Raw genomic sequence first — 920,113 nt, 5'->3', positions numbered from 1 at the left:
CAGGAGGGGGGCGGACCGCGATTCGTCGATCTCGACCGTGCGCTCCACCGTCACCAGCTGCGAGGCGCAGACCAGGTAGACCCGCACGGCGACGCTCTCCGGCAGCGGCGGCGTGGTCGCCTCCGCCGACGCCGTCCGGCACGGCATCCGGGAGGGCGCCGCCCCGGCGTCCACCGGGACCGAGGTGCTGCGGATGCCGCAGCCCGTGGCCAGCGCCGCACCCGCCACCACGGCGGCCAGCGCGGCGAGGGCCCTGCGAGGCCCCCGGCTCCGGCGCGGGGCGCCGTACGCCCGCTCGCTGCGCGTCACTGCGAACCGTCCTTCTCGTCGCGGTCCGGGTCGTCCGACCCGGGGGCACCGGTCAGCCCCTCCGCGTCCCGGGGGAGCCGCAGCACGAACACCGCGCCCTCACCGTCCGGCAGATTCGAGGCCGTGATGTCACCACCGTGGATGTGGGCGTTCTCGACCGCGATGGACAGCCCGAGTCCACTGCCGTCCGAGCGCGGGCGTGAGGCACTCGCCTTGTAGAAACGGTCGAACACGTGGGGCAGGACCTCTTCGGGGATACCCGGGCCGTGGTCGCGCACCTCGATGACCAGGTCGTCCTCGTCGGTCCGTACGGACACCCGGACCGGCGACCCGCCGTGCTTGAGCGCGTTCCCGATCAGGTTCGCCAGGATCACGTCGAGCCGGCGCGGGTCGAGCCGCACCATGATGCCGCGCTCCGCGTCCAGGTCGACCGCGTCCAGCCAGGCACGGGCGTCGATGCAGGCCGTCACCTGGTCGGCGACATCCACCGTGTCCAGGACGAGGCGGGCCGTGCCGGCGTCGAAGCGGGTGACCTCCATGAGGTTCTCCACCAGGTCGTTCAGCCGGCGGGTCTCGCTCACCACCAGGTGGACGGCCGGGGCGATCATCGGGTCCAGGCTGTCCGCCTCGTCCTCCAGCACCTCCGCGACCGCGGTGATCGCGGTCAGCGGGGTGCGCAGCTCGTGGGACATGTCGGCCACGAAGCGGCGGCTCGACTCCTCCCGCGCGCTCATGTCCGCGACCTTCTTCTCCAAGGAGCTCGCGGCCTTGTTGAACGTGTGCGAGAGATCGGCGAGTTCATCGGTGCCGGAGACCACGAGACGGGTGTCGAGCTTGCCCTCGCCGAGCTTGCGCGCCGCGTCGCCGAGCCGCTGCACCGGCCGCAGCACGGTCGTCGCCGCGGCCTGGGCCAGGAGCGCCGAACCCACCAGGGCCAGCGCCGTCGCAATCCCCAGGGACCACGCCAGTGAACTGAGGTCCTCGCGCTCCTGGTCGAGCGACTTCAGCATGTACCCGGCGGGACCACCGCCGATGATCTTCGTGCCCGCCACCAGATAAGGCGTGTTGCCCAGCGTCGTACGCTGCCAGAACAGGTGGTACTCAAAGGTGTTGGCCGACGTCAGCGGCTGCTTCTTGTTCACCTGCTTCTGCAGCGAGGCGGGCACGTCGGCCTTGGTGAACGAGTCCAGGTCGGACGAACCGGTGACGGGCTTGCCGTCGTGGCTGCCGATCAGCAGCACGTGGTAGCCGGGACCGCTGTGCGCCATCTGCTCGGCCGCGTCCCGCAGATCGTCGGCGGTGGGCTCCAGCGGCAGCGAGGCCGCCCGGTTCTGCATCTGACGGCGGAAGTCGCCGAGCGCCGTGTCCTGCGTACGCGTCAGGACCGCCTCGCGGTTGAGCCAGTACGCGATGCCCGACGCGGACACCGCCGCCGTCAGGGCCACCAGCGCGAACACGATCAGCAGCCGCAGCCGCAGGCTGGTCCAGCGAAGACCCGCGAGTATGGAGCGCTTCGCGGTATCACTCACTGAGGCGAGTCCAGCCGGTAGCCGACACCGCGCACGGTACGGATCAGGGTCGGCGACGACGGCACGTCCTCCACCTTCGCCCGCAGCCGCTGCACGCAGGCGTCCACCAGCCGGGAGTCACCGAGATAGTCGTGCTCCCACACGAGACGCAGCAACTGCTGCCGGGACAGGGCCTGTCCGGGACGGCGGCTCAGTTCGAGCAGGAGCCGCAGCTCGGTCGGCGTGAGCTGCAGGTCCTCCCCGTTCTTCGTGACGGTCATCGCCGAGCGGTCGATGACGACACTTCCGAACGTCGCCGAGTCCGTGGACTCCCTCTCCCCGCGGCGCAGGACCGCGCGGATACGGGCGTCGAGCACCCGGCCCTGCACGGGTTTCACGACATAGTCGTCCGCGCCGGACTCCAGTCCCACCACGACGTCGATGTCGTCGCTGCGCGCGGTCAGCAGAATGATCGGCAGTTGGTCGGTGCGCCGGATCCGCCGGCAGACCTCGAAACCGTCGATCCCGGGCAGCATCACATCCAGCACGACCAGGTCCGGCCGCTGCTCCCGGAGCAGCTCCAGGCCGTCCTCTCCCGTCGCCGCGGTGGCCACACGGTGGCCCTGGCGTGACAGTGAGAGTTCGAGGGCCGTGCGGATGGCGTCGTCGTCCTCGATCAGCAACAGGAAAGGCACGTGGGCCATTCTGGCCCATGGTGGTGCCACGTTTCGACAATCCCCCCGACTTGATCGGCCGACATGCCCTGTGACAGCTCTGTGACAGTCGGGGGACAGCGCCATGAAATCGCCCCGGCAAGCTCAATGGCACACGGAACGAACGGACTCCACCGATGGGGGGCGCCAGATGATGAACGCACTGCACAGCAGCACCTCAAGCGCAGTTGTCACACGCCTTCACGACGTCGGGAGGAGCCCGGAGAAGTCCGGTGCCGCAGGGCGGGGGCGTGTGCGTGGCGCCGGGCGTCAGCACTCGTCGTACCTGACGATGGTTGACGCGCCCACGGGGGAAATCGGGGGAAGCGCGTACGGGGAGGGCTCGGGGGACCGGTCGCTCCAGGACCGGGCACAGGACGCGGAAGCCGCGTTCACCGCCTACGTCCAGGAGCGCCGTGCCTCCCTGTACGCAACCGCCTACCACCTGACCGGCGACCGGTACGAGGCCGAGGACCTGCTGCAGAGCGCCCTCTTCTCGACGTACCGGGCCTGGGACAGGATCAGTGACAAGGCGGCGGTCGGCGGATACCTCCGCCGCACCATGACCAACCTGCACATCAGCGCGTGGCGCAGGCGCAAGCTCAACGAATACCCGACCGAGGAGCTGCCGGAGACGGTCGGCGACACGGACGCGATGCGGCGCACGGAACTGCGGGCGGTGCTCTGGCAGGCGCTCGCGCGGCTGCCTGAACTCCAGCGCACCATGCTGGTCCTTCGCTACTACGAGGGCCGCACGGACCCGGAGATCGCGTCCATCCTCGACATCAGTGTCGGCACGGTGAAGTCGAGCATCTGGCGGTCGCTCCGCCGGCTGCGCGAGGACGAGGTCCTCAGCTTCGGCCGTGACGAGGAGGAGTCCTTCGGCGAGCTGGTGGCCTGAGGTCTACGGGGGAAACGGGGCACGGGGGAACGGGGTACGGGGGACACGGGGGAAAGGCCGCAGCCTCGGGGGAGGCTGCGGTACGGGGGCAGCACGCAGCGGGGGCGGACAGGCCGGGGGGTCTTGTCCGCCCCCGTCGCGCGTGCCCGGGGCCGCGTGACGGGGGCGGTCCCTCAGTTCGGCACCCGGCTCCGCGGGGTCCGGCAGCGCCCGGCGGCCGCCGACGCGAGCCGTCCCAGCGCCTCGTCCCTGCCGCACGGGTAGGCGCCCAGAGCCGCCTGCCGGGCCACGATGCCCCGCTCGGCCCGCATCAGCCGCCATCCGCGGCGCAGCAGGAACGGCACCGACTTCCGGCCTTCGCGCAGATCCCGCAACAGCCGTCGGCGGAACGTCGTCACCGGCCGGCCGCGCAGGCACAGCGCGTCGGCGAGCAGACCCAGCTCCTGGCAGCGCTCCACGATGTCCGCCGCGAATATGCCCTCGGCGACGAACAGCGGCGTGCGCTCGATGTCGAGCGTCTCCTGGCCTGTCCGCGAACTCGTCGCGATGTCGTACAGCGGGACGGACGTGCGCCCGGCGGCGCACAGTTCCGCAACGGCCGCGACGGCGGCGTCCGCGTCCCAGGACAGGGGCGAGTCCCAGTCGATGTCCGCGCTGCCGGTGACCCGCGGCAGTGTCGGATCGTTTCCCTCTTTGTAGAAGTCGTCCAGACGGAGCATCGGGAGGCCGCTGCGGGCCGCGAGGGACGACTTGCCGGAGCCGGACGGACCGGCGAGCAGCACGACGCGCGTGGGGATCGGTTGGGAACTCACAGAACAGAAGTGTGAGGCATTGACCCGCGTAGGGGATCCCCGGGAGGTCCTGTTGGTATGCAGCATCACACCTCAACTACTCTGCGCGCACGGATGATTACCCGACACGTCCCGATCAGGTGGGAAAACATGGCACGTCATGCACTGTCCAAGCCCCGGCACCGCACCCTGCTGCGCGCCGGTCTGACCCTCACCGCGCTGGGCGCGGCACTCGGCGCGGGCGGGGCGGCGGCGCAGGCCGCGCCGCTGCCCGCCCCGCCCGCGACCGGTTCGGACACCGCGGACAGCACGCTCGGGGCGGTCAAGGAAGCGGCGGCGCCCGCGCTGACCAGCGCGCTCGGATACGGGCTCGTGGGGGCCGTGAAGCCCGTGACCGACCTGCAGCTGGACCCGCTGGCCGGGACGGGCGTGGACCCCCTGGACAACGCGGTGGGCACCCAGGTGGCCGACTTCAAGCCCGTGACCACCGCGCTGGTCACCGACCCGCTGACCAGCGGTGCCGCGCTCGGCGACCTGCCCGTGGTCGGAGAGGTGACCGGTCTGGTCACCGGCTGACCGTCGTACGCACATGTGTGTGGGGCCGCCCGGAGCGGGCGGCCCCACACACATGCCCGGGATCAGTACGAGGAGCCGGAGGCTCCCAGTGCGCCCGTCGGGTGCCAGACCGTCTTCGTCTCCAGGAAGGCCGTCAGACGGCGCGTCCCGGGATCGGCCGACCAGTCCACAGCCTGTGGACGAAGAGTGCGCTTCAGATTGTCCGCCGCCGCGATCTCCAGCTCCTTCGCGAGACCGGCGTCGGCTCCCGTGAGGTCGATGGCGTTGACGTCCTGGTGGGAGGCCAGGGGAGCCGCGAGCTCCGCCGTGCTCCCCGACAGGATGTTCACCACGCCGCCCGGCAGGTCCGAGGTCGCCAGGACCTCGCCCAGCGAGAGCGCGGGCAGCGGAGCGTCCGCCGACGCGACGACGACCGCGGTGTTCCCCGTGGCGATCACCGGGGCGATCACCGAGACGAGGCCCAGGAACGACGACTCCTGCGGGGCGAGGACCGCGACCACGCCCGTCGGCTCCGGGGTGGACAGGTTGAGGAACGGGCCCGCGACCGGGTTGGCCCCGCCCACGATCTGGCCGATCTTGTCCGTCCAGCCCGCGTACCAGACCCAGCGGTCGACCGCCGCGTCGACGACCGCCGCCGCCTTGGACTTCGACAGCCCTTCGGCGTCCGCGACCTCGCGGACGAACTGCTCCCGGCGGCCCTCCAGCATCTCGGCGACGCGGTAGAGGATCTGCCCGCGGTTGTACGCGGTCGCGCCCGACCAGCCGCCGAACGCCTTGCGTGCGGCCACGACCGCGTCACGCGCGTCCTTGCGGGACGACTGCGGGGCGTTCGCCAGCCACTTTCCCTTCGAGTCGTTCACCTCGTACACCCGGCCGCTCTCGGAGCGGGGGAACTTGCCCCCGACGTACAGCTTGTAGGTCTTGAAGACGCTCAGTCGCCCGTCAGACATCGAGGTAGGCCTCCAGACCGTGACGGCCGCCCTCGCGGCCGAAGCCCGACTCCTTGTATCCGCCGAACGGCGAGGTCGGGTCGAACTTGTTGAACGTGTTGGCCCACACGACACCGGCGCGGAGCTTGTTCGCCACCGCGAGGATGCGGGAGCCCTTCTCCGTCCAGATGCCCGCGGAGAGGCCGTACTGGGTGTTGTTGGCCTTGGCGACGGCCTCGTCCGGCGTGCGGAACGTCAGGACCGACAGCACCGGGCCGAAGATCTCGTCGCGGGCGACGGTGTGCGCCTGGCTGACCCCGGTGAACAGGGTCGGCGGGAACCAGTAACCGGCGGACGGCAGTTCGCACGGAGCGGACCACCGCTCGGCGCCCTCGGCCTCGCCCGTCTCGACGAGTGCGGTGATCCGGGAGAGTTGTTCCGCGGAGTTGATCGCGCCGATGTCGGTGTTCTTGTCCAGCGGGTCGCCGAGCCGGAGCGTGGACAGCCTGCGCTTGAGGGCGTGCAGCACCTCGTCGTGCACGGACTCCTGCACGAGGAGCCGCGAACCCGCGCAGCAGACCTGGCCCTGGTTGAAGAAGATGCCGGTGACGATGCCCTCGACGGCCTGGTCGACCGGCGCGTCGTCGAAGACGATGTTCGCGCCCTTGCCGCCCAGTTCGAGAGTGGCCTTCTTGTCCGTGCCGGCGATCTGCCGGGCGATGGCCTTGCCCACGGCGGTCGAGCCGGTGAAGGCGACCTTGTTCACGTCGGGGTGCGAGACGAGCGCCTCGCCCGCGTCGCCGTACCCCGTGAGGATGTTGACGACGCCCTTGGGCAGGCCCGCCTGCCGGCAGATGTCGGCGAAGAACAGGGCGGACAGCGGTGTCGTCTCCGCGGGCTTCAGCACCACGGTGTTGCCGGTGGCGAGCGCCGGGGCGATCTTCCAGGCGAGCATCAGCAGCGGGAAGTTCCACGGGATGATCTGGCCGGCCACCCCGAGCGGGCGGGGGTTCGCGCCGGCGATTCCCTCTGCCGTCCTCCGGCCGAACCCCGCGTGGTCGAGCTTGTCGGCCCAGCCGGCGTAGTAGAAGAAGTGCGCGGCGACCAGCGGGAGGTCCGCGTCGCGGGTCTCCCTGATCGGCTTGCCGTTGTCCAGGGTCTCCAGGACGGCCAGCTCGCGCGAGCGCTCCTGGATGATCCGGGCGATCCGGAAGAGGTACTTGGCGCGCTCGGAGCCGGGCAGCGCCGACCACTTCTCGAACGCCCTGCGGGCCGCCTTCACCGCGCGGTCCACGTCCTCGGCGCCGGCCTGCGCGACCTCGGAGAGCACCTCCTCGGTGGACGGGCTGACGGTCTTGAAGACCTTGCCGTCGGCGGCCTCGGTGAACTCGCCGTCGATGAACAGGCCGTACGAGGGGGCGATGTCGACGACGGAGCGGGACTCCGGAGCCGGTGCGTAATCGAATGCGGATGCCATGGAAATCAGTCCACCGTCACGTAATCGGGGCCGGAGTAACGGCCGGTGCTGAGCTTCTGGCGCTGCATCAGCAGGTCGTTCAGCAGGCTGGAGGCGCCGAAGCGGAACCAGTGGTTGTCCAGCCAGTCCTCGCCGGCGGTCTCGTTGACCAGGACGAGGAACTTGACCGCGTCCTTGGTCGTGCGGATGCCGCCCGCGGGCTTCACGCCGATCTGCACGCCCGTCTGCTCCCGGAAGTCGCGCACGGCCTCCAGCATCAGCAGGGTGTTCGCCGGGGTGGCGTTGGTGGCGACCTTGCCGGTCGACGTCTTGATGAAGTCGGCCCCCGCCAGCATCCCGAGCCAGGAGGCCCGCCGGATGTTGTCGTACGTGGAGAGCTCGCCGGTCTCGAAGATCACCTTCAGCCGTGCGGATCCGCACTCGGCCTTCACGGCGACGATCTCCTCGTAGACCTTGAGGTAACGGCCGGAGAGGAAGGCGCCGCGGTCGATCACCATGTCGATCTCGTCGGCCCCGGCCGCCACCGCGTCGCGGACGTCCGCGAGCTTGACGTCCAGAGCGGCGCGTCCCGCGGGGAAGGCCGTCGCCACGGACGCGACCTTCACCCCGGAGCCGGCCAGCGCGGCCACGGCGGTCGCCGCCATGTCGGGGTAGACGCAGACGGCCGCGGTGCGCGGGGTCGTGCGGTCGGTGGGGTCGGGATTGACCGCCTTGGCGGCCAGGGCCCGGACCTTGCCGGGCGTGTCCGCGCCTTCCAGCGTCGTCAGGTCGATCATCGAGATGGCGAGATCGATGGCGTACGCCTTGGCGGTCGTCTTGATCGAACGGGTACCGAGGGAGGCGGCGCGCGCTTCGAGGCCGACGGTGTCTACGCCGGGCAGCCCGTGCAGGAAGCGGCGCAGCGCACTGTCGGACGCCGTCGCGTCGGCGAACAGGGGTCCCCCCTGCTCGGGCGGAGCTGAGCGCTTGGGGGAGGGAGCAGTGGTGGGCATGGTCACCACATGAGCATATCTACGCGCGTAGCGACCTGTACAGGGCCCCACCCGTTTCGGGTCTTCCCCGAGCGGGGCACGGCCCCTCCGCGTCCCCGGCGCCGCTTCAGGCAGAATCGGGACCATGACGAGCCCCACACCCCCCGCCGAGCCCTCCTACGCCGACCGGACCTTCCGGTCGGGCGCCGGGCTGGTCAGCGGCGCACTGCTGATCCTGCTGGTCGGCTGGATCGGCGGCGACGCGGTGGTCCAGGGCAAGGGATGGGTGCCGTGGCTGGCGCTGGCCGCGCTGCTGACGGTGATCCCGCTGATCGTGGCGTTCACCCTGCGGCCCGCGGTCTTCGCCGACGCGGAGCGGATCCGGATCCGGAACCCGTTCCGCACGATCGTGCTGCCCTGGTCGGACGTCTCCACCGTGCGCGCCACCTACTCCAGCGAGATCTTCACGCACGACGGCGCCAAGTACCAGCTTTGGGCGGTCCCCGTCTCGCTGCGTGAGCGCAAGAGGGCGGCCAGGAAGGCCACCCAGCAGGCGCACGACGACCCGTACGGCCGGACCTCCGTGCACGCCGACGTCCGGGACTCCCACGCCCGCGCGGCCGCCGCGGACCAGACGGTGGGCGACCTGAGGGAACTCGCCGAGCGCGCCGGCCGCCGCGAGGAGCAGGCCACGACCACCGCGTCGGTGCGCTGGGCCTACGAGGTGATCGCCCCGGCCGTCGTCGGTCTGGTGCTGCTCGTGGTCCTGCTCGCGATCGGCTGACGCTCAGACGCCGATGCGGCCGGCCCCCCCCGAGGGGAACCGGCCGCGTCGATCAGTCGCGCGTGCCGACGGCTCAGCTGTCGTTGGTGATCCAGGTGCTCGTCTGGCACTCGTCGTCACCGATGCTGGCGACGCAGGCCGAGACCTGGATGCGACTGCCCTTGCCCCCGTAGGCGTTCGTGCTGGTGGCTTCGTAGAAGTCCTTGTTGCACGAGGCGTAGTCGCCGTTGCTGCCCGGGTTCGAACACTTGCCGGTGCGGTACGTCTTCCACGTGCCGCTGGGCTGCTTCAGCTGGTTGGTCCAGTTCGTGTAGACGCTGTAACCGTCGCCGGAGGTGTCCTTGGTCCAGATGACATCGCCGTACCGCTGGAAGCAGGCCTTCGCCCCCTTGATGGTGGAGATGCAGGTGGCGGTACTCCCCGGTGAGCCACCGACGACGCCGGTGTTGTTCTCGGCGGCAGCCGCAGGATTGCTCATCGTGAAGAAGAGCGCTCCCCCGGCCATGAGCGTCACAGCAGTCGATCGCAGAACAGTGCGCATGGTTGTTCCTCCCCGTTGGTCCGTGGTCATGCCGATCCTCCAAGTCCGCACCCAGGGTGAGGACTTGGTGAATTCCGCCGTTAACTTATGTGACGTGGGAGCAACGGACAAGGTCTTTACGATCCGGGCGGCGTGAGTCCGTCACGCCTCCCGGGCGCCGGCCGCCCACGCCCCTGACGAGGTCGGCGTGTTCCGCCGGGCGCGGTCGGAGCCGTACGCGCCACCGCGCGGAGGGCTCGGCGCCGAGGGCATCGGCGGGTGTCGCGGGGTTCACATGCAAATTGCCCGCAGGGGCGACCGCGCGCGAGAAGCCCGGACCGCACGGCACCCGCCCCGGCACGGCTGACGGCCGGACCGGATCGCCGGATCCGCGCGTCGCGGCCTGCCGAGCCGGCCCGGGGCGGTGCCGCGTCCGGCGTCGTGCCGGACGGTCGGGGACGTCAGATGCCCGCAGCCGCCGACAGGTCCCGCTTGACGGCCGCCAGCAGTTCCGCGGCCTTCGCGCGGGCCTCGGGGAGCCCGTCCCTGCCGGGGACCGGGACCACGACCTCCAGGTAGCACTTGAGCTTCGGCTCGGTGCCGCTCGGGCGGACGATGACCCTCGCGCCCGTCAGGTGGTAGCGCAGCCCGTCGGTGGGCGGCAGGGCGTCCGTGCCCAGGGAGAGGTCCTCGGCCGAGGTGACGGGGAGGCCCGCCAGGGCGGTCGGGGGGGTCCCGCGCAGACGCCGCATGGCGTCCGCGATGACCGTCAGGTCCTCGACCCGGACCGACAGCTGGTCCGTGGCGTGCAGGCCGTGTGCGAGCGCGAGGTCGTCGAGCAGGTCGAGGAGCGTGCGGCCCTGCTCCTTGAGCACGGAGGCGAGCTCGGCGACCAGCAGCGCGGCCGTGATGCCGTCCTTGTCGCGTACGCCCTCCGGGTCGACGCAGTAGCCCAGCGCCTCCTCGTAGCCGTAGCGCAGGCCCTCCACGCGGGCGATCCACTTGAAGCCCGTCAGCGTCTCCTCGTAGCCGAGGCCCGCCTTCTCCGCGATCCGGCCCAGCAGGGAGGACGAGACGATCGACTCGGCCAGCACCCCGGTCACACCCCGGTCCACCAGGTGGGCGGCGAGCAGTGCGCCGACCTCGTCGCCGCGCAGCATCCGCCAGCCGCCCTCGGCCGACGGGTCCGGCACGGCGACGGCGCAACGGTCGGCGTCCGGGTCGTTGGCGATGACGAGGTCCGGCCCGGCCCGGCGCGCGGTCGCGAACGCGAGATCCATCGCGCCGGGCTCCTCCGGGTTGGGGAAGGCGACGGTGGGGAACGCCGGGTCGGGTTCCGCCTGCTCGGCCACCAGCACCGGCTCGGGGAAACCGGCCCGCGCGAAGGCGGCCGTCAGGACGGACGTGCCGACGCCGTGCATCGCGGTGTACACGGTGCGCGCGGACCGCGGGGAGCCGGGGCTCAGGACGGCGTCCGTACGCGCCAGATAGGCGGCCAGGACGTCCTCGCCGAGGATCTCCCAGCCCGACTCCGGGCGCGGTACGCCGCCCAGCGGGCCCACCGCCGCGATCGCGGCGGCGATCTCCGCGTCGGCCGGGGGCACGATCTGCGAGCCGTCGCCGAGGTAGACCTTGTAGCCGTTGTCGCGCGGCGGATTGTGGCTGGCCGTGACCTCCACACCGGCGACTGCTCCCAGATGCCGTATGGCGAACGCCAGCACGGGGGTGGGCAGCGGACGCGGGAGCACGGCCGCGCGCAGGCCCGCGCCGGTCATCACCGCCGCGGTGTCACGGGCGAAGTCGGCGGACTTGTAGCGGGCGTCGTAACCGATGACGACGAGCCCGCCGGACTGCCCCTGCGCCTTCAGATACGCGGCCAGGCCGGCCGCCGCGCGGATGACGACGGAGCGGTTCATCCGCATCGGCCCGGCGCCGATCTCGCCCCGCAGGCCGGCCGTGCCGAACTGGAGCGTGCCGGCGAAGCGGTCCTCCAGTGCGGCGAGGTCACCGGCCTCGATGAGTCCGGCGAGCTCCGCGCGGGTGTCCGGGTCCGGGTCCTCGGCGAGCCAGGTCCTGGCCTGCGTGATGAGGTCCTGCTGCACGGTGGCCGCCTTTCTGCGGGTGGGGGTGCGGGGGTGTGGCCGTGGCGTGGGCTCTGCCCGGGCCGGGGTATGAGGGGCGGAGCCCCCGCTAGATCCGGTCCAGCACCCGTGCCAGCAGCGCGCCCATCTGCGTCGCCGAGTCACGGCCTGCCTGGAGGACCTCCTCGTGGTTGAGGGGTTCGCCGCTCAGGCCCGCCGCGAGGTTCGTGACCAGGGAGATGCCCAGCACCTCGGCGCCCGCCTCACGGGCCGCGATGGCCTCCAGCACGGTGGACATGCCGACCAGGTCGCCGCCCATGACGCGGACCATGTTGATCTCGGCCGGGGTCTCGTAGTGCGGGCCGGGGAACTGCACGTACACGCCCTCTTCGAGCGTGGGGTCGATCTCCTTGCAGAGCGCGCGCAGACGCGGCGAGTACAGGTCGGTCAGATCGACGAAGTTCGCGCCCACGATCGGCGACGCGGCCGTCAGGTTGAGGTGGTCGCTGATGAGGACCGGCTGGCCGGGGCGCATGCCCTCGCGCAGCCCGCCGCAGCCGTTCGTCAGGATGACGGTCCCGCAGCCCGCGGAGACGGCCGTACGGACGCCGTGCGCGACCGCGGCGACACCGCGGCCCTCGTAGTAGTGCGTGCGGCCCAGGAAGACCAGGGCGCGCTTCTCGCCGATCCGGTACGAGCGGATCGTGCCGCCGTGGCCCTCGACCGCCGGGGCCGGGAAGCCGGGCAGTGCCGTGACCGGGAACTCGGCCTCCGGGACGCCGAGCGCATCGCCGGCGGGGGCCCAGCCGGAGCCCATCACGAGAGCGACGTCGTGGGTGTCGGCGCCGGTCAGCTCGCGCAGGCGGGCGGCGGCGTCCGCGGCGGCGGCGTGCGGGTCGCCCTGGATGTGGTCCGGAATAACAGATGCGTTCACGCGGACGAGGGTAACCGGTGATTCCCTACGCGCGTAGATGTGGCCGTGCAGAGTCTGGCCGGTCCTCTTCGTACGTTCGTACAGAAGCGGCTCGGGGCGGGGTTCAGCAGGGGCGCTTGCGGAGGTTCATCACGTAGTCGTGCGGTGCGCCGGCCGACTCGGCGGCGTCGGCCACCTCGCCCAGGTAGCGGGCCGAGGGCAGCCCGCCCTCGTAACCGTTCAGGACGTACATCCAGGCCGGCTCCTCGCCGTCCAGGGTGTGCACGCGGACCCGCATGCGCCGGTAGATGTCGAGGCCGACACCCTCCCAGCGGTCCATGGAGTCCTCGTCCATCGGGGCCAGGTCGTACAGCGCGACGAACACCTGGGAACGGGGTGCCTCCACCACCGTGGCCAGTGCGCCCTCCCAGCCCATCTGCTCGCCGCCGAACGTCAGCCGCCAACCGTTGAGCCAGCCCGTGCTGCGCAGCGGGGAGTGCGGTGCGCGGCGCGTCATCAGCCTCGCGTCGAGGTTGCCGGCGTAGGCGGCGTAGAGCGACATGGGGTCGAGGGTACGGGAGGTGCCGAGGAGCGTGCCGGTTCCGGAGTGGAAGACGCCCGGTCGGGGGCGGTGCGCCGCGCGCCGGAGGCCGTGGCCCGGCCAGGCCCGTTCCCGTATGGAGGGCCCCGGGGCGAAGCAGCTTGGCGCGTGCGGGACAATGAACTACGTACTGCATACGCCGGGGCGATCCCCCGGACCCCCGGCCGGGGCGGCAGACGGCCGTGGGATGACACCACGCGAGGCGGACTTTTCGTGACCCGGATCGTGATCATCGGCGGCGGCCCCGGCGGCTACGAGGCGGCACTGGTCGGCGCCCAGCTCGGCGCGGAGGTGACCGTCGTCGACTGCGACGGCCTCGGCGGCGCGTCGGTGCTCACCGACTGCGTGCCCTCCAAGACCCTGATCGCGACGGCCGAGGTGATGACCACCTTCGACTCCTCCTACGAGGAACTCGGCATCATCGTCGCCGACGACACGCCGCACATGGAGCAGGCCGCCCGGGTCGTCGGTGTCGACCTCGGCAAGGTCAACCGGCGGGTCAAGCGCCTCGCCCTCGCGCAGTCGCACGACATCACCGCCTCCGTCACCCGCGCGGGTGCCCGCGTCATGCGCGGCCGCGGCAGGCTGGACGGCCTCCAGGCCGCCGACGGCTCCCGCCAGGTCGTGGTGACGGCCGCGGACGGCACCGAGGAGCGGCTCACCGCCGACGCGGTGCTGATCGCGACCGGCGGCCACCCCCGTGAGATCCCGGACGCCCTGCCCGACGGCGAGCGCATCCTGAACTGGACCCAGGTCTACGACCTGGACGAGCTCCCCGAGGAGCTCATCGTGGTCGGTTCCGGTGTCACCGGCGCCGAGTTCGCCGGCGCCTACCAGGCTCTCGGTTCGCGCGTGACCCTGGTCTCCTCCCGCGACCGCGTGCTCCCGGGCGAGGACCCGGACGCCGCCGCCGTCCTGGAGGACGTCTTCCGCCGTCGCGGCATGAACGTCATGGCCCGCTCCCGCGCCCAGTCGGCCAAGCGCGTCGGTGACCGTGTCGAGGTCACGCTGGCCGACGGCCGGGTCATCTCCGGCACGCACTGCCTGATGGCGGTCGGCGCGATCCCCAACACCGCGGGCATGGGCCTGGAGGAGTCCGGGGTGCAGCTCAAGGACTCCGGGCACATCCGGACCGACCGGGTCTCGCGCACCAGCGCCCCCGGCGTGTACGCGGCCGGTGACGTCACCGGCGTGTTCGCCCTGGCCTCGGTCGCCGCGATGCAGGGCCGTATCGCGATGTACCACTTCCTCGGCGACGCGGTGGCACCGCTGAACCTGAAGACGGTCTCCGCGAACGTCTTCACCGACCCCGAGATCGCCACGGTCGGGTACAGCCAGGCGGACGTCGACTCCGGCAGGATCGACGCCCGTGTCGTGAAGCTGCCGCTGCTGCGCAACCCGCGCGCCAAGATGCAGGGCATCAGGGACGGCTTCGTCAAGATCTTCTGCCGCCCGGGCACCGGCATCGTGGTCGGCGGCTGTGTCGTCGCACCGAGGGCCAGTGAGCTGATCCACCCGATCTCGCTCGCGGTCGACAACAACCTGACGGTGGAGCAGATCGCCAACGCCTTCACGGTGTACCCGTCCCTGTCCGGCTCGATCGCCGAGGTGGCCCGGCAACTGCACACCCGCAAGAGCGCGGGCGAGGCGTAGCACCGGCCGCTCGCGGTCCTTCCGCCACCGGGGGCGCCGTCGGCACGTCGTCCGCGGTGATCCAGGGGTAGCGTCCTGGGCATGGACCTTCGTACCACCGTTGAGCGCGCTCAACGACTCAAGCAACTGCACGCCGAGTACAAGCCGCTCGTGCTTCCGACCGTATGGGACGTCTGGTCCGCACGGACGGCGGCCGACGCCGGGTTCCCGGCACTGACGGTCGGCAGCCATCCGCTCGCCGACTCCCGGGGGGCCGGCGACCACGAGGGGCAGACCTTCGAGGAGGTGCTCGCCGCCGTCAGGCCGATCATCGCGGCGGTCGGCGTCCCCGTGTCCGTGGACCTGGAGGCCGGGTACGGTCAGCAGCCCGCGGACCTCGTCGCCGGACTCGTCGAGGCCGGCGGCGTCGGCCTCAACATCGAGGACACCGTCCACTCGGAGGGCGGACGCGTGCGCAGCACGCAGGAGCACGCGAGCTACGTCGCCGGCCTGCGCGCGGCGGCCGACGACGCGGGGGTCCCGGTCTGGATCAACGGGCGCACCGACCTCTTCCTGCACGCGGAGGACGCCTCCGGCGTCCTGGACGAGGCGATCGAGCGGCTGCGGGCCCTGGAGCAGGCCGGCGCCGACAGCGTCTACCCGGTGACCATCCAGGACGACGACGACCTGCTCACCGCGGTGACCGGCGCCGTGGGCGTCCCCGTGAACTCCACGGCCCACCCCGTCAAGCACGATCTCGAGCGTTTCCGCCGCCTCGGCGTCGGCCGGATCACCTACGGCCCGCTGCTGCAGTTCGCGATGACGGACGCGATGAAGGACATGCTCCGCCCCTGGGCGCCCTGACAGCCGCGTCCGGATCGTCGGGAGGACCGGAGGATCCGGGCGGGAGACCTTGGGCAGGGGCCCCTATACCACCGGGGGTCCCTGCCTATGCACAACTTCTGTTATTCGGCGCAAACTGCTGAAAAGCAACCCACGGCCAGGTTACTGTCAGTTTCGTGTTCGCTGCAGAACGTCGTCAATTGATCCTCGAAATGGTGCGTGCCAACGGAGCGGTATCGCTCCGTGAGCTCGCCCGCGTCGTCCAGACCTCCGAAGTGACCGTACGGCGAGACGTGCGTGCGCTGGAGGCAGAAGGACTCCTCGACCGCCGGCACGGCGGTGCGGTCTTGCCGGGCGGTTTCACGCGGGAGTCCGGCTTTCCGCAGAAATCCCATCTCTCCACCGCGGAGAAGACGGCCATCGCCGACATGGCCGCCGGTCTGGTCGGTGAGGGCGAGGCCATCGTGGTCGGCGCCGGGACGACCACGCAGGAGCTGGCGCGCCGGCTCGCGCGGGTGCCCGGTCTCACCGTGGTCACCAACTCGCTGCTGGTCGCCCAGGCGTTGGCCCATGCCAACCGGGTGGAGGTGGTGATGACGGGCGGCACCCTGCGCGGGAGCAACTACGCGCTCGTCGGCAGCGGTGCCGAGCAGTCCCTCCAGGGACTGCGGGTGAGCCGGGCCTTCCTCTCCGGGAGCGGGCTGACCGCGGAGCGCGGACTGTCCACGTCCAACATGCTCTCGGCGAGCGTGGACCGGGCACTCGTGCAGGCGGCGGCCGAAGTGGTGGTCCTGGCGGACCACACGAAGCTCGGCTCCGACACCATGTTCCAGACGGTGCCAACGGAGCTGATCACCCGTCTGGTGACGGACGAGCCACAGGCCCACGACGAGCGTGCGGCCACGGAGCTGCAGGCCCTGGCCGACCAGGGCGTGGAGATCACGGTGGCGGGGCCCGGTGCCCGGTCCACGGCCGGTGAGGCCCTGCCGCCGGGACGGCAGCAGGCGCGGCAGGACATGCCGCTGCCGGGCCAGAGACGCACCCAGGGCGGCCACGGAGGGGCGGGAGGCATCGGTCCGCAGTTGCGGAGCGCGGCCGTGATGTCGGAGGGGCCGGTGGGCCGGGTCGCGGACATGCGGCGCCGGTAGCCGCGGAGGCGGGGCACCACAAGGTGCCCTCGCTCAGCCGCCCGGGGGAGGGTCGGCCGGGTCCGCCTTCAGGCCGCGCAGCGTCAGCCGCAGCAGGCGGTCAGCCAGGGCGGGATCGGCGGGGGACTGCTCCGCGGCCAGCGCGATCGCGTTGGTCAGCTGCAGGAGGTCGTCGATCGACACGTCCGCACGCACCGAGCCACTCGTCTGCGCTCGCGTCAACAACTGCGCCCCCGCCCGGCGCAGCGACATGTGGCATGCGGTCAGTTCCGAGGTCTCGTCCCCCGAGGCCGACATGAGCCCATGGGCCAGGCCGCGGTACTCACCCGCATGAGTGACGACCGCACCCAGCCATTCCACCAGCGCGGTACAGGGCTCGTTCGCCCGCGCCAGTTCGCGGGAGCGGTCCAGCAGCGCGCTCAGGGCCTCCTGGAACACCGCGTTCATCAGGGCTTGGCGGTTCGGGAAGTGCCGGTAGAGCGTGCCGATGCCGACGCCCGCCCGCCGCGCGATGTCCTCCAGCGAGGCATCGGTTCCCTGGGCGGCGAAGGACGTGCGTGCCTCGCTCAGCAGCCGGTCGTGGTTGCGGCGCGCGTCGGCGCGCATCGGCCGTGCCGGTGTCGGTGCCGTGCTCATCGCCTGTCCTCCTGGTGTCCGCGCCGCGTCCCAAGGATGCCACTGGGGGCCCGGCGGTCGCCGGGCCCCCAGTCGCAGAGAACGAGAACTCAGTCCTTGATCTCGCAGATCGCGGCGCCGGACGAGATCGACGTGCCGACCTCCGCCGACAGACCCTTCACCGTGCCCGAACGGTGGGCGTTGAGGGGCTGTTCCATCTTCATGGCCTCGAGGACGACGACGAGGTCGCCCTCCTTGACCTCCTGCCCCTCCTCGACGGCGATCTTGACGATCGTGCCCTGCATCGGGGAGGCGAGGGTGTCGCCGGTCGCGGCGGAGCCGGACTTCTTGGCCGCGCGGCGCTTGGGCTTCGCGCCCGCCGCGAGACCGGTACGGGCCAGGCTCATGCCGAGCGAGGACGGCAGCGACACCTCCAGGCGCTTCCCGCCGACCTCGACGACGACGGTCTCGCGGCCGGTCTCCTCGTCGGTGTCCTGGTCCGCGGGGACCGTGAAGGGCTTGATCTCGTTGACGAACTCCGTCTCGATCCACCGGGTGTGGACCCGGAACGGGTCGGCGGTGAACGCCGGGTCGGCCACGACCGCGCGGTGGAAGGGGATCGCGGTGGCCATGCCCTCGACGGTGAACTCGCCCAGCGCACGCGCCGCGCGCTGCAGCGCCTGCTCACGCGTCGCGCCGGTCACCACGAGCTTGGCGAGCAGCGAGTCCCAGGCGGGGCCGATGACGCTGCCGGTCTCGACGCCGGCGTCGAGGCGGACGCCGGGGCCGGTGGGCGGGGCGAACAGGGTGACGGTGCCGGGGGCGGGCAGGAAGCCGCGGCCCGGGTCCTCGCCGTTGATGCGGAACTCGAAGGAGTGCCCGCGCACCGCGGGGTCGCCGTAGCCGAGCTCCTCGCCGTCGGCGATGCGGAACATCTCGCGGACGAGGTCGAGGCCGGTGACCTCCTCGGTGACCGGGTGCTCGACCTGGAGGCGGGTGTTGACCTCGAGGAAGGAGATCGTGCCGTCCACACCGACGAGGAACTCGACGGTGCCGGCGCCGACGTAGCCGGCCTCCTTCAGGATCGCCTTGGAAGCCGCGTACAGCTGCGCGTTCTGCTCCTTGGACAGGAACGGCGCGGGGGCTTCCTCGACGAGCTTCTGGTGGCGGCGCTGGAGCGAGCAGTCACGGGTGGAGACGACGACGACGTTGCCGTGCGTGTCGGCCAGGCACTGGGTCTCCACGTGCCGCGGCTTGTCGAGGTAGCGCTCCACGAAGCACTCGCCCCGGCCGAACGCCGCGACGGCCTCACGGACCGCGGAGTCGTACAGCTCCGGGATCTCCTCCAGCGTGCGGGCGACCTTCAGACCGCGCCCGCCACCACCGAAGGCCGCCTTGATCGCGATCGGCAGACCGTTCTTCTGCGCGAACTCCACGACCTCCGCCGAACCCGACACCGGATCCGGTGTGCCGGCCACCAGCGGCGCACCCGCACGCTGGGCGATGTGACGCGCGGCGACCTTGTCACCCAGATCCCGGATCGCCTGCGGCGGCGGGCCGATCCACGTCAGACCCGCGTCCAGCACGGCCTGCGCGAACTCCGCGTTCTCCGAGAGGAAGCCGTAGCCCGGGTGGACCGCGTCCGCCCCGGAGTCCTTGGCGGCCTGGAGCACCTTGGCCATGTCCAGATAACTGGCGGCCGGGGTGTCACCGCCCAGAGCGAACGCCTCGTCGGCCGCGCGCACATGCAGAGCATCCCGGTCCGGATCGGCGTAGACGGCCACGCTCGCGATTCCGGCATCCCGGCAAGCCCGAGCAACACGGACAGCGATTTCGCCACGGTTGGCGATGAGCACCTTGCGCACGATGACTCCCTCCTTGAGAACAAGCTGAGTTTAGGGACTACCGACACGGCCGTACGACCCGTCCCCAATAGTGAACTTGCCCACACGGAGTGTGATCCGAGGCTTGCTCGAGTCGCGAAATCCCTTGTCGCACCACGGTACGCCGGGATCCTCAACGGCACAGTAGCCACGAAGTGTGGCCCAAGTCTCTGTCCGGACGGTCAACGGCGCGCGGCGTTTCTTTGTGGACTCCCTACGAACGGCCGATGGAATCTTTGCTTCGGGCGCGGCGGTGGCGCGGGGCGGGAGTGCTGCGTGCGTGACCCCTTGTCCGATGCATTACCGGTTAGTAGGGTCCGCGCTGTACCGGACGTACTACAGGTAACAAGGGGTGGGTGCCGTGGTGCGCAGACCAGTGGCCTTCGTGACCGCGATCGTTCTGTTCGTGGAAGCCGTGGGCATCGTGATCGTCAACGGCATCATGGCGACGGTCGCGGACAACCAGAGCATGTCCCTGGCGGGGATGGACCCGGACGCGATGGTCACCGGCACCTGGGTGATGGGGGGCGTCTCGGGCGTCCTGCTCGTGCTGTGCGGGCTGATACCGCTGCTGGCCGGGATACGCGACCGGGCCCCGGGCCGCTTCGGCCGGATCGCCCTCATCGCGTGCGCGGTCGTCCACGGGGTGCTGGGAGCGCTGGCGGTGGGGCTGATCGGCTGGGCCGCCTTCGCGTTCCTGATGGTCGTCCTGGCGCTGATCGTGCTGACCCTGGTCACGTTCGACCGGCGCGGGCCGGAAGCCGGGAAGGTCGGCGCCCCCAACGCTCCGGCGCCGGTGTGAGCCAGCGGCTCACACCCACAAGTCGGTGACGGAGAAACCGAGTTCGCCGAGCAGCCGGCGCAGCAGCGGCAGCGAGAGGCCGATGACGTTGCCGTGGCTGCCCTCGATCGCCTCGACGAACGGTGCCGAGCGGCCGTCCAGGGTGAAGGCGCCGGCGACGTGGAGCGGTTCACCCGAGGCGACGTAGGCCGCCACCTCGGCGTCCGTCGGCTCGCCGAACCTGACGACCGTGGACGCGGTCTCGGACGCCGTACGGCCGGTGGCCGTGTCGATGACGCTGTGCCCCGTCCGGAGGATGCCCGACCGGCCGCGCATGGACTTCCAGCGGGCGGTGGCCTCCTCGCTGTCGGCGGGCTTGCCGAGCGCCTCGCCGTCCAGCTCCAGCACCGAGTCGCAGCCGATGACCAGTGCGTCCGCGGCCTCGGGACGGGCCGCCACCGCGGCGGCCTTCGCCTCGGCCAGGACGAGTGCCAGCTCACCCGGGGTCGGGGCTTCGATCGCGTCCTCGTCCACACCGCTGACGATCACCTCGGGGGCGAAGCCCGCCTGACGCAGGAGACCGAGACGGGCGGGGGAGGCGGAGGCGAGCACGAGGCGGCGCTGATCAGTCATACCCGCCATCGTAGGCGCGCCCGGGAGCCTCAGCGGATGCCGAGGACGAACATCGCCACGACCATGGCCAGCGCCAGCAGCAGCCCCGCGCGACGCATCATGTCCTGGGCGTCGCGCAGTTCCTTCGGCGGCTTGTTCTCGGGGTCGGACCACAGCATGGTTTTGATGGTGCTCCCGGACACGGCTGCGGCGCCTGAGTACGCGTACTCAAGCGCCGCTCACCGGCCCCGGGTCAGGAGGGCCAGTAGGTCCGTGCCCACGACCGGGGCCCCGGCCGGAACGCGCCCCTGCGGGCGATCCGTCCCGGGTCCGACCACTGCTCGGGCGGCAGCGGGGCCCCGGACGGCACCGCGGCGACCGCCGCCGCACGTGCCTGGACCACGGCGAGGGCCGCGGCGAGCTCCTCCGGGGTCGGATTGCCCCGTACGACCTTGATCATGGTGGCTCCCGTGGTTAGAGGGGGATGTTGCCGTGCTTCTTCGGCGGCAGCGACTCACGCTTCGTACGGAGCTGGCGCAGGCCCTTCACCAGGTGCGCCCGGGTGTCGGACGGCATGATCACCGCGTCGACGTAGCCACGTTCGGCCGCGACGTAAGGGTTGAGCAGGGCGTCCTCGTAGCCGGTCATCAGCTTGGCGCGGGTGGCGTCGGGGTCCTCGGCCGCGGCGATGGTGCGGCGGTGCAGGATGTTCACCGCGCCCTGCGCGCCCATCACCGCGATCTGCGCGGTCGGCCAGGCCAGGTTCAGGTCCGCGCCCAGGTGCTTGGACCCCATGACGTCGTAGGCGCCGCCGAACGCCTTGCGGGTGATCACCGTGATCAGCGGGACGGTGGCCTCGGCGTACGCGTAGATGAGCTTGGCCCCGCGGCGGATGATTCCGCCGTACTCCTGGTCGACACCCGGCAGGAAGCCGGGCACGTCGACGAAGGTGAGGACCGGCACGTTGAACGCGTCGCAGGTACGGACGAAGCGCGCGGCCTTCTCGCTCGCGTCGATGTCCAGACAGCCGGCGAACTGCATCGGCTGGTTGGCGACGATGCCGACCGGATAGCCCTCGACGCGTCCGAAGCCGGTGATGATGTTCGGGGCGAACAGGGCCTGGGTCTCCAGGAACTCACCGTCGTCCAGCACGTGCTCGATGGCGGTGTGCATGTCGTACGGCTGGTTCGCCGAGTCCGGGATGAGGGTGTCGAGCTCGCGGTCCTCGTCGGTGGTCCCCAGGTCCGCCTCCTCCGGGAAGGCCGGCGCCTCGGAGAGGTTGTTCGACGGGAGGTAGGACAGCAGCGACTTGACGTACTCGATGGCGTCCTTCTCGTCACCCGCCATGTGGTGCGCCACACCTGACGTGGTGTTGTGCGTGCGGGCGCCGCCCAGCTCCTCGAAGCCGACGTCCTCGCCGGTGACCGTCTTGATGACGTCCGGGCCGGTGATGAACATGTGCGAGGTCTGGTCGACCATGACCGTGAAGTCGGTGATCGCGGGCGAGTAGACCGCGCCGCCCGCGCACGGCCCGACGATCAGGGAGATCTGCGGGACGACACCCGAGGCGTGGACGTTGCGGCGGAAGATCTCGGCGAACAGGCCGAGGGCGACCACACCCTCCTGGATGCGCGCGCCACCGCCGTCGTTGATGCCGATCACCGGGCAGCCGGTCTTCATCGCGAAGTCCATGACCTTGACGATCTTCTCGCCGTAGACCTCGCCGAGCGAGCCCCCGAAGATCGTGAAGTCCTGGGAGTACACGCAGACGGGACGGCCGTCGACCGTGCCGTAGCCGGTGACGACCCCGTCCCCGTAAGGGCGGTTCTTCTCGATGCCGAAATTGGTGGACCGGTGCCGTGCGAACTCGTCGAGCTCGACGAAGGAACCTTCGTCGAGCAGGAGCTCGACCCGCTCACGGGCGGTCAGCTTGCCCTTCGCGTGCTGCTTTTCGACGGCACGGGCGGAACCTGCGTGTGTGGCCTCTTCGATACGGCGCTGCAGGTCCGCGATCTTGCCCGCGGTGGTGTGGATGTCGCTCTGCGGCTCGGACATCGGGTGGCGGCTCCCTGCCTGGTCACGGGGACGGCTGGTACATCTGGTGCATCCGGTACGGGTGCTGGACCGATAGGTGCTCGACGGCTACCTGCTCGTCGGCGGGTGTTTGCTACTGACCCGTAGCGTATCGGCGGGGATACGGTTCGGCAGTGCGTCGTTGGCCACACCTAATGTGGGTTGCATGACACCTCCCGATGCGCCGCACAACCGCTGGTCGGACCTCGACAGGCCGCCCCTGAACGTCGCTGCGCTGCGCCGCGGACTGCTGAGGCCCGACGGACTGTGGACCTCGCTGGACGTCGTCGACGCGACCGGCTCCACCAACTCCGACCTCGCGGCACGGGCCACCGGGGGCGGGCTGGCCGAAGGCACGGTCCTCGTCGCCGAGGAGCAGACCGCGGGCCGGGGGCGGCTCGACCGGAGCTGGACGGCGCCGCCGCGTTCGGGCCTGTTCCTCTCCGTCTACCTGACCCCCGGGGGCGTGCCCGCCGAGCGGTGGGGGTGGCTGCCGCTGCTCGCCGGTGTCGCCGCCGCCACGGGCCTCGCGCAGTCGGCGGGCGTCGACATGGCGCTCAAATGGCCCAACGACCTGCTGGTGACGATCGGAGGCGCGGAACGCAAGACCGGCGGCATCCTCGCCGAGCGTGCCGGGGAGGGCGTCGTCATCGGCATAGGCCTCAACGTGTCGCTGCGCGCGGCCGAGCTCCCCGCCCCCCACGCGGGGTCCCTGGCGCTCGCCGGGGCCGTCTCCACCGACCGCGAGACCCTGCTCCGGGCCGTCCTGCGGTCACTCGAACAGTGGTACGGACAGTGGCGTGGGGCGAACGGGGACGCGGCGGAGAGCGGGCTCCAGGCGGCCTACGCGGCGGGCTGCGCCACCCTCGACCGGACGGTGCGGGCCGAACTGCCCGGCGACCGGTCCGTCGTCGGTGAGGCCGTCGCGATCGACGGCGACGGGCGGCTCGTGCTGGCCACGGGCGACGGGATCCAGGAGCCAGTGTCGGCCGGCGACATCGTCCACCTGCGCGGGGAGCAGGGAGGACTCACCTGACCCGCGTCCCGCACATACGGGTGATGTCATGCACGACGTATCCGGATCCGTGCCACCGTGGACGTGAGCCACGGCACACCTGCCGTATCGTTGAGGCGATCCAGCGACAGATCGGCAGGGCAGTGCGCAGGGAACGGGCAGGAGGCGGCCGGTGACCGTCGACGACACGAACTCCGACGACGGCGCGGAGCCCTCGTCGGGACCGTCCGTCCACTCGACACCGCATCACGAGGTCGACCACACGGCCGAGCCGACCGACGACCCGCTCGCCATCCGGCTGGAGTCCCTGATCCTGGGGGCCGACCGCCGCTACACGCCGTTCCAGGCCGCCAGGACCGCCGGGGTCTCCATGGACCTGGCGTCCCGGTTCTGGCGGGCCATGGGCTTCGCGGACATCGGGCAGGCCAAGGCGCTCACCGAGGCCGACGTCCTGGCGCTGCGCCGGCTGGCCGGTCTCGTGGAGGCGGGGCTGCTCAGCGAGCCGATGGCGATCCAGGTCGCCCGGTCGACCGGGCAGACGACCGCCCGGCTCGCCGAGTGGCAGATCGACTCCTTCCTGGAGGGCCTGACCGAGCCCCCCGAGCCCGGCATGACCCGGACCGAGGTCACCTATCCGCTGATCGAACTGCTCCTGCCCGAGCTTCAGGAGTTCCTGGTCTACGTGTGGCGACGCCAGCTCGCCGCCGCCACGGGCCGGGTCGTGCAGGCGGCGGACGACGAGGAGATGGTCGACCGCCGGCTCGCCGTGGGCTTCGCCGACCTGGTCGGCTTCACCCGGCTGACCAGACGTCTGGAGGAGGAGGAGCTCGGCGAACTGGTCGAGGCCTTCGAGACCACCTCGGCGGACCTTGTCGCCGCGCACGGCGGACGGCTCATCAAGACCCTGGGTGACGAGGTCCTCTTCGCCGCGGACGACGCGGGCACGGCCGGCGAGATAGCGCTCCGGCTGGTCGAGGCCATGTCCCAGGACACGACGATGCCCGCGCTGCGGGTCGGCATCGCGTTCGGCACGGTCACGACACGCATGGGCGACGTGTTCGGCACGACGGTGAACCTGGCCAGCCGGCTCACGTCGATAGCGCCGAAGGACGCCGTGCTGGTCGACGGAGCCTTCGCCGCGGAGCTGATCAGGCACGGAGACGCCCCCGCCTCCGAGGCGGAGGAGACCGCGGCGGCCGCCGAGCGGGCCAGACTCGCGGAGAAGGAGGGCCGCCGCCCGGACGAGGAGCCACCGCTGCCCGCGTACCGCTTCGGGCTGCAGCCGATGTGGCAGCGGCCGGTGCGGGGGCTGGGCGTGGTCGAGCCGTGGCTGCTGGCCAGGCGGGGCAAGCCGTCGTCCTGACCCGTGCGGGCGCGGGTGGAGTGCGCCCGCGGCGGACCGGCCCGCCGTGCCCCCGCCTAGGATCCCGGTAACGCTCGTCAACCGGAGGGGTGCAGTCATGGGTGTCACGTCCGAGCAGAGGTTCGGGGAGTTCGTCGTCGTGCGCCGTCACGAGGGCCAGGAGCACGTGGCCGAGCTCGTGCTCGACCGCCCGAAGGCGATGAACGCCGTGAGCACCGCGATGGCGGTCTCCGTCGCCGAGGCATGCGCCGCACTCGGGGCCGATCAGGGGGTGCGGGCGACCGTCCTCACCTCCAGCCACGAGCGGGCCTTCTGCGTGGGCGCGGACCTCAAGGAGCGGAACTCCTTCACCGACGCCGAGCTCGTGCGGCAGCGGCCCACGGCGAGGGCGGCGTACACCGGTGTCCTGGAGCTGCCCATGCCGGTCGTCGCCGCCGTGCACGGCTACGCCCTCGGCGGCGGCTTCGAGCTCGCGCTGGCCTGCGACGTGATCGTGGCCGACCGTACGGCCGTGGTCGGCCTGCCCGAGGTGTCCGTCGGCGTCGTCCCCGGCGGCGGAGGTACGCAGCTGCTGCCCCGCCGGGTCGGCGCGGCGCGCGCCGCCGAGCTGGTCTTCAGCGCACGCCGGGTGGAGGCGGCCGAGGCGCGGGACCTGGGACTGGTCGACGAGCTGGTCGAAGCGGGCCGGGACCGCGAGGAGGCGCTGGCACTCGGCGCCCGTATCGCGGCGAACTCGCCGGTGGGGCTCCGGGCCGCCAAGCGGGCGCTGCGCCTGGGGCAGGGGCTGGACCTGCGGGCCGGTCTCGAGGTGGAGGACGCCGCCTGGCGGTCCGTGGCCTTCTCCGGCGACCGGGCCGAGGGTGTCGCCGCGTTCAACGAGAAGCGGAAGCCCAACTGGCCCGGCGAGTGAGCCGGGGAAGCTTCTGAAGATCATCAGCGCTGCCAACTGATCAAATCATCACGAACCTACCTAAGCTGGTGCGATGGGTGGTGATGATGCGCGGCTGCGCGCCGTGGTTGCGCTGGCACAGACGATGGCGGCGGCCTACACCCCGCGTGAGTCCTGGCACGCCGCGGCGGTGGGGGCGTGCGAGGCGCTCGGAGGCAGCTTCGCCGCCCTCTCCGTGTGGGAGCGGGACCGGGGCCGGCTGCGCGTGCTGGTCAACGCGGGGGAGCGGGCCGAGGGGGAGGACGAGTTCCCCGAGTGCGAGGCCTACCCGGTGCACCAGTTCCCGGAGATCACCGAGTTCCTGCACGAGCGGTGGGCGGGTGGCGGTGAGCCCGACGCCTGGGTGGAGACCGCGGACGGCGCTCCGGCCGCCGGTGCGCCGGCCCGGGGCGCCCGTCCCTACTGCCACCAGCGCGTCGCCGCGCTGCGCCGGCGTGGCCGGGGCTGCTGCGTGGTGGCGCCGATCGTGCTGCACGGCCGCGCCTGGGGAGAGCTGTACGTCGCCCGGCCGGCCGGGGCTCCGGTGTTCGACCGCGACGACGCGGACTTCGCGACCGTCCTGGCCGCCGTCGTCGCGGCCGGCATCGCGCAGACCGAGCGGCTGGAGGAGGTCCGCAAGCTTGCCTTCACGGACCCGCTGACCGGCCTCGCGAACCGCAGGGCCGTCGATCTCCGGCTCGACGAGGCGGTGGACCTGCACCGCACCGAGGGTGCCGTGGTCAGCCTGGTCGTGTGCGATCTGAACGGCCTCAAGGCGGTCAACGACACGCACGGCCACGCGGTCGGCGACCGGCTGCTGGAACGTTTCGGCTCGGTGCTCTCCCTCTGCGGCGCGATGCTCCCCGGCGCCCTGTCCGCACGCCTGGGCGGCGACGAGTTCTGCCTGCTGACCCTGGGGCCCCCGGCGGACGAAGTGGTCCGGGTGTCCGAGGAGCTCTGCGCGCGCGCCGTCTCCCTGGAGCTCGGTGACGGGGTCGCCTGCGGGGTGGCCTCCACGGGCGACGACATCGGCCCGGTCCGGTCGTCGCGCAGGCTCTTCCGGCTGGCGGACGCCGCGCAGTACCAGGCGAAGGCCGCGCACTCCAGGAGGCCCGTGGTCGCGGGGCGCGACGGTGACGTGATCCGGCTCGCCGACTCCCCGCCCCGATCCCCCCACGACCGCCGCAGGCTGCGGGGCAATCCGCCCGGCGGCGACCGGTAAGGGGTCAACCACGTGACCACTGGTGACATGTTGGGTTTCAGTCCGTAGGGTTCTGAATATGGATATGCAAACAGTCGTGGTGGGGACGTCCGGTACCACCGCCGAGGACGTCATCGCCGTGGCCCGCCAGGGCGCCCGGGTCGAGCTCTCCGCAGCCGCCGTGGAGGCCCTCGCCGCCGCACGGGAGATCGTCGACGCCCTCGCCGCGAAGCCCGAGCCGGTCTACGGCGTCTCCACCGGCTTCGGCGCACTCGCCGCCCGGCACATCAGCCCCGGTCTCCGGGCGCAGCTGCAGCGCAACATCGTCCGCTCGCACGCGGCGGGCATGGGCCCCCACGTCGAGCGCGAGGTCGTCCGCGCGCTGATGTTCCTGCGGCTGAAGACGCTCGCCTCCGGCCACACCGGCGTACGCCCCGAGGTCGCGCAGACCATGGCCGACGTGCTCAACGCGGGCATCACCCCCGTCGTCCACGAATACGGATCGCTCGGCTGTTCCGGCGACCTCGCCCCGCTCTCGCACTGCGCCCTGACGCTGATGGGCGAGGGGGAGGCCGAGGGCCCCGACGGCACCGTGCGGCCGGCCGGAGAGCTCCTCGCCGAGCACGGCATCACGCCCGTCGAACTGCGCGAGAAGGAGGGCCTCGCCCTCCTCAACGGCACCGACGGCATGCTGGGCATGCTCGTGATGGCACTCGCGGACCTGAAGAACCTCTACACCGGCGCGGACATCACCGCCGCGCTCTCCCTGGAGGCACTCCTCGGCACGGACCGGGTCCTCGCCCCGGAACTGCACGCCATCCGCCCGCACCCCGGCCAGGGCGTCTCCGCAGGCAACATGCTGCGGGTGCTCGACGGGTCCGGCCTCACCGGCCACCACCAGGACGTCGCCCCCCGCGTCCAGGACGCCTACTCCGTGCGCTGCGCACCCCAGGTCAACGGCGCCGGGCGCGACACCCTCGCCCACGGGCGGCTCGTCGCGGACCGCGAGCTGGCCTCCGCGGTCGACAACCCCGTCGTCCTGCCCGGGGAGGGGCGGGTGGAGTCCAACGGCAACTTCCACGGCGCCCCCGTCGCGTACGTCCTCGACTTCCTGGCGATCGTCGCCGCCGACCTCGGGTCCATCACCGAGCGCCGTACGGACCGCCTGCTGGACAAGAACCGCTCGCACGGGCTGCCGCCGTTCCTCGCCGACGACGCCGGCGTCGACTCGGGGCTGATGATCGCCCAGTACACGCAGGCCGCCCTGGTCAGCGAGCTGAAGCGGCTCGCGGTCCCGGCCTCCGTCGACTCGATCCCGTCCTCCGCGATGCAGGAGGACCACGTCTCCATGGGCTGGTCGGCCGCGCGCAAGCTCCGTACCGCCGTCACCGGCCTGGCGCGGATCGTGGCCGTCGAGCTGTACGCCGCCACGCGCGCCGTGGAGCTGCGCGTCGCCGAGGGTCTGACCCCCGCGCCCGCCACGCTGGCAGTCGTCGAGGCGCTGCGGGCCGCCGGTGTCCAGGGGCCCGGGCCCGACCGTTTCCTCGCGCCGGACCTGGCCGCGGCCGAGGCGTTCGTACGCGAGGGGAAGCTCGTCGATGCCGCGGAAGCGGTGACCGGCCCGCTGGCCTGACCCGTACGCACGAGGGCTGCCGCACCCCGTGGGATGCGGCAGCCCTCGCGTACCTCAGAAGCCGGTGCCCTGTGTGCCGCCCCGGCGCACCGAGTACGCGACGAACCCCGCGCCGACGCACAGGGAGAGCGTGCCGCCGATCAGGTAGGGAGTCGTGTCGACGCCCGCCCCTGTGTCGGCCAGCCTGTCACCGGCGGTGAACTCCCCGGTGACGGACGCCTGTCGGACCTCGGTGGGGGGAACGGCGGACGAGCCGGTGGAACCGCTCCGCGTCTCTGCTCCGCCGGTCGCGTTGGCGGAGGGTACGAACCAGAGAGCACAGAGCAGGGTGCCTGCCGCCGTGGTGGTCAGCAGCGTGCGACGAGCCATGGACACAGAATCGATCCCCTTGCGACAACCATCAGTTAGCCCTGCGGGCCGATGCTAAGCAAAGCAGCGGGTCGGTGGAAAGCCACAGGTCCGGGGAGCCTTACGCTCCGGCGTATGAGCACTTCGGAGACACCCTCATTTGTTCGGCTTCGCGTGGAGATGGTGCTGGAGATCAGCGACGCGGACGCCCTGACCGGCACGGCACTGGAGAGCATCGCCGCCGATTTCACCGCCCCCGGCGCATCCGCCGACGAGTCCCCCGAGGAACGCACGCATGCCGAGGAGACCGTCAGGGAAGACGCAGCGGAGGCCCTCGCCTCGCTGATCGACCCGTTCGACCTGGTCAGCCAGGTGCCCGGTGTCGAGCTCGCACAGGCCTCCTGGAGCAGCGAGACGATCGACTACGACCCCGACGCCGAGGACTGGGCCGCCGGAGACGACGGGGACCAGGAGTACTACGGGATCGAGGACAATGAGACCGACGACGAAGAAGGCGGCGGGCACACGGAACGCTGACGCCCGGAAGGCACTCCTCAGTGGTGGCGGGAACCGCCGCGGCCCCGGGCGCGTCGATGAGTGGTGTTCCCCACATCCTCGGCGGATGTGGAACGGAAGACCCGGTCGCGGTGTTCTTGGAACATTGACGGGGAATCGCCGTCGGGCGACCCTGTCCGGGGATCTTGGGGAATCGGCAACGATGGAGAAGCGTGTGATGACGGACAGCAATCGGCGCAGGGGCCTCATGGCCGCGTCCGCACTGCTCGGCGGCGTGCTGGTGCTTTCTGCCTGCAGCGACGACGGCGGTACGAACACGGGCTCGAGCGCCGACAGCTCGAAGACGTCACAGTCGCAGGTGGACGAGGCGGCCGCCAAGGACGCCTCCGAGGCGCAGATAACGATCGCGCCGAAGAACGGCGCGACCAACGCGAGCATCAACAACGCCGCGATCGTCACCGTCGCCAAGGGCAAGCTGACCGAGGTCACCATGACCACGGCCGAGGGCGACGCGGTCGAGGGCACCCTCGCGTCGGACGGCTCCAGCTGGAAGCCCAGCGGCCAGCTCGAACGCTCGACCACGTACAAGATCAGCGCCACGGCGGCCGACTCCAAGGACCGTCAGGCGCACGCCAACAGCTCCTTCACCACGGTCTCGCCCGAGAACAGCTTCATCGGGAACTTCACCCCCGAGGACGGCTCCACCGTCGGCGTCGGCATGCCGGTCTCGATCAACTTCAACAAGGCGATCACCAACCGGAAGGCCGTCCAGGACGGCATCAAGGTGACGTCCAGCAGCGGCCAGGAGGTCGTCGGGCACTGGTTCAACAACCAGCGTCTGGACCTGCGCCCCGAGGACTACTGGCAGGGCGGCTCCACCGTCACCCTGAAGCTGTCCCTGGACGGCGTCGAGGGCGCCGACGGCGTCGTCGGTGTCCAGCAGAAGACGGTGACCTTCAAGGTCGGCCGCAACCAGGTCTCCACCGTGGACGCCAAGGCGCACACGATGACGATCACCCGGGACGGCAAGACGGTCAAGACCATCCCGATCTCCGCCGGATCCTCCGACAACCCGACGTACAACGGCCAGATGGTGATCTCCGAGAAGTTCAAGGAGACCCGCATGGACGGTTCGACCGTCGGCTTCACCGACGACGACGGCAAGGGTGAGTACGACATCAAGGACGTGCCGCACGCCATGCGGCTGTCCACGTCGGGCACCTTCATCCACGGCAACTACTGGGGCGCGAAGTCGATCTTCGGCAGCGCGAACACCAGTCACGGCTGTGTCGGCCTGTCCGACACGAAGGGCGCCGGCGACGCCAACACACCGGCCGCCTGGCTGTACGACAACTCCCTGATCGGCGACCTGGTCATCGTCAAGAACAGCCCTGACAAGACCATCGCCCCCGACAACGGTCTCAACGGCTGGAACATGAGCTGGTCGGAGTGGACGGCGGGCTCCGCCGCCTGATCCCGAGGCCCCTTTTCCCCGCACGAAGGCGGCGGTATCCGGACGATCCGGGTGCCGCCGTCTTCGGCGTATGCGGGCCGCAGGTGTTCTCATCCAGCTCTCATCGGAGACTTAACTCCTCATCACGCCCGCTCCATATCTTCGCGCCATGTTCTTCACCTACCTCCGGCGCGAGCTGCGCCGCCGCAGAAAGGCGGCGCTCGTCGTCGCCTCGGGGCTCGCCCTCGGCATTGCGCTGGTCATCATCGTCAGCTCGGTCTCCGCCGGCATGAGCAAGGCCCAGGACAAGGTCCTGGAATCGCTGTACGGCCTGGGCACGGACATGACGGTGACCAAGGCCGCGGCCGCCCAGGGCTCCGGAGGCACCGAGCGTCCCCGGTTCGAGTTCGACGCCAAGGACGACGACGACGCGACCCAGAGCACGGACCGGGTCATGGTCCAGGGCTTCCAGACACTGGCGGCCAGCACCGTCGACAAGGTGGGCAAGCAGGACGGCGTCGCGGACGCCGTCGGCGGGCTGAGCCTGACGGTCATGAAGGTCGACGGCCAGTTCAAGCGCGGCGAGTTCAAGCAGGACGAGAGCTCGGGGCAGAGCCAGGGCGGCCCCGGCGGCGGCCAGGGCGGCGGCCAGCCGCAGGGCGAGGTCCAGGGCGGCGGCGCCTCCTTCGACGTCAACTCCTTCACCGTGTACGGCACCGACGTCACCCAGCAGGACCTCGGCCCGCTGACCTCCTCCAAGATCACCAAGGGGCGTACGTTCAAGGCGTCCGAGACCGACGCCGAGGTCGCGGTCGTCGACTCCGCCTACGCCAAGGAGAAGGAGCTCGCGGTCGACAAGACCGTCACCATCTCCGGCACCGCCTACAAGATCGTGGGCGTCTCCACGGCGGACAGCGGTGACGCGGCCGCAAACGTCTACATCCCGCTCAAGCAGGCACAGACCGTCGCCGACTCCAAGGACAAGGTCACCACGGTCTACGTCCAGGCCGCCGACTCCCAGCAGATCGACACCGTCAAGGCCGCCATCCAGAAGAACGTCTCCGGTACGACGGTCACCACCTCCGCCGACCTCGCCGACACGGTGTCCGGTTCCCTCTCCACCGCCTCCGACCTGGCCTCCAGCGTCGGCAAGTGGCTCTCGATCGCGGTCCTCGTCGCCGCGTTCCTCGTCGCGGGCCTGCTGACCTCCTCCGCGGTCAGCCGCCGCGTGCGCGAGTTCGGCACCCTCAAGGCCCTCGGCTGGAAGAGCGGCCGCGTCACCCGCCAGGTGATCGGCGAAGCCCTGGTCAACGGCCTGATGGGCGGTGTCCTCGGTATCGCCGTAGGCCTCGCCGGCGCCTACGTGGTGACCGCCATCAGCCCCACCCTCACCGCCCAGCTCGGCTCCTCGGGCGGCGGCGGAGGCGGCGGCATGGGCGGCGGCGGCCCCATGGGCGGCGGCGGTCCCGGCCGTCAGACCGCGTCCAAGACCCTCGACATCGCGCTGACCGCACCGGTCTCCCTCACCACGATCCTCGTCGCCGTCGCACTCGCTGTGGCCGGCGGACTCATCGCGGGAGCCTTCGGCGGCTGGCGGGCCTCCCGGCTGCGGCCGGCCGACGCCCTGCGCCGCGTCGCGTGACACCGCCCCGCCCCACCCCTTCCCGTACGTAGCAGCAGGAGTCCACACGTGTACCAGCTCAAGGGCGTCACCAAGCGCTACATGCGCGGCAAGAATCCCGTCGACGCGCTCGCCGGTGTCGATCTGACCATCGAGGACGGTGGCAGGCTCGTCATCCAGGGCCCGACCGGCGGAGGCAAGTCCACCCTCCTGCAGATGCTGGGAGGGCTGGACCGGCCCACCTCCGGCACCATCGAGCTCGACGGCGTCGACCTGGCCGAACTGCCCGAGTCCCGGCTCACCAAGGTCCGGGCCGAGTCCATCGGATTCGTCTTCCAGAGCTTCAACCTGATCCCGACGCTCACCGCCCAGGAGAACGTCGAGACCGCCCTCGTCCCCCTCGGCCTCGGTGCGAGGACCCGCCGCGAACGCGCCGCGGAGGCGCTGGAGTCGGTGGGCCTCGGCGACCGCCCCACCCACCTGCCGAGCGAGATGTCCGGCGGCCAGCAGCAGCGTGTCGCCATCGCCAGGGCTCTGGTCAAGCGGCCGAAGGTGCTGCTCGCCGACGAACCGACCGGCAACCTCGACGAGTCCATGCGCGACGAGATCATGGACCTGCTCGACGGACTGTGGAAGGAGCACGGGCTGACCTTCGTGATGGTCACGCACGACAGCTCCCTGGCCCGCAAGGCTCCCCGGGTGGCGACCATCCGCAAGGGAAAGGTGACGGTGACGGAGAACGCGGCGGCCTGATCCGCAACCCCGCGGATCTCACAGCCGACCTCCTCCGGCTGTGAGATCCGCCACCCGCACGGCCCCGCGGAGCGGGCGCCGTGCGGCCCCCCAGCCCCGGCGGCGGAGGGCTGCGGGAGGGCAGAAGCGTGCGTACCGGGACGAACGGTGGTGGCCACTATGTGGATGTCGCCCTGGCAAGGCCGGTCCGCACTGCGAGACTTGCCGGGTGCAACGGCCCCCACGGGCCGGGGGCGCCTCCGGGGACAGGGAGCGCCGACGCGCATGAGCCCACCCATGGAAGGTTGATCAGATGCCGGCCAGTTCCGACTCCCTCACCCCGCGCAGCGCCGGGGACCGTGTCATCGAGCCGCTCTACGCGGAGATCCTGCGGCGCAACCAGGGCGAGGGCGAGTTCCACCAGGCGGTGCGCGAGGTCCTGGAAACCCTGGGCCCCGTGCTGGCGCAGCGACCGGAGTTCGTCGACGCCCGCATCATCGAGCGGGTCTGCGAGCCCGAGCGTCAGCTGATCTTCCGGGTGCCGTGGTCGGACGACTCCGGCGACATCCACGTCAACCGCGGTTTCCGCGTCGAGTTCTCCAGCTCGCTCGGTCCCTACAAGGGCGGGCTGCGCTTCCACCCCTCCGTCAACCTCGGCATCGTGAAGTTCCTCGGCTTCGAGCAGATCTTCAAGAACGCCCTCACCGGCATGCCGATCGGCGGAGGCAAGGGCGGCGCGGACTTCGACCCGAAGGGCCGGTCCGACGCCGAGGTCATGCGGTTCTGTCAGTCGTTCATGACGGAACTCCACCGCCACCTGGGCGAGTACACCGACGTCCCCGCCGGTGACATCGGCGTCGGCGGCCGCGAGATCGGCTACCTCTTCGGCCAGTACAAGCGGATCACCAACCGCTACGAGTCCGGGGTGCTCACCGGGAAGGGCCTCGGCTGGGGCGGCGCACAGGCCCGCACCGAGGCGACCGGCTACGGCTGCGTCCTCTTCACCGCCGAGATGCTGCGCGTCCGCGGGGAGTCCCTGGACGGCCAGCGCATCGCGGTGTCCGGCTCCGGCAACGTGGCCATCTACGCCATCGAGAAGGCGCAGCAGCTCGGCGCGACCGTGGTGACCTGCTCCGACTCGGGCGGCTACGTCGTCGACGAGAAGGGCATCGACCTCGATCTGCTCAAGGAGATCAAGGAGACGGGCCGGGGCCGGATCTCCGAGTACGCCGAGCGGCGCGGCGAGCACGTGCGTTACGTCGAGGGCACCGGCGTCTGGAGCGTCCCCGTGGACGTCGCCCTGCCCTGCGCCACCCAGAACGAACTCCACGAGGCCGACGCCCTCGCCCTCGTACGCAACGGGGTGAAGGCGGTCGCCGAGGGCGCCAACATGCCGACCACGCCGGAGGCCGTCCACGTCTTCCAGGAGGCGGGCGTCGCCTTCGCGCCCGGCAAGGCGGCCAACGCGGGCGGCGTGGCCACCAGCGCCCTGGAGATGCAGCAGAACGCCTCCCGTGACTCGTGGACCTTCGCCCACACGGAGGAGCGGCTCGCGCAGATCATGCGCCACATCCACGACTCCTGCCACACGACCGCCGAGAAGTACGGCAGCCCGGGCAACTACGTGGTCGGCGCGAACATCGCCGGCTTCGAGATCGTCGCCGAGGCCATGCTGGCGCAGGGCCTGATCTGACGGGGCGGCGTCGCGGGGTCCGGGGGGACGACCCCCCGGACCGCGCGGCGACGCTCCCCGCGCTTTGCTCGCCGGTGTGTCGGGTTGGGCGGACTCCTTGTGGTCCGGATGTCACCGGGTGCGGCTACTGCTCGGCACGGCGCCTGAAGTACTCCGCGCAGCCCGTGTTCACGGCCGTGACCGCGGCCAGGACCCACGCCGCCACGGGGTGCCCCGTCCCGTACACCGCCGCCGCGCCGCCGCCGAGGACCAGGGCCTTCACGGCCAGCACCCCCGGGAGCGGCAGGGAGAAGCGGGCGCGGGGCGCGGCGAACAGGCCCCACAGCGCCACGGCCGCCGCCGGTGTCCCGATCCCCAGAGCCGCCGATGCCGCCGCGCCCTCCTGCGCGGTGAAGCCCCACCAGGCCAGAGCGCCGATCGCGACCAGCTCCAGGACGAACGCGAGCACCTCGTTCGCCGCGAACCAGGGGCGGTCCCACGGGAGGGCGCGGTGGCCGTCGTCGGCCGTCATACGGAGTCCTCTCGTACGGGGTCCCTCATTGTGCGTCCCCCCGGGGTGTCATACGGGCGCCCGGCGCGGTGCCGGACGAGGTCAGGAAGGCGGTCCGGGGCAGGGTGGCGTCGGCCGCGCGGGCAGCCTCGGCGGTGGACGGGTCGGTAGTGGTGAACACCGGCGCGGCGCCGCCGTCCCAGGTGTTGCCCTCGGACCTGGCGGAATCCGCGAGCACCGCGTCCCGCCCCTCGCCGCTGTCCGCCGCCGCGTTGGCGTTCAGCACGGCGGCGGCGGTGACCAGGTGGAAGCCCGTGCCGTTGCGGAAGGCCGTGTTGCGGGTGAGACGGATCGCACCGGGGTTGCCCTCGTCGTTGAAACCGAGCCCGACGTTGTCCCAGGCCATGTCGTCGGTCAGCACATGGGCGACGGAGGCCGAAGTGTGGCCGCCGCCGAGGGTGAAGCCGTTGCCGTTGCGGTAGGACCAACTGCCGCGCACCGTCACCGGGCTGGTGAAACCGCCGAGGTCGATCCCGTCGGCCCCGTTGCCGAACGCACGGCAGCCGCTCACCGTGTTCCCGCTGCCCGAACCGAATTTGACCCCCAGGCCGACACCACCCGCCTCGCCGGGCCCGTTCGCGTAGAAGTCGCTGTCCAGCACGGTGTTGTTCTCGGTGCCCGCGTCGCGCAGGGTCAGCCCGGACTCCGCGTTGTCGTGCAGGGACAGGCCGCGGAAGACCGTGTTCCGGCAGCTCCGGCAGACGTACGCGTGACTCGCCGAACCCCGGATCTCCAGGCCCTGCACGGTCCAGTGGTCCGCTTCCTGGGTGACCGCCCAGGAGGCGGCGGGCACCCCCGAGGCGTCGATGACGGGCCGCTCGCCCCGGTAGTTGCTGAGCGTGATGCGCCGGTCCGCCGTGCCGTCCGTGGTCAGGGACGTCTCCTCGGTGGGGCGGTAGGTGCCCCCGCGCAGGGCGATCGTCTGGCCCGGGCGGACCACGGACGCCGCCTTGCCGAGCGTGGCGTAGGGCCGGGCACGGCTGCCGTCCCCGTCGTCCGAACCGTCGGGCGCGAGATAGATGTCGGCGCCGGTCACACCGATCGCGGTGTCCGCCCGGAGCTCGGCGCGCGCCGTCGGGGAGGCGGACGCCGCTGCCGGCTCGGCAGCCGTCCGGGAGGGCCGGGCGGGGGACGGCGCCGGCGGCTGCGCGGGACGGCTCACGGCGGGCGGCGCCGCCCGGGGGCCGGGCGCGGGGGAGTGCCACACCGGATAGGTCAGCGCCCCCACGGCCACGGCCAGGGCGGCGGCCGACGCGACGACCGTCTTGGCCGTGAAGTGGTGCAGCAGGTCCTGGACGCGGCCGGTGGCCGCCTGCCCGACCAGGGAGGCGGCCTCGGCGGCCTGGCGCACGCCTTCCGCCAGACCGCCGGGCACCGGCAGCAGCCCGAGCCCCGGCAGCAGCTTCTCCGGGGCGACCAGGCCGGTTCCCTGCGCCCCGCACTGTGCGCAGCCGCGCACATGCCGGGTCAGCCGCTTGCGCCAGAGTGCCCCCGTGCCGCCGTCCCAGCCCTGCACGGCATCGGCCAGCCCGGGGCAGCGGGGCGCGACGGCCAGGGCGCGGACCACCGTACGGGCCTCCTCCAGCCGGACCTTCATGCGGCGGACCCGGACCGCGGTGTGCCGGGCGTCCAGACCGATGGCGCGGGCGACGTCGGCCCGGCCGATGCGGCCCGCCTCCTCCTCCCACCACAGGGCGAGCAGCCGGCGGTCGTCCTCGTCCAGCCAGCGTGCCGCGCGTGCCAGATCGCGGCGCTGGCCGGTGAGTTCGAGCTCGGCGACGGTCCGTTCGGCGAAGTCGGTGAGCGGGTCGGCGACGCACTCCACGTCATGGCCCTGGAAGCGGTCGCGGGCCGTACGCCGCTGGTGCTGCTGTATCTCCCGGTAGGCGATGGCCACCGCCCAGGAGCGGAACCGCTCGGGCTCGCGCAGTGACGGCAGCGCGCGGACGATCCGCAGCATCACCTCCTGCACGAGGTCGTCGACGTCCGTGTGGCCGTTGAGGGCCCGGCCGACGATTCCGTATACCAGCGGCAGGTGCGCGGCGAGCAGTTCCTCCAGGGCCCCGCTGTCACCGCCCCGGGCGGCCTCGACGAGCGCCGAGGTGTCGCGTACCGCCCGGCCGGTCCCGCTGTCCGTCATCCCGCCACGGCTCCTCACTCGCTTCGCGGCCGGTCACCGGCGCCGCCGCGGAAGCGCCCGTACCCGGCCCGGGGCCCAGAGGCAGGCATCGTGGCACAACGGCGGTGACCAGTAAAGAAGTTACCGCCGCGGACACTCATGCCCCAGGTGCCGCACCCGCCCCCTCGGACCCGGTCCGATGTCCCGGAAAAGTTTCTTCCGGATTTCTGTCATCCGCAGCCGCCCCACGCATCTACCTGGGCACTGCGGCTCACAGCACCGCACCTGACGACCTATCCGAAGGAGCGAACGATGACCGAGAGACCGAACAGGAAGCGGCGCGCCCTGGCCGTCGCGACCGTGCTGGGAGGTGTCCTGGCCGGTGGTCTGGTGTCTCCCGCGGGGGCGGTGGCGCTGCCGTCGGTGGGGGGTGTGTATCAGCTGGCGGTGAAGAAGAGCGGTAAGTGCGTCGATGTGCCGGGGGCTTCGGCGGCGAACGGTGCGTTGTTGCAGCAGTGGGGGTGTACGGAGGGTGCGGCGTGGCAGCAGTTCACGCTGGCGGCCGACGGGTCGGGGAAGTACCGGCTGGTGAACAGGTCGAGTGGTAAGTGCGTGGATGTGCCGGACTACTCGAAGGTGAGTGGGGTGCAGCTCCAGCAGTGGGGGTGTGCCGGTCAGACGAACCAGCAGTGGACGCTGGCGGCGAGTGGTACGGACACGTTCCAGGTCGTCAATGTGAACAGCGGTCTGTGCATGAGCCTGAAGGACGCCTCCACGGCCAGTGGCGCGGCGGTCATCCAGGAGACCTGCACCGCCAACAGCAACAAGCAGTGGGCCTTCAAGCCGGTCGGCACCACTGGGCCGGCCACCGTCGCCGCCGACGGCACCGGCACCTACCGGACCGTGCAGGCAGCGGTGAACGCCGTCGGCAGCGGGAACGCGAGCCGCGTCACCATCACCGTCAAGCCCGGCACCTACCGCGAGCAGGTCACCGTCCCCGCCGACAAGCCCTTCATCACCCTGAAGGGCCTCGGTGACTCGCCGGACGACGTCGTCATCGTCAACAACCGTAACGCGGGCGACTACGGCACCGCGGGCTCCGCCACCGTCGTCGCCCTCGGCCACGACTTCGACGCCACCAACCTCACCCTGTCCAACGACTTCGACGAGAACACCTCCGACACCGGCGACCAGGCCCTCGCGCTCTACCTGGACGCGGACAAGGCCGTCCTCGACGACGTACGGCTCCTCGGCGACCAGGACACCTTCCTGGTCAACAACAAGGCGCGCGCCTACATCGTGGACTCGTACATCGAAGGCACCGTGGACTTCGTCTACGGCGGCGGGACCGCCGTCTTCCACGGCTGCACGATCCACGAGAAGCGCAGCACCGGCGGCCCGATCACGGCGGCCAGCACCCCCGCCGACAAGACGTACGGCTTCCTCTTCTACCGGTCCACCGTGACGGGCGCGGTGTCGAACACCACCCAGCTCGGACGCCCGTGGCGCGCGGACGCCCAGGTGCTCTACCGGGAGTCCTCGCTCTCCTCGGCCCTGGCCACCGCCCAGCCGTGGACGGACATGTCGACCAACTCCTGGAAGAACGCCCGGTTCTCCGAATACCGCAACACCGGCGCCGGAGCCACCGTCAACGGCAACCGTCCGCAGCTGACGGACGCGCAGGCCGCGAACTACACCCCGCAGAAGTACCTGGCCGGAACGGACGGCTGGAACCCGGTGCGCTGACCCGGCGCACACGACCCGCACACGTACGAGAGAGGAACGAGCACACATGCGCGAACACAGGAACAGGCGGAAATTCCGGCTCGGAGCCATGCTGACGGCACTGCTCCTGGCCGTCGGCGGAGTCCTGGCCGGTGGTCTGGTGTCTTCCGCGGGGGCGGTGGCGCTGCCGTCGGTGGGGGGTGTGTATCAGCTGGCGGTGAAGAAGAGCGGTAAGTGCGTCGATGTGCCGGGGGCTTCGGCGGCGAACGGTGCGTTGTTGCAGCAGTGGGGGTGTACGGAGGGTGCGGCGTGGCAGCAGTTCACGCTGGCGGCCGACGGGTCGGGGAAGTACCGGCTGGTGAACAGGTCGAGTGGTAAGTGCGTGGATGTGCCGGACTACTCGAAGGTGAGTGGGGTGCAGCTCCAGCAGTGGGGGTGTGCCGGTCAGACGAACCAGCAGTGGACGCTGGCGGCGAGTGGTACGGACACGTTCCAGGTCGTCAATGTGAACAGCGGTCTGTGCATGAGCCTGAAGGACGCCTCCACGGCCAGTGGCGCGGCGGTCATCCAGGAGACCTGCACCGCCAACAGCAACAAGCAGTGGGCCTTCAGGTCCGTGTCCGGGCGTACCTGGTCCGACAAGGCCGACGGCTTCGCCTCCACCGGAGGCGGCACCACGGGCGGCGCGGCGGGCTCGACCGTCACCGTCACGAACTACGCGGACCTGGTGAAGTACGCCACCGCCACCGAGCCCTACGTGATCAAGGTGGCCGCCGCGGTCACGGTCACCCCGTACGGCCATGAGATACCGGTCAAGTCGAACAAGACGATCATCGGCGTCGGCACCTCGGGCCAGATCGTCGGCGGCGGGTTCTTCCTCGGCACCGGCGTCCACAACGTCATCATCCGCAACCTCACCATCCGCGACACCCGGATGACCGAGGACGACCCGGACGACAAGGACTACGACTACGACGGCATCCAGATGGACACCGCCGACCACATCTGGATCGACCACAACCGCATCGAGCGGATGAACGACGGGCTCATCGACAGCCGCAAGGACACCAGCTACCTCACCGTCTCCTGGAACGTCCTCGGTGAGCAGAACAAGGCCTTCGGCATCGGCTGGACGGACAACGTCACCGCGCGGATGACGATCCACCACAACTGGATCCACGACACCAACCAGCGCAACCCCAGCATCGACAACGTCGCCTTCGCGCACCTCTACAACAACTACATGCAGAACGTGACCTCGTACGGGAACCTGTCACGCGGCGCCTCGAAGACCGTCATCGAGAACAGCTACTACCAGAGCGTCGCCAACCCCTACTACGTCGACACCACCGCCGCGTCCCTCACCCAGACCGGCAGCATCTGCGTCTCCTGCACCGGCAAGCAGCAGACCAACGGGACGACGTTCAAGCCGGGCGACCACTACAGCTACACCCTGGACCCGGCAGCGGACGTCCCCGCCCTGCTCAAGCAGTACGCCGGCCCGCAGGGCAACATCGGGAGCTGACCCACAGCGGCAGGTGTCCGGCCGCCGCCGGGAAGGCCCGGTACGGGACAGACCGTGTCCCGTACCGGGCCCATGGCTTGTCGGTGAGGCCTCCGGCGTGCCCGGGGGACTCGTGGCCGACGGGCTCAGACGTGTGAGGCCCCGGCCGCATCGACCGCTTCGAGCTGTTCGCGCCGCGTCCGCTCGCTCCCCCACACCCCGAGCGGCTGGAGGGCCTGGTTGAGCGTGCGGCCGTGTTCGGTGAGCGTGTACTCCACGCGCGGCGGCACCTCGGCGTACACCTCCCGGTGCACGAGGCCGTCCTCCTCCATCTCGCGCAGGTGCTGCGTCAGCATCTTCTCGCTCACTCCCACGAGACCGCGGCGCAGCTCACTGAAGCGGCGCACCCCATGTGCGTCGAGTTCCCAGAGGATCAGCCCCTTCCACTTGCCGCTCACCACGTCGAGCGCGGCGTCGATGCCACAGATGTAGGGCCCGTTCCTCGGAGCCTTGGCCATGCGTCGTCCCCTTACTCAGAGGTAAGTACCGCAGTAATTAGTGGGTACTTCCGAGAGTAGTGACGCGCGCCGAGCATGGAGGGGTGAACGGACAACAGAACCCCACCACCAGCCGGAACAGCGGCGTCACCGTCATCGGACTCGGCCCGATGGGCCGGGCGATGACCCGCACACTCCTCACCGCAGGACACCCGGTCACCGTATGGAACCGCACCGCCGGCCGGGCCGAAGGCGTCGTCGAGGACGGGGCGACGCTCGCGGCGACACCCCGCGACGCGATCGAGGCGAGCGGCCTCGTGCTCCTCAGCCTCACCGACTACCAGGCCATGTACGACGTCCTCGACGGCGCCACCGCGTCGCTCGCCGGGCGGACCCTGGTCAACCTGAGCTCCGACACCCCCGAGCGCACACGCGAGGCGGCGGCCTGGGCGGCGGGCCACGGCGCCGCCTTCCTCACCGGAGGCGTCATGGTCCCCGCACCGATGGTCGGCACCGAGGCCGCCCACGTCTACTACAGCGGCCCCGAAGAGGTCATGCGGGCCCGCAGGGACACCCTCGCGCTGCTCGGCACACCCAGATACCTGGGCGAGGACCTGGGCCTCGCCCAGCTGATGTACCAGGCCCAACTCACGGTGTTCCTCACCACCTTGTCCGGCCTGATGCACGCCACCGCGATGCTGGGCACCGCCGGGATGAAGGCCGAGGAAGCGCTCCCCGAGCTGCTCTCCTCCGCCGACTCGACCGGCGACATCCTGCGGGCGGGCGAGGAGAGGCCCGGCGCCGCGCTGGACGCCGGAGAACATCCCGGCGAACTCAGCACGGTCACCATGATGGGGGCGACGTCCGACCACATCGTCGAGGCCAGCACCTCGCTCGGGCTGGACCTCGCGCTCCCACGGGCGGTGCAGGCGCACTACCGGCGCGCGATCGAGGACGGGCACGGCGGCGACAACTGGACGCGGATCATCGACGGCATCCGGTCACCGCGCTGACGCGACGCGGGTACGGCACCGCGCCCGCGGGTCCTGCGGGGAGGTTCCGTTCTGCCGACAGCAGATACGCCCGGCGCGGAGGGCGAAACCCTCCCGCGCCGGGCGCACCGCTCCTAGGCTCGGACGATGAGCAGCCACACACCGGACCGTGCCCGCGTCATCCCCCTGCGCCCCGTCCCCGCGGCGCCGGAGCGGGAGCCCCTCTGGAGGGACGTCGTGGGTGACGTGCTGCGCCGCGAGCGCACCGGCCAGCAGCGGACGCTCAAGGACGTGGCCGAGGCCGCGCGGATCTCCGTCCCGTACCTCTCCGAGATCGAACGCGGGCGCAAGGAGGCCTCGTCCGAGGTGCTGGCCGCGGCCGCCCGTTCGCTCGGGCTGGGACTGGCCGACGTGCTCTCCCTGGCACAGGGCGAACTCACCCGCAGGAGCGCCCCCTCCCGTACGTCCACGACCCGGATGCCGAGGGGAGCGGTCCGGCTGGCCGCCTGACCGGCCCGCTGTCCCCGGCCCGCCCGTCCCCGGGGACGTGAGCCGTCAGGCGCTCATGTCCATGACGACACGGCCCTCGATCCGCCCGGCGGCCATCTCGTCGAACACCGCGTTGACGTCCGTCAGCGGCCGGAGTGTGTACGTCGGCTCGATCAGGCCCCGGGCGAAGAAGTCGACGGCCTCCGCCAGATCGGCCCGGGTGCCCACGATGGAACCCCGCACCGTCAGGCCGAGGAGCACCGTGGAGAAGATGTCCAGGGGGAACTGCTCGGGCGGCAGGCCCACCAGCGACAGCGTCCCGCCGCGCCTCAGCGACCCCACCGCCTGGGAGAAGGCCTTGCCGTTCACAGCGGTGACCAGACCTCCGTGCACCCCGCCGCCCGTGAACTCCTTGACCGTGCCCTCCGGGTCCGGGTCGGTGAGGGCGTTGACCGCCAGCTCGGCGCCGTGGCGGCGGGCCAGCGCGCACTTGTCGTCCGAGACGTCGACGGCGACCACGCGCATCCCCATGGCGCGCGCGTACTGGACGGCGATGTGGCCCAGCCCGCCGACGCCGGAGACGAGTACCCACTGCCCCGGCGCGACCTCCGACTCCTTGAGGCCCTTGTAGACGGTGACCCCGGCACAGAGGATCGGGGCCGCGGCGCGTAGGTCCACACCTGCCGGGAGGACCGGGGCGTAGGCCGCGTCGACCAGCATGTACTGCCCGAACGAGCCGTCGACCGAGTAGCCGCCGTTCCGCTGGTCCGGACAGAGCGTCTCGCGACCGGTGACGCAGAACTCGCACGCGCCGCAGGCCGACCAGAACCACGCGTTGCCCACCGTGTCACCCACCCCGAGGCGCTTCACCCCGTCGCCGACCGCCACGACCTCGCCCACGCCCTCGTGCCCCGGGATGAAGGGGACGACCGGTTTCACCGGCCAGTCACCGTGCGCCGCGTGCAGGTCCGTGTGGCAGACGCCCGAGTAGAGCACCTTCACCAGGGCCTGACCGGGGCCCGGAGCCGGCAGTTCCACCTCCTCGACGACGAGGGGAGAGGTGAAGTCCTTGACCACTGCTGCCTTCATGACCGGCATGGCGAGCCTCCGAGAGCACGGTGAGGGGGATGCCCGGTTCCTCACCAGCAGTCTGCGGTCACGTCCGCCCGGTCGCGACCCGTGGGCCGGAGCCCGGCCCGTCGCCGACGCCGGTGAATTCGCCGATGGCGCCAGGGCCCCGCGGCCCGAACCTTGTCGGGTCAGGCACCCGCACCCCGCACCCCCGTCAGGAGCGCTCCATGCGTCGTCGTTCTCCCCGCCGGCTTCTCGGCGTCCTCGCGGCAGTCACCGTCGCGTTCTCCCTGTTCTCCTCGGCGTCGACGGCGGGCGCGGCCCCGGCTGCGACGACCGCCGCCACGTCGACGGCACAGGCCGGCACCGCCGTGCAGCCGCTGTCGACGAGCACACCGGTCGTCTTCGTCCACGGCTACACCGGCAACGCCTCGAACTGGGTCACCGCCATGAGCGTCTTCCAGCTCAACGGCTGGTCCAGCTCCAAGCTCTTCGCGTACGAGTACAACTCCTACGGCAACAACATCACCAACGCGCAGGGCCTGGCGTCCTTCGTCGACAACGTCAAGTCCCGGACCGGGGCGAGCAAGGTCGCGATCGTCAACCACTCGATGGGCGGCCTCGTCAGCCAGTACTACCTGAAGGTGCTGGGCGGGAACACCAGCGTCAGCCACCTCGCCTCGATCGCGGGCGCGAACCACGGGACGACGTTCGCCTCCGCCTGTCTGATCTACACGACCTGCCAGCAGATGTACCCGGGCTCCTCGTTCATCTCGCAGATCACCTCGGGCGACGAGACCCCCGGTGACACGAAGTACGCCACCTGGTACTCGGCGTGCGACGGCGTCATCCTCCCGTACACCAGCACCAGGCTGACCGGCGCGACGAACAACCTGGTGGCCTGCCAGACCCACATCGGGTTCCTGGCGGACACGATCGTGCTGGGCCAGATCGCGCGCTTCGCCGCCTCCTGACCCGGACGTGCCCGTCCCCGGCACCCTGTGGGGTGCCGGGGACGGGGCGTGCCGTGCGGCCTGGCCCGGGAAGCCTCAGGCCCCCGGCGCCGGGGCGATGCCCGTCGGGCAGGCCCGGCCCCAGTTGGTCTCGGAGGGGGACTCCAGCGTGGCGCCCGTGCCGCCGATGCCGCAGTAGCCGTCGGGGTTCTTGTCCAGGTACTGCTGGTGGTAGGCCTCGGCGGGCCAGAAGGTGCGGCCCTCCGCCGGCAGGATCTCCGTGCTGATCTCCTTGAAGCCCGCGCCCGTCAGCACCTGCTGGTACGCCTCACGGGACGCCTGGGCGGCCTCCGCCTGCTCGGGGGAGTGGGTGTAGAGCGCCGAGCGGTACTGCGTACCGACGTCGTTGCCCTGGCGGAAGCCCTGGGTCGGGTTGTGGGACTCCCAGAAGAGCTTCAGGAGCTCCGCGTAGCTCACGACCTGCGGGTCGAAGACGACCCGGACCGCCTCCGTGTGACCGGTCAGGCCGGAGCAGGTCTCCTCGTACGACGGGTTCTCGGTGTAACCGCCCTGGTAGCCGACGAGCGTCGTCCAGACGCCCTCCGTCTGCCAGAACTTGCGCTCGGCGCCCCAGAAACAGCCCAGCGCGAAGTCGGCGACCTCCAGGCCCTGCGGGTACGGGCCCGTGAGCGGGTTGCCGAGGACCGTGTGGCGGGACGGCACCGAGAATTCGGGGGTGGAGCGGCCTCGCAGGGCCTCCTCCGGGGTGGGGAGCTGCGGGGTGCGGTGGGTCAGGAACATGCGGGGGCTCCTCCGGGGTCGGGGTTCGCTCGGTACAACGCCGTGAGGGCGCCGCGGATTCCGCTGGCTCAGGCCGCGGGGGCCGGAGGATCGCGACGTTCGTCACCCTCGCGGTTCGCACCGGCCGGGTACTCGTAGGAGGCCATGTACGCGGCCGTCTTCCTGCGCGCGCGCAGCCAGAAGAAGACGGCGAGGCCTATCAGGATCAGCGGGATCAGTCGTGCCATGGGTGCCGGTCCAATCCTTCGGTCGGGCGTGCCGGGTCAGTGGAGCAGGGTCGCGGGGCTGCCGCCGTTCGCCTCGTACCCGGCGACGGCCAGCGCCCGGTACACCGTGTACTCGGCGGCCGGGTCGGGGTTCTGGGTCCAGGGCAGCGCACCGACGTGGCCGTCGACGTGGACGAACTGGTGCATCGCCTCCGACCAGCGCTCCATGCGGACCAGGAAGAGGACCAGCAGGTGCCGCACGTGCGCGAGCACCGGGTCGTCGGCCCGCGCCGCGTGCACGGCGAACATCGCGCCCTCCACCGCCCTCGTCACGACGACACCCCGGTAGAAGCCCTGCACCAGATTGACCTCGGGCAGGTGCTCGTACACCGCGAACAACGGCAGCGCGGCGAGCAACGAGCCCTGCGGGGCGCGGGCGGCGGCCGTCGTCGCGAAGCGCTCGGCCTCCTCGCGGGAGCCGTGCCACTTCTCGCACCAGAAGTGCAGGGCCGCGATGTGCGCGCCCATGTGCCCGGGAGCACGGTCGATGATCTTCGCCCAGACCTGGTCGAACTGCTCGTGGGAGTAACCCAGACCGCGGGCGACGGCCAACTCCACGATGTAGGGGACGGGGTCACCGGGGGCCAGCAGAGCGGCCTCGCCGCAGACGGTCCGGGCCTCCTCCAGGATGATCCGGAAGTCGTCGGTCCCCACCGTGCCGGTGCGCCACGCCTGCTGCACCAGGAACTCCGCGTGCACCGCCGCGGCGCCCGCGTCCTTCGGGGCCTCGGCCCGCCAGGCCCTCAGCCACGCGCCTCCGGCACCGGGCCGCTGCGCCAGCTCCAGGGAGGCCGCACCGGCGAACGCCTGCACCCGCTGCCAGCGGACCTCGCTCTCCTTGGGCGTACCCGCGAGCAGCTGGGAGGCGGCCTTCCAGCTCTGGGTGGCCTGGACGACGTCGAGGACGTCGAGCAGGTCCTGGTCGGGACCCGGCATCCGGACGTCCAGCTCCTCCTGCCGCGCGAAGCCGTAGGTGTCCGGGTCGGCGGCGTCGGGCGAACCGGGCGCCACCTGGCGGATACCGCCACGGCGCCGCAGCATGATCGGGCCGACCACGGCGGCCAGCATGCACAGGGCGAGCAGGAACCACAGAATCTCCATGCGGTCCATTGTCCCCGGACGGGTAACCGGGCGGCGAGTGGCCTGTAACTCCCCTTCCGAGGAACTACGCTCGGGCCCCATGAGCGACCAGCACAGCTTCGAGACCCTTGCGATCCATGCCGGCAACACGGCGGATCCCCTCACCGGCGCAGTGGTCCCGCCGATCTACCAGGTGTCCACGTACAAGCAGGACGGCGTCGGCGGACTGCGCGGCGGCTACGAGTACAGCCGCAGCGCCAACCCCACCCGCACGGCGCTGGAGGAGAACCTCGCGGCGCTGGAGGGCGGCCGGCGCGGACTCGCCTTCGCGTCGGGCCTCGCGGCGGAGGACTGCCTCCTGCGTACGCTGCTGACCCCCGGCGACCACGTGGTCATCCCGAACGACGCCTACGGCGGCACGTTCCGGCTGTTCGCGAAGGTCGCCTCGCGCTGGGGCGTGGAGTTCTCGGTCGCCGACACCTCCGACGTGAGCGCGGTCCGGGCCGCGCTCACCCCGCGCACCAAGGCGATCTGGGTGGAGACGCCGTCGAACCCGCTGCTCGGCATCACCGACATCGCCGCCGTCGCGGGCGTGGCCCGGCAGGCGGGCGCGCGCCTCGTGGTCGACAACACCTTCGCCAGCCCCTACCTGCAGCAGCCGCTCTCGCTCGGTGCCGACGTCGTGGTGCACTCCACCACGAAGTACATGGGCGGGCACTCGGACGTCGTCGGCGGCGCGCTCGTCGTCAGCGACCCCGAGCTGGCCGAGGAACTGGCGTACCACCAGAACGCCATGGGCGCGGTGGCCGGGCCGTTCGACGCCTGGCTGGTGCTGCGCGGCATCAAGACCCTCGCGGTCCGCATGGACCGTCACGACGAGAACGCGACCAAGGTCGCCGACCTGCTGACCCGTCACCCCAAGGTGACGCAGGTCCTCTACCCGGGGCTGCCGGAGCACCCGGGTCACGAGATCGCCGCCAAGCAGATGAAGGCGTTCGGCGGGATGGTGTCGTTCCGGGTCTCGGGTGGCGAGGAAGCGGCCGTCGAGGTCTGCAACCGCGCGAAGCTCTTCACCCTCGGGGAGTCGCTCGGCGGCGTCGAGTCGCTCCTGGAGCACCCGGGCCGCATGACGCACGCGTCCGCGGCGGGCTCTCCGCTGGAGGTGCCGGCCGACCTGGTCCGGCTGTCCGTCGGCATCGAGAACGCCGACGACCTGCTGGCCGACCTGACGCAGGCGCTCGGCTGACGGGCTGCCGCACGGGGCGCGCGCCGTCAGGCCCGCGCCCCACGTCCCTCAGCAGACCCGGTCGAGGAACAGGGCGGCGGCGAACAGCGGTTCGCTGCCGCCGGCCCGCAGCTCGCGGGCGCGGAGGTCCTCAGCCATGGTGCGGAGGGCCTCGCGCCCTCCGGCGGTTCCCACGCCTCCCGCCTCCAGGACCGCACGCGCCCCGCCCTGGACCAGACGGAGCCCGTGCGGGCCCGCGACGTGCAGGAGCCCGGTGTCCTGGAGCGTGCTCGTGACGCCGAGCAGGGCGTTCAGCCTGGCGCCCTCCTCACCGACCCCCTGACCCCGCGTGCCGCGCAAGGTCTCCAGAGCCCGCCGGGCGTGCGGGAATCCCGCCCTGGCCTCGCCCTTCGCTCCGGCGGCGCCGTAGCGAGCGGCCACCGAGGAGCCCGCCGACGGGGTGCGGGGGGCCTTGCGGTCGCGGAGCACGGCCAGGGATCTGGCCGTCGCCGTCACCTCTGCGGCCTTCGCGCCCGGTTCCAGGGACGCAGCCGAGACCAGAAGCCCCAGGGCCCAGATCGCGCCCCGGTGCTGCCCCGCACCGCAGGCGGCTCGCCGTGCCGTCCGCTCGGTGGCGCGGCCGATCGCCCCCAGCTCCTCCCGGAGCTGACCCGTGGCGGAGCCGGTGCGTCCGGCCGCCGCGGCCATCGCGGCGAGGCCCGGGGCGAGTGCCTTGGCCGCCCAGCGGGCCGTGGCGGCGTCGGGTCCGGGGCCGCGGCCGTCCGCCGGCCCCGGGGTGCGGGTGAGGACGACGGCCTCGACCAGGGCGCTCACGGCAGCTTCCGCGAGCGCGTTACGGCGCATCGCCGGGGGCCCCGCTCGGGGGTGTGCCGCCGGGGCCGCCGCTCGGAGGGGTGCCGCCGCCGCCTCCGCCCCCGCCGTCGCCCGCGCCGGTGTTCTCGGTGGCCGGGTCGATCCCGAGGGTCAGGGTGGCGACGTACCCCGTGTCCGCGTCTCCGGTGACGGTCGTCAGCCCGTCCTTGGCACCGCCTCCGGCGTACACCATGTCGTCGTCGAGCGCGGTGGGTGTACCGACGTGCCGGGAGTACGGAGACACTTTGTAGACGGCCTCGCCGTACGAGTCCTCGAAGAACAGCTGGCCGGTGTAATTGACCTTGCCCCCCTCGTAGGTCCCGTCGTCCCGCTTGCCGCCGGTGTGCACCTTGACGTGGATGTGGGTGACGCGCGGGGTGTACCAGCCGGGGTAGATCGTCGTGAACTCCACGACTCCGTCGTCCCCCGCGATCTGGTAGCCGCGCAGATACGTCTTGTCGTCCGCGCCGCTCGTGTCCTCGCTCTCCGCCGGGGCCTGACCGCCCGGGCTGGCGGTCGTGTAGCCGGAGTAGTAGCCCCACGCGTCGCAGTGCCAGATCTCCACCGCGGCTCCGGCGACGGGGCCGCACGACTCGGTCGTGTCCTGGACCGTCAGGCGCACGGTGAGCGGAACGCCCTGCTTCCCTTCGGTGATGTCCTTACGCACCAGGGCGTCGTCGAGGTAGTAGGGGCCCTCCGTGACGCTGGACATGAGGACACACTGCCCGGACCCCGAGGAGGACGCCGTCGCCGAAGCGCCGGCGGACGACGCGCCCGTGGTTCCCTCGGCGCCGCACCCGGCCAACGCCAGCCCGGCCACCCCGGCCGCCGCGCCACCCGCCGCCAGGACCTTCCGCCTGCTCACACCGTTCTCGTACATGCTCCGGACGATAGGGCGGCCACCTGGGCACAGTCCGTGTCACGGCTGTGTGGCGGCTGTGCGTGTCGCGGCCCCGGTGCACGAGCCGATGTCCGGCGGCCGGGACCCGGTCCCGTCCGCCGGACGACGACGCGTACCGCGGTCAGACTGCGACCCTCTCGTCCTCCAGCGAGCCCCGGATCTGCTCACGCAGTTCCGGACTGTCGGTGTGCTCGTGGACCGATACCGCGTGCTCGGCGGCGGCGCGGACGACTTCGTCCTCCTCACCGGAAATGGTGAGTGCGCAGTTCGAGACGCTCGGATACTTGCGGCAGTCGGCGATCTTCCGTGTCATGGCGGCCTCCTCGACTCGCGAGTGCGGCACTTCCAGGGTAGATCCGTCCGGCCCGGCGGACAGCCGGGCACACCGCGCGGGACCGCGGGTGCCGAGGGTCAGCTGTCCTGAGCCGGCTGGCTCGCCGCCTGGCGGGCCGCCAGGGAGGAGTTGAACCGGGTCAGCAGGGCGCAGAAGGTGTCGCGCTCCTCCTCGGTCCACTCGTCGGTCACCTGCGACATCAGCTCACGCCGCGAGGCGCGGACCTCCTCCAGACGGGACTGGCCGCGCGGCGACAGCTGCAGCACGACAGCGCGCCCGTCCTCCGGATGGGAGGTGCGCTTGACCAGACCGGTGTCGACGAGCGGCGCGACCTGACGGGTCACCGTCGAGGAGTCGATCCCCATGCCCGCCGCCAGGGCCTTGACGCCCATGGGCCCTTCGGCGTCGAGCCGGTTGAGCAGCAGATAGGCAGCCCGGTCCATCGAGTTGCGGACCTGCCCGACACCGCCGAGGCGGGTCTGTTCGGCACGGCGGGCGAAGACGGCCACCTGGTGCTGGAGTGCGTCGAGCAGGTGGTCCGTTCCCGGGTGTCCGGGGGTCGCGCCCCCGGAAGGAGACGCAGCAGTCGTCATGTCCTGAGGGGGCATGGCCGGGGGCTCTCTTCGTGCGGTGTCGGATAGGTGGGGGACAGAGTACGCGGCCACGGGGCAACGTGTACCAGCGCTGCACAAACCTGTGGACACCACCGCAGGCCGCCATGAGATGCGACGGCTCCCGGGGCTCCGAGCTGCAAGACTTGCTGTCATGACCTTCCGTACGTCAGGCCCCTTTCCTCCGCTGATCCTCGACGACATCCGAGGGGCGCAGAAGATGCTGTCCGGGGTGGCCAGAACGACCGGGATGGAAGGCAGCCGCTACCTCAGCTCCCTCGTCGGTGCCCCTGTCCACCTCAAGTGCGAGAACCTCCAGCGCACCGGCTCGTTCAAACTCCGGGGCGCGTACGTGCGGATCGCCGGACTCAGCCCCGTCGAACGGGCGGCCGGGGTGGTGGCCGCGAGTGCCGGAAACCATGCGCAGGGTGTCGCACTCGCGTCTTCGCTTCTAGGCGTACGCTCCACGGTCTTCATGCCGGTCGGCGCACCCCTGCCGAAGGTGGCGGCGACCCGGGACTACGGCGCGGAGGTCAGGCTCCACGGCCACGTCGTCGACGAGACGCTCGCCGCCGCCCAGGAGTACGCCGAGGAGACCGGAGCGGTCTTCATCCACCCCTTCGACCACCCGGACGTCATCGCGGGACAGGGCACCGTCGGCCTGGAGATCCTCGAACAGTGCCCGGAGGTCCGCACCGTCGTCGTCGGCATCGGCGGGGGCGGTCTCGCGGCGGGGATCGCGGTCGCGGTGAAGGCGCTGCGCCCCGACGTCAGGATCGTCGGTGTCCAGGCCGCCGGCGCGGCGGCCTTCCCGCCCTCGCTGTCCGCCGGGCATCCGGTGGCGCTCGGCTCGGTGCAGACCATGGCCGACGGGATCAAGGTGGGGCGGCCCGGCGACCTGACGTTCCCGCTGGTCCAGGAGCTGGTGGACGAGGTCCGTACGGTCTCCGAGGACGAGCTGTCCAGCGCGCTGCTGCTGTGCCTGGAGCGGGCGAAGATGGTCGTCGAGCCGGCCGGGGCGATCCCGGTCGCGGCGCTGCTGAGCGATCCGGACGCCTTCCGCGGTCCCGTCGTCGCCGTGCTGTCGGGCGGCAACGTCGACCCCCTGCTGATACAGCGCATCCTGACGCACGGCATGGTCGCGGCGGGCCGTTACCTGAGCCTGCGGCTCCGGCTCACCGACCGGCCGGGGGCGCTGGCCGCGATGCTCACCACCCTGTCCGTCGCCGACGCCAACGTCCTCGACATCCAGCACGTACGGACCGACCCGCGGCTCGGGCTCACCGAGGCGGAGGTGGAACTCCACCTGGAGACGAAGGGGCCGGAGCACTGCGAGGAGGTCGCCGCCGCGCTGCGCGCCGCCGGCTACCTGGTGCGCTCCTGAAGGACCGGTTCCCTCGTGGAAAACCTGTTGTGTGTCGCGATGTATCGCGTTACGGTGCATCGCCGAACACTCGGTGTTCCCCGCCTGCGAAGGCCGGGAACTCTACGATCCGCTCAGGAATTCACGCGAAGCAACTGGGGGAACACGTATGCCAGGCGCCATCTACGCCGAAGGCCTGGTGAAGACCTTCGGCGATGTACGAGCACTGGGCGGCGTCGATCTCGACGTGCCCGAAGGCACCGTCCTGGGCCTGCTGGGGCCCAACGGCGCCGGTAAGACGACAGCCGTACGTGTCCTGACCACCCTGCTCCGGCCGGACAGCGGCCGGGCCGTCGTGGCGGGCATCGACGTCCTGAAGAACCCCGACGAGGTGCGGCGCTCGATCGGCCTGTCCGGCCAGTTCGCGGCCGTCGACGAATACCTCACGGGCCGCGAGAACCTCCAGATGGTCGGGCAGCTCTACCAGATGAGCTCGCGCGACGCGAAGAAGCGGGCCGGGCAGCTCCTGGAGAAGTTCAACCTCGCCGACGCCGCCGACCGCACCGCGAAGACGTACTCCGGGGGCATGCGCCGCCGCCTCGACCTGGCGGCTGCGCTCGTCGTCTCCCCGCCGGTGATGTTCATGGACGAGCCCACCACCGGGCTCGACCCCCGCAACCGGCAGCAGCTGTGGGAGGTCATCGAGGAGCTCGTCGCGGGCGGTACGACGCTGCTGCTGACCACGCAGTACCTGGAGGAGGCCGACCACCTCGCCCACGACATCTGCGTCATCGACCACGGCAAGGTCATCGCACGCGGCACGTCCGACCAGCTCAAGGCCCGCACCGGCGGCGAGCGGGTCGAGGTGGTCGTGCACCAGCCGGACCAGATCGAGCCGGCCCGCTCGGTCCTCGCCTCGTACGGCAAGGGGGAGATCGCCGTCGCCGAGCACACCCGCAAGCTGACCGTCCCGGTCACCGGCGGGGCCAAACTGCTGGCCGAGGTCATCCGCGACCTCGACACCCGGGGTGTGGAGATCGACGACATCGGCCTGCGCCGCCCCACCCTCGACGACGTCTTCATCTCGCTCACCGGCCACGCGGCCGAGCTGGAGAAGAACAGCGGCAACGTATCCACCGAGGCCGCACAGGGCCGGAAGGAGGGCGTGCAGTGAGCGCCGTCACGGACACACCGGACCTCGCACCGCTCAAGTCCCGCGGGGCGATCGGCCGGTCGGTGGCCGACTCCCTGGTCGTCGCGCGGCGCAACCTGATCCGCATGGCCAGGATTCCCGAGATGGTGATCTTCGGCCTGGTCCAGCCCATCATGTTCGTGGTCCTGTTCACCTATGTGTTCGGCGGCTCCATCAAGGTGGGCAGCTCCCTGTCGTCCACGGCCTACAAGGAATTCCTGATGGCCGGGATCTTCGCCCAGACCGTCACCTTCGCCACCGCGGGCGCCGGAGCGGGTATCGCGGACGACATGCACAAGGGACTGATCGACCGCTTCCGGTCCCTGCCCATGGCCCGCGGCGCCGTCCTCACCGGACGTACGCTCGCCGACCTCGTGCAGACCGCCCTCACCCTCGTCGTCCTCGCCGGTGTCGCACTGATCATCGGCTGGCGGACCCACGAGAACATCGGCAAGGTGCTCCTCGGCTTCCTGCTGCTGCTCCTGCTCGGCTACGCGTTCTCCTGGATCGGCGCACTGATCGGCCTCGTCGTGCGCACACCGGAGGCGGCCACCTCGGGCGGACTGATCTGGCTCTTCCCGCTGACGTTCATCTCGAACGCCTTCGTGGACGCCAACCAGATGCCGACCGTCCTGCGCCACATCGCGGAGTGGAACCCGTTCAGCGCCACCGTGGCTGCCTGCCGCGAACTCTTCGGCAACGTCCCGCCGGGCTTCGTGACCTCGGACGCCTGGCCCATGCAGCACCCGATCCTCGCCTCGGTGATCTGGTCGGTCCTGATCGTCGTGGTCTTCCGCACCCTGGCGGTCCGCAAGTACCGCTCGGCCACCGCCTGACCCCGGGCACGACGGAGCCCCGGCCGCAGCTGCGGCCGGGGCTCCGTACGTCGCGTCCTGTGCGGGTCAGCCCTGGTACGGCTTCGCCGAGACGATCTTCACCGTGGCCTTCTTGCCGTTCGGCAGCTCGTACTCCGCGTCGTCGCCCACCCGCTTGCCGTTCACGCCGGTGCCGAGCGGGGACTGGGGGGAGTAGGTCTCGATGTCCGTGCTCGCGTACTCGCGGGAGGCGAGCAGGAAGGTGACCGTGTCGTCCGGGTCGCCGTCGAATGCGATCGTCACGACCATGCCGGGCTCGACCACGCCGTCGTCGGCCGGGGCCTCGCCGACCTTCGCGTGCTCCAGGAGCTGGGTCAGCTGACGGACCCGGAGCTCCATCTTGCCCTGCTCCTCCTTGGCGGCGTGGTACCCGCCGTTCTCGCGGAGGTCACCCTCCTCACGGGCCGCCGCGATCTTGACGGAGATCTCCGTGCGCGCGGGACCAGACAGGTACTCCAGCTCCGCCTTCAGCTGGTTGTACGCCTCCGGCGTGAGCCAGGTGACGTTATCGCTGGTCTGGGTCACAGGGTGCTCCTCGTCGGTGCTGGGAATACAAAGCAACGCCCTACCCCAAGCATGCGCTGCCACGGGTGGGCGAAACCACGAGCCTAACAATTCCGTGCGAAAAGGGGGAGAAGGTAAATCGTCACACGCGCGTCCGCGCAGGTGGGCGCGGGAGCGCGGGCATCCTGGGCGGCGCGCGCCCTCGGGCGCGGTCAGCCGCCGGCGGTACAGCCCTTCAGCTCCACCGCGGTCGCCCTGGAGGTGGTGCGCAGCGAGACGACCTCGTCGATCCGCTCGGAGCGCTCGTCGAACCGGAAGCCCGCCCGCCCGACCTCCGCCCCGTCCTCGCTCAGGGCGCGGAGCGTGCACTGCCCCGTGGCGTCCCGGTCCTTGCGGACCTCCAGGTGCGCCTCGGCGCGGCCGTCCGACACGATCCTCGACTTGATGAGCTCGGCGCTGACGTCCTGACCGGCCACGTAGTCGTAGCCGAACCAGCCGATCATGGCGAGGAACGCCACACCCAGCACAGAGCCGGTGATCTTGAGCTTGCGGTCCGCGCGCTCGTCCTGCGACCGGCCGTAACGCCCCTCGGGCAAGGCCTCGCGTACCGCTGCCATGATCGTTCCTCCCGTGCCGGGGATCGAGGAATTTTCCACCCCCCGGTTCAGTCACTATAGAAGCCGACCACTGCGACGAATCACTGAGGACCGAGTCTTGACCGAGCAGCTGAGACTGATGGCCGTGCACGCCCACCCCGACGACGAGTCGAGCAAGGGCGCGGCCACCATGGCCAAGTACGTGTCCGAGGGGGTGGACGTCCTGGTCGTCACCTGCACAGGGGGCGAACGGGGATCCATCCTCAACCCGAAGCTCCAGGGGGACGCCTACATCGAGGCGAACATCCACGAGGTGCGCAAGAAGGAGATGGACGAGGCCCGGGAGATCCTGGGCGTCGCGCAGGAGTGGCTCGGCTTCGTCGACTCGGGTCTCCCCGAGGGCGACCCGCTGCCCCCGCTGCCCGAGGGCTGCTTCGCCCTGGAGGACGACGAGACGGCGGCGGGGCGTCTCGTCGCGAAGATCCGTGCGTTCCGGCCGCAGGTGATCACCACCTACGACGAGAACGGCGGGTACCCGCACCCCGACCACATCAAGACCCACACCATCTCGATGATCGCGTTCGAGGGGGCCGCGGACACCGAGCGGTTCCCCGAGGCGGAGTTCGGCCCGGCCTTCCAGCCGCAGAAGCTCTACTACAACCAGGGCTTCAACAAGCCGCGCACGGTCGCCCTGCACGAGGCGCTCCTGGCCCGCGGGCTGGAGTCCCCGTACGGCGACTGGCTGGAGCGCTGGAAGGAGTTCGAGCGCGCCGAACGCACGCTGACCACGCACATCCCGTGCGACGACTTCTTCGAGATCCGCGACAAGGCGCTGATCGCGCACGCGACGCAGATCGACCCGGACGGCGGCTGGTTCCGGGTGCCGATGGACATCCAGCGGGAGGTCTGGCCCACCGAGGAGTACGAGCTCGCCAAGTCCCTGGTCGATACCTCCCTCCCCGAGAGCGACCTCTTCGCGGGCATCCGCGACAATGCCTGATATGTACGCGACCCAGGCACTGACGCAGCTCGTTCCGCTCGCCGCCGACGAGCTCGACAAGAACAAGGTGACGCCCGGCGTTCTCGGCTTCCTCGTCTTCGCGGCGCTCGCCGTGGGGGTGTGGTTCCTGATGAAGTCGATGAACCGCCACATGGGCAAGGTCGACTTCGAGGAGGCCCCCGACCCGGCGGCCGGGCCGGAGTCCGCCGACGCCACGAAGCGGAGCACGGCGGCCAAGGGCTGACCGGGCGGGGCGCACCCGCCCCGCCCCCACGACGACGGCTCAGGGCCGCACGCCCACCGGCACTCCCATGACCTCGCGGGCGTGCCGGGACGGCGTCAGGCCGAGGCGCCAGGCCTGCCAGCCGTCGTCCAGGTCCACACCGCGGTTGAGGACCACCCGGAAGGCCTCCGCACAGTCCTCCAGCTTGGCGTCCCGCAGCGGGTGGGCGGCCTCCAGCAGGTCGGCCAGCTCCTGCTGCGCCACCGCCGTGCCCACCTCGCTGCCGCCCGGCGAGGCGTACGGCAGCAGCGTGCACCGCAGGAACGCCGCCCAGTCGCCGCCCCGGACGTCGCCGTACGAGGCGAACAGGGTGATCGCCTCGCCGCAGAGCTCCAGGGCCTGCGCGGCGCGGTTGTTGCCGCCGTCGATCAGGGCCAGCTCCAGGCAGGTCCAGGCCTCGCCGTGCGCCACCCCGATCCGGCGGAAGTCCGCCCGGGCGTCCACCAGGAGCTGCCGTGCGAAACCGGAGTTGCGCAGGTTGCCGGTCTGCTCCGCCCGCTGGTCGCGGGTGACGCGCCCCGAGTGGTGGCGGGCGCAGGCCAGCCCGTAGACGTCGCGCATCCGGGAGAACATCGTGCGGGCCCGCTCCAGCTCGCGTACCGCCTGAACGGTGTCGCCGTCCTCCTCCAGGGCCTGACCCAGGTAGTAACGCGTCCACGCCTCGCCCCGCGCGTCCTCGTTGCCCCGGTGCCGGTCGAGGGCCCCACGCAACTGCTCCACCGCCGCAGCCGCGCTGCTGCCGTCCTCGTCCATCAGCCGGGCACGGGCCAGCTGGGTCAGGGCCCACGCCTCCCCGCGCTCGTCCCGGGTGCGGCCGTACAGCTCCAGGGCGGTGGACAGCTCCTCCTCCGCCCGGGCGACCTCGCCCATCCGCAGGCAGACCTGGCCGAGCTGGAAGTGCGACCAGGCCTCGCCGTGCAGCGACTCGCCCTCGCGGTGCAGGGTCAGCGCGGTGTCCAGCAGGGTCAGGGCCTCGGCCAGATTGGCCCGGTCGCGTTCCACCGCGGCCAGGGCGTGCAGGGACCAGGCCCGGTCCTCGGCCTGTTCCGGGGACTCCTGGAGGGCGAGCGCCTCCCGCAGCCGCGCCGAGGCCTCCGTGAGATTGCCCTGGTGGTGCAGGGTGATCCCGAGCGAGCAGAGCGCGAGCGCGGCGCCCGCGTCGTTCTGCGCCTCGCGGTAGAGGCCGACGACGGAGGACAGGGTGGTACGCGCCTTGTCGAGCTCCCCGAGCTGCCTGGCCGCGATGCCCGTACGCCACTGGACCGACCGCTCCAGGAGGCCCTGGTCGACGGCGCGCGTCAGCTCGCTGATCTCTCCGAGGCGGTAGAGGTCGCCGCGCAGCAGGCAGTAGTCGCACAGGGCGCCCAGCAGGTGGAGCACCGAGCGCTGGTCGACGCCCTCCGTGTGCCGCAGCGCCGAGGTGATGAAGCTGGACTCGTCGTCCAGCCAGCGCAGGGCGGCGTCGAGCGAGCTGAAGCCGTGCGAGCCGAACTGACCGGCGCGGGTCGACATCTTGCCGTCGACCATGCGGATCACGGCGTCGGCGAGCTCCGCGTAGTTCTGGATGAGGCGTTCCTGCGCGGCCGTACGGTCGGCGGCCGGTTCCTCGTCGAGCAGCCGGGCCAGGGCGAAGTCGCGTACGAGGTCGTGGAGCCGGTAGCGCGCGCCCCGCACATGGACCAGGAGACCGGCCCGGGCCAGCGACTCCAGCAGACGGCTCGCCTCCTGCTCGTCGGAGGACAGCAGCGACGCCGCCGCGGCGGCCCCGAGGCTGGCGCGTCCGGCCAGGGCGAGCCGCCGCAGCAGCCGGCGGGCAGGCTCGGACTGGTCGGTGTAGCGCAGCCACAGGGCACGCTCCACGGGCGCCACCGGACCGTACGCCCCGAGGGCGGTGGCGAGCTCGGCACGGTTGCGCGCGCCGAGCGACGAGCCCGCCACACGCAGGGCCAGCGGCAGGGCGCCGCACAGCTCCACGACCGTGTCGGTCGAGGGGAAGTCGTACGGACCGCCCTCTTCGTCCTCCGCCGACTCGCGCAGCACTTCCTCGGCGCCCGCCGCGTCCAGCCCGCCGACGGGCAGGTGGTATACCCGCGCGGGGATGTCGTCGGGCAGTTCGAGGGGCTCGCGGGCGGTGACGAGGACCAGGCTGTCGGAGCGCTCGGGCACCAGCGTGCGGACCTGCGCGGCGTCGGTGGCGTCGTCCAGGACGACCGTGACGGGCGTGCCCGTCAGATGCTGGTGGTAGAGCTCGCCCAGGCGCCGTACGTGCTGCTCGGCGGAGGACCTCTCCCGGAAGAGCAACTGCTCGCGTGGAGCCCCCAGCCGGTTCAGCAGATGCAGCAGCGCGTCCCGGGTCGGCAGCGGGGTCTCGCCGGCGACATCGCCCCGCAGGTCGACCACGCACGCCCCGCGGAACTGGTCCTTGAGCTCGTGCGCCGCCCGCACGGCGAGCGTGGTGCGCCCGGAGCCCGGGGCGCCGTGCAGGACGACCACGGTCGGCCGGGTCTCGGTCGCCGCACGGGCCGCGTGCACCCACTGGGCGATCTGCGCCAGTTCGCTCCGGCGGCCCGCGAACGGACCGTCCGCGGAGGGCAGATGGCCGAAGGACTGTTCGAGGAGTGACCGGGTCCGTGCGGCTGCGCTGCGGTCACCGCCGCGCAGCTGCGCCACCACGGACGCGCTCGACTTCTTCGGCGGACGGGTGGACGCGGTCAGCATGCGCTGCTGGTCGAGGAACGGGCGGATGCCCCGTACCTCCAGCGCCGTCAGCCACTCCAGCCGCAGCTGCTCGGGGCCGCCGGGCTGGTTCCGTTCGCCCGCCCTGCGGTGCGCGGCGGGCCAGTGCGACGCGGTCACCCTGGCCATGGTCGCGGTCGTCCCCGCCACCGCGACGACCGCGCCCGCCCCCAGCGCGAGACCGGTCGCCGTGCCGAGCGCCACGTCCGCACCGAACGCCGCCGCTGCGGCAACACCCGTCACCAGCAGTGGTGTTCCGAGCGTCGCCTTGCTGAATCGAGCGGACAGCGGCTGCTGTCCGGCCCCCGCGGCGTCCAGCGCCCGGGTGTAGGCGGCGTACTCGTCGGCGGCTCCCGCCGCCATGCTGTCGAGCGCGCCCCGCCCTCGCGACAGCAGCACACCGGAGTCCGTCCGGCCTCCCGTCCGCCGCGCCTCTTCCTCCACTGCGCGTACCAACAGCCTTTCGGCTTCCGCCCGATGGCTGTCCCGCATGCGGCCCCCCTAGGTTCCGGCGACTTCGATCCGTCCGGCTGTCACGAGCCTCCAGTGTCCTGCGTACGGCGCGTCAGCGCGAGAGAGCGAGGTGATCGCCTCGCGCGCGGGCCCGACCGCTCACACGCGGGTGCTGTACCGGTCCAGGAGGGCCCGCAGCCGGTCCACGTCCCCGGCCCCGTCCGCGCCCCGCTTGGGGAGCACGTCGAGAACCATGATGTTGGGGTCCCGGCTGAGCAGTACGAAGTGGCCCGGAGTCTCCCGGTAGCCCCGGAAGACGGACCACTTCTGGATCAGGGTGCTGTGGTCGTTGGCGCAGCTGATACCGGACGCGGAGACGGTGACGCGGTACTCGCCCTGCCAGCCCACCAGCCGCTGCACCCCGGAGGCCTGCAGCCGCGGGTACCCCCACAGCACCACGACGACGAACAGGAAGAGCACGGACGAGACGACCTCGACGCTGCCGTTCCGCACGGCGGCGAGCAGCCACTGGCCCACCCACAGCACGAGGAACGCGCTGCGCAGGACCAGCCAGGTCCTCTTGATCCGGTCGCGAACCCGCAGGCCGGTCAACGTGTCCGAGGGCTGGGGCCGGTACGTCAGCCGGACTGCCTCCAGCTCCCCGGCACCGGCCGGGGCTCCGCCCTCGCCGATGCCGGTGACCTTCGTGCCCTCGGTGGTGCCGTCCCCGGCCATGGCCCCTCCCCGGTGTCAAGATCCGCAGGATGGTACCGAACGCCGGTGCGGCCCGGGGCGACGCAGGAGGGGCGAACCCGCCCGCCCCGGTGAGCCCGTCCCCCCGCCGCCATGCCCCGGCCAGAGTGCAGGACAAGCCTTATTACACCGCGAGGACAGTTTCGAGGAGCTACCCAGGGCTGAGTCCGGCCGAGTACCTCAGGTCGCGGAACGATGCCGATCGACGTGGTGGCCGTGTACTCGTTGCGGACAGCGTCGCGTCCGACGATCTCGTAGCCGCCTTCGTCCAGGACCGCACGGAGGCGAACCAGACGTTGGAAGCGGAGAGGCTTCTTACATGACCCCAAGATCGACCGTGACGGAGAAGGGCGCGGTGGCCTTCACCGTTCCGGTGAACGTCTCGCCGTCCCTGTAAGACTTGGTGGCGGGGTCGAGGACGTAGGTGTAGATGATGGGGACACCGGTGGCGGCCTGTTCGACGCGCCAGTAGAAGGCGATGCCCGCCTTGGCGTACTGGTCCACCTTCACGATCCGGTCGGTGGTCTCCGAGCCGGGCGACACGACCTCGACGGCCAGGAGTACGTGTTCGGGGCGGGTGGGTGTGAGGTCGATGGTCTCCGCCCGGTAGACGGTGACGTCCGGACGCCGGTTGGTGAGGGGAACGTCCTGCAGACGGACATCGAAGTCCGTGTCCGCGTTCCAGTCGGGGCCTGCGGCTGCGTCCAGGGCGTTGGCCAGGATCCGGGCCAGGCGGTTGTGCCGCTTGGAGGCGCTCGGGCTCACGACGACCATCCCGTCCACGATCTCGATGCCGGCGCACTGCTCCTCGGACCAGGAGTCGTACTGCTCCGCGCTGATCTGCGTGTGCATCCACGCGGGCGCCACCATCTCGGCGGTCATGGTGTGCCTCCTTCGAGGAGATTCCGCAGTTCCGGCGTAGCTGGGGTCAGCCTACTGTCCTGCGGTCCTGAGGCGTCCGCCTCCAGGAGGGGCGGCCTCCGGCCCGGCCCGGGTCGGCCCGGTTCGGCCGAGTGAGGGGGAGTCCGGGCGGTCTCCACGGTGAGGAGAAGCGCTGTGAGAGGCTGGCCCGCATGAACCGGCTGGCTGGCGTGACCTCGCCCTATCTGCTTCAGCACGCTGACAACCCCGTCGACTGGTGGCCGTGGTCGCCGGAGGCGTTCGAGGAGGCCCGCCGACGCGGCGTCCCCGTGCTGCTCAGCGTCGGCTACGCCTCGTGCCACTGGTGCCACGTGATGGCCCACGAGTCCTTCGAGGACCCGTCCGTCGCCGACTACCTCAACGCGCACTTCGTCCCGGTGAAGGTCGACCGTGAGGAGCGGCCCGACGTCGACGCCGTGTACATGGAGGCCGTGCAGGCCGCGACTGGCCAGGGTGGCTGGCCGATGACCGTCTTCCTGACGGCCGAGGCCGAACCCTTCTACTTCGGCACGTACTTCCCGCCCGAGCCCCGCCACGGCATGCCCTCCTTCCAGCAGGTGCTCGAAGGGGTCGCGGCAGCCTGGACAGACCGTCGCGAGGAGGTCGCCGAGGTGGCCGGGCGCATCGTGCGCGATCTCGCGAGCCGGTCCCTGGCGGCCGCCGAGGGCGGCCTGCCGGGCGAACCCGAGCTGGCCCAGGCCCTGCTGAGGCTGACCCGCGACTACGACGAGAAGCACGGCGGCTTCGGCGGCGCGCCCAAGTTCCCGCCGTCCATGGTCATCGAGTTCCTGTTGCGCCACCACGCGCGTACGGGCGCCGAGGGCGCCCTGCAGATGGCCGCCGACAGCTGCGCGGCCATGGCACGCGGCGGGATCTACGACCAGCTCGGCGGCGGCTTCGCCCGCTACTCCGTGGACCGCGAGTGGGTCGTCCCGCACTTCGAGAAGATGCTCTACGACAACGCCCTGCTGTGCCGCGTCTACGCGCATCTGTGGCGCGCCACCGGCTCGGACCTGGCCCGCCGGGTGGCCCTTGAGACGGCCGACTTCATGGTGCGTGAGCTGCGGACCGCCGAGGGCGGGTTCGCCTCCGCGCTGGACGCCGACAGCGAGGACGCGCAGGGGCGTCACGTCGAGGGCGCCTTCTACGTCTGGACGCCCGCGCAGCTGCGCGAGGTGCTGGGCGAGGAGGACGCGGCGTACGCCGCCGAGTACTTCGGTGTGACCGAGGAGGGCACCTTCGAGGAGGGCTCGTCCGTCCTGCGTCTCGTGCTGCCGGGGGAGGCGGAGCATGCCGACGACGAGCGGATCGCCGGTGTACGGGCCCGGCTGCTCGCGGCCCGTGAGCTGCGGTCGCGTCCCGAGCGCGACGACAAGATCGTCGCCGCCTGGAACGGGCTGGCGATCGCCGCGCTCGCCGAGACCGGGGCGTACTTCGACCGCCCGGATCTGGTCGAGCGCGCCACCGAGGCCGCCGACCTGCTGGTACGGGTCCACATGGGTGACGTCGCCCGGCTCTGCCGCACCTCGAAGGACGGGCGCGCCGGGGACAACTCCGGGGTCCTGGAGGACTACGGCGACGTCGCCGAGGGCTTCCTCGCGCTGGCCTCCGTCACCGGGGAGGGCGCCTGGCTGGAATTCGCGGGCTTCCTGCTGGACATCGTGCTCCAGCACTTCACCGGGGAGGACGGGCAGCTGTTCGACACCGCGGACGACGCGGAGCAGCTGATCCGGCGCCCCCAGGACCCCACCGACAACGCCACCCCGGCCGGCTGGACCGCCGCGGCGGGAGCCCTGCTCTCCTACGCGGCGCACACCGGCTCCGAGGCACACCGCACGGCGGCCGAGGGGGCCCTCGGGGTGGTCGGGGCGCTCGGCCCGAAGGCGCCCCGGTTCATCGGCTGGGGGCTGGCGGTCGCCGAAGCCCTGCTGGACGGTCCGCGCGAGGTCGCCGTGGCCGGGCCGGTCGCCGGGGAACTGCACCGGACGGCGCTGCTGGGGCGGGCTCCCGGCGCGGTCGTCGCCGCCGGTGAGGGGCCGGACGCGGGCAGCGAGTTCCCGTTGCTGGTGGACCGGCCGCAGGCCGGAGGCGCACCGACCGCCTACGTCTGCCGGCACTTCGTTTGCGAGGCGCCGACCACGGACACGGAGGAGCTGGCCGCGAAGCTGGGCGGCTGAGCGGGGCCGCCCCGGCGGTACGACGAAGGGCCCGGCCGTCACGGCCGGGCCCTTCGTCGTAGGGAGCGGAGGTCACTGCTGGTAGGCGACCAGCGAGATCCCGACGTAGTGGGCGACGAACGCGGCCAGCGTCAGCGAGTGGAACACCTCGTGGAAGCCGAACCAGCGCGGGGACGGGTTCGGGCGCTTGAGGCCGTAGATGACGCCGCCCGCGCTGTAGAGCAGCCCGCCGACGACGACGAGGACCAGCACCGCGATGCCCCCGGCGCGCATGAAGTCCGGCAGGAAGAACACCGCGGCCCAGCCCATGGCGATGTAGCACGGGGTGTAGAGCCAGCGCGGGGCGCCGACCCAGAACACACGGAAGGCGATGCCGGCCGCCGCGGCCCCCCAGATCCCCCACAGGAGCGGGCGGCTGGTGGACTCGGGCAGCAGCAGGAGGGTCAGCGGCGTGTAGGTGCCCGCGATGATCAGGAAGATGTTGGCGTGGTCGAGCCTGCGCAGCACCGCCTCGCCGCGCGGACCCCAGGTGCCCCGGTGGTAGACCCCGCTCACACCGAACAGCATGCAGGCGCTGAGTACGTAGACGGCGCAGGCGACCCGCGCGCGCGTGCTGTCGGCCAGGGAGATCAGGACGATCCCGGCTATGACCACCGCGGGGAACATCCCCGCGTGCAGCCAGCCACGCATCCGTGGTTTGACCGGGACGGGGTCCGTGAGCTCGACGGGTCCGGACGCGGGGGCGGCAGAAGTCATGTCCGCATGCTACCTACGCTTCCGTAGGTAACAGATCCGAGTGGTGATGCTCACGTGTGCGGCCCTCTGGACATATGGGCGGCTTAGTCGGATGATCAAATGAGTGCGGTCGGCACCGGATGAGCGCCAGGGGAATTCGAAGGGGTCAGCATCCGGGTCGCAGCCCCCACGGGGCCGGACAACACACCCTCTCTACAAGGAGCGATCGTGGCGCGAGACATCGCGGCTCCCTTCACTGTTCCCACTCGGCACCAGGAGCTCGTCTCCTGGGTGGACGAGATCGCCGCCCTCACCCAGCCGGACCGCGTGGTCTGGTGCGACGGCTCCGAGGCCGAGTACGAGCGCCTGTGCGGGGAGCTCGTCGACAAGGGCACCTTCACGAAGCTCGACCCGGTCAAGCGCCCCAACTCGTACTACGCCGCTTCCGACCCGAGCGATGTCGCCCGTGTCGAGGACCGCACCTACATCTGCTCCGAGAAGGAGGAGGACGCGGGCCCGACCAACCACTGGAAGGCACCCGCCGAGATGCGGGAGATCTTCGCGGGGGAGAACGGTGTCTTCCGCGGCTCCATGCGCGGCCGCACCATGTACGTCGTCCCGTTCTGCATGGGCCCCGTCGGCTCGCCGCTCTCCGCGATCGGCGTCGAGATCACCGACTCCGCCTACGTCGCCGTCTCCATGCGCACCATGACGCGCATGGGCCGGGAGGTCCTGGACGAGCTCGGCACGGACGGCTTCTTCGTGAAGGCCGTCCACACCCTCGGCGCCCCCCTGGAGGAGGGCCAGGAGGACGTGCCGTGGCCCTGCAACTCGACCAAGTACATCTCGCACTTCCCCGAGGACCGTGAGATCTGGTCCTTCGGCTCCGGCTACGGCGGCAACGCCCTGCTGGGCAAGAAGTGCTACGCCCTGCGCATCGCCTCCGTCATGGCGCGGGACGAGGGCTGGCTCGCCGAGCACATGCTGATCCTCAAGCTCACGCCCCCGCGCGGCGGGTCGAAGTACGTCGCCGCCGCCTTCCCGAGCGCCTGCGGCAAGACCAACCTCGCCATGCTGGAGCCGACCATCCCCGGCTGGACCGTCGAGACCATCGGTGACGACATCGCCTGGATGCGGTTCGGCGAGGACGGCCAGCTGTACGCCATCAACCCCGAGGCAGGCTTCTTCGGTGTCGCGCCCGGCACCGGCGAGCACACCAACGCCAACGCCATGAAGACCATGTGGGGCAACTCGGTCTTCACCAACGTCGCACTCACCGACGACGGCGACGTGTGGTGGGAGGGCATGACCGAGGAGCCGCCCGCGCACCTCACGGACTGGAAGGGCAACGACTGGACCCCCGAGTCCGGCACGCCCGCCGCCCACCCCAACGCCCGCTTCACCGTTCCCGCCGGGCAGTGCCCGATCATCGCGCCCGAGTGGGAGGACCCGAAGGGTGTGCCGATCTCGGCGATCCTCTTCGGCGGCCGCCGCGCGTCCGCGGTCCCGCTGGTCACCGAGTCCTTCACCTGGCAGCACGGTGTCTTCCTCGGCGCCAACGTGGCCTCCGAGAAGACCGCCGCAGCCGAGGGCAAGGTCGGCGAGCTGCGTCGTGACCCGTTCGCCATGCTGCCGTTCTGCGGCTACAACATGGGCGACTACATGAAGCACTGGGTCCAGGTCGGCAACGACAAGGCGGACCGGTCGAAGCTGCCGAAGATCTACTACGTGAACTGGTTCCGCAAGAACGACGCGGGCAAGTTCGTCTGGCCCGGGTTCGGCGAGAACAGCCGTGTCCTCAAGTGGATCGTCGAGCGGCTGGAGGGCAGGGCCGAGGGCGTCGAGACCCCGATCGGCATCCTGCCGGCCAAGGGCTCCCTGGACACCGAGGGGCTGGAACTCTCCGAGTCGGAGCTCGACTTCCTGCTGTCCGTCGACAAGGAGGTCTGGCGCGAGGAGGCGGCGCTGATCCCTGAGCACCTCAACACCTTCGGCGACCACACGCCGGACGAACTGTGGGACGAGTACCGCGCGCTGGTGCGGCGCCTGGGCTGACCCGCCGGGTGTGTGGCGCCCGGTCCACGCGTCTTCGCGACCCGTGGACCGGGGCCGTCAGGGGGCGCCGACCAGGGCGGTCGGCGCGGACAGGGCCGCGGCGTGGGTGTCCATGGCCTCGGCCGCGAGGATCGCGACGGCGGTGTCGGCGCGGGACGCCGCCACCACGAGGGCCCGGCCGGCGAGGGCGTGTGCCCGGCGGTGCAGCGCGGCCGGGGACGCCTCACTCCGTCCGGCGTGCCGGGCGGGCGGCGCGGACCGGAGCCTGGCCACCTGCTGGGCGATGCGTTCGCCCAGGGCGGTGAGACCCAGCTCGTCGGTGACGGCGAGCAGGGCCGCCAGGTGCCCGGCGAGCTGGATGTCCAGCTCGTCCTCGCGGCTGCGGTGAGGGAAATCGGCGTTGTCGGCCGATGTGTGGACCGACTTGCTGCGGATCGGCTCGTACATGGGTGGCCTCCTGGCGTTGCAGTAAGGCCATCCTATCTTGGATTCAGTCTAAGGTTGTGCCGGATCCGGAAGAATCTCGGGTGCGAGGCCCCGCAGGCCGCTCAGGGCTGGCTGTAGCCGTCCAGGAAGTTCCCGATGCGTGTCACCGCGTCGGTCAGGTCCTTCGTCGGCGGCAGCGTGACCACCCGGAAGTGATCGGGCTCGGGCCAGTTGAAGCCGGTGCCCTGCACCACCATGATCTTCTCGGCCCGCAGCAGGTCGAGAACCATCTGCCGGTCGTCCTTGATCTTGAACACCTTGGGGTCGAGCCGCGGGAAGAGGTACAGCGCGCCCTTCGGCTTCACACAGGTCACCCCGGGGATCTGCGTCAGCAGGTCGTACGCCACGTCCCGCTGTTCCAGGATCCGGCCGCCCGGCAGCACCAGTTCGTCGATCGACTGCCGTCCGCCGAGCGCGGTGGCCACCGCGTGCTGCGCGGGCATGTTGGCGCACAGCCGCATGTTGGCCAGGATCGTCAGGCCCTCGATGTACGAGGAGGCGTGTGCCTTCGGGCCGCAGACCGCCATCCAGCCGGAGCGGTACCCCGCGATCCGGTAGTTCTTGGACAGGCCGTTGAAGGTGAGCACCATCAGATCCGGGGCGATCGCGGCGGTCGGGGTGTGTGTCGCGCCGTCGTAGAGGATCCGGTCGTAGATCTCGTCGGAGCAGACGACCAGGTTGTGCCGCCGGGCGATCTCCGTCAGCCCGCGCAGCATCTCGTCGTCGTACACCGCGCCGGTCGGATTGTTCGGGTTGATGATCACGAGCGCCTTGGTGCGATCGGTGATCTTCCGCTCGATGTCCGCGAGGTCGGGCATCCAGTCGGCCTGCTCGTCGCACCGGTAGTGCACCGCCGTGCCGCCGGCCAGCGAGACCGAGGCCGTCCACAGGGGGTAGTCCGGTGCGGGGACGAGCACCTCGTCGCCGTCGTCGAGCAGCGCCTGCATCGACATCTGGATCAGCTCGGAGACGCCGTTGCCCAGGTAGATGTCCTCGACGTCGAGGTCGATCCCCTTGGTCTGGTAGTGCTGCATCACCGCGCGGCGCGCGGACAGCAGGCCCTTCGCGTCGCCGTAGCCGTGCGCGCCGGACAGATTGCGCAGGATGTCCTCGAGGATCTCCGGCGGGCACTCGAATCCGAACGCGGCCGGGTTGCCCGTGTTCAGCTTGAGGATGCGATGACCTGCGGCTTCGAGCCGCATCGCTTCCTCGAGGACGGGGCCGCGGATTTCGTAACAGACGCCGGAGAGCTTCGTTGACTGGATGACCTGCATGTCCGCGAGCTTACGACCGTGTTTCGCGCGCTGCTCCCGGTTCACGCACCGGTTGCTCCCCACGGGGGCGCGCGTCGGCGCGCGGGGTCTTCCATCGGCATGCCGCCCCGGCCGCGGACCGTGGGAACGGCCGGTCGGGGCGGCGCCGCGGCTTGGAAAGCGGGCATCGGGCACGTACCGGGTGAGATGCGCCACGCGGGGGCGCACGCACGACCCGGCACGCCCCTCGGGAACCCGTCCCGCGCCCGTGCGCGCCCCGGTCAGCCGGGCAGGACGGTTCCCTCGGGAAGGTGTACGTCGAAGTCCTCGGCCAGCACCCGCAGCACCTCGGCGGAGCCGGACAGCTCCCGCTCCGCGACCGTGCCGTCGTCGGCGGTCTCCACCAGCGTCCGTCCGGACAGGGCCCGGTGCAGTCCCGGCAGGGTGCGCTGGGCGTACAGCGCCTGCCGGAACGGCGAGCGCGGGTTCGTCGCGATGTGCCAGTTGATGACCTCGTAGTCCGGGGCCTCGAAGGGCTCCAGGGTGAATTCGTACTGCGGCTCCCAGTAGCCGCCCTTGTCCGCCTGGAGCTCCCACATCTCCAGCGGCCCGTCGTGCGGGGCGTGCACGAGCCGGTGGTGCCTCGGGGTGTCGAGCAGTTCGGCGTCCACCACCAGCGGGATCGGCTCCAGCAGGGCGCCGTGCGAGCCGAAGCCGACATCGGCCAGGTAGGGGGCGGGCTCACCCTCCACGTCCACCTGCATCAGCATGTGCGTACGGGGCCTGATGTCACCGGGCGCGGCGCCCACCACCACCCGCGCGGTCAGCAGCGTCACCCGGAATCCGAGCTGGGTCAGGACGGCGGCGAGGAGGGTGTTGTGCTCGTAGCAGTACCCGCCGCGGTCACCGCGGACGAGCTTCTCCTCCAGGTCCGGGAGCGCGAGGGAGGGGGCACTGCCGAGAAGGGGTTCCAGATTCTCGAACGGGATGCCCAGCATGTGGGCGCGGTGCACGGACCGCAGCACCTCCACGGTGGGGCGGCGCTCCCCGGACCAGCCGATGCGGGCGAAGTAGGCGTCGAGGTCGAGTGTCATACCCCGACAGTACGCAGAGGACTCAGGGGTTTTCACGTGTCCTGGGCGCACAGGAGACAAGGGGAATCCGCCCCCCTTGTGTCCTGCGGCGAGCGGGGCCCCGCGGATGCGGAACTCCTCGTTCGGGTGGCGGCGCGATCCGCCGACCGGAGATCAGGCCTCCGGCCGTGGCGGTTCGATCCGGGCCGGCCAGGCGGTCGGCAAGGTCTCCAACTGCGCGGCCTCCTCGGGGCAGAGGGCGTCCAGCAGTCGGCGTTCATTGTGCGTGTGGGCGCCGAACGCCTGGTCGATCAGGTCCCGTCCCGCCGGGGTGAGCGCCACGACCCGGCCCCGGCCGTCGACCGTCGAGCGGCGGCGCGTGACGAGGCCGTCGCGTTCGAGGCGGGTCGATCCGCTTCGTCATGGCGCCCGTCGTGACCATCGTGTGGGCCGCCGGCTCACCGGGGCCGCGGCGGCTTGAATTCGCCCCTTGTCGGCCCTCCCGCCCGTACGCAAGCATGCGCATGTCAAACCGGAAGAACTCCGGTCACTGGCGCATCTGGAGGGGACCCTCACATGAACAAGCCTCTCGTCGGCGCACTTCTTTCCGTCCTGCTCCTCGGGGCGGGCGTCGCACCCGCGGCAGCGTCCACGGCCACGAGTCCGGACGAGGCCCAGGTCCGCGCGAAGGCGGTCACCTTCGCCGGCACGGTCGCGCTCAGCAACTGCTCCGGCTCGGTCGTCCGGGCGCCCTCGTCGCAGTCGAGCGACCCCGCCCTCGTCCTGTCCAACGGCCACTGTCTGGAGAGCGGCTTCCCGGGCCCGGGCGAGGTCGTGCTCAACAAGACGTCGACCCGCAGCTTCACCCTGCTGAACGCGGCCGGCAGCGGGGTCGGCACCCTGAGGGCGTCCAAGATCGCGTACGGGACGATGACGGACACCGACGTCTCGCTCTACCAGCTGACCAGGACCTACGCCCAGATCGAGAGCTCCTACGGCATCAAGGCACTGGAACTCGACGCGGCCCACCCGGTGAAGGGCACCGCGATCACGGTCGCGTCCGGCTACTGGAAGCGCACCTACAGCTGCGCCGTCGACGGGTTCGCCTACCGCCTCAAGGAGGGTGCCTGGACCTGGAAGGACTCGGTCCGCTACACCTCCGCCTGCCAGACCATCGGAGGCACGTCCGGGTCCCCGGTGATCGACAACGCGACCGGAAAGGTGGTCGCCGTCAACAACACGGGCAACGAGGACGGTCAGCAGTGCACCGACAACAACCCGTGCGAGGTCGACGAGAGCGGCACGGTGACCGTGCGGAAGGGCATCAACTACGCACAGCAGACGTACGGCATCGTGCCGTGCATCGGCACCGGTAACCAGATCGACCTGAACCGCTCCGGCTGCGCGCTGCCCAAGCCGTAACCCCGGCGGCCGTCGGGCCGGGGCGGGTTTCCTCCGGCTCGACGGCTCCGGCGATCGCGGGCTCACCCGGCACGACGTGCCCCCGTGGCTGCAGGATGCTGCCCGGCGGTTGGCAGGAGGCTGCCTCGCGCGGCGGTCCTGCGCGATTCCTCCGGCTGCCAGACTGGCGGCAGTTCACCCGCGACGCCCCAGCTGGACGGGGACTGGGGTGCCGGGCGGGATGGGGGAGACATGATGCGTGCAATCTTCGGCAGTACGGGTGCGACCCTTGCGGGAGCGGCTCTCGTGGTTCTCACACTGGCGGGAGCATCCTGGTCCACGACCGGATCCGGCGGCCCGGCGGGTGTCCCGGAGGGGGAGATCCGGCCCCTGGCCGGCGCCGTCGAATACCCGCCGAAGGACCCGTGCCGTGACCCGATCAACGGATGGCAGGGGAAGCCGCCCGTCAGCTGCTCCGGCAGCTGACGGGCCGGCACGGCCGGGCTCGAAGCCCCCGGGTGCCCCGGTGCGTAACGGGGCACCCGAGGGCTGCTCAGACCCAGTCGCGTTCGCGGGCGAGCAGCGCCGCGTGGGCCCGGTTCTCCGCACCGAGCAGTTGCATCAGGTCGGAGATGTGCCGGCGGTAGGTGCGCAGGGCGATGCCCGCCTCGCGTGCGCCGATCTCGTCCTTGCCGACCGTGCACATCAGACGCAGCACCTTCCCCTGGATCTCGGTGAGTCCCGAGCCGGGAATGCTCCCGGAGTGTCGCCCGAGCAGGGCCGTGAGGTCGTCCGCCCCTGCCCAGAGCCGCTCGAAGTTGTTCGCCACCGTGGTCACGATGCCCTCCTCCGTGGAACACAGAGCCCCCTTGGACGTGTTGCCGGGGTCGAGCGGCACCAGGGCGGTGCGGCGGTCGTAGACGAGCATGAGTTCGTCCAGGGTCTCCAGGACCCTGATCTGCGCTCCCGCGGCGGTGAGTTCCATGAGGTAGGAGCGGGTGGGGCCGTCCTCCAGGGCGGTGCGGCGGATCAGGCTGCGACAGCTGACCCCGCGACGCAGACAACGCAGGTCCAGGGGGCGCGAGTTCTCGATGTTCTCGGGCGTGAGCGCGTCGTAGGGCTCGGCGGCGAGCACCTCGTCCCGGGCGAAGAACGCCAACTCGTCCAGGCGTGTGCGGATCGCGTCCAGGCCGGTGATGCGCTCGACGGGTCTGTGGTCCGCACTCGGCTCCGGGTCGGGAACCTCCCGTCCCAACGAGTCCATGAGCGGGCGCAGATGGGTCAGCGAGCGTATGTCGTCGTAGAGCTTTTCGAGCCGTTGCTCGGCGAGGCGCGCCACCACCAGTTCGGGCTCACAGGCCCTGACCGTGCCGTCGATCTCCTGGATGATCTTCAGTTCCCGCAGCCTCTGTACGGACCGGCCGGTCGGGCCGGCCTCGTGGCGGAGCAGGACGTGGATGTCCTCCACCTCGATGCCCGGATTGCGGAGCAGGTGCCGGTAGACGTCTTCCTCGATGTGTGACAACCCGAGTACGAGCATTTCGTGCTCAGCCAATGGGAACACTCCGTGGGGACCGGTCGGCTCGGCGGGACCGAGTGACCTCCGGGTTTTCGACGGAGTGTAGAAGTGTGGCAACGGTTGGGCAAAGCTTTCCCCGGCAACGGCGAGGCGGCGGGCATCGGTGACGAGATGTGCCCCCTCGGCGCCACCGCACCGGGCGGCCGTCCCAGGGACGTCTCGGCCCGCCGGGGACGGACCGGCGGGCCGAGTTGCCTCAGGTGCGGGCGGACAGTGGTGAGTTGCCGCGCGCGGGAACGGTCAGACCGCCCACCTGCTGCAGTTGGAGGCGCTGGACCACGCGTGGCCGCTGATGCTGTTGTTCGCCGAGGCGCCGTTGGTGAAGTCGTCGTCGGAGAGGTTGGAGGCCCAGCCCTCGGACCGGCTGAGGCAGATGTGCCCACCCGTGCCGCCGGTGCCGCTGTAGAACTTGACCTCGTAGCTGTTGCCGTTGTTCAGGATCGACGACGCCTTGTTGTTGTCCCCTCCCTGGAAGCTCAGCGCGGAGTCTCCCCAGTTCAAGTCGTCGCCGGACGCGTGGCCGAGGTGGCCGTTGCAGTTGGCGCTGTCGTACGCGTACATGTAGCCGGAGAGCGCGCCCGCCATGGCGTCGCGGCAGTCCGCCGCCTGGGCGGAGGTGGCGGGGACGAGGGCGCCGAGTGACGCCACGGCGACGGTCGTGAGGACGGCGAAAGCCTTGCGCATGAGATGGTGCTCCTTCATGTGTCGATTTCCGAAATAAATCCGCGACTGCTGTGCCACGGAAATCCGATGTGTGCTGCGGTTCGCGGGGCCCGGACTCACCGGTTACGGAGGTCCCGGGCATGGGAGAGCGCGATGAGCCGCATACGCTGGTAGGCGGTGTTCTCCTTGCGGAATTTCTTCAGCAGGACGGACAGGTGCTCACGTTCCAGGGAACGCGCTGTCCTTCCGAGAGACGACTTCACGGCACATTCGGCCTCGGCCACCGCCAACTCGACCTCATATGCACGCGCCTCTCCGGAAGTCATTTTCCCGGTGCGCGCGATCCGCTTCTCGCGGAGATCGTCCGGGGAGGAGAAAGGGAAACCGGCATCCTTCATGCAGGCCGACCAGGCGGTGAGGCCTTTCTTCAGCCTCTCGTCCGCGAGGATGTCGGGTACATAGAGCGGTGAAAGCCCCGTGACGGTCTTCTTCGCCTCGAACCAGGACTCGAGATTTCCGTAGAGCCGGTTCCGGGCCTCGGCCCAGCAGCCCTCCCGCGGGGTCTCGATCGTGCCGCCGACCGGCAGGTCCACGCGCAGCACGTCGTCGTAGTCCCCGTTGAGGGCCGTGTTGTAGCGGATGCGGTCCTTCCGCGGGAGGGCGTTGGGGTACCGGACGTTGGGGTGCTCCCGCCGGTCCTTCTCAGCGGCTTCGTCGAAGGGGCGGCCGTAGCCGTACTTCTTCGCCCACGCGACGTCGTCGTTCACGTACCGGCCGGCCCTGCGGGCGTCCGCGCTCGCCACCGGCCCCACCCAGTACGAGAATCCTTTGTTCTCCATGCACTTCTTGACAAGTGCGTGCTCCGCGTACTCGATCTCCATCTCTTCGGCGACCGTCAGGTCCCGGAGATCGCTGTCCGAAATTTCGGCCACGCGACTCTTCGGTCGCTTGTCCGCCTCTGCCGCTCCGTTTCCATCGGTGCCGCAGCCCGCCACGGTGCAGGCGAATGCCGCTGCGGCAACGGCGATGCAGAAATTCCGCCTCATGTGAGCGCGCCCCCTATGAACGGTGCGGCATCCGGGCCGCGTTCAATTGCCCTCGAAGTATCTCGGCCGCGAGTATGCGGGCACAGAGTTTTCGGCTCTGCTTGAAAAGCGCAGGGGAAACGGGGGGACACGAATGCTTCGCATACATTTCACCGCCGCGGATCTGACCAGGGTCCGGGTGGCGGCATCACCCGACCCGCTGTGGGAGGTCTGTATGAGCCTCCACCGCCTGCGTACCCGTCAGGGCCGCAGACCCCACGCGTCCTGGTGCCGCGCCGCCCGGGCCCGGCTGGACGAGGCCGGTCTGGTGGGCCCGGTGCGGAGTCTGCTGTTGCCGCTGGTCCCGCGGACCGGCTACTTCCCCGACTTCCTCACTCCCGCCGAGTCGGCCGAGGGCATCGACGCCGGGCTGAAGGGGATCCTGGCGACCTCGCCGGATCGGGTGCTGGGCGAGATGGAACGGCTGTTCCGTGCCGGCGGCGGCCCCTCATGGGGTGCCCGCCTCGCCGAGGAGGATCTCCGGAGCGGTCTGACGCGGACCATCCGCGCCTACCACGACGCGGTTCTCGCCCCGTACGGCGACGATATGCAGGCCCGGTTCGATGCCGAACGGGCAGTCAGCGCAAGGACGTTGCTCGACGGTGGGCTCGACGGACTGCTGCGAAGCCCGGGCAGCGGAGCGGAATGGAAGCCGCCCGTGCTGACCGTCGGCTACCCGGTGGACCGTGATCTCCGTCTGGAGGGCCGGGGGCTGCGGCTGATTCCGTCGTACTTCTGCAGGGGGAATCCGGTGGCCCTGGCCGACCCGGGACTGGAGCCGGTCCTGGTGTATCCGCTGAGGCACGAACCGCCCCGCCGGCCGTCTCCCGGGGACCACGGTCAGGGCGGGCCGCTCGCGGCTCTCATCGGGCGCACACGCGCCGCAGTCCTGTCCGCCACCGCCTCCGGGACGGGGGCCACGACAGGTGAGATCGCCTTGGCCGCCGGGGTTTCCGCGTCCTCCGCCAGTCAGCACGCGACCGCTCTGCGCAACGCGGGACTGCTGGTCAGCCGCCGCCATGCCATGTCGGTCCTGCACACGCCGACACCGTTGGGTTCCACCATGCTGGCCGCCGGTGGGCCCACGGGCAGGCTCCGGACGTCGGCGGGGGGACGCACCCCGCCCCTACCGGGGCCCGGTCAGACCGTGGTGTCGGCGTCCGGCGCGACGTAACTCCCGAATCGTGCCCACCCCTGCGCACATGCCTCCGCGACCAGGTGCAGCGACTCCCGGGAATGCCCCGCAGTCGCCCCGGCGATCGTCTCGGCCTGCTCGGTGAACGCCAGCGTCGCGGAGGCGAGTCTGAGCAGCGCACGGCCCTGGCTGCTGTACCTCAGGGACGGGTCCCTCACCAGGCGGTCCAGCTGCTCCTTGATCAGTGCGGGACGGATCGCAGGCGCCTCGGCGGCAGGTGCGGGGCCAGTCCCCCGGGCCGGCCCGGGGGACGCCGTACCGTCCTCGTCGGCCAGCCGTCTTCGCACGTCCAGTGCCGTCCCCACGGAGATGCCGGCCTGCCGTGCGACCGTGCGCAGACTCGCCTCCGGCTGCTGCCGCATGATCGCCGTCGCGATCCGCCGCCCTGCCTCCGCCGAGAGGGGGCGGCACCTGCCGTCACGGCCGGTCCTCATGTCCAACTGCTGCTCGTCACCGGTTGGACGCCGGCGCAGAGCCGCGACCGTGCGGGGCGCCACCCCGCACACCGAGGCTATCCACCGGTCCGACCGGTGGGCGTGTGAGATCAGGATGCGGGCGGCGGCCGCCGAGCGCTCGACTCCGGCGAGGGGCAGCCCCCGGCCGGAGTTGAGGCGGACGGCGGCCACGAAGGCTTCCGTGTCGGACCCGTCGAACCAGCGCACCGGGAGCTGCCGCGTGCCGTTCAGCCGGGCGGCCGCGAGACGGTGTCTCCCGTCAACGACGCGCATGGTCGACCGTTGGACCAGCAGGGGCGGCAGGCCGTCGGTGTTCTCGGCGAGCAGCTGGACGTGTGCGAGGTCCAACCCCCGCAGCCGTGGCGAGTCGCCCACGCCGAGGGCCGTCACCGGAACCATGTCGGCTCCGTCGGTCCGTGCCATCGAGGTCACCTCCGAACCGTGCGGTACCGAGTCCGAAGGCCCAACGATTCCACCTCGCACGGCCCGCGGGCCGCTGCCGTACCGGCATCTTCCGGTGCGGCCCTGGCAGGATCCTGCCTCAGCCCCGCGCGCGGCCCGTGCCCCGCACCGCCCGGCCCGCGAGGGTGGGGGTGCGCTTTCCGTCCTCGACGACGAAGCGGCCGTCGATCAGGACGTGCGGGATCCCGACCGGGAGGACGCGCGGCTCCTCGAAGGTCGATCCGGCCGCCACGGTGGCCGGATCGAACAGGACGAGGTCCGCGCGGTAGCCCTCGCGGACGAGGCCGCGGTCCGGCAGGCGCAGACGGGCGGCCGGCCTGGAGGTGAGGTGGGCGACGCACTCCTCCAGGGAGAGGATGCCCAGCTCCCTCACGTAGCGGCCGAGGTACTGGGGGAACGTGCCGTAGGCACGGGGGTGCGGCTTGTCGCCCTGGAGGATGCCGTCGCTGCCGCCGGTGTGGACCCGGTGGCCCATGATCTGCCGGACGTTCTCCTCGTGGCCGACGTGCTGGAGGATCGTCGTGCCGAGCTCGTCCTCGATCAGCACCCTGCGGGCCGTCACCCAGGGCTCCTCGCCGCGCAGCCGCGCCGACTCGGCGACCGTACGGCCGACGTACCCGGACAGGGCCGGGTTGCCGACGCCGGAGATCTCTATCGCGTCCCACTCGATGGGGACACCGTGGCAGCCGTCGGAGCCCAGTACCTCCACGTGGTGGCGGATCCGCTGCGCCGTCCCCTCGTCCGCGAGCCGGGTCAGGATCGACCCGGGACCGCCCTCGCTCGACCAGCTCGGCAGCATCGCCACGAGGGTCGTGCAGCCGGGTGTGTACGGGTAGGTGTCCAGGGAGATGTCCGCGCCCGCCGCGAGGGCGTCGTCCAGGAGGGCCAGGAGCTCGGGCGCCCTGCCCTTGTTCACGCCGAAGTTCATGGTGGCGTGGGCGAGATGGAGGGCGCATCCGGCGTCTCGGGTGAGCTGAACCATCTCCTCGTACGCCTGGAGGGCCCCGGCGCCGTACGAGCGGTGATGGGGGCAGTAGTAACCGTCGTGCGCCGCCACCACCCGGCACAGCTCGGTGAGTTCGGCGTCCTTCGCGTACATCCCCGGCGTGTAGGTCAGGCCCGAGGACATGCCGACCGCGCCCTCGGCCATGCCCTGGGCGACGAGCTCCCTCATGCGGTCCAGCTCGGCGTCGGTGGCGGGGCGGTCGTCCCAGCCGACGGCCAGCATCCGGACCGTCCCCTGCGGGATCAGGTAGGCGGCGTTGACGGCGATGCCCTGGCCGCCGAAGTTGCGGTCGAGGCGGTCCAGATAACCGCCGACGGTGCGCCAGTCGAAGTCGATGTCGCTGCCGTCGCCGTTCCAGCCGGCGATGGAGCGGCGGACCTCGGCGAGGGTGCGGTCGTCTGCGGGGGCGTACGACAGGCCGTCCTGGCCGAGGACCTCCAGGGTGACGCCCTGGGCGGCCTTCGCGCTGTGGTCGGGGTCGCGCAGCAGGGCGAGGTCGCTGTGCGCGTGCATGTCGATGAAGCCCGGCGACAGTGCGAGGCCGTCGGCGTCCAGGGTGCGGGCGGCGGTGAGGCGCGGGCCGTCGCCCTCCCGGCGGATCTCGGTGATCCGGCCGTCCGTGATGCCCACGTCGGCGCGGTAGGAGGGGGTACCGGTGCCGTCGACGACTCGGGCGTCGCGGATGACCAGGTCCATGGGAGGTCGCCTTTCGGGTGGGGGAGAGGTCCCGCCGGGATCAGAAGAAGGTGCGGATGTAGTCGGTGACGGTGCCGTCCGCCTCCACCAGCGGGATCAGCTGCCATTTGTCGAACGAGGTGCAGGGGTGGGAGAGGCCCATGCCGATCCAGTCGCCTACCTCCAGCTCGGCGCCCGCCTCCGTGCGGACCCAGCCGTGCTGGTCGGACAGCCCGCTGACGGTGATCCCGGTGGCCTGCCGCACCGAGCCGTCACGGGCCGAGCGGACCACCTGCGCCTCGGGGAGGTCCAGGTCGTAGGCGGCGTCCCGCTTCCCGGCGTTGACGAACGCCTGCTCGGGGGTGGGGCGGGAGACGACCTGCGCCCAGAGCCGGAAGGCGGGCTGCAGCGTGCCCTCCTCGGGGACCCGGTTGAAGGGGGTGAGGTGGCGGTAGTGCCCGTCGTCGTGGCTGACGTACGCGCCGGAGCGCAGCAGCTTGAGGGCGGGCCGGCTCAGTGAGGGGATCTCGGCGAAGACATCGGCGACCGCGTCGAACCACGCGCTGCCGCCCGCGCTGACCAGGATCTCCTCGCCGTCGGACAGCGCGGTGAAGCGGCCGGCGGCGTCGAAGTCCGCGGCCAGCGCGACGAGCCGGCGCAGCCAGTCCCGCACCCGCTCGGGGGAGGCGTCCGGCACCTCGCCCTCGTAACCGGCGACGCCCACCAGGCGCAGGGTGGAGGTGGCGGCCACCGCGTCGGCGACCGCCGCGCAGTCGGCCTCCGTGCGGGCGCCGGTCCGGGCACCCTGGCCGGCGCCCAGCTCCACCACCACGTCGACGGGGCGCACGGCGCCGGCCGCGCGCAGGGCCTCATCCATCAGCTCGACGCCACGCACGGAGTCCACGTAGCAGGCGAAGACGAAGTCCGGGTCGCCGTTCAGCTCGGCGGCCAGCCAGCGCAGCGCGACCGCGTCGACGAGCTCGTTGGCGAGGAAGATCCGCCGGATGCCGTGGGCGCGGTACACCCGGGCCTGGTGGGGGACGGCGGCGGTGATGCCCCAGGCGCCGTACTCCAGCTGGCGGGCGAACAGCTGCGGCGACATCGAGGTCTTGCCGTGCGGTGCGAACGCCAGGCCGTGCCGCTCCGCGTACGTCTCCAGCAGGGCGAGGTTGGCCTCGACCGACTCGGCGGACAGAGCCAGTACCGGGGTGGTGAAACCGCCCGTGAAGAGATTGCGGCGCTCGGCCGCCAGGGCCCCGACGGTCAGCCCCTCCGCGTCGGGCGGCAGCGCCTTGAAGCGGTGGTCGACCACTTCACCCGCGAGGGCCGTCACGGACTGTTCGGCGGACTGCTGGGCGGCCAAGGGATCCTCCTCGGGAACTCGATCGTTGCATTGTCTGCAACGGTCATTGCGCATATCGCTTAACGCTGTCTAACATCCGAGCCGATGCCGGGTCAATGGTGAGCACCGGCGCCCACGGCCGACCAGAGGAGCCCAGAGTGTCCGGATCCGCAGCCAGGACAGCCACCGCGGACGTCGTCTGCCTCGGCGAGTCCATGGTGACGTTCCTGCCCTCGCAGCCCGGGCGCCTCGCCGACGTCCCCTCCTTCGGCCGGGGCATCGGCGGCGCGGAGTCCAACGTCGCCTGCGCGCTCGCCGCCGCGGGCCACCGGGCGAAGTGGGTCGGCAGGGTCGGCGCCGACGGCTTCGGCGACCACCTCGTCGACGCGATCGCCGGATACGGGGTCGACACCTCCGCCGTGCGCCGCGACCCGGACCGCCCCACCGGCATCTACTTCCGCACGGCCACGGACCGGGCCACCGACGCGCACGAGGTCGCGTACTACCGCGCCGGCTCCGCGGCCTCCGCGATGTCCCCGCACAACGTCCCGTACGACGACCTCCTCGCCACCCGCGTCCTGCACCTGTCCGGCATCACCGCCGCGCTCTCCGCCGACTGCCTGGCCCTCCTCCACGACCTCACCGCCGCCCGCGACGGCCGCCCCCTCGTCTCCTTCGACGTCAACCACCGCCCCGGCCTGTGGCGCGAGGGAGGGACCGGCCCGGAGGTGCTGCTCGACCTCGCCCGCCGCAGCGACCTCGTCTTCGTCGGGGAGGACGAGGCGGAGGAGGCCTGGGGCGTCCACAGCACCGAGGCGATCCGCGCGGCCCTGCCCGAGCCGGACGTGCTTGTCGTGAAGCGGGGATCCGACGGCGTCACCGTCTTCTCCCGCACCGCCGCCGGCCCGGTGCCGGCCCGGCACAGGACACCGTCACCACCGTCCCCTCCCTGCGCGTCGACGTCGTCGCCGCCGTCGGCGCGGGTGACGCCTTCGCTGCCGGGTTCCTCTCCGCCACCCTGCGCGACCTGCCCGTACGCGACCGGGCCCGGCACGGCCACCTCATGGCCGCAGCCGTCCTCACCGTCCCCGGCGACCTCACAGGCCCCCCGCCCCGCGCGTACGCCGACCGGCTCGCCGCCCTGGACGACGAGGCCTGGGGCACACTTCGTCTCGGCCCCGGATGGACCGTCGCCGACGGGGCGAACGAGGAGGTACGAGTCACATGAGCCAGACCGTCGACCGCGCGCTGAGCATCCTGCCGCTGCTCGCCCAGGGCCCCGCCGACCTCGGCCAGGTCGCCGAGCGGCTCGGCGTCCACAAGTCCACGGCGCTGCGCCTGCTCCGTACGCTCCACGAACACGGCCTGGTCTACCGCCAGGAGGACCAGCGCTACCGCCTCGGCGCGCGCCTCTTCGCGCTCGCGCAGGAAGCCGTCGAGAACCTCGACGTACGCGAGATCGCCCACAGCCACCTCGTCGCGCTCAACGAACAGTGCGGCCACACCGTCCACCTCGCGGTGTACGAGGAGAACGAGGTCCTCTACATCGACAAGGTCGAGAGCCGCTACCCCGTGCGGATGTACTCACGGATCGGCAAACCCGTTGCGATCACCGTCGCCGCGGTCGCCAAGCTGCTCCTCGCCGACCTCACCGAGCCCGAACGGCGCGCGATCGCCGAACGGCTCGACTACCCCATGTACACGTCCCGTTCGCTACCGAACGCCGGCGCCTTCCTGAAGGAACTCGCCGTCGTGCGCGAACAGGGCTGGGCCACCGACCTCGGTGGCCACGAGGAGTCCATCAACTGCATCGGCGCCCCCATCCGGGGCGCGGACGGGCGGGTCGTCGCCGCCATGTCGGTGTCCGCACCGAACGTGGTCGTCACGGCCGAGGAACTCCTCACCCTGCTCCCCCTGGTGCGACGCACCGCGGACACCATCAGCCGGGAGTACTCCGGCACCACCCCCACCAAGAAAGCCTGAACCGTCATGACCGAGAAGACCGCCCTCACCCCCAGCACCCACACCACCCCGCCGGCGAAGTTCTCGCACGGCGTGAAGAAGGGGAACATCCTCCAGGTCGCCGGTCAGGTCGGCTTCCTGCCCGCCGTGGAGGGCCAGGCCCCGACCCCGGCCGGTCCCACCCTGCGCGAGCAGACCCTCCAGACCTTCGCCAACGTCAAGGCGATCCTGGAGGAGGGCGGCGCGAGCTGGGACGACGTCATGATGACGCGCGTCTACCTGACGGACGTCGACCACTTCGCCGAGATGAACGCGATCTACAACGAGTACTTCGAGGAGCAGGGCCTCACGGCCCCGGCGTCCGCACGTACGACGGTGTACGTCGGCCTCCCCAAGGGACTGCTCATCGAGATCGACGCGCTCGCGGTCCTCGGCTGACCGTCCGATCCGCCGGCCGGTGGTCCGCCCCCGGACAGCCGGCCCCCCAACCGCTCCGCCACACGGCACGGCACCCCTCCCCCTTCCGTACGGGGTGCCGTGCCGCGCTCCTCCCTGCCCCGAAGGACCCCCTGTCACCACCGGAGTTGACCGCTCATGCTGCTCGCCGCCGCCCCCGCTCCCGAGGTCCCACCACACACCGGTGGACTGCTCCTCCTGATCGGCGGGACCCCCGGTCTGCTGACCGTCGCCGCGCTCGGGATCGCACTCCTGCTCTTCCTGATCATCAAGGTCAGGCTGCAGCCGTTCGTCGCCCTGCTCGCCGTGTCCATAGCCGTCGGCCTGGGTGCCGGTCTCTCCGTCACCGAACTCTTCGGCACGGTCCAGAAGTCCGCCGCCGTCTCGGTCATCGAGTCCGGCATGGGCGGCATCCTCGGACACGTCGCGATCATCATCGGCCTCGGCACGATGCTCGGCGCGATCCTGGAGGTGTCCGGCGGCGCGGAGGTACTGAGCACCCGCCTGCTGAACCTCTTCGGTGAGAAGCGCGCCCCGCTCGCCATGGGGCTCACCGGCCTCATCTTCGGTATCCCGGTCTTCTTCGACGTCGGCATCTTCGTCCTCGCGCCGATCGTGTACGCCGCCGCCAAGCGCTCCGGCAAGTCCGTCGTCCTGTACGCGATGCCACTGCTGGCCGGCCTTTCCATGACCCACGCGTTCCTGCCCCCGCACCCCGGACCGGTCGCCGCCGCGGGCCTCTTCAACGTCTCCCTCGGCTGGGTCATCCTGATGGGCGCCCTCGTCGGCATCCCGTCCGTCCTCGCCGCCTGGGGCTACGCCGCCTGGATCGGCAAGCGCATCTTCGTCGAGGTGCCGCAGGACATGGTCGAGGCCGCGGAGGAGTCGAAGGCCGCGGTCGTCGCCGAACAGCGCGCCGCCGGAGTCACCCCGCACGAGAAGCCCGTCCCGCTGGGCACCGTGCTGGCGATCATCGGCACCCCGCTGATCCTCATCCTCGCCGCGACGTTCTCCTCCATCGCGCTGGACCCCTCCACCCCGCGCTCCGTCATCGAGTTCTTCGGCAACCCCTTCGTCGCCCTGACGATCGCCCTGTTCCTCGCCTACTACCTGCTGGGCATCCGGCGCGGCTGGTCCCGCAAGTCCCTCGAATCGGTCTCCACCGCCTCGTTGAAGCCCGTCGGCAACATCCTGCTGGTCGTCGGCGCGGGCGGGATCTTCGGGGCGGTGCTCAAGGGCAGCGGCATCGCCGACGCGCTCGCCGACACCTTCAACGACGTCGGCCTGCCGGTCATCCTGCTCGCCTGGCTGATCTCCGTCGTCCTGCGGGTCGCCCAGGGCTCGGCCACGGTCGCCATCGTCACCACCGCCGGCATCGTCGTCCCGCTCGTCGAGGGCCAGGACATGTCGCAGGCGCACCTCGCGCTGATCATCATGGCGATCTCGGCGGGTTCCATCTTCGCCTCGCACGTCAACGACGGCGGGTTCTGGATGGTCTCGAAGTACTTCGGCATCTCCGAGCGCGACACCCTCAAGACCTGGACGGTCCTGGAGACGGTGCTCTCGGTCGCCGGCTTCGTCGTCGCCGCGGCGCTCAGCCTGGTGATCTAGGGGGCTTCCCCGGGCCGGTCCGGCCCGGTCTGAAGCGTCGGGTCCGAGGCGTACGGGAGCACGTACGCCTCAGACCCACCCGACGCGGAGCACCGTCCTGTCCGGACCGGGTGTCCCCTCGCCGCCGCTGTCCCCGCCGGGACCGCTGTCGCCGACGGCGGTGGCACCCGTGCTCGTGCCCACGCCGCCCGAGTGCGTGCCGCTCCCGCCGTCCGGCCTGTTGGCCAGCCAGAGGACCAGGAGGGCGACGGCGGCGAGCACCACCAGCCAGACCACGGCTGACGACGACCTCCCGGACGGAGCGGGTGCGGGCGGTGGCGTCCGGGGCGGTTCCGGGCGGGACGCCGGCTTCGACGTCCCGGACGCGGATCGCGCCGAGGCGGACGACGGGCCCGAGGCCTGCTGACGGGCCCTGGCCCTGGCGGCCCTCTCCCGGGCGTTCTTCTCGGCCTTCCTCCGCTCCTCCTCGGCCTTTCTCCGCTCCAGTTCCTGCTGCCACTCCTGCTCGCGCAGCCGTTCCTGGGCGAGGAGGGCCCGCTCGCGTTCCACCCGTTCCTTCTCGGCCCGTGCCTCCTCGGCCTTTCTCCGCTCCAGTTCCTGCTGCCACTCCTGCTCGCGCAGCCGTTCCTGGGCGTGCAGGGCCCGCTCGCGTTCCACCCGCTCCTTCTCGGCCCGTGCCTCCTCGGCCCGCTCCCTCTCGGCGCGCTCACGTTCGGCCCGTTCACGCTCCTGCGTGTACACACGGGTCGGGTCCGGAGGCGGGACGACATCCGTGCGCAGGCCGGCCCTGATCCCCCCGGGGCCCGGAGTGTCCGCGCCGATGCCGGCTCCACGCGCCAGGTCCCGCCCATGACGTTCGTACGAGCTGATCAGGTCCGTCCAGCGCTGCGGCAGCCAGCGGCGACCGCCCTGCGACACCGGAAGCCCGGCCAAGGACTGCCGGAAGCGGGCCAGCATCTCCGCGGGGACGGGCCGCTGCGCGGGATCGGCCGCCAGGCAGGGGCGGATCAACGCCGTCAGTTCCTTGGGCAGACCGTCGAGGTCGAGCTGGCCCCGCTGCACCTGGGCCAGCAGCGCCAGCGTGTCACTGCCGTCGCGGTAGGGGGGCCTGCCCAGCGCCAGGTGGAACAGGGTCGCCCCGAGCGAGTACACGTCCGACGCCTCGGTCGACGGCTCGCCCCGGGCCTGCTCCGGCGAGGTGAAGGCGATCGTGCCCAGGGTGAGGCTCGTGCGGGTGAGGTCGTTCGCGTGCGAGATGCCGAAGTCGATCACCCGCGGGCCGGGGAGCGGCAGCAGGATGTTCTGCGGCTTGAGGTCCCGGTGGATGATGCCCTCGCCGTGCAGCGTGACCAGCGCCTCCGCGGTGCCCGCCGCCAGCCACTGGACCGCCGAGGCCGGCAGCACCCCGGCGGTGCTCACCAGTACGGAGAGCGGTGGCGCTGCGATGTAGTCGATCGCCATCCACGGCAGATCCGCCCCCGGATCGGCGTCCCGCACGCGCGCCGTGAACGCGCTGTCGATGCGTTGGGCCAGGCCCACCTCGCGGGTGAACCGCCGCCGGTCGACATCACTGACGACGCCGTCGGAGAGCAGCGTCTTCACCGCCACCAGCTGCCCCTCGGCGTTCCGGGCGAGGTAGATGCGCCCCATGCCGCCGGAAGCCAGCCTCCCGATCAGTTCGTACCTGCCGAGCGTCGCCGGATCTCCACTTCCCAGCGGATCAACTCGCGCGCCTGCCATGTCACTTCCCCCGTCCAGCGCCTTACGGTCCAGCGCGACAAGCGTCCCACGGGGAAGGGGGGAGTGCACGGTCATCTCCTGTCACGGAACGTCCACAGCTGTCCTGGTGAGGAGAGGGCCTGGCGGGGGTGTCACACGCCCCCTTGTGCGAACCGGGACTTTGCGCTTCGTTGATCGACATGGCCGAGACGAGTGACACCACAGAGACCGGGGAGCTGGACTCCCGTCCACGTAGATCCAGTTGGAAGTACATCGGGCCCGGCATCGTCGTGGCGGCGACGGGTGTCGGAGCCGGCGACCTGGTCGCGACCCTCATCGCCGGCAGCAAATTCGGCTACACCCTCATGTGGGCGGCGGTGATCGGCTGCCTCGTCAAGATCTCCCTCGCGGAGGCGGTGGGCCGCTGGCACCTCGCGACCGGCCGCACACTCTTCGACGGCTGGCGCACCCTCGGCGGCTGGACCACCGGCTACTTCGCCGTGTACGTCGTCGTCTGGGGCTTCGTCTACGGCGCGACGGCCATGTCCTCCAGCGCCCTGCCCATCGTGGCGCTCTTCCCCGACGGGCCGGGCCTCAAGACGTGGGCGATCGTCACCGGACTGGTCGGCCTGGTCTTCGTCTGGTTCAACCAGTACGCCGTCTTCGAGAAGGTCATGACGGTCCTCATCGGCGTCATGTTCGTCGTAGTGGTCTATGTCGCGATCCGGGTGGTGCCGGACATCGGCGCCTCCTTCGCGGGGCTGCTCCCCGTACTCCCGGACGGCTCGCTGATCTACACGCTCGGTCTGATCGGCGGGGTCGGCGGCACGATCACCATGGCGGCGTACGGGTACTGGGTGAACGCCAAGGGCTGGTCCAACACCTCCTGGATGAAGGTGATGCGGATGGACAACCGGGTCGCCTACATCACGACGGGCATCTTCGTCGTCGCGATGCTCATCGTCGGCGCCGAGCTGCTGCACTCCTCGCAGATCGCCCTGACGAAGGGCGACCGGGGGCTGATCGACCTCGGCCAGGTCCTGGAGGACCGCTTCGGCGCGGCCACCGCGAAGCTCTTCCTGGTCGGCTTCTTCGCGACGTCGTTCTCGTCGCTCATCGGTGTCTGGCACGGCGTGAGCCTGATGTTCGCCGACTTCGTCGAGCGGATCCAGGCCGCCGGCCGTGGTGACCGGGGCGTGGAGAGGGCGGGCAGCGACACCGTGGGCCGGCAGGAGCGGTCGGTGCCCTTCCGCGCGTACCTGCTCTGGCTGACGTTCCCGCCGATGACGCTGCTGTGGCTGGACGAGCCGTTCGGGCTGGTCATCGGCTACGGGGTGCTGGGGGCGTTCTTCATGCCGTTCCTGGCCCTGACCCTGCTGTGGCTGCTGAACACCTCCCGCACACCGAGGGAGTGGCGCAACGGCTGGCTCAGCAACGGGATGCTGGGCGCGGCGGGGCTCCTCTTCGTCGTGCTGTGCGTCCAGCAGGTGCGCGAACTGCCCTGGTGACATCCGCGTGCGGATCCGCACGCAGCAGCGCCGCCGGGGGAGCGGCGGCGCTGCTGGACCGACGGTCCGGTGGAGCTACGGCAGCCTCGGCTACGGCAGCCCGTGGACGTGCGGGCCGACCGCGTTGGACCAGGCGTTGCCCGCGGTGGCGTCCCAGTTGGTGGACCAGGTCATCGCGCCGCGCAGGTCCGGGTAGGTCCTGGACGGCTTGAAGGAACCACAGCTCGTGCCCTTGGCCAGGCAGTCCAGGGCCGCGTTCACGACGGACGGGGCGACGTAGCCGCTGCCCGCGCCGCGGGTGGAGGCGGGGACGCCGAGGCCGACCTGGGACGGGGCGAGGCCGCCCTCCAGCTGGATGCAGGCGAGCGCGGTGAGGAAGTCCACCGAACCCTGGGAGTAGACCTTGCCGTCGCAGCCCAGCATGGAACCGCTGTTGTAGTACTGCATGTTGACGACGGTCAGGATGTCCTTGATGTTGAGCGCCGTCCTGAAGTACTCACCGGAGGTCGACTGCATGTCGATCGTCTGCGGCGCCATGGTGATGACGAGGCCGGAGCCCGCCTTCGACGACAGCGAGCGCAGGGCCTTCGTCATGTAGGTGGAGTTGAGGCCGTTCTCCAGGTCGATGTCGACGCCGTTGAAGCCGTACTCCTGGATGAGCGCGTACACCGAGTCGGCGAACGCGGTCGCGGAGGCGTCGCTGTTGACCGCGACGGAGCCCTTCTCGCCGCCCACGGAGATGATGACGTTCTTGCCGGCGGCCTGCTTGGCCTTGATGTCGGCCTTGAACTGGGCGACGGTGTAGCCGTTCAGCCCCGCCGAGTCCAGGTTGAAGGTGACCGCGCCGGGCGTGGTGGTGGCGTCCGCGAAGGACACGGCGATGATGTCGTAGTTCGCGGGGACGTCGCTGAGCTTCTGAACCGCGGCGCCGTTGTCGAAGTTCTGCCAGTAGCCGGTCACCGCGTGCTTGGGCACCGAGGTGGTGGGTCCGCCCGGGTCGGTAGCCTTCGCCGTACGGCCGCTGACGGTCGCGGACTTCACGGACTCACCGGCGGCGTTGGTGGCGCTGACGGCGAACTGGTACGCGGTGTCGGCCGCCAGCCCCGTCACCGTCGCGGAGGTGCCGGTGGACGTGGTCGCCTTCGTGCCGTTGCGGTAGACGGTGTACCCGGTCGCGCCGGACACGGAGCTCCAGCTCAGGGCGACCGAGGACGTGGTCGTCGCTCCCACGGTCAGCCCGGCGGGGGTCCCGGGGATCGCGGGCTCCGGGTCGGTGCCACCGCCCCCGTCCGGGCCGGTCACCTGGACGTCGTCCGCGAAGTACGCGGCCTGGCCGTACCAGCCGTGGGTGTAGACGGTCACGGAGGTGGTCGAGGGGCCTGTGGTGAAGCCGGTCTTCAGCTGGGTCCAGCTGCTCGATCCGGGTGTCCAGGTGGAGACGTCCGTGGTCCCGGTGCCGCTCGCGCCGAGGTAGGCGTAACCGCCCTGCACCCAGGAGCTCAGTGAGTAGGTCGAGTTGGGCTTCACGGCCACGGTCTGCGTGCACTTGGCGTTGTCCTGCCCGGCCGGGGTGGCCTTGAGCGCGGAGGTGCCGCTGTGCACGGGGGAGGAGACGGTGGTGCCGCTGCCGCCGGAACAGGTCCAGTTGGCGAGCCCGGACTCGAATCCGGCGTTCTTGGCCACGTTGACCTCGGCGGCCTGCGCACCGGTCGCGAGACCGGTGACGGCCAGCGCCCCCGCCGCGACGACGGCGACCGCCCCGCCGAGGAGGGGCCGGACCCGGCTCCTTCTGTGTCTGCTGCTGCCTGCGGAGCGTTCCACTTGCTGCCTCCGGTGGGGGAGTTGGGGGTGCTGGCGGAAACGGTGGCCACCGTTGGCCGATAAACTGGTCCAGACCAATCGAGTTGTCAAGACCTCTGGCGGCACGGATACGTGCGACGGTGCCGGGTGCGGGGGTGGGCGGCGCCCACGCACACCTTCGGGTGACCGCTCGTGGAACGTCGGGAGTGCACTCGCGCGGGTGACTCGGCAGGGGTGTCCGGAACGTGACGGGCGCGATATCGCGGAAGGCCGTGGAAAGCGGCCGCAATCCGCTCTGACGTGGGCGGATCAATTCCCCGGGATTTCAAACCGGTTCGGCCGGGGTAACTCTATGCAGTGGTGCAGGAGTTAACCACTCTGCTTTTCGTCCGATTTCGTACGGAGGCGTAGCGAACGCCTGTGCCGCACGACTTCGTACTGGGTTCCGATATCTGTTCTCTGCCCGGTCTGACGTGGTTAAAGTGCTGGGGAAAGAAGCACGGAGCAGGAGCGATTGCGGCCGAAGTCGTCACCGACGACGGCCGGAGCCGAACGGGGAAGAGCGTGCCGACCGCAATAGCAGTGACCAGTGCCGATCTGGTGCTCCCGCCGACCGATCAGCAGACACCCACGGCGGCCCTGCTGCAGGCACCCGAGGCCCAGCCCCTCGATCTCGCGATCGGTGACATGAACCTGCTCCTGGAAAAGCACGGCTACGTCGTCGCGGTCTACCCCACGGGCATCGGCGCCGCCCACGAACGCAGACTGCACGCCATCCGCTCGGTCCTGGAGAGCGACCGCATCGCCCTGCTCAGGACTGACCTGCCGCCCCTGGGCGTCGCCGTACTCGTACGCCAGCTGCGCCAGCTCTCCGTCTGCGACTTCAGCCCGGGAGTGGTGGCCTCGGCGGCCCGCCTACTCGCCCACTACATCCACGCCGGAGCCCTGCTGAACTCCGTGGCCAGGCTCGACCGGGTCCCCGTCAGCCTCAAGACCCACGCCAAGTCCTGGGTCCCCGGATCGCAGTTCGCCGTGCTGGCCGGCCCCAGCCCGCAGCTCGTCAGGATCGGCCCTTCGGCCGAACCGCCCACCGGGCCGCCGTTCGCCACACAGCTGATGGTCGCCAAGGGCCAGCTGGCCTCCGAATGGGTCCAGCAGACCCTCGCCCCCGCATGGGGCGTACAGGCCGTCCAGGAGTGCGCCCTGCCTTCCGGTTCACCACGCTGGTGGGGAACGGGGAAGCTGGTGGAATTCGCTTCCTTCCTCCCGGACATCTCCGTGATCTACCAGCTCGTTTCCTCCGTACGCCGGGAGAACTGCCACTGGTGCGGAATGGAGCTCATCGGTGACCGCTGCGCGTTCTGTTCCTCCCCGCTCGCCCCGCCGGAGAACCGAATGCACTCCCCGGGTGTCCTGAGCCACGGAGCGCCCGCACCGCCCGCCACCTAGTGCGCCAAGGGCTCTCCGCAGACACCGCGCATCCCTCTCTGTCCGCTGCTCCCCGCATCCGATTCGAACGAGGTTGTCCGGCTCATGAACTCCCGCCAGCGCCGCGGCGTGATACTCCTGCTCCTGTCGGTCCTGTGCGCCTTCGGAGCCTTCGCCGGGGTCCTCTCGGTGATCAGCGACGTCAACTCGAAGGTCGGCCCCGAGGTCGACGCCTACCGGCTCAAGGACAACGTGGCCCCGTACACGCCCCTGTCCGCGAAGCAGTTCGAGAAGGTCTCCATGCCGAAACGCTGGCTGTCGGAGAACGCCGTCACGGAGATCGACGAGGTCGACGGCAAGATCGCCGTCACCGAACTCCGGGCGGGCTCCCTGATGCAGTCCGACATGATGGTCCGGAGCCCTGAACTGCGCCCGGGCGAGCAGGAGATCGCCATCATGATCGACGCGGCCACCGGTGTGGCGGGCAAGATCCGGCCCAACGACAAGGTCAACATCTACGCCACCTTCGCGGGCGAACGGGACGGTGAGGTGGCCCAGTCCAAGGTCATCGTCTCCAACGCGAAAGTCCTCGACGTCGGTCAGCTGACCGCCCTGGAACCGAGGAAGGACGACAGGAACCAGGCGACCGAGGCCGTACCGATCACCTTCGCGCTCGACACCCTCGACACCCAGCGCGTGGCCTACGCCGAGTCCTTCGCCCAGCACGTGCGTCTCGCACTGATCGCCCCGGGCAGCGACGGCGTCATCCGTCCGGGCGACCGGACCTACACGCTCGACAAGGACAAGTGAGGATGGGATGACCACCAGAATCCTCCCGGCGGTCGGTGACACCGACGCGGCCAGGTCCGTGACCACCCTGCTCAGCCAGCTCCCCGACGCGGAGCCGGCCGCTCCGGTCGGCGACTCGACGCAGCTCATCGACACCCTCGCCCGCCTCGCCGGCGAGTCCATCGAGGAACTGCCCGAGGTCGTGCTGGTCCACGAGCGGATCGGCCCGGTGCCCGCACTGGAGCTGATCCGCGAGGTCTCCCTGCGCTTCCCCGCCGTGGGGGTCGTGCTGATCACCGCCGACGCGAGCCCCGGGCTCTTCGCCGCGTCCATGGACGCGGGGGCCCGAGGTCTCGCCACCCTCCCCCTGAGCTACGAGGAGCTCGCCAACCGCGTCCAGGCCGCCGCGCAGTGGTCCACGGGCGTCCGACGCCACCTCGGGCCGGGAGGCGACGTGTTCACCGGCCCCGAGGGAACGGTCGTCACGGTCACCGGGGCCAAGGGCGGAGTCGGCGCGACCCTCACAGCCGTACAACTGGCCCTGGCCGCACAGGCCTCCGGGCACACCGCCGCACTCGTCGACCTGGACCTCCAGACCGGCGACATCGCCGCGTACCTCGACGTGCAGTTCCGGCGTTCCGTCGTCGACCTGGCCGCCATCACCGACATATCCCCGCGCGTCCTCTCCGACGCCGTGTTCTCCCACGACACCGGCCTGGCGCTCCTGCTGGCCCCCGGTGAGGGCGAACGCGGCGAGGAGGTCAGCGACCGCGCGGCCCGCCAGATCGTCAGCGCCCTGCGCTCACGCTACGAGGTCGTCGTCATCGACTGCGGAAGCCAGATGAACGGGGCCAACGCCGCGGCCATCGAGATGGCCGACACCGCCGTGCTGGTGACGACACCCGACGTCGTCGCCGTGCGGGGCGCCAAGCGCATCGTGCGGATGTGGGACCGCCTCCAGATCCGCAAGGCGGAGGAGACGGTCACCCTCGTCAACCGCTTCAACCGCAACACCGAGATCCAGCCGCCGCTCATCCAGCGGATCACCGGAACCCGGATGTCGGGCACGGCGGTACCGGCGAACTTCAAGGAACTCCAGGGCGCGGTGGACTCGGGCCGGATGCACGAGCTGGACCCACGCTCCACCGTGAAACAGGCCCTCTGGGCCCTGGCGGGAGAGCTCGGACTCGTGAAGCCTTCGCAGGGAGCCGAGCCCCGCGGCGGCATGCTGCGCGGCGACAGGGGCTCGATCGGGGGCCGCAAGCGCAAGGGCGGCACGACCAGCGGGGGAGGCCGGAAGTGACGCAGAGCAGGGGAGAACCCGACCGGATACGGCCACGGCCCGGACGCGACACCGGGCAGCTGAGCATCGAGTTCACCGGGATGGTGCCGATCATCCTGGTGACGCTGGTGCTGCTCTGGCAGGCCGTCCTGGTGGGTTACACCTTCACCCTGGCGAGCGGCGCCGCCGACGAAGGCGTGCGCAAGGCCGTCGCCGCGGGCGCCTGGGACCGTCAGAGCAGGTGCAGGGACGCCGTGTACCAAAGGCTCCCGAGCGCCTGGGAGGGACCCGCGGAGATCCGCGCCTGCGGGACCGAGGGCGACGACCTGGTCACGGCCACCGTCGTCCTCAAGGCCCCCGTCCTGTTCCCGGGCTTCGCCAGCCTCCCCATTCCCGTCGAGGCGACGGCCGGCGCGGCCGCGGAAGGGAAGTGACGCGTCATGGCACCGCAACGGACCTCACGCGCGGCCGGGCAGCGGCTGCGCGGAGCCGGGGACCGCGGCTCGACCGCCCTCGAATACCTGGGCTTCCTCCCCGTCCTCATCCTCATCGGCCTCGCCGGGATCCAGCTCGGCCTGATCGCCTACACCGCGCAGCAGGCCGGCACCGGAGCCAGGGCCGCCGCCCGCACCGCCGCGCAGGAGGACGTGTCCGGGTCCTACGCGCGGGTCGGGAGGGCGTCCATGACCAGCTGGGTCGCCGAGCGGTCCCGGATCACCCCGCCGTCAGGAGGCGACTCCGTCACGGTGACGGTCACGGTCTCCGTCCCGGACGTCCTCCTCGGCCTGCTCGGGGACCGGACCGTCGAGAAGTCCGCCACCATGCCCCGCGACGACTGAGCGCACCCACCCCACCCGAGGAGTACCACCCATGAGCCTGCGGGCACGCATCACCGCCCCCGAGGAGCGCGGAGGGGGACGGGAGGACGGCCACCTGGTCGCCACGTACCGCGCGAAGCTCCTCGAGGAGATCGACCTCGCGGAGATGTCCTCGCTGGCCGCCGCCGACCGCAGGGCCCGGCTGGAACGCGTACTGGGCCACATCATCAGCCGCGAGGGACCCGTCCTCTCGACCGTCGAACGCTCCCAGCTGATCCGCCGGGTCGTCGACGAGGCCCTCGGACTCGGCGTCCTCGAACCCCTCCTGGAGGACGCCTCCATCACGGAGATCATGGTCAACGGACCCGACCAGATCTTCGTCGAACGGGCCGGCCGGGTCGAGCAGCTCCCGATGCGCTTCGCCAGCCACGAGCAGCTCATGCAGACGATCGAACGCATCGTCTCCACCGTCAACCGGCGGGTGGACGAGGCCAACCCGATGGTCGACGCCCGACTGCCCAGCGGCGAGCGCGTCAACGTCATCATCCCGCCCCTCGCCCTGACCGGCGCGACGCTCACCATCCGGCGCTTCCCCCGGTCCTTCTCGCTCCAGGAGATGATCGCCTTCGGCTCGCTGGACCAGCAGATGCTGCTCCTGCTCGCCGGGCTCGTCCAGGCGAAGTTCAACGTGATCGTCTCCGGGGCCACCGGCACGGGGAAGACCACCCTCCTCAACGCGCTCTCCGGACTCATCCCCGAGGGCGAACGCATCGTCACCATCGAGGACTCCGCCGAACTCCAGCTCCAGCAGAACCACGTGATCCGGCTGGAGTCGCGCCCCGCGAACGTGGAGGGCAAGGGCCAGATCACCATCCGCGACCTGGTCCGCAACTCCCTGCGCATGCGCCCCGACCGCATCGTCGTGGGTGAGGTCCGAGGCGGCGAGTCGCTCGACATGCTCCAGGCGATGTCGACCGGCCACGACGGTTCGCTGGCCACCGTCCACGCCAACAGCGCGGAGGACGCGCTCATGCGCCTCCAGACCCTGGCGTCGATGTCCGAGATCAAGATCCCCTTCGAGGCCCTGCACGACCAGATCAACAGCGCCGTGGACGTCATCGTCCAGCTCACCCGGCACGCCGACGGCACCAGGCGCGTCACCGAGATCGCCGTACTCGACTCGCACGGGCGTGACCCGTACAGGATCGTCACCGTCGCCCGGTTCGACGCCCGCCCCATGGACACCGACGGTGTGATCCACGGCGAGTTCCAGGCCCTCCCGCTCCCACGTCGCATCGCCGACCGGCTCCACATGGCCGGGCAGCCGATCCCCCAGGCCTTCGGGGTCGCCCCGTCAGAGGAATACCTCGCCACCCGAGAAGCCAGATAGGTACCCCGACATGGACAACCTCGCACCGCTCACCATCGGCGTCACGCTGCTGTGCTGCGTACTCGGCGTCCTGGGCCTGCACGCCTACACCTCGGGCAAGGCCCAGCGCGAAGCCCTCGTCGACCGGCTCTCCTCGACCGGCCAGATCGACATGGGCCCGCAGCGCCGCTTCCGGGGCCTCGACCGCCGGCTGCGCCGTACGGAACTCGGCAAGAGGATCGAGCTGAAGCTCGCGGCCACCGGCCTCGACATCACACCGGGCGAGTACTTCCTCTACGTCGTGGGCTCCGTGGCGGCGCTCTGGCTCATCGCGGCCTCCCTCCTGGCCTCGTTCTTCGGCCCGCTCGCCGGAATCGCCGCGATCTGGGGCGCCAACACCTTCCTGAACTGGCACCGCACCAAGCGCACCGAGGCCTTCATCAGCCAGCTGCCCGAGATCTCACGGGTACTCGCCAACGCCACCCAGGCCGGGCTCTCCCTGCGCACCTCCATCGCCATGGCCGCCGACGAACTCGAATCGCCCGCGGGGGACGAACTCCGCGTCGTCGCCGACCAGCTTGGAGTCGGCCGGACCCTCGACGACGCCCTCGGCGAACTCGCCGAACGCCTGCCCTCCCGCGAACTCGTCGTCCTGGTCTCCACCCTGATCCTGTCCAACCGCGCCGGCGGCCAGGTCGTGTCCTCGCTGCGCAACCTCACCGTCACCCTGGAGGAGCGCAAGGAGACCCGGCGCGAGGTCCGCACCCAGCTCTCCCAGATCAACGCCACCGCCTACGCCGTCCCGGCCATCGGCGTCGGCGCGATGCTCCTGGTGAACTCGATCCTCCCCGGCGCGCTCGACCGGATGACGGGATCGGTCATCGGGCAGATCGCCGTCATCGTCTCGCTCGGCCTCTACGCCCTCGGCTTCGTCGCCATCCGCCGCGTTTCCAAGATCGATATCTGAGGAGGGGGCCGGAATGGAACTGCTGCTCGCTCTCGTCGTCGGCGTCAGCGTCTTCGGCGTCTTCAAGGGCATCCGGATGTACCGCGCCGAGGCCACCCTCCCCGGCGACCTCGCGCTCGCGCTCGAAGTCGGCTCGACCCGCACCACCGCCGTCGGCTCCGGCATCGACCGCCTCGGCATGCGCTGGGCGCCCCTGGTCCTCCGCCTCATGGGGCCGAAGAAGGTCAACGAGAAGCGCCGCAGGATCGACATGGCGGGCAACCCCGGCGGCCTCACCATCGACCGCTACGCGGCCCGGCGCGCCGTCTACAGCGCCCTCGGCGGATTCGCAGCCTTCGCGATGCTCAGCAGCGGCAAGTTCTTCATGGCCCTGTTCATGATCGCCTTCGGTCTGTTCTGGGGCGAGGTCGGCATCTGGGCCGCCGTCCGCAAACGCAGGGACGACATCGACCGCACCCTCCCCGACTTCCTCGACGTCCTCGCCGTCGTCGTCTCCGCGGGACTCGGATTCCGGCAGGCCCTCGACAGGGTCGCCGAGAAGTACCAGGGCCCCTGGTCCGACGAACTGCGCATCACCCTGCGGCAGATGGACATGGGCATCAGCCGCAGGCAGGCCTTCGACGAACTCCGCAGGCGCAACGACTCCGAACAGGTCGCCATGTTCGTCACCGCACTCCAGCAGGGCGAGGAACTCGGCGCACCGATCGTCGACACACTCATCGCCATCGCCAACGACATGCGCCGCACCGACGCGCAGAACGCCCGGCGCAAGGCCGCCAAGGCCGTCCCCAAGGCCACCCTGATGGTCACCACCTTCATGATCCCCGCCACCATGATCCTCATGGGCGCAGCCATGCTGCTCGGATCCGACACCGACCTCGGGTCCTTCACAGGGGAGTGAGCGGCCGCCCATGACGATCTCCCTGCACCCGGGTGCCGAGGACACGCGGCACGCCGCCCTGTCCACGCCCGCCGGCCCGGCACCCACCGTGTCCATCCAGGTCAACGCCCTCTCGGCGCTGGCCCGCCAGGTGTTCCTCTTCCGCCTGGCCATGATCGCCATCGGCACCCCGCAGGCCCTCGACAACACCGCCCCCGGCCTCGCGAGCTGGCTCGTCGCCTCCGCCGTCCTCGTCACCTTCGTCGGCTCGTACGCCCTCTACCGCGACTGGGAACGCTTCGGACCACTCCTCGTACGCTCCCCGCTCCTGCTGGGAGCCGACACCGTCTTCGGCGCCCTGCTCCTGTTCACCGCCACACCGGACTCGACCCTCGGCTACGCGGTCGTCTGCACCCCGCTGCTCGCAGGACTGCTCTACGGCTGGCGGGCGGCCGGCGTCTTCGCCGTGGTCGAGATCCTGATCCTGGCCGCCGCCTACGGCGCCGACCAGGAGTTCCGTGGAGGCCTGACCAGCGCCCTGCTGCTCCCGGGCTTCTGCGTCCTCGCCGGTGCGGTCGGTGTCACGCTGCGCAACCTGATGCTCCGCGTCGGCGCGGCCAGCCAGGCGCTGACCGAGACCCGGGCCCGCCTCGCCGTCAGCGTCGCCGTCGAGGACGAACGCGCACGACTGGCCCGCGAGATGCACGACTCCGTCGCCAAGACCCTGCACGGTCTGGCCCTCGCCGCCGACGGGCTGGCCCACTCCTGCGGCCGGACGGACCCGCTCACCGTCCGGCACCAGGCGGAACTGGTCGCCAGGTCCGCCCGACGGGCCGCCGCCGAATCACGGGAACTCCTCTCCGACCTGCGGCGCGAGTCCGGCCTCGACGGCGGGGTGGACATCATCGCCGAACTCCGTTCCAGGACAGCGGACTTCACCCGGAGGCGCGGACTGAACACCGTGTTCCGCACCCTCGGCGACGCACCCGTACCCCCGGTCCCCCAGGTCGTCGCCCGGCAACTGCTCACCGTCGCCTCCGAGGCGATGGAGAACGCCGACCGGCACGCCCACCCCACCTACCTCGTCGTCCTCGCGGGCATCAAGGGCGACGTCCTGCGCGTCAGCGTGTACGACGACGGGCAGGGCCTGCCCGCGGGCACCACCCTCGACGACCTCAGGCGGGCCGGCCACTTCGGACTCGTCGGGATGGTCGAACGCGCGGCCTCCATCGGCGCCCGCATCCGGATCGGCAAGGGCAAGGCGGCCAAGGGCACCGAGGTCCGCGTCGAACTCCCGACGGCCGCCCTGACGCCGGCCCGGACCACGGCCGCCGGATCGGCGACCGCGGGATCGGCGACCGCGGGTGCAGCTGCGGCGGACCCGGCTTCGAGCCCCTAGCCGCTCCCGTACGACACCCTCCGCGCCACCGCCATCGCACCCTCGTCCCCATGACACCTGAGAGGAGGTCGCAGAATGCCGGACGACGTCTCGCGCACACCGGGCCAGGACCGGGCGGACCGGAACCACGTCTCCCAGCACACGTCCTCGCACGGCTCCCCACTCAGCAGCGAACTCAGCACCCCCGCATTCCCGGCCACCGCGCCATCGCCCACGGCGCCCCCCGGATCCGCGGCGCTTGTCGGGCCCGCCGGGTCCGCGGCGCCCACCGGGTCTGCCGGGTCCCAGCCGATGCCCGCGTTCCCCGAGGCCCCCGACCGTCCGGCGCCCGGGCCCCTGCGCGTCGTCGTCGCGGACGACAACCCCGTGGTACGGGCGGGACTCGGGGTCCTGCTCAGCGGCCGCGCCGACATCGAGGTCGTGGCGGAGGCGGCGGACGGGCGCGAGGCCTACGAAGCCGCCGTACGCCACCGGCCTGACGTCATCCTGCTCGACGTGCGCATGCCCGGGGTGGACGGCATCTCCGCCCTGCCGCACCTGGTGCAGGTTGCACCCGTGATGATGCTGACGTACAGCCGTGAGAGCGACATCGTGCACGAGGCGCTGCGCCTGGGCGCGGGAGGCTACCTGGTCCACGGCGAGTTCACGGCCGACGAACTCGTACAGTCCGTACGCGACACGAAGAGCGGCCGCGCCCCCTTCACCGCCACGGCGGCGAGCGCGCTGCTCGCCCATATGCGGCAAGGGTCCAACCAGCAGCCGAGGCCACTCCCGGACGGGCTGGGGTCAGCCCTGAAGGCCGGCGCCGCATCCGGCGGGCCCGGCGCGCACGCCCAGTCCCCGGGGGGCGGGGCCCACGAAGTGCGGGCGCCCGTGCCGCATCCCGCGCATCCTCCGCATCCGGCCGAAAATCCACAAAACCTTTCGCAACTGCAACCTGTTGTGGGACAGTCTTCGTCCGGTACGGAAATCAACGGGCCTCAGAAGCCCAACAGGCGGCAGTACGACCTGAGTTCGAGGGAGGCGGAGGTCATGGAGCTCATCTCCTCGGGCATGAGCAACCAGCAGATCGCCGCCACCTGCTTCATCAGCGAAAAGACCGTCAAGAACCACATCAACAGGATCTTCACCAAGCTGCACAGCACCAGCCGCAGCGAGGCGATCGCCCGCTGGCTCGGCACGGCGCCGGGCTCGGGACCTGGAGCGAGGGGGACAGGCAGCCATGGCTGACGGGAGAAGCCCAGGCGCGGCCACGCACACGGGGCGACGGGCCCAACGTCCGCTTTGGGCCCGGTTTTGGGCCCTGGGACCCTGCGCCGACGGGAGTGTCCAGCCGTACGTTTCTCATGTCGCCAGCGGCACCGGCCAGGAGGAAGCCGGTAACGCAGGCGGTATCGCGAAGACTCACGCGTCGGCCGGCATCCGGTCGGCCGAACTCGGAGGGGAACACCATGAGCAAGCTGATGCTGAAGGCTTCCGTCAACGCCAAGGTCTGGGCGAACACATCCGTCGAGCGCATGAAGGCCCGGGCAGACCGGGGACAGGGCGCGGTGGAGTACCTGGGCATCATCGTGGTGGTCGTGGCGATCATCGGGGTGCTCATGACGACGAACTTCGGCGACAAGATTGCCGGCGCGATCACCACGCAGATCGGAAAGATCACGGGCGGCTGAAAGCCGGGCAGACGCACGAGGCAGGGCAGGCTTTCCCCATCTACATCATGGTGGTGGCGGGCCTGCTCTTTCTTGCGTTCGCGTACTTCGCTGTCGGGCAGGCCTCGATGAAGAAGAACGAGGCGCAGACGGCCGCCGATGCTGCCGCTCTGGCAGCAGCGCAGGACGCGCGAGACAGCTGGAGCTGGCCAGGCGTCTTCGACCTGGAGCAGTGGGACGACCTGTTGAACGGGCGTGCAGCGGTCTCGGGGTCCTGTGATGCTGCCGACTGGCTGGCTGCCGAGAACGATGCTCACGTAGTCGCCCCCGGGTGCCACGCGGATGGCGGCAAAGAGGTCTCGTACACCGTCACGGTCGAGACGAACAAGTCCGTCGGCGACTCGGTGATCGCCAGTACGACGACGAGGAAGGCCACGGCAACTGCACGAGCGGTGATCGAGCCGCGCTGTCGTATCGAAGAGGACACACGTCCCACGCCGAGCCAGCCGGCGGATGACGATGACGGCGACACGGATGAGTCCGAGGAGCAGAAGGCGTACAAAGCTGTCTGCGATGACGAAGACTTGGACTTCGACATAGATCCGAAGAACCTCAAGCTTCTGCCGGATCTGGCAGACCTTTTCTCCGTCCACCTGGCCGACAAGTAAGTGAACGTCACCGAGAGGAACACGCCGATGCGTGCAGCCATGACCCGGATTCGCTTCAAGGGGGCCGCCGTCGCTGCCGCCGCCGTAGCCATGGCTGTCGTGCTGACGGCCTGTGGCGGCGATGACGGTGCGGACGAGCCTGAGAGTAAGCCGCAGGGCTCTTCGTCATCTTCATCCGAGCAGGAGAGCGAAAAGCCTGCCCCTGACGAGGTGGATGAAAGTCAGATTCTCGCCACTGTCAAGGGCTCTAACGGAGTCGAAGTAGTGGTTAACTCGGCTGCCCGTGAATCGGGTGGCTTCGTCACCGTCAAGGGCACAGTGACGAATGGTTCCGAGCAGTCCTTCAGTGCTGATGGGTGGCAGGGGGGCGAGCAGGAACTCGTCAACAACCACGCATCAGTGGCGGGTGCTTCGCTGGTGGATCAGCAAGGGAAGAAGCGATACCTCATTCTCAGGGACACTGACGGAAAGTGCCTGTGCACCCGATTCGTCGGGGGCATCGCGGCCGGCGCGGAGGCGCCGTTCTTCGCCCAGTTCCCCGCTCCGCCGCAGAGCACCACCGAGGTCGACTTCCAGATCCCCACCATGCCCACCGCGACGATCAAGATCTCGGGGTGACGACCGCTATGCAGCCACCCACCCCCACAAAGGTCACCCCGCGGGGCGTACTCCGATGCCGTATCGGCCTCTGCGCCGCCGCTGCTGTCGTACTCGGCACCTCGACCCTGTGGGGTGCCACCACGGCCTCGGCGGACGACAACCCCACCACCGTCCCGAGCGCCTCGCCCCCGGTCGAGGTCGACGCGAACTCGCCGGGTCTCATGCTCGGTGACGGCGCGACCCTCGGAGACGTCCGCGTCCTCGACATCAAGTCCATCGTCGAGGACATGGGCGGCGAGGAGCGTCGCGAGGACACCAACGCCGACATCACCTTCGCCCTCCAGGCCGAAGTCCTCTTCGGCAAGGACAGCGCCAAGCTCAGCGGCGAGGCCACGGCCCGCATCAACGCGATCGCCACGGAGATCCAGACGCAGAACGCTCCGAAGGTGCGTGTCTTCGGCTTCACGGACAACCTCGGGTCCTCCGCCCACGGTGACGTCCTTTCCAAGCAGCGTGCCAACGCTGTGCAGGGCATCCTCGCCACCAAGCTCCCGAGCGTCACCTTCGAGATCCGCGGCTACGGGGAGCAGTACCCGATCGCCAGCAACGACAACGAAGAGGGCCGTAAGAAGAACCGTCGCGTGGAAGTTTCCTTCCCGCGCACCAACGGCTCGTAGAGTCAGCACGTAGTCCTGGGGGGTTCGGCGCCCTGGCCGTCGGCCGGGTGCCGGGCCCTCCACGAACGGTTTCCCGTTGTCGGAGGGTAGGAGCGAATGGTGTCGAGGCCCCGAGGCGGTGCTGCCGCCGGGGTGGCGGCAGCGCTTTGCGTACTGCTGCTGCCGACAGCCGCGGCAGCGCACCCGCGCTCGGACGACGCCCCAGGAGGTGCCGTTCCCTCGTACCGGCTCGCCGACGGAGCGGTACCTGTCACCGGCACCGCGTCGAGCGCCGACGGCCCCCAGCTGGAGCGCGGGAAGATCTACTCGGACACCATCTCCCCGGGCCAGAAGAAGTACTACCGGGTGCGGCTCGACGACACGTCCAGCGCCTTCGTCTCCACGGTCCTCGCCCCGCCCCCCGGCAGCGAGAGCGCCATCCTCGACGGCATCCAGGTCTCCCTGGTCTCGACCGACGGCAGGTCGTGCGGTTCCAGCCCGGCCGTCTACTTCGGGGGCGAAACCGCCCGGCCGGTCGCGGCGTACGCGTCGCGCCGTATCGGCGACAGCAGCGTTCCCTGCCAGGAGGCCGGGGACTACTTCTACACCGTGGCCTGGGCGGGGTCGAAGACCGGCGGGACGGCCAAGTGGCCGATCGAGCTGAGGTACATGTCGGAACCCGGCCTCAAGCCCGGTGCCGCCGAGCCCGAGGCGCCGACCGGCTGGAGCTCGAAGGCTCCGTCACCCGGAGAGGGCGGAACCCCGCAGAAGGTGAGCGGCGGCACGGGCTTCAACGACGCGGCAGCCGTGGACGACGGCGCCTGGAGGGACGACATCCGGCCGGGCGAGAGCCGCTTCTACAGGGTGCCGGTCGCCTGGGGCCAGCAGCTCTTCCTCCGCGCCCAGCTGGCCAACACCACCTCCGACGGATCGTCCTTCACAGCCAACGGGCTGCGCCTCGCCCTGTACAACACGGCCCGTGGCCGCGTCGCCGACAAGAGCACGGGCTATACCGGTGCCCCCACCGGGGTCGATCTCGGCACGGCCCCGGCCGCCTACGCGAACCGGTTCGAGGGTGACACCGACGCGGAATCGGCGATGCGGTTCCAGGGCTGGTACTACGTCCAGGTGAGCCTCGACCCCAAGGTGTCCGGCAGCGTCCCCCTGACACTGAACGTCGGCATCGAGGGAGCGGCACAGCAGGGGCCGGCGTACGACGGCGACGCGGCAGCGGCAGGCTTCGGCCTGGGAGACGCGGACGGCTCGACCAGCGGTACGTCCTTCCCCATGCGGGCGCTCGGATTCACCGGAATCGGCGTCGGAACCGTACTGGTCCTGGGCCTGGGCACCTGGCACCTCCTGAGCCGTCGCAGGCACCCGGCCGAGAGCCGTACGGACACGGGGCCCGCCTACAGCAGGTGATCGGCCTTGCCGGCCTTGATGTCCCTGATCATCTGCTGGAGGGCTTCGCGGCTGTCGGTGAGGTAACGATCCTCCGCCCCGACGAGGGCGACGTAGCCGTTTCCGCTTGCGTCCGTTCCTATCCGGAAGCAGGAGTTTCCTTCGCCGCAGAACGGCTCTTCCCACTGGACGTCTGGCATCTGTCTTCTCCTCAGATTTGATGTGCGATCGCGTGGATGAATTCCCTTGATTCGCAGGTTGACAGAGCGATCCGTTCCATCCAGTCCAGGTGAGCCCGGTACTTCGCCAACTGGGCCTCCGAATGGGCGAAGACCGGACCGTGCGAGTTGTCGATCTGTACGGTGTCCAGCTGAGTCGCCGGACCTTCCGCGTACAGCACCGTTTGCCCGGCACCGGGAAATGCTCCTGCGGCGAAAGGAATGACGAGCAGCCTGACGTGGGGTAGCTCGGACTTCTCCAGCAGGTTCTCCAGCTGAGCTCGCGCCACGGAGCGCCCGCCGAACTGCATCCGCAGGGCCGCCTCATGGACGATGGCGGTGTAGGGGGTCGGTACATCGCCGTCGAGCACGGCTTGACGCTCTACCCGGTGGGCCAGTCGCAGAGCGATTTCCTGCTCGGACAGCTGCGGGATGACAACTCGGAACAGGGCCAGTGCGTGTTCGGTCGTCTGGAGCAGGCCCGGCATGTGCATCGCGTAAGCAGCCCGCATGCGTAGAGCGTGAACCTCCAACTCCGCGATGTCGAGGAACCCTTCGGGAAGGGCACCCCGATACTTCTCCCACCAGCCCCGGCTGCGGGGCTGAGCCATTTCGGCGAGCGCGTCAACGTATGTGGCTTCGGTACAGCCACAGCTGTCGGCCAAGGTGCGCAAGCGCTCTGCGCTGATGGGCCGCGCACCCGACTCGATGTTCGAGATCTTGCCCCGATCGACGCCCAGGAGCCCGGCCGCAAACTCGGCCGAGACGCCGGCTGACGTGCGCATTCTCCGCAGCTCTGCCCCAAGTCGCCTCTGGCGTTCGGTAGGGGAAGTCCTCGCTGCCATGCCGTTCTCCTCCGCGTGCGGTCACCGGCAGTCTGCCGTCTGTGCGTGTGACGCATCCACGAAAGGGTTCACTTTCTTCCATGTCGGGGCAATTTTGCCCCCTAGGTGGATACGTTGAGTTCCGCACCGCACACGCTGCGCTCCGGCCGAAGTGCATCGCGCGGACCTGCCCGCACCCTCCTGCCCTGGGAGAGGCGGGTCCGCGTCAGGGAGACAGGCCACAGCTCGACCGCAGCGGCGGTGACCGCAACCAGGAACCTGCACAAGGGAGTCAGTCATGCACCCGTACGCACCTCCACCCCGACACACCGCCCTGTGCCCCGCGAGGTCGAAGCCTCCCGCGCTCGGCCCGGCCCAGCACCGGCGGGCGCACCTCCAACCCCACCGGGGGCTCGTCCTCAGTCTCACGCTGCCCGGTGACCCGCGCAGCGCCTCGGTCGGCCGGCACGCGGTCACCGCCGCCCTGCCCACGTACGGGTTCCGCTCCCATGCCTGGCCGGTCACCCACGCAGTCACCGAACTGATCACCGTCAACGCCGCGCTCACCCCCGGCCGGGACCTCTACCTCTCTCTACGTCAACGTGACGGCACCCTCCGCCTGGTCCTCTGGGACAAGCACCCCCGCCACGCCGACCCGGACACCCTCGCCCTCTGCGAGCTTCGCCGCCGCCGGGCGCTCTGGCTGCTGGCGGCCGTCGTCGACGACTGGGGCGGCGAGTGGGGGCTCGCCGGTGCCCAGCCACCGCACACGGGGGTCAGATCCTGGGTCGTGCTGCCGCAGTAGGTGGAAAGAGAGCTGGTTCGGACGAAACGCCACAGGCGGCTGAAGAAGAAGTGCCGGATTCCCTGGGGAGGTCGCTCTCCAGCCCGGCCAAGGCGGCGCGGACCTCGGCGACGAAGCGGTCCGGGTGGCGGAAGACCTCGGTGGCGGTGAAGCGCAGGATGCGGCGGACCTCCGGGCAGCTCTGCAGTTCGTTGAAGCGGTGGAGGTCCAAGGCATGCGCCTCGCGGGTCCAGTGGAAGGCATACCCCTCCACCTCGACCGCCAGGCCCTGGGCGCGGAAGAGGAAGTCGGGGCGGAGCGTGCGTCCCGACGTGGTGCGCAGGGCTGCCTGAGCGACAGGGTGCAGGCCCGCGTCGTGCAGGCGGAGGCGCGCGATGGTTTCGGCGGGCGAGCCGGAACGGGGGTCGAGGAGGGGCAGCCAGGCACGGGCACGGGTGGAGCCCGCACGGCGGGCGGTCAGCTCCGTCCGCAGGGTGGCCGTGTCGAGCAGCGCGGGCCGGCGAACTCCTCGGACCGTACGGGGGCTGAGCGCGGAGTCCGCGGCTGTGACTGCCTCGTCGCGCGGGAGGCACCGTATGAGGTCCCCGACCGTGCGCGCCGGAGCGGTCGTGCACAGGCCGCGGCGCACCGTCCGGTCGGCTGGGCCGAGGGTCATCTGGTGCACGCGGACGCCGGGGCGCTGGTACACGCCGGGGCGGGGGTCGGTGAACTCCGCCTCCGGGTGCGGGCGGCCCAGCAGCTCCACCAGGTGGAGCGCACCGGCCGTCCGGTGGCTGCAGACCAGGTGCGGCTGCAGCTTCTGCGCGACCCAGGCGTGGGTCAGCCAGTCCACCAGTCGGCCCGGGGCCGCCCAGGCGCCCTGGTGTACCCGCTGCCAGCCGCCCTTGTGCAGGCGTCTGTTCAGCAGCCGCGGCGGCCAGCCGGCCGCCAAGGCCGTCGAGATGAGGAGAATGCCGCCGACCGCCAGAGCGGCCAGCTCCCGCAGCTCACGGTCACGGCGGCAGGGGCGGGTCTCCCGGGCATCAGGCGGGTTCCATGCGTTGATCCAGCTCATGCGCCAACGATCCACGATCGGGGCGGGGGCTGCACAAGCCTGTGGATAACCTGCGTTTTTGGGCCCTGGGGCCCATGTCTACCGCCCACCCGTTGTGGTCCGATGGCTCGGGGCGGGGTGAAGTGCCGTCTCACAGCGTCTGGTTGGGGGCCGGAATGTCTGGTGCAGGGGGATTCGCGGGCGCGGGCGGCTTCGGCGGGGTGACGGCCCCGACGGGCAGGGCCCCGCTGCCACGGCCGTTGCAGGCTGTGCTGCTCCTCGTCCGGACGCTCTTCGTCTTCACGGTCGTCGGAGGCATCGGCGTACTCCTCCAGGCGTCGTCGCTCGACGTCATCGACGGGGAACTGCTCGGGCTGCTGCTCTACGCGGCGCTGCCGGGCGCGGCCGGGTTCGCGCTGTCGCTGTACGTACGCTCCGGGGACATCTGGATCTGGCGTGGCCTCGTCGCAGTGGACGTATGGTTCCTGCTCGGTGCGTCGGCGACGCTGAGCGGGGGCGACGGCGCGCGGGGCGTACCGCAGCTGGTGATCCCCGTGGCGACCCTGATCCTGTTGCTGCGGCGCAGTTCGCGTGACTGGTTCGACCTGCCGGTCGGGCAGCGCGTGGAGCATCGGCCCTTCAGCGTCGCCCGGTTGATCAGATGGCGCCGGGACGGTGGCCAGACCGCGGTGGAGTACCTGGGGCTCGTCCTGATCGTCGGTGCTCTCGTCGGTGCGCTCCTGATGACCGGTATCGGCGGTCGGATCAGTGGAGGGCTGCGCAGCGCCATCTGCGAAGTCACCGGAAGCGCGTGCCCGGCACCCGGGGGCGAAGAGGTGGTCGCGGGCGACGGGCCCGAATCCGGCGAGGAACCCGCCCCGGGGACCGGGGATTCCGGCACCACGGGGACAGGCAGCACGGAAGGAGCCACCGGGGGAGCCGCCGGAGGAGCCGCTTCAGGCGGTACGGAAGGCGGTACGGAGGGCGGCACCGAGGGCGGCAGCGAGGGCGGCACCGAGGGCGGTGCCGAGGGCGCCAAGGAAGGCGGCACCGAAGGCGGTGCGTCCGGCCGGTCGAGCGGCGGTGCGTCCGGCGGGTCGAACGGCGGTGCGTCCGGCGAGTCGAACGGTGGCGCGCCCGGAGGGGCAAACGAAGGGGCAAACGGCGGGGCAACCGGCGGTGCGAACAGCGGCGCGAACAGTGGCGCAAGCAGCGGTGCGACCGGTGGCTCCGTCGGCGGGTCCGATGCCGCTGTGCAGGTGGGTGACGGCGAGGACGACGTGGACGCCTCGGAAGGGGCGGAAGGCGACGGACCGGGGGACGGCGTCGCGGGCGGCGGTGAGGAGAGCGGCGAGAGCTGCACCTCGGGGGTGGGCGCGTTCTTCTCCTGCGCCGCGCATCAGACCGGTGGGTTCTTCACCGGCGTGTTCGCCAACGGCCTGTGGGGCGACGTCACCGGCACGTTCGACACCGTCATCCACCCCGTCAAGGCGTGGAACGGCCTGATGGACTACGGCAAGAGCCTCGGCGACAAGTGGTCCCAGGACTCGAAGGGCGCCGGTGACAAGTGGTCCGACGGGGACTACCTCGGAGCCGTCTGGGACTGGACCAAGGCCAGTGGCGGCACCGGGCTGAAGGTGCTCGACGACGTCTTCGTCGGTGACGAGGTCCGGGACCTCTGGAAGGACGGGAACGAGGGCCAGGCGATCGGCACCGGCCTCTGGAACATCGGCTCCCTCTTCATCCCCGGCTACGGCGAGGCCAAGCTCGTCGGCAAGCTGGGGAAGCTCGGCAAACTGGGAAAGCTGGGCAAGCTCGGCGAGGTCGCCCAGAAGGCGTCGGAGGCCGCAGCCAAGGCCAGGAAGGCCGCAAAGGCCGGCGATGTCGAAGGCGCCGAGAAGGCGGCCGCCGACGCGCAGAAGCACGCGGACGACGCGGCGGACGAAGCGGGCCTGACCGGCTGCACCATCGGCCTGGGCGGTCTTCCCCGGGTTCCGTACGCCACGGGAGGCGGCGGAGGCACAGGCACCGTGGCCGCGGTGCGGGCCTCGGTGCCCGTCGCGTTCCTGACCCAGCAGTGCGACGAGGTGGACCCCGAGAAGAAGGAAGCCGCCGAAGAGGCGCAGCGGCAGGCCGACGAGGCCAGGAAGGCAGCCGCCGAGGCCAAGCGGAAGAAGGAGCTGGAGCGGGCCAGGAACCAGCCGAAGCCGGCTTGGTACAAGGACCTCAGGAACCCGCGGGCGGGCTCGAAGGACGGCGGCACCGGCGCCTGGACGAAGATCAGGCCCGGAGTCTGGAACTACCCGACCGAGATGGGTGCCCGCTACCAGGAGCAGATCTCCAAGGTGGCCCGCGGAAAGGAGTACCAGGTCCCGCTCGACAAGCTCACCGGCAAGCCCGTCGACTTCGACGGCTGGGACGCCGCGCGGGGCACCTACCTGGAGGCGAAGTACGGCTACCGGGGCAAGGACTTCTACGACGCCGAGACCGGGGAGCTCACCCCCAAGCTCCAGCAGAGGTGGGCGGACCAGGCCACCCGGCAGGTGGACGCGGCGCGTGGAAAACCGGTCGAGTGGCACCTGTCCGATCCGGACGTCGCCGAGGCCGCGCGGGAAATGTTCGAGGACCGGGGCATCGACGTTAAGGTGATCAACACTCCTGACGACGTGACGGGGTGAAGGGCCGGCGGGAATGCGCGCCGGCGCTGTCGAGAAGGCCGAGGAGAGCATCGTGCTGAACGTCGTCGTCAACGGATTCTGGGGTGCCAGGGAAGAGGACCCGCAGGCCATCGCCGAGCGCTGGTGTGCCACCCTGACGCGGCTCGGGGACATCGACCACGGGACGTTCCACGGATGGCACGAGGCGGGGGACGGCGTCCCGGCCGACCCTCTGCTGATGCCCTCCGTCGCCGCCCTCGCCGACTACATCGTCCGCGAGAACACCGGCCCCGATCTCGACGTCGTGGGCTACGGGGCGTCCCTGTGGGCGCACAACGCGGAGGCGGCGAAGGTGACGTCGGCCGTCCGGGCGGGCGGCTCGTCGCCGCACGTCACCCGCTCCGTCTCGGTCTCCTTCCGCTCGCGCACGGTGGACGAGGACGCGGACGTCATCCGCCGCACACCGGAGATCCTGGCGGTCATCGGCGAGGTGTGGGAGATCGACGCGGGGCAGGTGTACGACAGACCGCTGTACAGAGCCGTGGCCGACCACTTCGGCCTGGGGAACTCCGACCCCCGCTGCGGCCGAGCGGTCTTCCTCTCCGAGCGGCGGGCGGCCCTCGCCCCCGAAGGGCTGCCAGGCACGTACACGCAGGTTGCGAACGGCGGGCTGATCATCGACCTGACCCGGGGCGGTACGCGGACACCGTCCGCGGAGACCGTCATCGGCGTCAACACGGAGCTCCGGGCGGCGGGCGCGCTGGAGCCGCTCATCGCGCCCTCCGGCCGCGCCGAGCTCTGACGGGGCCGCAGAGCCACCGGCCGGCACAGCCACCGACCTCCCTCGGCCACCGACCTCCCTCAGCCACCGGGCCCGCCCACCTGCCCGGCCCGCCCACCTGCCCTGCCCGCCCCCATTCCTGCCGCCCCGTCAGCCCACCGTCAGCGCGAACGCGGTCAGCAGTCCCAGCGCGAACAGCCCCAGCACCGTGGCGAACACGGCGGGCATCAGCAGCGGCCCCCACGCGCCCGGCCCCGCGACCGTGGCCAGGCGGTCAGGGGCGGCCGGGTCGTAGGAGACGCGTACGGGAGCCCCGACCTCGAAGCCGAACGGGCCCGGGGCGTGGTCGGTGAACTCCACCTCCCGGCCGTCCGGGGTGCGGAAGGCGAAGACGTACTCGGTGCGGTAGCGGTTCTCCGTCCCCGTCCCGCAGTCCTCCACGCGCCGTGCCGAGCACCTGCCCTCGGCGCGCTCGCCGTTCCGGACCAGCCGCAGCACGCGGAACAGACGTAGGCCGGAGCGGACCGCGAACGCGCCGAGGAACAGGCCGAACAGCAGCAGGAAGGTGGCCGTGCCACCGGGCAGTATGTCCATGAACAGGGCTCCGCTACGGGTTACTTGACGGTGATCGACGCGACGAACGAGTCGAGGTCCGCAGCGCTCAGCGCATCCTTCACCGCGTTGATCCGGATGGCGAACGGTACGTCCTGCGAGTCGACACCGGCCACCACGACGCCCGTCATCCGCGTCCCCTTCACCGGGGTCGACCCCTCGCCGGTGGAGGTGAACTCGTAGTCGATCCTGCGCGCCTCACGGGCGCTCTCCTCGCCGGCGAGGCGCACGTCCCGGGTGTCCTTGCGGGTGGCTCCGAGCCCGATCCCGGCGCCCGCGGCGGCAGCGGCCTCACCCGCGTCGCCGACGCCCGTGGCGAAGTCCAGCTGGACCGACACCATGCCGGTGCGCACCCCCTTCTCCTCCTTGAGCGCGACGGCCGCGTTGGCCTCGCTGCGCTCGGCGGCGGGCTGCGGGGCGTACCCCTGGCCCTCGGGGTAGCCGACGGACACGCTCTTCGTGTCGAGCGTGCCCCAGCCGTCCGGGACCGCGGCGGTGTCCGTGCCGCCGCAGCCGGCGAGCAGTGTCAGACCGAGGGCGGCGGTGACGACCGTGCCGGGCGTCCTGGACTTCGTCAACGTCATCGCCTCTTCGTGTGGGGTGGTCACTGCGCGCAGTAGCTGTACGGGAGGTAGGCGCGCCTGTCGCCCTGCGGGGCTCCGAGGAACTGCGCGTCCGTCAGTGTCTCCTGCTTGTGCTCGTCGGACACCGAGAATCCGAGGCTCATGCCCAGCGAGACCTCGAAGCCGAACTCCTGGGCGTCCGTCTCGCCGTGGTAGCGCATCGTGCTGGACAGGCCGTCCTGGAACATCAGCTGCTCGAAGGGGTCGCTTCCCGCGGGCTTCTCCTGGAGGGACCGGTCGCCGAACATGTACTCGAACGGGGCGGTGTTGTCGCCGGAGCCGTCGAGCCACTGCTCGGCGAGGGCGCGCTTGTCCTCCGTGGCCCGGTCGGTCTCCTTGCCGAAGACGACCGAGTTCGTCCGGACCTCGATGCCCGTGTCCCCGGAGGAGTCCGTCACGCTGCCCTTGCCGCCCCGCTTGTCCTTGTCCTTCTTGCCGTTGTCCCCGCCGGCCTCGCCCTTGTCGGACGTCGAGGTCTTCTCCACCGTGTTCGTCATGTCGATCCGGACGATCTTCCCGGTCTTCTGGTCCCGGGTGACGGTGAGGGCCCCGGTGCGGGTGTCCTTCGCGCCTGCGGTGCCGCCCAGCGGGCCGGCGTTGCCGCCCACCTTGCCCTCGATCTCCAGCTTGGCGGTGTAGGTGTACGACTCGTTGCCGTTGACGTCGTCCTTGGTGACCGTGACGTCCGGCGAGAACTTGGCCTTGCCGCCGAGCTTGGCGCTGAGCTTGTTCTCGTCACCCGGCTTGAGGGAGAGGCCCCCGTCCGCGTAGACGTTCAGCCCGACGGTCGAGTAGGAGATCTTCTTCTCGCCGATCTTCTTCTCGATGTCCTCCTTCTTGTCCGCCCACTTCATGCCGGAGTACCAGCCGCCCCCGTAGCCGCCGCTGTGCTTCATCGAGGTCTCCCACATCTTCATCTCCTCGATGTCGTCCCTCATCTTCTGGGCGTCCGCCTCGCTCCTGAACACCCAGGTGTCACCGTTGGTGATCTTGATGCCACCGCCGATGTCGACGTCCGCCTTGCCGAGGCTGCCGAGTTTCACGCCGGGCGTGCTGGCGTTGACGCCCGCGGAGGCGGCGTCGGTGAAGGTCATGTAGACGAGCTTGTCGTTCTCGTCGACCTTCCCGTCCTCGTTCACATCGGTGTTGGCCTGGGCGACCTTCTGCTGGAAGCCGTACTCCTCGCCCCATTCGAACCAGCCGATCTTGACCTTGCCGCCCGCCGTGTCCGAGACGTTCGATATCTGGCAGAGCTTGGGTTCGTAGTCGGCGTCGGTCCTCGGCCCGGCGGTGCCGTCACCACCCGTCGCGCAGCCCCCGCCGCCTCCGGTCAGCGAGGTGATGGCGCAGCGGATGCCTTCCCCGATCCGGCCCCCGATCCCGGCCAGGGCGAGCGCGCCGATCAGCGCGACGACCAGGACGATGACACCGAGGTACTCGGTCGCCGTGGCACCGCGGTCGCGCCAGTCGTACGAGCGTGTGTACGCCGACGAGGGCGCGTCCCGGTCATCGAGGAGCCGGTCCAGGGCCAGCCCCACGGCGGCGCCGGTGACCATGGCGACCACCGGCATCAGCAGGCCCTCGGTCCCCACGACGTGCCGGCTCACGGCATAGCCGTACGCGAGCCCGGCGACGGGTACGGCGAGCGTGCCCAGGAAGTACAGGGCCCGGGAGTCCCGCCGGTCGGCGGGTAGCGCGCGGGCGGCCGCCAGGACCGTCAGGACGGTCACGAGGACGCCGGGGAGGTGCAGCAACGCCATCCGCCAGCCGAACAGTTCGAGCCGCTCGTCTGTGGCGAGGGTCTCCACGAGCGCACGCGTCATCAGGAACCCGGCGACGACGTAGACGAGGGCGCCGGCCGCCCAGCTGCGGCACAGGGGGAGGAACCAGCCGTCCCCGCCTTCGTGGCCGCCGGGCGGTACCGGGCCCGGGACCCTGCTTCCCCAGTCGTTGCCACCGCTCACGGTCCACCCTCTCCCCGACACCCGGCCTGTTGTCCCTCGGGGCGAATGTATGACCGGGAACCCCTGCCTGACCTGGGCCCCAGGCCCCAAATGCGGGCCCAACCGCGTTCACTCGCACTCCGGACGGCGGACGGCCTCCCCAGGCCCGGGGGCGGCGCCGGCGCGGTGGCCGGCCCTCCTCCACGGCGAATCCGTCGGGCCGCCCCAGCCGGCGAGGACCATGCGCAGTTGGGTCCGTGGGCCCAAGACGCCCGCGCGGCACGGTCGTTAGCTTCGATGGCATGTCTCGTCCGGGGGTTGTGCGTCGTCGGTCACGTCGTCGGTCGCGGAAGAAGGTGCCGCGGACCGCGGTGCGTCTCCTCGGGCTGCGCGGGGGCCAGCGCGGTCAGGGTGCGATCGAGTACGTCGGCCTGGTCGTGGTCGTCGCGGCGATCGTCGGCGCGCTGGTGGCCACCGGGATCGGTGCGGAGCTGTCGGAGAAGATCGGCGCGCAGGTGTGCCGGGTCACCGGTGGCGGTGACTGCGGTGGCGGCGGGGACCCCGGGACGGGGGGTTCCCCGGGGGACGGCGAGCCGGCGTCGGACGACGGCACGCCGAAGTCTCAGTCTCAGATCGACTACGACGCCGCGCTGAAGGAGCTCCAGGACGCGCAGAGCGCGGAGAGGACCAGCTCGGACAAGGCGTTGGAGGCGGCGAAGGAGCTCGCCAGGATCCTCGCCGAGGAACTGGGCATCACCGACGCGCTGGACTGCATCACCAAGGGCGACATGGGCGCCTGCACGGAGACGTTGATCAACGTGCTGCTGAGCCTGATCGGGGGCGCGGTCGGGAAGCTCGCGGCGAAGTACGGCGCGCCGTGGAAGTGGAAGAAGGCCGCGAAGCTCATCAAGGCGCTGAAGAAGCACGGCGGGGATCTGTACGACGGGCTGAAGGGCCTGGTCAAGAACCGCAAGAAGGTCAAGGACGCGGAGAAGAAGCTCGCGGACGCGAAGAGGAAGCTCGACGCCGGGAAGAAGGACCCGCCCGGGAAGAACGAGAAGCCGGACGACAAGCCGGCCACGTGCCGGACCGCCCACAGCTTCCCGCCCGGCACCCCGGTGCTGGTCGCCGACGGCGGGCGCGTCCCTATCGAGTCCCTTCGGGCGGGGGACGAGGTGCTCGCGACCGACCCGGTGCGCGGGGTCACCGAGGCGCGGCGTGTGACGGAGACGTTCACGACGTACGACGACAAGCACTTCACGCAGCTGGTCACCGCGGCCGGCCGGGTCACCGCCACCGACACCCACCCCTTCTGGCTCGACGGGCGGCGGCGCTGGGTGGACGCCGGCGACATCGTGGCCGGTGAGCGCCTGAGGCTGCCCGACGGCACCTCGCTCCCGGTGACCGGGGTGACCCGCTTCGCACAGCGGCAGGTCACCCACGACCTGACGGTCGACGGCATCCACGCGTACTACGTGGGTGTCGGCACCGCCGGCGCGCTGGTCCACAACAACGACTGCGAGTTCGAGACCGATCCGGGCGTCAAGGGTCCGGCGGCCGGAAAGAAGCTCAAGCCCCCGCACCCGCGGCACACCGTCGCCGGTGCGAGGAACGGGATGGTGAAGGCCAGGAACACCATCATCCTCAAGGGCCGCGAGGCGGATGTGCAGAACGACATCAAGGCGATCGCGGAAGGCAAGGCGAAACTCGTGGACAACGGCAGTGCCTACGAGATCAACGGGCGCAAATACGGTGTGGAAGGCAATGGCCGGACCTTCCCGATCTCCGGAAAGGGCCTCGTGGAGCTCGACCGGAACGAGTACGCGGCGCTCAAGGAAATCGCCAGGGCCGGCGGGCGGACCGATTCACCGGCTTTGACAAGGGACCCCCGGTTTGCCCAGCATCCTGAGGTGATCGAGAAGGCCAAGAAGGTCTACGACGGGACGTATTCGTGATCGCCCTCTACAACTTCCTGACGGTGCACCGGCCCGAACCGCACACCATGGCGTCCGCCCTGGCCGGAGCGCTGGGCGCGGAGCCCCGGGACGTGGACGTCGCCGACGACGACGCGGGAGGGGCGGACGAGCGGAACTGGGACGCCCCCGTGCTCTGCACCTACCGCTCCGCGGCCGGAGACCTGGCCCTCTCCTGGGACGTCTCGGTGTCGGACGTGATGAGGACGCCGCCCACCGAGGCCGAGGCGGCCCTGCGGCTCGCCGCCAGGCTCGGTACGACGGTCCTGTACCCGGCACAGGAGCGGCCTCCCTCCGCCTACTGGGCGGCGGGCCCGGACGGGACGGTCGCACGGGCGCGTCTCCTGGAGGCGGACGACGAGACGGACGGCGGGGCCCCGTGGCTCGTGGTGGACGCGGTCGAGGAGACCATGGCGCAGCTCCCGGGGGCGCGGGTCGAGACCCTCGCGGAGATCCTGCACGAGGAGAGGGTGGAGACTCCGGTCACCGACGCCTTCGCGGCGGCGACGGACCCCCACGGTGACGCTCCGGCCACGGGCCCGGTGAACCGTTCCCGTGAGGCGCTGCTGCTCTGGGAACGTCTGGTGCGCCGGATCGAAACCGGGTGGGCGCCGGGCGGACGCTATCCCTTCGACCAGTACGCCGAGGACCTGCGCACCCGCGACCGCCTCGGGGAGCTGGCCCGGGCTCAGGGGCCGCAACACCTGCCGCTCGGCCGGGCACTGGAGGAGCTCGACGAGGTGTTCCGGCGTGGCACCGACGACGACGCGGGTGTGCTGCTCGGGCGCCTCACCGGGTCCGGTACGGCTGTCGCCGACCGTGGCTGGTGGTGGCACAGGCGCCCGGCCAAGCCGCCCTGGGACAGCTGAGACGCGAGATCACCCGGGCCGCGCGGGATCCGTGCCGTCCGCCGGCGGGGAACCGGCCGCGCGGCGGAACCGGCCGTTCAGCACGAGATGGGCCGCGACCCCGAACACCAGCCCCCAGAACGCCGAGCCGATGCCGAACAGGGTGACGCCCGAGGCCGTGGTCAGGAAGGTGATGACCGCGGCCTCCCGGTCCTTCCCCTCCCGCACCGCACCGGTCAGCCCGCCGGACAGGGCGCCGAAGAGGGCGACGCCGGCGATGGCCGCGACCAGTTCCTTCGGCAGACCCCCGAAGAACGCCACGAGCGTCGAGCCGAACGCACCGACCACCAGGTAGACGAGGCCGCAGGCCACTCCCGCGACGTAGCGCCGACGCGGATCACGGTGCGCCTCGGGCCCCGTGCAGATCGCGGCGGTGATGGCCGCGAGGTTCACCGCGTGGGAGCCGAACGGGGCGAGCACCGCCGAGACCAGGCCTGTGGAGCCGACCAGGAGGCGGTCGTCGGGCCGGTAGCCGGAGGCGGAGAGCACGCCGACGCCGGGGGCGTTCTGGGAGGCCAGTGTCGCCAGGGTCAGCGGGACCGCGATGCCGATCAGCGAGGCCACGGAGAAGGAGGGTGCAGTGAAGACCGGCTGCACCAGACCGACATGGTCCAGCCTGATGTGCAGCTTCGAACTCGCGGCACTGCACAGCACCCCCGCGGCCAGTGCCAGGAGGACCGCGTACCGGGGGAGCCACCGCTTGCCCAGCAGGTAGGCCAGGAGCACGGACCCGGCGATGACGGGTGTGTGCTCCAGAGAGGTGAACACGTCGGCGCCGAACGAGAACAGGATGCCCGCGAGCATGGCGGACACCACCGCGCCGGGCACCAGGCGCATCAGCCGCCCGAAGACCCCGGTCACCCCGATCAGGGCGATCACCACACCGGACACCACGAAGGCGCCGATCACCTCGCCGTACGCGTACGAACCGATGCTGGTGACCAGGAGCGCGGCGCCCGGGGTGGACCACGCGGTGATGACCGGCATGCGTGTGAGAAGGCTGAGGCCGATGCAGGTGAGGCCGCTGCCGATCGAGATCGCCCAGATCCAGGAACCGGTCTGTGCGGCGTCGAGGTGCCCGGCGCGGGCCGCGGAGAGCACGATGACCAGCGGCCCCGAGTAGGAGACGACGACCGCGACGACGCCTGCGAGCACGGCCGACAGCGAGAGGTCGCGGACCAGCCGCGGCCGGGGCCCGCCGGACGCAGGAGGCTCCGAGTGTTCCTCCGCCGTCGGTACCGATGAACCGGCCGTCATCCGCTGTCGCCCTCTTCCGCGCTCTCCACGTCCGGCGTACGGGTCGCACGCCGCCCGAAACCCTCGCACGACGTGCCGCGCCCGCTCCGCCGGGTCCGGCACACGAGACGGGGAGGGCCGTGGGGTCTCCGGGCGCGGGTCCGGAGCGCGTCCCGGGAGCCGGCGGGGGCGGCTGAGCCCCGTCTTGGGCCCCTGGGCCCATGACGGGTGGCCGCCGGGACATTAGCGTCTGCGCCGCAGGTGATCGACGCCCGTCCCGGCGCACCCCCACGGCGCCGGGCCGGGCCGCAACCGGAAGGCCCGCCGCCGGGGCCGGTTCGGTGAGCCGGAGGATGAACCCCGCCAGGGCCGGTTCGGTGAGCCGGGCCGCAGCGGGACCATAATCACCCGTATGCCCGATCAGCTCACGCGCCTCCGACCGGTGGCGCCCGGAACCGGCGGCACCCGCCACCGCGCCATGGCCCTGCTCACCGCCGCCGCCCCCGCCCTGGGGGCCTACGCGGCGGTCAGGGCTCTCGGGCTTCTGCTCCTGTGGCTGTCGGCGTCGGCAGCCGGGAAGGACGCCCTGCATCTGCTGGGCGGGCGGTGGGACTCCGTCTGGTACCAGCGGATCGCCGAGCACGGCTACGGCCACACCGTCACCCTCCCCGACGGCGGCGCCCACCCCGACCTGGCCTTCTTTCCGCTGCTGCCGGCCCTGGAGCGTGGCCTCGCCACGGTCACCCCCTTCACCGTCCAGGGCGCCGGAATCGCCGTCGCCTGGACGGCGGGGCTCCTCGCGGCCTGGGGGATCTTCGCCGTGGGGGCACGCCTGCACGGGCCGCGGACCGGGATCGTGCTGGCCGCGCTGTGGGGCGCGTACCCGACGGCGTTCGTCCAGTCGATGGCGTACACCGAGACCCTGTTCACCGCGCTCGCCGCCTGGTCGCTGTACGCGGTGCTCCGGGACCGCTGGACCGCCGCCGGCGCGCTGTGCGTGCTCGCCGGGCTGACCCGGCCCTCGGCGGCCGCACTCATCGCGGCGCTCGCCCTCACCGCCGCCGCCGTCCTCGTGCGGGAGTGGCGGGCGGGCGGCCGGCGGGTCTGCTCCGCCGGAACGCCCGAATGCTGCTGGGGGTGTGCCTGGCGCCGCTGGGATGGCTGGCCTACGTGGTGTTCGTCGCCCTGCGCGAGGGCGGCCCGTTCGCCTACTTCGACGTCCAGGCGCAGTGGGGCAACAGCATCGACGGGGGCCGGGCGCTCGCCGTTTTCATCGCCGGGCTGCCGCTCCCCGCCGCACTCGGGCTCTGCGCCGCACTGGGACTGCTGGGGTGGCTGGTGTACCTGTGCGTACGTCAGCGGCAGCCGCTCCCCGTGCTCGTCTACGGCATCGCGGTCGTCGTCGTCTCGCTCATCGGCTCCGGCTACTTCGGTTCCCGGCCGCGCCTGATGATGCCCGCGTTTCCCCTGCTCCTGCCCCCGGCCGTCGCTCTGGCAGGGCTGCGTACGACGGTCCGTACCGGCGCCGTCGTCGGGGCGCTGGCCCTCGGCTCCGCCGCGTACGGGGCGTGGACGCTGCTGGGGCCGGGGCCGCCGTGAGTTGGGCCCACGGGCCCACGCGCCGGAGCCGCGCCGGTTGTTAGCGTGCTGATCCGGTGCACGGCGGGCGGGGAGCGGTGAGCGATGAAGGTACCTACGACCGTCGTGGCGGCGGGCACGCTCCTCCTCTGCCTGGCGGCGGCCGGCTGCGGGCCCGACGGGGCCGAGGGCCAGGGGGCGGGCGGGGAAGCGACCGGCGCCGCACCGCGGACCCCCGGGACCGCCTCCGCCACCACACCCGTGGCGGCGGCGTCGCCCACGCCCACCGGCGACGGCAGGACCCTCACCGAGGCCGAGCTGACGAAGGTGGCCCTCACCACAGGCGAGGCGCCGGGCTACGCGCTCGCACCCCTGGAAGGCACCGACGAGCGCGGCACCGAGGAGTCAGAGGACGAGGCATGCCGGCCGATCACCGCGATCATCAACGGCTCACCCGAACCCGCCCCCGCCGCCACCGTCTTCCGTACGGTGACGGACACGAGGGAACAGGGCGAGGACGACCGGACCGTCGTCACCGAGATCCTCACCTCGCACCCGAAGGGCGAAGCCGAGGAACTGCTGCGCTCGGTCCGCGACGCCGTACGGGCCTGCGCCGACGGGTTCCGTACGACGAGCGAGGACGGGCCGTCCACCTACACCGGCGTCAAGGCGCTGCCCGCGGCCGAGGCCGGCCAGGAGTCGTTCGCCTACCAGGTGACTGGCAGCCTGGAAGGGGCCGGGGTCCCGCTCGTCTTCCACCTCGTACGGACCGGATCGACGGTCGTCACCTTCTACGCGGCCGACTTCCTGACGTCCACGACACCCGAGGTCCCGGCCGCGCTCGTCACCGCACAGGCGGCGAAACTTCCGTGACGGGCACCGAGACCCGCACCCGCGTCCCCGGCCGCAGGCCCCAGCCGTCCATCGCCCCGGCCTCCGACTCGACCACATGACGGGCGCGTAGCCGGGGCCGGCCGAGCCGGCCGGGCTTCATCGTGCGGACCGCCAGGACGTTGAACCTGCGGTCCAGGTACGCCACATCGATGGTGAACCGCATCCGGAAGGTGTGCACGCTCCCGCACGGGGTGATCAGCAGGGCGCCGTCGACGCCGTCCGCACCGAGCAGCCCCCGCGCCCGTGCACGGTAGGAGGCGGCTATGCGCAGGGGCACCTCCCGCACCTCGGAGTCCGACCCGACCGTCAGTGTCCCGCTGCCGTTACGCCATTTCCCCATGGGAGCCGACCGTAGCCCTCCCCGCCCGCCCGTGGGTCCGGAACGGCCGGCAGTGGGCCCCAGGGCCCAAGACCCCGCCGTGCGGACCGGATTAGGGTCGCATCCGTGGACGCCACACTGATTGCGGTCGCCGCGCTCTGGGGCGCCGCCGCGGGCCTGCTGGTCCCGCGCGCCGCGTACCGCTTCTCCGTCGAACCCGAGGAGCCCTGGCGGGACGCGTGCCCGGCCGGGCACGCGCTCACGGGGCCCGCCCGTGGCTGGCTCGGACCGGCCAGATGCGCGTCGTGCGCCGTGACCGTCTCCTCGCTCCGGGGCGCCGCCGCCCCGCACGCCCCGGCGCCCGCCGGTCAGGGCCGTTACGCTCCCTCCGCCGTCGCCCCGGTGGTCACCCTGTTCGTCTGCGCCGCCCTCGCGGGCGCGGCCGGGGCCCGTCCCGAGGCCGTCGTCTGGGTGCTCCTGGCCCCCGTCGCCGTGCTCCTCGCCGTCATCGACCGCCGCGTCCACCGGCTGCCCGACGTGCTCACGCTGCCCCTCGCCGGTGTGGCCGCGGTCCTTCTGGGCGCCGCCGCCCTGCTGCCCGGACACCGCGGCTCCTGGACCTCCGCCCTCCTCGGCGGGGCGGTCCTCGGAGGCTTCTACCTCCTCCTGTACCGGATCAACCCGAACGGCATGGGCTTCGGCGACGTGAAGCTCGCCCTCGCGCTGGGCGTCGCGCTCGGCTGGTACGGCTGGGCGGTGCTCTTCCTGGGGGGCTTCGCCGGGTTCCTGTTCGGCGCGCTGTACGGGGCTGGGCTGATGCTGGCCCGGCGCGCCGGGCGCAAGACAGGCATCCCGTTCGGCCCGTTCATGCTCGCCGGAGCGCTGTTCGGCCTGTTGTCCGGGGGCCTCGGTGCCTGAGCTTCACCTGGCGTACGGACATACGGAATATGTGGTCGCGCCGGGCGGTGGCGGACTGACACCCTGCCCGTATGACCGGATCATCCACGCCCCTCGACCCCTCGGCCTCCGACGCGCGCTTCGACGCCCTCGTCGCCGAGGCGGACGCCGTGTCCGTCGAGGGCTGGGACTTCTCCTGGCTCGACGGACGTGCCACCGAGCAGAGGCCCTCGTGGGGCTACGCGCGCGCCATGGCGGGCCGGATGGCGCGGGCCGAGGCCGCGCTGGACATCCAGACTGGAGGAGGGGAGGTGCTCGCCTCCGCTCCCGCGCTGCCGCCGCTGACCGTGGCCACCGAGTCCTGGCCGCCGAACCTCGCCCGCGCCACCGCCCTGCTCCGCCCGCGTGGTGCCGTCGTCGTCGCGGACTCCGACGAGCCGCCGCTGCCCTTCGCCGACGACACCTTCGACCTGGTCGTCAGCCGGCATCCGGTGACGGCCTGGTGGGACGAGATCGCCCGGGTGCTCGCCCCCGGAGGCACGTACTTCTCCCAGCAGGTCGGCCCGGAGAGCGTGTTCGAACTCGTCGAGTACTTCCTCGGCCCGCGCTCCGCCGAGGAGTGCGGCGCCCGCGATCCGCAGCGCGCACGGGAGGACGCGGAGGCCGCCGGGCTGGAGGTGACGGACCTGCGTGCCGAGCGCCTGCGCGTCGAGTTCCTCGACATCGGATCCGTCGTCTACTTCCTGCGCAAGGTCATCTGGATGGTGCCGGGTTTCACCGTCGGCGACCACCTGCCCCAACTGCGTTCCCTGCACCGGCAGATCGAGGAGGAAGGGCCGTTCGTCGCGCACAGCGCCCGCTTCCTGATCGAGGCGCGGAAACCACGGAGGGCCTCAACGGCCCTACGCTGAGAACGCCTTCACAGGCCCCGGACGCAACGCCATCCCCTGCTCCTCCGTCCTACCCATGAGTAGTGCGATTCTGGTGGTTGAGCGCACAACGAAGGAGCGGGTCATGTCGGTGGGAAGGGAAATGCCGGGCGGAGAGATCAGCCCGCCGGCCGGCCGGCTGCGCCACGGGAAGGCCGACTGGCTCACGGGCGCGCGGATCACCGCCGTCCTCGGCCTGTTCTACCGGCCCGAAGGGCGCGCCGGAGAGCCGGAAGCCGTCGAATTCGTACTGGAGCAGGGACAGTCGGTCCTGCTGACCTGCGCCTCCGATCACACGCTGAGCATCACGTCAGGAGCCTGGCCCGGCCTGCCGGACTGGTGTGTGCCCGCGGGCCAGTGGCAGTTCGAGCAGCTGAGCCGGCTGCCACCTCCTCCGTACGGCGGGGCCTGGACGGTCACCGGCACGCAGGAGCGGCGCGACGAGCACGGCGAGGTGCGCGAGGCGGTGATCCGCTGCGAGAACGGCGACTTCGCGGTCCTTGGAGGCGACACCGTGTCGATCCGCTTCCTGCCCCGCTGAACCCGCCGACCGGTGGGACCCGCCGACCGGCGGGACCCACGGGCTGTTCTGCCCCGGGCTATGCGTGGCCGCCCACGGTCACCTTCCCCACCGTCAGCTCCGGGGTCCCCTCCATCACCTCGCCCAGCCTCTCCACCTGTTCCTCCAGTGCCCGCCCGCGCGCGGCGTCCAGCGGGCCCAGCGGTTCCACGGTCACCGCGATCCGCCTGCCCGAGCGCCGCTGGTGCCACACCCCGGCGACCTCGCCGTCCACCAGCAGCACCGGGAAGTTGCCCGCCTGGCCGCCGGCCGTCGCGCGTGCGTACGCCGCGCCGGGGAAGAGGCGCTCACGCGGCTGGGAGGCGATGCCGAAGGCGTCGAAGTAGGGGAGCAGCCGCACCCCGCGCGGCGCCGCCGACGGGAACCGGGTGTCGCCCGCGACCACCCACGCCTGCCCGCACTCCTCGAAGGCCACCTCCTCGATCGCGCCGGCCCCGGCCAGCTCCTCGAAGAGCCGGCCCAGCCCCGCGGCGCCGCGAGCCACCGCGCGAAGTGGGCCGGGGTGGCCGGACCGTAGGCCAGCAGGTAGCGGCGCACGAGCGCGGCCGTCGCCTCCCGCGCGGGCATCGGGACGGTCGCGGGATTCGTGTACGTGGCCTTCCGGCCCCGGTTCGGTGCGTAGCAGAGGGCGCCCCGGTGCCCCGCCAGGTGCAGCACCTGGCGCCAGCGGGGCCACATTCCCCGGAACGCGGGCATGACCGGGTCGCCCGCCCAGGGACCCGTACGCCTGATCACCTCGTCGGAGAGCTCGTCGGCGGTGAGCTCGGCGCCCTTCAGGGCGTCGGCGACGGCGGCCACGACCGCCTCGACCTGGTCCGGCGTCATCCGGGCGTCCTTGGGGAAGGGGCTGCCGCCCGCCGGTACGGCCGACAGGGCCCCGGTCCACATCGGAAGCTCCTCGGCGGGCAGCAGGTGCACGGTGCCGCGCGGGCCGAACGTCTTGACCAGGCTCCGGTCGGTCCACACAGCCGTCCGCACATCCGTGCGTGTCGTCCCCGGGGCGCGGAGCCCGATCGAGAGTTCGGCGGCGGACAGAACCTGCGCGTGTGCCCCGAGCATCGCGGCGACGGCCCCCGTCACGCCGTGGGCGGTGTCATCGGCTGAAGGGGTGCTTCCGGAGAGGAACTGCCTGTCCAGGCGCCTGGCGTCTGCCCGGGACCAGCTCACGGCCGTGATGCGGGTGCGTGTCGTCATGGGCCGAATGTAGGACGCCGATAGGACGGAATCCGTCCTCGATGACCCCGGTCCGGCGCGTTCCGCAGGCAGTTGGAATGTGCCCGTAGCGCATTCCGATGAATTCGGAGAGTAATTATTCTGTGGCGTGGCACGCAGCAGCACTTACGAAGGGTTATGGTGGAAACCCCCCCTCGGGCCGGTCCGTATCCCCCCCCCACGGACCGGCCCGTTTTTTTGTGCCCGGATGCATTCCGGATGTGCGGCCCTTGTGCAGAACCGGTGGCGGCCTCGTGTGCAGCCCCGGACAACCGGGGAATTCGACGCCTGAGAGGCCGTGGGTCAGCCGCGCCGGGCCCAGATATTGGTGCTCGCGGTGTCCACGGCGAAGGCGTCGATCTCCTTCAGCTCGGCGGCGGTCAGCGCGGGCGCGGAGAGTGCGGCCACGTTCTCCTCCAGCTGCTTCACGCTCGAAGCGCCGATGAGGGCGGAGGTCATGCGGCTGTCCCGCAGGACCCAGTTGAGGGCCAGCTGCGCGAGGGACTGCCCGCGCTTCTGCGCGATGTCGTTCAGCCCGCGCAGCCGGCGCACCATCTCGTCGGACAGCAGATCCGGGTCCAGGGACTTGCCCTGGCTGGCGCGCGACCCCTCGGGGATGCCTGTCAGGTACTTGCCGGTGAGCAGCCCCTGGGCGAGCGGTGCGAAGGAGATGCAGCCCATGCCCTCCCTCTCCAGGGTGTCGAGCAGTCCGTCGGACTCCACCCAGCGGTTCACCATCGAGTAGGAGGGCTGGTGGATCAGGGCGGGCACCCCCATCTCCTTGAGGATCCGTGCCGCCTCGGCGGTCTGCCCGGCGTTGTAGGAGGACACGCCCGCGTACAGCGCCTTCCCGCGGTTCACCGCGGAGGCGAGGGCGCCCATCGTCTCCTCGAGCGGGGTGGCGGGGTCGAAGCGGTGGGAGTAGAAGATGTCGACGTGGTCGAGGCCCGTCCGCCGCAGCGAGGCGTCGAGCGAGGACAGCAGGTACTTGCGGGATCCCCACTCGCCGTACGGGCCGGGGTGCATCCGGTAGCCGGCCTTGGTGGAGACGATGATCTCGTCCCGGTACGGGGCGAAGTCCTGGTGGAAGATCTTGCCGAAGTTCAGCTCGGCGGAGCCGGGCGGCGGGCCGTAGTTGTTGGCCAGGTCGAAGTGGGTCACACCGAGGTCGAAGGCACGGCGCAGGATCGCCCGCTGGGAGCCCAGGGCTCGGTCGTCGCCGAAGTTGTGCCACAGGCCGAGCGAGATCGCGGGCAGCTTGAGACCGCTGCGGCCGGTACGGCGGTACTCCATGGAGTCGTAGCGAGACGTGTCGGGGAGGTAGGAGAGGGAATCAGTCACGTTTCACTCCTTATCACGGACTTGTGACAGACCGGGTTGGGCCCCCGTGACCCGTCCGCAGTAATGTGGCGGCTTCGGGACATGCCGGTCCGCGGCGCGGGAGCGCGGTGCGCGGACCGCACGGTGATCCCCCGGGGGGCGGCCCCGGACCCCCGTCGAGGGGGAGGGCGGGCCCAGGGCCCGTACGGAACCGAGAGGGTGAACTCAGTGAACTTGCGCGACCTGGTGTACGGGCTCTACGCACGCCGGGTGGGAGGCCGCCTGGATCACGACCAGGTGCCCAAGCACATCGGAGTCATCCTCGACGGAAACCGGCGGTGGGCGAAGGCATCCGGCGGCTCGGCCGTGCAAGGCCACCAGGCCGGGGCGGACAAGATCTCGGAGCTGCTCGGATGGTGCAGCGAGACCGATGTCGAGGTCGTCACCCTCTGGCTGCTCTCCACCGACAATTTCGACCGGCCCGAGGCGGAGCTCATCCCGCTGCTCGGGATCATCGAGAACACGGTCCGCCAGCTGGCGTCCGACGGGCGGTGGCGGGTCCACCACGTCGGCACGCTGGACCTCCTGCCGGCCAGGACCCAGACCGTCCTCAAGGAGGCGGAGGAGGCCACTGCGGGCGTCGACGGGATAATCGTCAACGTCGCCGTCGGCTACGGCGGACGTCAGGAGATCGCGGACGCGGTCCGCTCCCTGCTCCTGGACCACTCCTCCCGCGGCACCACCTTCGAGGAGCTCGCCGAGGTGGTCTCCACGGACCTGATCTCCGAGCACCTCTACACCCGCGGACAGCCCGACCCGGACCTCGTGATCCGTACGAGCGGGGAACAGCGGCTGTCGGGCTTCATGCTCTGGCAGAGCGCCCATTCGGAGTACTACTTCTGCGAGGTCTTCTGGCCGGCCTTCCGCAAGGTCGACTTCCTGCGCGCCCTGCGTGACTACGCGGCGCGCCACCGGCGTTACGGGGCCTGAGAGCCACGACGTACCGGCCGCGCGGCCGGAGGAGAGTAGCAGCGCGGGGGCGCACCTTGTCGCAGGCCGGGGCATGGCTTCGCGTGTTGGAGGGAATACAGCTCTCAGGTCGACGTCCGGTCAGTAACCGGGCGGACGTCGCAACCAAGTGAGCGGCACCCAGCCCGCTCGCCCGGGAGGCCCTTTGCACACGAAGGACCGCACACCGTGCGGCCGACGCGGAGGGCCGGTGTTCGGCCCGCGCACGGGGCCCGAACCCGGTCCGTCCTCTCCCTTCGGGGAGTTCCGCGACCTCCGTCGCACTCCCCGACCTCGTCCGAGGGGGTACGTCCTTCCGTGGTGACCAGCAACAAGCGCCGCATGCCCGACAGGCGCACCTACGTTCTCGACACCAGCGTCCTGCTGGCCGACCCCAAAGCCATGACCCGGTTCGACGAGCACGAAGTCGTGCTGCCGATCGTCGTGGTCACGGAGCTGGAGGCCAAAAGGCACCACCCCGAGCTCGGATACTTCGCCCGGCAGGCCCTGCGTCTGCTGGACGACTTCCGGATCCGGTACGGCCGGCTGGACGCCCCGATCCCGCTCGGGGACCTGGGCGGGTCGCTCCGTGTCGAACTCAACCATTCCGACCCCGGCGTCCTGCCCGCCGGCTACCGGTTGGGGGACAACGACTCACGGATCCTCGCGGTCGCACGCAACCTGCAGGCGGAGGGGTTCGACGTCACGGTCGTCTCCAAGGACCTGCCGCTGCGGATCAAGGCGTCCTCGGTCGGTCTCCTCGCGGAGGAGTACCGCGCCGAGCTCGCCGTCACCGACTCCGGCTGGACGGGGATGGCCGAACTGACCCTCGCCGGGGACCAGGTCGACCTGCTGTTCGGGGAGGAGAGCCTCTACGTCCCCGAGGCATCCGAGTACCCCGTGCACACCGGGCTGGTCCTCCAGTCCGAGCGCGGCAAGGCGCTCGGCAGGGTCACGGCCGAGGGCAACGTACGCCTCGTACGCGGCGACCGGGAGGCCTTCGGGATCCACGGCCGCAGCGCCGAGCAGCGCATCGCGCTCGACCTGCTTCTCGACCCGGACATCGGCATCGTGTCGATGGGCGGCCGGGCGGGCACCGGTAAGTCGGCCCTGGCACTCTGCGCGGGGCTGGAGGCCGTGCTGGAGCGCCGGCAGCACAAGAAGGTGATGGTCTTCCGGCCGCTGTACGCGGTCGGCGGGCAGGAGCTCGGCTATCTCCCCGGCAGCGAGGCCGAGAAGATGAGCCCCTGGGCGCAGGCCGTCTTCGACACGCTGTCGGCGGTCGCGGGGCGCGAGGTCATCGAAGAGGTGCTGGGGCGCGGGATGCTGGAGGTCCTGCCGCTCACCCACATCCGGGGCCGGTCGCTCCACGACGCGTTCGTGATCGTGGACGAGGCGCAGTCCCTGGAACGGAACGTCCTGCTGACCGTGCTGTCCCGTATCGGGGCGAATTCACGGGTGGTGCTCACCCACGACGTGGCGCAGCGGGACAACCTCAGGGTCGGCCGGTACGACGGAGTCGTCGCCGTGGTCGAGAAGCTGAAAGGGCATCCGCTCTTCGCGCACGTCACGCTCACCCGGTCCGAGCGCTCGCAGATCGCCGCGCTGGTGACCGAAATGCTGGAGGACGGTCACATCTGACCCTGAACGTCCTATAGATGCCGCCCGGCGAGCCAAGGAGCTTAGCCGGGCGGCATCGTGCTGTGCCGTCATTTCCGAAAAAGTTGTGCGCCAAACGAGGTGTGAGCTTTCACACGCAACACAGAATTGCAACGCGCCGTGTCCTTCCGGCAGAGTCTTGCTTCCGTCAGGCCCCGCATACGGCACTTGGGCACCTCCAGAGGCGCCACGCACCACACAACTCAACAATCGCCGTCCGTATGCCGCCCGCGAGTACCACGTGGCGCTCCCGCGAGGGAGTGCCCACCGGGCCCGTGCCTCCCGTGACCCAAGCAGTAGGGAGGCCAGTGTCAGGGGGCACGATTGCGCCCGCGAGGTCACCTAAGCGGGCGATGCTGGAAGGACACCATGTGAGCCGGATCTCGGTCCGGGGGTTCGCCGTGGCATCTGCCACCGCGGTCACCACCGTAGGCGCCGTCGTCGGCGTTGCGTCGGGCAGCACTCCCGCTGTCGACGACAACAACTTCGAGGCGGCCGCAGCCGACACCACGCTGCTCGCAGACATCCCCGCGGGCCAGCAGGCCCAGGTCCAGACCGCTTCGCTGACGCAGCAGGCCGACGCCCAGGCGTCCGCGGCCGACGCGGCCGCGAAGAAGTCTGCCGAGGAGACGGCCCGCATCCAGGCCGCCAAGGACGCCAAGTCGAAGAAGCAGGCGGCCGAGGACAAGCTGGAGGCGGAGCGCGAGGCCAAGGAGAAGAAGAAGGAAGAGGCCGAGCGCGCGAGCCGGTCCTCCGTCCGCGACGCCACCTCCTTCTCGGCACAGGGCTCCTACACGGTGGCCGAAGTCCAGGCGATGGCACGGCAGATGATTCCTGCCGACCAGTTCCAGTGCTTCAGCAACATCGTGAACCACGAGTCGACGTGGAACTACCGGGCGAGCAACCCGTCGTCCGGGGCCTACGGTCTCGTGCAGGCGCTGCCCGGCTCCAAGATGTCGTCCGCCGGCGCCGACTGGCAGACCAACCCGGCCACCCAGATCAAGTGGGGCCTCAGCTACATGGACGGCCGGTACGGCAGCCCGTGCGGAGCCTGGTCCTTCTGGCAGGCCAACCACTGGTACTAGAACCCCACGAGGTTCAGCGACCGACCTCGAGATGCCCCGCACCGATCACGGTGCGGGGCATCTCGCGTGTACGGTCGATCCGGACATCTCCGGGGGCGTGCGGGGAGCGAACGGGGGAAGGGAAAGATCCATGTCAAAACTTCCGGGGTGGCTCGGTCGGCTGGGCGCCGAACTCACCGAGATCGGGGCGCGACTGGAAGAACGCCGCGCCGAGGACGAACGCCGAGCCGACGAGAACGCCGTGAGCGTCTCGTCGTCGACGCTGTCCACGGTGGCCGCCGAACAGGTGCCGCGCCCGCCCGCGTACGCCCCCTCCGTGGCGGCGCGGCCCGACCCGGTGTCCGCGATTCCCTGGGGGATGCGCGTCGCGGCCGAGGCGGGCTGGCGGCTGCTGGTCCTGGCGGGCACGCTCTGGATCCTGATGCGCGTCATCAGCGCCATCCAGCTGGTCGTCCTGGCCTTCGTCGCCGCCCTGCTGGTCACCGCGCTGCTCCAGCCGACCGTCGTACGCCTGAGGCGGCTCGGGCTGCCGCGCGGGCTGGCCACCGCGGTGACCGCCGTGCTCGGCTTCGTCATCATGGGCCTGGTCGGCTGGTTCGTCGTGTGGCAGGTGATGGACAACCTGGACACGCTGTCGGACCGGGTCCGTGACGGCATCGACGAGCTGAAGCGCTGGCTCCTGGACAGCCCGTTCCATGTCACCGAGTCGCAGATCAACGACATCGCGAAGAACCTCAGCGACACCATCGGCACCAACACCGAGGAGATCACCTCCGCCGGGCTCCAGGGCGTGACCGTGATGGTCGAGGTCCTCACCGGCCTGCTGCTGGCGATGTTCTCGACGCTCTTCCTGCTGTACGACGGCAAGCGGATCTGGCAGTGGGTGCTCAAGCTGGTGCCCTCGCAGGCCCGGCCGGGTGTCGCCGGCGCCGGGCCGCGCGCCTGGCGGACGCTGACCGCCTATGTGCGGGGCACAGTGATCGTCGCCCTGATCGACGCGATCTTCATCGGGCTCGGGATCTACTTCCTCGACGTGCCGATGGCGGTCCCGCTCGCCGTCTTCATCTTCCTCTTCGCCTTCATCCCGCTGGTCGGCGCCGTGGTGTCCGGCGCCCTCGCCGTGGTCGTCGCACTCGTCACCCAGGGCGTGTTCACCGCCCTGATGGTGCTGATCGTCGTCCTCGCCGTGCAGCAGATCGAGGGCCACATCCTGCAGCCGTTCATCCTGGGCCGTGCCGTCCGCGTCCATCCGCTGGCCGTGGTGCTGTCGGTCGCGGCGGGCGGCATGATCGCGGGCATCGGCGGTGCGGTCGTCGCCGTGCCCCTGGTCGCGGTGACCAACACAGTGGTCGGCTACCTGCGTTCGTACGGGCAGGACCCGGTCGCGCTCCAGGGGCCGGGGCCGCACGGCGCGACCGCTCTCTCGGCCCTGCCGCCGAAGGAGCCGCCCGTCCCCGCGGACGCGCCCGTGGCAGGGGACGCGGCCGATCGTGGCGGCGAGCGCGCGGACCGGTCGCCGGACGGCCCGAAGCAGTAGGACGTGGCGGTCCGGGCGCCGGGGAGGCGGCCGGACCGGGCCCGCGCCGGACGCGGACATGAAGAAGGGCCCCGTCGACGGTCGGTCGTCGACGGGGCCCTTCCCGTACAAATGTACTGCGGGTCACTGCCCGGCGAGTACGGCCTCGGAGTCGAGGGTCACGCCGACCGCCTGGATCACCGAAGCGATCTTGACGGCTTCCTGGATGGTCTCACGGTCGACGCCGGCCTTGCGCAGCACCTGCTCGTGCGAGTCCAGGCACTGGCCGCAGCCGTTGATCGCGGAGACGGCGAGCGACCACAGCTCGAAGTCGACCTTCTCCACGCCCGGCTTGCCGATGACGTTCATCCGCAGACCGGCACGGAGGTTCCCGTACTCGGGGTCCGACAGCAGGTGCCGGGTGCGGTAGAAGACGTTGTTCATCGCCATGATCGCCGCTGCCGACTTCGCAGCCGTGTACGCCTCGGCGGAGAGGTTGGCCTTGGCCTCCGGCTCCAGCTCGCGCAGCACCCTCGGCGAACGCGAGGCGATCGCGCAGGCCAGGACGGTGCCCCACAGCTGCTGCTGGGGGAGCTCGCTGTTGCCGATGACCGAGCCGAGGTTCAGCTTCAGATCCTTGGCGAAGTCCGGTATGGCGGACTTCAGTTCGTCGAGTGCCATGTGGGTATCAGCTCACTCGCCGGAGAGGAGGGCGACCGGGTCGAGGGTGTTCTCGCCCTTGGTCCAGTTGCAGGGGCAGAGCTCGTCGGTCTGCAGGGCGTCGAGGACCCGCAGGACCTCCTTGGGGTTACGGCCCACGGAACCGGCGGTCACCATCGTGAACTGGATCTCGTTGTTCTGGTCGACGATGAAGACGGCGCGCTGGGCGAAGCCGTCCTCGCCCTCGATGCCGAGGTCACGCATGAGCTCGTGCTTCGAGTCGGCCAGCATCGGGAAGGGCAGGTCGGTCAGGTCCGGGTGGTCCTTGCGCCAGGCGTGGTGCACGAACTCGGAGTCGCCGGAGAAGCCCAGGACCTGCGCGTCACGGTCGGCGAACTCGTCGTTCAGCTTGCCGAAGGCGGCGATCTCGGTGGGGCACACGAAGGTGAAGTCCTTCGGCCACGCGAAGACGATCTTCCACTGACCCTCGTAGGTCTTGTGGTTGATCTGCTCGAACTCCTTGCCGCTCTCCAGCGACACGCAAGCGGTCAGGTCGAACTCGGGGAACTTGTCACCGACAGTGAGCACGCGCACTCCTTGCTGCGTAGGAAATCCCTTTTTGGGGGCGTTCCTGGGGGTTGGACAGCCCTTACCTTGGCACACAGTGCATTGATCACGGAAATAGCTACACTCGGTCGGGATGATCGGAGGTGCCTATCAGTGGCGTATGTAAATCAGGCTATTAGGGTCAAGCAGCCCAGCCTCTCGCAGCTGCGGGCCTTCGCGGCCGTGGCGGAACATCTGCACTTCCGGGATGCGGCGGCAGCAATCGGGATGAGTCAGCCCGCGCTCTCCGGAGCCGTGTCCGCGCTGGAGGTGGCACTGGGTGTCCAGCTGATCGAGCGTACGACGCGCAAGGTGCTGCTCTCGCCGGCGGGGGAGCGCCTCGCGGTGCGGAGCCGGGCGGTGCTGGAGGCGCTGGGCGAACTGATGGAGGAGGCGGAGGCGGTCCGCGCGCCGTTCACCGGCGTGCTCCGGCTCGGCGTCATCCCGACGGTGGCTCCCTATCTGCTGCCGGCCGTACTGCGGCTGGTCCACGAGCGCTACCCGGACCTCGACCTCCAGGTCCACGAGGAGCAGACCTCCTCGCTGCTGGAGGGGCTCGCGGCCGGCCTGCTGGACCTGCTGCTGCTCGCCGTGCCGCTCGGGGTGCCCGGAGTCACCGAGATGCCGCTGTTCGACGAGGACTTCGTGCTCGTCATGGAGAAGGAACACTCTCTCGCCGGGCGCACGGGTCTGCCGCGCGAGACGCTCCGGGACCTGCCGCTGCTGCTGCTCGACGAGGGACACTGCCTGCGCGACCAGGCGCTGGACATCTGCCGGGAGGCCGGGCGCACACAGGGGGCGCCGGTGACGACGACCGCGGCCGGGCTCTCCACACTGGTGCAGCTCGTCGCCGGCGGGCTGGGGGTGACACTGCTGCCGCGCACGGCCGTGACGGTCGAGACCGGGCGCAACGAGGCGCTGTCCACCGGGTACTTCACGGACCCCGCCCCCTCTCGGCGGGTGGCGCTGGCCGTGCGGTCCGGCTCGGCGAGGCACGAGGAGTTCGAGGAGCTCGCGGCCGCACTGCGCGGTGCGATGGGGACACTGCCGGTACGGATGACCGGCGAGGGGTGAATGCGCCCCCCGGCGCACTCACCCCTCGGGTCTCATCCGGAGCCTTCGGGTGTCACCCGGGCCCTTCGGGTGTCACTCCGTACGCAGACCGTCCGGGCACATCAGGCGCCACAGCAGGGGCAGCGAGAGCAGGGTCACGATCACGATCAGTGCCCCGCCCGCACCCGCCATCGGCAGGAACAGCCACCACTGGGTCACCGTCTTGTCCAGCATCCAGGTCATGACGGCGCCGAGTCCGAGACCGCCCGCGATCGCGACCAGGAGGCCGGCGGTCACCGGCAGGGCGGTCTGCCAGAGCACCGACCAGCCGAGGGTGACGCGCCTGGTGCCGAAGGCGACCAGGACGGACAGCAGACGCTTGCGCTCCCGGAGCTGCTCCAGCTGGGAGATCAGCATCGAGGCGGCGATGAGCAGCAGCGTCGCCACCGCGCCGAGCCGCAGACCCGTCTGCACGCTGGCGTACTGGCGGTCGCGTTCCGTCGAGGCCAGGGTGGCGACGCGCATGCCGGGGTCGATCCCGGCCGCCGTGTTCCGTACGTACTCCGAGACGTCCTCCACGCCCTCGTCGACCTTGATCTGCGCGATCGTCTGGGCACTCGGCAGGGTGCGGGGGTCGATGGCACCGACCGTCGCCATGATGCCCGAGTGCTCCTGACCGATCGGGTCGCGGCTCGTCGTGACCGTGGCCGCGTCCGCCGGCAGGGTCCACCGCACGGACTTCGCCTTCGGGTTCCAGCCGAATTCGGGGTTGAGTTCGACCTCCTCGCCCTTGCGCGCGGTCTCGTCGACCCAGTCGCTCATCTCCTTGTCGCCGCGGGGGTGGACGACGAAGGTGTTGCCCTCCTCGCAGGAGCTGATCTCGGCGAGCTCCTTCAGGGTGGCGCAGTCGCCGACGGTCAGGGAGGTGGTGGGCGTGACCTCGTCCTCCCCGAACGTCCCCGGCTTGATCACGTAGGTCTCGACCGTGCCGATGACGCGTTCCACCCCCTCGGTGGCCCGGAACTTCTCGATGGTCCGGGCGGCGGCGTCCCCGGTGACCTGCTCCGAGAAGGTGTGGAACTGGGCGCGCGAGGGGTCCTGGCCCGTCATCGACTCGAACTCGTCGCCGACCGCCGCGAACAGCATCTGGAGGGCCACCGCGCCGGCGACGGCGACGGTGATCCCGCTGACGGCCCGGGACGCCGCTCCACTGTTCAGCTGGAGCCGGCGCACCGCCAGCTGCCAGGCCGGTGCACCACCGCGCAGTCGGCTCACACCGGCCTCGATCAGCCAGGGCAGCAGCAGCGCGAGCCCGAACAGGACGAGTACGGCGCCTGCCGCGATCGGGTACGGATCGACGGCCTGGTCCTCCTCGACCTTGCCCGTCAGCCCCAGGACGGCCAGGCCCACGGCCGGTACCAGCAGGCGCCACCAGAGGCGGCGCCTGCGGCTGCCCGTGTTGCGCATGACACCCAGCGGCTCGACGGCCACTGCCCGCATGGCGATCAGTGTGACCAGCACGGCGGACAGCGGTACCGCCACGGCGATGAGCGCGGCCTGCCAGGGGGCGGGGGTCAGGTCGGACGGGAACGCGCTGTGGCTCCAGAGCTCGACATGGCCGACGAATCCGCGGCCCACCAGGAAGAACGCCAGCCCGGCCAGCAGACCGAGCAGCGAGCCGAACAGTGCCTCGCCCGCCGCGATCCGACGGGTCGTCCGGATGTCGGTACCGACCAGCCGGAGCGCGGCGAGCCTGCGGTCGCGGCGGTCGCCGCCGAACCGCACGGCGGTGGCGATGAAGATCGCGACCGGCGACAGCAGCACGACGCAGATCAGGATGACGAGGACGACCAGGACGGGGGTGAGCGGATCGGCAGAGGTGTCGTCGCCGTAACCGGCCAGCCGGTGCCCGCCGGTGGCGGTCGTCAGCGAGTCGTTGCCCGCGTAGTAGTACAGCTCCTTGGGGGAGCGCAGACCGGTGTCGGCGATCGTCGAGGTGATCCGGTACGGCAACCGCTCCTTGAGGAGGGCGCCCTCGGGCGAGGCCAGCAGCTCGCGCAGGGCTGGGGAGGCCGCCATCTCACCGGCCCCCGGGAAGGCGTCGACCCCGGGCGGGACCACCGGGTGCGCCCCCTCCGCGCGCATCAGGTAGCCCCCGACGGGGAGGCCGCGGTACTCCGTCGCCGCGTTGATCCGCAGGACGGTGCTGTCCGACTTCGCGACGACGGCGTTGCGTGACGCCGAGACCTCGTCACGAGCCCGGTCACGAGAGGCGCGCTCGTCGAGCAGATGCGGTACGGACGCCGCGGCCAGCAGCAGAGCCACCCCCAGCCCCACCCCGACGGCGGTGAGCACGGTCCGCGCCCAGCCCTCCCGCCCGCCCGCGGCGGCGAAGCGTACCCCGAGGCCGAGATCACGCAGCCAGGTCATCCGACGTACTCCAGATCACGGCAGCGGCCGTCGCGCACGACGACGTCGCGGTCCGAGTACGCGGCGACGCGCGCCTCGTGGGTCACGAGCACGACGGCGGTGCCGGCGGTGCGGGCGGACTCGGTGAGCAGTTCCATGACCCGCTCGCCGTTGAGGGAGTCCAGCGCCCCCGTCGGCTCGTCGGCGAAGACGACCTTGGGAGTGGCGACCAGGGCCCGTGCCACGGCCACGCGCTGACCCTGGCCGCCTGACACCTCGCCGGGGCGCTGGGCGGCGACGTTGTCGACCTCCAGGCGCTCCATCCACTCCAGGGCGGTGCGTTCTGCCTCCTTCCGCTTGACACCGTTGAGGCGGAGCGGCAGGGCGACGTTCTCGACACAGGTCAGCTCGGGGACGAGCTGGCCGAACTGGAAGACGAAGCCGAAGTCGGTGCGCCGCAGGGCGCTGCGCCCGGCGTCGGACATCGCGGACAGCTCGCGGCCGCCGTAGGTCACGGTGCCCGAGTCGGGGGTGACGATCCCGGCCAGGCAGTGCAGCAGGGTCGACTTGCCGGAGCCGGACGGGCCCATGACGGCGACGACCTCGCCGGGGTGGACGGAGAACGAGGCTCCGTCGAGCGCGGGGGTCGAGCCGTAGGTCTTGTGGACGTCGTGGGCGGCGAGCAGGGAACCGGCGGGAGTCACGGGAGGACCACCTCGGCGAGCCGGCCGAGACGCGCGGCGGTCAGTTCGAGCCACCGCAGATCGGCTTCGAGATGGAAGAGCGCGTGGTCGCAGATCAGCTGGTCGGCGAGATCGCCCTGGCGCTTGCGGTCGGTGAGGATGCGCATCAGGCGCAGGTGCTCGGAGCGCTGGGCGTCCAGGAGGTCGGCGGCGTCGCGGCCGGTGAGCAGGGCCAGGACGACCTTGGTGTACAGGGTCGACTGGAGGTAGGGCTCCGGCTTCTCGGGCTGCGCGAGCCAGGTGGCGACATCGGTGATACCGGCGTCGGTGATGGCGTACCGCTTGCGTTCGGGGCCGCCGTCCGACTCGACGCCGTCGACCTCGACGAGTCCGTTCTTCAGCAGCCGGGACATGGTCGCGTAGACCTGCCCGTAGTGCAGGGGGCGGTCGTGGCCGAACTTCTCGTCGAAGGTGCGCTTCAGGTCGTAACCGTGGCGGGGGCCGGACTCCAGGAGTCCGAGGAGGGTGTGTCCGATTGACATGCGCCGCACTGTACACGGTGTGTATACCTCGCATGCATAGAGGGTTCGGGCGCGGGAACGTCGGTGGGGGGCGGGCCGCCGTGGCCCGCCCCCCACCCACACTCACTCCGCGGAATCGGTCGGTTCCGGCGGCCCCGGCGGTTTCGGCGGGGCCTTCGGTGGCCGGCCCCTGCGGGCGATCGGCGCCGCCCCTCCCGGGAGCCGGCCCGCCTCCGCGAGGGCCCGCCGCAGCAGGAACTCGATCTGCGCGTTCGCGCTGCGCAGCTCGTCCGAGGCCCACCGGGCCAGCGCGTCGTGCACCGCGGGATCCAGCCGCAGCAGCATCTGCTTGCGGGAGGGGCCGCGCCGGGGTGTCCGGCCGGGGGGAGGGGCCGCGTCGTCGGTCACTGGTAGAGCGTGCCCGTGTTCAGGACCGGCTGCGCCGCACGGTCACCGCACAGGACCACCATCAGGTTGCTCACCATGGCGGCCTTGCGCTCGGAGTCGAGCTCGACGATGTCCTGCTCCGCGATCCGGGTCAGCGCCATCTCGACCATGCCCACGGCGCCCTCGACGATCTGCTGGCGGGCGGCGACGACCGCGCCCGCCTGCTGCCGCTGGAGCATCGCGGAGGCGATCTCGGGGGCGTACGCGAGGTGGCTGAAGCGGGACTCGATGATCCGCACGCCCGCTGCCTGCACCCGTGCGGTGAGCTCGACCGCGAGCTTCTCGGTGATCTCCTCGGCGTTGCCGCGCAGGGAGAGCCCGCCCTCCTCGTGGGCGTCGTACGGGTACTCGATGGCGATGTGGCGGACGGCCGCCTCGGTCTGCGTGGCGACGAACTCCAGGAAGTCGTCGACCTCGAAGAGCGCCTGCGCGGTGTCGTCGACCTTCCAGACGACGATCGCGGCCAGCTCGATCGGGTTGCCGTAGGCGTCGTTGACCTTCAGGACGGCCGTCTCGTGGTTGCGGACCCGGGTGGAGATCTTGCGGCTGGACGTCAGCGGGTTGATCCAGCGCAGGCCGTCCGCCCGGATCGTGCCGACGTAGCGGCCGAAGAGCTGGATGACCCGCGCCTCGCCCGGAGCGACCATCTTCACACCGCTCATGCAGAAGAACGAGGCGATGGCCAGCAGCAGTCCGAGGATGAAGAGCGGGACGCCGGTGGCGTTGTGGCCGTCGGAGCCGAGGACGCCTCCGACGATGCACAGGGCCACGCCGAGGAAGACCCCGAGGACGGTGAGCAGGAGCCCCAGGCCGCCGGGGATGGAGTGGGCGACCGTCTCCCTGACCTGCGGTGCGGGCATCTCGGGAGCGTCCGGCGTCAGGTCGGCGCCGGGGCCGTTCGTGCCGGGAAGGTCGTGCGGTGCGGACATGGATCCCCCGTTTCGGGCGGCATAGCGCCGCGCTAGCAATGTGATTACACATTATCGCGTCTCGCAACCTTGCGCACCCCTCGCGAGTCGGTTCCTTCAGGACCGGGTGCTGATTCTCACGTCCGGAAAAGACCGGATCGCTTGCCATTTGTCCGGGCTCCCGGTGTTAGCTGGCAGGTCTGACCGGAGCGGTACGAGCAGAAGAACAGGAGCACCACAGCGATGGGTCGAGCGGATGCGCGGCGAGCCCAGGGGCGCGAAGCCCGCCGGGCCAAGGGCGGCGGCATACGCCGGCTCTTCACCTGGCGGAAGATCCTGGGCACGTTCTTCGGTCTCTGCCTGCTCGGCATGGGGGCCCTCGCGGCGCTCTACATGTACGTCGACGTGCCGGAGGCCAACGCCCAGGCAGAGAAGCAGAGCAACGTCTACAAGTACAGCGACGGCACACTCCTGGCCCGGAGCAACTCCGAGGTCAACCGGGAGATAGTCGACCTCGGCGTCGTGCCCAAAAGCGTCCAGCACGCCTTCGTCGCCGCCGAGAACAAGTCCTTCTACCGCGACCAGGGCATCGACCTGAAGGGCACCGCGCGCGGCCTGTTCAACACGCTCTCAGGCAAGGGCAAGCAGGGCGGATCCACGATCACCCAGCAGTACGTGAAGAACTACTACCTCACGCAGGACCAGACGGTCACCCGCAAGCTCAAGGAGCTGGTGATCTCCCTCAAGGTCGACCAGCGCACGGAGAAGGACGACATCCTCGCCGGTTACCTCAACACCGTCTACTACGGACGCGGTGCGAGCGGCATCCAGGCGGCGGCACAGGCCTACTACGGTGTCGACGCCAAGGATCTCGACACCTCCCAGGGCGCCTACCTCGCCGCCCTGCTCCAGGCCCCCAGCCAGTACGACTGGGCGAACGCGACACCCACCGGCAAGAAGCTCGTCAAGGCGCGCTGGGCCTACACGCTGGACAACATGGTCGACGAGGGCTGGCTCGACAAGGCCGAGCGGGACGGGATGACGTTCCCCGTGCCCAAGTCGCCCAAGGCCGCCCCCGGCATGGAGGGACAGACCGGCTACCTTGTCGAGGCCGCGAACGACGAGATGAAGCAGCAGGGCGTCACCGAGGAGATGCTGGACGCCGGCGGCTGGACCATCACCCTCAACATCGACAAGAAGCGGCAGAAGCAGCTCGAGAAGTCGGTCGACCGGCAACTGGAGAGCCACCTCGACCGCAAGGGCAACAAGGTCGACGCGACCGTCCAGGCCGGCGCCACGTCCGTGGACCCGAAGACCGGCAAGGTCGTCGCGCTGTACGGCGGTGTCGGAGCCACCGAGCACTGGTACAACAACGCCACCCGGCAGGACTACCAGCCCGCCTCCACCTTCAAGCCGCTGGTGCTCGCCTCCGCCCTGGAGAACGAGTCGACCACCCAGAACGGCGACCTGATCGGCCTGAACACGGTCTACGACGGCACCAGCAAGCGCCCGGTCGTCGGCAGCGACACCCCGTTCGCCCCGCAGAACGAGGACGACGTCAGCTACGACAGCCCGACCGTCCAGAGGGCGATGGACAAGTCGATCAACTCCGTCTTCGCACAGATGGTCGTCGACGTCACCCCGAGTGCCGTGAAGAGGACCGCGCTCGGCATGGGCGTGCCGGACAAGAACTTTCCCGAGCGCCCCGCGATCACGCTCGGCACCATGAACGCCTCCACGTGGGACATGGCCGGGGTGTACGCCACCCTCGACAACCACGGCAAGAAGGTCACCCCGACCATCGTGAAGTCCGCCGAGCACCGCGACCACACCATGGAGCCCGTCGACGGTGTGGGCGGCCAGGCGATCAGCCGGGCGTCCGCCGACACCGTGACGAAGGCGCTGACCGAGGTCGTCGACCTCGGCTCCGGACACGAGGCGAACACCTCCGCCTACGACGCCGCGGGCAAGACCGGTACCTCCGAGAACAACAAGGCGGCCTGGTTCGCGGCCTACACCCCGGAGCTCACGACGGTGGTCGCCCTCTACGGCGAGTCGCCCAAGGAGGGCGGCGGACAGGTCAGCCTCACTGGCACGGCCAACTCCGGCCGGGCCAACGGCGGTGGATTCCCCGCGAAGATATGGGCCGACTACACCCTGGGCGCGCTCGGGGGAGGGTCGGACGCGACCTTCGACCTGCGGGGAGTCGAACGCGGTGAGACGGCCGTGACCGAGACGCCGAGCGAGGAGCCGACGCCCTCCGAGACGCCGAGCGAGACGCCCAGCGAGGAGCCGACACCGTCCGAGACGCCGAGCGAGACGCCCAGCGAGACGGCGCCGACGCCCTCCGACACCCCCAGCGAGACGCCCACCTGGACGCCGAGCGGGACGCCCAGCACCACGAAGGACCCCGAGGACGGCGGAGCCCAGCCGCCGGGTGAACGACCGGGCGCCGACACCCTGCCGGGGCAGTAGCGGCACCGGCGGGAGCGACACACGAGGGGCGGGTGCCGGCCGGCACCCGCCCCTCACGCATGACCCGTTCCCCTCAGGGGGTGGCCATCTCGAACCAGACCACCTTGCCCGTCGACAGCCGGGTCGCCCCCCACCGCCGGGCGAGCCGGTTGACCAGGAACAGCCCGCGTCCGCCCTCGTCCGTCTCCCGGGCCCGCCTTTGACGGGGCAGCTGCGGGGCGTCGTCGCCGACCTCGCAGCGCAGGATGTCCGTACGCAGCAAGCGCAGCGTCACCGGACGCTCCGCGTACCGCACGGCGTTGGTCACCACCTCGCTGACCAGCAACTCCACCTCGTCCGAGAGATCGTCCAGACCCCACCGGCTCAGCGCCCTGCGGGCCAGCCTGCGCGCCCGGCCGGGTGCCGCGTCCTCCGGCTCCAGGAACCAGTACGCGACATCGCTCGGCGCGATCCCGTCGAACCGGGCGGCCAGCAGCGCGATGTCGTCGTCCCGGTCGCCCGGGCCGAGCATGTCCAGCACGTCGTCGCAGAGCGCCTCCAGCGGCGGCGAATGGTCAGGACCGGTCAGCTGCGCGGTGGTGGCGAGCCGCTCCCGCAGGATCTCGATACCCGTCCAGACGTCCCGCAGCCGCGACTCCACCAGACCGTCCGTGTACAGCAGCAGCGTGGCCCCGGCCGGCGCGTCCAGTTCGACGGCCTCGAAGTCGACCCCGCCGACACCGATCGGCGCACCCGGCGGCACCCGCAGGACCTCCGCCCGGCCGCCCAGGTGGAGCAGCACGGGCGGCGGGTGCCCCGCGTTGGCGATGGTGATGCGGTGCGCGACCGGGTCGTACACCGCGTACAGGCAGGTCGCCATGCGGTCGCTGCCGAGCCGCTGCGCCTGCTCGTCCAGGTGGTGCAGGACCTCCTGCGGAGGCAGGTCGAGGCCGGCCAGGGTCTGCGCGGTGGTGCGCAGCTGGCCCATGATCGCCGCGGACGTCATGGAGTGCCCCATCACGTCACCGACGACCAGCGCGACCCTGCTGCCGGGCAGCGGGATCGCGTCGTACCAGTCCCCGCCCACCCGGGCCGTCTCGGCGGCCGGGAGGTAGCGCGAGGCCAGCCGCACGCCCGTCGGCTGGGGAAGCGAGTCGGGCAGCATCGTGCGCTGCAGCTCGTCCGCGATGTACGCCTCGCGTCCGTACAGCACCGCCTTGTCGATGCCGAGCGCGGTGTGCGTGGCCAGCTGGGCCGCGACCAGGAGATCGTTGGCCTCGAAGGGCGGACGGTCCGTGCCGCGCAGGAAGACGGCGGCGCCGATCACCCGGCGGCGGCCTCGCAGCGGAGCCAGGATCGCGCGGTGCCCGGTCGGCACGGTCCGGCCGGCCCCCAGCAGTTCCGGCAGGGCGACGCGGGCCGCGGCGGAGTCCCCGAAGACGGGCCGTACACCGCGCAGCACCTCGTCGAGGGCGCCGCCCGTCCGGATCTCGCACAGGTCGGCGGCGGGCAGCAGCCCCGCCTGCGAGCCGGTGACGGGCAGCCGCAGCCGCTCGCCCTCAGGCCCGCCGTCGCCCTCCTCGTCGGTCAGTCGGAGCCTGTCGGTACGCCGCAGCCGCAGCACGAACGGGGTGGCCGGCCGTTCGTCGCCTACGGGGAGCGGGTCGCGGAGGTAGACGAGTATGGCGTCGGAGAACGTGGGTACGCTCGCCCGGCAGAGGCCCAGCACGATCTCGTCCAGGTCGATGCCGCGTGCGATCCGGCGGGTCGCCGCACCGACGAAACGCAGCCGGTCGCCCTCGCGACGGGACAGCGTCTGGGGGTCGGCGGTGGGTCCTGCCGCGTCCGCCGCGCCGGGCACCGGACTCGGCACCGCGTTCGGTACCGGGCCCTTCGCCGTGTTCGGCGCGGGAGAGGGACCGGGGATCGCGGCGGTGGCAGCGGCGCCCGGTGGGGCCTCCTGCTGCCGGGGCCGCGCGCGTTCCTGCGGCCGGGCGGCGAGAGGCTGCCGGCCTTCGTGGGAGGTGGGGTGCTCCGTCACGCGTGGGATTCCGTCCGTCCGGGCCGGTTGTATGAGGCAATCACCTCGGGGGGCTGCGCCACTGTGCCCCGGCAAGAGCGGTGAGAACAACGGCTGTCACCGGATGCCCTCGGAAAAGGGGCCGAAACCGGGTGCCCGGCAGGGTGGCCGGTACGAGGTCCCACGATGGCCGGGCAGCGGACAGCGTGCATGTCTCAACCCCCTCGCAGTGGTTCGTGCGCCGTGCGGCCCGACGGCTTCGTGGACCGTGTGACTCGTACGACGCGTTCGGTGACTGGTGGTCAGGCCCCGGGCCGGTCACGCCGGTTGTGGCCTGTCGTTCCGGCGGAGCGGTTCATGGAAGGCGATCCTACGTTTGCCCCCCTGGGGTGCATCAAGGGTCTCACGACGGGGTGGCGGCGGGGGTGCGGTCCCAGTCATCGGGCAGCGGGGGGACCTGCCACCGGGGGTCCGGCCGCCAGTGCTCCCAGCCGTCGCTGAACGGCGCGTCCCACCGCCGGATCACCTCGACGGCCGCCAGCCCCGCCTCGCGCACCCGCCGGGCGGTGGCCCCGTCCATCAGCCCGACCCGCTGCGCCTGCGCGAACTCGTCCTCGTCGAGCCACTCCCAGCTGTGGTCGGGACGCACGGAGATGTCGAGGAAATGGTCCTGCGAATCGACCCCGCCCGCCCAGCGTGAGCGGGGCTCCTCGAGGTTGACGTACCAGTTGCGGAAGAGCCAGCCGCGGTCCCAGAACAGCCATACCGACCAGGGGTCACCCGGCCGTGCCAGCTTCAGCACACCCGAGCCGAACCAGCGGGAGCGGACCGTCGTGCGCGGGCGGGTGTACCGGGTGGCGAGCGGCTCCGCGTGCACCTGGGTCCCGTCGGCGAGGACCGGCCTCACACACTCGGTGCCGGACGCCATCCACACCGCCAGGAGGTCGTCGGTGTCCTGCACGACGGTGACCGGCCGGCAGATGTGGACCGCGCTGCCGCCACCGTCGCCGGGCTCCCCGTTGGCCCGGTAACGCCAGAGGATCCGGTCCCCCGGCGCCCAGCGCACGCCGTCTCCCGCACCCGCCCCGGAGCCTGCTCCCGTACCCGCTTCCGTCGCTGTCATGAAGAGATCTTAGTGACGCGCCCGCCGGCGCGGTGCGTTACGCGTCAAGGCCTGGTCATACGCAGCACGTCCAGGGCCTCGTCCAGCTGTTCCCGCGTCAGGTCGCCGCGCTCGACGTAGCCTCCGGCCAGTACGGTCTCGCGGATCGTCGTGCCCTCGGCCAGGGACTTCTTGGCGACCTTCGCCGCCTCCTCGTAGCCGATGTACTTGTTCAGCGGGGTGACGACCGACGGCGAGGACTCCGCGTAGCGCCGTGCCCGTTCCACGTCGGCCGTGATGCCGTCGACCGTGCGGTCGGCGAGCAGGCGGGAGGCGTTGGCGAGCAGCCGCACCGACTCCAGCAGGTTCTTCGCGATCACCGGGAGCATCACGTTGAGCTCGAAGTTGCCGGCGGCGCCGGCGGCGGCGACCGTGGCGTCGTTCCCCGTCACCTGGGCCGCCACCATCAGCACGGCCTCGGGGATGACGGGATTGACCTTGCCCGGCATGATCGACGACCCCGGCTGCAGGTCGGGGAGGGTGATCTCGGCGAGCCCGGTGCGGGGCCCGGAGGCCATCCAGCGCAGGTCGTTGGAGATCTTGGTGAGCGAGACGGCGACGGTGCGGAGCTGGCCCGACGCCTCGACCAGTCCGTCCCGGGCGCCCTGCGCCTCGAAGTGGTTCCGGGCCTCGGTGAGCGGCAGGCCGGTCGTGCGGGCGACCTCCGCGATGACCGCGGCGGAGAAGCCGGGGGTGTGTTGATCCCGGTACCCACCGCCGTTCCGCCGAGGGGGAGTTCGGCGAGCCGGGGCAGGGAGGCGTGCAGCCGCTCGACGCCGTGGCGGATCTGCGCCGCGTAGCCGCCGAACTCCTGGCCCAGGGTGACGGGGGTGGCGTCCATCAGATGCGTACGGCCCGACTTCACGACCTCCGCGAATTCGGCCGATTTCCGCTCCAGGGACGCGGTCAGGTGTTCGAGCGCCGGAATCAGGTCGGCGGTGACGGCGGCGGTCGCGGCGATGTGGATGGACGACGGGAACACGTCGTTCGACGACTGGGAGGCGTTGACGTGGTCGTTGGGGTGGACGTCCCGCCCGAGGCGCTCGGTGGCGAGCGTGGCCACGACCTCGTTGGTGTTCATGTTGGAGGACGTGCCCGAACCGGTCTGGAACACGTCGACGGGGAAGTGCTCGTCCCAGCGTCCCGCCACCACCTCGGCGGCCGCCTCCTGGATCGCCTCCGCGATGTCCGGATCCAGCACCTCCAGTTCGGCGTTGACCTTGGCCGCCGCGGCCTTGATCCGGGCCAGCGCCTCGATGTGGGCCCGCTCCAGGCGCTGTCCGGAGATGGGGAAGTTCTCCACCGCACGCTGCGTCTGGGCACGCCACTTGGCGTGCGCGGGGACCCTCACCTCGCCCATCGAGTCGTGCTCGACGCGGTACGTCGTTTCCTCTGCCGATTCGTCCATGGTGTTCCGACCTCCTGATGCGGATGAGCGCACGGCGCGCTCCGCGTATTCCCCGGGACGCCGTCCGCCAGAAGGTATCCGGAGCCGGCCCGCCGACCCGGCCGGACACGGCGGAGGGGCGCCCGGCCGGTGGCCGGACACCCCTCGAGTCCTGCCGGCCGGATCAGCCGAGGCCGGGACCGCGGACCGGGATGCTGGTGAAGGTCGGCGCCGGGGCGGGCTCCGTGAAGAAGTCGTTGCCCTTGTCGTCGACCACGACGAACGCGGGGAAGTCCTCGACCTCGATCCGCCAGACCGCCTCCATGCCGAGCTCCTCGTATTCGACGACCTCGACCTTCTTGATGCAGTCCTGGGCGAGACGGGCGGCGGGGCCGCCGATCGAGCCGAGGTAGAACCCGCCGTGCGCGTCGCAGGCGTCCGTGACCTGCCGGGACCGGTTGCCCTTCGCGAGCATCACCTTGGAGCCGCCGGCCGCCTGGAACTGCGCGACGTAACTGTCCATGCGGCCTGCCGTCGTCGGGCCGAAGGAACCGGAGGCGTAACCCTCGGGGGTCTTCGCCGGGCCCGCGTAGTACACCGGGTGGTCCTTGAGGTACTGCGGCATCTCCTCGCCCGCGTCGAGCCGCTCCTTGATCTTGGCGTGCGCGATGTCGCGCGCCACGACCAGCGGGCCGGTCAGCGAGAGCCGGGTCTTGACGGGGTACTTGGTCAGCTCGGCGAGGATCTCGTCCATGGGACGGTTCAGGTCGATCCGCACGACGTCACCGGACTCGTCCAGGTGCTCGTCCGTGGTGTCCGGCAGGAAACGCGCCGGGTCCTTCTCCAACTGCTCCAGGAACACGCCCTCGGCGGTGATCTTCGCGGTCGCCTGGCGGTCGGCCGAGCAGGACACGGCGATCGCCACGGGGAGCGAGGCGCCGTGCCGGGGGAGCCGGACGACCCGGACGTCGTGACAGAAGTACTTGCCGCCGAACTGGGCGCCGATGCCGATTTTCTGGGTCAGCTCGAAGACCTTCTGCTCCAGCTCCTCGTCCCGGAAGCCGTGACCGGTCGGGGAACCCTCGGAGGGCAGCTCGTCGAGGTAGTGCGCGGAGGCGTACTTCGCGGTCTTCAGCGCGAACTCGGCCGACGTACCGCCCACGACGATCGCCAGGTGGTAGGGCGGGCAGGCCGCCGTGCCCAGCGAACGGATCTTCTCCTCGAGGAACTTCATCATGGAGGCCTCGTTGAGGACCGCCTTCGTCTCCTGGTAGAGGAAGGACTTGTTGGCCGAGCCGCCGCCCTTCGCCATGAAGAGGAACTTGTAGGCGCCGCCGTCCGTCGCGTACAGCTCGATCTGGGCCGGGAGGTTGGAGCCGGTGTTCTTCTCGTCCCACATGGTCAGCGGGGCCATCTGCGAGTAGCGCAGATTGAGCTTCGTGTACGCGTCGAAGATGCCGTGCGACAGCGCCTCCTCGTCCCCGCCCTGGGTGAGCACGTTCTGTCCGCGCTTGCCCATGACGATGGCCGTACCGGTGTCCTGGCACATCGGCAGGACACCCGCGGCGGCGATGTTCGCGTTCTTCAGGAGGTCCAGCGCGACGAACTTGTCGTTCGACGAGGCCTCGGGGTCGTCCACGATGCGGCGCAGCTGCGCCAGGTGGGCGGGCCGCAGGTAGTGGGAGATGTCGTGCATGGCCTCGGCGGCGAGGGTGCGCAGGGCCTCCGGAGCCACCTTGAGGAACGTACGGCCGTCGGCCTCGAAGGTCGAGACGCCCTCGGCGGTCACCAGCCGGTACGGCGTGGTGTCCTCTCCCAGGGGAAGCAGATCGGAGTACGCAAACTCTGGCATTACGGCCATTCCTCACTCGGTGACAGCGGCTGACCTCCCTTGGGCAGCGCATCCCCCAGGGTAGGACCCCCGGGGCCCGCCGGGCCTGTGAGGTAAGGCTCACCCGGGCCGCCCGGCCGCCGTCCGAACCGCTGCCCGGCCGCCGTCCGAAGCGTCGGCCGGAATCCAGGGAAGGCCGGTGAGGCACTGGTCGCGATCTATCGCGTTTCGGTAGGCTGGTTCGGTGGACCTCGAGAAGCAGCCTCAGCAGCCCGTCGCACCGGCAGCTCCCGCGCCTGCCGGAATTCGCGCTTCCGACGCGGACCGCGACCGGATCGCGGACATCCTGCGGGAGGCGATGGCGGAGGGCCGGCTGACCGCCGAGGAGCACGCCGAGCGGGTCGACCTGGTCTACCGGGCCAAGACCGTCGGTGAACTGGAACCGCTGGTCCAGGACCTGCCCACACCGGGCGGCACCGCCCGGCAGGCTTCCCCGTCCTACGGATACGGCCCCGAGGGCGCGGGCGGGCCCGCCGAGAACCTGGTGGCGGTCTTCAGCAGCTCCACCCGCAGGGGCCGTTGGCGCGTCGGCGGCCGCACGAACGCCTTCTCGCTCTTCGGCAGCGTCGAGATCGACCTGACCGAGGCGCTGTTCGGTCAGCGTCTGACGGTCATCAACGCGACGTCCATCTGTGGCAGCGTCGAGATCAAGGTGCCCGAGAACATCTCGCTGCGAGGCAGCGGTACAGGCATTTTCGGCAATTTCGAGGTCGACACACTGGAATCCGCCGACCCGGAGGCACCGGTCGTCGTGGTCAACGGTTACTCGGTGTTCGGGAACGTCGAGGCAAAGCCCAAGCGCGGCAAGCTCATCGCCAACCTCCACAGGCAGTTGCGGAAGCATCTCGGCCACTGAGGCCGGGCGGCGGGCAGCGACTGTTTCAGGCCAGTCGGTGATGTGAGGCCGCCGACGCGGCCCCGGGGCGGCGCCACTCAGTGCTTAGGCGTGCGTACAGCGGGTAGGGAGTGCTGCATCGCCTCTCGCTCACGAAGCCCCAAGCCGTCGTCAGGAGTGGACCGTGCTGCACATGCCACATCAGCCCCTGCAGGTCGCCGCCGTGCCGCCCCAGCGCACACCCGCGCGGGAGGACCAGGCGGGGCCCTGGCACTCGGAGGCGGTGTGCCGCCGGGACGAAGCCGGGCTGTTCTTCGCCCCGTCGAAGGAGCCGACCGCTGCCCGGCTGGCCCGGGAAGAGGCCGCGAAACAGGTCTGCGCGAGATGTCCGGTGATGGTGGAGTGCCGGGAGCACGCGCTCGACCAGCCCGAGCCCTACGGGGTGTGGGGCGGTCTCACCGCCGCCGAACGCCGGGTGGTGCTCGCACGGCGCCGCAGGCGTGACATCGAGCTCAAGGCCGCGTCCCAGGCGGGGCGCATAGCCGCGGCGGGCTGAGCCCGCGTGATCACGGATGTGGGGCCGCCCGGCCGGGCGGCCCCACATCCGTGCGTACGGGGCTACTTGGCGCGGTCGAAGTCGATCGCGCTGTAGGCGCGGAGCTTCGAGAGCCGGTGTGTCGAGTCGATCCTGCGGATCGTGCCCGACTTGGACCGCATCACCAGGGACTCCGTGGTGGCCGTCTCCGCGCGGTACCGCACACCGCGCAGCAGTTCACCGTCGGTGATCCCGGTTGCGACGAAGAACACGTTGTCCCCGCTGACGAGGTCGTCCGTCGACAGGACCCGGTCCAGGTCGTGGCCGGCGTCCAGCGCGCGCTGCCGCTCGGCCTCGTCCTTCGGCCAGAGCTTTCCCTGGATGACACCGCCGAGGCACTTTATGGCGCAGGCCGAGATGATGCCCTCGGGTGTGCCGCCGATGCCCATGAGCAGGTCGACGCCGGTCCCCTCGCGGGCAGCCATGATCGATCCGGCGACGTCGCCGTCGGAGATGAACTTGATCCTTGCGCCGGTCTCCCGGATCTCCTTGACGACGCCCTCGTGCCGGGGGCGGTCCAGGATGACGACGGTGACGTCCTCGGGGGCCGAGTTCTTGGCCCGGGCGACGCGCCGGATGTTCACGGACACCGGCGCGTTGATGTCGACGAAGTCGGCGGCCTCGGGGCCGGTGACCAGCTTGTCCATGTAGAAGACCGCGGAGGGGTCGAACATCGAGCCGCGGTCCGCGGCCGCGAGTACGGCGATCGCGTTGGGCATGCCCTTGGCGTTGAGCGTGGTGCCGTCGATCGGGTCGACGGCGATGTCGACCTCGGCTCCGGTGCCGTCGCCGACGCGCTCGCCGTTGAACAGCATGGGGGCTTCGTCCTTCTCGCCCTCACCGATGACGACGATGCCGTTCATCGACACGGTGGAGACGAGCGTACGCATGGCCTTCACGGCGGCACCGTCGGCGCCGATCTTGTCGCCGCGGCCGACCCAGCGCCCGGCGGCCATGGCGGCGGCCTCGGTGACCCGCACCAGCTCCAGGGCCAGGTTGCGGTCGGGGGCCTCCGGGGAGACCTCGAGCTGGGACGGCAGATGATGCTCGGACATCGGAGCGCACCTTTCTGTACGACGACGACCGGAAAAGAGGGTGGTGTGACTCTATCGGTAGGTCGATAAAATGAGCAGGGCGGGTCACTTATGAGCGGACTCCCGATGGCGGAGCGCCCGGAGGCCCATGCCACCATTGAGTCCGTGGCAAGCAAGCGAGGCAAGCAGACCGTCCGGGACATGATCCTGTCGATGCTCGTGATCACCGCAGTGGCGGGCGTCGTCTACATCTTCATTCCGCACGACGACAAGGCCGACCCGATCAAGGCGGTCGACTACCGGGTCGAGCTCGCGACGGCCCGCCGTGCCGCGCCGTATCCGGTGGCGGCCCCGGACGGCCTGGCGAAGGGCTGGAAGCCCACCTCCGTCTCGTACGAGGGCCGCAACGGCGCCGGCTGGCACCTGGGCTTCCTCGACCCGGACGACAGGTACGTCGCCGTGGAGCAGTCGACGACCCCGGCGAGGAAGTACGTGCCCCAGGTCAGCCGTGACGCCGAGGACACCGGGCGCACGCGCGAGGTCTCGGGCCGGGCCTGGGAGGTCTGGGAAGGGCCGAAGTACGACGCCCTCGTGCTGCACGCCGAGGGCGTGACGACGGTCGTCACCGGCTCGGCACCGTCGGACCGGCTGGCCGAGATGGCCGCCGCGCTGAAGACGGACCCGGCGGCCACCGCCTCCGAGGAGCCCGCCGCCTCCTGACGGCCTGCCGGTGCCGCCGTGCCCCAGTGTCGCCGTGTTCCGTGCCGACGTACGGCTTGTGCGGCCCCGATCGGCTCCGATCGGCTCCGAGAACCGGGAGAGCCCCGCGACGCCGAGCGTCGCGGGGCTCTCGTCTTCCGGGAGGGGATCGGGTCCGCCGTCCCGGAAGGGGGATCAGACGGTGGTGACGACCTCGTCGTAGGACAGGCGCGGCAGGCGCGGGAACCAGGCGTCCTCGCCCGGCTTGCCGATGTTGACGGCCATGAGCAGCTTGTGGTCGCCGTCCAGGAACTCCTTCTCGATGCCCGCGGCGTCGAAGCCGGTCATCGGGCCGGCGGCCAGACCGGCGGCGCGGACGCCGATGATGAAGTAGGCGGCCTGCAGTGCGGCGTTCAGTGCGGCGGACTGCTCGCGGACCGGGCGCTCGGAGAAGAACGCGTCCTTGGCCTGCGGGAAGTGCGGCAGGAGGGCCGGGAGTTCCTCGTGGAACTCGTGGTCCGCGACGAGGAGCGCGACCAGCGGGGCGGTGGAGGTCTTCGGACGGTTGCCCTCGGCCATGTGCTTGACCAGGCGCTCGCGGCCTTCGGCCGAGCGGACGAGCACGACGCGCAGCGGCGACTGGTTGAAGGCGGTGGGGCCGTACTTGACCAGGTCGTAGATCGCCTGGACCTGCTCGTCGGTCACCGGCTCGTCGGTGAACGTGTTGGCAGTGCGTGCCTCACGGAAGAGGAGGTCCTGGGCGGCGGGGTCAAGAACGAGGGACATCTGGGGGGTTACCTTCCGAACGGATGCGTCGAGCGATGCGATCACCGTAACCGAAGAATAGATTAAAGTTCAACTAAATCGGTCCGGGGGTGATCCACTGCACACCACCCGGGGATGCCTCGCCCGTCCGGCGCCGACGGTCCCGGCGGACCGCTCAGTCCGTGCCGCCGTCGCCCTCCGAGGGCTCCCGGGGACCCGCCAGGGCCGCGTCCAGGCGGGCCCGCGCGCCCTCCAGCCAGTGCCGGCACACCTTGGCCAGCTCCTCGCCGCGCTCCCACAGGGCCAGCGACTCCTCCAGCGTCGTCCCGCCCGCCTCCAGGCGGCGTACGACCTCGATCAGCTCGTCCCGCGCCTGTTCGTACCCGAGAGTGCCCGCCGTGGCAGCCGTCGTCGTCCCGTCGTCCGTCATGCCGACCACCCTATGTGCGGGCTCCGACAACGCCGGCCCCTCACTCCGCGACCCGTACGGTGAACTCGCCCTCGGAGACCCGCGCCCGCAGCTCCCCGCCCGGCGCCCCGGCATCCGCGGGGGAGCGGACCACATGGCCGTCCGGCCGCTGCAGGACGGCGTAACCCCGCTCCAGCGTCGCCGCCGGTGACAGCGCCACGACCCGGGCCCGGGTGTGCGCGAGCTCCGAGTCGGCGCGGTCCAGCAGGTGCCCGAGCACCCTGCGGCTCCGCCCGACCAGCGCGTCGACCTCGGCCTCCCGCTCGTCCACCATCCGCTGCGGACGCTCCATCGAGGACCTGCCCAGCGCGTGCGCGAGCCCCCGCTCCTCCCGGTCGATCAGCCCGCGCACGGTCCGCAGCGCCCGGTCCCGGAGCTGCTGGACGCGGTCGAGCTCCTCGCCCACGTCCGGCACGACCTTCTTCGCCGCGTCCGTCGGCGTCGAGGCCCGCACATCCGCCACCAGGTCGAGGAGCGGCGAGTCCGGCTCGTGCCCGATGGCGGAGACCACCGGCGTCCGGCACGCGGCCACCGCCCGGATCAGCGCCTCGTCCGAGAAGGGCAGCAGGTCCTCGACGCTGCCGCCGCCGCGGGCGACGACGATCACGTCGACCTCCGGCAGCCCGTCCAGCTCCTGCACCGCCTGGACCACCTGGTTCACGGCGTGCACGCCCTGCACCGCGGTGTTGCGCACCTCGAAGCGCACCGCGGGCCAGCGCCGCCTGGCGTTCTCCAGCACATCGCGCTCCGCCGCGGAGGCCCGCCCGGAGACCAGGCCGATCAGCTGCGGGAGGAACGGCAGAGGCTTCTTCCGGTCCAGGGCGAAGAGCCCCTCGGCCGCCAGCGACTTCTTCAGCTGCTCCAGCCGCACCAGCAGCTCGCCGATGCCCACCGGCCGTATCTCCGTGGCACGCAGGGACAACTGCCCGCGAGGGGCGTACCACTCGGGCTTGGCGAGGACGACCACCCGAGCGCCCTCCGTCACGACGTCGGCGATCCGGTCGAAGACCTGCCGGAAGCAGGTCACGCTGACCGAGATGTCATGGGACGGGTCACGCAGCGTCAGGAACACCACCCCGGCACCCGGCCGGCGTGACAGCTGGGTGATCTGCCCCTCCACCCAGACGGCGCCGAGCCGGTCGATCCACCCGCCGATCAGCCGTGACACGTCGCCGACGGGCAGCGGGGCTTCCGGGGACGTAGTGAGAGCCATACGGGCGAGCGTATCGGCCGGCGCCGACAATCAGGCGGCCCGCCGCCCCCACTGCACCGCGAGCACCACGAGCCCGATCCCCAGCCAGCACAGCCCCACCAGCTGGGCGCTCGTCGTCGCCTCGAGGATCACCGCGACCAGGACGGCCGCGCCCACCACCGGCATCAGCACATGGCGCCACCAGCTGGGCGGGCCCTCCATCCGGCGCACGGCGAACCAGCCCACCACCGACGCGTGCAGCAGCACGAACGCCGTGAGCGCGCCGACGTCCACCACCGAGACCAGATGGTCGAGCCCGTCGTCGCGCCGGGCCGCCCACACCGCCGCGACCAGCGTCACCACCGCGGCGCACACGATCGCCACACGCGGCACCCCGGACCTGGTGTCGATCCGGGACAGGAAGGAGGGGAGCCGCCGCTCCCGGGCCATCGCGAACACCAGGCGTCCGGCAGCCGCCTGCCCGGCCAGGGCCGCGAAGGCCGCGCCGATCGCCTTGCTGACGGCCACCAGGTCGTGCAGCCACGTCCCGACCGAGGCGTCGACGGCGTCGTAGAACGCCGACCCCTGCTTCACCGGGTCCGCCGCGAGCTCCGCCGAGCTCATCGGCTCCAGCAGCGCCGCCAGGTACGACTGGACGATGAACAGCGCCCCGGCGAGCACCAGGCAGAACAGCACCGCCCGCGCCACCTTCGCCGAACCGCCCGTCACCTCCTCCGCGAACGAGGCGATCGCGTCGAAGCCCAGATAGGACAGCACGGCGACGGACACCGCACCCAGCACCGCCGTCGTCGAGAACCCGGTGTCACCGGTGAGCGGAGTCAGCCAGCCGCGCTCCGCCCCGTCCCTGGCCAGCACCACCACGGCCGAGACCACGAACACCAGCAGCACCACGATCTCCATGGCGAGCACCGCGAAGCCCACCCGGGCCGCCGCCCGTACACCCCACAGGTTGAGCGCGGTCGTCACGACGACCGCGACGGCCGTCCACACCCAGCGGGACACCTCGGGGACCAGCGCGTTCATCGCGATCCCCGAGAACAGGTAGGCGACCGCCGGGATGAGCAGGTAGTCGAGCATCGCCATCCAGCCCGCGATGAACCCGGGCCCCTCCCCGAGACCCTTGCGGGCGTACGCGAAGACCGACCCGGCGAGCGGGGCGACGTGGACCATCTGGGCGTAGCTGAAAGCGGTGAAGGCCATCACCACGGTCGCCACGAGGTACACCAGCGCCACGGCCCCGTCGGACTTGGCGTCCAGCGTGCCGAACACGCCGACCGGAGCCATGGGGGCGATGAACAGCAGCCCGTAGACCACGAGGTCCCGGAACCCGAGTGTGCGCCGAAGCTTTCCCTCGGCCGTGCTGCCGCCGCTGACCGCCATGGAGCCTCCGTCGCTGGATTGCGTACGCCTCAGTCTCCCGACCCCGCCGATCCGGCGCCTGTTCGGTACGGCCTTACGATGGGACGCATGACTGCAACGCCCAGCCCGTCACCCGCCACCGCCGCGAGCGGAGACGCTTCGCGCAGCAGTGGCGAACGCCGTGTCCTGCTCGCCGCACCCCGCGGCTACTGCGCGGGCGTGGACCGCGCCGTGATCGCCGTCGAGAAGGCCCTGGAGCAGTACGGTGCCCCGGTCTACGTCCGCCACGAGATCGTGCACAACAAGTACGTCGTGCAGACGCTCGAGAAGAAGGGCGCGATCTTCGTCGACGTGACCGCGGAGGTGCCCGAGGGCTCCATCGTGATGTTCTCCGCGCACGGGGTCGCCCCGACGGTCCACGCGGAGGCGGCCGAGCGCAAGCTCGCCACGATCGACGCGACCTGCCCGCTGGTCACCAAGGTCCACAAGGAAGCCGTCCGGTACGCCAAGGAGGACTACGACATCCTCCTGATCGGCCACGAGGGCCACGAGGAAGTCATCGGCACGAGCGGCGAGGCCCCCGACCACATCACGCTGGTCGACGGCCCCGACGACGTCAGACACGTCGAGGTCCGCGACGAGTCGAAGGTCGTCTGGCTCTCCCAGACCACGCTCTCCGTCGACGAGACGATGGAGACCGTAGGGGCGCTCAAGAACAAGTTCCCGAACCTCCTCTCCCCGCCGAGCGACGACATCTGCTACGCCACGCAGAACCGTCAGGTGGCGGTGAAGAAGCTGGCCGAGGACGCCGAGCTGGTCATCGTCGTCGGCTCGAAGAACTCCTCCAACTCGATCCGCATGGTCGAGGTCGCCCTGGACGCCGGCGCACCGGCCGCCCACCTGGTGGACTTCGCCTCCGAGATCGACGAGGCCTGGCTGGAGGGCGTCACCACGGTCGGCCTCACCTCGGGGGCCTCGGTGCCCGACGTACTGGTCGACGGCGTGCTGGAGTGGCTGGGCGAGCGCGGTTACGCGGACGTCGAGACGGTGAAGACCGCGGACGAGTCGATCACCTTCTCGCTGCCCAAGGAGCTCCGGCGCGACCTCCGCGCCGAGGCGGCCGCGCTCTCCGCCGAGTGACCCCGGACGGACCCCGGGCGCGCCCGCTTCCGTGAGGTGGCCGGGGCGCGCCCGCTTCCCCGTGAGGTGGCCCCTGCGCGCGGGGGCCGTCCGGGCGGGTGGGCGGTCCCGGGGGAACCCACCGGATCGCCCCTCCGGGGGAGTGATCCGCGCCACCTGCACGTACCGTGGCTCACATGGAGATCTTCGGTGTGGACATCGGCGGTTCAGGAATCAAGGGCGCGCCCGTGGACCTGGACCGCGGAGAGCTGGCGCAGGAGCGCCACAAGGTACTGACACCCCACCCGGCCACGCCCGCGAGCGTGGCCGACGGTGTGGCCGAGGTCGTCGGCCATTTCGACTGGAAGGGCCCGGTCGGCATCACGTTCCCCGGAGTCGTCACCGGTGGCATCACCCGGACCGCGGCCAACGTGGACAAGGGCTGGATCGACACGGACGCCCGGAAGCTGCTCAGCGAGCGCATCGGGCAGCCGGTCACGATCCTCAACGACGCCGACGCCGCCGGTGTCGCCGAGATGACCTTCGGCGCGGGCCGTGACCGCAAGGGCACCGTGATCATGCTGACCCTCGGAACGGGCATCGGCAGCGCGGTCTTCACCGACGGGCAGCTGGTCCCCAACACGGAGCTCGGTCACCTGGAGCTGCACGGCCACGACGCGGAGAAGCGCGCCTCCACGAAGGCCAAGGAGGACGAGGACCTCAGCTGGCACCACTGGGCGCACCGCGTGCAGAAGTACCTGGTCCACGTGGAGATGCTGTTCTCGCCCGAGCTGTTCATCATCGGCGGCGGGGTCAGCCGCAAGGCGGAGAAGTTCCTGCCGCTCATCGAGAACGTACGTGCCGAGATCGTCCCGGCCCAGTTGCAGAACAACGCGGGCATCGTCGGGGCGGCCATGGCTGCCGCCGGCAAGTAGGTCTCCGAGACCCCTAAGCGCGGGGGCGGCGGGCGGCCGCCCGGTCGGCCCTGAGCAGGTGGCGCTGCCGCTCCCGCATCTGCCGGATCTTGCGTACCGAGGCGATGAGACCGGCGACGAGCGTGCCCCCGTAGAGCCAGCCGGCGTGGACGGCGAGCGCGGTCACGACGGCCATCGCCTGCCCGCCGAAGCCTCCGGTGCCCCCGGCCACGGGGATCACACCGACCGCGAAGGCGATGGGCACGATGATCGGGGCGGTCACCAGGTCGGCGGGGCGCACCCAGAGCGCGGTCAGGGCGCTGACGGGAAGGAACAGCACCCCGTACACGATCTCCGAACCGCCGAGAAGCAGTTGGTCGGCACAGGCCAGCAGGAACATGGCCAAGGCCGCGAAGAGCCCGGCGCCGATACCCGTCAGCCGGGGGTTGGGGAATCTCCGCAGCGCCAGGACCACGGGCGCCACGCCGCCCGGCCGGGAACCCCGCCCCGGGGCCGTAGCCGGGGCCGGGGCGACCGCCACCGACACCGGACCGCCGGCCGGGACCTCGCCGAGACCGCCGGACGGTACGGGCTGAGCCTGCGCGGGCTGCCTGCGCTGCGGGGTACGTGTCCTGTGCTGCTCCACCCCGACAACCTAGGTCGCCGGGTGCGTTCTTTCGGGCGTTGGACACGCGCTTTGGCCTACCTTGGCGTTGCGTTCGATCCCACACGGCCGAAACAGCACCGTTCGGCCCCTGACCGGACTCCGTCCCCGCACCCGTGACGGGCCGCCCGGCCCCGCCCGTAAACTGGAGAATCGGCCCACCCACGGGCCCGCCCGCGCAGCCCCTCTCCTCACTTCAGGAAGTCGCCAAAGTGTCGCTCACGATCGGAATCGTCGGTCTGCCGAATGTCGGCAAGTCGACCCTGTTCAACGCCCTGACCAAGAACGACGTGCTGGCGGCCAACTACCCGTTCGCCACCATCGAGCCGAACGTCGGCGTCGTGGGCGTCCCCGACCCCCGCCTGGACAAGCTCGCCGAGATCTTCAGCTCGCAGAAGCTGCTCCCCGCCACCGTCGACTTCGTCGACATCGCGGGCATCGTGCGCGGCGCGAGCGAGGGCGAGGGCCTGGGCAACAAGTTCCTCGCGAACATCCGCGAGTCCGACGCGATCTGCCAGGTCATCCGCGCCTTCAAGGACGAGAACGTCGTCCACGTCGACGGCAAGGTCTCGCCCAAGGACGACATCGAGACCATCAACACCGAGCTGATCCTGGCCGACCTCCAGTCCGTCGAGAAGGCCGTCCCGCGTCTCACGAAGGAGTCGCGCCTCCAGAAGGAGAAGGTCGCGGTCCTCGCCGCCGTCGAGGAGGCCCAGAAGATCCTCGAGGCGGGCGACACCCTCTTCTCGCAGGGCATCACGGCCGGCACCGAGAAGGGACGTCTCCTCCACGAGCTGCACCTGCTCACGACGAAGCCCTTCCTGTACGTCTTCAACGTCGACGAGGACGAGCTGGTCGACGAGGACTTCAAGAACGAGCAGCGCGCCCTGGTCGCCCCGGCCGAGGCCATCTTCCTGAACGCCAAGATCGAGTCCGAGCTGATCGAGCTCGACGACGACGAGGCCCTGGAGCTCCTCCAGTCCATGGGCCAGGAGGAGCCCGGCCTGGCCACCCTCGGCCGCGTCGGCTTCGACACCCTAGGCCTCCAGACCTACCTCACGGCAGGTCCGAAGGAAGCCCGCGCCTGGACGATCAAGAAGGGCGCCACGGCCCCCGAGGCGGCCGGTGTGATCCACACCGACTTCCAGAAGGGCTTCATCAAGGCGGAGATCGTCTCCTTCGACGACCTCGTCGAGACGGGCTCCGTCGCCGAGGCCCGCGCCAAGGGCAAGGCGCGCATGGAGGGCAAGGACTACGTGATGCAGGACGGCGACGTGGTGGAGTTCCGCTTCAACGTCTGACGAGTCGCCGAGAAACGTGCCCGGCCCGTCTGCCGACGGGCCGGGCGGCACAGAGTTGAAGTGAGTTCGGCTCATCGGTGCGGCGGCCCGTGCCCTTCGAAGTGCCGAACTCCCTGGCGACCCACCGCGACCCACCGCGACCGAGGGGCACGTGGCGCTGCGCGAGGGGGTTCAGGGCCCGCCCACCGCCAGGTCCGAGCCCGTGAGCCGCACCCTGATGCCGTCCTCGGCGACGCGGACGTCCCGCAGCCTCACTTCCCCGTGCTCGGGCTCCGGGAGCTCGAAGGCGAGGGACAGCCTGTCGGCCAGGACCGGGCGGGTGAGGCGGGACAGGGTGTCGAGGAGGTCCGGGTCCAGGCCCAGGGCGCCCAGCACCTCGGGGTTGTCCTTCGCCAGGTCGATGAGGTCGAGGCTCCGGGCCTGGCGGGCGAAGTGCGGGGAACCGGTCAGTTCCGTGAGCTTGCCGTCGTCGCTCAGGCTCTCGCGCACGGTCGCCTTCGGTACCCCCAGTCGTTGCGCGACCGCCGGGACCGACAGCAGCGCCTTCGCCTTGCGGGTCTCCCGGGCGAGGTCCGCCGATGCCTTCCGCGTCAGGTGCAGGCCTTCCGACGCGCGGGCGCCGGGGCGGTAGGTGGCCAGGTCGCCGATGTCCAGGCGCATGCCGCCGATCTCCGTGGCGATGCCCCGCTCCGCCTGACGCCGGATGGTGGCCTCGGCGTGCAGCCGCAGGTCGTGCCCGGCGACCGGCAGGGTTCCCCGGGCCTTGACGCGGTTCCTGCCGTCGTCGCTGAACGTCACCTGGGAGGCGCCGAGTTCGCGGTTGAGGTCGGCGAAGGACAGCAGGACGTCGCCGTCGAGCCGGGGGATGTCGGCGCCGCGTATCGACGTCAGGCCGTCGGCGTCCAGCCGGATGTCGTGCGCCGTGGCCGACACCTTCGCCAGCGACACCCGGTCCGCCGCCACGTCGGGCACGGTCACCCGCACAGAGTCCAGCTTCTTGTCGGCGAGCTGGGTGAGGAAGGGGAAGCCGCCGATCTCCACCTCGGGGGCCGCGGTCAGGTCCAGTTGGCTCTTGAGGGTGTCGGCCGCCTTCCCCTCGGCGTACAGCACCGCCCAGCGGTCGGCCAGGGTGACAAAAGCGGTGAGGACGACCAGGCCCACCACCGCCTTCGCGGCGAGCGGGAGCCCGGCGAGACGCCGGCGGCGGCGCCGGGTGCCGCGGTGATCGGCACGTGGGGCCCGCTCCGGCTCCCGCCGCGCGCTCCACCGGGCCTGGTCCTCGCCGCGGAAGCCACCGGGTGACTCCCCGGGGAACTCTCCGGGAGGCACGTCGGCGAGGGCTCCGAGCTCCTCGTAGGGGTCGCGGGGTGCTGCGGGCCGGTCGTGGGGGTGAGGACGCGGATCCATGCGGTGAGGGGTGTGCATCAGCTCATCCGAACATGAGGACCAGCCCCGCTCGCAACTCGGACCCGTGGTGAGCGACCTGACTCACGGTCGGTCCTCAGCGCGCCTCCGCTCCGTGCGGACCGTCAGTTCGCTCACGCCCGCCGGCTTCTCCGCGTCCGCGGAGCGGACCGTCAGCCGGACCTGGCGGGCCGTGTCGCCCGGCCGGTACGGACGCCACGCGCGGCCGTCCAGAGAGGTCTCCAGGGTGTGCGAGGCCGGGGCGGTGTCCGTCCAGCGAGGCGTGAGCGAGACGATCCGCGTCACCTTGCGCAGGGCCACCGTCAGCGCGCCGGTCGCGCCGTCCGGCGACCAGGAGGTCGCCGGGCTGCCGTCCACGGCCGCCTCGGCGTACAGGCCCGGGGACTCGGAGGTGGCGGTCGCCGGGCGGCATCGGGCCGCGTCGGTCGTCGGGGTGAGGTCGGGGCGGCGGGTGGGGAGCGTGAGCGTGCCGGACAGACGGCGCGGGCCCGCCGGGGTGTGGACGGTGAAGGGGGCGCCGTCCGTCAGCCGGACCGTGGTGGTCCGGGGGCCGATGGCCACGTCGTACGTACGGCCCCGGTAGCGCAGCCCGGTCAGTTCCACGCCTTCGCGGAGCTGCGGGGGCAGGAGCGGGTCGAGGCGTACGCCGTCCTCGCGCAGCCGGAGGCCGGTCAGACCGTGCGTGAAGACCTGGAGGAAGCCGCCCTTCCCGGTCAGGAAGTCCTCGGCGGGGAAGCCCGAGAGCGGGTCCTCGGCCCCGGACTTCTCGCCCCGGGCCTCGGAGAACAGGTGGTACGGGCCACGGACGAACGGACGCACGGCGCGCCGGAGATACGTGTACGTCGCACAGCCCGGCTCCCCGATCGCGGCGGCGTCGACCGCGTGCACCGAGTCCGTCATCGCGGGGCCGTCCGGGTCGGTGCGTGCGGCGTAGTGGTCGAGCGTCGCGGCGGCGGCGCCCTCCTCCATCGGCCACTCCAGCGGGTGGATCAGCAGCACCGTGTCGGCCTGCTTGATCGTCGAGCCGTTGTACCCGGCGTACTGGAGGTAGATCTTCCGCTCGGCGTCGTACGGGATGCGCAGCCCGTCGGCGACGCGGGTCCAGCCGGCGGGTGCCGGGTGCCCGAGGAGTCCGGCGGCGCGGGTGGCGTTGCGCAGGGCCGTGGCGGCCACGGCGTTGGTGAAGACGCCGTCCGTGACGCCGTTGCTGTACTCGTCGGGGCCCGCGACGTTCTCCACCGACCAGCTGCCGTCGGCGTTCGCCGTGGCGCGTGACTGCCAGAAGTCCGCGATGCCCTTCAGCAGGGGCCAGCCCCGGCCGGCCAGCCAGGCGCGGTCACCGGTGGCCAGGTAGTACTGCCAGACGGCAAGCGCGATGTCGCCCTGGAGGTGGTTCTGGGTGAGGCAGTGCGGCGGTTCCCAGCTCTGGCACTCGGAGTCCAGACGGCCCCGGCTCGCGCTGGTCCAGGGGTAGAAGAGCCCGTCGTGGCCCAGCTTCCGGGCGTTCGCGCGGGCGGCGTCCCGGGTGCGGTAGCGGTACTCGACGACGGAGCGGGCCAGTTCGGGCCGGGTGGCGAGCAGGCCCGGATACATCCAGGTCTCGGCGTCCCAGAACACCATGCCCGCGTAGTTGTCGCTGGTCAGCCCGGCAGGGGCGATGCTGTCCGAGGAACCGGGCCGGGTGTTGGCGAGCAGCCCGTACTGGGCGGCTCGCAGCCAGGCCTGGAGGTCCGGGCTGCCCGATACCCTGACGTCGGACGCCCAGGCCCGGCGCCAGGCGGCGGCGTTGGAGGCGAGGACCCCGTTCCAGCCGCGCCGTGCGGCGCGCTCGGCCGCCCCGGTGGCGGAGGCGCGCGGATCGCGGGAGGTCAGAGAGGTGTCGACGCCCACGTACTTCTCGAAGGTGTACGAGCGGCCGGACCTGACCCGGGTGGTGCGGGCGCCGTCGGTGCCCCGCTGCACGATCGCGCCCCGGATGCCCGTGCCGAGAGTGCGGAACGTGCCGTCGGCGGCGGCCGTGACCCGGCGCGCCCCGCGCCCGTCCAGCCGGCCCGTCACCGTCGCGGTGCCGGTCCAGTGCGGGGTCATCCGCAGGCGTACGGCGCCCGTGTGCACGTCGGAGCGGTCGGCCAGCACCTCGTAGGTCAGATCGGTCGCGCGGCCGTCGGCCGTGGTCCACCTCAGGGACGTGACCACGGTGCCGCAGCGCAGGTGCAGGGTCTGGCGGTAGCGGGAGACACGGCCGGCGGGGGTGGCGGAGCCGTACGTCTCGGAGCCGACCCTTACGTCGAGCGTGGTCCACGACGGCAGGGCGGCGATCACCTCGCGGCCCTCGGCGAGGCCCTCCTCGCGGGCGTACAGCCCGGAGACGAAGGCTCCGTCGTACCGTGGTGTGTAGAGGGGCCAGCCCGTCTTCCCGCCCGTGGCGGCGTACCCGGCGCCGGTGGCGGGCACGCGGTGGCCCAGGTAGCCGTTGCCGACATAGGGGTCGTATCCCAGGGCCTCGCCGAAGGTGGTGGACGTGGGTGCCCACGAGGCGTCCGAGGGCGGTCCGGTGCTGCCGCACACGGGGTCCGGGACGGCCTGTCCGGCGGCGTGGGAGAGCGGCGGCAGGGGGGCGATCAACGCGCCCGCGACCAGGGGCACGAGAACGGACATGCGCGTGATTCTCACCGCACGAAGGTAGGCAGGGCGACGCCCCCGGTGCGGTAACGGCGCGCGGAACGAGCGGACCGGTCCACGACCGGAGGCAGGGAGAGCGGCATGTCGTATCCGGAGCCCGTCTACACCGGCGGCGAGGGCGAGATCAATGCGGAGTACCGTCCGGCCGGAACCACCCCGAACCTGCTGACGCGCAGCGGCGGCAGCACCCACTACCTGGCCACCGCGGAGTCGACGCACGGTGAGTTCGGGCTGTACCGGATCAACATGGGCCCACGGGCCGGCGGCCCGGCCGAGCACTTCCACCGGTCGATCTCGGAGTCGTTCTTCATCCTCGACGGGACGGTGCGGATCTACGACGGCGAGCGGTGGACCGACGCCACGGCGGGCGACTTCCTCCACGTCCCCCAGGGCGGTCTGCACGCCTTCCGCAACGACTCCGACGAACCCGCCTCCATGCTGCTGCTCTTCACCCCGGGCGCGCCCCGCGAGGAGTACTTCGAGAAGGTGGGGCAGGTCTCCGACTGGCCCGAGAAGGAACGGGCGGAGTTCTTCATCAAGCACGACACGTACTGGACGGACTGACGGCGCTCACGTCACCGGGAGCCGACGGAACGGAGCCTGGCCGGGCCTCAGGGTGCGAGGCCCGTCTTGAGGCCGGCCCCGCAGAGCGGGACCACCACGCTCCGGTCCGTCTCACCGCCCACGGCGGCCCAGCAGGCGACCCCGGTCGTCTCGACGAAGAAGCCCCGGGCGGCCAGATCCCGCTGTGCCGCACGGATCTGGTCCTCCGTCACCGTCAGGAAGGTGCCGCCCGACTCACGGACCGCGGAGAGGATCTGCCGGGCGCGCGGCGGCCGGGGGATGGCGATCCCCTCGGCGAGCGTGGGCCGGGTCCGCTCCGGAGGGCCGGACAGCCCGTCGTCACCCGCCCGGAACGCGGCGGCCAGCGGCGAGGCGGCCTCCGCCTGGACGGCGATCAGGGCGGGGCGCCGGTCGATCAGGCCGTGGGAGAGGAGCTCCGCGGTGGCGAGGGCCGCGCCCAGGAGCAGCGTGCCGTTGCCGACCGGTACGGCGATGGCCTCGGGCAGCGTGCCGCCCAGGTCCTCCCAGATCTCGTAGACGTACGTCTTCGTGCCGTGCAGGAAGAACGGGTTGAAGACGTGCGAGGCGTAGAAGGTGCCGGGTGCGTCCGCCGCCGCCCGGGCGGCCGACGCGGTGGCCTCGCGGCCGCCGGGCACCGTCACCAGCCGGGCGACGTGGGCCCGGATCTGCTCGGTCTTCTTGGGGGAGGTCCCCTCGGGGACGTAGACCGTGCACGGCAGCCCGGCCCGGGCGCAGTACGCGGCGACGGCTGTCCCCGCGTTGCCGCTGCTGTCCGCGACGACCCGCTCCGGGGAGAGCCTGCGGGCCAGTTCGGCCAGCATCACCGCCCCCCGGTCCTTGAAGGAGAGGGTGGGCATCAGGAAGTCGAGCTTGGCCGACACCCGTTCGGTGAGGGGGACGAGCGGGGTACGGCCCTCGCCGAGGGAGACGGCCGGGCCGGAGAGCGGGAGGGCCTCCTCGTAGCGCCACAGCGAGTTGACCCGACCGCTCAGGGAGCCGAGGCCGACCGGTCGCGCGGCACCGGTGTCGAGGTCCCAGGGGCCTGCGCAGACCGGGCAGCACCAGCCCGGGGCGGTGACGTCGGCCCGCGATCCGTCCAGCGGGCAGAAGTAGGTCGCCGAGGGCAGTGGGGAGTCGCTCATACGGCGAATGTACGGCCCCGCGACGTCGGTGATCCAGCCCCGGCGGCGGCCGTGCGGGGCGTGGTCGCCGCCCCGCACGGCCGCAGGAGGTCTAGCGCCTCCCCAGCCCCCGGGCGACCTCGGCCATCAGCTCGCCGTCGTCCGTGTCGCCGTCCAGCGACCAGAACATAGCCCCGCCGAGACCCCGTTCGCGGATGTACGAGGTCTTGGCGCGCAGCACCTGCGGGTCGTCGTACGTCCACAGGGTCGTGCCGTCGAACAGCCAGGCGTGGCCGTTTTTGACGTCCCGGTGCACCGTGTACTTCCCGGACGCGGCCAGCTTCTTGAGGGCCTTGTAGTCCTCGTAGCCGGCGGCCCAGGTGGCGGGCGCGGGTGCTGTCGCCGGCTGCCCGAGACCGTCGCCGCCCCCGGTGACGCCGGTCCAGCCCTGACCGTAGAACGGCATGCCCATCACCAGCTTGCGGGCCGGGGCGCCCCGCCTGATCCAGTCGCGGACCGTCCGGTCGACGCTGAAGTCACCCTTGGCGTACAGGGCGGACTGCTGGGCGGTCGTCGTCTCGCCGGAGACGTGGAAGTCGTACCCCTGGAGGTTGACGAAGTCGAAGTCCCGCATGATGCGCGGTACGTCGAACCCCGCGTCGATCTTCGCGGGCGCGGTGGGGACGAAGGCGGACAGCTCGTAGTGCTTCGGCTTCCCCTTCCTGGCGCTTTTCGCGTGGGCGTCGAGCTGGGTGCGGAACTCGTGCACCAGGGCGGTGAAGTTCCGCTTGTCCTCGGGGCGGTACACCGTGTCCGTGTCGCCCGCCGAGCCGGGCCACTCCCAGTCGAGGTCGATACCGTCGAACAGGCCGGCCGCCGCTCCCTCGCCGCCGCGGGCGCCGTCCACCGGCAGGTCGCCCTTGATGTACAGGTCGATGCAGGACGAGACGAGAGCCTTGCGGGAGGCGGCGGTGCGCGCCGCGTCCGAGAAGTGGGTGGACCAGCTCCAGCCGCCCAGGGAGATCATCACCTTGAGGCCGGGGTGCGCGGCCTTGAGTTCGCGCAACTGGTTGAAGTTGCCCGCGAGGGGCTGCGTGTCGGTGTCGGCGACGCCGTCGACCGAACCGGCGGCGTCCAGCGGACGGGCGTAGTCCGCCCAGGCGTCGGCCTCGCCGGGCACGTTGCCGGTGAAGCACCGGCCTTCGGCGCTGACGTTGCCGAAGGCGTAGTTGATGTGGGTGAGCCTGGCCGCCGCACCGCTGGTGTCCAGGTCCTTGACCTGGAAGTCGCGTCCGTAGACGCCCCATTGGGTGAAGTAGCCGACGCTCCGGTAGGCGCGCCCGTGCCGGTCCGGGCCGCGGTCGTGGGCGGGCGGGCCGGCCGTGGCGGCGGGGGCGAGGCCGGCCAGCAGGGCCAGGGCGCAGGCGGCGGTGGTCAGTCCGGTCAGGGTTCTTCGGCGCATGGGGCTCGTTCCTGTGCGTGGTCCGGGATGGATTCCGGACGCGGGTCCGGGCGGTGTTCCGGGTGCTGGAAGGGCGGTTGGAGCCGTGCTGTGCACAGGAAGGTATTGGTCTGGACCAAAAAGGGTCAAGAGTCGGGTGCATGACTGGCGCGTACCTGGGCCAGGTATGCCCTGGTGGGCAGGGAATCATCACTTCGAGTGAAACTCTGGCCTGTGCTTGCGGTTCTCAACCCACGGTTGCGACGCTGTTGCTGTCTGTCAACCTGTTGGGAGTGGCCCGTGCCTTTCGGTGAGCAGCCCGCCTATCTGCGCGTGGCGAGCGATCTCAGGGAGAAGATCGTCAACGGCGCGCTGCCGCCCCATACCCGCCTGCCGTCGCAGGCCCGTATCCGCGAGGAGTACGGGGTCTCGGACACCGTGGCGCTGGAGGCGCGCAAGGTGCTGATGGCCGAAGGGCTCGTCGAGGGGCGGTCGGGCTCGGGCACCTATGTGCGTGCGCGCCCGGTCCCGCGCCGGATCGCCCGCTCCGGCTACCGGCCGGGCTCCGGTGCCAGCCCGTTCCGTCAGGAGCAGACGGAGGAGGGGGTGCGGGGGACCTGGGAGTCCCGCAGTGAGCAGGAGGGGGCGAGTGCCGAGGTCGCCGAGCGGCTCGGGATCGAGCCCGGTGACCGGGTGATGCGCACCAGGTACGTCTTCCGGGAGGCGGGTGAGCCGATCATGCTCTCCACGTCCTGGGAGCCCCTGGCCGTCACGGGGCGCACCCCGGTCATGCTGCCGGAGGAGGGTCCGCTGGGAGGCTGCGGTGTCGTCGACCGCATGGCGGCGATCGACGTCGTCGTGGACAACGTGGCGGAGGAGGTCGGTGCGCGGCCGGGGCTGGCGGAGGAACTCCTGGCGCTCGGCGGCGTACCGGGGCATGTGGTGATGGTGATCGGGCGGACGTACTACGCGTCGGGGCTGGCGGTGGAGACGGCCGATGTCGTCGTCCCGGCCGACCGTTACCGGATTGCCTACCATCTGCCGGTCAAGTGAGGGCCGCAGCGGCCGTGGTGACAGGTGGGGCAGCCGAGGTGACCGCTGGGAGCGACAGCGTGTCCGCCTCCTGTGATGCGGAGTTAACCGTCGCGCTCCGCGCGTAACCGGCGGGCAACCGCCGACCGCCCAAGCTTGTCATGTCCAAGTCTTAGCTTCCCGTTCGTCACCGCACACCGGACCGACGAACGGGAAGTCACCGATGACGGACATCGCCACACCCGCGACGGGCGAAGCGCCGCAACAGGAGCCGCAGGAAGGCCCCGGGGCACCCCGGCGCAGCTATGCCAGGCTCGCGGCCGACGAGAGCCGCGAGGACTACTCCCTCCGCTACGCGCCGCACTCCTTCCGGCGCTGGTCGCCCTCCACGGTCGCGGGGACGGCGCTCGGAGGCATCGCGTACCTGGCCGACTTCGCGATCGGCGCGTCGATCGTCTTCACCTACGGATTCACCAGCGGGCTCGCCTCGATCCTGGCCGCCGCGACGATCATCTTCCTCACCGGCATCCCGATCGCCCGCGCGTGCGCGAAGTACGGCCTGGACATGGACCTGGTCACCCGGGGAGCGGGTTTCGGGTACTTCGGGTCGACGCTGACCTCGCTGATCTACGCGTCCTTCACCTTCATCTTCTTCGCGCTCGAAGGCTCGATCATGGCGCAGGCCATGCACCAGGCCGTCGGGCTCCCCGTCGAGGCCGGCTATCTGGTCACCACGCTGATCGTCATCCCGATCGTGTTCCGGGGCATGGGCGCGCTGGCCAAGGTGCAGGCCTGGACCCAGCCGGTCTGGATCATCGGCATGGTGCTCCCCTTCGTCGTGCTCGCCGTCGAATCCCCCGGGTCCTGGGGCGCGTTCGGCTCCTTCACCGGCACGGAGGGGGCCGCGCCGGGCTTCTCCTGGATCGCCTTCGGTCTGGGGACGGGCGTCGCGCTCTCGCTCATCGCCCAGATCGGTGAGCAGGCCGACTACCTGCGATTCATGCCGGCCAGGACCGAGGCCAACAAGCGGCGGTGGAATCTCGCCGTTCTCGCGGCGGGGCCGGGCTGGGTCGTCATCGGGGCCGCGAAGCAGATAGGGGGCGCGTTCCTGGCCTTCGTCGCGCTGGAGGCGGTCGGCAGGACGCACGCGCTGGAGCCGATCGCGCCCCAGATCGAGGCGCTGAAGCCCTGGCTGGGGACCTTCGCGCTCCCGGCCGCGGCGCTCTTCGTCATCGTCTCCCAGGTCAAGATCAACGTGACCAACGCCTACAGCGGCTCGCTGTCCTGGTCGAACTTCTTCTCCCGGATCACCCACAAGCACCCTGGCCGGGTCTGGTACATCTTCCTCAACCTCGCCATCGCGCTGACGCTGATGGAGATGAACATGTTCGCGGCCCTGAACAAGCTGCTGGGCTTCTACTCCAACGTGGGCATCGCCTGGATCGCGGCCGTCGCCGCCGATCTGGTCATCAACAAGCGGATCGGGCTGAGCCCCCGTTACATCGAGTTCAAGCGCGCCTATCTGCACGCCGTCAACCCGGCGGGCTTCGGGGCCATGGTGATCGCGTCGACCGTCTCGATCCTCGCCTTCTTCGGGCTCTTCGGCAGGTACGCCGAGGCCTTCTCCACCTTCATCGCGGCCGGACTCTCGCTGGTCCTCTGTCCGTTGATCGCCTGGCTGACCAAGGGGAAGTACTACCTGGCGCGACCGAACCCGGTGAACGGCCCGGGCGTCGAGATCGCCGACATCACCGCCACGCACACCTGCTCGGTGTGCGAGACCTCCTACGAGCTGCCGGACATCGCGGACTGCCCGGTCCAGGCGGGGCCGATCTGCTCCCTGTGCTGCTCGCTGGACGCGGAGTGCGGAGACGTCTGCCGCAAGGAACCCGCCGCAGGGCCCGTGCCGTTGCCGATGCCCGTCGTGAGGGCGCCGGCCGGCTGACCGCACCGGACCACCGAGGGGGCGCATTCGGGAGAGTGCGCCCCCTTTGGTTTGGCCGGATGCGTGTCTCTTTGTGTAAACACGCATCCGCTGAGTGAAGGTCAGGCGTACGCTCGGGCATATGCGTACTGCGGTTTCCTGGGGATCCTTAGAAGCGTGCACACCACGGGGGAGAGGGGCGGGATGCTGGGGAGGGACGCCATGACGGACAGCGGTGCGGTTCTCCCCTGGCTGGTGATCAGGCAGGACGACAACGGCAACAGGTATCGCGTCGGGCGCTACGCGACGCAGGACGAGGCGCAGAAGATCGCGGACGGCCTGGACCGCAATGGACACAAGCAGCTCTACTGGGTGGAGCGGACGAGTCAGGGCGCGCGCCCCTAGGGGCCCGGAGGGGCGAGGGGCACCGGCTACGCTCCGGCCCATGAGTGATTCCGTGGTGGTGGCCGGGGCCGTCTGCGACGGCGGACGGCTCCTGGCCGCCCGCCGCAGTGCCCCGCCGGAGCTGGCCGGACGCTGGGAGCTGCCCGGCGGCAAGCAGGAGCCCGGGGAGAGCGGCGAGCAGGCGCTCGTACGCGAGCTGCGGGAGGAACTGGGCGTGGAGGCGGAGCCCCAGGAGCGCATCCCGGGGGAGTGGCCCCTGAAGCCCGGCCTCGTGCTGCGGGTGTGGACGGTCCGGCTGCTGGCCGGTGTGCCCAGCCCGCTGGAGGACCACGACGAACTGCGCTGGCTCACCCCCGACGAGACGGACACCGTCGACTGGCTGGACCAGGACCGTCCCGCCGTGGCCGAAGCCGTACGCCGCCTGCGGGAAGCCTCGCCGGCCTGAGTGCGACGGCACCCGGGCGGGATCCGTGCGCGTGCCACGGGTCGGGGGTCCACGAGCGGCAAGGGCCGCGGGCCGCCGCGGCGGCGGTGCGGGGCGCTGTTCTCCATGTACGGGTACGGAAGAACGGTGTGCACTCGTACGCCCCATAGCTTCACGCATGCGATAAGTTGCGACCTATATCGGGTATGTGCCGATTAGGCCCTCTGAACAGGGTGCGCCCCCGCTGTCGGCCCTGGGAAGTGATCGGCGTGACCGATACCGAAGGCGACTGCGCCGAGTGGAGCTTTCCGGCGGTGCCGGGCTCCGTGCGCAGCGCCAGGCACGCGGTCCGCGACGCACTGCACCTCTGGGGCTACGACGCGGCGGTGGGGGACGTGGCCGTACTGCTCGTCAGCGAGCTGGTGACCAATTCCCTGCGGTACGCCTCCGGCCCCATCGGTGTCCGGATCGTGCGGCCGCATCCCGACGGCGGCGGGCCCGGGAGCGGCGCCGACGACCATGGGCTGCTGATTGAAGTCTCCGATCCGGTTCCGGATCCGCCCACCGAACGTACTGCCGGGCCCGAGGACGAGGGCGGCCGTGGGATGCAGCTCGTGGCCTGTTCCGCGCGCCGCTGGGGTACCCGGCGCGGAAATGGTGGCAAGACCGTGTGGTTCGAGCTCGCTCTGCCTGGTTAGGAGTGGGGAGGGACGCACAGCGATCACCGGAGGTCGGGCAGAACCTGGCTGAAAGGGACTGAGACCGTGCTGTGATCGTGAACGCCGTGCCGGTGAGGCCCGTAGTGCTGAATACTGCGGGCAGGACCGGTCCGGTGTGTGAGCTGGAGGGGACGGTCGCGTGAGCGAGATACCTGGGACGGCGGGCGACGTCATGTGGCAGAGCAGCCCGCCCGGCTCGATCTATGACTACATCAGGGTCGCGTCGTTCTCGATCGGGCCCGACGGCCTGATCGAGCAGTGGAGCCGACGGGCCGCGGGTCTGTTCGGCATGTCCGTCGACGAGGTGGTGGGCAAGGACCCGGTCGAGGCCTTCATGCCCGCCGAGCTGCGCCCGGACGCCCACAGGCGCGTGGGCGAGATCCTGGACGGCAAGGAGTGGACGGGACTCGTCCCGTTCCGGATCCCCGGCGAGAACTCCGTCCGCGGGCTCGCCGAGATCTACGTCATGCCGAGCGAGACGGAGGCGGGTGAGCGCGCGGCGCTCTGCATCGTCGTCGACGTCAGAGCGCTACGGCGCATCGAGACGGACCTCGCCGCCTCGCAGGCGATTTTCGGTCAATCTCCGTTCGGTTTCGTCCTTTTCGGTACCGACTTCACCGTCGTGCGCGCCAACAAGCGGTTCGCCACCGTCTTCGGGGGAGAGGCCGACGACCACCGGGGCCGCACGGTGGAGGACTACCTGACCCGCCCGGAGGCCGAGCGGCTCGCCGGCACGCTCAGGCGCGTCCTGGAGACCGGCGACTCCGTCACCGACCTCCAGCTCGTCGGCACCCCGCCCGGCTCCATGGGCAGGCGCCACTGGTCCATGAACCTCTACCGGGTGCACAGCGGTTCCGGCCGCCCGGTCGGCATCGCCGGACTGGCCACCGACGTCACGCAACGGCACATCGCGGCCCGCGAGGCCGCCAGCGCCCGCCGCAACCTGGCCCTGCTCAACGAGGCCAGCGCGCGCATCGGCAACAGCCTCGACCTGGAGACCACCGCCCGGGAACTGCTCGACGTCGCCGTGCCCGGCTTCTGCGACCTCGCCTCGGTCGACCTGTACCAGGGACTGCTCACCGGCGAGGAGGCCTCGCCCGGCAGCTGGGGCAGGCGGCACCAGGAGTCCGGCACCGGATCGGCGGAACTGCGGCGGGTGGCCCACGCCAGCGCCGTGTCCGACGCGCTCCCGGGAGTCCTCCCCGGCGCCCGGACGGGCGGTGGCGTGGAGGCGGACGGGGGCACGGGGCCGCCCGAGCTGGGCTCGGTCCACCGTTACCCCTTCCACTCGCCCTGTGCCGTCGCCCTGCGCACCGGCCGCGTCGAGGACGTGCCCGCTGACGGACGCGGTTTCGTCCACTCCACCCTCGCCGTGCCGATGGTCGCGCACGACGTCGTCGTCGGCCTCGTGCAGTTCTCCCGTACCAAGGGCAGCGAGCCCTTCGGCGAGCGGGACCGGGCGCTGGCGACGGAGCTCGCGGCCCGCGCCGCCGTCTGTATCGACAACGCCCGCCTCTACCGCCGGGAGCACGAGCGCGCGCTGATACTCCAGCGCAGCCTGCTCCCGCCCGGCGACCCCGAGGCGGCGGGCCTGGACATCGCCTGCCGCTACCTTCCGGGTAACACGGCCACCGAGGTCGGCGGCGACTGGTTCGACGTCATCGAACTCCCCGGCCACCGCACGGCCCTCGTCGTCGGTGACGTGATGGGCCGCGGACTGCGCGCCGCCGTCGCCATGGGGGAACTGCGCACCGCCGTACGGACACTGGCCCTGCTGGACCTCGAGCCGGCCGAGGTGCTCTCCGCGCTGGACGAGGTCGCCCGCGGCCTCGGCACTCCCGGCGGCGGCGAGCGGAGCGACGGCTTCGGCGCGGGCGGCGGCGCCCAGTGGCCCTCGCGGGCCGCCCACAAGTCACGCGAGGCCGACCTCTCCGAGGTGTACCTGGCGACCTGTGTGTACGCGGTGTACGACCCGGTCACCCGCCGGTGCACCTTCGCCAACGCGGGTCATCTGCCCCCGGTGGTGGCCGAGCCGGGCGAGCCCGCGATGCTGCTCGACGTACCACCGGGCATGCCGCTCGGCGTCGGCGGCGAGCCCTTCGAGGAGGTCGAGGTGGAGCTCAAGGAGGGTTCGCTCCTCGCCCTCTACACGGACGGGCTCGTCGAGTCCCGGGACCATCCGCTCGACGAGGGCCTCGACGCCTTCCGGCAGGCCCTCGCCGAACCGTCGCAGCCGCTCGAGGACGTCTGCGACCACGTGCTGAGGACCCTCGACACCCGGCACGGCGAGGACGACATCGCCCTCCTGATGGCCCGCATCCAGGGGCTCGCCCCGAACGCGGTGGGCGACTGGCACCTCCCGCGTGAGCTCCGCTCCGTCTCCCGCGCCCGTGAACTGGCCCGCGTCCAGCTCACCGCCTGGGGCCTGGACGAGCTGGTGGACACCACCGAGCTGCTGGTCAGCGAACTCGTCACCAACGCCCTGCGCTACGGCGAGGGAGAGATCAGGCTCAGGCTGCTCCGCGACCGCACGCTGGTCTGCGAGGTGTGGGACGCGGGGCTCGTCCAGCCGAGGCGCAGGCGCGCGCGCGACACCGACGAGGGCGGGCGCGGGCTGCAACTGGTCGGGCTGCTCAGCGCGGCCTGGGGCTCGCGGCGCACCCCGCGCGGCAAGACCGTCTGGTTCGAGCTGGCGCTGCCCGACGGACAGCCCGCCGCGGAACTCTCCGTGGAGCAGCTGCTGAGCATGTACTGACGTCTCACGGAAGGGCACGGCCCGCCCACCGGTCACGAGGCGGACTTCAGGGCGGCGAGCCGGGCCTCGATCTCCGCACTGTCCCCGAGGCTGTCCAGCTGTTCGAACTGGGCGTCCAGGGACGACGCGGCGAGTTCCTGTGCCCCCACCGCCCTCGCCTCCTCGCGCCGCACCTTGTCCTCGAAGCGGCCGAGTTCGCTCGTCGGGTCCATGACGTCGATGCTCCTGACGGCGTCCGTCATGCGGTTCTGCGCCCGGGCGGAGGCGGCGCGCGCGACCAGTTCGTCGCGCTTGGACTTCAGCTGCGTCAGCTTGTTCCTCATCTGGTCGAGGCCGGACTTCAGCTTGTCCACCACCACCGTCTGCGAGGCGATCGTCGGCTCGGCGGTCTTCGCCTCCTGCTCTGACCGGAGCTGCCGTCCCAGCGCGACCTTGGCGAGGTTGTCGAACGTGTCGGCGTCCGCGCCCGACCCCGCGGCCCGCAGCTCGTCGGCCTTCCGGCTGGCGGCGAGTGCCTTCCGGCCCCATTCCCTGGCCGCGTCGACGTCCTCCCGGTGGTCCTCCTCCAGCAGCCGGAGGTTGCCGATGGTGGCGGCCACCGCCTGCTCGGCCTCCGCGATGTTGTTCGTGTAGTCGCGGATCAGCTGGTCCAGCATCTTCTGCGGGTCCTCCGCCTGGTCGATCAGGGCGTTGATGTTGGCCCGTGCCAGCTGGGTGACGCGGCCGAGAACGGTCTGCTTGGTCATGGCACCTCTCCTTGTACGAGATCTCGTCGTGGGAAAGCCCGTGTCGCCGAGCCCGGGTCGCTGTCAGAAGCGGCCGCCCCCACCGCGCCGACCGCGGGTCCCCCCGCCGCCGAAGCTGCCCGGACCGCCGCCGGAACCACCGAATCCGCCGCCGAAACCGCCTCCCCGTCCGCCGCCGAGCAGCCCGCCGAGGAGGATGCCGCCCAGCACGGCGCCGCCCGCCCCGCCCCCTCCGCGCGGACCGCCGAAGCCGTCCCGGTCGTGGTAGCCGCGTACGTCCTGCTCGGCCAGGCTCCGTGCCTGCGCGGCCAGCGTGTCCGCCTGCCGCGCCTCGGCCAGGGCGCCCCGCGGGTCGTCCGCCGCCGACAGCTCACCGGCCCGCTCCCACCTGCGCTGTGCCTCGGCGAGGCGGGTCCGCGCCTGGCTGCCGACCGCACCCCGGTGGGTGGTGACGTAGTCGGCCGCGGCGCCGATCGACGACCGGGCGGTGAGCATCGCCTGGTCCAGCAGCGAACGCGCCCGCAGGCCGCCCCGCTCCTGCTCGCGGGCTCCGGCCAGCGCCTCGTCCAGCGCCGCGTCGGCCTCCTCGACCCTGCGCAGCGCGTCGACGGGGTCGTACGGTCCGGCGCCGAGCTCGCCCCGCACCTCGCGGACCACCGCCTCGGCGCGGGCGACCCGGCCTCGCAGTTCCGCGGTCGGCACCCCCTCCGGGGTGCCGTCGAGCAGCCCTCCGGCGTCGGCCAGATCCGTCTCGGCCGCGGTGAGCGCGCCCGGCAGCCTCTCCGCGGCCTCGGCCAGCTCCCCGGCACGCCGGTCGACGCCGTCCACGAGGGTGGACACCTGCTTGATCGCTCCTTCGGCGGCACGGACGTACACCGCGGCCCGGGCGTCGTCCCCGCCGTCCACGGCCCCACGCGCCTCGCCGAGGGTGGTGGTGGCGAAGGCGAGGCGGTCCTTCGCCTGCTCGATGTCGTCGGCCGCCGGGGCCGCCGCCGACTCGGCGTACCTCTCCCGCATCGCACCGAGGGCCGTCTCCGAGGCGGAGACGCGTGCGGCCAGATCGCGGAACGCGGTCTCGGCCCCGGCCACGGCCTGCGGGGCGTTCTGTTCGAGGGCGCGCAGCCGGTCGAAGTCCTCGGACACGGCGTCCAGCCGCCCGTTGGCGGCGGCGCAGCGGCTGATGATCTCGTCGAGCATGCGGCGGCGCGTCGCGTCGTCCTCGGGGAAGGCGTCGTCCAGCTGCTGCCTCAGCCGGAAGGCCGCGGTCAGCTCCGACCTGGCGTGCCGGACGGCCTCGGCGAAGGGGGCGGCGGCCTCCTCACCGAACTGGGCCGTGGCGAAGCCGAGCTCCTCGTCGCTGGTGCGCACGGCGTCGTCCGTGTCGACCAGGTCCTCCTTCGCCCGCGCGTCGAGCTCCGGCAGCGGGACCTGCGGCGCGCCCGCCGTCCCGGCCCCGCCCCAGCCGCCGGCCGCGGGCGTCGTCCGGGTGCTCGTACGCCGTCTGCGCCGGCTGAAGGCGAAGGCGGCGACGGCCAGCGCGACGACGAGGACGGCCAGGGGCACGATCAGGTTCGCCGAGGCTCCGGAGCCGGAGGAGCCGCCCCCGGGATCCGCGGCGCCCGGGGTGATGGCGGGGGCTGTGACGGGGTCGCCGGCGAGCACCGCGGCGTACCCGTCGGCGGCGCCGATCGCGGCCCCCGCCCAGTCGTTCTGCCGGAGGGCCGGCTCGACCGCCGTGTTCGCCACGTCCCGGAGCTCGGCGTCGGTGAGACGCGACCCCTGGTCGGCGGAGTACGCGTACTGCCGGTCGTGGGTGGCCACGGCCAGCAGCACGTCGTCCTGGCCGAGGCCGTTGCGGTCCGCGGTCTCGTCGGCCCAGGACCGGGCGTCACGGCCGGAGAAGTCACGGACGTACGCCACGAACAGCTGCACCCGCTGGGTTTCGAACAAACGGTCGAGAGTGGCCTCGACCTGTGGTTCCCGGTCGCCGAGCGCTCCCACCTTGTCGGTGATCTGACCCTCGCGGGAGAGGAGGACGGGATCCGTGGCGCGTGCGTCCGGGGCGCCCGGCAGGACCGTCCAGAGCGTCGCCGTCAGGACGGCGACGAGGATCCTGCCGGCTATCGGAAGCCGGGACGTCCCGGGGCTGCTCGCAGGCGGCGTCACATCTGGGAGGCTATGTCCGCCCCCGGGCCCCCGCGACCCGGCGGGGGCCGCCCCGGCAGGCGGGGCCGCCCGGGTCCCCGGCCCGGGGGCGGCCCCGGGTGGCTCAGATGCTGAAGCGTTCCGCGGCGAGCAGCGGGCGCACCCGCGAACGGAATCCATCCGTCCGGAACGGTCGCTGCAGCAGACCGGGCCGCAGGGCCTGGGCCAGCGCCGCGGTGATCATGCCCTGGTCGAGCGCCAGCATGAAGTCGCTGACGCGCCCGGTGCCGACGTCGACGGAGTCCCGGAAGCCGAGGCCCTCGTGGTAGGCACCGAAGTCACGGTCCAGGGCGCGGAGGTTGGCCAGCGCCTCCGTGCGTGCGTAGGGCAGCGCGAGGAACGAGGCGTGCGGGGTGACCACCCCGTGGGTGAAGGCCGAGGGGTCCGGCAGCGGGGCGCCGTCCGTGGTGTAGGTGCGGTCGGTGTTGGACGCGTAGCCGTCGACCTGCATGCCCAGGGCGTCGACGCCGTACTCCTGGTAGCCCCCGTCGGGGATGTTCGCGGGGGAGAAGCCCCAGTAGCCGTACTCCGCCTCCCGCAGCCCGTGCTCGATCTGGCTGCGGACGTAGCGTTGGTGGTTGAGGCCCCAGGACCGCGGTGACCACTCCTGCTCGGGGACGAACAGCGGCACCATCAGCGCCTCGAACATCGAGCCGCCCCAGGTGGGGACGATCTTCCGCCCGCCATGGGTGTAGTGCCCCTGCCAGACCCGTACGCCGTCCGACACCGCGTACGCGCCCTGCGGGCGCTGCTCCTGCTCATGCTCGGGAAGCATCGTGCGCAGCAGGTGCCAGTAGTGCTCCGACGGCAGCGAACCGTCCGCGATGCCGAGGTAACTGGCCATGCGGGGCTCGGTGTTGAGTGCGCCGTAGTGATGGGCTGTGGGCTCCCCGGTGTCGGTCCAGAAACCGCCGCGCAGCTGTCCGGGGCCGGACACGGGGTCGGACGGGTCGTACGGCGTGTAGTAGTACGACCAGTCGGCGGTGGAGAGGATCCGCCCGATGCGTGGGCGGAGCGACGGCGCCGCGTCGGCCGCGATCCGCAGTCCGGTGACCAGCCAGGCGTTGTCCACCGAGGAGAGGAACGGGCGCACGGGATCCCCGGTGCCGGGCCACTCGCTCAGCACGGACCCGTCGTGCGCGTCGTACCAGTTGAGCCAGAAGCCGTGGTGGCGCTCCAGCTTCTCCACGGCGGAGACGGTCCGCTCCAGCGTGCGGAGCATCGTGGCCCCGCTCGTCACGCCGAGCCCCGCCGCGGCCACCGCGGACCAGAGGCCGCAGCCGATGTTGGTGGGCGAGGTCTGACGGGAGACGACGGGCGAGGAGCCGCTGACGTCGATCTTGTCGGCGGTGAGACCGAAGCCGGTCGTCATCGCCTCGATCGAGCGGTAGGTGTCACGGAACCAGGCCAGGAGCTGTGCCGCGTCGGCGGGGCCCGCGGGCGCCGCGACGGTCTGCGGAGCGGTGAGGGCGCCGAGGGACAGGGCGGCGGCCCCGGTCCCGGCAGCGGTGAGAAACGTGCGACGGTCCATCGGATACCTCTCGGGGAAGAGTCATCGACTGCCATGGCGAACGGGGCCCGGACGTGTCCGGGCGGGAGGGTGCGGGAGCCGTCGCCCGTCAGGTGGCGACGGCTCCCGCACCGGAGGGACCCGTCAGGTGGGTCCCGGTCCTGGGGCCGGACTCAGCCGGCGGTGCGGGGCAGCTCCTGGGAGCGGCCGAGGGAGCCCAGCCACTTCGCCGAGGGACGCGCGGTCCGCTCGAACGTCTCCCAGTTCACGCCGATCAGACCGAAGGTCGGGGCGAACGAGCCCCACTCGTAGTTGTCCAGGGCGCTCCACGCCAGGTAGCCCTGGACGTTCAGCCCGTCCTCGATCGCCGAGGCCACCTCGTTCAGCGCGCCCGCGTAGTAGTCGGCGCGGCGGGAGTCGTCGGAGGTGGCGATGCCGTTCTCCGTGACGATCAGCGGCATGTCGGCGCCGATGACCTCGGCGGTGTGGCGCAGGGCGTGCCCGACGGCCGCCGGGTAGTACTCCCACTGCGTCAGCGTGCGCTCGACGTCACCGGACGCGGGCACCGGGCCGTCGGGGCCGATCTCCGTACGGGTGTAGGACTGGACGCCGATCCAGTCGTCGCCGCGCGCGGCCTCGATGAAGACGTCCTCGCGCGGGTGGCGGTAGGCGGCGGTGACGTCCTCGGCGCCCGGACGCGCCTGGTAGACCTGGTTGGCGATCGTCCAGCCGACCTGGATCCCCGCGTCGAGCGCCCTGACCGCCGTCACCGCCGCGTGGTGCGCGGCGATGACGGCCTCGGTGGTCTCGTCGTCCGGGGTGGGCAGCCCGGCGGGCGGGAAGCCGATGTCACCGCGCTTCGCCTGGCCGGCCATCACGGCGATCATGTTCGGCTCGTTGATGGTGCAGACGTGGCCGACACCCTCGGAGATCACCGGGGCGCAGGCGGCGACGTACCGGGCGAACAGCTCGACGGCGCCGTCGGCCGTCCAGCCGCCGCGCGCCTCGAACCACTGCGGCACCGTGAAGTGGTGGAGGGTCACCATCGGGCGCAGGCCGCGGGCGATCGCGCCCTCGACCATGCGGCGGTAGTGGGCGAGCTCCGCACGGGAGAACTGTCCCTCGGCGGGCTCGATCCGCGCCCACTCGACCGAGAAGCGGTAGTCGGTGAAGCCGAGGGACGCCAGCAGGTCCATGTCCTCGGGCCAGCGGTGGTAGCTGTCGCAGGCGTCCAGGCTGGGCTCCTGGATGTGGGTGCCGGTGGAGTGCTCCTTGACCCACCAGTCGCTGTTGGTGTTGTTGCCCTCGATCTGGTGGGCGGCCGTGGAGGCCCCCCACAGGAAGCCTTCGGGGAACGGGACGGGGGCGTGCGTCATCGCGGAGTGTCTTTCTGTGCGTGAAGGGGCGCGGCCGCGAGGTGGGGTGCGGCCTCGTGTGCGTACGTGCGGCGGGCTACTTCATGCCCGCCGTGGCGATGCCCTGGGTGAAGTGCCGCTGCAGGGCGATGAAGAGGATCAGCACCGGGAGCACGACCAGGAACGCCCCGGCCATCAGCATGCCGTTGGAGCCGCCGGCCTTGTTGGGGTCGGTGGCGAACGTGGCCAGGGCGACCGGCAGCGTGTACTTGTCCGGATCGTTGGTCGCGATCAGCGGCCAGACGAAGTTGTTCCAGGAACCGAGGAACGTGAAGATCGAGAGCGTCGCGAGAGCGGGCTTGACCAGCGGCATGACGATCCGCCAGAAGATGTACCACTCACCGGCGCCGTCCATCCGGGCGGCCTCCAGCAGCTCGTCCGGGATCGACTGCATGAACTGCCGCATCAGGAACACGCCGAACGCCCCGGCCGCGAAGGGCAGCACCAGACCGGCGTACGAGTCGATCAGCTTCAGCTTGCTCATCAGCACGAACAGCGGCAGCAGCATCAGGTTCCCGGGCACCATCAGGGCACCGAGGACCACACCGAAGATCTTGTCGCGGCCTGTGAACCTCAGCTTGGCCAGGGCGTAGCCGAGCATCGAGCAGAACACCAGGTTCGAGACGGTGACCAGCACCGCCACGATCACGGAGTTCATGAAGTAGAGCGGCAGGTCCAGCTTGTCCAGCAGCTCCCGGAAGTTCGCCAGGGTCCACTCGGTGGGGATCCACACCGGGGGACTGGCCGAGAGCTCACTCGTCGTCTTGAACGACGAGAGCGCCATCCAGAGGAAGGGCGCCGACATGATCAGCAGGCCCAGGGAGAGCAGGACGTGGACCAGAGGACGCCTCAGGTTCCGGGGCGCGCCCGTGGGCGCCGTACGCGCGGGTGCTCGGCCGACGGTCATTTGGTGTTGTCCTTCAGCAGTCGGAGCTGCAGCACCGTGATGCCCATGATCACCACGAACAGGACGTACGCCATGGCGCTCGCGTAGCCCATGTGGAAGAAGTTGAAGCCCTCGCGGTACATGTTCAGCGACACGGTGAGCGTGGAGTCGGAGGGGCCGCCCTGCGTCATCACGAACGGTTCCTCGAAGACGTTGAGGTAGCCGATGGTCGTGATCACGGTGGCGTAGAGCAGCGTGGGCCGGAGCAGCGGCACCGTGATCCCCCGGAACTCCTGCCAGACGCCGGCCCCGTCGAGCCGTGCGGCCTCCCGGACCTCGGCCGGGATGGCCTGGAGACCCGCGATGAAGAGCACCATGACCGTGCCCACGTTGCGCCAGACCGCCATCGCGATCATCGACGGCATGGCCAGGGTCCCGGAGCCGAGGAAGTCCGGCGCGGTGAGGCCCACCTCGGAGAAGAGCCCCGCCACGAGTCCGTCACTCGGGTCCAGGACGAACCGCCACACCACGGCGACCGCCACGATCGTGGTGACCACCGGGGCGTAGAAGCCGACCCGGAAGAAGGTCCGCGCCCGGTCGATGCCGTTGTTCAGCAGCACGGCGACGACCAGGCCCAGGGCGATCGTCAGGGGGACGCCCACCACGACGAAGTACGCCGTGTTGAAGAGCGACTTGAGGAACTTCTCGTCGCCGAACAGCTCGGTGTAGTTCTCGAAGCCGATGAAGTTCGCTTCCCATGGCCGTGTGACGTTGCGCAGCCCGAAGTCCGTGAAGCTCATCAGCAGCGTGGCGAGGATGGGGAACGCCATGAAGACGGTGAACAGGACGAGGAAGGGGGTGGAGAACAGCCAGCCCGCCGCGTTCTGCACACCCATCGAGCGCTTTCCGCGCGGGCGTCCCTGCCGCCCGGCCCCGGGCGCGGGTGCCCCGGGGCCGTCCTTCACCTTGGCCGGCTCCGCGGCCGCTGAGGTCGTGGTGCCCATGACTACTGCTTCACGATGCCTTCGATCTCGGACTGCGCGGTCTTCAGCGCGTCCTCGGCGGAAGCCTTGCCCTGCGTCACCTTCGCGATGGCCTGGTCGACCTTGTCGGTGATCTCCGTCAGCTGTGCAGTGGAGGGCGAGGACTTGGCGGTGTCCATCTGCTTCCTGAAGACCTGGAGGTTCGCGTCGTCGGCGAGCTTGCCGGAGTCCCACGCCGCGGTGTTCGCGGGGAGGTCCTTGGTGCGCTCGTACCAGTCGGCCTGGCCCTCGGTGTCCGTGAGGTACTTGATGAACGCGGTCGCCGCCGCCTTGTGCTCGCTGTCCTTGGAGACGACCAGGGAGGAGCCGCCCGCCATCGAGACCGAGGACGTGCCGGCCGGGACGGGGGCCACGGCCCACTTGCCCTTGATCTGCGGCTGGCCCTCGTTCAGCAGGGTCACGTGCCACGGGCCGCCGAAGAACATGGGGACCCGGCCGTTGCCGAAGTCCTTCACGACGTCGTAGCCGGGCTGCACCGACTTGTTGGAGAGGCCCTTGTCGAAGTAGGCGCCGTACTCCTTGAGCGCGGTGACGGCCTCGGGGCTGTCGATGACCGCCTCGCCCTTGTCGTCGAGGATCGCGCCGCCGGCGGAGTAGAGGAAGGGGTAGAAGTTCTGCACCGTGTCCAGACCGCTGGGCTGGATGGACAGGCCCCACTTGGTGCCGGCCTTCTCCTGGTACGCGGCCGCGAGGGACCGCATCTCCTGCCAGTCGGCGGGCGCCTTGTCGACGCCTGCCTTCTTCGCGAGGTCGGTGCGGTAGTAGAGGACCCGGGTGTCGACGTACCACGGGACGCCGTACGCGGTGCCGTCCACCTCGCCCTGGCTCCAGCCCGCGGGGAAGAAGTCGCCCTTGTCGAACGTCTTCGTGTCGACCGGCTCCAGGACACCGAGCTCGGCGAACTCGCCCATGTAACTGCCGCCCATCTGGGCCACGTCCGGCATGGTGCCGGCCGCGGCGGCGGAGACGAGCTTCTGGTGGGCGACGTCCCAGCCGACCGGGGTGACCTTGACGGTGACGTTGGGGTTGGCCTTCTCGTACACCTCGGCCACCTCCGCGAGCTTCTCGCCCTCGGCGCCCATGGCCCAGACGGTCAGCGTCTGCTTCGCATCCGCGGCGACGTCGTCACCGCCCGAGCCTCCGCAGGCGGAGACGCCGAGGGCGAGTGCCACGGTGAGGGCGGCGGAGGCGGTTCTGGCGGTGCGGGACATGGAGGGCTCCTCCTCGAGCAATCCGAATGTATGCGCTGCCTGTAAGCGCATACATCACTCTGCGGCAGTCGTTCGGGAATCCGCAAGAGGGTGCTGGGTCACACTCGTGCAACGTGCTCGACACCTGGAGGTCCGACGGTGGCACCGTAAGCACACTGTTTGCGCATTTGAAGTGGATGTGACCGATTCCGCTTTGTTCGACGGAACGCTCGGCGTGCGGGCGCTGCCGACCCGGCGTGAGTCGGGCGCGACGGGAGACCTGCCGTCCTGCTGATGGCCCCGTTCCCGCGCGGCTTTCCCTTCACCCCGGGCCACGGCCTGACCCTCGACTGCCTGCTGCGCGTGCCGGCGCCCGACGCGCCCGCGGACTTCGAGGCGTGCCGGAAGGAGCGCCACGGCGAGGCCCGGGCGGTCGTCACCGCTCCCGTGGCCGGGCCGGTCGGGGAGGAGCGTGACGGGGTCCGGCTGCGGGGCCCCACCTTCACCTCCGTCGGAGGCGTACGCCTCCGACGGCTGGCTCGCCCTGCCCGTCGACGACCCGGCGGAGCGCGGCTTCGTCGTCGGGCACGGGTACGGCGGCCGCCAGGAGGCCGGGCCCGACGTCCGCTCGCTCCGTGCCCGGTCGGGACCGCTCGCTCCGTGCCCGGTCCCTACCGCCCGGTCAGCCGCAGCCGCAGCTCGCCCGGCGGGCCAGGGAGACGGGCAGCTCCAGGGACACCGGCTCCCGGCTCGGGTCCGCCAGGCGTTGCACCAGCAACTCCACCGCCTGCTCGCCCAGATGCCTGATCGGCTGCCGCACGGTCGTCAGCGACGGGCGCACGATCCGGCTCAGCGGGATCCCGTCGAAGCCGGTCACGGCGATGTCCTCCGGTACCCGCACCTCGCGCCGCTCCAGCGCGCGCAGCGCTCCCACCGCCATCTGGTCGTTGGCGAAGACCATCGCGTCCGGGCGCTCCCCGCCCCGGTCGAGCAGGGTCTCGGCGGCCCGCGCTCCCTCGGCCCGCGTCATCATCCCGGTCCGCAGGTCCGGTGCGTCCGGTACCGGGAGCCCGGCGTCGCCGCACGCCTCCCGGAAGCCGCGGAACCGCGCCTCGGCGTCGGGGGAGTCCGGGTCGCCCCCGACGAAGGCGAGCCGGCGGAGCCCGTGGTCCTCGATCAGATGCCGGGTCAGCTCGCGTTCCCCGGCGGCGTTCGCGACGACGAGGTGGTCGAGGTGGTCGATCTCGCGCGGCCCGGCGAGCATCACGACCGGCAGCCGGCGGGAGATCACCTCGAGATCCTCGGTCGGCACGGTCTGCGCCAGCACGGCGAATCCGTCCACCCGCCCCGCGACCTTCGCCACGAGGCTCTCCGGCCCGCCCTGCAACGAGGCGGCGATCAGCAGGGCGTAGCCGTGGCGGCGGGCCGCCCGCTCCATGCCGCGGATGATCTGGTCGGAGTACAGCATCGCGGCGTCGTCGGCCCCGCTGTCGGTCTCCGCGTCGGCCTCGGCGTCCGGGTCGGCGTAGTCGGGGAAGCAGAGACCCAGTACCCCGGTGGTGCGGCTGGCCAGCCCCCGGGCGTTGCCGCTCGGCACGTAGCCGAGCTCACGGGCCGCCTCCAGCACCCGCTCGCGGGTCCGGTCGCGCACCGAGTCCGGGTTGCGGTAGACCCGGGAGACCGTGGCGATCGAGACGCCCGACCGCTCGGCGACGTCGTACACCGTGGGGGCGCTCACTCGACCGACCGTCCGCTTCTTCTTCGTACGAGGCGCCCGCTGCCACGGGTGCCCGGCCCTCTTCTGAAAGCGCATTCACCCTAGATCGCGTGCCCGGTGGCGGGCAACAGCGGCCCCGGTCCGCGCGCCGCCCGGGCGGTTCCGTCCCGGCTCAGCCGCTCTTTGCCGAACAATAGACAGGTTGCCTTGCAAGATGCCCTGTCCATCTTTAGCGTGGGAAGCATGCCCGACACCGCAGAGAATCCCGGGAACGCCCCGTCACAGGGCCCTGCCGATCCGACCGCCGAGCACGTGGCGACGGACCTCTCGGCCGTGGTCGGCCGGCTGCTCAGGCGCCTCCGGAGCTCTTCGGCGGACAGTCTGCTGACCCCTTCCCAGCGCTCCGTGCTCGCCAGGCTGGAGGACGGCGGTCCGGCCACCACGGCCGCGCTGGCCCGGGCCGAACTCGTCCGGCCCCAGTCGATGCGGCTGACGCTCGGGGCGCTGGAGGGACACGGATTCGTCACCCGCGCCCCCGATCCGGCGGACGGCCGCAAGTCGGTCGTGTCGGTCACCGAGCAGGGGAGCACCGTCCTCGCCGGGGTGCGGGCCGCCAAGCGGAGCTGGCTGGCCGACGCGATCACCGCCGAACTGGACGGCGCCGAGCGCCGCACGCTCGCCGAGGCCGTCGAGCTCATCGGCCGGCTGGTCGACAAGTGATCCGTCACGGGGCGGACCCGACGTCCGGGGCGACGGAGGCCCAATCGCCGCCCGTCACGGCCGGGGACCCCGCCCCGGCCGCCGGATTCGGCGCGCGGCTCACCGCACCGCTCCTGATGGGATCCCTGCTCAACCCGCTCAACACCACGATGATCTCCACCGCCCTGGTGGCCATCGGGCACTCCTTCGGCATCGGGGCGGCCGACACCGCCTGGCTGATCTCGGTCCTCTACCTGGCCAGCGCCGTGGCCCAGCCCGTCCTCGGCAAGCTCGCCGACACCCTCGGCCCGCGCCGCGTCTTCCTGGCCGGCCTCGTCGTCGTCATCGCGTCCGGGCTGGTCGGAGCACTCGCTCCCGGCTTCGGCACGCTGATCGTCTCCCGGCTGCTGCTCGGCATCGGTACGTCGGCGGCCTATCCGGCGGCCATGGCCGTCCTGCGCGACGAGTCGCGGCGCCTCGGCCGTCCCACCCCGCGCCCCGTGCTGGCCAGGCTCAGCTTTGCCGCGCTGGGCAGCGCCGCCGTCGGCCCCGCGCTCGGAGGGCTCCTCGTGTCGGTCGTCGGCTGGCGTGGCATCTTCGCCGTCAACGTGCCCATCGCGCTGCTCGCCCTCGGCGCCGCGCTGCTCTGGGTCCCGGCCGACCCGCCGCGCGGGGCCGCGGCCGGCGGGAACGTGCCGAAGCTCTCCCTGGACCCGCTGGGCACAGGCCTGTTCACCGCCGCGCTGACGGTGCTGGTCTTCTTCCTGCTCGACCTCGCGGACCCGCGCTGGTGGCTGCTCGCCCCCTTCGGCGTGCTGACGGCAGCCCTGGTCCGGTGGCAGCTGCGCACCCCGCAGCCGTTCATCGACATCCGGATGCTCGCGAATAACGGCCCCCTGCTGCGCACCTACGCACGCCACGGGCTCGGCTACCTGCTCATCTACTGCGTGATGTACGGCTTCACGCAGTGGCTGGAGGAGGCACGGGGCTTCTCCCCGGGGCACACGGGGCTGCTGATGCTGCCGATGTCCGTCACCGCGCTCGTCTGCTCGCTGCTCGGGGCCCGGACGAAGGGCCTGCGCGGCCCGCTCACCCTGGCCGCCCTCCTGCTCACCGTTGGCGCGGGAATCCTGGCCTTCCTCTCCGGCGACACCCCGCTCGCCGTGCTGCTCCTCGCCGGAGCGTGCTTCGGCGCCCCCCAGGGGCTGATCGGCACGAGCAACCAGGCCGCGGTCCAGGCCCACGCACCGCCCGAGAGCATCGGCGCCGCCGCGGGGCTCCAGCGGACCGCCCAGTACATCGGGGCCATCACCGCGTCCAGCCTGATCGCTCTCGCCTACGCCGACGGGACGAGCGACGCGGGGCTGCACCTCATGGCGGCGGTCTCCGTCGTCCTGGCGGTCCTGCTCACCGTCCTGACCCTCACCGACCGGGCACTGCGCGCCCGCACCTGACCCCCGGAGGCGTGCGCGCACGCCCCCGGATCACCCCCACCTCAGCACAACCAGGAGTACGCACATGACCGCCACCGTCCTTGACCCCCGCACCGCACTCGTCGTCGTCGACCTGCAGAAGGGCATCGTTGCCCTCCCGACGGCCCACCCGGCCGAGGACGTCGTCGCGAACTCGGCGGCCCTGGCCGACGCCTTCCGCGCCAAGGGCCTCCCGGTCCTCCTGGTTCGCGTGACGGGCGGCGCACCCGGCCGTACCGAGGGCGCCGCCCGGTCCGGCGAGCCCGCCGCGGACTGGGCGGAGATCGTGCCCGAGCTCGGCCCGCGCGACGGCGACGTCGTCGTCACCAAGCAGCAGTGGGGCGCCTTCCACGGCACGGCGCTCGACCTCGAACTGCGCCGCCGCGGCATCACCCAGGTCGTGCTCACCGGCATCGCCACCAGCATCGGCGTCGAGTCCACCGCCCGTGCCGCCCACGAGCACGGCTACCACGTCACCATCGCCACCGACGCGGTCACCGACATGGACGCCGGAGCCCACCGCAACAGCCTGGAGAAGATCTTCCCGAGGCTCGCCGAGACCGACACCTCCGCGGCGATCGCCGCGCTCCTCGGCTGACCGCCGCCGGGCCGGTACCGGGGCCGCTCGGGTGACGTCCGCGGCCCCACCGGCCGCGTCTGCCTCCCCTCGCGCGTACACGTGCGTTCAGTGGATCAGCGAATCAGTCTGATCAACTGCAAATGCCACCAGTACGCATCATCCGGTCCATTCCGGTACGGGGTGGGCCGGGCCGGCCCCGGAGGTATCAGCCATGTCCCACGTCGGCGTCCCACGCGCGGCGGCCCGAAAGCGCCGCTCGGTCGCGCTCCTGGCGACAGGCGTGCTCACGATCCCGGTGCTGGCGGGCTGCACCTCGGACAGCGAGGGCCCCACCTCGGTGGCCGCCCCCCAGGACATCGCCCCGGCCTCCCGGGACCGGGTGACCGACGGATCGACCCTGAACTGGGCGATCGACTCGGTCCCCGCCACCCTCAACGCCTTCCAGGCCGACGCCGACAGCGCGACCACGCGGATCACCGGCGCCCTGCTGCCCTCGCTGTTCCCCATGGACGCCAAGGGCGAGCCCCGGCTCAACCCCGACTACCTGGAGTCGGCGAAGGTCATCGAGCAGGAACCCAAGCAGGTCGTCCTCTACAAGCTCAACCAGCAGGCGGTGTGGAGCGACGGCCGGGAGATCGGCGCCCCCGACTTCGTCGCCCAGTGGCGCGCGCTGAGCGGCAAGGACTCCGCCTTCTGGACGGCCCGCAACGCCGGTTACGAGCGGATCGAGAAGATCGAACGCGGCAAGGACGACCTCCAGGTCCGGGTCACCTTCTCGAAGCCGTACGCCGACTGGCGCTCGCTGTTCTCGCCGCTGTACCCGAAGGAGGTGACCGGGTCCCCCGGCACCTTCAACGACGGCGCCCGGACGACCCTGAAGAACACCGCGGGGCCGTTCCGCCTCCGCAGTGTGAACAAGCCCGAGGGGACGGTGGTACTCGACCGGAACCCGCGCTGGTGGGGCGACGAGGCCAAGCTCGAGTCCCTGGTCTTCCGCGCCGTCGAACCCGGCAAGCGCACCGAAGCGCTGACCGAGGGCACGGTGGACGTCGCCGACATCGACACGGCGACCGCGAACAGCATCGCCATGGCGGCCCGCTACCGGGGCGGGAACGGTCAGCCGCCCGCCCACGGCCCGGGAGCCGGCATCACCCCGGCCGCGGCCCTGCGCTCCTGGGCGCTGGCCCACGGCTCGGACGAGGACGCCGCCGAGACGGCGCAGGCCGCCCGCGAGGAGACCCGGGAGGCCGTCGAGGTGTACGCCGCCGAGCAGAAGTCGCTGCGCGGTTTCGCCGTACGCAAGTCGCTGGAGCCCTCCTACACGCAGCTCGCCCTGAACGGCGAGTCCGGCCCCCTCTCCGACGACCGGGTCCGCCGCGCCATCGCCCGGACCCTGGACCGGCAGGAGCTCGCCGACGCGGTCCTGAAACCGCTCGGCCTGCCCGCGAAGCCCCCCGGCAGCCACCTGGCCCTCGCCGGGCAGCCCGGGTACAAGGACGGCAGCGGCGCCCTCGGCGAGCGGGACACCAAGGAGGCGCAGGCCCTGCTGGCCGACGCGGGATGGACCCCGGGCGGAGCTGTGCGCAGCACCGAGGACACCAAGGCGGGCAGCGAGGCCGAGAAGAAGGACGAGGAGAAGAAGGACGAGGAGAAGAAGGACGAGGAGAAGAAGCCGGCCGGGGAGAAGAGCGAGAAGGCGGCGGACGAGAAGGCCGAGGACGCGGAGAAGGACGACAAGGCCTCGCGCGAGGAGGGGGCGTACACCGTCGGCGACGACAAGCCGGGCAGCCGTTCCTCCGGCGGCTCCGAGGTCACCGCCCAGGACAAGCAGCCCGGCGGCGCCGCGGGCGCCTACGCCCCCGCGGGAACCGCGGCACCGGCCCCCGCCGCGGTCAAGGACCGCCTCGGCAAGGGCGGCAAGCCGCTGAGCCTCCGCTTCGTCCTGCCCTCGGGTCCGGGGTCGCAGTCGCTGCGTACCGTCGGGGAGAGGATCGTCGCGATGCTGGACTCGATCGGCATCAGCACGCAGGTCACCAAGGTCGCCGACGACAGCTACTTCAAGGACCACATCGCCTCCGGCGACTACGACCTGGCGCTGTACTCCTGGCCCGCCACCGCCTACCCGGCGACCGACGGGCGGCCGATCTTCGCCAAGCCGGAGCCCGCCACCGACGGCTCGCTGCTCGTCGCGCAGAACTACACGCGGGTCGGCTCGGACCACATCGACCAGCTCTTCGACCGGGCGGTCGCCGAACTCGACGCCAACGCGTCCAGGGACCTGCTGAAGCAGGCGGACGCACGGATCTGGGCCGCCGCGGGATCGATTCCGCTGTATCAGAGGCCACAGCTGGTCGCCGTCGACAAGAAGCTGGCGAACATCGGTGCCTTCGGCTTCGCGGCACCCCGCTACGAGGACATCGGATTCACCGGCCGCCAAGCGGCAGGTTCCCCCGCGAACGGTAAGAAGTAGCAGGTCAAAGCCACATTCCAAGCTCAGAAGCAGCTCAATTCCCTTGCCCGCCGGAGCCCCCGGCGGGCAAGGTGGTGTCCGCCCCGACCCGGGCTGCTCGTCTCCTCGCACCCCTTGCCGTCCGGCCGCCCACCGCCTGGACGATGGCGTAATACCAGCTGAATATCGGCTGAATTGTGGCTGTGGTCCCGCCCCGGGGATCGGCCCGGGAAGCCCCGGACCCGTCGGGCCCGTACCATTGGACTAGCCGTGGCGTGCCGCCCGGCGGGCGTACGAGGACTCGAGACCGACTGAGACGCCTGATCCCACGATCCGAGAGAAGCGCAAGCCACCCATGCCCACGCGCCACGACATCCGTAACGTAGCCATCGTCGCCCACGTCGACCACGGCAAGACCACGCTGGTCGACGCCATGCTCAAGCAGGCCGGCGCCTTCGCCGCGCACGCCGCCGAGAACCTCGACGAACGCATGATGGACTCGAACGACCTGGAGCGTGAGAAGGGCATCACGATCCTCGCCAAGAACACGGCGGTGAAGTATCACCCCAAGGACGGCGGGGACCCGATCACGATCAACATCATCGACACCCCCGGCCACGCCGACTTCGGCGGCGAGGTCGAGCGCGGTCTGTCGATGGTGGACGCGGTCGTCCTGCTCGTCGACGCCTCCGAGGGGCCGCTGCCCCAGACCCGCTTCGTCCTGCGCAAGGCTCTGACGGCCAAGCTGCCGGTCATCCTCTGCATCAACAAGACGGACCGTCCGGACTCTCGTATCGCCGAGGTCATCGACGAGACGTACGACCTCTTCCTGGACCTGGACGCCGACGAGGACCAGATCGAGTTCCCGATCGTCTACGCCTGCGCCCGTGACGGCGTCGCGTCGCTGACCAAGCCCGAGGACGGCACCGTCCCGCCGGACAGCGACAGCCTGGAGCCGTTCTTCTCCACCATCCTCTCCACGGTCCCGGCCCCGGAGTACGACGAGGCCGCCCCGCTGCAGGCCCACGTCACCAACCTGGACGCGGACAACTTCCTCGGCCGTATCGCGCTGTGCCGTGTCGAGCAGGGCGAGCTGCGCAAGGGCCAGACGGTCGCGTGGATCAAGCGCGACGGCACGATCGCCAACGTGCGCATCACCGAGCTCCTGATGACCGAGGCGCTCACCCGCAAGCCGGCCGAGAAGGCGGGCCCGGGTGACATCTGCGCGATCGCCGGTATCCCGGACATCATGATCGGCGAGACGCTGGCCGACCCCGAGAACCCGATCGCGCTGCCGCTGATCACGGTCGACGAGCCGGCCATCTCGATGACCATCGGTGCGAACACCTCGCCGCTCGTCGGCAAGGGCGGCAAGGGCCACAAGGTCACGGCGCGCCAGATCAAGGACCGCCTCGACCGCGAGCTCATCGGTAACGTCTCGCTCCGCGTCCTGGACACCGAGCGTCCGGACGCCTGGGAGGTCCAGGGCCGTGGTGAGCTCGCGCTGGCCATTCTGGTCGAGCAGATGCGCCGTGAGGGCTTCGAGCTGACCGTCGGCAAGCCCGAGGTCGTCACCAAGCAGGTCGACGGCAAGACGCACGAGCCGATCGAGCGCATGACGATCGACTCGCCGGAGGAGCACCTCGGCGCCATCACGCAGCTGATGGCGACCCGCAAGGGCCGCATGGAGACCATGACGAACCACGGTTCGGGCTGGGTCCGCATGGAGTGGATCGTCCCGTCCCGCGGCCTCATCGGCTTCCGTACGGAGTTCCTGACGCAGACCCGCGGCACGGGCATCGCACACTCGCTCTTCGAGGGCCACGAGCCGTGGTTCGGCGACCTGCGCACCCGTCACAACGGTTCCCTGGTCGCGGACCGCGCGGGCACGGTGACGCCGTTCGCGATGGTCAACCTCCAGGAGCGCGGTGTCATCTTCACCGAGGCCGGCACCGAGGTCTACGAGGGCATGATCATCGGCGAGAACTCCCGCGCCGACGACATGGACGTGAACATCACCAAGGAGAAGAAGCTCACCAACATGCGTGCGGCGTCCGCGGACACCACGGAGAACGTGGTTCCCGCCCGCAAGCTGTCGCTGGAGCAGTCCCTGGAGTTCTGCCGCGACGACGAGTGCATCGAGGTGACCCCGGAGACCGTGCGCATCCGCAAGGTCGTCCTGGACCAGAAGCAGCGCGGCCGCACGGCCTCGCGTGCGAAGAACGGCTGACCCGACCGGGACCGGCGGCCGAGGCCGCCGAACCGTCGGTACGAGCCATTGACGTGAGGCCTGGGCCCCCGCAGACACTGTGGGGGCCCAGGCCTTTCGTCAACCGATTTTCCTGACCGACGTGTCCGTATATCGTGCGTCGCTCTCCGGAACATGTGTTAACGGTCCGTTTCGGGGGTGTCTGTCTGGGATCACTTTGTCCGGATTTCGGGCAACCATGGCTTCTCGATGTTGTCAAACCGAGACCCTTTAAGTGTGGTTTACAGCCCGTCATTCCTTAATAGTTGGCTCCATTGAGCTCGGGTCAATGGGTCGGCGCACTGTGGGGAGTGCGGACTCACGAGCACACTCGGGGCACTGCAAACGATCGCCGTCAGGGGTGTCGGTGGATCTCTCCAGTGCCCCTCTTGTAGTCAAAAGTGGACTCATGAGGAGGAAACCCATGCGCGGTGCCAAGAGCGCCAAGTGGGTCGCGGGAGCGGCAATCATCGCCCTGGCCGCGACTGCCTGTGGCGGGGGCGACAGCGACGACACCAGCAACGCGTCGAAGGAGAAGGGCAAGCCCGCGGGCTACGTCTCCATCGACGTCGGCGAGCCGCAGAAGCCGCTGATCCCGGCCGACACCAACGAGTCGCTCGGCAGCTACGTCATCCAGTCGATCTTCACCCAGCTGCTCGACTTCGATGCGGACGGCAACATCGTCTACACGAACGCCGAGTCCGTGAAGTCGACGGACAACAAGACGTGGACCGTCAAGCTCAAGGCCGGCTGGAAGTTCCACGACGGCACCCCGGTCACGTCCGAGTCCTACATCAAGGCGTGGAACTGGTACGCGAACGTCAAGAACGCCCAGCAGAACGCGTTCTGGTTCGAGGACATCAAGGGCTACGCGGACGTCCACCCCGAGAAGGGTGACCCGAAGGCCACGGAGATGTCCGGTCTGAAGGCGGTCGACGACACCACCTTCACGATCGAGCTCAACAAGCCCGTGCCGTACTACGAGTACAAGCTCGGCTACACCACCTTCGCCCCGCTGCCGGAGGTGTTCTACAAGGACACCAAGGCGTTCGGCCAGGCGCCGGTCGGCAACGGTCCCTACGTCTTCGAGAAGTGGGACCACAAGAAGCTCATCCAGGTCAAGGCCAACCCGGACTACCAGGGTCCGAACAAGGCCAAGAACAAGGGTGTCCTCTTCAAGAACTACGCGACCGTCGAGGCCGCGTACCAGGACCTCCTCTCCGGCAACCTGGACATGATCCGCCAGGTCGGTCCGAAGGACCTGCCGAAGTACAAGGCCGACCTCGGTGACCGCGCGATCGACGAGCCGTACGCGGCCATCCAGTCGCTCGTCCCGACCTTCTACTCGAAGACCTTCAAGGACATCGACCCGAAGGTCCTCCAGGGTCTGTCGATGGCGATCGACCGTGACACGATCACCAAGACCGTGCTCAACGGCACCCGCAAGCCCGCCACCAGCTTCACGCCTCCGGGCGTCGCCGGTAACCAGGACCTGGGCACCGACGTGTTCAAGTTCGACCCGGCGAAGGCGAAGCAGCTCGTCACCGAGGGCGGCGGCGTTCCGGAGAACAAGATCTGGATCCAGTACAACGCCGACGGCGGCCACAAGGAGTGGGTGACCGCGGTCTGCGAGTCCATCCGCAACTCGACCGGGGTCGACTGCGTGCCGGACGCCAAGCCGGACTTCCAGACCGACCTGGAGGCGCGTGACAACGACCAGGTCAAGTCGATGTACCGCGGTGGCTGGGTCGCCGACTACCCGCTGAACGTCAACTTCATGCGGGAGCTGTACGGCACGACCGCCGAGGCCAACAACGGCCGGTTCTCCGACAAGGAGGTCGACGCGGCCTTCAAGAAGGGTGACAACGCGGCGACGCTGGACGACTCCATCAAGGCGTACCAGGACGCCGAGAAGCTCGTCCTCGAGAAGATGCCGGCGATCCCGCTCTGGGAGTACAAGACCAACGGTGGTTACTCCAAGGCTGTCGACAACGTGACCGTCGACTTCCACGGTGACTACAACATCACCGAAGTCACGGTCGCCAAGTAACACACGCCTGAGGGCCCCCACTCGGCCATCAGCCGCCCACACCAGGCAGTAGGTCCCGGGGGGCCGCTCTCCACATCCGGAGGGCGGCCCCTGGGCTGCTTTATCCCTATCGGAGGCAAACATGGGGCGTTACGTCGCGCGGCGACTGCTCCAGATGATCCCGGTCTTCCTCGGATCAACCTTGCTGGTCTTCGCCATGATGTACGCGCTGCCCGGCGATCCCGTGCGCGCACTCGCCGGTGAACAGGCAGTCGACCCGACGCAGATCGCGGAAATGAAGAAGGAGCTCGGGCTCGACCTGCCGCTCTGGCACCAGTACTGGAACTACCTCGTGAACCTGTTCCAGGGTGACTTCGGCACGCAGATCGCCAGCGGGCGACCGGTCGCCGACATCATCTCGGAAGCGTTCCCGATCACGGTCAGACTGGCTCTGTTTGCCTTCATCTTCACCGTCGTCGTCGGTATCTCCATGGGCGTCTTCGCCGGCCTCAAGGCCGACACCCTCCGCGACCGCGGACTGCTCGTACTGACGCTCCTGCTGATCTCGGTCCCTTCGTTCGTACTCGGCTTCCTCGGCCAGTACTTCTTCGCCTTCCAGCTCGGCTGGGTCGACCCCAACGTGAGCATGGAGGCGAACGCGGACGAGCTGATCCTGCCGGCTGTCGTGCTCGGGTCCCTGTCGCTCGCGTACGTCGCCCGACTGACCCGTACCTCGGTCGCCGAGAACCTGCGCTCCGACTACATGCGCACCGCGGTGGCCAAGGGCCTGCCCCGGCGCCGCATCATCGGTGTCCACCTGATGCGCAACTCGATGATCCCCGTGGTCACCTTCCTCGGCACCGACCTCGGCGCCCTGCTCGGCGGCGCGGTCGTGACCGAGGGCATCTTCAACGTCAAGGGTGTCGGCTCCGCCGTCTTCGACGCGCTCAGGCACCGAGAGGGCGCCACGGTCGTCGGCATCGTGACGCTGATCGTCATCGTCTATCTCGTCGCCAGCCTGGTCGTCGACCTGCTTTACGCGGTCCTGGACCCGAGGATCCGTTATGCCTGAGACGCTCAAGGAAAACACCGAGGAGACGGCCGTCGCCGCTCCCGCGCCCGCTGCCGCCGCACCGGTCGGCAAGCCCCGCAGCCTGTGGTCGGACGCCTGGCACGACCTGCGGCGCAGCCCGCTGTTCGTCGTCTCGGCGATCCTGATCCTCTTCCTGCTGGTCATGGCGGTCTTCCCCGGCCTGTTCACCGGCGCGGACCCGCGCTACGCGGACCTGGCCCACCACTACCTGCAGAAGCCCAAGTGGGGGAACTTCTTCCAGGAGGACTGGTTCGGGTACGACATCCAGGGGCGCTCGATCTACGCGCGTGTCGTCTACGGCGCCCGCGCCTCGATCACCGTCGCCGTCGTCGTGACCGTCCTCGTCACGATCCTGGGCACCGTGGTCGGCATGCTCGCCGGTTACTTCGGCGGCTGGATCGACACGATCCTGTCCCGGGTCACCGACATCTTCTTCGGCGTCCCGTTCATCCTCGGTGCGATGGTCGTCCTGACCTCGTTCGAGGAGCGCAAGATCTGGGTCGTCATCCTGGCTCTGGCCTTCCTCGGCTGGACCTCGATCGCCCGAGTCGCACGCGGCTCCGTCCTGACGATCAAGCAGGCCGACTACGTGATGGCGGCCAAGGCGCTCGGCGCCTCGACCAGCCGCATCCTGCTCCGGCACATCCTGCCCAACGCGATCGCCCCGGTGATCGTCGTCGCGACCATCGCGCTCGGCGGCTACATCTCGGCCGAGGCCACCCTGTCCTTCCTGGGCATCGGCCTCGCCGAACCGACCGTGTCGTGGGGTGTCGACATCTCCTCCGGCCAGGAGCAGCTGCGTAACGCCGCGTTCGTGCTGATCATCCCGTCGGTCATGGTGTCGATCACCGTCCTGGCGTTCATCATGCTCGGCGATGCGGTGCGCAACGCCCTCGACCCCAAGCTGCGCTGAGGGAGGCGTACATGACCATCATCGACAAGACGGCGGATGTTCCTGCTCCGCGTGGTTCGAACGACGAGAGCGGCCCGCTGCTCGAAGTCCGCGATCTGCACGTGGAGTTCCACACCCGCGACGGCGTCGCAAAGGCCGTCAACGGAGTCAACTACAGCGTCAGCGCCGGCGAGACACTCGCCGTGCTCGGCGAGTCCGGCTCCGGCAAGTCCGTGACCGCCCAGGCGATCATGGGCATCCTGGACATGCCCCCCGGCCGCATCCCCAAGGGGGAGATCTTCTTCCGCGGCCAGGACATGCTCAAGATGTCCAACGAGGAGCGGCGGAAGATCCGCGGCCAGAAGATCGCGATGATCTTCCAGGACGCGCTCTCCTCGCTGAACCCGGTGCTCTCCGTGGGCTACCAGCTCGGCGAGATGTTCCGCGTGCACCAGGGCCTCTCCAAGAAGGAGGCCAAGGCCAAGGCCATCGCGCTGATGGACCGCGTGCGCATCCCGGCGGCCAAGGAGCGGGTCAACGACTACCCGCACCAGTTCTCCGGCGGTATGCGCCAGCGCATCATGATCGCGATGGCGCTCGCCCTGGAGCCCGACCTGATCATCGCGGACGAGCCCACCACGGCGCTCGACGTGACCGTCCAGGCCCAGGTCATGGACCTGCTCGCGGAGCTCCAGCGCGACTTCAACATGGGCCTGATCCTGATCACCCACGACCTCGGCGTGGTCGCCGACGTCGCGGACAAGATCGCCGTGATGTACGCGGGCCGGATCGTCGAGACCGCCCCGGTCCACGAGATCTACAAGCGCCCGGCGCACCCGTACACCAAGGGCCTGCTGGAGTCGATCCCGCGCCTGGACCAGAAGGGCCAGGAGCTCTACGCGATCAAGGGCCTGCCGCCCAACCTGCTGCACGTGCCGTCCGGCTGCGCCTTCAACCCGCGCTGCACGATGGCGCAGGACATCTGCCGTACGGACATCCCGGCGCTCCGCCCGGTGACCGAGCAGGACGGCACCGAGCTGGTCGGCCGCGGCAGCGCCTGCCACTTCTGGAAGGAGACGATCCATGGCTGAGCTCGACAAGAAGTCCGTGGACGCCACCCCGAACGTCACCGAAGTGGCGACGGTCAACGCGGTCACCGAGACGGAGGCGGTGGCAGCCCTCGACGCCCCGGTGTCGCAGGGTGAGCCGATCCTCCAGGTGCGCAACCTGGTCAAGCACTTCCCGCTGACCCAGGGCATCCTGTTCAAGAAGCAGGTCGGCGCGGTCAAGGCCGTGGACGGCATCTCGTTCGACCTCTACCAGGGCGAGACGCTCGGCATCGTGGGCGAGTCCGGCTGTGGCAAGTCCACGGTCGCCAAGCTCCTGATGACGCTGGAGCGGGCCACCGCCGGCGAGGTCTTCTACAAGGGCCAGGACATCACCAAGCTGTCCGGCCGCGCGCTGAAGGCCGTGCGCCGCAACATCCAGATGGTGTTCCAGGACCCGTACACCTCGCTGAACCCGCGCATGACGGTCGGCGACATCATCGGGGAGACCTTCGAGATCCACCCCGAGGTGGCCCCGAAGGGCGACCGGCGCCGCAAGGTGCAGGACCTCCTGGACGTCGTCGGTCTGAACCCGGAGTACATCAACCGGTACCCGCACCAGTTCTCCGGCGGTCAGCGCCAGCGCATCGGGATCGCCCGTGGGCTCGCGCTCAACCCGGAGATCATCATCTGCGACGAGCCGGTCTCCGCGCTCGACGTGTCGGTGCAGGCGCAGGTCATCAACCTGATGGAGAAGCTCCAGGACGAGTTCAACCTCTCCTACCTCTTCATCGCGCACGACCTGTCGATCGTCCGGCACATCTCGGACCGGGTCGGCGTCATGTACCTCGGCAAGATGGCCGAGATCGGTACGGACACGCAGATCTACGACCACCCGACGCACCCCTACACCCAGGCGCTGCTGTCGGCGGTCCCCGTCCCGGACCCGGACGCCCGCGAGGGCCGCGAGCGGATCATCCTCGCCGGCGACGTCCCGTCGCCGGCGAACCCGCCGTCGGGCTGCCGCTTCCGCACGCGGTGCTGGAAGGCCCAGGACAAGTGCGCCACCGAGGTGCCGCTGCTGGCGATCCCCGAGCGCTTCAAGGCCTCGGACACGCCCGCCGCGCACGAGTCGGCGTGCCACTTCGCCGAGGACAAGGACGTCGTCCACGCGGCGTAGCACCTGATCCGACCGACGAGGACGCCCGGCCCCCCAGGGGCCGGGCGTCCTCGCGTTCCGGCAGCCACGTACGGCGTGCGGCGTAAGCCGACATGCGACGAAGTGTCATATGGGGTGATATGAGGCATTGAGCCACTCAAGGGAACCCTAGGAGGCACTCCATGCGCGGAGCCACACAGGCCAGGTGGGCCGCATGTGCCGTCGCCGTCGCCCTGACGGCCACGGCCTGCGGCGGGGGGGACAGCGGCGGTGGCGGTGGCGCCGACGGGATCGTGAGCTCATCCTGGGGCGACCCGCAGAACCCGCTGGAGCCGGCGAACACCAACGAGGTGCAGGGCGGCAAGGTCCTCGACATGGTCTTCCGGGGGCTCGTGCGCTACGACCCCAAGACGGGCGAGGCGAAGAACGAGATCGCCGAGAAGATCGACTCGAAGGACTCCCAGAACTTCACGGTCACGATCAAGGACAACTGGACCTTCAGCAACGGTGAGAAGATCACCGCGAAGTCCTTCGTGGACGCCTGGAACTACGGCGCGGTCCTGAAGAACAACCAGAAGAACGCCTACTTCTTCCAGTACATCGACGGTTACGACAAGGTCCACCCGGAGTCCGGCTCGGCTACCGCCGACACCCTCTCCGGTCTGAAGGTGGTGAACGACACCACCTTCACGGTCAAGCTGTCGCAGAAGTTCTCGCTCTGGCCCGACACCCTCGGCTACGCGGCCTTCGTGCCGCTGCCCGAGGTCTTCTACACGGACCACGACGCCTGGCTCTCCAAGCCGGTCGGCAACGGCCCGTACACCATCGACCAGTACGCCAAGGGCTCGTCGATGAACCTGCGCAAGTGGGACGACTACCCCGGCGCGGACAAGGCGCAGAACGGCGGCATCGACCTCAAGGTCTACACCGACAACAACACCGCCTACACCGACCTGACCGCCGGCAACCTCGACCTGGTCGACGACGTGCCGGCCTCGCAGCTGAAGAACGTCAAGGCGGACCTGGGCGACCGCTACATCAACACGCCCGCGGGCATCATCCAGACGCTCGCCTTCCCGTTCTACGAGAAGGCCTGGGACACCCCCGGCGCGGTCAAGGTCCGCCAGGGCCTGTCGATGGCGATCAACCGCGACCAGATCACCGACCAGATCTTCCAGAAGACCCGCACCCCTGCCTCCGACTGGACCTCTCCGGTCCTCGGTGAGGAGGGCGGCTTCAAGAAGGGCCTGTGCGGCTCCCCGTGCGAGTACGACAAGGCACAGGCCAAGAAGCTGATCGAGGAGGGCGGCGGCATCCCCGGCGGCCAGCTCAAGATCTCGTACAACGCCGACACCGGCTCCCACAAGGAGTGGGTCGACGCGGTCTGCAACAGCATCAACAACGTCATGGGGAACAACAAGGCGTGCGTCGGCGGGCCCGTCGGCACCTTCGCCGACTTCCGCAGCCAGGTCTCCACCCAGAAGCTGACCGGCGCCTGGCGGGCAGGCTGGCAGATGGACTACCCGCTGATCCAGAACTTCCTCCAGCCGCTCTACTACACCAACGCCCCGTCCAACGACGGCAAGTGGAGCGACACGAAGTTCGACGACCTGGTCGACAAGGCCAACGCGGAGAGCGACAAGGCCACGGCGGTCAGCACCTTCCAGGACGCCGAGAAGGTCCTCGTCGAGCAGATGCCGGTCATCCCGCTCTGGTACCAGAACGGCAGCGCCGGCTATTCGGACAGGGTCGAGAACGTCTCGCTGAACCCCTTCAGCGTCCCGGTGTACGACCAGATCAAGGTCAAGTGACCCCCTGAAGCCGGGGGCCGGTGCGGAACACCGCACCGGCCCCCCGGCTTTCCGGCCCTTCCGCCCGCTCACCCAGGGGTGTCCCGCCGGTCATGCCGGCGTCCGGCCCGGCCGGCAGGACACCTCCAACCCCCGGAGCCCCTCATGGGACGTTATGTGATCCGGCGGCTGCTGCAGATGATCCCCGTCTTCTTCGGCACCACGCTGCTGATCTTCCTCATGGTGAACGTGATGGGCGACCCCATCGCGGGCCTCTGCGGCGACCGCCAGTGCGACCCCGCGACCGCCGCCCAGCTGCGCACCGAGTTCGGCCTCGACAAGCCCGTCTGGCAGCAGTACCTGACCTACATGGGCAACATCTTCACCGGTGACTTCGGTACCGCGTTCAACGGGCAGAAGGTCACGGAGCTGATGGCCACGGCCTTCCCCATCACCATCCGGCTGACCATCGTCGCGATCGTCTTCGAGATCGTCATCGGGATCAGCCTCGGCGTCGTCACCGGACTGCGCCGCGGACGGCCCGTCGACACCGTGGTGCTCATCCTGACCCTGGTCGTCATCGCCGTCCCCACGTTCGTCACCGGCCTCCTGCTCCAGCTCCTCCTGGGGGTGGAGTGGGGCATCATCAAGCCGTCCGTCTCCTCGGAGGCGCCGGTCGACGAGCTCATCGTCCCCGGACTCGTGCTGGCCTCCGTGTCCCTGGCCTACGTCACCCGGCTCACCCGGACCTCGATCGCCGAGAACGCCCGCGCCGACTACGTCCGTACCGCCGTCGCCAAGGGCCTCCCCAGACGCAGGGTGGTCGTGCGGCACCTGCTGCGCAACTCCCTGATCCCCGTCGTCACCTTCATCGGCACGGACGTGGGAGCCCTGATGGGAGGGGCGATCGTCACCGAGCGCATCTTCAACATCCACGGAGTCGGCTACCAGCTCTACCAGGGCATCCTCCGCCAGAACTCCCAGACCGTCGTCGGGTTCGTCACCGTCCTGGTCCTCGTCTTCCTTGCGGCGAACCTGATCGTCGACCTCCTGTACGCCGTACTCGACCCGAGGATCCGCTATGCCTGAGCAGAAGCCGTGGGACGAGACGACGGGCAGCGGGGCGATCTCGGGGGCGGGCGCGGGCGGAGGCATGGACCTCGCGATGGACGAGGGCGCCACGCTGGAGAAGACGCCCGGCGGTCCCGAGGGCACCGGACCCGCGGGCAAGCCGCGCAGCCTCTGGTCCGACGCCTGGCGGGACCTGCGCCGCAATCCGGTCTTCATCATCTCCGCCCTGGTCATCCTGTTCCTGGTGATCATCTCGATCTGGCCGTCGCTGATCGCCGACCAGGACCCGCTCGACTGCGACCTGTCCAAGGCCCAGGAGGGCTCCCAGCCCGGCCACCCCTTCGGCTTCGACGGCCAGGGCTGCGACGTCTACACCCGCACTGTCTACGGCGCCCGGACCTCGGTGACCGTCGGTGTCCTCTCGACCCTCGGGGTCTCCCTGCTGGGCGGCGTGCTGGGCGGTCTCGCGGGCTTCTTCGGCAGGGGATGGGACGCCGTGCTCTCCCGCATCACGGACGTCTTCTTCGGCATCCCGGTGGTCCTCGGCGGACTGGTCTTCCTGTCCGTCGTCACCAGTTCCACCGTGTGGCCCGTGATCGGCTTCATCGTGCTGCTGGGCTGGCCCCAGATCGCACGTATCGCACGAGGCTCCGTCATCACCGCCAAGCAGAACGACTACGTCCAGGCGGCGAGGGCGCTGGGCGCCTCCAACTCGCGGATGATGCTGCGCCACATCATGCCCAACGCCGTCGCGCCCGTCATCGTCGTCGCGACCATCGCCCTGGGCACGTACATCTCGCTGGAGGCGACCCTCTCGTACCTCGGCGTCGGCCTGAAACCGCCGGCCGTCTCCTGGGGCATCGACATCTCCGCCGCCTCCCAGTACGTCCGCAACGCGCCGCACATGCTGCTCTGGCCCGCCGGGGCGCTGGCCGTCACCGTGCTCGCCTTCATCATGCTCGGCGACGCGGTGCGCGACGCCCTCGACCCCAAGCTGCGCTGAGGAGTCCGCTGCCATGTTGCTCGAAGTGCGCGATCTGCACGTGGAGTTCCACACCCGGGACGGTGTGGCCAAGGCCGTCAACGGGGTCAACTACTCGGTTGCCGAGGGCGAGACCCTCGCCGTCCTCGGAGAGTCCGGCTCGGGCAAGTCCGTCACCGCCCAGGCGGTCATGGGCATCCTCGACATGCCGCCCGGGAGGATCAGCGGGGGCGAGATCCTCTTCAAGGACCACGACCTCCTGAAACTCAAGGCCGAGGAGCGCCGCCGGATCCGCGGCCAGGAGATGGCCATGATCTTCCAGGACGCGCTGTCCTCCCTGAACCCGGTGCTCAGCGTCGGGCAGCAGCTCGGCGAGATGTTCGTCGTGCACCGCGGGATGTCCCGCGGGGACGCCAAGGCGAAGGCCATCGAACTCATGGACCGGGTCCGCATCCCGGCCGCCCGGGAACGCGTCGGGGACTTCCCGCACCAGTTCTCCGGCGGCATGCGCCAGCGCATCATGATCGCCATGGCGATGGCGCTCGAACCCTCGCTGATCATCGCCGACGAGCCCACCACCGCGCTCGACGTGACCGTCCAGGCCCAGGTGATGGACCTGCTCGCGGAGCTCCAGCGCGAGCTCAACATGGGGCTCATCCTGATCACGCACGACCTCGGTGTCGTCGCCGACGTCGCCGACAAGATCGCGGTCATGTACGCCGGCCGGATCGTCGAGACCTCGCCCGTCCACGAGATCTACCAGGCTCCCGCCCACCCGTACACCAAGGGCCTGCTGAGATCGATCCCGCGCCTGGACCAGAAGGGCCAGGAGCTCTACGCGATCAAGGGCCTGCCGCCCAACCTGCTGCACATCCCGCCCGGCTGCGCCTTCCATCCGCGCTGCCCCATGGCCCAGGCCGTGTGCCGTACGGACGTGCCGCCGCTCTACACCGTGGACGAGGAACGCCGGAGCGCCTGCCACTTCTGGAAGGAGACTCTCGATGCACGCTGACGACGCGGGACGCGAGGGGCTCCCGGGCGGCTCCACACTGCTCTCCGAGGCGCGGGAGGCGGACCGCACGCGGCCGTACGCCGAGGGGGATCCGATCCTGGAGGTGCGGGGCCTGGTCAAGCACTATCCGCTTACCCGGGGCATCCTCTTCAAGAAGCAGATCGGCGCGGTCAGGGCCGTCGACGGTGTGGACTTCGACCTGGCGGCGGGCGAGACGCTCGGCATCGTGGGGGAGTCCGGCTGCGGGAAGTCGACCGTGGCGAAGATGCTGGTGCACCTGGAGCCGCCGACCGGGGGAGTGATCCGGTACAAGGGCGAGGACGTCACCAAGCTCTCCGGGCGAGCCCTGAAGGCCGTGCGCCGCAACATCCAGATGGTGTTCCAGGACCCGTACACCTCGCTGAACCCGCGCATGACGGTCGGCGACATCATCGGGGAGCCCTACGAGATCCACCCCGAGGTGGCGCCCAAGGGGAGCCGCCGGCAGAAGGTGCAGGACCTGCTCGACGTCGTGGGTCTGAACCCCGAGTACATCAACCGCTATCCGCACCAGTTCTCCGGCGGTCAGCGCCAGCGCATCGGGATCGCCCGTGGGCTCGCGCTCAACCCCGAGATCATCGTCGCCGACGAGCCGGTCTCCGCGCTCGACGTGTCGGTGCAGGCGCAGGTCGTCAACCTGCTGGACCGGCTGCAGGCCGAATTCAGCCTGAGCTTCGTGTTCATCGCGCACGACCTGTCGATCGTCCGGCACATCTCGGACCGGGTCGGCGTCATGTACCTGGGCCGCATCGTCGAGGTCGGCACGGACGAGGAGATCTACGACCACCCGACGCACCCCTACACCCAGGCACTGCTGTCGGCCGTCCCGGTGCCGGATCCGACGGCCCGTGAGCACCGCGAACGGATCATCCTGCACGGTGACGTGCCCTCCCCCGCGAACATCCCGTCCGGATGCCGCTTCCGCACCCGCTGCTGGAAGGCGCAGGAGCGGTGCGAGCTGGAGGTGCCCCTGCTGGCGGTCCCCGCGGTCTTCCGGGACACGGCGACGCCGGCCCGGCACGACTCGGCGTGCCACTTCGCCGAGGAGAAGCAGGTGGTGCCGCCCGAGGTGCAGAGGGAGGCGCCCGGGACAGCCGGGGACGCGGTGCCGCCGCCCCCGGACAAGGACGACCCGGCCCCCGGAGGTCCTGACCGCGGGTGACGACGAGTGGTGAACGGGCCTCAGTTTCGTTAACACGGGGGCAACTCGACCGTCGTCGCACCGATATACGAACGCCCCACCATGGAGAACGTACGGCCGTGCGGGTGCCGTGAACCGGCCGGGGCGTCCATCACGTCGCCCCGGCCGGTTACCCGTCCCCCGTGCGTCGCCGGAGGTCCCCTTGTCCGTCGGCGGACCGCGGTGGAGTATCACTGAGGTGATACTCACACGGGGAGCCAGAATCACCGGAGCGGTGCTGTGCGCCGTGCTCGCGGCCCTTGTCGCCGCCTGGATCGTGCGGGACCTCCGGGCCGTCGGAGATCCGTCCGCCCTGCTGCGCTACTGGGCGGGCTACACCGACGGGTGGCCGAAGAAACTGCCCGCCACCCTGCAGGCCGACCCGGTGCTGCTCGTCGTGCACGTCCTCGCCCTCATAGCCTCGCTGCGCTCCTCGGTGGCGGCGTCCACGCTGGTCGTCACCGGACTCGTCACGCTCGTCCTGCGGCTGCCGGGCCTCTGGATCATCGGTACGTCCTGGACGGGCGACCGGTTCGGCGACGAACTGCGGACGCGCGCGCTGATCGGCACCTTCGTCACCCTTGCCGCCGGCCTGGCACTCGTCGTCACCGGGGCGGCCGGCCGGCGGCGGCCCGAGGACGCGTACGAGCGACTGCCCACCCGGCCCGGGCGGGGAGCGGGCGTCACGGCGTTCCTGGTGCTCGGGGCGTCGGGGGCGGTGCTGATCGCCTGGGAGGTCCGCCAGCTCTTCACGTTGCCCGACGAGGTATATCCCGCCTGGTACATCGGCGGAGAGGTCCTGACGCTCGGGCTGACCGCCGCCCCGCCGGGCTGGAGCAGCGTGGCGCTCGGGCTGATCAGCCTGGTGGTGGCGTGGACCGCGCTCTTCCGCGCCGTGCACTCCCGCCCGCTCGGCATGACCGTGGCCGGATTCCTGCTGGTCTCCGGGGCCTGCGGGATCGCCCGGGCCGTCCACAACGAGTGGCTGCAGCACTTCGGTGAGTTGGAGACCGAGCAGCGGCTCGGCGTGCTCACCTCGTTCCTCCTCGCCTTCGCGGGGGCGACGGCGCTGCTGGTGCTGGCGCGCCGGGGGTTCGAGAGCGCGGACGAACCGGACCACCAGGGGTACGGCGGCTACGGCTACCCGCAGGGCGCGACCCCGGGGTACGGCTACCCGCAGAGCGGCGCCCCCGGTTACGACCACCCGCGGGGTGGCAGCCCCGGGTACGGCTACCCGGGGGGCGGCGGAGCCGGGTCCCCGCCGCCCCCCGCTTCCCCGCCGCCCGGCTGGTGAGACCACGGCGAGATCCGAACGGGAGGAGCTACGGCCGGGACAGCCCCAGGGACCGGCGGAGGAAGTCCACCTGGAGCAGCAGCAGATTCTCGGCGACCTGCTCCTGCGGGGTCATGTGCGTGACCCCGCTCAGCGGCAGCACCTCGTGCGGGCGCCCGGCGGACAGCAGCGCGGAGGAGAGCCGCAGCGCGTGGGCGACCACCACGTTGTCGTCGGCCATGCCGTGGACGATCATCATCGGCCGCACCGCTCCGGCCGGCGCGGAGAGCCCCTCGTCGGTGACCAGGGAGTTGCGGGCGTACACCTCGGGCTGTCCGGCGGGGTCCCCGAGGTAGCGCTCGGTGTAGTGGGTGTCGTACAGCCGCCAGTCCGCCACCGGGGCGCCTACGACGGCCGCGTGGAAGACGTCGGGGCGCCGCAGCACCGCGAGCGCCGAGAGGTAGCCGCCGTACGACCAGCCGCGCATCGCCACCTTCGACAGGTCCAGCGGGAACCGTCCGGCCAGGGCGTGCAGGGCCTCGACCTGGTCGTCGAGGGTGAGGGTGAGGTCGTCCCGTACCGCCTTCTCCCAGCCGGGCGAACGGCCCGGCGCCCCCCGGCCGTCGGCGACGATCACGGCGAAACCGTGGTCCGCGAACCACTGGGACGTGAGGTGCGGATTGTGGGCGGCCACCACCCTGCGGCCGTGCGGGCCGCCGTAGGGATCCATCAGCACCGGAAGCGGACCGTCTGATTCCTGGTACCCGGTGGGAAGCAGCACGGCGCACGGGATCCGCCGTGCGCCCCCCTCCGTCAGACGGACCTTCGCGGACAGGACCGGCTCCTGGGCGAGATTCGCGACGGAGGCGATCCGCTTGCCGTCCCGCAGCACCCCGACAGCTGTCCCCGGGTGTTCGAGGGACGCCGACACCAGGACCGTCACACCCCCCGCGCGCACCGCGGAGTGCACTCCGACGCCCTCGCTGACGCGCTCCACGCCCAGCTCGTTGACCCGGTAGACATGGCTCTGCCCCGTCTCCGGGTCCGCCGCGCCCTCGCCGGCGGTCGCCTGCACCAGGATGTCCGACTCCCCGATGTCCAGCACCGCCTGGATGTGCAGCTGGCCTCCGGTCAGCGGGCGGTCGCCGACCGAGAGCACCCGCGCGCCCCCCTCGTCGGCGATGCGCACGAGCCGCCCGTCGGGTGCCCAGGCGGGAACCCCGGCGAAAAGATCAAGCCAGATCTCGTCCTCGTCGACATGCACCGTGCGGGTCGCCCCGCTCTCCGTGTCGACGGCCAGATACAGCTGGCTTCGCTGGTCCCGGGCCTGTACCAGGAGCAGCGGGGCGCCGTTCGAGGACCAGTGGACCCGCGCCAGGTAGGGGAAGCGGGACCGGTCCCAGGCCACCTCGGTGCGGGCCCCCTCCAGGTCCGTCACGAAGAGCCGCACCTCGGCGTTGGCCGTTCCCGCCGCCGGGTAGCCCACCTCGGCGGGCCGGCTCCCGGGATGCGCGGGATCGGCGATCCACCACCGCTGTACGGCGCTGTCGTCGACGCGGGCGACCAGCAGGCGGTCCGAGTCCGGCGACCACCAGAAACCGCGGTAGCGGCTCATCTCCTCCGCCGCGACGAACTCCGCGACGCCGTAGGACACGTGGGCGTCCTCCGGCTCCGCGACCGGGCGGTCCCCGTCGCCCTCCGCCCCCACGACCCGCAACGCTCCCCGCGAGACGTAGGCGACGTACCGCCCGTCGGGCGAGGGGCGCGGGTCGATCACCGGACCGGGCACCGGCAGGGCGCGTGCCGTGCCGGCCCTCAACTCGGCGACGTACGCCCTGCCGGAGAGCGCGAAGGCCGCCAGTTCCACGGCGTCGTCCACCGCGTAGCCCACGATGCCCGCCGAACCCTCCCTGACGCGCTCCCGCCGCGCCTTCTCCTGCGGTGACAGCGCCTCCGCCGAACCGCCCAGCAGGGCGTCCGGGTCGGCGGCCACGCGCTCCTCACCCGTCCCGGTGTCCAGCACCAGGAGGCGGTTCGTCCGGTCGGAGCCCGAGGCCGACCTGAGGAAGATCACCCGCGTCCCATCCGGTGAGACGGTGAAGGCCCGGGGTGCGCCGAGAGTGAACCTCTGGGTCCGGGCGTGCTGGAGGGGAAACGACAGCTTCTGCGAGGTCATGGCTCCGAACCTAGTCCGCCCCGGGCCGTCCGTGCGCCCCTCGTGCTGCTGTGCCCCGATCAATGCGTCGGCACGGATAGTTATGATCCGTAGCGCTCGGTGGGTATGAACCTGCTGGCTCCATGTGTGCTGCCCGTCCCGACCGTACTGATGGAGGTGAACCGCCGTGGCACTCTCGATTTCGGCGGTGGTGCTGCTGGCGATCGTCGTCTTCCTGCTGATCCGGAAATCCGGACTCAAGGGCGGACACGCGGTGGTCTGCATGTTGCTCGGCTTCTACATGGCGAGCTCGTCGATCGCCCCGACCATCTCGGAGGTGACGTCGAACGTGGCAGGCATGATCGGGGGAATCAAGTTCTGACGGGTGCGCGCCGGGCGCCCCGGCACCGCGGGGCGTTCGGCCGGTGGTGCGGCCTGCTCGTAGGGTGGTCCCATGAAGGACCTTCCCGCCCGCCGTCTGCTCCTGGTGCACGCGCACCCCGACGACGAGTCGATCAACAACGGCGCCACCATGGCCAGGTACGCGGCCGAGGGGGCACACGTCGCCCTGGTGACGTGCACCCTCGGCGAGGAGGGCGAGGTCATCCCGCCGGACCTCGCGCATCTCGCCGCGGACCGTGAGGGCGGCCTCGGCGACCACCGCGTCGGCGAACTCGCCGCCGCGATGCGGGAGCTCGGGGTCACCGACCACCGGTTCCTGGGCGGCCCCGGCCGCTTCCGCGACTCCGGGATGACGGGCACCGAGCAGAACCACCGGCCCGGTGCCTTCTGGGCCGCCGACGTCGACGACGCCGCCGGGCACCTCGTCGGAGTGATCCGCTCACTGCGCCCCCAGGTGCTCGTCACGTACGACCCCGACGGCGGCTACGGCCACCCCGACCACATCCAGGCGCACCGCGTCGCGATGCGCGCGGCCGACCTGGCAGCCGACCCCGCGTACGACGCCGGCGCCGGCGCCCCGCACACCGTCGCCAAGATCTACTGGAACCGGGTGCCCCGCTCGGTGGCGGAGGAGGGCTTCGCGCGGCTGCGGGACACCGCCCCCGACGCGTTCCCCGGCATCGCCCCGGTCGACGACGTACCCGGAGTCGTCGACGACGCCGTGATCACCACGGAGATCGACGGCTCGGCGTACGCCTCGGCGAAGACCGCCGCCATGCGCGCGCACACCACGCAGATCGCGGTCGACGGACCGTTCTTCGCTCTTTCGAACGACCTGGGCCAGCCCGTGTTCACCACGGAGTACTACGAGTTGGTGCGAGGCGCTCCGGGCGGCGACGAGGGTGCCAGGGAGCACGACCTCTTCGCGGGCGTGCCGGACGCGGGCCTCGCGCCGGGAGCACGGACATGAGTAACAGGCAGAGGCAGCGCGCCTCGTCGCGGTCACCGCGCACCAACGCGCCGCCCAGGGTTCCCGAGCCGTCCGGCCTCGCGGCACCCCCGAACCCCCGGCGGATCCCCCTCTACGCGGGTCTCGCGGTGCTCGGCGCGGCCGTCGGGCTCGCCGGCACCCTCGTCCAGGCGGCCCTGTTCCCGGGCGGGTTGCTGCTCGCGCTCGCAGCGTCGGCGGGACTGTTCCACGGCGGCCGGGTGCTGACCCGGACACAGCTCGGCGCGCTGGTGCCGGCGGTGGGGTGGTTCATCGCCGTCATCGTCCTGCTCGGCGGGCGCCCCGAGGGTGACTACGTCTTCGGGGAGGAGATCGGCCTGGCCCTCTTCATGCTCGGAGGGATGGCCGTGGCTGTGATCTGTGCCACGATGTCGCGGCTGCCGTATTCGGCCAACGACACCGGCCGATCAGGCTCGTGATGTGGTATGTCCGCCCCCGGATTGCCCCTCCGCGCGGTGCCGGGTGCATCCTTGTTCTCCCCGTGCGCGGAGAGTCTTACGGCGGCGGCCAGTATGGTGGTGCGCGCGCCGAGCCGTCCCCTGGCCTGCGGCATGGGGGAAGTACGGGCGGCGGAGCCAATCGGGAGAACCTGCTTTGAGTCGTGAAACTGACAGTTCGTCCTCCGGGCCCCAGGGGCGCGGAGGAGCCGCGTACCCGTCGGGTACGCCGCCGTACGGATCACGCCAGTATCCGTCGCTGCACCCGTCTCAGGACGGCCCGGAGGAGACTCCGGAGCCTGCGGACCCGCCTCAGCCCGAGGAGCCCAGAACAGAGACGACGCTGACGACGCGTATCCGGATCAACATCCCGGGCTCGCGTCCGATCCCGCCTGTCGTCATGCGTACGCCGATGAGCGAGACGGACGCGTCGGGCGGGCGGCCCGCCTCCGAGCGGACCGGCAGCACCCCGAGGCCCGGGGCACCCGCGCCGTCGTCCGGCGGGGCCCCCGAGCCCGGCCCGGACGCGCGGTCCGGCGGCCCGGCGGCGGAGGTCCCGGACGGGAAGCCCGCCAAGGAGAAGAGCGGCAGCGACTGGTTCGCCCCGCGCAAGGCGCCTGCCCCGGCTCCCGGTGCGGGCGCGGCTCCCGCGGCCTCGGCCCCGGGAGGGCCCGGCCCCGGTCAGGGCCCCGGCCCCGGTGGGCCCTTCGCCGGCGGTCCTTCCGGTCCTGGCGGAGACTCCGGCCGCCCGACGCCGCCGCGTGTGGACCCGCCGTACTTCTCGGACGGTCCGCAGCAGCCCGGCGACCGGGACGGTGCACCCCGTCCGGGGCGCAGCGCCCTCGACGACCTCGACGGCGGCCCGCGTCCCGCGCCGAACCCCGGTGTACGGCCGCAGGACGGCCCCGGCCCCTCCGGACCCACCACGGGTCCGGTCACCGGGAGTTCGTCCCTCACGCCGGACCTCGACCGCCTTCCCGGCGCGCCTGGTGGGCCCGGCCGGACGGCTCCCGGGGGCCGCCGGCCCCGGCGGCGTACCTCCGCGGATGTCGGACGACACCGCGATCCTGACGCCGCAGTCACCCGCGCCGGGCCCCGGCTCCGGTGGCCATGTCTCCGGTGACACGCTGACCAGCGGTATCCCGGTCATCCCGGCGGAGCCCCGCTCGGCGTTCCCGGGCGGCCCCGGAGGCATCCGGCCGCCCGAGGGCCCCATGGGCGGACGGCCCGGGGACGCGGGTGCCCCGGTGCCCGCTCCCGCCCCCCGGCCCGCCCCCAAGGCGGCGCCGCCCGCCAGGAGGGGCCGCTCCAAGCTGGTCCTGCTGGGCGTGGGGGTCTTCGTGCTGTTCGGCGTGGCCTACGGCGCCGGCCTGCTGATGAACCACTCCGAGGTCCCCAAGGGCACCACCGTGCTCGGCGTCGACATCGGCGGCGGCACGAAGGAGGAGGCGGTGACCAAGCTCGACGCCGCCCTCGGCAAGCGGGCCCAGACCCCTCTGCGGCTGTCCGTGGACGGCAAGGAGCAGAAGCTCGACCCCGACAAGGCCGGACTCACCCTGGACAGCCAGGAGACGGTCCGCGGCGCCGCGGGCAGTGACTACAACCCGGTCTCGGTGATCGGCTCCCTGTTCGGCGGGGCACGCTCCGCCGACCCGGTGATCCCGGTCGACGAGGAGAAGCTCGGCCTCGCGCTCACCGATCTGGCGGGTGTCGCGGGTTCGTCCAACGACGGCACGATCAAGTTCGAGCCGAACAAGGCCGTGGCGGTCCCCGGCAAGTCGGGCAAGTCGCTGGACGTCAACCGTTCGATGATCTCCGTGCGCGATGCCTATCGCGCGCAGGTCCAGACCGGGGATCCGGCCCTCGTCGAACTGCCCGTCGCGGCCACCGAGCCGACCGTCACCGAGGCCGAACTGGACCGGGCGATGAAGGAGTTCGCCGAGCCCGCGATGTCCGGACTGATCACGGTCAAGGCCGGGTCCAAGGCGATCGACTTCGGTCCCGCTAGGTCCCTGCCGCAGATCCTGTCCATGAAGCCGGTCGACGGCAAGCTGGTCCCGGTCTACGACAGGAAGGCGATCGACACCCTGCTCGACGGCGTCTTCGACGGCGTCATGATCACCAAGGGTGACGGATCGAAGCACCAGGTCAGCTCGACCGACGTGGCCCAGGCCATGCAGGGCGCCCTGCTGGGCACGACGCCCGCCGAGCGCACCGTCGCCATCGACCTGAGCGGCGAGGGCTGACCGGCCCGGCGACCTCGCGTACGACCGCCCCCGTCCGGAGTCCGGACGGGGGCGGCGTGGTGTCGGCGGCCGGACACGTGGCGAGGGGCCCGGCGTGGGTACGGCCGGGCCCCTCGCTCTCCCCCCGTTCCCTACGGGAAGGACACCACCTGGGAAGGCACGGTGGTGTCACCCGATGTGGGTGATCCGGTGTCGTTGATGACGTGGTCGTACTGCCCCTTGCCGCCGAGCGAGACCACGAGCAGGTCGTGGAACTTCACTCCGGGCTTCACCGGGGCCTGGAAGCCGTGCTGCTGGCGGATGGTCGGGTCGACGTTGAAGAAGCAGTAGCTGCCCATGCCCCAGCCCTCGTGGGTGGTCACGGAGTCGTCGACCTTGTAGGCGGCGTAGCCCTTGATGTCGCCGTTCTGGATGGCGGCCTGGTTGGGGGCGTCGTAGGCCTTCTCGTTCTGGAAGAAGATTGTCTTCCCGTTCTCGCCGTACCACTGGACGTCGTACTTGTTGAAGTGCTCGACGAACAGCCCGGTGGCCAGCACGTCGTCACCGTTCACCCGGAGCCCGTAGTCGGACCGGTTGGTCTCCCAGCCGACCCCGTCCCCGTGGTCGGCGCGCCAGAGCCATGTGTGGTCGATGATCGTGTCGTCGCTGTTGACGACCATGCCGGTGGTCGCCTTGCCGGCTCCCGCGCCACCGACCCGGACGAACACGTCCTGGAGACTGGTGGGGTTGGCCGAGTGGTCGCCCGAGGAGCCGTCCGGGCCCACCTCGACGAGGACCGAGGAGTTGACCGGGCCCGCGTCCACGAGGAGTCCGGCGAGCTTGACGCCGTCGACATCGCCGACCTTGATCGCGGTCACCCCGTTGTCCGGGATGATCGTGGCGAGGCCGAGACCGAGCGCGACGGTGTTCGCGCGGTCGATCTCGATGGGCTCGTCGACGTGGTAGATGCCCGGGGTGAACAGCAGGTGCAGGCCTTGGTCGACGGCCGCGTTGATGGTCTGCGCGGTGGCGCCGGGCTTCACGACGTAGAACTGGTCGAGGGGGATCGACTCGCCCTCAGGGGTGCCGTCGGCCCAGCTCGTGCCCCGCGCGTCGGTGCGCTTGGCGGGGACGAACACCTTGTAGTCGTCACCGTCGAGGTGGAGGAAGGGCTTCTCGCGGGAGACCGGGGTGGTGTCCAGGGTGGTGTAGGGCGGTTCGGGGAAGCTCTGGGCGGGGGCGCCCTCGACGCCGGAGAAGGTCATGTTCCAGACGCCGTTGCCCCAGCTGCCGACGGAGCTGTCGCGGGTGTACCACTGCTGCTGGGAGTAGGGGCCGACCTGGCCGTCGATCTTGCTGTCGGCGATGTAGCCGCCGCTGGCCCATCCGTAGCCGTTCGGCGCGAGGTTGAGTCCGCCCTTGACGTGCATACGGCGGAACGGGGCGGCCTGGGAGACGGCCCAGCGGTTGGTGCCGTTGACGGGGTTGAGGGCGAGGTTCTCGGCCGAACGCCAGAAGTTCTGGGTGGCGTTGCCGTCGAACCAGCCGGCGTCGACGGTGACGTCACCGTTGAACGTCGTGTCGTCGGGGTTCAGGCCGAGACCCGCGATCGAGGTGTAGAAGCCGATCTGAGCGTTGATGTCGTCGTAGGTGCCCGGCTTGAACATCAGGGCGTAGCGGTCGCTGCCGAACTGCGCGGACTCCTGCTTCTTGAAGATCTCGTCGACCTTGCCCTGGATGTCCGGAGTCGAGGGGTCGAAGACCAGCACGTTGGGGCCGAGGTCGCCCCCGCCGGGCAAGTCCTCGGCCTCGTCACCGAACGCCGACTGTGCTGTGGGGAAGGCCATGAGCAGCGATACGGCGAGTGCGGCGAGGCCGAGCGCCTTGGAGCGCCGGTGCCGACGAGACGCGGTGGGGGCCGCTGGATTCGTGGGGGGAACTTGCATGGATGACGTCTCCTGGGTCGTGGTGTGGGGGCACGACGGAACCTCGAGAGTGCGAGAGAGCGCTCTCTCCTGTCGCCGATGTAACCGCTGTCGCCCTGGACACGTCAAGAGGTGTGCATCAGGAGGCTCCGGTGGTCGCCATGACGCACAACAAATGGCATCGAACGTGAGTGCAATGGGTTGATCTGCGAGCAGATCACACTCCCTGTGAGTTCACGGAGTGGCTGAGTGGCCGCCGATTTCCGGAAGGGCGGGCAGGTCTCCTCGCGACGGGTCAGTTCAGCAGAGCCCTGGCCGCCCGGGCGCGGTGGCGGATCGCCTCGGCGGCCGTCGGCTCGATGCCGTCGACGATCTCGGCGTACTCGTCCATCTCCGCGGCCCCCCGCAGGAACTCACCGCGCTGCACGAGGAGCTGGGCCCGCTCGTAGCGGAGTCTGGCCGGGTGAGAGGGCAGCAGCAGGGAGAGTTCGAGCGCCCACAGCGCCACGTCCGTACGCTCCGGACGGGCCGTCGCCCAGGCCCGGATGTTGTTCAGGATCCGCAGCACCGTCTCCAACGGCCGGGCGGGCACCAGCATCGACTGCTCCAGCGGCGCCCCGGTCGCCCCCGTCACCATCAGCTCCGCGTCCTCACCGCTCAGCGGGGCGCCGCCGGCGAACGGGTCTGCCAGCACCCGCTCGGCCGGGTCGCCGAAACCGACCACGAAATGACCGGGGAGCGCCACTCCGTAGACGGGTGCCCCGGCCCTCCGCGCCACCTCGATCCAGACCACGGACAGCAGGATCGGCAGCCCCCTGCGACGCCGCAGCACCTGCTGGAGGACCGACGACTCAAGCCGCTGGTAGTCCGGCGACGAACCCGCGAAGCCACAGCGCTCGCCCAGCAGTTCGGCGAGCGCGGACGCCCACGCGCGGGCGCCGCGGGCTCCGTACGGCAGGAGGCCGGCCAGCCGGTCCAGCTCGATCTGCGCCGCGTCGACACCGTACGGATCGCCGTCCCCGGGCGACGGCGGTGAGGCCTCCGCGCCCAGCAGCAGGCAGAGCAGTGCGAGGTCCGGCCGTTCGGCGCGCGCCTCCTCGGCGAACCGCTGCCGTCGTCCGGCCCTGCCGGGGTCCTCGGAGCTCATGTCTGACACGTGTCCCTGCTGCTGTCTCCGCTACGCGGACCGGAAGTGGTGGTAGCGGTGATGGGTGGCGAAGCCCATGCGGTCGTACAGCGCACGGGCACCTTCATTGTCCGACTCCACCTGGAGCCATGCGGCCGAGGCGCCCTCGTCCAGCGCCGTGCGGGCCAGCGCGGTCATGACGGCGGTGGCGAGCCCCCGGCGCCGGTGCTCCGGGCCCACCTCGACGGCCATGAACCCCGCCCAGCGGCCGTCCACCACGCAGCGTCCGATCGCCGCCGGCACCCCCGCGGGTCCGTCGCCCGGTACGGAGGCGAACCACACCGAGGGGCCGCTGCCCAGCACCTTCAGCACATGGGGACCGGGGGTCTCGAAGCGCTGGTACCGGGACAGCCACGCCCCGTCCGGCTGTCGGGACGTCCGTACCGCGGAGACGTCCGTGTCCAGGTCGCCGACCGGGGCCAGCGCCGCGATCCGCACCTCGGCCGAGACCTCGCGCCGCCACCCGTGCTCCTCCAGGTCCGCACAGAGCCGCTCCTGCGTGCCCTCGGCGCCCGTCGCGGTCTGGACGTAGGCGGGGAGACCCCGTTCGCCGTACCAGCGGCGGACGGTGCCGAGCGCCTCACCCAGCGGAAGGCCCGGATCACCGAGCGGCAGCACGGAGTTGGCGCGCCGGGTGAATCCGCCCGCGGCGCGCAGCCGCCAGTCGCCCAGGAGTTCGCTCTCCACGGGCTGCCAGGCACGCGCGGTGACCAGGGCGAGTTCGCCGAAGGAGGCGGCGGGGCCGCGGCGGCGTGCCGGGGCGGGAGGCACCACTTTGCCCGCCACCAGCGAGGATTCCGCGATCCGGACGCTCTCGCCGCTCCTCGTCGTGACCGAGAGCACACCGTTGTCCCACGATGTGAGAACCCCGACCGTGTCGGTGAACTTCGCGCCCTCGCCCGGGGCGTCGACGACGCGCCGTACGGACACCCGTTTTCCCACGTCAGCAGGGGTTGTGCGAACCTCGAGCCGTCCGCCCATGGTGAATTCCACAGCTCTGTCTGCCCCTCCTGTTCGGATCGTGCCCCGGAACGGAGATACTAGGGGCGGGCATCGACGACGCCGCGCTCCCGCGCGAGAGCCAACGCCCTACCGAGGAGGAACGACAGCGTGACCTACGTCATCGCGCAGCCTTGTGTCGACGTGAAGGACAAGGCCTGCATCGAAGAGTGCCCCGTCGACTGCATCTACGAGGGCTCCCGGTCCTTGTACATCCATCCGGACGAGTGCGTCGACTGCGGAGCCTGTGAGCCGGTCTGCCCGGTCGAGGCCATCTTCTACGAGGACGACACCCCGGAGGAGTGGAAGGACTACTACAAGGCGAACGTCGAGTTCTTCGACGACCTCGGCTCGCCGGGTGGCGCGTCCAAGCTGGGTCTCATCGAGCGCGACCACGCGTTCATCGCCGCGCTGCCGCCGCAGAACCAGTAACCGGCACAGCGAGCGCCGCCCGGTCCCGTACGGCTCGTCACCGTGCGGGACCGAGGTGTTTCCCGGCCGCCACGCCCCCGTACGAGAAAGCAGAGTTCCGTGTCCGAAGCAGCCCCCGTCTCCTCCCGTCTCCCGGTGTTCCCCTGGGACAAGCTCGCGCCCTACAAGGCGACGGCCGTGGCCCATCCGGACGGCATCGTGGACCTTTCGGTCGGCACGCCCGTCGACCCGGTGCCCGAGCTGATCCAGCAGGCGCTGATCGCCGCGTCGGACAGCCCCGGCTATCCGACGGTGTGGGGGACCGAGGCGCTGCGTGACGCGCTGACCGGCTGGGTGGAGCGCAGGCTCGGCGCGGTCGGCGTGGCCCACGAGAACGTGCTGCCGGTCGTCGGTTCGAAGGAGCTCGTCGCCTGGCTGCCCACGCAGCTCGGTCTCGGCGCCGGTGACAAGGTCGCCCACCCGCGGCTCGCCTACCCGACCTACGAGGTCGGGGCGCGGCTCTGCGGTGCCGAGCCCGTCGTCTACGACGACCCGACGGAGCTGGACCCCGAGGGCCTGAAGCTGCTCTGGCTCAACTCCCCTTCCAACCCGACGGGCCGTGTCCTGCCGAAGGACGAGCTGACCCGGATCGTGGCCTGGGCGCGCGAGCACGGGGTGCTGGTCTTCAGCGACGAGTGCTACCTGGAGCTGGGCTGGGAGGCCGAGCCGGTCTCCGTGCTCCACGCGGACGTCTGCGGCGGCACGTACGACGGAATCGTCGCCGTCCACTCGCTCTCCAAGCGCTCCAACCTCGCCGGTTACCGCGCGGCCTTCGTCGCGGGCGACGCGGCCGTCCTGGGCGAGCTGCTCCAGATCCGCAAGCACGGCGGGATGATGACGCCGGCCCCGGTCCAGGCGGCGACGGTCGCGGCGCTGGGCGACGACGAGCACGTCGCGGAGCAGCGTGCTCGCTACGCGCGGCGGCGTACGGTCCTGCGGGCGGCACTGGAGGCCCACGGCTTCCGGATCGAGCACAGCGAGGCGAGCCTCTACCTCTGGGCAACCCGCGACGAGCCGTGCTGGGAGACCGTGGCGCACCTGGCGGAGCTCGGCGTGCTCGTGGCACCGGGCGACTTCTACGGGCCGGCCGGGGACCGCTTCGTACGGGTGGCGCTGACGGCCACGGACGAGCGCGTGGACGCGGCGGTCGCGCGGCTGTCCTGAGGCCGGCGGGCCCGCGGATGTGCCGAGGGGCCTCGGGAGTGCGCACTCCCGAGGCCCCTTCGCGCGTTCGTTCCGCGCACGGTCCGGTGGATCAGCCGATCGGCAGGCCCTTCGTGGGCAGCCCCTTGGTCGGGAGGCTCTTGGTCGGGAGGGTGTCCTCCGTCAGCTCGCCGTCCGCCACGGTGCCGGCCTTCTCCAGGGTCTTGCCGGCGGCGGGAAGGGTCGTGCCGACCACCTTGCCGCCGGTCTCGTTCGCCACCTGGGAGCCCTGCTTGGAGGTGGAGTCCAGGGTGCTGCTCAGGCCCGCGCCGTCGAGCGAGGTCAGGCCGCCGAGCGCGGGGGTCTGCGGGAGCCCCGCGGCGCCTGCTGCACCGGCCGCGCCGACCACGGGTGCCGCACCTGCGGCGATCAGCAGCGCGGCACGGGCGATCCGACGGGTCAGGGGGAGGGACATGATGCTCCTTCGACGGGACGTCAACGGGTTCTCGGCGGATGTGGAATCCGCCTGTCCGGTGATCGGACGCACTGAACAACCGGTCCAGGGGCGGGGAAGGTTGCGGGGCACCCGGGCAAAGACTGGGTAATGCGTCCGATAATCCGCAATGCGGCGACCCGGGCGGAGGGGGCGTTCCGTAGCTGCCTGATGCGCCGTCACTTCCCTTTGCCGACAAGGAAACAGGGCCGAACGGCGGGTGCGTGCAAGCGGCGGGTGGAGGCATGGTTCCACCTGGTGCCGTACGGCCCGTACGGATGACGGGCCGTACTACTGAGCGAGCCGCATCCGGACGCTGTTGGTGTTCGTTTCCTCACGTTCCGTCCGCCACCCGGTGTCGGCGGTCCACACCCGGCCCCCGTAGGAGACCTCGTCGATCCGCAGGGTCCCGGCCCGCGCGACCGCCCAGTGGGCGAGCTCCCAGCCCCGGCCGGCGGCGCGGTCGTCCCCGGCGGGTACCGGAACCGACACCGTGCCCGCCGCGGCGGCGCCGGCCGACCCGGTGGACGGCAGGACGTCCTTCCCGAACGCGCGCACCAGGTCGGACCGCACCTCGGCCGCGTCACCGGGGCCCGTAGCGGTCGCCGATGCCTGCGAGCAGGTCAGCGAGGCGGGGGAGCGGCCGGTGAGCGCGGCGGCGAGCAGCGCCGAATCCGGCTCGTGCTTGGCGTACGCCTGCGGGAACCCGCTCTTCTGCACCTTCTGGGCCGCGACGGTCAGCGGCAGCCTCGAATAGCCGGGGACCTCGACGAGATGCTCGTAGAACTTCCCCGCCGAGTAGACCGGGTCCATGATCTGCGCGGGCGTCCCCCACCCCTGCGAGGGGCGCTGCTGGAAGAGACCGAGCGAGTCCCGGTCGCCGTGGTCGATGTTGCGCAGGGAGGACTCCTGCATCGCGGTCGCCAGCGCGATGGTCACCGCGCGTTCCGGCAGCCCGCGGGTGGTGCCGACGGCTGAGACGGTCGCGGCGTTGGCCGCCTGCTCGGGGCTCAGCTCGTACGTCCGTCCCTCACCCCCGCCGACGGGGCCCACGGTGCACCGGGGCGCCCCCTTGTGGCCGGAGAGGTACTGCATGGCCAGATAGCCCGCCAGTGCCACGAGCACGGCGAAGGAGGCCGCGACACGGAACAGGCGGCTGCGGCGGGGAGAAGAACTCGTCCGGGGCACGGGGCCAACCGTACTGGAGAGTACGAGCGGGCCGGTCCCCGAAGTCCCTTAGGGTCGTGGCCATGGATGGACACACGCTTGACCTCTCCCTGGACGGTCCTGAGCTCACCGCCCGGCTGGTCGACTTCCCGTCGGTCAGCGGGCAGGAGAAGGACCTCGCCGACGCCGTCGAGGCGGCCCTGCGCCCGCTGCCGCACCTGACGGTCGACCGCCACGGCAACAACGTCGTGGCGAGGACCCGGCTGGGCCGGGCCGAGCGTGTCGTCCTGGCCGGCCACATCGACACGGTGCCGATCGCGGACAACGTGCCGTCCAGGCTCGACGACGACGGCGTGCTGTGGGGGTGCGGTACCTCCGACATGAAGTCGGGCGTGGCCGTCCAGCTCCGGATCGCGGCGACCGTGCCGGAGCCCAACCGCGACCTGACCTTCGTCTTCTACGACAACGAGGAGGTCGCCGCCCAGCACAACGGCCTCGGACACGTGGCCGAAGCGCATCCCGACTGGCTCGAAGCGGACTTCGCCGTCCTCCTGGAGCCCTCCGACGCGCAGGTCGAGGGCGGCTGCCAGGGCACCATCCGGGTGCACCTGCGGCTGGAGGGGGAGCGGGCCCACTCCGCGCGCAGCTGGATGGGTTCCAACGCGATCCACGCCGCGGCCCCCGTGCTGGCCAGGCTCGCCGCGTACGAGCCGCGCCGCCCCGTGATCGACGGTCTGGAGTACCGCGAGGGGCTCAACGCAGTCGGTATCGAGGGAGGCGTCGCCACGAACGTCATCCCGGACTCCTGCACCGTGGTCGTCAACTACCGGTACGCCCCCGACCTGGGGCCCGACGAGGCCGAGGCCCACGTCCGTGAGGTCTTCGCGGACTGCGGCGTCGTCGAGTTCACCGTCGACGACCACTCCGGCGCCGCGATGCCCGGGCTCTCGCACCCCGCCGCCAAGGCGTTCATGGAGGCGGTCGGCGGCACGGCCCAGCCCAAGTTCGGCTGGACCGACGTCTCCCGGTTCGGCGCTCTCGGCGTTCCCGCGGTGAACTACGGCCCCGGGGACGCGCTGTTCGCGCACAAGCGGGACGAGCACGTGGCGGTCGACCGGATCACGCACTGCGAGGAGCGCCTGCGCTCCTGGCTCACCAGCTGACTCACGGCATTCCCCCGCCCGTAACCTCCGCCGATCTAGGCTGAAGCGACACACGCACATCGCAGGTCGGCGGAGGGAGCAGGTCATGGGCAACCCGGAGGACGCACGGATCCCCGAGGGCGCGCAGATTCCCGAGGGCGCGGTGAAGCCCGAGGAACAGCGACTGGGTCCGGTACTGCGGCGCAGGGACCAGGTCCAGCCGGGCACGACCGATCAGCGGCTGCTGGACTCCGAGGGCGACTCGGAGTGGGTCCACACCGACCCCTGGCGGGTCATGAGGATCCAGTCGGAGTTCGTGGAGGGATTCGGCGCGCTGGCGGAACTGCCCAGCGCGATCAGCGTCTTCGGCTCGGCCCGCACGCCGGCGGGCGGACCGGACTACGAGGCGGGCGTCCGGATCGGCAAGGCCCTGGTCGAGGCCGGGTTCGCCGTCATCACGGGCGGCGGCCCCGGAGCCATGGAGGCGGCGAACAAGGGGGCCCGGGAGGCCAAGGGCGTCTCCGTCGGGCTCGGCATCGAGCTCCCCTTCGAGTCCGGGCTGAATCCACATGTCGACATCGGCGTCAACTTCCGCTACTTCTTCGTCCGCAAGACGATGTTCGTGAAGTACGCCCAGGGGTTCGTCGTCCTGCCCGGCGGTCTGGGCACCCTGGACGAGCTCTTCGAGGCGCTCACCCTGGTCCAGACGGGCAAGGTGACGCGCTTCCCGATCGTCCTCTTCGGTACGGCGTACTGGGGCGGCCTGGTCGACTGGCTGCGGGACACGGTGGTGGCGGGGGGCAAGGCGTCCGAGCGTGACCTGATGCTGTTCCACGTCACGGACGACGTGGACGAGGCGGTCCGGCTGGTGACGAAGGAGGTCGGCCGCTAGCCGTGCCGACCCGCGGTGGGGCCGGAGCAGGGTCGCTCCCTACGCCAGGCCCCGCCGCGCGACGGCCGGTGGCCGGTGGCCCGCGATGGACGCGACCATGTCCAGGACCTGACGGGTCTCGGCCACCTCGTGCACCCGGTAGACCTGTGCTCCCAGCCATGCGGAGACGGCCGTGGTGGCCAGCGTGCCGATCACCCGTTCCTTGACCGGCCTGTCGAGCGTCTCCCCGACGAAGTCCTTGTTGGAGAGGGAGACCAGCACCGGCCAGCCCGTGGCCGTCATCTCGTCCAGCCGGCGTGTCGCCTCCAGCGAGTGGCGGGTGTTCTTCCCGAAGTCGTGCCCCGGATCGATCATGATCCCGTCCGGCCTCACCCCGAGCTCCACGGCCCGCTCGGCGAGCCCCAGGGTCACCCGCAGGATGTCGGACACCACGTCGTCGTACTCGATCCGGTGCGGGCGGGTGCGGGGCTCCGCGCCGCCCGCGTGCGTGCACACGAGCCCGGCGCCGTACCGTGCGGCCACCTCCGCCAGCTTCGGGTCGACCCCGCCCCACGCGTCGTTCAGCAGGTCGGCACCGGCCTCGCAGACGGCCTCACCGACGTCGTGCCGCCAGGTGTCCACGCTGATCACGACGTCAGGGTGGCGGCGTCGCACCTCGGCGACGAAGCCCACCGTGCGACGGGCCTCCTCCCGCGCCGTCACCTCCTCGCCCGGACCGGCCTTGACCCCGCCGATGTCGATGATCGCGGCGCCTTCCGCGACGGCCTGCTCGACCCTGGAGAGCGCGGGTTCGTCGCGGAACGTCGCCCCCTGGTCGTAGAAGGAATCGGGAGTCCGGTTCACGATCGCCATGATCACCGGCTCGTGCGGCCCGAACTCCCGCCGCCCCAGCCTGAGCGCCCCGCTTCGCATTCCTGGTTCCTCCCTGTAGCTCGCCTGCGACCCTAACTGTCGGTGGCGCATGGCACGATCTGACCTGGACAGGTATTCCGCTTCCGGGGAGATGCACGTGTTCTGGTTCTTGCTGCTCACGATGGCCGTGGTCGTGGCCGCGGTCACCCTGGCGGTGGTCGGCGGAGGCGGAAGCCCGGTGCTGCAGGACGTCGAGCCCGATCGGCTCACCGACCCGCTGCCCGCGAACCGCCCCGTCGGCCGCGCCGACGTCGAGGCGATGCGGCTGCCCATGGCCGTGCGCGGCTACCGCATGGCGGACGTGGACGAGGCCCTCGGCCGGCTCGGTGCCGAGCTCGCCGAGCGGGACGCCCACATCGCCGAGCTGGAGTCGGCGCTCGCCGGGGCCCAGGCGACCGCGGTGAACGGCGGCCCCGACCTGTTCAAGCGGCCGGACGAGCAGCGCCCGGGCGAGGACGGCAGGCCGGGCGAGGAGGGCGAGCGGTGAGCGGTGCCGAACCGGCCGCCGACGGCCGCCCACGCTGCCCGTGGGGCCTGTCCACGGAGGACTACCTCGTCTATCACGACACCGAGTGGGGACGACCGGTCCACGGCGACGACGCCCTCTTCGAGCGGCTCTGCCTGGAGGCCTTCCAGTCGGGGCTGTCGTGGCTGACGATCCTGCGCCGCCGCGAAGGGTTCCGCAGCGCCTTCGCCGGGTTCAGGATCCCCGCCGTGGCGGAGTTCACCGACGTCGACAAGGAGCGGCTCCTCGCCGACGCCGGGATCATCCGCAACCGCGCGAAGATCGACGCCACGCTCGCCAACGCCAAGGTGCTGGCCGGCTGGGACGAGGGCGAGCTGGACGCACTGATCTGGTCCCACGCCCCCGACCCGGCGACCCGGCCGGCCCCGCGCACCCTGGGTGACGTCCCGGCGGTCACCCCGGAGTCCACGGCGCTGGCCAAGGACCTCAAGAAGCGGTCCATCCGCTTCGTCGGCCCCACGACCGCCTACGCCCTGATGCAGGCCTGCGGGCTGGTCGACGACCACCTGGCCGACTGCGTCGCCCGGGGCGGCGGCCGGTAGTCCTGGTCGGACGCCGGGATACCTGGCCCGGGCGGTGGCCCGGTCAGGCGCCGAGATACCTCGGCGGCCGCTTGGCGAGGAACGCCTCGACCGCGATCGTGTGGTCCCGGGACGCGCCCGCCCTCGTCTGGAGCTCGTCCTCCTTCTCCAGCGTCTCGGCGAGCGTGTGGCCGGCGCCGTACGCCATGGACGCCTTCAGGGCCGCGTATGCCACGGTCGGCCCCTCCGCCAGGGCCCGGGCCACGGCCTGGGCCTCCTTCGCCAGGTCGGCGGAGGGCACCACCTTGTTCGCGATGCCCAGCTCGTGTGCCTCCTGGGCGGTGATCGAGCGCGGGAAGAACAGCAGGTCGGCGGCGCGGCTCGCACCGATGAGCCGCGGCAGGGTCCAGGAGACGCCCGAGTCGGCCGTCAGCGCCACACCCGCGAAGGACGTGTTGAAGGCGGCGGAGTCGGCGACCACGCGGTAGTCGGCCGCGAGCGCGAAGCCGAAGCCCGCCCCCGCGGCGACACCGTTGACCCCCGCGACGACGGGCTTCTCCATCTCGGTGATGGCGCGGACGATCGGGTTGTAGTGCTCCCGCACCGTGCTCAGCGCGTTCCCGCCGTCCGCCTCACGGGCCTCGGAGAGCTTGGCGACGTGCTCCTTGAGGTCCTGGCCGACGCAGAAGGCGCGCCCGGTGGCCGTGAGCAGAACCGCCCGTACGGCGGGATCGTCGGCGACGGCCCGCAGGGCGTCGCGCAGCGCGACCTTCGCGGCGGTGTTCATGGCGTTCATCGCGCCGGGGCGATTGATCGTGATCGTCGCGAGCCCGTCGCTCACGTCCGTGAGCACCGGGTCAGCCGTGGTGTCGGCCAGGTCGGCCATTGCGGGATCTCCTTACGGGGCCGGCGTCGTTGCCTGTCCAGGCAAGCATGGCGGACTTCGGGCGGGCCGGACATGTGACCTGCGTCTAACGATTGGACCTCGGCTGAGGGGCGAAGGTGGCGCAGTATCGCAGCCGGATCGCCGAATTGGGTGGTTTTGGGAAAGCGAGTTGCGTAAGCGATGCCGACCGATGTTGGTCATCGGGGTCTCCGATGCGGGATAATGCGGAGGAAGCATTGTGTTCGACGCCGGTGAGGCAGCGCCTGTCATGGAGCCGCCGGTTGCGATGAGCTGGTTTCAGGAAGGGGAACGAGCATGGCGGCCATGAAGCCGCGGACGGGCGACGGCCCGCTCGAGGTGACAAAGGAGGGGCGGGGCATCGTCATGCGCGTTCCGCTCGAAGGCGGCGGTCGGCTTGTCGTCGAGCTGACTCCGGACGAGGCAGACGCACTCGGTGACGCGCTGAAGAAGGTCGTCGGCTGAGGCCGTAGCGCCCACACTTCACTGCTGCCCCGGCACGGATTCCGTGCCGGGGCAGCAGTGCGTCCGGGCCGGATTCCGGCGGACGGGACGGACCGGGTGCCGGTGGGCGGGCCCGGCGGCTCAGCCCCGTCGCACCGCGCACAGGAGGCCGTCGCCCACCGGCAGGAGTGTCGCCATGAGTTCCTGGCTCTCGCGCACGGCCCGCAGCAGTTCGCGCAGGCGCAGCACCTCGGCCGGCTGCGCGGCGGAGTCGATCGTGCGGCCGTCCGCGAAGACGCCCTCGAAGCAGACGAGGCCTCCCGGCCTGAGCAGACGCAACGATTCAGCGAGGTAGTCCAGGCTCTCCAGCCGGTCACCGTCGCAGAAGACGAGGTCGTACCCGCCGTCCGCGAGGCGCGGCAGCACGTCGAGGGCGCGCCCGGGGATGAAGCGGGCCCGATTCGTGGCGAAGCCGGCGGCACGGAAGGCCTCCCGGGCGAACTGCTGGCGCTCGGGTTCCGGGTCGACGGTGGTCAGTACGCCGTCCGGCCGCATGCCCTGGAGCAGATAGATGCCGGACACGCCGGTACCTGTGCCGATCTCGGCCACCGCTTTGGCGTCCGCGGTGGCAGCGAGCAGGCGCAGAGCCGCACCGGTGCCTGACGACACCGGGCGGAGCCCCGTCTCGTGGGCCCGGTCCCGGGCCCAGAGCAGAGCTTCTTCCTCGGCGACAAAGGCGTCGGCGAATGCCCAGCTCGTCTGCCGGTTGGCGGTAATGACCCTCTCCTGACCCCGTAGTTGGCGCAACGGTGACTGTATCCGCTGCACCCGGGAACCCGCAGATGGGACCGGGCGTTATGAAGGGGCGAGGGAGAACACGCGGACCGGGCCCTGCGGCCGGGTCCGGAATGTTCCTCTTGCTCCCGGGGACACCGGGGCACCAGCAGGTAAAAAGGCTTATCCGGAGCTAACGGGCGAGGTGGCTATGGTAGGGGCTCCACTGGACACCACCAGAGCCGATAGGGGAGGTGCGGCTGCGCCTGTGGATCGGAGAGGTGCGCTGCGGCGTCTTCTCAGGTCGGCTGGTGAGCCGAAATCCGTGACCGACATTGCTGACCGTTCTTCCAACGCTTCCGCACCGACCGCGACCTTCGCCTCAGATGCGGATTCCCAGGCGTGGACCCCGCCCTCATGGGAAGAGATCGTCAGCACGCACAGCGCCCGCGTGTACCGCCTCGCCTACCGGCTGACGGGCAACCAGCACGACGCCGAGGACCTCACCCAGGAGGTCTTCGTCCGCGTCTTCCGGTCGCTGTCGACCTACACCCCCGGCACCTTCGAGGGCTGGCTGCACAGGATCACGACGAATCTCTTCCTGGACATGGTCCGCCGCAAGCAGCGGATCCGTTTCGACTCCCTCGGTGACGACGCGGCCGAGCGGCTGCCGAGCCGTGAGCCCTCCCCGCAGCAGGTCTTCAACGACACGCACTTCGACGCGGACGTGCAGCAGGCGCTGGACACCCTCGCGCCCGAGTTCCGTGCCGCGGTCGTGCTCTGCGACATCGAGGGTCTCTCGTACGAGGAGATCGCCGCCACACTCGGCGTCAAGCTCGGGACGGTGCGCAGCCGCATCCACCGCGGCCGCTCGCACCTGCGCAAGGCGCTCAAGCACCGTTCGCCCGAGGCCCGTGCCGAGCAGCGTTCCCTTGCGGACGCGGTCCTCGCGGGGGAGGGCGGAGCGGCGTGAGTGGCGCAGGTGCGACCCCCGCCGAACAGCATCTGGGGGACCGGCTCGCCGCGCTCGTCGACGGCGAGCTCAAACACGACGCCCGGGAGCGGGTCCTGGCCCATCTGGCGACCTGCGCCCGGTGCAAGGCCGAGGCCGACTCCCAGCGGCGGCTGAAGAGCGCCTTCGCGACCTCCGCGGCCCCCTCGCCCTCGGAGGGGTTCCTCGCCCGCCTGCAGGGCCTTCCCGGCGGTGGCGACGACGGCCCCCCGGACGCCGGACGGCGCTTCGGCGACGGGGGCTTCCCCGTACTGCAACCCGGCGTGCCGACCGACCGGGCTCGTTCGCCGCTGGACGGCTTCGGATACCTCCCCACCGCCCACGGCTCGACCGCAGTGCTCCCCGGCGACGCGTCCGGGTCCGGCTTCCGCATCCATGACGTGGCGCGGGACGCCGACCGTTCGCCCTGGCGCGCGAGGCGCTTCGCCTTCGTCGCGGCCAGCGCCGTCTCGCTCGCGGCCATCGCCCTGGGAGGCTCGCTCCCGCTCGACTACGGACCCGAGCCGCCGCTCAGTGCCGAGGGCGCGGGCAGCAACGCCACCCCGCTCGCAGCCGACGAACGGACGGGCGGTTCCACCGCCGCGGCCAGCCGCAGTGGTGGCGGCGCCCTCGCGTTCGGAGAGAACCGGGATGCCCGGCCGACGGCCGCGCCGTCCTCGTCCGTCCGGTCCGTGTCCGCCTCCGCGCCCACGCTGCTGAACACCACGGTGCTCACCGGGGGCACGTTCGCCTTCCCCGTGCTCAACGTGGCCGTGCCGCCGCTGATACGCCCGACGGACGCCGGCCCGCTGTACTCGGCGGCGGTCGGCGGGGGCGCGGACCCTAAGCCGTCCGCGACGGCCTCCGCCCCGCCGCTCCACGACCGCGCGACGCCCCTCACCCCGCTGCGCTGACCGGGACCCTGCACGCCGATTCGCAAACCTGGTTGAATTCCGGGAGGGACGCCTCTGTGGGGCGTCCATGGGCCAGTTGCGGGGAGAGCATGGACGACGGGAAGCCCAGCGGGCCGAAGACGAAGTGGTGGAGCCGTCCCTCCACGGACCGGAACCGTCAGGCCGGGCCGGAGGACGGGGCGGCCGCCACCGCCGACGTCGCGGACGCTCCGGGGACGGCGCCGGCCGTTCCCGGCGGGTCCACCGCGTCCCGGTCCGGGGAGCGGCCCCCGCGGACGACACCGGACGGCGACTACACGCCCGCGCCGCCCGCCGCCCCCGTGCCGCCCGTCGCCGAACGGGGCACGCACGCGCCGGCGGCCCCCGAGGTGGCCTCCGCGCCGCCCGTCGCCGAGCCGCACACCCACCGCGCGCAGCCGCTGCACGCGCCCGACGAGTACAGCACCCCGCCCTACGGCGGTCCGGGGCCGTGGGCGCCCGCGCCGCCTGTGCAGCGCCCGGTGGCGACCCCCGCCCACGGGACGCCCGTACCGCCGCCGTACGCCGGTACGGACGGCCACGGCACGGCCGCTCCGCTCGCCGCGACCGGCCCCGCGCCCGCCGGGATCGGCGGGGAACAGCGTGGCGAGGCCTGGGCTTCGCCGCCCCCGCCGCACACCGTGCCGCAGCAGCACCCGGCTCCCCAGCCCCCCGGGCAGACCCCGCAGCAGACCTCCCAGTGGCTGCGTTACGACCCGTGGGGCGCGCCGGGGCAGCCGTTGAGCCACCCCGGCCCCGGCCAGGGCGCGGACGACATCCGGCCGCGCAAGGCCCGTCGGGGGACCGTCCTCGTCGGCGCGGCGCTGCTCGCCCTTCTCGCCGGGGGGATAGGCGGCGGAGTCGGTGCCTATGTCGAGCGCAACGGCGGCCTGACCACGCTCGAACTGCCGCAGTCCGGCCGGGACGCCGGCGGGCGGGCACCCGACAGCGTCGCCGGTATCGCCGCCAGCGCACTGCCCAGCGTGGTCACCCTGCACGTGAACGGCTCCGCCGAATCCGGCACGGGCACCGGTTTCGTCCTCGACGACAAGGGCCACATCCTCACCAACAACCACGTGGTCGCCCCCGCGGGCTCGAACGGCGACATCACCGTCACCTTCAGCGGCGGGGAGAGCGCGGCGGCCGAGATCGTCGGCAAGGACAGCGGCTACGACCTGGCCGTCGTCAAGGTGACGGGCGTCTCCGGTCTCACACCACTTCCCCTCGGCAACTCCGACAACGTGCAGGTGGGCGACCCGGTGGTGGCGATCGGCGCGCCCTTCGACCTGTCCAACACGGTCACCTCCGGCATCATCAGCGCCAAGCAGCGCCCCATCACCGCGGGCGGCGAGAAGGGTGACGGCACCGACGTCAGTTACGTCGACGCCCTGCAGACCGACGCCCCGATCAACCCGGGCAACTCCGGCGGCCCCCTGGTCGACGCCGAGGCCCGCGTCATCGGCATCAACAGCGCGATCCGCGCCGCCGACAGCGGATCAGGCCTCGACGGCGGCCAGTCCGGTTCCATCGGCCTGGGCTTCGCGATACCGATCAACCAGGGCAAGCGGGTCGCCGAGGAACTGATCAGCACCGGCAAGGCCACCCACCCCGTGATCGGCGTCACGCTCGACATGGAGTTCACCGGCGACGGGGCGAAGGTCGGCGGCAAGGCGGCCGACGGCGCGGCCGCGGTGACCGAGGGGGGCCCGGCCGACAAGGCGGGCATCAGGTCCGGCGACATCATCACCGAGGTGGAGGGCCGGCGCGTGCACAGCGGTGAGGAACTGATCGTCAAGATCCGCGCCCACCGGCCCGGTGACCGGCTGGATCTCGTCCTGACCCGCGGTGGCAAGGACCTGTCCATGACGTTGACCCTGGGTTCGGCCAGTGGCACCTGACGGCCACCGGCAGGTACCGCACGGACAGCTTCGCCGGGTACCGTGGAGCGGTCCGGGCCCCTGACCTGGCGGCGGAGACCACGCGGAGTAGACGCAGAGAACACGAGGAGCAGCAAGGTGTTCAATGACATAGGCGCACTCGAGCTGCTGACGCTCGTGGTTCTCGCCGTGCTCGTATTCGGCCCGGAGAAGCTCCCGAAGGTCATCCAGGACGTCACGCGCACCATCCGCAAGATCCGTGAGTTCTCCGACAGCGCCAAGGAGGACATCCGCTCGGAGCTCGGACCGCAGTTCAAGGACTTCGAGTTCGAGGACCTCAACCCCAAGACGTTCGTCCGCAAGCAGCTCATGGACGGCAACGACGACCTGGGGCTCAAGGAGATCCGCGAGAGCTTCGACCTGCGCAAGGAGATGGCCGAGGTCACCGACGCGGTGAACGGCCGCGAGAGCGCCCCCGCCGCCGCTGCGGCCGGTGCCGCCGCCACGCCCGACCTTCTGAAGAAGTCGACGCCCGACCTCCTCGAGAAGTCCACGCCCGATCTCCTGAAGAAGCCCGCGCAGCCGGTCAGGGACGATCGCCCGCCCTTCGACGCAGACGCCACCTGAGACCCGTCAATCCCGACTCGTCCGGACGGTATGGCTATTCTCCATCTGTCCGGTTGCGAGGTTGCCCATGCCCACGGGGGGAGGGCCGCTCCGGATCAGTGAAAGATCGAGGAGGCGGCCGGGCAGATGGAGACGACGAGTCGGGTAGGGGCGGACGGTGCGCCCAGCGCGGACACCGCAGAGGGGGTGCCGGCGACCCGGCGTACTGTCGACGGCTATCTCAAGGCGCCGTTCCCCTGGTACGGGCTGGACGAGGCCTTCACGGGCCGGCGCTGGCTGATGCACGTCACCGCCGCGGCGGACGACACGGTGCAGCACGGTTCCACCGGGCACGGCGAGGAGCCCGTCGTACGGGCCGACGCCGGGGCGGAGAAGGCGCGCTTCGCGGTGGTCGTGACCGTGGGCAGCAGTCCGGTGCGGGACAGCGACGACGGTACGGGGGTGCTGGACGCCACCACGGTGTCGTCGGCGGCCTGGCTGGCGGGCTCGGGCCTGCTGGACTGCACGTGGCCCCCGCAGATGGACCACACGCTGCGTGGCGAATGGCTGAACCAGCAGACGGAAACCGCGTTCGAACTCGCGGACGACCTGGGCCGGGCGCCCTGGTCGACGCTGTCCCTCCCGGTGGACGGCGTCCCGGTGGACTTCCACTACAGGGAGTCCGAGTTCGGCTGGGTCCTCGCGGGCTCGGCGCCCGACGGGGTACACATCGGCGCGTACGGGCGCGGAATGAGCGCCTACGGTCTGGGCTTCGCGGTGATCGGCGACATCGCGTCGTACGACGAGAGCTGAGCGGCACGCGTACGGGCGGTGGGCGGCTCTCCGAGGAGGCCGCCCACCGCCCGTCGCACGCTCAGAACTTGTTGCGCGGGGTGAGACCCAGCGACATGCCGGACAGACCGCGCTGACGGCCGCTCAGCTTCTCCGCGATGGAGCGCAGCGCGGAGCCCGCGGGGGAGTCCGGGTCGGACAGGACGACGGGCTTGCCCTCGTCGCCGCCCTCGCGCAGGCGTACGTCGATCGGGATGGACCCCAGCACCGGGACCTCGGCGCCGACCGTCTTCGTCAGCCCGTCGGCGACCCGCTGCCCACCGCCCGAACCGAAGACGTCGACCATCTCGTCGCAGTGCGGGCACGGCATGCCCGACATGTTCTCGACGACACCGACGATCTTCTGGTGGGTCTGCACGGCGATCGAGCCGGCCCGCTCCGCCACCTCGGCGGCGGCCTGCTGCGGGGTGGTGACGACCAGGATCTCGGCGTTCGGGACGAGCTGCGCCACGGAGATCGCGATGTCCCCGGTGCCCGGCGGCAGGTCGAGGAGCAGGACGTCCAGGTCGCCCCAGTACACGTCGGCGAGGAACTGCTGCAGCGCGCGGTGGAGCATGGGACCGCGCCACACCACCGGGGCGTTGCCCGGGGTGAACATGCCGATGGAGATCACCTTCACGCCGTGCGCCGACGGCGGCATGATCATGTTCTCGACCTGGGTCGGCTTGCCGTCGGCGCCGAGCATCCGGGGCACGCTGTGCCCGTAGATGTCCGCGTCGACCACACCGACCTTCAGCCCGTCGGCGGCCATCGCCGCCGCGAGGTTGACCGTCACCGAGGACTTGCCGACGCCGCCCTTGCCGGACGCCACCGCGTAGACCCGGGTCAGCGAGCCGGGCTTGGCGAACGGCACCTCGCGCTCCGCGGTGCCGCCGCGCAGCGACGCGGCGAGCTCCTTGCGCTGCTCGTCGCTCATCACGTCGAGCGTGACCTCGACCCGCGACACGCCCTCGACACGGGCCACCGCGTCGGTCACGTTCTTGGTGATCGTCTCGCGCATCGGGCAGCCGGAGACCGTGAGATACACGGTGACAGCGACCACACCGTCAGGGTCGATCTCGACCGACTTCACCATGCCGAGCTCGGTGATCGGCCGGTGGATCTCCGGGTCGTTCACTGTCGCCAGCGCTTCGCGCACCGCGTCTTCCGTAGCCATACCGACGATGGTACGGCGCGGGTGCCTACGGGCGGGTAGCCCCTCCCCGGTCGCCTTCGTCACTCTCGGCCTGGGAGAAGAGCCGGCGCTCCTCCAGATCCTTCACCATGGCCTCCAGCTCCGAGCGGATCCAGTCCCGGGTGGCGACCTCACCGAGGCCCATCCGCAGCGCGGCGATCTCCCGGCTGAGGAACTCGGTGTCCGCGATCGAGCGCTCGTTCTGCTTGCGGTCCTGCTCGTGGGTCACCCGGTCGCGGTCGTCCTGCCTGTTCTGCGCGAGGAGGATCAGCGGGGCGGCGTAGGAGGCCTGGAGGGAGAGCATCAGGGTCAGGAAGATGAAGGGGTACTCGTCGAACCGCAGCTGCTCCGGTGCGAAGATGTTCCACACCACCCAGACGATGATGATCAGCGTCATCCAGACGATGAACCGTCCGGTGCCCAGGAACCGGGCGATACGTTCGGAGAAGCGGCCGAACGCCTCGGGGTCGTACTCGGGCAGCAGCCGTCGCCTCGGCGCCTTGGGCAGGTCGAGCCGGGGCCGCGGCGGGCGCACGATGCCCGACGCACCCGTCGCCACGGCCCTCGAACGGTCCTCAGCGGCCACCGGCGATCCCCTCCTCGCCCTGGAAGTCCGTCTCGCGCCAGTCCTCGGGCAGCAGGTGGTCGAGCACGTCGTCGACGGTCACAGCGCCCAGCAGCGACCCGCTCTCGTCCACCACGGGCACCGAGACCAGGTTGTACGCGGCCAGATAGCTGGTCACGGCCGGCAGGGGGGTCTCCGGAGTCAGCGGCACGAGATCGCTGTCGACGATCGAGCTGACCAGGGTGAACGGCGGATCCCGCAGCAGCCGCTGGAAGTGCACGGTACCCAGGTACTTGCCGGTCGGCGTCTCGTCCGGCGACCGGCACACGTACACCTGCGCGGCCAGCGCGGGCGAGAGGTCCTGCTGACGGACCCTGGCCAGCGCGTCGGCGACGGTGGCGTCGGGCCGCAGGATGATCGGCTCGGTCGTCATCAGCCCGCCCGCGGTCCGCTCCTCGTACGACAGCAGGCGCCGTACGTCGGCGGCGTCGTCCGGCCGCATCAGGGCCAGCAGCCGCTCCTTGTCGGCCTCGGGCAGCTCCGAGAGCAGGTCGGCCGCGTCGTCCGGGTCCATCGCCTCCAGGACGTCCGCGGCGCGGTCCTCCGCCAGCTTGCCGAGGATCTCCACCTGGTCGTCACCCGGGAGCTCCTCCAGGACGTCCGCGAGACGGTCGTCGTCGAGGGCCGCGGCGACCTCGGCCCGGCGTTTGGGCGTCAGGTGGTGCAGAGCGTTGGCGACATCGGTGGGGCGCAGCCGTTCGAAGGTCGCCACCAGGTTCTCGGCGCCCTGACCGTGCTCCTCCAGCGAGAAGCCGCTGATCGCCGACCATTCCACGGTCAGCGTCTCGCCCTTGCGGCGAAGGGCTCCGCCTCGGCCCTTGCGCACGAAGAACTTGTCGATCTCCCAGTCGCGGCGGGCCGGGAGCTGCTGGATGGCGACGTCGAGGACGGTCACCTCCTCGTCCGTCTCCACGAGACGCACCCGCCGGTCGAGGAACTCGCCGAGGACGAGTCGCTCGGTCGGGCGCTGCTCGAAGCGCCGCATGTTGACCACACCGGTGGTGATGACCTGCCCCGACTCGACCCCCGTCACCCGGGTCATCGGCACGAAGATGCGCCGCCTGCTGACGACCTCGACGACCATGCCGAGCAGCCGTGGCGGCTTGCCGCCGACCCTGAGCATCGCCACCAGGTCACGGACCCGGCCCACCTGGTCGCCGTTGGGGTCGAACACCGGTACGCCGGCGAGGTGCGAGACGAAAACCCTGGGAGTGCCTGCAGCCATCCTGTGCGCCTCCCTCCGTCCCTCACGTGCTCCTTCGCAGTGATCAGGCTAGCCCGTACCGGTCCGTGCCGCCCTGGCGGACCGTCCGTACGGAGCTCTGCCGAACGGCGTACGCGGCACGGGTACGCTGCGGTCTGCCAACCCCGACACACAGATGAGAGGCAGTGCGCCCGTGACCTCATCCGCCCCGGCCGTCCGGGCCCGTCGCCGGACCGCTTTCGCCGTGGTGCTCTGCGCGGGGCTGACCGTCGCGCTCACGGCCTGCGCCGGAGAGGACCCGGACAAGGGGACCAACGGCGTCGGCAAGCTGACGGCAGAACAGATCGACAAGAAGGCGCGGGCCGCCGCCGATGCCGCGGAAGCCGTGCGGCTGACGGGCAAACTGGTCAGCAAGGGCGGGACGTACACCCTGAACATGCAGCTCAGCGGCAAGGGCGGCACGGGGTCTGTCACCTCGAAGCAGAACACCTTCGAGCTGCTGCGCATCGGCGACGAACTCTTCCTCAAGGCCGACGCGGGCTTCTGGAAGAACGAGCAGGGCGACGACGGGAGCGAGCAGGCCGCCGACAAGCTCGAAGGCAAGTACGTCAAGGTTCCCGAGGACGACCCGACCTATCAGCAGCTGCGCGGCTTCACGGAGAAGGACACGCTCCTCGACGGGATGCTCACGCTGCACGGAAAGGTCAACAAGGGCGACCGGGGCACGGTCGGCGGAGTCCGTACCGTGCAGATCATGGGCGGAAAGGGTGAGGGCGGAGCCCTGGACATCTCCCTGAAGGGCACCCCGTATCCACTGCGTGTCGCCCGTGGCGGGGGAGGCGGGACGGTCTCCCTCGCCGACTGGGGCCATGCCTTCGAGCTGGAGGCGCCGACCGAGGACGACACGGTCGACTACGGCGGCGAGCTGCCCAAGTCCTCCGGCTGACGGCCGGCCGGCTCCTCACGCCGTCCGGCGGGACGGCGTCAGCGCCTTCCGCGGCGCTTCAGCAGCAGCCGGGGGAGCGCGGCGGGGGCCGTCCGCCGTGTGGTCGCCCCGGTGGGCAGGGGTGCGACCGCCAGTGAGCCGTCGGGAAGGTCGGTGCTCGACGCGCCGGGCGTCAGCCGTACGACCCGGCACTCACGGGCCCAGCGCTCCGTCAGCTGCTCCGCGTCCGGGGCGTTCAGCCGCTTGCCCTTGAGCTCGGCGACCGCCGCCTCCCACTCCTCGGAACGCGGCTCCAGCACGGTGACGGCGGCCGTCCAGGCCACGAGCCTGCCGCCCTTGTCCTTGCTGCGCACGGTCACCTCGGCGGCGGCGCCCTCGTCCAGCCCGGCGGGGAGCGGCTGCTCGCCGGGGCCGTCCCCCACGAGCAGGGCCGCACCCTCGTGCCACACGTGCCACAGCGCACGGGAGGGGCCGCTGCCTCGCACCCAGATCAGGCCGGACTTCTTGGTGGCCTCCTCGACGAGAGCCCGGGCAAGCAACACGTCAGCAGCAGTCATGCCCGAACTCTATTAGAGCCAGCCGTTGCGCTTGAGGGTGCGGTGGATGGAGAAGCAGACGACGCCGATGAGGGCCAGCACCATCGGATAGCCGTACGTCCACCGAAGTTCGGGCATGTGCTTGAAGTTCATGCCGTAGACCCCGCAGATCATCGTCGGCACGGCGATGATCGCCGCCCAGGAGGTGATCTTGCGCATGTCCTCGTTCTGCGTGACGGTGGCCTGCGCCAGGTTGGCCTGGAGGATCGAGTTGAGCAGCTCGTCGAAACCGATGACCTCCTCGTGCACCCGGGCGAGGTGGTCGGCCACGTCGCGGAAGTACTTCTGGATGTCGGGGTCGATCAGCCGCATGGGGCGCTCGCTCAGCAGCTGCATCGGCCGCAGCAGCGGCGACACGGCGCGCTTGAACTCCAGCACCTCGCGCTTCAGCTGGTAGATGCGGCCCGCGTCCGAACCGCGCGTACCACCCTTCGCCGGGGTGGAGAACACGTCGATCTCGACCTCGTCGATGTCGTCCTGGACCGAGGCCGCCACCGCGATGTAGCCGTCGACCACGTGGTCCGCGATGGAGTGCAGCACCGCGGACGGCCCCTTGGCGAGCAGCTCCGGGTCCTCCTGGAGACGGTGGCGCAGGGCGCGCAGTGAGCCCTGCCCGCCGTGCCGGACGGTGATCACGAAGTCCCGGCCGGTGAAGCACATCACCTCACCGGTCTCGACGACCTCGCTGGTCGCGGTCAGTTCGGCGTGCTCCACGTAGTGGATCGTCTTGAAGACGGTGAACAGCGTGTCGTCGTACCGCTCCAGCTTCGGCCGCTGGTGGGCGTGGACCGCGTCCTCCACCGCGAGCGGGTGGAGGCCGAACTCCCGGGCGATACCGGCGAACTCCTCCTCGGTCGGCTCGTGCAGACCGATCCAGGCGAAGCCGCCCTCCTCCCGTACGCGCAGCATCGCCTCGCGCGGCGTCAGGCAGGAGACCTCGGTGACGCGGCGTCCGTCCCGGTAGACGGCGCAGTCGACGACGGCGCTGGAGGCGGAGGGGTCACGGGTCGCGTCGTAGCTGTTGTACGGGGTGTTGCTCTTGCGCAGGGACGGGCGCACGGCGGCGCGCAGGTCACGGATCATCGACATGGCTGGCTCCTCTTCACGGAGGGCCGTCGGCGGGCACGTGGAACAGCCCGGAATGGGGACGTGCGCTCACGTCCGCAAAGCGGGCGGCACCGCGGGAGCACGATGACGGCGTTCGCTACAGACAGGCAAAAACGAGGGGCTCTTCCGCTGCGCGAACTGCCGTGCTGACGTCCGGGAAGGGTGTCAGATCACAGAAGGAAGGCGTCGCGCGGAAGGGCGGTTGGTACTGCGCGGTCGACTCGGATCCACCGCAGCCCCACCTCCTCCGGCCGGTCCCCCGTGGGGGATCACGTGGTGTCAGGACTGAGAGCGACGCTTCTGCGTGCTGTCCCGACCGACGCCTCAGGCTATCAGCCACGTGAGGAGTCAATCCCTTCCTTTGCCCGTTCCGGACGCGTTCTATGCTCGCTGCATGGGAGAAATTCTTGATCTGGTCGAAACCCGGCTCCGCACGGCTCTGGGGGAGCCGGACGCCCGCGCGGATGTGACCTTCCTCGGCACGGACCGCATCGAGGTGCTCCGCTTCATCGACGGCGACGTCGTGCGCTACGCGACGCTCGGCATGTCCGCCCAGCCGATGGCCGACCCGACCTCGCCCCTCGCCGACCCCGTCAAGGGCCCGCGCGCCGAACTGGTCCTGTCCGTGAGGCTGGGGCTCGCCGACACAGACCAGGTGCTGCGGCCCCTCGCGGTGCTGGCGGCCTCCCCGCAGGTCGAGGGCCTGATCGTGGCCCCCGGGGCGTCGCTGGACCTGGGGCAGCCGCTGTGGACGGGGGCCCCCTTCAGCTCCGTCCTGGTCGCCGAGCCGGGCGGGCTCGTCGAGGACCTGGAACTGGACGCCCCCATGGACCCGGTGTGCTTCCTCCCCCTGCTTCCCATGACGCACAACGAGGCCGCCTGGAAGCGGGTCAGGGGTGCGCAGGAGCTCCAGGAGCGCTGGCTCGCGCAGGGCACGGACCTGCGCGACCCGCTGCGCGCGTCCGTGCCGCTGGACTGACGCACCGGATACGGCAGGCCCCGCCGCGCGGTGAGGGGAGAGCCGCGGGCGAGGTCCGGGACGGCCGGGTCGGCCGACGAGGACGGTGACGCCGTCCTCCGTGGCGTGGCGCGGCTCCAGCTCCTCCGCTCCTCACAGAATGAGTTGGACGCCCTGATGAGTGTGAGATGCATTTACTTGTCGGGGCCGACACCGGACTGTGGGCGGGTGATCGTCCTTGACGAGGCGACGACCGAAGAGGACCGTTAAGCGTTATGAGGGGCGAACCCAGTTGCCCGAAGTGCGGTGGCCGGGTCAGGGCGCCCGGCCTCTTCGCCGATGCCTGGCAGTGCTCCACGCACGGTCAGGTGCACCCGATGCAGCCGGTGGTCCCACCCAGCGTCGAGGCGCTGGGTGTGGTGGTGCACCGGGCCCGGGTGCCGGTGTGGATGCCCTGGCCGCTCCCGGTGGGCTGGCTCTTCACGGGCGCGGCGTACGCGGGTGACGACCGCAGCGGCGGCCGGGCCACCGTCGTCGCCTGCTCAGGCCCGGGGCCGCTCGGGGGGATGGCCGAACTGCTGCTCGTCGCCGAGGAACTGGGGGTCGGTCTCGGCGCGCGGTACGCCGGCATCGACGGTCCCGATCCCGGCTCCGGCCTGCGTGTCGACGCGGCACCGGACGCCAAGGTCCTCGCGGCGGGACGTCCCACCGCGCTCTGGCACGTCAAGGACGCGCCCGCGGACCGGGCCGTCTTCGCGGGCGAGGCGCGTGGGCTGTGGCTCTGGGCGATCGTCTGGCCCGAGCAGTCCGGTCTCCTGATGTACGACGAGCTGGTGCTGACCGATCTGCGCGACGCCGGCGGCGAGGTGGACCTCCTGCCGTGCGGAGCGCTCACCCCCCGCCTGATCACACCGCCCTGACCTGGCCTGCGCCGCGGGGACGGAGGGCCGGAAGGGTGGCGCCCGGCGGTTATCCTTGAGCGTCCCCTGTCCGTCCGCCAGCACTGGAGTACGCGTCGTGCGCATCGATCTGCACACCCACTCCACCGCTTCCGACGGCACGGACACCCCCGCCGAGCTGGTGGCCAACGCCGCCGCGGCGGGCCTGGACGTCGTCGCCCTGACCGATCACGACACGGTCGGCGGTCACGCGGAAGCCGCTGCCGCCCTGCCCGAAGGCCTCACCCTCGTCACGGGCGCCGAGCTCTCCTGCCAGGTCGACGGTGTCAGCCTGCACATGCTGGCCTACCTCTTCGACCCGGCCGAGCCCGAACTGGCCCGGGAGCGCGAGCTCGTGCGGGACGACCGGGTTCCCCGGGCGCAGGCCATGGTGCTCAGGCTCCAGGAGCTGGGCGTCCCGATCACCTGGGAGCAGGTCGCCCGGATCGCCGGGAACGGGTCCGTCGGCCGCCCGCACGTCGCGACCGCGCTCGTGGAGCTGGGGGTCGTCGACTCGGTCTCCGACGCATTCACCTCGGCCTGGCTCGGCAACGGCGGGCGCGCGTACGCCGGCAAGCACGAACTCGACCCCTTCGACGCGGTCCGGCTGGTCAAGGCCGCGGGCGGCGTCACCGTCTTCGCCCACCCGCTCGCCGTCAAGCGAGGGGCAGTGGTCCCCGAAGCCGTGATCGCCCGACTCGCCGAGGCGGGCCTGGACGGCATCGAGGTCGACCACATGGACCACGACGAGTCCACGAGGGCCCGGCTGCGTGGGCTCGCCGCCGATCTGGGGCTGCTGACCACCGGGTCCAGCGACTACCACGGCAGCCGCAAGACCGTCCGCCTCGGGGAGTACACCACCGACCCCGAGATCTACGGCGAGATCACCCGGCGCGCCACGGGGGCGTTCCCCGTGCCGGGCGCCGGCGGACCGCTCCCCGCGTAACGGGGCCCGCCCCTCCTTTTTCCTGTCGCGTCACCGTGTGCCCGGGTGTCCCCGTGGTGTGCCGGCACACGCATCCTCCTGTTCGGCCCCTCTCCTCTCGCAAGGCTCACCGTGTTCGACATCGCTGTCTTCGGATCCCTTTTTCTCACCCTTTTTGTGATTATGGATCCGCCCGGAATCACCCCGATCTTCCTGGCCCTCACCGCGGGCCGCCCCGCCAAGGTGCAGCGCAGGATGGCCCTGCAGGCCGTGGCGGTCGCCTTCGGCGTGATCGCCGTCTTCGGTCTGCTCGGCCAGCAGATCCTGGACTACCTGCACGTCTCCGTACCCGCGCTGATGATCGCGGGAGGTCTCCTCCTGCTGCTCATCGCGCTGGATCTGCTGACCGGCAAGACGGACGAGCCGACGCAGACCAAGGACGTCAACGTGGCGCTCGTGCCGCTCGGCATGCCGCTGCTCGCCGGCCCCGGCGCGATCGTCTCGGTGATCCTCGCGGTGCAGAACGCCGACGGCACCTCCGGCCAGATCTCGGTCTGGTCGGCGATCGTCGCCATGCACCTCGTGCTCTGGGTGACCATGAGGTACTCGCTGCTGATCATCCGCGTGATCAAGGACGGCGGCGTGGTCCTGGTGACCCGGCTCGCCGGGATGATGCTCTCGGCCATCGCGGTGCAGCAGATCATCAACGGCGTCACCCAGGTCATCCAGAACTCCTGAGACCCGGGGGTCCGGACACCACAGCGCCCCCGCACGGGTCTTCCGTGCGGGGGCGCCTCGTCTTCAGCTCGTCATCCGCTCGAAATCAGCGACACGAAGCGATGCAAGGTGTTACGAAGCCGACGTGTCGGCCGGCCGGATGTAGATGCGCTGGCCCATTGCCGCGGCCTGCTGCACGATCCGGTTGACGGAGGCGGCGTCCACGACGGTGCTGTCCACGGCGGTACCGTCGACGTCGTCGAGTCGCATGATCTCGAAGCGCATATGGCTTCCCTTCGTCTGATCCTCCTGCTGGAGAACTACTGGGAGGACGGTCTGGCCGTCCGCAAGGATGGGAGCGCAAGACGCCTGCGCCTCGCGCTCCACAAGGGGTACAACGGCTTGCCCAGCGCAAACATTCCCTACGCTAAGGAAATTTTTTGGATGTCTAAGTACCCGTCGGTAATCAGCCATGCGCGGACAATGAGGTCCGCATGAGTCACGCGGACGCGGGGCCGGACGAAGGATCCGGGATCCGTGAGCAGCTGGACCGCACCAACGAGCTGCTCCTGCGGGTGCTCGCCGAGGTGTCGAAGACCCCCTCCACCCACGCGATCTTCGTGGACGCGGGCTACGTCTACGCGGCGGCCGGGCTGCTCGTGACCGGCACGGAGGACCGCCGGTCCTTCGACCTGGACGCCGAAGGGCTGATCGAGGCCTTCATCGACAAGGCCCGCACGATCTTCGCCGACAGCCGGCTGCTGCGCGTGTACTGGTACGACGGGGCCAGACGCCGGATCCACACCGTCGAGCAGCAGTCCATCGCCGAACTCCCCGACGTCAAGGTCAGGCTCGGCAACCTCAACGCCAACAACCAGCAGAAGGGCGTCGACTCACTCATCCGCACCGACCTCGAATCGCTCGCCCGGCACCGCGCCATCAGCGACGCCGCGCTCGTCGGCGGTGACGAGGACCTGGTCTCCGCCGTCGAAGCGGCCCAGGGCTACGGCGCCCGTGTGCACCTCTGGGGCATCGAGGCGGGAGAGGGCCGCAACCAGGCCGAGCCGCTGCTGTGGGAGGTCGACAGCCAGCGCACCTTCGACCTCGACTTCTGCCGTCCGTACGTGACCAGGCGCTCCGTCACCATGTACGAGGACGACAGCCCCGCCCCCGCACGCGAGGACGTCCGCTTCGTCGGTGCGCAGATCGCAGCCGGCTGGCTCTCCTCACGCGGCAGGGAGGCCCTCGCCGACCTGCTGCCCGGGCACCCGTACCTCCCCGGCTCCGTCGACCAGGACCTGCTCGTCGAGGCCGAACGCCTCCTCCAGCACTCGCTGCGCGGCCACGCCCATCTGCGCCGGGCGCTGCGCGACGGGTTCTGGCAGCACCTGCAGGCGCAGTACTGACGACGAGGCCCCAGGGCCTGCCAGGGGGAACGCCGGACGCCGTTCCGGCGGCCCGTGCCGGGGGGAACGTCAGACGCCGTTCCAGAACGAGACCAGGGCTGCCGCGGTCTCCACCGGCCGGGCCGTGTTGGGGGAGTGCTCGGCGCCCTCGATCACGGTGCGCCGGGCGCCCAGCCGCTCCGCCATGCCGTCCAGCAGGGGCACCGGCCAGACGTCGTCCCGCTCGCCCGAGACCACGTGCACGGGAAGGGCCAGCGCGGCGAGCTCGGCCACCCGGTCCGGCTCGGACGACAACTGCGCACCGGTGGCGATGAGCTGGGCCGGGTCGTGGCGCATCCAGCGGCGGCGCAGGTCCTCGCCGTCCCCCGTGTCCGCGTCCTCGGGCGGGTCCATCGCGCGCATCATCCGCCACACCTCGGCCATGGTCCAGCGGCCGAGCGCGTCGCTGAGCAGGCGTGCCTTCTTCTGCTGGGCGGGGTCGATCTCGGCGGGACCGGACGACATCAGGGTCAGCGAGCGGAAGGGCGCGGCGTCCCGCAGCACCGCCGCGCGGGCGATCTGCCCGCCCAGGGAATGCCCCAGCAGATGGATTCCGCCGGGCGCCGCGTCACCGTCGACCGCCGCGGCCTGCGCCAGCACGTCACGGGCCAACTCCTCCTGCGCGTAGCTCTCCTGGCGGCCCGCCCCGTCGGTCTCGTACTGCCCGCGGCCGTCGACGGACAGCACGCGGAACCCGGCCTCGGCGAGGGGTTCGAGCATCGCGACGAAGTCCTCCTTGCTGCCGGTGTACCCGGGCAGCAGAAGGGCGGTGGAGTGCGCGCCGTCAGCCGGCGCGGCGTCCAGCACGGCGAAGTCCCCGCGCTCGGTACGCAGTACGCGGGCACGGGCGCAGGGGGGCGGGGTGAAAGTGGGCGGCCGGCTCATGGGGCCGAGCGTATCCCCGGGGGGCCGGACGTGCCCGGGCAGACGTACGGCCCCGGCCCCCGCAGTGCGGGAACCGGGGCCGTACGAGGTGACTGCGGCCCGAGGATCAGCCTTCGGCCGTCTCGGCGGCGGCCGCCGCGCGGGAACGGCGACGGCGCGGCTTCGCGGGAGCCGCCTCGCCGTCCGCCGTCACGGTCACCACGGCGGTCTCCGCCTTCTCCGCGGCGGCACGCGGCCGGCGACGGCGCGGCTTGGTCTCCGCCGCGTCCTCGACGGTGGTTGTGGCGGCGACCGCCTCGGCCTTCGGCTTCGCCGCGGACCGGGTGCTGCGGCGCGCCCTGGTCTGCGGCGCGGGCTCGGAGACCGGGGCGATCTGGAAGTCGACCTCGTCGGCCGGCTTCACCACACGGGTCCGGCGGCGCGGCTTGGTGGCCACGGGCTCCGCGGTCTGCGCGGCGACGGCCACGGTCTGGAAGTCGACCACGGGCTCGGCTGCCGGGGCCTGCGCGACGGCCGGCTTCGCGGCAGCGGTACGCGTACGGCGACGGCGCGGCTTCGCCTCCGCGGCGGACTCCGCCGCGGGCGCGGGCGCGGGCTCGGCCTCGGCGGCCGGGGTCTCCACCACGGTCACCGCGGCCTCCGCCACGGCTTCGGGTGCGGCGGCGCGGGTGCGGCGACGGCGGCGCGGGGTGCGCGCCTCCGGCGTGTCCTCATCGGTCGGTCCTTCGGCGGGCGCGGGCACGGTGACCGCGCTCTCGTCGAGGGTGCTGCCGCCGCGGGTGCGACGCCGCTGGCGGGGCGTGCGCGGCGCGCGCTCCTCGCGGGGGGCCGGGGCGGCGGGGGCGGACTTGCGGCCGCGGCCGCCGGTCTCGCCGAGGTCCTCGATCTCCTCCGCACGCAGACCCGCGCGGGTCCGCTCCGCACGCGGCAGCACACCCTTGGTGCCCGCCGGAATGCCGAGCTCCTCGTACAGGTGCGGGGATGTGGAGTACGTCTCGGGCGGGTCCGGGAACTTCAGGTCCAGGGCCTTGTTGATCAGCTGCCAGCGCGGGATGTCGTCCCAGTCGACCAGCGTGATCGCGGTGCCCTTGGCGCCCGCGCGGCCGGTGCGGCCGATGCGGTGGAGGTAGGTCTTCTCGTCCTCCGGCGACTGGTAGTTGATGACATGGGTCACACCCTCGACATCGATGCCGCGCGCGGCGACGTCGGTGCAGACGAGGACGTCGACCTTGCCGTTGCGGAAGGCGCGCAGCGCCTGCTCACGGGCGCCCTGGCCGAGGTCGCCGTGGACCGCGCCGGACGCGAAGCCGCGCTTCTCCAGCTGCTCCGCGATGTCGGCGGCCGTCCGCTTCGTGCGGCAGAAGATCATCGCGAGCCCGCGGCCCTCCGCCTGGAGGATGCGGGAGACCATCTCCGGCTTGTCCATGTTGTGGGCGCGGTAGACGTACTGCGCCGTGTTCTTGACGGTCGTGCCCTCGTCGTCGGGCGAGGTGGCGTTGATGTGCGTCGGCTGCGACATGTACCGGCGCGCCAGGCTGATGACCGCGCCGGGCATGGTGGCCGAGAACAGCATGGTCTGGCGCTTCGGCGGCAGCATGGTGATGATGCGCTCGACATCGGGCAGGAAGCCCAGGTCGAGCATCTCGTCGGCCTCGTCCAGGACGAGGACGCGGATGTGCGAGAGGTCGAGCTTGCGCTGGCCCGCCAGGTCGAGCAGTCGGCCCGGGGTGCCGACGACCACGTCGACGCCCTTCTTGAGGGCCTCGACCTGGGGCTCGTACGCCCGGCCGCCGTAGATCGCGAGGACGCGGACGTTACGGGCCTTGCCGGCGGTCAGCAGGTCGTTGGTGACCTGCTGGCACAGCTCGCGGGTGGGGACGACGATGAGCGCCTGCGGCGCGTCGGTCAGCTTCTCGGGCGCGGCCCGGCCCGCCTCGACGTCGGCGGGGACGGTCACGCGCTCGAGGATCGGCAGGCCGAAGCCGAGCGTCTTTCCGGTGCCGGTCTTGGCCTGGCCGATGACGTCGGAGCCGGAGAGCGCGACGGGGAGCGTCATCTCCTGGATGGGGAAGGGGGACGTGATGCCGACCGCCTCGAGGGCTTCGGCCGTCTCGGTGAGGATTCCGAGGTCGCGGAACGTAGTCAGGGTGCTGCCTCTTCTGTGAGACGCGGCCCGAAGGCGAACGCTGGGGGTCGTACCGTGCCGGGGTTGGTCATCCGGCCGTGGATGGGCCGGGTGGCGCGGGACCACTGCCGTCGCTCGAGCGTTCGTGCCGCTGAGGGGGCCCCTCATCTGCGGTCGTACGTGGTGTACGCCCCGCGTGGAGGGCTGTCGGGTCGGAGCCGATCGGGCCACCGACCGGGCATCCTCATTCAAGGTCGCGCTCATGGCACAAGAAATGCTCAGCAAGCGCAATACCACTGTACCCCGGATCGGCGCATACGTGTTGGGCGAATTCATCGGAACGGTGTGATGTGTCCCGCTGGGCAGGCCCTTACGCCATCGGCGGCTCGGGCTATTCTGCGCTTCATGGAGACGTCTGACAACGCCACTGAAGCCCCGGACGAAGCACCCGTACCGACCGGAATCGCCGCCCAGGACTGGGCCACCGCGTCCGCCGACCCGCAGTACCGCGCCGCGGTCGTGGATCTGCTCGGCGCGCTCGCCTACGGGGAACTCGCGGCCTTCGAGCGGCTCGCGGAGGACGCCAAACTCGCGCCGACACTCGGCGACAAGGCGGCACTGGCGAGGATGGCGTCCGCCGAATTCCACCATTTCGAGCAGATCACCGACCGGCTCACAGCCATCGAGGAAGCTCCGACGGCGGCCATGGAGCCGTTCGCCAAGGCGCTGGACGACTTCCACCGCCAGACGGCCCCCTCGGACTGGCTGGAGGGCCTGGTCAAGGCGTACGTCGGCGACTCGATCGCCAGCGACTTCTACCGGGAGATCGCCGCGCGCCTCGACTCCGACACCCGCTCCCTCGTCATCTCCGTGCTCGACGACACGGGTCACGGCAACTTCGCCGTGGAGAAGGTACGGGCGGCCATCGAGGCCGATCCCAGAGTCGGTGGCAGGCTCGCCCTGTGGGCGCGCAGGCTGATGGGCGAGGCGCTCTCGCAGGCCCAGCGCGTGGTGGCGGACCGCGACGCCCTCTCCACGATGCTCGTGGGCGGCGTGGCGGACGGGTTCGACCTGGCCGAGGTCGGCAGGATGTTCTCCCGGATCACCGAGGCCCACACCAAGCGGATGGCCGCCCTCGGACTCGCGGCCTGACAGTCCCGCCGGGCGCCGGCCGATCGGCGCCTCCCGGCGGCGCGCCTACTGTGCCGCCGCTGATCGCACCGGTCGGCTGCCGCGCGGGCGGATCAGCAGGGACAGGGTCACCGCTCCGACCAGCACGGCACCCGTGGGCGTCGCCAGTACATGTCCGGAGCCGAGCGTCGAGTGGGTCAGATAGGCGCCGAACAGGGCTCCCAGGGCACCCGTGACGAAGACGACGCGGGAGGACGGGAGACGGCCGGGCAGGTAGTGGAGCGCGGCCCAGGACAGGGCGAGCCCGAGCACGACGGAGCTGACGGATTCCCAGAGCACAGAGGGGTCACCTCGCTTTGATGGCGTGGCGGTCGGTCGGTCCTAGGCCGTCCTACCCGTGCCCCGCGGAATACAACCCTCCTCCGCTCCCGTGAACCCCACGGTGGGGAGAGCGGGAACGGATCCGGAGGAGAAGAGGTGGAGGCCCGGCGGACGATTCCGCCGGGCCTCCACCTCGTTCTGCCGCGTCGCGCGGGTTACAGCGCGCCGAATCCGACCCGCCGGGTGCTGGGCTCGCCGATCTCCACGTAGGCGATCCGGTCGGCCGGCACCAGGACCTTGCGGCCCTTGTCGTCCGTGAGGCTGAGCAGCTGCGCCTTGCCGTTGAGCGCCTCGCTGACGGCGCTCTCGACCTCTTCGGCGGAAAGTCCGCTCTCCAGAACGATCTCGCGGGGCGTGTGCTGCACCCCGATCTTGACCTCCACGGCTATGTCCCTCCGACGGTCCGTCTCTGCGCGGTGAGCCGCGCCGTACGCAGCACACATTAGCCCGGTGAAGGGACGGACCACGGGTCGACCGGCAACGCCCGCAGCGAACACCTGCCGCGGTTCACGCGCGGATCAGTGCTGATCGGTGCCGTGCAGCGGGAACCCGGCGATGCCGCGCCAGGCGAGCGACGTCAGCAGCTGCACGGCCGAGTCGCGCGGGATGCCGGACGGGCTGGACAGCCAGTAGCGGGCCACGACCTGGGAGACACCGCCGAGACCGACCGCGAGCAGCATCGATTCGTCCTTGGACAGACCCGTGTCACCGGCGATGACGTCGGAGATGGCCTCCGCGCACTGCAGCGAGACCCGGTCGACCCTCTCGCGGACCGCCGGCTCGTTGGTCAGGTCCGACTCGAAGACCAGACGGAAGGCGCCGCCCTCGTCCTCCACGTAGGCGAAGTAGGCGTCCATGGTCGCCTCGACGCGCAGCTTGTTGTCCGTGGTCGAGGCGAGCGCCGTGCGGACGGCCTGGAGCAGCGACTCGCAGTGCTGGTCGAGCAGGGCGAGGTAGAGCTCCAGCTTGCCGGGGAAGTGCTGGTAGAGCACGGGCTTGCTGACGCCCGCGCGCTCCGCGATGTCGTCCATCGCCGCGGCGTGGTAGCCCTGGGCGACGAAGACCTCCTGCGCGGCGCCCAGCAGCTGATTGCGTCGGGCACGGCGGGGCAGCCGGGTGCCCCGCGGGCGCGCCGCCTCTGTCTGCTCGATGGCTGTCACGCCGCCTCCCAAAATCGTGTTCGAACACAGTCGCACCGTGCACGCTGTGCCGTCGGGCCATCGTACTTTTGAGTAACCCGGGTGCGCGCGGCGCGGACGCAGAATTTCACGGACCGGACGGCTGCGGAAGCCGCAGATACCTCGGCCCATGCCGCAAAGCGGTCTGTTCTACCGGTAATCGTCCTCATCCTGTGCGACGACACGTGCCTGCTCCGCCGCGTCGGCCTCGTTCGCGGTGCCGCGGTCGATGCCGGTGAGCGGTTCGTCCCGCTCCGGCCGGACCGCGGCCTGCTGCTCGGCGCTGTCGGCTTCCGGAGCCTCGGGGTCCGGCGCGTCCGGCTGTGGATCCTCGAAGGTCTCCGGGTCGCTCGGGTCGACCGTCATGATGGCTCCCTTCCCTTCTCTTGCAGCCTAGGAGCAACCGTCCGGGGGCGCTATGCGGCCTGTGACCGCGAACACACGAACCACCGCGTGATCATCTCGTAACATTGCCGCATGTCTTCGACCGAGCTGCCCGGAATCCAGGCCGCCGCTGCCGCGGTGGCACCCACGGTCAGTGCCGTCCGGGTCGCGGAGGGGGAGGGGCTGCGCTCCGTCGCACTGCCGGGTCTCACCCTGACCGTCCGTTCCCGCCCGGCGGAGACCGCTTCGCCGGCTCGCGCTCTCTTCGTGCACGGGCTGGGCGGCTCCTCCCAGAACTGGTCGGCGCTGATGCCGCTGCTGGCGGACACGCTCGACAGCGAGGCGGTCGATCTGCCCGGCTTCGGGGACTCCCCGCCGCCGGACGACGGCAACTACTCGGTCACCGGACACGCCCGGGCGGTGATCCGGCTGCTGGACGCGGGCGGGCGTGGGCCCGTCCACCTCTTCGGCAACTCCCTGGGCGGCGCCGTCGCCACCCGGGTCGCGGCCGGACGGCCCGATCTGGTCCGCACGCTGACGCTGATCTCCCCGGCCCTGCCCGAGATCCGGGTCCAGCGGCCCGCGGTGCCGACGGCCCTGCTCGCACTCCCGGGCGTCGCTTCCCTGTTCGTCCGGCTCACACGGGAGTGGACCGCGGAGCAGCGCACCCGTGGCGCCATGGCACTCTGTTACGGCGATCCGGCACGAATCTCCGACGAAGCCTTCCGCCACGCGGTGGCCGAGATGGAGCGCCGACTGGAACTGCCGTACTTCTGGGACGCCATGACGCGCTCGGCACGGGGCATCGTGGATGCCTACACGCTGGGGGGACAGCACGGGCTGTGGCGCCAGGCCGAGCGGGTGCTCGCACCGACGCTGCTCGTGTACGGCGGAAAGGACCAGCTCGTCTCGTACCGGATGGCACGCAGGGCGTCCGCGGCCTTCCGCGACTCGCGCCTGCTGACACTGCCCGACGCAGGGCACGTGGCGATGATGGAGTACCCGGAGGCGGTCGCCCAGGCGTTCCGGGAACTGCTCGACGAACGCGGCGGGAGCTGATCCGGGGCGTGGGACGACACAGCCGAAAGGGCCCTGAGGCCACCCGGCACGACAGCGGGATCCCTGACGGCGCAGCCGTGGAGCGCGGCACGGGCCGACGCGGACGGGGGCGCGACGCGGCCACGCCGCCTCCGCGGGACGGCCGTGATCCGTCCGGCGACGCCCCGCACGTGCGCGGCGGGCACCCCGAGCAGCGCGAGCCGGGCGGTGGCTGGGGAACCGGCCCGCAGCCGCGGTCCGACAGCGGGCGGGAGCCGACGGGACCCGCCCGGCAGGAAGTCTTCCGGGCCGGGCAGGCAGCCCTGGCGCGACAGCAGGCGGCGCAGCGGGCCGAGGCCGGCGCACTGCCGGGCCGGAGACCGGTGCGCTGATACCGGGACCGCGCAGGGAGTTCCTGGAGGCGTTCGACACCACGCCTTCACGCCCTGCGGCGCCGGTTGTCCGCGAGGAGCCGACCCGGGTCCCCGAGGGGCCCGACGAGCCGGTCGGCGGCGCCGCCCCGACGGCGAAGGGCGGTAAGGGCCGTACGTTCACGGGGATCGCGGCCGCCGCCGTGACGACGGTGCTCGCGGTCGTGGTGGCCGGGCAGGTGGCACAGGATCCGGGCGGCGCGACGGACGGCCGGGAGTCCGCGGGCGTCGACCGGCAGGACTCCGACGACGCCTCACGGTCGGTGGACCGGACGGCTCCCCAGGTGCGGAAGCAGGAGGTCAAGCCCCTGTCGTACGCGCAGAAGATGGCCACCGCCTTTCCTCTGGCGGCGGATCTGAAGGCGTCCGGGAAGTTCGACGCGGTGCCGGGGCTGGCGAAGGCACCCGGCAAGGGCCAGAAGTACCGCTACCGGATCGACGTCGAACAGGGGCTCGGGCTCGATTCCGGGCTGTTCGCCGAGGCCGTGCAGAAGACGCTCAACGACGACCGCAGTTGGGCGCACAACGGCGCCATGACCTTCGAGCGGATCTCCTCGGGCGATCCCGACTTCGTGATCACCCTCGCGAGTCCGGGTACGACGGCGGACTGGTGCGAGAAGTCGGGACTGGACACGACGGAGGACAACGTCTCCTGCGACTCGGCCGCGACGGACCGCGTGATGATCAACGCCTACCGCTGGGCGCAGGGCGCCTCGACCTTCGGGCCGGACAAGCTGCTGTCCTACCGTCAGATGCTCATCAACCACGAGGTCGGCCACCGGCTGGGGCACAACCATGTGAGCTGTCGCACGCCCGGCGCCCTGGCGCCCGTGATGCAGCAGCAGACCAAGACCCTGGACCTGGACGGCATCAAGTGCCGTCCCAACCCCTGGGTCCACCCGGGAAGTTGAGGGGGAAGGAGACCGGGCCGTCCGTATCGTGGGACGGTCGTCTCATCGTGCGTTGACATCGGGGGAGGGCGTCCTCCATATTTCTCCGCATGTCACGCAGCCCCGATCCCTCCGAGAGCGCCGCCCTTGAGCTGGCGCTCCTCGGCGTGGCCGGGCACTGCGTAGCCGACATTCTCTGTCGCTGACGCCTGCTCGAGCGCGCGTCGGCCACCCCCTGAGGAGCCCTTCTCCGGCACCTCGGCCCTTCTTCTGCCGCGCCCGGGCGTACTCCGTCCGCAGGCGCGGCAGTTCGAATTCTCCGGTTCCTTCCCTCCCCACCGGGCAGGACCTGCTGCGCCCGTGCGGACCTGTCTCCTCACCCTGCCGCAGTACACCGAGAGGTCATCTTCCGATGAGTCAGCCGTCCGTCATATCGCGCCGTGTGGCAACCGCCGCCGCTGTCAGTCTCGCCCTGGTCGCCGGCCTCGCGGCCTGCGCAGGCCCTCAGAGCAACGACGACGGGAGCGACGGAGCCGGCTCCGGAGCCTCGGGCAAGCCGCAGAAGGGCGGCACGCTCACGGTCCTCAACAGCAACCCGCAGGAGGACTTCGACCCGGCGCGCCTCTACACCTCCGGCGGCGGCAACGTCCCCTCACTGGTCTTCCGCACGCTCACCACGCGCAACCGCGAGAACGGCGAGGCGGGCGCCCAGGTCGTCCCCGATCTGGCCACCGACCTGGGAACGCCCAGCAAGAACGCCACCGTCTGGACGTACACCCTCAAGGACGGGCTGAAGTACGAGGACGGCACGGCCATCACCAGTGCCGACATCAAGTACGGCATCGAGCGGTCGTTCGCCGCCGAACTCTCCGGCGGGGCGCCCTACCTGCGTGACTGGCTGATCGGCGGCGCCGACTACCAGGGCCCGTACAAGGACAAGAAGGGCCTCGACTCCATCGAGGTCCCGGACGACAGGACCATCGTCTTCCACCTGAACAAGCCCGAGGGCGAGTTCCCGTACCTCGCCACCCAGACCCAGACGACCCCGGTGCCCAAGGCCAAGGACACCGGTACCAAGTACGAGGAGCACCCGGTCTCCTCCGGACCGTACAAGGTCGTCCTGAACGAGAACGACGGCGAGCGGCTCGTCCTGGAGCGCAACCCGCACTGGTCGGCCGCCACCGACGAGGAGCGCAAGGCCTACCCGGACAAGATCGACGTACGCTCCGGTCTCGACTCCGCCGTCATCAACCAGCGGCTCTCCGCCTCGCAGGGCGTCGACGCCGCCGCCGTCACCACCGACACCAACCTCGGCCCGGCCGAGCTCGCCAAGGTATCCGGCGACAAGAAGCTCGCCGCCCGCGTCGGCACCGGCCACTTCGGCTACACGAACTACATCGCCTTCAACCCCAAGGTGAAGCCCTTCGACGACCCGAAGGTGCGCCAGGCGATCTCCTACGCCGTCGACCGCTCCTCCGTGATCAACGCCGCGGGCGGCTCCTCGCTCGCCGAGCCCGCCACCACCTACCTGCCGAACCAGAAGTCCTTCGGCCACACGCCCTACGACCACTTCCCGGCGGGCGAGACGGGCAACGCCGCGAAGGCCAAGGAGCTGTTGAAGGAGGCTGGTCACCCCGACGGCCTGAAGATCACCCTCACGCACTCCAACGACAAGGACTTCGAGACCAGCCCGGAGATCGCCACGGCGCTCCAGGCCGCCCTCAAGAAGGCCGGCATCACCGTCGAGCTCAAGGGCCTGGAGAGCAACGACTACTCCGACACCGTCCACAGCGCGTCCAAGGAGCCGGGCTTCTTCCTCGCGCACTGGGGTGCCGACTGGCCCTCCGGCGGCCCGTTCCTCGCGCCGATCTTCGACGGCCGCCAGATCGTGAAGGACGGAGCCAACTTCAACACGGCCTTCCTGAACGACGCCGCGGTCAACAAGGAGATCGACGAGATCAACAAGCTCACCGACCTGAAGGCCGCCGCCGCACGCTGGGGTGCGCTCGACAAGAAGATCGGAGAGCAGGCGCTGACGGTGCCGCTCTTCCACCCGGTCTACAAGCGGCTCTTCGGCCAGGACGTGAAGAACGTGGTCATCAGCGACTGGACCGGCGTTCTCGACATCTCCCAGGCCGCGGTCAAGTAACCATGTCCGAAGCACTTCTGGTCCAGGAGGCGGGAGCGGCACCACTGGCCGCGCCCGCCTCGGGGGCCCGGCAGTTCTGGCGGAGGCTGCGCGCACAGCGCGCGGCCACCGCCGCGGCGGCCGTGGTCCTCCTGCTCTTCCTGGCCGCGCTCGCCGCGCCCCTGCTCACCGCACTGGCCGGCCAGGACCCCGACACCTTCCACCCCGAGCTCGTCGACTCGGCCGCCGGCGGGGTCCCCATCGGCTCCTTCGGCGGCATCGGCGCCGACCACTGGCTCGGCGTCGAACCGCAGACCGGCCGGGACCTCTTCGCCCGCGTCGTCCACGGTGCCAGGGTCTCGCTGGGCGTGGCCGTCGCCGCGACCGTCCTCCAGGTCACCATCGGCGTGGTGGTCGGACTCGCCGCGGCCCTCGGCAACCGCCGGCTCGACCAGGTCCTCAGCCGCATCACCGACATCAACGTCGCCCTGCCGCTCATGGTCATCGCCCTGGGCCTGCTCGCCGTCGTACCACCCTCCTTCCCCAGGCCCGTCCTGATCGCACTGGTCATCGGGGGTATCAACTGGGCGGGAACGTCGAAGATCGTGCGCGCCCAGGCGCTCGCGCTGAAGACCCTCGACTTCGTCTCGGCGGCCCGGCTCAGCGGACGCGGACGGTGGAGCATCGCCCGGCGCGAACTGCTGCCCTCGCTCGCCGCGCCCGTCATCACCTACGCCGCGCTGCTCTTCCCCGTCAACATCACCGTCGAGGCGGCGCTGTCCTTCCTCGGCGTCGGCATCAAACCGCCCACACCGTCCTGGGGACAGATGCTCACCGAGGCCGACACCTGGTACCAGTCGGCCCCCACCTATCTCCTGCTGCCGGCCGGACTGCTCTTCGTCACCGTGCTCTCCCTGACCGTCCTCGGCGAGGGCGTCCGCACGGCGCTCGACCCCAGGGCCGCGTCCCGGCTGAGCGTCGGCACGGGCCGCGAGGAGCGTACGAAGGAGCAGGCGTCGTGACCGGTTTCCTGCTGCGACGGCTCGGCGGAGCCGTCTTCGTGCTGCTCTCCCTGACCGTCATCCTGTACGCGGTCTTCTACGTGGCCCCCGGCGACGTCGCCCAGATCGCGTGCGGTCCGCGCTGCTCGCCCGCCCAGGTCGCCCAGGTGACCGAACAGCTCCGGCTCGACGACCCCGTGTACACGCAGTACTGGCACTTCCTCCAGGGCATCGTCGCGGGGCGGGACTTCTCCACCGGCACGGGGGTGGACCACTGCTCCGCGCCCTGCCTCGGGGTCTCGTACCAGAGCGACCAGCAGGTCACGCAGCTGATCCTCACCAAGCTGCCGGTGACCGGCTCGCTCGTCGTCGGGGCGTTCGTCTGCTGGATCCTGCTGGGCGTCGGCACCGGTGTGCTGTCCGTGTGGCGGCGCGGACGGATCACCGAGCGGCTCCTGACCTGGCTGACCCTGGCCGGCACGGCGACCCCCGTGTTCGTCATCGGCCTGCTCCTCATCATCATCTTCTGCTCCACGCTGCAGTGGCTGCCGTCGCCCACCTACGTGCCCTTCACCGAGGACCCGGAGCAGTGGGCCTGGGGACTGCTGCTGCCCTGGGTGTCCCTGGCCCTCATCGAGTCCGCCAAGTACGCCCGTCTGACCAGGAGCTCCATGCTGGAGACGCTCGCCGAGGACCACGTACGCACCTTCCGCGCGTACGGCGTCGGCGAGCGGGCCGTCATCGGGCGCCACGCGCTGCGCGGCGCGGTCGCGCCCGTGATCGCGCTCAGCGCCCTCGACTTCGGCAGCATGTTCGGCGGTGCGGTCCTGACCGAGTCCCTCTTCGGGATCCCGGGGCTCGGACGCGAACTCGTCCACGCCGTCAAGGTCGTCGACCTGCCCGTGGTCGTCGGCATGGTGCTGGTGACCGGCTTCTTCGTGGTGCTCGCCAATGCCGTCGCGGACATGCTGTACGCGCTGGCCGACCGACGGGTGGCCCTGTCATGACAACACCACTGGTCCAGGTCGAGGACCTCACCATCGACTTCGGTGCCGTCCGCGCCGTCGACGGGCTCTCCTTCACCCTGGAGGCCGGCGCCGCCCTCGGTGTCGTCGGGGAGTCCGGCTCGGGCAAGAGCGCCTCGGCCTCCGCGCTGCTCGGGCTGCACCGGGGCACGGGCGCCCGGGTCACCGGGACCGTCCGCGTCGCCGGTACGGACGTGGGCGCCGCGGACGAGGCGGAGCTGCGCGCCCTGCGCGGTGCGAAGGCGGCGATGGTCTTCCAGGACCCGCTCTCCTCGCTCGACCCCTACTACACGGTCGGCGACCAGATCGCCGAGGTCTACCGGGTGCACAACAGCGTCTCCCGGCGGGCGGCCCGCGCCCGGGCCGTGGAGGTCCTGGACCGGGTCGGCATCCCGGACGCGGCCCGCCGCGCCCGGTCCCGGCCCCACGAGTTCTCCGGCGGGATGCGCCAGCGCGCGCTCATCGCGATGGCCCTGGCCTGCGAACCACGGCTGATCGTGGCCGACGAGCCGACCACCGCCCTCGACGTCACCGTGCAGGCGCAGATCCTGGACCTGCTGCACGACCTGCGCCGCGAGACCGGAACGGCGCTGCTGCTGGTCACCCACGACGTGGGTGTCGCCGCGGAGAGCGTGGACGACGTCCTGGTCATGCAGCACGGCCGGGCGGTGGAGCGGGGGCCGGTCGCCGAGGTGCTGGGCGCTCCCCGGCAGCCGTACACCCGCGAGCTCCTGGCCTCCGTGCCGCGGGTCGACTCGGGGCGGTCCTCGGGCTCCGTCCCCGGCCCGAGGACCGCGCCCCCGGGCGCCGGACCGCTCCTCGAAGCCGTCGGCCTGCGGCGTGAGTTCGGCCGGGGTTCCTCCCGCGTCACCGCCGTGGACGACGTCTCGCTCACCGTCCACGCGGGCGAGACGCTCGGCATCGTGGGGGAGAGCGGCAGCGGCAAGACGACGCTCGGCCGCATGCTCGTGCGGCTGGACGACCCGACGGCCAGGCTCCGGTACGGCGGCAGGGAGATCGGCTCGCTGCCGGAGAAGGCCCTGCGCCCGTTCCGCCGCGAGCTCCAGATGGTCTTCCAGGACCCCGTCGCCTCACTCAATCCGCGGCGCTCCGTCGGCGAGTCCGTGGCCGACCCGCTCCGCGCCGCCGGCGAGACCGACGAGACCCGGATCCGGGACCGCGTGAGCGGGCTGCTGGAGCGGGTCGGTCTCGACGCCGGCCGTTACGAGCGCTATCCGCACGAGTTCAGCGGCGGGCAGCGTCAGCGGATCGGCATCGCACGTGTGCTCGCCGCCGAGCCGAAGCTGATCGTGTGCGACGAGCCGGTCTCCGCGCTCGACGTCACGACCCAGGCCCAGGTGATCGCGCTCCTCGCCGAGCTCCAGCGCGAGCTCGGCATCGGACTGGTCTTCATCGCCCACGACCTGGCCGTGGTGCGGCAGGTCAGCGACCGCGTGGCGGTCATGCGACAGGGCCGGATCGTCGAACAGGGCGCGGTCGACGAGGTCTACGGATCGCCGCAGGACGCGTACACGAAACAGCTGCTGGCAGCGGTGCCCACGCTCGACCCCGCGCACGCTGCCGCGCGCCGTGCGGCGCGTTCGGAGCTGGCCCTAGCCTGACTCAGCGTGACCGAACGCCCCATTGTCGCAACAGAACGCGACTTGCGCGGGAAAGTTACGCCGGTTCACCCCTTTCGGTGGTGCGACGGACAACCGTCCGTCGCACCACCTGTCTGTCCGCATACGGTCGTCCCGCTGTGAGCCGCCGATCAACGGCGGCCACCCACAAGGGAGATCGGGGGTGTGCTCGTGCGGATCGGACTCCTCACGGACGGTGGTTACCCGTATGCGACCGGTGAGTCCAGACTCTGGTGCGACCGTCTGGTGCGCGGTCTGCCCCAGCACGAGTTCGACCTCTTCGCCCTCAGCCGCTCCGCCGACCAGGAACGACAGGGCTGGGTCAGACTGCCCGACCGGGTCGGACGGGTGCGGACGGCGCCGATGTGGACGCACGAGGAAAACACCCGGCTCCCCCGCCGCACCGAAGGGCTGACGGGCAGACTCGCCACCGGCCTGGGGCGCTCGTACGGACGACGGGACCGACGGCGCTTCACGGCGCACGTGACGGCGCTCGTCGGTGCGGTCTGCGCCGGCGCGGAGACGGAGCCGCAGTCCGGAGGTGCGGACGCCGTCCCGGCGTCCGGCCGCTTCACCGACGGCCTCTACGGTCTCGCCGAACTGGCCCGGGACAGCGGCGGACTGCACGACGCCCTGCGCTCCGAGGCGAGCGTACGCATCGTGCAGTCGGCCTGCCGGGCCCCGGGCACCGGGCGGACCGTCCACAGCGCGACCGTCCCCGACTACCTCGCCTTCGTCGCCGGACTCGAGCGCGCCCTGCGCCCCCTCTCCCTCGACTGGTACGAGGAGGACAGCCTCGGCGCGGTGGACCTCTGTCATGCCGCGTCCGGCGGCACGGCGGCCCTCCCGGGGCTGCTGGCCAAACGCTTCTTCGGTGTGCCGCTGCTGGTCACGGAACACGGAGTGCCGCTGCGGGCCCACTACCTCGCGGCGCCCGAGGCCCCCCTCGGTGCGCCCGTGCGCGCCATGCTGGCCAACTTCCACGGGCTCCTCGCCGCCGAGGTCTACCGGCAGGCAGCGATCATCACACCCGGCAACACCCATGTCCGGCGCTGGCAGGAGCGGTTCGGCGCCGACCGGAACAAGCTGCGCACGGTGTACCCGGGCATGGAGGCCGAGCGGTTCGGGGACGTGGGGGAGGGTGACGACGCGGGCGGTCCCGGAACACTGGTGTGGATCGGCCGCATCGAACCCGCCAAGGACCTGATCGCCCTGCTCCACGCCTTCGCCGAGGTGCGCAGGGCCGAGCCCGACGCCCGGCTGCGGATCTTCGGAGCCCCGGTCCCGGGGACCGAAGGGGAGACCTACCTCACCCACTGCAGGGCGCTCGCCGTCCAGCTCTTCCCCGACGAGGCCACGGACGCGCACACCGTCGGCGACAACCCGGTCACCTTCGAGGAGATCGGCGGACCCGAGGTGCCCGACCTCGCGGAGGCCTACGCCGCGGGCGGTGTCGTCGTCCTGTCCAGTGTCGTCGAAGGCTTTCCCATCAGCCTGGTCGAAGCGATGTTCTGCGGCCGGGCCACCGTTTCGACGGATGTGGGCGCCGTCGTCGAAGTCGTCGGCGGTACGGGGCTGGTGGTGCCCCCGCGCAATCCGCGGGCGCTCGCCGACGCCTGTGTCGCGTTGCTGCGCGACCCGGAGCGCCGTGCGCGCCTGGGCGCGGCGGCGCGCGCCAGGGCGCTCGAACTCTTCACCGTCGAACAGAACCTCGCGGCATTCCGTGGCATCTACCTGGACCTGGCCGGGCACGCCCCGGCCCGGTGGGCGACGCCGGTGGACCCCCGGGACCCGGCCGGGCCGCCGCGCCCCTTCGCCACGCCCCCGGAGGCCCACGTACTGGGCGCCCTGCCCCCCGGGCCGGACGCCGTGACTGCCCCGGCCGGTGCCACCCGGGTGCCGAGCTGGGCCATCGGCGCGGAGGGCGTGTGCGCGGGCGCACGCGGAGCGGGAGGCGGCGATGCGTGACGCCACGAACGGCCACGACCACGGAGGAGTCCCGATGGGCGGACCGGCCGAAGCCCCGGCCGAGGGCAGCGGAAGCGGGCCCGTGGACGAGGGTCCGTGGGCTGTCCGCTCCGCGGTCAGGGCACCCGAGATCGCGTACCGCCCGGCGCGCAGAGCCGCGGTCCGCCGCGGTCCCGCGGACCCCGTGAAGGTGCTCATGCACCGGCACCGGGACCTCTGCGAGCGTGCCGTCGACCCCCTGGAGATCGCGGCCGGTCTGGAGGCCCACGGACTGACCGACCGGACCGCCGCACGCTACCGGCACCGCGACGTCTTCTCGCTCGCGGAGGAGCTCTACGCCCGCGTTCCCGCCGCCGGCAGGTCCGCCCGCGCCCACGACCCGCGGCCCCGCCGGGACAAGGAGGCGCGGGCCGGCTGGACGCTCACCGCCCTGCTGCCCGGTGCCGCCTGCCTCGCGACGGCCGGAGCGCTCAGGGCCACCGAGGGGGTGCTCGGCGGCGGAGCCAGGTTCGCGGTGACCGCCGCCGGAGCGCTGCTCGTCCTCGCCGGGCTCCGGCTCTGTCTGCGCGCCGGCCCGCTGCGCGCCCCGGCCGGTGCCGGGGGCGTCTCCCTGTACGTCTGCTGGCTGCTCGGCTACGCCGTGTACGGCGACAACCTGATCGACCAGGTCATCAGCGGCGGCCCCGACGGGCACTGGACCGCGGCGCCCGCCCCCCTGCTCGGACTCTCGCTGGCCCTCGCCCCCGCGGCCTGGTGCGCCCACCTGTTCGCCGCACACGCCCGCCACCGGCTCGCCGGCTCCCACGGCCTGTCGGAGTTCGGTGCGGGGGTGCGCCCCGTGCTCTTCGGCGTCCTCGCGCTCTTCCTGTGCGCGACGACCGCGCTGCTGTACCTCGCCGGCCTCGGCCACCCCGGCCCCGGCACGGGCCTCACCGGCCCGGCCGCCCTCGGCGCCCTGCTCCTGCTGGCCCGGCTGCTGACCGTCCACGGCTTCCCGGAGCCCGCCGCCACCGGACTCGCCGCAGCCTGCGCCGTCGAGGTGGCGGCCCCCTTCCTGGTCCTCGCCGGACGGCTGCCCGGCCTCGGCCTCCTGTCCCGCCCGGTCGACGCCGTCGTCGCGGCGGCAGGCCCCGGCGGTGTAGCCGTCCTCGCCTGCGGGATCGCCGCGTCGGGACTGCTGGTCCACGCATCGGTCACCCTCACCCGGGCGTCCGCCCACGCCTCGGCGTAGCCGCCGTCCGTCCCGCCCCGCGGAGCCGACGCCGCGGGTTTCCCGTACCGCACACACCTTCCTCAAGGAGACACCGGACATGACCCCCCAATCCCTCTCACCGGCAGTGAGCCGTCGGCACCGAGGGGGCGCGCGATGAGGGTTCTGCTGCTCGGAGCGAACGGATTCCTCGGACGCTTCGTCGCCGACCGTCTGCTCGCCGATCCCGCCGTGCACCTCACGGCACTCGGCCGCGGCGACGACGCCGACGTGCGCTTCGACCTCGCGGGCGGCAGCCCCGGAGCGCTCACCCGCTTCCTGGACGCCGTCCACCCCGGGGTCGTCGTCAACTGCGCGGGCGCCACCCGCGGCGGTGCCCGCGACCTCACCCGTCACAACACCGTCGCCGTGGCCACCGTCTGCGAGGCGATGCGCCGCAGCGGTTGCAGCGCGCGGCTCGTCCAGGTCGGCTGCGCCTCCGAGTACGGCCCCTCGCAGCCCGGTTCGTCCACCGCCGAGGACGCGGTGCCCCGCCCGGGAGGCCCGTACGGCGTCAGCAAGCTCGCCGCCACCGAGCTGGTCCTCGGCTCCGGTCTGGACGCGGTCGTGCTGCGGGTCTTCTCGCCGGTGGGCCCCGGGACCCCGGCCGGCTCCCCGCTCGGCCGGCTCGCCGAGACCATGCGCCGCGCCATGCAGACCGGCGACCCCGAGCTCAAGCTCAGCGGTCTCGGGGTGCAGCGCGACTTCGTGGACGTACGCGACGTGGCGCGCGCCGTGCACGCCGCCTCGCTCTCCGCCGCCCAGGGCGTCGTCAACATCGGCACCGGCAGGGCCGTGCGACTGCGCGATGCCGCGGCCGTCCTCGCCAGGGTTGCCGGCTACGCGGGCGCGCTCCACGAGCTCGACACACCTCCCGGCCGGCTTCCCATCGGTGCCCAGCGCACCTCCGCCGAGTCGGTCGTGGAGCACCTCGCGGCCACCCCGTCCCCCTACCCGGACGGCTGCGGTGCCTGGCAACAGGCCGATGTACGCACCGCCCGGGACCGGCTGGGCTGGCGCCCCCGGATCAATCTGGAGGAGTCCCTCGCGGACATCTGGATGGAGGCGGCGTGCCGTATCTGACGAGCACCGGTTCCACCCTGCGGACCGGCGGGGCCGAACGGCTCGGCGTCGGGGTGCCCGGATACGCCCACCCGCTGCTGGCGCCCGCCGAATGGGCCGGGCTCAGCCGGCCGGGTACACCGCTGCACTGGGCCGTCCTCAACATCGACGACGGGCCGGGCGCACGGCCCGACCCGCACTGCCTGGAGGCCGCGGGCCGGCTGCGCAACGCCCGCGAACGGGCCCTGCGCGGGGAGGCGCCCCAGGACATGGTCCGGGCCTCGGGCGGCAGGCTGCTGGGCCTCATCGACCTGGCCTTCGGCGGCCGCCCCTTCGGTGAGCTGATCGCCGACGCCCGGTCCTACCTCGGCTGGTATCGCGTCGGCGGCTTCTACCTCGACCGCTGCCCGGCCGGACGCGACGGACTCCCGGCGGTCCGCCGGCTGACCAGCACGCTCGGCGCGCTCCTGGCGGACAGCGACAGCGCGGACGAGGAGGGCGGACGGCTCGTCCTCGGGCACGACACCCACCCGTATCCGGGCTACGCCGAGGCCGCCGACCAGCTGGTCACCTTCCGGGGCCCCTGGACCGACTACCGCTGGTCGCAGGTGGCCGAGTGGACCGCTTCGTACGAATCGGGCCGCTTCGCCCACTTCGTCCACGGGGTCCCGCGCACACACCTGGAGGAGGCCATGCGCATCGCCCGCTGGCAGGGCGCGGGCACGATCTTCTTCACGGACCGGGACGGCGCGAAGGGGCAAACCGACCCATTCGCGGCACTGCCCAGCTACTGGGACGAATTCGTCTCGCGGATCGGACCCGGTATCTCGGAATGAGGAGGGGCGTGGCAGTGTTACGGGAGAACAACCGTACGTAGATGAAGTACGTAGAAACCGACCACCTGCATTGTTGAGGTTCCTGTGTCGCTGCCACCCCTGGTCGAGCCAGCTGCTGAGCTCACCGTCGACGAGGTCCGCAGGTACTCCCGCCACCTGATCATCCCGGATGTCGGGATGGACGGACAGAAGCGGCTGAAGAACGCGAAGGTGCTCTGTGTCGGCGCCGGCGGCCTCGGCTCGCCGGCTCTGATGTACATGGCCGCGGCCGGCGTCGGCACGCTCGGCATCGTCGAGTTCGACGAGGTCGACGAGTCGAACCTGCAGCGCCAGGTCATCCACAGCCAGGCCGACATCGGCAAGTCCAAGGCCCAGTCGGCCAAGGAGACCGTGCAGGGGATCAACCCCCTGGTGAACGTGGTCCTTCACGAGGAGCGGCTCGAGGCCGACAACGTGATGGACATCTTCGCGCAGTACGACCTGATCGTGGACGGCACGGACAACTTCGCCACCCGCTATCTCGTCAACGACGCCGCGGTCCTGCTGAACAAGCCGTACGTCTGGGGCTCGATCTACCGCTTCGACGGTCAGGCGTCCGTCTTCTGGTCCGAGCACGGTCCCTGCTACCGCTGCCTCTACCCGGAGCCGCCCCCGCCCGGCATGGTTCCCTCCTGCGCCGAGGGCGGTGTCCTGGGCGTGCTCTGCGCGTCCATCGGCTCCATCCAGGTCAACGAGGCCATCAAGCTGCTCGCCGGCATCGGCGACCCGCTGGTCGGCCGTCTGATGATCTACGACGCGCTGGAGATGCAGTACCGCCAGGTCAAGGTCCGCAAGGACCCCGACTGCGCGGTGTGCGGCGAGAACCCGACCGTCACCGAGCTCATCGACTACGAGGCCTTCTGCGGCGTCGTGTCCGAGGAGGCCCAGGAGGCGGCGGCCGGTTCCACGATCACTCCGAAGCAGCTCAAGGAGTGGATCGACGGCGACGAGAAGATCGAGATCATCGACGTCCGTGAGCCGAACGAGTACGAGATCGTGGCGATCCCGGGCTCCCGGCTGGTCCCGAAGAACGAGTTCCTGATGGGCAACGCCCTCCAGGACCTTCCGCAGGACAGGCGCATCGTCCTGAACTGCAAGACCGGTGTCCGCAGCGCCGAGGTCCTCGCGGTCCTCAAGTCGGCGGGCTTCGCCGACGCGGTGCACGTCGGTGGCGGTGTCATCGGCTGGGTCCACCAGATCGAGCCCGAGAAGCCGGTCTACTAGACCGGAGCAGGACGTACGAGGACGAAGGGGCCGGCGAGTCAGCCGGCCCCTTCGTCCTGTCCGGCCTCAGGAGCAGACGCGTCCGTCCGTCGGCACCTTCCCGTCCAGGAAGTAGGCGTCGACCAGCGAGGTCACACAGGCGCTCTCGCCGTAGGAGCCGTGCCCCTCGCCCTTGTTGGTCAGCATCACACCGACCCCCTCGCCGAGTTCGTCCGCCATCCGCTGCGCGCCTTCGTAGGGGGTCGCCGGGTCTCCGGTCGTGCCGATGACGAGGACCGGGGCGGCGCCGGGTGCGCTCGCCTCCGGGGTGTCGTGCTCCCCCTCGACCGGCCACCGGGCGCACCAGCCGGCCGTGTCCCAGGCCAGGAACGGGCCGAAGACCGGGGACAGCTCCCGGAATTCGGGGAGCAGCGCACGGGCCTCGGCCGCCGTCGGCCGAGCCTTCGCGTCGGCGCAGGAGATCGCCCGCTGGGAATGGCTCCGGGTGCTGTAGTGCCCGTCCTCGTCACGGCCGTTGTAGGAGTCGGCCAGCGCGAGCAGGCGGTCGCCCCTGCCGCTGTTCTCCGCCTCGTCGAGCGCGGCCGTCAGGGTGGGCCAGCCGCTCCTGGAGTAGAGGGGTGTCACGATGCCGATGACGGCGAGGGACTCGTTCAGCTCGCGTCCGGAGGCCGTCGGCAGCGGGTCCTCGTCGAGGCGCTCCAGCAGCGCGGCTATCCTCCGGGTGCCTGCCGCCGGGTCCTGGCCGCTGTCCTTCAGGTAGTTCTCCAGGGCCCGTTGGAAGCCCCTCGCCTGGTTACGCGCGTGACCGGGCGAGTCCGCGGTGGGGTCGACGACGGCGTCCAGTACGACCCGGCCCACCTTCTCCGGGAAGAGGTGCGCGTAGGTCCCGCCGAGCTCGGTGCCGTAGGAGATGCCGAAGTACGACAGGGTGTCGTCGCCGAGCGCACGGCGGATCGCGTCCATGTCCCGGGCGGCGTTCGACGTGCCGACGTGGGGGAGCACCGCGCCGGACATGCGCTCGCAGCCGGCGCCGAAGTCCGTGCCGTCGGCGATGAACGCGGCCTCCTCCGCCGCGGTGTCCGGGGTCATGTCGACCTCGCGGTAGGCCGTCTCCTGGCCGGCGTCGTCGCGGCAGCGGACGCCCGCACTGGCCGCGACGCCGCGCGGGTCGAAGCCCACCAGGTCGTAACGCGTGTTGAGCTCCCGGTACGCGGAGGCGGCGCGAGGCAGGGTGCCGACTCCCGAGCCGCCGGGGCCGCCGAAGTTGAAGAGCATCGAACCGATCCGCTCGCTCTTCCTCGTGGCCGCCTTGCGGATCAGCGCGATGCCGATGGTTTTCCCGTCCGGCCGCGCATGGTCCAGCGGCACGTCCAGGGTTGCGCACCGCCAGGCGGGGCCGGGCGCGGTGCCGTCCTCCGGCGCCTCGCAGCGCTTCCAGTTCAGCGGCCCGGAGGCGTCCGAGGGCTGCTCCGGCGCCTGCGACGAGCCCTTCGACGACCGGGGCGACGCCGGGCCGCCGTCGCATCCCGCGAGGACCGCGGTCACCAGCAGCGCCGCCAGGGCCGGCGCCGCGCCCCGGCGGACCCGTCCGCGTACACCCATGGTGCTTCCTCCCCCGTGTTCCGGGGCCGTCGCCCGGAGAGGTCCGGGCGGCACGACTGCCCGGCCGTCCAACGAGCGGTCACTCGCAGACCGTTCCCGACTTCGGGACCTTCCCCTCCAGCAGATAGGCGTCGACGGTCCGCTGCACGCAGGTGCTGCCGCCGTTGTACGCCCCGTGGCCCTCGCCCTTGTACGTGAGCTCGATCCCGACCCCCTTGCCGAGCGAGGCGGCCATCGCCTTCGCGCCGGCGTACGGAGTGGCCGGGTCCCCGGTGTTGCCGATGACCAGGATCGGGGCCGAACCGGGCGCGCTGACGTCGGGGGTGTCCCAGGCGCCCGCCACCGGCCAGCCCGTGCAGGCCATCAGACCCCAGCCGAGGTAGTCGCCGAACACGGGGGAGGCCTTGCGGAATTCGGGGAGCGCCTTCCTTGTCTGCTCCAGGGTGAACCGCTGCTTGGAGTCGGCGCAGTTGACGGCCGCGTTGGCGGCGTTGGAATTGTCGTAGTGCCCGTCCTCGGAGCGGCCGTTCAGCGAGTCGGCGAGCGCGAGCAGCAGTCCGCCGTTGCCGCCGTCCGCCTCGTCGATGCCCTGTTCGAGCAGCGGCCAGGTCTCCTTGGAGTAGAGGGCCGACGCGATGCCGGTGGTGGCCTGGGTCTCGGTCAGTTCCCTTTCACCGAGACCCGGGACGGGCTTCTTCTCCAGCTTCGCGAGGAGGGCGGTGATCCCGTCCTGGACCTCCTTCGCGGTGGCGCCGGGGAGTTTGCAGTCGTCGCGCTCGGCGCAGTCGGCGGTGAAGTTGTCCAGGGCGAGCTGGAAGCCCTCGGCCTGGCCCAGCGAGGACTTCAGGGAGTCCTCCGTCGGGTCGACGACCGCGTCCAGGACGGCCCGGCCGACCGTCCTGGGGTAGAGGTGGGCGTAGACACCGCCCAGCTCGGTGCCGTACGAGATCCCGAAGTAGTACAGCTTGTCGTCGCCGAGCACCTGACGCAGCAGGTCCATGTCCCGGGCCGCGTTCGTGGTGCCGACGTAGGGGAGCTCGTCCCCGGAGTTCTCCTCGCAGTCGGCGATGTACGACTTCTGGTCCTCGACGAACGCCTTCTCCTCCTCGGCGTCGTCCGGGGTGCCGTCCTGCTCGTAGCGCGCGTCGAGGGTTGCGTCGTCCGAGCACTCGACCCCTTCGCTGCGGCCGACCCCTCGCGGGTCGAAGCTGACCAGGTCGTAGCGGGCGCGGAGGGAGTCGTAGGCGGTGCCGAACGACGGCAGCGTGGCGACGCCCGAGGCACCCGGTCCGCCGAAGTTGAAGATCAGCGAGCCGATGCGCTTGTCCTTGTCCCTGGCGGCGGCGCGGACGAGTGCGAGCTCGATGGTCCGGCCCCCGGGGTCCGCGTAGTCGAGGGGCACGTCCATGAAGGAGCACTGCCAGGTCGTTCCGCCCGGGAGAGGGGAGGGGGACGCGCCGCTGCCCTGGGCCTCGTTGGGGGCCGGGCAGGGCTTCCAGTCGAGCTTCTGGGAGGACAGGTTCCCCGGCGTCGCGGTGGGGGCCGCAGTCGAGGCGGACGAGGGCGTCGAACTCCCCGTACCTCCGTCACCGTCGTCCGAACAGGCGGCCAGTGGCAGCAGCACCGTGGCGGTTGCGGCGAGGGCAGCGGCACGCAGAGCGGGGGAGGTCCTCATGGACCCATCGTGCGGCGGGGCCCGAGGGAACGCGCGGGGCGCGGGCCATGCGAGTGGCGCGCCCCGCGCAGGTGTTCTAGAGCTCGCCCTTCCGGGTGAGCTGGTTGAAGCAGATCCAGCCGGGGAGCACCGGCAGCCACAGCGTCATCACGCGGTACAGGAGCACGGCCGGGGCCGCGACCTCCTTCGGCAGTCCCACAGCGATCAGACCCAGCGTCAGAGCGCCCTCGACCGCGCCCATGCCGCCCGGGGTGGGCGCCGCCGACCCGAGGGCGTTGCCCGCGAGGAAGACCACGGCGATGCTCGCGTAGCTGAGCTGCGGGACGTCGGGACCGCTGAAGGCGCGGATCGACGCGTCGAGGCACAGCACGAACAGCCCGGTCAGCAGCAGCATCCCGCCGATGCCGGTGATCAGCTTCTGAGGACGCTGCACCACGTCGAGCATGCGGGGCACGACGCCGGCGAACAGCGACCGGACCCGGGTCACCACGAACTTCCGCAGGAACGGGATCGCGGTCACCACCAGCACGAGCACGGCGACCGTGAGCAGGCCCGCGATGACCGTCCTCGACGGGGTGAGCGAGTCCGGGGTCTTCTCCGTGCCTGTCAGATACCCGAAGAGGGCGAGCAGCAGGATGTGGGCGCCCAGACCGAACAGCTGGGACGCGCCCACGCTCGCGACGGCGAGCCCCGGACGCACCCCGGCGCGCTGCAGGAAGCGGGTGTTCAGCGCCACACCGCCGACCGCCGCCGGGGCCACGATCTTCACGAACGACCCGGCCACCTGCGCCAGCACGGTCTTCCCGAACGGCACACGCTCGGGCACGAAGCCGAGGAGGCTCATGGCGGCGGCGACGTAGCTCAGGGCCGAGAAGCCGAGGGCGGCCGCCACCCAGCCCCACTCCGCCTGCTCCACGACCGTGCCGAAGTCGGCCTCGGTGACCTGTGAGATCAGGAAGTAGGCGGCGATCGAACCCGCGATGAAGCTGAAGAGGGTGCGCGGCTTGATGCGTTCCAGACGGACCGGTTCGACCGGCGCCTGCGGCCTGATCAGCAGCACCTGGCGGCGGATCTGGGCCAGCATGTCCTCCTCGCGGGCCTCTTCCAGAGCATCGTCCATCGCCCGCTTCTCGGCCTGCTTCTCCGTGCGCTGCGACTTCCGGACGGCCTTGCGGTCGTTCGCCGCCGAGACGTCGTGCTCCTCCGCCTTGGCCTGCTTGGCCGCCTGCGAGGCCTCCAGCACCGCCTCACGCTCACGCTGCGAGCGCTCCCGCGCCAGCCTGCGCAGCGTCGCCCGGGTGGAACGGCTCAACGCGATCGGCTGGAGCAGCGGCAGACAGTCGGCCACCGCGTCGGGGCCGAGCACGGCGAGCGCCCCGGCCACGGCCCGTTCGGCACCCACCCTCAGACCGGTGGTGGTGAGCAGCTGGGCGACGTCCATGCGGAGGATCAGGTCACCCGCCGCGATCTCGCCACCCCGCAGGTCCGTGACGAACACCGTGCCGGAACGATCCACCAGGATGGCGTCCCCGGTGAGCCGGCGGTGCGCGATCCGCCGCGACTGGAGCGCCCGCACCTGCCGCCAGGCGCCCCGCACCAGCTCGTCGGTGATCTCCTCGTCCTCCAGGGCGTCCAGCGATCGTCCCCCGATGTGCTCGTACACGAGCATCACGGCGTCGGGCCCGAGCTCGGAGGTGGCGATCAGCTTGGGCGCGTTGGCCCCGGCCGCGATCGCCGCGTACGCGAGGAGCGCCTCCTGCTCCAGGGCCTGGCGCAGGGACTGGATGGAGCGGCGCTGGGTGATGCTGCGCAGGGTGAGCCTGCGCCACACCCGGTAGAAGAAGCCCTGGGCCTGCTGTTCCCGGTCGACGACCGTGACGTCCAGCGGGGGGCCGTCCTCCAGGGTCACCAGATAGCGGCGGCCGCGGTCGATCTGGTCGATGTTGTCGGGAGTCTCCTCCGCGCGCATCGCGGCGACCGGGCGGAAACCGACGTGCCGCAGACCGGCCATCAGGTGCTGGCCGGTGGGACGGACGTTCGGCGAGCCGACGGCGTACAGGGTGCCGTACGCCACGGTCCAGCCGATCAGCACGGTGAGGACGATCGAGAACGGGGTGGTGTAGCCCCCGACCAGCATCGCGAAGGCGTCGAGGAGCAGCACCACCCAGAGCACGACCCGCCACCGGGGTCTGCGGGCCATGCCCACCGCCGTCATGTAGGCGATGACCGGCGCGAGATATCCGTGCACGGGGTCGGTGAGCGCGTCCCCCGGCTGGGGCTGGGTCAGCGCGTCCCGGATCGTTCCGGAGGCCGACCTCGCGACCCAGAGGTCGGTGGCCAGGGTCACCCCGTGGGCCAGCACGGCGGCCAGCACCCCGTCCGCGATCCGGAGCCCGTCGCGTTTCACCAGGCGCTCGATCGCGAAGGCGACCGGCACGAGGAGGACGGCGATGCTGGAAACCAGGCCGGCCAGCTTGATCAGCAGGTCGGGCGCCTGGTCGGTGCCCTTGGAGATGTCGTCCTCGAGGCCCGTGGTGGTCCCCTGGGCGAAGGCGGCGATGGAGAACAGCAGAGCGATCGCGAGCACCCCGACGAGGAGCCTCAGCAGATCGGACGGGCGGTGGACCCGCGCGGGCAGCAGCGGCTCGTCGCCCGAGACACGGTCGGTCAGGCCGTCGGCCGGTGCCAGGGTCGAACCCGAGAGGTGCTTCCCGGACGGCCCGGACGTCTCCCCGTCGCCGGGGGCATCGGGGGCGTCCGGACGCGGCTCGGCGTCGGAGGCGTCGGCCGCCTTCGGTGGCTGCACGCCCTGCTCCTTAGCCTCTGAAGAATCTTCGTGGTCTCGTATCACCGGTCACCGCCCGCATGATGGTGGCACGGCCTGCAGACAGAGGGGGGCATCAGGGTGCATTGCGCGGGCGCGATGCGCAACATACGCTGCTTCGCCCCCGTGTGCACGGTGTGTGACCAGGACTACACCGGACAGGGCACGTTGTCGGTGGCGTACGGCAGGATGGGACGGATGAGCGAAGACCGGACGAGCGGCAGCCGGACCGGGGCCGGGCCGGCCGACCCCGTGATCGCCGAGCTGCCCGTCCACGCCGAGCGTGTCCTGGACGTGGCGGACCTGATCCCGCCCGGCAGAGTCATGACGTACGGCGACGTCGCGGAGTGGCTCGGCGACGGCGGACCGAGACAGGTCGGCCGGGTGATGGCCCTGTACGGCTCCGCGGCACCCTGGTGGCGTGTGGTGCGCGCCGACGGGACGCTGCTGCCCGGCCATGAACTGCGGGCGCTCGGCCACTACCGCGAGGAGGGCACTCCGCTGCGCCCGGCCCCGCGCGACGCGGACGGGCACGTTCCGCGTCTGGACATGAAGCGGGCCAGATGGGACGGCGTGACCGGTGGTCCGGGCGACGAAGCTCACACCTGACAGCTTCCGCCATCGAGTCCCGCCGGGACAGGCGCCGGGCCGGTGAGCAGGACACACCGGCGAACCGGAACCCGGATGTGACGCGGGACGCGGCCCACCGCCCGATGTCCGCCCCGCCGACGGCGTAGCGTCGTCCACACGCGGCACGCTCCGCTCCCTCATCCGTATGCGTCACGGCCGGGCCCTCCCGGACCCGGCACCCTTCTTCACCAGCAGACTCCACACCGGGCCGCCTCCCCACGGCCGGCCACCGCGCAGACCCGAGAAGACCCTTCAGGACCGGCGATCCACGTGAGTTCCTCCTTCACCACCCGGAACAGCCCGCACCGTCAGGCACGGCGGCGGGCCCCGGGCGCGTACCGGCTGGTGCGCACGCCGCCGGGTTCCGTGGACCCCCCTCTCCTGGACGCACCGCAGCGCGCCGTGGTTGACCACCGGGACGGACCGCTCCTGGTCCTCGCCGGACCGGGCACCGGCAAGACCACGACGCTGGTGGAGGCGGTCGCGCGGCGCGTGGCCCGGGGGGCCGATCCCGCCCGCATCCTCGTCCTCACCTTCAGCCGCAAGGCGGCCGTCGAACTCCGCGACAGGATGGCGGCCCGGCTCGGCGGCACCAGGGGCCCGCAGGCCACCACCTTCCACTCCTACTGCTACGCCCTGGTCCGCGCCCACCAGGACGCCGACCTCTTCGCCGATCCGCTGCGCCTGCTCTCCGGACCCGAGCAGGACGTCACCGTGCGTGAGCTTCTGGCAGGCCAGCTCGGCCTGGAGCGGACCGGGTCGGCCCATGTCCGCTGGCCCGACGAGCTGCGGGCCTGTCTGACGACCCGTGGCTTCGCCGACGAGGTGCGCGCGGTGCTGGCCCGCAGCCGTGAGCTGGGCCTCGGCCCCGACGCGCTGGCCGCCTTCGCCCGCCGTACGGGCCGCCCGGACTGGAGCGCCGCGGCCCAGTTCCTCGCCGAGTACCTCGACGTGCTCGACGCCCAGGGCGTCCTCGACTACGCGGAACTGGTCCACCGGGCGGTCCTGCTCGCCGAGCGCCCCGAGGTGGCGGCGCAGCTGGCCGGGAGCTACGACGCCGTGTTCGTCGACGAGTACCAGGACACCGACCCCGCACAGGTACGCCTGCTGCACGCGCTGGCCGGGAACCGGGGGAACGCCGCTCCGGGGACCGGCGGCGGCCGTACGCTGATCGCCTTCGGCGACCCCGACCAGTCGATCTACGCCTTCCGGGGCGCCGATGTGAACGGCATCCTCGACTTCCCCGACACCTTTCGCCGGGCCGACGGCGCGCCCGCCCCCGTCGGGGTCCTCACCACCTCGCGCCGTTCCGGAGCACACCTCCTGGCGGCCACCCGGCTGCTCACCCGCCGGATGCCCCTCACCCGCCTGCCCTCGGACAAGGTCCGTGCCCACCGTGAGCTGTCCGCCGTGCGGGAAGGGGGGCGCGTGGAGGCGTACACCTATCCGACACCCTCCACCGAGCTGGAGAACATCGCCGATCTGCTCCGGCGCGCGCACCTGGAGGAGGGCGTGCCCTGGAGGGACATGGCGGTACTCGTACGCGCCGGCGGCCGTTCGATCCCCGCCGTGCGCCGAGCGCTCACCTCCGCCGGAGTCCCTCTGGAGATCGACGGCGACGACCTGCCCCTGCGCCACGAGCCGGCCGTCGCCCCGCTCCTGACCGCCCTGCGCACCGTCGCCACGGCGGCGCTCCACCCCGGTGCACCGGAGGACCCGGAAGCCCCGGAGAACCCGGAGAACTCGGAGGACCCGGAGAACCCGGAGGACCCGGAGGACCCGGAGGACGGGGACGGCGGCGGGAGCGACGGCGCCGCACCGAGCGGCCTCGGCACGGGGACGTCCGGGAGCGAGTACGAGGCACCCGGCGGGCTCGACACCGAGACCGCCCTCACCCTGCTGGCCTCGCCCCTCGGCTCGATGGACGCCGCCGACCTGCGCCGGCTGGGACGGGCCCTGCGCGACGAGGAGCGGGCCGCCGGGAACCGCGTACCACCGCCGTCCGGACACCTGCTGGCACGGGCGCTCGCCGAGCCCGAACGCCTGGTCACCCACGACCCGGCGTACGCCCGCGGAGCCCAGCGGCTCGGGGCGCTCTTGCGCAAGGCCCGTGAACTCCTCGAAGGAGGCGGTACCGCGGAAGAGGCCCTGTGGACCCTCTGGAACGGCACGCCCTGGCCCGGCCGGCTGGAGCGGGCCGCGCTGCGCGGCGGCGCGGGCGGCCGGAACGCCGACCGGGACCTCGACGCCGTGTGCGCCCTCTTCGACACCGCTGCCCGGGCCGAGGAACGCACCGGGGGGCGGGGCGCGCTCAACTTCCTGGAAGAGGTCGACGCCCAGGACATCGCCGCCGACACCCTCTCCCGGCGCGCCGTACGCCCCGACGCCGTGCGCCTCATGACCGCGCACCGCTCCAAGGGCCTCGAATGGCACCTGGTGGTCGTCGCCGGCGTGCAGGAGGGTCTCTGGCCCGACCTGCGCCGCCGAGGTTCCCTCCTGGAGGCGGACCGTATCGGACGTGACGGCCTGGCCGAACCGCTCACCCCGGGGGCGCTCCTGGCCGAGGAGCGCCGTCTGTTCTACGTGGCCGCCACCCGTGCCCGCGAACGCCTGGTCGTCACCGCGGTCAAGGCGCCCGCCGACGACGGCGACCAGCCGTCCCGCTTCCTCGGTGAGCTCGGGACCGAGCCCCGGGACGTCACAGGACGGCCCCGCCGCCCCCTGGCGGTGGCCTCGCTCGTCGCCGAGCTCCGGGCGACGACCGTCGACCCCACCGCCTCCGAGGCCCTGCGCGGCGCGGCCGCCCTCCGGCTCGCCCGGCTCGCGGCGCTCGCCGACGACGAGGGCCAGCCGCTCGTGCCGGCGGCCCACCCGCACCGCTGGTGGGGGCTCGACGAACCGACCCGCTCCGAGATCCCGCTGCGCGACAGGGACCACCCCGTAGCCCTCTCGGGGAGCGCGCTCGACCAGCTCGCCAACACCTGCGCCCTGCAGTGGTTCCTGGGCCGTGAGGTCAAGGCGGACGCCCCGGCGACGGCCGCCCAGGGCTTCGGCAACGTGGTCCACGTGCTCGCCGACGAGGTGGCCTCCGGCCGCACCGCCGCCGACCTCGACGTCCTGATGGAACGCCTGGACTCCGTGTGGGACGGCCTCGTCTTCGACGCCCCCTGGAAGTCGCAGCAGGAGAAGGACCACGCACGCGACGCCCTGGAACGCTTCCTGCGCTGGCACGTCATGGACCGCGCGGGGCGCACCCCGACGGCCAGCGAGCACGACTTCGACGTCACCCTCGAAGCGGGCGAGTACGCCGTACGCATCCGTGGCTCCATGGACCGGGTCGAACAGGACGTCGAGGGGCGGGCGTACGTCGTCGACTTCAAGACCGGCAAGGGCGCGCCGACCAAGGACGAGGTGGCCGCACACCCCCAGCTCGCCGTGTACCAGCTCGCCGTCAGGGAAGGGGCCGTCGACGAGGTCTTCGACGGCCGCCGCCCGGACACCGGGGGCGCCGAACTCGTCCAGCTGCGGCAGCCCGCCCCGAAGAAGGAGGGCGGCGACGCCCTTCCCAAGGTGCAGGCCCAGGAGCCCCTCTCGGGCGCATGGGTCTCCGACCTGCTGGCCACGGCGGCGGGACGGGTCCTGGACGAACGGTTCACTCCGACGACCGGCCAGCACTGCACCCACTGCGCCTTCAAGGCGTCGTGCAGCGCACAGCCCGAAGGCCGTCAGATCATCGAATGATCTTTCCGGCGGAATCGGTGCGGGACGGTGTTGTCGGTGCGTCCGGTTAGCCTCTCTGGAGTGTCCTCCCGAATCACCGATCCCGAGCAGCTCAAGGAGCTCCTCGGGATCCCCTTCACCCCGGAGCAGACGGCCTGCATCACCGCGCCGCCCGCCCCGCAGGTGATCGTGGCCGGAGCGGGTTCCGGGAAGACCACGGTGATGGCGGCCCGGGTGGTGTGGCTGGTCGGCACCGGACAGGTCGCCCCCGAGCAGGTGCTCGGTCTGACCTTCACGAACAAGGCCGCCGGTGAGCTCGCCGAGCGCGTCCGCAAGGCCCTCGTCGCCGCCGGAGTCACCGACCCCGACGTCATCGACCCCGACGACCCGCCGGGCGAGCCCAGCATCTCCACCTACCACGCCTTCGCCGGCCGGCTCCTCACCGACCACGGCCTGCGGATCGGCCTCGAACCCACCACCCGTCTCCTGGCGGACGCCACCCGCTACCAGCTCGCGGCCCGGGTGCTGCGCGAGGCGCCGGGCCCCTACCCGGCACTGACCCGCTCCTTCCCCACCCTCGTCAGCGACCTGCTCGCCCTGGACGCCGAGCTCGCCGAGCACCTCGTACGCCCCGAGGAGCTCCTGGAGTACGACACGCAGCTCCTGCGGGACCTGGAGACGGCCAGGCTCACCAACGCCGAGCTGCGCAGGATCCCCGAGACGGCCGAGGCCCGCCGCGAGCTCCTCGGGCTGACCCGGCGCTACCGGACCGCCAAGCGCAGCCGGGACCTCCTCGACTTCGGCGACCAGATCGCCCTCTCCGCCGAGCTCGCCCTCACCCGGCCCGAGGTCGGCGCCGTCCTGCGCGACGAATTCCGGGTCGTCCTGCTCGACGAGTACCAGGACACCTCCGTGGCGCAGCGGCTCCTGCTGGCCGCGCTCTTCGGCGGCGGAGGCGGCGAGGGCACGGCAGGACACGCCGTCACAGCCGTCGGGGATCCCTGCCAGGCGATCTACGGATGGCGCGGCGCCTCCGTGGCCAACCTCGACGACTTCCCGCACCACTTCCCGCACGCCGACGGCACCCCGGCCACCCGCTACTCCCTCAGCGAGAACCGCCGCAGCGGAGGCCGCCTCCTGCACCTCGCGAACGGCCTCGCCGAGCCCCTGCGCGCCATGCACGAGGGAGTCGAGGCACTGCGCCCCGCGCCCGGGGCCGAGAGGGACGGCACGGTCCGGTGCGCCCTGCTGGCCACCCACGCCGAGGAGATCGACTGGCTCGGCGACTCGCTCGCCCACCTCGTACGGACCGGGACGGCACCCGGGGAGATCGCCGTCCTGTGCCGGACCGCCGGAGACTTCCCCCGCATCCAGGCCGCCCTGGTCGCCCGCGACATCCCGGTCGAGGTCGTCGGACTCTCCGGACTCCTGCACCTCCCCGAGGTCGCCGACCTCGTCGCCGTCTGCGAGGTGCTTCAGGACCCCGGGGCCAACGCCTCCCTGGTCCGGCTGCTGACCGGACCCCGCTGGCGCATCGGACCACGCGACCTCGCCCTGCTGGGGCGCCGCGCCCGTGTCCTCGTCCACCGCTCCGACCCGGGGGGCGACGACGATCCGGACCGGCGTCTGGCCGATGCCGTCGAGGGAACCGACCCGGCCGAGGTGATCTCACTCGCCGACGCCCTCGACACCTTCCTGGAGTCCGGTGGCTCGGAGGACGACCGGCTGCCGTTCTCCGCGGAGGCCCGCGTCCGCTTCGCCCGTCTGGCCACCGAACTCCGCGACCTGCGCCGTTCGCTGGCGGACCCCCTCATGGACGTACTGCACCGCGTCCTCGCGACCACCGGCCTGGAGGTGGAGCTCTCGGCGTCGCCGCACGCCCTGGCCGCGCGTCGCCGGGAGACCCTCGCCAACTTTTTGGACGTCGCGGCCGGCTTCGCGGCGGTGGACGGGGAGGCGACCCTGCTCGCCTTCCTCGGCTTCCTCCGCACCGCCGCCCAGTACGAGAAGGGCCTCGACAACGCCCTGCCCGGCGGCGAGAACACCGTGAAGGTCCTCACCGCGCACAAGTCCAAGGGCCTGGAGTGGGACGTCGTCGCCGTCCCCGGCCTCGTCGGCGGCCAGTTCCCCAGCACGCAGTCCCGGGACGCGTGGACCTCGCAGTCCCAGGTCCTCCCGCACGCCCTGCGCGGCGACGCGCCCACGCTGCCGTCCCTCGACGCCTTCGACACCAAGGGGCTCAAGGCGTTCAAGGAGGAGATGAAGGGGCATCAGCACACCGAGGAGCTCCGCCTCGGCTACGTCACCTTCACCCGCCCCCGCAGCCTGCTGCTCGGCTCGGGCCACTGGTGGGGCCCGTCCCAGAAGAAGCCCCGCGGCCCGTCGGCCTTCCTCGACGCGCTGTACGAGCACTGCGCGGCCGGACACGGCGAGATCGAGGTGTGGGCGGACGAACCCGGCGAGGACGAGGAGAACCCGGCGCTGCGGGACGAGGACACCGACCAGCCCTGGCCGCTCCCGCTCGACGACACCGCCATGGCCCGCCGCAGGGCCGCCAGGGACACGGTGCTGGCACACCTGGAGGCACTGTCGGCCGCACCCGTGCCGGACGCGTACGGGCTGACCACCCCCGGCGGAGGCCCCCGCCCCGCACAGGATCCGCTGTACGACGAAGAGCCGCCCTACGAGGACGGCGAGCCCCCCTACGAGGACGACGAACCGCCGTACGAGGACGTGGAACCGGGGTACGACGGCGCGCAGGCCCCGTACGACGACCCGTTCCCGGACGGTGAGGAGGACCTGGGCCGTGCAGGGCCGCCCGCTCCCCGGGATGCCCCCGCGCCGCACGTCCCGGCCGCCCGCACCCCGGCCGACGCGGGCCTCACCCCCGAGGAGTCGCGCACCCTCGCCTCCTGGGACCGCGACCTCGACGCCCTCGCCGGTGAGCTGCGCCGTGCCCGCGCCGCCGTGCGCGACGTCGTCGTGCCCGCCACACTCTCCGCCACCCAACTCCTGCACCTCGCCGACGATCCCGAGGGCTTCGCGCGGGAGCTCGCCCGCCCCATGCCGCGCCCCCCGCAGCCCGCCGCGCGCCGTGGCACCCGATTCCACGCCTGGGTCGAGTCCCGGTTCGAGGAACTGCCGCTGCCCATGCTGGGACCGGACGAACTCCCCGGCGGCGACGAGAACGACGCGGAGATCGCCGACGAACGGGACCTCGCCGACCTCAAGGAGGCCTTCGAGCGCACCGCGTACGCCCGGCGCACCCCCTACCGCGTCGAGACACCGTTCCAGATCACGCTCGGCGGCAGGGTGATCCGCGGCCGGATCGACGCCGTGTACCGCACGGGTGACACGTACGAGATCGTCGACTGGAAGACCTCCCGGCACCGCACGGCCGACCCCCTCCAGCTCGCCGTCTACCGGCTGGCCTGGGCGGAACTGCACGGGCTGCCGCTGGAGGCGGTCACCGCGACCTTCCTCTACGTGCGCACCGGGGAGACGTCCCGCCCCACCGGGCTGCCGGGCCGGGAGGAGCTCGAGAAGCTCCTGCTGGACGAGCCACCTCCGCAGGGCCGATAGGCTCATGAGCATGAGCGACACCCCGGACAGCGCCGTCCGTACGTACACCGAGCAGCACCGCGCGGCCTTTCTCGACGACCTCGCCGAGTGGCTGCGCATCCCGTCCGTGTCCGCTCAGCCGGAACACGACGGGGACGTACGGCGCAGCGCCCGGTGGCTGTCCGGCAAGCTCGCGGAGACCGGCTTCCCGGTCACCGAGATCTGGGAGACGCCCGGCGCCCCCGCGGTCTTCGCCGAGTGGCCGTCCCAGGACCCGGACGCACCCGTCGTCCTCGTCTACGGCCACCACGACGTGCAGCCCGCGGCCCGTGAGGACGGCTGGAGCACCGACCCGTTCGACCCGGTGATCCGCGACGGCAGGATGTACGGACGCGGCGCCGCCGACGACAAGGGCCAGGTGTTCTTCCACACACTCGGCGTCCGCGCCCACCTCGCCGCGACCGGCCGCACGACCCCCGCCGTCCACCTCAAGCTCCTCGTCGAGGGCGAGGAGGAGTCCGGATCGCCGCATTTCCGCGCGCTGGCCGAGGAGCGTGCCGGCCGCCTCGCCGCCGACGTCGTGATCGTCTCCGACACCGGCATGTGGGACGAGAACACCCCCACCGTCTGCACCGGCATGCGGGGCCTCGCGGAATGCGAGATCGAGCTGTCCGGTCCCGGCCAGGACATCCACTCCGGGTCCTTCGGCGGCGCCGTCCCCAACCCCGCGACCGAGCTGGCCCGCCTGGTCGCGGCTCTCCACGACACGGAGGGCAGGGTCGCGGTCCCCGGCTTCTACGACGGGGTCGCCGAACTCACCGGGACCGAGCGCGCACTCTTCGCCGAACTGCCCTTCGACGAGGAGACCTGGCTGCGCACGGCCGCCTCGCGGGCCACAGCGGGCGAGGCGGGGTACTCCACCCTCGAACGCGTCTGGGCCCGCCCCACCGCCGAGGTCAACGGCATCGGCGGCGGCTACCAGGGGGCCGGCAGCAAGACCGTCATCCCCTCGTCGGCCCTCGTGAAGCTGAGCTTCCGGCTGGTCGCCGGCCAGGACCCGGACCGGATCCAGGAAGCGGTCCGCGCCTGGGCGGAGGACCGCATACCGGCCGGAATCCGCCACCGGATCACCTTCGCCCCCGCCACACGCCCCTGTCTGACGCCCCTGGACCACCCCGCCCTCCAGGCGGTGGCCCGTGCCATGGGCCGGGCCTTCGGCACGAAGATCCTCTTCACCCGCGAGGGAGGCTCGGGCCCCGCCGCCGACCTCCAGGACGTGCTCGGCGCACCCGTCCTCTTCCTCGGTATCTCCGTACCGTCCGACGGCTGGCACGGCCCCGACGAGAAGGTCGAACTCGACCTCCTCCTCAAGGGCGTGGAGACCGCCGCCCATCTGTGGAGCGAACTGGCCGACGCACTCCGCTGAATCTCTGAACGCCCGATCCACCCCCGGGGGAGTAGGAAGCACCTGTGAGCACCTTCGACAACGCCAGCCCAGACCGCCCGATCGGTCTCACCGCGCCGAGCGGCATCGACCGCGCGGCGCACCACCGGCTCGACGAGGCCTGGCTCGCCGCGGCCTGGAGCCACCCGACGACCAGAGTCTTCGTCGTCTCCGGGGGACAGGCGCTCATCGACGACACCCCCGAAGGCGGCACCGAGCTCGTCATGACCCCGGCCTTCGAGGCACCGGTCACCGAGACCCACCGCTACTTCCTCGGCACCGACGAGGACGGCGTACGCTACTTCGCGCTCCAGAAGGACTCCCTCCCGGGCCGCATGGACCAGTCCGCCCGGCCGGCCGGGCTGCGCGAGGCCGGGATGCTCCTCGGCCCGCGCGACGCCGGCCTGATGGTGCACGCGGTGGCCCTCGAGAACTGGCAGCGGCTGCACCGCTTCTGCTCACGCTGCGGCGAGCGCACCGTGATCGCGGCCGCCGGGCACATCCGCCGCTGCCAGGCGTGCGGTGCGGAGCACTACCCGCGCACCGACCCCGCCGTGATCATGCTGGTCACGGACGACCAGGACCGTGCCCTGCTGGGACGCCAGGTGCACTGGCCCGAGGGCCGGTTCTCGACCCTCGCCGGTTTCGTGGAGCCGGGGGAGTCGATCGAGCAGTCCGTCGCCCGCGAGGTGTTCGAGGAGGCGGGGGTCACCATCGGCGAGGTCGAGTACATCGCCAGCCAGCCCTGGCCGTTCCCCTCCAGCCTGATGCTCGGCTTCATGGCCCGCGCCGTGACCTCGGAGATCACCGTGGACGGCGAGGAGATCGAGGAGGCCCGCTGGTTCTCCCGCGAGGACCTGACCGCGGCCTTCGACTCCGGCGAGGTGCTGCCGCCCTTCGGCGTCTCGATCGCGGCCCGCCTGATCGAGCTCTGGTACGGCAAGCCGCTCCCGAGGCCGGGCGGAGCGGGCTGACGGCGCGGGCTGACGGCGAGGGCAGCACCTTCCCTCCGTCCTGGTCACACAGGCATGGGGCCCTCTCGGCGGGGTCCGCGGTCGTGCCCCGGACTCGTCCAGGCCGGTGAGAGGCGGGCGCGTCAGTCCGACAGGGCGTCCGCGAACATCCCGCGGTGCGCTGCCAGCCAGGCCTGCACACGGTCCCAGCGCCGCCATCCGCCACGGTCGGCCAGCGCCTCGCGGTAGACGGGATCGCCGTCGGCCACGCGTCGGGCGACGAAGGCACGGCAGATCTCCGTGGCCTGTTCGATCACGCCGGGCAGTTCGGCCCGCTCGGCAGGCGCCAGGCCGTAGCCGTCGGCCAGGACCCGCAGCCGCGCGGGCACGTCCGGTGCGTCCGGGTACAGCGCCGCCGCAGACAGGGTATCGAGCATGGGCACCCAGTAGCGGGCGGCCATGGCGACGTCACAGAGGGGCCGGCCGGGTGCCGCCAGGTCGAAGTCGATCAGGGCGGCGGCGCGGCCGTCGCGGAAGACGACGTTCTCCGGGCACACGTCGTTGTGGCACACCACCGGTCCCCCTTCCGGATCGGCGAGGTCCCGGGGCCACTCGACGTCCGGTGCGGCAGCGACGGACGCACCGGCCTCGTGCAGGCGTCGCAGCAGGGCCCCCACCGATTCGAGGGCGGCCGTCGTCATCACCCACGGCGGGAACGGCGGCAGGGCCACGTCACCGGGGACGAAGGTCAGCTGCTCCCGGCCGTCGGCGGTCGGTCCCACGGGGATCGGAGCGGCGTCGAAGCCGTGCTCCCTCAGCGCGAGGAGGTGGGCATGGAGAGCGGGTGCGTGGCGCGGTGCCGGGCGATCCACCAGGGCGCCCCGGCGGAAGACGTCCCCCGCGTTCGCCATGCCTCCCGCCAGCGCCTCGCCGTCCGCCCCGTCCCCGGTCGTCATGCCGGTCACGCTACCGCCGGGGCGCTGTCGTACGGGCATGTCATGAGAAGACCCCCGGACCGGCGCCGGGCCGGTCGGGGGTCGTGCGCCTCGTGCGGGTCAGGCGCCGATCTTCTGCTTGACCTGGGCCAGCGAGGGGTTCGTCAGCGTCGAACCGTCGGGGAAGAGCACGGTCGGTACCGTCTGGTTCCCGCCATTCGCCTTCTCCACGAAAGCCGCCGAATCCGGGTCGTGCTCGATGTTGACCTCGGTGTACGCGATGCCCTCGCGATCCATCTGCCCCTTGAGCCGGCGGCAGTAGCCGCACCACGTGGTGCTGTACATCGTCACAGTGCCCGGCATGTCGTCGGTGCTCCCTTGTCTCGTGTGTCCCGCTGGGAAGGTCCCGTTGAAAGCGCGTGACAGGCGCGCCCGCGCCCGTCCCGCATGAAGGGAACGTCCGGGACCCGAACGCCATTCCCGGCCCCGGACCGAGGTCCGTTCCCGGACCCTTCCTGTATCCGCACGGCACCCACGCAGCCGGTACGACAATCGACGCCCCCTGTGGACAACCGCCGCGGCCGTCCCTTGCGACCTGGCAGCATGGCAGGGTGACAGCAGCAACGCATTCCACCCTCTTCCCACAGGTCCCCGACTCCGCGGACGCCGTGCTGGACGGGCTCGACCCGGAGCAGCGCGAGGTCGCGCTGGCCCTCGGAGGACCCGTGTGCGTGCTGGCCGGAGCAGGTACGGGCAAGACGCGGGCGATCACGCACCGCATCGCCTACGGGGTGCGTGCCGGGATCCTCCAGCCGACCACCGTGCTCGCCGTCACCTTCACCAACCGGGCGGCGGGCGAGATGCGGGGCCGGCTTCGCCAGCTCGGCGCGACGGGTGTGCAGGCCCGGACCTTCCACTCCGCGGCCCTGCGCCAGCTGCAGTACTTCTGGCCGAAAGCAGTCGGTGGTGAGCTTCCGCGTCTCGTGGAGCGCAAGGTGCAGCTGGTCGCCGAGGCCGCCGCACGCTGCGGGATCCGGCTCGACCGCAACGAGCTGCGGGACGCCACCAGCGAGATCGAGTGGGCCAAGGTCACCCAGACGGTGCCCGCGGACTACCCGGCAGCGGTCGCGAAGACCCAGCGGGACGCGCCGCGCGACCCGGCCGAGCTCTCGCAGATCTACGCGATGTACGAGCAGCTGAAGCGCGACCGCTCGGTGATCGACTTCGAGGACGTGCTGCTGCTCACGGTCGGCATCCTCCAGGACCGGCACGACATCGCCGATCATGTGCGCCGGCAGTACCAGCACTTCGTCGTCGACGAGTACCAGGACGTCAGTCCCCTCCAGCAGCGGCTCCTGGACCTCTGGCTCGGTGACCGGGACGACCTCTGCGTCGTCGGCGACGCGGGCCAGACGATCTACTCCTTCACCGGTGCCACCCCCGACCACCTGCTGAACTTCCGCACCCGTCATCCGGACGCCACGGTGGTCAAGCTGGTGCGGGACTACCGCTCCACCCCTCAGGTCGTCCACCTGGCCAACGGTCTGCTGAGCCAGGCCCGGGGCAAGGCGGCCGAACACCGGCTGGAGCTGGTCTCGCAGCGTGACAAGGGCCCCGAACCCGTCTACGCGGAGTACACGGACGAGCCCGCTGAGGCCGAGGGCACCGCACGACGGATCCGTGACCTGATCGCCGCCGGGGTGCCGGCGGGGGAGATCGCCGTGCTGTACAGGGTCAACTCCCAGTCCGAGGTCTACGAGCAGGCCCTCGCGGACGCGGGTGTGCCCTACCAGCTGCGCGGTGCCGAGCGCTTCTTCGACCGTCCCGAGGTGCGGGAGGCGGGTGTCGCCCTGCGCGGCGCAGCGCGCGCGGGAGGCAACGACTCGCTGCTCGACGGGGCGGACGACCTGCCGTCCGAGGTGCGGGCGGTGCTCTCCACCAAGGGCTGGACCTCCAAGCCGCCCACCGGCTCCGGGGCGGTGCGTGACCGCTGGGAGTCCCTCGCCGCGCTGGTGCGGCTGGCGGAGGACTTCGAACAGGCCAGGCCGGGCGCGACGCTCTCGGATCTCGTGGCCGAGCTCGACGAGCGGGCCGCCGCCCAGCACGCCCCCACGGTGCAGGGCGTCACGCTGGCTTCGCTGCACTCCGCAAAGGGCCTGGAGTGGGACGCCGCGTTCGTCGTCGGGCTCACCGAGGGCATGATGCCGATCGCCTACGCCAAAACGGACGAACAGGTCGAGGAGGAACGCCGGCTGCTGTACGTCGGCGTCACCCGGGCCCGCTTCCACCTGTCGCTGTCCTGGGCCCTGTCCCGTTCGCCGGGCGGCCGCGGGAACCGCAGGGCTACCCGCTTCCTCAACGGGCTGCGGCCCGGCTCGGCCGCGGTCGGCGCCCGGGGCGGAGCCGGAGGGAGCGGTGGCATCGACCGCGGCTCACGTACGGGTACGGCAGGTGCCGGTGCCGAGACGCCCGCCCGGCCCGCCAGGAGGGGCCCGGTGCGATGCAGGGTGTGCGGCAGGACGCTCACCGAAGCCGGTGAGATGAAACTGATGCGCTGCGAGGACTGTCCCTCGGACATGGACGAGGGGCTCTACGAGCGGCTGCGTGAGTGGCGCGCGGACCGGGCGAAGGAGATCAGTCAGCCCGCCTACTGCGTCTTCACCGACAAGACGCTGATGGCCATCGCGGAGGCGGCACCGGACAGCGAGCGTGAGCTCGTCGTCATCGCCGGTGTCGGGAACCGGAAGCTGACCAGGTTCGGGGCCGATGTCCTCGCCATCTGCGCAGGTCGGACAGCGCGGCATGAGCAGGCGGAGGGCGACGGCGAGGTGTGAGAAAAACTCGTCGAAAAAATAGTTTGCGCCCGCAGCAGCAAGCACCATAGGTTCTTAACCACGGGAACAGCGACTTCTCTGAAGCCCTGACTCCGTGCTGTACTTATCCGAATACCGCAGGACCGGTCCCGGCCGGTCCCTTGAGACGCCGAGAGGAGGCGATTGTCGTGATCAGCATCATCAACACCATCAAAATGACCGATCCGTCGGTCGTCTCCACCTGCTCGCTCGGCCTCACCCGCTCTTCAGAGCTCTCCCTCGGTGGCACCCGTGTGTCCGGCGTTCCCGCCGTCCGCCAGCTGCCCCTGGCGAGCCTGCCCGTGCGGGAGCGCAATGAGCGACCGACCGAGGCACTGGAAGCAGCAGTAGCGAAGGGACAGGCCTCGGCCTATGCCTTTGCGGCAGCCGCAGCCGGTGCCGGAGCCAAGAAGCAGACGACGCAGCACCACACGATGTGGGCCTTCCGTGGGCCTGAACCCTGGAGTGATCCAGCCTGATTGAGAATCAGGCCGGCGCCTTCAGGGCCGCGGAACCCCACTCGGGATCCGCGGCCCTTTTGTTTTGTCCGAACGGATGAGACGAGACGAAGGAGCCTCGGGACAGCAGGACCTGGTACCAGCCGCCAACCGGCCAACAGGCCGGCACGACCAGACGAGGACAACGCCACCGTGCAACTCGAGACGCACGCCCCGTCCGTACCGCCTTCCGACACGATCTCCCCGCCCGGCCTCACGGAGGACTCCACCTTGATCCCCCTCACCGCGCTCACCGCGCTCGACGACGCCATCGAGAACCTCGGCGTACCCGTTCCCTGTCGTTCCTACGACCCGGAGGTGTTCTTCGCCGAGTCCCCCGCGGACGTCGAGTACGCGAAGTCCCTCTGCCGGACCTGCCCTCTGGTCGAGGCCTGCCTCGCGGGGGCCAAGGAGCGGCGCGAGCCGTGGGGCGTCTGGGGTGGCGAGCTCTTCGTGCAGGGCGTCGTCGTCGCCCGGAAGCGTCCGCGTGGCCGTCCCCGCAAGAACCCGGTCGCGGCGTGACCCCCGGCCTGGGGGTCATGTCCCCCACACGAACGAAGCGCATCGGAACCATCGACCGTCCCCAGACCCATGACCCCCGGAATCAGGCACCAATGACCACCACCACGCGGGAGCCCGTCGGCTCCGCGACCCCGGACGTCACCATCATCGGCGCGAACGACTCGCGTCAGAACAGGACCCGCGAAATGCAACTCATCCCAGAAGCCCTGGCCCGTGCGCATATGCACGACCGCCTGAGGGAGGCCGAGGAGGGACGCCAGGCAACGCGCCTGGTAGCCGCCCGGCGGATGCAGCGCCGAGCTGAGCGCGCCTCGATGCGCGCCCGCCGCGCGCTCGCCATGGCCGTCATGCACTGACGGCTCCAGCAGTACGGCTGCCGGGCCACCGCTCGGCCCTTCAGGCAGCCACCCTCCCCAACCGCGGGGCCGGCCCGAACAGGCCGGCCCCGCAGTGCGTTGCGGCGCGCGCGACCCGGCCCGCGGCGTTATCGTCGCGAGGTGGACGAGGAGACTCATCACCCCGAGGAGCCGGTGGGCGGCCACGTGGCGTGTGCTCGTTGCGGCACCACCGCGGCGTCGGGCGCCCCGCCGGCGACCTGGCTCTGCTCCGTGGAGAACGGCGGGCACCGGTACCTCTGTGAGGACTGCGCCCGTAGGCACATCAGGGCGATCGAGAGTCGGCTCGACTCCGCCTGGTGGTGACCCCGGGCGAGGAGGCGAGACCTCCTACACCTCTACCGGCGTATCGTCCTGGGCGCTGTACCCCTCCGCCGTACGCTCCTCGGCGCCGGCCTCGTCCGGTTCGCGCTCCGGGAGGAACCCCGGCAGCCAGGACTCCAGTTCGTCCCGCAGCCGGACGGTCGCACCCAGCTGGCACAGCACCCCGATCGTGCTCAAGGTCACGCGGTGTATCAGCAGGTACGAGGGGGGCAGGTTCAGCTGCTTGCCCAACTGGTGTGCGGGGGAGCGCGGGTCGGCGATCCGGGCGGCCTGGCTGCGCAGCCAGGATCGGGTGAAGGTGAACTCGTCCGCCTGGGCCGGCTCGATGATGGGGAGCAGATAGGCGAGTACGGCGTCCGGTTCGAGCTCGATCGACTCCTTGACGAACCCCGCCTCGCGAAGCATCGCGTAGACGGCGTCGGCGTCCCCGTCCAGCGTCATCCGCAGGGCGTCGCCGATGGTCCCCGGCAAACCGCCCGGCAGCCGGTCCACCGTGCCGAAGTCCAGCACTCCCAGGCGCCACATGCCGTCGCCTCCGGCCTGCTCCTCCGTCCCGTCGGCCGGCAGCTCCGCAGGGGGCAGCAGCCGGAAATTGCCGGGGTGGGGGTCCGCGTGGAGCAGACCCGTGCGCGCCGGCCCGGAGAAGAGGAACCGCGCCAGCAACTGCCCCGCGCGGTCCCGCTGCTGCGCAGTGCCGTCGGCGATCACCTCCGACAGGGGGATCCCCTCGATCCACTCCGTGACCAGCACCTGATCCGACTGATGCACCACTCCCGGGATCACCACATCCGGATCGTCCTCGAACTCGGCCGCGTGCTCACGCTGGGCCATGGCCTCGAGCTCGTAGTCCAGTTCCTCGGAGACCCGGTCGCGGAGCTCCGTGATGAGCGGTTTGATGTCCATGCCGGGCACCAAGGGGCCGAGAAGCCGTGCGAAGCGGCTGAGCTGGGTGAGATCCGACAGCAACGCCTCGCCCGCGCCCGGGTACTGGACCTTCACGGCGACATCGCGTCCGTCGTGCCAGACGGCACGGTGGACCTGTCCGATCGAGGCCGCGGCGGAGGGCTGGTCCTCGAATTCGGTGAACAGCTCCCGCCAGTCCTCGCCGAACCGCTCCGCCAGTACCCCGTGAACGGTGCGGGTCGGCATGGGCGGTGCGGCCTCCTGCAGTTTCGTCAGCGCCGCACGGTAGGGGCCCGCGACATCTTCGGGCAACGCGGATTCGAAGACGGACAGCGCCTGCCCGAGCTTCATCGCACCGCCCTTCAACTCCCCGAGCACCTTGAAGAGCTGATCCGCCGTGCGCTGCTGGACCTCGCGGGCGACGATCTCGGCGGACTTGCCGCCGATCCGCTTGCCCAGGCCCCAGGTGGCACGCCCGGCGAAGCCGAGCGGCAGAGCTGCCAGCTTCGCGGTACGGGTGACCGCCTTCCGGGGAAGATCAGACATGTGCCCCTCCAGTTCCCAGATCGCCCTGCCACGTGACGTCCGGCCCCGCTCCGTCGGCGGCGGTCACCCGGCCATTGTGTCCTGCGTGGCGGCGGCCGCGGAGGTGAGCTCCACCTCAGTGTGCCCGGCGGCGCCGCAGGGGCAGTCGGGGTGCGGCGCCAGCCGCTCCGACCGCCAGTCCAGCAGAGGCATGGCGGCCTCCCAGCGTGTCCCCGTGCCGGCGGGGAGTTCTCCGTCGAGGAAGGACAGCGCGTGGGCTGCGGCGAGACCGGCCACCGCTGTGGCCAGCCCCAGGTCACAGGCCTGCACGCAGGTGCGCCGCCCGGACTTCCACTGGGCGAGCATCCGCGGCCACTGCGGGTCGGCCTCCGCACGGTTCAGGGCCAGGCAGCCCGCACAGCCGGTGCCTCCGGGCAGCACCAGCGGACCGACCACTCCCGTGGCCTCGATGACACCGGCGTAGAGATGCGGCGTCCCCGAAGCGATCCACGGTGCGGCGACCTCCGGATCTGGGGCGTAGACGGAGAGGCCGTCCCTGGGCGCCACCACGATCAGGGACAGGGCAGGCTCACCGCATGCCGGAGCCGTGCTCGCCCCGCCCGGACGCGGGGGCGGCCCGCCGACCGCCGATCTGCGCACCAGCTGCCGGGCCGCGGTGTCCCGGCGTTCCCCGACCGACGACGCGGGGAGTCCGCCCGGCGCCACGTCCCAGGGTTCCGTGCGGCCCCCGTCGAGGACCTCCACATGGCCCACGCCCGACCCGGACAGCACCGCGGCGATGGCCGCGCCCACCCTGCCCGCACCGCGCACCTGGACCCGCATCGCGCGCCGGGCCGCGAGTCTGCGCAGCCCGCTGCCGGGCGCCGGATGGATGACGGAGAGGGCCGCCGCGTCGGGACGCTGCCGCTCGACGGCCTCGGCGCGAAGCCGTAAGGCGTCGGCCTCCGGGCCGCCGGCGTCCGGATCGTCCAGCAGGCCGGCTTCCGTGAGGCGTGACACCAGAATGTCCACGTGTCGGTCCGACAGGTCCAGGGCCCTGGCCTCCTCGCGCAGCAGAGGAAGTCCGCGTGTTCCGTCGAGCAGTTCCAGAAAGCTGCCGGTGGCGATATCCATCGGCCCCAGCGTTACCGCGTGCGCAGGCGTCACGCCGAATTGCACGGTGCTCCGTCCACGCCAGGCCCGGCGGAGTGCGGGCTTCAGCATGAGATGCATGACTTCTCCCAGGTCGGTGTCGGGATCTGTTGCCAGAATGCAACGTGACGGCGAAACGGGCCCAAAGTTATCCACAGGTTGCGGTATTAGTCGTTCAAATGGCGCGAGCAGAGAAGTGGATCAAGGTTGAACCGTCGAGGGGCGGTACTTCCCCCGCCGCCGGCGGGTAACGTCGTGCCGTGCCCGCCGACTCCCCTCCCGGCCTCGCCGGGGAGACCCCCGAGCGCGGCGCCGGACGCCAGCAGCGCCGCGCCGCAGCCACCCAGCCGCCCCGTGCGGCGGTGACGAGTGCGGTCGAGGTCCGCAGGAGCGCGCGACGCAGCAGAACGGTCTCCGCGTACCGCGAGGGCGATCGCACCATCGTGCTCATCCCGGCCCGGATGTCGGAGGCCGAGGAGCAGCGCTGGGTGGGCGTGATGCTCGACAAGCTCGCGGCGCAGGAGAGCAAGCGGGTCATCGGCGACAGCGATCTGTCCGACCGCGCCGAGCGGCTCTCCGGTCAGTACCTCGACGGCCGTGCGCGGCCCGCCTCCGTGCGCTGGGTGACCAACCAGAACACCCGCTGGGGCTCGTGCACCCCGGCGGAGGGCAGCATCCGGCTCTCGCACCGCCTGCAGGGCATGCCGGAGTACGTCGTCGACTACGTCCTCCTCCACGAGCTGGCCCACCTGCTGGTTCCGGGGCACGGACCGCGATTCTGGCGGCTCCTGGAGGCGTACCCCCGGACCGAGCGCGCGCGTGGGTATCTCGAAGGAGTCGTGGCGGCCGACCGGCTGCCCCGTCTGCCCGCCGCTCGCGAGGAGTGACCTCGCCGGTTGTGTACCGGGTCTGTACCGGCTTGGCCCGTTGTCGTGGTTTGCGGTTAGCCTGACGCGACGCATTCACCTTCGGGATGGGGGACGGTCGTTACGCATGGCCAGGGAATTCCAACGCGGCCACAAGGCCAAGGTCAGTGATCTCACGTCAGGGACGGATCTGTACGTAGGTGTGCAGATCGCAGGCCCCGGCCTGACGTTCGACATCAGCTGTTTCGGTCTCGACGCCGACGAGCAGCTCTCCGACGACCGGTATTTCATCTTCTTCAACCAGCCGAAATCGCCGGAGGAGTCCATTCAGCTCCTCGGCGCCCAGGCCGGTGACACCGAATCGTTCCGCGTCACCCTCGACCGCATTCCGGCGAACATCCACAAGCTGTCCTTCACCGCGACTCTCGACGGTGCCGGGCAGATGTCGCAGGCGGGCCCCGGATACATCCGGATCGTCGCGGGCGGCGAGGAAGTGGTGAAGTACGCCTTCACCGGTTCGGAGTTCACCACCGAGCGCGCGGTCATGCTCGGTGACTTCTATCTGAAGGACGTCTGGCGCTTCGCCGCGGTCGGTCAGGGTTTCGACGGCGGCCTCGACGCCCTGCTCAAGAACTTCGGCGGCGAGGTCGCAGAGGAAGCTCCGGCCGCACCGTCCCAGGACGCCCCTCCCGCCTTCGCGCCGCCTTCCCAGGCCTCCGCCCCTCCTGCCTTCGGTGCTCCGGCGGCGCCCCAGGCGCCCCAGCCCGCACCCGCCTTCGGCGCCCCCGCAACGCCCACTCCCGCACCGCAGCAGCAGCCGATGCACGCCGCGCCCACGATCGCGGCACCGATGGCGCCGGCACCTCAGGCGCCCGCTCCGTACGGGCAGCCGCCCCAGCAGCCGCAGTTCGGGCAAATCCCGGGCCAGGGCGCTCCCCCCGCAGCCCCGCCGTACGGCCAGCAGCCTCCGGCGCCGTTCGGCCAGCAGCCTCCGGGCGCCCCGCCCTTCGGGCAGCAGCCCCCGGTTCCCTTCGGGCAGCAGCCCCCGGGCATGCCGCACGGCGTCCCCCAGGGTGTTCCCGCCGCCGGTGCGGGTCTGCAGGCCGCCCTGCAGCCCTACAAGGAGGCCGCCACCGGGCAGCGCTGGACCTCGCAGAACCAGCAGCTCATCCGCGTCGACCTCACGATGGGTGGCATGCCGGTGCTGGCCCGTCAGGGCAGCATGGTGATGTACCAGGGCAAGGTCGACTTCGGTTACAAGGGTGCCGGTTTCGCCGGCCGCATGGTCGGCAACGCGACCGGCCAGGAGATGCAGCTGATGCGCTGCACCGGCCGGGGCCAGGTCTTCCTCGCGGAGGAAGGCGCGCACCTGCACCCCATCGAACTGCAGGGTGACGGCATCTGCGTCTCCGCGGAGAACGTCCTCGCCTTCGACGAGTCCCTGCAGTACGAGGTCCGCAGGATCGAAGGGCACGGCATCCCCGGCGGCGCGCTGTTCACCATGCAGTTCCAGGGCACCGGCACCGTCGTCGTCAAGACCCACGGTGTGCCGGTGGTCCTGCCCGTCACGCCGACCACCTTCGCCGACTGCAACGCCGTGGTGGCGTGGTCGTCCGCCTCCCAGGTCATCATCTCCAGCCAGGTCCGGCTGCGCCGCAACGCGTACCCGGGACACAGCGGGGAGACCGTGAACCTCCAGTTCCGGGGAGCCCCCGGGAACTTCATCGTCGTCCAGCCCTACGAGGTCTGAGGGAGCCCGTCATGAACCAGCAACTCGCGGGCTTCGCCCCGACCCCCGTCACGGCCCGCATGGAGAACCACGGCCGCACGATGCTCAAGGTCGCCATGGCCGGCGGTCAGGACCTCTACGCGCGCACCGGCTCGATGGTGGCCTACGAGGGCTTCATCCAGTACGAACCCAACCCGCCGGCCGTCCGCCAGATCGCCTCCCAGTGGATCACCGGCGAGGGCACACCGCTGATGAAGTGCGCCGGCGACGGGCTGCTCTACCTCGCCGACTACGGCGCCGACGTGGTCGTCATCAACCTGGACAACGACTCCCTGTCCGTCAACGGCACCAATCTGCTCGCCTTCGACAGTCACCTCACCTGGGGTGTCGAACGGGTCAAGGGGCTGGCCAAGTTCGCCGGCCAGGGCCTGTGGAACGTCTGCGTCCAGGGCACGGGGTGGGTCGCCATCACCTCGCGCGGCACGCCCATCGTCGTCGACTGCGGCCGGGGCGAGGACGAGACGTACGTCGACCCCGACGCGCTCGTCGCCTGGTCCCCGAACCTCAAGGTGAAGGGCAAGCGGAGTTTCAAGGCGGGCTCGCTCATCGGGCGGGGCAGTGGAGAGGCGTACCAGATGGCCTTCTCGGGACAGGGCATCGTCGTCGTCCAGCCGAGCGAGGACAGTACGGACCGCCTGCGGGTCCGGAACTGAGCGGGGGAGGAACACATCATGCAGAGTCCGCTTTTCAGTCACACCGAACAGCAGTCGCAGGACCGCTACACCGTGCAGAACCCGCAGCTCCTGCGCGTCGCGCTGACCGGTCATGACGACGTCCTCGCGCGCAAGGGCGCCATGGTCGCCTACCAGGGGCTCATGGAGTTCGACGGGGAGTACCAGTCCCAGAGCCAGGCGCGCGCCCGCAGGACCACGGGCGAAGGCCTGGACCTCATGCGCTGCTCGGGCCAGGGCACGGTCTATCTGGCCAACCTCGCCCAGTACATCCACGTGGTCGACGTCGACCACGAGGGAATGACGGTCGACAGCGCGTACGTCCTCGCGCTGGACTCCTCGTTGCACACCGAGGTCATTGCAATGGACAGCCAGTACGGGATCTCCGGCACCGGCAAGTACCAGCTGAACATCTCGGGCAACGGCAAGGTCGCGCTGATGACCTCCGGCCAGCCCCTGATGATGCAGGTGACGCCCGACAAGTACGTCAACGCGGACGCCGACGCCATCGTCGCCTGGTCGAGCGGGCTGCGGGTGCAGATGCAGGCCCAGACCCACTCGTCGGGAGTCATGCGGCGCCGCGGCAACACGGGGGAGGGCTGGGAGCTGAGCTTCCTGGGCCAGGGCTTCGCCCTCGTCCAGCCCAGCGAGGTGCTGCCCCCGCAGAACGCCCAGATCGGCCAGGGCGCCGCGGCCCAGTTCGGTGTGGGCCAGCACGGCGCGCACGGCCAGAACCAGAACAACGCCTGGAACTGAGCCCGGTCGCCACCGCGGGCGTATGGGGCGGTCTCCGTGCTGGAGACCGCCCCGTCCGTGTCTAGAGGCTGTGCGCCAGCCGTGCCCGGGTGCTCTCCAGCAGCCGCACGACCGAGGCGTCCGCCACTCCCGCCACCTCGTCGTAGGGGAACCAGCGCAGATCGAGGGACTCGTCGCTGATCTGTTCCACGGCCCCGGCCGTGGCCGTGGCCGCGTACTGCACGTCGAGGTGCCAGTGACAGGGCGCCGGGATGGGATGCCGGTCCAGCCGCACCGGCCCGCCGGGCAGCAGGGAAAGCCCGGCGATCCCCGACTCCTCCGTTGCCTCGCGCAGAGCCGCAGCCGCCAGCGTGGTGTCCTGGGGCTCGCAGTGCCCGCCCATCTGCAGCCACATCCGCAGCTTCCTGTGCAGGGTGAGCAGCACCCTTCCGCGCTCCGGGTCGACCACCAGCGCGCTGGCCGTGAGGTGCCCGGCTCCGCACGCCTTCCACATGCCGTCGGGATGCCCGGCCAGATGGTCCAGATAGGCCAGGCGCAGCCCGGCCTGCTGCGCGTCGCCCCCGTCGTGGCCCTCCAGGACCGAAACCGCGTCGTCGTACAGGCTCACCGGCCGTCGTCGTCCTTGCCGTCGTTCTTCGGCTTGTCGTTCCCGGACTCGGGCCCGTTCCCGGACTCGGGCCCGTTCCCGGACTCGGGCCCGTCCCCGGATCCCTCCTCGTCCCGATCCTCGGCCGCGGGCTTCCGGGTGCCACTCCTGGCAGCCTCGCCGAGCATCTTGTCCAGCTCGGAGAAGTCCAGCTGCTCGTGGTGGACGAAGCCGTCCGGGTCGTCCAGGTCCTGGGCGGTCGGCAGCATGTCCGGGTGCTCCCACAGGCCGTCGCGGCCGTCGACGCCCCGGGCGTCCGTGAGCGAGGCCCACAGCCGCGAGGCGTCCCGCAGTCGGCGCGGCCGCAGCTGGAGGCCGATGAGCGTGGCGAAGGTCTGCTCCGCGGGACCGCCGGACGCCCGACGCCTGCGCATCGTCTCGCGCAGCGCGTCCGCCGAGGTCAGACGGGACTTCGCGGCCTCGTGCACCACCGCGTCGACCCACCCCTCGACGAGGGCAAGGGCGGTCTCCAGGCGGGCCAGCGAAGCCTTCTGCTCCGGGGTGTCCTCGGGCTGGAACATGCCCTGCTGAAGCGCGTCCTGCAGCTGCTCGGGCTGCGACGGGTCGAACTGGCCTACGACGTCCTCGAGCTTGCTGGTGTCGACCTTGATGCCGCGCGCATAGGCCTCCACCGCGCCGAAGAGATGCGAACGCAGCCACGGAACGTGTGCGAAGAGCCGCTGGTGGGCCGCCTCGCGCAGCGCCAGATACAGCCGCACCTCGTCCTGCGGCACGCTCAGGTCCTTGCCGAACCGCTCGACGTTCAGCGGGAGCAGCGCGGCCTTGCCGGCCGGCGCCAGGGGGAGGCCGATGTCGGTCGAACCCACGACCTCGCCGGCGAGCACGCCCACGGCCTGCCCGATCTGCTGGCCGAACATGGCGCCGCCCATGGACCGCATCATGCCGATCAGCGGGCCCGCCATGGCCTGCATCTCCTCCGGCAGGACATCGCCCATGGCCAGGCCGACACGCTCGGCGACCGGGTCCACCAGCTGCTGCCAGGCGGGCAGCGACGCCTCGACCCACTCGGCACGGCTCCACGCCACCGTCGTGACGGAGCCCGAGGGCATCGACGTCACGCCGTCCAGCCAGAGGTCGGCGAGACGCAGCGCCTCGTCGACGGAGGACCGCTCGGCGGGGCCGACACTCGCGTCCTTGCTGCCGTCCGTGGTGCCCTGCGACACCGTCTGGCGTGCGATCTGCTTGGCCATGTCCCAGTTCACCGGGCCGCCCTCGTAGCTCAGCATCTGGCCGAGCTGCTGGAAGGCCGCACCCAGGTCGTTCGGGTTCATCGAGCCGAACATCGCGGCGAACGGGTTGTCCCCGCCCGCGCCGGGCCCGAAGCCGAACGGGTTCGCCGGCCCGCCCGGGCCCTGCCCACCACCGGTGGGGTCCTTCTTCTTGCCCTCGTCGCCGTCTTCCGGCTCCTCCGGCGGAAGGCCGAATCCGAATGGGGTGTCACTCACGGGTTTCCTCGGCTCGTAGGGCCGCCGGCTCGAACCGACGGCGACTGCCCGACATCACCATCCAGCGTAGACACCAAAGCCCGCTCGGGGCCTCAGTGCTCCGCCGGCTCCCGGCCTGCGGCAGGATGGACGCCACCTGGTACGCACGCGTCATTCGGGTACGTACTGAAGACAACCGCTGGAGACGCCCGGTGAGTTCCCCAGATCCGCAGGTTCGCGCAGCGCGAAACCTGGCCGACCCCTCGCCCGAAAGCAAGCCCACGAAAAATTCTTCCCGAAGCCGCGGCCCCGTCGTCGCGGTCACCGGTGCCGCGACCGGCGTCGGTGAGCTGCTCACCGCCCACCTCGCCGCATCCGACGAGATCAAGCAGGTCATCGCCATAGACGAGCGCAGGGGCGACGTCTCCGAGGCGACGTGGCACATCCTGGACGTCCGGGACCCCGCCATCGCCGAGAAGCTGCGCGGCGCGGACGTCGTCGTGCACATGGCTCTCGACCTCGACCTGGAGACCGACCCCGCCGCCCGTACCGCGTACAACGTGCGCGGTACCCAGACCGTGCTGACGGCAGCGGCTGCCGTCGGGGTCCACCGGGTCGTGCTGTGCACCTCGGCGATGGTCTACGGCGCCCTGGCCGACAACGACATCCCGCTCGCCGAGGACGCGGAACTGCGGGCCACGGCCGAGGCCACCGGTGTCGGCGACCTGCTGGAGATCGAGCGGCTCGGACGCCGCGCGCCCCGCGCCCACCCCGGCCTCAACGTCACGGTCGTGCGTCCCACGGTCCTGGTCGGTGGCACGGACACGGCGCTCACCCGGTACTTCGAGTCGCCCAGGCTCCTCGTCGTCGCCGGCTCGCGTCCGGCCTGGCAGTTCTGCCACGTCGACGACCTGGTGAGCGCCCTGGAGTACGCGGCTCTCGAGAAGATCGAGGGAGAGTTCGCGGTCGGATGCGACGGCTGGCTCGAGCAGGAGGAGGTGGAGGAACTGTCCGGTGTACGCCGGATGGAACTGCCCTCCGCCGTCGCCCTCGGCGCCGCGGCCCGGCTGCACCGGATCGGTCTCACGCCGTCACCGGCGGGCGATCTCGCCTACACGATGCACCCCTGGGTGGTCAGCGTCAGCAGGCTCCACGACGCGGGATGGCGTCCCCGGTGGACCAACGAGGAGGTCCTGGCGGCCCTCCTGGAGGAGGTGGAGGGGCGCCACACGGTCGCCGGCCGGCGGCTCGGCCGGAAGGACGCCACCGCCGCGGGCGCCGCGGGGGCCACCGTCGCGCTGCTCGGGACGGCCGCGCTGGTCCGGCGCGCCCGCAAGGCGCGCCGTCGTTTCTAGGCCGAGGCCCGCCCGGCCCCCCTCCTGGTAGGAGGCTCCAAGAGGGCGGGTGCGGTGCCGGTCGAAAACGCTATTCCGGGATGTCGGTGCCGTGCGGCACCATGGCCCCATGGCACGCACCCACGACCACCCCGGCGAGCAGGCGGCCCAGGACCCCATCCGGCTCCTGGACATCCGTGACACACCGCTCTCCGTCGACGAGATCTTCCGCGCGGTCGGGGACGACGCCGCGGGAGGCATGGCGCTCTTCGTCGGCACCGTGCGCAATCACGACGACGGTCAGGACGTCGGGTCCCTCGGCTATTCGTGCCATCCTTCGGCCGCCGACGAGCTCCGCCGGGTGGCCGAAAAGGTGGTGGCCGAGTTCCCGGTGCGGGCGCTGGCCGCCGTCCACCGGGTGGGTGAACTGGGTGTCGGCGATCTGGCGGTGGTCGTCGCCGTTTCCTGCGCCCATCGGGGTGAGGCCTTCGATGCATGCCGCAAGCTCATCGACGACCTCAAGCACGAGGTCCCGATCTGGAAGCACCAGCGTTTCTCCGACGGTACGGAGGAGTGGGTCGGCGCCTGCTGAGCGCAAACCGTCCCGGGGCGCATCAGCCCCGATTTGCGTAACCGCACCCCTGCCGTGAGCGTTGGTGCTGCAGCTGGTTAATCTTCTGATCGTCAGTTGCGGTCGCTCATGGGGTAGGGAGGTCGTGATGGCAGCACTCGCTTGGCTGTTGATTCCGCTCATAGCCGCTCTCGGCGCGGCGATATGGGGAGGGTGGGCAGCCCGTAATCGAACGACCGGCGATGTCACCGAACTCGCCGGGTACGCCAGGTTCCGTGAAGCGATGGAGAAATCGCATTCCGGTTCCGAGGCGGTCTGAGACTCCGCGACCGTACGCAGTCGCCAATTCCGCACCGCACCCGCTTCCCGCCGCGCAGCCGGCGCCGCGAGCGAATCCCCGGTGCCCCCGGCCTCGCCCGGACCTCCTTCGGCCGTCCGCCTCGTACGGACCGGCCCCGACGGTGCACTGACAGGCCGTTCCCGTACTGTCGTTCCATGCCACGCCGCACCGCGACGATGCTCGCCTCCACGCTCATCCTGATCGCGCTGCTCTGCGCAGGCGTGCTGATCCGCGTGCCGTACTCGGAGATGTCCCCCGGCCCGACCGTGAACACGCTCGGCGACGCACGCGGTGAGCCGGTGCTGCACATCAGCGGGCACAAGACCTACCCGACGTCCGGGAACCTCAACATGACGACAGTCCGTGTCACCGGCGCGGACTACGACATGAACATCGTCGAGGCCGTCTACGGCTGGCTGGCCCACGACAGCGTCGTCGTGCCCCACGACACCCTCTATCCGGACGGCAAGACGGAGGAGGAGTCGACACAGGAGAACGCCGAGGAGTTCAGCCAGTCCCAGGAGAGCGCCAAGGTCGCCGCCCTGGAGGAGCTGAAGATCCCCGTCACCTCCCGTGTCGTGGTCTCCACGGTCGTCAAGGACAGCGCCGCCGAGGGCGTGCTGCACGCCGGCGACGTGATCAAGGCCGTCGACGGCACGGCGGTCGAGCAGCCGGAGGACGTCGCGAAGCTCGTCACGAAGCACGAGCCCGGCGAGGACGTCGTGTTCACGGTCATCCCCGCCAAGGCGGCGGCCGCCGCCGAGAAGGCGGGCAAGGAGCCCAAGGGCTCCCACGACGTCACCCTCACCACGCGCAAGGCGCCGAAGGACCCCGCGAACCCCTCGGCGGAGGACCGGGCGATCGTGGGGATCCAGGCGGGGACGGACCACACGTTCCCGTTCGAGATCGACATCAAGCTCGCCGACGTCGGCGGACCGAGCGCCGGGCTGATGTTCTCGCTGGGCATCATCGACAAGCTGACGCCCGGAAAGCTGACGGGCGGCAAGTTCATCGCGGGCACCGGCACCATCGACGACGACGGCAAGGTCGGCCCCATCGGCGGGATCAACATGAAGCTGGTCGGCGCGCGGGAAGCGGGCGCCCGGTACTTCCTGACCCCGGACGACAACTGCTCCGCCGCCGCGTCCGACACCCCGAACGGCCTCACCCTGGTGCGGGTGAAGACCCTCGACGACGCCACGAAGTCACTGGAGAAGATCCGCGCGGGGGACACGGCCGGCCTGCCGAGCTGCTCGACGGACTGAGGCGCCGGCCCCGCCCCGAGGGGGCAGGGCCCGGCCCGGGCTCAGGACTCGAAGGTCGCCGCGAGTGCCTCGGCCAGCCCCGGGACCAGTCCCGCACCGGTCAGGACCTCGGTGGGGGAGTCCTTCTCGCGCAGTCGCACGGCGGAGTCCCGTGCGCCGTCCCGCAGCACCGCCACGGTCATCCGCACCTCCTGGCGGTCGGGGTGCTCGCCGACCCACTTGGTCAGCTGGGCGTCGGTCAGACCGTCCGGCACGGACGCCTCCGCGGAGGGCGGCAGCATCATCCGTTCCACGGTCATGGCACAGCCGACCACGGCGTCGGGCCAGGCGATCGTGGCGAGGAACTCGTCCAGCGCGGTGCCGGCGGGGAGCTCCTCCTGCTCCACGGGGGTCAGGGCGGCGGTCGGGGAAGCGGCGTCGTCGAGGCCGAGCTGGGCGGCGAGGCCCGGCTCGTGGGCCCGCAGCCGGGCGGTGTCGACCAGGGCGAACAGCCTGGCCGGCTGGTCCCAGCCGAGACCTGCGGCATAGGCGTCGATTTCGAGGACGGCGACGGTCAGTGGGCTCGCGGCCATCGGGGGGCCTGAGGGGGAAACGTTGGGCATGCCCAACATCCTGCCTCCTTCTGCCCCGGGAACGGGAACTAGGTAAAGCCTCAGTAAGTTGCATAGGTGGGCTCTACGATCGCGGGGCCTGCTCCAAACGACCGGAACTTCGAGGTGCGCACGTTGGCTTTCCAGATGCCGGACCGCGGCGGAGGCCCGACCGGGCCACGGATCAGAGTCGGCCGCCCGTCCCGGCGCGTCCGTACCCTGCTCATGACATTGGGAGTCCTGGCGGTCCTCGCCATGGCCTTCGTCATGTTCGCCGGGTTCTGGACGGACTGGCTCTGGTACAGGTCGGTAGCGTTTTCGTCCGTCTTCACCACCACCCTGTGGACCAAGATCGGGCTGTTCCTCGTCTTCGGACTGCTGATGGCCGTGGCCGTCGGCGTGAACATCTGGCTCGCGCACCGGCTCCGGCCGCCGCTGAGCGCGATGTCGCTGGAACAGCAGAGCCTGGACCGCTACCGGATGAGCGTCGCCCCGTACAAGAAGTGGGTGCTGCTCGCGGTCACCGCGCTCGTCGGGCTGATCGCCGGCGCCTCCGCGTCGGGCCAGTGGCGTACGTGGCTGATGTATGTCAACGGCGTGCCGTTCGGGCAGAAGGACCCCCAGTTCAAGCTGGACGTCTCCTTCTACGCCTTCGACCTGCCGTGGTACCGCTTCATGCTCGGGTTCGGCTTCGCCGCCGTGGTGCTGTCGCTGATCGCGGCGGCGCTGACCCACTACCTCTACGGCGGGCTGCGGATCACGAGCCCCGGTGCGCGCGCCACGGGCGCGGCCACCGGTCACCTCTCCGTGCTGCTCGGCATCTTCGTCTCGCTGAAGGCCGTGGCCTACTGGCTCGACCGATACGGCCTGGCCGTGAAGTCCAGTGACTTCAAGGCCACGGACAACTGGACGGGCCTGCGGTACGTCGACGCCAACGCCTATCTCCCGGCGAAGACCATCCTGTTCTGCATCGCCGTGATCTGCGCGGTGCTGTTCTTCGCGACCCTCTGGCGGCGCACCTGGCAGCTGCCGGTCATCGGCTTCGGCCTGATGGTCCTGTCGGCGATCCTGATCGGCGGCCTCTACCCGGCGATCGTCCAGAAGTTCCAGGTCCAGCCGAACGAGCAGGCCAAGGAAGCCGCGTTCATCCAGAAGAACATCGACGCGACACGGGACGCCTACGACATCGACGACGCCGAGGTCGACGACTACGAGGGCACCAGCACGACGGACGACGGCACGAAGCTGAGGGCGAACGCGGACGCCGCCGCCAGCTACCGCGTGATGGACCCGAACGTCGTCTCGCCGGCGTTCCAGCAGATCCAGCAGAAGAGGAACTACTACCAGTTCCCCAAGACCCTGGACGTCGACCGCTACAAGGGTGAGGACGGCAAGGAGCAGGACACCGTCATCGGCCTGCGCGAGCTGAACCTCCAGGGGCTTCCCAAGCGGAACTGGATCAACGACCACTTCACGTACACCCACGGCTACGGCGCGATCGCGGCCCGGGGCACCACGACGGGCACCAACCCGGCGGGCTCCCCGGACTTCACCGAGTCGGGCCTGCCCACCACCGGTGACCTGGGCAAGTACGAGCAGCGGATCTACTACGGCGAGAAGACCGAGCAGTACTCCATCGTCGGCGGGCCCCAGAAGGAGCTCGACTACGAGGAGGACGGCGAGAAGACCACCAGCTACAAGGGCGACAGCGGCGTCAGCCTCTCCAACGCCTTCAACAGGGCCGCCTACGCCGTGTCCTTCAGCGAGCCGCAGATCCTGTACTCCGGAGCCATCGGCGACGGTTCGCGGATCCTCTACAACCGCACGCCCAAGGAGCGGGTCGAGGCGGTCGCGCCCTGGCTGACCATCGACGGTGACGCCTATCCGGCGGTCGTCGACGGCCGGATCCAGTGGATCGTCGACGCGTACACCACGACCAACGGCTACCCGTACGCCTCGCGGACGACGCTCGGTGACACCACTGCCGACTCGCTGACCACCAACCAGCGTGCGGTCGTGGCCCAGCAGAACCAGGTCAACTACATCCGCAACTCGGTGAAGGCCACCGTCGACGCCTACGACGGCAAGGTCAAGCTCTACGAGTGGGACACCAAGGACCCGGTGCTCAAGACCTGGCGCAAGGCGTTCCCCGGCACGGTGGAGCCCCGGGCGGACATCCCGCAGGAGCTCATGGACCACCTGCGGTACCCGCAGGACCTGTTCAAGGTCCAGCGGGAGCTGCTGACGCGGTACCACGTCCAGAACCCGGCGCAGTTCTACAGCGGCAGTGACGCCTGGCAGGTGCCGGACGACCCGACGAACAAGGAACCCGGGTCCGTCCCGCCGTACTACCTGAGCATGAAGATGCCGGGCCAGGACAGCCAGAAGTTCTCGCTGACCACGACCTTCACACCGAAGGGACGTCCCAACCTCGGGGCGTTCATGGCGGTGGACGCGGACGCGGCCAGCAAGGACTACGGCACGATCAGACTGCTGAGAGTCACCAGTACGGTCAAGGGACCGGGCCAGGTGCAGAGTGAGCTCAACGGCAACGACGACGTCGCCGAGTTCGTGAGAAACCTCAAGGGCACGGACTCGGACATCGAGTACGGCAACCTGCTGACCGTGCCGCTCGACGGGGGCTTCCTCTACATCGAGCCGGTCTACACGCGCGGTGGCACGCAGAACTATCCGCTGCTGCGCAAGGTGGCCGCCTCGTACGGGTCGAAGATCGTCTTCGAGAACAGTCTCGGGGAGGCGCTCAACGCCGTCTTCGGGGTCGACGGCTCCGACACGACGACGCCGCCGACGGAGCCGGACGAGCCACCGGGTGACACCACGGAGCCGCCGGCCACCGGGGACGCCGCTCTGAAGAAGGCGATCGCGGACGCCCAGAAGGCGTACACGGCAGGCGAGGCGGCCCTCAAGGAGCAGGACTGGGAGGCCTACGGCAAGGCCCAGGCCGACCTGCAGAAGGCACTGGAGCGGGCCGCTGCGGCTCAGCCGAAGTCGGGCGGCACCTCGGGCGCCGAAGACACCGAGAAGCCGGCAGGCGACGACCAGGGCAGCTGAGAAAGGTCCACCCCGCGTCGTGGTACGGTTTGAACACAACGGCGCGGGGTGGAGCAGCTCGGTAGCTCGCTGGGCTCATAACCCAGAGGTCGCAGGTTCAAATCCTGTCCCCGCTACTGAAAGGTGAAGGCCCGGATCCTATGGGATCCGGGCCTTTGTCATGTCGCGAGACATATTTCAAGTTGTCGGAGTGAAGTGCGGTTCGCGGGGCACGAGTTGGTGCCAACCGTGTTTCACTTGTCTCTCTGTGGGCATGTCGACAAAACGCTGAAGTGACCTTACTGGCCGCGGTATTCCAGGTGTACGCGGGTTGCGGGTGGTGCGACGATGGTATTTATGGGGGACAGGGCAACTCTGTTGGAGACAGGGCGGTTTGTGCAGCGAAGCGGCCGGATGGCGGAAAACGTGGCGGATGCGGCATTTGTCGCCGCCCTGGCCGGGACCGCTGACATCACCGACGGCGCCCATGAGGCCGCCGTCCTCGCCGTGCGGACCGCTGACACGACCGGTGCCGTCGTCGTCGCCGACAGGACGCGCACCGAGGGCGCCGGGCGAGCCGGGAGCGGCGCCGCCGACGGCACGGACACCACCGACACCGCGGACCACGCCGACGAGACCGAGGCGCGGCACCGGCGGGCCGCCGAGGCCGGTGACACGGCCTCGATGAGCGTGCTGGGTGCTCTCCTGCTGCGCCGCGGAGACCTGGACGGTGCGGAGACCTACCTGCGTGCGGCCACCGCCGAGGGTGACCGGGCCGCGGCCAACAACCTCGGAGTGCTCCTCCACCAGAGGGGCTACGCGGACGAGGCGGCAGGCTGGTGGCGTATCGCGGCCGTCGCCGGCTCCGCCGCGGCCGCTCATGCCCTCGGGCGCCACTTCCGGGAGCGCGGCGACGAGCCCGGTGCCGAGTACTGGCTGCGCCAGTCCGCCGAGCAGGGCCACGCGCTGGGCGCGTACGCGCTGGCCGATCTGCTGGAGCACCGTGGTGACGCCGGTGCCGAGCGCTGGCTGCGCGCCGCCGCCGAACAGGGGCACCGGGAAGCCGCGTACCGCCTGGCGCGGACGATCGAGCGCAACGCGGTCGGCGACGCGCACGACGCCTTCGGCCTGGGCCGCGTCGTGGTCGAGGGCCGCCGGGTGCTGGACGCGGGTGCCCCGGTGAAGCGGGACAGCCCGGTCGCCGGCCCCGAGGCGGGCCGGGTCGGCGAGGCCGAGCAGTGGTACCGCCAGTCCGCCGCGCGAGGTCACCGTCGTGCGGCCCTGCACCTCGGCGCCATTCTGGAACAGCGCGGCGAGCTGAAGGAGGCCGGCCGCTGGTACCTCACCGCCGCCAAGGACGGTGAGCCCCGGGCGGCCTGTGCCCTCGGGTTTCTGCTGCGCGACGCGGGCGACGAGGAGAGCGCCGCCGTGTGGTGGCTGCGCGCGGCCCAGGACGGCGACGGCAACGCCGCCAACGCCCTGGGCGCACTGCACGCGGCCAGGGGTGAGCAGCAGACCGCCGAGCGCTGGTACCGCGCCGCGATGGATGCCGGTGACGTCAACGGCGCGTACAACCTCGGCCTGCTGTGCGCCGCCCAGGACCGGATCCCGCAGGCCGAGCAGTGGTACCGCCGGGCGGCCTACGCCGGACACCGTGAGGCGGCGAACGCGCTGGCCGTGCTGCTTCTCCAGGCCGGTGACGCGACCGGGGCCGAGCCTTGGTTCTCCAAGGCGGCGGAGGCGGGCAGTGTGGACGCGGCCTTCAATCTCGGCATCCTGCACGCCGGACGGGACGAGGACCGCGCGGCGCTCGGCTGGTACCAGCGGGCCGCGGCGGCCGGGCACACCGATGCCGCGCTCCAGGTCGGCATGGCCCTGCTGCGGGACGGCGACGAGCGCGAGGCCGAGCGTCATCTGCGCTGCGCCGCCGGCGGAGGCAGCGCCGAGGCGGCCTTCCGGCTGGCAGGCGTCCTGGATCTCCGGCAGCCGGCACCCGGCCCTCCCGCGCTGGGTGAGGCGATGCCGGAGAAGACCGAGTGCGAGGAGTGGTACGAGAGGGCGGCGGAACAGGGGCACCGCCGGGCCCAGGTCAGGGCCGGGATGCTCGCGGCGGCACGCGGGGACATGGTGAGCGCCGCGCGCTGGTACCGCGAGGCCGCCGAGTCCGGCAGCCGCAACGGGGCCTTCAACCTCGGTCTGCTGCTGGCACGTGAGGGCAGTGAGCGCGAGGCGGCCCTGTGGTGGAGCCGCGCCGCCAACGACGGCCACGGCCGGGCGGCCCTGCGGCTCGCGCTGCTCGCCGCCCGACGGGGTGAGCTCACCGAGGGGCAGCGCTGGTGCGCCCGGGCGGTCGAGCTTGGCCCTGCCGAGGTGAGCGAGCGCGCCGCGCGGCTGCTGGAGGCACTGCACCAGGAACTCACCGCATGACGGTGGACCTCCGGTTGCCGACGCGACGGCGAACCGGAGGTTTCCCGGCGCCCTGCGGCTGTCCGGGCAATGAATTTGCTCCTGCCGGTGAAGGTGCCGTACTGTTGCACTCACAACGACGCGGGGTGGAGCAGCTCGGTAGCTCGCTGGGCTCATAACCCAGAGGTCGCAGGTTCAAATCCTGTCCCCGCTACTGAAGACAGAGGCCCGGATCCTTTCGAGGATCCGGGCCTCTGTCGTATGCCCGCGCAAAGAACGGCCGGAGCCCACGCGCGCGGCGCGGGCCCTCTCAGGCCGTGGCGGCACAGTTGGGGCAGATCCCGCGATAGGTCACCTCGACGTCCGAGACGGTGAAGCCGAAGCGCTCGTCGTCCGGCAGGTCGGCCATCGGGTTGCCCGCCGGGTGCACGTCCCGGATCGCCCCGCAGCGCCCGCACACCAGGTGGTGATGCGGGCGGTGGGCGTTCGGGTCGTACCGCTTCGCCCGGCGGTCCGTGGAGACCTCGATGACCTCCCCGAGGGACACCATCTCGCCCAGCGTGTTGTACACGGTGGCGCGGGAGATCTCGGGGAGCCGTTCGACGGCCCGCGCGTGGACCTCGTCCGCCGTCAGGTGCACATGGTCCCCCTCGAGAACCTCGGCCACCACGCGCCGCTGTGCCGTCATGCGCCAGCCGCGTCCACGAAGTCGTTCCAGGAGGTCGCTCATGGGGCCCAGCCTAACAGTGGGAAGGCCGAGTCCCGAGTAGGTGTGACTTTAGATGTCTGATTGACTTGGACTTAGTCCATTGTAGGATCGACAATGAACTGGCCAAGGACAGGCTGCGGCCGAGAACAGACCGCGCGCGGAAAGACGCTGCGCGAGCATGACGCAGGAGGCGCGCGTGACTCAGGGACCGCTCACCACGGAGGCCGGCGCTCCGGTCGCCGACAACCAGAACAGCGAGACCGCCGGCCCCGGTGGGCCGGTTCTCGTCCAGGACCAGGCGCTTCTCGAGAAGCTCGCCCACTTCAACCGCGAGCGCATCCCGGAGCGTGTCGTCCACGCCCGTGGTGCCGGCGCCTACGGCACCTTCACGCTGACCCGGGACGTGTCGCGGTGGACGCGGGCGAAGTTCCTCTCGGAGGTCGGCAAGGAGACCGAGACCTTCCTGCGCTTCTCCACCGTCGCGGGCAACCTCGGCTCCGCCGACGCGGCCAGGGACCCCCGTGGCTGGGCGCTGAAGTTCTACACCGAAGAGGGCAACTACGACCTCGTCGGCAACAACACCCCGGTGTTCTTCATCAGGGACGCCATCAAGTTCCCCGACTTCATCCACACCCAGAAGCGCGACCCGTACACCGGCTCGCAGGAGGCGGACAACGTCTGGGACTTCTGGGGACTCTCCCCCGAGTCCACGCACCAGGTGACCTGGCTCTTCGGTGACCGCGGAATCCCGGCGTCCTACCGCCACATGAACGGGTACGGCTCGCACACCTTCCAGTGGAACAACGAGGCCGGCGAGGTCTTCTGGGTCAAGTACCACTTCAAGACCGACCAGGGCATCAAGAACCTCACCACCGAGGAGGCCGTCCGCCTCTCGGGTGTCGACCCCGACAGCCACCAGCGCGACCTGCGCGAGTCCATCGAGCGGGGCGAGTTCCCCAGCTGGACCGTGCAGGTGCAGATCATGCCGGCGGCCGAGGCCGCGGAGTACCGCTTCAACCCGTTCGACCTCACGAAGGTGTGGCCGCACGAGGACTACCCGCCGGTCGAGATCGGCAGGCTGGAGCTCAACCGCAACCCGGAGAACGTCTTCGCGGAGGTCGAGCAGTCGATCTTCAGCCCGGCGCACTTCGTCCCCGGTGTCGGCCCGTCCCCGGACAAGATGCTCCAGGGCCGCCTCTTCGCGTACGGCGACGCCCACCGCTACCGCGTCGGCATCAATGCCGACCACCTGCCGGTGAACCGTCCGCACGCCACCGAGGCGCGTACCAACAGCCGTGACGGCCATCTGTACGACGGCCGTCACAAGGGTGCCAAGAACTACGAGCCGAACAGCTTCGGTGGCCCGGTCCAGACGGACCGGCCGCTCTGGGAGCCCCTCCCCGTCACCGGCGGCACGGGCAACCACGAGGCGCCGCTGCACGCCGAGGACGACGACTTCGTGCAGGCCGGCAATCTCTACCGGCTGCTGTCCGAGGACGAGAAGGCCAGGCTGATCGACAACCTCGCCGGGTTCATCTCCAAGGTCTCGCGCGACGACATCGCCGAGCGTGCGGTCGGCAACTTCCGTCAGGCCGACGGAGACTTCGGCAAGCGGCTGGAGGCCGCGGTCCAGGCCCTTCGCGGCCGGTAGCCCTTGCCGTCGGCGGTGGGCCGGACTCCCCGGGTCGTCCGGGGGTCCGGCCCGCTGCCGTATGCGGGAACCGAAGGCGTCCCGGCGCGGACGTCACAGGGCCATGCCCGCCGCCTGCCTCCTGGCCGGTGCCCAGCACCTGATGATGTCGCGCACGGACACGACGCCGACCGGGCCGTCGCCGTCCAGCACGATCAGATGACGGAAACCGCCGTGCGTCATGGCTGCCGCCGCTTCCTCCAGGGTCCAGTCCGGAGAGGCGAAGACCACGTCCGTGGTGGTGTGGGTGGACGCGGTCTCGGCATCGGGATCAAGCCCCGCCCCCACCGCGTCGAGGATGTCGCGCTCGGTGAGGATGCCGAGGCCGCAGGTGTCCGGGTCGTGGACGACGGCCGCTCCGATGCGCCGGGCCGACATCAGCCGGGCCGCCTGGCGGAGCGTGTGGGCCGGGCCGATGGTGAGGACCAGGGTGCTCATGGCGTCGCGGACGAGCATGTCGGGAGCCACCTCCTTGAGGGAGTGACCTGTGAAGCGGCCTTCGTGAGGCAATTCACAAGTTCACAAGTGGGGGGACTCCCAGAGTCGCACCACCGATGGGGCCCGACAAGGGGCGTACGCCTACCTAGTAGCGCTGGTTGAGATAGCCCAGCAGTTCGTCGTGCAGCAGTCCGTTGGACGCCGCCGCGTTGCCGCCGCCCGGGCCGGACACCCCGTCCAGGCTGGTGAACCGCCCGCCGGCCTCCTGGACGACGATCGCGGTCGCCGCCATGTCCCACAGGGAGAGCTCCGGCTCCGCGCAGATGTCCACCGAGCCCTCGGCGACCATCATGTACGGCCAGAAGTCGCCGTATCCGCGGGTGCGCCAGCAGGCCCGAGTCAGATCCATGAAGCCGTCGAGCCGGCCCTGCTCCTCCCAGCCGGTCATCGAGGCGTAGGCGAACGAGGAGTCCGCGATCCGCTCGACCTTCGACACCTGCAGACGCGTCGCGGACGTCAGACTGCGGCCGGAGAACGCGCCGGCACCCTTGGCCGCCCACCAGCGACGGTTCAGCGCGGGGGCGGACACCACACCGACCACCGGCTGGAAGCCGTCCTCGCCCGCCTCCATCAGCGAGATCAGCGTCGCCCAGACGGGGACACCGCGTACGTAGTTCTTGGTTCCGTCGATCGGGTCGACGACCCAGCGCCGCGGGCCGGTGCCCTCGATGCCGTACTCCTCGCCCAGGATCGCGTCGCGCGGGCGCGCCCGGTGCAGGTGACCACGGATCAGCTCCTCCGCGTGTTTGTCGGCCTCGCTCACCGGGGTCATGTCCGGCTTGGTCTCGACCTTGAGGTCCAGAGCCTTGAACCGGTCCATCGTCGCCGCGTCGGCGGCGTCCGCCAGTACGTGGGCCAGGCGCAGATCATCGTGGTAGTCGGGCATGCCGTCACAGTATCCACAGCCACCCGGCCGGGCTACACGGGCCCGCGCGGCGCGGCCCTCCGCACGCGCCCACCCGCGGTCCCTGCGCGGACCCTTGACAGGGTCCCCGGGCGCCCCAACTCTGATGCGCAGGTCCCCGGCGTGGGAGGCGACGATGCCATCGGCGCGAGAAGCACTGCTGGACTCCGCGTACTCGGCGCTCTCCACGCTGCCTTGGACGGCCGTACGCATGGTCGACGTGGCGGCCGGTGCCGGGGTCTCCAGGCAGACCCTCTACAACGAGTTCGGCAGCAAGGGCGGACTGGCACACGCACTGGTCCGGCGTGCCGCCGGCCGGTATCTCGCCGGGGTCGAACGGACGCTCGGCGCCCACCGGGCCGAGGGCGGAGGCCCGGCGGAGCTCGCCCGCTGGACGGTCCGGGCGGCCCACGGAGACGTCCTGGTCAAGGCGCTGCTCACCGGCGTCTGGGGGGACCACCTGCCCGGGCCGGGCACTCCTGCCGTCGGGCGGCACGGCGAACCCGCACCGCCGACGCCCAACGAGATGCTCACCCTCGTCCGGGACCGGGCCGTGGCCGTCCTGGGGACAGGGCCTCCGCCGGGCGACTCCGCGCGGCTGGAGCTGATCTGCGAGATCGCGCTCAGGCTCGCCCTCTCCTACACGCTGGTGCCGGCGGACTCCGGGCCGGCGCCGGGGTTCACTGCGCCGAACCGGACAGCTGCAGACCGATCACACCGACGATCACCAGCGAGATCGACACCAGCTTGAGCGTGGAGACCACGTCGTCGAGGAAGACCATGCCGTAGATCGCCGTGCCCGCCGCCCCGATGCCCGTCCACACCGCGTAGGCCGGGCCGACGTCGAGCTTCTTGAGTGCGAGCGTGAGCAGACCGAAGCTGCCCAGGGCGAACGCGCAGAACGCGACCGTCGGCCAGAGGCGGGTGAAACCGTGCGAGAGCTTCAGACACACGGCGAAGCCGGTCTCGAGCAGTCCGGCGACCACGACCAGCAACCACGCCATCGTCAGGTGCCTCCCACGTAGGTGACGTTCGTCCCGCTTGCCCGATTATGCCCTTACCGGTCGTGGGAGCCCGCAAACGTGCGCGGGGCGGCCCGGCCTGCCGCCGCCGGGCCGTGTCTCAGTCGCCCTCGCGCCGCTCCCGCGTCGCCAGCAGCCGCCTCAGCGAGTCGAGGCGTGCCGGATCCGCGTGGCCCTCGGCGACCCACGCGTCCAGCGCGCACTCCGGCTCCTGGCCGTCGTGGGTGCAGCCGCGCGGACAGTCCTCCGTGCCCGGCTGGAGATCGGGGAAGGCGTTGATGACCCGTGAGGGGTCGACGTGGTGCAGCCCGAACGACCGTACGCCCGGGGTGTCGACGACCCAGCCGCGGCCGTCCGGCAGCGGCAGGGCGAGCGCCGACGTCGTGGTGTGCCGGCCGCGCCCCGTGACGGCGTTGACCACCCCGGTCGTCCGCCGCCGGTCCTTCGGCACCAGTGCGTTGACCAGCGTCGTCTTGCCGACCCCGGAGTGTCCGACGAAGGCGGTGACCCGGTCGTTCAGCAACTCGCGCACACGGTCGGCGGCGTCCCCGTTCTCCAGCTCCTCGCGGCTGGTCACGACGTAGGGGACGCCGAGCGGGGTGTAGGCCTCCAGGAGCTTGTCCGCCGAGGCCAGATCCGACTTGGTCAGCACCAGGAGCGGGCTGAGCCCGCCGTCGTACGCCGCCACCAGGCAGCGGTCGATCATGCGCGGGCGGGGCTCGGGATCGGCGAGCGCGGTGACGATGGCCAGCTGGTCGGCGTTGGCGACGACCACCCGCTCGAAGGGGTCGTCGTCGTCCGCCGTGCGGCGGAGCACCGATGTGCGCGTACCGATCCGCACGATGCGGGCCAGGGTGTCCTTGTCGCCGGAGAGATCACCGACCAGGGATACCCGGTCTCCCACCACGGCGGCCTTGCGGCCGAGCTCGCGGGCCTTCATCGCCGTCACCGTGCGGTCCTCGACGAGGCAGGTCAGCCTGCCCCGGTCGACGGTGAGGACCATGCCGTCCTGGGCGTCCTCGTGCTTGGGACGGGTGTGGGTGCGGGGCCGGTTGCCCTTGGGGTTGGGGCGGACGCGGATGTCGTCCTCGTCGGGGTTCTTCCCGTAGCGGCGCATGCCCTCAGACCCCGCGGCTTCCCGCGGAGGCGCCGAGCGCCCCGGGCGAGACGCCGACGGCGCCCGACGGTTCCCCGAGCATGCCGGTCCACATGTCCGGGAAGTCCGGCAGGGTCTTGGCGGTCGTGCCGACGTTCTCGATCTCGACCCCGGCGACCGCGAGGCCGATGATCGCGCCCGCGGTGGCCATCCGGTGGTCGTCGTAGGTGTGGAAGGTGCCGCCGTGCAGCGGGCCGGGCATGATCCGCAGGCCGTCGGCGGTCTCCGTGACGTCGCCGCCGAGTCCGTTGATCTCCTTGGTGAGCGCAGCGAGCCGGTCCGTCTCGTGCAGCCTGAGGTGGGCGACGCCGCGCAGGGTGGACGGGGAGTCCGCGAGGGCGGCGAGTGCGGCGATGCCCGGTGTCAGCTCACCGACCTCGCTCAGGTCGACGTCGATGCCGTGGACCGAGCCCGTGCCCGTGAAGGTGAGACCGCGTTCCGTCAGCTCGCACGCGCCACCCATTGCGGTGAAGATCTCGCGCAGCGCGTCACCCGGCTGGGTGGTCCGCAGCGGCCAGTCGGGGACCGTGACCCGGCCGCCCGTCACCAGCGCGGCGGCCAGGAACGGCTGGGCGTTGGAGAGGTCGGGCTCGACGGTCAGGTCGCGGCCCAGCAGGGCGGACGGGGAGACCCGCCAGACGTTCGGCTCGCCGCCCGTCTCCGGCTCGTCGACCTGGGCGCCGACCGAGCGCAGCATGTCGACCGTCATCCGGATGTGCGGCATGGAGGGCAGGGTCGAGCCGGTGTGCCGCACCTCCAGGCCCTGGTTGAAGCGGGGCGCCGAGAGGAGCAGGGCGGAGACGAACTGGGAGGACGAGGACGCGTCGACGGACACCGGGCCGCCGTCCAGCGCGCCCGCTCCGTGCACGGTCAGCGGAAGGGTCCCGCGGCCGTCGTCGTCGATCCGGGCGCCCAGGGACTTCAGCGCGTCGATCACGCCGTGCAGGGGCCGCTCGTAGGACCGGGGGTCGCCGTCGAAGTGGACGGGGCCGTCCGCGAGGCAGGCCACGGGCGGCAGGAAGCGCATGACCGTCCCGGCGTTGCCGACGTCCACCCGGGCCGGGCCGTGCAGACCCGCGGGGATGACCCGCCAGGCCTCGCCCGAGCCGTCGGGGCCCACGCCCTCCTCGATGCCGACCCCCAGGGCGCGGAGCGCCTGGGCCATCAGGAGGGTGTCGCGCGAGCGCAGCGGACGGCGCAGCCAGCCCGGCTCCGAGGACAGCGAGGCGAGGACGAGCGCGCGATTGGTGACCGACTTCGATCCGGGCACGGTGACGGTCGCGTCGACCGCCCCGGTCGCTCGGGGGGCGGGCCAGAGGGCGGGGTGCACGGAACTTTCGGTCATGCCCCTCACTTTAGTGGCTCTCCGCAAACCCAGATCCTCAACAAAAGGGCTGAAACCGGGGCGTAATACAAGGGTGGTACGGGCGGCCCGCCGAACCTGCCCGGGCTCCGGCCCCTTCGGCCCTCACAGCCCGAGGAGCCAGCGTCCGCCGCCGATCAGCGAGCTGAGCGACACCGCGTGGAAGAGGAAGAGCCACAGGGCGGCCGGGGCGTGGGTCAGCCGGGCGAGCTGGTCGGCGTCGGAGTCGGGGGCACCGCCGTACCGGCGCTTGAACTGGAGCTCGAACGCCGGCCGCACGCCCCCGAGCAGCAGGAACCAGACCACCGTGTACGCGAACGCGGACTGGACGTCGGCCGAGGTCAGCCACGACACCAGCAGGAACGTCGTCCCCGTGAGGATGACGGTGAGGGCCCCGTAGAGGTTGCGGATCATCACCAGCATCACCGCCAGCAGGGCGGTCGCCAGCCAGAGGAGCAGCGTGATCCTGCCGTTGGTCAGCAGCCAGGCGCCGCCCAGTCCGAGCAGCGGGGGCGCCGTGTAGCCGGCTGCCGCGGTGAGGATCATGCCGATGCCGGTCGGCTTCCCGCGGCTCACGGTGAGGCCACTGGTGTCCGAGTGCAGCCGGATTCCGGACAGCTGCCGCCCGGTGAGCAGGGCGATCAGACCGTGCCCTCCCTCGTGGGCGATGGTGATCGCGTTGCGCGAGAGCCGCCATACGAGGTTCGGCACCACGGCGACGAGGGCCGCCGTCGCCGTGACGACCACAAGCCACTGCTCGGGGGCGGACTGGGTTCCGAAGACGCGATCCCACAGATCGCCCAGGTCGGTGCTGTCCATGGTGCGGGAGGCTCCTTCAGGTGATCGAGGGACCGGCGTCCACTCGACTGGCGGTCGTGGCAGTCTGGCACTTATGTGCGGACGGTATGCAGCGAGTCGGCGGCCCGAGGACCTGACCGGACTCTTCGGCGTGGAGAAGTGGGAACCCGCGGAGACCCTGGAGCCGGACTGGAACGTCGCGCCGACCAAGGAGGTCTACGCGGTGCTGGACCGTCCTGTGAAGGACGCGGACGACCGGCGGCCGGTTCGCCAGCTCCGCACCCTGAAATGGGGACTCGTACCGTCCTGGTCGAAGTCGCCCGAGGGCGGCGCCCGGATGATCAACGCCCGGGCGGAGGCCGTCCACGAGAAGCCGTCCTTCCGCCGGCCCTTCGTGTCGCGGCGCTGCATCCTGCCCGCCGACGGCTACTACGAGTGGGTCACCGGGGCCGACGAGCGGCAGCTGGAGGAGAAGGGACGGAAGAAGCGGCCCCGCAAGCAGCCGTACTTCGTCACACCGGCGGACGGCTCGGTCTTCGCCATGGCCGGCCTGTACGAGTTCTGGCGCGACCGCACGCTGCCCGACGACCATCCGCAGGCCTGGTGGGTGACCTGCTCGGTGATCACCACCGAGGCGGAGACCGCCCCGCTCGCCGTGGCCCCCGCAGAAGGGCCCGCCTCCCTCTCCGACATCCACCCCCGGATGCCGCTGATGCTGACCCCGGACCGCTGGGACGCCTGGCTCGACCCCTCGCGCACCGACGTCGACGAGCTGAAGGCGCTCCTGGAGCCGCCGCCCGGCGGGCTGATGCGGGCCTACCCGGTGGCCACCGCCGTCAGCAACGTCCGTAACAACGGCCCGGAACTCCTGGAGGAACTGGCCGCGCCCGAGGTGGGCACGCTCTTCTGACTTGGCAGGATGGGCACCGTGAGCCGTGATCCAGGGACAGCGAAGAAGACCGAGGACGTCGCCACGGACGCAGGGGAGGCCAGGATCACCTGGATCCCCGCGAAGGACGCGCGGCTGGTGCTCGCCGTCGGCCACGGTGCCGGCGGCGGCATCGAGGCGCGCGACCTGCAGGCCCTTGCCGCCGTGCTTCCGGGCCGCCGGGTGACCGTGGCCCTGGTGGAACAGCCCTGGCGGGTGGCCGGGAGAAAGCTGGCGCCGGCGCCCAGGGCCCTGGACACCGGCTGGCGGGGACTGTGGCCGGCGCTTGCCGCCCCCGGGCTCCCCGTCGTCGCCGGGGGCCGCAGCGCGGGGGCCAGGGTGGCCTGCCGCACGGCGGCGGAGCTCGGTGCCCGGGCGGTGCTCGCCCTGAGCTTCCCCCTGCACCCTCCGGGCAAGCCGGAGAAGTCCCGCGCGGACGAGCTGCTCGGCGCGGGCGTGCCCACCCTCGTGGTGCAGGGCGGCCGCGACCCGTTCGGGCGGCCGGACGAGTTCCCTCGCGGCGGGCACGGACTCGTCGAGGTGCCGCACGCCGATCATGGCTTCGCCGTACCGAAGAAGGCGCCGCTGACCCAGGATCAGGCGATGGACCTGCTCACGGGGGCGGTCGCCGGTTGGCTGGACGGACTCTCCTGACGACGTAGTCCCGCTCACACTCCCCGGGCCCGCGCGGGGACCGGGAATGCGCCGTGCGGGGCGGCTGTTGTGGCTGGTGTCGGCACACAGCCGGTGTCGGTACAACGCCGTCGTACGTGGAGAGGGAGTCCGTCGCATGGGTTCGACCATCTGCCCGAGCCGCTCGAACACCGCAGATCTGGAGTGGACGGTGCTTCACGCGGCGAAGAGCACTCCGGCGCGCGCCCCGGGCGGAGCCGATCGACAGCCCGCGCGGAAGCAAGGTCGACTATTCTCCGATGCGAGCGGGTCCGGTTTCGGCTCCGCGACATCGTTGGAGGAGGTGGGTCCGGTCACTGGGACCGACACAGGGACCGACGACGGCCGTGCGCAGGAGACGACCGCCGAGCGCAACGCGCGCTTCGAGCGGGACGCCCTTGGATATCTGGACCAGATGTACTCGGCCGCGCTGCGCATGACGCGCAATCCCGCGGATGCCGAGGACCTGGTCCAGGAGACGTACGCCAAGGCGTACGGGTCCTTCCACCAGTTCCGTGAGGGCACGAACCTCAAGGCGTGGATGTACCGCATTCTCACGAACACCTTCATCAACTCGTACCGCAAGAAGCAGCGTGAACCCCAGCGGAGCGCCGCCGAGGAGATCGAGGACTGGCAGCTGGCACGTGCGGAGTCGCACATGTCGACCGGTCTGCGCTCGGCGGAGTCCCAGGCGCTCGATCACCTGCCGGACTCCGACGTGAAGTCCGCGCTGCAGTCGATCCCCGAGGAATTCCGCATCGCCGTGTATCTCGCCGATGTGGAGGGCTTTGCCTACAAGGAGATCGCGGACATCATGGGGACACCCATCGGTACGGTGATGTCCCGGCTGCACCGGGGACGCCGCCAGCTGCGCGGCATGCTGGAGGACTACGCGCGTGAGCGCGGGCTCGTCCCGGCCGGAGCCGGTGAGTCGGACGAAACGAAAGGCTCGGCCTCATGAGCTGCGGAGAGCCGCACGAGACGGATTGCTCAGAGGTTCTCGATCATCTCTACGAGTTTCTCGACCATGAGATGCCCGAGGGCGACTGCACCAAGTTCGAGGTGCATTTCGAGGAGTGCTCCCCGTGCCTGGAGAAGTACGGCCTCGAACAGGCCGTGAAGAAGCTGGTCAAGCGCTGCTGCGGACAGGATGACGTCCCGGCCGACCTGCGCTCCAAGGTGATGGGCCGGATCGACCTGATCCGGTCGGGGCAGGCGGTGCCCGAGCAGGACGTCGCCATGGGCGGCGCCGACCGTCCGGCCGCCGCCGCCGAGTGACCGTGCTTCACCGCCTGGGCTGAGCGCCCACCCCCGTCCCTTCACCCGAACGTGCTAATCCGGCGCGTTCGGGCCCTGGCTGATGCCCAACTCGCTAGCCTGGCGCCTCCATTGACCAGGCGGGGGGCGGGCGGTACAGGTGAGGGGCATATCGGGGGCGGCGCGCGCCCTCATCCTGTGCGCGGTCCTCTGCGCCGTCGGCTGCGCCCTGCCCGCGCTGTCCCCCGGGGCACACACCCCCTGGGGCACGCTCGGCCTGCTGGCGGCGCTCCATCTGGTGTGTGAACTTCCCGGCCGCTGCCGCCTCCTCGGCGGCCCGGAGCCGGCCGGCTCCGGATCCTTCTTCCCCCTGCTGCTCGCCGCCGCGTTCCTGCTGCCGCCGTCCGCGGCCGTCCTCGTCGCGGTGCCCGGAGCGCTGGTGGGCCGCGTGGAGCGCCGGCCCGCCGCCGCCCGCAGGATCTGGCGGGCGGCGCAGCTCGCCCTGACCGCGGGCGCCGCCTCCTGGACCCACGGGTTCCTGGGCGGCCCGGTCACGCTCGGCGGTGTCGCGGGGGACACCCTGCCGGACTTCCCGTACGCCCTCGTCCCGGCCTGCGCCACGGCCCTCGTGTTCAGCCTCGTGCTGGCCGCGCTCGACGGCGCGATCCTCGTCACGGCCGAGCGCGTGGCCCTCGGGCACGCCTGGCGCGGGCTGCCGGCCCGCTCCGTCGGACCGCACCTGGTGCACGCGCTCGCCGGGCTGATGATGGCCGTCCTGTGGCGCAGTTCCTACGGGCCGCTGTCCGCGCTGGTCGTCCTGCTGCCGATGTACATCTCCTGCTGGGTCTTCGCGCAGTACCACCGCCGGCACGCCGCCCACCGCAACACCATCAGGGCCCTGGTCCAGGCGGTCGACATCAAGGACGGGTACACCCGCGGACACAGCGAGCGGGTGGGCCGCGCCTCCGAGCTCATCGCCCGTGAACTCGGCATGGAGGAGAGCCGGATGGAGGCCCTCCGCTTCGCCGGCATCCTGCACGACGTCGGCAAACTGGGCGTCCCGACGCGGGTCCTGCGCAAGGACGGGCCGCTCACCCCGGAGGAGCGCCGCGTCATCGAACTGCATCCGGAGTACGGCCACGAGATCGTCCGGGGGATCGGCTTCCTGGACGAGGCGCGCGCCGCGATCCTGCACCACCACGAGCGCCTCGACGGCAGCGGTTACCCCTACGGTCTCGCCGGTGACCGCATTCCCGAGTTCGCCCGGGTCGTCGCCGTCGCGGACGCCTTCGACGCGATGACCTCGACGCGTTCCTACCGGCCCGGCAGGCCCGTCCCGGCGGCCGTCGAGGAATTGCGCCGCTGCGCCGGAAGCCAGTTCGACCCGCGCATGGTGGGGGCCCTGGCGTGCGCCCTGGACCGCCACGGCTGGTCCGCCGCGGCCAACACCGTCACCTCGGACGAGGGGCGGACAGGACTGCCGCGACAGCGGGCGGACGTCCGGCCGCCCGCCACCGGGCCCGCGGACCGGCCGGGACGACCGAGGTGACCCGCCCGGTCCACCCGCCGCCGGCCGTCCTCGCGATCCGCGGCGCAGCACTGGTCGTCGCGGTCGTCGCGCTCGCGCACACCCTGTGGAACGGCGTCGTGGAGCCCGGCCATGCCCTCGCCTTCGGGATCCTGGTCGCCGTCGGAGAGCTGGCCCGCTGGGGCGCCCTGCCAGGGGAGCGCGAGCCCGCACCGCTGGGGGCTGCCGGGGCGCTCGCGTACGCCCTGCTGGGGCGCAGCGGCGGACAGGACACGGCGCACGGGGTCCTCCAGGTCGTCACCGTCGTCGTCGCGGCGCAGCTGCTCGCCTCCGTGCCCCATGTCGCGCGTGGCAGCGGCCCCGGACCCGACCAGGCGGCCCGCCGTGTGCTGGCCGTGGCCTTCGCCGCACTGTGCTTCCAGCCGCTGCACCATTCGGGCCGGTCGGAGCGCTGGTTCGGGGAGGGGCCCCACTTCGCTCTCTTCCTGTTCCTGCTGCTGGTTCTCACCGCCCTGTGCGACGCCGTCCTCGCGGCCGCGACCGCGGGGACGGCCCGTCCGTTCGGGCCGCGGCTGCGTGACGAGCTCCGGGCACTCAGCGGCATCGGCCCGGCGGTCGGCGCGACCGGTGCCGTGATGGCGCTCGGGGTGGCGGTCGTGGGGCTGTGGGCGCTGCCGGTCCTGTGCGTGCCCCTGCTGCTCACCCAGGTGTCGTTCCGCCGGTACGCCGCCGTCCGCACGACGTACCGGCAGACCATCGCCTCGCTGGCCAGGTCCACGGAGATCGCGGGATACACCCCGCACGGGCATGCCCGCAGGGTGGCCGATCTGGCGACCGCCGTCGGGCGCGAGCTGGGGCTTCCCGGCCCCGAGCTGACCGTGCTCGAGTACGCGGCGCTGATGCACGACATCGGCCAGCTCTCCCTGGTCGACCCGGTGGCGGACGGGGCGACCACGGCCCTGGCCGCCGCCGAGCAGCGCAGGATCGCCCTGCTCGGCGGGGCCGTGGTCCGCCTGACCGGTGTGGATCCGGCGGTCGCCGTGGTGGTGGAGCAGCAGGCCGATCCGTACCGGGACCAGCAGACCTCCGCCCGGATCGTCCGCGCGGTCAACGCGTACGACGACCTGTGCGGGGAAGGCGTCAAGGGGTCCCTGAGGGCTCTGGAGCAGCTCAGGCTCGGCACCGGCCACGACTACCAGCCGCAGGTGGTGGAGGCGCTGGCCAGAGTCCTGGCGCGGGGCGGTCTCACCCGGGCCGGGGCGGGGTAACCCATGGGTAATGAGCGAGCGTCCGGCCGGGCATGGTTGGATGCGAAGAAGAGCGGAAAACGAGGGTGTCCAGTCGGGACAGGCGGGAATCGTGAGGATCTTCGGGAAGGTACGGCATCGGCCGTCCGCCTCTTGGCGGCAGGCCACGGACCGCGCGTTCACGCTGATCGGCGACGGCCGGTACGAGGACGCGGGGGCGCTGCTGACGCGCGCGGCGGATCTGGAGCCCTGGCTCTCGGAGTCCTGGTTCAATCTCGCGCTGCTGCACAAGTTCCGGCACGACTGGGAACAGGCGAGGGCCGCGGGCCTGCGCGCCGTCGCCCTGCTCGACCGGGAGTCCGGGGCTCCGGACTGGTGGAACGTGGGGATCGCCGCCACCGCGCTGCAGGACTGGCCGCTGGCGCGCCGGGCCTGGCAGGCCTACGGGCTGAAGGTGCCGGGCAGCGGGCAGCACAACGCGGCGGCCAACAGCGAGCCCACGGGCATGGAGCTGGGCAGCGCGGCCGTGCGGCTCTCGCCGGAGGGTGAGGCCGAGGTCGTCTGGGGGCGCAGGCTCGATCCGGCGCGCCTGGAGGTGCTGTCGATCCCGCTGCCGTCCTCGGGCCGGCGCTGGGGCGAGGTCGTCCTGCACGACGGCGTGCCGAACGGTGAGCGGGTCACCGCGGCCGGGCCGTCCTACCCGGTCTTCGACGAGATCGAGCTGTGGGCGCCTTCTCCGGTCCCCACCTGGGTGGTGCTCCTGGAGGCGGCCACCGAGGCCGACCGGGACGCGCTGGAGCAGCTCGCCTCGGACGCGGGATTCGCCGCCGAGGACTGGTCGTCCTCCGTACGGCTGCTCTGCCGTGCCTGTTCGGAGAGCAGGATGGAGAGCGACGAGGGTGATGGCCAGCACCTGGACCCGCACGACCACAGCGAGCCGGGACACCCCGGGCCGCTGGGCCACCGCACCGCCGGTGACCTGTGGGTGCCGGAGCGTGAGTGCGGGATAGCGGCCCCTGCCGGGCTGGTGCGCGGTCTGCTGGACGGCTGGGTGGCCGACAGCCCGGACAGCCGCGAGTGGCGGGATCTGGAAGAAGTCTGCTGAGCGGTGCCCGTAGGCTGTACGGGCACCGATTCCGGTGCGGGTACTCACGGGCTCAGGGTTGCAGGAAGGCGAACGGCGGACATGTCGCAGCAGGAGACGGACGAGCGGACCGGTGTCGACGACGAGGGATTCCTCGTGGACACCGAGGACTGCGAGGCGCGCGAGGCGGCGCACCGGGAGCGCGGCACCTCCCGCCCGATCACGGTGGTCGGTAATCCGGTCCTGCACAAGGAGTGCAGTGACGTCACGGAGTTCGGCGACGAGCTCGCGCAGCTGATCGACGACATGTTCGCCAGCCAGCGGACGGCGGAGGGCGTGGGTCTGGCCGCCAACCAGATCGGCGTGGACCGCAAGGTCTTCGTCTACGACTGCCCGGACGACGACGGGGTGCGGCACGTCGGCGCGATCTGCAACCCGGTGCTGGAGGACCTCGCCCCGGAGCAGCGCAACCTCGACGACTCCAACGAGGGCTGCCTCTCCGTGCCGACGGCCTACGCCTCGCTGGCGCGTCCCGACTACGCGGTCGTGCGCGGCCAGGACGCCCAGGGCAACCCGGTCAAGGTCCGGGGCAGCGGCTACTTCGCGCGCTGCCTCCAGCACGAGACGGACCACCTGTACGGCTACCTGTACATCGACCGGCTCTCCAAGCGTGACCGCAAGGACGCGCTGAAGCAGATGGCCGAGGGCACCCCGCGCTACGAGGTCGTCCCGAACGCCTGATCTCCGTACAGGTAGGGGCCCCGCCGACGGCGGGGCCCCTACCCGTCTGCGCCGGAGCTGCGGGCGAGCGGTGGGCTGGTGGTCAACAGGCGTTTCCCTGGGCGCAGTTGACGCGCGTCGACTCCTGGGACAGGCTCACCCCTACGCCCACCTGTCCACCTCATCGCGCAGGGAGAACCCCATGCTCAGACGTACCGCACATCTGCTGCTCGGCCTTGTCATGACCATGGCTTTCGCGATCGGCGGGGCCGTCGTCACCGCGGGCACCGCACAGGCCGACGGCTGCTACACGTGGAGCCGCACCCTGTCCTCGGGTGCCACGGGCGCCGATGTCACCCAGCTCCAGATCCGGGTGTCCGGCTATCCCGGATACAACTCCGTCCTGGCCGTCGACGGTTCGTACGGCCCGGCCACCACGGCCGCGGTCAAGCGCTTCCAGGCCGCCTACGGCCTCGCCGCGGACGGGGTCGCCGGCCCCGCCACGTTCACCAAGCTCTACGCGCTCCAGGACGACGACTGCACCCCGGTCCACTTCACCTATCCCGAACTCAACAAGTGCAACAGCACCTGGGCGGGCGGAGCGGTCGCCGCGGGGACGGCCAAGGCCAACGCCTTGAGCAGCATGTGGAAGATGGAGGCGCTGCGCCACGCACTCGGTGACCAGTCGATCCGGGTCACCAGCGGCTTCCGGTCCACCTCCTGCAACTCGGCGGTCGGCGGAGCGACGAACAGCCGCCACCTGTACGGCGACGCCGTCGACCTCGGCGCGGGACCCCACTCGCTGTGCACCATCGCCAAGCAGGCCCGCAACCACGGCTTCAACGGGATCCTCGGCCCGGGCTACGCCGGCCACAGCGACCACATCCACGTGAACCAGGGGCCGAACCACTTCTGGTCCGCCTCCGGCTGCGGCATCTGACGGCGCTCCGGGGGCCGTCGGGTCAGGCCGCCTCGGTCAGGGCGGACGGCCCCCGGAAGGTGCGGCGGTACGCGTTCGGAGTCGTCCCGAGCGAACGCACGAACTGATGACGCAGCGCCGCCGCGTTCCCGAAGCCGGTCCGTCCGGCGATCGTGTCCATCGTCTCGTCCGAGGTCTCCAGCAGGTGCTGCGCCAGCAGTACCCGCTGCTGGAGCAGCCAGCGGTACGGGGTGGTGCCGGTCTCCTGCTGGAATCGTCGGGCGAAGGTCCTGGGCGACATGTGGGTCTGGGCGGCCAGCTGCTCGACGGTCATCTCCTCGTCGAGGTTGCGCTCCATCCAGGCGAGCGTCTCACCGACCGTGTCGCACCGGGTGCGGGGCAGCGGCCGCTTGATGTACTGCGCCTGCCCGCCGTCCCGGTGCGGGGGGACCACCATGCGGCGTGCGAGGGCGTTGGCCACGGCGGGGCCGTGCGCCTGACGGACCAGGTGCAGGGCCGCGTCGATGCCGGCGGCCGTACCCGCCGACGTGATGATCGAGCCCTCGTCCACGTAGAGCACGTCCGGTTCGACCCGGGCCTGAGGGAAACGGCGGGCCAGCTCGTCGGAGTGCCGCCAGTGAGTGGTGCAGCGGCGGCCGTCCAGCAGTCCGGCGGCACCCAGGACGAAGGCGCCGGAGCAGACGCTCAGCACCCGGGCGCCGCGCTCCACGGCCCGGCGCAGGGCGTCGAGGACCTCCTCGGGGTACTCCCGGTCGATGAAGTGACTCCCCGCGGGTACGGCGATGAGGTCGGCCTCCTCCAGCCGCTCCAGTCCGTGGGGGGTGGTGATGGTGAAGCCGGCGTGGGTCCGCAGGACCGGCCCCTCGGCGGACACGACCGCGAAGTCGTACACCGGCAGCCCGTCCTCGGACCGGTCGAGGCCGAACACCTCGCACACGACGCCGAGTTCGAAGGGATGTATCTCGTCGAGAAGCAGGACGGCCACATTCTTCAGCATGACGCCAGTGTGGCAGCAATTCGATGGTGAGTGGCAGTCCTGCCACTGATGAAATCCCGGCGCGCGGACGACAGTAGAGCCATGAACACATTCCTGAGCTACCTGGCCATAGCCGCACTTTTCGCCCTCGTCCTGCTGCCTGCGCTCGCCGGCCTCGCACGGGAACGCAGGATCGACCGCGAACTGCGGGACGCGCAACGGCGCAGAGGGGAGACACCCTCCGGAACGGCGGGCGCCGCACAGCCGGTCACGGCCGCACGGCGCCCGTACGTCGGGTCCTGGGCCAGGACCTAGAAGTCGTCGTCGAAGCCGACGGACCCCTCCACGGCCACCTGGTAGGCGGAGGGGCGGCGCTCGAAGAAGTTCGTCAGCTCCTGCACCCCCTGGAGCTCCATGAACGAGAACGGGTTCTCGGAACCGTAGAGCGCGGGGAAGCCGAGCCGGGTCAGCCGCTGGTCGGCCACACACTCCAGGTACTGGCGCATCGACTCGGTGTTCATGCCGGGCAGACCGTCGCCGCACAGATCACGGCCGAACTGCAGCTCCGCCTCGACCGCTTCCTTCAGCATGTCGGTGACCTGCTGCTGGAGCTCGTCGTCGAAGAGGTCCGGCTCCTCCTTGCGGACGGTGTCCACGACCTCGAAGGCGAAGTTCATGTGCATCGTCTCGTCACGGAACACCCAGTTGGTGCCCGTGGCGAGACCGTGCAGCAGCCCGCGCGAGCGGAACCAGTAGACGTACGCGAACGCGCCGTAGAAGAACAGCCCCTCGATGCAGGCGGCGAAGCAGATCAGGTTCAGCAGGAAGCGCCGGCGGTCGGCCTTCGTCTCCAGCCGCTCGATCTTCTCGACCGAGTCCATCCACCGGAAGCAGAACTGCGCCTTCTCACGGATCGAGGGGATCTCCTCGACCGCGTCGAAGGCCGCCGCACGGTCCTCCGGGTCGGGCAGGTAGGTGTCGAGCAGCGTCAGATAGAACTGGACGTGCACGGCCTCCTCGAAGAGCTGGCGCGACAGGTACAGCCGCGCCTCGGGGGAGTTGATGTGCTTGTACAGCGTCAGCACGAGGTTGTTCGAGACGATCGAGTCGCCCGTCGCGAAGAACGCGACCAGCCGGCCGATCATGTGCTGTTCGCCGGGGGAGAGCTTCGCGAGGTCGGCGACGTCCGAGTGGAGGTCGACCTCCTCGACGGTCCACGTGTTCTTGATCGCGTCCCGGTAGCGCTCGTAGAAGTCCGGGTAGCGCATGGGACGCAGGGTCAGTTCGAAGCCCGGGTCGAGCAGGTTCTTGTTCTCGGATGTGCTCATTACTGGCAGGCCTCGCAGGACTCGGGGTTTTCGAGGGAGCAGGCGATCGCGTCCGCGTCGGGCGACGACGCCTGCTGTACGGGAACGGGGGCGGCGGCGGCAGCCGTCCCGGACGCGGCGCGGGCGATCCGGGTCGCCGGGCGCGAGCGCAGGTAGTACGTCGTCTTCAGCCCCTGCTTCCAGGCGTACGCGTACATCGAGGAGAGCTTGCCGATCGTCGGCGTCTCCAGGAACAGGTTCAGCGACTGGCTCTGGTCGAGGAACGGCGTACGGGCCGCCGCCATGTCGATCAGGCCGCGCTGCGGGATCTCCCACGCCGTGCGGTACAGCGCCCGCACGTCCTCGGGGATCCAGGCGAAGCCCTGCACGGAGCCGCTCGCCTCGCGCAACGCCTCGCGGGTCCGGGCGTCCCAGACGCCGAGCTTCTTGAGCTCGTCCACCAGATAGGCGTTGACCTGGAGGAACTCACCGCTGAGCGTCTCGCGCTTGAACAGGTTGGAGACCTGCGGCTCGATGCACTCGTACACCCCGGCGATGGAGGCGATCGTCGCGGTCGGCGCGATGGCGAGCAGCAGCGAGTTGCGCATCCCGGTCCTCGCGACCCTGGCGCGCAGCGCGTCCCAGCGCTCCGGCCAGTTCAGCTCGGTGTCGTAGTGGTCGGGGTGCAGCACACCGCGCGCGGCGCGGGTCTCGGACCACGCCGGCAGCGGGCCGGACCTCTCCGCGAGGTCGCAGGAGGCCTCGTAGGCGGCGAGCATGATCCGCTCGGAGATCCTCGTGGACAGCGCGCGGGCCTCGGGGGAGTCGAAGGGCAGCCGCAGCTGGAAGAAGACGTCCTGGAGGCCCATCGCGCCCAGGCCCACCGGACGCCAGCGGGCGTTGGACCGGCCGGCCTGCTCGGTCGGGTAGAAGTTGATGTCCACGACACGGTCGAGGAAGGTCACCGCGGTGCGGACGGTGGCGTCCAGCCGCTCCCAGTCGATGGTGCCGTCCGCGACGAACGCGCCGAGGTTGACCGACCCGAGGTTGCAGACGGCCGTCTCGCCGTCGTCCGTGACCTCGAGGATCTCGGTGCAGAGGTTCGAGGAGTGGACGACCCGGCCCGGCTCGGCGGTCTGGTTCGCCGTCCGGTTGGAGGCGTCCTTGAACGTCATCCAGCCCTGGCCGGTCTGCGCGAGCGTGCGCATCATGCGCCCGTACAGCTCACGGGCCGGCATCGTCTTGCGGGCCAGCCCCTTCGCCTCGGCCGCGCGGTAGGCCGTGTCGAACTCGTCGCCCCACAGGTCCACCAGCCCGGGTACGTCGGCCGGGGAGAACAGGGACCACTCCGTGTCCGCGTCGACGCGGCGCATGAACTCGTCCGGGATCCAGTGCGCCAGGTTGAGGTTGTGCGTACGCCGCTGGTCCTCGCCGGTGTTGTCGCGCAGCTCCAGGAACTCCTCGATGTCCGCGTGCCAGGTCTCCAGGTAGACGGCGGCGGCACCCTTGCGCCGGCCTCCCTGGTTGACCGCCGCGACCGAGGCGTCGAGCGTCTTCAGGAACGGCACGATGCCGTTGGAGTGCCCGTTGGTCCCCCGGATGAGTGAACCCCGGGCGCGGACGCGGGAGTAGGAGAGCCCGATGCCGCCGGCGTGCTTGGAGAGCCTCGCCACCTGGTGGTAGCGGTCGTAGATCGAGTCGAGCTCGTCCAGCGGCGAGTCCAGCAGGTAGCAGGACGACATCTGCGGGTGGCGGGTGCCGGAGTTGAACAGGGTGGGGGAGGAGGGCAGGTAGTCGAGCCGGTTCATCAGGCCGTACAGGGCGGCCACTTCCTCCAGTGCCCGCTCGGAGGTGTCCTCCGCGAGCCCGGCGGCGACGCGCAGCATGAAGTGCTGCGGGGTCTCGATGACCTGGCGGGTGAGCGGGTGCCGCAGCAGGTACCGGCTGTGCAGTGTCCGCAGCCCGAAGTAGCCGAAGCGGTCGTCGGCGCCGTCGGCGAGCGCCCGGTCGACCAGGGCGTCGAGAGCGGCGGCGTGCAGCGTGACGAACTCGGCCGTACGGTCCGCGATCAGCCCCTCGCGATGCCCGACGGCGACCGAGGCCGAGAAGGAGACAGCACCCTGGCCGGCGGCCTCGTCCGCCACGGCCCGGGTGAGGAGCCGGGCGGCGAGCCGCGAGTAGGCCGGGTCCTCCGAGATCAGGCCGGCGGAGGCCTCGACGGCCAGCGAGCGCAGCTCCGCCTCGTCCGACCGGGCGCTGCGGCCGCGCAGCGCGGCGGCGGCGACCCGTCCGGGGTCGGTGTCGGGGAGATCGGCGGTGAGGCCGGTCAGGGTCCGCAGCAGGGCGGTCCCGGGCGCGTCGGTCGTACGGCCTTCGGATTCCGCGGCTGAAACCGGGTCGGCTGGCGCGATGGTCACTGGGGCTATCCCTCGCTCGGCTCAGGCCTGCGGGAGCGGGGCAGCCGGAACACAGGGAACCCGGGGGAGGGCAGCACGGTGCGCGCGGCGTCCACCGGCCCTCCGCGGGGCCCGGACGTCTCTGCGTCCGGTTCGGTCGAGCCGGACGCACTGTCGACAGGTCTTCGGACTCCGCGGTGCGCGAATGCACACCGATCACACCGTTGCGGGACAGTTCCGGATTCGCACCGGATTCCCCTGCGGCGACAGCGAGGTCGAGCATACATGTGGGGGCCGCCGATTGCGGCGGCCCCCACATGTAGTGTCGCGGAGAGTCAGAAGGCCAAGCGGAACGTCAGGAGGGTGAAGCCCGGGAGAGGGCTCCAGTCGCGCTCCGGGGTCCGTACGAAGCCGAGGCGGCGGTAGATCCGGTGCGCGGCCTCCATGGACGACTGGGTCGACAGGACGATCCCGGAGAGCCCCGCGGTGGCACGGGCCCGGTCGACGCAGGCCCGTACGAGCGCCTCGCCCGCACCGCGCCCGCGCGCCCGGGCGGAGACCGCCAGCATCCGGAACTCGGCTTCGTCCCGGCCGGCTATGTCGGCCCACGGGCTGCCGGGCGGGACGTAGGTGACACCGCCCAGCAGCTCGCCGTCGGCGTCCACCGCGGCCAGCACCAGGGCCTCGGCGGCGCGTCGCCCGACGGCGCGAAGCTGTTCCAGATAGGGGTCGTCGGCGCCGAAGTCCAGCAGCCCGTCGCCGAGATACGCCTGGGCGGTCATCTCGCCCAGGGCCTCGTGCTCCTCGGCGCGTACAGGTCTGATCGAGACATCCATGGGTGCCAGTCTCCCCCGGGCGGCAGGCCCGGCGCACACCCTTTCGGGGGCGGGCACGCGGCGCGTACGGGGCGGCCCGGCAGCCGTCGCCGAGCACCCCGCCCCGTACGCGTCCGTCCCGGCAGGGGGCGAACCCTGCCGGGACGGACGTCACGTCCTACACCCGTTCCAGCGGTTCGTCGTCGCCCGGCGCGCCCACCGTGGCCGGCGGGAGCTCGGCCTTGACGCCGGGGTCGCCGACGTCCGCCGTGTAGTCGGACGGCGAGGTCTCGTCCACGCCGGCCGGTGCCTTCACGGCGTTGAGGACGAAGGTCAGCACGACCACCACGATGATGTTCAGCACGATCGCGGTGAGGCCGATGTAGCCGATCTCGCCGATGCCCGGGATCTCCTTCGAGGACCCGCCGAAGTGCTTCTGGGTCGGGCTGGCGACGCCGTAGGCGGCCACCGTGCCGTAGATCATGCCGACCGCCCAGCCCGCGATCAGGGCCCAGCGGTGGAACCAGCGGGTGAACAGGCCGCCCACCAGGGCCGGCATCGTCTGGAGGATCCAGATGCCGCCCAGCAGCTGGAAGTTGATCGCGACCGTCTTGTCCATGGTGAGGACGAAGGCGAGCGCGCCGACCTTGACCAGCAGCGAGACCAGCTTGGAGACCTTGGTCTCCTGGGCCGGGGTCGCGTCGGGCTTGATGAAGTCCTTGTAGATGTTGCGGGTGAAGAGGTTCGCCGCGGCGATCGACATGATCGCGGCCGGCACCAGGGCGCCGATCCCGATCGCGGCGAAGGCCACACCCGCGAACCAGTCGGGGAACATGTTCTCGAACAGCTGGGGGATCGCGAGCTGCCCGTTGTCGACCTTGATCCCGGCGGCGATCGCCATGAACCCGAGGAGGGCCAGCAGGCCCAGCATCAGCGAGTACAGCGGCAGGATCGTGGTGTTGCGGCGGATCACCTCACGGCTGCGGCTGGAGAGCGTCGCCGTGATCGAGTGGGGATACATGAAGAGCGCGAGCGCCGAACCCAGTGCCAGGGTGGCGTAGCCCCACTGGCCCATGTCGCCCGGGACGAGGCCCGCCACGGGCTTGCCCGCGGCCTCGTTCTTCGCCGAGAACGCCTCGTTCGCCCTGGAGAAGATCTCGTCGAACCCGCCGAGCTTGATCGGGATGTAGATGATCGCCACGGCGATGACCAGGTAGATCAGCCCGTCCTTGACGAACGCGATGAGTGCGGGGGCGCGCAGTCCCGAGGAGTAGGTGTACGCGGCGAGTACGGCGAACGCGATCAGCAGCGGCAGGTCCTTGATGAACCAGTGCGTGTTCTCGCCGCCTCCGACGCCCATGACGTCCAGCACGGCCTGGATGCCGACCAGCTGGAGCGCGATGTACGGCATCGTGGCGAGGATGCCGGTGAGGGCGACCGCCAGCGAGAGCCCCTTGGAGCCGAAGCGGCCGCGGACGAAGTCCGAGGTGGTGACGTAGCCGTGCTTGTGCGAGACCGACCACAGGCGCGGCAGGAAGGTGAAGATCAGCGGGTACACGAGGATCGTGTACGGCACGGCGAAGAAGCCGGCCGCGCCCGCCGCGTAGATCGCCGCGGGTACCGCGACGAAGGTGTACGCCGTGTAGAGGTCGCCGCCCAGCAGGAACCAGGTGACCCAGGTGCCGAACGACCGTCCGCCCAGCCCCCATTCGTCGAGGCTGGCCTCGTTCTCGGCCTTGCGCCAGCGCGCGGCCATGAATCCGATGACCGTCACGGCCAGGAAGAAGAAGATGAACACGGCGAGCGCCACGCCGTTCACGCCGTCCTTCATGCGGAAGCACCCCCCTTGCGGGCGCGCTGGTCACGCTGCCACAGCTTGTAGGCGATCATGGTGAGGGAGGTCGAGAGGAGCACCCACAGCATCTGGTACCAGTAGAAGAACGGGATGCCGATGAAGGTCGGTTCGACCTTCGCGTACGAATCGACCCAGAGCATCGCCACGAACGGGGCGATCAGACAGAGCGCGATCACCACCCTCGTGGGTGTCACTGTCGGTGCTGTCGGTGGGTTCGCACCGGTTTCTTCTGACATGCGGCGACTCCGTCCCCTCGCTGATCACCTGTGTAATGCGCAGGAAATCTAGGCGAGAGGTCCGGCCACCGTCACCCCCCGTCCGCATTGCGGTCCTGCAACGGTCCGGTGTCGCCCGGAATGAGTGAATCCCCCCGCGCGTGCGGGGGGATCGACCGTCAGCGGGGAACGGGGCCGTATCAGTCCGTGGGACGCTTCAGGCGGGCCACGAACTTGTACCTGTCGCCCCGGTACACCGAGCGCACCCACTCCACCGGTTCGCCGTCGCCGTCGATCGAGTGACGCGACAGCATGAGCATCGGCAGGCCGACGTCCGTGCCGAGCAGCCCGGCCTCGCGCGGGGTGGCGAGGGAGGTCTCGATGGTCTCCTCGGCCTCGGCGAGCCGGACGTCGTACACCTCTGCCAGCGCGGTGTAGAGCGAGGTGTACTTCACCAGTGAACGGCGCAGCGCGGGGAAGCGCTTGGCCGAGAGGTGCGTGGTCTCGATGGCCATCGGTTCACCGCTGGCGAGCCTGAGCCGCTCGATCCGCAGCACCCGTCCGCCCGCTGTGATGTCCAGCAGTCCGGCGAGCGTGTCGTCCGCGGTGACGTAGCCGATGTCCAGCAGTTGGGACGTCGGTTCCAGGCCCTGGGCGCGCATGTCCTCGGTGTACGAGGTGAGTTGCAGTGCCTGGGAGACCTTCGGCTTGGCGACGAAGGTGCCCTTGCCCTGGATGCGTTCCAGTCGGCCCTCGACCACCAGCTCCTGGAGTGCCTGACGCACCGTGGTGCGCGAGGTGTCGAACTCCGCGGCCAGGGTCCGCTCGGGGGGTACCGGGGTGCCGGGCGGCATGGTGTCCGTCATTTCGAGGAGATGGCGCTTGAGCCGGTAGTACTTCGGGACGCGCGCCGTACGCGCACCCGCGCCGGTCTCGCTCGTACTGCTGCCCCCGTCGGCACCCATGGCCCGCCTTCCCGACTGCTGCGTTGCTGCCGTCACCGGCTCCTCCGTCTGTCGCGGCTCACATGGTGGCACGGCCTCGTCACGGGTCGTCGCCCTCCCTCAGGTGTCGGTCCGATAACGGACGCGAGTGCACTTCTTATACACCCTTGACACCCCTAAAGGTCTAGGCCAAGCTCCCGGTACTGGTCTAAACCATTAAAGACCAGGTCCCAGCCCCACAGGTAGCGCCAGGCGTACGTCTTCGCGGTGGGCGGGGGGTTGCTGGTATCCCTGAGGAGGGTGTGGCATGAAGCGCAAGCTCATTGCGGCAGTAGGCGTCGCAGCGATGATGACCGGAATCGCGGCGTGTGGTGGGGACAGTAATGACAACGCCTCGAAGGACCCGAAGGACCGTACCGAGAGCCTGACGGTCTGGCTGATGGTCGACGCGCAGAGCACCTGGCCGGAACTGGTCAAGGACGTCAACGCGCAGTTCAACAAGAAGTACCCGAAGGTCAAGGTCAACGTCCAGTACCAGCAGTGGGCGGACAAGGCCAAGAAGCTCGACACGTCCCTCGGCGGCGACAAGTTCCCGGACGTCGTCGAGCTCGGCAACACCGAGACCATGCAGTACATCCTCAACGGCGCGCTGGCCGAGATCGACCCCAAGAAGTACGACAACTCGGACACCTGGATCAAGGGTCTGAAGGACACCTGCACCTTCGAGGGCAAGCAGTTCTGCGTGCCCTACTACGCGGGCGCCCGTGTCGCGGTCTACAACAAGGACATGCTCAAGAAGGGCACCGGCAGCGACGCCCTCCCGCAGACCGAGGACGAGATGCTCGCCGCACTCGACAAGGTCTCGGCCGAGTACACCAAGAAGGACAAGCGCTTCTCGTCCCTCTACCTGCCGGGCCGTTACTGGTACGCGGCCATGTCCTACGTCGCGGGCTACGGCGGCTCCATCGCCGAGTACGACGAGGGCGCGAAGGAGTGGAAGGGCAACCTCTCCTCCCCCGAGTCCCAGAAGGGCATCGAGCACTTCGTCAACCTGGTCAAGAAGTACAACAAGGCCGACCAGACGAAGGACGAGCAGGACCACGCCAACGTCATGGCCAACGAGAAGGCGGCCCTGATCTACGGCAACGGCTGGGAGGCCGGCTTCGTCGTCGACGGCGCCAACAACGGCAACCCGAAGCTCGAGGGCAAGATCGGCACGGCCGGCATGCCCGGCCCGAACGGCAAGGCCCTCCCGTCCTTCATCGGTGGTTCCGACCTCGCGGTGACCGCCAAGTCCAAGGTCACCGACCTGGGTGAGGAGTGGGTCTCCCTCTTCACCAGCGAGAAGTCGCAGGAGGTGCTCACCTCCAAGAACATCCTCCCGAACAACGAGAAGCAGCTCGAGCCGCTGAAGTCCAAGCCGGAGACGGCCGCCGTCGCCAACGCGGTGCCGGACGCCTGGTTCACGCCGATCGCGCCGGGCTGGACCTCCATCGAGAAGGAGGAGGTCCTGGAGAACATGCTCCTGGAGATCCTCAAGGGCACCTCGGTGGCCGATGCCGCCAAGAAGGCCGACGACAAGGTCAACGAGCTCATCAACAAGTAGTCCCCGGGCCTTCGGCTCTCCAGGCGGGGGTCCGGCGAACACCGGGCCCCCGCCCTCCTTTTCTCAGGTAGAAACGCCGTGATTCCCGGGTGCAGATCCCCGGAATCCCGATGGAAGGTCAGTCACGTGACTGCTGCCGACACCAAGGCCGCCGGTCCACCGGTACCCGTACCGCGTGTCCCGGAGAAGACCGGGATCTCACCCTCCGGACAGGAAGCTGACGGGCCCCGCCCGAAGAAGCGGCGGAAGAAGGGGGAGCTCCTCCCCTATTTCCTGATCCTGCCGGCGATCCTGGCGATCGCCGCCGTCTATGTCTACCCGCTGATCAAGACCGTGATCATGTCCTTCCAGGACCTGGGGCGGGCGGCCCTCTGGGGCAACGGCGAGACCCCGTGGGTCGGCTTCGAGCAGTTCACCAACATCCTCGGTGACCCGGAGTTCTGGGCGGTAGTCGGCAGAACCGTCGTCTTCATGACCATCTGTGTCGTGCTGACCATGGGCATCGGCCTGCTGATCGCCCTGATGATGCTGAAGGTCTCCACCTGGGTGCGGCTCGTCCTCACGGTGGCACTGATCGCAGCCTGGTCCATGCCGCTCATGGTCGCCGCCTCGGTCTTCCGCTGGCTCTCGGACTCCGACTACGGCCTGATCAACACCCTGCTCGCCGACATCACCGGCGACGAGGACCGGTGGCTCGGCCACAACTGGTTCCTCGACCCCTGGCAGGGCTTCGGCATCATCACGCTCCTGGTCGTCTGGGGCGCCATCCCGTTCGTCGTGATCACGATGTACGCGGCCCTCACCCAGGTCCCCAAGGAGCTGGAGGAGGCGGCCTCCCTCGACGGAGCCACCGCGTTCGGCGTCTACCGCTTCGTCACCTGGCCCGTCATCAAGCCGGTCTTCACGATGGTCGCCACCCTCTCGGTCATCTGGGACTTCAACGTGTTCGGCCAGATCTGGCTGCTGCGCGGCAACAAGCCCGAACCCGAGTACGAGACCCTCGGCCTCTACTCCTTCTCCAAGGCGTTCGAGTCCACCTCCTTCAGCCAGGGCAGCGCGATCGCACTGATCACCGTCCTGATGCTCTCCGGCGTCGCCGTGTACTACCTGCGCCAGCTGATCAAGACGGGAGAGGTCGAATGAGCGCCTCCACGCCCACGAACGCGCCGGCCCAGGTCCTGCGGCCCGACCGCAGGAGGAACCGCCTCGGCTACAACATCCTGGCGCTGGTCACGGCCGCGCTGATGGCCTTCCCGGTCTACTGGCTGATCGTCAGTTCGCTGCGCCCCAACCACGAGATCCGGTCCTACGACCAGACGCTGTGGCCGTCCTCCCTCACCTTCGACAACTTCGCGCGCGCGGTGAAGCAGGACAACTTCGCCACCGCGATCCAGTCGAGCCTCATCGTCTCGGTGACCGCCGTCGTCGGCGGGATGATCATCGCGACGCTCGCGGCACTCGCCATCGGACGCTTCCGCTTCTTCGGGCGGAAGGCGCTGATGATGATCATGATCCTGGTCCAGATGCTGCCGCCGACCGCGATGCTGATCCCGATCTACCTCCAGCTCAACGCGCTGGGAGGCATCGACGAGTACTGGGGACTCATCGTCGTCTACCTGGTCTCGACGCTGCCCTTCGCGACCATCATGATCCGCGGATTCGTGATCAACATCCCCGTGGAGCTCGAGGAGTCCGCGATGGTGGACGGCTGCACCCGCATGGGGGCCTTCCGCCGGGTCATCTTCCCGCTGCTGGCGCCGGGGCTCGCCGCCGCGTCCATCTTCGCGCTGGTCAACGCCTGGAACGAGTACCTCTTCGCCTACATCCTGATCAACGACAACTCCAAGTACACGCTCAACGTGTGGCTGATGACGTTCACGACGGAACGCGGTACGGACTACGGCGCACTGATGGCGGCCTCCACGCTCATCTCCATCCCGGTCGTCATCTTCTTCATGATCATTCAGGGGAAGATGGCTACGGGGCTCACCTCCGGCGCCGTGAAGGGATAAGCCCCATGACCACCCTCGTATCCACCACGGACACCGTCACCCGCGACGCGCTCGCCGTCCTCCAGCCGGGCTTCACCGGCACGACCGCCCCGGACTGGCTCCTGCGCAGGGTCGGCGAAGGCCTGGCCTCCGTCGGGCTGTTCGGGCGGAACATCCACTCGCCCGAGCAACTCGCCGCGCTCACGGCCCGGCTGCGGGCCGAGCGGGACGACGTGCTCGTCGCGATCGACGAGGAGGGCGGCGACGTCACCCGGCTGGAGGTCCGCAACGGCTCCTCCTTCCCCGGCAACCTCGCCCTCGGCGCCGTGGACGACGTGGACCTCACCCGGGCCGTCGCCCGCGAACTCGGCCGCCGGCTCGCCGAGTGCGGGGTCAACCTCAACTGGGCGCCGTCCGCCGACGTCAACTCCAACCCGGGGAACCCGGTCATCGGCGTACGCTCCTTCGGCGCCGGCACCGGGCTCGTCGCACGGCACACCGCCGCCTACGTCGAGGGTCTCCAGGCCGCCGGTGTCGCCGCGTGCACCAAGCACTTCCCGGGGCACGGCGACACGGCGGTCGACTCGCACCACGCGCTGCCGCGCATCGACGTGGACCTGGACACGTTGCACGCCCGTGAGCTGGTGCCCTTCCGGGCCGCCGTCGCAGCGGGTTCCAAAGCGGTGATGAGCGCCCATATCCTGCTTCCCGCACTGGACCCGACCCGGCCGGCGACCCTGAGCCCGCAGATCCTCACCGGTCTGCTCCGCCAGGAACTGGGCTACGAGGGGCTGATCGTCACCGACGGCATGGAGATGGACGCCATCGCCGGCACCTACGGCATCGAGCGCGGATCCGTCCTCGCCATCGCCGCGGGCGCCGACGCCATCTGTGTCGGCGGCGGGCTGGCCGACGAGGACACGGTGCTGCGGCTGCGCGACGCCCTGGTGGCAGCGGTGCGCAGCGGCCAACTGCCCGAGGAGCGGCTCGCCGACGCGGCCGCACGTGTACGGGCCCTCGCGTCCTGGACGCAGGGGGTCAGGGGGGCTGCCCCGGAGCCGGGCGCGGAGGAGCAGGAGGGGACCGCGCCCGGCGCCGGAGCCGGCATCGGACTGGTCGCCGCCCGCCGGGCCGTGACGGTCACGGGCACCGCCGAGCCGCTGGACGAACCGGCGTACGTCGCGGCCTTCACCCCGGTCGCCAACATCGCCGTCGGCGACGAGACCCCGTGGGGTGTCGCGGCCGAGCTGTCCCGGATCCTGCCCGGCACGGAGACGGGGACCTACGGCAGCGGGAGTGTGTCGCCTGCCGCCGAGGTGCTGGGTGCGGCGGGGGAGCGGCGCATCGTCGCCGTGGTCCGTGACGTCCACCGTCACGGGTGGATGAGCGAGGCGCTGGACGAGTTGCTCCAGGCGCGCCCCGACACCGTCGTGGTCGAGATGGGCCTGCCCGTGGCGCCGCCCCGGGGCGCGCTGCACGTCGCCACGCACGGCGCCGCACGGGTCTGCGGGATCGCGGCCGCGGAGGCGATCACCGGCACGGGTGCCTGAGCCCGGGAGGGCCGACACGTGAGGGCCGGGTCACCGTCAGGGGTGACCCGGCCCTCACACATGTACGGGATCTACAGGCCCTGCCACCGCGGCTTCGCCGCGAAGGTCGCGCGGAAGTAGTCCGCGAGCTTCAGCTTCGACGCCGCCGCCTCGTCCACGACGACCGTGGCGTGCGGGTGCAGCTGCAGCGCGGAGGCCGGTACGACCGAGGCGACCGGGCCCTCGACCGTCCGGGCCACCGCGTCGGCCTTGCCCTCGCCGGTGGCGAGCAGGATCGGGTGGCGTGCCTCCAGGATCGTGCCGATGCCCTGGGTGATGACGTGGCGGGGCACCTGCTCGATGTCGTCGTCGAAGAAGCGGGCGTTGTCGATCCGCGTCTGCTCGGTCAGCGTCTTGATGCGGGTGCGCGAGGCGAGCGAGGAGCAGGGCTCGTTGAAGCCGATGTGCCCGTCGGTGCCGATGCCGAGCAGCTGGAGGTCCACGCCCCCCGCCTCGGCGAGTGCCTTGTCGTAGGCGTCGCACGCGGCCTGGACGTCCTCGGCCGCGCCGTCCGGTCCCATGAAGGACTTCTCGGACAGACCGAGCGGCTCGATGACCTCGCGCAGCACGACCGAGCGGTACGACTCGGGGTGGCCCGGGGGCAGCCCGACGTACTCGTCGAGCTGGCAGATCCGGGCGCGTGAGGCGTCCACGGCGCCGGAGCGGACCTTCGCGGTCAGGGCCTGGTAGATGGGCAGCGGGGTCGAGCCGGTGGCAACGCCGAGCAGGGCGTCGGGCTTGCGGCCGAGCAGCGCCGCGATGGCCTCCGCGATGAGCTCGCCGCCTGCCGTGGCGTCCGGGACGATGACAACTTCCACGCTGTGCCTGCCGATCTGGAGAGTGGCGTCATGTGGTATAGACCAATTGTGGGCCCCAATCTAGCAGAACGGAGCGGCCCGGAGGTGAACCGTCCATGTCTGCGTCACCAGTTGTCGCCCTGTCGGCGGCGGCCCCGCCGGTGAGGGGGGACGGCCCTGTTCGTGAGGGGGTGCGGCCCCGTCCGAGAGGGGGGAACGGGCCCGGAAACACCCGCGGGCCGCGGCGCCGGGACGGGACCCTCGGCCCGTCCGGCACCGCAGCCCGGAGCTTCCTGGCCGGCGGTGTGCGGTGCCCCCGGCCACTTGAGGCACCGGCGCAGTCAGGGCAGAGAGCGCCGGGTGCCTCGGTCCGCTCTCCTGTGCGGGGAGAGCGGAGGTCTGTCGCGCAGGGGCGCTTCCTGGGTGTCGTACCCCTACGTGGTGCATTGTGGACTAGACCATTAGGCCGTGTCCATCCGTCGTGGCGGAGTTTCTCGCGACCGCGTCCGCCCTCCACCAGTGTCACGCATCCGCCGCCCGATCGGTTCGGAACCTCTTCGATTCCACGGGTACGCTCGCACATGTGCCCTCCATGAACGACCTCGTCCGCCAGCACACCGCTCTGAGTGACACCGACCTCGAGTGGCTCCATCTGCTGGTCTCGGAGTGGCAGCTGCTCTCCGACCTGTCCTTCGCCGACCTCGTCCTGTGGGTGCCCACCCGCGACGGGACCCGCTATGTGTCCGTGGCGCAGATGCGGCCGAACACCGGCCCCACCTCCTACCAGGACGACATGGTCGGCCACCTCGTGCCGCGCGGCCGCCGGCCGCTGCTGGACGCCGCCCTGGACGAGGGGCGCATCGTGCGTGAGGGGGACCCGGAGTGGCGGGAGGAGGTGCCCGTCCGGGTCGAGTCGATCCCTGTGCGGAGGGAGGGCCGGATCCTCGGCGTCATCGCCCGCAACACCAACCTCCTCACCGTCCGCACCCCGTCGAGGCTGGAGCTCACCTATCTCCAGTCCGCCTCCGACCTGGCCCAGATGATCGCCGCGGGCACCTTCCCGTTCCCCGGTCAGCAGGTCGACATGGACGCCTCGCCGCGCGTCGGGGACGGGCTGATCAGGCTCGACGCCGACGGAGTCGTGCAGTACGCCAGCCCCAACGGCCTCTCCGCCTACCACCGGCTCGGTCTGGCCTCGGACCTCGTCGGGCACAACCTCGGCGCGACCACCGCCGAACTCGCGCCGTCACGCGGCCCGGTGGACGAGGCCCTGGTCAAGGTGGCAAGCGGCTACGCGCCGCGGGAGTTCGAGGTCGAGGGCGCCGGCGGGGTCATCCAGCTGCGTGCGATCCCGCTCAAGCCCAAGGGGGTGCGCATCGGTTCGCTGGTACTGCTCCGGGACGTCACGGAACTGCGGCGCCGTGAGCGGGAACTGATCACGAAGGACGCCACCATCCGGGAGATCCACCACCGGGTGAAGAACAACCTCCAGACAGTGGCTGCCCTGTTGCGGCTCCAGGCGCGCCGGATGGACTCGGAGCGCGGCCGTGAGGCGCTCAACGAGGCCGTGCGGCGCGTCGGTTCGATCGCCATCGTCCATGAGACGCTGTCCCAGAATCTGGACGAGCGCGTCGAGTTCGACGAGATCGCCGACCGGGTGATCGCGATGGTCGCCGAGATCTCACCCGGAAAGGTCACCTGCCGCCGGACGGGACGCTTCGGGGTCCTTGACGCGGAAGTGGCCACTCCGCTCTCGATGGTGCTCACCGAGGTGCTGCAGAACGCGCTGGAGCACGCGTTCTCCGTGGCCGAGCAGGGCGCCGTGGAGGTGGCCGCGGTACGCGGCGGTTCCTCGGCCGAGGGCCGGCTGCTGATCACGGTGACGGACGACGGGCGCGGGTTGCCCGAGGGGTTCGACCCCCAGAAGGCCGGCAACCTGGGCCTGCAGATCGTGCGGACCCTGGTCGAGGGTGAGCTGGGCGGCACGTTCGGTATGGTCCCCGCCCCGGTGCGCGGTACCCAGGTGGTGCTGGACATCCCCGTGCAGAACGACAAGTAGCGGGAGGCCGGTCGTTTCCCGGCGCACAGCAGTGGGCCCGGACCGTGGTGACGGTCCGGGCCCACTACGTGGTGCTCACGGTGCGATGCGCTTCGGGGGTACTGCGCGCTGCGACTCGAAGGCGGGGCTGTGCGTACGCTCTGTACGCGCCGCCGGGCTGAGGCTCGTGTGCGGGGGGCGTCGGTCAGGCGCTGGCGTTACGCGCCCGGTTGCGAGCGGCGCGGCGCTTCATTGCGCGGCGCTCGTCCTCGCTGAGGCCACCCCAGACGCCGGAGTCCTGGCCGGACTCGAGCGCCCACTGCAGGCACTGCTCCATGACGGGGCAGCGACGGCAGACGGCCTTGGCTTCCTCGATCTGCAGCAGCGCAGGACCGGTGTTGCCGATGGGGAAGAACAGCTCGGGGTCTTCCTCACGACAAACGGCGTTGTGACGCCAGTCCATGGCTGCTACCTCTCCTTGGTATTACATGCTGGTGCTTGTGAATGTGAACGCTTTCACGAATCCCCCCGCAGACGAAGGTCCGACGCCCAGATGAGCTGGATGTGGTCCTGTTGTGGTGAGGAGGGGTTCTGGCTCTCAGTGGAGGCCGATGTTGCGGGCCGTCCCGATCGCCATGTAGAGATTCGCAAACCTCGGCGGCGGATACAACCCCTTCTGGAAAGTTTTTTTTGATTCCTCGGTGTCGACTAGGTCACAGCCGTACTTCTAAGGGGTGGGGGCCAGCCCAAACGTTCGAGTTAAAGGACTTTGGCCCCTTCCACTCACACAATCACACGCAGTGCACGGCGTACGCCTGTGAACGTCACGCTCGTACGCAGTCCCAGGTGGTCACCGTCCATCTGGAAGGGCAGTGGCGCCTTTGAATGCAAGGTGAAGTCCGTGAGGTCGTGGAGTGACACGGCGTGCTTGCCGTGCGGCCCCTTCTCGGGGCTCGAAGTGAGCAGCTGGGTGGCGTACCGGGTCACGGCGGGGGTGGAGAGGCGCTTGAGGCCGAGGACGTCCAGGGCGGTGTCGAAGGAGGCCTTCGGGGAGGCGTATATCGGGCGGTTCCCCAGGTAGGTCCAGGGTGCGGTGTTGCAGATTATCGACAGCGCGAGGTCGGTGACCGGGTCCTGGCCGGGGACGTCGAGGGTGATCATCCCGTTGCGCCGGTGCGGGTCGTCCATGAACTGCCGGAGCACCTGGCGCACGTACAGCGCATGGGTCGACCGCTTGCCCCGCTCACGCTTCTGTTCGACCCGACCGATGACCCCGGCATCGAATCCGAGCCCCGCGCAGAAGGTGAACCACCGTCCGGGCACCGCTTCGTCCGCCGTGCCCGGGGTGCCGGCCGCGAGGCCCAGGCCCACCGTGCGCTCGCTGCGGTCGGCGAGGGCGTCCAGGATGGCGCCCGTCGCCTCGACCGCGTCGTTGGGGATGCCCAGGGCCCGCGCGAAGACGTTCGTGGAACCGCCGGGGACGACTGCCAGGCTGGGCAGGCCCTCGGGGTCCGGGCCCTTGTGCAGCAGGCCGTTGACCACCTCGTTCACCGTGCCGTCGCCCCCGAGGGCGACCACCAGGTCGATGTCGTCGGAGTCGGCGGCCCGGCGCCCGAGGTCCCGGGCGTGCCCCCGGTACTCCGTTGTCACGGCCTCGATCTTCATCTCGCTCGCGAGGGCGTGGATCAGTACGTCGCGGGTGCGCGCACTGGTAGTGGTGGCAGCTGGATTGACCACGAGAAGTGCGCGCATGCACGCCAGGGTACCTACCGCGCGGTACCGCCCCGAAGTCCCGATCCACCGGGTCCACGGGTGGTCACGCAGGGTGACCGCCCGTCCTGTCGTGCGGCCCCGGCTTCTCTTCCGACGGTCCGGGGTGCGAATCTGAGAGACGTGAGCACTCAGCAGAACACGCCCGCCCCCTCGCCCTCGGCCGGGCCGGAGAAGCCGGGCCGGATCGCCGCCCTGGCCGCACTCAACGCGCTCGAGGGAGCGGCGCTCGCCATCGGCGGCGTCTACATGCTGGCCGTGGGGCTCTTCGGCCGGCCCGACAGCATGCAGCAGGCCGAGATGGGCGGGCTCACGCTGGTGGCGCTCGGCCTGATCCCGCTCCTCGCCGCCCGTGGGCTGCTGCTGCGGAAGAGCTGGAGCCGCGGCCCCGCGCTCATCACCCAGCTCATGGCGCTGCCGGTGGCCTGGACGCTGCTGCGGGCCCAGGGCGCGCTCATCCCCCTGGGCACCGTCCTCGCGGCGGTCGCCGTGACGGGCCTCGTGCTGGTGCTCGACCCGGCGACCACGAAGGCGCTGGGCATCCGGGGGCCGCGGACGACCCCCGACGCCTGATCCCGCACGGCCCCCGCGTCCTGCCCGCTACTCCTCGACGAGCAGCCGCTCGCGCAGCTGCGCGAGCGTGCGGGCCAGCAGGCGGGAGACGTGCATCTGGGAGATGCCGACCTCCTGCGCGATCTGCGACTGGGTCATGTTGCCGAAGAAGCGCAGCAGCAGGATCCGTTTCTCGCGCGGCGGGAGGTCCTCGAGCAGCGGCTTGAGCGACTCGCGGTACTCGACGCCCTCCAGCGCCTCGTCCTCGGAGCCGAGGGTGTCCGCGACCGCCGGCGACTCGTCGTCCGTGTCCGGGACGTCGAGCGAGAGCGTGCTGTAGGCATTGGCCGATTCCAGCCCCTCCAGGACCTCCTCCTCGGAGATGCCCAGGCGCTCCGCCAGTTCGTGCACGGTGGGCGAACGGCCGTGCTGCTGGGAGAGCTCCGCGGTGGCCGTCGTCAGCGACAGCCGAAGCTCCTGGAGGCGCCGCGGGACGCGCACCGCCCAGCCCTTGTCCCGGAAGTGCCGCTTGATCTCGCCGACGACCGTGGGGGTCGCGTACGTCGAGAACTCGACGCCGCGGTCCGGGTCGAACCGGTCCACCGACTTGATCAGACCGATCGTGGCGACCTGTGTCAGGTCGTCCAGCGGCTCGCCGCGGTTGCGGAACCTGCGGGCCAGGTGCTCCACCAGCGGCAGGTGCATCCGCACCAGCCGGTTGCGGAGCTCGGCCTTCTCCACCGAACCCTCGGGCAGCGCGCGGAGCTCGACGAAGAGTGCCCGCGCGCCACTGCGGTCGTGTGGATCGTGGTGCCCGTGCTCGCTCATCCGGCCCGCCCGCTCCGCCTGTGGCTGCTCAGGCGGGGCCGGACGGCCCTGCGCCTCGTCCGCGCCGACCGCCCCGCCCTCCGGGTGCGGCCTGGCCTGCTGCTCCGGCAGGGCCGCCGGGCGCACCGCCCCCGACCGGATCGTCTCGTCACGCACAGGACCGTCCCCGTTCCCGTCGCTCACGCCGGCCCGGGTCCCGCGCCGCGCTGTTTGTAGAGGCTGATGCTGACCGTACGGTCGTCGGCGACCGTGGAGTCGACCTTGCCGGCCAGCGCGGAGAGCACCGTCCAGGCGAAGGTGTCGCGCTCGGGGGCGCGGCCGTCCGTCGTGGGGGCCGAGACGGTCACCTCGAGGGAATCGCCGACGAGTCGGAACACGCAGCTGAGGACGGAGCCCGGCACGGCCTGCTGAAGCAGGATCGCGCAGGCCTCGTCGACCGCGATGCGAAGATCCTCGATCTCGTCGAGAGTGAAGTCCAAGCGCGCTGCGAGACCGGCCGTGGCCGTACGCAACACCGACAGGTAGGCACCCGCAGCGGGCAGCCGGACCTCTACGAAGTCCTGGTTCCCGGGCTCGCCTGCGATCTGGGACACCCTCACCTCCAAGGTGGCACAAACTCGTTCGAGGCTCCGGGACGGGTGCCCGGGGCCGTGCGGTCCGTCGTCGGTCCTAGGGTTCGGCGACGATGTCGCGACCCATGATGCCGTGTCGCCGAGACCGTAACCTCATGATTACTCATGGTAGGCATATGAGTACACACAGTGGCTAGAGGTCTGCGGCGGTCAATTGCGAAGAACCGGCGCCGGTTTGACGTACCCAGACGTCAGACGATCGAACCGTCCACGAAGCACCAGCGCCAGCTCTCGGCGCATTCGAAGCTGCGCATCACCGGATGTCCGGTGGCCTCGAAGTGGGCCGTGGCGTGCTTCAGGGGCGAGGAATCGCAGCACCCGACGTGCCCGCAGACCAGACAGAGCCGCAGTTGCACGGGATGGGTGCCGGCCACCACGCACTCCGGGCAGGTGTCGTCGAGCGCGACGGGCTCGGGGCGCGGCAGTTCGGATACATGCAGGCACTCACTCATGATGGCCACGTTACGTCGGATGTGAGGACTGTGAGATGGACGCATTGCCGCTGGTGGCGCTCGTCGCGGCAAGCGCGGCGGTCGCGGGGGCAGCCCGCCGGACACCGGTGCCCGCCCCGCTGCTGCTGGTCGCCGCGGGGCTGCTGGCCTCGTACCTGCCGGGAGTGCCGGACTACACGCTTGACGCGCACATCGTGCTGCCCCTGCTGTTGCCGCCGCTGCTGTACACGGCGGCGGTCGACAGCTCGTACCTGGACCTGCGGGCCAACCTGCGTCCCGTCGCCCTGCTCTCCGTGGGGTACGTGCTCTTCGCGACGTTCGCGGTGGGGTGGCTGGCCTATCTCCTCGTGCCGGGCCTGCCGCTCACCGCGGCGCTGGTGCTCGGCGCCGTGATCGCCCCGCCGGACGCCGTCACCGCCGCCGCGATCGCCCGGCGGGTGGGCCTGCCCGCCCGGGTCACCACGATCCTGCAGGGCGAGTCCCTGGTGAACGACGCCACCGCGATCACCGCCTTCAAGGTGGTCCTTGCCGCGGCGGTCGGCGAGGGCATGAGCTGGAGCGAGGGGATCGGGGAGTTCCTGCTGGCCGCCGTCGGGGGTGTCGGCGTCGGCCTGCTGCTGATGGTGCCGTTGCACTGGCTGCGCACCCACCTCAAGGAGGCGCTGCTCCAGAACACCCTGTCGCTGCTGATCCCGTTCGTCGCGTACGCGGCCGCCGAGCGGGTGCACGCCTCCGGTGTGCTCGCCGTGGTCGTCGTCGCGCTCTACCTGGGGCACCGCTCCTGGCAGGTCGACTTCGCGACCCGGCTCCAGGAGGCGGCGGTCTGGAAGATGGTCGCGTTCGTCCTGGAATCCGCGGTCTTCGCGCTGATCGGGCTGCAGCTGCCCTTCGTGCTGAGGGAGCTGGGTGCCTACAGCGTGCTGGACGCCTTCCGGTACGCGGTCCTCGTGTTCGTCGCCGTGGTCGTGGTGCGCTTCGTCTGGGTGTACCCCGCGAGCTACCTGCCGCAGCGGTTCTCCGCCCGCGTCCGGGAGCGGGAGGGGCCGATGCCCTGGACATCCCCCCTGATCGTCGGCTGGGCCGGGATGCGGGGGGTCGTCTCGCTCGCCATCGCCTTCTCCATCCCCGCCGTCACGCACGACGGGGAGGACTTCCCCGCACGCAACCTGGTGCTCTTCCTGACCTTCACGACCGTCATCGGGACCCTGGTCGTCCAGGGGCTGAGCCTGCCGCTGCTGGTGCGTGTGCTGAAGCTCCCTGGGCGCGACGTGCGGGCCGAGACGCTGGCCGAGGCGCAGGCGCAGAGCGAGGCGTCCACGGTCGCCGACGAGCGGCTGGACGCCCTGCTCGCCGACCCCCGCAACGCCTTGCCCGACCCCCTCACCCAGCGGCTGCGCACCGTCATGGAACGCCGCCGCAACGCCGTGTGGGAGAGGCTCGGCCGGCCGAATCCGGTCACCGGGGAGTCGGCGGACGACACCTACCGCCGACTGGCGAGGGAGATGATCGCCGCCGAGCGCGAGGTGTTCGTGCGCCTGCGGGACGAGCGGCGGATCGACGACGAGATGCTGCGCGCCCTGCTGCGCCGGCTGGATCTGGAGGAGGCCGCCGCCTACCGGGAGTCGGACGGCGACACGTCGTGACCCCGGGGCTCAGGGCCGTCCGGTCACGACCGCGGTGACCGTGGATCCCGGGGCGAAGGCGCCCTCCCCGGCCAGCACGGTCAGCCCGTACAGGAGTTTGGCCACATAGAGCCGCTCCACGGGCAGGCCGTGCCGGTCCTCGAAGTCGTCGGCGAACGCGTGCAGCTCCGGTGTCGTGCGGGCGTACCCGCCGAAGTGGAAGCGTTCGTCCAGCGACCACCGCCCGGCCGGGCCGCCGAACGCCTCCAGCTGGAGGTCGCGCACCGCGGCTCCCAGGAATCCGCCCCGCAGGACCGGGACGCCCAGGGCCCGCTGGTGGTCACCGAGGCCCGCGGCCAGCCCGGCGAGGGTGCCGCCGGTGCCGCAGGCCACCGCCACCGTGCCGGTCCGGCCGCGCAGTTCACGGCCGAGCTCCGTGCAGCCCTGTGCGGCCGGTGCGTTGCTGCCGCCCTCCGGGACGACCGCACAGTCCCCGAAGAGGCTCAGCAGCCCCTCCAGGACCTCGGGGGAGGTCTTCGCGCGGTAGGTCGTGCGGTCCACGAAGTGCAGACGCATGCCGTCGGCGGCGCACTGTGCGAGCGACGGGTTCAGCGGACGGTGGGCCAGCTCGTCGCCCCGGACGACGCCGATGGTCGGGAAGCCCAGGAGGCGCCCGGCGGCGGCCGTGGCACGGAGGTGGTTCGACCACGCGCCGCCGAAGGTCAGTACGGTGCGGCCGGCGGCGGCCCGGAGGTTGGGGACGAGCTTGCGCCACTTGTTGCCCGGCAGGTCGGGGTGGATCAGGTCGTCGCGCTTGAGCAGCAGGGTCACGCCGTGACGTGCGAAACGCTCGTCCTCGGCCGGCTGCAGGGGTGAGGGAAGCACCGGCTGCAGCCGGGAGAGGTCGAGCGCTCCGTGGTCCATGCCTCCATTGTGTGCCGCCCCGCGAGGCACTACTTCAGGCGGTCGTGGATCCGGTTGCGCATGCCCGTCAGGGAGAAGCCGCGCGGATCGACCTTGCCCGGCTGCCACTCCCGGTGCCCGATGACCGAGGGGGCGCCCCAGCCGTGGAAGCGGCAGACCGCCGCGGCGGCCTTCTCGATCGCCTCCAGCTGGACGGCGGGCCAGGGGTCCTTCCCGTCGCCGAGGTTCTCGCACTCGAAGCCGTAGAAGTGCCGGTTGCCGTCGGTGTTGGACTCGTTGTCCGCCGGCAGCCGCTTCTCGGCGATGACGGCGCGCAGGACGTCGTCGTCCCCCAGACCGGCGTGGTTGGCGCGGCCGTAGCCGACCAGGTGGACCCGTCCGTCCTTGGCGATCACACCGTGGCAGAGCGGGCCCGGCAGCCCCGAGTAGCCGTCGCGGCAGATCTCGACGGTGCGGGCCGTGCCCTTCGTGACGGTGTGGTGCAGCATCACACCGTGGACCGGCCCCCAGGGGCCCTTGTGGTTGCGGTTGTGCGTACGCCATTCGCCCACCTGGACGACGGTGAGTCCCTCGGCCTTCAGTGCCTTGAGGAAGTTGCTCGCGGACATGGGTGAGGACATGGCCGACTCCTTGTCTTCGCAGGGGAGTGTGTCCGTACAGCGCTTTTACCGGAACTTGAGGCTCCGGCAAACCTGTCCGGGCACTGTCCGCATCGTGTGCGATTCGATCCGGACAGTCCGCGAGTGCCCCGGGTGGCCGTGCTTCAGTCCTGGGCGAGCCACAGATCGGGACCGAACACCTCGTAGTGGATGTCGGCCGGAGCCACGCCCTTGCCGAGGAGCTGCGAGCGGACGGCGCGCATGAAGGGGAGCGGGCCGCAGAGGTAGGCGTGGGTCCCCGGGGCGACGGCCACACCGCTCAGGTCGACCAGGCCGGTGCGGTCCGGGCTCCGGCCGGGCTCCGGGGTCTCGTACCAGAAGTGGGAGACGCCACCGGGGAGCCTGCCGGTGAGCTCCTCGTGGTCCCGGCGCAGCGCGTGGTCGGCGGGCGACCGGTCGCCGTGCACCACCGTGACCGGCGAACCGTGTCCCTCCTCCACCAGGTGCTCCAGCATCGACAGGACCGGGGTGCAGCCGATACCGGCCGAGGCGAGGAGCAGCGGGGCGTCGGACCCGTCGAGCACCAGGTCGCCGTACGGCGCCGAGACGCGCAGCCGGTCCCCGGCGTGCAGCCGTTCGTGCAGGTGCGCGGAGACCTCGCCCTCCGGGCCGTCCTCGCCCCGCACCCGCTTGACCGAGAAGGAGCGCGTCGCGGAGCGCGGGGCGCCGGTGAGGCTGTACTGGCGTATCTGGCGGGCACCGTCCGGCAGTTCCACCTGGACGGAGACGTACTGGCCCGGCCGGAAGGCGGGTGCCGGCGCGCCGTCGGCGGGTGCGACGCGGAAGGTCGCCACGTCCTCGGTGTCCTCGACGCGGGACGTCACCGTCCACTCGCGCCACACGTCGCCCGCTGTCACGTCCTGCTGCGCGTAGAGCCGTTCCTCGATCGCGATCAGCGCGTTGGCCATCAGCCAGTAGACCTCGTCCCAGGCCGCGGCCACCTCGGGGGTGACGGCGTCGCCGAGCACCTCGGCGATCGCGGCGAGGAGGTGGGTGTGGACGATCCCGTACTGCGGGGCGGTGATGCCCAGGGAGGCGTGCTTGTTGGCGATGCGGCCCAGCATCACGTCGGGCCGGGTCCCCGGGTTCTCGACGAGCTGGGCGGCGAAGGCGGCGATGGATCCGGCGAGTGCCCGGCGCTGCGTGCCGGAGGCCTGGTTGCCCCGGTTGAACAGGTCCCTGAGCAGCTCCGGGTGGGCCTCGAACAGCTTCCGGTAGAAGAGGTCCGCGATGTCCCCGACGGCCGCCCCCACAGCGGGGAGGGTGGCTCGGACGGTTGCGGTCGACGTCTCGGAGAGCATCGGTTGACTCCTCGGGTGTGAAGGCGGGCCGCGCACGGAGACCCGTTTAATTGGCATGTGAAATGCATATTTTTGAACAGCGTGATCCGATCGCCGTGCGCCGTGGGGTGCGGTCGGCGGGGCCCGGCGGATCAGCCGGGCGCCGGGCGGCCGCGGCTGATCCCGAGCAGCAGCGGGCCGGTGGGGGAGGCGGCGAGATCGCTGACCGTGAGCGGGTCGAGCGAGGCGTAGAAGGCCTCTTCGGCCCGTCGCAGTGCCGAGCGGAGCCGGCAGGCGGAACGCAGCGGGCAGGGGGTGTCGCCCTCGCAGTCGACGACCTCACCCGGCCCTTCCAGCTCCCTCACCAGGGTGCCTACCGAGGCGGAACGCCCCGCGGTGGTGAGGGAGAGTCCTCCGCCGCGGCCTCGCCTCGCGTCGACGAGGCCGAGGTGCTGGAGGCGGGCCACGACCTTGGCCGCGTGGGTGTAGGGCACCTGCATGGTGGCCGCCACCTCGCGGGTGGTCGGCGGGTCCTCGCCGTCCGTCGTGACGGCCAGGCGCATGAGCACCCGCAGCGCCACATCGGTGAATCGCGTCAGCCGCATGGTGGCAGCGTAGATAAGTTGCATTGTGGATGCAAGTTAGGGTGCCCGGTTCCTGCGGGATGGGACGCGGCATCATGGGAGGGGTGCGGCCCCGTGACGGATGCGGGGCGCGCGTGGGCGAGAGAGGTGGTCAGCGGCCGTGCAGAAGCCGAACGCAGCCGACGGGATCCCGGCGGGCAAGGTCATCACCGACCCGGACAGCCTGGGCCGGTACGCGCACGACGAGGCGGAGTGGGCCCCGGCGGGGCTGCCGCTCGCCGTCGTACGGCCGCAGGACACCGAAGAGGTCCGGGCCGTCGTCGCGTACTGCGTCGAGCACCGGATCCCGGTGGTCCCGCGCGGCGCGGGTACGGGCCTGTCGGGCGGGGCGAACGCGGTGGACGGGGCCGTCGTCCTCTCCTTCGAGGACATGAACCGGATCCTGCGCATCGACCCCGTGGAACGCCTCGCCGTCGTCCAGCCGGGCGTCGTCAACGACGACCTGCGCGCGGCGTGCGCCGAGCAGGGTCTCTGGTACCCGCCGGACCCGGCGAGCTCGCCCTGGTCCACCATCGGCGGCAACACGGCCACCAACGCCGGGGGCATGTGCTGCGTCAAGTACGGCGTGACACGCGACTACGTGCTCGGGCTGGAGGCCGTCAACGGCCTCGGCGAGATCGTGCGGATGGGCCGGCAGACCGCGAAGGGGGTCGCCGGGTACGACCTGTGCGGTCTGTTCGTCGGCTCCGAGGGCACTCTCGGCGTGATCACCGAGATCACCGTGAAGCTGCGCGGCGCGCGCCCGGCGGAGCGCACGGTGGCGGGCTTCTTCGACTCGGTCGTCGCGGCAGGCGACGCGGTGAGCCGGGTGACGGCGGCCGGCGTCGTGCCCTCGGCGCTCGAACTCCTCGACCGGCACTGCCTGAAGGCCGTCGACGAGTGGAAGAACATGGGCCTCTCGGCGGACGCGAACGCGATCCTGCTCGGCCGCGTGGACACCCCCGGAGCCGCCGGCGACGCCGAGGCCGAGACCGTCCGGGCCTGTTTCGCCGAGGCCGGCGCGGCCTGGGCCGAGGTCTCCACCGACCAGGCGGAGGCGGACGCCCTGTTCCAGGCCAGGCGCCTCGCCTACCCCGCGCTCGAGCGGCTGGGGCCGGTGCTCACCGAGGACGTGGTCGTGCCGCGTTCCCGGGTGCCGCAGATGCTGGCGCGCATCGAGGAGATCGCCGGTGAGCACGAGGTGCTCATCGCCAACATCGCCCACGCCGGTGACGGCAACCTGCACCCGCTGATCATCACCGAACCCGGCGACGACGCGGCCAGGGCGCGCGCCCAGCTCGCCTTCGAGGACATCCTCGACGCCGCGATCTCCTTCGGTGGCACCGTCACCGGAGAGCACGGTGTGGGGCTGCTGAAGATGGGCGGCATGGACCGCGAGGTGGGCCCCGTCAACCTCGCCATGCAGCGGGCGGTCAAGGCGGCCCTGGACCCGCACGGCATCCTCAACCCGGGCAAGGTCGTCGTGTCGGGAGCGCCGCTCCCGCGCTGAACGGCCCTACCGCAGCGGTTCGCTGAGCCCGACGGCACGCAGGGCCGCGGCGAACGCCCGCTCGTCGCCGACGTCGAGGGCCGTGTCGGTCAGCTTGACGACGTGTTCGTCGCCGTGCGCCAGGGCCCGCTCGAAGACCTCCTCGGGCGTGACGTCACCGGGCGGGACGTAAGGCGCCGGGGCGTCCGGCGCGTACATGGCGGTCACCGCCGCGGAGGCCGTCCAGGCCGCCCGGAGACTCGGGACCCACAGGGCCCGGGGGAGGGCCGGCAGGGTGCGCAGCACGGCGTTGGGAGCCGTGGCCGCGTGCACCAGCATCGTCGGGTCGCCGTGGCCGTGGGTGGCGTACCTGTGGGTGGCGGCCCGGACCAGTTCGGTCAGCCGGCGGTGCGCCTCGGCCGGGTCCGTGACGGCCGCCGCCCACACCGGCAGGCTTCCGACGCGGCCGAGCCGGGCCGGGAAACCGCCCTCCCGCCGGTCGAGGGGCGTCACCGCGTCGAGGGCCGCCGCGGCGCTGCGGGCGCCGGGCACGGGGACCGGATCGGTGACGGGACGGTGGCGGGCCGCCCAGTACCCGAGGCCGTGGGCGAGTTCGGTCAGACGCGGTCCGGTGCTGTCGTCCGCCAGGAGCGTGCGCACGGCATGGCCCACGCGGATCACCGGGTGCGTCGATCCTCCGTACATGCCGGGCAGGAGGCGGGGCCACCACAGGGCGAGCACGTCGCGCCAGGGCCGTTCGTCGAGTTCCCGGCCGAACCGGGCGATCCAGTCGGCGGCGCGGCGCGGGTCGCCCAGTGCGGAACGCCAGCCGGCGTCCGTGATCCGCTCGACGGCGGTGGGGAACTCCTCGAGCCGGGACGCGTACAGGTCGAGCCAGCGGTGCACGGCGGCCCCCCGACCGCGGGCGGCGAGGGCCTCGACGGCCATCGGCGCGTGGTTGGTCAGCCGTCCCAGCCGCTCGGGGCCCGAGGCGTGCAGCCGTTGCAGTGCCTCGTCGAGGGTGCCCGTCGTATCCATGGCGAGAACGCTAGGAGGGCTTCCGCGGCCGCGTAACGGGCGCAGGTCGCAGCAGGGTCCCGTCGAAGTCGCAGGCGTCGCACCGACCGAAGTCCTAGGCCCGGCCCCGTTCGACCACATGTCCGACGTGACGCTCCGAGGGCCCCGCCGGGGCGCCGGGTGCGGGCAACGTGCCCCACCTCGGGGCCGATTAGTCACACTCTTTTGTGTAATAGCGCGCGGTGTCCTCCGGCTGCAAGTCTTCTTCACGCAGGTCAGACCATGATCGAGAGGATGTCGGATGTCCGTTGGTGAAGAGGTTCGCGACACGCAGCCGCCGCAGCAGAGTCTCGGCACAGCGGCTGCGCGGAACCTCGCGACGACGACCAAGTCCGCCCCGCAGATGCAGGAGATCTCCTCGCGGTGGCTGCTGCGCATGCTCCCCTGGGTGCAGGTGCAGGGCGGCACGTACCGGGTGAACCGCCGGCTGAGCCATTCGGTCGGGGACGGCAGGGTGACATTCGTCCAGACCGGAGACCGGGTCGCGGTCATCCCCGCCGAGCTCGGAGAGCTCCCCGCCCTGCGCGACTTCGCCGACGAGGACGTGCTGGGCGAGCTGGCGCGCAGGTGCGAGCAGCGCGACGTCGCGGCCGGCGAGGTACTCGCCGCGGCCGGCGACTCGGCGGACCGTGTCCACCTGCTGGCCCACGGCAAGGTCGAGAAGATCGGGACCGGACCGTACGGCGACGAGACGGTACTCGGAGTCCTCGCCGACGGCGCCTACTTCGGCGACCACGTCCTGGTCGACGGCGACGCGACCTGGGAGTACACGGCCCGCGCGGTCACCGCCTGCACCCTGCTCACCCTGCGCCGGTCGGACGTGCTCAATCTCGCGGCCCGGGCGGACTCGCTCCGCGACCACCTCGCCGGGCTGCTCGCGATCCCGCACCAGCGGACCAACCCCTACGGCGAGGCGGAGATCGACCTCTCGGCGGGGCACGTGGGGGAGAGCATCGTCCCGCACACCTTCGTCGACTACGAGTCGTCGCCCCGTGAGTACGAACTGAGCGTCGCCCAGACCGTGCTGAAGGTCCACAGCAGGGTGGCCGACCTCTACAACCAGCCGATGAACCAGACCGAGCAGCAGTTGAGGCTCACGGTCGAGGCGCTGCGTGAGCGCCAGGAGCACGAGCTCGTCAACAACCGGGAGTTCGGCCTGCTCAACAACTGCGACTACGGGCAGCGGATCCAGCCCCACGACGGGGCGCCCGGTCCCGACGACATGGACGAACTCCTTTCGCGGCGACGCGGATCGAACCTCTTCCTCGCGCACCCCCGGGCCATCGCGGCCTTCGGCCGTGAGTGCAACAAGCGCGGCCTGGTCCCGGAGAGCGTCGAGGTCGGCGGGCACCACGTGCCCGCCTGGCGCGGAGTGCCGATCTTCCCCTGCAACAAGATCCCGGTCACCGACGCCCGCACCACGTCGATCATCTGCATGCGGACCGGTGAGTCCGACCAGGGAGTCGTCGGACTCCAGCAGAGCGGAATCCCGGACGAGATCGAGCCGAGCCTCTCGGTGCGCTTCATGGGAATCGACGAGCAGGCGATCATCTCGTACCTCGTGACGGCGTACTACTCCGCCGCCGTCCTCGTGCCCGACGCCCTCGGGGTCCTGGAGAACGTGGAGGTCAGCCGCTGGCGGTGACGCTCCGCGAAGGCCCGGGCGCCCGGCGCCCGGGCCCCCGGCATGCCGAGGCCGCGACCACTGGTGCCCCGTGGCACCCGGAAGGAGTGACCGTGACCATGACCAGTACGGATGCCGCGATGGAGGAGGACAAGGCCGTCGCGCTCCTGGAGCGCACCCGTGACGCCGTCGACCCGCATCTCCGCGCAGCCGTCGAGACGCTGCCCGGGGCGATCCGCCGGGTCGCCATGTACCACTTCGGCTGGCAGGACGCCGACGGGACGCCTGCGTCGGGCCAGGCCGGAAAGGCCATCCGGCCCGCGCTCGTCCTGGCCGCCGCACGTGCGCTGGGAGGGGATCCGGAGGCCGCGATGAGGGCGGCCGTCGCCGTGGAACTCGCCCACAACTTCACCCTGCTCCACGACGACGTCATCGACGAGGACACCACGCGCCGGCACCGCCCGACGGCCTGGGCGGTGTTCGGTGTGCCGGACGCCGTCATCACGGGTGACGCGATGTTCTCGCTCGCACTCCGCCTCCTGACGGACGATCCGCACCCGGCGTCCCCGCCCGCGGCGGTACGGCTCTCCACCTGCGTCATCGAGCTCTGCGCGGGACAGCAGGCCGACTGCGGCCTGGAGGACCGAGGCCCCGACGACGTCACCCTGGACGAGTGCCTCGCCATGGCCATGGCCAAGACCGGCGCCCTGCTCGGCTGTGCCTGCGCCCTGGGCGCGCTCTACGCCGGAGCGGACGAGAGAGCCGTGCGCGCCATGGACGGCTTCGGCAGGGAGGCCGGCCTCGCCTTCCAGCTCATCGACGACCTGATCGGTATCTGGGGGGACACGGCGCGCACGGGCAAACCGGTCGGGGCGGACCTGACCGCCCATAAAAAGTCCCTGCCGGTGGTCGCCGCGCTCACCTCGGACACCCCGGCGGCCGGTGAGCTCGCCGCGCTCTACCGGGGCGCCATGAACACGCCGGGGGAGGTGAGGAGCGCCGCCGACGCGGTCGAGCGGGCGGGCGGGCGTGACTGGGCCCAGACGGCGGCCGCGGACCGGATGGCGCGTGCCGTCCACCATCTGTCCCGCGCCGTTCCCGACCCGGCGGGCGCCGGAGACCTGCTGGCCCTGGCCGAGTTCGTCACCCGCAGAACCCACTGAACGGGACCGCCCACGACCGGCACGGCGGCCAACTCTAGTATTCCGTGCGGCGGTTGGGACGAGCCGCCACGGGACGAAGGGGTGGGTCCGGTCATGGGCGTACGCGTACGGCAGGCGGAGCAGCGGGACAGGGACCAGGTCGTACGGATCCTGGCGGAGGCGTTCCACCACGATCCGGTGAGCTGTTGGGTCTTTCCGGACGAGGAGCACCGGCACGCGGTGCACGGGAAGTTCCTCGGCGTCTTCGCGGACGTCGCGCTGGAGGAGGGCCGTGTCGACCTGCTGGAGGACGGTACGGCGACGGCCCTCTGGCTCGATGTGCCCGCGGGTGCTCCGGAGGAGGAGGACGACACCCCCGCGCTCATGAGGGAGACCGCGGACCCCGACAACGAGCGGGCCGAACTGGTGGGGAGACTGACGGGCGCGGTCCATCCCCACGTCCGGGCGCACGCCTACCTGTTGATGATCGGCGTCTCGCCGGAGCGCCAGGGGGAGGGGATCGGAGAGGCGTTGATGAGGGGGGTCCTGGAGCGATGCGACCGGGAGGGGACCCCCGCCTATCTGGAGGCGAGCAGCGCGCGCAGCCGCGGTCTCTACGAGCGGCTCGGCTTCACCTTCACAGGACGGGCCGTCGACCTTCCCGAGGGTCCGCCGATGTGGCCCATGTGGCGTGAGCCGCAGGCCGGATGAGCGGCCCCCTGCCAGCCGGGCCACGGAAGGGGAGGGTGCCGCCGGGCGGGTCCCGGGTCCGGGCTACAGTCCCTGCTCATGACAGATGAGTCGTGGGCAGGCTGGTACCGGGACCGTCATGGTTCCGAGGCCGTCATTCTCACCACGGACGGACAGCTGCTCCGTATCCGGGTCAGGGGCACGGACTTCGAGGGCGAGAGCTTCGACGGTCTGAGCCCCGTGGCGGGCGCGCCGGCCCCGGAGGGGTTGTTCGACCTGGTGGACGGCGCGCTCGACGACTGCGTCCTGGAGTGGGACCTCCCGCTGCCGGTCCTCGCGGCCGGCACGGTCCGCCAGGCCACGCTCCGCTGTCTGCTGTCCCTGCGAAGGGCGGACCCGGACCTGTGCCTGGCCCTCCATCTGGACGGCGCGGTGTACGAGTCGAACCGCGCCGAGGGCGACTTCGCCGCCGCCCTGGCCACGGTGCAGCGGGTCCTGCCGCCGGACATACATCTGCAGACGTGCATAGCCTGCGCCTTCTCCGACTACTTCCCGGCCCCGGTCCGGGGTCTGTCCGGCGGGCTCGCCTGCTTCCGCGGGGCGAAGGACGCCTACCGCGACGTGGCGGGCGGGGACGACGTCGCGGACCTCTGGGACCGGCGGACCGGATTCGTCCAGGAGATATGGAGCTGCCGGGAGTTCGAACCACGCCCGGCGCACGGCGCCGGCACGGGGCACCGGGGAGCCTTCCCCCTCGAACTGGCCTGAGCCCGGCCCCGCCTTTCCGGCAACGCCGTGGGGCCGTTCCGCCTGGGCGGAACGGCCCCTGTGCCGGGTGGTGCGGGTCGCGCCGGGAGTCGCGTCAGGAGGTGGCGCGGGCGAGCGCGGCCGCGAAGCCGTTCTGCCAGAGGCTGTTCACCCGCGAGCGCTCGGTCGCGTTCGGATAGGCGTTCGTGCAGGACGTTCCGGGGCCGCCGCCGGACATGAGCTCGCTGCACGGACCGGTGTAGTGGTCGGGCAACCCCAGCACGTGCCCGGTCTCATGAGCGGTGACCCGGGTGGAGTTGTACTGCTGGTTCTGGGCGTAGTCCAGGAAGATGTAGCCGCTGCCGTGACCGTTCGTACTCGCGTACGAGCCCCGGGAGTCGTTGCCCTCGCGGTAGGTGAAGTCGGGGTTCGACCCCTCCTGCAGCTTGACGTTGCTGACCGAGCTGTTCCAGATGCTGGTGCTGCTCGCTATCTGGCTGCGGAAACTGGGGGCGTTGGTGGTGCTGTAGACGACGGTGACCGCCGCGGCGCCCGGGTTCGCGGCCCGCTTCTCGGCGACCGACTTCATGACGGCGTTGAAGAAGGCCTTGTTCGCCTTGGCGTTCTCGCTCGAACCGGCGTACGCGGCGTAGCCGGCCTGGGCCGTGCTCGCTGTGGACGCGGGGGACGGGGCTGCGGCGACCGCGGGGGTGGTGCCCAGCGCGGCGGCGAGTCCGAGTCCGAGACCGGCCACGGCCGACATGACGGCTGTCCTGGGGTGTCTCATGGGGGGTGTCTCCTGCCTGTCCGACGAACCCCGTCCGGGGAGCCGGACGGGGAACGGGTGGGGAACGGGTGGGGGGTACGGAGAGAGTGTCGGGGCAGCCGGGCCCGCGGCGGATGATGTCAACCGGCGATAGCACCGCCCTATCGCCCGGTCCGCGAGCGCGGACGGACGTGCGGTAAGCGCACAGAACCATCACAGTGCCGGACGCCCCGACAACCCTGAAACGGCCCGGTTGGTGGGGGTTGGGGCATCTGGTGCTCGACGTCCGAACAGCCATACCCTCGCCGTCATGGAGCTCGAGGTGAGGCACCTCAGGGCGCTCTGCGCCATCGCCGACACGGGCAGCCTGCACCAGGCGGCACGGAGGCTCGGCGTCAGCCAGCCCTCCTTGACCACCCAGCTCCAGCGGATCGAGAAGAGCATGGGGGCGGAACTGTTCCGCCGCGGGAGGACCGGCTGCCTGCCGACCCTCCTGGGGCGTGCCGTCCTCAGCCGCGCCCGTCCCCTGGTGGACGGCATGACGGCCCTGGTCGGCGCCGCGATGGCCGAGGCCGAGGCAGCCCGGGAAGGTGGCCCGCGCCTGCGCATCGGGTCCACCGCGAGCCGGGTCATCGGCGGCTGGCTGCGCGGACTGCGCGTGAGGCTGCCCGGCACGGACATCTCGCTCCGGGTGGACGTCTCCGCCCGTGCCCTGCTCGGGGAGGTCGCGGCCGGCCGGCTCGACGTCGCCTTCGTGCACGAGGTCGAGGGCTGCCCGCTCGTGGTTCCGGACGGGCTCGTCCAGCGCGTACTCCTGGAGCGGGAACCGCAGTTCATCTCCCTGTCCCGGGACCACCCCGCTGCCGGGCGGCCGGTGGTGGACCTCGACGACCTGGCGGGCGACCGGTGGATGGTCGACCCCTCGGTGGACGGGGAGTGGGACGGCGTCCGGAGGGTCCTGGGTGCCGCGGGCCTCGATCCGCCCGTCCTGCACGGCGACTACCTCACGGCGGCCTCCCTCGTCGTACTCGGCGAGGCGGTCGCCCCCTGCCAGCCGACCTCGGGCCCGCGCGACGACATGGCCATCCGCCCTCTGCGCGGCGACCCCCTGGCGGTCAGGCTGCTGCTGGTCTCACGGCAGGGCGCGGACACGGACGCGGTCTACGGGGAACTGGAATCGGCCTACCGCGACGCGGCACGACGGGCCGAGGACTACCACCGGTGGCTGCTGCGGCACCGCAGCCCCCTCGCGCACACGTCCTGAGCCGGATGGTTCCCCGTTCTGCCGAGAGCGACGTTCCGTTGTCCCCGCAGGCCCCGGCGGGCACGATCACCGCATGAGGCTCCTGATGCTGGGCGGTACGGAATTCGTCGGACGCGCCGTCACCGACGCGGCGCTCGGCCGCGGATGGGAGGTCACGGTCTTCCACCGCGGCCACCACCCGGCACCGGCCGGCGTGCGGACGCTGACCGGCGACCGCACGACGGGCGGGGCCGGCCTGCGGGCACTGGCCGACGGCACCTGGGACCTGGTCGTCGACACCTGGAGCGGCGCGCCCTCCGCGGTGCGGGACGCGGCCCGGCTGCTGTCGGGCAGAGCCGGGCACTTCAGCTACGTCTCCAGCAGATCCGTGTACGAATTCCCCGCCCCGGCCGGGCTGGCGGAGGACGGCCCGCCGGTGGCCGGCGCCTCTCCCGACGCCGGCCCCGACGTCTCCTACGCCCTGGCCAAACGCGGCGGGGAACTCGCAGCGCTCGAAACCTTCGGCGACCGGGCTCTGCTGGCCAGGGCCGGGCTGATCCTCGGACCGGGGGAGAACATCGGCCGGCTGCCGTGGTGGCTGGGCCGGACAGCCCGGGGCGGGCCCGTCGTCGCGCCGGGCCCACCGGACGCCGGCATCCAGTACATCGACGTCCGTGACCTGGCGGACTGGCTGCTGGACGCCGCGGCCGGCGGCCTGTCCGGGCCGCACAACACAGTCAGCCGCCCCGGACACGCGACCATGGGCGAGCTCCTGGACGCCTGCGTGCAGGTCACCGGATCCCGCGCCCGACTGCGCTGGACCGACCCGGAGGTGCTCCTCGCCGCAGGCGTCGAGCCATGGACGGACCTGCCGGTCTGGCTGCCCGCCGGCGAGCTGTACGACGCCCTGCACATGGGTGACGTCTCCAAGGCGCACGCCGCCGGGCTGCGGTGCAGACCGGCCGGTGAGACGGTCGCCGACACCTGGGCCTGGATGCGGGATCTCGGCGGCACGGTCCCGCAGCGTCCCGACCGGCCGCCCGTCGGTCTCGACGCGCAGACGGAGGCGAAGCTCCTCGGGACGCCCGGAACCCCTTAACGTGGCCCGATGACCGAACAGTTGCTGCACCTCACCGAAGAGGCCCTGTGGGAGGCCGCCCGCACGGCGGGGACGTACGAGATGTCCACCAGGGGTCGCACCCTGCGGGAGGAGGGGTTCATCCACTGCTCGCTGCCCCACCAGCTGCCGGCCGTGGCACGGGCGTTGTACGGGGCCGACACCGGGAACCTGGTGGTCCTGGTCATCGACACCGGCCGGGTCCAGGCACCCGTCCGGTACGAGGCCATGGAGCCCGGCGGCGAGGAGTTCCCGCACGTCTACGGACCGCTGCCGGTGAGCGCGGTCGTGGAGGTGCGCCCCTGGGCGCAGCAGGCCGCACGCGCCGCGGACGGGAAGGGCGGGGCCCGGTGATCAGCGACCTCATCGCGGTGACCGGCGCGAGCGGCGCCGTCGGCGGCCGGGTGGCCGCGAGGCTGGCCCGGACCGGAGTCCCCGTGCGCCTCCTCGGCCGGGCCCCCGGCCGCCTGCCCCGCCTGCCCGGCACGGCCGCCGCGCCCCCGGCGGCGTACGGCGACGGCGAGGCCATGCGCCGCGCGCTCGACGGCGCGCACACCCTGTTCCTCGTCTCGGCGCACGAGAGCCCCGACCGGGTGACGGAGCACACCACGGCGGTGGACGCGGCCCTCGCGGCGGGTGTCGAGCGCATCGTGTACGTGTCGTTCCTCGGTGCGGCACCGGACGCGACGTTCACGTTCGCCCGCGACCACTGGCACACCGAGGCGCACGTCCGCATGACCGGCGTACGCCACACCTTCCTGAGGGACGGCTGGTACCTCGCCGGGATCCCCGCGATGACGGGGTCCGACGGCGTCCTGCGCGGCCCGGGCGGAGAGGGGCGGGTCTCGGCCGTCTCCCACGAGGACATCGCGGACTCGGCGTCGGCCGTCCTGCTGGACGAGGGCACGGACCACGACGGCGCGACGTACGACCTCACGGGCCCCGAGGCGTTCACCCTGGCGGAGGCGGCCGAGGAGCTGAGCCGGCACACCGGCCGCACGGTCCGGTACGTCGCCGAGACCGAGGAGGAGGCCTACGCCTCCCGCGCCCACTACGGCGCCGAGGACTGGGAGGTGGCCGGCTGGGTCACCTCGTACGAGGCGATCGCCTCCGGCGAACTGGAGACGGTCTCGGACGCCGTCCCCACCCTCACGGGCCGGCCGGCCACGAGCCTGTCCACCTACCTGAGGGACAACCCGGACAGCTACCGCCACCTCCTGCCGGGGTCCTGACGGGCCGGCCCGGACCCGCCCCGGCGTCACGGCAGGGCGGCCGGGAAAAAGAAGACCGCACCCGGTCCGTGAGGGGCGCCGTGGACGGCGTCCGGCGGACCGGGTGCGGACGGATGGGCGACGTGACCGGCGGGGACCGCCGGCCGGTCGGCCGGGCCCGGGGTCAGGCCTTCTTGGTCTCCTAGTAACGGGCCGGGTCGGTGACCTGCGGGGATCTTCCCTGTGGGGCGCTGACCTGGCCTTTTGGTGATGGCTGGCGTTGGGGCGCGACGGTCCTGATCGGGTGCCCTGCGGACTGTGTGCGGACTGGGGACCTTGAACTGCTGCCGCAAATACGGCTACTCGAGTGTCTCCGCACAGCGGGCTGATGTGCCTGCCGCGCCTGGCAATCCGCACTGGTACCCCCAGCGGATTGCTCTGCGTAGCTATGCTGGCCAGGGCTTGGCTGGCGGGGTCGGGTTGGCCGCCAGCCCGATGCGGGACGAGGGGAGCCCCATGCAGCAGTTGTACGTCGTTGGCCTTGAGGTGACGCTCGCGGATGGCTGCAGTGCGCCGTCGGCTTTCGAGCGGCTTATGGCGCATATGGAACAGCATGTCTCACCAGTCGCGAGTGGTGTGTCCACTGCGGAGCTCATGTCTGGCAAAGGGGAGGTCGTTATCCCCGGCTACGGGCAAGGGCGGCCTGACCAACATGTAAGTTGGCTCCCCGTCACTGTTGCCGATGGGGTTCGCGCGCTTCGAATGGATATAGGGCAGGATCTTCCTAAAGGTGGGAGATTCCTGTGCCAGTTGACGGCCTCCGAGTACGGTGGAACGACTGGTTTCCGAGTCGTCATGGGGCGCGAGAGTGGCGGCCTACTTGCCCCTGCGACGGTGGAAGAACTTCGGCCACCCCGATCGCTCAATTCGGTCATGCAGGATTCTGGCCTTAGGTGTGCTGACGGATTAGACGTCATCACAGCCAGGGAGAATTCAACGCTGACGTCCCAGCTTCCATCTGTCCGCGATCACCTCTTTTCGCCCGGGCGGCGCCTACCCGTCCTTCTTATTTCCTCGATTCGTACAGTGGGGCCGCCGGCAGTGTTTGCGCGCAAGGCCGCGCGGCGTCTGGCTGGCCTTGCTCATGTCGTGGTCGTCTCTGGCTGGCTAGCGTTTGACTCATTCAATGCTGGTCTTGAGCGAAACCTGCTGCCTCGTGACGGCGCACGGCTGTACTGGCCTACTGTCGAAGCGAGAGCTCCCTGGTGGGGGTCGGCGGATCTCTACGGCGATCACGATGCCCTCTTGGGTAAGCTCACTCGGCTTCTTGCCCCTCTTAGCGTCGTTGCTCGCGGTCGAGACCGCTTGTGGGAAGCGGTTCGCTCGGCCGAGACCGATGCCCTCCTGGATGACCTTGCTGGCACCGAGAGTGAACAGATCGACCTGCTGAAAGATAAGCTGGAGGAAGAAAGAGGGCATCTGGTTCAGCTTCTTGAACAAAACGAGTTGCTGGAAAATCAGGTCGCCCGCCTGGAGATTGAGTCGGCCAACCTCACCGCTCAGCTTGAGATGGCGACGTTGCCGACCGTTACGGAGCCTACAGATGTGCGGCGGCAGCCCATCGCAAATCCGGATGATTTCTCCGCAGATTGGGATCGTTGGACGGAGGAGTCTGAAGGGGCGCTCGTATTTACACCCCACGCGAAGGATCAATGGGGTAAGTGTGAATATCCCTATCCTGAGCGAATGAGGGAGGCGCTGGATACGCTATCTGATCTCGCTCGAGAATGGAGAAAGCAGCGAGGTAAGCTGGGGACCTCGCTTGTATCCTGGATCGGTGACAGGACTCCATTGGTGTATGCGCCACAGGATGAGGCGCTATACAGAAAGAAGTTGCACGAATTTAAGTTCGAGCGAACGAAGTCATGGGATCGGCAGCCCCACATCAAGCTCGATGATTACACAACCCCTGATCGGGTTGGGAGAATCTACTTTGCCATTGACGGTGACAAATACCGATGGATTGTCGACCATGTTGGGCTGAAGCTCTACGGTCTCTAAGCTTGACGTTTATGCAGCTCTGCTGCCTGCGGTGGCTTCCGCGAAGTTTGGTTTGTCCTGTTTCCCGACGGGGTGCTCGCGTGCGCGGCGCTTGTTCTGCGTCCCGATTGGCTGGCCGGGGCCCGCGACGCTGGATTTCGGTGCGCTGACCGGCTGAGGTTTTTCCCGTGGAGGCGGCGAAATCCTCGACGGACGCGCGCGGGTGTGAGGCGCGCCCCTGACGGGCGGGCCGTTCCCAGGGATTGCGGAGGTCTTCTGCGAGGGGCCGGGCAAGGCGGAGTTGAGTGTGGGCTGCGATGACGAGCCAGGTCCAGGGGTCGGCGGCGGCCGGCTCGCGGAGTTTGGGAGCGGTCCACCCCAACGTCTGCTTGAGCATTCTGAAGGTGTGTTCAAGGTCGAATCTGCGCAGGAATGCCCGCCAGAGCCGGTCCACGTCGTCTGCCGTTGCGGCGGTGCCCGACCACCACAGCCAGACCGGCCTGGGGTCGTGGAGACCGCGACCCCAGACCGGCCTGGGGTCGCGGTCTCCACGGAGATGGTCGACCTGAAGACGGACGACGGTGCCTTCGATGACCGGCAGCTCTCCTTCGGGGTGGCCGACCCAGGCCGAGCGCCGAACCAGTAGCGGGTGCAGGCGATCCCAGGCACTGGCGAGGGCCTTCCCGTAGTGGGTGGTGTCGGACACCGTGGTGACCGACGGGACAGGCTGAGTGGCCGCGGCCTCGAACGCAAACTCAGCCCCGCGCTTGGGCTTGCGCCCGCGATTGGCCGGTGGCTGCGGCGGAGGCGGGAAGTACAGGACGCGGTCCGAACGCATCCCGCCCAGCAGCTCCACAGGCAGGTCCGCAAGCAGGAAAGCCAGACGGGTCACGTCATAGCCGGCATCAAGGACGACCAGGACAGGCGGGTCACCGACCTGCCACTGGCCTGTCACATACAGCCGCTGCAACACGTCCCGGACCTGGGCGGCGGTGACGGCGATCGCGTCGTCCCAGGGACACAGCCGGACCACGTCCAGCAGGGCAGTCCACGACGTCCGCCCCTGCTCCAGAGCGGCAACGAAGGAGTAGGGCCACCCGGGGATCATCTGGGCCGAGCCCCTGCCACGACCGTACGTGTGGCAGAACATCCGGTCCGGGCTGGTATTCGCATCAGGCCGCGACCAGGTGCTCACGTCGACCGCCAGGACCAACCGCCCCTCCGATGTGCGGGGAAGCGGCAGCCCTGCCAGCGTTCTGCGCAGCCGTGCCATATCTAGATCTCCGTGGTTCAGGCCGCCGTACAAGGCGCCATGCCCGCGCCGGTGCTCGGGCTCCAACGACAGCTCGACCAACGTCCTCACCGGACCATCCGCGCACAGCAGGGCATCACTCAGCTCGAACAGCGCATCGCGCCGCCCGGTCAGACAGGCATAGAGCCCCATCCGGAAGCCCGACAGTTCGGCAAACGCATCCCGCGGGGCGCCGTGGTGCAGCAGACTCATAGCGACGGCCTTCGTGTTGATCCCCTGCCTCTGTGACGGAGCACAGGATCAAGCGAAGGCCGCTCTTACGTCCGGAACTTAGGCAAAATCATCAGCAAGTTCGAGACCGGTGTTCGACGGCAGACCATAAACGTCAAGCCTAGAGGAACAGAGCATTGAGGGATCACCGGTCACACGGACGTGCAGTCGGATAGCCTCAGTAGCCCTACCGCTGGGGGAAGGGGGGCGGAAGAGCCCAGTCGAGATGTGACCGCCCAAGATGATATCGAACGCTTGAACGATATTCCTGGCGGCGGACTTCGCCCGAACTTATCGACGCACGCAGCAGTGAGCAACTAGACAACTGATCAACCTGCTAGAAGTTAATTCAGAGGGACGGACGCCGGGGGTTCGGATGCATATTAAATCCTTTCGAGTTGAGAATTTCCGCCGGTTAAAGAATGTCCGAGTGGACCTCGATAAAAAACGACAATCTTCGTTGGCGCAAACAATAGCGGCAAAACCTCCGCGACTCACGTATTTCAACGATTCCTAGACCCCAAGGTTCGCTTCCAGATTTACGACTTCACAGCTGACTGCTGGGATGTATTTAATAGCTTCGACCCCGCCGAGGGTAACGCAGAGACGGATCTTCCCAAGATCTACTTTGATCTTTGGTTCGAGGTCGACGACGAAAATATGCATCGCGTGGTCGATCTATTGCCAGGTCTCGACTGGAACGGGGAACCCGTGGGCCTGCGTATGGTCTATGCACCGAGAGACCCCTCCACCTTGATGGCGAACTACTTGAAGTCAAGGAATGACAGAAGGTTGCCCGCCACGATCCCTGCCGGTGCCTATCAACCATGGCCTTTGAACCTCACCGACTACCTCACCAAGCGACTGACGAATGAGTACGAGATTAAGTATTTTGTACTTGACGCACGGAAGTGCGATACCCAACTTATGCCTGAAGTAGGGTATGACCCCTTCTACCTTGGGACGAATGCCTCTGGGGCCGGCGCCCTGGTTAGCGCGCTCCTCAAAGTCGACTTCCTAAACGCTCAGCGGCATCTGACGGATGCGGAATCGCACGGTCGAGCGGAAGACCTATCTCGACGTCTTAGTAGGTACTATCAACGCAATCTGCAGAAATTTGAAACTGACCTCGATGCACTTAGCGCTATCGCTAACTCAGAGTCAGCTCTCAACGAACATTTTGCCCAAGCCTTTGATTCAATCCTAAAGAGCATTGAACATCTCGGGTACCCCGGGGCTAACAACGCAGGCCTCGTAGTCAAAGCCTCTTTCAATGTGCAAAACATGCTCAGCACAAGTGCACGCGTTCACTACATGCTCCCTACCGCGAATGGGACTACACCTTCTGATGCATCGCAGGTCCTGCCGGATCAGTACAACGGCCTGGGATTTAAGAACCTAATCTACATGGCTGTTGAGATCCTAGATTTCCACCACGCCTGGGAAGAGACAGAGGGGCAGCGTCCACCCGTACATCTCATTATGATCGAGGAACCGGAAGCCCACCTTCACGCTCAGCTCCAACAGGTATTTATTCGGAGAGTGTTCGAACTCCTACCTGAACCCAAACCAGGGTTCCATACCCAAATGGTTGTCACTACTCACTCGTCACATATCTTGTACGAGAGCAGCTTTCAGCCGATTCGCTATTTCTGCCGGGATAGGAGTGGACAGGCAGTACATCGCAGCGAGGTCAAGAACCTTTCAATCTTCTATAACGGCGAACAAAAGGCGACTCGCGATTTCCTGCAGCAATATTTGAAGCTCACTCATTGTGACCTGTTCTTCGCCGATGCAGCCGTTTTGGTCGAAGGGAACGTTGAGCGACTATTGTTGCCCCTGATCATTGAGCGCAAATTCCCCGCATTGAAGGCATGCCATCTCACTATCCTGGAAGTCGGTGGGGCATTTGCGCACAAGTTTCAGGAGCTGCTGGAATTTCTAGACATTACAACTCTGGCTATCACCGATCTCGATAGCAGTGAGCCAAAGGAACAGCAAGGATCCGAGAAGAACGACTCCAATGGAGGACATGCGTGTAGGACTACTGTGCCTCGTGCCGTCACATCAAACGAGACCCTCGCGCACTGGTTTCCAAAGCTGACCACGATTGAGGAATTGCTAGACCTGCCGGACAGCGAGAAAGTTGTGCAATGCGATGGAGGGGGCAGCGGCAACATTCGCGTCACCTACCAGACTCGTCGGCTTGCCGCTTGGGGGGCCGACGCGATTGAGTTGGCCGGACGGACTCTCGAAGAGGCTTTTGCCTTAGAAAATTTGGCTTGGACGCAGGATCCGTCAAAAAAATCAATCGGCCTGTCCATCCCGAAATCAAGTCAGATGACTCTTGACGAACTACATGACGCGCTCTTCAAACGGGTTCGGAATCTCGATAAAACAAGGTTTGCCCTTGGCCTAATCGCGGAGCAAGACACTGCGTGGAGGCCGCCGCAGTACATCATGGACGGGTTGGAATGGCTTCGCGAGCATCTGCTCCCTCAGTCTCTGCAAGCCTCAACTGAGGGTAAGGACAAAGAATGAGATCGAGAATTTCGGCGCCTGATACGCCTGCAGACATCACGTTGCGTCGCCTCCTGGACGGAGACCAACTTCAGTCCTTCGTCGTGGTTGCCGGCGCCGGTTCGGGTAAAACAACCTCCCTGGTGAAGGCGCTCGATCATGCAGCGACACGCCACGGCCCTCGTCTACGAGCACGAACCCAACAGGTCGCCTGCATTACCTATACCGAAGTGGCGGCTAAGGAAATCCATGCAGATGTGGGCAACAGCCCTCTGGTCTCCGTATCCACCATTCACAGTTACCTATGGACCCTCGTCAGGCCGTTCCAAAAGGATATAGGTCTATGGGTCGGCCGTCACATTGAGGACGCGATGGGAGAGATCAAGGAGAAGCAGCAAAAATACACTTCGCGCACCCGTCCAACGACCATCGCGAAGGATTCCTCTGACCTAAACAAGCTCGGCATCCAGCTTCAAATGACCCAAGAGGTTGCACGGTACTCCTATGGCATTGGGAGCGACTACGCAAAGGGAATCCTTGGGCACGAGGATATTGTCACGATGGTTCCCGATCTAATTCTTGACAACGCTCTCCTCCGGCGAATCATTGCCAGCAAGTACCCTTTTATTTTTGTCGACGAAAGCCAGGATACCTTTCACAAGGTCGTCGAGGCGCTCAAAGCTGTCGATGCCCAGGCCCAAGGAGCCATCTGCCTCGGTTTCTTTGGGGACCCCATGCAAAACATTTTTCAGCGCGGAGTAGGGGTGATTTCTCAAGAGGCCGGGTGGGAACGCGTTGAGAAACCGGAAAACTTCCGTAGTTCGAAAAAGGTTCTGAGCGTTATCAATCAAGTGCGCTCCGAGGCTGACGGCATTGTTCAGGTGACCGGACGCTCTCCCGAAGATGGAAAGAACGGAGAGTTCTTTTTCTTCGTGCTTCCTGCGGATGATCGACGGAGCGAACAACTGGACGACGTGCGCACCTGGCTAGGGCAGCACAGTGATGCTGGCAGCTGGGCCGCGAACTCGGCTGAAGATGGCTCGGGCGCGAAGATACTCATGATCGTTCACCGCATGGTGGCAAACCGTATGGGTTTCGCACATCTTTACGCTGCTTTCCACGACAGTGGCTCAAGTAGCTTGAAGCAGACTTTCGACGAGGGAAGCGCCTGGCCACTTCGACCGTTCGAGGAAGTGATTCTTCCGATTTGTGAGGCTGGCAGCGTTGACTCTCCAGCAGTAATTGCCGCCCTCCGTAAACACGGGGGTGTTTTCAATGCGGACACACCAGAGCAGGATGTTAAGAAAAAGCTAGCTCTTGCGCGTGACGCGGTATCAGACCTTCGCAAGGTTGTTTCGGAGGGCGGTTCAAGCTCTACCGGAAAGGCGCTGACGCTAGCTGTAACCGCCGGGCTAGTTGCACCTGACCCGCGGCTCTCCTTCTACCTAGAGCCCGAGGGGCCGCACCGCGATATTGTGCTGACATCGGAAACAAGAGAGGCTTTGGGCGCTTTCACGAGATGTGACGTAGATGAGATCGCGGCTTACTTCAAATATATTCGACAAGAATCGCCCTACTCCACGCAACATGGAACCAAGGGAGCGGAATTTTCCAAGGTCATAGTTGTGCTGGATGACGAAGAGGGTAAATATCAACTTTACTCGTATGAGAAGCTTTTTGGGATCAAGGAACTATCGGAGACCGATAAGCGAAACATTGCCGCGGGTAAGGAATCAGTTCTGGAACGGACTAGGCGACTTCTCTATGTTTGCGTATCGCGTGCAATCGACTCACTCGCTGTTGTCGTATTTGCGAAGAACACGACCGAAGCCAAGTTGGCCATTGAAAAATCCAACATTACAGCTGGCGGAAGAGTCCTGACCGAGGCAGACCTTGCACACCTGTAGCTACCTGCTTAATTAGACAGAAATCTTTCCTACTCTAGAGTCCTCTCGATTTTCTATCTTGGCACGGCTCTCAAGGAAGTCCCGCATCCGAAAGATGACGTCGCACTGTGCTCGCCTGACCTGGACGTACGGCGCATAACCATGAGGGGGGGGCCAGCAAGCGGCCGCTGAAGCGGCGCTTGCGGTCACCCCGGCAACGTCGCCTGGTGGCCGCCGTCCGCCATCACCGCGGACGCCAGCTTGAGTCCTTGGTGGCTGACGTAGCCTCAGGCCATTGGCGTCGCGCGGGGGCGCCGGGACGGTGAGTTGGCCTCGGGATGGTCATCAGCGGCCCCCACCTTGGTTTCTCGGCACGAGTGATAAGCGGGTCCGCTCTGGGCGGGTCACAGTTGGCCTCTACTGCCAGCCATCGAGGGAGACCTCCGGGCCTCCCGCGAGGTACTGATGGAGGGCGCTTGAGGTGGTGTCCACGAAGTTGTCGGGGATTTTGTCGACGTCGACCCAGCCGACCTGAGCGTGCTTGCGGGGTTCGCGGTTTTCGGGTTCGCCGGTCCATTCGTGGGTGGCGAAGACGACCGTGAGGAAGCCATTGGGGGACTCGACGCCCCAGGCTCCGTGGATGATGTGGGCGACCTGGAGAGCCTCCGGCTTCACCGTGAGTCCTGCCTCCTCGTACAGCTCGCGGACCGCCGTCTCAGTGATGGGCTCGCCCGGCTCACTCTTGCCGACCGGCAAGTCCCACAGGCCCTGGGCGAACTTGGCGTTCTCGCTGCGCTGGAGGAGCACGACGCGGTTGGTGGCCTTGTCGTGGACGATGACGGCCGCGACCAGCAGGGTCATCGAGTCGAGTGCCGGCTTGAGGGCCGGGGGGCGGTTGTCGGTCTGCTGGGCCACGGGGTTCCCTTCGTCGGGGCGGTTGTTGGGCATGTTAGGCGAGGGCCTCGCGGGCGCGGCGGGCGAGATCGGCGGCGCCGGGTACGCGGCGGCGCTGGTATACCGCCAGGGTGGAGCGGATTGAGGTGATGGCCTTGCGCGTGCGGTCTGAGGTCATGCCTTCCATGAGGGCCAGGGCCTGTGTCCAGGCTGCGACTGCTTCGTCGGCTCGGGCCTGGGCGGCAAGGCTGTCGCCGAGGTCGGCGTGGGTGAGGGCGTGGACGCGCTTGTACTTCTCCGGGTCCCAGCGGGTTAGCGCGTCGCGGTGCTGCTGTTCCGTGCCGATGTGGTCGGCGAGGTCGGTCAGGGTGCGGGCGGTGTGGCTGGCCACGGTGCCGGCGGCGGGGCCGCTGACGCGGGAGAAGCTGGGCTGGGGCCCGTCTTCGCGCAGGAGTGCGTCTTCGGCTCGGAGGAGGGCGCGGGCGGCCAATGGGTTCTCGCCGACCGCTGCGTAGGCGCGGGCGTGCGTGATGTGGAGGAGCGCTTCCGTCTGGCCGTCTACGTGGCCGAGGCCCCGGGTGAGGGCTCCCCTAACGAGGTCTACGCAGTGGTGGGGTTGCTTGAGGCTGAGGGACTGGTGGGCGAGGGCGCGCATCATCCAGGCGGCGTGGCCGTGGGGGTCGGCTTCGCAGGCGAGTTGGTAGCCGACCTGGTAGTAGCGCTGGGCGGCGCCTTCGTGGCCGAGGTCGTGGTGCTTCCACCCTGCGAGGTAGGCGAGTTCGGCGACGGCGCCGAAGGCTGCTTGGCGTAAGGCTTCTGTGGGGAAGCGGCCGCGCAGCATGGGGGCTGCCGTGTCGGCGAGGTATGCGGTGACTGTGGTCAGGCCGTGCCCGCCGCCGAGCCGTTCGTCGGCGGCGCTGAAGGCTGACGTGATCTGCCGTACGACGTCGATGTCGTCGCTGCCGACCAGGGAGCGGGCAGTGCGGGCACGGAGCATCCGCGAGGTGGCTTCGTGGTCGTGCAGAAGCGGCATGGCCACGCCGGCCGTGGTGAACGCGGCGATGGCGAGGAAGCGGCGACGCTCGACGTCCGCGCGACCGAGGTCGGTGACCGCGGTGACGGGGTCGGTGTCCGGTGGCGACTCCGTGTCGGGTGAGTGGAGGCCGAGCTCGGTTCGGGTGACGACGCGTCCCAGCCGCCGGGAGAGGGCTTCGGCGAGGTACTGGCCTGCCTGGCCGGTCGGTGTGCGGGCACCGACCACCCAGTGGGAGATGGCTGACTTGTTCGTCTGGAGCAGTTCGCCGTTCTCGGCGGCGATGCGGCGTACGTCCTTGGCGAGCGCGTCATACGTGCACCCGGCGGCGTTGATCGTGTCGCGCAGGCGGGAGTTGGCGCTGGTCGGTGCCGGCACGATCGCCTCCGCTCCGGATCCGTAAACCGTGTATACCGCTTGACCTCGGTCACACCGTACCCACTCTGCGTAGCGGACGGTTCACTTATCGATAGCCGCCCCACTCACGGCATCGCGGGCCGGGCGGCTCCCAAGTTCCGTACGCCCCAACGGGCTCGGGCATTCCCATGCCCCGGCCCGGACGATCAGAGACGGAGACACGGTGACCACCATCGACACCGCGACCATCACGGTCGAGCTGCCCGACCCCTTCGACCCGCGCTGGAACCGCCTGCCCGGCATCCACGTGGGCGGCCGGCGCATCACCATCGATCCGGCCGAGTACTTCTTCCGCTTCGAGTCCAGCACCTGGCTCGTCGCCGACTGGGAGTTGGTGAAGGCCCAGCTCCTCGACGTGGATGAGACGACCGAGAGCACGGTCGAGCAGCTCGCGCTCGACTTCATCAAGAACCACGGCGAGTCCACCTCCGACGCCGCCCGCGTGTTGACGGCGGCGTACGGGGTGTACACGTACCTCTTCCGCGAGGAACACCTGGCCGGCCTCGGCCTCCCGCAGATCACCGCCGACCACCTGCGCATGCTGCGCGAGGCAGCGACGTTGATGGCGCTCAACAAGGCCGAGCTGGACGGGCACATCTCCAACGTCGGCCCGTGCTGGTTCTTCCCCGCCGCCACGTCCGTCGTCTTCGACCTGGACGACGCGACGGGCGGAATGCTGGACGAGGTCTACCACGGCGGCTGGTTCAACGAGCACCGCCGGATCGAGTCCATCAAAGCCCACGCCGCGCTCGGCGGCCGACTCGTGCATGGCTGCCAGTCCGTGCCGGACCAGTCCGGCGGCGTCGTCGCACCCTACGGTGCCTCGATGGCCAACTTCCGTGACGACCTGGCCGAGTTCAAGGCGGGCTGGATCGAGCAGGTCTACGCCCGCCGCGTGACCGCAGCCGAGTAACCCTGCCCCCAGTACGGCTCCGGGGCGGGCCAGCTCGCGCGCGCCCGCCCCGGAGCCCGCCATCCCCCTGGAGACCCCCATGGACCAGAGCCTGTCCGCCACCCTGCTGGACGACCTGTGCACCCTCGTCGGCAAGCCCCTCCCCGACCGTGCCGAGATTCGTGTCTGGGGGATGTCCGGCGTCGAACGCGTCACCTTCCCCGACGGCACCACAGCCGTTTTCAAGTATGCCAAGAAGCCCTTCGACTGCGAGGCGCAGGCCCTTCGGGCGGCATACCAGCGCGGGCTCCCGGTCCCCGCGCTCCACGCCACCGCCATGCAGGACAAGTGGCTCGGAATGCTCATGGACGACCTCGGCACCCCCGTACGGGACGCCGACGACGTCGACGGTGTCGCCGCCGCCGTCATGCTCCACTCCGCCCGCCCAGGGGGCGGTCTGCCCCTCCTCGATGGGGCGGGCCTCGCTGCCCTGCCCGGCCGAGCCCTCGGCCACCTCCAGCGGCTGCGGAAGACCGACCGATGGACGGACTGCGACGACATCGAGATCGCCCTGGGGAAGATCTCCGCCGCGGCAGAGGCCCGTGTCCAGGGGGCGACGCTCGACCCGTTCGGCTGGGTCCACTCCGAGTTCCACCCCACGAGCGTCCACATCGGGGAGAACGGCTGGCACCTCCTCGACTTCGCCCGCGCCTTCACCGGACCCGGCCTGATCGACCTCGCCTCGTACCACGGCACCACCGACGTGCCGAGCCCCTTCCGCATGCGGGTGTTCCTGGAGCAGTACGTCACCGCAGGCGGTCATGAGGACGCCCTCGCCGTCCGGGGCGGCCTGGCCGCCGAGGCATGGGCCCTGGGCTGGCACCGCATGTGGGCCGTGGAGTGGTTCATGGAGCAGGCCATCCGCTGGATCAACGACCCGGCCAAGGACCCCGCGTACATCCCCGTCGTCCGCCGCCACCTGAACGACGTGGTCCAACTCCTGGAGGTCTAGGTGCTCGCCCAGATCTCCCCCTGGTACGCCCATGCCGCCCAGCGCACAGCCGCTGCCCCCGCGCACGCCCTCGCCGCACCGGCCCGTATGGAATGGAGCACCCACGCGGGCATCGGTCCCGGCGCCGAGATCCTGGGCCGGGACCTGTGCGGCAAACGCGTCCTGGAGCTGGGCTGTGGCCCCGGCCACAACGTGGCCCACATCGCGAAGCATCACCAGGCCCGCGTCACCGGCGTAGACCTGGTCGGCCTCCAGGTACGCCGGGCCCGCTCCCACTACGGCCACATCGACGGCGCCACGTTCGCCGCCGGCCACGCACTGCACCACCTTCAGGCCACCGGCCAGACCTTCGACACGATCTACTCCGTCTTCGGTGCCGTCGGCCTCGTCGCCCCCGAGCTCCTCCTCGCCGCCATTTCCCGGCGCCTGGAACCGGGCGGTGTCCTGGCCTTCTCCGTTCCTCACCCGGCACGGGCCGGAAGACATCCATCCACGGACGACCGTCCGCGCGAGGACTACGTCACCATGCCCGACCGCACCCGACTGCCCCTCGCTCGATGGGAGTTCGACGCCTGCCGTTGGGGCGCTCATCTCTCCCGGACCGGCCTGCGCGTCACCTCGGCGGTGGAGCTGCGGCACCCGCGCCGCGACCCGTGGCCCACCACCCTCCTGATCACCGCCCGCAAACGCTGACCGCCGGAGGCACCGATGACCCTGCCCTACCTGCTCCTGGACATCGACGGCGTCCTCATCCCCTTCCCGGCCGCCGACGGCAGCACCCCGCCCACCCACGTCCGCCACACCGTCCTGCCCACCGGCCGGCACCCCGACGACCCCGTCCCCATCTGGCTCGACCCCAGCCAGGGCTGCCTTCTCACCGACCTCGTGACCAGCGGACTCGTCACCCCCGTGTGGTGCACGAGCTGGCGCAAGGACGCCACCACGATCATCGGCCCTCTCCTGGGGCTGCCCGACTTCCCTTACCTCGACCTGCCTCGCCCCCAGATCACCACCAGCCACCCCGACGGCTACCTCTGGAAACGTGACCACGTCAACGACTGGCTGGCAAACGCCCCCGCCGTCTGGATCGACGACGACTTCACCAGCCTCGACCATGAATGGGCAGCAGAGCGCACCGCCAAGGGGACGCCGACCCTCCTCGTTCAGCCAGACCCCTACCTGGGGCTGCAACCTGAGCACCTGACCAAGCTGACGACATGGGTCTCGCAGCTACCCGTAGTCCGCGCCGTCTGACGACCGATGCCCTCGTTGTGGTAATCAGCGAGGGCATCGGCGCCTTACGTGACCGTGAGCCGTCTGCTGTCTGTGGCAGGGATCGGCACCCCTGATGTCGGAGTCGGCTGGAACACTGCGGCCGTGATCAACGAAACAGCCCCGGGCCTTCCTGATGATCCCGCCGACTCCCTGCCCCCCGCAGCACAGGTTGAACTCGCGGGCACCGCCTGGGAGGAGTTGCCGCACTTCTGTACAGGTCGGCACGGCGTGCCCGACACACCGGACATCCTCGGCGCGGTGCTCGCCAAAGCCCCGGCCCGCCGGGTGCGGGCGGTCGGGGATCTGTACCGGCTGCTCCTCAATCAGGCGCGGGTCTTTCCGGCAACCGCTCCGGCGGCCTTGGTCGTCGCTCGTCTGGTCGACGATCCGCGCACCCTCGCCGAAGACCGGTGGGAGCGCAGGGCCGGCCGCCGACCGCTCCGCGCCGAACTGCTGAACTGGCTGGCTTCGTTCGCCGACATCGCCCGCCTGGACGTCGAGGACGGTGTCGGGGCGGCGCAGGATCTGGCCGCTGCCCGTGAGGCACGGCCGGTGCTCCACAACCGCATCGCGGATTTCTGCGAGGACGATGATCGACTGGTGAAGGAGGCCGCGCTCGCGGCCACCGCCCTGCTCCTGGCCGACCCCGCCCTCACCTCGTCCGTCCCCCGGTACGCACCCGCCGTCCGTACGATCCTCGCCGTGAGCGCAGACTCGTACTACCGGTGGATCGCCCGGGAACGCCTCGTGGCCTGGGGAGAAGACGTCACCGGTCTCCTCGCCGCGGAGAGGGAACACCGCGCGGCCCTGGACCGGGCGCACGCTCTGGCGGACGACCCGTTCGGGGAGGGCCAGGAGCAGGCGATCCGCTGGCTGGAGGAGCAACCCGAGGACACCGCGGCTCCGGAACGACTCGGCCGCCGGTGTGAGGACCGGACCGCACGTGCACAAGCCGCCCCGCACGAGCCGGCACCCGAGCCACCCGTGGCTGATCCGGGGAGCGAGCCCGGGTACCTCGGCCCGTGGCGGATAGCCAGGGAAGAGGAGCGCGCCGAGTGGGCGTTCACGCCGTACGTAGGAGTCGGTCCCTTGCGTTTCGGGATGACCTTGCGGGAGATCACCGGTGCGCTCGGCGAAGAACCGGCCGTCTTGACCCACTCCCGTCACGGCGAAGACCAACAGCTCAACTGCGCTGACTTCGCCAGGAGTGGGATCCGGGCCCTCTTCGAGGAAGACTGCCTCGGGTGTGTTGCCGTGGACGCCCTTGCCGGCCCCCAGGTGAGACTGGACGGAGCCCCTCTGACCGGCTGCCTGCCTTCCCACGTGGAGGACTGGCTCGTCCGCCGCACGACGATGCCGCCCGGGAGCCTGACCTACAGCCCCGCCGCCGATCCGGTCCTCGCCGACCTCGGCCTGGCGATCCGGTCCCAGCGGGCCGGCGACGTCGTCCTGAGCCGACCGCTCTTCCTGCTCCACAGCTGGCTCGACCTGTGGCACTCGCTGCCCAGCGAAGAGTGGAACTACTCCTAGAAGACGTTGCGAGAGCATCTGACCACGCCTTCAGCGGTGCCGACTGCCCTCTTCGGACCTCACGACCACTGGCGTGGCCGGAAGGCGTGGCGCGGTGGAGATGGCCGCGCACCCCCCACGCCGCCGCGCTCGTCGCAGGAGGGGCGGGCGTCAAGCAGGTCCAGATGGTCGTCGGCCACGCTTCCGCCGTCATCAGCCTGCGTATCTGCGCCGCATCTGCAGGCGGGAAAAGAAGACCGCACCCGGTCCGTGAGGGGCGCCGTGGACGGCGTCCGGCGGACCGGGTGCGGACAGATGGGCGACGTGACCGGCGGGGACCGCCGGCGGTCGGCCGGGCCCGGGGTCAGGCCTTCTTGGTCTCCCAGAAGATCGTGTCGATCTGGGCGATCAGGTCCAGAGCCTTCTGGCCCGTGGCCGGGTCGTTCGAGCCCTTGGCCGCGGAGAGCGCCTTCAGGGTGTCGTTGACCAGCTGGTGCAGCTCCGGGTACTTCTCGAAGTGCGGGGGCTTGAAGTAGTCGCTCCAGAGCACCGAGACGTGGTGCTTCGCGAGCTCGGCACGCTGTTCCTTGATCAGAACGGCGCGCGTGCGGAAGTCCGCGTCCTCATTGGCCTGGTACTTCTCCTGGACGGCCTTGACGGACTCCGCCTCGATGCGGGCCTGGGCCGGGTCGTACACACCGCAGGGCAGGTCGCAGTGGGCGCTGACCTTCACCTTGGGGGCAAACAGGCGGGAAAGCATGGAGCTGTCCTTCCTCGTGATCGTCTTCTCAGGTGGGACATTACTCCGTGGGAGGCCCCTTTCAGCGGCTGCCCCCTGGGGCTTAGGCCAAAAGTCCGGGGTGAGGATGGGACCGTCGGCCGAAAATACGCAGTGGTGCGCGCAGCCGTGTACCGGAGGATGGACGGGGAGGTGCCACAGATGCCGGAACCGGCGGAGGAGCCGTGGAGCGGGCGGGCGGCGCGCAGGCCGTTCCAGGTGGTGGAGGTGACGGGGCCGTCGATGGTGCCCACGCTCTACCACGGGGACCTGCTGCTCGTGCAGCGCGGGGCGCCGGTGCGCCCGGGGGACGTGGTGATCCTGCGTCATCCGCTCCAGCAGGACCTGCTGGTCGTGAAGCGGGCATCCGAGCGACGCGGCGGCGGCTGGTGGGTGCTCGGGGACAACTCGTTCGCGGGCGGGGACAGCACGGACTACGGGACGGTGCCCGAAGAGCTCGTGCTGGCCCGGGTGCGGGCCCGCTACCGGCCGCTGAGGAAGGATCAGCGGTCGGTGTCCGGGCTGCTGGGCTGGGCGGTGTCGGCGGTGCGCCGGGTCTCGTCGGAGCGCTCGGACTCCAGGCGCTTGCGGGCCCGGTAGGCGGCCACGTTGGCCCGGGTCGCGCAGCGGTCCGAGCAGTAGCGCCGGGAGCGGTTCGTCGAGGTGTCGAGATAGGCGTTGCGGCACGGTGCGGCCTCGCACAGGCCGAGCCGGTCCACGCCGTGCGAGGTGAGGTGGAAGGCGAGGCCCATCGCCGCGATCGCGGCGTAGCCCGCCGTCGCGTTCGACGGGTGGTCGGCGAGGTGCATGTGCCAGTCCGGCGTGCCGTCCTCGGCCCGGGTGTCGTGGCCCGAGATCTGCGGACTCACCGGGAACTCCAGCAGCAGGGAGTTGAGCAGATCGACCGCGAGGGTCTCGTCGCCGCCGTCCGCCGCCTCGAAGACCGCGCGCAGCCGGGCCCGCACGGACCGGAAGCGGGTCACGTCCCCGTCGGCCGCACGGCGGGCCGCCTGCGCGTTGGCGCCGAACAGGTCGCGGACGGACTCGACCGTGGTGAGGGAGTCCGTGCCCCGGGCCGGCTCCTCGGTGTTGACCAGACGCACGGCGTAATCCGAGTAATAGGCCAATTCCACTTGTAGTCCTTACGGCGTGGGTCTATGGTCGATGTGTCGACCAGTGTAATGATTGATTGCCACTAATGGGTATTACGAGCGTGCGTGACGAGGTGGAGGTCCGGTGACGGCGACAGGCACCGACTGGCAGTCCTGGCAGGAGAGCTGGGACCGGCAGCAGGAGTGGTACATGCCGGACCGCGAGGAGCGGTTCCGGGTGATGCTGGACATGGTCGAGGCCGTGGTGGGGCCCGAACCGAGAGTGCTCGACCTGGCGTGCGGTACGGGCAGTATTACGGACCGGCTCCTCAGGAGGTTCCCCAGAGCCACCAGCACGGGCGTCGATCTCGACCCCGCGCTGCTCGCCATCGCGCGTGGCACCTTCGAGGGGGACGACCGGGTCACCTTCGTCACCGCCGACCTGAAGGACGCCGCCTGGACCGAACGGCTTCCGCACCCCGCGTACGACGCCGTCCTCACCGCCACCGCACTGCACTGGCTGCACAGCGAGCCGCTCGCCACCCTCTACGGGCAGATCGGCGGACTGGTCAGGGACGGCGGGGTCTTCATGAACGCGGACCACATGATCGACACCGACACCCCCCGCATCAACGCCGCCGAACGTGCCCAGCGGCACGCTGCCATGGACCGGGCCAGGGACCGGGGGGCCGTGGACTGGGCGGACTGGTGGGCCCTGGCGGCGAAGGACCCGGTCCTCGCGGAGCCCACGGCCGAGCGGTTCGCGATCTACGGCGAGCACGCGGACGGTGACATGCCGTCCGTCCACTGGCACGCCCGCACGCTGCGCGAGGCCGGCTTCGCGGAGGCGCGGGCGGTCTGGGCCTCGCCGTCGGACAGCCTGGTCCTCGCCGTGAAGTAGGGCGGCGGTACGAAGAGCGAGGGGCGGCTGCGGCCGCCCCTCGATGCGTTCCGGCCCCCGCTGCAACCTGCCGCCCCCGCCGGCGCACTGGAAGGGTGAGAAGGTCCGCACCCGCGGGCCCGGAGAGGGGCGCCGATGACGCGGAGCGACGACGACGCCGCACTGCACGCGTTCGTGGAGAGCAGACGCACCGCGCTGTTCCGCAGCGCCTACCTGCTGTGCGGCGACCGGCACGAGGCGGAGGACCTGGTCCAGACGACCCTGGTCAAGGTCGTACTCGGAGGGAAGCGCCACGGGCGGCTCGACAACATCGAGGCGTACGCACGCAAGACCCTGGTCAACACCCACATCGCCGCCCGCCGCCGGTTCTGGCGGCGTGAGCGGCCGTACGGCGAACTGCCCGACAACGCGGGCGAACAGGCCGACTCGGACACCGGTCTGCTGGTCCGGGCGGCGCTCGCCCGGCTCACGGCCAGGCAGCGGGCGGTGCTGGTGCTGCGCTACTGGGAGGACCTGAGCGTGGAGGCCACGGCCGAAGCGCTCGGGATGCGGGAGAACACGGTCAAGAGCCACACGGCTCGGGGCCTGGCGGCGCTGCGCGCCGACATGACGGCGGACCTGGCGGAGGAACTCGTATGAACACCGTGCACCAACTGCTGGAGCGGGCCGTCGAGTCCGCAGGGAGCCCCGCGGTCTCGACGGAGGCGGTCCACGCCCGGGCGGCCAGGATCCGGTTCAGGCGCCGGGCCGCGGTGTCCGCCGCCGCGCTCGCGGTGGTCGCCACCGGGGCCGTCACCCTGCCAGGCGTCGTCGGCGGCGAGCAGCATGAGCAGGCCTCGGTGGCCGCGTCACCGGTGGCCCGGGCCGACGGGGGCGGGAAGGCGGACCGCCTCGCCGCGCTGCTGCCGCCGGACGTGGGCAGCGTCGAACGGGTCTCGCTGGCCGTCCTGATCAAGGGTGCGACGCCTGAGCAGGCGCGGACGGCCTACACCGGGCCGCTGGACGGGGAGTACATGGTCCGCAAGGACGGCGGTACCGGCTACCTCGTCCTGTCCTTCATGGACCACACCGCGGTGAGCAAGAAGTTCGGTGCCGGGGCCGGGCCGGACAATCTCTGCGAGACCCGGGGCAACGAGCCGCCCGTCACCGACTGCGTCCGTGAGGAGCAGCCGGACGGCAGCGTCCTGACGACATGGAGCGACTCGATGGACCACGGCTACGGCGGCACACCCGAGTGGGGCCGTGAGGTCGTCGGCAGGCTGGTGCTCAAGGACGGTTCGATGCTGGCCGCGCGCTCCAGCACGGGCTACCTCGGCGAACGGTCCCAGGGCCCGCTGCTCAAGACCCCGCCGGTCGGCCAGGAGGAACTGGGCACCCTGCTCACGCGTCCCGGGCTGCTGCCCCGGAAGTAGCGGGGAACGGCGAGGAGGGCGGTACGGACCGGGTCCGTACCGCCCTCCTCGTGCTGCCGGCAGCGGTGTTACAGCACCTTCGACAGGAAGGACTTCGTCCGGTCGTGCTGAGGGTTCGTCAGGACGTCACGCGGGTGGCCGGACTCGACCACGACACCGTCGTCCATGAAGACCAGCGCGTCACCGACCTCACGGGCGAAGCCCATCTCGTGGGTGACGACGATCATCGTCATGCCCTCCTCCGCGAGGCCGCGCATGACGTCCAGGACGTCGCCGACCAGCTCCGGGTCGAGGGCCGACGTCGGCTCGTCGAAGAGCATCAGCTTCGGCTCCATGGCCAGGGCGCGGGCGATGGCCACCCGCTGCTGCTGTCCGCCGGAGAGCTGGGAGGGGTAGTTCTTCGCCTTGTCGGACAGGCCGACCCGGTCCAGCAGACGCTCCGCGCGGGCCCGGGCGACAGCCCTGGCTTCGCGCTTGACCTGGATCGGCGCCTCCATGACGTTCTCCAGGGCCGTCATGTGCGGGAACAGGTTGAAGCGCTGGAAGACCATGCCGATGTCACGGCGCTGGAGAGCGACCTCGCTGTCCCTGAGCTCGTAGAGCTTGTCGCCCTTCTGCCGGTAGCCGACCAGATCGCCGTCGACGTACAGCCGTCCGGCGTTGATCTGCTCCAGGTGGTTGATGCACCTGAGGAACGTCGACTTGCCGGAACCGGACGGGCCGATCAGGCAGAACACCTCACGCGGGGCGACCTCCAGGTCGATGCCCTTGAGGATGTGCGCGGGGCCGAAGGACTTGTGGACGCCCTCGGCCTTCACCATGGCGGTCATGCGGAGACACCCCCCGAAGGACGGTTGCTGAAGGAGGCGAGGTTGACCTTGACCCGCTGCCACGGGGTCAGCGGCAGGCTGCGCAGGGTGCCCCGGGCGTACCGGCGCTCCAGGTAGTACTGGCCGACGCTGAACACGCTGGTCATCACGATGTACCAGATGGAGGCGACGAAGAGCATCTCCATCACCGCGTACGACGTCGAGCCGATCTGCGACGTGGAACGCAGCAGCTCGTTGTAGGTCACCGCGTAGACCAGGGACGAGGTCTTCAGCATGTTGATGAACTCGTTGCCGGTCGGCGGGATGATCACCCGCAGGGCCTGCGGGAGCACCACGCGGCGCATCGTCTTCGCCTGGGTCATGCCGAGCGCGTGCGAGGCCTCGGTCTGGCCCTCGTCCACCGACTGGATGCCCGCCCTGACGATCTCCGCCATGTACGCGGCCTCGTTGAGGGCCAGCCCCAGCAGGGCGCACATGAACGGCGTCATCACGTCGGTCATCTCGTCCTTGTAGATGAACGGGATGTTGAGGACCGGGAAGATCAGCGCCAGGTTGAACCAGAGCAGCAACTGCACGTAGACCGGAGTGCCGCGGAAGAACCAGATGTACAGCCACGCCACCCAGCTGGTCACGGGGTTCCTGGAGAGCCGCATGACGGCGAGGACCACACCAAGGACCACACCGAGGGCCATGGCGAGCACACTGATCATCAGGGTGCGGCCGGCTCCCGCGAGGACGGTGTCGTCGAACAGCTTGTCCTGGACGGCCTGCCACTGGATGTTGCCCTGCGAGAAGGCGTAGACCAGAGCCGCCAGCAGTGCGAGCACGACCACGCCGCTGATCCAGCGGCCGACGTGCCGTACGGGGATGGCCTTGATGGTCTCCGGTGCGACGGTGGTGGCCTTGGAGACGGGTGCGTCGGCGACCGATGGGCCGCCGGGCACCTTGTCGAACTTGTCAGTCACGGTGACTGCCCTTCGGTGGTGCGCCGGTCACTTGCCGCCGTTGACGGCGGCCTTGTCGATCGCGCCGGTGCCGGCACCCCACTTGTCGAGGACCTTCTGGTAGGAACCGTCGGCGATGATCGCGTCGACGGCCTCCTTCAGGGCGTCACGCAGCTCGGTGTTGTCCTTGTTCACGGCGATGCCGAAGGGGCCGGCGTCGACCTGCTCGCCGACGACCTCGAAGTCCTTGCCGCCGTTGGCCTTGCGGGCCAGGTCGAGGGCGACCGGGTAGTCGTTGACACCGGCGACGGCGCCGCCCGACTTCACACGGGTCTGGGCCTCGGTGTCGTTCTCGAAGGACTGGATGTCGACGGCCTTCTTGCCGCCGTCCGTGCAGGCCTTCGACTGCTTCTGCAGGGCCTTCTCGTACGTGGTGCCGCGCTGGACCGCCGCGCCCTTGCCGCACAGGTCCTCGATGGACTTGATGCCCTCGGGGTTGCCCTTCTTGGTGTAGACGGCGGTGCCGGCCAGGAAGTAGTCGACGAAGTCGACGCCCTTGCCGAGCTTCTTGCCGCTGTCGTCCAGGCCCTCCTGGCGCTGCTTGTTGTCCGTGATGGACGACATGGCGATGTCGTGGCGGCCGGTGTTGAGGGCGGTGATCAGGCCGTCGAAGGAGCCGGAGGTGAACTCGAACTTCACGCCGAGCTGCTTGCCGAGGGCCTCGGCGAGGTCGGGGTCGACACCGACGATCTTGCCGTTCTCGACGGACTCCATCGGCGCGTACTCGGCATTCGTGCCGACCTTGATGACGCCGGACTTCTGGTACTTCTCCGGGAGCTTGTCGAAGAGCGGGGCACTGTTTCCGGACGTGCTGTCCGCGGCCTTCTTCGAACCGCTGTCGGTCTGGTCGCCACAGGCGGTCAGCAGCAGGGTGCCGGCGACCGCGACTGCGCAGACCGCGGCAATCCGGGACTTCGCGGTCGTACGACAGAGGGTGCTTGCGGTCATGATCGGAATCCTCCGGCGGTGAGGGAATGCTGCCTTTTCAGGTGGGTACGCACGCACCTTCGAGTGACGCCACCTTGTGTGATTAGGGCATCTTGCCATTCGGACTCACCCGATCAGGGGTCCAGGCATGTCAAAATCGGGTAACGGGCGACCCCCGAACCTCAACGGGCCGGTATGGCAAGGCCGGACCATCTGCTGGAAAGTGCGCACCCTTCCGGAGAATCTCCGGTGCGTCTCGACCTACGGACTGCCTTTGTAGCCCTTAGTGGACTTGTCCAGATATTCGGCTATGAGTCATCTCACCGAGTCGATACCGACTCGTAAGAGGCCCGGTCCGTCCGGTAAGAAAGACCTTTACACCCCTCATCCGGGGCTCAGGGCGCGTGTGCGGCGCGCCCGCGCGTATGTGTCTCCCCTGCCGGAGCGGTCCAACCGCTCAGCGCCGGGAACGTACGCGGTGCCCGCCCACCCCTCCTCAACCAGGAGTGGCCACCCTCAAATGATGAAGACTTAAGGGGTCAACACAATGGCAGCGGAGATCGTCAATCCTCGCAGCGACAGCACGACGCACGGCCCGGCCGGTGCGGCAGGACCCAGCGGTGCGGACGAGCCCTTCGATCCGGCCTTCGCCCTCCACCGTGGCGGGAAGATGGCCGTGCAGGCCACCGTTCCGATCCGCGACAAGGACGACCTGTCCCTCGCGTACACGCCCGGCGTGGCCAAGGTGTGCAGCGCCATCGCCGAGCAGCCCGAACTCGTCCACGACTACACCTGGAAGTCGCAGGTCGTGGCCGTCGTCACGGACGGCACCGCAGTCCTCGGCCTCGGGGACATCGGTCCTGAGGCATCCCTCCCCGTGATGGAGGGCAAGGCGATCCTGTTCAAGCAGTTCGGCGGGGTCGACGCGGTGCCGATCGCGCTCGCCACCACCGACGCGGACGAGATCGTCGAGACCGTCGTCCGCCTCGCGCCCTCCTTCGGCGGTGTGAACCTGGAGGACATCTCGGCGCCCCGGTGCTTCGAGATCGAGCGCAAGCTCCAGGAGCGTCTCGACATCCCGGTCTTCCACGACGACCAGCACGGCACGGCGGTGGTCACCCTCGCGGCCCTGCGCAACGCCGCGAAGCTGTCCGGCCGTACGCTCGGTGACCTGCGCGCCGTCATCTCCGGTGCGGGCGCGGCGGGTGTGGCCATCGCGAAGTTCCTCCTGGAGGCCGGCATCGGTGACGTCGCCGTCGCCGACCGCAAGGGCGTCGTCAGCGGTGACCGTGACGACCTCACGGACGTCAAGCGCGAACTGGCGGAGATCACCAACCGGGCGGGCATCACCGGCTCCCTGGAGACCGCCCTGGCCGGCGCCGACGTCTTCATCGGCGTCTCCGGCGGTACGGTCCCCGAGCCGGCCGTGGCCTCGATGGCGCCCGGCGCGTTCGTGTTCGCCATGGCCAACCCGAACCCCGAGGTCCATCCCGACATCGCGCACAAGTACGCGGCCGTGGTGGCGACCGGACGGTCGGACTACCCGAACCAGATCAACAACGTGCTGGCGTTCCCCGGCATCTTCGCGGGAGCGCTGCAGGTGCGGGCCTCCCGGATCACCGAGGGCATGAAGATCGCGGCGGCGAACGCGCTCGCGGACGTCGTCGGCGACGAGCTGGCGGCCGAGTACGTGATCCCGTCGCCGTTCGACGAGCGGGTCGCACCCGCCGTCACCGCCGCGGTGGCCGCGGCCGCGCGTGCCGAGGGTGTCGCGCGGCGCTGACGCAGGACGGGGCGGGGTGCGGTCGCGTGCCGAGTGAGGCGCACCCCGCCCCGCCCCACTTCCGCGCACGGGAGCTCCGCGAGCTGGGGCGTGTGTCACACCTTCGAACGGTTACGTCACGGCGCGTCACGGCCTATCGTCGTGGCCATGTTCGCCGCCTACGCAGCCCGCATCGACCGTGACCGCCCCCTCGACGGACTGGAGCTGGGTGAACGCCCCGCCCCGGAGGCGCGGTCCGGGTGGACCACGGTCCGGGTCAAGGCCGCGTCGCTCAACCATCACGACCTCTGGTCCCTGCGGGGTGTGGGCCTCGCCGAGGGCAAGCTGCCCATGATCCTCGGCTGCGACGCCGCCGGTATCGACCAGGACGGCAACGAGGTGGTCCTGCACTCCGTCATCGGGCAGACAGGGCACGGCGTCGGCCCGGACGAGCCGCGCTCGATCCTCACCGAGCGCTACCAGGGCACGTTCGCCGAGCAGGTCACCGTCCCCAGCTGGAACGTGCTGCCGAAGCCGAAGGAACTCACCTTCGAGCAGGCCGCCTGCCTGCCGACCGCCTGGCTGACGGCGTACCGGATGCTGTTCACGAACGCCGGTGTGCGACCCGGGGACTCCGTCCTCGTCCAGGGCGCGGGCGGCGGTGTGGCCACCGCCGCGATCGTGCTCGGCAAGGCCGCAGGGCTCCGGATGTTCGCCACCAGCCGTGACGCGGCCAAGCGCGAGCGGGCCGTCGAGCTGGGGGCCGTCGAGGCCTACGAGCCCGGTGCCCGGCTGCCGAAGCGTGTCGACGCCGTCATCGAGACCGTCGGAGCGGCGACCTGGTCCCACTCGGTCAAGTCGCTGCGGTCGGGTGGCACTCTGGTCATCTCGGGCGCCACCAGCGGAGACCGGCCCTCCCACGCCGAGCTGACCCGGATCTTCTTCCTGGAGCTGAAGATCGTCGGCTCCACCATGGGCTCCAAGGACGAGCTGGAGGACCTGCTGTCGTTCTGCGCGGCCACCGGTGTGCGGCCGGTCATCGACGGGATGCTGCCGCTGGACCGGGCCCGTGAGGGCTTCGAGCGGCTGGCCGCCGGTGACCTCTTCGGGAAGATCGTTCTCACCACCGCGTGAGCGACACGGCGGAACTGCTGACCGGCCAGGGGCTCCTGCTCCGTCCCTGGCGGCCGGACGACGCTCCGGCGGTGCTCCGCGCCTTCGCGCCCGCGGAGATGGCCCGGCAGGCCGCCCGGCCTGTCACGACCACGGCCGAGGCCTCGGAGTGGATCGCAGACCGGGATGACGAGCGGGCGGCCGGCAGTGGATACAGCTGGGCGGTCGTCCGCGAGGGAGTCGCACTCGGATCCGTCGCCGTGACCTCGGTGAACCACGTCCATGACACGGGCTGGGTCTCGTACTGGACCACGGAGGCGGCCCGGGGGACCGGTGTCGCCTCCTCGGGGCTGCGGGCCCTGGCCGGCTGGGCCTTCGGCGATCTCGGGCTCCACCGGCTGGAGCTCGGACACAGGACGAACAACCCTGCCTCCTGCGCCGTCGCCCTGCGGGCCGGCTTCGCCGCGGAGGGAATCGAGCGGAACAAGCTCCGCTACGGGGATGTCCGCTACGACGTGGAGCGCCACGCACTCCTCGCCACCGATGATGTCAACTTTGATTGACATGGAGTGAATGTCAACGTAGGTTGACATTATGACCGAAGCAACGGATCTCGCCGCACGTGCCGGTGACCGCGACCCGCGCGTCGGGCTGCGGGCCGTCGCCGCGCTGCGGAGGCTGCTAGAACAACTCGAAGCCGTCCAGGTGAGAAGTGCCCGCGTCCAGGGATGGTCGTGGCAGGAGATCGCTGCCGAGCTGGGTGTCAGCAGGCAGGCCGTGCACAAGAAGTACGGGAGGCATTGATGTTCGAGCGATTCACCAAGGGGGCGCGGGCCACCGTGACCGGCGCCGTGACTCATGCCGAGCAGGCCCAGGCGGACTCCGTCACCGAGGAGCACCTGCTTCTCTCCCTCCTGGATCGGAGGGGCAGCCGCGCCTCCTTCGCCGTCGCCGCCCTCGGGCTCGTCGACCGGCGTGCCTCCATGGAGGCGGCGCTCGCGGAGGCCCGCCGCCGGGGCGGGCTCACCAAGGCGGACACCGAGGCACTCGCCGGTATCGGCATCGACATCACCGAGATCCTGGCCCGCGTCGAGGGCGTCCACGGTGAGGGAGTCCTGGCGGGCGCGCGCGGCAACAGACGCCGGTGGTCCGGACGGCGCCCCTTCACCGGCGGCGCCAAGGGCATCCTGGAGAAGTCCCTTCGCATCGCCCTCGGCCGGCGTGACCGCTTCATCGGCGAGGAGCACCTGCTGCTGGCCCTGACCGCCTGTCCCGGCCCCGTCGCCGATGTGCTCGCCGAGAACGGGGCGACCTACGCGACGGTGGAGCGGGCGCTGTACGGAGAGGGCGGGGAGAGCCGCCGGGCGAGCTGACCGGCCGTCCGCCGCACCGCGCCGTGGGCCGACGGCGCAGTGCGGCGGACGGAGATCAGGACGCGCCCTCGGGGTCCTTCGTCTCGTCGGCCGTTCCCCGCAGCAGCGAGTCGATGTGCGTCGCGGCGGTGGCCAGATGGCCGCGTGCCTCGGAGAGTTGGGTCCCGGTGACGCCTCGGTCCCGGGCCGCGTCACGGATGTCGTCACGGAAGCGGTCCAGCAGGCGGTCCAGGTCACGTGCCGGGTCCCCGGTGGTCGTGGTGTCGGCTGCCCACTCGATGTCCGGCTCTTCCGGTGCGGGGCGGCTGTACGACGGCCAGGTGCCCGTCCTGGCGAAGCCGCCGAGCTGGCCGGTGATCTCGGCCAGGCCGTCCCGCACGCCTGCCGGCCAGTCGCCCCGAGCGAAGTGCTCCTGGACCTGGCGCGCGGCGTTCTGTACCTGCTCCCGCGCCTTCTCGTGCGCCTCCTGGGCCTGACGGCGTGCCTGCTCGGCGTCCTCACGGGCCTTGCGGGACTCGTCCTTCGCCCTTCGGGCCTGTTCCTTCCACTCCTGCTTCGCCTTGCGCAGCTCCTCCTTCGCCAGGCGCCATGCCTCCTTCTCCCCGAAGCCGGGGTCCCAGCCGCTCCGGCCCCCGCCGGAGGTCTGCCGTGACTCGGAGGCCGCCGCGCGCATCTCGCTGCGCAGCTGGCCGACCGCGCCCCGCACGTCGTCGCGGATCTCTGCCGCAAGCTCGGAGACGGAGTCGCGGATCTCCAGCTCCAGATCCGCCAGTTCGCCGCCCCGGCCCGCCAGCTCGGCCCGTCCGGCGTCGGTGATGGAGTAGACCTTGCGGCCGCCCTCGGTGGCGTGGGTCACCAGGCCCTCGGCCTCCAGCTTGGCCAGGCGCGGATACACGGTGCCCGCCGACGGGGCGTACAGCCCCTGGAAGCGCTCCTCCAGGAGGCGGATCACCTCGTAGCCGTGGCGGGGAGCCTCGTCCAGAAGCTTGAGGAGATACAGGCGCAAGCGGCCGTGGGCGAATACGGGGGCCATGTCAGAGCACCTTTCCGGTCGGCTCGGCATCATGCGCGTGGTCCTGGGCGGCCTGCCGGCGCAACAGGGCGATCGAACCCGAGACGGTGGTCGCCTTCAGCTTCCCCGTGCCCGCGCCGAGGGTGCCGGTGATCTTCTTCGCGCCCCACTGGCCGCCCACCCGCAGGTCCTCGAAGGCGTTGGAGACGGTCCCGCTCGCGGTGTTCGCCTCCACCTTCGCGTCGGCGGGGTGCGGCAGGCGGATGGCGATCTCACCGGACACCGAGGTCAGTCTGATGTCGGTCGGTTTCGGCGAGGTGTCGAGGTCGAGCACCATGTGCCCGGTCACCGACTCCGCCCGGACCGAGGTGCCCGCGCCCTCGACGACCGTGAGATCACCCGACACGGACTGGAACCGAAGGTCGCCGGTGACGGCCTGGGCCTCCAGGCCGCCGGACACCGTCTCGGCCCGCACGACGCCGGAGAGACCCACCAGGGTGCTGTCCCCGGAGATGCCGCGCAGCTCGGTGCGTCCCCGGATCCCCGACACGACCGCCTCGGCGCCGATCACGCCGACCTCCACCGCCGCCCCGGCCGGTACGGCCAGCGAGACCGCGGCCCTGCGGCGCGGAGTCCTGCGGTCCAGCCAGGTCAGAAGGCCCTGCCACGGAAGGTCCTCGTAGGCGACGGAGAGCGTGCCGTCCACCAGGGTCACGATCAGCGGTGGCCCGTCGATCGCGGAGACCTCCAGCCGTGCGGCCGGTTCGTCCGTGCCGACGACGTTGATCGCTCCGTCGACGATGCGCACGTTGAGCGCTGTCACGGGTTCGTCGAACGCGAGCTTCCGGGGCTCGGCGACGGTCCACGTCGACTCGGGCATGGATCTGACCTCCCGCTGAATGGCACGACGCAACATATCGCGTCTCTTTCCAACACGATATATCGCGGATGAGGGAAGTCAAGGGGGAATCGAATGGATGCTCGCGGAAGGGGGGTCTCGGTGGTGCGAATGATCCGCTGATGGGGGAATTGCCCTAGCGTGTGAGGCATGACCGCGACATCCGTGGGTGCCCTGCTGCTGTGCCGGGCCGACCCCGAGACCGTACGGCCCGTGGCCCATCTCCTTCAGGAGGGCATGACGCTCGTCCCGGCCGGGGACGGCTGGAGCGTGCTCGTCCCCGAGGGAAAGCCCTGGCGCACGCACGGCCCTTCGGCCGCCGGCGCCCCGGCGGAGGGAGGTGCGGAGCCGGTCGACCGGGTCGTCGGCGGCTGGGCCACCGCACTCGCGGTGGGTTCCACCTGGCCGGTGATCGCCCTGTGGTGGGACGACGACCGCTCGGGCTTCACCCTGGCCGCCGGGTTCCGGCGCCCCGTCGGATACGTCTGGCTGGCCGACGGCACCCCGGTGGGCGAGGACGAGGCCATGCGGACCTTCGCCGCCCGTCTGGGTCTCGACCCGGTCCTCGACGTCCAGGTGCTGGAAGGGCTCACACGCGGGGACGCCGAGGCCGACGCCGGCACACGGCTGCGCGGCCTGCTGGCTGTGCTCGGCCGTACCGGGGTGGACCTGCCGCCCGGACTCACGCCCGGCGAACCGGCCGACCGGCTCCGCTCGGTGGCCGGCGTCCTCCCGCACGCCGAAACCGTCGAACGGGGCGGCTGGCGGGACGCCGTGCGCGTGGAGCTCGACGCCGTGGAGAGCGGCAGCCTCGGCCCCTGGATGCTCGGACCGAAGGCCCGCGCGGTGGCAGGCGCGCAGATCGCCGCGGGACTGCCGCTGACCCTGTGGGGTGCCCGGCGGCGCAGCGGCGGCTGGATCACCGCGGGCCTGGTCCTCCTCGCGCAGGGCCTGCTGGGACTCGCGTACGACCGCTTCAGAGGTGCGGACGCGGACAGTCCCGGGCGGTGAACGCCGCGGCCAGGGGTGGTGCCCCGCAACGGCCCGGGGCGTTGACCCGCCGGACGGCTACTCGTCCTCGTCGTCGTCCAGGCGGGCCAGCCACGTCGCGAGCCGCTCGACGGGAACCTCGAAGTCGGGGTTGAGGTCGACGAACGTACGGAGCTGCTCGGCGAGCCACTCGAAGGTGACCTCCTCCTCGCCGCGCCGCTTCTCCAGTTCCTCGATGCCACGGTCCGTGAAGTACATGGGACCAGAATAACGAGCCCCGGAAACCGGAGGGCCCGGCCCCGCGAAGATCTCGCGGAGCCGGGCCATCGGTGTCGTACAGCGGCTGATCAGGCCTCGAAGACCTCGGCGACCAGCTGGGTCTGCTCCGCCTGGTGGCGCTTGGCCGAGCCGACCGCCGGGGACGAGCCGTGCGGACGCGAGATGCGGCGCAGGCGCTCACCGTGCGGCACATCGGCGCCGACGGCCAGGTCCAGGTGGTCGATCAGGTTGAGCGCGATGAACGGCCACGCACCCTGGTTCGCCGGCTCCTCCTGCGCCCAGAGGTACTTCTCGGCGTTCGGGTACTTGGCGATCTCGGCCTGGATCTCCGCACCCGGCAGCGGGTACAGGCGCTCCAGCCGGATGATCGCCGTCTCGGTGTCGCCGCGCTTCTCGCGCTCGGCGTCCAGGTCGTAGTAGAGCTTCCCGGACACGAAGACGACCTTGCGGACCGCCTCGGCGCTGACCGTCTCGTCGCCGATCACCGGACGGAAGCCGCCGGTGGTGAACTCCTCGGCCTTCGACGCCGCTGCCTTGAGACGCAGCATCGACTTCGGGGTGAAGACGATCAGCGGCTTGTGGTGCGGGTTGTGCACCTGCCAGCGCAGAAGGTGGAAGTAGTTCGACGGGAGGGTCGGCATCGCGACCGTCATGTTGTCCTGCGCGCACATCTGCAGGAAACGCTCCGGGCGGGCGGACGAGTGGTCCGGGCCCTGGCCCTCGTAGCCGTGCGGGAGCAGCAGGGTGACGCCGGACGTCTGGCCCCACTTCTGCTCGGCCGAGGAGATGAATTCGTCCACGACGGTCTGGGCGCCGTTGACGAAGTCACCGAACTGGGCCTCCCAGATCACCAGGGACTCCGGGCGGGCCAGCGAGTAGCCGTACTCGAAGCCCATCGCCGCGTACTCGCTGAGCAGCGAGTCGTAGACGTTGTAACGGGCCTGGTCGTCGGAGAGGTAGAGCAGCGGGGTGTAGTCCTCGCCGGTCTTCTGGTCGACGAGGACGGCGTGGCGCTGACCGAACGTGCCGCGGCGGGTGTCCTGGCCGGCGAGCCGGACCGGGGTGCCCTCCATCAGCAGCGAACCGATGGCCAGGGTCTCGCCCATGCCCCAGTCGATCGTGCCGTTCTCCACCGAGGCCGCGCGCCGCTGCATCTGCGGGAGCAGACGCGGGTGCACCGTGATGCCGTCGGGGATGTTGACCTGCGACTCGGCGATCAGCTTCACGACCTCCGAGGACACCGCGGTACCGACCGAGACCGGGAACTCCGCCTGGACGTCCGGGACATGCGGCTGGGACGGCGCCGAGGTGGCCTCGCGGACCTCCGCGAAGACCTTCTCCAGCTGGCCCTGGAAGTCCTGGAGCGCCTGCTCGGCCTCTTCCAGGGTGATGTCGCCACGACCGATGAGGGACTCGGTGTAGAGCTTGCGCACCGAGCGCTTCTTGTCGATCAGGGTGTACATCTGCGGGTTGGTGAACTCCGGGTTGTCGCCCTCGTTGTGACCGCGGCGGCGGTAGCAGATGAGGTCGATGACGACGTCCTTGTTGAACGTCTGCCGGTACTCGAAGGCGAGCCGCGCGACGCGGACCACGGCCTCCGGGTCGTCACCGTTGACGTGGATGATCGGCGCCTCGATCATGCGCGCCACGTCCGTGGCGTACATCGAGGAGCGCGAGGACTCCGGGGCGGCGGTGAAGCCGACCTGGTTGTTGATCACCACGTGCACCGTGCCGCCGGTGCGGTAGCCGCGCAGCTGCGACATGTTGAGCGTCTCGGCGACGACGCCCTGGCCCGCGAAGGCCGCGTCGCCGTGGAGCGCGACGGGCAGGACCGTGAAGTCCGTGCCGCCCTTGTTGATGATGTCCTGCTTGGCGCGCGCGATGCCCTCGAGGACCGGGTCGACGGCCTCCAGGTGCGAGGGGTTGGCGGCCAGCGAGACCTTGATCTGCTCGCCGTCCAGACCGGTGAAGGTGCCCTCGGCGCCCAGGTGGTACTTGACGTCGCCGGAACCGTGCATCGACCGCGGGTCGAGGTTGCCCTCGAACTCCCGGAAGATCTGCGCGTACGACTTGCCCACGATGTTGGCCAGGACGTTCAGCCGGCCGCGGTGGGCCATGCCGATGACGACCTCGTCGAGGCGGGCCTCGGCGGCGGAGTCGATGACCGCGTCGAGCAGCGGGATGACGGACTCGCCGCCCTCCAGCGAGAAGCGCTTCTGGCCGACGTACTTGGTCTGGAGGAACGTCTCGAACGCCTCGGCGGCGTTGAGGCGGCGCAGGATCCGCAGCTGCTCCTCGCGCTCCGGGGCCGGGCGCGGACGCTCCACCCGGTCCTGGAGCCACTTGCGCTCCTTCGGCTCCTGGATGTGCATGAACTCGATGCCGGTGGTGCGGCAGTAAGACTCACGCAGGACGCCGAGGATGTCGCGGAGCTTCATCATCGTCTTGCCGGCGAAACCGCCGACCGCGAAGTCGCGCTCCAGGTCCCACAGGGTGAGGCCGTGCTCGGTGATGTCCAGGTCGGGGTGCTTGCGCTGGCGGTACTCCAGCGGGTCGGTGTCGGCCATCACGTGACCGCGGACCCGGTAGGAGTGGATCAGCTCGAAGACGCGCGCGGCCTTGGTGACGTCGTCGTCGTGCGAGGCGTCGATGTCCTTGAGCCAGCGGACCGGCTCGTAGGGGATGCGCAGCGCCTTGAAGATCTCGTCGTAGAAGTCGTTCTCGCCGAGCAGCAGCTGGGCCAGGACGCGGAGGAACTCGCCGGACGCGGCACCCTGGATGACGCGGTGGTCGTACGTCGAGGTCAGGGTCATGACCTTCGAGATGCCCAGCTTGTTCAGGGTGTCCTGCGAGGTGCCCTGGAACTCCGCCGGGTAGTCCATCGCGCCGACGCCCATGATGAGGCCCTGTCCGGGCATCAGGCGGGGCACCGAGTGCACGGTGCCGATGCCGCCGGGGTTCGTCAGCGAGGCGGTGACCCCGGAGAAGTCGTCCATGCCGAGCTTGCCGACGCGCGCACGGCGGACGATGTCCTCGTAGGCCTGCCAGAACTCGAAGAAGTTGAGCGTCTCGGCCTTCTTGATGGCCGCCACGACGAGCTGACGGTCGCCGTTCGGCTTGACCAGGTCGATGGCGAGGCCGAGGTTGACGTGCTCCGGCTTGACCAGGGTCGGCTTGCCGTCCTTCACCGCGAAGGAGTAGTTCATCGACGGCATGGCCTTGAGGGCCTGCACCATCGCGTACCCGATGAGGTGCGTGAAGGAGATCTTCCCGCCGCGGGCCCGCTTCAGGTGGTTGTTGATGACGATGCGGTTGTCGAAGAGCAGCTTCACCGGCACGGCGCGGACCGACGTGGCCGTCGGCAGCTCCAGGGAGGCGTTCATGTTCTTCGCGACGGCGGCCGACGGGCCGCGCAGCGTCACGAACTCCGGGCCCCCGGGGGCCTCGGCCGGGGCCTCCGCCTTCGCGGGTGCCGGGGCGGCCTTGGCCGGCGCGGCCTTCGCGGGGGCGGCGGGAGCCTTCGCCGGAGCGGCGGCCGCGGGCTTGGCCGGGGCCGCGGGGGGCGCGGCCGGAGCCTGTGCCGTCGCGCCGTTGTTCACGGTGGCGGCGGCCGGGGCCGGGGTCACCGCTCCCGCGGGGGCGGTGACGGGCTTGTCCGCCGTGCCGGACGTACCCGGCTTGTAGTCGGCGAAGAAGTCCCACCAGGCGCGGTCGACCGAACTGGGGTCCTGGAGGTACTGCTGGTAGATCTCGTCGACGAGCCACTCATTGGGGCCGAAAGCGGCGGCCGGGTTGGACCCGGAGCCCGCTTCTTGATCGGTCGAGATGCTCGAGTTACTGGGGGACTGAGACGACACGGCGGCAACCGCCCTCTTCCGCTTCACAAGGTGATGGACAGCGGAAATCAAGGCTACGCCTCCCGAGCCGTAACGTGCAGGCCGGGCCGGTCTTCGTCGTGCACATCACATCCGAAGCCGGGTTTCGGCGCATGAAATGGCGGGAAACAAGCAGGGTTCCACTGCCCTTCGGGTACGCGGGGCCGGTGCTGCGGCCCCCTGGACCGTATCTCTTCCCGGACGGGAAGCAGAAACGGGTCCCTCCGCTTCGAACGCAGAGTCAACCCTGGGTTCGTACTTCCCCTGGAAGGGTGACCTGGATACGGCATCCACGGGTCGATTCGGCCACGCCGATGCGGCCGCCGTGCAGATCCACCGCCCAACGGGCGATCGCGAGGCCGAGCCCCGTGCCGCCGTCGCTGCCCGGGCCGTGCGGGGAGGGCGCCTGGCCGCGGTTGAAGCGCTCGAAGACCCGGTGGCGCTCCGCCTCGGGGATGCCGGGGCCCTCGTCGACGATCTCCAGCTCCAGCGACTCGGGATACTCCCCGCGCCGCGCCAGCACCGTGACCCGGCCGTGCGGCGGGCTGTGTTTCACGGCGTTGTCGATCAGATTGGCGACCACCTGGTGGAGGCGTTCCGCGTCCGCGTAGGCCGTCAGCTCGGGCGGTGACACGTCGAGGTGCAGATGGACGTCGGTGCGCGAGTGATTGCCCGAACCTGAGGAGAGCCGGCGCTGGGAGGCGGCGAGATTCGCCTCCTTCAGCACACCCGACAGGTACGGCCAGACCTCGAAGCGGCGCGCCTTGATCGCCAGCACGCCGTTGTCCAGGCGGGAGAGATCCAGCAGGGTCTCCACCAGTCTGCCCAGGCGTTCGGTCTGTTTCAGCGCGGTGCGCATCGTCTCCGGATCCGCGGCGGACACCCCGTCCACCACGTTCTCCAGGACGGCTCTGAGCGCCGCGATCGGTGTGCGCAGCTCGTGGGAGACGTTGGCCACCAGCTCCTTGCGGTGCCGGTCCTCCGCCTCCAGATCGTCCGTCATCCGGTTGATCGTCTGCGCCAGGTCGCCGAGCTCGTCACGTCGCCCGGCGCCGCTCACCCGTCTCGTGTAGTCGCCGTGCGAGATCGACCGCGCGACGGCACGCATCTCGTCCAGCGGCGCGGTCAGCCCGTGTGCCACGAACTGGGTGATCAGCAGGGTGGCGATCACCGAGAAGACCGTGATGAACCGGAACTCGGTCCTGGTCCGCAGGGCGACGATGAGGAGCCCGGTCGTGATGAACACGGAGACCACCACGAGCGTGCCCAGCTTGGCCTTGATCGAGAAGGGCCGCAGTCCGGAGCCGGGCCGCGTCATGGCGCGGGGGTCTCCAGGGCGTAGCCGACGCCGTGCACGGTACGGATCCGCTCGGCGCCGATCTTCCGGCGCAGAGCCTTGATGTGGCTGTCGACCGTGCGGGTCCCGGAGGCGTCCGCCCAGTCCCAGACCTCGGCCAGCAGCTGTTCCCGGGACAGCACCGCACGCGGGGTGTTGGCCAGGCAGACCAGCAGGTCGAACTCCGTCGGGGTGAGGTGGACGTCGTCGGCGCGCACCCTGACACGGCGCTGCGCGTGGTCGATCTCCAGCTCGCCGAGGCGCAGGATGCCGCTGCGCGGAGTCACCGCGGCCAGTGCGGCCCTCTCGACCCGGCGCAGCAGGACGTGGACCCGCGCCGCCAGTTCCCGCATGGAGAACGGCTTGGTCATGTAGTCGTCGGCGCCGACGCCGAGCCCGACCAGCATGTCGGTCTCGTCGTCGCGTGCCGTGAGCATCAGTACCGGCACCGGACGCTGGGCCTGCACGCGACGGCAGACCTCCAGGCCGTCGAAGCCGGGAAGCATGATGTCGAGCACCATCAGGTCGGGCTGCCATGCCTCTGCGGCGTCCACGGCCGCCGGGCCGTCGAGCGCCGTCTGCACCAGGAAGCCCTCGGCCCGCAACCGGGCGGAGATGGCGTCGACGATCGTCGCGTCGTCCTCTACCACCAGCACCCGGCGCTGAGCTCCCGGGGTGGCCGCGACGCCGTTGTGGGTGGTGTGTGTCTGTTCCATCGCCCCGCCCCTGCCCGTTCTCGCGGAGGCCATTCCTCCGGAGGCACGGTTATCGCTTGTGGATGTCGTCGGTGATCCCTTGTGACGGTCAGCAGCGTAAAGGCACAGGAGGCCTCCCGGCTACGCAGGGTGTTGTCCGTCGTGAAGGTGTTACCCACGGAAAGGAGACGGATCGGCGGTCTTGTGGGGTCCGGTCCATGGGGCGACCGGGGTGTGCATACCGGGTGGGGGGTTCACTCTCCCCGGAGTGCGAGATGGACCACGTCCGGCACACCTCGGGCAACGGCTACTTCTTCGGTCGTTACTGCGTGGAATCCGGCATTCCGCAAAGCTGACTCGAAGTCGGCGGACGGCTGCGCGGACCATACGGCGAGCACTCCACCGGGCGTCAGGCGCGTCCGGCAGGCTTCCAGACCGGCCGCCGAGTAGAGGCTTCCGTTGTCCTGCGTGACGGTCCAGTCGGGGCCGTTGTCGATGTCCAGGCACAGAGCGTCGTAACGCTCCGTGGTCGTGTGGAGGTGGGCGACGAGGTCCGTGCGCAGCACCTCGGTCCGGGGGTCGGCGAGCGCCGCACCGGAGATCTGTTCGAGCGGCCCGTCGAGGTGCCAGTCCACGATGGCCTCCTCGCGCTCGACGACCGCGATCCGGCCCCATCGCGGTTCCTCGGCGGCCCGGACCAGCGAGAACCCGACGCCGAGCCCGCCGATCAGTACCGACGGGTCCGGCCGGCCGGCGGGCAGGGCCGCGAGCGCCGCGTCGATCAGCAGCCTCTCGGACCGCCCGTCGGAGGTGTCCATCAGGAAGCAGCCGTTGGCGATGATCTCGAAGTCACGGCCCCGCTCACGCAGGACGACTTCGCCGAACGGCCCCTCGCGCCGGTCGAGGACGACGGGGCGGTGGGCGTCAGTGGTGGACGGCATGGGCACGGTCTCCGGTTTCCGGCAGGCGGCGTTGGCTCCCGGGCTCCCCTCGGGCGGTCCCATGTTTCCCTGCCGTGGCCTCTCGGGCCAGCGGTTTTGCCAGGTGCCACCCCTCGGGGGCTCCGGCGGAGCCCGCGTGCCCCCCACGCGGCGGGGGCCGGACCGTCCGGGAATGGCCGCGGCCCTCGGGGTGCTGCTGTGGAGGCGGGTGCGGAGCCTGGTGGGCGGACGGCCGCCACTGCGGGGAGTTCCGCAGGTGGGGCCCGGCCCGGGGGTCGGCCGGGGTGCTGATCGCTGAGAGCGAACGCAAGTCGGGGAACATTGACGGGCTCACAAGCATTGAGTCCACATAGCTCAACTTGCCTGCTTAAGGGGAGATCATGACTGAAGGATCCAACGCCTCCAGGGCGTCCACGCCGATCGACCTGCCCGTGCTGCCGCTGGACGACGAGGTCGTACTGCCCGGAATGGTGGTGCCGCTCGACCTGTCGGACGCGGAGGTACGCGCCGCCGTGGAGGCCGCCCAGGCCGTCGCGCGGCCCGGGGGCGGCAAGCCCGAGGTTCTGCTCGTGCCGCGCATCGACGGGAACTACACCGGGACCGGTGTCCTGGGCACCGTGGAACAGGTCGGCCGGCTGTCCGACGGGGACCCGGGCGCACTCATCCGCGCCCGTGACCGGGTGCGCATCGGTGCGGGGACCAGTGGTCCCGGCAACGCCCTGTGGGTGGAGGGCACCCGGATCGAGGTGGCGTTGCCCGATCCCCTGCCCGGCTCCGCCGCCGAGCTGGCCAAGGAGTACAAGGCCCTCGCGACCAGCTGGCTGAAGAAGCGCGGTGCCTGGCAGGTCGTGGACCGGGTCCAGCAGATCGACGACATCTCCGCCCTCGCCGACAACTCCGGGTACTCGCCCTTCCTCACCACCGCGCAGAAGGTCCAGCTGCTGGAGACCGCCGACGCGGTCACCCGTCTGAAGCTGGCCATCCAGTGGCTCGGCGAGCACCTCGCCGAGCAGGACGTGGCCGAGTCCATCGCCAAGGACGTCCAGGAGGGCGTCGACAAGCAGCAGCGCGAATTCCTGCTGAGGCGACAGCTCGACGCCGTGCGCAAGGAGCTCTCCGAGCTCAACGGCGAATCCGGTTCCGGCGACGAGTCCGACGACTACCGGGCACGCGTCGAGGCCGCCGACCTCCCCGGACACGTCCGCGAGGCCGCCCTCAAGGAGGTCGAGAAGCTGGAGCGCGCCTCCGACCAGAGCCCCGAGGGGTCCTGGATCCGGACCTGGCTGGACACGGTCCTGGAGCTCCCCTGGAACGAGCGGACCGAGGACGCCTACGACATCCGCGGCGCGCGGGAGATCCTCGACGCCGAGCACGCGGGCCTGGGCGACGTGAAGGAGCGCATCACCGAATACCTCGCGGTGCGCAAGCGGCGTGCCGACCGCGGGCTCGGTGTGGTCGGCGGCCGGCGCGGCGGTGCCGTGCTGGCCCTGGTCGGCCCGCCCGGCGTGGGCAAGACCTCCCTCGGCGAGTCCGTCGCGCACGCCATGGGACGCAAGTTCGTCCGGGTCGCGCTCGGCGGGGTGCGGGACGAGGCCGAGATCAGGGGCCACCGGCGCACGTACGTCGGCGCGCTTCCCGGCCGCATCGTCCGGGCCGTCAAGGAGGCCGGATCGATGAACCCGGTCGTCCTGCTCGACGAGATCGACAAGGTCGGATCCGACTTCCGGGGCGACCCGGCGGCCGCCCTGCTCGAAGTGCTCGACCCGGCGCAGAACCACACCTTCCGCGACCACTACCTGGAGGTCGAACTCGACCTCAGCGACGTCGTGTTCCTGGCCACCGCCAACGTTCTCGACGCCATTCCGGAAGCCCTGCTCGACCGCATGGAGCTGGTCACGCTGGACGGCTACACCGAGGACGAGAAGGTCGTCATCGCGCGTGACCACCTGCTCCCGCGCCAGCTGGAGCGTGCCGGTCTGGAGAAGGACGAGGTCGGTCTCGACGAGTCCGCACTGCGCAAGCTGGCGGGCGAGTACACCCGGGAGGCCGGGGTGCGGAACCTGGAGCGGTCCGTCGCCCGGCTGCTGCGAAAGGTCGCGGCCCAGCACGAACTGGGCGAGCGGGAGCTCCCGTTCACCGTGTCCGCGCAGGATCTGCGGGGACTGATCGGACGGCCGCACCACGTTCCCGAGTCCGCCCAGGACCCGGCCGGGCGCCGCACCGCGGTGCCGGGCGTGGCCACCGGGCTGGCTGTGACCGGAGCGGGCGGTGACGTGCTGTTCGTCGAGGCGTCGCTCGCAGATCCGGAGACCGGGGCGTCGGGGCTGACCCTGACCGGCCAGCTCGGCGACGTCATGAAGGAGTCCGCGCAGATCGCCCTGAGCTTCCTGCGCTCGCACGGGGCGGAGCTGGAGCTTCCGGTCGCGGACCTGAAGGACCGGGGTGTGCACATCCACTTCCCGGCGGGCGCGGTCCCGAAGGACGGCCCGAGCGCCGGCATCACCCTGACGACCGCGCTGGCCTCGCTGCTCTCCGGGCGGCTGGTCCGCACGGACGTGGCGATGACCGGTGAGGTGTCGCTGACCGGACGGGTGCTGCCGATCGGCGGTCTGAAGCAGAAGCTGCTGGCCGCCCACCGCGCGGGCATCACCACCGTGGTGATCCCCCAGCGCAACGAGGCCGACCTGGACGACGTCCCGGCGGAGGTCCTCGACACCCTGGACGTCCACCCGGTGACCGACGTCCGCCAGGTGCTCGAGATCGCGCTCGCCCCGGCCTCGGCCAGGGCGCAGGACAGGCTCCCGGCCGCCGCGTAGGCGCCATGCTGTGACGGGCGTGGCATCACGCCGACGGCCGGGTACGGACGGCCCGTCCTCCTCCGGGAGGGCGGGCCGTTGCGCGTGCGGGCCGGGTCAGGGGCGGTACACCGTGCCTGGCTCCGGCTCCGCCGGGGCCATCAGCTGAGGGACGGTCACGAAGGTGTAGCCCCGTTCCTTCAGCGTGTCGATGATCCCTGGCACCGCGGGGACCGTGCCCTCGTAGATGTCGTGCAGCAGGATGATCCCGTCCTTGCCGGCCTGGTCGAGTATCCGCTTCCTGATCAGCGCGGAGTCGTTCGTGGAGTAGTCCTTGGCGGTCGCGCTCCACAGGACCTGCGAGAGCCCGAGCTCCTCGCAGACCTCGGAGACGGTGTCGTCCGTGCGGCCCTGCGGGGGACGCATCAGCCTGGGCCTCTTCCCGGTGATGTCCTCGATCGCGAGCTGGGTCCTCTCCAGCTCGGCCCGTATCTCCTCGGGCTCCTTGTCCGTCAGGATCTCGTGGGACCAGGTGTGGTTGGCGACCTCGTGGCCCTCGGCCTCGATGCGCCGCACGGTCTCCGGGTGCTTCAGCACGTGGTCCCTGCCCAGCAGGAAGAACGTGGCGGGCACCTTCTTCTCCTTGAGCACGTCCAGGAGACGCGGGGTGTCCTTCGCCGGACCCGCGTCGAACGTCAGCGCGATGCACTTGGCCTTCCGGCAGTCCGCCTGCCCGTACGACCCCTTGGCGTCGGAGGCGGCGTCGGCGCGGGCGGACCCGGGAGCCGTGGTCTGCATCGCGCATCCGCCGAGCGTCAGTGTGAGCACCGTCACCAGAGCGGCGGCCAACCCTGTACGGAACGGCGTCGTCTTTCCGGGCACAACAGGCACAGCACGTCACTTCCCCTGGCTCGGCCACACGCCGGCGGTGCGGCACGGCGTGACTATACATAGCGTGTATACGCGAAGTGCATAGTGGGGTGTGACGCAACACCGGACCCCGGTGACCTGGGGCTGGTCACCGGGGCCCGATGTCGCGTCGTGCGGGGATCAGCCGTTCGCGAGCGCCACCACGCGGTCGAGGGCGCCGTTGAAGTGGTTGTGGTCGCCGACGGTCGGGCCGGACGAGGTGTACTGCCAGATCGTGTAGTAGCCCCAGCCGGCCGGGAGTTCCCCGACGGTGGTGTTGTACCGCGCCACCCAGAGCGGGTTGGTGGCGCCGAAGCCCGCGTTGTTGCCCGTGCAGTCCTTCCACCAGCTGGTCGCGGTGTAGATCACGGCGTCACGGCCGGTGCGCGCCTTGTAGGTGTTCACGAAGTCGCGGATCCAGGCGACCATCCCGGCCTGGGTCTTGCCGTAGCACTGCGCGCCGTACGGATTCCACTCGATGTCCAGCACGCCGGGCAGTGTCCGGCCGTCCTTGGACCAGCCGCCGCCGTTGTCCACGAAGTAGTTCGCCTGGGCGGCGCCGCTCGTCGTGTCCGGGGTGGCGAAGTGGTAAGTGCCCCGGATCATGCCTGCGTTGTAGGAACCGTTGTACTGCTGCGTGAAGTACGTGTTCTTGTAGTACGTCCCCTCGGTGGCCTTGACGTAGGCCCACTTCACACCGCTGTTCCAGAGAGTCGGCCAGGCGACGTCGCCCTGGTGGCTGCTGACGTCCACGCCTTCGGTCTGGACCGCCCTCGTGCCGGCCGGCGCGCCGCCCTGGCCGTCGTGGGCGATGACCCCCTGGCCCATCCTCGCCGTACCCCGTTCGGGGACGTCGGCCGCGGAGGCCGGTGCGGGCAGGGTGAGCAGAAGGGTGAGCGCGGCGAGGAGGGTGCCTGCCGCGAAGAGGCGGGGTCGGCGGCGGGGGGCTGTGGTTCCGGATCTGTGCACGGGCATTGCGTGCCTCCGAGGGCTCGGTGGGGGAGCTCATGGCCCAGGAGCGGGTGCGGGACACTCCTGCGGTACGTGCGCCGTGGTGTGGACATGCCACCCATGGCACTCATGAAGCTACGCACGTAGACCCGTGCTCCGGAAGGGGGTCCGGCCACTGCCGGAGGTCTACGCCTGCGAAATACTGGCCCAACTGCGGCGATGGCCCCAGTTGAAAGAAAGTTTCATCGGCGGGAAAGCGTATGAGGGGTGCTGACGTGCACGGGAGCGGAAGCGGCGGTGGACCCGGCGCGACGGCCGGAAATGGTGTGGACCATGAGTTCCTCGCCCTGGAACGCGAGTTGGCGGTCTTCCTGCGCCGGGCGCGGGCCAACTCGGGGGAGATGGCCCGCGAGGTCCACCCGGACCTGGAAGCCGCGGCCTACGGGCTCCTCGTGCGGCTGGAGTCCGCGGGACGGCAGCGCGCCACGGATCTCGCCGCCTACTTCGGCGTGGGGAAGGCGACCATGAGCCGCCAGTTGCGGGCCCTGGAGGGTCTCGGACTGGTGGCGCGGGAGACCGACCCGGCGGACGGCCGGGCGTCGCTCGTCCACCTCACGGACGACGGTCTCGCGCGCTTCCGCAGTGTCCGTGACGCCCGTCGTGGCCGGTACGCCCGCAAGCTCGCGGGCTGGGACCGGGCCGAGGTCGCGGAACTGGCCCGTCTCCTGCACCACTTCAACGAGCGCGCGGAGGACTGATTCAAGGAGCGCGCGGAGGACTGATTCAGCGAGCGCGCGGAGGGCTGACGCGTGCGCGACGAGCTGTCCCCGTCGGCGCTCACAGCTCCACGAGGAGCGCCGTCGCGTCGTCGTGCCGCTTGCCGCGACGCAGGTGCACGCGGTCGGTGTCGGCCCGCTCCAGGTCCCTGACGCGGTCGATCAGCCCCTGCGGCCCCTCCTGGCGCAGCACCTTCAGGGTCGCCGTCCAGTCGCCCTCCCGGAACTTCTCCGTCCAGCGGCTCGCCCCGTCGGTCAGCGCCGCGAGGGCCCGGACCTCCGACCGCGGGGTCTCGCCGGTCACCGCACGTGACGACACCAGGGGGTCGGCGGCTGCCGTGAAGAAGCCGCCCTCCTTGTTCCGCGCCCGTGCGTCCGCGATCTCCTCCGAGGCGAGCGAGCCCGGGGGCAGCCGGTCGAGACGGTCGTCGAGCAGTGGCCGGACCGTGCCGTCGGGCGCCTCGACGAGCAGGACGGAATCGGAGAGCACCAGGTGCTCGACCCGCTCGTGGTCCCAACGCGCCAGGACCACCGTCGCCTGAGGCGTGCGCGGGTGAGAAAGGTCACACAGGGGCCGGTGGGCGTCGGCGGTACGCCGGACGGACTCGGAGAGGATCTCGGACAGTGTCAGATCCCGTCGCGAAGCGGACAGTTCGGCCAGTGCCCCGCCGAGCCTTGCGGTGAACCACGGAACCGAGTGCACGCAGCCGTCGTCGCCCTGTGGTGGCGTGACACCGTCCAGCAGGACGAGCGCGCCACCCCTCCCTGCTGCGGGGACGGCGGTCGACGCCCAGTCCTCGTTGGGGCGCTCGGAGCTGCCCGGCTCGGTGGCGAGTTCGATACGCATCCGGCCAGTCTGCACGATGTCTTCACGGTGCCTGCACGATGCCCGGTCGGACCGTACCAGCAGGTCAGGCGGCTCTCGATGGCGGAATCCAATGCTGCGCGCATATGCGGGCGGGCATACTGCCAAAGCCTGGCCCGAACTTCCACCCGGCGGTCCGTGCATGCCGTGCGGCGCCCGTGGGGAGACTTGTTCGCCAACTCCGGATTGGGGTTCACTCGTTCGAGTGGCGGAGCGGTTGATGCACGGCCCCCTCTCAAAAGCGCTGGAATGGTCGGAAGCCGTACGGTGCACATCAGGGCGGGGCGCCCATTTCACGTGACCGTGCGTCACCTCTGCTTCAAGGGCGGACGAGTCAAGATTGCGAGCACCGGTGCAGAAGAAGCGGCCTCGGAGCAAGGACAGCACGCGCGAGGAGTCCGGGGCGACGCCTCCGGCAGCGGGTGCCTCCAAGCGGACCGTACGGGTACGCAGCCGGCTCGTCGCCGGCGTTGCCGTCGTAGGGATCACCGTCATCGCCGCGGGGGCCCCGGCGGCCCTGTCGGCGTCCTCGGACCTCAACGAGTCCCAGCGTCTGGTGACGCTCGCCGAGCTGAACCAGCAGGCGATCACCCTCGCGCACTCCCTCGCGGACGAGCGCGACGAGGTGACCACCCACATCGCGGGCGGCCGTGAGGAGGAGGACGGCAAGGACAGCACCACGAGTCCGGCGGCCCGCGTCGACCAGCAGGTGGACGAGATCCTGGAGGCCGCCCCAGCGGCGCTGCGCAGGGACCTCTCCGCCATCCCCTCCCTCCGCAGGACCGCCCTCACCGGCAAGGGCTCCGCGATGGAGGCCTACCAGGCGTACTCCGAGGTCATCGCCAAGCTCCACGACCTCGCCGACGAGCTCGCGGAGAAGACCCCGCCGCGCGCCGCCGACGCCACCCGCGCCCCGCTCGCGCTCGGCAGCGCCGTCGAACAGGCCTCCGCCACACGGGGTCTGTTGCTGGCCGCGCTCGCCGTGCCCGGCACGGAGCCGCAGCAGCAGATCGACCCGTTCACCGGTCTGCCCGTCCAGGGCCAGGACACGGGCGACAGCGACGACGACCGCATCCGTGACGAGCTGAGCGCCGCGGCCCAGCAGGCCCGGGTGCGCGAGCTCGCCTCCCTCGCCGAGTTCGACCAGGCCGCCGGTTCCTCCGCACGGGACAGCCTCGCCTCCACGGTCACCGGCCCCGAGGTCGCCGGAGCGGAGAAGTATCTCACCCGGCTCACCGACCGCCCCGAACTGTCCGACACCGACCGGGAGGCCGACCCCGAGAAGGTCGAGGCGGCGCTGTCCGCCCGCCTCGACCGCATGCGCGGGGTCGAGTCCGCGCTGGGCACCGCGCAGGTCAAGCGGCTCGAAGCACTGCGCGACGACGACGTCACCGCGCTGGAGCTCCGCCTCGCCCTGCTAGGCGGCTGCCTGCTGGTCGCCGTCGGCGTCTCCACCGCGGTCGCCCGCACCCTCACCCAGCCCCTCGCGGTCCTGCGCATCGGGGCCGGCCGCATCGCCGCCGAGCCCGAGACCGCCGAGCCGGTCCGCTACACCGGGCGCAACGACGAGTTCGCCCAGGTCGTACGGTCCATCAACGCCCTCCACGGCAAGCTGCACGGACTGCAGCACGACGTCACCGGCCGGCTCGAGGGCATGCAGAGCGAGCACGGTGAACTGGCCGCCGGACATGAGGCCCTCACGCTCCAGCGGGCCGAACTCCAGGCCCGGGTGACGGAACTCACCGGGCAGCTCGAGCGGCTCCGGAACACGGTGCACCACACCTTCGTGAACCTGTCCCTGCGCGCCCTCGGCCTCGTCGAACGCCAGCTCGGTGTCATCGAGGGCATGGAGGAGCGCGAGCAGGACCCCGAGCGCCTCGCGACCCTCTTCAAGCTGGACCACATGGCCACCGTCATGCGGCGCCACAGCGAGAACATGCTGGTCCTCGCGGGGACCGACCACAACCAGGGGCACGTCGGCCCGATCCCCCTCGTCGACGTACTGCGCGCCGCGGTCAGCGAGATCGAGCGGTACGAGCGGGTCACCATCCAGTCCCTGCCGCCGCACGCCCAGATCGCGGGCTTCGCCGCCGACGACGTGAGCCACCTGGTCGCCGAACTCCTGGAGAACGCGACCTCCTTCTCCCCGCCCGACTCCCATGTCGAGCTCTCCGGCTGGCTGCTGGAGACCGGGGAGGTGATGCTCTCCGTGCAGGACGAGGGCATCGGCATGTCGGCGGTCCGGATGGGCGAACTCAATGCCAGGCTGGCCGACCCCACATCCTTCGAGGCCGGCGAACAGGCCGCGGACGGCGCGGGACTGGGTCTCCAGGTGACCTCGCTGCTGGCGGCCCGCCACGGCGTGCAGGTGCAGCTGCGCGAGCAGAAGGGGAGCGGGGTGACCGCGGTCGTCGTCCTTCCGCAGGCGCTCCTGCCCAAGGCGCCGCCCGCCGCCTCCCCGCCGCCCGTGGCGCTGCCCGGGGACGCGCCCACGCTGAATCTCCCGGGTTCCGTCGCCGAGGCGAACTCCAACGCGCTGCCGTCGCGTTCGGCCCTTCCCGGCGAGGACCCGCTGATCGAGGCGGCCGAACGCACCCTGCGGCAGGCGGGCCCCCAGCCCGCGCCCGCGCAGCCCGAGGCACCGGAACCGGCAGCACCCGCGCCCGAGCCCGTGGGACCGCGATCCGCGACGCCGGAACACCCCGCACCCACCGCGCCGGAGACCGGCCCGGCCGGTGAGCCCGCGATCCGCGAGGAGTCCGAGGCCGAGACCACGATGCAGGTCCGGTTGCCCGTGCAGCCGGACGCACCGAGCCCGTACGCCATCGGCCCCGACCGGCACGAGCGTTCCGCCGACACCAGCCCCACGACGGACCCCGCACAGGCACCGGTACCCGCACCCGCACCGGCCGCGGACGCCCTTCCGGGCCCCCGGCAGCCGCTGACCGGCCTCGGCGAGGAGGTGCCCGACCCGGCACCCGTGCCCGAGCGCCTCACCGACAAGGGACTGCCCAAGCGCACCCCCAACATCACCGCGCCGCCTGCCGCCGCGCCCACCGAGCGCAAGGGCAGCCTGGACAAGGACGCCCTGCGCCGTCGGCTCGGCGGCTTCCACCAGGGCGCGAAGGACGGCCGGCGCGATGTCGAGACGGAGATCGCCGAGAGCGGCCCACAGACCGACCACGACCGTACCGACGGTCGCATCGATGAGACGGGGGACACAGTCGAGGAGGCACGCAGTTGACTGCGCCCAGCGCGTTCGGGCTGAGCACCGAGGCCCGGAACCTTCACTGGTTGCTGAGCAATCTGGTGGAGGAGGTGCCCGGGGTCCACTCGGTCACCGTCGTCTCGTCCGACGGGCTCATGCTCCTCTCCTCGGATCCCGGTCTCGCGACCGCGAAGGCGGAAGGACGGCAGACGGGGCCCAGGGGCTCCAGCGCCGACCTGGCCACCATCGTCTCCGGTATCGGGTCCCTCACCATCGGCGCCGCCAAGCTGATGGACGGCGGTGGCGTCAAGCAGACCATGGTCGCGATGGACGAGGGCAGTGTCTTCGTCATGTCGATCAGCGACGGTTCGCTGCTCGGTGTGCACGCCACCCCCGACTGCGACATGAGCGTCATCGCGTACCACATGGCGCTCTTCGTCGGTCGTGCCGGACACGTACTCACCCCCGAACTCCGCAGTGAGCTGCGCAAATCGATGGAGAGCACCCAGTGACGTCAGCTGCTGAACCCGTACGAAAACTCCCCGTCAGGGGCGCCGACCGCAAGGCCGCGCGGGTCCGCCCGTACTCCCTGACCGGCGGCCGCACCCGCTTCGGCCACGTCCTGCTCGTCGAGACCTTCGTGGCCGCGCTGGACGCACCCGAGGAGCGCCGCGAGCTCACCAACGGCAATCTCGCCTCGCGTGTCATGCCGGAGCTCCACGCCATCGTCGAACTCTGCCGCCGTATGCGTACGGTCGCGGAGATCTCCGCCCTGTTGAAGATGCCGCTCGGAGTCGTCCGGGTACTGCTCAGCGACTTGGCCGACCAGGGAAAGATCCGCGTCTACGGAACCGGTCACGGCACCGGCCAGCCCGACCGCGCGCTGCTCGAAAGGGTGCTCAATGGACTCCGCCGTCTCTGAGGCGCCGCTCTTCACTCCGCGTCAGCGGGGTCCGCAGGACAAGCCCGACGAGTCGGTGCAGGCCTGGCAGCTCGACCACACGCGCGCGCCGATCGCCACCAAGATCGTGGTGGCGGGCGGGTTCGGCGTGGGCAAGACGACTTTCGTCAGCTCGGTCTCCGAGATAGACCCGTTGCAGACCGAAGCGATGATGACGCAGGCCAGCGAGGAGATCGACGATCTCACGGCCACACCCGACAAGGTCACCACGACCGTCGCGATGGACTTCGGCCGTCTCACGCTGGACGACGACCTCGTCCTCTACGTGTTCGGGACGCCCGGGCAGCAGCGCTTCTGGTTCATGTGGGACGACCTGGTGCGCGGTGCGATCGGCGCGGTCGTCCTGGCCGACACACGGCGCCTCGCCGACTGCTTCGCCGCGCTCGACTACTTCGAGAGCTGCGGCCTGCCCTACATCGTCGCCGTCAACCACTTCGAGGGAACGCCCGGTTTCGACGAGGACGACGTCAGGGACGCCCTGTCCGTATCTCCGCACGTACCTGTTGTGATCATGGATGCGCGTAAGAGGATCACCGTCGTCGAGTCGTTGCTCGCCCTGGTGGGCCACGCACTCGCCGTCTCTCCCGAGTAACGACAGACGCACTTCCAGAACACGTAACGGAGAACCGCGATGCGGAAGATACTCATAGTCGGAGCCGGCCAGTCCGGTCTCCAGCTGGCCCTCGGGCTGCAGTCCAACGGGTACGAAGTCACCCTGATGTCCAACCGCACCGCGGACGAGATCCGGACCGGCCGGGTCATGTCGACGCAGTGCATGTTCCACACGGCTCTCCAGCACGAGCGTGACCTCCAGCTCAACTTCTGGGAGTCCCAGGCCCCGCGGACCGAGGGTGTCGGCGTCTCCGTCGCGGGCCCGGACTCCTCGCGTGTCATCGACTGGGTGGGCAAGCTGGACGGTTACGCCCAGTCCGTCGACCAGCGCGTGAAGATGGCCGGCTGGATGGAGACCTTCGCCCAGCGCGGCGGTCAGCTCGTCATCCACGGCGCGGCGGTCTCCGACCTGGACTACTTCTCCCGCACGTACGACCTGGTGATGGTCTCGGCCGGCAAGGGCGAGCTCGTCTCCATGTTCGGCCGGGACGCCTCCCGTTCGCCGTTCGACACCCCGCAGCGCGCTCTCGCCGTCGCCTACGTCCACGGTCTGGGCCCGCGCCCGGAGCACCCGGAGTTCGACGCGGTGCGCTGCAACCTGGTCCCGGGCGTCGGCGAGCTCTTCGTCATGCCGACCCTGACGACGTCGGGCCGCGCCGACATCCTGTTCTGGGAGGGCGTCCCCGGCGGCCCCCTCGACGCCTTCCAGGGCGTCAAGGACCCCTCGGAGCACCTGGCCAAGACGCTGGAACTCATGGAGAAGTTCACCCCGTGGGAGTACGCGCGCGCCACCAAGGTCGAGCTGACCGACGCCAACGCCACGCTGGCGGGCCGTTACGCCCCGACCGTGCGCAAGCCCGTCGGCCGGCTGCCCGGCGGCGGACTGGTCCTCGGTGTCGGCGACGTGGTCGTGGCCAACGACCCGATCACCGGGCAGGGCTCCAACACCGCGTCCAAGTGTGCGCACTCCTACCTGCACTCGATCCTCGAACACGGCGACCGCCCGTTCGACGAGGAGTGGATGGAGGCGACGTTCGAGCGGCACTGGGAGAAGACCCAGCACGTCGTGAAGTGGACGAACGCGATGCTCGGCCCGCCGCCGGAGCACGTCCTGAACCTGATCGGCGCGTCCGGCCAGCTCCAGCCGGCCGCCGACCGGTTCGCCAACGGGTTCAACGACCCGGCGGACTTCGACAACTTCTTCTTCGAGCCGGAGAGGACGAACGCCTACCTGGCCTCGCTCACCGGCGCCCAGGGCTGACAGCCGGCGAGGAAGCCGGGCCGCCACCATCCGTCACGCACGACGCGACGGACGGGCGGCCCGGCTTTCACGCGTGCGGGGCGTCGTATCCGGTGTCCGGCCCCGAGGTGGCGTCCTCGGGCAGTTCCGGCAGGGTGTACGCGCTCAGAGGCTCGCTGTCCGGGTCGGGGCGTACGGCCCCCAGCAGCGGGTTCGAGGCCAGCGGCGAGACCTTCACCGTGGTTCCGGGCCTGGGCGCCTGGATCACCAGGCCGTCGCCGATGTACAGCGCGACGTGGGTGGCCTTCGGGAAGTAGACCACCAGGTCGCCGGGGCGCAGCGAGCCCAACGGCACCTTCGGCAGCCGGCGCCACTGCTCCTGCGAGGTGCGCGGGATGTCCCGGCCCGCGGCCGACCAGGCCTGTGACGTGAGTCCGGAGCAGTCGTACGTCTCCGGCCCCTCCGCACCCCACACGTAGGGCTTGCCGATCTGCTCGACGGCGTAGCGGACGGCCTTCCCGCCTTCCCCGGACGGCGTGCGGACCGAGCTGAGCGCCCCCGAGGCGGTGAGGGCGTCCTGCGCCTCGCCGATGTTCTTCTCCTCCAGCGCCGACAGCGCTTCGAGCTGCCCGGTGGACAGGGAGGCCAGCATCGCCTCGATGGCCTTCAGCCGGGACCGCACGGTGTCGTGCTGCTCCTTCCGCTGTGCGGTGAGCTCCCGCTGCCGGTCCTGCGCCGCCCGGGACTTGGCGGCCAGCACCTCGGCGTGCCTCTCCGCCCCCGTCAGCCGCTCGACCACGGCGGACCGGCCGGCCTGGGCGCGTTCGATGACATGGCTCTGTTCCAGGGCCCGGGCCGGGTCGTCGGCCAGGAGCAGCCGCAGGTACATGGAGAAGTCGGTGCGCCCCTGGTACTGGTCACGTGCCAGCCGTCCGGCGTCCCGGCGGCCGGAGTCCAGGGCTGCCCGTGCCTCGGCCAGCTCGCCGCGCAGCTTTCCTGCCTCGGCCGCCCGCTTCTTCAGTTCCTCCTCGGTGCCGTTGTGGAGCTCGCCCGCCTCCTCGGCCTTCCGGTAGAGCGTCTGCAGCTGCTTCAGCAGTCCCGCCACGCTCTGCGGAGCGGGGCCGGCCGCGGGTGCGGGTGCCGGTTCCGGTCCGGACGGTTCGGCGACCGCGGGGGAGGCGGCGACGGCCGCGGCCAGTACCGCCGTGCAGAGGGAGCGTGCGACTCTGCCCGACACGAGATCACCTCCGGTGTCAGGGGTGATGCCGATTAATCGGACTACCCCACAAGTGCTCGGATTTCGTCCATCCGGTCACTCGGGCCCGGGTGATGCAAGGACCGTCCGGTGTGCCGCTCCGGGGCGTGCCCCGAACGGCGGACGCCGGGGCGGTCATTCGACGGGGAACGCGTAAAATGCCCGTTCACGCTGGACGACGACGGAGGTCTTCCCGGCGGCCAGCACCCGGTAGGGGGCGCTGACCGTGGCCCCGTCCGGGCCCGGGGCGCCGATGTCCTGGAACTTCCACAGCCGGCGCCCGTCCGCCGCGGCGAACGCGGTCACCTGCGAGGTGTCCGCGGCGAGCAGTGTCCTGCCGCTGCCGCTCAGCGTGAGCGCGGGGGATCCGCCGCCGATCGGAACCTCGGTGGACCGTCGCCAGACCACCTTTCCGGTGGCCCGCTCGACCGCCCCGACCTCCTGGTTGCGGTTCGTCGTGTGGAGCAGCGCCCCGGCGGCGACGGGCGTGCCGAAGACGGAGGAAGCGGTTCCGTTCAGCGTCCAGACCGGCTTTCCGCTCCCTGTCTCGAAGGCCCCCAGATCGTCGCCCACCGCGCCGAAGAGCCGCCCCTCCTGGTCACCTGCCGCCGCGCCGCCGGGCGCGACCGTGCCGAACTGCCGGTTCCACAGCTGCTTCCCCGTGGTGCGGTCGAAGCAGCGGAAGACCGCCTTGCCCTTGCCCGCCTCGACGTCGGCCGGGGTGAGCGTGCCCGCGTCCTGACGCACGACGAGATCGGCGTCCCTGACGGCGATCAGCCGGTAGGCCGGGGTTCCGGGTGCCCGGCCCGCGGGGACGGCGACGCGCCAGACCTCCTCGCGCCGGACGACGTCGTAGGCGAAGAAGTAGGCCTTGACGGCCTGGGTGTCCTTGCCGCGCTTCCTGCCCTTCTTCGGCTTCGGCGCCTTCACGGTGACGGTGTGGGAACCGGTGAACCAGAGCACGGGCCCCGACTGGCCGGTGACCGGAGCCACCTTCATGTCCGGTACGCCGTCGAACTGGTCCACGAAGCGCACCCGGTGCTCGATCCGCCCGTCCTTCGGCGACAGCCAGAGGAATTCGGCCGGGGCCGCCAGGAAGCAGAGGCCGTCCCCGGCCGTCAGCACGCTCCGGGCCCCGGCGGCCTCGGCGCGCTCCCAGGCCTTCCGGCCGGTCCGGAGGTCGACGGCGGTCGCCCCGGCCGTGTCCGTGAGCACCAGCAGCCTGTCCTGCCAGACGCCCGCCGTGAGCGGGGCCGGTGCCGTCGCCGGCCTGGCGTACATCCACCGGGGCTCGGGCGCCCGCCCCGGAAGGGTGGGCCGGGGCTCGGCGGCCGGCTTCTCGTCCGTGGTGGCGGAGGCGGACTCGTCCGAACCGAGGACGGCCACGGCGGTGGCGCCCAGGACGAGCCCGGCCGCACCGGCGGCGGCGGTGGTCAGCAGCGCCCGCCGGCCGGTGACCGGCCCCGTGCGCGGCTCCGGCACGGGCGGCGCGGCGGCCGGCAGGGCCGGAGGGAGGGGCGCGGGTGCGCCCGGCGCGGGGGCGGAGGCCGGGTAGGCGTACGGCTGTACTGGTGCGGGTGGTGGGACTGCCGCGGGGAGGTGCGGGGGTGCGGCACCCGTCACCTCCCTGGGGAGGGCGAGCTGGGCCGTCGCTAGGTCGGACCGAGGGGCGCGCGCACCCAGGAATCGCGTGGTCCGGCTGTCCTCGCCGATGTCCCCGCCGGCTTCCGCACCGCCGGGAGGGCCGCCCTCGCCGGGAACGCCACCGTCCGGGGGCGCCACGTCCGGTGGCACCGAGTCCGCAGGCTCCGATGGCATTGAGTCCGTGGGCTCCGGGGGCACCGCGTCCGTGGACACCGAGCCCGGGGGCACTCTGTCCTCCACAGGACGCACCGGCGCCTCGTCCACCACCGGTTCGGCAGGTGGCTCCAGGGCACGCGCCCGCGCGGCCTGGTCCGCCACGGCGGCCGTCAGCGGCGCGGGCAGCCAGCCGTCCTGGGCGAGGCCCGCCGCGCCCTGCGGAGCGAGTTGTGCGGCGACGGACTCCGCCGTGGGCCGGCCGGCCGGGTCCTTCGCCAGGCAGCTCGCGATCAGTGCACGCAACTCGGCCGGTACGGCGCCGAGTTCGGCGGAGCCGTGGGCGATCCGCTCGGCCGCCTCCTCCGCGGGCCCGTCGGCGAGCGGGGTCGTTCCCGTCGCCGCGTAGGCCAGCAGCAGACCGAGGACGAACAGGTCCGACGCCGGTCCCGCTTCCTCGCCCCCGACCTGTTCCGGGGTGAGATAGCCCAGCCGCACGGACAACTGTCCGCCCTTGCGGGCCTCGGCGTGGGCCGCGGCACCCAGGGGCCCGAAGGCCGTCAGCCGTGGGCCGTCCTCCGCCAGCAGTACCGTCCCCGGAGCCAGCCCCTGGAGCACGGCCCCGGACACGTGCACCCGGGAGAGCGTCTCGGCCAGACCCGCACCCAGCACCCGCACCGCACGCTCGGGCAGCGGACCCGCGAGAGCGATCGCTTCGGAGAGCGTCACCGCGGGCACGTACGCCGTGGCCGTCCACGGACCGTCGTCCTCGGGGGAGACCACCGGCGGCAGCACCCAGCCGCCGGCCAGGCGTCCGGCGGTGAGCGCCTCGGACCGGAAGCGCCGCCGGAAGGCGGGCACGGAGGCGAGGGCGGGCCGGGCGGCCGTCACCACGGCGAGGTCGTCAGGGCCCGCACCCCGGGCGATGAAGTGCACGGCGCCCGCGCTCCCGCGCAAGCGCGCCAGTGCGGTGTACGGGCCGAAGCGGCGTGGATCGTCCTGACGCAGCGCCTCCATGGCGCACCCCCCTCGTGACCGTGCCCACGGCACCGGACCGCCGATCCTACGGGCGCGGGTGCGGATGGGGCTCAGGACCCGCTGCGGGGCTTCTTCCAGGGCCACTTGGGGGTGAAGCGCTCCCGTCCCCCGGGGGCGTACTCGTAGACCCAGCCGCGCTGCAGCCCCAGCCGCTTCGAATAGCCGGCGGGAGCACGCCGGTAGGCGTGGACGGTGGCGGGGCCTCCGTCGGCGTCCGGCACCGGGACCTCGTACCACTTGGGCGGATGACCGGTCGGACCGAGCAGGATCGGCAGCACCCGGCCGTCCAGGGGGCCGCCGCGGAAGGGCGTGTTCTCGCTTTTCACCGGGCCAGTGTCACTCAGGCGGCAGCAGGTGCGCCGCGTGCCCCGCCACGGGGACGATCAGCGCCGCGAGCCGGCCGGCGGGGCCGTCGGCGGTCTCCTGGGCCAGCAGTTCCGCCACCACGGCTTCCGTCTCCTCGTCCGAGGCCGCGGTGACCGCGAGCAGGGCCATCAGGTGATCGACCAGCCAGCCCCGCAGATCGGCGGCCGGCGGCTGCTTGTCCTCGTCCAGCCAGATCAGGGACGCCGCCTCCACCGCGGCTATCCAGGTGCGAACCATCATCCGCAGGCGAGGCCCGGCGGGTTCCTGGCCAGGCCCGCCGCCCCGGCCCAGGTGGAGCAGGATCTGCTCCGCCGCCGACCGGCGGACACCGTCCACGATCGTCGACGTGCGCGAGGTCTCGGCCACGCTGCCGCCGCGCAGCAACGCGCTGAAGCCCGCGTCGTGCTCGTCGACGAACCCGAGGTAGCGGTCCAGGACCCGGCTGACCCGTTCGGTGGGCGGGCCGACGGCGGGCTCCGAGAAGCAGAGCGTCAGCTGCTCGGCGGCGGAACCGAGGGCCGCCTCGTACAACTGCTGCCTGCCGCCCGGGAAGTAGCGGTAGACCAGCGGACGGGAGACCCCGGCGGCGGCAGCCACCTCGTCGATCGACACGTCGTCCGGCGCCCGGTGGGCGAAGAGGGTGAGGGCCGCGCCCAGCAGCTGGGCGCGGCGTTCCTCGACACCCAGGCGTCGGTACGCGCGGGCCGGCGGTGCTGCGGGTGCGGAGGTCATACTCCGAAGCCTAAGCGGTCCCCCGGGAAGGGGGAGCGGCCTCAGGCCAGCAGGCCCGAACTCTTCCACAGCCTGCGGCCCACCCCGTTGAGCACACCGATGTCGTCGAAGAAGTCGGTGAGGCGCTTGGCTCCCGTCTGCATGACCTCCGCCCGGTGACCGCTGGCCCTCACCTGGGCGACGGCCTCGTGGCGGTCCAGGCCGACGTTCTCGTAGACCTGCGGGTTGACGAAGCAGACGGAGAAGACACGTGCCGCCTCACCGCAGTTGAGCCGGGTCAGCCGGCGCTCCCACGGGGGCGCGGTCACCATCTGGCGGCGCAGCTCCTCGCGGGCGTAGCGCACGTGCCGGGCCTCCTCGACGACATGGATGCGGGTCACGCCGCGCACGAGCGACTGGACGCGCTCGTCGGGAAAGGTGAGCCGCTGCATCCAGTCCAGGATCTCCTCGCCGAGCAGGGTCGCGGCGAACGATCCGGGTGTGGTGGAGATGGTCTTCAGCACCCGCGCCAGGTTGTGGTAGCGCCGGGGGACCGGGTAGGCGGGTGCCCCGCCCCACTCGATCATGCGGGCGAACATCATGGAGTGCCGGCACTCGTCGGCTATCTCGGTGAGGGCGTAGCGGACGTGCTTGCTGGTCACGGACTTGTCGTAGATGTGCCGGACGAGCAGTTGCATCAGGATGATCTCGAACCAGATGCCGAGCGAGGCCAGCGACGCCGCTTCGTGGCGCGCCAGGTCCATCCGCTGCTCCTCGGACATCTTCCGCCACAGCGGGGTGTCGTAGAGCGAGACCAGCTCGGGCGGCCAGAACCACTTGCCGTCCTCGGCGCCCGAGTCCCAGTCCAGCTCGGTGTCCGGATCGAAGGAGTGCTTGGCCGAGGCCTCGAGCAGGCGGGCCGCGACCTGCTCGCGGTCCTTGAGCGGGCCGAGCGCATCGCGCAGCGCCCGGATGTCCTCGTCGGTCACGGTCGTCATGGCTGAAGGCACCTCGCACAGGGGTTACCGGCGGTCAGGTTTCCGGTCATGGATTATGAGACTGCCTGTCAGCAAGGCAGTCAATCCCCTGTGCGCGACTTGTTGACCGCGCGTCTACCAACGTGTGAACCTGCCAACTGACGTCAGCACCACGGAATGCACGATCCTCGCCAGGCGAAGGAGCTGCCCGTGTCGACACACGACCTCTACACCACCGCGCCACCGGACCCGACGTGGCAGGTACCCGCCACGGGGGCGGCCCGGTTCAGCTGGGACTACGACGACGGCCGCGAGCGTCTCCTCGCCCTCTACCAGAAGGGCAAGGACAAGCAGTGGGACGGCAACAAGCGCATCGACTGGAGCCTGGAGGTCGACCCCGCCGACCCCCTGGGCACCCCGGACGAGGCCCTCACGCTCCACGGCACCCCGCACTGGGCCAAGATGACCGAGCGGGACCGCGGCGAACTGCGCAAGCACTACACCTCCTGGCAGTTCAGCCAGTTCCTGCACGGTGAGCAGGGCGCCATGGTCTGCGCCGCCCGGATCGTGGAGTCCGTCCCCGACCTGGACGCGAAGTTCTACTCCGCGACCCAGACGATGGACGAGGCGCGGCACGCGGAGATCTACGCCCGCTTCCTGCACGAGAAGGTCGGGATGCTCTACCCGATCAACGACAACCTCCAGGGGCTGCTCGGCGACACCCTGCGCGACTCCCGCTGGGACATGCCCTACCTCGGCATGCAGGTCCTCATCGAAGGGCTGGCACTCGCCGCGTTCGGCATGATCCGCGACACCACGACCAAGCCGCTGCCCAAGCAGATCCTCGCCTACGTCATGCAGGACGAGGCGCGGCACGTGGCCTTCGGACGGATGGCGCTGCGCGACTACTACAAGCAGCTGAGCGACGCCGAACGCCGGGAGCGCGAGGAGTTCGTCATCGAGGGCTGCTACCTGATGCGCGACCGTCTGAGCGGCGTGGAGGTGCTGGAGAACTTCGGCATCGGCAAACAGGAGGCCAAGGAGCTCTCCGAGCACTCGGAGTACCTCCAGCTCTTCCGCAAACTGCTGTTCAGCCGCATAGTCCCCTGCGTCAAGGACATCGGCCTCTGGGGCGAACGGCTCCAGAAGGCCTACGTCGACATGGGCGTGTTCGAGATGGGCGACTCGAACCTGGACCTGCTGATGGCCCAGGACGAGGAGATCGCCGAGCAGTTGGACCGGGACCGCTTCGCCGCCGAGGAACAGGCGCGGGTCGAGGAGGTCGCGGAGGCGATAGCGGAGGGCCGCGCGGGCGACTGAGCCAGGACCGAAACCGATGTACGCCGCATGGCCCCGGGGGGAGGATGGGAACCATGAACTCGACCTCCGTACAAGGGGACACGGCCGCCGCGCGGCGCAGCCTCGAAGCCCTGGCGCTCGGCGACGCCTTCGGGGAGCGGTGGTTCCCCCTCTTCCGGCCGCCCCGGCAGGCGTACGCCGAGGTCAGGGCGCGCAGGACCCCGCACGAGCCGGTCTGGCACTGGACCGACGACACCGCGTTGGCCCTGGCCCTCCAGCGGCTCCTGGACGAGTACGGACAGGTGGAACAGGACCGGCTGGCCCTGTACTACGCCCTGGCCTTCGACGCGGACCAGGCCCGTGGGTACGGGCACGGGATGCACATGCTCCTCCCGCAGCTCCTGACCGCTCCGGGTGACTGGCGCACCCTGGCGCCCGGACTCTTCGAGGGCGGCAGCCTCGGCAACGGGGCGGCGATGCGGGTCGCGCCGCTCGGGGCCCGCTTCCACGCGGACCTCGGCCAGGTCGCCGAACAGGCCGTGCTCTCGGCGGTCGTCACCCACGCCCATCCGCAGGGCGTCGCCGGCGCGGTGGCGGTCGCCGTCGCCGCGGCGCTCTCGGCGCGCGGCGAGCTCGCCCTGGAGGCGGTCGCCGCGCGCACCCCCGAGGGGCCGGTGCGGGAGGGCGTACTCCGTGCCCTGGAGGTGCCCTTCGCCACGGAGCCGTGGAAGGCAGCCGACCTGCTGGGCAACGGGAGCCGCATCAGGGCGGACGACACGGTGCCGTTCGCCCTGTGGACCGCTGCCCGGCACCAGGACGACCTGGAGGGGGCCCTCTGGGCGACGGCGGAGGGCTTCGGGGACGTGGACACGACCTGCGCCATCACCGGGGGAGTCGTCGGCGCGGCCACGGGGATCGACGCCGCTCCCGCCGAATGGCTGGCACGGCGGGAACCGCTGGGCTGACGGCGCCGGCCGGTCAGCCGTCCGACCGGACGGGCGCGGGGCCGAGGACGCGCTCCAGCGCGCGGGCGTAACCGAGCAGTTCCGCGTCCGTCCCCCGGTCGGTGACCAGCTGGAGTCCGGCCGGACAGCCGTCCGGGGTGAAACCGGCGGGCAGGCTCGCCGCCGGATGGCCGCTGAGGTTGAACGCCCAGGTGAGCGCGGTGGAGTAGACGTCTCCTGGGCCCTCATGGCCGTGCGGCGGGGTGGGCGCGACCGGGGTGAGCAGCAGGGGCGCACGGGAGAAGAGGGCGTCGAGCGTCCGGTCGTTGGCGGCGCGCAGCCGCTCCGCCGGGGGCCCCGGCAGACCCGCGCGCACGGCGGTCCACGCCTCGGCCGGGTCGAGCAGTTCGCAGGGGCCCGCCACGAGCCGCACCGCCCCGGCGGCCACGAGACGGCCCACCGCCCGCCGGGTCACGTCCGCGACCTCCGGGGTGACCTCGGCGAACCCCAGGTCGGGGCTGTACACGGCCGGAACGGGCAGCCTCGCCGGCCGCGGGGCGTACCCGTCGGTCACCTGGCGCAGGAAGACCTCGGCCAGGTCCACCGAGCGGGCGAGGACGCCGGGGGACGCCAGGCCCGTACGGTCGGGGGAGGGGAGCAGGCCCGCGGTCGTCCTCAGGCCGAACACCCCGCACCAGGCCGCCGGGATCCGCACCGACCCCGCCCCGTCGCTGCCGGTCGCCAGGTCCACCATGCCCGCGGCCACGGCCGCCGCGGCCCCCGCCGACGACCCGCCCGGAGTGCGGTCCCGGCGCCAGGGGTTGACCGTACGGCCGTGCGCCCCCTGCCCCCAGGTCCGCCAGGGCGTGCCGGGGCCGGGGACGGAGGTCGAACCGACCGGGACCCCGCCCGCGGCGGCCAGCCGGCGGGCCGCGAAGGAACGGATCCCCGCACGGCCCTTCACGGCGAACGGCAGCCCGGCGAGCGGAAGACGGGAAGCGGCCTCCGCGCGGGCCCGCGCCTCCTCGTGCCACACGTCGGTGAACGCGCACAGCTCCGGGTCGAGCCGGACGATCCGGGCGAGGGACGCTTCGAGTGCCGCTGTCATGGCAGTCAGTCTCGGCCCTCGTGCGCGGCCGCGACAGGCCGGGTCTCAGCGGTCGAGCGCCGCCTCCATCACCGCACGGGCGATCGGGGCCGCGTTGCCGCCCCCGCTGACGTCGGCCCGGTCCGCGGCGGCGTCCTCCACGACCACCGCGACGGCGACGGCGGGACGGCCGGAGTCCGGCGCCTGCGCCCATGCGATGAACCAGGCGTACGGCGTACCGGAGTTGTCGACCCCGTGCTGGGCGGTGCCCGTCTTCCCGCCGACCGTCACCCCGTCGATCGCCGCGTTCGTGCCGGTGCCGTCCTCCACCACGTCGACCATCATCCGCCGGAGCTGCTGGGCCGTCGTCGGGTTCATGGCCTGGTGGTACGAGTCCGAGCCCTGCTGCCGGACCGTGTCGCCGTCGTCGGTGGTCACCCGGTCCACCAGGTGCGGGCGCCGGAGATCGCCGTCGTTCGCGACCGCCGAGGCCACCATCGCCATCTGGAGAGGGGTGGCGGCCGTGTCGAACTGGCCGATCGAGGACTGGGCCAGCTGGTCGTCACTCATGTCCGAGTCGAAATTGCTGCGGGCCACCCGGGAGGGGATCTTCAGGTCGTTGTCGTTGAAGCCGAACCTGCCCACCGCCTCCAGCATCCCGTCCAGTCCCACCTCGACCCCGAGGTGGGCCATCACCGTGTTGCAGGAGACCCGGATCGCCTCCGCCAGGGACGCCTCCTCGCAGCCCCGCGCCTCGTCGGGCAGCACGGTCGAGGTACCCGGGAGGACGTACGGGGACGGGGTGTCGGTCGCCGCGTCCGGATCGGTGACCACCTGGGCGTCCAGCGCCGCCGCGGCCGTCACGATCTTGAACGCCGAACCGGGCGGGTAGGTCTGCCGGATGGCCCGGTTGAGCATCGGCCGGCTCTGCGCACGGTTCAGCCGCGTCCACGCGTCGGTGACGGCGGTGCCGGTGCCGGAGATCACCTCGGGGTCGTAGGAAGGGGTGGAGACCAGCGCCAGGATCCGGCCGGTCGCCGGATCGAGGGCGGCGACCGCGCCACGCCGGCCGTCCAGGCCCTCGTACGCCGCGCGTTGCACCGGGCCCTCGATGGTGGTGACGACATTCCCGCCCGGCTGTCGGCTGCGCGTGACGTCCCCCCACAGCGGGAGCGGGGCCAGGAGCGGGTCGGTGCCGGACAGGACGCGGTCCTCGGCGTTCTCCAGCAGCGAGGTGCCGTACGTCTGCGAGGCGTAGCCCGTCACCGGCGCGTACAGCGGGCCGTGGCGGTAGGTGCGTTCGTACGCGAGCTGCTGGCCGGTGTCCTTCGACCCGGTGACGGGTTCGTCCCCGACCAGGATGTTGCCGCGCGGCTGGTCGTAACGGTCGATGGTGGTGCGGCGGTTGGCGGAGTTGCTGTCGAGCTCGTCGGCCTCGAAGACCTGGACGCGGGCCGCGTTGGCCAGCAGGGCCAGGAGCAGGAGCAGACAGAAACCGGCGGCGTGCCGGATGTACGGGATCACTCGGCCTCCCCGGCCGGTCCGTCCCCGGCGGCGGCGGCGGTGGCGGGGTCGGGGTCGGGGCCGGGGTCGGGCGTGCGGGACACGTCGCTGACCCGGATGAGCAGCGCCACGATGATCCAGTTGGTGACCACGGACGAACCGCCCTGGGCCAGGAACGGCATCGCCATGCCGGTCAGCGGGATCAGCCCCATCACTCCGCCCGCGATCACGAAGACCTGGAGCGCCAGGATCGAGGCGAGGCCGATCGACAGCAGCCGTCCGAAGGGGTCCCGCAGGGCCAGGCCCGCCCGGAAGCCGCGTGCCACCAGCAGGGCGTACAGCAGGAAGATCGCGGTGAGCCCGGCCAGCCCCAGCTCCTCGCCCGCGGTGGCCAGGATGAAGTCGGACTTCGCGGCGAAGCCGATGAGGATGGAGTGGCCGAGCCCGAGGCCGGTGCCGAACATCCCGCCCGCGGCGAACGCGAAGAGGGACTGGGCGAGCTGGCTCGGTCCCTGGCCGGCGTCGATCGTGGCATACGGGTCCAGCCAGTCCTCGACCCTGCTGTGCACATGGGGTTCGAACGAGCCGACGACGAAGGCGCCCGCGGCGGCCAGGAGCAGTCCGACGGCGATCCACCCGATCCTGCCGGTGGCCACGTAGAGCAGGATCACGAAGAGGCCGAAGAAGAGCAGCGAGGTCCCCAGGTCCCGTTCGAGCACGAGGACGCCGACGCTGAGCAGCCAGATCGCGACGATGGGGCCGAGGACCCGCCCGGTGGGGAACTGGAGCTTCCAGACCCTGCGGCCGGTGTACGCGAGCGCGTTGCGGTTCGCGGCCAGGTACGCGGCGAAGAAGACCGCCAGCAGGATCTTGGCGAACTCGCCCGGCTGGAAGGAGAGTCCGCCGATCCGGATCCAGATCTTGGCCCCGTTCACGGCGGGGAAGAAGATCGGCACGATCAGCAGCACCAGCGCCGTGGCGACCGAGAGGTACGCGTAGCGCTGGAGCACCCGGTGGTCGCGCAGCAGCACGACGACGGCGATGAAGAAGGCGACCCCGAGCGTCGACCAGATCAGCTGTGTCGTCGCCGCCCGGTCGCTCGGGGTCTCCAGGTCGAGGCGGTAGATCAGCACCAGGCCCAGTCCGTTGAGCAGGACTGCGATGGGCAGCAGCAGCGGATCGGCGAACGGGGCGCGGAAGCGGACCGCGAGGTGCGCGAGCAGGGCGAGGAGACCGAGACCGGCGCCGTACCCGGCGACATCGGGCGGTACGGCGTCGTTCCGGGCGAGGCCGACGGCGGCGTAGCCGTAGACGGAGATGAGCACGGCCCCGATCAGGAGCGAGAGCTCGACCCCGCGCCGCTTCGGCAGGCGTAGCTCGGGCGGGCGTGCGTCCGCCGTCGTTGCGGTCATGCCACGCAACGTAGCAAGAGGAGGGTCTTATTTCCCTTATGTCAGCTTCGTGGCACTTCTCCGCAGGTGCTCCCGGTACGGCTCAGCTCTGGTACGGGTTCTGGCCGCCGGGAGGCGCGTAGCCGGGCTGCTGCTGCGGTGCCGCGCCGTACGGATTGCCGTCCTGACCGCCCTGGGCCTGCGCCAGCAGCCCGTCGGCCTGCTCCTTCGGTATCTGCCGCTCCCCGCCGCAGAAGGTGCACTGCGTCGCGTACTTCGTGGAGAACGGGAACAGCGGCACGAAGAACAGCGTGAACTTGGTGACCCGCTTGCGCAGGGTGTGCGCCGCCGGATTGCCGCACCAGCCGCACACCATCGTCAGGACCGCCAACTGGTACAGATAGCCTCGCGTGCCGAAAATGATCATGATGTGGTTCCTCTCCCCGTGTGTCCTGTGAGCGCTCGCCGGCAGAGCGCCAGCAGCTTCTCGTCCTCATGGGTGTCATGACTGCCGTACCCGCCGTCCATCGCCTTGTGCCGGCGGACGGACAGGAGCTCGGCGCGCAGCACCCGTGTCGCGTCCGAGCCTGCACCGCCGGGGCCCATCCGCGCCAGACATTCCGCCACCCGGACCCTGACATGGCAGTTCTTCTCCCAGGCGGACAGGAGCACGGGCACCACCTCGGCGGCCCGTCCCGATATCTCCCACAGGGCGATCGCCGCCTCGACCCGGAGCCACAGCTCCTCGTGGGCCAGCAGCGCCCGCAGCCGCGGCGCGACCGCCCCGGCGCGCGGCCCCAGCGCGCCCAGCGCGCCCACGGCCGCCCGGCAGTCACGCGCCTGTCCGGTACCCAGCCCCTCGGCGAGCACGGGCAACACCGTTTCGGCGTCCCCGGTGACCGCCCAGAGGGCCTCCGCCGCCTCGGTCGCCCCTGTCCCCGTCCCGCGGACCAGCCGCCGGAGCTCCGGAACCGCGCAGTGGGCGGCCGGCCCGAACGAGCCCAGTGCCCGGAGCGCCGCCGTGCGCAGCCACTCGCCCCGGTACTCGGGTGCCCCCCGCAGCACCCGTAGCACCTCGGGGGCGGCCTCGCCCGCGCGCAGCGCCGTCAGCCCGGCGAGCAGCGGGCTCGCCCGGTCGTACGCGCCCTCGTCCAGGCCGACCTCGCCCAGCCTGCGCCGCAGCGCCCCGGCCAGTGGGGCGGCCGTCCCGCCCAGACAGCTGATCGCGAAGCCCACGTCGTGCGGCACCTCCGGCCGCTCCAGCGCCGCCGCGAGTGCGGGCAGCACCCGCGCGTCCCCCAGCCCGGCCAGCGCCTTCACCGACGAGCCGAGTCCCGGAGGGCCGCTCGGCCACTCCTTGACCCAGGCCCCCGGATCCGCCGCCACCCGCGCGGCAAGCGCGTCGCCGGCCGGCGCGGCCAGGCCGAACAGGTCCTCCAGCGCGTACGAGGCGGCCTCGGCCAGCCGCGGCTCCGGATCCGCGAGCTGCACGCCGATCAGACGCACCAGGTCCTCGTACGACCCGCGCCAGGCCCGCATCAGCCCGCTGCTCATCCGTACGGCGTCCACGCGCTGCCAGGGATCGGGGCTGCGCAACTGGTCCGACAGCAGCGCCGTGCGGTCGGCCACGCGGTCGTCCAGGCCCACGTGCAGGGTGCGCAGCAGATCGGTGGCCCACGGCGTGCCGCGCGCCGCGGACTCCTCGGCGGACAGCTCGCGCAGCTGCCCCACCAGCGTCGGAGCCGTGGCCCGGTCCGTCGTCGCCTCGTCCCCGCAGGGAGGGTCCCCGGCGGGCTCGGGACGGGCGGTCCCCGCGCGCAGCTCCCGCAGCAGACCGGACACCACCCGCACGACATCGCCGGGCAGGGCCTCGGGGGTGCTCCTGGCGAGCTGCGCGAGGGCGGCGAGGCGCAGCCCGGGCGGATACGCCTCCGCCGCGAGCCGGCTCAGCCAGTCGGCCGCCCGTTGCGCCAGCTGCCGATGGCGCAGGGCTATCCGGCCGGCGGCCTCGACGAGCGCCAGCTGCACCTCGTCGTCCGCCTCCAGGGGCAGCCGCTCCCGCAGCAGTGTGAGGACCGCCGCCGGCCGGGCGTGCAGTGTGGCCAGCGCCAGCGGGGCGGCGAGCCGCACCCCGGGATCCTCGTCGGCCACGAGCTCGAAGAAGACCGGAGAGCCCGCGGACACGGCGGCGGACGCCATCGCGTAGTTCGCCACGCCCTCGATCTCGTCCTCGTCCAGCTCGTCGACCTCCTCGTCCTCGTCCAGGTCGATGCCGCCGATGCTGGTGAGCAGCTCCACGATGCTGCCCCGGTCCCGTACGCCCGGGTCGGCGGCCAGCTCGAAGAGGAACGGTATGCAGGCGAGCGTGCACGCGTACACGTTGCCCTGGTGGTGGACGGCGCCGTACATGCCGTCGAGCGCGCTCTCCCGCTCCGCCGGATCGGGGGACGCGAGTCCGTACAGGAGCCCGGGCACGTCGTCGGCCGGGCCGTAGGCATGCTTCATCGAGGCCCAGTCGACCTCTTCGATCCCCGTGAACACGCCAGACCCTCCCCGTCACTTCCCTGCCCGTGCCCTCTTGCCGCGTGCCCGGTACGGCGGATGCCCGCGACGCAGTGTCTGCGCAGAGTGTGCACCACGGCCGGGACGTTCCACCCTCCTTGTCGTCTCTTCCGCGACGTTGCATGTGTGTGCGCACGTCGGCCGGGCGATGAAGGAGCGGTGCGGTCCGCGCGGCCCTCGACCGCTCAGTTCGATCCTGCATGTCGCACCAGCGCCACCATCAGGGCGGACCGTGGGCGTTGGCCGGAATCGCCTCTCATACCGACGCCTGACCAACTGCTCGTCGAAGCGGCTGCCTCGGTGGAGCGGCGCGCCGACGGAGCGCGGCAACGCGGTGAGGGTCCGACCGGCACATGCCGGTCGGACCCTCACTGTTGTTCCGGTGGCGGCTCGCGCCCGCTCGCCGGTCAGACGGCGTCAGGGGCGCCGAGCATCTCGGAAGCCTGCTGGAACGGGGTGGAGGCACGCTCGGGCGCGGCGGTCCGGGACGGATCGGTGCAGCTGAACCCGAGTTGAGTCATGGCCCGGACGACTTCACCGGTGCTGAAGTCACGGCGGTCCTGGCGCGTCACGACCTGCCCGACCTGCTTGACCGGGTAGGTGCGGCGGCCGATGATCACGGATTCACCGACGGCCGGTTCGGGCTTGACGCCCTTCATGGATTCCAGAACGCCGTTCCTGGTCAGGTCGAAGGGGAAGCGAGCGATGACACAGCGCATGATGCCTCACAGGGAGAAGAGGAAGAGGGGGACAGTTCCACCGCGGTGAGGCGGTTCAGCGGGTCAGGGCGAGGACGCCCGGAGCGCCGGCCCGGTCTCCGACGGCCGGCAGTGCGGCGAGTCGGCGGCCCGGACTTGCGTCCTCGGCTTCGGCGGTCGTGGTCACGGGTGCGGTGAACGGCCCACCCCCGCCGAGGACGTCGCGCAGTTGGAGCCGGTCGGTGTAGGCGGGACTGTCGCGGACCGCGGTGAGCTGCAACTGGGTGACCAGGTGGGTGCACAGACCGTCGTTGTCGCAGACGGCCAGACGCCCGGTGCGGGCGCCGGCCATGAGGGACAGGGCGACTTCGATGGTCATGTCGTCGCAGACTTGCAGCATGTCCGCGTCCGTGTCCGTGGCGTGTGCCGCGGTGCTGTGCGCGGGGATGACGCCCGTCGAGCGGGGATACATCTGAACCAGGGTCAAAAGGTGCCTCCGGCAGTGATGGGTGAGTTTCCTGAGCATGAGGCCCTTCAGGCCGCCGCCGCGTCGATGAAGGTCTGCCGCGCTGTCCTGCGCCGGGCGGCTGGCGCAGGACCGCGACGGCCGCGTGAGGAGGTGCCGCGCTCGGGATGTTCCGCCACCGGCGCGGTGATCGTGACGGGGATGCCGGAGGCGTCGATGAGGTCCTTGGGCCGGCCCGGTGCGGCCACGTCGACTTCGGCGCCGCTCCACCGAGCGGGCGTAGTGGGTGAGCGCGTCGGTCGTGTCAAGGAACTCCCAGGGCGGAAAGGCGGTGCGGGGGAATCGCAAGAACGGACAAGAACGGACCGAAATGGAATGCGAAATGGAAGCAGCTGCGCAATGAATCCGGTGTGGCGCAGGCGACGAAATGAGTGGCGTCATATCGGCGTGAGATCCCGGCGTCGAAGGGAGCTGTCCGGAAAAGCGTGCCTCCTGGTGAGAGGCCGGGGGTCGTTCTGTCCCACAGGTGGCGTCACCGAGGGAAAAGCCCGCAGCTGGGGCCCGCACCCCGAGGGATGCGGGCCCCAGCTGCGAAGTGCGTGTCAGCGTCAGGCGGGAACGATGTTCTCGGCCGTCGGGCCCTTCTGGCTCGGCGCGATGTCAAAGGTGACCCTTTGGCCTTCGATCAGCTCACGGAAGCCCTCCGCGGCGATGTTCGAGAAGTGTGCGAACACGTCCGCACCGCCACCGTCCTGCTCGATGAAGCCGAAACCCTTGGCCGCGTTGAACCACTTCACAGTGCCGGACGCCATGTCATGTCTCCTTGTGGGGCAGTGCGCCGGAGCCCGCAATCCACGGACACCGGGTCGCCGCGATGATGCCCCGCCCGGAGAATAACCGGAAATATAAAACGCTCCCGCAGCGGAACGCCGGCGCGAGCGTTGAAGTTTTTGGGAACCACAACTGCAACTGGGATCGACAGTAGCATGCCGTAGTGACCCGCGTGTGGTCGATAGTACAAATTCGACGCCGCGATAAAAACGCTGTCCGCGCGACAAAATCAACCCTGGTTCCGCGGGAATAGATATTGACCCACGTGCGACGCAGTGTTCCAGCAGGGGTCGTTGTCACGTACGGCTTCGCGGCGCGACTGTCGCGCCGGCATCCTTCCTCGTCCCGCGGTGGCCCATGAGCGCGTCCTGACGCGTTCATGGCCGCTCGCGCGTGCCCTGGATCGTGCCACCGGCGGGCCTGAGGCCGGCGGTCATGGTCCGGGGCAAGCGGTCGGGAGGGCGGCCCGCCCGGAGCCCGGCCCGCGATGCGCGTCGAGGGCGGGCGGGGCGGGGCCGCCTCAGCCCGCGGTCGTGGGCTTATCCGAGGCGGCGGCGCGGTATTCGGCGTTGATGCGCTGGGCTTCCTCGAGCTGGTCCTCGAGGATGACGATGCGGCAGGCGGCCTCGATGGGCGTGCCCTGGTCGACGAGTTCGCGGGCGCGGGCGGCGATGCGCAACTGGTAGCGGGAGTAGCGCCGGTGGCCACCCTCGGAACGCAGCGGGGTGATGAGGCGGGCTTCGCCGACGGCGCGGAGAAATCCCTGCGTGGTACCGAGCATCTCGGCGGCCCGCCCCATGGTGTAGGCGGGATAGTCGTCGTCGTCGAGACGGCCGAAGGAGTCGCCTGCTGTCATTTGCACCTCTCTGTGGAACGCGTGGAGGGGCCCGGGTGCCGTACGGCACCCGGGCCCCGAAGGAACTGCTACACCATCTGCCGGCTGGTACTACGCCGGCCCTCTGCGTCCGCCGGCCCGACCTGGAAGGTATCGGGCTGCGGGGATCGCGGTTGCTTGACCGGAGACCACCTCACTGTCGATGTCCTGCGGTACCCGGGCTCAACGCTCCGCCCGGGCGATCCTGATGGCGCCTGGCTCCTCCGTTCTTCCCTCTGGGATCACTTGCCTACTGCTGTCCTGCGCATTGCTCGGTGGCCCGTCACGGCGCCACTCCTCGGCAGCCGGCCCCGTTGCCCGTACTGCGTGTGCTCCGGCTCGGAAGCCCACTGCCGAACCTACCGGTGCGCGCGTCCGCAGCCGACGCCTTCACCGAGGTGCTGCTCACCCGACTTCGCTGCCGAGTGCTGCGGTACTTCTCGTGGCGGCCCCTGACTACTGCGGGCCACCCGGTCCGGTTGTCAGTCCCGTCGCCGTCCTGCGACAACCCTGGCTTCGAAACTCCACCACCGCACCGTCCTGCGAACTGCGACCACTGATACCGCTGCCCGGCAGTTCGTCTCTGCCGGGCCCTGCTGTCTCTCTGGCTACGAGAGAAACCATAGCTATGCCACCATCCAATGTCTACTGCCGCCGACATAGATTTTCGTGGACCGGGTGGAGAGATAGTCGGTGCAGCTCATGGCAGGGGCGCCCGTCGGTCCCGCTGCGTCCAGGCTTCCCCGCTCCGACCGGGCGTTGCGTCGGCACTGTCGCCGCGAATGCCGCGACCGCTCCGTCCGGTCCGGCCCTGAGGGTGACCGCTCGGGACGGGCGCTCCAGCTGTGCGCACCCCGTTCGCGTCGCCCCGGTTCAGCCCGCGGGGAGGGCCCCTGCCTGCCCGGGGTCGTTCAGCGGAGCGAGGAGATCCCCGTACCGCTCCAGGCGGGCGGCCATGTCACCGGCGAGGAGGACGAGATCGTCCGGAGCCCCGCACCCCTCGATCTCCTCCCAGGTGACGGGCGCGGAGACCGTCGGACTGCCCTTCGCCCGCAGGGTGTACGGCGCGGCGGTGGTCTTGGCCGCGGCGTTCTGGCTGAAATCCACGAACACCTTCCCCGGGCGCAGCGCGCGCGTCATCCGGTGCACGGCCAGCTCGGGCAGTGCGCCCTGTGCCTCGACCGCGAGCTTCCTCGCGTACGCGGTCACCTCCTCGGAGGGGGTGGGCTCCAGGGGGACGAGCAGATGGAGCCCCTTGGAGCCGGACGTCTTCCCGTACGAGGGCAGCCCGTCCCGCGCCAGCCTCTCCCGCAGCCAGAGGGCGACCGTGCAGCACTCCACGACGCCCGCTGGCGGGCCGGGGTCCAGGTCGAACACCATCCGGTCGGCCACGGCGGGGGAGTCCTGCCGCCACTGGTGGGTGTGGAACTCCACCACCAGGTTCGCCGCCCACATCAGCGACGGCAGGTCCTGGGCGAGGACCTGCCGTGCGCCGGGGTCGTCGCTGCGGGGGACCGGAGCGGTGCGCACCCAGTCGGGTGTACCGGGCGGGGGGTTCTTGGTGAAGAAGCGCAGCCCCTCCGGGCCGTCCGGATACCGCAGGAACGACAGGGGGCGGTCCCGCAGGTGCGGCAGCATGACCTCGGCGGCCGTGGCCGCGTAGTAGTGCAGCACCTCACCCTTGGTCGTGCCGGTGGCCGGATACAGCACCTTGTCGAGATTGCTGAGCGCCAGGCGCCGCCCCTCCACCTCCGTGATCGGCGTCATACGATAAGAATCACATGAAATCGCATGGATGCGGTCATGACGGTCATGGCGGTCGTAAGGGGTGAACGGTGAGGTCCATCTGGAACGGCTCCATCTCGTTCGGTCTGGTCAGCATCCCGGTCAAGCTCATGAACGCCACCGAGAACCACTCGATCTCCTTCCGGCAGATCCACCTCTCCGACGGCGGCCGGATCCGCTACCGCAAGGTCTGCGAACTGGACGAGGAGGAGGTGCCGGCCTCCGAGACCGTCAAGGCGTACGAGGACGCCGACGGCACGGTGATCCCCGTGACCGACGAGGACCTCGCCTCGCTCCCGCTCCCCACCGCCAGGACGATCGAGATCGAGGGATTCGTGCCGGCCTCGGCCGTCGACCCCCTCCAGCTGGATTCGGCGTACTACCTCTCGGCCAACGGTGTCCCGGCCGCCAAGCCGTACGCCCTGCTGCGCGAGGCCCTCAGGCGCAGCGGCAAGGTCGCCGTCGCGAAGTACGCGCTGCGCGGGCGGGAACGGCTCGGCATGCTGCGGGTGGTCGACGACGTGATCGCGATGCACGGGCTGCTGTGGCCGGACGAGATCCGCACCCCCGAGGGCGTCGCCCCCGACTCGGACGTCAGGGTCCGCGACGCGGAACTGGACCTGGCGGACGCACTGATGAACACCCTCGGCGACGCCGATCTGGAGACGCTCCACGACGACTACCGCGAGGCGGTCGAGGAGCTCGTCGCGGCGAAGGCGGCCGGCGAACCCGTCACCGAGGAAGCGGCCGAGGAGCCCGAGGGCAAGGTGCTCGACCTGATGGCGGCGCTGGAGAGCAGCGTCCGGGCGGCGAAGGAGTCCCAGGGGGAGGACGGCGAGGTCGCGGACGTCCACCACATCGGATCGGGCAGGAGTGGCGGTCCGAAGCAGAGCGGGGCGGCCTCGCAGGGGGCCCCGGCGAAGAAGGCGGCACCGAAGAAGGCGGCCGCCGGGAGGGCGTCCGCCGGGAAGGCGGCGGCGAAGGAACCGGCCGGGAAGCAGGCCGGGAAGAAGCCGACGGCGGAGAAGGCACCCACGAAGAAGCCCGCCGCGAAGAAGGCCCCGACGAAGAAGAGCACGGCGAAGAAGAGCACGGCGAAGAAGTCGGCGACGAAGGCCACCGCCAAGCCCGCCGCGAAGACCGCCCGGGGCGCGCGGAAGCGCACCTCCGCCTGACGCGCGGCCGCGTCGGGCGGACGGAGCTCACCGGGGCGCGGACGTCGGCTCCAGCAGTTCCGGCAGCGTGGGAAGGTCCAGGCCGTACGGGTCCCTCTCGATGACGTAGGTGCAACTCGTGTACGAGTAGCCGGGTTTGACGCTGGACCCGGCGGCGTAGCTGTCGACGGCTGAGGACGCTCCCGTGCCGTGCTTGTACAGGAAGTGGTACTCGCCCGCGGGAAGCCGCAGACGTGCCTTCGGGTAGGACGTGCCGCTCGCCCTGCAGGCGCCTGCCGCGCCCGTGGCCTCGCTGCTGAACCGTGCGCAGCTTCCGCACGCCTTCAGCTTCACCGTGCCGGTGACCGGCCCCGTGTAGAGCACCTCCACGTCGTTGGGGGCGCCGTTGCTGATGACGAGCTCCATGCGGACGCCCCCCGGCTTCCCGCTACCGGGCAGCCGCTTGCCGGCCGAGGGCCGGACCTCGGCTATCTCGGCCGCGATGGCGATGTCCAGGGCGTGCCGACGACGCCCGTCCTGCCTGTAGGTGTCCGCGAAGTCCGTCAGGGTCTGCCGCGCGTCGGCGAAGTGCTCGTCCTCGAACTCGTCCACGCCGCAGGCGTACACACCGTCCCGGACGCCCGCGGCGGCCTGCGGTGCGAGGGACGGCACGGAGGACGCGGGGAGCTCGCCCACCAGTGTGCTCGTCCGGCGCAGCTGGTCGGTCACGGCGCAGGGCTCCGCACCTTTCAGACCGGCCACCTGGCGGTCGATCGTGGCGCTGACCGCCGGGCCGACCCGGTCCGCCTGCGTGGTGCCAGGGAACGTACGCAGCAGGGTGCCCAGCTCCTTCGCGCCGGATTCGGTGCCCGCGCCGTCCAGCCGGGAGACGCCGCAGCCGTACAGCGACTCCGCGAGCGGGGCGTCGGGCCAGTTCGCGAGGTCGCCGAGCAGCTTCCGGTCCACCGTGCCGCGGAGCGTACGCAGATAGGTCAGGGGATCGACGGCCTCGCAGTGCTTCTTCGCGCGGTACGGCGAGGCGACGGCGGCGTAGTAGTCCTTCAGCCGTCCCGGCACACGGGCGGCGGCGCGTGAACCGGCGTGGTCCTCGGCCAGTTCCCGGTAGAGGGAGAGCGCGTGCCGGAAGTCGGGCGCGGAGAGGGGGAACGGGCTCTTCGCCGCCTTCGCGACCAGGTCGTCGCCCTCCTCCAGCCGGCCGAGCAGCTCCTGTTCCACGGCCTCGTCCCGCGCGGAGCCGTAGGCGGCCGTGCCCGCGACCGGTATGCCCAGCAGGAGCAGCCCGAGCACCGCAGCCAGGGCGGGCCGGGACCACCGACGGAACTCCGTACGCCGGGCGATGCGGGCCGCGTCGGCCCCGGCGAGGACCAGCAGCAGGAGATAGCCGGCGACGAGGACGGCGGGCACCCCGTCCGGGTCGGCGGGCAGCGCGACGAGGAGGAGGACGGCCGTCGCCGCCCAGCTCACCGCGGCCCTGCCCCAGTGGCGCACCAGGACGTGGCCGAGCCCCAGGCCGGAGAGGCTCAGCAGACCGGCGGCGACCGCCCGCGGAGAGCCGCCGGGCGGTGGCGGACCGGCCGTCGGAGGCCGAGTGGGAGGAGGCGGCGGAACGGCCCCCGAGGAGTGCTCCGGTACGGTCTCCCACCCGGTGCCGGGTCTGGGCTCCGGTGTATCCGACTGATCGCGCGACTCCATCACGGCCCCCCACCGCCGAACCTCATCAGGTCCCCGGGAAGCTGCCCGGTTTCGTGCCCGTTCAAGCGTCCTTGCAGAGGTTGGGCGTCTTTTGGTGCGTGATGCAACGATCGGCGCGCGTGCCTCCGCACCGTGTCACGACGGGCCGCTGCGCAGTAGGGTGCGGAGTGCCGTGACTGGCGCGTGCCCGGCAGGGCGCTCCGTGGAAACGACCACGAGGGAGCGGCACACTCCGGGCGTGCCCGGGGCGTCATCGCCGGAGAGCCGTCCGCCTGGGCGATCCGGGTCCATGTCGCCCCCGCGCGACCGACCCGGGAGGATCCCCGTGGCCGTACAGCCGTCCGATTCCCGCCGCCCCGCCCTGACAGCGGCCGATCCGGAGCTCGCCGCCCTGGTGAACGCCGAGGAGCGTCTCCAGGCGGACACCCTGCGCCTGATCCCCAGTGAGAACTACGTGTCCGCCGCCGTCCTGGAGGCGTCCGGCACCGTCCTGCAGAACAAGTACTCCGAGGGATACCCCGGAAAGCGGTACTACGAGGGCCAGCAGGTCATCGACCAGGTGGAGACGCTCGCCGCCGAGCGGGCCCAGGCACTGTTCGGGATGGACCACGCCAACGTCCAGCCGTACTCCGGCTCCCCGGCCAACCTCGCCGTCTACCTGGCCTTCCTGGAGCCGGGCGACACCGTCCTCGGGATGTCGCTGCCGATGGGAGGACACCTCACCCACGGCTGGGACGTCTCGGCCACCGGCAAGTGGTTCCGGGGCGTGCGGTACGGGGTGCGGCGCGACACCGGGCGCATCGACCTGGACGAGGTGCGCGACCTGGCGCGCGCCGAGCGGCCCAGGCTGATCTTCTGCGGGGGCACCGCCGTGCCCCGCGTGATCGACTTCGCAGGGTTCGCCGAGATCGCCCGGGAGGTGGGAGCGGTGCTGGTGGCCGACGTCGCGCACATCGCGGGGCTGATCGCGGGCGGCGCGCATCCCTCGCCCGCTCCGTACGCCGACGTGGTGTCCACCACCACCCACAAGACCCTCCGCGGGCCGCGCGGGGCGATGCTGCTGACCCGGGGCGAGTACGCCAGGGCAGTCGACCGCGCCGTCTTCCCCGGGCTCCAGGGCGGCCCGCACAACCAGACCACCGCCGCCATCGCGGTGGCCCTGAAGGAGGCGGCGGGGCCGGACTTCGCGGCGTACGCCCATCAGGTCGTCGCCAACGCCCGCGCGCTGGGCGAGGAACTGGCGGCACGCGGCTTCGACCTCGTGTCCGGCGGTACGGACAACCACCTGCTGCTGGCCGACCTCACGGGCAAGGGAGTCTCCGGGAAGATCGCGGCCAAGGCGCTCGACCGTGCCGGGATCGTCGTCAACTACAACACCGTTCCCTACGACCCCCGGAAGCCCTTCGACCCGTCCGGCATCCGCATCGGCACACCCGCCCTGACGTCCCGGGGCGTGCCCGCCTCCGAGATGGGGGCGGTGGCGCAGTGGATCGATCGTGTGGTCGATGCCGCTCGTACAGGTGACGAAACGACCGTTTCCAAGGTCAGGGACGAAGTGAGGACGATGATGGACGCCTATCCGGCGCCCGGCCTCCCCCTGGTCTGACCGGGGTACCGGAGCAGTCCGGGGCACACAGGCCCCGGACAGCTCCGGAACGCCGTGTCCCCGACTCCGCGCGCCCGCTCTGCGCCCTGTGCGGCGGGACGGCCCGCGTACAGGCTGGGGGAGCAAGGATGCCGGTGGGGTGAACAGAGGGGGCACGATGCAGGATCTCAAGGTCACGTCATGGCAGCTCTTCGGGCACGACCGGCTCTATGTGAACCTGCCGGACGGCACGGCGATCGGCTGGGCGGACCGGGGCAGCGGCACGATCACGGTCCTGCACCCGCGCTACCGGGACGCGGTGACCGACGCACTCGCGCGGCAGGTCCCGGACCTTCCGGCCCTGGTCGGTGAGGAGGTGCCGGCCGTGCTGCCCGCCCCGCCGCCGGTACCACGCATCCCGCCGATGAGAGGCATGCGCAGGCGCGGAGCCGTGAAGGAGCCGGGTCCCTCACCCGCTGCCCCCGACGGGCCGCCGCCGGTGCCTGCCCCCGCCGAGGCACCGCAACCGACGGCCGTACGCACGGCGGCCCCCGAGCCGGTGGCAGCGCGCACGGCAGTCTCCGAGCCGGTGGCAGCGCCTCCGGCAGCTTCTGAGCCGGTGGCCGGTCCGGAGCCGGAGCCGGAGCCCGGGACTGCCCCTGTGGACGGGACCGACCCTGGCGCCGTGCCGGAGAAGGAGCGTCGCCGGCGGCCGGCCGCCCTGCCCGCGCTGACCCCCGCGAACGACCTCGCCCAGCGGCGGCCCGGTAACGGGCTCCGGGAGCAGCTCGGCGAGACCGGTACCGGGGCGTTCGTACGGGTGGCCACCGGAGCGCTGCGGCGGCACAAGGACGCGGATCCACGGCGCGGCGCCCTCGCGGGGGAGCGGCGGGTCGGCGCGGAGCTCAAACGCCTGACCCGGCACGGCTGGAGGGTGCTGCACTCCGTGCCCCTGCCGGACGGCACGGAGATCGGGCATCTGCTCATCGGGCCCGGCGGGGTGTTCGCCGTGAGCACCGATCACCGTCCAGGCGGGTCCGTACGGATCGAGGACGGCACCCTGCGGGTCGACGACGACGCCCCGGAGCCGTACGAGCTCGACGGCCGGCCCGGTGCCGGACGGGCCCGGGAGGCGCTGGAGGCGTACTGCGCCTACGACGTACCCGTGCGGACCGTGCTGGTGTTCACCGGGGTCACCGCACTGGAGGTGGTCGCGGCCCCGGCCGGTGTGAGCGTCTACCGGGAGCGTCAGGTGTCCGCCCTGGCCCCGCTCACGGGTGTGCTCACCGCCACCCAGGTGGAGCGCGTCTACGACGTCGCCCGGAACGCGGAGGCCTGGCTGGACGCGTGAGCCCCGGACCCGGCCGGTAGATTTCGCGGTGCTGCGGCGATGCCGCCGCGGTGCCGTCTCCGTGCCGCCGAAGGGCAGGACACCATGAAGCTCCGCTGTGCCGTGCTCGACGACTACCAGTCGGTGGCGGGTACCGCCGCCGACTGGTCATCCGTCGCCGACGACATCGACGTGGTCGGCTTCGCCGATCACTGCGCCACCGAGGACGAACTGGCCTCACGGCTAGCGGAGTTCGACATCGTCGTCACGCTGAGGGAGCGCGTGCCGTTTCCGGCGACGCTGATCGAACGGCTGCCACGGCTCCGCCTGATCGTCGCCTCCGGCATGCGCAACACGTCCATCGACTACGCCGCGGCCGAAGCGCACGGGGTCACCGTCTGCGGTACCGCCAGCACGGCCACCCCGCCCGTCGAGCTCACCTGGGCGCTGCTGCTCGGACTGGCGCGCGGGATCGTCACCGAGGCCAACGCCCTGCGCGACGGCGGCCCTTGGCAGTCCACGGTCGGCGCCGACCTGCACGGGCGCAGGCTCGGGATCCTGGGGCTGGGGAAGATCGGCGGGAGGGTCGCGGCGGTCGGCCGCGCCTTCGGCATGGACGTGGTGGCCTGGAGCCGGAACCTGACCCCGGAGCGTGCGGAGGAGGCCGGGGCAGGATTCGTGGCGTCCAAGGAAGAACTGCTGAAGACCAGCGACTTCGTCTCCGTCCATCTGGTGCTGAGCGACCGTACCCGTGGACTGCTCGGCGCGAAGGAGCTCGGGCTGATGCGGCCCGGCAGCTATCTCGTCAACACCTCACGGGCGGCGATCGTCGACCAGGACGCGTTGCTCGACGTCCTGCACCGAGGGGCCATCGCGGGTGCCGGCGTGGACGTGTTCGACGTCGAACCCCTCCCGGCGGACCATCCGATGCGCAGCGCACCGCGTCTCCTGGCCACACCGCACCTGGGCTACGTCTCACAGGCCAACTACGCCGCGTACTACGGGGACGCGGTCGAGGACATCCGCGCCTACCTCGACGGGGTGCCCGTCCGCAGGCTCGGCTGAGGCGGGTGCCGCAACCGGGTTCCCCCGGAGGACCGGGTTCACCGGCGGCCGTACGCCGACCGAAGTAGCCTGTGCGCGGGGGCATTTCGGCCCTCAGGACAGGGAGGGAACCGCGTGAGCCTGCTCGACGACGAGACGGCGGCAGGCATGGTCCGGATACCGGCCGGCACCGTCGACCTCCGCGACGACCGCCGCGGAGCACGGTGGCGGGAGACCGTCGGGCCCTTCCGCCTCGCCCGTCTCCCCGTCACCCTCGGGCAGTACTGGGCCCTCACGGACACGACCCCCGATCCCTCCGTGTCCCACGCCCTGCCGGTGACGAACGTCAGCTGGCTCGACGCCGTCGACCTGTGCAACCGCTTCTCGGCGCGCGTCGGACTGGCCCAGGTCTACTCACGCGACGCACGGAACGGCGAGGTCGTCCGCGACCCGTCCGCCGACGGCTACCGCCTGCCCACGGAGGCGGAGTGGCAGTACGCGTGCAAGGCGGGCACCACCGGCTACCGCTACGGCGAACTCGACGCCATCGCCTGGTACGAGGACAACTCGGACGGCAGGCTCCACGACGTCGGCGGCAGGTCCCCGAACGCCTGGGGGCTGTACGACATGCTGGGCAACGTCTGGGAGTGGTGCTGGGACCTCTACGACGAGGAGGTCTACGGCGCCTACCGCACCTTCCGCGGCGGTGGCTGGGCCGAGGCGGAGCGCGGCTGCGGTGCCACGGTGCGCCGCCGCAGCCACCCCACTTTCGCGATCGACGACCTCGGATTCCGGATGGCCCGGGGCGGCACGAGTGCACTCGACGGAAATTCGCGCGACTGATCGAAAACGGGTGCGGTACGTTCCTGATCACTCGAAGGGGGCGAAGTGACGAAGCTCAACCAGATCATCGCCGTGGAGAAGGGTGTCAAGAGCAAGTCGCTCCAGGACATCACCGCGGCCCACCACAAGGTGCAGAAGCCGGCACTGCTGGCCGGCATCTCGCGTACGTACCAGCCGAAGGACGAGGAGGGCGAGCAGCTTCCGCCCGAGTCCGCTCGGGTGCAGATCAAGGCCGAGGAGGCGCTGCGTGAGATGTCCGCGTCGCTGACCCGGCTGTTCGACGTGACCGCGACGAAGGACTGGGCGAACTGCTCGGCCCGTGCGGACGTCACCGTCGACGGGCGTACGGTCGTGGCCGAAGTCCCGGTCAGCTACCTCCTCTTCCTGGAGAAGCAGCTCACCGACCTGCACACCTTCGTGAAGAAGCTTCCGGTTCTGGACGCCTCCGAGTCCTGGTCGCTCGACCCGTCGACGGACTGGTGGAAGACGGAGCCGGTCCGCACCATCCGGACGAAGAAGGTCCCCCGTAACCACGTCAAGGCCGAGGCCACCGAGAAGCACCCGGCGCAGGTCGACGTGTACTACGAGGACGTGCCGATCGGATACTGGACGACCGTGAAGTTCTCCGGAGCGCTTCCGGCGCGACGGGTGAACGAACTGCTGGAGCGGGTCGAGAAGCTCCAGCACGCGGTGAAGTTCGCCCGCGAGGAGGCCAACGGAGCCGAGGTCACCGACCGGCGGGTCGGGGACGCGGTGTTCGGCTACCTGTTCGGCTGACGCCGGACGCGAGGCGGCACCCCCAAGAACGCCCCCGCGCCAATGCCGTGGGGGCTGCGCAACCCCGCACGAGGCGGAATGAGGTCCGCCCCGTGTGACGAGCGCAAGCTGAAACTGACGTTCAGCCTGAAGACGCGGTAACGGTGGAGGTTCGAGTCCTCCCCCCGGCACCACCTGCCGGGGTGGCCCAACATGGCAGAGGCAGCCGCGATCAATCTCAGACTCTCGCTCCAGCTTCAGTATCGCCGCCGATTGCCAGATCGACCGAGTACGGACGAACACCGTTGAATGCTGGTTCGAATCCGGCCTGCGCCTCTACGCGGCGCGGTAGTTCAAAGGCAGAACGCGACGGTATGACGACTGATCCGCACTCTTAAACGGCGCTGGCAAGCGCAATTGGGTGGCAACCCCAGGGGCCCGGGAGCTGGATACGACTCCCGGGCTCCGCCACGTCCGGGATGTGCAGAAACGGCGGGCCACATGTAGCGCTGGGCGTCCTCCCCACCTACGCGGCACGCCCCGGGGTCACGGAGCCTAGCTCGCAGGAGGGGGCGTCACGGACGGCTCGATGGTCGACCGGACGTAGATCCGCGTGGTGCCGGGTGTGAACTCGTGGGCGAAGAGATCCACGCAGCGTTGGAGGTACTTGCCCTCCGGGGTCGCGAGGTCGTCCGGGCACAGGCTGATTCTGCGCAGGCCCTGGACGAACGTTTCCGGCTCAGCCAGTCCGAGGTGGCCGAACGCCGCCGCAGGGCGGTAGTCCTTCTCCTCGGGATGGAAATTCCTGATCATCTCGGTGCCGTCCTGGATGAGCCGGCCGGTATACGTTTCCGCCTCGTCGGTCTGGAGAACGAAGGACAGGAGCCCGGTGTCGTAGCGCTCCCCGACCTTGTAACCCGCCCGACGATCCGATGCCGTGTCCGGGATGCGGATGCCCATCCGGTCGCTCATCCAGGCAGGCGTGGCTCCGTCTTCCCAGCAGCAGGTCATCTCCTTGTCCATCAAGTCCGAGGAGACCTTCTCCGTGACGCAGGAGACCACACCGATCGTGCCGACGGCGCATGCGAGAAGAACCGACAGGACGATGACGGCGACAGGCATGCGACGGCGGCGTACGTGCGGCTCGTCGGCAACGGTCTTGCTGAAGCTCTTCATCGGTCCTCTACCGCGCTTCCTGCTGCTCACGGCCCGGATCCGTGCGGTCGCCCTCGCGCCCGGGCTCGTCCGGCGCGGGCAGGGGTTGCTGGTTCGGGGCGGACGCGCCCAGATCGTAGTGCTTGACGGAGCCGCTACCCGCCATGTCGAACTCCTGGGCGATGCCTGTGGTGTGCAGGCGAGCCATCCGACCGTCCGGAATGCTCAGGGCGCTGCCTCCGGGGACATCGATGGTCACCCCCTTGTCCTCGTCCCAGTTGTAGCGGTCCCATGCATTGGCCTGGTAGTCGAGGCCGATCTTGGGTTCACCGCTTGCGTCCGGTACGACGGTGACCACCCCGGTCACGTTCGATCTGGTGCCACCGACCGCGTAGAACCAGTTCTCATTGACGTCCTTGGAGAAGTAGAAGTCCCGGTTCCCGGTTTCCACCGGAATGGAGACCGGCTGCCCGCCGTTCTTCCTGAACTCCGCGAGCGCCTCCTCGCGCCATTCGTTCTGGGATTCCCTGATGCTGTTCTCGACATGAGCACTGAAGCTGGGTACCTCAGACATCATCTTGTCGACGGGCAGCTCCATGTCCGTCCCGCTGTTCCCCAGGTAATGCGCCATGTGCCTGGCTGCGTCGTTGTCGCCCTTCCAGTCGGCAGCCTCGGCGATCAGATTCATCTTCTCCCGGGTCCTGCGCTCCTCCGCTCCGGGTTCCTCGGCGCCATGAGGGCCGGAACCCCGGTCGGGAGCGGCTCGCTTGACCGTCGGAGCGAGCAGCCCCGCCGCGAGGAGGTCGTCCTTGTGTCCGCTCCACAGTTCCGCACGGGCCTGCGGGCTGAGCGAGGACCACAGCCGCCGCAGTTCGGCCCGCTGCGCCGTGTTCGCGTCGTCTCCCAGTGAAGCCAGTTTCATGGCACGTGGCAGCTGGTCCTCGTCCAACGAGGTGTACGTCGCATGCCCCGCGTTGTGCGGGTCGCCGCCGTGGCTTCTCTTCAGGGCCCGGGTGACGGCCGCGTCGATTTCCGCCGCGTGGGACACGAGCCCCGTGAGCGTGTCCGCGTACCACTGCATCAGGTCCTTGGTGCGCTGGGATGTCCCCTCGACGCCACAGAACGCCTCCGTGACCTTCACCGTGCCGTTGGGACCATCCGTCACCAGCAGCCCCGGATCAGGGCCGGCATCCCGAGTGGGATCGCCCTTACGGGCTTCCGCGGTCAGCTCCCTGGCCCGCTTCTGGACGTGCGTCAGCTCGCCATGGGCATCCTTGAGGACGGCCACGATGCTCTGGGCCTCCAGGTGGAGATCCGCGACCTCCTTGGCCGTCCTACGGACGAAGTCCTTCGTGACAGCGGCGTTCAGACCGGCCCATTCAGCCCCGTCGGACAACTGCAGAAGACCGCTGTAGACCTCGGTGGCCAGCTTCTCCAGCCCGGCCGCTGTCGACGTCCAGTCATCGGCCGCCGCATCCAGTTTGCCCAGATCTACTTCGATGAGATCTGTGTACGAGAACGCCCCCATGATTTCCGCCCCCGCTCACTTCACGTACTACAGCAGCTCCGACACCGGCACGGGCGAACCGTCTCTTCCCGCGAGGGAGGCGGCGATCTGTACCTCGTCGTTGGCGTGGGCCTTCTTCGAATAGTCCAGGTGGTTGGAGATGTGGGCGCACATCTGCAGGACCGTCTTCACATGCGAGGTCCAGACCTCGAGAGTGGTGTACAGCTCACCGCCCGAGCTGAAGTTCCGTCCCTGCAACTCGGCCGCAACCCGGGCGGTCGTCCCCGCGCCGGCCTTGTCGATGCCGGCACCTGCGATGTCGGCACGCTTCTGCAGCTCGCCGTGGACCCGGAAGGCCTCGTTACCGACCGCGCCCAGGTCGTCCTGATGAACCACGAGGTCGGAATTGGCCCCGGACGCCGCACTGCCCGACTCGGGTCCGGCCGTATTGAGGCTCATCTGCGTGGACCGCCGGTCCTGTGCGTCGGCCTTGAGCTGTGCCCACTCGTCGTCGAACGTCATGAGTCCCCCGGCTCCGATCGATGTCAACACATCACCCCAACAACGAGCTTGCCGGGCGTTCGTCCGGATTTTCGCTGTTGGCCAGTAGCGGGGGGTGACGCCGCCGGCAGGCCCGGCAAGGTCCCGGAACCGCCCGTGCGTGACTGCGTAGAGCACATGCGGGCAAAGGCTGCTCATGCGGAGAACGCCGTGCAGGCGGTCGTGGGACAGCTACTCGGCGGGCCCTGCGCCGGCTGTCACAGGACCCGGCCAACTTCGCATGGTGAAGCACCATGCCCGATGCCCTACACGGGCTGGGGGCATGAAAAAGACCCCCTGCTCAGTGCGTGCACTGGCGAGAGGGTCTTTTCGGCACTTCCTGCGAAGTGCCCCCGGCAGGATTCGAACCTGCGCACCCGGCTCCGGAGGCCGATGCTCTATCCCCTGAGCTACGGGGGCGTTGTCGCTGCGCTTGGCGGCGACGAGTGAAACCCTACCAGCTCCGGGCGGGTGTCCGGGAACGGATATTTCCGCGTCGTCCGGGCCGGTGCGGGTGGCCGTGGGCGGGCCTGACGGCCCGGATGCGGAGCCCTCCCCGGTGGTCACGGCACGGGCCCCGGCCACCCCTCCGGGGGCGGAAGTGGGCAAAACCCGGACGCAGCTCCTCCGCTCGACCTACCCTCGAAGGGTGTCAGGGGCGTACGGCCGCGTGCTTGTTGTGGACGACAACAAGGTCATCCGGCAGCTGATCAGGGTCAATCTCGAGCTGGAGGGCTTCGAGGTCGTGACCGCGGCCGATGGCGTCGAGTGCCTGGACCTGGTGCACGAGGTCTGCCCGGATGTGGTCACTCTCGACGTGGTGATGCCCCGGCTCGACGGCATACAGACCGCGGCCCGGCTGCGTGCCGATCCGAGGACCGGGCATCTGCCGGTTGCCGTCATCAGCGCGTGCACCCCCTGCGAGGTGGCCACCGGGGTCGACGCGTTCCTGGCGAAGCCCTTCGAGCCGAGCGAGCTGGTGCGGATGGTGCGCCGCCTCGCCCGCCGGGAGGATCCCGGGCCCGTCGGCAGCAGGCGGGGTGCGGGGACCGCCTGCTAGCACGGCCGGCTGAAGCCGTGGCCGAGCGGATAGCTGCCCGTATGGCGAAACCGGTTGGCGAAGCGCCCCCCTTCCTCCCATACGCTGGTGCCGTGACCCCCGCAGATCTCTCCAGGACCGTGCTGCACGCTGTGCGCCGCGCGGTCGACGAGGACGCCCTGCGCGCGCCGGTTCCCGCGCGCGTGCGGGTCGAGCGGACACGGCCCGGCGGCAGGGGCGACTACGCCTGCGCCGTCGCCCTCCAGCTGGCCGGCCCCGCCGCGCTGCCGGCGCGGGAGGTCGCCGCTCTGCTGCGGGACCGGGTGGCCGGTGCGCCCGGGATCGGACGGGTCGAGATCACCGGGCCGGGCTTCCTGAACTTCACGCTCGACGCATCGGCCGGCGCCGAGGCACGCACCGCCCGCGTCCGCGAGATCCAGGAACGGGGACTCCGCTACGGGCGGGTCACCACCGAGGCCGGGCGCCTCCACCGCCTCCACCACCCCCGCGAGATCAGGGCCGCCGTCCTCGCGCAGAGCGTCGCGCGCCTCCTGCGTACCCAGGGCGGTCAGGTGATCGTCGGCTGCACCGAGGAGCCCGACCCCCGCTGGCAGGATCTCCGCGTCCGGACCTGCCTGCGGTACGGGGCCGAGGAGAGCACCGAGATCCGTCCCGTCCCCGCCGGCACCACCGCCGGGGCCCTCGTGGACCGTCTCGGACGCGACGCCGCGCTCTGGGGGCTCCAGCGGCCCGCCGCCCATGACCACGCGCCCCTGGGCGACGACCTCCTCGTACAGGGGGAGCCCAACCCCCTCTTCCTGGTCCGCTACGCCCACGCCCGCGCCCGCGCGCTCGTCCGCGAGGGGGAGCGGCTCGGTCTCACCGGCTCGTACGAGCAGTCCGCCGACGTCCCCGCGCCCGCGCTGCACGCGGCGCTCGCGGACCACCCCGGAGTGCTCGCCACCGCGGCCCGGCACCACGCCCCCGACCGCGTCGCCCGCCACCTCGAGACCGTCGCGGGCGCCTTCTTCGACTTCCACGACACGACCCCGCCGCTCCCCGTCGGCGACGAGAAACCCTCGGCCGCCCACCGCTCCCGGCTGGCCCTTGCCGAAGCCGCCGGGAAGGTGCTGGCAGGTGGCCTGTTCGCGCTCGGCATCAGCGCGCCCCCACACCTCTGACGAGAGACTTGAGAGAGCAGAGCAGAACGATGAGCCGATCCGCACACCCCGCCGGGCCCCGTCACGCCGATGTCCTTCCCGAGGGTCACTACTCCGCCCCGGCCACCGACCTGAACGAGCTCGACCCGAAGGTCTGGTCCCGTACCGTCACCCGTGACGCGGACGGTGCGCTCACCGTCGGTGGGATCGAAGTCGCCCGGCTGGCCGAGGAGTTCGGCACCCCGGCCTACTTCCTGGACGAGTCCGACTTCCGGGCGCGCTGCCGCGCCTGGGCGGACGCCTTCGGCACGGAAGCCGATGTGTTCTACGCCGGGAAGGCCTTCCTGTCGCGCGCCGTGGTGCGCTGGCTCAAGGAGGAGGGGCTGAACCTCGACGTCTGCTCCGGCGGCGAGCTGGCCACCGCGCTGGACGCCGGGATGCCCGCCGAGCGCATCGCCTTCCACGGCAACAACAAGACCGTCGCCGAGATCGAGCGGGCCGTCGAGGCGGGTGTCGGACGGATCGTCCTCGACTCCTTCCAGGAGATCGCCCGCGTCTCGCACATCGCCCAGCGGCTCGGTACGCGTCAGCGCGTGCAGATCCGCGTCACGGTCGGCGTCGAGGCCCACACCCACGAGTTCATCGCCACCGCGCACGAGGACCAGAAGTTCGGCATCGCGCTGGCGGACGGGCAGGCGGCCGAGGCGGTCCGCAGGGCGCTCACCCTGGACGGCCTGGAGCTCATCGGCATCCACTCGCACATCGGCTCGCAGATCTTCGACATGGCCGGCTTCGAGGTCTCCGCGCGGCGCGTCGTGCAGCTGCTCGCGGAGGTCCGCGACGAGCACGGCGTCGAGCTCCCGGAGATCGACCTCGGCGGCGGCCTCGGGATCGCGTACACCTCCGACGACGACCCCCGGGAGCCGCACGAGATCGCCAAGGCGCTCGGCGACATCGTGACCCGTGAGTGCGAGTCCGCCGGTCTGCGGACCCCGCGCATCTCCGTCGAGCCCGGCCGCGCGATCGTCGGCCCCACGGCCTTCACGCTGTACGAGGTCGGCACGATCAAGCCGCTCGAAGGCCTGCGCACCTACGTCAGCGTCGACGGCGGGATGTCGGACAACATCCGCACCGCGCTGTACGACGCCGAGTACAGCGTCGCGCTCGTCTCGCGCAGCTCCGACGCGGAGCCCATGCTCGTACGCGTCGTCGGCAAGCACTGCGAGAGCGGTGACATCGTGGTCAAGGACGCGTTCCTGCCGGCCGACCTGGCCCCCGGCGACCTGATCGCGGTGCCCGCCACCGGTGCGTACTGCCGCTCCATGGCGAGCAACTACAACCACGCCCTGCGCCCGCCCGTCGTCGCTGTGCGTGACGGGGAGGCCAGGGTCATCGTCCGGCGCGAGACGGAGGAAGATCTCCTGCGACTCGATGTCGGCTGATGAAATTCACATCTCAAAATCCGGACGGGTGGCAGAAACCCCCGTCCGGTGAGTGAGACTGGTCCACACATCAGAAGTATGAGAAACGAGGTCGGATGATGCGTACGCGTCCGCTGAAGGTGGCGCTGCTGGGCTGTGGAGTGGTCGGCACAGAGGTGGCGCGCATCATGACGACGCACGCCGACGACCTCGCCGCGCGCATCGGCGCGCCGGTCGAGCTCGCCGGCGTCGCCGTCCGCCGGCCGTCCAAGGTGCGCGAGGGCATCGACCCCGCGCTGATCACCACCGATGCGACCGCCCTGGTCAAACGGGGTGACATCGACGTCGTCGTCGAGGTCATCGGAGGCATCGAGCCGGCCCGGACGCTGATCACCACAGCCTTCGAGCACGGCGCGGGCGTCGTCTCGGCCAACAAGGCGCTGCTCGCCGAGGACGGCTCCGCGCTGCACGCCGCCGCCGCGAAGCACGGCAGGGACCTCTACTACGAGGCGGCCGTTGCCGGCGCCATCCCGCTCGTACGCCCGCTGCGCGAGTCCCTCGCGGGCGACAAGGTCAACCGGGTGCTCGGCATCGTCAACGGCACGACCAACTTCATCCTCGACAGGATGGACACGAGCGGCGCCGGGTACTCCGAGGCGCTCGACGAGGCCACCGCCCTCGGGTACGCCGAGGCCGACCCGACCGCCGACGTGGAGGGCTTCGACGCCGCCGCGAAGGCGGCGATCCTGGCAGGCATCGCCTTCCACACCCGGGTGAAGATCGGTGAGGTGCACCGAGAGGGCATCACCGAGGTCACCGCCGCGGACATCGCCTCGGCGCGCCGCATGGGCTGCACCGTCAAGCTCCTCGCCATCTGCGAGCGCGCCGCCGACGGCAAGTCCGTCACCGCCCGCGTGCACCCCGCGATGATCCCCCTCAGCCACCCGCTCGCCTCCGTCCGCGAGGCGTACAACGCGGTTTTCGTCGAGGCGGAGGCCGCCGGGCAGCTGATGTTCTACGGCCCCGGCGCAGGCGGTTCCCCGACCGCGTCCGCGGTCCTGGGCGACCTGGTCGCCGTCTGCCGCAACATCATCGGAGCGACCACCGGTCCCGGTGAGTCCGCGTACACGCGTCTGCCGGTCAGCCCCATGGGCGACGTCGTCACGCGGTACCACATCAGTCTCGACGTGGCCGACAGGCCTGGCGTGCTCGCCCAGGTCGCGACGGTCTTCGCCGAACAGGGCGTATCCATCGATACGGTCCGACAGCAGAGCCGGCCGGACAGTCAGGAAACCGGCGGCGAGGCCTCCCTCGTCGTCGTCACCCACCGCGCGCCCGACGCCGCCCTCTCCGGGACCGTCGATGCGCTGCGCAAGCTGGACACCGTGCGCGGTGTCGCCAGCATCATGCGTGTTGAAGGGGAGTAAGGACCCATGACCAGCAAGGGCACCCACCAGTGGCGCGGCATCATCGAGGAGTACCGGGACCGTCTTCCGGTCACGAGCACGACGCCGGTCGTCACACTCCGTGAGGGCGGTACGCCGCTCGTCCCGGCGCAGGTTCTCTCCGAGCGCACGGGCTGCGAGGTGCACCTCAAGGTCGAGGGCGCCAACCCGACGGGTTCGTTCAAGGACCGCGGCATGACCATGGCGATCACCCGGGCGAAGGAGGAGGGCGCGCAGGCCGTCATCTGCGCCTCCACCGGAAACACCTCGGCGTCCGCCGCGGCCTACGCCGTGCGCGCGGGCATGGTCTGCGCCGTCCTCGTGCCGCGCGGGAAGATCGCGCTCGGCAAGATGGGGCAGGCCCTCGTCCACGGCGCGAAGATCCTCCAGGTCGACGGCAACTTCGACGACTGCCTGACCCTGGCCCGCAGTCTCTCGGACAACTACCCGGTGGCGCTCGTCAATTCGGTCAACCCGGTCCGCATCGAGGGCCAGAAGACCGCGGCGTTCGAGATCGTCGACGCGCTCGGCGACGCCCCCGACATCCACGTCCTGCCGGTGGGCAACGCGGGCAACATCACGGCCTACTGGAAGGGCTACAAGGAGTACGCGGGGGACGCGATCTCCACGCACTCCCCCCGCATGTGGGGCTTCCAGGCGTCCGGGTCCGCGCCGATCGTCCGCGGCGAGATCGTCAAGGACCCGGCGACCATCGCCACCGCGATCCGCATCGGCAACCCGGCGTCCTGGCAGTTCGCGCTGGACGCGCGGGACGAGTCCGGCGGCTTCATCGACGAGGTGACGGATCGTCAGATCCTGTCTGCCTACCGCCTGTTGGCTTCCCAGGAGGGTGTCTTCGTCGAGCCTGCCTCGGCGGCGTCCGTGGCCGGTCTGCTCAAGGCCGCCGACGAGGGCAAGGTCGACCCCGGACAGAAGATCGTCTGCACCGTCACGGGCAACGGGCTGAAGGACCCCGACTGGGCCGTCGCGGGTGCCCCGCAGCCCGTCACCGTCCCGGTCGACGCGGTGGCCGCGGCCGAGAGGCTGGGCCTCGCCTAGCCGGCCCGCGCCGCAGCTCAACCGCCTTCCCGGGTGAAGAGCGCATAGGAGGTGTGCGACACGCATCGTGCGCCTCCTGTGCGCCCTATGTCGCCGCAGAACCTTCCTTCGATAAGCTGTACCCAGCCCGCTCCGCCGCGTCCGTCGTGGTGCAGCAGCCGTCGTTACTGCCGGGCCCTCCCCGTCCCCGCGCAACGGCACCCCACGCACATCGAAGTACCCCGCACAACATCCCCGCCGCCGTACAGGAAGAGTCGTCCAACCGATGGCCGGTCCCGCGTTCCGAGCCGCCGCCGTCCGGGTGCGCGTCCCCGCAACCAGCGCCAATCTGGGCCCGGGTTTCGACGCCCTCGGCCTCTCGCTGGGGCTCTACGACGACGTCGTCGTCCGGGTCGCCGACTCCGGGCTGCACATCGACATCGCGGGTGAGGGCGCCGAGACGCTGCCCCGCGACGAGAACCACCTGCTCGTACGCTCCCTGCGCACGGCCTTCGACCTCCTCGGCGGACAGCCCCACGGCCTGGAGATCGTCTGCGCCAACCGCATCCCGCACGGCCGCGGCCTCGGCTCCTCGTCCGCCGCCATCTGCGCCGGCATCGTCGCCGCGCGCGCCGTGACCACGGGCGGCGAGGCCCGCCTCGACGACGCCGCCCTGCTGGAGCTGGCGACCGAGATCGAGGGGCACCCCGACAACGTCGCCGCCTGTCTCCTCGGCGGATTCACCCTCGCGTGGATGGACGGGGGAGCGGCCAGGGCCATCCGGATGGACCCCGCGGACTCCGTCGTTCCGGTGGTCTTCGTCCCCGCCACCCCGGTGCTCACCGAGACGGCACGCGGCCTGCTGCCGCGCACCGTCCCCCATGTGGACGCCGCGGCCAACGCCGGTCGTGCGGCCCTGCTCGTCGAGGCCCTGACCAGGCGCCCCGAGCTGCTGCTGGCCGCCACGGAGGACCGGATCCACCAGGAGTACCGGGGGCCCGCGATGCCGCAGAGCGTCGAGCTGGTGAACCGGCTGCGCGCCGACGGCGTGCCTGCTGTCATCTCCGGAGCGGGGCCCACGGTGCTCGCGCTGACGGAGGAGGGGTCGGCCGACAAGGTCGCCCGGCTGGCGGGAGAGGGGTGGGCCGCGAACAGGCTCGCTCTCGACGCCACAGGGGCGAGCGTGTTGCCGCTCGCCGCGTAATCCCACGTGATTGCCGGTGCATGAGAGGGGGAATGTTTGTTGGAGCCGGTAGTGTTAACCTCAAGTCAGCAATCGACGTCTTCGTGGCGCGTTGCTTCGTGTCCCCTTCCGGGACCACCACTCTTCCGGGAGCCTCCCCGACTGCCTGAGCAGCCTGCCTGAGCTTTCGAGCACGCTCCGGAACCGGCACGACACCCTCTTGCTCATCCAGGAGTGGGCCGAGCAGGGGGATCTCGCGCCGGAACCCCGCACTTTCGTCTCTCCGCCGTACCCGGCGGACCATCGCCCCGGCAAGGTCCGCGATCGACACGATCAACAGACCGCAGTCGGACAGCACAACCGGTCGCCGAGCCAGAAGGCCGACGTCCGCTCCAGGGAAGGACCCTTCGTGAGCGACACCACCGATCTGATGGGCGTGACTGCCGACAAGAACGTCGACAGCTCCGTGCCCGCCGAAGGTGCTGCCTCTGGCACCACCGCACGGCGCCGCCGCTCCGGCACCGGCCTCGAGGGCATGGTCCTGGCCGAGCTGCAGCAGGTCGCGTCCGGCCTCGGTATCAGGGGAACCGCGCGCATGCGCAAGAGCCAGCTGATCGAGGTCATCAAGGAGGCGCAGGCCGGAGGATCCTCCGCGCCCGCCTCCAAGGCCGCCGCGTCCGCCGGTACGGACGCCGGGAGCAAGCCGAAGCGGCGTGCCACGTCCAAGTCGCGCACCGGTGAGGAAGCCGCTGCCGCGCCCGCCGCCGACAAGGCCGCCGCGCAGCAGCAGATCGACATCCCGGGCCAGCCGGCCAGTGACGACCAGCCGACGGGCGAGCGCCGCCGGCGCCGCGCGACCGCGCAGGCGGGCAGCCCGGACAAGGCCGAGTCCAAGGCGGAGGCCGCGTCCGAGCCGAAGTCCGAGCCGAAGGGCGAGGGCCGCCAGGACCGCGCGGACGAGCGCGGCGAGGCGAAGGCCGACGCGAAGGCCGAAACCGCCACGGACAACGCCGAGGGCCGTCGGGGCGACCGCCAGGACGGCCGCCGCGGCGACCGTCAGGACCGTGGTGACCGCGGTGACCGCGGTGACCGCCGGGACCGCCAGCGTGACCGCCGGGGCAAGGGCGACGACCAGGGCCAGCAGAGCGGTGGACGCCGTCAGGGCCAGCAGGGCGGCGGCCAGAGCCAGGGCCAGGGCCAGCAGGGCGGCGGCGGCCAGCAGGACGACGGTTTCGACGACGAGGGCGGCCGTCGCGGCCGTCGCGGCCGTTACCGCGACCGCCGTGGCCGTCGCGGCCGCGACGACTTCGCGACCGACGTCCAGGTGGCCGACGACGATGTCCTGATCCCCGTCGCGGGCATCCTCGACATCCTCGACAACTACGCGTTCATCCGGACCTCCGGCTACCTGCCGGGCCCGAACGACGTGTACGTCTCGCTCGCCCAGGTCCGTAAGAACGGCCTGCGCAAGGGTGACCACGTCACGGGTGCCGTGCGCCAGCCCAAGGACGGCGAGCGCCGCGAGAAGTTCAACGCGCTGGTCCGCCTCGACTCGGTCAACGGCATGGCGCCGGAGTCCGGCCGCGGCCGCCCCGAGTTCCAGAAGCTGACCCCGCTGTACCCGCAGGACCGGCTCCGTCTGGAGACCGACTCCAACGTCCTGACCACCCGGATCATCGACCTGGTCGCACCGATCGGCAAGGGCCAGCGTGGCCTGATCGTGGCCCCGCCGAAGACCGGTAAGACCATGATCCTGCAGGCCATCGCCAACGCGATCACGGTCAACAGCCCCGAGTGCCACCTGATGGTCGTCCTGGTCGACGAGCGTCCGGAAGAGGTCACCGACATGCAGCGGTCGGTGAAGGGCGAGGTCATCTCCTCGACCTTCGACCGTCCCGCCGAGGACCACACCACGGTCGCCGAGCTCGCCATCGAGCGCGCGAAGCGCCTCGTGGAGCTGGGCCACGACGTCGTGGTCCTGCTGGACTCGATCACCCGTCTGGGCCGTGCCTACAACCTGGCGGCGCCGGCCTCCGGCCGCATCCTGTCCGGTGGTGTCGACTCGACCGCGCTCTACCCGCCGAAGCGCTTCTTCGGTGCCGCGCGCAACATCGAGGACGGCGGCTCGCTGACCATCCTGGCCACCGCGCTCGTCGAGACCGGCTCGCGCATGGACGAGGTGATCTTCGAGGAGTTCAAGGGCACCGGCAACATGGAGCTCAAGCTCGACCGGAAGCTCTCGGACAAGCGCATCTTCCCGGCGGTGGACGTCGACGCGTCCAGCACCCGTAAGGAAGAGATCCTGCTCGGCACCGACGAGCTGGCCGTCACCTGGAAGCTGCGCCGTGTGCTCCACGCACTCGACCAGCAGCAGGCCATCGAGCTGCTCCTGGACCGCATGAAGAAGACGCAGTCCAACGCGGAGTTCCTGCTGCAGATCCAGAAGACGACGCCGGGCAACGGCGGCGGCAACGACTGACGTCGCATCAGCAGCACTGCCGAACTGCCCCCGTCACTCCGGTGACGGGGGCAGTTCCGCGTACAGGGGCGACTCAGCGCTCCACCCTGACAGGGGAGTTACGTCTCCTTCGGGGGCAACTGGACCGCATGGCAGCCGCGTTGCGCCCTTACGTCGCGCGGACGCCGGGGTGCGTCCCTGTCCTCGGCGCCGGTCCGGGCGAACATCCCCTGGGCGTGTCGGAGGCTCGGGCGGCACGGCCGCGCGTTCGTGGGTGGTGGGGCGCTCGTCGTCCCGCCAGGTGACCTCGACAACGCCTCGGCCGGAGACCGGCGCGAGGCGGGCTCACAGCCGATTCCGTGCCCGGCGGCTGTCGCGCTCCTCCCACCTCCCCGCGCGGGGAGACCTTCCCCACAGAGGCGCGGGGTCGGGGACGCGCTGACGAGGCCGTGCGAAGTGCGGAGAACCCGCAGGTGGGACCGGTGATGCCGACCCGCCCCCGACGCGCCGCGCGCGTCCGCGCCCGCCGGTCCGCTCATGTCGGACCGGCGTTCGCCTGTGCAACTCTTTTCCCTGCTTCGGCTCCGGCGCAGCGCCGGCCAGCCACGACTGAATCTCCTGGCAGGGGACCAGGGAGCACGAACGAGGGAGCCGTATGACCGAGCAGAGCAGGAGCGCCGGCCGAATACGCGGGACCGGCAGCCGCCGGAGGAAGCCGTCCCGGGCCCGCCGCGTGAAGAGGATCGCCCTGTGGGGCGCCGCGGCCCTGGTGGTCGTCGGGGGATCCGGGCTCGGTTACGCCTACTACACGCTCAACGGGAACCTGAAGGGCGTCGACATCGACGCAGCCCTGGGGAGCGGCCGTCCCGACGACGTGGACGACGGTTCCGAGGACATCCTGGTCCTGGGGTCGGACTCCCGCTCCGGCGCCAACTCCGCGTACGGCGCCGACGAGGGGTCCGCGCGGGCGGACACCGCGATGATCGTGCACGTCAACGAGGGGCACACCTCCGCCAGTGTGGTCTCGGTCCCGCGGGACACCCTCGTCGACCGCCCCGCCTGCACGAGCGACACGACCGGTGAACAGGTCGGCGCCGAGCACCAGACGATGTTCAACTCGGCCTACCAGGTCGGCGGTCCCGCCTGCGCGGTCAAGACCGTCGAGTCCATGTCCGGCATCCGCATGGACCACTACGTCGAGGTCGACTTCACCGGGTTCAAGAAGCTCGTCGACGAGCTCGGCGGCGTGGACATCACCACCTCGCAGGCGATCGACGACCCCGACAGCCACCTCTCGCTCGAGCCCGGCACCCACACCCTGAGCGGGGAGCAGTCGCTCGGCCTCGTCCGCACGCGTCACAGCGTCGGCGACGGCAGCGACCTGGGCCGCATCCAGCTCCAGCAGGCCTTCGTGAAGGCCCTGATGGACCAGGCGAAGAGCGTCGGGGTGTTCTCGGACCCGAAGACCCTGTTCGGGCTGGCGGACACCGCGACCAAGGCCGTCACCACCGACTCCGAACTGGCCTCGGTCAAGAAGCTCACCGGCTTCGCCAACGGGCTCAAGGGGCTCGGCTCCAAGAACGTCGACATGGTCACGCTGCCCGTGGAGTACGACCCGCAGGACCCCAACCGCGTGCTGCCCCAGGAGAAGGCCGACCGGCAGGTGTGGGCGGCGCTCAAGCAGGACAAGCCCGTCCCGGCGTCCGCCACGGCGCAGTCGGCGGGCGACAAGGGCGGGGCGGGGAAGGTCGTACGGTAACGGTACATTCCGTCACCGTGCGATCGCGGAACGTTCCCCGTGCGCAGGGGAATACACACGGCCGGGTCCTCGTTTTGGGAGATACGGCCGGTCCTGGCAGACTGGTACGTCGGTCCCGGTTCACGGACGCGCAATCCGCGCGAACGACCCGGAACCCTCCCGAATCTAGGAGACACCTTGAAGCGCGACATTCACCCCGAGTACGTCGAGACGCAGGTCAGCTGCACCTGCGGTGCGTCGTTCACCACCCGGAGCACCCTTGAGGGCGGCGCCATCCGCGCCGACGTCTGCTCCGAGTGCCACCCGTTCTACACGGGCAAGCAGAAGATCCTCGACACCGGCGGCCGCGTGGCCCGCTTCGAGGCCCGCTTCGGCAAGGCCGCCGGCTCCGCCAGCAAGTAGCGAGCCACAGCGCCGGTTCCCGACGCCCTCCAACGGGGCGCCGGGACCGGCGTTTTTTCCGGCTGTGCGGCCGGGCGTACCCGAGGGGCGCGCGCCGACGGCACACCTCCAGCAGGCCCGCAGACGTATGACGCAGAAACCAGGAGCCCGAAGATGTTCGAGGCGGTCGAGGAACTGATCGGCGAGCACGCCGATCTCGAGAAGAAGCTCGCCGACCCGTCGGTGCACGCCGACCAGGCCAACGCGCGCAAGCTGAACAAGCGCTACGCGGAGCTGACCCCGATCGTCTCCACCTACCGGTCCTGGAAGCAGACCGGCGACGACATCGGGACCGCCCGCGAATTCGCGGCCGACGACCCGGACTTCGCCGCCGAGGTCAAGGTCCTGGAGAAGCAGCGCGAGGAGATCACCGAGAAGCTCCGCCTTCTCCTGGTCCCGCGTGACCCCAGTGACGACAAGGACGTGCTCCTGGAGATCAAGGCGGGCGCGGGCGGCGACGAGTCCGCCCTGTTCGCCGGGGATCTGCTGCGCATGTACCTGCGCTACGCCGAGCGTGTGGGCTGGAAGACCGAGATCATCGACTCCACCGAGTCCGAGCTCGGCGGCTACAAGGACGTCCAGGTCGCAGTGAAGACCAAGGGCGGCAACGGTGCCACCGAGCCCGGCCAGGGCGTCTGGGCCCGCATGAAGTACGAGGGCGGTGTGCACCGCGTGCAGCGCGTGCCCTCCACCGAGTCGCAGGGCCGCATCCACACCTCCGCCGCCGGTGTGCTCGTCACGCCCGAGGCGGAGGAGGTCGACGTCGAGATCCACGCCAACGACCTGCGCATCGACGTCTACCGCTCCTCGGGCCCCGGCGGCCAGTCCGTCAACACCACGGACTCCGCCGTGCGCATCACGCACCTGCCCACCGGTGTCGTCGCGTCCTGCCAGAACGAGAAGAGCCAGCTCCAGAACAAGGAGCAGGCCATGCGCATCCTGCGGTCCCGGCTGCTGGCCGCGGCCCAGGAGGCGGCCGAGCAGGAGGCCTCCGACGTGCGCCGCAGCCAGGTGCGCACCGTGGACCGCTCCGAGAAGATCCGGACGTACAACTTCCCGGAAAACCGGATCTCGGACCACCGCGTCGGCTTCAAGGCGTACAACTTGGACCAGGTGCTCGACGGTGACCTCGACGCCGTCATCCAGGCCTGTGTCGACGCCGACTCCGCCGCGAAGCTCGCCGCCGCATAAGCAGTGAGCCCCACCGCCCCGCCCCGCCCGTGAACCCGTACGGAGAACCGCGATGAACCTGCTGCTCGCCGAGGTGGCCCAGGCCACCCAGCGGCTGGCCGACGCCGGTGTCCCCTCACCGCGATTCGACGCCGAGGAACTCGCGGCGTTCGTGCACGGGGTCAAGCGGGGCGCGCTGCACAACGTGCCGGACGCCGACTTCGACGCCCGCTACTGGGAGACGATCGCCCGCCGTGAGGCCCGCGAACCGCTCCAGCACATCACCGGCCGCGCCTTCTTCCGCTACCTGGAGCTCCAGGTCGGCCCCGGTGTCTTCGTCCCCCGCCCGGAGACCGAGTCGGTCGTCGGCTGGGCGATAGACGCCGTCCGCGCGATGGACGTCGTCGAGCCGCTGATCGTCGACCTCTGCACCGGGTCGGGCGCGATCGCGCTCGCCATGGCGCAGGAGGTGCCGCGCTCGCGTGTGCACGCCGTGGAGCTGTCCGAGGACGCCCTGAGGTGGACCCGGAAGAACGCCGAGGGGTCCAGGGTCACCGTGCACCGCGGGGACGCCCTGAGCGCCCTTCCCGAGCTCGACGGCCAGGTCGACCTGGTGATCTCCAACCCGCCCTACATCCCGCTCACCGAGTGGGAGTACGTGGCGCCGGAGGCCCGTGACCACGACCCGCAGATGGCGTTGTTCTCCGGCGAGGACGGCCTCGACACCATCCGCGGCATCGAACGCACCGCGCACCGTCTGCTCCGCCCCGGCGGGCTCGTCGTCATCGAGCACGCCGACACCCAGGGCGGCCAGGTGCCGTGGATCTTCACCGAGGAACGGGGCTGGGCCGACGCGGCCGACCACCCCGACCTGAACAACCGGCCCCGGTTCGCGACGGCCCGCAAGGCCATGCCGTGACCACCGGGGCGCCGGCACCGCACGATCCCCACCCGTCATACCCGTACATGTCCGAGGAGGCCGGCTGATGGCACGGCGATACGACTGCAACGACGCGACCGACCGTACGACCGGCCTGCGTGAAGCCGCGTCCGCCGTCCGCCGCGGCGAACTGGTCGTGCTGCCCACCGACACCGTGTACGGGATCGGTGCGGACGCCTTCAGCTCGGAGGGCGTGGCCGATCTCCTCGACGCCAAGGGCCGCGGCCGCAACATGCCGACCCCCGTCCTGATCGGCTCCCCGAACACCCTGCACGGCCTGGTCACCGACTTCTCCGAGCAGGCCTGGGAGCTCGTCGACGCGTTCTGGCCCGGCGCCCTCACGCTCGTCGCCAAGCACCAGCCGTCGCTCCAGTGGGACCTCGGCGACACCCGGGGCACAGTCGCCGTCCGGATGCCCCTGCACCCGGTCGCCATCGAGCTCCTCACGGAGGTCGGCCCGATGGCCGTCTCCAGCGCCAACCTCACCGGACACCCCTCGCCCGAGACCTGCGACGCCGCCCAGGAGATGCTCGGCGACAGCGTCTCCGTCTACCTCGACGGCGGCTCGACCCCCGGGATCGTGCCGTCCTCGATCGTCGACGTCACCGGCAGGATCCCGCTCCTGCTGCGCGCGGGCGCGATCTCGGTCGAGGAACTCCGCAAGGTGGTACCCGACCTCGAGGTGGCCAATTGACCGCCCCTGAGGGGCGTGGCATAGCGGGGCGGCACGACACTTTCCGCATCCTCCACGTCAGCACCGGCAACGTCTGCCGCTCGCCCATCACCGAGCGGCTGACCCGCCATGCCCTCGTGGACCGCCTCGGGGACCCGCTCAGCGGCGGCCTCATCGTGGAGAGCGCGGGCACCTGGGGGCACGAGGGCGCGCCCATGGAGGCCAACGCCGAGGTCGTCCTCGCCGACTTCGGTGCCGACGCCACCGGCTTCGTCGGCAGGGAGCTCCTCGACGAGCACGTCATCCGCGCCGACCTGGTCCTCACCGCCACCCGGGACCACCGCGCCCAGGTGATCTCCATGGGCCACTCGGCGGGACTGCGGACCTTCACGCTCAAGGAGTTCACCCGGCTGGTGCGGGCCATAGACCCCGCCACGCTGCCCGACGCCCGCGAGGAGGGCGTCGTCGAGCGCGCCCGCGCGCTGGTGCGCGCCGCGGCCGCCCTGCGCGGCTGGCTGCTGGCCCCCACCGCGGAGGCGGACGAGGTCTACGACCCGTACGGCGCTCCGATCACCTTCTTCCGCTCCGTCGGCGACGAGATCAGCCAGGCGCTCGATCCCGTGATGACGGCGCTGACCGGGGTGCACGCCCAGCGCTGAACCGCCGACGGCCCCCGCGCGTGCACCGGGGGTGCGCCGACCGGCGTAGAGGGGCGCCCGGCAGCGGGCAGGAGGCCCGGGGCGGACCTACATTGGATCTGACGTCACGCACCCCTCCTCCAGGCCCGGAGCCCTCGATGCCGGTCACCACTCCAGCCGCACGTGAAGCCGCGCCACCGTCCGTCCCGTCCGCCGGGGCCCTGCCCCAGGACTTCGCCGCCCTGGTCCGGCAGGATCCGGAGATCAGCGGCATCCTGCTGGCCGAGGCCGGCCGGCAGGCGAGCACCCTCCAGCTCATCGCCGCCGAGAACTTCACCTCGCCCGCGGTCCTGGCCGCCCTCGGCTCCCCGCTCGCCAACAAGTACGCCGAGGGCTACCCCGGTGCCCGTCACCACGGCGGCTGCGAACAGGCCGACGCCGCGGAACGCGCCGCGGTCCGGCGGGCCATGTCGCTGTTCGGCGCCGAGCACGCCAACGTCCAGCCCCACTCAGGTTCCTCGGCGGTCCTGGCCGCCTACGCCGCGCTGCTGCGCCCCGGTGACACGGTGCTCGCCATGGGTCTCCCGTACGGCGGGCACCTGACCCACGGGGCTCCGGGCAACTTCTCCGGACGCTGGTTCGAGTTCGCCGGCTACGGCGTCGATCCCGACAGCGGGCTCATCGACTACGCACAGGTGCGGGCCCTGGCGAGGGCCAGACGTCCCAAGGCGATCGTCTGCGGTTCGATCTCGTACCCCCGGCACCCCGACTACGAGCAGTTCCGGGCGATCGCCGACGAGGTCGGCGCGTATCTGATCGCGGACGCCGCCCATCCGATGGGACTGATCGCCGGAGGAGCGGCGCCCAGCCCGGTCCCGTACGCCGACGTCGTGTGCGCGACGACGCACAAGGTCCTGCGCGGCCCGCGCGGCGGCATGATCCTGTGCGGCGTCGAACTGTCGGAGCGGATCGACCGGGCGGTGTTCCCCTTCACCCAGGGCGGTGCCCAGATGCACACCGTCGCGGCGAAGGCCGTCGCCTTCGGTGAGGCGGCGACCCCGGCCTTCGCCGTCTACGCGCACCGGGTCGTCGCGCACGCCCGGGTCCTGGCGGCCGCCCTGGAGTCCGAGGGCTTCGAGATCACCACGGGCGGTACGGACACCCACATCGTCGTCGTGGACCCCGCCCCGCTGGGCGTGGACGCCCGCACCGCCCGCGAGCGGCTCATGGCCGCCGGTATGGTCCTGGACACATGCGCCCTGCCGTACGGGGACGCACGCGGCATCCGGCTCGGAACCGCGGCCGTCACCACGCAGGGCATGGACGAGGACGACATGCAGAGGATCGCCGCGCTGTTCGGGGCGGCGGTGCGGGAGGAGGGCGACGCCGGCCGGCTGCGCGCCGAGGTGCGCGGACTGGCCGAGCACAATCCGCCGTATCCGGGGTAGCCGAGCCATGGGGAACCATTACCCGTGGCTCGTTGTCCTTGCTGATGAGACTAGGGTGTGGGGCTGAGATGGCCGGCGAATTCTGTGGGGCAGCCCGTGCGTGATTACCTGCTGACGCTCTGTGTCACGGCAGCGGTTACCTATCTGCTGACCGGGCCGGTGCGGAAGTTCGCCATCGCGATCGGGGCGATGCCCGCGATCCGTGCGCGTGACGTACACCGGGAACCGACACCTCGGCTCGGTGGCATCGCCATGTTCGGCGGGCTGTGTGCGGGACTGATCGTCGCGGACCACCTGTTCAACCTGAACAGCGTGTTCGAACTCTCCAACGAACCGAGGGCGCTGCTGTCGGGCGCCGCCCTGATCTGGCTGATCGGCGTCCTGGACGACAAGTTCGAGATCGACGCGCTGATCAAACTGGGCGGGCAGATGATCGCGGCCGCGGTCATGGTCATCCAGGGTCTGACGATCCTCTGGCTGCCCATCCCCGGCGTGGGCACCGTGGCACTCACCCAGTGGCAGGGCACGCTGCTCACGGTCGCGCTCGTCGTGATCACCATCAACGCGGTCAACTTCGTCGACGGCCTGGACGGTCTCGCGGCGGGCATGGTCTGCATCGCGTCGGCGGCGTTCTTCCTCTACACCTACCGGCTCTGGTACGGGTACGGGATCGAGGCGGCGGCCCCCGCGACCCTCTTCGCCGCGATCCTGATGGGCATGTGCCTCGGCTTCCTGCCGCACAACATGCACCCCGCCCGGATCTTCATGGGCGACTCCGGCTCGATGCTGATCGGCCTCGTGCTGGCCGCCGGGGCGATCTCCGTCACCGGCCAGGTCGACCCGGACGCGATGAAGCTCTTCGAGGGCAGCGAGCGCCAGGCGACCCACGCGATGCTCCCGGTCTTCATCCCGCTGCTGCTGCCGCTGACGATCATCGCGATCCCGGCCGCCGACCTGGTGCTGGCCATCGTGCGCCGCACCTGGAACGGCCAGTCGCCGTTCGCCGCCGACCGCGGCCACCTGCACCACCGGCTGCTGGAGATCGGGCACTCGCACAGCAGGTCCGTGCTGATCATGTACTTCTGGTCGGCCCTGATCGCCTTCGGAGCCGTCGGCTACTCCGTGCACTCCGCGTCGCTGTGGATCGTGCTGGTGATCGTGGGGCTCAGCGCCGTGGGCCTCGTCCTGCTGCTCATGCCCCGCTTCACCCCGCGTGCCCCGCGCTGGGCCGAAGCCTTCGTGCCACCGCGATACCGGCGGCGGCGAGCCGCCCGCGAGGAGTCCGTGGACGCCGGTGACGTCACCTCCCGGGGCCAACAGCGCTCCGACGGCTCGCACATGGCCTCCCCGGCACCGGAACGGGCCTCCGTGCCCGTGGGTGTCTCCGGCGTCAACGGAGCGACCGCGATCGGCCCCCGTTCGCGCTTCACGGATCGGGACCGTGCCGACTCGTCGCGTTGACCGTGCGGTACAGAAGTCCCCATACCAGACAATGCGTCGTGATGTTCTGCACACACGCGCGAGGTAACTCTCATGTGTGACAGCTGGCACACTTTCTGAGTAAAGACCTCATCAAATAGTTTGTGATAGCGTTCACGAAGCCCGGTGAGGAAGCCGAAGGACCTGAGTAGCACGGTCCATTGGCCCGAAGCATCGACTCGGACCGGGCCTACGCTCGTCCCTGACGAACACCGACCACCCCCTGCAACGCGGAGTAACCGCCATGCCGTCCAACGACGCCCGGACTCTCCTCCACACCGCCGTGCCCACTGCTGCCGTCGGTGTCGTCACCGTTGCCGTCAGCGCTGCGCTCGCCGGCGGCAAGGGAGCGATCGGCGCAGCGGCCGGGACGCTGGTGGTGATCCTCTTCATGGGGATCGGACTCGGCGTCCTGCAGCGCACGGCGAAGTCACTGCCGCATCTGTTCCAGGCCATGGGGCTGGTGCTGTACACGACCGAACTGCTGCTGCTCTTCGTCTTCGTCGCCGCCTTCAAGGACACGACGCTGTTCAACCCCCGGGCCTTCGCCGCCGCGGTGATGGTCGCCACCCTCACCTGGGTCGCGGCGCAGATCCGCGTGCACATGAAGACCAAGATTCTTTACGTCGAGCCGGACTCTTCCGCGGGCAAGACGCCCGAGAACACGGGGTCTTCGACGTGAGGGGTAGGGCCGGGATAAGCGCGCGTTCGAGACCCTGCTATCGTCCGGTGCCAACTGCGGCACTGCGGGCGCGGGCATCAAAATCGGCGCCTGCTCCATCGCGAGGCGTAATGCCTGAGCCGCCCCCCATCCGTAACACCAGTCCAGTGCCGACCAGCGGCTGCTTGCCGCGCCGACACAACGAGGTTGCCGTACCTATGCGCCACGCTGAAGGAGCCCGCGGTGAGTGCTGACCCGACGACGGTGCTCGCCTTCGAGACCGACTGCCACATCTTCGACGGATGCGGCTTCCCGGCTCCTGGCCTGCACTCCTTTGTTTTCGAGCCGATGTTCACCGTCGGCGGCATCGAGATCAACAAGCCGATGCTGCTGGCGGTCCTGAGCACCGTTGTCGTCGTCGGCTTCTTCTGGGCGGCTTTCAACAAGCCGAAGCTGGTGCCCGGAAAGCTCCAGATGGTCGCCGAGGCGGGTTACGACTTCATCCGCACCGGTGTGGTGTACGAGACGCTCGGCAAGCGCGAGGGCAAGAAGTACGTGCCCCTCATGGTCTCGCTGTTCTTCTTCATCTGGATCATGAACCTCTGGGCGATCATTCCCTTCGCCCAGTTCCCGGTGGTCTCGGTCATCGGATTCCCGGTGGCGCTGGCCGTGATCGTGTACGTGCTCTGGGTCAGCCTGACCTTCAAGCGGCACGGCTTCGTCGGCGGCTGGAAGAACATCTCCGGCTACGACCCGTCGATCGGCCCGGCCCTTCCCTTCGTCATGGTCATCGAGATCATGTCGAACCTGCTGATCCGGCCCTTCACGCACGCCGTGCGACTCTTCGCCAACATGTTCGCCGGTCACGTCCTGCTGCTGATCTTCACGATCGCCAGCTGGTACCTGCTGAACGGCATCGGCATCGCCTACGCCGGTGTCTCCTTCGTGATGGTCATCCTGATGACCGCCTTCGAACTGTTCATCCAGGCGCTGCAGGCCTACGTGTTCGTCCTTCTGGCCTGCAACTACATTCAGGGCGCTCTCGCCGAGCACCACTGACGCAGCCCAGCTCCACCCCCGATAGTCGTCCGGTGGCCAACCCCCACCGGTTCTGAAAGAGAAGGAAGAAACGGCATGTCCGCTCTTGAGACCCTCGCCGCCGTCAACATCACGGGCAACCTCGGTTCCATCGGCTACGGCCTCGCCGCGATCGGCCCCGGCGTCGGCGTCGGCATCATCTTCGGTAACGGCACCCAGGCGCTGGCCCGTCAGCCCGAAGCTGCCGGCCTGATCCGCTCGAACCAGATCCTCGGCTTCGTGCTCTGTGAGGCGCTCGCCCTGATCGGTCTCGTCATGCCCTTCGTCTACCCGGTCGACTAATTCGCGGCATCCCAACTGCCCGAAGCGACGAAAGGCATTGATGTGAACGCCCTACAGCTGGCGTCCGAGGGAGAGATCCAGAACCCGCTGCTCCCGGCGGTTCCTGAGATCGTCATCGGCCTCATCGCCTTCGCCATCGTCTTCGGTTTCCTCGCGAAGAAGCTCCTCCCGAACATCAACAAGGTTCTGGAAGAGCGCCGCGAGGCCATCGAAGGCGGTATCGAGAAGGCCGATGCGGCCCAGACCGAGGCCCAGAGCGTTCTTGAGCAGTACAAGGCTCAGCTCGCCGAGGCCCGCCACGAGGCCGCCCGTCTGCGCCAGGAGGCGCAGGAGCAGGGTGCCGTCATCATCCAGGAGATGAGGGCGGAAGGTCAGCGGCAGCGCGAGGAGATCATCGCGGCCGGCCACGCCCAGATCGAGGCCGACCGCAAGGCCGCGGCGTCCGCGCTGCGCCAGGACGTGGGCAGTCTCGCCACCGCCCTGGCCGGCAAGCTCGTCGGCGAGTCCCTCGAGGACCACGCCCGGCAGAGCGGCACCGTCGACCGGTTCCTCGACGAGCTCGAGGCGAAGGCCGAGGCCGTCCGATGAATGGAGCGAGCCGCGAGGCGCTGGCCGCCGCACGCGAGCGCCTCGACGCACTGACCGACTCCACGTCGGTCGACGCGGCGAAGCTCGCCGAGGAGCTGGCAGCCGTCACCGCGCTGCTCCACCGCGAGGTATCGCTGCGCCGGGTCCTCACCGACCCGTCGCAGGGCGGCGAGGCCAAGGCCGAGCTGGCCGGACGGCTGCTGGGCGGACAGGTGGGCGGCGAGGCCGTGGACCTGGTCTCCGGCATGGTCCGTTCCCGCTGGTCGCAGTCGCGTGACCTGGTCGACGCGGCCGAGGAGCTGGCGAACACCGCCGACCTCACCGCTGCCCAGCGCGCGGGTGTGCTCGACGACGTCGAGGACGAGCTGTTCCGGTTCGGCCGGATCGTCTCCTCCGACGTCGCACTGCGGTCCGCCCTGACCAGCAAGTCGGCCACGGGCTCGGCCAAGAGCGAGCTGCTCCGCAGCCTGCTCGGCGGCAAGGCCCAGCCTGTCACCGAGCGCGTGATCACGCGCCTCGTGACGCAGCCCCGAGGACGTAGCCTGGAGTCGGGACTCGACTCCCTGTCCAGGCTCGCCGCGGAGCGCCGGGACCGTATGGTCGCCGTCGTCACCTCGGCGGTGCCGCTGTCCGATCGCCAGAAGCAGCGCCTCGGCGCCGCGCTGGCGAAGATCTACGGCCGGCAGATGCACCTGAACCTGGACGTGGACCCCGAGGTCCTCGGCGGGATCTCGGTGCGCGTCGGTGACGAGGTCATCAACGGCACGATCGCGGAGCGCCTCGAAGAGGTCACCCGCAGGATGGCCGGCTGACAGCGCGCAGCGCCCACACCGCACGAACTGAACGAGCAAGAATTGCGGCCCGGTTGGGCCGTGCAGAAATTGCAGAAGATTCCTGGGGGTCGCCCCCAGACCCCTTTGAGAAACTTCGGGCCCAACAAGGAGAGCAGGGAACCCCAGATGGCGGAGCTTACGATCCGGCCGGAGGAGATCCGGGACGCACTGGATAACTTTGTCCAGTCGTACCAGCCGGACGCGGCCTCGCGCGAGGAGGTCGGGACGGTCAGCGTTGCCGGCGACGGCATCGCGAAGGTGGAGGGCCTGCCCTCCGCCATGGCGAACGAGCTGCTGAAGTTCGAGGACGGCACCCTCGGTCTCGCCCTCAACCTCGAGGAGCGCGAGATCGGTGCGATCGTCCTCGGCGAGTTCAGCGGAATCGAGGAGGGCCAGCCGGTGCAGCGCACCGGTGAGGTGCTCTCCGTCGGCGTCGGCGAGGGCTACCTCGGCCGCGTCGTCGACCCGCTCGGCAACCCGATCGACGGTCTCGGCGAGATCGCGACCGAAGGCCGTCGCGCCCTCGAGCTGCAGGCCCCTGGCGTCATGGTCCGCAAGTCGGTGCACGAGCCGATGCAGACCGGCTACAAGGCCGTCGACGCCATGGTGCCGATCGGCCGCGGCCAGCGTCAGCTGATCATCGGTGACCGTCAGACGGGTAAGACCGCTCTGGCCGTCGACACGATCATCAACCAGCGCGACAACTGGCGCTCGGGCGACGTGAACAAGCAGGTGCGCTGCATCTACGTCGCCATCGGTCAGAAGGGCTCCACCATCGCCTCCGTGCGCGGTGCCCTCGAAGAGGCCGGTGCGCTCGAGTACACGACCATCGTCGCCGCCCCGGCGTCCGACCCGGCCGGCTTCAAGTACCTGGCGCCGTACACCGGCTCGGCCATCGGCCAGCACTGGATGTACGACGGCAAGCACGTCCTCATCATCTTCGACGACCTGTCGAAGCAGGCCGACGCCTACCGCGCCGTGTCGCTTCTGCTGCGCCGTCCGCCGGGCCGTGAGGCCTACCCGGGCGACGTCTTCTACCTGCACTCGCGTCTGCTGGAGCGCTGCGCCAAGCTCTCCGACGAGATGGGCGCCGGTTCGATGACGGGCCTCCCGATCGTCGAGACCAAGGCGAACGACGTGTCGGCGTTCATCCCGACCAACGTCATCTCCATCACCGACGGCCAGTGCTTCCTGGAGTCCGACCTGTTCAACGCGGGTCAGCGTCCGGCGCTCAACGTCGGTATCTCGGTCTCCCGAGTCGGTGGCTCCGCCCAGCACAAGGCCATGAAGCAGGTTTCCGGCCGACTGCGTGTGGACCTCGCCCAGTTCCGTGAGCTGGAGGCGTTCGCCGCCTTCGGTTCCGACCTGGACGCGGCCTCCAAGGCGTCGCTGGAGCGCGGTAAGCGCATGGTCGAGCTGCTGAAGCAGCCGCAGTACGCCCCGTTCCCGATGGAGGAGCAGGTCGTCTCCGTCTGGGCCGGCACCACGGGCAAGATGGACGACGTCCCGGTCGAGGACATCCGCCGCTTCGAGAGCGAGCTGCTCGAGAACCTGCGCCGCGAGCGCAAGGACCTCCTGACCAGCATCGCCGAGGGCGGCAAGATGTCCGACGACACGCTGCAGTCGATCGCCGACGCGATCGCCGCCTTCAAGCAGCAGTTCGAGACCTCGGACGGCAAGCTCCTGGGCGAGGGCTGATCGATGGGCGCTCAGCTTCGCGTTTACAAGCGCCGCATCCAAGCCGTCACCGCGACCAAGAAGATCACCAAGGCGATGGAGATGATCGCCGCCTCGCGCATCGTCAAGGCGCAGCGCAAGGTGGCGGCGTCGATGCCGTACGCGACCGAGCTCACCCGTGCGGTGACCGCGGTCGCGACCGGCTCGAACACCAACCATCCGCTCACCACCGAGGCCCAGGCTCCGGCCCGGGCCGCGGTCCTGCTCCTCACGAGCGACCGCGGTCTGGCCGGCGGCTACTCCTCCAACGCCATCAAGGCTGCGGAGCGGCTCCGGGAGCGGCTGGCGGCCGAGGGCAAGGAGGTCGACACGTACATCGTCGGCCGCAAGGGTGTCGCGTACTACGGCTTCCGTGAGCGCAAGGTCTCGGAGTCGTGGACGGGCTTCACCGACAGCCCCGAGTACTCGGATGCCAAGAAGATCGCCGAGCCCCTGATCGCGTCCATCCAGAAGGACACGGCCGAGGGTGGCGTCGACGAGCTGCACATCGTCTTCACCGAGTTCGTGTCGATGATGACGCAGAACGCGGTCGACGGGCGGATGCTGCCGCTGTCGCTCGACAAGGGCGAGGAGGAGAGCACCGAGAAGGGCGAGATCCTTCCGCTGTTCGAGTTCGAGCCGTCGGCGGAGGACGTCCTCGACGCCCTTCTGCCGCGCTACGTCGAGAGCCGTATCTACAACGCACTGCTGCAGGCCGCCGCTTCCGAGCACGCCGCCCGCCGTCGTGCGATGAAGTCGGCGACCGACAACGCCGGGGATCTGATCAAGAGCCTCTCCCGGCTTGCCAACGCGGCCCGCCAGGCCGAAATCACCCAGGAAATCAGCGAGATCGTCGGCGGTGCAGGTGCGCTGGCCGACGCGTCCGCGGGGAGTGACAAGTAATGACGACGACAGTTGAGACGGCCGCTGCCACGGGCCGCGTCGCCCGGGTCATCGGCCCGGTCGTCGACGTGGAGTTCCCCGTCGACGCGATGCCGGAGATCTACAACGCCCTGCACATCGAGGTCGACGACCCGGCCGAGGCCGGCGCCCGTAAGACGCTGACCCTGGAAGTCGCCCAGCACCTGGGTGACGGCATGGTCCGCGCGATCTCGATGCAGCCCACCGACGGCGTGGTCCGCCAGGCCCCGGTGACCGACACGGGCACGGGCATCACCGTCCCGGTCGGTGACATCACCAAGGGCAAGGTGTTCAACACCCTCGGTCAGATCCTGAACGAGCCGGAGGCCGAGGCGCAGATCACCGAGCGCTGGCCGATCCACCGCAAGGCCCCGGCCTTCGACCAGCTCGAGTCCAAGACCGAGATGTTCGAGACCGGCCTGAAGGTCGTCGACCTGCTGACCCCGTACGTCAAGGGCGGCAAGATCGGTCTGTTCGGTGGTGCGGGCGTCGGCAAGACGGTCCTCATCCAGGAAATGATCATGCGTGTGGCGAAGCTGCACGACGGTGTGTCGGTGTTCGCCGGTGTCGGCGAGCGCACCCGTGAGGGCAACGACCTCATCGACGAGATGACCGACTCGGGCGTCCTGGAGAAGACCGCGCTGGTCTTCGGCCAGATGGACGAGCCGCCGGGCACCCGTCTGCGGGTCGCGCTGTCCGCCCTGACCATGGCGGAGTACTTCCGCGATGTGCAGAAGCAGGACGTGCTGCTCTTCATCGACAACATCTTCCGCTTCACGCAGGCCGGCTCCGAGGTCTCCACGCTGCTCGGCCGCATGCCGTCCGCAGTGGGTTACCAGCCGACCCTGGCCGACGAGATGGGTGTGCTCCAGGAGCGCATCACCTCGACGCGTGGTCACTCGATCACCTCGATGCAGGCGATCTACGTCCCCGCGGACGACCTGACCGACCCGGCCCCGGCCACCACGTTCGCCCACCTCGACGCGACGACGGTTCTCTCCCGTCCGATCTCCGAGAAGGGCATCTACCCGGCCGTGGACCCGCTGGACTCCACGTCCCGCATCCTGGACCCGCGCTACATCGCGCAGGACCACTACGACACGGCCAGCCGCGTCAAGGGGATCCTGCAGAAGTACAAGGACCTCCAGGACATCATCGCGATCCTCGGTATCGACGAGCTGGGCGAGGAGGACAAGCTCGTTGTCCACCGTGCCCGTCGCGTCGAGCGCTTCCTGTCGCAGAACACCCACGCCGCCAAGCAGTTCACCGGCCTGGACGGTTCGGACGTCCCGCTCGACGAGTCGATCGCCGCGTTCAACGCGATCTGTGACGGGGAGTACGACCACTTCCCCGAGCAGGCGTTCTTCATGTGCGGTGGCATCGAGGACCTCAAGTCCAACGCCAAGGAGCTCGGCGTCTCCTGAGCCTCCGGCTCACCGAGGGGGGTGGGTGTGTCCCGCCCCCCTCACCACGCCCCGTAGAATTGAAACGACACCCGGCACGACCGCCGGGTGGTGACCCGAGGAGCCACCCTTGGCTGCTGAGCTGCATGTCGAGCTGGTCGCCGCGGACCGCAGTGTCTGGTCCGGCGAGGCCACCCTCGTTGTCGCACGTACCACGTCCGGCGACATCGGCGTCATGCCCGGTCACCAGCCGCTCCTGGGTGTGCTGGAATCGGGCCCCGTGACGATCCGTACGAGCGGCGGCGGGACGGTTGTCGCCGCTGTGCACGGCGGTTTCATCTCGTTCGCGGACAACAAGCTCTCGTTGCTGGCTGAGATCGCCGAGCTTGCCGACGAGATCGACGTCCAGCGCGCCGAGCGTGCGCTGGAGCGTGCGAAGTCGGACACGGACGCGGGCGCCGAGCGCCGCGCGGACGTGCGACTGCGTGCGGTGGCGGCGCACTGAGCGTCCCCACGAGGAGTTTCTGACTCAGCCGCGGCCCGTGCTGGAGAGATCCAGACCGTGTCGCGGCTGAGGCGATGCAGGTGCAGTCCGGTTCGGCTCGGTTCGGTATCCGTTTACTCGACGATGCGAGGAGGTCGGTGGAGATGGTCCTCGCGTTGTGGGTGGGCGGTCTGGTCGTCGTACTGGTCGCGGTGGGTCTTTTCGTCTTCGGCCTCCGCAGGCGGCTGATCCAGCGCTCCGGCGGAACCTTCGACTGCAGTCTGCGCTGGGACGTGTCCGAGGAGCCTGATCCCTCGGGCAAGGGCTGGGTGTACGGGGTCGCGCGGTACAGCGGCGACCGGGTCGACTGGTTCCGGGTCTTCTCCTACTCGCCCCGTCCCCGTCGTGGTCTGGAACGCTCCGCCATCGAGGTCGTCGCCCGCCGGCTGCCCGAGGGCGAGGAGGAGCTGGCGCTCCTGTCCGATTCCGTCGTGCTCGGCTGTCTCCACCGTGGGACGCGCCTGGAGCTGGCGATGAGCGAGGACGCCCTGACGGGCTTCCTCGCCTGGCTGGAGGCGGCACCGCCCGGCCAGAGGGTGAACGTGGCCTGAGAGGCCCGCAGAACGTGCGAAAACCGGGGAGACAGGGGGCGGACCTGTCTCCCCGGCGCTTTTCCGGGGGTGCGACTGCCTCGTGCGGCTAGTTGAGGCCGTTGTCCATCGCGGTCACGAGCTCACCGTTGGCGGTGTCGCCACTGAACTCCCAGAAGAACGCACCGCCCAGTCCCTGGCTGTTCGCCCAGGCCATCTTGGACGTGATCGTCGCCGGGGTGTCGTAGCTCCACCAGTTCGTGCCGCAGTGCGCGTACGCGGTGCCGGCGATCGTTCCGGTGGCGGGGCAGGTGTTCTTCAGGACCTTGTAGTCCTCGTTGCCGGCCTCGTAGGTGCCCGGGGCCGCGCCGGTGGCCGTGCCGCCCGGAGCGGACTGGGTGACCCCGGTCCAGCCGCGGCCGTAGAAGCCGATGCCGAGGAGCAGCTTGGAGGCCGGGACGCCCTGGGCCTTCAGCTTGGCGATGGCGGCGGCGGAGTTGAAGCCCTCCTGCGGGATGCCGGAGTACGAGGTCAGCGGTGAGTGCGGGGCCGTCGGGCCCTTCGGTGCGAAGGCGCCGAAGAAGTCGTACGTCATCACGTTGTACCAGTTCATGGACTGCGCGGCGCCGGCGTAGTCGGCCGCGTCGATCTTGCCGCCCGTCGAGCCGTCCGCGGTGATCGCGGCGGTGACCAGGTTGCCGGTGCCGAACTTCGTCCGCAGGGCGGAGGCGACGTTCTTCAGTGCGGCCGGGCCGCTGGTGTCACAGGTGAGACCGCAGGCGTTGGGGTACTCCCAGTCGATGTCGATGCCGTCGAAGACGTCGGCCCAGCGGGGGTCCTCGACCAGGTCGTAGCAGGACTGGGCGAAGGCGGCCGGGTTCTGGGCGGCCTGCGGGAAGCCGCCGGACCAGGTCCAGCCGCCGAACGACCAGAGGACCTTGATGTGCGGGTACTTGGCCTTCAGCTTGCGCAGCTGGTTGAAGTTGCCGCGCAGCGGCTGGTCCCAGGTGTCCGCGACACCGTCGACCGACTGGTCCGCGGTGTAGGCCTTGTCGTAGTCGGCGTAGGAGTCGCCGATGGTGCACTTGCCGTTCTGGACGTTGCCGAAGGCGTAGTTGATGTGCGTGATCTTCGCGGCGGAGCCGGAGGTCACGAGGTTCTTGACGTGGTAGTTGCGCCCGTAGACGCCCCACTCGGTGAAGTAGCCCAGGTTGATCTTGTCCCCGGTGCCCGGGTTGCCCGGGTCGGTGGTCCCGGTGGTGCGGACGGCGACCGAGGCGCTGACCGGACCGGTCTGATCGGCGGTGTCACGGGCCTGCACGGTGTACGAGTAGTCGGTGCCCTTGGTGAGCCCGCTGTCGGTGTACGTCGTCGTGGTGACCGTCGCGACCTTGGCGCCGTCGCGCAGGACGTCGTAGTTCTTGACGCCCTTGTCGTCGGTGGCGGCGGTCCAGCTGATCTTCGCCGAGGTGTCCGTCACGTTGCTCGCGGTCGGGGTGCCGGGCTTGGACGGGGGGTTGTCGCCGGGCACGCTGCCGCCGTCACAGGAGGCGCCGTTCAGCTTGCAGCCGGAGGGCGAGCCGGAGCCGGTGCCGTTGAAGCCGAAGCTGATGCTGGCGCCGGGGGCGACCGTGCCGTTCCATCCGAGGTTCTTCGCGGTCCAGTGGTTCCCGGAGCTCGTGACGGAGGCGTCCCAGGCGGAGCCGACCGCGGTGCCGGAGGGGAAGTCCCACTCGATCGTCCAGGAGGAGAGTGCGGTGGTGCCGGTGTTCTTGACCGTCCACTGCCCCTCGAAGCCGGTGCCCCAGTCGGTCTTCTTGACGTAGGAGGCCGTGGCGGAGGTGGCGGCCTCGGCCGGGGAGGCCAGCCCGACCATCGCGGCCAGGGGGAGCAGCAGCGCGGTGAGGCCCGCGACCGTCCTGGACCTGGGGGCTGTGCCCGCTCCGCGTCTCCATCTGAGTCGGGTGAGGCGTACGGGGTTGTGAGTGCTCAACGGTGCTCCTCGGGTGAGGTCCGGCAAACGGGGGATGATCCGTAACCTGCGAACCCTGCGTCGCCCTGAGCGTGCCTTGTCATGGCTCACTCACCGCAGCGTGTCCGGTGAGATTAGGAAGGTCTGGACCAATCGTCAAGAGGTCCAGACCAAAGATTCACGTCCCGGGCCGAAGACCCAACTGCTGGGCCAGCACCGCGGCTTGCGCCCTGCTGCGCAGCTCCAGCTTCCCGAGGAGCCTGCTGACGTGCGTCTTCACCGTCGCCTCGGCCATCGAGAGCCGTTCGGCGATCTCCATGTTGGACAGTCCCTGGCCGAGGCATCCCAGCACCTCGCGCTCCCTGCGCGTCAACGTGCCGAGGGCCCCGGGGGCGGGTGCGGCCGGGCCGTGCCCGGGGGAGGCCGATGCGAACTCCTCGATGAGCCGCCGCGTCACGGCCGGAGCGATCAGGCCCTCACCGCGTGCCACCGTGCGTACGGCGTCGAGGAGATCCCTCGCCTCCGTGTTCTTCAGCAGGAAACCCGACGCACCCGCGCGCAGCGCGCCGAAGACGTACTCGTCCAGGTCGAAGGTCGTCAGCACCAGCACGTCCGCCAGCCGCTCCGCCACGACCTGCCGTGTCGCCGACACCCCGTCCAGCCGGGGCATCTGCACATCCATCAGGACCAGATCCGGGCGCAGTTCACGCGCCAGACGCACGGCGGCCTCACCGTCCGGGGCCTCGCCCACCACCTCGATGTCCGGGGCGCTCCTCAGGATCAGCACCAGCCCCGCGCGCACCGCCGACTGGTCCTCCGCGACCAGTACCCGGATCGTCATCCCCGTCATGTCCTCTCCTCGACGGGCAGTTCGGCCCGCACCAGCCAGATCCTCGCGCCGTCACCCCGGGGCCCGGGCCCCGCCCCGATCGTCCCGCCCAGCAGCGCCACCCGTTCCCGCATCCCCACCAGGCCGGCCCCCGAACCGGGTGCGCGGGGCCCGGGGCGGTCGCCGAACACGCTGCTCACCTCCACCGTGAGTGCCGTCCGCGACCGCTCCAGCCGGACGGTCACCGGGCCGGGCGCCGCATGCTTCAGCGCGTTCGTCAGCGACTCCTGGACGATGCGGTACGCCGCCAGCTCGACCGGCGCCGGCAGCGGCCCCGACACCTCGCGTCCGTCGACCAGGATGACGGTGAGCCCGCTGGACGCGGAGTTCGCTCCGGCCTGCTCCACCAGGGCGTCCAGGGAACCGAGGGTAGGGGCGGCGCTCGGCGGACCGGACGCGCCGCTGTCCCGCAGGAGCCCGATCAGCCGCCGCATCTCCGTCAGCCCGTCGACACTGTTCTGCCGGATCACCCCGAGGGCTTCCCGGGAGGTGCCCGGTTCGTCGATGGAGAGCGCCGCCGTGGAGTGGATGGCGATCGCGGAGAGATGGTTGGCGACCATGTCGTGCAGCTCGCGCGCCATCCGTGACCGCTCCGCGGTCACCGCCTGGACCCGGTCCATCTCCGCCAGCAGCGCGGTCTGGTCGGCGCGCAGCCGGGCCGCGTCGGCGGCGTCCCGGTGGTTGCGCACACTGGCGCCGGTGAGCGCGGGCCCGAAGAGGACCATCCCCGTGACGATGCCGATGAGCAGGGCGTCCGCCGACGGGGCCCAGGCAACGAAGCCCATCGTCGCGGCGACCGTGACGAGCAGGGTGATCACCGGGATGCGGCGGGACGCGGTGGGGGAGCCGTACAGCACCGCGGCGTACACGAGGTCGGTGTACATCAGCAGGGTCGCCAGGCTGCCCACGGTGAACTGATCGGCGACCAGTGCCAGTGTGCCCACCGCCAGCGCGGTGCACGGGACGCTGCGCCGCAGCAGCTCCAGGGCCGACATGGCGGCGAGGGGCAGCAGGGACACCCAGGGGGCGTCGAAGAGGCGGCCGTTCTGGATGTGGATGCCCACCAGCCACAGGAACACACCACCCGACAGTCCGATGACCGCGAGCAGTACGTCGTGACGGTGCGGGCGCGCGACGGAGAACACCCTCCCATCCAACACGGCGGTGTGCCACGGCACGTCCGTACGCGGGGTGAGGTCCGGCTACATCGAAGGATGCAGTCACGATTCGTCACTGCCGACGACGATCCCGCGGCGCCCGGACGGGAACCTGGAGGGGACCGGGAGGAGAAGGACCGTGATCGTCACACTGATCGTGCTCTGCGAGGTCGGCTTCTGGGTGCTGCTGGCCGCCGGACTCGCGCTGCGGTACGTCGCGAGGAAGCCCCGGCTGGGCGCGGCCGTCCTGCTGTGCGAGCCCCTGCTGGAGGTCGTGCTGCTCGTGGTGACGGCCGTCGACCTGAAGAACGGCGCCGAGCCCGGCCTGAGGCACGGTCTCGCCGCCGTCTGCATCGGCTTCACCGTCGGACTCGGCCACTCCACCGTCAAGTGGGTCGACGCACGGGTCGCCCACCGCTTCGCCGGCGGCCCGCCCCCGGTGAAGCCCCCGAAGTACGGCATGGCCCGAGCCGCCCACGAGTGGCGCGTCGCGGCCCGCTGGACGGTGGCCGCGGTGACGGCCATCGCCCTGCTCCAGGCGGCGGCCTGGTACGTCGGCGGGGACGGCGACACCGGCTCGCTGCACATGTGGCAGCAGAAGATGCTCTGGGTGATCGGGATCAACCTGGTCGTCGCCGGCGGCTACACGCTCTTCCCCAAGCGGGAGCCCGGGGACCGGGTCGGGGCGGGCCGTTGATCAGCGCTCGCCGCCCGGCACCCACAGCACGTCCCCGACCTCCTTGTTCGCCGTCCTGGCGAGGATGAACAGAAGGTCGGAGAGACGGTTCAGATAGGTCGCCGTCAGCGCGTTCATCACGTCCCCGTGGACCTCCAGCGCCGCCCAGGTGGACCGCTCGGCCCGCCGGACGACCGTGCAGGCCTGGTGCAGCAGCGCCGCCCCGGGGGTGCCGCCCGGAAGGATGAAGCTGCGGAGCTTCTCCAGCTCCTCCAGGAAGGTGTCGCAGTCCGCCTCCAGCTTGTCGACGTAGGACTGCTCCACCCGCAGCGGCGGGTACTCCGGGTCCTCCACCACCGGCGTGGACAGGTCCCCGCCCACGTCGAAGAGGTCGTTCTGCACACGGACGAGGACCTTCACGACGTCCTCGGAGAGGTTCCCGAGCGCTACGGCCGTACCGATCACGGCGTTGGCCTCGTTGGCGTCGGCGTAGGCGGAGATCCGCAGATCGGTCTTGGCGGTCCGGCTCATGTCGCCGAGAGCGGTGGTGCCCTTGTCGCCGGTACGGGTGTAGATGCGCGTCAGATTCACCATGGGGCCAGCGTAGTTACGCTCCGGCCCCGCGGAGGACACGCGTGCCCACCGTCACAGCCGGGTAGGGCGGGGCCGCGGGGCGTGCTCCGGACGAGGTCGCGCGCGACGCACCCGTCCTGCTCGACGACACGGAGGACCTCCGCGGCGAGAAGGTCCTCAACTACGCGCGGCACGCCGCCGCGTGACGGCGGACGGTGTGATGTCCGTCATGTGAGACGTGACGCGCATCTCTTCGAGGCCTCACGGGCCCTCACGGGTACTAATCTCCGCCGGAGAGCATGTGAAGAACCGAGAGGATTGGGGTGCGGATCGTGGCCAGGAAGCTCGCCGTCATCGGCGCCGGACTCATGGGGTCCGGTATCGCGCAGGTCTCCGCCCAGGCGGGCTGGGACGTCGTGCTGCGTGATGTCACCGACGAGGCCCTGGCCCGCGGGCGTGCCGGCATCGAGGCCAGTTACGGCAAGTTCGTCGCCAAGGGCAGGCTGGAGGCGGCCGACGCCGAGGCCGCGCTCACCCGGATCACCACGACCACCGACCTGGACGCCGTGGCCGACGCGGACGTCGTCGTCGAGGCCGTCTTCGAGAAGCTCGAGGTCAAGCACGAGATCTTCCGGACCCTCGACAAGGTCGTACGGGAGGACGCCGTCCTCGCCTCCAACACCTCCGCCATCCCGATCACCAAGATCGCGGCCGTGACGGAGCACCCGGAGCGGGTCGTCGGTGTGCACTTCTTCTCGCCGGTCCCGATGATGCAGCTCTGCGAGCTGGTGCGCGGGTACAAGACCAGCGACGAAACCCTGGCCACCGCAAGGGAGTTCGCCGAGTCCGTGGGTAAGACCTGCATCGTCGTCAACCGTGACGTCGCGGGCTTCGTCACCACCCGGCTGATCTCGGCGCTGGTCGTCGAGGCGGCCAAGCTGTACGAGTCGGGCGTCGCCTCGGCCGAGGACATCGACACCGCCTGCAAGCTGGGCTTCGGTCACGCCATGGGCCCGCTCGCCACGGCGGACATGACCGGCGTCGACATCCTCCTGCACGCCACCGGCAACATCTACACCGAATCCCAGGACGAGAAGTTCGCCGCCCCGGAGCTGATGCGCCGGATGGTCGATGCAGGTGACATCGGGCGCAAGAGCGGGCAGGGTTTCTACACCTACTGATCACGACCGGGGCCCCGGGCCGTCTGATGCGCCGTCAATCAGACCCCGGGGAACCGGGGTCCGGCGCCGTCCGGCGCACGGATCCGACGGGGACCGGCGGACCTGCTTCACCCCTCGGGGTGAATTCGGTATCGGTTCGCTTACAGACGGCAACCTACCTGTCGCCGCTGCAGTCAGTTGTGACAGGGACAGAAAGCGAAAACAGGCAGACAGACCTTGCTGCGGAGCACTTCCGGGGAGCGCATATGCACATCAGGGGCGACCACGCCGAGCTGGTCGTCGGGGGCCGCCTCGACGTCCGAAGCGCGGCGGACGCCCGTACCGTCCTGCATTCGGCCGTCGACGACGGCGCCGGCGATCTCGTGCTGAACCTCACCGAGCTCGACTCGTGGGACGCCACCGGACTCGGCGTCATCATGGGCGCGCACCGCAGAGCCGGCCGGGCCGCCGGCGGCTGGTGCTGCGCGGTGTCCCGCCGCAGATGCAGCGTCTGCTCGTGGCGACGCGACTGCACCGGATCCTGGCCATCGAGGGCGGGCTCGCCGTGGACTCCCTGCCACGCGTCTAGATCCGCCCCGTACGGGCCCCGCGTGCGTCCCCCGAGGGGCGATACACGCACAATCCTCACGAGAACGTGATGTCAGGGGCGGCGCGGCCCCCCGCCCGTTCGTAGATACTGTGCGAAGGTTTAGGGTTCGGCCGTCTGCCGATAGACGAGAACCCACTGGCGGACACCGGACCGGAAGCGACAGCGGGGCGTGTGAGGCCGGAAGGGCAACAGCGCGCTGCGCGTCTGGGGGACTTTGACGATGGACCCGACCAACCGGGGACCGGAAGAGTACGGCAACGACCATTCCGGTGACGACGGGGCGCGGAGACGTCAGTCCCGCGACCCGTTGACGCCCGACTTCGGGCACCAGACACCGCAGCAGTCGCGCACCGTGCGGCTGATATCGGGCGACTTCCTGCTCACGGTCAATCCGGTCGACGGCAGCGAGATCGAACCCTGCCGCCCGGGCGAGCGGCCCGACGCGCCCGTACGGCACACCGCCGCCCGGCGCGTGGAGCGCGAGCGTGCCGCCGCGCCCCCCGTCCCCGCGGGGCCGCCCGCGCCGCAGATGCCCCTGCTGGAACGCCAGGACGAGCGCGAACGGCTGGAACGGCTGCTCGCCCGCGGCCGCTCGGTGTGCCTCACCGGACCCGCCGGGTCCGGCCGCACGGCCCTGCTGGACGCCGTGGCGGCCGACTGCGCGGACCTGGCCCCCGACGGGGTCGTACGCCTCTCCGGATACAAGCGGACCGCCACGGAGCTGCTGTACGGGCTGTTCGAGGCCGTCTACAGCGCTCCGCTCCACCGCCCCGACCGCGAGGGTCTCCTCGCGCTCGTGCACGGTGTCGGTGCCGTCGTCGTCGTCGACGACCTGGAGCTGGGCGGTGCCGCGCTCCAGGAGCTGCTGGACGCCACCCCGGAGTGCGCGTTCCTGTTCGCCACGACCCCCGACGTACCGTCACCCGCGGCCGACGCGAGCCTCGAGGAGGTCTTCCTCGCGGGTCTCGGCCGCAGCGCATCGATCGAGCTCATGGAGCACGTCGTGGAACGCGCGCTCACGGACGAGGAGGCGAACTGGGCGGGAGACCTCTGGTTCGAGTCGGAGGGGCTGCCGCTGCGCTTCGTGCAGGCGGGTGCCCTGCTGCGCCAGCGTGACGACCTGCGCGCCGGCCAGGACGCCTCCGACGGCTACGACGACGAACCGGGCGACGCGCCCTTCGGCCGGACCGAGCCGGCCGTCCCCCCGCTGCCCAGCCTCGGCGAGGGCGCGGCGCCCGCCGCCCTGCTCGCCTCGCGGCTGAGCGAGGCCGCCCGCGAGACCCTGCGCTTCGCCGTGGCCCTCGGCGGCGAGGTGCCGCACCAGGCGCACCTGCCGGCGCTCGTGGGGGACACCCACGCCGACGCCGCCCTGGGCGAACTCGCCCTGAGCGGTCTGCTCTCCCCGGCGGGCCCCCGCTACCGGCTGGCCGCCGGTGTCCTGACCCAGCTGGAGGCGAACGGCTACGACGAGAGCGCGGAGGCGCACGCCCGCAGCGCCGCCCAGCACTACGCCTGGTGGGCGGGGCATCCCTCCGTCACCCCGGAACGCGCGGTCGCCGAGGCGGACGCCCTGCTCGCCTCGATGACCCGTCTGGTCCCGGGCGAGGCGGCCGGACAGGCCAGCGCGGCCGTCCTGCTGGCCCGCAGCGCCGCTCCGGCGTTCGCCGCGGGGATGCAGTGGGGCGCCTGGGAGAAGACGCTCAGAACCGGACAGGAGGCCGCACGGATCGCGGGCGAGGTCGCGGAGGAGGCGTACTTCCACCACGAGCTGGGTGTCCTCGCGCTCTGCACCGGCCACCTCGACCGGGCCCGTGCGGAGCTGGAGACGTCCGTGGGCATGCGCGGGGCGCTCGCCGACAAGGCCGGCGCGGTGGCCGGGCGCCGGGCGCTCGCCCTCGTCGCGGACCGCTCCGGCGAACCGGTGATCGGCACCTTCCTGGGCGACGACGTGCCGGTGGTCCCGCGTCACGACGAGCCGGCCTCGCCGTCCGGCGGCACCCCGACGGCCAAGCCGCTCTTCCCCCGGCTGACCGACACCTCGTCGACCCTGATCACCCATCAGGCCCCGCCGCCCGCCGGTTCGTCCGCGGGGCGCATGGGAGTCCTGCGCGGCGCGCGGCGCAACCTCGTCGCGGTGGGCGCGGGCGCGCTGCTGGCGGCGGTGCTCGGCACGGTGGTGACCCTGGGAGCCACCTCGGGCAGCGAGGACCCGGAAGGACAAAACGTCACGACCGAACAGTCGGCGGACGAGGACGACGGCGAGAACGGCATCCCCGCCGACGAGCCGACCGACGATCCGGCCACCGAGGAGGGCACGGCCGGCGGCGGCTCCCCCTCCCCGGGCACATCGGGCCAGGCCACGCCGTCCGGCAGCGCGACCCCCTCCCCGGAGACGTCGGAGCCCGGTGCGAGCCCGTCCTCGGGCTCCCCGTCCAGCGACGGCCCCAGCAGTGGGCCGACCTCCGGGGACCCGTCCCCGACGGGCCGGCCGACGAAGCCGACGACCACTCCTCCCACCACCGAGCCGACCCCCACGGACCCGACGCCCACGGACCCGACCCCCACGGACCCCACTCCCTCGGACCCCACGACGGAACCGGAGACCTCCAACTCCGCGAGCGGACCGGCCGAGTCGGCGACCGCCTCGGCCACCGTCGACGGGCCCGGCCAGGAGACCTCCGACAGCACGCCGACCGCCTGAGGCGGAAATCCCCTCGGCGGGCCCGGATCCGGGCCCGCCGAGGGGTTTCTCATGTCCGTCGCGCCCCGGGGAATCCCACGGCGCCTCCTCGGGTCAGAACAACCGCAGCTTGTCGTCCTCGATGCCGCGCATCGCGTCGTAGTCGAGGACCAGGCAGCCGATCCCGCGGTCCGTCGCCAGCACCCGGGCCTGCGGCTTGATCTCCTGTGCCGCGAACACACCCCGCACCGGGGCCAGATGCGGGTCGCGGTTGAGCAGCTCCAGATAACGGGTCAGCTGCTCCACACCGTCGATGTCGCCCCGCCGCTTCAGCTCCACGGCCACCGTCGCGCCGTCCGCGTCCCGGCAGAGGATGTCGACCGGGCCGATCGCGGTCGGGTACTCGCGGCGGATCAGGGTGTAACCCTCACCGATCGTCTCGATGCGGTCGGCGAGCAGCTCCTGGAGATGCGCCTCCACACCGTCCTTGATGAGCCCCGGGTCGACACCCAGCTCATGGGACGAGTCATGAAGGATCTCCTCCATGGTGATGATCAGTTTCTCGCCCGCTTTGTTCACCACGGTCCAGACGCCCTCGTTGTCGTCGGCTCCCTCCTTGAGGGTGCACGGCGGGGACATCCAGTTGAGAGGTTTGTACGCCCGGTCGTCGGCGTGGATCGAGACGCTGCCGTCCGCCTTCACCAGGATCAGACGGGGGGCGGAGGGCAGGTGGGCAGTGAGCCGGCCCGCGTAGTCGACGGAGCAACGGGCGATGACGAGACGCATGGTCGGCAACGCTACTCGACGATTCATGGTCCACGCGATTCGCGGACCCGTCCCGGCAGCCCCTGGAAGCACACGGATCGGGCTTGCCCCTCTTTGCGACCGTTCGTTATTGGCCGGTTGTGTTCCCAATCTCCTGGTGCGGCCTGGACTGCGCCCTTACCGTGGAAGCAGGAGGTCGCCGTCTGTGTACGCAGCGTCGCCACCCTGCCCTGCCCGTAAGGCCCCGGCCACCCGTCGGGGTCGCGAGAGGAGAACCCATGTCGCTCGACGTCTCACCGGCGCTGTTGGAACAGGCCGAGCGAGGCGAGGTCGACGAAGCCGACTTCGTCGACTGCGTCCGGACCTCCCTGCCCTACGCATGGGAGATGATCAGCTCTCTGGTGGCCCAGCTGAAGGTCGACGGCGGACAGTTCGCCGACAACCAGACGCCGCCGCCGGACGAGCAGGCACGTGGTCAGCTGCTGCGTGCGCTCGCGAGTGATGCGATACGCGGCGCGCTGCAGCGGCACTTCGGGGTGCGTCTCGCATTCCAGAACTGCCACCGCGTCGCGGTGTTCCCGCTGGACGCCTCGGTCGACGAGCGCCTGGCCCGATTCACCTCGGTGAGGGGCCAGTTGCTCAACCAGTCGCCCGAACTTCGGGACTGCTGAACGCTTCTGCTGCCGCTTCGGGCCGCGGGAGGTGCAACTGGCTCCGGGGCGGCAGCTCCCGCACCACCGCACCACCAGGACCACCAGCGTGAACGGGTCACTCCAGCAACGGCAGCACTTCCGTGCCCAGCCGCTGCACATTCGTCTCCGTCGCCGCGAGATCGCCCGACCCCTCCACCATGAGGGCGAAGCGGGTGATGCCCGTGCGCTCCGCCGTGGCCGCCAGCCGGTCCGCGGCGAGACGGGGCGGCCCCACCGGATGCAGACCGCACAGGAACTCCGTGTACGCCACGGGGTCCCGCATGACCCGGTGGCGGCCGTCGACCGTCACATGGGCGTCGAGCCCCTGCCGCAGCCAGCCCGGCATCGTCTTCACGAGCGTCTCCACGGCGTCGGCTGGACGGTCGGCGATCTGCGCCACCCCTGCGGACACATGTGCTACCCGCTCCGCGACCTCCGCCGGCTGACCGGCCTCCCGCGCGGCCGATCGCCACAGGGCGACCATGTCCGCCTTCTCCTCGTCGCCGCAGTGCATCCCGAGCAGCATCGGCAAACCCTTTTCAGCGGCGAGTTTCACGCTTTTCGGCGACGTGCAGGCGACGATCACCTCGGGGCCCGGCGGACCGTCCCCGAGGAGTTCGTCGGCCCGGGGCACCACGGCGACCTCGCGGAAGCCGTAACGCTCCCCGCCGCCCGCCACCCGTGGTTTGTCCAGCCACTCCAGAAGCAGCTCCAGTGCCTCGGGGAAGCCCTTCTCGTACGCGTCGAGCCCGCCGCCGAACACCTCCAGGTCGACCCACGGACCACCGCGCCCGACCCCGAGGGAGAAGCGCCCGCCGCTGGTCAGGTGCAGCAGCGCGGCCTGTTCGCCGAGCGTGACCGGGTGCTGGTTCGGCAGTACGCTCACCGCCGTGCCCACCCGGATCCTGCGGGTGCGGCCGAGCAGCAGGGCGGCCAGGGTCGTGGCGGACGGGCACACCCCGTACGGCACGAAGTGGTGTTCCGCCAGCCAGACGGAATCGAGTCCCGACTCCTCCGCGACCTCCGCGGACCTGACGGCACGGTGCAGGGCCTCGCCCTGCCCCTGGCCCGGGAACTGGGCCGCCAACACGAATGTTCCTACGCGCATCGCCTCTTGCCTCCTTACGGCCGACGCGGCTCCCCTACCGGCAACAACGTCTGACACGTGCCAAAGGCACGGTCCGCGGCGAAGTTGTTGCGATTTTCCGCTAACCCACCCGCCCCGCCGCTGCTCAGGGACCTCGGGCGCCTCCGGTCCGCAGCCGATGCCTCTAGGCTGGACGGGACGTCCGTCCGTTCCGGCCCCGTGAGGTGTCCCGTGTCCCCGCGCCGCAACCGCCCCCGAGGCGGCGATGGTCCCACCGGCAACGCAGCGGAGGCGGGGGGCCGGTACGGCGGGGGCGGTGCCACCGAGAGCTGGCAGGACGAGGAGTGGTCGGTGCGCCCGGTGAGCGGCGCGAGCGCGATGGGCAAGCGCTACCGCTGCCCCGGCTGCGACCAGGAGATCCCGTCCGGGGTCCCGCACCTCGTGGCCTGGCCGGAGTACGGCGGGATCGACGACCGCAGGCACTGGCACAAGGCGTGCTGGAACGCGAAGGACCGCCGCACCACACGGGTGCAGCGGTCCAGGAACGCTCCGCGCCACTGACGGTCAGACGTCCCGCCGGTCCAGTGCGGCGAAGGCGCCGGCCATGGCCACCGCGGTCACGCCGAGGAGGGCCCACAGCGGCTCCCAGCCCGTCGGCCCCGACGAGGTCATGGACACTTCGTAGATCGCGCCGATCTGGTTGGGGATGGACCACTCGAAGAGCGCCTCCTGCACGGACGCCAGCGACGGCGAGAACATGAAGATCGCCAGTACGAGCGGGAGCAGCACCACCGCGATCATGATCGTGATGGCGCCCGCGGAGTGCCGCACGATCGTGCCGACCGCCAGCGACAGCAGCCCGAGGGTGGCGACGTAGAGGCCGATCCCCACCGTGGAGCGCACCCAGAGGCCGGTGTCGGGCGTGGCGCCGTCGAGCATCGCCGTCTGGAGGACACCGACGATCCCGGTCGTCACCGTCGTGATCGTGAACGCGAGCAGGAAGAAGACGACCGACTTCGCGATCAGCATCCGCGCCCGGCTCGGGCAGGCGGTCAGCGTCGTCCGGATCATGCCGGTGCTGTACTCCGACGCGATGGTCAGCACGCCGAGAGTGATCACACAGATCGAGCTGAGCAGCACGCCGAAGAAGCCGAGCGTGAGCACGGGGACGTCATCGGCAGGGGCGTCCGACAGGCTCACGACGAACGCGACGAGCAGCCCGATGCCGAGCAGCAGCACGATCATCACGCCGAGCGTCCACATCGTGGAGCGCACGGACCGGATCTTCGTCCACTCGGAGGCGATCGCGTCGCCGAGGCCCGGGGTGCGCACGGGGATCGGAGAGGCGTACGGGCCCGCGGGGGCGCCCCAGCCCTGCTGCGGCTGCTGAGAAGCCTGGTACGCCTGCGGGGGAGCCTGCTCCTGCGGGGGCGGCGGAGGCATCGTCATCGGGGGTCCTCGTCGGTCGTGCGCCCGGTCCGCTCCGCGGTGGGCTCGGGGGCGGGTGCCGGAGCGGCGGCGTACGGGTTCTGTCCCGGGGGCGGCGGCGCGTACCAGCCCTGCTGCGGGACCTCGGGCGGCGGCCGGGGCACGTAGCCCTGCTGCTCGTGGCCGGGGTGTCCGTAGCCGGGCGGCGGAGGCTGGAGACCTTCCTTGGCGTCCGCCGTCGAGCGGTAGTCCACGGCGCCCTGGGTCATCCGCATGTACGCCTCCTCCAGCGAGGCCTGGTGCGGGGAGAGCTCCCACAGCCGGACGTCCGCCCCGTGCGCCAGATCGCTGATCCGGGGCAGCGGGAGCCCGGTGACGCGCAGCGCGCCGTCCATCTCCGGCATGACCTGGCCGCCCGCCTCGGTGAGCGAGGCCGTCAGCTTCTCCCGGTACTCCGGCCGGTCAGCCGGGACCCGCACCCGGGCGAAGTCGGCGGAGTTCGCCGAGATGAAGTCGGTGACGCTCATGTCGGAGAGGAGCTGCCCGCGGCCGATCACGATCAGATGGTCGGCGGTGAGGGCCATCTCGCTCATCAGATGGCTGGAGACGAAGACCGTGCGGCCTTCCGACGCCAGCCGCTTCATCAGGTTCCTGACCCAGAGGATGCCCTCCGGGTCGAGTCCGTTGACCGGCTCGTCGAAGAGCAGCACCTGCGGGTCGCCGAGCAGCGCCGCCGCGATCCCGAGCCGCTGGCCCATCCCCAGGGAGAAGCCCTTGGACCGCTTCTTCGCGACGTCCTGCAGTCCGACGACACCGAGGACCTCGTCCACCCGGGCCACCGGGATGCCCGCCAGCTGCGCCAGGCTCAGCAGGTGGTTACGGGCGCTGCGCCCGCCGTGCACGGCCTTGGCGTCGAGCAGCGCCCCCACCTGGCGCGGGGCGTTGGGCAGGCTGCGGAAGGCATGCCCGCCGATCGTCACGTGTCCGGACGTCGGACGGTCCAGGCCCAGCATCATGCGCATGGTGGTGGACTTGCCCGACCCGTTGGGACCGAGGAACCCCGTCACGGCCCCGGGCCGCACCTGGAAGGAAAGGTTGTGCACGGCCGTCTTCGCGCCGTAGCGCTTGGTCAGGCCGACTGCCTCGATCATTCTCCAGCCCCATCGACTCATACGTCGTCGGGGCCCAGGCCTCCTGCCGCGCGCCCCCGTCAAGAGTTAGGAGGATAACCAGCCTCGGGCGGTTCCGGCCAAGTCGTCGAGCGGAGCGCCGGGGTCCGGACGGTGCTCAGGCGTCGCGCTTCTTCAGCACGAGGTACCCGCCGATCAGCGCGGCCACCACCCACAGCGCCATGATCCCGAGCCCGGCCCACGGCCCGTACGGCGCCGGGTCGCTGTTCATGGCGTCGGGAACCACCTGCAGGATCTTGGACCCGGCCTGGTCGGGGAAGTACCGGGCCACGCTCTTGGCGCCCGGGACCGCGGAGAGGATCTGCGAGACCAGGAAGAAGAACGGCATCAGGATGCCCAGCGACAGCATGGAGCTGCGCAGCATCGTGGCCACGCCCATCGAGAAGACCGCGATCAGGCCCATGTAGATACCGCCGCCGACGACCGCGCGCAGCACGTTCTCCGCGCCGATGTCCGTGCCGCGGTCGCCCAGCAGGGCCTGGCTGAGGAAGAAGGTCACGAAGCTGGTGGCGAGGCCGACCACCAGCGCCAGGACACCCGCGACCGCGATCTTGCTGAAGAGGAACGAACCGCGCTGCGGCACGGCCGCCAGCGAGGTGCGGATCATGCCCGAGCTGTACTCGGTGCCCACCACGAGCACGCCGAAGACGACCATCGCCAGCTGCCCCAGGACCATGCCGGAGAAGCTCACGAACGTCGGGTCGAAGGTGGCCTGCTCGGCGGCGGAGAGGTCGTCGAACTGGCTGTTCAGCAGGGCGCTCAGCGCCGCGCCCATGGCGACGGTCACGAGGAACGCGCAGATCAGCGTCCAGGTGGTCGACGAGACCGTACGGATCTTGGTCCACTCGGAATTCAGGACCGCTGGTACCGATGCCATCGCTCACACCCCCGTCGTACGGTCGCCGGCCGTGTCGCCGGGCTGCTGCTGGTTCCACTGCTCGCCCCACTGCGGGCCCGCGGGCGGTGGCGGGGCACCGTCGCGGTCGGAATGGGCGTGGTACTCCACGGAACCCGCCGTCATCTGCATGAAGGCCTCCTCCAGGGAGGCCCGCTGGGCACTGAGCTCGTGCAGCACGATCCCGTGCCGGCCGGCGAGCTCCCCGAGCCGCTCGGGTGTCTCGCCGTCGATCTCCAGCGTCCCGTTGCCCGACTCGACCGCGACGACGCCCTCCGTGTGCAGCAGATCGCGCAGCCGCTCCTGTTCCGGTGAACGCATCCGCACGAAGCTCCGGGAGTTCCTGTGGATGAAGTCGGCCATCGAGGTGTCCGCGAGCAGCTTGCCCTGACCGATGACGATCAGGTGATCCGCGGTCAGCGCCATCTCACTCATCAGGTGCGAGGAGACGAAGATCGTCCGGCCTTCCGCCGCGAGCGTCTTCATCAGATTCCTGATCCAGTGGATCCCCTCCGGGTCCAGCCCGTTGACGGGTTCGTCGAACATCAGGATCTCCGGGTCGCCGAGCAGCGCCGCCGCGATGCCCAGCCGCTGGCCCATGCCGAGCGAGAAGCCCTTGGACTTCTTCTTCGCCACCGCGCTCAGGCCGACCGTGTCCAGCACGTGGGAGACCCGGCTCGCCGGGATGCTGTTGCTCTGGGCGAGACACAGGAGGTTGTTGTACGCGCTGCGCCCGCCGTGCATCGACTTGGCGTCCAGCAGGGCCCCGATGTGCTTGAGCGGTTCCTGGAGGTCGCGGTAGTGCCGGCCGTCGATCCGGACCGTGCCGCTGGTCGGGTTGTCGAGGCCGAGCATCATCCGCATGGTCGTGGACTTGCCCGCCCCGTTCGGGCCGAGGAATCCCGTCACCATTCCCGGTCTGACCCGGCATGACAGATGGTCGACGGCAACCTTGTTGCCGAAACGTTTGGTGAGGCCGTCGAGCTCGATCATGCGCTCACGCTAGAACGGCCGCGCGCCCGGCGCCACCACAAAGGCGGAACCGGGCGCGCAAGCGGTACAGCTGATGTACGTAACCCTGCTCAGCGGGTCTGCTGGGCGGGGACCCCACGGGTGGCGGACTCGTCCTCGGCCGGGGAGCCGGCGGCGGCGACCGCGGCACCCGTCAGCGTGGCCAGCATCTCGCGGACGTTGGTCAGCTGGGCGTTGATCGAGTCGCGGCGGTTGGTGAGCGCCGCCAGCTCGCGCTCCGACTCGCTGCGGATCCGGTCGGCCTTGGCGTTCGCGTCGGCCACGATGTCCTCGGCCTGGCGCTGAGCGGTCTCCACCGTCTGGCGGGCCCGGCGCTCGGCGTCCGTGCGGAGCTTCTCCGCCTCCAGGCGGAGCTGCTCGGCGCGGTGCTCGATCTCGGCGAGGCGCTTCTCGGCCTTCGCCTGACGGGACGCGAGGTCGCGCTCCGACTGCTCACGGCGCTTGGCGAGGTTCGTCTCGAAGTCCGCGGCGGCCTGGGCGGCCTTGGCGCGGGTCTCCTCGAAGAGGGCGTCCGCCTCCTCGCGCTTCTGCTGGGCGTCCTTCTGGGCGTCGGAGCGCAGCGTGGTCGCCTCGCCCTTGGCCTTCTCGACGATACGGACGCCCTCGTCCTCGGCCTTCGACTTGCGCTCCGCGGCGAAGGTCTCCGCGTCGTTGCGCACCTGCTGGGCGGCCGACTCGGCCAGCTCGCGGTGCTGCTCGGCCGCGCGGCGGGCCTCCTCACGCAGGTCCTTCGCCTCCTCCTCGGCGAGGCGGAGGATCTTCTCGACGCGCGCGCCGAGCCCGGCGTACGACGGCTCGGCGTCGTTGACCTGGGCCTGGGCGTTCTGCGTCTCGAGATGGAGCTCCTCGATGCGCTTTTCCAGAGAGGTGATGCGGGCGAGCGCGCTGTCACGGTCGGCGACGAGTTTGGTAATGCGGTCGTCCACCTGACCGCGGTCGTATCCACGTCGCACGAGCTCGAAGCCGAAGGGGGAGGAAGGGTCGCTCATGGGGTTCCTGTCGAATGAGACCGGTGAGGTGTTAGAGGGAATCCTAGGGGCCTGAGCGGCGTGTCAACGTGAAGATGCCGCTTTGGTATGGAGAATGACACCCCTTTTGAGTGGCTGACCCCCGGAGGGCTTGTGATCCGAAGGGTTGAATGTTCATGGCGAAATACATGAGCCGGCCGCTACCCGTCCGACGCCTTGCCACCCGACCGGGTGCCCGCCGACGCACCGGCCTTGACGCCCGGGGCTCCGCCGCCCGACGCCTTGCCCGTTCCGCCCGGAGCCTCGAAAGATTCCAACGCCTCCAGGACGTCCTGGACACGGGAGATCTCCGTATTGATGTCCTCGCGCCTGCGGACCAGCAGGTCCAGCTCCCGACGGCCCTCGTCGACCATCTGCGTCGCCTCGGCCTCCGCGTCGGCGCGGAGCTTCTCGGCCACCCTGGTCAGCTCGGCCTTCTTGGTCTCGGCCTCCTTGAGGAGCGACTCGGCGCGCTTGACGGCGGCGATACGGACCTTGCTCGCCTCCGAATTCGCGTCCGACAGCAGCTCCTTGGCCTTGGCCTCGGCCTCCGCCCGCTGTTCCGTCGCCGCCTTCATCAGCTTGTCGACGCGCTCGCCGGCCGTCTTCATCTGCTCGGAGGTCTCGCGCCGGGCGCGCTCGTGCAGTTCCTCGATCTCCCCCTCGATCCGGGTCCTGAGCTCCTCCGCCCGCTCCCGGGTCGCGGTGGAGTCCCGGCGGGCGCCGACGAGCAGCTCGTCCGCGTCCGTACGGGCCCGTTCCACCAGGGAGTTGCCCTCGACCGTGGCCTCGGAGGTGATCCGGACGGCCTCGTTGCGGGCGGCGCCCACCATCCGGTCGGCCTGCTCCTCGGCCTCGGTGGCGGCGCGCAGCGCCTCCTCCTGAGCCTTCTCGACGAGCTGGTCGGCCTGTTCGGCGGCGTCCGCCCGGCGCTTGGCCGCGGACTCCCGCGCCTCGTCCAGCAGCCGGTCGGCCTCCTGACGGGCCTCCGCGCGCAGTTCCTCCGCCGCCGCCTCGGCGTCGGTACGCAGCCGCTCCGCCTCCTCGCGGGTACGGGCCGCGTGCTCCTGGGCAGCACCGACGGTCTGCGCCGCCTCCGCACGCAGCCGCTCCGCCTCGTCGGTCGCCTCGCCGACGAAGCGTTCCGACTGCTCGGCCGCCTCGGTACGGACGCGCTCGCTCTCGTTCGTGGCCTCCGCCATGAGGCGGTCGGCCTGGGCCGCCGCCTCGGAGCGGATGCGGTTGGCGTCCTCACGGGCGTCGGCACGGGCGCGTGAGGCGTCCTGCTCCGCCGACGCGAGGGCGTCGGAGGCCTCCGTGCGGACCCGCTGGCTGTACTCGGAGGTGTCCGAGCGCAGCTTCTCCGACTCGGCGATCGCCTCGGAGACGGTCCGCTCGGCCAGAGCCTTCGCGGCCTCCGACTCCTCGTGCGCGACCTGACGGATGCGGGTGGCGTCCTCGCTCGCCCGCTCCCGCTCGGCGTAGGCATCGGACCTGACCCGGTCCGCCTCCTCCTGCGCCTCGCTCTTCGTCCGTTCCGCCACGTGCTCGGCGGCGGACCGCAGCCCGGTGATCTCCTCCTCGGCCTGCTCCTGCAGCCCGGCGACCGAGTCCCGTACCTGCTGGGCGGTCTGCTCGGCGGCGGAGACCAGCTCCGCGGCCCGGCTCTCCGCCTCCTCGACCAGGCGCTGGGCCTCGGCCTGCGCCTCCTCGACGCGCTTACGGGCCGACGCGAGGAGCTCCTCGCTCTGCTCGCGGGCGCGCTCGCGCTCCTGCTCCGCCTCGGCGCGCGCGGAGCCGAGTGCCTCCTCGGCGGCGCGGCGCCGCCGGTTGGCCTCCTCCTGAGCCGCGGCCAGGGCCTCGGCGGCCTCCGTGCCGACCCGCTCGGCGGCGGCCGCGGCCTCGGAGCGCACCCGGTCGGCCTTCTCCTGCGCCTCGGTCTTCAGCCGCTCCGCCTCGGCGGCGGCCTCGCTGCGCAGCCGCACGGCCACGGTCTCGCCCTCGGCACGCGACCGCGCGGCGTCGGCGGCGGCCTCGGTCCGCAGGCGTTCGGCCTCGGTGGTGGCCTGCTCCTGGAGCGTGCGCACACGTTCGGCGGCCTCGGCGCGCAGCCGCTCGGACTCCTCGCCCGTCTCGCGGCGGATCCGCTCCGCCTCCGTGCGCGCCTCGCCGAGGGCCTCCTCGGCGGCGGTCACCCGGGACTCGGCCTCGGTGTGCAGCCGGGTCAGCTCCTCGGCCGCCTCGGCCTTGCGTGTCTCGACCCCGCGCTCGGTCTCCTCGCGCAGCTCCTCGGCCGCCTTCTCCGCCGCGGCGGTCAGGGCGGTCGCCTGTTCCTCGGCCTCGGCCCGCAGCTTCTCGGCCTCGGCACGGCTGCGTTCCAGCGCCTCCTCGGCCTGCTTGCGCAGGGTGGCGGCGCGTTCGGCCGCCTCGGTCCTGACGCGCTCGCTCTCGGCGTTGGCCGAGGTCCGCAGTTCCTCGGCGTCGGACTTGGCCTCGGTGAGCAGTTCCTCGGCGGTGCGGGCACCTTCCTCGAGCTGCTGGACGGCCTCGCGGCGGGCCTCGCCACGGATGCGCTCGCCCTCGGCCACGGCCTCGGAGCGGAGCTGCTCGGCCTCGCCGCGGAGCCGGCGTGCCTCCTCCTGCAGCTCGACGGTCTTGGCCCGGTACTCCTTGGTGTCGTCCTTGGCCGCGCCCTTGAGCTGGTCGGCCTGCTCGGCGGCCTCGCCGCGCAGCCGGTCCGCCTCGGCCTCGGCCTCACGGCGGATCCGGTCGGCCTCCTCGCCGGCGGCCCTGGTGGTCGACCGGGCGTCCTCGGAGGCCTTGGTCAGGACCTCCTCGGCGCTGCGGGCCGCCTTCGCGAGCTGGGCCGCGGCGTCCTCGGCGGCCAGTGTGCGGGCCTTCTCGGCGGCCTCGGCGACCACCCGCTCGGCCTTCGCGCGGGCGTCGACGAGGGCCTGCTCGGCCTCCTCCTTGAGCGTCTCGGCCTGTTCGGTGGCCTCGCCCACCAGCCGGGCGATCTCGGACTTGGCCGTACGGGTGCGCTGCTCGTTCTGCGACTCGGCGCCGGCCAGCCGCTTGGCCGCGGCCTCCTTCGCCTCGGAGAGGACCTTCTCGGCCTCGAGCCGGGCCTCGCGCAGCCGGGTCTCGGCCTCCTGCGTGCGCTGCTCGGCGGTGCGGTTCAGCTCCGCGGTCTGCTGGCGCGTCTGCTGGGTCTCGGCGGTGGCCGTCGAGCGGAGCTGTTCGGCGTGGCTGGTGGCCTCCTGGGCCTGGGAGGAGGCGGCTTCCAGCAGCCGCTCGGCGTCCCTGCGGGCGCGCAGCAGCGTGGCCTCGGCCTCGCCACGGGCCGACTCGGCCTCGGAGTTGAGGCGCCGGCGGGTCTCGTCGGCGAGCCGGGCCGTCTCGGCACGGGCGGCGGCCAGCGACTGCTCGGCCTCCGTGCGCGACTCGTCCAGCAGCCTGCGGGCCTGGGACTCGGTCCTGGCACGCAACTGCTCGGCCCAGGCGACGTTCTCGTTGACGTGCGACTCGACGGTCTGGCGCCGCTCCGCCAGTTCCTGGTCGAGCCGCTGACGCCGCTGGACCGCCTCGGCGTGCAACTCCGCCTGCAGACGGGCCTGGTGCTCCGCGTGCTCCTGCAGGATCCGCTGCGTCTGAGCCCTGGCCTCACGCAGCTCGCGCTCGGCGTCCGTGCGCATCTGCTCGGCCTGGATCTGGGCGTTCCGGAGCATCTGTTCGGCCTGGTAGCCGATGTCCGCGCCGTCGTGTGCGGGACGGGTCGCCAGATTGCGCCGTGCCTCGTGCAGCTTGGCGCGCAAGACCTCGACCTGGTAACCGAGGTCCTCGGCGTGCTGGACGGCCTTCTCCCGATCGGTCTTCAGCCGGTCCATCTCGGCTTCGAACCGCGAGAGATGGTCGTCGTCAGCTCGGTGGCTCTGCTGGCTCTCGTAGCCCCGCACTGCGCGGTCCCATCCTTCCCCGAGCTCTCAACGTCTTCCCCGAGCTCTCAACTTCGTTGGAGCAGGGGATGCCCCACTGAGCAGGGGAGACCCCAACCCTGGTCGCAATTCTCCGTACGGACACCGCTCGCAGGCGAGCGGTCCCCCGGGGAATGGTGACAGATCAGTGGTGAGGACGCGGCACGGCCCCGACCCGGCCCCGGCCCGGAACCGCCCACTCTACCGGGCCGGGTATCGGTCGGGTCAGTGCTCTTCGGCCGAGGTGACCAGTTCGGTCAGGACACCGTGGCAGTCCTTGGGGTGGAGGAAGGTGATCCGGGAGCCCATCGACCCGGTCCTGGGCTCGTCGTACAGCACCCGGACGCCCTTCCCGCGGATGTCGGCGGCCTCCGCGTCGACGTCCGCCGTCCCGAACGCGATGTGGTGCACGCCCTCGCCGTTCTTCGCCAGCCACTTGCCGACGGCCGAGTCCTCACGGGTCGGCTCCAGCAGCTGGAGGTAGGAAGCCCCGCCGTCGGAGGTGCCGTTGATCTTCAGCATGGCCTCCCGGACGCCCTGCTCCTCGTTGACCTCCGAGTGGTGCACCTCGAAGCCGTAGGTCGCGCGGTAGAACTCCACTGTCTTGTCGAGGTCGAAACAAGCGATTCCGATGTGGTCGATTCGCGTCAGCATGGAACCAGTGCAGCGCCCCGGGGATGGTTACGCAACGTGCGCGCGATCACACCGACAGCCGGATGACGGGCGCCGTACCGCTCAGTACATTCAGGTAAACCCTCGTTCACAACCAATCCAAGGGGCTGTGCCTCATGTCAGGAACGACCGGAACCACCTCAGTGATCGTCGCGGGCGCGCGTACGCCCATGGGCCGTCTCCTCGGCTCGCTGAAGAGCTTCTCCGGGGCCGACCTCGGAGGCGTGGCCATCAGGGCGGCGCTGGACCGTGCCGGGATCGGCGGCGACCAGGTCGAGTACGTGATCATGGGCCAGGTGCTCCAGGCCGGGGCAGGGCAGATCCCGGCGCGCCAGGCGGCGGTCAAGGCGGGCATCCCGCTGAACGTCCCCGCGCTCACCGTCAACAAGGTGTGTCTCTCGGGTCTCGACGCGATCGCCCTCGCGGACCAGCTGATCCGCGCCGGCGAGTTCGAGGTCGTGGTGGCCGGCGGCCAGGAGTCCATGACCAACGCCCCGCACCTGCTTCCGAAGTCCCGCGAGGGATACAAGTACGGTGCGGTCGAGATGCTCGACTCCATGGCGTACGACGGTCTGACGGACGCCTACGAGAACATCCCGATGGGCGAATCCACCGAGAAGCACAACACCCGCCTCGGCCTGTCCCGCGCCGACCAGGACGAGATCGGCGCCCTGTCCCACCAGCGCGCCGCCGCCGCCCAGAAGAACGGCGTCTTCGAGGCCGAGATCACCCCGGTCGAGATCCCGCAGCGCAAGGGCGACCCCGTCCTCTTCGCCAAGGACGAGGGCATCCGCCCCGAGACGACCGCCGAGTCCCTCGGGAAGCTGCGGCCCGCCTTCACCAGGGACGGCACGATCACGGCGGGCACCTCCTCGCAGATCTCCGACGGCGCGGCCGCCGTCGTCGTCATGAGCAAGGCCAAGGCGCAGGAGCTGGGCCTGGAGTGGATCGCCGAGATCGGCGCCCACGGCAATGTCGCGGGTCCGGACAACTCGCTCCAGTCGCAGCCGTCCAACGCCATCCGGCACGCCCTGAAGAAGGAGGGTCTCGGCGTCGAGGACCTCGACCTCATCGAGATCAACGAGGCCTTCGCGGCCGTCGCGGTCCAGTCGATGAAGGACCTCGGGGTCACCTCCGACAAGGTGAACGTGAACGGCGGCGCGATCGCGCTCGGTCACCCCATCGGCATGTCCGGCGCCCGTGTGGTGCTGCACCTCGCGCTGGAGCTGAAGCGGCGCGGCGGCGGTACCGGCGCGGCTGCGCTGTGCGGCGGCGGTGGCCAGGGCGACGCGTTGATCATCCGCGTACCGGGCAAGTAGTCACCGTACGAGCGAGCGAGGAGGCCGCGTGAAGGTGGACGTCCCCACCCTGGTCGAGCAGGCACGTGAGGGCAGGCCGCGTGCGGTGGCCCGGCTCATCTCCCTGGTGGAGGGTGCCTCGCCGCAGCTGCGGGAGGTGATGGCGGCGCTGGCACCGCTCGCGGGCCACGCCTATGTCGTCGGCCTGACCGGCTCGCCGGGCGTCGGCAAGTCCACCTCGACCTCGGCGCTGGTCTCCGCCTACCGGAAGGCGGGCAGACGTGTCGGGGTCCTGGCCGTCGACCCGTCGTCGCCGTTCTCCGGGGGCGCGCTCCTCGGCGACCGGGTCCGGATGTCGGAGCACGCCTCCGACCCGGGCGTCTACATCCGTTCCATGGCCACGCGGGGCCATCTCGGCGGCCTCGCGTGGTCGGCGCCGCAGGCGATCCGGGTGCTGGACGCGGCGGGCTGCGACGTGATCCTCGTGGAGACCGTGGGGGTCGGACAGTCGGAGGTGGAGATCGCCTCCCGGGCCGACACCTCCGTCGTGCTCCTCGCACCCGGGATGGGCGACGGGATCCAGGCGGCGAAGGCCGGAATCCTGGAGATCGGCGACGTGTACGTGGTCAACAAGGCCGACCGGGACGGGGCGGATGCCACCGCCCGCGAGCTCAACCACATGCTGGGCCTGGGGGAGTCCCGGGGGCCCGGCGACTGGCGGCCGCCGATCGTGAAGACGGTCGCCGCCCGGGGCGAGGGCCTCGACGAGGTGGTCGAGGCCCTGGAGAAGCACCGGGCGTGGATGGAGGAGCACGGTGTCCTGGCCGAGCGGCGCACGGCGCGTGCGGCCCGCGAGGTCGAGACGATCGCCGTGACCGCGCTCCGTGAGCGGATCGCCGACCTGCACGGCGACCGCCGGCTGGACGCGCTCGCGGAGCGGATCGTGGCCGGAGGCCTGGACCCGTACGCGGCGGCGGACGAGCTGGTGGCGGGACTCACCGGCGGGAACTGACGGGCTCCCGGGCGGCGTGCGGGCCGCCCGGGAACCGCCTCGGCCGCGTTCCGGGTGACAGCGCTCCCCGGCTGACGGGGCGTGAAAAGATGCCGCGCACGGGGCGCGTGCGGTACGTGTCCCTGGTCATGCACCTCGGGGGGACGCATGCTGGAGCCGTTGCGTGAGGACTCACCGAGACGTATCGGGCCGTACGCCGTTCTGGCCAGGCTCGGCGCGGGCGGCATGGGTGAGGTGTTCCTGGGGCTGCGGGACGGTTCCGGATCCGACGTGGCCCCCGTCGCCGTGAAGACGGTCCGCCGTGACGTCGCCCAGGATCCCGGTTTCCGGCAGCGCTTCCGCCGTGAGATCGCCGTGGCCCGCTCGGTCACCGGCCCGGCGCTGGCCCCTGTCCTCGACGGCGACGCCGAGACGGACGTGCCCTGGCTGGCCACCGGATATGTCGCGGGTCCGACCCTGTCGGCCGCGGTACGCCGGTCGGGTGCGCTGGACGAGGAAGTGGTCCGGCGGCTCGGCGCGGACCTCGCCGGGGCGCTGGAGACCGTGCACGCTGCCGGTGTCGTGCACCGTGACATGAAGCCCGGCAACGTCCTGCTCGCCGCCGACGGGCCGCGCCTGATCGACTTCGGGATCGCCCGCGGCGCGGGAGGCACCCCGCTCACGACCACCAGCCGGATGATCGGCAGCCCCGCCTTCATGTCCCCGGAGCACGTCGCGGGCAGCGGACGCGTGGTGCCCGCCTCCGACGTCTTCTGCCTCGCTTCCGTCCTCTGCTTCGCTGCCACCGGCCGTGATCCCTTCGGCGACGGTCCGGTCGCCGCGGTGCTGTACCGGGTCAAGTACGTCGAGGCCGACCTCGACGGAGTGCCCGACGCCCTGCGCGCCGTGCTCCAGGACTGCCTGGTGGCTGATCCTTCCGCCCGCCCCGCCCCGGGCGAACTGGCCGCTCGCCTCGCACCGGAGGGCTCCGTCCGGTGGTCCGCGCCGGTCGCGGCCCACATCGCCGAGTACGAGCGCGAGCTGGCCTCCGTACGGGAGCACGACGGACCGCTGCTGCCCGGACGCACACCGACCGAGGCGGCCACCGGCAGCCGGACACCGGTCGAGATGCTGCCCACGGAGGGGCCCGGGCTGCCGCCGGTGGCCGCACCCGCACGTCCCGTCCGCCGCCGTCGCGTCCTCGGTGCGGCCCTCGCCGTGGCCGTCCTGGCGGGCGCGGTCACGGGGGGCCTGCTGGCGTTCCGGGACGGCGGCGGTGGAGAGGGCGACGCCGACGGGCGCGGTCCCGCACAGGCGGGCCCTCCCGGCTGGAAGCCGTGGCGCGCCACCTTCAGCGGCACCCCGCTCGGCTGCGCGGCCGGCCGGGACGTGGTCGTCTGCCGCGCGTCGGACGGAACGTACGAGGCGCTCTCGGCGGCCGACGGCAAGAAGCTCTGGGATTTCGCCGCGGGCGAGGAACCGGGCGAGGCCGACGCGTACTACAGCCCGTCCGGGACGTTCTTCATGCCCAGCGGTTCCACCCGCCCCGTCGTCCACGGGGACTCGGTGTACTTCGCCACCGGTGACCATCTCCTCGCGGTCGACGCCAGGACCGGCACGTCCCGCTGGGAGGCCGAGGCCGGGGCCGCCCACAAGCCGTGGAGTTCGCCCCAGGCCGCGGACGGGCTGGTGTTCGCGGCCACCGGCGGTCTGCCCGAGGGGTCCGGGCTCGCGGCCTTCGACGCGCGCGACGGGACGGAGAAATGGCGGAAACCACTCGCGGGCGAGGATCTGGCCCAGGTCCAGAACGGTGATTTCTGGCCGATGGGCGTCCGCAGCGGGGTGGTCTACGCCGACAACGAGGAGGGGCTGCACGCCTTCCGCGCGAAGGACGGGGAGGAGGAGTCGGCCGGATGCCCTGAGGAGACACCGGCCGACTTCGCGGCCCACTGCCCGCAGCCCCAGGACGGTACGGACGAGGAGCTCCCACCGCCCGGAGTCGGCGAGGACGCGGTGGCGGTGGCGGAGAGCGACAGCATGACCGTCTTCAGGACGGGCATGGACACGGAAACCGAAGCCGTCGAAGACGACGAGGACTCCGAGTTCGTCGTCGTACGGAGTGACGACGGCACGGTGCTGGAACGCTACAGCCTCGGCAAGGACGCCGAAGCCCGCGAGGAGAACCCCGTCTCCGCTCCCGTCCTCGTCGACGACACCCTCGTCTGGGCGGACACCGACACGCTCCACAGCGTCGCGCTGGGCGGGGACACACCGGGACCGCTGCGCCGCACCCCGATCGAGGACGTACCCGTCCCCGCGATCGAGGAGCCGTACGACCCCGAGTCCGGTATCTCGCTGGGCAAGGAGAACCGGCCGCCCGAGCTCTTCCCGGCCGACGGGGTCGTCCACATCGTCTACCGGCACGGCATCGCCGTCTCGCTCGCGCTGCCCGGAGGAGAGTCCTCCTCATGATCGAACCGCTGGCTCCCGGCAGCCGCGCCCGGATCGGCCCCTACCGGCTGCTCGGGCGTCTCGGCGCGGGCGGGATGGGCGAGGTGTACCTGGCGCGGGCGGACGACGTCCCGGCCGCGGGTGCCGGATCGCTCGCCGGGCTCGTCGCGATCAAGACCGTGCTCCCCGGCCTCGACCTCGACGACGGCTTCCGCGTCCGCTTCCGGCGGGAGATCGCGGCTGCCGGTGCCGTGCGCGGCCCTCACTTCGCGGCACTCGTCGCCGGGGACGAGAGGGGCGGGACGCCCTGGCTCGCCACGGAGTACGTGCCGGGCCCCTCGCTCGCCGAGGCGGTCTCCCGCACCGGACCGCTGCCCGAGAGCGTGGTCCGTGCCGTCGGCTCGCGGCTGGCCCTGGCGCTGGCCGACATGCACGCCGTGCGGGTGCTGCACCGCGACCTCAAGCCGGGCAACGTCCTGCTGGGCGCCGACGGGCCGAAGGTCATCGACTTCGGGATCGCCCAGGCCTTCGAGGCCACCCAGTTGACCCGGACCGGGGTGGTGGTCGGCAGCCCCGGCTACATCTCGCCCGAGCACGTCAACGGCTCGACGGCGCTGGTCCCGGCCTCCGACGTGTTCTGCCTGGGCGCGGTGCTGGCCTTCGCGGCGTGCGGACGCGGCCCGTTCGACGATCCGGACATGGCAGCGGTTATCTTCCGGATCGCGCACGGCGAACCCGAACTCGGCCGTGTACCGGAAGGGTTGCGTGCGGTGATCGAGCGCTGCCTCGCCCCCCGCCCCGAGGACCGGCCGGCCCCGCACGAGCTTGCCGGTCTGCTCGCCCCCGGCGGTGTCGCGCGGCCCTTCCCATGGCACGGCGCGGTGCGGGAGCAGTGCGCCGCGCACACCGAATCGGCCCTGCGGTGTGCGGAGCCGGTGCCGGTTCCGGTGGTTCCGCCACCGCCGGCGGCTCCCCCCGCGCCACCGGCTCCCGCGCGTACCCGGCGGCGCCGCCCGCCCGTGGTCATGGCCGCGATCGCGGTGGTCTGCGCGGTGCTCGGGGCGGTGTTCCTGCCGGGGCTGCTCGAGGGTGACGGCGGCACCGGCGATCCGGCCGCTGCCCGGCCCGACGGACCTGCGTCCTCGGCGGCGGCCCTGGCCGGGCCCACGGTCGTGCCCGGGGCGGACTCAGCCCGCACGGGCGACTTCGGGGCACGCGGCGCGGACCTGGCCGCGCGGCCGGCCGGCTGGAAACCCTGGACGACCGGCGAACACGTGGGGGAGTACGGCTGCCTGCTGTCGGCCGGGACCCTGGTCTGTTCCGGCGAGCGGGGAGTCACCGCTCTGGACGCGGCGAAGGGCACCGAACGCTGGAACGTCCCGGAGGAGTCCGGGCCGGGAAACGGCAAGGGCGGCCGATCGGTCGTGACGGCCGTTGACGGCACGGTGTACGCCTTCGTGCAGGGCGCCCTCGTCGGGCCTGCGTCTGACCGACGGCAAGGAGGTGTGGCGGCGTGCGGTGCCGGGCGGCGCGCCGGGCGCGGGCGCGGTGTACTCGGACGGAGTGGTCTTCTATGCCTCCGGGAGCGGCTCGGCGGGCCGCCTGACCGCCCAGCAGATCACCGGTGAGGAGAAACCGGAGAAGTGGGCCGTCGAGTACGCCGGGTCCGACGCCACCCTCCTGGCCGGGGACGGCCGGGTGGTGGCCGTGGGGAGCGGCATCCAGGTCTTCGACGCCAGTTCGGGCAGGAAGCTGCCGGGAGTCGGTGAGGAGGACACGGAGTGCGCCCATCCCCTGCTCGTGGACGGTGATCTGATCTGCGTCGCCCGGGACGGCCTCACGGTGACGGACACCTCCGCCCCCGGCGGCCGCCGCAGCCTGGCCGGAGGAATGGCGGGCGCGATGAAGCCGGCCGTCACGGCGGACGGCACGGTGGTGGTCTCGGCGCCCGGTGAGGTCCGGGCGTTCCGGCTCCGTGACGGCGAGGAACTCTGGTACCACGTCGACACCCTGCTCGACGAGAAGGCGGGGAACGTCTCGATCGTGGGCGACCGGGCGTTCGTCCACGAGGCCATCACGGTGACCCCCTACGATCTGGACGGCAGCGGCGAGAACCCTCCCGGCGCGGGCAAGCTCTTCGACATGCCCATCGGCGGTACACCGCCCTCCCTGATCGCCCACGGCGACGCGTTGTTCCTCGCCTCGCCCGACGACGGCAGGGTCCTGTCCGGCTTCGCGCCCTGAGACGGAGCCGGACGGGACCGCCGGCCGAGGGGATCAGTCGTCGTCGTTGCCGTCGTCGTCACCGTCGTCGTTGTCGTCGTCCTGGTCCACGGTGACCTTGCCGCTCTTGGCATCGACGTGCAGCTCGTGCTGCTTGCCGTCCTTGCCCGCGACATCGACGTCCCAGCGCGGCGCACCCCGCTCGCCGTCGTCATCGTCGTCGTCCAGGTCCACCGACGTCACCGTGCCGGGCCGCTCGCCGAGGGCCGCCTTCACCGCCGCGTCCAGTGACACGGCCGCCGACCGGGGCGCGTGCCGGTCGCGGTCGTCGTTGTCGTCGTCCTCGCGGTCGGACAGGACCTTGCCGTTCCGCGCGTCCACCGTCACGTCGTGCCAGACCTTGTCGGAGCCGTACACGTCGAGCTCCCAGACGGTGCGGTCACGGTCGTCGTCGTCATCGTCCAGCTCCGCCTCGGTGACCGTGCCGGGGACGGCCTTCAGCGCGGCGGCGACGGCCTCGTCGACCCCGACGCGCCCCGTCGTCCCCGTGTTCCCGGCGGGCGCGGAGTCCCCGGCCGCCCGGTCCGCCGATGCCGTCCGGTCGTCCTTCACCCCGCTGCCGGAGTCCGCGAAGGCCGCGGTCGTGACGAGCCCGCCACCGACGAGTACGGCGGCGGTGAGTGTGGCGATGGCGATGTTGCGCTTCATGGTGGTTCCTCCCCGATGGGATGTGTGGTGCGACGGGAACCACACTGGCCGGGCGATGCTGAACACAGCCTGAAGCCACCTGAAGGCGTCTTCAGGTTCGGTTTGGGAAGCTTTCCCCATGCGCCTGCTGATCGTGGAGGACGAGAAGCGCCTCGCCACGTCCCTCGCGAGGGGACTGACCGCCGAGGGCTTCGCCGTGGACGTCGTGCACGACGGTCTGGAGGGCCTGCACCTGGCGGGCCAGGGGGTCCACGACCTCGTGGTCCTCGACATCATGCTCCCCGGGATGAACGGCTACCGGATCTGTGCCGCCCTGCGCGCCGCCGGGCACGAGACGCCCATCCTGATGCTGACCGCGAAGGACGGGGAGTACGACGAGGCGGAGGGCCTGGACACGGGCGCCGACGACTACCTGACCAAGCCGTTCTCGTACGTCGTGCTCGTCGCCCGCATCAGGGCGCTGCTGCGCCGGCGCGGCGGTTCGGCCTCGCCCGTGCTGACCGTCGGCACGCTGCGGATGGACACCGCCGCCCGACGGGTCCACCGGGGAGAGGACGAAATCACCCTCACCGCGAAGGAGTTCGCCGTCCTGGAACAGCTCGTGCGGCGGGCGGGCGAGGTGGTCAGCAAGGCGGACATCCTGGAGCACGTCTGGGACTTCGCCTACGACGGCGACCCGAACATCGTCGAGGTCTACATCAGCACCCTGCGCCGCAAGCTCGGCGCCGCGTCGATCCGTACGGTACGGGGCGCGGGCTACCGGCTGGAGGCGCTGTGAGGTCGGTGCGGGCCAGGGCCGCCCTGGGCGCCACCCTGGTCGTGGCCGTCGCCCTGACGGCCGCGGGGCTGGCCGTCCTGCTGGTGCTGCGGGGCAATCTGACGGACCGGGCGGGCCTGGAGGCCGAGGTGGCCGCTCGGGAGGTGGCCGGACAGCTGGCTCTGGGGGCGACGTACGCGGAGCTGGAACTGGGCGACGAGGAGACCCACCCCGTCCAGGTGACGGACGAGGAGGGGCGCGTGGTGGCCGTCTCCAAGGACCTGGAGGCGGTCTCGGGTACGGGCACGGCGGAGGTCGATCCGGTGCCGTCGGCGCCGGTCCCGAGCCCGGGGGACGACGATGACGACGACGATGACGACGCGAGCACCCCGCCCCGCGGTGAGGTGTCGTCCGACCAGCCGGACTTCGCGAACGGCACCGCCACCGTCGACGGCGAGACGGCCGACTACCGTTTCGCCTCCGTCGAGCTGACCACGGACGAGGACGTCACCCTGACCGTCCACGCGGGCGCCCCGCTCGCGGCCGAACAGGAGGCCGTGGACACCGTACGCAACTCCATGCTGACCGGGCTGCCCCTCATGCTGCTCGTCGTCGCCGGAGTGACCTGGCTGGTCACCCGTCGCGCACTGCGGCCCGTGGAGGGCATCCGGCGGGAGCTGGCCGCGATCACCGCGTCCGAGGACCTGGGCCGCCGCGTCCCCGAGCCTGACTCGCGCGACGAGATCGCGAGGCTGGCCCGGACGACCAACGAGACCCTGACCGTGCTGGAGGCGTCGGTCGACCGGCAGCGCCGCTTCGTCGCCGACGCCTCGCACGAGCTGCGCAGCCCGATCGCCTCGCTCCGCACACAGTTGGAGGTCGGGGAGGCCCACCCCGAGCTGCTGGACGTCCCCGGCGCGGTCGCCGACACCGTACGGCTTCAGGGTCTGGCCGCGGACCTGCTGCTGCTCGCCCGGCTGGACGCGGGGGAGCGGCCGGGGCGCGCCGCGGTCGACCTGGGAGCCCTGGTCCGCGAGGAGGTCTCCCAGCGGGCGGCCGACCGGATCCCGCCGGAGGTGTCCGTGGCGGACCTGGGCCCACTCGAAGTGGCCGGATCACGGGGGCAGTTGGCCCGGGTGCTGGGCAATCTCCTGGACAACGCCGAGCGTCACGCGGAACGTGCGGTGGCGGTCTCGGTGCGGGCCGACCGGGGCGACGTGCTCGTCGAGGTCACCGACGACGGCGCGGGCGTGCCCGAGGCGGAGCGGGACCGGATCTTCGAGCGCTTCGTACGTCTGGACGACGCCCGCAGCCGTGACGAGGGCGGGGCCGGGCTCGGTCTGGCCATCGCCCGTGACGTGGTCTCCCGGCACGGGGGCACCCTCGCGGTGGGTACGGCGTCCGCCGGCGGCGCACGGTTCACCCTGCGCCTGCCGTCGGCCGGGCGGGAGCCGGCGGCCGACGGCGGCTGAGGAGGGTGAGCGTTACGGCTTGCCGCGCCGACCGCGCAGATGCTCCGCGATCGGAGTCAACGCCGCGTTCAGTTCGGAGAGTTCGTCGGGGGAGAGCAGGTCCATGAAGTGCCTGCGCACCGACTCGACATGGTGCGGCGCGACCTTACGCATCGTCTCGCCGCCGAGGTCGGTGAGGACCGCGAACAGCCCGCGCCGGTCCGACTCGCAGTGCTCGCGCCGCACCAGGCCCGCGTTCTCCATGCGGGTGATCTGGTGCGAGAGCCTGCTCTTGGACTGCAGGGTGGCGGCGGCGAGATCGCTCATCCGCATCCGCTGGTCGTCCGACTCGGAGAGGTTGACCAGGATCTCGTAGTCGTTCATGGTCAGGCCGAACGGCTGGAGGTCCTTCTCCAGCTGATGAGTCAGCAGCCTGCTGACGTCGAGGTGGGTGCGCCAGGCGCACTGCTCCGCATCGGTCAGCCATCGAGTGGCCGTCTCGGTCATCTCCATGTATGGGATTCTACCTAAGATGTTGAAAGCCGGACGAACTGTGGGAGTGTGAGTCAGCGCACCTGCCCCCCTGGACATCACACTCCGCAGACTACCGCTCACAGCCCGAAGCGACGCTGGAGGTCCCCCAGCTGACCGGGCATGCGGGGTGAGGAGCCGTGTTGACCGCCCGCCTGCCCGCCGCCCGGCACACCCGGTTCGTGCGGGACGCCGCCGGTCGCCTGCTCGGGCATCAGCGCCTCGGTCGACTGGAGCAGTACCGTGCCCGCCCCGACGAACTCGAACTGGTGCTCCTCGCCCGACGTCCCGCCGATCCCGGTCAGTGAGCGCAGCCCGCCCATCACGCCCGTCATGTAGCCGTGGTCGTAGTGGTGGCAGGGCGAGGGGCAGTCCGCCCACCCCACCAGCGCCTGCGGGTCCACCCGCAGCGGCGGTTCCATGAAGACCACCGGGCCGTTGGACGCGGCGACGAACTTCCCCGTGCCGATCAGGGTCAGGAAGCCCGGGACGATCGACTGCTTCAGCGCCAGGGTCGGCTGGTAGGCCAGCAGATTGCCGGACCGGATGGTCAGGTTGCCGTCCTCCAGGTCGAAGGAGTTCACGTCGAAGGCCCGGTCGGCGAGCAGCATCTTGCCGCTGCCCTCGGCCACCACCCAGTCGCTCGCGTGCAGCGGTGAGTGGAAGCTCGTGCGGATCAGGCGCTCGAAGCGCCCGTGCCCGATGCCGTCGAACTGGATCTGCCCGTAGTAGGCGATCATCTTGCCCTTCTGCAGGAACCACTGGCTCCCCTTGAGCTCCACGCAGAAGGTGTACGAGTTGACGTTGTCGTCCGACGGCAGCGTCATCGGGTCGAAGATCACCGGTGTGCTCACAGCTTCTCCTCCGACGCCTGGACGTACACCGCTCCGTCGCCGCTGAGCTCCAGCTGGAACGCCTCCCCGGAACCGCGCCCCACCATGTCGCGCCAGCCGAGCGCGGTGGACAGCTTGTTGGTCACGTCCCCGTGGTGGGCGACGTACGCCTGCGGGTCCACGTGCACCGGCCGGCCCGGTGCGATCGGCAGCTCGACGACCCCGCCGTGCGCCATCACGGCCACCGAGCCGTGGCCCTTGAGCGTCGTCGTGAACAGACCCTGCCCGGTCACCTGCCCGCGCACCATGCCCATCACCCCGCCCTGCGAGCCCATGAACATGGTGCCCTGCCGGAGCGTCCCGTCGAAGGCGAGCAACCGGTCGGCCTCCACGTAGAGGGTGTCGCCGGCCAGGTCGATCACCTGGATGTGGTGGCCCCCGTGGCCGAACATCACCGTGCCGCTGCCCTCGACCGTCATCAGGGGGGTCGCCTCGTTGGCCACCCGCCGGCCGATCATCGACCCCAGACCGCCCTGCCCGCCCCGGATGTCCGGGGTGAAGGAGACGTCGCCCCGGTACGCGAGCATCGCGCCGCGCTGGCTGTACATCTTCCGGCCGGGCGCCACCGCGGCCTCGACCATCTTCGAGTTGATCTCACGGAACGGCATCAGACATCGCCCCCGACGGTGTTCCGCTCGCTGGGCTGCACGTAGACGAGCCCGTCGCCCTCGAAGCGGATCTGGAAGGACTCGCCGGAGCCCTCGCCCATGAACGTCCGGAAGTTCACCCCGGACTGGAGGTGCTGCTGGAGCCTGCCCTGGTGGGCGATGTAGGCGCCGGGGTCGACGTGCAGCGGGTACTGGGGCGACACCCGCAGCACCACGGCCGCGCCGTCCGACATGATCGCCGCCTGACCGGTCCCCTCGACGGTCGTGGTGAACAGGCCGTTGCCGCTCGCCCCGCCGCGAAGGCCCGTGAAGGAGGTACCGGTGCGCAGCCCGGCGTCCGTGACCAGCAGATTGCTCGCCTCGACGTAGAGGGTGTCGCCGTGCAGTGACACGAGGTTGATCTCGCTCGCCCGGTCGGCGAAATAGCAGGTGCCCTGCCCCTTCACCTCCATCACTTCCATCTGCTCGCCGGTCAGCCGGCGGGTCACCATGCCGCGGAGCCCCTCACCGCCGCCCGACATCTTCTTGAACGCCATCCGGCCGTCGTACGCGACCATCGAGCCGTTCTTCGCCTTGACGGCGTCGCCTGTCAGGTCGACGGCGAGCGTCTTGCTGCCTTGGAGTCGGAACATCGCCACAGTGCGACGTTAGCCGCCGGGGACCCCGGCGGACAGAGCCCGACGGTGGATCACGACCCCGGGACGACCCTGATATGCGCCGATACGTGCCGCACGGACCGGACCCGGACCCCGCGCTCCCGGGGGCCGGGGGCGATGCCACAATGGCTGTGCTTGTGCCTGCGTTCACAAGCCGACACGCCCCTCCCACCGAAGGTGCCCTCGTGGACATCAAGACCGCTTCCGCCCTGCACCGGCTGCGCCTCATCTCGCTTCCCGAGGCGCTGTCCTTCCCGGCGCTGCTCATCTTCGGCTCGCTGCTCATGCGGGTCTCGGACATCGACTTCCTGATGCCGCCCCTCGGCGCGCTGCACGGCCTCCTCTTCACGATCTACGTGGTGTTCCTCCTGGACGTGTGGGTCAAGGCGAAGTGGCCGCTCAAGCGCGTCGCCCTGTTCTTCCTGCTCGCGGTGGTCCCCTTCGGCGGCCTCTACGGGGAGAAGCTGCTGAAGAAGTACGAGGCCGACGGCGTCATCGCCGCCCGCGCCCGCGCCGAGGGCACGGTGAACGCATGATCGTCGCCTTCTCCGTCAGTCCGCTGGGTGTCGGCGAGGACGTCGGTGAGTACGTCGCCGACGCCGTCCGCGTCGTCCGCGAGTCCGGACTGCCCAACCGCACGGACGCGATGTTCACCTCGATCGAGGGCGAGTGGGACGAGGTCATGGACGTCGTCAAGCGCGCCGTCGCCGCCGTCGAGGCCCGTGCGGGCCGTGTCTCCCTGGTACTGAAGGCCGACATCCGGCCGGGCGTCACCGACGGTCTGACCTCCAAGGTCGAGACGGTGGAACGGCACCTCGCGGGCTGACCCCCCGTCCGAACCCGTCACGCACGAAGAGCCCCCGGCAGGCACCGGGGGCTCTTTCCGTTCGGGCGAATAAAACCCCTCGCTCGGTCCTGTCAGGTCGACACGCCGCCGCATCTCCCCTTCTGTGGGGATACCGGAACGGTCCGACCATGGGAGGCGTGATGCCGACGGAGGGTCACGATCACGACAGCGGCGCCGCGGGGCCGCTCGCGACGGGGTACCGGGTGCGGTACCGCCGTCCGGCGCGGACAGGCGCGGCCGTCCTCCTGCTGCCCGTCCTTCCCGCGGTCACCGGGCTGCTGCTGCTCCACGCGCTGTGGCCGACGCACTGGACCCACGGCGGCAGCGGCCGGAGATGGCTGGTGCTCGCCGACTCCCTGACGCTGGTGTCCGTCGGCACGGTCGAGCTGTTCCTGCTGGCCAACGTGGCCGCGGTGGCCTACGCCGTCTCGGTGGCCAGGGACCCGGTCCCCGTGACGCCGGAACCCGGCACCGGGCTCGCCCTCCTCACCACGTACACCCCGGGCAGGGAGCCCCTCTCCGCGGTGCGGGCCACGCTGGAGGCCGCCGTGCACATGCGGCATCCGGGCCCGCTGGACGTCTGGCTGCTCGACGAGGGTGACGACCCCGAGGCGCGGATGCTCTGCGCCGAGCTGGGCGTCCACCACTTCACACGGCTCGGGGTGCCCGAGTGGAACCGGGGGACGGGCCCGCACAAGGCCGGTACGAAACGCGGGAACGTCAACGCCTGGCTCGCCAAGCACGGCGACGCCTACGACCTCGTCGTGTCCGCCGACGCCGGCCACGTCCCGCAGCCGGAGGCCCTGGAGCGGACGACGGGCTGGTTCCGTGATCCGGACATCGCCTTCGTCGTGGGCCCGCGGGACGAGGCCCCCGCGTCACCGCGGCCGCTCCTCGGCACGCTGGTCCAACGGGCGGGCAACCGCTACGGGGCGCCCCTGCTCGACGGGACAGGCTCGGTCGTACGCGTGACGGCACTGCGCCAGGCCGGCGGCTTCCACGACTCCGTCACGGACGCCACGGTCACCGGTTTCGAGATCCACCGGCTGCGCAACCCGCTGACCGGACGGTACTGGCGCTCCGTCCACGCGGCGGACCTTCCCGGCGCCGGAAAGGAGCCCGTCTCCTGGGCGGACCTCGGCGACCGTCGGCCGCGGCGGTCCCGCGGGGCGTACGGGACACTGTTGCGCCAGTACGGCAAGGCGCTGTTCCGGGTGCCGCCCGGACGGCTCGTCGGCTACACGCTGACGCTCGCCCGTGGTCCCGTGGAGGCCGCCACCTGGCTGTTCGCCGCGCTGAGCTGCCTGCTCGTGCTCACCCACGCGCAGCTGCGCCCCTGGGCGGTGCTCGCCCTGGTGACCGCTCTCGCGCCCCTCGCGCTGTGGTCCCTCGCCCTGCTGCGCGGGCGCGCGGCCCGCACCGTGCCCGGCCGGTCCCCTGCTCAGGCCCCCGTCCAGGAGCCGGAGCCCGCGCTGACCGTCGCCAACGCGAGCACCCCGACGGGCGGGAACTGATCCGCGCGCGTCGCGTGGATCAGGACTCCTGCCCCGACAGCGTGATGCCCAGGGGGGTGCGCTCGTACAGCACCTGGTGCCCGTAGCGCCGTGAGGTGAGCAGGCCGGCCGCGCGCAGCACCTTCAGGTGCGCCGACACGGAGGACGGGGCGAGGCCGAGCCGGTGCGCCAGCGCGCTCGTCCCTGCCGGTTCGGCGAGGGCGCAGAGCACGTCGGCGCGTGCCCTCCCCAGCAGCCCGGCCAGGGTGTCGGGGGTCCGCTCGGCGGCCTCGGTCCACAGACCGCCGATGCCGCGCGCGGGATAGATCACGGCGGGCTGCCAGGGAGGCTCGTGGCCGCCGACCACGTCGGGCCACACGAAGACGCTGGGCATCAGCACGAGTCCCTGGCCGCCCAGGACCCGGCTGTGGTCGCCCCGGGTGCCGGCCACCGTCAGCGTCGAGCCGGCCCAGCGCAACTGTGGACTGATCTCGCTCAGGAGCCCCCCGAAACCGACCTCCGCCAGGCGGCGCGAGTGGTAGGCGACGTCCGCCTCCAGCAGGGCCCGCAGCCGGGGCCAGTGCGGCTCGACCATCACCCGCCAGGCCTGCTCCAGCAGGTCCGCCAGCTCCTGGACGGCCCGTGCCGGGTCGGCCAGCATCCGCCTGCCGGCGGGGGAGCGGAGGCCGCCGGGGGTGTCCGCGAGCGCGAGGGCGATGTCGTTGCGGGCGGTCGCCGGATCCGTCGCGCGTACGGCCGCCAGCTCCTCCTCGAAGCCGGCGAGCGGTCCGAGGGGCGGCGGGCAGATGAAGTCCGGGTTGAAGCCGGACTCGGGCATCAGCAGCCACAGCGGCGTGAGATCGAGCCCCGCCGCACCCTCCTCGATCCGCCGCAGCCACGGCAGGTGGTACCCGTGCCGAGACCGGCGGTGGAGCGTGCGCACGGCCTCCTGCGTCTCCCAGAGCGGTGACAGAGCGAAGCGGACGCGGAGCAGATCGCTCTCGTCGAAGTACAGATGGAACGGCATGCGCCCCCACTCGGATATTCGGCGTGAACCGAAAGTCTACGAAGAGGCCGGGTCCCTGCCCCACGCTGCGTCCATGCCGAACGACACCACCACCCCGGCGGGAACACCCCGCGAAGCGCCCGCCGTCGAGGGGCTGTCCCCGGCCAGGCCTCCGGAGCGGACCTCCTCCCGCGACCCGGGCTCCGCCCCGGAGGCCGACCCCGGAGCCAAGGGCTACCGGGCCGTCCTCGCCGTGCGGGAGTTCCGCGCGGTCTTCGCCGCGCATCTGCTCTCCCTCCTCGGCGTGACCGTCAGCGAACTGGCGCTCACCGTCCTCGTCTACGACCTCACCGGCTCACCCCTCCTGTCCGCCCTCACGTTCGCGCTCGGTTTCCTCCCGTACGTCGTCGGCGGCACCCTCTTCGCCGGGGTCGCCGACCGCTACCCCGCCCGCCGCGTCCTCGTCACCTGCGACCTGATCTGCGCGGGCTGCGTCGCCGTGATGGTGCTCCCCGGCACCCCGGTCGGCGTGCTCCTCGCGCTGCGCTGCGCCGTGGCGGCGGTGGCCCCCGTCTTCACCGGGACCAGGACGGCGGCCCTCACCGACATCCTCGGCGAGGGCGACCTCTACGTCCTCGGGCGTTCGCTGCTGCGCCTGGTCTCGCAGAGCGCCATGCTCATCGGATTCGGCGCGGGCGGGATGCTGCTCACCGTGCTGTCCCCGCGTGGGGCGATCGCGGTCACCGTCATGACGTTCCTCTGCTCCGCGGCGCTGCTGCGCCTCGGCACCCTCGACCGGCCCGCCCGTACGGGGAAGGACACCGCCGGCCCGCTGCTCGCCGAGTCGCTCGCGGGGGCCAGGGCCGTCCTCGGCGACCGCCGGATCCGGGGGCTGCTCCTGCTCTTCTGGGTGCCCGCCTTCTTCGTCGTCGCCCCGGAGGCCCTGGCCGCGCCGTACGTCGACGCCATCGGCGCCGGCCCCGCCGCCCTCGGGCTGCTGATGTGCGCGATGGCCGTCGGCCACATCGGTACCGAGCTGTACGTCGGGACCGCCCTCGGCCCCCGTGCCCGCTCCCGGATCGTGCTGCCGGCCGCCGCCCTCGGGCTGCTGCCCCTCGCGCTGTACGCCTTCCGCCCGGGGATGGCCGTGACCGTGGCCGCCCTGGTGCTGGCCGGGGCCGGCGCGGCGTACATCATCGGGCTCGACCAGTGGTTCGTGGAGGCGGTCCCCGAGCACCTGAGGGGACGGGCCATGACCCTCCTCACCGCCGGCCTGATGACGGTCCAGGGGCTGGGCATGGCCCTCGCGGGGCTGGCCGCGGAGTTCTTCCCGGTGCACCAGGTGGTCGCGTGCTCGGGTGTCGTGGGAACGGTCTGCACGCTTCTGCTGGTCGTGGAGGTGCGTAGAACGCGTGTCCGGTACCGAAGTGCGAGACAGGGCTGACCACCAAGTGACCAGTGGGTAAGGTCGTGCCGTGCCGAAGCCGCTCAGCCTCCCCTTCGATCCCATCGCCCGCGCCGAGGAACTCTGGCACCGGCGGTGGGGGCCGGTGCCCTCCATGGGCGCGATCACCTCGATCATGCGTGCGCAGCAGATCCTGCTCGCCGAGGTGGACGCGGTGGTCAAACCCTACGGACTGACCTTCGCGCGCTACGAGGCCCTGGTCCTGCTGACCTTCTCCCAGGCGGGCGAGCTGCCGATGTCCAAGATCGGCGAGCGTCTGATGGTGCACCCCACCTCGGTGACGAACACCGTCGACCGGCTGGTGCGCTCGGGGCTGGTGGACAAGCGGCCCAACCCCAACGACGGCCGCGGAACCCTGGCCTCCATCACCGACAAGGGCCGGGAGGTCGTCGAGGCGGCCAGCCAGGACCTGATGGCGATGGACTTCGGGCTCGGCGTCTACGACGAAGAGGAATGCGCCGAGATCTTCGCGATGCTCCGGCCGCTGCGGGTGGCCGCGCAGGACTTCGACGGCGCCTGAACACCCCGCGCGTGAGAGCCGGGGCGCCCGAAGATCGGCCCGGACCTCCGGTTACGCTCGATGCCATGAAACGCAGTGTGCTGACCCGCTACCGGGTGATGGCCTACGTCACCGCCGTCATGCTGTTGATCCTGTGCGTCTGCATGATCTTCAAGTACGGCTTCGACACCGGTGAGGGTCTGACGCTCGTCGTCTCGCAGCTCCACGGTGTCCTCTACATCATCTACCTGATCTTCGCCTTCGACCTCGGATCCAAGGCGAAGTGGTCGGTCGGCAAGCTGCTCTGGGTGCTGATCTCCGGCACGATCCCGACCGCCGCGTTCTTCGTCGAGCGCAAGGTGGTCCAGGAGGTCGAGCCGCTGATCACCGACGGATCCGCACAGGCCGTCAAGGCCTGACGGGCACCACCTGACCGCCCCGCGCGAAAGCGCCGGGCGGTTTGCCGTCGACATTTACTAGGACGTCCTAGTAAATTTGATCCATGGACGCATCTGCGATCGAGGAAGGCCGCCGCCGCTGGCAGGCCCGGTACGACAAGGCCCGCAAGCGCGACGCGGACTTCACCACGCTCTCCGGTGACCCGGTGGAGCCCGTGTACGGGCCCCGCCCCGGTGACACGTACGAGGGCTTCGAGCGGATCGGCTGGCCCGGCGAGTACCCCTTCACCCGGGGGCTCCACGCCACCGGCTACCGGGGCCGCACCTGGACGATCCGCCAGTTCGCCGGCTTCGGCAACGCCGAGCAGACCAACGAGCGGTACAAGTCCATCCTGGCCAACGGCGGCGGCGGGCTCAGCGTCGCCTTCGACATGCCGACCCTCATGGGCCGCGACTCCGACGACGCCCGCTCGCTCGGCGAGGTGGGCCACTGCGGTGTCGCCATCGACTCCGCCGCCGACATGGAGGTCCTCTTCCAGGACATCCCGCTCGGTGACGTCACCACCTCGATGACGATCAGCGGACCCGCCGTCCCCGTCTTCTGCATGTACCTCGTCGCAGCGGAGCGCCAGGGCGTCGACCCCGCCGTGCTCAACGGCACGCTCCAGACCGACATCTTCAAGGAGTACATCGCGCAGAAGGAGTGGCTCTTCCAGCCCGAGCCCCATCTGCGCCTCATCGGCGACCTGATGGAGCACTGCGCCCGCGACATCCCCGCGTACAAGCCGCTCTCCGTCTCCGGCTACCACATCCGCGAGGCGGGGGCCACGGCCGCGCAGGAGCTCGCGTACACCCTCGCCGACGGTTTCGGGTACGTCGAGCTGGGCCTCTCCCGCGGTCTGGACGTCGACGTCTTCGCGCCGGGGCTCTCCTTCTTCTTCGACGCGCACCTCGACTTCTTCGAGGAGATCGCCAAGTTCCGCGCCGCCCGCCGGATCTGGGCCCGCTGGATGAAGGAGACCTACGGCGCGAAGACGGACAAGGCGCAGTGGCTCCGCTTCCACACCCAGACGGCGGGTGTCTCGCTCACCGCCCAGCAGCCGTACAACAACGTCGTGCGCACCGCGGTGGAGGCGCTGTCCGCCGTCCTCGGGGGCACCAACTCCCTGCACACCAACGCCCTGGACGAGACGCTCGCCCTCCCGTCGGAGCAGGCGGCGGAGATCGCGCTGCGCACCCAGCAGGTGCTCATGGAGGAGACCGGCGTCGCCAACGTCGCCGACCCGCTGGGCGGTTCGTGGTACGTCGAGCAGCTCACCGACCGCATCGAGGCCGACGCCGAGAAGATCTTCGAACAGATCAGGGAACGCGGCACCCGGGCGCACCCCGACGGCCGGCACCCCGTCGGACCGATGACCTCAGGCATCCTGCGCGGCATCGAGGACGGCTGGTTCACCGGTGAGACCGCCGAATCCGCCTTCCGCTACCAGCAGTCGCTGGAGAAGGGGGAGAAGCGGGTCGTCGGCGTCAACGTCCACCACGGTTCGGTCACCGGCGACCTGGAGATCCTGCGGGTCAGCCATGAGGTCGAGCGAGAGCAGGTGCGGGTGCTCGCCGGGCGCAAGGAGGGCCGCCAGGACGCGGAGGTCCGCGAGGCGCTGGACGCCATGCTGGCCGCCGCGCGCGACGGTTCGAACATGATCGGCCCGATGCTGGAGGCGGTGCGGGCCGAGGCGACCCTCGGAGAGATCTGCGGGGTGCTGCGCGACGAGTGGGGTGTCTACACGGAGCCGCCGGGCTTCTGAGCCCCCGGTCGGCGGTGACTCCCCGGGGTCTCAGGCCCCTGGCTGCCGCCCGGCCGCCGCGGCGCCCAGCCCGGAGAGCAGCAGCATCGTGAAGCGCCGGGCCCAGTCGGAGTCGACGGGCTCGGCGCTCACCAGTGTCCGGTGCACCACGGCGCCGGCGATCACGTCGAAGATCAGGTCGGCGGTCCGGGCCGCCACCACCGTGTCCGGCTCGGCGGGCAGTTCGCCGCGCAGCTGCGCCCGCTCCCGCCCCTGCAGCACGAGGTGCTTCTGCCGGGCGACGATCGAACCCCGTATACGGTCCCGCAAGGCCTCGTCCCGGGTCGACTCGGCGACCACCGCCATCAGCGCCGTCTTGGTCTCCGGCCGCTCCAGCAGGGCCGCGAACTGGAGGACGACGGCCTCCACGTCGGCCGGGAGGCTCCCGAGGTCGGGCAGTTCCAGCTCGTCGAAGAGGACGGCGACCGCGTCCACCACGAGCTCGTTCTTGCCGGCCCAGCGACGGTAGAGAGTCGTCTTGGCGACCCCCGCGCGCGTCGCCACATCACCCATCGTCAGCTTCGACCAGCCGAGGTCGACCAGTGACGCACGGGTCGCCTCCAGGATCGCGGCATCGGCCTCGGCGCTCCGGGGACGGCCGGACCGGGCGGGTTCGGTGGGAGTGCGGCTCGGCATGCGGCGACCATACCGGCCGGTAAGTACTGCTGACCGGCCCCGGAGCCCGTGAGACAGATCACCGCGCGCTCTTGCCCCGGAGGGGGGCCGGACAGTTACGCTACGGGTCGTAGCGTAAGGAGCGACGGTCCGCCGTCGTTGCGCCACGACTGATCGACAGCCACAGGCGCCGGGTGGGGACCCGGCACCGAAACACGGGGTTTTTCAGGGCCTCGGGGCCGTTTCCGTCCCATTGCCACGCACACCGGTGTGGCCGTGGACGGAAGCGGTTCGCGGATCGCTTTCCGGAACAGTGCGCACAGGGGGGAGGATGTACGTATGCAGCCTAGGAACATGTCCATGAGCGGCGTCGTCGACCTCGCCGCTGTGAAGGCGGCCGGCGACGCCAAGGCGAAGGCCGAGCAGGCCCGCGCCGAGTCCGCCCGGCAGGGGGGTGGCGGTGCCGTCGCACCCGCCTCCCTGGTGATCGACGTCGACGAGGCGGGCTTCGAGACCGACGTCCTCCAGCGCTCCACCGAGGTACCCGTCGTCATCGACTTCTGGGCCGAGTGGTGCGAGCCGTGCAAGCAGCTCGGCCCGCTCCTGGAGCGTCTCGCCGTCGAGTACAACGGCCGCTTCCTGCTGGCCAAGGTCGATGTCGACGCCAACCAGATGCTGATGCAGCAGTTCGGCGTCCAGGGCATCCCCGCGGTCTTCGCGGTGGTGGCCGGGCAGGCCCTCCCGCTCTTCCAGGGCGCGGCCCCCGAGAGCCAGATCCGCGAGACGCTCGACCAGTTGATCCAGGTCGGCGAGGAGCGCTTCGGTCTCACCGGGATCGTCGTCGACCCGTCCGCCGGGGACGCGGACAGCGCTCCGGCCGAGGTGCCCGCGGGACCGTACGACGCGCAGTTGGAGACCGCCGCGCAGGCGCTGGACGCCAACGACTTCGACGGAGCGGTCCGGGCGTACCGGAGCGTCCTGGCCGACGACCCGGTCAACACCGAGGCCAAGCTGGGGCTCGCTCAGGCCGAACTGCTGGGCCGCGTCGCGGGCTTGGACCCGCAGCAGGTCCGCAAGGAGGCGGCGGAGAACCCGGCCGCCCCGGCGGCGCAGATGGCCGCCGCCGATCTGGACCTCGTGGGCGGTCACGTCGAGGACGCCTTCGGCCGGCTCGTCGAGACGGTCCGCCGTAACTTCGGCGACGACCGTGACGCCGTCCGCGTGCGGCTCCTCGAACTCTTCGAGGTGATCGGCCCCGACGACCCCCGTGTCACCGCGGCCCGGACCGCCCTGGCGCGCGTCTTGTTCTGATGTGACAACACGGCCGTGGAGCCCTCCGGGGCGCCACGGCCGTTTTCGCGAGTGGGCGACAAGGAACGCATCCGCTTTACCAAAACTTGATAAAAGTACGTGCTGTTACTCGCAGTAAATCACCTCTGAGGGTCTGTCCGTTTTAGGGTTGTAATCCCATCATTCGTACGTCCGTTTGGTGCCACCCTGAGTGGCCGGACGACACCCCCCTGTCGTGTCCCGGTTATCTGGTCGTTACTAGTCAGTAACGACCCCCCTTGTGTCACGGCCGCGAATGCACCACGATCGGCCACGCTCGGTCCAATACCCGCCGGCCCGACGGCCAGTCGGCGCAGGTGGGTCTGTTGGGTCCCCACCGGGTGGTCGGCGGCAGTGGCGCCGATCGCGGACAGGGGGGTTCCTGCCCCTGGGCAGGGCCTGTCCGAACCGGCTGCGCAGACGCGCGGCCAGTGGTTGTCGCTCGGGGGTGATCGCCGGTGATTCGGATGCGGTACGCGCCTCCGGTCCGGGCGCTCTCCTTCCCGAGGACGTAGCACTTCTCCCATCCCAGGGCGGGCACGATGCCCGTACCGGAGATGTACGTCCGAGAAGGAGGAAACATATGAGTTCTCAGGTTCGCGGTGGTACCAGATGGAAGCGTTTCGCTCTGGTCATGGTGCCGAGCGTCGTCGCGACCGCGGCGGTCGGCGTAGGCCTCGCGCAGGGCGCGCTCGCCGCGTCGTTCAGCGTCTCCGGCCAGAGCTTCAAGGTCTCCACCGACAAGCTCGTCGGTGAGGACTTCGTCCAGTACGGCAGCGTCGCTGTCGGTACGGACATCGAGGGAGAGAAGCAGCAGGCTCACCCGGTGGCCGTGTCGGGCTTCAGCAAGGCCACGATCACGAACATGTGCCAGTCGGTCGTGACGCCGGACCTGCCCTTCGGTCTCGGCAGCGTCAGCCTGCAGCTGAAGGCGGGCACCGACCCGAAGAAGCCCGTCGAGGCGACGAACCTGTACCTCGACGTGGCCCAGCTCGACGCGGACGCGTACTTCGAGAACATCGACATCGGCGTCGCCGCCGGTTCGGTGGGCAAGCCGGGCATCCAGGCCGGCACCGAGAAGGCAGTCAAGGCGGGTGGCTTCTCGCAGCGCGCCAAGACGGCCACGCTGTCCAACGTGGAGCAGACGGCGTGGGCAACCACGGCCGGCACCTTCAAGCTCAGCAACCTGAGCCTGAGGCTGCACAAGGGCGTCAAGGAGTGCTTCTAGCACTCGCCCGGGCGGCCGGAGCCCCGTGAGGGCTTCCGGCCGCCCACCCCTTCTCTTCTCACAGCAGTACCGGTTCCAGGGAGCTGTTTTCCATGAGCCCCGAGTCCACAGGGCAGAACGAGCACTACCTCACCGTCTACCGGCGGGGATTCCGCACCTGGCGGGGTAACCGGCCGTTCTGGGCGGGCCTGTTCACCATCTTGGGTGGTCTACCCATCGCGTACTTCCCGTACGCCAACATGCACCTCGGCAACATGACGATCGCGATGTCCACCACCGCGGGTGCGGGGTCGCTGATCATCGGGGTCCTGCTCGTCACGCTGGGTCTGACGATGTGGTTCCACCACATCGTGCGGGTGTTCGCCGGCGTCGCCGCGATCCTGCTCGCGCTGATCTCCATACCGGTCGCCAACATCGGCGGCTTCATCGTCGGCTTCCTGTTCTCGCTCCTCGGCGGAGCCCTCTCCATCTCCTGGGCCCCCGCCGACGCGAAGGGCGCGGAGGAGCCCGAGGGCCGGCAGGCGCCGCTGACCCGGGACGACACCCAGCGGATTCCGGAGCAGGGCCAGGAATCCCATGACACGGCTGAGGGCCCGCGGGGGCCGATGCTGTTCAAGGCGGCGGCGGAGGCCGACGGCGGGAGGCATCGTGCAGGGTGACGAGAGCCGGACGGACGACTTCGGACCGGAGAGCCTGCCGGAACGAAGAGGGCCCCGCCACGCGGCGCCCAGGAAGTCACTCCTGACGAAGCTGCACATGCCCGCGGGCAAGAAGGCGTTCGCGCTCGCCGCGATGCCGACGGCCGTCTTCGTGGGCATGGGGCTCACCCCCAAGCTGGCCATGGCCGACGACTCGGACATCCCCTTCGCGCCCGGGCCCTGCGTGACGCGCTCCGACGAGCCGTCCGAGTCCCAGGAGCCCGAGGAGAAGCCGACCCCGAGCGCCACGCCGTCCGACGACGCGGGCAAGGACGACGCGGACAAGGACGACGAGGGCAAGGACGACGCCACCGGCACTCCGAAGCCCTCCGCCAGTCCGAGCGCGAGCGAGTCCGGGGACGGCACGTCCACGGAGGCTTCCGGGGACAAGGCCGCCACCTCGGCCACTCCCGCTCCCACCGAGTCGAAGAACCCCCTCGACCCGCTGGGTGTCGGCGACGCGCTCAAGGACCTCTTCGACGGACCGGACAAGGAGACGGCGGAGCCGTCCCCCAGCGCCACCACGAAGACCCCGGAGCCGTCGGAGAGCACCGCCACCACCAAGCCGGCGGAGAAGGCCGCGGAGGCCGCGAAGGACACGGTCGACAAGACCACCGACGCCATCCGCGACGCGGCGGACAAGGCGGGCGAGGACGTCGAGGAGCTCGACGACGACCTCAAGGGACTCGACCCCGTGAAGGACGAGGACATCCCTGACGGCGCCAAGGAGCGCTTCCCCTGCCCGACCGCCGACCCCGAGGCGCTCGCCGCGGCCGACCTGGAGCAGGGCATCCCGCTGCTCCCGGACGACCCGTGGACGCTGGAGACCTCGAAGCTCACGCTCACCGGGCTCGACTACGCCGGGATCGTCGAGGTGAGGACGTACAACGGCAGCATCAAGAAGGTGCTGAAGTTCACCGCCGACACCATCGACATCAGGGACCTGCACCAGCTGACGACGGGTCCCGCCGGCACCACCGGTCACGTCAAGGCGGCGGAGGGCTCGACCTCCACCATCCGCAACGGCACGGTGACCATGTACACGGAGGAGCTGAAGGGCAACCTCTTCGGCCTCATCCCGATCACCTTCAGCCCGGAGACCCCGCCGCCGCTGAACGTGCCGTTCGCCTTCTTCACCGACGCGACGGTGAAGCAGGCAGGTCAGTTCGGCGGATCGCTCAAGGTCCCCGGCCTGCAGAACTACTTCACCGGCGGCAAGAGCTAGTCACAGACCTGTCCGGGAGCCGCACAACGGCCGTGGCCCGCACCCCCGTGAGAACGGGGGTGCGGGCCACGGCCGTTGTACGGCTGTGCGACGCGTCAGGCGCGCTCGCCGCTCAGGTGGTGCACCCGGACCATGTTGGTGGTGCCGGGGACGCCGGGGGGCGAACCGGCCGTGATGACCATCGTGTCGCCGTCGCTGTAGCGGTTCAGCTTCAGCAGCTCCGCGTCCACCAGGTCGACCATGGCGTCCGTGTTGTCCACGTGCGGCACGACGTAGGACTCGACGCCCCAACTCAGCGCGAGCTGGCTGCGGGTGGACTCCTCCGTGGTGAAGGCCAGGATCGGCTGCGCCGTGCGGTAGCGGGAGAGCCGGCGGGCGGTGTCACCGGACTTGGTGAAGGCGACGAGGGCCTTGCCGTCCAGGAAGTCCGCGATCTCGCAGGCCGCACGGGCCACCGAACCACCCTGGGTGCGGGGCTTCTTGCCCGGCACCAGCGGCTGGAGGCCCTTGGACAGGAGCTCCTCCTCGGCGGCGACGACGATCTTCGCCATCGTCTTGACCGTCTCGATCGGGTACGCGCCGACCGAGGACTCCGCCGACAGCATGACCGCGTCCGCGCCGTCCAGGATCGCGTTGGCGACGTCGGACGCCTCGGCGCGGGTCGGCCGCGAGTTGGTGATCATCGACTCCATCATCTGGGTCGCCACGATCACCGGCTTGGCGTTGCGGCGGCAGAGCTCGATGAGGCGCTTCTGCACCATCGGGACCTTCTCGAGCGGATACTCGACGGCGAGGTCACCGCGGGCGACCATCACGGCGTCGAAGGCGGCGACGACGCCCTCCATGTGCTCGACGGCCTGCGGCTTCTCGACCTTGGCGATGACGGGGACCCGGCGGCCCTCCTCGTCCATCACCTTGTGCACGTCCTTGACGTCCTCGGCGTCCCGGACGAAGGACAGCGCGACCATGTCGCAGCCCATCCGCAGGGCGAAGCGCAGGTCCTCGACGTCCTTCTCGGACAGCGCGGGGACGTTGACCGCCGCACCGGGGAGGTTGATCCCCTTGTGGTCGGAGATGACACCGCCCTCGATGACGATGGTGGTGACCCGCGGGCCGTCGACCGAGACGACCTTCAGTTCGACGTTGCCGTCGTTGATCAGGATCGGGTCGCCCTTGGCGACGTCGCCGGGCAGCCCCTTGTAGGTGGTGCCGCAGATCGACTTGTCGCCGGCGACGTCCTCGGAGGTGATGACGAACTCGTCCCCGCGGACCAGCTCGACAGGACCCTCGGCGAACTTCCCGAGACGGATCTTGGGGCCTTGGAGGTCGGCGAGCACGCCGACCGCGCGGCCGGTCTCGGCGGCCGCCTTGCGGACGCGGTCGTAACGGCCTTGGTGCTCCTCGTGGGAACCGTGGCTGAAGTTGAAACGGGCCACGCTCATGCCGGCCTCGATCAGAGCGACGAGCTGCTCATGGGAGTCGACGGCGGGACCGAGGGTGCAGACGATTTTGGAACGGCGCATGAGGCGGATCCTATCGGTTTGTTTCACTGCGGAATATTCCGTCTGGTGGAAGATACAAAAGGGCGCGGGTCCGCTCAGTTGTGGACCAGGTCGAAGGTCTGGCCCGCGATCTCCAGCTCCTCGTCCGTAGGCACGACGGCGACCGCCACCCGCGCGTCCTCGGGCGAGATCAGCCTCGGTTCGCCGGACCGCACGGCGTTGCGGTCCGGGTCCACGGCCAGGCCGAATCCCTCCAGCCCCGCGAGCGCAGCCTCCCGCACCGGGGCCGAGTTCTCCCCGACCCCCGCCGTGAAGACCACCGCGTCCACCCGGCCGAGGACCGCCGAATAGGCGCCGATGTACTTCTTCAGCCGGTGGATGTAGATGTCGAACGCGAGTGTGGCGCGCTCGTCGCCCTCGTCCACCCGGCGCCGGATCTCCCGCATGTCGTTGTCGCCGCAGAGGCCGACCAGGCCGCTCTTCTTGTTGAGCAGGACGTCGATCTCGTCCGTCGACATCCCCGCCACCCGCTTCAGGTGGAAGGTGACGGCCGGGTCGATGTCCCCCGAACGCGTACCCATGACCAGCCCCTCCAAGGGGGTCAGTCCCATGGACGTCTCCACGCAGCGGCCGCCCGCCACCGCAGAGGCCGAGGCGCCGTTGCCCAGGTGCAGCACGATCACGTTCACGTCGGAGACGGGCCGGCCCAGCAGCTCGGCCGTCCTGCGCGAGACGTACGCGTGCGAGGTGCCGTGGAAGCCGTAGCGGCGGATGCGGTGCGCGTCGGCGGTCCCGACGTCGATCGCGTACCGCGCCGCGTGCTCCGGCATCGTCGTGTGGAACGCCGTGTCGAAGACCGCGACCTGCGGAAGGTCCGGGCGCAGCGCCTGCGCCGTACGGATGCCGGTGATGTTCGCCGGGTTGTGCAGCGGAGCCACCGGGACGAGCCGCTCGATCTCCTTCAGCACCTCGTCGGTGACCACGGTGGGCTCGCTGAACTTCAGCCCGCCGTGCACCACCCGGTGGCCGATCGCCGCCAGCTCGGGGGAGTCGAGGCCCAGCCCGTCGGCTGCCAGCTCCTCGGCCGCGGCCTTCAGGGCCTCCTCGTGGTCGGCGATCCTGCCCGTGCGCTCGCGGGGCTCCCCGCCCTTGAGCGGGGTGTGCACCAGCCGGGACGACGACTCGCCGATCCGCTCGACGAGGCCGGTGGCCAGCCTCGACCGGTCGCGCATGTCCAGCAGCTGGTACTTCACCGACGAGGAGCCGGAATTGAGCACGAGCACGCGGTGGGCGTCATTCATGGAGCGGGAACCTCCGCTGGTCGGGTCGGTGGTCATGGCGGTCATTCCTCGCTCTGCGCCTGGATCGCCGTGATGGCCACCGTGTTGACGATGTCCTGGACCAGCGCGCCGCGGGACAGGTCGTTGACCGGCTTGCGCAGCCCCTGCAGCACCGGGCCGACCGCGACCGCGCCCGCCGAACGCTGGACCGCCTTGTAGGTGTTGTTGCCGGTGTTGAGGTCGGGGAAGATCAGCACGGTCGCCCGGCCCGCCACCTCCGACGCCGGCAGCTTGGTCGCGGCGACGGACGGCTCGACCGCCGCGTCGTACTGGATCGGACCCTCGATCCTCAGGTCCGGCCGGGAGGCGCGTACCCGCTCGGTGGCCTCCCGCACCTTGTCGACGTCCGCGCCCGTGCCCGAGGTCCCCGTCGAGTACGAGAGCATCGCGATCCGGGGATCCACGCCGAAGCGGGACGCGGTGACCGCCGACTGGACCGCGATGTCCGCCAGCTGCTCCGCGTCCGGATCCGGGTTGACCGCGCAGTCGCCGTAGACCAGCACCTTGTCCGCGAGGCACATGAAGAACACCGACGAGACGATGGAGGCCTCGGGCTTCGTCTTGATGATCTCGAACGCCGGCCGGATGGTGGCCGCCGTGGAGTGCACCGAGCCGGACACCATGCCGTCGGCCAGGCCCTCCTGGACCATCAGCGTGCCGAAGTAGTTGACGTCGGAGACGACGTCGTACGCCAGCTCCACCGTCACCCCGCGGTGCGCGCGCAGCGCGGCGTACCGCTCGGCGAAGCCTTGGCGCAGCTCGGAGGTCTGCGGGTCGACGACATGGGTCCCGGCGAGGTCGATGCCCAGGTCGGCGGCCTTCTTGCGGATGACGTCGGTGTCCCCGAGCAGGGTCAGGTCGCATACGTCCCGGCGGAGCAGCACGTCCGCGGCCCGCAGGACACGCTCCTCGGTGCCCTCGGGCAGGACGACCCGGCGCCGGTCGGAGCGGGCCTGCTCCAGCAGCTCGTGCTCGAACATCATCGGGGTGACCCTGCCGCTGCGGGCCACCGAGATCCGTTCCAGCAGGGCGCCGGTGTCCACGTGGCGCTCGAAGAGGCCGAGGGCGGTCTCCGCCTTCCGTGGCGTCGCCGCATTCAACTTGCCTTCCAACGCGAAGAGTTCACCCGCGGTGGGGAAGGATCCGCCGGCCACCGCGATGACCGGGGTGCCCGGTGCGAGGCGGGCCGCCAGCCGGAGTATCTCCTCGCCGGGGCGCTCGTTCAGCGTCAGCAGGACGCCCGCGATGGGCGGGGTGCCGGCGCTGTGCGCGGCGAGCGAACCGATGACGAGGTCCGCGCGGTCGCCGGGGGTGACCACCATGCAGCCCGGGGTCAGGGCCTTCAGGAGGTTCGGCAGCATGGCCCCGCCGAACACGAAGTCCAGCGCGTCCCGGGCCAGCCCCGAGTCGTCGCCGAGCAGAACCGTTCCGCCGAGTGCGGTGGTGATCTGGGCGACGGTGGGCGCGGAGAGCGCGGGGTCGTCCGGCAGCACCGAGCAGGGGACGGGGAGCTGTGTCCGCAGCCGTTCGGCGATGTCCGAGCGGTCCTCGGAGGCCACCCGGTTCACGACCATGGCCAGGACGTCGCAGCCGAGACCGGCGTACGCGCGGTAGGCGTTGCGGGTCTCGGCCCGCACGGATCCGGCGTCCTGGTCCTTGCCCCCGACCACCGTGATCACCGAGGAGCCGAACTCGTTGGCCAGCCTGGCGTTCAGGGCCAGTTCGTCGGGCAGCTGGGTGGCGGCGAAGTCGCTGCCGAGGACGAGGACGACCTCGTAGTCGCGCGCCACCTGGTGGAAGCGTTCGACGAGCAGGGACACCAGCTCGTCGGTTCCCTTCTCCGCCTGGACCGCGGAGGCCTCCTGGTAGTCCAGCCCGAAGACGGTCTCCGCGCTCTGCGAGAGCCGGTAGCGGGCCCGCAGCAGCTCGAACAGGCGGTCCGGCCCGTCGTGGACGAGCGGCCGGAAGACGCCGACCCGGTCGACCTGACGCGTCAGTAGCTCCATGACTCCCAGATCGACGACCTGGCGGCCGTCTCCCCGGTCGATCCCGGTCACGTACACGCTGCGCGTCACGCGTGGTCTCCCGTCGTGTTCGGCTGGACTTGTCCTCTTGACGATACCTAGCGGGGCAGGTATGCCGCCCGCCGGGCGAAGTGCCCGGAACGGGTCGCTTCCGGCCCCCGCAGGGCCCCTGCCCGTTGAGCCGGAAGCGCGAGCGCCCGGCCGGGCGTGGGACAATCGTCATGGCTCACGGTACGGGGGTTTGTCGACGGGCCCCCGGAACGCATGTCACTAGCGAGCAGGAGACAGAGCAGGATGCGCATCGGAATTCTCACCGCAGGCGGCGACTGCCCAGGCCTGAACGCTGTGATCCGGTCGGTCGTGCACCGCGCCGTGGTGGGCCACGGCGACGAGGTCATCGGCTTCGAGGACGGCTTCAAGGGGCTGCTCGACGGCCACTTCCGGCCCCTCGACCTCAACGCGGTCAGCGGCATCCTGGCCCGCGGCGGCACGATCCTCGGCTCGGCCCGGCTGGAGCGCGACCGGCTGCGCGAGGCCGCCGAGCACTGCGCGGAACTCTCCACCCGCTACGGCATCGACGCGCTGATCCCGATCGGCGGCGAGGGCACGCTCACCGCGGCCCGCATGCTGTCCGACGCGGGGATGCCGGTCGTCGGCGTCCCGAAGACCATCGACAACGACATCTCCGCCACCGACCGGACCTTCGGCTTCGACACCGCCGTGGGTGTCGCGACCGAGGCCATAGACCGTCTCAAGACCACCGCCGAATCGCATCAGCGCGTGATGGTCGTCGAGGTCATGGGCCGGCACGCGGGCTGGATCGCCCTGGAGTCCGGCATGGCCGGCGGTGCCCACGGCATCTGCCTGCCGGAGCGCCACTTCCAGGTCGACGACCTGGTCAAGATGGTCGAGGAACGCTTCGCGCGCGGCAAGAAATTCGCCGTCATCTGCGTCGCGGAGGGAGCCCACCCTGCCGAGGGCTCCATGCCGTACGCCAAGGGTGAGATCGACCAGTTCGGCCACGAGCGGTTCCAGGGCATCGGCAACCGCCTCGCCGCCGAACTGGAGCTGCGCCTCGGCAAGGAGGCCCGGCCGGTCATTCTCGGGCATGTCCAGCGCGGCGGCACGCCGACGGCGTACGACCGTGTGCTCGCGACCCGCTTCGGGTGGAACGCCGTGGAGGCGGTGCACCGCGGCGACTTCGGCCGGATGACGGCGCTGCGCGGCACCGAGATCGTGATGGCCCCGCTGGCGGACGCCGTGACCCGTCTGAAGACGGTCCCCAGCGACCGGATGTACGAGGCCGAGTCGGTCTTCTAGAGGCCCCGCCCGACAGTGTGTGCGGCCCCGGCGGTCCCCCGTGGACGGCCGGGGCCGCTGCCGTCGCCCGGTGGACGTTCAGGGCCGCTGCCGTCGCCCCGTGGACGTTCCGGGAGCCGCGCGGCTCAGATGCCCGCGGTCCGCCAGAACTCCTCCACCACCCGGTCCAGGAACTCCCGCCCCTCCTCGCCCGCCGTCCCCGCACGGTCCCGGCCCGTGGTGTTCCAGCTCAGGGTGGAGACCATCAGGGCCTGGTAGTCGGCGTGCAGTTGCTCCAGCACGTTCTGGACCAGGATCCGGTCCAGCGGCACGAGCTTGTCCACCGGCCGCACGTAGGCCTGCCAGCGGGTCGTGACCGCCCGTGTCAGCAGACCCGCCAGCTCCTCGTTCCTGCCCGTCGCCGTCAGGAACTGGGCCGCCGACATGTCCAGCGCGTCGCAGAGCGCCACGGCCTGGCGCTCGTTGCCGCGCCAGCGGCCCGACTCCTCGATCCGCTGGTAGGCGGAGGCCGTCATCCCCAGTGTCCGCGCCAGGTCGTCGACGGCGAGGTCCCGGGCGATGCGGTGCTCGCGCAAGGTGCTCGCGGCGGCCAGCAGATCGCCCGGCGCGCACCACAGCACACCGGCCAGCGCCATGAGTTCGCGTTCGCCGGGCAGGGCCGTTCCGCGCTCCCAGGCCATCACGGTCTCGGCCGTGACACGCATGCCGTACTGGGCGCCGAGCCCGTACGCAACATGTCCGGGAGCCATTCCCAGAGCCTCGCGGAGGCGTCGCGCGGCGGGGGCGTTGAAGGGCGGGGTGGGGTGCACGGCCCCACCGTAGAAGGCTGCGAACCGCCTGGCTACAGGCTGTTCCTATCAGTTCACCCTTCGTATGATCCTCCTAGGGCTGCTCCCGGGTGGCGCACAGGACCATCAGCGGGTTTCGGCCACCCAGTGGTAGTGCAGCTCGGGCCGGCCGACCTGGCCGTAGCTCGGGCGCCGCCCGGCCCGGCCGACCGTCACCAGGTGCTCCAGATAGCGCCGGGCGGTGATCCGGGAGATCCCCAGCCCCTCCCCGGCGGCCGCCGCGGTCACCCCGTCCGGTGCCTCCCGCAGGGCGCGGGTCACCGCCTCCAGCGTCGGGCCGCTCAGCCCCTTGGGCAGCATGACCGGGTCGGCCACCCGCAGCGCGCCCAGCGCCCGGTCCACCTCCTCCTGGCCGCTCGCCTCGCCCGCCGCCGCCCGGAACTCGGCGTACCGCACGAGACGGTCCCTCAGCGTGGGATAGGTGAACGGCTTCAGGACGTACTGCACGACGCCGAGCGACACGCCCTCCCGCACCACCGCCAGGTCGCGCGCCGACGTCACCGCGATGACGTCGGCACCGTGACCGGCCGCCCTCAGCGAACGCAGCAGCTGCAGACCGTGCCCGTCGGGCAGGTAGAGGTCGAGCAGCAGCAGGTCGACCTCCGTCCGGTCCAGCGCCCGTACGGCCTCCGCCCGCGAGTGGGCGACGGCGGCGACCTCGAAGCCCGGCACCCGGCCCACGTACAGCTGGTGCGCGTCCGCCGCCACCGGGTCGTCCTCCACGACCAGCACCCGGATCACGGTGCCACCACCGCCGCCGTGCGGCCGGCCGGGGCAGCCGCACCGTGAACTCCGCGCCGCCGCCCGGAGCCCGGTCCAGCGTCACCTCCCCGCCGTTGCGGTGGACCGCCTGCCGCACGAGCGCCAGGCCGAGGCCGCGACCCGTGCCGTGGGTGGTCCAGCCGCGCCGGAACACCTCGTCCGCGTCGTCCGGGCCGATCCCGGCACCGGTGTCCGCCACCCGCAGCAGCAGCTCGCCGGACTCGGTCCGCGCGGTCACGGTGACCAGGGCACGTGCCGGGGTCCGCTGCGCGGGGACGGAGCCGCCGGCGTCGCCCGTCGCCGTCTCGGACGCGGCGTCCACCGCGTTGTCGATCAGGTTCCCGAGGATCGTCACCAGGTCACGCGGCGCCAGTGAGCGGGGCAGGGCCCCGTCGTCGATCAGGCTGTCCTCGGCGAGCACCAGCTCCACACCGCGCTCGTGCGCCTGCGCCGCCTTGCCGAGCAGCAGGGCCGCGAGGACCGGTTCGGCGACCGCGCCCACCACCCGGTCCGTGAGGACCTGGGCGAGCTCCAGCTCCGCCGTCGCGAAGTCCACGGCCTCCTCGACGCGGCCCAGCTCGATCAGCGAGACCACGGTGTGCAGCCGGTTCGCCGCCTCGTGCGCCTGTGAACGCAGCGCCTGCGTGAAGCCACGCTCCGAGTCGAGCTCGCCCGACAGGGCCTGCAGCTCCGTGTGGTCCCGCAGCGTCACGACCGTGCCGCGCCGCTCACCACCCACCACCGGACTGGTGTTGACGACGATCACCCGGTCCGCCGTCAGGTGGACCTCGTCCACCCGCGGCTCCGAGGCCAGGAGCGCCCCGGTCAGCGGCGCGGGCAACGAGAGCTGGTCGACCCGGCGCCCGACCGAACCCGGTGCCAGCCCCAGCAGCTCCCGGCCCGCGTCGTTGATCAGGGCGACCCTGCGCTGCCCGTCCAGCATCAGCAGCCCCTCACGCACCGCGTGCAGGGTCGCCTCGTGGTAGGTGTGCATACGGCTCAGCTCCCGGGCGTTCATCCCGTGGGTGTGCCGCCGCAGCCGGGCGTTGATCACGTACGTACCCAGCGCCCCGAGCGCCAGCGCCACGCCCGCCGCCGTCCCCAGGGCGCCGAGCTGCTCGCGTACCTGTGTGGACACCCGCTCGACGGTGATGCCCGCGCTGACCAGGCCGACGATCCTGTCCCCGTCGCGGACGGGCGTGACCACACGTATCGAGGGGCCGAGCGTGCCGGTGTAGGTCTCCTCGAACGTCTCGCCGAGCAGGGCGCGCTCGGTGTGCCCGATGAAGCTCCTGCCGATCTGGGAGGGGTCGGGATGGGTCCAGCGGACCCCGTCCGGATCCATGATCGTGACGAAGGCGATCCCGGTGTCCGCGCGGACCCGCTCCGCGTACGGCTGGAGTACGGCGGACGGGTCCGGGGTACGGATCGCCTCCCGCACCGACGGCGATCCGGCCATGGCGAGCGCGGCCGCCCGCACCTGGCGGGCCGCGGTCTCCTCGGCCTGGGACCGGCCGGACGCGTACGCGAAGAAGGCACACCCGGCCACGACCGCGGCCACGAGCAGGGCCTGCATCGCGAACAGCTGGCCGGCCAGGCTGCGGGGGCGGGTACGGGGCAGGCGCATGCCCCCCAGTCTGCCTGGCGGCGCCCGGCGGCCCAAGGTGGCCGATAAGCGTCTGTGAACGTTATGAACGCAAGGGTGACGGCCGTCACAGGGAAGTGAATAGTCACCGGGGCCCCCAGGGACGGGGAGCCGCCGCATACCCGAGGAGACCCCCGTGGCAGAGAAGGCCGCACGACGGGACCGCACCCACTATCTCTACCTGGCCGTGATCGCCGCCGTGGTGCTCGGCATCACGGTGGGCCTGGTGGTTCCCGACTTCGCCGTGGAGCTGAAGCCGATCGGCACAGGCTTCGTCAACCTCATCAAGATGATGATCTCGCCGATCATCTTCTGCACGATCGTGCTCGGGGTCGGCTCCGTGCGGAAGGCCGCCAAGGTCGGCGCCGTCGGTGGTCTGGCCCTCGGCTACTTCCTGGTGATGTCGACCGTCGCCCTGGCGATCGGCCTGGTCGTCGGCAACCTCCTGGAGCCCGGTTCGAGCCTCCACCTCACCGAGGCGGCCCGCGCCGCGGGTGAGAAGCAGGCGTCGGGGGCCAGCGAGTCCACCGTCGACTTCCTGCTCGGCATCATCCCCACCACCATGGTGTCCTCCTTCACCGAGGGCGAGGTCCTCCAGACCCTGCTCATCGCCCTGCTCGCGGGCTTCGCGCTCCAGGCCATGGGCTCGGCCGGAGAACCGGTCATCCGGGGCATCGGCCACATCCAGCGCCTCGTCTTCCGCATCCTGGCCATGATCATGTGGGCCGCCCCGGTCGGCGCGTTCGGCGCGATGGCGGCGGTGGTCGGCGAGACCGGCGTCGACGCGCTGAAGTCCCTCGCGATCATCATGATCGGCTTCTACGTCACCTGCGCGCTCTTCGTCTTCCTGATCCTGGGCGCGATCCTGCGCCTGGTGGCCGGGGTCAACATCCTCTCCCTGCTGAAGTACCTGGGCCGTGAGTTTCTGCTGATCCTCTCGACCTCCTCGTCCGAGTCGGCCCTGCCGCGGCTGATCGCGAAGATGGAGCACATGGGCGTCAGCAAGCCCGTCGTCGGCATCACCGTGCCGACCGGCTACTCCTTCAACCTCGACGGCACCGCGATCTACCTCACGATGGCCTCGCTCTTCATCGCCAACGCCACGGGCGACCCGCTGAGCATCGGGGAGCAGATCTCGCTGCTGGTCTTCATGGTGATCGCCTCCAAGGGCGCGGCGGGCGTCACCGGCGCCGGTCTCGCCACCCTCGCGGGCGGGCTCCAGTCGCACCGTCCCGAGCTGGTCGACGGTGTCGGCCTGATCGTCGGCATCGACCGCTTCATGAGCGAGGCCCGCGCCCTGACGAACTTCGCGGGCAACGCGGTCGCCACGGTGCTGGTCGGCACCTGGACCAAGGAGATCGACCGGGAGCGGGTGGACCAGGTCCTGTCCGGCGCCCTCCCGTTCGACGAGAAGACGATGACGGACGACGCCCACGGCGGCGAGCCGCACGTCCCGGACGCCCGGGACGGCGAGGAGGAGCAGCCCTCCCTCGTCAAGGCGTAGCCCCCGGGCACGTGAACGCGGCCGGTACGGGACTCCCGTACCGGCCGCGGCCGTCTGTCCGGGCGGGGCCACCGCCGTCTGACGTCCTACGGGCGGTGCGCCGGTCAGCCGTACGGGATGTGGACGACCGACTGGTTGCCGACGCCCACGGTGCCCGGCCCGTTGCCGATGGCGTTCCAGATCTCCACCTTCACCGTGCCGTCGGCCAGATCGCCGTGGCTCCCGGTGGAGGCCTTGAGACCCTTGGCCTGGGTGTAGTGCTCGTACCCGTTGACGGGGTCGGTGGCGAAGTAGTTGTACGTCTCCGTCCGGTCCCAGGTCCCGTCGCTCGTACGGTCGTAACTCACCCGCACCTGCTGCCCGTTCGCGATGGTGGTGCCCGAGTCGGCGAACACGTCGAACTGGGTCGAGCCGCCGTCGTACGCCCGGGTGACGCCCGTCGCCGTGAAGGTCTGCGGGCTGTGCGGGGTGCCGTCGTAGTTGCCGCCGCCGGCCGAGGCGACCGTCACCGAGGAAGCGGCGGACTGGGCTGCGCCGAGACCGCCGGCGCTGCGCAGGGCGAGGGTGGAGGAGCCGGTCGGCGGATCGGTGGGCGGGTCGGTGGTACCGCCGCCGCCCTTGGTCCAGACGCCCACGTAGTCGACCAGCATGGGCCGCCCCGGCACCGTCTCGGCGGTCGGGGTGGAGCCGCCGAGGGCGTTCGGGAAGGCGCCGCCGATCGCGAGGTTCAGCAGGAGGAAGTACCCGGCGTGGTCCGTCATGTCCGTCCAGGTCGCGGCGGGCAGCTGGTTCTGGGTGACGCTGTGGAAGAGCTGGCCGTCGACGTACCAGCGCAGGGCGTTGGGCGTGACGGCGCGGTCCCACTCGAACCGGTAGGTGTGGAAGGCGGACTGGCAGCTCGCGCCGGGGCAGGTACGGCTGTTGCCGAGGCCGGTGGTCTCGTTGCACGGGCCGCCCGGGTTGACGCCGCAGTGCAGCACGCCCCAGACGGAGTTGATGCCGTTGACGTTCTCCATGATGTCGAACTCGCCGATGCCCGGCCAGTTCCAGTAGTTGCCGCGGTAGGGCGAGCCGAGTGCCCAGAAGGCCGGCCAGTAGCCGAGCGCGGCGTTGCCGGTCACGTTCGGCATCTGGACGCGGCCCTCGATGCGCAGGGTGCCGCCCGCCGGGGCCTTGAAGTCGGCCCGCTTGGTCTCGATGCGGCCGGAGGTCCAGTTGCCCGCGCTGTCGCGGAGCGGGGTGATCCGGAGGTTGCCGCTGCCGTCGAGGCTGACGTTGTCGGGGCTGGCGGTGTAGTTCTGGATCTCGCCGGTGCCCCAGTTGCCCGGTCCTCCGGGATAGCCGTGCCCCGTGTCGATCTGCCAGTTCGCGGAGGACGGCAGGGCGCGGTTCGCGCCGTTGAAGTCGTCGCTCCACTGCAGGTTCCAGCCGGGCGCCGTCGGTACGTCACCGCGGGCGGACCCGGAACCGGCCACGGTGAGCGCCGCGGCGAGGGCGAGGACCAGGGCGGTGAGGGCGGCGAGGAACGTCGTACGTCTGTGGGGGATGGTGCGGCTCGTACGCAAGGGAACCTCCGGTGGGGACGGTGCCGGGAAGGTTGTGCCTGAGAGCGCTCTCAGACTTGTTTAGATGCGTCCGGGGCGACCGTCAATGGCCCTGGCGCCTCTGCTTCCCGAAGGAGTCGAGCACTTGCCTTGACGCCGACGTCAAGGATTACGGTCGCGGTATGCGAATCGGGGAGCTGGCCGGACGCGCCGGGACGACGACACGGACCCTGCGGTACTACGAGTCACGGGGCCTGCTGCCGGCACGCCGCGCGGAGAACGGCTACCGCACGTACGACGAGAGCGACCTGCGGCTGATCCAGCAGATCCGGACCCTCCAGGACTTCGGGTTCGACCTGGAGGAGACCCGCCCCTTCGTCGACTGCCTGCGCGCCGGCCACCCGGCGGGCGACGCCTGTCCCGCCTCGCTGGCCGTCTACCGGCGCAAGCTCGGCGAACTGGACGCGCTGATCGACCAGTTGCGGGGCGTCCGGGCCGACGTGGGCGCCCAGCTGGCCCGCGCCGAGCTGGAGGCCTCGGCCGAGGTGCCGGGCGGCCCCGAACCACGATGTGAACTGAACTGGGAGGACGACGAATGATCCACGCAGAAGGTGTCGCGGAGGTCACCGACACGACGTTCGACGCGGAGGTCCTGGGAGCAGGACTGCCGGTCCTGGTCGAATTCACGGCCGACTGGTGCGGCCCGTGCCGCCAGCTCGCCCCCGTGCTCAGCTCGATCGCCCGGGAGGAGGCCGGACGCCTCAAGGTCGTCCAGATCGACGTGGACCACAACCCGGACATCACGAGCCGCTACGCGGTGCTGTCCATGCCGACCCTGATGGTGTTCCAGGACGGCGAACCGGTGAAGTCGATGGTGGGCGCCCGCCCCAGGCGCCGCCTGCTCCAGGAACTGGAGGACTGGCTGCCGGCGGCGGTCTGAGTTCCGGGCGCGCCCGGGCACCGGGGCCGGCCGGAAGACCTGGCGGCACGGCGGGCGCGGCACGGTGCCGCACTCCGGACACCGTGAACACCCGGCACCTCAGGGATTGGTGAGCGTGGGGTCGCCGAGCGCGGCCACCGAGTCGCTGACCAGGTCGCAGGTCGAGTAGACCGGAGTGATCTCCACGTGCAGCCGCAGGACACCGGACACGTCGAGCTTCACCTTCCTCGAAGCGCCGAGGGTGAGCGTGCTTGTCGTCAGGACCCTGTCGTCCCCCCGGACGGTCAGCCGCATGCGTGTGTCGTCGGAGGTGTCCTCGATTCCCGCGGTGAAGGCGAGTGAGGACCACTCACGGCCCAGGTGGTAGGTGGCTTTCCCTTCGTGACAGGTGGTCCGGTAGGTCACGGCCTCGGTGAACTTCTCCGTGTTGATGACGGCGCCCTCGCCCTGGAAGTTCCTGCCGCCCGTCACCGGCTCCATGACCGTCATGACCAGGCGCTCCGGTTCCTCCGCCGCAGGTGCGCTCTCCCCGGCGTCCGGCTCGGCGTCCGGCTCGGCCGACGGTGTGCCGGAGGCGCCGGACGGGGACGTGGTGGGTGTGGGCAGGGGCGTGGACGTGGGCGTGGCTGCCGGAGGGCGGCTGTTCGCCCTGTCCTGGTCGTCGCCGAAGAAGGGCACCGCCCAGAAGGTCCCGGCCGCCACCACCGGTACCGCGACCGCGGCTCCCAGCAGAGCCCTGCGCCGTGAGGGTCCGGCCCGCCGGCCGTCCTGTCCCGCCCGGACCGCGGCAGCGGCCGGAGCCGGTGCTGGTGCTGGTGCCGAGGCCGGCTGTGTCGGAGGGTGGGGCGGGAGCGGCGGGCCGGACGGGCGTGCCAGGGCCGGTGCCGTCGCAGGCTGTGGCGATGCGGACGTCGTGGTGAGGACTCCGCGCCGCAGCCGGTCGACCCAGGTCACCAGCGAGTCCGGTCGACGCTGCGGGTCAGGGTCGCACACCGCCTGGAGCGCGCCGACCTGCGCCGCGGGCAGCTCCGCGATCCACGGCAGTTGTGCGAGGCGGTTCCGCAACTGCTCACAACTGCTCGGTGGGTCCTCGCCACTGAGCAGGAAGTAGGCGAGGGCCCCGAAGGCGTAGCGGTCGGCTGCCGCCGACCGCAGGCCCTCGTACACCTCCGGTGCCGCGAAACCGGGTGTGAACCACACTTCGGCGGTCCGGCGGTCGGGCGCGACCTTGCTGAGCCCGAAGTCGACCAGGGTCGCCTGCCCGTCGTCGTCCACCATCACGTTGCCGGGGGACAGGTCGCCGTGGACGACCACGCGCCCGGACGGCGTCGCCCGCCCGGAGTGCAACCAGTCCAGCACCTCGGCCAGTTGCACCAGCGTACGCAGCGCCTCTCGTCGCTCGGTCGCCGTGCCCAGGGTTCGCTCGGCCCGCCACTCCCGCAGGTCGAGGCCCTTCACGTGGTTCATGACGAGGCAGAGCGCCCGGGCCGGCGTGTCCTCGGCCTCCCCGCGCGGATGCGGCGGCGCCCCCTCGAAGTGCTCCCGCACCCCGACGATCCCGGGTCGGTGGAGGAAACGCAGTAGTTCCGCCTGCTCGCTCCAATCGGCGCTGGCTCCGGCGAACCGCTCCTCGGTCATGGTCCTGCGCGTGTCCAGCACCTTGACCACCACGGGCTCGGCGCCACCGGAGAGTTCCAGATCCGCGAGGTACAGCACGGCCTCTCCGCCACGCCCGATCGACCTGCGTAACCGGTACCTGTCCGGTGCCGACGGCGGTCCCACGTGCAGACTGTTGTCCCGCGTCAAAACTGCTCCCCCGCTCGCCCGTCACGGTCGGCAGACCGCTCCCCCCAGTTTCCCTGTCCGCGTCGGCACCCTCCACCTCTCACCGCGAAAAGTTCGACTCGGGGCCCGCGGCACCCTCGAAGGCCTTCGCGGCCGGCCGCCCGGTGTCTCACCCGACCGCAGCCGGTTCCCCGGCCTGTGCGACCCAGCAGGCCACCTCGGACTCCGCCGCCCCCGGGAGCCCCAGCAGGACCGGCTCGTCGGTCCGGCAGCGGTCGACGGCGAGCGGGCAGCGGGGGTGGAAGCGGCAGCCGGGCGGGGGGCTGCCCGGGTCCGGGACCTCTCCGGTCAGTGCCCGAGGGCGGGAGCCGGTGCCGTCCGGTACGGGCACGGCGGCCAGCAGGGCCGAGGTGCTGAGCGGGGCAGCCCACCACTTCTACTGGCAGGGCAGCTGGTACGAGATCGGCGCCGAGTTCGTCGAGGCGCTCAAGCGCGACATCACGGAAGTGCTGCACCGGCCGCACAAGGTGACCCTGCCGGTCTGGCCCAAGGGCAAGGACGAGGGCTGGTTCAACGAGGAGGCGGACCGGCAGCCGGGCTATGACCTCTTCGACAAGAAGACGGTCCGCACGAAGACGTTCCGCGGCGGCGGCCTCGAGATCTGCGACCTCCTGGGCCCCGAAGGTCAGCTGATCATGGTCAAGAAGGCCGACTCCGGGAGCTCCGGGCTGAGCCACCTGTTCGCCCAGGCCCGCACGGCGATCGAGGCGCTGCGCTACGACGTCGAGGTACGGGAACAGTTCCTCGCCCGCGTTGCCGAGCTGCGCCCGGATTTGCGGCCCGAGGACATCCTGGCCACGCCGACCGTGGTCCTGGCCATCCGCCTGAAGTACGGCGTCCCCATCACCGCGGAGTCGTTGTTCGCGTTCTCGCAGGTGTCCTTGCTGCAGACCGACGTGGCGCTGCAGGGGATGGGCGCCAAGGTCGAGGTGGTCCCGATCTATGCCTGACCGATGCGCTGTCGCGGCACCGGCCGTACGTCCGGCGTGACCGAACCGGCGCTGGCGGAGGCGCAGTCCGCAGGCGAAGATCCCCGCCACTCCGAAGCCGCTGGAGTGGCGGGGATCTGGCCGGGCGCCTGGAGTAGGTCAGAGGCCGGAGGAGTCCCGGGTCTTCACGTCGGCCACGAACGAAGCGAACGCGCAGGCGGCGAAATGCAGAACTGGGCCACTCGGGTCCTTGGAGTCACGCACGGGAACGATGCCGTGCGGGGCGACGAGGTTGGCGGCGACCTCGATGCAGTCACCGCCGTTGTTGCTGTACGAGGACTTGAACCAACGGGGGGATTCGGTCGTCACGGGGTGCCCTTTCGCAACTGGCTGATCATGGCTACGGACGCTGCTTGCGACAGCGCCTCGGCCTGTAGTTGATGGTAGGCCGTCAGCATGGGCATGACGGAAGTGCTCTCTCGGTCCAGGTGCCCCTGAGCCTGCGACTCGGCATAGCAGATCACGGACCGATCCGGCAGCGTCAGGAGGTTGACGGGCAGGTCGAACGTGCGTCGCTCGCCAATCTCGAACGGTGCCACCTGAAGCAGCGTGTTCGGCTGCCCGGCGAACTCGACCAGATGTTCCAACTGGGCGGCCATGACGTCGGCTCCGCCGATGGGCCGGCGGATGCAGCTCTCGTCCATGGTCACGAACATCATGGGTGGCCGGGGTCGAGCCAGCGCCGCCTGTCGCTCCGCCAGGAACGAGACACGTTCATCCGCTTGTGCGGGCGTGATGGCACCCCGCCGTACGGCGCTGTCCGCCAACACTCGGGCGTACTCCGGCGTCTGCAACAGGCCGGGAATGATCCCAATGTTGTAGAGCCGGATCTCTACAGCTCGGCCTTCGTGCCCGACGTACTGCGGGAAGCCCTCCAGTAGCGAGCCGTGCCGGATCTCGCGCCACTCGCGCTCGAACGAATCGGCGGAATCGGTAATGCCGAAGACGAGATCGGCTTTGCGTGAGAAGGGGAGAGTTGGCGGCTTCCGGCTAGTTTCCACAGCGGAAATATGCTGACCGGAATATGCCAGGCTTTCAGCCAACTCTTCCTGGCTCCAGCCTCTACTCTCTCGTAACCTGCGCATCCGGGCACCAAAGGCTGCTCGGGGGCTGCTCTCAGGGTTCAATTCCTTGCGGTTGACCATTCCGCCGTCCAATCCTTCCTTCGTTCCCGCTCAGTTGAAGGAATCCTGACCCTACGTCACGCTGGGTGAGCCCGGTAGCGGTACGGCTACGGAGAGGAGCGGACCTTGCCCCGGAAGTAGCACACTTCCAAGTCACCCAGTCCCCAGCAACGCCGCAGTGACGCCGACGAGCCGGCCACACGGATCGACGCGGGTGCGTTCTGGCGACTGGTTCCGGACTGGGTGCCACGCACCGGATACGCCATACCGAGCACGAGTGTGCTCAGAGAGGTTGAGGCCGGACTTCGGAAGCGGGTTCGAACGGTGAGCGGTCCCCCGGCTGTATCCGTGCTTCACACGCCCGCCCTTGAGCCCGTGCCTGTGGACGGGTGCGACGTGTGCGGAGCGCTGTCGCGGCAGCGAGCGTCAGCGTACGCGGCAGGGAATTTGGTCACGGTCCGGAGCTGCAACGAAGAGATGGCGAACCACCCGCATCGAAGGGTCGAACGGGCTTGAGGGTGAAGAACTCTGCTCCAAAGTGGACGCGGGGCGTGGAATCCGCAGTGCTTTCGCCGTACCGGAAGTGATGGAGCGGCAACTGGTGGCAGTCGGCAGGATTCATTGGCAACGGCAGAAGGGGGGGAAATGAGCGCGAAGACGCGGCCCGATGAAATGGGCGAGTGGGCGCCGGGCACTGTCGGAGAAGACGTCATGACCGTGCACAGGCTCATCGGACCGCTTGATGACCCCGGGCGGACGCGTGAGTTGAAGTCGGTATGCGGTGAGGGCAAGGCCGTTGACGAGAAGGACATCTGGGCTCGTGCTGTGAACTGCCCGCTTTGCCTTGCCGCCCCGTGACTACCGTCCCGGGAGCCGCCCGGTCCTGGGCAGTCCGGAGCGGGCGGCGGCCAGTGGGCGGCCGGCCGGTGCCGGCGGCACGGACGACGCGCCGGACTGCGGGTGATACGGCTCGGGTCTGTCTCGTCACGAGGGATGGACCCACCGATGTACGGCTGTCCGGCTTGCATCGCCGAGCTGGACCGCATGGTCAGGGAGTACTTCCGAGTGAAGGACGACCCGACCCCCTGACCCCCCGCCTCCCCGGCCTCGGTTCGAGCTCAGGGAGGCAGGGCCACACCCCCGCCCTCGGCAGGGCGGGTTGCAGGTGAACGATTCGAAGAACCCACGAGAGGACACTCCTATGAACCCGTTCTGGACGCTTGAGGCCGATGGAGGCAACCCGCAGGACGACAGCGACTCCGGCAACAAGCACGGCGGAGGCGGCTCTGACGAAGGCGGTAACAGCAGCGACGGACAGACCCCGGCGGACGGGCGCTGATCGTGTCCGAGGAGAGGATGTCGGAGGCCGGTCCTGACGGGCTGGCCTCCGGGCTCATGAAAAAAGGCGCGCTGACGTCGGACTGGCTGCCGGCCTTCAAGGCGGTGTCCCGTCACGTCTTCGTTCCGGATGTCATCTGGCCGGGAAGAGCGGGAATGAACCGTCAGGACGACCGGGTGATCCGGTCGGAGACTCCGGAGTCGTGGTGGGAGGCCGTCTGGACGGACGCGCCGATCACGACACAGTGGGACGACGGGAAATACACGGGCCCTGGGCGGGGCCGTACGCCGTCCTGCTCCAACTCGAACCCCACGATGGTGTTCTCCATGCTTGCGGCGCTGGACGTCGAGGCAGGTCACCGGGTGCTGGAGATCGGCACGGGTACGGGCTGGAACGCAGCTCTGCTGTGCCACCGGCTCGGAGACATGAACGTCGTCACGGTCGAGGTGGACGCGCAGATCGCAGCCACGGCCCGCGCCCGGCTCATGGCTGCGGACTTCCACCCGAAGGTCATCGTCGGCGATGGCACGCGCGGCTACGGCCAGGATGCGCCGTACGACCGGATCATCGCCACGTGCTCGGTCGGGAGCATTCCGGGCCAGTGGACGGGCCAGGCCAAACCGGGGTCGGTGATCGTGGCCCCCTGGGGCCCCTTGTACGGAGGTGAGGCGTTGGCCAAGCTCACGGTCACGGAGGCCGGAACTCTGACCGGCCGGTTCGTCGGCTCGTCGGCCTTCATGAGGCTCCGCGAGCAGAGGAAGTCCCTGCCGCCCACGAGCGACTTCGTCGACGAGGCCCTCTGGCCGGCCGGGGGTGTGGAGTCCAGGACGACGCTGTCACCTGATGACGTCGGCGGGTGGATCCACATGTTCGCGATCGGTGTGCAGGTCCCGGACATGTTCTGCCGTGTATCGGACGTGGAGGAGGACTCCTACCGGCTGTGGCTGTTCGACAGGGGACGGACGAGTTGGGCGTCGGCCGATTACGTGCGCGGGGAGGCCGCCTTCCGTGTCGTGCAGTCGGGGCGTCGCGATCTGTGGCATGAACTGGAGACCGCGTGGCTGTGGTGGGACCGGCAGGGTCGCCCAGGCTTCGACCGGTTCGGCCTCACCGTTGATCATCGCGGCCACGTGGTGTGGCTCGACGCGCCGGGCAACCCGGTGCCCCTCCGGTCTTCGGGATCCCGTGTGCGGAAGCCGTGGTGAGGCAGGGGACGCGACCCCGGCCTGTGGAGCAAGCGTGCGGACCGGGCGCCGAGGTGACCACCGTGGAACAGCGGTGGGAGCCGGCCCAGACTGTGACCGTGCATTGCTACGAGGCGCCTGCGTGACCTGGCGTGGCAGGCCGTGACGTCCCCCGCACTGCTGGGCGGCGAGACGTCACGGTGACGCAGATGACGGTGGATCGTCCGGGTGCCGCAAGCCTTGCCGGTGCACCCCGGCCGCGTGGTGCGCATCCTTCCTGGCCGCCTTTCGGTGGACTTGTCATCTCGGTGTGGAGTGGCCGCCAGTGTTCTTCCCGGATGCGCTCGCTGGGCAGCGCAGGACAAGCGGCGCATTACACGCTGTTGGTGGTCGCGCACTCCGCGATAGCCTGGCGCCGACCAGGACGTCATCCGGTCCGGTGACGTGTGAGGGGGGACTGTGGAGCGGCGCGATGTACGAGGGCACTACGAAGGACTCGCCGCCGCCTACGACGATCACTGGGTCTACGGGCCGAGCTACGTTCCCTGGATGGCGGCTCGCATCGCCGAAGGGCTACGGCTTACGGCCGCTGACCGCATCGCCGACATCGGTTGTGGCACAGGGCTTTTCGCGCGAGAGGTGACGAAGGCTGTCCGGCCCACCCACCCTGTCCTCTGCGCGGACCCGTCGGAAGCGATGCTGCGCCAGATCGGCACGCCACCCCCGCCAGGCCTGATGCCGGTCCTTGCCTCGGCGGAAAACATCGCTGATGGCGACGTCGAGCTGCCGCAGGGCCAGCTCGACGCGATGTGGTTGAAGGAGTCGGTCCACCATCTCCCGGACCCGGCGCGGACACTGCGAGGACTGGCTGCTCGGCTGGCGCCCGGTGGGCGCCTGCTGGTGGTGATGCTCCCGGCCTCGATCCGGTATCCGCTGTTCAACGCGGCACTCACCCGTTTCGAGGAGCTCCAGCCGGACCCGGCCGACATCGTGGGGCATCTGGAGTCCGCCGGAATGAAGGCCGAGCTCACCCACGTCGAGCACGAGCTGCGCATCGACCGGGACAGATACTTCGGCATGGTGCGCGCTCGCTACATGTCGCTGCTCTCCACGTTCAGCGACGATGAGATCGAGAAGGGCATCGAAGAGATGAGCGCAGCTCACCCCGAGCCCGTCCTTGTGTTTCCCGACCGATTCGCCTTCGTCCTGGGTGAAGCGGAGAAGCCGCGAGGTGGGGGCGAATGAGCACTGTGGTTGATGAACGACTGCGTCGGCTCCGGAGCGAACTGGACGATCATTCGCGGATCGCGGACCACCTCGGACTCGACCTCGAGCGTCCCCTGCGCAGCCTCAACGACGGCTATCCCGAGAATGCAGTGGCTCTCGTCGGGAAGCTGACCGAGAAGCTCCTCAAGGAGTTATGGCGTCACCACAACATCGAGGGCGACCCCACGACCAAGGCGTTGAACGACCTGGTCAAGCGCTGCCGTCCGCACATCCGCAGCAGCACGGTGATGGACGCCCTCGACGACATCCGCCGGCTCCGCAACCGCTCCACGCACGACGGATACGACATCAGCGACGAGGACGGCCTCCTGGCAGTGCGACGCCTCGTGGATGTGCTGGTCTGGTTCACGAACACGGGAAGTACGGCGCTCCTCGGTGGAGAACCCGATGTGGCCCCAGAGGTGGCCAGACGCTGTGAGTTCCTGGCAGGCCTGTACGTCACCCTGGGCTATCGGCAGGCCAAGCGCTTCGTTCTCAGCCCCGATACCGTCTACCAGCTGTTCTGCCGCGAATCAGGCATGCGGTTCGAGTACGTGGAACTCATGCTCTCCCAGGAGGCCGACGAACTGAGCACGGTCCTCGCCACCACCGGCGGCGAGTTGCTGCGGACCCGGTTGCCCAAGCTCACCAGGTTCGTCGTTCTGGAGGACGACAACGGCAGCGCGGCCTCCGGCGCACTTCACGACCTGCTCGGACTCGACTTCCGCATCGTCCGTTACGACGGCTTCGTCGAGACACTCATCAACCTCGATACACATATCGGGGCCATCTCGTCCTCGGTCGGGCACGTAGAGCCCCACGTCGCGGTCAGTGCAGCCGTACTGTCCACCGACCCGCACACCGGTGAATCCCGGATGGCGGAGTCCGAGGATGCGGCGGAGCTACTCACCCGCCTCGCTCGGGGCAGCGCCAACGTGCTCGTTACCGGCCGCTCCGGAAGCGGGAAAAGCACCCTTCTGCGCTCCCTGGCGTCCAACCCCGGAACCCGGCGGTTCCGCTTCTACTTCGATCTCGGGCTCAAACCCAAGGACGAGCCGTTCTCTGAGTACGCCGGGAGGCTCCTGGCGCCGTCCATGGAGTCGGACCGCTCCTGTGCCTACGACCTCTTCCTCTACCTGATCCGCTCAGGCACCGCGCTCTGTATTCTCGACGCGGTTGACGAAGGTGTAGAGGAATCAAGCCCTGCCGGCTTCCTGCGGCTCTTCGCGGACCTCGCGGCTGTGCTCTCTGCCGAGTCCGCCGTGGTCATGAGCTCGCGGGTGTCCTTTCTGGCCGACTCGCCACAGGTACGCCAGCTGTTGGACAGCAGAGCAGGCCGTTCCGAGCAGCTCGTCGAGCAGATGTACGCCAATGGAGTCGACCCGGCGAGGGTCCCGCACTTCCACCTCGTACGCCTCGCCGAACCTGATGCGACACCGTTGGAGAAGCGACTCACAGCGTCACTGGCGCTTCCTCCCGGTCAGCCCCTCGCCGACATCCTTGGTGCGCACATCGCGCAGACACTGGCCGCCCATGGCCGAACAGGCATCGAAGAGCGCATGACCGCTTCGTTCGGGCACGCATTTCTGACCGACCAGACCGTCTTTTCCCTTCTCGACCTGCACCGGGCGTTGGGGATGAGCGCGTTCACCGGCGGGCGGCTCGCCTTCGACGCCTGTGTGTTCCTTCCTCTGCTACGCCAGGCGGGCTCCGACCAGGTCGCCTTCGTGCACACTGCCTACCAGGCGCTACTGGCTGCGCGGTATCTGGCTGAGGCCGAACACCGGGACACGGCGGCGGATGTACCGGGCGGCGCATTCATCACCGAGCAGGTACGGGCGTTCCTCGCGGGCCTGCCCGGGAGCCCGGCGACCGACGACTGCGTCCTGCCCGCCGGTACCTATCTCGTCGGCCCCGCGGAACGGCTCCTTCTGCGCCGAGTACCGCGATCCGTACGCTTTGATCGTGACGCCGTGACCGTGGCGCGCTACCGCCGCTTCCTCGAAGCGCTCAACAGCGACGGCACCTCTCCATGGGATCATCCCGACCAGCCGGCCAATGTCACGCACCACCCGTGGACCGACCGGTTGCGCGAGGCCGGCTACTACACGGACGCACGCTTCGATGCGTACCCGGCTGTCTGCGTCAACTGGTGGAGTGCCTACGCCTTCGCTGCATTCGAGGGCAAGAGGTTGCCTACGTCCTTGGAATGGGAAGCCGCGGCGCGCGGTACGGACGGGCGGCTGTTCCCGTGGGGCGATGCCCCGGACGCCGCCTTGGTCAACTGTGCGGACTCATGGGTCGGGCACTCCGTTGTCACCTACCAAGCCTGGTACGAGGATTTTGCGGGCGACGCTGTACGCAGGGCATGGGTGACCCCGGCGACCGAACGGCCCGGTAACCGTTCTCCGTTCGGCGTTGTGGACATGGTGGGCAACTGCTGGGAGTGGACGTCCACCAGTCTGGGGGATCCCGGTGAGGCCGTCATCTGCGGTGGCAGCTACGACAATCCGATGCGCGCGGTACAGGTGAGCAGCAAGGGGATCTACCGAAAGCGCGGTGGGAGCAACGCGGTGGGTTTCCGATGCGTGGAAGATGTCACAGCCACCGAGGAGACGACGGTATGAGCGGCGAGCCTCGCCACGGAACGATCGTCGACCGGCGGTCGAGCGGTGGGGGAGTGAACGGCAGCCTCGGGTCCTACATCGTCCAGGATGACGAGGATCAGCGGTACTACGGCTTCGACTACCGGCAGATCGTGACCGAGGGGTTCCGGACCATCCGTACGGGAGAACCTGTCCGCTTCTACGTCTCGAATGCCAGCCCCGACCGAGCCGAGTTCGTCATCCGACTCGACCAGCCCGACCCGTCCGAGTACTACGGATGACCGCGCCGCTTCCCCTTGAAACCGTCACAGGTGCTCGCCAGGAGCTGACGGTTGTCGTGCCCGTGCGCCTGCTGCGAACTCCGGAATGGGACCAGGGGCCGTTTCCGTTCGAACTGGGCAGCCGCCGCACCGACGCGGAGACGAGGGCGACGTACTTCGCCCCCGCCTCCGCGCGCGTCCTGTACGGCGCACCGGGCAGGCCGCGCCGCTGGTACCGGCCGACATCGGTCGTACATGACGGCGTGCACCTCATCGGCATGGAGCTTCTCCGCACGGCCACCGCCCGCAACCCTGATCACGCCCTTGCAGTGCTGCACTTCACGGTTGCCAGGCCTCTCCTGCCTGTGGTGCGTGCGATAGCCGGGCGGGCTGCCGCCGATGGTGACGCCGCGATGCTCTCCGGTCCGCTGGATCCTGCGGCGCTCCTTGCCGGCCTGGCCGAAGTGACCAGCGCGACGGGAACGTTCGCCATCTCCCGCCCCTATACCGTCGCTTTCCTTACCCCCGAGGCCGGTCACGGTCCTGCACTCCGCGCAGGCTATGAAGGGGAACTTCCGGACACTGCCGATCGCTGGCTGTGGCAGCTGGCGTCGCGGTCGACCCCGGCCGACTTTCCACTCGCCCCGGAGACCGCCGCCGTGGAGCTCGGTAACGCCGTACGCATCTCGGCGGACTGGAGCGCCCTGGTGTTACGGCAGGGAGCTGCCTTCCTCGGCCACCGAGCCGATACGGGGGACGGGGACTTCTACGCCTTCGGGGCCCTGCACTCGCGCACCGTCTACCTGGACGCGCTGCTGCTCGGGTCGCTGCAGCGTGACCATATCGACGAACTCACCGACGAACTCTCGGATGTCTTCGATGCCAGGCGGCTGGCACGGAGAGTCGCCACGTTGGAGCGCAGCATCGCGACCTTCCGAAGTACCTACTGGCGCCAGCACCTGACTGCCCACGGCCCGGCCAACGAGCTGCTGCTCGCCTTCCAGAACCAACATCGGCTGCCCGACCGTTTCGGGGAGATCCTGGCGGAGGCCGCTGACTACAGCCGGTTGGTGCAGACGCAGGAGAGCCAGCAGATCAGCGGCGCACTGGGAGCGCTCACGGTCCTGGGCCTGCCGCTCGGAACCTCGCTCGGCGTGCTTCAGGTTGTCGGTGACGAATCCGTCAGCCACCTACTCGTCGCGCTCGGCATTTCCGTGGTCGTGACCGCCGGTGCTCTCGCGACACGTTACGGGCGGCTGGTGCTCTCATCCCTGCGCGGGGGTGTCAGGCCGTAGCCCATCCGAAGCTTGAGTCTCGGGACCCGAGTCCCTGATGCCGAGGTTCGAGCATCGGATGTGGTCCCGTCACTCGTCCGTGGGTACGTGCGAGGCTCCCGGCCCGACGCTTGAGCTTCGGGATTCGGGGGTCGGTATCCGGGTGCCGGGATTCGAGCGGTGTTCTTCATCCGGGGGTACAGAAAGGGGTTTGGGGAAACCTACCCACCCGCCCCACCCGTCACGGCCAGCAAGTATGACTAATTGTGACCGACTTGCGGCGCAGAGTCGCGGGTGCTTACGGTGCCCACAACGTAACGACCCCGGCGCGGTGTTGGACGCACCAGCCGGGGTCTCACCCCAAGATCGAAGAGGCCGATCCCGTGGCTACCCAGCACCCTAGCTCCGCTCCGTGCGCGCCTGCACCCTCGCGCTCGTACCGCCAGGCCCGCACCGGCTACGGCAAGCGCTCCGTGCATAACCAACCTCCATCTCAGGCAGGGGACTTCGCCCTTCTCCCGGAGCGTGAGCGATACGTCGCCGGTTACGTCGACCATCTCCCCGACGGCGCGGCCATGGACATCAAGTCGCTGGCCAAGGATCTTCCGCTGTACGGGCAGATGGCCATCGGAACCGCCCTGCGCGCGCTCGCGGTAGCCGGTCATCTCCGCCATGTACGTTGCCGCGTCGAAACGCTCGGCCAGAGCCGCTGGGTGACGCGTACGTACTGGTCCCGCCGCGCCCACGACAACGAGTGGTGGGCCACCTTCCTCGCAGGGGAGACGCCGGACGTGCAGGACGTGCCTGCGCCTCCGCCGCCGTGGGTGCCCGCCGAGACGGAGCCGGAGCCGTCCGCGCCCCAGGAGGAGGCGAGCGGCCCCGCCGTGCCGCAGCAGAGGTCGTCGGCCGTTCCCGGTGATGCTCCCTCGCCCGCGTATCTCGCGCTGGCCCGGATCGGCCGCCTCGAACCCCAGCTGGCCCTCTCCGCCGGGGACTGTGCCGCGCTGGAGCGGCTCGCTGCGGAGTGGTTCGCCCGGGGGGTGGACGCCGACTACCTCACCCAGGCCCTCACCTCAGGGCTCCCGTCCCCGATCGGCTCGCCGGTCGGCTTCGTACGCCGCCGCCTCACCGACAAGATCCCCCCTCGGCTGCCCGCCGCCACCGCTGGCCTGGAGGCGTCTGCCGTACGCCGCCAGCTCCTGGTCGAGTGTGCCGAATGCGGCCGCCCCGGCCCGGCCGACGGCCTCCCGGACGGCCTCTGCCGCCCCTGCCGCGCCAGCTGCCAGGAGGGAGACGGGACGTCTGGCGACACACCGGCCGAACCGCCTGTCGAGCGCGACGTCCACGCGCTGGTGAGCAACATGCGCAACCTGATGCGGACGCCCTGACGCCTCCGGGGGTACCTGTCCGTCACGTGCCTCGCGCGAGGTGATGTCCGGTCACCGTCGGCGGTGAGACGGTCGCCGGGCCCAAGGGCGGCTGGACGGGCAAGCCCTGTTCCTGCAGGCTCAAGTAGCCCGGCGGCGGGCGCGTGACGTCCGTGCGGTCTCGATGTCGGACCGAAGGGCGCTGAGGCGGACGGGATCTCGCGAGTCGTCCAGCACCACCACATGCAGCTGATCGCCGACCTGGGGTGCCGGGACCTCTTCGGACCACCAGGAGGTGTGCTTCACCTGGTCGATGAAGCCGGCGACGGCGGCCCCGGCCACCTCGACCGACGAACCGACCGAGGCCACGGCGGTGACGACGACGTCGGCCTCCTGGTCGTTCACCAACTGCGCGGAGACCGGCGGGCCGGTGGGCCGCAGAGCAGCCGAGAGGACCGCCCCCCTCGTGAGTCCGGTGATCGGCCCTCCGGAGAGCGTGACGCGGGCCGTGTGAGGAGGGTCCAGGAACGGGACCTCACGGCCGTAGCACTCGATCCTCGTGGCGGTGAGGGTGACGGCGGGCGCGGGCCCCGGGGTGGCGGTCGTCGGGGAGAGGAACAGCTGACCGGTCCGGACCACCCCGCTGAGGCACCGCACCACGCAGACGCCTCCATGATCGTCCCCGTACTCGACTTCGTAGACCTGCAGCGTGCAGCTGACTTCGAGGCTCACGACGAGGGCCGGCGTAGGCGTGCGGTTGCTGATGTGCGCATGTACGAAAGGTAATGCCTCAGCGGAAGAGGGGTGGTGTGCCCGGAGACACGGGCACACCACCCCTGTCCCGTCCCGTCAGGCCGGCCGCAGCCAGACCGTCGCCAGCGGCGGGAGCGTCAGCGTGATGCTGGTGTCGCGGCCGTGTGCCGCGACCGCCTCCGGCTTCAGCGGCTCCTCGTTGCGCACGTCGCTTCCGCCGTAGCGGGCCGCGTCCGTGTTGAGGACCTCGACCCAGGCCTCGGGTCCGTCCGGTACGCCGATGCGGTAGTCGTGGCGCACCACCGGGGAGAAGTGCGAGACCGCGATCAGCGGCGAGCCGTCCGCGTCGTAGCGGACGAACGAGAACGCGTTGTCCTCGGCCGCGCCGCCGTCGATCCAGCTGAAGCCCTCCGGCGACGTGTCCCGCTGCCACAGCGCGGGCAGCGCGTTGTACACCGCGTTGAGGTCCGTGACCAGGGTGCGTACGCCCCGGTGGTCGCCGGAGGCCTCGTAGGTCTCGTCGAGCAGCCACCAGTCCGGGCCGTGCCCCTCGGACCACTCCGCTCCCTGGGCGAACTCCTGGCCCATGAAGAGGAGTTGCTTGCCCGGGTGCGCCCACATGAAGCCGAGGTAGGCGCGGTGGTTCGCCCGCTGCTGCCACCAGTCGCCGGGCATCTTGCTGACCAGCGCCTGCTTGCCGTGCACCACCTCGTCGTGCGAGATCGGCAGCACGTAGTTCTCGCTGTACGCGTACACCATCGAGAAGGTCATCTCGTCGTGGTGGTACTTGCGGTGGACGGGCTCCTTGGACACGTAGACCAGGGAGTCGTGCATCCAGCCCATGTTCCACTTCAGGCCGAAGCCCAGGCCGCCGTGGTCCGTGGCGCGGGTGACGCCGTCCCAGGCCGTGGACTCCTCGGCCATCGTGACGACGCCGGGGTTGCGCCGGTAGACCGTCGCGTTCATCTCCTGGAGGAAGGCGACCGCGTCCAGGTTCTCCCGGCCCCCGAACTCGTTCGGCGACCACTGCCCGTCCTCGCGGGAGTAGTCGAGATAGAGCATGGAGGCGACCGCGTCGACCCGCAGGCCGTCGATGTGGAACTCCTCGCACCAGTAAGTGGCGTTGGAGACGAGGAAGTTGCGCACCTCCTTGCGGCCGTAGTCGAACTCCAGGGTTCCCCAGTCGGGGTGCGCGGCCCGGTTCGGATCGGAGTGCTCGTACAGCGGGCGCCCGTCGAACTCGGCGAGGGCCCAGTCGTCGCGGGGGAAGTGCGCAGGCACCCAGTCCATGAGGACGCCGATGCCCGCCGCGTGCAGCGCGTCGACCAGGAAGCGGAAGTCGTCCGGGGTGCCCATTCGGGAGGTCGGGGCGAAGAACCCGGTGACCTGGTAGCCCCAGGAGCCGCCGAAGGGGTGCTCCGAGACCGGCATCAGCTCCACATGGGTGAAGCCGAGCTCCCGCACGTAGGAGGGGAGCTGGGCGGCCAGCTGCCGGTAGGTGAGGCCCGGCCGCCAGGATGGGAGGTGGATCTCGTAGACGGAGAACGGGGCCTCGTGGACCGGGCGGTCGCCCCGGTGCGCCATCCAGTCCGCGTCCTGCCACGCGTGGTGCGAGGCCGTGACCACCGAGGCGGTCGCGGGCGGCACCTCGGTGTGCCGGGCCATCGGGTCGGCGCGCTGGGTGTGCGATCCGTCGGGCCGGCAGATGTCGTACTTGTACACGGCGCCCTCGCCGACGCCGGGGAGGAAGAGCTCCCACACGCCGGTGGAACCGAGGGAGCGCATGGGGAAGGCCGTGCCGTCCCAGTAGTTGAAGTCGCCCGCGACGCGGACGCCCCGCGCGTTCGGCGCCCAGACCGTGAACCGGGTGCCCGCCACACCCTGGTGCTCCATCGGCTGTGCCCCGAGCGCCTGCCAGAGCTCCTCGTGCCGGCCCTCGCCGATGAGGTGCAGGTCCAGTTCGCCGATGGCGGGCAGGAAGCGGTACGGGTCGTCCACCTCGATCGTGTTGTCGTCGTAGGCGACCTTCAGGCGGTACCCGTCCGGCACGGCGGGCAGGGCCAGGACGCCGGAGAAGAAGCCGTCGCCGTCGCTCTGAAGCTCGGCCCCGGTCCGCTTGCCCTCGACCAGCACGGTCACCGAGCGTGCGTAGGGGCGCAGCGCCCGGAAGAGGACTCCGCCCGGGACCGGGTGCGCGCCCAGGACTCCGTGCGGGTCGTGGTGGTCACCGGCGAGCAGACGGCCCCGGTCCGCGTCGTCCAGCGCGGTGGCGGGCAGCACGTTCCTGCTGCCCCCGCCGCGGCGCGGACGGGGCGGGGTGCCGGACGCCGCGGTCGCCCGCTTGGCCCGCGTGCGCTTGGCGGGAGGCGGCGGGGCGGACCCGGCGGTTGCGCCCGTTCCGGCAGGCGCGGTGACCGGAGCGGTGGCGGGCGTCGGGGCCGAGGCGGTGACCTCGGTGGTCACCGGCTTGGGCGTGGGCGGGACCTCGATGGGCTCGGACGATTCGCTGGACGGCTTGCGGGCGGTCACAGGGACTGCCTCCTCGGAAGGCTCGGGGGCTCGGGAAATGCCGGGGGACTCGGGGGACTCGGGGGACTCGCGGGGACTCGTGCACTCGGAAAGGCCGGGGCACCTGGAAGGCCGGGGACCCGGAATGGCCGGGGCCGGAAGGTTCTACGGGCTCGGGGGAGAGGCGGGAGGCGGTGGTCACGCCGGTGCGGTGGCGAGACGCTGGATGGCGGCCATCGGGACCGGCAGCCAGTCGGGGCGGTGGCGGGCCTCGTAGAGCACCTCGTACACCGCCTTGTCGGTCTCGTGGGCGCGGAGCAGCTCCGGTTCGTCGCGTGGGTCGGAGCCCGCCGCGCGGGCGTAGCCCTCGCAGTACGCGGTGCGGCAGCGGGCCGCCCACTCCGGGTTCCACGGGTGGTGCGAACGGGCCGCGTAGTCGAAGGACCGCAGCATCCCCGCGACGTCGCGCACCGTCGGCTGAGGGCTCCGGCGCTCCGGCAGCGGTCTGGCCGGCTCGCCCTCGAAGTCGATCAGCGACCAGAAGCCGTCGTCCCCGCAGAGGGTCTGACCGAGGTGCAGATCGCCGTGCACCCGCTGGGCGTCCCAGCCGCGCCCGGTCTCCCCGAGCGCGGCGACGGCGTCGAAGGCGGTCCGCAGGCCCGGTACGTACGGGAGGAGTGCCGGGACCGCCTGGGCGGCGGCCTCCAGCCGTTCCACCATCCCGGCCACCAGGTGCCTGGTCCGGTCGTGGGCCAGGGGCGGTGTCGGCAGCGCGGTGGCGAGCGCCGTGTGCACCTCGGCGGTGGCACGGCCGAGCGCGTGCGCCTCGGGCAGGAAGTCCTCCCCGGCGGCGAGGGCGGCCAGCGCGAGCTGCCAGCCGTCCCGCGCACCGCGCAGGAACGGCTGCAGCACCCCGAGAGTGAGCGGCTCCGGGCCGGTGGCCGCCTCGAACCAGGCCACCGGGGCGGGTACCCGCCCGCAGCCCTCACGGCTGAGCGCCAACGGCAGTTCGAGGTCGGGGTTGGTGCCCGGGAAGACCCTGCGGAAGATCTTCAGGATGAAGGCGTCCCCGTAGACGAGCGAGGAGTTGGACTGCTCGGTGTCCAGGACGCGCGGGGTGAGCCCCGGGGGGATGGGCTCGGCACGGTCGAAGCGGAGGGGTCCGAGTGACCCGGGGTTACGGAATCGTTCCAGCAGGAGGTCGGCGACGCGCGGGTCGTGCAGTCCCTCGTACAGCGTGCGCCCGGCCAGCGGCCCTTCGGTGACCCGGCCGATACGTGCCCCGGCGAGCCGCTGGGGCAGTGCGGTGCGTACGCCGAGCAGGAGCTGGTAGCAGTCCCCCTGGGGGTGGGCCTGCCTGCTGCCCGGCTGGTGCACGCGGACGAGCAGGTGGAGCAGCCCGGGCCCCGTGGCCGTGGCGTCCAGTGGCAGTATCTCCGTCGCCGCCACCAGCGAGAAGCCGGTGACGGGCTGCCCCTTGCCCGCGAACCACCGCTGGCGGGGCACCCACTCGTGGAGCAGAGGGGCGAGTGACGGCAGCAGAGCCGTGGTGCCCGTGGTGCTCGTCGAGTGTCTTCTTGTCGTCTTTCTCGATGTTGTGCTCTTCGCCAGGGCGACTCGAGTGGATGCAGCCTCCGACATGGCATCGCGTCCTTTCCCCGGGCACACCACAGGATGCGAAGAGTGTCCCGGATTGCGGCAATGGCTGTCCGGCTGTGCGGGACGTGTCGGGTGAGGAAAGTCCGTACGGACTTGATCAATAGGCCCGAAGGGCCCGATGGAGCACGGAAGGGCTCGATATGGGGGAGAGTGCCCCGTGCGGGGCGGCGGAAACCGCCCCGCGGGTGGCGCCTCGACGGTGAGGCGCCGTCAGCCGTCCGCCGCGGCGGTCAGCCGACCGGAGCGTCCTTCCGCAGCCGGAACCAGTAGAAACCGTGGCCCGCGAGCGTCAGCAGGTAGGGCCACTGACCGACGGCGGGGAAGCGGACCCCGCCGATCAGCTCCACCGGATGACGCCCGTCGAAGTCCCGCAGATCGAGCTCCGTCGGCTGCGCGAACCGCGAGAAGTTGTGGACGCACAGCACGAGGTCGTCCTTGTACTCGCGGGTGAACGCGATCACCGCCGGGTTCGACGACGGAAGTTCGTTGTACGAGCCGAGGCCGAACGCGGGGTTCTGCTTGCGGATCTCGATCATCCGCCGCGTCCAGTGGAGCAGCGACGACGGCGAGGCCATGGACGCCTCGACGTTGGTGACCTGGTAGCCGTAGACCGGGTCCATGATCGTGGGCAGGTAGAGCCGCCCCGGGTCGCTGGACGAGAAACCGGCGTTGCGGTCGGGTGTCCACTGCATCGGGGTGCGCACGGCGTCGCGGTCGCCCAGCCAGATGTTGTCGCCCATCCCGATCTCGTCCCCGTAGTAGAGGATCGGGGAGCCGGGAAGGGACAGCAGCAGCGCCGTGAACAGCTCGATCTGGTTGCGGTCGTTGTCCAGAAGCGGTGCCAGACGCCTGCGGATGCCGATGTTGGCCCGCATCCGCGGATCCTTGGCGTACTCCGCGTACATGTAGTCCCGCTCCTCGTCCGTCACCATCTCGAGCGTGAGCTCGTCGTGGTTGCGGAGGAAGATGCCCCACTGGCAGCCCGACGGGATCGCCGGAGTCTTCGCCAGGATCTCCGAGACCGGGTAGCGGCTCTCGCGGCGTACGGCCATGAAGATGCGGGGCATCACGGGGAAGTGGAACGCCATGTGGCACTCGTCGCCGCCGGCCGTGTAGTCGCCGAAGTAGTCGACGACGTCCTCGGGCCACTGGTTGGCCTCGGCCAGCAGGACCGTGTCCGGGTAGTTGGCGTCGATCTCCTTGCGGACCCGCTTGAGGAAGTCGTGGGTCTCGGGGAGGTTCTCGCAGTTGGTGCCCTCGCGCTGGTAGAGGTAGGGCACGGCGTCGACCCGGAAGCCGTCGATGCCGAGGTCCAGCCAGAAGCGCAGGGCCGAGATGATCTCCTCCTGCACCGCCGGGTTCTCGTAGTTGAGATCCGGCTGGTGCGAGAAGAACCGGTGCCAGTAGTACTGCTTGCGGACCGGGTCGAAGGTCCAGTTGGACGTCTCCGTGTCGACGAAGATGATCCGCGCGTCCGGGAACTGCTTGTCGTCGTCGGCCCAGACGTAGTAGTCGCCGTACGGCCCGTCGGGGTCGGTACGGGACTGCTGGAACCAGTCGTGCTGGTCGCTCGTGTGGTTCATGACGAAGTCGATGATCACGCGCATGCCGCGCTGGTGCGAGGCGTCGACGAACTCCACGAAATCGGCGAGGTCGCCGAACTCGGGCAGCACGGCGGTGTAGTCGGAGACGTCGTAACCACCGTCGCGCAGGGGCGACTTGAAGAACGGCGGCAGCCAGAGGCAGTCGACGCCCAGCCACTGCAGGTAGTCGAGCTTGGCGGTGAGGCCCTTGAGGTCCCCCACGCCGTCCCCGTTGGAGTCCTGGAAGGACCGGACGAGTACCTCGTAGAAGACGGCGCGCTTGAACCAGTCGGGATCGCGGTCCTTGGCGGGAGTGTCCTCGAACAGGTCGTGGACAGGCTCATTGACGATCATGTTGTGGGTGACCCTCCGGTCGGCGGGGACGGTCGCAGGACCGCGATGTGCGCCGGTGTCACACCCGGCTCGAGACGCACGTAGAAGGTCCTGCCCCAGTGATAGGTGTCGCCGGTGAGCTCGTCGCGCACCGGCACGCTCTCGTGCCGGTCGAGGCCGAGACGCGGCATGTCCAACGAGACCGTGGCCTCCTGGGTGTGGTGAGGGTCGAGGTTGACGACCACCAGGACGACGTCCGAACCGGAGCGCTTGCTGTAGGCGATCAGCGCCTCGTTGTCGACCGGGTGGAAGTGCACGTCGCGCAGTTGCTGGAGTGCCGGATGGCGACGGCGGATCCGGTTGAGGGAGGTGATCAGGGGAGCGAGCGAGCGGCCCTCACGTTCCGCCGACTCCCAGTCCCTGGGCCTGAGTTGGTACTTCTCGGAGTTCCGGTACTCCTCGCTCCCGGGATGCACCGGGGTGTTCTCGCACAGCTCGAAGCCCGCGTACACGCCCCAGGACGGGGACAGCGTCGCGGCCAGCACGGCCCGGGCCTCGAAGGCGGGACGGCCGCCCTCCTGGAGGTAACCCGGAAGAATGTCGGGCGTGTTCACGAAGAAGTTGGGCCGCATGTACGAGGAACTCTCGCCCGAAAGCTCGGTCACGTACTCGGTGAGTTCCTGCTTCGTGTTACGCCAGGTGAAGTAGGTGTACGACTGCTGGAAGCCGATCGAGGCCAGCGTGCGCATCATCGCGGGACGGGTGAAGGCCTCCGCCAGGAAGATCACGTCCGGGTCGGTGCGGTTGACGTCGGCGATCACCTTCTCCCAGAAGACCACCGGCTTGGTGTGCGGATTGTCGACGCGGAAGATCCGTACGCCGCGCTCCATCCAGAACCGCAGGATGCGGACCGTCTCGCGCACGATCCCGGCGAGATCCGCGTCGAACGCGATGGGATAGATGTCCTGGTACTTCTTGGGCGGGTTCTCGGCGTACGCGATCGACCCGTCGGCACGGTGGTGGAACCACTCCGGATGCTCCGTCACCCAGGGGTGGTCCGGGGAGCACTGCAGGGCGAAGTCCAGCGCGATCTCCATCCGCAGGGTGCGCGCGGTCGCTACGAAGTGGTCGAAGTCCTCCAGCGTCCCGAGGTCCGGATGGACGGCGTCGTGGCCGCCCTCGGCCGACCCGATCGCCCAGGGCACGCCCGGGTCGTCGGCTCCCGGCGACAGACTGTTGTCGGGGCCCTTGCGGTGGGTGGTGCCGATGGGGTGGATCGGTGGCAGATAGACCACGTCGAACCCCATCGCGGCGACGGCGGGAAGCCGCTCGGCGGCGGTGCGGAAGGTGCCGCTGACCGTCCTGGTGGCCGGCTGCGGGACCTCCGCCGTGACCGCGGGAGTGCTCTTCCGGGTGGAGGCGGCCGCGGTCTTCGCGGTCTTGGCCGCCCTCGGCTTCCGGGCCGGCTTCGGGGGAGCCACCGGCTCCTGCCGCGCGCCCTCGGAGCGGGGGAACAGCTCGTACCAGGAGCCGTAGAGGGCACGCCGTCGCTCCACGGTCAGCGGCATCGGCCGGGACGCGGTGACCAGTTCGCGCAGGGGGTGGCGGCCGAGGGCCTCGTCCACCTCCGCGGTCAGCGCGGCCGCCAGCCGGGAGGCCGCCGGCCGGGACGTGTCGCGCAGCGCGTCGACGGCGGCGAGCACGGCCTCCCGCCCGTCCTTCTTCGGGACCCCCTCGGCCGCGCGGGTGTACAGCTCGGCCCCCTCGTCGAGGACGAGCGCGGTGTCGATGTCCGCGGGGATCTTGATCTGCGCGTGGGTGCGCCAGGTGGTGACGGGATCGCTCCACGCCTCGACGGTGTACGTCCAGGCGCCCTCGGAACCGGGGGTGACATCGGCGCCCCAGCGGTCCGTTCCGGGGGCGAGCTCGCGCATCGGCGTCCAGGGGCCGGGCCGTCCGTTCGCGTCGCACAGGACGACGTTGGCGGCCACGGCGTCGTGGCCCTCGCGGAACACGGTGGCGCTGACCTCGAAGGTCTCGCCCGCGACGGCTTTGGCCGGCCGTCTGCCGCAGTCGACGAGCGGACGGACGTCCAGGACGGGAATGCGACCGATCATGGAATCACCTGGGGGTCGGAGCTCGGCATGCGCGGCGCGCGACGAGGGCGTGAAGGGCTGACCGCGCGCGCCGCGATGGTGGGGTTGCGTCCTTTGTAGCTGCTCGGTCGTCGGCTGGCGGGCTGTGGGCATGGCCGCTCCTGTCCGCGTTCACTCGAATGGCACTCGAATGGCAGGTGCGCGGGCGGTTCGGGCTCGGACCGGGGCACCTGGGATGTGCAGCGCGGGAGTGTTACCGGGGGAGCCTTCCCACCGCTTTCGGGCGGCCAACCCGGCGGTGTGTTAACTCCTGGATGCAACCGGTGTACGCGCTGTGGACCGCGCGCCGGTCCCCCGGCCGCCACGCGGGCACCTCCGCAGCCTTCCCTGTGGTGCGGGGTGCCACAAGTCCGCGTGTGGAGGGGAAATCAGCCATATCGCCCGTGACAGACGGGTACGTAACTGGCGCATCTGGCCCATGGGGCGACCGGGGTCGGAGGTACCGGTGCGACCCCGGTGAAAGGGGGTGACTCCGGAGGCGGCGGAGGGAGGGCGCACACCGTGCAGCGCCCGGGGCGTGGGCGGCCGGACCGCACCGGACCGGCCCCGGCGGCGACGCCCGCGCCGGTCGCGCGCCGTGGCCTCGTACGGCGGCCCACCGCTAACGTCGAGGGTGACGGAGAGGGCGCCCACCGTCGTGCGTCCCCTCGGATCCGTACGTCCCCTGTAAAGGTGGGATACGTGAAGGCCATTCGTCGATTCACCGTGCGCCCCGTCCTCCCCGAACCCCTGCGACCGCTCAGCGACCTCGCCCGTAACCTGCGCTGGTCCTGGCACACCGAGACCCAAGAGCTCTTCCGGGCGGTCGACCCGGAGGGCCCGCGGTCCGCCGACGCCGACCCCGTACGCCTGCTCGGCACCGTCCCCGCGGCACGCCTCGCCGAGCTGGCCGGGGACCAGCACTTCATGCGCCGGCTCACCGAGGTGTCCGAGGACCTGCGGGAGTACCTCGGGGGGCCGAGGTGGTACCAGAGCCGGCTCTCCCAGGGTGCGGAGCTCCCCGCAGCCATCGCCTACTTCTCACCCGAGTTCGGTGTCACCGCCGCCCTGCCCCAGTACTCGGGCGGCCTCGGCATCCTGGCCGGGGACCACCTCAAGGCCGCCAGCGACCTGGGCGTGCCGCTCATCGGGGTCGGCCTGCTCTACCGGCACGGCTACTTCCGCCAGAGCCTGTCCCGGGACGGCTGGCAGCAGGAGCACTACCCCGTCCTCGACCCCAACGAGCTGCCGCTCACCCTCCTGCGGGAGGCCGACGGCACCCCCAGCCGGGTGGTGCTCGCCCTGCCCGGCGGCCGTTCGCTGTACGCCTCGATCTGGCAGGCCCAGGTCGGCCGCGTCCCGCTGCTGCTCCTCGACTCAGACGTCGAGGAGAACGCCCCCGGCGAGCGCGACGTCACCGACCGGCTCTACGGCGGCGGAAGCGACCACCGCCTCCTGCAGGAGATGCTGCTCGGCATCGGCGGTGTGCGCGCCGTGCGCACCTACTGCCGGCTGACCGGGCACGCGGACCCCGAGGTGTTCCACACCAACGAGGGGCACGCCGGATTCCTCGGCCTGGAGAGGATCAGGGAACTCTCCGAGACGGGACTGGACTTCGACGCCGCCCTGGAGGTCGTGCGGGCCGGCGCCGTGTTCACCACCCACACCCCGGTGCCCGCCGGGATAGACCGTTTCGACCGCCAGCTCGTGGCCCGTCACTTCGGTGACGACGGGGAGCTGCCTGGCGTCGGGGCCGAGAAGATCCTGCGCCTCGGGATGGAGACCTACGAAGGCGGCGAGCCCGGCCTCTTCAACATGGCGGTGATGGGGCTGCGGCTCGCCCAGCGGGCCAACGGGGTCTCCACCCTGCACGGAGCCGTGAGCCGGGAGATGTTCTCCGGGCTGTGGCCGGGATTCGACCCCTCCGAGGTGCCCATCACCTCGGTGACCAACGGGGTGCACGCCCCGACCTGGGTCGCACCCGAGGTCCTGCGCCTCGGGGACGGCGCGACGGACAGCACCGGGGACGGGCCGGCCGGGCACCTGGACGCCGTCCCCGACCGTGAGATCTGGGACCTCCGCAGAGGGCTGAGGGAGCAGCTCGTCACCGAGGTGCGCGGGCGCCTCCACGCCTCCTGGCGCGGGCGGGGCGCGGGCACCGCCGAGCTCGGCTGGATCGACGGCGTGCTCGACCCGGATGTCCTGACCATCGGCTTCGCCCGCCGGGTGCCCTCGTACAAGCGGCTGACGCTCATGCTGCACGACCGCGACCGGCTCCGGGAACTGCTGCTCCACCCGACGCACCCGATCCAGATCGTCGTCGCCGGCAAGGCCCACCCCGCCGACGACGGCGGCAAACGGCTCATCCAGGAGCTCGTGCGGTTCGCCGACGATCCCCGGGTGCGCCACCGCATCGTCTTCCTGCCGGACTACGGCATGGGCATGGCGCAGAAGCTCTACCCGGGCTGCGACGTCTGGCTCAACAACCCGCTGCGCCCCCTGGAGGCCTGCGGCACCAGCGGGATGAAGGCCGCGCTCAACGGCTGCCTCAACCTCTCCGTCCGCGACGGCTGGTGGGACGAGTGGTTCGATCCCGACTTCGGCTGGGCGATCCCCACCGCCGACGGGTCCGCCACCGACGAGGAACGGCGCGACGAGCTGGAGGCCAACGCCCTGTACGCGCTCATCGAGGACCGGGTCGCCCCCCGCTTCTACGACCGCAACGCCGAGGGCCTGCCCGAGCGGTGGATCGAGATGGTCCGCAGCACCCTGGCCACCCTCGGCCCCAAGGTCCTCGCGGGCCGCATGGTGCGTGAGTACGTCGAAAGGCTCTACGCACCCGCGGCTCTGTCCCGCAGGGCGCTGAAGCCCGCGGCGGCCCGCGACCTCGCCGCGTGGAAGACCAGGGTCCGCGCGGCCTGGCCGCAGGTGACCGTCGATCACGTGGAGGCCACCGCCGACACGGCCGTCGGCGGAACCGCCGAACTGGGGTCCACCCTCGCGCTCCGCGTCCGGATCGCCCTGGGCGGTCTGGACCCGGAGGACGTGGAGGTGCAGGTGGTCGCCGGGCGGGTCGACTCCGGGGACGCGATCGCGGAGGCAAGGACCTTCCCGCTGAAGCCGGCCGGCGGCCACGACCTGGAGGACCGCTGGCTGTACGAGGGGCCGCTCGCCCTCGACCGCACGGGCCCCTACGGCTACACCGTGCGCGTCCTGCCCGCCCATCCGCTGCTCGCCTCGGGCGCGGAACCCGGCCTCGTCGCCGTGCCGAACGCGTCGACGGGTGACGGCGGCGGGGTGCTGCTGCGCTGACGTTCCGGTGGGCACGGTGGGCCCGGCGCGTGTCCCGCGCCGGGCCCACTGCCGTGTCTGATTCCGTACCGGTCGTCCGGCAGGGGTGTTTTCGCCGCGATCTCGCTAACATGACAGCCCTGCCGGTGCTGCCCAGCAGCCACCGACGTGACGAGCGAGGCGTTCCCCCGGACGCGAGTGGAGGTCAGCACGGTGAACGGCGGCGGAGGCCGAGCGAGACGCCTGACCCGTCGGCTGGCCGTGCAGAACGCCGGCCCACGTCTGCTGCACCCACGCCGGGCGGAACCCGCCGGGCCCCGGGGGGACCGCTTCACCACCGCCGCCCGGATGCGCTGGCTCAACGAGGCGAGCACCCGGATCGGCACATCGCTGGACCTGGAGCGCACGGCCGAGGAACTGGCCGCGTTCAGCGTCCCCAGACTGGCCGACGCCGCCGCCGTCGACCTGCTGGAGTCCGTGCTCCACGGCGAGGAGGGCGAGCGCGTCACCGGCACCGCGGTGCCCGTCACCCGGGCCATGGCGGTCCGGGCCATCGACGCGCTCGCGGAGCTCGAACCCGCCCCGGTGGGCGAGGTGGTGAACCGGCTGGAGCGCCGCGAGACGCTGCTGACCACCGAGTGCCTGCGCAACGGCAGGCCCGTACTGGTCGGCCGGATGACAGCGCGCGACTACGCGCGCGTCGCGCCGACGGACAGCGCGGAGGCGGCGATGCGCCGGCAGGGCGTGCACAGTTACATGGCGGTGCCGCTGATCGCCCGCGGTGTCCTGCTGGGTTCCGCGGACTTCGTGCGCGCCGGTGACAGCCCGCCCTTCAACCGCGCCGACCTGGATCTGGCGGGTCAGCTCGCCTCCATGGCCGCCGTGTTCATGGACAACGCCCGGCTCTACGGGCGCGAGCGGGAGCACGTCGTCTCGCTCCAGCGTTCCCTGCTCCCGCGTGCCACACCGCACACCCCCGGCCTCCGGGTGCACGCCCACTACGCGCCTGCCGTCGACGCCCACGGCGTCGGCGGGGACTGGTACGACGTGGTGGCGCTCCCCAGCGGGCGTACGGCGCTGGTCGTCGGCGACGTCACCGGCCACGGTCTGCCGGCCGCCGCCACGATGGGCCGGCTGCGGACCGTCGCCCGCACGCTCATGATGCTGGACATCGCGCCCGACCGGCTCCTCGCCCGGCTCGACCTGGCCACCCGTGACCTGGAGGACGACCAGGTCGCCACCTGTCTGTGCGCCGTGTACGACCCTGCGGACTCCAGCTACACGATCGCCAGCGCGGGCCATCCGCCGCCCCTGCTGGTGGATGCCGGGGGCACGGCCCGCTATCTCGACGTGCCGGTCGGGGCGCCGCTGGGCGCCGGGGTGATCCCGTACGACCCGCTGCGGGTGCGTGGCCCGGTGGGCGGACGGCTCGTCCTCTACACCGACGGCCTGATCAAGACACGCACCGACGACGTGGACGTGCAACTGGAAGGGCTGCGCGCGACCGTGGCCGCCATGGCGCCCGAACAGCTGGACAGCGGAGGCCCGCTCACCTTGCCGCGGCGGGACGACGGCCGGTTCGACGAGGCGGTGCTGCTGGTCGCGGGTGGCCACGAGCTGGGCCCCGGTGTGCGGTTGCGCGAGTGGGACCTGCCCACCGAGGGCAACCCCGCGTCCACCGCCCGCAAGCTGGTCACCGAACAGCTCGCCCGGTGGGAGCTGGGCGAACTCGCCGACGTGACGGAGCTGGTGGTCAGCGAACTGGTGGGCAACGCCCTGCGCTACGGCGGCGGCCCCGGCAGGCTCCGGCTGCTGCTCGACGAGCGCCTCCAGGTGGAACTCGCCGACACCGGGCCGGATCTGCCGCAGATCCAGCACGCCGACGTCAGTGACGAGGGCGGCCGGGGGCTCCAGCTCATCAACCTGCTGTGCCGCAGGTGGGGTTCGTGCCGCACGGCGAACGGCAAGATCGTCTGGGCCGAGCAGAACGTACCGGGCCGGGACGGGGACCTCCCTCTCTGACGCGGACCTCCGACGCGCGGACCGGCCCCGGGAAGCATGCTTCCCGGGGCCGGTTCCTCAGCGTCGGTGCGCGGTGCGGGCCGGTGCCCGCTCAGCGGTCCCGGTTGCTCAGAAGGTGAGCTTGACGCTGTTGAAGGTGCCGGTGTCGCCCGAGTAGGCGTCCTGGACCTTCAGGTTCCACGTGCCGTTGGCCACCTCGGAGGAGGCGTTGACCGTGTAGGTCTCCACCACGTTGTCCGCGGAGTCGCTCGACGAGGAGTTCTTCAGCCGGTAGGCCGTCCCGTCCGGGGCGACCAGGTCGAGGACGAGGTCACCGCGGTAGGTGTGGGTGATGTTCACCGCCACCGACAGGGCGCTGGGCGCGTTGCCGGTGACACCGCTGACGACGACCGGGAAGTTGGTGGTGCTCCGGTCGGCGATGGCCTTGACGGTGGTGTTCTGGAAGACCTTGCCGCCCGGGTCGGTGCCGCCGCCGGGGCGGGAGCCCACGGCGATGGCGGCCCAGGCGTTGGCGACGCCGGCGTACTCGGCGCTCGAGGTGCCGTACAGCTCACCGGCCACGGCGAGGGTGCCGGTGCGGGCCGCCGCGTAGTTGGTGGTGGAGGTGAACTTCGTGGTGAGCGCCTTGAACCAGATCTGCAGCGCCTTGTCCCGGCCGATGCCGGTCACCGGGAGGCCGTCTGACGTCGGGGAGTCGTAGGAGACCCCGTTGACCGTCTTGGCCCCGCTGCCCTCCGACAGGAGGTAGAAGAAGTGGTTGGCCGGGCCCGAGGAGTAGTGGACGTCGATCGAGCCGAGGCCCGAGTACCACGAGTCCTTGGACGCGCCGTCCTTGCTCGGCTTGTCCATGTAACGGAGCGGGGTGCCGTCGCCGTTGATGTCGATCTTCTCGCCGACGAGGTAGTCGCCCGGGTCGGTGGTGGTGTTGGAGTAGAACTCCACACCCGCCGCGAAGATGTCCGAGGTGGCCTCGTTGAGGCCGCCCGACTCACCGCTGTAGTTGAGACCGGCGGTGTTGGAGGTGACGCCGTGCGTCATCTCGTGCGCCGCCACGTCCAGCGAGGTGAGCGGAGCGAGGTTGCCGCTGCCGTCGCCGTAGGTCATGCAGAAGCAGCTGTCGGACCAGAAGGCGTTGACGTAGCTGTTGCCGTAGTGGACGCGGGAGTACGCGCCCACGCCGTCACCCTTGATGCCGGTGCGGCCCATGACGTTCTTGTAGAAGTCCCAGGTCTCCGCGGCGCCGTAGTGGGCGTCGGCGGCGGCGGTCTCGGTGTTGGAGGCGCTGCCGTTGCCCCAGACGTCGTCGGTCCCGGAGAACAGGGTCCCGGTGCCGGACGTACCGCGGTTCAGGTTGTACGTCTTGTGGTTGCCGCGCGCGGAGTCCGTCAGGTTGTACGAGCTGCCGGAGCCGGAGGTGCCCAGCGTCACCGTGCCGCTGTACTGGGTGTTGCCGGTGCCGGTCTCGATGGCCTGCCACTCGAAGAGCTTGGCGCCGGAGGAGGCGTCCGTGATCACGTGCAGCTCGTTCGGGGTGCCGTCGTGCTGGAGTCCGCCGACCACCGTCTCGTAGGCGAGCTGCGGGGTGCCGTTCGCCGCCCAGACGACCTTGCGCGGGGCCTTGCTCGCCTCGGTGCTCTTCGAGCCGTCGGCCTTGGCCGCGGTGAGCGCCTGCTTCTCGGCGGTGGCGGGCGCGACGTCCGCCGTCGTGCCGACAGCCTTCAGCTGGGCCCCGGTCGCCTTCGACGCCTTGGTGACGCCCTGCGTCGTCCCGGACTTCGACGCGGCCACGACCAGGTCGCCGCCGAGGACGGGGAGACCGTCGAGCGTGCGCTCGTAGCGGGTGTGGGTGGTGCCGTCGACGTCCTTGACGACATCGCGGACCACCAGCTTCTCCGTGGCGCCGAGCCCGAGCTCCTCGGCGGTGGCCGCCTTGGTGGCGTTGGCCTCCTTGAGCAGTTCCGCGCGCTGGGCGGGGGAGAGCTTCGCGGGGAGCGCGCCGGGATCGGCGCCCTTCACCGCGGCGGCGGGGGCCGCGGTCGCGCTTTCGGGCGCGGCCGATGCGGCTCCGCCCTGCATTCCGACGGCGAGAAGGGCTGCGGCGGCTATCAGAGCGCCTGTCGCGGTGGCACGACGGCTGTGCGTGGGTCTCACGCGGACTCCTTCTGCGAGGGGGGCTACGACCGACTGGGTGAGTGGGCCGGCAGAGCAGGCGGTGCGTGGAACGGGGGAAGAGTGCCAGCCTGAGCCTGCGCGTGTCAGGACCGCGTCAACACATTGGCCGGAAGTCGTCCGTTGCCGGAAATGCCGTGTTCGTTAACCGGACGTTTCGCCGTGTGTCTTCCGGGCGCGGTGGCGGGGGCGCGGAGAGCCCGCGAAGCCTTACGTCCCAGGGTGAGTTGAGATTCCGTTCGAATGGGCGGTGTTCGAACGGGAATGCGCGGACGGGGTGTTGCCCACGTGCTGAGACGGCGCCGAACTGTGGCCAGTTCCGCGCCGTCCGGTGCGGGCCGGATCCGTAGGGATGTGTGCGGCTTCGTGAGCTCCGGACGCTGCCGACTCCACGGCCGACGTACGCCGCATCGCGGCCGGCGCCTCTCCGCCTGCTCCTCCTCGGTCGTTCCGTCCCTGAAGCGCGGGATGTCGACGACCGCTGCCGCCCCTCTCATGGGCGGTGTCAGCCTTGAACCTCTCAGTTCAATGAAGTGTTCTCATCGGTCCATTTGGGCTGGCGGTACGCTGCGGAGGTGACAGCAGCGACCACTCCGTCCGGGAGGACCGCGCCCCGGGGGCGTATCGACAAGCGGCAGGCGATCCTCGATGCGGCCTTCACCGTCTTCGCGCGGCGGGGGTACGCGAACGCATGTGTGCGGGAGATCGCCGAAGAGGCGGGTGTCGCCAAGCCGACCGTCTACAACCACCTCAGGGACAAGGAAGATCTGTTCCGGCACGCGATCGAGACCGTGGCCGACACGGTGATGGCGGAGAATCTCGCCGTCGTCGAGCGGCTGCGTGACCCGGGTGACGATCTCCGGTACGCCCTGGAGGGCATGGCGTACCGGATGCTCCAGGTCTGCTGCGGCGAACGCGCCCGCGCACTGCGGTGGCTGACGTACGCCCAGGTCGCGGGCTTTCCCGATCTGATCGAGGTCGTCCAGGAGCGTACCCAGGGCAGGCCCGGCGAGGCGCTGGCCGACAGGCTCGCACGCCTGTCGCTGGCCGGCCGGCTGCGCCCCTGCGACCCGGACCTGGCCGCGGAGCAGCTCCTGGCCCTCCTCACCGGCCCGATGGAGGCGCGCTCCCGGCTCGGTGCCCGCGCGGTCCCCGCCGCCGCGATGCGCGCGGTGGCGGAAGCCGCGGTCGACACCTTCCTGCGGGCCTACGGGCCGGCCGGCTCCGAGGCCGTCTGACCTCCGGTCCCTGTGTGCCGGGCCCGCCCCGGCTCAGGCGCCGTGGAGCCGGTCGACGAGGATGTCGATGACCAGCGGTGTGCGGGGGCCGAAGCTCAGGAGCACTCCGTCCTCCAGGTCCACGACCCTGCGGTCCATGCCGGCCGGTGTCTGTGCGATGCCCGGGATCTCCACGAGCCCTTCGATCCCGCCGACGGAGTCCAGCCCCTTGGTCATCATCAGGATGACGTCCGGCCCGGCCGCGACCAGTCCCTCGCTGGTGATCGGGGTGAAGGGCTTGTCCAGCCCCGACCCGACACCCGCGTCCACCGCACCGGCGGCCTCGATCAGGGAGTCCGCCCCGGACCCCTTGCCGCCGAGGAGGTAGACGGCGGCGCTGCCGCGCATGTAGAGGAAGGCCACCCGGGGGCGGCTTCCCTCGGGGACGGAGGCCCGGGCGTCCGCGATCTCCTTCCGCATGCGGGTGTTGAGCGCCTCGCCCGCGGAGGGGACGCCCAGAGCCTCGGCGACGCGGGTGGTCCGGGTGGTGACGTCCTGGAGCCGGGTCGCCGGGTCGAGCACCACGACGGGGACGCCCGCGTCGCGGATCTGGCCGATGGCCTCGCTGGGTCCGGTGTCGGTGTCGGCGAGCACCACCGTGGGGTGGAGGGAGAGCACGCTCTCGGCGCCTACGTCGTGCGCCCTGGTGACCAGGGGGAGATCTTTCGCCTCCTCGAAGGTGGCGGTGACATCGCGCCCCACGACCCGGTCGCCGAGGCCGAGGGTGAAGACGATCTCGGCGATGCCCCCGTTGAGCGGCAGGATGCGTGAGGTGTCCTCGACCGTGACCTTCCGTCCGTCGGAGGAGTCCACGGTGACCGGCAACTCCGGCGCGGGCGGATCGCCTTCGAGCGGCACGACGGTGTTCTCCGCGAGCCGCTGGGCCGCGACCGCCGCCCGCTCGCCCGCCGGTACCGGTGCGGTGCCGGCCGACGCCGAACCACCGGCTCCGCCTCCGCAGGCACTCGTCAGCAGGGCGATCGCCACACCCAGGACCGCGGGTCCGTGACGTCGCGAAAGGGGCCGTCGGGCTCGTGGGGGTCTCCCGGGTACGCGCATGACTCGAACGCTCCTCTCCTGGCGCCCGGCACCGTCCCCCGCGCACCGCGTCTGGCACTTCCGTGCCAAGTAGCTTAGGTTAGGCTTCCCTTGGTTACCTAGGGTGGGGGTGTGGGCATTGAGTGGGTCGAACGGTGTGCGCCGGGGGCGTGGCGCGCGATGGGCCGCCGTCGTGGCGGGTTCCCTCGCGCTGACGCTGCCCATGGCGCCGTCAGCGGTGGCGGCGGACGCGTCCGCCACGGGGCCCGAGGGGCAGAAGCTCACGGTCTCCAAGGCGACGGGGCTCGACGGAGCCGGTGAGACCGTGACGGTCACCGGCTCCGGGTACAACGTGGAGAAGGGCGTCTACGTGGCCTTCTGCGTGGACAACGGGGCCGGGAAGACACCCACCCCGTGCGTCGGCGGGGTGGACATGTCCGGGGAGTCCGGAGCCTCCGTCTGGGTGTCCTCGAACCCGCCCTCGTACGGGGAGGGGCTCGCCGAGCCCTACAAGGGAAGCGGGCACGAGGGGTCGTTCAGCGTGCGGCTCAAGGTGCGGGCCAAGGATGCCAACACCGACTGCGCCAAGTCCGGTGTGACGTGTGCCGTCATCACCCGCAACGACCACACGCGCGGTGGTGACCAGAGCCAGACCGTCCGGATCCCCGTGACCTTCGGCGGTGCGGCGGCGTCGGACGGTGCGACCGCCTCGGCCGCTCCGGGCGCGACGTCCGGTTCCGGTTCGGCGGGGGCGGGTACGTCCGGGTCCGGCGCCACCGGAGGGGCGGACGCCGGTTCCGGTTCCGGCGACGGCGCGGAGACCCCGAAGGGTCCGCTCGCCAGCACCGGTTCCGGAGTGGCGCTGCCCCTCGGCCTGACCGCGGCGGGCCTGGTCGTGGCCGGTGCGGGGGCCTGGTCCGTGGCGCGGAGGCGCCGGCGGGCCGGGGCGGAAGCGGCACAGGCCTGACGGGCGCAGGCCCGACCGACACAGCGTCGTATCCGGAGGAGAACGTGAAGATGGTGACCGAGAGACCAGGTGCCGTGCGATCAGGCGCGGCCGTGCTGGCGGGCGGTGTCCTGCTGGCTCTGCTCTGGCCGGGGACCGCGGTGGCCGGCCAGGACCCGCTGCCGGACGAGGTGTCCGGCGGCTATGTGAGCTGGGCGACGGGGTCCCACGGTGTGGAACTGGAGGCGGAGAAGCCCGCCGTGCGCGGGGCCGGAGGGCTCACGTGGTTCCCGGCCGGGAGCGGCGGCGCCGACCTCGGGTCCGGGGACGCGGACGTCACCCTGGCCGGTACGGCACGGCTCACCGGCGCCGGGGGCCCGGCCGCCGGTGAGCTCGGTCTCGGCGGCCTGCGGCTGCGGCTGGAGGGCGGCGAGGGCGCGCTGTACGTCCGCGACGGACAGGCCGGTGCGGAAGGGGCCGTGGCCCTGGCCGATCTGCATACGGACGGCGCGGAACCCGTCGTACGGTCCGGAGGGCTGACCTGGGCCGGGCTGCGGGCCTCGCTCACGGCTGACGGGGCGCGGCTGCTGGCCGGCTGGAGCGGGCGCCCGTTCGCCGAGGGGGACGCCATCGGCGAACTCGATGTGACGCTCGGTACCGGCGGCGGACCCACGCCCGTGCCCGGAGTCGACGGTGGGCCCGCGCCGGGGAGCGCCGAGAGCCCCGACGGTGGGTCACCGGGTGCGCCGCCCGCACAGGAGCCCGACCCGGTGCCGGCCGAGGGGGCGGTGCCGCAGGAGCCGCCGTCCGCGGTCCCGGCGGCGCTCGTCGAGCACCCGGAAGTGGCGCCGGGGACCGAACAGCGCGTCACGGGTGAGGGGTTCGAGCCCGGCGAGGTGGTCCTCGTCGCCATCGACGAGGACACCCGCTACCAGGCGGTGGCCGACGCCTCGGGACAGGTCTTCCGGACCTTCCCGGTGTACGTCACCGCGACCGCGGGCGCGCACACGGCGGAGCTGTACTCGGTGACGGGGGACCGTCGCGCCTCGGCCGGTTTCCGCGTGCGGAACGAGGGCTGAAGCCACCCGCACCGGGCGCCCCGGACGTGTGGAGAGGGAGCGGGCCGCGGGTGCGGCCCGCTCCCCGGCATGCGCCCGTACGACGTCAACTCGGCCTCCGACAAGGGGGCATGGCGATTCTTTGCCGGCCATTGACAGTTGCCCGGAGTGTGTACTTAGGTTTGCCTTACCTAAGTGAGAACGGGTGGGTGGGCCTGCCGGCCACCCCGTCCGCCGGTGGGAAGAAGACCGCCCCCGACGGCCGTTCGAGCTCCCGACAGTTCAGACCTGACACCTAGAAGGGTGCTCTGCCGCCATGAGAGCTGTTCCGTCCGCCCGTACCGCCGCCCGCGCCGGACTCGCCGTCCTCGCCTCCGCCGCCCTGACCCTGGGCCTGGCCTCGTCCGCCTCCGCCGCCACCTCGACCCGCACGGTCACCGACGGCACCACCACCTACAACCTGTCGCTGGCCGCCCCGGACAGCGCCTCCGCCTCCGGCCAGGTCGTCACGGTCACCGGCTCCGGTTACAACACGGGCCAGGGCGTCTACGTCGGCCTGTGCGCGGTCGACGGGGCGCAGGGTGCGAACAAGCCCACCCCCTGTCTCGGCGGACAGGACGAGAGCGGCGCGACCGGCGCCTCGCACTGGGTCAACGACACCTTCGGCGGCCTCTTCGCCAACAGCTCCAAGTTCGCTGCGGGCGGCAGCTTCAGCGTGCAGATCTTCGTCAAGGCCACCCTCGACGACGGCCGTGTCTGCGGCGAGGACGTCGACTGCGCCGTGGTGACCCGCGCCGACCACCTCGACAGCGGTGACCGCAAGTACGACGTCCACGTCCCGATCGACTTCCAGTAATCACCTGCCGGGCCGGGCTCCGTACGACGGGGCCCGGCTTCCGGCGTACCGGGGTGCCGGGCGCATCCGGCAAGTGAGGAACTCTTCATGGCAGACGACACGTCCGCCCGGCGAAGGCCGGACCGCGCGGGCGGACCCCGCCCCGGGCGCCCGGCGGCACTCCTGGCCGCGGCCGCGCTCGTGGCCGCCTGCGTCACGGTGGGATCGGCGGCGCAGGCCGCGGACTCACCGAGGACGGGGCTCGGCAAGAACGGGCAGCGGCTCACGGTGTCCGCGTCCGCGCACCTCGACCCGGACGGCGACACCGTCCGCGTCACCGGCGAGGGGTACGACGCGACCAAGGGCATCTACATCGCCTTCTGCAAGGACAACGGGGACAACCGCATCCCCTCGCCGTGCCTCGGCGGTGCCGACATGACGGGCGGCGGCGGATCGTCGCAGTGGATCGTCCCCGAGGGCGACGTCTACGAGGGCGAACTGGCCAAGGCGTACGGCGAGGGCGGAAGCTTCGACGTCGAGATCGAGGTCGAGCAGCGGGGCAACGGCCTCGACTGCACCCAGGTCACCTGCGCCGTGGTCACCCGCGTCGACCACCGGGGCTCCGGCGACCGTTCCCAGGACGTCCGTGTCCCCGTGGTCTTCGAGGGCCAGGACACCGGTGGTGGCGACGACGGCGGGGACGGGGTCGACGTGCCCGCGGGCACCGTCAGCTACCGGCAGACCGCCGAGTTCACGGGCGCCGGCAAGCCCTTGGACCTCCTGCTGCACCCCGACTCGGGGAAGCTGTACGTCGGCGCCGACAACATCGCCGACACCTCGGACGTGAACGAACAGGGCCTGTACGTCCTGGACGCGTCGGACGGCACGGTCCGCAGCACGGTCAGCCAGGCGCCCGGCTCCAACGGCTCCCTGGCCGGCCGCAGGGTCACCCAGATCGTCGCACCGCTCGCCCGGGACGGCGTCGTCTTCCACTACCCGCTGCGGGGCATCGGCACCGCCCAGGACGGTGACGAGACCGCGAAGGGCGTCTGGCTCACCGGCTCCAGCGTCACGGCCACGGGACCGGGCACCGAGGCCGCCACCGTCCTGGTCCAGCAGGGCGCGCTCCTCTCCGAGGTCGAGACGTCGACCGGCACGGTCCGGCGCACGCTCACCCTCGGCGGAGGCTCGCGGCTCGGGGTGGACGCCGCCCGCGGCGCCGCCTGGTCGGGCTGGGCCGGCGGACCGCTGAGCCGGGTGGACACAGGCTCCTTCGCCGTGACCGCGACCGCCCAGCTCCCCTCCGAGAACCTCTGGTTCGTCGCCCCCGACCCCGCCACGGGCAACGTCTGGGCGGGCAGCGGGAACACGGTCCTGGTCTTCGGCCCGGACGCCGAACCGCTCGCCACGATCGAGGGCCCCGACCGGGCCACGGACGTCGCCTTCGACACCGCCACCGGCCGTGCGTTCGTCGTCTGGCAGGACAGCGGGGACACCAGCAACGGCGGTGACAACGACAGCTCGCTCGGGATCTACGACACGACGACGTACGAGGAGGCCGCCGAGCCGGCGCCGTTGCCGGGCAGCCCCGGACAGACCGGCCAGGCGAGCGTGGCCGTCGCCCCGGGCGGCAGCACCGTCTACGTCGCCAACCCGGCCGCGAGCACGATCAGCAAGCTCGAACGCCGGATGTCCCCGAAGATCACCCAGGCGCCCACGGACCAGTCGGTCGCGCAGGGCGCCGAGGCCGTGCTCGTGGCCGCGGCCGAGGGCGCCCCGGCCCCCGAGGTCCGCTGGCAGGTCAGCACGGACGGGGACCAGACCTGGAAGGACATCGTGGGGGCGACGGCGGGCAGGTACGCGTTCACCGCGAGGGCGGCGCACGACGGTTACCGCTACCGGGCCGAGTTCACCAACCCGGCGGGCACCACCCGCACCACCCCGGTCACCCTGACGGTCACCGGGTCCGGAGGCACGCCCGGCGGGGGTGACGGAGGTGAGAGCCCCGCGGAACCGGAACCGTCCGGATCGAGGACGGTCACCGGCCCCGGGGGACAGAAGCTCACCGTCACCCCGGTGAACCACCTCGCCACCGTCGGGCAGAAGCTGAAGGTGACCGGCTCCGGCTACGACGAGGAGAAGGGCGTCTACGTCGCCCTGTGCGTCGACAACGGCGAGGGGGAACTGCCCAGCCCGTGCGTCGGCGGCGTCGACATGTCCGGCGACTCGCACACCTCGGCCTGGATCTCGTCCAACCCGCCCGACTACGGGAAGGACCTGGCGATCCCCTACACGGCGGGCGGCTCCTTCGGCGTCGAGCTCACCGTCGACGCGAAGGACGAGTTCACCGACTGCTTCGTCTCCACCTGCGTCCTGGTCACCCGGGCCGACCACACGCTGTCCGGCGACCGTTCCCAGGACGTGAAGGTCCCGGTCGCCTTCGCCGGCCAGGAACCGGTGGACACGGACGACGGGTCCGGCGGCACGGACGGGGGTGCGACAGGCGGGGCGGACGGCGGCACGGACGGCGGTTCGACCGGAGGTTCGGACGGCGGCTCCACCGGCGGCACCTCCGGCGGTTCCTCCGGTACGTCCGCCTCGGGGTCCGTCTCCGGCGGTTCGGGCACGGCGTCCTCCTCGGGAGGAAGCCTCGCCTCGACCGGCCTCGACGTCGTGGCGCTCGGGGCGGTGGCCGCGCTGCTGGCGGCCGCGGGGTGGTTCGCACACCGCAGGGCGGGCGCCCGTCGGCGCACCGCGGACCCGGCGGCCTGACCGCGCCGCGACCACGACGGAGAGGGCTTCCCGCAGTGAGCGGGAAGCCCTCTCCGTCTCTGTCCGCGGCCCCCGTGAGAGGCGCCACCCTCAGGCCAGGCTCTCCCGCCACGCCTTGTGCAGCCCGGCGAACCTGCCGGTGCCGGCGATGAGTTCGGCCGGGGTGCCGTCCTCCACGATCCGCCCCTGTTCCATCACGAGCACCCGGTCCGCGATCTCCACGGTCGACAGACGGTGTGCGATCACCACCGCCGTACGCCCGTGCAGCACGGTGTCCATCGCCCGCTGCACCGCCCGCTCGCCGGGCACGTCCAGTGAGCTGGTGGCCTCGTCGAGGATGAGTACCGCGGGGTCCGCTAGCAGGGCCCGTGCGAACGCGACGAGTTGCCGCTGCCCGGCGGAGATCCGGCCACCGCGCTTGCGGACGTCCGTGTCGTACCCGTCCGGCAGGGAGCTGATGAAGTCGTGCGCCCCGATCGCCTTCGCCGCGTGCTCGATCTCCTCGGGTGTCGCCTCCGGGCGGCCGATCGCGATGTTCTCGGAGATCGTCCCCGAGAACAGGAACGCCTCCTGGGTCACCATCACCACGCCCCGGCGCAGTTCGGGCGTCGCCAGATCGCGCAGGTCGGTGCCGTCCAGCAGGACCCGGCCCTCCGTCGGGTCGTAGAAGCGTGCCAGCAACTTGGCCAGCGTCGACTTGCCCGCACCCGTCGAGCCGACCACGGCCACGGTCTGGCCCGCCGGGATCGTCAGGCCGAAGCGGGGCAGGACCTCGCCTCCCGTGCGGTAGGCGAACCGCACCCCGTCGAACGAGACCTCGCGGCCCGGGTGCTCACCGGCGAGGGACGGCAGGACCTTCGGCTCGGCGGGTTCGGGGACCGCGGGTGTCTGCGCCAGCAGGCCCGCGATCTTCTCCAGCGAAGCGGCGGCCGACTGGTAGGAGTTGAGGAACATCGCTAGCCGGTCGATCGGGTCGTACAGCCGCCGCAGATACAGCACCGCGGCGGCCAGCACACCGAGCGCCAGCGTGCCGGACGCCACCCGGTAGGCGCCCCAGAGCACCATCGCGGCCACCGCGGTGTTCGCGACCAGCCGGGAACCGACGACGTAACGGGCCATCTCCAGCAGGGCGTCGCCGTTCCGCCGCTCGTGGTCGTGGTTGGACACGGCGAAGTCCTTCTCGTTGGCCCGCTCCCTGCGGAAGGCCTGCACGGGACGGATGCCGTTCATCGTCTCGGCGAACTTCACGATGACCGCGGCGATCGCCGTCGAGCGCGCCGTGTACGCCTTGGCCGCCCGCTGCCGGTACCCCCGCACCAGCAGATACAGGGGAAGGAAGGAGGCCACGGCGATGGCGCCGATGCCGAGGTCCAGCCAGAGCAGCACCAGGGCGATCGACACGAACGACAGGATCACCCCGACGAGTTCCTGCAGCCCCTCGCTCAGCAGTTCGCGCAGGGACTCCACGTCCGTGGTCGAGCGGGAGATCAGCCGGCCCGAGGTGTAGCGCTCGTGGAAGTCCACGCTCAGCGCCTGCGCGTGACGGAAGATCCGTCCCCGCAGATCGAGCAGCACGTCCTGGTTGATCCGGGCGGCCGCCCGGATGAAGGCGTACTGGAGGACCCCCGCGCCCATCGAGCACACGGCGTACCCGATGCCCACGGCCGCGAGCGGACCGTAGTCGTGGTCCCGGAACGCGGGCACCCCGCTGTCGATGGCGTACGCGACCAGCAGCGGTCCCGCCTGCACGGCGGCCTGCTGGAGGAGCAGCAGGAGGGAGGTCACTGCCACCCTGGCGCGCAGGGGCGCCAGCAGGGAGAACAGCAGATCACGGGTGGCACCCCGGGGAGCGGGCAGCGTGTCGGCGCCGAACGGGTCCCCCTCGTCCTGTGCCGGGCCGGAGCCCTTCCCGGGCAGGTCCTCGTCGGCGACGGCGGGGCCGTCGGCAGTCGTACTGGTCATCGGGTGCTGCCCTCCTCGGCGACAGGAACACCGGTGTCGTGGGTGCCCGACATCAGCCAGGCGTACTCGGGGCTGGTGCGCAGGAGCTCCTGATGGGTGCCGACGGCGCTGATCCGGCCGTCGGACAGCAGGGCCACCCGGTCCGCCAGCATCACCGTCGACGGCCGGTGGGCGACGACCAGGGCCGTCGTCCCCTCCAGCACGCGCCGCAACGCCGCCTCCACCAGTGCCTCGGTGTGCACGTCCAGGGCGGAGAGCGGGTCGTCGAGCACCAGGAACCGCGGGCCCCCGACGACCGCGCGGGCCAGCGCGAGGCGCTGCCGCTGGCCGCCGGAGAGGCTCAGCCCCTGCTCACCGACCTGGGTTTCGACGCCCTGCGGCAGCTGGTGCACGAAGTCGGCCTGCGCGACGGCCAGGGCCTGGCGCAGCTCCTGTTCGCTCGCCCCCTCCGCGCCCATCAGCACGTTCTCCCCGACGGTCGCCGAGAAGAGGGTGGGTTCCTCGAAGGCCACCGAGACCAGCTCGCGCAGCCGCGGCCTGGCCATGGTGGCGATGTCCTCGCCGTCCAGCAGGATCCGGCCGCCCGTGACGTCGTGCAGCCGTGGCACGAGAGCCGTCAGCGTCGTCTTGCCGGAACCCGTGGCGCCCACCAGCGCCATCGTCTCGCCGGGCCGGATCCGCAGGTCGATCCGGCCGAGGACGGGCGGTGACCCGGGCCCGGCGTCGGGGTACCCGAACTCCACGCCCTCGAAGACGATGCCCTGGTCCGGTGTCCCGCCCGCCTCGGCGGGCGCCTCCGGCTCCGGCTCCTCCTCGACGTCCATGACCTCGAAGAACCGGTCGGCGGCCGTCGCCGCCTCCTGGCTCATCGCGAGCAGGAAGCCGATCGAGTCGACCGGCCAGCGCAGTGCCAGCGCCGTCGACAGGAACGCCACGAGCGTGCCCGCCGACAGGGTGCCGTCCGCGACCTCGATCGTGCCGAGCACCAGTGCGGCGCCGATCGCCAGCTCCGGGATGGCGGTGACGAGTGCCCAGATCCCCGCGAGCAGCCGGGCCTTGCCCAGTTCCGTGGCGCGCAGCCGCTGCGCGAGCGCCCGGAAGGCGAGCGCCTGGCTGCGGTTGCGGCCGAACCCCTTGACGATGCGGATGCCCAGCACGCTCTCCTCGACGACCGTGGTCAGATCGCCGACCTGGTCCTGGGCCTTGCGCGCCACCAGCGAGTACTTCGTCTCGAAGAGCGAGCACAGGACCATCAGCGGGACGGCGGGTGCGAGCAGCACCAGCCCCAGCGACCACTCCTGCGCGAACAGGATGACGAAACCGACCAGGATCGTCGTGCCGTTGACCAGCAGGAACGTCAGCGGGAAGGCCAGGAACATCCGCAGCAGCATCAGATCCGTGGTGCCGCGTGAGAGCAGCTGACCCGAGGGCCAGCGGTCGTGGAACGCCACCGGCAGCCGCTGCAGATGGCGGTAGAGGTCGGCGCGCATCGACGCCTCCACCCCCGCGAGCGGCCGGGCCACCAGCCATCGGCGCAGACCGAACAGCCCGGCCTCGGCGATCCCCAGCAACAGCAGCCAGAGCGCCCCCAGCCACACTCCGCCCGGATCGCGGTCCGCCACGGGGCCGTCGACCATCCACTTCAGTACCAGCGGGATCACCAGAGCGAGGCTGGACGCGAGAACCGCCACGAGGGCGGCCCCGATCCAGCGCGCGCGCACCGGCCTGACATAGGGCCACAGACGCAGGAGGGAGCGCACGGCGGACCGGTCCGTGGGCTCTGCAGGTTTTTCGGGCATCAGGACCGAGCCTATGGTTCACCACTGACATCTCTCATGTGGTTTTCCGGTCGGCCACCTCGGGTCGTAGAGCCCTGTCAACCGATCGGATGATGCCGGTCCGAGCGGGTCGGCGGATACCGGCGCCCGCCCCGCGACGGAATCCTCGGGGCATGGCAATCATCGAAGTACGCGGGGTGCGCAAGGCGTACGGCGGCCGCCCCGTGGTCGACGGGGTGAGCTTCACCGTCGACGAGGGGGAGATCTTCGGGATCCTCGGCCCCAACGGAGCCGGCAAGACCACCACCGTCGAATGCGTCGAAGGGCTGCGGATCCCCGACGCGGGCACCGTCCGGGTCGCCGGACTCGACCCCGTCGCCGACCGCCAGGAGTTCACGCACCTGCTCGGTGCCCAGCTCCAGGAGACCGAGCTCCAGCCCAAGCTGACCGTGCGCGAGGCGCTGGAGCTCTACAGCGCCTTCTACCGGCACCCCGCCGACCGGCACGCGCTCGCCGGCCGGCTCGGACTGGACGGTCACCTCGACCGCCGCTTCGCCCAGCTGTCCGGCGGCCAGAAGCAGCGCCTCTTCATCGCGCTCGCGCTGATCGGCAATCCGAGGGTGGTCGTGCTGGACGAACTCACCACCGGTCTCGACCCCCGGGCCCGCCGCGACACCTGGCAGCTCATCGAGGAGATCCGGGACGGCGGGGTGACCGTCCTGCTGGTCACCCACTTCATGGAGGAGGCCCAGCGGCTCTGCGACCGGATCGCGGTGATCGACAAGGGCCGGATCGTCGCCGTCGACACCCCCGGCGGGCTGATCGGTGCGGCCGCGGGCCCGACGGTCATCTCCTTCACGCCCTCGGAGCCGCTCGCGTACGCCGAACTCCGGGCCCTGCCCGGCGCCGTCTCCGCCGAGGTCACCGGGCCCGGCGGCCGGGTGGTCGTCCAGGGCACCGACGAGACCGCCAACGCCGTGATCACACTCCTCGCCCGCCGCCACATCACCGCCCGGCAGCTGCGCGTCACCGAGGCCGGCCTCGACGACGTCTTCCTCGACCTCACGGAGCAGGCCTCATGACCACGACCACCCCGCCTGCGCGTCCGGCCCCGCTCGCCGCCGTCCTCAGGGCGGAGACCCGGCTCTTCCTGCGTGAACCCGGCAGCCTGTTCTGGATCCTCGTCTTCCCCACGGCCCTGATGACGATCCTCGGTCTGATCCCGTCCTTCCGGGAGGCCGACGACGCACTCGGCGGGCGCAGCGTCATCGACCTGTACGTGCCGGTGGCCGTCCTGCTGGCCATGATCATGGCCGGGCTCCAGGCCATGCCGCCCGTCCTCACCGGGTACCGCGAACGCGGCATCCTGCGCAGGATGTCGGCCACGCCGGTGCGTCCGTCGGCCCTGCTCGCCGCGCAGATCGTGCTGCACGGCGCGGCGGCGCTGGGGTCCGCGGCACTCGTCGTCGCGGTCGGCAGGGCCGCCTTCGGCGTCCGGCTGCCGGGACAGGCCGCCGGCTACCTGCTGGCTCTCCTCCTCGCGGTGGCCTGCGTCCTCGCCCTCGGCGCGACCATCTGCGCGCTGTCCCGGACGTCCAAGGCCGCCACCGCCGTGGGGTCGGTGGCGTACCTCGTGATGATGTTCACCGCCGGCGTCTGGGTGCCCGTCCAGACCATGCCGGACCTGCTCCGCCGGATCGTCGAGTTCACCCCCTTCGGCGCGGCCTCCCAGGCCCTGGACCAGGCCGCCTCGGGAAACTGGCCCGGTTGGGCGCACCTCGGGGTCATGCTGGTGTGGACCGCGGCGCTCGGTGCGGTGTCGACCAGGCTCTTCCGCTGGGAGTGACCCGGGCGCGACGAGGGAGGAGGCCGGAGCACGGTGGGAGGGGGAGCGGCGGCATGAGCAGCGGTATGACGGTGGAGCAGCGCTGGGCACAGTTCTACCGGTACGGCCCGTACACGCTGCTCGGCATCGCCGTCCTGATGGCGGCGCTGTCCTCGGGCCTCATCGGGATGTCCGGAGCGGAGATGTACGCGACCGGTGGCCTGGTCACGGTGGCCTGGGCCCTCCAGCTGTGGTGGGGCCGGACCGAGGCCGGGGTCCCGGCGAAGTCGTCCGCCGCCGGGGCCTACTACGTCCTGAGGACCCTGATCGCCTTCGCCCTGTGCTGGTTCAACCCGTTCTTCTCCATCTACGCCGTCGTGGGCTACTTCGACGTCGGGCACCTGCTCCCGAAACGCTTCGTGCGCGCCGGCCTGCTGTGCACCGCCGTCATCATGGCGGGCTCGCAGTCCGGCAGCGGGATGCCGCCCGCCTCGCCCGTCAACTGGGCGGCCTTCGGCGCGCTGTTCGTCCTCCACGCCTTCCTCACCCTCCTCTTCGGCAACCTCAGCGCCAGGGAGGAGGAGAGGACGCGCAGACAGACCGCGACCATCTCCGAGCTGGAGCTCGCCAACACCCGTCTGGAACAGGCCCTGGCCGAGAACGCCACCCTGCACGCCCAGCTGCTGCTCCAGGCCCGGGAGGCCGGGATCGCCGACGAGCGCCGCCGGCTGGCCGCCGAGATCCACGACACCATCGCCCAGGGCCTGACCGGGGTCATCGCCCAGCTCCAGGCCGTCACCTCCACCGCCGACCCGGCAGTCGCCCGTGAACACCTCGACCGTGCGGCGGGGCTCGCCCGGCACAGTCTCGGAGAGGCACGCCGGTCGGTGCGCAACCTGGTGCCCGCGGCGCTGGAGCACGACGACCTGCCGGGCGCGCTCGCCAGGACGGTGACCGGCTGGGCGGAACGCACCGGCGTACGCGCGGACTTCACCGTCACCGGAACCGTCGAGCCGCTGCACGACGAGGTCGGGGCCACCCTGCTCCGGATCGCCGAGGAGTCCCTGTCCAACGCGGCCCGGCACGCCGGCGCGAGCCGGGCGGGCGTCACGCTCTCCTACATGGGCGACGAGATCACCCTGGACGTACGTGACGACGGCTGCGGCTTCGACCCGGCAGGGGTCCCGCCGTACACCGGCAGGGGCGGCTTCGGGCTGGGAGGGATGCGGGCCAGGGCGGAACGCATCGCCGGTACGGTCACGGTGGAGACGGCCCCGGGACTGGGTACCGCGGTCTCGGCCCGGGTACCCCTGGTCCGCCTCGGATGACGGACGCTAGCGTGAGGCACGACATGACCCATGCACCGGACACCGCGCGTGTCATCACCCTCGTCCTCGTCGACGACCACCCCGTCGTACGCGACGGGCTGCGGGGCATGTTCGCCTCCGCCCCAGGCTTCGAGGTGCTCGGCGAGGCGGCGGACGGTGTGGCCGGCGTGGAGACGACGGTCCGCCTGGACCCCGACGTCGTCCTGATGGATCTGCGGATGCCGGGCGGCGGGGGTGTGGCAGCCATCGCCGAACTGACCCGGCGCGGGGCCCGTTCCAGGGTGCTGGTCCTCACCACGTACGACACCGACTCCGACACCCTGCCCGCCATCGAGGCGGGCGCGACCGGCTATCTGCTCAAGGACGCGCCGCGCGACGAACTCTTCACCGCCGTGCGCGCCGCCGCCGACGGACGGACCGTGCTGTCGCCCGCCGTCGCCTCACGTCTCGTCTCCCGGGTGCGCACCCCGGCCTCCCCCGGCCACGAGTCGCTGTCCGCGCGCGAGTGCGAGGTGCTCGGGCTCGTCGCCCGCGGGACCTCGAACCGGGAGATCGCCGCCGAGCTGTTCATCAGCGAGGCGACCGTGAAGACCCACCTCACCCATGTCTTCGCCAAACTGGGCGCGAAGGACCGCGCCGCAGCCGTGGCCGTCGCCTACGAGCGCGGCATCCTCGGCTGAGCCGTTCCCCTCACCCCGACACCCGCAGCAGCAGGACCGTCCTTCCTTCCACGGTCACGGCCGTGCCGCCCCGGTGGAGGGTGCCGGGCGCCGTGGACTGGTCCTCGCGCGAGGTGTCCAGCACCAGTTCGTAGGTCCGGGCCCAGGGCGGGCCGGGGAGCCGGAACTCGCAGGGCAGGTGGTCCGCGTGCAGGACCGCGAGGAAGCTGTCGTCGGTGACCGGCCCGCCCCGCGCGTCCCGGCCCGGGATGTCGCGCCCGGACAGATAGAGACCGAGCGTCGCCGCCGGCGCGTACCAGTCGCCCTCCGTCATCTCCGTGCCCTGCGCGGTGAACCACGCCAGGTCCCGCAGGCCGTCCGGGGCCTGTGGCGTCCCGGCGAAGAAGGCGCGGCGGCGCAGCACCGGATGGCGGTGGCGCAGGGCCAGCACCCGGGCGGTCAGCTCGGTCAGCTCCCGCCACCCGGGGTCCTCCAGGAGCGACCAGTCCAGCCAGCTGACCTCGTTGTCCTGGCAGTAGGCGTTGTTGTTCCCGCCCTGGGTGCGCCCCATCTCGTCGCCCGCCACCAGCATGGGCACCCCGGTCGACAGGAGCAGCGTGGTCAGGAGGTTGCGCAGCTGCCGGCGGCGCAGGGCGTTGACGTCCTGGTCGTCGGTCTCGCCCTCGGCGCCGCCGTTCCAGGCCCGGTTGTCGTTCGTGCCGTCACGGTTGCCCTCACCGTTGGCCTCGTTGTGCTTCTGCTCGTAGCTCACCAGGTCGCGCAGGGTGAATCCGTCGTGGGCGGTGACGAAGTTGACCGAGGCGTACGGCCGCCTGCCGCCCCAGGCGTACAGGTCGCTCGACCCGGTGAGCCGGTAGCCGATGTCGCGCACGTCGGGCAGGGCGCCGCGCCAGAAGTCGCGCACGGCGTCCCGGTAGCGGTCGTTCCACTCGGTCCACAACGGCGGGAACGCGCCGACCTGGTAGCCGCCGTTGCCGACGTCCCACGGTTCGGCGATCAGCTTGACCCGGCGCAGTACGGGGTCCTGGGCGATCACCGCGAGGAAGGGGGACAGCATGTCCACGTCGTGCATCGAGCGGGCGAGGGCCGCCGCCAGGTCGAAGCGGAAGCCGTCGACGCCCATCTCCGTCACCCAGTAGCGCAGGGAGTCCGTGATCAGCCGCAGGACCTGCGGCTGCACCACGTGCAGGGTGTTGCCGCAGCCGGTGTAGTCCGCGTAGCGGCGGGCGTCCTGCTGGAGCCGGTAGTACCCCCGGTTGTCGATGCCGCGCAGGGACAGCATCGGGCCCAGCTCTCCCGCCTCCGCCGTGTGGTTGTAGACCACGTCGAGGATGACCTCGATCCCGGCGTCGTGCAGGGCGCGCACCATCTGCTTGAACTCGCCGACCTGCTGGCCCGTCGCGCCGCTCGCGGCGTAGTCCGCGTGCGGGGCGAAGTAGCCGATCGAGTTGTAGCCCCAGTAGTTGTGCAGCCCGCGCCGCAGCAGATGGTCCTCGTGGGCGAACTGGTGGACGGGAAGCAGCTCGACGGCGGTCACCCCGAGGCGGCGGAGATGGCCGATCGCGGCGGGGTGGGCGAGACCGGCGTAGGTGCCGCGCAGCTCGGGCGGGATGTCCGGGTGGAGCTTGGTGAAGCCGCGCACGTGCAGCTCGTAGATGACCGAGTCCGCCCACGGGGTCTTGGGCCGGCGGTCCTCCGCCCAGTCGTCGTCGTCGTGCACGACGACCGCCTTGGGGACGTACGGCGCCGAGTCCCGGTCGTCCCGCACGGTGTCGGCGACGTGCTGCTCGGGCCAGTCCCTCACATGGCCGTACACCTCGGGCGGCAGGGCGAAGGAGCCGTCCACCGCGCGGGCGTACGGGTCGAGGAGCAGCTTCGCGGCGTTCCACCGGGCGCCCGTCCAGGGGTCCCAGCGCCCGTGCACCCGGTAGCCGTACCGCTGCCCCGCCCCCACGCCGGGGACGAAGCCGTGCCAGATCTCGTGGGTCAGCTCGGTCAGCGGCAGCCGGGTCTCGGTGCCACGCTCGTCGAAGAGGCAGAGCTCGACGGCCTCGGCCCCGCCCGCCCAGAGGGCGAAGTTGGTGCCCGCCACTCCGTCCGGGCCCACCCGGAAGCGCGCTCCCAGCGGCATCGGGGCACCCGGCCATACGGGTGGTCCGTCCGCTTCGTTCCCGGGGGGCGGTTCGGCCTCCGCCACCCTCCCCCTCGTGGGTGGCGTTTCCTCCTGCTCGGCTGTGCTCGACACCTCTCAGCCTCCTGCGGCTCGTAGGAGCGGCCACCCGCAGAAGGAGTGCGCGGCGTCCCGGCCGCGCCCTTCCTGGCGGTGTCCTCCACTCTGTTCTGCCCACCGGTGGCGCCGCACTCACGTTTCCCCCGGGCAGCGGCGTCGTTGGGGGGAGCGTGAACCACGTAGCGAAGAGAGCACGCGCCGGTTCGGCCGCCGTGCTGACATGGGCAGGACTGTTCACCGTGCTGGCCGTACTGACGGGCTGCACCGGTGGGACGCCGTTCTTCGGGGACGACCGCTCGCCCGGGGACGCGATCAGGATCGTCCCCGAGGACGGCGCCGAGAACGTCGGCGCGGACAGCCGGCTCCGGGTGACCGTCCCCGACGGGCGTCTGGAGCGGGTGAAGGTGACCCGGACGGAGGACGCGGAACACCAGGAGGTGCCGGGCCGGATCGCCGACGACGGCCGTTCGTGGGCCCCGCGGGAGGAGGGATACCGGCTCGGGCTGGCCGGGAAGTACAGCGTGGAGGCCGTCGCGGTGGACGGCGACGGGCACCGCTCCGCCCGCAGCACCACGTTCACCACCCTGGTCCCCGAGGACCGCTTCATCGGCTACTTCAAGCCGGAGAACCGGTCCACCGTCGGCACCGGGATGATCGTCTCCTTCGACTTCAACCGGCCCGTCACCCATCGCGCCGCGGTGGAGAAGGCCATCAGGATCACGACGGAGCCCCGGGTCGAGGTGGTCGGCCACTGGTTCGGCAAGGACCGGCTGGACTTCCGGCCCGCCTCCTACTGGGAGCCCGGCACCCGGGTCACGGTCGATGTCGGCCTGCGCGACGTGGAGGGTGCGCCGGGGGTGTACGGCAGCCAGCGGAAGAAGGTGACCTTCACGGTGGGCCGTTCGCAGACGTCCGTCGTGGACGCCCGTGAGCACACCATGGAGGTACGCCGGGACGGCGAGGTCGTCAGTACGGTGCCGATCACCGCGGGCGCCGCGAAGACGACCTCGTACAACGGGAAGATGGTGGTCTCCGAGCTGCACGAGGTGACCCGGATGAACGGTGACACGGTCGGTTTCGGCGGTGAGTACGACATCAAGGACGTGCCCCACGCCATCCGGCTGACGAAGTCCGGCACCTTCCTGCACGGCAACTACTGGGAGGACCCGGAGATCTTCGGCTCGGAGAACACCAGCCACGGCTGCATCGGGCTGCGTGACGTGAAGGGCGGCAGCTCGGACACCCCGGCCGGCTGGTTCTTCGAGCGGACGCTCGTGGGTGACGTGGTCGAGGTGGTCAACTCCACCGACCGGACCGTCGCCCCCGACAACGGCCTCGGCGGATGGAACCTCGCCTGGCCCCGGTGGAAGGCAGGCTCCGCCCTGCGCTGAACCCCCGCCCGACCTGGGAAGGTCCCGGAGGCGTGTGCTCCGGGACCACTCGGCGGGCACGCGGGACGAGTTGGGACGGAACGGTGACAGTCCGGGGGAGTTCTCCCCACGCGCGGTGTGATTATCTTGCGCCGAGCGTGCATGTACAGCGCGCGGGGGTGCGGGCCATGGCGGGGCCAGGCCGTGCGAGGGGAGACGACCACTTTGAACGGGCAGCCGATATCGGGGGCATGGGCCGGCGCGGGCGGGGAACGGCGTGGGCGCGGAGCCCACGGCCTCCTCGCACTGGTACTGGGCGCGCTGCTGTTGCTGGTGACCGCGTGCGGCGGCAGCGGAGCCGCCGCCGACAAGGACGGGAAGCAGGCGGGCGCGAAGGTCGACGACACCAGCGCCTCGCAGGCGGTGGTGACGATCGCGCCCAAGGACGGGGCCGACGACGTGGCCACCAGCGGGGCGCTGAAGGTCTCGGCGGCCCAGGGCAAGCTGAGCACGGTGAAGGTCGCCGACCCCAAGGGCAAGGAGGTCGACGGCAAGATAGCCGGGGACGGCCTGAGCTGGGTCCCGGACCGGCATCTCGCCGCCGCGACGAAGTACACCGTCCACGCGGTCGCGAAGGACGGCAAGGGCCGCGAGTCGGCGAAGGACACCACCTTCACGACGCTGGTCCCGGAGAACACCTTCATCGGTCAGTACACGCCCGAGGACGGCTCGACCGTGGGCGTGGGCATGCCGGTGTCGATCCACTTCACCCGTGGCATCACCGATCCCGGTGCCGTGGAGAAGGCGATCAGTGTGACGGCGGAGCCCGCCGTGCAGGTCGAGCCCCACTGGTTCGGCAACGACCGCCTCGACTTCCGGCCCGAGAACTACTGGGCCGCGGGCACGAAGGTGACCCTGCGCCTCGACCTCGACGGTGTCGAGGGACGGCCGGGGGTCTACGGCAAGCAGGCCAAGACCGTGAAGTTCACCATCGGCCGCAGCCAGGTCTCCACCGTCGACGCGAGCTCCCACCGGATGAAGGTCGTCCGTGACGGCAAGCAGATCAAGGACATCCCGATCTCCGCGGGTGCCCCGGCCACGACCACGTACAACGGCCAGATGGTCATCAGCGAGAAGCTCAAGGTGACCCGGATGAACGGTGACACCGTCGGCTTCGGCGGTGAGTACGACATCAAGGACGTGCCGCACGCGATGCGCCTCTCCACGTCGGGCACCTTCATCCACGGCAACTACTGGGGCGGGTCGGGCATCTTCGGCACGACCAACACCAGCCACGGCTGTGTCGGCCTGCGGGACGTGCGTGGCGGCTGGGACGGAAAGACGCCCGCCGCGTGGCTCTTCGACAACTCGCTGATCGGCGACGTCGTCGTCGTGAAGAACTCCGAGGACAAGGTGATCCAGCCGGACAACGGCCTCAACGGCTGGAACATGGACTGGTCGGAGTGGACCGCGTAGGTCCCCTCACGGCAGGTTCGGAGCGGGCCCGGTGCTGTGACCAACGGCACCGGGCCCGCCCCCGTTAGCGGCGGTTAACCTGCTCCCCATGACCGTAACCCTCGAAGTACGCGACAACGTCGGCACGATCCGGCTGGACCGCCCTCCGATGAACGCCCTGGACGTGGCCGTCCAGGACCGGCTGCGTGAGCTCGCCGAGGAGGCGGGCCGGCGCGACGACGTGCGGGCGGTGATCCTCTACGGCGGCGAGAAGGTGTTCGCCGCCGGCGCGGACATCAAGGAGATGCAGGCGATGGACCACACGGCCATGGTCGTGCGTTCCCGTGCGCTGCAGGAGTCCTTCACCGCGGTGGCCCGCATCCCCAAGCCCGTGGTCGCGGCCGTCACCGGCTACGCCCTGGGCGGTGGCTGCGAACTGGCCCTCTGCGCCGACTTCAGGATCGCCGCGGACAACGCGAAGCTCGGCCAGCCGGAGATCCTGCTGGGGCTGATCCCCGGCGCCGGCGGCACCCAGCGGCTGGCCCGGCTGGTCGGTCCGTCGAAGGCCAAGGACCTGATCTTCACGGGCCGTCAGGTCAAGGCCGAGGAGGCCCTGGCGATGGGGCTCGTGGACCGCGTGGTGCCCGCCGCCGAGGTGTACGAGGCGGCGCACGCCTGGGCGGCCCGGCTGGCCCGGGGGCCCGCGCTGGCGCTGCGGGCGGCCAAGGAGTCCGTGGACGCGGGGCTGGAGACGGACATCGACACCGGCCTCACGATCGAGCGGAACTGGTTCGCGGGCCTGTTCGCCACCGAGGACCGCGAGCGGGGCATGCGCAGCTTCGTGGAGGAGGGCCCCGGCAAGGCCGAATTCCTCTGACCGAGGGTGAGTTGCGTACACAGGCACGCGCGTTCATCCGTGCGGGCGGATCAGCCGGACCTTAAGAAAGCCTTAAGGCCCGGCGCCCGCCCCGGCTGTGCAATTACCCGGCCGTTCTCCGTCGTCGCAGGTGAGCGTGGCTGAACGGGCCTCCATTCTGCCTCTGGCATATGCCAGAGAACCCGCCCGGAATGACTGGTTCCGGGGAGGGGATTCTGTCGGAACGGTCACGGAGCGCGTTCTGTGCGGCCATGATGGGGGGCATGGCGGGCCTGGAGGGTGTGGAACAGCCGCGACCGCGCAGCAGCGCTGCAGCGGCACGCTTGACGTCGGTCGCCGAGGACGAACAGGCGTACAGGGCGCTGGAGTTGTTCGGTAATCCGACGGAGGGGGAAGTCCGGCTGCCCTCCCGTCCGGAGTCCGCGGCGACGGCGCGGCGCATCACTTCGTGCGTGATGCTGCGACAGTGGCAGCTCCCCCCGCAGACCGCCGAATACGGAGTGCTCCTGGTCTCCGAACTCGTCGGCAACGCGGTGCGGCACACCGGGGCGCGGATATTCGGTCTGCGGATGCTGCGCCGCCGTGGCTGGGTCCGGATCGAGGTGCGCGATCCCTCGCGCGGGCTGCCGTGCCTGATGCCCGTCCGCGAGATGGACGTCAGCGGGCGAGGTCTCTTCCTGGTCGACAAGCTCTCCGACCGGTGGGGTGTGGACCTCTTACCCCGCGGCAAGACCACCTGGTTCGAGATGCGCACCACCGACCGCTGACACGCAGAAGCCCCCGGTCGGCCTGGGTGTGGCTCGGCGGGGGCTTCTGAGGGGGCCGTGGAATGGGGGGTGTGTCCACGGCCGCGCGGGGGACCTGGCTCGGGTCGGAGGAGGTCGTGTCACCGACTATGGCAGACGGGCGACCTCGGAGCCAAAGTGGCAAAAGGGATATTTAGCTCAAAAACCCCCAGAAGGCTTATGGATCGCAGGTGTGTTGGGTCACTCGCCTGGCATTCTTTGCACATTCTTCAGATGTGCCGGGTGATTCATCGATCACCTGTCGGAAGCAACCCTGCCCGGAAACGCCCGGATTTCACCCGTACCGCCTTACTGTGTCTCGGGTCTCGGGGAACAGCACCCGAACCGACCCGCGAGGTGGACGGCCATGGACGGTCGCAGGACACCGGTGCCCCGCCGCGGCGCCCTGCGCACGGCGGCCGGAGCACTCCTGGCGGGCGCGGCCGCCGCGGGCTGCGCACGCGACGCGTCCCCGCGGCCACCCTCGGAGGCGCGGAGCGCAGACAGCTCACCGGACGGCTCCGGCGCCCACAAGGCCCACGGCGCCGTGGCCCCGGCAGCCGTTCCCCGCCGCTTCCCCGGGCAGCCCGTCCAGATCGAGCACGGCCCCCGCGGCCGGCCCCGAGTGGCCCTCACCTTCCACGGCCAGGGCGACCCCACCCTGGCCCACGCCGTCCTGGGCGAGGCCGAGCGGGCCGGCGCCAGGCTCACCGTGCTGGCCGTCGGCAGCTGGCTCGACCAGAACCCCGGTATGGCCCGCCGGATCCTGGACGGAGGCCATGACCTCGGCAACCACACCCAGAGCCACCTCGACATCAACACCATGGACGAGGAGCGGGCCTACGAGGAGATCACCGGCTGTGCCCGGCGCCTGCGCCGGCTGACCGGTTCCATCGGTACCTGGTTCAGGCCCTCGCGTGCCCGGTACGCCACCCCGCTCGTCCAGGACCTCGCCCGGCGGGCCGGGTATCCGCACGTCCTGTCCTACGACGTGGACTCCCTCGACTTCACCTCGCCCGGGGTCGCCGCCGTCACCCGCAAGGTCGCCGGTGAGCTGCGCAACGGCTCCGTGGTGAGCCTGCACTTCGGCTACCGCGACACCATTGCCGCGCTGCCCCTCCTCCTCACCGAAATCGACCGGCGCCGACTGCGCGCGGTGACCACCACGGAGCTGTTGACCTGATGCCTCCCTCCCCGCGCGCCCTGACCGCCGCCGCCCTGCTCGTCGCCGCGCTCGCGGCCTGCGCCGCTCCCGCGGACCGTGCGAGGCCCGAGCCCTCGCGCACCGAGGCCGCCGCCCCGCCCGACCGTCCGGAATCCCCGCCCGGCCTGCCCGGAATGCCTCCCGTGCTCGACCCGAAGGACGTCTACGCCGCCGACCGGCCCGGAAAGCTCTCCGCGGCCGTCAAGGGTTTCCCGTCACGCGTCTACGTCCCCAACACCAACTCCGACACGGTGTCGGTGATCGACCCGGCGACGTACAAGGTCATCGAGACCATCCCCGTCGGCGACCAGCCGCAGCACGTCGTGCCCTCCTGGGACCTGAAGACGCTCTGGGTCAACAACGACCTCGGCGACAGCCTCACCGCGATCGACCCCGCCACCGGGAAGGCCGGCCGGACGCTCGACGTCTCCGACCCGTACAACCTCTACTTCACCCCGAACGGCAAGTACGCCGTCGTCATGGCCTCGATGGACCGTGAGCTGGTCTTCCGCGACCCGCGGACCATGAAGGTCGCCAAGACGGTGCCGGTGGACTGCGCCGGCGTCAACCACGCCGACTTCTCCGCGGACGGCCGGTACTTCATCGTCTCCTGCGAGTTCTCCGGTGAACTCCTCAAGGTCGACACCGAGAAGATGAAGATCGTGGGACAGCAGAGACTGCCGAAGCAGGGGGCGATGCCCCAGGACGTCAAGCTCTCACCGGACGGCGGCACCTTCTACATCGCCGACATGATGGCGCACGGCATGTGGGTGCTCGACGGCGAGAAGTTCACGACACCGAAGCTGCTCCCCACGGGCAAGGGTGCCCACGGCCTCTACGTGAGCCGGGACTCCGAGCAGATGTACGTCACCAACCGGGGCGAGGGATCCGTCTCCGTCTTCGACTTCGCCAAGGACGAGCTGACCGCGAAGTGGCACCTCCCCGACGGTGGGAGCCCCGACATGGGCGGTGTCTCCGCCGACGGCAAGGTGCTCTGGCTCTCCGGACGCTACGACGCCGAGGTGTACGCGATCGACACCGCCACCGGCAGGCAGCTGGCCAGGATCCCCGTCGGCAGCGGTCCGCACGGGCTGGCCGTCTACCCGCAGCCCGGACGCTACTCGCTCGGTCACACCGGCGTCTTCCGCTGACGGGCGCGGGGCCGCCCGCGCCCGTCGCCCGCCGGATCCGCCACCTGTGCAGCCGGATAATCTGACCCCGTCAACAACGCTTAACGAAGGGGCGGAACAGTGGCGGACATCGAGTCGGCACGCACGGCATTCGAGCGCTTCGACCAGAACGGCGACGGCAGCATCACGGCCGCCGAGTACAAGAGCGCCATGGCGCAGCTCGGTGACCCGTACGTCACCGAGACGGTCGCCCAGGCCGTCATCAACGCCCACGACGCCAACGGCGACGGCGAGCTCACGTTCGACGAGTTCTGGGCCTCGCAGAACAAGGCCTGAACCGCACCGGGCCGGCGGTGCCGGCCCGGCGCGGCGGGCGGGCCCGCTGCTCCCCGAGCCGCACCGCGTCGGACGCCTTCCGCTTCAGGGCGAGCGGAACGGGACCTGGTCACGACCGGCCGGAGCGCGGGGCACCGAGGCCGGGGACCGGCGCTCAGGACTCCGGGGCGGCTGGGTAGGCGGCCTCGAAGGAGGCCCGGAACAGGGCCTGGACCTCCTCGCTGCCCAGACCCTCGTCACGTGCCTGGTGCAGCCATTCGTTCAACGCCGTACGCAGCGGCCAGTCGGCGCCGCCGGATCCGGGCTCGGCGAGCGTGCGGGTGATGAAGGTCCCCGCTCCCTGGCGCACCTCGGCCAGACCCGCGCGCTCCAGCTCCCGGTACGCCTTGAGCGTCGTGTTCGGGTTGACCTTGGTGGCGGCGGCGACCTGTGCGGCCGTGGGCAGCTTGTCGCCCTCCTCCAACGCGCCCATCCGCAGGGCCTGTTCGACCTGGCGGACGATCTGGAGATAGGTTGCCACCCCGCTACGCCGGTCGATGCGGAACACGACCACGGGCATCACCTTCCGCTCGATGAGTGACATTTTACGTAGAGGACGGGCCCGGCCCTACAGGGGACGCCGGGACGTCCACCACAGGGCGAAGGCGGTCAGCGCGGCGGTGCCGGCCAGCAGGACGCCGGCGCCGGTCCACTGCATGGCGGACATCTGGCCGTAGTCGAGGTACTGGAAGACGTTGTCGACGATGCCCAGCTCCTCGATGCAGGCGTTCGTGGCCTTCTCGGTCGCCTCGGCGCAGGAGCCCCATCCGTACAGCTGGCCGTCGGCGCTGCCGACCCAGCGGTCCACTTCGTACGCGTCGTCCAGGCCCGCGGGCATGTCGCCGTCCAGCGGGTACGTGATCGTGCGCGGTGTGCCCAGGCGGTCCCGGAACATACCCCAGGCGGTCTGCGCGACCACGGCGAAGCCGAAGGTGACGACCATGGAGGGCAGGACCCGGCGCAGCAGGATGCCGATCGTGAATCCGGCCGCGGTGAGGAACAGGGCGAGCGCGGGCAGGACGGGACCGGTGGTGTCGAAGACCGCGGCGTCCATCCAGTTGTCGCCGAGGACCGAACGGTAGGGCCGCCACCACCAGGTGAAGACCGCGGAGAGCACCGAGCAGGCCACCAGGGTGATCAGGAGGCACCAGCCGAGCTTCGCGAGGACCCAGCGGCGGCGCGTCACGGACTGCGTGGTGACGAGCTGTGCGGTGCCCTGCTCCTGGTCGGCGGCGATCAGCGGCGCGCCGAGGAACACGGCGAGCACGCCAGGCAGCAGGGCCAGCAGGGAGGTGAGGCTCCCGTAGGCCTCGCCCACCACGGGCAGTGGCACGGACTTCTCGGGCCAGCCCCCGGCGTCGAGCACGTCGATCAGCCGGGCGCGCTGGTAGACGATCCAGAGCGAGCCGAGGACGGTCAGGGCCAGGACGCAGCACAACGTGGTCCGGTGCTGACGCAGGACCAGCCAGGTCAGTCCGCGCAGCAGCCTCGGACGGGCGGTGCGTGCGGTCGGTGTGCCGGTCAGGGTGGTGGTCATGCGGTCCTGGTCCCCTCGTTCTCGATCCGCGCGCCGGGTGTGTACAGCGGGGGTGCGTCCGGCGAGCGCAGGTGCGCCAGCAGCACTTCCTCCAGGCTGGGCTCGGCGACCTGCCAGTCACCGGGGAGCGGGCCGTCGGTCCGCACCATCGCCCGGAACTGGCGGCCCTGGACGCGCTTCTCGATCACGGTGTGACGGGCGAGAGCGGCGGGCAGGTCCCCGTCCTCGGCCAGCCCGGTCACCAGGAGGTGCGCCGGGACGAGCGCGTCCGCGTCGCCCGCCATCCGGATCCGGCCGTCGGCGACCACCAGCAGGTAGTCGCACATGTCCTCCAGCTCGGCCAGGATGTGGGAGGACATCACCACCGTGGTGCCGCGTTCGACGGCCTCGGCCATCAGCAGGGTGCCGATCTCGTCGCGGGCCAGCGGGTCGAGGTCCGCCATCGGCTCGTCGAGCAGGAGCAGGTCCGGCCGCTTCCCGAAGGCCAGCGCGAGCGCGACCCGGGTGCGCTGCCCGCCGGAGAGCGTCCCGACCGCCGCGTTCATCGGCACGTCGCCCGAGCGCACGATCCGCTCCGCGGCGGCCGCGTCCCAGCCGGGGTTCAGCTCACCGCCGATCCGCAGCGTCTCCGCCACGGAGAACCGCTTGTACATCGGCTTGTCCTGCCCGAGGAAGGCGAACCTCGGCATCACCTCGGGATCACCCACCGGCACCCCGAACACCCGCAGCTCGCCCTGCGTCGCCATCACCTGACGGGACGCCAGGCCCAGCAGGGTGCTTTTCCCCGCGCCGTTGGGCCCGACCAGACCGCAGATCCGCCCGGCCGGGATCCGGAAGGAACAGTCACGCAGCGCCCAGCCGCGCCGGTAGCGCCTGCCCAGTCCGCGGGCCTCCAGGGCCCAGTTGCCCGGGCTGCCGCCCGGATTGCTCGTCTCTGCCACGCGCCTCGCCCCAAATCCACTAGTCAATTAATGGAATGATGGTTATCGCGGGGCATGGCTGTCAAGCGCGAGACCTCCTGGAGGCTCGCGCCCGGCGTGGGGGGAGTGGCCGGTCAGCCGGCGTGGAGCGGCCCGCCGGGGTACCGCGCCCCGGCCGGGCCCCGCGATTCCGGACGAACGGCGCTAGCCGGCCCGGTCCGCGGCGGGCCTGCCGTGCCAGTCCAGGCACATCACCAGGGAATCGTCCGCGGCCGGGCCGGAGCCTCGATGGCCCAGCAGTTCCTGCAGCATCGCCCGGGGCACCTGTGGTGCGGGCAGCAGACGTGTGCTGGTGATCGATCCGGCCAGCGCGCGAAGGCTGTACTTCTCGCCGCCGGGTGACAGCGCGTCGTAGACGCCGTCGCTGATGAAGAGCAGGCGGTCCCCGGGTTCCACGGTGAAGTGCTGGGGGACGTAGTCGGTGTCCTCGAACATGCCCAGGGGTATCTGCGCCTCCAGCTCGATCGCCTCCACCACCCCCGCGCGCACCCGCCACACACGGGGTGAACCGGCGTCGATGATCTCCACGTCACCGGTCGGCAGGTGGAACCGGAGCAGCAGGGTCGACGTGAACCGGCTCCCCCCGTACTGCCCGTAGATCGCCTGGTCGGCGAGGTACGCCTGATCGCTGAGGCTCAGACCGGCGCGGCGGGCGTTGCGCAGGGCGTTGACCGCGAGATTGGTCAGCAGCGCGGCGTCGATCCCCTCGCCCATGCCGTTGCTGACGGTCAGGTACAGGTCGTCGGCCGAGGCCGACCAGTCGAAGCTGTCGCCGAAGATGGCGTACGCGGGTTCCAGCTGGGCGCCGAGGCTGTACTCGGGCCGGGTGCAGGAGCGTCCCGGCAGCAACTGCCACTGCATCTCGGCGGCCAGGGTCAGCCGCTCGGCCCGGCGTGCCTGAAGGAAGAGATCGGTGTCCCGCTCCGCGACGACCACTTCGTGCGCCAGGCCGTCCGCGCACTGCTGAAGCTCCTCCAGAACGTCCTTCGCCAGTCCGTCCTCGCCGACCCGCAAGGTGACGCTCAGGACTCCCAGCCGGTCCCCCCGGACACTGAGCGGCACGTGCGCCGTCACGGTGGACGCCGCGTCGTCGTACACGCAATGCGGTTCCTGGGCGCCGAACGCACGGCCTGGAGCACTGTCGTACACCGACACCGGGGTGCGTGTGTGCGGCAGTATGCCGACGGGTTGCAGCTTCGTCATCGCGTAGTCGACCATCAGCAACTCCACCGCCTCGGCGTGATGGCGGTGCTCGAGCACGGAACGGAGCACGTCGAAGATCTCATGAGGCGCGGCCTCGCGCAGAGAACGTTCGATCGCACCGGGTCTGTCCATGGGTAACGGTCCCTCTCCCCTTCACATATCTTCGTCTGAGCGACCACGCACCACGACCACTCACCCACGACCGGCCGGAACGGGCGCGCAGGCCCACTCGGGAGTGTCACATGCACAAGGCCCCCACCACCGCTCATCAGCACGCCTCCGACGTCGTGCCCGGGATCGGAGAGGTCCTGGAACTCCTGGAAGTCGCCTGGGAACGCAGCCGGGACGCTCTCGGCACCGCGCCGCTCTCCGCTGCCCAGACTCGTGTGATGTACATCATCGAACGGGAACCCGGCATCATCCTGAGCGCGCTGGGCCGCCATCTCTCCGCGGCCGCCCCGTCCGTGACCCGCCTCTGCGACCGCCTGCAGGCCGCGGGCTTCCTCCGCAGGTTCCCCCACCCCCACAACCGCCGCGAGGTCCAGGTGGAACTCACCGAGTCCGGCCTCACACACCTGCGTGCCATCAGGCACCGCCGGGAGCAGGCGCTGCGCCAGGCGGTCGACCGCATGCCCCACGACGACCAGCTCGCACTCGCCACAGGGCTCCGTGCGCTGTGCGACGCGGCCGGTGACCCCCTCGGCGCTCCTCTGCGCCGGGAGACCGCCTGAGCCTCTCCCGTCCGCCGTGGGGTCAGGGCAGGCCGTGGCCCCGGCGGAGGTCGTGAGCACCCGGGCCCGGGTACGTCACCTCAGCACTCGATGATGTTCACCGCGAGCCCGCCGCGGGCGGTCTCCTTGTACTTCACGCTCATGTCCGCGCCCGTGTCCTTCATGGTCTTGATGACCTTGTCCAGGGAGACCTTGTGGCTGCCGTCGCCGCGCAGCGCCATCCTGGCCGCCGTGACGGCCTTGACCGCCGCCATCCCGTTGCGCTCGATGCAGGGGATCTGGACGAGGCCGCCGACCGGGTCGCAGGTCAGGCCCAGGTTGTGCTCCATGCCGATCTCGGCGGCGTTCTCCACCTGCTCCGGGGAGCCGCCCAGGACCTCGGCGAGGGCGCCCGCGGCCATCGAGCAGGCGGAGCCGACCTCGCCCTGGCAGCCGACCTCGGCGCCCGAGATGGAGGCGTTCTCCTTGAACAGCATGCCGATGGCGCCGGCGGCCAGCAGGAAGCGGACGACCCCGTCGTCCTTCTCGGCCTCGGTGCAGCCGCCCGCCGCGAAGTTCATCCAGTAGTGCAGGACGGCGGGGATGATGCCCGCGGCACCGTTGGTGGGGGCGGTGACGACGCGGCCCCCGGCGGCGTTCTCCTCGTTGACGGCCATCGCGTAGAGGGTGATCCACTCCATCGCGTGCGTCTGGGGGTCGCCCTCGGCGCGCAGCTGCCTGGCCGAGTTCGCGGCCCGGCGGCGGACCTTCAGACCGCCGGGCAGGATGCCCTCGCGGGACATACCGCGCGCGATGCAGGCCTGCATGACGCGCCAGATCTCCAGCAGACCGGCCCGGATCTCGTCCTCGGTCCGCCATGCCTTCTCGTTCTCCAGCATCAGGGAGGAGATGGACAGGCCGGTCTCCCGGGCGAGCCGCAGCAGCTCGTCGCCGGTGCGGAAGGGGTGCTTGAGGACCGTGTCGTCCGGGATGATCGGGTCCTCGCCGGCCACGGCGTCCTCGTCGACGACGAAGCCGCCGCCCACCGAGTAGTACGTCTTCTCCAGGAGCGGGGCGCCCTCGCGGTCGTAGGCGAGGACGGTCATCCCGTTGGCGTGGTACGGCAGCGCCTTGCGCCGGTGCAGGACCAGCTGCTCGTCGGCGTCGAACGGTATGTCGTGCACGCCCAGGAGGCTGATGCGGCCCGAGGCGCGGATCTCCTCGACGCGGGCGTCGGCGCCCTCGACGTCGACCGTGCGGGGTGACTCGCCCTCCAGGCCGAGCAGGACGGCCTTGGGCGTGCCGTGTCCGTGGCCCGTCGCGCCGAGCGAGCCGTACAGCTCGGCGCGGACCGACGCGGTGTGGACCAGCAGGCCCTCGTTCTTGAGGCGGCGGGCGAACATGCGGGCCGCGCGCATCGGGCCGACCGTGTGGGAACTGGACGGGCCGATGCCGACCGAGAAGAGGTCGAAGACCGAGAGGGCCACGGGGGTACTCCTAAGGCGTTGGTGGACGTCGTTGTCCGCCCGGGTGGTGCGGGACGGGCCGGGTGGGCCCGGGAACGCGGGGCAAAGGGGTGGGGGCACCGCGCACACTGTGTTCAGTGTGCGCGGTGCCCCCACCCTGTGTGCAAACTGCGGGTGACTACTTGAGGCCGGGGTAGAGCGGGAACTTCTCGGCCAGCGCGGTCACACGGGCCTTGAGGGCGTCCGCGTCGTACGCGGGCTTCAGCGCGGCCGCGATGATCTCGGCGACCTCGGAGAAGTCCTCGGCCTGGAAGCCGCGGGTGGCCAGCGCCGGCGTGCCGATGCGCAGGCCGGAGGTGATCATCGGGGGCCGCGGGTCGTTCGGAATGGCGTTCCGGTTGACCGTGATGCCCAGCTCGTGGAGCCGGTCCTCGGCCTGCTGACCGTCCAGCTCGGAGTTGCGCAGGTCGACCAGGACCAGGTGGACGTCCGTACCGCCGGAGAGCACGGAGACGCCCACCTCGGTGACGTCCGGCTGCACCAGGCGCTCGGCCAGGATGCGGGCACCGTCCAGGGTGCGCTGCTGGCGCTCCTTGAACTCCTCGCCCGCCGCGACCTTGAAGGAGACCGCCTTGGCCGCGATCACGTGCTCCAGCGGGCCGCCCTGCTGACCGGGGAAGACCGCCGAGTTGATCTTCTTGGCGAGCTCCTGCGTCGACAGGATCACGCCACCGCGCGGACCGCCGAGGGTCTTGTGCGTGGTGGTCGTGACGACGTGGGCGTGCGGCACCGGGTTGGGGTGCAGACCGGCGGCGACCAGGCCCGCGAAGTGCGCCATGTCGACCATCAGGTACGCGCCGACCTCGTCCGCGATACGGCGGAAGGCGGCGAAGTCCAGCTGGCGGGGGTAGGCCGACCAGCCGGCCACGATGAGCTTCGGCTTCGACTCCTTGGCGAGGCGCTCGACCTCGGCCATGTCCACGACGCCGGTGTCGTCGACGTGGTACGGGACCACGTTGTAGAGCTTGCCGGAGAAGTTGATCTTCATGCCGTGGGTCAGGTGACCGCCGTGGGCCAGGTTCAGACCCATGATCGTGTCGCCCGGCTTCAGCAGCGCGAACATCGCGGCGGCGTTGGCCTGCGCACCCGAGTGCGGCTGGACGTTCGCGGCCTCGGCGCCGAAGAGCGCCTTGATGCGGTCGATCGCGATCTGCTCGACCACGTCGACGTGCTCGCAGCCACCGTAGTAGCGGCGGCCGGGGTAGCCCTCGGCGTACTTGTTGGTGAGGACGGAGCCCTGCGCCTCCATGACCGCGACCGGAGCGAAGTTCTCCGAGGCGATCATCTCGAGGGTGGACTGCTGGCGGTGGAGCTCGGCGTCGACGGCGGCGGCGACGTCCGGGTCCAGCTCGTGGAGGGAGGAGTTGAGAAGCGACATCAGTGGGTCCCTAAGGTCTCAGTTGCCGGAGAACGCGGTGTACTCGTCGGCGGAGAGAAGGTCGTCCGGCTCTTCCGCGACGCGCACCTTGAACAGCCAGCCGCCCTCGAAGGGAGCGGAGTTCACCAGCGACGGGTCGTCCACGACGTCCTGGTTCGCCGCGGTCACCTCGCCGGTCACCGGCGAGTACAGGTCGCTGACCGACTTGGTCGACTCCAGCTCACCGCAGGTCTCGCCCGCGGTCACCGTGTCGCCGACCTCAGGGAGCTGGGCGAAGACGACGTCACCGAGCGCGTTGGCCGCGAACTCGGTGATACCGACCGTGGCCACGCCGTCCTCGAGGGCCGACAGCCACTCGTGCTCCTTGCTGTACCGCAGCTGCTGGGGGTTGCTCATGACCTGAATTCTCCTGTACGCGGGGGAGTGCTGATGAACGGTGGTCTTACGGTGTGAGACACGAATGCGTCACGTGCGGCGGCGCTCCGCCTTACTTGCGGCGCTTGTAGAACGGCAGCGCCACGACCTCGTACGGCTCGTGCGTGCCCCGGATGTCGACGCCGACACCCTCGGTGCCGGGCGCGGCGTGCGCCGCGTCCACGTAGGCCATGGCGATCGGCTTGCCCAGGGTGGGCGACGGGGCGCCGGAGGTGACCTCGCCGACGACCTTCCCGCCGGCCACGACGGGGTAACCGGCGCGTGGCACCCGGCGGCCCTCGGCGATCAGGCCGACGAGCTTGCGCGGCGGGGCCGCCTCCGCGCGCTCCGCGGCGGCGGACAGCGCCTCGCGGCCGACGAAGTCGCCCTCCTTCTCGAACTTCACGACCCGGCCCAGACCCGCGTCGAAGGGCGTCAGCGCGGTGGTCAGCTCGTGCCCGTAGAGCGGCATCCCCGCCTCCAGGCGGAGCGTGTCGCGGCAGGAGAGGCCGCAGGGGATCAGGTCGTACGGCGCGCCGGCCTCCGTCAGGGCCTTCCACAGCTGCTCGGCGTGCTCGGGGGCCACGAAGAGCTCGAAGCCGTCCTCGCCCGTGTAGCCCGTACGGGCGATGAGGGCGGGGACCCCGGCGACCGTTCCGGGGAGCCCGGCGTAGTACTTCAGTCCGTCCAGGTCGGCGTCCGTGACCGACTTGAGTACGGCGGGTGAGTCGGGGCCCTGGACCGCGAGCAGCGCGTACGCGTCGCGGTCGTCCCGCACCTCGGCGTCGAAGCCGCCGACGCGCGCGGTGAGCGTGTCCAGGACGAGCTGGGCGTTGCCCGCGTTGGCGACGACCATGAACTCGGTGTCTGCCAGGCGGTACACGATCAGGTCGTCCAGGATCCCGCCGTCCTGCGCGACGATCATCGTGTAGCGGGCCCTGCCCTCGCCCACGGTCGCGATGTTGCCGACCAGCGCGTAGCTCAGGAAGGCCGCCGCCTGCGGACCGGTGACGGTGATCTCGCCCATGTGGGACAGGTCGAACAGGCCGGCCCTGGTGCGTACGGCGTTGTGCTCGTCGCGCTCGCTGGCGTACCGCAGCGGCATGTCCCAGCCGGCGAAGTCGGTCATGGTCGCGCCCAGGGACCGATGCAGGGCGTCGAGGGCGGTGAGACGGGGGGCAGTGCTCATGGACATGGCTCCAGGGCATGACGACAGGGGGTGGTTCCCTCCCCATCTGTCATCGGAACCTGAGAGGTTCGCCGAGAGCCCCTGAAAGGGTCCTGACGGGGGCGGCCCCGTCAGGGTCGGCTTGCACCTTGGGTGGGGCCGCGCAGCGGCCCGCTTTTCAGATCTGCCTCATCCACGCGGTACGGGGCCTGAGAGATTCAAGGGAGGAACTTGCTCCTTCGGCGCCCGGCGCACACGGTGACCGGGACTCTCCCGCGCGGATTCAAACGGCCGGTATGCAGTTGGCGGGGTCATCATCGCACGCATTGCGGGAGAGTGGGGCGTCCCGGTCCGCACGGGTGCCGGTCCCGACACGTGCGGCCGGAAGCGGTTGTGCCGCATTACCTTTTCTTTACACTTCTTGGGCAGGTCCGTGGGTGACTCGGCAGGGGGAATGGCGATGACGTTGCAGCGCTACGCGACCACCGCAGGGGCGGCGAGCGGTGCGATGCCCCAGCAGTCCGGCGTGCCCGCACGGGAGCTGGTGGACGGGCACGCGCCGGTGGTCCGTGATCTGCGGGGCCGGGGCCGGGGCCCCCTGGGGCCGTTCGGCCTGGACTTCGCGCCGGGGGACGTGGTGGTGGTCTCGGGGCTGCCCGGCAGCGGGAAGTCCACGCTGATCCGGCGCACGGCCCGGCAGCACGCGATCGACTCCCAGGACACCAGGGACCGCTGGGAGACCGTCCTGCCCGCCTTACTCCCGTACGCGCTCTACCGTCCCCTGGTGCGCGCCGCGCACTACGCGGGGCTGTTGCGGACCCTGCGGGCGGGCGGGCCGGTCGTCGTGCACGACTGCGGCACGCAGGCCTGGGTGCGGCGCTGGCTGGCACGCGAGGCCCGGCGCCGTGGCAGCGCCCTCCATCTCGTCCTGCTCGACGTCACCCCCCTGGTCGCCAGACAGGGGCAGCGGGAGCGCGGCCGCGGGGTGTCCGGCTATGCCTTCGCCCGGCACCGCCGCGCGGTCGGCCGGCTGCTGCGCGACACGGAGAACGGACTGCTGCCACCGGGGTGCGCCTCGGCGGTGCTGCTCGACCGGGAGACGGCGGCGGCGATCGGTGTGATCGCGTTTCCGGAGCCGCAGCCTCCGCAGGCGTAGTCCCGGACCTGTCCTGAAGCGGCGAGGGCATGGCGGCGGCGGTCACCGTTCGCATACGCACAGTTCGCGCCCCTCCGGTGGGCTGTCCGGAATCTGGACGGTCCGGCGGGTCCGGTCATGGCTCCGGCCTGCGGCACTGCACTCGCGGTCCAAGCCGGTCTAAGGTTTCAGCCGCACAGCATGGCGAGAAAGGGACACAGACACCGTGGACATTCCGGCTCAGGGCCAGGCCCCGTCGTATCCGTCGCAGGGTTGGCCGGCCAACGAGCTCGAAGAAACGCTCAGCGCCTCTCTCGGCGTGCCCGGGGCAGGCGGACGGCTGGTCGAGGTCCTCGGCCGCAGCCATGTCTGGGTACCGCTGCCGAACGGCGGGGGACCGGACAGCATCGGCCTCGACCTGCCGACGGTCGACATCGAAGGCGGCGCGTACGTCCCCGTGTTCAGCTCCGAGGCGCAGTTCCTCCAGTGCGTCGGCACCCATCTCTCCTTCACCGTCGCGCCCGCACGCGAGTTCGCCCGTGGGCTGCCTCCGCAGCTCGGCCTGGCGGTCAACCCGGGCGGTTCCGTCGGCGTACCCCTGCCGCCGTCCGCCGTCGCCGAGCTCTGCCGGGCAGGGCGCACCCCGCTGGACGGTCCCGCGAGCGGCGGCCGGGTGCGGCTGTACGAGCCGGACTGGAAGGAGGACCCCGTCGACTTCCTCTCCGCGGTGTCCGCCGAATTCCAGGGGACCGGAGTGGTGAGCACCGCGCGCCGGGTACTGGCCAGCGTCGAGGGCGACAGCCCCGCCCTCTTCGTCGGCGTCGAGTTCGCCGTACGGGAAGCCGCGGAGCAGGGTGTTCCGCTGGACGCCCTGGGGCGCGCGCTGGGCCGGGTCCAGGTGCCCTGGCCGGTCAACCTCGTCCTGCTCGACGTGGCTCAGGATCCGGTCGGCGACTGGATGCTGGAGAAGGTCCGCCCGTTCTACCGGCGCGACGGGTACTGAGAGCAGGGGCTCGGCCACCCCGTGGCGTCGAGCCGGTGTCGGGGGCGGCGCATAAGCTGGTTGGATGACGAGGTCGCCCCGTGTGCCCGGGAGCGGCACCACAACACCGTGAAGCACGACAGCGGTTCGAAGAGGGGCGGGACCCGGAGTGAGTGCGTCAGGCATGGGGGCGGCAGAGCCGAGAGTGGGGGAGGGGCCGGGCGCTCGGGGAGAGGTCGAGCACCTGCTTCGTCAGATGGCCCCCGGGCGCCTCGACTCGTACGAGGCGCTGTTGCGGTCCCTGGCGGACGGCCAGGTCTGGATGCTGCTCTGGCACGGCACGGCGGGTTCCCCCGATGCGCAGTACGGCAACATGGAGGTCGAGGGCCTGGGGTACGCCCCGTGCGTGACCTCGGCCCAGGAGCTCTCGGCCAGTGGCTGGAACCGGGCCCACGAGGTGACCACCGGACGTGACATCGCCCGTTCCCTCTTCCCCGACCGCTGGGGCATCTGGCTCAACCCGCATGCCCCCGGCGGCGGCGTGGGCATCCCCTGGCTGGACCTGCGCCGCATCGCCACCGGCCTCGACCGGATGCCCGCGGGGCCGCTGCGGCTCACCGAACCCGCCGTCGAGATCCCGCAGTTCTACGCCCTGCTGTCGCAGAACGCCCACCGCACCCCCGCCGTCCGCGCCCTGCGCCGCGCCTGGGTGCAGCCCGCGCTCGGCGTCCCGTACCTCGCGATCGGGCTCGACCTCTACGACACCGGCCGGCCGTCCGTCGACGCGGTCCGCGCGATGATGCAGCAGTCGATCGGCGTCGTCCCCGACGGGCTGCCCGTCTCGACCGTCTCCCTGTCCGACGAGTACGACCCCGTCGCGATGTGGCTGAACGCCAACGCCCGGCCTTTCTACGACCGCGAGGCGCACGTCCAGGCGCCCCCGGCGCCCGGATACGGCTACCCGCCTGCCACCGGCGCCGCCCCGCACGCCTACTGAGCACGGCAGGCCGGACCGCCGAGGGCAATTGGTGGCTGGTTCGGCGCAGTTGGGTGCCATGTCCGTTATTGCGGATTAGTGACCGAGAGGTCCGCTCACGAAGCACGGCTGTCCGGATAACGGAAGCCCCTTGGCAGCATCACGTTTATGCAAACATTCCCCGTCAGGTCTGGCGGGTGATCGCAAAGTGGTTGAAGACTCCTCGCAGCAGGTGGTCCATGCCCGGCGCACCCCTCTTTCAAACAGGGTCTGTTCGGCCGCACATCACCACTTGTGTCACATTTCGTAAGAGCCGCTACAGCGGCGGTTCACAGGCCGGCCACCGTCGGCCGAGAGGGGTCTCCAACGCAATGACGGCACCGATCGAGACCACCCGGGCGGACGCGCAGCCCGAGACGGTGCTGGAAGGCGCCGGACGTAAGGAGATCGAGGGCCGTTCGCTCGGCCGCATCGCCTGGACGCGCTTCAAGCGGGACAAGGCCGCGATGGCCGGTGGCATCGTTGTCGTGCTGCTGATCCTCACCGCGATGCTGTCCAAGCCGCTGCAGTCGCTTCTCGGACTCGACCCCAACGCGTTCAACCAGAGCCTGGTCGACCCGGTCATGCTGGCCCCCAAGGGTGCCCTCGGCGGCATCAGTTGGGACCACCCCCTCGGAGTCGAGCCGCAGACCGGACGCGACATCCTGGCGCGCATCCTCGAAGGCTCCTGGGTCTCCCTCGTGGTCGCCGTCGGTTCCACGCTGCTCTCCGTCGTCATCGGCGTCGTCATGGGCGTCGTGGCCGGGTTCTACGGCGGCTGGGTGGACGGCTTCATCAGCCGGCTGATGGACACCTTCCTCGCCTTCCCGCTGCTCCTCTTCGCGATCTCCATCTCCGCCTCCTTGCAGGGCAACGCCTTCGGGCTGGAAGGGCTCACGCTGCGGATCGCGGTCCTGATCTTCGTGATCGGCTTCTTCAGCTGGCCCTACATCGGCCGCATCGTCCGTGCGCAGACCCTGTCGCTGCGCGAGCGCGAGTTCGTCGAGGCCGCCAGGTCGCTGGGCGCACGCGGCCCGTTCATCCTCTTCCGCGAGCTCCTGCCGAACCTGATCGCGCCGATCCTCGTGTACGCGACGCTGCTGATCCCCACGAACATCCTCTTCGAGGCATCCCTGTCCTTCCTCGGTGTCGGTATCGCCCCGCCGCAGGCTTCCTGGGGCGGCATGCTCACGCAGGCGGTCGACCTCTACGAGGTGGACCCGATGTTCATGGTCATCCCCGGTATGGCGATCTTCATCACCGTGCTGGCCTTCAATCTGCTGGGGGACGGGCTGCGTGACGCACTCGACCCTCGTGGCAAGTAATCGCGGCATCGCCGCACCGGACTAGCGAGGGGGCTTTCCTCAGCATGCAGAACAGAAAGACAGCAGCGGCCATAGCCGTGGCCGTAGCGGTTTCGCTCGGCGCATCGGCCTGCAGCGGCAGCGACTCGGGCGGTGACAGCAACGGCGGTGGGGGCAACGCCAAGGCGGACGCCGGTCTGACGAGCATCGTCAACGCGACCGACAAGAAGGGGGGAACGGTCACTCTGGAGCACGCGAGTGGCCCGGACTCCCTCGACCCCGGCAACACGTACTACGGCTGGGTGCAGAACTTCTCCCGCCTGTACGGCCGTTCCCTGGTGACCTTCAAGCCGGCCGCCGGCAAGGAGAGCCTGGAGGTCGTCCCCGACCTCGCGACCAGCCTCGGCAAGGCCAGCGCCGACGCCAAGACCTGGACGTACACGCTCCGCAAGGGCGTGAAGTACGAGGACGGCACCGAGGTCACCTCGAAGGACGTCAAGTACGCCGTCGAGCGCTCCAACTTCGCGCCGGAGGCCCTGTCCAACGGTCCGACGTACTTCAAGGCCTACCTCGAGGGCGGCGACAAGTACAAGGGCCCGTACAAGGACAAGTCGGCCGAGGGCCTCAAGTCCATCGAGACGCCGGACGACTACACGATCGTCTTCAAGCTCAACAAGCCGTTCGCGGACATGGACTACCTCGCCGCCTTCTCGCAGACCGCTCCGGTCCCGCAGAAGGCCGACACGGGCGCCAGCTACGTCCAGAAGATGGTCTCCTCGGGTCCGTACAAGTTCTCGGCGTACGACGAGAGCAAGGGCGCGACCCTGGTCCGCAACCCGGAGTGGGACCCGAAGTCGGACCCGATCCGCAAGGCGCTCGCGGACAAGGTCGAGCTCAAGTTCAACGTCAACGCGACGACGATCGACGACCACCTGCTCAACGACGCCATCACCGTGGGCGCCGAGGGCACGGGTCTGCAGTCCAAGACCCAGCCCAAGGTCCTGGTCAAGGCCTCGGAGAAGGCCAAGACGGACAACCCGTACGCCGGCGCCCTGCAGTACCTGGCGCTGAACGTCAACGTGAAGCCGTTCGACAACGCCGACTGCCGCAAGGCCGTCCAGTACGCCGTCGACAAGCAGAGCATGGTCGACTCGATCGGCGGCTCGGTCAAGGGCGACCCGGCCACCACGGTCATCCCCCCGACCGTCGCCGGGTACAAGAAGTTCGACCTGTACCCGTCCGAGGGCAACAAGGGCGACGTCGCCAAGGCCAAGGAGCACCTGGCCAAGTGCGGTCAGCCCAAGGGCTTCAAGACCACGCTGACGGCGCGCTCCGACCGTCCTGACGAGATCACCGCCGCCACGCAGCTCCAGGGCAGCCTGAAGGCGATCGGCGTCACCGCCGAGATCAAGCAGTTCCCCGCGGACAAGTACTTCACGGACTTCGCCGGTGTCCCGGACTGGGTCCACAAGAACAACGCGGGCATGATGATGATGGCCTGGGGCGCCGACTGGCCGACCGGCTTCGGCTTCCTCGACCAGATCGTGAACGGATCGGCCATCAAGCCGTCCGGTGGCACGAACCTGATGGAGCTCGACGACAAGGCGATCAACGAGCTCCTCGTCAAGGGCATCGGCACCGTCGACACCACGGCGCGCAACGCCACGTGGGGCGAGGTCGACCAGAAGGTCATGGAGAACGCCTCGGTCGTTCCGCTCTTCTACCGCAAGAACCTGCTCTACCGCCCGGACTCGGCGGCGAACGTCACGGTCACGGACGCGTACCTCGGCATGTACGACTACGTGCTGATGACGTCCACCAAGTAACACCTGTTCATCGACAGCATCCCCTGAAAGGCAGGTGAAGGCGCCGGGCCGGCGGGCGTACCCCGTCCGCCCGCCCGGCGCCGCACGGCTGTGGCTGCGTACATCATTCGACGCGTATTCGCCGCGGTGTTGCTGCTGCTGGTGGTCAGCGCAGTCACATTCGCGATCTTCTTCCTGGTACCCCGCCTCGGCGGACAGACCCTCGACTCGATGGCCGCCCAGTACGTCGGGAAGAGCCCCGACCCCGACGTCATCGCCGCGGTCAAGAAGAACCTGGGGCTCGACCAGCCCCTCTACCTGCAGTACTGGAACTTCGTGAAGGGCATCGTCGTCGGCGCCGACTACCAGTTCGGTCCCGACCCGGTCACCTGCAACGCCCCCTGCTTCGGCTACTCCTTCAAGACCCACACCGAGATCTGGCCGCAGCTCGTCGACCGTGTCCCGGTCACCCTGTCGCTGGCCGTCGGTGCCGCTGTCATCTGGGTCGTCTCCGGTGTCGCGATCGGCGTCGTCTCCGCCCTCAAGCGGGGCTCGTTCTTCGACCGGCTCTCCATGGGCGTCGCCCTCGCCGGTGTCTCGCTGCCGATGTTCTTCACCGGCCTCGTCGTGCTGGCGCTGTTCGGCAACGGGGAGTACGTGCCGTTCGCCGACAGTCCCCTGGAGTGGGCGGGCAGCCTGGTCCTGCCCTGGTGCACACTCGCCCTGCTGTACTCCGCGCTCTACGCCCGGCTCACCCGGGCGGGGATGCTGGAGACGATGGGCGAGGACTACATCAGAACCGCGCGGGCCAAGGGCCTCAAGGAACGCAAGGTGGTCGTCAAGCACGGCCTGCGCTCCGCGCTCACCCCGCTCGTCACCATCTTCGGCATGGACTTCGCGCTGCTGCTCGGCGGCGCGGTCATCACCGAGCGGGTCTTCTCCTTCCAGGGGCTGGGTGCCTTCGCCATCCAGGGCGTCACCACCGCCGACCTGCCCAAGGTGATGGGCGTGACCCTGGTCGCGGCCTTCTTCATCGTCATCTGCAACCTGCTGGTGGACCTCGTGTACGCCGCGATCGACCCCCGGGTGAGGCTCTCATGAGCGACGCAATCAAGAAGGACTCCCCGGCGGCGGACACCGTTCCGGCGCAGAGGTCCGGCGACGACAAGGAATTCCTGTCCGTACGCAACCTCAGCGTCCACTTCGACACCGACGACGGCCTGGTCAAGTCCGTCGACGGCGTCAGCTTCGACCTGAAGGCCGGCCAGACCCTCGGCATCGTCGGCGAGTCCGGCTCCGGCAAGTCCGTGACCTCCCTGGGGATCATGGGGCTCCACACCTCGGAGCGTGCCCGGATCGGCGGTGAGATCTGGCTCGACGGCGAGGAGCTCATCGGCGCCGGCCCCGAGCGGGTGCGCGCGCTCCGCGGCCAGAAGATGGCCATGATCTTCCAGGACCCGCTGTCCGCCCTGCACCCGTACTACAGCATCGGCGCGCAGATCGTCGAGGCCCACCGGGTCCACAACAAGGTCGACAAGAAGACCGCGAAGAAGCGCGCGATCGAGATGCTCGACCGTGTGGGCATCCCCGAGCCGCACCGGCGCTACGAGGACTACCCGCACCAGTTCTCCGGCGGTATGCGCCAGCGCGCGATGATCGCCATGGCCCTGGTCAACAACCCGCAGCTGCTCATCGCGGACGAGCCGACGACCGCCCTCGACGTCACCGTCCAGGCGCAGATCCTCGACCTGATCCGCGACCTGCAGAAGGAGTTCGGCTCCGCGGTCGTCATGATCACCCATGACCTCGGTGTCGTCGCCGAGATCGCGGACAACCTGCTCGTGATGTACGCGGGACGCTGCATCGAGCGCGGCAGCGCCGAGAAGGTGTTCTACGAGCCCCAGCACCCCTACACCTGGGGCCTGCTGGGCTCGATGCCCCGCATCGACCGCGAGCAGACCGACCGGCTCATCCCGGTCAAGGGCTCCCCGCCCAGCCTCATCAACGTCCCGTCGGGCTGTGCGTTCCACCCGCGGTGCCCGTACGCCGACGTCCCGCCGGACAACATCACCCGCACCGAGCGTCCGGAGCTGCAGCAGGTCAGCGACGGGCACTACTCCGCGTGCCACATGTCGCGTGAGCAGCGCGACCGTATCTGGACCGAAGAGATTGCGCCGAAGCTGTGACTGATCCGAACAAGAAGACTTCCGTGTCTTCCGAGGCCGGGCCCGACGGGTCCGAGCCGCTCCTCAAGGTCGACGGCCTCGTCAAGCACTTCCCGATCACCAAGGGTGTGCTGAAGCGCAAGGTCGGCGCGGTCCAGGCCGTGGACGGTCTCACCTTCGACGTGCGCCCCGGGGAGACCCTGGGCGTCGTCGGTGAGTCGGGCTGCGGCAAGTCGACCATGGGCCGGCTGGTGACCCGACTGCTGGAGCCGACCGGCGGCAAGGTCGAGTTCCAGGGGCGCGACATCACCCACATGTCGGCCGGGCGGCTGCGCCCGATGCGCCGCGACATCCAGATGATCTTCCAGGACCCGTACGGCTCGCTGAACCCGCGCCACACGGTCGGCGGCATCGTCGGAACCCCCTTCCGGCTCCAGGGCGTCAAGCCCGAGGGCGGTGTGAAGGCGGAGGTCCAGCGGCTGCTGGAGCTCGTGGGGCTCAACCCCGAGCACTACAACCGCTACCCGCACGAGTTCTCCGGCGGCCAGCGCCAGCGCATCGGCATCGCGCGTGCGCTCGCACTGAAGCCGAAGCTGGTCGTCGCGGACGAGCCGGTCTCGGCGCTGGACGTGTCGATCCAGGCGCAGGTGGTGAACCTGCTGGACGACCTCCAGGACGAGCTCGGGCTCACGTACATGATCATCGCGCACGACCTCTCGGTCATCCGCCATGTCTCGGACCGGATCGCGGTCATGTACCTCGGCAAGATCGTCGAACTCGCGGACCGCACCTCGCTCTACGAGGCGCCGATGCACCCTTACACCACGGCGCTCATGTCGGCCGTCCCGGTCCCCGACCCGCGCCGGCGCGGAGCCAAGAGCGACCGCATCCTGCTCAAGGGCGACGTGCCGTCGCCGATCTCGCCTCCGAGCGGCTGCCGCTTCCACACCCGGTGCTGGAAGGCGACGCAGGTCTGCAAGACCACCGAGCCGCCGCTGCTCCAGCTGAAGACCGGGCACCAGGTGGCGTGCCACCACCCGGAGAACGGCGAGGACCAGGCGCCGGGGGACGCGCCGCTCGTCGCGGACGTCATCACCGTGAAGTCGGCGGGCACGGCTGAGCCGGCAGCGGCTGCGGCTGCGAAGCCGGAGGTGGCTGCGAAGACCGAAGCGGCTGCGAAGCCGGAAGAGGAGAAGGCCGGAGGGGCTGCGAAGCCGGAAGAGGAGAAGGCCGGAGGGGCGGAGAAGCCCGCCGAGCCCGCCGAGCCCGCCGCGCCGGACGGACCGGACAAGGCCGCCGAGCCCGCCTCCGTGCCCGACGCCAAGGACGATGCCGTCCCGTCCACCGACGCGAAGGGCGAGCCGAAGGAGTAGTACGGGCACAATTGCCCGGTGCTCAACGAACTCTTCACCCCCTCCGTCCAGCATGCGCTCGACATCGTCGGAATCTTCGTCTTCGCGATCTCGGGCGCCCTGCTCGCCGTCCGCAAGAACTTCGATGTCTTCGGCATCGCGGTCCTCGCCGAGGTGACAGCGCTGGGCGGGGGGATCTTCCGTGACGTCATGATCGGGGCCATCCCCCCGGCGGCCTTCACGGATCTCGGCTACTTCCTGACCCCGCTGATCGCCGCCGGCCTGGTGTTCTTCCTGCATCCGCACGTCGAACGCATCCAGGTCGGCGTCAACGTCTTCGACGCTGCGGGCCTCGGTCTCTTCTGCGTGGCCGGCACGGTCAAGGCGTACGAGTACGGCCTCGGCCTCACCTCGTCCGCCGCCCTCGGACTGGCCACCGCGGTCGGCGGCGGTGTGCTGCGCGACGTCCTGGCCAACGAGGTGCCCTCGCTGCTGCGCTGGGACCGTGACCTGTACGCCGTCCCCGCGATCGTCGGCGCCGTGATGGTGGTCCTCTGCATCCGGTTCGAGACGCTCAACGCCTACACCAGCGGCGCCGCCGCGCTTGCCGCGTTCGTCCTGCGGCTGCTGGCCATGCGCTTCCACTGGAGGGCGCCGAGGGCTTGGAACCGGCGCTCGGCCAGGGCCGAGGAGAACGCGACCGTCATCTGACGGCAACAAAAAGCTACCGCTCAGTAATACGATCGGTGTACCGTGCATGCCATGGCACAGGCAGCAGCGCAGGAGTCGCGCGCGGTACAGGCGACCATCGGTGACAGCGAGTTCGACCGCGACACCGCCGTCACGCTCCGGGAGGAGGGCGTCTACGACGCCGAGCTCTCCGCGGGCTGGACGATCATCCACGCGGTCAACGGCGGCTACCTGCTCGCCCTGCTCGGCCGCGCACTCGGCGAGGCACTGCCGCACTCCGACCCCTTCTCGGTCTCCGCGCACTACCTCACCGCCTCGGTCCCCGGCCCCGCCGTGATCCGTACCCAGGTGGTCCGCAGCGGGCGCACGCTCTCCACCGGCGAGGCCTCGCTCTTCCAGTTCGCCGAGGACGGCACGGAGATCGAGCGCATCCGGGTGCTGGCCACCTACGGCGATCTGGACGGGCTGAGCGACGACGTCCGTACATCGGCCGAGCCCCCGGCGATCCCGCCCCTGGAGCGGTGCCTCGGAACGAGCGACGGGGCATCGGTGATCCCCGGCAGCTCCGCCATCACCGAGCGGCTGGACATCAGGCTCGACCCGGCGACGGTCGGCTGGGCCGTCGGCGCACCGTCGGGCAGGGGCGAGATGCGGGGCTGGTTCGGACTGGCGGACGGCCGTGACGCCGATCCGCTCTCGCTGCTCCTCACCGTGGACGCCCTGCCGCCCACCTCCTTCGAACTGGGGCTGAAGGGCTGGACGCCCACCGTCGAGCTCACCGCCCACATCCGCTGCAGGCCGGCCCCGGGACCGCTGCGTGTCTCCATCACCACCCGTAATCTCGCGGGCGGCTTCCTGGAGGAGGACGCGGACGTGTGGGACAGTGCCGGCCGCCTCGTCGCGCAGTCCCGCCAGCTGGCCCGCGCACCCCGGGGCTGACCCCGCGCCATGATGGTGCGGTGAAATCCGACCGGCTGCTCTCCGTCCTCCTGCTGCTCCAGACCCGCGGCACGGTTCCGGCCGGCGAGCTGGCCGAGCGCCTCGAAGTCTCCGTACGCACCATCTACCGGGACGTCGAGGCGCTGTCGGCGGCCGGTGTGCCCGTGTACGCGGAGCGGGGGCGCAACGGTGGCATCGCGCTGCTGCCGGGCTTCCGTACCGATGTCACAGGGCTGACCGCCGACGAGGCGCGCGCCCTGTTCGTGCTCGCCGCGCAGGGGGCACACGCCGCCCTCGGACTGGACGCCGCCCTCGCGTCCGCCCTGCGCAAGGTGATGGCGGCCCTCCCCGCCCCGCACCGGCCCGCCGCCGAACAGACCAGCCGCCGCATCCTGGTGGACCCGGTCCGCTGGATGAGCGGACCGCACGCCGCCGTCGACGTGGGCGAACTGCACGACGCGGTCTTCGCCGACAGGCGGCTCCTGCTGCACTACCGGCACAGCGGCACGACGACCCCGCGTGTCCGCACCGTCGATCCCTACGGCCTCGTCGTGAAGGCGGGTGTCTGGTATCTGATCGCCGACCTGGAGGGCGCTCCCCGCCTCTTCCGTGCCGACCGGGTGGAGCGGGCCGTGCTCACCGAGGAGCCCGTGGTCCGCAGGGCCGGGGTGGAGCCCGTCGACGTCTGGGAGGAACTGCGCCGGCAGGTCGAGGAGCGGCCGGGGGACGTGCGGCTCCGGGTGCGCGTGCACCGTTCCCGGCTGGACCTGTTCGTACGCCTCCACGCGGGGGTGCTGACCGGCAGGCCGGAGCCCCAGGGCGAATCGGCGGGGGAGTGGCTGCTGGCCGAGCTCGCCGTGCCGGAGCTCGCGTGGGCGCGGTCCCTGCTCTCCTTCGGCCCGAACCTCGAAGTGCTGTCGCCCCCGGAAGCGCGCCGCGTGATCGCCGAGGCCGCGGCGGCCGTCACACGGCTGTACGCAGGAAACGGCTGAGAGCGGCGGTGAGTTCGGCCGGCGCGTCCTCCTGGACGAGGTGCCCCGCCCCCTCGATCAGCCGAAGTTCGGCGCCGGGGACGAGCCCGGCCAGCTCATGGCCGCGGGCGACCGGGATCCAGGTGTCCTCCGTGCCCCAGCAGATCAGTACGGGCAGATCCAGCTCTCCGTAGCGGTGCTGGATCTCGTCGGTGAAGCGCTGGTCGTTCTGGGCGATCTGCCGGTAGAACGCGGGCTGCCCGGCCTCGGTGCACCAGGGGGCGACCAGCCGGTCCAGCACCGTGGGGTGCAGCCCCTGATGGCTCGCCGAGCTCACGTACTCGGTCACCAGCGCACGGTGCAGCTCCGGCGACAGAGCGCCGAAGACCTCGGCCTCTCCGCCGAGCAGCCGGTAGGCGGGCGAACCCCACGGGGCCAGCGCCACCGGATCGACCAGGGCCAGACGCCCGTAGCGGGCACCGTGCAGGAGGTGGGCGCGGAGGGAGACGCAGCCGCCGAAGTCATGGGCGACCACGGCGGGCCGGCCGAGCCCCCAGTGGCCGAGGAGCTCGGTGAGCACCCGGGCCTGGGCACCCAGCGACACGTCCTGGCCGGGGTACTGCGCGGAGGCGCCGTACCCCGGGAGATCCCACACGTGGACGCGGTGGTCCTGGGCGAGCCCCCGCGCGATGCCCCGCCAGACGTACGAGGAGAAGGGCGTGCCGTGGACCAGGACGACGGGTGGGGCCTGTTCCGGGCCGAGGGCGGTCCAGCGCACCTCGCCCGAGGAGCTGGTGAAGGTCCGGTCGAGTGTCCAGTCGCTCATGGGGCCGACCCTACGGCGTGTCCAGCCAGTGGGCCCGGCCCAGCGTGACCAGACGCAGCCGGCGCCGAGCCACCCGGACGACCTCCTGCTCGCCGTCCGGGCCGGCGTCCAGCAGGGCCGACGCGGTGAGCACCATGTGGTCGACGTACAGCCCACCCAGCATCAGCAGGTCCTCCCGGTCCCAGCCCGCCGACTCGGGCTCCGAGGACAGGACTTCGGCGACCTCCACGGCGAAGCCGCGCAGCTGGGCGGCGATGGCCTCGCGCACCTGCCCGACGCCGCCGTGCTGTTCGCGGGCGATGAAGCGGAAGTGGGCCGGCTGGGCGGTTACATGACCTGCTATCAGTCCGACACTGCGGTCGAGGCGCTCCTCGCTGTCCCCCGTGTCGGCGAGGATCGCGCCGATCATGCCGTGCAGGCTCCCCAGGGTCTCCTCGACAAGGGCCACGCCCAGTGCGGCGGTGCCGTCGAAGTGGCGGTAGAAGGCGGTCGGGGTCACGCCCACGGCCCGCGTCACCTCACGCAGGCCCAGGCTGCTCAGGCTCTGGTGTTCCAGCAGCTCCAGTGACGCGTCGAGCAGCGCCTGACGCGTCTTCAGTTTCTGGGCCTGACGAATGCCGATGGTGTGACTCATGCCATTCAGTAAACAACCGTTCTCCGAGCCTTGGAAGGGCCGAAGGGTTTAGACTCGTAAGTCAGTGAACAGTCGTACTCTCAAAGCTCGCAGAAAGGCCGGACATGCTCGTCCTCGTCGCCGCCCTGCTCCTGCTGGGGGTCGTCCTCGGAGCGGTCGCACACCTTCCGCTCCCCGTGGCCCTGGCCGCCGCGGCCGTGATCGGCCTCTGGCTGGCGGTCTTCGGCGTCCGTGAACGCCTCGCCCGCCGCACCCGCTGACGCGAAGGAGCCCACAGCATGGCACTCACCACCGCACGCACCGCGCCGCGCGACGCCCGCCCCGCCGACGCCTCCTCCGCTTCCTCCGCCGTCGGCAGTCGTCCGGCCGGCCGTGAGGCCGACGGGCTCGCCGTCGCCTCGTTCGTCCTCGGGCTGCTCGGTCTCCTGGTGATGAACATCCTGCTCGGGCCGGTCGCCATCGTGATGGCGGTCATCGCGCTCGCCCGCCGCACCGCCCGCCGTGGCCGCGCCCTGCTCGGCCTGGCCCTCGGTGTCGCCGACCTGGTGGTCCTGGCCGTCCTGGTCACGAGCAACGGCACCGTCTCCTGGGGCCTCGCGGGCTGACCCCGCCCCTTCCGGCGCGACGAGCCGCGACACTGCCGCGGACTGACCTGCCCCGGCGCGACGGCCGCGACCCCTCCCGGTTCGATCCCCGCCCTCGGTTTGGTCCTACGCGCGGACCGACCGCCAGATCTGCTCGGGCAGGAGGCGCGCCGCCTGGTCGAGATCGACGTCGTCGATGCCCGACAGCGACCTACGGGCGACCGCGACGACGGGGCCCAGCACCAGCGACTCGATCAACGGCAGGGGGAGCGGGGCCAGTTCCCCGGAATCCACGCCCTGCCGGACCCAGAGAGCCACTTCGGAGACCCTTGCCTCCTGGGCGTCCCGGAATTCCCTGCCCCGTGCCATCCCCTTGCGGTCGGCGAGGGGGGAATGCAGGAGCAGGGCAGGCCCCCGGTGTTCCTGGATGAAGGTCAGGTAGGCCTCCACGGCGCCGGCGATGCCCGCACGCGCCGTGCCGGCGTTCCGCAGGGCCTTGGTCAACTCGCCCAGCAGCCGGTCCAGCCAACGGTGACTGAGCGCGCCTATCAGTCCGTCGAGGCTGCCGAAGTGGTGGTAGAGGCTGCCCAGGCTGACGCCGCTGGTCCGGATGACCGCGTTGACCGTGAGGCCCTGTTCACCCGACTCGACGAACACGCGCAGCGCGGCTTCCAGGAGCAGATCGGAAGTGACTTCGCCGCGGTGCTGCTTGGGGCTCATCGAGTGGCCGTCCCTGTGGTTCGTGAGGCGCGTCTCTTCCGCGGTGAATTTCTGGAGTGTTTTTCTAGAATATGCCTCCACTCCCAGTATCCACTGGTCAGACTTCCTCCGGTACGGAAAAGGTGTGTCACGGGGAGTCGGTGTGGGCGTGTTGGACCTGACGGGCAGTGGAGCCAGGCCGCTGGGAGCGGACGATCCACAGCAGATCGGCGGGATCCCGCTCGCAGGCCGGCTCGGCTCCGGCGGCATGGGGCGTGTGTACCTCGGCGTCCACGAGGGCCGGTACGTCGCCGTCAAACAGGTGCTGCCCTCGATCGTGGGTGAGGACCAGGACTTCGTCCGACGCTTCGGACACGAGCTGGACAACCTCGCCAAGCTGCCCGCGGAGGCCACCGCCCCGCTGATCGCCAGCGACCGCGACGCGCGACCCCCCTGGCTCGCGACCGCGTACGTCCCCGGGCTCACCCTGAGCGAGGCCCTCGCGCTGCACAAGGGCCCGCTACCCGCGGAGACCGTGTGGCTGCTGCTGCGTGAGGCCGCCAAGGGGCTGGTCCCGGTGCACGACCTCGCGATGGTGCACCGGGATCTCAAACCGTCCAACGTGATGCTGACGGTCGAGGGCGCCACGGTCATCGACTTCGGTGTGGCCCGCGCCACCGACCAGAGCCTGCTGACCAGAACCGGCATGGTGGTCGGCACCCCCGCCTACATGGCTCCCGAACAGGCCGCGACGAAACGCGACCTGACCGGCGCCGCCGACGTGTTCGCGCTGGGCTCCGTCATCGCGTACGCGGCCGGCGGCAGCCCGCCCTTCGGCGAGGAGTCCGGCCACGCCGTGCTCTACCGCATCGTGCACGAGCAGCCCGACCTCGAAGCGGTGCGGGCGCTCGACCCCGCGCTCGCCGAGGTCGTCGCCGCCTGCCTCGACAAGGACACCGGGGCCCGTCCCACAGCGTCCGAGCTGGTACGGATCGCCACCGAGCACGGGCCGTTCACAGCTCCTCCGTGGCCGGAATCCATCAGCGGGAACCTCGCGGAGAAGGCCGCCTTCGCGGCGCACGTCCAGGAGATCGAACTGCCGCCGCCCGTCTCCGTGGAAACACTGCGGCTGGGACAGAAGGCCCGCCCGAAGCCTGAGCGGAGGCGGCGTACCCGCGTCTTCTTCGCCGTCGTGCCGGTCGTCGTGGCCGTGGGCGGAGCCACGCTCGCCTTTCAGCTGCTGCCCTACACCTTCGGTGCGGACGACCACGCGGCCGGTGGGCCGTCGGCCTCGGCTCCGGCCCTGCCCGGTGTCTCCTCCTCGGCTGCGAGCCCGTCCGGCTCGGCGTCACCGGAGAAGTCGCCGGCGGACAGGGAGAAGGACAAGGAGAAGGGCGAGAGGGGCGAGGAGGCCGAGGAGGGAGACGGCACCGCGGACGACGCTTCCGCACCGGCCCCGGGAGCCGGTGACGCGGGGGGCGGTTCCCAGGACGGCTCCGGTGGTTCCGGCACGTCCGGCGACTCCAGCACCTCGGGCGGGTCCGGTACGTCCGGTGGTTCCAGCACCTCGGGCGGGTCCACCGCCTCCGGTGGGTCCAGCTCCGGAGGCACCGCACCCTCCGGGAACCACCGCTATCGCAACGGCGGGAACGGCAAGTGCCTCGTCGCCGCGTACAACGGCTACCCGACCACCGGCGACTGCGACGGGTCGGGGTCCGTCTGGGGCGTCCGGGCCGTGTCCGGAGGATCCTTCCAACTCGTCCACGAGTCGGGCAGGACGTGCCTCAGCGCGGGCGCCGGAGGGATCCTGCTGCTCTCGTGCAACGAGGACGCGTCACGCCGCTGGCGTGCGGGGTCGGGAAGCACCCTTGTGAGCGTCGGCACCGGGGGCTGCCTCGGAGCGGGTAACGGGGGCCTCGTGGCCGGCCTGTGCTCGGGCGCGGAGTCCCAGCGCTGGACGGTCCTCTGAGGAGCGCTGCCGGAGCGCTCCGGGGGCGCCCGAGGGCGGCCCGCCACGAGCAGGGGGCCGGTGGCCCGCACCGCCCTCGGCACACCCCGCGCCACGGACTCGTAGAATCGTCACCACCATGGCTTACCTCGACCACGCCGCGACCACGCCGATGCTTCCGGAGGCGATCGCGGCGATGACCGCGCACCTCGCCGTCACCGGCAACGCGTCCTCCCTGCACGCTGCCGGGCGCCGGGCCCGCCGTACCGTCGAGGAGTCCAGAGAGACCCTCGCCGAAGCGCTCGGCGCACGCCCCAGCGAGGTGGTCCTGACCTCGGGCGGAACCGAGGCCGACAACCTCGCCGTGAAGGGCCTCTACTGGTCCCGGCGCGACGCCGACCCCCGGCGCACCCGGGTCCTGGCCAGTCCCGTGGAGCACCACGCCGTCCTGGACGCCGTGGACTGGCTCGCGGAGCACGAGGGTGCCACCGTCGAATACCTCCCGGTCGACGCCCACGGACGGGTGCACCCGGAGGCGCTGCGGGAGGCGCTCGTCCGTGACCCGGACGATGTCGCGCTCATCACCGTGATGTGGGCCAACAACGAGATCGGCACCGTCATGCCGATACGAGAACTCGCCGAGGTCGCCGACGAGTTCGGTGTCCCCATGCACGCCGACGCGGTGCAGGCGTTCGGGCAGCTGGAGGTCGACTTCGCCCGTTCCGGGCTTGCCGCGATGACGGTCAGCGCGCACAAGATCGGCGGCCCGGTCGGCATCGGCGCGCTGCTGCTCGGGCGCGACCAGACACCCGTGCCCGTCCTGCACGGCGGCGGACAGGAGCGGCACGTGCGCTCCGGCACGCTCGACGTACCCGCCGTGGCCGCGTTCGCCGTGGCCGGACGGCACGCCGCCGACGGACGCGAGGACTTCGCCCGCGAGGTCGGCGCACTCCGGGACGAGCTCGCGGCCGCCGTCCTGAAGGCCGTTCCCGACGCCCTTCTCGGGGGCGACCCCGCTCCGGGCGGCCGGCTCCCCGCCAACGCCCACTTCAGCTTCCCGGGCTGCGAGGGCGACTCCCTCCTGCTGCTGCTCGACGCCCAGGGCATCGCCTGCTCCACGGGATCCGCGTGCACCGCGGGCATCGCCCAGCCCAGCCATGTGCTGCTGGCCACCGGCACCGATCCCGACCTGGCGCGCGGCACGCTGCGCTTCTCGCTCGGTCACACCTCGACCGCGCGGGACGTGGACGACCTCGCGCGGGCGATCGGCCCCGCCGTCGAGCGGGCCAGGACGGCCGGGCTCAGCTAGCCCGCGCCCCGCCGCCCGTGGACGCCGCGCGCACCAGCTTCATGTAGCGGGGCCAGTCCCAGTGCGGCCCGGGATCGGTGTGGTCCGTGCCCGGGACCTCGACGTGCCCGATGATGTGCTCGCGGTCCATCGGGATGTCGTACCGCTTGCATATCGCCGCCGTCAGCTCCGCGGAGGACGCGTACATCGCCGCCGTGAAGTCCTGCGGGCGGTCCACGAAGCCCTCGTGCTCGATACCGACGCTCCGCTCGTTGAACGAGCGGTTACCCGCGTGGTACGCCACGTCCAGCTCGCGGATCATCTGGGTCACACGGCCGTTCTGCCCGACGATGTAGTGCGTCGCCGCCTGGTGCGCAGGGTCCTGGAAGACCTTGACCGCGCTGGCGTAGCTGCCCTGGGTGACATGGACGATCACCCGGTCCACGCCGTAGTCGTCGGGGCGGTCGGCCCGCCGCCAGTTCGCCTCGGAGGCCGCGACCCACTGCGCCGGGGCGTAGTCCAGCTCCCCGTCCTTGCGCGGCTTCTCGACACCCGGCACCCGCCACCAGAGGCGCCGCACCTCCTCCGCGGCCAGAGCGGCCGTGCCCGCCGCCGCCACCGCACCGCCACCGATCAGCAGTGTGCGGCGACTGATGCCGTGACCAGGGCCTTCGCCCGGTGATCCGGCATTCCCATTGTTCCCCATGTGCTCCACAACGCTTATCCGAGAGCATTCGGTTCCCGGGGCCCCGTACTCTGGAGAAGCTATGACTGAGACCTCCCAGCGCCCCCTCCGCGTGCTCGCCGCCATGTCGGGCGGAGTCGACTCCGCCGTCGCGGCCGCCCGAGCCGCCGAGGCAGGCCACGACGTGACCGGTGTGCACCTCGCCCTCTCCGCGAACCCGCAGTCCTTCCGTACGGGCGCGCGCGGCTGTTGCACCATCGAGGACTCCCGGGACGCCCGCCGCGCGGCGGACGTCATCGGCATCCCGTTCTACGTCTGGGACCTGGCGGAACGCTTCCGTGAGGACGTCGTGGACGACTTCGTCGCGGAGTACGAGGCCGGGCGGACGCCCAACCCCTGCCTGCGCTGCAACGAGAAGATCAAGTTCGCGGCGCTGCTCGACAAGGCGCTGGCCCTCGGCTTCGACGCGGTCTGCACCGGCCACTACGCCACGGTCGTGCTGAAGGACGACGGCACCCGCGAGATGCACCGTGCCTCGGACATGGCCAAGGACCAGAGCTACGTCCTCGGTGTCCTGGACGAGAGGCAGCTCGCCCACGCGATGTTCCCGCTGGGCGACACCCTCACCACCAAGGACGAGATCCGGGCCGAGGCCGAGCGCCGCGGTCTGGCGGTCGCGAAGAAGCCCGACAGCCACGACATCTGCTTCATCGCGGACGGCGACACCCAGGGCTTCCTGGCCGGCCGGCTCGGCGGCCCGGCGGAGGGCGACATCCTCGACGAGGAGGGCGCCAAGGTCGGCACCCACGAGGGCGCGTTCGGCTTCACCATCGGCCAGCGCAAGGGCCTGCGCATCGGCCACCCGGCCCCCGACGGCAAGCCCCGCTACGTCCTGGACATCTCCCCGGTGAACAACACGGTGACGGTCGGCCCGGTGGAGGCCCTGGACGTCACCGCCCTCACCGCGATCAAGCCCCGCTGGTGCGGCACGGCCCCGTCCGGGCCCGGCACGTACACCGCTCAGCTGAGGGCCCACGGCGGCGAGACCGAGGTGACGGCCGAGCTGACCGACGGCATCCTGTCGGTCGATTTCACCGAGCCGGTCCGGGGTGTGGCACCGGGCCAGGCGGTCGTGCTGTACGACGGGACGCGGGTCGTCGGCTCGGCGACGATCGCGACGACGGTGCGCAGGGAGAGGGCGGCGGCGGGCGGCTGAGGGCCGTCCGGAGCCACCTGGTCTTCCGCGCGGGTCACGTCCGACCCCTGTACGGACGTGACCCGCGCGAAGTCATCGGGAAACCCGTCCGGCGAACACCTCCCGGGCGAAGAACTCCGCCAGCACCGGCGCGATCGCGTGCGGTGCCAGCTCGCGGGTCTGACCGGTCAGGGTGCGCTGCCTGGCGCGTGGGACCGCTGCCGCGAGGGCCAGGCTCGTCGTCCTGGCCTGCTCCGTGCTGAAGCCGCCCGTCATGACGAGGGTGCGCGCCGTGACGGACGCGAACCGTGCGACGGGCACCGCGCCGTCACCCAGCAGGGCGTCGTCGTACGCGAGGGTGTGGGCCACCGCTTCCAGGCCCGCCCACAGCGGGGCCCGGCGCATGCGGGCGACCGTCTCCTCCGGGATCCCGGTCTGTGACAGGTACAGCTCGACCGCCCCGGCCCGGTCGCCCTCCGCGAGCAGCCGGTGCAGCAGCGCCGTGCAGCGTGACTTGTACAGCAGGCCGTCCGGCCCAGGGGTGTACGGCGGCTGGTAGACCGCCAGCAGGTCCACGGGCAGCCCAGCGGCCTGCGCCTCCAGAGCCAGCGCCCCGCCCGACAGCATGCCGAACAGTGAGACGCGCCCGCCCGCCGCAGCCGCGACCGCCGCCAGGTCCTCGATCTCGCGGCGCAGCGACCACGGACCGCCGTCTCCGCTCGCCCCGCGCCCCCGCCGGTCGTACGTGACGGCCGTGAAGCGCGGGGCCAGCAGGGCGGCCAGCGGCGCCTCGTCGGCCGCGGTGCTCAGGGCCCCGCCGACCAGGATCACCGGTAGCCCGTCGCCGTGACGGCGGTACGCGATCGACGTGCCGTCACGGGAGAGAGTCTTGTCCATGTGAGGGTGGACCGCCGGGCCGCGCGGAACTCATCGCCGGTGCGAGAAAATATTTCTGACGGTCAGTCGGGCACGACGTCCGTGGCGTAGAAGCAGAAGTGGTCCCTGATCGCGGCGACCTCCTCCTTCGGCTCCGGGTAGGCCCAGACGAGGTCCGCGGCTCCGGGCAGTGACCAGTACGACGCGTCCCCCTTGAACGGACAGTGCGTACGGGTGTCCGAGGGTGACAACAGCTCCGTACGGACGTCCTCGGGCGGCAGGTAGTAACGGTCGGGACAGCCCGTCTCCCGCAGCACGAGCGGGCGGCGGCTCTCGGCGAGCACCTGCCCGTCGTGCACCGCGCGCACGTGCGTGGCGGAGGGTTCGACGGTGATGGTGTGTCCTGTGATGGAGGCCATACCGGGTTCAGCCCCGCGGAAGGCCGGTTTCTTCCCGTACCGCCTTCTTCCCGCACCGGTTTCCTCCCGCACCGGGCAGCGGTCGTACGGTGTCCGCATGAACATCTGCGTCTTCCTCTCCGCCGCCGACCTCGACGACCGCTACACCGTGCCCGCCCGCGAGTTCGCCGAACTGCTGGGCAGGGGCGGACACACCCTGGTCTGGGGCGGGTCGGAGAGCGGGCTGATGAAGGTCGTCGCCGACGGCGTCCAGGAGGCCGGCGGCCGGCTCGTCGGGGTGTCGGTGGACTTCCTGGCGGCCAAGGCGCGGACGAACGCCGACGAGATGGTGATCGCCAAGGACCTGGCCGAGCGCAAGGCGCTGCTTCTGGAGAAGTCCGACGCGATCGTGATCATGGTCGGCGGCACGGGGACGCTCGACGAGGCCACGGAGATCCTGGAACTGAAGAAGCACGGCAAGCACACCAAGCCCGTCGTCCTGCTGAACACCGCCGGTTTCTACGACGGCCTGCGCCAGCAGTTCCAGCGCATGGAGGACGAGGGCTTCCTGCCGCTGCCCCTCACCGAGCTGGTCTTCTTCGCCAAGGACGGTGTCGGCGCGCTGGCCTACCTGGAGGAGTCGGCAGGGCTGCGCTGACCGGGACGCCCCGGCCGGGCGTCCCGGGGGAAACCGGCAGGCCTGCTCCGATGCCGGCATGCCCTGGTGCGAGCATGAGGGCATGCCTACTCACCTCATCACCGGTGCCGGCTCCGGCATCGGCGCCGCCGTCGCCCGCCGTCTCCTGGAGCGCGGCGACGACCTCGTGCTGCTGGCCCGGGACGCCGGACGCGCCAAGGAACTGGCCGCCCTCCACCCCGGGGCCCGCACGCTCGTCGGCGACCTCGGCAATCCCGACCGGCTCTCCTGGGCGTTCGGCCACCAGCCGATGCCCGAGCACCTCGACTCGCTGCTGCACATCGCGGGCGTCGTCGAACTCGGCACGGTCGGCGACCTGACCCCGAAGGCCTGGCACCACCAGCTCAACGCCAACCTGGTCTCCCCGGCCGAGCTCACGCGTCTGATGCTGCCGCAGCTCCGCGTCGCGCAGGGCCACGTCGTCTTCGTGAACTCCGGGGCAGGCCTCGCGGCCCACGCCGAGTGGGGCGCGTACGCCGCCAGCAAGCACGGGCTCAAGGCACTCGCCGACTCCCTGCGCCACGAGGAGCACGGCAACGGCGTCCGGGTCACCTCCGTCTACCCGGGCCGCACCGCCAGCCCCATGCAGGCCAAGGTCCACCAGCAGGAGGGCAAGGAGTACGACGCCTCGCGCTGGATCGACCCGGAGTCCGTGGCCACCACGATCCTGCTGGCACTCGATCTGCCGCGCGACGCCGAGATCAACGACCTGACGGTCCGCCCCGGCCGCTGAGGGGCTGCCGGGCGGCCGCCGACGGCCCGCGCCGGGGCCCGTAGGCTTTCCGCGTGAGCGAGAAGAGCGGGTTCAGCGCGAGTGCAGCCACCGGGATCGGGTCCATGCCGGGGGGAGACGCCCGGGAAGCGGCCAAGACCGTCACCGGGTCCTTCGCCGACGGCCGGGGCATGCCGTACCTGGCGGAGCTGCCCGCGCGGGGCCCCGGCGCGGACATGACCGGCCGGACCGTGGGTCTGCTCGTCGAGATGTACGGCCATGTCGAGCCCAGCGGCTGGCGGATCAGCGACCGCCCCGGCCGCGACACCCGCAGGGCCCGCTCCTGGCTGGGCGAGGACCTCGACGCGCTGGAGGAGTTCACCCAGGGCTACGAAGGGCTGCTGAAGGTCCAGGCCGTCGGCCCCTGGACCCTCGCCGCCGGGCTGGAGCTGCGGGGCGGCGAGGCCATGCTGGGCGACCCGGGGGCCTGCCGTGACCTGGCCGGTTCCCTGGCCGAGGGGCTGCGCTCCCACCTCGCCGAGGTACGGCGCCGGGTTCCCGGCGCCGAGGTCGTGCTCCAGCTCGACGAACCCTCCCTGACCGCCGTGCTGAGGGGCCGGATCAGGTCGGCGAGCGGCTACCGCACCTACCGCGCCGTGGACCGCCAGGTCGTCGAGGGAACACTGCGGGACGTGCTCGCGGTGAACGGCGAGGGACTCACCGCCGTCCACTCCTGCGCGCCGGAGGTGCCGTTCGCTCTGCTGCGCCGCGCGGGGGCGGGCGCGGTGTCCTTCGACTTCTCCCTGCTCACCGAGCGTGAGGAGGAAGCGATCGGGGAGGCCGTCGAGGGCGGTACCCAGCTCTTCCTCGGCGTGGTTCCCGGCATGGACGCCGCCTCGACCGCATTGTCGGACCCGGGCGGTAGCGTCAAGGAGGTCAGGACGTTGTGGAGCAGGCTGGGGCTGAATCCGGGGACTCTCAGCGAGTCCGTCGTGATCACTCCGTCCTGCGGTCTGGCGGGGGCGTCGCCCGCGTACGCGCGCGCCGCGCTCGCCCACTGCGCCCGGGCCGCGAAGTCGCTCGCGGACAACCCTGAGTGACGGGTCGTCGAGGTCGGAAGTCAACGGGGCAACGGAGGAACAGGCGATGGCCGGCGAACAGCAGGCGCAGCAGCTGACCGGTGTGCCGGCGGAGGTGCGCGAACAGCACGCACTTCTCGCCGAGCAGATCGAGGAGCACCGCTTCCGGTACTACGTGAAGGACCAGCCGGTCGTCGACGACGCGGAGTTCGACCGGCAGATGCGCGCGCTGGAGGCCATCGAGGACGAGCACCCGGAGCTGCGCACACCGGACTCGCCGACCCAGAAGGTCGCGGGCCCCTACACCACGGAGTTCACCTCCGTCGAACACCGTGAGCGCCTGCTCTCCCTGGACAACGCATTCGACGACGGGGAGCTCGCCGCCTGGGCCGAGCGCGTGGCCAAGGACGTGGGCGGGGGCGGGTACCACTTCCTGTGCGAGCTCAAGGTGGACGGTCTCGCCGTCAACCTCACCTACGAGCACGGCAGGCTGACCCGCGCGGCGACCCGCGGCGACGGCCGGACGGGGGAGGACATCACCCCCAACGTCCGTACGATCGCGGAGATCCCGCTCCGCCTCAAGGGGGACGACATCCCCGCGCTCGTCGAGATCCGGGGTGAGGTCTTCTTCCCGATGGAGGCCTTCGAGGGGCTCAACGCCCGGCTCGTCGAGGCCGGGGACAAGCCCTTCGCCAACCCGCGCAACGCGGCGGCCGGATCGCTGCGGCAGAAGGACCCGAAGGTCACCGCCACCCGCCCGCTGCACATGGTGGTGCACGGCATCGGCGCCCGCGAGGGCTTCGACATCGACCGGCTCTCCCAGGCCTACGACCTGCTGAGGGAGTGGGGCCTGCCGACCGCCAGGCACAACAAGGTCGTGGAGTCCCTCGACGAGGTCCGTGAGTTCATCGCCTGGTTCGGCGAGAACCGCCAGTCCGTCGAGCACGAGATCGACGGCGTGGTCGTCAAGCTCGACGAGATCCCGCTGCAGGGCAGGCTGGGCTCCACCTCGCGCGCGCCGCGCTGGGCGATCGCCTGGAAGTACGCCCCGCAGGAGGTCAACACCAAGCTGGTCAACATCCGCGTCGGCGTCGGACGCACCGGCCGGGTCACGCCGTACGCCCAGGTCGAGCCGGTCGAGGTGGCGGGCTCCGAGGTCGAGTTCGCCACCCTGCACAACCAGAACGTGGTGAAGGCCAAGGGCGTCCTCATCGGTGACACGGTGGTGCTCCGCAAGGCGGGCGACGTCATCCCGGAGATCCTCGGCCCGGTCGTCGACCTGCGGGACGGCAGCGAGCATGAGTTCGTCATGCCGTCCGAGTGCCCCGAGTGCGGGACGCCGCTGCGGGCGATGAAGGAGGCAGACATCGACCTCCGCTGCCCCAACGCCCGTTCCTGCCCCGCTCAGTTGAGGGAGCGCCTGGCCTACCTGGCTGGCCGTAAGTGCCTGGACATCGACCACTTCGGCTATGTGGCCGCCGCGGCCCTGACCAGACCGCTGGAGCCCGAGGAGCCGCCGCTGCTGGACGAGGGCGACCTCTTCGGCCTGACGGTGGAACAGCTGCTGCCCATCCGGGCGTATGTCCTGGACCCGGACAGCGGGCTGCCCAAGCGTGACCCGAAGACGGGCGAGGAGAAGATCGCCACGGTCTTCGCAAACCAGCAGGGCGAGCCGAAGAAGAACGCCCTCGGCATGCTGGAGGGCATCGCGGCGGCCAGGCAGGCCCCGCTCGCCAGGATCCTCACCGGGCTCTCGATCCGGCACGTGGGGCCGGTGGCCGCCGTCGAACTGGCCCGGCAGTTCCGGTCCGTGGAGCGGATCGACGAGGCGTCCGAGGCGGAACTCGCCGCGGCGGACGGGGTGGGGCCCATCATCGCCGCCTCGGTCAAACAGTGGTTCGCCGAGGACTGGCACCGCGAGATCCTGCGCAAGTGGCGGGAGGCCGGGGTCCGGATGGAGGACGAGGGCGCGGGTGAGGACGAGGGGCCGCGGCCCCTGGAGGGCCTCACCGTCGTGGTCACCGGCACGCTGACCGCGCACACCAGGGACGGCGCCAAGGACGCGCTCCAGAGCCTGGGGGCGAAGGTCACCGGCTCGGTCTCCAGGAAGACGTCCTTCGTGGTGGTCGGCGACAACCCGGGGTCGAAGTACGACAAGGCGATGCAGCTGAAGGTGCCCGTACTCGACGAGGAGGGCTTCGCCGTGCTCCTCGGACAGGGGCCGGACGCGGCCCGGGAGGCCGCTGTCCCCGCCGAGGCGTGATCGAGGCGCGATCGAGACATGACCGGTCGCGTGGTCATGAGCCAGGGGGGAAGTATGCCGACGAGGCGGGCGGGAGGAGATCCGGAGGCCCGGTCCGGCCCCCGGCAACACCTGTTCGGCGCATATCAGACGGTCGGTGGTACCAGGACCCCATTCGGGCAAGACCTGCAGAGCGCTGCCCGTGGGGGCCCTCGTCGGCCTACTGTTGAACGCACACCTGCCGTGCCCGGCTGCGTGGTGGGATTCGGTTCGTGGTGGCATGGGGGCGGGGGCCACCGTGGGACATCGGTACCGCCGGCTGTGAGAGGGACGGAATGAAACCGACCGAGAGCGCCGCACCGGTGTCGGGGCTGCAAGGTTTCGTGGGCCTCACGTCCAAGGTGGGCGCCACCGTCGTGGCGGTCGCCGCGCTGCAGCTCGCCGTCGGCTTCTACCGGACGGTCGACGACGGCCACGCGCTCTTCCCGTCCGGCACCGCGGGCTGGTCGCTCGCCGTGCTCACCGGGATCATCGTGGGCCATCTGGTCGCCCTGGGCCGAGACCGCTGGTGGGGCGGCACAGGCTCCGGCGCGGCCCTCACCCTCGCAGTTCTGCTGCTCTACGGCTGGGTGGCCGCCGGCCTGGTCAGCCTCGTCGTCGTGGTGCTCGTCGGCACGGCCAGGCGTCACCGGTGGTGGCAGGGGCTGTTGCACGGCGCCGTGGACATACTCGGCATCGGGGCGGCCGCGCTCGTCCTGGCCGCCTTCGGCCAGGTGCCGAGCGTCGAGACACCCTGGCGGCCACTCCACTGGGGCATCGAGGCCGTGCCGGAAGTGCTCCTCGCCGCCGGTGCGTACCTGCTCGTCACCCGCGTCCTGCTCTGGTACGCCAGGGCGTCGCAGACCGGCGGACTGCCGACGATCGCCCGAACGGCACTGCTGCGCCAGGGACTCGTCGCGGTCGCCCTGCTCGGCATCGCCCCGTTGATCTGCGTGGTGGCGTCGGCCACGCCGGTGCTGCTGCCGCTCTTCGCCGTCCCGCTGATCGCCCTGGACTCCACACTCTGGATAGCCCGCGCGCGTGCCGAGGAACAACTCAGGGACCCGCTCACCGGCCTGCCCAACCGTCAGTGGCTCCTGGAGAGGACGTGGACGGCACTCGAGGAGGCCGGCGCCACGGGCGAGCGGACCGCCCTCGTCCTCATCGACCTCGACCGGTTCCGCGCCGTGAACGACACCCTCGGTCATCTCGCCGGTGACCGGCTCCTGCTCCAGATCGCGGAGCGGCTGCGGCTCGCCCTCCCGCGCGGTGCGGAGGCCGCGCGGCTCGGGGGCGACGAGTTCGCCGTGCTGCTGCCGACCGCGGACTCGATCACCAGCGCCCAGCGCATCGCCCGTCATCTGGTCGCCGAGCTCTCCTCGCCCCTCGACCTCGACGGGCTCACCCTCGTGCTGGAGGCCAGCGCGGGTGTCGCCGTCCACCCCGACCACGCGCTGGACGCCGAGGGCCTGCTCAGACGGGCGGACGTGGCGATGTACCAGGCCAAGCGGGACCGCACGGGCGTGGAGGTCTACGAGTCCAAGCGCGACAGCAACACCCCGGACCGGCTCGGTCTGCTGGGCGACCTGCGCCGCGCCCTGGACGCCCGCGAGGTGGAGCTCCACTACCAGCCCAAGGTCCGTTTCGACGGGCAGGTGGCCGGCCTCGAAGCACTGGTGCGCTGGGTGCACCCGGAGCGCGGACGGGTCCCCCCGGACGAGTTCATCGCGATCGCGGAGTCCTCCGGGCTGATGCCCCACCTCACCGAGTACGTGCTGGAGACCGCGCTGGCCCAGGTGGCGCGGTGGCGGGCGCAGGGGCTGTTCGTCCCCGTCGCCGTCAACGTCTCTCCGCGCGACGTGCACACCCCGGGCTTCGCGGGCAGTGTCGCCGCGCGGCTCGCCCGGCACGGTGTCCCGGCCGGCGCGCTGCAGCTGGAGATAACCGAGCACGTCCTGCTGGAGGACCCCCAGCGGGCCGCCGACACCCTGGCGGGACTCACCGGGCACGGCGTGAAGATGTCCCTCGACGACTTCGGTACCGGCTACTCCTCCCTCGTACACCTGCGCAAGCTGCCGGTGAGCGAGCTCAAGATCGACCGGTCGTTCGTCGCGCGGCTGGCCGTGGACAACGAGGACGCAGAGATCGTCCGCTGCACCATCGACCTGGCCCACTCGCTGGGCCTGATCGTCGTCGCCGAGGGCGTCGAGGACGACGAGACCTGGGAGCGGCTGCGGGACCTGCGCTGCGACGCGGTGCAGGGGTGGCTCGTCGCCGCGGCCATGCCGCCGCAGGAGACGACTGCCTGGCTGCGTGCCCGGGGAGAGCACGGATGGCGGAGGCCGTCGGAGCTGGAGGCCGCGGCCGCGCAGGCGGCGCCACCCGAGCCGGCGCCCAGGCCCGCGGGGCGCGCGCTCAATCCCGGCCCGGCCACGGCCTGAGCCCCTCGACGGGCCGGACCGTGAGGGGCGGGGCGGCGCTCGATGGCCGATTTGTCCTCAATCGACGGCCGGGCTCCGTCCGCCCGCCGCAGAGGTGTCCGGCGACCCCATAGGATTGGGCCAAAACCACACACCAAACCCTGAGGATCGCTGCATGCCTGGCATCACGCGCGAGGAGGTCGCCCACCTCGCCCGGCTGGCGCGTCTGGAGCTGAAGGGCGAAGAGCTCGAGCACTTCGCCGGTCAGCTCGACGACATCATCGGCGCGGTCGCCCGCGTCTCCGAGGTCGCCGACCAAGACGTACCGCCGACCTCCCACCCGCTGCCGCTGACCAACGTCATGCGCGCGGACGAGGTCCGTCCGTCGCTCACCCCCGAGCAGGCGCTCTCCGGCGCCCCGGCCCAGGAGCAGCAGCGTTTCAAGGTGCCGCAGATCCTGGGGGAGGACTAACAGCCATGACGGACATCAGCACCATCATCAAGCTCACCGCGGCCGAGATCGCCGCGAGGATCGCCTCCGGCGAGCTGACGGCCGTCGAGGTCACCGAGGCCCACCTGGCCCGGATCGACGCCATCGACGAGAAGGTCCACGCCTTCCTGCACATCGACCGCGAGGGCGCGCTCGCGCAGGCCCGCGCCGTCGACGCCAAGCGCGAGGCGGGCGAGAAGCTCGGCCCGCTGGCCGGCGTCCCGCTCGCGCTCAAGGACATCTTCACCACGCAGGACATGCCGACCACCGTCGGTTCGAAGATCCTCGAGGGCTGGGTCCCGCCGTACGACGCGACCCTCACCAAGAAGCTGAAGGCGGCCGACGTCGTCATCCTCGGCAAGACCAACATGGACGAGTTCGCCATGGGGTCCTCCACCGAGAACAGCGCGTACGGTCCGACCGGGAACCCCTGGGACCTCACCCGCATCCCGGGCGGCTCCGGCGGCGGTTCCTCCGCCGCGCTGGCCTCCTTCGAGGCGCCGCTCGCCATCGGCACGGACACCGGCGGCTCCATCCGCCAGCCCGCGGCCGTCACCGGCACCGTCGGCGTCAAGCCCACCTACGGCGGTGTCTCCCGCTACGGCATGGTCGCCTTCTCGTCCTCCCTCGACCAGGGCGGCCCCTGTGCCCGCACGGTCCTGGACGCGGCCCTGCTGCACGAGGTCATCGGCGGCCACGACCCGCTCGACTCGACGTCCATCGACGCACCGGTCCCGCCGGTCGTCGAGGCCGCGCGCAACGGCTCGGTCCAGGGCATGCGCGTCGGCGTGGTCAAGCAGTTCGCCGGCGAGGGCTACCAGGCCGGTGTCGTCCAGCGCTTCAACGAGTCCGTCGAGCTGCTGAAGTCCCTCGGCGCCACGGTCGTCGAGCTGGACTGCCCCTCGTTCGACCTCGCTCTTTCGGCGTACTACCTGATCGCGCCGTCGGAGTGCTCCTCGAACCTGGCGCGCTTCGACGCCATGCGCTACGGCCTGCGGGTCGGCGACGACGGCACGCGCTCCGCCGAGGACGTCACCGCGCTCACCCGCGAGGCCGGCTTCGGCGACGAGGTCAAGCGCCGCATCATCCTCGGTACGTACGCGCTCAGCTCCGGCTACTACGACGCGTACTACGGCTCGGCCCAGAAGGTCCGCACGCTCATCACGCAGGACTTCGAGAAGGCGTTCGAGCAGGTGGACGTGATCGTCTCGCCGACGACGCCCACCACCGCCTTCCCGATCGGCGAGCGCGCCGACGACCCGATGGCGATGTACCTCGCGGACCTGTGCACCATTCCGACCAACCTCGCCGGCAACTCCGCCATGTCGCTGCCCTGCGGCCTGGCTCCGGAGGACGGCCTGCCGGTCGGGCTGCAGATCATCGCCCCCGCCATGAAGGACGACCGGCTGTACAAGGTCGGAGCCGCCGTCGAGGCCGCCTTCGTGGAAAGGTGGGGGCACCCGCTGCTTGAGGAGGCTCCGTCGCTATGAGCGCAATGGCTAAGAAGGCCAAGAACTTCAAGAAGTCCAAGACCGGCGCGTACGTGTCCATGGGTACCACCGCCTTCGGCGCGCTCAGCGTCTACAAGCAGGTGAAGATGGCCCGCCAGGAGAACGACACCCTCCGGCTGATCGACGCCGCCGTCTCGGCCGCCGCGATCGTCACCGGTCTGGCGATCCTCTACCGCGAACTCAAGCGTCTCGGCGACGACGACGTCCTGCTGGGCTGAGAGGGAAAGTTTCACCGTGACTGTCATCGACCTGGAGTCGTACGAGGACGCCCTCGCGACGTACGACCCCGTCATGGGCCTCGAGGTCCATGTGGAGCTCGGCACCAAGACCAAGATGTTCTGCGGGTGCTCCACCGAGCTCAAGCAGGACGCGAACTCGCAGACCTGCCCGGTATGCCTCGGACTGCCGGGCGCGCTTCCGGTCGTCAACGAGATCGGCGTCGAGTCCGCCATCAAGATCGGGCTCGCGCTGAACTGCGAGATCGCCGAGTGGTGCCGCTTCGCCCGGAAGAACTACTTCTATCCGGACATGCCGAAGAACTTCCAGACCTCCCAGTACGACGAGCCGATCGCCTTCGACGGCTATCTGGACGTCCAGCTGGAGGACGGCGAGATCTTCCGCGTGCAGATCGAGCGCGCGCACATGGAGGAGGACACCGGCAAGTCGACGCACGTCGGCGGTGCCACCGGCCGCATCCACGGCGCCTCCCACTCGCTGCTGGACTACAACCGCGCCGGCATCCCGCTCATCGAGATCGTCACCAAGCCGATCGAGGGAGCCGGAGCGCGCGCCCCCGAGGTCGCCAAGGCGTACGTCGCCGAGCTCCGTGAGCTCATCAAGGCGCTCGGCGTCTCGGAGGCCCGCATGGAGATGGGCCAGATGCGCTGCGACGTCAACCTGTCGCTGCGTCCGCACGGCCGTGAGAAGTTCGGCACGCGCTCCGAGACGAAGAACGTCAACTCGCTGCGTTCCGTCGAGCGCGCCGCCCGCTTCGAGATCCAGCGCCATGCCGCGGTGCTGAACTCCGGCGGCACGATCGTGCAGGAGACCCGGCACTTCCACGAGGAGGACGGCTCCACCACGGCCGGCCGGATCAAGGACAACGCCGAGGACTACCGCTACTTCCCCGAGCCGGACCTGGTTCCGGTCGCCCCTTCCCGCGACTGGGTCGAGGAGCTCCGCAAGGAGCTTCCCGAGCTGCCCCGGCTGCGTCGCAAGCGGCTGAAGGAGGAGTGGGGTGTCAACGAGCACGACATGCAGTCCATCCTCAACGCGGGCGCGGTCGACCTGATCGTCGCCACGACCGACGCGGGCGCACCCTCCGACCAGGCCCGCAAGTGGTGGATGGGCGAGCTCGCCCGCAACGCCAACGAGACGGGCCGCAGCCTGGACGAGCTGCCGGTCACCCCGGCGCAGGTCGCCCGGGTGGCGGAACTCGTGGCCTCCGGCGACCTCAACGACAAGCTGGCGCGCCAGGTCCTCGAAGGCGTCCTCGCGGGCGAGGGCGACCCGGACACCGTCGTCGAGAAGCGCGGCCTGAAGGTCGTCTCCGACGAGGGTGCCCTCGGCACCGCCGTCGACGAGGCGATCGCGGCCAACGCGGCCATCGCCGACAAGATCCGCGGCGGCAAGGTCGCGGCGGCCGGAGCGCTCGTGGGAGCGGTCATGAAGGCCACCCGCGGTCAGGCGGACGCCGCGCGTGTGCGTGAGCTGATCCTGGAGAAGCTCGGCGTCGAGGGCTGATACCCGGCACGCCCCTGGGGGCGGTGCACCCGTTGACCGGGAGCACCGCCCCTTCGCGCTGCCCGGTGCCGGCTGCGGGTGCCGGCCTGGAGGCACTCCCGGAGACGTTCACCGTCAGGCCGTACGGCGGTCTTCCCGTCGCCACCCGGCGTGACTAGCTTCCAGGCGTAGACACGGAACCGGGAGGCTCACTTGACGACGGACATGTCACGGCGGCGGCTCTTCGCCCTCGGGGGCGGCGCACTCGGCGCCGCGGCGGCGGGATCGTTCCTGCCACCGTCGCTCCAGGCGGCGATCGCCGCGGGGCCCGCGGCCGGCCGGCCCGGTCGTGCGGGGCTGGACGCCATCGAGCATGTGGTGATCCTGATGCAGGAGAACCGTTCCTTCGATCATTACTTCGGGACCCTGCGCGGGGTGCGTGGCTTTGGCGACCGGAACGCGATCGAACTCCCCTCGGGCAGGCCGGTCTTCGAACAACCCGGACCGGCGGGTTCCGCAGTCCTTCCGTTCCCCGTGCGCGAGGCGGCACAAGCACAGAAGAAGGACCTGCAGTACATCGGTGCCCTCGACCACTCGTGGAGCGGCGGCGCCAAGGCCTGGTCCGAAGGCTGGATGGACGGCTGGGTCACCGCGAAGACCGCCGCGACCATGGCGTACTACGACCGCGGCGACATTCCCCTGCACCACGAGCTGGCCGACACCTTCACGGTCTGCGACGCCTACCACTCCTCGATCCACAGCTCCACCAGCCCGAACCGCAACCACCTGTGGAGCGGCCGGACGGGCGACGAGGCCGACGGCAGGCGGGCCGTGGGCAACGACGCGTACGACGAGGGCACCCACCCCGGATACGACTGGGGCACGTACGCCGAGCGGCTGGAGAAGGCCGGGCGGAGCTGGAAGACCTACACCGAGTGGGAGAACTTCACCGACAACCAGATCGAGTTCTTCGCCACCTTCAAGGCCGTCGCCCGCAAGGCGCTGGCCAGGACCGGCGGGCACACGTACATGGAGTCCTTCTACGCCACCGTGCGGGACGCGGCCGCGGAGGGCGAGCGGGAGCGGCTGCTCGGCCTGCTCGACGAGGGCGTCGCCGCCCTGACCCCCGCCGAGCGCAGCCTGTTCGAGCGGGGACTGCGGCGGCTCCCGACGGGCACGCTCGCCGACGAGTTCGCCCGGGACGTGGCGGCCGGGACGTTGCCCGAGGTCTCCTACCTGGTCCCCTCCGCGGTGGACTCCGAGCACCCCAGCGTCTCCTCGCCGGTGCACAGCGCGACGATCGTCTACAAGGTCCTGGACGCGCTCGGCAGGAACCCCGACGTATGGCGTCGCACCGTCGTCCTCATCAACTACGACGAGAACGACGGCTTCTTCGACCACGTGCCGCCGCCGGTCGCCCCTGCCGAGGTGACCGAGGAGCACTGGGAGGGCAGGCCCACCGGGCTGGGGATACGGGTGCCCCTGCTGGTCGTCTCCCCCTGGTCGGTCGGCGGATACGTCTGCTCGGAGGTCTTCGACCACACCTCCGTGATCCGCCTCCTGGAGCGCTGGACGGGGATCGCGGAACCCAACATCGGCGCCTGGCGGCGCCAGGTCACCGGTGACCTCACCTCGGCCTTCGACTTCACCCGCGCCCGGCGGCAGCCGGAGACGGAACTCCCGGCCGCGATACCGCCGTTCGGTGGCCGCTGGCAGCCCAGGCCGCCGGCCGTCCAGCACATGCCCGTCCAGGAGCAGGGCACCCGCCCGGCCCGGCCCCTGCCGTACCAGACCGACGCCCGGGCGACGCTCGTGGACGGCGGACTGCGGGTGGACCTCAGCAACACCGGCCGGTCCTCGGCACACTTCGCCCTCTACCCCTACGCCCAGGAGTTCCCCGCCCCGCAGCACCGGGACGTCATGGGCGCGGCACGGTGGACGGTGCCGCTGAGCGGCGAGGGATACCGCTTCACGGTCACCGGGCCGAACGGCTTCCGGCGGGAGTTCGAAGGAGCGGCCGACGGCGCCGCCGAGGTTTCCTCCCGCGTCGACGCCCACGAGCGGGACCTGCACCTCACGTTGCGCAACAACGGCAGGCGGACGCTGACCTTCACCGTCCGGCCCCTCGGATACGTCGACGAGGACGACCTGCGGGACTGGAGCCGGACCGTCAAGGTCAAGCCGGGACGCAGCCGCACGGTCGCGCACTCGGCGGCCGACGCCCACGGCTGGTACGACCTCGTGGTGACGGCGGACGAGGCGGGATCCTTCCGTCGCCGGCTGATGGGCCACATCGAGAACGGAAGGGCGAGCGTCTCCGGCTGACGCGCGGAGACGGTCACGGGCGGGCCGGTCGCGTGCGGGGTGCCGGGCAGGGAGAGGCGGTGCGGGGGACGGGCGGGCGGTGGGGCCGGGCGTACGGGCGAGGCGGAAGTCAAGCCGTGTGACGATGCCCACGAAAGCGGCAGAAGCGCAGGAACGGCTGACAGAGTGAGGCTCTCAGGTCAGGTGACTTCGTGGGATGTACCTGTATATCCCCCTACGGTCCACGAACCCCAGGAGCTCGTCCGTTGGCCGCCATCGCACGCTGGTGCCTCAGGCACCGCCTCGCCGCAGTCCTCATCTGGCTGGTCGTCCTCGGGGGCGTGGCCACGGCCGCGGGGTTCACGGGGTCGGCGTACTCCAACGACTACGAGGTGCCGGGTACCGAGTCGGGCCGCGCCGGTGAGCTCCTGCAAGCGGGGTTCGAGGACCTCGGCGGTGACACCGCCACCGTCGTCTGGCACACCCCGGACTCCACCGTCCGCGACGGGGGCGTCGAGCGGACGATGGCCAGGACGCTGGACGCGATCGGCGCGCTGCCCGGGGTCGGCGACGTCACCGGCCCCTACGGTGAGGCGTCCCCGGGGCAGATCAGCGCCGACGGGCGCACCGCCTACGCGACGGTCACCTTCGACCACAGGGCCGGGGAGATCCCGGCCGGACAGGCCCAGGCGGTCGCCGACACCGCGCAGGAAGCCGCGGGGGAGGGGCTCCAGGTCGAGCTCGGCGGCACCGCCGTCGCCGCGACGGAAGCGCCCGTCCTCCACCTGAGCGAGGCCGTGGGGGTGGTCGTCGCCGCGATCGTCCTCTTCCTCGCCTTCGGTTCGCTCGCGGCCAGCCTGCTGCCCATCGCCACCGCCCTCGTCTCCGTCGGCACGGCCTACGCGGGCATCGTGCTGCTCGGCCACGTCATGACCGTGGCCGACTTCGCACCGATGCTCGGCATGCTCATCGGTCTCGGCGTCGGGATCGACTACGCCCTCTTCATCGTCACCCGGCACCGGCGGGGGCTGCGGCGCGGTCTGTCCGTGCACGACGCGGCGCGGAACGCCGTCGCGACCACGGGCCGCGCCGTGGTGTTCGCCGGAGCCACCGTCTGCGTCGCGCTGCTCGGCATGCTGGTCCTGCGGCTCGGCTTCCTCAACGGGGTGGCGATCGCCGCATCCCTCACGGTGGTGCTGACCGTCGCGGCCTCCGTGACGCTGCTGCCCGCACTGCTCTCCCTCATCGGCATGCGCGCCCTGAGCCGGCGGGAGCGCACGCGCCTCGCCGAACGCGGCCCGCTGAGCGAGCGGGCCACCGGCTTCGCCGCCCGGTGGTCGGCCTTCGTCGAGCGGCGGCCCCGGCTGCTGGGCGCGGTCGCCACCGCGGTCATGGCGGTACTCGCGGTGCCCACGCTCTTCCTGCACCTGGGCACCTCCGACCAGGGCAACAATCCCGCCACGGCCACCACCCGTCAGGCCTACGACCTGCTGGCCGAGGGGTTCGGCCCCGGGGTCAACGGGCCGCTGACCGTAGCCGCGCACCTCGACGGAGCCGACGACCGGCTCGCCCTCGACGGCCTGCCCGCCGTGCTGCGGGGCACCGACGGAGTCGCCTCGGTGAGCCCGATCACGTTCAACGGCAGCGGCGACACCGCGTTCCTTACCGTCGTACCCGAGACCGCTCCGCAGTCCCGGCGGACCAGCGAACTCGTCGACCGGCTGCGTGACGACGTCCTGCCGCCCGTCGGGGACACGACCTCGCTCCGGATGCACGTGGGCGGGGTGACGGCCGGCTACGATGACTTCGCGGAGATCATCGTCGGAAAGCTTCCGCTCTTCGTCGGGGTGGTCGTCGGGCTCGGCTGTCTGCTCCTGCTGCTGGCGTTCCGGTCGCTCGCCGTGCCCCTCAAGGCCGCCGTGATGAACGTGGCGGCCGTGGCAGCCTCCTTCGGCGTCGTCGTCGCGGTCTTCCAGTGGGGGTGGGGGAGCGAACTGCTCGGGCTCGGCAGCGCCGGCCCCATCGAGCCCTTCCTCCCCGTGATCATGGTCTCGGTGCTCTTCGGACTGTCGATGGACTACCAGGTCTTCCTCGTCGGCCGCATGTACGAGGAGTGGCTCGAGACCGGGGACAACCGCAGGTCGGTGCGGGTCGGACTGGCCGAGACCGGCAGGGTGATCAACTCCGCCGCGGTGATCATGATCTCGGTCTTCCTCGCCTTCGTCCTCAGCGGCGACCGCGTCATCGCGATGTTCGGCATCGCGCTGGCCGCCGCTGTCGCGCTCGACGCCTTCGTCCTGCGCACCCTGCTGGTGCCCGCGCTGATGCACATGCTCGGAGGCGCGAACTGGTGGCTGCCCGCCCGGCTCGACCGGCTGCTTCCCCGCATCAGCATCGAGCCGCCGGACCTCCCGGTGCCACGTGCGAAAATCCCGGGGGAGCGCACCGACGACGCCGGCCCGTCGCGCAACGCGTGCACTGAGCCGTACGAAGACCGAGGAGAGCCACTGTGTTCACGGTGTCACTGGGGGACGACGGGGCGGAGCTCCGCCCGCTCGAACCCTGGCAGGCGGAGGAGTTCCTGGCCCACATGGACCGGGCCCGGGCCCTGGTCGACCCCTGGATCCCGTTCGCCGCGGCCGCCACGGACCTCACCTCCGCACGGGCGCTGCTCCAGCGGTACGCCGACAGGCAGGCGGCCGACACCGGCCGGCTCTACGGCATCTGGCTGGACGGCACCCTGGTCGGAGGTGTCCTCTTCCGCATATTCGAGGCGGAGAACGGCAACTGCGAGATCGGCTGCTGGCTGGAGGCCGCCGCGGAGGGCCGGGGCCTGGTCACCCGCGCGTCCCGGACGCTGATCGACTGGGCCGTCGACGTGCGGGGCATGCACCGGGTCGAGTGGGTCGCCTCCTCCGCCAACAGACGCAGCGTCGCGGTGGCCGAGCGGCTCGGAATGACCCGCGAAGGTGTGCTCCGCGAGGCGTATCCGTACCGCGGGAAGCGTCACGACGAGGAGATCTGGGCCGTTCTTGCACCCGACTGGCGTAACGGACGGGGCTGAGGGGCCCAGTGTTAAGGAGGTTCTCATAGAGGGCCCCTAGCGTGCGGCGCATGAACACCTCCCCCTCCACTTCGACCACCGACGACACCGAGGAGAAGAAGGCGGCGAACGGTACCGCCACCGCTCCGGACGCGACCACCGCACCGAGCGTGACGAAGCAGGCAGGCTCCCCGGAGGACGCCCCTCCGGACGGCGTCGCACCGGGCGTGACCGCGGCCGACGTGACCGCCATGGACGTGGACGCGACGGACAAGGCCGCGGAGGACGGCCTGGAGGTCGATCTGACGCCCGACCCGTACGCCGACGCCGAGGCCGCCGCGGCCACCGGAGTCGGAACGGGTGCGGCCGCAGTGGTGGCCGCCGGACTCGGCATCGTCTCGCTCTCGGGCGCGTGGACCGGCCGTGTGGTCGCCGAACGCGAGACCCTGATGGGCCAGATCAAGACCTCCGGCGGTGGCAGCGCCGCCCAGCAGATCTCCGAGATCTACGGCGACGCCTGGCACAGCACCGCTCTCGTCAACGGGATCTTCGCGCTGCTCGCGCTTCTCGTCGGCGTCTTCGTCCTGGTCCGGCCCGCCTTCGGCACCCCCTCCCTGCTTCCGCAGGCCGGCTGGGTCCGCTCGGTCGCGGTGGCCGGCGTCTCGCTCGGAATCCTCGGTCTGCTGATCTCCGTAGGCATGTTCTTCGACCTCTTCGTCGCCCTGCCGTCCGCCGCCGGGGGCTGAGGCGCCCGGACGAGCCGGCCAGGGGCATTCGTCCGGACCGGACCAGACCGGATGGGACCGGATAAGACCGGACCAGGCTGGAGCAGGCCGGATCAGGGCCCCGGCATGATCCGGACGGGAGGCCCCTAAGGCATCCGTCGCCGGGGACTAAGGCCCGCGGCCCGCGGAGATGGGGCACTCGCCCGATGTGGCGGCACCCCCTGGCGGACGAGAGTGGGGGCACGGCAAGAAGCCGTGCCCCCACTCTCGTTCCGCACCAGGGAGAAGACCATGTACGAGTACGAACTGCACCAGCTCAACGTCGCCGAGCTGATCCGCAGGGCCGAGCAGCAGCGCACCGCCCGCCGGGCGGCGCTCGCCCTCCGTGCCGACCGTCGCGCTCAACGCCACGACGCCGAAGGGCGGGTGGGGAAGAACCGGAGTTGGTTCGTCCGTGCCGCGTGACGATGCACGGCGGGCGTGCGGGCGATGGGCGGCGGGCGTAAATCGGTAGCCAGGCTGTCGCACGCGTATGCGATGCTCGGCGACGTGGAGACCAACACCGTCAGCCCCGTCTTCGTCGGCAGGGCCGGCGAGCTCGCCGCGCTCACCGACGCGCTCACCCGCGCCGCCGCCGGAGAGCCGCAGGCTCTGCTCGTCGGCGGCGAAGCGGGTGTCGGCAAGACGCGCCTGGTCGAGGAGTTCCTCGCGGCGGCCTGCCGCCGCGAGGCCGTCGTGGCCGTCGGCGGTTGCGTGGAGATCGGAGCGGACGGCCTGCCCTACGCCCCGTTCGCCACCGCGCTGCGAGCCCTGCGCCGAGCGCTGCCCGACGAACTGACCGAGGCGCTGGCCGGGCAGGAGGGCGAACTCGCCCGCCTGCTGCCCGAACTGGGCGAGGCCGACCGCACACCGAACGACGAGCACGGCACCGCCCGGCTCTTCGAACTCGCCGCCCGCCTGCTGGAGCGCATCTCGGTGGCCCGCACGGTCGTCCTGGTCCTGGAGGACCTGCACTGGGCGGACGCCTCCACACGCCATCTGCTCGCCTACCTCTTCCGCACCCTGCGCAACGGCCGCCTCGTCGTCGTCGCCACGTACCGCGCCGACGACGTCCACCGCCGCCACCCCCTGCGCCCGCTCATCGCCGAACTCGACCGGCTCCGCACCGTCCGCCGCATCGAACTCGACCGCTTCAGCCACGCGGAGGTCGGCCGGCAGCTCACCGGCATCCTCGCCATGGCCCCCGAAGCGGAACTGGTCGACGACATCTTCGACCGCTCCGACGGCAACGCCTTCTTCGTCGAGGAACTCGCCCGCAGCGTGGAGTGCTGCGGTGACAGCTCCGGGCTCTCCGACTCCCTGCGCGACCTGCTCCTGGTCCGTGTCGAGGCCCTGCCCGAGAACGCGCAGCGGATCGCCCGGATCATCGCCGAGGGCGGCTCCACGGTCGAGCACCCGCTCCTCGCCGCCGTCGCCGGCCTCACCGAGGACGACCTCGACGAAGCGTTGCGCGCGGCGGTCGGCGCCAACCTCCTGCTGCCCTCGCCCGACACCGACGGCTACCGGTTCCGGCACTCCCTGGTCCGCGAGGCCGTCAGCGACGATCTGCTGCCCGGTGAACGCACCCGCCTCAACCGCCGTTACGCGCAAGCGCTGGAAGGCGACCCGTCGCTCGTACGCACCGACGAGCGCGCCGCGCGCCTCGCCAGCTACTGGTACGCCGCACACGACGCGGTCAAGGCGCTGCCCGCCGTGCTCCAGGCAGCGGTGGAGGCCAGGAGCCGTTTCGCGTACAGCGAGCAACTCCGGCTGCTGGAGCGGGCCATGGAGCTCTGGGACGACGTCCCCGACGCCGTGCGCGCGACCCTGCGGCCCCTGGACCACGCCGAGGCCTACCCGGGGTGCGGCTGCGAGCCGTCGGAGGACCCGCTCCGCTATCTCGACCTGATGGCGGAGGCCACGGTGGCCGCGCGCTTCGGCGGAGACCGCGAACGGGCCCTGACCATAGCGAAGAAGGCCCTGCGCCTCCTGGGCGACGACGGGGACCCGCTGCGCGCCGCCTGGTTCTGGGTACAGCGCTCCCTGATGATGCAGAGCCTCTCCCGCGGTGACGGCCGGCAGGAACTCGCCACCGCCGAAGACCTGGTCCGAGGCCTGCAGCCGTCCGCCGTGCACGCCGACGTCCTGGCGAACGTCGCGAGCTGGGGCGCCCTGCACCGGCCCGGAGCCGAGACCCTGGTCGCGGCCGACCGTGCGGTGGAGTACGCCCGGCTGGTCGGTGCGGAGTCCATCGAGCTGCACGCCAGACTCACCCGCGGCTGGCTCACGATCGACGCGGGCGACGTGGAGGAGGGCCTGGCCGAGATGTACGGCGTCCGGGACCGCGCCGAGGAACTGCACCTGGTGGGCGTCATGAGCCGTGCCGCCATCAACCTGCCCTCCTCGCTCGAATCCACCGGCCGCTCCCTGGAGGCGGTGGCGGCAGCCGACCACGGCATCGAGATCTGCCACCGTCACGGACTCCCCGAATCCGAGGCCTGGGTGCGGGCCAACCAGGCGCAGTCGCTCTACTCCCTGGGGCACTGGGACGAGAGCCTGGAGGCGGCCGACGCCGCGGCTCCCCTGGCCCGGTCGCGCAAGTCGAACGGGCTCGTGTCGGCCCGCCGCGCCGATCTGGCGCTGGCCCGTGGCGACTTCGAGGAAGCCGAGGAGCAACTGGCCCTGAACCGCCGTCACCTCGGGCTCCACGACCCGCAGCCGCAGCACCTGATCTGCCCCGTCCGGCACGCCATGACTCTCGCCGCCCACCAGGGCAGGCTCCCCGAGGCGCGGGCAGCCTTCGAGGCGCAGTCCGACACTGGCCTGCCGCCCGGCACCCAGCGGTACGCTCTTCCGCTGCTCCGCACCGCCGCCGCGATCGAGGCCGACGCACGCGGGCTGCCCGCCACCGATCCCGGACGGCCGGCGGTCCTCGACCGGATCCGGGGCCACCTCAGGCGGCTGCCGATGCTGGTCCCCGTCTGGGCCGCCTACGGTGTGCTGATCGAGGCGGAACTCGCCCGCGCGGAAGGTGCGGACACCCCCGACCACTGGTGCAGGGCCGCCAGGGCCTTCGCCACGCTCCAGCGCCCCTACGAGCTGGCTCAGGTCCGCTTCCGCTGGGCTGAGGCGACACTGGCCGCCACCGGTGACCGGACGCCCGCGGCAGGGCTTCTGCGCGAAGCCCACGCGGTGGCGCTGCGACTCGGCGCGCAGCCACTCGTCGAGAACATCGAACTGCTGGCCGGCCGGGGCCGCATAGCGCTCGCCGGACAGGACGGCACCGTCGAGGACGAGCCCGCTCAGCCCGTCCCCGCGGTGGACGCGATCGAGTCCTTCGGGCTGACCTCGCGGGAGCGGGAGGTGCACCGGCTGGTCGCGGCGGGATACACCAACCGCCGGATCGCGGAGGAGCTGTACATCTCGCCCAAGACCGCCAGCGTGCACGTGTCCAACATCCTGGCCAAGCTGAACGTCTCCAGCCGCGGGGAGGCAGCCGCGCTGGCGCACCGGTTCCGGCTGTACACGGTGGGGTGAGACCGGGGCAGGGCTCCCGGCCCCGCAGGCCCCCACCGCCGGCCGAACCCGATCCGGGCGTGCCCTGCCGGCCTCCCGCCGGTCCCCGCTACCTCACCTTCAGGAGCAGGATCCGGTCGTCGCCCGACTTCGCGGTGCCACGGCCGTCCGTGTTGCTCGTGACCAGCCAGAGCTTGTCGCCACCGGCGGCGAGCACCGTGCGCAGCCGGCCGTACTTCCCCTCCAGGAAGGCCTGGGGATCGGCCAGAGGCTTGCCGTCCGCCCTGCCCGACAGAGGGATCCGCCAGAGCCGCTCACCCCGCAGCCCCGCCATCCAGACCGACCCCTCGGCGTACGCGATGCCGCTCGGCGAGGCCTCCGAGGTCTTCCACTGGGCCACCGGGTCGACGAACCCGGATGCGCCTTCCCTGCCTTCGACATCGGGCCAGCCGTAGTTCTTGCCCGGCTCGATCAGATTCAGCTCGTCCCAGGTGTTCTGGCCGAATTCGGATGCCCAGAGCCGCTTGCCGCTGTCCCAGGCCAGCCCCTGCACATTTCGGTGACCGTAGGAGTAGACCAGCGAGTCGCCCTCGGGATTGCCGTGCACGGGCTCGCCGTCGGGCGTCATCCGCAGGATCTTGCCCGCGGGGGAGACCTTGTCCTGGGCGAGACCCGTGTCCCCCGTCTCTCCCGTGCCCGCGTACAGCATCCGGTCGGGCCCGAACGCGATCCGTCCGCCGTTGTGGATGGAGCCCTTCGGGATGCCTCGCAGAATGGTGTCCGGGGCCCCCAGCTGCTGGCCGGGGGGCTTCTTCTCGTCGTACTGGAGGCGGGCGATGCGGTTGTCCGACTCGGTGGTGAAGTAGGCGTAGACGAGATGGTCCGCGCCGAAGGTCGGGGCGACCGCGAGACCGAGCAGGCCGCCCTCGCCGGCCGGTGCGACTCCCGGGACCGAACCCAGGAGAGTCCTGCTGCCGCTCTCCGCGTCGATGCGGGTGATCGTCGCCTCGTCACGCGAGCCGACCAGCAGGTCGCCCCCGGGCAACGCGGCGACGCCCCAGGGTGACGCGAGTCCGTCCGTGAGCGTCTTCACCACCTCGACCGAGCCCTCGGCCGGAGGGAGGTCCGCCGACGGGCTCGCCGAGGCCGGGGCGGACGTGGGGCTGGCCCGTGGTGAGGACGCCTCCTCACCGGCCGCCGGGCCGTCGCCGGACGAACAGGCGGACAGCAGGAGGGAGGCCGAGGCGAGCAGGGCCACCACCCCGTTGCGCAGCGCGGGAGTTTGCACAGCACCGATCCTTTCGACGGTCGCTCGACTACTGTTCTTACACCGCCGCTCCGTCACGGGTTCCCGATCTCCGCCAATTCTCCCGCCACGGGTCAGTCCCACGACCCGCGGGCACGCGGCAGCCCGGCTATCTCGGCCAGGTCCCGGTCCGTCAGCACCAGCCCCGCCGCTCCCGCGTTCTCCACGGCCCACCGCTCCTGCTTCGCGCCGGGCACGGGCACCACGTAAGGACCCTGTTCCAGGACCCAGGCCAGAGCCACCTGCGCCGGAGTGGCGCCGTGCCGCTCCGCGATCCTGCGCAGCCCCGCCACCACGGGCTGGTTGGCCGCCATCATCTCCGCGGTGAAGCGGGGGTGCCTGGCCCGCGTGTCGTCCGGTTCGAAACCCTGGCCGGGCTTGAGCGTGCCCGTGAGGTAACCACTGCCCAGCGGCATCGCCGCCAGCAGGCCCACACCCCGGGCCGAGCACCAGGGCAGCAGGTCCTCCAAGGCCTGGGGCGACCACACGGAGAGCTCCGCCTGGACCGCGCTGACGGGGAAGACCTGCTGGACCCGCTCCAGCTGCCGGACGGTCCCGTCGTGCATCCGCGCCCCCGGTCCGCGGCCGGCCCTCGCCCCCACCGCGCTCAGCCCCAGCGCCCGCACCTTGCCGGCGGTCACCAGGTCCGCCATCGCTCCCCAGGTCTCCTCGACCGGTACCTCGGGGTCCGCACGGTGGAGCTGGTAGAGATCGATCACATCGGTCCGGAGCCGGCGCAGCGAGGCGTCGCAGGCCCGGCGCACATAGCCGGGACGTCCGTTGGCCACGACGTGCTGGTCGCCCACCAGCAGACCGCACTTCGTGGAGAGGAACGCCTCGGACCGTCGTCCCCTGAGGGCCCGGCCGATGAGCAGCTCGTTGGTGAAGGGCCCGTACATGTCGGCGGTGTCGAGCAGTTGGACGCCCGCGTCCAGTGCGGCGTGCACGGTCCGCACCGAACGGTCACCGCGCTGCTGCGACGTGCTGTAGGCCCAGCTCATCGGCATACAGCCCAGCCCGACCGCACCCACGGCGAGCGCCGTCGCACCGATAGTCCTGCGCTCCAACTCCCCGAACCCTCCCTCGGTTCCATGATCACGGGGCCCACCAGCACCCCAAAGTAGCCTCTGCGGTTCCGCGGCCTTCGCATAGCCTCGTGACCATGACTTCTGCAACTGCCACAGACGTATGGCTGCCCTTCGCCGCCGAGGAGATCGACGGGCTCCCCGAGGGTCTCAACTACCGTTTCTGGGACGGTGACCGGGACTACCCGGCGGATCCGGCCGACTGCGCGTTCTACGTCGTCCCGTACATGAAGGGGCCCGAGGTCGCGGTCCGCCCCCTCGGCGGGATGAACGCGGTCCAGGTCGTCCAGACCCTCTCGGCGGGCATAGACCACGTCGAGCCGGGGCTAGGTCTGCTGCCCGCGGGAGTCCGGCTGTGCAACGCCAAGGGCGTGCACGAGGCATCGACGGCCGAGCTCGCACTCGCACTCGTCCTCGCCTCGCTCCGCGGGTTCCCGGGCTTCGTGCAGGGCCAGGACAAGGAGGAGTGGAGGTCCGGCTTCTACCCGGCGCTCGCCGACAAGTCCGTGCTCGTGGTGGGGTACGGATCGATCGGCGCGGCCATCGAGGACCGGCTCGAACCCTTCGAGTGCGCGCGGGTGGTGCGCGTCGCACGCTCCGCGCGGACGACCGCGCGCGGTCCCGTGCACGCGATCGAGGAGCTTCCGGCGCTGCTCCCCGAAGCCGACGTCGTCATCCTGTCCACTCCGCTGAACCCTTCCACGCAAGGGCTGGTGGGCCCCCGCTTCCTCGCCGCGATGCGGGACGGCGCGCTGCTCGTGAACGTCGCACGCGGCGCCGTCGTCGACACCGACGCCCTGCTGTCCGAACTCGAGTCGGGGCGACTGCGTGCCGCACTCGACGTGACCGACCCCGAACCCCTGCCCGCCGGCCATCCTCTCTGGCATGCTCCCCACACACTGATCACCCCGCATGTGGGCGGCAGCACCTCCGCGTTCCTGCCCCGGGCCAAGCGGCTGCTGGCCGGACAGCTCACCCGGTTCGCGGCGGGAGAGCCGGTCGGCAACCTCGTCCTCACGACCGGCTGACCACGCTCCGCAGCCGTTCGACCGCTCCGCGTCCCCACAACACCTCAGGTCGTCACGGAGAGTAGAGCAACTATGTCCCTGAGTGACGACTCTGGTGTATCGTCCACAAGAGGGCAGCGCCGTGGAAGGGGCGGCGCCGGGGAGGAAGCGGATCGCGAGGGGGCGACGGGCGATGTTCGGCCAGTGGAGATACGAACCGACGCGGCGGGACGGGCAGAAGAGGCCGACGGTGGCGAGGGCGCCGGGCCAGGCCCGAGGGGTTCTCCGGTGAGCGCCCTCGGGGCCCTGCTCTCCCGGCAGCCGGCAGCCGGACGGACCCCCGGGCTGCGCGCCCAGCTCGTCCTCGCCGTCGTGTGCGCCGGATACGCGGTGGGTGCCGCGGTCGGCTGGGGATCGCCCGGAGTCGCCCTCTTCATGGGGGACTTCGGCCTCAGTGTTGCCGCCCTGATCGCCGCGGTCTCCTGTTTCCTCTACGCCCGCGTGGGCGGCGGACGCTTCCGGCCCGCCTGGCTCCTCTTCTCGCTCTCCTCCGCCATGGCCGCCGGAGGCAACGCGGTCTGGGGGTGGTACGAGGTGGTGCTGGGACGTGAGGTGCCCTCCCCCTCCCTCGCTGACCTCTTCTTCCTCTGCTTCGCCCCGCCGGCCATCGTCGGACTGCTCGTCCTGGCCAAACGGCCCGTGACACGGGCGGGCTGGGTCTGCCTCGTGCTGGACGCCTGGCTGATCGGCGGGTCCCTGCTGACGCTCTCCTGGAGCCTCGCCCTGGCCCACACCGCCCAGGTCGCGAACGCCGAGGGCGAGAGCGTGGCCAGGGCGGCGCTCTCACTTGCCTACCCCCTGCTCGACATCGTGCTGGTCTCCATGGTCCTCGCGCTGCACTTCCGGCGGGTCAGCATGAACAGGTCGGCGGTGAACACCGCGATCGCCGGCCTCGCCCTGACCGTGCTGTGCGACGCCCTGTTCACGGCCCCGCTGCTGCGCTCGTCGTACCACTCGGGCCAGTTGCTGGACGCGGGCTGGTTCGCCGGTTCCCTGCTGCTCGCCTACGCCCCCTGGGGCGCCCATCGCGGCCAGGACAACGCTGTCGAGGCCGCCTTCCCGGAGCCGCGGTCCGCGAGCCGTCCGATCGCCGGGTCCCTCGCGGCACTCACGCCCTACCTGGCCGCGGCGGTCTGCACCCTCGGCATCCTGTACAACGTCGTGGAGGGCCGGAGGGTCGACAGGGTGGTGGTGCTCACCGGCTGCACGGTGGTGCTCGCCCTGGTCCTCCGGCAGGCGATCATGCTCCTCGACAACATCGCGCTCAACCAGGAACTGGCCCAGAAGGAGAGCCACTTCCGCTCCCTCGTGCAGGGCTCCAGCGACGTCATCATGATCGCCGAGCCGAGCGGGGTGCTCCGCTACGTGAGTCCCGCGGCTGCCGGGGTCTACCGGCGTGACGCCGAGGACCTCATGGGCACGGAGCTGTCGTCCATCATCCACCCCGACGACCTCGGGGGAGTGGTCCACGAGCTGCGGCGCTTCCTCGCCGCACCGGCCCGCGACGAGCCCACCACCCGGATCGAGTGCCGCTTCGGATCGGGCACGGGCGACTGGCTCCACGTCGAGTCCACCGTCAACCGCCACCAGGGCGGCCTGCTGCTCAACAGCCGGGACGTGACCGAGCGGGTCCGGCTGCAGGCGCAGCTCCAGCACAACGCCGAACACGACCCGCTCACCGACCTGCCCAACCGCGCCCTCTTCACCACCCGGGTCGGCCAGGCCCTCGGGGGGCGCAGGGCCGGGGACCCCGGCACCGCCGTCCTCTTCATCGACCTCGACGGCTTCAAGGCGGTCAACGACTCCGTCGGCCACCAGGCTGGCGACGAACTCCTGGTCCAGGCCGCACGCCGCCTCCAGGAGTCCGTGCGCGCCTCGGACACCGCGGCACGGCTCGGGGGCGACGAGTTCGCCGCGCTGATCGTCGGCGACGGAACCCGCGACCAGGCGGCCAGGGAGTACCAGGTCCACGAGATCGCCGACCGGTTGCGTCTGCGGCTCTCCCAGCCGTACCGGATCGGCACCGGCGAGGTGCGGGTGGCCGCCTCCATCGGGGTCGCCTTCGCGGAGCCCTCCATCACGCCCAAGGACCTGATGCGCAACGCCGACCTCGCCATGTACCGGGCGAAGGCGAACGGCAAGGGCCGGGTCGAGCTGTACGCTCCCCAGATGCAGGCCGACGTCGTGCGCCGGTCGGAGCTCGCCGCGCGGCTGCGCACGGCGCTGCGCGACGGAGAGTTCGCCCTGCTGCACCAGCCTGTCGTCCACCTGGCCAGCGGCACTGTCGCGGCCGTCGCCGCCCAGGCCCGCTGGCGCTCCGCGCAGGGCATCCTGTTCACCCCCGCCGAATTCCTCCGTGTCTCCGAGGACAGCGAACGGGCGGCCGAGCTCGGCACCTGGCTGCTGGAGGAGGCCGTTGAGCAGGCCGCCGACCGGTCCCGGGCCGGGCACCCGGTCTCCGTCTCCGTACGGGTGTCGGCCGCGAGGCTCCTGGACCGCGCGCTGCCGCCGGGCTCCGTCGAGGCGCTCCTGACGCGGCACGGGCTGCCCTCCGGCGCCCTGATGATCGAAGTGGGCGACAACGACCCCCGGATCTCCTTCGACGAGCTGGAACAACGCCTGGTCGCGCTCCGCCGCCTCGGGGTCCGGATCGCACTCGACGGGTTCGGCAGCGGATACGCCGCGGTCAACGCCCTGCGCCGGCTCCCCATCGACGTCCTGAAACTGGACCGGTGCCTGGTGGAGGGCGTCGTCGAGTCGGCGAGGCTGCACAAGATCACCAGCGGGCTGCTGCGCATCGCGGGAGATCTCGGCATGCAGTCCGTGGCGGACGGCGTGGACGTGCCCGAACAGGTGCGCGCCCTGCGTGCCATGGGGTGCACCCACGGTCAGGGGATGGCCTTCGCGGGCCCCCTGGACGAGTACCGGCTGCGGCGCACCCTGATCAGGGGAAAGTACCCCGTCCCGGGCATCGTCCCGGCTGCTCAGCCGGTTCTCGCGGGTGGCGTGATCCCGCTCCAGGGCCGCTCACATGATGAGACTCCCGTCCCACCCACTTGACACCGTGCGCGTGCCGGAGAGAGGGTCAATGCCATGCGCACCCGAATTCTCGTACTTGGAAAGCGCGTCGGCTGAAGCAGGGTCACTCATGGACACCCCGCAGACCGCACCGGCGCGCTCCCCTCGCTTGCCTCACGGCACGAGGGGTTTTTTGTTGCACCGGGACCTTGCAAAGCACCACAAAAACACCGCATAAACCCTCAGCTTCGAGAAGAGAATGCCGATGACCGAGCAGGCAACCGGGGCTCAGCACCCGCAGCCGCGGGCCCGTAACGGCGGACCGTCCTCCGCCACCGTTGAGCACCTCACGGGCGCGCAGTCCCTCATCCGTTCTCTCGAGGAAGTCGGCGCCGACACCGTATTCGGGCTCCCCGGCGGCTGCATCCTTCCGGCGTACGACCCGCTGATGGACTCCACCCGGGTCCGTCACATCCTGGTCCGCCACGAGCAGGGTGCCGGTCACGCGGCCACCGGTTACGCACAGGCCACCGGCAAGGTCGGTGTCTGCATGGTCACCTCCGGTCCCGGTGCGACCAACCTGGTCACCCCGATCGCCGACGCCGCCATGGACTCGGTGCCCCTGGTCGCCATCACCGGTCAGGTGGCCTCCGCGGCCATCGGCACGGACGCCTTCCAGGAAGCCGACATCTGCGGCATCACGATGCCGATCACGAAGCACAACTTCCTGGTGACCCGCGCCGAGGACATCGCGCACACGGTCGCCGAGGCCTTCCACATCGCCTCCACCGGCCGCCCCGGCCCGGTCCTCGTCGACATCGCCAAGGACGCGCTGCAGGCGAGGACGACCTTCAGCTGGCCGCCGACGATGGACCTGCCCGGCTACCGCCCGGTCACCAAGCCGCACGCCAAGCAGATCCGCGAGGCCGCCAAGCTCATCTCCCAGGCCAAGCGCCCCGTGCTCTACGTCGGCGGCGGCGTCATGAAGGCCGGCGCCACCGCCGAGCTGAAGGTCCTGGCCGAGCTCACCGGAGCGCCCGTCACCACCACCCTGATGGCGCTCGGCTCCTTCCCCGACAGCCACCCGCTGCACGTGGGAATGCCCGGCATGCACGGCTCGGTCACCGCCGTCACCGCGCTGCAGAAGGCCGACCTGATCGTCGCGCTCGGGGCCAGGTTCGACGACCGCGTCACCGGCAAGCTGGACAGCTTCGCCCCTTACGCCAAGATCGTCCACGCGGACATCGACCCGGCCGAGATCGGCAAGAACCGCGCCGCCGACGTCCCGATCGTCGGTGACGCCCGCGAGGTCATCGCCGACCTGGTCCAGGCGGTCCAGGCCGAGCACACCGAGGGCAACACCGGCGACTACAGCGCCTGGTGGAAGGACCTCAACCGCTGGCGCGAGACCTACCCGGTCGGTTACGACCTGCCGGAGGACGGCAGCCTCTCGCCGCAGCAGGTCATCCAGCGCATCGGCGAACTCGCCCCCGAGGGAACGATCTTCGCGGCGGGCGTCGGCCAGCACCAGATGTGGGCCTCGCACTTCATCCAGTACGAGCAGCCCGCCACCTGGCTCAACTCCGGCGGTGCCGGGACCATGGGCTACGCGGTCCCGGCCGCCATGGGCGCCAAGGCCGGCATGCCCGAGCGTGCGGTCTGGGCGATCGACGGTGACGGCTGCTTCCAGATGACCAACCAGGAACTCACCACCTGCGCGCTCAACAACATCCCGATCAAGGTCGCGATCATCAACAACGGCGCCCTCGGGATGGTGCGCCAGTGGCAGACCCTGTTCTACAACCAGCGCTACTCCAACACCGTGCTGCACTCGGGCCCGGACGCGGACGGCAACGCCGCCAAGGGCACCCGCGTCCCTGACTTCGTCAAGCTGTCCGAGGCCATGGGCTGCTACGCCATCCGCTGCGAGGACCCGGCCGACCTGGACAAGGCCATCGCCGAGGCCAACGCGATCAACGACCGCCCGGTCGTCATCGACTTCATCGTCCACGAGGACGCCATGGTGTGGCCGATGGTCGCCGCCGGCACCTCCAACGACGAGGTCATGGCAGCGCGCGGCGTCCGCCCCGACTTCGCCGACAACGAAGACGACTGAGAGACAGAGAGAGACAGACTCCATGTCCACCAAGCACACGCTCTCCGTCCTGGTCGAGAACAAGCCCGGTGTCCTCGCCCGGATCACGGCCCTGTTCTCCCGGCGCGGCTTCAACATCGACTCGCTCGCGGTCGGTACCACCGAACATCCCGACATCTCACGCATCACCATTGTCGTGAATGTCGAGGGCCTGCCCCTGGAGCAGGTGACCAAGCAGCTCAACAAGCTGGTCAACGTCCTGAAGATCGTCGAACTCGAGCCCACCGCAGCGATCCAGCGGGAGCTCGTCCTGGTGAAGGTCCGCGCCGACAACGAGACCCGCTCCCAGATCGTCGAGATCGTCCAGCTGTTCCGCGCCAAGACCGTGGACGTCTCCCCGGAGGCCGTCACGATCGAGGCGACCGGGGGCGCCGACAAGCTGGAGGCCATGCTCAAGATGCTGGAGCAGTTCGGCATCAAGGAGCTCGTCCAGTCCGGCACCATCGCCATAGGGCGCGGCGCGCGCTCGATCACCGACCGTTCCCTGCGCGCACTCGACCGTACGGCGTAACCCCTTCCGGCCATCTCGCCGCTCGCATGGCGAGACCCGGCAACGTACCCCACGCACCCCGCCGTACGGTGGGACGCAACACCTGCACACCAAGGAGAAGACCCAGTGGCCGAGCTGTTCTACGACGACGATGCCGACCTGTCCATCATCCAGGGCCGCAAGGTCGCGGTCCTCGGCTACGGCAGCCAGGGCCACGCCCACGCGCTGTCGCTGCGTGACTCGGGTGTCGACGTCCGTGTCGGTCTGCACGAGGGCTCGAAGTCCAAGGCCAAGGCCGAGGAGCAGGGCCTTCGCGTGGTGACCCCGTCCGAGGCCGCCGCCGAGGCCGACGTCATCATGATCCTCGTCCCGGACCCGATCCAGGCCCAGGTCTACGAGGAGTCCGTCAAGGACAACCTCAAGGACGGCGACGCGCTGTTCTTCGGCCACGGCCTGAACATCCGCTTCGACTTCATCAAGCCGCCGGCCAACGTCGACGTCTGCATGGTCGCCCCGAAGGGCCCGGGTCACCTGGTCCGCCGCCAGTACGAGGAGGGTCGCGGCGTCCCGTGCATCGTGGCCGTCGAGCAGGACCCCTCGGGCAAGGGCCTGGAGCTCGCCCTCAGCTACGCGAAGGGCATCGGCGGCACGCGCGCCGGCGTCATCAAGACGACCTTCACCGAGGAGACCGAGACCGACCTGTTCGGTGAGCAGGCCGTCCTCTGCGGTGGCACCGCCGCCCTGGTCAAGGCCGGTTTCGAGACCCTGACCGAGGCCGGCTACCAGCCGGAGATCGCGTACTTCGAGTGCCTCCACGAGCTGAAGCTCATCGTGGACCTCATGTACGAGGGCGGCCTGGAGAAGATGCGCTGGTCCATCTCGGAGACCGCCGAGTGGGGCGACTACGTCACCGGCCCGCGCATCATCACGGACGCCACCAAGGCCGAGATGAAGAAGGTCCTCGCCGAGATCCAGGACGGCACCTTCGCCAAGGCGTGGATGGCCGAGTACCACAACGGTCTGCCCAAGTACAACGAGTACAAGAAGGCCGACAGCGAGTCCCTGCTGGAGACCACCGGCAAGGAGCTCCGCAAGCTCATGAGCTGGGTCGACGACGAGGACGCCTGAGTTCTCGCCGGGGGGCGGGTCCGCAGCGGGCCCGCCCCCCGGCACAAGGCCGGCCTCACATCCCGTGTCACTGCGGCGTGAGGCGGGTGGAGGAAGGCGGCCCCCGTACGTCTGTACAGGCCGTCCACCCCGTGCGGGTGATCCTTCCACCGGGGCGCATCCCGCGCCCGGCCGCATGACTACACTGCTCAACACATATACGCGTCAGGGCCCACAGTGTCGTGCGTCTTCCACGCGGCTAGCCCCTCCACCGCCTGCGGCCGTCGGGACGGCCGTCCGCACTGGACTTGTGAGGACTCACGTGAGCTCGAAACCTGTCGTACTCATCGCCGAAGAGCTGTCGCCCGCCACGGTTGACGCCCTGGGTCCGGACTTCGAGATCCGGCACTGCAACGGCGCGGACCGCGCCGCACTCCTTCCCGCGATCGCCGACGTCGACGCGATCCTGGTGCGCTCCGCCACCAAGGTCGACGCCGAGGCCATCGCCGCGGCGAAGCAGCTCAAGGTCGTCGCCCGTGCCGGAGTCGGTCTGGACAACGTCGACGTCTCCTCGGCCACCAAGGCCGGTGTGATGGTGGTCAACGCGCCGACGTCCAACATCGTCACCGCGGCCGAGCTGGCCTGTGGTCTGCTCGTCGCCACCGCGCGCAACATCCCGCAGGCCAACACCGCCCTGAAGAACGGCGAGTGGAAGCGCTCGAAGTACACGGGTGTCGAGCTCAGCGAGAAGACCCTGGGCGTCGTCGGCCTCGGCCGCATCGGTGTGCTGGTCGCGCAGCGCATGTCCGCCTTCGGCATGAAGATCGTCGCGTACGACCCCTACGTACAGCCCGCGCGTGCCGCGCAGATGGGCGTCAAGCTCCTCACGCTGGACGAGCTGCTCGAGGTCTCCGACTTCATCACCGTGCACCTGCCCAAGACCCCGGAGACGCTCGGCCTGATCGGCGACGAGGCGCTGCACAAGGTGAAGCCCTCGGTGCGCATCGTCAACGCCGCGCGCGGCGGCATCGTCGACGAGGAGGCGCTCGCCTCCGCCCTCAAGGAGGGCAGGGTCGCCGGCGCGGGCCTGGACGTGTACACCAAGGAGCCCTGCACGGACTCCCCGCTGTTCCAGTTCGACCAGGTCGTCTGCACCCCGCACCTCGGTGCCTCGACCGACGAGGCGCAGGAGAAGGCGGGCATCGCCGTCGCCAGGTCCGTCCGTCTCGCCCTCGCCGGTGAGCTCGTGCCCGACGCGGTCAACGTCCAGGGCGGCGTCATCGCCGAGGACGTGCGTCCCGGACTGCCGCTCGCCGAGAAGCTCGGCCGGATCTTCACCGCGCTCGCGGGCGAGGTCGCTGCCCGTCTCGACGTCGAGGTCTACGGCGAGATCACGCAGCACGACGTGAAGGTGCTCGAACTCTCCGCGCTCAAGGGCGTCTTCGAGGACGTCGTCGACGAGACGGTGTCCTACGTCAACGCCCCGCTGTTCGCGCAGGAGCGCGGTGTCGAGGTCCGCCTCACGACCAGCTCCGAGTCGCCGGACCACCGCAACGTGGTGACCGTCCGCGGCACGCTGTCGAGCGGCGAGGAGGTCGCGGTCTCCGGCACGCTGGCCGGCCCCAAGCACCTCCAGAAGATCGTCGCGATCGGCGAGCACGACGTCGACCTGGCGCTCGCCGACCACATGGTCGTCCTGCGCTACGAGGACCGTCCCGGCGTCGTCGGCGCCGTCGGCAAGATCCTCGGCGAGGCCGGTCTGAACATCGCGGGCATGCAGGTCTCGCGGCAGGACGCGGGCGGCGAGGCGCTGGTCGTCCTCACCGTCGACGACACCATCCCGCAGTCGGTGCTCACCGAGATCGCCGACGAGATCGGCGCTGCCTCGGCCCGTTCGGTGAACCTCACCGACTGACCCACCGCGTCACAACGGCCGCGCCCGGCCGACGGACCCTGATCCGTCGGCCGGGCGCGGCCGTTTCGCGTTCGCGGGGCCCAGGGGCGCGACTGCGGGGAGTCCGGGACAGCGATGTCGTCAGCAGTGGCTTCTGCCGCGATCCGGCTTTCCGTGCCCCCTGGGCATCGCCTTCGGCAGCCGCTCATGAGCGGAGTGCACGGGCGGCTCTCACCTGCCCGTCGCTCCGAGTGCGGACGGGCGGCTGCTCGGTGCGGCGCCGCGAGCCGGGCCGTCCGACGTCCGGCCGTGGGCGCACTCGGGTGGCGGGTTGCGCGTGGTGGCGATCACTCCGTCGAGCCGTTCACGCGCGGCGAGGAGGGCGGTGATCCGTCCGCTGATCCGCGCGCGCTCGCTCTCCAGCTGATCCAGCAGGTCCGGCGCCACCGTGCCGGAGTACACGCTGCGCAGCACCTCCCGCACCGATCTGCTCGGCAGCCCGGCGGCGAACAGCTGCTGGATGAGCTGCACCCGGTCGACAGCGGAGTCCGGATACTGGCGCTGCCCGCCGGAGCTGCGTTCGGACCGCAGCAGGTCCTGCTCCTCGTAGTAGCGCAGAGCTCTCACGCTCACCCCGGCCTGGCGGGCCACCTCTCCGATCCGCACGCGTATTCCTCTCTCCCGGCTGACGCCTCGGCTTGCACCTGACGCCGACGTCAGGTTTTAGCGTAGTGGACGTCAAGTCATACCGAGCGGTCCGGACAAGCAAGGCAGGTCATCATGCGCGCAGCCCGCTACCACGAGTACGGCGGTACGGACACCCTGGTCGTCGAGCAGGCCCCGGACCCGCTGCCGGGGCCCGGAGAGATCCGCGTCCGTGTCGCGGCGGCCGGGGTCAATCCCGTCGACTGGAAGGTGCGTAACGGATCCGTGCGCGACTTCCTCCCGGTCGATCTGCCGGCGATCCCGGGACGCGACGTCGCAGGTCTGGTGGACACGATCGGCGAGGGGGTCACCTCGGTGGACATCGGGGACCGCGTCTTCGGTCTGGGTGGGGTGACGGGCGCGACGGCCGAACTGGCGGTGCTCTCGGCCTGGGCTCCCGCCCCCGCCAACTGGAGCGACGCGGAGGCCGCCGCGGCCGGTCTGGCATCCGTGACGGCGCTGGGCGGACTCAAGGCGCTCGGTCGGCTGGAGGGCCGAACCCTGCTGATCGAGGGGGCTGCCGGAGGGGTCGGCGGCGCGGCGGTCGAGATCGCCCGCGCTCTGGGGGCCACCGTGATCGGTACGGCCAGTGAGCGGAACCACGCGTATCTCACGTCCCTGGGCGCCCTTCCCGTCGCCTACGGTGCGGGCCTGGCGGAACGTCTCGCCGGCCTGGCCCCGGACGGGGTCGACCTCGTCCTCGACGCCGCCGCCTCAGGCTCCCTGGCCGATCTCGTCGAGATCGCCGGCGGCCCGGACCGCGTGGTGACGGTCGCCGACCATGTGAACGCACAGCGCCTGGGCGTCCGGGTGGTCAACGCGGTCAACGATTCCACGCTCCTTGCCGAAGCGGGCGCTCTCGGCGAGCAGGGACGCTACGTGCCGCGCATCGAACAGACCTACTCCCTACGGGAGATCGCGCAGGCGCACGCCCACTCCGAGCGCGGACACGTGCGGGGAAAGATCGTGGTCATCCTCTGACCCCACCTGCCGTGCACGGCGGAGAGCGGGTCAGCACCGGCCGGGCGGCGGCAGTGGCTGTCGTCGCCCGTGCGCCGGCGATCTTCGTCCAGTGCCGATGATCATGCGGGCGGGCTCACGTCGCGAGACCTCCGGCCACTCACAGCCGTGCGGCCTTCAGCGCCATGTGCAGCAGCAGCCGGTCCTCGCCGTCGTTGAGGTCGAGGCCGGTCAGCTGCTGGACCCGGGCGAGGCGGTAGTAGAGCGTCTGGCGGTGGATGCCCAGTGCGGAGGCCGTGCGGCTCGCCTGGCCCGCACGGTCGAGGAACACCTCGACGGTACGGGCGAGTTCCGCGTGGGCCGGGGCCAGCAGGGTGCGGACGGCCTGGTCGGGCGCGGTGCCCGGGGTGCGGGGCAGCGCTGCGAGGAGCCGGTAGGGGCCGATGGCCGACCAGTCGGTGACCGGGCCGAAGCGGGATTCCGCCGAGGCCGCGCGGGCGGAGGACAGCGCCTCGTGCCAGGCGTCGGCCAGCTCCGCCAGACCCCGGCGGGCCGCGGCGAGGCCGGCGGTCGCGGCGGGCCCGGCCACCGTACGCAGCCGTTCCGCGGCTGTCGTCGCCGGGTCGAGCGTCTCGGGGGAGCGCAGCCGGACCAGGACGGCCAGGGCCCGCGGGCCGGGTCCGGCAACCGCGGCGAGGGCCGCCGCCGAGGGCACCGTGCGCGCGGAGGGGGCCTCCCCCTCCCACGGGGCGACGCAGACCACGGTGTGCAGCCCGTCCGCGTCGGCGCCGAGCGCCTCGCGCAGCGCGGACACCGCCATGTCGCGCTGCCAGCCGCCCACCGCGACGAGCACCGCGCCGAACTCCCGCGAGAGGTCCGTGCCGGCCCGCTCCTCGTCGGCGAGCAAGGCGCCGATCCGGGCAGCGACGTCCATCGCCGCCGCCAGCTGTCCGTCGGTCGGCCCCGGGTCGGCGTCCAGCAGCCACACGTAGCCGAGGACGACACCCCGATGGCGTACCGGGAGGCAGATGCGGTCCCGGAAGACCCCGGCCTCCGGTGCGGCGGGGATGCGGACCGGGCCCGTCGCCCGGGTGATGCCGAAGCCCTCGAACCAGGCGCGGACCGCGGGGGTGGAGCGCCGGGTGAGGATCGAGCGCGTACGGACGGGGTCCATCGCCGTGTCGTCGTCGCTGTCGTGGGCCCCGAAGGCGACCAGGCCGAAATCTCGGTTCTCCAGGGTCGCGGGGGCGCTGAGCAGCGCGGAGATCTCGTCGACCAGCTCCTGGTAATCGCCCTTCACCCGGCCATTCTCGCACCCCTTCAGACATATGTCTGAGATCCAGTGCACGGATGCGTGACAGCTGTCGATGGCACGCGATGCCGGGGGTACCTAGATTTCACAGTGGTTCTCCGTGCCGTCCCGGTCCGTTCACATCCGTACCGGTACGGCCTCGTTCGTACTCCGTGGAGGTGCCCAGTGCTGGGTCCCGTGATTCTCGCCGCGTCACGCAGCGACAAGATGCGTCGTTTCATCTCGGCAGCGCCGGGCACCAAGCAGGTCGTCGACCGGTTCATCGCCGGTGAGAGCGTCGACCAGGTCGTCCCGGTCGTCCGGGATGCCGCGGACAAGGGCCTCGAGGTCACCCTGGACGTCGTCGGCGAGGACATCACCACCCCGGAGCAGGCCGCCGCCGCGCGCGACGCCTACCTGGAGCTGATCGGCCGTCTGAAGGAGCTCGGGCTCGGCGCCCGGGCCGAGATGTCCGTCAAGCTGTCGATGTTCGGACAGTCCCTCCCGTCACCCACCACCGCCCTCGACGGAGGACCCTCCGGCTCCGCCCCCGAATTCCCGGGCGGCCACTACCTGGCCCTCGCCAATGTCCGCCCCGTCGTCGAGGCCGCCGCGGCGATCGGCACCACGGTCACGCTGGACGCCGAGGACCACACCACCCTCGACTCGATGTTCGCGATCCACGAGGAACTGCGGAAGGACTTCCCGCAGACCGGCTGCGTGATCCAGTCCTACCTGTTCCGCACCGAGGCCGACGCCCGCCGCCTCGCCGCCGCGGGCAGCCGGGTCCGCCTGGTGAAGGGCGCCTACAAGGAGCCCGCCTCCGTCGCGTACCAGAGCAAGCCGGAGATCGACAAGGCGTACGTCCGCATCCTGAAGACGCTGATGCAGGGCGAGGGCTACCCGATGATCGGCTCGCACGATCCCCGTCTCATCGCCATCGGCCAGGAGCTCGCACGCCAGGCCGGGCGCAAACTGGACGAGTACGAGTTCCAGATGCTGTACGGCATCCGCAGCGAGGAGCACGTCCGGCTCGCGGCCGAGGGCCACCGGATGCGCGTCTACACGGCGTACGGCACCGACTGGTACGGCTACTTCATGCGCCGCCTCGCGGAGAAGCCGGCCAACCTGCTGTTCTTCGGCCGCTCCGTCCTCACCAAGGGCTGAACCGACGGTCCGGAACCGCAGCGCCCTACCAGGCTGAACCAGGGCTGACCCGCCCGGCCGACCACCCACCTCAACCAAGGAGACAAGGCACTCATGGACGCTGTCACCCAGGTCCCCGCGCCGGTCAACGAGCCGGTCCACTCCTACGCCCCCGGCACCGCGGAGCGCGCCCGTCTGGAGGCGAAGCTCAAGGAGCTCGGCGAGAACCCGATCGACCTGCCGATGACCATCGGCGGCGAGAAGCGCATGGGCGGCGGCGAGCGTGTCGACGTCGTGCAGCCGCACAACCACAAGGCCGTCATCGGCACCTTCGCCGGTGCCACCGAGCAGGACGCCCAGGACGCCGTGGACGCGGCCCTCGCCGCCGCTCCGGCCTGGCGCGCCATGTCCTTCGACGACCGCGCGGCCATCATCCTGCGCGCCGCCGAGCTGCTCTCCGGCCCCTGGCGCGAGACGCTGGCCGCCTCCACGATGCTCGGCCAGGGCAAGACCGCGCAGCAGGCCGAGATCGACTGTCCCTGCGAGCTCGTCGACTTCTGGCGCTTCAACGTGCACTACGCGCGCCAGATCCTCGCCGAGCAGCCCCCGGCGAACTCCCCGGGCGTCTGGAACCGCATGGACCACCGCCCGCTCGAGGGCTTCGTCTACGCGATCACGCCGTTCAACTTCTCCGCCATCGCGGCCAACCTGCCCACCGCGCCCGCCCTCATGGGCAACGTCGTGGTGTGGAAGCCGTCCCCGACGCAGACCCACGCCGCCGTGCTGCTGATGCAGCTCCTGGAGGAGGCCGGGCTGCCCAAGGGCGTCATCAACCTGGTCACCGGTGACGGCATCGCCGTCTCCGAGGTCGCGCTGAACCACCGCGACCTGGCCGGTGTCCACTTCACCGGCTCGACCCCCACCTTCCAGCACCTGTGGAAGACGGTCGGCAACAACATCGCCAACTACCGCACCTACCCGCGGCTCGTCGGCGAGACCGGCGGCAAGGACTTCGTCGTCGCGCACCCGAGCGCCGACCGCGCCGTCCTGAAGACCGCGCTGACCCGTGGCTCCTTCGAGTACCAGGGCCAGAAGTGCTCCGCGTCCTCCCGCGCCTACGTTCCCGCCTCCATCTGGAACTCCGGTTTCAAGGAGGAGTTCGCGGCCGAGGTCGACGGCATCACCATGGGTGACGTCACCGACCTGTCGCACTTCATGGGCGCCGTCATCGACGCGCGTTCCTTCGCGAAGAACAAGGCCGCGATCGACCGCGCCGCCGCCGACCCGACCTGCACGATCGTCGCCGGCGGTACGTACGACGACTCCGTCGGCTACTTCGTCCGCCCGACCGTCATCGTGTGCGACGACCCGGCCAACGAGGTCTTCACCACCGAGTACTTCGGCCCGATCCTGGCCGTCCACGTCTACGAGGACGAGAAGTACGACGCCATGCTGGAGCAGATGGAGTCGGTCTCCGACTACGCGCTGACCGGCGCCGTCATCTCCAACGACCGTGCGGCCGCCGCGTACACGATGGACAAGCTGCGCTACGCCGCCGGCAACTTCTACATCAACGACAAGTCGACCGGTGCCGTCGTCGGCCAGCAGCCCTTCGGTGGCGGCCGTGGCTCCGGCACCAACGACAAGGCGGGCGCCCCGCAGAACCTTCAGCGCTGGACCCTGACCCGCGCCATCAAGGAGACGCTGGTCCCGCCGACCGAGTACACCTACCCGCACCAGGGCTGACGCCCCCGGGGCGCCCTCACCGGGCGCCCCGCCCCGCGCTCCGCCTCCCGACCGGCTCCCCCCGCCGGCCGGGAGGCGGTTTCCATGTCCCGGCGCGCGGCCGCCCTCAGCCCTTCACGGTGAAACCCGCCCGCAGCAGGGTGCCGTCGTCCGAGGACGGGCCGACGAGCAGCTCGAAGGCGCCGGGCTCGACGACCCGGCGGCCCGCCGCGTCCACGAGGGTGCACTCGGCGACGGGCAGTTCCAGCAGCACCTCACGCTCCTCGCCCGGGGCGAGCCTCACCTGGCGGTAGGTCTTGAGCTCCTTCTCGGCCCAGGTCACGGACGTCACGGTGTCGCTGACGTACACCTGCACGGTCTCCAGGGCCGGCCGGTCGCCCGTGTTGCGGACGGTGACGCGAGCCCGCAGCGTGTCGCTCTCCCCGACGTCCGCCGTGAGCACCTCGAGACCGGAGTAGGCGACGGTCGTGTAGCTCAGGCCCTCGCCGAACACGAAGGCCGGACGCTGGGTGAGGTCGGCGTACCGGGAGCCGTGCTGACCGCGGATCTGGTTGTAGTACGTCGGCTGCTGACCCGCGTGCCGGGCGAAGGAGACGGGTAGCCGGCCCGACGGCTCCACGAGGCCCAGCAGGACCTCGGCCACCGCCCGGCCTCCCTGCATGCCCGGGTTGAAGGCGTGTACGACCGCCGCCGCGCCGAGGGCGGCCGGCGGGAGTACCAGGGGCTTGGAGCTGATGACCACGACGACCAGCGGCTTGCCGGTCGCGGCGAGCGCGTCGAGCAGCGCGATCTGGTCGCCGACGAGTTCCAGGGTGGCGGTGGAACGTCCCTCGCCCACCAGCTCGATACGGTCGCCCACCACGGCGACGACGTAGTCGGCGGCCCCGGCCGCGGCGACGGCCTCGGCGATCAGGGTTCCGGACGGCTCCGCGGGGACGACGACGTCCGGCCGGGGCTGCCCGTCCGGGAAGAACGCCCCCTCCGGGTCGGGTCCCACGGAGAGGATCTCGGCCCCACGGGCGTAGGTGACGTCCCACCCGTCCGGGACGTGCTCGCGGAAGCCGTCGAGCACGGTACGGATCATGGCGCGGGGGTGCCCGTCCGGCAGCCAGTCGGCCTGGCCGGAGGAGCCCGCCCAGTCACCCAGCTGGGTCTGCGCGTCGTCGGCGTTGGGCCCGACGACGGCGACCGTGCGCGGGGCCGTCCCCGCCCCGGCGACCGCGCGTCCGTCCCGGCCCGCCACGAAGCCGCCGGCCAGCGGAAGCGTGCCGTCGTTGGCCAGCAGGACCAGGGAGCGTCGGGCGGCCTCCAGATTCAGCACGGCGTGCTCCGCGCTGCCGATGACCGCCGCCTGCCGGTCGGTGTCGGGATGGCGGGGGTTCTCGAACAGACCGAGCTCGAACTTGAGGGTCAGGACCCGCCGAACCGCCGCGTCGATCTCCGCCTCGTCCAGCGTGCCCTCGGCGACGGCGTTCTGCGCGCCCTCGAAGAACTGGGGGGTCGTCATCACCATGTCGTTGCCCGCCCGGACCGCCGCCGCGGCGGCCTGGGTGTCGTCGGCGTAGATCCGCTGCTCCCACACCATGCGGCCGACGTTGTCCCAGTCGGTGACCAGCGTGCCCGTGTAGCCCCACTCGCCGCGCAGCACCTCGTTGAGCAGCCAGTCGTTGACGGTGACGGGCACCCCGTCCATCGACTGGTAGCCGAGCATGAACGTGCGGCAGCCCTCGCGGGCGACCCGCTCGAACGGCGGCAGGAACCAGGAGCGCAGCTTGCGCCGCGAGATGTCGGCCTCGCTGGCGTCCCGGCCGCCCTGCGTCTCGGAGTAGCCGGCGAAGTGCTTGGCGCACGCCAGCACCGCCGTCGGGTCTCCCAGGCCGTCGCCCTGGTAGCCGCGGACCATCGCCGAGGCCAGTTCGCCGATCAGGAAGGGATCCTCGCCGAACGTCTCGCTGACCCGGCCCCAGCGCAGGTCCCGGGTGATGCAGAGCACCGGCGAGAACGTCCAGTGGACTCCGGTCGCGGCGACCTCGACGGCGGTGGCCCTGGCGACGCGCTCCACGAGCTCCGGGTCCCAGGTCGCGGCCAGGCCGAGCTGGGTGGGGTAGATCGTGGCCCCCTCCCAGAAGGAGTGGCCGTGGATGCAGTCCTCCGCGACCAGCAGCGGGATGCCCAGCCGGGTCCGCTCCGTCAGCGCCGCCGCTTCGAGTACCCGCTCGGGGGAGGCGTGGAGGATCGAACCCGCGTGCAGGTCCTCGATGGCCTGGCGCACCCCGTCCTTGGCGTTCAGCTGGAGCATCTGACCGGTCTTCTCGGCCAGGGTCATGCGGCCGAGGAGGTCGCCGACCCGCTCGGCGACGGGGAGTGCGGGGTCGAGGTAGGGCAGGGAGGGGGACACGGGGGGTCCTTTCGCGACACGGTTCGCCTTCACCATAGAGTCAATACCGACCACCTGGTAAGTATCTTCGGGAATCCGGAATTGCCGGGGGTGGACCCTCCGGGGGCGGATCCTCCGGGGAGCCGAACGGCGAACAGACGCACCGAAGTGCCAGGCCGCATCCACGCCGGCGGACCGGGAGAGTGGCGAGTGACCGCGGAAGCGCCGCGTGGTTACGCGAAGGGCCGTGCGAAGCGGCGGGAGATCCTCGACCAGGCCATGGCCCTGTTCGGTGAGGCCGGATACAGAGGCGCGTCGCTGCGGGTGATCGCGACCCGGTGCGGCATCTCGCACACCGGCCTGCTGCATCACTTCCCGACCAAGGAGGCGCTGCTGCTGGCGGTGCTCGAACGCCGCGACGACGTGGACGGCGAGTGGCTGTCGCTCGGCGGCACCACCGGCGTCGGCCGGCTGCGCCGGTTCGCCGAACTGGCCGCGCTGAACTCCGCACGGCGCGGGATCGTCGAGTTGTTCTCGGTGGTCTCCGCCGAGGCGACGGCCGCCGACCACCCGGCACACAAGTACTTCGTACGCCGCTACGAGAACTCGGTGGCGGGCGCCCGGCTCGCATACGAACAGGCGCGCCTGGAGGGCGCGCTGCGGGCCGATGTGGCGCCCGGCGCCGCGGGCCGGCAGCTGATCGCCCTGATGGACGGGCTCCAGGTGCAGTGGCTGCTCAGTGACTGCACCACGGACATGGCCGGTGTGCTGCGCGCCCACATCGAGGCGCAGCTCACCGTGGACCTCTGAGACGCCTCAGCCGGGGCTGGAGCGGCCGTGCCGCCAGTAGCCGTGGAACGCGATGTCCGACCTCGGCACGCCCCGGTCGCGTACGAGATGCCGGCGCACCCCGGTGACCAGGCCGGACTCTCCCGCGGCCCAGGTGTAGGAGCGGCCGGGCGGCAGGGCCGCCGCCCTGACCGCGGCGAGCGCGAGCCGGCCGGGGGGACCGTCGGAGCCGTTCCGGGCCAGCCAGTGCACACGGACGCCCTCGGGCGCCCGGACGTCCTCGCGGATGTCCGCCGTCTCCGGAACCTCCAGGAAGACCTCCGCCTCCAGGGAGGCGGGCACGCTCTCGAGGATGGCGAGGACCGCGGGTACGGCGCTCTCGTCCGCGACGAGCAACTGCCCTTCCGTGCCGGCCGGCGGGAGGTAGGTCAGGCCCATGTCGAATATGCCCGCCGGGTCGCCGGGGCGGGCTCCCAGGGCCCAGGAGCAGGCCGGGGTGTCGCCGTGCAGGGCGAACTCGATGTCGAGTTCCGCGAGTTCGGGACGGACCCGTCGGACGGTGTAGTTCCGCACCCGGGGTCTGCGTGATTTCGGCAGGAGCAGAACCTGGGCCATCCACGCCTCGCTGGAGAGGGTGGGCATCGTGAGGCCGGTCTGTCCCGCGCGAGGGAAGAACAGGCGCACGGCCTGATCGAATCCGGTCGGCAGCAGATGCTCCATCCCGGGGCCGCCGAGGGTGACGGTGATGAAGTTGGGGGTTGTTCTCGCGGTCCGGCGTACCTCCAGCGTGATCATGCGCCGGGACTCGGGGGACTGCACCTTGGGCAGCATGCTGTGGCGGTGCCTTTCAGAGATCGAGGACGAGCCGGGGGGACAGTGCCCGGGACACACAGGCGTACATCCGGCGCTCGGGGGCGCCGATGTCGTCCCGGTGCTCGGGTGAGCCGTCCAGGACGGTGACTTCACAGCTGCCGCAGACACCTTCGCGGCACCCGGAGGGGACGGGGTGCCCGGCGTGGGCCAGGGCGTCCAGCAGTGACTCGCCGGCCGGCACGGCGACGGTGTCCCCGGACCGGGCGCAGACCGCCTCGAAGGCCGTTCCGGGACCGAAGGACCGGGCCGCCGGCTGGAACCGTTCGGCGTGCAGCCGCTCGGCGGGGAACGCCGCCTCGGCCGACGCCAGCATGGCCGCGGGACCGCAGCAGTAGACCAGCGTGCCGGCCTCCAGCCCGGCCGCGACGGCGTCCAGGTCCGGCCTGCCCTGGCGTACGGTCTCCACGATCCGCACCCGGTCCCCGTACGAGCGGAGCAGTTCGTCGGCGAAGGGCATGCTGTCCGCCGACGGCCCCACGTAGAGCAGGTTTGCGGGGAGTCCGGCGGCTGCCACCGCACGGAGCATCGGCAGCAGCGGCGTGATCCCGATACCGCCGGCGAGGAACAGGTACCGCGGTGCGGGGGCGAGGGGGAAGTGGTTGCGGGGCAGGGAGACACCGAGAAGGCGGCCCGGGCGCAGGAACCGGTGGACGTATTCCGAGCCGCCCCGGCTGAGCGGGTCGTACCGGACCGCGACGCGGTAGGCGCCCCGGTCGGCGGCGTCTCCGCACAACGAGTACTGCCGGGTGAGCCAGTTGGGCAGGGACAGGTCGACGTGGGCGCCGGGGCTCCAGGGCGCCAGTTCCCCGGCGGTGCCGCGCAGGGTGAGGGCGACGACGTCCTCGGCGACCCGGTCGATGTGCTCGACGACGGTCTGTTGCATGGGTGATTCCTCTGTCGGCCCGTGGCCTGGTCAGTAGAGCTTGCGGTAGCCGTCCTCCAGGGCCTGCTCGAGCAGCCCCGGTTCCACGTCGACACCGAACTGCGCGGCCGCGATCTCGCCGAGCGACGGCATCCCCTCGGCGAGCGCCTGACTGGCGGGGTCCCACAGCCGGGAGCGGATCAGCGCCCGTCCGCAGTGGAAATACGCCTCGGACACCTCGACGACGATCGCCAGTTCCGGCTGCCTGGCCTCGGTGCGCATCCGCGCCAGCACATCGGGTTCGTCGGTGACGTAGCCGCTGCCGTTGACCCGCAGGACCTCCCGCACACCGGGGACCAGGAGACACAGCCCGACGCCGTCGTTCTCGGCGAGGTTCCGGAAGGAGTCCGCGATCTTGTTGCCGGGGCGGTCGGGGAGGGCGAGGGTGCGGTCGTCGAGGACCTTCACGAAGCCCGGGTAGTCGCCACGGGGCGAGCAGTCGGCGCGTCCGGCCGCGTCCGCCGTGGCCATCGTCAGGAACGGCGAGTGGGCTATGAAGTGGCGGAAGTAGTCGTCGATCCGGTCCTTCACCTTCGCCCGGACCATGGCTTCGGGCTGCCCGAGCCGTGCCGACACCTCCTCGGGCGAGACCCGTCGAGGGCGCGTGGGGGCATGCGTCATAGCACCTTCCTCAAACCGGCGTGGGCATGCGGCTGCGGACACTCGAATCCGCATCGCCGCAGTTCATGGCAGTATTGTGAGCAATTAGTCAGGTCGTGCGCTACTCGCCTTCCACGGCCCCCGCAGGAGGTGTCATGGCGTCCGGCCACCGCGGACTTCAGCCACGTAAACAGCCCCGTCAGGCCCGGGCGGCCCTGACCCGGCAGCGCATCCTCGACGCGGCTGCTCGCGTTTTCGCCGAGTACGGGTACGCGGCGGGGACCACCAACCGGATCGCGGAGCGGGCCCGGGTGTCGATCGGGTCGCTGTACCAGTACTACCCGAACAAAGATGCGATTCTGGTCGAGCTGTTGACCCGGCATCTCGACGCGGGGATGATCGCCGCCCCGCCGGACCAGGACGAACCGCTGCCCGAGTCCATCGAGGGCATCATGCGATTCTTCGTCCGAAACGTGATCGAGAACCACCGCGAGGACCCGCAGCTGCTCCGCGTGATGATGGAGCAGGGGCCCCGTGCTCCGGAGTTGCTGGAGAAGATCGCCCAGAGCGAGCGACGGCACATCGCCTACGCCGGCAGGCTGCTCCGGAACCATCCGGACGTGCGGGTCACGGACGTGGACATCGCCGCCCGCCTCGTCACTTCCACGGTGGAGACGGTCGTGCACAGGGTGATGGCGGGACCCGGTCAGATCGACATCGCGCGGTTCGAGGACGAACTCGTCGCCATGCTCACCCGCTATCTTTCGGGCGGTCCGTCGGTGACATCCGTGGGCTGACGCCCGGCCCGTCCGTGCGGGGGTGCGGCGTCCCGCCGGTCGCGGCGAATCCCCCGCGCGGGCGGTGGGTCCCCGGCGCCGCCGTCTCAGATAGTAGGAAGTCCGAGTATCTGTGGAGACAGATGGACCGGGCTGCCCTAGCTTTGTAGGAGCCGAACGAATCGCTGATCCAGCGACCGGCGTGCGTGAGTGTGCCCGATGCAGGCAATCCCTGCGGCATCCGCTCCCCGCCCCTTCGAGCGCTTCGAATTCCGATCTCGACATCCATCGCGCGAAGTCCTGATCCCGAAATCCACGCGATCTCAAGGAGTTGACCCCCCATGGCCGAGACCACTGTCCGCCGCGTCCGCCGCACCCCCCGCTCCACCGAGTCGGAGCGCACGAACGCCGCCGCAGCCCTGCAGCGGGCTCTCGACCGCCGGGACAACGGCGGCTCGACCGGACACTGAGGGCGCGGTCCCGCCTCATGGCGGCCGTTCCGTGCAGGGGTCACCCCGTCCGGATCGTGGACGTCGAGTGTCATGGGGTGGGACGGAAGGTTAGGGTTCCCGTTATGTCTCGCAGCATCGATCTCGCAGTGATCCCCGGCGACGGTATCGGCCAGGAGGTCGTCACCCAGGGCCTCAAGGTTCTCAACGCTGTTCTCCCGCAGGATGTGAAGCTGGAGACCAAGGAGTACGACCTCGGAGCCCAGCGATGGCACCGCACCGGTGAGACCCTTCCCGACGCGGAGCTCGAAGCCCTCAAGGGGCACGACGCCATCCTGCTCGGCGCCATCGGTGACCCGTCCGTGCCGTCGGGTGTGCTGGAGCGGGGACTTCTGCTGAAGCTGCGCTTCGCCTTCGACCACTTCATCAACCTGCGGCCGTCGAAGCTCTTCCCGAACACCGCGACACCGCTGGCCGGGCGTCCCGAGATCGACTTCGTCGTCGTCCGTGAGGGCACCGAGGGCCCGTACACGGGCAACGGCGGTTCCCTGCGCACGGGTACCGAGCACGAGGTCGCCACCGAGGTCAGCGTCAACACCGCCTACGGCGTCGAGCGTGTCGTGCGTGACGCCTTCGCGCGTGCCGCCGCCCGCCCGCGCAAGAAGCTGACGCTGGTCCACAAGAACAACGTCCTCGTGTACGCGGGCCACCTGTGGAAGAACACCTTCGACAAGGTCGCGGCCGAGTACCCCGAGGTCAGCACCGACTACCTGCACGTCGACGCCGCGACGATCTTCTTCGTCACGCAGCCGGAGCGCTTCGACGTCATCGTCACCGACAACCTCTTCGGTGACATCCTCACCGACCTCGCCGCTGCCGTGACCGGCGGCATCGGCCTGGCCGCGTCCGGCAACATCAACCCGACGGGTGCCTTCCCGTCCATGTTCGAGCCGGTGCACGGCACCGCGCCCGACATCGCGGGCCAGGGCAAGGCGGACCCGACCGCCACGATCCTCTCCGTCGCCCTCCTGCTGCGCCACCTCGGCTACGAGGCCGAGGCCGCGCGCATCGAGGAGGCCGTCTCCGCCGACCTCGCGGAGCGTGACGGCAAGCAGGCGCGCACCACCGACGAGATCGGCGACGCGCTCGCGGTACGCGTAGCGAGCTGACCCGACGTCTCCACTTCGAAGCCGCCGGGTCGCAACCGCACCCGGCGGCTTCTCCATGCGGTCCCCGGGTGCCACCATCGACCTCAGGACCGCGTTCCCGCGTCGCGACAGCGTCATCGTGAACGTCGCCGCAAACGCGTCATTTCGTGCAGGGCCGCCCCCGGGAGATAATCGAACGCGGGACCGCGGCTCGCGGCAGAGCTCGGACGTCCTACAACCTGTCCGGTGAAGACCGGGCGGGAGCGGGCGTGAGCGCGGTCCATCACACACAAGACCGGTGAAGGACACGCACTCATGACGACGCCCACGATCGAGCTCAAGCCCTCCTCCAACCCGCTGTCCGACGCGGAGCGCGAGGCGATCCTGGCCAGCCCCGGCTTCGGCCGCCACTTCACCGACCACATGGTGACGATCCGCTGGACCGAGGGCCGCGGCTGGCACGACGCCCAGCTCGTGCCGTACGGGCCGCTGTCCATGGACCCCGCGAACATGACGCTGCACTACGCGCAGGAGATCTTCGAAGGGCTCAAGGCGTACCGGCAGCCCGACGGCACGGTGGCCACCTTCCGCCCCGAGGCCAACGCCGCCCGCTTCCAGCGGTCCGCCGCCCGGCTCGCGATGCCGGAGCTGCCCGTCGAGACGTTCATCGAGGCGTGCGACGTCCTGGTCCAGCAGGACCAGGCCTGGGTCCCGGCGCACGGTGGCGAGGAGTCCCTCTACCTGCGCCCGTTCATGATCGCCACCGAGGTGGGTCTCGGTGTCCGCCCGGCCAACGAGTACCTCTTCCTCGTCATCGCCTCCCCTGCCGGCGCCTACTTCCCCGGTGGGGTGAAGCCGGTCTCCATCTGGCTCTCCCAGGACCGGGTCCGCGCCGTTCCCGGCGGCATGGGCGACGCCAAGACCGGCGGCAACTACGCCGCCTCCCTCCTCGCCCAGGCCGAGGCCGCCGAGCAGGGCTGCGACCAGGTCGCCTACCTCGACGCCGTCGAGCACAAGTGGGTCGAGGAGCTGGGCGGCATGAACCTGTACTTCGTGTACGGGCAGGAGGACGGCAGCAAGCGCATCGTCACGCCCTCCCTCACCGGCTCCCTGCTCGCCGGCGTCACCCGTGACTCCCTCCTCACCGTCGCCCGCGACCTCGGTTACACCTCGGAGGAGGGCCGCGTCTCCATCGACCAGTGGCGCACCGACACCGGGAACGGCACCCTCACCGAGGTCTTCGCCTGCGGCACCGCCGCCGTCATCACGCCCGTCGGCACCGTGAAGTCCGCGGACGGCGAGTGGACCCAGGGCGACGGCGCCCCCGGCGAGGTCACCCTCAAGCTGCGTGAGCGCCTGCTGGACATCCAGCGCGGTATCGCCGAGGACACCCACGGCTGGATGCACGAGCTCGGCTAGCCCCCGGTCCGGTCCGAGCCGCCGACCGGTCCCGCCACGACGGCCGCGCCCCCTGGAACCTGCCGCAGGGGGCGCGGCCTTCGGCGTCCCCGGACTCCGGACCTTGTTCCGGGCGCCGCTCGAGAACGTCAACCACCGCCTCTGCGACGGCGGGGTGATCCTCCACGCCTTCGACGACCCGAGGAGGCGGCAGCCGTGTTCGGCGACCTGTTCCCCGGCCGTACGGTGACACTCCCGTCGACGCCCGTACGATCTTTGCCGGTGGTGGAGGCATCCACCGCATCGCGCAGCAACAGCCCAGGATCTGAGAACGTGCCCCGTACCCCGCGCCGCCGCAACATCGCCCCGCCCCGGGATGACGTGCTCGCCGCCGTCATGGCCACCGTCGCCGAGCGCGGCCTCGACGGGCTCACCGTGGCGGGGCTCGGTCGCGAGGTAGGAATGAGCAGCGGGCACCTCCTCTACTACTTCCGGACCAAGGACGAGCTCCTGCTGCGGACCCTGGAGTGGAGCGAGGCGCGGCTCGGCACCGAACGCCGGGCCCTGCTCGACGGGCCCGGCACCGCACGCGAACGGCTCGACGCCTGCATCGCGCTGTACGTCCCCGACGGCCACCGTGATCCGCGCTGGACGCTCCGGCTGGAGGTCTGGAACCGCTCGCAGGGCGCCGACGACGACGCCCGCGCCCGGCAGGCCGCCATCGAGGACGCCTGGCACCGCGACCTCACGGAGCTGCTGGCCGACGGCATCGCCCGCGGGGAGTTCCGGGCCGTCGGGGCCGGCCGTACCGCGACCCGGCTGAGGGCCCTGATGGACGGCTTCAGCGTGCACGTCACCGTCGGCATGCCCGGCACGGGAGGGGAACAGGTCCTCGACCAGTTGCGCGCGTACGCGGACGAGACGCTCACGCCCCCCGGGGCCGGGCACGCCCGCGGCGGACGTCACGCCCGGATCCTGAGACAGGCCGGTGCGGGTGGCGCCGTTGTGCCAGACTGCGTGCGTGTCCTCGTCCGCCATGATTATCGGCAGCAGGCGCGCCGGTCCGCAGTGACCGTCCCGTACCACCACGTACGGAACGGACATCGTGCCCCAGACCCGCGCGCAGACCTCTCGCACCCGCGAGGGGTTTTTTCGTTTTCCGGCCCACACCACGGCCGGGGCGAGGCACGCGAGATGATGGGGGCAAGTGGAGCCGATTCGTCCGGATCCGCTCACCCGACAGGAGTCAGATCAGCATGACCACCAAGGCCACAGCCCCCGACGACACCTTCCATGTCTTCGACACCACCCTGCGCGACGGTGCGCAGCGTGAAGGCATCAACCTGACGGTCGCGGACAAGCTGACCATTGCCCGGCATCTGGACGACTTCGGCGTGGGTTTCATCGAGGGCGGCTGGCCCGGCGCCAACCCCCGTGACACCGAGTTCTTCGCCCGTGCCCAGCAGGAGATCGACTTCGAGCACGCCCAGCTCGTCGCGTTCGGCGCCACCCGCAGGGCCGGCGGCAAGGCCGCCGAGGACCCGCAGGTCCAGGCACTCCTGGACTCCGGCGCCCCGGTGATCACGCTGGTCGCCAAGTCCCACGACCGTCACGTCGAACTGGCCCTGCGCACCACCCTGGACGAGAACCTGGAGATGGTCCGCGACACCGTCGCCCACCTCCGGGAGCAGGGCCGCCGGGTCTTCGTCGACTGCGAGCACTTCTTCGACGGCTACCGCGCGAATGCGGAGTACGCAAAGGCGGTCGTACGCGCCGCCCACGAGGCCGGCGCCGACGTGGTCATCCTCTGCGACACCAACGGCGGGATGCTTCCCGCGCAGGTCCAGGCCGTCGTCTCCACCGTCCTCGCCGACACCGGAGCCCGGATCGGCATCCACGCCCAGGACGACACGGGCTGCGCCGTCGCCAACACCCTGGCCGCCGTGGACGCGGGCGCCACCCATGTGCAGTGCACCGCCAACGGCTACGGCGAGCGGGTCGGCAACGCGAACCTCTTCCCGGTCGTCGCCGCGCTGGAACTCAAGTACGGCAAGACCGTCCTGCACGAGGGCGCGCTCGCCGACATGACCCGCATCTCCCACGCCATCGCCGAGGTCGTCAATCTGACGCCCTCCACGCACCAGCCGTACGTCGGTGTCTCCGCCTTCGCCCACAAGGCCGGACTGCACGCCTCCGCCATCAAGGTCGACCCGGACCTCTACCAGCACATCGACCCGGAGCGCGTAGGCAACACCATGCGGATGCTGGTGTCCGACATGGCCGGCCGCGCCTCCATCGAGCTCAAGGGCAAGGAGCTCGGCATCGACCTGGGGGACGACCGCGCGCTCGTCGGCCGGGTGGTCGAGCGGGTCAAGGAGCGCGAACTCAAGGGCTACACCTACGAGGCGGCCGACGCCTCCTTCGAACTGCTCCTGCGCGCCGAGGTCGAGGGCAGGCCCCGCCGCTACTTCCGCGTCGAGTCCTGGCGGGCCATCGTCGAGAACCGTCCCGACGGCACCCACGCCAACGAGGCGACCGTGAAGCTCTGGGCCAAGGGTGAGCGGATCGTCGCCACCGCCGAGGGCAACGGCCCGGTCAACGCCCTGGACCGGGCCCTGCGCGTCGGCCTGGAGCGGATCTACCCGCAGCTCGCCAAGCTGGAGCTGGTCGACTACAAGGTCCGCATCCTGGAAGGCCGTACCGGTACCGAGTCCACCACCCGGGTACTGATCACCACGGGCGACGGATCGGGTGACTGGGCGACGGTCGGCGTGGCCGAGAACGTCATCGCCGCGTCCTGGCAGGCACTGGAGGACGCGTACACCTACGGCCTGCTGCGGGCCGGCGTCGAGCCCACCGACTAGCGGACGGCAGGCCGCCCACGCGTCCGGATCCTGCCGGACGCGTGGGCGGCCGTGGCATCCCGGAGCGCCACGAGCCGGCGCTCGACCACGCCGAAGGATCAGCCCGTCACCGCAGTCGCCACTTCTGGTTGGCGGCCCCGGTGCAGGTCCAGATCTGCACACGGGCCCCGTCGGCCGTGGACCGGTCGGCCACGTCCAGGCACTTGTCCGCGGCCGTGTTGACGACGTCCCCCGTCGCAGGGTCGTACGTCCAGCGTTGTGCGCCCGAGCCGTTGCAGGTGTACAGCTGCACCTTCGCTCCGTCGGCCGTCGAGCCCGACGTGACGTCCAGGCAGGCGCCGAGCACCTTGACCGAGCCGTCGCCGGAGACCGTCCATCTCTGGTTGGCCGCGCCGGTACACTCCCAGATCTGTACGGGCGTGCCGTCGGAGCCGCTGTTGCCCGTGGCGTCCAGGCACTTGCCGTTGTCGCCGGCGAGGGCGCCGGTGCTGCCGGAGGAGCCCGACTGGGTGCCCGACCAGGTGAACGTCGCCGAGGTGCGGCCCGGCAGGGAGTAGGTGAACTTCTGCCCGCCCCAGTTGACGGTGACCTGCTGGGCGGAGGCCGCCCCGTTGTAGGCGATGAGGGCCTTCGAGCCGTCGGGGTTGCGCCAGGCGACGTTGGGCACGGCGGAGCTGCCCGTCGACGCGATGCGGGCGGCGCCGGGGCGGACGTACTTCGTCAGGTGGCCCATCGTGTAGTACTCGACCGTGTAGTCGACCTGGCCGTGCCGGCTGTCCCCGTCGTGCACGGTGATCAGCCCGTCACAGGTGCCGCAACCACCGTTGTGGGGGCCCCGGTTCTGGTCGACGGCCAGCGACCACTTGGTCACCGACTTCGCCCAGTTGCGGGTGTAGTCGATGATGTTCAGCATGTCCTCGCGCTGCTGGTCGGCGATCCAGGTGCCGCCCGAGTGCTCGGTCTGGAAAGCGTCCAGCTGCGGGTACAGATCGTGGACGGCCGTCTGCTTCGCGATGTCGCCGCCGTAGCCGTGCCAGGCGATCCCGCCGAAGTTCGGGTGGCTGCGTACGGCCGCGTCGTCGACGGTGGGGGCGGCGTAGGCGTCGTAGCTGTCCCAGTTCCAGTCGTGCGCCAGCACCTTGGTGGCCAGGCCCGCCGACCGGAGTTTCGGCAGCAGCTCGTCCTTGGTGAAGTAGGCGAGGCCCGAGCCGTTCCAGCTCATCGACGGGTAGCCGGAGCAGCAGGTGGGTTCGTTCTGCGCGGTGACGTAGTCGACCGGGACGCCCTGGTCCTTCCACGCCTGGAGGTACTTCACGAAGTAGTTCGCGTAGGCGCCGTAGTTCTCGGCCTTCAGCCAGCCGCCGTCGAGCCGTCCGTTGTCCTTCATCCAGGCCGGCGCCGTCCACGGGGAGGCGACCGTGGTCAGGGCGGGGTTGAGCTGCTCCGCCTGTTTCGTGAGCGGCAGGACGTCCTGCAGATCATGTGCGATCGAGAACTCGGAGAGATCCGGGTCCGTCTGCCCGGCAGGCATGTCGTCGTAGGTGTAACCGAAACGCGCGAGGTCCGATCCGCCCATCGGGTTGCGTACGAAAGACAGTCCGATGCCCTCCGTCGGCGAGAAGAGCTTCCTCATCGTCGCGTCGCGGGTGGCCTGACTCAGTGCCCCGCTGCCCTTCATCAGCCAGGCTGCCGTGTCCGTGAACGAGGCTCCGCCACCGGTGAAGGTCTGGTAGCGGGTGTTCTCGTCGACGGTGATGTCCGTCCCGGAACCGCCGTTCCCGGCGCCGAAGGCGATGGGCGTCTGGGCCTGGAGGCCGCGGGTGACATGACGGCCACCGGAGTCGTCCGTGGTGGTCAGCACGATGTTCACGGTCTCACCGGCGGCCTGCGCGGTGCCCGAGGAGAGCCCGGCCAGTCCCGCGGTCGCGAGCGCCGTCGCGACGAGGACTCTCGCCGTCCTGCTTGTCCGAATCATGGGCTGCTGCCTTTCTCGGCAGGGGCGTGGGGGAAGTGCCGTCGAACGACCCGTGAGTGAACTGCTATTACGTGCTCACGTCAAGAGGTTGTCGTTCAAGAAATGAACGGAAGCGCTTGCGGACCTGCTCGGCGCATGGGTACGGACCAATCTCGGCGTGAAGTATTGACGGCCCTGTTCCGGCGCGGTTAACTCCAGCCGCAACGCCGGTACCGGTTCCGGTACCGGTTGCGGAACCGGTACCGAAGGCCGTTCCCGTCACCCTGTCCTGCCTTGTCCCTGGAGGCCCCGTTGCGTGTCACCATCGCCGATGTCGCCCGTGAGGCCGGCGTCAGCAAGACGACCGTGTCGCGGGTCATCAACCTCAAGGGCGAAGTGGACGGTTCGACGGCCGCCCGCGTTCGTGAAGTGATCGCGAATCTCGGTTACGTACCCAGCTCGGGTGCCGTGGGGCTTGCCCGCGGCAGCAGCCGTACGGTCGGGATGCTGGTGCCCTCGCTGACCTGGCCGTGGATGGGTGAGGTGCTCCAAGGGGTGGTCGACACCGTCGAGGCCGCCGACCACGGCCTGCTGCTCTTCACCTGCAACCGGGGTGCGGAGTCCGTCGAGCGCTTCACCACCCAGGTGTCGGCGCGCGCCTTCGACGGGCTCGTCGTCGTCGAACCGGAGAACACGCTCGACCACCTCACCGAACTGCACCGGTCCGGCCTGCCGATCGTCCTGATCGACGACCGGGGCCACCACCCGGAATTTCCCTCCGTCGTGACCACCAACCACGAGGGAGGCGCGTCCGCCGCCCGCCATCTGCGGGCCGCCGGCCGCACCAGACCCCTGGTCGTCACCGGACCCCGGCACTTCGGCTGCGTACGCGACCGGCTCGCGGGTTTCTGTTCGGTCCTGCCCACCGAACTTGTCGTGGACGGGGACTTCACCGAACGCAGGGGGCGCCTCCTGGTGGAACAACTCCTCGCGCAGAGAGTGGAGTTCGACTCGGTGTTCGCCCACAACGACATCAGTGCGGCCGGGGTGCTGCGCGCCCTGAGAGCCGCCGGCCGCCGCGTACCCGACGACATCGCGGTGGTCGGCTTCGACGACATCCCGATGGCGGAACACACTGAACCGCCGCTGACCACCGTGCACCAGCCCACGCGCCAGATGGGTGAGGCGGCGGCCCGCCTGCTGCTCTCCCGTCTCGGCGGCACCGCCGCACCGGACCGGCCTGTCGTGCTGCCCACCGAACTGGTCGTGCGCCACTCGGCGCCGTAACGGACCCGGCCCCGCCGGTCATCCGTCCGCATCCCCGAACCCGCCGCACCGGCACCCGCACCATCCGTACCGTCCGCACCCGGCGCGTCGAGCGCTGCCCGCCACCGGATCTCCCAGACCCGCAGTCCTCCTGGAGTCGCCATGTCCGTACGTCGTCGTCACACCCTGAGAGCGCTCTCAGTCGCCACCGCCGTGGTCGCGCTCGCCGCGGGCTGCTCGTCCGCCAACTCGGGAGCCAACAAGGGCGGAGGTGCGGGCGCCTCGGGCGTGCTGACCCTCGGCAAGCCGGACGGGCCGCAGACGAACAACAGCAACCCGTTCCTCGCGACCTCCGCGGGCGCCACCCTCGGCTACCGCTTCATGATCTACGAGCCGCTGGCGATGACGAACCAGATCCGCCCCACCGACAAGGCGGACCCCTGGCTGGCCACCGCCTGGGACTGGGAGTCGAACTTCACCAAGCTCACCTTCACGCTCGACAAGCGTGCCAAGTGGGCCGACGGCAAGCCGCTGACCGCGGCGGACGTCGCGTTCACCTTCGAACTGCTCAAGAAGCACCCGGCGCTCAACGGCAACGGCATCCCGTACGACGGCATCACGGTCGACGGCCAGAAGGTCGTCCTGACCTTCAAGGAATCGCAGTTCGTCAACCAGAACAAGATCATCACGACCTACGTCGTTCCCAAGCACATCTGGGAGAAGGTCGAGAACCCGGAGACCTGGCCCAACCGCACGCCGGTCGGCTCCGGTCCGTACAAGCTGAAGACCTTCACCCCGCAGACGACCACCCTGACCGCCACGCCCACCTACTGGAAGGGCGAGACCAAGGTCAAGGAGCTGCGCTACACCGCGTACAACGACAACAGCGCGGCGACCACGGCCCTGGCGAGCGGCAAGCTGGAGTGGTCGTTCGTCTTCATGCCGAACTACAAGCAGCTGTACATCGCCAAGGACGCCAAGAACCACAAGCTGTGGTTCCCCTCCGGCCTCGGCATCCACGGCCTCTGGTTCAACACCGCCCGCAAGCCGTTCGACAACCCGGCGCTGCGCAAGGCGATGGCCATGGTCGTCGACCGCAAGGCGATCCACGTGCAGGCCCAGGCGACGCTCTACCCGGAGATCAGCAACCCGACCGGCATCCCGCTGCCCGCCGGTGCGCCCTTCCTCGCGCCGGAGTACAAGAACGCCACCACACAGCCCGACGTGGACGGCGCCAAGGCGCTCCTCAAGGACGCCGGGTTCCAGCTCAGCGGCGGCGTCCTCAAGGACCCGAGCGGGAAGCCGGTCGAGCTGACCTTCACCGACCCGGCCGGCTGGAACGACTACATCACCGGGCTGTCCATCATCAAGGACAACATCAAGCAGCTGGGCATCGAGGCCAAGGTCAAGACCCAGACCGCCGAGGCCTGGGGCACCGACGTCGCCACCGGCAACTTCGACGCCACCCTCCACTGGACCAACAGCGGCGCCACGCCCTACGACATGTACCAGAACATCATGGACGGGGCGATCCTCCAGCCCGTCGGCAAGACGGCCCAGCTCGGCAACTTCGGCCGCTTCAAGAGCCCCGAGGCCACCGCCGCGCTCAAGGAGTACGCCAACGCCACCGACGACGCCGCACGCACCGAGGCGATGAACACGCTCCAGAAGATCATGGTCGAGCAGGCGCCGGTCATCCCGACGGCCGCGGCCCCGATCGGTGCCGAGTACTCCACGAAGAACTGGGTGGGCTGGCCCACCGAGGAGGACCCGTACGCAGCGCCGCAGCACACCCAGCCCGACGCGCTGGAAGTCGTGCTGAACCTCGAGCCCGCCAAGTAAGTACAGGGAACCGGCCATGACCACCGAACAGTCCGCAGACGTGCGCACCGGAACCGATGTGGTGCTGGAAGCACGCGGAGTCACCAAGCACTTCCCGGTGCGGCGCACCGCCGGCGACCTCGTCGCCCGCAGGCACCGCACCGTCCACGCCGTCGACGACGTCTCGCTGGAGCTCCGGCGCGGCACCGTCACGGCCCTGGTGGGGGAGTCGGGCTCCGGCAAGTCCACCGTCGCACGGCTGCTCGCCCAGCTGTACCCGCTCACCGCGGGTGAGATCCGCATGGGCGGCACGGCGGTGAAGGCCGGGCGTGGCCGGTCCTTCCGTACCTACGTCAAGCAGGTTCAGCTGATCTTCCAGGACCCGTTCGCCTCGCTCAACCCGGTGCACACCGTGCGCTACCACCTGACCCGCGCCCTGAGGATCCACGGCCGGGCGGGCAGCGGGGACGCGGAACTGGAGACGAACCTGGCCGCCCTGCTGGAACGCGTCCAGCTGACCCCTCCTCATCAGTTCCTGGACAAGTTCCCGCACGAGCTGTCGGGCGGGCAGCGCCAGCGCGTCGCGATAGCGCGCGCGCTCGGCGCCGACCCCCAGGTCCTGCTGGCCGACGAACCGGTCTCGATGCTCGACGTGTCGATCCGGCTCGGCGTCCTCAACCTGCTCCATGACCTCAAGGAGCGGCTGCGCCTCGCGATCCTCTACATCACCCACGACATCGCGTCCGCCCGCTACTTCGCCGACACCACCCTCGTGATGTACGCCGGCCGCATCGTCGAGGGCGGCGACAGCGAGACGGTCACCCAGCACCCCGCCCACCCCTACACCCAGCTGCTCATCGCCTCGGCGCCCGACCCGGACAGGGTCGCCGACGAGGCGGACCAGGGGGAGACCGGGACCGGCGAGCCGCCCTCCCTGATCACCCCGCCGGCCGGGTGCCGCTTCCACCCCCGCTGCCCCAAGGCCATGGAGCGCTGCCGCACCGAACTCCCGCCGCGCTTCGACCTGGCCGACGGCCAGTGGGCCGCCTGCTGGCTGTACGACGGTGCGACCGCCCCGGCCGCGGACGCGCCCGAGAAGGAGGCGGCGAAGTGAAGTACGTCCTCCAGCGCCTCGCCTTCTACGCGGTCACCGCGTGGGCCGCGATCACCATCAACTTCCTGATCCCCCGACTGATGCCGGGTGACCCCGTCGAGGCCCTGATGAGCCGGTACCAGGGTCAGCTCGACACCTCCGCGATCGCCTCCCTGAAGGCACTGTTCGGGCTCGACGAGAAGCAGTCGCTCTGGGCGCAGTACACCGACTACTGGTCGCACCTCCTCGACGGCGACCTCGGGCTCTCCTTCACCTTCTTCCCGACCCCGGTCGGCGAGGTCATCTCCCAGGCGCTGCCCTGGACGCTGGCCCTCGTCGGCATCACCACGCTCATCAGCTTCCTGCTCGGCACCGGGATCGGCGTCTACAGCGGCTGGCGGCGCGGCTCCTGGCTGGACGGGCTGCTGCCCGTCACCACCTTCATCTCGTCCGTCCCCTACTTCTGGCTGGGGCTCATCGCCATCGCGGTGTTCGCGGTGAAGTGGCCGCTGTTCCCCTTCGAGGGCGGCTACGACAACTCCCTGGTGCCCGCCTTCGACTGGCCGTTCATCTCCAGCGCCCTCTACCACGGGGTGCTGCCCGGGGTGACGATCGTGCTCAGCGCCGTCGCCGGCTGGATCCTCGGCATGCGCAACATGATGGTGACCGTCTCCTCCGAGGACTACGTCATGGTGGCGCAGGCCAAGGGCCTCTCCGAGCGGAGGGTGATGTTCGCCTACGCCGCCCGCAACGCGGTCCTGCCCAACATCTCCGCCTTCGCGCTCTCCCTGGGCTTCATCGTCAGCGGCACCCTGCTCGTCGAGATGGTCTTCAACTACCCCGGCATCGGCTTCCAGCTCCTCCAGGCCGTCGGGGCGAAGGACTACCCCCTGATGCAGGGCGTCTTCCTGATCATCACGCTCTCGGTGCTCGCCGCGAACCTGCTGGCCGACATGGCGTACGCCCTCCTCGACCCCCGCACCCGTAAGGAGGCCTGACGACCGTGTCCGTCCCCGCAACCGACCCCGCCGCCCTGGACGAGGTCCCCGCCCCCGCCACGGCCGGCCGGGCCAGACTCCGCTTCCTGCGCGGCGGGAAGACCCGCACCGGGCTGCTGATCCTCGCGTTCTTCGCCCTCATCGCCGTCATCGGGCCCTGGATCGCCCCGTACGACCCCGACGCGATGAGCGACCAGCTGCTCCAGCCGCCCTCCGCCGAGCACTGGTTCGGCACCACCCACACCGGTCAGGACGTGCTCTCCCAGATCCTGGTCGGCACCCGGGGCGTGCTCATGGTCGGTTTCATCGCCGGGTTCCTGGCCACGGTGCTGTCCGTACTCATCGGGGTCAGCGCCGGCTTCCTCGGCGGAGCCGCCGACGAGATCCTCTCGATGTTCTCGAACGTCTTCCTGGTCATCCCCGGACTGCCGCTGATCATCATCATCGCCAGCTTCGTCGAGGACACCACGGACCTGGTGATCGCCACCGTCATCGCCCTCACCTCCTGGGCCTGGGGCTCACGGGTCCTGCGCGCCCAGACCCTGTCCCTCAGGCGCCGCGACTACGTGGAGGCGGCACGCGCCACCGGCGAGTCGACCTGGCGGATCATCATCTTCGAGGTGATGCCGAACCTCACCGCCGTCATCGCGTCCGGCTTCGTCGGCACCGTCATCTTCGCGATCCTCTCGGAGATCACCCTCGCCTTCATCGGCGTCGCCGACATCTCGCACTGGAACTGGGGCACCGTCCTCTTCTGGGCCCAGTCCAACCAGGCACTGGCCCAGGGAGCATGGTGGTGGTTCGTCCCCGCCGGCCTGTGCATCGCCCTCCTGGGCACCGCCCTGGCGCTGATCAACTTCGGCATCGACGAGTTCGTCAACCCGAGGCTGCGCACCGCGAGCGGCACCTCGCGGAAGGTCCGGATGCGGGTCGGCTTCACCCCCGTGGCCCGTACGGGCACGCCCACGCCGTCCGGAGCCCCCGGCACGCGCAGCAAGGAGCAGTCCGAATGACCGGCGAGCCGATCCTCACCATCAGCGGTCTGAACGTCGACTACGGCACCGGCACGAGCGGTGTCCACGCACTGCGGGACATCGACCTCACCCTGCACCGGGGCGAAGTCCTCGGCCTGGCGGGCGAGTCGGGTTCGGGCAAGTCCACACTGGCCTACGCGGTCACCCGGCTGCTCTCCCCGCCCGGGGTGATCACCGGTGGCGACGTCCACTACCACCGGCCCGGCGCCGAACCCGTCGACATCCTCTCGCTCACCCCGGAGGAGCTGCGCGCCTTTCGCTGGCAGGAGCTGTCCATCGTGTTCCAGGGAGCTATGAACTCCCTCAACCCGGTGCACACCGTCCACAGCCAGCTCACCGACGTACTGAGGGCGCACCGCCCCGACATGCGCAGGGCCGGGCGGACGGCACGCGCCGAGGAACTGCTCAACCTGGTCGGCATCTCCGCCGACCGGCTCGCCGCCTACCCGCACCAGCTCTCCGGCGGGATGCGCCAGCGCGTGATGATCGCGATGGCGCTCGCGCTGGAGCCCGAGATCGTCATCATGGACGAACCCACCACCGCTCTCGACGTGGTGATGCAGCGTCAGATTCTGCGCAAGCTCGTCGAGCTCAGGGAGCGGCTCTCCTTCTCGGTCGTGTTCATCACCCACGACATCTCCCTGCTGATCGAGTTCTCCGACCGGATCGCGATCATGTACGGCGGCCGGATCGTGGAGCAGGCGGGCGCCGCCGAGATCTACGCCGACCCCCGGCACCCCTACAGCGACGGCCTGCTGCACTCGTTCCCCGCACTGCACGGCCCCCGGCGTGAGCTCACCGGCATCCCCGGCTCACCCCCGCACCTGTCGGCGATGCCCGCCGGCTGCGCCTTCCACCCCCGCTGCGGCAAGGCCTTCGAGCCCTGCTCCCAGCGGGTCCCGGCCCTCGCCGCACCGGTCGCCGGCCAGGGCCGCGAGGTCGCCTGCTGGCTGCACCACTGACCGGCCACCGGTCCCTCATCACACCCGACAGCACACAGGAGTTACGGAGACCCATGAACCTCGTCACGCCCCGCAGCAGCCTGCAGCCCGCCGCCGTCCAGGGACTCCCTGCCGACTTCCGCTGGGGCGTCGCGACCTCCTCGTACCAGATCGAGGGCGCCGCCTCGGAGGACGGCCGGACGCCGTCGATCTGGGACACCTTCTGCCGTGTGCCCGGTGCCGTGCACCACGCCGAGCACGGCGACGTCGCGTGCGACCACTACCACCGGATGCCCGAGGACGTGGAGCTGATCGCGGGCCTCGGCGTCGACACGTACCGCTTCTCGCTCGCCTGGCCGCGCATCCAGCCGGGCGGCCGGGGCCCCGCCAACGCCAAGGGCCTCGACTTCTACAAGCGGCTGGCCGACGAGCTCCGGGGGCGGGGCATCACCCCCTGGGTCACCCTCTACCACTGGGACCTGCCGCAGGAGCTGGAGGACGCGGGCGGCTGGCCGGCCCGTGACACCGCCCTGCGGTTCGCGGAGTACGCCATGCTCGCCTACGAGGCGCTGGGCGACCGGGTCGAGCACTGGACGACCCTCAACGAGCCGTGGTGCTCGGCGATGCTCGGCTACGCCTACGGCGCGCACGCCCCGGGCCGCACCGACATGGGTGACGCCATGGGCGCGGTCCACCACCTGCTCCTGGGCCACGGGCTGGCCGCCCGGCAGATGCGGGAGGCGGCGGGGAGCGACCCGCTGGAACTCGGCATCACCCTCAACCTCGGCACCGCCACCCCGGAGACCGGCAGCGAGGCCGACCGGGAGGCCTGCCGCCGCGCCGACGGCATGGGCACCCGCCTCTACCTCGACCCGCTCGTCCACGGCCGCTACCCCGAGGACGTCGTCGAGGACCTCGCGGCCCAGGGCATCGAACTGCCCGTCCGGGAGGGCGACCTGGAGGCCATCGCGGCGCCCCTCGACGTCCTCGGCGTCAACTTCTACCGCGGTGCCCTGTTCTCCGGGGTGACCGAGGACGGTTCGCCGACCGACACCGACGGCCTCCCCGTCGTACGCGGCGTGGAACGCGACCTGCCCCGCACCGCCATGGACTGGGAGATCACCCCCACCGAGCTCACCGACCTGCTGCTGCGGCTCCAGCGCGACTACGCGCTGCCGACCGTGATCACGGAGAACGGGGCCGCGTTCGACGACACCGTCGCCGCCGACGGGTCCGTCCCCGACGCGGACCGCACCGCCTATCTCGCCGACCACATCGAGGCCGTGGCCGAGGCCCGCAGGCAGGGAGCCGACGTCCGCGGCTACTTCGCCTGGTCGCTGATGGACAACTTCGAGTGGGCCTACGGCTACGACAAGCGGTTCGGCATCGTCCGCGTCGACTACGACACGCAGCTGCGGACGCTCAAGGACAGCGCCAAGTGGTACCGCGACACGATCCAGCTCACCCGGAACGCCCGCACCGACTGACGTGCCGACCTGTCACCGGACCAGAGAAGAGCCGTAGATGCCAAGCATGCCGCACCACCGCTCACGTCACCGCGCGAGACCGGCCACGGCCGCACTCGCCGCCGCCACCGTCCTCGCCTCACTGCTCGCCGGGGCCGTCCCCAGCGCGGCGGCCGACGCAGAGGACCCCGCACCGGTCCTCGTCGACCGCTTCGAGGGCGAGGTGCCGTTCGGCAACCCGCCCGCCGACTCCCTGTTCACCTGGGGCGGCGACGCGGACGACCACCCCGCCCTGAAGTTCGAGGAGCGCGCCGACGCCCCCGAGGGCGACAAGGTGCTCCAGGGCACGTACGACATCAGCGCGTGGGGCGGGCTCAGCCACGAGTTCGCCGTCGACCAGCCCCCGAAGGACTGGACCGCGCACAAGGGCATCCGCTTCTGGTGGTACGGGCAGAACACAGCGCCCCTGCCGCCCGGTTCGGGCAAGCGGATCAACTTCGAGATCAAGGACGGCGGAGCCAACGGCGGCGCCTCCGAGCTGTGGACCACCTCCTTCACCGACGACTGGGAGGGCTGGCAGCAGGTCGAGATCCCCTTCGCGGACTTCGTCTACCGGGCCGACTACCAGCCCGTCGGCGGCATCGACCAGCTCCTCGGCCTGAACGAGATGTGGGGCTACGCCCTCACCCTCCCGACCGGCGCCCCCGGGTCCTTCGCGATGGACGCGGTCGAGCTGTACGGGAAGGCAGACCCGGCCCTGAAGTCGAGCGTCGTCGTCGACTCCGCCGTGCACACGGTCAAGGAGGGCGGCCGGGCCGACATCAGGATCTCCGTCGCCACCACCGGCTCGGTCCCCACCGAGGAGCCCGTCACGGTCGCCTACACGACCAAGGGCGGCACCGCCGAGGCCGGCAAGGACTACACCCCGGTCACCGGCACCCACACCTTCCCCGCGGGGACGGCGTCCGGCACCGCGCACACCGTCAACGTGGCCACCACGAAGGACAAGGGGGCCGAGTCCGCGGAGACGATCCCGCTGGAGCTCACGGTCACCGGTGCCAAGGCGCCCAAGGAGAACCCGCAGGTCGTCATCGACGCCCATGGGCTGCCCTACCAGAACGCGAAGCTCCCCGTGAAGAAGCGCGTCGCCGACCTGCTGGCGCGGATGTCCCCGGCGGAGAAGGCCGGCCAGATGACGCAGGCCGAGCGCAACGCGCTGAAGTCGCAGGGCGACATCGCCGCGTACGACCTCGGCTCCCTGCTCTCGGGCGGCGGCTCCGTGCCCACCCCCAACACGCCCGAGGCCTGGGCGAAGACGGTGGACGCCTACCAGCTGCGCGCGCAGGCCACCCGCTTCCAGATCCCGCTGATCTACGGCGTGGACGCGGTGCACGGCCACAACAACGTCATCGGGTCGACGATCATGCCGCACAACATCGGCATCGGCGCGGGCCGCGACCCGAAGCTCGCGGAGAGGACGGGCGCCGTCACCGCGAACGAGGTGCGCGCCACCGGCATCCCGTGGGACTTCGCCCCCTGCGTGTGCGTCACCCGCGACGAGCGCTGGGGCCGGTCCTACGAGGCGTACGGCGAGGACCCCGCCCTGGTCGAGGCCATGGAGACGGTCATCACCGGCATGCAGGGCAGCCCGTCGGGCAAGGACCTCGCCCGCAACGACAAGGTGCTGGCCAGCGCCAAGCACTTCGTCGGCGACGGCGGCACGGAGTTCGGCTCCTCCACCACCGGCTCCTACACCATCGACCAGGGCGTCACGAAGGTCACCCGGCAGGAACTCGAAGCCGTCCACCTCGCGCCGTTCACCGAATCCGTGAAGCGGGGCGTCGGCACGGTCATGCCGTCCTACTCCTCGCTGGACATCCTCGGCGACGACGCCGGCCCGGTGAAGATGCACGCCAACGCCGAGATGATCAACGGCGTGCTCAAGGACCGGATGGGCTTCGAGGGCTTCGTCATCAGCGACTGGCAGGCCATCGACCAGATCCCCGGTGACTACGCCAGCGACGTCCGCACCTCGGTCAACGCCGGACTGGACATGATCATGGTCCCGACCGCGTACCAGGACTTCACGACGACGCTCCGGGCGGAGGTCGCCGCGGGCCGGATCAGCCAGGCCCGCATCGACGACGCCGTCGCGCGGATCCTCACCCAGAAGTTCCGCCTCGGCCTCTTCGAGAAGCCGTACGCCGACACCTCGAACCTCGGGAAGGTCGGCTCGGCCGAGCACCGCGCGGTCGCCCGTGAGGCGGCGGCCAAGTCCCAGGTCCTCCTGAAGAACGACGGCTCGGTCCTCCCGCTGAAGCCTTCGCAGAAGGTCTACGTCGCCGGCTCCAACGCCGACGACCTCGGCAACCAGGCCGGCGGCTGGACCATCAGCTGGCAGGGCGCCTCCGGTGCCACCACCACGGGCACGACGATCCTGAAGGGCATCGAGAAGAACACCTCGTCCGCGACCTTCTCCGAGGACGCCTCCGCCCCGACCGAGGGATACGACGCCGGAGTCGTGGTCGTCGGCGAGAAGCCGTACGCCGAGGGCATCGGAGACGTCGGCAACGGTCACGACCTGGAGCTCACCGATGCCGACAAGGCGGCCGTCGACACGGTCTGCGCCGCGATGAAGTGCGCGGTCCTCGTCGTCTCCGGCCGTCCCCAGCTCGTCGGCGACCGCCTCGGCGACATCGACGCCCTGGTCGCCTCCTGGCTGCCGGGGACCGAGGGCGACGGCGTCGCCGACGTCCTCTACGGGAAGCGGGCCTTCACCGGGCAGCTCCCGGTGACCTGGCCGAAGTCCGAGTCGCAGCTGCCGATCAACGTCGGCGACGCGACGTACGACCCGCAGTTCCCCTACGGCTGGGGACTGACCACCCTGCGCAAGGCCCCCTCCGGCGGCGAGGCCACGCTCACCGCTCTCGCCGTCGCCGCGCAGCTCGCCGAGCGGGCGGGCCTCGGAAGGACCGCGGCGGGCAAGGAGATCGTGGACCGGGCCAGGCTCCTGGTCCAGCAGCGGACCGGCGGAAAGCTGACCGCGGCGGTGTCCGAGCCGTTCGCCGAGGCCGACCATCTGCTGCTCACCGGTGATCTGACCGGCGCCGTGGCGAAGCTGCGCACGGCGTACCGCGCCGTGTAAATGCGGAAACGGAACCCGGGCGGGCGACGCATCCGTCGCCCGTTCGGGTTACTTTCGGAGTATGCGGAATAGGCTGTTCGCACCCCTGTGGGCCTGCCTGCTGCTGATACTCTCGGCGGCCGTGCTGGCGATGACACCCGCTGCCCAGGCCGCCCCCTCCACGATCGACGACGCGGCGAGCGCCCTGCGCCAGGGCCCCGTGTACGTCGACCCGGCGGCCGCCGGCCAGCTCTCGGCGTCCCAGGAGGCCGCCCTGGAGAAGAAGATCAAGGACGCCGACAAACCGGTCTTCGTGGCCGTGCTCCCCGCGACGTCCCAGTACCCGCCGGAGAACCTCCTGCAGAACCTGCGCACCGACACCGGTGTCACCGGCGTCTACGCGGTACGCCTCGGCGACGGCTTCGACGCGGGCGCCGACCCGCAGGTGATGCCGGTCCGGGCCGTCGACAACCTCGTCACCGCCGTCAAGGCACCCGGCACGGACACGAACGCCGTGACCCAGCTCAACGCCTTCGTCGACCGGGCCGTCGACCAGGCCAAGGGCAGCGCCCCGGCCTCCTGGTCCGGCGGCAGCGGCGGCGACGGCTCCGCGAGCGGGGCCCCGGTGACCGGTCTGGTCGTCCTCGGAGGCCTGGTCCTCCTGGGCGGAGGCACCGCGTTCGCGGTCGCCCGCCGCAACAGGAAGCGCAAGGACGAGGAGGAGCAGGCCGCCCTGGAGAAGCTCCGGATCGTCGTCGACGAGGACATCACCGCGTACGGCGAGACCCTGGACCGGCTGGACTTCCATCCCGGTGAGAAGGGCGCCGACGACGCCATGCGCATCGACTACGAGCGGGCGCTCGACTCCTACGAGAACGCCAAATCGCGCATGGGCGACGCCCGCCACCCTTCCGACGTGCGCGGGGTCACCAAGGCCCTGGAGGACGGCCGGTTCTCCCTCGCCGTCCTGGAGGCCCGCCGCAAGGGCCGCGCGCTGCCGGCGCGCCGCCCGCCCTGCTTCTTCGACCCGCGCCACGGCCCCTCGGTGGCGGACGTCCGGTGGACGCCGTCCGGCGGGGCGGCCCGCGAGGTCCCCGTCTGCGGCGCCGACGAGGTCCGGCTGCGCGAGGGCGAGGACCCCATGAGCCGCACGGTCGACGTCGGCGACGGGCGACGACGCCCCTACTGGGAGGCGGGCCCTGCGTACGGCCCCTGGGCCGGCGGCTACTTCGGCGGCGGCCTGCTCCCCGGCCTGCTCGTCGGCACCATGCTCGGCTCGATGCTCTCCACCCCGGCGTACGCGGCGGAGTACGGCGGCGGGGACTTCGGCGGGGGCGGAGGCGGCGACTGGGGCGGCGGTGACGTCTCCGGTTCCGACTTCGACTCCTCCGGCTTCGGCGGAGGCGGGTTCGGCGACGGCGGAGGCTTCGGCGGCGGTGGCTTCGGTGGCGGCGGCGACTTCGGCGGCGGCGGCTTCTGAGGAGGCGCTACCGGGCCTTGCCCGCCGGGCTCTCCCACGTCTTCGGGGCCCACATGCCCGAGCGCTTCAGGGACGCCGGGCAGTGCAGGTAGATCTCGTCGATGTCCACCACCAGCGCGAGGTCGGGGCGCCGGCCCTTCACCGTCATCTCGTCGAAGACGGGGGCGTCGGTGAGGACGCGGGCCCGCCCGTTGATCCGCAGGACGGTCATCGCGCCGGGTATCAGGTACAGCAGGCCGACGTGCGGGTTGACCAGGATGTTGTGGAAGCTGTCACCGCGGCGGTTGCCCGGCAGATCGGGCATCACGAGGGTCCGGGAGTCCAGGACCCGGGTGAAGCCCGGCTCACCGCCGCGCGGGGAGGTGTCGCAGTTGCCGTCGGCGTCGGACGTCGAGACCGCACAGAACGGGGCGCGGGCCAGCAGGTCGAGGTCGTCCTCGGTGAGCTCGTCGTGGACCTTGTCGATCACGAGGGGCCAGGGCGTGCCGAGGATCTCCCGCAGCTGCTCCGCGTCCCGCAGTGGCACCGCCCCGGCCAGGGGGGCACCGGCGGGGGAGGACGCGTCGGCGGGGGCTGCCACGGGCGCGGCGTTCGACAAGGGGTTCTCCGAACCTTGCGGGGGCACTGCAGCGGATCGCTGACCTGGCGCTGTTAGGCTAACCTTACTTATCCTCGCGGGTGCGCCCCGTCCCGGGGGTGACGAGCAAGGGTGAGGAACAGTGCACGACCGCATGTCGCCGCCCCGGGTGCACCGGCTGTGAGCGGCCCGGTTCTCCAGGGAACGAAGGAACCGACGACCAGGACGTCAGAGCGGCGCCGCGCGCGCAGCCGACCCGTGCTCGCCCTCGGACTGCTCGCCGCCGTGGCCGTCCTGCTGCTGACGGTGCTGGCGAGCCTCGCCGTCGGCTCGGGGGACGTGGCCCTCGCCGACGTGCTGGACGGCGTGTTCCACCCCGACCTCGGGGTCAAGGGCCAGCTCATCGTCCAGGAGGTGCGCATCCCGCGCACCGTGGCCGGACTGCTGGCCGGTGCGGCACTCGGCCTCGCGGGCACGGTGATGCAGGGCGTTGCCCGTAATCCGCTCGCCGACCCCCAGCTGCTCGGCGTCAACGCGGGCGCCTCGGTCGCCGTCGTGTGCTCGATCAGCTTCTTCGGTTTCACGGTCGTCACCCAGTACATCTGGTTCGGCTTCCTCGGCGCGCTGCTGGCCGCCCTCCTCGTGTACGGTGTCGGCTCGCTCGGCCGTGAGGGCGCCACCCCGGTGAAGCTCGCGCTGGCCGGCGCGGCGACGAGCGCCGTGCTCACGTCCGTGACCAGCGCGGTCCTCCTCCAGGACCGCGAGAGCTACGACCGCTTCCGCTTCTGGCAGCTCGGCACGCTCACCGCCCGGGACGCGGACGTGCTGTGGCAGGTGTCCCCGTTCGTCGTGGCCGGAGCGGTCCTCGCGCTGCTGCTCGGCCCGCAGCTCAACGCCCTGTCCCTCGGCGACGACCTGGCCCGCGGCCTCGGCCAGCGGGTGGGCCTGGCCCGGCTGGTCTCGGCGCTCGCCGTGGTGCTGCTGTGCGGCGCGGCGACCGTCGTGGCGGGCCCGATCGGCTTCGTCGGCCTCGCCGTCCCGCACGCGGCGCGGCTCATCACGGGCCCCGACTACCGCTGGGTGCTCCCGTACAGCATGGTGCTCGCCCCGGTCATGCTGCTCGTCGCCGACATCGTCGGCCGGGTCGTCGCCCCGCCCGGCGAGGTGCAGGTAGGTGTGGTCACCGCCGCGATCGGCTGCGTCCCCTTCATCTGGCTCGTCCGGCGCAGGAAGCAGGTGGAGCTGTGACCGGCACCCGCCTCGGGGAGACCCCCGACGCCCGCCTCGCGGACGCCGTGCGCACGGTGGCACGGGTCCGCGACAGGGGGCGACGGCGCTCCGTGGTGGTGGTGGCCGGTCTGCTGGCCGCCGTGGTGGCCGTGTTCGCCGTCTCGCTCAGCGTCGGCGACATGGTGTTGCCGCTCGGCACGGTGGTGGAGACCCTGTTCGGGGGCGGCGACGGCGGTTCCCGGTTCGTCGTGCTGGAACTGCGCCTGCCCCGCGCCCTCCTGGCGGTCCTCGTCGGCGTCGGCTTCGGGCTCTCCGGGGCCGTGTTCCAGTCCCTGCTGCGCAACCCGCTCGCCAGCCCCGACATCATCGGGATCAGCGCCGGGGCGAGCGCGGTCGCGGTCACCGCGTCGCTGCTCTTCCAGGTCAGCGGCCTCGCCCTGTCCGGGAGCGCGCTGAGCGGGTCGATGGCCGCCGGTGCGGCGATCTATCTGCTCGCCTGGCGTCAGGGCGTCGCCGGCCAGCGTCTCGTCCTGATCGGTGTCGGCTTCGGCACCGGACTGAGCAGCGTGGTCTGGTACGTCATGGCGCGTTCCGACACCACCGACGCGCAGGAGGCGTACCTCTGGCTGACGGGCACCCTCAACGGACGTTCCTGGGGTCAGGTGTGGCCGCTGCTGACCGCCCTCGCCGTGCTCGTGCCGCTCACCGCCCTCGCCGCCCGCGCACTGGGCCCGCTCCGGCTCGGGGACGACGCGGCCGCCGGTCTCGGCGCGCGGGTGGAGCGCGACCGGCTGGCGCTGCTCGGCTGCGCGACCGCGCTCGCGGGTGTGGCGACCGCGGCGGCGGGGCCCGTCGGCTTCGTGGCGTTCGTCGCCGGTCCGATCGCCCGCCGGCTGGTCCCGGGCAGGGGGGCCGCCCTGCCGCACGCGGCGCTGACCGGTGCCCTGATCGTCCTGGTCGCCGACCTAGGTGCCCAGCACCTGCTGCCGTCGGTCCAGCTGCCGGTGGGTGTCGTGACCAGCATCATCGGCGCGCCCTACCTGCTGCTGCTCCTGGCGCGCGCCAACCGCGGGGGCAGCGGTGGCTGACCCGCGGACATCCGAGACCACGCGAGACGACAGACAACAGGGAAGGCGGGGCCGCGCCGTGGCCGAGCACACTCTCCGGGCCCAGGGCGTCCGCCTCGGCTACGGCTACCGGGAGATCGTCTCCGGCCTGGACATGACCGTCCCGCCGGGGCGGATCACCGTCATCGTGGGCCCGAACGCCTGCGGGAAGTCGACGCTGCTGCGGGCTATGGCGCGGCTGCTCGCGCCCTCGGAGGGCGCGGTGCTGCTGGACGGCCGGAGCATCCAGGACATGCCGACGAAGGAGGTCGCCGCAGTGCTCGGCATCCTTCCGCAGAGCCCGTCCGCCCCGGAGGGCATCACGGTCTCCGACCTCGTGGGACGCGGCCGTTACCCGCACCAGGGCTGGTTCCGGCGCTGGGCCGCCGAGGACGACGAGGCGGTCGCCCGGGCGCTGCTCTCCACCGGCACCCTGGACCTCGCCGACCGTCCGGTGGACGAACTCTCGGGCGGGCAGCGCCAGCGGGTGTGGATCGCGATGGCGCTCTCGCAGCGCACGGACATCCTGCTGCTGGACGAGCCGACCACCTTCCTGGACGCCAGCCACCAGCTGGACGTCCTGGACCTGCTCACCGACCTGAACCACGAGCACGGGGTCACCATGGTGGCGGTGCTCCACGACCTGAACCTGGCCTGCCGTTACGCAGACCACATGATCGCCATGAAGGACGGGCGGATCGTCGCCGAGGGCCGGCCCTCGGACATCGTGACGGAGTCGCTGGTCGGTGAGGTGTTCGGGATGCGCTGCTCGGTGATGGAGGACCCGGCGTCCGGCACGCCGATGGTGGTGCCGCTGGGCCGTCACCATGTGCGGGACGCGGCGGGCCACCCTGCTGTCCAATCTTAAATTAGGTTAGGCTAACCTAACGGGCATGAACGATTCCGCTCCACGTGTCCGCCGCACCCGTCGTACTCCGGTCCTGTTGGCCGGAGCCGTCGCGGCCCTTCTCGTCGGCCTGACCGCCTGCGGCTCCTCCGACGACACCGCCGCCTCCGGCTCCTCCGCCTCCGGCAAGGCGGCCGAGGGGGCCTTCCCCGCGAAGGTCGCGACGAAGTTCGGCGCGGTCACCGTCGACAAGGCCCCCAGCGCATCGTCGCGCTCGGCTGGGGCGACGCCGAGACGGTGCTCGCGCTCGGCGGGCAGCCCGTCGGGGCGAGCGACTGGCTGGCGTTCGGCGGCGAGGGCGTCGGTCCCTGGGCCGAGGGCAAGTACGACAAGAGCCCGCAGTTGATCGGCACGCTGGAGCCCGAGTACGAGAAGATCGCGGCGCTCCGGCCCGACCTCATCCTCGACACCAAGTCCAGCGGGGACCAGACGCGGTACGACACCCTGAGCAAGATCGCCCCGACCGTCGGTGTGCCCGAGGGCGGCGACCAGTACAAGCTCTCCTGGGAGAAGCAGACCGAGATGGTCGCCGCCGCCATGGGTGTTCCGGAGAAGGGCGAGAAGCTGATCGCCGGTACCGAGGCGAAGTTCGCCGACGCCGTGAAGGCACACCCCGAGTTCAAGGGCAGCACGATCACGCTCGGCTCCCGCACCTCCGAGGGCTACGGCGCCTACGTCTCCGGTACCGGCCGGGTCGACTTCGTCGAGCGCCTCGGCTTCGAGAACAACCCGGCCGTCGAGGCCAAGGCGGGCAAGGGCTTCTCGGTCCCCGTCTCCAAGGAGAACCTGGATCTCCTGGACGCCGACCTGACGGTCATGGCCCCCATCGGCATCCCGGCCGCCGGCATCAGCGACGACCCGCTGTACAAGGCGGTCCCCTCGGTGAAGGCAGGCCACTCCCTCGTCTTCGACGACAAGGACATCAGCACGGCGTTCGCCACCGACTCGGTGCTGTCCACCAGCTACGCACTGGAGAAGGTCGTACCGCTCTTCGCGGAGAAGATGAAGTAGCCGACGCGATCACATCCGCCCCGTGCCACCTGTTGGCACGGGGCGGTAGCCGGTGCCAGGCTTGGTCCGTGGACCGTGACCGGCTGGAGAAGCAGTTGCTGCACGGCCTGACCGTCGACACCAGCAGGCCGGAGCAGCCGATCCTGCTGGACGAGGACGGCAGGCCCATCAAGACCTGGCGCGAGAACTACCCGTACGACCGCAAGATCCGCCGCAAGGAGTACGAGCGGGTCAAGCGCATCCTGCAGATAGAGATGCTCAAGCTGCAGCGGTGGACGAAGGACACCGGCGCGCGCGTCGTGGTGGTCTGCGAGGGGCGTGACGCGGCCGGCAAGGGCGGCACCATCCAGCGTTTCACCGAGCGCCTCAACCCCCGTGGCGCCCGAATCGTAGCCCTGGACAAGCCCACGGACCGTGAGCGGGGCCAGTGGTACTTCCAGCGCTACGTCGCCCACCTCCCGGCGCCCGGTGAGCTCGTCTTCTTCGACCGTTCCTGGTACAACCGGGCCGGAGTCGAACGTGTCATGGGCTTCTGCACCCCGCCCGAGTACGAACTCTTCCTCAGGCAGTGCCCGGACTTCGAGCGGATGCTCGTGGACGACGGGATCATCGTGGTGAAGTTCTGGTTCTCCGTCTCCCGCGCCGAACAGCGCACCCGTTTCGCCATCCGCCAGGTGGACCCGGTGCGCCAGTGGAAGCTCTCGCCCACGGACATCGACTCGCTCGACCGCTGGGACGACTACACCACGGCGAAGATCCACATGTTCCGTGCCACCGACACGGGTTACGCGCCGTGGACCGTCGTGAAGAGCAACGACAAGCGCAGGGCCCGTCTCGAAGCGATGCGCAGCCTCCTCGCACGCGTCGACTACGCCGCGAAGGACGCCGAGGCCGTCGGCGAACCGGACCGCCTCATCGTCGGCGCCGCCGCCACCCTGCTGGAACCGGGCGAGGAGGACACCGCCCTCTCGCCCACCCGCTTCGCCTCGAACCCCGGCGGGCCGGGGGAGCACCCGTAGGCCCGTCCCGCCCGGTCAGCCGTGTGCGGCGGTGACGTCCCCGTTGACGCTGCCGAGCGTCATGGTGTGCCGCGCGCCCTCCGCGGCGGTGGGGACGGTGACCGAGGTCCGGCCGTTCCGTGTGGTGGCGGTGACGTCGTAGGACGGTGTGCCGGAGGGGAGTGCCACGCGCACCGAACCGTTCTCGGTCGTGGCGGTCAGGCGCGCCGGTGAGGTCGCGCTGCCCAGTGTGACGTCGCCGTTGACCGTCTCGGCCCGCAACGCCCCCGAACTCAGGCCGCTCGCGCGGACGGAGCCGTTGCGGGTGACGAGCCGGACGGTGGCGTCGTCCCCGCCTGACCGGGCGACCGTGACGTCACCGTTGACGGTCCTCAGGTCCATCTCCGCCGACAGGCCGGCCGCGTCGATGCCCGCGTTCCGTGCGGTGACCGTGACGGAGACGCCGCCGGGGACGTCGATCACCGGCATGCGGGGGCACCGCTCGTCGTGCTCCTCGCAGGACAGGTCGAGCACCCAGGCGTCCTCGCGGTGCGACCAGCGGCTCGAGACGCGCGGATCGACGACGGCCCGTCCGTCGTCGGACGGCCGCAGCCGCACACCGTCCTCGGTGGTGACCACCAGCCGCTGTCCGCGGGCCAACTCCGGTGGTTTCGGCCCGAGCCGTCCGTCGGGGTCCCCGCCGCCGCACGCCGCGACGAGGGGAGCGGCCATCAGCAGCGCGGCCAGGCGCCGTCCGTGGGTGAAGGTTCTGGAACTCATACCCGCTCGCCTTCCCGGAGCCGGGCCGTCCATGACCGGGCCCTCCGACGTCCTTTGCCGGGCGCGAGGCCGCACGTCTCCCGGGGCGAGCGGCTCACGGAGGGAACTTGCCCGCGCGGGGTTACCTGTAGCCCCGCCCGTCGAACCGGGGAGCGAACGGATTGGGGTCGTACTGGTAGTCGTCATCGTCGTAGAAGGCGGGCTCGGCGTAACTGGTGGGGACGCGCGTGCTGCGGCCGCTGTCCGTGACGAAGGGCACGGAGCCCGACGGGACACGGCTTCGGCCCCGCCGTCGCGGAGGTTCGAGGTCGATCGGGCCGGAACCGTAGACGACGTCGTCACCGAGGTCGATGGGGCGGCTGCCGGACGATCCGGCCGGCGCGACGCTCGGCCTGCGACGGCCGCGGCTGCGGCTGCGATGGCGGCTGCGCTCCCGCTCCGGCTCCCGCTCCGGAGGCAGCGCGGCGACGGAGCCCCGGCGCCTCCTGCGCGACCGCTTCTCCTCGTCCTCGGAGTCCGCCACATAGCTGGGGGCGACGCTGCTGCGGCGACGGTGGCCGCTGCTCTCGGGCTGCTGACTGCCGAAGTACTCGTCCTCGTCCTCCACCGCGGCGTAGTTGACCGGAGCACGGCCACGCGTGGACACGGGCGGCCTGCTCCGCCTGCGCCGGGGGGCGGGCGCCGGGGCCTCGCTCACACGGCTCTTGCTCTCGCTGCGGCTCTTGCTCTTGCCGCGCCGCCTGCTGCCCTCGGGGGCCTGGCTCCGGCTGCGGTACGACGGCCCCGCCTCCTCCTCGGGGCTGTTGCTGCGCCTGCTCCCCTCGAGCTTGCGCTCGAACACGTACTTCTTCTTACGGCTCGCGGCGGAGGCACCCTCGTCCTTCGTGGACTGCCGGTGGCTGTAACCGGCCTCCTCGAGCCCCTCGTCGTCGGAGTAGGCGCTGACCATCCTCGCGCTCTCCGGCACGGCCCTCCCGCTCTCCAGACCGTAGATGCTGTTGTGGGTCCCCGGCCTCGCGTACTGGCTCGGGTGGGGCGCGGTGATACTCACTCGCATGTCGTCGCGGCCGGTCCGCTCGGGGATCCGAGTGGTGTCCCTGATGAGCTTCTGGGTGGAGTAGCCGGGAGTTCCCCGCGGCACGCGCGGCATGTTGAAGTTCAGGAGGGGGTCCGGACCGAGATTGCTGAGGCGGTTGGCGGTCTCGGGCCGGCTGATGTCGAAACTGTTCAGGACGGGGACACCCTGACGCCGCAGAGCCTCGCGGTTCTGCGGGTAGTCCGCGTAGTCCGGCTCTTCCTCGTACGTGGTGACGGCGATCCTCTCCGCCGCCCGGGGATCCCTGCGCAGCCGCGCCCGTGCCCCTGACGCGTTGGCCTCGGACAGCAGGACCTCGTCCCGGTCCTGCAGATTGTCCTCGGGCGGCCGGACCTGACCCGGCGGGTGAAGGCCGCCCACCGTGGCCCGGGGGCCCAGGATCTCCGAGGGATACACCCTGATGCGTCCCTGCGGGGTGTCGAAGATCTCCCTGCCGTCCGACCCGGACCTGACGTACCTCCCGATGACCGGACCGTGACTGTCCTCGATCTCGAACTCGAGGCCCCGGTCCGCCTTGTGCATCTTCCAGCCGTTGCCGGACACCATGCGGGCCACCGTGACACGACCGCCGCTCCCCGCGGCCGTCCCCGGAGCGCCGGAGCCGGGGCCGGACAGGTCGGGCATGCCGCCCTGGGCCATCCTCCGGCCGTTCGCCGAGGCGCTGAGCTCGAAGGGATCGTCCTGGCTGGAGACCGCCACACCCGACCCGTTGTCCGTTCCCGCGACGGGCCCCATGGACTGCTGGCGCACGTGGTCGAGCTCGTGGAAGATCGTCTCGTCGTCCGCGCCCCGGGGGCCGACGACGATGTCATGGCCGGTGGTGTAGGCGCGGGCGCCGAACGCCGTCGCCGAGCGCTGCGCGGTCGGGTCGTCGTGCACCCGTACATGGCGGAAGGACATGCCGTAGCCCTGCTCCGCCTTCTCCATGACGCGCGCGTCCAGCGGACGGCCCGGCGAGCTGACGGCGTCGAGCACGGACGACGGCTGCGCGGAGGACCGCTCGACGACGGGCTGTTCGGCGGTCTCGTGGCCGCACGCGGCGCCGTGCTCGTGCCGTTCCTCCTCGACGGCGCGGGCCACGACCGCGTTTCCCGCCGCGCGCTGGAGAGCCAGGACGCGTTGCGCGAACGTGGGCGGCACGTCCGCGCGACGACCGCCGTCCCGGCCACGGGTCTGCTCGGCCTGTGCTCTGTACGCGCGCACGGTACTCCTCGCCACTCAACGCCTGATCAGGAATGGTCACTCGTCCCCCGCGGGCGGTGGGAGGCCCGGGAGGGCAGGATCCCGGGTGCGGGCGGGTGCGCGGAAGGGCCGCGAGGGCAACGCCCGCGGCCGGGCTGTTCCGGTCCGCCCGGTGGCCACGCCCCACACCTGCCCCCGGAGCGGGGCGGCCGTCAAGTGGCAGCGTCCGTAACGCTGTTGAGCGCGGCAGGAAGGTCTCCCCTGCGCCGTATGGAGAGCTTCCGGTAGGTGCTGGTCAGATGCGTCTCCACGGTACGCCGCGCCAGGTGCAGCAGTTCCGAGATCTCCGCGTTCGTCCGTCCGTCGGCGGCCAGCGTCGCGACGCGGCGTTCGCCGGCGGTCAGTGAGCCGTTGCCCGTGAGAGAGGTGTTCCTGCGACGGGCTCCGCTCGCGCGCAGGGCCAGCTCCGCGCGGCCCGACAGCCGTACCGCGCCCAGCCGTTCGGCCGCCGTCGCGGCCTCCCTGAGCAGTGGACGCGCGCTGCGGGACTGTCCGGCGGCCGTGAGCTGGAGCCCGTGGGTGATGAGCGCGGGAATCAGCTCGACGTCGAGCGACATGTCGCGCAGGACGGCGACGGCCTCGGCGGTCAGTTCGAGACCGCGTCGTCCGCCGGTGGCCGCGCCGAGGACGCGCAGGGCACGGCCCCGGACCCGGGGGGTGTCCCACACGGCGGCGTACCGGTTCTCCTCCTCGGCGAGGGCGAGGGCCTCCGGTGTCCGCCCCAGCAGGAGATGGCACTCGGCGGCGGCCGAGCGCCACGGTGTGACGACGGGGCTCCGCACGTCCCGGCCGGTCTGACGCCTGCCGCACTCCAGGAAGTCGGCCAGGGCGCCCGCCGGATCGCCCACGGACGCACGCAGCACACCACGCGCATGGAGGAACCGATTCTGCTCCCATCCGTCCTGCGCTTCGGCGACGTCGACACCGGCGACCAGCCGTTCGGCCTCGGCGGAACGGCCGCATTCGACGAGGGCGACGACACGGTGGGCCAGGAAACTGCTCGCACCGACGCGTGCCGAGCCGCCCGGCATCCGGAGCCTTCCTGCGGTCTCCTCCAGCACCCACCGGTGACGGCCGCGCGCGGCGGCGGTGTCCACCCGCGTGCTGAGCAGCGACCGGTGGACGGGGTGCAGCGCCGACACCCAGTGCTCGGTCAGCCCGCTCCTGACGAGGCGTTCGGCGTCGTCAGCAGAGTCCGCCCACTGCGCCACGGCGGCAGCCTCACCCAACAGATAGGGCACCAGAAGGGGATCCTCCGGGGCCGTCAGCAGCCGCCGGATCTGCCGCATGGCCGATTCGGCGGAAAGCAGCCCGGCCGTCGACTCGTACCGGATCAGCAGAGCACGCAGGGCCGGGCTGATCCACTCCGGGGAGCGCTCGGCACGCTCGCGCAGCCGGGTGTAGACGGCCCGCCGGATCTCCGGGTCGTGGTCCGAGAAGAAGGCCGAGGCCGTCTGGACCGTGCGGTCGAGGACGGGTTCCCCGTCCAGCGGGCCCAGCTCGCGCAGGACGTCGAGCGCGGCACGCGGCTCGCCCCGGTCGGCCAGGGCACTGCCCAGGGCGACGGCCGCCAGCACCCGGTCCCTGGGTGCCTGCCGAAGGCGCAGCGCCTCGGCCAGGCGGGGTATCCCTCCGCTCCGTAAGGTGGCGAACTCCAGTTCGCCCAGCTCCGTGAGCACAGCGGCCCGGCGCTCGGACGACAGCGGTTCGTCCAGCACGCGGCGCAGGTAGTGCGCGGCGGCGCCGGTCCTGCCGGCCCTGGACGCGTCGGCCGCCGCGTCCAGGAGGGCCTTGGCGACGCGCTCCGTACCACCGGGGGTGGTGCGCAGCAGATGTCCGGCCACCGCTTCGACCCCGTGGCCCCGGCGCTGGCGCAGCTCGGCCGCGCGGAGGTGCAGGGCCTGCCGGTGCGAGCGCGGCCAGCCGTCGAGGACCGCTCCGCGCAACAGGGGGTGTGCGAAGCGCGGGACGCCGCTGCCGGGGGCGCGGCGCAGCAGTCCGAGCCGGACCATCGCGGTCACCCAGCCGCCGACGCGGTCGGGGTCGGCGCGTGTGAGCTCGGAGAGGAAGTCGGTGAAGTCGTCGCCGGATTCGTGGCCCGGACCTTCGTGCCCGGCGGGTCCCGCCCCGGTGCCGGGCGCCCCGGGACCGTGGAGGGGCGCGTGTCCCTCCTCGTCGTACCGTGCCGAGTCCTCCAGTTCGGCGAGCGCGCGGGCCACCAGGGTGCTTCCGGTGCCCGCGCTCCTCAGCCACCACGAGACCGCCGCGACGAAGGCCCCCGGGTAGAGCTCGGCGCAGTTCTCGGGCAGCCCCGGCTCCGGGTCTGCTCCGTCTCCGGCGCCGGCCCTGCCGCCGTGCGGGAAGACCGTCCGCAGATCGTCGAGCAGCGCGCGCAGCAGCAGCGGGTTCCCGGCGCCCGCCCGCACGCAGCCGTCCACCCAGGTGTCGCCGGTGTCCGGGCCCAGGGTGCCGCGTACGAACTCCTCGGCGGCGCCACGGCTCAGCGGACCCACCGCGTGCACCCGCACCACCGCGGGCGGCAGGGAGAACGCGAGGCCCGGAGCCGCCGGGGCGATGTCGTACTGCCCGCGCTCGGTCACCACCATCAGGACCGGCATCCCGGTCAGCCGCCGGGCTCCCTCGGTCAGCCAGCGCAGCGAGGCCCGGTCGGCGAGGTGTACGTCGTCGACGGCGACCAGCAGGGGCGACCCGGCCGCGTACTCGCACAGCAACTGCCACAGGCGGGAAGCGTGACCGAGGTGGTGCGGGGTCTCCGGGGTGTCACCGAGGAAGCCGCCGATCTCGTGCGCCGGGTCGAGGAGCTGGGTGACGAGTGCGAGGGGGATGCCGGCGCTCTCGGCGGAGGCGTGGGCACGCAGGACCCGCATGCCGAGCTTCACGCCCAGCTCGGCGGCCGCCTCCAGCAGGGCGCTGCGGCCCGTACCGGTGGGCGCGCGGAGCAGGACCATCCGCCCGGACCCGGCCACGGCCCGCCGGGCCTCCGCGGCCAGCAGTTCCAGCGCGGACTCGCGTTCCAGCAGTCCGACGGAGCCGGGGCCCGGGCCCGCAGGGGGGCAGGGCGGTGGCTGACTCGCTAACGCCGTCATGAGGACCTGCCGCCGATCTCGTGGTCGGTCTCGTGGTGAGCCACGTTGTTCTCGTCCTGTCGGCGGAGGAAGGATGGGAGAAGCAGGAACGAGTTGTCCCGTTGAGGCAAGACACGAGGACGTACAGGCATGGTCGTTCGAGCCCCGGTCAGGATCCCCGTGGAGGTCCACGCGTCGGACCCGCTGTCCATGGACGGCGCGGTCAGCCAGCTTCGCCGGCACTCCGAGGTGGAGCTGCTCGAGGAGGGCGCGGGGCGCCCGGGCACGGTCGCGGTCCTGCTGGCCGAGGGGCTGGACGAACCCACGCTGACCCGGCTGCGGCGGCTGACACGCGCGGACGGCACCAAGGCCGTTCTCGTCACGAGCCTGATCCGCGAGGCGGAGCTGCTCCAGGTGATCGAGTACGGCGTCGGCGCGATCGTCTGGCGGCGCGAGGCGACCGGCCACCGTCTGCTCCGAGCGGTCCTCGCGGCCTCCCGGGGCGACGGTGATCTGCCCTCGGACCTGCTGGGGCGGCTGATCGCGCAGGTCGGCACCTTGCAGCGCGGCGCGACGAGCATGTCGGGTGCCACGGCGTCCGGACTGGCACCACGCGAGGTCGATGTGCTCCGGCTGGTGGCCGAGGGAATGGATACCGGGGAGATTGCCAGCAAACTCTCGTACTCCGAACGCACGGTCAAGAACGTGATGCACGGTCTGACGACCCGGCTGCAGCTTCGCAACCGTGCCCATGCCGTGGCCTATGCCTTGCGGGAAGGCTACATCTGACAGCCGGCCCGCCGACGCAAGGGCCCCGAGGACAGGTATCGGGTGACACGGGGGCAGCGGGGGTGCCCCGCGATCGTCCCCCGGGTGCCTCGCGGACCGGGCGGCCACACGGAGACGATGGAGTGGGGCGCTCCGTGCCGGAGGCCCAAGACCGTTTGGACCACGGACGGTTCGGCCGAGCGCGGTGACAGGCCGATCCACGACAGGTCGATACATGACAGGTCGTTCCATGACGGTCCGTTCGGCGACGAGCGCCCGTGACGGCGACCGTGAAAGGGCAGGACGACCGTGATCCACGAGGTGGATGACATCCTGCGAGGGCTGCTCGTACGCGGCGCCTTCGCCGGGTCCGACGTCGAGATCACCTTCGACGCCCCGACGCGCGACTGGGCGGCCCGGCGCAACGCCCCGACCATCGACGCGTACCTCTACGACATCCGCGAGGACACCAAGCGGCGCCAGCGCGGCAAGATGTCCGTCCGTGACGAGCAGGGGATAACGCTCAAGCAGCACCAGCCACCACGCTGGTTCCGGCTGTCGTATCTCGTCACGGCCTGGACCAAGCGCCCGCAGGACGAACACCGGATGCTCTCCGCCGTGCTGCACACGCTGCTGCCCAAGGAGATCCTCCCTCCGGAGGACCTGACCGGCACCCTGGCCGGGCTCGGTCTCTCCGTCCCGCTGACCGTCGCGGGGCTGCACACCGAGGCCCGCTCGCTCGCGGACATCTGGTCCGCGCTCGGCGGCGAACTCAAGCCCTCGCTCGACGTGGTGATCACCGCACCCTTCCTGGCGTACCCCGAGTACAAGGTCGGTCCGCCCGTCACGGAAGGGCTCGGCGTCCAGATACGCGGGGCGGACGGCCGGCCCGACGACAGCTCGGCGCGCTACCACAGCGCGGAGAGCGTCGAGGCCGCCAAGGAGGCCTTCGGGAAGAAGCACGGCACGACGGGAACCCTTCGGGAGCAGCAGAAGTGAGCGACTCCTCCTCCCCGCTGCTCGAACGGCTCGCGAGGCTGCGTGAGCGGGTGGCCGACCTCGTCGAGCACCGCAGCGCCACCGACCCGACGGCCACCGACCCGATGCGCGGGATGTATCTGACGGACGACGCGGTGCGTCACCTCCTGTTCGGGGGCGCGCAGGACGCGGCACGTTCGCCCGGCCCGGACGGACCGGACACGGCGGAGGACCTGGACCCGGCGGGGGAGCCCGACGGGCCCGCGGCGGCCGAGCCGTCCGACGACGACCGCCTCCACTGGCTCGCCCACTGGCTGGGTCTCCGCCCGCTCGACACCCAGATCCTGCTTATCGCACTGGCCCCCGACCTGGACCGCACGTTCGAGTCGCTGTACGCCTACCTCAACGACGACGTCACACGCCGCCGGGCGACCGTCGCGCTCGCGCTCGACCTGTGCGGGGTGCCCACGCACTCCGCCGCGGGACGGTCCCGTTTCCATCCGGCCGCACGGCTGCTCGCACGCGGGCTGCTCGAAGTGGAAGAGCCCGAACGCCCCTTCCTCAGCCGCTCCTTGCGCGTTCCCGACAGGGTCGTGGCCCATCTGCTCGGCGACGACACCCCGGACCCGGCGCTCGACGGGACCGTACGCCTCCTCCCGTACCTTCCCGTGGAAGCGGACGGGGAAGGGGACACGGAGCACCCGGAGGACCGGGAGGACACCGCGGGCCCCGGCACCGACGCGCCGGCACGGAGACTGGCCGAGCAACTGTCGTCGCGCCCGCTCACGGTCTACCTGCGGGAGCACCGTGAAGGCGACGGGCTCGCCTTCGCCACCGCCGCCCTGGGCGCGGCCGGTCTGCCGGCCCTGCATCTCGTCCCGGTGGAACGCCAGGGGGACCACCGTCACGAGGAGCACGCACCCGTGGAACGCGCGGCGTGGGAGCGTCCGCCGTACCGGGAACTGCTCCGCGAGGCGCGGCTGACGGGCCGCGCGATCGTGGTGACCTCGCTGCCCGAGAGGCCGGAGGAGCTGATCCGGGCGCTCGCGGTGAACGACGTCCCGGTGCTGTTCGCGGATCCGCGCCCGTACGACCCGCAGTGGTGCGACAGGGGACGCGACCCGGTCGTGCTGGACGTGCCCCGTGGGCGGGCCGGCGATCTCGACGCCTGGCGGGCGGCGCTCGGCCCCGAGGAGCCGGAGTTCGACCTGGCCCCGGTCGTCGCCGCCTACCGGCTCGGACCCGAAGGCATCGAGCGCGCGTCACGGGCGGCGCGGGAACTCGCCGCGTTCCACGGCACCCAGCTGTCCGCCGCGCATCTGCGGCTCGCCGCCCGGCAGCAGTCCGCCTCGGGCCTTGAACGGCACGCCCGCCGCATCCGGCCCGACGTCGGCTGGAACGATCTCGTCCTGCCCGAGGGGCCGCTGGCGCAGCTGCGGGAACTCGTCCTCCGCGCCCAGCACCGGGACCGGGTGCTCGGCGACTGGCGGCTCAGCGCGGGCGGCGGACGCGGCCGGGGTGTGGTCGGGCTCTTCGCGGGCGACTCCGGCACCGGGAAGACGCTCTCCGCCGAGGTGGTGGCGGGCGAACTCGGCCTCGATCTCTACGTCGTGCAACTGCCGTCCATCGTGGACAAGTACGTCGGTGAGACGGAGAAGAACCTGGAGCGGATCTTCACCGAGGCCGACCGCACGGACGCGGTGCTGCTCTTCGACGAGGCGGACGCAGTCTTCGGCAAGCGCTCCGAGGTCAGCAGTTCCAACGACCGCCACGCGAACATGGAGAGCGCCTATCTCCTCCAGCGCCTGGAGTCGTTCGACGGCATCGCCCTGCTGACCACCAACCTGCGCTCCAACATCGACGACGCCTTCACGCGCCGGCTGGACCTGGTGGTCGACTTCCCCTTCCCCGACGAGGAGCAGCGCCTCGCGCTCTGGCGGCACAGCCTCGCCCACGTCCCGTGCGCCGACGACGTCGATCCGGCCTCCTGCGCTGCGGACTTCGAGCTGGCGGGCGGCTCGATCCGCAGCGCTGTCGTCACGGCCGCGTACGCGGCGGCGGGCCGCGGCGACGGGGTGTCGACGGAGGATCTGCTGGCAGGCGCCCAGCGCGAGTACCGCAAGGCGGGCCGGCTGGTCCTGGACGACGCCTCCTGGTAGGCCCGCCACGCCCCGCGGGCCCGTAACCCACCAGGACGGTGGGTCACGGGCCCGCGGGGCGCCGGAAGGGGCTTCTCTAGTCCATCGGTGCGGGGAGCCAGTCCTTGGCCACCACCGTGCCCGGCGCGTCCTGCCCGTTGATCCAGCCCAGCTTCGTCTTGTTGAGCGTCGTCTCGTCCATGGCCCCGGTCTTCTCGGCCACGAACAGGCCCTGGTACTCCTTGATCCTGTTGAAGAGGCCCTTTGACGGCTTCTCCTTGAGCTGGCCCTGACCGCGCAGGTAGTCGATGTTGGCCTTCGTGCACGCGACGGTGATCGCCAGGTCGCCGTCGTCGATCTCGGCCTGCGTGCCCCAGAGCAGGACGTTACGCACCCACGGAACCTCCGGACTGGCCACGTCCGCGTCCAGCGGCACCGTCTTGGCGGCGACGAAGTGGGACGCCAGGAGCGCCGTCATCGTGGAGCGGCCGAGGTTGCCGAGCCCGTCGTTCTTCCCCAGCTGGCTGAAGGCCCCGTACTTCGAGTCGTTGGACTCCTGGAAGCACTTCAGCGCCTTCTGGGTCGCGTCGTCCAGCTTGCCCACGGTGTGCGCGGCGGTCAGCTTGCAGCCACCCGCCCCCACGACGAGGCGTGCCTGTGCGAACTGCACGAAGAGGTTCGGCTTGTCCTCCGACGTGATGGGCAGCGGGCCCCGCTCGACCTTCTCCTCCTCCTTCTCTTCCTCCGGCTTCTCCTCCCCGCCTCCGCCGCCGCCCGACGCATCCGGCTCCTCGGAGGGCTCGGGATCCTGCGTGGGCTTCTGGGTCGGCTGCTCCGGCGGCTCCTCCGGCAGAGCGGCGGCCGCAGCCTGCTCCATCTTCGGCTGCGCGAGGGTGCGGACCGGCGCCTTGTAGGTGAACCAGAGCACCAGGCCCGTGATGGTGAGGGCGAGCAGCAGGCTGAGCGTCGTCATCATCCAGAGCGGCAGCAGGCTGCGCTGGACGTACGTCCCGTTCACCGGCAGGGGCTCGAACCCCGAGCGGCGCACGGACAGTTCGTAGGGCCGCTCCTGCTTCTGCCCCACCCAGGTGATCTGCCGCGGCTTGAGAGTCGCGTCGACGAAGGCGGCACGGCCGGGCTGGATCTGGACGTTGGACGGGAAGATCTCGTACGAGAGGTCGCCGCTGGTCTTGTCGCCGCCGCCGATCGACGCCGTGAGCGCGGTGTTGCCGAGGTTGTCGACGGCCAGCTTGGGCCGGCCCCTGAAGCGTCCCTTGACGGTCTGCGGGACCAGCTCGGCCCGCACCTCCATGAACGTGGTGAAGGTGATGTTGCCCTCGGCGACCGTGGTGGTCTCGGGGTGCTCGGTGGGCAGGATGCGCACACCGTACGGATGCGGCCCCGCGGTCGCGTCCGGGGTTCTGGGTGGGGCGAAGGTCAGCTCCACGATTCCGGTGGTACCTGGAAAGAGCCTGATGGACGGCGGTTCCACCGACACGTACGGTGCGACGTCGCCGACCGGCTCGAAGCGGTACTCGTCGACGACGTCGCCTGTGTTGCGCAGGCGCAGTCGCACGGTGGTGCTGCTGCCCGGGTCGACCGTGGTCGAGGCGGGCTCCAGAGATGTCCAGGTGGTCACCCGACGGACGCTACTGCGCACGGGAGGGGCGACGTCAGAAGCCGCGGGGTAGCACGGCTGCCCGAAAGGTATCGCCCGCTGCCCTCGCAACCCCTTCGTGTGCGGCTCCGGTCGAGGGGCGCGGGGCCGCGCCCCGGCCGTACACCGCGGTGCGGGCCCCGGCGCCGTCCGCCGCGTCCCGCCAGGAGCCCTGGTGGCGCCGGAACACCCCGCGGGCATCCCCCTGTTGCCCCTGGGGGCACGACGGGTGCCCTCGACACGGCACCGGAGGACGTTTACGCGCGTGCGACCTGGCGGCGAAGGTGAGTCTGGTCTTGTATCGGTACCCCGAGGAGAGCAGAGCATGCCGTCATACCTGTCGCCGGGCGTGTACGTGGAAGAGGTGGCGAGCGGCTCTCGTCCGATCGAGGGGGTCGGCACCTCGGTGGCCGCGTTCGTCGGGCTGGCGCCCGACGGCCCTCTGAACGAGCCGACGCTGGTCACCAACTGGACCCAGTACGTGGCCTCCTTCGGTGAGTTCACCGACGGCTACTTCCTGGCCCACTCGGTGTACGGGTTCTTCAACAACGGCGGGTCCGCCGCCTACGTGGTCCGCGTGGGCGGGGCGCCCGGCGGAGTGGCCGGCGCGCCGGGTGAGGGCACCGACACGGTCGGCGGACAGCGCGGCCGGACGGCCGTCGCCGGCGGCGCGGCCGCGCCCGCCGCGCTGACGGCCGGGGAGCCCACTGCTCTGGGCACCTTCAAGGTGTCGGCCGTCGCGCCCGGCGAGAGCGGCACCCTCAGCGTCGAGGTCACGGACGCGGAGGGCGAGGGCCCGGCCGAGCGCTTCCGGCTGGTCGTCAAGGACGGTGCGAAGGCCGTCGAGACCTTCGACGTCTCGGCGAAGAAGAGCGCCCGCAACTACGTGGTGACGCAGGTCAAGGAACGCTCCAAGCTGATCTCCGTACAGGAGGGGGCCGCGGCCTCGCAGCTGGCGCGCCCCGACAACCAGACGGTCGCGCTCGACGCGCCCGCTGCCGCCGCGCAGGCCCCCGCGGTCCCGGACGCGGCCGAGGGTGAGCCGGTCGGCATCGCCGACTACCTGGGCGACTCCTCCGACCGCACCGGCTTCGGCGGTCTCGAAGCGGTGGACGAGATCTCGATGGTCGCCGTCCCCGACCTGATGGCCGCCTACCAGCGCGGAGCGATCGACCTGGAGGCCGTGAAGGCCGTACAGCTCGGTCTGATCGCCCACTGCGAGCTGATGGGTGACCGGCTGGCGATCATCGACCCGCCGCCCGGCCTCAACGCCCGGCAGATCCGGGTGTGGCGTCAGGAGACCTCCAACTACGACTCCAAGTACGCGGCGCTCTACTACCCGTGGATCAAGGTCTTCGACCCGGCGGGCGGCCAGACGCGGCTGATCCCGCCGAGCGGCCACGTCGCCGGCATCTGGGCCCGCAACGACTCCGAGCGCGGCGTGCACAAGGCTCCCGCCAACGAGGTCGTACGCGGCGCCGTCGACCTGGAGATGCAGATCACCCGGGGCGAGCAGGACCTGCTCAACCCGATCGGCGTCAACTGCATCCGCACCTTCCCCGGCCGCGGCATCCGCGTCTGGGGTGCGCGCACCCTCTCCTCCGACCCGGCCTGGCGCTACCTCAACGTCCGCAGGTACTTCAACTACCTGGAGGAGTCGATCCTCAACGGCACGCAGTGGGTGGTGTTCGAGCCGAACGACCAGGCGCTGTGGGCCCGGATCCGGCGGAACATCTCCGCGTTCCTGGTGACGGAGTGGCGCAGCGGCGCACTGTTCGGGGCCACGCCCGAGGACGCCTACTACGTGAAGTGCGACGCCGAGACCAACCCGCCGGAGTCGGTGGACCTGGGACGGGTCATCTGCCAGATCGGCGTGTCGCCGGTCAAGCCCGCCGAGTTCGTGATCTTCAGGCTGGCCCAGTTCTCCGGCGGCAGCGGCGAGCTGGAGGAGTAGACGTCCCGGCCTCCGGCCCCCGCTCGACATCGCGTACAGCCACAGGTCCCGGCCTCAGGCCCCAGCCTCAGTAGAAGGAACGGCTTTTCATGAGTCTCTCCCAGGGTGACGCCCTCACTACCCACAACTTCGGCCTCCAGATCGACGGAGTCATGGTCGAGTACCTCCACGCCGTGGGCGAGGTGGGAATGGAGCAGGACGTCATCGAGTACCAGCAGGTCTCGGCGAACGGCCAGCCGATCACCAAGAAGATGCCCGGCGTGAAGAAGGCCGGTGAGACCACCGTGACGCGCGGCATGGAGCAGTCCACCGCCTTCAACGAGTGGATCAACGCCTCGCTGCGCGGCGACATGGGCTCGGCGCGCAAGAACGCGAGCATCATCTACATGGACTACCAGTACAACCCGGTCCGGCGTCAGCACCTGCGCAACGCATGGTGCACCAAGGTGATGGGCGCGGCGGCCACGGCCGGCGAGGCCTCCGTCATGACCGAGACCGTCACGATCGTCTACGAAGAGCTGGTCACCGAGTAATGCGCCGCGGACCTGCCAGGCCCGCCACCGACGCCGCTGCCGCCACCTCCGCACCCGCGGAAGTGGCGGCCCCGGCCGTCGCCCCGGCGGAAGCACAGCCCGTACGGCAGCAGTTGCGGACCGAGTTCGCGTTCGAGCTGCCGCGCGGGTACGTGGACGACATGGGCACCGTGCACCGCGAGGGTGTCATGCGACTGGCGACCGCCCGGGACGAGCTGATCCCGCTGCGGGACATGCGGGTGCAGGAGAACCCCGCGTACCTCTCGGTGGTCCTGCTCGGCCGGGTCATCACCCAGTTGGGCACCGTGGCCCACATGCACGACGGCGTGGTGGAGAACATGTTCGCCTCCGACCTCGCCTTCCTCCAGGACTTCTACCGTCAGGTCAACGCCGAGGGCCACACCAGGGCCGGCGTGACCTGCCCGCACTGCGAGCAGCCGTTCGAGGTCGAGCTCGGCGGGAGCCGCCTGGGGGAATCGTGACGTACGCGACCGACCGTATCCATGAGGAGATCGCGTACATCGCCTACCACTTCCACTGGAACCTCGACGACATTCTTGACCTGGAACACCGTGAGCGGCGGCGATACGCAGAACAGATCGCCACGTTGGTGACGCGTGCTGCTACGGAGCGGTGATGGGCATATTCGACCGGCTCAAGGGCCGGGGCCGGGGCGGTAGTCAGCAGGGCGACGGCCGGGAGCGGAGCGCGGGCGGGCACAGCACCGCACCGGGCCCCGCCCCTGAGCCGTCCACCGGCGACGGTGCAGCCGCCGCGACTTCCTCCCGGGGGCGGGAGTGGGCCGCTCTGCCCCCGATCCGGCTCGCGACGCTGGCGCCGGCGAGGCAGACGGTCGCATCCGCGGAATTCGGCGGTTCGCTGACCGCCTGGCAGAACCCGTCCTTCTCCGGGACGCTCTCGCACGCCGTGCTGGACGATGCACCGACCGGCCTCATCAAGGACACGCAGTCGTTCACCCTCGGGTCCGGATCCGCCCGCCCCGACGGGACCGGGCTCTCCTTTCCGGCCGCTGTCGTCGATGCGGGTGCGGGTGCGGGTGCGGGTGACGGAAGCGGCGGGAGCGCCGGTCCGGAGGCGCGGAGCCATTGGCAGGGCCCCTCGGTCCAGCGCGCCCAGGGACCGCGGGTCGCACCCGTACAGCCCCGGCGGGGGCCGGCGCCCTCGGCACTGACACGGGCCTCCACCCCCAGCACTCGGCAGCGCAGGGTGCTTCCCGCGGCGGCGCCCAGCAGGACGAGGTCCGCCCCGGCGGCTGCGGCCGAGGCTGCTCCTGCTCCTGCTCCTGCACCTGCGCCCTCGTCTTCGGGTGCGCCCTCGACTTCGGCGCCCGCCCCCTCTCCTTCGGCGCCCGCCCCCCGAACTCTCCTTTCGCCTCCCTCTGCTCCCTCCCGTCCCTCTGCGGCTCCGGCTCCGGCTCCGTCTGTGGCTCCGGCTCCTTCTGCCGCTGTTCGCGTGCAGCGCTCGGAGGGAGAGCAGGGCGGCCCCGGCGGTGGCTCCGCGCGCACCGAGCCTTCGGCTCCCCGGCGGCCGGGCCCGGCAGGAGGGCCCGCGGCGGCGCCTCCTCCGAGCAGGACGCCTCCTGCTCGCACATCCTCACTTCCCGTACAGCGACGCGAGGTGAGCTCTCCGGCCCGCGTGACCGGACCGTCAGGCACCCCGCCGGCCCGGCGCTCGCCGCTCGGGCCCCCGTCGTCGGGGCCGGTCGTTCCGCCGGCAGCTCAGACACCGCGGACCGCACCGGAGCAGCTGAGCCGTGGCACTGCCGGTCCCGTCGGGCGGCCGTCCCCGCAAGGACCGGACTTGCCCGCAGCTCCGCCCCCGGGCCTCTCCGGGGGCGGAGTGACGTCGGGACGTCCGGCGGCGTCCGGCGGCGGGAACGTTGGAACACCGCCTGCGCGCAGGACACCGCCGACCGGGCCGGCGCCTGTGGCACGCCCGGCCGGCACATCGGGGACGGGTACCTCCGGATCCGGTGCACCGGGGGTGGGCGCGCCCGAGTCCCATCCGGCCGTATCCCGTCCGGCCGTATCCCGCGCGCCCGGGTCCAGTGCGCCCGAGTCCCGTGCGCCCGAGTCCCGTGCGCCCGAGTCCCGTCCGGCTGTCCGGCCGAGGTTGGGCGCTCCGTCGAGTGGGCCTGTCGGCGGTCAGGGGTCCGCTCCGGGGTCCGCCCCTGCGGCGCGTCAGCAGACCGGTGCACCGGCGCCCGGCCGCGCACCCCGCGTCCAGCGTTCACCGGCGGTCGGTGCGCCGCCGAGCGCCTCCGCGCCGCGGTCGGCACCGCGGCCCGTGGCGCCCGCCACCCCCGCACCGGCACTGCCCGTACAGCGGCCCGGAACCGCCAGTGCTTTCGGCACTTCTGCCTCCGGCATCCCCGCCAGGCAGCCGGTCGTCCCGGCGCGTGCGTCCGAAATCGCTACAGGTTCGACCGATGCACCGGTGCCCGGCCCCGGCCCTGGGTCCGTGCCCGGCCCCGGCCTCCCGGGCGGCGCGCTGCCTGTGCAGCGGACGCCCCAGCCCCGGAACGCCCCCCGGGACACTCCCCAGCCCCCTGCCCGGGCCGCCACTTCGGCCCCCGTCACTCCTTCGACCCCCCGCACTCCCGGGGCCCCGACGAGTGCCCTGCCGTCCGTGGTGCGGTCGCCCGCCGTGTCCCTCGGGCCTGCTTCCGCACCCCTGACATCGACCGACGTGCCTCCGGTGTCGCGCTCGCTGCCGGTCGCCCCGCTGGTGGGTTCCTCGCAGCCGGTCACTGCCGCTGGGTTCACGCCGCTGCCGGCGGGAACGGGGCCGGCAGCACCTGCCTCGGTCACGCGCAAGGCTCCGGCGGCCGCCGCGCGGAGAGCTGACGGTGCCCCTGCGGCCGGTGCCCCTCCTGTCTCTGTGCAGCGGTCCGCCGCACCCGGGTCACCCGCGCTCCCGGGCGTCCGCAGCGCTGTGCCACGGCCCTCGCCGGCACCGGCCCCCACGCCGACGGTGAGGAGCGCCCCGGGCGCCGTGCGCCTGCACCGCGTGCCGACCGGTCCCACATCAAGTGCGGCCCCGGGGGCCACCGCTGCCGACGGCGCCGGCAGCGGTGGCCGGCCTGCGGTGCAGCGTTCCGCGGCGCAGTCGTCGGCGCCGCCCGCACCCGCCCGTCCCATGCCCCGGGCCGCCGCCCCCGCGCGTACCGCAGCAACCCCAGCAACCCCCGCGCGTACCGCAGCAACCTCCGCCCGGGCCGCGGCAACCCCATTGCGTACCGCGGCAGTTCCCGCCCGTTCCGCAGCCGCCCCCACCGCAGCAGCCCGCACCGCAGCCGTCACCCCCGGGCGTACCGCAGCAGCCTCCATCCGTCCCGCAGCCGCAGCCGCCCGTACCGCGGCTGTTCCCACCACGGCGTCCGCGCCTGCACGCCCCGGTCACGAAGGGCACCGCCCCACGGGCGCCGCCGCGACCGCCCCTGTCGTCCCGCGCTCCGGACCCCTGCCCGGCCCCCTGCCCGCTCCCCTGCCCGGGCCCCTGCCCGCACCGGCGTCTCGTGGCCCGGTCGTTCAGCGCTCCGTGTCCGGGCCTCGCCACGTGGGCCTGCCCCCGGCGGCATCTCACGGCCGGGGCCTTCCCACGTCGGCGCCGCCCGTCCCCACCGGCGTCGCCCGTACGCCGTTGACGGCCGGCCCCGGCGGCCCCGTGGCCCCGCGCATGCCCGTGACCGGCCGCACGTCCCTGGCCGCACCCACGCCGGCGACCCCCGCGGCCCAGTACACGCCGGCGACCGCTCACACCCCCGCGGCCCAGTCCACGCCGGCGACCCCGCACACCCCCATGACCGCCCACACCCCCGCAGCCGCCCACACGCCCGGACCTTCGCGTGCCCCGGCCGCCCCCGCCCCTACCCCCGCCCCCGCGGCCCGGCCCGTCCGGAGCCCCGTCGTGTCCCTGGCGCCCGCCCGGCCCGCCCCGGCCGCCGCGCTTCCCGTGCAGCGGGCGCCCGACGGACCGGCCGCGCGGCGCCCTCAGTCACCGATCGCACCCCCTGCCGCGCCCCCGGCCCGGACGCCGGCGCCCGCCCCCGCTCGTGTGGCCGCGCCGCCCCGCGCCACGTCCGTCGCGGTGCAGCGGAGCAGCGGCGGCTCAAGTGCCGCGGACAAGCCCGCGCCCTCGGTGACGAGCCAGTTGAAGCCACGTGAGCTGAAGGAGGACCAGGTGGCGGAGCTGGTGAACCGGCTGATCGGGCCGATGACCCGGCTGCTGCGCGCCGAGCTGCGGCTCGACCGCGAGCGGATCGGCAAGCTGCGCGACCCACGCCACTGACCGGCCCCGCGAGAACGCCCGTACGTCCCACCCCGGCGGAACCCCGTCGGGATCCCAGCCCCGACCGCACGTGGAACCGCAGGAAGGCCCCACCCGATGCCCCAGGAACTCGACGCAGGCTCCACCATCTTCTTCAACCTCACCATCGACGGTGAGAGCCTGGGCAACTTCAACGGTTGCGAAGGGCTCTCCTCCCAGGTCGAGATCGAGCAGCGGCAGGAGGGCGGCAACAACGGGTTCGTCTGGCAGCTGCCCTCCCGCGTCACCTTCTCCAACATCACGCTGACCCGGCCCCTCACCGAGGAGACCGCGAAGGTGGCGGAGTGGATCTCCTCCGTCACCACGGGGGTGACCCGGCCCACCGGGCAGATCGCCGCGCTGCGCGCGGACGGTTCGATGGTCGCCCAGTGGGGGCTGATCGACGTACTCCCCGTCAGCTGGCGCGGTCCTTCCTTCGACCCGGCGAGCCCCGCCGTGGCCACCGAGGTCCTGGAGATCGCCCATCACGGATTCACCGACGCGGGGGAGGCGTAGCCGATGAACCTCTCCAGCTTCGGTATCGGCGACAGCCTGGTGCGGGCGACGCTCGCCATCCACCAGCCGCCGATCGGCAGCAGCACCAGCCCCGGCGCGCTCATGAAGACGTTCAACTTCGACTTCAACCCGTCACAGCTGTCGCTGACCCGCAGGGCCAACTGGAAGACCACGCCGACCGCCGCTGTACGCGACGGCGCCGTCCCGGAGTTCATGGGGCCCGAGCCCCGGGAGATGACGGTGGAGATCTTCCTCGACCGCTCCGACGACCCCGACAGCAACGATGTGCGCAAGAAGGTCGAAGCCCTCTTCTCCTGCTGCGAGACGACCACCGCCAGCATCGCGGCGAACCAGCCGTCGACCCCGTGGGTGGTCTTCGAGTGGGGTGCCTTCTCCACGGCCCGCTTCAACGCGTACGTCAGCTCCGTGGAGGCCCAGTACACCCTCTTCAACACCAACGGGATGCCGATCCGTGCCGTCTGCCAGGTGAACCTGCACGAGATCCCGAGCAGCACCCTCGGCCAGAACCCCACCTCGGGCGCGCTCACCACCCGCCGGGTGCACCGGGTCGTGGCCGGCGACTCGCTCCCGCTCCTCGCGTGGCGCGAATACGGGGACGCCACGGTGTGGCGCACTATCGCGGAGGCCAACGACATCGACGACCCGAAGGCGCTGACGCCCGGTACCGAACTGATGCTCCCCGCCGCCGAAGAGGTCGGCGTCTGATGTCCGACATCGGTTTCTCCAACATCCTCACGGTGCAGATCGCCGGCACGAAGCTCAAGTCCCCGGAGAACACCAAACTGGTGGCGGGCCGGGTCGACTTCGGGGCGGGAGTGCCCGGGGCGTTCCACCTCACCTTTCGCGACGACAAGAAGGACATCCTCGCCAAACTGAACGTCGAGATCGGCGCGCCCGTGGTCATCACGCCCCTGTCCGACGGCAAGGGCACGCCGCTGATCACCGGTGAGGTCACGGCGCTGGAGACCGACTACGACCGCACCGGCACGTTCACCGTCATCCGTGGCTACGACAAGGGCCACCGCATGCTCCGGCAGCGCAGGGTCGCGGCGTACAGGAACAAGACCGCCACCGAGATCGCCGTCGAACTGGCGCGCAAGAGCGGCATTCCCCTGGGGAAGACCCAACGGACCAAGGGACAGTACGAGTTCATCAGCCAGGCCAACGTCACGGACTGGGACTTCGTCCAGCGGCTCGCGGACGAGAACGAGATGGTGATGTCCATCAACTCGAAGGGCCGGTTCCAGTTCGTCAAGCGGCAGCAGGCGGCGTCGGCGCCTCCGGAGAGCTTGCCGAGCGCCCGGAGCGCCCTCCTGCTGAAGGGCGGCGAGGAGATCCTGCGCTGCCGCGCGGCGGTGACCTCGGCCGACCAGGTGACCGCGGTCGAGGCGCGCGGCTGGAACGTGACCACCAAGCAGCCCCTGGTCTCCAAGGCGCCCGCTCTGAGCAACACGGGCTTCGCCATCGGTACGACGCCGTCCGAGGTGTCCAAGACGTTCGGCAAGGCCGAACTCGTCGTGACCGACACGCCCTACGACAAGCTGGACGAGGTCAAGCACGCCGCCGACGCCGTGGCCGACGACGTGACGTCCTCCTTCGCCGAGGTGGAGATCACGGCGCGGGGCAACACCGAGCTGCGTCCCGGCGTCGCCGTCACCCTGAAGGACGTCGGCAAGCCGTTCCAGGGCAAGTACACGGTGACGGCGGCCCGCCACACCTTCGGCGACCAGGAGCACTACGAGACGTTCCTGAACGTCAGCGGACGTCAGTGGCGCTCACTGTTCGGGCTCACCTCCGGAGGCGGCGGGGCGGGCCCGGCCGGGCTGCCGAGCGTCGCCAACGCCCTGGTCACCGACATCAAGGACCCGCTGAGGCAGGGCAGGGTCAAGCTGAAGTTCCCGTGGCTGGACGACATGTACGTCAGCGACTGGACCCGGACCGTCCAGTTCGGCGGGGTCAAGGGCGGCAGCATGATCTCCCCGGACGTCGACGACGAGGTGCTGGTGGCGTTCGACCGCGGCGCCCTGGACCACCCGTACGTCATCGGCGGTCTCTACAACGGCGTCGACAAGCCGGACCCCGTCGACGTGCCGGTGTACGACCCGACGCGTGGCAAGGTCACCCGGCGCACCCTGTCGGACCGCAGCAACAACCGGCTCGACCTGCTCGACCAGAGCGTCGGCCTCAAGCGCGGGGTGCGGCTGTCCACCGGCGACAACCGGCTCACCATCAATCTGGACCGGACGAAGACCGAGATCGTCGTGGACAGCAAGGGGAAGGTCTCCATCCGGGGGACGGGCGCCGTCGCCATCAACGCGGGCGGGAACCTCTCGCTGAACGCCGTGGGTTCCATGACGATCCGCAGCGGCGGACCCATGAACATCAACTCCGGTGCCCTGTCGGTGCAGGCGGGTGTCACGTCCGTGAACACGAGCGCGCTGAGCGTGTCGGCCGGTGCCGCCATGACGCTGACCGCAGGACTCGCCCTGAAGATCAACTCGGGTCTGGAGGTCGGCCTGAACGCACCCCTGGTCCTGTCCAAGCTGAAGCCGGTCCTGACGGTGGGAGGAGTCTGATGGCGGAACGATTCGTCGGCTCCGGATGGGCCTTCCCGATGCGTATCAGCCCCACCGGCGGCATCGCCCTGGTCAGCGGGGAACGCGAGGTCGAGGAGGCCATCCGGCTCGTCCTCTCCACGGCGCCCGGTGAACGGCCGATGCGCCCCGAATTCGGCTGCGCCATCCACGACATGGTCTTCGCCCCCGTCAACGAGGCCACCGCGGGCCGGATCCAGCACGAGGTACACAGCTGCCTGGACCGCTGGGAGCCGCGCATCGAGGTGGACGACGTCGCGGTGACGGCCGGCGCGGAGGACGGCGTCCTCTTCATCGACGTCCGCTACTCGATCACGGGCACCAACAACCCGCGCAGTCTGGTCTTCCCGTTCTACGTGATCCCCTCCCACGACGGGCCCGAGGGGTCCGGCACCCCCGACGAGCACTTTGGAAGCGACCGCTGATGGCCCTGCCCTCCCCGAACCTCGACGACCGGCGCTTCCAGCAGTTCGTCGACGACGCCAAGCGCTACATCCAGCAGCGCGCCCCCGAATGGACCGACCACAACGTCTCCGACCCGGGAGTGACCCTCGTCGAGACGGTCGCCCACATGGCCGACCAGATCGTGTACCGGCTCAACCGGGTGCCCGAGAAGAACCACCTCGCGTTCCTGGACCTCATCGGGATCACGCTCTTCCCGCCCTCCGCGGCACGCGCCGACGTCACGTTCTGGCTGTCGGCGCCGCAGCAGCAGCCCGTCGTACTGGCGACGGGCACCGAGGTCGCCACGGTCCGCACCCAGACCGAGGACGCGGTGGTCTTCGCCACCGAGCGCGAACTCACGGTGATCCCGTGCGAGTTGTCGTACCTCGTGGTCCAGCCGACCGGTCAGGAAGCGGTCGATCGCACCTCGGACCTCGCCGAGTCCAAGGACGTGAACTGCTTCACGGAGGCTCCGCGCCCCGGGGACCGGATGCTGTTCGGACTCAGCGCCGCCGTGCCGGAGTGCGTGGTCGTCCTGGAGCTCGACAGCCAGGTGGACGGTGTGGGTGTCGACCCCCGGCAGCCGCCGCTCGCCTGGGAGGCGTGGACCGCCGACGGCTGGGCCGCCTGCGACGTCGACCGGGACACCACCGGCGGGCTCAACCGACCCGGTGAGGTCGTGCTGCACGTCCCCGCCGGCCACGCGCTCTCCCGTACCGGGCGGCGCGAGGCCGGCTGGCTGCGCTGCCGGGTCACCGAGCCGGAACAGGGCCAGCCCTTCTTCACCACCTCGCCCACGATCCGCTCCGCCGAGGCGTTCAGCATCGGCGGCACCACCGGCGTCGTGCACGCCGAGACCGTGCGGGACGAAGCGCTCGGGGAGTCCACCGGACTGCCCGGACACCGGCTGCGGCTGGCCAACAGCCCCGTCGTCGGCGACGCGCAGCCGCTGCTCCTCCAGATCGCCGAGCGCGACGGCTGGGTCGACTGGGAGACCGTCGGCCACTTCGCCGCCTCGGGCCCCACCGACCGGCACATCACCCTGGACGCGACGACCGGCGAGATCACCTTCGGCCCGTCCGTCCGCGAACCGGACGGCACCCTGCGCCAGTACGGGGCTGTACCGCCCAAGGGCGCGCCGATCCGGGCCCGCCGCTACCGTACGGGCGGCGGAAAGGCCGGCAACGTCGCCAGGGGCGCCATCCAGGTCCTCCGCGACTCCGTGCCGTACGTCTCCGACGTCGTCAACCGGGAGGCCGCGCGCGGCGGTGTCGACGGCGAGACCGTCGAGGAGGCGAAGCGCAGGGCGCCCATCGCGCTGAGCGCGCAGGACCGAGCCGTGACCCTGCGGGACTACGAGGAGCTCGCGCGGCGCGCCGCACCCGAGACCGCGCGCATCACCTGCCTCGCCGCCGAGCCGGACGAGCACGGGGCGCACGCCGTGCGGGTGCTGGTCGTGCCGCAGGCCGTGTCGGACCCGGGTGGCCGGCTTCGCTTCGAGCAGCTCGTCCCCGGCGACGACCTGCTGGGGCGCATCACCCGGTACCTGGACGAGCGGCGCCTGATCGGCACCCGGCTGGCGGTCGGGCCGCCGTTCTACCAGGGGGTGACGGTCGTCGCGACGGTGCACGCCTTCCGCGGTACCGACACCGACCGGGTCAGGCGGCAGGCGCACGACGCCCTGTACCGCCATCTCGACCCGTTGACCGGTGGCGCGCACGGCACGGGCTGGCCCTTCGGGCGCCCCGTCCAGGCGGGCGAGGTGTTCGCGGTGCTGCAACGGGTGCCCGGCGTCGAGCTGGTGGACGAGGTGCTGCTGCACCCCGCCGACCCGCTCAGCGGCAAGCGCGGCGACCCCACGGAGCGGATCGATCTCGAAGCACCCGCGCTCGTCTTCTCGTTCGACCACCGCGTCCGGGTGATAGGGGACGCCTCGTGACCACGAGCGGGAGCGCGCGCGGCTCCGTCGACGGACTCGGCTCCTCGGCACCGCTGGCCGCGATGCTGCCGGCGGTGTTCGCCGACGACGACCTCGCCCAGCGTTTCGTCGGGGGCATCGACGAGGTACTCGCGCCGCTCCACAACGTGCTCGACTGCCTGGACGCCTACTTCACCCCGTCGCTCGCGCCGGCGGACTTCACCCGCTGGCTCGGCAGCTGGGTGGGCGCGGAGACCGAAGGACCGGACACGGCCGGTCGCGCCGAAGGCCCCGTCACGAAGGCCCCGGTCACCGCTTCGTCCGCCGGGTACCCGCAGGACACGGAGGCGACGGCCGCGCTGCGTGCCGCGGTGTCCGCCGCCGTACGGCTGCACCGCATCCGCGGCACCCGGCGCGGACTGGCCGAGGCCGTACGGCTCGCCTTCGGCGTGGAGCCGGAGATCACCGAGAGCGGTGCTGCCGCCTGGGACGCCAGGCCCCTGGGCCCGGTCCCCGGCGAGACCCGCCCCCATCTGCACGTCACCGTACGGCTGCCGGAGCCCGGCCCCGCCGCCGAGCACCGGCTGGAGCGCCTCGTAGCGGCAGCTCGCCCCGCCCACATGCCTTACACGGTCCAAGTGACCGCTGCCGAAAGGACTTCCGACAGGTGACCAGTCACCAGGCTTCCCCCTCCACGCCACCAGCCTCCGCGGCCACCGGAGACACCGGGGACCAGCCGCGTCAGTGTGCCGAATGCGGCACGCTGACCACTCCGGGGCAGTCCTTCTGCGACGGCTGCGGCGCGGTACTGAGCTGGACCCCCGGCAGGGGACGGGGAGCCGCCGCGGACACCCCGGGTACTCCGGGCTCCGACCCGGGCCGCCCCGCCACGTCGGCCGACGCGGAAGCGGATGCCGGGAGCACGGTCCCGGCGCGCGAGCCCGCGCGCGCCGACGCGCCGACGGCGGAGCCCGAGGAGGAGGAGGACGACACCCTGACCTCGATCCCGGTCATCTCCGGCACGCAGCCCGTCCCACAGGCCGCTCCGGCGGCCGGGACCCCGGACCCGGACGCGAGTGAGCGGGCCAGGGCGCTGCTCGTACCGGTCGCCGATCAGCGGGCCGCCGACCCGGCACCGGAAGTGGCCCCGGTCCTGCCCGGCATGCCCGCGGCGGCCCGCCCCAGGGTCCAGGCCCCCATCGGTGAACCGGCCTACGAGACCGGCCCCCCGTGCCCCTGGTGCGAGGTCGGCAACCGCCCCGACCGGCACTTCTGCCGCCGCTGCGGCATGTCCCTCGCGGAGCGCCCCGGCGTCCCGGAGGCCCGGCGCCCCTGGTGGCGCCGGATGCGGGACTTCGGCGACCGCCCGACGCCCTGGGCGGGCGAACGCCCGAGGCTCCGCCGGGGCATCGGCCGGATCTTCACCTGGGTCGCGTACGGTCTCGCGCTCGGCCTGGTGATCTACGGGGCGTTCCACGTGGACACGGCATGGAACGCGACACGCGACCACTTCGCGAAGCGGGCCCAGATCAGCCCGGACGCCGCCGACGCGTCCCGTTCCTTCAAGGGCCACCCGCCGAAGGCGATCTTCGACAAGATCAACAACAGCTGGTGGGGCCCCGGCGTCTCGCAGTCCGCCGAGGGGGAGTGGGTGGAGGCGCGCTTCCAGGAACCCACGCGTCTGCTGGACATCCTCATCACGTCCGGCATCTCCACCAAGCCCTCCGACCTCTCCGAGGCCGCGCTGCCGCACCGCATGGACGCGGTCATCACCACGGCCGACGGGAAGAAGAGCACGCGCCACATCAAGCTCGACCAGATGAGCGGCCCCCAGCAGCGGAAGTTCCGCGCGCAGAACGTCGTCAGCGTGCGGTTCATCATCCGCTCGGCGTTCAACGCGGGATCCGACAAGCAGGTCTCGATCGCCGAGATCGAGTTCTTCACCCGCGCCACGACCAGCGGAACCTAGAGGGCGTCCGTACGGATCCGCCCCTCGACCGGCTCTCCGGAGCCCGATGTCGAGGGGGCGGCTGTGCGTCCCGGGCGAAGCGGTACGTCCTCAGAGGATCAGGCCCCTGGCGCGCAGATACGGGACGGGGGAGAGGTCGGAGCCGAACGCGGGCCCCGTGCGGATCTCGAAGTGCAGATGCGGCCCCGAGGCGTTGCCGGTCTCGCCGGACCAGCCGATGAGCGTGCCGCCCTGGACGCTCTGCCCGACGACGGCCTTCGCCTCGGAGAGGTGGGCGTACTGGCTGAACGTGCCGTCCTCGTGCCGGATGACGACCTGGTTGCCGTAGTCCCCGCCGGGGCCGGCCGTGACGACCTCGCCGGGGCCGATGGCCTTGACCGGTGTGCCGGTCGGGACCACGAAGTCGACCCCGGTGTGCAGACCGGTCGACCAGGAGGAGCCCCGCTGGTGGTACGGGGTGCCGGCCGGTCCCTCGACGGGAAGGGTCCAGCCGCCGGCGTCGCCACCGACCGGGACGACCATCTTCGGGTAGGACTTCATGACGGCCTTGACGTACTCGTACGTCTCCCCGTCCGCTCCGCTCGCCCGCGGCACACCGCCGTACTCCTCGACCGTCCTCCAGCTGACGCGGTAGCCGGCCAGGGCCAGTTCCAGGGGAGTGCCCCGGAAGCCGGGGTGTTCCTTCGCGGTCCGCAGGAGCGCGCACATCCTCCTGCCCTGCGACGGTATGGCGTCCGCCGGGTCGAGGACGTCCTTGACGCCGTCGTTGTTGCCGTCGATGCCCTCGGCCGCCCAGTCGGCGTCGGAGAACTGCGCTATGCCCCTGGTGACGGGCCGTTCGGCCTGTGCCACGTCGGGCAGGTCATCACCCGGGGAAGCGTCCTGGGAGCCGGAGCCGGAGCCGGGTTCCTCGCCTGACAGACCTTCCTCTGCCAGGTCCCCGTCCTCCGCCCGCTGTTCCTCGCTCCGCGGGTCCGTGAGCGAGCCCTCGTCGTCCGCCGGGCCGTCGGCCGCGACCGACCTGGCCCGCGGGTTGAAGTTGCTCTCCCGCTTCAACTGCGCCGCCAGCACGGGCGCGGTGAGCAGCTTCTCGTCGCAGTCGGCCGCGGCGTCGCGTATGAGCTTCGCGTAGACGACGGGGACACCCACGTCGCCGGCCTTCAACTCGGTGCTCATCGGGGCGGGGACGTCCCCGCCGGCCGCCTCGCTGTCGTCGAAGGTCCCGAGCAGAATGCCTCCGAGCCCGATGGATAACGGCGTCACCACGACCCCGACGATGACCGGCACCATCCAGCGAGCGATCTTCACAAGCCCGAACTCCCCCACTCGACCGTCGCGATGAGGATCACTATGCCATCCGTCCCGCGCCGCACCGCCCGGGTGATCACCAGGCCCGCGCGGCAGCGGGATCCCGGCGGGTCACCCGGCCCGGCGACCCGGTCCGAGGAATGGTCCGGGCCGACGGGAGAGACGGCCGGAGCCCCGCGTGCCGGGCTCCGGCCGCCTCCGCACGACCCGTGTCAGTCCTCCTGGACCGCCATCTCGCCGAGCAGCGACCAGTCGTCCTGCGGGACCTTCGTGTTGACGATCCTGGGCGTCGACACGAGGTGGGGCGGCAACGTCCGCTGGGCGGCCTTGAAGTGCGCGGAGCCGACATGCGCGGCACCGGCCTCGTCGTCGCGGAACGCCTCCACCAGCACGTATTCGGTCGGGTCCTCGATGCTGCGGGACCAGTCGAACCACAGGCAGCCCGGTTCGGCGCGCGTGGCCCGGGTGAACTCCTCCACCACCTCGGGCCACCGGTCCGCGTGCTCGGGGAGGACATGGAACTTCACGGTGATGAAAATCAAGAGGCCACTTCCTTGGTGGTTCGGGGCAGGGTCACTGTCACGGAACAAGGATCGCGCGTCCCCGGATCCTTCCGCTCCCCAGGTCGTCCAGGGCATCCTGGAAGCGCTCCAGCGGGTACGTGGCGGTGTGCAGGCGGACCCGTCCCTGCGCGGCGAGGACCATCAGCTCGCACAGGTCGCCGTAGGAGCCGACGAGGTTGCCGATGAAGTTGATCTCGGCGGAGATGACGTCGATGGTCGGGACGTCGATGTTCTCGCCGTAGCCGACCACGTGGTAGTCGCCCGCCCGGCGCAGCATGCCGACGCCGTCCTTGGTGGAGCCGCCCTCACCGACGAAGTCGATGACCGTCTCCGCCCCGTGCCCACCGGTCAGTTCGCGCACCCGGTCCACCTGGCCGCCGTCGGCGACGACACCGTGGTCGGCCCCGATGGAGACCGCCAGGCCGACCGCGTCGGGATTGCGGTCGACGACGACGATCTCCGCCGCCGTGAGGGCCTTCAGCACCTGTACGCCGATGTGCCCGAGCCCGCCCGCGCCGATCACGACGCAGCGGTCGCCGGGCCGGAGTTTCCGTGCCGCCTTGGCCGCGGCGTGGTAAGCGGTCAGCCCCGCGTCGGCGAGCGCCGCGACGTCGGCCGGTTCGAGGGAGTCGTCGATCCGCACGACGCTGCGTGCGGACGTCTTCAGGTACTCGGCGTAACCGCCCGCGGTGTCGATACCGGGGAAGAGGCTGTTCCCGCAGTGCACGTCGTCACCGGCCCGGCACGCCCGGCACAGTCCGCAGGTCATCAGCGGGTGCACGATGACCTTGTCGCCCTCGGAGACATGGGTGACGGCGCCCCCGACGGCGTGCACCCAGCCCGCGTTCTCGTGGCCGATCGTGTAGGGGAGCGTCACGCCGGACTTCTGCTCCCACTGCCCCTCCAGGATGTGGATGTCGGTGCGGCACACGCCCGCTCCGCCGATCCTGACGATCACGTCGTACGGGCCGGTGACCTCGGGGGCCGGGACCTCGGCCATCTCGAGGTTCTTGCCGTAGCCCACGACCTGGACAGCTTTCACGAGACGTTCTCCTTCTGCGGGGCGGTGAACTGCGCCTGCGGGGCGGTGAACTGTGCGAACTCCTCGGCGCGCGGCACCTGGTCCGCCCCGGACCGCGGGTACCGGGTGCGCAGCAGACCCCGGCAGAAGTGGGCGTTGCCGTCGATCGACACCCGGACCGCGCGTGCGAAGCGCAGCCGGAGCGGGATCTCCCCCTGCGGGTACCGCGTCCCGTGGTCGTCGACGAGGACGTGGTCGGACGGCTCCACGCCGAGCCCCAGAGCCGCGCGGCGCCGCCGCAGCGCACCGGCCGCCGTCACATCGGGGAGGTCAGCGAGGACCACCTCGTGGAGGTCCTCCTCGGTGAGGTCCGGACTCTCGCGGAGCAGGCAGGCCAGGGCACGTTCCATCGCCGCGGAGTGCGCCTTGCGGCGGAACGTCAGCCGGAGTTCTTCGAGGTCCTTCTCCGCCTCGGCCCCGAACGTCCCGCGGTATCCCGCGTCCGCGGCCAGGCCGCGGTTGATCAGGTCCGAGTCGTGGTGGTCGTCGAGCAGCACCACGACATCCCGGGTCCAGGGCAGCGCCGTCAGCGCGTCCTTGGAGTCCGAGGCCATCAGATACGCGAAGTTCGGCGAACAGAACGAGGTCGGGAGGCGGAGCCGGACGGTGAGCGCGCCGTCGGGGGTCACCGTCACGGAGCGCACGAAACCGAGGTCGGTGATCGGCTCGTCCAGTTCCGGGTCGAAGACAGTGTCCAGAGCCGCGCGTGCGGACCCTTCCCGTGCGGACCCTTCCAGTGAGGTGACGGACATGTCAGGCCACCGCCGGTTCGTCGACGCCCAGCCCGGCCGGCACCTCGATGCCGTACATGGAGGCCGCGTTCAGCCCGAGGATCTTCTTCTTCTGCGCCGTGGTGATGGGCGCGTACTCGGTCATGTCCTCGGGGATCCGGAAGTCGACGAACCGCTCGATCAGCCACCGGGGTGTCCACAGCGCGTAGTCGCTGGAGAACTGGATGCGGTCCTCGTCCAGCCAGTACAGCAGCTCGCCGATGATCTGCGCGAAGTACCGGGGCCGGCTGTGGATGAAGGGCATCGCGACCGCGAGGCCGGCGTGCACGTTGGGCTCCTGCGTGGCGATCCAGCAGAAGTCCTCCAGCCGGGGCAGTCCGCAGTGCTCGACGACGAAGTTCATCTCGGGGAACTGCGTGGCCGCCTTGTCGACGTCCGCGACATCGAACGCGTCCCGGTCGAGCGGCCGGATCGTCGGCCCCTTGTGGATGTGGATGTTGTTGATCCCGAGCTCCTGACAGGCCTCGAGATAGCGGTACGTCCACGGGTCGTCGAGCTTGTAGCCCCGGCTGTCGCCCTTCCACTCGGCGGTGTACAGCTTCGCGCCCTTGAGCTGGAAACGTTCCGCGTCCCGGCGCAGCTGGTCGAGCCCCTTCTGCTCGTACCGCGGGTCCCAGGAGTGGTTGTACGTCAGCTTGTCGGGGTGCCGCTGCGCCAGCGCGAAGGACTCCTCGGTCTGGCCGAAACCGTTGCGGTAGAACGCCCCCAGCCGCGCGGGCTGGAAGATGGCGTGGTCGACGTAGCCCTCGACGAAGAGGTCCTTCATCAGACGCTCACCGCCGTAGTAGAGGTAGTCCTCGTACGGCCACAGCTCCGATTCGGGGCTCAGGTTGCGGTGGTAGTCGTAGAAGCAGTCGATGAACTGTTTGCCGTGGATGTTGAGCTGGTTCTCGGGCCGCGCGTCCCAGAGCGCGACGTGCGCGTCCACGATGAAGTAGTTCTCGCCGTCCTTGGAATACATCTCGCTCCTCGGTTCTCGATGAGTGGGGGGTGACCGGGCGGTCGCCCGGAGTCCTGCGTCAGGAGAACTGGATGCCGCCGTCGATCATGACGGACTGACCGGTCATGTAGTCCGAGTCCTTCGAGGCCAGGTAGGAGACGAAGGAGGCCACGTCCTCGGGCTCCTCGACCCGGCCGAGAGCGATCGCCTCCGCGTGCTTCTTGATGGCCTGGCCCTTCTGGATGCCCTCCTCCTGGGCCAGCCGCTCGTCGATCAGGTCCCACATGGCGGTCCCGACGATCCCCGGGCAGTAGGCGTTGACGGTGATGCCGTGCCGCGCCCACTCCATGGCCGCGGCCTGGGTCAGCCCGCGCACACCCCACTTCGAGGCCGAGTACGTGCCGAGCAGCGCGAACGGGCGGTACGCGACGATCGACGCGGCACCGATGATCTTGCCGCCGCCACCCTGGGCGATCATCTGCCGTGCCGCCGCCTGGTAGGAGAGGAAGACACCCCGCAGGTTCACGGCCATGACCTGCTCGAACTCGTCCAGCCCCGTCTCCAGCAGCGGGGTGACCTTGGCGATGCCGGCGTTGGCCACGTAGACGTCGACCCTGCCGAAGCGTCCGGCCACCTCCTCCACGAGGGCGTCGGTCTGCTCCTTGCTGCTCACGTCGGCGTGCACGGCGAGGGCCCGGCGCCCCGTCCTCTCGATGCCGGCCGCGACCTCTGCCAGTTCCTCGCTCATGCCGGGGAGGTCGGAGACGGCCACGTCGAGTCCGTCCCGGGCCAGTCGCTCCGCGATGCTGCGGCCGATGCCCCGGGCCGCGCCGGTGACGATCGCGGTACGGGCTGTGCTGCTGGAGGCGGAAGTCATGGGTGCTCCTGTGCTCGACGGTGAGCGTCCGCACGCTTCGTGCGGTGCTGCCCATCAGCGTGGGGGCGGCCGGTGCCGTCGAGTTTTTCAATGTGGAACACACCCGGCCCGCACTCCCGCCAGGGCTCGCGGAGCGCCCGGTGAACTCGTGCCGAACCAACCGTTGACAGGTGCAAACGCGTTCGTAATATGGCGGAAACACTGCTCATCGGAGGCGCCATGCTCAGTGACAGCACAGCGCGGGACCGGAACATCGCACGAGCGCGCCTGAAGTTCCTGGAAAGCGCGGAGCCGCCTGCGACGATCGTGCCCGAGGGCATCCGGAACTCCTGGCAGCGCTCCAAGTACCTGGGCATCGGCACCGACGAGGTCGTCGTCCCCTACCAGCCCGACTACGACCGGCAGAGCCGTCTGGTCCGTGCCGCGGCGCCGGTCCTCGACCGGCTCGAACGGGTGCTGGCCGGCTCGGACGCCTGCGTGATCGTGACGGACCGCAAGGGCTGGGTGCGCGACCGCCGGGTCGGGGAGAAGAGACTCTCCGCCCACCTGGACCGGGTCCACCTGGCCCCCGGCTTCAGCTACGCCGAACAGTTCGTCGGTACGAACGGCATCGGGGTCGCACTGGAGGAACGCCGCTCCTACGTGGTGCTGGGCACCGAGCACTTCAACGAACGCCTTCAGAACGTCTCCTGCGCGGCCGCTCCCATCCGCAACTCGGTCACCGGCCGGGTCGAGGGAGCCATGAACCTGACCTGCTGGAACGGCCCGGAACGCACCCTCATGGCCGCCCTGGTGCAGGAGGCCGCCGGTGACATCGAGCGTGTGATGTACGAGTTCAGCAGTTCGCACCAGCGCGCCCTGCTGGAGGCGTTCCAGCAGGTGACGCACTACGGTGACCGGCCGGTGCTCTGCCTCGGCCAGGACCTCGTACTCGCCAACTCCGCCGCCTCGGCGAGACTCACCGGGGACGACCACCGGCTCCTGCACGAGGCCGCCGCCGAACTGGGACACGCGCCGCGTACCCGCAAGCAGGTGCAGCTGACCGGGGGAGAGACCGCCCTGATGCGGTGCCGCCGGATCGACAGTTCCGCCGGTGCCGCCGGATACCTGCTGGAGCTGGCCTTCGAGGACCCGTCGTCCGACCGGGCCCCCGGCGGCGTGGCCCGGTCCCGCTCCCGCGAAGGGCAGGAGGCGGCGAAGCCATGGCCGCTGCCCGGCCTGGCCGGGACGGACCCCGCGTGGAACACCGTCTCCCGTACGGCGTCGCGCTGTGCCCGCGACCGGACGCCGCTCCTGCTCCACGGAGAGACCGGAACAGGGAAGTCCGCGCTGGCACGGGCCGCGCACGCGCTCACCGGGGCGGCCTCGGTGCCCGTGGTCGTGGATGCCCGGGACCCCCGCCACGCCCCGGGCCCGGGGCCCGGCACGGAGACCGGCCTGGTGCCCGTCCTGCACGCCGCGCCCACCGGCCCGGACCGGACCCTGGTGCTGCGGAACGTCAACGCCGTGCCCGCCGCCGAGGGGCCGGCCGTGGCCCGGGCACTGGAGGCCGCCGCGGCACGGGGGACATGGATCGTGGGCACGCTCGACCGGGCGCCGGGCGTGCCGGACGCCCTGCGGTCCTCCTTCGCGGAGGCGGCCGCCGTACCGGCCCTGCGGCACCGGCTCGCCGACCTCCCGGCCCTGGTCGACTGCCTGCTGCGACGTATCGGCGCGGGTGTCGAGTGCTCACCGGACGTACTGCCCCCGCTGCGCCGGCACGACTGGCCGGACAACATCCGCCAGCTGGAATCCGTCCTGCGCAAGGCCGCCGCCGGCCGCCGCACGCACCGGATCGAGCTCGGCGATCTGCCCCCGGCCCTGCACAGCGCGGGCAGCCGCTCCCTCAGCGCCTGGGAGTCCGCCGAGCGCGACACCCTGGTCCAGGCCCTGCTGGAGACGGACGGCAACAAACTGCTGGCCGCGCAGCGGCTCGGCATCTCCCGCACGACGATCTACCGAAAGATGAGGGCGTACGGAATCACGCTTCCCGCACGCCGTTGAGCCGGCTCGGGCGGCGTGAGCGGGGCGGAGGAACCGGCGGGGCTCCGGCCGGCCGGAGCCCCGCCGGGGGTCAGCTGGTGGGGAAGCTGTCGGGCGTACTGATGCGGTTCTTCAGCAGCGCCCCGGACTCCGTCAGCACACCGCTGCTGCTGTAGTCGCCGCCGCCGCAGGTACCGGGACGGAACGCGGCGCTGCTCTCGGGAGCGTCCGAATAGGTCCAGTTCGCGTAGCTGATCTTCAGCTGGTCGAGCAGGTCCAGCCAGGCCGTGGTGCTCGCCACGTCCATCGCGCCGCCGCCGGTGGCGCTCACCGTGCCGAACTCGGTCACGAAGAGCGGGAGCCGCGATGCCGCCCGGCTCAGTGTGGAGCGGTAGGAGTCCTTGTGGCTCGCGGCGTAGAAGTGGAACGCGTACATGATGTTGGTGGCGGCGACCGGGTTGTTGACGACCTCGTTCTCGTCGGAGCCGTCCGAGACTCCCAGCGAGGACCAGCCGCGGGTGCCGACGATGACGACGCCGTCCGGGTCGGCCGCCCGGACCACCGGGATGACCTGCTCGGCGTAGTTCTTGACGGCCTGCCAGCTCACGCCGTTGGGCTCGTTGGTGATCTCGTAGATCACGTTCTTCTTGCCGGCGTTGCGGGCGGCGACGGAGGCGAAGAACGTCTTGGCGCGGTCGAGGTTGTGGTTCGGGTCACCCGGCGTCAGGGTGTGGAAGTCGATCAGCGCGTACATGCCGCGGGCCTCGGCCATGTCGACGAGGGCGTTCACGCGGTTGGTGAAGCCCGCCGGGTCGGTCTCGTAGCCGTCCTCCTGTACGTACATGGAGATGCGCAGCAGGTCGGACTTCCAGTCGTTCGCCAGTGCGTCCAGGGACGTGGCGTCGTAGCACTGCTCGAACCACTGGATGCCGTGCGTGCTCATGCCGCGCAGCTGGACGGGGCGGTCGTACTGGTTGCACAGGTTCACGCCGCAGACGTGGAGCTGTCCGTTGACCTCCACGGGTGTTCCGGCGTCCGGGTCGGGGGTGGGCTCGTCGACGGAGCCGTCACAGGTGACCCCGTTGAGCGTGAACGCCGTGGGCTTCGGGTTGGCGCCCGTGAAGGTGCCGGAGAAGCCCAGGTCGGCGACCCCTCCGGTGGCCAGGGTGCGGTTCCAGTCCACACCGACGGCGGTGACCGCCGAACCGGACTGCGACCAGGTGGCGTTCCAGCCCTGGGCGACCTTCTGTCCGGCGTCCGGCATGGTGAACCGGAGCGTCCATCCGCTGACGGGGGCTCCCAGGTTGGTGATCCTCACTCCGGCCTGGAAGCCCCCCTGCCACTGGCCGGCGACCGTGTACTCGACCTTGCAGCCGGTGGCGGCCGCGGCCTGGGGGCCGAACGCCGCCGTCAGACCCAGGACGGTCGCGAAGGTCGCCAGTAAGGCGAACAGGCGTTTCATGGTGTTCCTCCTCGTGCGAAGCGGAATCAGAAGTGGGAGCGCTCCCAAGGTCCATCGGCCCGAGACCGTACACCGGTGGGCCGATGCGCGTACAGGGATTCGACAGGCATTCGACGAAGAGGGGCCGGTACGGGGCACGGCAGCGCGGAACCCGGCCCGCCGGCTGCGGCAGGGCGGCGGACTCCGCGCGCACGCGGTCTCCCGCACGGTGGTCCGTCGCGGGACGAGGACCTGTGGCGTCCCGCTTCGGGCGCCCCGACAGGAGGGCAGGGGCCGGCGGGCCGGGCCACCGGCCGGCCGGTCACCGCGATGGAGACCCGTCCGCCGGGCCGGCGCCGGAACCCCAGGACGAGGTGCCGTGCACGGTGTCCGCCGACAGTACGGGGCATCCCATCAGGGCCGCCGCCGCCAGCACGGTACGACGGGCCTCCGCGCTGTCGGCGGGCGGGAACGCGACCCGGAGCTGGTGACCGTAGGTGCACTCGTACGTCATGAGCCAGCCGGTGCCGTCGACGGCGAAGTGGTCCTGCCGCTGACCGTTGTACTCGTAGTCGCCCCGGTCCGACGTGGGCGCGAACGCGTCGCGCAGGATCCGCAGGCGCTCGTCGTACGGGCGGGGCCCCTCGCCCAGCCGGACGTACACGTGGTCCAGTTCGATCGCGGGGTCGAACCATGGAGCGAGGTCCGGCTCGTGGTGCAGGAGTTCGGAGGTGGTGCTGCGGCTCGTCACACCGTCGAGGAACGCACCGGCCCCGCAGTCGAACCGCTCGTAGTCGTCGTCCCGCGACCAGATCACCACGGGCCAGGACTCGGGAGGTCCCTCGGTCAGCCAGCACACGCGCGCCGCACTCTCCGTCACCGCCCAGGCGAGCAGCCCGCCGGGCTCCGGGAAGAGGGGGTAGGGGTACTGGTCGGGGAAGTCGTCGCGCAGCGGACCGTAGTCCTCCAGGAGGTCGGCCGTGAGCGGCACCGGGTTGCCGTCGCCGAACGGGGTGCACAGGCACAACGCCCCCCAGAAGTCCCCACGCCCGTACGTCGCGACCAGCTGCTTGTAGTCCTCCGGCAGCCGGGTGCCCAGGGTGCGCTCCGCCTCCGCCCAGTCGCCGTGCCCGTCCACCGCTGCTACGGGAGGGGGCACGCGTTCGATCACCCGGGCGACGGAGCTGTGCGGACGGGTCACGTCCCCACCTCGGCGGTCGCAGTACGCGTCATGGCTTCTCCAGGCAGTTCGTCCGGCAGGCCCGCGTCCTCCCTACGAGGGAGAAAGGCCGACGATCTGCAGCATCCCAGATCCCGCGGCCCCACCGCACAGGCCGGCCCCCGTTGGACGGGCCCGCCGTCTGCGGCGGATCTGCACACGGTGTCCGCAGGTGACGGGACGCGCCCCGCGGCTCTCCGGACGGGGCCCGGCCCCACCCTGCCGGCGGCCGACTATGTCCCTTTCGCGGCGGATCAGGGATTCGGCCGGCGGAACGTCCGTCGGTCCGGGGAGTGAAGAAGCTGTACCGGTCCGGAAAGCGATGTGACCGCCTCGGCCATTCGGCGCCGGAGGACCATGGGCGAAAGCGCCGAAGGGTGGCTTCGTCACACCGTCGCGTGCTTACATCCCTCACATCGCGAAAGCCGCAGGGAATTTCGACGCCTCCGGGCGGACGACGAAATTCCCCCGGTGTGCGTGAAAGCGACAAGGGCCGTTCCCCACTGCGGAGTCGGCCCCGGTCATTCTGAATTGACGCGAAGGGAATTCACCTCATGAGCTCCACCCCCCAGATACAGACCCAGGAAATCTCCGACGCGGACCTGGACGTCGTGTCCGGTGGCATCTCCGGCGCCGCTTCCGTCGAGGCGCCCCTCGTCGGCGGCATCGCGGGTGGGATCGACGCCGACCTGCTGTCCGGCAGCGTCTCGGGCGCCGTCGGCAGCAACCTGCTCGGTGTCGCAGGGCTCGGCTCCGCCGCCACGCTCTCGGTCTGATCCGACGCCGACCCCGTACGCCTCGCCACCTGGCCCGCCAGGTCGCGGGGCGTACGAGCAGTCGGGCACCATGGCCGACGCCCACCGGCCCCACCTGGGCCCACGGACCTGAAGACACGGACCGGAGGCTTCGAACGTGAGCGACCCGCACACCGACCGCCGTCCAGGTGGCCCGGGCAACCGGTGGGAGCTCATCTGGAGCCACCGGGACGAACTGCTGGAGATCGCGCGCGGCCGCTCGTCGAGCTCCGAAGAGGCCGAGGACGCGGTCCACGAAGCGATGATCCGCGCCGTGGAGGACCCTGACGTCCAGTACGGCCGGGTGCGTTCGTGGCTCAGGCACGCGACCGTACGCGCATGCGCCGACCGGCACCGCCAGGTCACCCGCGACCGGGAGCTGAGCGAGACCCTGTCCGCCGCCCCGGCCGAGTCCCCCCTGGTCGAGGAGGGCGCATGCGACCGGGCGGAGGCCCGATGGCTGGCCGACCGCAGCGCGGAACTCCTCCCCGCCCGCCAGGCACAGGCCCTGCGGCTCCAGGCACAGGACCTCGACGTCGGGCAGGTGGCCCGGACCATGGGGCTGAGCTACCGCGCGACCGAGTCACTGCTGGCCAGGGCCAGACGCTCCATGCGCAACGTCCTGGCCGGGAGCCTCGCAGCGGCCACCGCGGTGTGGGTGTGCGTACGCAGGTTCCCTCGTACGGGCTTCGCCCAGTCCACAGGCGCGACCTCGGCGGCGGTGACACTCGCGGTGGCGGGCGCGGTCCTGCCCGCCGGCTCCTTCGACCGGCCGGACGGCCGGCCTCCGGAGAGCAGGGCCGAGCCTCAGGTGCCACGTACCGCCCCGGTCGAGTGGCTCCCCGCCACCACCGAGACCCGCACCCGTTCTCACGCCGCATCCCCCTCCCCGGACCCGCGCGGCACCGACCGGTCGCGCCAGGACAGTTCGCGGCCAGTCCCTTCCGTTCCTGAGGAGACGCCGAGGACCTGCGAGCTGCCGGGCACGGTGGCCGTGGAGATATCGATCGATTCCGGTCCACCGGTTCCGGACCTGCCGCCGGTGCCGGAACTGCCACCGGCGGCCACGCCCACGTCGATGCCGTCACTGCCGGTGGACGCGCCGGAGATCCGAAGTCCGGAACTGCCGTCGGCGCCTGCCGAAATCTCTGCCGGAGGTCTCGGCGTCACGGTCCATCCGCCTCAGCCGTCGGCTCCGTGAACAAGGCTTCCCTGTGATCGACCCCGGTCGCTCTTCTGCCCGATGTCTTTGATCCTGGCCGGAGTTCCGTCCGGGGCGAAAGAGTCATGGAAGGTGAAGGCATGCGGCGCGGAGCCGTGGTCGTGGAGGTGCTGGAGCTTGGAAACCCCGTCCTGCCAGGTGGGTATCCCACCGTCGGAGACCCACCAGAACACGTAATTCGGTTTTCCTGTCCGCTCGAACCAGTCGTAACGCCTGTTCAGCGCCTCACGGTGCAGACCGGTGTATATGGCGTCGAAGGCGGGGCGCAGGCCGGTCCAGAGTGAGAGGGTCGTGGCCAGGGCGGTGGTTTCCGCCGTACGCCCCTTGCCGTACCAGCTCGGGACGGCGAACCCTCCCCATGCGCCCCAGTCCGCCCCGAAGAGTTCGCCCGGGCCACCGTCCACCGCTTCGGCATGCGCGAGGTATCCGGGGTGCTGACTCATCTTCCGGTAGACGGCCCCGCCGATGTCGTAGAACTCGCGCGTGAGAGGCGCGGCATCGGACAGAGGTGACTTCAGGACGCCGAATGTGTACAGAGCAAGATGGGACATGCGTCTCTCCCTGGTCGGTGGCCTACGCCTGAGGGGTGAGGGTTCGTGGGGTGTGGCCGGCGCATCCCGTCAAGGGCGGCTCAGCCTGGAGGAACTCCTCTGCGACCGTGAGTGGTAGCCGAGGACCAGGTGAAGGTAGCTGCCTTTGCGGGTCATGTCGAAGTTGCGTTTTCTCACTCCAAGTGGCCTCCCGCATAAGGGATTTCAGCCCTGGGGCCATGACTGGCGGGCCAGGCCGCTCGGCGCCGTACTCGACGAAGTCCTGCACGGACGCCGGGAACCGCTTCTTCCGGGGCACCTTCGACACAGTGACCCGCCCTTGGTGTGCAGCAGCTCGTCCAGCCGCGTCGCGAAGTCCGCCTGGAGTGACCGGCGCCCCTGCCCGATCGAGGCGATCGTGTCCTTGCCGACACCAGGGGGAGCGGAGTCCGGGCGGGACCGCCTGGTGCGAATTTGCCGCTTCGGCAAGCAAGCTTGTCGATCCGGCGCCCCGCGCGCACCATCTCCCGTAACAGGAGGTGATCCGCATGAGCGAGACGAACCAGCGGTACGACGTCGTGGTGATCGGTGGTGGGGCGGCAGGGCTGAGCGGGGCGCTGGCCCTCGCCAGGGCGCGGCGTTCCGTGCTGGTGATCGACGCGGGCAGTCCGCGCAACGCACCCGCGTCCCACGCCCACAACTACCTGGGCAGGGAGGGCATCCCGCCCCTGGAGCTGTTGGCCATCGGCCGGGCCGAGGCCGCGGACTACGGTGCCGAGGTCGTCCGCGGGGAGGTCGTCTCGGCCGGGAAGCTGGCCGGCGGATTCCGTGTCGTGCGGGCGGACGGGGGAGTCGTCGAGGCCCGTCGGCTGCTCGTGACCACGGGGATCATCGACGAGCTGCCGCCGGTGGACGGCATCGCCGAGCGCTGGGGCAACGAGGTGCTGCACTGTCCGTACTGCCACGGCTACGAGGTGCGGGACCGGCCGGTCGGTGTCCTGGCCCTCAGCCCCATGGCCGTCCACCAGGCCCTGCTCTGGCGGCAGTGGACCGACGACGTGGTGCTGTTCCGCCACGAGCAGGCCGACTTCACCGACGAGGAGTACGAGCAGCTCGCCGCCCGGGGGATCTCCGTGGTGGAGGGCACGGTGGCCGGGCTGGAGGTGGCCGGCGACCGGCTCGCCGGTGTGCGGCTGGCCGGGGGCACGGTCGTCCCGCGCGAGGCGCTCGTCGTCCAGCCCCGCTTCACCGCGAGGTCGACGGTGCTGGAGAGCCTCGGCCTGGCGCCCACCGAGATGCTGATGGGCGACCACGTCGTCGGCACCTACATCGCGGCCGACCCCTCGGGAGCCACCGAGGTGCCCGGCGTGTGGGTGGCCGGCAACGTCGCCAACCTCATGGAGCAGGTCGTCGGAGCGGCGGCCGCCGGGCTCAAGGCCGCGTCGATGATCAACATGGACCTCGTCACCGAGGACACCCGGCGCGCGGTCGACGCCCGCCGCACACCCTTCTCGGCCGAGGCCGAGCGCCAGGTCACCGAGCGTGTGCTCGGGGACCGCCGTCACGGACTTCAGGAGATTCGATGACCACCGACAGCACCCGGACCGACGCGGAGATGTGGGACGACCGCTACCGCGAGAGCGACCGGATCTGGAGTGGGAACCCCAACGTGATCCTCGTGCGCGAGATGGAGGGCCTCACGCCCGGCCGCGCCCTGGACCTGGGCTGCGGCGAGGGCGCCGACGCGGTGTGGCTCGCCCGCTTCGGCTGGAAGGTCACCGCCACCGACATCTCGCGCGTAGCCCTGGAACGCGCGGCGGTCCACGCGGCCGATGCCGGTGTCGCGGACCGGATCGACTGGCAGTGGCACGACCTGGGGGCCTCGTTCCCCGAGGGGGAGTACGACCTTGTCTCCGCCCAGTTCCTGCACTCCATGGGGGACCTGCCGCGCGAGCGCATCCTGCGGCAGGCGGCCTCCGTGGTCGCGCCCGGCGGTGTGCTCCTCGTCGTCGGGCACGCCGGCTTCCCCTCCTGGGAACACGACCACCCGGACATGGAGCTGCCGACGACGGACGAGGTGCTCGCCTCCCTCGAACTCCCGGAGGGGGAGTGGGAGGTGCTGCTCAGCGAGGAGCACGAACGCATCCAGAACGACCCGGAGGGCAACCCCACCACCCGCACCGACAACGCGCTGAAGCTGCGCCGCGTGGCAGCCGGCCGCTGACGCCGAGCGCCCGCCGTCCTTCCCCGGGGGGAAGGGCCGGCGGGCGCGCTCGGTTCCGGAGGATCAGGCCTGCGGGGCGGCCTTGATCGCGGAGATGTCGAAGTTCAGCTTCACCTTGTCGCTGACCATCACGCCACCGGTCTCCAGGGCGGCGTTCCAGGTCAGGCCCCAGTCGGAGCGCAGGATGTCGGTGCTGCCCTCGAAGCCCACGCGCTCGTTGCCGTAGACGTCGGTGGCCGAACCGTTGAACTCCAGGTCGATGGAGAGCGGGCGGGTGACGTCCTTGATCGTGAGGTCGCCGGTGACACGGTAGGTGTCGCCGCCGAGCTGCTCGGCCTGCGTCGAGCGGAACGACATCAGGGGGAACTTCTCGGCGTCGAAGAAGTCGCCGCTGACCAGGTGGCCGTCACGGTCGGCGATGCCGGTGTCGACGCTGGCGATCTTGACGTCGATGGACGCGGAGGAGTTGGAGGGGGCTGCGCCGTCCAGGACCAGCGTGCCCTCGTGCTCACCGAAGGAGCCGCGGACGTTGGTGACCATGGCGTGGCGCACGGTGAAACCGATGCTGCTGTGTGCCGGGTCGATCGTGTACGTGCCGGTCAGTGCGGCCAGCGCCGGGTCCACGGCGAGGGTCGCGGTGGTGGACGGGGCGGTGTTCTTGCGGTTGAACAGAGCCATGGCTCCTCCTCGGGGACGTGTTCCGACGCGTTCCGCAGAGCGGATCGCCGAACGTTTGGTTTAACCTTCAACGAGATTGACTGTAGACCCTTTTTGTTCAAAGTTCAACATCAAGGGTCCAGGCCGGTCCGGAAGTCGCGGGGAGCGCCGGGCGGGCCTCTGTCGCACCCTGGCGGACGCGCGTAGAGCTGAGGCACTATCTCCCTGCCCGTAATTGTCATGAGCAGGAGGACATCCCCCCCATGCTGACCCGACCCAGAGTCCGCTCGGCCCTCACCGCACTCGCCCTCGTCCTGGGCGCCCTCTTCGTGCCCGGCGTCGGTGTCCTCGGCGGCGGCGCCACCGAGGCGCACGCCGTCACCAAGCTGACCCACTCCCAGGCGACCTCCCGCTTCTCCTCGTCAGGGATCACCTGGTCCTCCTCGGGCGGCTGTTCCAACCGGAACGTCTCCACCTGCACGTCCTTCGACCAGCTCAACCTGACCAGCGCCCAGGGAGCCCAGACGCTGAAGAGCGCCACGGGCTGCGCGCTCAACATCACCGGCGGCACGGAGACGGGGCACGCGAGCGGCACGTACTCGCACTGGAACGGCTACAAGCTCGACTTCGGCAAGACCACCTGCCTCACGAACTACGTGAAGGGCACGTTCAGCTACATCGGCCTGCGCGGCGACGGCGCCCCGCAGTACAAGTCCGGCTCCGGCAACGTCTACGCGGACGAGGGCAACCACTGGGACGTGACGTACTACAACTGCGGCGGCTGCTGACCGACCGGCGAGATCCGGCCATACCGCACCGGCCGCACCCCGCACGCGGAGGTGCCCCCGTCCACCGGAACCCGGTACCGGACGGGGGCACCTCGTGCTCTCTCAGACCTGCGGCTCCAGCGCCGGCCCCAGCGAGGCGAACTTCTCCTTGCTCACGATCCGGCGCGGCGGCCAGGTGATGTTCCCCGGCGGCCAGCTCTGCCCCGTCCTCTCCAGGAACCAGGCGGGCGGCTCGTACATCGGCGGCTCGTAGCCCTCCGGCAGGGCGGTCTTCCAGGTCAGGCCCTCGGTCCGCTTCTCGAACTCCTCCTTGACGCCCCGCAGCAGCTCCGGCTTCACCAGCAGGTCGACGGCCGTCGCCGCCAGATAGGACGCGGCAGCCCTGATCGCCGCGTGAGCGGGCGCCGATCCGGCGCAGGACGCGGTCGACCAGGTGTGCATCTTCGTCCCGACAGGGGCCACGGCAGCGCCCATGGAGACGGTCGGCACCTGCCAGCTGATATCGGCCACATCGGTGGAACCGCCGCCCAGGAAGACCGGGTTGGGCGGTGCCAGCTCACCGATCCTGTCGTGCAGACCGCTCTCCGGCAGCCCCAGCGAGCTCTGGAGCTCCTTGGCCAGGCGCTGGGCGTCCTCGGAGAACACCGGAGGCCCGATCTGCCGCATGTTGTCGTACATCAGCTCGGCGAAGGCCTTCGAGGGCAGCTGGTTCCAGCACGCCGAGGTGATCCGGTGCCGCACCGACGTCCGGCTGGCAGTCGCGGCCGCCTCCGAGACGGCGATGACCTTGTCCAGCAGTGAGGTGACCCGCTCGACGCTCCCCTCGCGGACGTAGTAGGAGATCTCCGCGATCTCCGGCGTCACGTTGGGGATGTCCCCGCCGTTGTTGATCACCCAGTGGAGCCGCGCCGAAGGAGCCATGCTCTCCTCGCGGAGGAACTCCGACATGGTCGCCATCATCACGGCCGCGTCCAGCGCGCTCTTGTTCCCGAGCGGGGTGCCTCCGTGGCCCGCCACTCCCAGGAAGGTGAACGTGACGGCCGTCATCGCGTTCGACGTGCCCCATCCGGTCGCGTTTCCGGTGGAGGGGTGCCAGTCGAGGAAGGCGTCGAGCCCGTCGTAGACGCCCCTGCTGACGGCATAGGTCTTGCCGATCAGCTGCTCCTCGGCGGTCGAGCCGAAGAACTTCACCGTCACATCGAGCTTGTGGCGCCGGGACGCCTCCGCGACGGCTGCGGCCGCTGCCGCCGCCGCGGTTCCCAGAGCGCAGTGACCGCAGCCGTGACCGGGACCGTAGCCCGGGGCGAAGGGGTCGTGGACGTACTCCTTCGGGTCGTGCTCGCCCACCCCCTTGTTCTGCGACAGTCCGGGAAGCGCGTCGTACTCACCGCTGAAGCCGATGACCGGGCCGCTCTTGCCCCGCTTGTACGTCGCGGTGAACGCGGTGGGGAAGCCGGCCGTGCCGAACTCCACCTCGAAGCCCGCCTTGCGCAGGAAGTCGGCCTCCGCGAGCGACGAGTTCCACTCGCGCAGGCTCAGCTCGGCGTGCTCCCAGATCTCGTCGTTCAGTCCGTTGATCCGTGAAGTGTTCCGCTCGATCCAGCCGAGCGCCGTCCGCTTGGCAGCCGAGTCCTCGGCCAGTCCCCGGGGCGGCGTGTACGCGGCCGCGTCCACCGCGAGTCCGGCGGCCTCGTCGGAGGCAGCCGCCATGGCCGGATCCGCTGTCGCACCCATCGCGGCGGTGCCGATCCCGGCGGCCCCCAGCATCTGCATGATCCGTCTGCGGCTCAGCCCGTCGCCTGTGTGTACCGCATGGTTGTGGTCGCTGGGGTCGTGCAGGTCGCACACAGGCGCCTCCGGTCCGATGGCACGTACAAGTACAGTGCCCGGCACTCTCCATTCCGGATGTTGCGAAGTCAATAGACCTGCGTGGCAGCGGAGTTACACACTCCTCCGCCGGGGCCGGACGCGCGGGCCGGAAGCACAGCTCGGAACCACGGGCCTGAGGACGGGCCGGCGAGGGGCGGAGCGCGGGCAGGACGCCTTCGCCGAGGACGCCGGCGCGGTCGACGGCGATCCGGCCCTCCTTCACCACGGCCAGGATGTGGGCGGGATCGCCCAGCGAGGCGATGTCGGACAGGGGGTCGACGTCCGTGACCACCAGGTCGGCCGCCTTGCCCGCCTCAAGTGTCCCGGTGACGTCGTCCACGCCGCAGAGCCGCGCGGCGTCACCGGTCGCTGCCACGATCGCCGCCATGGGCGACAGGCCCGCGATGTCGACCAGCAGTCCCAGCTCCTGGAGGTTCCTGCCGTGGCCGACCGCCAGGCCGCTGTCGGTCCCCATCGCGATCCTGACCCCCGCGGCGGCGGACAGGGCCACCGACTCCTGGGCGATCCGGTGCCAGCGCACCCCCTTCTCGTACGCCGAGGGAGAGGTGCGCGCCGGATCCAGGTCCTGCGTCGTCTCCAGCAGCGTCGGCACCAGGAACTGTCCGCGTTCCACCATCTCCGCCCGCAGCCCGTCGTCCAGGGCGTAGCCGTGCTCGATGCTGCTCACCCCCGCGCGGACGGCGGCCTCGATGCCGGGACGCCCGATGGCGTGCGCCGCGACCGGCAGCCCTCCGTAGGCACGCGCCTCCTCGACGGCCGCCTCGATCATCTCCGGGCGCAGCCCGAGCCACTCGGGCCGGTCGTGCGGGGAGGTGACGCCGCCGCTGGTGGCGAGCTTGATGCAGTCGGCTCCCGCCGCGACCAGGTCGCGCACCCGGGCCCGCATGTCGTCGACGGAACCGACCAGGCTGCGCGGGCTCTCGGGAAAGGCGACGGCGACGGCGAGCCCGTCGATCCCGCCGGCGAGGGTGAAGTCCGCGTGCCCCGCCCGCTGGCTGAGCATGGTGACCGAGACCAGCAGTCGCGGCCCGGGGACCCTCCGCTCCGCCACGGCCTGCCGGAAGCCCGCGTCCAGTCCCATCAGGTCCCTGGCGGTGGTGACCCCGTTCTCCAGGGTGGTGCGCAGCCGGTCCAGGACCTTCAGGGCCCGGTAGCTCGGCAGCTCGTACAGGCCCTGGAGGGGGTTGCCGGCGGGCCCCGGCAGGGCGAAGTGCACATGGGTGTCGATGAAACCGGGGCACAGGGTCCGGCCTGCCAGATCCAGCCGTCGCACCGGTCCGTGCTTTTCGGGAAGCAGCGCCGAGGGGCCCGCCCAGCTGATGACCTCCCCCTCGATCAGCAGCGCGGCGTCCGGCACCGGAGCACGGCCGGTGCCGTCGATCAGACGCAGGCCGTGGAGGAGGACCCGCTCACCGGGGTCACCGACCGAGGTCTCACCGAGGGAGGACATCTGTCAACGATCGGCCCGCCGGGCCCACGGCGCAGGCCGGAGTGGGCCGCACGGGTGCAGGACGCGGCTGTGCCCGCCCGCCGCGGACCGGCGGCGGGCGGGCACGGTGTCACGGGCGGGTCAGGAGCCCACGCTCACCGTGAAGCGCCGGGGGTTGCCGTCGTGGGCCGCCCCCGACACGTCGGGCTCGCCGTCCGGGCGTACGTCGTCGTAGGGGAACGCGTAGCCGATCGGGGAGTTCGCGTGGACGACCCGCGACCAGTGGTTGGTCACCCCGCCCTTGTAGTAGTCCGACACCGTGGTGCCGTTGGGCTGCTGCGGGTGGCTGAGCATGATCGAGCGGTTGAAGCCCGCGGCGATCCTGGCCAGCAGCGCCTTCTTGTCGTCGGAGTCATCCGGGTTGTTCGTGAAGGGCCCGTGGTTGCAGGTGAAGATGTCCTTCGACGTCGGCTTGACGAAGGTGTGGCCGCCCTCGAAGGTCAGCGTGTCACCGCTCACCCGGCCCGCCAGCGTGCCCCGGCCGCCCTGCAGGTCGATGCGCAGGTCGGTCGAACGGTACTTCTCCCAGACCTCGTCGATCTGCGCGGTGAACAGGTCCCGGAAGGGCATCTCGTCCGGCCGGTCGAAGAACGGCGCCATCAGGTTCTGCGGCGAGACGACGCGCAGGACCTTGCCGTCCGAGCCACGGGTGACCAGCTTGTCCCAGGGCTGTCCGTCGGAAGCCGCCTGGGCCGTGAGGTCGTCGGCGATGCGCTGGACCGCGCCGTCCGGGAGCGGGGCGACCGTGTGTGTGGAGTCGCCTTCCAGGGTCAGCCCGATCGGCAGCGCCGTCACGAGGTCGACGTAGCTGATGTTCGCGTACAGCTGCTGCGGGTTGAAGGTGAACTCGCAGAACGACCAGGTCCTGCCGTAGTTCGGGTCGGTGGACGTCGCGAAGGCCGGCTCCACGAGGGACGGGCCCGGATTGAGGTAGAAGTCCAGCTTGTCGTCGCGCACGAAGTAGACCCGCGCCCCGTACATCTGGGGCAGGGTCAGGACGACGGGACCGGCGCCGGCACCCTTCAGGGGGATCGCGCAGTCCACCGGCAGCGGGGTCTGCGGGGCGCCGGGGGAGTCGGGGCGGTAGACGCTGCCGTCGGGGCGCAGCAGCACCCAGCGGTCCGTGCCCTGCTCGTGGCCGGTGACGTATGCGTGCACCGTGCCGGGCAACGACTTGTTCTCCAGGGCCAGTTCGCAGGTCGCGGCGGCAGCCGACGTGCGCGGGCTCAGGGCGGAGCCCCAGAGGGGATAGGTGAGCGCGGTCGCGGAGGCGGCGGCGCCCGTCAGGAACATTCTGCGCGAAATCACGAAGGAACTCCCGAGATGTGGGGGGGCAGGCAGGAGTCAGGGGATGGTGCGCGGGGAGGTGGGGGGCTGCCTGCGGTGCGGACCACTCTCGCCACTGGGTCGGGCAAGCGTCAAGAGTTAGGACTGAGAGCGCTCTCAAGAAGTCGCTGTTCTTCACAACTCGACGTCTTGGAAAGGGTTTTGGCCACTCCTGGTCCATCGTCGTATGCGGGGAGTGAACAGGAACTGAAGGCGCTCGGCAGTCCGGGCGCGGACTGTCCGGAGGGCCCCGTCGGTCCCGGCGTCCGCCGGCGGGTACTGTCCACCTCGGCCCCTGCGGTGCGTCTGCCGCCGGGCCCGGGATCCGGTGCGGTCCCCTGCCGCCATGGTGGGCGCGGTCGTCCGCCCCGGTGGATCCACGGCGTGGCGCGCGGGCCCTCGTGTGGCCGGGAACACATCGACGCCTTTGTCGGGGATCCACAAAGCGCAGGCCCTGTGAGCTGGCAGATGGGCTGCATGGTGCTCGGCTTCTGTCAGGTGCCACCAGGAAACGGGGCAGGAGACTGTCCGGAGTGAACGGCAGGGTTTTCTGGATCGGGTTCGTAGGGTCGACGTATGACCGTTGTGGACGAAATCCCGGGCGAGCCGAGCGACACGCGTGGCCGGGTGGCCGAGCTGCTGGCGCTGCGTGAGCAGGCCCGACGTGGACCGAGCGACCGGGCGACCGAGGCGCAGCACGCCAAGGGCAAGCTGACGGCGCGGGAGCGCATCGACTTGCTGCTGGACGAGGGATCGTTCAAGGAGGTCGAGCAGCTGCGCCGCCACCGGGCGACCGGCTTCGGCCTGGAGGCCAAGAAGCCGTACACCGACGGTGTCATCACCGGCTGGGGCACGGTCGAGGGCCGGACGGTCTTCGTCTACGCGCACGACTTCCGGATCTTCGGCGGAGCGCTGGGCGAGGCCCACGCCACGAAGATCCACAAGATCATGGACATGGCCATCTCGGCCGGTGCCCCGCTGGTCTCGCTGAACGACGGCGCCGGCGCCCGTATCCAGGAGGGCGTCTCCGCGCTCGCCGGCTACGGCGGGATCTTCCAGCGCAACACCAGGGCCTCCGGCGTCATCCCGCAGATCAGCGTGATGCTCGGCCCGTGTGCGGGCGGAGCGGCCTACAGCCCGGCGCTGACCGACTTCGTGTTCATGGTCCGTGAGACCTCGCAGATGTTCATCACCGGACCGGACGTCGTCAAGGCGGTCACCGGCGAGGAGATCACCCAGAACGGCCTCGGCGGCGCGGACGTGCACGCCGAGACCTCGGGCGTCGCGCACTTCGCGTACGACGACGAGGAGACCTGCATCGCCGAGGTCCGCTACCTGATCGGGATGCTGCCCTCCAACAACCGCGAGAACCCGCCCGTCGTGCCGAGCGACGACCCGGCCGACCGGCGCGGCGAGGTCCTGCTGGACCTGGTCCCGGCCGACGGCAACCGCCCGTACGACATGCACAAGGTCATCGAGGAGCTCGTCGACGACGGCGACTTCCTGGAGGTCCACGAGCGCTGGGCCCGCAACATCGTCTGCGCGCTGGCCCGGCTCGACGGTCAGGTCGTCGGCATCGTGGCCAACCAGCCGCAGGCACTGGCCGGTGTCCTGGACATCGAGGCGTCCGAGAAGGCCGCGCGGTTCGTCCAGATGTGTGACGCCTTCAACATCCCCATCATCACTCTTCTGGACGTACCCGGCTTCCTGCCCGGCGTCGACCAGGAGCACGGTGGGATCATCCGGCACGGAGCGAAGCTGCTCTACGCGTACTGCAACGCCACCGTGCCGAGGATCTCGCTGATCCTGCGCAAGGCCTACGGAGGTGCCTACATCGTCATGGACAGCCAGTCCATCGGTGCCGACCTCACCTACGCCTGGCCCACCAACGAGATCGCCGTGATGGGCGCCGAGGGCGCAGCCAACGTCATCTTCCGCCGTCAGATCGCCGACGCCGAGGACCCCGAAGCCATGCGGGCCCGCATGGTCAAGGAGTACAAGGCCGAGCTGATGCACCCCTACTACGCGGCCGAGCGCGGCCTGGTCGACGACGTCATCGACCCCGCCGAGACGCGCGAGGTGCTGATCGCCTCGCTCTCGATGCTCCGCAACAAGCACGCCGACCTGCCGTCCCGCAAGCACGGCAACCCCCCGCAGTAGTCGCAGCCGCGGCGGCGGCCCCGGCCGCCGGCATCCCGCCCACGTTCCGCGACCAACTGCCCCAGAAGACGGAGACATCCATGAGCGTCACTCCCGCCGATTCGGTCCTGCGCGTCGAGAAGGGCCAGGCCGGCCCCGAGGAGCTCGCCGCCATCACCGCGGTCCTGCTCGCCCGCGCCGCAGCCCAGCCCGACGCACCCGCCCACCGGGGCCGTAGCACCGCCGGATGGCGTCGCCTGGAGCGCACCCCCGGCTTCCGTGCCCCGCACAGCTGGCAGGGCTAGGGCTGAGAACAGGCCACCCGAGGCCCGCCAGGGCCCGCAGGGCCCGTAGCGACGAGAAGGCCCCGTACTCCTCCGAGGAGTACGGGGCCTTCTCGTGCGAGGCCGGGTCAGCGCAGCCGGGCCATCAGGGCGTGCTCGACCAGGGTGATCAGCGCGCTCTTGGCGTCCGCGCGGTGGCGGGCGTCCGTCGTGAGGATCGGGGTGTCCGGGCCGATCTGGAGTGCTTCGCGTACTTCGTCGGGTGTGTAGGGCTGGTGTCCGTCGAAGCCGTTGAGGGCGATGACGAAGGGGAGGCCGCTGTTCTCGAAGTAGTCGACCGCGGGGAAGCAGTCGGCGAGGCGTCGGGTGTCGACGAGGACGACGGCGCCGATGGCGCCGCGGACCAGGTCGTCCCACATGAACCAGAAGCGGTCCTGTCCGGGGGTGCCGAACAGGTAGAGGATCAGGTCCTGGTCCAGGGTGATGCGTCCGAAGTCCATGGCCACGGTGGTGGTGGTCTTGTCCCCGGTGTGGGTCAGGTCGTCGATGCCCGCGGACGCGGACGTCATCACGGCTTCGGTGCGCAGCGGATTGATCTCCGAAACGGCACCGACAAACGTGGTCTTACCCACGCCGAAGCCCCCTGCCACCACGATCTTCGCCGAGGTGGTGGAGCGGGCCGCTCCGCCGCTAGAGCTTGCGAAGTCCACTGAGCACCCTTTCGAGCAGTGTCACATCTGGTTGGCCGCCGGCGGCCTCGTCGCCGCCGGGCTGATGGATAGCGACGAGTCCGGCCTCCGCCAGGTCGGCGACGAGGATCCGGGCAACGCCGAGCGGGATCGAGAGGAGGGCCGACACCTCGGCCACCGACTTGATCTCGATGCAGAGCCGGCAGATCCGCTGGTGCTCGGGCAACTGCCCTTGCAGCCGTGACGGATCGGCCGTGGTGCTGACCAGCGCCTCGATGGCCAGCTGGTAGCGCGGCCGGGTCCGGCCGCCGGTCATGGCGTACGGGCGCACCAGCGGGTTGTGTGCCGCCGGTTTGGCGGGCGCCGGGGCCTGGCGCTGGACGGGCTGGATGCGCGAAGGCGGCGTCTCGTACCGCTGCGGCGGCTGCTGTTCGTGCTGCGGCTGCTGCTGGTACTGCGGCGGTTGCTGCTGCTGCCACCCGGAGCCGTGCTGCTGCCAGTCGCCGTCCTGCGCGCCCTGATGGGTCTGCTGGTACGGCTGATACGGCTGCTGATACGGCTGGTAAGGGTCTTGCGGGCCCTGTCTGCCGGGCATGGAGGGGGTGTCGTAACGGCTCTCGCCCTGCTCACCCGGAACCCGCTGACCACCCTCGTACGGGTGTCCGCCTGTGGGTGCTGCCACGTTTCCTCCTCCGACTGCCGTTCGCCATCCCAGTGGTGCCGCGCCACCGCACCTTATGGCGCGGTGACGAGAAACGCACTGTCTGTCTATTAGTTAAGAAGACTTCCCTGGAGTTCGGCGCGGAGATCCGGGGTGAGAACACTTCCTGCACGGTCCACGAGAAGTGCCATTTCGTACCCAACCAGGCCGATGTCGGCGTCCGGGTGGGAGAGGACGGCGAGCGAAGATCCGTCGGAGATGGACATGATGAAGAGGAATCCCCGCTCCATCTCCACAACGGTCTGATTCACGGCGCCGCCTTCGAAGATCCGGGAGGCACCCGCGGTCAGCGACGTCAGACCGGAGGCGACGGCCGCCAGCTGATCGGCGCGGTCGCGCGGGAAACCTTCGGACATCGCCAGCAGGAGTCCGTCGGCGGAGACCACCACCGTGTGGGACACCCCTGGGGTGTTGTCCACGAAGTTGGTGATCAACCAGTTGAGATTCTGCGCCGCCTGGCTCATCGGGCTCACACTAACGCTCCTGGTTGTAGGTATTACTTGTGTCCGACCCCGCGGTACGCCCCCTCAGGACCCCACGGCGCAGGTTGCTCAACCTGCCCCGCACGTCCTCAGGAGCGCGGGAGACCTGTGGGCCGCCCTGCTGGGTCTGCTCCGCCGTGCCCTCGACCAGATTGGCCTTGGGCACGCGCCGGGGAAGACCGGAAGGAGTGATCCCGCCCGCCTTCGGATCCTTGAGCTTCTCGGCCCGCTCCCAGCGCTCGTCGTTCGCCGAGCGCCAGTCCTCGGGGCCTTCCCCCGCGGCAGGCTCCTGCGGCTGTTCCGGCACCGGCCGCTGCCGCTGCTCCGGCGGGGCGGGCTGATCGTTTCCGCGACCGGTGGGCTGCCAGTGCTGCTGGCCGCCACGACGCGGGAGACCCGCCTCGGTCAGGTCCTGACCGGGGCTCGGGGTCGGTCCCGGGCGGTCGAAGCCTACGTGTTCCTGTGTCCCGGCGGGAGTGCTTGGTACGGATTCCGCTTCGGGCTGTGCCAGGGGATCGAAGGCCCCTTGGTACGAACCCTGGTCGGCCCACTCGCCCTGGTGGGAGGCGCCGTCCTGCGGGGCGAACTGGTCGGCGTACTGCTCCTGCCGGCCGTCCGGAGCGCCATACGCGGCTTCCGCATAGGAGTTCTGCTGCGGATCCTGGAAACCGTTGCCGGCGTAAGGGTCGTAGCCGCCCTCGTAACCGGGCTGCGTGTACTCCTGCTGTTCCTGGGCGTACTGCTCGGGAGCGTAAGGCGCCTGGCCGTACTGCTCCTGGGGGTACTCCTGGTGCTGCCCGGCGGCGTTCTCCTGCTGGAAGGGCGTGTGCTCGCCGCCCGTCTGGGCCTCCAGCGCAGCCCGGCGCTCCTCACGCATCAGCGAACGGTTCACCGGGTCCAGCTGCGGGGAGTCCGCCGCCGGGGTGTCGTAGCGGGAGTCGTCGAAGCCGAGCTCCGCCGCCGTGCGCATCGGGAGGGGCTGCGGCGTCGGGTCGAAGGCCTGAGCCGGCTGCTGCTGCTCGGGCATGATCGAGGAGACGGTGAAGTCGCCGTCCTGGGCCGCCTCGCCACCGCCACCATGGGTGATGGCGTCGGGCAGCATGACCAGCGACGTGGTTCCGGCCTGCTCGCCCGAGGGTCGCAGCTGGACGCGGATGCCGTGCCGGTCGGCCAGCCGGCCGACCACGAACAGACCCATCCGCTGGGACACCGCGGCGTCCACGGTCGGCGGGTTGGCCAGCTTGTGGTTGATGTCCGCGAAGTCCTCGGCGGTGAGGCCGATGCCCTTGTCGTGGATCTCGACCATGACGCGGCCGTCGGGGAGCCGGGTCGCCGTGACCCGGACCTTGGTCTGCGGCGAGGAGAAGGTGGTGGCGTTCTCCAGCAGCTCGGCCAGCAGGTGCACGAGGTCGGTCACGGCCTGGCCGTGGATCTCGCTCTCCGGCACACCGGTGAGCTCGATGCGCTCGTAGGACTCCACCTCGGAGGAGGCGGCACGCAGCACGTCGACCAGCGGCACCGGCTGGTTCCAGCGGCGGCCGGGCTCCTCGCCCGCGAGGACGAGGAGGTTCTCGCCGTTACGGCGCATACGCGTGGCCAGGTGGTCCAGCTTGAAGAGGCTCTCCAGCTGGTCCGGGTCGGCCTCGTTGTTCTCCAGGTCGGTGATGAGGGTCAGCTGGCCCTCGATGAGCGACTGGTTGCGGCGCGACAGGTTGGTGAAGATCGCGTTGACGTTGCCCCGCAGCATGGCCTGCTCGGCGGCGAGCCGCACGGCCTCGCGGTGCACCTGGTCGAAGGCGCGGGCGACCTCGCCGATCTCGTCCTGGCTGTTGATCGGGATCGGCTGCACCCGGGTGTCCACCCGGCCGGGCTCGGTCCGCGACAGCTGGTCGACCAGCATCGGCAGCCGCTGCTCGGCGATGCCGAAGGCGGCCGTACGCAGCTGACGCATCGAGCGGCTCATCTGGCGAGCCATGAGCCCGGCGATGATGAAGGCCGCCAGCAGCGCGACGATCACGATCGCGGCGTTCAGGATGGCGTCGTTGCGGGCGTCGGTCGAGATCTCCGCCGCCTCGGTCACCGCCTTGTCGACGAGCTCGTTCTCGACCGTGGTGTAGCCGTCGAACTTCGCGGTGGACGCGGCCATCCAGGTCTCGGGGGTGATTCCCTTGGCCTCCAGCTCCTCGGGCGTCCTGCCCTGGCCGATCTGCTGGGCCATGCCGTCGAAGACCGAACCGTCGATGCTCGGGGGCGCCACGAAGGGCTTGTCCGCCGCCTTGGCCTGCGCCGCGGCGGCCTTCAGCTGCGCGGCCCCCTCGGCGGCCTTGCCGGCCATGACTTCCTTCAGCCGGGCGGCGTCGGCCTCCGTACCACCGGAGACGAACTCACCGAGGGCGATCTGCTCCAGGTAGTTGTACGAGCTGAACGCCGTCACCTGGCCGTTGAACTTGCGTTCCTCCTGGCTCGGACGCACCAGCAGGTGCATGCCGATCGAGCGCTGAAGCGATTCTGCGGCCTTGGCCAGCTCGATCGCGTACACGGTCCGGCCGTAGCTGGTGATGTTGCCGGTACCCAGGCCGAGCTCGTTGGAGAACTCCATCAGCGAGTGCTGGACCTTGGTGTACCCCTCCTCCGTCTTCACCGGGTCCATGGCCTCGGCGTAAGCGGCCTTGCGCAGCTCGGGGAGCAGCGGCTCCTCCACCTCGAACAGCTTCAGGCGGCGGTGGAGGCCCTCCTTGTCCGGCATGTTCTTCACGGCCGCGTCGAACTTCTGCGCGGCGCTGTCCGTAGTGGCGCGCACCTTCTCCACCTCGGCGGCGGTGCGCTTGTTCGACAGCAGGGGCTGAGCGGTGAGGTCACGCTCGTTCAGCAGTGCCTGCCCGTACTCCGCGGCTGCCCGGACGACCAGGGCGGTCTTCTCCGCGTCCTGAGCCTCGTTCCAGGTGTCGACCGACCCCTTCACCTGGAAGCCGCCCATGACCAGACCGACGAGGGCCGGAATCAGGAGAATCGCGTTCAGACGGGTGGGCACGCGCCAGTTCCGGGGCGACAGCCGACTGGTGCTGCCGCCTGCCGGTTCCGCCTCGGACGACGTGTCCGCAGGCGGGGACACCGCAGCACGCGGCGGTGGCGTGAAATTGCCCCGCTCCGGCTGCGCCGCGGAGCCCTCGTTGCTTCGCCTCACTCGACCAACAACCTCTCGGCGTCGGCACCTACGTTGTGCCGGATTATCGTTCAGGGGCCGTACTGCTCGGTAGTTCGAGGCATTGCAGCACGCGGACCGGTCGCGTTCCAAACAGTCGGAATGAGTGATTCCGAGTACGGCCGGTCGCCGATAAAACGGGCATAAAGAGCGAGCCCCGCCAAAAGGCGAGGCTCGCATGAGCAGAGCGGTACCGACCGTGCGCGTCGGGTATCGGCAGAGCCCCATTTCACTGTCGAAATGTTATGAACACGGGGGCGGGGCGTGTCAAACGACACAGCCCGCCCCCGCGTGACTACAACAACTTCCGTAGATCGCTCCCGACTTGCGGCTACTTCAGCCGGGCCATCAGGGCGTGCTCGACCAGGGTGATCAAGCCACTCTTGGCGTCCGCGCGGTGGCGGGCGTCCGTCGTGATGATCGGAGCGTCCGGGCCGATCTGGAGTGCTTCGCGTACTTCGTCGGGTGTGTAGGGCTGGTGTCCGTCGAAGCCGTTGAGGGCGATGACGAAGGGGAGGCCGCTGTTCTCGAAGTAGTCGACCGCGGGGAAGCAGTCGGCGAGGCGTCGGGTGTCGACGAGGACGACGGCGCCGATGGCGCCGCGGACCAGGTCGTCCCACATGAACCAGAAGCGGTCCTGTCCGGGGGTGCCGAACAGGTAGAGGATCAGGTCCTGGTCCAGGGTGATGCGTCCGAAGTCCATGGCCACGGTGGTGGTGGTCTTGTCCCCGGTGTGGGTCAGGTCGTCGATGCCCGCGGACGCGGACGTCATCACGGCTTCGGTGCGCAGCGGATTGATCTCCGAAACGGCACCGACAAACGTGGTCTTACCCACGCCGAAGCCCCCTGCCACCACGATCTTCGCCGAGGTGGTGGAGCGGGCCGTACCGCCGCTAGAGCTTGCGAAGTCCACTGAGCACCCTTTCGAGCAGTGTTACATCCGGCGCGCCGCCGGCCTCTCCGTTGCCCGGCTGGTGGATGGCCACCATGCCGGCTTCCGCCAGGTCCGCCACGAGGATCCGTGCCACACCCAGGGGCATGGACAGCAGGGCCGAGACCTCGGCCACCGACTTGACCTCACGGCACAGGTGGCAGATCCGCTGGTGCTCGGGCAGCAGGGTCCCGAGATGGGCGGGGTCCGCGGTGGTGCTGACCAGCGCCTCTATCGCGAGCTGGTAGCGCGGCCGGGTCCGGCCGCCGGTCATGGCGTACGGGCGCACCAGCGGCTGATCGCCTTCACCGTCGTACGACGCGTGGTGCAGTGCGCCGTACGGATCAGGTGAGGCGGGTGGCGGGGTCATAAATCCTCCGGGCGTGACAGCAGGGTGTCGGCTTGCCGTCTGAAGGTGGCCGGTGAGGGGCTGTTTCGGCCGGACGGGTGAGGGTTTCGAGTAGTACCTGGGGGGATCGTGTCAGGTGTCTGCCGCATGGCCGTCTAGTGGAGCAGACTTCCTTGTAGCTCGGCGCGGAGGTCAGGGGTGAGGACGGTCCCCGCGCGGTCCACGAGGAGAGCCATCTCGTACCCGACCAGACCGATGTCCGCGTCCGGGTGTGCGAGGACGGCGAGCGACGATCCGTCGGAGATGGACATGAGGAAGAGGAATCCCCTCTCCATCTCCACGACCGTCTGGCTCACGGCGCCGCCTTCGAAGATCCGGGAGGCACCCGCGGTCAGCGACGTCAGACCGGAGGCGACAGCCGCCAGCTGATCGGCGCGGTCGCGCGGGAAACCTTCGGACATCGCCAGCAGCAGGCCGTCCGCGGAGACCACCACCGTGTGGGACACCCCTGGGGTGTTGTCCACGAAGTTGGTGATCAGCCAGTTCAGATTCTGTGCGGCCTGACTCATCGGGCTCAACTAACGCTCCTGCTGGTGAGTGGGGCCGAGTTGGAAACTGCCGGTAGACGAGCCGGTGTTGGCCTGTCGTCCCTGCTGGATGCCCCGGCGGAGATTGGTCAGACGGCCGCGTACGTCATCCGGCGCACGCGAGACCTGAGGTCCGGACTGATGATTCTGCTGCTGAGCAGTGCCCGGAACCAAATTGGCACGTGGGACACGACGGGGCAGTCCGGAGGTGGTGATCCCGCCCGCTGCGGGCTTCTTGACCCGCTCCGCCTGACGCACGAGCTCGTCGTTGGGCGAAGCGCGCCACGAACTGGTGGCGCCGGTGTCGGCCGCACCGCGCCGCGGCATCGCCGGGGGCGGGACGTCGGCGGGCTGGGGAGCGGCCGGTGCCTGCGGCGCGGCGGGCGGCTGCTGGCCGCCCTGCTGCGGTCCGTGGAACCAGTTCGTCTCCAGCGTGTCGTACAGCGGCGTGCGCCCGTCACCGGGACCGGCCGGTGGCAGTGCCTCGGACTGCTGCGGCAGGGCGGGGCGTCGCGGCAGCTCACCCGCGGCCGGGGCCGGCGGAAGCGGCGCGCCGAACCCGGCGTCGTCGCCGCGGCGAGGTGCGGGTGCCTGCGGGTGCTGCGGGGCCTGGGCTCCGAAGCCCTGGTCCTGCGGCATGGAGGCCTGGTTGCCGAAGCCCTGGTTCTGGGACATCGGGCCCTGGTTGCCGAAGCCCTGGTCCTGCGGCATGGAGGCCTGGTTGCCGAAGCCCTGGTTCTGGGACATCGGGGCCTGGCCGCCGAAGCCCTGGTCCTGGGACATCGGGGCCTGGCCGCCGAAGCCCTGGTCCTGCGGCATCGGGGCGTTGAAGTCGGGGCGGGCGAACTGCGCGGTGCTCGCCGGGTCCTGGCCCTGCGGGGCCATGGGCGCCTGCGGTGCCGAGAAGTCCGGACGGGCGAACTCCGCGGTGGCGGCCGGGCCCTGACGGTCGTCCATCGGCGGACGCTGGTTCGGCGGGCTGAACGGCTGGTTCGGCCCGGAGGTGCCCGGCCTGGCGAAGCGGCCTGCGTCGTGCTCCTCGTGACCGCGCGCGGAGTCCGGCTGCGGACGCCTGGCGGCACCCTGCTCCTCGACGCCCCAGCTGGTGTTCTGCGGGCGCTGCGGCTGCGGGTTGCCACCGGGCAGCTCGGCACGCGGTCCGCCGGAGGGCGGAAGCTGACGGCCGGGGCCGCCGGGCTGCTGCGGCCCGCCCTGTCCGAGCTGGGCCTGCGGCTGCGGAGTCTGCCGCGCGGGCGGACCGCTCTGCTGGCCGGAGTGCCCGAAGAGGTTGGGCCGGCCGGAGTCCGCACCGGCCGAGGGGTCCTGCGGGGAGCGTGCGCCGGGCCGGGCGCCGCCGGTGAAGGCACCGGCGAGACCGCCGCCCTGACGCGGGCCCTCGGTCCGGCCCTGACCGGGCAGGGAAGGACCCTGCTGGCCGAGGCCCGGCTGACGCGCTCCGCCGTCGCGTGAGGGCAGCGCGGCCCGCGGTGCGGAACCCGCACCGACCTGCCCGCGCGGAGCGGACGAGCCCAGCCCCATGGCGGGGGCCGACCCGGAACCACCGAGACCCGGACGCTGGCCGCCGGAGGCGGGAGCACCGCCGCCCAGCAGCCCACCCGGGGCGCCGCCCTGCGGGCCCTTGCCCTGAGCCGGCTTCGGCGGCTGCTTGCCGCCGTGCGCGACCTCCATGGGAAGCATGACCAGTGCGGTCGTGCCGCCGGAGTCGGAGGGCCGCAGCTGGATACGGATGCCGTGACGCAGTGACAGACGGCCGACCACGAACAGACCCATGCGGCGCGAGACCGAGACGTCCACGGTGGGCGGCGCGGCGAGCCGCTCGTTGATCGCGGCCAGGTCCTCGGGGGACAGGCCGATACCGGTGTCGTGGATCTCGACGAGCACACGGCCGTCGGGCAGCGCGTGACCGGTGACCCGCACCTTCGTCTGCGGCGAGGAGAACGACGTGGCGTTCTCCAGCAGCTCGGCGAGCAGGTGCACGAGGTCGTTGACCACACGGCCTGCGACCTCGGTGGCGGGCACCGCGGCCAGTTCGATGCGCTCGTACTGCTCCACCTCGGAGGCGGCGGCACGGAGCACGTCGACCAGCGGCACGGGCCGGGTCCACCGGCGACCGGGCTCCTCACCCGCGAGGACGAGGAGGTTCTCGCCGTTACGGCGCATACGGGTCGCGAGGTGGTCGAGCTTGAACAGCGAGGACAGCTGGTCCGGGTCGGCCTCGCGGGACTCCAGTTCGGAGATCAGCGAGAGCTGGCGCTGGATGAGGCCCTGGCTGCGGCGCGAGAGGTTGGTGAACATCGCGTTGACGTTGCCTCGCAGCAGCGCCTGCTCGGCGGCCAGACGGACCGCCTCGCGGTGCACGTCGTCGAAGGCCGCGGCCACCTGGCCGATCTCGTCCCGGGAGTGCACACCGACCGACTCGACGGAGGTGTCGACGTCCTGCGGGTCCGTCTCGGAGAGCTGCCGGACGAGCTCGGGCAGCCGGTCCTGGGCGACCCGGGTCGCGGTGTCCTGGAGGCGCCGCAGCGAGCGGATCATGGATCGCGCCACGACGAACGCGCCGACCAGCGACACACCGAGGACGATGAGGATGATCGCACCGTTGAGGATCGCGTCGCGCTGCGACTCCTCACGCAGCTCGCGGGCCTTGCTCTCCATCTCACCGAGGAGGGTCTCCTCGATGGTCTTCATCGCCTGGATCTTGTTCGAGCTCTGGTCGTACCAGTCCATGTAGGTACGGGTCTTGCTGCCGCTGCCCTCCATGCCCAGAGGGCTGTCGAGCACCTTCTTGGCGTAGATGTCGGCGGCGGTGATCTCGGGATTCCCGTTGTCCAGCGGGGCCAGCAGCTCGGCCGAGCTCCTGCCCGTGGACTCGTAGGTCGTCTCGAACGTCTTGAGGGTGGAGCTCGCCTTGCCGAGCGCGTTGCGTCCGAACGCCTGGTCGTTGTCGTTCAGGTGCGTCTTGTTGCTGTCGCCGCCGGGCAGGGCCGCGGCGATGATGGCGCGCTCGACGGAGGCGTACTCCTTCGAGGAGGAGAAGGCGGCCAGCGCACGCGTGCGCTTGATCATCTCCGGGTTGCTGGTGGCCTGCGCCATGTCCTGCGAAAGACTCAGCAGCGACGTGATCAGCTGGCTGTACTGGTCGATCGTGTTGAGGCTCGGGCTGTCGGCGGCGTACGCGTCCTTGCGGATGCTGGTGATGTTGCCGAGCTGCGTGCCGATCTGGCTGACGCTCGCGTGGATGCTGTCCAGCGCCGCGTCGCCGGGGGTGTTCCCGATCTCGTCGGTCGCCTCGAAGAAGGCGGCCTTCGCGCGGTCGGTGCGCTCCCGGGGCTGGGTGACCTTGTAGTCGGTGGCCTTCACGCCGTTCGACAGCGGGCCGGCCGACTTGTCGCGCTCCTCCTGGAGCGCGTTGGCGAGCGCGGTCGCCTGCTTGGTCATCTTGGTGAGCAGCTGCATGTGCTCCAGCTGGTCCATGTCGTTCATGGACTCGTTGATGCGCAGCCCGCCCAGCGTGGTCGCCGCGACCACCGGGAGAGCGAGCAGCGAGACCAGACGCGTGCTGATGCGCCAGTTGCGCAGGGCGATGCGTGAGCCTGCCGAGGTGGGCCCGGCCGGCGTCTGGGGCTCGGTCGCCTCCGCGCCGCCGGCGGCCGTCACGCCGGGGCGCTGCGCGCGCTCGCCGCCGTCACCGGGCGCACCGGGATTCTGGGCGTGCTGGGGCGAGGAGCCGCGGTCGTTCCCGCCGCGCGGCTCCTGATCCGCCGGAGCTTCCCCTCGGCCCTGGCGGGGCTGGGGCGACCCCATGCCATCCCTCTTGAAACGTCCCTGCACTAGCGTCGCAACCTCTGGACCAGGCGTCCCTCCGCGCGTGGGCGCGATGGGACGGTGTCGGCGTCGTGGGGCGCTGGACGCGCCCCATGGTGGTCGTGAGTGACCGGCGTACTTCCCCCTCCCGCCGCCACTCGGCGCTGCGTTGCGCCCCTGCGCGCTGGGCCTGAAACCCGCGGCGGTGCGTGGAATTCCAGCACAGTGATGGATCTCCAACAAGGGCCGTGTACCGGGCTGTGACCTGGATGACACGGTGTGATGGAGGAGTAACAAGGCGTGGAGCGTGTTCAGGGTCAAACCGGGTGATTGCGGGTGGACTCCTTGAGGGTGAAGGGTGTCCCAGACGCGATGATCGGGAGCGGAATGCCGGATTCAGTGACGTATTGTCTGGTTTGCCTATGGCGGTCAACTGTCTGCAATGGACCTTTTGTCGGCAACTTCGTGAGCAAACTCACATGATGATCGCCGTCTCATCCCGGCCATGGCGGGGAATCGGATGTTTAGCCTGGCGCTTTACAGGGATAGCGAATCCGACAACCGGCGCACCTCCGGGCAGCGCCCCAGCGACAAGGGTCCAGACGGCAGATGAAGACGACGATGACGTTCCGCAACATTGCCAACCCCCGGCGCACGACGCTGGCGCACCTTGCGGACGCCGAAGCGCTGCAGAAGCCGGAACAGCGGGAGCACGCCGTCGACCTGCCCACCCAGACGGCCAACCCGCGCCGCACCATCCTCATGGAAGCCCCGGTCGCGGCGGCGCGGTAACGGCCGCCCCGGCCTCCATCCGTGAGCGGGCCCCTCACCCGCGCCGTCGCCGCGCCACGCCCGGCGGAGCGATAGCCTGGAGCGTCAGTCTTCAGCCAGCCAGCAAGTGAGGGGCGACAGCATCCCGTGCGCATCGCCAGGTTCTCCATCGACGGCAATGTCGCCTTCGGCGCGGTCGAGGGCGACAGCCCCGACAGCCTCGTCCTCGACATCATCAAGGGCATCCCGTACACCGACTTCGAGCTCTCAGGGACCAAGGTCCCGCTGAAGAAGGTGCGGCTGCTGCCGCCCGTGCTTCCCAACAAGGTCGTGGCCATCGGCCGCAACTACGCGGAACACGCCGCCGAGATGGGCAACGAGGTCCCCGATGTGCCCGTCGCCTTCTTCAAGCCGACCACCTCGGTGATCGGCGCGGGTGACTCCATCGAGTACCCCTCCTTCTCCGAGGAGCTCCACCACGAGGCCGAGCTGGCCGTGGTGATCGGCCGTATGTGCCGCGAGGTTCCGCGTGAGCGCGTCAAGGACGTCATCTTCGGCTACACCTGCGCCAACGACGTCACCGCACGTGACGTCCAGCGACGCGAGAGCCAGTGGGCCCGGGCCAAGGGGTTCGACACCTCGTGCCCGCTCGGCCCCTGGGTGGAGACCGACGTCGACCCCGGCGACCTGGCCATCCAGGCCACGGTCAACGGTGAGCAGCGTCAGCTCGGCCGGACGAGCGACATGGTCCGGTCCGTCGAGGACCTCGTCGTCCACATCACCGAGGCCATGACGCTGCTCCCCGGCGACGTGATCCTCACCGGGACCCCCGCAGGGGTCGGCCCCCTGCACGTCGGCGACGAGGTCGCCGTCACCATCGAAGGCATCGGCACTCTCACCAACAAGGTGATCAAGCGTGGCTAACCCCCCTGTCCGTGTACGTTTCTGTCCCTCCCCGACCGGCAACCCCCACGTGGGCCTGGTCCGGACGGCTCTGTTCAACTGGGCCTTCGCCCGGCACCACCAGGGCACCCTGGTCTTCCGCATCGAGGACACCGACGCCGCCCGTGACTCCGAGGAGTCCTACCAGCAGCTGCTCGACTCGATGCGCTGGCTCGGCCTCGACTGGGACGAGGGCCCCGAGGTCGGCGGCCCGCACGAGCCCTACCGCCAGTCGCAGCGGATGGAGCTCTACAAGGACGTCGCCGCCAAGCTCCTGGACGCCGGGCACGCGTACCACTGCTACTGCACCACCGAGGAGCTCGACGCCCGCCGTGACGCCGCCCGCGCGGCCGGCAAGCCGTCGGGCTACGACGGCCACTGCCGCGACCTGAGCGACGAGCGGAAGGCGGCGTACGAGGCCGAGGGCCGCACCTCGATCGTCCGCTTCCGGATGCCCGACGAGGCGATCACCTTCACCGACCTGGTCCGCGGCGACATCACGGTCCAGCCGGAGAACGTCCCGGACTACGGCATCGTCCGTGCCAACGGCGCTCCCCTCTACACGCTCGTCAACCCCGTCGACGACGCCCTGATGGAGATCACCCACGTCCTGCGCGGCGAGGACCTGCTCTCCTCCACCCCGCGCCAGATCGCCCTCTACCGGGCGCTCATCGAGCTGGGCGTCGCCAAGGACACCCCGGCCTTCGGTCATCTCCCGTACGTCATGGGGGAGGGCAACAAGAAGCTGTCCAAGAGGGACCCGCAGGCCTCGCTCAACCTCTACCGCGAGCGCGGCTTCCTTCCCGAGGGGCTGCTCAACTACCTCTCGCTGCTCGGCTGGTCGATCGCCGAGGACCGCGACATCTTCGGCCGCGACGAGCTGGTGGCGGCGTTCGACATCGCCGACGTCAACGCCAACCCGGCGCGCTTCGACCTGAAGAAGGCCGAGCACATCAACGCCGAGCACCTGCGCATGCTCGACGTGAAGACCTTCACCGAGGCCTGCGGCCCCTGGCTGAAGGCCCCCTTCGCGCCCTGGGCGCCCGAGGCCTTCGACGCGGAGCAGTTCGCCGAGATCGCCCCGCACGCCCAGACGCGTGTGACGGTTCTCTCGGACATCACGGCCAACGTCGACTTCCTCTTCCTGGACGAGCCCGTCGAGGACGAGGCGTCCTGGGCGAAGGCCATGAAGGAGGGCTCCGACGCCCTGCTCGTCACGGCCCGCGCCGAGCTGACGGCCGCCGAGTGGAACGCCGAGGCGCTCAAGACGGCCGTGCTCACCGCCGGCGAGAAGCACGGTCTGAAGCTCGGCAAGGCGCAGGCCCCGGTCCGCGTCGCCGTCACGGGCCGCACGGTCGGCCTGCCGCTCTTCGAGTCCCTGGAGATCCTGGGCCGCGAGAAGACGATCGCCCGCATCGACGCGGCGCTGGCGAAGCTCGCCGCGTAGCGTCCGGCGCACATGACGGGGTGGCCGCCCCGGCCAGGGGCGGCCACCCCGTCGGCATGTGCGGGAACTGCCGGTGACGCGGGGAACGCGCCGCTAGTCTGGCCGCATGCCGATCCGAGCGGTTCTCTGGGACATCGACGACACGATCTTCGACTACTCGGGAGCCGACCGTGTCGGCATGCGCAGGCACCTGGAGATCGAAGGGCTGCCCGCGGCCTACACCTCGCCCGAACACGCCCTCGACGTCTGGAAGGCCGTCACGGACGTGCAGTGGGCGCGGTTCGCCGAAGGGGAGCTCGACTTCCCGGGGCAGCGGCGGGAGCGCGTGAGGGCGTTCCTCGGGAGGCGACTGAGCGATGCCGAGGCCGACGAGTGGTTCGGCCGGCACGCCACCCACTACGAGGCCGCGTGGACGCTCTTCCCGGACACCGTGCCGGTCCTGGACCGGCTGGCCGACGTCTACCGGCACGCCGTCCTGTCGAACTCGAGCATCCACAACCAGGACCGCAAGCTGCGCGCCCTAGGGGTGCGGGACCGCTTCGAGGCGGTGGTGTGCGCCGTCGAGTTGGGAGTCTCCAAGCCGGACGCGGGCGCCTTCCACGCCGCCTGCGAGGTCCTGGAGCTCTCCCCGCACGAGGTGGCCTATGTGGGGAACGAGCCCGACATCGACGCGGGCGGCGCGGTCGCCGCCGGACTGACGGGCATCTGGCTGGACCGGGAAGGGTTGGGCGGACGTCCCGAGCTCGTGCGGATCACCGGTCTGCACGAGCTTCCCGGTCTGCTGGCGGGCGATACCCGTTTTGGAGCGCCGGACACCTTCAGGTAATGTTCTTCCTGCGCCACCCGAGCGGGCCGAAAGATCCGGCCGGGAAGCGCAGACAGAAACAATACCCCCAGAGGTTGCGTTTCAGTGGGCTATGGTGTAATTGGCAACACTACGGTTTCTGGTACCGTCATTCTAGGTTCGAGTCCTGGTAGCCCAGCGCAAGACCGAAGTAAGAAGTAACAAGCCCCCGTTGTGTAGCGGCCTAGCACGCTGCCCTCTCACGGCAGTAGCGCCGGTTCGAATCCGGTCGGGGGTACAGATCCATCCCGCGAGAACATCTGGGTCGCACCCACGTTCTTCGGTGACAACATCCGGCTACCGTCGGGTGAGGATCGCTAGGGCCCCCGTTGTGTAGCGGCCTAGCACGCTGCCCTCTCACGGCAGTAGCGCCGGTTCGAATCCGGTCGGGGGTACTTGTCACACCATGGGCTATGGTGTAATTGGCAACACTACGGTTTCTGGTACCGTCATTCTAGGTTCGAGTCCTGGTAGCCCAGCGCAAGTCAGCAGTAACCATGCCCCCGTTGTGTAGCGGCCTAGCACGCTGCCCTCTCACGGCAGTAGCGCCGGTTCGAATCCGGTCGGGGGTACAACACAGCAGTAGGACAAGGCCCTTCACCTCGGTGAGGGGCCTTCTTCGTGCGTGCGCGGGAATTTGCCGCACCGGAGCCGGACGGCGGGTGACGCGCTCATCGCGACTGTGCGACAGGTGAGTTGGGCCGCCACGACGCTGGGGCGGCCGGAGAGGGTCGGCAAGGATAACGGGGTCATCAGCCGGTACGACGCAGGGCTTCGCTCAGCCGCGCCGCCGAGTCGATGACGGCCTGCGCGTGCATCCGGCCCGGGTGGCGCGTGAGACGTTCGATCGGGCCGGAGACGGACACCGCGGCGACCACCCGGTTCGACGGCCCGCGCACCGGGGCCGAGACCGAGGCCACGCCCGGCTCGCGCTCACCGATCGACTGGGCCCAGCCACGCCGGCGTACGCCCGAGAGCGCCGTCGCCGTGAAGCGGGCGCCCTGCAGGCCCCGGTGCAGACGCTCCGGCTCCTCCCAGGCCATCAGGATCTGCGCGGAGGATCCCGCCTTCATCGTGAGGGTGGAGCCGACCGGCACGGTGTCCCGCAGACCGGACAGCCGCTCCGCGGCCGCCACGCAGATCCGCATGTCGCCCTGCCGGCGGTAGAGCTGCGCGCTCTCCCCGGTGATGTCCCGCAGATGTGTGAGTACGGGTCCGGCCGTCGCCAGCAGGCGGTCCTCGCCTGCCGCGGCCGCGAGCTCCGCGAGCCGGGGGCCGAGGATGAACCTGCCCTGCATGTCCCTCGCCACCATGCGGTGGTGTTCGAGTGCCACGGCCAGTCGGTGTGCCGTGGGCCGTGCGAGCCCTGTCGCCGCGACCAGCCCGGCGAGGGTGGCCGGACCGGACTCCAGGGCGCTCAATACCAGAGCTGCCTTGTCGAGAACGCCGACGCCGCTAGAGTTGTCCATACGACGATACTCGCGTCTCACTCTGTGAAACGCAAGTTCAATTTTCCCCGGAAGTTGCGAACCTGTACGTGCGGCCGTACAACGGCCCGCAGCCACCGCCCCGGTCGGGGGTCCGGGCGGCGGCACCCGAATCTCTAGTTGGGCCGGCGAAGACGCCGGCCGGAGGGAAAGCGATGGGTAGGACACTCGCGGAGAAGGTCTGGGACGACCATGTCGTCCGGCGCGCCGATGGTGAGCCCGACCTCCTCTTCATCGATCTGCACCTGCTGCACGAGGTGACCAGCCCGCAGGCGTTCGACGGTCTGCGTCAGGCCGGCCGGCCGGTGCGGCGACTCGACCTCACCATCGCCACCGAGGACCACAACACCCCGACCCTCGACATCGACAAGCCGATCGCCGACCCGGTATCCCGTGCCCAGCTGGAGACCCTGCGCAAGAACTGCGCGGAGTTCGGCGTCCGGCTGCACCCGCTGGGTGACGTCGAGCAGGGCGTCGTGCACGTCGTCGGCCCGCAGCTCGGCCTGACCCAGCCCGGCACCACGGTCGTCTGCGGTGACTCGCACACCTCCACCCACGGCGCGTTCGGAGCGCTGGCCTTCGGCATCGGCACCAGCCAGGTCGAGCACGTCCTGGCCACCCAGACGCTCCCGCTGGCCCGCCCCCGCACCATGGCGATCACGGTCGAGGGCGAACTCCCCGACAGCGTCACCGCCAAGGACCTCATCCTGGCCATCATCGCCCGCATCGGCACCGGCGGCGGCCAGGGCTACATCCTCGAATACCGCGGCTCCGCCATCGAGAAGCTCTCGATGGAAGCCCGGATGACCATCTGCAACATGTCGATCGAGGCCGGCGCCCGCGCGGGCATGATCGCCCCCGACGAGACCACCTTCGCCTATCTGCGGGGCCGTGACCACGCCCCCGAGGGCGAGGACTGGGACGCCGCGGTGGAGTACTGGAAGACACTGCGCACCGACGACGACGCCGTCTTCGACGCCGAGGTCGTCATCGACGGTGCCGCGCTGGCGCCCTTCGTCACCTGGGGCACCAACCCCGGCCAGGGCGCGCCCCTGTCGGCCAACGTCCCCGACCCCGCGTCGTACGAGGACGCCTCGGAGCGCCACGCCGCCGAAAAGGCCCTGGAGTACATGGGGTTGACCGCCGGCCAGCCGCTGCGTGAGATCAACGTGGACACCGTGTTCGTAGGTTCCTGCACCAACGGGCGCATCGAGGACCTGCGCAACGCGGCTTCGGTCCTGGAGGGCCGCAAAGTCGCCGACGGCGTACGGATGCTGGTCGTCCCTGGCTCCGTCCGGGTCGCCCTGCAGGCCGTCGAGGAGGGTCTGGACAAGGTCTTCACCGCCGCCGGCGCCGAATGGCGGCACGCGGGCTGCTCGATGTGCCTCGGCATGAACCCCGACCAGTTGGCCCCCGGCGAGCGCTCCGCCTCCACCTCGAACCGGAACTTCGAGGGCAGGCAGGGCAAGGGCGGCCGTACCCACCTGGTCTCCCCGCAGGTCGCCGCCGCCACCGCCGTGCTGGGCCATCTGGCCTCGCCCGCCGATCTGTCCGACGCCCGTACGCCTGCCGGAGTCCGATAACCATGGAAGCATTCACCGCACACACCGGCCGGGCCGTCCCGCTGCGCCGCAGCAACGTCGACACCGACCAGATCATCCCCGCGCACTGGCTGAAGAAGGTCACCCGCGACGGATTCGAGGACGGGCTCTTCGAGGCCTGGCGCAAGGACGAGAACTTCATCCTCAACCGCCCGGAGCGCAAGGGTGCCTCGGTTCTGGTCGCCGGCCCCGACTTCGGTACGGGCTCCTCGCGTGAGCACGCGGTCTGGGCCCTCCAGAACTACGGCTTCAAAACCGTCATCTCCTCCCGCTTCGCCGACATCTTCCGGGGCAACTCCCTGAAGAACGGTCTGTTGACCGTCGTCCTCGACCAGAAGGTCGTCGACAGGCTCTGGGAGCTGACCGAGGCCGACCCGACCGTCGAGATCACGGTCGACCTGGAGAAGCGACAGGTCCTCGCGGACGGCATCACGGCCGACTTCGAGCTCGACGAGAACGCCCGCTGGCGACTGCTCAACGGGCTCGACGACATCAGCCTCACTCTTCAGAACGAAGCGGACATTGCGACTTATGAGGCGGCCAGGCCGTCCCACAAGCCGCGCACGATTGACGCCTGAGCAGCGCTTTTCCCGAACTGCGCCCCCTGCCGCACGGCAGGGGGCGCAGTCGCTTGTTGAGACCCCCTCGGGCGACAACTCGCCCCAGATGGCACAATCGGTGCATGGAACGCGACAGCCAACTCGAGCTCTATGGCCAAGTCGCCGACCGATTGAAGGAAGCACACGCAAAGGTGCGCGCGCTGCAAGTCCCGGAGGGCGTACGGATGGCGCTGTCCCGGAAGCTGCTGGTCGTAACGGCCGCGGCTAAGCACGATCTCCCAGGCGCGGCAAGGCGTCTGGACCGTCTGATGAAGGACCTCGATGAGGGCCGATTCCCCGAAGGTGACTGACTCCGCGGACAGCGCGGCGGTCGACTTCGTTGCGGCACTAGGGTGATTAGCCCGTTTCGTGTTTGATTTGCGGTATATATCTGCCTAACGTGCGAAAAAGCCTGAACAGTTTCGTTCCGGCAATGTCTCCGAAGGGGAAGACGTGAACAAGGCGCAGCTCGTAGAAGCGATTGCAGACAAGGTCGGAGGCCGTCAGCAGGCCGCGGACGCCGTCGACGTGGTTCTCGACGCGATCGTCCGCGCGGTCGTCGCGGGGGACCGTGTCTCGGTCACCGGCTTCGGCTCGTTCGAGAAGGTCGACCGTCCCGCCCGGTACGCCCGCAACCCGCAGACCGGTGAGCGCGTGCGGGTCAAGAAGACCTCCGTGCCCCGTTTCCGTGCGGGACAGGGCTTCAAGGACCTGGTGAGCGGCTCCAAGAAGCTCCCCAAGGGCGGCGAGGTCTCCGTCAAGAAGGCACCCAAGGGCAGCCTCTCGGGCGGTTCTTCCACCCGCACGACGGCGAAGGCGGCCGCGAAGAAGGCCACCGCCAAGAAGGCCACGGCGAAGAAGGCCACGGCGGCCGCGAAGAAGACCACCGCCGCCAAGAAGACCACGGCCAAGAAGACCACCACTGCGGCTGCGAAGAAGACCACGGCGGCGGCGAAGAAGGCGACCCCGGCGAAGAAGGCGACGGCCACCAAGAAGACCGTCGCGGCCAAGACGGCGCCTGCCAAGAAGACCACGGCGAAGAAGGCGCCCGCGAAGAAGACCACGGCACGCAAGACCACAGCCAAGAAGGTCACCGCACGCAAGAAGTGAGACCGGGCACCGCTCGTTCCTCATACGCGCCGGGCCGGGCTCCCCTCGGGGAGCCCGGCCCGCGGGCTGTTCAGGGGCCCGTTCAGAGCGTCTGCAGCGTCACCAGGGTGATCCGCAGCGAGGCGCCCTCACCCTCGGTCTCGATCCGCACCCGCTGTCCCGGGCGCAGCAGCCGCAGCCCTCCCGCGTCGAAGGCCGGTGCGTCGAAGTCCACCGGGGTGCCGTCGTCGAGCAGCACACTGCCGGTGCGTGTCTCGGAGTCGTACGTGAACGAGGTCGCCTGCATGGGGCGCAGCCTATCGGTCCGCGGCAGGCGCCACCGGGGCCGACGGGAGCGCGGTGAACCGCCCCACCCCCAGAGCCAGCGCCGCCTCCAGGTCGTCGCCCGTGTCCACGTCCCTGCGGACGGAGTCGAGACCGGGCAGCGTGATCTCGACCGCCCCCGAGGAGAGGTGCCGTGCCCGTGACGCCCCGCCGAAGGCCGGCCTCAATTCCACCCCGGGCATCGCGGAAAGAAATGTGGTGCCGATTCCCTGGGCATCGCCGACAAATGTGCGGGGAAATGCACCGGAGAATTCGAGCACCCGCCCCAATTCGGCGGGGCGCAGTGCGGGCAGATCCGCGTTGAGCACGGCCACCGCCGCACCGGGCCGTCGCGCCCGCACCGACCGGGCACCGTGTTCCAGCGCCGCGTTGAGCCCGGCCGCCGGGGAGTCGGCCACGACGCGCGCGCCGAGGGCGGTCAGCGCCGCCCCGGCCACCGGGTCGTCCGTGACGACCACCACATCCCCGACCGCCCGGCAGGACAGGGCGGCCGACACGGTGTCCTGTGCGAACGCCAGGGCCATACGGGGACGCAGAGCCTCACCCACCGCCCGTCCGAGCCTGCTCTTGGCCCGTGCGAGAGGTTTCAGCGGGACGACCAGGGACCAGGGACCGGTCGGGTCGGTGTTCGTGGCGATCTCCCCCTCCGTACGCATCAGCCCATATTCTCGCCTGCCGGTACGACAACCCGGAGGTCCGCCCCCACGGGTGAGGCGTACGGTGTTCTCCACAACAGGGGCCCCGGGCGAGGCAGCAGCGCCACGAGCCCCGCAGCAGCTCATTTCCTAGAGGAAGGCGTCCGAGTGTCCCGCCGCAGAATCGGCTTCTGGTACCGCCTGGCGGCGGCCATCGCAAAACCGCCCCTGGTGGTTCTGTTCAAGCGGGACTGGCGGGGAATGGAGCACATTCCGGCCGATGGTGGATTCATCACCGCGGTCAATCACAACTCGTATCTGGACCCCCTGTCCTACGGGCATTTCCAGTACAACACCGGACGCGTCCCACGGCTGCTCGCCAAGGCGGGGCTGTTCAGGACACCGTTCGTCGGAATGATCCTGCGCGGCACCGGCCAGATCCCCGTCTACCGCGAGTCGACCAACGCGCTCGACGCCTTCCGGGCCGCCGTCGACGCCATCGAGCGGGGCGAGTGCGTCGCCTTCTACCCGGAGGGCACCCTCACCCGGGACCCCGACATGTGGCCGATGGCCGGCAAGACCGGTGCGGCCCGGGTCGCGTTGATGACCAAGGCCCCGGTCATCCCCGTCGCCCAGTGGGGCGCCAACCTCGCGATGCCGCCGTACGCCAAGGAGAACAAGCTCCAACTGTTCCCCCGCAAGACCCTGCGCGTGCAGGCGGGACCGCCCGTCGACCTCACCCGCTACTACGGCCTCGAGCCGACGCCCGACGTCCTGCGCCAGGCCACCGAGACCATCATGGCCGCGGTCACCGCCCAGCTCGAGGAGGTACGCGGCGAGAAGGCACCCGCCGAGCTCTACGATCACCGCAAGGCCCGTGCTGAACAGCGGCGCAAGGCAGAGGGAAAGGGAACGACGTGACGCACCCCGTAAAGGCGGCCGTATTCGGAACCGGCTCGTGGGGTACGGCCTTCGCCGTGGTCCTCGCCGACGCCGGCTGCGAGGTCACCCTCTGGGGCCGCCGCGCCGAGGTCGCCGAGGCCGTCAACACGACCCGTACCAACCCGGACTACCTGCCGGGTGTCGAACTCCCCGCGTCGGTCCGGGCCACCACGGATCCCGCCGAGGCGCTGCGCGGCGCCGACTTCGCCGTCCTCGTCGTGCCCTCGCAGACCCTGCGCGCCAACCTGGCGGACTGGGCGCGGCACCTGGAGCCGCAGACCGTCCTCGTCTCCCTGATGAAGGGCGTCGAACTCGGCACCGCCAAGCGGATGAGCGAGGTCATCGCGGACGTCACCGAGGTCACCCCGGACCGGATCGCCGTCATCACCGGCCCCAACCTCGCCAAGGAGATCGCCGAACGCCGCCCCGCCGCGGCCGTCGTCGCCTGCCCGGACGAGGACGTCGCCCGGCGCCTCCAGGCCGCCTGCCACACCCCGTACTTCCGCCCGTACACCAACACCGACGTGGTCGGCTGCGAGCTCGGCGGCGCCGTGAAGAACGTCATCGGCCTCGCCGTGGGCATCGCCGACGGCATGGGGCTCGGCGACAACGCCAAGGGCTCCCTCATCACCCGCGGCCTCGCCGAGACGACCAGGCTCGGCCTCGCCATGGGCGCCGACCCGCTCACCTTCTCCGGACTGGCCGGACTCGGCGACCTGGTGGCGACCTGCTCCTCGCCCCTCTCGCGCAACCACACCTTCGGTACCAACCTCGGACGGGGGATGACGCTCAAGGAGACCGTCGCCGTCACGAGCCAGACCGCCGAGGGCGTCAAGTCCTGCGAATCCGTGCTCGATCTGGCGCGCAGGCACGGCGTCGACATGCCGATCACCGAGACGGTCGTCGGCATCGTCCACGAGGGCAAGCCGCCGGTCGTCGCGCTCAAGGAGCTGATGTCGCGCAGCGCCAAGCCCGAGCGACGCTGACTCGAGCCCTACCAGCAGGTACGCTCGTCGCGATATGAGCAGCCAGAACCTCCCCCAGAGCCCTGAGGGCCCCCTGAGCTCCGAGCAGCGCTCCGAGCCGGGCCGCAAGCCGCGTGTGGCCGTCGTGTTCGGCGGCCGGAGCTCCGAACACGGCATCTCGGTCGTCACGGCCGGTGCCATCATGAGCGCCGTCGACCGGACGAAGTACGACGTCCTGCCGATCGGTATCACCAGGGACGGACGGTGGGTCCTCACGTCCGACGATCCGGCCCGCATGGCCATCACGGACCGCCGGGTACCCGACGTGGACCAGCTGGCCGCGTCCGCGCGGGGCGCGGTGACGCTCTCCGTCGATCCGGGGAACCGTGACGTCGTCGTGGGCGAACCCGGTTCGGTTCCCGAGGTCCTGGGCGAGGTCGACGTCGTCTTCCCCGTGCTGCACGGCCCCTACGGCGAGGACGGCACGCTCCAGGGGCTCCTGGAGCTCTCCGGCGTGCCGTACGTCGGCGCCGGTGTCCTGTCCTCGGCCGTCGGTCAGGACAAGGAGTACATGAAGCGGGTGTTCATCTCCTTCGGCCTGCCGGTCGGCCCGTACGAGGTCGTCCGGCCCAGGGAATGGGACACCGACCGCCCGGCCGCCCGTAAGCGCGTCATGGAGTTCGCGGCCGAACACGGCTGGCCGCTCTTCATCAAGCCGGCCCGCGGCGGATCCTCCATGGGCATCACCAAGGTCGACGACGCGGCCGGGCTCGACGAGGCGATCGAGGAGGCCCGCCGGCACGACCCCAAGTTCCTCGTGGAGTCCCTGCTGAGCGGCCGCGAGATCGAGTGCGGCGTGCTGGAGTTCGAGGACGGGCCGCGCGCGAGCGTGCCCGCCGAGATCCCGCCCGTCACCGCACACGACTTCTACGACTTCGAGGCGAAGTACATCGACTCGGCGGCCGGTCTGGTCCCCGCACCGCTCACCGAGGAGCAGACCGCCGAGGTGCAGCGGCTCGCAGTCGAGGCGTTCGAGGCCACCTCCTGCGAGGGCCTGGTGCGTGCCGACTTCTTCCTCACCGACGACGGCTCGTTCGTCATCAACGAGATCAACACCATGCCGGGATTCACCCCGATCTCGATGTTCCCCCGCATGTGGCAGGCGAGCGGGGTGGAGTACCCGGAGCTGGTGGACCGGCTGATCACGGCGGCGCTGAACCGCTCCACCGGCCTGCGCTGATCCCGGAGAATGAGGGCCGTCCCGCGCGGGACGGCCCTCACAGGCTGTCGGGCACCGTCTTCCTCACGGGCGCGGCGAACGCGGACAACGGGGTGATGTCATGGGCGTACTCGGATCCGAGCGTCACCTCGACGTACGCCTTGCGGTAGGTGGTCGTGAACCGGGGACCGGCGTCGTCCCGCTGCTCCAGCAGCCAGTTGACGCCGTCCGCGTCGACGGCCTTGGACTGGGAATCGTCCATCTTCGCGGGCCGGGGAACGCCGCAGCGCAGTACGATCGCCCCGTCCCCCCAGCCGGCGGTCAGGTCCGAATCCGGTGAGGGATCACTCCGTTCCAGTTCGTCGACGGTCTCCGGCAGTTCCCCGTGCAGTTCCTCGCAGTACCCGGCGGCCTCCGACGACGGCGTGGGAACCGCCACCGAGGGCTGGTCACCACCGGAACAGCCCGCCACGACCAGCACGAGCAGGGCGGCGGACGGGGCGAGGACACGGGATCGGCGGGACCGGCGGCGGGTGTGAGTCACCGGACCAGCGTAGACAGGGGTCAGAGGTGGACGACCGGGCAGGTCAGGGTACGCGTGATGCCGTCCACCTGCTGGACCTTGGCGACCACCATGCGACCGAGCGCGTCGACCGTGTCGGCCTGCGCGCGCACGACCACGTCGTAAGGGCCTGTGACGTCCTCTGCCTGAATCACTCCCGGAAGTTTTGCGATGGTCTCGGCGACGATCGACGCCTTGCCCACCTCGGTCTGGATGAGGATGTACGCCTGTACCACGGAACCTCCAGGGCGGCCACGAGGATCATGTGGGGGAAAGGGACGCCACGTTATCGCGTCGCCCCGGGCCGCGGGGAGACCTACGGGCCGGTTGACGCCCACAGCGTGGCGTACGCACCACAGAAGTTGACGTATCCCTTGACGGTACCGACAGCAGTTGGGGCTCGCGACCGCAAGCCCACCGGTGCGGAAGGGGGACAGTGATGCCTGCACGTCCCGGGGCCACCGGCTTCCGTGGGCCGTCCGCCCACGGTCCGGACCTCCGGCCGCTGAAGCAGCCCGGACAGGTGTCCGGTGCGATAGATGAGAGGTGACACTCGGTGAAGGGAACCGTGGGCGAGTTGGGGGAGTTCGGGCTCATCAGAGAGCTCACGTCCCGGCTCACCACCACTCCGGCGGTACGACTGGGGCCCGGCGACGACGCCGCGGTCGTGGCCGCTCCCGACCGCAGGGTCGTGGCCAGTACGGACATCCTGTTGGAAGGGCGGCACTTCCGCCGTGACTGGTCGACCGCGTACGACGTCGGGCGCAAGGCCGCGGCACAGAACCTCGCCGACATCGCGGCGATGGGCGCCGTCCCCACCGCGCTGCTCCTCGGCCTCGTCGTCCCGGCCGATCTGCCCGTCACCTGGGCCGGCGAGCTGATGGACGGCCTGCGCGACGAGTGCCAGGTCGCCGGTGCCGCCGTGGTCGGCGGCGACGTCGTCGGCGGCGACACCATCACCGTCGCGATCACCGCCCTCGGCGACCTGCGCAACCACGAACCCGTCACCCGGGCCGGCGCCCGCCCCGGCGACGTCGTCGCCGTGACCGGCTGGCTCGGCTGGTCCGCGGCCGGATTCGCCGTGCTCTCCCGGGGGTTCCGCTCGCCGCGTGCCTTCGTCGAGGCCCACCGGCGCCCCGAACCGCCGTACCACGCGGGCCCCGCGGCGGCCGGTCTGGGCGCCACGGCCATGACCGACGTCAGCGACGGACTCGTCGCCGACCTCGGGCACATCGCCGAGGCCAGCAAGGTCCGCATCGACCTGCGGTCCGGGCTCATCGACATCCCCTCGCAGATGTCCGACATCGGGCAGGCCGTCGGAGTCGATCCGCTGCAGTGGGTGCTCACCGGGGGAGAGGACCACGCGATCGTGGCGACCTTCCCCTCCGACGTGAAGCTCCCCGCGCGCTGGAAGATCATCGGAGAGGTCCTCAACCCCTCGGCGCTGCCCCAGGTCACCGTCGACGGGGCGCCCTGGACGAGCAAGGGCGGCTGGGACCATTTCGGATCGATCGAGGACGCTTAGGGCGTGCTGGGGAAGTCCCTCCCGCCCGGCGACGCCTGGCACGCACGCTCGCGGCGTTGCGGAAATGCCCTGGTAGCTCCGCTACGAAACCATTTCCGCGCCTTGCGATCGCACGCACCGGACGCCGCTGGGCCCGCCCTCCGGGCGGACGGCGCTACTTCCCCAGCACGCCCTAGTAGATTCCGGGGCATGACCGCACCTGCCCCGATACCGCCCCGTGTCCTCACCGTCGCCGGATCAGACTCCGGCGGCGGTGCGGGCATCCAGGCCGACCTGAAGACGATGCTGGCCCTCGGCACCCACGGGATGAGCGTGCTGACCGCCGTGACCGCCCAGAACTCCCTGGGCGTGCAGGGCGCCTGGGAGCTCCCGGCGGACGCCGTACGCGCCCAGTACCGCAGTGTCGTCGACGACATCGGCGTCCAGGCGGTGAAGACCGGCATGCTGTCCTCGGCCGCACTCGTGGAGACCGTCGCCGGACTCCTCGCGGGGACCGACGCACCCGTCGTCGTCGACCCCGTCGGGGTCTCCAAGCACGGGGACGCGCTGCTGGCCGCCGAAGCCCTCGACTCCGTACGCACGAAGCTGCTGCCCGTCGCCACCGTCGCCACCCCGAACCTCGACGAGGTGACCCAGCTCACCGGCGTCTCCGTCACCGACGAGGCGGGGATGCGCAGGGCCGCCGCGGAGATCCTCGCCTTCGGACCGCGCTGGGTGGTGGTCAAGGGCGGCCATCTGCCCGGTGACGCCGTGGACCTGCTGACGGACGGTGACGAGGAGCACTGGCTCCGCGCACCGAGGCACGACAACCGGCACACCCACGGCACCGGCTGCACCCTGGCCTCCGCCATCGCGTGCGGACTCGCCCGCGGTCAGGACGTCCCCACGGCCGTGCGGGGCGCGAAGGAGTACGTCACCGGCGCGATCCGGGCCGGCTTCGCGCTGGGCGGCGGGATCGGCCCCGTGGACCACGGCTGGCTCGCACGATCCGCCCGCTGAGTGCGCAGCCGGCCAGGCCGCGCACAGCAAAAAGCCGGTCCACCGAGGTGGACCGGCTTTTTGGGCAACCGGAAGGCTGCGCTACGACGGGGACGTCAGCGCGCGACCTTGCCGGCCTTGATGCACGAGGTGCAGACGTTGAGCCGCTTCGGCGTCCGCCCGACCACGGCACGCACGCGCTGGATGTTGGGATTCCAGCGACGGGACGTACGGCGGTGCGAGTGCGAAATGCTGTTGCCGAAGCTCGGCCCCTTGCCGCAAACGTCGCAGTTGGCAGCCACGGGTCACTCCAAAACTTCAGATGCACTTACAGTGAATTCCGGCGCGCCGGAATCATTTTACTGAAGTGGCGGTACCGGAGGAATGGCCCGACTCTCGTCGGGCAACCGAAGCAGCATACAACGGCTGCGTCGGAGATACGAAACTACCACGGCACCCCGGGCAACTCCGCCCCGCACCTCCGCCCACCGGGCCCGCGCGCGAGGGCTACCCTGCGGTGCAGCCAGCCCCCCACGGCCGTCCCCAAGGAGGACCACCGGTGCCGCAGTCCCCCGACGATCTCGACGCCGTCGCGGTGCGCACCTGGTGCTCACTGGCCCTGGAGGCCCTGGGCCGGGAACGGGCGGCCATCGACGCCATCAACGTCTATCCCGTCGCCGACGGGGACACCGGCACCAACCTCTACCTGACCGTGGAGTCCGCCGCCGCGGCCGTCGAAGCGGTCTTCGCCGCCCATGAGACCGGCCCCACCGTGCCCGCCCACGCCGACGCCGTACGCGCCATGGCGCACGGTGCGCTGATCGGCGCCCGGGGGAACTCCGGGACCATCCTGGCCCAGCTGCTGCGCGGCATGGCCGCCGTGCTGTCCGAGGCGGGTGACGCGCATCACCTGCGGACCGCGCTGGCGGAGGCCGCCGCCGCGGCCCGGCTGGCCGTGGCCCACCCCGTCGAGGGCACGGTCCTCACCGTCGCCACCGCCGCCGCCGAGGCGGCCGGAGCCACCGGCCGGGACGCGGGCCTCCAGGACGTGGCCGAAGCGGCGTACGAGGGGGCGCGGGCCGCCCTGGCCGCCACCCCGGGGCAGCTTGCCGTCCTCGGCCGCGCGAGGGTCGTGGACGCGGGCGGGCAGGGCCTGGTCACCGTGCTGGGAGCCCTGCTGGAAGCGGTCGGAGGGCAGGCCCGTGGGGGCGCCGTCGGACCTGCCCCGGAGACCCTGCCCCTGACCGGCGACTGCGCGGAGCCGGGCCACGACGGCGGCCCGGCCTTCGAGGTCATCTTTCTGCTGGAGGCCCCCGACGACGCGGTCGCCCGGCTGAGGGACCGGCTGGACGCACTGGGGGACTCCCTCGTGGTGGTCGGCGGCGACGGCCTGTGGAACGTCCACGTCCACGTCGACGACGCCGGGGCGGCTGTCGAGGCCGGGGTCGAGGCAGGCCGCCCCTACCGGATCCGGATCACCCACTTCGCCGCCGACCGGGGCGCGGCCCACCGTGAACCGGCCCAGCGCGCGGTCGTGGCCGTGGTGCCCGGCGACGGGCTCTCCGGTCTGTGCGCCGAGGCCGGTGCGACCACCGTGCTGGCGCGCCCCGGGGAGCCGCCGGCCAGCGGCGAACTGGTCGACGCCATCCGCCGGGCGCACGCCCGTGAGGTGGTCCTGCTGCCCAACGACGCACAGTTGCGTCACACCGCCGCCGCGGCCGCCGAACAGGCCAGGACCGAGGGCATCCGCGTCGCCCTGGTCCCGACCCGCGCCGCCGTCCAGGGCATCGCCGCGCTCGCCGTCCACGAGCCGGGCCGCAGCTTCGACGAGGACGTCGTCGCGATGACGGCGGCGGCCGGAGCCACCCGCTACGCCGAACTGGCCGTCGCCGAGAGGCAGTCGTGGACCATGGCGGGCATCTGCCAGGCCGGTGACATCCTCGGCCTGATCGACGGGGACGTCGCGGTCATCGGTGAGGACGTCCCGCGCACGGCCCGCACCGTCCTGGACCGGATGCTCTCCGCCGGCGGAGAACTCGTCACCCTGATCCTGGGGGAGGACGTGCCCGACACCCTGGGCGACGAGCTGAGCGAACACGTCCGGGAGGGCTACCTCGCCGTCGACACGGTCGTCTACCGGGGCGGCCGCCAGGCGGCGCCCCTGCTGATCGGCGTCGAGTGACACGGCAGCGGGCGCCGCGCCCGGCGGTGTCTGTCGGTGACGTGGTGTGCAATGGACCCCGTGTCCGCTTTCGATGAACCCCTCAAGAAGCTGCTCGGCGGAGCCACCGCGAAGGTGATGGCCGAACACCTCGACCTGCACACGGTCGGTGATCTGCTGCACCACTACCCGCGCCGCTACGAGGAGCGGGGCCGCCTCACGGCGCTCACCGAGCTCCCGCTGGACGAGCACGTGACGGTCGTCGCCCAGGTCGCGGACGCGCGGATCATGATGTTCAACAACGGCCGGGGCAAGCGGCTGGAGGTCACGCTCACCGACGGGAGCGGCAGGCTCCAACTGGTCTTCTTCGGGCACGGCGTCCACAAGCCCCACAAGGAGCTCCTGCCCGGCCGCAGGGCGATGTTCGCGGGCAAGGCCTCCGTCTTCAACCGGAAGATGCAGCTCGCCCATCCCACCTACCAGCTCCTCGACGCCCATGACGAGGAGCAGGCGACCGAGGCCGTCGACGCCTTCGCCGGGCAGCTGCTGCCGATCTACCCGGCCTGCAAGCAGCTCGACTCCTGGCGGATCGCGAAGGCCGTCGACACCGTCCTGCCCAGCGCCCAGGAGGCGGTGGACCCGCTGCCCCCGGCGCTGCGTGAGGGGCGCGGATTCGTCCCCCTGCCCGAGGCACTGCTCAGGATCCACCGCCCGCAGACCAAGGCGGACATCGCGGCCGCGCGGGACCGGCTGCGCTGGGACGAGGCCTTCGTCCTCCAGGTCGCGCTCGCCCGCCGCCGTTACGCCGACACCCAACTCCCCGCGAAGGCACGCGGATCCGTCCCCGGCGGGCTGCTCGACGCCTTCGACGCGACCCTTCCCTTCACCCTCACCGAGGGCCAGCAGAAAGTCACCGGGGAGATCTTCGACGCCCTGGCGACGGAACACCCCATGCACCGGCTGCTCCAGGGCGAGGTCGGTTCCGGCAAGACCCTGGTCGCCCTGCGCGCCATGCTCAGGGTCGTCGACGCGGGCGGCCAGGCGGCGATGCTCGCGCCCACCGAGGTACTGGCCCAGCAGCACCACCGGTCGGTCACCGAGATGATGGGCGAGCTCGCAGAAGGCGGGATGCTCGGCGGCTCCGACCTCGGCACGAAGGTCGTCCTGCTCACCGGGTCCATGGGCACGGCGGCCCGCCGCCAGGCGCTGCTCGACCTGGTCACGGGCGAGGCCGGGATCGTCATCGGCACCCATGCGCTGATCGAGGACAAGGTGCAGTTCCACGACCTCGGTCTGGTCGTCGTCGACGAGCAGCACCGCTTCGGCGTGGAACAGCGCGACGCGCTGCGTTCCAAGGGGAAGCAGCCGCCCCACCTGCTGGTCATGACGGCCACGCCCATTCCCCGGACGGTCGCGATGACGGTCTTCGGCGATCTGGAGACCTCGGTGCTCGACCAGCTGCCGGCCGGCCGGTCGCCCATCGCCAGTCACGTCGTCCCCGCCAAGGACAAGCCGCACTTCCTCAGCCGCGCCTGGGAACGCGTCCGGGAGGAGGTGGAGAACGGTCACCAGGCGTACGTCGTGTGCCCCCGCATCGGCGACGACGCCGACGACGCGGCGGAGAAGAAGGAGAAGGGCAAGGGGAAGAAGCAGGCAGCCCCCGAGGACGACGCCGAGAAGCGGCCGCCGCTCGCCGTGCTGGACATCGCCGACCAGCTGGCCAAGGGTCCGCTCGCCGGTCTGCGCGTCGAGGTCCTGCACGGCAGGATGCCGGCCGACGACAAGGACGACGTGATGCGCCGGTTCGCCGCCGGACAGGCCGACGTCCTCGTCGCCACCACCGTCATCGAGGTGGGCGTGAACGTCCCCAACGCCACCGCGATGGTGATCATGGACGCGGACCGGTTCGGCGTGTCCCAGCTGCACCAGCTGAGGGGCCGCGTCGGGCGCGGCAGCGCCCCCGGCCTCTGCCTGCTGGTCAGCGAGGCCCACGAGGCGAGCCCCGCCCGGGCGAGGCTGTCCGCGGTGGCCGCCACCCTCGACGGCTTCGAGCTCTCCCGCATCGACCTCGAACAGCGCCGCGAGGGCGATGTCCTCGGCCAGGCCCAGTCCGGTGTCCGCTCCTCCCTGCGCGTGCTCAGCGTCATCGACGACGAGGAGGTCATCGCCGCGGCCCGGGAGGAGGCCGTCCGGGTCGTCGCGGACGACCCCGGGCTCGAGCGGCTGCCCGAGCTGCGCACCGCGCTGGACGCCCTGCTCGACAAGGACCGGGAGGAGTACCTCGACAAGGGGTGACAGGGCGGATCCCCGGCGACGCCATATCGTGGGGAGCACGGCGCACGTCCCGTCCTGCGCGCCGCCCGCGACCCGAGGAACAGACCCATGACCCGCGTGATCGCCGGCACGGCCGGCGGACGCCGCCTGGCCGTCCCGCCCGGCACCGGCACCCGCCCCACCTCCGACCGTGCGCGCGAGGCCCTGTTCTCCACCTGGGAAGCGCTCCTGGGCACGCTCGACGGCATCCGTGTCGCCGATCTGTACGCGGGTTCCGGCGCGGTGGGACTGGAGGCGCTCTCGCGCGGAGCCGCCCACGCCCTGCTCGTGGAGGCCGATGCCAAGGCCGCGCGCACCGTCCGCGACAACATCCGCACCCTCGGTCTGCCCGGCGCCGAGTTCCGTGCGGGCAAAGCCGAACAGATCGTGACGGGCCCGGCGCCCTCCGGACCGTACGACGTGGTCTTCCTCGATCCGCCGTACGCCGTCACCGACGACGATCTTCGGGAGATCCTCCTCACACTCCGCGCTAAGGGGTGGCTCACGGGCGACGCTCTCGTCACGGTGGAACGGAGCACCAGAGGCGGGGAATTCACCTGGCCCGACGGATTCGAACCACAGCGGTCGCGTCGCTACGGCGAAGCCACGTTTTGGTACGGTCGCGCCGCTTCTACGTGCGAAGACGCACGATGACCGCACCGGAGAGCGAGGGAATCACGTTGCGCCGCGCCGTCTGTCCGGGGTCGTTCGACCCCATCACCAACGGACATCTCGACATCATCGGACGAGCCTCGAAGCTGTACGACGTCGTGCACGTCGCCGTGATGATCAACCAGTCCAAGAAGGGCCTGTTCACCGTCGACGAGCGGATCGAGCTGATCCGCGAGGTGACGGCGGACTTCGGGAACGTCGAGGTCGAGTCCTTCCACGGCCTGCTGGTCGACTTCTGCAAGCAGCGCGACATCCCCGCGATCGTGAAGGGCCTGCGGGCCGTCAGCGACTTCGACTACGAGCTGCAGATGGCCCAGATGAACAACGGCCTCTCGGGGGTCGAGACCCTCTTCGTGCCGACGAACCCCACCTACAGCTTCCTGTCGTCCTCCCTGGTCAAGGAGGTCGCCACCTGGGGCGGAGACGTGGCCCACCTGCTTCCGCCGGTGGTCCACGAGGCCCTCGTGAAGCGTCTCGGCGAGAAGTGAAGCACTGACGGACCGTCACCAGGTGTCGTGCGGCAGGCGACTGGCCTTACAGTCGTCCCGTCCGTCTCCAACAGCAGCAGAGAGTGGCGAGCACACGGTGGACGTGCAGAAGAAGCTCGACGAGATCGTCGAAACGGTCGGGAACGCCCGGTCCATGCCCATGTCGGCGTCCTGCGTGGTCAACCGGGCCGAGCTGCTCGCGATGCTCGAGGAGGTGCGCGAGGCCCTGCCCGGCTCGCTCGCCCACGCCGAGGAGCTCATCGGCGGCAACGAGCAGCTCGTCGAGCAGGCCCGGCAGGAGGCCGGGCGGATCATCGAGTCCGCCCGCGCGGAGCGCGGCTCACTGATCTCCGGCACCGAGGTCGCCCAGCAGTCCCAGGCCGAGGCGGACCGGATCCTCTCCGAGGCCCGCAGGGAGGCCGACGAGGTCCGCGGCGAGGCCGACGAGTACGTCGACAGCAAGCTGGCCAACTTCGAGGTCGTCCTCACCAAGACCATCGGGTCCGTCGACCGGGGCCGCGAGAAGCTTCTCGGCCGCGGCCAGGGCGTGGACGAGCAGGGCTACGAGGACCCCGACTTCGCCGAGGCGCCCGAGCGCAGTGCCGACCCGGAGACGCTCCGCCGGCGCGCCGACGACTACGTGGACACCAAGCTCGGCGCCTTCGAGGCCGTGCTCGCCAAGACCCTGGAGGCCGTCGGCCGGGGCCGCCAGAAGCTGCACGGACGGGTCGCCACCGACGACCTGGGCGCGCACATGGCCGCCCAGGACGCGGCAGGAGGCTCCCAGCACACGAGTGACGAGGACCACTGGGCCGGTCTGGCCGAGCTCGCCACCCCCGAGCCGCCCCGGAGCCCCCAGCAGCACTCCTACGCCGAGCCCGCGCAGCCGGACTACGCCCCGGTGGCCGGCTACCAGGACCCCGCACAGCCCGGCTTCCCGGCCCAGCCCGAGCCGCAGTACGCCCAGAGCTACGGGTACCAGGACCAGCAGCAGCCGCAGGACGGCTACGGCTACCAGCAGCAGCCCGACCCCTACGGCTACCAGCAGCAGGCGTACGACCCGAACCAGCAGCAGGAGTACGGCTGGCAGCAGCAGGCCCAGATCCCCGCACAGCAGGGTGAGAGCGCGCTCGACGAGACCAGCCTCTTCGACACCAGCATGATCGACCTGGAACAGCTGCGCCGGTACGAACAGGGCCGCTGACCGGAGCGCCCCGGACCGGATTGGGAGCTGGGCGGTACGTCCAGTATCCTGGCTCTTCGGTCGCGTGTATGTCCGCGATCCCGGCTGCCCTCTTTCCGTCAGGACAGGGGCGGCCCTCCCGAAGCCGCACCACGCACATGATTTCGAAAGCAGGAAAAGCCCTGAACGGCCACCTCGACCACCGCAGCCCTCTCGTGTTCGATACGCGCGAGCTGGGCCGGCGTCCGGGTACCCAGAAGCGGCTGACCCGCACGGCGGAAGCACCGAAGGACCTCGGCATCGACGGGGTCATCGGTGTTCCGGAGAACGCGCCCCTGGCGCTGGACCTCCGCCTCGAATCGGTCATGGAAGGGGTGCTCGTCACAGGCACCGCCCGTGCGACGGCCGAGGGGGAGTGCGTAAGGTGTCTGGAGCCGCTGACCCTCGAGGTCGAAGCGGACTTCCAGGAGATGTTCTCGTACCCTGACGCCGATGACCGGAACCGCAGCAGGACCGCGGACCCGGTCGACGACGCCGAGGACGACGAGGACAGGTTCTTTCTCGAGGACGACTCGTTCGACCTCGAGCCTGTGCTGCGTGACGCGGTGGTGCTCGCACTGCCGCTGCAGCCGGTGTGCAAGGAGACCTGCGCCGGTCTGTGTTCCGAATGCGGAATCAGGCTGGACGAGAATCCTGACCACCACCACGACGTCGCCGACATCCGTTGGGCGGCACTGCAAGGACTCGCCGAGACCGTTCAGGACGGCGAGAAGGACAACATGGGCGGCGCCGAACCTGGCGTCGACGAGAAGCAGGAGAAGTAGCCGTGGCTGTTCCGAAGCGGAAGATGTCGCGCAGCAACACGCGCCACCGCCGGTCGCAGTGGAAGGCTGCGGTCCCCACCCTGGTTTCGTGCGAGCGTTGCCAGGAGCCGAAGCTCCAGCACATTGCGTGCCCGAGCTGCGGCACCTACAACAAGCGCCAGGTCCTCGAGGTCTGAGCGGCTGGTGAGAGGCCCGATGTCTGAGTTGTCCAGCTCCAAGAAGCAGACAGACAACATCAACACAGCCTCGTCCCACACGCTTCTGGAAGGGCGGCTCGGGTATCACCTCGAGTCCGCCCTTCTGGTGCGTGCGCTGACCCACCGTTCGTACGCGTACGAGAACGGCGGTCTGCCCACCAACGAGCGGCTGGAGTTCCTCGGGGACTCGGTTCTCGGCCTGGTGGTCACGGACACGCTGTACCGCACCCACCCCGACCTGCCCGAAGGCCAGCTGGCCAAGTTGCGGGCCGCGGTGGTCAACTCGCGTGCACTTGCGGAAGTGGGCCGCGGCCTCGAACTCGGCTCCTTCATCCGGCTCGGCCGCGGTGAAGAGGGCACGGGTGGCCGGGACAAGGCTTCCATCCTCGCCGACACCCTTGAAGCGGTGATCGGCGCCGTCTATCTCGATCAGGGCCTCGGCGCGGCCTCGGAGCTGGTCCACCGGCTCTTCGACCCGCTGATCGACAGGTCCTCCAACCTCGGAGCCGGCCTGGACTGGAAGACCAGTCTCCAGGAGCTCACCGCGAGCGAGAGCCTCGGAGTACCCGAGTACCTCGTCACGGAGACCGGCCCCGACCACGAGAAGACCTTTACTGCTGCTGCTCGCGTCGGTGGTGTCTCGTACGGCACCGGCACCGGTCGTAGCAAGAAGGAAGCGGAGCAGCAGGCGGCCGAGTCCGCCTGGCGCGAGATCAGCGCCGCCGCGGAAGCACGGGAGGCCGCGGCCAAGGCCGCAGCCGACGGAGGGGTCGCCGACACCCCTGCGAGCCCGTCGCACTCGGACGCAGCTCCTGCCTGATTCATCCGGAAGCCCCTCGGTGCCTCGCGCACCGGGGGGTTTTCGCTGTCCCGCCACGTCGTCGAAGGAGTGCCCTCCGTGCCCGAACTGCCCGAGGTCGAAGTCGTGCGGCGGGGCCTGGAACGCTGGACCGCCGGACGCACCGTCGAGGCCGTCGAGGTCCTGCATCCGCGGGCGGTCCGCAGGCACCTCGCGGGCGGCGCGGACTTCGCGGCCCGGCTGCGCGGTCTGCGGTTCGGCACGGCGATGCGCCGCGGCAAGTACCTCTGGGTGCCGCTCGACGAGGCGGACTCCTCGCTCCTGGGCCATCTCGGCATGAGCGGTCAGCTGCTCGTGCAGCCCGAGGACGCCGCCGACGAGAAGCACCTGCGGATCCGGATCCGCTTCGACGACGCGCTCGGCACCGAGCTGCGCTTCGTCGACCAGCGCACCTTCGGAGGGCTGTCCCTGCACGACAACACCCCCGACGGCCTGCCCGACGTCATCGCCCACATCGCACGCGACCCCCTCGACCCGGCCTTCGACGACGACGCCTTCCACCTCGCGCTGCGCCTGCGCCGTACGACGGTCAAGCGGGCTCTCCTCGACCAGTCCCTGATCAGCGGCGTCGGTAACATCTACGCCGACGAGGCGCTCTGGCGCAGCCGGCTCCACTACGAGCGGCCGACCGCGACCCTGACGCGCCCCCGGACGGCGGAGCTGCTCGGCCACGTCCGGGAAGTGATGAGGGAGGCCCTCGACCAGGGCGGTACCAGCTTCGACAGCCTGTACGTCAATGTGAACGGGGAGTCCGGTTACTTCGACCGGTCCCTGGACGCCTACGGGCGGGAGGACGAGCCCTGCCGCCGTTGCGGTACGCCGATGCGCCGACGGCCGTGGATGAACCGCTCCAGCTACTTCTGCCCGCGCTGCCAGCGTCCGCCACGGATCTCCTGACGGTCTCCCGTCAGGCGCCGTGCGTGGCGTCGTACCGGCTGCGGGCCTCGACAACCTCGGGCATCCGGCCCTCCACGAGCTCGATGAGGTCCATCAGCCGCTCCGCGACCTGGCTGCCGAGCGGCGTGAGGCCGTAGTCGACACGCGGCGGATTGGTCAGTTGCGCCTCCCGGTGCACCAGGCCGTCGCGCTCCAGCGCGTGCAGTGTCTGGGAGAGCATCTTCTCGCTGACCCCGTCGACCCGGCGGCGCAACTCGTTGAAACGGGCGCCGCTCTCGTGCAGCGCGCCCAGGGTCAGTCCGCCCCAGCGCCCGGTGACGTGCTCCAGCGTCTCCCGCGAGGGGCACCGCCGTGAGAAGACGTCGAAGGCCGATTCGCTGTCGTCCTGTACGGGGCCGCTGGCCGTCTCACTCATGAGCGCCAGCTTACGCCGGTACAGCGCTGGCTTCCGGTGAGCGCTGCGCCGGTCTGCTCAGCAGGTCACGGCGGCTGTTCCGCTCGCGCCCGACACGGTGCCCTCCGGGTGTGCCGTCCGGGTACAGGGCAGCGACGCGGCAGTTGACCGCAGGGACTGCCCGACTACAGCCCGCACCCCGCCGGATACAGGATGGCGCCGGGTGGCAGGTCACCCGGAAGCAGTCCCCCGACGCGCAGGCATGCCTCGGCGGAGCCCTCCTGAGGCGCGTACTCGAGACCGACGCGGTCCAGCACGGTGAACTCACCGGCGACGTTCAGTTCCACCGCGCCCACGTCGTCCGGGAAACGGCCTGCCAGAGATCCGAAGGCTGCCGTGTCATCGCCGTCGGCCACGCTCTCCCGGACATCGAAGCGCCAGTGCTCGGCGGCATCGGCGAGCAGCGCCTTGCCCGTACTGCCCATGCGGGAGAGCGGAGCGGTGCGGGCTCTCACGTGATCGGCGATGACACAGCAGATCGGGACCGCCGCCCCGTGGGGCGGCAGCACGCGCGTGTATCCGGGACGGGGGCGGAACGACAGGGCCTCGTCGAGCAGTCCCAACGCGGTTTCCCCGGCAGCCGGGTGCCCGTGCTGGACGATGTCGAGGAGCAGGGGAGCGGCGACGGCGGCCGCCGGAAACACCGCGCCACTGTGCCCGTGGACGATGCCACCGCCGCCGAGCAGCGAGCCGGCCTCAGCTGCCCGCACGAGGTGCACGGCATCTGCCAGGGCGCGCAGGCCGCGAGAGGCGTGCTCCGGTTCGTACCAGTCGGGATGGCCTGGGACGGCCGACCAGTCCACCGCGTCGATCGCATCCCGCACGACTCCACCCCACGCCTGCCCCGAGTCACCTCCCCGAGGCCGGGGAGGGGCTTCAAAACGTATCCCAGGGCTCTTGGAAGCAGGCCGGACACAGGTCGTTGACCTGCGGGCTTCTCAGAAGCCGAAGTCCTGCGTCCACCAGGGGCCGCCGGAGCCGAGGTGGACGCCCACGCCGAGCGTCCTGTAGTCGCAGTTGAGAATGTTCGCGCGGTGGCCCTCGCTGTTCATCCAGGCGTCCATCACGGCCTGTGCGTCGGCCTGGCCGCGCGCGATGTTCTCGCCGCCGAGTCCCTCCACTCCGGCTGCGGCGGCACGGTCCCAGGGGGTCGCCCCGTCGGGATCGGTGTGGCCGAAGAAGTCACGGGCGGCCATGTCCTCGCTGAAGTCCTGGGCGAGTGCCGTGAGCGGGGCGCTGGTGGTGACCGGGCTGCAGCCGACCTTCGCGCGCTCCTGGTTGACGAGCGCGAGCACGGCTGCCTGTGCGGAGGTGGCGGACGGGCTCGACGACGGCGTGGCCTTGCTGGTCGGGGTGGCCGAAGAAGGCTTCGGAGCGGCCGGGGTCCTGGTCGCCGGGGCGGACGAGGCGGACTTCTTCGGAGCGGCTGCCGGTGCCTTCGTACGCTCCGGCGCCTTCGACGCGGACTTCGACGCGGAGGCGGACGGTTCGGTGCTCGGCTTCGCGCTCGGAGTGGCGGAGGGAGACTTCGAGGGTGCGGCCGAACGGCCCGCACCCCTGTCGGCCTCGGCCGGCGCGGAGGCCGAGGTGCGGCCGGTCGGCTCGTCGGAGGACTCGCCCTGGGTCAGCAGGTCGGGAGCGCCGCCCGCGTGGACCTGGTCGGCGGCACCGCCACCACTGATGCTGTAGGTGTCGCCCCCCGGCAACAGGCCGGACGCGACGGCGACGGCACCGACGGCCACGGCCGCGGAGACGCCGAGGAGCCCGGCGCGTACGGGTATGCCCGCCCGCTTCTTCCGGCGTGCACCGTGGTGGCCGCCCTCCGTGCCTGCCGCGTGCTGCTCAGCGGCGGGGGCCGCGCCTGCGCGTCGATGCCGTCCCATGCGCTGTGCCTTCCTCGTGCACCGGGCGTCGTTCCGACGGCACCGTATTCAAGATCCGACTCACCCGTTCGGGTGAGGCTATTGCGAGGGGACCTTACGGCATGGCTGTTCGGGGCGGCGTGCTGCGCGAGCAATTGGCCGGTTAGCGTTCGGGCATGAACGAAGATGCACGCCTCGTCGTGTGGGTACGCGGCCGAGTACAGCAAGTAGGGTTCCGCTGGTTCACCAGGGCAAATGCTTTGGAGATCGGAAAGCTCACCGGCTTCGCACTCAATCTCGACGACGGCCGGGTGCAGGTGGTGGCCGAAGGGCCGCGTGAGAATTGCCACCGTCTGCTGGACTGGCTCGGCTCCGACGACACTCCCGGCCGCGTGGACGGCGTCACTGAGATCTGGGACACGCCACGCGGCGGTTACGAGGGATTCGCGATCCGCTGATTCCGGCTCCGGAATGGGGGCCGGGTCCGCAGGGTGGTCAAAGGGCGGCGCACGGTCACCCGAGGGCGGGCTGAAGGGTTCGCACCCGAAATGACCTGCGAAAGAAGCCGGCACTTGCACATGGTTGCCAAGTGGCGCGCGCCATGCCAGGCTGCGGCATTGACGAAGATCTCCACGCCCCTCGGGAACCCGCAGGAGAGCAGCGCCGCGTGATCGTCCGGCCGCGCGCCCCCGGGACACCCGGCCCGTCGGTGTGTGATCGTGTTGACCGTCAAACTTTTTGGTGAGACGCTGAAATCCCCGCGCACCTTAGCTGTTCGGCAGAGCTGGAGACAGCGGAACAGCAGTGGATACAGAGCACTGCCGAACACCGCGGGTGCGATTCCCTCACGACCCACACCGCATCGGTCGGTCACTCAGTGTGGAGGACCAAGCATCATGGCAAAGGCGCTTCTCGGTTACGTCGGCGGTTCCGATCCGCGACTCCTCGCCGAGATGCGACGGCTTCAGAAGCGCGTCCACGACCTGGAATCCGAGCTCGTACGGATCCAGGACGAGAACGACGCGCTCAACGCCGCCGCCCAGCACCAGGAGTCGTTGCTCGACAGCATCGACATCGACGTACCCCAGGCGGAGCCCGCGCTGACCTGACCCCCAGGCCCTGCCGGGGCCGGTCGGGCCGCACGACACCCGCTCGGGAACAACCACCGAAGTCTTCGTCACGGATCGTCGTCCTGGACCACCGAGGATCGCTCGGGATCCGGCCGGTTCGCGCGATCCGTCACGCAAGGCTGTGCTCGGATGACTGCACAGCAACACTGTGCGGCATTCACCAGGGACGCTCCGGCGTCCCTTTTTTCTTTCCCCCCGGCCCCGTCCCCGCCCTATCTCTCTTCGCTTACCGTCTGATGTGCCCTGCACCTTCATCAGCGAAACCGAGAGTGAAAGGTAGAGTCCGGCGGCGTGCACCTCAAGGCCCTGACCCTCCGTGGTTTCAAATCGTTCGCCTCGGCCACGACCCTTCGGTTCGAACCGGGGATCACCTGCGTCGTCGGCCCCAATGGTTCGGGCAAATCCAATGTGGTGGACGCGCTCTCCTGGGTCATGGGTGAGCAGGGCGCCAAATCCCTGCGCGGCGGCAAGATGGAAGACGTGATCTTCGCCGGCACCACGGGAAGGCCGCCGCTGGGGCGCGCGGAAGTGTCGCTGACGATCGACAATTCCGACGGCGCGCTGCCCATCGAGTACGCCGAAGTGACGATCACCCGGATCATGTTCCGCAACGGCGGCAGCGAATACCAGATCAATGGCGACACCTGCCGGCTGCTCGACATCCAGGAACTCCTCTCGGACTCCGGTATCGGCCGTGAGATGCACGTCATCGTCGGCCAGGGCCGGCTGGACTCCGTCCTGCACGCCGATCCGACCGGGCGCCGCGCCTTCATCGAGGAGGCGGCGGGCGTGCTCAAGCACCGCAAGCGCAAGGAGAAGGCGCTGCGGAAACTGGAGGCGATGGGCGCGAACCTCGCCCGCGTCCAGGACCTCACCGACGAACTGCGCCGCCAGCTCAAGCCTCTGGGCCGGCAGGCAGCGGTGGCCCGCCGGGCCGCCGTCATCCAGGCGGACCTGCGGGACGCCCGGCTGCGGCTCCTCGCCGACGACATGGTGCGGCTGCGGGAGGCGCTGCGCGAGGAGATCGCCGACGAGGCCGCCCTCAAACAGCGCCGGGAGGCGACGGAGTCGCAACTCAAGGCGGCACTCGTGCGCGAGGCGGACCTGGAGGACGAGGTGCGCCGGCTGGCGCCCCGTCTCCAGCGGGCCCAGCAGACCTGGTACGACCTCTCACAGCTGGCCGAGCGCGTGCGGGGCACGATCTCGCTCGCCGACGCGCGGGTGAAGAGCGCCACCGCGGCTCCGGAGGAGGAGCGGCGCGGGCGCGATCCCGAGGACATGGAGCGTGAGGCCGCCCGGATCCGCGAGCAGGAGGCGGAGTTGGAGGCGGCACTCGAAGCGGCGGAGCACGCCCTCGAGGACACCACCGCGCACCGGTCCGACCTGGAGAGGGAGCTGGCTTCCGAGGAGCGCAGACTCCGGGACGCCGCCCGGGCCATCGCCGACCGGCGCGAAGGGCTCGCCCGGCTCAACGGTCAGGTCAACGCCGCCCGCGGCCGGGCGGGTTCGGCGCAGGCCGAGATCGACCGGCTGGCCTCGGCCCGGGACGAGGCGCGGGAGCGCGCGGTGGCGGCCGAGGAGGAGTACGAGCAGCTCAAGGCCGAGGTCGAGGGCCTGGACGCAGGCGACGCGGAGCTGGCGGAGCGGCACGAGGCCGCCAAGCGGGAACTCACCGGAGCGGAGGAGGCCCTGAGCGCGGCGCGCGAAGCGGTCACCGCGGCGGAACGCAGCCGCGCGGCGGTCTCCGCCCGGCACGAGGCGCTCTCGCTTGGACTGCGGCGCAAGGACGGCACCGGGGTGCTGCTCGGCGCGGGGGACCGGCTCCCAGGTCTGCTCGGCCCTCTCGCCGAACTGCTCACGGTGGCCCCGGGGCACGAGGTGGCGGTGGCGGCGGCTCTCGGTGCGGCCGCCGACGCCGTCGCCGTGACGGATCCCGCCACCGCCGCGGACGCGATCCGCCTCCTGCGCAAGCAGGACGCGGGGCGCGCGGCGCTGGTCCTGGGCGCCGTGAGAGCCGGGCAGGTGCCGTCGCAGGGTACGGAACTGCTGCCGGGCGCCCCTGCCGGCCAGGTGCCGGGGCAGGCATCCGGGACGGGGCAGGGCTGCCGGGCCGTCACCGCAGTCGGCGCGGACCAGCGCTCCGCGAGCCCTGTCACGGCCTCCGGTGACGCGGCTCGGGCCGGCCGGACCGAGCCGCCGGAGACCTCGGTCGTCACCGGGGAGTCTGCCGCGCCCGCCGTCGCCGGCCTGTTGCAGGGGCCCCCCGAACTGCTGGCGGCCGTACGGCGACTGGTGCGGGACATGGTCGTCGTGGGGACTCTGGAGGACGCCGAGGAGCTGGTCGCCGCCCACTCCGGGCTGACCGCCGTCACCGCCGAGGGCGACGTACTGGGGGCCCACTTCGCACACGGCGGGTCGGCCGGGGCGCCGAGTCTGCTGGAGGTCCAGGCCTCGGTCGACGAGGCAGCCGCCGAGCTCGCGGCGCTCGCCGTGCGCTGCGACCAGCTGGCCTCGGACCAGCGTGCCGCGGCCGCCCGGCGCGCCGGGTGCGCGGCCCGGGCGGAGGAACTGGGTGAGCGGCGCCGGGCAGCCGAGCGGGAGAAGTCCGGGGTGGCACAGCAGCTCGGGCGCCTGGCCGGGCAGGCACGGGGCGCCGCCGGTGAGGCCGAGCGGACGACCGCCTCCGCCGCCCGCGCCCAGGAGGCGCTGGAGCGGGCCACCGAGGAGGCCGAGGAGCTGGCGGAGAGGCTGCTGGTCGCGGAGGAGACCCCGGTGGAGGAGGAACCCGACACCTCCGTACGGGACCGGCTCGCCGCCGACGGCGCCAACGCACGCCAGACCGAGATGGAGGCCCGGCTCCAGGCGCGTACCCATGAGGAACGGGTCAAGGGGCTCGCCGGACGTGCGGACGCGCTCGACCGCGGGGCCCGTGCCGAGCGTGAGGCGCGCGCCCGCGCCGAACAGCGTCGTGCCCGGCTGCGCCACGAGGCCGCCGTGGCCACCGCCGTGGCATCCGGTGCCCGGCAGCTGCTCGCGCACGTCGAGGTCTCGGTCGTACGGGCGGAGGTGGAACGGACCAGGGCCGAGGCGGCGAAGGCCGAGCGTGAGCGGGACCTGGCGGCCGAACGCGGCCGGGGCCGGGACCTCAAGGGCGAGCTGGACCGGCTCACCGACTCCGTGCACCGGGGTGAGGTCCTCGGGGCCGAGAAACGGCTGCGCATGGAGCAGGTGGAGGCCAAGGCGCTGGAGGAGTTCGGCGTCGAGCCGGCGGGGCTGGCCGCGGAGTACGGTCCCGAGCAGCTCGTACCGCCGTCCCCCGCGGCGGAGGGGGAGGAGCTTCCGTCGGATCCGGAGCATCCGCGCAACCAGCCGAAGCCCTTCGTCAGGGCCGAGCAGGAGAAGCGGCTGAAGGCGGCCGAACGGGCGTACCAGCAACTCGGGAAGGTGAATCCGCTAGCCCTGGAGGAGTTCTCGGCGCTGGAGGAACGGCACAAGTTCCTGTCCGAGCAGCTCGAAGACCTGAAGAAGACCCGGGCCGACCTGATGCAGGTGATCAAGGAGGTCGACGAGCGGGTCGAGCAGGTGTTCACGGAGGCCTTCCGGGACACCGCCCGCGAGTTCGAGGGTGTCTTCTCCCGGCTCTTCCCGGGCGGCGAGGGCCGCCTCGTCCTCACCGACCCGGACAACATGCTGACGACCGGTCTCGACGTCGAGGCGAGGCCGCCGGGCAAGAAGGTCAAGCGCCTGTCGCTGCTGTCCGGCGGCGAGCGATCCCTGACGGCCGTTGCCCTGCTGGTGTCCATCTTCAAGGCCCGGCCGAGTCCCTTCTACGTCATGGACGAGGTCGAGGCGGCGCTCGACGACACCAATCTGCAGCGGCTGATCCGGATCATGGAGGAGCTCCAGGAGAGCTCCCAGCTCATCGTCATCACGCACCAGAAGCGGACGATGGAGGTCGCCGACGCACTGTACGGCGTCTCGATGCAGGGGGACGGAGTCTCCAAGGTGATCAGTCAGCGGCTCCGCTGAGAGCTCCGCGCTCGGCTGACGGGGGCTCACACCCTCTTTACCTAATCTTCAACACTTCAACGCACCTTTTGGGTGTTCCTGGGTACTTGTGAGGAACCATTTCATCCGAACCCGACTCTTGACTTCGAAACTTGAACGCATAACCTCAGCAATGTTGTTTTTACCTTCAAGTGGTGGTCGGCCAGAAGTTGTGCGCCACTAGGAGGGCTCACCCCCCACACCTGACGTTGTTGCCAGGTACCAGGAGTTCATGTGACCAGCACAGCGAGCGGACCGGAGTCCGGGGCCCGAGGGGCACACCCGGACCATCTCGGCCACGTCATCTTCATCACGGCTGCCGCGGCGATGGGCGGCTTCCTCTTCGGCTACGACAGCTCCGTGATCAACGGCGCCGTCGAGGCCATCCGTGACCGCTATGACATCGGGTCAGGGACGCTGGCGCAGGTCATCGCCATCGCTCTGATCGGCTGTGCCATCGGCGCGGCCACGGCGGGGCGCATCGCCGACCGGATCGGCCGTATCCGCTGCATGCAGATCGCCTCGGTGCTGTTCACCATCAGTGCCGTCGGTTCGGCGCTGCCGTTCGCCCTCTGGGACCTCGCCATGTGGCGGATCATCGGCGGCTTCGCGATCGGCATGGCCTCGGTCATCGGCCCGGCGTACATCGCCGAGGTCTCGCCGCCCGCCTACCGAGGGCGCCTCGGGTCCTTCCAGCAGGCCGCCATCGTGGTCGGCATCGCCATCTCGCAGCTGGTCAACTACGGCATCCTGCAGATCGCCGACGGCGACCAGCGCGGCAAGATCGCCGGCTTCGAGGCCTGGCAGTGGATGCTGGGCGTGATGGTCCTGCCGGCCATCCTGTACGGGCTCCTGTCCTTCGTGATCCCCGAGTCGCCGCGCTTCCTGATCTCCGTGGGCAAGAGGGACCGCGCCCGGAAGATCCTCGAAGAGGTCGAGGGCAAGCACGTCGACCTCGACGCTCGCGTGGACGAGATCGAGACGGCCATGCGCCGCGAGCACAAGTCCAAGTTCAGCGACCTGCTCGGCAGCCGTTTCGGCTTCCTGCCGATCGTCTGGGTCGGTATCGGACTGTCGGTCTTCCAGCAGCTCGTCGGCATCAACGTCGCGTTCTACTACTCGGCGACGCTCTGGCAGTCCGTCGGCATCGACCCGACCGACTCGTTCTTCTACTCGTTCACCACGTCGATCATCAACATCATCGGCACCGTGATCGCCATGATCCTGGTGGACCGTGTGGGCCGCAGGCCCCTCGCGCTCATCGGATCCATGGGTATGGCGATCGCCCTGGCGTTCGAGGCGTGGGCCTTCTCCGCCGACCTCGTCGACGGCAAGCTGCCCACCACGCAGGGCACCGTGGCCCTTGTCGCGGCCCATGTCTTCGTGCTCTTCTTCGCCCTGTCGTGGGGTGTCGTGGTCTGGGTCTTCCTCGGTGAGATGTTCCCGAACCGCATCCGCGCCGCCGCCCTCGGCGTCGCCGCCTCCGCGCAGTGGATCGCCAACTGGGCGATCACCGCGAGCTTCCCGAGCCTGGCCGACTGGAACCTCTCGGGCACCTACATCATCTACACCTGCTTCGCCGTGCTCTCGATCCCCTTCGTGCTCAAGTTCGTGAAGGAGACCAAGGGCAAGGCGCTGGAGGAGATGGGCTAATCCCCGCTGCCCCTCTCCTCGGACACGCTGCCCCGGACCGGCCCATGCCGGACCGGGGCAGCGTGCTGTCCGGAGGCGGGCCGGGGCGGCGACGCGGCATCAGAACCGGGCGGGCGCCCGGCCCGTTCCGTCCGCCGGCCGGGGCAGCGCCGCGTACATCCCCGCCGCGACGAGGATCGTGACCGCCCAGCCCAGCCCGTGACGCCCCGTCCAGGAGGCGCCCAGCGGTCCCGTGAACCATTCCACGTCGGTGAACAGCAGGCCCACCACGAGGGCCGTGCCCCAGGCGGCCATGGCCTGCCGGCTGTAGCCGCCGGAGTACCAGTAGCCGCTGCGGGGCGTGGTGTCCATGAGGGCCTCGGGGTCGTACACACGGCCTCGGAGCAGGTCCACTCCGAAGACCCCGGCCCAGGCGGAGAACGTCACGCCGAGCAGGGTGAGGAAGGAGAGGAAGGTGTCGACGAAGCTCGTGGCCACCATCATCAGCGTCCCGCCCAGCAGCAGGCTGATCGCCGCGTTCACACCCACGGCCCAGGCGCGGGGGACCGCGAATCCGAGGGTCTGGGCGGTGAAGCCGGCGGAGTACATCGACATCGCGTTGACCAGAACCATGCCGATGACGGCCATCAGCAGGTACGGCACCGAGATCCACTTCGGCAGCAACTCGCCGATGAACGCCACGGGGTCCTTCGCCACGGCCAGATGCGGTGAGCTCACGGCCATCACGGCGCCCGTCGCCACCATCGGGGGGACGGTGACGAGTGCCCCTCCCACGGCCGCGACGACCATCGCACGGTCCGACGCGGACCTGGGCAGGTAGCGGGCGAAATCCGGCGCCGAGGGGACCCAGCTCAGGCCCCCGGCCACCAGCGTCCCCACCCCGGCGACCATCATCGCCGCCGGGCCCGGCGGCTGCTCCAGGACGGTCCGCCACGGCGCCGTCTCCACCAGATGGCCGAGGACCAGAAGGGTCGCTGCCCCGAAAAGGGCGACGGAGACCCGGGAGGCCACCCGCAACGCCCTGATCCCGATCCCCGACACGAGGAAGCCGCCGGCGACGAAGGCCGTCAGTGTGACCAGGATCAGCGTGGGGGTGCTCCGGACGCCGAAGAGCAGATGCAGCACGGCCAGCAGGGCGTAGGAGCCGGTGACCGCGTTCACGGTCTCCCAGCCCCAGCGGACCACCCACAGCAGAGCGCCGGGGAAGAGGTTGCCGCGCTGCCCGAAGACCGCCCTGGACAGTGCCATACCGGGCGCCCCGCCGCGCTTGCCCGCCACGGAGACGAGGCCGACGAGCCCGAAGGAGAGGACCGACGCCGTGACGGCCACGGCCAGCACCTGCCAGAGGTTCAGCCCGTCGAGGACGGTGAGCCCCGCGCCCACCGTCAGCAGCAGCACGGTCAGGTTGGCCGTCACCCAGGTGGGGAAGAGGGTGCGGACCCGGCCGGTGCGCTCATGATCCGGGACAGGGTCCAGGCCGCGGTTCTCCACGGGCAGCAGCGTACCTTTACCCCCAAACGTGGCATACCGGCCAGCTCGCGGACACCCGCTGCCTTCTGTGACCGCGCCGGACCGCGGCCGTGGCCGATACTGGACGCGTTATGGAAATCGTCATCCTTGCTGTAGTCATCGCCCTGGTCGCGGTCGGCCTGATCAGCGGGCTCGTGGTCAGCAGCCGCAAGAAGAAGCAGCTGCCGCCCTCGGCGCCGTCGAGCACGCCGACCATCACTCCTCCCGCCGAGCCCCGTGTCGGCGAGGAAGCCGAGACGCCGCGCGACGAAGCGCGGCGCACCATCGAGGAGGTCGGTCTCCCCGGCGCCGGGACTCCCGTCGAGGAAACCCCCGTCGTCATCGAGCCGGAGGTACCCGAGCTCGAAGTCCCCGAGCCCACCGCGGGCCGTCTGGTGCGGCTCCGCGCCCGGCTCGCGCGTTCCCAGAACTCCCTGGGCAAGGGCCTGCTCACGCTGCTGTCCCGCGACAACCTCGACGAGGACACCTGGGAGGAGATCGAGGACACCCTCCTCACCGCCGATGTCGGCGTCGCTCCCACCCAGGAACTCGTGGAGCGGCTCCGTGAGCGCGTCCGCGTCCTCGGCACCCGTACGCCCGACGAGCTGCGCACCCTGTTGCGTGAGGAACTCGTCACCCTGCTCGGCCCCGACCTCGACCGTGAGGTGAAGACGGAGGGCGGCGACGCGACGCCCGGCGTCGTGATGGTCGTCGGGGTCAACGGCACCGGCAAGACGACCACGACGGGCAAGCTCGCCCGGGTCCTCGTCGCCGACGGCCGTAGTGTCGTGCTCGGCGCCGCGGACACCTTCCGCGCCGCCGCCGCCGACCAGCTCCAGACCTGGGGCGAGCGCGTCGGCGCCCGCACGGTGCGTGGCCCCGAGGGCGGCGACCCCGCTTCGATCGCCTTCGACGCGGTGAAGGAAGGTATCGCCGAGGGCGCCGACGTCGTGCTCATCGACACCGCGGGCCGGCTGCACACGAAGACCGGCCTGATGGACGAGCTCGGCAAGGTCAAGCGGGTGGTCGAGAAGCACGGCCCGCTCGACGAGGTGCTGCTCGTCCTCGACGCCACGACCGGACAGAACGGCCTCGTCCAGGCGCGGGTCTTCGCCGAGGTGGTCGACATCACCGGCATCGTCCTCACCAAGCTGGACGGCACCGCCAAGGGCGGCATCGTCATCGCCGTCCAGCGCGAGCTGGGCGTGCCCGTGAAGCTCATCGGCCTCGGCGAGGGGCCGGACGACCTGGCCCCGTTCGAGCCGGGCGCCTTCGTCGACGCGCTGATCGGTGACTGACCGGTACACCCGCGCACAGGCGTGAAGGGCGGTGGACCCCGAAGGGGGTCACCGCCCTTCGGCGTTCACCAGCGGTGGCATATGTAGGCGAGGGTGCCCAGCAGCAGCCGGGCCTGCGGGGGAGCGGCGGCCGTGTCGGGATCCGGCGGCCGCAGCCAGCGGACGGGGCCCAGCCCGCCGAGATCGGACGGGGGAGCGGTGACGTACGCACCACGGCCCAGTGCCCGCAGGTCCAGACCGGCGTCGTCCCAGCCCATCCGGTAGAGCAGCCCCGGCAGTCCCACCGCGGCCCCGGGGGCGACGTAGAACTGTGTACGGCCGGACGGCGTCACCGCGACGGGGCCCAGCGGTACTCCCAGGCGCTCCATCCGCACCAGGGCGCGCCGGCCCGCCGCCTCCGGGACGTCGAGCACGTCGAAGGTCCGGCCCACGGGGAGCAGCATCGCGGCCCCCGGCACCTCCGCCCAGGCCTCCGCCGCCGTTTCCGGGGTGGCGCCCGGCGGCACCTCCCGGGCGAAGTCCAGCGGATGGGCCCCGGGGGCTGCGCACGCGGAGTCGCCGCACGAGCAGACGCCTCCTGACGCACGCGCTCCCGGAGCCACCGCCCAGCCCCAGAGTCCTGTGTACTCGGCCACCGCGGTCGCCCCGGCCGCACGGCCGCGGCGCCGTGTGCCGGAGCGCATCTCCCGGATGCCGCCGATCGTGAAGCCCATGCCCCCTCCAACGGGTCCGACTCACCGGTGGTTACGACCCGGGGTCCTCAGCACTCGACGTACTGCTCGACGTACTTCGCGCGCCGTCGATCCGCCGGCGTGCGAAGTGGCGTCCGAGGGGTGCGGCACGGGAACCGCGCGCCCCTGAATGCTTCACTCCGCTCCTTGCTGATCGCGACCTGTCAAGTGAATCGCGGACCGTGTCGAACAGGTTCATCCGAAGGGGTGGCGAATGGTGGCGTTTCCGCAACTGCCCTCGCCGCAGCGGTGATCGTAGGATTACCGTGGGTACCCGAACCTGCAATTGCATCTGCAGTTGAGTATGCCTCGGGCAATCCGCCGATCTGTTCGATGGTGTGCGAGGCCCGTACGGACAGCGCCGAGGCACGGCATTCTGATAGAGGTTCGCGCGACAGGTTTCAGCGGGGATGGGGGCGTTCCAGTGAGTGGCAGCGGCGCAGGCGAGACGAATGCCGGAAAGCGCCCCAACGAGCAGTTGGGTTCGTGGTTCGTGCGCAGCGGCTGGTCGAAGGGTGAGCTCGCCCGCCAGGTGAACCGGCGGGCCCGCCAGCTGGGTGCCCACCACATCAGCACCGACACCTCCCGCGTGCGCCGCTGGCTGGACGGCGAACAGCCCCGAGAGCCCATCCCGCGCATCCTCTCCGAACTCTTCTCCGAGCGCTTCGGCGCCGTCGTCTCCGTCGAGGACCTCGGCCTGCGCGCTGCTCACCAGGCACCCTCGGTGGCGGGGGTCGACCTGCCCTGGGCGGGTCCGCAGACCGTCGCGCTGCTCAGCGAGTTCTCCCGCAGCGACCTGATGCTCGCCCGCCGCGGCTTCCTCGGCAGCTCCCTGGCCCTGGCCGCCGGCCCCACCCTCATCGAGCCCATGCAGCGCTGGCTGGTGCCCGTCACCCGCCCCGGGCAGCCGGAGGCCGAGCTGCCCACCGCGGAGAGCCGCCCCTCACGGCTCTCCGGCCCCGAACTGGACCTGCTCGAATCGACCACCGCGATGTTCCGCCAGTGGGACGCCCAGTGCGGCGGCGGGCTGCGCCGCAAGGCCGTCGTCGGCCAGCTGCACGAGGTCACCGACCTGCTGCAGGAGCCACAGCCCCGGGACACCGCGAAACGCCTGTTCCGCTGCGCGGCCGAACTCGCCGAGCTCGCGGGCTGGATGAGCTACGACGTAGGCCTCCAGCCCACCGCCCAGAAGTACTTCGTGCTCGCGCTGCACGCCTCCAAGGAAGCGGGCGACAAGCCGCTGGGCTCGTACATCCTCTCCAGCATGAGCCGCCAGATGATCCACCTCGGCAGGCCCGACGACGCGCTCGAACTCGTCCACCTCGCCCAGTACGGCAGCCGCGACTGCGCCACCGCCCGGACCCAGGCCATGCTGTATGCGATGGAGGCGCGCGCCTACGCCAACATGGGCCAGCCCAGCAAGTGCAAGCGAGCGGTCCGGATGGCCGAGGACACCTTCGAGGACGCCGTCCTCGACGACGAGCCCGAGCCCGACTGGATCCGCTTCTTTTCCGAGGCCGAACTGCACGGCGAGAACTCCCACTCCTACCGTGACCTCGCCTATGTCGCCGGCCGCAGCCCGACGTACGCCTCGCTCGCCGAGCCCGTCATGGCCCGCGCGGTCGAGCTGTTCGGGGAGGACGACGAGCACCAGAGGTCCTACGCGCTCAACCTGATCGGCATGGCGACCGTCCATCTCCTCCAGCGCGAGCCGGAGGAGTCGGCCGTCCTCGCCACCAGGGCCCTGAAGATCGCCAAGAAGGTCCGGTCGGAGCGCGTCAACACCCGGCTCCGCAAGACCGTCGACACCGCTGCCAGGGACTTCGGGGACGTACCCGAGGTCGCCAGGCTCACCGACCTGCTCACCGAGCAGCTCCCGGAGACCGCCGAAGCGGTCTGACCGGAACCCTGCCACCGGCCACGACGGCCGCCCCGTACCACCCGACTCGGCTCCCCCATTGCCAGGTCAGCGGGTCGCCGTCGTGGCCGGTTCACGTTCCCGGCCTTTCAACCGCACCGTATGCGGCGCGGGCAGCATGGTAGGCAGCACACCGGGCCCGACACCCCTGGTTCATCGGTACGTAACACGCGGAGTTCCTTCGTCACTGCGGTGAAACATCGTGCGGCATCCGTGGAAACCGCGCTGCGCGAATCTCATGGCGCATAACCGGCCCGCACCTTTTCACCGTGGTCCCGCACCCCCGCACGTGGCCGCACCGACGACGAGGAGACGCCGATGCCCCCAGGCATCACGACGCTTGCCGCAGACGCCCCCGAGCTGTCTGCCGCCAACACAGGGTTCATGCTCATCTGCTCCGCGCTGGTGATGCTCATGACCCCGGGTCTGGCCTTCTTCTACGGAGGCATGGTCCGCGTCAAGAGCACCCTGAACATGCTGATGATGAGCTTCATCAGCCTCGGGATCGTCACGATCCTGTGGGTGCTCTACGGATTCAGCCTCGCCTTCGGCACCGACATCGGCTCCGTCATCGGCTGGAGCTCGGACTTCGTCGGCCTCAGCGGGATCGGCGTCACCGAACTCTGGGACGGCTACACCATCCCGGTGTACGTCTTCGCCGTCTTCCAGATGATGTTCGCCGTCCTCACCCCCGCCCTGATCAGCGGCGCCCTCGCCGACCGCGTCAAGTTCACCTCCTGGGCCCTGTTCGTCGCCCTGTGGGTCACCGTCGTCTACTTCCCGGTCGCGCACTGGGTCTGGGGCGCCGGCGGCTGGCTCTTCGAGCTGGGTGTCATCGACTTCGCCGGCGGTACCGCCGTCCACATCAACGCCGGTGCGGCGGCCCTCGGCGTGATCCTCGTCATCGGCAAGCGGGTCGGCTTCAAGAAGGACCCGATGCGGCCGCACAGCCTGCCGCTCGTCATGCTCGGCGCGGCCCTCCTGTGGTTCGGCTGGTTCGGCTTCAACGCGGGCTCCTGGCTCGGCAACGATGACGGTGTCGGCGCGGTCATGTTCGTCAACACACAGGTCGCCACCGGTGCCGCGGTCCTCGGCTGGCTCGCCTACGAGAAGATCCGCCACGGCTCCTTCACCACTCTCGGTGCCGCCTCCGGCGCCGTCGCGGGCCTCGTCGCCATCACTCCCGCGGGCGGTGCGGTCAGCCCGCTCGGCGCCATCGCGATCGGCGTCATCGCCGGTGTCCTGTGCGCCATGGCCGTCGGCCTCAAGTACAAGTTCGGCTACGACGACTCCCTGGACGTCGTCGGCGTCCACCTCGTCGGCGGCATCCTCGGCTCCCTCCTCGTCGGCTTCTTCGCCACCGGTGGCGTGCAGTCCGACGCCAAGGGCCTCTTCTACGGCGGCGGACTCGACCAGCTCGGCAAGCAGGCCGTCGGTGTCTTCGCGGTGCTCGCCTACTCCCTGGTCGTCTCCGCGCTCCTGGCGCTCGTCCTCGACCGGACCATCGGGATGCGGGTCAGCGAGGACGACGAGGTATCCGGCATCGACCAGGTCGAGCACGCCGAGACGGCGTACGACTTCAGCGGTGCCGGCGGCGGCTCCATCGCCCGCACCACGCCTCCGGCGCCCGGCACCGCGGCAGCCCCGACGAACAAGAAGGTGGACGCATGAAGCTCATCACCGCAGTCGTGAAGCCGCACCGGCTGGACGAGATCAAGGAGGCCCTCCAGGCCTTCGGCGTCCAGGGCCTCACGGTCACGGAGGCCAGCGGTTACGGGCGTCAGCGCGGCCACACCGAGGTCTACCGTGGTGCCGAGTACACCGTCGACCTCGTCCCGAAGATCCGCATCGAGGTGCTCGTCGAGGACGAGGACGCCGAACAGCTCATCGACGTGGTCGTCAAGGCGGCCCGGACGGGCAAGATCGGTGACGGCAAGGTCTGGAGCGTCCCCGTCGACACCGCGATCCGCGTCCGCACCGGCGAACGCGGCCCGGACGCACTCTGACCGACGGTCCATGTGAACGGAAGGGCAGCTGGGTGACGAGCACCGAAGTGATGACCGAATCCGAGGACTCGGGACCCAGCGGCTACGCGGCGGCCCGGCTGCGCCTCCTCCAGAAGGAGGCGCGGTCCGGGCCGCCGCGCCGTGCCGCCCTGGCCCGGCTCACCGACGAATGGCTCAACGGGCTGTTCACCACGGCCGCCGAGCGGGCGGGCATCCGCGGCGCCGCCCTCGTCGCCGTCGGCGGATACGGCCGCGGCGAGCTCTCGCCGCGCAGCGACCTCGACCTGCTGCTCCTGCACGACGGCACGGCCGACGCCGCGGCTCTCGCCGCGCTCGCCGACGGCATCTGGTACCCCGTCTGGGACCTCGGCCTCGCCCTCGACCACTCCGTGCGCACCCCCGGTGAGGCGCGCAGGACCGCGGGGGAGGACCTCAAGGTCCAGCTCGGACTGCTCGACGCGCGGCCCGTCGCAGGGGACCTCGGCCTCGTCGCCGGGCTGCGGACCACGGTCCTCGCCGACTGGCGCAACCAGGCCCCCAAGCGCCTTCCCGCGCTCGACGAGCTCTGCCGTGAACGCGCCGAACGCATGGGCGAGCTCCAGTTCCTCCTGGAACCCGACCTCAAGGAGGCCCGCGGCGGTCTCCGCGACGCCACCGCCCTGCGGGCCGTCGCGGCGTCCTGGGTCGCGGACGCTCCTCGCGAAGGCCTCGCGGAAGCCCGCCGTACGCTCCTCGACGCACGTGACGCGCTCCACCTCACCACCGGCCGGGCCACCGACCGCCTCGCCCTGCAGGAGCAGGACCAGGTCGCCGGGGCCCTCGGTCTGCTCGACGCCGACGCCCTGCTGCGCCAGGTCTACGAGGCCGCCCGGACCGTCTCCTACGCGACCGACGTCACCTGGCGCGAGGTCAACCGCGTCCTGCGTGCCCGCTCCGCGCGGCCGCGGCTGCGGACGATCCTCGGCGGCGCCAAGGCCGCACCGGAACGCACCCCGCTCGCCGAGGGCGTGGTCGAGGCCGACGGCGAGGTCGTCCTCGCGCGCACCGCCCGCCCCGAACGCGACCCCGTGCTCACCCTCAGGGCCGCCGCAGCGGCGGCGGAGGCCGGACTGCCGCTCTCCCGACACCTCGTACGCCACCTGGGCACCGCGGCCCAGCCGCTGCCCGTGCCGTGGCCCTCCCAGGCCCGCGAGGAGCTCGTCACCCTCCTCGGTGCCGGCGAAGCCACCGTCGGCGTCTGGGAGGCGCTGGAGGCGGAGGGCATCATCACCCGCCTGCTGCCCGACTGGGAACGGGTGCACTGCCGTCCGCAGCGCAACCCCGTCCACACCTGGACCGTCGACCGGCACCTCGTCGAGACGGCCGTCCGCGCCTCCCACCTCACCCGGCGCGTCGGCCGGCCCGACCTCCTGCTGATCGCCGCCCTGCTCCACGACATCGGCAAGGGCTGGCCCGGCGACCACTCCGTCGCGGGTGAGGTCATCGCCCGCGACATGGCCGCACGCATCGGCTTCGACAAGCAGGACGTGGGTGTCGTCGCCACCCTCGTGCGCCACCACCTGCTGCTCATCGACACCGCCACCCGCCGCGACCTCGACGACCCCGCGACCGTCCGTTCCGTCGCCACGGCCGTGGGCAGCGCCTCCACCCTGGAACTCCTGCACGCCCTCACCGAGGCCGACGCCCTGGCCACCGGCCCCGCCGCGTGGAGCTCCTGGAGGGCCTCCCTCGTCGCCGACCTGGTCAAACGCGTCGCCGCGCTCCTGGCCGGCGAGGAACCGCCCGCCCCCGAGCCGCTCGCACCCAATGCCGAGCAGGAACGCCTCGCCGTCGAGGCCCTGCGCACCGGTGAGCCCGTCCTGTCCCTGCACACCCGGACCGAACCGGCCTCCGAGGACGGCGAACCCGAACCCGTCGGCGTCGAACTCCTCATCGCCCTGCCCGACCGCCCCGGGGTACTGCCGGCGGCGGCCGGGGTCCTCGCCCTGCACCGGCTCACCGTGCGCGCCGCCGACCTGCGCGCCGTCGAGCTCCCCACCGAGCTGGGCGAGACCGCGGGGCTGCTGGTGCTCAGCTGGCGCGTCGCGGCCGAGTACGGTTCGCTCCCGCAGGCCGCGAGGCTCCGCGCCGATCTCGTACGGGCCCTGGACGGCTCCCTGGACATCCGGGCCAGGCTCGCCGAACGCGAGGCGGCCTACCCGCGACGGCGCGGAGTGAAGGCCCCGCCCCCCAGGGTGACCGTCGCGGCCGCCGGCTCACGCCTGGCCACGGTCATCGAGGTCCGAGCGCAGGACGCCCCCGGGCTGCTGCACCGGATCGGGCGGGCGCTGGAGCGGAGCGCGGTGCGCGTACGCAGCGCACACGTGTCGACGCTGGGGGCGAACGCGGTGGACACGGTCTACGTCACGCGCGAGGACGGTACGCCGCTGCCCGAAGCCGAGGCGGCCGCGTTGGCGAGGACGCTGGAGGAGGCGCTGAGCTGAGGCCGTGACGCGCCGTGCCCGGTCCCGTCGGGCCGAGGGAGTCCGTTCCCCTGCTCCAGGGGGTGTTCCGGCATCCACGGCGTAAGCTCCGAGCGTCGATACGTGTTCCCCGCCGCGGCGGGAATCCCAGCCCTCGCAGGTCGAGTGCGACCGGTGAGGGCCGGCGTTTGCACGGGCCAGATACTCTGGACACCGATACCACCGCCCCCGACCCTGAGGACCGACGAGCGCCGTGTTCGATACTCTCTCCGACCGCCTTGCCGCGACTTTCAAGAACCTCCGGGGCAAGGGCCGCTTGTCCGAGGCCGACATCGACGCCACGGCTCGTGAGATCCGTATCGCCCTGCTCGAAGCCGACGTCGCCCTCCCCGTCGTCCGCGCGTTCATCGCCAACATCAAGGAGCGGGCGCGCGGCGTCGAGGTCTCCCAGGCGCTGAACCCCGCCCAGCAGGTCGTCAAGATCGTCAACGAGGAGCTCGTCGGCATCCTCGGCGGCGAGACCCGGCGGCTGCGGTTCGCCAAGAACCCGCCCACCGTGATCATGCTCGCCGGTCTTCAGGGTGCCGGTAAGACCACCCTCGCCGGAAAGCTCGGCCTCTGGCTCAAGGCCCAGGGACACTCCCCGCTGCTGGTCGCCTGCGACCTCCAGCGCCCCAACGCCGTCAACCAGCTGAGCGTCGTCGCCGACCGAGCGGGTGTCGCGGTCTACGCGCCGGAGCCGGGCAACGGCGTCGGCGACCCGGTCAAGGTCGCCAAGGACTCCATCGAGTTCGCCAAGGCCAAGGTCCACGACATCGTCATCGTCGACACCGCGGGCCGCCTCGGTATCGACGAGGAGCTGATGCGGCAGGCCGCGGACATCCGTGACGCCGTCAGCCCCGACGAGATCCTCTTCGTCGTCGACGCGATGATCGGTCAGGACGCGGTCAACACCGCCGAGGCCTTCCGCGACGGCGTCGGCTTCGACGGCGTGGTGCTCTCCAAGCTCGACGGTGACGCCCGCGGTGGTGCCGCCCTGTCGATCGCCCACGTCACGGGCAAGCAGATCATGTTCGCGTCGAACGGTGAGAAGCTCGAGGACTTCGACGCCTTCCACCCCGACCGCATGGCGTCCCGCATCCTCGACATGGGTGACCTCCTCACCCTGATCGAGCAGGCGGAGAAGACCTTCAGCCAGGAAGAGGCCGCCAAAATGGCCTCCAAGCTGGCGTCGAGCAAGGGCAAGGACTTCACGCTCGACGACTTCCTGGCGCAGATGGAGCAGGTCAGGAAGATGGGCTCCATCTCCAAGCTGCTCGGGATGCTGCCCGGCATGGGGCAGATCAAGGATCAGATCAACAACATCGACGAGCGCGACGTGGACCGCACGGCCGCGATCATCAAGTCGATGACCCCCAAGGAGCGCGCCGAGCCGACGATCATCAACGGCTCGCGCCGGGCCCGTATCGCCAAGGGCTCCGGTGTCGAGGTCTCCGCGGTGAAGAACCTCGTGGAGCGCTTCTTCGAGGCCCGCAAGATGATGTCGAAGATGGCTCAGGGCGGTGGCATGCCCGGGATGCCGGGGATGCCCGGCATGGGTGGCGGCCCCGGTCGTCAGAAGAAGCAGGCCAAGCAGGCCAAGGGCAAGCGCAAGAGCGGCAACCCGATGAAGCGCAAGGCCGAGGAAGCGGCCGAGGCGGCCCGCCGGGAGCAGGCGGCCCAGGGCGGCGCGTTCAACCTGCCCGCGCAGGAGGACAAGAACTTCGAGCTGCCGGACGAGTTCAAGAAGTTCATGGGCTGACCGGCCCGGCACACGCACGAAGGGGCACCCCGCCCGGCGGGGTGCCCCTTCGCGTTCCCGTCAGGTCACGCACACCAGGTAGCGGAAGACGTTCGGCATCCACACCGTGCCGTCGGGCCGCCGATGCGGATGCAGGGCCTCCGCGACCTCCTTCTCCACCTGGGTGCGGTCCGTGGCCCGGACCGCAGTGTCGAACAGGCCGGTCGACAGCAGGCCGCGCACCGCGCTGTCCACGTCGGCGTAACCGAACGGGCAGGACACCCGGCCCGAGCCGTCCGGTTTGAGCCCGGCCCGCGCGGCGACCTCCTCCAGGTCGTCCCGCAGGGTCGGCCGCCAGTCGTTCCCGGAGCGCGGGGCGCGTGTCGACTCGGTGAGCCTGGCCGCGACCCTCAGCACGGGCGCGGTGGCGCAGCGCTCCGGCGGTCCCCAGCCGGCCAGCACCACCGTGGCTCCGCGCACCGCCAGCGGCACGGCGGAGGCCAGCGCCGGCGCGAGCCCCTCGGAGTCCCCGGCCGCGCAGCCGATCGGCTGGAAGGCGGTCAGCAGGTCGTAGGGGGCCTCCCCGTCCGGGACGGCCGCCGGGACGCTGTCCAGGAGTCTTGCCCGGCGATCCGTGTGTCCGGGGCCGGCGTCCTGTCCCATGTCGGAGGCGAGGCGCTCGCGGGCCAGCGCGAGCCGCTCCCGGTCGGTGTCGACGCCGGTGACGCGCGCCCCGCGCGAGGCCGCGATCAGCAGCGCGAGCCCGGAACCGCAGCCGAGGGAGAGCATCCGCGTACCGGCCCCGACTTCGAGGCGCTCGTACACCGCCTCGTACAGCGGTGCCAGCATGCGCTCCTGGATCTCGGCCCAGTCGCGGGCGCGGGTACCGGCGTCCACGGGGGCGGACGAATCCGCGTACCTGTGGTGCCGGACGAGCGTAGGTGTCATGGAATGCGCCCCAATCCGCCGTGAGGTCGGTCGTGCCCGAGTGAGGTCCCCCATGTCTATGTGCTGTGTATGTGTGCCCACAGCCCCCGTAAGCCAGAGAACTCCGCATCGGCGGTCCCGTCCAGAGGTCGGACGGGGTGGGATGACATTGCGTGCGTGCTCCGGTCGTGCGCCCCCGGCGCCACGTGTCCGCCGCGGGCGCCGGGAACAGCGCGCCCGCTGCCCGCTTCCACACAGTGTCACCCGACACACGGGGCGCAGCACGTCGAGCGCCGTCACCCCCGGCCGCGACCGCTGCGCGACCGTCCCGCCGTGCCGGGTACTGTCGCCGGCGGGGCGCCCGTCCACGCCGGTGCGTACGCGTTGCTACGTACCACCTTGGTGCGAGCTGTGAGACTTCTCCGCTGATCTGCGCACCCGCCCTCGTCCGGACACATCAAGGGCAACTGACTGGTACGTGCAAATTATTTGGGATGGCCCGGAATAGGAACACCGGAGCACCCAGGCTCGTTGTCACGACGTGAGCACGACACCACCTGTACTTGCCGCAGAGCTGGCACAGGCGTGGGCCGACATTCAGCGGTACCACCCCGAGCTGCCCGATCTTGCCGCGCCAGAGTCCCTGATCGGAGAGTCCTCGTCCGCCTGTGGCGCCGAGCTCTCCTTCGAACGGCTGCTCCATGAGGCAGTCCACGGCATCGCTGCCGCGAGAGGTGTCCGGGACACCTCCCGCGCCGGCCGCTACCACAACCGACGCTTCCTCGCGATCGCCGAGGAGCTGGGCCTCGACCATGCCGAGGAGCCCCACCCCAGCAGCGGATTCTCGTTGGTGACGCTGAATCCCGAGGCCAAACGCAGGTACCGCCCGACGGCGGAACGCCTCCAGCGGGCGCTCAAGGCGCACACCGTCGCCACCGCCGCCGACACCAAGCGCTCGTTCCGCGGCCCCGCCGCACGGCACGGCTCGTCCGGGGGAGGGGTGCGGGTCAAGGCCGTCTGCGACTGCGGGCGCAACGTCCGCGTCGTTCCGTCGGTCCTCGCCCAGGCCCCGATCGTCTGCGGCGGCTGCGGCAAGCCCTTCCGTATCCCGGAAGGGGCGGTCGCGGTGGGGTGACCCGATCCGGTGTGGCACAATGGTCAGCTGTACTCGACAGTCGCACAGGACCCCTCTCTCCTCCGGCTGACGCGTCCATCGGGCACCCGAGTACCGCAACCCCACGTGGCATCTTTTGTGCCCACCCACGTCAGAGACCAGGAGACACCACTTCCGTGGCAGTCAAGATCAAGCTGAAGCGTCTGGGCAAGATCCGTTCGCCTCACTACCGCATCGTCGTCGCCGACTCCCGTACCCGCCGTGACGGCCGGGCCATCGAGGAGATCGGCCTGTACCACCCGGTGCAGAACCCCTCGCGCATCGAGGTCAACGCAGAGCGCGCGCAGTACTGGCTGTCCGTCGGCGCCCAGCCGACCGAGCCGGTCCTCGCGATCCTGAAGCTCACCGGTGACTGGCAGGCGCACAAGGGCCTTCCGGCCCCCGCGCCGCTGCTGCAGCCGGAGCCCAAGGCTGACAAGCGCGCCCTGTTCGAGGCCCTGGCCACGGACGGCGACGAGGCCAAGGGTGAGGCCATCACCCAGAAGGCCAAGAAGTCGGACAAGAAGGCGGACGAGGCGGCTGACGCTGCTGCGTCCACCGAGTCGACCGAGGCCTGAGCATGCTCGAGGAGGCTCTTGAGCACCTCGTGAAGGGCATCGTCGACAACCCCGACGATGTGCAGGTCGCCTCGCGTGACCTGCGCCGTGGACGCGTGCTCGAGGTCCGGGTCCATCCCGATGACCTCGGCAAGGTGATCGGCCGTAACGGCCGCACCGCACGCGCCCTGCGTACCGTCGTGGGTGCCATCGGCGGACGTGGAATCCGTGTCGACCTCGTCGATGTGGACCAGGTTCGCTGAAAGAGTTGAACACCGGCCGGGGCCGGGGAGGGCTTTCGAGCCGTCCCCGGCCTTTGTCGTCCGTACATGACCGCCTCCTCAGCAGAAGATCATCGGGAGAAGTAGCGTGCAGTTGGTAGTTGCGCGGATCGGTCGCGCCCATGGCATCAAGGGCGACGTCACCGTCGAGGTGCGCACCGACGAGCCCGAGCTCCGGCTCGGCCCCGGGGCCGTACTGGCCACCGAGCCCGCCCATGCCGGGCCGCTGACGATCGAGACCGGCCGGGTGCACAGCGGCAGGCTGCTGCTGCGGTTCGAGGGCGTGCGTGACCGCAGCGCCGCCGAGGCGCTGCGCAACATCCTGCTGATCGCCGAGGTGGACCCGGAGGAACTCCCCGACGACCCCGAGGAGTTCTACGACCACCAGCTGATGGACCTCGACGTCGTCCTCGGCGACGGCACGGAGATCGGCCGGATCACCGAGATCTCGCACCTGCCGTCCCAGGACCTCTTCATCGTGGAACGGGCGGACGGGAGTGAGGTGATGATCCCGTTCGTCGAGGAGATCGTCACCGAGATCGACCTGGAGGAGCAGCGCATCGTCATCGAGCCGCCGCCGGGCCTGATCGACGAGAGCGAGGCCGAGGTCGCCTCCGCACGCGACACGGACGGCTCCACGGAGGACGCCGACGGCGCCGGGAGGGACGCGGCGGAGCAGGCGAAGGGCGCGGCGGACGACGTGAGGAAGGGCGACGCGTGATGCGGCTCGACGTCGTCACGATCTTCCCCGAGTACCTGGAACCGCTGAACGTCTCGCTCGTCGGCAAGGCCCGGGCCCGCGGCAGCCTCGACGTACACGTCCACGACCTCCGGGACTGGACCTACGACCGGCACAACACCGTGGACGACACCCCGTACGGCGGGGGCCCCGGGATGGTCATGAAGACCGACCCCTGGGGTGAGGCGCTCGACGACGCGCTGGCCGGCGGGTACGAGGCCGGGGCGCACTCGCCGGTGCTCGTGGTGCCGACCCCCAGTGGCAGGCCGTTCACGCAGGAACTGGCCGTCGAGCTCTCCGAACGGCCGTGGCTGGTCTTCACCCCCGCCCGCTACGAGGGCATCGACCGCCGCGTGACGGACGAGTACGCGACGCGGATGCCGGTCGTCGAGGTGTCCATCGGCGACTACGTCCTGGCCGGCGGTGAAGCCGCCGTCCTGGTGATCACCGAGGCGGTGGCCCGGCTGCTGCCCGGGGTGCTCGGCAACGCCGAGTCGCACCGTGACGACTCCTTCGCGCCCGGGGCCATGGCCGACCTGCTCGAGGGGCCGGTCTACACGAAGCCGCCCGAGTGGCGTGGCCGCGGCATCCCCGAGGTGCTGCTCAGCGGTCATCACGGCCGGATCGCACGCTGGCGACGGGACGAGGCGTTCCGCCGTACCGCCCTGCACCGGCCCGATCTCATCGAGCGCTGCGAGGCGTCCGGCTTCGACAAGAAGGACCGCGAGATGCTCTCCATCCTCGGCTGGTCGCCCTCGCCCGACGGGCGATTTTGGCGCAGGCCCGAGGCCGTGGAAGAATAGGCCCGCTGTACGTCCGGCGTGCGCCCCTGCCACAGGGGGACAGACGCCCGCCCGATGCGAACGGCATCCGAACCTCACTCTCTCCCGTCGATGACCTGTGGCATCGGCGAAGAAAGCAGACAACATGACTTCCCTGCTCGATGGCGTCAACGCCGCCTCGCTCCGTACCGACCTCCCGGCCTTCCGTCCCGGTGACACCGTCAACGTCCACGTGCGCGTGATCGAGGGCAACCGCTCCCGTATCCAGCAGTTCAAGGGCGTCGTCATCCGCCGCCAGGGCTCGGGCGTCAGCGAGACCTTCACGGTCCGCAAGGTCTCCTTCAGCGTCGGCGTCGAGCGCACCTTCCCGGTGCACAGCCCGATCTTCGAGAAGATCGAGCTCGTCACCCGCGGTGACGTCCGTCGCGCCAAGCTGTACTTCCTCCGTGAGCTCCGCGGCAAGGCCGCGAAGATCAAGGAGAAGCGCGACCGCTGATTCACCTCCGGCGTCCACAGCGGGGCCCGATAGGATTCGGCCCCGATGGACACGGAAGCACAGCACATGGAGCGCGATCGTTCCTCCTGCCCCCCGGACGGGGCGGAGGAAGGGTCGCGCTCCACGCATGTCCCGGACCGGTCGGCGGCATCACTGTCGTGGGGCCGAACCGTCTTCCTGGGCATGCTCTGCACGGTCGCCCTGCTGCTCTTCAGCAGCTTCGTGCTGCAGCCCTTCCTGATCCCCAGTGGCTCGATGCAGCCCACGCTGAGGGTCGGGGACCGGGTCCTCGTGAACAAACTGGCGTACCGTTTCGGCTCGGAGCCCGGACGCGGCGACGTGGTGGTCTTCGACGGCACCGGATCCTTCATCCAGGAGACGGAGTCGGACGTGGACGGCGTCGGCGCGCTGCTGCGCGGGGCTGCCGCGTCCCTCGGGCTGGCCGAGCCCGCCGGGTCCGACTTCGTGAAGCGGGTGGTGGGCGTGGGGGGCGACCGTGTGGTCTGCTGCGACAAGCGGGGAAGGCTCGAGGTGAACGGCACCTCCGTGGACGAGCCCTATCTGCACCCGGGTGACCGGCCCTCCGACGTCGCCTTCGACATCGTGGTGCCCGACGGCAAGTTGTGGGTGCTGGGCGACCACCGCAGCAACTCACGGGACTCCCGTGACCACCTGGGGCAGCCCGGTGGCGGCATGGTGCCCGTCGAGCGCGTGATCGGACGGGTCGACTGGCTCGGCTGGCCGCTCGGCAGACTCGGTTCCCTGGAGGGCACCGACGCCTTCACCGGTATACGGCCGTCGGACGCGGACCATGGGTAACCGGGGGCGCGGACGGGGAGCTCCGGACACGGGCCCGTCGCTGCCCACGGGGTCGAGGCCGACCACGGCCCGGTCGCTGCCCACGCGGGCGGAGCGCCGCAAGCTGGCCCGTAAGGTGAAACGCCGGAGGCGTCGGTCCGCGATCAAGGAGATACCTCTCCTCGTCCTGGTGGCGCTGCTGATCGCGCTGTTCCTCAAGACCTTCCTCGTCCAGGCCTTCGTGATCCCGTCCGGATCGATGGAGCAGACCATCCGGATCGGTGACCGGGTGCTCGTGGACAAGCTCACCCCCTGGTTCGGCTCCGAACCCCAGCGCGGTGACGTGGTGGTGTTCAAGGACCCGGGCGGCTGGCTGCAGCAGGAGAACACCCCGACCGAGGACCCGCCCGCCGGAGTCAAACAGGTCAAGGAACTGCTGACCTTCATCGGGCTGCTGCCCTCCGAGGACGAGCAGGATCTGATCAAACGCGTGGTGGCCGTAGGGGGCGACACCGTGAAGTGCTGCGGCGCCGACGGCAGGATCACGGTCAACGGTGTGGCGCTCGACGAGCCGTACCTGAACCCCGGCGATGTGCCGTCCACTCTCAAATTCGAGGTAAAGGTTCCCCAGGGCCGCATCTTCGTGATGGGGGACCACCGGTCGAATTCCGCCGACTCGCGCTTCCACCTCGACAAGCCGGGAACGGGCACGGTGTCGGAGGACGAGGTCGTCGGACGCGCCGTGGTGATCGCCTGGCCGTTCGGGCACTGGCGCAGGCTGGAGGAGCCCGGAACGTACGCCTCCGTCCCCGACGGGAGCGCCGGAGCGACGGCCGCGACAGCCCCGTCGAATAGTGTGTCCTCCCAGGATCGCAACGGAATGGTCCTGCTCCCGACCCCTGCGGAACTCCCGCTCGTTATGGGAGTGGTGGGCCTGCGCCGAATCGGGCGTGGGCGATGGCACGGAGTGAGGAGTGGATGTGGGGGATTTGGCGGTCGGCGCACGATCCGGACACGACGAACCCGAGGACCGGCCTTCGGGCAACGGGGTCCCGGCGGAGGCGGAGAGTGACGGCGAGTCCCCGGACGGTGGCAGTACGGCAGTGAAGAAGCCGCGTTCGTTCTGGAAGGAGCTGCCGCTCCTCATCGGCATCGCGCTCATTCTGGCGCTGCTCATCAAGACGTTCCTGGTGCAGGCGTTCTCGATCCCCTCCGACTCCATGCAGAACACCTTGCAGCGGGGTGACCGGGTACTGGTCGACAAGCTGACGCCGTGGTTCGGCTCCGAGCCGGAGCGCGGCGAGGTCGTGGTCTTCCACGACCCGGGCGGCTGGCTGGAGGACGCGGCCACCCCCGAGCCCAACGCGGTGCAGAAGTTCCTGAGCTTCATCGGGCTGATGCCGTCCGCGGAGGAGAAGGACCTGATCAAGCGGGTCATCGCGGTCGGCGGCGACACCGTCGAGTGCAAGAAGAACGGACCGGTCACGGTCAACGGCAAGGCACTGGACGACAAGTCGTTCATCTTCGCGGGCAACAGCGCCTGCGACGACGAGCCGTTCGGGCCGATCCATGTGCCCGAGGGCCGCATCTGGGTGATGGGCGACCACCGGCAGAACTCGCTGGATTCCCGCTACCACCAGGAGCTTCCCGGCCAGGGCACGGTGTCCACGGACGAGGTCGTCGGGCGGGCCGTCGTCGTGGCGTGGCCCATCAACCGCTGGGCGACCCTGCCGGTCCCGAAGACCTTCGACCAGCCCGGCCTCGACGCGGCTGCCGCCGCCGCGGTGCCCGGGGCACTGGGAGTAGCCGGAGCGCTGCCCCTCGTGTTCTGGCGTCGCCGCAGGCTGACCCGCGGGCATACCGCCGGGTAGGGTGCCGACTCGGATCAGCGATTGTCGATCTCCGATGGGGGAGCGCTGGGATGAGTGGATCAGGACGTCATGACGGCCGCGGCCGGCTCGGCAACACGTTGTCGAACCTGGCCGTGGCCGTCGGCTGTGTGCTCTTCCTCGGCGGCTTCGCCTGGGGAGCGGTGGTGTACAAGCCGTACACCGTGCCGACCGACTCGATGACGCCGACGGTGAACGCCGGCGACCGGGTCCTCGCGGAGCGGGTGGACGGCGGCGACGTACGTCGCGGGGACGTCGTCGTCTTCACCGACTCGACGTGGGGCGACGTGCCCATGGTGAAGCGGGTCGTCGGTGTGGGCGGCGACAAGGTCGCCTGTTGCGACAAGGACGGCCGGCTCACGGTGAACGGCGAGCCCGTCGAAGAACCGTATCTGCACGCGAAGGGCGCCTCGTCGCTCATCGGTACGGACGACAAGGCCCCCGCCTCTCCGCAGGACTTCACGGCCGATGTCCCCGAGGGCCGCATCTTCGTCCTCGGTGACGAGCGCAGCACCTCCATGGACTCCCGTGTCCATCTCCAGGATCCGGGGCAGGGCACGGTGCCGCGGAGCGCCGTCGAGGCACGCGTGGACGCCGTGGCCTGGCCCATGAACGGAATGATCGGACGGCCCGCGGCCTTCGCCGCCCTCCCCGGTGGTGTGTCGTCCGAGGGCCCGTTGCCGCTGCAGGTCGGTGCCCTTCTGGTGGGTGTGGTGCTCATCCTGGGCGGCGCGGCCCACGGACCGCTCTCGGCCCGCTCCGCGCGGAAGGCCGAGCGGCCGAAGGCGTCCGCCGGTGCCCACTGAGACACGCAGGGTTGCCCGCGTGGTGCTGCTGGACCCGGACGACCGGATCCTGCTCCTGCACGGCTTCGAGCCCGAGGACCCGGCCGAGAGCTGGTGGTTCACGCCGGGCGGCGGCCTGGAGGGTGATGAGACCCGGGAACAGGCCGCTCTGCGGGAACTCGCCGAGGAAACGGGGATCACGGACGTCTCCCTCGGCCCACTGCTGTGGACGAGGATCTGCTCCTTCCCGTTCGACGGACGGCGCTGGGACCAGGACGAGTGGTACTTCCTTGCCCGTACCTCTCAGACGGCCACCGACCAGAAAGGCCTCACCGAGCTGGAGCTGCGCAGTGTCGCCGGTCTGAGGTGGTGGACTTCCGCCGAACTTCTGGCCACGCGTGAGACGGTGTACCCGACCAGGCTCGCCGGGCTGCTGCGCACGCTGCTCGACGAGGGTCCCCCCGGTGTTCCGCTGGTTCTCGCCCCCGAAATCGTCTAATCGGCCAGGGGTGCGCAGGGCTGACGCACAATAGGGGGACGCACGGCTGAAGGGGAACATGCCATGAGTGCCGAGGACCTCGAGAAGTACGAGACCGAGATGGAGCTGAAGCTCTACCGGGAGTACCGCGACGTCGTCGGTCTGTTCAAATATGTGATCGAGACCGAGCGGCGCTTCTACCTCACCAATGACTACGAGATGCAGGTGCATTCGGTCCAGGGTGAGGTTTTTTTCGAGGTTTCCATGGCGGACGCGTGGGTTTGGGACATGTACAGGCCCGCCCGGTTCGTCAAGCAGGTGAGGGTACTGACGTTCAAGGACGTGAATATCGAGGAGCTCAACAAGAGTGACCTCGAGCTCCCGGGCGGCTGATCCCGGCAGGACCTCCCGGCGTCCCGGTTCACTCGTCCGAGTGGCCGGGATTTCCACATTCACCCGGTTTTCCACCAAGATCCAATAGGTCGGGCGGATCGCGGCAGAGTCGGTGCCGGAGGTGGTGCCGACATGAACGCACGGGGCGCACTCGGGCGGTACGGCGAGGATCTGGCCGCGCGGCTGCTGGCTGAGGCCGGCATGACCGTGCTGGAGCGCAACTGGCGCTGTCGCGCGGGAGAGATCGACATCGTCGCCAGGGACGGCGACGCGGTGGTCGTGTGTGAGGTGAAGGCCCGCAGGGAGGGCTCCTTCGAACACCCGATGCAGGCCGTCACACCCGTGAAGGCCGACCGGTTGCGCAGGCTGGCCGCCATCTGGCTCGACCGTCACGGCGGGCCGCCGCCGGGCGGTGCGCGGATCGATCTGGTCGGGGTCCTGGTGCCCCGGCGGGGCGCTCCGGTCGTGGAACACGTGCGGGGCGTGGCCTGATGGGGTTCGCGCGGGCGTGTTCGGTGGCCCTGGTGGGCGTCGAGGGCGTGGTGGTGGAGGTCCAGGCCGACCTGGAGCCGGGTGTGGCGGCGTTCACGCTCGTGGGCCTCCCGGACAAGAGCCTGGTGGAGAGCCGGGACCGGGTCAGGGCGGCGGTCGTGAATTCCGGGGCCGAGTGGCCGCAGAAGAAGCTCACTGTGGGGTTGTCCCCCGCCTCTGTGCCGAAGTCGGGTTCGGGTTTCGATCTCGCCGTGGCGTGCGCCGTCCTCGGGGCGGCCGAGAGGATCGATCCCGCCGCCATCGCCGATGTGGTGATGATCGGGGAACTGGGCCTCGACGGCGGGGTGCGCCCGGTGCGTGGGGTGCTGCCCGCCGTACTCGCGGCGGCGGAGGCCGGGTACCGGCACGTCGTCGTTCCGGAGCAGACCGCGGGGGAGGCCGCCCTGGTCCCGGGCATCTCCGTGCTCGGCGTGCGGAGCCTGCGTCAGCTGATCGCCGTCCTCGGCGACGAACCCGTGCCCGACGAGCCGGACCCAGGCCGCGGACGTCCCGACACGATGCTCGCCGGACTGATGGTGCCCGGCGCGGGCCTCGGCACGGGACTGGCCGTACAGGCCGACGGCACGTCGCACCGTCCCGACCTCGCCGAGGTCGCCGGCCAGGGCCGGGCGCGCAAGGCCCTGGAGGTGGCGGCTGCGGGCGGACACCACCTGCTGCTGTCCGGGCCGCCCGGGGCGGGGAAGACCATGCTGGCGGAGCGGCTCACGGCGATCCTGCCGCCGCTGTCCCGGCAGGAGTCCCTCGAAGTGACCGCGGTGCACTCCGTCGCGGGCATCCTCCCGCCGGGCGAACCCCTGGTCGGGACGGCGCCGTACTGCGCGCCGCACCACTCGGCGACGATGCAGTCGCTCGTCGGCGGGGGGAACGGCCTGCCGAGACCGGGAGCGGTGTCGCTCGCCCACCGGGGCGTCCTCTTCCTGGACGAGGCACCCGAGTTCTCCGTACGGGCCCTGGACGCGCTGCGCCAGCCCCTGGAGTCCGGGCACGTGGTGGTCGCACGGGCGGCCGGTGTCGTCCGGCTCCCGGCGCGCTTCCTGATGATCCTGGCGGCGAACCCCTGCCCCTGCGGCAGGCACACACTGGCCGGCGCGGGGTGCGAGTGCCCGCCGTCGGCGGTGCGCCGTTACCAGGCGCGGCTGTCGGGCCCTCTGCTGGACCGGGTGGACCTGCGGGTCGAGGTCGAGCCGGTCGGCAGGGCGGACCTCATGGGGAGCGGCGGGCGCGGGGAGTCCTCGGCCGAAGTGGCGGCGAGGGTCCGGGAGGCCAGGGAGCGGGCCGCGGAGAGGCTCGCGGGCACGCCCTGGACCACCAACAGCGAAGTACCCGGACACGAACTGCGTACGAGGCTGGTCGCGGCGCCCGGCGCCCTGATGGCGGCGGAGCGGGACATGGAGCGGGGTGTCCTCACGGCCCGCGGCCTGGACCGGGTCCTGCGCGTGGCGTGGACCGTGGCGGACCTGAGGGGGGCCGACCGCCCGGACGCCACGGACGTCGCGGTGGCACTGGAGCTGCGCACGGGCATCCAGCGAGGGGTCCCGATGCGGGCCGGTGCCCGGTGAACGCCCAGCCGGCCGACGGCGAGCGGGAGAGGCTGGCACGCGCCGCGCTGACCAGGGTGTTCGAACCGGGGGACGAGCGTGGCGGCCGTTGGATCCGCGAGGCCGGCCCCGCCGAACTGATAGGGCGTCTCACCGGCCCGGACGGACCGGCGCGGGCGCTGGAGGGGATGACGGCGACCCGGCTCGCGGGATACCGGCTGCGGGCGGCGAGCGCCGATCCCGGGAGGGATCTGGCGGCGGTGGCCGCTGTCGGCGGGCGGTTCGTCTGCCCCGGTGACCAGGAGTGGCCGAGCCAGCTCGACGACCTGGGTGACGCACGGCCCATCGGCCTCTGGGTGCGAGGACGGTCCGACCTGCGCCTCTGGGCGCTGCGCTCGGTCGCCCTGGTCGGCGCGCGGGCCTGCACCCCCTACGGGGCGCACATGGCGGGAACCCTCGCCGCCGGGCTGGCCGAGCGTGGCTGGGTGGTCGTCTCCGGTGCGGCGTACGGGGTGGACGGCGCCGCACATCGCGGGGCGCTGGCAGCCGGAGGCGCGACCATGGCGGTGCTGGCCTGCGGGGTGGACGTGGCCTACCCCCGGGGGCACGCCGAGCTCATCGGGCGCATCGTCGAACAGGGTGTGGTGATGGGCGAGCTGCCACCCTCCGACCATCCGACACGCACCAGGTTCATCCTGCGGAACCGGGTGATCGCGGCCCTGACAAGAGGCACCGTGGTGGTGGAGGCCGAATACCGCAGCGGTTCGCTGGTCACCGCACGGAACGCACAGCGGTTGGGCCGTTTCACGATGGGGGTTCCGGGCCCAGCCACGAGCGGACTCTCGGCCGGGGTCCACGAACTCCTGCGCGGAGAGGGGGTCCTGGTCACCGACGCCGCCGAAATCGCCGAGCTCGTCGGGGAGATCGGCGAACTCGCCCCGGCCAGGAGCGGCCGTGTCCTGCCCAGGGACGTCCTGGACGCCGTCTCCGCGCAGGTGCTGGACGCGCTCCCGTGGGCGGGTGTGACGGGCAGCCGTGACGTGGCCCGGAGCGCCGGGGTGTCGGCGGACGAAGCCCTCGGGCGGTTGTACGAACTGCACTCACTGGGGTTCGTCGAACGCGAGGGCGACGGCTGGCGGTTGACGCCCGGACGCACACGCAATGGGGACGCGCGGCGAGGCGGTACTTGACCCGGAGCATTCGGGTGAAAAGGTGATCCCGGTGAGCTCGGCAGCACCCGATCAGGCCTTCGGGGGCGGTGCGAGCGGCAGTGAATTCCGTTGCCGCCCCTGCCACGGAGACAGGAGAACGACGGCGGATCCGTACCGTAATCGCACCGCACGGTTCCCCAGTCCTTCGCGCACCGCAACGCCTCAGTCACGCTACGCTCACAAGGAATCCGCCCCAGAGACACGTCCCAGCACTTCACATCAGAACGGCTCAAGGCACCACATGCCCCAGCACACCTCCGGGTCTGACCGCGCGGCAGTACCACCGGCTGCGCGTGGCACTGTGCGCCCGCCCGCCCCTTCCTCGCTCGACGAGTTGTGGCGTTCGTACAAGACCACCGGCGACGGGCGGCTGCGGGAGCAGCTGATCCTGCACTACTCGCCCCTGGTGAAGTACGTCGCCGGCCGGGTCAGCGTGGGGCTGCCGTCCAACGTGGAACAGGCGGACTTCGTCTCGTCAGGTGTCTTCGGGCTGATCGACGCCATCGAGAAGTTCGACATCGAGCGGGCCATCAAGTTCGAGACCTACGCGATCACCAGGATCCGCGGCGCGATGATCGACGAACTCCGGGCGCTGGACTGGATCCCCAGGTCCGTGCGGCAGAAGGCGCGCAACGTCGAGCGGGCCTACGCCACGCTCGAGGCGCAGCTCCGGCGTACGCCCTCGGAAGCCGAAGTCGCCTCGGAGATGGGCGTCGCGCTGGAGGAACTCCACGCTGTTTTCAGCCAGTTGTCGCTCGCCAACGTGGTGGCGCTGGAGGAGCTGCTGCATGTCGGCGGTGAGGGTGGCGACAGGCTGAGCCTGATGGACACCCTCGAGGACACCGCAGCCGACAATCCGGTCGAGGTCGCCGAGGACCGCGAGCTCAGACGGCTGCTGGCCCGCGCGATCAACACGCTCCCCGAGCGGGAGAAGACCGTGGTCACGCTCTACTACTACGAGGGCCTCACCCTCGCCGAGATCGGCAACGTCCTCGGCGTGACCGAGAGCAGGGTCAGCCAGATCCACACCAAGTCGGTGCTCCAGCTCCGCGCGAAACTCGCCGACGCCGGACGCTGAGCCGGACCTGCTTCGGCCACCCGGCTAGGGACGCGGACCCCCTTTCGAACCGGGTCCGCCGTAGAGTGGGCGGGTGCCCAGGATTCGAGCGGCCTCCGTGGCCGAGCACCGGACCATGCAGCGCGGCGCCCTCCTGGACGCCGCGCGCTCCCTCCTGTCCGAGGGCGGTACGGAGGCGCTGACCTTCCCCGCCCTCGCCGAGCGCACCGGCCTCGCGAGGTCCTCCGTCTACGAGTACTTCCGTTCCCGTGCCGCCGTGGTCGAGGAGCTCTGCGCCGTCGACTTCCCCGTCTGGGCCGCGGAGGTCGAGAACGCGATGGAGCGGGCCGGTACGCCCGAGGACAAGATCGAGGCCTATGTGCGCCGGCAGCTCGACCTGGTCGGGGACCGGCGGCACCGCGCGGTCGTGGCCATCTCCGCGAGCGAGCTGGACGCGGGTGCGCGGGAGAAGATCCGTGCCGCGCACGGCGGACTGATCGCCATGATCGTCGAGGCCCTCGCCGACCTGGGCCACACCGAGCCGAGGCTCGCGGCCATGCTGCTGCAGGGCTCGGTGGACGCCGCGGTGCGCAGGATCGAGCTGGGCGCGGCGGAGGAACCGGGCATTGTCGCGGACACGGCCGTGGCCATGGTCCTGCGCGGCGTACGGGGCTGAGCGGGACCCGGGGCGCCCTGCCCCGGAAGCGGTACGCCGAAGACCGGCAGGAGCCGGGAGGGACCCCGCCGCAGCAGTGACGGGGGCAGCAGGGAGAGCGGATCGAGGTAGACCTCCCCGCGCCGCAGGCCCCAGTGCAGGCAGCCCGTGGAGCAGTGCGAAGGCTCCGGCCCGACCGCACCCACCACCTGCCCAGCGACCACCTGGTCGCCCTCGGCGACCAGCGGCCGTACCGGCTCGTACGTGAAGCGGAGCGGCGGCTCCCCGCTTCCGGCCACGCCGACGGACACCACACCCCGCCCCGCGACCGGCCCCGCGAAGGCGACCCTGCCCGGGGCCGCCGCCAGTACCGGGGTGCCCGGCGGGGCGGCGAGATCGACTCCGCGGTGGCCCGGCCCGTACGGACCGGCCGGCGGCTCCCAGCCCCGTACGACAAGGGGCCTGCCCCGGCCCCCGATCGGCCAGGCCCGGTCGGCCACCGGCGTGACCTGCTCGGATGCCCGCGCCGATGCCGACGCGGCGGTCGGCACCGCTGATACCGCCGACGACATCGCCGCCCCCGCCGGCTCCGACACCCGTCCCGGATCCTCGGCCCCGGCGGAGACCGGCAGCGGCAGGGCCGTGAGCAGCCCGGCCAGCAGCGCGGCCGCAAGAGGGAGCAAGCGCGGCGCGGGGCGGCCTCCGGACGTGGGAGGCGTCGCCGGGCGGGCGCCGACGGGCAGGCCGGAGGTCTTTCCAGGTGAGCGGCACATGAGGGAAACGGTCTCCCGGGAACGGGTTCCGCGGGGGATCACGGCCCGGATCTGTGGACGACCGGGCGGTTGTGGACATCGCCGTCACCCGGCACCCGGCGGGTCCCGTACACTTCTTCTGGCGATCCGGGTCACCGGGTCGACTTCGCACGCCCCGCCACCTCCCTCTCAGCGGACGGTGGCCGCGCTCCTCGGTCCCTTGTGGCACGGCGCGTAGGGGCGTCAGGCGCGACAGCAATCCTGCGGTCGCGGCAACCGAGAAACTCAAGGAGTACGGCCATGGCCGTCGTCACGATGCGGGAGCTGCTGGAAAGCGGCGTCCACTTCGGTCACCAGACCCGTCGCTGGAACCCGAAGATGAAGCGCTTCATCTTCACCGAGCGCAACGGCATCTACATCATCGACCTGCTCCAGTCGCTGTCGTACATCGACCGCGCCTACGAGTTCGTCAAGGAGACCGTCGCCCACGGCGGCTCCATCATGTTCGTGGGTACGAAGAAGCAGGCCCAGGAGGCCATCGCCGAGCAGGCGACGCGCGTCGGCATGCCGTACGTCAACCAGCGTTGGCTCGGTGGCATGCTCACCAACTTCTCCACCGTCTACAAGCGCCTTCAGCGTCTGAAGGAGCTCGAGCTCATCGACTTCGAGGACGTGGCCGCCTCCGGCCTCACCAAGAAGGAGCTCCTGGTCCTCTCCCGCGAGAAGGCCAAGCTGGAGAAGACCCTCGGTGGTATCCGCGAGATGCAGAAGGTGCCGAGCGCCGTCTGGATCGTCGACACCAAGAAGGAGCACATCGCCGTCGGTGAGGCGCGCAAGCTCCACATCCCGGTCGTCGCGATCCTCGACACCAACTGCGACCCCGACGAGGTCGACTACAAGATTCCGGGCAACGACGACGCGATCCGCTCCGTCACCCTGCTCACCCGCGTGATCGCCGACGCCGTCGCCGAGGGCCTCATCGCCCGCTCCGGTGCCGCCACCGGTGACTCGAAGCCGGGCGAGAAGGCCGCCGGCGAGCCCCTCGCCGAGTGGGAGCGCGACCTGCTCGCGGGCGACAAGAAGGCTGACGCCGAGGGCACGGACGAGGTCCAGTCCTCCGCCGAGACCGAGAAGGCCGCCGACGCCGAGCCGGCCGCCGCCGCTGCCGAGCAGGCCGAGGCCGAGACCGCTGCCGAGCAGGTCGAGACCGCTGCCGAGGCTCCGGCCGCGGACGCCGAGCAGGCCTGACACCCGTCAGTCACGGCTGAATGACGGCGGGGGCCGGTGCACTGGCACCGCCCCCGCCGTTGACCCGTAGATCTTTCAGACTTCGAGAGAGAAACAGACTCATGGCGAACTACACCGCCGCTGACGTCAAGAAGCTCCGCGAGCTCACCGGCGCCGGCATGATGGACTGCAAGAAGGCGCTCGACGAGGCCGACGGCAACGTCGACGGCGCTGTCGAGGCGCTCCGCATCAAGGGTCAGAAGGGCGTCGCCAAGCGCGAGGGCCGTTCCGCCGAGAACGGTGCCGTCGTCTCCCTCGTCTCCGAGGACAAGACGTCCGGCGTCCTCGTCGAGCTGAAGTGCGAGACGGACTTCGTCGCCAAGGGCGACAAGTTCCAGGCCGTCGCCAACACGCTCGCCGCGCACGTCGCCGCGACCTCCCCGGCCGACATCGAGGCGCTCCTCGCCTCGGAGATCGAGCCGGGCAAGACCGTTCAGGCATTCGTGGACGAGGCCAACGCCAACCTCGGCGAGAAGATCGTCCTGGACCGCTTCGCGCAGTTCGACGGCGCGTTCGTCTCCGTCTACATGCACCGCACGATGCCCGACCTGCCGCCGCAGATCGGTGTCATGGTCGAGCTGGACAAGGCCGACGCCGAGCTGGCCAAGGGCCTCGCGCAGCACATCGCCGCCTTCGCCCCGAAGTACCTGTCCCGCGAGGACGTCCCCGCCGAGGTCGTCGAGGCCGAGCGCCGCGTCGCCGAGGAGACCACCCGCGCCGAGGGCAAGCCCGAAGCCGCGCTCCCGAAGATCGTCGAGGGTCGCGTCAACGGCTTCTTCAAGGAGGCCACCCTCCTCGGCCAGCCCTACGCGCTGGACAGCAAGAAGTCCGTCCAGAAGGTCCTGGACGAGGCCGGTGTCGCCCTGAAGCGCTTCGCGCGTATCAAGGTCGGCATCTGAGTCCGTCCGCGAACAACGGTGGACCCGATAGGGTCTAGTGCAGTCGACGGCCGCACTCATGCCGGACGACCGCAGATCTGACGAGGAGGCCATTGCCGCTGAGGGACACCAGACCCACCGGCAATGGCCTTCTTCGTATGTGCACGAGGAGAATTTCCATGGACAAGGGCGCGGACGCCACCCAGGCCGACGACAAGCGCGACGACGGCAAGATTTCCGGACGCTTCATGCTGAAGCTGTCCGGTGAGGCATTCGCCGGCGGCGGCGGCCTCGGCGTCGACCCCGACGTCGTGCACGCCATCGCCCGCGAGATCGCGGCCGTCGTACGTGACGGCGCCGAGATCGCGGTGGTCATCGGAGGAGGCAACTTCTTCCGTGGTGCCGAGCTCCAGCAGCGCGGTATGGACCGGGCCCGGTCCGACTACATGGGCATGCTCGGCACGGTCATGAACTGCCTGGCGCTCCAGGACTTCCTGGAGAAGGAGGGCATCGACTCGCGCGTCCAGACCGCCATCACCATGGGCCAGGTCGCCGAGCCGTACATCCCCCTCCGTGCCGTGCGGCACCTGGAGAAGGGGCGCGTCGTCATCTTCGGCGCCGGCATGGGCATGCCGTACTTCTCCACCGACACCACCGCCGCCCAGCGCGCTCTGGAGATCGACGCCGAGGCGCTGCTGATGGGGAAGAACGGCGTGGACGGGGTCTACGACGCCGACCCGCGGACCAACCCCGGAGCGGTGAAGTTCGACGCCCTGGAGTACGGCGAGGTGATCGCCCGTGACCTCAAGATCGCCGATGCCACCGCGATCACCCTCTGCCGTGACAACCAGCTCCCCATCCTCGTCTTCGAGCTGACCACGGAGGGCAATATCGCCCGCGCGGTCAAGGGTGAGAAGATCGGCACGCTGGTGAGCGACCGGAGCACCCGGGCCTGACGGCCCACAAGATGGACAACGGCCTGCCGGTCGGACACCGTGCAGGTGAGGACGCGACGCAGGATCCGCAGGACCCGACGATGCCGGGTCCGCTCAAGACACGCAGGAGCACGTGGTGATCGAAGAAATCCTCCTCGAGGCCGAGGAGAAGATGGAGAAGGCCGTCGTGGTCGCGAAAGAGGACTTCGCCGCGATCCGTACCGGCCGTGCGCACCCGGCGATGTTCAACAAGATCGTCGCCGACTACTACGGCGCGCTGACCCCGATCAACCAGCTGGCCTCGTTCTCGGTCCCCGAGCCGCGGATGGCCGTGGTGACCCCGTTCGACAAGACCGCGCTGCGCAACATCGAGCAGGCGATCCGTGACTCCGACCTCGGCGTCAACCCGAGCAACGACGGCAACATCATCCGTGTGACGTTCCCCGAGCTCACTCAGGACCGCCGCAAGGAGTACATCAAGGTCGCCAAGACCAAGGCCGAGGACTCCAAGATCTCGATCCGCTCCATCCGCCGCAAGGCCAAGGAGTCGCTCGACAAGCTCGTCAAGGACAAGGAGTCCGGCGAGGACGAGGTCCGCCGCGCGGAGAAGGAGCTCGACGACACCACCGCGAAGTACGTCGCGCAGGTGGACGAGCTGCTCAAGCACAAGGAAGCCGAGCTGCTCGAAGTCTGATGAACGACTCTTCCTGGGGCGCCCCGCAGGGAGCCGGTTACCGGAGCACGCCCGAGATGGGGGCCCCTCCGGCGGGTCCTGCCTACGATGTGCACGCCGCCCAGCAGACTCGGCCCATGCCCATCGTGCCGGACGTTCCCGACGCAGGTAGAGACGCTGACGACCGCGACGACCGGGACAGGGAAGCCGCGCGCGTCAGCGGCCCCCTGTTCCGTGACGAGAAGCCGCAGGAGCCCATGTCGACCCCGCTGCCGTCCCCGCCGCAGAAGAAGCGCGCGGGGCGTGACCTCCGCGCCGCCATAGGCGTCGGTGTCGGCCTCGGCGCTCTCGTCGTCGGCTCCCTCTTCATCGTGAAGGCCGTCTTCGTCGGCGTGGTCGTGGCGGCGGTGGTGGTCGGTCTCTGGGAGCTCACCTCCCGTCTCAAGGAGCGCAAGGGCATCAACGCCCCCCTCGTGCCGCTCGCCGTCGGCGGCGCCGCGATGGTGGTGGCCGGCTACGTGCGGGAGGCGGAGGGCGCCTGGGTCGCCATGGCGCTCACGGCACTCGCGGTGCTCGTGTGGCGCATGACGGAGCCCCCCGAGGGCTACCTCAAGGACGTCACGGCCGGCGTCTTCGCGGTGTTCTACGTCCCGTTCCTGGCCACGTTCGTCGCGATGATGCTCACCGCGGACGACGGTGCGTGGAGGGTGCTGACCTTCCTGCTGCTGACCGTGGTCAGCGACACCGGTGCGTACGCCGTCGGCTGGCGCTTCGGCACGCACAAGCTGGCACCGCGTATCAGTCCCGGGAAGACCCGTGAGGGTCTCCTCGGCGCGGTCGGCTTCGCGATGGTGGCCGGCGCCCTGTGCATGGAGTTCCTGATCGACGGCGGTAGCTGGTGGCAGGGGCTGCTGATGGGTCTCGCCGTCGCCGCCAGCGCCACGCTGGGGGACCTGGGCGAGTCCATGATCAAGCGGGACCTCGGGATCAAGGACATGGGCACGCTGCTGCCCGGTCACGGCGGCATCATGGACCGGCTCGACTCGCTCCTGCCGAGCGCGCCGGTCGTGTGGCTGCTGCTGGTGCTGTTCGTCGGATCCGGCTGACGGCCGGACCGTCGTCGACGTGTGTGGGGGCCGTCGCCCGGGGCGACGGCCCCCACCGCTGTGTCCGAGGAGAACGGCCCGGAGCGCTCCTCGGCACTGAATCGCCCCGCAACGCCGGAGAACCGGCCGCGCGGCCGGTACGGACCCGCGCGGGATCGTCGAGCTCGGCCGTCGGACCCGGCACCGCCACACGCGCGTGGCGTTGCAGGGCCAGGGCTGACGCGGCGGGCTGTCCGACAGTGCGATCGGTCACGGCACGGGCCGTCCCCGGGCCGCGAAAGGCCCGTCCTCGGTGACCCTGCGGGCTCTCCCGTCCTGCCCTGTCCGCGGGCGGCCCTGAGTACCACGGCGTGTCTGCGACACTGGAGGAACCATGCCTAAGCCCGGAGAACTCACTTTCGTCGCGCCCCGTGGAGCCAAGCGGCCGCCGCGGCACCTCGCCGACCTCACCCCCGACGAGCGCAAGGAAGCAGTCGCCGCGACAGGCGAGAAGCCCTTCCGCGCCAAGCAGCTGTCGCAGCACTACTTCACGCGCTACGCGCACGACCCGTCGGAGTGGACCAACATCCCGGCCGCCTCGCGCGACAAGCTGGCCGAGGCGATGTTCCCCGACCTCATGTCGGTCATGCGCCACATCAGCTGCGACGACGACACCACCCGCAAGACGCTGTGGAAGCTGCACGACGGCACTCTCGTCGAGTCCGTCCTCATGCGGTATCCGGACCGGGTGACCATGTGTATCTCGTCCCAGGCGGGCTGCGGCATGAACTGCCCGTTCTGCGCGACCGGGCAGGCCGGTCTCGACCGCAACCTGTCGACCGCCGAGATCGTGCACCAGATCGTGGACGGCATGCGGGCGCTGCGCGACGGTGAGGTCCCGGGCGGGCCGGCACGGCTGTCCAACATCGTCTTCATGGGCATGGGCGAGCCGCTGGCCAACTACAAGCGCGTGGTCGGGGCGATCCGGCGGCTGACGGACCCGGAGCCGGACGGCCTGGGGCTCTCGCAGCGCGGGATCACCGTGTCCACCGTGGGCCTGGTTCCCGCGATGCTGCGCTTCGCCGACGAGGGCTTCAAGTGCCGCCTCGCGGTCTCCCTGCACGCCCCGGACGACGAGCTGCGCGACACCCTCGTGCCCGTGAACACCCGCTGGAAGGTCCGCGAGGTCCTGGACGCCGCCTGGGAGTACGCCGAGAAGTCGGGCCGCCGCATCTCCATCGAGTACGCGCTGATCCGTGACATCAACGACCAGGCGTGGCGGGGCGACCGGCTGGGCCGACTCCTCAAGGGCAAGCGGGTGCACGTCAACCTCATCCCGCTGAACCCGACCCCGGGCTCCAAGTGGACCGCCTCGCGGCCCGAGGACGAGAAGGCGTTCGTCGAGGCCATCGCGGCCCACGGCGTGCCGGTCACCGTCCGGGACACCCGTGGCCAGGAGATCGACGGGGCATGCGGGCAGCTGGCGGCCTCCGAGCGCTGAGACGGGGTTGCCACGGGCGGGCACGATCCGGCCGGTCCGGCATGATCCGGCCGGTGTAGCCTGGCCCGGAAACAACTTCATATTCCGACAGGGGAGCGCCACAGCGCTGAGAGTGCGGCACCGAGGACAGGTCGGCCGCAGACCCTCTGAACCTCGCCCGGGTCATTCCGGGTAGGAAGTTCGGACCTTACTCAAGCTGTTGCGCCCTGCCCGCTCGCCGAGCGGGTGGGGCCGCGTCTCTTCCTGGTCATCTCCAGGAGGAATCACGATGAAGACCACCACGAAGTACGCGGCGACCGCGCTCGCCGCCGCGCTCGGTGTCACCGCGCTCGCAGGCTGCGGGGGCTCCGACGACCAGAATTCCGACAGCACGGGGGCCGGGTCGAAGACCGTCACCCTGGTCAGTCACGACTCCTTCAACGCGTCGGACGCCGTCCTGAAGGCGTTCACGAAGGAGACCGGCTACAAGGTCAAGGTCCTCAAGAGCGGTGACGCCGGAGCGGCGCTCAACCAGGAGATCCTGACCAAGGGATCTCCGCGGGGCGACGTGTTCTTCGGTGCCGACAACACCCTGCTCTCCCGTGCCCTCGACAACGGCCTGTTCACGCCGTACGAGGCGAAGGGCCTGGACCGCGTCGCGGCCGACACCCAGCTCGACGCCGACCAGCACCGGGTCACGCCCGTCGACACGGGTGACATCTGTGTCAACTACGACAAGAAGTACTTCGCGGACAGGAAGCTCGACCCGCCGAAGACCTTCGACGACCTGCTGAAGCCCGCCTACAAGAACCTCCTCGTCACCGAGAACGCCGCGACGTCGTCTCCCGGCCTCGGCTTCCTCCTCGGCACGGTCGCCGCCCACGGCGAGACCGGTTACCAGGACTACTGGAAGAAGCTGAAGGACAACGGCGTCAAGGTCGTCGACGGCTGGGAGCAGGCGTACAACGACGAGTTCTCCGGCTCCGCCGGCGGCAGGAAGGCCGAGGCCGACCGTCCGCTCGTCGTCTCCTACGCCTCCAGCCCGCCCGTCGAGGTGCTCTACGCCGACCCGCGGCCCACCGAGGCCCCGACCGGTGTGGCCACCGGAACCTGCTTCCGCCAGATCGAGTTCGCCGGTCTGCTGGACGGCGCGAAGAACGAGGCGGGCGGCAAGGCGCTGCTGGACTTCCTGATCAGCAAGCAGTTCCAGGAGGACATGCCGCTGAACATGTTCGTGAACCCGGTGGTGAAGGACGCGAAGCTGCCGGAGCTGTTCACGAAGTTCGGTGCGACGGTCGACAGGCCGGCCACCGTGGCCCCGGAGAAGATCGCCAAGAACCGTGAGCAGTGGGTCCAGTCGTGGTCCTCGCTCGTCGTGAAGTAGCCGCGCGGCCCCCGCGCGGGGGGAACGCGATGCGGCTCGGTCTCATGGCCGTGCCCGTCGCGTTCTTCGCGCTGTTCTTCGCCTACCCGGTCGCCGCGATCGTCGGCCGCGGGCTCAAGGCGGACGGCGTCTGGCAGTTCGGCCGGATCGGCACGGTGCTGAGCCGGCCGGACATCCTCGACGTCCTCCGGTTCACGACCTGGCAGGCCCTCGCCTCGACCGCGCTCACCCTCCTGATCGCGCTGCCCGGCGCCTATGTCTTCGCCCGCTTCGACTTCCCCGGCAAGCAGCTGCTGAGGGCCGTGGTGACCGTGCCCTTCGTCCTGCCGACCGTCGTGGTGGGCACGGCGTTCCTCGCACTGCTGGGACGTGGTGGGTTCCTCGACCAGCTCTGGGGCGTACGTCTGGACACCACGGTGTGGGCGATCCTGCTCGCCCATGTGTTCTTCAACTACGCGGTCGTCGTACGGACGGTGGGCGGACTCTGGGCCCAGCTGGACCCCCGGCAGGAGGAGGCCGCGCGGGTGCTCGGCGCCGGACGCCTCGCCGCGTGGCGGCGTGTGACGCTGCCCGCGCTGGCCCCCGCCGTCGCCGCCGCGGCGCTCATGGTCTTCCTCTTCACCTTCACCTCCTTCGGGGTCGTCCAGATCCTCGGCGGTCCGGGCTACTCCACGCTGGAGGTGGAGATCTACCGGCAGACCGCCCAGCTCCTCGATCTGCCGACAGCCGCAGTGCTGACCCTGGTGCAGTTCGCCGCGGTCGGCGGGATCCTCGCCGTCCACGCGTGGACCGTACGGCGCCGGGAGACCGCCCTGAGGCTCGTCGATCCGGCGCAGACCTCCCGGCCGCCCCGTGGAGCCGGTCAGCGGGCACTGCTGGGCGGCGTGCTGCTGACCGTGCTGCTGCTCGTCCTGCTGCCGCTCGGCGTCCTCGTGGAACGCTCCCTGGACACCTCCGGCGGGTACGGGTTCGACTTCTACCGCGCGCTGCAGTCCGCCGACGCGAACGGCTCGACGTTCCTCGTGCCGCCGCTCGACGCCATCGGGAACTCCCTGCGCTACGCGCTGGTCGCCACCCTCATCGCCCTCGTGATCGGCGGGCTCGCGGCCGCCGCGCTGACCAGGCGGGCCGGACGGCTCGTACGCGGCTTCGACGCCCTGCTGATGCTGCCGCTCGGGGTGTCGGCGGTCACCGTCGGCTTCGGCTTCCTGATCACCCTGGACGAGCCGCCGCTCGATCTGCGTACGTCCTGGATCCTCGTGCCGCTCGCCCAGGCTCTGGTGGGCGTCCCCTTCGTCGTGCGGACCATGCTGCCCGTCCTGCGAGCCGTCGACCACAGGTTGCGGGAGGCGGCGGCGGTGCTCGGCGCCTCGCCGCTGCGGGCCTGGCGCGAGGTGGACCTGCCGCTGGTGCGGCGGGCGGTGCTGGTGGCCGCCGGGTTCGCCTTCGCCGTGTCGCTCGGGGAGTTCGGCGCGACCGTGTTCATCGCACGCCCGGACAACCCCACGCTGCCGGTCGCCGTCGCCAGACTGCTGGGGCGTTCCGGGGAGCTCAACTACGGCCAGGCGATGGCCCTCAGCACGATCCTGATGCTCGTCTGCGCGGTGTCGCTGCTGCTGCTCGAACGTATCCGCACCGACCGATCCGGGGAGTTCTAGAGATGCTGGCAGTGGAGTCGGCCACGGTCCGGTTCGGGAAGCGGACCGCGCTGGACGCCGTCGACCTGGAGGTCGCGGATCACGAGATCGTGTGCGTGCTGGGGCCGAGCGGCAGCGGAAAGTCGACGCTGCTGCGGGCCGTGGCCGGGCTGCAGCCCCTGGACGGCGGGCGGGTGTTGCTCGACGGCGCCGACCAGGCGTCCCTGCCCGTGCACCGGCGGGGACTGGGCCTGATGTTCCAGGACCACCAGCTGTTCCCGCACCGGGACGTCGGCGCCAACGTCGCCTTCGGTCTGAAGATGCACGGCGTGCCCCGCGCGGAGCGGGACCGCAGGGCCGGCGAACTCCTGGACCTGGTCGGCCTGCCGGGAGCGGGCCGACGGGCCGTCGCGGCCCTGTCCGGCGGTGAACAGCAGCGGGTGGCGCTCGCCCGGGCGCTGGCACCCCGCCCGAAGCTGCTGATGCTGGACGAACCGCTCGGTCAGCTGGACCGGAGCCTGCGCGAACGGCTCGTCGTCGAACTGCGCATCCTCTTCGGCCGGCTGGGCACCACGGTGCTCGCCGTCACCCACGACCAGGGCGAGGCCTTCGCGCTCGCCGACCGGGTCGTGGTCATGCGCGACGGCCGGATCGCCCAGGCGGGTACCCCCCTGGAGGTGTGGCAGCGGCCCGCCTCCTCCTTCGTGGCCCGCTTCCTCGGCTTCGACAACCTGGTCGACGCCACGGTCACCGGTACCGCCGCCGACACGGTCTGGGGCAAGGTGCCGGTGCCCGAGGGAGCGCCCCAGGGCGAGTGCGAGCTGCTGGTGCGGCCGGGCGGGGTGCGGATCAGCGGTCCGAAGGACGGTCTGCGCTGCACGGTGGGTGTACGCACCTTCCGCGGCCACCACGTCACCGTCACCCTGCGGCCCGACGACGGTCCGGCCCTGGAGGCGGAGTGCGGTCTGCGGGACACCCCGGAGGAGGGGGCCGTCGTGGGCGTGACGTTCGACCCGCAGGAGACGGTCGTGCTTCCCCCGGCGGCCTGAGGGCCGGCGGTGGTCCCGTGACCGGCTGGCGGCTCTCCACGGGGCGTGCTCCCCTGGACACGAAGACCTCCGGAAGGGGCAGGGACCATGACGCAGCCGGCCCGCGAGGGCATCGACATCACCCGGGTCGTCGCGGCGCCGCGTGACCGGGTGTTCGAAGCCTGGACGGTCCCCGAGGACTTTGCCGCCTGGTACGGGGGAGAAGCGGACGTGCCGCTCGACCGGGTGTCGATGGACGTCACGCCCGGCGGCGAGTGGAGCCTGGTCATCGTGGTGCCGGGCGCGGACATGCCCTTCCACGGCGTCTACCGGGAGGTGGCCGCCCCCGAGCGACTCGTCTTCACGTTGAAGGACCGGAGCGCACCCGCGGACGTCGAGGGCGAGACGGTCACGGTCACCTTCACCGAGCGCGGCCGGAAGTCCACCGAGATGGTCTTCCGGCAGCGCGGCGGCAATCTCACGCCCGAGCAGTACGCGGCGGCCGAGGACGGCTGGGAGGCGTTCTTCGACGCCCTCGACGCCCTGCTCGCCGCACGCTGAGCCCCGGCGGGGTCAGCCCGTCAGCCGGGCGAGTGCGGGGGCCGCCTCCTCCACCGTGTCGACGAGCGCGATGCGGGACTCCATGGCCCGGCCCGCCGCGAGCGAGCTGAGGAGAGGCCAGGCGGGCAGTTTCTCCGTCCAGTGCGCACGGTTCACCAGCACCATCGGGGTGGGGGCGGACCGCGACTCGTAGTAGTTCGGCGTCGCGTTGTCGAAGATCTCCTGCACGGTTCCCGCGGCACCCGGCAGGAAGATCACGCCGGCGGTCGAACGCGCCAGCAGCCCGTCCTCGCGCAGGGCGTTCGCGAAGTACTTGGCGATGTGGTCCGCGAAGGCGTTCGGCGGCTCGTGGCCGTAGAACCAGGTGGGGACGGCGACCGAGGAACCGCCCTCGGGCCAGCGCTCCCGGACCGCGAAGGCGGCTTTCGCCCAGTCGGTCACCGACGGATCGAACGACGGTGTCGCGGCGAGGAGTTCGCAGGCCTTGAGCAGCATCGCGTCGGAGTGCGGGGCGGCGTACGCGCCGAGGTTGGCCGCCTCCATCGCGCCGGGGCCCCCGCCCGTTGCCACGGTCAGGCCGCTGCGGGCCAGCTCCCTGCCGAGGACGGCCGCGCCCCGGAACTCCTCCGAGCCGCGGACCATCGCGTGACCGCCCATCACGCCCACCACGCGGGCCCCGACGAGATGTTCGTCCAGGGCGTCGGAGACGGCGTCGTCGTGAAGGGCCCGCAGCATCGACGCGAAGACGTCGCCGTTCGACCTGGTCCGCTGGAACCAGTCGTACGCCCGAGCGTCCGGGGTCGCCCCGTAACCCCCCTCCGCCAGGCCCTCGTACAGGGCGTCGGGGGTGTAGAGCAGCCCGCGGTACGGGTCGAAGGGGAGACCGGGTACCGGCGGGAAGACGAAGGCCCCGTCCGCGCGTATCTTCGCCTCGGCGCGGGGCTCCATGGGACAGCCGAGGAAGACGGCCCCGCGGGTGTCGGTCGTGCGCAGTGCCTCGCCCCGGTCCGTCAGGTCGACGGACTGGACACGGTGGCCGGCGAGGGTGCCGGCCGCCACTGCCTTGTCGAATGCGGTGAGCGTCTCGATCTCGACGCCGGGTGCGTACGTGTTCTCGTCCGGATTTTCCACGCCGCCATGCTACGGAGCGCCCCGGCGTCGGTTGTCACTCCGTCAGAGGTAGTGCGGCGAGCTCGGCGATCGCCCAGGTCAGCGGGGTGAAGACGGCCAGGAGCACCAGTGCCCGCAGGACCGCGGCGGTGCGGAGCGCGGAGGCCGGGGCGCCGAGCCGCAGCAGGGTCGTGGCCGTACGGGCACGGGACTGCCTGGCCTCCAGCGCCGTGGTCAGCAGGGACGCCGTGGTGCAGCCGAGGACGAGCACGGCGCCCAGCGCGGTGAGCGGGCCGAAGGGGCGGGGGCCGCCGGTGTGGAGCACGGAGACCGCGACGACCCCGGACAGCACCGCGCAGACGATTCCCAGTGGGCGGCCGATCCTGGTCGCCTCGTCCATCAGGACCCTGCCCGCCAGCAGACGTACGGCTCCCGGGCGTACCGCCTGGAGCAGACGGCCGCACAGATGGGTCAGGCCGGGACCCGCCATGGCCAGCCCGACCGCGGTCAGGATCCAGCCCGCCAGCACCGCGCCGGGGGTGGAGTCCAGCCGTCCCGGCAGCGGGAACGGTTCGCCCGCCGAGCCACGGCTCGCGTACGCCTCCACCGCGAGTCCGGCCGCGGTGAGCGCGACGCCCCAGGGCAGCCCCTTCGGTACCGGGGCGGGCACGAGGTCGTCCTCGGCCTCCTGGGCTTCGGACGGTGCGACGGGCCTGGAGCGCACCGCCAGTCCGCCGGCCGTGGAAGCCGCCAGGGGCACCAGGGCGAGCAGCGTGAGCGCGGCGGCGAGCGGCAGCGGGGTGCCCGCGCCCAGGAACTCTGCCGCACCGCCGTCGAACGGCAGCCCGGTCAGGTCACCGCGCAGATGGAGGAAGAAGAGGAGAGCCACCACCGATCCCAGCATGGTGGACACCGCCGTCGAGATCGCCGCGAGCAGGGCGAGACGGGCAGGTCCGAGACCGGCGGCGAAGAGCCCGGGGCGCGGGCGGGTGCTCGGGTCCGTACGCGCGACCGCCACCGCGAACTGGACGGTCGCGGCGAGCGGGACCGCGCACCACAGCAGGCGCAGTACGGAGCTCGACGCGGCGGCCGGATGCCCGGAGGCGTACCCCAGGGTGCACAGGAGAAGGAAGCCCACCCCGGCCGAAGCGGCGGCGAGGAGCAGCCGTCGCATCAGGACCAGGGGGTGCGAGCCGCGGGTCAGACGGAGAGCGAGCACGCCGAGCGGCCTTCCGTATCGGACGCGGAGGGCAGGGGGACGTTGGTGACGCGGCGGCCGTCCAGCAGGCCGATCACGCGGTCGGCGAGTGCGGCGACCTCCGCGTCGTGGGTGGCGAGCACGACCGTGATCCCGTGGGACCGCGCCGCGGTGGTGAGGGTGCGCAGGAGCTGTGCGCGTTCGGCCCGGTGCAGTGTCGCGGTCGGCTCGTCGGCGAAGATCACGGACGGCGACGCGGCGAGTGCGCGGGCCACGGAGATCCGCTGGCGTTGCGACTGCAGCAGTGTGTGGGGCCGTTTCTTGGCGAGCGGGCCGATGTCCAGGCGCTCCAGCCACTCGGTGGCGGCCTTCTTGGCCGCGCGGTGCGAGACGCCCCGCAGCAGAAGCGGCAGGGCGGCGTTCTCCCAGGTGCTGAGTTCCGGCACCAGCTGCGGCTCGGCCGCGATCCAGCCGAATCTGTCCCGGCGGAGCTGCTCACGCAGGCGGGGGCCCATGGTGTGCACGGGCACGCTGTTGAACCAGACCTCGCCCTGCTCCGGAACCAGCTGGCCCGAGAGGCAGTGCAGCAGCGTCGTCTTCCCCGCCCCGCGGGGACCGGTCACGGCGAGCACCTCACCGTCGCGGACACCGAGCGAGACACCACCGAGGCCCGGCGATCCGTTGTGGGAGTGGTGCAGGGAACGTGCCCAGATCACGTCGTTGTCGGGCGGGGCCACCATGGCGTTCACCTCGGTTCGGATCAGATGTCCCATTCCCCCGTACGGGGGAACGAATACAACGAGAAAAGGGCCGATCGGTCACTCGGCACGCTAGGCAGCCGGACCGGGGTGTCGGGACACCACACGGCCCGGATGCACCGCGTCTCACTCGAACGGGTGCATCCGGGCCGTGTGGACCGTATGAAATGACTTCCCGACCGGTGTGCTCCGGTCGTCAGGGAGCCGTGGAGCCGAGGAGCCGGGCACCGGGAGCCGGAGCGCCGGGGAGCCCGGACGTCGGTCAGAGCTTCGTCCAGGCCTCCGTCAGGACGCCACGCAGAATGCCCTCGATCTCGTCGAAGGTCGACCGGTCGGAGATCAGCGGCGGCGCGAGCTGGACGACCGGGTCGCCGCGGTCGTCGGCCCGGCAGTACAGGCCGTTCTCGTACAGCGCCTTGGAGAGGAAGCCGTACAGCACGCGCTCGGTCTCCTCGTCCGTGAACGTCTCCTTGGTGGCCTTGTCCTTCACCAGCTCGATGCCGTAGAAGAAGCCGTTGCCGCGGACGTCGCCGACGATGGGCAGGTCGTGCAGCTTCTGCAGCGTCGTCAGGAACGCGTTTTCGTTGTCCAGGACGTGCTGGTTGAGCCCCTCGCGCTCGAAGATGTCGAGGTTGGCGAGACCGACCGCGGCGGAGACCGGGTGGCCGCCGAAGGTGTAGCCGTGCAGGAAGGTGTTGTCGCCCTGGTAGAACGGCTCCGCCAGCCGGTCGGAGATGATGCAGGCGCCGATGGGGGAGTAGCCCGAGGTCATGCCCTTGGCGCAGGTGATCATGTCCGGGACGTAGCCGAACTTGTCGCAGGCGAACATCGTGCCGAGGCGGCCGAACGCGCAGATGACCTCGTCGGAGACGAGCAGCACGTCGTGCCGGTCGCAGATCTCGCGCACGCGCTGGAAGTATCCGGGCGGCGGCGGGAAGCAGCCTCCGGCGTTCTGCACGGGCTCCAGGAAGACCGCGGCGACGGTGTCCGGGCCCTCGAAGAGGATCTGCTGCTCGATCTGGTCTGCGGCCCAGCGGCCGAAGGCCTCCGGGTCGTCCCCGAACAGCGGGGCGCGGTAGATGTTGGTGTTGGCCACCTTGTGCGCACCGGGGACCAGCGGCTCGAACGGGGCCTTGAGCGCGGGCAGGCCGGTGATGGACAGGGCGCCCTGCGGGGTGCCGTGATAGGCCACGGCGCGTGAGATGACCTTGTACTTGGTCGGCTTGCCCTTGAGCTTGAAGTACTGCTTGGCCAGCTTCCAGGCGGTCTCGACGGCCTCGCCGCCACCGGTGGTGAAGAAGACCTTGTTGAGGTCGCCCGGGGCGTGGTGGGCGAGCCGCTCGGCCAGCTCGACGGCCTTGGGGTGGGCGTAGGACCACACCGGGAAGAAGGACAGCTCCTGCGCCTGCTTGTACGCCGTCTCGGCGAGCTCGTGGCGGCCGTGACCGGCGTTGACCACGAAGAGGCCCGACAGGCCGTCGAGGTAGCGCTTGCCCTTGTCGTCGTAGATGTAGGTGCCCTCGCCACGCACGATGGTGGGAACGGGCGCGTTCTCGTAGTCCGACATGCGGGTGAAGTGCATCCACAGGTGGTCGTACGCGGTACGGCTGAGGTCCTTGCTCACGGCTATCGGGTTCCCCACATGTAGGTCTGCTTCTTGAGCTTGAGGTAGACGAAGCTCTCGGTGGAGCGCACGCCGGGTATCGCCCGGATGCGTTTGTTGATCGTCTCCAGGAGGTGGTCGTCGTCCTCGCAGACGATCTCCACCATCAGATCGAAGGAGCCCGCGGTCATCACCACGTACTCGCACTCCGTCATGGCCGACAGTGACTCGGCCACGGGGTCGAGGTCGCCCTCGACGTTGATGCCCACCATCGCCTGGCGCCGGAATCCCACGGTGAGCGGATCGGTCACGGCGACGATCTGCATCACGCCCTGGTCGAGCAGCTTCTGGACGCGCTGGCGTACGGCCGCCTCGGACAGGCCCACGGCCTTGCCGATCGCGGCGTACGGCCGGCGGCCGTCCTCCTGGAGCTGCTCGATGATTGCGAGGGAGACGGCATCGACCGCTGGTGACGATCCGCTCCCGTTCCTGGAGTCTGCGCTACGGCTGGCCACGACTCCACTGTGCACCGCTACTCGTCTGTCTGGCAAGCTTGAATCGATGAAATTCGTTGTCTGAATGCTCTAATCTCACTGAATCCGAAGTTCGCGGCGGTTGGGTATGTCGAAAGCGTCACCGAACGGTTTAGGGTGGAAGTCTCACCCATCGGACAGCCGACAGGAGGGGTGGTTGTGACCACCGAGGTGCGCCGCCTGCGCAACTACATCAACGGAGAGTTCCGGGACGCCGCGGACGGACGGACCATCGACGTGGTCAACCCGGTGACGGAAGAGGTCTACGCGACCTCCCCCCTCTCGGGACAGGCCGACGTCGACGCCGCCATGGACGCCGCCGAGGCCGCGTTCCCCGCCTGGCGCGACATCACGCCCGCCGAGCGCCAGAAGGCCCTGCTGAAGATCGCGGACGCCTTCGAGGAGCGTGCGGAGGACCTCGTCGCGGCCGAGTCGGAGAACACCGGCAAGCCGCTGGAGCTCACCCGGACCGAAGAGATCCCGCCGATGGTGGACCAGATCCGCTTCTTCGCGGGTGCCGCCCGGCTGCTGGAGGGCCGCTCGGCCGGCGAGTACATGGAGGGCCTCACCTCCATCGTCCGTCGCGAGCCCGTGGGCGTGTGCGCCCAGGTCGCCCCGTGGAACTACCCGATGATGATGGCCGTGTGGAAGTTCGCCCCGGCGCTCGCCGCGGGCAACACCGTGGTCATCAAGCCGTCCGACACCACCCCGGCGTCGACCGTGCTCATCGCCGAGATCATCGGGCAGATCCTGCCCAAGGGCGTCTTCAACGTCATCTGCGGCGACCGTGACACCGGCCGCGCGATGGTCGAGCACCCCACCCCCGCGATGGCCTCCATCACCGGATCCGTACGGGCCGGTATCCAGGTCGCGGAGTCCGCTGCGAAGGACGTCAAGCGGGTCCACCTGGAGCTCGGCGGCAAGGCACCCGTCGTCGTGTTCGAGGACACCGACATCGCCAAGGCCGTGGAGGGGATCTCGGTCGCGGGTTACTTCAACGCCGGCCAGGACTGTACGGCCGCGACCCGTGTCATGGTCCACGAGTCCATCCACGACGAGTTCGTCACCGCGCTCGCCAAGGCGGCGGCCGACACGAAGACCGGTCTGCCGGACGACGAGGACGTGCTCTACGGCCCGCTCAACAACGCCGGCCAGCTGGCGCAGGTCAGCGGCTTCATCGAGCGCCTCCCCGCGCACGCGAGGGTCGAGGCCGGCGGCCACCGGGTCGGTGACAAGGGCTACTTCTACGCCCCGACCGTCGTCTCCGGTCTCAGGCAGGACGACGAGATCGTCCAGCACGAGGTCTTCGGCCCCGTCATCACCGTCCAGTCCTTCACGGACGAGGCCCAGGCCGTGGAGTACGCCAACGGCGTCGAGTACGCCCTGGCCTCCTCGGTCTGGACCAAGGACCACTCCCGTGCCATGCGGATGTCGAAGAAGCTCGACTTCGGCTGCGTGTGGATCAACACCCACATCCCGCTCGTCGCGGAGATGCCGCACGGCGGGTTCAAGAAGTCCGGTTACGGCAAGGACCTCTCCGCGTACGGCTTCGAGGACTACACCCGGATCAAGCACGTCATGACCTCGCTCGACGACTGAGCCGGACGTCCGACCGTACGGCCCCGGGCTCCGGCCCGGGGCCGTACGCGCGTTCCGGGGCAGGGGTGCGCCCCACGGACAGGGTGTGCGCAACGGGGCGTTCCCGCCGGACCGGTCGCGGCAACGCGACGTCGCCGCACACCTGGACCCGCAGCTGCTTCACCCGCGTTCGACCCGGTGAGGCGGCACGGCGCGCCCTGGCGATCCGGGATCACGGGCATCGCGTGCAACAGGGCAGAGCCCGGTCGGGAGACCAGGCGCGCGGGCGAGCTCCTGGCCTCCGCCGAGGACGGGGAGACCGCCGCGCCCGTTGAGGGCTCGCTGATCTTCCCCGATGGCGCGATGCGTCAACGCCTCGCCGTAGCCGGGACATCACGAGCGCACAGGATGCGCGAAGAGGTGGAACGCCGACGTCGGACTACGGGCCCAGAGATACGGCGGAACCCTCTTTTTGAACGTGTTCATGATGGGCGTACGCTGCGGGGCATGAGCGAGCGAGCCCTGTTGCGGCGCATACGCGTGTGGTTGGTCGTCTTCATCGTCTGTCTGGTGTTCAGCGGCCTCACGGCCTTCCCGCTGGTCACCGAACTCCACTGGGCCGAGGACCTGCTGACGTCCTCCGCCTCCCCCGCTCCCGAGCACTTCCCGGCCCTCGTGGAGTGGATCACCCGGGTCCGCACCGGCCTCGATGAGGCCGATGCGGCGTACCCCTTCGTCCTCTACGGCACCGACTGGCTGGCCTTCGCCCACCTCGTCATCGCGGTGGCCTTCTACGGTCCCTACCGCGACCCGGTCCGCAACATCTGGGTGATCCAGTTCGGCATGATCGCCTGCGCCGGGATCATCCCCCTCGCCCTGATCTGCGGGCCGATCCGCGACATCCCCTTCTGGTGGACGGTGATCGACATGTCCTTCGGGGTCTTCGGGATCATCCCGCTGCTCGTCGTCCACCGCATGATCAGGCGCCTGGAGGCGGCCGCGGCGGTGTGACCTCATCCCGCCGGCGGAGCTCCGAGGTTGTGGCGTGCGTGTGAGGGCATGGCCGTGACATCGGCGGAGGCCGCCGGTGCCGCGCGGCCTGCCACCGCGTCCCGGCTCTCCGCATCAGGGCTTCCGGCCCACCGCGCCGAACTGGGCGACCTCCGGGGCCGGACCGTGGGACCCCGCCCGCCAGCGGGAGCAGGACACGATGCCGGGCTCCAGGACGTCCAGGCCGTCGAGGAACGAGGCGAACTCGGTCCGGCTGCGGGCGGTGATCGGCGGATTGGCGTTCTCGTTCCAGAAGCGCATGGCGGCCTCGTTGCCCTCGCCGCCCAGCTCCGTCGTGGGATGGGTGAGCACCAGATGGCTGCCGGACGGCAGGGCCTCCATCAGCTTCGTCACGATGCCCCGTGCCTCGTCCGTGTCCAGGACGAAGTTGAGGATGCCCAGCATCATCACCGCGACCGGCCGCCGGAGGTCCAGGGTCCGTCCGGCCGTGCGGAGGATCAGTTCCGGATCCCGCGCGTCCGCCTCGACGTACTCGGTGGCGCCCTCGGGTGCGCTGGTGAGCAGGGAGCGCGCGTGCTCCAGGACGATCGGGTCGTTGTCGACGTAGACGACGCGTGCGTCGGGCGCGGTGTGCTGGGCGACCTCATGGGTGTTGTCCGCCGTCGGCAGTCCGGTGCCGATGTCCAGGAACTGGCCGATCCCCGCGTCACCGGCCAGGTGGCGTACCACCCGGCCGAGGAACGCCCGGTCCGCCCGGGCCACTTCGCCGATGCTCGGATACATGCCGGTCACCCGGTCGCCCACCGCCCGGTCCACGGGGTAGTTGTCGGCGCCGCCCAGCCAGTGGTTCCAGACCCGGGCGTTGTGGGCGATGTCGGCACGGACGCGGGAGGGCGGGGTGCGGGGGCCGGGTTCGGTCACGTCTGCTCCTGGGATCACGGACGGCAGGGACCGCCCATGATGCCGGACCGATCAAGGGGCCTCTGGAACAGGGGAGTTGGCCAGCTGCTTCCGGAGTGCATCGATCCGGTTGCTGGTGATCGAGTCGACGCCGTACGCCAGCAGCCGGCGCATCGTGCGCCGGGTGTCCACCGTCCAGGCGGAGACCAGCAGCCCGTCGGCGTGGACGCGGTCGGCCAGCTCGCGGCTCAGCAGCCCGAAGCGGTAGTTCAGCCAGCGCGGCCGCACCGCGTCGAGCAGTACGGAGCGCGGCGGTGCGAGGGTCGTCCAGGTCAGCGCGATCTCGGCGGACGGATCGGCCGCGCGCACCTTCAGCATCGCGTGCGTGTCCGCGCAGTAGTACACGCGGTCCTGCGCCCCGCACTCCCGCACGACGGCGACGGTCTCCCGTACGGAGTTGTCGGTCGCGCCGGGCAGGTCGAGCATGACCCGGCGGTCACCTGCGGCGGACAACGCCTGGCGCAGGGTGGGCACCCCGCCGCCGGTCCGCTCCGCCAACTCCCGCTGTTCCAGACGGTCGAGGCGGACGTCGTGGCCCCACAGGCGCTCCAGCGTGGAGTCGTGGAGCAGCACGGGCACCTTGTCCCGGGTGACGCGGACATCGATCTCGACCGCGTCCGCCCCCCTGTCCACGGCGGACCGGATTGAGGGGAGCGTGTTCTCACGGGCACGGTAGGGATCGCCGCGGTGGGCCACGGCGGTGACGGTGGTGGTCATGAGGCCATTGTGACCGGAGGGGTCACCGGCCGGGGGCCTCCAGCCAGTTCGTCGTGTACGTGTCGATCTCGGCGCTCAGCGCGCGCTTGCCGGCCGGGTCCAGGAACGAGGCCTCCACGGCGTTCTTCGCCAGCCCGGCCAGACCGCGCTCGTCGAGGCCGAGCAGCCGGGCCGCCACCCCGTACTCGTTGTTGAGGTCGGTGCCGAACATGGGCGGGTCGTCGCTGTTGATCGTGACGAGGACACCGGCCTCGACCATTTCCTTCAGCGGGTGCCGGTCGAGGTCCGGGACCGCCCGGGTGGCGATGTTCGACGTGGGGCAGACCTCCAGGGCGATGCGGTGCTCGGCGAGGTGTGCCAGCAGCTTCGGGTCCTGGGTGGAGCTGGTGCCGTGCCCGATGCGCTCGGCGCGCAGAGCCGTCAGCGCGTCCCAGACGGTCCCCGGGCCCGTGGTCTCCCCGGCGTGCGGGACGGAGTGCAGACCCTCGGCGATCGCACGGTCGAAGTAGGGCTTGAACTGCGGGCGGTCCACGCCGATCTCGGGTCCGCCGAGGCCGAAGGACACCAGCCCCTCGGGCCGCAGGTCCACCGCGAGGCGGGTCGTCTCCTCGGCTGCCTCCAGCCCGGCCTCTCCCGGAATGTCGAAGCACCAGCGCAGGACGACCCCGAGCTCCGCCTCGGCGGCCTTGCGGGCGTCCTCGATGGCCTCCATGAAGCCCTGCTCCGGGATGCCCCGACGCGTCGAGCTGAACGGGGTGACGGTCAGTTCCGCGTACCGGATGTTCTGCCGCGCCATGTCCCGGGCGACCTCGAAGGTCAGCAGCCGGACGTCCTCGGGAGTGCGGATCAGGTCCACCACCGAGAGGTAGACGTCGATGAAGTGCCCGAAATCGGTGAAGGTGAAGAAGTCCGAGAGCGCCTCCGGATCCGTGGGGACCTTGGAGTCGGGGTGGTGGGCGGCCAGTTCGGCCACGATGCGGGGCGAGGCGGACCCGACGTGGTGCACGTGCAGCTCGGCCTTGGGCAGCCCCGCGATGAAGGGGTGCAGATCGTTCATCGGATACTCCCGGATCTCTGGATGTTCGGTCGGGCGTCCGGCCGCACCGATCATCGTATGCGGGGCCCTGCGGCCGGACGCCGGGCCGTAGCATGGCTGGACCACGATGGGGGAGGCCCATGTCAGACAACACACAGCAGCCCGGGGGCGAGGGCGCGCCGCGCGATCCGTGGGCTCCGCCGGACAGCAGGGTCGGACTGGGCAAGCAGCCCGCGGACGCCGCCCCGCCCGCCGTCCACAACCAGCCCACGGTCACCTCGATGCCGGGCGTCGACTCCGGGACCGGACCGATACCCGGGCCGGCCGGGACCTTCGGCCCGCAGCAGCCCCCCGTGCCCGCGCCTCCGGTCGGGCCGAACGGTCCGGGACAGCACGACCCGTACGGCTACCCCGCCGCCCCCGCCGCGCCCTCGGCCGCGTACGGGTATCCGGCGGCTCCTGCCGCGCCCTCGGCGTCGTACGGCTACCCGGGATACCCCGGCTACGCCGGCCAGCCGCCCTGGGGCCCGGCGCCCGCCAACGGGCTCGGTATCGCCGCCATGGTGCTCGGCATCATCGCGGTGGTCGGATTCTGCATGTGGGGGTTCGGCATCGTCCTGGGCATCCTCGCCCTGATCTTCGGCATCATCGGCCGGGGCCGTGCCAAGCGGGGTGAGGCGACCAACGGCGGGATGGCCCTCGCCGGGATCATCCTCGGCTCGGTCTCGATCGTCATCAGCGCCGTCTTCCTCGGATTCCTGATCTGGGCCGTCGCCAACGACGAGTCGAGCGGCGGAGACGACTACTACGACCCCTACGCCACGTCACTGGTGGTCGGCACCACACGCTGACCGACGCGGTGCGGAGCGGTCCCGGGGCCGGGGACGCGGGTCCCCGGCCCCGCCCCGCCCCGTGTCACTCCGCGCGCAGCAGCGCGCGTGCCTCCGTCAGCGCGAAGCCCAGCAGGTTGAGCCCACGCCAGGACGCGGGGTCCGCCGTGCGCGGATCGTCCTTGGCGAGCCCGATTCCCCATATCCGGTCCATCGGACTGGCCTCGACGAGCACGCGTTCACCGGTGCCCAGCAGATACGCCCGCAGCGCCGGATCCTGACCGAACTTGTGCACGCTGCCCGCGACGACCAGGCCGAACCGCTCACGGATCCACACCTCGTCGTCGAAGCCCCTGACCAGCCTGCCCACCTTCTTCGCCGCCGCCGGGCTGCTCGCGGCCACGGCCTCGGCCTCGGCCTCCGCGTCCCCGAAGAGCCGCGCCTTGCCGGCCATCATCCAGTGCTCCGCCGACGCGTAGGTCACCGCGCCGACCGTGAACGGCGAGGGCCACCACTGGCTGAGGCAGCTCTCCCCGAGCCTGCCGTCCGGGCGGGGCCGATGTCCCCAGAACGGCAGGTACTTCACGTGCTCCCCGCGCGCCGTGCGCGCCAGGAGGCCGTCCATGTGTTCCTGTCCCATGGCAGCCGAGTCTGGCATCCGCCACTGACAGCCCGTACAGGGATTTCCGTACGCACGAGACACATCGTCGACAGATTCCGTTGCGTAACCAAAAGGAAACAACGGAATCACTTGTTGGTAGAGGTGTGCTCTGTCAGGATCGGCACTCAATTCGAGAAGAAGCTACGCCGCCCCTGGTCAGGGGGCAGCGGAGGAGAACGTCATGGGCAACGGTTTCCAGGTGCAGGACCGCTTCGCCGAGGGTGCGCAGTACATCGGCGGACGTCTGCGCCCCGGCACATCGGGACGCCACCAGGACGTGGTGGACCCGGCCACGGGCAGGACGGTCCTCCGGTACGAACTGGCGGGCACCGAAGACGTCGACGCCGCCGTGGCCGCGGCCCGGGAGGCGTTCCCCGGCTGGTCGGGTCTCACCCCGGGCGAGCGTTCCGAGGCGCTGCACCGCTTCGCCGCCGTACTCGCCGTGCAGGCCGAGGACCTCGCGTACGCCGAATCCCTGCAGTGCGGCAAGCCCCTCAAGCTCTCCACCGAGTTCGACGTGCCCGGCACGGTCGACAACACCTCGTTCTTCGCCGGCGCCGCGCGCCACCTGGAAGGGAGGTCGGCCGCCGAGTACAGCGGCGACCACACCTCCTACGTACGCCGTGAGGCCCTCGGGGTCGTCGGCTCGATCGCACCCTGGAACTACCCCCTCCAGATGGCGGCCTGGAAGATCCTCCCGGCCGTCGCCGCGGGCAACACCATCGTGCTGAAACCCGCCGAGATCACGCCGCTGACCTCGCTGATGTTCGCCCAGGCGGCCACGGAGGCCGGCATCCCCGACGGTGTGATCAACATCGTCTCCGGCGCCGGGCGGGACGCGGGCGAGCACCTCGTCGGCCACCCCGACGTCGTGATGACCTCCTTCACCGGATCCACCGCGGTCGGCAGGCGGGTCGCCGAACTCGCCACCTCCACCGTCAAGCGCCTGCACCTGGAACTCGGCGGCAAGGCTCCCTTCCTCGTGTTCGACGACGCGGATCTGGACTCGGCGGTCCACGGGGCGGTCGCCGGGGCCCTCATCAACACCGGCCAGGACTGCACGGCCGCGACCCGGGCCTATGTCCAGCGTCCCCTGTACGACGCCTTCGTCAGCGGGGTCGCCGCCCTCATGGAGACCGTGCGGCTCGGCGACCCCTTCGACCCGTCGACCGACCTGGGCCCGCTGATCAGCCGTCAGCAGCGCGACCGTGTCGCCGGATTCGTCGACCGTGCCCGCTCCTACGCCACCGTCGTCACCGGTGGCGGGGCTCCCGGAGGCGAACTCGCCGACGGCGCCTACTACCGGCCGACCCTCGTCACGGGCGCCGCCCAGGACAGCGAGATCGTCAGCTCGGAGATCTTCGGGCCCGTCCTCGTGGTGCTGCCCTTCGACACCGACGACGAGGGCATCCGCCTCGCCAACGACACCCCCTACGGGCTGGCCGCCTCCGCCTGGAGCACCGGTCTGTACCGGGCCAACCGCGCCACCCGCGAGCTCAGGGCGGGCTGCGTGTGGATCAACGACCACATCCCGATCATCAGCGAGATGCCGCACGGCGGATACAGGGCCAGTGGCTTCGGCAAGGACATGTCGTCGTACTCCTTCGAGGAGTACACGCAGGTCAAGCACGTCATGTACGACAACACCGCGGTGGCCAGGAAGGACTGGCACCGCACCGTCTTCGGGGACCGATAGCAGCGGCCGCCGCAGGGCGGCCCCACCCACCCGGAAGGGCACACGCGTATGGAGCAGTACGAGCCCGAGCACCTCTCCGCGCCCCGGCTGGCCGCCATGAGGCGCAGCATCGAGTACGGCAGGGGTGCCCTCACACGCCGTTCCCTCCTCCGGGCTTCGGGCACGGCAGCCCTCGCACTCGGCGGCCTCGGCGCCCTGAGCGCGTGCGGCATCCCGCCCGCCGCACGCGCGGGCGACGCCGCCGCGTCCGACGACCACTCGGCGGAGGAGAAGCAGATCAACTTCTCCAACTGGACCGAGTACATGGATGTCGGCGAGGACGAGAAGAGCCGGCCGACCCTGGACGCCTTCACGAAACGCACCGGCATCCGGGTCAAGTACACCGAGGACATCAACGACAACGTCGAGTTCTTCGGGAAGATCAAGCCACAGCTCGCCGCCGGCCAGGACACCGGCCGCGACCTCATCATCGTGACGGACTGGCTGGCCGCACGGATCATCCGGCTCGGCTGGGCGCAGAAACTCGACCCCGCGAACCTGCCGCACGCCTTCGCGAACCTGTCGGCCCAGTTCCGTACGCCCGACTGGGACCCCGGACGCGCCTACTCCTACCCGTGGACCGGTATCCCCACCGTCATCGCCTACAACGAGAAGGCGACCGGCGGCCGCAAGGTCGACTCCGTCACCCAGCTCCTCGACGACCCGAAGCTCAAGGGCAAGGTCTCCTTCCTCTCCGAGATGCGTGACTCGGTCGGCATGACGCTCCTCGACATGGGCAAGGACCCCGGCTCGTTCACCGACGCCGACTTCGACGCGGCCGTCGGGCGGATGCAGAAGGGCGTCGACACCAAGCAGATACGCCGCTTCACGGGCAACGACTACACCGCGGACCTGAGCAAGGGCGACATCGCGGCCTGTGTGGCCTGGGCGGGCGACATCATCCAGCTCCAGGCCGACAACCCGGCGATCAAGTTCTCGATCCCGTCCGCCGGCTACATCACCTCCAGCGACAACATGCTGATCCCGGCGAAGGCGCGGCACAAGACCAACGCCGAGAAGCTCATGGACCACTACTACGAGCTCCCGGTCGCGGCCCGGCTCGCCGCCTACATCAACTACGTCTGCCCGGTGGACGGGGTCGCAGGTGAGCTCGCGAAGATCGACGCTTCGATGGCGTCCAACACGCTGATCCTCCCGGACAGGGTGATGGCCGCGAAGTCGCGGTCCTTCCGCTCCCTCAGCGCCGAGGAAGAGACGGCGTACGAGGAGAAGTTCGCCAAGCTCATCGGTGCCTGACCGGCCCGTCCCCTCCCGAACTCCCCCGACACCACTGGGACCGCGACCCATGACACAGCAGCAGACAGAGGGCGGCGACGTCCGTCTCACCGGGATCAGCAAGACCTACGGCTCCTTCACCGCAGTGCACCCCCTCGACCTGACCGTCCCGCGGGGTTCGTTCTTCGCGCTGCTCGGCGCGTCCGGCTGCGGGAAGACCACCACCCTGCGCATGATCGCGGGTCTGGAGGAGGCCACCACCGGCACGGTCTCGCTCGGCGGCCGCGACATCACCGGCCTGCCCCCGTACAAGCGCCCCGTCAACACCGTCTTCCAGAGCTACGCGCTCTTCCCGCACCTCGACGTCACCGAGAACATCGCCTTCGGGCTGCGCCGCCGCGGCATCAAGTCGGTGAGCAGGCAGGTCGGCGAGATGCTGGACCTCGTCCAGCTCGGCGACTTCGCCCGGCGCAAACCGCACCAGCTCTCCGGCGGCCAGCAGCAGCGCGTCGCTGTGGCCCGCGCGCTCATCAACCACCCCCAGGTGCTGCTCCTCGACGAGCCCCTGGGCGCCCTCGACCTCAAACTGCGCCGGCAGATGCAGCTCGAACTCAAGCGGATCCAGACCGAGGTCGGCATCACGTTCATCCACGTCACCCACGACCAGGAGGAGGCCATGACCATGGCCGACACCGTCGCGGTGATGAACGGCGGCCGGGTCGAACAGCTGGGCGCCCCCGCCGACCTGTACGAGAACCCCAGGACCACCTTCGTGGCCAACTTCCTCGGCACCTCCAACCTCATAGAGGGGGAGATCGTGTCCAGGGGGACGGACGTCGTCGTCTCGGCCGGCGGCGGGAAGCTCACCCTGCCCGGCGGGCGATGTACCGCCCCCGCGGGGAACGGGGAGAAGCTGCTCGTCGGCGTCCGCCCCGAGAAGATATCCCTCACCCACACCGACGACGCGGACCGGATACCCGACGGCCGCAACCGGGTCACCGGCCGCATCACGGACTCCAGCTTCATCGGAGTGTCCACGCAGTACGTCGTCGAGAGCCCGGCCGGCACCGCGCTCCAGGTCTACGAGCAGAACATCGAGCGCGACAGCCGGCTCGGCCCCGGCGCCGAGGTCGTCCTGCACTGGAACCCCGAGCACACCTTCGGACTCGACGCGGACCAGTCCATCGACGCGGGCGCCGGTACCGAAGGCCTGGAGGGAGCGGCGTGAGCGTCACGAAGGCGCCCGCCGCGGAGGCAGTGGTCCGCAAGCCGTCCACCCGCAGGCGGCTCGTGCCCTACTGGCTGCTGCTCCCCGGCATCCTGTGGCTGCTCGTCTTCTTCGCGCTGCCGATGGTCTACCAGGCGTCGACCTCCGTACAGACCGGATCCCTGGAGAAGGGCTTCGAGGTCACCTGGCACTTCCGGACCTACTGGGACGCCCTCACCGACTACTACCCGCAGTTCGTCCGCTCCCTCCTCTACGCGGGGACCGCCACGCTGCTGTGCCTGCTGCTCGGCTACCCGCTCGCCTATCTGATCGCGTTCAAGGCGGGCCGCTGGCGCAACCTGGTGCTCGTGCTGGTCGTCGCCCCGTTCTTCACCAGCTTCCTCATCCGGACGCTGGCCTGGAAGACGATCCTCGCGGACGGCGGCGCGGTCGTCGACGCGCTGAACACCCTGCACGTCCTGGACGTCACGGCCTGGCTCGGCTGGACCGAGAACAACCGGGTGCTGGCCACGCCCATGGCCGTCGTCTGCGGTCTGACGTACAACTTCCTGCCGTTCATGATCCTCCCGCTCTACACCTCGCTGGAACGCATCGACGGCCGGCTGCACGAGGCCGCGGGCGACCTGTACGCCACACCCGCCACCACCTTCCGCAAGGTGACGCTCCCGCTGTCCATGCCCGGGGTCGTCTCCGGCACGCTGCTGACGTTCATCCCCGCGAGCGGCGACTACGTCAACGCGGAACTCCTCGGCTCGACCGACACCAAGATGGTCGGCAGCGTCATCCAGGCCCAGTTCCTGCGGGTCCTGGACTATCCGACCGCGGCCGCGCTCTCGTTCATCCTCATGGCGGTCGTCCTGCTCGTGGTCACCGTCTACATCCGCCGCTCCGGTACGGAGGACCTGGTCTGATGCCCGTACTCCGATGGATCCGCCGGAACCTGGTCGTGCTCGCCGGTCTGCTGACCCTCGCGTACATGATCCTGCCGAACGTCGTCGTCATGGTGTTCTCCTTCAACAGGCCGAAGGGGCGCTTCAACTACGCCTGGCAGGAGTTCTCCCTGGACGCCTGGAAGGACCCCTGCGGCGTCGCCGACCTCTGCGGTTCGCTGTCGCTCTCGCTGCGGATCGCCTTCTGGGCGACCGTCGGCGCGACCGCGCTCGGCACGATGATCGCCTTCGCGCTGGTCCGCTACCGCTTCCGGGCCCGTGGCGCGGTCAACTCGCTGATCTTCCTGCCGATGGCGATGCCCGAGGTCGTCATGGCGGCCTCGTTGCTCACCCTGTTCCTCAACATGGGTGCCCGGCTCGGCTTCTGGACCGTGCTGATCGCCCACATCATGTTCTGCCTCAGCTTCGTGGTGACGGCCGTCAAGGCACGGGTGATGTCGATGGACCCACGGCTGGAGGAGGCCGCCCGTGATCTGTACGCGGGCCCGGTGCAGACGTTCGTCCGGGTGACCCTCCCGATCGCCGCCCCGGGAATCGCCGCGGGAGCGCTGCTCGCATTCGCGCTGTCCTTCGACGATTTCATCATCACCAATTTCAACGCGGGCTCCACGGTGACGTTCCCCATGTTCGTCTGGGGATCGGCCCAGCGTGGAACACCTGTGCAGATCAACGTCATCGGCACGGCCATGTTCGTCATCGCCGTTGCGGTGGTTCTCGCCGGGCAGCTCGTCGCGAACCGGCGGAAGAGCAATGCGGGAAACTAGAACCCGAAGGAGTTGGAAACCATGGCCCCGGATGCCATGCGTGAGGCCGCACGATCACTCTCGGACGCGCGTCCCCTGTCCTACTGGCTGGACGACCCCGGAAAGCCGGTGGCCCGTCCCGCGCTGACCGGTGACGAACGGTGCGATCTGCTGGTCGTGGGCGGCGGTTACAGCGGACTGTGGACCGCTCTGATCGCCAAGGAACGGGATCCCGGGCGCGATGTCGTCCTCGTCGAGGGTGACGAGGTGGGCTGGGCGGCCTCGGGCCGCAACGGCGGATTCTGCGCCGCCTCGCTGACGCACGGCCTGGCCAACGGTCTGGAGCGCTGGCCGGACGAGATCGGGAAGCTGGAGGCGCTGGGTGCGCGGAACCTCGACGCCATCGAGGAGACCGTCACCCGCCACTCCATCGGCTGCGAATTCGAACGCACCGGCGAGATCGATGTCGCCACTCAGCCCCACCAGCTCGATGAGCTGCGCGAATGGCACAGCAGGACCCAGGAGCTCGGCCTCGGAGGATTCGAATTCCTGGACCGGGACCAGATGCGCCGCGAGGTCGACTCGCCGACGTTCCTCGGCGGCCTGCTGGACCGGCGGGGCGTCGCCATGCTGCATCCGGCGAAGCTCGCCTGGGGCCTGAAGGAGGCCTGCCTCGGTCTCGGCGTACGGGTCTTCGAGTACACCCCCGGCCTCGAACTCGTCCGGTCCGGCGCCGGCATGGCGGTGCGCACGCCCTACGGCAGGGTGTTCGCGCGTGACGTCGCTCTCGGCACGAACATCTTCCCGTCACTGGTGAAGCGGGTGCGTCCGTACACGGTCCCGGTGTACGACTACGCGCTGATGACGGAGCCGCTGACCGCGGATCAGCTCGCCTCGGTCGGCTGGCGCAACCGGCAGGGGCTGGGGGACAGCGCCAATCAGTTCCACTATTTCCGGCTGTCCGCGGACAACCGGATCCTGTGGGGCGGATACGACGCCGTGTATCCGTACGGCGGCCGGCTGAATTCCGCGCTGGACCAGCGCCCGGAGACCTTCCTGAAACTCGCCGGCCAGTTCTTCGACTGCTTTCCGCAGCTGTCCGGTGTGCGTTTCAGCCATGCGTGGGGCGGGGCGATCGACACGTGTTCCCGGTTCTCCGCGTTCTTCGGCACGGCTCATCGCGGCCGGGTCGCCTACGCAGCCGGATTCACCGGACTGGGCGTCGGGGCCACACGCTTCGGCGCCGAGGTCATGCTCGACCTGCTGTCGGGCGGGCAGACCGAACGGACCGCACTCGCCATGGTCCGCTCGAAGCCGATGCCCTTCCCGCCCGAACCCTTCGCCTGGGCCGGGATCGAGCTCACCAAGCGGTCCCTGGCGCGGGCGGACAGCCGTGGCGGGCACCGCAACCTGTGGCTGCGGACCATGGACCGGCTCGGGCTGGGCTTCGACAGCTGAGGACGGACGCGCCGGCGGGGTGACCCACCTCACTTCCGACAGACGGCCGAACCCGCGTCATGATCCGCGTCCGGCCCTCTCTCTCCCGTGAACGCACCGGCAGGAACCTGCCGGTGTCCACGGGGAGAAGGAGGCAGTCCATGGCCGGCACGGGGACGAAGGCAGCGGTCGCATGGCTCGCGTCGGTGGCGCCGGATCCGGGCGCCGTACGGAGGGAGTGGGCGCGCAACCCCCGGGGGATGGCGCTCCTGCCCGCCGGGAAGCGCTGGGACGTGCTGATCGTTCCGGGGGAACTCGCCCATCCGACGCTCGACGTGCTCACCCGCCTCATCGACAGGCCGGGACCCGTCCTCGCGGACTTCGGGGAATCCCGGACGGGCTTCTTCGTGCCGCCCGGGACGGCGTCCCGCTGGGTCGGGACCGGCATCCGCGGGATCGGCGCGGGGGCGTGGATCGTCGTGCCCCGGCCGGGCAGCGCCGTGGGCGGGGTGCGCTGGCTGATCCCGCCGGACGGCTCGGGTGTGCTCACCGACGCGGGTCTCCTCGAACTCGCCCTGCACGAGGCGGCCGCGGCCCGGGGAGCGCGCGGCGGGGAGTGAGACGCCGCCAGAGGTCTTGACAACCTGATTGGTCTGGACCATGTTGAGCGCCTGCCGCTCAATCACCCCCTGCACGGAGGCTGTTGTGGAACGCACCGGATCCCGCACCGGACCACCCGCCCGTCTCTCCAGGCTCCTGGCCGTCTTCTCGGCCGGACTGCTCGCCGCCGGAGCCCTGGTCGCGACGGCGCCGGCCGCCGGAGCGGCCGACGCCGATCTGGCGCGCAACGGAGGCTTCGAGACGGGGCTGGACGGCTGGAGCTGCACCGGCGGCAGCGGCACCGTGGTCGGCTCACCCGTGCACAGCGGGACCTCGGCGCTGAAGGCGACACCGGCGGGCAGCGACAACGCCCGCTGTTCGCAGACGGTGAGCGTCAGGCCCGACTCCGCCTACACGCTGGGCGCGTGGGTGCAGGGAAGCTACGTCTACCTCGGGGCGTCCGGCACGGGCACCACCGACGTCTCCACGTGGACCCAGTCCGCCGGTGCGTACCAGCAGCTGACCACCAACTTCCGGACCGGCCCCGCGACCACGTCGGTGACGGTCTACACCCACGGCTGGTACGGCACCCCCGCGTACCACGCCGACGACCTCACCCTGACCGGCCCCGGCGGCGACCCCGTCGCCGTGCCCGCAGCCCCCACCGGTCTGCGGGCCGGTACGGCCACCGCCTCGGCCGTTCCGCTGTCCTGGACCCCCTCCGCCGGAGCCACCGGCTACCGCGTCCACCGCGGCGGCACCAAGGTCCTCGACACCACCGGCACCTCGGCGACCGTCACGGGGCTGGCCGCGTCGTCGGCGTACAGCTTCCAGGTCTCCGCGGTGAACGCCGCCGGCGAGTCGGCGAAGTCGGCGGCCGTGAGCGTCACCACGGCCGCCGGAGGCGGGGGAGGAAGCGACGGCGGACTCCCGGCCCACGCGCTCGTCGGCTACCTCCACTCCAGCTTCGCCAACGGCTCCGGCTACACGCGGATGGCCGACGTGCCGGACTCGTGGGACGTCATCAACCTCGCCTTCGGTGAGCCTACGTCCGTCACCTCGGGTGACATCCGCTTCTCGCTCTGCCCCGTCGCCGAGTGCCCGAACGTGGAGAGCGAAGCCGAGTTCAAGGCCGCCATCAAGGCCAAGCAGGCAGCCGGGAAGAAGGTGCTGATCTCGATCGGCGGCCAGAACGGACAGGTGCAGCTCGCCTCGACCGCTGCCCGCGACGCCTTCGTCAGCTCCGTCAGCAAGATCATCGACACCTACGGCCTCGACGGCCTGGACATCGACTTCGAGGGCCACTCGCTGTCACTCGCGACAGGCGACACCGACTTCCGCAGCCCGACGACCCCCGTCATCGTCAACCTGATCTCCGCGGTGAAGTCCCTCAAGGCCAAGTACGGGGCCGGGTTCGTCCTCACCATGGCCCCCGAGACCTTCTTCGTGCAGCTCGGCTACCAGTACTACGGCTCCGGCCCCTGGGGCGGCCAGGACCCGCGTGCGGGCGCCTATCTGCCCGTCATCCACGCGCTGCGCGACGACCTCACCCTGCTGCACGTCCAGGACTACAACTCGGGCTCGATCATGGGTCTGGACAACCAGTACCACTCCATGGGCGGCGCCGACTTCCACATCGCCATGACGGACATGCTGCTCACCGGCTTCCCCGTCGCGGGCGACCAGACCAAGGTCTTCCCCGCGCTGCGCCCCGAACAGGTGGCCTTCGGCCTCCCCGCGTCCACCCAGGCCGGCAACGGCCACACCTCACCCGCGGAGGTCACCAAGGCGCTCAACTGCCTGACGAAGAAGACCGACTGCGGCACCTACCGGACCCACGGCACCTGGTCCGGGCTGCGCGGGCTGATGACCTGGTCGATCAACTGGGACCGCTTCAACAACTGGGAGTTCTCGAAGAACTTCGACGCCTACTTCGGCGGCTGACCGCTCCTCGTGACCGCCCGCAGGGCGAGCAGCAGCACCCCGCTCAGGCACCAGCCGGCCACCACGTCCAGCGGCCAGTGGTAGCCGCGCAGCACCAGACCGACGCTCGTCGCCGCCGTCAGCAGGACGGCGGCGACGAGCGTCACCCATGACCGCCTCATGTACGGGGCGAGCAGGAGCGCCGCCGCCCCGTACGCCACCATCGCCGTGGTGGTGTGGCCCGAGGGGTAGTAGCCCGTAGCCTCCGTCAGCGGTCCCTGACGGTCCGTCCACAGCTTGAGCGGGACGACGAGCGCCGGAACGGCGGCCATGGCCACCACGGCGTACAGGGCGGCCCGCCGGGCGCGCCGGAACCACGCGACGAGGACCGCGCACGCCAGCACGGGGACGGCGACCTGCATGTTGCCGAGGTCGGCGAAGAGATCGGTGAGCCATGCGGGGCCGAGCCCCGCCAGCTCCAGGCCGAGTCGCTCGTCGGGACCCAGCAGCGGGCCGTCGGTCAGCACCTGCCAGGTGATCACGAGGAGGAGCACCGGCAGCGCGACGGACGCCCACACGAGAAGAACCGGCCACCGGGGAACAGGGGGGATTGTTCCGAGGTGGCCGGTCGGACCGGGTTGCCGCGCGCCCCGGGGGGTGTGGGGCGGGCGGCCATCCGATCGGTGAGGAGTCCCGGAGCCCGAAGCTCCAGCGGTGTGCGCGATGGCACGGCCGGTACGGCGCTGGGGGAGCCCCGGACCGGCATCACCCGCAGTCCCCTGCGGGCGGGGTGTTTCTCTCATCTGGGAAAACCGTACGTCAGGGGAAGCGGGCACCGGAAGTGACAACGGTATCCCGCCATGGCCCCCGCACACCTTCTTCACACGCCCTCACCTGGACGCCGGGGAACGCACCGTCGGACGGTGCCCGGCGCCCGGTGATTCGCACGTGTCAGAGCCGCGCGAACGCCTGCTCGATGATGTCCAGGCCCTCGTTCAGCAGGTTCTCGCCGATGACGAGCGGCGGCAGGAAGCGCAGGACGTTGCCGTACGTGCCGCAGGTCAGCACCAGCAGGCCCTCGGCGTGGCAGGCCTTGGCCAGAGCCCCCGCGGCGGCCGCGTCGGGCTCCTTCGAGCCGGACTTCACCAGCTCGATCGCGATCATGGCGCCTCGCCCGCGGATGTCACCGATGATGTCGCCGTTCGGAAGCTTCGCCCGCATCTCGGCGAGGCGGCCCTTCATGACCTCCTCGATACGCCTGGCCTTCCCGTTCAGGTCCAGCTCGCGCATCGTCTCGATGGCGCCGAGCGCACCCGCGCACGCCACCGGGTTGCCGCCGTACGTCCCGCCGAGGCCGCCCGCGTGCGCGGCGTCCATGATCTCGGCACGGCCCGTCACGGCGGAGAGCGGGAGGCCGCCCGCGATGCCCTTGGCCGTGGTGATCAGGTCGGGCACGATGCCCTCGTCCTCGCAGGCGAACCACTGGCCTGTGCGGCAGAAGCCGGACTGGATCTCGTCCGCGACGAAGACGATGCCGTTGTCCTTCGCGAACTGCGCGATCGCCGGGAGGAAGCCCTTGGCGGGCTCGATGAAGCCGCCCTCGCCGAGGACCGGCTCGATGATGATCGCGGCGACGTTGTCCGCGCCGATCTGCTTGGTGATCTCGTCGATGGCCTGGGCGGACGCCTCGGCCCCGGCGTTCTCGGCGCCGGTCGGCCAGCGGTAGCCGTACGCCACCGGCACCCGGTACACCTCGGGCGCGAACGGACCGAAGCCCTGCTTGTACGGCATGTTCTTCGCCGTCAGCGCCATCGTGAGGTTGGTGCGGCCGTGGTAGCCGTGGTCGAACACGACCACCGCGGTGCGCTTCGTCCAGGCGCGGGCGATCTTCACGGCGTTCTCGACGGCCTCGGCGCCCGAGTTGAACAGCGCGGACTTCTTGGCGTGGTCGCCCGGCGTCAGCTCGGCGAGCTGCTCGCAGACCTCGACGTAGCCCTCGTACGGCGTGACCATGAAACAGGTGTGGGTGAAGTCGGCGAGCTGCGCCGAGGCCCGGCGTACGACCGCCTCGGCGGAGGCGCCCACCGAGGTCACGGCGATGCCGGAACCGAAGTCGATCAGGCGGTTGCCGTCCACGTCCTCGATGATTCCGCCGCCCGCCCGGGCGGTGAAGACCGGCAGCGTGGAGCCCACACCGGCGGCGACCGCCGCGACACGGCGGGTCTGCAGCTCCGCCGACTTCGGGCCGGGGATGGCGGTGACGACGCGGCGCTCCTGCGGGATGTCGGACATGCGGGGCTCCTGGGGGTGTTTCGGACGCTTCTGTTTCTGCAGGCTAGGGGCGGGTGCGGGCAGCGGTCATGCTCCGATCGGGAGTGGTGGGAGAGTGTCCTTGTCCGCCACGGACAGATACCCCGGTGGAGCCGCCGGGGCACCGGTCCGCACCGACTCCGCCGGGCCGTACGGCCGCATGGCTGAACTCCCGGTGCCCGGGCACTAGATTGGCCGGTGCAGAGGACGGACCTGGCTGGTCAGGGGGCAGCGGTTCATGGACACCGAAGGCACGTACGACGCACGAGGCACGGGCGCGGAACGGGTGCCCCGCCCCGCCGGGCCACCGCCCGCGGCGCCACCGCCTCCTCCGTACGCCCCGCGGCCCAGGCGGCCGGAGGCGGGGGGCGCGGGCGTCGAGGAGTGGCTGCGCACCCCGCGCCCCGTGCGGGAACCGGGCGTCTGGCGCTACGGCCACGTCCCGCGCCCGCCCGAGAAGCCCGAGGGGGTGTCCGACCGCTCACTGCTGGTCGGCGTGCTCATCTCCGTACTCAGCGGACTGCTCCTGTGGTCCCTCTGGCGCAACGGCTACATCCCCTACCGGCTCGTCCCGCTGAAGCTGTTCACGCCCGGCGACTGGTGGTACGCCGGTACGTTCGGCGGGCCCCGGACGATCGAGGGCGCCGACGCCCTCACCGTCTACGAGGCCGTCCTCTTCGGGCTCCTGGTCTACGGCTGCGGGCGCCTGGGCAACTGGTCCGAGATCTTCCGCCGCCACGTCGCCGGCCGGGGGCAGCCCTTCCTCGGTCTGGCCACCGCGGCCGGAAGCGCCCTTGCCGAGCTCCTCGTGTGGAAGGACGCCGTGCCGCTGGTCAGGCCGGTGCTGATCCTCGTCGCCTCCGTCGCGGGCGGCGAGATCTACCAGAGCCAGACCGTCGTCAACGTGATCTACACCCTGATCGCCCTCGGCGTGCTCTGGCCGTTCGCCCGCCTCGGCCACTGGCGCGAGCTGATCGCCGCCCGGCGCGGCAAGGGCGCCGCCGTACCCGACGCCCCGGCCGGGCCGCCGGACGCGCCCACCCCCGATCAGTGGCCGGAGCTCCGTGAGGCGGGTATGAGGGACGCCGCCGAGGCCCTCACCGCCGAGGTCCGCACCGGCCGGATGAACGACGTCGACGTCGCCCGTCTGCGCCACGCCTGGCGCGTGGGGCGCGGCCACCCCGAGCGCCTCGCCGCGCTCACCGAGGCCGTCCTGCGCACCGGCGGAGCCGCCGCGCTCCACCCCTCCGGCGCCAGGGACCTGACGCGCCGCACCGTCCGGCACGACCTGCTCACCGGGCAGGTCCGCATCGGCAGCTGCACGGAGGACCCGCACAACCCGTACGTCCGGCGCGGTTCGGGCATCGCCCTGGAACCCGCACTTCTGGGCACCTCCCTGCTCGCCGTCGGCCCGCCCGGGGCCGGCAAGTCCGCCCGGCTGGTACGGCCGGTCGTCGAGTCCCTCGCGCTGCAGGCACTCGCCGGGCGGGCCGCGGTGCTCGCCGTCGGCGGCGCCGGGAGCGACCTCGGCCCGGACGACGCGTTCGACGTCGTGGTGCGGATCGGCGACCCGGCCTCCGTGCACGACTTCGACCTCTACGGAGGCACGACCGACCCCGACGAGGCCGCGAGTGTGCTCGCGGAGGGACTCGTGGGCGATGTGACCCACCTGGACAGCAGGCGCGCCGCCACCGTCCTCGCCCAGCTGCTCGGCCCCTACCGCGCCGTGCACGGACACTTCCCCGGAGTACCCGCGCTCCGCGAACTCCTGGACGGCGACGTCGCCGCGATCGACGCGCTCCGGGAGGCCCTCGGCGCGGGCGGCCACCAGGCGATGCTCCGCGAGCTGGAGGCCCGCACCCGTCAGAAGGGCGGGGCGGGGGACCCCGGACCGGTGCTCGCCGACCGCATCGCGCTGCTCGACCGCCCCGCGTTCGCGCCGTTCTTCGCCACCGGGGAACAGGCCCGCCCGTTCTCCCTGCGCTCCCTCGGCCACCTGCCGCTCCGTGTCAGGATCGACCTTCCCGAGCGGGCGCACGCCGAGGCGTCGCGGCTGCTCACCCGGCTCGTCCTCGCCCAGTTCACCGCGATCACGGCAGCTCGCGCCGACCGGTCCCTCTTCGTCTGCCTGGTCCTGGACGACGCCACGCACACCGTCACCGCGGAGACCGTCCGGGGCATCCGGCGCCTGCGGTCGGTCAACGCCGGAGCGCTCCTGACGCTGCGGACCGTCGACGACGTCCCCGAAGGGCTGCACACCGCGCTGCTCGGCGCCGTCGGCTGCTGCATGGCCTTCAGCGGGGTCACCACCTGGGACGGCAAGCGCTTCGCCGAGGTCTGGGGCAAGGAGTGGGTGGAGACCCGCGAGGTCGCCCAGCACGCGGTCTTCGCCGACCAGCCGTTCACCCGCGCCCTGCACGGCCTGCGCAAGCTCGTCACCGGCAAGGCCGTGACCAGGGACGCCGTGACCGTGCGGCGGGTCGAGCGGGAGCGCTGGTCCGCGTCGGAGCTCGCCTACCAGGTGCCCCCCGGGCACGCGGTGCTGTCACTGACGACGGTGGAGGGTGAGCACGCGCCCCCGCTCCTGGTCACGCTGGACGGCTGAGCGAGGTTACGGGGACCCTGCCGCCCTGGCAGAATCGAACGCGGTCGTCTGTACGGGGCGGCGCATTCGAGCCGTCCGCCCGGGCGGCGCCATCGACTCCCAGAGGTCCGGCGGTCCCATGCCACCCACTCTCGCCTCGCTCGTCCAGCACACGGCGCTCAAGCTCACCGTCCGGGCGGGCGCCGACCGGCTCGGCACACCCGTGCGGTGGGCGCACGCCAGCGAACTCGCCGACCCGGTCCCGTACATGGAGGGCGGGGAGCTGCTCCTCGTCACCGCGACCAATCTCGACGCCCGGGACCCGGGCACGATGCGCCGGTACGTCCAGAGGCTGGCCGGCGCCGGAGTCGCGGGGATCGGTTTCGGCGTGGGCGTCACCTACGAGGAGATCCCGCCGGCGCTCGTCGACGCAGCCGAGGAGGCCGGCCTCCCGCTCCTGGAAGTACCCCGGCTCACGCCGTTCCTGGCCATCAGCAAGGCGGTGTCAGGGGCGATCGCCGCGGACCAGTACCGGTCGGTCACGGCCGGGTTCGAGGCCCAGCGGGAACTCACCCGTGCCGCGGTCGCCGGGGACGGCCCCGCGGAGCTGCTCACCCGCCTCGCCGCGAACGTCGACGGATGGGCCGCGCTGTACGACTCCGCCGGCGCAGTCGTCGCCGCCGCGCCCGACTGGGCGGCACGCCGCGCCGCACGGCTCACGCCCGAGGTGGAGCGGCTGAGGGACCGCCCCGCCCCGGCCAGCGTGGTCGTCGGTGACAGCGAGAGCGACGACCGCGTCGAACTGCAGTCCCTGGGCACGGGCCGCCGCAACCGCGGTGCGCTGGCCGTCGGCACCGGGGCGGCCCTCGGTACGGCGGAGCGCTACGCGGTGCACTCCGCGGTCGCCCTGCTGACCCTGACCACGGCCCGTTCCCGCGCACTCCTGGGAGCGGAGCAGCGCCTGGGCGCCGCGGTCCTGAGGATGCTGCTGGCAGGTGAGTCCGACCACGCCCGGGCCGTCGCCGGGGACCTGTACGGCGGACTCCTCGACGCCCCCTTCCGGCTGCTGATCGCCGAGGCGCCGGCCCCCTCCGGGACGGAGCTGCTGGCGGAGACGATGGAGGCCGCAGCCTCCCGGTCCGGGGAGACCCTGCTGATGGTGCCCGAGGGCGAGCGCCTGGTGGTGCTGGCCGCCGACGGCGGCGGCGCGGTCGCGGCCTGCGCGGCCCACGCCAGGGCCGCGGACGACCGGCCGGTGCGCGAGCCGGGCCCCGACGACTCCGACGTGGTCGTCGGCATGTCCGCCCCCTGCGGCCCCATCGCCGTCTCCGCCGCGTACAAGCAGGCCGAACAGGCTCTCTCGGTCGCCCGCAGACGGGGCAGAGCCATGGTCGAGCACGAGGAGCTCGCCGCCGGCTCCGTCCTGCCGCTCCTGGCGGACGACGCCGTACGGGCCTTCGCCGACGGAATGCTCCGGCCGCTGCACGAGCACGACGCGAAGGGCCGCGGCGATCTCGTGGACTCCCTGCGCGCCTGGCTCTCCCGGCACGGCCAGTGGGACGCCGCCGCCGCCGACCTGGGCGTCCACCGCCACACCCTGCGCTACCGGATGCGGCGGGTGGAGGAGATCCTGGGCCGCTCGCTGGACGACCCGGACGTCCGGATGGAGCTGTGGCTCGCCCTCAAGACGACGTCCGCCTCCGCCGGCGGCCGGTAGCCGGGCCCGCGACGACGAACCGCTACGACAAACCGGCGCACCCGGGCACCGGTCCACTCCACGGCGGACAAGCCTCATCCGAGCCGGGCCGCCCTACGGTGGGGCCGAAGGGCGCCCTCACGGTGCCCGGCGATCGTCGTACACCACCCCTGAAGGGCCGGAACCGCCATGACTTCCACGCACGCCTTCTGGCTGGCCGGCCGCCAGGCCACCGGCGAGGACAGCTTCGACGTCACCAACCCCTGGGACGGACGTCTCGTCGGCACGGTCTCCGTGCCCACCGACGACCAGGTCGAGGAGGCCGTCGCCGCCGCGTACGCCGTGCGCGAGGAGTTCGCCGCGACCCCGGCGCACGTACGCGCAGCCGCGCTCGACCACGTCCAACGCCGCCTCACCGAGCGCACCGAGGAGATCGCCCAGCTGATCTCCGCCGAGAACGGCAAGCCGATCAAGTGGGCCCGCGGCGAGGTCGGCCGGGCCGTCTCCGTCTTCCGGTTCGCCGCCGAGGAGGCCCGCCGCTTCAACGGCGGCGACGCCCAGCGGCTGGACACCGACGCGGGCGGGACCGGCCGTCTCGCCCTGACCCGGCGCTTCCCGCGCGGGCCCGTGCTCGGTATCGCGCCCTTCAACTTCCCGCTCAACCTCAGCGCCCACAAGGTGGCCCCGGCCATCGCCGTCGGCGCTCCGATCATCCTCAAGCCGGCCCCGGCCACCCCGGTCTCGTCGCTGATCCTGGGTGAACTGCTGGCCGAGACGGACCTGCCGGCCGGCTCCTGGTCCGTGCTGACCGTGCCCAACGACAAGATGCCCGCCCTGGTCCAGGACGAGCGGCTGCCGGTGATCTCCTTCACCGGCTCCGGCCCCGTCGGCTACTCGATCATGGAGTCGGTGCCGCGCAAGCACTGCACCCTGGAGCTCGGCGGCAACGGAGCGGCGGTCGTGCTCGGCGACTGGTCGTCCGAGGAGGACCTGGACCTGGCCGCGACCCGCATCGCGACCTTCTCCAACTACCAGGGCGGCCAGTCCTGCATCTCGGTGCAGCGCGTCATCGCCGACGCCACCGTCTACGACCGGCTCGTGCCGAAGATCGTCGCGGCCGTCGAGGCCCTGGTGACCGGCGACCCCTCCGACGCGGCCACCGACGTGGGCCCGCTCGTCAGCGAGGACGCGGCCCGCCGGGTCGAGTCCTGGGTCGACGAGGCCGTCACCGCCGGCGCCACCCTGCTCACCGGTGGCAAGCGCGACGGCGCGACCTACGCACCCACGGTCCTCGCCGACCTCCCCGACACCACGACGATCGCCTGCGAGGAGGTCTTCGGCCCGGTCCTGTACGTCCGCAGGACGCACGGCGAGGCCGAGGCCTTCGCCGCCGCCAACGACTCCAGGTACGGGCTCCAGGCGGGCGTCTTCACCCACGACCTGCAGACCGCCTTCCGCGCCCACCGGGCCCTGGAGGTGGGCGGCGTGGTCATCGGCGACGTGCCCTCCTACCGCGCGGACCAGATGCCGTACGGCGGCGCCAAGCAGTCCGGGGTGGGCCGCGAGGGCGTGCGCTACGCCATGGACGACTACACCTACGAGCGCGTCCTGGTCCTCACCGGCCTGGCCCTGTAGCCAGGTCCACCGCCAAGGACGGCCGGAGCCCGCTGTGCGGGGGCTCCGGCCGTCCGGTGTATCCGGCCTGGCGTGCCCTGAGGCCGGCGCCCGCCACGGGCAGGCCCGTCGTCCCTACGCCCGCTCCCAGTCCGACTCCGAGTCGGACGGGAGGTGCTGGGCGCTGGTCATGCGGGTCTGGCCGGTCTCCTGCTCCGCCTTCTTCCGGCCTGCCGCGGTCTGCTCCAGGATCCGGTTCCGGAACTCGTAGTCGCGGGGCGCGGCGGCGGCCCCGACCTGCTGGAGCACGCCGCCCTCCAGCCAGTCAGGTGCCCGCCACCTGAACATCTCACCGTGCGACCCGGACGGGACCACGCGGTAGCCGTACTCCGCTCCGAGCGTGGCGTTGACCGCGGTGAACGTCATCTGGCAGGCGCCGCACGCCTTCTTCACGCCGCCCATGTGCACTTCCTTGATCTTGCCTTTGCCCAGCGGCCACGGATTCCCCTCCCAGGACGAGATCTGCTCGCCGAGCAGGGTCATCTCGCCGTGGACGGAGGCGTCCTTCTTGGAGTGCTCCGCGTTGCAGGTCCACGTGCCCACCGACGACCGCAGCGCCCGCGCGGTGGCTGGGAGATCCGGATCGTCCCTGTGCACACCCTCGTAGTCCCCGGAAAGCGTCGCCCGCAGCTTGAGCTGGTCCTTGCGGCGGCGGGAATCCTCCGACAGCGGCGCGTCATGGTCCAGGGCGGTCCCGACAGAAGCGAGCCCCGCCTGCTGCTTCTCCTCGGACAGCTTCTTCTGACCGGAGTTGGACGAGTACCGCAGCCCCACCTCCGGCACGTTCGCGACCGCCACGTGCGGTGTCCTCCGCGCGTTCGGTGCGTGTGCCTCCCGCGCCATCCGGTCAAGGGTGCGCAGGTTCGCCGACCGGGTCCCCTCCTTGCTCGGTTTCGTCTGCCGGTAGCGCGGCGGGCCCTGCTCCTCGTCCTCGTCGGCCCGCTGCACCTGCGGAGCCCGTTGAACCTCAGGAGCAGGCTGCACGTGCGGTGTCCCGGCACCGGGGGCGGCCCCCGGTTCGGGCGCCGCCTCGGCGGTCACCGGCGGCGCCTGCGCCATGACCCGGGTCGCGTTCGCCTCGGCCTCCCGCTCGAAACGGTCGCCAGGATCCGACATCCGGAGCCCCCCGCCGTCGTCGGTGCCCGCCACCGGACCCTGCCGCTGCTGGATCACGTGCGTCAGCTCGTGCGCCAGGGTGTGCTTGTCGCCGCCGCCCTCACCGAGAACCACATGGTTGCCCGAGGTGTAGGCGCGCGCCCCGATCTCCCCGGCCGAACGCCGCGCTTCCGTGCCCTGGTGCACCCGCACATCGGAGAAGTCCTGGCCGAGACGCGCCTCCATCTCCTGCCGCACCGGGTCCGCCAGCGGGCTGCCCGCCCCGCGCAGCACGTCATGGACGGCGGACCGCTGCACCTGTGTCCCGGGCGCCTCCCCGTGGCCGCACCCGGGCCCGTGCTCGTGGCGCTCCTGCTCCATCGCCCGGAGTACGGCGGCGTTGCCCGCGGCGCGCTGCAGAGCCAGCAGCGCACCGGCCCCGGGAGCGGTGGCCTGCGTGCCGGGCAGCGGGCCGGTCCGGGCGCGCCGCACCGGCGTCTGCCGCCGGCTGTCTCCCGATGACCGCTGCGGCTCGTGTGCGTGCATTGCGTTCCCTCTATCCGTGCGTCTCGCCGTCTCCGGCGAGCCACGCTGCCATGACCCGCCTCCCGCGGATAAGGGACGGGAGGGCAGCATCCGGGGCATGATCCGTCACCCGGGCTGCCCTGACGCGCCTGCCGCCCACCGGCCGGTGCCGGGGTGGGCGGGGTAGCCCGAGCGGCCGAGTCGTCCCGACCGACTTGGGAAGTCCGGGGTCCGGACCGCCCGGGGGTGTGCCGCTTCCACGGGCCACCGGGAGCCCCGCACAGGGTGGTGGGGGCGGCGCGGATCGGGTAGATACGGACAAGTGACACCGATCGGTACACGTACGGCCCGACCCATATCCCGACTCGCGGCGAGGTGAGCTCCTCATGTCCGCCCCATCCGACATCCCCCAGGCCCCCAAGGTCACCGAACGCGAAGCGCGGCAGGTGGCCGAGGCCGCACGTGAACAGGACTGGCGCAAGCCGAGTTTCGCCAAGGAACTCTTCCTCGGACGCTTCCGGCTGGACCTGATCCACCCCCACCCCCAGCCGGCCCCGGACGACGTACGGCGCGGCGAGGCGTTCCTCGCCCGGCTGCGCGAATTCTGCGAGACCAGGGTCGACGGCGCCCTCATCGAGCGCGAGGCCCGGATCCCCGACGAGGTGATCGACGGCCTCAAGGAACTCGGCGCCCTCGGCATGAAGATCGAGACCAGGTACGGAGGCCTGGGCCTGACCCAGGTCTACTACAACAAGGCTCTCGCGCTGGCCGGTTCGGCGAACCCCTCGATCGGCGCGCTGCTCTCCGCCCACCAGTCCATCGGCGTACCGCAGCCGCTGAAGATGTTCGGCACCCAGGAGCAGAAGGACGCTTTCCTGCCCCGCCTCGCGCGGACCGACATCTCCGCCTTCCTCCTCACCGAACCCGACGTCGGCTCCGACCCGGCACGCCTCGCGACCACGGCCGTCCCTGAGGGCGACGACTACGTCCTGGACGGTGTGAAGCTCTGGACGACCAACGGAGTCGTCGCCGACCTGCTCGTCGTCATGGCGCGCGTGCCGGAGTCCGAGGGACACAAGGGCGGCATCACCGCCTTCGTCGTCGAGGCAGGCTCCCCGGGCATCACCGTGGAGCACCGCAACGCCTTCATGGGGCTGCGCGGCATCGAGAACGGCGTGACCCGCTTCCACCAGGTCCGTGTCCCCGCGGCGAACCGGATCGGTCCCGAGGGTGCCGGTCTCAAGATCGCCCTCACCACGCTCAACACCGGACGGCTCTCGCTGCCCGCGATGTGCGTGGGCGTCGGCAAGTGGTCCCTGAAGATCGCCCGCGAATGGGCGGCGGTCCGCGAGCAGTGGGGCAGGGCGGTCGCCCGTCACGAGGCGGTCGGCGCGAAGATCTCCTTCATCGCCGCCACCACCTTCGCCCTCGAAGCGGTCGTCGACCTCTCCTCACAGATGGCCGACGAGAGCCGCAACGACATCCGTATCGAGGCCGCGCTCGCCAAGCTGTACGGCTCCGAGATGGGCTGGCTGATCTCCGACGAGCTCGTCCAGATCCGCGGCGGACGCGGCTTCGAGACCGCCGCCTCGCTCGCGGCCCGCGGCGAACGCGCCGTCCCCGCCGAGCAGATGCTCCGCGACATGCGGATCAACCGGATCTTCGAGGGCTCCACGGAGATCATGCACCTGCTGATCGCCCGAGAGGCCGTCGACGCCCACCTCAAGGTCGCCGGCGACATCATCGACCCCGACAAGCCGCTCTCCGACAAGGCGAGGGCGGGTGCCAACGCCGCCGGCTTCTACGCGCGCTGGCTTCCCAAACTGGTCAGCGGACCCGGGCAACTACCCACCTCCTACGCCGAGTTCCGTGTCCCGGGACACCCCGACCTCTCCGCGCACCTGCGGTACGTCGAGCGCTCCTCCCGGAAGCTGGCCCGCTCGACCTTCTACGCGATGTCCCGCTGGCAGGGCCGCATGGAGACCAAGCAGGGCTTCCTCGGCCGGATCGTCGACATCGGCGCCGAACTCTTCGCGATGAGCGCCGCCTGTGTCCGGGCGGAGCACCTGCGGGCCGACGACGACCACGGCCGCGAGGCGTACCAGCTCGCCGACGTGTTCTGCCGGCAGGCCCGCATCCGGGTGGAGGAGCTCTTCAACCGGCTGTGGTCCAACACGGACGACATCGACAAGCGCGTCGTGGACGGAGTCCTCTCCGGGACCTACACCTGGCTGGAGGAGGGAGTCATCGACCCCAGCGGCGACGGCCCCTGGATCGCCGACGCCGCTCCCGGCCCGGCCACCGGGGACGACGTCCACCGCACCATCCGCTGAACCCGTTACCCCTCGGGGCGCGTCCACTGCCTGGACGCGCCCCGCGGGCACGCCCTCCACAGGGCAAAATGGACGCCCGTGACCGTCATCGACATCCCCGGCTCCAAGTCCGTCACCGCCCGCGCGCTGTTCCTGGCGGCCGCGGCGGACGGCACCACCACCCTCCTGCGTCCCCTGCACTCGGACGACACCGAGGGGTTCACCGAGGGGCTGACCCGCCTCGGCTACGAGGTCGTCCTGGAGCCGGACCGGTGGCACATCGAGGGACGCCCCTCGGGGCCCGCCGCAGCCGATGCCGACGTCCACTGCCGCGACGGCGCCACCACCGCGCGCTTCCTGCCGACGCTCGCCGCGGCCGCGGCGTCCGGCACGTACCGCTTCGACGCCTCCGCGCAGATGCGCCGCCGCCCACTCGCACCCCTCACCGAGGCCCTGCGCACCCTGGGCGTCGACCTGCGCCACGAAGGAGCGGAGGGCCGCCACCCGCTGACGATCGAGGCCTCGGGCGTCAAGGGCGGCGAACTCACCCTCGACGCGGGGGAGTCGTCGCAGTACCTCACCGCCCTGCTGATGCTCGGGCCGCTCACCGCGGAGGGCCTGCGGATCGAGGTGACGGAGCTGGTCTCGGCGCCGTACGTCGAGATCACCCTCGCGATGATGCGCAGCTTCGGCGTCGGGGTGGTCCGGGAGGGGAACACCTTCACCGTCCCCCCGGGCGGCTACCGCGCCACCACCTACGCGATCGAGCCCGACGCGTCCACCGCGAGCTACTTCTTCGCCGCGGCGGCGCTCACCGGACGTGAGGTCACCGTCCCCGGACTCGGCACGGGCGCCCTCCAGGGGGACCTCCGCTTCACCGAGGTGCTGCGCCGGATGGGCGCGGACGTGCGGACGACCGCGGACTCCACGACCGTACGGTCCTCCGGCCGGCTCTCCGGTCTGACGGTCAACATGCGTGACATCTCCGACACCATGCCGACCCTCGCGGCGATCGCCCCGTACGCCACCTCGCCGGTACGCATCGAGGACGTCGCCAACACCCGGGTGAAGGAGTGCGACCGGCTGGAGGCCTGCGCGGAGAACCTGCGGAACATGGGGATCACCGTGCACACCGGGCCCGACTGGATCGAGATCCACCCCGGCACCCCGCACCCCACGGAGATCGTCACCCACGGCGACCACCGCATCGTGATGTCCTTCGCCGTCGCCGGCCTGCTCACGCCCGGCATGACCTACGACGACCCCGGCTGCGTACGCAAGACCTTCCCCCGCTTCCACGAGGAGTTCGCCGCGTTCGTGGAGCGGAGCTCCGCCGGGGAATGACGGTGCGCCCGGATGCGGGGCGCACTACGGTCACCCGCATGATGTCCCGTGACGAGGTCCTGTCCGTCCTGGCCCTGCTCCGCGCGGCGGGCACCGACGTGGTGATCGCCGGCGGCTGGGGCGTCGACGCCCTGCTCGGCGAGGAGACCCGCGAACACCGCGACCTCGACCTCCTGCACGTCCGAGAGCAGGAGCCGGCCGTCGTGGCGGCCCTGGAGTCGGCCGGCTACACCGAGACGCTCGACCGGCGCCCCGTCCGCTTCGTGCTCAGCCACCCGTCAGGACCCGAGATCGACCTGCATCCGCTGGAGTTCGCCGCCGACGGCTCGGCCGTCCAGTCCTCGTTCGACCCCGCGGAGCCCTTCCGCTACCCGGCGGCCTGCTTCGTCACGGGCACCATCGGGACGACCACCGTGCGCTGCGTCTCCGCGGAGCAGCAGGCGCTGTTCCACCAGGGCTACGAACCGGCCGGGCGGGATGTGGCGGACATGCGGCGGCTGAGGGAGAAGTTCGGCATCGAGACGCGTTTCTGATCCCCGGATGCCGCACAATCGAGCCTCGGCCGCGATCGGACACCGGGCGCGGCCCGTCAACGGGAGACAGGGGCAGGGATGTTCGGGGTGCGCGGGGCGGGCGGCGGGCGGGGAGCCGTGGCGGCGGGATGCGTGGTGGCGGCCCTCGTGGCCCTCACCGGATGCGGCGGCGGTGGCGACGACGGCAAGGGCGAGGCCGGGAAGGCCCCCGCCCCCTCCCGCCCGGCGGTCTCCTCCGGGGCGCTCACCGAGTCGCAGCTCAGCGCCGTCGCCTTCCGTGACGGGGAGCGGGCCGGAGACCTCACCGCCTCCGAGTACGCCCTGGACGGGCCGCTGGGCGACGCCTACACCGCCGCCCCCGCCGTCTGCCAGCCACTCGTCAGCCTCGCGGGCGACGTCAGCGGCCTCCCGCCCGCCGCCCAGGTGCAGCGCAAGGCCGACAAGCCCGAGGAGATGCTCGGAGTCACCGTCGACGTGACGCTGCGCTCGTACGCCGCCGACGGGGCGGCGAAGGTCATGAAGGCGCTGGACCAGGCCGGCCGGGAGTGCGCCGGGGGCTTCACCGAGGAACGGGCCGTCGCGCGCGCCCGCTACGAGAAGGCCGAACCGGCCGCGCTGCCCGGCTTCGCGGACGAGGCCGACGAGGCGAAGGCGTACCGCTTCACCGTCCTGGACGTGAAGGGGAAGCTGAAGCTCTACGAGTACCTCACCGTCCTGCGCTCCGGCTCCACCACCCTCGCCTTCCGCGGCGAGATCCTGGGCACCCAGGACATCGGCGGGGTCCCCGAGGACGTCATGGCCGCCCAGTGGAGGAAATTCCGTGCCGGGCAGGCCTGAGGCACGCCCCGGCGGGGGCGCGCTGTCGGCGCGCACAGCGGATGCGGCAACAATGGGGTCCATGAGCGACAGCCCCGCACCCCTCGCCGATCCGCATCTCGTCTTCGACGCCGCCGAAGGCCGCCGCGATCTGGTGATCCTCGGCTCCACCGGGTCCATCGGCACGCAGGCCATCGACCTGGTCCTGCGCAACCCCGGACGTTTCCGCGTCACCGCGCTCTCCGCCGCGGGCGGCCGGGTCCGGCTCCTCGCCGAGCAGGCGCGGCAGCTGCGCGTCCGCACGGTCGCGGTCGCCGACGAGGACAAGGTGCCGGCGCTCCGTGAGGCGCTGCGCGAGGTCCACGGGCAGGGCGAGCCGCTCCCGGAGATCCTGGCCGGCCCCGACGCCGCCGCCGAGCTCGCGGGCAGCGAGTGCCACACCGTGCTGAACGGGATCACCGGCTCGATCGGCCTCGCCCCCACGCTCGCCGCGCTGAAGGCGGGCCGCACCCTCGCCCTGGCCAACAAGGAGTCGCTGATCGTCGGCGGCCCCCTGGTCAAGGCACTGGCGGCCCCCGGCCAGATCATCCCGGTCGACTCCGAGCACGCCGCGCTCTTCCAGGCGCTCGCCGCGGGCAAGCGCGCCGACGTCCGCAAGCTCGTCGTGACCGCGTCCGGCGGCCCGTTCCGGGGGAGGACGCGGAGCGAGCTGGCCGACGTCACCCGCGAGCAGGCCCTGGCACACCCGACCTGGGCCATGGGCCCGGTCATCACGGTCAACTCCGCGACCCTGGTCAACAAGGGGCTGGAGGTCATCGAGGCGCATCTGCTCTACGACATCCCCTTCGACCGGATCGACGTCGTGGTCCACCCCCAGTCGTACGTTCACTCGATGGTGGAGTTCACCGACGGCTCGACCCTCGCCCAGGCGACCCCGCCCGACATGTGCGGCCCCATCGCCATCGGTCTCGGGTGGCCCGAGCGGGTCCCGGACGCGGCCCCCGCGTTCGACTGGACGAAGGCCTCCAGCTGGGAGTTCTTCCCGCTCGACACCGAGGCGTTCCCGTCCGTCGGGCTCGCCCGGCACGTGGGCACCCTCGGCGGCACCGCGCCCGCGGTCTTCAACGCGGCCAACGAGGAGTGTGTCGACGCCTTCCTCGCGGGACGGCTGCCGTTCAACGGAATCATGGATACGGTCACATCGGTGGTGGCCGAACACGGCACCCCCGCCACGGGAACTTCACTGACGGTCGCGGACGTCCTCGAAGCGGAGACCTGGGCCCGTTCCAGGGCCCGCGAACTCTCGGCGGCAGCGACAGCGGAGGCGCACGCATGAGCATGACGACGATCCTGATGACGATCCTGGGGATCGCCATCTTCGCCGTGGGTCTGTTGTTCTCGATCGCCTGGCACGAACTGGGCCACCTGTCGACGGCCAAGCTCTTCGGCATCAGGGTGCCGCAGTACATGGTCGGCTTCGGCCCGACGATCTGGTCGCGCAGGAAGGGCGACACCGAGTACGGCATCAAGGCCATCCCCGCAGGCGGCTACATCCGCATGATCGGCATGTTCCCCCCGGGGCCGGACGGCCGACTGGAGGCGCGGTCGACCTCTCCCTGGCGCGGGATGATCGAGGACGCCAGGTCCGCCGCCTTCGAGGAGCTCCAGCCGGGCGACGAGTCGCGCCTCTTCTACACGCGCAAGCCGTGGAAGCGCGTGATCGTGATGTTCGCCGGGCCGTTCATGAACCTGGTCCTGGCCGTCGCGATCTTCATGGGCGTGGCCATGACCTTCGGCTTCCAGACCCAGACCACCGAGGTCGCCGGCGTCCAGCAGTGCGTGATCGAGCAGAGCGAGAACCGCGACAGCTGCAAGGCCTCCGACCCGGTCTCGCCCGCCAAGGCCGCCGGACTGCGGGAGGGTGACAGGATCGTCGCCTTCGACGGGCAGCGGATCGACGACTGGGCGACGCTCTCGGACCGCATCAGGCAGACCACCGGCCCGGCCACCATCACCGTGGAGCGCGACGGCGAGGAGCAGACCCTGCACGCCGTGCTGCAGGAGAACACCGTCGCGCGGAAGGACGCCGACGGCGAGGTGGTCCCCGGGAAGTTCGTCACCGCCGGCTATCTCGGCTTCGCCGCCAACACGGAGATCCTGCCGCTCTCCTTCGGCGACTCGGTCGTCCGCATGGGCGACATGATCGAGAACGGCGTCGACTCGATCATCGCCCTGCCCTCCAAGATCCCCGACCTGTGGAACGCGGCCTTCAGCGACGGGGAGCGTGCCGACGACTCGCCGGTCGGCGTGGTCGGCGCCGCCAGGATCGGCGGCGAGGTGATGAACCTCGACATCCCGGCGCAGAACCAGATCGCGATGATGCTGTTCCTCCTCGCCGGCTTCAACCTCTCGCTGTTCCTCTTCAACATGCTGCCCCTGCTGCCGCTGGACGGCGGACACATCGCCGGTGCGCTCTGGGAAGCCCTGCGCCGCAATCTGGCCAAGGTCTTCAGGCGGCCCGACCCCGGACCGTTCGACGTGGCGAAGCTCATGCCCGTCGCCTACGTGGTCGCAGGCATCTTCATCTGCTTCACGCTGCTGGTCCTCGTCGCCGACATCGTGAACCCCGTCAAGATCACCTGACGTCCGACGGTGTGCGGCCGGGCACCCGGACGGGGGTCCGGCCGCACACCACGGCAGCCGCCCGGCGACGGGGTGCGTCCCCGCCGGCTCCGGTGCCGTAACCTCGAATCCTGGAGCCCGCCGTTCTCGGGACCTCGATCCACACTGATCCACACCTTGGGGATGCTCAGCGCATGACTGCGATTTCTCTCGGAATGCCGGACGTTCCGACCAAGCTCGCCGACCGACGGGTCAGCCGCCAGATCCAGGTCGGGACGGTGGCGGTCGGTGGCCACGCACCGGTCTCGGTGCAGTCGATGACGACGACGCGCACGTCCGACATCGGTGCGACGCTGCAGCAGATCGCGGAGCTGACGGCCTCGGGCTGTCAGATCGTCCGGGTCGCGTGCCCGACGCAGGACGACGCCGACGCGCTGGCGACGATCGCCAGGAAGTCCCAGATCCCGGTGATCGCGGACATCCACTTCCAGCCGAAGTACGTGTTCGCGGCGATCGACGCGGGCTGCGCGGCGGTCCGTGTGAACCCGGGCAACATCAAGCAGTTCGACGACAAGGTCAAGGAGATCGCGAGGGCGGCGGGCGACGCCGGCACCCCGATCCGCATCGGCGTCAACGCGGGTTCGCTGGACGCGCGGCTGCTGAGGAAGTACGGCAAGGCCACGCCCGAGGCCCTCGTGGAGTCGGCGCTGTGGGAGGCGTCGCTGTTCGAGGAGCACGGCTTCCGCGACATCAAGATCTCGGTCAAGCACAACGACCCGGTCGTCATGGTGAACGCCTACCGTCAGCTGGCGGCGCAGAGCGACTACCCGCTGCACCTGGGCGTGACCGAGGCCGGCCCGGCGTTCCAGGGCACCATCAAGTCCGCCGTGGCGTTCGGCGCGCTGCTCTCCGAAGGCATCGGGGACACGATCCGGGTGTCGCTGTCGGCCCCTCCGGCGGAGGAGGTCAAGGTCGGCCTGCAGATCCTGGAGGCGCTGAACCTCAAGCAGCGGCGTCTGGAGATCGTCTCCTGCCCGTCCTGCGGGCGTGCGCAGGTGGACGTGTACAAGCTGGCCGACCAGGTGAGCGCCGGCCTGGAGGGCATGGAGGTCCCGCTGCGGGTCGCGGTGATGGGCTGCGTCGTCAACGGTCCGGGTGAGGCCCGTGAGGCCGACCTGGGTGTCGCGTCCGGAAACGGCAAGGGCCAGATCTTCGTGAAGGGCGAGGTCATCAAGACCGTCCCCGAGTCGAAGATCGTGGAGACCCTCATCGAGGAGGCCATGAAGATCGCGGAGCAGATGGAGAAGGACGGCATCGCCTCGGGCGAGCCCCAGATCTCCGTCGCAGGCTGACCGCCCCCGCCTTTCCGCGCCGTGCCCCGCAGGCCCTGCCTGCGGGGCACAGCCGTGTGCGGGCCCGGTCCACCGGGCCTTTCCCCCTGCGGAGCGGCACCCCACAGTCTTGACGGGTACAGTGCGGACATCAGCAGACCGTTCGATGAGGCCCCAGTGTTGACGCAGACCACTACCCGGGTCCTCGACCCCGGCGAGCTCCCCGCCGCGCTCGCCATCCTTGAGAGTGCCCCCGTCGAGAACGCCTTCGTGACCTCCCGGGTCCAGGTCGCCGGGCTCGACCCGTGGCGGCTCGGCGGCGAGATGTGGGGCTGGTACGCCGACGGCCGGCTGCGCTCGCTCTGCTACTCCGGGGCCAACCTCGTGCCCATCTGCGCCACCCCCGAGGCCGTCAGGGCCTTCGCCGACCGTGCCCGCAGGGCCGGCCGCCGCTGCTCCTCGATCGTCGGCCCCGCAGGCCCCACGGCCCAGCTGTGGCGCCTCCTCGAACCGAGCTGGGGCCCCGCCCGTGAGGTGCGGCCCAACCAGCCGCTCATGGTCACCGAGCAGCCCTCGGCCGAGGTGGCGGCCGACCCGCTCGTGCACAGGGTCCGCAAGGAGGAGATGGACGTCCTCATGCCGGCCTGCGTGGCCATGTTCACCGAGGAGGTCGGTGTCTCCCCGCTGGCCGGCGACGGCGGGCTGCTCTACCAGGCGCGGGTCGCCGAACTGATCACCACCGGCCGCTCCTTCGCCCGCATCGAGGACGGCAAGGTCCTCTTCAAGGCGGAGATCGGCGCGGCCACCCCCCGCGCCTGCCAGATCCAGGGCGTCTGGGTAGCCCCCGAGGCCCGTGGCCGGGGACTTTCCGAGACGGGCATGGCGGCCGTCCTGCGCTACGCCCTCGACGACGTGGCACCGGTCGTCAGCCTGTACGTGAACGACTACAACACCGCCGCGCGCAGGGCCTACAGCCGCGTCGGCTTCCAGGAGACGGGCGCGTTCATGAGCGTGCTGTTCTGACCGACCGTACGGCCAGTAGGGTTCCCCGCATGGCAGCAGCAACCCCCATGTCCCCCTGGGGCTCCGGGACCCCCGACACCGTGGTCGGACCGCTCGACCTGGCCGCCCGGGTCGACGAGGCACTCGTCGTCCAGGCCCACGCCTTCGGGCTCTCCCAGGACGAGATCGACGTACGCCGCCACATCGTCCTGCGGCACCTCGACGACCCGGGCGCACGGTCCTTCGGCGCCGTCGCCGCCGACGGACGGCTCGCCGGATTCGTCTACGGGCTGCCGAACAGCCGGACGCACTGGTGGTCCACCGTCGTCGAACCGTATCTGCGCGTCACCGGATCCGAGGACTGGCTCGACGACTCGTTCGTGATCACCGAACTCCACGTCCACCCGGAGTTCCAGCAGCGCGGCATCGGCCGCAGCCTGATCACCACCATCACGGACACCGTGGACCTGCCCCGCTCCATCCTCTCCGCGATCGACACCGACAGCCCCGCACGCGGCCTCTACCGCGCCCTGGGCTACCAGGACCTGGCCCGGCAGGTGCTCTTCCCGAGCGCGCCCAAGCCGTACGCCGTGATGGGCGCGCCCCTCCCGCTGCGCCGCCGCGGCTGAGACCGTCCGCCCCCCCATGCGCGGGGCGGCCCGGGGAATGGATTTCCGCCCGCGCGGGCGGCCCGGTTAACCTCGGGCTCACCACCCTTGCGAGCAGGAGTTCATCATGGCCCAGGTCCAGCGCATGTCCCGATTGATGATCAAGACACTGCGCGACGACCCGGCGGACGCCGAGACGCTCAACCACAAGCTCCTCGTCCGCGCCGGTTACGTACGCCGCACCGCGGCCGGTATCTGGTCGTGGCTGCCGCTCGGCAAGAAGGTGCTGGAGAACATCACCCGCGTCGTCCGCGAGGAGATGGACGCCATCGGCGGCCAGGAGGTCCTGCTCCCCGCGCTGCTGCCCAAGGAGGCGTACGAGGCGAGCGGGCGGTACGACGAGTACGGCGACCTGCTGTTCCGCCTCAAGGACCGCAAGGGCGCCGACTACCTCCTCGGCCCCACCCACGAGGAGATCTTCACCCAGGTCGTCAAGGACATGTGCTCGTCCTACAAGGACCTGCCCGTGATCCTCTACCAGATCCAGACCAAGTACCGCGACGAGGCCCGCCCCCGCGCCGGCGTGCTGCGCGGCCGCGAGTTCCAGATGAAGGACTCGTACTCCTTCGACACCACCGACGAGGGCCTGGCCGAGGCGTACCAGCTGCACCGCGCCGCCTACATCCGGATCTTCGAGCGCCTGGGCCTCGACCACCGCATCGTCTCCGCCGTCTCCGGAGCCATGGGCGGCTCCGCGTCCGAGGAGTTCCTCGCCCCCGCGCCCGCCGGCGAGGACACCTTCGTCGACTGCCCGAACTGCGACTACGCCGCCAACACCGAGGCGGTGACGTACAAGGTCACGACGATCGCCGACGCCTCCGCCGCAGGCGCCGTCGAGGAGCTGGACACCCCCGACACCCCGACGATCGAGTCCCTCGCCGCGCACCTCGGCGTCCCGGCCTCCGCCACCCTGAAGAACCTGCTGATCAAGGTCGACGGCGAGATCGTGGCCGTGGGCGTGCCCGGCGACCGCGAGGTCGACCTGGGCAAGCTCGGCGAGCACCTCGCCCCCGCGGTCGTCGAGCTCGTCACCGCCGAGGACTTCGTGGGCCGTCCCGACCTCGTACGCGGCTACGTCGGCCCGCAGGGCCTGGAGAAGGTCCGCTACATCGCCGACCCCCGCGTCGCCGCGGGCACCGCCTGGATCACGGGCGCCAACAAGGAGGGCAAGCACGCGAAGAACGTCGTCGTGGGCCGCGACTTCGAGGTCGACGACCACCTCGACGTCGTCGTCGTCGAGGCGGGCGACCCCTGCCCCGCGTGCGGCACCGGCCTCCAGGTGGACCGCGCCATCGAGATCGGCCACATCTTCCAGCTCGGCCGCAAGTACGCCGACATCTTCTCCCTCGACGTCCTCGGCCAGCAGGGCAAGCCCGTCCGCGTCACCATGGGCTCCTACGGCATCGGCGTCTCCCGCGCGGTGGCCGCACTCGCCGAGCAGACCGCCGACGACAAGGGCCTGTGCTGGCCCCGCGAGATCGCCCCGGCCGACGTGCACGTCGTCGCCGCCGGAAAGGCGCTCCAGACGGAGCTCGCCCTCGACGTCTCCGAGAAGCTCAACGCCGCGGGCCTGCGCGTCCTGGTCGACGACCGCGCGGGCGTCTCGCCCGGCGTGAAGTTCACCGACTCCGAGCTCATCGGCGTCCCCAAGATCCTTGTCGCGGGCCGCCGTTCGGCCGAGGGCGTCCTGGAGCTCAAGGACCGCCGCACGGGCGAGCGCGAGGAGCTCACGGTCGACGAGGCGATCGCACGGCTGACCGACCAGGGCTGAACCGGCAGGACAGCACGAAGGGCCCCGCGCGCCGCGCGGGGCCCTTCGCGTACCGCTACAGCCAGTCGGCGAACTCCAGGGACATCTCGCCGTCCTGGGTACGTCCCACCGTCAGCGCCCGCGTGCCGGACTCGACGGCGCGGAACAGCGTCCAGCCGCGCAGGCGCGCCTGGTCGACGTCCAGGGATTCGGCGAGCTTCTTGACCCGGCGCCGGGCCGTCGCGGCACCACCGGGCGAGGCGATCAGGTCCTCGACCCGGTCGCGCACCAGCCGCGCCAGGTCGTACGCGCGCTCGCCGGTCAGGGGCTCCGGGCCGACCGCCAGCCAGGGGGCGCGTTCGCCCGACAGGACCTTGCTCTGCCGGAAGTTGCCGTGCAGCAGGAAGAGTTCGGGGGAGTCCTGGACCAGCTCCTCGCGGGCCGCCAGGGCCGCCGAGACGAGAGGCCCGAGTGCGGGGTCCCGTTCGGCCGCCGCGCGCATGGGGTCCAGCTGCCGGGCGGTGCGCTCGGTGACGGTCTCGAAGCCGTGGCCGGCCGGAGGCTCCACCCACAGGCGCCGTACCGTCCCGGCGGCCTCCAGCAGGGCCTTCGCCTCGGGCAGCGAGCGCAGCGAGACCTCGTGGTGCAGCCGCTCCAGCAACAGGGTGCCGTCCGGCACCGCGGCGTCAGGACCGGCCAGGAGCTCGACGGTGCCCCAGCCGTTCCAGTGTGCGAGCGCCGCGCGTTCGAGCCCGGGAGCGGCCCCGGGAGGCGCGATCTTCAGCACACCGGGCGTGCCGTCCGCCCGGCGCACCAGGAGGACGAGGGCGGTGCGCCCACCGGGGGCGCACACCCGCTCCAGGGAGACCGCGTGCGCGGACAGCGCGTCGTCGGTGAGCGCGGGGAGCCGCGCGAGCCACTCGGCGGCGGCCGCGTCCCCGTACGTCTCACCGAGCGCTCGCACCAGCCGCTGCGGCGGTTCAGAACCCATACGTGCCGTGTTCCCTTTCAGAGCGTGATCCCGGAGCGGGATCTCAGTGCGTGACCCCCGTGGCCCCTGCCTCCGCCGTGTTGTCCGGCGGGGCGGCCTTCTCGGTGAGCCCTGGAAAGGCTACGCCGGTGCCGCGCCAGCGCGCCGCGCGCACCGCGGCCTCCCGGAGGGCACCCGCGGCGTCCTGCCGCAGCGGGCCGCGGGCGGCGCGTACGAGGTCGGAGTACACACCCGCGACCCGGTCCTCCAGCACCGCGGCCAGCCGCATCGCGGACGCCGGGTCCCGCACCGCGAAGGGCAGCGCGTACGCGGCCCTCGCCGCGACCGGCGTGCCGCCCAGGTCGCGCACCGTCCGTACGAGCGCGTCCCGCCGGGCCCGGTGGGCGTCGGAGGCCGCCGTCGCGTCGCGGCGGCGGCTGCCCTCCAGCCGTCCGCCCAGCGTGCCGTAGCCGTACACCGAGGCGTGTTCGGCCGCGAGTGCGGCCTGCGCGGCCCGCAGCGTGCCGTCGGCGTCGTCGCCGCTGCGGGCTTTGCCCTTTCCCGCCACCTGCGTCATGCCGGGGTCTCCTTGGCCAGTTCGGTCAGCAGATACGCGTGTGCCGCGCCGGCCGCGGCGATCGAGGCCAGCAGCCTCGCCAGTTCGGGTTCGGCGGTCAGCAGGGCCGTGGCCCGTCCGTCCGCCACCCGGCGCTCCTCGGCCGCCAGTTCCTTCAGTGCCGCCCGCGCGTCGGCGGGGGCGGCCGGCGGGGTGGGGGCAGGTGACCCGCTCGCCTTCCTCGCCGGCCCGCCCAGTGCCGCCAGGTGTTCGCGGACCGCGGCACCCATCGGCGCGATTCCCGCCTCCGTCAGCGGGTGGGCGGCAGCGACCTGTTCGTAGCGGGAGAGCAGCGAGGCGCTGTCACGGGCGGCGGCGGCCCGCAGCGCCGTTCCCTCCCGGAGGGCGGCGGTCCTGGCGTCCGCGCCGCCGGGTGCCGTGCGGTTCTCCGGCCCGTCCCCGCAGCCGGTCAGCACCGCACCCAGGGCGACTGCTCCCGTGGCGGTGAGCGCACTCCTGCGCGTCGTCCCCGTGCGGCGCACTTGTCTCCTTCAGCCTGGTTTTTGACAGTTTCTGACCCGAAGTGATCACCGAAGGTGAGCGTACCCGCGGCCGGGCGGGAGGCGGACGGCAACACCCCTGCGGACCGGATACCCTTTGACCTGACACGCGAGATCCCCACAACAGCACACGCGGCCGAGGAGTCACCCGGATGAGCACCACCCAGAGCGACAGGCTGCGCGGGCTGCTTGAGCCGCTCGTCAGCGCCAAGGAGCTTGACCTCGAGGAGATCGAGGTGTCCCGGGCGGGCCGGCGGCGGGTGCTGAGAGTCATCGTGGATTCCGAGGACGGCGTGGAGCTCGACACCTGCGCGGAACTCAGCCGCAGCATCTCCGAGACGCTGGACGAGACCGACGCCATGGGTGAGGGCGAGTACGTCCTCGAAGTGAGCTCTCCGGGCGCGGACCGCCCGTTGACCGAGCACCGCCACTACGTACGCGCCACCGGCCGGCTCGCCCGGCTCACCCTGGACGAGGGCGGCGAGCTTGTGGCCCGCATCCTCGGGGTGGACGACGAGGGGCTCGATCTGGAAGTGCCGGGCGTCAAGGGCCGCAAGCCCACGTCGCGCCGTGTCGCCTTCGACGAGATCAGCAGGGCGCGCGTGGAGATCGAATTCAACCGCAAGGACAAGAAGGAAGAGGAGGCGTAGCCGTGGACATCGATGTGAAGCTTCTGAAGGGCTTGGCGCAGGACAAGGAGATCCCCTTCGACGTGCTCGTCGGGGCGATCGAGTCGGCCCTCCTCATCGCGTACCACCGCACCGAGGGCAGCCACCGCCGTGCGCGCGTCGAGCTGGACGCCTCCGGCCACGTCACGGTGTGGGCCAAGGACGACCCGGCCGAGCTCGAGGAGGGCCAGGAGCCCAAGGAGTTCGACGACACGCCGTCCGGCTTCGGCCGTATCGCCGCGACCACCGCCAAGCAGGTCATCCTGCAGCGGCTGCGCGACGCCGAGGACGACAGGACGTTCGGGGAGTACGCGGGTCACGAGGGCGACGTCGTCACCGGCCTGGTCCAGCAGGGCAAGGACCCGAAGAACGTCCTGGTCGACATCGGCAAGCTGGAAGCCATCCTGCCGGTGCAGGAGCAGGTGCCCGGCGAGGAGTACACGCACGGCCTGCGGCTGCGCACGTACGTCGTACGTGTGGCCAAGGGTGTGCGCGGACCTTCCGTCACGCTCTCGCGCACCCACCCCAACCTCGTGAAGAAGCTCTTCGCGCTGGAGGTCCCGGAGATCGCGGACGGGTCGGTCGTCATCGAGGCCATCGCCCGCGAGGCGGGCCACCGCACCAAGATCGCCGTGCGCTCCACCCGCGCCGGGCTGAACCCCAAGGGCGCCTGCATCGGTCCGATGGGCAGCCGTGTGCGCAACGTCATGGCCGAGCTGCACGGCGAGAAGATCGACATCGTGGACTGGTCGGACGACCCCGCCGAGATGGTCGCCAACGCGCTGTCACCCGCGCGGGTGAGCAAGGTCGAGGTCGTGGACCTCGGCACGCGCTCCGCCCGGGTGACCGTGCCCGACTACCAGCTGTCCCTGGCGATCGGCAAGGAGGGGCAGAACGCCCGCCTGGCCGCCCGGCTCACCGGCTGGCGCATCGACATCCGCCCGGACACCGAGACCGACGCCGAGCGGGACGTGGCCGACCGTGAGCGCGCCGAGCGCGCCCGGGAGCGTTCCGAGCGCGGCTGAGACCCCCGGAGCCGGTCCGGGGCCCGCCGCGGGCGGCGCCTGGACCGGCTCCCAAGGAATAGATCAAGGCGCGATGCCGCTGAGATCACGACAACATCCGTTCGATTTATGCCCCGAAGGGGTGTGGTCGATGCGGGGAGGTAGACTTAGCCGTGTCTGGCCGGACGCACGCCCGCGCTTGCCCCGAGCGAACCTGTGTGGGATGCCGGGAGCGAGCGGCCAAGAGCGAGCTGCTGCGCATCGTGGTGGACGAGGGAGAGGTTGTCCCTGATCCACGCGGTACGCTGCCCGGCCGGGGTGCGTACGTACACCCCGCCTCCGTCTGTCTCGACCTGGCGGTCCGCCGCCGGGCATTCCCCCGGGCCTTCAAGGCCAAGGGGCCGTTCGACCCCGCCGCACTGCAGCGGTTCGTCGAGCGGGTGACACCGTAGAAAAGTGAACGGCACGGGTCCCCGTGCGGTCAGGTACCTCGCGAGTTGGAAGTAGGTCGAGATTGCGATGAGCACTCGATGAGTACGCGATGAGTACGCCCATGAAGTAGCGACGGTCCGGCGGTAACCCGGACCTAAAAGGAGCGAAGTGGCTAAGGTCCGGGTATACGAGCTCGCCAAGGAGTTCGGCGTGGAGAGCAAGGTCGTCATGGCCAAGCTCCAAGAACTCGGTGAATTCGTCCGTTCGGCGTCCTCGACGATCGAGGCGCCGGTTGTACGCAAACTGACTGACGCACTGCAGGGGCCCGGCGGCAACGCCGGCAAGTCCGCTGCAAAGCCTGGCGCGCCCCGCAAGGCCGCCCCCGCGAAGCCCGCAGCGCCGTCCCCGGCCGCCGCGGCACGTCCCGCTGCCCCGAAGCCCGGCGCCCCGGCCCCCAAGCCGGCCGCCGCGGAGACCCCGGCGAGCAGCACCCCCGCGGCGCCTTCCGCGCCGTCGGCCGGTCCCCGTCCGGGCCCCCGGCCCGCGCCGAAGCCCGCCCCGGTCACTCCCGTGCCCGCCGCGGAGTTCTCGGCTCCGGCTCCGGCCCAGCAGCCTGCCGCGCCGCAGCAGGCCCCCCGTCCCTCCGGCGCCACCCCCGGCCCCCGTCCCGCCCGTCCGGCTCCGGCCGGCGGTCAGCGTGACGGCGGTCAGCGTGATGGCGGTCAGCGTGACGGCGGCCGTGGCGGAGAGCGCGGCGGCGAGCGTGGCGGAGACCGTCCCGCACGTCCCGCGGGCCAGGGCGCACCGCGCCCCGGCGGCTCCCGTCCGGCCGGTCCCCGTCCGGGCAACAACCCCTTCACCTCCGGCGGCTCCACCGGCATGGCGCGCCCCCAGGCGCCCCGTCCCGGCGGTGCCCCGCGCCCCGGCGGCGGTCAGGAGCGCCCCGGCGCCCCGCGTCCGCAGGGTGGTCCCGGTGGCGCCCCGCGCCCCCAGGGCCAGGGTGGCGCACGTCCGAGCCCGGGCGGCATGCCCCGTCCGCAGGCTCCCCGTCCGGGCGGTGCCCCCGCGGGTAACCGTCCGAACCCCGGCATGATGCCGCAGCGTCCCGCTGCGGGCCCGCGTCCCGGCGGTGGCCCCGGCGGCGGCCGTGGTCCCGGTGGCGGCGGTGGCCGTCCCGGTGGCGGCGGCGGTCGTCCCGGTGGCGGCGGCTTCGCAGGCCGTCCGGCCGGTCCCGGTGGTGGCGGCGGCGGCTTCGCCGGCCGTCCCGGTGGTCCCGGTGGCGGTGGCGGCGCAGGCCGTCCCGGTGGTGGCGGCGGCTTCGGCGGTCGTCCCGGCTTCGGTGGACGTCCCGGCGGCCCGGGTGCCCGTGGTGGCACGCAGGGTGCGTTCGGCCGTCCCGGCGGTCCCGCGCGTCGTGGTCGCAAGTCGAAGCGTCAGAGGCGCCAGGAGTACGAGGCCATGCAGGCCCCGTCGGTGGGCGGCGTCATGCTGCCTCGCGGCAACGGGCAGGCTGTCCGGCTGTCGCGCGGTGCGTCCCTGACCGACTTCGCGGAGAAGATCAACGCCAACCCGGCGTCGCTCGTCGCCGTGATGATGAACCTCGGCGAGATGGTCACCGCCACGCAGTCGGTCTCCGACGAGACGCTGCGACTCCTCGCGGACGAGATGAACTACGTCCTGGAGATCGTCAGCCCGGAGGAGGAGGACCGCGAGCTGCTCGAGTCCTTCGACATCGAGTTCGGCGAGGACGAGGGCGGCGAAGAGGCCCTGGTCTCCCGTCCGCCGGTCGTGACCGTCATGGGTCACGTCGACCACGGTAAGACCCGACTGCTGGACGCGATCCGCAAGACGAACGTCGTCGCGGGCGAGGCCGGCGGCATCACGCAGCACATCGGTGCCTACCAGGTCTCCTCCGAGGTCAACGGCGAGGACCGCCGCATCACCTTCATCGACACCCCGGGTCACGAGGCGTTCACCGCCATGCGTGCACGTGGTGCGAAGTCCACCGACATCGCGATCCTCGTGGTGGCGGCGAACGACGGTGTGATGCCCCAGACGATCGAGGCGCTGAACCACGCCAAGGCGGCCGAGGTGCCGATCGTGGTCGCGGTCAACAAGATCGACGTCGAGGGCGCCGACCCGACCAAGGTGCGCGGCCAGCTCACCGAGTTCGGTCTGGTGGCCGAGGAGTACGGCGGCGACACGATGTTCGTCGACATCTCCGCCAAGCAGGGCCTCAACATCGAGGCTCTCCTGGAGGCCGTCGTCCTCACCGCCGACGCCTCGCTCGACCTGCGGGCCAACCCGGAGCAGGACGCGCAGGGTATTGCGATCGAGTCCCACCTCGACCGCGGCCGCGGTGCCGTCTCGACCGTGCTCGTCCAGCGCGGAACGCTGCGCATCGGCGACACGATGGTCGTCGGCGACGCGTACGGCCGTGTCCGGGCGATGCTCGACGACAACGGCAACAACGTCCAGGAAGCGGGTCCCTCGACCCCCGTCCTGGTCCTGGGTCTCACCAACGTCCCGGGTGCCGGCGACAACTTCCTGGTGGTCGACGAGGACCGTACGGCCCGTCAGATCGCCGAGAAGCGTGCCGCCCGTGAGCGCAACGCCAACTTCGCCCGCAAGGGCGTCCGGTTCTCCCTGGAGAACCTGGACGAGGCGCTCAAGGCCGGTCTGGTCCAGGAGCTCAACCTCATCATCAAGGGCGACGCGTCCGGTTCGGTGGAGGCCCTCGAGTCCTCGCTGCTCCAGCTCGACGTCGGCGAAGAGGTCGACATCCGGGTCCTGCACCGCGGTGTGGGTGCGGTCACCGAGTCGGACATCAACCTGGCGACCGGCTCCGACGCCATCGTGATCGGCTTCAACGTGCGCGCCGCAGGGCGTGCCGAGCAGATGGCCGAGCGCGAGGGCGTGGACGTCCGGTACTACTCGGTCATCTACCAGGCGATCGAAGAGATCGAAGCGGCCCTCAAGGGCATGCTCAAGCCGGAGTACGAAGAGGTCGAGCTCGGCACGGCGGAGATCCGCGAGATCTTCCGCTCGTCCAAGCTGGGCAACATCGCCGGTGTGCTGGTCCGCTCCGGCGAGGTCAAGCGCAACACCAAGGCGCGCCTGCTGCGCGATGGCAAGGTCATCGCGGAGAACCTCAACATCTCCGGTCTGCGTCGCTTCAAGGACGACGTCACCGAGATCCGCGAAGGCTTCGAGGGCGGTATCAACCTCGGAAACTTCAACGACATCAAGATCGACGACGTCATCGCGACGTACGAGATGCGCGAGAAGCCGCGAGGCTGATCAACGGGGAATCCCGGGGGGAGACCCCCGGGCTCTCCTGCACGGTCGGGGCCGGTCGACGGGTCGTATTTCCGTCGATCGGCCCCGGCCGTTCCGTGTACGGTTCTCGTGTCCCCGCCAAGCGATGGCGGGGCGCGAACCCGAACCGGCGGGACATCCGGACACACATGTACGTGGGGACTCTGTCCTTCGATCTGCTCCTCGGCGACGTACGGTCGTTGAAGGAGAAGCGTTCCGTCGTCCGCCCGATCGTCGCCGAGCTGCACCGCAAGTACGCGGTGAGTGTCGCGGAGACGGGTGGGCAGGACCTCTACCGCAGGGCCGAGATCGGTCTTGCCATGGTCTCCGGGGACACCGGGCACCTCACAGATGTACTCGACCGGTGCGAACGCATGATCGCGGGCCGGCCGGAGGTGGAGCTGCTGTCCGTACGGCGGCGGCTGCACAGCGACGAAGACGATTGAGCAAGGCTTAAGAAGGAGACGGACCAGTGGCCGACAACGCGCGGGCGAAGAAGCTGGCGGACCTCATCCAGGTGGTGGTCGCCGAGAAACTGCAGCGCGGTATCAAGGACCCGCGTCTGGGCACGCACGTGACCATCACGGACACCCGTGTCACCGGCGACCTGCGGGAGGCCACGGTCTTCTACACGGTCTACGGCGACGACGAGGAGCGGGCCAGCGCGGCCGCCGGACTGGAGAGCGCCAAGGGCATCCTGCGCTCGGCGGTCGGTGCCGCGGCGGGGACCAAGTTCACCCCGACCCTGGCCTTCGTGGCGGACGCCCTGCCGGACAACGCCAAGGCGATCGAGGACCTGCTCGACCGGGCACGTGCCTCGGACGCCAAGGTCCGCGAGGCGTCCTCGGGTGCCACCTACGCCGGCGGTGCGGACCCGTACCGCAAGCCGGAGGACGAGTCCGACGAGAACGACGGGGACTCGCCTTCCGCATGACGCAGAACAAGCAGGACAGGACGCCGGACGGCCTCGTCATCGTCGACAAGCCGTCCGGCTTCACTTCGCACGACGTCGTGGCCAAGATGCGCGGCATCGCCCGTACCCGGCGGGTCGGCCACGCCGGCACCCTGGACCCGATGGCGACCGGAGTCCTCGTACTCGGCGTGGAGAGGGCGACCAAGCTGCTCGGTCACCTCGCCCTGACCGAGAAGGAGTACCTGGGGACGATCCGGCTCGGCCAGGACACCGTCACCGACGACGCGGAGGGCGAGATCACCTCGTCCACCGACGCGTCCGGCGTGACCCGTGAGGGCATCGACGCCGGGGTAGCCGCGCTGACCGGCGAGATCATGCAGGTCCCGTCCAAGGTCAGCGCCATCAAGATCGACGGCAAGCGGTCGTACGCCCGGGTGCGCGGCGGCGAGGAGTTCGAGATCCCGGCCCGTCCGGTGACCGTCTCGTCCTTCCGGGTCTACGACGTCCGCGAGGCCGTCGCAGAGGACGGAACCCCGGTCGTCGACCTGGTCGTCTCCGTGGTCTGCTCCTCGGGAACGTACATCCGTGCCCTGGCCCGCGACCTCGGCGCAGGTCTCGGCGTCGGCGGGCATCTGACCGCGCTGCGGCGGACCCGCGTCGGGCCCTACGGCCTGGACGCGGCGCGCACCCTCGACCAGCACCAGCAGGAGCTGACCGTGATGCCGGTGGCCGAGGCCGCCGCCTCGGCCTTCCCCCGCTGGGACGTGGACGAGAAGCGGGCCAAGCTGCTGCTCAACGGCGTACGGCTGGACATGCCGTCGTATCCGCCGGGGGCGGTCGGGGTCTTCGGGCCCGACGGGACGTTCCTGGTGCTCGTGGAGGAACAGAAGGGCAAGGCCAGGAGTCTCGCCGTCTTCGCCTGACGCGAGCTCTGCGACTGCGGCCCTCGTGGAGCCGGCAGCCTCCCCCGGGGCGCCGGCTCCACGATCCCCCTCCCGCGACCATTCCTGTCCACCCGAACCCGCTGATTCACCCCAACGGGCGGGCGCTCGGAGTGACGGAGGGGTGTGAGGGGGGCGCTTCGGCCATTCGGGTTTCCTCCGTGGATCACCTGGGACCTACCGTCGGACCATGGGCAGCGGGGACCGGTCGAAACTTGTGCGTATCTGCGATCAGGCCAGGCCGCGGGGGACCGGATTCGTCGCGGACGACCGGGGCACGGTCGTCACCAGCCATCAGGCCGTCGCGCGCTCGCCGCACCTGACGCTGCACACCGCCGACGGCCGCAGCCGCGTGATCGACCCCGACGACATCACCGCGCTGCCCGCCCTGGGCCTGGCCCTGCTGCGCACCGGTGGCCCCGGGATCCTGGGGGTGGAGCCGCTCCCCATCGCCGTACGCGAGGAGATCGACACCGGCACCTACGTGCGGATCGCCGCCCACGGCTGGCGTGAGGCACGCGTCCTCGGCACGACTCCGGCGACCTACTCCGAGGGCGGGCGCGAGCACGCCGTGGACGGCGCGCTGGAGCTGGCCCTCGGGACGGACGGGCGCGACGCGCTGCGTTCCGGCGGAGCCGCCGTCGGCGGGCCCGTGACGGACCCGCGTACGGGCGCCGTCCTCGGCGTGCTCTCGACCGCGCTCAGCGCCGGGCGCGAGACCGCGGGGCTCGCCGTGCCACTGGCCCTCCAGGACGCCCCCGGGCCGCTCGCCGAGGTGCTCGGGCGCAACGCGAGCGCCGTCCCGGGGTTCGGCCGCCACCTCAATCTCGCGGGGGCACTGCAGCTGACCGCCACCTCCCTCGGGCAGGCGGACGGGCGGCCCTGTGACCCGGAGGCCGTCGAACGCCCGCAGGTCGGCGCGGAGTTCACCGCCTTCGAGACGGGCACGGGGCCCGTGCTGGGCCTGGTCGGCGCCCCGGGCAGCGGCCGTACCACGGAGCTCGCCGCCCTGGCCGCCCGCCGGGCCCGCGGCCCGGTGCCCGCCCTGACGCTCTGGCTCCGCGGAGCCGATCTGCTCGCCGACGACACCTCGGTGGCCGACGCGATGACCCGGACCCTGCAACGCTCCGGGCGGATCCTCACTGCCGCGGGGGCCCGCGGCGACATGGAGACGGCCACCCCGGAGCGGGTGGCGCGCCTCGCCGCGGCGTCCGGGAAGGCGCTCCTCGTCGTCGTCGACGGCCCGGAGGAGATGCCGCCCCTGCTGGCCCACCGCTTCGCCGGATGGGCAGGGGCGACCGCCGCATGGCTCCAGGCCCATGAGGTGCGGCTGCTCGTCGCCTGCCGCCCCGAGCACTGGGAGACCGCGGGCGCGCTGTATCCGGCGGACGCCCTGCACCGTCCGGAGCGTCCGGCGCGGGGCCTGCCGCCCGCCGTCCGGCTCGGCGACCTCACCGCGGAACAGGCCGAGCGGGCGTGGGAGCGGTACGGCATCCCGCCCGGCGCGATCGAACCCGGCCACGACCGGCATCCCCTCACCCTGCGCCTGCTGGCCGAGGTACGGGCGGCGCTGCCCCCCGACGTCCCGGGGCGTCCCGGGACCGAGGAAGTCTTTGCCGCGCACCTGGACCTCTCCTGCGTCCGCATCGCCGTCCGCATCGGGGCGCAGGCCGAGCCCGCGCTCCGGGGCACGGCGGTCCGCCGGCTGGCGGCGAAGGTGGCCGGCCAGGTCCACGAGGCGGCCAGGCGCTGCCTCGGCCCGGGACAGGGCGAGCTGGACCGGGCGTCGTTCGAGGAGATCTTCCCCTGGCGCACCGGGTGGGCCTCGGCGGTCCTCACAGAAGGGCTGCTGGTGCCCGCGGGAGCGGGCTACCGCTTCGCCCACGAGGAGCTGGGCGACTGGGTGCAGGGCGCGCACCTCGACCTGGACGCGGCGCTGTACTCGCTGGTCCACCGCTGGCACGCGGACGGCGAGCCGGTACCCGAGCCCGGCCCGCAGGATGCGGCCGAGCCCCGGAACCTCCCCGTGCCGCGCCACCGGACCGGCCCCGTGCTCCAGGCGATGCTCCTGCTGGAGCGGCGTCAGGGGCACGCGGCGCTGGCCCACCGGATGGCCGACCTGATCGAGGCGATGGACCGCCTGGCGTCCGGCACGGGGGAGCGGCTCACCGACGCCGCCTGGTGGGCGGCCCGTCTGCTCCGCGAGAGCCTCCTGAGGGTCCCGGACGCCCGGCCCTTCCTCGGGGTGCTGCGGGTACTGGCCGGACGGATCACCCGGCGTTCCCTGTCCGGCGGCGGGCCCGGGGCCCTCGGCCCCTACGCGGAGTTCGGGCCGTGGTTCTGGCGCCGCCTCCGGCTGGCCGAGGAGGACCGGACCGACCTGCTGCGCCGCCTCCTGCCGGCCGACGGAGCCCCCCGCGCGGACGGCGGCGAACGCTACCTCGACGCGGTGGCCCGGCGGCTGGCCGCCCACCCCGAGGCGGTCCAGCCTCTGCTGTGCCGCTGGTTCACGGACGAGAGCCCCCTGCCCGCCGAGGAGGGCGTGCCGATGCGGCTGACCGTGGCCGCCGCCGCCCAGGCACTCCTGTACGCCGGACGGGACCTCGCCGTCGACGACCTGACCGAGGCGCTCGTGGACACCCCCCACCCGCGCGCCGCCGAACTGCTCGCCACCCTCGCCGAGGACGAACCGGCCGCCCTGTGCGGGGCCCTGGACCGCTGGGCACGCGACGAGGACCGGCCCGCACGGCGCGCCGCCGCGGCCGTTCACCTCCCGCTCGTGGCCGCCCACACCCTCCACGACTCCGACCGAGCCCTGCTGCGCCGCACCGCGCTCACCCTGCTGGCCCGGCCGGACGACGCCGTCCTGCACGCCCAGGCGCTCACCGTCCTCGTACGCGATCCGGCGACGGGCGGCCGATATCTCCCACAGGCCCTGAGGGTCTTCGCCGCAGGTGACCCCCGGCTGCCGGTGACCCTGCTCACCGATGTGTTCCCCGAGTACCCCGAGCCGGTGCTTGCCGCGCTGCGCGCCCGTCTGTCGCTGCCGGGAGAGGCCGCCGACGGCGTGCTGCGGGACCTGGCCGCCCTGGACACCCCCGCCCTGGCCCTGCACGCCCCCGGACTCGTGCGCTGCTTCATCGACAGTCGGCCCGGCCCGGACGCCGCGGCGCAGGCCGCCTCCTACGTGGACCTCAGGCTGGAGCACGGCCCTGCCGCCCGGGCACTGCTCCTGCCCCTGATGACGGGCCTGCTGCGCGACCACCCGGCGCCGCCTCCCGTGCGTTCCGCGTTCGCCCGGGTCCTCGCCGCTCCGGGAACGCCCGCTTCGCGACCGCTGCGGGCAGAGCTGCTGGAGGTCCTGCTGGACTTCGAACAGGACACCGGCAGGGACCCCGAGGTCCTCGACGCCCTGCTGCGGGCGGCCGCCGCGGGCTCCCGACGCCGTCCCGAGGCCCGCACCCGGGCCCTGGTGCACCGCACCGGGACGCTCCTCGCGCGGACGGTGGAGGGCGCGGAACGGTTCGACCGGGGGCTGGCCGAACTCGCCCGGGACAATCCCGGATTCGCCGCCCTCGTCTCCCGGTGGCTGGCGGAAGCCCCGCAGGAATGGGCCGCCCTCGTGGGGCCCGCCGCACGGCTGACCGTGGAGGCGCCGGACGGACCGCGGTCCGCGATCCCCATGCCGATGCAGGCTGCGGGACGTGAGCATGGCAGTCTTAGACCTGCGTAATGGACATACACACGTACACAGGTTCGGGCGAGGAGCGGTCAGAGTGCACTGCTGGCGTGGCTTGGAGGACATCCCTGAGGACTGGGGACGCAGCGTCGTCACCATCGGGTCCTACGACGGGGTGCACCGCGGACACCAGCTGATCATCGGCCGTGCCGTGGAGCGGGCGCGTGAGCTCGGCGTCCCCTCGGTCGTCGTCACCTTCGACCCGCACCCCAGCGAGGTCGTCCGCCCCGGCACGCACCCGCCGCTGCTGGCCCCGCACCAGCGCCGTGCCGAGCTGATGGCCGGGCTGGGGGTGGACGCGGTGCTGATCCTGCCGTTCACCGCCGCGTTCTCGCAGCTCTCGCCCGCCGACTTCATCGCGAAGGTGCTCGTCGACAAGCTCCACGCGAAGCTGGTCATCGAAGGCCCCAACTTCCGGTTCGGACACCGCGCGGCCGGCAACGTCACGTTCCTCGCCGAGCTCGGTGCGACGTACGACTACGGGACCGAGGTCATCGAGCTCTACGTCAGCGGTGAGGCGGGCGGCGGCGAGCCGTTCTCCTCGACGCTCACCCGCCGCCTGATCGCCGAGGGCGACGTCGCGGGGGCCGCGGAGATCCTCGGCCGCCCGCACCGCGTCGAGGGCGTCGTGGTGCGCGGTGCCCAGCGCGGGCGCGAGCTCGGATTCCCCACGGCGAACGTCGAGACCCTGCCGCACACCGCGATCCCCGCCGACGGCGTCTACGCCGGCTGGCTCACCGTCGACGGCGAGGCGATGCCCGCCGCGATCTCCGTGGGAACCAACCCGCAGTTCGACGGCACGGAGCGGACCGTCGAGGCGTACGCCATCGACCGCGTCGGTCTGGACCTGTACGGACTGCACGTGGCCGTGGACTTCCTGGCCTACGTGCGCGGAATGCTGAAGTTCGAGTCGATCGACGACCTTCTCGTGGCGATGGCCGCCGACGTGAAGCGGTCGAGCGAGCTGATCGCGGCATACGAACGGGACTGACCCCCTCCTGTGGTGCCCGGGCCGGCACCGGGGCATCCTCGTGGGCAGGAGCCGTCAGCCCGGGAGGAGTCCGCACGTGCGTGAGCTGCTGCCTGAACTGCGCGACTGGCTGACCGCCGGTACGCCCTTCGCCCTCGCCACCGTCGTCGCGGTCCGGGGCAGCGCGCCCCGCGCCCCGGGCGCCACGATGGCGGTGGCCGCCACCGGTGCGGTGGCCGGCAGTGTCTCCGGGGGGTGCGTGGAGAGCGATGTGTACGAGGTCGCCACCGAGACGCTCACCACGGGCCTCGCGGAGCTGCGGACCTACGGCATCAGCGACGACGAGGCATTCGGCGCCGGGCTGACCTGCGGTGGCACGATCGACGTCCTGGTGCGGCCCTACGTCGCGCCGGCGGACCGGGACGCACTGCGGGAACTCGTCGACACCGTCGCCGCCGGGGAGCCCGTCGCTCTCGCCACCGTGGTGTCCGGAGCCGCGCGGCTGGGTGCCCGCCTGCTGGTCCGGAACGGCCGGACCGACGGCTCGCTCGGCGACGAGGGGCTCGACGCCGCCGTCACCGACGACGCGCGCGGACTGCTCGCCCAGGGAGCCACCGGCGGCATCCGGTACGGCGCACACGGGGAACGCCGGATGCAGGACGTCACCGTCTTCGTCCAGACGTACGCCCCCGCCCCCCGCATGCTCGTCTTCGGAGCCATCGACCACGCCGCGGCCACCGCGAGGATCGGCTCCTTCCTCGGCTACCGCGTGACGGTGTGCGACGCCCGCCCGGCCTTCGCCACCCGGGAACGTTTCCCCACGGCCGACGAGGTCGTCTGCGCCTGGCCGCACACCTACCTGGAATCGACCCCGGTGGACGCGCGCACGGTCGTCTGCGTCCTGACCCACGACCCGAAGTTCGACGTGCCCCTGCTCGCCGCGGCGCTGCGGACCCCCGCCACGTACATCGGGGTGATGGGCAGCCGCCGCACCCACGCCGACCGGCTCGCCCGGCTGCGGGAGGCCGGGGTGGACGAGGCGGGACTGGCCCGCCTCGCCTCACCCGTCGGCCTCGACCTCGGAGCCCGGACGCCGGAGGAGACTGCTGTCTCCATCGCCGCCGAGATCATCCAGCACCGCTGGGGCGGCACGGGCCGGCCCCTGGCCGAACTGTCCGGGGCCATCCATCACGCCCCGCTCTAGACCGCCTCGGCCACCCCGGCCGTCCCCGCCGCCACCCAGTGGCAGGCGACCTGGGTACGGCCGCCCCCCTCCAGTACCGGCAGATCCTTCGTGCGGCACGCGTCCGCAACGCCCGCCCGCTCCGCCTCACCCGAGGCGAGCACCTGGCAGCGGGCGTGGAAGCGGCAGCCGGACGGGACCTTCGAGGGATCCGGCGGCTCACCCGTCAGGATCACCGGCTCGCCGTCCGCCTCGGGCAGCACGGACAGAAGGGCCCGGGTGTACGGGTGCCGGGGAGCCGTCAGGATCTGCTCCACGTCACCCGTCTCCACGATCCGGCCGAGGTACATCACCGCGACCCGGTCCGCGATGTTCCACGCCAGACCCAGATCGTGCGTCACCACCAGGGCCGACAGCCCCAGTTCGTCACGCAGCCTCAGCAGCAGGGCCAGGATCTCGCCGCGGACGGATGCGTCCAGCGACGCCACGGGCTCGTCCGCGACGATGAGCTCCGGCTCCAGGACCAGCGCGCCCGCGATCACGACGCGCTGACGCTGTCCGCCGGACAGCTCGTGCGGATACCGCAGGAGGAAGCGCTCCGGAGGCCGCAGCCCCGCGCGCGCCAGCGCCCCGGACACCGCCGCCCCCTCGTCACCGGTGTAGCCGTGGATGCGCAGGCCCTCCGCCACGGCGTCGTACACCGTGTGGCGGGGGTTGAGGGAGCCACTGGGATCCTGGAGGACCAGCTGCACCCGCTTGCGGTACGCCTTCAGTGCGCGGCCCGTGTAGTTCAGGGGCTCGCCGCCGAAGGTGACCCGGCCGGCGGTGGGAGGCACCAGGCCGAGCAGCGACCGGGCCAGCGTCGTCTTCCCGCAGCCCGACTCGCCGACCAGGGCGACGATCTCGCCGGGACGGATGTCGAGGTCGACCCCGTCGACCGCACGCGCGGTCGCCGCCCCGCGACGGCCCGGGAAGGCGACCTCCAGCGACTGGGCGCTGAGCAGGGGGGCCGGGGGAGTGGTGGTCATGAGGTGCTCCTTGCTTCCTCGGTGCCGTCGAGCGGACCGGGCGCGGCCGTGACCTCCGGCTCCACCAGCACACAGGCGGCACGCCGGGACGGACCGGCCGGACGCAGTTCCTGGTCCTCGGTGGCGCAGGAGTCCAGCGCAGCCGTGCAGCGCGGATGGAACGTACAGCCCGAGGGCAGCGCGGAGGGGTCCGGCGGGTCACCGGGCAGTCCTCGTGGCGCGTGCCGGGACGCGAGGTCCCCGATGCGGGGGAAGGCGGCCGACAGGGCACTGCCGTAGGGGTGCCTGGCGTTTTCGTAGACCTGCTTGGCCGGGCCCTCCTCGACGACCCGGCCGGCGTACATCACCGCCAGTCGGTCGCAGGTGTCGGACAGCACCGCCAGGTCGTGGCTGATCATGATCAGACCGAGGTCCTGGTCGCTGACGAGCTGTTCGATGAGCCGCAGGATCTGCGCCTGGATCATCACGTCGAGTGCGGTCGTGGGCTCGTCGGCGATGATCAGCCGAGGATCGCAGGCCAGCGCCATCGCGATCATCACGCGCTGGCGCTGGCCGCCGGACAGCTCGTGCGGATAGGCGTCCGCGCGCGCGGCCGGCAGCCCCACCTGCTCCAGCAGCTCACCGGCGCGCCGACGGGCTTCGGCCGGGGTCGCCTTGCTGTGCAGGAGGATCGGTTCCGCGATCTGGTCCCCGATGCGGTGCACCGCGTTCAGCGAGTGCATCGCGCCCTGGAACACGATCGAAGCCCCCGCCCAGCGCACGGCGCGCAGCCGTCCCCACTTCATGGTGAGGACGTCCTCACCGTCCAGCAGGATCTCGCCGCTCAGGGTCGCGGACGCGGGCAGGAGACGCAGCAGGGCGAGCGCCAGCGTCGACTTCCCGCAGCCGGACTCCCCGGCGATGCCGAGCTTCCGGCCCGCCTCCACCCGTAGGTCGACACCCCGGACGGCGGGGACGGCCGACGCCCCGGAGCCGTAGGTGACGTGCAGGTTTCGGACGTCGAGCAACGGCTGCCCGGTCTCCGGCTTCGGGACGCTCTCGGTTTTCACGGCGGTCAACGGGACACCCCCAGCTTGGGGTTGAGCACGGACTCGACGGTGCGGCCGCACAGCGTGAACGCGAGGGCGACGACCGCGATGGCGAGTCCGGGCGGAGCGAGGTACCACCAGTTGCCGGAGCTGACCGCCCCGGCCTCACGGGCGTCCTGGAGCAGCCCGCCCCAGGAGACGATCGTCGGATCGCCCAGCCCGAGGAAGGCGAGAGTCGCCTCGGTGAGGATGGCGGTGGAGATCACCAGCGTGGTCTGTGCGAGCACCAGCGGCATCACATTGGGCAGGACATGACGGGACATGATGTGGCCGTGCCCGCCGCCGAGCGCCTTGGAGCGCTCGATGTACGGACGGGACTCCACGGACAGCGTCTGCGCCCGCACGAGCCGCGCGGTCGTCGGCCAGGTCGTCACCCCGATGGCGAGGATCGTCGTCCAGAGCGAACGCGAGAGCACGGTGGCCAGCGCGATGGCGAGCACCAGCGTCGGCATCACCAGGAACCAGTCGGTGATCCGCATGACGACGTTGCCGTACCAGCCCTTGAAGTGGCCCGCGGTGATACCCACCAGGGTCCCGATGGCCACCGAGAGGAACGCGGCCAGCAGACCGACCGTCAGCGAGACCCTGGTCCCCCACACCAGCAGGGCGAGCAGGCTGCGGCCGAACTGGTCGGTGCCCAGCGGGAAATCGGCGCTCGGTGACTCCAGGGGTCCGCCCGGAGCGGCGGTGACGCTCTGCGAGTCCGCGCCGACCAGCAGCGGCGCGGCCAGTGCCGTCAGGGCGATCACCGCGAGCACGGCGAGGCCGGCCAGGCCCGCGCGGTGTCCGCGGTACTGCTGCCAGAAGCGGGCCGCGGCCTGGCGGCGGCGGGCCCAGGCCAGCGCGCGCGGGCCGGCGATCCGTGCGGCGTCGGTCGTGGTCGTCATCGGCCCACCCGGGGATCGAGGAGCGGATAGATCACATCGGCGAGCGTGTTCATCAGGATCACCGCGGCGGCGAAGATGAAGAACAGCGCCTGCACCAGTGGCAGGTCGGGAACGCTCAGCGCCTGGTAGAACAGTCCGCCCAGGCCCGGCCAGGAGAACACCGTCTCGACCAGGATGGCGCCCGCGACCGTGTTGCCCAGGTTGACGAAGAGCAGGGTCACCGTCGGAAGCATCGCGTTCGGGACGGCGTGCCGGCGGCGCACCAGGTCGTCCCGGAGGCCCTTCGCCCGTGCCGTCGTCAGGTAGTCGCTGCCCATCTCGTCGAGCAGGGAGGAACGCATCACCAGCAGGGTGCGCGCGTACTCGACGGCGACGAGGGTGACGACCGGAAGCACGAGGTGATGGGCCACGTCCAGGACGTAGGCGAAACCGCTCTCGCTCCCGGACTCCATGCCGCCCGTCGGGAACATGCCGGGGACGGGCCCGATGCCGACCGACAGGGTGACGATCAGGAGCAGGCCGAGCCAGAACGAGGGCACCGAGTACAGCGTGAGGGCGAAGGCCGTGTGGAAGCGGTCGCCGGCCGAGCCGTTGCGCCAGGCGGACCTGGCACCCAGCCAGATGCCGATCGCCGTGTAGATCACGAACGCCGTGCCGGTCAGCAGCAGCGTCGCGGGTAGCGCCTCGGTGATCTTGTCCATGACCGGCGCGCGGAACTGGTACGACGTACCGAAGTCCCCGGTCAGGGCCTTGCCGCAGTAGTCGGTGAACTGCTGCCAGAGCGGCAGGTCCAGGCCGAACTCCTTTCGCATCGCGGCGATCTGTTCGGTCGAGACCTGCCGGCCGCCGGTCATCTGCTTGACCGGGTCACCGGGGATCAGACGGAACAGGAAGAAGCTGGTGACGAGCACGGCGAACAGCGAGACGGCCGCACCGGCCAGCTTGCCCGCCGTGTAGCGGAGATAAGCGGTCGTGCTGCGGGCGCGTGGACTGCGGGCCGACGGCCCGGCCGGAGCCGGGCCGTCGGTCTGCACAGCGTCAACGCCCGCCGCGCCCTTCAGGAGCGCGGGAGTGCTTTCTGTGCTCATGGACTATTCACGGTCTTCCGCGGTGGAACGACGACGCATGGCGAACAGCAGTCCGCCACCGGCGAGGACGACTACGGCGACACCGACCCCGATGAGGACTCCGGTGGAGCTGCCGCCGCCGTCGGACGAGTCGCCCGACGCACCGGCTGCCGGGACCGCCGACCACCAGCTCCAGTAACCGTCCTGACCGTAGATGTTGCCCGCGGCCGCGGGCATGGTCGTGATGGACTTGATCTGATCGGTGCGGTAGGCCTCGACGGCATTCGGGTACGCCATGACATTCATGTACCCCAGGTCGTACAGCCGCGACTCCATCTGCTTCACGAGGTCGGCCCGTTTGGCGGGGTCGTACTCCGCCAGCTGCTTCGCGTAGAGCTCGTCGTACTGCTTGTCGCAGATGAAGTTGTCGGTCGCCGCGGTCTCCTTCGCCTTGGCCGGCAGCGCGGCGCAGGTGTGGATCGACATGACGAAGTCCGGGTCCGGGTTGACGGACCAGCCGTCGAAGGCGAGGTCGTACTCACCGGCGTACCAGGGGTCGGAGACGTTGTCGAGACAGTCGACCTTCAGACCGATGCCCAGCTCGCCCCACCACTCCTGGAGGTACTTGCCGATGGCCTTGTCGTTCGGGTCGGTGGCGTGGCACAGGATGCGGAAGTCGAGCGGCTTGCCGTCCTTCCCGGTCCGCTTGCCCGCGCTGTTCTTACTGTAGCCGGCCTCGTCGAGGAGGGCGGCGGCCTTCGCCGGGTCGTAGGCGAGCTTCTGCTCGGCCGACGGCTTCCAGAAGTACGAGCCGTAGCGCGGCGGGATGTAGCCCTCACCCTCCATGGCGTAACCCTGGAAGACCTTGTCGATGATCGTCGTGCGGTCCACCGACATGAACAGCGCCTGACGGACATTCTGGTCCTGGAGCGCCGCGTGCCCGTCGCCGAACTTCTTGCCGTCCTTGGTCTGCGCGCCGGGGTTGGTCGCCAGCGCGTAGAAGCGGCGGCCGGGGGCGTCGTTGACCTTGATGTCCGCGGTGGTCTTCAGCGACGCGGCCTGCGCGGGGGTCAGACTCGGGCTTCCCGCGACGAAGGAAACTTCACCCTTTCGGAGGGCGGCGACGGCAGCGTCCTGGTCCTTGTAGTAGCGGAAGACCAGCTCGTCGAACTTGGGAGCGCCCCGCCAGAAGTCCTTGTTGGCTTTCAGCTTCACATAGCTGTCGACCTTGTAGTCCGTCAGGATGAAAGGCCCGTTGCCGACGATGGGGAACTTCGTGTCGTTGTTGAACTTCGAGAAGTCGCCGACCTCCTCCCAGACGTGCTTGGGCACGATGGGAACGTCCAGCGCCGTCATCGTGGCCTGAGGCTGCTTCAGCTCTATGACCAGCTTGTCCGGGCCGGTGGCGGTCACCTTCTTGAAGTTGCTGACGAAGCTGCCGTTCGAGGTGGCCGCACCCTCGTCGGTCATCATCGTGTTGAAGGTCCACGCCGCGTCCTCGGCGGTGGCCTTCTTGCCGTCGGACCACTTCGAGTCCGACCGGATGGTGTACGTCCACGTCAGCTTGTCCGCCGAGGTCTCCCACTTCGTGGCGAGCCCGGGGATCGTGTGGTTGTCCTTGGCGTCGTAGTTGGTGAGGTAGTCGTACATCAGGCGGTGGATGCTCGTGGAGAGCAGGCGCTGCGCGAGGAACGGGCTCAGGGAGTCGACGCTCTGGGCGACCGCGACCGTGAGGGTCGACTTCCCGTCGGCGGCCTGCGCCTCCTGCGGGGCGGGGCCGAACGGGTGCCCGGGGACGACCGATCCGGCGGCCAGCGCCAGGGCGGCGGCTCCGGAGGCGAGAAGAACGCGCAGACGGCCGCGTGGGCGGGAGGAACGTGGAGGGAATCTTCTGACCATGGACGTGGACCTCGCGTCATGACTCGCACGGTGAAGGCGGGCAGATCTCTGGTTCGCCAGCTGGTGAAGCGAAGGTTTATCAGCGGCGGTCGAGTCGCGTCAACGGTCCGCCAAACCGCGTGTGGTCTGCGGGAATGCGATGAGGGCTCGCACCGTGTGAACGGTGCGAGCCCTCATTGGTTTAGACCTCTACTGCCTTACTGCTGAGGCGCCGGCGGCGGCTGCGGAGGGTACTGCTGCCAGCCCGCAGGCGGAACGGGGCCTTGTGTTTCGGGCCGGCCGGACTGATGTGCCTGGCCATCGGGTTGCGCGGGCGGCTGAGGCGGCCCGGCGGGGTTCCCACCAGGGTGGGCCGGGGCGGGCGGCGCCTGCTGCCAGCCGTTGTTCTGCGCACCCTGGCCGGGGTGCGGCGGATACGGCTGTTGCGGTGCGGCAGCCTGCTGGTGCGGCGGCTGCTGACCGCCGTAAGGCTGCTGCCCGCCGTAGGGCTGCTGGGGCGGGTACGGCTGCTGCGGCTGCGCGGGGTACGGCTGTCCGGGGTACTGCTGCCCCGGGTACGGCTGACCGGGTTGCGGCTGCGGCGCGTACTGCTGCTGGCCGGGGACCTGCTGACCAGGTGTCTGCTGTCCCGGCATCGGCGGCGCGAACTGCGGCGGCGGGGTGCTGCCGTCCGACGTCCACAGACCCTGCTGCTGCTGCGCACGCTGGAAGTCCTCCGCGACGAGGGCGGAGAGGTGGAAGTAGGCCTCGCGCGTCTTCGGGCGCATCATGTCGAGGTCGACCTCCGCGCCGGCGGCCAGATGCTCGTCGAACGGCACGACCACCACACCGCGGCAGCGGGTCTCGAAGTGCTGCACGATGTCGTCGACCTTGATCATCTTGCCGGTCTCGCGGACACCGGAGATGACCGTCAGGGAACGCTGCACCAGTTCGGCGTATCCGTGCGCCGACAGCCAGTCCAGCGTGGTGGACGCGCTGGACGCGCCGTCGACGGACGGCGTCGAGATGATGATTAGCTGGTCGGCGAGGTCCAGTACACCGCGCATCGCGCTGTAGAGCAGGCCGGTGCCCGAGTCGGTGAGGATGATCGGGTACTGCTTGCCCAGGACGTCGATCGCGCGGCGGTAGTCCTCGTCGTTGAAGGTCGTGGAGACCGCCGGGTCCACGTCGTTGGCAAGGATCTCCAGGCCGGAGGGCGCCTGCGAGGTGAAGCGCCGGATGTCCATGTACGAGTTGAGGTACGGGATCGCCTGGACCAGGTCCCGGATGGTCGCCCCCGTCTCGCGGCGCACACGCCGGCCGAGCGTGCCGGCGTCCGGGTTGGCGTCGATGGCGAGGATCTTGTCCTGCCGCTCCGTCGCCAGGGTCGAGCCCAGCGCGGTGGTCGTCGTGGTCTTGCCGACCCCGCCCTTGAGGCTGATGACCGCGATCCGGTAGCAGGACAGCACCGGGGTGCGGATCAGGTCCAGCTTGCGCTGCCGCTCGAGCTCTTCCTTCTTCCCGCCCAGCTTGAACCGCGAGGCGGCGGACGGTGTACGGCTGCTCTTGGCCTTCTGCTTCCCCCGGACCAGCCGGTCCGAGGACAGCTCCACGGCGGCGGTGTACCCCAGCGGGGCACCCGGCACGGAGCGCTCACGCTGGTCATGGGTGACCGGCGTCGGCCAGGCGGCCCCGGTGCGCGGGTCGACGGGCGGGGCCTGGGGACCGGGCTGCTGGGGGCGGTAGGCCTCGGGCTGCTGCTGTGCAGGCACGTTCGGCGTGCCCTGGGCCGGCTGCTGAGGTGCCTGCGGAGGGAGCGGGGCCCCCTGCGCGGGCAGGTGCGGTGGCCGGCCGGGCTGCGGAGCCGGGAACCCGTAGCCGCCCTGGGGCGGTGCGGGCGGCGGCGGTTGGGGCGCGCCCTGGACGGGCAGGTGCGGTGCCTGCTGCGGGGTCTGCTGTTGCGGGGCTGTCTGTTGCTGTGGTGCTTGCTGCTGGGGTGCTTGGGGGAACCCGTATCCACCCTGCTGCGGGAATCCGTAACCGCCTTGTGGGGCAGCGGAGTTGGGGTACGGCTGCTGTGCGGGTGCGGGTGCGGGTGCGGGTGCGGGTGCCGGGGGAGCGGGAGGCTGCGGGAAGCCGTAGCCGCCCTGTGCCCCGGCGGCCGGAGCGGGCTGCTGGGCGGGCCACTGCGGCGCGGCCTGCGGAGCGCTCGGCTGCGGCGCCGCCGGCTGGAAGGCGGGCGGCAGCGGCGGAAGGGCACCCTGGGCGGGCGGCGCCGGCGCCCAAGGGGCCGCCGCGTCAGCGCCCTGTGAGGCGTCGAAGGGCGGCGGTGTGCCGGCCGGCAGCGCCGCGTCCTGGGAGGGCGTCTCCTGAGGGGGTGTGTCCTGAGGCGTCGAGTCCTGAGCGGTCGCCTCTTGAGCGGCCGAGTCCTGAGTGGCCGAGTCCTGGGGCTCCGAGCCCTGAGGGGGCGAGTCGGTCTCGGAACTGGCGGGCTCATCGGCCCGTGCGTCACCCGTCTCCGGAGTCCCCGGAGTTCCTGGCTCCACCGGCTCGTCGTCGGCCGCCGATTCGGGTTCCCGCGCCGCGTCCGCCTCCGGGGCGGCGATCCGGTGATCGTCCCCGGAGACCTTGTCACCCGTCGTGCCGGCCGGGTCCGCACCCGCGCTCGCGGTCTCGGACAGAGTGGCTGCGGGTGTGGACTCCGCCGACTCTGCGGTGCCGGAGGCCGCGGCGTCCTCGGCGTCGGAGGCCGAGGCGTCGGTCCTGACGGCCTCGCGCTCGGCGATCTCCCGCTTCAGCGCGGCGGGTGAGAACCGCATGGTGGCGCCGCTCTCCACATCGCCGCCCCCGAACGGACCGGACGCGCTGCTCCCGGAGTCCGGTTCCGGGGGGCCTGCCACGGGCGGTGCCGGCACCGGGGGAGCGGGCTCGAAGGAGGGCGAGGGAGGTTCGGCCGATGCAGCCGACGCCGCGTCGGACGGTGCTGCCGGAGACGTCCGCCAGGAGGGCTCGAACCCGCCGGAGGCCGGGCCCGGTACGGACAGCGGAGGCCCCTGCGGCGGCGGGGGCGGTGCCAGGTGCGACCCCGCCCCTCCCGACGAGTCGCCCGGCGCGTTCTGCGTGTACCAGGCGGGCGGGGTGTAGTCGATGGTGAACTCACCCGTCATCTCGGCGGGATCCGCGTCGGACGACTCGTCGACGGGCGTGTTCCATCCCCCGCTGATCTCGTCCCGATCGCCGTTCACTTTGCCTCCTGGTGTGGTCGAGCACCCTTGTGCCGTGGTGGGTGGGGGCGACCGTTCCCGTTGTCCGGTCCGCCCGGCTCTCCCCCTTGCGACGCGCAGTGCCTGCCCTGAGGTTCCTCTGCCGCGCCCCACCCACCCTAATCGCCATGGGGTGCACTACGGCAGGCCGTATCGCTCAGCGGCAACTGTCCCGTAGGTCACGTTCGGTCCCCGAGCCGAGCGGCTGCGACGGAACATGAGGAATGCGCCCGTTTGTCACTCTCCGGGGTGTGGCAGGACACCCGGTGGACACGTCGCCGGACATGGGGGAGGGCGGCAGTCCGGGACTGCCGCCCTCCTTCACCGCGCGTCGCCTACCTGAGGTCGAACTCGCCGTCCCGCGCTCCCAGTACGAAGGCACGCCACTCGGCCTCCGTGTACCGCAGCACCGTCTCCGGGTCCAGCGACGAACGCATGGCGACCGCGCCGCCAGGGAGGTGCGCGATCTCGACCCGCTCCTCCACGTCCTCGGTCCCGGGTGCGCTCAGCCACTCCACATCCGAGATGTCGAGAGCGTAGAGCTCGTCCTTTTCCTGCTGGGTGCCCATACGCACGTCCCTTCGGTCGAACCGATCCGTTCCCTCGCCATGATCCTGAAATGCGGCGGGTCCGGGGAGCAAACGAGGATTCAGTCCATCCTGCGGGCGGTGCCGAGCAGTCCGGTCTCCACATCCGTCGCGCTCGTCATCACCCAGTGGCGGTCGCGGCCCGCCACCCAGAGCGTGACACCGTCCGCCAGGGTGGGCAGGGCCTCGCTCTCGGCCCGTGCCAGACCCAGGATCCGGCCGATCTGCTCCGCCTCGGCGGGCGAGACCCGCTGAATGCCCACGAGCGTCGCCGACCGCATCAACCGGGGCGCCACCGGGCTCAGATAGGGCAGCAGTGTCAGCACCGACTGCCACGGCGAGGACACCACCCGGCCGCGGGGAGGACGCATGCCGCAGTCGCGTACCACCACCACCGGGCTGCCGACGGTCGCCCCGGTCGGCGGGACCCGGCCCACGTCATGGAGCGAGATGCACTCGAGGCCGGCGCCCGCCGCCTGCGCCAGTGTGGTCCACGCCTGGGTGCGGCCCGTCTCGACCGCGACCCGCGCACCGGTACCGGCCGCGCGCAGGGCCAGTACCTGCGCGGTCCACAGGCCCCCGATCAGCAGGACGTCGTACGGGGCCGGACGGTGGAAGCCGATCATCTGGGGGCGCCCCTCGGCATCGTCGCCGATGATCACGCCGTCGTCGCCCACCGGAAGCGACAGTGCGCCCAGGTGACCGGTGGCCAGGGTGTGGCCGGCATGGCGGGGGCCGAGCAGTCCGCGCCTCGGAGCGATGTGCTTCTTCACTGCGCGCCTCCGAGCGGGAGCGTGGCCAGGGCGCCCGGCAGCTGTTCGCGGTCCAGGCGTACGAGGCCTACCTCGGCATGCCGTGCGGCCTGCTCCAAGGTCCTGCGCACTCCGACCAGTTCGGTGTCCGAGCCGCCGGTGATCCGCACATGGCCGCGCACCGACACATGCCCCTGGTGCGCACCGCGGCGCACCGTCAGGCTGAACGTCGTCGCGTAGGCGGGGACCGAGGTCAGCAGCGCGACGAGCCGGGGAAGCGGTGTGGCACCACGGCCGAGTTCGGGCCAGCGGTCCACCGCGTAGGTCGTGTGCCAGCGGTCGTCGCAGCGCCACACCCGCGTCGTCTCCGACGTCCGCCTCTGCGGCGCGGCGTCCGGGCGTCCGGCGCGAGCCGAAAGGATGGGGTTGGCGCACGCGGACGTCGCCACCGCGGAGTTCAGCTCGTCCTGGTCCAGCACCGCGGCCCGGAATCCGGCACCCGTGATGCGGCTCGCCACGTGGTCCGCGACCCGGACCAGACAGCGCTGCGCTCCGCCCATGCCGCCGCCGCGCGCCTCCACGGCCTCCCGGCACAGCTCGGGGTTCAGCTTCACCGCCACCCAGGTCATCCGCAGTGCGGGCGCCCCGGTCCGGTCCTGGAGAGGACCGTAGGAGAGCCGGGCCACCGACCGTTCCGGCAGATGGGGCGCCGGAGCTGGGCGTACCTGCTGCACGAGCTGCGCGGACTCCAGCACGATGTCGTCCACCGCGAGCGCGTCGCCCAGGAGCGACAGAGGCAGGGACCGGGCGCCCATGGCCTGGCGCAGCGACTCACCGCTCGCCTCGACCCGTACGACCGCGGTCAGGAACGTGCCGTCCCCGACCATGCCCACCGTGCGGCGGGCGCCGTCCACATAGATGTAGGGAGCGAATCCCGGCACGTTCTCCGTCACCGGAGCCAGCTGGGGCTCCGTCTCCGAGGAGGGTGCCTCGGCGGTCCGCCTGCGATGACGGAGGGAGGACACGGTCGACAGCCAGTCCTGCACGGCCCGGCCCCGACGGCGTACCAACGCGAGCAGGATCAGCAGACACGCGATCACACCGGCGGGGATCATCCACGCTCCACCGAGCGCGGCGCCCACCACGGCGACCGCCAGGGCCGCCTCGACCAGTACCAACTGCCGCAAGGCGGGCCCGACCCGGCCGGTCCTGGAGATCGAATGGAGAGTGGTCGCCGCGGGGGCCTCGGCCGACCGCTGGGCGGGCGCGCCTTCCGGGCCGTTGCTGCGTTGCCGCCGGGAAGGGCCGGGCGTTCGGTGGGCGGACCGCCTCGTGCGCTCCCCCGTCGCTGCACCCATCGCCGCGTTGCCCCCTCGTGTCCGTATTCACCGTTTTTTGCACGGGCGTTGATCGGGCGATCACCCTACCTGAGCGGTAAGAGCCAAGTGCCAACAGGCATAGTAGGGGTCGCGGTCGGGGGAAGCGGCTCGCGGAGGGTGTGCGAACCTGGTCGCCCACCGGGGAGAAGGGGCAGCGCGCACATGGCATCACGGCGGGACGAACTCAATGCCTACACCTTCGCGAAGCGGAGGTTGGTCGCACAGTTCCTGCAGCCCCACCCGTCAGGCTCGGAGGAGGGCGCGCCCCGCCCTCTTCGCGCGGTCGTGCCCGGGGCGATCGTCGGTGTGGTCGTCCTCGCCGTGTTCGGCGCCTGGGGGATGTTCAAGCCCGTGGCGCCCCAGAAATGGGACACCCCTTACGAGAACGTCATCATCGCGAGCAAATCCACCACCAGGTACGTGGTGTTGACGACGGACGGCAAGACCCAGCTCCACCCCGTGCTCAACATGTCCAGCGCCAAGCTTCTCCTCGCCCCGGACAAGGGCACGGTCATCAACGTCGACGAATCGGTCCTGGACAACGGGAAGATTCCGCACGGGGCGACCCTCGGCATCCCCTACGCCCCGGACCGCCTGCCCGACAAGAGCGAAGCCGGCTCCACGAAGCGCTGGGCGGTCTGCGAGCGGCCCGGCCAGGGCGGCAGGGCCATCCAGAAGGCGGCGTTCGTCTTCGCGGAGCGCGAGCAGAAGAAGACCGAGGGCAAGGGCAAGCTGCGGGACGGCGAGGTGATGTACGTCGAGGGCCCGGGACCGGACAGGACCCGCTACATCGTCGACGCCGCCGGCAAGGCGTACCCGGTGAAGAACGACGAACTCCTGCTGCGCACCCTGGTCGACGGGGGCCGCGACGCCCAGCGTGTGTCCGCGGACTGGCTCGCCACCCTTCACATGGGGGACGAGGTCACCTTCCCGGCCATCGAGGGAGATCCCGGTGTCGACGCGGGCGTCGAGGGGGCGCTGCAGCCCGAGGACAACAAGGTGGGCATGGTCCTCGCGGCGACCTCAGGCACCAGGACCCAGCAGTACGTGGTCCTGCCGGGCAGGGTCGCCCCGGTCTCCGACTTCGTTGCCAAGCTCCTGCTGAGCAGCCGCGCGCTGGTGGGCCTCGACCAGGACGGCAAGGCGAAGGACGTCAGTGCCGCCGCGTTCCAGCCCGGCAAGGCCTTCGGGCAGGAATTCGACTGGCCCGCGGCCGAGCCGGAGCCCGTCAACTCCGCGGAAGCGTCGGGCGAAGGCCGTAACACCGTGTGCAACGTCCTGCGCGGTGTCGCGGACAAGGGCGGAGCCAGCACGCTCAGCACCTGGGCGGGCACGGGCTTCCCCGCCACACTGCCCACCGGTTCGAGCAGCGCCTACGTCACCCCCGGATCCGGTCAGCTCTTCCGGCAGTTCAAGGGTTCCAGCCCGGACTCCGGCCCGCTCTTCCTGGTGACCGACACCGGCCTCCGCTATGCCATGCAGTCCAACGGCGACAGCGTCCAGGACGACTCCGGCATCGGTGAGTCCGGCACGAAGGAGGAGCGGGAGCGGAGGCGGCAGGAAGCGCAGCAGGCGCAGAGTCAACTCGGCTACAAGGACGTCGACCCCGCGCCCGTACCCGCGGCCTGGTCCGCCTTCCTGCCTACAGGCCCGCGCCTGTCGACGGGTGCGGCCCGCCAGCCGCAGGGTTCGTGAGGAGCGGCCACGTGACCACGCACACGCACCCGTCCCCTCGCCGACGCCTGCTGACGGCCGCTGCCGCCACCGCCGTCCTCCTCGTCACCCTTCCGGTCCTCCCGGCGGCCGCCGACGACTCCACCCAGTGCACCTTCCCGTCGAAGAAGTACGCCGGCCGCCCCTGGGCACTGCAACGCGTACTGATGGACGAACTCTGGGAGCAGTCCACCGGCAAGGGCGTGCGCGTGGCGGTCATCGACACCGGGGTCGACGTCAAGAACTCCCAGCTGACGAAGGCCGTGGACACCGGGAGCGGCATCAACCTCCTGGACAGGAACCTCAAGGACGACAACGGCAACAAGATCGAGCGCGGCAAGGAGAACGGCACCACCGACCAGGTCGGCCACGGCACCAAGGTCGCAGGCATCATCGCCGCACGCGAGGCGGAGGGCACCGGCTTCACCGGCCTGGCTCCCGACGCCACGATCATCCCGATCCAGCAGAACGACGCCGAGGGTCACGGGACCGCCAAGACGCTGGCCACCGCCATCCGGCACGCCGTCCTGAAGGACGCCGACGTCATCAACATCTCCCAGGACACGGCCAACGCCGTGAAGCCCACGCCTCTGCTGGAGGAGGCCGTGAACGCGGCCCTCGCCGAGGAGATCGTGATCGTCGCCTCGGCCGGCAACGACGGCCTGGGCGGAAACGTCAAGGAGACCTACCCGGCCTCGTACGACGGCGTCCTGGCCGTGGCCGCGTCGGACCGCAACAACGAACGTGCGGCCTTCTCCCAGTCCGGCGAGTTCGTGGGCGTCGCGGCCCCGGGCGTGGACATGGTCTCCACGGTGCCCGGCGGGGGACACTGCGCCGACAACGGAACCAGCTTCTCGGCCCCGTACGTCGCGGGAGTCGCGGCCCTCATCAAGGCCAAGCACAAGGACTGGACGCAGGAGCAGATCGTCGCCCAGATCGAGCAGACGGCTGAACGCTCGATCGCGGGGCACGACCGCCTGGTCGGATGGGGCGTCGTCGACCCGGTGCGCGCCCTCACCGAGGACGACAAGCCCATCGAGAAACCGGTGGCGCACGAAGGTGTGAGCAAGGGCGAGGCGCCGGTTCCCGCCGCGTTCCACCTGGGTGAGACCGCCGACGAACGCAACGCCCGGCTCGCGACCTACGTCGTGGTGGGCGGGGGAGTCCTGGTCGCCGCCATCGCCGGGGCGGCGGTGGCGGTGCGCGACAGACAGCGTAGACAGGGCCGGACGAGCGGTACGTGACACCCGGTCGCTACGGGCGCGGGGAAGTTACGTGACGGATAAGACAGTTGGTCATGTCAGTGCCGTTGGCTAGAGTGATGTGATGGGCCCAGTGCTGTTCACGCGAGTGCGTTAGCAACGCGAGACGGACTGTGCAAACGGGGAAAACGGGGGAGAGGCAGCGACGTGGCCAAAGGAAAAGGGGATCTCCGTAAGGGCGTAGGGGCCCTGGAGGACTTCCAGCGCAAGGTGAACGCGTTGCTGGCGGATCTCGAAGGTTCACCGGCCGGGAAGTCGAAGGTCGCGGCACAGACGGTGTCGCGTTCCTCCTTCAGCGGCCAGAACGCATGCTTCGCGGAAGCGGATGGGCTTTACACCCAGTACAACCGTGTACACGAATCCCTCGTCACCCTCTCGAAGTCCCTGGGCGACCAGATCGAGTACCTGAGCCTCGGCGTGCACGCGGCGGCCGTCGGCTTCGACAACGTGGACGACGACACACGGCGGCGGTTCCACGAGATCCAGGCGGACCTGGCCACGGAGCGCGACAGGGCACAGGGCGAGAAGCCTGCGGAGCCTGAGCAGAATGCCGACAAGAAGAGTGACGCGGGGTGGGCAGCCGAATGAGTGAACCGAAGAAGCCTGGGTCGGGCTCCGAAGCGGAACCCGCACTGACCCCTGCGGAACAGCAGGAGCAGGACCAGCAACGAGTCGCGGGACAACTGGTCGTCACGGATGTCACGCGCCAGGTCCAGAACGTGATGGACGCGTTCGGTTTCGGTTCCGGTTCCTCGGGGCGTACCTCGTTCGATGACCATGAGCTCAACGTGATGATCGACCTGATCGAGAACTCCAAGCCGGAGGACCTCGAGAGCGCGGGTGAGGCGCTCTGGAAGGCAAGGGATGCGATCAAGAAGGCGGGGGACGAGCTGGGCGACTTCATCAAGGGGGTTGACTGGGAGGGCGAGTCCGGAGTCGCCTTCCGTGACTGGGGCAGCGGTTTGGTCGCCCATGCGGAGAAGCTGAGCAACTTCGCCGATGCGGCCGGTACGCAGATCACGGTTGCCGGCACGGGCCTCGCGTCGGTCCGCAATTCCCTCCCTCCCCGTGACACCCGCCTGATCCGCACGCCGCTCGAGGACATCGACGCGCCGAAGCGGGTCGAGGGCAATGCGGAGTACGCGGCGGCAGTGAAGGTAGAGAAGGACCGCCAGGAAGCGATCAACCAGGCGAACCGGTTGGCCTCGTACTACGCGGTCTCGGGGGAGTCGCTGGCAGCGCAGGAGCCCCCGCGGTTCGAGAAGAAGCTTGATGTTGCTGTGCCTAGGCCCTCCGGCCGGAGGGGCGTCGACGACCAGTCGGGCTCTTCTTCATCAGGATCCGAGTCCTCCGGTGGCGTGGACACCGGGCGCGTAACGGGTCACGCGGTGGTCGGCAGCCGGGGGTCAGCAGCAGACAACAGCGGCTTCGTTGCGCCCGAGGCGGTGGCTCCTGTCCCGGACAGGAGTACATCTACCGAGATCAACAGTGTTGCCACACCACCAGCTCCGGTGACTACTCCCTCCACGTACTCGCCGACGCCGACCGTGAGTCCTGCGAGTGGAGGCACGACTCCCCCCATCGCACCAGGATTTGTGAACCCTGTGTCAGCGGGTTCAAAAGGATTCCAGGGGGCAGCGGGTGTACCCAGAGGCGCTGGTCAGACCATGAGCGGCGGGAGCCGTACGAGCGGTCCCACAGGGGGTAGCGCCGCTGCGAACGGCCGCGCCGGATCACCGGTGGGACGCCCTTCGCCCATGAGTGGGGGATCGGCTTCGGGGGCTGCCGGACGTGGAGGCACTGGGGCGCAGTCTCCCACCGCCTGCCGCTCCGGCATCACCGGTGGCAGGCCCATGGCCGCAGGCCAGCCGACGTCCGGTTCATCCGGTCCGCGTGCAGGCCGCGCGAGCGGCATCGTGGGCGGCACCCCGCAGCGCGCGGGTGCAGGTCAGCCTGGGGGCGCTCGTGGCGTTCCGCGTGGCACGGTGATCGGGTCCGGGAATGCGTCACGAACAGGCGGTCCGGCGGGCGCATTCGGCCAGCGGGGCGTCGTTGGCTCCAACTCGGCGAACGCTGCGTCCAAGCCCGGCGGACGAGGCACCCCCAGCACGAAGGGTGTCGTCGGCACACCCCGCGGCACGGGGGGCGTCACTGGCGGAAAGGGCTTCACCGCGGGCGGCGCGGGCCTTGTGCGCGGCCCCGCGGGTCGCAAGGACTCCAGGGACGAGGACGAGGACGAGGGAACGCAGCGCCCCGACTACCTGGTGGAAGACAGAGAGACGTGGGAGGCCGGCCGACGTGGAGTCGCACCGCCGGTGATCGAGTAGGTACAGGGAAGGTTCGGAAGTCAGGATGACTGCAGGAATGAGCCAGACCCGGAAGCGTCGTGCAACTCTCCGATTGAGAGGGCGCCTGCTCGGCACGATGGCTGTGGTTGCTGCCTGGTGTGTGGGGCTCGCGTCAGGTGCTCCCGCTGCCTTTGCTGCGGACGTGCAATCGAAGCAGTGGTACCTCGGCGCCATGCAGGCCGAAGAAATGTGGAAGACAACCACGGGCGAAGGCATCAAGATCGCTGTCATCGATACCGGGGTCAACTCGTCGACACCGTCTCTTGAGGGACAGGTCCTGAAAGGGCTTGACGCGACGAACGCTGACGGTGATGAAACTGACGATTACAGCGGGCACGGCACGACCATGGCGGAGCTGATCGCTGGGACAGGTCGGGGTGGAGGGCTGAAGGGCCTGGCGCCAGGCGCAAAAATCGTCCCCATGCGAGTGGCCGATACTGACTTTCAGAATAAGAATTCAGTGAATGCCTACGACACTGCAGATTCCATTCGTGCGGCTGCAGACAGCGACGTCAGAATTATTAGCATGTCGTTTGGTAGCGACTTTCCTATGGAGCGAGAAGCCGAGGCTGTCAAGTACGCTCAGAGCAAGGGGAAGATCTTCTTTTCTGCTGTGGGAAACGAGGCGAAGAAGGGGAACCCCGAGAGCTATCCCGCTGCATATCCCGAGGTTGTGGGTGTCTCTTCGGCCGACCGAGATGGAAAGGTAGCCGAGTACTCCCAGAACGGGAGCACCGTCGACATCGCTGCTCCCGGTAATGACATCCCTTACTGGTGTGATGAGACCTTCCAGGAATACTGCGACGGCGACGGCGGAACGAGTGCAGCGACGGCTATCGCCTCCGCCTCTGCCGCTCTCGTCTGGTCCGCGCACCCGGACTGGACGGCGAACCAAGTCCTCAACGTGCTTTTCGACACTGCCAGCCGGGACTGGAAAGACGACACGCTCAGCAAGTACCTCGGCCATGGCCTGATCCGCCCTTCCATGAACATCCTCAAGGGGAAGGGCGATCCAGGGGAGGCGGACATCAGTCCCCTCACCAAGGAGAAGACGTCCGGCTCCGCAGGGTCGGCAGCCCCCTCTGCATCAGCCTCGTCACAGCCTGAGAAGAAGGACAAGGCTGAGGATGCCGCCATGGCAGGCTCCAGCACGGAGAACAGTGACAGCAGCCAACTGGGGCTGATTCTCGGCGGCGTGGCAGTGGTGCTCGTAATCGGCGGCGGCGCCTTCGCCCTGGTTCGTAAGCGCCGTTCCGCCTGACAGTAGTTCCCCAGACGTACTGTCCGGCGTGAAGCGCCGGATCGAACAAGAGCACCAGGAAGGAAGCCAGCACCATGGCAGATCAGAAGCTTTCAGATGAAATGCTGCTCAAGCTCGAGGGCGAGCTCACCACACGATTCGACTCCGTCAGGGGTCAGCTGAAGACGCTGCAGGGGACGATCGACAGCCTGGAAGGTGCCTGGAAGGGTATCGGCGCCAGCGCGTTCAACGCCAAGCAGGCCGATATCAACATCAAGATGGGCAACATCGCCACCCGCCTGGCCAACTTCCAGGAAGCCATCAAGGCGGCTCGGACGATCTCGGGCAACACCGAGGACGAGATCCGGCAGGCGCTCCAGGGCGTGGACGTCGTTCCCGGTCACTCGGCCGGTTCCGAGGCCAAGACCTCGGCGATCAACTCCCTCTGACACTTGCTTCACCCGTACCTCGTACGGGTCGCCACATCGAACCGATTTGAACTGGAGGACCGTATGCCGACCAACGACGGCACGATGGTTGTCACTTATGCAAGCCTGGAGCAGGCCGCAGGTGACATCGACCGGCAGGGCAGGCAGCTTCAGGAAGACCTCGCGGCGATCAAGCGGATGGTCGCCAGCGTCTCCGAGCTCTGGGTGGGCGAGGCCAAGTCGGCGTACGACGCCGCGCAGGCCGGCTGGGACCGCGACGCCACGGGCATTCACACCGCTCTCGCGGAGATCTCCCGCAAGGTGCGCGACGCGGGTACGGCCTACCACGCCGGTGACAAGCGGGCGCGCGCCAACTTCGAGTAGGCCTCAGCAGTAGACACACAACAGGTCAGGGTGGGCACGCACGGGAGGTGCCCACCCTGACCTGTTGTGTGTGCCGGTTTCCGGGGCGCCGTCATCGCAGTGCGGACGCGTCAGGCCGCGGCCGGCACGGGAGAGCGGACGGAGTTCGTCTCAGCCCCGGCCGAGGAGGCTGAACACGTCGCCTTCCGGGTCCCGGGTCCCGGGTGTACGTGAGTCCGGAGGCCGACGGGTGGACGCTCGTGATCGGTCCCTGGTGCGATCCGTCCGACGGCGAACGGTGCGACGAAGTCATGCGCCTGTGCACCGACTTGAGTGCCCGCTACAGCATGGCGCAGGCGTACTACTGCGGTGCGCAAGATGATGGTCCGGCGTGGCTCGTCGCCGATCACGGTTACGTCGTGCGGCGGTATTGCGAGACGGGGATGCCCGAGGACTCTCTCCTCACCCTCGGACACCCGCTTGCCCTGGAAAGAGCCCAGCGGGAGCTGCTGGGACTGCCGCCGGCCTGGGACGCGAGCACACGGAACGACGAGCCCGAGGACGACTGGAAGTGGCGCGCCTTCGAATTGGCTCCCGAGATCGCGCCATCGCTCGGTACCAGCCCGCTCGCGCTCACTGCCGGGACTCAGGTGCGTGGCAGGGGTGTCATCGCCTCCACCCCGGACCCCACGCACCGAGAAGGTCCTTCTGCGTCCGACGGCGTCCGGGAGACGTGAAGAGCAGGCCGGTCAGACCTCCTCACGGCCGAGGTCCCCCGACTCGCGCCCTTCGGGAAACCGCTCGGGTACGCAGCCGCCGTACATCACGAGCCAGGGCGTACGAGGCGCCGAGGAAGATCAGAGCGCCGACCCCGACCCGGAGGGCCGATGCTCCGGCGAGGTACTCACGAACGGCGAGTGCGAGCAACAGCATGCCGACGAGCACACCGAATGCCGAGATCAGAGCGCTGATGCGGTGAGTCACAGGGACATCATCGACCACTGCCTTGCCCGGCGCGAGTGACCCGGACGATGTACCTAGTCCTTCAGCAGCGTCCACCACCAGGCGACACTGGCGATCGGAAGTGGCTGGTCCGCCTCCCGTTCACGGAAGGGGGATTCCGCGCTGCCGTCGGGCAGGTCGGCGGGGTCCTCCGGATTGACGTAGCGATTGGTGGTGAGGGACCAGTCGTAGTCTGCGCGAATCCAGGAGTCGCAGTCCGTGATCCACCGCCGGAGTTCCGGGCCGGCGTCGCGGAGGATCTGGTCGCGGAGGCGCAGATAGAGAGCCATGGCACGGGTGTGCATCGTGGCGGTCTCGCTCACGGCGTCCTCGACCGAGCACTGTCGTTCGTGCGCGATCAGATCGACGACGTTCCCGTAGCTGTCCTGACTCCGCTGACGCTCCTTGTGGTACGACACCAGGTCGTTCGACCAGCCGATGATCGCGGCGAAGACCTCGACGAACCCGCGGACGTCGTGACGGTCGTAGTCGGCCGCAGGGAGGTCGTAGCCGTGGATGATCTCGCTCAGCGTCGAGAAGATCTTGACGCCGGACGAGTCCAGCCGGACCGCCAGGTGGTCGGAGAGGGTGGGGATCCGCCCGTACGTGCTGTTCGCGGCCATCCAGATCTGGCCCTGGAGATATGCGCGGAAGCTGGCGGCCCAGCGCGCGGTCTGTACGGGGGTCGTCAGATCGTCGAGGCGCAGACGCAACTCGAGTAATGCGGCGCTGTAGTTGTCGTCAGCCGGGGCGGCCCAGGGGACTTCGACGATTCGCTGGAGTTTCGTGATGATGAGCAGGGTGGCGTCCGGAGAGGCCGCAGTCGGCCCCTCGTCGCAGTACTCGTCGTCGAACGCGAACAGCCACATCAGGAAGTCCGCAGTCCACTGCAGAGCCGCCAGACGCCCGTTGGGGCCGCCTCGGCCGGTGATCTCACCCACGGAGATGCGAGTCAGCCGTTCCCGTTGCGCATGATCGGAGTAGAGGCCGAATCGATCGAGCCAGGCGGCGGAACCATCGTCGATCTCACGCCAACTCGGGTGGATCCCCGAAGGGAGCGGGACCCACAGCTGAGGGATCTTCGGCGCTGAAGCTTGGGAGGTCATGAACCACCTTTTCGCATGTACTTTTCAATGCCTCTGGGCCCCGGAAGTTAGCAAGGCAGCGCAGGAACGGGTACAGCCCTTTCCAGCCGGGTTGGCCTACGGGCCGGTATCCTCCCCGCCACGCTGCGGAGGCGTCCGGCTACGCCTCCAACCCTCGTGAGCCGCACGAAAGTGGTTGATCACACCGTGTTTGCGGTTGATCGTCCTCGGTGCACAGTTGGCCCGAAAGTAGCTCTTGCCAGTTCAGGATTCACCAATTCCGGGCGGAAGCGCCCACGTTCCGCCGTCCGTGGGCCCCGTCACCGCCCGGACGCCGGCCTGGTGGCCCGCCTGTCCGCCCGGTCCCCGCGACCCGGTGGGCGCCGCTGGATCAGGCCCGGATTTCGTTGGCCGGGAAGCCGCCTACAAGCAGTTGTTGTTCCGCCCAGTTCGAGCCACCGGTATTCGGGCACGTCTCAACGCGGAAGCGGGCGCCCACGGTCGGCGCCTCGCACGACTGCGGCGTTCCCTTCCAGACACTGCCGGGCCGCACGCGGGTGCCGTCCTCGTCGGCCTTGGCCCAGGGCCCGCCCGAACGCCGAAGCGGGTGGTGACGGACCTACTCCGTCACCACCCGCCTCGCACCGGCCACAGGCCCTACCGCTCCCCGTCCATGAGCCCCGTCTGCACCAGCGGGTTCCCGCGTCGGCGGGTGACGAAGACCCCGCGCCCCGGGGGCATCGGCCGCGGGCGTACGTTGCCGAGGATGTCGCCCTCGATCGGGTCGCCGGACAGCATCACGCCCTGCGCGCCCAGTTCCAGGATGCGCTGGAGGAAGGGCTCGTACAGTGCGCGGCCCGCTCCCGCCGTGCTGCGCGCGATGATGAACCGCACCCCGACGTCACGGGAGAACGGCAGCATCTCCGTGAGCTTCGACAACGGGTTGCCGCTGGACGTCGAGACCAGGTCGTAGTCGTCGACGACCACGAACACCGACGGGCCGCTCCACCAACTGCGGTCACGGAGCTCCTGTGCGGTGACGTCGGGCGACGGCGTACGGCGCTTCATCAGGTCGTACAGCGCGTCCGCGTGGTGCTCCATGTTGTTGGACATGGGCACGTACTCCGCGAGGTGCGTCGCGGGGGTGACGTCCAGGAGCGCTCGCCGGTTGTCGATGACGAAGAACTTCGCGGCGTTCCCGTCGTACCTCTCGGTCAGCTGCTTGATGAGCATGCGCAGCAGGTTGGACTTGCCGGACTCGCTCTCGCCGAACACCAGGAAGAACGGGTCGCGCTCGAAGTCGAGCCAGACCGGTTCCAGGTTGTTCTCGTCGATCCCGAACGCGATGCCCCGCTCCGGCTGCGCGTAGCCCGCCGGCAGGTCGCGGACCGGGAGTTCGCGGGGCAGCAGCCGGACCGCGGGAGCGGGAGCCGCCGTCCAGTGCCGGGCGACCTCCTGGTTCATGGCCGCCGTCGCCTCGGAGAGGTCGCTGTCGGAGTTGATGCCGTCGATCCGTGGCACCGCCGCCATGAAGTGCAGCTTCTCCGGAGTGAGACCGCGCCCGGGTACACCGGCGGGCACGTTGACCGCGGCCTTGCGGTCCAGCTCGGAGTCCATGACGTCACCGAGCCGCAGTTCGAGCCGGTTCATCAGGTGGTCCTTCAGGTTGGCCCGGACCTCCATCGAACGCGACGCCGTGACGATCAGGTGGATGCCGTAACCGAGACCGCGCTGCGCGATGTCGATGGCCGCCGCTTCCAGGGCCTCGTAGTCCGTACGGAAGTTGCCCCAGCCGTCGATGATCAGGAAGACGTCGCCCCACGGCTGGTCCGTCACCGAGATCTCGCCGCGCGCCCGCAGCCTGCGGAAGGTGGCGATGGAGTCGATGCCCGCGCTGCGGAAGTACTCCTCACGGCGGGCCATGATCCCGTACACCTCGGAGACCGTACGGCGCACCCGTTCGGGATCGAGCCGGGAGGCGATCCCTCCCACGTGGGGCAGCCCGGAGACCGAGGCCATGCCGCCACCACCGAAGTCCAGCCCGTAGAACTGGACCTCCTGCGGTGTGTGGGTGAGGGCGAAGCCCGCGATCAGCGTCCGCAGCAGCGTGGACTTGCCCGACTGCGGGCCACCGGTGATCTGCATGTGGCCGGCCGCGCCGGAGAAGTCCCGGTAGAGGGTGTCACGGCGCTGCTCGTACGGCTTGTCGACCACACCCAGCGGTACGACGAGGCGGCCCGCGCCCTCGAACCCGGGCTGGGTCAGCCCGCGGCCCTCGACCGCGGACAGCCCCGGCAGGAGCTCGTCCAGCGACGGTGGATTGTCCAGCGGGGGCAGCCACACCTGGTGCGCCGACGCCCCGCGGCCCTCCAGCCTGCGCACGATCACGTCGAGGACCGTGTCCGCCAGGGCGTCGTCCTCGGACCTGCGCGCGTCGGGGACGCCCGGCTCCGCCGTCGGCTGCACGTAGCGCACGGGCACCGGGGCCGCGGTGAACAGCACCGGCCGACGGTCGACGGGCAGCGGACCGGAGGACGCGGCGGGCTGCGCACCCGAGCGGTACACCCCGGAGACGTACGCCGCCTTGAAGCGCACCATCTCGTCCGTGCCGTACTTCAGATAGCCCGAACCGGGCACATTGGGCAGGTGGTAGGCATCGGGGACGCCCAGTGCGGCGCGGGACTCGCCGGTGGAGAACGTACGCAGACCGATCCGGTACGACAGATAGGTCTCCAGGCCGCGCAGCCGTCCTTCCTCCAGGCGCTGCGAGGCCAGCAGGAGGTGGACGCCCAGCGAACGGCCGATGCGCCCGATCTGGACGAACATCTCGATGAAGTCCGGCTTTGCCGTCAGCAGCTCGCTGAACTCGTCGATGACCAGGACGAGGGAGGGGATGGGCTGCAGCGGGGCACCCGCGGCACGCGCTTTCTCGTAGTCGTGGATGTTGGCGTAGTTGCCCGCGTCGCGCAGCATCTCCTGGCGGCGGTTGAGCTCACCGCTGATGGAGTCGCCCATGCGGTCCACCAGTGTCAGGTCGTCGGCGAGGTTGGTGATCACCGCGGCGACGTGCGGCATCTGCGCCATCCCCGCGAAGGTGGCGCCACCCTTGAAGTCCGCGAGGACGAAGTTCAGCGTCTCCGAGGTGTGGGTGACGGCGAGGCCCAGGACCAGTGTGCGCAGCAGCTCCGACTTGCCGGAACCCGTGGCGCCCACACACAGCCCGTGCGGTCCCATGCCCTCCTGCGCAGCCTCCTTGAGGTCCAGCATCACCGGGCCGCCGTCCTCGCCCACGCCGATCGGGACACGGAGCCGCTCCGCCTGCGAGCGGGCCCGCCAGGTCCGGCTCACGTCGACCGAAGCCGCGTCACCGAGATTCAGCAGGTCGGTGAATTCCAGATTGGCGAGCAGCGGCTCGTCGTCGTCCCCGCCCGTTGCCACGTGGAGCGGCGCCAGCTGGCGCGCGAGCGCCTCCGCCGCCTCGTGGCTCAGGAGGTCGGGAACACCGTCGTACACCAGGCCGTGCCCCGACTCCAGCTGGAGCGTGTGGGGGTCCACCACGATGGAGAGACCGCCGCGCGCCCCGTTGACCTGGCCCGTGACGATCTCGACGACGGTGACGCCCTGGAGGCCCTCGGCCGACGCGAGTGCGGACGTCGCCGGCACGGACTCGCCGTCGAGCACGACCACGACGTGCGGCTGGTCGAGGAGCGGCTGGCCGCCCGGCTGGAAACGGGGGCGGCCGTCGAGGCGGCCCGCGAGCATCTCCTCGAGCTCCGTGACACCCGTGGTGATCAGGCGGCGGCTGCCGGCGCCGTCGGTGGAACCCTGCACCTGGACGTGCGGGAGCCACTTCGCCCACTCCCAGCGCGGAGCGGCGTCGCGGTCGGTCGCGACGGCGACGACCAGGTCCTCGGGGGAGTGCAGCGAGGCGAGCGCCCCGACCATCGCGCGGGCCGTGGCACGCGCGGATTCGGCCTCACCACTGATCGTCAGGTGGTAGAAGGCGCGGAGCGAGACCGCCATCGGCAGTCCGTCCAGCGTGCTGTGCGTCGTCAGGAACTGCTGCATCGCCCCGGCGGTCAGCGGCTCCAGCTCGTCGACCGGCGCGGTGTCGGGGGCCATGAGAGGCGTGGCGAGTTCCTGACCGCCCAGACCGATGCGTACGTGCGCGAAGTCGGCGTCCCCCACCCGGCGCTCCCACACCCGGCTGCCCTCGGCCACGAGGGCCCACAGCTGCTCCGGGGACGGGTGGAGGTAGAACTGCGCGTCGCGCTGCTGACGCGCGGTCCTCAGCACGGCGCGCCGGGTCTGCGTCAGATACTTCAGGTAGTCGCGCCGCATGTCCGCCAACTGACCCTGGGTGCCGCGCCGGAAGCGGACGAGCATCGAGATGGCCATCGCGACCGTCGACGCGATCATGATCATGCCCATGATCCGCATGATCGGGTTCGGAGTCATGAAGAAGAAGACGACGGAACCGCCCATGCCGAGCATCGGCAGCAGCTGCATCATCACCCCCTCCTGCTGCCCGCGGGGCAACTCGGGCGGAGGTTGCAACTGCACCTGCTCGCCCGGAACTTCGGAGGGGAGGGCCCGCGGTGGGCGCTTGACGACAATGTGGCTCACAGCTCACCAATTCCCTTGCCGGACGGAACTGTTCCTATCGGCGCCCCCGTGGCGACGGGTTCCGTCCGCGGGAGGATCCTACTGGCGTGCCCGGTGACCCGAGGGCGGTAGGGTGTCGCGACGCGTGTACGCATCCGCTAACTACCGCAAAAAAACGGGTCATTCGGGACGCAGGTGGAGCCCTCGATCCAGGGGTGCGTTTTCAGGAGTCCAGGAGAACCATGAGGGGGAGCAGCACGTGACTATGACGGCCCAAACCGCGGCTACCGGATCCGGCCGGCCGGGTCCCGGAGTTCCGGCCGGCAACGGGACCGGCTTCTGCCGGGTCACGGTCGTCGCGCCCGACAGCCGTGTCGACGTGGCGCTGCCCGAGGACATCCCCGTAGCCGACCTCTACCCGGAGATCCTCCGGCTCTCGGGCCAGAGCCCCGCCCAGGGCGCCCCGGTCGGCTACCACCTGGTGCGCCGTGACGGCACCGTCCTCGACAGCGGGCGCACACTGGCCGGTCAGCGCATCCTCGACGGGGAGCTCCTGTCCCTGCGGCCCTTCTCCGAGTCGCTGCCCCCCGCGGTCTTCGACGACGTCTCCGACGCGGTCGCCACCGCGGTCGCCAAGGACCGCACGCTCTGGGGCGACAGCCTCATGCGCTCGGCCGGTCTCTTCGGCGGGTCGGTCCTGCTGGCCCTGCTCGGCTTCGTGCTCTGGACCTCCGACATCCGGCACGACATGAACGGCCTCCCCGGCATCCTGGCCGCCGTCACCGCCGTACTCCTCCTCGCGCTCGCCTGCGTACGCGCGCGGATCTACGCCGACCGCGGCTCGTCCATCGCGCTGGGTATCGGCGCACTCACCAACTCCGCGGTGGCCGGTGCCGGGCTCCTGCCGCTCAGCGATGGCCAGGGCGTCGGCAGGCTGCAGTTCCTGCTCGCCTGCGCCGCCGTGCTGGTGGCGTCCGTGATCCTCATGATCGCCGCCCCCGAGGGCGACGGAACCTTCGTCGCCTTCGTCTTCGCCTCCGCCATCGGCGTGCTGGTGACCTTCGTCGCGATCATGACCGGCATGGAGCAGGCCGAGACCGCGGCCGTGTGCGCACCCCTCTCCGTGGGCCTCCTCGCCTTCCTGCCAGGGCTCTCCACCCGCTTCGCACGCCTCCCGATCGGCTTCGAGCCGCCCCGCACCACCGTCGGCGACTACGGGACGTCCGACCCGGCGCCGCAGGGCCCGGTCGACGCCGACCGCATCGCGGCCCAGGCGCGGCGCGGACACGAACTGCTCCTCGGCCTCGCCGGGGGCTGCGCGCTGGTGGCCGTGGGGGCCGCGGCGGTGCTCGGCTTCTCGGACAGCGTCTGGGGCCAGCTCCTGGCGCTCGCCACCGGGATCGCGATGCTGATGCGCGCCCACCTGTTCCGCTACACCGCCCAGGTCGGCTGCGCCCTGGGCGCGGGCCTCGCCGCACTCGTGCTCCTCGGCCTCGGGCTGTCGCTCAACCCGCCGGTCGACCTGATCCGGGAGGCGCTCAAGGGGGACAGCGCGGGACTCGACATCCGTACGATCTGGCTCACCGCCGCGGTCGCCGGCGTAGCCGCACTGATCACCGCCATAGGGCTGATCGTCCCGCGCAAGGGCGTCACCCCGTTCTGGGGCCGCTTCCTGGAGATCGCCGAGGCCTTCGTCCTGCTGACGCTGCTGCCGCTGTGCCTGGCGGTCTTCGACGTCTACCACTCGATCCGGGCGCTCACCAGCTGACCCGTTCGGCACGACGGACGGACGGGTCCGCAGCGGCTGGTACGCTGTGTGACGGCCGTTTGTGTACGCGCCTCCGGGAATCATCCTGAGGGCTGCGCTCATCGGACCTTCGCCTCCGAGTCACGGAAGCTCCCCTGAGATCAAGACCAGGGGCACTCGTGGGCGCATCGAACATCAAGAGGAGTACGCGTGCCGCTCGACGCCGCTACGAAGAAGCAGATCATGTCCGAGTTCGCCCAGAAGGAGGGTGACACCGGATCCCCCGAGGTCCAGGTCGCCATGCTCTCCCGCCGGATCTCGGACCTGACGGAGCACCTCAAGACGCACAAGCACGACCACCACTCCCGTCGTGGTCTGCTGATCCTGGTCGGCCAGCGTCGCCGCCTCCTGCAGTACCTTGCCAAGAAGGACATCCAGCGCTTCCGTGCGCTCGTCGACCGCCTCGGCATCCGCCGCGGTGCGGCCGGCGGCGCCAAGTAAGGACGCTGTGAGAGGGAGCGGTACCCCGATTCCAGGGGGCCGCTCCCTTTGTTGTACGTGCGTGACCCGGGTCCGGCTCAGTAACCTGGACGTACGACAACAGAACGAGGAGAGGCGCGCCACGGCCGCCGCCGGTCCTCGGTAGTGGCCCCCGGGGCAACGCCCGGGAGCTTCGATCGAAGACCGGCCCGCACACACGGCGCGCTTCTCCGCACCGTCCTCCGCCACACGGGCGGCAGGACGAAAGACGACGAGTATGGAGAAATCACTAGTGGAGAACGAGACCCACTACGCCGAAGCCGTGATCGACAACGGCACCTTCGGCACCCGCACCATCCGCTTCGAGACGGGCCGCCTGGCCAAGCAGGCCGCAGGCTCCGCCGTCGCGTACCTGGACGACGACACCATGGTGCTGTCGGCCACCACCGCTTCCAAGCGGCCCAAGGACCAGCTCGACTTCTTCCCCCTCACGGTGGACGTCGAGGAGCGGCAGTACGCGGCCGGCAAGATCCCCGGCTCCTTCTTCCGCCGTGAAGGCCGGCCCTCCGAGGACGCGATCCTCACCTGCCGCCTGATCGACCGCCCGCTGCGCCCCTCCTTCAAGAAGGGCCTGCGCAACGAGATCCAGATCGTCGAGACGATCATGGCGCTCAACCCCGACCACCTGTACGACGTGGTCGCGATCAACGCCGCCTCCGCCTCCACGATCCTGGCGGGCCTGCCCTTCTCCGGCCCGATCGGCGCCACCCGTGTGGCCCTGATCAAGGGCCAGTGGGTCGCCTTCCCGACGCACACCGAGCTCGAGGACGCCGTCTTCGACATGGTCGTCGCCGGTCGCGTCCTGGAGGACGGCGACGTCGCGATCATGATGGTCGAGGCCGAGGCCACCGAGAAGACCATCCAGCTCGTCAAGGACGGCGCCGAGGCCCCGACCGAAGAGGTCGTCGCCGCCGGTCTCGAGGCCGCGAAGCCCTTCATCAAGGCGCTCTGCAAGGCCCAGTCCGACCTCGCCTCCAAGGCTGCCAAGCCCACCGGCGAGTTCCCGGTCTTCCTCGACTACCAGGACGACGTCCTGGAGGCGCTCACCAAGGCCGTCAGCACCGAGCTCGCCAAGGCGCTCACCATCGCCGGCAAGCAGGAGCGCGAGGCGGAGCTGGACCGCATCAAGGAGATCGCGGGCGAGAAGCTCCTCCCGGCCTTCGAGGGCCGCGAGAAGGAGATCTCGGGTGCCTACCGCGCGCTGACCAAGAAGCTGGTCCGCGAGCGCGTCATCAAGGACAAGGTCCGCATCGACGGCCGTGGCGTCACGGACATCCGTACGCTCGCCGCCGAGGTCGAGGCCATCCCGCGCGTGCACGGCTCGGCGCTGTTCGAGCGTGGCGAGACCCAGATCCTGGGCGTCACCACCCTCAACATGCTCCGCATGGAGCAGCAGCTGGACACCCTCTCCCCGGTGACCCGCAAGCGCTACATGCACAACTACAACTTCCCGCCGTACTCCGTCGGTGAGACCGGCCGCGTGGGCTCGCCCAAGCGCCGCGAGATCGGCCACGGAGCGCTCGCCGAGCGCGCCATCGTGCCGGTGCTGCCGTCGCGCGAGGAGTTCCCCTACGCGATCCGCCAGGTCTCCGAGGCGCTGGGCTCCAACGGCTCGACGTCCATGGGCTCGGTCTGCGCCTCCACCATGTCGCTGCTGAACGCCGGTGTGCCCCTCAAGGCCGCCGTCGCCGGTATCGCCATGGGCCTGATCTCGCAGGAGATCGACGGCAAGACGCACTACGTCGCCCTCACCGACATCCTCGGTGCGGAGGACGCGTTCGGCGACATGGACTTCAAGGTCGCCGGCACGAAGCAGTTCGTGACCGCGCTCCAGCTCGACACCAAGCTCGACGGCATCCCCGCCTCGGTCCTGGCCGCCGCGCTGAAGCAGGCCCGTGACGCGCGTCTGCACATCCTGGACGTCATGAACGAGGCCATCGACGTCCCGGACGAGATGTCCCCGAACGCCCCGCGGATCATCACCGTCAAGATCCCGGTGGACAAGATCGGTGAGGTCATCGGCCCCAAGGGCAAGATGATCAACCAGATCCAGGAGGACACCGGCGCCGACATCACGATCGAGGACGACGGCACCATCTACATCGGTGCCCAGCAGGGCTCGCAGGCCGAGGCCGCCCGCGCCACGATCAACGCCATCGCCAACCCGACCATGCCGGAGGTCGGCGAGCGCTACCTGGGTACGGTCGTCAAGACCACCACCTTCGGTGCCTTCGTCTCCCTCATGCCCGGCAAGGACGGTCTGCTGCACATCTCGCAGATCCGCAAGCTCGCCGGTGGCAAGCGCGTGGAGAACGTCGAGGACGTGCTCGGCGTCGGCGCCAAGGTCCAGGTCGAGATCGCGGAGATCGACTCCCGCGGCAAGCTCTCCCTCATCCCCGTGATCGAGGGCGAAGAGGACGAGAAGAAGGACGACACCGACAAGTGACGTCCCGTAGTTCCGTGACGACGGCCCGCCCCTCCTCGGAGGGGCGGGCCGTCGCCCGTACCCAAACGCTTCTCAAGGGCACCAACGGCATCGGCACCGTCCGCCGCACCGTCCTCCCGGGCGGTCTCCGGGTCGTCACCGAGACGCTGCCCTCCGTACGCTCCGCCACCTTCGGGATCTGGGCCAACGTCGGATCACGCGACGAGACGCCCACCCTGAACGGCGCGACCCACTACCTCGAACACCTCCTCTTCAAGGGCACGGCCAAGCGCAGCGCCCTCGACATCTCGTCCGCGATCGACGCGGTCGGCGGCGAGATGAACGCCTTCACGGCGAAGGAGTACACCTGCTACTACGCGCGGGTCCTGGACACCGACCTCCCGCTGGCCATCGATGTCGTCTGCGACATGCTGACCGGCTCGCTGATCGCCCCCGAGGACGTCGACGCCGAGCGCGGCGTCATCCTCGAGGAGATCGCGATGACCGAGGACGACCCGGGCGACTGCGTGCACGACCTGTTCGCGCACACGATGCTCGGTGACACCCCGCTGGGCCGCCCGGTCCTCGGCACCGTCGACACGATCAACGCGCTGAACCGGGGCCAGATCGCCCGCTTCTACAAGAAGCACTACGACCCCACGCACCTGGTGGTGGCCGCGGCGGGCAACGTGGACCACGCCACCGTCGTCCGGCAGGTCCGGAAGGCCTTCGAGCGGGCAGGCGCCCTCACCCGCACCGACGCCGTCCCCACGGCGCCGCGCGAGGGCTCCCGCACCCTGCGGGCGGCCGGCAAGGTCGAGCTCCTGAACCGCAAGACCGAGCAGGCCCACGTCGTCCTCGGCATGCCCGGCCTGGCCAGGACCGACGAGCGCCGCTGGGCACTCGGCGTCCTGAACACCGCGCTCGGCGGCGGCATGAGCTCACGCCTCTTCCAGGAGGTACGGGAGAAGCGCGGCCTGGCCTACAGCGTGTACTCGTACACCTCGGGCTTCGCCGACTGCGGGCTCTTCGGCGTGTACGCGGGATGCCTGGCCCAGCCAGGTGCACGACGTCCTCAAGATCTGCCGCGACGAGCTGGACCGCGTGGCGACGGACGGCCTCGGTGACGAGGAGATCGGCCGCGCCGTCGGGCAGCTCGCCGGTTCCACCGTCCTCGGCCTGGAGGACACCGGCGCGCTCATGAACCGCATCGGCAAGAGCGAACTCTGCTGGGGCGAACAGATGTCCGTCGATGACATGCTGGCCAAGATCGCGGCGGTCACCCCCGACGAGGTCCGTGCCGTGGCCGCCGACGTCCTCGGACAGCGGCCCTCGCTCTCGGTCATCGGTCCGCTGAAGGACAAGCAGGCCGACCGCCTCCAGGAAGCGGTCTCCTAACCACCCCGTAAGGAAAAGAACACAGATGAGCAAGCTGCGCGTGGCCGTTCTCGGCGCCAAGGGCCGCATCGGGTCCGAGGCGGTACGAGCCGTGGAGGCCGCCGACGACATGGAGCTGGTGGCCGCGCTCGGCCGCGGCGACACGCTGGAGACCCTCACGGAGACCGGCGCCCAGGCCGTCGTCGAGCTCACCACACCCGCGTCGGTGATGGAGAACCTCGACTTCTGCGTCCGTCACGGCATCCACGCCGTCGTGGGCACCACCGGCTGGACCGACGAACGGCTCGCGCAGCTGAACACCTGGCTCTCCGGCTCCCCGGAGACCGGTGTGCTCATCGCGCCGAACTTCTCCATCGGCGCCGTCCTCACGATGAAGTTCGCGGAGCAGGCCGCCCGCTACTTCGAGTCGGTCGAGGTCATCGAACTGCACCACCCGAACAAGGCGGACGCTCCCTCGGGCACCGCCACCCGCACCGCCCAGCTCATCGCAGCGGCCCGCGAGAGGGCCGGCGTGGCGTCGCAGCCCGACGCCACGGCCACAGCGCTGGACGGAGCACGTGGCGCCGACGTCGACGGAGTGCCGGTCCACTCCGTCCGGCTCCGCGGACTCCTCGCCCACCAGGAGGTCCTGCTGGGCGGCGAGGGCGAGACCCTCACCCTGCGGCACGACTCGCTCCACCACAGCAGCTTCATGCCGGGCATCCTGCTCGGAACCCGCCGCGTGGTCACCACTCCCGGCCTCACGTTCGGCCTGGAACACTTCCTCGACCTGAACTGACTGGGCCCCACCCGATGCGCGCAAAGCTCACCTACCTCGTCACCGCTGCCGTCCTGGTCTTCTACTTCGTCCTGGCCGGCAGCCGGGGCGTCCTGCTCATCCGGCACGGCACGCTGCTCACGGTCACCTTCGGTGTCGCGGTGCTGATCCTGCCGGTGATCGGCGTCTGGTTCCTCTGGAAGAACACCCAGTTCGTGCGCCGGGCCAACGCCCTGGCCGCCGAACTGGACGCCGAAGGGGGCCTCCCCGTCGACGAGCTGGTGCGCACCCCTTCGGGGCGTATCGACCGCGACTCCGCCGACGCCGTGTTCGCCCGGCGCCGCGAGGAGACCGAGGACAGCCCGGACGACTGGCGCTGCTGGTTCCGGCTCGCGGTCGCCTATCAGGACGCGAGGGACACCCCGCGCGCCCGCAAGGCGATGCAGCGCGCCATCGCCCTGCACACGAACAAGCCGGTACGCGCCTGAGCGGCGCCGTACCGGCTTGCAGGTGTTCTTGCGGCTCCGAGGAGCCCCCGGCCCGTCAGCCGGTGCGGTATTCGTCGCCCCAGGCCTCGATGGTGTCCGTGGCACGCTCGAACGCCTCGGCACGGGCCAGGAAGTCCGCGTTGTGGTCGGTTACCAGCGGCGGCAGCGGTTCGCCGTTCCTGCGCACCACGACCAGGGCCTGTCCCTGGACGGTTCGCGGGAAACCGAGCCACTTCACCGGCTGCTGCACCGTGCGGACCGCCGCCGTGCTCGCCCACGGCACCGTGGTCGTACGGAAGAAACCCACCCGGCGCACGCCGTGCAGGCTCACCCACGCGCCGACCCGCAGCAGCCGCAGCGCGCCGCCGATCATCACGGCCGCGAGCACGAAGCACGCGGACGCTCCGGACAGCGAGCCGGCCAACGTGATGATCATCGCGGCGAGCAGCACGAAGGACGCCAGCAGCAGCAGACCGGCTGCCGCCGCGACCCGCCAGGGGCCGGGTCGGTAGGGCCGTCGCCAGCTGTCGTGGTCGTCGAACGGCAGCGCGATGTCCTGCGCATCCGCGTCGAATGCGCGGTCGGCCGTCAGGAAGGGCAGGGGCACGACTGATCCTCACTCACAAGCACGCTCGATTGCTGTGCCCGGTGAGGCTACCGAGCAGCCCCCCGGCCGACCACTCCAGGGGGCCCGTACGGGTCAGCGGTGCTGGGACGCCTCGGACGTCTGACTGTGGGAGGGCGTCCGCTCGGTGTCCAGCGCGGGCAGACCGAAGAGCAGCGATCCGGCGAAGCCGGCGACCATCGTCAGCCCTACGAGGGAACGAGCGGCCAGCTGCGAACGGCTGGCGCGCCGGCGGGGAGGCGGAGTGACATTACTGCGGAACCGGTCGGCCTCGGCGACGAACGAGAACGGGACGGATTCACGCCGGCGGAACATGAGGAAACTCTCCTTGAACTCTGTGACGGGTGCTGCTAATGAGTCAGACGTACGAGAGGCCCGATCGGTGCCCCGAATCGCCGGACCCATCCAAAATTTCCCGCTGACGGATGCCCTCCCGGGGGCCCGTAGAGTGGACGCCGCCCGAGCGACGCAATTGGAAGGACCCCCGCCGGTGACCGACACCCCCGAGCCCACAAAGGCCCACTTCCGCAGCGATGTCACCGTTGACCTGGTGAAATCAGCCGCGGCCGACTCCGACGTGCTGTTCGCGGCCCGTGTGTCCACCGCCGGCGAGCAGTCCCTGGAAGAGGTCACGAAGGACCCCGAGCGCTCGAAGGGGCTCATCAACTACCTGATGCGTGACCGGCACGGCAGCCCGTTCGAGCACAACTCGATGACCTTCTTCATCAGCGCCCCGATCTTCGTCTTCCGCGAGTTCATGCGGCACCGCGTGGGCTGGTCCTACAACGAGGAATCGGGCCGCTACAGGGAGCTCGAACCGGTCTTCTACGTCCCGGGGGAGTCCCGCAAGCTCATCCAGCAGGGCCGTCCCGGCAAGTACGAATTCGTCGAGGGGACCCCGGAGCAGCACGCGCTCACGAGCCGGGCCATGGAGGACTCCTACCGCCAGGCCTACGACGCCTACCAGGAGATGCTCGCCGCCGGGGTCGCCCGTGAGGTCGCCCGCGCCGTGCTCCCCGTCGGACTGTTCTCCACGATGTACGCCACCTGCAACGCCCGCTCGCTGATGCACTTCCTCGGCCTGCGCACACAGCACGAGCTGGCCAAGGTGCCGTCCTTCCCGCAGCGCGAGATCGAAATGGTCGGCGAGCAGATGGAACAGCACTGGCAGACGCTGATGCCGCTCACTCATGCCGCCTTCAACAAAAACGGACGGGTCGCCCCATAGGCGGTGTCCGTATTGCGGCGTTTCGTGAAGTTCATCTAGGCTGATCAAACGGACCCGGCACTGCTTGAACCCCCGAGCAGGCAGTGCCGGGCTCCTCTTCCCCGTCCCCCGAGGGGGCACGACGCTCCGAGCAACGAGTAGCGTGTTACCCATGGCTCCGATCTCCACTCCGCAGACCCCCTTCGGGAGGGTCCTCACCGCTATGGTCACGCCCTTCACGGCTGACGGCGCACTCGACCTCGACGGCGCCCAGCGGCTCGCCACCCATCTGGTGGACGCAGGCAACGACGGCCTGGTCGTCAACGGCACCACGGGCGAGTCCCCGACCACCAGCGACGCGGAGAAAGACCAGCTGGTCAGGGCTGTACTGGAAGCCGTTGGAGACCGAGCCCACGTCGTAGCCGGCGTCGGTACCAACGACACGCGGCACAGCATCGAACTGGCCCGTACCGCCGAGCGCAGTGGCGCCCACGGCCTCCTCGCGGTCACGCCGTACTACAACAAGCCGCCGCAGGAGGGCCTCCTCCGCCACTTCGGCGCCATCGCGGACTCCACCGGACTCCCGGTGATGCTGTACGACATTCCGGGCCGCAGCGGTGTGCCGATCGACACGGAGACACTCGTACGCCTCGCCGAACACCCCCGGATCGTCGCCAACAAGGACGCCAAGGGAGACCTCGGCCGCTCCAGCTGGGCCATCGCCCAGTCCGGCCTCGCCTGGTACTCCGGCGACGACATGCTCAACCTCCCGCTGCTCTCGGTCGGCGCCGTCGGATTCGTCTCCGTCGTCGGCCACGTCGCCACCCCGGAGCTGCGCGCCCTCATCGAGGCTCACCTCGGCGGCGACGTTCAGAAGGCCACGGAGATCCACCAGAAGCTGCTCCCGGTCTTCACCGGGATGTTCCGCACCCAGGGCGTGATCACCACCAAGGCCGCGCTCACCCTGCAGGGCCTCCCCGCCGGCCCGCTGCGCCTCCCCCTGGTGGAACTCACCGCCCAGGAGACGGCCCAGCTCAAGATCGATCTGGCTGCCGGCGGGGTACAGCTCTAACCACGGACTTCACAACTGAATACGCGAGGACACTCGCGGCGGAAACACCACCTGACAACAGCAAGTGCACGAATGACACGCGCGCCACGTGCCCTCAGCGGTACGTGGCGTGCGTGGTAAGGAGAGTCTTTTGAGTCATCCACATCCTGAACTCGGTACCCCGCCGAAGCTCCCGAAGGGCGGTCTGCGGGTCACGCCGCTGGGCGGCCTCGGCGAGATCGGCCGCAACATGACGGTCTTCGAGTACGGCGGCCGCCTGCTCATCGTCGACTGCGGTGTGCTCTTCCCCGAGGAGGAGCAGCCGGGCATCGACCTGATCCTGCCGGACTTCACCACGATCCGGGACCGCCTGGACGACGTCGAGGGCATCGTCCTCACGCACGGCCACGAGGACCACATCGGTGCCGTCCCGTATCTGCTCCGGCTGAAGCCGGACATCCCCCTCATCGGCTCCAAGCTGACCCTCGCACTCATCGAGGCCAAGCTCCAGGAGCACCGGATCCGTCCCTACACCCTCGAGGTGACCGAGGGACAGCGTGAGCGCATCGGGATCTTCGACTGCGAGTTCGTCGCGGTCAACCACTCCATCCCGGACGCCCTCGCGGTCGCCATCCGCACCCCTGCGGGCATGGCTGTCGTGACCGGTGACTTCAAGATGGACCAGCTCCCGCTGGACGGCCGTCTCACCGACCTGCACGCGTTCGCCCGGCTGAGCGAGGAGGGCATCGACCTCCTTCTCTCCGACTCGACGAACGCCGAGGTCCCCGGATTCGTTCCGCCGGAGCGGGACATCTCCAACGTCCTGCGCACGGTGTTCGCCAACGCGCAGAAGCGCATCATCGTGGCGAGCTTCGCCAGCCACGTGCACCGCATCCAGCAGATCCTGGACGCCGCCCACGAGTACGGCCGCAGGGTCGCGTTCGTCGGACGCTCCATGGTCCGCAACATGGGTATCGCGCGTGACCTGGGCTATCTCAAGGTGCCCGCAGGTCTGGTGGTCGACGTCAAGACCCTCGACGACCTGCCGGACGACGAGGTCGTCCTGGTCTGCACGGGTTCCCAGGGTGAGCCGATGGCAGCCCTCTCCCGTATGGCCAACCGGGACCACCAGATCCGGATCGTCCCGGGCGACACGGTGATCCTGGCGTCGTCCCTGATCCCCGGCAACGAGAACGCGGTCTACCGCGTGATCAACGGCCTGACCCGCTGGGGCGCGAACGTCGTCCACAAGGGCAACGCCAAGGTCCACGTCTCGGGTCACGCCTCGGCCGGCGAACTGCTGTACTTCTACAACATCTGCAAGCCGAAGAACCTGATGCCGGTCCACGGCGAATGGCGCCACCTCCGGGCCAACGCCGAACTCGGTGCGCTGACCGGCGTGCCGAAGGACCACATCGTCATCGCCGAGGACGGCGTCGTCGTCGACCTCGTCGACGGCAAGGCGAAGATCGTCGGCAAGGTCCAGGCCGGCTACGTGTACGTCGACGGCCTCTCGGTCGGCGATGTCACCGAGACCTCCCTCAAGGACCGCCGCATCCTCGGCGACGAGGGGATCATCTCGGTCTTCATCGTGGTGGACAGCTCGTCCGGCAAGATCGTGGGCGGCCCGCACATCCAGGCCCGCGGTTCCGGCATCGACGACGGTGCGTTCACCGCCGTGGTACCCAAGGTCGAGGACGCGCTCAACAAGTCCGCCCAGGACGGGGTGATGGAGCCGCACCAGCTCCAGCAGCTGGTCCGGCGCACGGTGGGCAAGTGGGTGTCCGACACCTACCGCCGGCGTCCGATGATCCTTCCGGTCGTCGTCGAGGTCTGACGTGAGCGCGGCCGCCAGGCCGCCAACCAGGAGCGGGGCGCCTCGATTTGCATCGAGGCGCCCCGCTCCAGTACGTTTGCCATTCCGCCTGAACGGGAAGCACCTCGCGCACTTGTGCGCAGGGAGCGCCTGTGACCCCATCCGGGGGGCGGGAAATCCGACTCAGAATCTCTGATAAAGTCGGATCCGCCGAAAGGCAAAGGCCACTCCACAGGCCGCTGGAATCAAATTCGGACCGGAAACGGAACGGAAAAGAGTCTGGTAAAGTTGGAACCGCCGGAAAGGGAAACGCGAAAGCGAAGAACTGGAAAGCGAAACAAGTAGTAACCCGCTTCGACCGGGAATCGGACACGAAAGAGTCTGATAGAGTCGGAAACGCAAGAACGAAGGGAAGCGCCCGGAGGGCCCCGGTGAAACGGGACCGAAGGAAGCGTCCGTTCCTTGAGAACTCAACAGCGTGCCAAAAGTCAACGCCAGATATGTTGATACCCCGGCCTGCATCACGCAGGTTGGTGGTTCCTTTGAAAAGTCCTGCACGGTCCTCGGACCGGGTAGGCAACATCAGCGAGGACGCTGTGAACAACCGGTCATATTCCGACCTGGTTGTTCCGCTCTTGCATGGTGCTCTCCCGATTACGGGAAAACATTCATGGAGAGTTTGATCCTGGCTCAGGACGAACGCTGGCGGCGTGCTTAACACATGCAAGTCGAACGATGAAGCCCTTCGGGGTGGATTAGTGGCGAACGGGTGAGTAACACGTGGGCAATCTGCCCTTCACTCTGGGACAAGCCCTGGAAACGGGGTCTAATACCGGATAACACTCTGTCCCTCATGGGGCGGGGTTAAAAGCTCCGGCGGTGAAGGATGAGCCCGCGGCCTATCAGCTTGTTGGTGGGGTAATGGCCTACCAAGGCGACGACGGGTAGCCGGCCTGAGAGGGCGACCGGCCACACTGGGACTGAGACACGGCCCAGACTCCTACGGGAGGCAGCAGTGGGGAATATTGCACAATGGGCGAAAGCCTGATGCAGCGACGCCGCGTGAGGGATGACGGCCTTCGGGTTGTAAACCTCTTTCAGCAGGGAAGAAGCGAAAGTGACGGTACCTGCAGAAGAAGCGCCGGCTAACTACGTGCCAGCAGCCGCGGTAATACGTAGGGCGCAAGCGTTGTCCGGAATTATTGGGCGTAAAGAGCTCGTAGGCGGCTTGTCACGTCGGATGTGAAAGCTCGGGGCTTAACCCCGAGTCTGCATTCGATACGGGCTAGCTAGAGTGTGGTAGGGGAGATCGGAATTCCTGGTGTAGCGGTGAAATGCGCAGATATCAGGAGGAACACCGGTGGCGAAGGCGGATCTCTGGGCCATTACTGACGCTGAGGAGCGAAAGCGTGGGGAGCGAACAGGATTAGATACCCTGGTAGTCCACGCCGTAAACGTTGGGAACTAGGTGTTGGCGACATTCCACGTCGTCGGTGCCGCAGCTAACGCATTAAGTTCCCCGCCTGGGGAGTACGGCCGCAAGGCTAAAACTCAAAGGAATTGACGGGGGCCCGCACAAGCAGCGGAGCATGTGGCTTAATTCGACGCAACGCGAAGAACCTTACCAAGGCTTGACATATACCGGAAAGCATCAGAGATGGTGCCCCCCTTGTGGTCGGTATACAGGTGGTGCATGGCTGTCGTCAGCTCGTGTCGTGAGATGTTGGGTTAAGTCCCGCAACGAGCGCAACCCTTGTTCTGTGTTGCCAGCATGCCCTTCGGGGTGATGGGGACTCACAGGAGACTGCCGGGGTCAACTCGGAGGAAGGTGGGGACGACGTCAAGTCATCATGCCCCTTATGTCTTGGGCTGCACACGTGCTACAATGGCCGGTACAATGAGCTGCGATGCCGCGAGGCGGAGCGAATCTCAAAAAGCCGGTCTCAGTTCGGATTGGGGTCTGCAACTCGACCCCATGAAGTCGGAGTTGCTAGTAATCGCAGATCAGCATTGCTGCGGTGAATACGTTCCCGGGCCTTGTACACACCGCCCGTCACGTCACGAAAGTCGGTAACACCCGAAGCCGGTGGCCCAACCCCTTGTGGGAGGGAGCTGTCGAAGGTGGGACTGGCGATTGGGACGAAGTCGTAACAAGGTAGCCGTACCGGAAGGTGCGGCTGGATCACCTCCTTTCTAAGGAGCATCTAGGTTTCCTTCGGGGAATCCAGAGACCATTTCGTCGGCAAATGTTCGACGGTGGTTGCTCAAGGGTGGAACGTTGACTATTCGGCACGACAGGTAACTCACTGCTAGTACTGCTTCGGCGTGGAACGTGGTGAGGGATCGGTCGGGTCGGGCATGCTGTTGGGTATCTGAAGGTACGGCCGGTTACGGTCGCCTTCGGTTGCCGGCCCCAGTGCACTCACCTGTAAGGGTGGGGTGATGGGTGGCTGGTCGTTGTTTGAGAACTGCACAGTGGACGCGAGCATCTGTGGCCAAGTTTTTAAGGGCGCACGGTGGATGCCTTGGCACCAGGAACCGATGAAGGACGTGGGAGGCCACGATAGTCCCCGGGGAGCTGTCAACCAAGCTTTGATCCGGGGGTTTCCGAATGGGGAAACCCGGCAGCCGTCATGGGCTGTCACCCGCTGCTGAACACATAGGCAGTGTGGAGGGAACGAGGGGAAGTGAAACATCTCAGTACCCTCAGGAAGAGAAAACAACCGTGATTCCGGGAGTAGTGGCGAGCGAAACCGGATGAGGCCAAACCGTATGCGTGTGATACCCGGCAGGGGTTGCGCATGCGGGGTTGTGGGAGTTCTCTTGATCAATCTGCCGATTGGTCGGCAAGTCAGAAACCGTTGGTGTAGGCGAAGGACATGCGAAAGGTCCGGCGTAGAGGGTAAGACCCCCGTAGCTGAAACATCAACGGCTTGCTTGAGAACCACCCAAGTAGCACGGGGCCCGAGAAATCCCGTGTGAATCTGGCGGGACCACCCGCTAAGCCTAAATATTCCCTGGTGACCGATAGCGGATAGTACCGTGAGGGAATGGTGAAAAGTACCGCGGGAGCGGAGTGAAATAGTACCTGAAACCGTGTGCCTACAAGCCGTGGGAGCGTCGCTGGCAGCACTTGTGCTGTCAGTCGTGACTGCGTGCCTTTTGAAGAATGAGCCTGCGAGTTAGCGGTGTGTAGCGAGGTTAACCCGTGTGGGGAAGCCGTAGCGAAAGCGAGTCCGAATAGGGCGATTGAGTTGCACGCTCTAGACCCGAAGCGGAGTGATCTAGCCATGGGCAGGTTGAAGCGGAGGTAAGACTTCGTGGAGGACCGAACCCACCAGGGTTGAAAACCTGGGGGATGACCTGTGGTTAGGGGTGAAAGGCCAATCAAACTCCGTGATAGCTGGTTCTCCCCGAAATGCATTTAGGTGCAGCGTCGTGTGTTTCTTGCCGGAGGTAGAGCACTGGATAGGCGATGGGCCCTACCGGGTTACTGACCTTAGCCAAACTCCGAATGCCGGTAAGTGAGAGCACGGCAGTGAGACTGTGGGGGATAAGCTCCATGGTCGAGAGGGAAACAGCCCAGAGCATCGACTAAGGCCCCTAAGCGTACGCTAAGTGGGAAAGGATGTGGAGTCGCAGAGACAACCAGGAGGTTGGCTTAGAAGCAGCCACCCTTGAAAGAGTGCGTAATAGCTCACTGGTCAAGTGATTCCGCGCCGACAATGTAGCGGGGCTCAAGCGTACCGCCGAAGTCGTGTCATTCATACACATATCCCCAACGGGAGTATGGATGGGTAGGGGAGCGTCGTGTGCCGGGTGAAGCAGCCGCGGAAGCGAGTTGTGGACGGTTCACGAGTGAGAATGCAGGCATGAGTAGCGATACACACGTGAGAAACGTGTGCGCCGATTGACTAAGGGTTCCTGGGTCAAGCTGATCTGCCCAGGGTAAGTCGGGACCTAAGGCGAGGCCGACAGGCGTAGTCGATGGACAACCGGTTGATATTCCGGTACCCGCTTTGAAACGCCCAATACTGAATCAGGCGATGCTAAGTCCGTGAAGCCGGCCCGATCTCTTCGGAGTTGAGGGTAGTGGTGGAGCCGACGAACCAGACTTGTACTAGGTAAGCGATGGGGTGACGCAGGAAGGTAGTCCAGCCCGGGCGGTGGTTGTCCCGGGGTAAGGGTGTAGGCCGTGTGGTAGGCAAATCCGTCACACATTAAGGCTGAGACCTGATGCCGAGCCGATTGTGGTGAAGTGGATGATCCTATGCTGTCGAGAAAAGCCTCTAGCGAGTTTCATGGCGGCCCGTACCCTAAACCGACTCAGGTAGTCAGGTAGAGAATACCGAGGCGTTCGGGTGAACTATGGTTAAGGAACTCGGCAAAATGCCCCCGTAACTTCGGGAGAAGGGGGGCCATCACTGGTGAGGGAACTTGCTTCCTGAGCTGGGGGTGGCCGCAGAGACCAGCGAGAAGCGACTGTTTACTAAAAACACAGGTCCGTGCGAAGCCGTAAGGCGATGTATACGGACTGACGCCTGCCCGGTGCTGGAACGTTAAGGGGACCGGTTAGCTGACTTTCGGGTCGGCGAAGCTGAGAACTTAAGCGCCAGTAAACGGCGGTGGTAACTATAACCATCCTAAGGTAGCGAAATTCCTTGTCGGGTAAGTTCCGACCTGCACGAATGGCGTAACGACTTCTCGACTGTCTCAACCATAGGCCCGGTGAAATTGCACTACGAGTAAAGATGCTCGTTTCGCGCAGCAGGACGGAAAGACCCCGGGACCTTTACTATAGTTTGATATTGGTGTTCGGTTCGGCTTGTGTAGGATAGGTGGGAGACTTTGAAGCAGCCACGCCAGTGGTTGTGGAGTCGCCGTTGAAATACCACTCTGGTCGTGCTGGATGTCTAACCTGGGTCCGTGATCCGGATCAGGGACAGTGTCTGATGGGTAGTTTAACTGGGGCGGTTGCCTCCTAAAGAGTAACGGAGGCGCCCAAAGGTTCCCTCAGCCTGGTTGGCAATCAGGTGTTGAGTGTAAGTGCACAAGGGAGCTTGACTGTGAGACCGACGGGTCGAGCAGGGACGAAAGTCGGGACTAGTGATCCGGCAGTGGCTTGTGGAAGCGCTGTCGCTCAACGGATAAAAGGTACCCCGGGGATAACAGGCTGATCTTCCCCAAGAGTCCATATCGACGGGATGGTTTGGCACCTCGATGTCGGCTCGTCGCATCCTGGGGCTGGAGTCGGTCCCAAGGGTTGGGCTGTTCGCCCATTAAAGCGGTACGCGAGCTGGGTTTAGAACGTCGTGAGACAGTTCGGTCCCTATCCGCTGTGCGCGTAGGAATATTGAGAAGGGCTGTCCCTAGTACGAGAGGACCGGGACGGACGAACCTCTGGTGTGCCAGTTGTCCTGCCAAGGGCATGGCTGGTTGGCTACGTTCGGAAAGGATAACCGCTGAAAGCATCTAAGCGGGAAGCCTGCTTCGAGATGAGTATTCCCACCACCTTGAGTGGTTAAGGCTCCCAGTAGACGACTGGGTTGATAGGCCAGATGTGGAAGCCCGGTAACGGGTGGAGCTGACTGGTACTAATAGGCCGAGGGCTTGTCCTCAGTTGCTCGCGTCCACTGTGTTAGTTCTGAAATAACGAACGGCCGTGTTTTGTTCCGGTGTTGGTTAATTTCATAGTGTTTCGGTGGTCATTGCGTTAGGGAAACGCCCGGTTACATTCCGAACCCGGAAGCTAAGCCTTTCAGCGCCGATGGTACTGCAGGGGGGACCCTGTGGGAGAGTAGGACGCCGCCGAACAATTATTCCGGGAAAGCCCCGTGCCCTTGTGGCACGGGGCTTTTCTGCGTTCAGGATCAATCCGGATCAATGGCGTGCGAGTCAGGACCGGGCCTGGGGCGGCCCTCTATCGGTGCCTCCGGCCGGCTCCAGGCACGCCGGTGCGATGCGCGCCCCGGCAGCCTGCTGGTCGCCAGCAGCAGATGGCACGTCAGGTTGGTTTTGAGTACCCCCTCGTTCGGGGTATGCTTTATCTCGTTGCCGCAGGGCAACAGGCCCCAATAGCTCAGTCGGTAGAGCGTCTCCATGGTAAGGAGAAGGTCTGCGGTTCGATTCCGCATTGGGGCTCAGAAACAAGAGAAGGCCCCCGCCCACGGCGGGGGCCTTCTTCCGTTATCCGTCACTCTCTCGACCGTCGACGGGTAGAACCGCCTCCATATCGTCCGTGGTGGTGCCGTCCGGCCTCCGGCCGAAGGAGGCCACGAGGACTGCCTGGAGATCCGCCTGGGGCACCCTGGCCCGGACGTGCTCCAGAGCGGCGGGAAACTCCTCGTCACTTATGACGCCCGAGTGTTCCTGACGCATCCTGCGGATCACCTCGACCAGTTCGGGCCGCAGACGCATCCAGCCGCGGGACGTCCTCGTCTCCGCCTCGACATGGTCCATGAACCAGCGGATCACCGAGTAGGGGATGTCAAGGTGATCCCCGTGGACGTCGAAGCACACCGTCGGCTCCCGTGCCGGATCCTCGTCGGGGACGATCGCGGTGACCACGGTCCGATGCACGGCGACGAGGTCCAGCTCCAGGTACCAGGCGTCGTCGGGCACGGAGTACATCGTGGTGAGCGAGTAGTCGCCGTCGGGCGAGGGGATGGCCATGGCGGCATGCTGCCAGGCGCATGCCGCCGCCGGTGCCTCAGCCCGCACGGGACGCGGTGGGGGCTCAAGGGAGCCCCCACCGCACATCGTGTCCCCCCAGCCGGTACGGAGGGCGCTCAGCAGGGCGTCTAGAAGTTCTGCGGCTCCGGTACGCGCATGGCCAGGATGGCCATGTCGTCGGACGCGGGTTCCGCAGCGAAGCGCTCGACGGCCCGCAGGATGCGTCCCGCCACCGCGCCGGCCGTGAGGCCCGTACACATGGACAGGACGTCGGCGAGGCCGTCGTCACCCAGCATGCGGGTACCCTCGCGGCGTTCGGTGACTCCGTCCGTCACACACAGGAGCACGTCGCCCGGCTCCAGGGTGACCTCCTGCTCGTACAGCTCGAGGTCCTCGATGACGCCCAGCAGTGGCTGAGGTTCGGCCGCCGGCTCCACGGACCCGTCCTGGCGCAGACGCAGGGGGAGCGGATGGCCGGCGCAGACCACCTTGAGGAGAGCGCTTCCGTCCTCCTGGGGCCACAACTCCCCGTAGAGCAGCGTCAGGAAGCGGCTGCGCGCGCCCTCGTCCAGGATCGCGGCGTTGAGCCGCTCGAGCACCGCGGGTCCGCCGAACCCCTCACGGGCCAGCAGACGCAGTGCGTGCCGGGCCAGGCCCGTGACCGCTGCTGCCTCCGGGCCCGTACCGCAGACGTCCCCGATGGCGAAGCCGTAGGCACCGTCGCGGATGGGGAACACGTCGTAGAAGTCGCCGCCGACCTCGTTGCCCTCGCCTGCCGCCCGGTAGATGACCTCGATCTCGACGTTGGGCACATCGGGAAGGCCGGGTGGCAGGAGACTGCGCTGGAGCGACTGGCTGATGGCCATGCGCTCCGAGTAGAGGCGGGCGTTGTCGAGGGCCAGAGCGGCCCGTCGGGACAGGTCCTCGGCCAGCTCCAGGATCTCCTGGCGGAAGTGCTCGTCGGACGGCTTGCCGAGCGTCAGCATGCCGATCACGCGGTTCCTCGCCACCAGAGGCAGGACCACCGTCTCGCCTCCCACGGCGACCGCCGTGGCCAGGACCGTGCGGGCTGCCGCCCCCATGCTCAGCGGCGCGTCCGTGCTCAAGGTGCGCTTGGACGTGCGCAGGGCGGCCTCGTGGCCGGCTTCGGTCGGCGCGGGCCAGAGCCGGGCACCGGGGGCCGGAACCGGCTCCGGCGGGTCGATGGAGGAGAGCAGCGCCTTCAGGCCGTCGATGCGCTCCTCGTCCTCGTGCAGCACGTACGAGAGATACGGCTCCGACGACTGGTCCGCGATGGTGTAGACGGCGCACCAGGTGGCCAGCGTCGGCACGGTCATCTGCGCCATCAGAGCCAGTGTCTGGTCCCGGTCCAGGGTTCCCGCCAGCAGGTCGGAGGCCTCCACGAGGAACGACAGGGAGCCACGCCGCAGGCGCTCCAGTTCGCCGAGCCTCGCCGACTCGACAGCGAGCGCGATACGGTCCGCGGCGAACTGCAGGCGCAGTGCCTCCTCGTTGGAGTACCGCCCGGCGGCTTCGGCCGCGACGCCGAGGGAGCCGGTGAGACGGCCCTCCACCTTCAGTGGCACCGTGACGACAGAGCGCATCCCGGTGTCGCTGAGCAGCGGTACCGCGCCCGGTACGACGGTGAGGTCCTCGTGGACCGCGGGCATGCGCGCGGAGCCGTAGCGGCCCGTGCCGGCCTCGACGGGGACCCGGGCGAAGCGCTGGCGGGCCGAGGGCAGGCCGGTGGTCGCGCGGACCTCGAGCTCGGTCTCGTCGTCGGTGGCCAGGAGCAGGAAGGCCGCGTCGGCGTCCAGCATGTCGCGTGCCCGCTCGACCGTGCGTTGCAGCAGTCCGTCGAGGTCGTCGGGAGCGGGGGAGCCGATGAAGATCTCGAACGGGTCCGTACTGCGGTTTTCGGCCGAAGTGTCGGAGACGGGAGCGCGCACCGGGGTCTGGAGCACGGCGCGTTCGTAGTCGCGGACGAGGAGACAGACGGTGGACGGCTCACCGTCGGCGTCGCGGACTCTGAGATGCGAGGCGTAGACCGGGATGACACGGCCGTCCGCGCCTCGGATGCCGTAACTGCCCTCCCAGCGGGAGAGCTGCAGTGCGTCGGCGATGCCGGTGGAGGTGCCCGGGGTGTGCGGCCACGCCACGAAGTCGGTGAACTGCTTGCCGTCGACCTTCTCGGCGGCGTGTCCGAAGAGGAACGAGGCGTCGTCGTTCCACGCGGCGACGGAGCTGGCGCCGTCGATCTGGACGACGGCCACCCGTACGCGCTGTTCCGCCACGGGCAGGAGAGCCGTGGGCAGGACCGGGCTCGCCGAGCGGATGCCCACGGGGCGCTCGGGGAGGTCGAGCTGGAACCAGACGTGCTTGTGCGTCGGGGTGTACTCGACGCCCCAACGGGAGGCGAGAGCCGCGCAGAGCAGCAGGCCGCGGCCGCCCTCCCGGTCGGGGCTGCCGAAGTCGAGGCCCGAGCTCTGGAGCGGGACCTCACGCTCCGGGTAGTGGTCGGAGACCTCGACGCGTACGCCGTCCTCGGTGCGCAGACAGAGCACATCGGCGGCGGTGCCGGCGTGCACGACCGCGTTGGTCACGAGTTCACTGGTAAGAACGACAGCGTCGTCAACGACGTCCGTGTAACCCCACCCCTGAAGGGTGTCCCGGACGAACGCGCGGGCGGTCGCGACCGAGCGTCCGACCGGATCGAAGGTGGCAGCCGCGCGCGCGGTGATCACAGCACTCCCCATTTGGTGTCTCGTCGCTTCCCCGAGTCCTGTGCCCGTATGTCGCCGCTTCGATTCGCCTGCCAGGCTAGACGCTCGCCCGGTGTCCCGGGTACACGAGGGCGGACTTGGCTACTCAGGACACCCGCGGTCGTGCGCCGGGCGCACAACTTCGGGGCCCCCGGTGAGGGAAATGGGACGACCGGGAGACTTTCCCCGCCCTCCCGTTCCGGCCTGGTACGTTTCAACGATTTGACGACCGCATAGTCACCCGTCGACGGTGTGCTGTGGCGGTGAGCCAAAGTGGAAGTGGGCAAGCTTCCGACAACGGCCCGAGCGATACGGTCAACCCCTGCGGGAGGGACACGGTGGAGTCTGGCGTGGCGGCGCGGGGTTCAGGAACGCGCACAAAAGGCGGGCAGTCCGTGAAAAAGCAGCGCAATGGAACCGTCGATGTGGACGCGGCAGCTCTCAACAGACTGCTCGCGGCCCTCGTGGCGATGCGTGACGGCAACTTCCGCAGGAGGCTCACCGTCTCCGGCGACGGTGTGCTCACGGAGATCGCCGCCGTCTTCAACGAGGTGGCCGACCGCAACCTGCACCTGACGGGCGAGCTCGCCCGTGTGCGGCGTGTGGTCGGACGCGAGGGGAAACTCACCGAACGCCTGGAGACAGGAGCCTGTGAGGGCTCCTGGGCTGCCGCGATCGATGCCTCCAACGAGCTCGTCGACGACCTGGCGCGCCCTGTGTCCGAAGTCGGACGCGTACTCTCCGCGGTCGCCGACGGTGACCTCGAGCAGCGGATGGAACTGCGTACGCACGCGGCGGACGAGACGGTACGCCCGTTGCGCGGTGAGTTCCTCAAGGTCGCCCGTACGGTCAACAACCTGGTCGACCAGCTGTCCGCGTTCACCGAGCAGGTGACGCGGGTCGCCGTGGAGGTGGGTACCGAGGGCAAGCTGGGAGGCCAGGCCCAGGTCCGCGGTATGTCCGGGTCGTGGAAGGACCTCACGGACTCCGTGAACACCATGGCCTACCGGCTCACGGCCCAGGTGCGCGACATCGCCCTGGTGACGACAGCCGTGGCCAAGGGAGACCTGTCACGGAAGGTCACCGTCCATGTGGCCGGTGAGATGCTCCAGCTGAAGAACACCGTCAACACGATGGTCGACCAGCTGTCCTCGTTCTCCTCCGAGGTGACCCGGGTCGCCCGCGAGGTGGGTACCGAGGGAGAGCTCGGAGGACAGGCGACGGTGCCCGGGGTCGCCGGGGTCTGGAAGGACCTCACCGACTCCGTCAACACGATGGCCGGGAACCTCACGTCCCAGGTGCGTGGCATCGCCGAGGTGACGACAGCCGTCGCGAACGGTGATCTGTCCCAGAAGGTCACGGTGAGCGCCCGCGGCGAGGTCGCGCAGCTCGCCGAGACGATCAACCAGATGACCGAGACCCTGCGTACCTTCGCGGACGAGGTGACGCGCGTCGCGAGCGAGGTCGGCGGCGAGGGGCTCCTCGGTGGCCAGGCCCAGGTGCCGGGCGCCGCGGGCACCTGGAAGGACCTCACGGACTCGGTCAACACGGTCTTCCGGAACCTGACGACGCAGGTGCGTGACATCGCGCAGGTGACCACCGCGGTGGCCAGCGGCGACATGACGCAGAAGGTCACGGTCGACGTGGCCGGCGAGATGCTGGAGCTGAAGAACACCGTCAACACGATGGTGGACCAGCTCCAGGCCTTCGGTTCGGAGGTGACCCGGGTCGCGCGGGAGGTCGGCGTCGAGGGGCGCCTCGGCGGTCAGGCCGAGGTTCCCGGGGCGGCCGGGACCTGGAAGGACCTCACCGACTCGGTGAACACCGCCTTCCGTAACCTCACGGGCCAGGTGCGTGACATCGCGCAGGTGACCACGGCCGTCGCCAACGGCGATCTGTCGCAGAAGGTCACCGTGGATGTCGCCGGCGAGATGCTGGAGCTGAAGAACACCGTCAACACGATGGTGGCGCAGCTGTCCAACTTCGCCGACCAGGTGACACGGATGGCCCGGGACGTGGGCACCGAAGGCCGTCTGGGCGGTCAGGCCCGCGTCGACGGTGTCTCCGGTACCTGGAAGGAGCTCACCGACTCCGTCAACTTCATGGCCGGGAACCTGACCTCCCAGGTGCGCCAGATCGCTCAGGTGACCACGGCGGTGGCGCGGGGTGACCTGTCGCAGAAGATCGACGTGGACGCCCGGGGCGAGATCCTGGAGCTGAAGAACACGATCAACACCATGGTCGACCAGCTCTCCGCCTTCGCCGACCAGGTGACGCGGGTCGCCCGTGAGGTGGGTACGGACGGACGCCTCGGCGGCCAGGCCCAGGTGCCCGGTGTGGCCGGTGTGTGGCGTGATCTGACCGACTCGGTGAACGGCATGGCGGGCAACCTGACCGCCCAGGTCCGGAACATCGCGCAGGTCGCGACGGCGGTGGCCCGGGGTGACCTGTCGCAGAAGATCGACGTGGACGCCCGGGGCGAGATCCTGGAGTTGAAGAACACCCTCAACACCATGGTCGACCAGCTCTCGAACTTCGCGGAGCAGGTGACGCGGGTCGCCCGTGAGGTGGGTACGGAAGGCATCCTCGGCGGCCAGGCGGAGGTGCAGGGCGTCTCGGGTACGTGGAAGGACCTCACCCAGTCCGTCAACGGCATGGCGAACAACCTGACGCTTCAGGTGCGCAACATCGCCGAGGTGACCACGGCGGTCGCGAAGGGTGATCTCTCCAAGAAGATCACCGTCGACGCCAAGGGCGAGATCCTCGAACTGGTCACGACCGTCAACACGATGGTCGACCAGCTCATGAACTTCGGTGACGAGGTGACCCGGGTCGCGCGCGAGGTGGGTACCGAGGGCATTCTCGGCGGTCAGGCCCGGGTGCGTGGGGCCACGGGCATCTGGAAGGACCTCAGCGAGAACGTCAACCTGATGGCCAACAACCTGACCAACCAGGTGCGCAACATCTCCAGGGTCTCGTCCGCCGTCGCCAACGGTGACCTGACGAAGAAGGTGACGGTCGAGGCTCGCGGTGAGGTCGCGGAACTCGCGGACACCGTCAACACCATGGTGACGACTCTGTCCTCGTTCGCCGACGAGGTGACCCGGGTGGCCCGCGAGGTGGGTACCGAGGGAGAGCTCGGCGGCCAGGCGCGTGTGCCGGGTGTCTCGGGCACCTGGAAGGACCTCACCGAGTCGGTGAACTCGATGGCGTCGAACCTGACCGGCCAGGTTCGCCAGATCGCCACGGTCACCACGGCCATCGCCAAGGGCGACCTCACCAAGAAGATCGACATCGACGCGCGCGGTGAGATCCAGGAGCTGAAGAACACCATCAACACGATGGTCGACCAGCTCTCTTCCTTCGCCGAGCAGGTGACCCGGGTGGCCCGTGAAGTGGGTACCGAGGGGCAGCTGGGCGGACAGGCCCGGGTCCGGGACGTCGACGGAACCTGGCGCGACCTCACCGAGTCGGTGAACGAGATGGCCGGGAACCTGACCCGTCAGGTGCGTGCCATCGCGGCCGTCGCCACCGCGGTGACCCGGGGCGATCTCAACCTCAAGATCGATGTCGACGCCGCCGGCGAGATCCAGGTCCTGCAGGACAACATCAACA

The 920,113-nt window shown here is 70.8% G+C and carries 788 protein-coding genes, 9 tRNA genes, 3 rRNA genes, 17 pseudogenes and 2 riboswitches (2 of these 819 cut by a window edge); of the genes and pseudogenes, 502 read left to right on the top strand and 315 right to left on the bottom strand.

Going from position 1 to position 920,113, the window contains the following annotated elements; all coding sequences use genetic code 11:
* The 3 genes in view from P8A20_RS13455 to afsQ1 are tightly spaced (each overlapping or abutting the next) and all read right to left on the bottom strand, a layout consistent with a single transcriptional unit that may run on beyond the window.
* A protein-coding gene (locus P8A20_RS13455) for a hypothetical protein (RefSeq protein WP_147959208.1) crosses the window boundary here: on the bottom strand, positions 1 to 309 show its 5' portion. 339 nt of this gene lie to the left of the window's left edge; only the first 309 of its 648 coding nucleotides appear in the window; the start codon lies at positions 307 to 309; its stop codon lies off the left edge, out of view.
* A complete protein-coding gene (locus tag P8A20_RS13450; protein WP_147959209.1) occupies positions 306 to 1,838 on the bottom strand; it encodes an ATP-binding protein in 1,533 nt (510 codons plus the stop codon). Before P8A20_RS13450 ends, P8A20_RS13455 begins: the two co-directional genes overlap by 4 nt.
* Positions 1,835 to 2,512, bottom strand: coding sequence for a two-component system response regulator AfsQ1 (afsQ1, locus tag P8A20_RS13445; protein ID WP_015578482.1), 678 nt, complete (start codon positions 2,510 to 2,512; stop codon positions 1,835 to 1,837). The genes P8A20_RS13450 and afsQ1 overlap by 4 nt, the downstream gene beginning before the upstream one ends.
* Positions 2,513 to 2,684: 172 nt before the next feature.
* Between afsQ1 and P8A20_RS13440 the strand changes: the two genes are divergently transcribed.
* Positions 2,685 to 3,431 (top strand): SigE family RNA polymerase sigma factor, encoded by a 747-nt coding sequence (locus P8A20_RS13440; protein ID WP_306105145.1) that lies wholly within the window; start codon positions 2,685 to 2,687, stop codon positions 3,429 to 3,431.
* 173 nt (positions 3,432 to 3,604) lie between these two features.
* Here P8A20_RS13440 and P8A20_RS13435 read toward each other — a convergent pair whose 3' ends face one another.
* Positions 3,605 to 4,309, bottom strand: a complete 705-nt coding sequence (locus tag P8A20_RS13435; protein ID WP_147959211.1) for a uridine kinase — start codon at positions 4,307 to 4,309, stop codon at positions 3,605 to 3,607.
* A gap of 63 nt (positions 4,310 to 4,372) precedes the next feature.
* Between P8A20_RS13435 and P8A20_RS13430 the strand changes: the two genes are divergently transcribed.
* On the top strand, positions 4,373 to 4,798 hold the full coding sequence (locus P8A20_RS13430; RefSeq protein ID WP_147959212.1) for a hypothetical protein: 426 nt from the start codon (positions 4,373 to 4,375) through the stop codon (positions 4,796 to 4,798).
* A gap of 62 nt (positions 4,799 to 4,860) precedes the next feature.
* On the opposite strand, the gene P8A20_RS13425 is transcribed toward P8A20_RS13430, so the two are convergent.
* From P8A20_RS13425 to deoC, 3 genes are read right to left on the bottom strand one after another with little or no spacing between them, the layout of a single operon-like run.
* A complete protein-coding gene (locus tag P8A20_RS13425) occupies positions 4,861 to 5,748 on the bottom strand; it encodes an aldehyde dehydrogenase family protein (protein WP_147959213.1) in 888 nt (295 codons plus the stop codon).
* On the bottom strand, positions 5,741 to 7,204 hold the full coding sequence (locus P8A20_RS13420) for an aldehyde dehydrogenase family protein (protein ID WP_147959214.1): 1,464 nt from the start codon (positions 7,202 to 7,204) through the stop codon (positions 5,741 to 5,743). The genes P8A20_RS13425 and P8A20_RS13420 overlap by 8 nt, the downstream gene beginning before the upstream one ends.
* Before the next feature lie 5 nt (positions 7,205 to 7,209).
* Positions 7,210 to 8,196: a deoxyribose-phosphate aldolase gene (deoC, locus tag P8A20_RS13415; protein ID WP_147960413.1), complete on the bottom strand. Its 987-nt coding sequence runs from the start codon at positions 8,194 to 8,196 to the stop codon at positions 7,210 to 7,212.
* A 124-nt stretch (positions 8,197 to 8,320) separates the two neighbouring features.
* On the opposite strand from deoC, the gene P8A20_RS13410 reads away from it, so the two are divergent.
* Positions 8,321 to 8,959, top strand: a complete 639-nt coding sequence (locus P8A20_RS13410; RefSeq protein ID WP_147959215.1) for a PH domain-containing protein — start codon at positions 8,321 to 8,323, stop codon at positions 8,957 to 8,959.
* 73 nt (positions 8,960 to 9,032) lie between these two features.
* On the opposite strand, the gene P8A20_RS13405 is transcribed toward P8A20_RS13410, so the two are convergent.
* The 4 genes from P8A20_RS13405 to P8A20_RS13390 form a co-directional block, all read right to left on the bottom strand.
* Positions 9,033 to 9,500, bottom strand: a complete 468-nt coding sequence (locus P8A20_RS13405; protein WP_261988635.1) for a hypothetical protein — start codon at positions 9,498 to 9,500, stop codon at positions 9,033 to 9,035.
* Between the two features lie 440 nt (positions 9,501 to 9,940).
* Positions 9,941 to 11,581, bottom strand: a complete 1,641-nt coding sequence (locus P8A20_RS13400; RefSeq protein ID WP_147959216.1) for a phospho-sugar mutase — start codon at positions 11,579 to 11,581, stop codon at positions 9,941 to 9,943.
* Between the two features lie 88 nt (positions 11,582 to 11,669).
* Positions 11,670 to 12,494: a purine-nucleoside phosphorylase gene (locus tag P8A20_RS13395; RefSeq protein ID WP_147959217.1), complete on the bottom strand. Its 825-nt coding sequence runs from the start codon at positions 12,492 to 12,494 to the stop codon at positions 11,670 to 11,672.
* A gap of 103 nt (positions 12,495 to 12,597) precedes the next feature.
* Complete coding sequence (locus P8A20_RS13390; protein ID WP_147959218.1) at positions 12,598 to 13,035, bottom strand: gamma-glutamylcyclotransferase family protein; 438 nt, start codon at positions 13,033 to 13,035, stop codon at positions 12,598 to 12,600.
* 252 nt (positions 13,036 to 13,287) lie between these two features.
* Between P8A20_RS13390 and P8A20_RS13385 the strand changes: the two genes are divergently transcribed.
* The 3 genes from P8A20_RS13385 (at position 13,288) to P8A20_RS13375 (ending at position 16,697) form a co-directional block, all read left to right on the top strand.
* On the top strand, positions 13,288 to 14,727 hold the full coding sequence (locus tag P8A20_RS13385; protein ID WP_147959219.1) for an NAD(P)H-quinone dehydrogenase: 1,440 nt from the start codon (positions 13,288 to 13,290) through the stop codon (positions 14,725 to 14,727).
* An 81-nt stretch (positions 14,728 to 14,808) separates the two neighbouring features.
* Positions 14,809 to 15,570, top strand: a complete 762-nt coding sequence (locus P8A20_RS13380) for an isocitrate lyase/PEP mutase family protein (protein WP_147959220.1) — start codon at positions 14,809 to 14,811, stop codon at positions 15,568 to 15,570.
* A 155-nt stretch (positions 15,571 to 15,725) separates the two neighbouring features.
* Positions 15,726 to 16,697 carry a DeoR/GlpR family DNA-binding transcription regulator gene (locus P8A20_RS13375; RefSeq protein ID WP_147959221.1) on the top strand — a complete coding sequence of 324 codons (972 nt, stop codon included), beginning with the start codon at positions 15,726 to 15,728 and terminating at the stop codon, positions 16,695 to 16,697.
* Between the two features lie 33 nt (positions 16,698 to 16,730).
* Here P8A20_RS13375 and P8A20_RS13370 read toward each other — a convergent pair whose 3' ends face one another.
* Positions 16,731 to 17,333 (bottom strand): TetR/AcrR family transcriptional regulator, encoded by a 603-nt coding sequence (locus P8A20_RS13370; RefSeq protein WP_147959222.1) that lies wholly within the window; start codon positions 17,331 to 17,333, stop codon positions 16,731 to 16,733.
* Between the two features lie 89 nt (positions 17,334 to 17,422).
* The gene (locus tag P8A20_RS13365) at positions 17,423 to 19,177 is read right to left on the bottom strand and encodes an acetyl/propionyl/methylcrotonyl-CoA carboxylase subunit alpha (RefSeq protein WP_306103570.1); all 1,755 of its coding nucleotides are present in this window, start codon (positions 19,175 to 19,177) and stop codon (positions 17,423 to 17,425) included.
* A gap of 379 nt (positions 19,178 to 19,556) precedes the next feature.
* On the opposite strand from P8A20_RS13365, the gene P8A20_RS13360 reads away from it, so the two are divergent.
* Complete coding sequence (locus tag P8A20_RS13360; protein WP_187282130.1) at positions 19,557 to 19,997, top strand: hypothetical protein; 441 nt, start codon at positions 19,557 to 19,559, stop codon at positions 19,995 to 19,997.
* Positions 19,998 to 20,006: 9 nt separating this feature from the next.
* On the opposite strand, the gene P8A20_RS13355 is transcribed toward P8A20_RS13360, so the two are convergent.
* From P8A20_RS13355 to P8A20_RS13340, 4 genes are all read right to left on the bottom strand, one after another.
* Positions 20,007 to 20,618 carry a nucleoside triphosphate pyrophosphatase gene (locus tag P8A20_RS13355; protein ID WP_187282131.1) on the bottom strand — a complete coding sequence of 204 codons (612 nt, stop codon included), beginning with the start codon at positions 20,616 to 20,618 and terminating at the stop codon, positions 20,007 to 20,009.
* A 20-nt stretch (positions 20,619 to 20,638) separates the two neighbouring features.
* On the bottom strand, positions 20,639 to 20,767 hold the full coding sequence (gene mmpB, locus P8A20_RS13350) for a morphogenic membrane protein MmpB (protein ID WP_014047983.1): 129 nt from the start codon (positions 20,765 to 20,767) through the stop codon (positions 20,639 to 20,641).
* Positions 20,768 to 20,841: 74 nt separating this feature from the next.
* On the bottom strand, positions 20,842 to 21,048 hold the full coding sequence (locus P8A20_RS13345; protein WP_147959225.1) for an acyl-CoA carboxylase subunit epsilon: 207 nt from the start codon (positions 21,046 to 21,048) through the stop codon (positions 20,842 to 20,844).
* Positions 21,049 to 21,062: 14 nt separating this feature from the next.
* Positions 21,063 to 22,643 (bottom strand): acyl-CoA carboxylase subunit beta, encoded by a 1,581-nt coding sequence (locus P8A20_RS13340; protein WP_306103569.1) that lies wholly within the window; start codon positions 22,641 to 22,643, stop codon positions 21,063 to 21,065.
* A 184-nt stretch (positions 22,644 to 22,827) separates the two neighbouring features.
* Between P8A20_RS13340 and P8A20_RS13335 the strand changes: the two genes are divergently transcribed.
* The 5 genes from P8A20_RS13335 (at position 22,828) to hutH (ending at position 28,801) form a co-directional block, all read left to right on the top strand.
* Positions 22,828 to 23,697: a biotin--[acetyl-CoA-carboxylase] ligase gene (locus P8A20_RS13335; protein ID WP_147959227.1), complete on the top strand. Its 870-nt coding sequence runs from the start codon at positions 22,828 to 22,830 to the stop codon at positions 23,695 to 23,697.
* A gap of 151 nt (positions 23,698 to 23,848) precedes the next feature.
* Complete coding sequence (locus P8A20_RS13330; protein WP_147959228.1) at positions 23,849 to 25,039, top strand: adenylate/guanylate cyclase domain-containing protein; 1,191 nt, start codon at positions 23,849 to 23,851, stop codon at positions 25,037 to 25,039.
* Between the two features lie 97 nt (positions 25,040 to 25,136).
* On the top strand, positions 25,137 to 25,949 hold the full coding sequence (locus P8A20_RS13325; protein ID WP_147959229.1) for an enoyl-CoA hydratase/isomerase family protein: 813 nt from the start codon (positions 25,137 to 25,139) through the stop codon (positions 25,947 to 25,949).
* A gap of 73 nt (positions 25,950 to 26,022) precedes the next feature.
* The gene (locus tag P8A20_RS13320) at positions 26,023 to 27,189 is read left to right on the top strand and encodes a GGDEF domain-containing protein (protein ID WP_147959230.1); all 1,167 of its coding nucleotides are present in this window, start codon (positions 26,023 to 26,025) and stop codon (positions 27,187 to 27,189) included.
* A gap of 64 nt (positions 27,190 to 27,253) precedes the next feature.
* On the top strand, positions 27,254 to 28,801 hold the full coding sequence (gene hutH, locus P8A20_RS13315; protein WP_147960416.1) for a histidine ammonia-lyase: 1,548 nt from the start codon (positions 27,254 to 27,256) through the stop codon (positions 28,799 to 28,801).
* Between the two features lie 54 nt (positions 28,802 to 28,855).
* On the opposite strand, the gene P8A20_RS13310 is transcribed toward hutH, so the two are convergent.
* Positions 28,856 to 29,176 carry a hypothetical protein gene (locus P8A20_RS13310; protein ID WP_147959231.1) on the bottom strand — a complete coding sequence of 107 codons (321 nt, stop codon included), beginning with the start codon at positions 29,174 to 29,176 and terminating at the stop codon, positions 28,856 to 28,858.
* A gap of 108 nt (positions 29,177 to 29,284) precedes the next feature.
* On the opposite strand from P8A20_RS13310, the gene P8A20_RS13305 reads away from it, so the two are divergent.
* From P8A20_RS13305 to gdhA, 5 genes are all read left to right on the top strand, one after another.
* Complete coding sequence (locus P8A20_RS13305; protein ID WP_147959232.1) at positions 29,285 to 29,686, top strand: hypothetical protein; 402 nt, start codon at positions 29,285 to 29,287, stop codon at positions 29,684 to 29,686.
* Between the two features lie 181 nt (positions 29,687 to 29,867).
* Entirely contained in the window at positions 29,868 to 31,139 is a 1,272-nt protein-coding gene (locus P8A20_RS13300) for a L,D-transpeptidase (RefSeq protein WP_147959233.1), read from the top strand.
* 148 nt (positions 31,140 to 31,287) lie between these two features.
* A complete protein-coding gene (locus P8A20_RS13295) occupies positions 31,288 to 32,760 on the top strand; it encodes an ABC transporter permease (protein ID WP_147959234.1) in 1,473 nt (490 codons plus the stop codon).
* A gap of 48 nt (positions 32,761 to 32,808) precedes the next feature.
* Positions 32,809 to 33,492, top strand: a complete 684-nt coding sequence (locus P8A20_RS13290) for an ABC transporter ATP-binding protein (RefSeq protein ID WP_147959235.1) — start codon at positions 32,809 to 32,811, stop codon at positions 33,490 to 33,492.
* 292 nt (positions 33,493 to 33,784) lie between these two features.
* The gene (gene gdhA / locus P8A20_RS13285) at positions 33,785 to 35,164 is read left to right on the top strand and encodes an NADP-specific glutamate dehydrogenase (RefSeq protein WP_147959236.1); all 1,380 of its coding nucleotides are present in this window, start codon (positions 33,785 to 33,787) and stop codon (positions 35,162 to 35,164) included.
* A gap of 124 nt (positions 35,165 to 35,288) precedes the next feature.
* On the opposite strand, the gene P8A20_RS13280 is transcribed toward gdhA, so the two are convergent.
* Both P8A20_RS13280 and P8A20_RS13275 read right to left on the bottom strand, forming a co-directional pair.
* Positions 35,289 to 35,675, bottom strand: coding sequence for a YrdB family protein (locus P8A20_RS13280; RefSeq protein WP_147959237.1), 387 nt, complete (start codon positions 35,673 to 35,675; stop codon positions 35,289 to 35,291).
* 25 nt (positions 35,676 to 35,700) lie between these two features.
* The gene (locus tag P8A20_RS13275) at positions 35,701 to 37,854 is read right to left on the bottom strand and encodes a sigma-70 family RNA polymerase sigma factor (protein ID WP_306103568.1); all 2,154 of its coding nucleotides are present in this window, start codon (positions 37,852 to 37,854) and stop codon (positions 35,701 to 35,703) included.
* Between the two features lie 291 nt (positions 37,855 to 38,145).
* On the opposite strand from P8A20_RS13275, the gene P8A20_RS13270 reads away from it, so the two are divergent.
* Entirely contained in the window at positions 38,146 to 39,579 is a 1,434-nt protein-coding gene (locus P8A20_RS13270; RefSeq protein ID WP_306103567.1) for a pectinesterase family protein, read from the top strand.
* 46 nt (positions 39,580 to 39,625) lie between these two features.
* Positions 39,626 to 41,083, top strand: coding sequence for an RICIN domain-containing protein (locus tag P8A20_RS13265; RefSeq protein WP_306103566.1), 1,458 nt, complete (start codon positions 39,626 to 39,628; stop codon positions 41,081 to 41,083).
* A gap of 125 nt (positions 41,084 to 41,208) precedes the next feature.
* On the opposite strand, the gene P8A20_RS13260 is transcribed toward P8A20_RS13265, so the two are convergent.
* On the bottom strand, positions 41,209 to 41,580 hold the full coding sequence (locus P8A20_RS13260) for a winged helix-turn-helix transcriptional regulator (protein ID WP_147964456.1): 372 nt from the start codon (positions 41,578 to 41,580) through the stop codon (positions 41,209 to 41,211).
* 83 nt (positions 41,581 to 41,663) lie between these two features.
* Here P8A20_RS13260 and P8A20_RS13255 point away from each other — a divergent pair, with 83 nt between their 5' ends.
* Positions 41,664 to 42,572 (top strand): NAD(P)-dependent oxidoreductase, encoded by a 909-nt coding sequence (locus tag P8A20_RS13255; protein WP_147964457.1) that lies wholly within the window; start codon positions 41,664 to 41,666, stop codon positions 42,570 to 42,572.
* Positions 42,573 to 42,698: 126 nt separating this feature from the next.
* Positions 42,699 to 43,061: a helix-turn-helix domain-containing protein gene (locus tag P8A20_RS13250; protein WP_147964458.1), complete on the top strand. Its 363-nt coding sequence runs from the start codon at positions 42,699 to 42,701 to the stop codon at positions 43,059 to 43,061.
* Positions 43,062 to 43,106: 45 nt separating this feature from the next.
* On the opposite strand, the gene adhP is transcribed toward P8A20_RS13250, so the two are convergent.
* Positions 43,107 to 44,129, bottom strand: coding sequence for an alcohol dehydrogenase AdhP (adhP, locus tag P8A20_RS13245; protein ID WP_147964459.1), 1,023 nt, complete (start codon positions 44,127 to 44,129; stop codon positions 43,107 to 43,109).
* Between the two features lie 209 nt (positions 44,130 to 44,338).
* Between adhP and P8A20_RS13240 the strand changes: the two genes are divergently transcribed.
* Positions 44,339 to 45,085 carry an esterase/lipase family protein gene (locus tag P8A20_RS13240; protein ID WP_147964460.1) on the top strand — a complete coding sequence of 249 codons (747 nt, stop codon included), beginning with the start codon at positions 44,339 to 44,341 and terminating at the stop codon, positions 45,083 to 45,085.
* Positions 45,086 to 45,160: 75 nt separating this feature from the next.
* Here the strand turns inward: P8A20_RS13240 and msrA are convergent, their stop codons facing one another.
* The 3 genes from msrA to P8A20_RS13225 all read right to left on the bottom strand — a co-directional run bounded on the left by msrA (position 45,161) and on the right by P8A20_RS13225 (position 47,232).
* Positions 45,161 to 45,865 carry a peptide-methionine (S)-S-oxide reductase MsrA gene (gene msrA / locus P8A20_RS13235; RefSeq protein WP_147964461.1) on the bottom strand — a complete coding sequence of 235 codons (705 nt, stop codon included), beginning with the start codon at positions 45,863 to 45,865 and terminating at the stop codon, positions 45,161 to 45,163.
* A gap of 68 nt (positions 45,866 to 45,933) precedes the next feature.
* The gene (locus P8A20_RS13230) at positions 45,934 to 46,092 is read right to left on the bottom strand and encodes a hypothetical protein (RefSeq protein ID WP_187282133.1); all 159 of its coding nucleotides are present in this window, start codon (positions 46,090 to 46,092) and stop codon (positions 45,934 to 45,936) included.
* A 36-nt stretch (positions 46,093 to 46,128) separates the two neighbouring features.
* Positions 46,129 to 47,232: a hypothetical protein gene (locus tag P8A20_RS13225; protein ID WP_306103565.1), complete on the bottom strand. Its 1,104-nt coding sequence runs from the start codon at positions 47,230 to 47,232 to the stop codon at positions 46,129 to 46,131.
* 79 nt (positions 47,233 to 47,311) lie between these two features.
* On the opposite strand from P8A20_RS13225, the gene P8A20_RS13220 reads away from it, so the two are divergent.
* Positions 47,312 to 48,457: a cystathionine gamma-synthase gene (locus P8A20_RS13220; protein ID WP_030123819.1), complete on the top strand. Its 1,146-nt coding sequence runs from the start codon at positions 47,312 to 47,314 to the stop codon at positions 48,455 to 48,457.
* Positions 48,458 to 48,505: 48 nt separating this feature from the next.
* Here P8A20_RS13220 and P8A20_RS13215 read toward each other — a convergent pair whose 3' ends face one another.
* From P8A20_RS13215 to P8A20_RS13200, 4 genes are all read right to left on the bottom strand, one after another.
* A complete protein-coding gene (locus P8A20_RS13215) occupies positions 48,506 to 49,300 on the bottom strand; it encodes a triphosphoribosyl-dephospho-CoA synthase (RefSeq protein WP_147959242.1) in 795 nt (264 codons plus the stop codon).
* Positions 49,290 to 50,189, bottom strand: a complete 900-nt coding sequence (locus P8A20_RS13210) for an intradiol ring-cleavage dioxygenase (RefSeq protein ID WP_147959243.1) — start codon at positions 50,187 to 50,189, stop codon at positions 49,290 to 49,292. Before P8A20_RS13210 ends, P8A20_RS13215 begins: the two co-directional genes overlap by 11 nt.
* 142 nt (positions 50,190 to 50,331) lie before the next feature.
* Complete coding sequence (locus P8A20_RS13205) at positions 50,332 to 50,523, bottom strand: DUF1059 domain-containing protein (RefSeq protein ID WP_306103564.1); 192 nt, start codon at positions 50,521 to 50,523, stop codon at positions 50,332 to 50,334.
* Positions 50,524 to 50,621: 98 nt separating this feature from the next.
* Positions 50,622 to 51,152, bottom strand: a complete 531-nt coding sequence (locus P8A20_RS13200) for a MarR family winged helix-turn-helix transcriptional regulator (protein WP_147959244.1) — start codon at positions 51,150 to 51,152, stop codon at positions 50,622 to 50,624.
* Positions 51,153 to 51,309: 157 nt separating this feature from the next.
* Between P8A20_RS13200 and ilvA the strand changes: the two genes are divergently transcribed.
* The 3 genes from ilvA (at position 51,310) to P8A20_RS13185 (ending at position 54,546) form a co-directional block, all read left to right on the top strand.
* Positions 51,310 to 52,539, top strand: a complete 1,230-nt coding sequence (gene ilvA / locus P8A20_RS13195) for a threonine ammonia-lyase (RefSeq protein ID WP_147959245.1) — start codon at positions 51,310 to 51,312, stop codon at positions 52,537 to 52,539.
* 148 nt (positions 52,540 to 52,687) lie between these two features.
* Positions 52,688 to 53,692, top strand: coding sequence for an ATP-binding cassette domain-containing protein (locus tag P8A20_RS13190; protein ID WP_306103563.1), 1,005 nt, complete (start codon positions 52,688 to 52,690; stop codon positions 53,690 to 53,692).
* Positions 53,689 to 54,546 carry an ABC transporter permease gene (locus P8A20_RS13185; RefSeq protein WP_147959247.1) on the top strand — a complete coding sequence of 286 codons (858 nt, stop codon included), beginning with the start codon at positions 53,689 to 53,691 and terminating at the stop codon, positions 54,544 to 54,546. Before P8A20_RS13190 ends, P8A20_RS13185 begins: the two co-directional genes overlap by 4 nt.
* 66 nt (positions 54,547 to 54,612) lie before the next feature.
* On the opposite strand, the gene greA is transcribed toward P8A20_RS13185, so the two are convergent.
* The gene (greA, locus tag P8A20_RS13180) at positions 54,613 to 55,110 is read right to left on the bottom strand and encodes a transcription elongation factor GreA (RefSeq protein WP_033297886.1); all 498 of its coding nucleotides are present in this window, start codon (positions 55,108 to 55,110) and stop codon (positions 54,613 to 54,615) included.
* 191 nt (positions 55,111 to 55,301) lie between these two features.
* Positions 55,302 to 55,706, bottom strand: coding sequence for a DUF4307 domain-containing protein (locus P8A20_RS13175; protein ID WP_147959248.1), 405 nt, complete (start codon positions 55,704 to 55,706; stop codon positions 55,302 to 55,304).
* Positions 55,707 to 55,803: 97 nt separating this feature from the next.
* Between P8A20_RS13175 and mca the strand changes: the two genes are divergently transcribed.
* Both mca and P8A20_RS13165 read left to right on the top strand, forming a co-directional pair.
* On the top strand, positions 55,804 to 56,685 hold the full coding sequence (gene mca / locus P8A20_RS13170) for a mycothiol conjugate amidase Mca (protein ID WP_147959249.1): 882 nt from the start codon (positions 55,804 to 55,806) through the stop codon (positions 56,683 to 56,685).
* Between the two features lies 1 nt (position 56,686).
* Positions 56,687 to 56,929: a hypothetical protein gene (locus P8A20_RS13165; RefSeq protein WP_147959250.1), complete on the top strand. Its 243-nt coding sequence runs from the start codon at positions 56,687 to 56,689 to the stop codon at positions 56,927 to 56,929.
* Positions 56,930 to 56,968: 39 nt separating this feature from the next.
* Here P8A20_RS13165 and P8A20_RS13160 read toward each other — a convergent pair whose 3' ends face one another.
* From P8A20_RS13160 to P8A20_RS13150, 3 genes are all read right to left on the bottom strand, one after another.
* Positions 56,969 to 60,196, bottom strand: coding sequence for a tetratricopeptide repeat protein (locus tag P8A20_RS13160; RefSeq protein ID WP_147959251.1), 3,228 nt, complete (start codon positions 60,194 to 60,196; stop codon positions 56,969 to 56,971).
* Positions 60,197 to 60,316: 120 nt separating this feature from the next.
* Entirely contained in the window at positions 60,317 to 60,892 is a 576-nt protein-coding gene (locus P8A20_RS13155; RefSeq protein ID WP_147959252.1) for a YcxB family protein, read from the bottom strand.
* Between the two features lie 333 nt (positions 60,893 to 61,225).
* Positions 61,226 to 61,792, bottom strand: coding sequence for a Uma2 family endonuclease (locus P8A20_RS13150; RefSeq protein ID WP_147960418.1), 567 nt, complete (start codon positions 61,790 to 61,792; stop codon positions 61,226 to 61,228).
* A 191-nt stretch (positions 61,793 to 61,983) separates the two neighbouring features.
* On the opposite strand from P8A20_RS13150, the gene P8A20_RS13145 reads away from it, so the two are divergent.
* The gene (locus P8A20_RS13145) at positions 61,984 to 64,008 is read left to right on the top strand and encodes a thioredoxin domain-containing protein (protein WP_147960419.1); all 2,025 of its coding nucleotides are present in this window, start codon (positions 61,984 to 61,986) and stop codon (positions 64,006 to 64,008) included.
* 72 nt (positions 64,009 to 64,080) lie between these two features.
* On the opposite strand, the gene trhA is transcribed toward P8A20_RS13145, so the two are convergent.
* Positions 64,081 to 64,764, bottom strand: a complete 684-nt coding sequence (gene trhA / locus P8A20_RS13140; protein ID WP_147959253.1) for a PAQR family membrane homeostasis protein TrhA — start codon at positions 64,762 to 64,764, stop codon at positions 64,081 to 64,083.
* Positions 64,765 to 64,971: 207 nt separating this feature from the next.
* Between trhA and P8A20_RS13135 the strand changes: the two genes are divergently transcribed.
* Positions 64,972 to 66,798, top strand: a complete 1,827-nt coding sequence (locus P8A20_RS13135) for a phosphoenolpyruvate carboxykinase (GTP) (protein ID WP_147959254.1) — start codon at positions 64,972 to 64,974, stop codon at positions 66,796 to 66,798.
* A 57-nt stretch (positions 66,799 to 66,855) separates the two neighbouring features.
* Here the strand turns inward: P8A20_RS13135 and P8A20_RS13130 are convergent, their stop codons facing one another.
* From P8A20_RS13130 to P8A20_RS13115, 4 genes and pseudogenes are all read right to left on the bottom strand, one after another.
* Positions 66,856 to 67,245, bottom strand: a complete 390-nt coding sequence (locus P8A20_RS13130) for an SCO4983 family protein (protein WP_147959255.1) — start codon at positions 67,243 to 67,245, stop codon at positions 66,856 to 66,858.
* Between the two features lie 101 nt (positions 67,246 to 67,346).
* On the bottom strand, positions 67,347 to 68,558 hold the full coding sequence (locus tag P8A20_RS13125) for a pyridoxal phosphate-dependent aminotransferase (protein WP_147959256.1): 1,212 nt from the start codon (positions 68,556 to 68,558) through the stop codon (positions 67,347 to 67,349).
* A 260-nt stretch (positions 68,559 to 68,818) separates the two neighbouring features.
* The gene (locus P8A20_RS13120) at positions 68,819 to 69,631 is read right to left on the bottom strand and encodes an arylamine N-acetyltransferase family protein (protein WP_147959257.1); all 813 of its coding nucleotides are present in this window, start codon (positions 69,629 to 69,631) and stop codon (positions 68,819 to 68,821) included.
* 153 nt (positions 69,632 to 69,784) lie between these two features.
* Positions 69,785 to 70,082: pseudogene (locus tag P8A20_RS13115) on the bottom strand (MarR family winged helix-turn-helix transcriptional regulator); the annotation flags it as partial.
* A 104-nt stretch (positions 70,083 to 70,186) separates the two neighbouring features.
* Between P8A20_RS13115 and P8A20_RS13110 the strand changes: the two are divergent.
* Both P8A20_RS13110 and P8A20_RS13105 read left to right on the top strand, forming a co-directional pair.
* Entirely contained in the window at positions 70,187 to 71,032 is an 846-nt protein-coding gene (locus tag P8A20_RS13110) for a S1 family peptidase (protein WP_147959258.1), read from the top strand.
* Positions 71,033 to 71,263: 231 nt separating this feature from the next.
* Complete coding sequence (locus P8A20_RS13105) at positions 71,264 to 71,497, top strand: hypothetical protein (RefSeq protein ID WP_147959259.1); 234 nt, start codon at positions 71,264 to 71,266, stop codon at positions 71,495 to 71,497.
* Positions 71,498 to 71,564: 67 nt separating this feature from the next.
* On the opposite strand, the gene P8A20_RS13100 is transcribed toward P8A20_RS13105, so the two are convergent.
* From P8A20_RS13100 to P8A20_RS13090, 3 genes are all read right to left on the bottom strand, one after another.
* Entirely contained in the window at positions 71,565 to 72,566 is a 1,002-nt protein-coding gene (locus P8A20_RS13100) for a helix-turn-helix domain-containing protein (RefSeq protein WP_147959260.1), read from the bottom strand.
* Positions 72,567 to 72,830: 264 nt separating this feature from the next.
* Positions 72,831 to 73,274 (bottom strand): peptidase inhibitor family I36 protein, encoded by a 444-nt coding sequence (locus P8A20_RS13095; protein ID WP_306103562.1) that lies wholly within the window; start codon positions 73,272 to 73,274, stop codon positions 72,831 to 72,833.
* Between the two features lie 95 nt (positions 73,275 to 73,369).
* Positions 73,370 to 74,185 carry a hypothetical protein gene (locus tag P8A20_RS13090; protein ID WP_147959262.1) on the bottom strand — a complete coding sequence of 272 codons (816 nt, stop codon included), beginning with the start codon at positions 74,183 to 74,185 and terminating at the stop codon, positions 73,370 to 73,372.
* Between the two features lie 247 nt (positions 74,186 to 74,432).
* Here P8A20_RS13090 and P8A20_RS13085 point away from each other — a divergent pair, with 247 nt between their 5' ends.
* Positions 74,433 to 75,512 carry a helix-turn-helix domain-containing protein gene (locus P8A20_RS13085; RefSeq protein ID WP_306103561.1) on the top strand — a complete coding sequence of 360 codons (1,080 nt, stop codon included), beginning with the start codon at positions 74,433 to 74,435 and terminating at the stop codon, positions 75,510 to 75,512.
* On the opposite strand, the gene P8A20_RS13080 is transcribed toward P8A20_RS13085, so the two are convergent.
* The 3 genes from P8A20_RS13080 to P8A20_RS13070 form a co-directional block, all read right to left on the bottom strand.
* On the bottom strand, positions 75,479 to 76,411 hold the full coding sequence (locus P8A20_RS13080) for a ParB/RepB/Spo0J family partition protein (protein WP_306103560.1): 933 nt from the start codon (positions 76,409 to 76,411) through the stop codon (positions 75,479 to 75,481). The two genes, P8A20_RS13085 and P8A20_RS13080, sit on opposite strands and share 34 nt — an antisense overlap.
* Before the next feature lie 118 nt (positions 76,412 to 76,529).
* Positions 76,530 to 78,152 (bottom strand): N-acyl-D-amino-acid deacylase family protein, encoded by a 1,623-nt coding sequence (locus tag P8A20_RS13075; RefSeq protein ID WP_147959265.1) that lies wholly within the window; start codon positions 78,150 to 78,152, stop codon positions 76,530 to 76,532.
* A 40-nt stretch (positions 78,153 to 78,192) separates the two neighbouring features.
* Complete coding sequence (locus P8A20_RS13070; protein ID WP_306103559.1) at positions 78,193 to 79,494, bottom strand: alanine racemase; 1,302 nt, start codon at positions 79,492 to 79,494, stop codon at positions 78,193 to 78,195.
* Positions 79,495 to 79,631: 137 nt separating this feature from the next.
* Between P8A20_RS13070 and P8A20_RS13065 the strand changes: the two are divergent.
* From P8A20_RS13065 to P8A20_RS13050, 4 genes and pseudogenes are all read left to right on the top strand, one after another.
* A pseudogene (locus P8A20_RS13065) lies at positions 79,632 to 80,701 on the top strand (sugar kinase).
* Positions 80,698 to 81,456 carry an IclR family transcriptional regulator gene (locus tag P8A20_RS13060; RefSeq protein WP_014154362.1) on the top strand — a complete coding sequence of 253 codons (759 nt, stop codon included), beginning with the start codon at positions 80,698 to 80,700 and terminating at the stop codon, positions 81,454 to 81,456. The pseudogene P8A20_RS13065 and the gene P8A20_RS13060 overlap by 4 nt, the downstream one beginning before the upstream one ends.
* 6 nt (positions 81,457 to 81,462) lie before the next feature.
* The gene (locus tag P8A20_RS13055) at positions 81,463 to 81,873 is read left to right on the top strand and encodes a RidA family protein (protein WP_147959268.1); all 411 of its coding nucleotides are present in this window, start codon (positions 81,463 to 81,465) and stop codon (positions 81,871 to 81,873) included.
* 156 nt (positions 81,874 to 82,029) lie between these two features.
* Complete coding sequence (locus P8A20_RS13050; protein ID WP_306103558.1) at positions 82,030 to 83,502, top strand: GntP family permease; 1,473 nt, start codon at positions 82,030 to 82,032, stop codon at positions 83,500 to 83,502.
* Positions 83,503 to 83,571: 69 nt separating this feature from the next.
* On the opposite strand, the gene P8A20_RS13045 is transcribed toward P8A20_RS13050, so the two are convergent.
* The gene (locus tag P8A20_RS13045) at positions 83,572 to 85,242 is read right to left on the bottom strand and encodes a serine/threonine-protein kinase (RefSeq protein WP_306103557.1); all 1,671 of its coding nucleotides are present in this window, start codon (positions 85,240 to 85,242) and stop codon (positions 83,572 to 83,574) included.
* Positions 85,243 to 85,421: 179 nt separating this feature from the next.
* On the opposite strand from P8A20_RS13045, the gene P8A20_RS13040 reads away from it, so the two are divergent.
* Positions 85,422 to 86,729 carry an Nramp family divalent metal transporter gene (locus P8A20_RS13040; RefSeq protein WP_147959271.1) on the top strand — a complete coding sequence of 436 codons (1,308 nt, stop codon included), beginning with the start codon at positions 85,422 to 85,424 and terminating at the stop codon, positions 86,727 to 86,729.
* A 90-nt stretch (positions 86,730 to 86,819) separates the two neighbouring features.
* Here the strand turns inward: P8A20_RS13040 and P8A20_RS13035 are convergent, their stop codons facing one another.
* On the bottom strand, positions 86,820 to 88,550 hold the full coding sequence (locus P8A20_RS13035) for a chitinase (RefSeq protein WP_306103556.1): 1,731 nt from the start codon (positions 88,548 to 88,550) through the stop codon (positions 86,820 to 86,822).
* A 561-nt stretch (positions 88,551 to 89,111) separates the two neighbouring features.
* Here P8A20_RS13035 and P8A20_RS13030 point away from each other — a divergent pair.
* The 15 genes from P8A20_RS13030 (at position 89,112) to P8A20_RS12960 (ending at position 102,459) form a co-directional block, all read left to right on the top strand.
* Positions 89,112 to 89,978 carry a hypothetical protein gene (locus tag P8A20_RS13030; protein WP_147959273.1) on the top strand — a complete coding sequence of 289 codons (867 nt, stop codon included), beginning with the start codon at positions 89,112 to 89,114 and terminating at the stop codon, positions 89,976 to 89,978.
* A gap of 84 nt (positions 89,979 to 90,062) precedes the next feature.
* Positions 90,063 to 90,767 carry a Flp pilus assembly protein CpaB gene (gene cpaB / locus P8A20_RS13025; RefSeq protein WP_147959274.1) on the top strand — a complete coding sequence of 235 codons (705 nt, stop codon included), beginning with the start codon at positions 90,063 to 90,065 and terminating at the stop codon, positions 90,765 to 90,767.
* A 7-nt stretch (positions 90,768 to 90,774) separates the two neighbouring features.
* A complete protein-coding gene (locus tag P8A20_RS13020) occupies positions 90,775 to 92,049 on the top strand; it encodes a CpaE/TadZ family protein (RefSeq protein ID WP_306103555.1) in 1,275 nt (424 codons plus the stop codon).
* Positions 92,046 to 92,462, top strand: coding sequence for a TadE family protein (locus P8A20_RS13015; RefSeq protein ID WP_147959276.1), 417 nt, complete (start codon positions 92,046 to 92,048; stop codon positions 92,460 to 92,462). The genes P8A20_RS13020 and P8A20_RS13015 overlap by 4 nt, the downstream gene beginning before the upstream one ends.
* Before the next feature lie 6 nt (positions 92,463 to 92,468).
* Positions 92,469 to 92,867, top strand: coding sequence for a TadE/TadG family type IV pilus assembly protein (locus P8A20_RS13010; protein ID WP_147959277.1), 399 nt, complete (start codon positions 92,469 to 92,471; stop codon positions 92,865 to 92,867).
* 31 nt (positions 92,868 to 92,898) lie between these two features.
* Complete coding sequence (locus P8A20_RS13005; RefSeq protein ID WP_147959278.1) at positions 92,899 to 94,236, top strand: TadA family conjugal transfer-associated ATPase; 1,338 nt, start codon at positions 92,899 to 92,901, stop codon at positions 94,234 to 94,236.
* 10 nt (positions 94,237 to 94,246) lie between these two features.
* Entirely contained in the window at positions 94,247 to 95,182 is a 936-nt protein-coding gene (locus P8A20_RS13000) for a type II secretion system F family protein (protein WP_306103554.1), read from the top strand.
* A gap of 13 nt (positions 95,183 to 95,195) precedes the next feature.
* Positions 95,196 to 96,083 (top strand): DUF5936 domain-containing protein, encoded by an 888-nt coding sequence (locus P8A20_RS12995; RefSeq protein WP_147959280.1) that lies wholly within the window; start codon positions 95,196 to 95,198, stop codon positions 96,081 to 96,083.
* 10 nt (positions 96,084 to 96,093) lie between these two features.
* Positions 96,094 to 97,461 carry a sensor histidine kinase gene (locus P8A20_RS12990; RefSeq protein WP_306103553.1) on the top strand — a complete coding sequence of 456 codons (1,368 nt, stop codon included), beginning with the start codon at positions 96,094 to 96,096 and terminating at the stop codon, positions 97,459 to 97,461.
* A gap of 75 nt (positions 97,462 to 97,536) precedes the next feature.
* The gene (locus P8A20_RS12985; protein ID WP_306103552.1) at positions 97,537 to 98,691 is read left to right on the top strand and encodes a response regulator; all 1,155 of its coding nucleotides are present in this window, start codon (positions 97,537 to 97,539) and stop codon (positions 98,689 to 98,691) included.
* Positions 98,692 to 98,912: 221 nt separating this feature from the next.
* Positions 98,913 to 99,134: a hypothetical protein gene (locus P8A20_RS12980; protein WP_306103551.1), complete on the top strand. Its 222-nt coding sequence runs from the start codon at positions 98,913 to 98,915 to the stop codon at positions 99,132 to 99,134.
* Positions 99,131 to 99,781 (top strand): pilus assembly protein TadG-related protein, encoded by a 651-nt coding sequence (locus P8A20_RS12975; protein WP_306105144.1) that lies wholly within the window; start codon positions 99,131 to 99,133, stop codon positions 99,779 to 99,781. The genes P8A20_RS12980 and P8A20_RS12975 overlap by 4 nt, the downstream gene beginning before the upstream one ends.
* A gap of 27 nt (positions 99,782 to 99,808) precedes the next feature.
* Positions 99,809 to 100,399: a hypothetical protein gene (locus tag P8A20_RS12970; protein WP_306103550.1), complete on the top strand. Its 591-nt coding sequence runs from the start codon at positions 99,809 to 99,811 to the stop codon at positions 100,397 to 100,399.
* Positions 100,400 to 100,407: 8 nt separating this feature from the next.
* A complete protein-coding gene (locus P8A20_RS12965; protein ID WP_306103549.1) occupies positions 100,408 to 101,058 on the top strand; it encodes an OmpA family protein in 651 nt (216 codons plus the stop codon).
* A gap of 132 nt (positions 101,059 to 101,190) precedes the next feature.
* Complete coding sequence (locus P8A20_RS12960; RefSeq protein WP_306103548.1) at positions 101,191 to 102,459, top strand: hypothetical protein; 1,269 nt, start codon at positions 101,191 to 101,193, stop codon at positions 102,457 to 102,459.
* Here the strand turns inward: P8A20_RS12960 and P8A20_RS12955 are convergent.
* Both P8A20_RS12955 and P8A20_RS12950 read right to left on the bottom strand, forming a co-directional pair.
* Entirely contained in the window at positions 102,447 to 102,638 is a 192-nt protein-coding gene (locus tag P8A20_RS12955; protein ID WP_306103547.1) for a hypothetical protein, read from the bottom strand. The genes P8A20_RS12960 and P8A20_RS12955 overlap by 13 nt on opposite strands.
* 11 nt (positions 102,639 to 102,649) lie before the next feature.
* Entirely contained in the window at positions 102,650 to 103,501 is an 852-nt protein-coding gene (locus P8A20_RS12950; protein ID WP_306103546.1) for a helix-turn-helix domain-containing protein, read from the bottom strand.
* 277 nt (positions 103,502 to 103,778) lie between these two features.
* Between P8A20_RS12950 and P8A20_RS12945 the strand changes: the two genes are divergently transcribed.
* Positions 103,779 to 104,285, top strand: a complete 507-nt coding sequence (locus P8A20_RS12945) for an ATP-binding protein (RefSeq protein WP_306103545.1) — start codon at positions 103,779 to 103,781, stop codon at positions 104,283 to 104,285.
* Here the strand turns inward: P8A20_RS12945 and P8A20_RS12940 are convergent.
* A complete protein-coding gene (locus P8A20_RS12940; protein ID WP_306103544.1) occupies positions 104,257 to 105,339 on the bottom strand; it encodes a hypothetical protein in 1,083 nt (360 codons plus the stop codon). The two genes, P8A20_RS12945 and P8A20_RS12940, sit on opposite strands and share 29 nt — an antisense overlap.
* 155 nt (positions 105,340 to 105,494) lie before the next feature.
* Between P8A20_RS12940 and P8A20_RS12935 the strand changes: the two genes are divergently transcribed.
* On the top strand, positions 105,495 to 107,996 hold the full coding sequence (locus P8A20_RS12935) for a Tox-REase-5 domain-containing protein (RefSeq protein ID WP_306103543.1): 2,502 nt from the start codon (positions 105,495 to 105,497) through the stop codon (positions 107,994 to 107,996).
* Positions 107,997 to 108,009: 13 nt separating this feature from the next.
* Positions 108,010 to 108,777 carry an Imm52 family immunity protein gene (locus P8A20_RS12930; RefSeq protein ID WP_306103542.1) on the top strand — a complete coding sequence of 256 codons (768 nt, stop codon included), beginning with the start codon at positions 108,010 to 108,012 and terminating at the stop codon, positions 108,775 to 108,777.
* Positions 108,778 to 108,906: 129 nt separating this feature from the next.
* Here the strand turns inward: P8A20_RS12930 and P8A20_RS12925 are convergent, their stop codons facing one another.
* Genes P8A20_RS12925 through P8A20_RS12915 form a run of 3 tightly spaced genes read right to left on the bottom strand, consistent with a single transcriptional unit; the run spans position 108,907 to position 111,955 of the window.
* Positions 108,907 to 109,350, bottom strand: a complete 444-nt coding sequence (locus P8A20_RS12925; protein WP_306103541.1) for a DUF3592 domain-containing protein — start codon at positions 109,348 to 109,350, stop codon at positions 108,907 to 108,909.
* A 20-nt stretch (positions 109,351 to 109,370) separates the two neighbouring features.
* Positions 109,371 to 109,952, bottom strand: coding sequence for a hypothetical protein (locus P8A20_RS12920; RefSeq protein WP_147961878.1), 582 nt, complete (start codon positions 109,950 to 109,952; stop codon positions 109,371 to 109,373).
* Positions 109,953 to 109,972: 20 nt separating this feature from the next.
* Complete coding sequence (locus tag P8A20_RS12915; RefSeq protein ID WP_306103540.1) at positions 109,973 to 111,955, bottom strand: hypothetical protein; 1,983 nt, start codon at positions 111,953 to 111,955, stop codon at positions 109,973 to 109,975.
* A 350-nt stretch (positions 111,956 to 112,305) separates the two neighbouring features.
* Between P8A20_RS12915 and P8A20_RS12910 the strand changes: the two genes are divergently transcribed.
* Together P8A20_RS12910 and P8A20_RS12905 are read left to right on the top strand one after the other, a co-directional pair.
* Positions 112,306 to 113,889, top strand: a complete 1,584-nt coding sequence (locus P8A20_RS12910) for a Hint domain-containing protein (protein ID WP_306103539.1) — start codon at positions 112,306 to 112,308, stop codon at positions 113,887 to 113,889.
* Positions 113,886 to 114,776 (top strand): hypothetical protein, encoded by an 891-nt coding sequence (locus P8A20_RS12905; RefSeq protein ID WP_306103538.1) that lies wholly within the window; start codon positions 113,886 to 113,888, stop codon positions 114,774 to 114,776. Before P8A20_RS12910 ends, P8A20_RS12905 begins: the two co-directional genes overlap by 4 nt.
* Positions 114,777 to 114,785: 9 nt before the next feature.
* Here the strand turns inward: P8A20_RS12905 and P8A20_RS12900 are convergent, their stop codons facing one another.
* Positions 114,786 to 116,072: a benzoate/H(+) symporter BenE family transporter gene (locus P8A20_RS12900; protein WP_306103537.1), complete on the bottom strand. Its 1,287-nt coding sequence runs from the start codon at positions 116,070 to 116,072 to the stop codon at positions 114,786 to 114,788.
* Positions 116,073 to 116,463: 391 nt separating this feature from the next.
* Between P8A20_RS12900 and P8A20_RS12895 the strand changes: the two are divergent.
* Together P8A20_RS12895 and P8A20_RS12890 are read left to right on the top strand one after the other, a co-directional pair.
* Positions 116,464 to 117,650: pseudogene (locus P8A20_RS12895) on the top strand (putative hexosyltransferase).
* Between the two features lie 84 nt (positions 117,651 to 117,734).
* Positions 117,735 to 118,502, top strand: coding sequence for a hypothetical protein (locus P8A20_RS12890; RefSeq protein WP_306103536.1), 768 nt, complete (start codon positions 117,735 to 117,737; stop codon positions 118,500 to 118,502).
* On the opposite strand, the gene P8A20_RS12885 is transcribed toward P8A20_RS12890, so the two are convergent.
* The gene (locus P8A20_RS12885; protein ID WP_306103535.1) at positions 118,474 to 118,863 is read right to left on the bottom strand and encodes a DUF192 domain-containing protein; all 390 of its coding nucleotides are present in this window, start codon (positions 118,861 to 118,863) and stop codon (positions 118,474 to 118,476) included. The genes P8A20_RS12890 and P8A20_RS12885 overlap by 29 nt on opposite strands.
* Before the next feature lie 105 nt (positions 118,864 to 118,968).
* Between P8A20_RS12885 and P8A20_RS12880 the strand changes: the two genes are divergently transcribed.
* The 3 genes from P8A20_RS12880 (at position 118,969) to P8A20_RS12870 (ending at position 121,209) form a co-directional block, all read left to right on the top strand.
* A complete protein-coding gene (locus tag P8A20_RS12880) occupies positions 118,969 to 119,760 on the top strand; it encodes a prepilin peptidase (RefSeq protein WP_306103534.1) in 792 nt (263 codons plus the stop codon).
* Positions 119,761 to 119,831: 71 nt separating this feature from the next.
* Positions 119,832 to 120,650, top strand: coding sequence for a class I SAM-dependent methyltransferase (locus P8A20_RS12875; RefSeq protein ID WP_306103533.1), 819 nt, complete (start codon positions 119,832 to 119,834; stop codon positions 120,648 to 120,650).
* Between the two features lie 103 nt (positions 120,651 to 120,753).
* Positions 120,754 to 121,209, top strand: coding sequence for a hypothetical protein (locus P8A20_RS12870; protein WP_147959288.1), 456 nt, complete (start codon positions 120,754 to 120,756; stop codon positions 121,207 to 121,209).
* Positions 121,210 to 121,267: 58 nt separating this feature from the next.
* On the opposite strand, the pseudogene P8A20_RS12865 reads toward P8A20_RS12870, so the two are convergent.
* Positions 121,268 to 122,442, bottom strand: a pseudogene (locus tag P8A20_RS12865) (winged helix DNA-binding domain-containing protein).
* Positions 122,443 to 122,763: 321 nt separating this feature from the next.
* Positions 122,764 to 123,801, bottom strand: a complete 1,038-nt coding sequence (gene mgrA / locus P8A20_RS12860) for an L-glyceraldehyde 3-phosphate reductase (RefSeq protein WP_147959290.1) — start codon at positions 123,799 to 123,801, stop codon at positions 122,764 to 122,766.
* 207 nt (positions 123,802 to 124,008) lie between these two features.
* On the opposite strand from mgrA, the gene P8A20_RS12855 reads away from it, so the two are divergent.
* From P8A20_RS12855 to P8A20_RS12840, 4 genes are all read left to right on the top strand, one after another.
* Positions 124,009 to 124,770, top strand: coding sequence for an isoprenyl transferase (locus tag P8A20_RS12855; protein ID WP_147960426.1), 762 nt, complete (start codon positions 124,009 to 124,011; stop codon positions 124,768 to 124,770).
* A gap of 336 nt (positions 124,771 to 125,106) precedes the next feature.
* Positions 125,107 to 126,429 carry an RNA 5'-3' helicase PhoH2 gene (phoH2, locus tag P8A20_RS12850; protein WP_147959291.1) on the top strand — a complete coding sequence of 441 codons (1,323 nt, stop codon included), beginning with the start codon at positions 125,107 to 125,109 and terminating at the stop codon, positions 126,427 to 126,429.
* A 389-nt stretch (positions 126,430 to 126,818) separates the two neighbouring features.
* A complete protein-coding gene (locus P8A20_RS12845; RefSeq protein WP_147959292.1) occupies positions 126,819 to 127,532 on the top strand; it encodes an aggregation-promoting factor C-terminal-like domain-containing protein in 714 nt (237 codons plus the stop codon).
* A gap of 130 nt (positions 127,533 to 127,662) precedes the next feature.
* Positions 127,663 to 129,069: an AI-2E family transporter gene (locus P8A20_RS12840; RefSeq protein ID WP_147959293.1), complete on the top strand. Its 1,407-nt coding sequence runs from the start codon at positions 127,663 to 127,665 to the stop codon at positions 129,067 to 129,069.
* A 123-nt stretch (positions 129,070 to 129,192) separates the two neighbouring features.
* Here the strand turns inward: P8A20_RS12840 and P8A20_RS12835 are convergent, their stop codons facing one another.
* Complete coding sequence (locus tag P8A20_RS12835; RefSeq protein WP_147959294.1) at positions 129,193 to 129,729, bottom strand: alkyl hydroperoxide reductase; 537 nt, start codon at positions 129,727 to 129,729, stop codon at positions 129,193 to 129,195.
* A gap of 12 nt (positions 129,730 to 129,741) precedes the next feature.
* Complete coding sequence (locus P8A20_RS12830; protein ID WP_014154322.1) at positions 129,742 to 130,296, bottom strand: peroxiredoxin; 555 nt, start codon at positions 130,294 to 130,296, stop codon at positions 129,742 to 129,744.
* A 132-nt stretch (positions 130,297 to 130,428) separates the two neighbouring features.
* Here P8A20_RS12830 and P8A20_RS12825 point away from each other — a divergent pair, with 132 nt between their 5' ends.
* Positions 130,429 to 131,388 (top strand): hydrogen peroxide-inducible genes activator, encoded by a 960-nt coding sequence (locus P8A20_RS12825; RefSeq protein WP_306103532.1) that lies wholly within the window; start codon positions 130,429 to 130,431, stop codon positions 131,386 to 131,388.
* A gap of 72 nt (positions 131,389 to 131,460) precedes the next feature.
* Here the strand turns inward: P8A20_RS12825 and P8A20_RS12820 are convergent, their stop codons facing one another.
* The 5 genes from P8A20_RS12820 to P8A20_RS12800 form a co-directional block, all read right to left on the bottom strand.
* Positions 131,461 to 133,797 (bottom strand): ABC transporter permease, encoded by a 2,337-nt coding sequence (locus P8A20_RS12820; protein ID WP_306103531.1) that lies wholly within the window; start codon positions 133,795 to 133,797, stop codon positions 131,461 to 131,463.
* Complete coding sequence (locus P8A20_RS12815) at positions 133,794 to 134,480, bottom strand: ABC transporter ATP-binding protein (RefSeq protein WP_147959296.1); 687 nt, start codon at positions 134,478 to 134,480, stop codon at positions 133,794 to 133,796. The genes P8A20_RS12820 and P8A20_RS12815 overlap by 4 nt, the downstream gene beginning before the upstream one ends.
* Positions 134,477 to 135,001, bottom strand: a complete 525-nt coding sequence (locus tag P8A20_RS12810) for a PadR family transcriptional regulator (protein ID WP_037828499.1) — start codon at positions 134,999 to 135,001, stop codon at positions 134,477 to 134,479. Before P8A20_RS12810 ends, P8A20_RS12815 begins: the two co-directional genes overlap by 4 nt.
* A 102-nt stretch (positions 135,002 to 135,103) precedes the next feature.
* Positions 135,104 to 135,388, bottom strand: a complete 285-nt coding sequence (locus tag P8A20_RS12805; protein ID WP_147959297.1) for a type II toxin-antitoxin system antitoxin — start codon at positions 135,386 to 135,388, stop codon at positions 135,104 to 135,106.
* A complete protein-coding gene (locus tag P8A20_RS12800) occupies positions 135,385 to 136,356 on the bottom strand; it encodes an SPFH domain-containing protein (RefSeq protein WP_147959298.1) in 972 nt (323 codons plus the stop codon). The genes P8A20_RS12805 and P8A20_RS12800 overlap by 4 nt, the downstream gene beginning before the upstream one ends.
* 222 nt (positions 136,357 to 136,578) lie before the next feature.
* Here P8A20_RS12800 and P8A20_RS12795 point away from each other — a divergent pair, with 222 nt between their 5' ends.
* Positions 136,579 to 138,810, top strand: coding sequence for a transglycosylase domain-containing protein (locus tag P8A20_RS12795; protein WP_306103530.1), 2,232 nt, complete (start codon positions 136,579 to 136,581; stop codon positions 138,808 to 138,810).
* Between the two features lie 73 nt (positions 138,811 to 138,883).
* Here P8A20_RS12795 and P8A20_RS12790 read toward each other — a convergent pair whose 3' ends face one another.
* The 4 genes and pseudogenes from P8A20_RS12790 to P8A20_RS12775 form a co-directional block, all read right to left on the bottom strand.
* The gene (locus P8A20_RS12790) at positions 138,884 to 140,830 is read right to left on the bottom strand and encodes a SpoIIE family protein phosphatase (RefSeq protein ID WP_147959300.1); all 1,947 of its coding nucleotides are present in this window, start codon (positions 140,828 to 140,830) and stop codon (positions 138,884 to 138,886) included.
* Between the two features lie 382 nt (positions 140,831 to 141,212).
* The gene (fomD, locus tag P8A20_RS12785) at positions 141,213 to 141,932 is read right to left on the bottom strand and encodes a cytidylyl-2-hydroxypropylphosphonate hydrolase (protein ID WP_147959301.1); all 720 of its coding nucleotides are present in this window, start codon (positions 141,930 to 141,932) and stop codon (positions 141,213 to 141,215) included.
* A gap of 44 nt (positions 141,933 to 141,976) precedes the next feature.
* Positions 141,977 to 143,379: pseudogene (locus P8A20_RS12780) on the bottom strand (class II fumarate hydratase).
* Between the two features lie 163 nt (positions 143,380 to 143,542).
* Positions 143,543 to 145,210, bottom strand: coding sequence for a fumarate hydratase (locus tag P8A20_RS12775; protein WP_147959303.1), 1,668 nt, complete (start codon positions 145,208 to 145,210; stop codon positions 143,543 to 143,545).
* A 223-nt stretch (positions 145,211 to 145,433) separates the two neighbouring features.
* Between P8A20_RS12775 and P8A20_RS12770 the strand changes: the two genes are divergently transcribed.
* Both P8A20_RS12770 and P8A20_RS12765 read left to right on the top strand, forming a co-directional pair.
* The gene (locus P8A20_RS12770) at positions 145,434 to 146,105 is read left to right on the top strand and encodes a DUF1707 SHOCT-like domain-containing protein (RefSeq protein WP_147959304.1); all 672 of its coding nucleotides are present in this window, start codon (positions 145,434 to 145,436) and stop codon (positions 146,103 to 146,105) included.
* Positions 146,106 to 146,268: 163 nt separating this feature from the next.
* Complete coding sequence (locus P8A20_RS12765; RefSeq protein ID WP_147959305.1) at positions 146,269 to 146,640, top strand: WhiB family transcriptional regulator; 372 nt, start codon at positions 146,269 to 146,271, stop codon at positions 146,638 to 146,640.
* A gap of 62 nt (positions 146,641 to 146,702) precedes the next feature.
* Here P8A20_RS12765 and glpX read toward each other — a convergent pair whose 3' ends face one another.
* Positions 146,703 to 147,734 carry a class II fructose-bisphosphatase gene (gene glpX / locus P8A20_RS12760; protein ID WP_147959306.1) on the bottom strand — a complete coding sequence of 344 codons (1,032 nt, stop codon included), beginning with the start codon at positions 147,732 to 147,734 and terminating at the stop codon, positions 146,703 to 146,705.
* A 144-nt stretch (positions 147,735 to 147,878) separates the two neighbouring features.
* Here glpX and P8A20_RS12755 point away from each other — a divergent pair, with 144 nt between their 5' ends.
* Positions 147,879 to 148,433, top strand: coding sequence for a DUF4245 domain-containing protein (locus P8A20_RS12755; RefSeq protein ID WP_147959307.1), 555 nt, complete (start codon positions 147,879 to 147,881; stop codon positions 148,431 to 148,433).
* A 174-nt stretch (positions 148,434 to 148,607) separates the two neighbouring features.
* Here P8A20_RS12755 and P8A20_RS12750 read toward each other — a convergent pair whose 3' ends face one another.
* The 4 genes from P8A20_RS12750 to P8A20_RS12735 all read right to left on the bottom strand — a co-directional run bounded on the left by P8A20_RS12750 (position 148,608) and on the right by P8A20_RS12735 (position 152,239).
* Positions 148,608 to 149,198 (bottom strand): malonic semialdehyde reductase, encoded by a 591-nt coding sequence (locus P8A20_RS12750; RefSeq protein WP_147959308.1) that lies wholly within the window; start codon positions 149,196 to 149,198, stop codon positions 148,608 to 148,610.
* Between the two features lie 154 nt (positions 149,199 to 149,352).
* Positions 149,353 to 149,607 carry an exodeoxyribonuclease VII small subunit gene (locus tag P8A20_RS12745; RefSeq protein WP_147959309.1) on the bottom strand — a complete coding sequence of 85 codons (255 nt, stop codon included), beginning with the start codon at positions 149,605 to 149,607 and terminating at the stop codon, positions 149,353 to 149,355.
* 40 nt (positions 149,608 to 149,647) lie between these two features.
* On the bottom strand, positions 149,648 to 150,859 hold the full coding sequence (gene xseA / locus P8A20_RS12740) for an exodeoxyribonuclease VII large subunit (protein WP_306103529.1): 1,212 nt from the start codon (positions 150,857 to 150,859) through the stop codon (positions 149,648 to 149,650).
* Positions 150,860 to 150,889: 30 nt separating this feature from the next.
* On the bottom strand, positions 150,890 to 152,239 hold the full coding sequence (locus P8A20_RS12735; RefSeq protein ID WP_147959311.1) for an APC family permease: 1,350 nt from the start codon (positions 152,237 to 152,239) through the stop codon (positions 150,890 to 150,892).
* A 78-nt stretch (positions 152,240 to 152,317) separates the two neighbouring features.
* Here P8A20_RS12735 and P8A20_RS12730 point away from each other — a divergent pair, with 78 nt between their 5' ends.
* The gene (locus P8A20_RS12730; RefSeq protein WP_371606169.1) at positions 152,318 to 153,358 is read left to right on the top strand and encodes a 4-hydroxy-3-methylbut-2-enyl diphosphate reductase; all 1,041 of its coding nucleotides are present in this window, start codon (positions 152,318 to 152,320) and stop codon (positions 153,356 to 153,358) included.
* Between the two features lie 176 nt (positions 153,359 to 153,534).
* Positions 153,535 to 154,272: a polyphosphate--glucose phosphotransferase gene (gene ppgK / locus P8A20_RS12725; protein WP_147959313.1), complete on the top strand. Its 738-nt coding sequence runs from the start codon at positions 153,535 to 153,537 to the stop codon at positions 154,270 to 154,272.
* Between the two features lie 13 nt (positions 154,273 to 154,285).
* Here the strand turns inward: ppgK and P8A20_RS12720 are convergent, their stop codons facing one another.
* On the bottom strand, positions 154,286 to 154,897 hold the full coding sequence (locus tag P8A20_RS12720; RefSeq protein ID WP_147959314.1) for a DUF6542 domain-containing protein: 612 nt from the start codon (positions 154,895 to 154,897) through the stop codon (positions 154,286 to 154,288).
* Between the two features lie 230 nt (positions 154,898 to 155,127).
* Between P8A20_RS12720 and ychF the strand changes: the two genes are divergently transcribed.
* A complete protein-coding gene (gene ychF / locus P8A20_RS12715) occupies positions 155,128 to 156,216 on the top strand; it encodes a redox-regulated ATPase YchF (RefSeq protein ID WP_147959315.1) in 1,089 nt (362 codons plus the stop codon).
* A 171-nt stretch (positions 156,217 to 156,387) separates the two neighbouring features.
* Here the strand turns inward: ychF and P8A20_RS12710 are convergent, their stop codons facing one another.
* Both P8A20_RS12710 and P8A20_RS12705 read right to left on the bottom strand, forming a co-directional pair.
* Positions 156,388 to 157,641 carry an LmeA family phospholipid-binding protein gene (locus P8A20_RS12710; RefSeq protein WP_306103528.1) on the bottom strand — a complete coding sequence of 418 codons (1,254 nt, stop codon included), beginning with the start codon at positions 157,639 to 157,641 and terminating at the stop codon, positions 156,388 to 156,390.
* 63 nt (positions 157,642 to 157,704) lie between these two features.
* On the bottom strand, positions 157,705 to 160,299 hold the full coding sequence (locus P8A20_RS12705; RefSeq protein ID WP_371934395.1) for a glycosyl hydrolase family 65 domain-containing protein: 2,595 nt from the start codon (positions 160,297 to 160,299) through the stop codon (positions 157,705 to 157,707).
* A 105-nt stretch (positions 160,300 to 160,404) separates the two neighbouring features.
* On the opposite strand from P8A20_RS12705, the gene P8A20_RS12700 reads away from it, so the two are divergent.
* A complete protein-coding gene (locus tag P8A20_RS12700) occupies positions 160,405 to 160,887 on the top strand; it encodes a cupin domain-containing protein (RefSeq protein WP_147959318.1) in 483 nt (160 codons plus the stop codon).
* Positions 160,888 to 160,934: 47 nt separating this feature from the next.
* Here the strand turns inward: P8A20_RS12700 and P8A20_RS12695 are convergent, their stop codons facing one another.
* Positions 160,935 to 162,050: a pyridoxal-phosphate dependent enzyme gene (locus P8A20_RS12695; protein WP_306103526.1), complete on the bottom strand. Its 1,116-nt coding sequence runs from the start codon at positions 162,048 to 162,050 to the stop codon at positions 160,935 to 160,937.
* 91 nt (positions 162,051 to 162,141) lie between these two features.
* Entirely contained in the window at positions 162,142 to 163,491 is a 1,350-nt protein-coding gene (locus P8A20_RS12690) for a glycoside hydrolase family 18 protein (RefSeq protein ID WP_147959320.1), read from the bottom strand.
* Between the two features lie 279 nt (positions 163,492 to 163,770).
* Here P8A20_RS12690 and P8A20_RS12685 point away from each other — a divergent pair, with 279 nt between their 5' ends.
* From P8A20_RS12685 to P8A20_RS12660, 6 genes are all read left to right on the top strand, one after another.
* Complete coding sequence (locus tag P8A20_RS12685) at positions 163,771 to 164,523, top strand: GntR family transcriptional regulator (RefSeq protein WP_147959321.1); 753 nt, start codon at positions 163,771 to 163,773, stop codon at positions 164,521 to 164,523.
* A gap of 202 nt (positions 164,524 to 164,725) precedes the next feature.
* Positions 164,726 to 166,447, top strand: coding sequence for a purine-cytosine permease family protein (locus P8A20_RS12680; RefSeq protein ID WP_306103525.1), 1,722 nt, complete (start codon positions 164,726 to 164,728; stop codon positions 166,445 to 166,447).
* Positions 166,448 to 166,630: 183 nt separating this feature from the next.
* The gene (locus P8A20_RS12675; RefSeq protein WP_147960427.1) at positions 166,631 to 166,831 is read left to right on the top strand and encodes an SPOR domain-containing protein; all 201 of its coding nucleotides are present in this window, start codon (positions 166,631 to 166,633) and stop codon (positions 166,829 to 166,831) included.
* A 40-nt stretch (positions 166,832 to 166,871) separates the two neighbouring features.
* Positions 166,872 to 167,276 carry a (deoxy)nucleoside triphosphate pyrophosphohydrolase gene (locus P8A20_RS12670; protein WP_147959323.1) on the top strand — a complete coding sequence of 135 codons (405 nt, stop codon included), beginning with the start codon at positions 166,872 to 166,874 and terminating at the stop codon, positions 167,274 to 167,276.
* Between the two features lie 239 nt (positions 167,277 to 167,515).
* The gene (locus P8A20_RS12665) at positions 167,516 to 167,953 is read left to right on the top strand and encodes an ATP-binding protein (RefSeq protein ID WP_147959324.1); all 438 of its coding nucleotides are present in this window, start codon (positions 167,516 to 167,518) and stop codon (positions 167,951 to 167,953) included.
* A gap of 193 nt (positions 167,954 to 168,146) precedes the next feature.
* The gene (locus P8A20_RS12660) at positions 168,147 to 170,729 is read left to right on the top strand and encodes a SpoIIE family protein phosphatase (RefSeq protein WP_147960428.1); all 2,583 of its coding nucleotides are present in this window, start codon (positions 168,147 to 168,149) and stop codon (positions 170,727 to 170,729) included.
* Between the two features lie 32 nt (positions 170,730 to 170,761).
* On the opposite strand, the gene P8A20_RS12655 is transcribed toward P8A20_RS12660, so the two are convergent.
* The 8 genes from P8A20_RS12655 to P8A20_RS12615 all read right to left on the bottom strand — a co-directional run bounded on the left by P8A20_RS12655 (position 170,762) and on the right by P8A20_RS12615 (position 181,462).
* Positions 170,762 to 171,475 carry a PspA/IM30 family protein gene (locus tag P8A20_RS12655; protein WP_147959325.1) on the bottom strand — a complete coding sequence of 238 codons (714 nt, stop codon included), beginning with the start codon at positions 171,473 to 171,475 and terminating at the stop codon, positions 170,762 to 170,764.
* A 63-nt stretch (positions 171,476 to 171,538) separates the two neighbouring features.
* Positions 171,539 to 173,641, bottom strand: coding sequence for a TPM domain-containing protein (locus P8A20_RS12650; protein ID WP_147959326.1), 2,103 nt, complete (start codon positions 173,639 to 173,641; stop codon positions 171,539 to 171,541).
* Positions 173,642 to 173,744: 103 nt separating this feature from the next.
* Positions 173,745 to 175,211: a glucoamylase family protein gene (locus P8A20_RS12645; RefSeq protein ID WP_147959327.1), complete on the bottom strand. Its 1,467-nt coding sequence runs from the start codon at positions 175,209 to 175,211 to the stop codon at positions 173,745 to 173,747.
* Positions 175,212 to 175,363: 152 nt separating this feature from the next.
* Positions 175,364 to 176,566 (bottom strand): glycoside hydrolase family 1 protein, encoded by a 1,203-nt coding sequence (locus P8A20_RS12640; RefSeq protein ID WP_147959328.1) that lies wholly within the window; start codon positions 176,564 to 176,566, stop codon positions 175,364 to 175,366.
* 76 nt (positions 176,567 to 176,642) lie between these two features.
* The gene (locus P8A20_RS12635; protein ID WP_147959329.1) at positions 176,643 to 177,512 is read right to left on the bottom strand and encodes a carbohydrate ABC transporter permease; all 870 of its coding nucleotides are present in this window, start codon (positions 177,510 to 177,512) and stop codon (positions 176,643 to 176,645) included.
* The gene (locus P8A20_RS12630) at positions 177,509 to 178,495 is read right to left on the bottom strand and encodes a carbohydrate ABC transporter permease (protein ID WP_147959330.1); all 987 of its coding nucleotides are present in this window, start codon (positions 178,493 to 178,495) and stop codon (positions 177,509 to 177,511) included. Before P8A20_RS12630 ends, P8A20_RS12635 begins: the two co-directional genes overlap by 4 nt.
* Before the next feature lie 2 nt (positions 178,496 to 178,497).
* Positions 178,498 to 179,745 (bottom strand): sugar ABC transporter substrate-binding protein, encoded by a 1,248-nt coding sequence (locus P8A20_RS12625; RefSeq protein ID WP_147959331.1) that lies wholly within the window; start codon positions 179,743 to 179,745, stop codon positions 178,498 to 178,500.
* 661 nt (positions 179,746 to 180,406) lie between these two features.
* Positions 180,407 to 181,462 (bottom strand): LacI family DNA-binding transcriptional regulator, encoded by a 1,056-nt coding sequence (locus tag P8A20_RS12615; RefSeq protein ID WP_147959332.1) that lies wholly within the window; start codon positions 181,460 to 181,462, stop codon positions 180,407 to 180,409.
* Positions 181,463 to 181,684: 222 nt separating this feature from the next.
* Here P8A20_RS12615 and P8A20_RS12610 point away from each other — a divergent pair, with 222 nt between their 5' ends.
* From P8A20_RS12610 to P8A20_RS12535, 16 genes are all read left to right on the top strand, one after another.
* Complete coding sequence (locus P8A20_RS12610; RefSeq protein WP_147959333.1) at positions 181,685 to 182,161, top strand: MarR family winged helix-turn-helix transcriptional regulator; 477 nt, start codon at positions 181,685 to 181,687, stop codon at positions 182,159 to 182,161.
* Positions 182,158 to 183,594, top strand: coding sequence for an MFS transporter (locus tag P8A20_RS12605; RefSeq protein ID WP_261988646.1), 1,437 nt, complete (start codon positions 182,158 to 182,160; stop codon positions 183,592 to 183,594). The genes P8A20_RS12610 and P8A20_RS12605 overlap by 4 nt, the downstream gene beginning before the upstream one ends.
* 64 nt (positions 183,595 to 183,658) lie before the next feature.
* On the top strand, positions 183,659 to 184,210 hold the full coding sequence (locus P8A20_RS12600) for an isochorismatase family protein (protein WP_147959334.1): 552 nt from the start codon (positions 183,659 to 183,661) through the stop codon (positions 184,208 to 184,210).
* A gap of 193 nt (positions 184,211 to 184,403) precedes the next feature.
* Complete coding sequence (locus tag P8A20_RS12595; protein ID WP_147959335.1) at positions 184,404 to 186,662, top strand: ABC transporter family substrate-binding protein; 2,259 nt, start codon at positions 184,404 to 184,406, stop codon at positions 186,660 to 186,662.
* Between the two features lie 334 nt (positions 186,663 to 186,996).
* Positions 186,997 to 188,871, top strand: coding sequence for a translational GTPase TypA (gene typA, locus P8A20_RS12590; RefSeq protein WP_147959336.1), 1,875 nt, complete (start codon positions 186,997 to 186,999; stop codon positions 188,869 to 188,871).
* A gap of 442 nt (positions 188,872 to 189,313) precedes the next feature.
* A complete protein-coding gene (locus P8A20_RS12585) occupies positions 189,314 to 190,939 on the top strand; it encodes a peptide ABC transporter substrate-binding protein (RefSeq protein ID WP_147959337.1) in 1,626 nt (541 codons plus the stop codon).
* Between the two features lie 121 nt (positions 190,940 to 191,060).
* The gene (locus P8A20_RS12580) at positions 191,061 to 191,990 is read left to right on the top strand and encodes an ABC transporter permease (RefSeq protein ID WP_014154268.1); all 930 of its coding nucleotides are present in this window, start codon (positions 191,061 to 191,063) and stop codon (positions 191,988 to 191,990) included.
* Entirely contained in the window at positions 191,983 to 192,924 is a 942-nt protein-coding gene (locus tag P8A20_RS12575; protein ID WP_147959338.1) for an ABC transporter permease, read from the top strand. The genes P8A20_RS12580 and P8A20_RS12575 overlap by 8 nt, the downstream gene beginning before the upstream one ends.
* 11 nt (positions 192,925 to 192,935) lie before the next feature.
* Complete coding sequence (locus P8A20_RS12570; protein WP_147959339.1) at positions 192,936 to 193,994, top strand: ABC transporter ATP-binding protein; 1,059 nt, start codon at positions 192,936 to 192,938, stop codon at positions 193,992 to 193,994.
* A complete protein-coding gene (locus P8A20_RS12565; protein WP_147959340.1) occupies positions 193,987 to 195,129 on the top strand; it encodes an ABC transporter ATP-binding protein in 1,143 nt (380 codons plus the stop codon). The genes P8A20_RS12570 and P8A20_RS12565 overlap by 8 nt, the downstream gene beginning before the upstream one ends.
* A 161-nt stretch (positions 195,130 to 195,290) precedes the next feature.
* Complete coding sequence (locus tag P8A20_RS12560) at positions 195,291 to 196,919, top strand: peptide ABC transporter substrate-binding protein (protein WP_147959341.1); 1,629 nt, start codon at positions 195,291 to 195,293, stop codon at positions 196,917 to 196,919.
* 144 nt (positions 196,920 to 197,063) lie between these two features.
* On the top strand, positions 197,064 to 197,987 hold the full coding sequence (locus tag P8A20_RS12555) for an ABC transporter permease (protein ID WP_014154263.1): 924 nt from the start codon (positions 197,064 to 197,066) through the stop codon (positions 197,985 to 197,987).
* The gene (locus tag P8A20_RS12550; protein WP_147959342.1) at positions 197,980 to 198,972 is read left to right on the top strand and encodes an ABC transporter permease; all 993 of its coding nucleotides are present in this window, start codon (positions 197,980 to 197,982) and stop codon (positions 198,970 to 198,972) included. The genes P8A20_RS12555 and P8A20_RS12550 overlap by 8 nt, the downstream gene beginning before the upstream one ends.
* Before the next feature lie 13 nt (positions 198,973 to 198,985).
* Positions 198,986 to 199,963, top strand: a complete 978-nt coding sequence (locus P8A20_RS12545) for an ABC transporter ATP-binding protein (RefSeq protein ID WP_147959343.1) — start codon at positions 198,986 to 198,988, stop codon at positions 199,961 to 199,963.
* A complete protein-coding gene (locus P8A20_RS12540; protein WP_147959344.1) occupies positions 199,953 to 201,164 on the top strand; it encodes an ABC transporter ATP-binding protein in 1,212 nt (403 codons plus the stop codon). The genes P8A20_RS12545 and P8A20_RS12540 overlap by 11 nt, the downstream gene beginning before the upstream one ends.
* 217 nt (positions 201,165 to 201,381) lie before the next feature.
* Positions 201,382 to 202,476 (top strand): hypothetical protein, encoded by a 1,095-nt coding sequence (locus P8A20_RS12535; protein ID WP_306103524.1) that lies wholly within the window; start codon positions 201,382 to 201,384, stop codon positions 202,474 to 202,476.
* A gap of 28 nt (positions 202,477 to 202,504) precedes the next feature.
* On the opposite strand, the gene P8A20_RS12530 is transcribed toward P8A20_RS12535, so the two are convergent.
* The gene (locus P8A20_RS12530) at positions 202,505 to 204,631 is read right to left on the bottom strand and encodes a S9 family peptidase (protein WP_306103523.1); all 2,127 of its coding nucleotides are present in this window, start codon (positions 204,629 to 204,631) and stop codon (positions 202,505 to 202,507) included.
* Positions 204,632 to 204,797: 166 nt separating this feature from the next.
* Here P8A20_RS12530 and P8A20_RS12525 point away from each other — a divergent pair, with 166 nt between their 5' ends.
* From P8A20_RS12525 to P8A20_RS12510, 4 genes and pseudogenes are all read left to right on the top strand, one after another.
* The gene (locus tag P8A20_RS12525; RefSeq protein WP_056793925.1) at positions 204,798 to 204,992 is read left to right on the top strand and encodes a DUF2304 family protein; all 195 of its coding nucleotides are present in this window, start codon (positions 204,798 to 204,800) and stop codon (positions 204,990 to 204,992) included.
* Between the two features lie 72 nt (positions 204,993 to 205,064).
* Positions 205,065 to 205,982: an N-acetyl-1-D-myo-inositol-2-amino-2-deoxy-alpha-D-glucopyranoside deacetylase gene (gene mshB / locus P8A20_RS12520; protein WP_306103522.1), complete on the top strand. Its 918-nt coding sequence runs from the start codon at positions 205,065 to 205,067 to the stop codon at positions 205,980 to 205,982.
* Positions 205,979 to 206,440: a DUF6113 family protein gene (locus tag P8A20_RS12515; RefSeq protein ID WP_147959346.1), complete on the top strand. Its 462-nt coding sequence runs from the start codon at positions 205,979 to 205,981 to the stop codon at positions 206,438 to 206,440. The genes mshB and P8A20_RS12515 overlap by 4 nt, the downstream gene beginning before the upstream one ends.
* Before the next feature lie 175 nt (positions 206,441 to 206,615).
* A pseudogene (locus P8A20_RS12510) lies at positions 206,616 to 208,704 on the top strand (hypothetical protein).
* Between the two features lie 131 nt (positions 208,705 to 208,835).
* Here the strand turns inward: P8A20_RS12510 and P8A20_RS12505 are convergent.
* The 3 genes from P8A20_RS12505 to P8A20_RS12495 all read right to left on the bottom strand — a co-directional run bounded on the left by P8A20_RS12505 (position 208,836) and on the right by P8A20_RS12495 (position 212,787).
* Complete coding sequence (locus P8A20_RS12505) at positions 208,836 to 210,629, bottom strand: pectate lyase-like domain-containing protein (protein WP_306103521.1); 1,794 nt, start codon at positions 210,627 to 210,629, stop codon at positions 208,836 to 208,838.
* A 274-nt stretch (positions 210,630 to 210,903) separates the two neighbouring features.
* The gene (locus P8A20_RS12500) at positions 210,904 to 211,755 is read right to left on the bottom strand and encodes a transglutaminase-like domain-containing protein (RefSeq protein ID WP_147959349.1); all 852 of its coding nucleotides are present in this window, start codon (positions 211,753 to 211,755) and stop codon (positions 210,904 to 210,906) included.
* Positions 211,756 to 211,785: 30 nt separating this feature from the next.
* Complete coding sequence (locus P8A20_RS12495; RefSeq protein WP_147959350.1) at positions 211,786 to 212,787, bottom strand: GNAT family N-acetyltransferase; 1,002 nt, start codon at positions 212,785 to 212,787, stop codon at positions 211,786 to 211,788.
* Positions 212,788 to 212,904: 117 nt separating this feature from the next.
* Here P8A20_RS12495 and fdxA point away from each other — a divergent pair, with 117 nt between their 5' ends.
* Positions 212,905 to 213,225: a ferredoxin gene (gene fdxA / locus P8A20_RS12490; RefSeq protein ID WP_014154250.1), complete on the top strand. Its 321-nt coding sequence runs from the start codon at positions 212,905 to 212,907 to the stop codon at positions 213,223 to 213,225.
* A gap of 99 nt (positions 213,226 to 213,324) precedes the next feature.
* The gene (gene dapC / locus P8A20_RS12485) at positions 213,325 to 214,428 is read left to right on the top strand and encodes a succinyldiaminopimelate transaminase (protein ID WP_306103520.1); all 1,104 of its coding nucleotides are present in this window, start codon (positions 213,325 to 213,327) and stop codon (positions 214,426 to 214,428) included.
* A gap of 91 nt (positions 214,429 to 214,519) precedes the next feature.
* Here dapC and P8A20_RS12480 read toward each other — a convergent pair whose 3' ends face one another.
* Together P8A20_RS12480 and P8A20_RS12475 are read right to left on the bottom strand one after the other, a co-directional pair.
* Positions 214,520 to 214,882, bottom strand: a complete 363-nt coding sequence (locus P8A20_RS12480) for an ATP-binding protein (RefSeq protein WP_147959352.1) — start codon at positions 214,880 to 214,882, stop codon at positions 214,520 to 214,522.
* Positions 214,883 to 215,191: 309 nt separating this feature from the next.
* Positions 215,192 to 216,088, bottom strand: coding sequence for a hypothetical protein (locus P8A20_RS12475; protein ID WP_147959353.1), 897 nt, complete (start codon positions 216,086 to 216,088; stop codon positions 215,192 to 215,194).
* Between the two features lie 62 nt (positions 216,089 to 216,150).
* On the opposite strand from P8A20_RS12475, the gene dapE reads away from it, so the two are divergent.
* On the top strand, positions 216,151 to 217,230 hold the full coding sequence (gene dapE, locus P8A20_RS12470; protein WP_147959354.1) for a succinyl-diaminopimelate desuccinylase: 1,080 nt from the start codon (positions 216,151 to 216,153) through the stop codon (positions 217,228 to 217,230).
* An 85-nt stretch (positions 217,231 to 217,315) separates the two neighbouring features.
* Entirely contained in the window at positions 217,316 to 218,101 is a 786-nt protein-coding gene (locus tag P8A20_RS12465; RefSeq protein ID WP_147959355.1) for an LOG family protein, read from the top strand.
* A 39-nt stretch (positions 218,102 to 218,140) separates the two neighbouring features.
* Here the strand turns inward: P8A20_RS12465 and folP are convergent, their stop codons facing one another.
* Positions 218,141 to 219,013, bottom strand: coding sequence for a dihydropteroate synthase (folP, locus tag P8A20_RS12460; RefSeq protein WP_147959356.1), 873 nt, complete (start codon positions 219,011 to 219,013; stop codon positions 218,141 to 218,143).
* A 91-nt stretch (positions 219,014 to 219,104) separates the two neighbouring features.
* On the opposite strand from folP, the gene P8A20_RS12455 reads away from it, so the two are divergent.
* Positions 219,105 to 219,500: a DivIVA domain-containing protein gene (locus P8A20_RS12455; protein WP_261988721.1), complete on the top strand. Its 396-nt coding sequence runs from the start codon at positions 219,105 to 219,107 to the stop codon at positions 219,498 to 219,500.
* Complete coding sequence (locus tag P8A20_RS12450) at positions 219,497 to 220,081, top strand: DNA-3-methyladenine glycosylase I (RefSeq protein ID WP_147959358.1); 585 nt, start codon at positions 219,497 to 219,499, stop codon at positions 220,079 to 220,081. Before P8A20_RS12455 ends, P8A20_RS12450 begins: the two co-directional genes overlap by 4 nt.
* A gap of 43 nt (positions 220,082 to 220,124) precedes the next feature.
* Here the strand turns inward: P8A20_RS12450 and chcB are convergent, their stop codons facing one another.
* The gene (gene chcB, locus P8A20_RS12445; RefSeq protein ID WP_187282188.1) at positions 220,125 to 220,937 is read right to left on the bottom strand and encodes a 2-cyclohexenylcarbonyl CoA isomerase; all 813 of its coding nucleotides are present in this window, start codon (positions 220,935 to 220,937) and stop codon (positions 220,125 to 220,127) included.
* Between the two features lie 324 nt (positions 220,938 to 221,261).
* Here chcB and P8A20_RS12440 point away from each other — a divergent pair, with 324 nt between their 5' ends.
* Positions 221,262 to 221,429 (top strand): DUF3117 domain-containing protein, encoded by a 168-nt coding sequence (locus P8A20_RS12440; RefSeq protein WP_003966491.1) that lies wholly within the window; start codon positions 221,262 to 221,264, stop codon positions 221,427 to 221,429.
* A 120-nt stretch (positions 221,430 to 221,549) separates the two neighbouring features.
* Here the strand turns inward: P8A20_RS12440 and P8A20_RS12435 are convergent, their stop codons facing one another.
* Complete coding sequence (locus tag P8A20_RS12435; RefSeq protein WP_147959360.1) at positions 221,550 to 222,215, bottom strand: O-methyltransferase; 666 nt, start codon at positions 222,213 to 222,215, stop codon at positions 221,550 to 221,552.
* A 178-nt stretch (positions 222,216 to 222,393) separates the two neighbouring features.
* Between P8A20_RS12435 and sigE the strand changes: the two genes are divergently transcribed.
* From sigE to P8A20_RS12410, 5 genes are all read left to right on the top strand, one after another.
* On the top strand, positions 222,394 to 223,155 hold the full coding sequence (gene sigE / locus P8A20_RS12430; RefSeq protein ID WP_187282137.1) for an RNA polymerase sigma factor SigE: 762 nt from the start codon (positions 222,394 to 222,396) through the stop codon (positions 223,153 to 223,155).
* Positions 223,152 to 224,087 carry an anti-sigma factor family protein gene (locus P8A20_RS12425; protein WP_306103519.1) on the top strand — a complete coding sequence of 312 codons (936 nt, stop codon included), beginning with the start codon at positions 223,152 to 223,154 and terminating at the stop codon, positions 224,085 to 224,087. Before sigE ends, P8A20_RS12425 begins: the two co-directional genes overlap by 4 nt.
* An 89-nt stretch (positions 224,088 to 224,176) precedes the next feature.
* Positions 224,177 to 226,003 carry a trypsin-like peptidase domain-containing protein gene (locus P8A20_RS12420; protein ID WP_306103518.1) on the top strand — a complete coding sequence of 609 codons (1,827 nt, stop codon included), beginning with the start codon at positions 224,177 to 224,179 and terminating at the stop codon, positions 226,001 to 226,003.
* A gap of 117 nt (positions 226,004 to 226,120) precedes the next feature.
* The gene (locus P8A20_RS12415; protein WP_147959364.1) at positions 226,121 to 226,609 is read left to right on the top strand and encodes a sec-independent translocase; all 489 of its coding nucleotides are present in this window, start codon (positions 226,121 to 226,123) and stop codon (positions 226,607 to 226,609) included.
* A gap of 126 nt (positions 226,610 to 226,735) precedes the next feature.
* Entirely contained in the window at positions 226,736 to 227,401 is a 666-nt protein-coding gene (locus P8A20_RS12410) for a hypothetical protein (RefSeq protein WP_147959365.1), read from the top strand.
* A 61-nt stretch (positions 227,402 to 227,462) separates the two neighbouring features.
* On the opposite strand, the gene P8A20_RS12405 is transcribed toward P8A20_RS12410, so the two are convergent.
* From P8A20_RS12405 to P8A20_RS12395, 3 genes are read right to left on the bottom strand one after another with little or no spacing between them, the layout of a single operon-like run.
* The gene (locus tag P8A20_RS12405; RefSeq protein ID WP_147959366.1) at positions 227,463 to 228,596 is read right to left on the bottom strand and encodes an Mrp/NBP35 family ATP-binding protein; all 1,134 of its coding nucleotides are present in this window, start codon (positions 228,594 to 228,596) and stop codon (positions 227,463 to 227,465) included.
* Positions 228,597 to 228,621: 25 nt separating this feature from the next.
* Complete coding sequence (locus tag P8A20_RS12400) at positions 228,622 to 229,200, bottom strand: DUF1003 domain-containing protein (protein ID WP_147959367.1); 579 nt, start codon at positions 229,198 to 229,200, stop codon at positions 228,622 to 228,624.
* A complete protein-coding gene (locus P8A20_RS12395; protein WP_147959368.1) occupies positions 229,190 to 230,464 on the bottom strand; it encodes a magnesium transporter MgtE N-terminal domain-containing protein in 1,275 nt (424 codons plus the stop codon). The genes P8A20_RS12400 and P8A20_RS12395 overlap by 11 nt, the downstream gene beginning before the upstream one ends.
* Positions 230,465 to 230,636: 172 nt before the next feature.
* Here P8A20_RS12395 and P8A20_RS12390 point away from each other — a divergent pair, with 172 nt between their 5' ends.
* Positions 230,637 to 231,389: a hypothetical protein gene (locus P8A20_RS12390; RefSeq protein WP_147959369.1), complete on the top strand. Its 753-nt coding sequence runs from the start codon at positions 230,637 to 230,639 to the stop codon at positions 231,387 to 231,389.
* A 38-nt stretch (positions 231,390 to 231,427) separates the two neighbouring features.
* On the opposite strand, the gene P8A20_RS12385 is transcribed toward P8A20_RS12390, so the two are convergent.
* Together P8A20_RS12385 and P8A20_RS12380 are read right to left on the bottom strand one after the other, a co-directional pair.
* Positions 231,428 to 231,946: a hypothetical protein gene (locus tag P8A20_RS12385; RefSeq protein ID WP_147959370.1), complete on the bottom strand. Its 519-nt coding sequence runs from the start codon at positions 231,944 to 231,946 to the stop codon at positions 231,428 to 231,430.
* A 12-nt stretch (positions 231,947 to 231,958) separates the two neighbouring features.
* Complete coding sequence (locus P8A20_RS12380; RefSeq protein ID WP_147959371.1) at positions 231,959 to 233,074, bottom strand: magnesium and cobalt transport protein CorA; 1,116 nt, start codon at positions 233,072 to 233,074, stop codon at positions 231,959 to 231,961.
* A gap of 412 nt (positions 233,075 to 233,486) precedes the next feature.
* Here P8A20_RS12380 and P8A20_RS12375 point away from each other — a divergent pair, with 412 nt between their 5' ends.
* The 4 genes from P8A20_RS12375 (at position 233,487) to P8A20_RS12360 (ending at position 236,651) form a co-directional block, all read left to right on the top strand.
* A complete protein-coding gene (locus P8A20_RS12375; protein WP_147959372.1) occupies positions 233,487 to 234,071 on the top strand; it encodes a suppressor of fused domain protein in 585 nt (194 codons plus the stop codon).
* Between the two features lie 254 nt (positions 234,072 to 234,325).
* Entirely contained in the window at positions 234,326 to 234,970 is a 645-nt protein-coding gene (locus tag P8A20_RS12370; RefSeq protein WP_147959373.1) for a DUF6758 family protein, read from the top strand.
* A gap of 97 nt (positions 234,971 to 235,067) precedes the next feature.
* Positions 235,068 to 235,934 carry a PHP domain-containing protein gene (locus P8A20_RS12365; RefSeq protein WP_147959374.1) on the top strand — a complete coding sequence of 289 codons (867 nt, stop codon included), beginning with the start codon at positions 235,068 to 235,070 and terminating at the stop codon, positions 235,932 to 235,934.
* 111 nt (positions 235,935 to 236,045) lie between these two features.
* Positions 236,046 to 236,651, top strand: a complete 606-nt coding sequence (locus P8A20_RS12360; protein ID WP_147959375.1) for a MarC family protein — start codon at positions 236,046 to 236,048, stop codon at positions 236,649 to 236,651.
* 111 nt (positions 236,652 to 236,762) lie between these two features.
* Here the strand turns inward: P8A20_RS12360 and P8A20_RS12355 are convergent, their stop codons facing one another.
* Complete coding sequence (locus tag P8A20_RS12355; RefSeq protein WP_014154223.1) at positions 236,763 to 236,915, bottom strand: DUF8834 family protein; 153 nt, start codon at positions 236,913 to 236,915, stop codon at positions 236,763 to 236,765.
* 209 nt (positions 236,916 to 237,124) lie between these two features.
* Here P8A20_RS12355 and P8A20_RS12350 point away from each other — a divergent pair, with 209 nt between their 5' ends.
* Entirely contained in the window at positions 237,125 to 238,036 is a 912-nt protein-coding gene (locus P8A20_RS12350; protein WP_147959376.1) for an NYN domain-containing protein, read from the top strand.
* 69 nt (positions 238,037 to 238,105) lie between these two features.
* Here P8A20_RS12350 and P8A20_RS12345 read toward each other — a convergent pair whose 3' ends face one another.
* Positions 238,106 to 238,960, bottom strand: a complete 855-nt coding sequence (locus P8A20_RS12345; RefSeq protein ID WP_306103517.1) for an alpha/beta fold hydrolase — start codon at positions 238,958 to 238,960, stop codon at positions 238,106 to 238,108.
* 106 nt (positions 238,961 to 239,066) lie between these two features.
* Entirely contained in the window at positions 239,067 to 241,016 is a 1,950-nt protein-coding gene (locus P8A20_RS12340) for a DEAD/DEAH box helicase (RefSeq protein WP_306103516.1), read from the bottom strand.
* A 474-nt stretch (positions 241,017 to 241,490) separates the two neighbouring features.
* On the opposite strand from P8A20_RS12340, the gene P8A20_RS12335 reads away from it, so the two are divergent.
* A complete protein-coding gene (locus tag P8A20_RS12335) occupies positions 241,491 to 242,237 on the top strand; it encodes a ferritin-like fold-containing protein (protein ID WP_147959378.1) in 747 nt (248 codons plus the stop codon).
* Positions 242,238 to 242,282: 45 nt separating this feature from the next.
* Here the strand turns inward: P8A20_RS12335 and P8A20_RS12330 are convergent, their stop codons facing one another.
* From P8A20_RS12330 to P8A20_RS12315, 4 genes are all read right to left on the bottom strand, one after another.
* On the bottom strand, positions 242,283 to 242,555 hold the full coding sequence (locus tag P8A20_RS12330) for a hypothetical protein (RefSeq protein ID WP_014154218.1): 273 nt from the start codon (positions 242,553 to 242,555) through the stop codon (positions 242,283 to 242,285).
* A gap of 197 nt (positions 242,556 to 242,752) precedes the next feature.
* Positions 242,753 to 242,980: a DUF3107 domain-containing protein gene (locus tag P8A20_RS12325; RefSeq protein WP_187282138.1), complete on the bottom strand. Its 228-nt coding sequence runs from the start codon at positions 242,978 to 242,980 to the stop codon at positions 242,753 to 242,755.
* Positions 242,981 to 243,115: 135 nt separating this feature from the next.
* A complete protein-coding gene (locus P8A20_RS12320) occupies positions 243,116 to 243,757 on the bottom strand; it encodes a TetR/AcrR family transcriptional regulator (protein ID WP_147959380.1) in 642 nt (213 codons plus the stop codon).
* Positions 243,758 to 243,925: 168 nt separating this feature from the next.
* The gene (locus P8A20_RS12315) at positions 243,926 to 244,141 is read right to left on the bottom strand and encodes an Rv3202a family protein (RefSeq protein ID WP_147959381.1); all 216 of its coding nucleotides are present in this window, start codon (positions 244,139 to 244,141) and stop codon (positions 243,926 to 243,928) included.
* A gap of 111 nt (positions 244,142 to 244,252) precedes the next feature.
* On the opposite strand from P8A20_RS12315, the gene P8A20_RS12310 reads away from it, so the two are divergent.
* The 12 genes and pseudogenes from P8A20_RS12310 to moeZ all read left to right on the top strand — a co-directional run bounded on the left by P8A20_RS12310 (position 244,253) and on the right by moeZ (position 258,690).
* Complete coding sequence (locus P8A20_RS12310; protein WP_306103515.1) at positions 244,253 to 245,218, top strand: alpha/beta fold hydrolase; 966 nt, start codon at positions 244,253 to 244,255, stop codon at positions 245,216 to 245,218.
* 8 nt (positions 245,219 to 245,226) lie between these two features.
* Positions 245,227 to 246,539, top strand: a pseudogene (locus tag P8A20_RS12305) (DUF3152 domain-containing protein).
* A gap of 89 nt (positions 246,540 to 246,628) precedes the next feature.
* A complete protein-coding gene (locus tag P8A20_RS38700) occupies positions 246,629 to 246,724 on the top strand; it encodes an Ms4533A family Cys-rich leader peptide (RefSeq protein WP_315985969.1) in 96 nt (31 codons plus the stop codon).
* A 206-nt stretch (positions 246,725 to 246,930) separates the two neighbouring features.
* A complete protein-coding gene (locus P8A20_RS12300) occupies positions 246,931 to 248,667 on the top strand; it encodes an ABC transporter substrate-binding protein (protein WP_306103514.1) in 1,737 nt (578 codons plus the stop codon).
* A 2-nt stretch (positions 248,668 to 248,669) separates the two neighbouring features.
* Positions 248,670 to 249,668, top strand: a complete 999-nt coding sequence (locus P8A20_RS12295; protein ID WP_306103513.1) for an ABC transporter permease — start codon at positions 248,670 to 248,672, stop codon at positions 249,666 to 249,668.
* Complete coding sequence (locus P8A20_RS12290) at positions 249,665 to 250,654, top strand: ABC transporter permease (RefSeq protein ID WP_147959385.1); 990 nt, start codon at positions 249,665 to 249,667, stop codon at positions 250,652 to 250,654. The genes P8A20_RS12295 and P8A20_RS12290 overlap by 4 nt, the downstream gene beginning before the upstream one ends.
* The gene (locus P8A20_RS12285) at positions 250,651 to 252,294 is read left to right on the top strand and encodes a dipeptide ABC transporter ATP-binding protein (protein WP_306103512.1); all 1,644 of its coding nucleotides are present in this window, start codon (positions 250,651 to 250,653) and stop codon (positions 252,292 to 252,294) included. The genes P8A20_RS12290 and P8A20_RS12285 overlap by 4 nt, the downstream gene beginning before the upstream one ends.
* 189 nt (positions 252,295 to 252,483) lie before the next feature.
* Positions 252,484 to 254,280: a DUF3492 domain-containing protein gene (locus tag P8A20_RS12275; protein ID WP_306105142.1), complete on the top strand. Its 1,797-nt coding sequence runs from the start codon at positions 252,484 to 252,486 to the stop codon at positions 254,278 to 254,280.
* Positions 254,273 to 255,511, top strand: a complete 1,239-nt coding sequence (locus P8A20_RS12270) for a hypothetical protein (RefSeq protein WP_261988648.1) — start codon at positions 254,273 to 254,275, stop codon at positions 255,509 to 255,511. The genes P8A20_RS12275 and P8A20_RS12270 overlap by 8 nt, the downstream gene beginning before the upstream one ends.
* Positions 255,512 to 255,646: 135 nt before the next feature.
* Complete coding sequence (locus P8A20_RS12265; RefSeq protein WP_014154206.1) at positions 255,647 to 256,612, top strand: NAD-dependent epimerase/dehydratase family protein; 966 nt, start codon at positions 255,647 to 255,649, stop codon at positions 256,610 to 256,612.
* Complete coding sequence (locus tag P8A20_RS12260; RefSeq protein ID WP_306103511.1) at positions 256,600 to 257,427, top strand: spherulation-specific family 4 protein; 828 nt, start codon at positions 256,600 to 256,602, stop codon at positions 257,425 to 257,427. Before P8A20_RS12265 ends, P8A20_RS12260 begins: the two co-directional genes overlap by 13 nt.
* Positions 257,428 to 257,511: 84 nt before the next feature.
* Entirely contained in the window at positions 257,512 to 258,690 is a 1,179-nt protein-coding gene (moeZ, locus tag P8A20_RS12255) for an adenylyltransferase/sulfurtransferase MoeZ (RefSeq protein WP_147959389.1), read from the top strand.
* Positions 258,691 to 258,756: 66 nt separating this feature from the next.
* On the opposite strand, the gene P8A20_RS12250 is transcribed toward moeZ, so the two are convergent.
* The 3 genes from P8A20_RS12250 to P8A20_RS12240 form a co-directional block, all read right to left on the bottom strand.
* Complete coding sequence (locus P8A20_RS12250; protein WP_147959390.1) at positions 258,757 to 260,292, bottom strand: alpha/beta hydrolase; 1,536 nt, start codon at positions 260,290 to 260,292, stop codon at positions 258,757 to 258,759.
* A gap of 79 nt (positions 260,293 to 260,371) precedes the next feature.
* Entirely contained in the window at positions 260,372 to 261,967 is a 1,596-nt protein-coding gene (locus P8A20_RS12245) for an alpha/beta hydrolase (protein ID WP_306103510.1), read from the bottom strand.
* Between the two features lie 76 nt (positions 261,968 to 262,043).
* Entirely contained in the window at positions 262,044 to 264,773 is a 2,730-nt protein-coding gene (locus P8A20_RS12240) for a lysylphosphatidylglycerol synthase transmembrane domain-containing protein (protein WP_306103509.1), read from the bottom strand.
* A 216-nt stretch (positions 264,774 to 264,989) separates the two neighbouring features.
* Here P8A20_RS12240 and P8A20_RS12235 point away from each other — a divergent pair, with 216 nt between their 5' ends.
* From P8A20_RS12235 to nudC, 5 genes are all read left to right on the top strand, one after another.
* Entirely contained in the window at positions 264,990 to 265,400 is a 411-nt protein-coding gene (locus P8A20_RS12235) for an MGMT family protein (RefSeq protein ID WP_306103508.1), read from the top strand.
* A 291-nt stretch (positions 265,401 to 265,691) separates the two neighbouring features.
* The gene (locus tag P8A20_RS12230; protein ID WP_306103507.1) at positions 265,692 to 269,162 is read left to right on the top strand and encodes an ATP-dependent helicase; all 3,471 of its coding nucleotides are present in this window, start codon (positions 265,692 to 265,694) and stop codon (positions 269,160 to 269,162) included.
* 60 nt (positions 269,163 to 269,222) lie between these two features.
* Complete coding sequence (locus P8A20_RS12225) at positions 269,223 to 272,723, top strand: ATP-dependent helicase (RefSeq protein WP_306103506.1); 3,501 nt, start codon at positions 269,223 to 269,225, stop codon at positions 272,721 to 272,723.
* Positions 272,724 to 272,733: 10 nt separating this feature from the next.
* Complete coding sequence (locus P8A20_RS12220) at positions 272,734 to 274,128, top strand: dipeptidase (protein WP_306103505.1); 1,395 nt, start codon at positions 272,734 to 272,736, stop codon at positions 274,126 to 274,128.
* A gap of 44 nt (positions 274,129 to 274,172) precedes the next feature.
* Positions 274,173 to 275,120, top strand: a complete 948-nt coding sequence (gene nudC, locus P8A20_RS12215) for an NAD(+) diphosphatase (RefSeq protein WP_147959395.1) — start codon at positions 274,173 to 274,175, stop codon at positions 275,118 to 275,120.
* A gap of 122 nt (positions 275,121 to 275,242) precedes the next feature.
* On the opposite strand, the gene P8A20_RS12210 is transcribed toward nudC, so the two are convergent.
* Together P8A20_RS12210 and P8A20_RS12205 are read right to left on the bottom strand one after the other, a co-directional pair.
* The gene (locus P8A20_RS12210; protein ID WP_147959396.1) at positions 275,243 to 276,055 is read right to left on the bottom strand and encodes a phosphotransferase enzyme family protein; all 813 of its coding nucleotides are present in this window, start codon (positions 276,053 to 276,055) and stop codon (positions 275,243 to 275,245) included.
* Positions 276,056 to 276,154: 99 nt separating this feature from the next.
* Positions 276,155 to 276,397: a mycoredoxin gene (locus P8A20_RS12205; protein WP_014154194.1), complete on the bottom strand. Its 243-nt coding sequence runs from the start codon at positions 276,395 to 276,397 to the stop codon at positions 276,155 to 276,157.
* Between the two features lie 248 nt (positions 276,398 to 276,645).
* Between P8A20_RS12205 and P8A20_RS12200 the strand changes: the two genes are divergently transcribed.
* The 5 genes from P8A20_RS12200 (at position 276,646) to P8A20_RS12180 (ending at position 280,606) form a co-directional block, all read left to right on the top strand.
* A complete protein-coding gene (locus P8A20_RS12200) occupies positions 276,646 to 278,868 on the top strand; it encodes an ATP-dependent DNA helicase UvrD2 (protein WP_147959397.1) in 2,223 nt (740 codons plus the stop codon).
* Positions 278,869 to 279,035: 167 nt separating this feature from the next.
* Positions 279,036 to 279,365: a hypothetical protein gene (locus tag P8A20_RS12195; protein ID WP_147959398.1), complete on the top strand. Its 330-nt coding sequence runs from the start codon at positions 279,036 to 279,038 to the stop codon at positions 279,363 to 279,365.
* A gap of 171 nt (positions 279,366 to 279,536) precedes the next feature.
* A complete protein-coding gene (locus tag P8A20_RS12190) occupies positions 279,537 to 279,905 on the top strand; it encodes a WhiB family transcriptional regulator (RefSeq protein WP_033298139.1) in 369 nt (122 codons plus the stop codon).
* Between the two features lie 17 nt (positions 279,906 to 279,922).
* On the top strand, positions 279,923 to 280,261 hold the full coding sequence (locus P8A20_RS12185) for a putative WhiB-interacting protein (RefSeq protein ID WP_147959399.1): 339 nt from the start codon (positions 279,923 to 279,925) through the stop codon (positions 280,259 to 280,261).
* 141 nt (positions 280,262 to 280,402) lie between these two features.
* A complete protein-coding gene (locus P8A20_RS12180) occupies positions 280,403 to 280,606 on the top strand; it encodes a hypothetical protein (RefSeq protein WP_147959400.1) in 204 nt (67 codons plus the stop codon).
* A 24-nt stretch (positions 280,607 to 280,630) separates the two neighbouring features.
* On the opposite strand, the gene P8A20_RS12175 is transcribed toward P8A20_RS12180, so the two are convergent.
* A complete protein-coding gene (locus P8A20_RS12175) occupies positions 280,631 to 282,073 on the bottom strand; it encodes an ABC1 kinase family protein (protein WP_147959401.1) in 1,443 nt (480 codons plus the stop codon).
* A gap of 63 nt (positions 282,074 to 282,136) precedes the next feature.
* The gene (locus P8A20_RS12170) at positions 282,137 to 283,285 is read right to left on the bottom strand and encodes a ThiF family adenylyltransferase (RefSeq protein ID WP_147959402.1); all 1,149 of its coding nucleotides are present in this window, start codon (positions 283,283 to 283,285) and stop codon (positions 282,137 to 282,139) included.
* 179 nt (positions 283,286 to 283,464) lie between these two features.
* Here P8A20_RS12170 and P8A20_RS12165 point away from each other — a divergent pair, with 179 nt between their 5' ends.
* The 4 genes from P8A20_RS12165 to P8A20_RS12150 all read left to right on the top strand — a co-directional run bounded on the left by P8A20_RS12165 (position 283,465) and on the right by P8A20_RS12150 (position 287,286).
* Entirely contained in the window at positions 283,465 to 284,091 is a 627-nt protein-coding gene (locus P8A20_RS12165; RefSeq protein ID WP_306103504.1) for a M48 metallopeptidase family protein, read from the top strand.
* Positions 284,092 to 284,197: 106 nt separating this feature from the next.
* A complete protein-coding gene (locus P8A20_RS12160; protein ID WP_306103503.1) occupies positions 284,198 to 285,820 on the top strand; it encodes a TerD family protein in 1,623 nt (540 codons plus the stop codon).
* Positions 285,821 to 285,831: 11 nt separating this feature from the next.
* Positions 285,832 to 286,512, top strand: coding sequence for an AIM24 family protein (locus P8A20_RS12155; protein ID WP_147959404.1), 681 nt, complete (start codon positions 285,832 to 285,834; stop codon positions 286,510 to 286,512).
* An 18-nt stretch (positions 286,513 to 286,530) separates the two neighbouring features.
* Complete coding sequence (locus tag P8A20_RS12150) at positions 286,531 to 287,286, top strand: AIM24 family protein (protein ID WP_306103502.1); 756 nt, start codon at positions 286,531 to 286,533, stop codon at positions 287,284 to 287,286.
* A gap of 61 nt (positions 287,287 to 287,347) precedes the next feature.
* On the opposite strand, the gene P8A20_RS12145 is transcribed toward P8A20_RS12150, so the two are convergent.
* Both P8A20_RS12145 and P8A20_RS12140 read right to left on the bottom strand, forming a co-directional pair.
* A complete protein-coding gene (locus tag P8A20_RS12145) occupies positions 287,348 to 287,893 on the bottom strand; it encodes an NUDIX hydrolase (RefSeq protein ID WP_147959406.1) in 546 nt (181 codons plus the stop codon).
* Positions 287,890 to 289,398: a zinc-dependent metalloprotease gene (locus tag P8A20_RS12140; RefSeq protein WP_306103501.1), complete on the bottom strand. Its 1,509-nt coding sequence runs from the start codon at positions 289,396 to 289,398 to the stop codon at positions 287,890 to 287,892. Before P8A20_RS12140 ends, P8A20_RS12145 begins: the two co-directional genes overlap by 4 nt.
* 191 nt (positions 289,399 to 289,589) lie before the next feature.
* On the opposite strand from P8A20_RS12140, the gene P8A20_RS12135 reads away from it, so the two are divergent.
* The 4 genes from P8A20_RS12135 to P8A20_RS12120 all read left to right on the top strand — a co-directional run bounded on the left by P8A20_RS12135 (position 289,590) and on the right by P8A20_RS12120 (position 292,887).
* A complete protein-coding gene (locus tag P8A20_RS12135; RefSeq protein WP_147959408.1) occupies positions 289,590 to 290,732 on the top strand; it encodes an SDR family oxidoreductase in 1,143 nt (380 codons plus the stop codon).
* A 109-nt stretch (positions 290,733 to 290,841) separates the two neighbouring features.
* On the top strand, positions 290,842 to 291,303 hold the full coding sequence (locus P8A20_RS12130; RefSeq protein WP_147959409.1) for a molybdenum cofactor biosynthesis protein MoaE: 462 nt from the start codon (positions 290,842 to 290,844) through the stop codon (positions 291,301 to 291,303).
* Between the two features lie 127 nt (positions 291,304 to 291,430).
* Positions 291,431 to 291,601 carry a hypothetical protein gene (locus P8A20_RS12125; protein WP_014048224.1) on the top strand — a complete coding sequence of 57 codons (171 nt, stop codon included), beginning with the start codon at positions 291,431 to 291,433 and terminating at the stop codon, positions 291,599 to 291,601.
* 176 nt (positions 291,602 to 291,777) lie between these two features.
* Positions 291,778 to 292,887: a YlbL family protein gene (locus tag P8A20_RS12120; protein ID WP_147959410.1), complete on the top strand. Its 1,110-nt coding sequence runs from the start codon at positions 291,778 to 291,780 to the stop codon at positions 292,885 to 292,887.
* 41 nt (positions 292,888 to 292,928) lie between these two features.
* On the opposite strand, the gene P8A20_RS12115 is transcribed toward P8A20_RS12120, so the two are convergent.
* Entirely contained in the window at positions 292,929 to 293,498 is a 570-nt protein-coding gene (locus P8A20_RS12115; RefSeq protein ID WP_261988649.1) for a PPA1309 family protein, read from the bottom strand.
* A gap of 126 nt (positions 293,499 to 293,624) precedes the next feature.
* On the opposite strand from P8A20_RS12115, the gene P8A20_RS12110 reads away from it, so the two are divergent.
* The 4 genes from P8A20_RS12110 (at position 293,625) to P8A20_RS12095 (ending at position 299,148) form a co-directional block, all read left to right on the top strand.
* The gene (locus tag P8A20_RS12110; protein WP_147960435.1) at positions 293,625 to 296,549 is read left to right on the top strand and encodes a UPF0182 family membrane protein; all 2,925 of its coding nucleotides are present in this window, start codon (positions 293,625 to 293,627) and stop codon (positions 296,547 to 296,549) included.
* Positions 296,550 to 296,591: 42 nt separating this feature from the next.
* Positions 296,592 to 296,665, top strand: a tRNA-Met gene (locus P8A20_RS12105).
* A gap of 211 nt (positions 296,666 to 296,876) precedes the next feature.
* Positions 296,877 to 298,955 carry a tetratricopeptide repeat protein gene (locus P8A20_RS12100; protein ID WP_147959412.1) on the top strand — a complete coding sequence of 693 codons (2,079 nt, stop codon included), beginning with the start codon at positions 296,877 to 296,879 and terminating at the stop codon, positions 298,953 to 298,955.
* Between the two features lie 119 nt (positions 298,956 to 299,074).
* Positions 299,075 to 299,148 (top strand) — tRNA-Met (locus P8A20_RS12095).
* A 96-nt stretch (positions 299,149 to 299,244) separates the two neighbouring features.
* Here P8A20_RS12095 and P8A20_RS12090 read toward each other — a convergent pair.
* Positions 299,245 to 299,664 (bottom strand): Fur family transcriptional regulator, encoded by a 420-nt coding sequence (locus tag P8A20_RS12090; RefSeq protein WP_147959413.1) that lies wholly within the window; start codon positions 299,662 to 299,664, stop codon positions 299,245 to 299,247.
* 157 nt (positions 299,665 to 299,821) lie between these two features.
* Between P8A20_RS12090 and P8A20_RS12085 the strand changes: the two genes are divergently transcribed.
* The gene (locus tag P8A20_RS12085; RefSeq protein ID WP_147959414.1) at positions 299,822 to 301,294 is read left to right on the top strand and encodes a catalase; all 1,473 of its coding nucleotides are present in this window, start codon (positions 299,822 to 299,824) and stop codon (positions 301,292 to 301,294) included.
* 93 nt (positions 301,295 to 301,387) lie between these two features.
* On the opposite strand, the gene P8A20_RS12080 is transcribed toward P8A20_RS12085, so the two are convergent.
* Together P8A20_RS12080 and hisN are read right to left on the bottom strand one after the other, a co-directional pair.
* Positions 301,388 to 301,789, bottom strand: a complete 402-nt coding sequence (locus P8A20_RS12080; protein ID WP_147959415.1) for a CBS domain-containing protein — start codon at positions 301,787 to 301,789, stop codon at positions 301,388 to 301,390.
* Between the two features lie 127 nt (positions 301,790 to 301,916).
* Complete coding sequence (gene hisN, locus P8A20_RS12075; protein WP_147959416.1) at positions 301,917 to 302,717, bottom strand: histidinol-phosphatase; 801 nt, start codon at positions 302,715 to 302,717, stop codon at positions 301,917 to 301,919.
* Positions 302,718 to 302,871: 154 nt separating this feature from the next.
* Between hisN and P8A20_RS12070 the strand changes: the two genes are divergently transcribed.
* The gene (locus tag P8A20_RS12070; RefSeq protein ID WP_306103500.1) at positions 302,872 to 303,486 is read left to right on the top strand and encodes a TetR/AcrR family transcriptional regulator; all 615 of its coding nucleotides are present in this window, start codon (positions 302,872 to 302,874) and stop codon (positions 303,484 to 303,486) included.
* Here the strand turns inward: P8A20_RS12070 and P8A20_RS12065 are convergent.
* The 4 genes from P8A20_RS12065 to P8A20_RS12050 form a co-directional block, all read right to left on the bottom strand.
* On the bottom strand, positions 303,416 to 303,739 hold the full coding sequence (locus P8A20_RS12065) for a DMT family transporter (protein WP_014154170.1): 324 nt from the start codon (positions 303,737 to 303,739) through the stop codon (positions 303,416 to 303,418). The two genes, P8A20_RS12070 and P8A20_RS12065, sit on opposite strands and share 71 nt — an antisense overlap.
* 118 nt (positions 303,740 to 303,857) lie before the next feature.
* On the bottom strand, positions 303,858 to 304,874 hold the full coding sequence (gene rsgA / locus P8A20_RS12060; RefSeq protein WP_147959417.1) for a ribosome small subunit-dependent GTPase A: 1,017 nt from the start codon (positions 304,872 to 304,874) through the stop codon (positions 303,858 to 303,860).
* Between the two features lie 4 nt (positions 304,875 to 304,878).
* Positions 304,879 to 306,258: a 3-phosphoshikimate 1-carboxyvinyltransferase gene (gene aroA / locus P8A20_RS12055; RefSeq protein ID WP_306103499.1), complete on the bottom strand. Its 1,380-nt coding sequence runs from the start codon at positions 306,256 to 306,258 to the stop codon at positions 304,879 to 304,881.
* A gap of 123 nt (positions 306,259 to 306,381) precedes the next feature.
* Positions 306,382 to 307,095, bottom strand: coding sequence for a M50 family metallopeptidase (locus tag P8A20_RS12050; RefSeq protein WP_306103498.1), 714 nt, complete (start codon positions 307,093 to 307,095; stop codon positions 306,382 to 306,384).
* A gap of 73 nt (positions 307,096 to 307,168) precedes the next feature.
* Between P8A20_RS12050 and P8A20_RS12045 the strand changes: the two genes are divergently transcribed.
* From P8A20_RS12045 to P8A20_RS12005, 9 genes are all read left to right on the top strand, one after another.
* Positions 307,169 to 307,984 (top strand): SOS response-associated peptidase, encoded by an 816-nt coding sequence (locus P8A20_RS12045; RefSeq protein ID WP_306103497.1) that lies wholly within the window; start codon positions 307,169 to 307,171, stop codon positions 307,982 to 307,984.
* A gap of 9 nt (positions 307,985 to 307,993) precedes the next feature.
* Positions 307,994 to 308,656 (top strand): alpha/beta hydrolase family protein, encoded by a 663-nt coding sequence (locus tag P8A20_RS12040; protein WP_306103496.1) that lies wholly within the window; start codon positions 307,994 to 307,996, stop codon positions 308,654 to 308,656.
* Between the two features lie 322 nt (positions 308,657 to 308,978).
* Positions 308,979 to 309,635 carry a sigma-70 family RNA polymerase sigma factor gene (locus P8A20_RS12035; RefSeq protein WP_030123667.1) on the top strand — a complete coding sequence of 219 codons (657 nt, stop codon included), beginning with the start codon at positions 308,979 to 308,981 and terminating at the stop codon, positions 309,633 to 309,635.
* Positions 309,632 to 309,952 carry a mycothiol system anti-sigma-R factor gene (gene rsrA / locus P8A20_RS12030; protein WP_014154163.1) on the top strand — a complete coding sequence of 107 codons (321 nt, stop codon included), beginning with the start codon at positions 309,632 to 309,634 and terminating at the stop codon, positions 309,950 to 309,952. Before P8A20_RS12035 ends, rsrA begins: the two co-directional genes overlap by 4 nt.
* 139 nt (positions 309,953 to 310,091) lie before the next feature.
* On the top strand, positions 310,092 to 311,480 hold the full coding sequence (locus tag P8A20_RS12025; protein ID WP_306103495.1) for an HD-GYP domain-containing protein: 1,389 nt from the start codon (positions 310,092 to 310,094) through the stop codon (positions 311,478 to 311,480).
* Positions 311,477 to 312,727 carry an HD-GYP domain-containing protein gene (locus tag P8A20_RS12020; RefSeq protein ID WP_306103494.1) on the top strand — a complete coding sequence of 417 codons (1,251 nt, stop codon included), beginning with the start codon at positions 311,477 to 311,479 and terminating at the stop codon, positions 312,725 to 312,727. Before P8A20_RS12025 ends, P8A20_RS12020 begins: the two co-directional genes overlap by 4 nt.
* 91 nt (positions 312,728 to 312,818) lie before the next feature.
* Complete coding sequence (locus tag P8A20_RS12015) at positions 312,819 to 313,811, top strand: tetratricopeptide repeat protein (protein WP_306103493.1); 993 nt, start codon at positions 312,819 to 312,821, stop codon at positions 313,809 to 313,811.
* 81 nt (positions 313,812 to 313,892) lie between these two features.
* Positions 313,893 to 314,531 carry a peptide deformylase gene (gene def, locus P8A20_RS12010; RefSeq protein WP_147959426.1) on the top strand — a complete coding sequence of 213 codons (639 nt, stop codon included), beginning with the start codon at positions 313,893 to 313,895 and terminating at the stop codon, positions 314,529 to 314,531.
* A gap of 181 nt (positions 314,532 to 314,712) precedes the next feature.
* The gene (locus tag P8A20_RS12005; protein WP_306103492.1) at positions 314,713 to 315,450 is read left to right on the top strand and encodes a D-Ala-D-Ala carboxypeptidase family metallohydrolase; all 738 of its coding nucleotides are present in this window, start codon (positions 314,713 to 314,715) and stop codon (positions 315,448 to 315,450) included.
* Between the two features lie 22 nt (positions 315,451 to 315,472).
* Here P8A20_RS12005 and P8A20_RS12000 read toward each other — a convergent pair whose 3' ends face one another.
* Complete coding sequence (locus P8A20_RS12000; RefSeq protein ID WP_306103491.1) at positions 315,473 to 316,447, bottom strand: GlxA family transcriptional regulator; 975 nt, start codon at positions 316,445 to 316,447, stop codon at positions 315,473 to 315,475.
* 81 nt (positions 316,448 to 316,528) lie between these two features.
* Between P8A20_RS12000 and P8A20_RS11995 the strand changes: the two genes are divergently transcribed.
* Positions 316,529 to 316,741, top strand: a complete 213-nt coding sequence (locus P8A20_RS11995) for a hypothetical protein (RefSeq protein ID WP_147959429.1) — start codon at positions 316,529 to 316,531, stop codon at positions 316,739 to 316,741.
* On the opposite strand, the gene P8A20_RS11990 is transcribed toward P8A20_RS11995, so the two are convergent.
* The 6 genes from P8A20_RS11990 to P8A20_RS11965 all read right to left on the bottom strand — a co-directional run bounded on the left by P8A20_RS11990 (position 316,738) and on the right by P8A20_RS11965 (position 323,979).
* Complete coding sequence (locus P8A20_RS11990) at positions 316,738 to 317,754, bottom strand: ribonucleotide-diphosphate reductase subunit beta (RefSeq protein ID WP_147959430.1); 1,017 nt, start codon at positions 317,752 to 317,754, stop codon at positions 316,738 to 316,740. The genes P8A20_RS11995 and P8A20_RS11990 overlap by 4 nt on opposite strands.
* Positions 317,754 to 320,150 (bottom strand): ribonucleoside-diphosphate reductase subunit alpha, encoded by a 2,397-nt coding sequence (locus P8A20_RS11985; protein ID WP_147959431.1) that lies wholly within the window; start codon positions 320,148 to 320,150, stop codon positions 317,754 to 317,756. The genes P8A20_RS11990 and P8A20_RS11985 overlap by 1 nt, the downstream gene beginning before the upstream one ends.
* Before the next feature lie 138 nt (positions 320,151 to 320,288).
* Positions 320,289 to 320,412, bottom strand: a riboswitch (cobalamin riboswitch).
* Positions 320,413 to 320,464: 52 nt separating this feature from the next.
* The gene (locus tag P8A20_RS11980; RefSeq protein WP_147959432.1) at positions 320,465 to 320,965 is read right to left on the bottom strand and encodes a GNAT family N-acetyltransferase; all 501 of its coding nucleotides are present in this window, start codon (positions 320,963 to 320,965) and stop codon (positions 320,465 to 320,467) included.
* A 157-nt stretch (positions 320,966 to 321,122) separates the two neighbouring features.
* A complete protein-coding gene (gene mctP, locus P8A20_RS11975; protein ID WP_147959433.1) occupies positions 321,123 to 322,775 on the bottom strand; it encodes a monocarboxylate uptake permease MctP in 1,653 nt (550 codons plus the stop codon).
* Positions 322,772 to 323,035 (bottom strand): DUF3311 domain-containing protein, encoded by a 264-nt coding sequence (locus P8A20_RS11970; protein ID WP_306103490.1) that lies wholly within the window; start codon positions 323,033 to 323,035, stop codon positions 322,772 to 322,774. Before P8A20_RS11970 ends, mctP begins: the two co-directional genes overlap by 4 nt.
* 179 nt (positions 323,036 to 323,214) lie before the next feature.
* Positions 323,215 to 323,979: a GntR family transcriptional regulator gene (locus P8A20_RS11965; RefSeq protein ID WP_147960436.1), complete on the bottom strand. Its 765-nt coding sequence runs from the start codon at positions 323,977 to 323,979 to the stop codon at positions 323,215 to 323,217.
* A gap of 286 nt (positions 323,980 to 324,265) precedes the next feature.
* Here P8A20_RS11965 and P8A20_RS11960 point away from each other — a divergent pair, with 286 nt between their 5' ends.
* From P8A20_RS11960 to P8A20_RS11945, 4 genes are all read left to right on the top strand, one after another.
* The gene (locus tag P8A20_RS11960) at positions 324,266 to 325,564 is read left to right on the top strand and encodes a sugar ABC transporter substrate-binding protein (protein WP_306103489.1); all 1,299 of its coding nucleotides are present in this window, start codon (positions 324,266 to 324,268) and stop codon (positions 325,562 to 325,564) included.
* A gap of 126 nt (positions 325,565 to 325,690) precedes the next feature.
* Positions 325,691 to 326,707, top strand: a complete 1,017-nt coding sequence (locus tag P8A20_RS11955) for a carbohydrate ABC transporter permease (protein WP_306103488.1) — start codon at positions 325,691 to 325,693, stop codon at positions 326,705 to 326,707.
* Positions 326,704 to 327,576, top strand: coding sequence for a carbohydrate ABC transporter permease (locus tag P8A20_RS11950; RefSeq protein WP_147959437.1), 873 nt, complete (start codon positions 326,704 to 326,706; stop codon positions 327,574 to 327,576). The genes P8A20_RS11955 and P8A20_RS11950 overlap by 4 nt, the downstream gene beginning before the upstream one ends.
* 5 nt (positions 327,577 to 327,581) lie before the next feature.
* Entirely contained in the window at positions 327,582 to 329,105 is a 1,524-nt protein-coding gene (locus P8A20_RS11945; RefSeq protein ID WP_306103487.1) for a glycoside hydrolase family 3 protein, read from the top strand.
* 71 nt (positions 329,106 to 329,176) lie between these two features.
* Here P8A20_RS11945 and nagB read toward each other — a convergent pair whose 3' ends face one another.
* The gene (gene nagB, locus P8A20_RS11940; protein ID WP_147959439.1) at positions 329,177 to 329,962 is read right to left on the bottom strand and encodes a glucosamine-6-phosphate deaminase; all 786 of its coding nucleotides are present in this window, start codon (positions 329,960 to 329,962) and stop codon (positions 329,177 to 329,179) included.
* A gap of 571 nt (positions 329,963 to 330,533) precedes the next feature.
* On the opposite strand from nagB, the gene P8A20_RS11935 reads away from it, so the two are divergent.
* Complete coding sequence (locus tag P8A20_RS11935; protein ID WP_147960437.1) at positions 330,534 to 332,000, top strand: sensor histidine kinase; 1,467 nt, start codon at positions 330,534 to 330,536, stop codon at positions 331,998 to 332,000.
* 184 nt (positions 332,001 to 332,184) lie between these two features.
* On the opposite strand, the gene P8A20_RS11930 is transcribed toward P8A20_RS11935, so the two are convergent.
* Both P8A20_RS11930 and P8A20_RS11925 read right to left on the bottom strand, forming a co-directional pair.
* Positions 332,185 to 332,442 carry a WhiB family transcriptional regulator gene (locus P8A20_RS11930; protein WP_003953983.1) on the bottom strand — a complete coding sequence of 86 codons (258 nt, stop codon included), beginning with the start codon at positions 332,440 to 332,442 and terminating at the stop codon, positions 332,185 to 332,187.
* A 320-nt stretch (positions 332,443 to 332,762) separates the two neighbouring features.
* Positions 332,763 to 333,731, bottom strand: a complete 969-nt coding sequence (locus P8A20_RS11925; protein ID WP_147959440.1) for a diacylglycerol/lipid kinase family protein — start codon at positions 333,729 to 333,731, stop codon at positions 332,763 to 332,765.
* 141 nt (positions 333,732 to 333,872) lie between these two features.
* Here P8A20_RS11925 and P8A20_RS11920 point away from each other — a divergent pair, with 141 nt between their 5' ends.
* Positions 333,873 to 334,322: a hypothetical protein gene (locus P8A20_RS11920; protein ID WP_306103486.1), complete on the top strand. Its 450-nt coding sequence runs from the start codon at positions 333,873 to 333,875 to the stop codon at positions 334,320 to 334,322.
* Positions 334,323 to 334,349: 27 nt separating this feature from the next.
* Here the strand turns inward: P8A20_RS11920 and P8A20_RS11915 are convergent, their stop codons facing one another.
* From P8A20_RS11915 to P8A20_RS11905, 3 genes are all read right to left on the bottom strand, one after another.
* Positions 334,350 to 335,285, bottom strand: a complete 936-nt coding sequence (locus P8A20_RS11915; RefSeq protein ID WP_147959441.1) for an RNA polymerase sigma factor SigF — start codon at positions 335,283 to 335,285, stop codon at positions 334,350 to 334,352.
* A gap of 23 nt (positions 335,286 to 335,308) precedes the next feature.
* Complete coding sequence (locus P8A20_RS11910; protein WP_014154139.1) at positions 335,309 to 335,722, bottom strand: ATP-binding protein; 414 nt, start codon at positions 335,720 to 335,722, stop codon at positions 335,309 to 335,311.
* Between the two features lie 230 nt (positions 335,723 to 335,952).
* Positions 335,953 to 336,213, bottom strand: coding sequence for a UBP-type zinc finger domain-containing protein (locus P8A20_RS11905; protein ID WP_147959442.1), 261 nt, complete (start codon positions 336,211 to 336,213; stop codon positions 335,953 to 335,955).
* A gap of 35 nt (positions 336,214 to 336,248) precedes the next feature.
* Between P8A20_RS11905 and P8A20_RS11900 the strand changes: the two genes are divergently transcribed.
* A complete protein-coding gene (locus P8A20_RS11900; RefSeq protein WP_306103485.1) occupies positions 336,249 to 337,856 on the top strand; it encodes a Na+/H+ antiporter in 1,608 nt (535 codons plus the stop codon).
* A gap of 9 nt (positions 337,857 to 337,865) precedes the next feature.
* On the opposite strand, the gene P8A20_RS11895 is transcribed toward P8A20_RS11900, so the two are convergent.
* The 4 genes from P8A20_RS11895 to P8A20_RS11880 form a co-directional block, all read right to left on the bottom strand.
* Positions 337,866 to 338,759: a 1-aminocyclopropane-1-carboxylate deaminase/D-cysteine desulfhydrase gene (locus P8A20_RS11895; RefSeq protein ID WP_147959444.1), complete on the bottom strand. Its 894-nt coding sequence runs from the start codon at positions 338,757 to 338,759 to the stop codon at positions 337,866 to 337,868.
* 29 nt (positions 338,760 to 338,788) lie between these two features.
* Positions 338,789 to 339,379 (bottom strand): N-acetylmuramoyl-L-alanine amidase, encoded by a 591-nt coding sequence (locus tag P8A20_RS11890; RefSeq protein ID WP_306103484.1) that lies wholly within the window; start codon positions 339,377 to 339,379, stop codon positions 338,789 to 338,791.
* A 143-nt stretch (positions 339,380 to 339,522) separates the two neighbouring features.
* Entirely contained in the window at positions 339,523 to 340,719 is a 1,197-nt protein-coding gene (locus P8A20_RS11885; protein ID WP_147959445.1) for a globin domain-containing protein, read from the bottom strand.
* 131 nt (positions 340,720 to 340,850) lie between these two features.
* A complete protein-coding gene (locus P8A20_RS11880) occupies positions 340,851 to 341,303 on the bottom strand; it encodes an RrF2 family transcriptional regulator (RefSeq protein WP_147959446.1) in 453 nt (150 codons plus the stop codon).
* A gap of 100 nt (positions 341,304 to 341,403) precedes the next feature.
* On the opposite strand from P8A20_RS11880, the gene P8A20_RS11875 reads away from it, so the two are divergent.
* A complete protein-coding gene (locus P8A20_RS11875) occupies positions 341,404 to 342,831 on the top strand; it encodes an FAD-binding oxidoreductase (protein WP_222723348.1) in 1,428 nt (475 codons plus the stop codon).
* 6 nt (positions 342,832 to 342,837) lie between these two features.
* Here P8A20_RS11875 and P8A20_RS11870 read toward each other — a convergent pair whose 3' ends face one another.
* Entirely contained in the window at positions 342,838 to 343,848 is a 1,011-nt protein-coding gene (locus tag P8A20_RS11870; RefSeq protein WP_306103483.1) for a questin oxidase family protein, read from the bottom strand.
* 280 nt (positions 343,849 to 344,128) lie between these two features.
* On the opposite strand from P8A20_RS11870, the gene P8A20_RS11865 reads away from it, so the two are divergent.
* From P8A20_RS11865 to P8A20_RS11850, 4 genes are all read left to right on the top strand, one after another.
* Complete coding sequence (locus P8A20_RS11865) at positions 344,129 to 345,532, top strand: family 2B encapsulin nanocompartment shell protein (protein WP_147959449.1); 1,404 nt, start codon at positions 344,129 to 344,131, stop codon at positions 345,530 to 345,532.
* 98 nt (positions 345,533 to 345,630) lie between these two features.
* Positions 345,631 to 346,674 (top strand): family 2 encapsulin nanocompartment cargo protein polyprenyl transferase, encoded by a 1,044-nt coding sequence (locus P8A20_RS11860; protein WP_147959450.1) that lies wholly within the window; start codon positions 345,631 to 345,633, stop codon positions 346,672 to 346,674.
* 93 nt (positions 346,675 to 346,767) lie between these two features.
* A complete protein-coding gene (locus P8A20_RS11855; protein ID WP_147959451.1) occupies positions 346,768 to 347,364 on the top strand; it encodes a GNAT family N-acetyltransferase in 597 nt (198 codons plus the stop codon).
* Between the two features lie 78 nt (positions 347,365 to 347,442).
* Positions 347,443 to 348,111, top strand: coding sequence for a DUF6304 family protein (locus tag P8A20_RS11850; RefSeq protein WP_147959452.1), 669 nt, complete (start codon positions 347,443 to 347,445; stop codon positions 348,109 to 348,111).
* 94 nt (positions 348,112 to 348,205) lie between these two features.
* On the opposite strand, the gene snpA is transcribed toward P8A20_RS11850, so the two are convergent.
* Positions 348,206 to 348,877, bottom strand: a complete 672-nt coding sequence (snpA, locus tag P8A20_RS11845) for a snapalysin (protein ID WP_306103482.1) — start codon at positions 348,875 to 348,877, stop codon at positions 348,206 to 348,208.
* A 289-nt stretch (positions 348,878 to 349,166) separates the two neighbouring features.
* Between snpA and P8A20_RS11840 the strand changes: the two genes are divergently transcribed.
* The 5 genes from P8A20_RS11840 (at position 349,167) to P8A20_RS11820 (ending at position 354,488) form a co-directional block, all read left to right on the top strand.
* Positions 349,167 to 350,120 carry a LysR family transcriptional regulator gene (locus P8A20_RS11840; RefSeq protein WP_147959453.1) on the top strand — a complete coding sequence of 318 codons (954 nt, stop codon included), beginning with the start codon at positions 349,167 to 349,169 and terminating at the stop codon, positions 350,118 to 350,120.
* A gap of 85 nt (positions 350,121 to 350,205) precedes the next feature.
* On the top strand, positions 350,206 to 351,198 hold the full coding sequence (locus P8A20_RS11835; protein ID WP_306105141.1) for an NAD-dependent epimerase/dehydratase family protein: 993 nt from the start codon (positions 350,206 to 350,208) through the stop codon (positions 351,196 to 351,198).
* A gap of 9 nt (positions 351,199 to 351,207) precedes the next feature.
* Complete coding sequence (locus P8A20_RS11830; protein WP_147959454.1) at positions 351,208 to 351,570, top strand: DUF952 domain-containing protein; 363 nt, start codon at positions 351,208 to 351,210, stop codon at positions 351,568 to 351,570.
* On the top strand, positions 351,567 to 352,448 hold the full coding sequence (locus P8A20_RS11825; protein ID WP_306103481.1) for an SDR family oxidoreductase: 882 nt from the start codon (positions 351,567 to 351,569) through the stop codon (positions 352,446 to 352,448). The genes P8A20_RS11830 and P8A20_RS11825 overlap by 4 nt, the downstream gene beginning before the upstream one ends.
* Positions 352,449 to 352,943: 495 nt before the next feature.
* Entirely contained in the window at positions 352,944 to 354,488 is a 1,545-nt protein-coding gene (locus P8A20_RS11820; RefSeq protein WP_306103480.1) for a hypothetical protein, read from the top strand.
* A gap of 9 nt (positions 354,489 to 354,497) precedes the next feature.
* On the opposite strand, the pseudogene P8A20_RS11815 reads toward P8A20_RS11820, so the two are convergent.
* Positions 354,498 to 355,971, bottom strand: a pseudogene (locus P8A20_RS11815) (NF041680 family putative transposase).
* 810 nt (positions 355,972 to 356,781) lie between these two features.
* Between P8A20_RS11815 and P8A20_RS11810 the strand changes: the two are divergent.
* Both P8A20_RS11810 and P8A20_RS11805 read left to right on the top strand, forming a co-directional pair.
* A complete protein-coding gene (locus P8A20_RS11810; RefSeq protein WP_306103479.1) occupies positions 356,782 to 358,530 on the top strand; it encodes an ATP-dependent nuclease in 1,749 nt (582 codons plus the stop codon).
* Positions 358,527 to 360,416: a UvrD-helicase domain-containing protein gene (locus tag P8A20_RS11805; protein WP_306103478.1), complete on the top strand. Its 1,890-nt coding sequence runs from the start codon at positions 358,527 to 358,529 to the stop codon at positions 360,414 to 360,416. Before P8A20_RS11810 ends, P8A20_RS11805 begins: the two co-directional genes overlap by 4 nt.
* A gap of 396 nt (positions 360,417 to 360,812) precedes the next feature.
* Here P8A20_RS11805 and P8A20_RS11800 read toward each other — a convergent pair whose 3' ends face one another.
* Positions 360,813 to 361,343, bottom strand: a complete 531-nt coding sequence (locus P8A20_RS11800) for an NUDIX domain-containing protein (protein ID WP_124274636.1) — start codon at positions 361,341 to 361,343, stop codon at positions 360,813 to 360,815.
* A 1-nt stretch (position 361,344) separates the two neighbouring features.
* Entirely contained in the window at positions 361,345 to 362,700 is a 1,356-nt protein-coding gene (locus tag P8A20_RS11795) for an NsdA family TPR-like regulatory protein (protein ID WP_306103477.1), read from the bottom strand.
* Positions 362,701 to 362,902: 202 nt separating this feature from the next.
* On the opposite strand from P8A20_RS11795, the gene P8A20_RS11790 reads away from it, so the two are divergent.
* The 5 genes from P8A20_RS11790 (at position 362,903) to P8A20_RS11770 (ending at position 367,448) form a co-directional block, all read left to right on the top strand.
* A complete protein-coding gene (locus P8A20_RS11790) occupies positions 362,903 to 363,652 on the top strand; it encodes a hypothetical protein (protein ID WP_306103476.1) in 750 nt (249 codons plus the stop codon).
* A gap of 79 nt (positions 363,653 to 363,731) precedes the next feature.
* Positions 363,732 to 364,643: a BUD32 family EKC/KEOPS complex subunit gene (locus P8A20_RS11785; RefSeq protein WP_306103475.1), complete on the top strand. Its 912-nt coding sequence runs from the start codon at positions 363,732 to 363,734 to the stop codon at positions 364,641 to 364,643.
* Positions 364,644 to 365,336 (top strand): class I SAM-dependent methyltransferase, encoded by a 693-nt coding sequence (locus P8A20_RS11780; RefSeq protein ID WP_306103474.1) that lies wholly within the window; start codon positions 364,644 to 364,646, stop codon positions 365,334 to 365,336.
* Between the two features lie 15 nt (positions 365,337 to 365,351).
* Positions 365,352 to 365,897, top strand: coding sequence for an HAD domain-containing protein (locus P8A20_RS11775; RefSeq protein WP_306103473.1), 546 nt, complete (start codon positions 365,352 to 365,354; stop codon positions 365,895 to 365,897).
* Between the two features lie 123 nt (positions 365,898 to 366,020).
* Entirely contained in the window at positions 366,021 to 367,448 is a 1,428-nt protein-coding gene (locus P8A20_RS11770; protein ID WP_306103472.1) for a hypothetical protein, read from the top strand.
* A gap of 343 nt (positions 367,449 to 367,791) precedes the next feature.
* On the opposite strand, the gene sodN is transcribed toward P8A20_RS11770, so the two are convergent.
* The gene (gene sodN / locus P8A20_RS11765; protein ID WP_014154121.1) at positions 367,792 to 368,187 is read right to left on the bottom strand and encodes a superoxide dismutase, Ni; all 396 of its coding nucleotides are present in this window, start codon (positions 368,185 to 368,187) and stop codon (positions 367,792 to 367,794) included.
* Between the two features lie 180 nt (positions 368,188 to 368,367).
* On the opposite strand from sodN, the gene sodX reads away from it, so the two are divergent.
* Positions 368,368 to 368,805, top strand: a complete 438-nt coding sequence (gene sodX, locus P8A20_RS11760; RefSeq protein ID WP_147959465.1) for a nickel-type superoxide dismutase maturation protease — start codon at positions 368,368 to 368,370, stop codon at positions 368,803 to 368,805.
* On the opposite strand, the gene P8A20_RS11755 is transcribed toward sodX, so the two are convergent.
* Complete coding sequence (locus tag P8A20_RS11755; protein ID WP_147959466.1) at positions 368,709 to 369,338, bottom strand: CGNR zinc finger domain-containing protein; 630 nt, start codon at positions 369,336 to 369,338, stop codon at positions 368,709 to 368,711. The two genes, sodX and P8A20_RS11755, sit on opposite strands and share 97 nt — an antisense overlap.
* Positions 369,339 to 369,441: 103 nt before the next feature.
* Here P8A20_RS11755 and P8A20_RS11750 point away from each other — a divergent pair, with 103 nt between their 5' ends.
* From P8A20_RS11750 to P8A20_RS11740, 3 genes are all read left to right on the top strand, one after another.
* Positions 369,442 to 370,197 carry a class I SAM-dependent methyltransferase gene (locus tag P8A20_RS11750; protein ID WP_147959467.1) on the top strand — a complete coding sequence of 252 codons (756 nt, stop codon included), beginning with the start codon at positions 369,442 to 369,444 and terminating at the stop codon, positions 370,195 to 370,197.
* A 135-nt stretch (positions 370,198 to 370,332) separates the two neighbouring features.
* Positions 370,333 to 370,836 carry a SigE family RNA polymerase sigma factor gene (locus P8A20_RS11745; protein ID WP_147959468.1) on the top strand — a complete coding sequence of 168 codons (504 nt, stop codon included), beginning with the start codon at positions 370,333 to 370,335 and terminating at the stop codon, positions 370,834 to 370,836.
* Positions 370,833 to 371,609 (top strand): hypothetical protein, encoded by a 777-nt coding sequence (locus P8A20_RS11740; RefSeq protein WP_306103471.1) that lies wholly within the window; start codon positions 370,833 to 370,835, stop codon positions 371,607 to 371,609. The genes P8A20_RS11745 and P8A20_RS11740 overlap by 4 nt, the downstream gene beginning before the upstream one ends.
* A 68-nt stretch (positions 371,610 to 371,677) precedes the next feature.
* Here P8A20_RS11740 and P8A20_RS11735 read toward each other — a convergent pair whose 3' ends face one another.
* The 3 genes from P8A20_RS11735 to P8A20_RS11725 are packed head-to-tail and all read right to left on the bottom strand — an operon-like array spanning position 371,678 to position 374,391.
* A complete protein-coding gene (locus P8A20_RS11735) occupies positions 371,678 to 372,439 on the bottom strand; it encodes an amino acid ABC transporter ATP-binding protein (RefSeq protein WP_147959470.1) in 762 nt (253 codons plus the stop codon).
* The gene (locus P8A20_RS11730; protein ID WP_147959471.1) at positions 372,436 to 373,404 is read right to left on the bottom strand and encodes an amino acid ABC transporter permease; all 969 of its coding nucleotides are present in this window, start codon (positions 373,402 to 373,404) and stop codon (positions 372,436 to 372,438) included. The genes P8A20_RS11735 and P8A20_RS11730 overlap by 4 nt, the downstream gene beginning before the upstream one ends.
* A gap of 27 nt (positions 373,405 to 373,431) precedes the next feature.
* The gene (locus tag P8A20_RS11725) at positions 373,432 to 374,391 is read right to left on the bottom strand and encodes an ABC transporter substrate-binding protein (RefSeq protein ID WP_147959472.1); all 960 of its coding nucleotides are present in this window, start codon (positions 374,389 to 374,391) and stop codon (positions 373,432 to 373,434) included.
* A gap of 526 nt (positions 374,392 to 374,917) precedes the next feature.
* Between P8A20_RS11725 and P8A20_RS11720 the strand changes: the two genes are divergently transcribed.
* The 5 genes from P8A20_RS11720 to P8A20_RS11700 all read left to right on the top strand — a co-directional run bounded on the left by P8A20_RS11720 (position 374,918) and on the right by P8A20_RS11700 (position 378,618).
* Complete coding sequence (locus P8A20_RS11720) at positions 374,918 to 376,153, top strand: NAD(P)-dependent malic enzyme (protein ID WP_147959473.1); 1,236 nt, start codon at positions 374,918 to 374,920, stop codon at positions 376,151 to 376,153.
* 147 nt (positions 376,154 to 376,300) lie between these two features.
* Complete coding sequence (locus P8A20_RS11715; protein ID WP_306103470.1) at positions 376,301 to 377,266, top strand: zinc-binding dehydrogenase; 966 nt, start codon at positions 376,301 to 376,303, stop codon at positions 377,264 to 377,266.
* Positions 377,263 to 377,808 (top strand): GNAT family N-acetyltransferase, encoded by a 546-nt coding sequence (locus P8A20_RS11710; RefSeq protein ID WP_147959475.1) that lies wholly within the window; start codon positions 377,263 to 377,265, stop codon positions 377,806 to 377,808. The genes P8A20_RS11715 and P8A20_RS11710 overlap by 4 nt, the downstream gene beginning before the upstream one ends.
* 31 nt (positions 377,809 to 377,839) lie before the next feature.
* Entirely contained in the window at positions 377,840 to 378,049 is a 210-nt protein-coding gene (locus P8A20_RS11705) for a sigma factor-like helix-turn-helix DNA-binding protein (protein ID WP_014154112.1), read from the top strand.
* On the top strand, positions 378,049 to 378,618 hold the full coding sequence (locus P8A20_RS11700) for a Clp protease N-terminal domain-containing protein (RefSeq protein ID WP_306103469.1): 570 nt from the start codon (positions 378,049 to 378,051) through the stop codon (positions 378,616 to 378,618). The genes P8A20_RS11705 and P8A20_RS11700 overlap by 1 nt, the downstream gene beginning before the upstream one ends.
* Positions 378,619 to 378,673: 55 nt before the next feature.
* Here the strand turns inward: P8A20_RS11700 and P8A20_RS11695 are convergent, their stop codons facing one another.
* Both P8A20_RS11695 and P8A20_RS11690 read right to left on the bottom strand, forming a co-directional pair.
* Positions 378,674 to 379,651: a PadR family transcriptional regulator gene (locus P8A20_RS11695; protein WP_306103468.1), complete on the bottom strand. Its 978-nt coding sequence runs from the start codon at positions 379,649 to 379,651 to the stop codon at positions 378,674 to 378,676.
* Position 379,652: 1 nt separating this feature from the next.
* Entirely contained in the window at positions 379,653 to 380,510 is an 858-nt protein-coding gene (locus P8A20_RS11690; RefSeq protein WP_306103467.1) for a DUF4097 family beta strand repeat-containing protein, read from the bottom strand.
* Positions 380,511 to 380,678: 168 nt separating this feature from the next.
* Here P8A20_RS11690 and P8A20_RS11685 point away from each other — a divergent pair, with 168 nt between their 5' ends.
* Positions 380,679 to 381,539, top strand: a complete 861-nt coding sequence (locus P8A20_RS11685) for a hypothetical protein (RefSeq protein WP_147959479.1) — start codon at positions 380,679 to 380,681, stop codon at positions 381,537 to 381,539.
* 57 nt (positions 381,540 to 381,596) lie between these two features.
* Here P8A20_RS11685 and P8A20_RS11680 read toward each other — a convergent pair whose 3' ends face one another.
* From P8A20_RS11680 to P8A20_RS11660, 5 genes are all read right to left on the bottom strand, one after another.
* Positions 381,597 to 381,776 (bottom strand): DUF6104 family protein, encoded by a 180-nt coding sequence (locus P8A20_RS11680; protein WP_014048295.1) that lies wholly within the window; start codon positions 381,774 to 381,776, stop codon positions 381,597 to 381,599.
* A gap of 89 nt (positions 381,777 to 381,865) precedes the next feature.
* Positions 381,866 to 385,654 (bottom strand): multifunctional oxoglutarate decarboxylase/oxoglutarate dehydrogenase thiamine pyrophosphate-binding subunit/dihydrolipoyllysine-residue succinyltransferase subunit, encoded by a 3,789-nt coding sequence (locus P8A20_RS11675; RefSeq protein WP_147959480.1) that lies wholly within the window; start codon positions 385,652 to 385,654, stop codon positions 381,866 to 381,868.
* Positions 385,655 to 385,913: 259 nt separating this feature from the next.
* Positions 385,914 to 386,990, bottom strand: a complete 1,077-nt coding sequence (locus tag P8A20_RS11670) for a HAMP domain-containing sensor histidine kinase (RefSeq protein ID WP_147959481.1) — start codon at positions 386,988 to 386,990, stop codon at positions 385,914 to 385,916.
* On the bottom strand, positions 386,987 to 387,724 hold the full coding sequence (locus tag P8A20_RS11665) for a response regulator transcription factor (protein ID WP_014154105.1): 738 nt from the start codon (positions 387,722 to 387,724) through the stop codon (positions 386,987 to 386,989). The genes P8A20_RS11670 and P8A20_RS11665 overlap by 4 nt, the downstream gene beginning before the upstream one ends.
* 233 nt (positions 387,725 to 387,957) lie before the next feature.
* Positions 387,958 to 388,644 (bottom strand): spermidine synthase family protein, encoded by a 687-nt coding sequence (locus tag P8A20_RS11660; RefSeq protein WP_306103465.1) that lies wholly within the window; start codon positions 388,642 to 388,644, stop codon positions 387,958 to 387,960.
* 380 nt (positions 388,645 to 389,024) lie between these two features.
* Between P8A20_RS11660 and lon the strand changes: the two genes are divergently transcribed.
* Positions 389,025 to 391,460 carry an endopeptidase La gene (gene lon / locus P8A20_RS11655; protein WP_147959483.1) on the top strand — a complete coding sequence of 812 codons (2,436 nt, stop codon included), beginning with the start codon at positions 389,025 to 389,027 and terminating at the stop codon, positions 391,458 to 391,460.
* Between the two features lie 96 nt (positions 391,461 to 391,556).
* On the opposite strand, the gene P8A20_RS11650 is transcribed toward lon, so the two are convergent.
* Positions 391,557 to 392,237, bottom strand: a complete 681-nt coding sequence (locus P8A20_RS11650; protein WP_261988723.1) for a polysaccharide deacetylase family protein — start codon at positions 392,235 to 392,237, stop codon at positions 391,557 to 391,559.
* A gap of 252 nt (positions 392,238 to 392,489) precedes the next feature.
* The gene (locus P8A20_RS11645) at positions 392,490 to 393,323 is read right to left on the bottom strand and encodes a lysozyme (protein WP_147959484.1); all 834 of its coding nucleotides are present in this window, start codon (positions 393,321 to 393,323) and stop codon (positions 392,490 to 392,492) included.
* Positions 393,324 to 393,559: 236 nt separating this feature from the next.
* Here P8A20_RS11645 and P8A20_RS11640 point away from each other — a divergent pair, with 236 nt between their 5' ends.
* Entirely contained in the window at positions 393,560 to 394,057 is a 498-nt protein-coding gene (locus tag P8A20_RS11640; RefSeq protein WP_261988650.1) for a MarR family winged helix-turn-helix transcriptional regulator, read from the top strand.
* 79 nt (positions 394,058 to 394,136) lie between these two features.
* Here the strand turns inward: P8A20_RS11640 and P8A20_RS11635 are convergent, their stop codons facing one another.
* Positions 394,137 to 394,922 carry a protein phosphatase 2C domain-containing protein gene (locus tag P8A20_RS11635; RefSeq protein WP_147959485.1) on the bottom strand — a complete coding sequence of 262 codons (786 nt, stop codon included), beginning with the start codon at positions 394,920 to 394,922 and terminating at the stop codon, positions 394,137 to 394,139.
* A gap of 370 nt (positions 394,923 to 395,292) precedes the next feature.
* Here P8A20_RS11635 and P8A20_RS11630 point away from each other — a divergent pair, with 370 nt between their 5' ends.
* The 5 genes from P8A20_RS11630 to P8A20_RS11610 are packed head-to-tail and all read left to right on the top strand — an operon-like array spanning position 395,293 to position 400,982.
* A complete protein-coding gene (locus tag P8A20_RS11630; RefSeq protein WP_306103464.1) occupies positions 395,293 to 398,184 on the top strand; it encodes a sensor histidine kinase in 2,892 nt (963 codons plus the stop codon).
* The gene (locus P8A20_RS11625; protein ID WP_147959487.1) at positions 398,181 to 398,660 is read left to right on the top strand and encodes a roadblock/LC7 domain-containing protein; all 480 of its coding nucleotides are present in this window, start codon (positions 398,181 to 398,183) and stop codon (positions 398,658 to 398,660) included. Before P8A20_RS11630 ends, P8A20_RS11625 begins: the two co-directional genes overlap by 4 nt.
* Positions 398,657 to 399,070, top strand: a complete 414-nt coding sequence (locus tag P8A20_RS11620; protein WP_103513691.1) for a DUF742 domain-containing protein — start codon at positions 398,657 to 398,659, stop codon at positions 399,068 to 399,070. The genes P8A20_RS11625 and P8A20_RS11620 overlap by 4 nt, the downstream gene beginning before the upstream one ends.
* Positions 399,051 to 399,701: a GTP-binding protein gene (locus tag P8A20_RS11615; RefSeq protein WP_306103463.1), complete on the top strand. Its 651-nt coding sequence runs from the start codon at positions 399,051 to 399,053 to the stop codon at positions 399,699 to 399,701. The genes P8A20_RS11620 and P8A20_RS11615 overlap by 20 nt, the downstream gene beginning before the upstream one ends.
* A gap of 39 nt (positions 399,702 to 399,740) precedes the next feature.
* Entirely contained in the window at positions 399,741 to 400,982 is a 1,242-nt protein-coding gene (locus P8A20_RS11610) for a styrene monooxygenase/indole monooxygenase family protein (protein WP_306103462.1), read from the top strand.
* A gap of 67 nt (positions 400,983 to 401,049) precedes the next feature.
* On the opposite strand, the gene P8A20_RS11605 is transcribed toward P8A20_RS11610, so the two are convergent.
* The 5 genes from P8A20_RS11605 to P8A20_RS11585 all read right to left on the bottom strand — a co-directional run bounded on the left by P8A20_RS11605 (position 401,050) and on the right by P8A20_RS11585 (position 407,126).
* The gene (locus P8A20_RS11605) at positions 401,050 to 402,198 is read right to left on the bottom strand and encodes a C40 family peptidase (protein ID WP_147959489.1); all 1,149 of its coding nucleotides are present in this window, start codon (positions 402,196 to 402,198) and stop codon (positions 401,050 to 401,052) included.
* Positions 402,199 to 402,351: 153 nt separating this feature from the next.
* On the bottom strand, positions 402,352 to 405,030 hold the full coding sequence (locus P8A20_RS11600; RefSeq protein WP_306103461.1) for an outer membrane protein assembly factor BamB family protein: 2,679 nt from the start codon (positions 405,028 to 405,030) through the stop codon (positions 402,352 to 402,354).
* Positions 405,031 to 405,101: 71 nt separating this feature from the next.
* On the bottom strand, positions 405,102 to 405,377 hold the full coding sequence (locus tag P8A20_RS11595) for a DUF8847 domain-containing protein (RefSeq protein WP_147959491.1): 276 nt from the start codon (positions 405,375 to 405,377) through the stop codon (positions 405,102 to 405,104).
* 10 nt (positions 405,378 to 405,387) lie between these two features.
* Complete coding sequence (locus P8A20_RS11590) at positions 405,388 to 406,149, bottom strand: TetR/AcrR family transcriptional regulator (protein WP_147959492.1); 762 nt, start codon at positions 406,147 to 406,149, stop codon at positions 405,388 to 405,390.
* Between the two features lie 41 nt (positions 406,150 to 406,190).
* Positions 406,191 to 407,126, bottom strand: a complete 936-nt coding sequence (locus P8A20_RS11585) for an AurF N-oxygenase family protein (RefSeq protein WP_306103460.1) — start codon at positions 407,124 to 407,126, stop codon at positions 406,191 to 406,193.
* A 189-nt stretch (positions 407,127 to 407,315) separates the two neighbouring features.
* On the opposite strand from P8A20_RS11585, the gene P8A20_RS11580 reads away from it, so the two are divergent.
* Together P8A20_RS11580 and P8A20_RS11575 are read left to right on the top strand one after the other, a co-directional pair.
* Positions 407,316 to 408,425 carry a ferritin-like domain-containing protein gene (locus P8A20_RS11580; RefSeq protein ID WP_306103459.1) on the top strand — a complete coding sequence of 370 codons (1,110 nt, stop codon included), beginning with the start codon at positions 407,316 to 407,318 and terminating at the stop codon, positions 408,423 to 408,425.
* 44 nt (positions 408,426 to 408,469) lie between these two features.
* Entirely contained in the window at positions 408,470 to 409,369 is a 900-nt protein-coding gene (locus P8A20_RS11575) for an ADP-ribosylglycohydrolase family protein (protein WP_147959495.1), read from the top strand.
* 13 nt (positions 409,370 to 409,382) lie between these two features.
* On the opposite strand, the gene P8A20_RS11570 is transcribed toward P8A20_RS11575, so the two are convergent.
* The 11 genes from P8A20_RS11570 to ligD all read right to left on the bottom strand — a co-directional run bounded on the left by P8A20_RS11570 (position 409,383) and on the right by ligD (position 420,527).
* Positions 409,383 to 410,456: an amidase family protein gene (locus P8A20_RS11570; protein WP_147959496.1), complete on the bottom strand. Its 1,074-nt coding sequence runs from the start codon at positions 410,454 to 410,456 to the stop codon at positions 409,383 to 409,385.
* 45 nt (positions 410,457 to 410,501) lie between these two features.
* A complete protein-coding gene (locus P8A20_RS11565) occupies positions 410,502 to 411,959 on the bottom strand; it encodes a peptidoglycan D,D-transpeptidase FtsI family protein (RefSeq protein WP_147960446.1) in 1,458 nt (485 codons plus the stop codon).
* Positions 411,956 to 413,350, bottom strand: coding sequence for an FtsW/RodA/SpoVE family cell cycle protein (locus tag P8A20_RS11560; RefSeq protein ID WP_306103457.1), 1,395 nt, complete (start codon positions 413,348 to 413,350; stop codon positions 411,956 to 411,958). Before P8A20_RS11560 ends, P8A20_RS11565 begins: the two co-directional genes overlap by 4 nt.
* Positions 413,351 to 413,432: 82 nt before the next feature.
* On the bottom strand, positions 413,433 to 413,756 hold the full coding sequence (locus tag P8A20_RS11555) for a zinc ribbon domain-containing protein (protein ID WP_147959497.1): 324 nt from the start codon (positions 413,754 to 413,756) through the stop codon (positions 413,433 to 413,435).
* Entirely contained in the window at positions 413,753 to 415,870 is a 2,118-nt protein-coding gene (locus tag P8A20_RS11550; RefSeq protein ID WP_306103456.1) for a HEAT repeat domain-containing protein, read from the bottom strand. Before P8A20_RS11550 ends, P8A20_RS11555 begins: the two co-directional genes overlap by 4 nt.
* Before the next feature lie 428 nt (positions 415,871 to 416,298).
* The gene (locus tag P8A20_RS11545; protein ID WP_147961450.1) at positions 416,299 to 416,610 is read right to left on the bottom strand and encodes an SCO5918 family protein; all 312 of its coding nucleotides are present in this window, start codon (positions 416,608 to 416,610) and stop codon (positions 416,299 to 416,301) included.
* Between the two features lie 55 nt (positions 416,611 to 416,665).
* Positions 416,666 to 417,076, bottom strand: a complete 411-nt coding sequence (locus P8A20_RS11540; protein WP_147961449.1) for a hypothetical protein — start codon at positions 417,074 to 417,076, stop codon at positions 416,666 to 416,668.
* Between the two features lie 47 nt (positions 417,077 to 417,123).
* Entirely contained in the window at positions 417,124 to 417,363 is a 240-nt protein-coding gene (locus tag P8A20_RS11535; RefSeq protein ID WP_147961448.1) for a hypothetical protein, read from the bottom strand.
* Between the two features lie 300 nt (positions 417,364 to 417,663).
* Positions 417,664 to 417,867: a cold-shock protein gene (locus tag P8A20_RS11530; protein ID WP_147961447.1), complete on the bottom strand. Its 204-nt coding sequence runs from the start codon at positions 417,865 to 417,867 to the stop codon at positions 417,664 to 417,666.
* A 539-nt stretch (positions 417,868 to 418,406) separates the two neighbouring features.
* Entirely contained in the window at positions 418,407 to 418,742 is a 336-nt protein-coding gene (locus P8A20_RS11525; protein ID WP_306103455.1) for a MerR family transcriptional regulator, read from the bottom strand.
* A gap of 891 nt (positions 418,743 to 419,633) precedes the next feature.
* On the bottom strand, positions 419,634 to 420,527 hold the full coding sequence (gene ligD, locus P8A20_RS11520) for a non-homologous end-joining DNA ligase (protein WP_147959498.1): 894 nt from the start codon (positions 420,525 to 420,527) through the stop codon (positions 419,634 to 419,636).
* A 68-nt stretch (positions 420,528 to 420,595) separates the two neighbouring features.
* Here ligD and ku point away from each other — a divergent pair, with 68 nt between their 5' ends.
* Positions 420,596 to 421,720 (top strand): non-homologous end joining protein Ku, encoded by a 1,125-nt coding sequence (ku, locus tag P8A20_RS11515; RefSeq protein ID WP_147959499.1) that lies wholly within the window; start codon positions 420,596 to 420,598, stop codon positions 421,718 to 421,720.
* Positions 421,721 to 421,747: 27 nt separating this feature from the next.
* On the opposite strand, the gene P8A20_RS11510 is transcribed toward ku, so the two are convergent.
* On the bottom strand, positions 421,748 to 423,412 hold the full coding sequence (locus tag P8A20_RS11510) for a hypothetical protein (RefSeq protein WP_306103454.1): 1,665 nt from the start codon (positions 423,410 to 423,412) through the stop codon (positions 421,748 to 421,750).
* A gap of 289 nt (positions 423,413 to 423,701) precedes the next feature.
* On the opposite strand from P8A20_RS11510, the gene glyA (P8A20_RS11505) reads away from it, so the two are divergent.
* The 5 genes from glyA (P8A20_RS11505) to P8A20_RS11485 all read left to right on the top strand — a co-directional run bounded on the left by glyA (P8A20_RS11505) (position 423,702) and on the right by P8A20_RS11485 (position 428,991).
* Entirely contained in the window at positions 423,702 to 425,018 is a 1,317-nt protein-coding gene (glyA, locus tag P8A20_RS11505) for a serine hydroxymethyltransferase (RefSeq protein ID WP_371606146.1), read from the top strand.
* A gap of 157 nt (positions 425,019 to 425,175) precedes the next feature.
* Complete coding sequence (locus P8A20_RS11500; RefSeq protein ID WP_306103453.1) at positions 425,176 to 426,348, top strand: nuclease-related domain-containing protein; 1,173 nt, start codon at positions 425,176 to 425,178, stop codon at positions 426,346 to 426,348.
* Positions 426,349 to 426,432: 84 nt separating this feature from the next.
* Positions 426,433 to 427,392, top strand: coding sequence for a D-2-hydroxyacid dehydrogenase family protein (locus P8A20_RS11495; RefSeq protein ID WP_306103452.1), 960 nt, complete (start codon positions 426,433 to 426,435; stop codon positions 427,390 to 427,392).
* A gap of 114 nt (positions 427,393 to 427,506) precedes the next feature.
* Positions 427,507 to 428,214 carry a formylglycine-generating enzyme family protein gene (locus P8A20_RS11490; protein WP_306103451.1) on the top strand — a complete coding sequence of 236 codons (708 nt, stop codon included), beginning with the start codon at positions 427,507 to 427,509 and terminating at the stop codon, positions 428,212 to 428,214.
* Between the two features lie 45 nt (positions 428,215 to 428,259).
* Complete coding sequence (locus P8A20_RS11485) at positions 428,260 to 428,991, top strand: DUF7873 family protein (protein WP_306103449.1); 732 nt, start codon at positions 428,260 to 428,262, stop codon at positions 428,989 to 428,991.
* Positions 428,992 to 429,525: 534 nt separating this feature from the next.
* Here the strand turns inward: P8A20_RS11485 and P8A20_RS11480 are convergent.
* The 4 genes from P8A20_RS11480 to P8A20_RS11465 all read right to left on the bottom strand — a co-directional run bounded on the left by P8A20_RS11480 (position 429,526) and on the right by P8A20_RS11465 (position 432,592).
* Positions 429,526 to 430,146 carry a hypothetical protein gene (locus P8A20_RS11480; RefSeq protein WP_306103448.1) on the bottom strand — a complete coding sequence of 207 codons (621 nt, stop codon included), beginning with the start codon at positions 430,144 to 430,146 and terminating at the stop codon, positions 429,526 to 429,528.
* A 7-nt stretch (positions 430,147 to 430,153) separates the two neighbouring features.
* Positions 430,154 to 431,653 (bottom strand): hypothetical protein, encoded by a 1,500-nt coding sequence (locus tag P8A20_RS11475; protein WP_306103447.1) that lies wholly within the window; start codon positions 431,651 to 431,653, stop codon positions 430,154 to 430,156.
* A gap of 27 nt (positions 431,654 to 431,680) precedes the next feature.
* The gene (locus tag P8A20_RS11470; RefSeq protein WP_306103446.1) at positions 431,681 to 432,154 is read right to left on the bottom strand and encodes a hypothetical protein; all 474 of its coding nucleotides are present in this window, start codon (positions 432,152 to 432,154) and stop codon (positions 431,681 to 431,683) included.
* A 366-nt stretch (positions 432,155 to 432,520) separates the two neighbouring features.
* Positions 432,521 to 432,592 (bottom strand) — tRNA-Arg (locus P8A20_RS11465).
* Between the two features lie 229 nt (positions 432,593 to 432,821).
* Between P8A20_RS11465 and P8A20_RS11460 the strand changes: the two genes are divergently transcribed.
* From P8A20_RS11460 to P8A20_RS11340, 25 genes are all read left to right on the top strand, one after another.
* Positions 432,822 to 433,232 (top strand): response regulator transcription factor, encoded by a 411-nt coding sequence (locus P8A20_RS11460; protein ID WP_371934394.1) that lies wholly within the window; start codon positions 432,822 to 432,824, stop codon positions 433,230 to 433,232.
* 92 nt (positions 433,233 to 433,324) lie between these two features.
* Positions 433,325 to 434,392, top strand: coding sequence for an ArgS-related anticodon-binding protein NrtL (gene nrtL, locus P8A20_RS11455; protein WP_306103444.1), 1,068 nt, complete (start codon positions 433,325 to 433,327; stop codon positions 434,390 to 434,392).
* A gap of 29 nt (positions 434,393 to 434,421) precedes the next feature.
* Positions 434,422 to 435,813 (top strand): diaminopimelate decarboxylase, encoded by a 1,392-nt coding sequence (gene lysA / locus P8A20_RS11450; RefSeq protein WP_306103443.1) that lies wholly within the window; start codon positions 434,422 to 434,424, stop codon positions 435,811 to 435,813.
* Positions 435,814 to 435,908: 95 nt separating this feature from the next.
* Entirely contained in the window at positions 435,909 to 437,219 is a 1,311-nt protein-coding gene (locus tag P8A20_RS11445; protein WP_187282145.1) for a homoserine dehydrogenase, read from the top strand.
* 6 nt (positions 437,220 to 437,225) lie between these two features.
* Complete coding sequence (gene thrC / locus P8A20_RS11440) at positions 437,226 to 438,296, top strand: threonine synthase (protein ID WP_306103442.1); 1,071 nt, start codon at positions 437,226 to 437,228, stop codon at positions 438,294 to 438,296.
* A 265-nt stretch (positions 438,297 to 438,561) separates the two neighbouring features.
* On the top strand, positions 438,562 to 439,479 hold the full coding sequence (gene thrB, locus P8A20_RS11435; RefSeq protein WP_147959509.1) for a homoserine kinase: 918 nt from the start codon (positions 438,562 to 438,564) through the stop codon (positions 439,477 to 439,479).
* Positions 439,480 to 439,867: 388 nt separating this feature from the next.
* Positions 439,868 to 441,937, top strand: a complete 2,070-nt coding sequence (gene rho / locus P8A20_RS11430) for a transcription termination factor Rho (protein ID WP_147959510.1) — start codon at positions 439,868 to 439,870, stop codon at positions 441,935 to 441,937.
* A gap of 634 nt (positions 441,938 to 442,571) precedes the next feature.
* Positions 442,572 to 443,675 carry an LCP family protein gene (locus tag P8A20_RS11425; protein ID WP_147959511.1) on the top strand — a complete coding sequence of 368 codons (1,104 nt, stop codon included), beginning with the start codon at positions 442,572 to 442,574 and terminating at the stop codon, positions 443,673 to 443,675.
* 177 nt (positions 443,676 to 443,852) lie between these two features.
* Entirely contained in the window at positions 443,853 to 444,077 is a 225-nt protein-coding gene (gene rpmE, locus P8A20_RS11420) for a 50S ribosomal protein L31 (RefSeq protein ID WP_099174467.1), read from the top strand.
* Positions 444,078 to 444,230: 153 nt separating this feature from the next.
* Positions 444,231 to 445,307 carry a peptide chain release factor 1 gene (prfA, locus tag P8A20_RS11415; RefSeq protein ID WP_014154059.1) on the top strand — a complete coding sequence of 359 codons (1,077 nt, stop codon included), beginning with the start codon at positions 444,231 to 444,233 and terminating at the stop codon, positions 445,305 to 445,307.
* 52 nt (positions 445,308 to 445,359) lie between these two features.
* Entirely contained in the window at positions 445,360 to 446,205 is an 846-nt protein-coding gene (gene prmC / locus P8A20_RS11410; protein WP_147959512.1) for a peptide chain release factor N(5)-glutamine methyltransferase, read from the top strand.
* 67 nt (positions 446,206 to 446,272) lie between these two features.
* Positions 446,273 to 446,920 (top strand): L-threonylcarbamoyladenylate synthase, encoded by a 648-nt coding sequence (locus P8A20_RS11405; RefSeq protein ID WP_147959513.1) that lies wholly within the window; start codon positions 446,273 to 446,275, stop codon positions 446,918 to 446,920.
* The gene (locus tag P8A20_RS11400) at positions 446,917 to 447,558 is read left to right on the top strand and encodes an arsenate reductase/protein-tyrosine-phosphatase family protein (RefSeq protein WP_147959514.1); all 642 of its coding nucleotides are present in this window, start codon (positions 446,917 to 446,919) and stop codon (positions 447,556 to 447,558) included. The genes P8A20_RS11405 and P8A20_RS11400 overlap by 4 nt, the downstream gene beginning before the upstream one ends.
* A gap of 137 nt (positions 447,559 to 447,695) precedes the next feature.
* Entirely contained in the window at positions 447,696 to 448,985 is a 1,290-nt protein-coding gene (glyA, locus tag P8A20_RS11395) for a serine hydroxymethyltransferase (RefSeq protein ID WP_147959515.1), read from the top strand.
* Positions 448,986 to 449,069: 84 nt separating this feature from the next.
* Positions 449,070 to 450,446 carry an MraY family glycosyltransferase gene (locus P8A20_RS11390; RefSeq protein WP_187282146.1) on the top strand — a complete coding sequence of 459 codons (1,377 nt, stop codon included), beginning with the start codon at positions 449,070 to 449,072 and terminating at the stop codon, positions 450,444 to 450,446.
* A 262-nt stretch (positions 450,447 to 450,708) separates the two neighbouring features.
* Positions 450,709 to 451,146: a Cg1360 family ATP-synthase-associated protein gene (locus P8A20_RS11385; RefSeq protein WP_014154053.1), complete on the top strand. Its 438-nt coding sequence runs from the start codon at positions 450,709 to 450,711 to the stop codon at positions 451,144 to 451,146.
* A gap of 222 nt (positions 451,147 to 451,368) precedes the next feature.
* Positions 451,369 to 452,184: a F0F1 ATP synthase subunit A gene (gene atpB, locus P8A20_RS11380; protein ID WP_147959517.1), complete on the top strand. Its 816-nt coding sequence runs from the start codon at positions 451,369 to 451,371 to the stop codon at positions 452,182 to 452,184.
* A gap of 75 nt (positions 452,185 to 452,259) precedes the next feature.
* Entirely contained in the window at positions 452,260 to 452,505 is a 246-nt protein-coding gene (gene atpE / locus P8A20_RS11375; RefSeq protein ID WP_014048348.1) for an ATP synthase F0 subunit C, read from the top strand.
* A 42-nt stretch (positions 452,506 to 452,547) separates the two neighbouring features.
* A complete protein-coding gene (locus P8A20_RS11370; protein WP_014154051.1) occupies positions 452,548 to 453,093 on the top strand; it encodes a F0F1 ATP synthase subunit B in 546 nt (181 codons plus the stop codon).
* Positions 453,090 to 453,905 carry a F0F1 ATP synthase subunit delta gene (locus tag P8A20_RS11365; protein WP_147959518.1) on the top strand — a complete coding sequence of 272 codons (816 nt, stop codon included), beginning with the start codon at positions 453,090 to 453,092 and terminating at the stop codon, positions 453,903 to 453,905. Before P8A20_RS11370 ends, P8A20_RS11365 begins: the two co-directional genes overlap by 4 nt.
* A gap of 147 nt (positions 453,906 to 454,052) precedes the next feature.
* Positions 454,053 to 455,624: a F0F1 ATP synthase subunit alpha gene (gene atpA / locus P8A20_RS11360; RefSeq protein WP_147959519.1), complete on the top strand. Its 1,572-nt coding sequence runs from the start codon at positions 454,053 to 454,055 to the stop codon at positions 455,622 to 455,624.
* Between the two features lie 3 nt (positions 455,625 to 455,627).
* Complete coding sequence (locus tag P8A20_RS11355; protein ID WP_147959520.1) at positions 455,628 to 456,545, top strand: F0F1 ATP synthase subunit gamma; 918 nt, start codon at positions 455,628 to 455,630, stop codon at positions 456,543 to 456,545.
* Complete coding sequence (atpD, locus tag P8A20_RS11350; RefSeq protein ID WP_147959521.1) at positions 456,545 to 457,987, top strand: F0F1 ATP synthase subunit beta; 1,443 nt, start codon at positions 456,545 to 456,547, stop codon at positions 457,985 to 457,987. The genes P8A20_RS11355 and atpD overlap by 1 nt, the downstream gene beginning before the upstream one ends.
* Positions 457,988 to 458,096: 109 nt before the next feature.
* Positions 458,097 to 458,471 carry a F0F1 ATP synthase subunit epsilon gene (locus P8A20_RS11345; protein WP_147959522.1) on the top strand — a complete coding sequence of 125 codons (375 nt, stop codon included), beginning with the start codon at positions 458,097 to 458,099 and terminating at the stop codon, positions 458,469 to 458,471.
* A 143-nt stretch (positions 458,472 to 458,614) separates the two neighbouring features.
* Positions 458,615 to 459,061 carry a DUF2550 domain-containing protein gene (locus P8A20_RS11340; protein ID WP_014154045.1) on the top strand — a complete coding sequence of 149 codons (447 nt, stop codon included), beginning with the start codon at positions 458,615 to 458,617 and terminating at the stop codon, positions 459,059 to 459,061.
* Between the two features lie 88 nt (positions 459,062 to 459,149).
* Here the strand turns inward: P8A20_RS11340 and P8A20_RS11335 are convergent, their stop codons facing one another.
* From P8A20_RS11335 to P8A20_RS11325, 3 genes are all read right to left on the bottom strand, one after another.
* The gene (locus P8A20_RS11335; protein WP_147959523.1) at positions 459,150 to 461,033 is read right to left on the bottom strand and encodes a glycoside hydrolase family 18 chitinase; all 1,884 of its coding nucleotides are present in this window, start codon (positions 461,031 to 461,033) and stop codon (positions 459,150 to 459,152) included.
* Between the two features lie 157 nt (positions 461,034 to 461,190).
* Positions 461,191 to 461,853, bottom strand: coding sequence for a response regulator (locus tag P8A20_RS11330; protein WP_147960450.1), 663 nt, complete (start codon positions 461,851 to 461,853; stop codon positions 461,191 to 461,193).
* Between the two features lie 5 nt (positions 461,854 to 461,858).
* Positions 461,859 to 463,046 (bottom strand): sensor histidine kinase, encoded by a 1,188-nt coding sequence (locus tag P8A20_RS11325; protein ID WP_147959524.1) that lies wholly within the window; start codon positions 463,044 to 463,046, stop codon positions 461,859 to 461,861.
* A gap of 151 nt (positions 463,047 to 463,197) precedes the next feature.
* Here P8A20_RS11325 and P8A20_RS11320 point away from each other — a divergent pair, with 151 nt between their 5' ends.
* Positions 463,198 to 463,755: a hypothetical protein gene (locus tag P8A20_RS11320; RefSeq protein WP_306103441.1), complete on the top strand. Its 558-nt coding sequence runs from the start codon at positions 463,198 to 463,200 to the stop codon at positions 463,753 to 463,755.
* Here P8A20_RS11320 and P8A20_RS11315 read toward each other — a convergent pair whose 3' ends face one another.
* Positions 463,756 to 464,328: a cob(I)yrinic acid a,c-diamide adenosyltransferase gene (locus P8A20_RS11315; RefSeq protein WP_306103440.1), complete on the bottom strand. Its 573-nt coding sequence runs from the start codon at positions 464,326 to 464,328 to the stop codon at positions 463,756 to 463,758.
* A gap of 311 nt (positions 464,329 to 464,639) precedes the next feature.
* Between P8A20_RS11315 and P8A20_RS11305 the strand changes: the two genes are divergently transcribed.
* The 3 genes and pseudogenes from P8A20_RS11305 (at position 464,640) to P8A20_RS11295 (ending at position 468,778) form a co-directional block, all read left to right on the top strand.
* On the top strand, positions 464,640 to 465,488 hold the full coding sequence (locus P8A20_RS11305) for a 3-hydroxyacyl-CoA dehydrogenase family protein (protein WP_147959526.1): 849 nt from the start codon (positions 464,640 to 464,642) through the stop codon (positions 465,486 to 465,488).
* Positions 465,489 to 465,733: 245 nt separating this feature from the next.
* Positions 465,734 to 466,056, top strand: a pseudogene (locus P8A20_RS11300) (STAS domain-containing protein).
* Between the two features lie 241 nt (positions 466,057 to 466,297).
* Positions 466,298 to 468,778, top strand: coding sequence for an ATP-binding protein (locus P8A20_RS11295; RefSeq protein WP_306103439.1), 2,481 nt, complete (start codon positions 466,298 to 466,300; stop codon positions 468,776 to 468,778).
* A gap of 93 nt (positions 468,779 to 468,871) precedes the next feature.
* Here the strand turns inward: P8A20_RS11295 and nucS are convergent, their stop codons facing one another.
* The gene (gene nucS, locus P8A20_RS11290) at positions 468,872 to 469,543 is read right to left on the bottom strand and encodes an endonuclease NucS (RefSeq protein ID WP_099174445.1); all 672 of its coding nucleotides are present in this window, start codon (positions 469,541 to 469,543) and stop codon (positions 468,872 to 468,874) included.
* A 257-nt stretch (positions 469,544 to 469,800) separates the two neighbouring features.
* On the opposite strand from nucS, the gene P8A20_RS11285 reads away from it, so the two are divergent.
* Positions 469,801 to 470,193, top strand: coding sequence for an SCO5389 family protein (locus P8A20_RS11285; RefSeq protein WP_014154035.1), 393 nt, complete (start codon positions 469,801 to 469,803; stop codon positions 470,191 to 470,193).
* A gap of 97 nt (positions 470,194 to 470,290) precedes the next feature.
* Here the strand turns inward: P8A20_RS11285 and P8A20_RS11280 are convergent, their stop codons facing one another.
* Complete coding sequence (locus P8A20_RS11280) at positions 470,291 to 471,322, bottom strand: LLM class flavin-dependent oxidoreductase (RefSeq protein ID WP_147959529.1); 1,032 nt, start codon at positions 471,320 to 471,322, stop codon at positions 470,291 to 470,293.
* 210 nt (positions 471,323 to 471,532) lie between these two features.
* Here P8A20_RS11280 and P8A20_RS11275 point away from each other — a divergent pair, with 210 nt between their 5' ends.
* On the top strand, positions 471,533 to 471,862 hold the full coding sequence (locus tag P8A20_RS11275; protein WP_147959530.1) for an Rv1322 family protein: 330 nt from the start codon (positions 471,533 to 471,535) through the stop codon (positions 471,860 to 471,862).
* A 3-nt stretch (positions 471,863 to 471,865) separates the two neighbouring features.
* On the opposite strand, the gene P8A20_RS11270 is transcribed toward P8A20_RS11275, so the two are convergent.
* The 7 genes from P8A20_RS11270 to mce all read right to left on the bottom strand — a co-directional run bounded on the left by P8A20_RS11270 (position 471,866) and on the right by mce (position 481,481).
* Positions 471,866 to 472,750, bottom strand: coding sequence for an ABC-2 transporter permease (locus P8A20_RS11270; protein ID WP_147959531.1), 885 nt, complete (start codon positions 472,748 to 472,750; stop codon positions 471,866 to 471,868).
* Entirely contained in the window at positions 472,747 to 473,880 is a 1,134-nt protein-coding gene (locus tag P8A20_RS11265; RefSeq protein WP_147959532.1) for an ABC transporter ATP-binding protein, read from the bottom strand. Before P8A20_RS11265 ends, P8A20_RS11270 begins: the two co-directional genes overlap by 4 nt.
* A gap of 136 nt (positions 473,881 to 474,016) precedes the next feature.
* Positions 474,017 to 474,796 carry an ABC transporter permease gene (locus P8A20_RS11260; RefSeq protein ID WP_147959533.1) on the bottom strand — a complete coding sequence of 260 codons (780 nt, stop codon included), beginning with the start codon at positions 474,794 to 474,796 and terminating at the stop codon, positions 474,017 to 474,019.
* Positions 474,797 to 474,799: 3 nt separating this feature from the next.
* Positions 474,800 to 475,807 (bottom strand): ATP-binding cassette domain-containing protein, encoded by a 1,008-nt coding sequence (locus P8A20_RS11255; protein WP_147959534.1) that lies wholly within the window; start codon positions 475,805 to 475,807, stop codon positions 474,800 to 474,802.
* Between the two features lie 89 nt (positions 475,808 to 475,896).
* A complete protein-coding gene (locus P8A20_RS11250) occupies positions 475,897 to 476,835 on the bottom strand; it encodes a coiled-coil domain-containing protein (protein ID WP_147959535.1) in 939 nt (312 codons plus the stop codon).
* 179 nt (positions 476,836 to 477,014) lie between these two features.
* A complete protein-coding gene (gene scy / locus P8A20_RS11245; protein WP_306103438.1) occupies positions 477,015 to 480,809 on the bottom strand; it encodes a polarized growth protein Scy in 3,795 nt (1,264 codons plus the stop codon).
* 243 nt (positions 480,810 to 481,052) lie between these two features.
* Positions 481,053 to 481,481 (bottom strand): methylmalonyl-CoA epimerase, encoded by a 429-nt coding sequence (mce, locus tag P8A20_RS11240; RefSeq protein ID WP_147959537.1) that lies wholly within the window; start codon positions 481,479 to 481,481, stop codon positions 481,053 to 481,055.
* A gap of 134 nt (positions 481,482 to 481,615) precedes the next feature.
* Between mce and P8A20_RS11235 the strand changes: the two genes are divergently transcribed.
* The 5 genes from P8A20_RS11235 to P8A20_RS11215 all read left to right on the top strand — a co-directional run bounded on the left by P8A20_RS11235 (position 481,616) and on the right by P8A20_RS11215 (position 488,483).
* Positions 481,616 to 482,818: an acetyl-CoA C-acetyltransferase gene (locus P8A20_RS11235; RefSeq protein ID WP_147959538.1), complete on the top strand. Its 1,203-nt coding sequence runs from the start codon at positions 481,616 to 481,618 to the stop codon at positions 482,816 to 482,818.
* Between the two features lie 28 nt (positions 482,819 to 482,846).
* Positions 482,847 to 483,809, top strand: coding sequence for a methylmalonyl Co-A mutase-associated GTPase MeaB (gene meaB, locus P8A20_RS11230; protein WP_147959539.1), 963 nt, complete (start codon positions 482,847 to 482,849; stop codon positions 483,807 to 483,809).
* Between the two features lie 147 nt (positions 483,810 to 483,956).
* Positions 483,957 to 486,260 carry a serine/threonine-protein kinase gene (locus P8A20_RS11225; RefSeq protein WP_147959540.1) on the top strand — a complete coding sequence of 768 codons (2,304 nt, stop codon included), beginning with the start codon at positions 483,957 to 483,959 and terminating at the stop codon, positions 486,258 to 486,260.
* Complete coding sequence (locus P8A20_RS11220) at positions 486,257 to 487,867, top strand: serine/threonine-protein kinase (RefSeq protein ID WP_261988653.1); 1,611 nt, start codon at positions 486,257 to 486,259, stop codon at positions 487,865 to 487,867. Before P8A20_RS11225 ends, P8A20_RS11220 begins: the two co-directional genes overlap by 4 nt.
* Positions 487,803 to 488,483 (top strand): outer membrane protein assembly factor BamB family protein, encoded by a 681-nt coding sequence (locus P8A20_RS11215; RefSeq protein ID WP_442811978.1) that lies wholly within the window; start codon positions 487,803 to 487,805, stop codon positions 488,481 to 488,483. Before P8A20_RS11220 ends, P8A20_RS11215 begins: the two co-directional genes overlap by 65 nt.
* Before the next feature lie 33 nt (positions 488,484 to 488,516).
* On the opposite strand, the gene P8A20_RS11210 is transcribed toward P8A20_RS11215, so the two are convergent.
* Complete coding sequence (locus tag P8A20_RS11210; protein WP_147959541.1) at positions 488,517 to 489,170, bottom strand: PepSY domain-containing protein; 654 nt, start codon at positions 489,168 to 489,170, stop codon at positions 488,517 to 488,519.
* A 118-nt stretch (positions 489,171 to 489,288) separates the two neighbouring features.
* On the opposite strand from P8A20_RS11210, the gene P8A20_RS11205 reads away from it, so the two are divergent.
* Together P8A20_RS11205 and P8A20_RS11200 are read left to right on the top strand one after the other, a co-directional pair.
* Positions 489,289 to 489,948, top strand: coding sequence for a response regulator transcription factor (locus P8A20_RS11205; protein ID WP_147959542.1), 660 nt, complete (start codon positions 489,289 to 489,291; stop codon positions 489,946 to 489,948).
* On the top strand, positions 489,945 to 491,399 hold the full coding sequence (locus P8A20_RS11200; protein WP_147959543.1) for a sensor histidine kinase: 1,455 nt from the start codon (positions 489,945 to 489,947) through the stop codon (positions 491,397 to 491,399). The genes P8A20_RS11205 and P8A20_RS11200 overlap by 4 nt, the downstream gene beginning before the upstream one ends.
* A gap of 12 nt (positions 491,400 to 491,411) precedes the next feature.
* On the opposite strand, the gene P8A20_RS11195 is transcribed toward P8A20_RS11200, so the two are convergent.
* From P8A20_RS11195 to P8A20_RS11180, 4 genes are all read right to left on the bottom strand, one after another.
* Positions 491,412 to 491,891, bottom strand: coding sequence for a MarR family winged helix-turn-helix transcriptional regulator (locus P8A20_RS11195; protein ID WP_147959544.1), 480 nt, complete (start codon positions 491,889 to 491,891; stop codon positions 491,412 to 491,414).
* A gap of 98 nt (positions 491,892 to 491,989) precedes the next feature.
* Positions 491,990 to 492,763, bottom strand: a complete 774-nt coding sequence (locus P8A20_RS11190; RefSeq protein ID WP_306103437.1) for an AIM24 family protein — start codon at positions 492,761 to 492,763, stop codon at positions 491,990 to 491,992.
* Positions 492,760 to 493,410, bottom strand: a complete 651-nt coding sequence (locus P8A20_RS11185) for an AIM24 family protein (protein ID WP_147959546.1) — start codon at positions 493,408 to 493,410, stop codon at positions 492,760 to 492,762. Before P8A20_RS11185 ends, P8A20_RS11190 begins: the two co-directional genes overlap by 4 nt.
* A complete protein-coding gene (locus P8A20_RS11180) occupies positions 493,410 to 494,042 on the bottom strand; it encodes an AIM24 family protein (RefSeq protein ID WP_147960451.1) in 633 nt (210 codons plus the stop codon). The genes P8A20_RS11185 and P8A20_RS11180 overlap by 1 nt, the downstream gene beginning before the upstream one ends.
* Positions 494,043 to 494,251: 209 nt before the next feature.
* Here P8A20_RS11180 and P8A20_RS11175 point away from each other — a divergent pair, with 209 nt between their 5' ends.
* From P8A20_RS11175 to P8A20_RS11165, 3 genes are all read left to right on the top strand, one after another.
* Complete coding sequence (locus tag P8A20_RS11175; protein WP_014154016.1) at positions 494,252 to 494,602, top strand: DUF3817 domain-containing protein; 351 nt, start codon at positions 494,252 to 494,254, stop codon at positions 494,600 to 494,602.
* Positions 494,599 to 494,892, top strand: coding sequence for an MTH1187 family thiamine-binding protein (locus P8A20_RS11170; RefSeq protein WP_015578763.1), 294 nt, complete (start codon positions 494,599 to 494,601; stop codon positions 494,890 to 494,892). Before P8A20_RS11175 ends, P8A20_RS11170 begins: the two co-directional genes overlap by 4 nt.
* Positions 494,893 to 495,053: 161 nt before the next feature.
* Positions 495,054 to 496,427: a glycosyltransferase family protein gene (locus tag P8A20_RS11165; RefSeq protein WP_147960452.1), complete on the top strand. Its 1,374-nt coding sequence runs from the start codon at positions 495,054 to 495,056 to the stop codon at positions 496,425 to 496,427.
* A gap of 19 nt (positions 496,428 to 496,446) precedes the next feature.
* Here P8A20_RS11165 and P8A20_RS11160 read toward each other — a convergent pair whose 3' ends face one another.
* Positions 496,447 to 497,433 carry an ArsR/SmtB family transcription factor gene (locus tag P8A20_RS11160; RefSeq protein ID WP_147959547.1) on the bottom strand — a complete coding sequence of 329 codons (987 nt, stop codon included), beginning with the start codon at positions 497,431 to 497,433 and terminating at the stop codon, positions 496,447 to 496,449.
* Positions 497,434 to 497,506: 73 nt separating this feature from the next.
* Between P8A20_RS11160 and P8A20_RS11155 the strand changes: the two genes are divergently transcribed.
* From P8A20_RS11155 to icmA, 4 genes are all read left to right on the top strand, one after another.
* Positions 497,507 to 498,856, top strand: a complete 1,350-nt coding sequence (locus P8A20_RS11155) for an MFS transporter (RefSeq protein WP_147959548.1) — start codon at positions 497,507 to 497,509, stop codon at positions 498,854 to 498,856.
* A gap of 31 nt (positions 498,857 to 498,887) precedes the next feature.
* Positions 498,888 to 499,397 (top strand): MarR family winged helix-turn-helix transcriptional regulator, encoded by a 510-nt coding sequence (locus tag P8A20_RS11150; protein ID WP_147959549.1) that lies wholly within the window; start codon positions 498,888 to 498,890, stop codon positions 499,395 to 499,397.
* Positions 499,398 to 499,462: 65 nt separating this feature from the next.
* Positions 499,463 to 499,795 carry a DUF3817 domain-containing protein gene (locus P8A20_RS11145; protein ID WP_147959550.1) on the top strand — a complete coding sequence of 111 codons (333 nt, stop codon included), beginning with the start codon at positions 499,463 to 499,465 and terminating at the stop codon, positions 499,793 to 499,795.
* An 83-nt stretch (positions 499,796 to 499,878) separates the two neighbouring features.
* Entirely contained in the window at positions 499,879 to 501,579 is a 1,701-nt protein-coding gene (gene icmA, locus P8A20_RS11140; protein ID WP_147959551.1) for a coenzyme B12-dependent isobutyryl-CoA mutase large subunit, read from the top strand.
* A gap of 30 nt (positions 501,580 to 501,609) precedes the next feature.
* On the opposite strand, the gene P8A20_RS11135 is transcribed toward icmA, so the two are convergent.
* Complete coding sequence (locus tag P8A20_RS11135) at positions 501,610 to 502,254, bottom strand: TetR/AcrR family transcriptional regulator (RefSeq protein ID WP_306103436.1); 645 nt, start codon at positions 502,252 to 502,254, stop codon at positions 501,610 to 501,612.
* A 339-nt stretch (positions 502,255 to 502,593) separates the two neighbouring features.
* Here P8A20_RS11135 and P8A20_RS11130 point away from each other — a divergent pair, with 339 nt between their 5' ends.
* From P8A20_RS11130 to P8A20_RS11115, 4 genes are all read left to right on the top strand, one after another.
* On the top strand, positions 502,594 to 503,544 hold the full coding sequence (locus P8A20_RS11130) for a tetratricopeptide repeat protein (protein ID WP_306105140.1): 951 nt from the start codon (positions 502,594 to 502,596) through the stop codon (positions 503,542 to 503,544).
* 601 nt (positions 503,545 to 504,145) lie between these two features.
* A complete protein-coding gene (locus P8A20_RS11125; protein ID WP_147959554.1) occupies positions 504,146 to 504,790 on the top strand; it encodes a DUF6230 family protein in 645 nt (214 codons plus the stop codon).
* 92 nt (positions 504,791 to 504,882) lie between these two features.
* Positions 504,883 to 505,449 (top strand): DUF6114 domain-containing protein, encoded by a 567-nt coding sequence (locus P8A20_RS11120; protein ID WP_147959555.1) that lies wholly within the window; start codon positions 504,883 to 504,885, stop codon positions 505,447 to 505,449.
* Entirely contained in the window at positions 505,439 to 506,713 is a 1,275-nt protein-coding gene (locus P8A20_RS11115) for a hypothetical protein (protein ID WP_147959556.1), read from the top strand. Before P8A20_RS11120 ends, P8A20_RS11115 begins: the two co-directional genes overlap by 11 nt.
* A gap of 95 nt (positions 506,714 to 506,808) precedes the next feature.
* Here P8A20_RS11115 and pyk read toward each other — a convergent pair whose 3' ends face one another.
* From pyk to pta, 3 genes are all read right to left on the bottom strand, one after another.
* Positions 506,809 to 508,236, bottom strand: coding sequence for a pyruvate kinase (gene pyk, locus P8A20_RS11110; protein WP_306103435.1), 1,428 nt, complete (start codon positions 508,234 to 508,236; stop codon positions 506,809 to 506,811).
* Positions 508,237 to 508,310: 74 nt separating this feature from the next.
* The gene (locus P8A20_RS11105) at positions 508,311 to 509,561 is read right to left on the bottom strand and encodes an acetate kinase (protein WP_147959557.1); all 1,251 of its coding nucleotides are present in this window, start codon (positions 509,559 to 509,561) and stop codon (positions 508,311 to 508,313) included.
* The gene (gene pta / locus P8A20_RS11100; protein ID WP_147959558.1) at positions 509,558 to 511,630 is read right to left on the bottom strand and encodes a phosphate acetyltransferase; all 2,073 of its coding nucleotides are present in this window, start codon (positions 511,628 to 511,630) and stop codon (positions 509,558 to 509,560) included. The genes P8A20_RS11105 and pta overlap by 4 nt, the downstream gene beginning before the upstream one ends.
* A 243-nt stretch (positions 511,631 to 511,873) precedes the next feature.
* Between pta and P8A20_RS11095 the strand changes: the two genes are divergently transcribed.
* Positions 511,874 to 512,899 carry an ATP-dependent 6-phosphofructokinase gene (locus P8A20_RS11095; RefSeq protein WP_147959559.1) on the top strand — a complete coding sequence of 342 codons (1,026 nt, stop codon included), beginning with the start codon at positions 511,874 to 511,876 and terminating at the stop codon, positions 512,897 to 512,899.
* A 125-nt stretch (positions 512,900 to 513,024) separates the two neighbouring features.
* Here the strand turns inward: P8A20_RS11095 and P8A20_RS11090 are convergent, their stop codons facing one another.
* The 3 genes and pseudogenes from P8A20_RS11090 to P8A20_RS11080 all read right to left on the bottom strand — a co-directional run.
* Positions 513,025 to 513,648, bottom strand: a complete 624-nt coding sequence (locus P8A20_RS11090; RefSeq protein WP_147959560.1) for a helix-turn-helix domain-containing protein — start codon at positions 513,646 to 513,648, stop codon at positions 513,025 to 513,027.
* A 165-nt stretch (positions 513,649 to 513,813) separates the two neighbouring features.
* Positions 513,814 to 514,488 carry a response regulator gene (locus P8A20_RS11085; RefSeq protein WP_306105139.1) on the bottom strand — a complete coding sequence of 225 codons (675 nt, stop codon included), beginning with the start codon at positions 514,486 to 514,488 and terminating at the stop codon, positions 513,814 to 513,816.
* A gap of 31 nt (positions 514,489 to 514,519) precedes the next feature.
* Positions 514,520 to 516,136, bottom strand: a pseudogene (locus P8A20_RS11080) (sensor histidine kinase); the annotation flags it as partial.
* Between the two features lie 154 nt (positions 516,137 to 516,290).
* On the opposite strand from P8A20_RS11080, the gene P8A20_RS11075 reads away from it, so the two are divergent.
* Positions 516,291 to 517,658 carry a cation:dicarboxylate symporter family transporter gene (locus tag P8A20_RS11075; RefSeq protein ID WP_147959563.1) on the top strand — a complete coding sequence of 456 codons (1,368 nt, stop codon included), beginning with the start codon at positions 516,291 to 516,293 and terminating at the stop codon, positions 517,656 to 517,658.
* Positions 517,659 to 517,762: 104 nt separating this feature from the next.
* Here P8A20_RS11075 and P8A20_RS11070 read toward each other — a convergent pair whose 3' ends face one another.
* On the bottom strand, positions 517,763 to 519,223 hold the full coding sequence (locus P8A20_RS11070; RefSeq protein WP_306103434.1) for a family 16 glycosylhydrolase: 1,461 nt from the start codon (positions 519,221 to 519,223) through the stop codon (positions 517,763 to 517,765).
* Between the two features lie 161 nt (positions 519,224 to 519,384).
* Between P8A20_RS11070 and P8A20_RS11065 the strand changes: the two genes are divergently transcribed.
* Both P8A20_RS11065 and trxA read left to right on the top strand, forming a co-directional pair.
* Complete coding sequence (locus P8A20_RS11065) at positions 519,385 to 519,801, top strand: MerR family transcriptional regulator (protein WP_306103433.1); 417 nt, start codon at positions 519,385 to 519,387, stop codon at positions 519,799 to 519,801.
* Positions 519,798 to 520,142, top strand: coding sequence for a thioredoxin (gene trxA / locus P8A20_RS11060; RefSeq protein ID WP_306103432.1), 345 nt, complete (start codon positions 519,798 to 519,800; stop codon positions 520,140 to 520,142). The genes P8A20_RS11065 and trxA overlap by 4 nt, the downstream gene beginning before the upstream one ends.
* Before the next feature lie 99 nt (positions 520,143 to 520,241).
* Here the strand turns inward: trxA and P8A20_RS11055 are convergent, their stop codons facing one another.
* A complete protein-coding gene (locus tag P8A20_RS11055) occupies positions 520,242 to 521,924 on the bottom strand; it encodes a protein kinase domain-containing protein (RefSeq protein ID WP_306103431.1) in 1,683 nt (560 codons plus the stop codon).
* 172 nt (positions 521,925 to 522,096) lie between these two features.
* Entirely contained in the window at positions 522,097 to 522,318 is a 222-nt protein-coding gene (locus P8A20_RS11050) for an oligopeptide/dipeptide ABC transporter ATP-binding protein (RefSeq protein ID WP_261988658.1), read from the bottom strand.
* On the opposite strand from P8A20_RS11050, the gene P8A20_RS11045 reads away from it, so the two are divergent.
* A complete protein-coding gene (locus P8A20_RS11045; RefSeq protein ID WP_306103430.1) occupies positions 522,299 to 522,937 on the top strand; it encodes a DUF6119 family protein in 639 nt (212 codons plus the stop codon). The two genes, P8A20_RS11050 and P8A20_RS11045, sit on opposite strands and share 20 nt — an antisense overlap.
* A 138-nt stretch (positions 522,938 to 523,075) precedes the next feature.
* Here the strand turns inward: P8A20_RS11045 and P8A20_RS11040 are convergent, their stop codons facing one another.
* On the bottom strand, positions 523,076 to 523,285 hold the full coding sequence (locus P8A20_RS11040; RefSeq protein ID WP_147959567.1) for a DUF397 domain-containing protein: 210 nt from the start codon (positions 523,283 to 523,285) through the stop codon (positions 523,076 to 523,078).
* Entirely contained in the window at positions 523,282 to 524,121 is an 840-nt protein-coding gene (locus P8A20_RS11035; protein ID WP_306103429.1) for a helix-turn-helix domain-containing protein, read from the bottom strand. Before P8A20_RS11035 ends, P8A20_RS11040 begins: the two co-directional genes overlap by 4 nt.
* A gap of 624 nt (positions 524,122 to 524,745) precedes the next feature.
* Here P8A20_RS11035 and P8A20_RS11030 point away from each other — a divergent pair.
* From P8A20_RS11030 to P8A20_RS10995, 8 genes are all read left to right on the top strand, one after another.
* Entirely contained in the window at positions 524,746 to 524,958 is a 213-nt protein-coding gene (locus P8A20_RS11030; RefSeq protein WP_306103428.1) for a hypothetical protein, read from the top strand.
* A 343-nt stretch (positions 524,959 to 525,301) separates the two neighbouring features.
* The gene (locus tag P8A20_RS11025; RefSeq protein WP_306103427.1) at positions 525,302 to 525,439 is read left to right on the top strand and encodes a hypothetical protein; all 138 of its coding nucleotides are present in this window, start codon (positions 525,302 to 525,304) and stop codon (positions 525,437 to 525,439) included.
* 2 nt (positions 525,440 to 525,441) lie between these two features.
* The gene (locus P8A20_RS11020) at positions 525,442 to 526,644 is read left to right on the top strand and encodes a methyltransferase domain-containing protein (protein ID WP_371934393.1); all 1,203 of its coding nucleotides are present in this window, start codon (positions 525,442 to 525,444) and stop codon (positions 526,642 to 526,644) included.
* Between the two features lie 528 nt (positions 526,645 to 527,172).
* Positions 527,173 to 527,868, top strand: coding sequence for a class I SAM-dependent methyltransferase (locus tag P8A20_RS11015; RefSeq protein WP_306103426.1), 696 nt, complete (start codon positions 527,173 to 527,175; stop codon positions 527,866 to 527,868).
* Positions 527,865 to 530,516 carry an SUMF1/EgtB/PvdO family nonheme iron enzyme gene (locus P8A20_RS11010; protein ID WP_306103425.1) on the top strand — a complete coding sequence of 884 codons (2,652 nt, stop codon included), beginning with the start codon at positions 527,865 to 527,867 and terminating at the stop codon, positions 530,514 to 530,516. Before P8A20_RS11015 ends, P8A20_RS11010 begins: the two co-directional genes overlap by 4 nt.
* Entirely contained in the window at positions 530,513 to 530,776 is a 264-nt protein-coding gene (locus P8A20_RS11005) for a hypothetical protein (protein ID WP_147959568.1), read from the top strand. The genes P8A20_RS11010 and P8A20_RS11005 overlap by 4 nt, the downstream gene beginning before the upstream one ends.
* A complete protein-coding gene (locus P8A20_RS11000; protein WP_147959569.1) occupies positions 530,773 to 532,050 on the top strand; it encodes a hypothetical protein in 1,278 nt (425 codons plus the stop codon). The genes P8A20_RS11005 and P8A20_RS11000 overlap by 4 nt, the downstream gene beginning before the upstream one ends.
* A gap of 362 nt (positions 532,051 to 532,412) precedes the next feature.
* Complete coding sequence (locus tag P8A20_RS10995) at positions 532,413 to 533,417, top strand: MarR family transcriptional regulator (protein WP_147959570.1); 1,005 nt, start codon at positions 532,413 to 532,415, stop codon at positions 533,415 to 533,417.
* Between the two features lie 120 nt (positions 533,418 to 533,537).
* On the opposite strand, the gene P8A20_RS10990 is transcribed toward P8A20_RS10995, so the two are convergent.
* From P8A20_RS10990 to P8A20_RS10970, 5 genes are all read right to left on the bottom strand, one after another.
* Positions 533,538 to 534,128 (bottom strand): hypothetical protein, encoded by a 591-nt coding sequence (locus P8A20_RS10990; protein ID WP_261988660.1) that lies wholly within the window; start codon positions 534,126 to 534,128, stop codon positions 533,538 to 533,540.
* A gap of 117 nt (positions 534,129 to 534,245) precedes the next feature.
* Positions 534,246 to 536,678 carry a 1,4-alpha-glucan branching enzyme gene (glgB, locus tag P8A20_RS10985; protein WP_306103424.1) on the bottom strand — a complete coding sequence of 811 codons (2,433 nt, stop codon included), beginning with the start codon at positions 536,676 to 536,678 and terminating at the stop codon, positions 534,246 to 534,248.
* Between the two features lie 177 nt (positions 536,679 to 536,855).
* Positions 536,856 to 538,298: a maltokinase N-terminal cap-like domain-containing protein gene (locus P8A20_RS10980; protein WP_306103423.1), complete on the bottom strand. Its 1,443-nt coding sequence runs from the start codon at positions 538,296 to 538,298 to the stop codon at positions 536,856 to 536,858.
* Between the two features lie 248 nt (positions 538,299 to 538,546).
* Positions 538,547 to 540,253 (bottom strand): maltose alpha-D-glucosyltransferase, encoded by a 1,707-nt coding sequence (gene treS / locus P8A20_RS10975; protein WP_147959573.1) that lies wholly within the window; start codon positions 540,251 to 540,253, stop codon positions 538,547 to 538,549.
* Entirely contained in the window at positions 540,250 to 542,349 is a 2,100-nt protein-coding gene (locus P8A20_RS10970) for an alpha-1,4-glucan--maltose-1-phosphate maltosyltransferase (protein ID WP_306103422.1), read from the bottom strand. Before P8A20_RS10970 ends, treS begins: the two co-directional genes overlap by 4 nt.
* Before the next feature lie 720 nt (positions 542,350 to 543,069).
* Here P8A20_RS10970 and glgP point away from each other — a divergent pair.
* Positions 543,070 to 545,679, top strand: coding sequence for an alpha-glucan family phosphorylase (gene glgP, locus P8A20_RS10965; RefSeq protein ID WP_306103421.1), 2,610 nt, complete (start codon positions 543,070 to 543,072; stop codon positions 545,677 to 545,679).
* Between the two features lie 192 nt (positions 545,680 to 545,871).
* The gene (locus P8A20_RS10960) at positions 545,872 to 547,680 is read left to right on the top strand and encodes a SpoIIE family protein phosphatase (protein WP_261988661.1); all 1,809 of its coding nucleotides are present in this window, start codon (positions 545,872 to 545,874) and stop codon (positions 547,678 to 547,680) included.
* A 108-nt stretch (positions 547,681 to 547,788) separates the two neighbouring features.
* On the opposite strand, the gene P8A20_RS10955 is transcribed toward P8A20_RS10960, so the two are convergent.
* A complete protein-coding gene (locus P8A20_RS10955) occupies positions 547,789 to 549,831 on the bottom strand; it encodes a M4 family metallopeptidase (RefSeq protein ID WP_147959576.1) in 2,043 nt (680 codons plus the stop codon).
* Between the two features lie 593 nt (positions 549,832 to 550,424).
* Between P8A20_RS10955 and P8A20_RS10950 the strand changes: the two genes are divergently transcribed.
* The gene (locus P8A20_RS10950; protein WP_306103420.1) at positions 550,425 to 551,087 is read left to right on the top strand and encodes a TetR/AcrR family transcriptional regulator; all 663 of its coding nucleotides are present in this window, start codon (positions 550,425 to 550,427) and stop codon (positions 551,085 to 551,087) included.
* A gap of 33 nt (positions 551,088 to 551,120) precedes the next feature.
* Here P8A20_RS10950 and P8A20_RS10945 read toward each other — a convergent pair whose 3' ends face one another.
* Positions 551,121 to 552,185, bottom strand: a complete 1,065-nt coding sequence (locus P8A20_RS10945; RefSeq protein WP_147959578.1) for a heme/hemin ABC transporter substrate-binding protein — start codon at positions 552,183 to 552,185, stop codon at positions 551,121 to 551,123.
* 118 nt (positions 552,186 to 552,303) lie between these two features.
* On the opposite strand from P8A20_RS10945, the gene P8A20_RS10940 reads away from it, so the two are divergent.
* From P8A20_RS10940 to P8A20_RS10925, 4 genes are all read left to right on the top strand, one after another.
* The gene (locus tag P8A20_RS10940) at positions 552,304 to 553,131 is read left to right on the top strand and encodes a hypothetical protein (protein ID WP_306103419.1); all 828 of its coding nucleotides are present in this window, start codon (positions 552,304 to 552,306) and stop codon (positions 553,129 to 553,131) included.
* A gap of 50 nt (positions 553,132 to 553,181) precedes the next feature.
* Entirely contained in the window at positions 553,182 to 554,189 is a 1,008-nt protein-coding gene (locus tag P8A20_RS10935; protein ID WP_306103418.1) for an HtaA domain-containing protein, read from the top strand.
* A 295-nt stretch (positions 554,190 to 554,484) separates the two neighbouring features.
* Positions 554,485 to 555,024 carry a hypothetical protein gene (locus P8A20_RS10930; RefSeq protein ID WP_306103417.1) on the top strand — a complete coding sequence of 180 codons (540 nt, stop codon included), beginning with the start codon at positions 554,485 to 554,487 and terminating at the stop codon, positions 555,022 to 555,024.
* Positions 555,025 to 555,111: 87 nt separating this feature from the next.
* Positions 555,112 to 557,775, top strand: a complete 2,664-nt coding sequence (locus P8A20_RS10925) for a YncE family protein (RefSeq protein ID WP_306103416.1) — start codon at positions 555,112 to 555,114, stop codon at positions 557,773 to 557,775.
* 90 nt (positions 557,776 to 557,865) lie between these two features.
* Here the strand turns inward: P8A20_RS10925 and P8A20_RS10920 are convergent, their stop codons facing one another.
* Together P8A20_RS10920 and P8A20_RS10915 are read right to left on the bottom strand one after the other, a co-directional pair.
* Positions 557,866 to 559,737, bottom strand: a complete 1,872-nt coding sequence (locus tag P8A20_RS10920; RefSeq protein ID WP_306103415.1) for an ABC transporter ATP-binding protein — start codon at positions 559,735 to 559,737, stop codon at positions 557,866 to 557,868.
* Positions 559,734 to 561,536, bottom strand: a complete 1,803-nt coding sequence (locus P8A20_RS10915; RefSeq protein WP_306103414.1) for an ABC transporter ATP-binding protein — start codon at positions 561,534 to 561,536, stop codon at positions 559,734 to 559,736. The genes P8A20_RS10920 and P8A20_RS10915 overlap by 4 nt, the downstream gene beginning before the upstream one ends.
* Before the next feature lie 152 nt (positions 561,537 to 561,688).
* Here P8A20_RS10915 and P8A20_RS10910 point away from each other — a divergent pair, with 152 nt between their 5' ends.
* Genes P8A20_RS10910 through P8A20_RS10895 form a run of 4 tightly spaced genes read left to right on the top strand, consistent with a single transcriptional unit; the run spans position 561,689 to position 565,348 of the window.
* Positions 561,689 to 562,597 carry an ABC transporter ATP-binding protein gene (locus P8A20_RS10910; RefSeq protein WP_306103413.1) on the top strand — a complete coding sequence of 303 codons (909 nt, stop codon included), beginning with the start codon at positions 561,689 to 561,691 and terminating at the stop codon, positions 562,595 to 562,597.
* The gene (locus P8A20_RS10905; protein WP_306103412.1) at positions 562,594 to 563,361 is read left to right on the top strand and encodes an ABC transporter permease; all 768 of its coding nucleotides are present in this window, start codon (positions 562,594 to 562,596) and stop codon (positions 563,359 to 563,361) included. The genes P8A20_RS10910 and P8A20_RS10905 overlap by 4 nt, the downstream gene beginning before the upstream one ends.
* Before the next feature lie 53 nt (positions 563,362 to 563,414).
* Complete coding sequence (locus tag P8A20_RS10900; RefSeq protein ID WP_147959585.1) at positions 563,415 to 564,668, top strand: sensor histidine kinase; 1,254 nt, start codon at positions 563,415 to 563,417, stop codon at positions 564,666 to 564,668.
* 23 nt (positions 564,669 to 564,691) lie between these two features.
* Entirely contained in the window at positions 564,692 to 565,348 is a 657-nt protein-coding gene (locus P8A20_RS10895; RefSeq protein ID WP_147959586.1) for a response regulator, read from the top strand.
* A 10-nt stretch (positions 565,349 to 565,358) separates the two neighbouring features.
* Here P8A20_RS10895 and glgX read toward each other — a convergent pair whose 3' ends face one another.
* Entirely contained in the window at positions 565,359 to 567,479 is a 2,121-nt protein-coding gene (glgX, locus tag P8A20_RS10890) for a glycogen debranching protein GlgX (RefSeq protein ID WP_147959587.1), read from the bottom strand.
* Positions 567,480 to 567,748: 269 nt separating this feature from the next.
* Here glgX and P8A20_RS10885 point away from each other — a divergent pair, with 269 nt between their 5' ends.
* From P8A20_RS10885 to P8A20_RS10855, 7 genes are all read left to right on the top strand, one after another.
* Complete coding sequence (locus P8A20_RS10885) at positions 567,749 to 568,969, top strand: L,D-transpeptidase (RefSeq protein WP_306103411.1); 1,221 nt, start codon at positions 567,749 to 567,751, stop codon at positions 568,967 to 568,969.
* A gap of 204 nt (positions 568,970 to 569,173) precedes the next feature.
* Entirely contained in the window at positions 569,174 to 570,424 is a 1,251-nt protein-coding gene (locus P8A20_RS10880) for a L,D-transpeptidase (RefSeq protein ID WP_147959589.1), read from the top strand.
* 88 nt (positions 570,425 to 570,512) lie between these two features.
* Positions 570,513 to 571,280 carry an enoyl-CoA hydratase/isomerase family protein gene (locus P8A20_RS10875; protein WP_147959590.1) on the top strand — a complete coding sequence of 256 codons (768 nt, stop codon included), beginning with the start codon at positions 570,513 to 570,515 and terminating at the stop codon, positions 571,278 to 571,280.
* A 251-nt stretch (positions 571,281 to 571,531) separates the two neighbouring features.
* On the top strand, positions 571,532 to 572,047 hold the full coding sequence (locus P8A20_RS10870) for an ATP-binding protein (protein WP_147959591.1): 516 nt from the start codon (positions 571,532 to 571,534) through the stop codon (positions 572,045 to 572,047).
* A gap of 385 nt (positions 572,048 to 572,432) precedes the next feature.
* A complete protein-coding gene (locus tag P8A20_RS10865) occupies positions 572,433 to 573,248 on the top strand; it encodes a polysaccharide deacetylase family protein (RefSeq protein ID WP_306103410.1) in 816 nt (271 codons plus the stop codon).
* Entirely contained in the window at positions 573,248 to 574,420 is a 1,173-nt protein-coding gene (locus P8A20_RS10860) for a YncE family protein (RefSeq protein WP_147959593.1), read from the top strand. Before P8A20_RS10865 ends, P8A20_RS10860 begins: the two co-directional genes overlap by 1 nt.
* 99 nt (positions 574,421 to 574,519) lie before the next feature.
* On the top strand, positions 574,520 to 574,735 hold the full coding sequence (locus tag P8A20_RS10855) for an EF-hand domain-containing protein (protein ID WP_147959594.1): 216 nt from the start codon (positions 574,520 to 574,522) through the stop codon (positions 574,733 to 574,735).
* 154 nt (positions 574,736 to 574,889) lie between these two features.
* Here the strand turns inward: P8A20_RS10855 and P8A20_RS10850 are convergent, their stop codons facing one another.
* The 4 genes from P8A20_RS10850 to P8A20_RS10835 form a co-directional block, all read right to left on the bottom strand.
* Positions 574,890 to 575,318: a GntR family transcriptional regulator gene (locus P8A20_RS10850; RefSeq protein WP_147959595.1), complete on the bottom strand. Its 429-nt coding sequence runs from the start codon at positions 575,316 to 575,318 to the stop codon at positions 574,890 to 574,892.
* Positions 575,319 to 575,342: 24 nt separating this feature from the next.
* Positions 575,343 to 576,311, bottom strand: coding sequence for an ABC-2 membrane transporter-related protein (locus P8A20_RS10845; protein ID WP_147959596.1), 969 nt, complete (start codon positions 576,309 to 576,311; stop codon positions 575,343 to 575,345).
* Positions 576,308 to 577,252, bottom strand: coding sequence for an ABC transporter ATP-binding protein (locus P8A20_RS10840; protein WP_147959597.1), 945 nt, complete (start codon positions 577,250 to 577,252; stop codon positions 576,308 to 576,310). The genes P8A20_RS10845 and P8A20_RS10840 overlap by 4 nt, the downstream gene beginning before the upstream one ends.
* A 183-nt stretch (positions 577,253 to 577,435) precedes the next feature.
* A complete protein-coding gene (locus tag P8A20_RS10835) occupies positions 577,436 to 578,626 on the bottom strand; it encodes a PP2C family protein-serine/threonine phosphatase (RefSeq protein ID WP_147959598.1) in 1,191 nt (396 codons plus the stop codon).
* 110 nt (positions 578,627 to 578,736) lie between these two features.
* Between P8A20_RS10835 and P8A20_RS10830 the strand changes: the two genes are divergently transcribed.
* Entirely contained in the window at positions 578,737 to 579,225 is a 489-nt protein-coding gene (locus P8A20_RS10830; RefSeq protein WP_147959599.1) for a MarR family winged helix-turn-helix transcriptional regulator, read from the top strand.
* An 80-nt stretch (positions 579,226 to 579,305) separates the two neighbouring features.
* Here the strand turns inward: P8A20_RS10830 and P8A20_RS10825 are convergent, their stop codons facing one another.
* From P8A20_RS10825 to gcvT, 4 genes are all read right to left on the bottom strand, one after another.
* Positions 579,306 to 580,691: an L-serine ammonia-lyase gene (locus tag P8A20_RS10825; RefSeq protein ID WP_147959600.1), complete on the bottom strand. Its 1,386-nt coding sequence runs from the start codon at positions 580,689 to 580,691 to the stop codon at positions 579,306 to 579,308.
* A 157-nt stretch (positions 580,692 to 580,848) separates the two neighbouring features.
* On the bottom strand, positions 580,849 to 582,108 hold the full coding sequence (gene glyA / locus P8A20_RS10820; protein WP_147959601.1) for a serine hydroxymethyltransferase: 1,260 nt from the start codon (positions 582,106 to 582,108) through the stop codon (positions 580,849 to 580,851).
* Positions 582,109 to 582,126: 18 nt separating this feature from the next.
* Positions 582,127 to 582,504, bottom strand: a complete 378-nt coding sequence (gene gcvH, locus P8A20_RS10815) for a glycine cleavage system protein GcvH (RefSeq protein ID WP_147959602.1) — start codon at positions 582,502 to 582,504, stop codon at positions 582,127 to 582,129.
* A 91-nt stretch (positions 582,505 to 582,595) separates the two neighbouring features.
* Entirely contained in the window at positions 582,596 to 583,711 is a 1,116-nt protein-coding gene (gene gcvT / locus P8A20_RS10810) for a glycine cleavage system aminomethyltransferase GcvT (protein WP_147959603.1), read from the bottom strand.
* A gap of 167 nt (positions 583,712 to 583,878) precedes the next feature.
* A riboswitch (glycine riboswitch) is annotated at positions 583,879 to 583,976 on the bottom strand.
* 174 nt (positions 583,977 to 584,150) lie between these two features.
* Here gcvT and P8A20_RS10805 point away from each other — a divergent pair.
* From P8A20_RS10805 to P8A20_RS10755, 11 genes are all read left to right on the top strand, one after another.
* On the top strand, positions 584,151 to 584,846 hold the full coding sequence (locus P8A20_RS10805) for an AAA family ATPase (protein WP_306103409.1): 696 nt from the start codon (positions 584,151 to 584,153) through the stop codon (positions 584,844 to 584,846).
* A 205-nt stretch (positions 584,847 to 585,051) separates the two neighbouring features.
* On the top strand, positions 585,052 to 585,828 hold the full coding sequence (locus P8A20_RS10800; RefSeq protein WP_306103408.1) for an enhanced serine sensitivity protein SseB: 777 nt from the start codon (positions 585,052 to 585,054) through the stop codon (positions 585,826 to 585,828).
* Positions 585,829 to 585,991: 163 nt separating this feature from the next.
* On the top strand, positions 585,992 to 586,804 hold the full coding sequence (locus P8A20_RS10795) for an enhanced serine sensitivity protein SseB C-terminal domain-containing protein (RefSeq protein WP_371606765.1): 813 nt from the start codon (positions 585,992 to 585,994) through the stop codon (positions 586,802 to 586,804).
* Positions 586,805 to 587,154: 350 nt separating this feature from the next.
* Positions 587,155 to 588,147 carry an ABC transporter permease gene (locus P8A20_RS10790; protein ID WP_147959607.1) on the top strand — a complete coding sequence of 331 codons (993 nt, stop codon included), beginning with the start codon at positions 587,155 to 587,157 and terminating at the stop codon, positions 588,145 to 588,147.
* Between the two features lie 44 nt (positions 588,148 to 588,191).
* Positions 588,192 to 589,952, top strand: coding sequence for an ABC transporter substrate-binding protein (locus tag P8A20_RS10785; protein WP_147959608.1), 1,761 nt, complete (start codon positions 588,192 to 588,194; stop codon positions 589,950 to 589,952).
* 90 nt (positions 589,953 to 590,042) lie between these two features.
* Positions 590,043 to 591,032 (top strand): ABC transporter permease, encoded by a 990-nt coding sequence (locus tag P8A20_RS10780; protein WP_187282149.1) that lies wholly within the window; start codon positions 590,043 to 590,045, stop codon positions 591,030 to 591,032.
* The gene (locus tag P8A20_RS10775; protein ID WP_306103406.1) at positions 591,029 to 592,117 is read left to right on the top strand and encodes an ABC transporter ATP-binding protein; all 1,089 of its coding nucleotides are present in this window, start codon (positions 591,029 to 591,031) and stop codon (positions 592,115 to 592,117) included. The genes P8A20_RS10780 and P8A20_RS10775 overlap by 4 nt, the downstream gene beginning before the upstream one ends.
* Positions 592,114 to 593,469: an ABC transporter ATP-binding protein gene (locus tag P8A20_RS10770; RefSeq protein ID WP_306103405.1), complete on the top strand. Its 1,356-nt coding sequence runs from the start codon at positions 592,114 to 592,116 to the stop codon at positions 593,467 to 593,469. The genes P8A20_RS10775 and P8A20_RS10770 overlap by 4 nt, the downstream gene beginning before the upstream one ends.
* A gap of 18 nt (positions 593,470 to 593,487) precedes the next feature.
* Positions 593,488 to 594,159 (top strand): trimeric intracellular cation channel family protein, encoded by a 672-nt coding sequence (locus tag P8A20_RS10765; protein WP_147959611.1) that lies wholly within the window; start codon positions 593,488 to 593,490, stop codon positions 594,157 to 594,159.
* Positions 594,160 to 594,210: 51 nt separating this feature from the next.
* A complete protein-coding gene (locus P8A20_RS10760) occupies positions 594,211 to 595,077 on the top strand; it encodes a thioesterase family protein (protein WP_306103404.1) in 867 nt (288 codons plus the stop codon).
* Between the two features lie 20 nt (positions 595,078 to 595,097).
* Positions 595,098 to 596,069, top strand: coding sequence for a helix-turn-helix transcriptional regulator (locus P8A20_RS10755; RefSeq protein ID WP_147959613.1), 972 nt, complete (start codon positions 595,098 to 595,100; stop codon positions 596,067 to 596,069).
* Here the strand turns inward: P8A20_RS10755 and P8A20_RS10750 are convergent.
* The gene (locus P8A20_RS10750; RefSeq protein ID WP_147959614.1) at positions 596,041 to 596,874 is read right to left on the bottom strand and encodes an alpha/beta fold hydrolase; all 834 of its coding nucleotides are present in this window, start codon (positions 596,872 to 596,874) and stop codon (positions 596,041 to 596,043) included. The two genes, P8A20_RS10755 and P8A20_RS10750, sit on opposite strands and share 29 nt — an antisense overlap.
* 10 nt (positions 596,875 to 596,884) lie before the next feature.
* On the bottom strand, positions 596,885 to 597,508 hold the full coding sequence (locus tag P8A20_RS10745; RefSeq protein ID WP_147959615.1) for a TetR family transcriptional regulator: 624 nt from the start codon (positions 597,506 to 597,508) through the stop codon (positions 596,885 to 596,887).
* Between the two features lie 104 nt (positions 597,509 to 597,612).
* Here P8A20_RS10745 and P8A20_RS10740 point away from each other — a divergent pair, with 104 nt between their 5' ends.
* Together P8A20_RS10740 and P8A20_RS10735 are read left to right on the top strand one after the other, a co-directional pair.
* A complete protein-coding gene (locus tag P8A20_RS10740; protein WP_030635372.1) occupies positions 597,613 to 597,768 on the top strand; it encodes a hypothetical protein in 156 nt (51 codons plus the stop codon).
* Between the two features lie 18 nt (positions 597,769 to 597,786).
* On the top strand, positions 597,787 to 598,113 hold the full coding sequence (locus tag P8A20_RS10735) for a DUF4190 domain-containing protein (protein WP_147959616.1): 327 nt from the start codon (positions 597,787 to 597,789) through the stop codon (positions 598,111 to 598,113).
* A 105-nt stretch (positions 598,114 to 598,218) separates the two neighbouring features.
* Here P8A20_RS10735 and P8A20_RS10730 read toward each other — a convergent pair whose 3' ends face one another.
* Entirely contained in the window at positions 598,219 to 598,812 is a 594-nt protein-coding gene (locus P8A20_RS10730; RefSeq protein ID WP_306103403.1) for a TetR/AcrR family transcriptional regulator, read from the bottom strand.
* Between the two features lie 148 nt (positions 598,813 to 598,960).
* Between P8A20_RS10730 and P8A20_RS10725 the strand changes: the two genes are divergently transcribed.
* Together P8A20_RS10725 and P8A20_RS10720 are read left to right on the top strand one after the other, a co-directional pair.
* Complete coding sequence (locus tag P8A20_RS10725) at positions 598,961 to 600,760, top strand: serine/threonine-protein kinase (RefSeq protein WP_147960461.1); 1,800 nt, start codon at positions 598,961 to 598,963, stop codon at positions 600,758 to 600,760.
* A 118-nt stretch (positions 600,761 to 600,878) separates the two neighbouring features.
* Positions 600,879 to 602,048, top strand: coding sequence for a cysteine desulfurase family protein (locus P8A20_RS10720; protein ID WP_306103402.1), 1,170 nt, complete (start codon positions 600,879 to 600,881; stop codon positions 602,046 to 602,048).
* On the opposite strand, the gene P8A20_RS10715 is transcribed toward P8A20_RS10720, so the two are convergent.
* Positions 602,041 to 602,733, bottom strand: coding sequence for an N-acetylmuramoyl-L-alanine amidase (locus tag P8A20_RS10715; RefSeq protein ID WP_147959619.1), 693 nt, complete (start codon positions 602,731 to 602,733; stop codon positions 602,041 to 602,043). The genes P8A20_RS10720 and P8A20_RS10715 overlap by 8 nt on opposite strands.
* Positions 602,734 to 602,794: 61 nt before the next feature.
* On the opposite strand from P8A20_RS10715, the gene mnmA reads away from it, so the two are divergent.
* Positions 602,795 to 603,928 (top strand): tRNA 2-thiouridine(34) synthase MnmA, encoded by a 1,134-nt coding sequence (gene mnmA / locus P8A20_RS10710; RefSeq protein ID WP_147959620.1) that lies wholly within the window; start codon positions 602,795 to 602,797, stop codon positions 603,926 to 603,928.
* 72 nt (positions 603,929 to 604,000) lie between these two features.
* Here the strand turns inward: mnmA and P8A20_RS10705 are convergent, their stop codons facing one another.
* Positions 604,001 to 604,804, bottom strand: a complete 804-nt coding sequence (locus P8A20_RS10705; protein ID WP_306103401.1) for an alpha/beta fold hydrolase — start codon at positions 604,802 to 604,804, stop codon at positions 604,001 to 604,003.
* A gap of 62 nt (positions 604,805 to 604,866) precedes the next feature.
* The gene (locus P8A20_RS10700; RefSeq protein WP_147959622.1) at positions 604,867 to 605,202 is read right to left on the bottom strand and encodes a DUF427 domain-containing protein; all 336 of its coding nucleotides are present in this window, start codon (positions 605,200 to 605,202) and stop codon (positions 604,867 to 604,869) included.
* Positions 605,203 to 605,299: 97 nt separating this feature from the next.
* On the opposite strand from P8A20_RS10700, the gene P8A20_RS10695 reads away from it, so the two are divergent.
* The 15 genes and pseudogenes from P8A20_RS10695 to P8A20_RS10625 all read left to right on the top strand — a co-directional run bounded on the left by P8A20_RS10695 (position 605,300) and on the right by P8A20_RS10625 (position 625,741).
* Positions 605,300 to 605,839 (top strand): LOG family protein, encoded by a 540-nt coding sequence (locus P8A20_RS10695; protein ID WP_147959623.1) that lies wholly within the window; start codon positions 605,300 to 605,302, stop codon positions 605,837 to 605,839.
* 82 nt (positions 605,840 to 605,921) lie between these two features.
* Entirely contained in the window at positions 605,922 to 606,611 is a 690-nt protein-coding gene (locus tag P8A20_RS10690) for an SDR family oxidoreductase (RefSeq protein WP_147959624.1), read from the top strand.
* A 53-nt stretch (positions 606,612 to 606,664) separates the two neighbouring features.
* A complete protein-coding gene (locus tag P8A20_RS10685) occupies positions 606,665 to 607,690 on the top strand; it encodes a methionine synthase (RefSeq protein WP_306103400.1) in 1,026 nt (341 codons plus the stop codon).
* 46 nt (positions 607,691 to 607,736) lie between these two features.
* Entirely contained in the window at positions 607,737 to 609,932 is a 2,196-nt protein-coding gene (gene ligA / locus P8A20_RS10680; protein ID WP_306103399.1) for an NAD-dependent DNA ligase LigA, read from the top strand.
* Positions 609,933 to 610,246: 314 nt separating this feature from the next.
* Positions 610,247 to 612,391: a putative bifunctional diguanylate cyclase/phosphodiesterase gene (locus tag P8A20_RS10675; protein ID WP_147959626.1), complete on the top strand. Its 2,145-nt coding sequence runs from the start codon at positions 610,247 to 610,249 to the stop codon at positions 612,389 to 612,391.
* A 154-nt stretch (positions 612,392 to 612,545) separates the two neighbouring features.
* The gene (gatC, locus tag P8A20_RS10670) at positions 612,546 to 612,842 is read left to right on the top strand and encodes an Asp-tRNA(Asn)/Glu-tRNA(Gln) amidotransferase subunit GatC (protein ID WP_014153935.1); all 297 of its coding nucleotides are present in this window, start codon (positions 612,546 to 612,548) and stop codon (positions 612,840 to 612,842) included.
* Between the two features lie 5 nt (positions 612,843 to 612,847).
* Complete coding sequence (gene gatA / locus P8A20_RS10665; RefSeq protein ID WP_147959627.1) at positions 612,848 to 614,350, top strand: Asp-tRNA(Asn)/Glu-tRNA(Gln) amidotransferase subunit GatA; 1,503 nt, start codon at positions 612,848 to 612,850, stop codon at positions 614,348 to 614,350.
* Entirely contained in the window at positions 614,347 to 614,589 is a 243-nt protein-coding gene (locus P8A20_RS10660; protein WP_147959628.1) for a hypothetical protein, read from the top strand. Before gatA ends, P8A20_RS10660 begins: the two co-directional genes overlap by 4 nt.
* A 16-nt stretch (positions 614,590 to 614,605) precedes the next feature.
* Positions 614,606 to 616,114: an Asp-tRNA(Asn)/Glu-tRNA(Gln) amidotransferase subunit GatB gene (gatB, locus tag P8A20_RS10655; protein ID WP_306103398.1), complete on the top strand. Its 1,509-nt coding sequence runs from the start codon at positions 614,606 to 614,608 to the stop codon at positions 616,112 to 616,114.
* Positions 616,115 to 616,306: 192 nt separating this feature from the next.
* Positions 616,307 to 618,418: a phosphocholine-specific phospholipase C gene (locus P8A20_RS10650; protein ID WP_306103397.1), complete on the top strand. Its 2,112-nt coding sequence runs from the start codon at positions 616,307 to 616,309 to the stop codon at positions 618,416 to 618,418.
* Positions 618,419 to 618,663: 245 nt separating this feature from the next.
* Positions 618,664 to 620,868, top strand: a pseudogene (locus P8A20_RS10645) (MMPL family transporter); the annotation flags it as partial.
* Between the two features lie 38 nt (positions 620,869 to 620,906).
* Positions 620,907 to 621,461 carry a GNAT family N-acetyltransferase gene (locus P8A20_RS10640; protein WP_147959632.1) on the top strand — a complete coding sequence of 185 codons (555 nt, stop codon included), beginning with the start codon at positions 620,907 to 620,909 and terminating at the stop codon, positions 621,459 to 621,461.
* A 50-nt stretch (positions 621,462 to 621,511) separates the two neighbouring features.
* Positions 621,512 to 622,186 carry a hypothetical protein gene (locus P8A20_RS10635; protein WP_371606116.1) on the top strand — a complete coding sequence of 225 codons (675 nt, stop codon included), beginning with the start codon at positions 621,512 to 621,514 and terminating at the stop codon, positions 622,184 to 622,186.
* A gap of 234 nt (positions 622,187 to 622,420) precedes the next feature.
* On the top strand, positions 622,421 to 622,630 hold the full coding sequence (locus P8A20_RS10630; RefSeq protein ID WP_147959634.1) for a hypothetical protein: 210 nt from the start codon (positions 622,421 to 622,423) through the stop codon (positions 622,628 to 622,630).
* A gap of 72 nt (positions 622,631 to 622,702) precedes the next feature.
* Positions 622,703 to 625,741 (top strand): helix-turn-helix transcriptional regulator, encoded by a 3,039-nt coding sequence (locus P8A20_RS10625; RefSeq protein ID WP_261988663.1) that lies wholly within the window; start codon positions 622,703 to 622,705, stop codon positions 625,739 to 625,741.
* Between the two features lie 88 nt (positions 625,742 to 625,829).
* Here P8A20_RS10625 and P8A20_RS10620 read toward each other — a convergent pair whose 3' ends face one another.
* Positions 625,830 to 627,008: a PQQ-dependent sugar dehydrogenase gene (locus tag P8A20_RS10620; protein ID WP_147959635.1), complete on the bottom strand. Its 1,179-nt coding sequence runs from the start codon at positions 627,006 to 627,008 to the stop codon at positions 625,830 to 625,832.
* 92 nt (positions 627,009 to 627,100) lie between these two features.
* Positions 627,101 to 628,057 carry an aldo/keto reductase gene (locus P8A20_RS10615; RefSeq protein ID WP_187282193.1) on the bottom strand — a complete coding sequence of 319 codons (957 nt, stop codon included), beginning with the start codon at positions 628,055 to 628,057 and terminating at the stop codon, positions 627,101 to 627,103.
* A gap of 131 nt (positions 628,058 to 628,188) precedes the next feature.
* On the opposite strand from P8A20_RS10615, the gene P8A20_RS10610 reads away from it, so the two are divergent.
* From P8A20_RS10610 to serA, 6 genes are all read left to right on the top strand, one after another.
* Positions 628,189 to 629,139 (top strand): 2-hydroxyacid dehydrogenase, encoded by a 951-nt coding sequence (locus P8A20_RS10610; protein ID WP_306103395.1) that lies wholly within the window; start codon positions 628,189 to 628,191, stop codon positions 629,137 to 629,139.
* Positions 629,140 to 629,406: 267 nt separating this feature from the next.
* A complete protein-coding gene (locus tag P8A20_RS10605) occupies positions 629,407 to 632,238 on the top strand; it encodes a putative bifunctional diguanylate cyclase/phosphodiesterase (RefSeq protein WP_147959638.1) in 2,832 nt (943 codons plus the stop codon).
* 217 nt (positions 632,239 to 632,455) lie between these two features.
* Entirely contained in the window at positions 632,456 to 634,312 is a 1,857-nt protein-coding gene (locus P8A20_RS10600; protein WP_306103394.1) for an acetolactate synthase large subunit, read from the top strand.
* A 22-nt stretch (positions 634,313 to 634,334) separates the two neighbouring features.
* Positions 634,335 to 634,862, top strand: a complete 528-nt coding sequence (ilvN, locus tag P8A20_RS10595) for an acetolactate synthase small subunit (RefSeq protein ID WP_014153920.1) — start codon at positions 634,335 to 634,337, stop codon at positions 634,860 to 634,862.
* 105 nt (positions 634,863 to 634,967) lie between these two features.
* Entirely contained in the window at positions 634,968 to 635,969 is a 1,002-nt protein-coding gene (gene ilvC, locus P8A20_RS10590) for a ketol-acid reductoisomerase (RefSeq protein ID WP_147959640.1), read from the top strand.
* A 301-nt stretch (positions 635,970 to 636,270) separates the two neighbouring features.
* On the top strand, positions 636,271 to 637,863 hold the full coding sequence (gene serA / locus P8A20_RS10585) for a phosphoglycerate dehydrogenase (protein ID WP_147959641.1): 1,593 nt from the start codon (positions 636,271 to 636,273) through the stop codon (positions 637,861 to 637,863).
* 210 nt (positions 637,864 to 638,073) lie between these two features.
* On the opposite strand, the gene P8A20_RS10580 is transcribed toward serA, so the two are convergent.
* Complete coding sequence (locus P8A20_RS10580; protein ID WP_306103393.1) at positions 638,074 to 638,508, bottom strand: MerR family transcriptional regulator; 435 nt, start codon at positions 638,506 to 638,508, stop codon at positions 638,074 to 638,076.
* Positions 638,509 to 638,622: 114 nt separating this feature from the next.
* Between P8A20_RS10580 and P8A20_RS10575 the strand changes: the two genes are divergently transcribed.
* Positions 638,623 to 639,528, top strand: coding sequence for an NADP-dependent oxidoreductase (locus P8A20_RS10575; RefSeq protein ID WP_147959643.1), 906 nt, complete (start codon positions 638,623 to 638,625; stop codon positions 639,526 to 639,528).
* A 139-nt stretch (positions 639,529 to 639,667) separates the two neighbouring features.
* On the opposite strand, the gene P8A20_RS10570 is transcribed toward P8A20_RS10575, so the two are convergent.
* A complete protein-coding gene (locus P8A20_RS10570) occupies positions 639,668 to 640,807 on the bottom strand; it encodes a PucR family transcriptional regulator (protein ID WP_306103392.1) in 1,140 nt (379 codons plus the stop codon).
* A 177-nt stretch (positions 640,808 to 640,984) separates the two neighbouring features.
* Here P8A20_RS10570 and P8A20_RS10565 point away from each other — a divergent pair, with 177 nt between their 5' ends.
* A complete protein-coding gene (locus tag P8A20_RS10565; RefSeq protein ID WP_147959645.1) occupies positions 640,985 to 641,965 on the top strand; it encodes a proline dehydrogenase family protein in 981 nt (326 codons plus the stop codon).
* Between the two features lie 93 nt (positions 641,966 to 642,058).
* Positions 642,059 to 643,690, top strand: coding sequence for an L-glutamate gamma-semialdehyde dehydrogenase (pruA, locus tag P8A20_RS10560; protein ID WP_147959646.1), 1,632 nt, complete (start codon positions 642,059 to 642,061; stop codon positions 643,688 to 643,690).
* A 106-nt stretch (positions 643,691 to 643,796) separates the two neighbouring features.
* On the opposite strand, the gene P8A20_RS10555 is transcribed toward pruA, so the two are convergent.
* Complete coding sequence (locus P8A20_RS10555) at positions 643,797 to 646,088, bottom strand: exo-beta-d-1,3/1,6-glucosidase (RefSeq protein WP_306103391.1); 2,292 nt, start codon at positions 646,086 to 646,088, stop codon at positions 643,797 to 643,799.
* Positions 646,089 to 646,277: 189 nt separating this feature from the next.
* On the opposite strand from P8A20_RS10555, the gene P8A20_RS10550 reads away from it, so the two are divergent.
* Positions 646,278 to 646,877, top strand: a complete 600-nt coding sequence (locus P8A20_RS10550; RefSeq protein ID WP_147959647.1) for a TetR/AcrR family transcriptional regulator — start codon at positions 646,278 to 646,280, stop codon at positions 646,875 to 646,877.
* A gap of 6 nt (positions 646,878 to 646,883) precedes the next feature.
* On the opposite strand, the gene P8A20_RS10545 is transcribed toward P8A20_RS10550, so the two are convergent.
* Genes P8A20_RS10545 through P8A20_RS10535 form a run of 3 tightly spaced genes read right to left on the bottom strand, consistent with a single transcriptional unit; the run spans position 646,884 to position 649,272 of the window.
* Entirely contained in the window at positions 646,884 to 647,687 is an 804-nt protein-coding gene (locus P8A20_RS10545) for a siderophore-interacting protein (protein ID WP_147959648.1), read from the bottom strand.
* 16 nt (positions 647,688 to 647,703) lie between these two features.
* On the bottom strand, positions 647,704 to 648,612 hold the full coding sequence (locus tag P8A20_RS10540) for a PDR/VanB family oxidoreductase (RefSeq protein ID WP_306103390.1): 909 nt from the start codon (positions 648,610 to 648,612) through the stop codon (positions 647,704 to 647,706).
* A 30-nt stretch (positions 648,613 to 648,642) separates the two neighbouring features.
* Positions 648,643 to 649,272, bottom strand: coding sequence for an MSMEG_1061 family FMN-dependent PPOX-type flavoprotein (locus P8A20_RS10535; RefSeq protein ID WP_147959650.1), 630 nt, complete (start codon positions 649,270 to 649,272; stop codon positions 648,643 to 648,645).
* A gap of 134 nt (positions 649,273 to 649,406) precedes the next feature.
* On the opposite strand from P8A20_RS10535, the gene P8A20_RS10530 reads away from it, so the two are divergent.
* The 7 genes and pseudogenes from P8A20_RS10530 to cimA all read left to right on the top strand — a co-directional run bounded on the left by P8A20_RS10530 (position 649,407) and on the right by cimA (position 655,886).
* Positions 649,407 to 650,048: a TetR/AcrR family transcriptional regulator gene (locus P8A20_RS10530; protein ID WP_306103389.1), complete on the top strand. Its 642-nt coding sequence runs from the start codon at positions 649,407 to 649,409 to the stop codon at positions 650,046 to 650,048.
* Between the two features lie 320 nt (positions 650,049 to 650,368).
* Entirely contained in the window at positions 650,369 to 650,497 is a 129-nt protein-coding gene (locus P8A20_RS10525; protein ID WP_261988666.1) for a hypothetical protein, read from the top strand.
* 104 nt (positions 650,498 to 650,601) lie between these two features.
* Positions 650,602 to 651,645 (top strand): 3-isopropylmalate dehydrogenase, encoded by a 1,044-nt coding sequence (locus P8A20_RS10520; RefSeq protein ID WP_147959652.1) that lies wholly within the window; start codon positions 650,602 to 650,604, stop codon positions 651,643 to 651,645.
* Positions 651,646 to 651,939: 294 nt separating this feature from the next.
* Positions 651,940 to 653,043 (top strand): branched-chain amino acid aminotransferase, encoded by a 1,104-nt coding sequence (locus P8A20_RS10515; protein WP_147959653.1) that lies wholly within the window; start codon positions 651,940 to 651,942, stop codon positions 653,041 to 653,043.
* Positions 653,044 to 653,170: 127 nt separating this feature from the next.
* Positions 653,171 to 653,351 (top strand): annotated as a pseudogene (locus tag P8A20_RS10510) (agmatine deiminase family protein); the annotation flags it as partial.
* 4 nt (positions 653,352 to 653,355) lie between these two features.
* Positions 653,356 to 654,001, top strand: a pseudogene (locus tag P8A20_RS10505) (TetR/AcrR family transcriptional regulator).
* A 277-nt stretch (positions 654,002 to 654,278) separates the two neighbouring features.
* Positions 654,279 to 655,886 carry a citramalate synthase gene (gene cimA, locus P8A20_RS10500; protein WP_147959655.1) on the top strand — a complete coding sequence of 536 codons (1,608 nt, stop codon included), beginning with the start codon at positions 654,279 to 654,281 and terminating at the stop codon, positions 655,884 to 655,886.
* A 106-nt stretch (positions 655,887 to 655,992) separates the two neighbouring features.
* Here cimA and P8A20_RS10495 read toward each other — a convergent pair whose 3' ends face one another.
* On the bottom strand, positions 655,993 to 657,861 hold the full coding sequence (locus P8A20_RS10495; RefSeq protein WP_147959656.1) for a ricin-type beta-trefoil lectin domain protein: 1,869 nt from the start codon (positions 657,859 to 657,861) through the stop codon (positions 655,993 to 655,995).
* Between the two features lie 291 nt (positions 657,862 to 658,152).
* Here P8A20_RS10495 and P8A20_RS10490 point away from each other — a divergent pair, with 291 nt between their 5' ends.
* From P8A20_RS10490 to P8A20_RS10450, 9 genes are all read left to right on the top strand, one after another.
* Positions 658,153 to 659,127, top strand: coding sequence for a LacI family DNA-binding transcriptional regulator (locus P8A20_RS10490; protein WP_147960465.1), 975 nt, complete (start codon positions 658,153 to 658,155; stop codon positions 659,125 to 659,127).
* Between the two features lie 141 nt (positions 659,128 to 659,268).
* On the top strand, positions 659,269 to 660,948 hold the full coding sequence (locus P8A20_RS10485) for an ABC transporter substrate-binding protein (RefSeq protein ID WP_147959657.1): 1,680 nt from the start codon (positions 659,269 to 659,271) through the stop codon (positions 660,946 to 660,948).
* A 16-nt stretch (positions 660,949 to 660,964) separates the two neighbouring features.
* The gene (locus tag P8A20_RS10480) at positions 660,965 to 662,041 is read left to right on the top strand and encodes an ABC transporter ATP-binding protein (protein WP_147959658.1); all 1,077 of its coding nucleotides are present in this window, start codon (positions 660,965 to 660,967) and stop codon (positions 662,039 to 662,041) included.
* Positions 662,038 to 663,018, top strand: coding sequence for an ABC transporter permease (locus tag P8A20_RS10475; protein WP_306103388.1), 981 nt, complete (start codon positions 662,038 to 662,040; stop codon positions 663,016 to 663,018). The genes P8A20_RS10480 and P8A20_RS10475 overlap by 4 nt, the downstream gene beginning before the upstream one ends.
* A 5-nt stretch (positions 663,019 to 663,023) precedes the next feature.
* Positions 663,024 to 664,031 (top strand): ABC transporter permease, encoded by a 1,008-nt coding sequence (locus P8A20_RS10470; protein ID WP_306103387.1) that lies wholly within the window; start codon positions 663,024 to 663,026, stop codon positions 664,029 to 664,031.
* Complete coding sequence (locus tag P8A20_RS10465) at positions 664,028 to 665,014, top strand: ABC transporter ATP-binding protein (RefSeq protein WP_147957997.1); 987 nt, start codon at positions 664,028 to 664,030, stop codon at positions 665,012 to 665,014. Before P8A20_RS10470 ends, P8A20_RS10465 begins: the two co-directional genes overlap by 4 nt.
* 53 nt (positions 665,015 to 665,067) lie before the next feature.
* Entirely contained in the window at positions 665,068 to 666,480 is a 1,413-nt protein-coding gene (locus P8A20_RS10460; protein WP_306103386.1) for a GH1 family beta-glucosidase, read from the top strand.
* A 37-nt stretch (positions 666,481 to 666,517) separates the two neighbouring features.
* On the top strand, positions 666,518 to 669,604 hold the full coding sequence (locus P8A20_RS10455) for a glycoside hydrolase family 3 N-terminal domain-containing protein (protein ID WP_306103385.1): 3,087 nt from the start codon (positions 666,518 to 666,520) through the stop codon (positions 669,602 to 669,604).
* A gap of 61 nt (positions 669,605 to 669,665) precedes the next feature.
* Positions 669,666 to 671,063, top strand: coding sequence for a hypothetical protein (locus P8A20_RS10450; protein WP_147957994.1), 1,398 nt, complete (start codon positions 669,666 to 669,668; stop codon positions 671,061 to 671,063).
* 7 nt (positions 671,064 to 671,070) lie between these two features.
* Here P8A20_RS10450 and P8A20_RS10445 read toward each other — a convergent pair whose 3' ends face one another.
* Positions 671,071 to 671,661, bottom strand: a complete 591-nt coding sequence (locus P8A20_RS10445; protein ID WP_147957993.1) for an MSMEG_1061 family FMN-dependent PPOX-type flavoprotein — start codon at positions 671,659 to 671,661, stop codon at positions 671,071 to 671,073.
* A gap of 159 nt (positions 671,662 to 671,820) precedes the next feature.
* Here P8A20_RS10445 and P8A20_RS10440 point away from each other — a divergent pair, with 159 nt between their 5' ends.
* The 5 genes and pseudogenes from P8A20_RS10440 to ppk2 all read left to right on the top strand — a co-directional run bounded on the left by P8A20_RS10440 (position 671,821) and on the right by ppk2 (position 676,913).
* Positions 671,821 to 672,888, top strand: a complete 1,068-nt coding sequence (locus P8A20_RS10440) for a FecCD family ABC transporter permease (protein ID WP_147957992.1) — start codon at positions 671,821 to 671,823, stop codon at positions 672,886 to 672,888.
* Positions 672,885 to 673,958, top strand: coding sequence for a FecCD family ABC transporter permease (locus P8A20_RS10435; RefSeq protein ID WP_306103384.1), 1,074 nt, complete (start codon positions 672,885 to 672,887; stop codon positions 673,956 to 673,958). Before P8A20_RS10440 ends, P8A20_RS10435 begins: the two co-directional genes overlap by 4 nt.
* A 58-nt stretch (positions 673,959 to 674,016) precedes the next feature.
* On the top strand, positions 674,017 to 674,844 hold the full coding sequence (locus tag P8A20_RS10430) for an ABC transporter ATP-binding protein (protein ID WP_306103383.1): 828 nt from the start codon (positions 674,017 to 674,019) through the stop codon (positions 674,842 to 674,844).
* Positions 674,845 to 674,869: 25 nt separating this feature from the next.
* Positions 674,870 to 675,894, top strand: a pseudogene (locus P8A20_RS10425) (iron-siderophore ABC transporter substrate-binding protein).
* Positions 675,895 to 675,962: 68 nt separating this feature from the next.
* On the top strand, positions 675,963 to 676,913 hold the full coding sequence (gene ppk2 / locus P8A20_RS10420) for a polyphosphate kinase 2 (protein ID WP_147957988.1): 951 nt from the start codon (positions 675,963 to 675,965) through the stop codon (positions 676,911 to 676,913).
* A 15-nt stretch (positions 676,914 to 676,928) separates the two neighbouring features.
* Here the strand turns inward: ppk2 and P8A20_RS10415 are convergent, their stop codons facing one another.
* From P8A20_RS10415 to P8A20_RS10405, 3 genes are all read right to left on the bottom strand, one after another.
* Positions 676,929 to 677,672, bottom strand: coding sequence for a DUF4097 family beta strand repeat-containing protein (locus P8A20_RS10415; protein WP_306103382.1), 744 nt, complete (start codon positions 677,670 to 677,672; stop codon positions 676,929 to 676,931).
* A 121-nt stretch (positions 677,673 to 677,793) separates the two neighbouring features.
* Positions 677,794 to 679,971, bottom strand: a complete 2,178-nt coding sequence (locus P8A20_RS10410; RefSeq protein WP_306103381.1) for an eCIS core domain-containing protein — start codon at positions 679,969 to 679,971, stop codon at positions 677,794 to 677,796.
* A gap of 191 nt (positions 679,972 to 680,162) precedes the next feature.
* On the bottom strand, positions 680,163 to 683,117 hold the full coding sequence (locus P8A20_RS10405; RefSeq protein ID WP_306103380.1) for a LuxR C-terminal-related transcriptional regulator: 2,955 nt from the start codon (positions 683,115 to 683,117) through the stop codon (positions 680,163 to 680,165).
* A gap of 129 nt (positions 683,118 to 683,246) precedes the next feature.
* Between P8A20_RS10405 and P8A20_RS10400 the strand changes: the two genes are divergently transcribed.
* From P8A20_RS10400 to P8A20_RS10390, 3 genes are all read left to right on the top strand, one after another.
* Entirely contained in the window at positions 683,247 to 683,885 is a 639-nt protein-coding gene (locus P8A20_RS10400; protein ID WP_147957984.1) for a helix-turn-helix transcriptional regulator, read from the top strand.
* A gap of 288 nt (positions 683,886 to 684,173) precedes the next feature.
* A complete protein-coding gene (locus tag P8A20_RS10395) occupies positions 684,174 to 684,863 on the top strand; it encodes a Pvc16 family protein (RefSeq protein WP_147957983.1) in 690 nt (229 codons plus the stop codon).
* Entirely contained in the window at positions 684,860 to 687,001 is a 2,142-nt protein-coding gene (locus P8A20_RS10390) for an ATP-binding protein (protein WP_147957982.1), read from the top strand. The genes P8A20_RS10395 and P8A20_RS10390 overlap by 4 nt, the downstream gene beginning before the upstream one ends.
* Positions 687,002 to 687,077: 76 nt before the next feature.
* Here P8A20_RS10390 and P8A20_RS10385 read toward each other — a convergent pair whose 3' ends face one another.
* Complete coding sequence (locus tag P8A20_RS10385; RefSeq protein ID WP_147957981.1) at positions 687,078 to 688,619, bottom strand: COG1470 family protein; 1,542 nt, start codon at positions 688,617 to 688,619, stop codon at positions 687,078 to 687,080.
* 343 nt (positions 688,620 to 688,962) lie between these two features.
* Here P8A20_RS10385 and P8A20_RS10380 point away from each other — a divergent pair, with 343 nt between their 5' ends.
* From P8A20_RS10380 to P8A20_RS10325, 12 genes are all read left to right on the top strand, one after another.
* On the top strand, positions 688,963 to 690,591 hold the full coding sequence (locus P8A20_RS10380; protein ID WP_306103379.1) for a phage tail sheath family protein: 1,629 nt from the start codon (positions 688,963 to 688,965) through the stop codon (positions 690,589 to 690,591).
* Positions 690,592 to 690,680: 89 nt separating this feature from the next.
* Positions 690,681 to 691,124: a contractile injection system inner tube protein gene (locus P8A20_RS10375; RefSeq protein WP_014153883.1), complete on the top strand. Its 444-nt coding sequence runs from the start codon at positions 690,681 to 690,683 to the stop codon at positions 691,122 to 691,124.
* Positions 691,124 to 691,606, top strand: coding sequence for a hypothetical protein (locus P8A20_RS10370; protein ID WP_306103378.1), 483 nt, complete (start codon positions 691,124 to 691,126; stop codon positions 691,604 to 691,606). Before P8A20_RS10375 ends, P8A20_RS10370 begins: the two co-directional genes overlap by 1 nt.
* Positions 691,603 to 691,761 (top strand): DUF6760 family protein, encoded by a 159-nt coding sequence (locus tag P8A20_RS10365; protein WP_014153881.1) that lies wholly within the window; start codon positions 691,603 to 691,605, stop codon positions 691,759 to 691,761. The genes P8A20_RS10370 and P8A20_RS10365 overlap by 4 nt, the downstream gene beginning before the upstream one ends.
* A 3,062-nt stretch (positions 691,762 to 694,823) precedes the next feature.
* Positions 694,824 to 695,435 (top strand): extensin, encoded by a 612-nt coding sequence (locus P8A20_RS10360; protein ID WP_306103377.1) that lies wholly within the window; start codon positions 694,824 to 694,826, stop codon positions 695,433 to 695,435.
* A 96-nt stretch (positions 695,436 to 695,531) separates the two neighbouring features.
* Entirely contained in the window at positions 695,532 to 695,969 is a 438-nt protein-coding gene (locus P8A20_RS10355) for a phage tail protein (protein WP_014153878.1), read from the top strand.
* Between the two features lie 3 nt (positions 695,970 to 695,972).
* The gene (locus P8A20_RS10350; RefSeq protein ID WP_147957977.1) at positions 695,973 to 696,695 is read left to right on the top strand and encodes a CIS tube protein; all 723 of its coding nucleotides are present in this window, start codon (positions 695,973 to 695,975) and stop codon (positions 696,693 to 696,695) included.
* Complete coding sequence (locus P8A20_RS10345) at positions 696,695 to 698,566, top strand: VgrG-related protein (protein WP_147957976.1); 1,872 nt, start codon at positions 696,695 to 696,697, stop codon at positions 698,564 to 698,566. The genes P8A20_RS10350 and P8A20_RS10345 overlap by 1 nt, the downstream gene beginning before the upstream one ends.
* The gene (locus tag P8A20_RS10340; RefSeq protein WP_147957975.1) at positions 698,566 to 699,009 is read left to right on the top strand and encodes a gp25 family contractile injection system sheath assembly initiator; all 444 of its coding nucleotides are present in this window, start codon (positions 698,566 to 698,568) and stop codon (positions 699,007 to 699,009) included. The genes P8A20_RS10345 and P8A20_RS10340 overlap by 1 nt, the downstream gene beginning before the upstream one ends.
* Positions 699,009 to 700,967, top strand: coding sequence for a putative baseplate assembly protein (locus P8A20_RS10335; protein WP_147957974.1), 1,959 nt, complete (start codon positions 699,009 to 699,011; stop codon positions 700,965 to 700,967). Before P8A20_RS10340 ends, P8A20_RS10335 begins: the two co-directional genes overlap by 1 nt.
* 62 nt (positions 700,968 to 701,029) lie before the next feature.
* Entirely contained in the window at positions 701,030 to 701,617 is a 588-nt protein-coding gene (locus P8A20_RS10330) for a phage tail protein (RefSeq protein WP_187282045.1), read from the top strand.
* Entirely contained in the window at positions 701,614 to 702,915 is a 1,302-nt protein-coding gene (locus tag P8A20_RS10325; protein WP_147957972.1) for an NADase-type glycan-binding domain-containing protein, read from the top strand. The genes P8A20_RS10330 and P8A20_RS10325 overlap by 4 nt, the downstream gene beginning before the upstream one ends.
* Before the next feature lie 90 nt (positions 702,916 to 703,005).
* Here P8A20_RS10325 and P8A20_RS10320 read toward each other — a convergent pair whose 3' ends face one another.
* From P8A20_RS10320 to P8A20_RS10295, 6 genes are all read right to left on the bottom strand, one after another.
* On the bottom strand, positions 703,006 to 704,223 hold the full coding sequence (locus tag P8A20_RS10320; protein ID WP_306103376.1) for a M23 family metallopeptidase: 1,218 nt from the start codon (positions 704,221 to 704,223) through the stop codon (positions 703,006 to 703,008).
* A 212-nt stretch (positions 704,224 to 704,435) separates the two neighbouring features.
* A complete protein-coding gene (locus P8A20_RS10315) occupies positions 704,436 to 704,765 on the bottom strand; it encodes a putative quinol monooxygenase (protein WP_147957971.1) in 330 nt (109 codons plus the stop codon).
* Between the two features lie 37 nt (positions 704,766 to 704,802).
* Complete coding sequence (locus tag P8A20_RS10310) at positions 704,803 to 705,828, bottom strand: NAD(P)-dependent alcohol dehydrogenase (RefSeq protein WP_147957970.1); 1,026 nt, start codon at positions 705,826 to 705,828, stop codon at positions 704,803 to 704,805.
* Positions 705,825 to 706,619, bottom strand: a complete 795-nt coding sequence (locus tag P8A20_RS10305; RefSeq protein ID WP_306103375.1) for a metal-sulfur cluster assembly factor — start codon at positions 706,617 to 706,619, stop codon at positions 705,825 to 705,827. Before P8A20_RS10305 ends, P8A20_RS10310 begins: the two co-directional genes overlap by 4 nt.
* 1 nt (position 706,620) lies before the next feature.
* Positions 706,621 to 707,619, bottom strand: coding sequence for an amidohydrolase family protein (locus tag P8A20_RS10300; protein WP_147957968.1), 999 nt, complete (start codon positions 707,617 to 707,619; stop codon positions 706,621 to 706,623).
* Positions 707,620 to 707,677: 58 nt separating this feature from the next.
* A complete protein-coding gene (locus P8A20_RS10295) occupies positions 707,678 to 708,475 on the bottom strand; it encodes an acetoin reductase (RefSeq protein ID WP_147957967.1) in 798 nt (265 codons plus the stop codon).
* A 219-nt stretch (positions 708,476 to 708,694) separates the two neighbouring features.
* On the opposite strand from P8A20_RS10295, the gene P8A20_RS10290 reads away from it, so the two are divergent.
* Positions 708,695 to 710,518, top strand: a complete 1,824-nt coding sequence (locus P8A20_RS10290; RefSeq protein ID WP_306103374.1) for a sigma-54-dependent Fis family transcriptional regulator — start codon at positions 708,695 to 708,697, stop codon at positions 710,516 to 710,518.
* A gap of 70 nt (positions 710,519 to 710,588) precedes the next feature.
* On the opposite strand, the gene P8A20_RS10285 is transcribed toward P8A20_RS10290, so the two are convergent.
* Together P8A20_RS10285 and P8A20_RS10280 are read right to left on the bottom strand one after the other, a co-directional pair.
* Positions 710,589 to 711,959 carry a cellulase family glycosylhydrolase gene (locus tag P8A20_RS10285; RefSeq protein ID WP_306103373.1) on the bottom strand — a complete coding sequence of 457 codons (1,371 nt, stop codon included), beginning with the start codon at positions 711,957 to 711,959 and terminating at the stop codon, positions 710,589 to 710,591.
* A gap of 301 nt (positions 711,960 to 712,260) precedes the next feature.
* A complete protein-coding gene (locus tag P8A20_RS10280; protein ID WP_147961075.1) occupies positions 712,261 to 713,139 on the bottom strand; it encodes an SMI1/KNR4 family protein in 879 nt (292 codons plus the stop codon).
* A 572-nt stretch (positions 713,140 to 713,711) separates the two neighbouring features.
* Between P8A20_RS10280 and P8A20_RS10275 the strand changes: the two genes are divergently transcribed.
* Both P8A20_RS10275 and P8A20_RS10270 read left to right on the top strand, forming a co-directional pair.
* A complete protein-coding gene (locus tag P8A20_RS10275; protein ID WP_147961074.1) occupies positions 713,712 to 713,933 on the top strand; it encodes a hypothetical protein in 222 nt (73 codons plus the stop codon).
* Between the two features lie 136 nt (positions 713,934 to 714,069).
* Complete coding sequence (locus tag P8A20_RS10270) at positions 714,070 to 715,152, top strand: RNA polymerase sigma factor (RefSeq protein WP_306103372.1); 1,083 nt, start codon at positions 714,070 to 714,072, stop codon at positions 715,150 to 715,152.
* Here the strand turns inward: P8A20_RS10270 and P8A20_RS10265 are convergent.
* The gene (locus tag P8A20_RS10265; RefSeq protein WP_306103371.1) at positions 715,134 to 715,724 is read right to left on the bottom strand and encodes a DUF3291 domain-containing protein; all 591 of its coding nucleotides are present in this window, start codon (positions 715,722 to 715,724) and stop codon (positions 715,134 to 715,136) included. The genes P8A20_RS10270 and P8A20_RS10265 overlap by 19 nt on opposite strands.
* A gap of 527 nt (positions 715,725 to 716,251) precedes the next feature.
* On the opposite strand from P8A20_RS10265, the gene P8A20_RS10260 reads away from it, so the two are divergent.
* Positions 716,252 to 717,289: an NAD(P)/FAD-dependent oxidoreductase gene (locus P8A20_RS10260; RefSeq protein ID WP_147961072.1), complete on the top strand. Its 1,038-nt coding sequence runs from the start codon at positions 716,252 to 716,254 to the stop codon at positions 717,287 to 717,289.
* A complete protein-coding gene (locus P8A20_RS10255; protein WP_306103370.1) occupies positions 717,286 to 717,927 on the top strand; it encodes an SAM-dependent methyltransferase in 642 nt (213 codons plus the stop codon). The genes P8A20_RS10260 and P8A20_RS10255 overlap by 4 nt, the downstream gene beginning before the upstream one ends.
* A gap of 63 nt (positions 717,928 to 717,990) precedes the next feature.
* Here the strand turns inward: P8A20_RS10255 and P8A20_RS10250 are convergent, their stop codons facing one another.
* Positions 717,991 to 718,605 carry a YceI family protein gene (locus tag P8A20_RS10250; protein WP_147961070.1) on the bottom strand — a complete coding sequence of 205 codons (615 nt, stop codon included), beginning with the start codon at positions 718,603 to 718,605 and terminating at the stop codon, positions 717,991 to 717,993.
* Positions 718,606 to 718,847: 242 nt separating this feature from the next.
* Here P8A20_RS10250 and P8A20_RS10245 point away from each other — a divergent pair, with 242 nt between their 5' ends.
* Complete coding sequence (locus P8A20_RS10245) at positions 718,848 to 719,372, top strand: hypothetical protein (protein WP_147961069.1); 525 nt, start codon at positions 718,848 to 718,850, stop codon at positions 719,370 to 719,372.
* 102 nt (positions 719,373 to 719,474) lie between these two features.
* Here P8A20_RS10245 and P8A20_RS10240 read toward each other — a convergent pair whose 3' ends face one another.
* The 3 genes and pseudogenes from P8A20_RS10240 to P8A20_RS10230 form a co-directional block, all read right to left on the bottom strand.
* On the bottom strand, positions 719,475 to 721,139 hold the full coding sequence (locus P8A20_RS10240) for an amidohydrolase (protein ID WP_371934392.1): 1,665 nt from the start codon (positions 721,137 to 721,139) through the stop codon (positions 719,475 to 719,477).
* A 316-nt stretch (positions 721,140 to 721,455) separates the two neighbouring features.
* Positions 721,456 to 722,712 (bottom strand): annotated as a pseudogene (locus P8A20_RS10235) (metal-dependent hydrolase family protein); the annotation flags it as partial.
* Positions 722,713 to 722,832: 120 nt separating this feature from the next.
* Positions 722,833 to 724,044: a glycoside hydrolase family 64 protein gene (locus tag P8A20_RS10230; RefSeq protein WP_306105137.1), complete on the bottom strand. Its 1,212-nt coding sequence runs from the start codon at positions 724,042 to 724,044 to the stop codon at positions 722,833 to 722,835.
* Positions 724,045 to 724,653: 609 nt separating this feature from the next.
* Here P8A20_RS10230 and P8A20_RS10225 point away from each other — a divergent pair.
* Together P8A20_RS10225 and P8A20_RS10220 are read left to right on the top strand one after the other, a co-directional pair.
* Complete coding sequence (locus tag P8A20_RS10225; protein ID WP_306103368.1) at positions 724,654 to 726,237, top strand: acyl-CoA carboxylase subunit beta; 1,584 nt, start codon at positions 724,654 to 724,656, stop codon at positions 726,235 to 726,237.
* 80 nt (positions 726,238 to 726,317) lie between these two features.
* On the top strand, positions 726,318 to 726,521 hold the full coding sequence (locus P8A20_RS10220; protein WP_014153860.1) for an acyl-CoA carboxylase subunit epsilon: 204 nt from the start codon (positions 726,318 to 726,320) through the stop codon (positions 726,519 to 726,521).
* Positions 726,522 to 726,628: 107 nt separating this feature from the next.
* On the opposite strand, the gene P8A20_RS10215 is transcribed toward P8A20_RS10220, so the two are convergent.
* The 8 genes from P8A20_RS10215 to P8A20_RS10180 form a co-directional block, all read right to left on the bottom strand.
* Positions 726,629 to 727,210 carry a GTP-binding protein gene (locus P8A20_RS10215; RefSeq protein WP_014048542.1) on the bottom strand — a complete coding sequence of 194 codons (582 nt, stop codon included), beginning with the start codon at positions 727,208 to 727,210 and terminating at the stop codon, positions 726,629 to 726,631.
* Positions 727,191 to 727,871 (bottom strand): DUF742 domain-containing protein, encoded by a 681-nt coding sequence (locus P8A20_RS10210; protein ID WP_147959661.1) that lies wholly within the window; start codon positions 727,869 to 727,871, stop codon positions 727,191 to 727,193. The genes P8A20_RS10215 and P8A20_RS10210 overlap by 20 nt, the downstream gene beginning before the upstream one ends.
* A gap of 89 nt (positions 727,872 to 727,960) precedes the next feature.
* Positions 727,961 to 728,374 (bottom strand): roadblock/LC7 domain-containing protein, encoded by a 414-nt coding sequence (locus tag P8A20_RS10205; protein ID WP_124272100.1) that lies wholly within the window; start codon positions 728,372 to 728,374, stop codon positions 727,961 to 727,963.
* Positions 728,375 to 728,384: 10 nt separating this feature from the next.
* On the bottom strand, positions 728,385 to 731,576 hold the full coding sequence (locus P8A20_RS10200; RefSeq protein ID WP_147959662.1) for a sensor histidine kinase: 3,192 nt from the start codon (positions 731,574 to 731,576) through the stop codon (positions 728,385 to 728,387).
* A 349-nt stretch (positions 731,577 to 731,925) separates the two neighbouring features.
* Positions 731,926 to 732,507, bottom strand: coding sequence for a GTP-binding protein (locus P8A20_RS10195; RefSeq protein ID WP_014153856.1), 582 nt, complete (start codon positions 732,505 to 732,507; stop codon positions 731,926 to 731,928).
* Positions 732,488 to 732,895, bottom strand: coding sequence for a DUF742 domain-containing protein (locus P8A20_RS10190; protein ID WP_003966010.1), 408 nt, complete (start codon positions 732,893 to 732,895; stop codon positions 732,488 to 732,490). Before P8A20_RS10190 ends, P8A20_RS10195 begins: the two co-directional genes overlap by 20 nt.
* 134 nt (positions 732,896 to 733,029) lie before the next feature.
* Positions 733,030 to 733,443 (bottom strand): roadblock/LC7 domain-containing protein, encoded by a 414-nt coding sequence (locus P8A20_RS10185; protein WP_006127850.1) that lies wholly within the window; start codon positions 733,441 to 733,443, stop codon positions 733,030 to 733,032.
* A 9-nt stretch (positions 733,444 to 733,452) separates the two neighbouring features.
* Positions 733,453 to 737,286 carry a sensor histidine kinase gene (locus tag P8A20_RS10180; RefSeq protein WP_306103367.1) on the bottom strand — a complete coding sequence of 1,278 codons (3,834 nt, stop codon included), beginning with the start codon at positions 737,284 to 737,286 and terminating at the stop codon, positions 733,453 to 733,455.
* A 609-nt stretch (positions 737,287 to 737,895) separates the two neighbouring features.
* Here P8A20_RS10180 and P8A20_RS10175 point away from each other — a divergent pair.
* From P8A20_RS10175 to P8A20_RS10135, 9 genes are all read left to right on the top strand, one after another.
* Complete coding sequence (locus P8A20_RS10175) at positions 737,896 to 738,078, top strand: hypothetical protein (protein WP_147959664.1); 183 nt, start codon at positions 737,896 to 737,898, stop codon at positions 738,076 to 738,078.
* 126 nt (positions 738,079 to 738,204) lie between these two features.
* The gene (locus P8A20_RS10170) at positions 738,205 to 738,981 is read left to right on the top strand and encodes a fumarylacetoacetate hydrolase family protein (protein WP_014153853.1); all 777 of its coding nucleotides are present in this window, start codon (positions 738,205 to 738,207) and stop codon (positions 738,979 to 738,981) included.
* Positions 738,974 to 740,446, top strand: coding sequence for a glutamate--tRNA ligase (gene gltX, locus P8A20_RS10165; RefSeq protein WP_147959665.1), 1,473 nt, complete (start codon positions 738,974 to 738,976; stop codon positions 740,444 to 740,446). Before P8A20_RS10170 ends, gltX begins: the two co-directional genes overlap by 8 nt.
* A gap of 106 nt (positions 740,447 to 740,552) precedes the next feature.
* On the top strand, positions 740,553 to 741,272 hold the full coding sequence (locus P8A20_RS10160) for an HAD family hydrolase (RefSeq protein ID WP_147959666.1): 720 nt from the start codon (positions 740,553 to 740,555) through the stop codon (positions 741,270 to 741,272).
* Positions 741,273 to 741,357: 85 nt separating this feature from the next.
* Positions 741,358 to 741,429: transfer RNA gene (locus P8A20_RS10155), tRNA-Gln, on the top strand.
* Positions 741,430 to 741,455: 26 nt separating this feature from the next.
* Positions 741,456 to 741,528 (top strand) — tRNA-Glu (locus P8A20_RS10150).
* A gap of 84 nt (positions 741,529 to 741,612) precedes the next feature.
* Positions 741,613 to 741,685: transfer RNA gene (locus tag P8A20_RS10145), tRNA-Glu, on the top strand.
* Between the two features lie 12 nt (positions 741,686 to 741,697).
* A tRNA-Gln gene (locus P8A20_RS10140) sits at positions 741,698 to 741,769 on the top strand.
* Positions 741,770 to 741,789: 20 nt separating this feature from the next.
* A tRNA-Glu gene (locus tag P8A20_RS10135) sits at positions 741,790 to 741,862 on the top strand.
* Between the two features lie 180 nt (positions 741,863 to 742,042).
* On the opposite strand, the gene ndgR is transcribed toward P8A20_RS10135, so the two are convergent.
* The gene (gene ndgR / locus P8A20_RS10130) at positions 742,043 to 742,759 is read right to left on the bottom strand and encodes an IclR family transcriptional regulator NdgR (protein ID WP_014048551.1); all 717 of its coding nucleotides are present in this window, start codon (positions 742,757 to 742,759) and stop codon (positions 742,043 to 742,045) included.
* A gap of 173 nt (positions 742,760 to 742,932) precedes the next feature.
* On the opposite strand from ndgR, the gene leuC reads away from it, so the two are divergent.
* From leuC to P8A20_RS10110, 4 genes are all read left to right on the top strand, one after another.
* Positions 742,933 to 744,360, top strand: coding sequence for a 3-isopropylmalate dehydratase large subunit (leuC, locus tag P8A20_RS10125; protein WP_147959667.1), 1,428 nt, complete (start codon positions 742,933 to 742,935; stop codon positions 744,358 to 744,360).
* Between the two features lie 2 nt (positions 744,361 to 744,362).
* Positions 744,363 to 744,956: a 3-isopropylmalate dehydratase small subunit gene (gene leuD / locus P8A20_RS10120; protein WP_147959668.1), complete on the top strand. Its 594-nt coding sequence runs from the start codon at positions 744,363 to 744,365 to the stop codon at positions 744,954 to 744,956.
* 104 nt (positions 744,957 to 745,060) lie between these two features.
* Entirely contained in the window at positions 745,061 to 745,288 is a 228-nt protein-coding gene (locus P8A20_RS10115) for an SCO5555 family protein (RefSeq protein ID WP_031100634.1), read from the top strand.
* Between the two features lie 142 nt (positions 745,289 to 745,430).
* A complete protein-coding gene (locus tag P8A20_RS10110) occupies positions 745,431 to 746,087 on the top strand; it encodes an HU family DNA-binding protein (RefSeq protein ID WP_030638436.1) in 657 nt (218 codons plus the stop codon).
* Positions 746,088 to 746,169: 82 nt separating this feature from the next.
* Here the strand turns inward: P8A20_RS10110 and P8A20_RS10105 are convergent, their stop codons facing one another.
* Both P8A20_RS10105 and cofC read right to left on the bottom strand, forming a co-directional pair.
* Positions 746,170 to 746,373 (bottom strand): hypothetical protein, encoded by a 204-nt coding sequence (locus P8A20_RS10105; RefSeq protein WP_147959669.1) that lies wholly within the window; start codon positions 746,371 to 746,373, stop codon positions 746,170 to 746,172.
* A 10-nt stretch (positions 746,374 to 746,383) separates the two neighbouring features.
* Positions 746,384 to 747,067: a 2-phospho-L-lactate guanylyltransferase gene (gene cofC, locus P8A20_RS10100; protein ID WP_147959670.1), complete on the bottom strand. Its 684-nt coding sequence runs from the start codon at positions 747,065 to 747,067 to the stop codon at positions 746,384 to 746,386.
* A gap of 147 nt (positions 747,068 to 747,214) precedes the next feature.
* On the opposite strand from cofC, the gene P8A20_RS10095 reads away from it, so the two are divergent.
* From P8A20_RS10095 to P8A20_RS10085, 3 genes are read left to right on the top strand one after another with little or no spacing between them, the layout of a single operon-like run.
* On the top strand, positions 747,215 to 747,967 hold the full coding sequence (locus P8A20_RS10095) for a lysophospholipid acyltransferase family protein (RefSeq protein ID WP_147959671.1): 753 nt from the start codon (positions 747,215 to 747,217) through the stop codon (positions 747,965 to 747,967).
* On the top strand, positions 747,964 to 748,974 hold the full coding sequence (locus P8A20_RS10090; protein ID WP_147959672.1) for an NAD(P)H-dependent glycerol-3-phosphate dehydrogenase: 1,011 nt from the start codon (positions 747,964 to 747,966) through the stop codon (positions 748,972 to 748,974). The genes P8A20_RS10095 and P8A20_RS10090 overlap by 4 nt, the downstream gene beginning before the upstream one ends.
* 34 nt (positions 748,975 to 749,008) lie before the next feature.
* Entirely contained in the window at positions 749,009 to 750,193 is a 1,185-nt protein-coding gene (locus P8A20_RS10085; protein ID WP_147959673.1) for a D-alanine--D-alanine ligase family protein, read from the top strand.
* A 37-nt stretch (positions 750,194 to 750,230) separates the two neighbouring features.
* Here the strand turns inward: P8A20_RS10085 and P8A20_RS10080 are convergent, their stop codons facing one another.
* Together P8A20_RS10080 and P8A20_RS10075 are read right to left on the bottom strand one after the other, a co-directional pair.
* Positions 750,231 to 750,716: a DUF3515 domain-containing protein gene (locus P8A20_RS10080; RefSeq protein WP_147959674.1), complete on the bottom strand. Its 486-nt coding sequence runs from the start codon at positions 750,714 to 750,716 to the stop codon at positions 750,231 to 750,233.
* Between the two features lie 20 nt (positions 750,717 to 750,736).
* Positions 750,737 to 750,970, bottom strand: coding sequence for an Lrp/AsnC ligand binding domain-containing protein (locus tag P8A20_RS10075; protein ID WP_014153840.1), 234 nt, complete (start codon positions 750,968 to 750,970; stop codon positions 750,737 to 750,739).
* Positions 750,971 to 751,290: 320 nt separating this feature from the next.
* Here P8A20_RS10075 and P8A20_RS10070 point away from each other — a divergent pair, with 320 nt between their 5' ends.
* Positions 751,291 to 752,259: a thiamine-phosphate kinase gene (locus P8A20_RS10070; protein ID WP_147959675.1), complete on the top strand. Its 969-nt coding sequence runs from the start codon at positions 751,291 to 751,293 to the stop codon at positions 752,257 to 752,259.
* Between the two features lie 189 nt (positions 752,260 to 752,448).
* Positions 752,449 to 753,258: a bifunctional hydroxymethylpyrimidine kinase/phosphomethylpyrimidine kinase gene (thiD, locus tag P8A20_RS10065; protein ID WP_147959677.1), complete on the top strand. Its 810-nt coding sequence runs from the start codon at positions 752,449 to 752,451 to the stop codon at positions 753,256 to 753,258.
* A 95-nt stretch (positions 753,259 to 753,353) separates the two neighbouring features.
* On the opposite strand, the gene rpmB is transcribed toward thiD, so the two are convergent.
* Positions 753,354 to 753,539 carry a 50S ribosomal protein L28 gene (rpmB, locus tag P8A20_RS10060; RefSeq protein WP_003965989.1) on the bottom strand — a complete coding sequence of 62 codons (186 nt, stop codon included), beginning with the start codon at positions 753,537 to 753,539 and terminating at the stop codon, positions 753,354 to 753,356.
* Between the two features lie 257 nt (positions 753,540 to 753,796).
* Here rpmB and fakA point away from each other — a divergent pair, with 257 nt between their 5' ends.
* The 9 genes from fakA (at position 753,797) to mutM (ending at position 762,831) form a co-directional block, all read left to right on the top strand.
* Positions 753,797 to 755,419, top strand: a complete 1,623-nt coding sequence (fakA, locus tag P8A20_RS10055; RefSeq protein WP_306103366.1) for a fatty acid kinase ATP-binding subunit FakA — start codon at positions 753,797 to 753,799, stop codon at positions 755,417 to 755,419.
* 51 nt (positions 755,420 to 755,470) lie between these two features.
* Positions 755,471 to 757,693, top strand: coding sequence for an ATP-dependent DNA helicase RecG (gene recG / locus P8A20_RS10050; RefSeq protein WP_306103365.1), 2,223 nt, complete (start codon positions 755,471 to 755,473; stop codon positions 757,691 to 757,693).
* A gap of 87 nt (positions 757,694 to 757,780) precedes the next feature.
* Positions 757,781 to 758,365 carry a 16S rRNA (guanine(966)-N(2))-methyltransferase RsmD gene (rsmD, locus tag P8A20_RS10045; protein ID WP_306103364.1) on the top strand — a complete coding sequence of 195 codons (585 nt, stop codon included), beginning with the start codon at positions 757,781 to 757,783 and terminating at the stop codon, positions 758,363 to 758,365.
* Between the two features lie 26 nt (positions 758,366 to 758,391).
* Positions 758,392 to 758,871, top strand: coding sequence for a pantetheine-phosphate adenylyltransferase (gene coaD / locus P8A20_RS10040; RefSeq protein WP_187282194.1), 480 nt, complete (start codon positions 758,392 to 758,394; stop codon positions 758,869 to 758,871).
* 97 nt (positions 758,872 to 758,968) lie between these two features.
* Complete coding sequence (locus tag P8A20_RS10035) at positions 758,969 to 760,075, top strand: cell division initiation protein (RefSeq protein WP_306103363.1); 1,107 nt, start codon at positions 758,969 to 758,971, stop codon at positions 760,073 to 760,075.
* A 137-nt stretch (positions 760,076 to 760,212) separates the two neighbouring features.
* On the top strand, positions 760,213 to 760,878 hold the full coding sequence (locus P8A20_RS10030; protein ID WP_147959683.1) for a YceD family protein: 666 nt from the start codon (positions 760,213 to 760,215) through the stop codon (positions 760,876 to 760,878).
* Positions 760,879 to 760,880: 2 nt separating this feature from the next.
* Entirely contained in the window at positions 760,881 to 761,054 is a 174-nt protein-coding gene (rpmF, locus tag P8A20_RS10025) for a 50S ribosomal protein L32 (protein WP_003965982.1), read from the top strand.
* 19 nt (positions 761,055 to 761,073) lie between these two features.
* Complete coding sequence (rnc, locus tag P8A20_RS10020) at positions 761,074 to 761,895, top strand: ribonuclease III (protein ID WP_147959684.1); 822 nt, start codon at positions 761,074 to 761,076, stop codon at positions 761,893 to 761,895.
* A gap of 78 nt (positions 761,896 to 761,973) precedes the next feature.
* A complete protein-coding gene (gene mutM / locus P8A20_RS10015) occupies positions 761,974 to 762,831 on the top strand; it encodes a bifunctional DNA-formamidopyrimidine glycosylase/DNA-(apurinic or apyrimidinic site) lyase (RefSeq protein ID WP_147959685.1) in 858 nt (285 codons plus the stop codon).
* 10 nt (positions 762,832 to 762,841) lie between these two features.
* Here mutM and P8A20_RS10010 read toward each other — a convergent pair whose 3' ends face one another.
* The 3 genes from P8A20_RS10010 to P8A20_RS10000 all read right to left on the bottom strand — a co-directional run bounded on the left by P8A20_RS10010 (position 762,842) and on the right by P8A20_RS10000 (position 765,168).
* A complete protein-coding gene (locus tag P8A20_RS10010) occupies positions 762,842 to 763,246 on the bottom strand; it encodes a winged helix-turn-helix transcriptional regulator (RefSeq protein ID WP_306103362.1) in 405 nt (134 codons plus the stop codon).
* 164 nt (positions 763,247 to 763,410) lie between these two features.
* Positions 763,411 to 764,109 carry a hypothetical protein gene (locus P8A20_RS10005; RefSeq protein ID WP_147959687.1) on the bottom strand — a complete coding sequence of 233 codons (699 nt, stop codon included), beginning with the start codon at positions 764,107 to 764,109 and terminating at the stop codon, positions 763,411 to 763,413.
* 114 nt (positions 764,110 to 764,223) lie between these two features.
* Entirely contained in the window at positions 764,224 to 765,168 is a 945-nt protein-coding gene (locus P8A20_RS10000; protein ID WP_306103361.1) for a CAP domain-containing protein, read from the bottom strand.
* Between the two features lie 155 nt (positions 765,169 to 765,323).
* Between P8A20_RS10000 and P8A20_RS09995 the strand changes: the two genes are divergently transcribed.
* The 4 genes from P8A20_RS09995 to P8A20_RS09980 all read left to right on the top strand — a co-directional run bounded on the left by P8A20_RS09995 (position 765,324) and on the right by P8A20_RS09980 (position 771,977).
* Complete coding sequence (locus tag P8A20_RS09995; protein WP_147959695.1) at positions 765,324 to 765,605, top strand: acylphosphatase; 282 nt, start codon at positions 765,324 to 765,326, stop codon at positions 765,603 to 765,605.
* 438 nt (positions 765,606 to 766,043) lie between these two features.
* On the top strand, positions 766,044 to 766,256 hold the full coding sequence (locus P8A20_RS09990; RefSeq protein WP_147960468.1) for a hypothetical protein: 213 nt from the start codon (positions 766,044 to 766,046) through the stop codon (positions 766,254 to 766,256).
* Between the two features lie 312 nt (positions 766,257 to 766,568).
* On the top strand, positions 766,569 to 770,306 hold the full coding sequence (locus tag P8A20_RS09985) for an SMC hinge domain-related protein (RefSeq protein WP_306103360.1): 3,738 nt from the start codon (positions 766,569 to 766,571) through the stop codon (positions 770,304 to 770,306).
* Between the two features lie 252 nt (positions 770,307 to 770,558).
* On the top strand, positions 770,559 to 771,977 hold the full coding sequence (locus P8A20_RS09980) for a sugar porter family MFS transporter (RefSeq protein ID WP_147959697.1): 1,419 nt from the start codon (positions 770,559 to 770,561) through the stop codon (positions 771,975 to 771,977).
* A gap of 99 nt (positions 771,978 to 772,076) precedes the next feature.
* Here P8A20_RS09980 and P8A20_RS09975 read toward each other — a convergent pair whose 3' ends face one another.
* A complete protein-coding gene (locus tag P8A20_RS09975) occupies positions 772,077 to 773,468 on the bottom strand; it encodes a purine-cytosine permease family protein (RefSeq protein ID WP_147959698.1) in 1,392 nt (463 codons plus the stop codon).
* A 110-nt stretch (positions 773,469 to 773,578) separates the two neighbouring features.
* On the opposite strand from P8A20_RS09975, the gene ftsY reads away from it, so the two are divergent.
* On the top strand, positions 773,579 to 774,784 hold the full coding sequence (gene ftsY / locus P8A20_RS09970) for a signal recognition particle-docking protein FtsY (RefSeq protein WP_147959699.1): 1,206 nt from the start codon (positions 773,579 to 773,581) through the stop codon (positions 774,782 to 774,784).
* Between the two features lie 65 nt (positions 774,785 to 774,849).
* On the opposite strand, the gene P8A20_RS09965 is transcribed toward ftsY, so the two are convergent.
* Complete coding sequence (locus tag P8A20_RS09965; protein WP_306103359.1) at positions 774,850 to 775,497, bottom strand: bifunctional DNA primase/polymerase; 648 nt, start codon at positions 775,495 to 775,497, stop codon at positions 774,850 to 774,852.
* A gap of 442 nt (positions 775,498 to 775,939) precedes the next feature.
* Between P8A20_RS09965 and nsdA the strand changes: the two genes are divergently transcribed.
* The 5 genes from nsdA (at position 775,940) to ffh (ending at position 783,702) form a co-directional block, all read left to right on the top strand.
* Positions 775,940 to 777,415 carry a transcriptional repressor NsdA gene (gene nsdA, locus P8A20_RS09960; RefSeq protein WP_306103358.1) on the top strand — a complete coding sequence of 492 codons (1,476 nt, stop codon included), beginning with the start codon at positions 775,940 to 775,942 and terminating at the stop codon, positions 777,413 to 777,415.
* A 336-nt stretch (positions 777,416 to 777,751) separates the two neighbouring features.
* Positions 777,752 to 779,104, top strand: a complete 1,353-nt coding sequence (locus P8A20_RS09955; RefSeq protein ID WP_147959702.1) for an ammonium transporter — start codon at positions 777,752 to 777,754, stop codon at positions 779,102 to 779,104.
* Positions 779,101 to 779,439, top strand: coding sequence for a P-II family nitrogen regulator (locus P8A20_RS09950; protein WP_033304048.1), 339 nt, complete (start codon positions 779,101 to 779,103; stop codon positions 779,437 to 779,439). The genes P8A20_RS09955 and P8A20_RS09950 overlap by 4 nt, the downstream gene beginning before the upstream one ends.
* A 32-nt stretch (positions 779,440 to 779,471) precedes the next feature.
* Complete coding sequence (locus P8A20_RS09945; protein ID WP_147959703.1) at positions 779,472 to 781,922, top strand: [protein-PII] uridylyltransferase; 2,451 nt, start codon at positions 779,472 to 779,474, stop codon at positions 781,920 to 781,922.
* 232 nt (positions 781,923 to 782,154) lie between these two features.
* Complete coding sequence (gene ffh / locus P8A20_RS09940) at positions 782,155 to 783,702, top strand: signal recognition particle protein (RefSeq protein WP_306103357.1); 1,548 nt, start codon at positions 782,155 to 782,157, stop codon at positions 783,700 to 783,702.
* A 60-nt stretch (positions 783,703 to 783,762) separates the two neighbouring features.
* Here the strand turns inward: ffh and P8A20_RS09935 are convergent, their stop codons facing one another.
* The gene (locus P8A20_RS09935) at positions 783,763 to 784,629 is read right to left on the bottom strand and encodes a class I SAM-dependent methyltransferase (RefSeq protein ID WP_306103356.1); all 867 of its coding nucleotides are present in this window, start codon (positions 784,627 to 784,629) and stop codon (positions 783,763 to 783,765) included.
* A gap of 520 nt (positions 784,630 to 785,149) precedes the next feature.
* On the opposite strand from P8A20_RS09935, the gene P8A20_RS09930 reads away from it, so the two are divergent.
* From P8A20_RS09930 to P8A20_RS09850, 17 genes are all read left to right on the top strand, one after another.
* Positions 785,150 to 785,743 carry a hypothetical protein gene (locus P8A20_RS09930; protein WP_014153813.1) on the top strand — a complete coding sequence of 198 codons (594 nt, stop codon included), beginning with the start codon at positions 785,150 to 785,152 and terminating at the stop codon, positions 785,741 to 785,743.
* A 155-nt stretch (positions 785,744 to 785,898) separates the two neighbouring features.
* The gene (gene rpsP / locus P8A20_RS09925; RefSeq protein ID WP_015578912.1) at positions 785,899 to 786,339 is read left to right on the top strand and encodes a 30S ribosomal protein S16; all 441 of its coding nucleotides are present in this window, start codon (positions 785,899 to 785,901) and stop codon (positions 786,337 to 786,339) included.
* 2 nt (positions 786,340 to 786,341) lie between these two features.
* Positions 786,342 to 786,581: an RNA-binding protein gene (locus tag P8A20_RS09920; protein ID WP_014153811.1), complete on the top strand. Its 240-nt coding sequence runs from the start codon at positions 786,342 to 786,344 to the stop codon at positions 786,579 to 786,581.
* 106 nt (positions 786,582 to 786,687) lie between these two features.
* On the top strand, positions 786,688 to 787,320 hold the full coding sequence (gene rimM / locus P8A20_RS09915; RefSeq protein WP_306103355.1) for a ribosome maturation factor RimM: 633 nt from the start codon (positions 786,688 to 786,690) through the stop codon (positions 787,318 to 787,320).
* Positions 787,320 to 788,141 carry a tRNA (guanosine(37)-N1)-methyltransferase TrmD gene (gene trmD, locus P8A20_RS09910; protein WP_147960469.1) on the top strand — a complete coding sequence of 274 codons (822 nt, stop codon included), beginning with the start codon at positions 787,320 to 787,322 and terminating at the stop codon, positions 788,139 to 788,141. The genes rimM and trmD overlap by 1 nt, the downstream gene beginning before the upstream one ends.
* A 124-nt stretch (positions 788,142 to 788,265) precedes the next feature.
* Positions 788,266 to 788,616 carry a 50S ribosomal protein L19 gene (rplS, locus tag P8A20_RS09905; protein ID WP_031100562.1) on the top strand — a complete coding sequence of 117 codons (351 nt, stop codon included), beginning with the start codon at positions 788,266 to 788,268 and terminating at the stop codon, positions 788,614 to 788,616.
* Between the two features lie 45 nt (positions 788,617 to 788,661).
* Positions 788,662 to 789,435, top strand: coding sequence for a signal peptidase I (gene lepB, locus P8A20_RS09900; protein WP_147959707.1), 774 nt, complete (start codon positions 788,662 to 788,664; stop codon positions 789,433 to 789,435).
* Positions 789,428 to 790,486 (top strand): signal peptidase I, encoded by a 1,059-nt coding sequence (gene lepB, locus P8A20_RS09895; RefSeq protein WP_147959708.1) that lies wholly within the window; start codon positions 789,428 to 789,430, stop codon positions 790,484 to 790,486. The genes lepB (P8A20_RS09900) and lepB (P8A20_RS09895) overlap by 8 nt, the downstream gene beginning before the upstream one ends.
* A complete protein-coding gene (gene lepB / locus P8A20_RS09890; protein WP_147960470.1) occupies positions 790,404 to 791,285 on the top strand; it encodes a signal peptidase I in 882 nt (293 codons plus the stop codon). Before lepB (P8A20_RS09895) ends, lepB (P8A20_RS09890) begins: the two co-directional genes overlap by 83 nt.
* Positions 791,286 to 791,335: 50 nt before the next feature.
* Entirely contained in the window at positions 791,336 to 792,109 is a 774-nt protein-coding gene (gene lepB / locus P8A20_RS09885) for a signal peptidase I (protein WP_147959709.1), read from the top strand.
* Positions 792,099 to 792,587, top strand: a complete 489-nt coding sequence (locus tag P8A20_RS09880; RefSeq protein ID WP_147959710.1) for an NUDIX hydrolase — start codon at positions 792,099 to 792,101, stop codon at positions 792,585 to 792,587. Before lepB (P8A20_RS09885) ends, P8A20_RS09880 begins: the two co-directional genes overlap by 11 nt.
* Before the next feature lie 63 nt (positions 792,588 to 792,650).
* Positions 792,651 to 792,959, top strand: coding sequence for a DUF2469 domain-containing protein (locus P8A20_RS09875; RefSeq protein ID WP_003965949.1), 309 nt, complete (start codon positions 792,651 to 792,653; stop codon positions 792,957 to 792,959).
* A 132-nt stretch (positions 792,960 to 793,091) separates the two neighbouring features.
* On the top strand, positions 793,092 to 793,451 hold the full coding sequence (locus P8A20_RS09870; RefSeq protein ID WP_147959712.1) for a YraN family protein: 360 nt from the start codon (positions 793,092 to 793,094) through the stop codon (positions 793,449 to 793,451).
* Complete coding sequence (locus tag P8A20_RS09865) at positions 793,451 to 795,070, top strand: YifB family Mg chelatase-like AAA ATPase (RefSeq protein WP_147959713.1); 1,620 nt, start codon at positions 793,451 to 793,453, stop codon at positions 795,068 to 795,070. The genes P8A20_RS09870 and P8A20_RS09865 overlap by 1 nt, the downstream gene beginning before the upstream one ends.
* Positions 795,067 to 796,239: a DNA-processing protein DprA gene (gene dprA / locus P8A20_RS09860; protein WP_306103354.1), complete on the top strand. Its 1,173-nt coding sequence runs from the start codon at positions 795,067 to 795,069 to the stop codon at positions 796,237 to 796,239. Before P8A20_RS09865 ends, dprA begins: the two co-directional genes overlap by 4 nt.
* Before the next feature lie 262 nt (positions 796,240 to 796,501).
* On the top strand, positions 796,502 to 797,338 hold the full coding sequence (gene whiG, locus P8A20_RS09855; protein WP_147959715.1) for an RNA polymerase sigma factor WhiG: 837 nt from the start codon (positions 796,502 to 796,504) through the stop codon (positions 797,336 to 797,338).
* Between the two features lie 97 nt (positions 797,339 to 797,435).
* Complete coding sequence (locus P8A20_RS09850; protein ID WP_015578923.1) at positions 797,436 to 797,993, top strand: TetR/AcrR family transcriptional regulator; 558 nt, start codon at positions 797,436 to 797,438, stop codon at positions 797,991 to 797,993.
* Between the two features lie 158 nt (positions 797,994 to 798,151).
* On the opposite strand, the pseudogene P8A20_RS38695 reads toward P8A20_RS09850, so the two are convergent.
* Positions 798,152 to 798,544 (bottom strand): annotated as a pseudogene (locus P8A20_RS38695) (peptidoglycan DD-metalloendopeptidase family protein); the annotation flags it as partial.
* A gap of 480 nt (positions 798,545 to 799,024) precedes the next feature.
* Here P8A20_RS38695 and rpsB point away from each other — a divergent pair.
* From rpsB to P8A20_RS09795, 10 genes are all read left to right on the top strand, one after another.
* The gene (rpsB, locus tag P8A20_RS09840; RefSeq protein ID WP_306103353.1) at positions 799,025 to 799,972 is read left to right on the top strand and encodes a 30S ribosomal protein S2; all 948 of its coding nucleotides are present in this window, start codon (positions 799,025 to 799,027) and stop codon (positions 799,970 to 799,972) included.
* 101 nt (positions 799,973 to 800,073) lie between these two features.
* Complete coding sequence (gene tsf, locus P8A20_RS09835) at positions 800,074 to 800,910, top strand: translation elongation factor Ts (RefSeq protein ID WP_147959717.1); 837 nt, start codon at positions 800,074 to 800,076, stop codon at positions 800,908 to 800,910.
* A 158-nt stretch (positions 800,911 to 801,068) separates the two neighbouring features.
* The gene (gene pyrH / locus P8A20_RS09830; protein WP_147959718.1) at positions 801,069 to 801,845 is read left to right on the top strand and encodes a UMP kinase; all 777 of its coding nucleotides are present in this window, start codon (positions 801,069 to 801,071) and stop codon (positions 801,843 to 801,845) included.
* 115 nt (positions 801,846 to 801,960) lie between these two features.
* A complete protein-coding gene (frr, locus tag P8A20_RS09825; RefSeq protein WP_031100531.1) occupies positions 801,961 to 802,518 on the top strand; it encodes a ribosome recycling factor in 558 nt (185 codons plus the stop codon).
* Entirely contained in the window at positions 802,518 to 803,603 is a 1,086-nt protein-coding gene (locus P8A20_RS09820) for a phosphatidate cytidylyltransferase (RefSeq protein WP_147959719.1), read from the top strand. Before frr ends, P8A20_RS09820 begins: the two co-directional genes overlap by 1 nt.
* A 373-nt stretch (positions 803,604 to 803,976) precedes the next feature.
* Positions 803,977 to 805,083 carry a dual-specificity RNA methyltransferase RlmN gene (rlmN, locus tag P8A20_RS09815; RefSeq protein WP_147959720.1) on the top strand — a complete coding sequence of 369 codons (1,107 nt, stop codon included), beginning with the start codon at positions 803,977 to 803,979 and terminating at the stop codon, positions 805,081 to 805,083.
* 268 nt (positions 805,084 to 805,351) lie between these two features.
* Positions 805,352 to 806,446, top strand: a complete 1,095-nt coding sequence (locus P8A20_RS09810) for a thiamine ABC transporter substrate-binding protein (RefSeq protein ID WP_147959721.1) — start codon at positions 805,352 to 805,354, stop codon at positions 806,444 to 806,446.
* Positions 806,447 to 806,475: 29 nt separating this feature from the next.
* Positions 806,476 to 808,104, top strand: coding sequence for an ABC transporter permease (locus tag P8A20_RS09805; RefSeq protein WP_147959722.1), 1,629 nt, complete (start codon positions 806,476 to 806,478; stop codon positions 808,102 to 808,104).
* A gap of 2 nt (positions 808,105 to 808,106) precedes the next feature.
* A complete protein-coding gene (locus P8A20_RS09800; RefSeq protein WP_306103352.1) occupies positions 808,107 to 809,132 on the top strand; it encodes an ABC transporter ATP-binding protein in 1,026 nt (341 codons plus the stop codon).
* Positions 809,133 to 809,219: 87 nt separating this feature from the next.
* Positions 809,220 to 809,672: an SRPBCC family protein gene (locus P8A20_RS09795; protein WP_147959724.1), complete on the top strand. Its 453-nt coding sequence runs from the start codon at positions 809,220 to 809,222 to the stop codon at positions 809,670 to 809,672.
* A 12-nt stretch (positions 809,673 to 809,684) separates the two neighbouring features.
* Here P8A20_RS09795 and P8A20_RS09790 read toward each other — a convergent pair whose 3' ends face one another.
* The 5 genes from P8A20_RS09790 to P8A20_RS09770 all read right to left on the bottom strand — a co-directional run bounded on the left by P8A20_RS09790 (position 809,685) and on the right by P8A20_RS09770 (position 814,871).
* The gene (locus tag P8A20_RS09790; protein WP_147959725.1) at positions 809,685 to 810,803 is read right to left on the bottom strand and encodes an LOG family protein; all 1,119 of its coding nucleotides are present in this window, start codon (positions 810,801 to 810,803) and stop codon (positions 809,685 to 809,687) included.
* A gap of 34 nt (positions 810,804 to 810,837) precedes the next feature.
* On the bottom strand, positions 810,838 to 812,001 hold the full coding sequence (locus tag P8A20_RS09785; RefSeq protein ID WP_306103351.1) for a hypothetical protein: 1,164 nt from the start codon (positions 811,999 to 812,001) through the stop codon (positions 810,838 to 810,840).
* Positions 811,983 to 812,720: an ABC transporter ATP-binding protein gene (locus P8A20_RS09780; RefSeq protein ID WP_147959727.1), complete on the bottom strand. Its 738-nt coding sequence runs from the start codon at positions 812,718 to 812,720 to the stop codon at positions 811,983 to 811,985. The genes P8A20_RS09785 and P8A20_RS09780 overlap by 19 nt, the downstream gene beginning before the upstream one ends.
* A gap of 280 nt (positions 812,721 to 813,000) precedes the next feature.
* A complete protein-coding gene (locus tag P8A20_RS09775) occupies positions 813,001 to 814,380 on the bottom strand; it encodes an aspartate aminotransferase family protein (RefSeq protein ID WP_147959728.1) in 1,380 nt (459 codons plus the stop codon).
* Complete coding sequence (locus P8A20_RS09770; protein WP_306103350.1) at positions 814,365 to 814,871, bottom strand: Lrp/AsnC family transcriptional regulator; 507 nt, start codon at positions 814,869 to 814,871, stop codon at positions 814,365 to 814,367. The genes P8A20_RS09775 and P8A20_RS09770 overlap by 16 nt, the downstream gene beginning before the upstream one ends.
* Before the next feature lie 162 nt (positions 814,872 to 815,033).
* Between P8A20_RS09770 and P8A20_RS09765 the strand changes: the two genes are divergently transcribed.
* The gene (locus tag P8A20_RS09765; protein ID WP_306103349.1) at positions 815,034 to 816,473 is read left to right on the top strand and encodes a gamma-aminobutyraldehyde dehydrogenase; all 1,440 of its coding nucleotides are present in this window, start codon (positions 815,034 to 815,036) and stop codon (positions 816,471 to 816,473) included.
* A 486-nt stretch (positions 816,474 to 816,959) separates the two neighbouring features.
* Positions 816,960 to 817,463 carry a hypothetical protein gene (locus P8A20_RS09760; protein WP_306103348.1) on the top strand — a complete coding sequence of 168 codons (504 nt, stop codon included), beginning with the start codon at positions 816,960 to 816,962 and terminating at the stop codon, positions 817,461 to 817,463.
* A gap of 114 nt (positions 817,464 to 817,577) precedes the next feature.
* Here the strand turns inward: P8A20_RS09760 and P8A20_RS09755 are convergent, their stop codons facing one another.
* Genes P8A20_RS09755 through P8A20_RS09745 form a run of 3 tightly spaced genes read right to left on the bottom strand, consistent with a single transcriptional unit; the run spans position 817,578 to position 820,197 of the window.
* Positions 817,578 to 818,384, bottom strand: coding sequence for an SAM-dependent methyltransferase (locus tag P8A20_RS09755; protein WP_306103347.1), 807 nt, complete (start codon positions 818,382 to 818,384; stop codon positions 817,578 to 817,580).
* 51 nt (positions 818,385 to 818,435) lie between these two features.
* On the bottom strand, positions 818,436 to 819,140 hold the full coding sequence (locus tag P8A20_RS09750) for a glycerophosphodiester phosphodiesterase (RefSeq protein ID WP_147959731.1): 705 nt from the start codon (positions 819,138 to 819,140) through the stop codon (positions 818,436 to 818,438).
* Positions 819,141 to 819,162: 22 nt separating this feature from the next.
* On the bottom strand, positions 819,163 to 820,197 hold the full coding sequence (locus tag P8A20_RS09745; RefSeq protein ID WP_306103346.1) for an adenosine deaminase: 1,035 nt from the start codon (positions 820,195 to 820,197) through the stop codon (positions 819,163 to 819,165).
* Positions 820,198 to 820,316: 119 nt separating this feature from the next.
* Between P8A20_RS09745 and P8A20_RS09740 the strand changes: the two genes are divergently transcribed.
* Positions 820,317 to 821,027 carry a DUF4190 domain-containing protein gene (locus tag P8A20_RS09740; RefSeq protein ID WP_147959733.1) on the top strand — a complete coding sequence of 237 codons (711 nt, stop codon included), beginning with the start codon at positions 820,317 to 820,319 and terminating at the stop codon, positions 821,025 to 821,027.
* A gap of 64 nt (positions 821,028 to 821,091) precedes the next feature.
* Here the strand turns inward: P8A20_RS09740 and ybiA are convergent, their stop codons facing one another.
* A complete protein-coding gene (gene ybiA, locus P8A20_RS09735; protein ID WP_371606764.1) occupies positions 821,092 to 821,631 on the bottom strand; it encodes a riboflavin biosynthesis intermediates N-glycosidase in 540 nt (179 codons plus the stop codon).
* A gap of 217 nt (positions 821,632 to 821,848) precedes the next feature.
* Between ybiA and P8A20_RS09730 the strand changes: the two genes are divergently transcribed.
* The 8 genes from P8A20_RS09730 (at position 821,849) to P8A20_RS09695 (ending at position 831,540) form a co-directional block, all read left to right on the top strand.
* A complete protein-coding gene (locus tag P8A20_RS09730) occupies positions 821,849 to 823,363 on the top strand; it encodes a gamma-aminobutyraldehyde dehydrogenase (protein ID WP_147959734.1) in 1,515 nt (504 codons plus the stop codon).
* A gap of 48 nt (positions 823,364 to 823,411) precedes the next feature.
* Positions 823,412 to 824,659, top strand: a complete 1,248-nt coding sequence (locus P8A20_RS09725; protein WP_306103344.1) for a polyamine ABC transporter substrate-binding protein — start codon at positions 823,412 to 823,414, stop codon at positions 824,657 to 824,659.
* Positions 824,660 to 824,708: 49 nt separating this feature from the next.
* Positions 824,709 to 825,866 (top strand): ABC transporter ATP-binding protein, encoded by a 1,158-nt coding sequence (locus tag P8A20_RS09720; protein WP_147959735.1) that lies wholly within the window; start codon positions 824,709 to 824,711, stop codon positions 825,864 to 825,866.
* A complete protein-coding gene (locus P8A20_RS09715; RefSeq protein WP_306103343.1) occupies positions 825,863 to 826,777 on the top strand; it encodes an ABC transporter permease in 915 nt (304 codons plus the stop codon). Before P8A20_RS09720 ends, P8A20_RS09715 begins: the two co-directional genes overlap by 4 nt.
* Complete coding sequence (locus P8A20_RS09710) at positions 826,777 to 827,580, top strand: ABC transporter permease (protein ID WP_147959737.1); 804 nt, start codon at positions 826,777 to 826,779, stop codon at positions 827,578 to 827,580. Before P8A20_RS09715 ends, P8A20_RS09710 begins: the two co-directional genes overlap by 1 nt.
* Before the next feature lie 21 nt (positions 827,581 to 827,601).
* The gene (locus tag P8A20_RS09705) at positions 827,602 to 829,017 is read left to right on the top strand and encodes an NAD(P)/FAD-dependent oxidoreductase (RefSeq protein WP_147959738.1); all 1,416 of its coding nucleotides are present in this window, start codon (positions 827,602 to 827,604) and stop codon (positions 829,015 to 829,017) included.
* 140 nt (positions 829,018 to 829,157) lie between these two features.
* Positions 829,158 to 829,616: a hypothetical protein gene (locus P8A20_RS09700; RefSeq protein ID WP_306103342.1), complete on the top strand. Its 459-nt coding sequence runs from the start codon at positions 829,158 to 829,160 to the stop codon at positions 829,614 to 829,616.
* Between the two features lie 85 nt (positions 829,617 to 829,701).
* A complete protein-coding gene (locus P8A20_RS09695) occupies positions 829,702 to 831,540 on the top strand; it encodes a chitinase (RefSeq protein ID WP_306103341.1) in 1,839 nt (612 codons plus the stop codon).
* Here the strand turns inward: P8A20_RS09695 and P8A20_RS09690 are convergent.
* Together P8A20_RS09690 and gabT are read right to left on the bottom strand one after the other, a co-directional pair.
* The gene (locus P8A20_RS09690) at positions 831,525 to 832,097 is read right to left on the bottom strand and encodes a phosphatase PAP2 family protein (RefSeq protein WP_371606104.1); all 573 of its coding nucleotides are present in this window, start codon (positions 832,095 to 832,097) and stop codon (positions 831,525 to 831,527) included. The genes P8A20_RS09695 and P8A20_RS09690 overlap by 16 nt on opposite strands.
* A gap of 373 nt (positions 832,098 to 832,470) precedes the next feature.
* Positions 832,471 to 833,811, bottom strand: a complete 1,341-nt coding sequence (gene gabT, locus P8A20_RS09685; protein ID WP_306103340.1) for a 4-aminobutyrate--2-oxoglutarate transaminase — start codon at positions 833,809 to 833,811, stop codon at positions 832,471 to 832,473.
* A gap of 256 nt (positions 833,812 to 834,067) precedes the next feature.
* Between gabT and P8A20_RS09680 the strand changes: the two genes are divergently transcribed.
* The 3 genes from P8A20_RS09680 (at position 834,068) to P8A20_RS09670 (ending at position 839,744) form a co-directional block, all read left to right on the top strand.
* On the top strand, positions 834,068 to 836,434 hold the full coding sequence (locus P8A20_RS09680; RefSeq protein WP_306103339.1) for an ATP/GTP-binding protein: 2,367 nt from the start codon (positions 834,068 to 834,070) through the stop codon (positions 836,432 to 836,434).
* Between the two features lie 118 nt (positions 836,435 to 836,552).
* Entirely contained in the window at positions 836,553 to 838,130 is a 1,578-nt protein-coding gene (locus P8A20_RS09675; RefSeq protein WP_147959744.1) for a PucR family transcriptional regulator, read from the top strand.
* 168 nt (positions 838,131 to 838,298) lie between these two features.
* On the top strand, positions 838,299 to 839,744 hold the full coding sequence (locus P8A20_RS09670; RefSeq protein ID WP_147959745.1) for an aldehyde dehydrogenase family protein: 1,446 nt from the start codon (positions 838,299 to 838,301) through the stop codon (positions 839,742 to 839,744).
* 114 nt (positions 839,745 to 839,858) lie between these two features.
* Here P8A20_RS09670 and P8A20_RS09665 read toward each other — a convergent pair whose 3' ends face one another.
* Positions 839,859 to 841,424: an eCIS core domain-containing protein gene (locus tag P8A20_RS09665; RefSeq protein WP_147959746.1), complete on the bottom strand. Its 1,566-nt coding sequence runs from the start codon at positions 841,422 to 841,424 to the stop codon at positions 839,859 to 839,861.
* Between the two features lie 365 nt (positions 841,425 to 841,789).
* Between P8A20_RS09665 and P8A20_RS09660 the strand changes: the two genes are divergently transcribed.
* From P8A20_RS09660 to P8A20_RS09615, 10 genes are all read left to right on the top strand, one after another.
* On the top strand, positions 841,790 to 843,736 hold the full coding sequence (locus tag P8A20_RS09660) for an acyl-CoA dehydrogenase family protein (RefSeq protein ID WP_147959747.1): 1,947 nt from the start codon (positions 841,790 to 841,792) through the stop codon (positions 843,734 to 843,736).
* A 78-nt stretch (positions 843,737 to 843,814) separates the two neighbouring features.
* On the top strand, positions 843,815 to 845,059 hold the full coding sequence (gene aroA / locus P8A20_RS09655; RefSeq protein ID WP_306103338.1) for a 3-phosphoshikimate 1-carboxyvinyltransferase: 1,245 nt from the start codon (positions 843,815 to 843,817) through the stop codon (positions 845,057 to 845,059).
* Between the two features lie 38 nt (positions 845,060 to 845,097).
* Positions 845,098 to 845,592 carry a nucleotidyltransferase domain-containing protein gene (locus P8A20_RS09650; protein ID WP_371606103.1) on the top strand — a complete coding sequence of 165 codons (495 nt, stop codon included), beginning with the start codon at positions 845,098 to 845,100 and terminating at the stop codon, positions 845,590 to 845,592.
* Between the two features lie 78 nt (positions 845,593 to 845,670).
* Positions 845,671 to 846,429, top strand: a complete 759-nt coding sequence (locus P8A20_RS09645; RefSeq protein ID WP_306103336.1) for a hypothetical protein — start codon at positions 845,671 to 845,673, stop codon at positions 846,427 to 846,429.
* A 52-nt stretch (positions 846,430 to 846,481) separates the two neighbouring features.
* Complete coding sequence (gene dxr, locus P8A20_RS09640) at positions 846,482 to 847,744, top strand: 1-deoxy-D-xylulose-5-phosphate reductoisomerase (RefSeq protein WP_187282154.1); 1,263 nt, start codon at positions 846,482 to 846,484, stop codon at positions 847,742 to 847,744.
* Positions 847,741 to 849,051 (top strand): M50 family metallopeptidase, encoded by a 1,311-nt coding sequence (locus tag P8A20_RS09635; protein ID WP_147959749.1) that lies wholly within the window; start codon positions 847,741 to 847,743, stop codon positions 849,049 to 849,051. The genes dxr and P8A20_RS09635 overlap by 4 nt, the downstream gene beginning before the upstream one ends.
* Positions 849,052 to 849,224: 173 nt before the next feature.
* Positions 849,225 to 850,382 (top strand): flavodoxin-dependent (E)-4-hydroxy-3-methylbut-2-enyl-diphosphate synthase, encoded by a 1,158-nt coding sequence (gene ispG, locus P8A20_RS09630; RefSeq protein WP_306103335.1) that lies wholly within the window; start codon positions 849,225 to 849,227, stop codon positions 850,380 to 850,382.
* 156 nt (positions 850,383 to 850,538) lie between these two features.
* The gene (locus tag P8A20_RS09625) at positions 850,539 to 851,384 is read left to right on the top strand and encodes a GNAT family N-acetyltransferase (protein ID WP_147959751.1); all 846 of its coding nucleotides are present in this window, start codon (positions 850,539 to 850,541) and stop codon (positions 851,382 to 851,384) included.
* Positions 851,385 to 851,413: 29 nt separating this feature from the next.
* Entirely contained in the window at positions 851,414 to 851,992 is a 579-nt protein-coding gene (locus P8A20_RS09620; protein WP_306103334.1) for a GNAT family N-acetyltransferase, read from the top strand.
* Positions 851,993 to 852,098: 106 nt separating this feature from the next.
* Positions 852,099 to 853,802, top strand: coding sequence for a proline--tRNA ligase (locus P8A20_RS09615; RefSeq protein ID WP_147959753.1), 1,704 nt, complete (start codon positions 852,099 to 852,101; stop codon positions 853,800 to 853,802).
* Between the two features lie 55 nt (positions 853,803 to 853,857).
* Here the strand turns inward: P8A20_RS09615 and P8A20_RS09610 are convergent, their stop codons facing one another.
* The 3 genes from P8A20_RS09610 to P8A20_RS09600 are packed head-to-tail and all read right to left on the bottom strand — an operon-like array spanning position 853,858 to position 855,849.
* Positions 853,858 to 854,772: an aminoglycoside phosphotransferase family protein gene (locus P8A20_RS09610; RefSeq protein WP_147959754.1), complete on the bottom strand. Its 915-nt coding sequence runs from the start codon at positions 854,770 to 854,772 to the stop codon at positions 853,858 to 853,860.
* A gap of 43 nt (positions 854,773 to 854,815) precedes the next feature.
* A complete protein-coding gene (locus tag P8A20_RS09605; RefSeq protein WP_147959755.1) occupies positions 854,816 to 855,328 on the bottom strand; it encodes a ferritin-like domain-containing protein in 513 nt (170 codons plus the stop codon).
* Entirely contained in the window at positions 855,325 to 855,849 is a 525-nt protein-coding gene (locus P8A20_RS09600) for a hypothetical protein (RefSeq protein WP_147959756.1), read from the bottom strand. Before P8A20_RS09600 ends, P8A20_RS09605 begins: the two co-directional genes overlap by 4 nt.
* Positions 855,850 to 856,019: 170 nt before the next feature.
* On the opposite strand from P8A20_RS09600, the gene rimP reads away from it, so the two are divergent.
* From rimP to P8A20_RS09550, 10 genes are all read left to right on the top strand, one after another.
* Positions 856,020 to 856,517, top strand: coding sequence for a ribosome maturation factor RimP (gene rimP / locus P8A20_RS09595; RefSeq protein WP_147959757.1), 498 nt, complete (start codon positions 856,020 to 856,022; stop codon positions 856,515 to 856,517).
* Positions 856,518 to 856,519: 2 nt separating this feature from the next.
* A complete protein-coding gene (gene nusA, locus P8A20_RS09590) occupies positions 856,520 to 857,560 on the top strand; it encodes a transcription termination factor NusA (protein ID WP_147959758.1) in 1,041 nt (346 codons plus the stop codon).
* A gap of 152 nt (positions 857,561 to 857,712) precedes the next feature.
* Positions 857,713 to 857,991, top strand: a complete 279-nt coding sequence (locus tag P8A20_RS09585; RefSeq protein WP_147959759.1) for a YlxR family protein — start codon at positions 857,713 to 857,715, stop codon at positions 857,989 to 857,991.
* 148 nt (positions 857,992 to 858,139) lie between these two features.
* Positions 858,140 to 861,271, top strand: coding sequence for a translation initiation factor IF-2 (gene infB, locus P8A20_RS09580; RefSeq protein WP_306103333.1), 3,132 nt, complete (start codon positions 858,140 to 858,142; stop codon positions 861,269 to 861,271).
* Between the two features lie 167 nt (positions 861,272 to 861,438).
* Positions 861,439 to 861,735 (top strand): DUF503 domain-containing protein, encoded by a 297-nt coding sequence (locus P8A20_RS09575; protein WP_147959760.1) that lies wholly within the window; start codon positions 861,439 to 861,441, stop codon positions 861,733 to 861,735.
* A gap of 26 nt (positions 861,736 to 861,761) precedes the next feature.
* Complete coding sequence (rbfA, locus tag P8A20_RS09570) at positions 861,762 to 862,223, top strand: 30S ribosome-binding factor RbfA (protein ID WP_014153744.1); 462 nt, start codon at positions 861,762 to 861,764, stop codon at positions 862,221 to 862,223.
* Positions 862,220 to 863,125 (top strand): tRNA pseudouridine(55) synthase TruB, encoded by a 906-nt coding sequence (gene truB, locus P8A20_RS09565; protein WP_147959761.1) that lies wholly within the window; start codon positions 862,220 to 862,222, stop codon positions 863,123 to 863,125. The genes rbfA and truB overlap by 4 nt, the downstream gene beginning before the upstream one ends.
* Positions 863,126 to 863,333: 208 nt before the next feature.
* Positions 863,334 to 866,876, top strand: a complete 3,543-nt coding sequence (locus tag P8A20_RS09560; protein ID WP_306103332.1) for a trypsin-like peptidase domain-containing protein — start codon at positions 863,334 to 863,336, stop codon at positions 866,874 to 866,876.
* A gap of 43 nt (positions 866,877 to 866,919) precedes the next feature.
* Positions 866,920 to 867,873 (top strand): bifunctional riboflavin kinase/FAD synthetase, encoded by a 954-nt coding sequence (locus P8A20_RS09555; protein WP_147959763.1) that lies wholly within the window; start codon positions 866,920 to 866,922, stop codon positions 867,871 to 867,873.
* Positions 867,874 to 867,949: 76 nt separating this feature from the next.
* Positions 867,950 to 869,056 (top strand): XdhC family protein, encoded by a 1,107-nt coding sequence (locus tag P8A20_RS09550; protein ID WP_306103331.1) that lies wholly within the window; start codon positions 867,950 to 867,952, stop codon positions 869,054 to 869,056.
* On the opposite strand, the gene P8A20_RS09545 is transcribed toward P8A20_RS09550, so the two are convergent.
* The 9 genes from P8A20_RS09545 to eccE all read right to left on the bottom strand — a co-directional run bounded on the left by P8A20_RS09545 (position 869,053) and on the right by eccE (position 880,943).
* A complete protein-coding gene (locus P8A20_RS09545) occupies positions 869,053 to 870,063 on the bottom strand; it encodes an oligopeptide/dipeptide ABC transporter ATP-binding protein (protein WP_147959765.1) in 1,011 nt (336 codons plus the stop codon). The two genes, P8A20_RS09550 and P8A20_RS09545, sit on opposite strands and share 4 nt — an antisense overlap.
* Complete coding sequence (locus tag P8A20_RS09540) at positions 870,060 to 871,121, bottom strand: ABC transporter ATP-binding protein (RefSeq protein ID WP_147959766.1); 1,062 nt, start codon at positions 871,119 to 871,121, stop codon at positions 870,060 to 870,062. The genes P8A20_RS09545 and P8A20_RS09540 overlap by 4 nt, the downstream gene beginning before the upstream one ends.
* Entirely contained in the window at positions 871,118 to 872,038 is a 921-nt protein-coding gene (locus P8A20_RS09535) for an ABC transporter permease (protein WP_147959767.1), read from the bottom strand. The genes P8A20_RS09540 and P8A20_RS09535 overlap by 4 nt, the downstream gene beginning before the upstream one ends.
* Positions 872,035 to 873,126 carry an ABC transporter permease gene (locus P8A20_RS09530; RefSeq protein WP_147959768.1) on the bottom strand — a complete coding sequence of 364 codons (1,092 nt, stop codon included), beginning with the start codon at positions 873,124 to 873,126 and terminating at the stop codon, positions 872,035 to 872,037. The genes P8A20_RS09535 and P8A20_RS09530 overlap by 4 nt, the downstream gene beginning before the upstream one ends.
* A 3-nt stretch (positions 873,127 to 873,129) precedes the next feature.
* Positions 873,130 to 875,004, bottom strand: a complete 1,875-nt coding sequence (locus tag P8A20_RS09525) for an ABC transporter substrate-binding protein (protein WP_306103330.1) — start codon at positions 875,002 to 875,004, stop codon at positions 873,130 to 873,132.
* A 197-nt stretch (positions 875,005 to 875,201) separates the two neighbouring features.
* On the bottom strand, positions 875,202 to 878,228 hold the full coding sequence (locus P8A20_RS09520; RefSeq protein ID WP_306103329.1) for an SCO5717 family growth-regulating ATPase: 3,027 nt from the start codon (positions 878,226 to 878,228) through the stop codon (positions 875,202 to 875,204).
* Positions 878,229 to 878,581: 353 nt separating this feature from the next.
* A complete protein-coding gene (locus P8A20_RS09515) occupies positions 878,582 to 878,815 on the bottom strand; it encodes a DUF397 domain-containing protein (RefSeq protein WP_147959770.1) in 234 nt (77 codons plus the stop codon).
* Between the two features lie 80 nt (positions 878,816 to 878,895).
* Positions 878,896 to 879,606: a hypothetical protein gene (locus P8A20_RS09510; protein WP_306103328.1), complete on the bottom strand. Its 711-nt coding sequence runs from the start codon at positions 879,604 to 879,606 to the stop codon at positions 878,896 to 878,898.
* Positions 879,603 to 880,943, bottom strand: coding sequence for a type VII secretion protein EccE (gene eccE, locus P8A20_RS09505; protein ID WP_147959772.1), 1,341 nt, complete (start codon positions 880,941 to 880,943; stop codon positions 879,603 to 879,605). The genes P8A20_RS09510 and eccE overlap by 4 nt, the downstream gene beginning before the upstream one ends.
* Before the next feature lie 183 nt (positions 880,944 to 881,126).
* On the opposite strand from eccE, the gene eccB reads away from it, so the two are divergent.
* The 8 genes from eccB to P8A20_RS09465 all read left to right on the top strand — a co-directional run bounded on the left by eccB (position 881,127) and on the right by P8A20_RS09465 (position 889,055).
* Entirely contained in the window at positions 881,127 to 882,659 is a 1,533-nt protein-coding gene (gene eccB, locus P8A20_RS09500; protein WP_147959773.1) for a type VII secretion protein EccB, read from the top strand.
* Positions 882,660 to 882,670: 11 nt separating this feature from the next.
* Positions 882,671 to 883,921 carry a type VII secretion-associated serine protease mycosin gene (gene mycP / locus P8A20_RS09495; RefSeq protein ID WP_147959774.1) on the top strand — a complete coding sequence of 417 codons (1,251 nt, stop codon included), beginning with the start codon at positions 882,671 to 882,673 and terminating at the stop codon, positions 883,919 to 883,921.
* Between the two features lie 165 nt (positions 883,922 to 884,086).
* Positions 884,087 to 884,527: a DUF2563 family protein gene (locus tag P8A20_RS09490; RefSeq protein ID WP_306103327.1), complete on the top strand. Its 441-nt coding sequence runs from the start codon at positions 884,087 to 884,089 to the stop codon at positions 884,525 to 884,527.
* Positions 884,524 to 886,266, top strand: a complete 1,743-nt coding sequence (locus P8A20_RS09485) for a hypothetical protein (RefSeq protein ID WP_306103326.1) — start codon at positions 884,524 to 884,526, stop codon at positions 886,264 to 886,266. The genes P8A20_RS09490 and P8A20_RS09485 overlap by 4 nt, the downstream gene beginning before the upstream one ends.
* Positions 886,267 to 886,291: 25 nt before the next feature.
* Positions 886,292 to 887,548 (top strand): S8 family serine peptidase, encoded by a 1,257-nt coding sequence (locus P8A20_RS09480; RefSeq protein WP_306103325.1) that lies wholly within the window; start codon positions 886,292 to 886,294, stop codon positions 887,546 to 887,548.
* A gap of 74 nt (positions 887,549 to 887,622) precedes the next feature.
* A complete protein-coding gene (locus tag P8A20_RS09475) occupies positions 887,623 to 887,976 on the top strand; it encodes a WXG100 family type VII secretion target (protein ID WP_147959778.1) in 354 nt (117 codons plus the stop codon).
* A 63-nt stretch (positions 887,977 to 888,039) separates the two neighbouring features.
* The gene (locus P8A20_RS09470; RefSeq protein ID WP_147959779.1) at positions 888,040 to 888,339 is read left to right on the top strand and encodes a WXG100 family type VII secretion target; all 300 of its coding nucleotides are present in this window, start codon (positions 888,040 to 888,042) and stop codon (positions 888,337 to 888,339) included.
* A 209-nt stretch (positions 888,340 to 888,548) separates the two neighbouring features.
* Positions 888,549 to 889,055, top strand: coding sequence for a hypothetical protein (locus P8A20_RS09465; RefSeq protein ID WP_306103324.1), 507 nt, complete (start codon positions 888,549 to 888,551; stop codon positions 889,053 to 889,055).
* A gap of 300 nt (positions 889,056 to 889,355) precedes the next feature.
* On the opposite strand, the gene P8A20_RS09460 is transcribed toward P8A20_RS09465, so the two are convergent.
* Positions 889,356 to 890,426: a (+)-(1(10)E,4E,6S,7R)-germacradien-6-ol synthase gene (locus P8A20_RS09460; protein WP_147959782.1), complete on the bottom strand. Its 1,071-nt coding sequence runs from the start codon at positions 890,424 to 890,426 to the stop codon at positions 889,356 to 889,358.
* Positions 890,427 to 891,062: 636 nt separating this feature from the next.
* On the bottom strand, positions 891,063 to 895,031 hold the full coding sequence (gene eccCa / locus P8A20_RS09455; RefSeq protein ID WP_147959783.1) for a type VII secretion protein EccCa: 3,969 nt from the start codon (positions 895,029 to 895,031) through the stop codon (positions 891,063 to 891,065).
* A 244-nt stretch (positions 895,032 to 895,275) separates the two neighbouring features.
* Between eccCa and eccD the strand changes: the two genes are divergently transcribed.
* From eccD to P8A20_RS09425, 6 genes and pseudogenes are all read left to right on the top strand, one after another.
* Positions 895,276 to 896,778, top strand: a complete 1,503-nt coding sequence (gene eccD, locus P8A20_RS09450; RefSeq protein WP_306103323.1) for a type VII secretion integral membrane protein EccD — start codon at positions 895,276 to 895,278, stop codon at positions 896,776 to 896,778.
* A 189-nt stretch (positions 896,779 to 896,967) separates the two neighbouring features.
* Positions 896,968 to 897,258 (top strand): 30S ribosomal protein S15, encoded by a 291-nt coding sequence (gene rpsO, locus P8A20_RS09445; RefSeq protein WP_003965855.1) that lies wholly within the window; start codon positions 896,968 to 896,970, stop codon positions 897,256 to 897,258.
* 271 nt (positions 897,259 to 897,529) lie between these two features.
* Complete coding sequence (locus tag P8A20_RS09440; RefSeq protein ID WP_306105136.1) at positions 897,530 to 899,743, top strand: polyribonucleotide nucleotidyltransferase; 2,214 nt, start codon at positions 897,530 to 897,532, stop codon at positions 899,741 to 899,743.
* Positions 899,740 to 901,120: pseudogene (locus P8A20_RS09435) on the top strand (M16 family metallopeptidase). The gene P8A20_RS09440 and the pseudogene P8A20_RS09435 overlap by 4 nt, the downstream one beginning before the upstream one ends.
* A gap of 25 nt (positions 901,121 to 901,145) precedes the next feature.
* A complete protein-coding gene (gene dapB / locus P8A20_RS09430) occupies positions 901,146 to 901,898 on the top strand; it encodes a 4-hydroxy-tetrahydrodipicolinate reductase (RefSeq protein WP_147959786.1) in 753 nt (250 codons plus the stop codon).
* 14 nt (positions 901,899 to 901,912) lie between these two features.
* Positions 901,913 to 902,365 carry a tetratricopeptide repeat protein gene (locus P8A20_RS09425; protein WP_147959787.1) on the top strand — a complete coding sequence of 151 codons (453 nt, stop codon included), beginning with the start codon at positions 901,913 to 901,915 and terminating at the stop codon, positions 902,363 to 902,365.
* A gap of 55 nt (positions 902,366 to 902,420) precedes the next feature.
* On the opposite strand, the gene P8A20_RS09420 is transcribed toward P8A20_RS09425, so the two are convergent.
* Both P8A20_RS09420 and P8A20_RS09415 read right to left on the bottom strand, forming a co-directional pair.
* Entirely contained in the window at positions 902,421 to 902,972 is a 552-nt protein-coding gene (locus tag P8A20_RS09420; protein ID WP_306103322.1) for an SCO5741 family PH domain-containing membrane protein, read from the bottom strand.
* Positions 902,973 to 903,065: 93 nt separating this feature from the next.
* Complete coding sequence (locus P8A20_RS09415; protein WP_147959789.1) at positions 903,066 to 903,305, bottom strand: hypothetical protein; 240 nt, start codon at positions 903,303 to 903,305, stop codon at positions 903,066 to 903,068.
* A 175-nt stretch (positions 903,306 to 903,480) separates the two neighbouring features.
* Between P8A20_RS09415 and thyX the strand changes: the two genes are divergently transcribed.
* The 7 genes from thyX (at position 903,481) to P8A20_RS09380 (ending at position 913,205) form a co-directional block, all read left to right on the top strand.
* Complete coding sequence (thyX, locus tag P8A20_RS09410) at positions 903,481 to 904,218, top strand: FAD-dependent thymidylate synthase (RefSeq protein ID WP_145810647.1); 738 nt, start codon at positions 903,481 to 903,483, stop codon at positions 904,216 to 904,218.
* A 151-nt stretch (positions 904,219 to 904,369) separates the two neighbouring features.
* Complete coding sequence (gene dapA / locus P8A20_RS09405; RefSeq protein ID WP_147959790.1) at positions 904,370 to 905,269, top strand: 4-hydroxy-tetrahydrodipicolinate synthase; 900 nt, start codon at positions 904,370 to 904,372, stop codon at positions 905,267 to 905,269.
* Between the two features lie 130 nt (positions 905,270 to 905,399).
* The gene (locus tag P8A20_RS09400; protein WP_147959791.1) at positions 905,400 to 907,085 is read left to right on the top strand and encodes a ribonuclease J; all 1,686 of its coding nucleotides are present in this window, start codon (positions 905,400 to 905,402) and stop codon (positions 907,083 to 907,085) included.
* Between the two features lie 646 nt (positions 907,086 to 907,731).
* A 16S ribosomal RNA gene (locus tag P8A20_RS09395) occupies positions 907,732 to 909,257 on the top strand.
* A 300-nt stretch (positions 909,258 to 909,557) separates the two neighbouring features.
* Positions 909,558 to 912,682: ribosomal RNA gene (locus P8A20_RS09390) — 23S ribosomal RNA — on the top strand.
* Positions 912,683 to 912,761: 79 nt separating this feature from the next.
* Positions 912,762 to 912,878: ribosomal RNA gene (gene rrf, locus P8A20_RS09385) — 5S ribosomal RNA — on the top strand.
* Together the 16S, 23S and 5S rRNA genes with 1 tRNA gene alongside form the textbook arrangement of a ribosomal RNA operon.
* Before the next feature lie 254 nt (positions 912,879 to 913,132).
* Positions 913,133 to 913,205: transfer RNA gene (locus P8A20_RS09380), tRNA-Thr, on the top strand.
* Positions 913,206 to 913,250: 45 nt separating this feature from the next.
* Here the strand turns inward: P8A20_RS09380 and P8A20_RS09375 are convergent.
* Entirely contained in the window at positions 913,251 to 913,736 is a 486-nt protein-coding gene (locus tag P8A20_RS09375) for a hypothetical protein (RefSeq protein ID WP_147959792.1), read from the bottom strand.
* 128 nt (positions 913,737 to 913,864) lie between these two features.
* Entirely contained in the window at positions 913,865 to 916,492 is a 2,628-nt protein-coding gene (locus tag P8A20_RS09370; protein WP_147959793.1) for a SpoIIE family protein phosphatase, read from the bottom strand.
* 401 nt (positions 916,493 to 916,893) lie between these two features.
* On the opposite strand from P8A20_RS09370, the gene P8A20_RS09365 reads away from it, so the two are divergent.
* On the top strand, positions 916,894 to 920,113 hold the 5' portion of the coding sequence (locus tag P8A20_RS09365; protein ID WP_147959794.1) for a HAMP domain-containing protein. The gene runs 2,207 nt beyond the window's last position; the window shows 3,220 of its 5,427 coding nt (coding positions 1-3,220); the start codon lies at positions 916,894 to 916,896; the stop codon falls past the right edge of the window.

Source organism: Streptomyces sp. Alt3 (assembly GCF_030719215.1).
GTDB lineage: Bacteria > Actinomycetota > Actinomycetes > Streptomycetales > Streptomycetaceae > Streptomyces > Streptomyces glycanivorans.
The sequence above is the reverse complement of the archived record's forward strand: the minus strand, read 5'-3'. Positions and strand labels throughout refer to the sequence as shown.

Excerpts from the sequence above, each read along its gene's own strand:
- P8A20_RS11125 (WP_147959554.1), top strand. The coding sequence starts at position 504,146 with ATGAGTTCTCAGGTTCGCGGTGGTACCAGATGGAAGCGTTTCGCTCTG.
- P8A20_RS11835 (WP_306105141.1), top strand. The coding sequence starts at position 350,206 with ATGCTGGGCGGTACGGAATTCGTCGGACGCGCCGTCACCGACGCGGCG.
- P8A20_RS11255 (WP_147959534.1), bottom strand. The coding sequence starts at position 475,807 with ATGATCGAGCTCGACGGCCTCACCAAACGTTTCGGCAACAAGGTTGCC.
- P8A20_RS10690 (WP_147959624.1), top strand. The coding sequence starts at position 605,922 with ATGCCTACTCACCTCATCACCGGTGCCGGCTCCGGCATCGGCGCCGCC.
- P8A20_RS11145 (WP_147959550.1), top strand. The coding sequence starts at position 499,463 with ATGAAACGCAGTGTGCTGACCCGCTACCGGGTGATGGCCTACGTCACC.
- P8A20_RS13000 (WP_306103554.1), top strand. The coding sequence starts at position 94,247 with ATGGACAACCTCGCACCGCTCACCATCGGCGTCACGCTGCTGTGCTGC.
- P8A20_RS12690 (WP_147959320.1), bottom strand. The coding sequence starts at position 163,491 with ATGCGCCGAAGAACCCTGACCGGACTGACCACCGCCGCCTGCGCCCTG.
- P8A20_RS13420 (WP_147959214.1), bottom strand. The coding sequence starts at position 7,204 with ATGGCATCCGCATTCGATTACGCACCGGCTCCGGAGTCCCGCTCCGTC.
- P8A20_RS11650 (WP_261988723.1), bottom strand. The coding sequence starts at position 392,237 with ATGCAGACCACGGCTCCCGGGTCCGCCCGCGCCGACGCCGCCTCCGAC.
- P8A20_RS09865 (WP_147959713.1), top strand. The coding sequence starts at position 793,451 with ATGGGGTTCGCGCGGGCGTGTTCGGTGGCCCTGGTGGGCGTCGAGGGC.
- P8A20_RS12600 (WP_147959334.1), top strand. The coding sequence starts at position 183,659 with ATGACCGCCACCGTCCTTGACCCCCGCACCGCACTCGTCGTCGTCGAC.
- P8A20_RS11480 (WP_306103448.1), bottom strand. The coding sequence starts at position 430,146 with ATGAAGAGCTTCAGCAAGACCGTTGCCGACGAGCCGCACGTACGCCGC.
- P8A20_RS10520 (WP_147959652.1), top strand. The coding sequence starts at position 650,602 with ATGTCTCGCAGCATCGATCTCGCAGTGATCCCCGGCGACGGTATCGGC.
- rsmD (WP_306103364.1), top strand. The coding sequence starts at position 757,781 with ATGACCCGCGTGATCGCCGGCACGGCCGGCGGACGCCGCCTGGCCGTC.
- P8A20_RS11555 (WP_147959497.1), bottom strand. The coding sequence starts at position 413,756 with ATGATCATTTTCGGCACGCGAGGCTATCTGTACCAGTTGGCGGTCCTG.
- P8A20_RS13430 (WP_147959212.1), top strand. The coding sequence starts at position 4,373 with ATGGCACGTCATGCACTGTCCAAGCCCCGGCACCGCACCCTGCTGCGC.
- P8A20_RS12990 (WP_306103553.1), top strand. The coding sequence starts at position 96,094 with ATGACGATCTCCCTGCACCCGGGTGCCGAGGACACGCGGCACGCCGCC.
- P8A20_RS12735 (WP_147959311.1), bottom strand. The coding sequence starts at position 152,239 with ATGGCGGTCAGCGGCGGCAGCACGGCCGAGGGAAAGCTTCGGCGCACA.
- P8A20_RS11980 (WP_147959432.1), bottom strand. The coding sequence starts at position 320,965 with ATGGATGTCTCGATCAGACCTGTACGCGCCGAGGAGCACGAGGCCCTG.
- P8A20_RS11265 (WP_147959532.1), bottom strand. The coding sequence starts at position 473,880 with ATGATCGAGGCAGTCGGCCTGACCAAGCGCTACGGCGCGAAGACGGCC.
- hutH (WP_147960416.1), top strand. The coding sequence starts at position 27,254 with ATGCAAACAGTCGTGGTGGGGACGTCCGGTACCACCGCCGAGGACGTC.
- ftsY (WP_147959699.1), top strand. The coding sequence starts at position 773,579 with ATGGAAATCGTCATCCTTGCTGTAGTCATCGCCCTGGTCGCGGTCGGC.
- P8A20_RS09605 (WP_147959755.1), bottom strand. The coding sequence starts at position 855,328 with ATGACGCAGGTGGCGGGAAAGGGCAAAGCCCGCAGCGGCGACGACGCC.
- P8A20_RS10970 (WP_306103422.1), bottom strand. The coding sequence starts at position 542,349 with ATGATCGGTCGCATTCCCGTCCTGGACGTCCGTCCGCTCGTCGACTGC.
- P8A20_RS12840 (WP_147959293.1), top strand. The coding sequence starts at position 127,663 with ATGTCAAAACTTCCGGGGTGGCTCGGTCGGCTGGGCGCCGAACTCACC.
- P8A20_RS10850 (WP_147959595.1), bottom strand. The coding sequence starts at position 575,318 with ATGTCACTCATCGAGCGGAAGGTGATGCCCGTGGTCGTGTTCCGCATC.
- P8A20_RS09935 (WP_306103356.1), bottom strand. The coding sequence starts at position 784,629 with ATGACACCTACGCTCGTCCGGCACCACAGGTACGCGGATTCGTCCGCC.
- P8A20_RS12245 (WP_306103510.1), bottom strand. The coding sequence starts at position 261,967 with ATGAGGACCTCCCCCGCTCTGCGTGCCGCTGCCCTCGCCGCAACCGCC.
- trhA (WP_147959253.1), bottom strand. The coding sequence starts at position 64,764 with ATGACTTCTGCCGCCCCCGCGTCCGGACCCGTCGAGCTCACGGACCCC.
- P8A20_RS11315 (WP_306103440.1), bottom strand. The coding sequence starts at position 464,328 with ATGGTGAATCTGACGCGCATCTACACCCGTACCGGCGACAAGGGCACC.
- P8A20_RS11715 (WP_306103470.1), top strand. The coding sequence starts at position 376,301 with ATGTTCGCCGCCTACGCAGCCCGCATCGACCGTGACCGCCCCCTCGAC.
- P8A20_RS10730 (WP_306103403.1), bottom strand. The coding sequence starts at position 598,812 with ATGAGCCCCAAGCAGCACCGCGGCGAAGTCACTTCCGATCTGCTCCTG.
- P8A20_RS10935 (WP_306103418.1), top strand. The coding sequence starts at position 553,182 with ATGGTGACCGAGAGACCAGGTGCCGTGCGATCAGGCGCGGCCGTGCTG.
- P8A20_RS12730 (WP_371606169.1), top strand. The coding sequence starts at position 152,318 with ATGGGACGCATGACTGCAACGCCCAGCCCGTCACCCGCCACCGCCGCG.
- P8A20_RS12710 (WP_306103528.1), bottom strand. The coding sequence starts at position 157,641 with ATGCACACCCCTCACCGCATGGATCCGCGTCCTCACCCCCACGACCGG.
- P8A20_RS10700 (WP_147959622.1), bottom strand. The coding sequence starts at position 605,202 with ATGGCCTCCATCACAGGACACACCATCACCGTCGAACCCTCCGCCACG.
- ilvN (WP_014153920.1), top strand. The coding sequence starts at position 634,335 with ATGTCCACCAAGCACACGCTCTCCGTCCTGGTCGAGAACAAGCCCGGT.
- P8A20_RS12380 (WP_147959371.1), bottom strand. The coding sequence starts at position 233,074 with ATGTCGATGATCCGTGACCTGCGCGCCGCCGTGCGCCCGTCCCTGCGC.
- P8A20_RS12040 (WP_306103496.1), top strand. The coding sequence starts at position 307,994 with ATGGGCACCGTGAGCCGTGATCCAGGGACAGCGAAGAAGACCGAGGAC.
- P8A20_RS10915 (WP_306103414.1), bottom strand. The coding sequence starts at position 561,536 with ATGCCCGAAAAACCTGCAGAGCCCACGGACCGGTCCGCCGTGCGCTCC.
- P8A20_RS09820 (WP_147959719.1), top strand. The coding sequence starts at position 802,518 with ATGAACGACTCTTCCTGGGGCGCCCCGCAGGGAGCCGGTTACCGGAGC.
- prfA (WP_014154059.1), top strand. The coding sequence starts at position 444,231 with ATGTTCGAGGCGGTCGAGGAACTGATCGGCGAGCACGCCGATCTCGAG.
- P8A20_RS12925 (WP_306103541.1), bottom strand. The coding sequence starts at position 109,350 with ATGGACATACTGCCCGGTGGCACGGCCACCTTCCTGCTGCTGTTCGGC.
- P8A20_RS12680 (WP_306103525.1), top strand. The coding sequence starts at position 164,726 with ATGACGGACATCGCCACACCCGCGACGGGCGAAGCGCCGCAACAGGAG.
- P8A20_RS11740 (WP_306103471.1), top strand. The coding sequence starts at position 370,833 with ATGAACACCGTGCACCAACTGCTGGAGCGGGCCGTCGAGTCCGCAGGG.
- P8A20_RS13280 (WP_147959237.1), bottom strand. The coding sequence starts at position 35,675 with ATGACGGCCGACGACGGCCACCGCGCCCTCCCGTGGGACCGCCCCTGG.
- P8A20_RS12005 (WP_306103492.1), top strand. The coding sequence starts at position 314,713 with ATGCTCAGACGTACCGCACATCTGCTGCTCGGCCTTGTCATGACCATG.
- leuD (WP_147959668.1), top strand. The coding sequence starts at position 744,363 with ATGGAAGCATTCACCGCACACACCGGCCGGGCCGTCCCGCTGCGCCGC.
- P8A20_RS10925 (WP_306103416.1), top strand. The coding sequence starts at position 555,112 with ATGGCAGACGACACGTCCGCCCGGCGAAGGCCGGACCGCGCGGGCGGA.
- P8A20_RS11160 (WP_147959547.1), bottom strand. The coding sequence starts at position 497,433 with ATGCCGTTCCATCTGTACTTCGACGAGAGCGATCTGCTCCGCGTCCGC.
- P8A20_RS10900 (WP_147959585.1), top strand. The coding sequence starts at position 563,415 with ATGAGCAGCGGTATGACGGTGGAGCAGCGCTGGGCACAGTTCTACCGG.
- P8A20_RS13210 (WP_147959243.1), bottom strand. The coding sequence starts at position 50,189 with ATGTACGAGAACGGTGTGAGCAGGCGGAAGGTCCTGGCGGCGGGTGGC.
- nucS (WP_099174445.1), bottom strand. The coding sequence starts at position 469,543 with ATGCGTCTCGTCATCGCCCGTTGCTCCGTCGACTACGCGGGCCGGCTC.
- rsgA (WP_147959417.1), bottom strand. The coding sequence starts at position 304,874 with ATGCGCCGCTACGGGAAGAACCCCGACGAGGACGACATCCGCGTCCGC.
- P8A20_RS10530 (WP_306103389.1), top strand. The coding sequence starts at position 649,407 with ATGGCGTCCGGCCACCGCGGACTTCAGCCACGTAAACAGCCCCGTCAG.
- dapE (WP_147959354.1), top strand. The coding sequence starts at position 216,151 with ATGGATGGACACACGCTTGACCTCTCCCTGGACGGTCCTGAGCTCACC.
- P8A20_RS11900 (WP_306103485.1), top strand. The coding sequence starts at position 336,249 with ATGGACGCATTGCCGCTGGTGGCGCTCGTCGCGGCAAGCGCGGCGGTC.
- P8A20_RS10870 (WP_147959591.1), top strand. The coding sequence starts at position 571,532 with ATGATGGGGGGCATGGCGGGCCTGGAGGGTGTGGAACAGCCGCGACCG.
- eccD (WP_306103323.1), top strand. The coding sequence starts at position 895,276 with ATGACGGCCCAAACCGCGGCTACCGGATCCGGCCGGCCGGGTCCCGGA.
- P8A20_RS13150 (WP_147960418.1), bottom strand. The coding sequence starts at position 61,792 with ATGACCGCCGAGATGGTGGCGCCCGCGTGGATGCACACGCAGATCAGC.
- P8A20_RS12810 (WP_037828499.1), bottom strand. The coding sequence starts at position 135,001 with ATGTCAATCGGACACACCCTCCTCGGACTCCTGGAGTCCGGCCCCCGC.
- glgX (WP_147959587.1), bottom strand. The coding sequence starts at position 567,479 with ATGCCGCTGGGAGCGCGCTTCCGGGTGGGCCCGGACGGAGTGGCGGGC.
- P8A20_RS11425 (WP_147959511.1), top strand. The coding sequence starts at position 442,572 with ATGACCGAGCAGAGCAGGAGCGCCGGCCGAATACGCGGGACCGGCAGC.
- P8A20_RS13085 (WP_306103561.1), top strand. The coding sequence starts at position 74,433 with ATGCTTCGCATACATTTCACCGCCGCGGATCTGACCAGGGTCCGGGTG.
- P8A20_RS12000 (WP_306103491.1), bottom strand. The coding sequence starts at position 316,447 with ATGCTGAAGAATGTGGCCGTCCTGCTTCTCGACGAGATACATCCCTTC.
- P8A20_RS09545 (WP_147959765.1), bottom strand. The coding sequence starts at position 870,063 with ATGACCACCACTCCCCCGGCCCCCCTGCTCAGCGCCCAGTCGCTGGAG.
- truB (WP_147959761.1), top strand. The coding sequence starts at position 862,220 with ATGACGCAGAACAAGCAGGACAGGACGCCGGACGGCCTCGTCATCGTC.
- sodX (WP_147959465.1), top strand. The coding sequence starts at position 368,368 with ATGCCGGAACCGGCGGAGGAGCCGTGGAGCGGGCGGGCGGCGCGCAGG.
- snpA (WP_306103482.1), bottom strand. The coding sequence starts at position 348,877 with ATGAGACACCCCAGGACAGCCGTCATGTCGGCCGTGGCCGGTCTCGGA.
- thrC (WP_306103442.1), top strand. The coding sequence starts at position 437,226 with ATGACCAGCAAGGGCACCCACCAGTGGCGCGGCATCATCGAGGAGTAC.
- P8A20_RS11220 (WP_261988653.1), top strand. The coding sequence starts at position 486,257 with ATGATCGAACCGCTGGCTCCCGGCAGCCGCGCCCGGATCGGCCCCTAC.
- P8A20_RS09875 (WP_003965949.1), top strand. The coding sequence starts at position 792,651 with ATGAGTGCCGAGGACCTCGAGAAGTACGAGACCGAGATGGAGCTGAAG.
- P8A20_RS09670 (WP_147959745.1), top strand. The coding sequence starts at position 838,299 with ATGACTTCCACGCACGCCTTCTGGCTGGCCGGCCGCCAGGCCACCGGC.
- P8A20_RS11355 (WP_147959520.1), top strand. The coding sequence starts at position 455,628 with ATGGGCGCTCAGCTTCGCGTTTACAAGCGCCGCATCCAAGCCGTCACC.
- P8A20_RS10455 (WP_306103385.1), top strand. The coding sequence starts at position 666,518 with ATGCCAAGCATGCCGCACCACCGCTCACGTCACCGCGCGAGACCGGCC.
- P8A20_RS10835 (WP_147959598.1), bottom strand. The coding sequence starts at position 578,626 with ATGGACAGACCCGGTGCGATCGAACGTTCTCTGCGCGAGGCCGCGCCT.
- leuC (WP_147959667.1), top strand. The coding sequence starts at position 742,933 with ATGGGTAGGACACTCGCGGAGAAGGTCTGGGACGACCATGTCGTCCGG.
- P8A20_RS12640 (WP_147959328.1), bottom strand. The coding sequence starts at position 176,566 with ATGACGCACGCCCCCGTCCCGTTCCCCGAAGGCTTCCTGTGGGGGGCC.
- P8A20_RS10375 (WP_014153883.1), top strand. The coding sequence starts at position 690,681 with ATGAGTCTCTCCCAGGGTGACGCCCTCACTACCCACAACTTCGGCCTC.
- deoC (WP_147960413.1), bottom strand. The coding sequence starts at position 8,196 with ATGCCCACCACTGCTCCCTCCCCCAAGCGCTCAGCTCCGCCCGAGCAG.
- P8A20_RS09730 (WP_147959734.1), top strand. The coding sequence starts at position 821,849 with ATGGGCAACGGTTTCCAGGTGCAGGACCGCTTCGCCGAGGGTGCGCAG.
- P8A20_RS10485 (WP_147959657.1), top strand. The coding sequence starts at position 659,269 with ATGTCCGTACGTCGTCGTCACACCCTGAGAGCGCTCTCAGTCGCCACC.
- recG (WP_306103365.1), top strand. The coding sequence starts at position 755,471 with ATGGACCCCGTGTCCGCTTTCGATGAACCCCTCAAGAAGCTGCTCGGC.
- P8A20_RS13125 (WP_147959256.1), bottom strand. The coding sequence starts at position 68,558 with ATGCAGGTCATCCAGTCAACGAAGCTCTCCGGCGTCTGTTACGAAATC.
- P8A20_RS12125 (WP_014048224.1), top strand. The coding sequence starts at position 291,431 with ATGGCAGCACTCGCTTGGCTGTTGATTCCGCTCATAGCCGCTCTCGGC.
- P8A20_RS10370 (WP_306103378.1), top strand. The coding sequence starts at position 691,124 with ATGCGCCGCGGACCTGCCAGGCCCGCCACCGACGCCGCTGCCGCCACC.
- P8A20_RS12370 (WP_147959373.1), top strand. The coding sequence starts at position 234,326 with ATGAGGGGCGAACCCAGTTGCCCGAAGTGCGGTGGCCGGGTCAGGGCG.
- P8A20_RS09745 (WP_306103346.1), bottom strand. The coding sequence starts at position 820,197 with ATGAACGATCTGCACCCCTTCATCGCGGGGCTGCCCAAGGCCGAGCTG.
- P8A20_RS12635 (WP_147959329.1), bottom strand. The coding sequence starts at position 177,512 with ATGACCGTCGGCCGAGCACCCGCGCGTACGGCGCCCACGGGCGCGCCC.
- P8A20_RS13295 (WP_147959234.1), top strand. The coding sequence starts at position 31,288 with ATGTTCTTCACCTACCTCCGGCGCGAGCTGCGCCGCCGCAGAAAGGCG.
- P8A20_RS12800 (WP_147959298.1), bottom strand. The coding sequence starts at position 136,356 with ATGTCCGCACCGCACGACCTTCCCGGCACGAACGGCCCCGGCGCCGAC.
- dxr (WP_187282154.1), top strand. The coding sequence starts at position 846,482 with ATGGGGTCCATGAGCGACAGCCCCGCACCCCTCGCCGATCCGCATCTC.
- P8A20_RS12070 (WP_306103500.1), top strand. The coding sequence starts at position 302,872 with ATGCCATCGGCGCGAGAAGCACTGCTGGACTCCGCGTACTCGGCGCTC.
- P8A20_RS11870 (WP_306103483.1), bottom strand. The coding sequence starts at position 343,848 with ATGGATACGACGGGCACCCTCGACGAGGCACTGCAACGGCTGCACGCC.
- P8A20_RS13145 (WP_147960419.1), top strand. The coding sequence starts at position 61,984 with ATGAACCGGCTGGCTGGCGTGACCTCGCCCTATCTGCTTCAGCACGCT.
- P8A20_RS09805 (WP_147959722.1), top strand. The coding sequence starts at position 806,476 with ATGCGGCTCGGTCTCATGGCCGTGCCCGTCGCGTTCTTCGCGCTGTTC.
- P8A20_RS13190 (WP_306103563.1), top strand. The coding sequence starts at position 52,688 with ATGCCAGGCGCCATCTACGCCGAAGGCCTGGTGAAGACCTTCGGCGAT.
- P8A20_RS13215 (WP_147959242.1), bottom strand. The coding sequence starts at position 49,300 with ATGCGCCGTAACGCGCTCGCGGAAGCTGCCGTGAGCGCCCTGGTCGAG.
- P8A20_RS13075 (WP_147959265.1), bottom strand. The coding sequence starts at position 78,152 with ATGGACCTGGTCATCCGCGACGCCCGAGTCGTCGACGGCACCGGTACC.
- P8A20_RS11385 (WP_014154053.1), top strand. The coding sequence starts at position 450,709 with ATGCCGTCCAACGACGCCCGGACTCTCCTCCACACCGCCGTGCCCACT.
- P8A20_RS12130 (WP_147959409.1), top strand. The coding sequence starts at position 290,842 with ATGGCACGCACCCACGACCACCCCGGCGAGCAGGCGGCCCAGGACCCC.
- lepB (WP_147959709.1), top strand. The coding sequence starts at position 791,336 with ATGAGTGGATCAGGACGTCATGACGGCCGCGGCCGGCTCGGCAACACG.
- P8A20_RS12300 (WP_306103514.1), top strand. The coding sequence starts at position 246,931 with ATGAGTCAGCCGTCCGTCATATCGCGCCGTGTGGCAACCGCCGCCGCT.
- P8A20_RS10345 (WP_147957976.1), top strand. The coding sequence starts at position 696,695 with ATGTCCGACATCGGTTTCTCCAACATCCTCACGGTGCAGATCGCCGGC.
- P8A20_RS09575 (WP_147959760.1), top strand. The coding sequence starts at position 861,439 with ATGTACGTGGGGACTCTGTCCTTCGATCTGCTCCTCGGCGACGTACGG.
- P8A20_RS12585 (WP_147959337.1), top strand. The coding sequence starts at position 189,314 with ATGCGCGGTGCCAAGAGCGCCAAGTGGGTCGCGGGAGCGGCAATCATC.
- P8A20_RS09750 (WP_147959731.1), bottom strand. The coding sequence starts at position 819,140 with ATGACCACCACCGTCACCGCCGTGGCCCACCGCGGCGATCCCTACCGT.
- P8A20_RS11705 (WP_014154112.1), top strand. The coding sequence starts at position 377,840 with ATGACCGAAGCAACGGATCTCGCCGCACGTGCCGGTGACCGCGACCCG.
- P8A20_RS13020 (WP_306103555.1), top strand. The coding sequence starts at position 90,775 with ATGACCACCAGAATCCTCCCGGCGGTCGGTGACACCGACGCGGCCAGG.
- P8A20_RS11800 (WP_124274636.1), bottom strand. The coding sequence starts at position 361,343 with ATGCCCAACAACCGCCCCGACGAAGGGAACCCCGTGGCCCAGCAGACC.
- P8A20_RS09950 (WP_033304048.1), top strand. The coding sequence starts at position 779,101 with ATGAAGCTCATCACCGCAGTCGTGAAGCCGCACCGGCTGGACGAGATC.
- P8A20_RS09780 (WP_147959727.1), bottom strand. The coding sequence starts at position 812,720 with ATGGTGGCCCCGCCCGACAACGACGTGATCTGGGCACGTTCCCTGCAC.
- P8A20_RS09720 (WP_147959735.1), top strand. The coding sequence starts at position 824,709 with ATGACACAGCAGCAGACAGAGGGCGGCGACGTCCGTCTCACCGGGATC.
- P8A20_RS10205 (WP_124272100.1), bottom strand. The coding sequence starts at position 728,374 with ATGAGCCAGGCGGCGCAGAATCTCAACTGGTTGATCACCAACTTCGTG.
- P8A20_RS11970 (WP_306103490.1), bottom strand. The coding sequence starts at position 323,035 with ATGTCAGAAGAAACCGGTGCGAACCCACCGACAGCACCGACAGTGACA.
- P8A20_RS09700 (WP_306103342.1), top strand. The coding sequence starts at position 829,158 with ATGGCCGGCACGGGGACGAAGGCAGCGGTCGCATGGCTCGCGTCGGTG.
- P8A20_RS13425 (WP_147959213.1), bottom strand. The coding sequence starts at position 5,748 with ATGTCTGACGGGCGACTGAGCGTCTTCAAGACCTACAAGCTGTACGTC.
- lepB (WP_147959708.1), top strand. The coding sequence starts at position 789,428 with ATGGGTAACCGGGGGCGCGGACGGGGAGCTCCGGACACGGGCCCGTCG.
- P8A20_RS11725 (WP_147959472.1), bottom strand. The coding sequence starts at position 374,391 with ATGACCGCAAGCACCCTCTGTCGTACGACCGCGAAGTCCCGGATTGCC.
- P8A20_RS11885 (WP_147959445.1), bottom strand. The coding sequence starts at position 340,719 with ATGCTCTCCGAGACGTCGACCGCAACCGTCCGAGCCACCCTCCCCGCT.
- ispG (WP_306103335.1), top strand. The coding sequence starts at position 849,225 with ATGACTGCGATTTCTCTCGGAATGCCGGACGTTCCGACCAAGCTCGCC.
- P8A20_RS11010 (WP_306103425.1), top strand. The coding sequence starts at position 527,865 with ATGAGCACTGTGGTTGATGAACGACTGCGTCGGCTCCGGAGCGAACTG.
- P8A20_RS10795 (WP_371606765.1), top strand. The coding sequence starts at position 585,992 with ATGGGGGCGGCAGAGCCGAGAGTGGGGGAGGGGCCGGGCGCTCGGGGA.
- P8A20_RS12695 (WP_306103526.1), bottom strand. The coding sequence starts at position 162,050 with ATGAGCGACTCCCCACTGCCCTCGGCGACCTACTTCTGCCCGCTGGAC.
- P8A20_RS10465 (WP_147957997.1), top strand. The coding sequence starts at position 664,028 with ATGACCGGCGAGCCGATCCTCACCATCAGCGGTCTGAACGTCGACTAC.
- P8A20_RS12420 (WP_306103518.1), top strand. The coding sequence starts at position 224,177 with ATGGACGACGGGAAGCCCAGCGGGCCGAAGACGAAGTGGTGGAGCCGT.
- P8A20_RS09800 (WP_306103352.1), top strand. The coding sequence starts at position 808,107 with ATGCTGGCAGTGGAGTCGGCCACGGTCCGGTTCGGGAAGCGGACCGCG.
- P8A20_RS13120 (WP_147959257.1), bottom strand. The coding sequence starts at position 69,631 with ATGACACTCGACCTCGACGCCTACTTCGCCCGCATCGGCTGGTCCGGG.
- P8A20_RS13435 (WP_147959211.1), bottom strand. The coding sequence starts at position 4,309 with ATGCTGCATACCAACAGGACCTCCCGGGGATCCCCTACGCGGGTCAAT.
- P8A20_RS11025 (WP_306103427.1), top strand. The coding sequence starts at position 525,302 with ATGAACCCGTTCTGGACGCTTGAGGCCGATGGAGGCAACCCGCAGGAC.
- mce (WP_147959537.1), bottom strand. The coding sequence starts at position 481,481 with ATGCTGACGCGAATCGACCACATCGGAATCGCTTGTTTCGACCTCGAC.
- P8A20_RS12580 (WP_014154268.1), top strand. The coding sequence starts at position 191,061 with ATGGGGCGTTACGTCGCGCGGCGACTGCTCCAGATGATCCCGGTCTTC.
- P8A20_RS09995 (WP_147959695.1), top strand. The coding sequence starts at position 765,324 with ATGAACGAAGATGCACGCCTCGTCGTGTGGGTACGCGGCCGAGTACAG.
- atpA (WP_147959519.1), top strand. The coding sequence starts at position 454,053 with ATGGCGGAGCTTACGATCCGGCCGGAGGAGATCCGGGACGCACTGGAT.
- P8A20_RS13205 (WP_306103564.1), bottom strand. The coding sequence starts at position 50,523 with ATGACACGGAAGATCGCCGACTGCCGCAAGTATCCGAGCGTCTCGAAC.
- P8A20_RS11610 (WP_306103462.1), top strand. The coding sequence starts at position 399,741 with ATGCGGAAGATACTCATAGTCGGAGCCGGCCAGTCCGGTCTCCAGCTG.
- P8A20_RS09920 (WP_014153811.1), top strand. The coding sequence starts at position 786,342 with ATGCTCGAGGAGGCTCTTGAGCACCTCGTGAAGGGCATCGTCGACAAC.
- gdhA (WP_147959236.1), top strand. The coding sequence starts at position 33,785 with ATGCCGGCCAGTTCCGACTCCCTCACCCCGCGCAGCGCCGGGGACCGT.
- P8A20_RS10180 (WP_306103367.1), bottom strand. The coding sequence starts at position 737,286 with ATGGGGTCGCCCCAGCCCCGCCAGGGCCGAGGGGAAGCTCCGGCGGAT.
- P8A20_RS13410 (WP_147959215.1), top strand. The coding sequence starts at position 8,321 with ATGACGAGCCCCACACCCCCCGCCGAGCCCTCCTACGCCGACCGGACC.
- P8A20_RS12985 (WP_306103552.1), top strand. The coding sequence starts at position 97,537 with ATGCCGGACGACGTCTCGCGCACACCGGGCCAGGACCGGGCGGACCGG.
- P8A20_RS11570 (WP_147959496.1), bottom strand. The coding sequence starts at position 410,456 with ATGACAGCGGCACTCGAAGCGTCCCTCGCCCGGATCGTCCGGCTCGAC.
- P8A20_RS13060 (WP_014154362.1), top strand. The coding sequence starts at position 80,698 with ATGAGCCAGACCGTCGACCGCGCGCTGAGCATCCTGCCGCTGCTCGCC.
- P8A20_RS09525 (WP_306103330.1), bottom strand. The coding sequence starts at position 875,004 with ATGGTCAGAAGATTCCCTCCACGTTCCTCCCGCCCACGCGGCCGTCTG.
- P8A20_RS11340 (WP_014154045.1), top strand. The coding sequence starts at position 458,615 with ATGGTCCTCGCGTTGTGGGTGGGCGGTCTGGTCGTCGTACTGGTCGCG.
- P8A20_RS10085 (WP_147959673.1), top strand. The coding sequence starts at position 749,009 with ATGAGCAGCCAGAACCTCCCCCAGAGCCCTGAGGGCCCCCTGAGCTCC.
- aroA (WP_306103499.1), bottom strand. The coding sequence starts at position 306,258 with ATGACCGAAAGTTCCGTGCACCCCGCCCTCTGGCCCGCCCCCCGAGCG.
- P8A20_RS10380 (WP_306103379.1), top strand. The coding sequence starts at position 688,963 with ATGCCGTCATACCTGTCGCCGGGCGTGTACGTGGAAGAGGTGGCGAGC.
- P8A20_RS12700 (WP_147959318.1), top strand. The coding sequence starts at position 160,405 with ATGTCGTATCCGGAGCCCGTCTACACCGGCGGCGAGGGCGAGATCAAT.
- P8A20_RS11805 (WP_306103478.1), top strand. The coding sequence starts at position 358,527 with ATGAGATCGAGAATTTCGGCGCCTGATACGCCTGCAGACATCACGTTG.
- P8A20_RS11600 (WP_306103461.1), bottom strand. The coding sequence starts at position 405,030 with ATGGAGGCGCTGCGTCAGGACGATCCACGCCGCTTCGGCCCGTACACC.
- P8A20_RS10895 (WP_147959586.1), top strand. The coding sequence starts at position 564,692 with ATGACCCATGCACCGGACACCGCGCGTGTCATCACCCTCGTCCTCGTC.
- gabT (WP_306103340.1), bottom strand. The coding sequence starts at position 833,811 with ATGTCCGACATCCCGCAGGAGCGCCGCGTCGTCACCGCCATCCCCGGC.
- P8A20_RS11130 (WP_306105140.1), top strand. The coding sequence starts at position 502,594 with ATGAGCGGCGTCGTCGACCTCGCCGCTGTGAAGGCGGCCGGCGACGCC.
- P8A20_RS12675 (WP_147960427.1), top strand. The coding sequence starts at position 166,631 with ATGCTGGGGAGGGACGCCATGACGGACAGCGGTGCGGTTCTCCCCTGG.
- P8A20_RS09810 (WP_147959721.1), top strand. The coding sequence starts at position 805,352 with ATGAAGACCACCACGAAGTACGCGGCGACCGCGCTCGCCGCCGCGCTC.
- P8A20_RS12440 (WP_003966491.1), top strand. The coding sequence starts at position 221,262 with ATGGCGGCCATGAAGCCGCGGACGGGCGACGGCCCGCTCGAGGTGACA.
- mctP (WP_147959433.1), bottom strand. The coding sequence starts at position 322,775 with ATGAAGGACGGCGTGAACGGCGTGGCGCTCGCCGTGTTCATCTTCTTC.
- P8A20_RS09955 (WP_147959702.1), top strand. The coding sequence starts at position 777,752 with ATGCCCCCAGGCATCACGACGCTTGCCGCAGACGCCCCCGAGCTGTCT.
- P8A20_RS09415 (WP_147959789.1), bottom strand. The coding sequence starts at position 903,305 with ATGTTCCGCCGGCGTGAATCCGTCCCGTTCTCGTTCGTCGCCGAGGCC.
- P8A20_RS11205 (WP_147959542.1), top strand. The coding sequence starts at position 489,289 with ATGCGCCTGCTGATCGTGGAGGACGAGAAGCGCCTCGCCACGTCCCTC.
- P8A20_RS10115 (WP_031100634.1), top strand. The coding sequence starts at position 745,061 with ATGGAACGCGACAGCCAACTCGAGCTCTATGGCCAAGTCGCCGACCGA.
- P8A20_RS10225 (WP_306103368.1), top strand. The coding sequence starts at position 724,654 with ATGACCGTTGTGGACGAAATCCCGGGCGAGCCGAGCGACACGCGTGGC.
- P8A20_RS11965 (WP_147960436.1), bottom strand. The coding sequence starts at position 323,979 with ATGGGTGCCGACGGGGGCAGCAGTACGAGCGAGACCGGCGCGGGTGCG.
- P8A20_RS11995 (WP_147959429.1), top strand. The coding sequence starts at position 316,529 with ATGAACACATTCCTGAGCTACCTGGCCATAGCCGCACTTTTCGCCCTC.
- P8A20_RS13200 (WP_147959244.1), bottom strand. The coding sequence starts at position 51,152 with ATGCCCCCTCAGGACATGACGACTGCTGCGTCTCCTTCCGGGGGCGCG.
- P8A20_RS12955 (WP_306103547.1), bottom strand. The coding sequence starts at position 102,638 with ATGCCAGACGTCCAGTGGGAAGAGCCGTTCTGCGGCGAAGGAAACTCC.
- P8A20_RS12345 (WP_306103517.1), bottom strand. The coding sequence starts at position 238,960 with ATGAGCCGGCCGCCCACTTTCACCCCGCCCCCCTGCGCCCGTGCCCGC.
- P8A20_RS11695 (WP_306103468.1), bottom strand. The coding sequence starts at position 379,651 with ATGGCCCCCGTATTCGCCCACGGCCGCTTGCGCCTGTATCTCCTCAAG.
- P8A20_RS11855 (WP_147959451.1), top strand. The coding sequence starts at position 346,768 with ATGGGCGTACGCGTACGGCAGGCGGAGCAGCGGGACAGGGACCAGGTC.
- P8A20_RS10535 (WP_147959650.1), bottom strand. The coding sequence starts at position 649,272 with ATGACGCATGCCCCCACGCGCCCTCGACGGGTCTCGCCCGAGGAGGTG.
- rplS (WP_031100562.1), top strand. The coding sequence starts at position 788,266 with ATGACTTCCCTGCTCGATGGCGTCAACGCCGCCTCGCTCCGTACCGAC.
- P8A20_RS12540 (WP_147959344.1), top strand. The coding sequence starts at position 199,953 with ATGCACGCTGACGACGCGGGACGCGAGGGGCTCCCGGGCGGCTCCACA.
- P8A20_RS11405 (WP_147959513.1), top strand. The coding sequence starts at position 446,273 with ATGGCACGGCGATACGACTGCAACGACGCGACCGACCGTACGACCGGC.
- P8A20_RS11250 (WP_147959535.1), bottom strand. The coding sequence starts at position 476,835 with ATGAGCGACCCTTCCTCCCCCTTCGGCTTCGAGCTCGTGCGACGTGGA.
- P8A20_RS13080 (WP_306103560.1), bottom strand. The coding sequence starts at position 76,411 with ATGGCACGGACCGACGGAGCCGACATGGTTCCGGTGACGGCCCTCGGC.
- P8A20_RS11665 (WP_014154105.1), bottom strand. The coding sequence starts at position 387,724 with ATGGAACAGACACACACCACCCACAACGGCGTCGCGGCCACCCCGGGA.
- ppgK (WP_147959313.1), top strand. The coding sequence starts at position 153,535 with ATGGAGATCTTCGGTGTGGACATCGGCGGTTCAGGAATCAAGGGCGCG.
- P8A20_RS12980 (WP_306103551.1), top strand. The coding sequence starts at position 98,913 with ATGAGCAAGCTGATGCTGAAGGCTTCCGTCAACGCCAAGGTCTGGGCG.
- P8A20_RS13105 (WP_147959259.1), top strand. The coding sequence starts at position 71,264 with ATGATGCGTGCAATCTTCGGCAGTACGGGTGCGACCCTTGCGGGAGCG.
- P8A20_RS12655 (WP_147959325.1), bottom strand. The coding sequence starts at position 171,475 with ATGACCAAGCAGACCGTTCTCGGCCGCGTCACCCAGCTGGCACGGGCC.
- P8A20_RS13040 (WP_147959271.1), top strand. The coding sequence starts at position 85,422 with ATGGCCGAGACGAGTGACACCACAGAGACCGGGGAGCTGGACTCCCGT.
- P8A20_RS11235 (WP_147959538.1), top strand. The coding sequence starts at position 481,616 with ATGTCAGGAACGACCGGAACCACCTCAGTGATCGTCGCGGGCGCGCGT.
- P8A20_RS10335 (WP_147957974.1), top strand. The coding sequence starts at position 699,009 with ATGGCCCTGCCCTCCCCGAACCTCGACGACCGGCGCTTCCAGCAGTTC.
- P8A20_RS11745 (WP_147959468.1), top strand. The coding sequence starts at position 370,333 with ATGACGCGGAGCGACGACGACGCCGCACTGCACGCGTTCGTGGAGAGC.
- P8A20_RS12210 (WP_147959396.1), bottom strand. The coding sequence starts at position 276,055 with ATGACGACCGGGGACGGGGCGGACGGCGAGGCGCTGGCGGGAGGCATG.
- P8A20_RS12670 (WP_147959323.1), top strand. The coding sequence starts at position 166,872 with ATGAGTGATTCCGTGGTGGTGGCCGGGGCCGTCTGCGACGGCGGACGG.
- P8A20_RS12455 (WP_261988721.1), top strand. The coding sequence starts at position 219,105 with ATGCACGTGTTCTGGTTCTTGCTGCTCACGATGGCCGTGGTCGTGGCC.
- P8A20_RS09965 (WP_306103359.1), bottom strand. The coding sequence starts at position 775,497 with ATGGGCTTCACGATCGGCGGCATCCGGGAGATGCGCTCCGGCACACGG.
- P8A20_RS10775 (WP_306103406.1), top strand. The coding sequence starts at position 591,029 with ATGAGCGACGCAATCAAGAAGGACTCCCCGGCGGCGGACACCGTTCCG.
- P8A20_RS12285 (WP_306103512.1), top strand. The coding sequence starts at position 250,651 with ATGACAACACCACTGGTCCAGGTCGAGGACCTCACCATCGACTTCGGT.
- dapB (WP_147959786.1), top strand. The coding sequence starts at position 901,146 with ATGAGCAAGCTGCGCGTGGCCGTTCTCGGCGCCAAGGGCCGCATCGGG.
- P8A20_RS11860 (WP_147959450.1), top strand. The coding sequence starts at position 345,631 with ATGACCAGTACGGATGCCGCGATGGAGGAGGACAAGGCCGTCGCGCTC.
- P8A20_RS11445 (WP_187282145.1), top strand. The coding sequence starts at position 435,909 with ATGATGCGTACGCGTCCGCTGAAGGTGGCGCTGCTGGGCTGTGGAGTG.
- P8A20_RS11105 (WP_147959557.1), bottom strand. The coding sequence starts at position 509,561 with ATGACCGCCATGACCACCGACCCGACCAGCGGAGGTTCCCGCTCCATG.
- P8A20_RS11950 (WP_147959437.1), top strand. The coding sequence starts at position 326,704 with ATGAGCGCCTCCACGCCCACGAACGCGCCGGCCCAGGTCCTGCGGCCC.
- P8A20_RS11840 (WP_147959453.1), top strand. The coding sequence starts at position 349,167 with ATGGAGCTCGAGGTGAGGCACCTCAGGGCGCTCTGCGCCATCGCCGAC.
- adhP (WP_147964459.1), bottom strand. The coding sequence starts at position 44,129 with ATGAAGGCAGCAGTGGTCAAGGACTTCACCTCTCCCCTCGTCGTCGAG.
- P8A20_RS12950 (WP_306103546.1), bottom strand. The coding sequence starts at position 103,501 with ATGGCAGCGAGGACTTCCCCTACCGAACGCCAGAGGCGACTTGGGGCA.
- P8A20_RS11195 (WP_147959544.1), bottom strand. The coding sequence starts at position 491,891 with ATGGAGATGACCGAGACGGCCACTCGATGGCTGACCGATGCGGAGCAG.
- P8A20_RS09635 (WP_147959749.1), top strand. The coding sequence starts at position 847,741 with ATGAGCATGACGACGATCCTGATGACGATCCTGGGGATCGCCATCTTC.
- P8A20_RS13370 (WP_147959222.1), bottom strand. The coding sequence starts at position 17,333 with ATGAGCACGGCACCGACACCGGCACGGCCGATGCGCGCCGACGCGCGC.
- P8A20_RS10525 (WP_261988666.1), top strand. The coding sequence starts at position 650,369 with ATGGCCGAGACCACTGTCCGCCGCGTCCGCCGCACCCCCCGCTCCACC.
- P8A20_RS10705 (WP_306103401.1), bottom strand. The coding sequence starts at position 604,804 with ATGGACAAGACTCTCTCCCGTGACGGCACGTCGATCGCGTACCGCCGT.
- P8A20_RS11890 (WP_306103484.1), bottom strand. The coding sequence starts at position 339,379 with ATGTCCTCACCCATGTCCGCGAGCAACTTCCTCAAGGCACTGAAGGCC.
- pruA (WP_147959646.1), top strand. The coding sequence starts at position 642,059 with ATGGACGCTGTCACCCAGGTCCCCGCGCCGGTCAACGAGCCGGTCCAC.
- P8A20_RS10250 (WP_147961070.1), bottom strand. The coding sequence starts at position 718,605 with ATGGCTCTGTTCAACCGCAAGAACACCGCCCCGTCCACCACCGCGACC.
- P8A20_RS12385 (WP_147959370.1), bottom strand. The coding sequence starts at position 231,946 with ATGACTGCTGCTGACGTGTTGCTTGCCCGGGCTCTCGTCGAGGAGGCC.
- P8A20_RS11170 (WP_015578763.1), top strand. The coding sequence starts at position 494,599 with ATGATCGTCGCCTTCTCCGTCAGTCCGCTGGGTGTCGGCGAGGACGTC.
- P8A20_RS09760 (WP_306103348.1), top strand. The coding sequence starts at position 816,960 with ATGAGCGAGCGAGCCCTGTTGCGGCGCATACGCGTGTGGTTGGTCGTC.
- P8A20_RS09460 (WP_147959782.1), bottom strand. The coding sequence starts at position 890,426 with ATGACCTCCCAAGCTTCAGCGCCGAAGATCCCTCAGCTGTGGGTCCCG.
- xseA (WP_306103529.1), bottom strand. The coding sequence starts at position 150,859 with ATGGCTCTCACTACGTCCCCGGAAGCCCCGCTGCCCGTCGGCGACGTG.
- hisN (WP_147959416.1), bottom strand. The coding sequence starts at position 302,717 with ATGCCCGACTACCACGATGATCTGCGCCTGGCCCACGTACTGGCGGAC.
- atpE (WP_014048348.1), top strand. The coding sequence starts at position 452,260 with ATGTCCGCTCTTGAGACCCTCGCCGCCGTCAACATCACGGGCAACCTC.
- P8A20_RS13440 (WP_306105145.1), top strand. The coding sequence starts at position 2,685 with ATGAACGCACTGCACAGCAGCACCTCAAGCGCAGTTGTCACACGCCTT.
- ndgR (WP_014048551.1), bottom strand. The coding sequence starts at position 742,759 with ATGGACAACTCTAGCGGCGTCGGCGTTCTCGACAAGGCAGCTCTGGTA.
- P8A20_RS11905 (WP_147959442.1), bottom strand. The coding sequence starts at position 336,213 with ATGAGTGAGTGCCTGCATGTATCCGAACTGCCGCGCCCCGAGCCCGTC.
- ybiA (WP_371606764.1), bottom strand. The coding sequence starts at position 821,631 with ATGGACGGCCTCCTGGCGCGCACGGCGCGCGGGGAGCACGTGAAGTAC.
- P8A20_RS12875 (WP_306103533.1), top strand. The coding sequence starts at position 119,832 with ATGACCGGATCATCCACGCCCCTCGACCCCTCGGCCTCCGACGCGCGC.
- P8A20_RS12045 (WP_306103497.1), top strand. The coding sequence starts at position 307,169 with ATGTGCGGACGGTATGCAGCGAGTCGGCGGCCCGAGGACCTGACCGGA.
- P8A20_RS12545 (WP_147959343.1), top strand. The coding sequence starts at position 198,986 with ATGTTGCTCGAAGTGCGCGATCTGCACGTGGAGTTCCACACCCGGGAC.
- thiD (WP_147959677.1), top strand. The coding sequence starts at position 752,449 with ATGACCGCACCTGCCCCGATACCGCCCCGTGTCCTCACCGTCGCCGGA.
- P8A20_RS11475 (WP_306103447.1), bottom strand. The coding sequence starts at position 431,653 with ATGGGGGCGTTCTCGTACACAGATCTCATCGAAGTAGATCTGGGCAAA.
- P8A20_RS12610 (WP_147959333.1), top strand. The coding sequence starts at position 181,685 with ATGCCCGACACCGCAGAGAATCCCGGGAACGCCCCGTCACAGGGCCCT.
- cofC (WP_147959670.1), bottom strand. The coding sequence starts at position 747,067 with ATGCGTACGGAGGGGGAGATCGCCACGAACACCGACCCGACCGGTCCC.
- P8A20_RS11880 (WP_147959446.1), bottom strand. The coding sequence starts at position 341,303 with ATGCGGCTGACGCGATTCACCGATGTGGCGCTGCGGGTGCTCATGCGC.
- P8A20_RS10245 (WP_147961069.1), top strand. The coding sequence starts at position 718,848 with ATGCTGACCCGACCCAGAGTCCGCTCGGCCCTCACCGCACTCGCCCTC.
- P8A20_RS10575 (WP_147959643.1), top strand. The coding sequence starts at position 638,623 with ATGCGCGCAGCCCGCTACCACGAGTACGGCGGTACGGACACCCTGGTC.
- P8A20_RS11560 (WP_306103457.1), bottom strand. The coding sequence starts at position 413,350 with ATGACCGCAACGACGGCGGACGCACGCCCGCCCGAGCTACGCCTGCCG.
- P8A20_RS11615 (WP_306103463.1), top strand. The coding sequence starts at position 399,051 with ATGGACTCCGCCGTCTCTGAGGCGCCGCTCTTCACTCCGCGTCAGCGG.
- P8A20_RS09480 (WP_306103325.1), top strand. The coding sequence starts at position 886,292 with ATGACTGCAGGAATGAGCCAGACCCGGAAGCGTCGTGCAACTCTCCGA.
- P8A20_RS12795 (WP_306103530.1), top strand. The coding sequence starts at position 136,579 with ATGGGTCGAGCGGATGCGCGGCGAGCCCAGGGGCGCGAAGCCCGCCGG.
- P8A20_RS10695 (WP_147959623.1), top strand. The coding sequence starts at position 605,300 with ATGAACATCTGCGTCTTCCTCTCCGCCGCCGACCTCGACGACCGCTAC.
- P8A20_RS13155 (WP_147959252.1), bottom strand. The coding sequence starts at position 60,892 with ATGGCCGGGGACGGCACCACCGAGGGCACGAAGGTCACCGGCATCGGC.
- P8A20_RS12270 (WP_261988648.1), top strand. The coding sequence starts at position 254,273 with ATGCGTGACGCCACGAACGGCCACGACCACGGAGGAGTCCCGATGGGC.
- P8A20_RS12395 (WP_147959368.1), bottom strand. The coding sequence starts at position 230,464 with ATGGCTGCAGGCACTCCCAGGGTTTTCGTCTCGCACCTCGCCGGCGTA.
- P8A20_RS11865 (WP_147959449.1), top strand. The coding sequence starts at position 344,129 with ATGTCCGTTGGTGAAGAGGTTCGCGACACGCAGCCGCCGCAGCAGAGT.
- P8A20_RS10340 (WP_147957975.1), top strand. The coding sequence starts at position 698,566 with ATGGCGGAACGATTCGTCGGCTCCGGATGGGCCTTCCCGATGCGTATC.
- P8A20_RS10980 (WP_306103423.1), bottom strand. The coding sequence starts at position 538,298 with ATGTCGGAGGCTGCATCCACTCGAGTCGCCCTGGCGAAGAGCACAACA.
- P8A20_RS10190 (WP_003966010.1), bottom strand. The coding sequence starts at position 732,895 with ATGACCCCGCCACCCGCCTCACCTGATCCGTACGGCGCACTGCACCAC.
- P8A20_RS11035 (WP_306103429.1), bottom strand. The coding sequence starts at position 524,121 with ATGGTCAACCGCAAGGAATTGAACCCTGAGAGCAGCCCCCGAGCAGCC.
- P8A20_RS11525 (WP_306103455.1), bottom strand. The coding sequence starts at position 418,742 with ATGACAGCAGGCGACTCCTTCGGCCGTCTCGACGACGACGACTATCCC.
- P8A20_RS10660 (WP_147959628.1), top strand. The coding sequence starts at position 614,347 with ATGAGCGCAATGGCTAAGAAGGCCAAGAACTTCAAGAAGTCCAAGACC.
- P8A20_RS10175 (WP_147959664.1), top strand. The coding sequence starts at position 737,896 with ATGAAGACGACGATGACGTTCCGCAACATTGCCAACCCCCGGCGCACG.
- P8A20_RS12645 (WP_147959327.1), bottom strand. The coding sequence starts at position 175,211 with ATGGACCGTCGCACGTTTCTCACCGCTGCCGGGACCGGGGCCGCCGCC.
- P8A20_RS11575 (WP_147959495.1), top strand. The coding sequence starts at position 408,470 with ATGGGAACCATGAACTCGACCTCCGTACAAGGGGACACGGCCGCCGCG.
- glpX (WP_147959306.1), bottom strand. The coding sequence starts at position 147,734 with ATGTCCGAGCATCATCTGCCGTCCCAGCTCGAGGTCTCCCCGGAGGCC.
- P8A20_RS12570 (WP_147959339.1), top strand. The coding sequence starts at position 192,936 with ATGACCATCATCGACAAGACGGCGGATGTTCCTGCTCCGCGTGGTTCG.
- P8A20_RS13240 (WP_147964460.1), top strand. The coding sequence starts at position 44,339 with ATGCGTCGTCGTTCTCCCCGCCGGCTTCTCGGCGTCCTCGCGGCAGTC.
- whiG (WP_147959715.1), top strand. The coding sequence starts at position 796,502 with ATGCCCCAGCACACCTCCGGGTCTGACCGCGCGGCAGTACCACCGGCT.
- P8A20_RS10945 (WP_147959578.1), bottom strand. The coding sequence starts at position 552,185 with ATGCGCGTACCCGGGAGACCCCCACGAGCCCGACGGCCCCTTTCGCGA.
- glyA (WP_371606146.1), top strand. The coding sequence starts at position 423,702 with ATGTCGCCCCCGCGCGACCGACCCGGGAGGATCCCCGTGGCCGTACAG.
- P8A20_RS12160 (WP_306103503.1), top strand. The coding sequence starts at position 284,198 with ATGGCCAGGGAATTCCAACGCGGCCACAAGGCCAAGGTCAGTGATCTC.
- P8A20_RS10000 (WP_306103361.1), bottom strand. The coding sequence starts at position 765,168 with ATGGGACGGCATCGACGCGCAGGCGCGGCCCCCGCCGCTGAGCAGCAC.
- P8A20_RS13300 (WP_147959233.1), top strand. The coding sequence starts at position 29,868 with ATGGAGAAGCGTGTGATGACGGACAGCAATCGGCGCAGGGGCCTCATG.
- P8A20_RS10030 (WP_147959683.1), top strand. The coding sequence starts at position 760,213 with ATGATTTCGAAAGCAGGAAAAGCCCTGAACGGCCACCTCGACCACCGC.
- P8A20_RS12935 (WP_306103543.1), top strand. The coding sequence starts at position 105,495 with ATGTCTGGTGCAGGGGGATTCGCGGGCGCGGGCGGCTTCGGCGGGGTG.
- P8A20_RS11690 (WP_306103467.1), bottom strand. The coding sequence starts at position 380,510 with ATGCCCGAGTCGACGTGGACCGTCGCCGAGCCCCGGAAGCTCGCGTTC.
- tsf (WP_147959717.1), top strand. The coding sequence starts at position 800,074 with ATGGCGAACTACACCGCCGCTGACGTCAAGAAGCTCCGCGAGCTCACC.
- rsrA (WP_014154163.1), top strand. The coding sequence starts at position 309,632 with ATGAGCTGCGGAGAGCCGCACGAGACGGATTGCTCAGAGGTTCTCGAT.
- lysA (WP_306103443.1), top strand. The coding sequence starts at position 434,422 with ATGAGCCGATCCGCACACCCCGCCGGGCCCCGTCACGCCGATGTCCTT.
- P8A20_RS09425 (WP_147959787.1), top strand. The coding sequence starts at position 901,913 with ATGCGCGCAAAGCTCACCTACCTCGTCACCGCTGCCGTCCTGGTCTTC.
- P8A20_RS12820 (WP_306103531.1), bottom strand. The coding sequence starts at position 133,797 with ATGACCTGGCTGCGTGATCTCGGCCTCGGGGTACGCTTCGCCGCCGCG.
- P8A20_RS11155 (WP_147959548.1), top strand. The coding sequence starts at position 497,507 with ATGCCGAACGACACCACCACCCCGGCGGGAACACCCCGCGAAGCGCCC.
- P8A20_RS11330 (WP_147960450.1), bottom strand. The coding sequence starts at position 461,853 with ATGACGATCCGGGTACTGGTCGCGGAGGACCAGTCGGCGGTGCGCGCG.
- P8A20_RS11660 (WP_306103465.1), bottom strand. The coding sequence starts at position 388,644 with ATGCCGTCCACCACTGACGCCCACCGCCCCGTCGTCCTCGACCGGCGC.
- P8A20_RS12375 (WP_147959372.1), top strand. The coding sequence starts at position 233,487 with ATGGGAGAAATTCTTGATCTGGTCGAAACCCGGCTCCGCACGGCTCTG.
- P8A20_RS13095 (WP_306103562.1), bottom strand. The coding sequence starts at position 73,274 with ATGCGCAAGGCTTTCGCCGTCCTCACGACCGTCGCCGTGGCGTCACTC.
- P8A20_RS09675 (WP_147959744.1), top strand. The coding sequence starts at position 836,553 with ATGCCACCCACTCTCGCCTCGCTCGTCCAGCACACGGCGCTCAAGCTC.
- P8A20_RS12350 (WP_147959376.1), top strand. The coding sequence starts at position 237,125 with ATGAGTCACGCGGACGCGGGGCCGGACGAAGGATCCGGGATCCGTGAG.
- P8A20_RS13010 (WP_147959277.1), top strand. The coding sequence starts at position 92,469 with ATGGCACCGCAACGGACCTCACGCGCGGCCGGGCAGCGGCTGCGCGGA.
- P8A20_RS11225 (WP_147959540.1), top strand. The coding sequence starts at position 483,957 with ATGCTGGAGCCGTTGCGTGAGGACTCACCGAGACGTATCGGGCCGTAC.
- rnc (WP_147959684.1), top strand. The coding sequence starts at position 761,074 with ATGTCTGAGTTGTCCAGCTCCAAGAAGCAGACAGACAACATCAACACA.
- P8A20_RS10760 (WP_306103404.1), top strand. The coding sequence starts at position 594,211 with ATGGCACAGGCAGCAGCGCAGGAGTCGCGCGCGGTACAGGCGACCATC.
- P8A20_RS10350 (WP_147957977.1), top strand. The coding sequence starts at position 695,973 with ATGAACCTCTCCAGCTTCGGTATCGGCGACAGCCTGGTGCGGGCGACG.
- P8A20_RS11925 (WP_147959440.1), bottom strand. The coding sequence starts at position 333,731 with ATGCGCGCACTTCTCGTGGTCAATCCAGCTGCCACCACTACCAGTGCG.
- P8A20_RS11685 (WP_147959479.1), top strand. The coding sequence starts at position 380,679 with ATGACCGCGACATCCGTGGGTGCCCTGCTGCTGTGCCGGGCCGACCCC.
- P8A20_RS12500 (WP_147959349.1), bottom strand. The coding sequence starts at position 211,755 with ATGAGCTCCGAGGACCCCGGCAGGGCCGGACGACGGCAGCGGTTCGCC.
- P8A20_RS12940 (WP_306103544.1), bottom strand. The coding sequence starts at position 105,339 with ATGAGCTGGATCAACGCATGGAACCCGCCTGATGCCCGGGAGACCCGC.
- P8A20_RS12555 (WP_014154263.1), top strand. The coding sequence starts at position 197,064 with ATGGGACGTTATGTGATCCGGCGGCTGCTGCAGATGATCCCCGTCTTC.
- gcvH (WP_147959602.1), bottom strand. The coding sequence starts at position 582,504 with ATGAGCAACCCCCAGCAGCTGCGGTACAGCAAGGAGCACGAGTGGCTG.
- icmA (WP_147959551.1), top strand. The coding sequence starts at position 499,879 with ATGGACGCATCTGCGATCGAGGAAGGCCGCCGCCGCTGGCAGGCCCGG.
- ilvA (WP_147959245.1), top strand. The coding sequence starts at position 51,310 with ATGACCTTCCGTACGTCAGGCCCCTTTCCTCCGCTGATCCTCGACGAC.
- P8A20_RS10290 (WP_306103374.1), top strand. The coding sequence starts at position 708,695 with ATGCTCAGTGACAGCACAGCGCGGGACCGGAACATCGCACGAGCGCGC.
- P8A20_RS11120 (WP_147959555.1), top strand. The coding sequence starts at position 504,883 with ATGAGCCCCGAGTCCACAGGGCAGAACGAGCACTACCTCACCGTCTAC.
- P8A20_RS09530 (WP_147959768.1), bottom strand. The coding sequence starts at position 873,126 with ATGAGCACAGAAAGCACTCCCGCGCTCCTGAAGGGCGCGGCGGGCGTT.
- P8A20_RS12185 (WP_147959399.1), top strand. The coding sequence starts at position 279,923 with ATGTCCCCCACACGAACGAAGCGCATCGGAACCATCGACCGTCCCCAG.
- dapA (WP_147959790.1), top strand. The coding sequence starts at position 904,370 with ATGGCTCCGATCTCCACTCCGCAGACCCCCTTCGGGAGGGTCCTCACC.
- P8A20_RS11820 (WP_306103480.1), top strand. The coding sequence starts at position 352,944 with ATGCAGCAGTTGTACGTCGTTGGCCTTGAGGTGACGCTCGCGGATGGC.
- P8A20_RS13380 (WP_147959220.1), top strand. The coding sequence starts at position 14,809 with ATGGACCTTCGTACCACCGTTGAGCGCGCTCAACGACTCAAGCAACTG.
- P8A20_RS09475 (WP_147959778.1), top strand. The coding sequence starts at position 887,623 with ATGGCAGATCAGAAGCTTTCAGATGAAATGCTGCTCAAGCTCGAGGGC.
- P8A20_RS10790 (WP_147959607.1), top strand. The coding sequence starts at position 587,155 with ATGACGGCACCGATCGAGACCACCCGGGCGGACGCGCAGCCCGAGACG.
- P8A20_RS13175 (WP_147959248.1), bottom strand. The coding sequence starts at position 55,706 with ATGGCAGCGGTACGCGAGGCCTTGCCCGAGGGGCGTTACGGCCGGTCG.
- P8A20_RS11645 (WP_147959484.1), bottom strand. The coding sequence starts at position 393,323 with ATGCCCGTGCACAGATCCGGAACCACAGCCCCCCGCCGCCGACCCCGC.
- P8A20_RS13130 (WP_147959255.1), bottom strand. The coding sequence starts at position 67,245 with ATGTACGAGCCGATCCGCAGCAAGTCGGTCCACACATCGGCCGACAAC.
- P8A20_RS09610 (WP_147959754.1), bottom strand. The coding sequence starts at position 854,772 with ATGGGTTCTGAACCGCCGCAGCGGCTGGTGCGAGCGCTCGGTGAGACG.
- P8A20_RS11935 (WP_147960437.1), top strand. The coding sequence starts at position 330,534 with ATGAACGACCTCGTCCGCCAGCACACCGCTCTGAGTGACACCGACCTC.
- P8A20_RS10185 (WP_006127850.1), bottom strand. The coding sequence starts at position 733,443 with ATGAGTCAGGCCGCACAGAATCTGAACTGGCTGATCACCAACTTCGTG.
- P8A20_RS12220 (WP_306103505.1), top strand. The coding sequence starts at position 272,734 with ATGAGCGACACCCCGGACAGCGCCGTCCGTACGTACACCGAGCAGCAC.
- P8A20_RS11015 (WP_306103426.1), top strand. The coding sequence starts at position 527,173 with ATGGCGGCTCGCATCGCCGAAGGGCTACGGCTTACGGCCGCTGACCGC.
- P8A20_RS11260 (WP_147959533.1), bottom strand. The coding sequence starts at position 474,796 with ATGGCATCGGTACCAGCGGTCCTGAATTCCGAGTGGACCAAGATCCGT.
- P8A20_RS09990 (WP_147960468.1), top strand. The coding sequence starts at position 766,044 with ATGGCAAAGGCGCTTCTCGGTTACGTCGGCGGTTCCGATCCGCGACTC.
- P8A20_RS10845 (WP_147959596.1), bottom strand. The coding sequence starts at position 576,311 with ATGACCACCACCCTGACCGGCACACCGACCGCACGCACCGCCCGTCCG.
- rimP (WP_147959757.1), top strand. The coding sequence starts at position 856,020 with ATGAGCACCACCCAGAGCGACAGGCTGCGCGGGCTGCTTGAGCCGCTC.
- P8A20_RS11785 (WP_306103475.1), top strand. The coding sequence starts at position 363,732 with ATGGACCAGAGCCTGTCCGCCACCCTGCTGGACGACCTGTGCACCCTC.
- P8A20_RS13305 (WP_147959232.1), top strand. The coding sequence starts at position 29,285 with ATGAGCACTTCGGAGACACCCTCATTTGTTCGGCTTCGCGTGGAGATG.
- P8A20_RS10740 (WP_030635372.1), top strand. The coding sequence starts at position 597,613 with ATGCTCGTCCTCGTCGCCGCCCTGCTCCTGCTGGGGGTCGTCCTCGGA.
- P8A20_RS10745 (WP_147959615.1), bottom strand. The coding sequence starts at position 597,508 with ATGAGTCACACCATCGGCATTCGTCAGGCCCAGAAACTGAAGACGCGT.
- P8A20_RS10515 (WP_147959653.1), top strand. The coding sequence starts at position 651,940 with ATGACGACGCCCACGATCGAGCTCAAGCCCTCCTCCAACCCGCTGTCC.
- P8A20_RS11530 (WP_147961447.1), bottom strand. The coding sequence starts at position 417,867 with ATGGCGTCCGGCACTGTGAAGTGGTTCAACGCGGCCAAGGGTTTCGGC.
- P8A20_RS10355 (WP_014153878.1), top strand. The coding sequence starts at position 695,532 with ATGCCCCAGGAACTCGACGCAGGCTCCACCATCTTCTTCAACCTCACC.
- P8A20_RS10360 (WP_306103377.1), top strand. The coding sequence starts at position 694,824 with ATGCCCGTGACCGGCCGCACGTCCCTGGCCGCACCCACGCCGGCGACC.
- P8A20_RS11590 (WP_147959492.1), bottom strand. The coding sequence starts at position 406,149 with ATGACCTCCGCACCCGCAGCACCGCCGGCCCGCGCGTACCGACGCCTG.
- P8A20_RS12335 (WP_147959378.1), top strand. The coding sequence starts at position 241,491 with ATGGAGACGTCTGACAACGCCACTGAAGCCCCGGACGAAGCACCCGTA.
- thrB (WP_147959509.1), top strand. The coding sequence starts at position 438,562 with ATGGCCGGTCCCGCGTTCCGAGCCGCCGCCGTCCGGGTGCGCGTCCCC.
- pyk (WP_306103435.1), bottom strand. The coding sequence starts at position 508,236 with ATGCGCCGTTCCAAAATCGTCTGCACCCTCGGTCCCGCCGTCGACTCC.
- P8A20_RS12530 (WP_306103523.1), bottom strand. The coding sequence starts at position 204,631 with ATGACCTCGCAGAAGCTGTCGTTTCCCCTCCAGCACGCCCGGACCCAG.
- P8A20_RS12920 (WP_147961878.1), bottom strand. The coding sequence starts at position 109,952 with ATGACGTTGACGAAGTCCAGGACGCCCGGCACGGTCGTCACCGCCGCC.
- P8A20_RS38700 (WP_315985969.1), top strand. The coding sequence starts at position 246,629 with ATGTCACGCAGCCCCGATCCCTCCGAGAGCGCCGCCCTTGAGCTGGCG.
- P8A20_RS11930 (WP_003953983.1), bottom strand. The coding sequence starts at position 332,442 with ATGGACTGGCGTCACAACGCCGTTTGTCGTGAGGAAGACCCCGAGCTG.
- P8A20_RS11295 (WP_306103439.1), top strand. The coding sequence starts at position 466,298 with ATGGACCCGACCAACCGGGGACCGGAAGAGTACGGCAACGACCATTCC.
- P8A20_RS12625 (WP_147959331.1), bottom strand. The coding sequence starts at position 179,745 with ATGTCCCGCACCGCCAGAACCGCCTCCGCCGCCCTCACCGTGGCACTC.
- P8A20_RS09650 (WP_371606103.1), top strand. The coding sequence starts at position 845,098 with ATGATGTCCCGTGACGAGGTCCTGTCCGTCCTGGCCCTGCTCCGCGCG.
- msrA (WP_147964461.1), bottom strand. The coding sequence starts at position 45,865 with ATGTTCCTGACCCACCGCACCCCGCAGCTCCCCACCCCGGAGGAGGCC.
- P8A20_RS11830 (WP_147959454.1), top strand. The coding sequence starts at position 351,208 with ATGACCGAACAGTTGCTGCACCTCACCGAAGAGGCCCTGTGGGAGGCC.
- mshB (WP_306103522.1), top strand. The coding sequence starts at position 205,065 with ATGAAGGACCTTCCCGCCCGCCGTCTGCTCCTGGTGCACGCGCACCCC.
- P8A20_RS12115 (WP_261988649.1), bottom strand. The coding sequence starts at position 293,498 with ATGTTGGGCATGCCCAACGTTTCCCCCTCAGGCCCCCCGATGGCCGCG.
- ligA (WP_306103399.1), top strand. The coding sequence starts at position 607,737 with ATGGCCGGCGAACAGCAGGCGCAGCAGCTGACCGGTGTGCCGGCGGAG.
- P8A20_RS11000 (WP_147959569.1), top strand. The coding sequence starts at position 530,773 with ATGACCGCGCCGCTTCCCCTTGAAACCGTCACAGGTGCTCGCCAGGAG.
- P8A20_RS09370 (WP_147959793.1), bottom strand. The coding sequence starts at position 916,492 with ATGGGGAGTGCTGTGATCACCGCGCGCGCGGCTGCCACCTTCGATCCG.
- P8A20_RS10300 (WP_147957968.1), bottom strand. The coding sequence starts at position 707,619 with ATGTATTCCAAGGACGGCGAGAACTACTTCATCGTGGACGCGCACGTC.
- P8A20_RS10735 (WP_147959616.1), top strand. The coding sequence starts at position 597,787 with ATGGCACTCACCACCGCACGCACCGCGCCGCGCGACGCCCGCCCCGCC.
- P8A20_RS11095 (WP_147959559.1), top strand. The coding sequence starts at position 511,874 with ATGCGCATCGGAATTCTCACCGCAGGCGGCGACTGCCCAGGCCTGAAC.
- atpD (WP_147959521.1), top strand. The coding sequence starts at position 456,545 with ATGACGACGACAGTTGAGACGGCCGCTGCCACGGGCCGCGTCGCCCGG.
- P8A20_RS11210 (WP_147959541.1), bottom strand. The coding sequence starts at position 489,170 with ATGAAGCGCAACATCGCCATCGCCACACTCACCGCCGCCGTACTCGTC.
- P8A20_RS12515 (WP_147959346.1), top strand. The coding sequence starts at position 205,979 with ATGAGTAACAGGCAGAGGCAGCGCGCCTCGTCGCGGTCACCGCGCACC.
- P8A20_RS09740 (WP_147959733.1), top strand. The coding sequence starts at position 820,317 with ATGTCAGACAACACACAGCAGCCCGGGGGCGAGGGCGCGCCGCGCGAT.
- P8A20_RS10220 (WP_014153860.1), top strand. The coding sequence starts at position 726,318 with ATGAGCGTCACTCCCGCCGATTCGGTCCTGCGCGTCGAGAAGGGCCAG.
- P8A20_RS10635 (WP_371606116.1), top strand. The coding sequence starts at position 621,512 with ATGAACACCTCCCCCTCCACTTCGACCACCGACGACACCGAGGAGAAG.
- gcvT (WP_147959603.1), bottom strand. The coding sequence starts at position 583,711 with ATGAGCACTGCCCCCCGTCTCACCGCCCTCGACGCCCTGCATCGGTCC.
- P8A20_RS09660 (WP_147959747.1), top strand. The coding sequence starts at position 841,790 with ATGTCCGCCCCATCCGACATCCCCCAGGCCCCCAAGGTCACCGAACGC.
- P8A20_RS11850 (WP_147959452.1), top strand. The coding sequence starts at position 347,443 with ATGACAGATGAGTCGTGGGCAGGCTGGTACCGGGACCGTCATGGTTCC.
- P8A20_RS12315 (WP_147959381.1), bottom strand. The coding sequence starts at position 244,141 with ATGACGGTCGACCCGAGCGACCCGGAGACCTTCGAGGATCCACAGCCG.
- P8A20_RS10305 (WP_306103375.1), bottom strand. The coding sequence starts at position 706,619 with ATGTCCGTCACCTCACTGGAAGGGTCCGCACGGGAAGGGTCCGCACGC.
- P8A20_RS12995 (WP_147959280.1), top strand. The coding sequence starts at position 95,196 with ATGGAACTGCTGCTCGCTCTCGTCGTCGGCGTCAGCGTCTTCGGCGTC.
- P8A20_RS12630 (WP_147959330.1), bottom strand. The coding sequence starts at position 178,495 with ATGGGCACCACGACCTCAGCGGCCGCGGAGCCGGCCAAGGTGAAGGAC.
- P8A20_RS12150 (WP_306103502.1), top strand. The coding sequence starts at position 286,531 with ATGCAGAGTCCGCTTTTCAGTCACACCGAACAGCAGTCGCAGGACCGC.
- P8A20_RS12550 (WP_147959342.1), top strand. The coding sequence starts at position 197,980 with ATGCCTGAGCAGAAGCCGTGGGACGAGACGACGGGCAGCGGGGCGATC.
- P8A20_RS10930 (WP_306103417.1), top strand. The coding sequence starts at position 554,485 with ATGAGAGCTGTTCCGTCCGCCCGTACCGCCGCCCGCGCCGGACTCGCC.
- P8A20_RS09870 (WP_147959712.1), top strand. The coding sequence starts at position 793,092 with ATGAACGCACGGGGCGCACTCGGGCGGTACGGCGAGGATCTGGCCGCG.
- P8A20_RS13405 (WP_261988635.1), bottom strand. The coding sequence starts at position 9,500 with ATGCGCACTGTTCTGCGATCGACTGCTGTGACGCTCATGGCCGGGGGA.
- P8A20_RS10785 (WP_147959608.1), top strand. The coding sequence starts at position 588,192 with ATGCAGAACAGAAAGACAGCAGCGGCCATAGCCGTGGCCGTAGCGGTT.
- P8A20_RS11065 (WP_306103433.1), top strand. The coding sequence starts at position 519,385 with ATGCGAATCGGGGAGCTGGCCGGACGCGCCGGGACGACGACACGGACC.
- typA (WP_147959336.1), top strand. The coding sequence starts at position 186,997 with ATGCCCACGCGCCACGACATCCGTAACGTAGCCATCGTCGCCCACGTC.
- P8A20_RS13325 (WP_147959229.1), top strand. The coding sequence starts at position 25,137 with ATGGGTGTCACGTCCGAGCAGAGGTTCGGGGAGTTCGTCGTCGTGCGC.
- rpsB (WP_306103353.1), top strand. The coding sequence starts at position 799,025 with ATGGCCGTCGTCACGATGCGGGAGCTGCTGGAAAGCGGCGTCCACTTC.
- P8A20_RS10495 (WP_147959656.1), bottom strand. The coding sequence starts at position 657,861 with ATGATTCGGACAAGCAGGACGGCGAGAGTCCTCGTCGCGACGGCGCTC.
- P8A20_RS11005 (WP_147959568.1), top strand. The coding sequence starts at position 530,513 with ATGAGCGGCGAGCCTCGCCACGGAACGATCGTCGACCGGCGGTCGAGC.
- mnmA (WP_147959620.1), top strand. The coding sequence starts at position 602,795 with ATGACTGAGACCTCCCAGCGCCCCCTCCGCGTGCTCGCCGCCATGTCG.
- P8A20_RS10675 (WP_147959626.1), top strand. The coding sequence starts at position 610,247 with ATGAAACCGACCGAGAGCGCCGCACCGGTGTCGGGGCTGCAAGGTTTC.
- prmC (WP_147959512.1), top strand. The coding sequence starts at position 445,360 with ATGAACCTGCTGCTCGCCGAGGTGGCCCAGGCCACCCAGCGGCTGGCC.
- P8A20_RS13050 (WP_306103558.1), top strand. The coding sequence starts at position 82,030 with ATGCTGCTCGCCGCCGCCCCCGCTCCCGAGGTCCCACCACACACCGGT.
- cpaB (WP_147959274.1), top strand. The coding sequence starts at position 90,063 with ATGAACTCCCGCCAGCGCCGCGGCGTGATACTCCTGCTCCTGTCGGTC.
- P8A20_RS12405 (WP_147959366.1), bottom strand. The coding sequence starts at position 228,596 with ATGGCTACGGAAGACGCGGTGCGCGAAGCGCTGGCGACAGTGAACGAC.
- P8A20_RS13045 (WP_306103557.1), bottom strand. The coding sequence starts at position 85,242 with ATGGCAGGCGCGCGAGTTGATCCGCTGGGAAGTGGAGATCCGGCGACG.
- P8A20_RS11185 (WP_147959546.1), bottom strand. The coding sequence starts at position 493,410 with ATGCCGTTCCGTGAGATCAACTCGAAGATGGTCGAGGCCGCGGTGGCG.
- treS (WP_147959573.1), bottom strand. The coding sequence starts at position 540,253 with ATGATCGTCAATGAGCCTGTCCACGACCTGTTCGAGGACACTCCCGCC.
- P8A20_RS12155 (WP_147959404.1), top strand. The coding sequence starts at position 285,832 with ATGAACCAGCAACTCGCGGGCTTCGCCCCGACCCCCGTCACGGCCCGC.
- P8A20_RS11270 (WP_147959531.1), bottom strand. The coding sequence starts at position 472,750 with ATGACGATGCCTCCGCCGCCCCCGCAGGAGCAGGCTCCCCCGCAGGCG.
- P8A20_RS11720 (WP_147959473.1), top strand. The coding sequence starts at position 374,918 with ATGGCAGCGGAGATCGTCAATCCTCGCAGCGACAGCACGACGCACGGC.
- P8A20_RS10285 (WP_306103373.1), bottom strand. The coding sequence starts at position 711,959 with ATGAAACGCCTGTTCGCCTTACTGGCGACCTTCGCGACCGTCCTGGGT.
- P8A20_RS10860 (WP_147959593.1), top strand. The coding sequence starts at position 573,248 with ATGCCTCCCTCCCCGCGCGCCCTGACCGCCGCCGCCCTGCTCGTCGCC.
- P8A20_RS10295 (WP_147957967.1), bottom strand. The coding sequence starts at position 708,475 with ATGACTTCCGCCTCCAGCAGCACAGCCCGTACCGCGATCGTCACCGGC.
- P8A20_RS13260 (WP_147964456.1), bottom strand. The coding sequence starts at position 41,580 with ATGGCCAAGGCTCCGAGGAACGGGCCCTACATCTGTGGCATCGACGCC.
- P8A20_RS12660 (WP_147960428.1), top strand. The coding sequence starts at position 168,147 with ATGTGGCAGAGCAGCCCGCCCGGCTCGATCTATGACTACATCAGGGTC.
- pyrH (WP_147959718.1), top strand. The coding sequence starts at position 801,069 with ATGGACAAGGGCGCGGACGCCACCCAGGCCGACGACAAGCGCGACGAC.
- P8A20_RS09710 (WP_147959737.1), top strand. The coding sequence starts at position 826,777 with ATGCCCGTACTCCGATGGATCCGCCGGAACCTGGTCGTGCTCGCCGGT.
- cimA (WP_147959655.1), top strand. The coding sequence starts at position 654,279 with ATGACCACCAAGGCCACAGCCCCCGACGACACCTTCCATGTCTTCGAC.
- P8A20_RS12410 (WP_147959365.1), top strand. The coding sequence starts at position 226,736 with ATGGAGACGACGAGTCGGGTAGGGGCGGACGGTGCGCCCAGCGCGGAC.
- P8A20_RS10540 (WP_306103390.1), bottom strand. The coding sequence starts at position 648,612 with ATGCAACAGACCGTCGTCGAGCACATCGACCGGGTCGCCGAGGACGTC.
- glyA (WP_147959601.1), bottom strand. The coding sequence starts at position 582,108 with ATGTCGCTTCTCAACTCCTCCCTCCACGAGCTGGACCCGGACGTCGCC.
- lon (WP_147959483.1), top strand. The coding sequence starts at position 389,025 with ATGACTGAAGGATCCAACGCCTCCAGGGCGTCCACGCCGATCGACCTG.
- P8A20_RS12340 (WP_306103516.1), bottom strand. The coding sequence starts at position 241,016 with ATGACGCTCCCCGTCGCGCTCTCCGGCTCCGACGTCATCGGCCAGGCC.
- P8A20_RS11875 (WP_222723348.1), top strand. The coding sequence starts at position 341,404 with ATGCGGGGCGCGCGTGGGCGAGAGAGGTGGTCAGCGGCCGTGCAGAAG.
- P8A20_RS12050 (WP_306103498.1), bottom strand. The coding sequence starts at position 307,095 with ATGGACAGCACCGACCTGGGCGATCTGTGGGATCGCGTCTTCGGAACC.
- P8A20_RS09615 (WP_147959753.1), top strand. The coding sequence starts at position 852,099 with ATGGCCCAGGTCCAGCGCATGTCCCGATTGATGATCAAGACACTGCGC.
- P8A20_RS13345 (WP_147959225.1), bottom strand. The coding sequence starts at position 21,048 with ATGATCAAGGTCGTACGGGGCAATCCGACCCCGGAGGAGCTCGCCGCG.
- P8A20_RS13055 (WP_147959268.1), top strand. The coding sequence starts at position 81,463 with ATGACCGAGAAGACCGCCCTCACCCCCAGCACCCACACCACCCCGCCG.
- P8A20_RS12170 (WP_147959402.1), bottom strand. The coding sequence starts at position 283,285 with ATGCATCTCATGCTGAAGCCCGCACTCCGCCGGGCCTGGCGTGGACGG.
- P8A20_RS10265 (WP_306103371.1), bottom strand. The coding sequence starts at position 715,724 with ATGTCCCATCTTGCTCTGTACACATTCGGCGTCCTGAAGTCACCTCTG.
- P8A20_RS10240 (WP_371934392.1), bottom strand. The coding sequence starts at position 721,139 with ATGCTGGGGGCCGCCGGGATCGGCACCGCCGCGATGGGTGCGACAGCG.
- P8A20_RS11165 (WP_147960452.1), top strand. The coding sequence starts at position 495,054 with ATGCCGACGGAGGGTCACGATCACGACAGCGGCGCCGCGGGGCCGCTC.
- P8A20_RS10715 (WP_147959619.1), bottom strand. The coding sequence starts at position 602,733 with ATGGGGAACAATGGGAATGCCGGATCACCGGGCGAAGGCCCTGGTCAC.
- P8A20_RS12080 (WP_147959415.1), bottom strand. The coding sequence starts at position 301,789 with ATGCTCGTCCGCGACGCCATGAGCACCCTGGTCCTCACCATCGGCCCG.
- P8A20_RS12970 (WP_306103550.1), top strand. The coding sequence starts at position 99,809 with ATGCGTGCAGCCATGACCCGGATTCGCTTCAAGGGGGCCGCCGTCGCT.
- P8A20_RS12250 (WP_147959390.1), bottom strand. The coding sequence starts at position 260,292 with ATGGGTGTACGCGGACGGGTCCGCCGGGGCGCGGCGCCGGCCCTGGCG.
- P8A20_RS12565 (WP_147959340.1), top strand. The coding sequence starts at position 193,987 with ATGGCTGAGCTCGACAAGAAGTCCGTGGACGCCACCCCGAACGTCACC.
- P8A20_RS13320 (WP_147959230.1), top strand. The coding sequence starts at position 26,023 with ATGGGTGGTGATGATGCGCGGCTGCGCGCCGTGGTTGCGCTGGCACAG.
- P8A20_RS10865 (WP_306103410.1), top strand. The coding sequence starts at position 572,433 with ATGGACGGTCGCAGGACACCGGTGCCCCGCCGCGGCGCCCTGCGCACG.
- trxA (WP_306103432.1), top strand. The coding sequence starts at position 519,798 with ATGATCCACGCAGAAGGTGTCGCGGAGGTCACCGACACGACGTTCGAC.
- sodN (WP_014154121.1), bottom strand. The coding sequence starts at position 368,187 with ATGCTTTCCCGCCTGTTTGCCCCCAAGGTGAAGGTCAGCGCCCACTGC.
- P8A20_RS09705 (WP_147959738.1), top strand. The coding sequence starts at position 827,602 with ATGGCCCCGGATGCCATGCGTGAGGCCGCACGATCACTCTCGGACGCG.
- P8A20_RS09515 (WP_147959770.1), bottom strand. The coding sequence starts at position 878,815 with ATGGGCACCCAGCAGGAAAAGGACGAGCTCTACGCTCTCGACATCTCG.
- P8A20_RS10160 (WP_147959666.1), top strand. The coding sequence starts at position 740,553 with ATGCCGATCCGAGCGGTTCTCTGGGACATCGACGACACGATCTTCGAC.
- sigE (WP_187282137.1), top strand. The coding sequence starts at position 222,394 with ATGGTAGGGGCTCCACTGGACACCACCAGAGCCGATAGGGGAGGTGCG.
- P8A20_RS11680 (WP_014048295.1), bottom strand. The coding sequence starts at position 381,776 with ATGTACTTCACGGACCGTGGCATCGAGGAACTGGAGAAGCGGCGCGGC.
- P8A20_RS13265 (WP_306103566.1), top strand. The coding sequence starts at position 39,626 with ATGCGCGAACACAGGAACAGGCGGAAATTCCGGCTCGGAGCCATGCTG.
- P8A20_RS10805 (WP_306103409.1), top strand. The coding sequence starts at position 584,151 with ATGACGTTGCAGCGCTACGCGACCACCGCAGGGGCGGCGAGCGGTGCG.
- ligD (WP_147959498.1), bottom strand. The coding sequence starts at position 420,527 with ATGACGCCGATCACGGAGGTGGAGGGGCGGCGCCTGGCGCTCAGCAAT.
- P8A20_RS12775 (WP_147959303.1), bottom strand. The coding sequence starts at position 145,210 with ATGCCAGAGTTTGCGTACTCCGATCTGCTTCCCCTGGGAGAGGACACC.
- P8A20_RS11280 (WP_147959529.1), bottom strand. The coding sequence starts at position 471,322 with ATGCGCGTAGGAACATTCGTGTTGGCGGCCCAGTTCCCGGGCCAGGGG.
- P8A20_RS12890 (WP_306103536.1), top strand. The coding sequence starts at position 117,735 with ATGAAGGTACCTACGACCGTCGTGGCGGCGGGCACGCTCCTCCTCTGC.
- P8A20_RS13390 (WP_147959218.1), bottom strand. The coding sequence starts at position 13,035 with ATGTCGCTCTACGCCGCCTACGCCGGCAACCTCGACGCGAGGCTGATG.
- P8A20_RS11495 (WP_306103452.1), top strand. The coding sequence starts at position 426,433 with ATGAAGCTCCGCTGTGCCGTGCTCGACGACTACCAGTCGGTGGCGGGT.
- P8A20_RS11990 (WP_147959430.1), bottom strand. The coding sequence starts at position 317,754 with ATGAGCACATCCGAGAACAAGAACCTGCTCGACCCGGGCTTCGAACTG.
- P8A20_RS11285 (WP_014154035.1), top strand. The coding sequence starts at position 469,801 with ATGTCGCTCGACGTCTCACCGGCGCTGTTGGAACAGGCCGAGCGAGGC.
- P8A20_RS12965 (WP_306103549.1), top strand. The coding sequence starts at position 100,408 with ATGCAGCCACCCACCCCCACAAAGGTCACCCCGCGGGGCGTACTCCGA.
- gatA (WP_147959627.1), top strand. The coding sequence starts at position 612,848 with ATGACGGACATCAGCACCATCATCAAGCTCACCGCGGCCGAGATCGCC.
- trmD (WP_147960469.1), top strand. The coding sequence starts at position 787,320 with ATGCGGCTCGACGTCGTCACGATCTTCCCCGAGTACCTGGAACCGCTG.
- P8A20_RS09560 (WP_306103332.1), top strand. The coding sequence starts at position 863,334 with ATGGGCAGCGGGGACCGGTCGAAACTTGTGCGTATCTGCGATCAGGCC.
- P8A20_RS12750 (WP_147959308.1), bottom strand. The coding sequence starts at position 149,198 with ATGTCCCTCGTTCTTGACCCCGCCGCCCAGGACCTCCTCTTCCGTGAG.
- rlmN (WP_147959720.1), top strand. The coding sequence starts at position 803,977 with ATGCCTAAGCCCGGAGAACTCACTTTCGTCGCGCCCCGTGGAGCCAAG.
- P8A20_RS11735 (WP_147959470.1), bottom strand. The coding sequence starts at position 372,439 with ATGACCGCCATGGTGAAGGCCGAGGGCGTCCACAAGTCCTTCGGCCCC.
- P8A20_RS09795 (WP_147959724.1), top strand. The coding sequence starts at position 809,220 with ATGACGCAGCCGGCCCGCGAGGGCATCGACATCACCCGGGTCGTCGCG.
- P8A20_RS11090 (WP_147959560.1), bottom strand. The coding sequence starts at position 513,648 with ATGGCTCCCGGACATGTTGCGTACGGGCTCGGCGCCCAGTACGGCATG.
- P8A20_RS13270 (WP_306103567.1), top strand. The coding sequence starts at position 38,146 with ATGACCGAGAGACCGAACAGGAAGCGGCGCGCCCTGGCCGTCGCGACC.
- P8A20_RS11030 (WP_306103428.1), top strand. The coding sequence starts at position 524,746 with ATGAGCGCGAAGACGCGGCCCGATGAAATGGGCGAGTGGGCGCCGGGC.
- P8A20_RS10255 (WP_306103370.1), top strand. The coding sequence starts at position 717,286 with ATGACCACCGACAGCACCCGGACCGACGCGGAGATGTGGGACGACCGC.
- P8A20_RS09620 (WP_306103334.1), top strand. The coding sequence starts at position 851,414 with ATGGCAGCAGCAACCCCCATGTCCCCCTGGGGCTCCGGGACCCCCGAC.
- P8A20_RS10105 (WP_147959669.1), bottom strand. The coding sequence starts at position 746,373 with ATGCAGGCGACCTCGTTCACGTACGACTCCGAGACACGCACCGGCAGT.
- eccB (WP_147959773.1), top strand. The coding sequence starts at position 881,127 with ATGGCATCACGGCGGGACGAACTCAATGCCTACACCTTCGCGAAGCGG.
- P8A20_RS12310 (WP_306103515.1), top strand. The coding sequence starts at position 244,253 with ATGTCTTCGACCGAGCTGCCCGGAATCCAGGCCGCCGCTGCCGCGGTG.
- P8A20_RS11500 (WP_306103453.1), top strand. The coding sequence starts at position 425,176 with ATGCAGGATCTCAAGGTCACGTCATGGCAGCTCTTCGGGCACGACCGG.
- P8A20_RS12560 (WP_147959341.1), top strand. The coding sequence starts at position 195,291 with ATGCGCGGAGCCACACAGGCCAGGTGGGCCGCATGTGCCGTCGCCGTC.
- P8A20_RS12505 (WP_306103521.1), bottom strand. The coding sequence starts at position 210,629 with ATGCAAGTTCCCCCCACGAATCCAGCGGCCCCCACCGCGTCTCGTCGG.
- P8A20_RS10920 (WP_306103415.1), bottom strand. The coding sequence starts at position 559,737 with ATGACCAGTACGACTGCCGACGGCCCCGCCGTCGCCGACGAGGACCTG.
- P8A20_RS09470 (WP_147959779.1), top strand. The coding sequence starts at position 888,040 with ATGCCGACCAACGACGGCACGATGGTTGTCACTTATGCAAGCCTGGAG.
- P8A20_RS12835 (WP_147959294.1), bottom strand. The coding sequence starts at position 129,729 with ATGGCACTCGACGAACTGAAGTCCGCCATACCGGACTTCGCCAAGGAT.
- P8A20_RS10330 (WP_187282045.1), top strand. The coding sequence starts at position 701,030 with ATGCTGCCGGCGGTGTTCGCCGACGACGACCTCGCCCAGCGTTTCGTC.
- P8A20_RS10405 (WP_306103380.1), bottom strand. The coding sequence starts at position 683,117 with ATGACGGCGTTAGCGAGTCAGCCACCGCCCTGCCCCCCTGCGGGCCCG.
- P8A20_RS12065 (WP_014154170.1), bottom strand. The coding sequence starts at position 303,739 with ATGGCGTGGTTGCTGGTCGTGGTCGCCGGACTGCTCGAGACCGGCTTC.
- P8A20_RS12205 (WP_014154194.1), bottom strand. The coding sequence starts at position 276,397 with ATGCCGGGCACTGTGACGATGTACAGCACCACGTGGTGCGGCTACTGC.
- P8A20_RS12595 (WP_147959335.1), top strand. The coding sequence starts at position 184,404 with ATGTCCCACGTCGGCGTCCCACGCGCGGCGGCCCGAAAGCGCCGCTCG.
- P8A20_RS13355 (WP_187282131.1), bottom strand. The coding sequence starts at position 20,618 with ATGGCGGGTATGACTGATCAGCGCCGCCTCGTGCTCGCCTCCGCCTCC.
- P8A20_RS12885 (WP_306103535.1), bottom strand. The coding sequence starts at position 118,863 with ATGGGGAAATGGCGTAACGGCAGCGGGACACTGACGGTCGGGTCGGAC.
- P8A20_RS10875 (WP_147959590.1), top strand. The coding sequence starts at position 570,513 with ATGACCGTAACCCTCGAAGTACGCGACAACGTCGGCACGATCCGGCTG.
- P8A20_RS12575 (WP_147959338.1), top strand. The coding sequence starts at position 191,983 with ATGCCTGAGACGCTCAAGGAAAACACCGAGGAGACGGCCGTCGCCGCT.
- P8A20_RS11895 (WP_147959444.1), bottom strand. The coding sequence starts at position 338,759 with ATGGACCACGGAGCGCTCGACCTCTCCCGGCTGCAGCCGGTGCTTCCC.
- fomD (WP_147959301.1), bottom strand. The coding sequence starts at position 141,932 with ATGACAGCGACGGAAGCGGGTACGGGAGCAGGCTCCGGGGCGGGTGCG.
- P8A20_RS12480 (WP_147959352.1), bottom strand. The coding sequence starts at position 214,882 with ATGTCCCTCCCCCTGACCCGTCGGATCGCCCGTGCCGCGCTGCTGATC.
- P8A20_RS12745 (WP_147959309.1), bottom strand. The coding sequence starts at position 149,607 with ATGACGGACGACGGGACGACGACGGCTGCCACGGCGGGCACTCTCGGG.
- gatC (WP_014153935.1), top strand. The coding sequence starts at position 612,546 with ATGCCTGGCATCACGCGCGAGGAGGTCGCCCACCTCGCCCGGCTGGCG.
- P8A20_RS11585 (WP_306103460.1), bottom strand. The coding sequence starts at position 407,126 with ATGACGACCGTGACCGACGAGGACATCCGGGCGCTGCGCGATGCGCTC.
- P8A20_RS10720 (WP_306103402.1), top strand. The coding sequence starts at position 600,879 with ATGGCTTACCTCGACCACGCCGCGACCACGCCGATGCTTCCGGAGGCG.
- P8A20_RS12265 (WP_014154206.1), top strand. The coding sequence starts at position 255,647 with ATGAGGGTTCTGCTGCTCGGAGCGAACGGATTCCTCGGACGCTTCGTC.
- P8A20_RS12175 (WP_147959401.1), bottom strand. The coding sequence starts at position 282,073 with ATGTCTGATCTTCCCCGGAAGGCGGTCACCCGTACCGCGAAGCTGGCA.
- P8A20_RS12110 (WP_147960435.1), top strand. The coding sequence starts at position 293,625 with ATGCCGGACCGCGGCGGAGGCCCGACCGGGCCACGGATCAGAGTCGGC.
- P8A20_RS09535 (WP_147959767.1), bottom strand. The coding sequence starts at position 872,038 with ATGACGACCACGACCGACGCCGCACGGATCGCCGGCCCGCGCGCGCTG.
- P8A20_RS11135 (WP_306103436.1), bottom strand. The coding sequence starts at position 502,254 with ATGCCGAGCCGCACTCCCACCGAACCCGCCCGGTCCGGCCGTCCCCGG.
- P8A20_RS10400 (WP_147957984.1), top strand. The coding sequence starts at position 683,247 with ATGGTCGTTCGAGCCCCGGTCAGGATCCCCGTGGAGGTCCACGCGTCG.
- P8A20_RS12705 (WP_371934395.1), bottom strand. The coding sequence starts at position 160,299 with ATGTCCGTTCTCGTGCCCCTGGTCGCGGGCGCGTTGATCGCCCCCCTG.
- P8A20_RS12100 (WP_147959412.1), top strand. The coding sequence starts at position 296,877 with ATGGTATTTATGGGGGACAGGGCAACTCTGTTGGAGACAGGGCGGTTT.
- P8A20_RS12085 (WP_147959414.1), top strand. The coding sequence starts at position 299,822 with ATGACGCAGGAGGCGCGCGTGACTCAGGGACCGCTCACCACGGAGGCC.
- P8A20_RS12945 (WP_306103545.1), top strand. The coding sequence starts at position 103,779 with ATGCACCCGTACGCACCTCCACCCCGACACACCGCCCTGTGCCCCGCG.
- P8A20_RS12870 (WP_147959288.1), top strand. The coding sequence starts at position 120,754 with ATGTCGGTGGGAAGGGAAATGCCGGGCGGAGAGATCAGCCCGCCGGCC.
- P8A20_RS09665 (WP_147959746.1), bottom strand. The coding sequence starts at position 841,424 with ATGCACGCACACGAGCCGCAGCGGTCATCGGGAGACAGCCGGCGGCAG.
- P8A20_RS11775 (WP_306103473.1), top strand. The coding sequence starts at position 365,352 with ATGACCCTGCCCTACCTGCTCCTGGACATCGACGGCGTCCTCATCCCC.
- P8A20_RS09680 (WP_306103339.1), top strand. The coding sequence starts at position 834,068 with ATGGACACCGAAGGCACGTACGACGCACGAGGCACGGGCGCGGAACGG.
- P8A20_RS12355 (WP_014154223.1), bottom strand. The coding sequence starts at position 236,915 with ATGCGCTTCGAGATCATGCGACTCGACGACGTCGACGGTACCGCCGTG.
- glyA (WP_147959515.1), top strand. The coding sequence starts at position 447,696 with ATGCCGGTCACCACTCCAGCCGCACGTGAAGCCGCGCCACCGTCCGTC.
- P8A20_RS10415 (WP_306103382.1), bottom strand. The coding sequence starts at position 677,672 with ATGAGTTCCAGAACCTTCACCCACGGACGGCGCCTGGCCGCGCTGCTG.
- mmpB (WP_014047983.1), bottom strand. The coding sequence starts at position 20,767 with ATGCTGTGGTCCGACCCCGAGAACAAGCCGCCGAAGGAACTGCGCGAC.
- eccE (WP_147959772.1), bottom strand. The coding sequence starts at position 880,943 with ATGGGTGCAGCGACGGGGGAGCGCACGAGGCGGTCCGCCCACCGAACG.
- P8A20_RS11960 (WP_306103489.1), top strand. The coding sequence starts at position 324,266 with ATGAAGCGCAAGCTCATTGCGGCAGTAGGCGTCGCAGCGATGATGACC.
- P8A20_RS11365 (WP_147959518.1), top strand. The coding sequence starts at position 453,090 with ATGAATGGAGCGAGCCGCGAGGCGCTGGCCGCCGCACGCGAGCGCCTC.
- P8A20_RS13005 (WP_147959278.1), top strand. The coding sequence starts at position 92,899 with ATGAGCCTGCGGGCACGCATCACCGCCCCCGAGGAGCGCGGAGGGGGA.
- P8A20_RS10230 (WP_306105137.1), bottom strand. The coding sequence starts at position 724,044 with ATGTTCCTGACGGGCGCCGCCGCCTCCGCGACCGCGCTCACCTATCCC.
- P8A20_RS11635 (WP_147959485.1), bottom strand. The coding sequence starts at position 394,922 with ATGCGTATCGAACTCGCCACCGAGCCGGGCAGCTCCGAGCGCCCCAAC.
- P8A20_RS13250 (WP_147964458.1), top strand. The coding sequence starts at position 42,699 with ATGAGCAGCCACACACCGGACCGTGCCCGCGTCATCCCCCTGCGCCCC.
- P8A20_RS10545 (WP_147959648.1), bottom strand. The coding sequence starts at position 647,687 with ATGCTGCCCAAGGTGCAGTCCCCCGAGTCCCGGCGCATGATCACGCTG.
- P8A20_RS10910 (WP_306103413.1), top strand. The coding sequence starts at position 561,689 with ATGGCAATCATCGAAGTACGCGGGGTGCGCAAGGCGTACGGCGGCCGC.
- P8A20_RS10625 (WP_261988663.1), top strand. The coding sequence starts at position 622,703 with ATGCTCGGCGACGTGGAGACCAACACCGTCAGCCCCGTCTTCGTCGGC.
- P8A20_RS09645 (WP_306103336.1), top strand. The coding sequence starts at position 845,671 with ATGTTCGGGGTGCGCGGGGCGGGCGGCGGGCGGGGAGCCGTGGCGGCG.
- P8A20_RS13335 (WP_147959227.1), top strand. The coding sequence starts at position 22,828 with ATGACACCTCCCGATGCGCCGCACAACCGCTGGTCGGACCTCGACAGG.
- P8A20_RS11700 (WP_306103469.1), top strand. The coding sequence starts at position 378,049 with ATGTTCGAGCGATTCACCAAGGGGGCGCGGGCCACCGTGACCGGCGCC.
- P8A20_RS10750 (WP_147959614.1), bottom strand. The coding sequence starts at position 596,874 with ATGAGCGACTGGACACTCGACCGGACCTTCACCAGCTCCTCGGGCGAG.
- P8A20_RS12900 (WP_306103537.1), bottom strand. The coding sequence starts at position 116,072 with ATGACGGCCGGTTCATCGGTACCGACGGCGGAGGAACACTCGGAGCCT.
- P8A20_RS10260 (WP_147961072.1), top strand. The coding sequence starts at position 716,252 with ATGAGCGAGACGAACCAGCGGTACGACGTCGTGGTGATCGGTGGTGGG.
- P8A20_RS12090 (WP_147959413.1), bottom strand. The coding sequence starts at position 299,664 with ATGAGCGACCTCCTGGAACGACTTCGTGGACGCGGCTGGCGCATGACG.
- P8A20_RS10460 (WP_306103386.1), top strand. The coding sequence starts at position 665,068 with ATGAACCTCGTCACGCCCCGCAGCAGCCTGCAGCCCGCCGCCGTCCAG.
- P8A20_RS13230 (WP_187282133.1), bottom strand. The coding sequence starts at position 46,092 with ATGGCACGACTGATCCCGCTGATCCTGATAGGCCTCGCCGTCTTCTTC.
- P8A20_RS13165 (WP_147959250.1), top strand. The coding sequence starts at position 56,687 with ATGTACGCGACCCAGGCACTGACGCAGCTCGTTCCGCTCGCCGCCGAC.
- P8A20_RS10480 (WP_147959658.1), top strand. The coding sequence starts at position 660,965 with ATGACCACCGAACAGTCCGCAGACGTGCGCACCGGAACCGATGTGGTG.
- P8A20_RS12930 (WP_306103542.1), top strand. The coding sequence starts at position 108,010 with ATGCGCGCCGGCGCTGTCGAGAAGGCCGAGGAGAGCATCGTGCTGAAC.
- P8A20_RS10275 (WP_147961074.1), top strand. The coding sequence starts at position 713,712 with ATGAGCTCCACCCCCCAGATACAGACCCAGGAAATCTCCGACGCGGAC.
- P8A20_RS09725 (WP_306103344.1), top strand. The coding sequence starts at position 823,412 with ATGGAGCAGTACGAGCCCGAGCACCTCTCCGCGCCCCGGCTGGCCGCC.
- P8A20_RS13110 (WP_147959258.1), top strand. The coding sequence starts at position 70,187 with ATGAACAAGCCTCTCGTCGGCGCACTTCTTTCCGTCCTGCTCCTCGGG.
- P8A20_RS09375 (WP_147959792.1), bottom strand. The coding sequence starts at position 913,736 with ATGGCCATCCCCTCGCCCGACGGCGACTACTCGCTCACCACGATGTAC.
- lepB (WP_147959707.1), top strand. The coding sequence starts at position 788,662 with ATGGACACGGAAGCACAGCACATGGAGCGCGATCGTTCCTCCTGCCCC.
- P8A20_RS13220 (WP_030123819.1), top strand. The coding sequence starts at position 47,312 with ATGAGCGACCAGCACAGCTTCGAGACCCTTGCGATCCATGCCGGCAAC.
- P8A20_RS12120 (WP_147959410.1), top strand. The coding sequence starts at position 291,778 with ATGCCACGCCGCACCGCGACGATGCTCGCCTCCACGCTCATCCTGATC.
- P8A20_RS11670 (WP_147959481.1), bottom strand. The coding sequence starts at position 386,990 with ATGACGCGGCCCGGCTCCGGACTGCGGCCCTTCTCGATCAAGGCCAAG.
- P8A20_RS11510 (WP_306103454.1), bottom strand. The coding sequence starts at position 423,412 with ATGGAGTCGCGCGATCAGTCGGATACACCGGAGCCCAGACCCGGCACC.
- P8A20_RS10450 (WP_147957994.1), top strand. The coding sequence starts at position 669,666 with ATGCGGAATAGGCTGTTCGCACCCCTGTGGGCCTGCCTGCTGCTGATA.
- P8A20_RS13225 (WP_306103565.1), bottom strand. The coding sequence starts at position 47,232 with ATGGAGATTCTGTGGTTCCTGCTCGCCCTGTGCATGCTGGCCGCCGTG.
- P8A20_RS12465 (WP_147959355.1), top strand. The coding sequence starts at position 217,316 with ATGGGCAACCCGGAGGACGCACGGATCCCCGAGGGCGCGCAGATTCCC.
- P8A20_RS10610 (WP_306103395.1), top strand. The coding sequence starts at position 628,189 with ATGACTTCTGCAACTGCCACAGACGTATGGCTGCCCTTCGCCGCCGAG.
- P8A20_RS13340 (WP_306103569.1), bottom strand. The coding sequence starts at position 22,643 with ATGTCCGAGCCGCAGAGCGACATCCACACCACCGCGGGCAAGATCGCG.
- P8A20_RS11640 (WP_261988650.1), top strand. The coding sequence starts at position 393,560 with ATGAGGGGTGCTGACGTGCACGGGAGCGGAAGCGGCGGTGGACCCGGC.
- P8A20_RS09485 (WP_306103326.1), top strand. The coding sequence starts at position 884,524 with ATGAGTGAACCGAAGAAGCCTGGGTCGGGCTCCGAAGCGGAACCCGCA.
- P8A20_RS13275 (WP_306103568.1), bottom strand. The coding sequence starts at position 37,854 with ATGACGGACAGCGGGACCGGCCGGGCGGTACGCGACACCTCGGCGCTC.
- folP (WP_147959356.1), bottom strand. The coding sequence starts at position 219,013 with ATGCGAAGCGGGGCGCTCAGGCTGGGGCGGCGGGAGTTCGGGCCGCAC.
- P8A20_RS11470 (WP_306103446.1), bottom strand. The coding sequence starts at position 432,154 with ATGACGTTCGACGACGAGTGGGCACAGCTCAAGGCCGACGCACAGGAC.
- P8A20_RS13160 (WP_147959251.1), bottom strand. The coding sequence starts at position 60,196 with ATGCGGGACAGCCATCGGGCGGAAGCCGAAAGGCTGTTGGTACGCGCA.
- P8A20_RS11545 (WP_147961450.1), bottom strand. The coding sequence starts at position 416,610 with ATGCGCTGTGTCATCGCTCGCTTCCCCTTCGACCTGACCAGGAACGGC.
- P8A20_RS10905 (WP_306103412.1), top strand. The coding sequence starts at position 562,594 with ATGACCACGACCACCCCGCCTGCGCGTCCGGCCCCGCTCGCCGCCGTC.
- P8A20_RS11945 (WP_306103487.1), top strand. The coding sequence starts at position 327,582 with ATGACCACCCTCGTATCCACCACGGACACCGTCACCCGCGACGCGCTC.
- P8A20_RS12235 (WP_306103508.1), top strand. The coding sequence starts at position 264,990 with ATGAGCGAAGACCGGACGAGCGGCAGCCGGACCGGGGCCGGGCCGGCC.
- P8A20_RS10010 (WP_306103362.1), bottom strand. The coding sequence starts at position 763,246 with ATGAGTGAGACGGCCAGCGGCCCCGTACAGGACGACAGCGAATCGGCC.
- P8A20_RS10600 (WP_306103394.1), top strand. The coding sequence starts at position 632,456 with ATGCCGATGACCGAGCAGGCAACCGGGGCTCAGCACCCGCAGCCGCGG.
- P8A20_RS10830 (WP_147959599.1), top strand. The coding sequence starts at position 578,737 with ATGCACAAGGCCCCCACCACCGCTCATCAGCACGCCTCCGACGTCGTG.
- P8A20_RS12295 (WP_306103513.1), top strand. The coding sequence starts at position 248,670 with ATGTCCGAAGCACTTCTGGTCCAGGAGGCGGGAGCGGCACCACTGGCC.
- def (WP_147959426.1), top strand. The coding sequence starts at position 313,893 with ATGTCGCAGCAGGAGACGGACGAGCGGACCGGTGTCGACGACGAGGGA.
- P8A20_RS11180 (WP_147960451.1), bottom strand. The coding sequence starts at position 494,042 with ATGTTCCGACTCCAAGGCAGCAAGACGCTCGCCGTCGACCTGACAGGC.